This window comes from Pantoea sp. S18, from assembly GCF_045689705.1.
GTDB lineage: Bacteria > Pseudomonadota > Gammaproteobacteria > Enterobacterales > Enterobacteriaceae > Pantoea > Pantoea symbiotica.
This window is the reverse complement of sequence record NZ_CP142688.1, coordinates 2528735-3451480: the sequence shown is the minus strand read 5'-3', so window position 1 is coordinate 3451480 and position 922746 is coordinate 2528735. Positions and strand designations below refer to the sequence as shown.

The following is a 922746-nucleotide window of genomic DNA, read 5'->3' as shown; positions in this document are numbered from 1 at the left end:
ACCACGCGCTTCTTCCGCCATCTCGGCTACGAAAGTTATGAAGCCGCACGTCGCCAGGCACGTGAAATGCAAAGCAGCGGATCACCGCTCTACCTGCAACCAGCACCCAGCGCGTCGCCGCTGGCCAGCATCATGCAGCAACATCTGGAAAAAGAGATCGCCAATCTGGTCAACAGCTATCGCACGCTGGACAGCGAACAGTTGCAGCAGGCGGTCACCGCCATCAGCCAGGCGCGACGCGTGGTGGTGATGGGCTGGCGCCACAGCCAAACCATCGCGCATCTGATCTATCGCGACCTGATCCATATTCACTCCGACGTGCGTCTGCTGCCGCGTCCCGGCGATTCGTTGGCGGAACATATGGCGGCTCTGACCGCTGAAGATGTGGTGATCTGCGTCGGTTTGCGTCGGCGTATGCCCGCGCTGGAAGCGGCAATGAACGCACTGGCCGAGCGCAACGTGCCAATGCTATATATCGCCGATGTGCTCTCCGGCAAACCGGCGCGCCATGCGCAGTGGGTAATCCGTTGTCACACTGATAGCAGCCTGATTTTTGACAGCACCGCCGCGCTCTCTGGCGTGTGCAATCTGCTCTGTTCACTGGTGGCCCGACAAATGGGTAAAGCCAGCAACGATCATCTCGCGCAAATCGAAGCGCTGCACCAAACCCTCGACGAACTCGAATAATGCGCCGTGCTGGCGCATGGTGCGCCAGAAAAATCACCAAAACGGTGCAATTCTGTCCACTCTCCGCCAATCCACCCATCCCCATTTTGCGTCATGTGAAATCATAGAAATTAAAAATAAAAAATAAGAAACAAATGTTTCCAGTTGATTTTATTAGCTAAAGAATGAGTTGTTGTGGGTTTCCCTGCGTAGTGGTGAAAAAACTGGCACAAAATATGCTCAGTAGAAAAAGACATTTCACCAACACCAGGGAAACACCATAATGAAAAAAACAGCACTGCTGATTGCCGCTCTTCTCTCCGTAGGCACCTTAGCGCAGGCGCAAGCCGACACGCTGGCCGACATCAAAAGCAGCGGCAAAATCACCGTCGGTATCGATCCAACCTTTCCTCCATATGAATACACCGATGACAAAGGTGAGATCACCGGTTACAGCGTGGCGATCATGCAATCCTTCGCCAAAGATCTCGGTGTGAAACTGGAGTTTCAGAAAACCGCCTTCAGCGGCATTCTGCCGGGCCTGATTTCGGGCTCCTTCAATGCCGAAGGTTCATCCCTTAACGTCACGGCGGAACGCGCGAAGAAAGTGCTGTTCACCGTGCCGTACAGCAAAACCGTTAATGGCGTGCTGGTGCGTGAAGCCGAGGCGAAAACCTTCAACGGCAAAACCCTGAGTCCGGAAAGCTTATCGGGTCTGCGCGGCGCGGTGAAAACCGCCAGCGTGCCAGAGCAACTGCTGAAGGGCTTCAACGAGCAGTTGAAGAAAGAGGGTAAAAAACCGATCACCATCATCAACGTCGATTCACTGGATCAAACCGTCAGCACCTTGATGACCAAACGTGCCGACTTCGTTTATGACGACATCTCGGTACTCGCGCCGGTGGCAAAAAAATATGCCGGTAAAGTGGCGCAGGTCGGCGAAGTCGGCCCGTCGCAGTGGATGGGTTGGGCGACACGTAAAGAAGATGGCAGCCTGAATAAAGCCATTAGCGACCACATCCTGGCGATGCAGAAAGATGGCGAACTGACCAAACTGCAGCAGCAGTATCTCGGCACCACCTTTACCGTGCCCGCCAGCGACTTCATCCCGCAGGAGTAATTATGTGCCAGTCCAACCTGACAGTGCCTGCCGGCTTTGGCAAAACCTTCCGCGTGCGCAAGGGCCAGTTTATTACCGTGATTGATAGTGAAGGGCAGCAGGCGGCCGATTTCGTCGCGGTGAATGCCGATGACCTGAATGAGAAGCTGTCGCCGGTGCATACGCGTCAACAACTGCGCTCGCTGTTCTTCAAGCCGGGCGACGCGCTGTGGTCGAGTGAAAATCGTCCGATGCTGCGCATTCTTGCTGACAGCATTGGCATCCACGACGCCAACGTGCCCGCCTGCGATCGCACCCGTTTCAGCATCGATTTCGGTGTTGAAGGGCATCGCAACTGCGTGGATAACCTGCTGGAAGGGATGAAGGAATTTGGCGTCACCTACTTCTCGCTGCCAGAGCCGTTCAACCTGTTCCAGAACGGTCCGGTCACCGCCGATGGCCGCATGGAAGTGACCGATCCCAACAGCAAAGCGGGCGACAGCATCACCTTTGAAGCGCTGTGCGATCTCATCTGCTCGGTCTCATCCTGCCCGCAGGACATCATTCCCGGTAACGGCCTGCAGGTGACGCCCATCGACATCGTGGTAAGCGACCATTTTCACGCTCAGGAGATGAATCATGCTGTTAATGCGTGAAAGTTATGAAGAAACCGCTGTGCGCACGCTGGCTGAACCGGTGCAGGTTGCACCGGGCAGCATCGGTTCGATTCGCGTGCTGCGCGGCCAGTTACTGCGCATCACCGCACAGGTCGACGGCGCGGTGGCTTCGCTGTTTGGCTTTAGCCTGGCCGATCCCGCCGTGTGGCTGTCGGTGCATCACACGCGGGTGTTCAGCAACAGCTACCTGCTCGGTTCCGGCATGCGCCTGGTGAATAACCGTCGCCGTCCGATGATGGTGCTGGGCAAAGACAGCGTGAAGCGTCACGACCTGCTGCTGCCGGCCTCCACCACGGCGTTTCTCCGTGAGCGCGGTTATCAAGGCGAAGGTTGCCTCGATGCGCTGCGTGGCGAGCTGGCGCGTCTTGGCATGGTGGTGCCGAAGCTGCCGGATCCCATCAACCTGTTTATGCACGTCAAGCTGACGCGGGAAGGCGATATTCTGCCGGAAACCAACCTGACCAAAGCCGGCGACAGCATTACCTGTCGCGTGGTGATGGACACGCAGTTCATCGTCTCCGCCTGCAACACCGGCATTGAGGGCAACGATCGTCCCGCGCCGCTGCTGCTGTCGGTGGCGGAAAACCTGCACGACTTTAACGCGGAGTAACGCATGGGGCTGGATCAACAGGTAGTGGCCGCGCTGCCGGAACTCGGACACGGCCTGCTGATGACGCTGGTGCTCACCGTGCTGGCGTCGTTGGTCAGCGTAGTGATGGGGCAGCTCGGCTGCTTCCTGCAGCTGCGTCGTGCCTGGATCTGGCGCGCCATCGGGCGTTTCTATGTCAGCGTGATGCGCGGAACGCCGGCGATTGTGCAGCTGTTTGTGGTGTTTTTCACCTTGCCGCGGCTGGGATTGGGCGGTCAGCCAATGCTGGCCGCGGTGATTGCCATTGGCCTCAACAGCGGCGCTTACGTGGCGGAAATCCTACGCGTCAATCGCAGCCTGGTGACGCGCGGACAGCTTGAAGCGTCGCGCACCTTGGGCCTGAGCCGCTTGCTGACGTGGTGGTACGTTATCAATCCACAAGTGATGCGCGCCAGTCTGCCGATGTTGGTGAATGAGTTCACCATTCTGCTGAAAACCACGCCGCTGGCCTCGGTGGTGGCGCTCACCGAACTGACCTACGCCGGACAGATCGTCATCGCCCGCACCTACGAAGCCACGCAGGTGTTGCTGCTGGTGGCGGCCGGTTATCTGCTGATCGCCATGCCGTTGATTGCGGCGGCGCGTCGTCTGGAAGCGAAACGGAGGTTGGCGTAATGGATTGGCAGGCAATTATCACCTCTTTGCCGTCGCTCGGTGACGGCTTGCTCGCCACCTTGCAGCTCTGTCTGGTGGCAGCGCTCTGCTCGCTGCTGTGGGGCGCGCTGTTGGCCGTACTGCTGATGCGTGCCTCGCCGTTCTGGCTGCGTTTGCTCAATCTTTACAGCGGGTTAACTCTCGCGCTGCCGCTGTTGGTGGTGATCTATCTGCTCTATTTTGTGCTGCCGGAATATGACATCACGCTGTCGTCGCCGGTGGTGGGCGTGCTGGCGTTAACGCTCTACTACGCGCCTTACATTGCGCAGGTGATCCGCTCGGCGATTGATGCGCTGCCAAAAGGTCAATGGGAAGCGTGTCGCGTGCTGGGCCTTAGCCGCAGTGAACAACTGCGCGACGTGGTGTTGCCGCAAACGCTGCCGCAGATGCTGTCGCCGCTGGTCGGGCTGATGATCGGTTTGATTAAAGACTCTGCGCTGCTGTCGATTGTCTCGGTGCAGGAGTTTATGTACGCCGCCAAACAGGCGATTTCGGATACTTACGCGCCGCTGGAGATCTATCTCACGGTGGCGCTCTGTTACTGGCTGCTCAACAGCGTCATCGACTGGCTGGCGCGCGGCCTTGAATCTCGCATGACGCGCTATCGTCGTGCCATGCAGCATTAATCAGGAGAACAACATGTCGGCTGAATTTCAGCATCGTGAAGCGATGACCATTCCCGCGCGCTACGGCAAAGCGGTGCGTCTGCAGAAAGGTGAAGCGGTGCAGGTGATTAACCTGCACGGCACGCAGGTGGTGGATTGCTGGGCGTACAACGCCGAAGACGTGAGTGAATATATGTGTATGGAGGCGACGCGCGTGTGGAATCAGCGTCTCAATCCCAAAGTGGGCGACAGCTTTATCACCAGCCAGCGCCATCCGATTTTGACGCTGGTGGCAGATACCTCGCCAGGCGTGCACGACACCTTTATGGCGGCCTGCGACGCGCGTCGTTATGAGCTGCTCGGCTGCACCGAACCGCATCGCAACTGCCATGACAATCTGTTTGAAGGCATGAGCGAGTTAGGCGTGACGCTGCCGCACGGCAATCTGGCCTCGTTTAATATCTTTATGAATATTCAGGTGCAGCCGGATGGCATCACGCTGAAGACGCTGCCGGTGGTGACGAAGCCGGGCGACTATATTGTGCTGCGCGCCGAGATGGATTGTTTTGTGGCATTTTCCGCCTGTCCGCAGGATATCGTCAGCATTCAGGGGCAGGGCGATAACACCCCACGCGATGCCGAGCTGCGTATTTTGACCAGCGGATTCCCGCAGGTGCAGCTGAAGGGCGCGTGGGTTCCGGCTTGATTCCGTAGGGTCGCCATTCATGGCGACCTTGCTAAACATCGCACAATCCTACGACTTCACCACCCCATCCAGCCACGCCTGAAAGCACGCATACGGCACATACAGCGCCACATTCTTAAACAGCGTCTTGCCGCTTTTATTGTCATCGATCTGGCTGCTGTAACCAACAATCACGCCCGCCAGCGTATCATCGCTGGCGTTATACACCGCGCCGCCGGACATGCCTTTCACCACGCCGGCATTGGCCGCCACCACCACACAGCTGGCCTTGTTCCAGTCATTCGCCAGCGTGGTGTTGATCAGATTCTTGCCGCTCGACGCCACCGGCATCGCGGAAATAAAGCTGTAGCCATACAGATTCACTTCATCGCCAATATGGCTATTGCGAAACGGCGGTGGCAGATTGGCTTCGCTGTTTTTGTGGTACACCACGGCGATATCGCATTCGGGATGCCAGGCTTTCACCCGATAGAGCGAATACTTCGCCACGTGGGCCGCCGTCAGGCTGTATTCAGGCGTGAGAGGAATGGTGGTGCCAAGCGCACCAATGCCCAGCACCGTTGGAATGCCGGTGACGGTCATATCGACGCGTTTTGCTGCTTCTTTGCTGTATTCGTAATGCCCAACAGAGCAGCCACTCAGGCAGCCAACCGTTAGCGCGATGAGCCATCGCATACGCTTTCCCCTCGATTTTTGACACCACATAACCGGGCAATCCATTGAGGTATCGGCAGTGCACGTCCATCCTTTACTGTTTGATTTAGCGTCAAAAGCTGACTCACTGTGATAACGATCACATCCTTTTCAAGCGTAGCGCGGAAACATCAATCTGTCTCAATGGTTAGTCAGTGACATTTTTCCGTTCAGGGATTATTGCTGCGGGCGCAAATAAGCCTTGCGGCGCGCGGGGTGGTTGGTATGAGAGGGCTATGCTTTAATAACAGTGTGACGCAGTTCAAATTTTAATAAGCGTCTGTTGTAACCGTACTGCGCTCGCAGTGCGGCCCGCCTGCAAAAAATTATTGGGAGAGTGTGTTATGCCTGTTGCATTACTGGCGCTGGCGCTGAGTGCGTTCGCCATCGGCACCACGGAATTCGTCATTATGGGATTGCTGCCCGAGGTGGCGGGCGATCTGCAAGTGACGATTCCTTCTGCGGGATGGCTGATCAGCGGTTACGCGCTGGGCGTCGCCATTGGCGCGCCGATCATGGCGTTGCTGACCGCTAAACTGCCGCGTAAACGTACTCTGATTCTGCTGATGATCATCTTCATCATCGGCAACGTGCTCTGTGCATTGGCCTACACCTACAACCTGCTGATGCTGGCGCGTGTGGTGACGGCGCTGTGTCACGGTGCGTTCTTCGGCATCGGCGCGGTGGTAGCGGCGAGTCTGGTAGCTCCGGGTAAACAAGCTTCTGCTGTGGCGCTGATGTTCACCGGCCTGACGCTGGCGAACGTGCTCGGCGTGCCGCTCGGCACCTGGTTTGGTCAGATGTTTGGCTGGCGCGCCACCTTCTGGGGCGTGGCGATCATCGGCATCTTTGCCTTTATCGCGCTGATTGTGAGCCTGCCGACCAACAAAGAAGAGAAGCCGGTGCATCTGGCGAGTGAAATCAGCGCGCTGGCCAACGGCAAACTGTGGCTATCGCTGCTGATGACGGTGTTCTTTGCGGCGGCGATGTTTGCGCTGTTCAGCTACATTGCGCCGCTGCTGCTGCAGGTGACCGGAATCTCAGATCGCGGTGTCAGCTGGACGCTGTTCCTGATTGGCGCGGGTCTGACCGTCGGCAACATCCTCGGCGGCAAGCTGGCCGACTGGAAAGTGTCGTTCAGCCTGATTCTCAGCTTTGTGCTGATTGCGCTGTTCTCGCTGCTGTTCAGCTGGACCAGCCATGCGCTGTGGCTGGCGGAAATCACGCTGTTCCTGTGGGCGATGGCGACCTTCGCCACCGTGCCGGGCTTGCAGATTAACGTGGTGCGCCACGGCAAAGATGCGCCAAATCTGGTTTCGACGCTGAATATCTCCGCCTTCAACGTCGGCAATGCGCTCGGCGCTTGGGTCGGCGGCGCGGTGATCGAAAAAGGTTATGGCCTGACGTCGGTGCCGGTTGCAGCTGCTGCACTCGCGGCAGTTGGCCTGGTGATCTGCTTGATCACTTTCCGCAAATCGGGCGGGCAGGGCGAAGCAGTCAACGCTTAAGCCAGCCGTTCGGCAATACGTTGTGGAAACGCGGCCACTTGCTGTTGCAGGTGGTCGCAGAAGTGATCGACCAGCGCCGAAGCCGGTCGATGCTGCGGCCGCACCAGACTGACGGTGAAGGGCACGGCAATGCTGAAACGACGCATCACCACACCGCTGTCGGCGTAATCCAGCGCCGTCAGCGGATTCACAATCGAAATCCCCACGCCTGCACGCACCATCGCGCACACCGACGCCGCGCTGTGCGTCTCCAGCACCAAACGACGCTCTACATTCTGCTCATGAAACAGCGAATCCAGCAGCTGACGATAGCTATCGCTGCGCGACAGGCTGACGTAGTTTTCACCGTGGAAATCCTGCGGCGTCAACACCTCGCGCTGACACAGCGGATGCTGTGGCGGCAGCACGCACACTTCATCACAGGTCAGCAGCGGCACACGTTCGGTGCCCGCTGGCGGGTGTTGGGTTTCGGTCAGGCCGAGATCGTAACGCTGTGCCGACAGCCACTCTTCCAGCAGCGGCGACTCCTGCGGAATAATATTCAGGCTGACCTGCGGATAGCGCTGAAGAAAGGGCTGCAGCAGCGGCGGCAACAGCGACTGCGAAAACACCGGCAAACAGGCGATCGACAATTCGCCCTGACGAAACTGACGCAATCCCTCGGCGGCATCCATGATGCGGTCCAGTCCGTACCACGAGCGCTGCACCTCTTCGTACAGCCGCAAGCCTTGCACCGTCGGCTGCAGGCGACCGCGCACCCGTTCGAACAGTTGCAGGCCAAGCTGCTGCTCCAGGCGCGCCAGTTCGCGGCTTACCGTCGGCTGCGAAGTGTGCAGCAGCGTTGCCGCCTGCGTCAGGTTGCCGCTGGTCATCACCGCGTGAAAAATTTCGATATGTCGCCAGTTAATTTTTGCCATCGTCTCCTCCGCTCAATCCATATCATATTTGTATAGATGTCGCTAAAACAGATATTTTTCTGAATTGATGCGCTGTGGCTAAATAGCCTCAATGACACAGGAGAATTGATATGCCACGCCCACTTAACAACAGCGAAACCGCGTTAACTGCCGCCAACTTACTGCCGCTGGCGCAGCGTTATTCTGGCCCATTCTGGGCGTACGATGCGGCGATTATTCAGCAGCGCATTGCACAACTCGGTGCCTTCGACGTGGTGCGTTTTGCGCAGAAAGCCTGCTCCAATATTCACATTCTGCGTCTGATGCGCGCGGCGGGCGTCAAAGTCGATTCGGTGTCGCTGGGTGAAATCGAGCGTGCTATTGCCGCCGGTTATCAGCCGGGCGGCGAAGATATCGTTTTCACCGCCGATGTGTTCGATCAGCCAACGCTGACGCGCATCGCCGAGCTGAAAGTGCCGGTCAATGCTGGTTCGGTGGATATGCTGCATCAGCTGGGCGAACTGTCGCCGGGCCACGCAGTGTGGCTGCGCATCAATCCTGGTTTTGGTCACGGTCACAGCCAGAAAACTAACACCGGCGGTGAGAACAGCAAACACGGCATCTGGCACAGCGATCTGCCGCTGGCGCTGGCGGCGATTCAGCAGCACGGCCTGCGTCTGGTCGGCTTGCATATGCACATCGGTTCCGGTGTGGATTACGGCCATCTGCAGCAGGTGTGTGACGCGATGGTCGATCAGGTGGTGGCGTTTGGTCAGGATTTGGAAGCGATTTCTGCCGGCGGCGGTCTGTCGATTCCTTATCGTTTTGGCGAAGAAGCCATTGATACCCAGCACTATTACGGCTTGTGGAACGGTGCGCGCGAGCGTATCGCCGCGCATCTCGGTCATCCAGTGAAACTGGAAATCGAGCCAGGTCGCTTCCTGGTGGCCGAATCGGGCGTGCTGGTGTCGCAGGTGCGTGCAGTGAAAGAGATGGGCAGCCGTCACTTTGTGCTGGTCGATGCCGGTTTTAGCGATTTGATGCGTCCGTCGATGTACGGCAGCTATCACCACATTTCTCTGCTGCCGGTCGATGGCCGCGCGCTAGGCGACGCCACTGTCGAGAGCGTGGTGGCTGGTCCGCTGTGTGAATCGGGCGACGTGTTCACGCAGTTGGAAGGCGGCAAAGTGGAAACCCGCGCGCTGCCTGCGGCGCAGGTCGGTGATTATCTGGTGTTCCACGATACCGGCGCGTACGGCGCATCGATGTCGTCGAACTACAACAGCCGCCCGCTGATTCCGGAAGTGCTGTTCGAGAATGGCGCGCCGCGTGAAATTCGTCGTGCGCAGACCATTCAGGAGCTGCTGGCGCTGGAGCTGATCTGATGAAGATCGTCGCGCTCAGCGAAGTGCCGCATCACGCCTCGCAGATCACCGATTGGCTGTGGCAGGCATTTGGCGACGGTACGTCGCGTGAGTTTTACGACAGCATTGTGCGCAGCAGCCTCAACGGCGCCGATTTCCCGGTGACCTTTGTGGCGCTTGATGGCGATATACCGCTTGGCACGGTGGGATTCTGGCGCTGCGATTTGATCAGCCGTCAGGATCTGACGCCCTGGGTGGCGGCGCTGTTTGTCGAGGAGTCCGCGCGCGGCAAGGGATTGAGCGAAGCGCTGCAGCAGCATGTGATTGATTTCGCACAGCAGCGCGGTCATGACAAGCTGTGGTTATGGTCAACGTTTGGCGGTTATTACGAGCGTTTTGGCTGGCAGTATCAGTGTGACGCGCTGGAGTTCCCGGATGTGCGGGTGAAGGTGTATTCGCGGGATTTGTAACTAGGTCGGCATGAATGCCGACCCTACGAAAGACGGTTAGGACTTAACCCGGTCCACTCACCGAATGCCGTCTAACCAGCGTCGGGCTAAACATATTGGTCACTTCCGGCATCTCGCTGCCATTGGCGAGCGCCAGCGCCAGTTGCGCCGCCTGCTGCGCCATGGTGACAATTGGGTAACGCACCGTCGTTAAACGCGGGCGCACATAGCGCGACACCAGCACATCATCGAAGCCAATCAGCGACATCTCTTCCGGCACGCGAATGCCGTTATCACTCAGCACCGCCAGCGCGCCGGCGGCCATCGAATCGTTGTAGCAGGCCACCGCCGTGAACTGCTTGCCGCGTCCCATCAGCTCGGTCATCGCCTGTTCGCCGCCCACTTCGTCCGGTTCGCCCCACGCCACCAAACGGTCGTTACACGGCAAACCGTGCTCTTTCAGCGCGTCGTAATAGCCTTGCAGGCGATCTTCGGCATCGGAAATGGTGTGAGTGGAGCAGATAAAGGCGATTTGCGTATGGCCTTGCTGAATCAGATGACGCGTTGCCAGCCACGCGCCGTAGCGGTCATCCAGCGCGATGCAGCGATGTTCAAAACCTTTCAGCAGACGATTCAGCAGCACCATGCCCGGCACCTGCTTCATCAGCATCTCTAAATCGTCATCGGGGATTTTCTTGGCGTGCACCACTAAGGCGGCGCAGCGATGGCGCATCAGTTGCTCAATCGCCTGACGCTCTTTTTGCTCATTGTGGTAACCGTTACCAATCAGCAAAAAGTTGCCGGTCTGGCCCGCAACTTCATCCACCGCTTTGACCATCGCGCCAAAAAACGGGTCGGAAACATCGCCCACCACTAAACCCAGGGTTTCGGTGGATTGCTGCGCCAGGGCGCGTGCATTGGCGTTCGGGTGATACTGCAACTGCTCCATTGCCGCCGTGACGGCGAGGCGAGAACTCTCGCTGGCTTTGGGCGAATTATTGATGACGCGGGAGACGGTCGCAACCGACACCCCAGCCATACGGGCAACATCCTTAATGGTAGCCATGCGATTATCGACATCCGGGAAAACGTTTACACATGCCACCAGTGTTACGGAAAACCCACCCTGTAGCAACCCGGCAGAATGCCAGCGCTGTCGCAAAAGCACGGAAAATCAGGCGCTCACAGCCGTGCTTTAGCTCAATTACAGCCTCATGTTATGCTGCCAGACATAATTACACCTGCCTGCCGGACCCAAAAACCATGAAAACTCGCGTGCCACACCTGGCGCACTGGGGCGCATTCACTGCCGTCACTGAAAACGATCGCCTGATTGGCTGTGAACCCTTCTTCGCCGATGCCGATCCATCGCCGATGCTCAACACCATTCCTGAACTGGTCTATTCAGATAAGCGTATTCGCCAGCCGATGGTGCGCCGTTCATGGTTGAAGTCGCGCGAGAACAGCGATCGCACCTTACGTGGTCGGGAAGATTTCGTGGCGGTGGATTGGGATACCGCACTGGATTTGGTGGCGGAAGAGAATCGCCGCGTGCGCGATCGCTACGGCGCATCGGGCATTTTCAACGGCTCATACGGCTGGTCATCCGCCGGGCGCGTCAACCACGCGCGCACGCTGATTCGCCGCTTCTATTTTCAGGGCGGCGGCGGTGTCGATCAGCAAGGTAATTACAGCTGGGGCGCGGCGCAGTTCTTCCTGCCATACGTGATTGGCACCTACATGCCGCTGACCGGTCGTGTGACCGATTGGCCGGAAGTGGTGCAGCACGCCGACATCTTTATCGCCTTCGGCGGCCTGGCGCTGAAAAACGGCCAGGTGGCGTCCGGCGGCGCGGGACAGCACAGCCTGAAACCGGCGCTGGAGCAGCTTAGCGCTAAAGGCACGCCAATCATCAACATTAGCCCGATGCGCGATGACTGTCCGGCGTTCGTCAATGCCGAGTGGATTCCGATTCGCCCAAACACCGACGTGGCGCTGATGCTGGCGCTGGGTTTTGAAATCACACAGCGTAACGCGCTGGATGAAAGCTTCCTTGCCAGCCACTGCACCGGCTGGCCGCAGCTGCGCGGCTATCTGCTGGGTGAAAGCGATGGCATTGCTAAAACGCCTGAGTGGGCCAGCCGTATTACCGGCATTCCGGCGGCGCGCATTGCGTTGCTGGCGCAGCAGCTGATGGGCAAACGCAGCTTTATTACCTGCTCCTATTCGGTTCAGCGCGCCCATCGCGGCGAGCAGCCGTACTGGATGATGATTGCGCTGTCGTCGATGCTCGGTCAGCCGGGCTTGCCGGGCGGCGGTTTCTCCTTTGGTCACGGCTCGATGAACAGCGTCGGCAATCCGCGTCAGGACGGTCCGGCACCGATGATGAGCACCGGCCCGAATCCGGGCAATTTGTCGATTCCGGTGGCGCGCATCAGCGACATGCTGCTCAATCCCGGCCAGCCGTACGCATTCCAGGGCGAAACTCAGCACTATCCCGATATCCACTTAGTGCACTGGGCGGGCGGCAATCCGTTCCATCACCATCAGCAGCTCAATCGCCTGGTGGAAGGCTGGCAGCGCCCGGATACGGTGATTGTGCAGGACATCGTCTGGACGCCGGCGGCGCAGATGGCTGATATCGTGCTGCCCGCCACCACCACGCTGGAGCGCAACGACATCGGCGGATCGTCACGCGATCGCTTCGTGCTGGCGATGCATCAGGCGATTAAGCCGCAGCATCAGGCGCGTAACGATTTCGATATCTTTGCCGATATCGCCGATCGTCTGGGCTATCGTGATGTGTTCACCGAAGGGCGCAATGAGATGCAGTGGATTGAGCATCTGTATCAGCAGTGCGCAGTAGCGCATGCGCGCCGTGATATTCCCTTCCCGGAGTTCGGTGAGTTCTGGGAGCGCGGTTTTGTCGAAATCCCTGAAGGCGGCAAGCCGTTTGTGTTTATGGATGATTTCCGTGCCAACCCAGAAAGTCATCCAATTCAAACCGCCAGCGGAAAAATTGAGCTGTTCTGCCAGACTATCGCCGATTATCAGCTGGATGATTTCGCCGGGCATCCGGAGTGGCGCGAGCCGCAGGAGTGGCTGGGCGCGCCGCTCAGCGCCGAGTTCCCGCTGCATATGATCTCCATTCAGCCGTCAGATCGGCTGCACAGCCAGATGGATGCCACCGCCACGGTGCAAGGCAACAAAACCGCCGGACATGAGACGCTGTATATGCATCCGCAGGATGCGGCAACGCGTGACATTCAGGATGGCGATGAGATTGAGGTGAGCAACGCGCGTGGTCGCATGCTGGCGGGCGTACGCCTGACCGACGGTTTAACGCCGGGCGTGGTGATCATCGCCACCGGCGCCTGGTTTGATCCCGGATTTGGTCGCGCCTGGCAGCCGTGGGATCGCGCCGGCAACCCGAATGTATTGACGTTAGACATCGGCACCTCGTCGTTAACCCAGGGCCCTAACGCCATGAGTTGCCTGGTGGAAATCAAAAAACATCTGATGTGAATGGGCAACGAATAATCTCATCGCTGGTTACATTTTGCCGGTAACTGTTGCGTTTAGAAGATGGTTTCCCAGCGTGCCGCCTTGCTACAGTCAGGGTCCCAGAGGTATTGATGGGTGAACATCAAAAAGTTTTCTTGATTACACCGACCTGCGCAGATGCGCAGGTTTTTTTTTGCTTAACGAATCGAAACACAGTTTTCCTGTCAACTCGGTTTACGTTTCTTTATAACTGCTGGCATTAAGCCTGATTTTTTATCGCAGTGGACGTTATGCCTCCTATTAAAAAATTTCTGGGAAAAGACCAGATAAAAGCGCCATTTAACCCGTTTCGTTTTCGCCTGATTTGCCTTGGCGTTTTCTGCTGTCTGGTGCTGTTGCTGATCTGCGTTGGTGACCTGCAGCTGATCAAGCATCCGATGCTGGAGCACGAAGCCGATCAGCGCTCGCTGCGAACCGTGACGCTGCCGACCAACCGTGGCACTTTGCTGGATCGCGACGGTCAGGCGTTAGCGTTGAGCGTTCCGGCGCGTGACATCATCGCCGATCCAATGCGCGTGTTAGAGGCAAATCCCGATTTCACCAGCGCCAAATGGGCGTATCTGGCGGCGGCGCTCAATCAGCGTCCGGAAGATCTACGTGCGGCCATCACCGCCAACCCGAAAAAACGCTTCCTCTATCTGGGTCGCAAAATCGAACTCGGCATCGCCAAAGATATCGCCGAGCTGAAACTGAAAGGCATCAGCTCGGTATATAACGACAGCCGCTTCTATCCGATGAGTGAAGCGGCTGCGCCGCTGATTGGCATCGTGGGAGCCGACAGCAATGGCCTGAACGGCATCGAGAAGGGCTTCGACCATGTGCTGCAGGGCGATCCCGGCAAAGAAGTTTATCGTCAGGATGGCGAAGGCAACATCATTGCGATGATCGATTACCAGCCGCCTCAGCAGCCGCCAACCGTGCAGCTCAGCATCGACAAGTTCGACCAATTCACGCTTTACAGCAAACTGCGCGACGGCGTGCTGCTCAACAAGGCGGATTCGGGCGCGGCGGTATTGGTGAAAATCGATACCGGCGAAATTCTGGCGATGGCTTCTTATCCGTCGTTCAACCCGAACAACTACGAAAACGCCACGCCGGCGCAGATGCGTAACTCGGCGATCAACGACAGCTACGAACCCGGCTCCACGGTGAAACCGCTGGTGGTGATGGAAGGGCTGGAGCGCCATCTGGTGCGCGCCGACTCGGTGATCGATACCACGCCGTACAGCGTTAACGGCCACCTGATCCGCGACGTTGGCCACTGGCCGCGCCTCACCATGACCGGCATCCTGCAGAAATCGAGTGATATCGGCGTCTCGCACATTGCGCTGGCGATGCCCGCTGAAGCGCTGGTAAACACCTATCAGGCGTTTGGTCTGGGGAAACCCACCGGGCTGGGTTTGACCGGCGAGAGCGTCGGTTACTTCCCGCTGCACCGCGAGCGCTGGGCTGATATCGAACGCGCCACCTTCGCCTTTGGCTACGGCCTGCGCGTCACGCCGCTGCAGATTGCGCGTGAATACGCCACGCTCGGTTCGTACGGCGTCTATCGTCCGCTGTCTATCACCAAAGTGACGCCGCCGGTGTTAGGCAAGCAGGTGGCGAATCCGCAGGTGGTGCAAACTGTGGTGCATATGCTGGAGAGCGACGTGCTGCCGGGCGGCACGGGTGTCAGAGCGGCGGTGCCGGGTTATCGTCTGGCGACTAAAACCGGTACCGCAGAGAAGATGGGCACCAGCGGCAAGTATGATGGCGGTTATATCAACTACACCGCAGGCATCGCGCCTGCCAGCCATCCGGAAGTGGCGCTGGTGGTGATGATCAACCATCCCACCGCTGGCGATCACTTTGGTGGCTCGGTGGCGGCACCCATCTTCGGCAACATCATGGGCCCGGTACTCAAGCACATGAACGTGGCACCTGACGCGATCTACAGTAAACCTTCTTCAGACAAATCTTAGTTAAATCAAAAGTGTAAGTGAGGTGTGGAGAATATTCACACCTCGTTTCACTTCCCCAAACACCGTTGCTTTTTGCACCTGTCTTTCACCGGCTCAACGGTGCGAGTATGGACATCCCAGAGGTATTGATGGGTGTGAAACAAGCTGCTTTGGCAGTACCCTGTTATTACACCGACCCACGCAGATGCGTGGGTTTTTTTTGCCTGTTATTTACTGCCGCGCGAACTCGCTCACACCTCTTGTCTGAGTCTTAACACTTCCCCGGCAACATAAAAATATCTGGTTGTGTAACCTGTATGTAACGCACCGCGATGTCGCATTCCATGGCGGTTCGCTAGCCCCTTACAGTGTTGGTAGCGCTTTAGGGGGCGATTTTTTATGGCGATTCGTTGAGGCCACCCGCAATGCCAAAAACCAAAGACCGCACGCCAAAAGGCGAGGGCCGATCCTCGGCGTTTCAATTACGTATTCATCCGGATCTGCACGAACAGCTGCGCAGTGTGACTGACGACGACAACGTCACGCTGTCGTGCTGGTTAAAAGAGCTGGCGCGCCGCGAATTGCGCCGCCGCGGCATCGAACCGAAGGGATAACCCGTAGGGTCGTCATTCATGACGACCTTGCCAATGGCCGCACCGTGCGACCTTCGGAACGGTCACCATGAATGGCGACCCTACGGGTGCGATATGCACGGACGCTATCCCCATTAAAAACCCGCGAAAAGCTAAAAATCCCAACGATTTATGGCACGAAAGGTTTACCATTTTCCTTTGGAAAATATATTTTACGCAACCTTAACAACCTCGCTTAAGCCGCCTCCCTACAATGACTTTTTGAGTCATTACCTTCGTGACTATTCCCTTCCTATCTTTTAGAGAACAACTATGCGCCTGAAACTTCTTTCTGCCAGCGTGGTGTTTTTACTGGCAGCCTGTGACCAGGGCGGAGCAAAGCCCGCCGCATCAGCCACCCCGCAAGTGGGCGTGGTCAACCTGAAAGCGGAACCCGTTACGCTCGTTAGCCAATTGCCAGGCCGAACCACGGCGGTGAGAACTGCGCAGGTGCGTCCGCAGGTGAGCGGCGTGATTGAAAAAATCCTGTTCACTGAGGGCGGTGAAGTGAAAGCCGGCCAGCCGCTGTATCAAATCGATCCGGCCACCTACAAAGCGGCCTATGACAAAGCGATGGCGACCTGGCAGAACGATGCGATGGTGGTGAAGCGCTATCAGCCGCTGGCCAACGCGCACGCCATCAGTCAGCAAACCTACGACGATGCGGTCGCCGCCGCGCGTGAAGCGCAGGCCGATGTAGAAACCGCCAAAGTGAATCTCGATTACACGCTGGTGAAAGCGCCGATTTCCGGCCACATCAGCCGCTCGCTGTACACCGCTGGTGCGTTGGTCACCAACGGGCAAACCGATTATCTCGCCACCATCACTCAGCTTGATCCGATCTATGTTGATGTCAGCGAATCCTCCACCGATCTGCTGCGCCTGCGCCGCGCGCTGGCCGACGGCAAAATCGCCAAAGTGGCTGATAACACCGCCGCAGTGGGCTTGTCGCTGGAAGATAACAGCCAGTACGCCGAGCAGGGCAAGCTGGCGTTCTCGGAAGTGAACGTCGATACCGCCACCGGCACCGTGGTGCTGCGCGCGGTGTTCCCGAACCCTAATAACGAATTACTTCCCGGAATGTACGTGCACGCCAGCTTCCCGCAGGGCATTCAGCAGCAAGGCATTCTGCTGCCGCAAGAGTCGATCATGCATGACACCAAAGGTCAGCCGTATGTCTATGTAGTGAAAAGCGACAACACCATTGAGCAGCGCAGCATCCACACCGGCGAGATGATCAAAGGCGAATGGCTGGTAACGTCGGGCCTGCAGCAAGGGGAAAACGTGGTGGTGAACAACCTGCAAAGCGTGCGCAGCGGGGTGAAAGTCACCACCACCGCCGCCAACACCAATGACACGCCATCCGCCAATGCGGTGAGTCTTTCGATGACTGACGCAGCAGCGCAATAAGGGGGCGGCATGTCGAAGTTTTTTATTGAACGTCCAATTTTTGCCTGGGTTATCGCGATTATCGTGATGCTGGTGGGTGCGATTGCCGCCATCAGTTTGCCGGTCAATCAATATCCCAACATCTCCGCGCCAGCAGTATCCATCTCGGTGACCTATCCGGGCGCCAGCGCTGAAACCACGCAAAACACCGTGGTGCAGGTGATTGAGCAGCAGCTGAACGGCCTGGATGGTTTGCGCTATCTGGAGTCGAGCAGTGCCTCGGACGGCAGCGCGCAGATCATCGCCACCTTTAATCAGGGCATCAATCCTGACATCGCCCAGGTTCAGGTGCAGGACCGCGTGTCGCTGGCGGAGTCGCAACTGCCCACCGATGTCACTCAGCAAGGCATTCGCATCCGTAAGTACCAGAAAAACTTCATGATGGTGATCGGGCTGATCTCCAAAGACGGCAAGCTGACCAACGGCGATCTGGCCGACATGCTGGTGTCGAAACTGGAAGATCCGATCTCGCGTACGCCGGGCGTCGGCGACTTCATGGTGCTGGGATCCGAATACGCGATGCGCATCTGGCTCGATCCGGCCAAGCTGTACAAATACAACCTGATGCCGAGCGATGTCACCACCGCGATTGATAACCAGAACGTGCAGGTGTCGTCTGGTTCACTGGGCGGATTGCCGACCATTCAGGGTGCGAAAACTGAGGCGACCATCCTCGGCAAAACCCGTTTCACCACCGTGCAGCAGTTTGAGAATGTGCTGCTGAAAGTGAACAGCGACGGCTCGCAGGTGCGGCTGAAAGATGTGGCCAGCGTAGCGCTCGGGCCGCAGAGCTACGGCATCGACGCCACCATGAACGGCAAACCGGCCGCCGGTATCGCGCTGCGTCTGGCAACCGGCGCTAACGAACTGGATACCGCCAAAGCGGTGCGCCAAACCATCGCCGACCTGAAAGATTCGCTGCCAGATAACGTCGAGATTCAGTATCCGTACGACACCTCGCCGGTGGTCAGCGCCTCGATTGAAGAGGTAGTGAAAACGCTGATCGAAGCGGTAGTTCTGGTGTTCTTCGTGATGCTGATCTTCCTGCAAAACCTGCGCGCCACGCTGATCACCACGCTGGTGGTGCCGGTGGTGCTGCTGGGCACCTTCGGCATTCTGTCGGCGTTTGGTTACAGCATTAACACCCTTACCATGTTCGGCATGGTGCTTGCCATCGGGCTGCTGGTGGATGACGCCATTGTGGTGGTGGAGAACGTCGAGCGTGTGATGCACGAAGAGCATCTCGATCCCAAAGCTGCCACCATCAAGTCGATGCAGCAGATTCAGGGCGCGCTGTTTGGCATCGCGCTGGTGCTGTCGGCGGTGCTGCTGCCGATGGCGTTCTTCTCCGGATCGACCGGTGTGATTTACCGCCAGTTCTCGGTCACCATCGTCTCGGCGATGGCGCTGTCGGTGATCATGGCGCTGATCTTCACGCCTGCGCTGTGCGCTACCTTGCTGAAACCGGCGGCGGCGGAGCACAAAACCACCGGGTTCGCCGGTTGGTTTAACCGCAAGTTCGACAGCGGCGCGATGCATTACACCAACGGCGTCAGCAAAGTGATTTCCCGTCGCGGCCTGTTCCTGGTGATCTATCTGGTGATCGTCGGCGTGACGGGCTTTTTGTTCACCCGCGTACCAACCACCTTCCTGCCGGGTGAAGATCAGGGCTTGATGATGGTGCAGATCACGCTGCCAGTGAATTCGTCGTCGCAGCGTACTCAACAGGTAATCAACGATCTCAACGCCTATCTGCAGCAGAACGAAGCGTCGGTGGTGACCACCACCTTTGGCGTGGCGGGCTTTAACTTTGCCGGTCGCGGCCAGAGCAACGCCATGGCCTTTGTGCGCCTGAAAGATTGGGGCGACCGCACGCACAGCGGGCAAAGCGTGCAGGATTTGGCGAACCGCGTGATGGCGCACTTCGCCAACTATCAGAACGCCAAAATCTTCGCCATGGTGCCGCCAGCGGTGATGGAGCTGGGTAACGCCACCGGCTTCGATCTCTATCTGCAGGATACCGGCGCGCACAGCCATCAGCAGATGATGGATGCCGCGCACCAGCTTATTTCGCTGGCGAACAAAGATCCGCATCTGGCGCAGGTCCGTCTTAACGGGCTGGAAGATGAGCCGCAGTATCAGCTGGAGATCAATGATGAGAAGGCCAGCGCGCTTGGCCTGAGCATGACCGACATCAACAACACCTTGTCGGTGGCGTGGGGCTCCAGCTACATCGATCAGTTCATGTATAACGGCCGCGTGAAAGAGGTCTATCTGATGGGCAAAGCGGACTCACGCGTCACGCCGTCCGATCTCGACAAATGGTACTTCCGCAACAGCAGCGGCACCATGGTGCCATTCTCCGCCTTCGCCTCGGGCAAATGGGTGTACGGCTCGCCGCACTTTGAACGCTTTAACGGCCTAACCGCCGAAGAGATCCTCGGATCGCCCGCGTCAGGCCAAAGTACCGGTGAAGCGATGAAGGCGGTGGAGCAGCTGGCGAAGCAACTGCCGCACGGGTTCCGCGTGCAGTGGTACGGCATTTCATATGAGGAGCAAGCCTCAGGCAGCCAAACCACGCAGCTCTATCTGATCTCGATTCTGGTTGTGTTCCTGTGTCTGGCAGCGCTGTACGAGAGCTGGTCGATCCCGTTCTCGGTGATCATGGTGGTGCCGCTCGGCATTCTCGGCACCATCAGCGCGGTGCTGCTGCGCGGCCTGCAGAACGATGTGTTCTTCCAGGTTGGCTTACTCACCACGGTCGGGCTGGCGGCGAAGAACGCCATCTTGATCGTCGAGTTCGCCAAAGAGCTGCATGAGCGCGAGGGCAAAACGCTGGTGGAAGCGGCGGTGGAAGCGGCGCGGCTGCGTATCCGTCCAATCATCATGACTTCGATGGCGTTTATCCTCGGCGTGCTGCCGCTGACCATCTCCAACGGTGCGGGCGCCGGCAGCCAGCACTCGATCGGTACTGCGGTAGCGGGCGGGATGATCACCGCCACCTTCCTCGCCATCTTCTTTGTGCCGATGTTCTACGTGGTGGTTTCGCAGTTCTTTGCGCGTAAGAAAAAAGCCGCAGCAGAGACCGTGCAAGACAGTTAAACGGTCGCCATGAATGGCGACCCTACAGGTTTTCGTAGGGTGCGCATTTATGCGCACCTTCATACAAAGGCACTTGAATGCTTAAGTTAAAAATGAACATTAATAATTTCCGTCTGGCGCTGTTGCCGCTGATGCTGGTATTGGCCGGATGCAGCATGGCACCGCACTATCAGCGCCCGGCGCTGCCGGTGGACGCTAAATACGATCAGGCGACGCCGGTCGGCAACGTCGCGGATTTGCCGTGGCAGAACTTCTTCACTGATGCCACGCTGCGCAACCTGATTCAGCTGTCGCTCGACAACAACCGCGACCTGCGCGTGGCGGCGCTGAATGTGCAAGAGGCGCAGCAGGGCGTCACGGTGCAGCGCGCGGCGTTGATGCCGTCGATCAACGCCACGGCCAGCCAGACCTCGGCGCATGAACCGGCCAATCTCTACAACACCAAAACCAGCGGCGCGGTGACTTATCACGAGCTGAACAGCGGTTTGAGTGTGACGTCGTGGGAGCTGGATTTCTTTGGCCGCCTGCAAAGCCTGAGCGATCAAGCGCAGGAAACCTATCTGTCGAGCGCCGCCACCGAGCGCGCCACGCGCATCTCGCTGATTTCGGAAGTGGCGACGGCGTGGCTGACGCTGAGTTCGGATAACGATTTGCTGCATCTGGCGCAACGTACCGCGCAAAGCCAGCAGGAATCGTATCGCCTGACCAAACTCAGCTACGACGGCGGTGCCAGCAGCGACCAGGATCTGGCGCAGGCCGAAAGCACGGTGCGCGCGGCGCAGGCCGACGTGGCGAGTTACACGCGGCAGGTGCGGCAGGATGTCGATGCGCTGCGCTTGTTGGTCGGCACCGATCTGCCCGCCACGCTGCTGTCGCACGCCACGCTGGACGCCAACTGGCAGTTCCCGGCCACGCCCGCTGGCTTGCCATCGGATCTGCTGACGCGTCGCCCGGACATCATGGCGGCGGAGCACACGCTGAAGGCGGCGAATGCCAACATCGGCGCAGCGCGTGCCGCCTTCTTCCCAAGCATCACGCTGACCGCGTCCGGCGGCTCCACCAGCAGTTCGCTTGGCAGCCTGTTGGGTGGCGGCACCGGCGCATGGTCATTTATGCCATCGATTAATCTGCCGATTTTTGACGGCGGTAAAAACGAGGCCAACCAGAATATCGCGCATATCGAAAAACGCATCGACATTGCTGATTACGAGAAAGCGATTCAAACCGCCTTCAAAGAGGTGAACGATGCGTTGGCCGGGCAGGATACCTGGCAGGATCAGCTGACGGCGCTGCAACAGGAGGTGGGCGCCAATCAGCGCGACTACGACTATTCCGCTTTGCGCTTCAAGCAAGGCGTAGACAATTATCTCAATGTGTTAGTGGCCCAGCGATCGCTTTACAGTTCGCAGCAGTCGCTAATCAGCGCGCATCTGGGCCAGCTGAGCCAGAAAATCACCCTGTACAAGGCGTTAGGCGGCGGCTGGAAATCTTAATCGCCTTAACGAAACCCTTACGGTTCGCGTATGGAATTCGCGCGGGCATTCAACCGATAATGCGCGCAGTGATGATTTCCCTTTGAAATAATCCCCTGTTTTACCGGGGATTTTCCTTTTTCTTGCTGACTTGAAGATCCTGATGACTCCTAACGCTTCCCGCTCCACGTTCTCTCGCTGGCTGAAATGGCTGCTCCTGTTGGTTGTGCTGTTGATTGTGGCGGGCGTGATCTGGCGCGTGTTCGGCGGGCATGGCGGCATGCCGCCGGGCGGTGAGAAAGGCGGACGCGGCGGTCATCGCGGTGGCTCAGGTGGCCCGCCGGGCATGGCGATGATGATGGGCGGCGCAACGCTGGTACACAGCGGCATCGCCACAACTGCCGATGTGCCGGAATACCTCAACGCGCTCGGCACGGTGATCCCCAACGCCAGCGTCACCGTCACCAGCCGCGTTGCCGGACAGCTGGAAAAGGTGTTCTTCACTGAAGGGCAGAAAGTCAGCGCCGGACAGCTGCTGGCGCAGATCGATCCGCGTAGCTATCAAGCCACGCTGGCGCAGTATCAGGGCGATCTCAATCAGAATCAGGCGTTGCTGAAAAGCGCACAGTTAACGCTGGTGCGCTATCAGAAACTGGCGGCGCAGGACTCGCTGTCGCGCCAGGATCTTGATACGCAAACCGCCACCGTTGGCCAGTACAAAGGCGCGGTCGCCGCCGATGAAGCGCAGATCGCCAGCGCCAAACTGGATATCGACTACGCGCGCATCACTTCGCCAATCAGCGGACGCGTCGGTTTGCGTCTGGTCGATCCCGGCAATATGGTGCAAACCACCGATACCACCGGCATCGTGGTGGTAACGCAGATGCAGCCCGCCGCCGTGACCTTTAGCGTGCCGCAGGGCAACATTCCGCAGTTGACCAAAGCGCTGCACGGCGGACAAAGTCTGCCCGCCACCGCCTACGATCAGGACAACAGCAGTGCGCTGGCGCAGGGCGAGGTGAAGTTCATCAGCAACCAGATCGATACCGCCACCGGCACCATCGAGCTGAAAGCCACCTTCCCGAATGAAGACGAATCGCTGTTTGCCAATCAGTTCGTCAATCTGCGTCTGCAAACCAACATCCTGAAAAACGCCACGGTGATCCCGGCGCAGGCGCTGCAGTTGAGCAGCGACGGCAGCTTCGTGTTTGTCATCAATAAAGACAACACCGTGACGCGCAAAGCGGTCACCACCGGGCCAACGTTTGGTGAAGATCAGCAGGCGGTCCTCAAAGGGGTGGAGCCGGGCGATCGTCTGGTGACCGAAGGCATCGATCGCCTGACCAACGGCAGCAAAGTGCAGCTGGCGGATGAGAGCAAAACCACCGCGACCGCCGAGGCCAAATGAATCCGTCTCGCCTGTTTATCCAGCGTCCGGTCGCCACCATATTGCTGATGGTTGGCGTGCTGATCGCCGGGATCTTCTCCTATCGCTTTCTTTCTACTTCGGCGCTGCCGCAGGTGGATTACCCGACCATTCAGGTCACCACGCTCTATCCCGGTGCCAGCCCGGATGTGATGGCGTCGTCCGTCACCTCGCCGCTGGAGCGCCAGCTCGGGCAAATGGCCGGCCTGAGCCAGATGACGTCGACCAGTTCAAGCGGATCGTCGATCGTCACGCTGAAGTTCAGCCTCGATCTGTCGCTGGATGTCGCCGAGCAGGAAGTGCAGGCGGCGATCAACGCTGCCAATAATTTGCTGCCGAGCGATCTGCCCAATCCGCCGACCTATAAAAAGGTCAATCCGGCCGATACGGCGGTGATTACGCTGGCGGTCAGTTCCGACACGCTGCCGCTGACCCAGGTGCAGGATCTGGTGAACACGCGCGTGGCGCTCAAGCTGTCGCAGATTAACGGCGTCGGCATGGTGACGCTGGCGGGCGGTCATCAACCGGCGATTCGCGTGCAGATGGACCCGAAAGCGCTGGCAGCGCACAAGCTGTCGCTGGAAGACGTTAACACGCTGATTAGCAACAGCAACGTGAACGGCTCGAAAGGCGGCTTCGACGGCAAATATCACTCGGTCACTATCGACGCCAACGATCAGCTGCGCACCGCCGATGAGTACGGCAATCTGATCATCACTTACCAAAACGGCGCGGCGCTGCGCTTGAAAGATATCGCGCATATCGAACAAGGGCCGGAGAACAGCTTCCAGTCGGCGTGGGCCAACAACAGCCCGGCGATTGTGATCAGTGTGCAGCGCCAGCCGGGCGCCAACGTGATTCAGGTGGTGGACAGCATCAAAGCGCAGCTGCCGAAGCTGCAGGCGGCGCTGCCGGACGGCGTGAAGATGAGCATCTTGTCGGACCGTACGCAAACCATTCGCGCCTCGATCAGCGATGTGCAGTTTGAGCTGATGCTGTCGGTGGCGCTGGTGGTGATGGTGACGTTCCTGTTCCTGCGCAACGTGGCGGCGACCTTGATTCCCAGCGTGGCGGTACCGCTTTCGCTGATTGGCACCTTCGGCGTGATGTATCTGGCCGACTTCAGCTTGAATAACCTGTCGCTGATGGCGCTAACTATCGCCACCGGCTTCGTTATCGACGATGCGATTGTGGTGGTAGAGAACATTTCACGGCGGCTGGAAGAGGGCGAAACGCCGATGCAGGCAGCGCTGAAAGGCTCGCAGCAAATTGGTTTCACCATCATCTCGCTGACCTTCTCGCTGATTGCGGTGCTGATCCCGCTGCTGTTTATGGGCGACGTGGTTGGGCGGCTGTTCCGCGAATTTGCCATCACGCTGGCGGTGTCGATTCTGGTGTCGATGGTGGTATCGCTAACCCTAACGCCGATGCTGTGCGCCTATCTGTTGCAGCACATTCCGCCGGAAAAACAGTCGCGCTTCTCGCGTAAAGGCGGCGAACTGTTCGACAAGCTGGTACGCGGCTACGACCGCATGCTGACGGTGGTGCTGAACCATCAGAAGCTGACGCTGCTGGTGGCGCTGGCGACCTTTGCGCTTACCGCGCTGCTGTATATCGCTATCCCAAAAGGCTTCTTCCCGACGCAGGATACCGGACTGATTCAGGGCGTCACCGTGGCGTCGCAGGATGTGTCGTTTAGCGAGATGTCGCAGCGGCAGCAGGCGCTGGCGAGGGTGATTCTGCAAAATCCGTCAGTGGAGAGTTTGTCTTCAACCATCGGTATTGATGGCAGCAACACCAGCCTGAATAGCGGGCGCATCCAGATCAACCTCAAGTCGTTTGGCGATCGCGATGACAAAGCCGACGTGGTGATCAAACAGCTGCAACAGACGGCGCAGCAGGTGGCGGGCATTCAGCTCTATCTGCAACCGGCGCAGGATTTAACCGTCAACGATCAGGTGTCGCCGAGCCAGTATCAATTCACGCTGGATGATGCCGACAGCGAAAACCTGGTGAGCTGGACGCCGAAGATGGTCGCCGCCTTGCAGCAGCGTCCGGAGTTTAACGGCGTAGTGAGCAACTTGCAGGATCAAGGGCGTGTAGCTTACGTCGAACTCAACCGCGATAAAGCGGCGCGCTACGGCATCACCGCCGCCGACGTCGATACCGCGCTGTACAACAGCTTCGGTCAGCGCCTGGTCTCGACCATCTTTACCCAGGCCAATCAGTATCGCGTGGTGCTGGAAGTGGCGCCGCAGTATCAGCAATCGCCAGCTTCGTTTGATGATGTCTATTTGCCGGTGACCAGCACTACAACGTCTTCCACGGATGACACCACCACAACCACCACCACCGGCATGGTGAAACTCACTGCCATCGCCACCATTCATCAGCGCACCGGTTCGCTGATGCATATGCGCCTTAATCAGTTCCCGGCGGTGATGGTGTCGTTCAATCTCAACAGCGGCTACTCGCTGGAGGATGGGCAGAAGGCGATCGCCGAAGTGACGCAGCAGCTCAATCTGCCGTCGAGCATCACCTTGCGTTATCAGGGTGAAACCTCGGCGTTCCAGAGCGCCACCGGCAACACCTTGTGGCTGATTCTGGCGGCATTAATCACCATGTATGTGGTGCTCGGCATTCTCTATGAGAGCTTTATTCATCCGGTGACCATTCTCTCGACGCTGCCGTCTGCGGCGGTCGGCGCGCTGTTGACGCTGCTGCTGGCGGGCAGCGAGTTTAGCCTGATCGCGCTGATTGGCGTGATCCTGCTGATCGGTATCGTCAAGAAGAACGCGATTATGATGATCGACTTCGCGCTGGAGGCGGAGAACAAGCAGCACATGAGCGCGCGGGACGCGATTCATCAGGCCTGTTTGCTGCGCTTCCGCCCAATTCTGATGACCACCATGGCGGCGCTGCTGGGTGCGCTGCCGCTGATGCTGGCGTCCGGTTCCGGTGCCGAGCTGCGCCAGCCGCTGGGGCTGGTGATTGTCGGCGGTTTGATTGTCAGCCAGGTGCTGACGCTGTTCTCCACGCCGGTGATTTACCTGTGGTTTGATGGCATCGCGCAGCGCGGCAAGCGCTACATGCAGCGCAAGCAGCAGCAGGCGCGGGGCGAGCGATGAACCTCACCCGGCTGTTTATCTTCCGCCCGGTTGCCACATTATTGCTGACGCTGGCGATCCTGCTGCTGGGCGCGTTGGGCTATCGGCTGCTGCCGGTCGCGCCGCTGCCGCAGGTGGATTTCCCTACCATTATGGTAAGCGCCAGCCTGGCCGGTGCCAGCCCGGAAACCATGGCGGCCACTGTCGCCACGCCGCTGGAGCGTTCGCTGGGGCAAATCGCCGGTGTCACCGAGATGACCTCCAGCAGTTCTCAGGGATCGACCAGCGTGATTTTGCAGTTTGATCTCGATCGCGACATCAACGGCGCGGCGCGTGACGTGCAGGCGGCGATCAACGCTTCACGCAGTTTACTGCCGAGCGCGATGGAGTCGCTGCCGACCTATCGCAAAGCCAATCCATCCGATGCGCCGATTGTGATGTTGGCGCTGACTTCCGCCACGCGCACGCCGGGCGAACTTTACGATCTGGCCGAAAGCAAAATCGAGCAGGCGATGGGCCAGGTGAAAGGCGTGGGTGAAGTGTCGCTGATGGGCAGCGCCTTACCGGCGGTGCGTATCGATCTGCAGCCGCTGAAGCTGACCCAGTACGGCATTTCGCTGGATACGGTGCGCAGCGCCATCGCCAACAGCACCACCAATAAGCCGAAAGGGATTCTGCAGGGCAGCAGCCAGTCTTGGGTGGTGGACAGCAACGGCCAGCTGGATAAAGCCGCGCAGTATCAGGATCTGATCGTCACCTATAAACAGGGCAAAGCGGTGCGGCTGCATGATGTGGCGACCGTTTATGATTCGGTGGAAGATCAGTATCAGGCCGGTTTCCTCAACGCCATGCCGTCGGTGATGGTGGGCATTAAGCGCCAGGCCGGTGCCAATATGCTCGACACCATTGACGCCATCAAAGCGCAGTTGCCAGCTCTGGAAAAAGATCTGCCCGCCGACACTCAACTGAAAGTGGTGGTGGATCGCTCGCCGACGGTGCGCGCCTCGCTGTACGACACCGAAGAGACGCTGCTGGTGGCGATGCTGCTGGTGATCGGCGTGGTGTTTGTGTTTCTGCGCAACGTGCAGGCGGTGATTATCCCGGCGCTGGCGCTGCCGGTCTCGCTGATTGGCACCTGCGCGGTGATGTATCTGCTGGGTTACAGCCTCGATAACCTGTCGCTGATGGCGTTAATTATCGCTACTGGCTTTGTCGTCGATGACGCGATTGTGGTGCTGGAAAACATCACGCGCCATATCGAAGAAGGGCTCAGTCCGCTGCGTGCGGCGCTGCGTGGCGCGCAGGAAGTGAGTTTTACCGTGCTGTCGATGACCATGTCGCTGATTGCGGTGTTTATCCCGATTCTGCTGATGGGCAGCATCGTCGGACGCTTGTTCCGTGAATTTGCCGTCACGCTGACGGTATCGCTGCTGATCTCGATGTTTGTCTCGCTGAGCCTGACGCCGATGCTGTGCGCACGTTTGCTGAAGCCGAAAGCCAAAGTCACTCAACGCCCGCATCCGCTGTATCAGTTTATCGAAAACCAACTGAACGCGTTGCTGGCCGATTACTCGCGCGGGTTGGCTTGGGTGATGGCGCATCAAAAGCTGACGATGTTCAGCCTGGTGCTGACCGTGTTGCTTAACCTGTTCCTGTTTTCCGTGGTGCAGAAAGGCTTTTTCCCCAATCAGGATACCGGCCTGCTGATGGGCGCGCTGCGTGCCGACCAGAACATCTCCTTCCAGGCGATGAAGCCGAAAATGCTGCAGTTCACCAAAATCATCCAGTCGGATCCGGCGGTGGATAGCGTGATGTCGTCGATGGGCAGCGGCATGTTCGGTTCGCGTAACAGCGCTAACTTCTTTGTGCGGCTCAAAGATTTTGATCAGCGCGATGCCACCGCCACCGAAGTCGCCAACCGCCTGAGTATGAAAACCAGCCATATCGCCGGCGCACAGATGTTCCTGATGGCGGCGCAGGATCTGCATATCGGCGGGCGCAGCGCCAATGCCACTTATCAATACAGCTTGCAGGCCGACGATCTCGATCTGCTGCGCACATGGACGCCAAAAGTGCAGGCGGCGCTGGCGGCGATCCCGCAATTGAATAGCGTCGATTCTGATTCGCAAACCGGCGGTCAGGAAGTGGTGATCAATATCGATCGTGACCGCGCCAAACGCCTTGGCGTTAACGTGCAGATGCTCGACACAATGCTGAATAACGCCTTCAGCCAGCGTCAGGTCGCCACGCTCTATCACACGCTCAATCAGTATCATGTGGTGATGTCGCTGCAGGATAGCTACACGCGCGATCCGGCGATTCTTCAGCAGCTGTACGTGATTAACGACAGCGGCGATCGTGTGCCGCTCGCGGCGTTCGCCAGCTTCACAGGCGGCAACGCACCGCTGTCGGTGGCGCATCAGGGCCAATCCGCCACCAGCACCATCGCCTTCAACCTTAATGATGGCGTTTCGCTGGAGCAGGCGCAGGCGCTGATTAAGCAGGCGATGGCGCAGCTCGGTTTACCCTCCACCATTCAGGCCGGTTTTGCTGGCACCGCCGCCGCGTTCGCCCAGCTTACCGCCACCATGCCGTGGCTGATTATCGCGGCGCTGGCGGCGGTGTATATCGTGCTCGGCGTGCTGTATGAGAGTTACATCCATCCGATCACCATTCTCTCGACGCTGCCGTCGGCGGGCGTGGGCGCGCTGCTGTTGCTGCTGCTCACCAATACGCAGCTGACGGTGATCGCGCTGATCGGCATCATCCTGCTGATCGGTATCGTGAAAAAGAACGCCATCATGATGATCGATTTTGCGATTCACGCCGAGCGCACTAAAGGCATGACGCCGCAGCAGGCGATTACCCAAGCTTGTTTGATGCGTTTCCGGCCGATCATGATGACCACGCTGGCGGCGTTCTTCGGCGCGCTGCCGCTGGCGCTGGGCAGCGGCGGTGATGCCGACTTACGTAGCCCGCTCGGGCTGGCGATTGCCGGTGGTTTGGCGCTGAGCCAATTGCTGACTCTGTTTACTACGCCGGTGGTTTATCTCTGGCTTGATCGTTTGAGCCGCGCCACGCAACGTCAGTGGCTGCGGTTGCGTCATGTGGAATCCCGATAGATGAAAATGTCCCTGAAAATTACGCCGTTGCTCACCGTGATGCTGCTGGCGGGCTGTGCGGTTGGCCCTGATTATCAGCGCCCAACGATGGCGATGCCGACCCATTTCAAAGAAGCCAAAGGCTGGACGCAGGCGACGCCGCAGGATGCAAACAGCAAAGGTGAATGGTGGCAGGTGTATCACGATGCCACGCTGAACAGCCTGCTGAAGCAGGTGAGTATCTCCAACCAGAACGTCGCCAGCTACGCCGCACAGTACCGCGAAGCGCAGGCGCTGGCTGGGCAATCACGCGCGGCGTTGTTGCCGTCGGTGGGCTACGACGCCAGCAGCACGCGCAGCGGCAGCCGCGCCAGCGCCACCGGACAACGCAGCGTCAGCAACAGTCATGCGGCCGATCTCAGCGCCAGCTGGGAGCTGGATTTGTGGGGCAAACTGCGGCGCACGCTGGAGGAGAACAACGCCAGCGCCGAAGCCAGCAAGGCCGAGCTGGCGAATATTACTCTGAGCGCGCAGTCCGAACTGGCGCAGGATTATTTCCAGCTGCGCATCATCGACGAGAAAATCGCGCTCTATCAGCGCAGTATCGCTGCCTATCAGCGCTATCTGACGGTGATTCAAAACAAATATGCGGCGGGCAGCGAATCGCGCGCCACTTTAGCGCAGGCGCAGATGCAGCTGGAGAGCGCCCGCGCCTCAGCGCAGGATTATCAGTGGCAGCGTGCGCAGATGGAGCACGCGATTGCGCTGCTGCTGGGCCGCGCACCGGCGGATTTCTCCTTGCCGGTGGCGAAGCTGGATGCGGCGATGCCCGCGATACCGAACAGCGTGCCGTCGCAGCTGTTGCAGCGCCGTCCTGATATCGCCTACGCCGAGCGCAACGTGGCGGCGGCGAATGCGGCGGTTGGCGTGGCGATTGCCGGTTATTATCCCGACCTGACGCTGAGCGCCAGCGGCGGCGTGAGTTCATCGGCGATTAATAGCTTGTTCTCGCTGCCCAATCGCGTCTGGTCTTTGGGACCGGAGCTGAGCGGCACGCTGTTAGATTTCGGCGCCACCTCAGCGAAAGTCGAACAGGCGCGCGCCGCCTATGATGCCAGCGTCGCCAGTTATCGCCAGTCGGTGCTGACGGGCATGGGCGAAGTGGAGGATTATCTGGTGCAACTGAATACCTTGCAGGGCGAAATCGCCTCGCAGCAGGCGGCCACCGACGCGGCACAGGAATCGGCGCGGGTGACGCGCAATCAGTATGATGCCGGGATGATCGACTATCTCGACGTCGCCACCACCGAAAACAGCAGCCTGAGCGCACAGCAGAGTTTGCTGTCGCTGCAGAGCACGCAATGGGTCAGCAGCGTTGGTCTGATCGCGGCGTTGGGCGGCGGATGGCAGGCGGATGCGCGGTAAAACCAGGTCGCCATGAATGGCGACCCTACGGGATTTGCAGCGACTGTGAGTCAAAATAATACATTGATGCTGCAGCGCGGGTGTTGAGGCGACATCCCAAACCGCTGAGCGAATGAGGGATTCCAGGGCGAGTCGCATGGATGCGGCGAGAGGTGGCGCTGAGCAGGAGCGAATCGACACCGGTCCGTCAGGAATCGTGAATAAGTGAAGGCACCGCGAAGCGGCGGGTTGGGCTGGCGCAAGGCCCGGGAGTGCAGAGGGCGCGGCCAGGCGTCCTCTGCTCGGTCGCCGCACGAAGGTGCTGCAACTGCCTCAGCACGAGGCGAACGAAAGTCGCTCTGCGCTTAACTGAGCGGCATTACGCCATGAATGGCGACCCTACAACGTAGGGTGCGCATTCATGCGCACCTGGCCGCAGGCCGCAATTGCGTTTAAATCACCGCGCCACTTGTCGAAAATCCCCAGATCCTGCATCGTAAGAGCCATTTTTTACGACTGCTAAGGAGCTGGCATGCTACTGACTTTTTTCCGTTTCCTGTTCCGCCTGCTGTGGCGCGTGGAACTGCGCGGCGACCTCGCGGCACTGCATAAAGAGAAAGTGCTGATCACCCCCAACCATATGTCATTTCTCGATGGCGTATTGGTGGCGCTGTTTCTGCCGATCAAACCGGTGTTCGCGGTCTATTCGTCGATCAGCGATCAATGGTTTATGCGTATGTTGAAGCCGATTATCGACTTCGTTCCGCTCGATCCCACCAAGCCGATGTCGATCAAACATCTGGTGCGCATGATCAATCAAGGCCGTCCGGTGGTGATCTTCCCGGAAGGTCGCATTACCGTGACCGGATCGCTGATGAAGATCTACAGCGGCGCGGGCTTTGTGGCGGCGAAATCCGGTGCCACCGTGGTGCCGATGCGTATCGAAGGCGCGGAATATACGCCGTTCGGTCGTCTGGCGGGCGTGTTTAAACGCCGGCTGTTCCCACGCATCACCTTAACGGTGCTGCCGCCAACGGTAATCCCGATGCCTGAAGCCAAGCGCGCGCGCGATCGCCGTACGCTGGCGGGTGAACACTTGCACCATGTGATGATGGAAGCCCGCATGGCGGTGCGTCCGCGTGAAACGCTGTTCGAGGCTTTCCTCAATGCGCGTCAGCGCTATGGCGCAATGAAGCCGTGCATCGAAGACATCAACTTCAAGCCGGATAGCTACACCGGTTTGCTGAAGAAAGCGCTCGGCGTGGGCCGCATTCTTGAGCGCTACAGCCAGCAAGGTGAATACGTCGGTCTGCTGCTGCCGAACGCCACGGTGACGGCGGCGGCGATTCTTGGTGCTTCACTGCGCGGCCGTATTCCGGCGATGCTCAACTACACCGCAGGCGTAAATGGCATGCGTGCGGCCTTGACCGCTTCGCAGGTGAAAACCGTCTTTACTTCGCGCCAGTTCCTCGAAAAAGGCAACCTGTGGCACTTGCCGCAGGGACTCAACGAAGTGCAGTGGATCTATCTGGAAGATCTGAAAGATACCGTCACCTTGCAGGATAAATTGTGGATCGTGGCGCATCTGCTGATGCCGCGCCGTGCGCAGGTGGCGCAGCAGCCGGAAGATGCAGCGATGGTGCTGTTTACCTCCGGTTCGGAAGGCAATCCCAAAGGCGTGGTGCATTCGCATAAAAGCCTGCTGGCGAACGTTGAGCAGATTCGTACCGTGGCGGATTTCACCCCGCGCGACCGCTTTATGTCGGCGCTGCCGCTGTTCCATGCCTTCGGTTTAACCGTTGGTTTGTTCACGCCGCTGCTGACTGGCGCGCAGGTGTTTCTCTATCCGAGCCCGCTGCATTACCGCATCGTGCCGGAGCTGGTTTACGACCGTAACTGCACCGTGCTGTTTGGTACTTCAACGTTCCTCGGCAACTACGCACGTTTCGCTAGCCCTTACGATTTTGCGCGTCTGCGCTATGTGGTGGCAGGCGCGGAGAAATTGCAGGAAGCGACACGTCAGATCTACATGGAGAAATACGGCATCCGTATTCTCGAAGGCTACGGCGTAACGGAGTGCGCGCCGGTGGTAGCGATCAACGTGCCGATGGCGGCAAAAAATCACACCGTGGGCCGCATTCTGCCGGGCATGGATTCGCGTCTGATTTCGGTGCCGGGCATTGAGCAGGGCGGTCGTCTGCAGTTGCGCGGTCCGAACGTGATGAACGGTTATCTGCGCGTAGAGAATCCGGGCGTGCTGGAAGTGCCGGTTGCCGATAACGGCGAAGGCGAGATGGAAGCGGGTTGGTACGACACCGGCGATATCGTCAGCTTTGATGAAGGCGGTTTCTGCCAGATTCAGGGGCGTGCGAAACGCTTCGCCAAAATTGCCGGTGAGATGGTGTCGCTGGAGATTGTGGAGCAGATTGCGCTGAAAGCCTCCAACGAGAAGCAGCATGCGGCATCGCTGCGTCCGGACGGCAATCGGGGTGAAGCTTTGGTGCTGTTTACTACCGACAGCGAACTGGGGCGCGATACCTTGCTGAAAGCAGCGCGTGAGATTGGCGCACCAGAACTGGCGGTGCCGCGCGATATTCGCGTGATGAAACAGCTGCCGATGCTGGGCAGCGGCAAACCGGACTATGTCAGCCTCAAGCAGCTGGCAGAAGAGGAGCAGGCATGAGCCAGGCGTTAAATAACGATGCACCGCTAATGTCACGCAACATGCTGGCAGTGATCGTGGCGCAGTTCTTCTCAGCATTTGGCGACAACGCGCTGCTGTTCGTTACGCTGGCGGTGCTGAAAAATCAGTTCTATCCGGACTGGAGCCAGCCAATCCTGCAAATGCTGTTTGTCGCCACTTACATTCTGCTCGCGCCGTTCGTTGGGCAGATGGCGGATAGCTTCGCCAAAGGTCGGGTGATGATGTTCGCCAACAGCCTCAAGCTGCTGGGCGCGCTGACCATCTGCTTCGGCTTCAACCCGTTCCTTGGCTATACGCTGGTGGGGATTGGCGCGGCATCCTATTCGCCGGCCAAGTACGGCATTCTGACGGAGATCACCAGCGGTGAACGTCTGGTAAAAGCTAACGGCTTGATGGAAGGCTCGACCATTGCAGCGATTCTGCTGGGTTCGGTGGCGGGCGGGATGCTGGCAGACTGGAACCTCGTGGCCGCGCTGGTGGTGTGTGCTATGACCTATGCGATGGCGGTGGTGGCGAATATCTTTATTCCGCGCCTAACGGCGGCGCGTCCGGGCCAGAGTTGGCATTTTGCTGCCATGCTGCGCAGTTTTGTCGCGGCCACTAAGCTGCTGTGGCGTAACGGCGAGACGCGTTTCTCGCTGCTCGGCACCAGCTTATTCTGGGGCGCAGGCGTGACGCTGCGTTTCCTGCTGGTGCTGTGGGTGCCGGTGGCGCTGGGCATCAGCGACAACAAAACCCCAACCACGCTGAATGCAATGGTGGCGATTGGCATCGTGATTGGCGCGGCTGCGGCGGCAAAACTGGTGACGCTGCAAACCGTGCGTCGCTGCATGCCTGCCGGTGTGCTGATTGGCGTGATGGTGGTGGTGTTCGCGTTGCAAACCAGTTTGCTGAATGCCTATCTGGTGCTGATGTTGATTGGTGCGCTGGGCGGTTTCTTTGTGGTGCCGCTGAATGCGCTGCTGCAGGAGCGCGGCAAGGAGTCCGTGGGTTCAGGCAACGCGATTGCGGTACAGAATCTCGGTGAAAATACCGCGATGCTGCTGATGTTGGGATTGTATACCGTGGCGATTAAGCTGGGCGCGCCTGCGGTGGCAACTGGCGTCGGATTCGGTGCGATTTTCGCCGTGGCGATTGCGGTGTTGTGGTGGAAAGGGCGGCGGTAGATTGGGCGGGAATTGAAAAGGTCGCCATGAATGGCGACCCTACGGCAGAATATTGTAGGGTGCGCATTTATGCGCACCTGGTCGCCATGAATGGCGACCCTACGGTTTTACGGGGCTGGATAGGTAAACTGGCGATGAATCGCTTCCAGTTCCTCTAACACATCAGCATTCAGCGTTAGATTGAAACTCTCAACGTTAATTTTCAGCTGCTCCAGCGTGGTGGCGCCAAGCAAGGTGCTGGCGACAAACGGCTGTTGACGCACATACGCCAGTGCCATCTGCGACGGATCCATATTGTGCTTCTTCGCCAGCGCAACATAGGCAGCAATCGCCTGATTTGACTGATCGCCGCTGTAACGGGTGAAGCGGCTAAACAGCGTATTGCGCGCACCGGCGGGTTTCGCACCGTTCAGGTATTTACCGCTCAAGGTACCGAATGCCAGGCTGGAATAAGCCAGCAGCTCAACGCCTTCATGCTGACTGATCTCCGCTAAACCAACCTCGAAGCTGCGGTTCAGCAGGCTGTACGGATTCTGGATGGTGACGATACGCGGCAGTTCATGCTTTTCAGCCAGCTGCAGGTAACGCATCACGCCCCACGCGGTTTCGTTCGACACGCCAATGTAGCGAATCTTACCGGCGCGCACCTGTTCGGTCAGCGCTTCCAGCGTTTCCAGCAGCGTCACCGGCACGCTGGAATCGGTGTATTGATAACCCAGCTTGCCGAAATAGTTGGTCTGACGCTGCGGCCAGTGCAGCTGATAGAGATCGAGATAATCGGTGTTCAGGCGTTTCAGGCTGGCATCCAGCGCTTCGCGGATGTTTTTACGATCCAGCGCCTGGTTTGGGCGAATCGACGCATCTGCGCCGCGTACCGGTCCGGCCACTTTGCTGGCGAGGATGATTTTGTCACGGCTGCCGCGCTTCTTCAGCCAGCTACCAATGTATTGTTCGGTTAATCCCTGAGTTTCCGGGCGCGGCGGCACCGGATACATTTCCGCGGTATCAATCAGGTTAATACCACTGCTAACCGCGTAATCAAGCTGTGCGTGGGCGTCGGCTTCGCTGTTCTGCTCACCAAACGTCATGGTTCCAAGCCCCAGCTGACTCACTTCCAGCGTGCTATGGGGAATACGGTGATAGTGCATTTGCCGGCATCCTTTTTTCATTATGAAAGGGAATGTTGTGTCCTTTGGGACTATAGCGTGTGAAGCGGCGCGGAAGGAAGAGGGGAAAGTTCGGGAAATCGCCTGCACAAAGGGAAAACGCGTGCAGGCAGGGCAATTTGGCACTTAACGCTCAATGATGGTTGAAACCTCATCACCATTGATCTGCATCTGATGGCCTTTCTCATCGGTGTACTGTACCAATCCGGTCTCTTTATCGATGGCAGGTTTGCCATCTGTCATAATCATGCGGCCATCTTTGGTCGCCATGACGTAATCACTGCTACAACCGCTCAGTAACACGGCAACCAACGCTAAACCCACTGCACTCACCAACCCTTTCATTCTTATCTCCTTCTCGCGACTTCAACAGCAAAAGTGTAGTAATAAATGCTTTCGTCGTTAGGAGTAATCGCATCATTCCTAAAATTATCGGCAGCAATATGCATTTACAGTAAAAAATGTCGCGCTAAAAGCGGACCGGTGAAGCTTTTCTTAAGATAAAAGCCGCGCGGCAGCGTCATGATTGGCTCGCCGTGTTCGCCGATGGCTTCGGTCAACGCTTTGCTGTTGGCGGCTTTAGGGCGGATTTGCAGCCAGGCACCGTGACGTGCGGTGATGCGCTCCACCTGGCCGAGCACAATCATATCCATTAACTCTTCCCAGTCTTCGCGCAGCTGTTGCTCCTCTTCTTCACTCGGATGCCACAGCAGCGGCGAACCGACGCGGCGCTCGGCCAAAGGCAAGGCACGATCGCCTTCGATCGGGATCCACAGCACCCGCGCCAGTTTGTGTCGCACATGGCTGGTTTGCCAGGTCACACCGCTATTGCCAGTTAATGGCGCCACGCACACGAAAGTGGTTTCCAGCGGTTTGCCCTGCGCATCCACCGGAATGGTTTTCAGCTCAATACCGAGATGGGCGAAATCCTGCTCGGCTTTACTGCCGGCGCTGGCGCCCAAATGCAGCTCTAACAGCATGCCAACCCAGCCTTTGTCGCGTTTCAAATCTGCGGGAATCGGCAGGTTAATCTGCGCCGCCAGCGCGGCAAAGGTCTGTCCCGCCAGCTGTTGTGCGCGCTGCAGTAATTCCGCTTCGTTTTCAGGTGGCGACGGTAATAACGGTGAGGAGTGCATGCTAAAACTCACATTGGTTGAAGAGTGAACAGTAAACGCGGGCCGGGTTTGTCCACATGGCAGTTAGTTGAATAACTGTGATAATAGCATGATTCAGCATGCTTTTTTATTCCAATGGAATGAGGACATCCGATGATATGGCCAGGTTATCCCAGCTTGTTATCGACAATGAACAGGTGTTGAACCTAGTTATCCACAGAAAAGTGGGGTAACACCCCTTTGCCTGTACCCCTGTTTCCATTTACAGCCTTGACTTTCGTGTTTTGAACGCTTTTTTTCCTTTCTTTGACCAGGTTTAGGGCATTCTCTGTGGATAAAAACGTCGGTGATGGATCTTTGACCGATCGAAAAAACCGAGCGGAGGATAACCGTTGATCCTGATAGTGATTTAACGGTTAATAAGTTTTATATCAATGAAAAATATCGCATTTGTCGCCGTTATCATGCTGACTGATGAGATTTATCCGAAGTGGTTATTCAACTCATTCCCGTGTTCTGCACAAAGCTATCCACAGAAAACGTGAATAAGATCGCCGATAAAGGGGGTCGTCTGTTTATAACTTGGCTAATCTCTGTGAGTTATCCTGTTTTTATTCCGCCTGCGGCCCGCTATCCAGTGGTTTACCGCCTGTAAGGAGTGTGAAACAATCAGGCTATTCAAATTTAGCTTTGAGGTAGTCCAGTGATCGATGATGATGGCTACCGCCCGAATGTTGGTATCGTAATCTGTAACAGGCAAGGACAAGTGTTGTGGGCCAGGCGCTTTGGACAGCACTCCTGGCAATTTCCTCAGGGAGGCATCAATCCGGGTGAAACTGCTGAACAGGCGATGTATCGCGAACTGTTCGAAGAAGTGGGTTTACACCGCAAAGATGTTCGAATACTTGCTTCAACCCGAAACTGGTTACGCTACAAGTTGCCAAAACGTTTGGTGCGTTGGGACACAAAGCCGGTGTGTATCGGCCAGAAACAAAAGTGGTTTCTTCTGCAGTTGATGTGTAGTGACGCGGAAATCAATGTGCAGCACAGCAGCACGCCCGAGTTTGATGGTTGGCGCTGGGTTAGCTTCTGGTATCCGGTACGTCAGGTGGTCTCTTTCAAGCGCGATGTGTATCGCCGCGTAATGAAAGAATTCGCGGGCGTAGTGATGTCTATGCAGGAGAGTGCGGGGCAGCGTAATAACGCCGCCCAACGACGTAAAAGAGGATAGGCCACGCCCTTTATGCTCACTCAGTTACGCGAAATTGTAGAGAAAGTGGCGAGTGCTCCACGTCTGAATGAAGCACTCGACATTCTGGTAAACGAAATTTGCCTTGCGATGGAAACCGAGGTTTGCTCGGTTTATCTCGCCGATCACGATCGTCGTTGCTACTACCTGATGGCGACACGCGGGCTAAAAAAGCCGCGTGGTCGTACGGTCACGCTGGCGTTTGATGAAGGCATTGTTGGCCTCGTTGGACGCTTAGCCGAGCCGATCAACCTCGCCGACGCGCAAAGTCATCCCAGCTTCAAATACATTCCTTCTGTTAAAGAGGAGCGCTATCGCTCCTTCCTCGGCGTCCCGATCATCAGCCGTCGCCAGCTGCTTGGCGTGCTGGTTATCCAGCAGCGCGAACACCGTCAGTTTGATGAAAGCGAAGAGTCTTTCCTCGTCACGCTCGCCACGCAAATGGCGGGCTTGCTGTCGCAGTCGCAGCTCGGTCAACTGTTCGGCCAATTCCGTCAAACGCGGGTAAAAGCCATTGCCGCGGCGCCTGGCGTGGCAGTTGCGCCCGGTTGGGTGGATGAAACCCAGCCGCTGCTCGACCAGGTTTCCGCTGCCTCCACGCTTGACGTGCAGCGTGAACGCGAGCGTCTGGTGCTGGCGATGGGCGAGGCTGGCAACGAATTTCGCCGCTTCAGTAAACGCTTTGCTGCCAGCGTGCAGAAAGAGAGCGCGGCGATCTTCGATCTCTATTCGCACCTGCTTACCGATGCGCGCCTGAAAAAAGATCTGTTTGATGAGATCGAGCGCGGATCGGTAGCGGAGTGGGCGGTTAAAACGGTGATCGAGAAGTTCGCCGAGCAGTTCGCCAACTTGCAGGATCAATATTTACGCGAGCGCGCCGGCGATCTGCGCGTGCTCGGTCAACGTCTGCTGTTCCACCTCGATGATTCACTGGTCGGCACCAATGCCTGGCCGGAACGCTTCGTGTTAGTCGCTGATGAACTTACCGCCACCACGCTGGCTGAATTGCCGCAGGAGCGTCTGGCGGGCGTGGTGGTGCGCGACGGTGCCGCCAACTCGCATGCGGCGATTTTGACGCGTGCGATGGGCATTCCCACCGTAATGGGCGCGGATATCCTGCCGGCGCAACTCAACAAACGCTTGCTGATTGTTGATGGCTATCGCGGCGAGGTGCTGATCGATCCCGAACCGGTGCTGGTGCAGGAGTATCAGCGCTTAATCAGCGAAGAGAACGCGCTGAGCAAAATGGCCGAAGGCGTGGTCGAGCAGCCCGGCGAGCTGAAAAGCGGTGAGCGCATTCAGGTGATGCTGAATGCCGGTCTAAGCCCGGAACACGAGCAGGCGCTGGATAACTGGGTGGATGGCATCGGTCTGTACCGCACCGAAATTCCGTTCATGCTGCACAATGGCTTCCCGTCCGAAGAGGAGCAGGTGGCGCAATATCAGGGCATGCTGCAGCTGTTCTACGACAAGCCGGTGACGCTGCGTACGCTGGATGTCGGCGCGGATAAACAGCTGCCGTATATGCCAATCAGCGAAGAGAATCCGTGCCTTGGCTGGCGTGGCATTCGCTTAACGCTCGATCAGCCTGAAATCTTCCTGGTGCAGGTGCGCGCGATGCTGCGCGCCAACGTGGCGTCTGGCAACCTGAGCATTCTGCTGCCGATGATCAGCCATATCGACGAGATCGATGATGCGCGTCGTCTGATCGATCGTGCTGGCCGCGAAGTGGAGGAGATGCTCGGCTATGTGATTCCTAAGCCGCGCATTGGCATCATGATTGAAGTGCCGTCGATGCTGTTTATGATCCCGCATCTGGCGGATCGCGTGGATTTTGTCTCCGTCGGCACCAACGATTTGACGCAATATCTGCTGGCGGTCGATCGTAACAACACGCGCGTAGCGAACCTGTATGATTCGTTGCATCCGGCGATGCTGCGGGCGCTGCACACCATCGCCAGCGAAGCCCGCCAGGCCAAACTGGAGCTCTGCTTGTGTGGTGAAATGGCCGGTGATCCCATGTGTGTCGCGCTGTTAGTGGGCATGGGATATCACCATCTCAGCATGAACGGCAAGAACGTACCGCGTGTGAAATATCTGCTGCGTCATCTCGACTTTGAAGAGGCGCAGAAGCTCAGCGAGCATGGACTGGCTGCGCATACCGCCTCGGAAGTGCGCCATCTGGTCTCCACCTTTATGGAGCGCCGTGGTTTAGGCGGTTTGATTCGCGGCGGGCGTTAACGGTTACATCTTCGCGACCTGTGTTAAACGTGGCTGTGCTATTATGCGCGGCCTTTTATTATGTGAACCCTTAGCCAGACCCGTTTCAGGGCAGAAAAAAACAGTGGTGAAAGATGACTGACGGCTACATTTCGTTTCCCCAATTCGATCCGGTAATTTTCTCTATCGGACCGGTTTCGCTTCACTGGTACGGCTTGATGTATCTGGTGGGCTTTGTATTTGCCATGTGGCTGGCGACGCGACGCGCCAACAAACCTGGCAGCGGCTGGAAAAAAGAGGAAGTGGAAAACCTGCTGTATGCGGGCTTCCTCGGCGTATTCCTCGGTGGACGTATCGGCTATGTGTTGTTCTACAACCTGCCGCTGTTCCTGGAAAATCCGCTGTATCTGTTTAAGGTCTGGGATGGCGGCATGTCGTTCCACGGCGGCCTGATTGGTGTGATTGTGGTGATGCTGATCTTCGCACGCCGCACCAAGCGCACTTTCTTCCAGGTAGCGGATTTCATTGCACCGCTGATCCCGTTTGGTTTGGGTGCCGGTCGTCTCGGTAACTTCATCAACGGCGAACTGTGGGGCCGCGTGGCGCCCGATTTCAAATACGCGATGTTGTTCCCGGGTTCACGCAGCGAAGATATCGCGCTGGCGGCCAATAATCCGCAGTACCAGGAGTTGCTGAACACCTACGGCGTGCTCCCGCGTCATGCATCGCAGCTGTATGAGCTGTGCCTCGAAGGCATCGTGCTGTTCATCATTCTCAACCTGTTTATTCGCAAGCCGCGCCCAATGGGCAGCGTCTCGGGCCTGTTCCTGATTGGTTACGGCGCATTCCGCATCATCGTGGAGTTCTTCCGTCAGCCGGATGCACAGCTTGGCCTGTTTGAAGGCGGCGTCAGCATGGGACAGATTCTGTCGATCCCGATGATTCTGGCCGGTGTGATTATGATGATCTGGGCGTATCGTCGTCGCCCGCAGCAACAAACTCGTGAGGTAAAATGAAACAGTATCTGGACCTAATGCAACATGTGCTGAATGAAGGCGCAGAAAAGGCCGACCGTACCGGCACCGGCACGATCTCCATCTTTGGCCACCAGATGCGTTTCAATTTGCAGGACGGTTTTCCGCTGGTCACCACCAAGAAAGTGCACTTGCGCTCCATCATTCATGAGCTGCTGTGGTTCCTGAAAGGTGAGACCAACATCGGTTACCTGAAAGAGAACAAGGTCACCATCTGGGACGAATGGGCAGATGAGAATGGCGATCTTGGTCCGGTGTATGGTAAGCAGTGGCGCAGCTGGGGCAGCGCTTCGGGTGAAGAGATTGATCAAATCAGTAAAGTGATTGAGCAGTTGAAGCGTGACCCGGATTCGCGCCGCATCATTGTCTCGGCGTGGAACGTGGGCGAGCTGGACCAAATGGCGCTGGCACCTTGCCATGCCTTCTTCCAGTTCTACGTGGCGAACGGCAAGCTCTCTTGCCAGCTCTATCAGCGTTCGTGCGATATCTTCCTTGGTCTGCCATTCAATATCGCCAGCTACGCGCTGCTGGTGCATATGGTGGCGCAGCAGTGCGATCTCGAAGTGGGCGATTTTGTCTGGACCGGTGGCGATACCCATCTGTACAGCAACCATTTAGAGCAAGCACGCCTGCAGTTGACGCGCGAACCGCGTCCGTTGCCGAAGCTGGTGATCAAGCGTAAACCAGCCTCTATCTTCGATTATCAGTTCGATGATTTCGAGATTGAAGGCTACGATCCGCATCCAGCGATTAAAGCGCCCGTCGCAATTTAGCAACACTCTCGTAGGGTCGCCATTCATGGCGACCTCTACTCACCCGCACCTCAATCCTCACCGCATCTCACTCCCCAACCGCACCTCAATCCTGAACCCGACTCACAAAACGCTGTATCCCACTGCACACCTCAATCGATTCCCTGCGCAACGTTTCCCAACACTGATTTCCCTCGCTTGTTCAACCTCATGTCGCTGGGCACATTACCCGCCATGAACAGAAACGATAACTACGGCTTCACCTTGCCCGAACTGCTATTAGTGATGGTGATCGCCGGCATACTCAGCGTCGGTGCGCTGCAAGGCTGGCAGCGCTGGCAGCAATATCAACAGCTGCGCGACAGCGTACTGCAACTGCAGGGATTTCTGTTGCGTTTGCGCGCCCATGCTAACTGGCACAATCGCGATCTCACGCTGTGGCTACAAAGCGGTGAAAACGGCTGTCTGGGCGCGGGACCGAAACCTGCAGAAGGCTGTGCATTGCCCTCGCGCTGGTTATTTAAACCGCCGCACGACAGCGTGCGCATTGTCGCCATTACCGGTGACATTGGTTTTTATGGTTGGCGTGATGTCGCACGTCCCGGCAGCATCGATCTCGCCAGTGCGACCGGACGCTGGCGCTTAATCATCTCCGCCAGAGCGCGCATTCGTGCCTGTCAGCCGGGAGAGAAAGGATGCGAATAGCGCAACGCGGATTTAGCCTGCTGGAGATGCTGATTGCCATGGCGATAGGCGCGGTATTGATGGTCAGCGTCGGGCGTTTTTTACCGCTGCTTTTGGAGCAAAATCTGCGCCTGCAACAGCGCGTGCAGTTGCAGCAGGAGCTGCAGCAGATCGCCAATACGCTGCAAAAAGCGTTGCGCCGTGCCGGCTACTGCCACGGCCAGTGTAGCGGTTCGGCGCTGACACTTGCCGCCAACGGCAGCTGCGTTTTACTACGCTGGGATGAGAACAGCAACGGGCGCTGGGAAGGCGTGGGCCACAGCGAAAGTGACTATTACGGCTATCGGCTGCGCAGCGGACAGCTTGAAATGCAGCGTGGCGTGGATGAGTGCAACAGCAGCGGCTGGGAGAAACTCTCCGATCCAGCGTTTCTCACCATCGATGCCTTTAAGCTTGAACGGCAGGGAACGCGTCTGGTGCTGCAACTGGCGGGACACGCCAACAGCCAAAGCGTAGAGCTGGAAAACTGGATCGAAGGAATCAATCTGTGAAGCAGCACGGCAATAGCACGCTGGGCATGGTGCTGATGATGTTGCTGATGGGCGGATTGACGCTACACGCCACGCGGACTCAGCTTTCGCAAAGCATGGTATTAGTGGCTGACGAGCAGCTGCACAGTCAGGATTTCTGGCAGGCGCAGGCGGCGTTAGAGTGGGGCAGCGTGCAAAACTGGCCGCAGGCCACCGGCTGGCAATGCCAGCAATGGACAGCAGAGCAGTGGCAAAGCTGCCTGCTACGGATGGAGGATGACAATGCGTTGTTATCGGGACATGGAGAAGGGCGCGCGCTGTGGCTCTATCGTTGGGTATCAATCCCCAACACGCAACCACAGCGGCAAGCGCATGGCTGGATCGATTACTGTCCGCTGTCGCAGCCGGCGCTGTGCCAGCCAGAAGCAGCAGGGCTTTAGCCTCGCAGAAACGTTGGTTGCGATGCTGTTGCTGGCGATGACCATCAGCACCTTGCTGCAATATCATCGTGCGCTGGCGCTGGGTTTTAGCCAGCAGTGGCAACAGCGTCAGGCGTGGCGTGTTGCCGGTCAGGCGTTGCTTGGACGTGACGTTGAGGGATGGCAGAGTCAGCGCCAACAGCAGAGCCTGGCGGGCGGCTGTACGCTGGAGCGCATTACGGTTACGGGTCCACAACAGCGTTCCGCCTCACTGGCGCAGCTCAATTGCCACTAGCGGTAGGCATCGCAGGTGATAAACGGTAGAGTGGCTCGGCTGCGTTGTTGTCTTGTGTTTAGGAGAAATATGTTCCGGGTCTATCACTCAAATCAGCTTGATCTGTTGAAAAATCTGGCAGGAATTCTGATTGAAAATCAACCGCTGGCCGATCCGCTGGCGGCTGAGCAGGTGCTGGTACAAAGCCCAGGTATGGCGCAGTGGCTGCAAATGGAGCTGGCTAACAGTTTTGGCATTGCCGCCAACATCGATTTCCCGCTGCCTGCCAGCTTCATCTGGAACATGTTCGTTAAGGTGCTGCCCGATATTCCTGAAGAGAGCGCCTTCACCAAAGCCAGCATGAGCTGGAAGCTGATGCATCGCTTGCCAACTTTGCTGGAGCAGGATGCATTCCAGCCGCTGCGTCACTACCTCAATGATGATGACGACAAACGCAAGCTGTATCAGCTCAGCGCCCGTGTTGCTGACCTGTTTGATCAATATCTGGTGTATCGCTCGGACTGGCTCAACAGCTGGGAGCGCGGTGAACTGATTGATGGCTTGGGCGAATCGCAGCAGTGGCAGGCGCCGCTGTGGTGCGATCTGGTCAACTTCACCGAAAGCCTGGGTCAGCCGATGTGGCATCGCGCCAATCTCTATGCGCGTTTCATCCAAAAGCTGGAACAGGCGCAAACGCCGCCGCCGGGTTTGCCACAGCGCGTGTTTATTTGCGGTATTTCCGCGCTGCCGCCGGTCTATCTGCAGGCGCTGGAAGCGCTGGGCCGTCACATTGATATCCATCTGCTGTTCACCAATCCCTGCCGTCACTATTGGGGCGACATTCAGGATTATGCCTTCCTGGCGAAGCTGCAAAGCCGCCAGTGCCGCCGCATACAATCGGATGAGCTGCAGCCGCTGTTCCGCGATCCGGCTAGCGCGTCGGCATTGTTTAACGACATCGGCGAGCAGCAGCTGACCAATCCGCTGCTGGCGTCATGGGGCAAACTGGGGCGAGATAACCTGTTTCTGCTGAGCCAGATGGAATCCTCCGCCAACGACATTGATGCCTTCGTTGAGATGCCACAAGACAATCTGCTGCACAGCTTGCAAGCAGATCTGCTCAATCTGGACGATAGAGCGGTCATTGGCCTCAACGCCGGTGAGCTGGCGAACAGCGCCGAGAAACGCCTGCTTGATCCTGACGATCGCTCGATCACGCTGCAGGTGTGTCATAGCGCTCAGCGTGAAGTTGAAGTGCTGCAGGATCATCTGCTCACGCTGATGGAGGCAAATCCCGAACTCAAGCCGCGCGACATCATCGTGATGGTGGCAGATATCGACAGCTATGCCCCTTTTATTCAGGCTGCTTTTGCCAGCGCACCGAGCGAACGCTATTTGCCGTTCGCCATCTCCGACCGCCGCGCCAGTCAGGCGCACCCGGCGATTCTGGCGCTGCTCAGCTTGCTGTCGCTGCCTGAAAGTCGCTTTGCCTCCGAAGATGTGCTGGCGCTGCTTGAGGTTCCCGCATTAGCGCAGCGCTTCTCGGTGGATGAAAGCGGGCTACGACTGCTGCGCCGTTGGGTGATGGAATCCGGCATTCGCTGGGGATTGGATGATGCCAGCGTGGAAGCGCTGGCGCTGCCGGTAACCGGACAACACACCTGGCGCTTCGGCTTGCAGCGCATGCTGCTCGGTTATGCGCTGGAGAGCCGCAACGGTGACTGGCAAGGGATTCTGCCGTATGACGAATCCAGCGGTTTGATCGCTGAGCTGGCGGGTCATCTGGCCGAATTGCTATCGCGACTGGAAGAGTGGCGTGCGCGTCTGGCAGAAGAACGTACGCTGGCAGAGTGGCAGCCGCTGTGTCGTGAGCTGATTGAGTGCTTCTTTAACGGAGACGCCGAAAGTGAAGCCGCGCTGCTGCTGGTGGAGACCCAGTGGAAACAGATTATCGAACAAGGCATGCAGGCGGCGTATCAACAGCCGATTCCGGTTACGTTGCTGCGCGATGAGCTGCGTTCACGCCTCGATCAGCAGCGCATTAGCCAGCGTTTTCTTGCTGGTCCCATCAACTTCTGTACGCTGATGCCAATGCGTTCGATCCCCTTCAAAGTGGTGTGTTTGCTGGGCATGAACGATGGCGTCTATCCGCGCACCTTAGCGCCGCTTGGCTTCGATTTAATGCAGCAACAGATGCGCAAAGGCGACCGTAGCCGCCGCGATGATGACCGCTATCTGTTCCTCGAAGCGTTGATCTCGGCGCAGCAGCAGCTCTATATCAGCTACATTGGCCGGGCGATTCAGGACAACACGGAGCGCTATCCATCGGTATTAGTGAGCGAGCTGGTAGATTATCTGGGACAAAGCTTCCGTCTGCCGGGTGATGAAGCACTTGAACCTGATATCAGCGAGCAACGCGTGCGCGAACATCTGCAAAAGCTGCATAGCCGCATGCCGTTTGCCGCAGAGAATTTTCAGCCGGGCACGCACGGGCAAAGCTTTGCTGCTGAGTGGCTGCCAGCTGCCAGCGGCAGCGGCGTGGCACAACCTGATTTTGTGCAGCCCTTGCTGCCTGCACCGTTAGAAACCTTGTCGCTGGAGCAACTGCTGCGTTTCTGGCGTCATCCGGTGCGCGTCTGGTTCCAGCAGCGCTTGGGTGTGGCTTTCTGGATGGAAGAGAGTGAGCTGCCCGACAGCGAACCGTTCGCGCCTGACAGCCTCGAACGCTACCAAATCAACGCCCAACTGCTGAATACGCTGGTCAACGGTGACGATCCGGCGCAGCTGTATGCACGTCACCGCGCTGCAGGCAATCTGCCTTATGGCGCGTTCGGAGAACTTTTCTGGCAGAGCCAGACCGAAGAGATGCAGGAAGTGGCCGCCGAGGTGAGTGGTCAACGCCAGCCTGCCGAAAGCTGGGAAATCAATCTAACGCTTGGCGAAGTGCAATTGACCGGTTGGCTGACGCAGGTGCAAGCTGATGGCCTGCTGCGCTGGCGTCCGGGCGTGCTCAACATGAATGATGGCCTGCTGTTATGGCTGGAACACCTGGTGTATTGCGCATTGGGCGGCAGCGGTGAAAGCCGCATGTACGGCCGTAAACAGAGTCACTGGCGCTTCGCGGCGCTGGCTGCTGAACAGGCGCTGTCGCTGCTGAATGAGTATGTTGTGGGTTATCAGGCCGGATTAGTCCAGCCGCTGATGCTGCTGAATAAATCCGGCGGCGCCTGGCTGGAAGCCAGCTTTGATAGCAAGTCACAGCAGTTGCTGGAAGATGAAGCAACGCAAAAAAAGGCACTTAACAAATTGCTGCAAGCCTGGCAGGGTGGTTTCCAGGTGGAAGGCGAGGGCAGCGATCCCTATCTGCAACGCCTGAGTCGCTCATTGGATGATGATGCCGTGCAGGCGATAACTGCCGCCGCACGCCAATGGTATTTGCCGGTGCGCCTGGCGCATCAAAATGATGAATAGCAAGGGAATACGGCCTCGTTTGAGGCTGTTCCTGACACGATAAGAAAGTTTGTCTATTTCACCGCTGGGCACACAGCCAGCGGAAAAAGGGTAACGTAAGGGGTTTAAATGCGGATTTACGCACGCTGGATTGGAGCGCTGCTGCTGAGCACGTTAGCGCTGAATGCCTTTGCCGATACCGATCGCGGCTGGCAACCCATCAATGACACCATTCGTAAAAGCGATCACGATCCACGCAGTTACCAGGCGATTACGTTAAACAACGGCATGACCGTGCTGCTGGTCTCGGATGCCGAAGCGCCTAAATCATTGGCGGCGCTGACCTTGCCGATCGGTTCGCTGGACGATCCTAATCAGCAACTGGGTCTGGCGCACTATCTCGAACACATGGTGTTAATGGGATCAAAGCGTTATCCAGAGCCTGATAACCTCGCCGAATTCCTGAAAAAAAATGGCGGCAGCCACAATGCCAGCACCGCGTCGTATCGCACGGCGTTCTATCTGGAAGTGGAAAACAGTGCGCTGCAGCCAGCGGTAGACCGACTGGCCGATGCGATTGCTGAACCGCTGCTCGATCCGGTTAATGCCGATCGTGAACGCCATGCGGTCAACGCAGAACTCACCATGGCTCGCTCACGCGATGGCTTGCGCATGGCGCAGGTTGGCGCAGAAACCCTTAACCCTGCGCATCCGGGTTCGCGCTATTCCGGCGGCAATCTCGATACGTTGAGCGACAAGCCGGACAGCAAATTACATCAGGCGCTGACCGACTTTTATCACAGTCACTACTCCGCCAATCTGATGAAGGCGGTGATCTACAGTAACAAGCCGCTGCCCGAGATGGCCGACATTGCGGCACAAACCTTTGGTCGGGTGGCTAATCATCAGACCACCGTGCCAGAGATTGACGTGCCGGTGGTGACCGACGCGCAGAAGGGCATCATTATCCATTACGTGCCTGCCCAGCCGCGCAAGCAGTTAAAAATTGAGTTCCGCATCCCGAACAACAGCGGCCAGTTCCGCAGCAAAACCGATACGCTGATCAGCTACATTCTGGGCAATCGCAGCAAAAACACCCTGAACGACTGGCTGCAAAAGCAGGGGCTGGCGGATGGTGTCAGCGCAGGTGCTGACCCAATGACCGAGCGAAATAGCGGCGTCTTTGCTATCAGCGTCTCGTTAACCGACAAAGGTCTGGCGCAGCGCGATGAAGTGGTCGCGGCGGTGTTTAGCTACCTCGATATGCTGCGCAGCAAAGGCATCAGCAAAGAGTACTTTGATGAAGTCTCCCACGTGCTGGCGCTGGATTTCCGTTATCCATCAATTACCCGCGATATGGATTACATCGAATGGCTGGTGGATACCATGCTGCGGGTGCCGGTTGAACATACGCTGGATGCGCCTTATCTGGCCGATCAGTTCGATCCCGCCGCAATAAAAACGCGTCTTGATGAAATGACGCCGCAGAACGCGCGTATCTGGTATATCAGCCCGCAGGAGCCGCATAACAAAGAGGCCTACTTTGTGAATGCGCCCTATCAGGTGGACAAAATCAGCGACGCCCAGTTCAGCGACTGGCAGCAACGCGCCGCACAGCTCCAGCTGTCGATGCCCACGCTGAATCCCTACATTCCGTCGGATTTCTCCATCATTCCCTCCGATGGCAAAACCTACGATCATCCGGTAGCACTGACCAATGGCGACAGCATGCGTATTTACTGGATGCCAAGTCAGCTGTTTGCCAGTGAACCGAAAGCCGCTATTACCCTGGCGCTGCGCAACAAATCGGCGATTAGCGATGCGCGCCAGCAGGTGCTGTTTGGCTTGAATGACTATCTCTCCAGCCTGGCGCTGGATGAATTGAATTCGCAGGCCTCGGTTGGCGGCATCAGTTTCTCCACCGGGGAAGATGATGGCATCGTGTTTAGCGCCAGCGGTTTTACCCAACGTCTGCCGGAATTACTGAAGAAGCTGGTGGAAGGTTACGCCACCTTTACGCCGGATCAGCAGCAGCTGGAGCAGGCCAAATCCTGGTATCTGGATCGACTGGAGGCGGCAGAGAAGGGCAAAGCGTTTGAGCAGGCGATTCAGCCGATGCAGATGTTGTCGCAGCTGCCTTATACCCAGCGTGAAACGCGCCGCAATCTGGTGAAGGACATCACGCTGAAAGAGGTCACCGATTACCGCGATGCGCTGATTCATCATGCAACGCCAGAGATGATGGTGGTGGGCAATCTCTCTGCCGATCGCGTGAAAAAGCTCGGCGATGAGCTGCAGCAGCAGTTGCAGAGCGATGGTCACGGCTACTGGCACAGTGATTATGTGACGGTGGATAAAGCGATGAAGGCCAACCTGCAAAAAGCCGGCAGCAGCACCGATTCGGCGCTGGCCGCGCTGTATGTACCGTTGGGTTACAGCGAATATCAAAGCATGGCCAACAGCACTATGCTGAGCCAGATCGTTCAACCCTGGTTCTACAACCAATTGCGCACCGAAGAGCAGCTCGGCTATGCGGTGTTTGCGTATCAGATGCCGATTGGACGCCAATGGGGCATCGGTTTCCTGCTGCAAAGTAACAGCAAGCAGCCGGCGTTTTTACTGCAACGCTTCCAGGCGTTTTATCCGCAGGCTGAACAGCGTCTGCGCAGCATGAAAGCGGAAGATTTTGCCCAGTATCAGCAGGCGCTAATCAACGATATGAAGCAGCGCCCGCAAACGCTGGATGAAGAGGCGAACCGCTTTAACCGTGACTTTAAACGTCAGAACTTTGCTTTCGATACGCGTGAAAAAGCGATTGAGCAAATTCAGCAACTGACGCCAGCCGGTCTGGCCGACTTCTTCCATCAGGCGGTCTTAGCACAAACAGGCATGGCGATGATTTCGCAGATTGGCGGCAGCCATGATGGCGCGACCAAAGATGACTACGCACAGCTGCCGGCCTGGACCACATGGGATGAGGTCCAGAAGCTGCAGCAATCGTTGCCCGTGAAGAGTGACGCGCAATGAGTCTGCTACCTGAATCGCTCAATCCTCTGACGCTGCCGCTGCGCGGTGAGCGTCTGATTGAGGCCTCAGCCGGAACCGGTAAAACCTTTACCATCGGGCTGCTCTATCTGCGGCTGTTACTGGGATTGGGTGGACAACATGCTTATTCGCGTCCGCTGTCGGTAGAAGAGATTCTGGTGGTGACCTTTACCGAGGCCGCGACAGCTGAACTGCGCGGGCGTATTCGCGCCAACATCCACGAGCTGCGGCTCGCCTGCCTGCGCGGCGTCAGCAGCAACCCGATGCTGATGCAGCTACTGGAGGAGATCCCGCAACCCGCCGATGCCGCTTCGCTGCTGCTGGCCGCTGAACGCCAGATGGACGAAGCCGCCATTTTCACCATCCACGGCTTCTGCCAGCGCATGCTGAATCTCAACGCCTTTGAGTCCGGCATGCTGTTTGAACAACAGCTGATTGAGGATGAACAGCTGCTGCTGCGCCAGGCGACCGCCGATTTCTGGCGTCGTCACTGCTATCCGCTGACGCTGGATGTCGCGCGGGTGATTGTCAGCGAATGGAGCGGCCCAGAGCAGTTGCTTTCCACTTTGCGTCCGTGGTTGCAGGGCGAATCGCCCAGCCTGCGTCTGCCGCCTGCCGACAGTGAAACTCTGTCTTCGCGCCACAGCGAAAACCTGGCGCGTATCGCCGCCATGAAAGCGCAATGGCTGGCGGTGGGTGAAGAGGTGCTGACGCTGGTGGGGCAATCCGATGTGGATAAGCGCAGCTACAGCAGCAAAAATTTGCCGGTCTGGGTCAACAAAGTCAGCTTCTGGGCGCAGAGTGAAACGCGTGATTATCAGGTGCCTGCCGAACTGGCGCGCTTCGGTCAACGCATGCTTGAAGAGAAGACCAAAAAGGGCAATCCGCCGCATCACAATGTGTTTGACGCCATCGACACTTTCCTTGCCCAACCGCTGTCGCTGCGCGACCTGGTGATTGCGCGCGCGCTGGTAGAGGTTCGCGCTGCGGTGCGCAAAGAGAAACGTCAGCAGGCACTGTTGGGTTTTGATGACCTGCTGAGCCGCCTCGACGAAGCACTGCAACAGCCGAGTGGTGAGCAGCTGGCTCAGGCGATTCGCCAGCGTTTCCCGGTGGCGCTGATTGATGAGTTTCAGGATACCGATCCGCTGCAATACCGCATCTTCCGTACGCTTTACATCAATCAGCCAGCGCATGCGCTGCTGCTGATTGGCGATCCCAAACAGGCAATTTACGCATTTCGTGGCGCGGATATTTTTACCTATATCCGCGCGCGCAGCGAAGTCAGCGCGCATTACACGCTGGACACCAACTGGCGCTCGTCGCCAGCGATGGTCAACAGCGTTAATCAACTGTTTGCACGCCTCGACGCGCCCTTCCTGTTTGCTGAGATCCCGTTCCAGCCGGTGCAGTTCGCACCACCGAACCAGCAATTGTCTCTTAGCATCGCTCAGGTTGAGCAAGCGGCGTTACGCTTCTGGCTGCAGCCGGGCGAAGGCTGCAGCGTTGGCGATTATCAACAACGTATGGCGCAGCAGTGTGCGGCCGATATAAGTCGCTGGTTGCAGGCCGGGCAGCAGCAGCGCGCGATGTTGGGCAAAGCTCCCAATTTGCGGCCGGTACAAGCCTCTGACATCACCGTGCTGGTGCGCAGCCGTAACGAAGCCAACCTGATTCGAGAAGCGCTGAATTTGCTGGGGATTCCGTCGGTTTACCTGTCGAATCGCGAAAGCGTTTATACCACGCCGGAAGCGCGCGAGCTGTTATGGCTGTTGCAGGCAGTACTGGCGCCGGAGCAGGAGCGTATGCTGCGCACCGCGCTGGCAACTTCACTCTTTGCTTTTGATGCCTCGCAGCTGGACGCGTTGGATCAGGATGCGCGCGGTTGGGATGAACTGGTGGATACCTTTGCCCGCTGGCAGCTGGTGTGGCAGCAGCGTGGCGTCTTGCCGATGCTGCGCGAGATGATGCTGGAGCGCCAGCTGGCGGAAAATCTACTGGCCTCGGAGAACGGCGAGCGTCGGCTGACGGATTTACTGCATCTGGGCGAACTGCTGCAGGAAGCGGCTGCGCAGCTGGATAGCCCACATGCGCTGGTGCGTCATCTGGCACAGCAGATCGCGCGTCCGGACAGCCAGTCTGCCAGCCAGCAGCTGCGTCTCGAGAGCGATCGCCATCTGGTGCAGATCGTCACCATCCACAAATCTAAAGGCCTGCAATATCCGTTAGTGTGGCTGCCGTTTGCCGCCGGTTTCCGCGAGGCCGATACCGCGCTCTATCACGATCGTGAGAACTTTGACGCGGTGCTGGATCTGCAAGCCGACGAGGAGAGCCTGGCGCTGGCCGAACAGGAGCGTCTGGCAGAGGATTTACGCCTGCTCTACGTGGCGTTGACCCGTTCGATCTATCACTGCAGCGTCGGCGTGGCACCGCTGTTTCGCGGCACGCGCAAGAAAGAGGGCGAGAGCGATTTGCATAAAAGCGCGCTCGGTTTTCTGTTGCAGCGCGGCGAAGCGGCGACGGCCGAACAGCTCGGTGCGTTACTGCATGACATGGACGCGGCGGGCACCGATGTGGTGCTGGCAGAAGATATGCAAGCCGAGCGCTGGCAGGTTGAGGCTGTGGTCGATAGCGAGTTAGGTGCACGATCCGTAACGCGCGTGCTGGCCGATCCGTGGCGCGTCACCAGTTATTCTGGTTTGCAGCAGCACAGTGCTCATCGTCTGCTTGAGGTGATGCCGAATTTTGATGTGGAAGCGGCAGGCGAAGAGGAGCGTGAAGAGGAAGGCGAAGCGGCGCTAACGCCACATCACTTCCCACGCGGTGCTGCGCCGGGAACGTTTTTGCATGAGCTGTTCGAATCGCTGGATTTCCCGCAGCCGCCTTCCGAAGAGATGCTGGCGCAACATCTGCAGCAAAACGGCTATCCGCTGCACTGGCAGCCGATGCTCAGCGCGTGGATTACGCGCGTATTGAGCACGCCGCTCAACGCACAGGGCATTCATCTGGCGCAGGTGCAGAGCAGCGATCGTTTGGTGGAGATGGCGTTCTATCTGCCAATCGACAACGTGCTGACCGCGCGTGAACTGAGCGCGTTAATTTCTCAGGATGCGTTATCGGCGCAGGCCCCACCGCTCGATTTCCGTCAGGTGCAGGGCATGCTGAAAGGCTTTATCGATCTGGTGTTCCGCTGGCAGGGCAAATATTACCTGCTGGATTACAAATCCAACTGGCTCGGCGACAGCCATGAAGCTTACACGCCGCAGGCAATGGAGCAGGCGATGATCGACCACCGCTACGATTTGCAGTACCAACTCTACACGCTGGCGCTGCACCGCTATTTACAACATCGCGTGCCGGATTACGATTATGAGCAGCATTTCGGCGGCGTGTTTTATCTGTTCCTGCGTGGCATGGACGGCAGTTCGCCAGACAACGGCGTGTTCCACACCCGCCCGACTTTCGACTTCATTTCACAACTGGATAGCCTGTTTCGCGGGCCGGGAGCGACAGCATGAGCGGTATGACCGCGCTTTTAGCACAGGCGGCTGAGCTGCGTTTGCTGCGTTCGCTGGATGTCCAGTTCGCTCAACTGCTGGCCGATGACGAGCAACCGGCGCGTTTGCTGCTGGCAGCGTGCCTGAGCGCGGAAGCGGGAGATGGGCATGTTTGTCTGCCGTTATCACAGCTAAGCCGCGACAACCTGTTTAAAGGGCGTCATGCGGAGCTGGCGCAGGCCATCTGGCAAGCGGCGGGAGAACCGCAGGATTGGCCTGCCATTTTAGGCGGCTGGTCGGCGCTGAGTAGCAGCGAGCAAGCGGCGCCCATCGTGCTGAGCGAAGATCGTCTCTATCTGCATCGCCTTTGGCACAACGAAGGGCAGGTGGCACGCTTCTTTCTGTCACCGTCGACAGCACAACCTTTTGCGGCTGAAGAGGTGCGGCAAGTGCTGGATCAGCTGTTTGGCACCGAGCCGGATAACTGGCAGAAGATTGCGGCGGCGGTGGCGCTAACGCAGAAAACTGCAGTGATTTCGGGCGGTCCCGGCACCGGTAAAACCACCACGGTAGCAAAACTGCTGGCGGCGCTGATCCGTCTCAGTGAAGGCGCGTTACGTATTCAGTTGGCTGCACCAACCGGCAAAGCGGCAGCGCGTCTTACCGAATCGCTGGGCAAAGCGCTGCAAAAGCTGCCGGTGAGTGAGGCGGAGCGGCAGCGCTTTCCTGCCGACGCCACCACGCTGCACCGCTTGTTGGGCGCGCAGCCGGAAACGCAGCGCCTGCGCTATCACGCCGGGAATCCGCTGCATCTGGATGTGCTGGTGGTGGATGAAGCCTCAATGGTCGATCTTGGCATGATGGCGAATCTGATTGCCGCATTGCCAGCGCAGGCGCGCGTGGTGTTCCTCGGCGATCGCGATCAGCTGGCATCGGTGGAAGCGGGCGCGGTGCTCGGTGATATCTGTCGCTGTGCCGAAGCCGGATACAGCCCGATGCGTGCTGCGCAGCTGAGTGAACTCACCGGCAGCGAGGTCGTCGGCATTGATGACATCAGCGCGCCCGCCGTGCGCGATGCGATTTGCCTGCTGCGCAAAAGTTACCGCTTTGACGCCAACTCCGGCATTGGCCAACTGGCCGCAGCGGTTAATGCCGGTGATGCAAAGGCGGTTGAAGCGGCATTCCAGGCAGGGTTCAGCGATATCACCCGTCAACCTTTGCAGGATGCGGATGCGTATCAGGCGATGCTGACGGAGATTGCCGCCGGTTATCAGCCTTTCCTGAAACTCATTAGCCAACGCGCTGATCCTGCCGAGATTATCGCAGCGTTTGGCCGTTATCAGCTGCTGTGTGCGCTGCGTGAAGGGCCGTTTGGCGTGCAGGGATTGAACCAGCGTGTTGAGCAGAAGCTGATGCAGCTGCAGCTGATTCGTCGTCCAACCGGCGGCAGTCGCTGGTATCAGGGGCGTCCGGTAATGGTGACGCGTAACGACAGTGCGTTGGGTCTGTTTAACGGCGATATTGGCATCACACTGTTTGACGAAGAAGGTCTGCTGAAAGTGTTCTTCCCGTTGCCGGATGGCAGCATTAAAGCGGTGCAGCCGAGCCGATTGCCGACCCACGATACCGCATGGGCGATGACGGTGCATAAATCGCAGGGTTCGGAGTTTGATCACACGGCGCTGGTGATGCCGGCACAGTTTCTGCCGGTGTTAACGCGCGAACTGATTTATACCGCGATTACCCGCGCACGTAAGCAGCTGACGTTGTATAGCGATGACAGCGTGTTCCGTCGCGCTGTGCAGTTGCGTACCCAGCGACGCAGTGGATTGCTGGAGCGGTTGAGCGGGGAGTAAATGTGGTGCGGTGATGGACCTGGTCGGCATGAATGCCGACCCTACGGGGAAGGGGTTTTGTAGGGGCGCCATTTATGGCGACCAATCACACAAACCGCACTTAACCCAAATCCGCCATCAACACTTTTGAACGGCGCTGATAGTTATACATCTGCTTCTTGCTCTCAGGCAGCGACTCAATATCCACCGGCGTAAAGCCACGCTCCTGGAACCAGTGAATGCTGCGCGTGGTTAACACAAACAGCTTCTTCAGCCCCATCTGACGCGCCTGCAATGCCACGCGATCCAGCAACAGTTCACCCCGCGACGAGCTGCGATAATCCGGATGCACCGCCACACAAGCCATCTCGCCAATCTGCTCATCCGGGAACGGATAGAGCGCGGCACAGGCGATGGTTAAATTATCTCGCTGAATAATGGTGAATTTATCAATCTCCATCTCCAGCTGTTCGCGGGAACGACGCACCAAAATACCTTGCTGCTCCAGCGGGCGAATCAGCTCAAGAATGCCGCCGATATCGTTGATGTTGGCGCGACGAATCTGCTCGGCTGACTCCATCACAATCTGGGTACCGATACCGTCGCGCGAGAACAGTTCTTGCAGCAACGCACCATCTTCCTGATAGCTGATCAGATGGCTGCGACGCACGCCGCTGCGGCAGGCTTTTACCGCGCCACGCAAGAAACGCACGGTGCCAGAAAGGAAATCGCCATCGCTTTCCATCTCGTCAATGCGCGCCTGGGCTTCGTTCGGGAACAGTTCAGAAATAATCGCGCCTTCGCGATTGGTCACGCCCTGCTCGGAGCAGAAACCAATCATCTTCTCGGCTTTCAACTTGATCGCCAGCTGCGTCGCCACTTCTTCAGACGTCAGGTTGAAACTCTCGCCAGTAACAGAAACCGCCACCGGACCGAGCAACACAATCGCGTCGTTGTCCAGCTGACGATGAATCGCTTCCTCATCAATACGACGAATACGGCCGCTGTGGCAGTAATCAACGCCATCGTCCACGCCCAGCGGCTGGGCGATGATGAAATTGCCGCTCACCACATTAATATGCGCACCTTGCAGCGGCGTGTTGTTGAGGCTCATCGACAGACGCGCGGTGATATCCAGCTGTAAACGACCTGCGGCTTGCTTCACCAACTCAAGTGACTGCGCATCGGTCACGCGCGTGTGTTTGTGGTAAATCGGTTCCAGCTGTTGCTGGGCCATGCTGGCGTCAATTTGCGGACGCGCACCGTAAACCACCACTAAGCGAATGCCGAGGCTATGCAGCAGACCGATGTCATTAACGATGCTTGAGAAGTTCTCATGCTCGATGGCCTCGCCACCCAACATGATGACAAAGGTCTTGTCACGATGGGTATTTATATAGGGAACGGTATGGCGAAAACCCTGAACCAGTTCTGTACTGCGTTCCTTCACGGCAAAGCCCTCTGTGCATGTTTATTCGTAATTTTCGTATTTTTATGCTCTTTTGCCGCTTATTGCAAGCGCCGGGCCTGACGTTACTTTACGATTTTCCTGATGCAACACGCGCTAACAGCCTGCATTATCTGGTTTTTCCGGCAAGACAAGACAATTCTCATCGAACAAAGTTTTCACTTTCTTGCCATCAAGTGACGATTTTTTAGACATAACACAGCAGTTGGAGCGGCATGTCCGAAGCTTTCACACGACGACGATTATTACAGGGCGCAGGCGCACTATTAATGCTGAGCGTCACACGCACCGGGCTGGCTGCCAGCCAGCATATTGTGGCGGTGCGCATCTGGCCATCATCGACTTACTCCCGCGTTACACTGGAATCCAACGTTCCCCTCAAGTACAAACAGTTCACGCTGAGTAATCCCGATCGTCTGGTTATTGATATTGAAAATATGCACATCAATCCGGTCCTGAAAGGAGTCGATAAACTGGTGCGTGTGGACGATCCCTTCATCAAAACTGCACGCGTCGGCCAGTTTGATGCCAACACGGTGCGACTGGTGCTGGAACTGAAGCGCAGCACGGCACCTAAGACTTTCACCCTGGCGCCAGTGGCGGGCATCAAGCACCGCTTAGTGGTCGATCTCTATCCTAATCAGCAATCACGGGAAGAGGATCCCCTACTGGCATTACTGCAGGATTACAATCAGGGCGATCTGGAGCGCGATCAGCCGGTGCAGGCGGCGCTGCCGGGGAAAGCGGGGCGCGATCGCCCGATTATCATCATGATCGATCCCGGACATGGCGGTGAAGATCCTGGCGCGCATGGCAAATACAAAACGCGTGAGAAAGATATCGTGTTGAAGATTGGTCGCTATCTGAAGGCGCTGATCGATAAAGAGCGCAACATGAAAGCCTATATGACGCGGAATGAGGATGTGTTCATCCCGCTGCGTGTACGCGTAGCAAAAGCGCGTAAGCAGCGCGCGGATCTGTTTATCTCGATCCACGCCGATGCCTTCACCAGCCGAGCCGCACGCGGTTCATCGGTGTTTGCGCTTTCAACCAGCGGCGCAACCTCTGCGGCGGCACGCTTCCTCGCGCAAACGCAGAATGAGGCCGATTTGATTGGCGGCGTCAGCATGAGCGGCGATCGCTATCTCGACCACACCATGTTCGACATGGTGCAGCGGCAAACCATTAGCGACAGCCTGAAGTTTGGCAAAGAGGTGCTGTCGCGCATGGGGCATATCAATCACCTGCACAAGCGCACGGTCGATCAAGCGGGATTTGCCGTACTGAAAGCGCCGGATATTCCCTCGATTCTGGTGGAAACCGCGTTTATCAGTAATGTGGAAGAGGAGCGCAAGTTGCGCACATCGCGCTATCAGCATCAGGTGGCTGAGGCGATTCTGCATGGTATTAAGGCCTATTTTGATAAAGGTGCGGCGCTGGCGCATAGATAATGAAAAAACGGATGGCATATGCCATCCGTTGAGTTTCATTCAAACCGGGACTTACGCGTATTGCGCGTACTGCGGTTCTTCCGTGATTGATGATGTGAAGGAATTTGAGTTAAGTTCTACGCCGGTAGAAAGGCTTTCTGTGCTCAACTCTACCTGGGTCAGAATCAGTGCTGGTGCTTCTTGCTGCTCGCTGATCTCGGTGAAGAGCGATGCCTCTTCGTTGATCAACAATTCATTCAGAGAGAATTGGCTGAATGCTTTACCGGCAGCGATTTCTGGCTGGTCATTAGTGTCATAAACATCGGTAACCGCATTAACGCTAAAGCTGCCCCAACCCCAGTAACCACCGGATGCCTGCGGTGCCGCGATGCTGAAGGCGAATGGCTCGCTAACCTGGTTATTTGAGTGCGCGGTCAGGAGATGTTGGCCCGCTTCAAGCTCACTGCTTATTTCATAAATCCATTTACCGCTGGCATCAGCCTGCGCATAACCAATGAATTTTGAACCTTCTAATAAGACAACATTCGCGAAAGGCTCACTTTTTCCACTGATCCACGGAGTGGTATCTGAAGACTGACCATTCTCAGGGATGATATCGAATGATTGACCGTCAATGAGATGATCAATCACCAGCGGTTGCTCAATTAAAGAATCTGCACCGATGGTCAATGTATATTTAGCGGTTTCACCATTCACTCGAACTTCAAAAGTGTGTGTGCCTGCAGCAAGATCTTTAAATGGTGTAATGGTCCATTTGCCAAAGCCGTTAGCGACCGAACCACCAATAGGCTCATTACTGCCTTCAATGAATAAATAAACATAAGAGTTAGGTGATGCTTCACCTGAAAAACCTGGGCGTGAATCGCTGGTGACACCATTCTCAGGAATAGTGCTTGCTGTTAAATAATCAAAGGCACCCGTGAACGTTACAGGATATTGAGCAGGCACGGTATCAATGGTGATATTGAAATCTGAGCTAAATTTGCCATTAACGAATGCGCGGATATTATGGCTGCCATCAGTAATATCAAATTCTGGTGTGATCTTCCAGTTGCCATAGTTATCACTGTAGCCCTGGGCAATAACATTGTTGCTTTCATTGACAAGCGTTACCAGCGAGTTTGCAGGACCTTTTCCGCTAAAGGTTGGACGCGAATCATCGGTAGTTTTGCCTTGCTCAATGATACCTTTATGAATGCCGACATCATCATAAACTTGAGTTATTTCAACGGGAATAGGGCCATTGTTTCCCTGAACCACAATGTGAATAGGTTCTCCGCCTGAAAAACCGAAACCTTCTTGCTTAATGGTGAAGTTGTGAGATCCAGCATTAAGCACATCTGACAAATCAGCAACCCACACGCCTAACTTGTTTGATTCAACGGTTTTGATTAACTTACCATTGTCATAAATTTCAATTTTTTTATATCCATTGGCAAATCCTGACAATGATAGTGTACCGGTGTTATCAACTGCACCAGGGTTAATAGATGACCATAGAGAGTCTACTTTATGGCTAATGTCATCGAGATAGACTGTACCATTTGGAATATATGGCTTCCAACCGAACTGTGTTTTATAATAACCGGAATATTTGTATCCATTAGTATAAGCCATTTTTATTTCTCACTGTGTCATGACAACACACCTTGTGTTATCTATGCCAGAAGTATGTAAATTATTCAGGCTGGGGAGATTGAGATTTGTCCCGATAAAAATTAACTAAAATGTTTAGAGTGTTGTTTTTAATTAAACAAATCAGGCTGTTTAAGAAATTTTTAGGATAATAAATGTGTTGGAGTGAATTGAAGAAAGAGAAAAAGAGGAGTGTTGAGGATGATGAAGGGCATTCGTAGAAACAAAAAAACACCCGTTAAGGTGTTTAAATGATTGGTTGCGGGGGCCGGATTCGAACCGACGACCTTCGGGTTATGAGCCCGACGAGCTACCAGGCTGCTCCACCCCGCGTCCGTCTGTCGCATTAAGCGACTTTTCACATTGTATTCTTCTTAAGACAATTGGTTGCGGGGGCCGGATTTGAACCGACGACCTTCGGGTTATGAGCCCGACGAGCTACCAGGCTGCTCCACCCCGCGTCCGACTGACGCGTTACACGACACTTCACATTGTCTCTTCATTTAAGAAGAATTGGTTGCGGGGGCCGGATTTGAACCGACGACCTTCGGGTTATGAGCCCGACGAGCTACCAGGCTGCTCCACCCCGCGTCCGTGGATGCGCACTATACTCTGGACGCGCGGCGATGCAACCCCTTTTTGAGACAAAACGCCAAATTTACAGTCAGTTGATGAATAAACTCGCCATCGGGCGAATTATTGTACAGATGTGAGCGTGACCGCTTAGGGCAGATTTCAATCTCTCTGTCCCTTTGCTATCTTCGCCGGGCAAACAATCGATAAAAAGAGAAGGTTATGAAAGGACATTGGGCGAAGTATGCACTTACTGGCGCATTTATCGCGCTGTTAGCGGGCTGTAGTTCTAAACCGACCGATCGCGGTCAACAGTATATTGATGGCAAGCTGGAGCAACCGCTCGGGCTGGTCAATCAGCCGAACGCCAAAGGGCGTCCGGTGAACGGTAAGGACTTTGGCGATCAGGTGGTGCAGATTCAAACCGCCTCGTCTGGCCTGTTTGGGCGCAATAACGGCACCTACAGCGCGGTGCAAAACTGGCTGCTGTCCGGCGCCGATACGCGTCAGCTTAATCAGTTTGGTTTGAATGCCTACCAGATGGAAGGCACCGACAATTACGGTAACGTGCAATTCACCGGCTACTACACGCCGGTCGTGGAAGCGCGTTATACCCGTCAGGGCGAGTTCCAGTATCCGATTTATCGTATGCCGCCGCGTCCGCGCGGACAGAAGCTGCCGAGTCGCGCTTCTATATATAGTGGTGGGCTCGACGATCGCTACATCATTGCCTACAGCAACTCGCTGATCGATAACTTCATGATGGATGTGCAGGGCAGCGGCTACGTTGATTTTGGTGATGGTCGTCCGCTGCGCTTCTTTGGTTACGGCGGCAAAAATGGCTGGGCTTACCACAGCGTTGGTAAAGAGTTGATCGATCGCGGTGAAGTGAAGCGTGAAGATATGTCGATGCAGGCGATTCGTCAGTGGGCGCAAGAGCATTCGCCACAGGAAGTGCGTTCGGTGCTGGAAACCAACCAATCCTTCGTCTTCTTTAAGCCGGAAGAGTATGTGCCGGTACGCGGTGCCAGCGCGGTCCCGTTGATTGCCAAAGCCTCTGTTGCCTCCGATCGTTCACTGATTCCAGCCGGAACCGTGCTGTTAGCGGAAGTGCCGCAGCTGAACGAGAAGGGCAAGTTCAATGGCAAATATGAGATGCGCCTGATGGTGGCGTTGGACGTGGGCGGCGCGATTAAAGGCCAGCACTTCGATATCTATCAGGGCGTTGGCCCGGATGCGGCGCATCTGGCCGGTTTCTACAACCATTATGGCCGCGTCTGGGTGTTGAAAGCCGCGCCGGGCACCGGTCAGCCGGTGTTCAGCAACCCACAAAATGGCAACAACGGTTCGCTGCTGTTAGGTTCTAATTAATGTCCCGTTTTAGCGGAAAGGTTTGGTTATGACAGTAGTAAGCGACGCCTGGCGACAACGTTTTGGCGGCACGGCGCGTCTCTATGGGCAGGACGCGCTACAGCGTTTTGCCGACGCGCATTTTTGCGTGATTGGTATTGGCGGCGTGGGTTCATGGGCGGCGGAAGCGCTGGTGCGCACCGGCATCGGTAAAATCACCCTGATTGATATGGACGATGTCTGCATTACCAATACCAACCGCCAGATTCACGCGTTGCAGGGCAAAGTGGGCCAGGCGAAAACAGAAGTGATGGCGGAACGTATGCGCGCCATCAATCCGGAATGCGAAGTGATCTGTATCGATGACTTCATCACGCCGGAGAATACCGCCGAACTGTTATCGGCGGGGTTTGACTACGTGATTGATGCGATTGATAGCGTGCGGCCCAAAGCCGCGTTGATTGCCTGGTGTCGTCGCAACAAGATCCCGCTGATTACCACCGGCGGCGCGGGCGGCCAGATCGATCCCACACAGATCCAGGTTAGCGATCTGGCGAAAACCATTCAGGATCCGCTGGCGGCTAAGCTGCGTGAGAGATTGAAAGGGGATTTCGGCGTGGTGAAGAACAGCAAAGGCAAGCTCGGTATCGACTGCGTATTCTCGACGGAGGCGCTGATGTATCCGCAGCCGGACGGCAGCGTGTGTACTTCACGCTCCACCGCAGAAGGGCCGAAACGTATGGATTGTGCCGCCGGATTTGGCGCGGCGACCATGGTGACCGCCACTTTCGGGTTTGTGGCGGTTTCCCATGCGTTGAAGAAGTTTCTGGCGAAGGCGGCGCGTCAAACGGCCTGAGTATGCTGACGTGCAGCGCGTTGCACCGCATCCGCCAGCGCCTGTAAGCCGCTGCTGCGCGACGCACTAAGCTGTGCTCGCAGCCCTAAGGTATCAAACAACGCCAGCGGATCTTGCTGCAGCAGATCGGCTGGCGTTTTGCCTTCCACCGCCGTCAGCAACACCGCCAGCAATCCACGTACGATGCGTCCTTCGCTGTCGCCATAAAAGTGCAGCGTGCCGTTGTTCAACAATTGGCTGCTGAGCCACACGCGATTTTCACAGCCCGTGAGCTCGATATCCGGCGTTTTCAACTCCTCCGCTAACGCAGGTAGCTGGCGGCTGAGCTGGATCAACTGACGATAACGATCTTCCCACTGATGAAAATGGGTGAATTTTTCCGTCAGGCTGGCTGCGGTAATCAGATCGCCGAACGGATGCGGGGCGAGCAGAGTTGATGTCATGGGCTTATTCACTCAGTAAGTCGACGGCATGGCGCATGGCGCGCACCAGCGCATCCACGTCCTGCAAATTATTATAGGGGGCGAACGAGACGCGCAGCGTGCCGGTGACGCCAAGCGCCGCCATCAGCGGCTGCGCGCAGTGCTGTCCGGCGCGTAACGCGATGCCGTGCTCGGCGAGCAGCGTGACAATGTCGCTGTGATGAATGCCCGCAATATCAAACGCCAGCAGGCTGGCATTGCCACAGCGGAAGCTGCGGAAACCGGGGATCTCGCTCAATTGCTCTTCGGCCAGACTCGCCAGCTGCTGGCTCCACATCTCAGCCTTTTTGCCATCATGTTGCGCCAGCCACTCCAGCGCGGCACTCAAACCCACCACGCCCGCAACGTTAGGCGTTCCGGCTTCAAAACGCCACGGTACCGGCTGCGGCGTGAAACCGTTAAAATCGACCTGCGTCAGCATTTTGCCGCCGCCTTGCCATGGATCCATCGCTTCCAGCAATTCCGCTTTGCCATACAGCACGCCAATGCCCATCGGGCCGTAAAGTTTATGGCCTGAAAAAGCATAGAAATCAATATCCAGCGCCTGCACATCCGGCGGACAATGCACCACGCCTTGTGCACCATCAACCATCACTTTGGCGCCGACGTCATGGGCTAAACGGATCGCCTGCGCCAGATCCGGACAGCCGCCGGTGACGTTCGACATCTGGCCAACGGCTAACAATCGGGTGCGTGAATTGAGCAACGTCGGCAGCTGCGCGATATCCGGCAAACGATCGGCGCCCAGCGGCCATTTCACTACTTTCGCGCCCGCCGCTTTTGCCACCATCAACCACGGCACCAGATTGGCGTGGTGCTCGGCTTCGCTAACCACGATTTCATCGCCAGCTTGCAGTCGCGGCGCCAGCCAGCTGTTCGCCACCAGATTGATCGCTTCGGTGGTGCCGCGCGTCCAGACAATCTGCCGATCGTCCGCAGCATTGAGCCAGCGCGCCACTAAACCGCGCGCCTGTTCGTACTTTTCCGTTAATGCGCGAGCGGCAGCGAACTGGCTGCGATGCACGGTGCCAGCGCTTAAGCTGTAGAACTGTGCGGTTGCGTCGATCACCGCCTGCGGCTTGAGCGCAGTGGCGGCGCTATCGAGGTAGATACCGGCATCGCTCATTGCGGGGAACTGCTGGCGGAAGGCGCCTGGGGAAAAAATGGTCATACTCAGCCCACTGTTAATCATATTAGGACCAGGCTGAAAGCTGGCCCGTTGCCTGGCAAAGCTGGAAAAGCGCGTTATGCTAATTATTGCAAGGTTTGAACCGAAACCCGCATAACGCATCGCTATTCACAGTCGATTTCACTGGCGCTACCTTTGGTGAGCGCATGCGGGTGGTTTAATGCAATCAATCTGCAAGGAGATAGAAGATGAATAAACTCACCGCAGTGCTGGCCGTATGTACTCTGGCCTTTACCCTGTCCGCATGTTCCAGCAATTACGTGATGCACACTAACGATGGTCGCACCATCGTCGCCGATGGCAAACCTAAAGTTGATGACGAAACCGGTATGATCAGCTATCAGGATGCCAATGGCAATAAGCAGCAGATTAACCGCTCTGACGTCAAAGAGATGGTAGAGATGGGGCAGTAAACGGCAGTAAGAGATAAAAAAAAAGCACCGCAATTTGCGGTGCTATTTAAAATCACTATGGACAGACAGGGTAAATCTACAGGAATTAAAAGCTTGATCTGCAAGCGTCAGATCAAAATGCAAACACAACATCACGACCACAAGCCAAAAGCTCTCCAAAAGTCTGCGATCTCTCGCACGTTTCCAGAAATCTTTTCGTTCCGGCTCAGGAAGTGCGGCAACTATAGGTATTTGCTGGAGCTTCCTCAACGGACAAATTATAATGTCTCGGATTAAAAAAACTAATACGTAGCGACTTTGTATAAGTTGAAGTATTACCTTGTCAATCCGGATACGGAAAACCATGTCTAAACGCCTTCCGCCGCTTAATGCTTTACGCGTCTTCGATGCTGCTGCCCGTCATTTGAGCTTCACCAAAGCCGCTGAAGAGCTGTTTGTTACCCAGGCTGCTGTCAGCCATCAGATCAAATCTCTGGAAGATTTCTTAGGTTTAAAGCTGTTTCGCCGGAGGAATCGTTCGCTTTTACTGACAGAAGAAGGTCAAAGCTACTACTTAGACATCAAGGAGATTTTCTCCGCCCTAAACGATGCGACGCGCAAGTTGCAGGCGCGCAGCGCCAAAGGTGCGCTCACCGTCAGTTTGCTGCCGAGTTTCGCCATTCAGTGGCTGGTGCCTCGCCTTTCCAGCTTTAATATGGCTTATCCGGGCATCGACGTGCGTATCCAGGCGGTGGACCGTGATGAGGAGAAATTGGCGGACGACGTCGACGTGGCGATTTTCTACGGTCGCGGCAACTGGCCAGGCCTGCGGGTTGAGAAATTGTATGCTGAATATTTGCTGCCGGTCTGCTCACCGATGTTGCTGACCGGCGATAATCCGCTCAAATCACCGGCTGATTTGGCGCACTGCACGTTGCTGCATGATGCATCGCGCCGCGACTGGCAATCTTATACGCGTCAGCTTGGCGTGCAGCACATTAATGTGCAACAGGGCCCGATCTTCAGCCACAGCGCGATGGTGCTGCAGGCGGCGATACATGGTCAGGGCGTGGCGCTGGCGAATAATGTGATGGCGCAGAGTGAGATTGAAGCCGGTCGCCTGGTGTGTCCTTTTAATGACGTATTAGTCAGTAAAAATGCTTTTTATCTGGTTTGTCATGACAGCCAGGCAGAACTGGGTAAAATAGCCGCCTTTCGTCAGTGGATCCTGGAAAAAGCAGCCAATGAACAAGAAAAATTCCGTTTTCGCTACGATCACTAATGCATCGATGGCTGCACAGTGATGTGCGCACTACCTTGAGGATTCTTTGATGTCCAGTCGTGCCATGTTTGTCTTTGCTGCTATCAGTGGATTTCTACTGGTGGCGTTTGGTGCTTTCGGGGCGCATGTGCTGAGCAAATCGCTTGGCCCGGCCGAAATGGCGTGGATACATACCGGCCTCGAATATCAGGCGTATCACACGCTGGCGGTGATCGGCTTGGGTGCAGCCATGCTGCGTCGCGCCAATATCTGGTTTTACTGGAGTAGCGCCGCGATGGCGCTGGGTACCGTGTTGTTCAGTGGCAGCCTCTATTGTCTGGCGCTGTCGCACATGAAGTTTTGGGTTTTTGTTACGCCAGTGGGCGGCTTGTGCTTCCTTATAGGCTGGTTCTTGATGTTGATTGGCGCACTGCGTCTGAAACGAAAGGCAGATCGCCATGAATAAAGTTTTACTCTATTGCCGTCCGGGATTTGAGAAAGAGTGCGCGGCAGAGATCAGCGCGAAAGCAGCTGAGCGCGAAATTTACGGCTTCCCGCGCGTCAAAGATGACTCGGGTTACGTGCTGTATGAGTGCTATCAGCAAGAAGACGCTGAAAAGCTGATCCAAACGCTGCCATTTGCCGAGCTGATCTTTGCGCGTCAGATGCTGGTGGTGGGAGAGCTGCTGCGCGATTTGCCGCCAGAAGATCGCATCACGCCGATTGTCGGCATGCTGACCGGTGTGGTGGAGAAGGGCGGTGAACTGCGGGTTGAAGTGCCGGATACCAATGAAGCGAAAGAGCTCACCAAGTTCTGCCGTAAATTAACCGTGCCGCTGCGTGCCAGCCTGCGTGAAAGCAAAATCCTGCTTAATTACGAAACGCCGAAGCGTCCGGTGGTGCATGTGTTCTTTATTGCGCCTGGCACCTGCTACGTTGGCTATTCGCTGCCGGAAAACAACTCGCCGTTCTATATGGGGATTCCGCGCCTGAAGTTCCCGTCCGATGCGCCGAGCCGTTCCACGCTCAAGCTGGAAGAGGCCTTCCACGTGTTTGTGCCTGCGGATGAGTGGGATGAGCGTTTAGCCAGCGGCATGTACGCCGTCGATCTCGGCGCTTGCCCCGGCGGTTGGACCTATCAGCTGGTGAAACGCAGCATGTGGGTATTTGCGGTGGATAACGGCCCAATGGCGCCAAGCCTGATGGATACCGGACAAGTCACGCACTGCCGCGAAGATGGTTTTAAATTCCGTCCGCCGCGTACCAATATTAGCTGGCTGGTGTGCGACATGGTGGAAAAACCGGTGCGCGTAGCGAGCCTGATGACTGAATGGCTGGTGAATGGCTGGTGCCGTGAAGCAATCTTCAACCTCAAGCTGCCCATGAAAAAGCGCTACGAAGAAGTGACGCAGAACCTGGCGATGATTGATGACGCGCTGAAAGCGCAGGGCATTAATGCCCAGATTCAGGCGCGTCAGCTGTATCACGACCGCGAAGAAGTGACCGTTCACGTACGCCGGTTGTGGGCGGCAGTTGGCGGCCGTCGCGACGAGCGTTAATCCTGCTTCATACTTTGCACTACAGCGGCGTTGGCTGCGCTTGCTCGCCCCGGTCACATACTGATGTATGCTCCCGGGGACTCGCGCACTTGCCGCCTTGCTGTAGCGCAAATTATTTCGCAGGATATTTGTTTTGTAGGGTCGCCATTTATGGTGACCTGGTGCGCATGAATGCACACCCTTACAGACGGTTCGTAGGGTCGCCGTTTATGGTGACCGCTATTTCGCTTTATATCTCAGGGTGTTGAGATTGCCTTGTAACATTAAATCCCGCTTTAACGTTGAAACTTTCCGACAAATTTCCGCCATTTCCCGCTGTTCCTGCAATTTCCCCTGCCACTTGCTAGGTACCTGATCCCATTGCTGATAGATCGCATCCAGCGAACCAAACTGCATCAACAGCTCGCGGGCACTTTTTGGGCCAATGCCGGGCACGCCAGGAATTTTACTGCTGCTGATACCGCACAATCCCCAGTAATCGGGCAGCTGCGCGGGTGAGACACCAAACTCTTGCTCGATAAAAGGCACATCCAGCCAGCGCTTCTGGAAATAATCGCGAATGCGAATGTTGGGAGCCAGCAGCTGGCAATAGCCTTTATCGGTAGAAACAATCGTTGCCTGATGACCGGCGTCAGCCATTTTCACCGCCAGCGTGGCGGCGAGATCGTCGGCTTCGTCTAAATCGGCCACCCAACAGCTGACGCCAGCGGCGCGGAAGGCGTCCTGCAGCGCGGGCATCTCCAGATGCAAATCTTCCGGCATTGGCGGGCGACCCGCTTTGTAATCCGGCAAAAGTTGATGGCGCCAGCCAGGCTGACGCTCATGGCTATCAAACACCGCCACCACATGCGTGGGCTGGGTATGTCCTAATAACTGATGCAAAGCAGCAACGCAGCTTTCGCGGCACGGCGATCCCTGAACGGCGTGCAGACGACGAATCAGATTGAGTGCATCAATGATAAGAAGATGAAACGACATAGCGATAGCGGCAGCCCGCAGGCTGCCTTCCTGGTGGGTTATTTGATGATTTCGTAGCAAGGCGTGTAGGCGCTGCCCGGCAGCTTCATGCGCTGCTGTGCGACAAAGCCTTGCAACAGCTCATCCATGCGGTGCATGAGATTGGCATCGCCGTGCAGCTTGTATGGACCTTTCTCGCGAATTTCACGAATCCCGATCTCTTTAACGTTACCCGCGACAATGCCGGAGAAAGCGCGACGCAGATCGGCTGCTAACAGCTCGGCAGGTTGATCCGGAAACAGCTTCAGGTTTGCCATATTCTCGTGCGTCGGCAGGAAGGGCACCTGCAATTCGGGGGCGATACGAATCGACCAGTTGAAGCTGTAGGCATCGCCAGTTTCGCGACGATATTCTTTCACCTGCGGCATGGCTTTCTTCATCAGACGCGCCACTTCAGCGGCATCATCAATGATGATTTTGTAGTGCTTGCGTGCGGCTTCGCCCAGCGTGTTGACGATGAAATCATCCAGCACGCGGAAGTAGTCGGCGCTCTCTTTGGGTCCGGTCAGAATCAGCGGAAGTACCTGATCGCTGTTATGTGGATTCATCAAAATACCCAACAGATAGAGCAGCTCTTCTGCCGTGCCCACGCCGCCTGGGAAGATCACAATGCCGTGAGCGATACGCACAAAGGCTTCGAGACGTTTTTCGATATCCGGCATGATGATCAGCTCATTGACCAGCGGATTCGGTGGCTCTGCGGCAATGATTGAGGGTTCGGTCAGGCCTATAAAACGGCTGTCATGATAGCGCTGCTGCGCATGGCCAACGGCGGCACCTTTCATCGGGGCTTCCATCACGCCAGGCCCGCAACCGGTACAGATGTTGAGTTCGCGCAGGCCCATTTGCGTGCCGACGTTGCGGCAATATTGGTATTCCACCGCATTGATCGAGTGACCGCCCCAACACACCACGGTATTCGGGTATTCACCAATATGCAGCGCACGCGCGTTACGCAGAATAGAAAACACCTGATTGGTGATATGCGCAGAGTCTTCCGGTTCATCATTCTGGCAGCGTTCGGTCGCCGCCAGTTGACCGTTCACAAACAGAATATCGCGCAGCACGGCAAACAGGTTCGCCTGCAGCGAACGAATAATACGGCCATCAACAAACGCCTCTTCCGGCGGGTTGATGAGTTCAAGTTTCACACCGCGTTCACGGCGCAACACGTTGATATCAAAGTTTTCGAAACGGGAAAGTAATTCCTGGCTGCTGTCGGTTTGGCTACCCGAGTTGAGTACCGCAAGTGAGCAGTTACGAAACAGCTGATAAAGGTCGCTGCTGGCAGTGCGCTTCAGCATGTCGACTTCAAGCTGGGAGAGCAGATCCATCGAGCCAAGCGGGCTGATATGTGTAATCAAGAGAACTCCTTTACACGCAAATGCGTGGCTGATGACGCTGCGCTTACCTTATTAACGCAGCGACGAAAATCCCTGGTCGCGCATGCTTCAATCGCGCCTTCAACAGAGTAACGTTGTCCGCCGTGAATGCTCAAGAGGAACCGCGCATCCGTGCAGCGGCCTGCGAGGCGTCTCGCAATCTGCTACTGGCGAACCAGGCGGGAAAAACCGGGAGAGAAGGGCACGTTACTGCGCCACGGATTAATATCCAGACCGCCGCGCCGCGTGTAACGTGCATAAACGGTTAATGCTTCTGGCTGACAAAAGCGCTGAACATCGTTGAAAATGCGTTCAACACACTGCTCATGAAACTCATTGTGCTGACGGAATGAGATGAGATATCGCAGCAGCGCTTCACGATCGATACGCGGGCCTTTGTAGCGAATCATTACGGATCCCCAATCGGGCTGATTGGTGATTAAACAGTTTGATTTCAGCAGATGGCTAACCAGCGTTTCTTCAACCACCTCGCGGCCTGCAGCCTGCACCAGATAATCTGCGTTGAAGGCGTAATCGTGGATTTCGATATCCTGCTCATCAATCACTTCGCCAGTGAAGTGGCCGATCGGCTGGCCTTCCACTTCGCTGAGACGAAACAGGGCCACGCTGACCTGACCCTTCGCGCAGGCGCTGAGATCGCGCTCTAGCGTCTGGCGCACTTCGCCCCAGTCGGCGAAAACTGTCTGATTAAAGCTGTTAAGATAGAGCTTGAAACTCTTCGACTCGATCAGGTTTTGGCTATCGGCGCGCAGCACTACTTCGCCCACCGCCACCTGCGGAACGCCTTTACTGTTGAGCCAGGAGAGTTCGTATAGCGTCCAGATATCTGCGCCAGTAAAAGGCAGATTATCGGGATACAGCCCAAGCGGCTCACGGTTCAGGCTGCGCGGCACGGATTGCAACAGCGTGTTATCGTAACGATCGACATAAGCCGTGGGCTTACCTAAGGTCAGGCCGCTTAATGCCTGATCCCGGTTTTCAGAAGACATAACGGTTACCACCAAATTTCATCAAAGTGGTTAAGTGTAACCTAACACCTGCGAGAATATGAATGATGCAGCAAACCGTAGATGCTCTGCGTGAGTTTACCGCCCGCTACGTTGAACATTGGCAGCAACAAACCGGACATTTTCCCGCCAGCGCCGATCTGCTTGGCGTTCCCTCCGACTGCATCATCAGCACGCTGGATGACCGCGTGTTGTGGCAGCCGCAGCCGTTTACGTTACCGGCCACGCTTGAAGCGGTAGAGCGTGCAGTGGATCTGCAACTGCAACCGGAAATCAGTGCGTTTTACACCACGCAATTTGCCGGCGATATGACGGCAACCTTAGAGCAGCGACCAATTACCCTGCTGCAGGTATGGAGTGAAGCGGATTTCACCCGCCTGCAAGAGAACCTGATCGGTCATCTGGTTATGAAGCGTCGCTTAAGACAGGCACCAACTTTGTTTATTGCCACCACCGATTCAGAGAATGATGTGATTGCGCTGTGCAATCTTACCGGTGAGGTCATTCTGGAGGAGCCTGGCACTAAAAAGCGTGAAGTGTTGGCGCCATCCGTTAAGACATTTCTTAATGCTTTACAACCGGTTACTCAGTGATTTGCAGATTTTCAGGCTGCGCTTTGTGAGAGATCTCTCACGTCTCGTGTGAGAGATCGCTAGATCATCGTGCAGACTTCTGGAAGCCCTAAATGTAAAAATATTGTGAATCATGAACTTATGGCATCAATCTGAAAATTAAGACAGGGCTTAATCCATTAACGCTTCTTACTGGCTTGTTATTGCGATGGTTTCTGGGAGAATAGTCACCACTGGCAGGATGCTGGGGATTAAGAGACGTTCAGGAGAATGTCAGCCATGAGGCAGGAACGTAACGGAGTTTACGGCACAAGGAAGGCTTCAGGATGAAGCAGGACACTCAGGATTGAGTCAGGGACACCTCCAGGACGGAGAATGAGAGCCACGCGGAATGTGGCGGGCCAGGATGCTAAGGACCAATGTCATGATGACAAGCGACGGAAAGCGCAGGAAAAGTTGTCATGGATGAGCAGGGAGCACAGCAGTAGCTGGAATGCTGCAAACGAAAACCGGGAGCACTGTAATCACAGTGCTCCCTTTTTTTATGCCATTTTTGCGCCGGGCGTGACTGATGGTATGCTTGCCGCCCAATTTTTCTCTGGAGGTGGCGCATGTCGTCGCAAATGATTTTTCAGCGCCTGCAGCAGGTCGAAGCGGTGATGCGCGAACACGGCCATTGGCAGTCACAATCCCCCGAGGCGAGCGCCTTCAGCAGTACCGAACCTTTCTGTCTCGATACCATGGAGCCGCTGCAATGGCTGCAATGGGTATTGATACCGCGCTTTTATGCGCTGCTCGAAAGTGGCGCGCCGTTACCGCAGAATTTCGCTATCACACCTTATTATGAAGTCGCATTGCCAGCCGAAACCGCGGGCTATGCGGCATTATTGCTGACGCTCAATAAGTTTGATGCGCTGTTCCAGGAACCTTCCGCCTGATGCTCGAAATCCTTTATCAAGATGAGTGGCTGGTCGCCGTGAATAAGCCAGCCGGTTGGCTGGTGCATCGCAGCTGGCTTGATCGCAACGAAAAAGTGGTGGTGATGCAAACGGTGCGCGATCAGATTGGTCAGCATGTCTTCACCGTGCACCGCCTCGATCGCCCAACGTCTGGCGTGTTGCTGATGGCCTTATCGAGTGAAGTCGCCCATTTACTGGCGCAGCAGTTTGAACAGCATCAGATGCAGAAAACCTATCATGCGGTGCTGCGCGGCTGGCTGGAAGGCGGCGCGACGCTGGATTATCCGCTGGTGGAAGAGCTGGATAAGATTGCCGATAAATTCGCCACTCAGGAGCCTGTTGCCCAACCGGCAGTAACGGATTACCAGGCGCTGGCACACGTTGAGATGCCGGTCGCTATCAGCCGTTATAACACCGCGCGCTATACGCTGGTGGAGATGGCTCCGCACACCGGCCGTAAACATCAACTGCGCCGCCACATGGTGCATCTGCGTCATCCGATTATTGGCGACAGCGCGCACGGTGATTTGCGCCAGAATCGTGGTGCGGCGGCACACTTTGGCCTTAATCGCCTGATGCTGCACGCCAGCGCACTTAGCTTTACCCATCCCGTCACCGGCGAGCCCTTAGTGATTCGCGCCGGGTTGGATCGCGTCTGGCAGCAGATGCTTGAGCAATTTGGCTGGCAGGATCAGATCCCTGATGTTCCCAGGGTTGAGTTTGCCATTGATGCAGTCCAGGATAAGCCAACAGAATAAAGGAGCGGCAAGATGGCAAAGATTGGCATTTTTACAGGTACGGTTTACGGCAATGCGCTGCTGGTGGCTGAAGAAGCACAGACGGTGCTGGAAGAGCAGGGCCACGAGGTGAAGGTGTTTGAAGATCCGTCGATGGCGGATTGGCAGGCATACAGCAAAGAGGTGGTGCTGATTGTCACCTCAACCACTGGCCAGGGCGACTTCCCGGATAACATTGCCCGCCTGTATGTTAAGGTGCGTGATGAGCTGGGTTATCAACCCGAATTGCGTTACGGCGTGATTGGCTTGGGTGATAGCAGCTATGACAATTTCTGCGGTGCCGGTAAAACCTTCGATGCCACCTTGCAGGAGCAGAGCGCACAGCGTATCGGCGAGGTGCTGCTGGTGGATGCGACGGAAGATCCGGAGCCAGAATCAGTGACGTCACCTTGGGTTGAGAGCTGGGGTAAGTTGCTGTAATGGGTGAGGTCGCCATGAGTGGCGACCCTCCAGAAGCGTTGTAGGGTTGGCATTCATGCCAACCTGGTCATCACGTCACCGGCGCCGGATTAAATACCGCCAGCTGATTACGAATCCCCCAACGATCCGACCACGTCTGTTTGCGCCCGCTGGCAATATCCAGAATCAACTCAAACAGTCGCCAACCGACCTGTTCAATACTCTCTTCGCCCGTCGCAATGGTTCCGGCATTGATATCCATCAAATCATGCCAGCGTTCGGCCAGTGCATTGCGCGTTGCCATCTTAATCACCGGAATGGCGGCTAAACCGTAAGGCGTGCCGCGCCCGGTGGTGAACACCTGCAAGGTAATGCCCGATGCCATCTGCTGCGTGCCACAGACGAAATCGCTGGCTGGTGTTGCTGCATAAATTAGCCCGCGTTTGGTAGGGCGCTGGCCTGGCGATAACACTTCAACAATTGGGCTGCGACCTGACTTGGCAATCGAGCCCAGCGCTTTCTCCACCACATTCGCCAGCCCGCCTTTTTTATTGCCCGGCGAGGGATTGGCGCTGCGATCGGTTTGGCCCTGGCTGAGATAATCGTCATACCACGCCATCTCTTCCAGCAGCCGTTTGCCGACTGCTTCATCCACCACGCGCGGCGTCAGCAGATGAATAGCATCACGCACTTCAGTCACTTCCGAGAACATCACCGTTGCACCGCAGCGCACCAGCAAGTCGGAAGCAAATCCCACGGCGGGGTTCGCCGTTACGCCCGAGAAAGCATCGCTGCCGCCGCATTGCGTGCCGATCACCAGCTCTGATGCTGGACAGGTTTCACGTTGGCGTTGATTGAGCTTTTTCAGATGACGTTCGGCGACCTGCAGGATTTCATCCACCATCGCACCAAAACCGACCAGCCGCTCATCTTGCAAACGCACAATGTCGTTATCATCCAGCGAAATTGCCTGCACGTCCGGTGTGCCGGTCAGCAGACGTTCCGGCTGTAATTTCTCGCAGCCGAGGCTGACGATCATCACTTCGCCACCGAAATTGGGATTCAGTGCCAGGTTATGAATGGTGCGAATCGGCACCACCGCGGCGGGCGCATTGATTGCCACTCCGCAGCCATACAGATGATTCAGCGCCACCACGCCATCGACATGGGGATAGCGCGGCAGCAAATCACGCTCAATGATTTGCACCACATAATCCACCACGCCTGCCACGCAGTGGACGCTGGTGGTGATACCGAGCAGGTTACGCGTACCCACGCTGCCGTCTGCGTTGCGATAGCCTTCGAAGGTATAACCTTCCAGCGGCGGCAGCGCGGGCGGCACATTGTTTGCCAGCGGCAAACTGTTGAGTGGTGGCGCTTCGGGCAGCGCAACCAAAGATTCTTCAATCCAACTACCTTGTGGGATCGGACGCAGCGCGTAGCCAATCACTTCACCGTAGCGCAGGATCGCGCCCGCTTGCGGGATGTCACTCAACGCGACTTTATGTCCCTGCGGCACATGCTCCGTCAGTTGCAGTCCGTCGTCGAAACGGGTGCCGGACGGCAATCCCTGATTGTTGACCACGATCGCCACGTTATCGGCATCGTGCACTTTGATATAGAGCGGTTTTTCTGTCAGAGGACGGTTCATTGCTCACCTTCCAGTTCGTCGCACTGTACTTAGCAGCGCGGTTTAAAATACGTCCATCACGTCATCGTTTTTTGCCAGCCTCAGTATATGCAGGGGTATTTGCCGTATGCATTGTGCAACTGACTGGCTTTAAGGAGATTTATCAGAGGATTTTGGTTCGTTTATCCAAACGCAAGTGAAGGGACTCACAAACTGCTATTGGCCTGTACGTTTACCAGGCAAAATCGCGGTGGAAAAAAGCGTTCCGTGAGCCACGCCGCAGCGTTATGTGCAGATGCCATAAAATCATTCTCATTCGCCCTTAATCCTCATGCGTTCTTCCAGTGTTTCGCCTCCAGGCTGTTCCTATACTGATTCTCGTTCTTCAACGTTAGGTTATTCGTCACGACGCATCATCGTATTGCCAAATATAAAAATCGCCGTGTTTAACCCAACATCATTCTGATACCCAACGCGATGTGTATGCAGTCAGAGTGGATGTAGCGTTCGCTATATTTCAGGAGTGCATCATGAATAGTTTCAGCCAGACAGCGGAAGCGGTGCAAAAGCGCACCAATGCCCGTTACTGGATTGTGGTGATGTTATTTATCGTCACCTCGTTCAACTACGGTGACCGCGCAACCATTTCAATTGCCGGTTCGGCGATGTCCAAAGATATCGGCCTTGATTCGGTCGGCCTGGGCTACATCTTCTCCGCCTTCTCGTGGGCGTACGTTATTGGGCAGATTCCGGGCGGCTGGCTGCTCGACCGCTTCGGCTCAAAACGCGTCTACTTCTGGAGCATCTTCCTCTGGTCGCTGTTCACCTTGCTGCAGGGCTTCGTCGATCTGTTCAGCGGCTTTGGCATTATCATTTCGCTCTTCCTGTTGCGCTTCCTTGTCGGCCTGGCGGAAGCGCCATCCTTCCCCGGCAACAGCCGCATCGTTGCTGCCTGGTTCCCGGCGCAGGAGCGCGGCACCGCAGTAGCAATCTTTAACTCGGCGCAATACTTCGCCACGGTGATCTTCGCGCCGATCATGGGTTGGCTGGTGTCAGAAGTGGGCTGGGCGCACGTGTTCTGGTTCATGGGCGGATTGGGCATCATCCTCAGCTTCATCTGGCTGAAAGTGATCCACGATCCCACCGATCATCCGGGCGTTAACAAAGCCGAGCTGGAGTACATGGAGCAGGGCGGCGCGCTGATCAACATGGACGTCAAAAAGGATGATCGCAAAGTGAGCTGGAACGAGAAATGGTTCCAGATCAAACAGCTGCTGACCTCCCGCATGATGCTGGGCATCTATCTCGGCCAATACTGCGTCAACGCCTTAACCTACTTCTTTATTACCTGGTTCCCGGTTTATCTGGTGCAGGCGCGCGGTATGTCGATTCTGAAGGCGGGCTTTATTGCCTCGATTCCAGCGGTGTGCGGCTTCCTTGGCGGCGTATTGGGCGGGGTGATTTCTGATTACCTGATGCGTAAAACCGGTTCGCTGAATATCGCGCGTAAAACGCCGATTGTGCTTGGCATGCTGCTTTCCATTTCGATGGTGATGTGTAACTACACCGAAACCGAATGGGTGGTGGTGTTCTTCATGGCGCTGGCGTTCTTCGGCAAAGGCATTGGCGCGCTGGGTTGGGCGGTGATGGCAGATACTGCACCGAAAGAGATCAGCGGTTTGAGCGGCGGTCTGTTCAACATGTTCGGTAACTTCTCCGGCATCGTCACGCCAATCGCTATCGGTTACATCATCGCCACCAGCGGTTCCTTCGAAGGCGCGCTGATTTATGTCGGTATCCATGCCTTTGTCGCCGCATTTAGCTTCCTGGTGATTGCCGGCGATATCAAACGCGTCGAACTGAAAACCAGGCCATAAGGACGGAATATGACTACGCAAAGTACGCCGGTCATCACCGACATGCAGGTGATCCCGGTTGCCGGTTACGACAGCATGCTGCTCAACATTGGTGGCGCGCATAGCGCCTGCTTCACCCGCAATATCGTGGTGCTGACTGACAGCGCCGGACATACCGGCGTCGGTGAAGCGCCGGGCGGTGAAACCATCTACCAAACGCTGGTTGAGGCGATTCCGCAGGTGAAAGGCCAGCAGGTTGCGCGCATGAATCGTCTGGTGCAGCAGGTGCACAAAGGCAATCAGTCGGCGGATTTCGATACCTTCGGCAAAGGCGCGTGGACCTTCGAGCTGCGCGTCAATGCGGTGGCCGCGCTGGAAGCCGCGCTGCTCGATCTGCTAGGCCAATGCCTCGGCGTGCCGGTGGCGGAACTGCTCGGTCCAGGCCAGCAGCGCGATGAAGTCACGGTGCTGGGTTATCTGTTTTATCTCGGCGATCGTCGCAAAACCGATTTGCCCTATTTGACCGGCGAAAATGCCAGCCACGATTGGTATCACTTGCGCCATCAGGAGGCGCTAACGCCGGAATCTGTGGTGCGGCTGGCGGAAGCGGCGCAGGACAAATACGGCTTCAAAGATTTCAAACTCAAAGGCGGCGTACTGCCGGGCGAGCAGGAAATTGAATCGGCGGCGGCGCTGAAAAAACGCTTCCCCGATGCGCGCATCACTGTCGATCCCAACGGTGCCTGGACGCTCGATGAAGCCATTCGCTTGTGTAAAGGCATGGGCGATGTGCTGACCTACGCCGAAGATCCGTGCGGTGCCGAGCAGGGCTATTCCGGTCGCGAAGTGATGGCCGAATTCCGCCGTGCGACGGGCTTGCCGGTCGCCACCAACATGATTGCCACCAACTGGCGCGAAATGAACCACGCGGTGATGCTCAATTCCGTCGATATTCCACTGGCCGATCCGCACTTCTGGACGCTGAGCGGCGCGGTGCGCGTGGCGCAGCTGTGCGACGACTGGGGATTAACCTGGGGTTGTCACTCCAATAACCACTTCGATATTTCGCTGGCGATGTTCACCCACGTTGGCGCGGCTGCGCCGGGCAAACCGACCGCCATTGATACGCACTGGATTTGGCAGGAGGGCGATCAGCGCCTGACCAAAGAGCCACTGCAGATCCGCAACGGCAAGATCGCCGTGCCGGATAAGCCGGGCCTCGGCGTCGAGCTGGATTGGGATCGTCTGCATCAGGCCAACGCTTTGTACAAATCGCTGCCGGCGGGCGTACGTAATGACGCCACCGCTATGCAGTATCTGGTTCCCAATTGGTCATTCGACCGCAAGCGCCCAGCATTGGGTCGCGGCTAAGTCTAAGGAGCAGGAAATGAGTCAGACACCGAAAATTACATCGCTGCAGGTCATTCCGGTGGCCGGTTACGACAGCATGTTGCTCAACCTGAGCGGCGCGCATTCACCGTTTTTCACCCGCAATATCGTCATTATTAAAGACAATGCTGGACATACCGGCGTGGGTGAGATTCCGGGCGGCGAAAAGATTCGTCAGACGCTGGAGGATGCAGCGGCGCTGGTGGTGCAGAAAACTGTTGGCGAATACAAAAACATCCTCAACTTGGTGCGCAGCACCTTTGCCGACCGCGATTCCAGCGGGCGCGGCAACCAAACCTTTGATTTGCGTACCACCATTCACGTGGTGACCGGCATTGAAGCGGCGCTGCTCGATCTGCTGGGCCAGCACCTGGGCGTGAACGTCGCCTCGCTGCTCGGCGATGGTCAGCAACGTGACCGCGTGGAAATGCTTGGCTACCTGTTCTATGTCGGCGACCGCAAGAAAACCTCGCTGCCTTATCAGAGCCAGGAAAACGACAAATGCGATTGGTATCGTCTGCGCCACGAAGAAGCGCTGACGCCGGATACGGTGGTGCGCCTGGCGGAAGCGGCGTATGAAAAATATGGCTTTAACGATTTCAAACTGAAAGGCGGCGTGCTGCGTGGTGGCGAAGAAGCCGAAGCGGTAACGGCGCTGGCGAAGCGTTTCCCTCAGGCGCGTGTGACGCTCGATCCTAACGGCGCATGGTCGCTGAACGAAGCGATTCTGCTCGGTAAGCAGCTGAAAGGCGTGCTGGCCTATGCGGAAGATCCGTGCGGTGCTGAGCAAGGCTATTCCGGTCGCGAAGTGATGGCGGAGTTCCGCCGCGCCACCGGCATGCCGACCGCCACCAACATGATCGCCACCGACTGGCGTCAGATGGGCCACACGCTGTCGCTGCAATCGGTTGATATCCCGCTGGCCGACCCGCACTTCTGGACGATGCAGGGTTCGGTACGCGTGGCGCAGATGTGCCACGACTTCGGCCTGACGTGGGGATCGCACTCTAACAACCACTTCGACATCTCGCTGGCGATGTTCACCCACGTTGCCGCCGCCGCACCGGGCGCGATTACTGCCATCGATACCCACTGGATTTGGCAGGAAGGCAACCAGCGCCTGACCAAAGAGCCGTTCCAGATTAAAGGCGGCATGGTGCAGGTGCCGCAAAAACCGGGCCTCGGCGTCGAGCTGGATATGGATCAGGTGATGCAGGCCAACGCGCTGTATCAGAAACACGGTTTGGGTGCGCGCGATGATGCGCAAGCCATGCAGTTCCTCGTACCGAACTGGACCTTTGATAACAAGCGTCCGTGCCTGGTGCGCTAACTTTTCCGGCTTCCCGCGCGGGAGCCTGCTGTAACCGACAGGAGTGAAGACAATGAGCAATGCCTGGCCGAACCCTTTTCGTCGCCGTTTGCTGGCAGGAGAAACCCTGATTGGCAGCTGGTGCGCGCTGGCTAATCCATTAACCACCGAAGTGCTGGGCCTGGCGGGCTTTGACTGGCTGGTACTGGATGGCGAACACGCGCCAAACGACATCACCACCTTTGTGCCGCAGCTGATGGCGCTGAAGGGTAGCCACAGCGCGCCGGTGGTGCGTCCGCCGTGCAACGAACCGATCATCATCAAGCGCTTGCTGGATATCGGCTTCTACAACTTCCTCGTGCCGTTCGTGGAAACCGAGGAAGAGGCGATTCGCGCGGTGGCGTCTACTCGCTATCCACCGGCGGGTATTCGCGGTGTCTCGGTTTCGCACCGCAGCAACATGTACGGCACGCTGCCGGACTACAACAGCACCATTAACGACAACATCACGGTGCTGGTGCAGATCGAAACGCAACAGGCGGTGGACAACATCGATGCTATCGCCGCAGTTGATGGTGTCGATGGCATCTTCGTGGGGCCGGGCGATCTCTCGGCAGCGCTCGGCTATCTCGGCCAGCCTGCGCATCCCGAAGTATTGAAAGTGATTAAACACGTATTCGAACGCGCCAAAGCGGCGGGGAAACCGAGCGGCATTCTGGCGCCGGTGGAAGCCGATGCGCGCCGTTATCTGGAGTGGGGCGCCAGCTTTGTAGCGGTAGGCAGCGATCTGGGCGTGTTCCGTAACGCCACGCAGGCGCTGTGCGACAAATTTAAAAAATAACTGACTGAGAGGAAAGGCAATGAAAATTGGATTTATCGGCCTCGGCATCATGGGCAAACCGATGAGTAAAAACCTGGTGAAAGCCGGTTATTCGCTGGTGGTGCGCGACCATAATGTCGGCAACGAAGCAGAGCTGGTGGAGCTAGGCGCCACCGTGGCGAAGACGCCAAAAGAGGTAGCAGAACAGGTGGATGTGTTGATCACCATGGTTCCGAACTCACCGCAGGTTAAAGAGGTGTGTCTCGGCGCTAACGGCATCATCGAAGGCGCGAAGCCTGGCCTGATCGTGATCGACATGAGTTCCATTGCGCCGTTAGCCAGCCGCGAAGTGCATGATGCGCTGGCGGCGAAAGGCATCAAAATGCTCGATGCGCCGGTGAGCGGCGGCGAGCCGAAAGCGATTGAAGGCACGCTGTCAGTGATGGTCGGCGGTGATAAAGCGGTGTTCGAGCAGTGCTTCGACATCATGAAAGCGATGGCGGGTTCGGTGGTCCACACCGGCGACATTGGTGCGGGTAACGTCACCAAGCTGGCGAATCAGGTGATCGTGGCGCTTAACATCGCGGCGATGTCAGAAGCGCTGTCGCTGGCGACCAAAGCGGGCGTAAATCCTGAGCTGGTTTATCAGGCGATTCGTGGTGGCCTGGCGGGCAGCACCGTGCTGGATGCCAAAGCGCCGATGGTGCTGGATCGTAACTTCAAGCCGGGCTTCCGTATCGATCTGCACATCAAAGATCTGGCTAACGCGCTGGATACCTCGCACGAGATTGGCGCGCATCTGCCGCTGACCGCTGCGGTCATGGAGATGATGCAGGCGCTCAAGGTGGACGGACAGGGCACTTCCGACCATAGCGCGCTGGCCTGCTATTATGAAAAATTAGCGAAAGTTGAGATCACCCGGTAGTGCAATCGTCCGGCGTCTGCGGATGCCGGGCGGCTCGCTGCCTTCGCAGGACGGATGTCCGTCATCAACCGCGCTGGATTGCCTATGAAAATTGTCATCGCACCGGATTCATATAAAGAGAGTTTATCCGCCCTGGAAGTGGCTTCGGCGATTGAAGCGGGATTCCGCGAGATCTTTCCTGAAGCTGACTACGTGAAAATACCGGTTGCCGACGGTGGCGAAGGCACGGTTGAAGCGATGGTGGCGGCAACGCAGGGAAACATTGTCCGGCTGACGGTTACTGGACCGCTCGGCAAGCCAGTGGAAGCGTTCTACGGTTTGTCAGGCGATGAGCGTACCGCGTTTATCGAAATGGCGGCGGCCAGCGGGCTGGAGTTAGTGCCCGCCGCACAGCGCGATCCGCTGATTACCACCTCGTTTGGCACCGGCGAGCTGATCAAAGATGCGCTCGATCGTGGTGTCGATCACATCATCATCGGCATTGGCGGCAGCGCCACCAACGATGGCGGTTCCGGCATGATGCAGGCGCTGGGCGCGCAGCTGCTGGATGAGCACGGCAAGGAAATTGCCTATGGCGGCGGTGCATTGCCGCAGCTGGCACACATTGATATCGCACAGCTGGATGCGCGTATTAAAGAGTGCCGCTTTGAAGTGGCCTGCGATGTCAGTAATCCGCTCACCGGTGAAAAGGGCGCGTCGGCGATCTTTGGTCCGCAAAAAGGCGCAACGCCGGAGCTGGTCCAGCAGCTGGACAAAGCGCTGGAACATTACGCCACCTTGATTCATCGCGATCTGGATATTGATGTTTTACACATTGATGGCGGCGGCGCGGCGGGCGGCATGGGCGCGGCGCTGCATGCGTTTTGCCAGGCCGAGTTGCGCAGCGGTATTGAGATTGTCACCGAAGCCCTTGGCCTGGCTGAGCAGGTGAAAGATGCCGATCTGGTGATTACCGGCGAAGGGCGCATTGATAGTCAAAGCATCAACGGCAAGGTGCCGATTGGTGTGGCAAAAGTCGCGAAGCAGTTTAATAAGCCGGTGATTGGCATTGCCGGAAGTTTGACGGCGGATGTCGGCGTGGTGCATCAACATGGGCTGGATGCGGTGTTCAGCGTGCTGTTTAGCATTTGTTCGCTGGAAGACGCGCTGGCCAATGCGGCGCAGAACGTGCGTTTGACGGCGCGCAATGTGGCGGCGGTGATTAAGGTGGGTAAAGTGCTGTAAGCCTGGTCGCCATGAATGGCGACCCTACAAATGCGCACGCATAATGCCGTCGTAGGGTCGGCATTTATGCCGACCTGGTCCATCACCGCACCACACTAACCCAACGCCAACAGCTTCCTCGCCTCACGCGCTACGTTCGCCATCTCATCGCTCAATTCCAGCAGCTCCGGCTCAAGCGCGTCGATATCGCTCTCCTGATGCAAACTCTTCTCCAACTGCTGACACAGCTGCTTCAGGCGCGGCACGCCGCTGTAGCTGGCGCTGCCGTGCAGCTTATGAATAATCTCGCGCAATCCCACCACATCATTACTCGCCATCGCACTCTCAACGCGCTCTTCCACTTCCGGCAGGAAATCGAGCAGCATTTGCAGCAGATCGCGGGCTAAATCGGGTTTATTGGCGGCCTGACGCAGCGCTAGCGTCCAATCCAGCGACGGCGCAACTTCAGGCGGTTGCGGTTGAGGTTGCGGCTGCGGCGTGACCCGGTTCGGCGCGTAGCGTTGCAGCAGTTGGCTCAGTTTGTCCTCGTCAATCGGCTTCGCCAGATAGTCATTCATGCCAGCATTGATAAGCTGCGCACGTTCGCCATCCAACGCATGCGCGGTTACGGCGACAATCGGTGTGGTGGCGTGCAGCGGCAGGCTGCGGATGATTTCGCTGGCGCGGATGCCATCGATATCCGGCATCTGGATATCCATCAGAATCACGTCCAGCTTGTGTAGGCGCGCCTGGCGAATCGCCTGCTCGGCGTTATCACACAGAATGATGTGCTGCACCTGCTCCTCCAGCAGCGCGCCAATCAGTTTCAGGTTGGCGGGATTGTCATCCACCGCCATTACCGTCAACGGCTGACGTGCGCCACGCGGCAGCGCATCGCTTTGCCAGTCATGTAAGTCCAGCAGCATTGGCAGCAAACGCGTCAACGAAACCGGCTTGGCGATACAACCGGCAATGCCGCGCGCGCGCAAGTCGTCGGCAAACAGCATCATTTCACTCGGCAGCGCCAACAGCACCGAATCGGCACGCGCATGCAGACGCGTAATCAACGCATCCGACAGCGTCGCGGGATGCGGCTCGGTGACCGGCAAGCCCATCAGCAGCAGCGGGAAGTGCGTATCGGGCATCTCTTCCAGGCTGGAGAAGTGCTGCACCTGCAACGGTGTGATGCTCAGCATCTCCTGCACCGCTTTCGCCACCGCCGGATGGGGCTCGATATACGCCAGCGGCGTGGCACGCAAATCATCCAGCATGCGCGGAATGGCCGGTGCGTTCGGATTGAGATCGAGATGAATATGCACCCAGAAGGTGGAACCCTGATTTTGACGGCTGTGGAAGGCAATTTCGCCGCCCATTTCGCTCACCAGTTTCTGCGTGATCACCAACCCCAAACCGGTGCCGCCATGACGACGTGAAATACTGGCATCGGCCTGGCGAAACGCCTGGAACAGCTGCGACTGCTGCTGTTCAGAGATACCGATGCCGGTGTCATGCACCTGAATCTCCAGCTCAGCACGCGTGTTGCTGATGCTGCGCAGCTCGACCCGCAGATCGATATGTCCGTGCTCGGTGAATTTAATCGCGTTGCCAATCAGGTTAATCATGATCTGCTGCAGGCGCAGCGGATCGCCAATCACGTTGTCCGGCACCTGTTTTTCCAGGCACACGGTAATTTCCAGCCCTTTGTCGTGGGCGGACGGCGCCAGCAGCACCAGCGTTTCATCCAGCGTGGCGCGCAGCGGGAACGGGATCGACTCCAGTACCAGCTTGCCGGCTTCCAGTTTCGAGAAATCGAGCACGTCGTTAATGATGCTCAGCAGGTTATTCGCCGAACGCTCGATGGTGCTCATATAGTCGCGCTGGTTGGTGCTCAGCCCGGTTTTCAGCATCTGGCGAGTAAAGCCGATCACGCCATTTAGCGGCGTTCGCAGCTCGTGCGACATGTTGGCGAGAAACTCTGATTTGATGCGAGCCGCTTCCTGCGCGCGCTTCTTCGCCAGATCCAGCTCCACGTTCTGAATCTCCAGCTGCTCCAGCGTTTCACGTAGATCGTAAGTCGCCTGATCAATGTTCTGCTGCATCTCTTCGTGATAGGCGGTGAGCGACATCGCCATGGCGTTGATGCCGTTTTTCAGAATGCTCAGCTCGCCCAGCATGTAGCCATCCACGCGACTGTCCAGCTGGCCGCGGCGAATGCGGTCCACGGTGGTGACCATGTTGCGAATCGGGCCGGTGACGTCGCGCATCAGGCGATAGGCAAACAGCATGGCGATGCACAGGCAGAACAGCAGCAGCAGCGTGGCGACAAACACCTCTTTGTACTGCTCCAGCCGCACCGATTGCAGATCCAGCTCGATTGCCACATAACCCAGCGGATTCCCGGCGGGTTTGGCATCCTCGCCCGGCAGCTCATCCACCGAATAGCGTTCGGAGATGATTGGCGTGCGCAAAATCATCACATTGCCTTGCCGTTCCACCGAGACGCCATCTTCCAGCGTTGAGATGTCCTCTTTCTGTAATAACGAGAGGTTTTGGTTGTTATTCGAGGTGACGTAGACGTGATTGTTGTTGTCGAAAATGGTGATGGCACGGACAATATTGGAGTGGCGGCGATGCAGCAGGCTGACTAATTCGCGAATCGCATCGCGGTTGTGCCACGTCATGCCGTATTCACTGGAGACCGCCAGCGGTTCGATGATGTTCGCCCCCGCGTCGTGCACCTGATGCTGTAATTCGTTGTAGCGGTGCACCACAAAGAAGGTACTGAGCAGCAGGCCAATCATCAGCGTTGGCGCCAGTATCAAAATCATCATTCGCGCCCGCAGGCTGTATTTGGTCATAATTGTGGCCTGGCGATTCCTGGCATTTTTATCCCTGTGCAAGCGCGGTTAATGGCTGCACACCCAATTAAAGTAGAGATTTCACAATACTATGGCGCAATTTTACTCCGCAAAACAGCGTGTGACGACTAAGGCTCGCATATCCGTCACCATTGAAGACCTCGATCCTTTTGGACAAGGTGTTGCGCGCCATAAAGGCAAGGCGATGTTTGTCAGCGGCGCGCTGCCCGGTGAACAGGCGGAAGTGACGGTGTTCGAGGATAAAAGCAAATACGCGCGCGCCAAAGCCAACAAGATCCTCAATCCTAGCCCACAGCGGGAAAAACCGTGCTGCGTCCATTTCGGCGTGTGCGGCGGCTGCCAGCAGCAGCATGCTTCGGTGGCTTTGCAGCAGGAGAGTAAAGCGCGCGCCTTAAGCCGCATGCTTAGCCGTGAAGCGCCGCTGCCGGTGAAGGTCGATGAGATCATCAGCGGCAACGCGTGGGGCTATCGTCGTCGGGCGCGTTTAGGGTTGCAGTGGCAGCCAAAACAGCAGCGTCTGCAAATGGGTTTCCGCCAGGCCGCCAGCAACGATCTGGTTGAGCTGAAGCAATGCCCGGTTTTGGTGCCCGAACTTGAAGCGTTACTGCAGCCGTTGCACCAGTGTCTCAGCGATTTACAGGCGGTTAAACGGCTGGGCCACGTTGAGTTGGTGCTGGCAGATAATGGCCCGCTGATGGTGCTGCGTCATCTTGATGCACTCTCTGCAGGTGACCGTGCAAAACTGGAACGTTTTTCGCATGAGCAGCAACTGTCGCTCTATCTGGCTGATGGCAGTGAAAGTTTGCAGGCGCTGAATGCGCGTGAACCTTTTTATCACTCGCTGAATTTGCCGCTAACCTTTAGCCCGCAGAATTTTATTCAGGTCAACGATGCTGTGAATCAGCAGATGGTGGCCAAAGCCATCGAATGGCTGGATTTGCAGCCAGAAGATCGTGTGCTGGATTTGTTCTGTGGCATGGGAAACTTTACTTTGCCTCTAGGAAAGTTCGTACAAAATGCTGTAGGTGTGGAGGGCGTTGCAGCATTAGTGCAGCAGGCAGCGTATAATGCAGCCCAGAATAATCTTGAGAATGTTCGCTTCTTCCAGCATAACCTGGAGGAAGATGTATCGCGTCAGCCGTGGGCGACGCAGGGATTTAACAAGGTGTTACTGGATCCAGCGCGTGCTGGGGCCGCGGGCGTGATGACGCATGTGGTTAAACTTGCGCCAGAACGTGTGGTCTATGTTTCCTGTAACCCTACAACGCTGGCGCGTGACAGTCAGACATTGCTGTCAGCGGGCTACCATTTGGAAAGGGTCGCGATGCTGGATATGTTCCCTCATACCAGTCATCTCGAATCCATGGTGCTGTTTAGCAAAGCATAAGCGATGTCCACATCGCTGTGGCAGGAGAGGATATGGTTGCGGTTAGAAGTGCGCATTTAAATACGGCGGGCGAATTTGCCCTCGACCAGTGGATCGCCAGTTTAAGTATCAACAATCCGCAATCCTGTCAGCGACTGGCGGATGCGTGGCGCTACTGTGAAGCCGAAACGCACAACCATCCTGATCAAGCTCTGCTGCTGTGGCGCGGTATTGAGATGGTGGAAATTCTCACCATGCTCAGCATGGACATCGACAGCCTGCGCGCGGCGCTGCTGTTCCCGCTCGCCAACGCCGATGTGGTGAGCGAAGAGGATCTCGAAAAAGCCTTTGGCAAAGAGATTGTGATGTTGGTGCACGGCGTGCGCGACATGGATGCTATTCGTCAGCTGAAAGCGATTCACAACGATTCGATGGCCTCCGAGCAGGTGGATAACGTGCGCCGCATGCTGCTGGCGATGGTGGAAGATTTCCGCTGCGTGGTCATCAAGCTGGCGGAACGTATCGCCCATCTGCGTGAAATGAAAGACGCGCCAGAAGATGAGCGCGTGCTCGCGGCGAAAGAGAGCACCAATATTTACGCGCCGCTGGCCAACCGTCTTGGTATCGGCCAGCTCAAATGGGAGCTGGAAGATTACTGCTTCCGCTATCTGCATCCCGATGAATACAAACGCATCGCTAAGCTGCTGCACGAACGCCGTATCGATCGCGAAGGCTACATCGAAAGCTTCGTCGCCAACCTGCGCGCCGAGATGCAGAAAGAGGGCGTGCGGGCCGAAGTCTATGGCCGCCCAAAACACATCTACAGCATCTGGCGCAAGATGCAGAAGAAGTCTTTAGCGTTCGATGAGCTGTTTGACGTGCGCGCAGTGCGCATCGTGGCTGAACGTCTGCAGGATTGCTACGGCGCGCTCGGAACGGTACATACGCTGTTTCGCCATCTGCCGAGTGAGTTTGACGACTACGTTGCCAATCCCAAGCCCAACGGCTATCAATCGATTCATACCGTGGTGCTGGGGCCGCAGGGCAAAACGGTGGAAATCCAGATTCGTACGCGCCAGATGCACGAAGACGCCGAGCTGGGCGTCGCCGCACACTGGAAGTACAAAGAAGGTCCAACCTCCAGCAATGCGCGTGGCGCGGCAGGACATGAAGGACGCATCGCCTGGCTGCGTAAGCTGATTACCTGGCAGGAAGAGATGGCCGATTCCGGCGAGATGCTGGAAGAGGTGCGCAGTCAGGTGTTTGACGATCGCGTGTATGTGTTTACCCCGAAAGGCGACGTGGTCGATCTGCCGGCGGGTTCAACGCCGCTCGACTTCGCCTATCACATTCACAGTGATATCGGCCACCGCTGCATTGGCGCCAAAATCAGCGGGCGCATCGTGCCGTTTACCTATCAGTTGCAGATGGGCGATCAGATCGAAGTGATCACCCAGAAGCAGCCGAATCCAAGCCGCGATTGGCTGAATCCGAACCTCGGCTATATCACCACCAGCCGCGGGCGCTCGAAAATTCACGCCTGGTTCCGTAAACAGGATCGCGACAAAAATATTATTGCTGGCCGTCAAATCCTCGAAAACGAGCTGAATCAGATGGATATCAGCATGCGCGAAGCGGAGAAACTGCTGCTGCCGCGCTACAACGTCAGTTCCCAGGATGAGCTGCTGGCGATGATTGGCGGCGGCGATATTCGCCTCAATCAGATGGTCAATTTCCTGCAAGGCAAGCTCAACAAGCCGAGCGCCGAAGAGGAAGATCGCGAGGCGCTGCGCCTGCTGACGCAGAAGTCACATGCGCCTTCTGCGCGTAAAGAGAGCGGTCGCGTGGTGGTGGAAGGCGTGGGCAATCTGCTGCACCACATCGCCCGCTGCTGCCAGCCGATTCCTGGCGACGATATCGTGGGCTTTATCACCCAGGGGCGCGGCATCTCGATTCACCGTGCCGACTGCGACCAGTTAACCGAGCTGATTTCGCACGCACCGGAACGTATCGTTGATGCGGTGTGGGGCGAGGATTACTCCAGCGGTTACTCGCTGGTGGTGCGTGTCACCGCCAACGATCGTAGCGGCCTGCTGCGCGATATCACCACCATTCTGGCTAACGAAAAGGTCAACGTGCTCGGCGTCTCCAGCCGCAGCGACACCAAAAAACAGCTGGCGACCATTGATATGGATATTGAGATCTATAACCAGCAAGTGCTTGGCCGCGTGCTGGCACGCCTTAATCAGGTGCCAGACATTATCGACGCGCGCCGTTTGCACTGATTTCCAGGTCGGCATAAATGCCGACCCGACAAATTACGCCGTAGGGTCGCCATTCATGGCGACCTTTTTACATATCAGCCCCAAAGGATCCTCTCATGACGCCCTTAAACCGCCTGCTCACCATCATGCAAACCTTGCGCGACCCGGAGCGCGGCTGCCCGTGGGATCGTCAGCAAACCTTCGCCTCGATCGCGCCCTACACGCTGGAAGAAACCTACGAAGTGATCGATGCCATTCAGCGCGAAGATTTTGCCGATCTGCGCGGTGAACTTGGCGATCTGCTGTTTCAGGTGGTGTTCTACGCACAGATGGCCGATGAGCAGCAGCGCTTCAATTTTGACGACGTCTGCAACGCCATCAGCGACAAACTTGAGCGCCGTCATCCACACATTTTTGGTGATGTTCAGGCCGAAACCAGCGAAGAAGTGCTGAAAAACTGGGAAGCGATCAAACACAGCGAGCGCGCGGAAAAATCGCAGCACTCTGCGTTAGATGACATCCCCAAAGCGCTGCCGGCAATGATGCGCGCGCACAAAATTCAGAAGCGTTGCAGCGCGGTGGGCTTTGACTGGAATAATCTCGGTCCGGTGCTGGATAAAGTGCATGAAGAGATCGACGAAGTGATGCACGAAGCGCAGCAAGCGGTGGTAGATAAAGACAAGCTGGAAGAGGAGATCGGTGATTTGCTGTTCGCGACCGTCAATTTTTCACGCCATTTAGGCAGCAAAGCGGAAGTCGCGTTACAGAAAGCCAACGATAAGTTTGAGCGCCGCTTCCGTCAGGTTGAAGCCATTATCGCCTCACAAGGTTTAGCGATGAGCGATGCCACCCTGGATCAAATGGAAGCCGCCTGGCAGCAGGTGAAAGTGTTGGAGAACAAGCAGTAAGCGAAACTGGCGATTATTCCAGCACTGCGCATAAATTCGCCGCTTGAGCTTACTCGATTCAGCCTTGCGGCGACTTTGTGACGTACATCAACATTTCACACCATGCTATCCGCTATGTTACCGGCTTACCTGTGGAGGATGATGGTGTGATTCATCAATTGTGGCTTAAGACGACTTCAAGTATACTATTTTCCCGTCTTGGTTATTCCACCGTCTTTAAACCTAAACTCTCAGGTTCAGCATGACAACGAATTATATTTTTGTGACCGGCGGGGTCGTTTCCTCTCTGGGCAAAGGCATTGCCGCAGCCTCCCTCGCAGCTATCCTTGAAGCACGTGGTCTGAATGTGACCATCATGAAACTCGATCCGTACATCAACGTCGATCCGGGTACCATGAGCCCAACGCAGCACGGTGAAGTATTTGTTACCGATGATGGGGCCGAAACCGATCTGGATTTAGGTCACTACGAGCGCTTCATCCGCACTAAAATGTCGCGCCGCAACAACTTTACGACCGGTCGTATCTACTCAGAAGTGCTGCGCAAAGAGCGTCGCGGTGACTATCTGGGCGCCACGATTCAGGTTATCCCACACATCACCAACGCCATCAAAGAGCGCATCATTGAAGGCGGCGAAGGTCATGACGTCGTTCTGGTTGAGATCGGCGGTACCGTGGGTGATATCGAATCTCTGCCGTTCCTCGAAGCGATTCGCCAGATGGCGGTCGATGTCGGTCGTGAACACACCATGTATATGCACCTGACGCTGGTGCCGTATATGGCGGCCGCAGGCGAAGTGAAAACCAAGCCAACCCAGCATTCAGTGAAAGAGCTGCTGTCGATCGGGATTCAGCCAGACGTGCTGATCTGCCGTTCTGACCGCGCTGTGCCTGCGAACGAACGCGCTAAAATCGCGCTGTTCTGTAACGTGCCAGAAAAAGCGGTTATTTCCCTGAAAGATGTGGATTCCATCTATAAGATTCCAGGCATGCTGAAATCGCAAGGTCTGGATGATTACATCTGCAAGCGTTTCAATCTGAACGCACCGGAAGCGAACCTGGCCGAATGGGAACAGGTAATTTACGAAGAAGCCAATCCGGGCGGCGAAGTGACCATCGGTATGGTCGGCAAATATGTCGAACTGCCGGATGCGTACAAGTCAGTGATTGAAGCGTTGAAACACGGCGGCCTGAAAAATCGCGTTACCGTGAACATCAAACTGATCGACTCGCAGGATGTTGAAACGCGCGGTGTCGAATTACTGAAAGATCTGGATGCTATTCTGATCCCTGGCGGCTTCGGCTACCGCGGTGTAGAAGGCAAAATGATGACGGCGCAATACGCCCGTGAGAACAACGTGCCTTACCTGGGTATTTGCCTGGGCATGCAGGTTGCGCTGATGGAATTTGCCCGCAACGTTGCCGGTATGGAAGGCGCGAACTCTACGGAATTTGTGCCAGACTGTAAGTATCCGGTGGTTGCGCTTATCACCGAATGGCGTGACGAAGAGGGCAACGTTGAGCAGCGTACTGAGCAGAGCGATCTGGGCGGCACCATGCGTCTGGGCAGCCAGCAGTGCCAGTTGACGCCGGAAAGCAAAGTGCGTCAGTTGTACGGTTCTGAAATCATTACCGAGCGCCACCGTCATCGTTACGAAGTAAACAATATGTTGCTGAAGCCGATTGAAGCGGCGGGTCTGCATATTGCCGGTCGTTCTGGCGACGATCAGCTGGTTGAGATCATTGAGATCCCGAACCACCCGTGGTTTGTTGCCTGTCAGTTCCACCCGGAATTCACGTCGACCCCACGCGATGGTCATCCGCTGTTCGCTGGCTTTGTGAAAGCCGCGCAGGAACACCAGAAGCGTTTAGCGAAGTAAGTTTCACGAACAGCGCGCGAACTTTTCGCGCGTTGTTTGTCTTAGGATTGACTAACTTGTACTGAGGAAAATCGAATGTCCAAAATCGTAAAAGTCATCGGTCGCGAAATCATCGACTCCCGTGGCAACCCAACTGTAGAAGCAGAAGTGCATCTGGAAGGCGGTTTCGTTGGTCTGGCTGCTGCGCCATCAGGTGCATCAACCGGTTCTCGCGAAGCACTGGAGCTGCGTGACGGTGACAAATCTCGTTTCCTGGGCAAAGGCGTAACCAAAGCGGTTGCGGCTGTTAACGGTCCAATCGCTAACGCGGTAACCGGTAAAGATGCCAAAGACCAGGCGAACATCGATAAGATCATGATCGAGCTGGACGGTACTGAGAACAAATCTAACTTCGGTGCTAACGCCATTCTGGCGGTTTCACTGGCTGCTGCTAAAGCTGCTGCTGCCTCTAAAGGCCTGCCGCTCTACGCACACATCGCTGAACTGAACGGCACCCCAGGCAAATACTCTATGCCGCTGCCAATGATGAACATCATCAACGGTGGTGAGCACGCCGACAACAACGTCGACATCCAGGAATTCATGATTCAGCCAGTTGGCGCGCCAACCCTGAAAGAAGCCATTCGCATGGGTTCTGAAGTCTTCCATCACCTGGCGAAAGTGCTGAAGTCGAAAGGCATGAGCACCGCTGTTGGTGACGAAGGTGGCTACGCGCCAAACCTGGGTTCTAACGCCGAAGCACTGGCTGTTATCGCTGAAGCGGTAAAAGCAGCAGGCTACGAGCTGGGCAAAGACATCACCCTGGCGATGGACTGCGCAGCATCTGAATTCTACAAAGACGGCAAATATGTGCTGGCTGGCGAAGGCAACAAAGCCTTCACTTCTGAAGAGTTCACGCACTTCCTGGAAGATCTGGCTAATCAGTATCCAATCGTTTCTATCGAAGATGGTCTGGACGAATCTGACTGGGCTGGTTTCGCATACCAGACCAAAGTGCTGGGCGACAAACTCCAGCTGGTAGGTGACGACCTGTTCGTAACCAACACCAAGATCCTGAAAGAAGGTATCGACAAAGGCATCGCTAACTCCATCCTGATCAAATTCAACCAGATCGGTTCACTGACCGAAACTCTGGCTGCAATCAAGATGGCGAAAGATGCGGGTTACACTGCGGTGATTTCACACCGTTCAGGTGAAACCGAAGATGCAACCATCGCTGACCTGGCGGTAGGTACTGCAGCTGGCCAGATCAAAACTGGTTCTATGAGCCGTTCTGACCGTGTTGCTAAGTACAACCAGCTGATTCGTATCGAAGAAGCGCTGGGCAGCAAAGCACCGTTCAACGGTCTGAAAGAAGTTAAAGGCCAGGCGTAATCGTCTGAGTATGCTGCCTGCGGGCGGCATCGTTTGAATAAAGCCCCGCCTTGTGCGGGGCTTTTGCTTTTATTTGGCACGAAGCAGCTGTTACACGGCGCGCAAGATCTGCCATAATCTGCGCCTCAAATTTTAGACGTGAGTGAAAAATGTTCTACCCGATTAACGAAATGTTCCAGACGCTGCAGGGCGAAGGTTTTTACACCGGTGTTCCGGCGCTGTTCATCCGCTTACAAGGATGTCCGGTGGGCTGTAGCTGGTGTGATACCAAACATACCTGGGAAAAGCGGGCGGATCGGGAGACCTCGCTCGGCGATATTCTGATTAAAACCGTGGAAAGCGATGCGTGGGGCAGCGCCGATGCGGCGATGCTGATCGACACCATTCAACGTCAGGGCTGGACCGCACGTCATGTGGTGATCACAGGCGGCGAACCGGCGATTTTTGATCTGCGTCCTTTGACGGAACAATTAGAAGCGGCGGGATTTGCCTGCCAGATCGAAACCAGCGGCACGCACGAAGTGCAGTGTTCCGACGCGACCTGGGTGACGGTTTCACCCAAGGTGAATATGCGCGGTGGCTACGACGTATTGCCGCAGGCATTGCAGCGCGCAGATGAAATCAAGCATCCTGTGGCGCGTGAGCGTGATGTGGAAGCGTTAGATGAATTGCTGGCGGGATTGCACGACGATAAAAAGCGCATTGTGGCGCTGCAACCCATCAGTCGTGGCGATGCGGCCACCAAACTCTGTATTGAAACCTGTATCGCCCGCAACTGGCGGCTTTCGATGCAGACGCACAAGTATTTGAATATCGCCTAATTCGGCCTGGTGCGCATAAATGCGCACCCTATATGTAGGGTCGCCATTTATGGCGACCGCAACCTTTACTGCTTCGCTTTGTACGCATCAAACGCCTGTTTGATTTCGGTTTTGGCTTTCGCCGCATCTTCAAAACCATTCAGCTCCACTTTCTTCCGACCATCCGGCAACTGCTTATACACGCGGAAGAATGCCTGCAAACGCTCTTGCTCGATCTTCGGCAGGTCGCTCATCTCTTTAATGTCGTCGTAGGTTGGGTCGATTTTGCTGGTTGGCACGGCGACGATTTTGTCGTCCTTTTCGCCGCCATCAATCATTTTCAGCACTCCAATCGGACGGAGTTTGATCAACGTGCCCGGTTGTAGCGGCGCGCGAGTATAGAAAATCACATCCAGCGGATCACCATCTCCCGCCAGCGACTGCGTCAGCGAGCCATAGTTTGCAGGATAGGCAACCGGCATTGACTGAAAACGGTCTGCAAAAATAAAGCCGGTTTTGGCGTCGGTTTCATATTTGATCATGCCGCCGGCTGGAATTTCGGTTACGGCAAAGAACTCATCCGGCACTTTATCCGGTTGTGGAAAATCGAGAATATTTTGCGCCTGAACGGCGGCAGAGGCGGAAACAAAAACTGCAATCAGGGAAAGGCGTTTTACCAGGTTCATTGTTGATTCTCTTGATCTTTAATGAAGGAGACAACAACGTAGAGGCGACAGATGACAGTGGGATGAAAGGTAAGTAAAGAAGCGTATAGCAGGAAAGTCAGGCTGCACTAACGCAGCCCGAAAACACAATTAACCTTTGTAGATACAACCGGCGGTGCAGGTCTCTTTAATCATCACCGCGCTCAATTCCGGCAGAATCGGCTTCATCTGATCCCAAATCCATTTTGCCAGCACTTCACTGGTAGGGTTTTCTAAACCCGGAATGTCATTCAGATAGTGATGATCGAGGCGTTCATACAGCGGCTTAAACTTCGCCTTCAGTTCGGCAAAATCCATTACCCAACCGGTATGCGCATCCACTTCGCCGGTAATTTCTAATCGCACCAGGAACGAATGGCCGTGCAAACGCCCACATTTGTGGCCTTCCGGCACGTGAGGTAAGCGGTGGGCAGATTCGAACTGGAACTCTTTAAATAACGTGGTAGACATAATGGCTCTCAGACTTAAAAACCGCTGAAGTCTACCTGAATTGCAGATTTTTCGCACCCGCTGGCAACGAAAAGGGCATTTTGCGCCTTCTCAAGGCAAACGCTTAATTAACTCATTGAATCACATCGCCTTCATTTACCACTTTTGCTGGTTAACTTTACCCGAAAAACCACTTAGTCATTTTGGTTATTTAATATGTCGAAGGCGTATTTAATCGTTAATATACAGCCCGGTAACCTACGCATTCTTTCGCAACATATTGATCCGGACTTCTGACACTGGAATTTTTAACGCAATGACGACTCAGGCACCAGGTTCACTGCTTCCGTTATCACCGGAGCAACTCGCGCGCTTACAGGCGGCGACCACGGATTTCAACACCACTCAGATGGCCTGGCTCTCCGGCTATTTCTGGGGCATGGTCAATCAGACGCCGGGTGCGGTTGCCGCACCAGCGCCGGTTCAGGCAGAAACCCCGACCATCACGCTGATCTCCGCCTCGCAGACCGGTAACGCGCGTCGCCTGGCTGAGCAGCTGCGTGACGACCTGCTGGCTGCCAAGCTGAGCGTCAATCTGGTTAATGCCGGCGATTATAAATTCAAGCAGATCGGTCAGGAAAAGCTGCTGGTGGTTGTCACCTCCACGCAAGGCGAGGGCGAGCCACCGGAAGAAGCCGTGGCGCTGCACAAGTTCCTGCTGTCGAAGAAAGCGCCGAAGTTTGAGGGCACCGCGTTTGCGGTGTTCGGCCTTGGCGATACCTCTTATGAGTTTTTCAGTAAAGCCGGTAAAGACTTTGATGAGCGTCTGGCTGAGCTGGGTGCTGAGCGTCTGCTGGATCGTGTGGATGCCGATGTTGAATACAAAGATCAGGCGAACGCGTGGCGTCAGCAGATCACCGAGATTCTGAAAGCGCGTGTGCCGAGCCAATCGCCAGCCCAGGCCGCCGTTATTGCGGCGGGTAGCGTCAATCTGGTCGACAGCAGTCCGTACACCAAAGAAGAGCCGCTGGTGGCCAGCTTTGCGGCAAACCAGAAGATCACCGGACGCGATTCGGATAAAGATGTACGTCACATTGAGATCGACCTTGGCGATTCTGGCCTGCGCTACCAGCCGGGCGATGCGCTGGGCGTGTGGTTTGAAAACGATGACGAGCTGGTGCAGGAATTGCTGCAGCTGGTGTGGCTGAAAGGTGACGAGCCGGTAGAGGTGCAGGGCAAAACTTTGCCGCTGGCTGAAGCGCTGAAAACGCATTTCGAGCTGACGGTCAACACGCCACAAATCGTTGAGCAGTATGCGGCGCTGTCCCGCAATGACGCGTTGCTGGCGCTGGCCGGTGACAAGCCGAAGCTGCAGAGCTATGCGCAGAGCTTCCCGATTGTCGATATGGTGCGTCAGGCACCGACAGAACTGAATGCCGAACAATTAGCTGGCCTGCTGCGTCCGCTGACGCCGCGCCTGTATTCCATTGCCTCATCACAGGCGGAGAACGAAACCGAAGTGCACATCACCGTGGGTGCGGTGCGCTTTGAAATTGACGGTCGCCAGCGCGGCGGCGGCGCCTCAACCTGGTTAGCGGATCGTATCGAAGAGGATGGCGAAATCCGCGTCTTCATCGAGCACAACGATAACTTCCGCTTACCGGCTAATCCGGAAACGCCAGTGATCATGATTGGTCCGGGTACCGGCATCGCGCCGTTCCGTTCCTTTATGCAGCAGCGTGACAACGATGGCGCAGGCGGTAAAAACTGGCTGTTCTTCGGCAACCCGCACTTCACCGATGATTTCCTCTATCAGGTGGAGTGGCAGAAGTACGTCAAAGATGGCCTGCTGACCAATATTGATTTGGCATGGTCGCGCGATCAGGCCGAGAAAATTTACGTACAAGATAAAATCCGCGCCAAAGGTGCGGAGGTGTGGAGCTGGTTACAGGAAGGCGCGCACCTTTACGTCTGCGGCGACGCCAATCGTATGGCGAAAGACGTTGAGCAGGCATTACTGGATGTGGTGGTCGAACACGGCGGCATGGATCGTGAAACGGCTGACGAATTTTTAAGTGAGCTGCGCATTGAGCGCCGTTATCAGCGAGACGTTTACTAATGAGCGAAAAACATCCTGGACCGCTGGTCGTTGAAGGCAAGCTGGTCGACGCTGAGCGTCTGAAAAAACAGAGCAACTACCTGCGCGGCACCATCCTCGACGATCTCGACGATGGTCTGACCGGCGGCTTCACCGGCGACAACTTCCTGCTGATCCGTTTCCACGGCATGTACCAGCAGGATGACCGCGATATTCGTGCCGAGCGTGCAGCGCAGAAACTCGAACCGCGTCATGCCATGATGCTGCGCTGCCGTCTGCCGGGCGGAATTATCACGCCAACGCAGTGGCTGGCGATTGATAAATTCGCCACCGATAAAACCATTTACGGCAGCATCCGTTTGACTAACCGTCAGACTTTCCAGTTTCACGGCATTCTGAAGAAGAACGTGAAGCCGACGCACCAGATGCTGCACGAAGTCGGGCTGGATGCGCTGGCGACCGCCAACGACGTTAACCGTAACGTGCTGTGCACCTCGAATCCGGTGGAATCAGAGCTGCATCAGGAAGCGTACGAATGGGCGAAAAAGCTGTCAGAGCATCTGCTGCCGCAAACCCGCGCTTACGCTGAAATCTGGTGGGACAAAGAGAAGGTCGCGACCACAGATAAAGAGCCGATTCTTGGCGAAACCTATCTGCCGCGTAAATTCAAAACCACCGTTGTGGTGCCGCCGCATAACGATGTCGATCTGCACGCCAATGACCTGAACTTCATCGCCATCGCCGAGAAGGGCAAGCTGATTGGCTTTAACCTGCTGGTTGGCGGCGGCTTGTCGATTGATCACGGCAACAAAGCGACCTACGCGCGCACCGCGAGCGAGTTTGGTTTCCTGCCGGTTGAGAAGATCCTCGACGTGGCGGCCGCTGTCGTCACTACGCAGCGCGATTGGGGTAACCGTACCGATCGTAAAAATGCCAAGACCAAGTACACGCTGGAACGCGTCGGCGTTGAGACCTTCAAAGCAGAAGTGGAAAAGCGTGCCGGTCTGACATTCGAACCGATTCGTCCGTATGCGTTCACTTCGCGCGGCGACCGTATTGGCTGGGTGAAAGGCATCGATAAGAAGTGGCACCTGACGCTGTTCATCGAGAACGGCCGTCTGCTGGATTATCCTGGCCGTCCGCTGAAACGCGGCATCGCTGAAATCGCGAAAGTGCATCAGGGCGATTTCCGCCTGACCGCCAACCAGAACCTGATTGTGGCTGGCGTGCCGGAGAAGCAAAAAACGCAGATCGAAGCCATCGCCCGTGAACACGGTTTGATGGAAGCGGTTACGCCGCAGCGTGAAAACTCCATGGCATGTGTGGCGTTTCCGACCTGTCCGCTGGCGATGGCCGAAGCCGAGCGCTTCCTGCCGTCGTTCGTCACCAAAGTGGAAGAGATCATGCACAAGCACGGCGTCGGCGAAGAGCACATAGTGTTACGCGTTACCGGTTGCCCAAATGGTTGTGGCCGTGCTTTGCTGGCGGAGTTAGGTCTGGTGGGCAAAGCGCCGGGCCGTTACAACTTACACATTGGCGGAAACCGCGAAGGCACACGCATCCCACGCATGTACCGCGAGAACATCAACGAAGGCGAAATCCTTGCCAGCATTGATGAGCTAGTGGCGCGCTGGGCAACCGAGCGTCAGGCCGATGAAGGCTTTGGCGACTTCGTGATTCGCACCGGCATCATTAAAGCCGTGGTTGATCCCGCCCGTGATTTCTGGGACTCGGAGGCAGTATGACGGTACTCGATCTCGCAGCACTGAATGGTTCATCAAAAGTTGACCGCATTATGGCGCTGGCTGAAAGCAACGTGCAGCTGGAGAAACTCTCCGCTGAACAACGTGTGGGCTGGGCATTAAAACAGCTGCCAGGCGCATTTGTGCTGTCATCCAGCTTTGGTATTCAGGCGGCGGTTTTGCTGCATATGGTGACGCAGCAGAAGCCGGACATTCCGGTGATCCTGACCGATACCGGTTATCTGTTCCCGGAAACCTATCGCTTCATTGATGAGCTGACCGATAAGCTCAATCTCAACCTGCAGATTTTCCGTGCTGATACCTCAGCGGCATGGCAGGAAGCACGTTACGGCAAACTGTGGGAGCAGGGCGTCGAAGGGATTGAGCAGTACAACCAGATCAACAAAGTGGAACCGATGAACCGCGCGCTGGAAACGCTGGGCGCGCAAACCTGGTTTGCTGGCCTGCGCCGCGATCAATCTGGCAGTCGCGCCAGCTTGCCGGTGCTGGCGGTGCAGCGCGGCGTGTTCAAGATTCTGCCGATCATTGATTGGGATAACCGTCAGGTGCATCAATATCTGACCAAGCACGGATTGAAATACCATCCGCTGTGGGATGAAGGTTATCTGTCAGTGGGCGATACGCATACCACCAAAAAGTGGGAGCCGGGCATGGCAGAAGAAGAGACGCGCTTCTTCGGCCTGAAGCGCGAATGCGGGTTGCATGAGGGTTGATTGACCAGGTCGGCATAAATGCCGACCCTACAACGTAGGGAGCGCATTCATGCGCTCCTTTTTAATCAAATCCCTTTCAACACCGCAAACTCTTCCGCCGCACGCGTCACATTCACTTTTGTAACTTCATAATGCGCCACTGCCACAAACGGATCTTCCGCCAGAATGGTATCCAGCCGCGCACGATCAATATCCTTCACCAGCAACACGCCGCCGGTGCGCGGATCTTTACGTCCTGCCGCAATAAATACGCCGCTGTCAAAATAGCGATTAAGCCACGCAACATGTGGGTCGAGTAACGCTTCCACTTCTTCTACCGGACGAAAATAGTTCAGATATACCACGTACATAGTGAATCCTCAGGTTGTCGGATTAGCGAGCTCGGTTAGCAGCGGCAGCAGAATCTTCACGCTGTCACGCGTGCGTTGCGTGATGCGGCCTGGCAGCCAGTGATCGAGATAGTTGAGGTTATCGTGCTCGGTTTGATGGCGCACATTGCCTGTCGGGAAGTGGCTGGAGCGCGTGCGCTGTTGCTGCCCATCTTTGTTGCCCAGCGCCCAGTTGGCGGCGGTGACATCCAGCAATGGCATGCCGGCTTTATCGAACGGGTTCACGCCGGGATAATCGCGTGCAGTCATCGCGTGGCTGGCCGCTGAGATGCCGTAGCGGTGCGCCAGCTGCACGGCGCGCGCGCTGGTCTGCTTGCGTACCGCCGATGGCGTATTGATGCCGCTATTAAAGTAGAGAAGATCGCCAACGATCAGGCTATTCAGATCGATCACCAGCAGCGTGTTTTTTTTCTCCTGCACGCTCATGCGCGCCAGATAATCATCCATGCCGTGCAAACCGGCTTCACCGGCGCTCAGCGCCACAAAGCGCACGCCGTAATGCAGCGGCGTCTTACTCAGTGCCTGCGCCAGCTCCAGCATCACGCCCAGCCCGGAGGCATTGTCATCCACGCCCTGCAAACGCAGGCCGCCGAGATTGTTATCCGCTTCATGGCGGCTGAGAGGTGTCCAGGTATCCAGATGCGTAACGATCAGGATCTCCTGCGGCACTTCACCGGCACGCGCGGCAATCACCGAGGTGGCCGTGACTTTGTGCGTGCGGCTCTCGCCCTTTTTCTCCAGCCAGTTATAGCTGGTTTTGAACTGGCGGGTATTACTCTGATATCCCAACTGGCTGAACTGCTGTTGCAGATAATCGGCAGTCAGCAACTCGGCCGGGCTTCCGCTCATGCGGCCGGGAAAATAGGTGGCGATATGGCGTAATTGCTGTTCGGCAAAATGCCCCGGCGCGGTGGAAGTGCTCGCAGCCTGAGCGAAGAAAGGCAAACCGCCCGCAAGCAGTGCTGCCAGCACGCAGCGGCGGAAAGTGGCAAACATAGTGATAGTCCTTTTCTGACATCCAGTGATGCTAAAAAAATTCCGAGCTAGTATGAAACTGTGATGACGCTTGCACAATTTGATTTGCTCCGAAACACCAGCAATATCATTTGTTAAGCACAAAATGTTATCAGCAATCCTGGGTCGTTATTCCATTCGGTAACTACTCATTCCAATTCGTAATTTCATCTGTCCGAAGGGCGGGACGTATAGTCGCGTTAACTTATTGTAAAACTAGCAAGGTTAACGTGGATTATCTGCCTCTCTTTGCCGATCTCAAAAGCCGTCCGGTGCTGGTTGTCGGCGGTGGCGAAATCGCTGCGCGCAAAATAGAACTGCTGCGGCGTGCCGGCGCGCGCGTGCTGGTCGCCGCACGCGAACTCGGTCATGAGTTGCAGGCGCTGCTGGAAATTGAGGCGATTGAATGGATCGCCCACAGCTTCGATCCGGCGCAGCTGGATGGCGTGTTCCTTGTGATTGCCGCTACCGATGACAACGCGCTGAACGCGCAGGTGTTCGATGCCGCCAACGCGCGCCACAAGCTGGTGAACGTGGTGGACGATCAGCCGAAATGCAGCTTTATCTTCCCGTCGATTGTTGACCGTTCACCGCTGGTGGTGGCGATCTCTTCCAGCGGCACCGCGCCGGTGTTAGCGCGCTTGCTGCGTGAAAAAATTGAAGCCTTGCTGCCGGCCAATCTCGGACAGATGGCGGAAGTGGCTGGGCAGTGGCGCGACAAGGTGAAGCAGCGCTATCACCGCATGTCTGAACGCCGCCGTTTCTGGGAACGCGCCTTTAATGGTCTGTTCGCCAGCCAAATGGCGGCGGGCAACGTCAATGAAGCGCGACGCACGCTGGATCACGAACTGGAGAACGACAGCGACAATCAGGGTGAAATCACGCTGGTGGGCGCCGGTCCGGGCGACAGCGGTTTGCTGACGCTGCGTGGCTTGCAGGTGATGCAACTGGCCGATGTGGTGCTGTATGACCATCTGGTCAGCGACGAAGTGCTGGAACTGGTGCGCCGCGATGCCGACCGCATCTGCGTCGGTAAACGTGCCGGTGCACATTCGGTGCCGCAGGAAGAGACCAATCAGATGCTGGTGACGCTGGCGCAACAGGGAAAACGCGTGGTGCGCTTGAAAGGCGGCGATCCGTTTATCTTTGGTCGTGGTGGCGAAGAGCTGCAGGCGGCGCAGGCGGCGGGCATTCCGTTCCAGGTGGTGCCGGGCATCACCGCGGCGGCAGGCGCAACCGCCTATGCCGGTATCCCGCTAACCCATCGCGACCACGCGCAGAGCGTGCTGTTTATTACTGGTCACTGCCGCGCTGATGGCGACGGCATTGATTGGCCGTCGCTGGCGCGCGCACGTCAAACCTTAGCGATTTATATGGGCACGGTGAAAGCAGCAGAAATCGCTGCCGGGCTTATCGAACATGGCCGCGCCGCCTCCACGCCGGTGGCGGTGATTGGGCGCGGTACGCGTCAGGATCAGCAGGTGCTGACCGGAACCTTAGATCAACTGGAAGCGCTGGCAGCCGCCGCGCCCACGCCAGCACTGTTAGTGATTGGCGAAGTAGTGAATTTGCACGGGCAATTGGCCTGGTTCCAACATTCGGCACAGCAGGGGGCTCGCGAGTCCGCCGTTGTCAATTTGGCTTGAGGAAAAATTATGGACCAAAATCGACTTACTCATCTGCGCCAGCTGGAGGCAGAGAGTATCCATATCATCCGCGAGGTGGCGGCCGAGTTCAGCAATCCGGTGATGATGTACTCCATCGGTAAAGACTCCTCGGTCATGCTGCATCTGGCGCGCAAAGCCTTCTATCCGGGCACGCTGCCGTTTCCGCTGCTGCATGTTGATACCGGCTGGAAATTCCGTGAAATGTACGAGTTCCGCGATCGCACCGTGAAAGCGATGGGCGCGGAGCTGCTGGTGCATCGCAACCCGGAAGGCGTGGCGATGGGCATCAACCCGTTCGTCCACGGCAGCGCCAAGCACACCGACATCATGAAAACCGAAGGCCTGAAGCAGGCGCTGAACAAATACGGCTTTGATGCGGCCTTTGGCGGCGCGCGTCGTGATGAAGAGAAGTCGCGCGCGAAAGAGCGTATCTACTCCTTCCGCGATCGCTTCCACCGCTGGGACCCAAAAAATCAGCGTCCTGAGCTGTGGCACAACTACAACGGCCAGATTAACAAAGGCGAAAGCATTCGCGTGTTCCCGCTCTCCAACTGGACCGAGCTGGATATCTGGCAGTACATCTTCCTCGAGAATATCGAGATCGTGCCGCTGTATCTCGCGGCGCCGCGTCCGGTGCTGGAGCGTGATGGCATGCTGATGATGATCGATGACGACCGTATCGATCTGCAGCCAGGCGAAGTGATCAAACAGCGTATGGTGCGTTTCCGTACCCTCGGCTGCTGGCCGCTGACCGGCGCGGTGGAATCAGAGGCGCAGACGCTGCCGGAAATTATTGAAGAGATGCTGGTCTCCACCACCAGTGAACGCCAGGGCCGCGTGATTGACCGCGACCAGGCCGGTTCGATGGAAATGAAGAAACGTCAGGGTTATTTCTAAGGAGACGCAGATGAATACCGTTATTGCACAACAGATTGCCGATCAGGGCGGCGTAGAAGCCTGGCTGACCGCGCAACAACATAAAAGCCTGCTGCGTTTCCTCACCTGCGGTAGCGTCGACGACGGCAAAAGTACCTTGATTGGTCGCTTGCTGCACGACACGCGTCAAATTTATGAAGATCAGCTCTCCTCGCTGCACAACGACAGCAAACGTCACGGCACCCAGGGCGAGAAACTGGATCTGGCGTTACTGGTTGATGGCTTGCAGGCCGAGCGCGAGCAGGGCATCACTATCGATGTGGCGTATCGCTACTTCTCCACCGAGAAGCGCAAATTTATTATTGCCGATACGCCGGGACACGAGCAGTACACCCGCAACATGGCGACCGGCGCATCGACCTGCGATTTGGCGATCCTGCTGATCGATGCGCGTAAAGGCGTGCTGGATCAGACGCGTCGTCACAGCTTTATCTCCACGCTGCTGGGCATCAAGCATCTGGTGGTCGCCATCAATAAGATGGATCTGGTGGAGTACAAGCAAGAGACCTTCGAGCAGATCAAACAGGATTACCTCGATTTCGCTGCGCAGCTGCCGGAAGACCTCGATATTCGCTTTGTGCCGATGTCGGCGCTGGAAGGCGATAACGTGGCAACGCCAAGCGTCACCATGCCGTGGTACAGCGGCCCAACGCTGCTCGACGTGTTGGAAACGGTTGAACTGAACCGCGTGGTGGATCATCAGCCGATGCGTTTCCCGGTGCAGTATGTCAACCGTCCTAACCTCGATTTCCGTGGTTATGCCGGTACGCTGGCTTCGGGCGTGGTGAAAGTCGGCCAGCGCGTGAAAGTACTGCCTTCAGGCGTGGAATCCACCGTTTCGCGCATCGTCACCTTTGATGGCGACCTGCCTGAAGCGGGCGCCGGTGAAGCGATTACGCTGGTGCTGAAAGATGAGATCGACATCAGCCGTGGCGATCTGCTGGTGGATGCGGAAGCTGAACTGCAGGCGGTGCAATCCGCCAACGTTGACGTGGTATGGATGGCGGAACAGCCGCTGCAGCCGGGCCAAAGTTACGAAGTGAAGATCGCCGGTAAGAAAACCCGCGCACGCGTTGAGAAAGTGATCCATCAGGTGGAGATCAATTCGCTGGAGAAGCGCACGGTGGACAGCCTGCCGCTTAACGGTATCGGTTTGGTCGAGCTGACCTTTGACGAACCGATGGTGCTGGACGCTTATCGCCAGAATCCGGTGACCGGCGGCATGATCTTTATCGATCGCCTAAGCAACGTGACGGTTGGCGCGGGCATGATCAATCAGCCGCTAACCGATGTGCGTGCACAAGCGGGCCAGCTCAGCGATTTCGAGCTGGAACTGAACGCGCTGGTACGTCGTCACTTCCCACACTGGAACGCGCGCGATCTGCTGGGTGGCAAGTAATGGCGCAGCACGATGAAAACGTGGTGTGGCACGATCATCCGGTAACGCGCGAGGAGCGCGAACAGCAGCACGGCCATCAAGGCGTGGTGCTGTGGTTCACCGGGCTGTCCGGCTCGGGGAAATCTACCGTGGCCGGCGCGCTGGAGCAGGCGCTGCATCGGGCGGGGGTGAATACCTATCTGCTGGATGGCGACAACGTGCGTCACGGCTTGTGCCGTGACCTCGGCTTCAGCGATGACGATCGTAAAGAGAACATTCGCCGCGTCGGCGAAGTGGCGAAACTGATGGTCGATGCCGGTTTAGTGGTGTTGACCGCCTTTATCTCGCCGCATCGCGCTGAACGTAATATGGTGCGCGATCTGCTCGCGGAAGGGCAGTTTATCGAAGTGTTTGTCGATACGCCGTTGGCGGTGTGCGAAGCGCGCGATCCCAAAGGTTTGTACAAAAAAGCCCGTGCCGGTGAGCTGCGTAATTTCACCGGCATCGATAGCGTTTACGAGGCGCCAGACGCCCCGGAAATCCACCTTGATGGCGAACAATTGGTTACAAAACTCGCCGGCCAATTATTAGACCTGCTGCGTCACCGCGATATCATCAGATCCTGAACCGACAGCGGCAAATCCCTCTGGGTTTGCCGCGCTTAGCGTCAACAGGACCTCTATGCAGAACGTAACGCCCATGCTAGCCCGCAAAGATGAACGCACCCCGGATGAGCCTCGCTCGTCACTGCCGGGCGGCGTGTTTGGCTTTCTCTCGTACTGGTGCGCGCTGGCGATTCCGTTCATGCTCTACGGCTCCAACACGCTGTTCTTCTTCCTCTACACCTGGCCATTCTTCCTCGCGCTGCTGCCGGTTTCGGTGCTGATTGGCATCGTGCTCAGCCTGATGATCCGCACTCACTTATTCTGGAGCGGTATCGCCACAGCGATGGTGGTGATATGCCTGTTCTGGCTGCTGTTCTCATTTCTCTCTGGTTGGTAACGCCCAGCTGATGTGCAAACGCATCGGCAGGTTACAAAACTTTACCTGCCGTCTCGCCTTCTACTCTGGCATTATTTGTCCAGCTAAACGCCCGTGCGCGGCATTTTCGCCGCCGCTGTGGAGTCCAGCGTCAAGTTATGGGATGATTGGGCCGTTTTTCAGGGGGCGGGGATGGGAAAACTGACGTTACTGCTACTCGTGCTGCTGGGATGGCTTCAATATTCCCTGTGGCTGGGTAAGAACGGTATTCATGACTATACGCGCGTCAACGAAGACGTCGCGTCACAACAGGCGAATAACGCCAAGCTTAAAGCGCGTAACGATCAGCTATTCGCCGAAATTGACGATCTCAATGGCGGCTCTGAAGCGATCGAAGAACGCGCACGTAATGAACTGGGCATGATTAAGCCCGGTGAGACTTTCTATCGTCTGGTGCCAGACCAGAACAAACGTAACGCGCAACAAGCTGCGCAAAATCAACAACGATAAGCCATGAACAAGCGCCCGATCCTTGCGGATGTGATTGCCGTGGTGCCCGCCGCAGGTGTGGGCAGCCGTATGCAGGCTGCCTGCCCAAAACAGTATCTGACCATTGGTCAATTCACCCTTCTTGAACACAGCGTCGCACGTCTGCTGGCACATCCTGCGGTAAAACAGGTGATTGTGCCGGTCAGCAATGACGATGGCTGGTTCGACTCACTGCCGCTGGCGCAGGATTCCCGCATTCTCAGAGTGACCGGTGGCGACACGCGCGCCGAATCGGTGCTGGCGGGCTTAAATGCCATTCAACACAGCGAATGGGTGCTGGTGCATGACGCCGCGCGTCCTTGCCTGCATCCGGACGATTTAGCGCGCCTGTTAGCGGTACGCGAATACAGCAAGGTTGGCGGGATTCTAGCCGCGCCGGTGCGCGACACCATGAAGCGCGCCGAACCCGGCAAAACCGCCATTGCTCACACCGTTGAACGCGAGGATTTATGGCACGCGTTAACGCCGCAATTTTTCCCGCATCAACTGCTCACTGCTTGCCTGACGCGCGCACTCCATGAAGGCGCTACCATTACCGATGAAGCGTCTGCGCTGGAGTATTGCGGTTATCACCCGCTGTTGGTGAGCGGACGTAGCGACAATATTAAGGTGACGCGGCCAGAAGATCTGGCGCTGGCGGCCTTCTATCTTACCCAGATTCAGTTACAGGAGAGCGCATGATGCGTATCGGTCACGGTTTTGACGTTCACGCTTTTGGCGGCGAAGGTCCGTTAGTGATTGGCGGGGTGCGTATTCCCTTCGAACACGGTTTTATTGCCCATTCTGATGGTGACGTGGCGCTGCATGCGTTGACCGATGCTTTACTCGGCGCGGTAGCGATGGGCGATATCGGCAAGTTATTCCCGGATACCGATCCGGCGTTTAAAGGCGCTGACAGCCGCGGTTTACTGCGTGAAGCCTGGCGTCGAATCCAGCTGAAAGGCTATCGCATCGGTAACGTCGATGTGACCATCATTGCGCAGGCACCGAAAATGTTGCCGCATGTGCCGCAGATGCGCGTCAATATCGCCGAAGATCTCGGATGCCATATGGACGACGTAAACGTCAAAGCCACTACCACCGAAAAGCTCGGCTTCACCGGTCGTGGCGAAGGTATTGCCTGTGAAGCGGTAGCGTTGCTGATAAAGGCCGATCAGGCATGAGTAAGCTGCATTACCTGCACGGCGTGCCCGCAGCCACCGGCGTTATCAAAGCCAATCCCGAAGATTTTGTGGTGATTGAAGATCTCGGCTATCCCTACGATGGCGAAGGCGAGCAGTTGCTGGTGCGCATCCGTAAAATTGGCTGCAATACGCGCTTTGTCGCCGAAGCCATTGCCAAATTTCTTGGCGTGCCGGTGCGCGATCTCAGCTATGCCGGCATGAAAGATCGTCATGCAGTGACCGAACAAACGCTCTGTTTCCGCGTGCCCGGCAATGGCATGCCGAATCTGGCGGGATTCCAGCTGGAAGGGGTTGAGATCCTGCAGGTAATTCGCCACAAGCGTAAACTGCGTACCGGCGCGCTGGCGGGCAATGCGTTCCGCTTAGTGGTGCGTCAGATTTCCAATCGCCGTGAAGTCGACGCACGTTTGCAACTGATTCAACAGCGCGGCGTGCCGAACTACTTTGGTGAGCAGCGCTTTGGTCGCGGCGGCAACAACCTGACGCAGGCGAAACAGTGGGCGAAAGAGACATTTCGTCCGCGCGATCGCAATATGAAAGGTTTGCTGTTGTCAGCGACCCGCAGCCATCTGTTTAATCAGGTGACCAGCGCGCGTTTGCAGCGTGATGGCACTCTGGATGTGGTGCAGGTAGGCGATGCGATGCAGCTGGCCGGTCGCGGAAGCTGGTTTGTGGCGCAGGCGGAAGAGTTGCCTGACGTGCAGCAGCGCGTTGATAATCATCAACTGCGTATTACTGCGCCGCTGCCGGGTCGCGGCGATCCGGGTCCGCAAGGTGACGCGCTGTTTTTTGAGCAGCAGAGCCTGGCAGGCGCAGAAGAATTGATTACACTGCTTGAGCGCGAGCGCGTTGATGCCGCACGCCGTGCAATGCTGGTGGTGCCAAAGGATCTGCGCTGGGAATGGTGGGATGATGTGACGCTGGAGATGCAGTTCTGGCTGCCCGCCGGCAGTTTTGCCACCAGCGTGGTGCGTGAGCTTCTCCAACAAGAAGGTAACGATGCGGATATTGCTGAGTAATCAGCACTTTGGTTGCGTTGTGTTGCAGTATGTCGCAACCACCAATCTAAACTCCCGCCATTGCTGAGTTGTTTGTCGCGCAGTGTCGCAGGGTGATTCTTGACAGCGCACTATAAACCGGACAACCTGCCGGATAACACGATCCATTTTCTATGTTATCCGGTATGCCACTCACAGACACGAAAGTTAAAACAGCACGCCCGCAGGAAAAACCGTACACGCTTCAGGATGGTCAAGGCCTTTACCTTGAGGTTCGCGCATCCGGTGCAAAGTTCTGGCGCTATCGCTACTGGCTGACGTCGACCAAAGACGGAAGATACACCATTGGTGAATACCCGTCCGTCTCTTTGTCCGATGCTCGCCGTGAGCGTGAGTGGGCGAGAGAGCAGGTAAAGCGCGGACTTAACCCTACGGACGTGCGCAAAAAGGAAAAGCAACAGAACCTGGCTGAGGCGTCTAATACGTTTGAACTGGTCGCCAAAGAGTGGATTGAGCGTAAGCGCCCAAACTGGACTGCCGGCACATGCGAGCAGGTAGAGCAGTTCCTCAAGATAAATTGTTATCCGGTTTTTGGTAATAAGCCGATCCGTGAAGTCACGGCGCACGAAATTCTGGCTGTGCTGAGGGGCATGGAAAAGCGCGGATCGGCATCTTCTGCTTTAAAGGTGAGGCAATGGTGCTCAGCGATATTCTGCTATGCCGTTGCAACGCTCAGGGCTGAAGTAGACCCCGCCGCCGCACTTAAGGGCGCAATCATTCCTCCCAAAACCCACAATTCCCGATGCCTTACCGGTGACGAGCTGCGCCAGTATTTCAAAGCGCTCATCGATTTCCCCGGATATCCGCAGACGCGGCTTGCGCTGATGATTTTGCCGTTCACCTTTGTCCGGCAGGGTGAGTTGCGGCGCGGCCTTTGGTCAGAAGTAAACTTCAATGACGACCTGTGGGTGATTCCGGCAGAACGGATGAAGATGAAGCGATCGCACTCGGTGCCACTCACTTCCACGTCGAAAAAACTATTTGAGCAATTGAAAGCAGTTTGCGGAGAAAATCCGCTGATGGTTCCCGGCGTTTACAAGCCGAATGAGCCGCTGGGCGACAGCACCATCAATCGCGCCATTGAATACCTCGGCTTCCCGCCAAAGTTCATCACCAGCCACGATTTCAGGGCTACCGCCTCCACGACGCTGTATGAGATGGGATACCGGCGTGAAGTCATAGAAAAGCAGCTTGCGCACGCTGAAGGAAATCGCGTTGTCGCTGCATATAACCACGCCGAGTACTTGAAGGAGAGAAGGGAGATGATGCAGGTGTACGATGACTGGCTTTGCGGCTTCATGCCGCACGCTTGAGGCTTTGCTGATACTTCACGATGCTGGATTCCGGCCATTTGGTCCGGCGGCCGTCCTTCAGCGGAGGGTCCAGCTCTCCTGCCTTTACCTTGCGATAAACAGTGGCGCGATGCATATCCAGCGCCACGCACACAGCTTTAACACTGAGTAAGCGTTCCATAAAATTCTCCAATGTCGGTATATAGCAACAATCCCACCCAATCAGAGAAAATGTGACCATATAGCCACACTCACTCCTTAGGTGGTCTGCCGAGGATAAAAGCGATGATTACTGCAGCGAGAAGGCTGAAATCGATGATGACCTCAGCCGGGGTGATGTCTTCGCAGGTGGTGGTCACATGTTTGCACCAACATACGCGGCCAGGTGGGTAATCGCCTTTCTTGTCAGCCATTCAATGTCATTGCAATCGACATCAATGACCTTGCTTGCGGCGCCATTAGGCTCAGAAATCAGGATGACCTTCTCTCCATAAGTGATTTTCATATCCATCTGGTGAGCAAGCACCATGGCATCAGCAGTTTTGGTCAGCGGGTTCCAAGGCGTGTAAATGACCGGGTCAATCAGGGCGCTTCCTAAGGCATCAAATCCGAAAGTTCGATGCCCCGCAGCTATGGCCGCGTTCTCCAGAAGCTCTTCATCAGACATAACAACTCCTCACGCAGAGCGCGATAAAGGTTAATTGGGTGGGGGTTACTTCAGGGTGATGTGGGGGATTTTGCCAGCGGCGATAGCGCGATAAATATTGGCAACCTCAATAAGCCCTGCTGCATGACCAAGTGATTCTCTCATTGCTGAGATAGCCTCATCACGTTTGCGCTCTGCTTCGGTACGGATTGGGCGAAAACCTTCGGGGTTGCCAAGTACGAAACTTTGCGCGCCATTCAAAGGCTCTAGCCAAACTTCATCACCGTTATAGTGAATAACTCGAACTTGAGTCCATGGCGAGTCACTAAAGTTCTGAAACTCACATTCACAACCAACTGGCGGCAAACCATACCCATTCCATACTGGCTGTTTCAATGCTGCGATGGAATCTTCGTATTCCTCACGGCTGACCCTTTCTTTTTCACCTGAATATCCCTTCTCTCTGGCACATTCCTGGGCAAAGTTTGCTCCGTATTTTTCAGAGCAGTCATCATCCCAGTTTCCATAATGGTCATAAAAATCTATATTGGATTCATCAACGAATCGCTCACACTCTACGGCCCCTCTAGGCCATCCGCCATGCTTAGGTAATTCACGCACTAACAAATCAATCAGCTTCATGCCGCCCTCCGGTGCTTAGCTGCACGCTCAATGCGCTCATAATCATCTTTGCATTCAGGGCAGCAGAAGAAGCCCTTATCCACTTTCTCCTCGCAGTAGTGGCAGGCTCCGGTGAATGTCATGGTCGGCCTCTGCCGGTTAGCCAGCGCAATCTGCGTGTTGAGCATTTCGAGTTCTGAGGCTTGGTCGAGTTCGTCAGACATAGCGATTACTCCGTGATATTGGAAATCATTTTATCGATGTATTCGTCTACCTCAGCAGCATCACCTGATGCATCCTGAAGCACAGAAACCAGTTCTTGATCGCTCATGGATAGCGCAGAGAGAATTTCAACGATGCAGTTTCCGGCGATGTAAAGCTCGCTTTGGTCAGCGCAATCGGCAAAGCAACCCTTAACAGCAGAAACCAGATTGGTTCTCAGCTCGCCAGGGTAATCAGTGTTAATCATGCATCCTCCATGTACAGGCACAAAAAAACCGCTTTCGCGGCATTGGGATTTATTCGGGGTTGGGCTATTCGGGCTGAGGCGCTGCAGCAATCATGGCCTGATAAATGCGACGAAACTTACCTCTGTCAGTTCCAGCCATTGCAAAGTGACCTTGTGACATCATCTGCCGTGTAGGCTCGCGCGGCACCTTAACCCACTCTGTACCACCTGTGGCACATATAGGCTCTATTGGTGCTGTGTGTGGGGCATTGAGGCGCTTGACTTCGGCAATGCATGCGATCCATCCATCCTGGTAGGAACCCACTCGTGATTCATGCGTAGCATTTGCTACAGCGTGACATGCATCCCTGAGAGAGGCTTCATCAGGCAACTTCAAATCCGGGCTTGTAGGTTGGGTGAGTGCGGCAAGTGCGATGCGGTAAGCTTCATCCGAAAACCAGTCATATTCCCATAACTTGTCGCTATCAATGCGCATAATGGCTCTGCGACTTTCCAGCTCATGTATTAGCGCCTGCTTCTGCTCTTCGGTCATAATGATTTAACCTCGTAACCGGCGGCGCGGATAGATTGAATGAAAGCAGACCGCATATTCATTTCACCTAACCAGAAATCGTTGCCAATTTGACCGGTTTCTTTCGGCAACTCAATCGGCTTCAGTTCTGGCACTGGTACGTCAATGAATACTGGTATGCTTTTTGTTTTTGATGTTCCCGGGAACGCCGTGAAGAATCGCGTTCCGCCATCTAACATCCGCATGATAGCTTTTGCATCAGCATAGGCTACTGGCACCGCCTCCAGACTCGCCAGCGCCACTCTCGCCATATCCACCACCCAATCCAGATGGTCTTGCGGATTGGCGATAACGTCTTCGCAATGTGCTTTTAGTTGCTGGTTAGTCATTGGTGGCTCCTTCGGCGCTGCTGGCGCGGAGTTGGCGCACAACATCAGCACAAATATTGGGCGCATCAATAAAGTCATCACTACCAGAAGTTACGATAGCATCAATGCAAAGCTGAGCTCCCTCTGCCCGCACCTCGTTGAGGATGGTGTCAGTAGCCGGTGTTTTGATGTTGACCAGGTTACCCATCACTCGCTGCGCTTCCTGCGTAGAGGCGAAGAAATCATCATCTCGCATGAAAGTGATATCTGCGATTCCTGATTTAATCTCAGCATTCTCCGCCAGCATCGCTTCCATATTCTCGCGCGATTCCCGCATGTCATGGCGCATTGCGTACATCAGAGCTTCTGTTTCTTCCTGCTTCTGCTGCAGGGCGGCGTAGTCATCAACAAGCACCAAGGTGCCACCGTCACTTTCTGCGAGGTGGTATGTTCCGTTCTTAATGACAACGCTGTATTTAGTTGCTTCACTCATCAATCTTTCCCCTCATTCGCCAGCCGGGTACAGGCCAGCGTCGATTAATCTGCTAGTCGCCATGGAAGTGCTTATCTGCCCATTCCGGATATGCGGCATTATTGTCCACGACCTGTTTAACTACCGGTCGGGTAGGGTAGTAGGCAGTCAGCCGAACCTGCTGGCGAAACCTCTTGCGCTCCATCGCTTCTTCGTAGAATTCTTCCTTTTCCTGTACGGTTTTCAGCTCTCGCAGGGCTTGATGCTCTTCCCATGAGAGAATTGAGCGGCTGATTTTTGCTCTCAGCATTCCCGCTCGCCAGCAATCCGGCCCAAAGAAAGGCAGGCCATGACTGTCGCATCGGTTCAGATGTGCGGGGACCGCCGAGTCATCGGTGATATTCATGGCTGCCGCCTTATTGGTGGGTTGAATCAGAAGGGAATGTCGTCGTCAAAGTCCATTGGCGGTTCGTTATTCGCCGGTGGAGTGGATGGCCCAGGTTGGCGCTGCTGCGACGATTGCTGCTGTGGTCGGCTTCCCGCTCCACCTTCCTGCTTGCCGCCCAACATCTGCATTACACCGCCGACGTTCACGATCACTTCCGTTGTGTATTTGTCGTGGCCTGATTGGTCCTGCCATTTGCGGGTGCGAAGCTTCCCTTCAATGTAAATCTGCGATCCCTTGCGCAGGTACTCCCCAGCAACTTCTGCCAGCTTTCCGAACAGAATTACGCGATGCCATTCGGTAATTTCTTTCTGCTCACCCGTGGTTTTGTCGCGCCAGCTCTCCGATGTCGCCAGAGTGATATTGGCGACCGCACCACCATTTGGCATGTACCGAATTTCCGGGTCTTGCCCAAGATTCCCCACTAAAATTACTTTGTTGACGCCTCTGCTGCTCATTTATGCCGCCTTGTTTAGCTCTTTTCCACGTAACTGAAATACTTCCACGCACTTCTGCTGATGCTCAGCCGATGATGCCAACGCGTTCCACGCTGGTTTGTAGATACCCTTTAAATCCTCAAGACTTGGGCACTCAGCAGCTTGCGCGGTGAAGTCAGCCAGGATTTCATCGGGATGACGCGGGGAAGGGTGATGAACCTCTGCATCAGCATCGATTGCGGTCTGTTCGGTTGGGATGCAGAACGTCTGAAATGCAGCGTATTTGTAGGCGATCGACATTGCTTTGTTGGTAGCCTTGTCGCCACTATCCATAGCCTCACCATAGGTCACGACCGTGTGCTTACTGCCGTCCTCGGTGGCGACAAAATCAAACTCAGCCTTGACGACCACATAGAACAACACGCCGCCTTTTGCAGTCACCCGCTCAGTAACTGTTCGCTCTGTAATGCGGGGTAGAATGACAAGACCATGCTTTGCCAGCATTGGCGCAAGCGCGTTATAAACCTGGTCAATGCCACGGAAATTGAAACCTTGCTGCCGGTTCTCGCGGTCCTTGCTTATGCCTTGCTCGGCCATTTCCTTGGCTACGGCGCTAATCGCCTTATAGACGCTCATTCATGCCTCCCATCATTTCAAACTGGCGTTCCGTGCGGTGATCGGCAATCGCATCCTTTGCGGCTTGCTCGTATGTCATAGGGTCGGACAGGTCGCCCAGCGCACCCTGCATAAATTCAATAAACGCTGCATCGTCGTCGCTCATGCCGCTGCCTTAGTGTGAAGGGTGACAATGTGACGGCGCGTTGTGGCTGCCATCATCTGTAAGTGCGCTGCTGATTCACGGTCGCCAGTGCTGCGGCTCTCTTTAGCCAGCAAAAGGTAATGGCGGTGCCATGAGATAAGCGCGATACGTGACTGAGGGAATTTCATTTAATAGCTCTCCGTAACAGATTCATCGCCACCGCCCACTTGGCAGGGCTGCTATACAGGACGGCTTCACGCGAAAGCTCCTGAGCCTTTCTGAAATGACGTGTTCTCATGGTTCGCCTCGCTGATTCAGAGTGTCCAAAAGTGAGCGCAGGCCAGAACGTAGGCGGCGCACTAAACGGTCGAGTTGTGACGTGTTAAAGCCGAAGTCACCCATGTGGGTGGCCCCAGCGACGGCGTAAGTCTGCATGGGTGATTCCTTGGTGTTGGTTAAGTGGTTAAATCAGTAGGTGATGCTGGTATGCGGGATGTTGCCGTCTTTCAGCGCAACCAGAACTTCAATTGCCTGTTCGCGGGTTAGGCTGGTGTGGCCCAAAAGAGCGGTAACAATCTCAGTACCAATCTTCTTGCGGTGCGCTTCATTGGCGGCACGCGCTGCTGCTTCGTCGGCGATGCGTTTCTCTTCAGCCAGGCGGTTACGCTCGGACTGTTCGGCGCGTTGGCGCTCAAATTCGACTGCCTGCTGTTTCTCACGCTCAGCCTGTTCACGCGCTTCCTGCGCCAGTCGTGCGGTGCGTTCCTGCGCTTCTTTAGCCTCACGCTCTGCACGGTCCTGTGCGGCTTTTGCGTCGGCCTCAGCCTTATCCTTCGCTGCTTTCAAATCAGCCTCACGCTGTGCTGCTGCTTCGCGTTCCTGCTGGGCTTTCTGCTCAGCCTCAATGCGGGCCTGCTCGACAGCCTTACGCTTAATCTCTTCTTCGTGAGCAATGCGCTGGCGCTCTGCTTCGGCTTTGGCTTCAGCTGCGTCACGGTCGAATTTGTCATTCAGGAGTAGGGCGATTTCATGATCGGCTTCGCGCTGCTCGGCGTCCTTAATAGCCTGCAAGCGGGCTGCTTCCTCTGCCTTGATGCGCTCCTGTTCAGCTTCCCAATCTGTTACCGGCTGGCGGGCTTTGTCTCGAAGAACATCAAGGCGATCGCGCACCGTCTTGCGGTTGGCATCGATTAGCTTTGGAACCTCTTTCAGCTCCGCGACCAAATCCTTACCCAAGCCATCCAGGTAAGATTTCGTCTGTGATACGCGGTAGGCCAGTGAAGCGATCTCCTTTCTGCCCTTCGCCGTGGTGACATCCGGCACAAAGGACATAACTTCACGCTCAACCTTTGCCAGAATCTCTTCAATCTGGTCGGCTGACTTGAAAACGGTGAGGGCGTTAGCCTTCTCAATGACGACAAGATCCGTTGTTTCACTCATTTGCATTTCCTTCAGGCAAAAAGAAGCCCAGCATTGCGCCGGGCGTAAGGATGTAACGTTCTATTTGTTGCTCAAGGGCTCGACTCTTAAGCGTTGGTGACTAGCACCGTCGAAGCGATCGCGTGAATCGCTTCTTCGCTGCTACTCAGCAGAAAAAAGGAACTCGAATATATTTCCGTTTCTTCAGCGGAAAGTAGAAATAACCCCAGTAGCAGTCCTCGCAATTTGCGTGCTGCTCGACGAGAACGTAAGGCATTCCATGTACGGTATCTTCTTGCTTTTCCAGCCTTGACTCATCCTTAAGCTCGACAATGCTCGGGAAATGAAGCTGGCAATCGTCATAGTAATCAGCAACTCGCTTGATAAACGGAACTAACTCCATCAATTGCTCTCCTGTGGTTACTGGCCGCATCGTTGCGACCGCTCTAAATTCATCTAAAATAATCCCTCTGCATCACTTTCCAGATGAGGTGCGTTATGAAGAAAAGTGAACTCCCAACCAAAATATGCACCGTGTGTGGACGGCCTTTCACATGGCGGAAAAAGTGGGAGAAGTGCTGGGATGAAGTGCGTAAGTGCTCGGAGCGTTGCCGGAGGCAGTGAGCGTTGTAAGAGGTTACTGGCTGCGGGCGCGGAGCATTGCATCTGCCATTTTGTATGCGCAGCTAGCGTAATAGTCGAAGTCTCCGGGCCACTCTTCACCAGTTACTGGCCCATTCAGCGTGCCAATGATGGCTCGCATACAATCCCTGGCGAAGTAGTCACGAATGGTGGCGTCAGAAGCCATTTCAATGGGGTGGCTAGCTGCTTCAACTTCCTCCCAATCTTCCATCTCAAATCCTCGCTATCATCGCCAACCCCATCAGCAACACAGTCACTACCCAGCAGATAATGCAATCTTGTGTGCTCATGGTTTTGGCCTTTGTGTAGGTAAAAAGAAACCCGCTCGGGGGCGGGCTATTGGTCTTCAGATTCTGATGATGAAAACCAGATGGATGTATTGGTTTCCGTGAATCCGGTAACATCCACCATGTCGCCAGATTCCTCGCCACTCATGAGAACTTCCAAGTCTGCGAATTGAGGGTTTGCATTAATTTCTTCCTGTAAACAATCGATTAATTCAAAGACAGTCATACTCACCTCTTATCAGTTCTGCTGCGTCCACGCTGTTTTGTGAGCAGGTGGCGTTAAAAAGGCCGCACTAGGCAGCCTCGCTGTTGAATCCTTTCTCTGTGAAGAACCTTAGTCCTTCTGTATATGCAACGATTAGCTCCTGAGAATCCGGTTCGCTTGCAAACTCAGGCGACCACGATTTCTGCTCTTCAATTCCGCGCTTAAGCTTTCCTACAATGGCCCGCTCGATATATTCACGCCGACTTTCAAGAAGCTCTGGCGATGCCTGTGTCATATAAAAATTAAGCTGCTCAATCATGCTCAACCTCTCGCCGTCACGTTGTCTTTAGATTTCCGATAGCCAGCTGCTACCAGTAGCTTTCGTTGCGCCTGTTGGCTTCTTCATTGCTTAGCCAGTGGGCGTTGTACCAGTTGGGTGCAATTTCGCCGCGCAGGTACGTTTCCATGATTGCCAGCCGCATCTGAATCTGCTGCCACTTCCGGGCATATAAATCGTCGCTTACTGCAATCGCACCCGAAAACGGCTCTCGCCAGCGCTTATACAAATCCGAACGCTCCGGAGCCTTGAAGTAGAGAGCGAAAACCTTGTTGCGGCGTTCGATGCTGTCAGTTCTCAGCCTCATGCTTCCCTCACTTAACAATGTGAACCGCGTCTTTGCGGACAGTGCGGTATCCCGCGTTATAAATTGCGATTTCCGGCAAACATACCCCTCCACCTTCCTGCTTATCACGCAGACTAGGGGATGAGGTGGCGCGGGCAACTGTTAATGCACATCCAGCGCTTGCTACGGCTATTTTTCTGGCGAGGCGATTATCTGCACTCAAACCATCTCGCTCAGCAGCACGGCGCAGCCTGCGACGATTTTTGGCCGTATCAGAGGCCAGATAAGTTACGACTACTGTCATGGTGTACCTCCGGTAATTGGCTTAGCGATGGTCCGCATTGCTAAATCAACTCGCCCCGCCATCCACCTTGGTAGCGGGGCATACTTCTCAATCTGGAAAGTTCTCAGTCTTCACTGTTACCCGTTACATAAATCCTCCTGTCGCTGTATGCCGCATCAAAGTTGCCAGCGGCTTGGCTTTATAAATTGGCTTAGGTACTGGCGCCGGAACCTGTGACGTTTCCGGATTTCAAGTCGCTTCATAGGTCGGCCCGATCATCCCGGATAGGCCTAAGCTCCACGACACGCCAGTCCAAAGCCAACTTCACTTTGGTTCCCCGCATTTCGGCGGAGACAAACCCCATCAATGTTAAAGAGCGTGCAGTTCACGTTGGTGCTGTGTGCTGCTGATGGGATAAACAATAGCATTGCGTATTATTCATAGCAATACGTATTGGTAAAAAAGTAATAGCAATTCACATAACGTGATGATGCGAAAGCGAAAAAAATTATGATTTTTAGGGTGATTTAATGCTTTATCGGAGATGGATAAAAAAACCAGAACGGTAAGCTTGATTTATGGAAGGATGTGTTTCACTATAAAAACACTGTTTACTTAAACAGTAGTTTCAAATGGAGTTGCGGCTAAATTGTTGAATTAATTAACAGGCGGGAGGGGGTATGGCAACGGCTTTGCTTAGAAATAGGCAAGGAGGGTATGTGGAATACACCCCCCCTAAAAATGAAGAGGATTATTTCTTTCGCTTTAAGTCTCGTAAGAGAAAAACGACAACCCCTATCATCGTTGATTCTTTGACTGCTGGAACCAAAGGTACGCGATCATCATCAACGGATAAATAGCCATGCGGGCCGCCATCAACGAAGCGATAAACCGAATAGAAGTCATTAACGAGGGCATAAACAAGATCGCCGTTACCAGGGTGCTCAGCTGTATCTACAACAACAACCGTACCAGCAGGAGCCTCACTGCATCCACTATTCCTGTCCAGCATGTAAGCCCGGCAAGTGTCACTCTCAACTGACTGAGGAACATAGATATAATCCTCGGTCTGCACGTTTGCTTTATCGAAGATAGGCACCGGGAAAACGCCCCCAAGTGACATATCATTTTTAGGTGGATGAGGGTAAGTCATCTTCTCATCCGAAACCATTGATCCGGTTCCATTGGCAAGCCACTCAACGCTGATAGACAGCGCGCGCGCAATATCGACAAGGCGCGTAGAACCCTTAGCCTCGCCCTTCACAAGCCGCCAAATAGTTGGTTGAGCAACCCCAGAAGCTTTAGCTAAAGCACCCTGAGATATACCCCTTTCATTCATGGCGTAAGCCAATCTTTCTGCAAGCGTTTTATTCATAACCGGCAATTTATAACTAGCCGTATTAACCGTCAAATGTGGAAAGCTATTGCCTTCGCTGATACTCATTGCTATTATTCTCTTTGTGATAATACGTAAAGGAATTGCACATGACTAACAAAGCTATTCAGCGAGCTGTAAACATCGCAGGAAGCCAGCAAAAGCTTGCTGACCTTTGCGGTGTGAAGCAGCCAACAGTTTGGCGCTGGCTGCACGGAGGTGGCATTGATGCCAAGTACGTACTGGCCATCACCAAGGCTACACAGGGCCGAGTAAAGCCATATGAGATTCGACCTGATTTAGCTGACCTGTTAGCCGCCTCTTAAGCAACACCGCTCTTTAAAACTCTGAAGCCGCTCCCGCCGAAATGCCGGAGCAAACCTAAGTGACTTGCTCACCGCAATGTCACGCAATTACTTATTCAACAAAGGAATATTACGCAATGGAACAAGCAACTCAAAGCAAGAACGCACGCCGCATCGAGTCGGCGCTGCTGAATAAGCTGGCATCAATCAGCCAGAAAACCTTCGCTGAAAGGCTGGGTATCGCCGAGTACCAGGTCAGCCGCATGAAGAAAAATTTCTTCCGGCAGATGAGCATGGCAATCGACATTCTGGAATACGGGATTGTTGATGACGACGCAGCGCAACTGGCTAAAGCAGTGGCGAAAGAAGTGGCCCTGATTTTGGGCAAAGAAAAAGCCGAGATGAGCGGTAACTCATTCTCGGCTTGATGCGAAATGACTGGATCAAATCACAGGGGTAATTATGCCAGGACAACCTGAAGAAGTAAATCTGCGATACAACTTCATCCGAAATGAAGTTAGCCGCTTGGAGCTTAAATATTCCATGCCAGTTGATATAGCAGCTCCGCTGCCTGCGACGATCAATGTAACTGGATGGGTTTACATCCTTTCCAATCCATATATGCCTGGCATTCTCAAAATTGGAATGACCACAACCTCACCTGAAAAGAGAGCAAAAGAGCTGTCATCTGGCACGAATGTGCCAGCTTCTTTTGTAGTTGAATCCTCGTTCTTCTCAAGCGATCCGCGAGGTGATGAGTGCCGCATCCACAATGAACTTAAAGATTACAGGGTGAATGACAGTAGAGAGTTCTTCCAGTGCGATCTGGCATTGGCTATCGATGTTTGCCGGGGGCACTGCTTGTGCGATAGCAGCACCACATTTTCGGAAGTTGCTAATGAGTTTGAAGCTATTTGCATCGATAAAGATGTGAAGGTGAACCTAACTGATTGGTTTGAGGAATTCGATATTAACTATATAGGTTCCACAGCAAATATCGCGAAAGCAATCTTCGATATGGGCTGCGATCGCCTTAATGAAATGGTGCGAGATGGGCTTTCAATCGTCATCGAGTATGGGCAAGTCAGCGCTGTCATGTCTGAAAATAAGCAAAGCCACCTCGCTTATTTAGAAGAGTGCCATGAGCGAGAAACAATCTCCGGTGTGTTCGGACCAAGAGAGCAGGCAGGTTTCTGATGAATAATGTCCGCAGGGTCGACTTCACCAACAAAATCCCATTACCTGAAAATGCAGGAGGTCACATGGCCGACCTGTCCAACGGGTACACCAAAGTCGCCAACGAGATCCAGAAGCTAAAGCCACGCCTGAGATTATCCGGTAGGGAATGGCAATGTTTCGAGGCGGTGATATGGCTCACCTACGGATGGAATAAAAAACAGGACAGGGTGACGAACACAGTTATCGCAGGGCTCACAGGCTTAAGCGATACCCATGTTTCGGATGCCATCAAATCTCTGGCAGAGAGAAAAATCATCTTCAGCCAGAAGCAAGGGATGATGAAACTTGTAGGGGTAAATACTGAGATTTCAGCCTGGATATTAGACAAACCGGAAGTGGGAACAAAATTCCCGAAAACGGGAAAATCCTTCCCGAAAGCAGGAAAAACCTTCCCGGAAACGGTAGCCACCCAATACAAGAACAAGAACAATATTAAAAACACTACGTCAGGGAATTCTAACGAATCCCCTCACTCACCCTCCAAGCAGCTTCCAGCTCTTCGTCCTGATGCAGCCATTCAATCACCCAAAGGTGATAAGTGGGGAACGGCTGACGACCTGAAGGCTGCTGAGTGGATGTTCTGCAAGGTGGTGACCGTCGCACCAACGGCTCAGGAACCTAACTGGCCAGCCTGGTCAAACGACATCCGACTAATGCGCAATGCCCTGAGCGTCAGCCATCACGAAATATGCGAGTTGTTCAAATGGGCCAATGCCGATCACTTCTGGCAAACCAACGTTATGAGCCCTGCAAAGCTCCGCGAAAAGTGGGACACGCTCAAAGCTCAGATGAATCAACCTAACCGAAACCGACAGGCGCCAGAGCCGCAGCAGCCCGCTCAGCACTGGAACAGCCGCGACGCCTGGGAGAATGAATTCCTATGAGACAACTCGTATCAGCAATTCAGAACCGCGACGGAAGCGCGCTGGCCCGTCTGGCCGGTGACGGCCCGCAGCCGTTAGAGCGTGGCGTGCATGAAGGCGTCGAGCGACTGGTTGACGCGCTGTTCACCAACCTCAAGCAGGTATTCCCGGCATCAGTCAGCACCGCCTGGAAGAACCCGAATGACGAAGCCGCGGCAAAACGCCAGTGGATCGCCGCTTTCGCCGAGAACGGCATTCACAGCAAGCAACAGCTATCAGCAGGCATGAAACACGCACGCGCAAGCGGCTCGCCGTTCCTGCCATCGCCGGGCCAGTTCATTGAGTGGTGCAAAGAGGCGTCATTCAGCGCTGCAGGCATGCCTGACGAAGACGAGCTTTATTCGATGGTGATGACCTACTGCGCCAAGCGTGGCGACTATGCGTCGCCGGAGCAATATCCGTGGAAGACCAACGCTGATTACTGGATGGTCACTGGCCTGTACAGCATGATGCGAGCCGGAAACCTGAGTGAGGCAGAGCTGCGCGTTAAGTGCCGGTCAGAGCTCCGCAAGATGTCGCAGCGCATCGAAGCTGGCGAAGACATCCCGGAACCACGCAAGCAGCTGCTGAAGCTATCCATACCATCAACCAGCGAGAAGGCACTGGACGGCGTTGCGATGCTTCGCGCCACCCTGAAGCGAGGTAAATCATGAGCGAGGGAATCCGCATCAGGTTTGAACGCCTGTACCGCAGCGTGCACGGCGATAAGCACGACCTGCGCCGAACGTACTTGGGCTATCGGGATGCCGTTGTCGATCGCGCGTTTTTCTTCTGGCTTGAAGGACGCGAAGGAGCCGCATCATGAGCAAATACCTCACACAGTGTCAGAGCGAAGTACTGCAGTTCATCAGCTCACAAATCGCTGAAAACGGCATCGCACCCACCTATACCGAAATCGGCAAGCACTTCGGCTACTGCCCCAGCAATGCTTATCTGCACGTCGATGTATTGGTCAGGAAGGGCCACATCCATCGGGTGAAGGGTATCAGCCGAGGCATAACGCTGACTGATACGGCCGCAGTAGAAATGCCCGACATCAACGACAGCGAATACTGGTACGAAGGCGTGTTCAAGCCACAGCTTTACCAGCGTGACGTGGTGGACGCCATCAAATCGGCCGGCATGAAAGTTAAGGAGTTCGCATGACACAGGTAATTCACGGACTGCCTCGCGCTGAGCTGATTAAGCGCGTATTCGGCGAAAGCAAACCGGCACCAAAGGTTGATTCCCGTTCCGAAAAAGGCGGCAAGAGCAAAACAAAGGGAGGAGGTGGATTTTGAGACACGAACTGAAAATTTTACCGCAGCACTTCACGCCGGTTCTGGACGAAATCAAAACCGCTGAGCTGCGCAAGAACGACCGCAATTTTGCAGTCGGTGACATGCTACTGCTAATGGAATGGAACGGCGACTATACCGGTGACGCTTGCGAAAGGGTGGTGACACACGTAGCTGACGTTGGTGATTGCCTTCCGGGTTATGTGCTGCTCAGTATGACGCCACCACAGCCCACAACGGACACCTACCGGCAGATTGAGAATGATGGCTGGATTGAGTGGAAGGCCGGACATATGCCGGAATCTGTGAGAGGTGAGCGTGTACAGGTTCGCTATGCAGGCGGTGAAACAGAAACTGATTCCAGCGGCTTTTTGAATTGGGGCTACGGAGCTGGCCAGTTGGTGATAGCCTATCGGGTGATTGAAAATGATGGGAGGGAAGGATGAGTCAATGGGTAAGCGTTGAAAAAGAAATGCCAGATGATGGCGTATATGTCCTGTGCACCGATGAGGACGTGGCAAAGATGCTTCCAGCAGCCGATGAAGTTTATACGGCTGCATGGGACGAAAGTCAGAAGTTTTGGACAACAGAGTATTGGGGTGACCACGACTGGATGAGCCAGTGCACGCCGCTGTATTGGGCACCTCTTCCTACAGCACCGGAGCCATCATGAACCAGTTCACCAACCATCAAACCAGCGGCGATGATTGTCGTGAAAGTGGAGAGGGGGAAACCAGATGAACATAATCGATGCGCTGATGACTCCCCCCGGAATAATCCTGTGCATTGTCGTCGCAATCGGCCTCTATATCGCAGAAAGAAACAGCCCATGAGCAACGTAATCCCACTCCGCCCTGACCCACTCCGCCAAGCCTACGAAGCAAACGACAAACTCAACGACACGAAACTGACGCCAGAGCAACAGCAGCTGGTCGACAGCATTGCGTCATACCTGGAGAAAGCTATCGAGGAACGCCATGCAAATCGAGCTGATCAAATCGGCCGGGGGGATATTCACCCCAGCGCTTGATAGTGACATACAACGCCTTACCCGCTTCAAGAATGGCGAGCAGTACACCGCCGAAATCAAGTTAACCCGCAACCCCGCATTTCACCGCAAAACCTTCGCATTCTTCAACTTCTGCTTTCAGCACTGGGCTGCTGACCGGGCAGGGCTAGAGAATGCCGATGAAACCACACAGTTCAACCGGTTCCGCAAAGACCTGACCATTCTGGCAGGCCATTACGACATGGTGACGAACATCCGGGGCGAGGTGAGGGCAGAAGCAAAGAGCCTGGCTTACAGCAGCATGGAGCAGGAAGAGTTTGAGCGCTGTTATTCATCACTGATTAACGCCGCCATCAAACACGTATTCGCCGGCACCAAAGACCAGAAAATCATCAACCAACTCTATTCCTACTTCTGAGGAATCCAATGACACCCTTTACCGATATTGGCGCAGCCATCGAAGAAGCCGCGTGGCTGGCGTTTGTCCATAAGAAACCGCACTGCGTTTACCAGCGCTTTGACGGCCTGATGGAAGTGAAGCCAGAGCATCCCGATCGCAACGCAATGTTCACCACCGGCACGCCGGGAACCGTAACCACTGAATACAGGTGCGCAGCATGAGCAAAGGCAGATACCAACACCGCACACAGGAAGAGTGCAACAAAGTAGGGAAGCTCAGAAAAATGGGGCTGACATACGCAATCATCAGCCAGCGAATGGGCTGCAGCATCGATACATGCCGCCATATGTGTGCGAGGGCGAGATGAGCAGACAGCGTAAATCACCCACTCAAATCTGCATCGACCACCTGATATTCCAGCCCACCAAACGAACCCGATCTAAACGTAAACCCATACCGCCAGCCAGCGAGGTGAAGACATTCGATTACACCTACGGACTGCTGCGCGCGAAATGGGACCGCATGAGGTTTACACGATGAAACTAACCACCAAGCAACGCTCAGCGCTGCGTATGAAGTTTGGAGGGCGATGTGCATATTGCGGCTGCCAACTGCCAGAGAAAGGCTGGCATGCAGACCACGTTGAGCCAGTTCTGCGCATATCAGAAGTTGACGAGGAGGCCAGAAGAAAAGGGTTATGGAGGCTAAAGAACACAGGTGACGTCACTTACGCCGCCAGAGATAGCATCGAAAATCATTATCCTGCCTGCGCTCCATGCAACCTCTTCAAGGCGACATTTAGTGTTGAGCTGTTCCGCGAACAAATTGCAAAGCAGGTTGAGAGAGCTAGGGCATCAAGCGTCAACTTCCGCACTGCTGAGCGATTTGGACAAATCGAGGTAACGCAGGCGCCAGTTATTTTCTGGTTTGAGCGCTATCGGGAGGAAGAAAATGCCGCGTGAACGCTGCCACCGCTGCCACACCATCCTCACCAGTGAAGATAAGCACTGGTACTCAGTCGCATGTGAAACGTGCGAAACAGACCTCAAGTGGGAGGAGTATGAACAACACAACCCCATCAAATCCGCCTACTGGCGCTGGCGAGCTATCTGCTTTGGTGTGCGCTGGCTGCGGTTCGGAACTGCTGTCGGATTGGGTGTATGCCTGCGACCGCTGCTGCGCCGGTTGGATGCGAGACGACAACTTCAGAATGCACGGAGAGAGCGATAATGGCGATAAAGCATGAGTTCAGTTTCGAGTTCGGACGGGGCGGAATTAAGGGGACTGTCGTTACCATTAAGACTTTCGCGCGTAAGAGTTTTTGGCGCCGCTGGAAATTGGTAGACGAATATCGCGCTGCTTACAGCGGTTTCAATCCCTTCTGCGGTGCGGAGTGGACTGACCCTCAAGGAAAAAGGCTTCCGATTCAGACTGAGTGTGATATCAACGATGCTGCTCAAAAGGAAATAGACCTCAGGAGGAGAAATGGTAAAGGCAATTAAGCCAAAACCGCCGAAGCCGAAAAAATGCAAATGCTGCCCTGAAAAGTTTACTCCCCGCAACAGCCTCCAAACCGTCTGCTCACCCAAATGTGCCATCCAACTCGCTAACCAGCTCACCGAACGCAAACAAAAGCGCCAGGCGAAAGAGGAGCGTGCTGCATGGAACAAACGCAAAGCGGATGTGAAACCGTTAAGCCACTGGATGAACATGACCCAGCGAGCATTCAACGACTGGATTAGGGCTAGAGACGGCGACATCTGCATCAGCTGCGGCAGCACCACAGCAGCCAGCTATCACGCAGGGCATTTCAGGACAACGGCAGCGGCTAAGCAATTACGTTTTGATGAGGATAACGCCCACAGCCAATGTGCAGCCTGTAACGTTCATCACTCCGGCAATATCGGACCCTACAGGGTCAACCTCATAGCAAAAATCGGCCTTCAGCGCGTATTAGCGCTCGAATCTAACAACACACCTCACCGATACACCCGCGAAGAACTGGAGCGCATCAGAGCGCATTACAGGGCTGCGCTGCGTGAACTGAATAAGCAAAGAGAGGCAGCATGATAGTCGATTACCTGCACGACAAATGGCGCTTGCTGCGCATGTACCGCGCCCGCCGCATGTTCGAAATCAACTACCGCATATTGCGTAACACAGCGAAAATCATGGGGGTGAAACATGCCAGTACGCGAGCTTAATCTCAGCAAAGAGCAACATGACTGGCTGAATGGCTGGTTAGAACTGTGGGGAGCGTGGGTATATTCAGGAAGGCTGGAAAAGCGCATGACCAGCGTCATAGCGCAATACATGGCTACTGTTGAACCACAATCATATCCATCCCGGCCAATGTGCAACGATGATGACGGACTCTTGATTTCTCAGGTCGTGGACTCCGTCATGTGCATCGATAAAAAAGCTCTTGGCATCCTGCTCAGTTACTATGCTCACGGCTCTTCCAAGCGTGCGATCGCATCTTACTATCACAAGTGCGCAAGTCCTCGCAAAATGTCGGGGCGAGGTGGTGAAAGCTATCGTGTACCGTCGATGATTACTTGTAGGCGAGAGGTGGACGAAATACTTAATGCGAGTTTGTATCTTCTCTACACTCCGCTGCTAAATGCATTTAACGATCGCAAACGTGTAGTGAAAATTAGAAAAGTCGCATAGTAGGTATTGACTCTGTTGAGCCAATGAGCCACTATTTAAGGGTAAGCTGCCGTAAGTGTTCTTAGGGATGCCCGGACAGTAATCGAACAAGCAAATTGTGATAATTAAGAAGCCCTGCGGACTCACCATCTGCGAGGGCTTTTTTGTTGCCTAAAATCCAGAGGTCATAATTATGAACGACCAGCAGATTGAGCAAGAGATTGTTCAGAAAGGTAAGACTGCGCCACGCGTTACCCCCTCCCACGTAGAATCAATCATCACCAGCGAGACATACTTCACGGCGGCGGACGGTCGCAGCGGTGCCAATATTCGCATCGAAAGTGAAGGTGGTGAGAAAGTGAATCAGGTGCAGGAGTTAGACGACTTCAATCAACTGAAGTTGCTGACGTTCTGTGTTCTTGTGCTTGAGAATGGCTTCACCGTTACGGGAGAGTCTGCCTGTGCAAGTCCAGAAAACTTTGATGCAGAAATTGGTCGCAAAATCGCGCGACAAAACGCAGTAAACAAAATCTGGCTACTGGAAGGTTATCTGCTGAAGCAGAAGCTTTACGACGAGCCGTAAGCATCACAGGGCGCATTTAAACGTGCGCCCGATGATGTTTATTGCTCCACACATTACGCGTTATATGTGAGGCTCGCTCCACACATAAGCGGATAGCTCCACATATAACCAAATCTCAAAATCAGGCACTTTTGCGATTGCCTGAGATTAAAGGTCAGCCATAGAGCTGGCCTTCTCTTTTTTGCGCCATCCCAAAACTTATTCAGACCCTCATTGCTGTGTGGGGATGCGCGCACTTTTCTTACGACTACAGGCGGCACCAAGCGAACAGCGAGGTGTATATGAGTATCGATATGAGCAAACTGGCATCAGGCGCGGCATACGGCGCATCTGCCGGGACAATTGCCAACGGTCTGCTGACCCGGTTAAGTCCCGATGAATGGAGTGCTGTTGGCGTGCTGGCCGGTATTCTGGTTGCGCTATTCACGCTCGGCATCAACTGGTATTACAAACGCAAGGCCACAATGGCGCAGATTAAAGCGCTGCAACGCTGGCCCACCGCGCCCGACCTCACCGAGGATTAACCCAATGGCAATGTCTAACACACTGCGCAACAGGCTCATTGCTGCTGCGGGCGGCGGAGCCATGCTTATCGCAACGGTATTCCTAGGCGGAAAGGATGGAGTAGAAGGGCGCGTGTACGAACCCTACAAAGATGTGGCTGGGGTATGGACTGTCTGCGATGGTCATACCGGTCCCGACATCGTTAAGGGAAAGAAGTATACCGACCGTGAATGCGATCGCCTGATGTGGAATGACCTGCAGCCAGTTAAGAAGGCTGTCGATTCCATGGTCAAGGTGCCGCTGGGTGAATATCCGCGCGCCGCGCTTTACAGCTTCACTTATAACGTCGGCACATCTGCCTTCTCAAAATCCACGCTGCTGAAAAAGCTCAACGCTGGCGACCAGGCTGGAGCATGCGAAGAGTTGCGCCGCTGGGTATATGCCGGTGGCATGAAGTGGAAAGGCCTGATGAACCGCCGCGACATGGAGCGTTCTCTCTGCCTGGCGGAAAGCGCAAATGATATCTAAAGCGACGATCGGATTGCTTCTGCTTTTACTGGCAGGAGCGATTGCTGCTGGAAGCATGGCGCTGTACTACCGAGGCAGCGCCATCGACTACAAGGCCCAGCGAGACAAAGCATCTGATGCTCTTAACCTGGCTAACGCCGCGATTGATGACATGCAAGTGCGTCAGCGTGACGTTGCCGCTCTCGATGCCAAATACACGAAGGAGTTAGCCAGTGCTAAAGCTGAAAATGATGCTTTGCAGCGCAAGCTTGATCGCGGTGGTCGGGTGCTCGTCGCAGGTAGCTGTCAGAAGCAAGCCGCCGGATCCGCCAGCGTGGACAATGGAGCCACCGTCGAACTCTCTGACATTGCTGGACGAAACGTTCTCGGTATCAGAGCCGGAATCAAAAACGACCAGTCAAAAATAGCAGCGCTACAGCAGTACATCACTGAGCAATGCCTCAAGTAGCTTTAACTGACCCTACGTAACAACGAGCAACATTGGCTTCGCATTCGCGAGGCCTTTTTTTATGCGCCTCGCACGCGCAAATCAAACCCGAGCCTTTCAGAAAGCTGAGCCTGAGAACAACCGTTGGCATCATTGCGGCCTCTCGGGTGGCGGCTGTTCTGTGCGACAGGCTCATCTTCCTAAAAGGAAATGCAATGAACAATCCAAGCATTGTGATCGAAAATGTTCACGTCAGAAGTAATGAGTTTGGCACCTACAATCTTAACGATATGCACCGCGCTGCAATTGCTGGCGGCCTAGCGAAGAAGTGGCAGGTTCCAAGTCAATTCCTTGGCGCTGATGGCGTACAGGCATTTGTCGATGAAGTTTCCAAAGTGCTTAAAGACACTTTGGAGCAAAATCAGATACTTGATGTAGTTCATGGCGGGGCTTATCGCGGCACATGGGCGCATGAACTTATCGCGTTGAAGTACGCCGCATGGCTTTCAGCCTCTTTCGAAGTGAAGGTTTACCAAACATTCCGTGATGTCGTGATGGGCAAGCTGTCGCTATTTGCTGAAGCCAATAAGCTTGAGCTCGAATATCAGCACAAGACAAGGCGAGTTAGCACTGCGGCACGCATCATGAATCGCTGGGGCGTGGGTGGAGAGAAGCGGCGCATTGAATCTGAGCGCATCCATATGCAGGAGCAGATCCAATTGGTAATTCCGGGACTGCCTAAGAAAGCAGATGCCGCCTAGATAGCGCAAAATTGCGCTTTGCTTTAATATCAAAGGTTTAACGAGAGCCACTTTCACAACGGCTTTCATCACAAGGCGCATTTGCTAGTGCGCCTGATGATGATAACCAGAAAAAAACACTGTATCTTTTCACTTCCAATCATGGATAAGGAAAAGACATGAGTTCATTTAATGATCAAGTTTATTTGATTCTAGCAAAGGCAGAAGCCGAGGGGTCTTTGGGTTATTCATCTACAGCTAATAAAATTTTAGACATTGCCAGAGTCCAATATCAGGCATCGGATGAGAATGGTAAGAAGGCAGTGATTGATAAAATCGAGGCACTAAAATCCGAGCCTGGAGTGAAATTTCCTCAAAATTACGTGGCTGCCTTGCAGTCATGAAACTGAACCGCCTACGGGCGGTTTTATTTTATGCTGAAAACTGCACTTTCAGAGTTCAACCTTCAGCATAAACACAATGAATCATCGGTTGGCGATATCGCCATTGCCGAGGGTTGTATGTATATAACCAGCAGGAAATGCTAAATGGCACTCACCGACAAACAAGAAATGTTCTGTCGCGAGTACCTCATCGATTTGAACGCCACACAAGCGGCCATTCGGGCGGGGTACAGCGATAAAACCGCCCGCGCATCAGGTTGCGAGAACCTAACAAAACCTGACATCCAAAACAGAATCGCCGAACTTAAAGCTGAGCGCAACGAGCTGGTGAGTGTTGATGCCTCATACGTGCTAAAGCGCCTTATTGAAATCGACCAGATGGATGTTCTCGACATCATGACTGATGACATGAGCATCAAGCCTGTATCTGACTGGCCCGCATCATGGAGGCGCTACCTTAGTGGGTTCGACCTGGCCGATATGTTTGAAGGCAGAGGTGAAGACCGCGAGATGGTCGGCATCCTGAAAAAGATTAAGTGGCCTGACAAGGTCAAGAACCTCGAACTGCTTGGCAAGCACGTAACTGTCCAGGCATTCAAAGACAACGTTAAAAACGAATTGGTCGGCCCCAACGGCTTGCCGCTGGCTGCCCCAACGTTCGTTGTTAGCTTCGGAGCGGATGATGACGACAGCGGAGAAGAAACTTAGCTTCGCGCCCAAGTTCAAACCGCTCTTTAAGGCCATTCGCTACAAGGTATTCCATGGCGGTCGCGGGGGCGCGAAATCATGGGGCATTGCCCGCGCGCTGGTCATCATGGCCGCATCAAAGCGCCTGCGCATCCTTTGTACGCGCGAGGTGCAAAACTCAATCAAGGATTCAGTGCATAAGCTGCTGAAGGACCAGATTGAGATGCTGGGGCTCAACCCATGGTTTCGCATAACCAACGAGACGATCAGCAGCGCATGCGGTAGTGAGTTCCTTTTCAAGGGGCTGCGCTTCGACCCGCTGGGAATCAAGTCGACAGAGGGTGTGGACATCTGCTGGGTGGAAGAGGCGCAATCAGTGTCGGCTGATTCGTGGGACATCCTGATACCGACCATTCGTAAAGAGGGCTCGGAAATCTGGGTATCATTCAACCCCGGAGAAGAGAAAGACCCGACCTATCAGCGTTTCGTACTCAACCCACCTGATGACAGCATCACGGTTGAGGTTAACTACTACGACAATCCCTATCTGCCTGACACCCTCCGGAAGGAGATGGAATACTGCAAGCGGGTCGATTACGAAGCGTATGAGCACATCTGGCTGGGCAAGCCTAAATCGATTTCTGAAGCCGTCATATTCAAGCAGCGCTACAAGGTTGAGGCGTTCCCTGATGACCTTTGGCAGCAGGCTGATCGTCTGTTCTTCGGTGCTGACTTTGGTTTCGCCAATGACCCCAGCACGCTGATCCGCATGTTCATGCTCGGCACCCGGCTCTATATCGAATATGAAGCCTACGGCGTTGGCGTTGAACTGGATGAAATGGCGCAGTTTTACGATTCAATCCCCGAGGTGCGCCGCTGGCCGATTAAGGCTGATAACGCGCGACCAGAGACAATCAGCCACATTGGCAGGCAGGGTTTCAGTATTGATGCGGCCGCCAAGTGGAAAGGCAGTGTGGAAGATGGCATCACCTACCTGAAAGGGTTTGAGGAAATCATCATCCATGAGCGCTGCAAGCACACCGCCGATGAGTTCCGGCTCTACTCCTACAAAGTCGACAAGAAGACCAACGAGATATTACCGGTCATTGTCGATGCTCATAACCACTGCATAGACGCCATACGCTACGGTCTGGATGGTTACATCACCAGCTCCGACAGCCTTGGCACTTGGGCGCAACTTGGCAGAGGCTGAACATGTCCGAAACACAAAACGTGTCGCAGCCTTTACCGACGCGTGACAGCTACGAAAACTTTATAGCCCGCATGGGTGTCAACGAGTCTAACCAGTCAGGCGCTGGCACTTACCGCAATAACTGGACTTCCCGTAACCGACTGCTGATTGAGCAGGCTTACCGGTCATCATGGCTGGTTGGCGCTGGCGTCGACGCTATACCCGACGACATGACCCGCAAGGGCGTGACAATCACCTCAAAGCTCGACGATGGGGTGAAAAAGCAACTCGATAACACTTGGGATGAGATGGCTATATGGGAGCATCTCAACGATACGCTGAAGTGGGCAAACCTTTACGGTGGTGCCGTTGGCGTCATCCTGATTGACGGTCAGAACTACTCTACGCCGCTGCGCATCGAGACCATCGCCAAGGATTCTTTCAAAGGCATCATGGTTATGGACCGGTGGATGCTAAATGCCACCACTGAGCGCCGCGTCACCGAACTGGGGCCGGATTTTGGCATGCCTGAGTTTTATCGCGTGGTGACATCAGCCACCGGCATCCCGCCGTGGCGCATTCATCACTCCAGGCTGATCCGATTCGACGGTGTGCCTCTGCCATATCAGCAGCGCCTGACGGAAAACGACTGGGGTATGTCGATCATCGAAAGATGTTTTGACCGCCTGCTTGCGTTTGACAGCACTACGACCGGCGTTGCTCAGCTTGTTTATAAAGCGCACCTGCGCACCTACAGCATTGAGAACCTCCGCGGACTGCTGGCAATGGGTAAAGACAATCCGGCATATAAGGGCCTGATGTCGCACATGGACATGATCCGCCAGTACCAGAGCAACGAAGGCATGACGATTATGGACGCCAAAGATAAATTCGAGGCGCATTCCTATTCGTATGCCGGGCTTAGCGATGTGCTGGCGCAGTTCGGGCAGCAGGTATCAGGTGCATTTGGCATCCCTCTGGTGCGCCTGTTCGGTCAGTCACCGGCTGGCTTCTCAACGGGTGACACTGACCTCGCCAACTATTACGACAACGTGTCCACCAAGCAGGAGCGCAAGTTGCGCCGACCGGTCCGCAAACTGTTTGAAGTGCTCCACATGAGCCTGTTCGCCAAGCCGTTGCCGGATGATTTTGCATTTGAGTTCAACGAACTGTGGCAGGTGTCGGATAAAGAGCGCGCTGATATCGCCAATGCTGTCGTCGATGCCACTACCAAAGCGGTGGACGCTGGACTGATGACTGATAAGGCTGGTGCGCTGCATCTGCAGGAAACATCACGCGTAACCGGATTTGGCGGGACAATCAGCGACGAGGATATAGACAATGCCAATGACCTCCCGCCGCCGACAGAGAAAGACCTCGATAACGTCGAAGCCACCGAACCTGAAGCGCGCCGAGAGGCAACTGGGAACACAGCTACGACAGATAGCGCAGGCAGTGGGCGCGATAGTCGAGGGCTCGTACGATGGTTCAAACGATAGCGTTACGGACATCATGGACAGGCTGGAGCGTTATGCCGAACTGATTGAGCCATGGTCTGAAGTGGTATCGAAGCGGCTTATCGACATGCTGGTTATTTCTGACGATGCCATGTGGCGTGACCGGTCGGAGCGTATATCTGCCGGTCTGCGTGACCTGATGGATTCCGGCACCGGCGCGGTAACCCGCAGTATCATCAACGAGCAGGTAAAGCTGTTCAAGTCTCTTCCATTGCAGGCTGCCGATCGCGTTTACGAGATTCACAATCAGGCGATTGAAGCGGTGGTGTCTGGCAGGCGCTCAAGCACGCTAACTGATGAAATCATGCGTACTGGCGACGTAACTGAGGCGCGCGCACGCACCATTGCCCGCACTGAGGTTGGTCGTGCATCAACCGCAATCACTCAGGCGCGATCAACGTCAATCGGTTCTCGCGGTTATATCTGGCGAACTGCTGATGACAGCGATGTGCGCCACTCTCACAAGCAGATGGAAGGCAGGTATGTCGACTGGTCAAATCCGCCCACGCTGGACGGCATGACCGGGCATGCAGGCCAGTTTCCCAACTGCCGCTGTTATTGCGAAGTCGTCGTTCCCGAGGATTAACGATGCAATATTTCTTCACCACCCGCCTCGGCAACACTCGATACGAGATGGCCGACGGCTCTCTGCTGTGCAAAGACGTGCCTATTGCCCGCACCGGCGCGCAGGTTTACGACGAAAGCGAACTGCCTGGCATTATCGGCGATGACGATGGCGAAATTGTCGTCACGCGCGATGCTGACGAGGTGTTTCGGCCTGAAACGCTCGCTTCCTTCGAAGGCATGGCCTTCACGCTGGGTCACCCTAAGGACATGGTTAATCCGGGAAACTGGAAAGACTATGCCCACGGTCACATCCAGAACGTCCGGCGCGGCACGGGCGATCAGTCAGATCTGATGCTGGGCGACATTCACATCAAAACCGCTGAGGCCATTCAGAAAGTCACCGACGGCCTTGAGCAGATTTCCATGGGCTACGACGCCGATTACGAGCAGAAAGGCCCGGGTCAGGCGCGACAGCACTCAATTATCGGTAACCACTGTGCGGGCGTGCCAAATGGCCGCGCAGGTATTCGCTGTTCAATTGGAGATAGCATATCAATGGCAAACAAAACACAGGGCTGGCTTACCCAGCTGAAACGGGCAATTAAAACTAAGGATTCCGCCACCATGGAAGACCTGGTTGATAACGCTCCTGCAGAACTGATTGAGCCGGAACTGGATTTGCCACGCGCGCTCAATATCACGATTAACCCGGCGCAACCGCTGCCACCTGAAAAGCCACTCGGCGGCCTGACCACCGATGATGGCGAAGGCGGCGCGCAGTCAAACAGCGAGCTGGAGGCGAAAGTCGATGCTCTGGCATTGCTGGTTCAGCAGCTGATTAACCCATCTTCAACGTCGACCGTTGATAGCGACGATCCGGAAGAAAAGGAAGAGAAGACCCGTGCAACCACCGATGCTGCTTATCATCAGGGTGTGGTCGCGCGTGCTGAGCTGATCATGCCAGGCGTGAAACTGCCTGAAGGTGGCAAGCTGGCGGCATTCAAGCGCTCCACCATGGATGCGGCATTCAAAACGCCAGAAGGTCAGGCGCTGCTTGCTCCTCTGGTGGGCGCCTCTCCGGACTTCTCCAAAATGCCTAAAGCAACGCTTGATGCGATGTTTGTGTCTGCCAGCGAAATCGCCAAAGCGCGCAACAACGTGCCGGCACCGAATGGCCGCTCAAACTTCTACGACGCCTCTAACAAAAACTCTCCGGCTGCCCTGAACAAGGCATTCGCCGCCCACTGGAATAAATAAGGGATAACCAATGCCTTCATTACTGTACCGGATGCCAGTAGGCATCGCCGGGGCTATCTCACGCCCTCAGGATTTGACCACCGAGCCGGTGATTCTCAACTCCGCTAATACGTTCAGTGCTTACGGCCTGGCGGGTAAAGACAGCGCAGACGGCAAGTTTATTCCGCTGGCGGCAGATGATGCGGCCACCGTGATTACCGGCCTATATGTGCGACCGTACCCAACCACGTCAACGCCAGACATGGTGCGTCAGGTTGGCACGGGCAAGAACTTCACAGGTGACGTGATGAAACGCGGCTACATGACCGTGAACATCGGCAGCACCGCAGTAAATCTGGTTAAAGGTGCGCCGGTATACGTGCGTAACGCTAACCCGACCGACGCGAGCCCGCTGGGTGCAATTCTGGGTGCAGCAGTCACCGACGAAACCGTGGTGCTGCCGAACGCTACTTTCACTGGCGCAGGCGATGCCGACGGCAACGCTGAAGTCGCTTACAACATCTAAGGGAATCGCTACATATGTTAACTTTTGACCAAGCCACCGTAGACGGTACTGGCGCTTTCCTGGTTGGCGAGCTTGAGCGTCTCGATCAGGAACTGAATATGCCGCTGGTCGGTTACACGTGGTCGCGCGACATTCAGCTGCGCGAAGACGTGTCTATCGCTGATGACATCAGTTCTTTCACCAATTCCACCTTTGCTGCGCCGGGTACACCGAATCCAAACGGTAAAAACTGGATCGGCAAAGACTCAACCGCCATCGCTGGCCCGAGCATCGACATCGCGAAAACCGGCTTCCCGCTGACCCTGTGGGGCATGGAGCTGGGCTGGACCGTTGTAGAGCTGGCGGCCGCTGCGAAAGTCGGTCGTCCGATCGACACGCAGAAATACGATGCGATGCAACTGAAATGGAACATGGACACCGACGAGCAGGTTTATCGCGGTGACTCTCAGCTGGGCGTGAATGGCCTGTTCAACTACGCCGGTGCGTCTGTAACCAACGCCGTGAAAACATGGGCCAACTCGACTAACGCCGAAATTCTGGATTCCATCAACACGCTGCTGACCAATGCGTGGAAAGCCTCGGGCTATACGCTGGTTCCGCGTGACCTGCGCCTGCCGCCAAAAGCGTTCGCGCTGCTGGCTCAGCGAATCGTGTCTGATGCCGGTAACCAGTCACTGCTGACCTACCTGCAGACCAACACCATCGCATTCCACCAGAACGGCGTGCCACTGCGCATCTATGCCGTTAAATGGCTGGAAGGCGCTGGCGTTGGCGGTACCGATCGCATGGTCGCGTACACCAACGACAAGAAGTACGTGCGCTTCCCGATGGTGCCACTGCTGAGCGTGCCGGTGCAGTATCGCGGCATTTACCAGCTGACCACCTATTACGGCAAGCTGGGTGCAGTTGAGTCTCCATACCCGGAAACCATGGCGTATCTGGACGGCATCTAACCAATTCGGCCCCGAAAGGGGCCAGCAGGAGTAACACATGGCTAAGAAGACGATCCGCGTTCATACCCCATTCGATTTCCAGTTTGAAGACGGTACCAGCCAGCGCTTTGAAGCAGGTGAGCACACCGTTGATGACAAGGTTGCCGAACACTGGTTTGTCACCGCGCACTCTGACATCACCGGCAAAGCTAAGGCCAGCACCGATACCAAAGAGTTTCAGGCGCAGATTGACAGCCTGACCGCGCAGATTGCGGAAAAGGACAAGGCTTATGGTGAACTGCAACTGACTGTTGCAGACAAAGATCAGGCTATTGCTGACCTGACCGCGCAGATTGAGGCGCTGAAAGCCCCTGTAACCGAACCAGCACCGGAAACAGAAGACAATGGCAAGAAACAAAAATCTGCCGACAGTAAGTGATTTCCGCCGCGACTTCCCGCAATTCAGTGACACCACGAAGTATCCCGATCCGGTAATTCAGTTTCGCCTCAATCTCGCCGACACGCTGATAGATGGCTCAGCCATGGGGGAAATGTTCCCTTATCTGGCTGAGCTGTTCGTCGCGCATTACATGGTGCTTTATGCATCAGATACGGCGGCCGGTGCGCTTGGAGGTGCGGGTGGCTCTACGAGTGGCGTGGTTGCTTCGAAGTCGGTTGATAAGGTCAGCGTGAGTTATGACAACAGTTCAACACTCAACGCTGATGCCGGTTTCTGGAACTTTTCACGCTACGGGGCTGAGTTCTGGCAGATGCTGCAATTCTTCGGTTACGGCGGGATTCAGCTATGAGATCAGGCCTGACCATTCGCGCTGACGCTGCGCAAGGCATCCTGGACGCCCTTAAAACCCTTGTAAACAAGGATGTTCTAGTGGGCGTCCCTGAATCTAAGGATTCCCGCGACGATGGCGAATTTGGCAATGCCGGTATCGGCTACATCAACGAGAACGGTTCTCCGCAGCAAAACATTCCAGCACGACCACACCTGAAGCCGGGAGTGCGATCGGTGGAGCAGGAATATCTGCCCCACCTGAAAGCTGCCGCTCAGAAGGCGCTGGAAGGAAATGCGGAAGGGGCGATCACTTCACTGGACAGGGCAGGAACGGTAGCGGCCAATGGCGTTAAGCGTTACATCACGATCACCGGATTCACACCCCTTTCTGACGTGACGCTGGCGCAACGCAGAAAACGCGGTCGAACCGGCAACAAGCCGCTCATTGATACCGGCGAATATCGCCGCGCTATTACGCACGTTGTGAGGGATAAAGATGCCGAATCTTGATGTTACTGACGTGCTGCTGTCTCCAGAGTTCCTCGATACGACGCTCACTGTTAAGAGAAATGTCCAGACAGTTGATGGTGATGGATTCCCCAGCAACGCAACCACTGTGACGCCGTTTGGTGGCGTGGTAACAGTTGACCGCTCACTGGAAGCCCGCCGTATGCAGGCCGGACAGGTCATTAACGGAGCAATCCTGATAGTGACAGTTTTCCGCCTGACCAGCGGCAATACCGGGATTGATGCCGACATTGTCACTTATCGCGGGCGAGAGTATCGCGTCACGTTCGTAGACCCATACACGGCCTACGGTGCGGGCTTCGTTCAGGCTCACTGTGAGCTACTGCCATTTGACGGAGGCGCAGGTGAGTAACGACAGCACAGCGCCTGGCTATCTGACACCGCTCAGCGCGGCGCAGTCTTACGACGAACTGCTGGAACGCGAGCTAAGCCGCTGGGTGAAAGCAATATCTGGTTTGCCCGATGGCATGGTACGCCCACGCTGGACGCCAGTTCAGGCAGCGTTGCCGGCGGCGAATGAAAACTGGTGTGGATTCGGCATTATTGGCCTCACCTCGGACAATGCGCCTGCATTTGCACAGCAGACTGACGATAGCAATCAGCTATGGCGGCATGAGGTGATCGAAATGCTCGCCTCATTCTACGGTCCGCAGAGCCAGTCTATTGCCACGCTGTTCCGTGACGGAATGACTATTGAGCAGAATAACGAAACCCTCAAACAGAATGAGTTGTCGCTTGCTGATTACAGTGAATTGACTGCTTTTCCTGAGCTTATCAACAACCAGTGGGTGCGCCGGTATGACATCACCGTGCGCCTGCGCCGCAAAATTATCCGCGAGTACGGCATTAAATCGCTGGTCGACGCGCCAGTATCATTCTTTGGAGATTAATCTATGGCACAGGGCTTACCTGTATCCAACGTTGTAAACGTTGACGTGATTATGGCGGCGACGGCCGCGACGGGGCGAAACTTCGGTTCGCTGCTGATTCTCGGCACCTCCACGGTTATCCCTGTGTCAGAACGCATCCGCCTTTACACTGACCCTGATGACATTGGCGAGGAATTTGGTGAAGACAGCCCGGAATATGCTGCCGCGCTGATCTACTTCTCTCAGTCACCCGCACCAACTCAGGTTTACGTGGGGCGGTGGGCGAAAACTCTTGAGACGGGTGAATCTGGTAGCGTCGAGACGCTGGCGCAGGCTATCACCGCAGTTTTGCAGTTCACCAACTGGTACGGACTCGGAATTGCTGATGATGAAGACCTGACCGCTGCTGAGATTACCGCCACAGCAGCAGCTATTCAGGCATCAAGCCTGAGCCGCGTGTTTGCCGTCACGTCTGAAGATTCAGGCATCATCGACTCTGCATCGACAACTGACATTGCTTCCACGCTGAAAGCAGCAGGATACGGCCGCACCTTTGTGCAGTATTCGACGAAGAGCAAATATGCAGCGCTGTCCGCGTTTGGTCGTGCCTTTACGGTCAACTTCACCGGTAACAACACCACTCTCACCTTGAAGTTCAAAACTGAGCCGGGCGTTACATACGAAACCCTGACCAGCGCGCAGGCTGCTGCCATCGATGCGAAAAATGCCAATGTCTACGTTTACTACGCGAACGATACGGCTATTCTTCAGCAGGGCGTTATGTCCAACGGCGACTTCTTCGACGAGCGTCACGGGCTGGACTGGCTGCAGAATTACGTGCAGACCAACCTTTACAACCTGCTTTACACCTCAACCACCAAAATCCCGCAGACAGAGGCCGGGATTACCCGCCTGCTTTCAAACGTTGAGCAGTCGCTGGATCAGGCCGTGTCAAATGGGCTGGTTGCTGCAGGAGTCTGGAATGGTGGCGAAATCGGGCAAATCACAGCGGGCGACACGCTCACTAAAGGCTATTACGTTTACGCTCAACCATTGTCAACCCAGTCGCAGGCTGACCGCGAAGCGCGCAAATCACCGCTGATTCAGGCAGCTATCAAACTGGCTGGCGCAGTTCACTATGCCGATGTGCAGATCAACGTTGTTCGCTAAGGGGACATAAATGGCGACTTATAGCTTTATGGACGTTGTCGCGTCCCTTACCGGGCCGACAGGATCAATTGACCTTGGGTATGGTTCTGCCAACTCTGAGGAAGGCATCACCGTCACCATGACGGAATCCAAAAACACCATGACCATCGGCGCTGACGGTGAAGTGATGCATAGTCTGCACGCGGGCAAGAGCGGCACGATGACCGTGACCTTGCTGAAAACATCCCCGGTCAACAAAAAACTGTCTCTGATGTACAACGCCCAGAGCCTTTCCTCAGCGCTATGGGGCAACAATGTGATCGTTCTACGCAATCATGCGTCAGGCGATATCACCACCGCCCGCGCTGTAGCATTCCAGAAGCAGCCAGACCATGCAGATGCCAAAGTGGGCAACACCAAATCTTGGGTGTTCGACTGCGGCAAAATCGACCAGGTTCTCGGGGAGTTCTAACGAATGGAATTTGAAATCAAAGGTGTTCAGTATCGCACTAAAAAACTGAGCGTATTCGATCAGCTGAAGGTCACTCGCAAACTGCTGCCGGTTCTCGCCGGCATCATGCCAGACATGCAGAGCATTAAGGATGCCCTGCCGAAAGAGGGTGACGAAGCAGACCCGCAGGCGGTTTACGCCGTGCTCGAGAAGGCGTTGCCGAAAATTGCCGAGATGCTGGCTGACATGACCGAAGAAGATACCAATGCGATCATCTTCCCGTGCCTGTCGGTAGTGTCGCGCAACCATGGCAAGGGCTGGACTGCTGTCATGCAGTCAGGCGAGCTGATGTTTGATGATATCGACCTGATGAGCATGCTGCAGATGGTTGGCCGCGTGGCGGGTGACAGTCTGGGAAATTTTTTGCCCGCAGCCCCCGCCAGCGAGACGCAGCCCCTTCCAGCGGCTTAACGCTCGACACCCTTCCTGATGGCGAGGATTACCTGATGCGCCCGGTGGATGCCGGGTACATCAGCTATACAGCGCTGAAAGACGGGTCAGTTGATCTCGCTGACATTGCCAGAATGAATGACTGGCTCGATCTCAAAGCCGATAACAATGCCCGTATTCGCCGCTGGGAACAGGACAATCAATGAACGCTGAAACCATCAAAGACTTCCTTGTTTCCCTCGGCTTCCAGATTGATGAGGCCGGGGCGCGCAAGTTTGATTCGGTCGTGGCAGGCACCACTGCTCAGGTAGTCAAAATGGGCGTGGCCGTTGAGGCTGCCGCTCTTTCTGTCGTGGCATATACTGCAAAAATCGCCAGCGGACTGGATAATCTCTACTGGGCATCACAGCGCACAGGCGCGACAGTGGCTGGCATCCAGCAGATTGGCTTTGCAGTTTCACAGATGGGCGGCACGGTTGAAGGCGCTCGTTCATCGCTGGAAAGCCTGGCAAGGTTCATGCGCAATAGCCCTGGTGCTGAGGGCTTCCTGAATCGACTTGGGGTGCAAACGCGTGACGCCAAAGGCAATATGCGCGACATGGCCAGCGTCTTTACTGGCGTCGGCCAGCGCCTTAGCAATATGCCTTATTACCGCGCCAACCAATATGCGCAGATGCTGGGCATTGACGAAAACACCCTGATGGCAATGCGTCGCGGTGTTGGTCAATTCAGCGCTCAATACTCTCAGATGGCGAAGGCTATCGGGTATAACGCAGATCAGGCAGCCGTAAGCTCAAACAAGTTTGTTACTTCTCTGCGCTCGTTCGGCCAGATGGCTGGCATGGCGCGGGATAAAATCGGGTCGAACCTCGCTGAAGGCCTGTCCGGTTCAATCGACACTCTGCGTAAACAGATTGTCGATAACTTCCCCAAAATTGAAGGGGTCATAACCAGCGGTGTTAAAGGTCTTCTCTGGCTTGCCGAGGTGATTGGCCGCGTTGTCTGCCGGCTTATTCAGGCCGGTGCCGATATCATGTCCTGGTGGTCATCGCTGGATAAGTCGACCCAGCGCCTAATCGAGATTTTTGGTGCGCTGATTCTCGCCTGGAAGTTACTGAATAGCGCCTTCCTGACATCGCCTATCGGCATCATAACCGCGCTAGGCCTTGCCATTCTTGCGCTCTATGACGACTACAAGACGTGGAAAGAAGGTGGCAAGTCTCTCATCGACTGGAAGAAGTGGGAGCCGGAAATTACCAACGCCATTAAGGCGATTGATGATCTGAAAAACCGCGTGATGTCATTGCTTGGCATCGACCCTAAAACGTGGTCAGCAAAATGGGACCTGAGCAACCTGACCGAGAATCTCGGTGGTCTGGCAAAAATGCTGGACGGTATCGCAAGGCTGCTTAACGCGATTAAAGATGGGCGCTGGAAAGATGCCTACTCAATTGGCCGCGAGATTATGCAGCAGAAGGGTAATTCCGATGCTATGCCTCAGGTATCCAGTAGTGCCAATGGTGTGGCTGACTGGATAAAAGGAAAAACGGGATTCGATCCGCGCAGCATTGGGCGTTATTTCACAGGCGATGATGCTGATGGTGACCTCAAGCGCGGAGAGCGAAACAACAACCCCGGCAACCTGAATTTCGTGGGGCAGGCAGGAGCATCACTGGAGAAGCCAGGTGGACGCTTTGCGAAGTTTGAGACGGCTTACGATGGCCTCAGAGCAATGGCTCGCCAGCTAACCCTGTATGCTCAGCGCGGTATCAACACGGTAGAGGGAATCATTTCAACGTGGGCGCCTTCCTCCGAGAACAATACCGGAGCATATGTGAACGCCATAGCCTCAAAGCTTGGCGTTAACCCCAATGCTGCATTGAACCTCCAAAACCCTCAGGTGCTTTCACAATTGATGGATGGGATTATCCGCCATGAGAACGGCAGGAATATCTATCCATCCGAGCTGGTCAATCGAGCGGCAGGTGGAGGAGCAAGCCTTCATCAGGAGACGGTGATAAACATCCATGGCGTTTCCGATCCAAAAGAGGCTGGAAATATCGTGGCTGATAAGCAAAATCAGGTTAGCTCTCGAGCTACACAGCAGCTTATGAGGAGGGGTGGCTGATGGATGTTTTGTCAGTACTGCTACATCAGCGATCAAGGAAGATCGGCATTATCATTCCAGACGTCGTTATTTCTGAAAAGCATAGTGACGTGCTTGAGATAACAGAGCACCCTGTCGAAAAGGCAACCAGTAGCGGCGCAGGGTTTGTTGCTGACCACGCCTACCGGCGAGCATCCGAGTTGGTTATGGAAGTTGGATTCTCCGGTGGTGGCTCCCTGCTTGATGCTGTGGATACTTCAGCTATTGGCCTTTCACTTGGGGATGGTCCCAAGGAGATATATAGCCAACTTCTTGAGTTGCAGCGCAAAAAAGAGCCATTTGACGTAATAACCGGTAAGCGGATTTACAGCAATATGCTAATTCGTGTTCTGGATATTACGACTGACCGCACATCAGAAAACGTCTTGATGGCCAGTGTGACAATGCGCGAGGTTATAACAACTCAGACGCAAACCATCACGGGGGCATCCCAAGAGAATATGACGGAGGGAGCCAACACCAGCGCCGTGCAGGATGCAGGGGTGAAGTCTGTCAAACAACCAAACCAGTCTTTGCTTAGCAGAGCTAAAGACGCTGCACTGAGCCTTTTCTCATGACGATCTCCGAAATCCCTTTGCAACCACAAAACCAAACTTTCACCACCACCATTGCGGGCACCATCTATAAGATGACAGTCGTGTGGCGTGATAGTTGCTGGTTCCTCGATATCTATAGTGCAGACAGCGTCATGCTTATTGGGGGAATTCCTCTGGTAACGGGCAGTGACCTGCTGAGCCAATTCTCTTATCTTGGATTAGGTTTCTCACTTTTTGTGGTTTGCGATACCGATGGGCAAGACTATCCGACTCAGGACGATTTGGGCATTGCCAGTCATCTGATGGTATATGTGGAGTAACAATGTCAAAAAACTGGATGCGCCACTTTGAATTGCAGTTGCTTGATGACAAAGGTAACGGAATTTCGCTTACTGATTTGAAAGTCACCTTCACCATCCAGAAGATGCCTGCAACCATCTTCAACGGATTTGTAGGTGACTTCAAAATCTACAATCTCTCTCAGGAAACACAGAGTCGCATCGCACGACAGGAATTTAGCCGCATTCAGGTGATTGCTGGTTACAACGGCAGTCCTGACAGTGCAGGTAACTATCCTGACCAGAATATCGGCACAATCTTCAATGGCGATATCAGGTTTACGGTGGCGGGGAAAGACAATATTACCGATTCATGGATCCTGCTTCAGTGCATTGATAGTTGGCAGGGCCATCTTTACGCCGGTGTCAGAACTACGGTGGCGGCCGGATGGAAATACTCCGACTTGTTCGCTGCAGGGATGAAAACCTATGAGCCGTTCGGCATAACAGCAGGCGCTACCCCTGATTTTCCTGATACCGTTTTCCCGCGTGGCAGAGTGCTTCTCAGCAACACAGCCGATCTCATGAATAACATTGCTGGGCAGTGTAAGGCTGACTGGTGGTATGAAAATAATCAGGTGCACATGGTGCCCGACACCAAGTACATCGACGAGGTGGTGGTGCTTAACGCGGATACGGGGCTTGTCGGGATGCCGCAGCAAACCATGGGTGCAGGGGTAAATGTGCGATGCCTGATAAACCCATCTATAAAATTGGGCGGACTTGTAAGGCTGGACCAGGCATCTGTCTACAGGACATCTTTGAGCACTGAACAGATAGCCGGTAGGCAAGGCGCTGGAGGCATCCTGTCAGAAACAGCCACTGACGGTAACCTCTATGTCGATGGATTGGCTGGCGCGCAACCGGCCGCAATTAATACCGATGGCGATTACATTGTAGGCAGCATTGATTATACTGGTGATACGCGAGGGCAAAACTGGTATATGGACCTACTTTGCTTAGCTAAGGGGGCCAGAGAGCTCCAGAGCGTGTCAACTATCAATAAGGTTGCCTAGTGCATATTATCAAAGCTGCATTATATATATCCCTGATTCTCCCAATAACGACTATGGCTGCATCGCAGTGTGGACCATTCTTTTTAAAGGGAGAAAATGACGGCCTGATGCACATAAACGGTCAGGCACCAGAAACTCAGAAAATGACCTTCCTCAAGCAGAAGGATGATTTCGACAACGTCATGATGCAGTGGATGCTACCTGATGCGAATGTTGGCCGCTGGCTTGGACTCGATTATGTTAAGCGAAATGGAAAAGCTATCCTGAACGTAGAAGTTATCCGCAGCAACATGGACGAACCTCGTCAATTCTGGACCTACGACTGCAAAAGGGTGAGTTGATGGAACCGGGAATTTTATTAATTGTTTTTGTCATTTGTTTAATCATCTACAAAGCGCGAAAAAAAAGGCGCTTAAAAAAAGAAGACATTTTCTTATCTAATCACGAAAAACGAAAACGTATATCTTACCCAAAAGCCAAACATAAAGATGGCCGAATTAAAACTCCTCAAGAGCGTGAGCAGGATTTAGAGAATTATCTTCTCGATCTAGCTAGAGCAGGTAAAGACTCAGCTAAAGCTGAGAAGATAAAACATAAGCGGCTTGGGGCCACTCATTATATATGGCGGTCGGCGGACGACGCAGACACCTGCATTGAGTGCAAAAAAAACAATGGGAAAAAGTTTGCCTGGGACAGGCCACCAAAAACTGGTCACCCAGGTGAAGGATTGTGTTGCCCAAGAAATCTCTGCAGATGTTACCCTGAAGCCATTATTAAGTAGCCCACCATTCGGTGGGTTTTTTTATGCCCGGAGAAAGTATGCCTGTATCCCTTAATTCTCAAGTTGGCAGCAGCGAGCAGATGAGCGAGCAATTGTACAACAGCATCTTCTCTATGTTGCGCGTCTCTCTGCCTGGCATCATCGAATCCTACGACCCGATCGCCAACACCTGCACTGTGCAGCCAGCTCTGAAGGGCCAGACAGCTGATGAGCTTGGCAACTACACCTCTGCGCCGCTGCCGCTGCTGGTCGATGTCCCAGTAGTGTTCCCGCGCGGTGGCGGCTGCTCAATCACGTTCCCGGTTAAGGAGGGTGACGAGTGTCTGGTTGTCTTCTCCGATCGCTGTATCGATTTCTGGTGGCAGAGTGGCGGTGTACAGGAGCCGGTCGACCCGCGCCAGCATGACTTATCCGATGCCTTCGCTTTTGTAGGGCCGATGTCGCAGCCGAACGTGATCAGCAACATCAGCACAACCACACTGCAGATGCGCACCGATGACGGGGCTGCATACATTGAACTTGATCCAAACAGCCATGCTATCAATCTGGTAGCGCCAGGCGGCGTAAATGTCACAACGCCGCTAGCCAAGTTCAGCAAGGCGGTGACCATTACCGGCTTGCTGACATGGGCGGGCGGAATGGTGGGCAGCATTGCAGCCGGAACGGCCGCCAAAATAACCGGCGCAATCCAGTTTATTGGCACGCTCACATCAAACGGCAAAGACATCAGCGACCAGCACACGCATAACGGCGTTCAGACTGGTAGCGGCAATTCCGGCAAGGTGAACTGATGCGATACAGACGCGAAGATGACGATGGTGATTACACCTTCGGGCAGGGTGATGACACCTGGCTGATTAACTCTCCCGAGGCGGTGGCTCAGGCAGTTAAAACACGATTCCTGCTCTGGTACGGGCAATGGTTCCTCGATACGACCGAAGGTACGCCGTGGATTCAGTCGGTGCTGGGCAAGCAGAAACCGGAAACGTACAACCTTGCCATACGCCAGCGCATTCTTGAGACGCAGGGAGTTAACACGATTCAGTCATTTGATACCAATCTCAACACCTCATCACGCCGGGTAGTGTTCACGGCGACCATCGACACCATCTACGGAACGACGACCGTCACAAGCGAGGCATAATGGCTCTTGATCTAGACACGCTGGGGCTCTCCGCTACGGTGACCGCCTCAGGGATTAGTGCGCCTGATTACCAGACGATACTTACATCCATCACCAGTTATTTTCAGCAGATATACGGCGCCGATGCCTACCTCGACCCGGACAGCAAGGATGGACAGATGGTGGCATTGGTGGCGCTGGCTATCCACGACGCCAACAACACAGCGATTCAGGTCTATAACTCGTTTTCACCCTCAACCGGGATGGCCGACGCCCTGACGCGGAACGTCAAAATTAACGGCATCTCGCGTAAGTCGGCGACCAATTCAACGGTTGACGTGACGCTGACCGGTACCGCAGGAACCACGATCACCAATGGCTCAGTTAAAGACGCCAACGGCATCATATGGAACCTTCCAGCGAGCGTCACGATTGATACTGGTGGCTCAGTCATTGCTACGGCTACCTGTGCTAATTCCGGCGCTGTAGCGGCAGTGATTGGCTCAGTGAGCCAAATAAACACACCAACGCGGGGATGGACATCAGTCACGAACGCTAGCGCCGCAACTATCGGTACTGCTGTAGAAACTGACTCCGCTCTTCGCATCCGTCAGGGTCAGAGCGTGGCTCTGCCATCACTGACGCCGTTCGATGCAGTGGATGGCGCACTGGCAAACATTGATGGCGTGACGCGGCACAAGCTGTATGAGAACGATACCGGCGCGATTGATTCGAATGGACTGCCGGCACACTCAATTTCTGCGGTAGTCGACGGCGGTGATGCGACCGTCATTGCACAGACAATACGTGGCAAGAAGGGGCAGGGCGTGACTACGTACGGCACTACCTCAGTGGCGGTAGCCGACACTTACGGTAATCCACACGTAATCAGCTTCTACCGCTCCACCGATGTGCCGATTTACATCTCACTGGCGCTGAAAGTATTCACTGGCTATACAACGCAGATTGGCGAACAGATTAAGCAGGCGATCGCCGACTACATCAACAGCCTTCTGATTGGTGATGATGTACTTCTTAGTCGCGTTTACTCCCCAGCTAACCTCGGCGTTGTCAGCGGCGGAAATGCCAAATATTACGATATTTCGTCACTTCAAATTGGCAAAAGCGCAGGTGCGGTGGCGTCGGCCAACGTCGATATAGCATTCAATGAGTCGGCATCTTGCTCTACAACCAATATCGCGCTCACGGTGACATCATGAGTAAGTACACCGACCTGATAACTAACTACCACGCTGGAAAGCCTAAGTTTGTAGCCCATGTTGACCTTTCCACCCGTCCGCTCACTGATTCTTCAACATCGCTGCAAAGCCTGATATCTGCGTTCGATATCGACAGCGCGGTGGGCGTGCAGCTGGATGTTTTGGGCGAGTGGATTGGGCGTAAGCGCATCGTCAGCCAGCCTATTAGCGGCGTCTACTTCTCGTTTGATACCGACAGCCTCGGCTGGGACCAGGGCATATGGCAGGGGCCTTATGACCCGGATGCTGGCTATACCAGCCTTAGCGATGACACGTACCGCATCGTGTTGAAAGCAAAAATAGCGATCAACAACTGGAACGGGCAGAACGATTCTCTTCCGGCAATCCTAGAAAAGGCGCTGGCCGGTTCTGGCCTGAAAATGCAGATCGTTGACAACCAGGACATGACCATTTCGGTATGGGTATTTCCTGAGGTAGATATTAGCCTGGTTTCACTTGAGCTACTCGCCGCAATAAAACAGGGCTATCTTACTGTTAAAGCTGCTGGAGTCTGGGCTGGTGATATTCAAATACCTTCAATTGAAACACCTTCCGTGGGAAGTCGCTTTTTTGGCTTCGACATGGATAACGAATATATCGCCGGATTTGATGATGGCGCATGGGAGAAAATACTTTAATGGCCTCTAATAACTTCAAACCCTTCGCCGTAGGCGCAGGAGCAAATGTTCTATCCCAAGCAGAATGGGAGTCACTAGCCGCACTCGCCTCAGGATTTACTTCAGGAAAAGCGTCTTCTGCTCAGGTCAACAAGGCACTCCGTCAGGCGACCACAATTGCGGCAATAATTGCCCAATTCATATCGGATCAGAACGCTGCTGATGTTCTAGATAATGGAGATACAACGACACTCCAAACGCAGCTTAAAAGCGCTCTTACAGCCTATACGCCTGGCAGATTGTTGGCGATTAAAACCTTCAGTGCTAGTGGTACATACACACCTACCAATGGAACAAAAAAAATACGTGTTCGCATATGGGGTGGAGGTGGAGGTGGCGGTGGAGTCAGTTCAGCAGCGACTGCAGGTGCTGCTGGTGGCGCTGGTGGAGGTTACACAGAATCTTTGATCACTCTATCGACGATAACCGTTCCGGTATCCGTAGTAGTAGGTGCTGGTGGCTCGTCGGGAAATGCCACGGGAGGGACTGGCGGGGCAGGAGGGTCATCATCATTTGGTAGCTTAATTACAGCAAGTGGCGGTGGCGGTGGCGGTGGCACGACAGGATCAACAGGTGGTAGTACCCCCACAGTAGTTGGTAATGGTAGTGGAGGAAGTATTTTTAATATTTTGGCACAGGGAGGGCAGGCTCCAGTTTCAGTAACTGGTGGTTCAGGCGGAGCATCATTCTCATCCTTTGGCGGCACAGGACATTATTCTTCAGGATCTGGGGCTGGAGGATTTCCCGGCGGAGGTGGTGGCGGTGCTAATGGTGTGACTACTGCAGTCACCGGGGGAGCTGGCGGGGCTGGTTATGTAATCATCGAGGAGTTTGCATAATGGAAATTTTTACATATGCTCTAATAAAAGATGGGGACACTAAAGTCGAAAACACAATCCTTTGTGAGGAAGATTTCATTTTGGATGGGTATTATAAAGTAAAAATTGAAGATGGTGTTTTTTGTGAGATTGGTATGCAATACAATGCCAAGAAAGGAACATTCACAAGCTAAGAGAACTTCATGCGGCATATTAAAGAACTAGATGGATTAAGGGGGCTAATGTCATTGTGGGTTGTGATAGGTCACTCGGTGTCAAGTCTCCCCCGATTTAGCTTTGATGTGCCGCAATCCCTCTATGTGTCTCAGGCAGTGGATGTTTTCATTATTTTAAGTGGATTTGTTATAACTCTTTCCTTAAATAAACGTTACGACATAAAAGGCTATGCTATATCTAGAGCGCTAAGGATATATCCTTTATATTTATTTGTTTTGACGTTAAGTATATGCATCATGCCATTGCTGCAAAGCAGCCTTGAAATTTTCGGGTCAGGAAACTCTATACCAAGAAGGCTGGAGATAATTACAAATTACTATAGCCAGCAAGGCAAGCATATTTTATCGCACGTGTTTTTACTGCAGGGCCTCATACCTAACTCTATACTACCTGATGCGAACTTAACGCTTGTTCCCCAAGCATGGAGCATATCACTGGAAGCTCAGTTTTACGTGTTGGCTCCGTTTGTGGTCTTTGCATTTTCTTATAGAAATACTGTAGGGATCATCTTTGGAAGCGTTTTGTGTGCGGCGTTAATCGCTTTTTCTAGCGGTTACTCGGATGGGTTCATTGGTCTTGCTATTCCTGAGTTCTCAATTGGTGTTTTATCCTACTACATACTCAAATCGCACTATGCTTTAAATGCAAAACTATGTGCGTTATTTATTTTATCTATGCTCTTGTCATTTATCGATGACAAGTCAGCCTTTCCTTTTATTTTGTGGTTTGCCGTTATTTTATCAGCGCTGATATTTCCATTGTCCAAGTACAATATATTGAGCAGAATTTTAAATAGTAATCCAGTTCAGTATTTAGGAAAAATATCCTATTCTGTATATTTGTTACACCTGATCATTCTTTTTGTGATGCTAAGGTTTTTCTCTCAGTATAAGGGATTTCAACTCACTTATTATGTTTTGCCCATAACTGTGATTGCACTAACCGTGCTTGCATCATCTGTTACATACAGATTTATAGAACTTCCCTTCATGAATATTGCAAAAAAAATGTCCAATAAAAAATCTTCTTTTATCGCTAGCCGTGGCACGTGAACAAAAAAGCCCCGGCGAAGGGGCAGCTTAAGACCGCGTCCATCTTCATGCAGGCTGCGGGGTGTGTGGTTAAAGCTTAGTCACTCACCCCAGCCCTCCCCACCTAAATTTCCTTCCTCGCCAATCCCTTCGCAAAAACCCCCATCAATCGACTTGATCGATCCTACCGATCGATATTACTGTATTTATATACAGTATCTATCGGAGGGTTTGTCATGCCACGCCAAAGCGATATCAATCCATCATTCAACGCAGCAATCACGCTTGATGCGGCAGGGCGGCGCACTATTACCACAGCCGCGTTTGTTAAAGAGCTTGCTGCGCATAATCACATCTGGACGCTTAAGCAGGCCAATCGCTGGATTGAGGAGCAGCAGTGCGATTTCAAGGACATCTCAACGGAAGAGGGTGAGCGCCGCACATTCATGATCCGCAACATGGGAAGGGTTCGCTAATGGGCTTCCCTTCACCGGCGCAGGATTACGTCGAGAGTCGGCTCGACCTTAACGCGTTAATGGTGCTGCGGCCAGCAGCGACGCTTTTCATCCCCACGGCTGAAGGTCTGGTGCTGGTCGACAAATCAGTAAGGCCGAAAGAGGGTGATGTCATTTACTTTGAGGCGTGGGGAACATTTCAGATCGGCAGGATGGGCAAGCACCACATCGTGTGCCGCGACGGCGAGAGCATCGAAGGTGACGCGCTGGAAGATGTGGTCATTGTCGGCATCGTGACATTCGAGGTTCTGCACATGCACGAGGAGAGCAGGCCGACGATCTGAAGGCGTTACAATTCGCTCTACCCACATTTCTATCGCCACGCTAGAATACCCTCCTGCTTCTTCGCATTAGCTGTATAAAAAGAGGCCAGCAAAATTAAAACAGGATAACCAGCAGGATAAGAAATCCGGTGATGATGATGAAGGTCTATAAAATTCATAAGGTTGCGGCTTAAATGCGGATATTGCTGAGTAACGATGATGGAATTCATGCGCCGGGTATTCAGACGCTGGCGCGTGCTTTACGTGAGTTTGCCGAGGTGCAGGTTGTCGCGCCCGATCGCAATCGTAGCGGCGCATCAAATTCGTTAACGCTGGAAACGCCGCTGCGTACTTTTACGCACGAAAACGGTGATATTGCGGTGCAGATGGGCACGCCGACTGACTGCGTGTTTCTCGGCGTCAACAAGCTGATGCAGCCGCGTCCCGACATCGTGGTGTCCGGCATCAATGCCGGTCCAAATCTTGGCGACGATGTGATTTACTCCGGTACCGTCGCTGCTGCGATGGAAGGGCGCCATCTGGGCTTGCCTGCGCTCGCCGTCTCGCTCAACGGACATCAGCATTACGACACCGCCGCATCCATCACCTGTACGCTGTTACGCGCGCTGTCGCGTGCTCCGCTGCGTACTGGCCGCATTCTCAATATCAATGTGCCTGATTTGCCGTTAGCGGAGATCAAAGGTTTCCGCGTTACCCGCTGCGGCAGCCGTCATCCCGCCGATCAGGTTATCTGCACCGAAGATCCGCGCGGCCAGCCGCTCTACTGGATTGGCCCGCCGGGGCAAAAGCTGGATGCAGGCCCGGATACCGATTTCGCTGCGGTGGATGCGGGCTATGTTTCGCTGACCGCGCTGCATGTGGACTTGACCGCGCATGCAGCACAAGAGGTATTAAGTGACTGGCTGATCCAGGCAGAGGTAAAACTCGCATGGTGAATCGCCGCATCGAAACGCTTTTGGAGCAACTGCGCGCGCAGGGCATTCATGATGAACACCTGCTGAAAGCCATTGCTGATGTGCCGCGTGAGCGTTTTATCGATGAGGCGTTTGAACATAAAGCCTGGGAAAACGTTGCGCTGCCAATTGGCAACGGCCAGACCATCTCTCAGCCTTACATGGTGGCGCGCATGACCGCCTTGTTAGAGCTGACGCCGGAATCGCGCGTGCTGGAAATCGGCACCGGTTCTGGCTATCAGACCGCTATTCTGGCGCATCTGGTTAATCATGTTTATTCCGTTGAACGCATCAAAGGCTTGCAGTGGCAGGCGAAGCGCCGCCTCAAGCAACTCGATCTGCATAATATTTCTACCCGACATGGCGATGGCTGGCAGGGCTGGGCGACGCGTGGCCCGTTTGATGCCATTATCGTGACCGCCGCACCACCTGAAATTCCGACTTTGCTGATAGCGCAATTAGGTGACGGCGGCAAAATGGTGCTGCCGGTTGGCGAGGATCAGCAGGTGTTGAAGCGTTTGCGTCGTCAGGGCGATGAATTAATTGAAGAAATCATCGAGCCCGTACGCTTTGTGCCGTTGGTTCAGGGCGATCTGGCCTAGGCCACCCTTACGCAATTCTTCACAACTGTTACATGGCACGGCACAGTTGATATTGTTACTATCCTTGTTTATCAATGCTAAAAACCGTTTTTAACGTTACGCGCAGTGGATAATGCGGTTAACGCCGTTACACATTTATATTCAGGGTTGCCATCACGGGGGATCAGTGAGCATGGGAAGCACAGCATTTCAATTACGCCGTTTGGCGGCACTTTCTTTGGTAGGTTTTTGGCTGGCGGGCTGTAGTTCTGGCGATAATACACAGGCACCTATTAGCCAGATTGGTGGTAACAGCGGCGATAGCGGTATGGCTTCAGCCCCAAGTGGCGGCATGATCTCTTCGCAAAACAGCAGTGTGCCAGCGATGCCGCATGGCGGAATGTTAAGCGGCGGCACACCATCGGCGCAACCAACGGGTGGAATGGTAAGTGACAATAATAATGTGGCCACAGAAAATGGTCGCATTGTGTACAATCGCAATTATGGGAATATTCCTAAAGGTAGCTACGGCGGCGAAACCTATACCGTCAAACGTGGCGATACCTTGTTCTATATTGCCTGGATTACCGGCAACGATTTCCGCGATTTGGCACAGCGCAACAACATCGCAGCCCCGTATGGCTTGAATGCCGGGCAAACGCTGCAGGTGGGTAACGGCAACGGCCAAACCATCACCGGTGGAAACGCTATCACCGTAGCTGATGCAACTCAGGGCGGCGTGCCAGTTACCCCGAGCCAGACGCAAATTAAATCCACCCCTGTTGCACAGCAACCTGTTATTACGTATTCTGATGATTCGGGTAATTCGTCGGGTAGCAAATTGCTGCCGTCGAAAGGAGCAAATAATGTGGCAACGACCACAGCTCCGGTTGTCGCACCACCTACAGTCAGCAGCACGACTAACAGCACAACTCCAGTGGGAAGCTGGCGTTGGCCGACTGATGGGAAGATCATCGATAACTTCTCCGCTGCGGAAGGCGGAAACAAAGGGATCGATATCGCCGGTTCGCGTGGACAACCTGTTGTCGCCACAGCTTCGGGAAGAGTGGTGTACGCAGGCAACGCGCTCCGTGGGTACGGTAATTTAATCATCATCAAACACAATGATGACTACCTGAGCGCCTACGCCCACAACGACTCTATGCTGGTCCGGGAACAACAGGAAGTTAAGGCGGGGCAAAAAATCGCTACCATGGGTAGCACCGGTACCAGTTCAGTACGATTGCACTTTGAAATTCGTTACAAGGGGAAATCCGTAAACCCGTTGCGTTATTTACCGCAGCGATAATCCGGCAGAACCTTGGTTCTGCCCTTGGATCACGGGTAGGAGCCGCTAATGAACCAGAATACGCTGAAAGTTAACGATTTACATGAAGATGCGGAATTCGAGGAAAACAACGGAGCTGAGGTTTTTGATGAGAAGGCTCTCGTTGAGAACGAACCTGGTGATAACAACGACGTAGCGGAAGAAGAGCTGTTGTCACAGGGTGCGACGCAACGCGTTTTGGATGCGACGCAGCTTTACCTCGGCGAGATTGGTTATTCACCGCTGCTGACGGCAGAAGAAGAAGTCTTCTTTGCGCGCCGTGCACTGCGGGGTGACATTCCTTCTCGTCGCCGCATGATTGAAAGTAACTTACGCTTGGTAGTAAAGATTGCCCGTCGTTATAGCAATCGTGGTCTGGCGCTGCTGGATCTGATTGAAGAGGGTAATCTCGGCTTGATTCGCGCCGTAGAGAAGTTTGACCCAGAACGTGGGTTCCGTTTCTCAACTTACGCCACGTGGTGGATTCGTCAGACAATTGAACGGGCGATCATGAATCAAACCCGTACCATCCGTCTGCCCATCCACATCGTTAAAGAGTTGAATGTTTACCTGCGTACCGCGCGTGAACTTTCGCACAAGCTCGATCATGAGCCAAGTGCCGAAGAGATTGCCGAGCAGCTAGACAAGCCTGTTGATGACGTGAGCCGTATGCTGCGTCTCAATGAGCGCATTACCTCGGTCGACACACCTTTGGGTGGCGATTCCGAAAAAGCGCTGCTGGATATCCTGGCCGATGAGAAAGACAACGGCCCGGAAGACACCACGCAAGACGATGATATGAAACAAAGCATCGTTAAGTGGTTGTTTGAACTGAATGCCAAGCAGCGTGAAGTGCTGGCACGTCGTTTCGGCCTGTTAGGCTATGAAGCGGCAACGCTGGAAGATGTAGGCCGTGAAATCGGGTTGACCCGTGAACGCGTACGTCAGATTCAGGTGGAAGGACTGCGTCGTCTGCGTGAGATTCTGCAGACACAAGGTTTGAACATCGAAGCACTGTTTCGCGAATAACAGAATACGTGGGTAACACAAGAAGCGGTGGTGAAAACCACCGCTTTTTTATTGGATAAAAATGAACACACTGATTCTGTTATCTCATTATGAAAAATTTTAACGCCATCACGTAATCCCTTTCCTACGTAATATAAAGATAAACGTAAATTAAACGCAGTAGATATTAATTAAACATCTAATAAATGCACTTTTTATCTTGCTCTCATTTAATAAATTGTAATGCTGCGCACGACTTTCTTTGCGATATTGCCATTATTCCTTTATTTGTGTCTCTCCCATAAAAGTTTTTAGCTCCATGCTATGCCATTTTCTTGCTCGCTGTATCACCAGGATATTCAGGTAATGAATAATTAAAAGGGAGTGAGAAGAACAATGAGTGTGCAAAGCAGTAGTACAAATTCACCATACTCCAAAGTTGTGTTCGGTATGCCAATATCTCTGCTATGGGGATATATTGCGATGGCCATTTTCATGACCGGCGATGGGATTGAACTGGCTCATCTTTCACGATATCTCTACGATCTCGGCTATGGAGAAAAACAGGTTTCATTAGTTTTCACCGTTTATGCATTAACTGCTGCGGTCTCAAGTTGGCTTTCTGGTGCGGTCAGTGAAATTTATGGTCCTAAGAAAATCATGCTCACCGGCGCTATTTGGTGGATGGTTTTACATGCCGTATTTGTTTACTTCGGTGTGAGTGAAAATAACTTTATCTGGATGTTGGTCAGTTATACGCTGCGTGGCTTCGCTTATCCGCTGTTCTTTTATGGCTTCTACGTATTAGTGGTGCAGCGCACGCCTGAGCATCGACTTGCCTCTGCTACCGGCTGGATATGGTCGATGTTTACCATTGGTTATGGCATCACGGCGTCCTTCCTTTCTGGCCTTCTGGTTCCTGAAATTGGCTTCATTAATACGCTTTGGCTTTCACTGCTGTTTGCTGCGGTGGGCGGCGGGATTATATTCCTTACGTTTAAAAATCAGAGTGAAGAGAATCTAAATAGTGAAGGCGTCAGTCGCAAAGAAAAGTTACGTGAAATATCGCGTGGAATAACCTTGATCTTTGAAGACCGCAGTATGTTCTTTGCGTTGATAACGCGCATCCTATGTAATGTGGCATTATTTGGCTTGCCGGTTTTTATGCCGATATATTTTACCCGTGAGTTAGGTTTCTCTACTAAAGAGTGGGCGACTATCTGGGGCGTATTCTTCCTTGTGCAACCGATAACCAATGTACTTTGGGGCATTATTGGCGATCGCATTGGCTGGATTTTTCAAATGCGCTGGTTTGGTTTCTTCGGATGCACGATTACCACTGCTGCTTTCTATTATTTACCCTCGCTTTTCCCTGGCAATCTGGCGTTGGCCATCGTCTGCGCGCTGTTATTAGCTTTAACACTCACTTCCTTTGTGCCGATGGGAGCAATATTTCCGATGCTGGCGCCGCAACATAAAGGCGCGGCTGTCTCGGTACAAAATCTGGGCGGTGGTTTCGGTAATCTTATTGGCCCGGCGGTTGCCGCACTGATGTTCGGTCTGTCATTTGAAATAGAGCACGTGATTATTACTTTCTCTCTGCTCTATTTTGCCGGCGGCGTGATGACATTCTTTATTCGTAATCCCCAACCAAAGTTAGAGCGTAACGCGGCATTAAAGACAACCGCTACCGAATCCGAATAAATACCCTCAATGAAAAGGATAGCAACATGACAACACTATTTTCACTGCAAAATAAAGTCGCCATTGTCACCGGCGCCGCATCGGGAATTGGCTACGCTATTGTTCGCTGTTTAAGTGCTGCGGGCGCGCAAGTCGCGATGGTTGATCGCGCAGAAGAGGTCAAATCGGTTGCCAACAAGATGGACAATCCTGCGCGAGGTTACGTTTTCGATCTGGCTAACGTCGAGGCGCTTGGCGAGCTGGTAGAGCAAATCCATCAGGATTTTGGCCGTATCGATATTCTGGTCAATAACGCCGGTATTGGCATGCTGGAAGCCGTCGGCGAAGTGCAACTCGCCAGTTGGAATACCACGATGTTGATTAACATGACTGCACCATTCTTCCTTGCTCAGCATTGTGCCCGCTATATGAAGGAACAAGGTTTTGGCCGTTTGATTAATATCTCCTCACAGGCCAGCGTCATTGCGCTCAATGAGCACGCGGCATACTGCACCAGCAAATCCGGCATGGTTTCTTTTACGCGCGTGTTGGCAGCAGAATTGGGGCCGTTTGGCATTACCGCCAATGCTATTTCACCTACGGTAGTTGAGACGGAATTAGGTAAGCGTTACTGGCATGGGGAGCGAGCCGAGCAGATGAAATCGAAAATCCCTTCGCGACGTTTTGCCACGCCAGACGAAGTCGCGAGCACGGTGCTGTATCTCAGCAGCAATGAAACGGCCATGGTCAATGGCGAGAATTTAGTGATCGATGGGGGATATAGCGTGATTTAAAGCTGGGCGATTTTATTGTGATTAGCCTGCTGATATTGCTCAACACCAGGGAATTGTAATACAGAAAAATCGCCCACCCAGAATTTGAAGTCTGGGCGGGCGATTAACTACACCAGCGTTTTCAAGCGATAGATCCACTCAAGCGCTTGTTTAGGCGTTAAGCTATCTGGGTCCAGAGCCTCGAGAGCATCAACCGCCGGTGAGGTTTCCGCCACCAGCAACTGCATTTGCGAACCTTCCACCGTGGATGCGGCAGAGCTGCCAGATAACGCTTCAAGTTCCTTCAGTTTATTACGCGCGCGCTTAATCACGTCCTTCGGCACGCCCGCCAGTGCCGCCACCGCGAGACCATAGCTCTTGCTTGCAGCGCCATCCTGCACGCTGTGCATAAAGGCGATGGTGTCTCCGTGTTCGACCGCATCCAAATGCACATTCACCACGCCTTCCATCTTTTCCGGCAGCGTGGTCAGCTCGAAATAGTGGGTGGCGAACAGCGTCATGGCTTTAATGCGATTCGCCAGACTTTCAGCGCAGGCCCATGCCAGCGATAAACCATCATAAGTTGAGGTGCCGCGCCCGATTTCATCCATCAGTACCAGACTGTTTTCGGTGGCGTTATGCAGGATGTTGGCGGTTTCCGTCATCTCCACCATAAAGGTTGAGCGTCCGGAAGCCAGATCATCAGCGGCACCGACGCGCGTGAATATGCGATCGATTGGACCGATGACCGTCTCTTCCGCTGGCACATAGCTGCCAATCCACGCCATCAATGCAATCAACGCTGTCTGACGCATATAGGTACTTTTACCGCCCATATTGGGGCCAGTGATAATCAGCATGCGCCGCTGCGGTGAAAGTGAAAGCGGGTTAGCGATAAACGGCTCTTTCAATACCTGTTCGACCACCGGATGGCGGCCCGCAGTAATACGGATGCCCGCTTTTTCTTGCAGCACAGGACGGCAATAGTTCAGCGTCCAGGCGCGTTCGGCCAGGTTCGCTAACACGTCCAGTTCAGAGAGTGCTGCCGCACTGATTTGCAGGGCTTCAAGATGCGGTAGCAGGCGGTCAAACAGCTCATCGTAAAGACCTTTCTCCAGTGCCAGCGCTTTGCCTTTCGAGGTCAGAACCTTATCTTCATACTCTTTCAGTTCAGGAATGATATAGCGTTCAGCATTCTTCAGCGTCTGGCGGCGAACATAGTGAATCGGCACAAGATGGCTTTGACCACGACTGACCTGAATGTAGTAGCCGTGAATCGCGTTAAAGCCAACTTTCAGCGTATCCAGCCCGAGTTTCTCGCGTTCACGGATTTCCAGACGATCAAGATAATCGGTGGCGCCATCAGCCAGCGCACGCCATTCGTCGAGTTCAGCGTTGTATCCGGGAGCGATCACGCCACCGTCACGTACCAGCACCGGTGGTGATTCAATGATCGCGTGTTCCAGCAACTCTCGCAGCTCGTTGAATTCGCCCATTTGCGATCGCAGATTGATTAATTGGGTAGCTTCAACGCCTTCCAGTTGCTGGTTCAACTCTGGCAACTGCTGGAAGGCATGGCGCATACGTGCCAAATCGCGTGGGCGCGCGGTGCGCAGTGCCAGTCGCGCCAGAATTCGCTCAAGATCGCCCACCTGACGCAGTACCGGCTGCAACTCCTGACTGAGCGATTGCAGTTCGGCAATAGACTCCTGACGACGCGCGATGGTCGTAACATCACGCAGCGGCATGTGCAGCCAGCGTTTCAGCATACGGCTGCCCATAGGCGTAACGGTTTTATCCAGTATCGCCGCCAGCGTGTTTTCAATGCCGCCAGCCAGATTCTGCGTAATTTCCAGGTTGCGGCGCGTAGCAGCATCCATGATCACGCTATCCTGCTGGCGCTCCATGCTCAGCGAGCGAATATGCGGCAGCGAAGTACGTTGCGTGTCTTTGACATATTGCAGCAGGCATCCTGCAGCGCGCAGCGCCAGATGGGCCTGCTCAACGCCAAAACCACTTAAGTCGCGGGTGCCAAATTGCAGATTAAGCTGCTGGCGCGCCGTATCGATTTCATATTCCCACAGCGGACGGCGACGCAGGCCACGGCGTTGATCGATCAACGTCATGGCCTGGAAATCTTCGGGATAGAGCAGTTCAGCCGGATTGGTGCGCTGCAGTTCTGCTGCCATCGTCTCCAGATCGCCGGGTTCACTTAAGCGGAAGCGGCCAGAACTGATGTCCAGCGTTGCATATCCAAAACCACGTTGGCTCTGGAAGATAGCGGCGAGCAAGTTATCCTGGCGCTCTTGCAGCAGGGCTTCATCGCTGATGGTGCCGGGCGTAACGATACGCACCACTTTTCGCTCAACCGGGCCTTTGCTCAAGGCAGGATCGCCAATCTGCTCACAGATCGCCACCGATTCGCCGAGTTGCACCAGTTTCGCCAGATAGCCTTCAACCGCATGGTAAGGCACGCCCGCCATAGGAATCGGTTCACCGGCAGAGGCGCCGCGTTTGGTCAGGGAGATCTCCAGCAGCTGCGAGGCGCGTTTCGCATCATCGTAAAACAGCTCGTAGAAATCGCCCATGCGGTAAAACAGCAGGATGTCAGGATGATCGGCCTTCAGGCGCAGGTATTGCTGCATCATCGGCGTATGGCCACTAAAGTCCATTTGCTCTGCTCCTTTCATCTCATTCTCACTCAACGTTCATTCTTTTAATTACCTGAGGCTGGGTCAATGCAGCCCGGAAGTGTCGTTATCGTGTGGACGGATAACGAAAGCGGGATATTACCATTTTTGCCACCGGACCTTCATCCGCCAGCAGGGCTTTATGGCTGCCGACCATAACAAATTGCTGCAAACGGTAAAAAGCAAAATTTAATGAAAAAGGTAAAGTGTGGAGCCGTTTCGCAAATTCACGTTGTAACCGGCTGAAACTGGCGAGAAACGGTTAAATTTTAAGATATTGCTCTGTATGTCACTCCGATGAACGATTACCATGAGTGCTTCCGGTTTCACCTGGCTTATGGATATCCAATGCGTTTTAAGGTTGCTCTTCTTCCGCTTATTACTCTGCTTGCTGCCTGCAGCAGTAAGCCTGCATCCCACCAGCAGCCCGCCGTTGTGCCTGCACCTAAAGGCGGTTTTTTGCTGGAACCTTCACACGCGGTTCAACCGATGTTTGGCGATTTTGCGGGTAACCCTGCCGCTGAACAGTTCATTGATCAAATGGTGGCCAAACACGGTTTTAACCGCGAACAGCTGCACGCGGTGATTGGCCAGGCGAAGCGTCTGGATTACGTACTGCGCCTGATGGACCAGCAAGCGCCGAGCTATACGCCGCCAACCGGACCGAACGGAGCATGGATTCGCTATCGCAATAAGTTCATTACGCCGGATAACGTGCAGAATGGCGTGGCATTCTGGAATCAGTATCAGGATGCGCTGCAACGTGCGCAGCAAGTTTACGGTGTGCCGCCGGAAATCATTGTTGGCATTATCGGCGTTGAAACGCGCTGGGGCAGGGTAATGGGCAAAACGCGCTTGCTGGATGCGCTGGCAACCTTGTCATTTAGCTACCCGCGTCGCGCAGCTTACTTCAGCGGTGAGCTGGAGACCTTCCTGCTGATGGCGCGTACAGAGCAAGACGATCCGCTGGATCTGCGTGGCTCCTTTGCCGGTGCGATGGGTTATGGACAGTTCATGCCATCCTCATATAAGCAATATGCGGTCGATTTTAATGGCGATGGTCATATCAACCTTTGGGATCCGGTTGATGCGATTGGCAGCGTAGCCAACTACTTTAAAGAACACGGCTGGCGTGCGGGCGAAAACGTTGCAGTGCCAGCCAGCGGTCAGGCTCCAGCGTTGGAGAATGGCTTTAAAACCAAGTACCCGGTAAGCACCTTAGCCGCGAGTGGTTTAACGCCACAGGGATCGCTGGATGGTAACTCTCAGGTAAGCTTGCTGCGTTTGGATCTCGGCACCAGTTATCAATATTGGTACGGCCTGCCCAACTTCTACGCCATTACGCGCTACAACCACAGCACCCACTATGCAATGGCGGTGTGGCAGTTGGGTGAAGCCGTGGCTAAAGCACGTCAGGGCAGCATGTTTTAATGCTGTCCATATAAAGTGTGAGGGTATAAGATGGCGCCCCTTTTGCGGTGCCATCTTCACCGCATCCGACTTCAGAGGAGCGCTTATGAGTACCTTACCTGCCTGTCCTGTATGCCAAGCCGATTACACCTGGCAAGATGGCGAGAACCTGAATTGCCCATCTTGCGGCCACATCTGGACGGCAAGCGCCGATGATGCAGTTGACGGCTTGGTGGTGCGCGATGCCAACGGCAACCTGCTAGCGGATGGCGACAGCGTAACTGTCGTGAAAGATCTCAAGGTTAAAGGCAGCTCTTCCACGCTGAAAATTGGTACCAAAGTCAAAAGCATTCGCTTGGTCGAAGGCGATCACAACATTGATTGCAAGATTGATGGCTTTGGTCAGATGAAACTCAAATCTGAGTTCGTCAAAAAGAACTAATCACAGGACGGCTCGGCGCCGTCCTGCTTGTTTCAACTCAGCAAACGATCCACTTCCTCGCACTGTACCGCTGTTAGCTCGCCACCATAATTGCGCGAGAAGCTGCGCATTGAATCAAATCGGCGTGCAACGGCCGTTTTTATGGTGGTAACAAAATCATCACCAATGGTGTAAATCGCCATCAGTTTACCGATACGTTGTTGAATCTCACCGAGCTGCGCTAGATCGCCCGCCCGCCAGGCCTGCATCTCACGAGCAAATAGCTCCGGCACAATATTGTTTAAGCCGGAAATCACACCTGAACCGCCAGCCAGCAGATTGGGCAGTAGATATTCGTCATAACCGGAAAGCACGGTGAAATCGCTGCGCACTTTCTTCGTTTCTTCAATCATCGCGCGGTTGTGCGACAAACAATCCATGGTGTCTTTGATGCCAACAAAATTGGGTAACTCTGCCGCCAGTTCTGCGACCAGTGCAGGCGTTAAATCGCAGCCGGTACGCGCGGGGAAATTATAGGCAAACCATTTGCCGCCCAACTGTGTATCAAGCGCTTTGAAATAGCTCAGCAGCTGTTTATGTGTCTGCCCGTAATAGTAGGGAGGCAGCACCATCACAGCATCAAATCCGTTCTGCCAGGCTGCATCCGCCAGCTGCAGCATATCCGCAATACAGGTGCTGGAGACGTTTGCCACCATGCTCAGTGGTGAGAGTTGGCGCGCCTCGCGGATCAGTAACAGGCGCTCCTGCTGCGAGAGCGAGGCAAACTCGCCAATGCTGCCCATCAACAGCAAGGTATCAATGCCTGATTGATTCAGGCGTGAAAAATGGCGGCCAAGCGCATCAATATCCAGATTATTGTTGCTGTCGAAGGGCGTTACTGACGGACACCATACGCCGGGCAATGCGGGTTGTGCTGACATAATAAGCTCCTTAGTTAGAAAATGAAACATCGTTTTAACTTAATGCTATCTGCGCAGGCTAACCAGTTAGCGAGGATAAAAAGGTGAGATATCGCACTTTTCTCTTTCTATTAAGGTGAGAAAAGCAGGTAGTGTTTAGCCCCTTAGCCAAGACAGGAGCATTGCCATGCAAGACTGGAATCCACAGCTGTATCGCCAATTCGAATCAGAGCGAACCCGCCCGGCGCGCGAGCTATTGGAGCGCATTCCGCTCGATGATGTGCGCTTTGCCACTGATCTTGGTTGCGGACCCGGCAACAGTACCGAGCTACTGGCGCAAGCCTGGCCGAAGGCGCAGATAACCGGAATTGACAGCTCTGCCGCAATGTTAGAGCAGGCGCGTGAACGTCTGCCCACCTGCCATTTTCAGCAGGCTGATATTCGCCGCTGGCAGGCCGAACAGCCGCAGCAGGTTATCTATGCCAATGCCTCGCTGCAGTGGTTGACCGAGCATCACACATTGCTGCTGCATCTGGTTGATCAATTGGCCATCGGTGGCGCGTTAGCGATTCAGATGCCCGATAATCTTGAAGAACCGTCGCACCGCTTGATGCGTGAAGTGGCGGCGAATGAAAAGTGGCAGGCGTTGATTTCACCTCAGGCGGCGGATCGCAAACGTCTGCTGACTACCGATCATTATTACGACTTGTTGACCGATGCGGGTTGCAAGGTTGATATCTGGCGCACCACTTATTATCACCCGATGGCAGATGCGCAGGGCATCATTACCTGGTTGCGTGCCACCGGGCTGCGTCCTTTCCTTGCGGGGCTTGATGAAACCCAGCAGGCAGCATTTCTCCATGATTATCACCAGGCACTTATTCCGGCTTACCCCGCACGCAGTAACGGCCAGGTTTTGTTAGCCTTCCCGCGTCTCTTTATGGTTGCAGTGAAAACAGGCTGAGGTATCTGGAAGCCACTACGCAGAAATGATGGCTGAAGGTTGAAAAGGGCTTTTCAGCGCACCATTTACTGCTAACGTGAAGCGCCACAACGGGAGAAGGCGATGAACGATGAACAGTTACAGCAGCTAAGTCGCCGCATTGGCGAGCAGCTGAAGAAACGTCAGGCAACGGTGACCGCAGCGGAATCCTGCACCGGTGGCTGGATTGCGAAAGTCTTTACCGACATCAGCGGCAGCTCCGCCTGGTTTGAGCGCGGTTTCGTCACTTACAGCAATGAAGCTAAACAGCAGATGGTGGGCGTACAGGACACAACGCTACAGCAGCATGGCGCCGTAAGTGAACAGACGGTGCGTGAGATGGCGACCGGTGCGGCTAAAGCTGCGGCGGCGGAATACGCCATCGCGGTAAGCGGTATTGCCGGTCCAGATGGTGGCACGCCCGATAAACCGGTGGGCACCGTGTGGTTTGCGATTGCGGGACCAGAGGGGCGCGTACTAGCGCAGCGCCAGATCTTTGCTGGCGACCGTGATGCGGTGCGCCGTCAATCAGTGGTCTGGGCGCTGCAAACGCTGCTTGATGAATTTCTGATAAATTAAACTTGATACTGTATGACCATACAGTATAATTAGCGGCAACAGAACGAGCGACATACTTGATGTCGACTCACCCAGCATGATTAGGAGTGGAAATGGCGATCGACGAGAACAAACAGAAGGCTTTAGCTGCCGCACTGGGCCAGATTGAGAAGCAATTTGGTAAAGGCTCCATCATGCGCTTGGGTGAAGACCGCTCAATGGATGTCGAAACCATCTCTACCGGCTCACTGTCACTGGATATCGCGCTGGGAGCGGGTGGCTTGCCGATGGGACGTATCGTTGAGATTTACGGACCGGAGTCTTCGGGTAAAACCACGCTGACGCTGCAGGTTATTGCTTCTGCACAGCGCAAAGGCAAAACCTGTGCCTTTATCGATGCCGAGCATGCACTGGATCCGGTATACGCGAAAAAACTGGGCGTTGATATCGATAACCTGCTGTGTTCACAGCCGGATACCGGTGAGCAAGCGCTGGAGATTTGTGATGCGCTGGCGCGTTCAGGCGCGGTTGACGTCATCATCGTCGACTCCGTGGCGGCGCTGACGCCGAAAGCGGAAATCGAAGGAGAGATCGGCGATTCACACATGGGTCTGGCCGCTCGTATGATGAGCCAGGCAATGCGTAAGCTGGCTGGTAACCTGAAGCAGTCCAACACGCTGCTGATCTTCATCAACCAGATTCGTATGAAGATTGGTGTGATGTTCGGTAACCCGGAAACCACAACCGGCGGTAACGCGCTGAAATTCTACGCTTCTGTTCGTCTGGATATCCGCCGTATCGGTGCGATTAAAGAGGGCGACGAAGTGGTCGGTAGCGAAACCCGCGTGAAAGTGGTGAAGAACAAAATTGCGGCACCGTTTAAGCAGGCTGAATTCCAAATCATGTACGGTGAAGGTATCAACACCTTTGGCGAGCTGGTGGATCTTGGCGTGAAGCATAAGCTGGTTGAGAAAGCCGGTGCGTGGTACAGCTACAACGGTGAGAAGATTGGTCAGGGTAAAGCTAACTCCACCAACTTCCTCAAAGAGAACCCGGCGATTGCGAATGAGATCGACAAGAAGCTGCGTGACTTGCTGCTAAGTGGTGAAGTCGCCGCCGCAGACACCGCGAAAATCTCCGCTGATGATCGCGAAGAGGCCAGCGAAACTAACGAAGATTTCTAAAATATTAACGGGAGCAGAGATGCTCCCGTTTTGCTTTTCCCCGCCAGTGCTTTTCCTCTCTGCCTTCTTGCTTTACCCTGCGTCCCTGCACGACTGTTAGAACAAGGTAAATCCTATGTCATCGTCACCATCTGCGGCACCTGTGCCAACATATTCCCGTTTGCTGGACCGTGCTATGCGTATCCTCTCGCAGCGCGATCACAGCCGCGCAGAGCTGAAGCGTAAGTTGCAGCTCTCTTCCCAACGCGCGGCCTACCTGCAGCAGCAGGAAAACACGCCGATTCCCGACGAGTTACTGGAAAAAGTGCTCGACTGGTGTCAGGAGAGCGGTTGGCTCAACGATGAACGCTTTACCGAACGCTTTATTCAAAGCCGTGCGCGTAAGGGATATGGTCCGCAGCGCGTGCGTATGGAGTTGCAGCAAAAAGGCATTGGCCGCGATGAAATCAATCAGGCGCTGTTCGATACCGAAGTGGACTGGAGCCAGTGCGCAGCCGACCTTGCCAAACGCAAATTTGGCGAACCCTTACCGCAAACCTGGGCCGAGAAAAGCAAGGTTCAGCGTTTTTTGATGTCGAAAGGCTTTATGATGGAAGATATTCAGGCTGTTTTCAGAAATAGTGACGACTGAAAGGCGATGTGATTTTACTTCCCACTGAAGAAAATTTATCTTATTCCCACTTTTTGTTCCTCAGTCAGCGGCAGGCCGGATGGATAGGGTTTGCCAGCGAAAGGGAACGTTCGTTAGCGTGATTCCAGGAATTTTATGAGCAAGAGCACTGCTGAGATCCGTCAAGCGTTTCTCGACTTTTTTCATAGCAAGGGACATCAGGTTGTAGCCAGCAGCTCCCTCGTACCGAACAACGACCCGACTTTGCTGTTTACCAATGCCGGGATGGTCCAGTTTAAAGACGTTTTCCTCGGTCAGGATAAGCGCGACTATGCGCGTGCAACGACGTCTCAGCGTTGTGTGCGTGCCGGCGGCAAGCATAACGACCTCGAAAACGTGGGCTACACGGCACGTCACCACACCTTCTTTGAAATGTTGGGCAACTTCAGCTTTGGTGATTACTTCAAGAAAGAAGCGATCGCTTATGCATGGGAACTGCTGACGGGTGAGCAGTGGTTTAAGCTGCCTAAAGAGCGCCTGTGGGTGACCGTCTATGAAACAGACGATGAAGCCTTCGAAATCTGGGCTAACGATATTGGTGTGCCGCGCGAGCGCATTATCCGTATCGGTGACAACAAAGGCAGCGCTTATGCTTCAGATAACTTCTGGCAGATGGGCGACACCGGTCCTTGCGGCCCATGCACCGAAATTTTCTTCGATCACGGCGATCATATCTGGGGTGGCCCGCCGGGCAGCCCGGAAGAAGATGGCGATCGTTACATCGAGATCTGGAACATCGTCTTCATGCAGTTCAACCGTCAGGCCGACGGAACCATGGAGCCGCTGCCGAAACCGTCAGTGGATACCGGCATGGGTCTGGAGCGAATTGCTGCCGTGCTGCAGCATGTTAACTCCAACTATGAAATCGATCTGTTTGCCAAATTGATCAAGTCTGTTGCACAGGTAACTGGCGCAACCGATCTGGATAACAAGTCGCTGCGCGTTATCGCTGACCATATTCGTTCTTGTGCCTTCCTGATCGCCGATGGCGTAATCCCATCGAACGAAAACCGCGGCTATGTGTTGCGTCGTATCATTCGTCGCGCGGTGCGTCACGGCAATATGCTGGGCGCGAAAGAGGCATTCTTCTACAAGCTGGTTGCGCCACTGATCGAGGTGATGGGTGCCGCAGGTGAAGACCTGAAGCGTCAGCAGAAGCATGTTGAAAACGCGTTGAAGAACGAAGAAGAGCAGTTTGCTAAAACGCTGGAGCGTGGACTTGCGCTGCTGGATGAAGAACTGGCGAAGCTGCAGGGCGATACGCTTGATGGCGAAACGGTGTTCCGTCTGTACGATACCTTTGGTTTCCCGGCGGATTTGACTGCTGATGTATGCCGCGAGCGCAATCTGAAGATTGATGAAGCCGGTTTTGAAGCCGCGATGGAGCAGCAACGTCAGCGTGCGCGTGAGGCCAGTGGTTTTGGTGCCGACTATAACAATGTCATTCGCATTGATGCCGCAACCGACTTCAAAGGCTATGACCATCTGGAACTGAATGCGACAGTCGAAGCACTGTTCGTCGACGGTCAGCAAGTTGAGCAGATCAGTGCAGGTCAGGACGCGGTGGTCGTGCTTGACGAAACGCCGTTCTACGGCGAGTCAGGTGGACAGGTTGGCGATACTGGCGTGTTGGCTGGGCAGAATGCTGAATTTAGCGTTCAGGACACTCAGAAGTATGGTAAAGCGATTGGTCATATCGGTAAGCTGAGCAGCGGCCAGTTACGCGTTGGCGACCGTTTGCATGCCCAGGTTGATGAAACTCGCCGCGCGCGCATCCGCTTGAATCACTCCGCCACGCACTTGCTGCATGCCGCACTGCGTCAAGTGTTGGGTGATCACGTAGGACAGAAAGGCTCGCTGGTTAACGATAAGTATCTGCGTTTCGACTTCTCTCATTTTGAAGCCATGAAGCCGCAGGAAATCCGTCAGGTTGAGGATATTGTTAACGCACAGATTCGCCGCAACCTTGCCGTTGAGACCGAAATCATGGATCTCGATGATGCAAAACAGAAGGGCGCAATGGCGCTGTTTGGTGAGAAGTACGATCAGCGCGTACGTGTGCTGACCATGGGCGATTTCTCTACTGAGCTGTGTGGTGGTATCCACGCACTGCGTACCGGTGATATTGGCCTGTTCCGCATTCAGTCTGAATCGGGTACTGCTGCAGGTGTACGTCGCATTGAAGCCGTAACCGGCGAAGGTGCGTTGGCACAAGTGAATGCGCAGAGCCAACAGCTGCAGGATGTGGCGCAATTGGTGAAGGCCAATAGCAGTAATTTGAATGAGAAGGTGCGCGGCCTGGTTGATCACGTCCGTGCGCTGGAAAAAGAGTTGCAACAACTGCGCGATCAGCAAGCTGCGCAGGAAAGCGCTTCACTGAGCAGTAAGGCTGTTGACGTTAAAGGCACGAAGTTGCTGGTCAGTGAACTGAGCAACGTTGAGCCGAAAATGTTGCGTACCATGGTCGACGACCTGAAAAACCAGTTAACGTCTGCCATCATCGTGCTGGCAACGGTTGATGATGGAAAAGTTTCACTGATTGCTGGTGTGACCAAAGATCTCACTGACCGCGTAAAAGCTGGCGAGCTGATTGGCGAACTTGCCTCTCAGGTTGGCGGTAAAGGCGGTGGTCGCCCAGATATGGCTCAGGCCGGCGGTACAAATCCGCAGGCGCTGGCTGGCGCGCTAGCTGGCGTGCAGGAATGGGTCAGTAACCGACTGTAACGTATAAAACTTCGCATTGTGATAAGCGCCAGAAGCCCGTTTTCTGGCGCTTTTTTAACGCGGTGCACACCAGGTAATGACAAAGTCCGGTTGATGTAGTGTATTTCGGCTAAACTAACTATCAGCAGAATGTATTGGCATGGCGAAGCACAATGGTGTATTTGTCATAGGCATTGTTCAGCGTTATATGATGGATACGGCCGGGAGACCGAACAAGCCCGACTCTTTTAATCTTTCAAGGAGCAAAGAATGCTTATTCTAACTCGTCGAGTTGGTGAAACCCTCATGATTGGCGATGAGGTGACTGTAACGGTGCTGGGTGTTAAAGGTAACCAGGTCCGCATTGGTGTTAACGCGCCTAAAGAAGTTTCGGTTCATCGCGAAGAGATCTATCAGCGTATTCAAGCCGAAAAAACTCAAGCCTCGAGTTACTAACGGATTCAGCGCCTCGCTCCTGAGCGAGGCGCTACCGGTTTTTCCCCTCCAGTCCCGCACATCTCCCGTTTTTCTTTCTCAATCCCTCCAGTCTTTTAATCCTCATTTGTGTTCTCCAGTAGCCTTTCTTTGTTGATAAATCACTCTTTTTGTCGTTAAAGCATCCGAATTGAGCGTCATTTGTGCAATCAAACAAAAGGCTGGAAATAAATGTTTGACTTATAAGTCCGGGAAAGTAATATGTGCGCCACGCAGTGCCGATGAGCAGAAACAAGTTCAGAAGCACGGTTCGGAAGAACGCGTAAGGTGAGGTGGCCGAGAGGCTGAAGGCGCTCCCCTGCTAAGGGAGTATGCGGTCAAAAGCTGCATCCGGGGTTCGAATCCCCGCCTCACCGCCATTTCCGATGCATCCATAGCTCAGCTGGATAGAGTACTCGGCTACGAACCGAGCGGTCGGAGGTTCGAATCCTCCTGGATGCACCATTCGGAATGGTGAAGTAAGAGTGAACGAGCAGTTCCTTTCATGGTGAGTTGTTAGCACCCTGCGTTGTACAAGAATTAACTCGATGCATCCATAGCTCAGCTGGATAGAGTACTCGGCTACGAACCGAGCGGTCGGAGGTTCGAATCCTCCTGGATGCACCATTCTTCGTATCATCCTCAGGTTGTTTCAGTTAGTCCATCGTAAGAAAACCTCAATGCATCCATAGCTCAGCTGGATAGAGTACTCGGCTACGAACCGAGCGGTCGGAGGTTCGAATCCTCCTGGATGCACCATTCATCTTCAAACTTCTCAAAATTGACTTCAGCAGTAACTCGATGCATCCATAGCTCAGCTGGATAGAGTACTCGGCTACGAACCGAGCGGTCGGAGGTTCGAATCCTCCTGGATGCACCATCTCTTCTTCATTACCTTTCTGTTTTCGACTCTCAGTTTCTGAATTCTGCGCCAATCAAATCCACTTGCAAAAAAATTGCTGAATTAACCGGCGTTTAACCCCGGCATTGCACTCTGACCTTTTTCCGAAAACGAAAAAAACTAATGCTTTCAAAGCATTTGCGGTTAAGCGCGCCTGGCGACAACCTGAGCGCATTACGCTAAAGTAATGGCTCATTTTGTGGTGCTCGATGGAGTGACAATGTACGACCAATATGACGCCCTGATTTTCGATATGGACGGCACAATTCTGGATACTGAGCCGACACATCGAAAAGCCTGGCAACAGGTGCTTGGCCGCTATGGTTTCACCATGGATGAAGAAAAAATGGTGGGCTTCAACGGCGCTCCAACCTGGCAACTGGCGCAGTTCATTCTTGAGCAGAACAACGCAACGCACGATCCGCATCTGCTGGCGGCGGAAAAAACCGCTGCGCTGAAAGCGATGTTGCTGGATGACGTGCGTCCGCTGCCGTTGATGGACGTGGTCAAAGCCTATCATGGTCGCCGTCCGATGGCGGTGGGCACCGGCAGTGAACACAGCCTGGCAAAAGCCCTGCTCGAAGAGCTAGGCGTTTACCACCTGTTTGATGCGGTTGTCGGAGCGGATGACGTACAGCGTCATAAACCGCAGCCGGATACCTTTTTACGCTGCGCTGAATTGATGGGCATCGCGCCCGAGCGCTGTGTGGTGTTTGAGGATGCTGACTTCGGCGTACAAGCCGCCAAAGCAGCAGGCATGGACGTGGTTGATGTCCGTTTACTGTGAATGAATTTCTGACCTATGGAACGTTATTCGGCAGCAGCTTCCTGAGCGCGACTCTGTTACCGGGAAGCTCGGAAGCGGTGCTGGTTGCACTGCTGATCGCCCAAAAGGGTTCGGTTTATGGATTGTTATTGGCTGCATCAGTGGGAAACACGCTGGGCGGCTTGACCAACATTCTTCTTGGTCGCCTGATGCCACCAAAAGGGCAAGGGCGATGGCACGACACAGCAATGACGTGGTTACACCGATTGGGACCTGCAGCACTGATTTTCAGCTGGCTGCCGGTAGTGGGCGACTTACTCTGCGTGCTAGCAGGATGGTTGCGCTTTGCCTGGCTGCCTTCGGTGTTGTTCCTCGCCATCGGTAAAACGCTGCGTTATATCGTTATCGCGACTGCCACATTACAAACAATGCAATGGTGGCATTGATTCGCACAGATTCGAGGCTACGGTTAACATTATGCTGAACAAAAATAAATTATTCACACAGCGGGAGGTTAATGTGATCCCGGACGTATCTAAGGCACTTTCCTGGCTGGAAGCGCATCCTGACGCGTTAAAGGGTATCGGCCGTGGTATTGAGCGCGAATCTTTACGCGTAAAACCCGATGGTCACCTGGCAACCACAGGACATCCTGAGTCACTCGGTTCGGCGCTCAAGCATGATTGGATTACCACCGATTTTGCTGAAACGCTGATGGAGTTCATCACGCCGGTCGATCAGAGCATCGATCGTTCACTGGCGTTTCTGCGCGATATTCACCGCCATGTGGCACGTGAGTTGGGCGATGAGCGCTTGTGGCCTTTCAGCATGCCTGGCTTCATTGATGATGTTAATAGCATCGAGCTGGCGCAGTATGGCAGCTCCAACATCGGCAAAATGAAAACGCTGTATCGTCAGGGGCTGAAGAATCGCTATAGCGCGCTGATGCAGATTATCTCTGGCGTGCACTACAACTTCTCGCTGCCGCTGTCGTTCTGGCAGGAGTGGGCGGATGTGAAAGATGCCGAAAGTGGCAAAGAGACCATCTCTGCCGGCTATCTTCGTTTGATTCGCAACTACTATCGTTTTGGCTGGGTCATTCCTTATCTGTTCGGTGCATCGCCAGCGATCTGCTCCTCATTCCTGCAAGGACGTGAGAGCAATCTGCCGTTTGAAACTGACGGCAAAGGCACGCTGTGGCTGCCTCACGCCACCTCGCTGCGTCTGAGCGATCTCGGTTACACCAATAAATCGCAGAGCGGGTTGGGTATCACCTTTAACTCGCTGGAAGGCTACGTTGCGGCACTGAAAGCGGCGATCAAAACGCCGTCGGAAGAGTATGCCGCCATGGGCACCAAAGATGCCGATGGCAACTGGTTGCAGCTGAACACCAACGTGCTGCAGATTGAAAACGAGCTGTATGCACCGATTCGTCCAAAACGCGTTACGCGTTCAGGTGAAGCGCCATCTGATGCGCTGCTGCGCGGCGGTATTGAATACATTGAAGTGCGTTCGCTGGACATCAACCCATTCTCCGCGATTGGCGTGGATGCCGATCAGGCGCGTTTCCTCGATCTGTTCCTGATTTGGTGTACGCTGGCTGACGCGCCTGAAATGAGCGCGGATGAGCTGCTGTGTACGCGTAAAAACTGGAACCGCGTGGTGATGGAAGGGCGTAAACCCGGCCAGGTCATTGCTGTGGGTTGTAGCGAAACCGAACATACGCTGGTTGAAGTGGGTAAAGCGCTGTTTGCCGATCTGCGTCGCGTGGCGGAAGTGCTCGACAGCAATCACGGCAACACGCAATATCAACAGGTTTGCGATCAACTGGTGGCATCTTTCGACGATCCTGAGCTAACCTATTCGGCGCGCATTCTGCATGCGATCAAAGAAAACGGTTTGACCGGCGCTGGCGTAGCATTGGCAGAGCAATATCGTCATCTGCTGTGTGAAGAGTCGTTAGAGATTCTGACTGAAGAGGACTTTAGTCGTCAGGCGTTGGAGTCGGTGCAGGCACAAGAGAAGCTGGAACAGAGCGATACGCTGGATTTCGAAAGTTACCTCGCGGGTCGCGAAGGCTAGAAAAGAAAATGGCCACATCAATGTGGCCAAAATAAACATCTCTGTTGTCAGGGATGATGATAACAAATGCGCGTCTTTCATATATTCAGACGCTGGACGAAAAGAAAAGTTTCATCGTTTTAAAAAAAATCTCAAAACAGGAGGTGACGTATGCCACTACTGGATAGTTTTACTGTTGATCACACCATCATGGGCGCACCTGCAGTACGCGTAGCAAAAACCATGAAAACTCCGCATGGCGATACCATCACCGTTTTCGACCTGCGTTTTTGCCGTCCGAATATTGAAATTCTGACTGAGCGTGGCATTCATACGCTGGAGCACCTGTTTGCTGGCTTCATGCGTAATCACCTGAATGGTGACGGCGTTGAAATCGTCGACATCTCTCCGATGGGTTGCCGTACTGGCTTCTACATGAGTTTGATTGGTACGCCTGACGAGCAGCGTGTAGCGAAAGCCTGGAAAGGCGCGATGGAAGATGTTCTGAAAGTTAAAGAGCAGGGCCAGATTCCAGAGCTGAACGAATATCAGTGCGGCAGCTACAAACTGCACTCACTGGATGAAGCGCAGCAGATCGCGCGCAATGTGCTGGCTCACGACATTGGCGTGAACCGCAACGAAGATTTGAAGCTGCCAGCTGAAAAGCTGAAAGAGCTGCACATCTAGTTGAGACACAATGAAAAACGCCGCGATTATCGCGGCGTTTTTGTTTGCAGGCTTCAGGAGCCGATGGAGGATTTCAGTGCGTGGTGCGGCGTGATGCGCACCTGCTTCACCATGTTGTCCTGCACATCGAGGATATCGATATCGTAGGCAGCAAGGGTAACGCGGGTATCAACCAGCGGAATCTCTTCCAGTGCTTCCAGCAGCATGCCGTTAATGGTGCGCGCATCCTCTTCCGGCAGCGTCCAGTTGAAGGCTTTGTTGATTTCACGCACATTGGCGCTGCCTTCAATCAATACCGAACCATCATTTTGCGGCATCACTTCTTCGGCCAGCGATGGCGACATTGAGGTGGTGAAATCGCCGACGATCTCTTCCAGAATATCTTCGATTGTCACTAAGCCTTTAACATCGCCATATTCATCAACCACCATGCCGACTTTCTTTTTATTACGCTGAAATTTAACCAGCTGCACGTTAAGCGGGGTGCCTTCCGGTACATAGTAAATTTCATCAGCAGCACGCAGCAGGCGATCTTTGTTGAACTCTTTCTTCTCGGTCATCATGCGCCAGGCTTCCCGCACGCGCAGCATACCAACGCAATCGTCCAGCGAATCGCGGAACAGGACGATGCGTCCATGCGGCGAATGACTTAGCTGGCGCTCAATGGATTTCCAGTCATCATTGACGTTGATGCCGACGATCTCATTGCGCGGCACCATGATGTCATCCACGCTGACTTTCTCCAGATCGAGTACTGACAGCAGCATGTCCTGATTACGACGCGACATCAGCGAACGTGACTCATGCACGATGGTGCGCAACTCTTCTTTGCTTAACGCCGAGTTGATGGAACCGTCGGTTTTAATGCCCACCATGCGCATCAAAATGCGGGTGATGGTATTCAGCAGCCACACCAGTGGCAACATCACATACTGCAGCGGAGCCAGTAACACGCTACTGGGATAGGCGACTTTTTCTGGATAGAGCGCCGCGACCGTCTTCGGCAGCACTTCAGCAAATACCAGCACCACAAAAGTCAGAATACCGGTAGCAATCGCCACGCCGGCATCGCCATACAGGCGCATACCAACAATGGTGCCAAGAGCGGAGGCGAGGATATTAACGAGGTTGTTGCCGATTAAAACCAGGCTGATCAGGCGATCGGGACGACGCAGAAGTTTTTCCACCCGACGCGCGCCGCGATTACCGCTTTTGGCTTTATGGCGCAGTTTGTAACGATTGAGCGTCATCATGCCGGTCTCTGAACCGGAGAAATACGCAGAGACCAGCACCATGATGACCAGCGTAATGATCAGCGTGGTGGTTGAAACGTGTTCCAACACAAAATCCTTAGTGAGAGGTGAGCAGGTGCTGAAGAACGCGGCTGCCGAAATAGGCCATGGTTAGCAGCAATGCGCCGCCACAGTTAAACCACACGACGCGGCGTCCGCGCCAGCCTTCACGATAGTGTCCCCAAAGCAGAACGATGTAGACAAACCAGGCAATGATGGAGAGTACCGCTTTATCCACATTCTCAGCGCTAAACAGGTTATGCATGAAGAGCAAACCGGTGCACAGCACCAGCGTCAACAACACGACACCAATCTGCGTGATGTGGAACATTTTGCGCTCAATGCTGAGCAGCGGCGGCATATCCTGAGTGAAAGCCAGTTTCTTATTTTTCAACTGGTAATCGATCCACGCCAGCTGCAACGCATACAGTGCTGCAATGATCAGCGTGGCATAGGCAAACAGCGACAGGCCGATGTGCACCATCATGCCCGGTGTGGTTTCCAGATGCGTAATAAATGCATTCGGCACAAAGGTGGCAAAGGCCAGATTTATCAACGCAAAGCTGTAAACAATGGGTAGCAGCAGCCAACCACGATTACGCGAGGCGACAATCGTCATGATGGCGCAGATCAGCAGGCTAACCAGCGAGCCGATATTGAGCAGGCTGAGGTTTTGCCCGTTATCAACAGCAAAAATGCGCTGCTGCAGGGCAACGGCGTGCGCAATCAGCGCCACGCAGGCAGAAAGCACAGCAAAACGACGCCAGCCACCGTTGCGTTTAAGCAGGCTGGGAATGATCAATGCAAGGCTGAGGGAGTAGGCGAACAGCGCCATGATCGCGAAAACGAACATAGATCCTTTCAGGTATCGGTCAGATAAGGAAAAAAGCAGTATAGCGCCAGCAGCAGCAGGCTCCAAACGATCTGACGGTCAATTGCAGAGATCGCTTCGTCTTCGTGTTATAATCCGCCGCATTGTGTCGCCTATGGCGGCCTCGCTACGGTTCTAAGTGAGAGAGCATGTTTGATAATTTAACCGATCGTTTGTCGCAAACCCTGCGCAATATCAGCGGCCGCGGAAGGCTGACTGAAGACAACATCAAAGACACGCTGCGTGAAGTTCGCATGGCGCTGCTGGAAGCTGACGTTGCGCTGCCGGTGGTGCGTGAATTTATTAATCGCGTCAAAGAGGCCGCCGTTGGCCACGATGTGAACAAAAGCCTGACGCCAGGCCAGGAGTTCATCAAAATCGTGCGCAACGAACTGGTTGCGGCGATGGGCGCTGAAAATAATGCGCTCAATTTGAATGCTCAGCCGCCAGCCGTAGTGCTGATGGCAGGTTTGCAAGGTGCCGGTAAAACTACCAGCGTGGCAAAACTGGGTAAATTCTTGCGCGAGAAGCACAAGAAGAAAGTGTTGGTGGTTTCTGCTGACGTTTATCGCCCTGCGGCGATCAAACAGCTGGAAACCCTGGCCGAACAGGTCGGTGTGGATTTCTGTCCGTCCGATCTGAGCCAAAAGCCGGTCGACATTGTTCAGAACGCGTTGAAACAAGCCAAAGTGCAATTCTACGATGTGCTGCTGGTGGATACCGCCGGTCGTTTACACGTCGATGAAGCGATGATGGACGAAATCAAACAGGTACACGCCGCGATCAATCCGGTGGAAACGCTGTTTGTGGTCGATGCCATGACCGGTCAGGATGCAGCCAACACGGCGAAAGCCTTCAACGAAGCGCTGCCGCTGACCGGTGTGATCCTGACGAAAGTCGATGGTGATGCGCGCGGTGGTGCGGCGCTGTCGATTCGTCACATTACCGGCAAGCCAATCAAATTTATGGGGATGGGCGAGAAGACCGAAGCGCTGGAAGCTTTCTATCCAGAGCGTATCGCGTCGCGCATTCTTGGCATGGGCGATGTTCTGTCGCTGATCGAAGATATCGAGAGCAAAGTTGACCGCGATCAGGCGGAGAAACTGGCGAAGAAACTGAAAACCGGCGACGGTTTTGATCTCAATGACTTCCTTGAGCAGTTGAAGCAGATGCGCAACATGGGCGGCATGGCGAGCCTGATGGGTAAACTGCCGGGCATGGGACAACTGCCTGACAACGTGAAATCGCAGATGGATGACAAAGTGCTGGTTCGCATGGAAGCCATCATCAATTCGATGACGCGTAAAGAGCGTGAAAAGCCAGAAATTATCAAGGGGTCGCGCAAACGCCGTATTGCGCTGGGCTCAGGCATGCAGGTGCAAGACGTCAACCGACTGCTGAAACAGTTCGATGATATGCAGCGCATGATGAAGAAAATGAAGAAAGGCGGCATGGCCAAAATGATGCGTGGCATGAAAGGTATGATGCCGCCTGGATTCCCTGGTCGCTAAGGCGGCCGCACAGAAAGCCGGTTATTTGACACACTCAGGTTGCTTTTTGCGCCAAAATGAGTAAAATTTTCGGGCTTTTTATATCGCGCTCGGGCCCCGTTCCTCGATGGGGCCCGAGCGCTTTATTAACTAATGAGGATGTTATGGTAACAATTCGTTTGGCACGTCACGGCGCTAAAAAGCGTCCGTTCTATCAGGTCGTCGTAACTGACAGCCGCAATGCTCGTAACGGTCGTTTCATCGAGCGCGTAGGTTTCTTCAACCCGATCGCTTCTGGTCAGGCTGAAGGTCTGCGTCTGGATCTGGACCGTATTGAGCACTGGGTTGGCCAGGGCGCAACGCTTTCTGATCGCGTTAATGCGCTGATCAAAGAAGCAAAGAAAGCAGCTTAATCTGTCACGGTGGTGAGCATGAGCATTAAACCTGCCGGGCAGCCTCCCGTTAACCCGATTGTATTGGGAAAAATGGGCGCGGCTTACGGAATTCGGGGTTGGCTCAAAGTGTTTTCCTCCACTGAAGACGCTGAAAGCATCTTCGACTACCAACCTTGGTTCATCCAGCGCGCCGGTAAATGGCAGCAGGTCGAACTCGAGGGCTGGAAGCACCACAATCAGGACCTGATCATCAAAGTCAAAGGCATTGACGATCGGGACGCTGCGGCACAGTTGACCAATTGCGAAATTACGGTCGACTCCACGCAGCTGCCAGCGCTGGAAGCAGGCGATTACTACTGGAAAGACCTTATGGGTATGAAAGTAGTGAACCTCGAAGGCTACGAGATGGGCAAAGTCATTGATTTGATGGAAACCGGATCGAACGACGTTCTCGTCGTTAAGGCAAACCTGAAGGATGCATTCGGTGCGCAAGAGCGGTTAATACCGTTTCTTGATGAACAGGTTATCAAGAAAGTCGATCTCTCTACTGGCCTTATTGAAGTAGATTGGGATCCTGGTTTTTGATCTCCGGACAATCCGGTAACGTAACGGCGAACGCGATGTGGATTGGTGTTATTAGCCTGTTTCCAGAGATGTTTCGCGCTATTACCGAGTACGGGGTAACTGGCCGGGCAGTAAAAAATGGCCTGCTCGACATTCAAAGCTGGAGTCCTCGTGACTTCACGCATGACCGGCACCGTACCGTGGACGATCGTCCTTACGGCGGCGGACCGGGAATGTTGATGATGGTGCAACCCTTACGGGACGCCATCTCCGCAGCGAAAGCGGCGGCGGGAGAAGGCGCTAAGGTGATTTATCTTTCACCTCAGGGACGCAAATTGGACCAACAGGGCGTTTGCGAACTGGCGACTAATCAGAAGTTGATTCTGGTATGCGGTCGCTATGAAGGGATAGATGAGCGCGTGATTCACACTGAGATTGATGAAGAATGGTCAATCGGTGATTACGTTCTCAGTGGCGGTGAGCTGCCAGCCATGACGTTGATTGACTCGGTCGCCCGGTTTATTCCCGGCGTACTGGGTAAACAGGCGTCAGCCGATGAGGATTCGTTCTCGGATGGTTTGCTGGATTGCCCGCACTACACCCGACCTGAAGTGTTAGAAGGGATGGAAGTTCCGCCAGTTTTACTGTCGGGCAACCATGCCGATATTCGCCGCTGGCGCCTGAAACAGTCGTTAGGCCGTACCTGGCTAAGAAGACCTGAACTTCTGGAAAACCTGGCTCTGACTGAAGAGCAAGCACGGTTGCTAAATGAGTTCCAGCGTGAACATCAGCAGCAACAAAACGATGAGGCGGGAGAGTAATCTTCCCTCACTATCAGTTTACCCAGGATAAGAGATTTAATTATGAGCAACATTATCAAGCAACTTGAACAAGAGCAGATGAAGCAGGACGTACCTTCATTCCGTCCGGGTGATTCCGTGGAAGTGAAAGTATGGGTCGTAGAAGGTTCTAAGAAGCGTCTGCAGGCATTCGAGGGCGTGGTTATCGCTATTCGTAACCGCGGTCTGCATTCTGCATTCACTGTTCGTAAGATTTCTAACGGCGAAGGTGTTGAGCGTGTCTTCCAGACTCACTCTCCAGTAATTGACAGCATTGCTGTTAAACGTCGTGGTGCTGTGCGTAAAGCCAAACTGTATTACCTGCGTGAGCGTACCGGTAAGTCAGCTCGTATCAAAGAGCGTCTTGGCGCGTAAGCGACTTCTCAAAGTTAATAGCAAACAAGGGGTTGGCCATTTGGCTAGCCCCTTTTTTTATGGGCGCTGTAAATGATAAATCGCGGCGTTCACCGCTCCGCTCTCCAGAATGATCAGCCCAAAGCAATAATCAACCAATGTGAACCCGCTGCGTAAGGCAACCGCTCGACTGGCGTAATTCTCTTCTGCTGCCAGAATCTCTAGCTGATTGATATGTGGATACTGGAAGCCAAATTCGACCAACTGCGCCACCGCACGCGTCGCAACGCCTTGCCGCTGAGCATCGCTGCGCACCCAATATCCTAATGCACTGCTTTCGCCTGGATTCTTTGCGAAACGAATACCGGCGCTTCCCAGCAACCGATTGTTGCCATCCACAATAGCGAACTCTTCCGCTTCGCGTTTACTGCGTTGAATGCGCGTAAAATCGATCCAGCTGGCAGCTTCATCAGGATGATAATCGTCGTGGGCCCAAGCCATCCAGGGTTTTAACGTACCTAGCGATTCGTTGACGGCCTGGGCAAAAGCGTCGATATCCTGCAACGTGAAATGACGCAGTGTGACAAGCGAAATGGACATCGCACGATCTCTGAAAAAATAATGAATAACAGAATGTTAGCTCGGCTACTGGCAAAAATCACTAACGGGATTTATTGTGGTGTAATTATTTGTTTACAAAGCGGCGTTTTGATGTGTTCACTTAAGTTTTTGATATTGATGGTTTATGTGCTTTTTTAAGTAGTTTTTTATTTTGCTGGTAATAAAAGTGTACATGTGTGGATTGCAAGATGTACATGATGTGATAAAGTAAGCGCCATCCTCAGTGAGGATCCCAAACCGCATAAACCAGTAAAAAGGATCGCAATCATGCAGAAAGACGCGCTGAACAATGTGCATATCGCCGACGAACAAATTTTGATTACCCCGCAAGAGCTGAAAGCCAAATTCCCGCTCACTGCGGCGCAGGAAGCGCAAATTGCGTCTTCTCGCCAGACCATTGCCGACATTATTGCGGGCCGCGATCCGCGCCTGTTGGTGGTTTGTGGTCCTTGTTCGATTCACGATACCGAAGCCGCACTTGCCTATGCCCGTCAGTTGCAATCTCTCTCTGCACAGTTGAAGGATCAGCTGTACATCGTTATGCGCGTTTATTTTGAAAAACCTCGAACCACCGTCGGCTGGAAAGGGTTAATCAACGATCCTTACATGAACAACTCGTTTGATATGGAAGCCGGCCTGCATATCGCACGTCAGCTGTTGGTTAATCTCGTCGAGATGGGATTACCGCTGGCGACCGAAGCGCTGGACCCCAATAGCCCACAATACCTTGGCGATCTGTTTAGCTGGTCAGCGATCGGTGCGCGTACCACTGAATCACAAACCCACCGTGAAATGGCTTCAGGCCTTTCCATGCCGGTTGGTTTTAAAAATGGTACGGATGGCAGCCTTGGTACCGCGATTAACGCCATGCGCGCCGCTGCGATGCCGCACCGTTTTGTAGGTATCAATCAGGCTGGTCAGGTTTGCTTGCTGCAAACCCAGGGCAACCCAGATGGGCATGTGATTCTGCGCGGTGGTAAAGCACCAAACTACGGTCCAGAAGATGTCGCTCAGTGTGAAAAAGAGATGCTGAAAGCGGGACTGCGTCCGGCCTTAATGATAGATTGCAGCCATGGTAATTCTAACAAAGACTATCGCCGCCAGCCTGGCGTAGCCGAATCGGCTATCGCGCAGATTAAAGATGGAAACCGTTCCATCATTGGCCTGATGTTGGAAAGCAACATTCATGAAGGCAATCAGTCTTCTGAACAGCCACGTAGCGAAATGAAATACGGTGTATCCGTCACTGATGCTTGCATCGACTGGGAAACCACTGAAACGTTGCTGCGTGAAATCCATCAGGATCTGCAGGGAGTGCTGTCGGCGCGTCTGTCACACGAGGTGTAATGAGTCATGGTGGCTGAACTGACCGCGCTACGCGATCAAATCGATGAAGTAGATAAAGCACTACTTGGGTTACTGGCAAAACGACTGGAGCTGGTAGCCGAAGTAGGGGAAGTTAAAAGCCGCTACGGTTTGCCGATCTATGTTCCCGAGCGTGAGGCCAGCATGTTGGCTTCTCGCCGTCAGGAAGCTGAAGCGCTCGGTGTATCGCCGGATTTGATTGAAGATGTATTGCGTCGCTTGATGCGTGAATCTTATGCGCATGAAAATGACAAAGGCTTTAAAACACTGTGTCCTACGCTGCGTCCGGTGGTAATAGTGGGTGGCCGCGGCCAGATGGGGCGTCTGTTTGAAAAGATGCTGACACTTTCTGGCTATCAGGTCCGCATTCTGGATAAAGGCGATTGGGAACGTTCGGACGAGCTGCTGAAAGATGCGGGCATGGTGATCATCAGTGTGCCAATCCATCTCACAGAGCAAATTATCGGTGAGCTGCCGAAATTGCCAGAAGACTGCATTTTAGTCGATCTAGCCTCGGTGAAGAATCGCCCGCTGCAAGCGATGCTAGCCGCGCACACTGGACCGGTTCTGGGCTTGCATCCGATGTTTGGTCCGGACAGCGGCAGCCTGGCGAAGCAGGTTGTGGTGTGGTGCGATGGCCGTCAGCCGGAAGCTTATCAGTGGTTCCTTGAGCAGATTCAGGTTTGGGGTGCGCGCCTGCATCGTATCAGTGCCGTTGAGCACGACCAGAATATGGCGTTTATTCAGGCACTGCGTCACTTTGCAACTTTCGCTTATGGTCTGCACCTGGCGGAAGAGAACGTTAATCTGGATCAGCTGTTGGCGTTGTCTTCGCCAATCTACCGCCTTGAGCTGGCGATGGTTGGACGTCTGTTTGCGCAGGATCCACAGCTTTACGCGGACATTATTATGTCTTCAGAGAGTAATCTGGCGCTGATCAAACGTTATTACCAACGATTTGGTGATGCGATCAAACTGCTCGAGCAGGGCGATAAGCAAGCCTTCATCGATAGCTTCGAGCGGGTTGAACACTGGTTTGGTGATTACGCGAAACGCTTCCTGGTCGAAAGCAGAAGCATGCTGCGATCGGCGAACGACAGCCGGCAGTAAAAACAAAAGGCATCCGTTAGGATGCCTTTTTGCTTAGAGGCGCGGCTCAACCGGCACTACATTCTCGCCTGGATAACAGCCGAGAACTTTTAATGAACGGGTCAAGCCGCTTAACTCCGTTAACGCCAACTGCATATTCTCTGATTGCAGATTGCCTTGCACATCAATATAAAACATCTCTTCCCATGGATTGCCGTTAATTGGACGGTTTTCCAGTTTGCTCATGATCAGGCCGTGGTTGCGCAATACCATCAGCGCTTCAACCAATGCGCCCGCTTGTTGGCCAGTCGCCATAATCAGCGTTGTTTTCGCCGGAACCTGGCCGGAAACCTCAATCGCTTTACGTGCCAGCACGATGAAGCGCGTATGGTTCTGCTGTTGATTGGCCAGGTTGCGTTCCAGTACCTGCAATCCATACAGCTCACCGCCCGCTTCACTACCCAATGCGGCAACCTTCGGGGAATTCATCGCGGCCACTTTCTCCATCGCTGCAGCGGTGCTTTCGGTGTATTCGATTTTCCATTGCGGGAAGCGATTGATGAATTGGCTGCACTGCTGGAATGGCTGTGGATGGCTGTACACCGTTTCGATCTGCTGTAGATCGGTGCTGCTGTTGACCAGCACACAGTGCTCAATTGGAATGGTCAGTTCACCCACAATCGATAGCGTAGTTTGCTGAAGCAGGTCGTAAACGTCGTTAATCGAGCCAGAGCTGGTATTTTCAATCGGCATTACCGCGTAATCCGCCTGACCACTCTCGACCTGATGAATAATGTCATGGAATTTCAGGCAGCCGATCTCCACCATCGAATCAAAATGTCGGGTGGCATATTTACGCGCCGCTAGATGTGAGTAAGAACCTTTCGGGCCAAGGAATGCAATGCGCGGCGCGTGAGCGTGTGGATGGTTGAGATTCTTTTGCAACAAGGCTTGCTGGGTAAGAACAGAATCTTCAATTACCAGCTGGAACAGGCGGGTAATATAATGCGCATCAAGCTGATGCTTTTTACCCAGAGAAATCAGGTTTTCCAGCAGTGCGCGTTCACGTTCTACGTCTCGGATAGGGCGATGCGTTGCCAGTTTAGCTTGGGCAACTTCAACAGCCAGTGTGCGACGCTCCGACAAAAGCGCTAACAGTTTTTCATCAACGGCGCTGATTTTATCGCGTAAGGCCAGCAGCGGATTTTCGGGATTCATAGGGCTCACCTGTAAAATGTCCAATAAAAAAGCCTCCCATTTGGGAGGCTTTGTTGTTCGTCTTCGCATTCATTTTCACATGACGAATCGCCTCCCAATCAGGGGAAGGTAAAAAAGAATGCGAAGAAGAACGGCAGATGTTTCATGGTTGTTTCCATAAATGAAGTGGCTTGAGAGTAACCGCAGTGATTTAAAGCTGTCAATAAAAAACGCGCCCGAAGGCGCGTTACTAAAGATGTTTGTTTATTCCGTAGGAAGAAAATCTTTCACACTACTATTGGCGCGACGTGCTTCGGGTTTATGTTGCGCTTTATTAAGTTGTCGCTCCAGCTTGGCAATCAAGTCATTGATGGCCGTGTACATATCATCATGTTTCGCACTGGCAACCAGCGTTCCGTTAGGGGTATTAATGGTGGCATCAGCCACAAACTCCTTCGGCTCTTTCGATAACACAATGTGAGGGTTTATCAGATGTGTTTGCCATTTTTCCAGCTTGGCGAGACGCTCTTCAACGTGGTTACGGATGGCCTCGGTGATTTCCATTTGTTTGCTGGTAATGTTCAGAATCATAGTTAAACCTCTCTGTCATTTCCGTCTGGGTAGGACCAGCATACCGCGGATATTAAGAAAATGTGTGATCTAAATCACATTGAAATGTCACTTTTTGTCAATGCCGCTTAATTGTGAGAAAGGCCGGGAAAGTAGCCGGAAATGCTTGAAGACGAGTGAGGAAGGGCGCATCATTGAATGGATAACCGCAGCGATAAATCTCTAAAATTGTTGAGTTATCTACTAAATGACATAAAAAAAGCAGCCTCATGGGCTGCTTTTTTGTGGGTGTCATAATCAGGACTGATTATTTGCCGCAATGATTTTTGCTACTTTGTCAGCTTCAGCCGTCAACTGCAGCTGGCGGTAAGCATTTTCCATCAACGGCAGCGCTTCATGCGTCGCCTCAGTATCCGGATAATCCTTCATCATGGTTTCCACGCGGTTAACAACAGCGACATAGGCACCGCGCTTGGTATAGAATTGCGCCACCGAGAGTTCATACTTCGCCAGGCGCTCTTTCAGGAATGCCAAACGTTTCTGCGCATCCGCAGCATATTGGCTGTTTGGATAACCGCGCAGTAATTGCGAGAAGTCACGGAAAGCATCACGAGCGTGCGTCGGATCACGATCGGAACGATCGATACCGAAGAAGCCCTGCAGTGCAGAATCATCCAGCGCCATATCCGTCAGACCTTTCATATAGATGACATAGTCGATATTCGGATGGGTTGGATTGAGACGCATAAAGCGAGATATAGCGGCTTGCGCCAGTGGCAGATCGGCATTTTTGTAATACGCGTAGATCAAATCCAGCTGTACTTGCTGCGAGTAAGGACCAAATGGATAGCGGTTATCCAGTGCTTCCAGTTGCTTAATCGCCGCTTTAAAGTTACCGTCCTGCAGCTTTTGCTGGGCCGTGGCGTAAATTTCAGACGGCGGGCTGTCCGGGACTGGATCTGATGAGCCAGAACAACCCACAAGCGCCAGGCTCAGGCTCAGTGTGGCAGCAGCCACCAGATGTTTCATACGCGTCATGACGAAATGATTATCCTCAAAGTGTTGTAGCAGAAGCTGTCCGTATAGCTCCCAGTTATGACCAGGTACGATAGCACATTATATTAAACGGCATCGCCGTGAAAACCCAACGTTAACGAAGAAGCTGTATATGGCACAACAAGTTCAACTCACCGCAACGGTGTCCGAAGCACAACTTGGACAACGCTTAGATCAGACTTTGGCAGAATTGTTCCCTGATTATTCACGTTCTCGCATAAAAGAATGGATTCTTGAGCGCCGAGTCAGCGTCAACGGCACTATCATCGATAAACCAAAAGAAAAAGTTTTTGGCGGTGAGCATGTCTCGATTGATGCTGAGATCGAAGAAGAGCAACGCTGGGAAGCGCAAAACATCTCGCTGAACATCGTCTATGAAGATGACGACATTCTGGTTATCAACAAACCTCGCGGTTTGGTGGTGCATCCCGGCGCCGGTAATCCGGATGGCACGGTGCTTAACGCACTGCTTTATCACTATCCACCGATCGCTGACGTGCCTCGCGCAGGGATTGTTCATCGTCTGGATAAAGATACCACCGGCTTGATGGTGGTAGCGAAAACCGTTCCTGCACAAACTCACCTGGTTGAAACGCTGCAGCTGCGCGAAATTACGCGTGAATATGAAGCGGTAGCGATCGGCACCATGACCGCAGGCGGTACTGTGGATCAGCCAATGGCGCGCCACTCAACCAAACGCACACACATAGCGGTGCATCCGATGGGTAAACCGGCCACCACGCACTATCGCATCATGGAACACTTCCGTGCCCATACGCGTTTGCGTTTACGCCTTGAAACCGGTCGTACGCATCAGATTCGTGTGCATATGGCGCATATCAACCATCCGCTGGTGGGTGATCCGCTGTACGGTGGCCGTCCACGTCCACCAAAAGGTGCATCTGAAGCATTCATCACTACGTTACGTGGTTTTGATCGCCAGGCGCTGCATGCCACGATGTTACGTCTCTATCACCCCATTACCGGTATTGAGATGGAATGGCATGCACCGTTGCCGCAGGATATGGTCGATTTAATTGATGCGCTGAAAGCCGATACCCTTGAATTCCGCGATCAGATGGATTGGCTATGAGTGAATGGATCATCCCGGATTGGCCTGCGCCGCAGCATGTTCGGGCATGTTCCACCACGCGATACGGCGGCGTCAGCGCTGCCCCCTGGGATTCATTGAATCTTGGTGGGCACGTTGGCGACGCTGAAGCGCATGTTGCTCAGAATCGTCAACATCTAGTTGAGCAACTGGCGCTACCTGCAATGCCGCAATGGCTGGATCAGATTCATGGCCAAGTGGTTGCGCGTTTACCCGCCAGCGATCCTCTACCGCGCGCAGATGCCGCCATCACCCGTGAAAGCGGGGTTGTTTGCGCAGTAATGACGGCGGATTGTTTGCCGGTGCTGTTTTGTAGCAAGGATGGTAGTGAAGTCGCTGCAGCGCACTCGGGTTGGCGTGGTCTCTGTAATGGCGTGCTGGAACAGACGTTGTCACAGTTTCACTGCTCGCCACATGACATTCATGCATGGCTTGGTCCGGCAATTGGGCCACAGGCATTTGAAGTTGGTCCGGAAGTCAGAACGGCGTTTATGGCGCATGATTCAAAAGCGGAAGAAGCTTTCCGCCCGGTAGGTAACAAATACTTCGCCGATATTTGGCTGCTGGCTCGTCAGCGGTTACAAGCGGCCGGCGTACATTCCATCAGTGGTTCTACGCGTTGTACCTTCCAGGAGCGCGATGATTTTTTCTCCTACCGACGCGACGGAATCACCGGGCGTATGGCAACTTTGATTTGGCTGAGATAACCTTACGCCACAAGACGGTCCAGTTAGCGTATTTTTTGCTCACAACTCAGGTCATTAACCTTGAAAAATTTGAGGGATGACCTCATTTAATCTCCAGTAGCATTTTGACCTGTAATGGGAGGAATTATGCGTCTGGATCGTCTTACTAATAAATTTCAACTGGCACTTGCCGATGCACAGTCCCTTGCTCTGGGACATGACAATCAATTCATTGAACCCCTTCATTTGATGAGCGCATTGCTCAATCAGGAAGGCGGATCGGTGCGTCCGTTGCTCAGCGCAGCGGGTGCCGACGTGGCTGGCCTGCGTACCAGCATTGAACAAGCGATTAATCGACTACCGCAGGTTGAAGGGACCGATGGCGATGTACAGCCATCAGCCGATCTGATTCGGGTACTCAACCTTTGCGACAAGCTGGCGCAAAAGCGCGGCGACAACTTTATATCATCTGAATTATTTGTATTGGCGGCCCTCGATTCACGTGGCTCGCTGGCTGACCTATTGAAATCAGCTGGCGCGACGTCGGAAAAACTCTCTAAGGCCATCGAGCAAATACGGGGAGGAGACAGCGTGAACGATCAAGGGGCTGAAGATCAGCGTCAGGCATTAAAAAAATACACCATCGACCTTACAGAGCGTGCCGAACTCGGAAAGCTGGATCCGGTGATTGGTCGTGATGAAGAAATCCGCCGCACCATTCAGGTGTTGCAGCGTCGTACCAAAAATAACCCAGTGCTGATTGGTGAACCTGGCGTCGGTAAAACGGCTATCGCCGAAGGTTTAGCGCAGCGCATCATCAATGGTGAAGTGCCGGAAGGTCTGAAAGGCCGTCGCGTGCTGGCGCTGGATATGGGTTCGCTGGTGGCGGGCGCCAAATATCGTGGTGAATTTGAAGAGCGCCTCAAAGGCGTGCTTAGCGACCTGGCAAAGCAGGAAGGCAACGTCATTCTGTTTATCGACGAACTGCATACCATGGTTGGCGCCGGTAAAGCCGATGGTGCAATGGATGCGGGCAACATGCTGAAACCAGCATTGGCTCGCGGTGAGTTGCACTGTGTCGGCGCAACCACGCTGAATGAGTATCGTCAGTTCATTGAGAAAGATGCGGCGTTGGAACGTCGTTTCCAGAAAGTCTTTGTTGCTGAGCCGAGTGTGGAAGATACCATCGCCATTCTGCGCGGACTGAAAGAACGCTATGAACTGCACCACCATGTGCAGATCACCGATCCGGCGATTGTGGCTGCGGCGACGTTGTCGCACCGTTATATCTCTGATCGCCAGCTGCCGGATAAGGCCATCGACCTGATAGACGAAGCAGCTTCAAGTATTCGTTTACAGATGGATTCGAAGCCAGAATCACTCGATCGCCTTGAGCGCCGTATCATCCAGTTAAAACTGGAGCAGCAGGCGCTGAAGAAAGAGTCTGATGATGCCAGCGTGAAGCGTCTGGAAATGCTGGAAAGCGAACTTGACCAGAAAGAGCGTGAATATGCTGAGCTGGAAGAAGAGTGGAAAGCAGAAAAAGCCTCTTTAACTGGCACGCAGAACATCAAAGCAGAGCTGGAACAAGCGCGCCTGACAATGGAGCAAGCACGTCGCGTTGGCGACCTGGGTCAGATGTCTGAACTGCAGTACGGAAAAATTCCGGAACTTGAGAAACAGTTAGCCATTGCTACGCAGTCTGAAGGCAAAACCATGAAGCTGTTACGTAATCGCGTAACGGATGTGGAGATTGCCGATGTGCTGGCGCGTTGGACCGGAATACCGGTCGCACGCATGATGGAAGGTGAGCGCGATAAATTGCTGCGTATGGAGCAAGAGCTGCACTCACGGGTTATCGGCCAGAACGAAGCGGTAGAAGCGGTTTCGAATGCCATTCGTCGTAGTCGCGCCGGCTTGTCGGATCCGAATCGCCCAATTGGTTCCTTCCTGTTCCTTGGACCAACGGGTGTCGGTAAAACCGAATTGTGTAAAGCGCTGGCTAACTTCCTGTTCGACAGCGATGACGCGATGGTGCGTATTGATATGTCCGAGTTTATGGAAAAACACTCGGTATCGCGGCTGGTGGGTGCGCCTCCGGGATATGTCGGCTATGAAGAGGGCGGATATCTGACCGAAGCGGTGCGTCGTCGTCCTTATTCGGTGATTTTGTTGGATGAGGTGGAGAAGGCGCATCCTGATGTCTTCAACATCCTGTTGCAGGTGCTTGATGATGGGCGTTTAACCGATGGACAAGGTCGTACAGTCGATTTTCGCAATACCGTGGTGATCATGACCTCGAACCTTGGCTCCGATCTTATTCAGGAACGTTTCGGTTCTCTGGATTACGCGGAGATGAAAGAGGTGGTGATGACGGTTGTGGGGCAGCATTTCCGCCCAGAGTTTATCAACCGTATCGATGACATGGTGGTGTTCCACCCATTGGGCGAAAAACACATTGCTTCCATTGCGCAGATTCAGTTGCAACGTTTGTATAAACGTCTTGAGGAGCGCGGCTATCAGCTGCATATCTCCGATGAGGCGCTCAAACTGCTCGGCGAGAATGGCTATGACCCGGTTTATGGTGCGCGTCCATTGAAACGTGCTATCCAGCAGCAGATTGAAAATCCGCTGGCACAGCAGATTCTTTCTGGTGCCTTGGTTCCGGGAAAAACCATCGAAATGGATGTAAAAGATGAGGTGATTGTTGCTCATCAGTAATCACTTCCGATTAAAACGGGCCTGCGGGCCCGTTTTTTTTGGCCTTATCACAAGAATCAGCTGCTTTTTGCAACGTATAGCCTGGAAAGTGAGCGGTTGCGCGAAAACTTCAAATTAGCACTTGTCAGCCGAAAGGAACTCCCTATAATGCGCCACCACTGAGACGGCAAAGCGGCAACGCAGACGGCTCAGCAGGGAGTGAAGAAATTCATCCCGCCGGATGAAAACGCTGAAAAAAGTGTTTGACTCCGAAGGAGAGTAGCGTAGTATACGCCACCTCGCGACAGACGGTTCAGCCGCTGTTCGCAACGCTCTTTAACAATTTATCAGACAATCTGTGTGGGCACTCGCAGGATTGATATCAGCGTCTCCGGACGTAAAAAATATCAAAGCCTCACGAGTGAACACATAATGAAATTCATTATGACGTTTTACAGATGAGCACCGCTGAACTTGTTTCAGCAAATCAAACTTAAATTGAAGAGTTTGATCATGGCTCAGATTGAACGCTGGCGGCAGGCCTAACACATGCAAGTCGAACGGTAGCACAGAGAGCTTGCTCTCGGGTGACGAGTGGCGGACGGGTGAGTAATGTCTGGGAAACTGCCCGATGGAGGGGGATAACTACTGGAAACGGTAGCTAATACCGCATAACGTCGCAAGACCAAAGTGGGGGACCTTCGGGCCTCACACCATCGGATGTGCCCAGATGGGATTAGCTAGTAGGTGGGGTAATGGCTCACCTAGGCGACGATCCCTAGCTGGTCTGAGAGGATGACCAGCCACACTGGAACTGAGACACGGTCCAGACTCCTACGGGAGGCAGCAGTGGGGAATATTGCACAATGGGCGCAAGCCTGATGCAGCCATGCCGCGTGTATGAAGAAGGCCTTCGGGTTGTAAAGTACTTTCAGCGGGGAGGAAGGCGGTGGAGTTAATAACTTCACCGATTGACGTTACCCGCAGAAGAAGCACCGGCTAACTCCGTGCCAGCAGCCGCGGTAATACGGAGGGTGCAAGCGTTAATCGGAATTACTGGGCGTAAAGCGCACGCAGGCGGTCTGTCAAGTCGGATGTGAAATCCCCGGGCTTAACCTGGGAACTGCATTCGAAACTGGCAGGCTAGAGTCTTGTAGAGGGGGGTAGAATTCCAGGTGTAGCGGTGAAATGCGTAGAGATCTGGAGGAATACCGGTGGCGAAGGCGGCCCCCTGGACAAAGACTGACGCTCAGGTGCGAAAGCGTGGGGAGCAAACAGGATTAGATACCCTGGTAGTCCACGCCGTAAACGATGTCGACTTGGAGGTTGTTCCCTTGAGGAGTGGCTTCCGGAGCTAACGCGTTAAGTCGACCGCCTGGGGAGTACGGCCGCAAGGTTAAAACTCAAATGAATTGACGGGGGCCCGCACAAGCGGTGGAGCATGTGGTTTAATTCGATGCAACGCGAAGAACCTTACCTACTCTTGACATCCAGAGAACTTAGCAGAGATGCTTTGGTGCCTTCGGGAACTCTGAGACAGGTGCTGCATGGCTGTCGTCAGCTCGTGTTGTGAAATGTTGGGTTAAGTCCCGCAACGAGCGCAACCCTTATCCTTTGTTGCCAGCGGTTCGGCCGGGAACTCAAAGGAGACTGCCAGTGATAAACTGGAGGAAGGTGGGGATGACGTCAAGTCATCATGGCCCTTACGAGTAGGGCTACACACGTGCTACAATGGCGCATACAAAGAGAAGCGACCTCGCGAGAGCAAGCGGACCTCATAAAGTGCGTCGTAGTCCGGATCGGAGTCTGCAACTCGACTCCGTGAAGTCGGAATCGCTAGTAATCGTAGATCAGAATGCTACGGTGAATACGTTCCCGGGCCTTGTACACACCGCCCGTCACACCATGGGAGTGGGTTGCAAAAGAAGTAGGTAGCTTAACCTTCGGGAGGGCGCTTACCACTTTGTGATTCATGACTGGGGTGAAGTCGTAACAAGGTAACCGTAGGGGAACCTGCGGTTGGATCACCTCCTTACCTGAAGATACCTTCCCGCGCAGTGCTCACACAGATTGTCTGATGAAATTAAAGAAGAGCGTAAAACGCCTGCAGGCTTGTAGCTCAGGTGGTTAGAGCGCACCCCTGATAAGGGTGAGGTCGGTGGTTCAAGTCCACTCAGGCCTACCAAATTCTTCCAGTTTCCGCGTTGTGCCGATAGATCGCATACTTGAGTATGCTTCGTATCGACACGCCTCGAACCTGAAAGAATTCTCCTGGTAAGCACGCGTTTTGCAAAACTCTATGGGGCTATAGCTCAGCTGGGAGAGCGCCTGCCTTGCACGCAGGAGGTCAGCGGTTCGATCCCGCTTAGCTCCACCATCAACGACCCCACGTTGATAACTAACTTCAGAATGTATCCTCGGGTACATTGCGAAGTTATTGCTCTTTAACAATCCGGAACAAGCTGAAAATTGAAACGACGTGTTGGTTCATTTCTCCGTAATAGGAAATGAATAACAACATGTTCGAGTCTCTCAAATGCTTGCAGTCTGCACGCGTTGCAAAACGCCTGTGGGTTGTGAGGTTAAGCGACTAAGCGTACACGGTGGATGCCCTGGCAGTCAGAGGCGATGAAGGACGTGCTAATCTGCGTAAAGCGTCGGTAAGGTGATATGAACCGCTACAGCCGACGATGTCCGAATGGGGAAACCCGGTGCACTCAGTGCATCATCGCAACATGAATACATAGTGTTGCGAGGCGAACCTGGGGAACTGAAACATCTAAGTACCCAGAGGAAAAGAAATCAACCGAGATTCCCCCAGTAGCGGCGAGCGAACGGGGAACAGCCCAGAACCTGAATCAGTTTGTGCGTTAGTGGAAGCGTCTGGAAAGTCGCGCGATACCGGGTGATAGCCCCGTACACGAAAGTGCACATACTGTGAGTTCGAAGAGTAGGGCGGGACACGTGGTATCCTGTCTGAATATGGGGGGACCATCCTCCAAGGCTAAATACTCCTGACTGACCGATAGTGAACCAGTACCGTGAGGGAAAGGCGAAAAGAACCCCGGCGAGGGGAGTGAAACAGAACCTGAAACCGTGTACGTACAAGCAGTGGGAGCCTCATTTATGGGGTGACTGCGTACCTTTTGTATAATGGGTCAGCGACTTATATTCTGTAGCAAGGTTAACCGTATAGGGGAGCCGCAGGGAAACCGAGTCTTAACTGGGCGTTAAGTTGCAGGGTATAGACCCGAAACCCGGTGATCTAGCCATGGGCAGGTTGAAGGTTGGGTAACACTAACTGGAGGACCGAACCGACTAATGTTGAAAAATTAGCGGATGACTTGTGGCTGGGGGTGAAAGGCCAATCAAACCGGGAGATAGCTGGTTCTCCCCGAAAGCTATTTAGGTAGCGCCTCGTGAACTCATCTTCGGGGGTAGAGCACTGTTTCGGCTAGGGGGCCATCCCGGCTTACCAACCCGATGCAAACTGCGAATACCGAAGAATGTTATCACGGGAGACACACGGCGGGTGCTAACGTCCGTCGTGAAGAGGGAAACAACCCAGACCGCCAGCTAAGGTCCCAAAGTCATGGTTAAGTGGGAAACGATGTGGGAAGGCACAGACAGCCAGGATGTTGGCTTAGAAGCAGCCATCATTTAAAGAAAGCGTAATAGCTCACTGGTCGAGTCGGCCTGCGCGGAAGATGTAACGGGGCTAAACCATGCACCGAAGCTGCGGCAGCGACACTATGTGTTGTTGGGTAGGGGAGCGTTCTGTAAGCCGTTGAAGGTGTCCTGTGAGGGGTGCTGGAGGTATCAGAAGTGCGAATGCTGACATAAGTAACGATAAAGCGGGTGAAAAGCCCGCTCGCCGGAAGACCAAGGGTTCCTGTTCAACGTTAATCGGAGCAGGGTGAGTCGACCCCTAAGGCGAGGCTGAAAAGCGTAGTCGATGGGAAGCAGGTTAATATTCCTGCACTTGGTGTTACTGCGAAGGGGGGACGGAGAAGGCTAGGTTATCCGGGCGACGGTTGTCCCGGTTTAAGCGTGTAGGCTGATATCTTTGGTAAATCCGGGATATCTTAAGGCTGAGGCGTGATGACGAGTCACTACGGTGATGAAGTAACTGATGCCCTGCTTCCAGGAAAAGCCTCTAAGCTCCAGGTAACACGAAATCGTACCCCAAACCGACACAGGTGGTCAGGTAGAGAATACCAAGGCGCTTGAGAGAACTCGGGTGAAGGAACTAGGCAAAATGGTGCCGTAACTTCGGGAGAAGGCACGCTGGCGCGTAGGTAGAGGGACTTGCTCCCCGAGCCGAAGCCAGTCGAAGATACCAGCTGGCTGCAACTGTTTATTAAAAACACAGCACTGTGCAAACACGAAAGTGGACGTATACGGTGTGACGCCTGCCCGGTGCCGGAAGGTTAATTGATGGGGTTATCCGCAAGGAGAAGCTCTTGATCGAAGCCCCGGTAAACGGCGGCCGTAACTATAACGGTCCTAAGGTAGCGAAATTCCTTGTCGGGTAAGTTCCGACCTGCACGAATGGCGTAATGATGGCCAGGCTGTCTCCACCCGAGACTCAGTGAAATTGAAATCGCTGTGAAGATGCAGTGTACCCGCGGCAAGACGGAAAGACCCCGTGAACCTTTACTATAGCTTGACACTGAACATTGAGCCTTGATGTGTAGGATAGGTGGGAGGCTTTGAAGCGTGGACGCCAGTCTGCGTGGAGCCAACCTTGAAATACCACCCTTTAATGTTTGATGTTCTAACGTAGGCCCGTGATCCGGGCTGCGGACAGTGTCTGGTGGGTAGTTTGACTGGGGCGGTCTCCTCCCAAAGAGTAACGGAGGAGCACGAAGGTTGGCTAATCCTGGTCGGACATCAGGAGGTTAGTGCAATGGCATAAGCCAGCTTGACTGCGAGAGTGACGGCTCGAGCAGGTGCGAAAGCAGGTCATAGTGATCCGGTGGTTCTGAATGGAAGGGCCATCGCTCAACGGATAAAAGGTACTCCGGGGATAACAGGCTGATACCGCCCAAGAGTTCATATCGACGGCGGTGTTTGGCACCTCGATGTCGGCTCATCACATCCTGGGGCTGAAGTAGGTCCCAAGGGTACGGCTGTTCGCCGTTTAAAGTGGTACGCGAGCTGGGTTTAGAACGTCGTGAGACAGTTCGGTCCCTATCTGCCGTGGGCGCTGGAGAATTGAGGGGGGTTGCTCCTAGTACGAGAGGACCGGAGTGAACGCACCACTGGTGTTCGGGTTGTCATGCCAATGGCATTGCCCGGTAGCTAAGTGCGGAAAAGATAAGTGCTGAAAGCATCTAAGCACGAAACTTGCCCCGAGATGAGTTCTCCCTGACTCCTTGAGAGTCCTGAAGGGACGTTGAAGACTACGACGTTGATAGGCCGGATGTGTAAGCGCAGCGATGCGTTGAGCTAACCGGTACTAATGACCCGTGAGGCTTAACCTTACAACGCCAGAGGCGTTTTAGTCTGAGAGACCGGATATTTTCAGCTTGTTTTACGGATTAAAGATTTAGCGGAAACGAAAGATTTTACGCTGAGGCGAGGCGCCGACCGAGACGGAATGAAGGAGCATACTGAAGTATGTGACTGAGTAACGCGAGGGAAAGCAACGTGGCATCAGTGAAAAATATTCGTTTCGTGCACAAGAATTTGCCTGGCGGCTGTAGCGCGGTGGTCCCACCTGACCCCATGCCGAACTCAGAAGTGAAACGCCGTAGCGCCGATGGTAGTGTGGGGTCTCCCCATGCGAGAGTAGGGAACTGCCAGGCATCAAATAAGTGAAGAAGCCCCGAACGAGAGTTCGGGGCTTTTTTACGTTTGTACATAGCTTATAAAATCCAGTAGTTAACTGAATTTGCATGAAAATCAGCAAAAAGTTGCACTAAAAACTCCCTGGTAGTCACATTTTGTAATCCAGGAATAGAGACAATTCCCGTAACCAGTTAATAGATGCTTTACTGAATCCTTTGGCGTTAATTCTTCGCAAGGAAAAGAGGTAAGCATGACTGACTCACAACAACAAAAAGTGGCACTATCTGAAACGGCAGCCGACAGTAAAAAGCGCATCTGGGCGATTGTTGGTGCTTCTTCCGGCAATTTAGTCGAATGGTTTGATTTCTACGTCTACTCCTTCTTCTCACTCTATTTTGCCCACGTCTTCTTCCCAAGCGGTGATACCACCACCCAATTGCTGCAAACTGCCGGCGTCTTCGCTGCTGGTTTTCTAATGCGTCCGATAGGTGGATGGCTATTTGGCTACATCGCCGATCGTCACGGCCGCAAAGCATCAATGCTGATCTCAGTATGCATGATGTGTCTGGGATCATTAGTGATCGCTTGTCTACCGGGCTACGGCGAAATAGGCTTGGCCGCACCCGTGATTTTATTGCTGGCGCGTATGTTTCAGGGATTATCGGTTGGTGGGGAATACGGTACCAGTGCCACTTATATGAGCGAAGTAGCATTGGAAGGACGAAAAGGATTTTATGCCTCATTCCAGTATGTGACGCTCATTGGCGGCCAACTATTGGCGGTGCTGACCGTCGTCGTCTTGCAGCAAATTCTTAGCGATGAAGAACTCCGCAGTTGGGGCTGGCGTATCCCATTCTTCCTCGGGGCGGCGCTGGCCGTCGTGGCTTTGTGGTTGCGTCGTTCACTCAACGAAACCTCAGAGAAAAAACATCGCGAACATCGTGATGCCGGCAGTATTACGGGATTACTGCGTAATCACACCCGTGCGTTTCTAATGGTGCTGGGCTTTACCGCGGGCGGTTCGTTAAGCTTCTATACCTTCACTACCTACATGCAAAAATATCTGGTGAACACCGCCGGGATGGATGCGCGCAGTGCCAGTGGATTAATGACCGGTTGCTTATTGGTGTTTATGTTGATTCAGCCAATTGTTGGCGCACTGTCAGATAAAATCGGTCGTCGCGCCTCAATGATGATTTTCGGTGCCGGTGCAGCAATCTGCACGGTTCCGATTCTGATCATGCTGCAAAATGTGCAGAGCAGTTGGCTGGCATTCGCTTTGATCATGTTGGCGCTGATCATCACCAGTTTCTACACCGCGATCAGTGGAATCCTGAAAGCCGAGATGTTTCCGCCAGAAGTCCGGGCGCTGGGCGTTGGGCTTTCCTATGCGGTGGCGAATGCTATTTTTGGTGGGTCGGCAGAATACGTAGCCTTGCTGCTGAAAAGAGAAGGTATTGAAACCAGCTTCTTCTGGTATGTTTCGGCGATGGGCGCTTTAGCATTCCTGGTATCGCTGATGCTGCATCGCAAAGGGAAGGGGATTTCGCTGTAGTTACTGACTGAGATTCCACAGTGCGATACCGCTGGCGGCACCGGCGACATCCCAGCTAAGATCTTTCCAACTCCAGCCGCTCCCTGCCGAGCGGCTGTCATATAATTCTTTCCCCACACCAAAACTTAACGAAAACAGAAAGCCGAAACGCAAATTCTGCCCGTGGCTGTGATTCTGATGCTGGGAAATTTCGCTACCAGCGGCAGCCAGAACAGCGGAAGAGAAGTAGTGTTGTGCTTTATCTTTGCCAGTCCAGTTATCCTGGGCGACATGCGCACATCCACTACACAGCAAAACCACGTAGAGGATGAGCGCACGCATCGGCTAAAGCAGACGGCTAATCAAACGATCGATGCGGATACGGCGCAGGCGACGAATCAGCTTGCGCACTTTCGCTGGATAATCCGAGATACTTTCCAGCTCGCGAAAATGCTGCACCACGGAAGTATGCTCACGAATCAGCGCCAGCTCTTTTTCACGCTGTTCGGCCAATTGATTCAGCGGATCGTGAATCAGCACCGCATTCTCCAGATCCAGTCGCCACGCGCGCGGATTGAGATTATTACCGGTGATCATCATCCATTCGTCATCTACCCAAATGCCTTTCAGGTGATAACTGTTCTCGCCATCTTTCCACAAGCGCACCGTCAGCTGACCGTTATTGACGTAATACTGCAAACGGCTAAGGAAGCGGCGCAGGTTGATCTCATAAAGATAAGGCAGCGCGCCGATAATCTTAAACGGCTGTTCTGGCGGGATGTAGAAGTCATTAGCGGTTTTGTCGCCAATGATGATCTCAACCTCTTTGCCCTGACGCAGTAAATGAATCAGGTTACGCACCAGAATAGCTGGCAGGTTGAAATAGGGCGTGCACAACGTCAGCTTGCGCTCGGCGCAAGGCATCAAATGGAAAATGGTTTTATTCAGTAGACTGCGTTTGCCCAGGCCAACCAGCGGCGTGACGGCAAGTGATTCATTATCTGCATTGCCGATAAACTGATAGTTAAAGCTGCGCAGTTCCTGACGGAATTGACGCGTTTCGTTCTTAATTTCCGGGCTGGAAGGGCGCTCAGTTTTATCGAGGCGGTTAACCGCATCGGATTCCTTGAGATTTTCGCAGATCCACGCATACATGGTATCGGTAAGCTGTGGATTGCGGATCAGCTGATAGCGGTCATAACGGTATTTATCATGCTGATGCAGATAGACATCGTTCAGGCTCGCGCCGCTGTAGAGCAGCGTATCATCAATGATAAACCCTTTTAGATGCAGCACGCCGAGCGCTTCACGGGTGTTAACCGGAATGCCGTAAACCGGAATAGCGATATCCGGATGCTGAGCCGCCATTTCGCAATACCAGTCAGCATTGGTCACGCCGCGGGCGGCGCCAATGCGACCACGCTGCGCACGATGCCAGTCAACCAGAATACAGACATCCAGCTCCGGACGTGCCTGACGCGCTGCGTACAGCGCCTGCATTATTCCCCGCCCGCCGTCATCATTTTCAAGATACAGCGCGGTGATACAGATACGCTTTTCTGCTGAAGCAATTTTCGTCAGCAGGATTTCGCGAAACTCGGCAGGCGAGTAAAGCGTCGTCAGATCCGACACGGATTGTGACAGTTTAGGCAGCTGTGCGAGGTGTTGTTGGTGTTTATTACGTTTAAATTTAGACAACATCACAGTGCACTTCTTCTCTGTTCATTGCATGGCCTTTTGCCATCAAATCATGATCCTAACGGTAAATAATACCATCAACCGGCCTGTAGAGGAGGACTTTTACCTTTCTGTACAGGTTAGCTGATGACATCACCAAGCGGCAAATTCAGGCTGACAATGCCATCATCCAGTTGAATATTCACGCGAAAATTGAGTTTTCGCGCCAGCGTAATCATGCCGCTATTGTTTGGCATGGTGATACCGTTCAATTGTTGCAGGCCATGATCGCGCGTATAGCGAATCATCTTCTCCAGCAAGCGTCTGCCCATGCCCAAGCCTTTCAGGTCGGAACGCACCAGCACCGAGAATTCAGCATCGATATTATCGGCATCGGAGATCGCACGTGTTACGCCAATGATCTCGTCAACGCCGTTTTGCTGGCGTACGGCGACAATCGCCATTTCGCGGTCATAATCGATTTGCGTCATATTCGCCAAATCTTCATGGGTAAACTCATTGATTTCACTGAAGTAACGATAGTAGAGATCTTCTTTAGTTACCTGAGCAATAAACGCGCGCAGCTGCGGTTCATCTTCCGGCAGGATGGGGCGGAACAGGCAATATTGCCCATCTTTCAGTTGAACCTGCTCTTCAAGATGGTGCGGATAAGGACGTATCGCCAGGCGCGCTTCGTTGTCACCGTTGAAAGGCGCCAGCTGCAGCGTGACATCCAGCAGCGTGAATTCATCGGCCGATGCCAGCAGCGGATGAATATCCAGTCGCTGAATTTCCGGACAATCGACTACCAGGTTGGAAACCTGCACTAACAGCTGGCTCAGCCCGGTAATATCCAGCGGTCGCATCGCGCTACGGCTGCGAACTTTGCCGCTTTTCATTGCCTGAATCACCAGATAGCGCGCCAGCGTCATATTCAGCGGTGGCAAAGCCACGGCAGCTTGCTTGTCTGGCTGCCACTCCACGCCGCCTTCACCCAGCAGGATAATGGGACCAAACAGCGGATCCTGCTCGACCACCACGCGTAACTCCTGTGCCCCGGCGCGGTTCGCCATACACTGCACCAGCAGGCCATCAATATGCGCCTGTGGATGGGTTTCGCGCACACGATCGAAAATGGCTTCAGCCGCTTGTTCCACTTCTGCGGCGCTACGCAGATACAGCATTACGCCTTGTACCTCGGACTTATGCGGAATATCCGGTGAACGTAGCTTGAGCGCTACCGGATAACCAATCTGATCGGCAATGCTGGCAGCAGCGATGCTGTCGCTGGCAATCCAGGTGGGCAGTGTCGCCAGGCCGTAAGCCTGCAACACCGGCTGCACTTCATGGGTATCCAGCGTGGTGATGCCTTTATCCAGCGCTTGTTGAATCAGCTGATGTGCCTGCGAACTGTTCTGCGTCAATCCGATTGGCAGCGCGGGCGTCTCACGCAGTTGCTTCTGGTTGCGGCGATATTCTACCTGATGCATGAACGCGGTGACGGTGCCTTCCGGCGTGCGCCAGGTGGGAATGCCGGCCTGAGTAAACGCGCGGCGCGCAGCCTGCGAGGAGTATTCGCCGCACCAGTTAGTCAGTAGCGTGACCTGCTTGCCGCGCGGATGTTTGGCAACCGCAGCGATAATCTGCTCAGCGGTTTCGCTGGAGGGCGATACGGCGCTTGGCGCATGAATGATCATCAGTGCATCGAGTTCATGGCTATCCAGCAGCCGTTCAATGCAGGCGACATAGCGCGCGGGTGTCGCGTCATCTTTCAAATCGAGCGGATTGCCGCGCCCAACGCCTTCTGGCAGCAGTGCGGCCAGCGCTTGCAACGTTTCATCACTCAGTGTCGCCAACTTACCGTTGCGTGCATACAGTTCATCCAATGCCAGCGCTGCCGGTGCCGCGCCGTTGCTGATGATCATCAGGCGATCGCCGCGCAGTGGACGCATATGGCTCAGCGACTCAACCGCCGTAAACAGCTCGTGCGTATCCTGCACGCGCAGCAAACCGGCGCGCTGAATCGCCGCATCCCAGGCAGCATCCAGTCCGCTGTGGGTGCCGATCATCGCTTGCGCCTGATGGCTGCGACCACTTTTTATCACCAGAATCGGTTTGTTGCGTGAGGCGCTGCGCGAAGCGGAAACAAAGCGGCGCGCATCGCTGAGGTGTTCGAGGTAGAGCAGAATAGCGCTGGTTTTGCCGTCACGCGCGAGAAAATCCAGTAGATCATCTACGTCGATATCCAGGCTATCGCCTAACGCGATAAACCAGGAGAAACCGAGATTACGCTGCTGCGCCCAATCGAGGATGGTGTTAGAGACCGCTGCGGATTGCGAAATAAAAGCAATGCGACCTTTAGCAATCGGCACCGGCGAGAAGCTGGCATTCAACCCTTGCCACGGCGCCAGCAAACCTAAGCTGTTGGGCCCGAGCAGGCGAATTTGCCACTGACTCGCGCAGGCTTTCAGCTCTTCCAACTGGCTGGACGGGGCCGAGAGAATAATGCAGGCCTTACAGCCTTTTTCACCCAGTTGCTGCAGCAGGTCGAGATTACGTTTGGCGTGGGTACAGATGATGGCGAGATCGGGTGCGAAGGGCAGGCTGGCGATATCGGGCCAGGCCAGCACGCCGCTCACTGCCTTATACTTCGGCGTCACCGGCAAAACCGGACCACTAAATCCACCGGCCAGTAGGTTACGCATCATAAAGTAGCCGGCGCGGCCCGGTGTGATTGATGCACCGATTACCGCGATTGATTTAGGTCGTAACAGCGCTTCCAGTCCGCGTTGGCTCATCATCCGCTCCTGCTATCAAGATTGGCATGATTGTAAACGCTTTTTACCGCGCTTGCCGATTCGCCGATCGCAGGCTGAGAGCCAGCTTCAGATTCCGCTACTTAATGCTTCTTCCAGAGCATGAATCGGATGATGTGGTTTTCCCGCCAGATAAGCATGACGGAAGCGTGCGAAATAGTGCTGTAACTCGGCGGCGGCGGCGAGATCGCCCGCCTGTTCCAGCAGCGCGGCAGCCACTTCGGCGGTGCAGTGCTGGCCTTCGCCGTGGGCTTCGCGCAGCGTGTAGCGCGAAGGCGCAGAAACGTTCAGCGACATCACCGGCAACGCATCCAGCCACGGGCTTTTGCGGAACATCTTGCGCGCTTCAGTCCAGGTGCCGTCGAGCATAATAAACAGCGGCGGCTTACCGGTGAGCGGCGGGCTGGTGAGCACTTCACGATCGGCATCGGCGTAAGACGCAGGGAAAACCACCAGCGGCTGATAAAGCTCATTCTTCACCGCTGTTAGCAGCGCGGGATCTGGCTCGGTGCGTGACCAGCCAAACGCCTCGGTGTCCGGCAGAACATCAGCGATTAATCTTCCGGTATTGCTCGGCTTCATCGGCTCGGTATCGAACATCACCAGGCAAAAGCGACTGCGCGCTTGCTGTGGCTGGATGGTGGCGCACAAACAGTTTTTCTGCGGCAGCAGGCAGCGCTGGCAACGTATGACACGATTACCGCGCGCAAGAAACGGGCGCGTGGCGCGCGCTAAACGTTGCGCACGTAAGCGCAGAACGGCATTTTCAAACATAGGTTCGCAGGCAGGATAAAAAACGCCAGTGTAATGGAATTAGCCGGGAAAGGTAATAAGGAAGGCCAGCACGCGGCTGGCCATCAGCGGTTTACAGCGATTCGTCGAGCCACTCGTTGAAGGGCGCTTTCGGCATTGCGCCATTCAGCATGTCGACCATCTCGCCGTTCTTGAACAGCATAATCGTAGGGATGCTGCGAATGCGGAAACGCGAGCTCAGCGCAGGTTCGGCTTCGGTATTCACTTTCACGAAGCGTACCTTGCCGCGGCGCTCATCAGCGACATCTTTAAACACCGGTGCGAAGTTAACGCATGGACCGCACCACGGCGCCCAGAAGTCGATCACCACTGGCAGATCGTCTTGCAGATACTTATCCAGCGTGGCGGCAGTCGCGTTGGCGATTTCACCGTTGAACAGCTCGCCGCCGCAACGACCGCATTTTGCTCCATCGGCAATGCGCGACTCGGGCACGCGGTTGGTTGCCTGACAGGAGGCACAAACTGTATTCATATTTACCTCAACCCGGACCTGTAAATCTGATGATTGCCGGACATTATGAAAAGGTTGAGTGCTATGCTCAATCTGGATTGCCCAATAGGTTCAATAGTTGATAGCTAAGCACCGACACATCAGGTAATCTTCGCGCTCTCAATGCTGGAGGAACAGATGAACGACGAATTTAAAGGCAAAAGCGGCAAGGTAAAAGTGATGTACGTACGTGATGAGGATGGCGGTCAAAAGCCGAATCCCCGTACCGGCAAAGGCGGCCGTCCTGCTGCGCGCCAGGAAGATAATCGTCGTTCTGGTCCTCGCAGCAGTGCACGTAATAATGAAGAAGGTGGCCGTAGCGGCGCACGCAGTTCGGCACCGCGCGGTGCGAGTAATACCGAACGCGGCCGCAGCTTTGGACGTCGTGACGATCGTGGTGACGACAACCGCAGCTTCGGTGATTCGCCGTGGCGCACCGTTTCTCGTCCACCGGTTGCCGATGACAGCCAGCTGGATGAGGCCGCGAACAAGCCGGTGATCGATCCAGAGCAGATTCGCCGTCAGCGTCAGGAAGAGACGCGCGTCTACGGTGAAAATGCCTGTCAGGCGCTGTTCCTGAGCCGTCCGGAAAGCATCGTGCGCGCCTGGTTTATTCAGAGCGTAACACCGCGTTTCCGCGAAACCCTGCGCTGGCTGGCGGCCAACCGCAAAGCCTATCACGTGGTTGAAGATGCTGAGCTGACCAAAGCCTCAGGAACTGAACATCACGGTGGCGTGTGCTTCATCATTAAAAAACGCATGGGCATGCCGGTTACCGAGTGGCTGACAAAGGCACCGACCAAAGATTGCGTGCTGGCGCTGGAAGATGTCAGCAACCCGCACAACCTTGGCGGCATTATGCGTAGCTGCGCGCACTTCGGTGTGAAAGGTTTGCTGGTGAATGATGCTTCGCTGCTGGAATCGGGTGCGGCAGTACGTACCGCCGAAGGTGGTGCTGAGCACGTACAGGCAATCAGCGGCGAAAGCTTTGCCGATGGCCTGGAAGCGTTCCGTAAAGCGGGTTACACCATCGTTACCACTTCAAGCCACGAAGGCACACCGCTGGCGAAAGCCGAGCTGCCTGCCAAAATGGTGCTGGTGTTAGGTCAGGAGAGCGAAGGTCTGTCAGACAGCGCTTTTCAGCAGGGCGATCTCAGCCTGTCGATTGGCGGCACCGGCAACGTTGAAAGCCTCAACGTGTCCGTGGCGACCGGTATTCTGCTCGCCGAATGGTGGCGTCAGAACGCATAAAAAAACGGGCCGCAAGGCCCGTTTTTATTTGTGTCGCTTAGTGAGCGCCGCCGCCACCACTGCCCGCACCGAATGGTGGACGCGCAAACCACACCAGCACCAGCAAGATCAAGAACACACCCGCCGATGCCCAGAAAATCTCATTCGCCGAGATAATCAGCCCCTGATTGGTAATTTGCTGCGCGATATACGCCGAGGCCTGCTGCTGGGTAATGCCCAGACTTTCCAGCTGGTCATACATCTGCTGTGAATTGACGTTGTACGGATTCACCGACTCCGACAGATAGCTGTGATGCATCGATTCACGGTTACTCCACATAGTGGTAGTGATCGAGGTACCGATGGAACCCGCCAGCGTACGCACGAAGTTCGACAGGCTCGATGCCGCCGCCATACGTTCTGGCGGTAAGCCTGAAAGCGTAATGGTGGTAAGTGGCATAAAGAAGCACGCTACCGCAAAGCCCTGAATAAACTGTGGCCACGCCGATGCACCAAAATCCATCCCCGGCTCAAACGTGTAGGCGCGCCAGTAGAAACAGACGGCATACATGATGAAGCTGAAGGTCACCAGCTTACGCATATCCAGCTTGTGCGCGAAGCGCCCAATAATCGGCGACAGGATTACCGGCAGAATCCCCACCGGCGCCGACGCCAATCCGGCCCAGGTGGCGGTGTAGCCATATACCTCCTGTAACAGCTGCGGCAGTAACACTATCGAGCCGAAGTAGAGCATATAGGCCAGGCTTATCGACAAACAGCCGATGGTGAAGTTGCGCATCTTGAACAACGACAGATCGACTATCGGATGGTCGTCGGTGAGCTCCCACACCAGCAACACCAATAGCGCCACCACGGCGACCACCATCAGCACAATGATTTCGGTGGAGCTAAACCAGTCGAGCTCTTTACCACGATCCAGCATCACCTGCAGCGAGCCAATGCCCACCACCAGCAGCACCAAACCCACCATGTCGATCGGGCGGATTTCGGTTTTGGTTTCACGTCCGCGCAGCGTTTGCAGCGTCAGTAACACCACCACCAAACCAATCGGTACGTTGATGAAGAAGATCCAGCCCCAATGATAGTTATCGCTGATCCAGCCGCCCAAAATCGGGCCGCAGATCGGCGCGACAATCACCGTCATCGCCCACAGCGAGAGCGCCACGCTGCGTTTCGCTGGCGGATAGTTGTTTAGCAGCAAGCTCTGCGACAGTGGAATCAGCGGACCGGCAACCACGCCCTGAATGATACGGAAGAAGATCAGCATCTCGAGGCTTTCGGACATGCCGCACGCCCAGGACGCCAACACAAACAGGATGGTCGCCCAGGTAAACAGCTTCACTTCACCGATACGCTTCGCCAGCCAACCGGTAATCGGAATCGAGATGGCGTTTGCCACCCCGAAAGAGGTAATTACCCAGGTGCCCTGTGAGTTCGAGGCACCGAGGTTACCGGCGATGGTCGGAATCGCCACGTTAGCGATGGTGGAGTCGAGTACCTGCATAAACGTCGCCAGCGACAGGGCGATGGTCATCAGGACTAACGGCGCACCTTCAAGCGGTTTTTGTGCCATAACAGCCTCCCGCGGCGTTAGTCAGCGTTGGCACGAACGATGTCAGTAATTAGCTGGTTAACCGGCGCGAGGTCGATTGCCAACGCATTACTTTCATACGCGGCTTGCGAACGCGCGGCACTGGCCAGCGTGGCACCATCTTTGTTCTGCGTGTCCACTTTTACCAGCGTGGAAAGGCCGATACGCAGCGGATGTTCCGCCACTTGTTTTGGATCCAGCTCGATACGCACTGGCAGACGCTGAACCACTTTGATCCAGTTACCGGTGGCGTTCTGCGCAGGCAGCAGCGAGAAGGCGCTGCCGGTACCCATATCCAGACCTACCACTTTGCCGTGATACTCCACGTCATCGCCGTAGATATCGCTGATCACCGTGGCCGATTGACCGATACGCACACCGGCAAGCTGCGTCTCTTTGAAGTTCGCATCGATCCACAGGTTAGTTGACGGCACCACCGCCAGCAGCGGCGTGGTGGTGGAGATTTGCGAACCCACCTGCACGCTACGACGTGAAATGAAGCCATCGATCGGGCTACGGATTTCAGTACGCTGCAGCGCCAGCCAGGCATCGCGCAATTCAGCCGCACTCTGCTGTACCGCCGGCTGGTTTTCCAGCGCGGTATTCAGAATCATCGCCTGGTTAGCGTTGTATTGCTGCACTGCCACATCCAGCTGTGCTTTGGCAGTTGCCACGGCATCACGCGAGTGTTGCAGCTCTTCGCGACCAATCAAATTAGACGCGCCCAGCGGCTCGCGGCGTTTCAGATCAGCTTCGGCCTGTTCCAGCGCGGTTTGTTGCAGCTTGATGGTAGCCTGATACTGCTTGCCATTGATCATCAGCTGGTGGGTTTGACGCACGCTGGTGGCCAACGCGGTCTGCGCTTTCTCAAACGCCTGCTCGGCATCGGTTTTATCCAGCGAGACCAAAACGTCGCCTTTCTTCACCACGTCGGTGTTATCAAACCACACTTTGTTTACGCTGCCGGAAACCTGCGCCATCACCTGCACCTGGTTACCTGCCACGTAGGCATCATCGGTTTCCTGGAAGTGACGCAGCACCAAATACCAGTAAGCCAGATACGAAACACCAATAATTACAAACACGATAGCCAGCAGGATCAGCACACCTTTGCGCTTCTTCTTTTTATTCGCTGGCTGTTGCGGGCTTTGAGCTTCCGCTGTCGCACTCATGTCGTTCTCCACGTTTTCCATTTAGTCGGGATGTGCTGATCCTTCAACACGGTTGCCCGAGTCGAAAAAGCCAGCGCTTGAGCGCTGGCCGGACAAAAGGGGATTAAAATAGCGATTTCGGAAGGTGATTGTGTCGCACTTCTTGCTATTAGCGCGACAGGGAAGCGATAACCTGATCTTCGTCCATTTTATCGAGACGGTTAAGTAACTTACGGGTAATCGATTCCAGCTGATCCTGCTCGTTAGTGGAAAGCGAAGACCACAAGTATTGCAGGCTCTGATGCTGCGGTGGCAGCAGCTGACGCAGGAACTCATTACCTTTTTCGGTCAAATGCAGATGCAGGCAGCGACGATCGTTCTCGCTTTCACGGCGTTCGATCCAGCCGCGCTTCTCCAGCTCATCGGCAATACGCGTGGCATTGGTGCGTGAAGAGCCGAGGGCAGAACTCAGTTCTGAAGGCTGAATGCTCTGATTTTCCTGCGCATCAAGGGTAATCAGCGCCATGAATAAGGTCTCGTTAATTCCCTGCGCCTTCAACATTTTGTTGCGATTATCCAGCAGTTTTCCCTGCATATGCATGCACAAGCGGGTCAGAATGATCTCCTGCAGCGGAAAATCTTTATGGCGGTTAGCACGGATGTTTAGCATCTGTTCAATGGGAGTAAACGAACTTTCCATTTTAAAAAAACCTCTTAGTTGCAACTGGTATAGTAATGATGGTGACAGATTAAGCGTAGTCACAATTTCCGCAGGTGATTGTTAGTACGATCACATTGTCAACATCTGACATTCCAGGTTGTTCCTTAACCCAGGGCATTTCGCCCTGACATCCCGCCTGATCATGCAGGCAGCCGATGTCATCAATTGATCCCGGGAAACCTTTTTACTGATAAATAATTTCGCGAGAAAAAATAACTCTGGTGAATAACTGCGCTGCTAACCATAACAAAGCCAATCATCAATGAACAGTATCGCTCAGCGGTTTGGTCTCATCTTTACGATTTCTAAACACTTTTAGCATGCAGCTTGTCCACTAAAATCAAGGTGTTGATTAACATGCTCTTAACAACGCCCGCGCGGATGCGATACCAGCAAAAATGATGGAATTCGATCGCTAATCGGGAAGCAGTCATTGCGCGAGGAGAACAGAGATAATCATTTGTGGGTAATAGTAACCGAAAAAATTATTTCAATGGTGTGTTAATTAACAGGACGTACCAGTGCGCTATAGCGCACGCTTCGCTTATCGGGGGATGAGAAAGGGTAAGGAAGAAACTTGCCGTAGCTGCGCAATTTATTGCGCTGAGTGATTTTAGAGCATTTATCGCACGAAAAACGGCGCGATAAATCGCGCCGCCACAATACCAACGCTAATGTAAACGCGTTACTTCGCTGCCGCCAGTGCGTCCTGAATCCACTTATCGAATTCCGCCTGGTGACCTTTGATCCAGCCATCAACGTGGCCATTGATATCGGCTTCAGAAGCGTGGCCCGCATGCATCGCTGCATTCTCGGCGTTGATGTCGCCAATTGGCAGCTTCATCTCAGCAAACAGTTTTGCTGCTGCCGGATTTTTCTCGGTCCAGGCTTTGTTGGCGACAATGTGCATGGTGTTCACCGGGAAACCGTAGTTAGCACCGTTCGCCAGCTTGGTATCAACTTTGCTCTGCTCGCCTGGCAGTGAAGAGAACGGCACCTGCAGCCATACCACATCTTTACCCGGCTTCAGCACATCGCTGACCCAATACGGTGTCCAGGTGTAATAGAACACCGGTTTGCCCTGCTTAAAGCGCGTGATGGTATCGGCGATCATCGCTGAGTAGTTGCCCTGATTGTGCTCTACGGTATTGCTCAGCTTATAGGCATCAATCTGGTGATTAATCACCGCTTCACAGCCCCAGCCTGGCGTACAGCCGGTCAAATCCGCTTTACCATCGCCATTGGTATCAAACAGCTTGGCGATTTTTGGATCTTTCAGCTGCTCGATATTGGTGATGTGATACTGCTCGGCGGTTTTCTTATCGATCAGGTAACCCTGCGCAGCGCCACCGACATAAGTGCCCTGACGATAAAACTTCGCATCGCCGCCCGCTGCTTTATACATATCGTCGTGCAGCGGTTTCCAGTTAGTGGCAATAAAGGTGGCATCACCGGCTGCGATGGTGGTGTACGCCACGTTGTAATCAATCTCGCTTGGCTTCTCAACGGTATAGCCGAGTTTCTCCAGCGCGCGGCTCACCAGCAGCGTCTGGAAGGTCTCTTCAGAGATGGTGCTTTGAGTCGGTTTAACGGTGATGCCTTTACCGGGCAGGTCGGCGGCGGACACGTGCGTCGCGGCGAACGTCGTCAGGACGGCAGCGATGAGAGCTGTCTTGCGCATAGTCATTCCTTATTTTACGTGTTACGTCGGAGACGGGCGGCCGCAGTGGACCGCCCATTGAAATCAGGCTTTTTTACTGAAGGGGCGCAGCAGCAGACCCAGCGGGCCAGTGCTGTACCAGTGACGGCTGCCACGGCTGCGGCTGTCGCGGCCCATCGACTGCGTCAGACGATCGAGGATAATGGCGAGAATCACGATACCCACGCCGCCGACGGTGGCGAGGCCCATATCCAGGCGACCAATGCCGCGCAGCACCATCTGACCGAGACCGCCAACCGCGATCATCGAGGCGATGACCACCATCGACAGCGCCAGCATCAGCGTCTGATTGACACCGGCCATGATGGTCGGCATCGCCAGTGGCAGCTGCACTTTGAATAGCATCTGACGCGGACTGGCGCCGAAGGATTCACTCGCTTCAATCAGATCGGCTGGCACCTGCTTAATGCCAAGAATGGTGAGGCGCACAATCGGTGGCAGCGCAAAGATAATGGTCACCACCACGCCCGGCACGTTGCCGATACCAAACAGCATCACAATCGGCACCAGATAGACGAAGGCGGGCGTGGTCTGCATCGCATCCAGCAGCGGACGGATAATGCGCGCGGCACGTTCACTGCGCGCCAGCCAGATGCCGAGCGGCAAGCCGATGATGATGCAGAACAGCAGGGCGGTCAGTACCAGCGCCAGCGTTACCATCGCCTGCGACCAGGCACCAATTGCGCCGATGGCAATCAGCGAGACCAGCGTGGCAATACCCATCGCCGGGCTGGCAATCTGCCAGGCGATCAGCGCAAACACCACAATCGCCACCGGCGCGGGCATGCCAAGCAGTAACTGCTGGAACGCGCTGAGGATGTAATCCACCGGCACGCGAATCCCCTGAAACACCGGACGGAAATGGCTCACCACCCAATCGATGCCTTCCGTTACCCAGCTATCGAGTGGAATCCAGGTTTTATGGAACGGATCCATGATGTTGAAATGTTCTGGCGCGGGAGCGGGCGCGCTGCTCAGCCAGTCGCTGCTGCTGGCAGCATTGCTGGCGGCATCGTGGCCACCGCTGCTGGCGGCGGAGGGATCGCCCCATGCATCGGCGCTATTATTATCCGCAGGCGCGGCACCGCCGCTCGCCCAGGGATCGCTGCTGCTGGCAGCGGCGCTGGTATCGGTTGTGGCAGGTTGCTGGGTGGTCTGGCTGGCGCTTTCCCACGGATTCGCTGTTTGTTCACTCATGATTAGGCTCCTTCACGGTCTAAAGCACGCAACAGCATGCTTTTCGAAATGATACCGACGTACTGATTCTCCTCGCTGACCACCGGCACGGCGCAGGGCGCTTGTGCCACATGCGATAGCAGATCATTCAGGGAGGTATCGGCAGGAACCGCTAACGGCGTGTCGAGCAGCGCGCTATCCAGCCCTTCACCGGCCGCCAGCGCGGCTTTCAGTGAATCGGTGGAGACCACACCAACAAACTTCTGTTTCTCCAGCACATAGCCATATTCGCGATCTTCATCCTGCAGCAGCTTGATGGCGGAACGCGGACCAAAACCGGCGGCTTTACGGATGAGTGAACCTGCGCTGCGACGCGCAATATCTTTGGCGCTAAACACGTGACTGATATCGACGCCGCGGAAGAAGGTGCGTACATAATCGTTGGCAGGATTATTGAGGATTTCATCCGGTGTGCCGACCTGCACCACTTCGCCGCCCTGCATAATGGCAATACGGTCGCCAATACGCATCGCTTCATCGAGGTCATGAGAAATAAATACGATGGTACGCTGATGTTTCGCCTGCAGTTTTACCAGTTCATCCTGCATTTCGGTACGAATCAACGGATCAAGTGCTGAGAAGGCTTCATCCATTAATAAAATATCAGGATTAATCGCCAATGCGCGGGCTAATCCAACGCGTTGACGCATGCCGCCAGAAAGTTCATCGGGATAAGAGTGAGCGTAATTATCCAGACCAACCTGACGCAATGCTTCCAGCGCTTTTTCCTGACGTTCCGCCAAAGCGACGCCGGCTAATTCCATGCCAAAAGCAGCGTTATTTAGCACCGTCATGTGCGGCATTAATGCGAAGGATTGGAATACCATGCTGATCTTATTTCTGCGTACTTCACGCAGTTCCGATTCCGATATTTTGGCAATATCGACACCGTCTATGATTACCTGGCCGCGAGTGGGCTCGATCAGACGATTGAGAAGGCGAACCATGGTGGACTTACCTGAACCTGAAAGCCCCATGATGACGAAGATCTCGCCTTCTTCAATGGCCAGACTGGCATTTTTGACGCCAACAGAGAGACCGGTTTTTGCCAGAATACTCTCTTTGCTTTCGCCTTTATCGATCAGCTTAAATGCCTTTTCGGGATTATCCCCAAATACCTTATATAAATTCTTTACTTCGAGTTTAATTGCCATGCAGTAATTAATTTCCCGGTTAAATGTTTAACTATTTCTTGTTGTGGTCCTGATTAAATTTAAGCGCCCTATACCCTAGCATAGTGAAATTATCTGACAACCCTGAATGGCGATATTCGGCGGTGCGTGCAGCGGTCAATGGCTAAAATCACCAGTGCTCACAAGGGATGCGCGCGGATTAATTTTTTATGAAGGAGAGTGTGATTTATCACTATTTCACGGCGGAAATGGTGTCAATGACGTAAAAAAAGATGTTGTGAGGAAAATAGAGAAGGGCGGTTTAGGGATATTTAAATATCAATTATGACGAGGCGATGGAAATAAATGTGGAATCCAGGTCGCCATCAATGGCGACCCTACGATGTAAGGTGCGCATTAATGCGCACCGGGTTTTAATGTTAAAAATTCCAGTCTTCGTCTTCAGTCTCGACGGCTTTGCCCATGACATAGGAAGAGCCTGAACCCGAGAAGAAGTCGTGGTTTTCATCGGCGTTAGGCGACAGCGCGGACAAGATCGCCGGGTTCACTGCGGTCAGTTCCGCCGGGAACAGCGCTTCGTAGCCGAGGTTCATCAATGCTTTATTGGCGTTGTAGTGCAGGAAGGTTTTCACCTCTTCAGCCCAGCCGACTTCGCCGTACAACGCTTCGGTATACACCACTTCGTTTTCGTACAGCGCCAGCAGCAAATCAATCGCGAACTGTTGCAACTCTTCACGGCGACCAGCATCAACATTTTCCAGCGCTTTTTGGTACTTATAGCCGATGTAGTAACCGTGAACCGCTTCGTCACGAATGATCAGACGAATCAGGTCAGCGGTGTTGGTCAGCTTGCCTCGGCTCGACCAATACATTGGCAGCCAGAAACCGGAGTAGAACAGGAACGATTCAAGGAACACGCTGGCGATTTTCTTCTTCAGCGGATCTTCGGCGCGATAGTGCTCTAGCACAATCTTCGCCTTGTTCTGCAGCGCTTCATTCTCTTCACTCCAGCGATACGCCGCATCGACATCTGCGGTGTTACACAGCGTGGAGAAAATCGAACTGTACGAACGCGCATGCACCGCTTCCATAAAGGAGACGTTCGACAGCACGGCTTCTTCATGCGGTGTAATCGCATCTTCCATCAGGCCCGGCGCACCGATCACGTTCTGAATGGTGTCGAGCAGCGTTAAGCCGGTAAACACCCGAATCGTCAGCTGCTGTTGCTGGTGGTCCAGCGACTGCCACGCCGGCAGATCGTTGGAGAGCGGCACTTTTTCCGGCAGCCAGAAGTTGCTGGTAAGTCGGTTCCACACCTCGAGGTCTTTCTCGTCCTGGATGCGGTTCCAGTTAATCGCTTGAATCTGTCTTAGTTGCATAGTTTTCATCACAGTGAGCAGGAGACGCAGCCCTGCACCTCGGTGCCTTGAAGCGCCATCTGGCGCAGACGAATGTAATAGAGCGTTTTGATGCCTTTCTTCCACGCGTAAATCTGCGCTTTGTTGATATCGCGCGTGGTGACGTCGTCGCGGAAGAACAGCGTCAGCGACAAGCCTTGATCGACGTGCTGCGTGGCTTCGGCGTAGGTATCAATAATCGCTTCCGGCCCAATCGAGTACGCATCCTGATAAAGGTCGAGATTGTCGTTGGTCATAAACGGAGCCGGATAATAGACGCGGCCAGTTTTGCCCTCTTTACGGATCTCAATGCGCGACACAATCGGGTGAATGCTGGAGGTCGCATGGTTGATGTACGAGATCGAACCGGTTGGCGGAATCGCCTGCAGGTTCTGGTTGTACAGTCCATTTTGCATCACCGCTGCACGCAACGCTTGCCAGTCGGCCTGCGTTGGCAGAGCAAGTCCGGCATCAGCGAACAGTTTTGCCACACGCGCGGTGCGCGGTTGCCACGCTTGTTGTGTGTACTTATCGAAATATTGACCGCTGGCGTATTTCGACTCTGCGAAACCGTCGAAACTTTTCTGATGCTCCTGCGCCAGCAGATTCGAGGTGCGCACGGCGTGATAGGTGACGCAATAGAAGTAAAGATTGGTGAAATCCAGCGCTTCTTCTGAACCGTACGCCATGCCTTCGCGCGCCAGATAACCGTGCAGGTTCATCTGACCCAAACCAATCGCGTGCGAGCGGCGATTGCCTTCCGCCACCGACGGCACCGAATTGATCTCACTCATCTCGGAAACGGCGGTCAGCGCACGCACGGCGGTTTCCACGGTTTGCGCCAGATTGCGCGAATCCATCGCATGGGCAATGTTGAGCGAACCGAGGTTGCAGGAGATATCTTTGCCGACGCGACGGTAGCTGAGATCGTCATAGAATTCGCTGGCGCTATTAACCTGCAAAATCTCGGAACAGAGATTACTCATGTTGATGCGGCCGGCAATCGGGTTGCTGCGGTTCACGCTGTCTTCGAACATGATGTACGGATAGCCCGACTCAAACTGAATCTCTGCCAGCGTCTGGAAGAAATCGCGCGGCTTGATGTAGGTTTTGGTGATGCGATCATCCGCCAGCATCTCGTCGTAATGTTCGCTGATGCTGATATCACCAAAGGCTTTGCCGTAGATGCGCTCAACATCATACGGCGAGAACAGCGCCATATCGCGATTCTCTTTCGCCAGCTGGAAGGTGATATCCGGGATCACCACACCAAGCGACAGCGTTTTAATGCGGATCTTCTCGTCGGCATTTTCGCGTTTGGTATCCAGGAAACGGAAAATATCCGGGTGATGCGCATTCAGCCATACCGCGCCTGCGCCCTGACGCGCACCCAACTGGTTGGCATACGAAAACGCATCTTCCAGCATCTTCATCACCGGAATCACGCCCGATGACTGGTTCTCAATGCGCTTAATCGGCGCACCTGATTCACGCAGGTTGGAGAGCAGGAACGCTACGCCGCCGCCGCGTTTCGACAGCTGCAACGCCGAGTTCACCGCTCGACCAATCGATTCCATATTGTCTTCGATGCGCAGCAGGAAACAGGAGACCAGCTCGCCGCGCTGCTGCTTACCGCAGTTAAGGAAGGTTGGCGTAGCCGGCTGGAAGCGACCGCTCAGCATTTCTGCCAGCAGCTCGCGCGCTAAGGTTTCATTGCCGCGTGCCAGCGTCAGCGCCACCATGCAGGCGCGTTGTTCGAAGGTTTCCAGATAGCGTTTGCCGTCGAAGGTTTTCAGCGTGTAGCTGGTGTAGAACTTCCACGCACCGAGGAAGGTGTGGAAAGCGAAACCCGCCGCATCGGCTTCATCGTGCAGCTGGCACAGGAAAGCGAAATCGTACTGATTCAGCACTTCGGCTTCGTAGTAGCCTTCGGCCACCAGATAGCGCAGGCGTTCGCCCGCAGAGGCAAACTGCACGGTATTGGGTTGCACATGCTGCAGGAAGAACTGGTGCGTCGCTTCGTGATCTTTGCTGAACTGGATGCGGCCATCGGCGTCATACAGGTTCAGCATCGCGTTAAGCGCGTGGTAATCCGTTAGCGAGCTGTTTAGGGTGTCTGTCGTTGCCAAAATTGGGTCACTCCCGCTTTTACATTAGCGATATCGTCGGGGGTTCCCATCAGCTCAAAGCGGTAGAGATAGGGAACCTGACATTTCTGCGCAATGATGTCGCCCGCCAGGCAATAACCTTCACCGAAGTTGCGGTTACCGGCAGCAATCACCCCGCGAATCCCGCGTCGGTTGGCATCATCATTGAGGAATTGAATCACTTGTCTCGGTACGGCTCCGCGCGAACTGCCGCCGCCGTAGCTCGGCACCACTAAAATGTAGGGCTGTTCGATATGCAGGCGCTGCGTGCCGTCAACCGGAATACGGCGGGCAGGCAGCCCAAGACGCGTGATGAATCGGTGCGTGTTTTCCGACTGGCTAGAGAAATAGACCAGTGGAAACATGGCTTATCCCCCGACGGCCGCGAGCTGGCGCAGGCTGGCAATTTTGTCGGGACGGAAGCCACTCCAGTGATCGTCTTGCGTCATCACCACCGGCACCTGGCGATAGCCGAGAGATTTGAGGTTGTCGATGGCTTCTGGTTGGGTATCAAGGTTGATCAGCTGATAGTCGATACCTTTGCGGTCCATGGCATTTTTTGTCGCATTGCACTGGACACAGTTGTCTTTGGTGTAAATAATAATGCGCATGATTCGTATTTCCCTTTGATTGCGGTCAGATTGCGAGATACGAAGCAAATTCCTGTTTGCATCGAACTTCGTCCTTGACGACATTTGGTAGCTGGTTGATGGGTTGAATACTAGATGTAGTGATTAAAAGGGTCAAGCCCACCAGATATAGGGTTTTGTTATTTTGATCTTCGGATAATCGCTAAGCCCAGAGATCATGCGCCTTCCAGGCCGGAAAAATTTTTTGTAAAGGGAATGAGGTGGGAAGGGTGGTTGGATTTTGTGCGATCTGGACCTCATCCCAGCCTTCTCCCACTTGCGGGTGAGGGAAAGCGCGCACTATCTCGCGCCCACAAAAAAGCCCCGCATCAGCGAGGCTTATTGAGTCTGCTTTCAGGCTTATCGGCGTGAAGACACCAGCAGCGCGCCTAGCACTAAACCGATTGCCGCACCCACGCCGACGCCGTGCCACGGCTTGTCGTGTACATACGCATCAACCTGAGTACCGGCGTCACGCGCCGCTTGCGATACGCGACTCTGTCCGCCGCTCAGTTTGGCACGCGTCTGCTTCAGCAGCGCCTGCGCCTGGCTGCGTGCACTATCAACCTCATCTTTAGCTTCACTGCCATAAGATTTAAGTAACGCCTCTAGCGAATCGGCCAGTTCGTTTACATCCTGATTAATATCAATGTCATCGTTTTTTGCGCTTCGATTAAACATTTTTTAGCTCCCTTTGATTTAAAACGTAATACTCAGTGTAGACGAAGCGTGATTAAACGCAGGGATGTGCCAGGCTTTAGGGAAAATTCCGAATGCCCATGCCATCCTGCTGCTGTAAGGTTGCGGGGCTGTGAGAAGAGAGGAGCAAGCATGTATTTACGACCAGATGAGGTAGCGCGCGTACTTGAGAAAGTGGGCTTCGAAATGGATACCCAAACGCCAAAAATTTACGGTTATCGTCGCGGAGATAACTATGTGTACGTCAATCGCGAAGCGCGTATGGGACGGACCGCCTTAATCATTCACCCGACGCTGAAAGAGAAAAGCCAGAGCTTTGCTGAACCGGCCTCAGAGATGAAAACCTGCGATCACTACACGCAATTCCCACTCTATTTAATGGGCGATTCGCAGGAGCATTACGGTATTCCGCACGGCTTCAGCTCGCGCGTTGCGCTTGAGCGTTATCTGCAAGGCGTATTCGGCGCCTGATCTTGCGCCCCGTCAACGCGGGGCCGCAAATCCTCACTTAATCCTTACCTTCTGCCCCGTTGCAAATCCGCACGCTGACGCGTATAACCCTGTGTCCATATAGATGTTCAGACGTCCATACGGATAAATATGATGCAAACTCAGGATACGCCTCCGCAGGAAAATTTTAAGCGCACCATGAAAGTACGGCATCTGGTGATGCTGTCGCTTGGCGGTGTGATCGGAACCGGACTGTTCTTCAATACCGGCTACATCATCTCCACCACCGGCGCAGCCGGTACGTTGCTGGCCTATCTGATTGGTGCGCTGGTGGTGTGGCTGGTGATGGTATGTCTCGGCGAATTGGCCGTGGCGATGCCGGAAACCGGCGCGTTCCACGTCTATGCCGCACGCTATCTCAGCCCGGCCACCGGCTATACCGTCGCCTGGCTTTACTGGCTCACCTGGACGGTGGCGCTGGGGTCGAGCCTTACCGCCGCCGGATTCTGCATGCAGTATTGGTTCCCGAGCGTGCCGGTATGGATGTGGTGTCTGGTGTTCTGCATCGCTATCTATCTGCTGAATATCGTCTCAACGCGCTTCTTTGCCGAAGGTGAATTCTGGTTCTCCATCATCAAAGTGATCACCATCATCGCCTTTATCATTCTCGGCGCAGGCGCGATCTTTGGTTTTATCCCGATGAAAGATGGCAGCGCCGCGCCGGGATTGCACAATCTCACCGCTTCCGGCTGGCTACCACACGGCACGCTGCCGATTCTGATGACCATGGTGGCGGTCAACTTCGCTTTCTCGGGCACGGAATTGATTGGTATCGCCGCCGGTGAAACCGAGCAGCCGCAAAAAGCGCTGCCACTGGCGATCCGCACCACCGTTGCACGGTTGATCATCTTCTTTATCGGTACGGTATTCGTGCTGGCGGCGCTGATCCCGATGGATCAAGCCGGGATCGTCAAAAGCCCGTTTGTGCTGGTGTTTGAAAAGATCGGCATCCCGTATGCGGCGGATATCTTCAACTTCGTGATCCTTACCGCCATCCTCTCCGCCGCCAACTCCGGCCTGTACGCTTCTGGCCGCATGTTGTGGTCGCTGGCCAATGAGAAGACGCTGCCGCGCTGTTTTGCGCGCGTCAATCGCCGCGGCATTCCGGTGCTGGCGCTGACCGTTAGCATGATCGGCGGCCTGCTGGCACTGTTCTCCAGCGTGATTGCGCCGGACACGGTGTTTGTGGCGCTGTCGGCGATTTCCGGTTTTGCTGTGGTGGCGGTGTGGCTCAGCATCTGCGCCTCGCACTATGTGTTCCGCCGCCGCCATCTGCAGGCGGGCGGCAGCTTGCAACAGCTGGCGTATCGCGCGCCGCTCTATCCGATGACACCGATTCTGGGTTTCCTGCTTTGCCTGCTGGCGTGCGTCGGATTGGCGTTCGATCCGTCGCAGCGCATTGCGTTGTGGTGCGGCATTCCGTTTGTGCTGTTCTGCTATGCCGCATACCATGTCACGCAACGACGCAAGTCATCCCTTAAGGCTGAGGAGGCCAACGATGTCGCGTAATCTCATCGCGCAGGCACTAACCCAAACTGACACGCTGATTCTCGATGGTGCGCTGGCGACCGAGCTGGAAGCGCGCGGCTGCAATCTGGCCGATGCGCTGTGGTCGGCCAAAGTGCTGATGGAAAATCCTGAGCTGATTTATCAGGTGCATCACGATTACTTTGCCGCTGGCGCGCATGTGGCGATCACCGCCAGCTATCAGGCCACGCCGCAGGGTTTTGCTGCGCGCGGATTAGATGAAGCGCAGGCGCTGGCACTGATCACCCAGAGCGTACAGCTGGCACAGCGCGCGCGAGACGACTATCGCGCATCCTCGGGCAGCACCGCGCCATTGCTGGTGGCCGGATCCGTCGGGCCATATGGCGCGTTTTTGGCCAATGGCGCGGAGTATCGTGGTGATTACGCGCTGCCGGAAGAGGAGATGAAAGCGTTCCACCGTCCGCGCGTGAAGGCGTTGCTAGAAGCGGGCGTCGATCTGCTGGCCTGCGAAACGCTGCCGTCCTTCGCTGAAGCGCAGGCGCTGGTGAGTTTACTGGCCGAATTCCCTGCCAGCAGCGCATGGTTCTCCTTTACCCTGCGCGATGCCGAACACATCAGCGACGGTACGCCGCTGAGCAAAGTGGCGGAGCTGGTAAATGCGGCACCGCAAGTGGTGGCGATTGGCATCAACTGCGTGGCGCTGGAGAGCGTGACGCCCGCTCTGCGCAGCTTACAGGCGCTGTGTGACAAACCGCTGCTGGTCTATCCGAACTCCGGCGAGCAGTACGACGCCAGCAGCAAAACCTGGCACTCGGCGCCATCGGGTTGCACGCTACACGACAAGTTCGCCGAATGGCAGCAGGCGGGCGCACGTCTGATTGGCGGCTGCTGCCGCACCACGCCGCAGGATATCGCGGCGATTGCTGCTTGTTGTCAACCGCAATAAAGCGCAGAAAATCATCAGTGATAGCGCGATTAAGCATAGAAGGGCAGTTTACACTGTCCTATCTGATGCTAAAGCGGACCTGCTATGAACCTGCGACCTCTTTTTCCTGCCTGTGCGCTGCTGCTGAGCGGCTGCGCCACTATTGTCGGCACTGAAACGCAACCGGTAAAAATCGACTCCTTGCCGCAGGGCGCGCGTTTCACCGTGCAGGATGAGACCGGCCGCGCGGTGGCACAGGGTTATACGCCGCAAACCGTTGAGCTGGCGAAATCGACCGGGAATTATTTTGGTAAGAAGCACTATCAGGTGATGCTGGAGAGTCCGGGCTACGTGCCGCTAACCTTGCCGATCGAGGCCAATGCTAATCTGTGGTATTTGCTGGGCAATATTCCGCTGTTGGGCTTCCCCGGCTGGCTGCTGGTCGATCCCTTCTATGGCGGCATGTACGATCTCAAACCTGAACATCCGCAGCCGAAGCTGAACGTCGTCGGCGCGCGCGGTTAATCATGGCTGTTACTCTGCGCTATGCGCTGAAGATGCCACCCAACACCAACGTCTGTTATTAGCGCATTTAGGCGCACCAGGTCGCCATGAATGGCGACCCTACGGGGTTTAGCGATTGTGAGTCAGGAAAATGCACTGTTGCTGCAGCGCGGGTGTTGAGGCGACATCCTAACCCGCTGAACGAGTGAGGGATTCCAGGGCGAGCCGCATGGATGCGGCGAGAGGTGGCGCTGAGCAGGAGCGAATCGACACCGGTCCGTCAGGAATCGTGAATGAGTGAAGGTACCGCGCAGCGGCGGATTGGGCTGGCGCAAGGCCCGGGAGTGCAGAGGGCGCGGCCAGGCGTCCTCTGCTCGGTCGCCGCACCAAAGTGCTGTAACTGCCTCAGCTCAAGGCGAACGAAAGTCGCTTAGCGCTCAACCGAGCGGCATTACGCCATTCATGGCGACCCAACGATTACTGCGCGGTGGGCTTGACCATCGCATTGGCGCTTTTATGCTGCGCCAGATGCTGCTGCTGGAAAATGCACATGCGGATGGTGTTGCGGTATTCGCCGTTGATGAAAAATTCGTGCTTCAGTACGCCTTCCACCTCAAAACCCAGCTTGGTGTAGATATGCACCGCCTTCTTGTTCTCTTCATCAACAATCAGATAGAGTTTGTAGAGATTCAGCACCGAAAAGCCGTAATCCATCGCTAACTTTGCCGCTTTCGTGGCTAAGCCTTTGCCCTGATGTGAAGGATCGATAATGATCTGAAACTCAGCGCGGCGATGTACGTGATTAATCTCGACCAACTCCACCAAACCGGCTTTGTGCCCATCATGCTCCACCACAAAGCGACGCTCAGTTTGGTCGTGGATGTGTTTGTCATACAGGTCAGAAAGCTCGACGAAGGCTTCGTACGGCTCCTCAAACCAATAACGCATCACGCTGGCGTTGTTATCTAATTGATGCACAAAGCGTAAATCTTCCCGCTCCAGCGGACGTAACTTAACCGTCATACGGTATTCCTTGTTGTTGAATGTTGTTCCACGATGCGGCCCTGCGCCATGCGCGCCGCGCGATCGCACATGTGATCGATCACATCCGGATCGTGGCTGACCAGCACCATGGTTAATCCATCTTTCTGCTTCAGATCGTTGAGCAGGTTGAGGATCTCGGCCTGCACCGACATGTCCAGCGCCGAGGTCGGCTCATCCAGCAGCAGGATCTTCGGTTCCAGCAGCAAGGCGCGCACAATCGCCACGCGCTGACGCTGACCGCCCGAAAGCTGATGCGGATAGCGATCCGCCAGCGCCGGATCCAGCCCGACATGGCGGAACCCGGCATTAATGCGGTCATCGATATTATCACGCTTGAGCATTTTCAGCGGTTCCGCCAGCGTGCGACGCAGGCGATGGCGCGGATGCAGTGAAGCGTAGGGATCCTGGAACACCATCTGCACATCGCGACGCAGTTGGCCGGTAAAGGCTTTGCCGGGCTGCACGGCGGTGCCCGCTAGCGACATGCTGCCGCTCCAGTGCGGATTCAATCCCGCCAGCACCCACAGCAGCGACGACTTGCCGCAGCCGGACGGGCCAACCAGACCAAAACACTCACCGGCCGCGACCTGCAGCGACACATCGTGCACCACGGTGCGTAACTCGTAACCTTGCTTGTGCGAAACACTGAGGTTCGATAACTCAATCATAATTCTTCTCCAGCGCTGCACGATCCAGCACCGGCAAGCGCTCGCCGTGCGTGGCTTTACTCGGACGACAAGCCCACAACGTGCTGGTGTAAGGATGGCTGGCGTTGGAGAGCTCGGACGCCGGCAAGGTATCCAGCACGCGGCCCTGATACATCACCATCACGCGCTCGCAGTGTTCGGAAACCTGCTGCAGATCGTGGCTGATCAGCAGCAAACCCATATTGCGCTGCTCAACCAGACGACGAATCAGCGCCAGCACCTGATCGCGCATTGCGTGATCGAGCGCTGATGTCGGTTCATCGGCAATCAGCAATTCAGGATCGGTGATCAGGGCGATCGCCAGCATCACGCGTTGTCCCATGCCGCCAGAGAGTTGATGCGGATAGCGCTTCATCAGCTGACGCGGATCGGGCAAGCCAACCGCATCCAGCATCTCGCACACTTTCTCTTTGCGCTCGGCGCGGCTCAGTTTGTGGTGCAGCACCAGCGGTTCTTCCACCTGCCAGCCAATAGTGCGCGTGGGATTGAGTGCATATTTCGGATCCTGCATTACCATCGCCACTTTGCTACCGCGCAGCTGGATCCAGTCGCGTTCGCGCAGGCTCAGCGCATCGGTGCCAACAATCTGCAAACGCTCGGCCTGCAAGTGTAGTGAAGGCGACAGCAAGCCCATCAGCGTGCGCGCGGTGAGTGATTTACCGGAACCGGATTCACCCACCAGAGCCACGCGCTCGCGGCCAATTTGAAAGCCGATGTTATCGACCAGCAGCGCATCATCGCTGCGAATCGTCAGGCCTTGTACATCAATTAACAGATTATTTGGCATGACGAGTATCCAGTCGGTCACGCAGGCCATCGCCTGTCAGGTTAAACGCCAGGCTGGCGAACAGAATCGCACCGCCGGGTGCGGCGGCAACCCACCATTGGTCGAAGATCACTTTACTGCCTTCTGCCACCATCGAACCCCATTCAGCGGTAGGCGGTTGCACGCCCATGCCGAGGAAGCCGAGGCCAGCGGCTGAAAGAATGATTCCGCCGAGGCTCAGCGCGGCGCGTACCACCGCCGTTGGCATACACAGCGGCAGAATATGACCAAACATCAGGCGCAATCCGGTGATGCCCTGCATGCGCGCGGCGGCGAGGTAATCACTGCGGCGCAGCGCCAGCGTTTCCGCCCGCGCCTGACGGGCAAACGGCGGCCAGCTGGTAAGCGCCAGCGCCAATGCGCCATTCATCAAGCCGGGGCCGAGCATGGCGACCAGCGCCAGCGCAATCACCAGATTCGGCAGCGAAAGAAAGATATCGGTAATGCGCATCAACACGCGCTCGGTCCAGCCGCCAACGTAACCGGCGGTGATGCCGACCAGCAGGCCAACCGGAATGGTCAGCACCAGAATCAGTGACACCAGCAGCAGCGTTGGGCGCGCACCATAAATCACGCGTGAAAGCAGATCGCGGCCAAAGCCATCGGTGCCGAACCAGTGCAGCGCCGACGGCGCTTGTAAACGCTGGGAGATGATCTGCGCATTGGGATCAAAGGGCGCCAGCAACGGCGCGAACAGCGCCATCGCCACCACAATCAGCACCAGCGTCAGGCCGATGGTGAGTGAGGTCACGCGCGCGCGTCGGCGGCGCGGACGCAGCGTTTCCAGTTCAGAGAGTTGTTGAGTCATCGGGTTCTCGGATCGGTTAACCAGGTCAGGGCATCGGCCAGCGCGTTGAGCAGAATAAAGCAGCTGCCAATCAGCAAGGTCGAGCCGAGAATCGCCGGTACATCAGAGGAAAACAGCGCGTTGGTCATGTAGCGACCGACGCCCGGCCAGGCAAATACCGTTTCGGTCAATACCGAACCTTCCAGCAGCGTGGCGTAGGAGAGGGCGATAACGGTAATCAGCGTGCCCAGCACGTTGGGGAAAATATGCCGCAGCAAAATGCGGCCACGGCTGGCACCTTTGGCGCGCGCCAGCACCACATACTCTTTACTGCTCTCTTCCAGCAGCGCCGCGCGCAGCAGGCGCGTAATGCCCGCCATCGCCAGCAGGCCGAGAATCACTACCGGCAGCCACAAATGGGCAATCGCATTGCGGAACATCTCGGGATCGCCGGACATCCAGCTATCAATCAGCACAAAGCCGGTTTTCGGCTCCAGCGTGTAGATCCAGATGTCATCGAGCTGGCCCGGTCCGGCAGACCAGTGCAGCACGGCGTAAAACAGCAGCAAACCCAGCAGGCCGAGCCAGAACACCGGCACCGAGTAGCCAAGCAGCGACACAAAGCGCGCCACGTTATCGATAATGCTGCCCGGTTTCCACGCCGCCAGCAGCGCCAGGGCAATGCCGAACACTGCAGCAAAAATCATCGCGCAGGTCGCCAGCTCAATGGTGGCGGGGAAGGTGCGCATCAGGTCGGCGCTGACCGGTTGATTGGTCAGGTGCGATAAGCCGAGATCGCCGCGCGCCAGATGGCTGATATAGCGCCAGAACTGCACCAGCACCGGCTGATCGAGGCCGAGATCGTGGCGCACCTGCGCGTAGGTGGCTTCACTGGCGTGATCGCCGGCGATCTGTTGCACCGGATCGACAGGCGACAGGTGCGACAGCATAAAAGTGAACGCTAACAAACCGACCAACGTCACCAGCAGCGAAAGCAGGCTGGTGACGATGTGGCTAAAACGTTGCCAGAGTGGCCGGGCGAACCCGGCCTGTGAAGCTGACACTGCCATTACTTAGAAACCTGCGAGTAATAGACCATGTCCGGGTTGATGCCCTGCACATAGCCTTGCAGATTGTCGCGCAGCGCAATCAGGTTTTTCGCCTGCAAACCAATCACGTACGGCGAGTTCTTCAGCACTTCACGCTGCATCGCCTGATAAAGTTCGACGCGCTTGTTGTTATCGCTCTCGGCGGTGGCGGCCAGCGTTTGCTTGTTCAGCTCTGGGATATGCCAGTCAGAACGGTAAGCCACGGTTTTGCTGCCATCTTCCGGGTTGTAAGCGAAGGACGCGGCGTTGGTATTAGGATCGAAATAGTCTGCGCCCCAGGCGTTGAGGGTGGCTTCGTATTTGTGCGCCTTCACGCGGGTAGAGACTTCAGAGCTCAGGCCAGGCTGCACTTCAACCTTCACGCCGCCTTTAGCAAAGCTGCCCTGCAGTGCCTGCGCGATGTCGAGGTAAGGTGGCTGATTGCTGGTGGAGAGCTTGAAGCTGACGTTGGTCAGACCGGCTTTCTTCAGAATCGCTTTGGCTTTCTCAGGATCGTAAGTGTAAGGGGTGTCGTTGATTGCGCCGAGGAAACCTTTCGGCAGGAAGGTCTGATGCACGTCGAACTGGCCTTTCAGCAGGTCGTTTGCGATACCTTTATAGTCGAACAGGTAACGAGCCGCTTCCCACAGCGCCGGGTTCTTCAGCACCGGATTTTCACCAATGTTGAACTGGATGTAATAGAGCGACGCCATCGGAATCGCTTCGGTCTTCACGCCCGCTTTGCCTTTCAGCGAGGCAATCTGATCCGCGCCGAGGTTACGCGCGATATCCACATCGCCCTGTTCCAGCAGCAGACGACGCGCAGCCGGTTCCGGAACGTTTTTGATCAGGATGTTTTTCAGCTTCGGTGCGCCCGCCGGAGAGGTTGGGTTGGCGCTCAGCAGAATCGCTTCATGCAGCACCACTTTACGAATCTGATACGGGCCGCTACCGGCAGAGTGGGTGCCGAGCCACGCGTGGCCGAAGTCACCGTTCTTCGCGTTGGCCTGCGCGGTTTTCTCATCAACAATCGAAGAGACTGGCGCGGAGAGCAGGCTGAGTACATACGCCGGGCTGACGTTGGCGCTCCAGCTGATCTGTACGTGGTTGTCATCAACCTTCTTCAGGAAGGTATCAACGTTATCTTTATTCCAGCCGAGCTGGGTAAGAATAAAGGAGGGATCGAGGTTGAGTTTCACCACGCGACCCAGCGAGAAGATCACATCTTCCGGACGCAACGGATTGCCGCTGGCGAACTGAGCGCCTTTGCGCAGTTCAAACGTCAGGCTGCGATTATCGCTGCCCGCTTGCCAGGAGGTAGCCAGCGTGGGCTTCAAGTCGGTTGGATTGGTCGGATCGGACTGAACCAGGCGCTGATAAATGTTAGTGAATGCTTGCACTGTTGTGAGCTCAAAGCCCTGCGCGGGATCGAAGCTATCGGCATCGTCGGTGGACTGGGCAATAACCAGCGTATCTTTCGGCGTCGCTGCCTGAACAGAGAAGGCGGCTACCAGCGATAACGCCAGCAGTGATGGAATAATTTTTTTCATGTTGTTTCCTTGCCTAAAAAAAGTAACGCGAGTTTACGAGAGCGCAGCAGTGAAGAATAGTCAATTTCAGGCTATGCATATGCATTAATGATCTAAGTCGGGTGGTTCAGTTATAAGGATTAAAGCTGTGTGGCCTTCGTAGGGTCGCCATTCATGGCGACCAATAATTCTTATATCAACTCAACTGCAACGAAATATAAATGATCTGTGATTAACCAATAATTAACTTTACTTCTTTCCTTCCGGGAATATAATGGCCGCAATTTCAAAGCAGGAGAGTTCAGTTGGACAGTCACCCTTTTAGTTGGCATCACAAGGCAAGCTGACGCGCGAACTTTTTTGTCGCTGCTTGCCACCATGGCGGGCAGCAATCCTCCCTTTTCTGATGATTGTTCCCTTAAAACGACACTGTAACGGGCCAAAGCCCGTGGGAATATCATCATGCACATGATTTTTAACACACTTTTCCCTCCGCCTCGATACGCGCGCTGAACCCCAGCGTGCTGATTTGCGCTGCGCATTAGACAGCTTTTCGCTGTTCGATTGCGTGGTGTTTACCTTCGTCTTTATTTATTACTCGTTATTTTTCGAGCGACTCTTTTCGTCTTTAATTTCCGGGAGGTGATATGGAAATTCCCGACAGGTTATTTTTAATTTAAAAAACGCATTGCCGTTAATTTAATTTGTGTGCCACGCACGCAGGGATTTTTATTGCCGTAATAAAGAGGAATGTCACTATGACTGACATGAAACTCAACCAGGAAAAAAAGGCCTGGAATACCACGCGCCAGCCGCGTCAAAAAACACCTCGTTACCTGATTGAAGATGAAGCCGGTTTCACTGCCGATGAAACGCTGGTGCGTCTACGCAGCGATGCGCTTGGCCTGAGTGAACGTGAAGCCGAGGCACGTTTAGGCGTGTATGGCCGCAATCAGGTTGAGCACGACAAAGCGCCACCGGCGTTATTGCAGTTGCTACAGGCGTTCAACAATCCGTTTATCTATGTCCTGATGGCGCTGGCGTTGGTGAGCTTTTTCACTGATTTCTGGCTGCCGCTGCGCAACGGCGAGGAGACCGACCTGACCGGTGTCATCATCATTGTGACGATGGTAACGCTCAGCGGTTTGCTGCGCTTCTGGCAGGAGTTCCGCACCAATAAAGCGGCGCAGGCACTGAAATCAATGGTGCGCACCACCGCAACGGTGCTGCGTCGTGAGTCAGCGCAGCAAGCGCCGCTCAAACAGGAAGTGGATATCGCCACGCTGGTGCCGGGTGACATCATCTATCTGTCGGCGGGAGATTTGGTGCCAGCCGATGTGCGTCTACTGGATTCACGCGATCTGTTTATCAGCCAGGCGATTTTGACCGGCGAATCGTTACCGGTTGAAAAATATGATGTCACCGGTCACGTCACCAGCAAAAGCAGCGGGGCCAGCGAACAAGGCACATCGCTACTGGAACTGGGTAGCGTTTGCCTGATGGGCACCAACGTGTCCAGCGGCAGCGCGAAAGCGGTAGTGGTGGCAACCGGCAGTGAAACCTACTTCGGCAGCCTGGCGAAATCGATTGTGGGTAACCGCTCACAAACCGCCTTTGACCGTGGTGTAAACAGCGTGAGCTGGCTGCTGATCCGCTTCATGCTGGTGATGGTGCCGATAGTGCTGCTGATTAATGGCCTAACCAAAGGTGACTGGCTTGACGCGTCACTGTTTGCGCTGGCGGTGGCAGTAGGTTTAACGCCTGAAATGTTGCCGATGATCGTCAGCTCGAATCTGGCGAAAGGTGCCATCGCCATGTCGCGGCGTAAAGTGATCGTCAAGCGTCTGAATGCGATTCAAAACCTCGGCGCGATGGATATTCTCTGCACCGACAAAACCGGCACGCTGACGCAGGACAACATCATTCTGGAGCATCATCTGGATTGTGCTGGCGTGGAGAACTCACGCGTGCTGATGCTGAGCTGGCTCAACAGCCACTATCAAAGCGGTACGCTGAATCTGATGGATCGCGCCATTTTGCAGTACGGCAAAAACCGCGTCAGCGAGGCGGTAGGCGATACTTATATCAAAGTGGATGAACTGCCGTTTGATTTCATTCGCCGTCGCGTCTCGGTGGTGGTGCGCGATCGTCGTCTCAATCAACAAATGCTGATCTGCAAAGGCGCGGTGGAAGAGATGCTGAGCATCGCGACTGCCGAGCGTGAAGGCAAACTGGTGCAGCCGCTGAACGAAACGCGTCGCGCAGAGTTGCTGGCGTTGGCACATCAATATAATGAGCAGGGTTTCCGCGTGCTGCTGGTGGCGAGCCGCGTGCTGGCGGAGCCGGGTTTACAGCAGCCGCTGAGCGTGGCGGATGAGCAAGGCTTAACGGTTGAAGGGCTGCTGACTTTCCTCGATCCACCGAAAGAGAGCGCCGCCAAAGCCATCAGCGCGCTGCGCGACAATGGCGTCAGCGTCAAAGTGCTGACCGGCGATAATCCGGTGGTCACCGCCCGCATTTGCCAGCAGGTTGGCATCGATAGCGGCGCCATCATCACCGGCGACCAGATTGCCCTGATGAGTGACGAGCAGTTGGCAGAAGCCGCCGCGCAGAGTTCAGTATTCGCTAAACTCACGCCGCTGCAGAAATCACGCATCCTGCGCGCGCTGCAGCAGCAAGCCCACACCGTTGGCTTCCTCGGCGACGGGATTAATGATGCGCCGGCACTGCGTGATGCCGATGTCGGGATTTCCGTTGATAGCGCGGCGGATATCGCCAAAGAGTCCTCCGATATCATCCTGCTGGAAAAAGATTTGATGGTGTTGGAAGAGGGCGTAATGAAGGGACGCGAAACCTTCGGCAACATCATCAAGTACTTGAACATGACCGCCAGCTCTAACTTCGGCAACGTGTTCTCGGTGTTGGTGGCGAGCGCCTTTATTCCGTTCCTGCCGATGCTGGCGATACATCTGCTTATTCAGAACCTGATGTACGATCTGTCCCAGTTGGCGCTGCCATGGGACAAAATGGACCGCGAGTTCCTGCGCAAACCGCGTAAATGGGACGCGCGTAATATCAAACGCTTTATGCTGTGGATTGGGCCAACGTCGTCGATTTTCGATATCACCACCTTCGCACTGATGTGGTACGTGTTCGCGGCGAATACGCCAGAAATGCAGTCACTGTTCCAGTCCGGCTGGTTTATTGAAGGCCTGCTGTCGCAGACGCTGGTGGTGCACATGCTGCGCACGCAAAAGATTCCGTTTATCCAGAGCCGTGCAGCGCTGCCGGTGTTGTTGACCACTGCGTGTGTGATGATCGCCGGCATTCTGCTGCCGTTCTCACCGCTGGGTGCGATGGTGGGATTGGTGCCGCTGCCGTGGTCTTACTTCCCATGGCTGGTGGCGACGCTGCTCGGTTATTGCGTGGTCGCGCAGGGCATGAAAATGCTCTACATCAAGCGCTTTGGTCAGTGGTTTTAAACACATGGAGGCGAAATGCGTAACCGCAATCTCAATAAGGTGGTGTTTCACCTGATACTGATGATGATCGTCATCGTGGTGTTAACGCTGGTGTTTCGTTAACGCGAAGAAGGGCAGGATTTCCTGCCCTTTTCTTTACTCTTCGTCTGGCTTGTAATACTGCACGCCGATCTCAATGCGCTCGCGGCCGCTGGCTACGCGGTGGCGATTACTGTCGCGCAGCGAATAGATGCAGCCGCAATACTCTTGCTGATAGAAGCGTTCGCGCTTGCTGATCTCAATCATGCGTGACGAGCCACCACCTTTACGCCAGTTAAACTCCCAATAAAGCATATCGGGATAGTGCGCCGCAGCACGCACGCCGCAGTCGTTGATTTGCTGCATATTCTTCCAGCGCGATATACCGAGTGAACTGGTGATCACCGGGAAGCCGTTTTCATGCGCATACAGCGCGGTGCGTTCAAAGCGCATGTCGAAACACATAGTGCAGCGCACGCCACGTTCCGGTTCCCACTCCATGCCGCGCGCCCGCTCAAACCAGTTATCTTTGTCGTAATCGGCATCGACAAAGGGCACGCCAAACTGCTCGGCAAAACGGATGTTCTCCTCTTTACGCAGCTCGTACTCTTTCAGCGGATGAATGTTCGGATTATAGAAGAAGATGGTGTAATCGATGCCGGAAGCCAGCATCGCTTCCATCACTTCGCCCGAGCAGGGCGCACAGCAGGAGTGCAACAGCACTTTGTTGTGACCGTTGGGTAAGGGCAGCGGCTGGCGGGTAAAAGTGTCAGACATGAGCTTTAGTGGTTAATGGAGTGTTGCGTAAAGTCTAAGGGGATAGCGCGGAAGATGCAAAGTTGAGAAAAAACAGGCAATAAAAAAGGCCGCAAAAGCGGCCTCTTGGTTGAGCGAAGAAAGTTATTCAGTCACTTTCTTTTTCAGATCGCTGGCACCTTCTTTGGTTTTATTCCAGCCTTTCTGCGTGCCTTCTTTGGTGGCATCCCAACCTTTCTCAGAACCTTCTTTGGTTTTGTTCCAGGCTTTCTGCGTACCTTCGCTGGCTTTGCTGGTCATGCTGTCGCTTTTACCTTCAGCGGCATGCTTGGCTTTGAGCTGCTGCTCTTTACCTTCGTTCTGCGCCTGATGCAGTTTTTCTTTAGCGGTGTTAGCACCGGCCTGCGCGTTAGCGACAGTCTCATCAGTTGCATGTGTGGTCGCGGCAAAAGCCGAAGAAGCCATCAGAATGGCTGACAGTGCAATAATGGTCTTTTTCATAATTCCCTCTTTCATGAAATATGTCGTCTCAGGTATTCATCCTGGCATAGGCCGGGATGGAAAGATTTAAGAATAAACCAGGAATGAAAAAGGTCTAGTTTCGTTGGTTAAATCGACACCAGATAGCATTTTAGGTTGTTGCAGAGAGTGAAGGGAGCCACCTTGACGGTGGCCCTCGTAGCATTAATCTGCCAACTGCTGCGCAATCGCGCTATACATTAACGCCGCTTCAAGTGGCTGAGCATTCATCTTAGGTTCAGCTTCCGGCCAGGTTGACCATTGCACGATCACCAGGTTTTCAGCACGGTTCACCATAATCACCTGACCATAAATTCCCAGCGCCCACAGGGAATTTTTCAACGCTTTATCGGCGGTTGGAGCGACATGTTGCGCATTGGCGGCAACCGCGTTGTTCCACCACTGATAGCCATAGGTGCCTTCAGGATGAGCGGCGGATACCGAGTTACTTGCCTGCGTCCAGTTGGATGCATCATCCAGCCAGTGATCGGGCAATATCTGCTGACCATTTGGCAAACGACCATCATTCATAATGAACAAGCCGAAGCGGCCCCAATCTTCCAGCGTGGCGTTAAAGCCATGCGCGCCCACGTCGTGCTGGCCTTTGGCATAGGTATGCCACACGCCATCGCTGGCCATGCCGTAAGGCTTCCAGATGGATTGCTCCAGCCAGGAGGCGATTGACATGCCGGTCGCTTTCTCCAGGACATCGCCGAGCAACCACGCACCGCCGGATGAGTACGACCAGGATTCTCCCGCCGGATGTGCGCGATGCAGCTGTTTGATGATATTGCGCACGCAATCGTAGGTGCCAGGGCGCGCTTCACACTGCGTCAGATGCGCAAAGTCAGAGTTGGGATTGGTGTAATCCTCGTTCCAGGCAACACCGGAAGTGTGCTGGATCAATTGCTTCAGCGTGACGCCATCCCAGGCGCTGCCTTTGAGATCTGGTTCGTAATCCGTCACCCGATCGTCAAGTGAATGGATTTTATCTTGCTTGATAGCAATGCCTACCAGCGTGGAAACGACCGATTTGCCCACTGAACGAGACGTCCATAATGTCTGGTCGGTGTTGCCTTCGCCGAGATATTTATAGGCAATTTTCCCGTTCTTTAGCACCAGCATGCCGCTGACATTTTCCCGTTTCAGGTAATCGGACAATGAATAGCGTTCGCCGTTAAAGGTGTAAGAAGCATCGGTCAGCGGCTTGCTGGCGGCTTTTAATGGCGTCGAATCGCCGTGATGAAATACATCGCCCGCATAGTTGCGGTAATCATTGCGGAATCCCACCACACGATCGGCCTGGCTCCAGCTCAGCATCTGGTGCGGATCCGGCAGCTTTTTATCAAAAGGCTGCGGACAAGATTGCAACATTACGCCGCCGCAATTTTGTGTTTCCGCCGCGAAGGTGTGCGAGGCGAAGGAAAGGGCGATCGCGCTTAGCGATGCGGCCATCAGGATGGGTTGTAAAAGACGTATTTGCATTTTGTTCTCTGCGCTTGAGGAGTGATTACGCAGCAGTATATGAACGGTTAATCCCCTGATAAAATCACTAAATGGGGGAAAAACCCTCTAAATTATGGGATCTGTTATGACCGCGTTGCGCTACTCTTTTTCGCAAATTGAAGCCTTTGCCACGATTGCTGAAACCGGCAGCGTTTCGAAAGCTGCCCTGTTGCTGGGGAAGGATCGCACCACGGTGCGTGACTTGCTGGATTATCTTGAAGATGCGTTGGGTTACACGCTGTTCTTACGGGAAGGGCGCAGGTTACTGCTGACGGAAAAAGGCCAACAGCTGCATCGTCAGGCGCATCTTTTTCTGCGTCAGGCGCAGGCATTTGAATCCTACGCGCGTGCATTGCCTGTTGCCGTCGAGCAGGAACTGGTGCTGGTTTACGATCCTTTCGTTCCGCACGCTTTTCTTCACGCGGTGATTGAATACATGGCTGAGAAAAACATCCGTTTTAGCGCATGGAGTGGTACGCGTGATGAGGCTGAAGCGGCGCTCAAAAATGGGACGGCGCATGTTGCTATCTGCCAGGCGCAGCACCGTACGTTGGGAAATGAGATGGAATGGCAGGCGCTGGGCACCATCGAACTTAATTTTTTCGCCGCCCGCACGCTGTTTCGCGATCAGCCGCAGCCGGTGACGCTGCTTGATCTGTCGCTGATTCCGCAGTTGGTAATGCATCCCCACCACGATGAACAGATTAGCCGAAGGCTGCAAATTTCTGGCAAGTCCCTGTTCGTTAACGATCGCGCCATCCTGCAGCATTTGCTGGAAAGTGGTGCGGGTTGGGGATTCCTGCCGATGCATTTTCAGGCTCAGCAGTGGCGCAATGTGCAGCTATTGCCCACCGAAGTCGGCAATCAGGGTTTGAATGTTACGCTGGTAACGTTATGGAATCCGGGGGGCAATAAACATGCGATAGCCGAAGCGTTTATTGCCAGCCTGCCCGAGATGTGGAGCAGCATCTACTCTTCGTCGCGTTCTTTAGCAGCACGCTGACGATCGTAGAACTCATCTTCTGCGGCGATGATCTCATCCATCAGCGAATTCATATCCACTTCATGCAACTCTTCTACGAAGAGACCGGTAAGCGGCGTTTCTGGCGTCAGCTTTCCGTCTTCATATAACTGCCAGATCTCTTTCGCATAGCGGGTTTGCAAAATCTGTGGAGCGTATTGCCCGTAATAGGCGGTGATGTTATTCACATCGCGCTCAAACATCGATTCCGCGTGGTTGTTTGCCGCGGCATCGACAGCTTGCGGCAAGTCGATAATGACCGGTCCGTTGGCATCCTGTAGCACGTTGAATTCCGACAGATCGCCATGAACAATACCGGCGCACAGCATGCGCACGATATTGCGGATCATGGTATCGAAATCCTTCATGGCGTTCTCTTCGGAGAGGAACACATCGCTCAGGCGTGGCGCAACCAGGCCTTCTGCGTCTGTGACTAGCTCCATCAACAATACGCCGTCGATGCAAATGTAGGGCTGTGGGACGCGTACGCCGGCATTTGCCAGGCGGAATAACGCATCAACTTCGGCGCTTTGCCAGGTCTCTTCTTGCTGCTTACGTCCGAATTTCGACCCTTTTTGCATCGCACGTGAATTGCGGCTGTTACGGACTTTACGTCCTTCCTGATAATGCACGGCCTGCTTAAAACTTCGTTGCGTGGCGTCCTTGTACACTTTGGCACATTGGATTTTGCCGCCCGTTAACACGGTATAAACGTCAGCTTCTTTGCCGCTTCTTAGTCTCTGTAGTACTTCATCTACCAGGCCATCATCGACGAGAGGCTGGAGTCGGTTTGGGATTTTCATGCGAGTCGCCTTGAAAGAGTCCAGATACAAAAAAGCCCGTAAGGCTTGCGCCATACGGGCTCTTAGGACTTCATCGAATGACTCTGGTAATCATCGATGGAGAATTTTGGTGGGCTGGCGGAATCTGAACTTCATCCGCAAGCTCATGAATTTAGGTGTTTTTATCTAATTCAACTTTGCGTTGTGTACCTAAACGTGTACCAATTATTAGATCTCATACCCCGGAACGGCAGAGCAATGATAACGAATGCACGACGCTAAATCCAAAATAAAATGATTTGAGAGAAAAGTGTTCACACTGTTCACCTTTGATTTTTATTTATTAAATTCATTGTGTTAGGTAGTGAAGGGTTTGAGGTGGGATGTACACTAGTGTGCACTTAGGGTCATCACCTAAGTGAAAAAGATAAAAACCGGCTAAAGCCGGTTATTGGCGATGTGTATAAATGAACAAACATCACTATGATGTGAAGTAGTTAAGCGTATATCCACTGTTCACATCTACAGTTAAATGGCGCTAAATACAGTTGTTTCAGAGTTCTAACACCTGTTCTTCGCTAAAGACCATAGTCCTGACCTCTCGCTCAAGTATTGGTTTCATGATCATTTTACTATTCACAGGAACAGTAAATTTACCCAGAACCATCACATTTTTACTCAACGGGAATATTTTTGGGCTTATATTAATTAGTTGAATTGTAGGATATAAATCAGGCTGTCCATTTATCTTTTTAGGTGTTCCTTCAATAAATTGTTTGTTACCAAAATGTGATATAGGTGTTCTAACTACATGGACTTTAATAATTACAGCTACTTGAGCTATATTAACCGTTTGTAGATACTTCGATAATTGGTCTAGCTGGAATGTTTCGTAAAAAAAATCAGACCAAGTGACTGTATTTGTTGCTGTAACAATTTTTATTGTATTTTTTAAATGAGGGTTAGCTTTTCCATAATCATAGATCTCTCTTAAACTAAGCATATTTTTCACATATGGTGCTTTCCTTCCTTTTTTAACATACACTCGATCTGTTGTATCTGAAGGAGGGGTTATTTGCATTGCCAATGCTTTCTTTCTTATTAGAGTAGAGTCATCTACATCTAGGATGTGGAGCCGAAATATATTATTTCCATTAGCAAGTGCTCTGCGGATATCATGGCTGGAATCACCGGCATGAATCGTATCCATACCAGAAGTCGCATATTGGCAAACTTCGTTGTGTAAATTACCTTTTTCCAATCTGAAGAAAGCAGGTATGTGTTGAGTCTTGTTATAACTTCGCCGGATGTAGCTCTTAACATAAACTAGGTGAGCACTACAATTTTGATCAGGACAAGTGAGCGGGAAGGTGTTTATTCCATGGGTGAAGGATATAACATCGACTAAAATTTGATTGTTGTCAATTGCTTGTGTGATTTTAATTCCGCTCATTATATCTTCTCCTTAATCAATATTTGTGTGCAGCTTTCATCAAAGCTGTTAATAAGTCATGCTTTCTTTTTTATTAAAGTTAGAATTTTGCATAAATTGAAAATGTGAGTGCAGTTCTAGCACATAGTATAAAATTTTTTGTTAAAGGCAATATGTAAGATGCTTATCATCTGTGAATATGCGGTTTTTATTCAACAACATAAATTGCTGTAGATTTGATTTAGGTAAAAGTTAACATGAAGTAGTGATGTCAGTTCCTCATTTGAAGCTGTCTATTATGGTCATAAGTAATGCCATCAATTTATTCCGCATTACATAAAACCGGCCTAAGCCGGTTAGTATCTTAATAATTCAGTGACTGCATGCCGGTAACCAATCTGCTTCACTATCCTCATGTAGCGTGAGGTTAGTCTGAATACCGTTATTCGTTCGGCGCTTGAGCAATACGCGCTCATACTCTTTCAGCGTCTGCGGTACTGCCTGGCCGAAAGCTGTCAGGCTGAGCGGGTGCTGATGCCCGCGCGATTCCATAAACGAGAGATACGCATGATAGAGATAACGCTTCGGGTTTATTGGGCGGATGTTGGCGTTACCGATAAACAACCCGTTCGGTGTGCTCAGTGGCATCAGATAGCCACAGAAATCTACCAGCGGATCGGCCTGTCGCTTTATCTCAAGCGCTTCACCTGAGGATTGCTGCGCCTGCAACAGCTCGCGCGCTTCATCATCTGACGCAAAGCGCTGCATCAGATGACGAACAATGACGGCCAGCTCGGCGCTGATTTTTTCCAGCAGCAGCGGGTCGCGCTCTTTTGCCGGAATTACTTCCGGGAAGGTCAGGATTACCCGGCGACGTGACACGCCGCCGCTGCGATCGCTAAAACGCATAGGGTTGTTGTTCACCGCCAGAATAACCGCCGGGATGTGGGTTGAATAAGCGTCGCGATACTTCGGATCGATGGCTACCGCATCGCCTCCGGTAATCGCCTTGATGCCTGCGCCGTCGCCGCTCCATTTCTCCTGATCGGGCAGAATAATCAGCGAGAATCCCACCACACTGGCGCGTTCACGTGATGATTCCAGCGTGTCGATAGTGGCTGACGTTGTGTTATCGCGGCCAGCGAGCAGCGTGGCGATCGAGGCTAATACGCTTTTCCCGCTTCCACCTGGACCAGTTACCTCAAGGAACATCTGCCAGTCGTAGCGGTTTGCCAGCACCATAAATAACGCCGCGAGGATGCGCTCCTGCTTGTCGTCATTATGTCCGGCCGCCCGCGTTAACCAGCGGTAGAAGTTAGGAGCGTGGTCTGCGAGATTTTCACCGGGGCGCGGCGCGGAGTATTCAACGCTGTTTACCGTGCGCAGCCAGTTCTCGCGACGATGTGGGTTGAATGTACCGTTAGTTGTATCAAAAACGCCGTTACGGAAACCAATCAGGCGGCGCGCCGGTTCACCCATTTGCGGCACCATCAGCTTGAGCGTATCGAGTACGCTGCCGATTCCGGCTGCTGAAAACGGTGCGCGCACCTTCTGAAACAGCGCGGCGATCTCACGGCGAAGCATCTGCACCGGCATCACCTGCCAAGCGCCGTTATCATAGCGGCAGATTTCCTCGCCTAAAGGCGGCACGGCCAGCGCCTGGCCGTAGTGATCGACAAGCAACTCCGCCTTTTCGCTGGCGCTCATGGCTTTGAGGTCGGCTTCGCTCACGGACTCAAATGGGCTTGGCTTAAGAGGCTGAGTGAAGGCGGTAAGAAGCGCCTGCGTTGCGATGTCGCCTTGTGCCTGCCAGACGTCGTTCCAATCGCCGGTTCCCGGCGGCAAAGCGGCTTTACCTTTGCAGGCTTTCGCGGCTTCATCTGCCTTTAGCTGACCTGTGCCGTTATCGTCGCGATCGGCGGCAATCAGCATCAGCGCATCAGGATTGGTTTTGCGTAGCTGCGCGGCAAGCGCCGGCAGGTTATTGGCGCTGAGTGCCACATAAACCGGTTGCCCCATCAGGCGCTGCACTGTGAGGCCAGTTGCATAGCCTTCGGTGAGCCACAGCGTTTTGCCGTCAGGCTCGCCTGCAAGGTGATAAGCGCCTTTCACCTGTCCGCCGGGCAGGGTGCGCTTGTCGCCAGCGGCGCTGATTAGCTGGATGTTAAAGGCGTTGCCGCTTTCGTCGGTCAGCGGCACAACCAGATCGCCAGCCGCAAAACTGATACCGCCACAGCGCAAACCGGCAGCCAGCGTTAACGCTGTAGTGCTGTGCAGCCCTTTCGATAAAAGGTAGGCGTTATCCGTGCGACTGACGGCGGCGGCGATCAGCTTCTGCGCCCGCGCTGCGGCCTCAGATTGTGCGGCGGCTTTATCCGCTGTGTTCGCCGGTGCTTTTGACACCGGTGGCAGCGCGCCGAGCATATTGGCGATTTTGATTGCCGCCTCTTTGGCGCTGACGTCTAGCGCCTTTTCAACCAGATTCAGGCCGTCACCGGCTCCGCACTGATTGCAGTACCACGTCCCGCGCCCGTCCTGATTATCAAAGCGGAAACGATCTTTACCGCCGCAAACCGGGCATGCGCCGTGTCTGCCGCTGGCGTGAATGCTGATGCCCAGCGCGGGCAGCAGTTGCGGCCAGAATCCGGTGGCCGCTTTTACCGTGTCAGAGACAATGTGTTTCATCTGCTGGATCTCCCTCAGTGCAACGTAGCGCGGCGAGTCGCGGCAAGCTGGCTGCAAAACAGCTCATCCATCATGGTTGCGCCAAGGCGAGTCAGGCGCGGCGGCGCGGTCAGCAGGTCAGGCTCAACCATATCGCCCAGCATGGTGCAGGCCATTTCCATTCCGGCTTCTGCGCCGTGGCGACGCACGTAAAATCCCTCAAGCTCAAGCGCGATGGTCATCTGCAGCTCGTCGAGCGTTGCCGAAACGGAGATCCCCAGTGTTTTGCAGGCGTTGAGATACCCCTGCGCCAGTGCGCGACGGTAAACGGCAGTGCGGACTTCAACAGGTAAGCAGGAATTATTAGCGGACATCATGGCGAGCCTCCGTGGCAAACATAAGGGATTCACAGGTTTCAACGACTTTACCGAGCTGGTCGGTGAGAAGGGCAACGACAGACGCGAGTGCAACACCATCCGGAACACAGTCGCTGGCGCTCATGCAGTTAACCGACTCGAACATGTCGAGAACGGTGACTCCAACAGAGTGCGCGTGCTGCAAACGAAGAAAGTCGGCGTGTGGAATGGGATAGGTGTCTTGATTATTCAGGCGCTGAGAAAGGGTGTTCATGCGATCACCGCCTTTACTGGCACGCGGCCAGCGAAGCACAGGACATAGTCGCGAATGAAGTTGGCGCGGGCTGTGCGCTCGTCTTTTGCCGCAAAGCGCAGCATACAGGGACGGGCAGCGCGATTGGTGCGGCGCACAGCGGCGAAAATAAAGGTGAATTTGGGATGAGCGGTGTTAATAACCGTAGCCAAGATGGCAGTCTCCTTGAAGTAGTTGTAATAACTACCACCGGAGTTCCTACACTCAATGGTGGTAGCCCAGACGGGGGTAGGAATACCGGCCTTCAAGGACACCGGCCAGCCCGAAGGCTGCCCCGCCTGAGCCACCATTGCCTGATAGGCATGACGGTTCACAGACCGCCACGCTGAAAGCTGGTGCACTAAGGCAACGACATAAAAAAACACGCATGGCGCGTGTATTGTCGCCTTGAAGTAACTCGGGTTCCTACGCCCGGCTGCCGATTTTGCGGCAGCGCGAAAACTGTATAACGACCGCTCGCCAGAGAAAAGGCTTTTTTCGTTCATGGGTGCATTTTCCCTAGCAATCGGTCAGGCCTTGATCGGACTGCTGCGGATTTGATCGGCGTTTGCTGTCAGCTTTGCCCGTTATGTGTTTTCTCGAGTGAGCTTTTTTGCCCATTACCGAAATATGGCCGTGCATCCCGCTGCTAAAAGAAGGTGAGGTTGGTGGCTTATCACTGAGTGCGTTTTTTAGGCTTTCAGCAATGAAGGCTGCTTCATCTTTGGTCAGAGGAAATGAGCTGGTGTTGAAATTCAGCGTGATCATGCTCTACCTCCGTCGCGCTGAGCGATGCGTGACTGCATCCAGCGATCAATTTCAGAGGCCAGCCATCCAACGTTTTTGCCGCTGAGGGAAATCTGCGCCGGAAACTGCTCACGGCTGATTAAGTCATAAATAGTTGAGCGGGAAAGGCCGCAGGTGTTAATCACTTCCGGCAGGCGCATAAAGCGATCGCGGGGATAAGAAACCTCACCAGTAAATGGCGGCAGTGGGGTTGAAATGGATGAAGCTGCGTGCACGGTGTTACCTCATAATGAGTCCGGCCGGTGTTGTCCGGTTCCGGGTGTGTCTTTGGGTAACTCCCTATTTTGAGAATATTATACCTAATGTAAACAACCCCTTGTACGGTGGTCTCTGGCTAAGAAGTGATCAAAAATTCATCAGTTGGTTAATATAGGTCAATATGGGTCAATATGGGTATTTGAGTGCTTTCGGTGCCTTCATTAAGAAGTAAAAGTAATTGATTGAGATTTATTAATAGGAAAAAACTGTGGAATAGGCTTGCCAGAAAAAGGCTGGATTTATAAGAGCAGTGAAGACTAGTGAACACCGAGTGAAGACTTTATCAGTAACTGTTCACTACTTTACTTACTGTATTTATTATCTTTTTTTCTTTAGTGAACAGTAGTGAATAGTTTTATAAGAATTAAAAGCCTTTGAAGTATGTTCCAGCCGCAATTTTGGGTTTGTTTGCTGAGCGACAGGCAGAAAGCAATGAAATGATTTGTCCGTTGGTGCACGACAGAATGTCCTCATCCTTTACAGAAGATGCGAGACAACGATGAGCACAGCAGAAAACAAACCAGCCACACTGATTCGATTTGAGAAAGCGCGAGCGGAACACACTGCGCAGATGACGGAATTTAATAGTGTTGTCGCTAATATCACCCGTTGCGAAAAAGAGCGTCAGGCCGCTATCGAGGCAGGTAAGGAAGCGGAGAGCAACTGGCGAACTAATTTTCGAAAATTGCGAGGTAATCTCACAGAGGAGCTTCGTACCGAGCATACTCAGCGTATTGCCAACCGCGAGCTGGCTGATGAGTTCGCAGGACTGTTGAAGGAACTGGAGCTGGATAAGCAGTACGCCGTGCTGTGCTGTTGTACCAGCGGTAAAAAATACGTTGAAGCACATAAAGATGCTTTTACTGAGTTTGCTGACTCGCATTGGGAATCGGCACTGCGTAACGTCAGCCCTTCGTTGCTATGGGCGATCAAGCTGCGCATTCAGCGCGAAAAAATTGCCTCAACCTTTGTCGGAGACGATCGCGACCCGATCCGCGATATCGCTGGACTGATTGGGGAAGCCTTGACGCGAGCTGCGGCCGCGCTGCCTGAAAGTATTTTAGATGAAGCTCCATTACTGGAATACATCGGTGTCCGTCGTCCGGCTCTTACGGGGGTTGATATGGATCTTTATTCGCTTCCTATACGCCGTCAGAAGATGGCGGAATCAATCCGGGCGCAGCGTTTAAAACTTCAGGAGGACGACCAGAAATGATGCACTGTCCTTACTGTAAAAGCCCGGCGCACGCTAAATCCAGCCGCTATATGTCCGAGCAGGTAAAAGAGCGTTATCACCAGTGCACGAATCTGGATTGCTCCTGCACGTTTAAGACGAATGAAAGCATAACGAAAGTCATAACCTCGCCGCCACCACCGGAAGCAGTTGAGGAAGTCGCGCCAATACCAGTTAAAGAACGGCAGACGTTAGGCCGATACGGCTCAGCATTTCGAATCACTCATTAATCTTCGCAGCCGCTAATCACATAGCGGCTTTTTTGTGCCTGCTATTCGTTGTTTGAAGCCTTTTTTCAGGCAAGCCGCTTTGTAAAGAGCCGTGCATGCATAGAGTGCATGGATTCGCATGCAAAACCACACGTCAGCGGGATGCGTTGAGGCCAGACAGGCCGCGGATTCAATAGCTTTATGCACCTGCATGAAAAGCGGTGCATAAAGCGGGCAGGCGAGGGGGGGATAGCATTGCGCGCGAGCAGTAAAACCAATTCACAATCGGTATCTATATCTCATATCTAACTTAAAGATACTTCGGCGTATGGCACAACCAAGAAGGCAGAGATGTCGCAAGTAAAATGTAGGGAGAGGGATGGCCTGTTCTAAAATAAACTGAAAAATCACTAATGTTTTGGTGAAAAATCAATCGCATTTCTCATTCTGCAGTTGTAAATTTATTCTTAGTCAGTGTTAGATTAATGCTGTCTATAAATACAGTGCATTGGACGTGCATCTAAATAGATGTAGAACAATTCTAATGCGTTAGTTTAATTGCTACTGGGAATTGATTATGGAATTATCAAGAGGATCGGAATGGAGGAAGTGGGATCTTCATGTCCACACGCCAGCTTCAGTACTTAATAACCAATTTGGAGATTGGGATTCTTACGTCCAGGAATTATTTAAAGCTGCAATCAGAGAAAATGTTCAAGCAATTGGTATAACTGACTACTATATACCAGAAGGTTATAAAAAAATTAAAAAAGACTACCTTTTAAATGAGAGGAAGTTAAAGGAACTATTTTCTGATTCAGAAATCGATTTAATACGTAAGATTTATTTATTTCCTAATATTGAATTCAGGATAAGTAAATTGCTTACCAGTGAGGAAGACAACAAAGATTGGGGTAATAAATTTAACTACCACCTTTTGCTTTGTGGCGATTTAGATATTGATGATATTGAATCGGAGGTGATTTCTCAGCTCAGTATTGAATATGATGCGTCTATAGGAGTAGCCACAGAAAAAAGACCTTTAAGAAAACGCACTATTGAAGAATTTGGAAAACGTCTCAAAAAGGAACATTCAGGGTTCAAAGGAAGTGATTTTTTTGTTGGTGCATGTAATGCTTCAATTAATGAGTCTGATCTAGCAAGATTATTAAAAGGTAATAGTCGCTATAATAATAAATATATGTTGGGAATTCCAAGTGATGAAGACTTAAGCCAAGTTAGTTGGAACTCACAAAGTCATAGTATAAGAAAGAACTTAATAAAACAGGCTCATTTTATTTTCAGTTCCAATCCAAAAACAGTTAGCTTTATGTTGGGAGAGTATAATAAGGAGCAACATGTAAATGAGTTTGGTGAAATTAAGCCCTGTCTATGGGGATCTGATGCACATTCTTTAAAGGAGCTATTTAAACCAAAATTGAATAGACATACTTGGATCAAAGCTAACCTCAATTTTTCAGGTTTAAAACAAGTTGTATATGATCCAGAGTCTAGGGTTAAAATTCAAGAAAACAACCCACAACAAAAAAATGACTATCAGATTATTAAGCGTGCAAGATTTATCAATAAGTCTTCGAAGAAAACATTTACTGAAGAATGGATAAACTTCAATGCGGATTTGAATACTATAATCGGCGGGAAATCCTCTGGAAAGTCTCTTTTGTTGTATAACTTAGCAAAAGCTAATAATAACGATGAAGTAATCGAAAAAATGACTCTTGCAAAGATGTCGCCATATACACAATCTCAAGCTTATGATTTTGAGGTAGAGTGGAATAATGGTGAGTTATGTAAACTGTCTGATGAAATAACTAAACCTATAACCTATATACCTCAGTTATATATTAATCAACTTGCGGAGAGAGAGGGTAAGAATGATTTGAATGAGTTGATCAGCAAAGTGTTATCCCAGAGGGAAAACTTTAAAACAGAAACAGAATCTATCAAGAGTGTGATTTCTGACAACAATATTAATATATCCACTAAGTTGAGTGAGCTTTTTTCCTGTATTGAACAATATAACTCATTGAAAAAAGAGTGTATTGAAATTGGCATCAAGGGAGATGTTGAAAAACAAATCAGAGAGTTAAATAATCAGGCTGAAGAGCTTAGGAAAAAATCAGGATTTTCAGACCAAGAACAAAAAAAATATACTTCCCTGATGTTACGGAAAAAATCTTTACTTGGTCGCAAAGAATTTTTGATAGACATGGATAAAACTACAAAAGAGGTTGCTCTCTCCTATAAAATAAATTCTACAGTTATGTTTTCAACTTTACTCACATCTATTAAGAAGGATGTTGTGTACGATGTGCATTCAAAAGTAATTAATGATTACTTTGAGTTTATAAATTCATCTTTGCAGTCTGTATACCCCAGTATAGAGTCAAAGTTACATGATAAAATCAAGGGGATACCTTATTGGATGAGTAAAATAGAAAGTGAGACTTCAAAAGTAGATGCTTCTTTACTTCCATTTACTGCAAAAATTAAAGAACAATCAAAGTTAAAAGAGCTTAGTGATAAGCTTATCGTTGAAAATGCAAAGTTGAAGCGTATTAACGAGAAGCAGGCTGAAATTGATAAACAAACTCAGATAGGAACTGATATTAAAACGTCTCTACAAAATAGCTATCTATTAGTAATGGATGGGTATAATTCTATAGTTTCTTTAGTAAATAATCCAATCAATTCCTTCGACGATGAAATTACAGTTCAAGCTGAAGTTAATTATGATGGCGAGCAGTTCAATGCTTTCTTAGATTTATTTGATCGTAGGGCTAACTTAACGGAATTCATGGCAGGGCTATTGGATGCAAAAGGAAATGTTTTATATGACCATGAAAAACACGCTCATAAAATTACATTGGTATATGATAAAATTAGATCGGGTAAAGAATTGCCTAATCTTAAAAGTGGTGTTACTGCTAAAGATCTCCTCAATAAATTATATTCTGACTGTTTTAGAATTGATTATTCAGTTTTCTACAAGAATGATGAAATACTTCAGATGTCACCAGGGAAAAGAGGGTTGGTACTTATGAGTATTTTATTACATTTAAGTAATTCTGAGCATCCGATTTTAATTGATCAGCCAGAAGATAACTTGGATAACAGGACTATATATGATCAACTCAAAGGTTACATACGGAGTAAGAAACTAGATAGGCAAATAATAATGGTGACTCATAATGCTAACCTAGTCGTTTCTACCGACTCTGAATGTATAATCGTGGCCAATCAGTCCGGGCAGCAAGTAGGAAATGAAAATGAGAAATATCAATTCGAGTATTGCTTCGGATCTTTAGAGGATAATGAAATGGATGTGAGTAGGAAGGGGATTCTATTTGAAAATACAATCAGGGATCATGTATGCCATATTCTCGAAGGAGGGGTTAAAGCTTTCAAAGAGAGAGAGATAAAATATGGAATGAAACACTAGTTATAGGAAGTGACTATGAACTCATAGTCACTTGTAATTAATTAACGGACGAAGTTTCCCCACCAGTTCATTATCTCGATTCGTCTGTTTAAATAAGTGGAGCGGTTATACGCTCTCCTAACTTCATTTTTATCACTATGTGCAAGGGCTGCTTCTATAACATCAGCACTGAATCCCTGTTCATTTAGAGCAGTGCTTGCAATGGAACGCAGCCCATGTGCAACTAGTTTTCCACCGTACCCAATGCGTTTCAAGGCAGCATTTGCTGTTTGGCTGTTCATCGGTTGTTTCGGATCGTTCCTACTTGGGAAAACATGTTCTCTATGCGCGCTAATGGGCTTCATCACCTCCAAAATCTCTATAGCCTGAGGTGAGAGAGGAACAATGTGTTGGCGTTTAGCTTTCATCCGCTCAGCTGGAATCGCCCATAATTTAGCCTCAATATCAATCTCTGCCCACCGAGCACCTGAAGCCTCAGAAGGACGCACAAGAGTTAGGAGCTGCCACTCAATAAGACAGCGAGTCGGGACTGACAGATTCGACATGACTATAGAACGCATCAGGTTAGGTAATTCTTCTGGCCGCAATGTGGGCATGTTTTGCTTTTTAGGCTTTTCAAAAGCCATGCCTACACCTGATGCAGGGTTGGCATCAATCAACCCCGTGTTGACTGCATAAATCATGACCTCGTTAATACGCTGCACCAAGCGGCGAACTGTCTCAAGCGCGCCGCGAGCTTTAATCGGCTCCAATGCTTCAACGATCGTTCTAGCCTTGAGCGCTTGAACAGGAATCTCACCAATCGTAGGGAAAATGTCTTTCTCCAGCGATCGCCAAATATCCTTAGCGTAATCCTCGGTGACGCTTTTACTTTTGAGTTGAAACCACCTCCCAGCCACAACTAAGAAAATGCTATCCAGCTCAATTTGCCGTTGCTCTGATACTTCCTCTTGTTGCTTCTGCGGATCAATCCCTTGCGCAAGCATCGTCAGATATTGGTCACGCATTTGGCGTGCGACAGCAAGCGTTAGGGCAGGGTAAGAGCCAAGGCTGAGATTTGTGCGACTGCTGCTCTTTGGCCGCTGATAGCGAAAACGCCAAAGCTTCTTACCTGATGTTTTGACGAGCAGGAAAAGGCCGTCGCCATCATGCAGTGTGAAGTCTTTCTCCTGAGGCTTAGCTTTGAGGATTTCATTATTGGTGAGTGGGCGTGTCATCCGCGCCATGACTGGTTTCCGTCCATAATTGGTACACGTTTTTGGTACACATTATAACGTGTACCAATTCGTGTACCAATTATCTCTGGATTCAGGCGGATCGTCTCGGAAGGTTACAGACACAAAAAAGCCCGCAGGGCTTGTGCCGTGCGGGCTTTCAGGACTTCTACGGATGACTCTGGAATCATCTTCGAAGGATTTTGGTGGAGCTGGCGGGAGTTGAACCCGCGTCCGAAATTACTACACCGTCGGCACTACATGCTTAGTCAGTCTTTACATTCGCCGGCCAGCTGCGGACAGACACGCCACTGACAAACTAGCCTGATTAGATTTAGTGCTTCAACCCCAGGCAAGGCATCCACACGATCTCTTTTGGGTTTGACCTCTCTTGATCCCCGTCTTAAGAGCGGAAGCTAGGGAGAGAGGGCTTCAAAGCAGGTTATTAAGCTGCTAAAGCGTAGTTTTCGTCGTTTGCGACTATTTTTTTGCGGCTTTTTACGAGGCAAACCGCCCCTCGGCATGCTCCTAAGGCTTCACAATCCCGTCGAGTCCAGAATCAGCCCCAAGAAATTTCAATACTACAGACAAGTGGCGTCAAGATCCAGCGCTTAACGCTTTGAATTCTTCATAATACGTGCTTTATCCATCTTCCATTCGCGCTCTTTAACGTCGTCACGCTTGTCGTGCTCTTTCTTACCGCGCGCCACACCAATCTTCAGTTTGGCCCAGGCATTTTTCCAGTACATCGACAGTGCAACCACGGTAAAGCCTTCACGGTTAACGCGACCATACAGCGAATCGAGTTCGCGTTGTTTTAGCAGCAGCTTGCGGCTTCGCGTGGGATCACACACCACATGCGTTGAAGCCACCGCTAGCGGCTGGAAAGTAGAGCCGAACAGGTAAGCTTCACCATCGCGCAGCAGAATGTAGCTATCGCTGATGTTTGCCTTACCGGCACGCAGTGATTTGACTTCCCATCCTTGTAACGACATACCCGCCTCGAACTCTTCTTCAATGAAGTATTCATGACGTGCGCGTTTATTGAGGGCAATAGTGGCTGAACCGGGTTTGTTAACTTTTTTCTTTGTCATAGTGCGGCGTAGTCTACATCACTCAGTTTATGGGCGCATCCCCTGTCCTGCAGGGCGGTAAAAAACACTCCATTTTAGCACAGCAAGCAAAGCCGTGAATTTTTGTTTGGTGACCGAAAATGGTATTATTCAATGGTTTTGTGATGAACAGGAACCATTATGGCCCAGATTAGTCGTTCAGCGCTGGTCCCTTATAGCGCTGAGCAGATGTACCGTCTTGTGAATGACGTGGATGCTTATCCTCAGTTTCTGCCGGGCTGCACCGGCAGTCGCGTGCTGGATAACAGCGGAGATCAAATGACCGCGGCCGTTGATGTCTCGAAAGCCGGCATCAGTAAAACTTTCACCACACGCAATACGCTGATCAGCAACCAAAGCATATTGATGCAGTTGGTTGATGGCCCGTTTCGTAAATTGACCGGCGGCTGGCATTTCACCTCATTGGGCGATGATGCCTGCAAAGTTGAGTTGAACCTCGATTTTGAGTTCACCAATATGCTGGTAGAAATGGCGTTCGGCCGCATCTTTAAAGAGCTGGCGAACAGCATGGTGCAGGCGTTCAGTCAGCGCGCGAAAGAGGTTTATCGTGCCTGATATCAGCGTGGAAGTGGTTTACGCACTGCCGGATAAGCAGTATTTGCGTGCCGTCACGCTTGAGGAAGGCGCAACCGTTGAGCAGGCGATCAAGGCGTCGGGGTTGTTGTCACTGCGTAAAGATATTGACCTGAACTCGAATAAGGTCGGTATTTATAGCCGCCCGGTAAAATTGGCTGATGTCGTGCAGGATGGTGATCGCATTGAGATTTATCGTCCGCTGATTGCCGATCCGAAAGAGTTGCGGCGTCAACGCGCAGAGCGTTCAGCTGAAAAGAAATAGTCAGAAGTAAAAACTAAAAAAGGCGCTTAAGCGCCTTTTTTATTGCCGTTCACTTAGCCTTCTTTGCCAGTGAGCTTCGGCTTATTGTCGATGTTGGTCAGCGTTCCGTTGCTGTCAAAGGTCAGCGTCAGGGTTTGCTGTTTCACATTTTCATGACCTGGTTCCTGGCGGAACACGTAGTACCAAACGTTGCTGCCAAATGGATCGCGCATCATCGGCGTACCGAGCGTGTAGGCAACCTGCTGCTGCGTCATGCCGTTATGAATCTTCGACACATCGTTGGCGACCAGGTAATTCCCCTGATTGATATCCGGACGATACACAACGCGCTCAAGGGTGGAACATCCAGCGGTCATCATCAACATTACTACTGCCGCGGCAGTCAGCGTTTTACAGCGCATCTATACATTCCTTTTCTGGGGCCAAACGCCTTTCAGCAGGCTATTTTTTTGCCATCAAATTCTGAACTCTGCCTGCGGCAGGCTTTATTATTCAGACGACATAGCTGCCGATGATAATAAACCTTTTCGCTATTTGAAACCTCTACAGAGCAAGCATATGACCACCAGCCGGGAAAAAAGTGCGGTATCAAGCGGCTAAAAGTTCTTTAGCGTTGGCCAGCGTGTTGCGCGTTACCTCGCTGCCGCCCAGTAAACGCGCCAACTCTTGCAGACGCGCGCGTTTATCCAGCGGCTGCATATGGGTTTCTGTCATCGCACCATCCGTCTCTTTGCTGACGTAGAAGTGCTGATGACCGCAGCCAGCAACCTGCGGCAGATGCGTGACACACATCACCTGCGTTGACTCGCCTAGCTGACGCAGCATTTGGCCTACCACTGCGGCGGTTGGGCCGCTGATACCGACATCCACTTCATCGAAGATCATTGCTGGCGTTTCCATTTTCTGTGCGGTGATCACCTGAATTGCCAGCGCAATACGCGACAGCTCACCGCCGGACGCCACTTTACCCAGCGGCTGGAGCGGTTGACCTGGGTTAGTTGTGACGCGGAAATCAATGCGCGTTGCGCCATCTGCAGTGAGTTGATCGGCATTGAACTCCAGCACGATAGCGAACTGGCCGTGCGGCATTGCCAGCGTGCGCATGCTTTGGGTAATCAGCTGGCTCAACTCTTGAGCGGAGTGTTCACGCAGTTGATGCAGATTTTCAGCACTGACTAACGCGGCTTTATGGTGAGCGACGACTTCAGATTGCAAGGTTTCCTGATCGCTCTCTTGCTGCGAAAGCAGTTCCGCTTCATCAAGCAATTGCTGATAAAGCACCGGCAAGGTTTCAGGTGAGACATGATGCTTGCGCGCCAGTGCGATCTGACGTGACAGGCGTTGCTCCAGCTCATGCAGGCGATTGGGATCGAGATCCAGACGTTCACAATAGTGACGCAGTTCATCGCTGGCTTCACTGAGCTGAATTGCGGCTTCTTCCAGTAGATTGAACACGCCGCTGACTTTATTATCCAGCGTCACCAGTTCACCCAGCATGTGACGGGCGCTATACAGCAGGCTCTGCAGGTTGGTGTCATCACCATCGGCGAGAATTTGCAGCGCTTGCTGACTGGTGGACAGCAACTGGCCGCTGTTCGCCAAACGTTTGTACTCTTCATCAATCTGTTCAAATTCGCCCAGCTGCGGGGCAAATTCATTGAGTTCTTTCAACTGATATTGCAGCAGCTCGCGACGGGACTCACGCTCTTGCGAGAGCTGCTGATGCTGCGCCAGTGCGCGGCAACTCTGATGCCAGCGCTGATAGTGCTGGCGCATTTCAGACAGCAAATCATCGTGGGCTGCATAAGCATCCAGTAGATGTTTTTGGTGATCGGATTTGAGCAACAGCTGATGAGCATGCTGGCCGTGAATCTGAATCAACAATTGACCCAGTTCACGTAGCTGGGATAACGGCACCGACGTGCCGTTGATGAAGCCACGCGAACGACCATCCGCGCTGATCACACGACGCAGCAAACACTCATTGCCTTCATCCAGTTGATTCTCCACCAGCCAGCGCTGTGCGGAAGGCGAAGCTTTGAGTTGGAAGCGGGCGCAGATATCCGCGCGACTGGCACCCTGACGCACCATATCTGCTTCAGCGCGTCCGCCCAAACACAGGCCTAACGCATCGATAGCGATAGATTTACCTGCGCCGGTTTCACCCGTGATCGCCGTCATACCACGATGAAAGTCGATCTCCAGTTCACGAACGATAGCAAAGTTACTGATGGTCAGTTGTGCCAGCATAGAATCACCTGTATGTAAAAACAGATATGGTTTTACATACAGTATATCCTGGTATTTTATACAGTAAAGTGGTCAGTGCTGATTTTCAGAACAATTTTTTAGACCAACCTAACTTTGAACTTAAGGTATTAAAATAGTTGTAATTTTTAGGATGGATGAGATTGAGATGATTAGCGCTGCGGCGAATCAGGACATCTTCACCTTCCTGAATTGGCAAGGCAATCTGGCTGTCACAGCTGATCTCCAGATCGCTGCGCAGGGAAGAAAAACGCAGGCGGATGGTGCTGCTGCTGTTAATCACCAGCGGGCGCGCCGAGAGCGTGTGCGGGAACATCGGTACCAGCGTAATGGCATCCAGTGACGGCGTTAGAATGGGGCCGCCAGCCGAGAGCGAATAGGCAGTGGAACCGGTTGGCGTGGAGATGATCAAACCATCGGAGCGCTGTGAAAAGGCAAACACCTCATCAATATAGACTTCGAATTCAATCATGTGCGCGACTTTACCGGGATGCAGCACCACTTCATTGATAGCACTACCAATACGCGGCGAGCAATCTTCTTTGCACACCTGCGCCTCCAGCAGGAAGCGGCTTTCGACGAAGTAATCGCCCTGCAGCACATCGTCCAGCTGCTGCTGCGCGTTGTCCGGGTCGAGATCGGTAAGAAAACCGAGGTTGCCACGGTTAATACCAATCACTTTGATGTCATAGCGCGCCAACACGCGGGCAGCACCAAGCATGTTGCCATCGCCACCTACTACAACCGCTAAATCAGCGCGTAGACCAATATCCGCAAGGCTGCCGGTTTCGGCATTTTTCAAATCCAGTTCGCGCGCAATCTGCTGCTCGACAATCACCTCATAACCCTTTGCCGTTAGCCAGCGCCAGAGCATTTCATGGGTGGTTAACGCAGTAGGATGGCGCGGATGGCCGACAATCCCGATGCAGTTAAAGTGTTTGTTCATTTAGCGCGAGTTCCTTATAAGCCAAAACGGCCAGGCAATGTGATGGGTTTACTTGAAACCGTCAAACTGATCCCCATAATAAGCCAACCAGCGAGATGAATGTGCAAAACGCGGAGAAATTCATGAGTAGTAAAGAACAGAACACCCCAAACGAGCAAGTCTCAGACGAAATTCAACAGGATCAGCAGCACGTGGACGCAGAGACAACCGCTGAGGTGGATCCGCGTGATGAGCGTATCGCGCAACTGGAAGCCGAGTTAGCCGTGTCGCAAACCGGCGTGCGTGATGCACAGCTGCGTGCGCAGGCGGAAATCGAGAATATCCGTCGTCGTACTGAAATGGATGTGGAAAAGGCGCATAAATTTGCGCTGGAAAAATTTGCCAACGAGCTGCTGCCAGTGATCGATAGCCTGGAGCGCGCGCTGGAAGTCGCAAACAAAGATAACGCTGAACTGGCTTCGATGATTGAAGGTATCGAGCTGACGCTGAAGTCGCTGCTGGGCGCGGTGCGTAAGTTTGGCGTGGAAGTGGTTGGCGAAACCAATGTGCCATTCAATCCGGAGATCCATCAGGCGATGTCGATGATGGAATCAGAAGAGATGGCGCCAAATCACGTGCTGATGGTGATGCAGCGCGGTTACACCCTCAACGGTCGCCTGTTGCGTCCGGCGATGGTGGCAGTGACCAAAGCCAAAGGCTAATCTGTCGCTGTAATAACAACGGCCGCTTAATGCGGCCGTTTGTTTTTTCAAGGCAGCACCGGCATCCAGTCAATCGGTGACTGGCCTGATTGGCTCAGCAGCGCATTCGCCTGTGAGAAGTGTTTGCTGCCAAAAAAGCCGCGATGCGCGGAGAGCGGGGAAGGATGCGGCGCTTTCAGCACATGATGACGTTGCGTATCAATGATGCTGCCTTTCTTCTGCGCGTGCGATCCCCACAGCAAGAAAATCACCCCTTCGCGATGCTGATTGATGGCGCTGATGACGTTATCAGTGAAAGTTTCCCAGCCAAAGCGCGCGTGCGAATGCGCCTTACTGGCTTCCACCGTTAACACGGTGTTCAACAGCATCACGCCTTGCGTTGCCCAGCTTTCAAGAAAACCGTGCGTAGGGCGCACAAAGCCGGGCATATCCTGCTCCAGCTCTTTGTACATATTCAGTAATGACGGCGGGATCGCCACGCCGGGCAGCACAGAAAAGGCCAGACCATGCGCCTGATTCGGGCCGTGATAAGGATCCTGACCCAAAATCACCACTTTGATATCGCCCAGTTCGGTCAGCCGAAAGGCATTAAACACATCCTTCTGCGGCGGATACACCGTTACGCCGGCAGCGCGTTCATTGGCCACCGCTTTCAGCGTTTCCACGAAGTAAGGTTTTTCTTTCTCTTCAGCCAGCACGTCGTGCCAGGTCAGCTTCTCAGCCATCTTTGACTCCCTGCAAAATAGTGCGCCTAGCTTAACGTGTCGCACTCAACAGCAGAAGGGTAAAAATAATTTGAATCTTTACGTAAAAAGTTATCGAGTGAAGTTGTTATGAATCAAGTTGTTAGTATTTCCGCGCTCAATCGCGTTTGGACGAAATTGATACAGGTCAAAACGGCGGGTTTCTTGCAGTGATATACCACAGCATTCCAAAACCTTATGAACCTCGCTGTCCGGTTGCGACAGCGTAAAGCCCTGGAGACCTACTATGATTACCGGTATTCAAATTACTCAGGCAAATAATCCACAGCTGTTGAACTCATTCTGGCTGCTGGACGATGATAAAGCCGAAGCGCGCTGCCTGTGCGCCAAAGGGGATTTCGCGGAAGATCAGGTTGTTGCTATCAGCGACCTCGGCGAAATCGCTTACCGTGAAATTCCACTTGAGCAGAAGCCGCAAGTGCGCATCGAAGGTGGTCAGCATCTGAACGTTAACGTGCTGCGTCGCGAAACGCTGGAAGATGCCGTCAATCATCCGGAAAAATATCCGCAGTTGACCATTCGCGTATCGGGCTATGCCGTGCGCTTTAACGCGCTGACGCCAGAGCAGCAGCGTGACGTGATTACACGTACATTTACCGAAAGCCTGTAATTGCAGCGCTGACGAAAAGACACACAGCAATATAAGCCGCGTCAATGTTGATTGGCGCGGCTTTTTTTATATGGCTTGATGACAAAGAAAGGCTTCTTGAGGCCGTTTGATAGCGAAAGCGCTTTTTCGCTACGCTTAAAACAAAAAAATCGCCTCATAAGAGGCGATTAATTACAGCGAGTGCTGCTTTATTCCGCACCAGACTCTGGTGCATCGCTACCGCTTGGCTTGCGGCGTTTACCCACATTTTTGGTATCGCGATGGCGTTGTTTGACGCGCGGTTTCTCTTGTTCTTTCTCTTTACGCTCTTGACGCTTCGCAAGGGCTTTTTTCGACGGTTTTCCCGTCACTTTGGCACTTGGCGCACGGCTTTCTGGACGCAGCTCATCAATCACACGCGCTTTCAACGGCTCGTTGATGTAACGGGTGATTTTGCCCAGCAGCACGTGGTCATGCGCTTCGACCAGCGAGATTGCGGTACCTTTACGGCCTGCACGCGCGGTACGGCCGATGCGGTGCAGATAGGTATCGGCGGTGCGCGGCAAATCGTAGTTAATGACGTGCGAGATATCGTCAATGTCGATACCGCGCGCAGCAACGTCGGTGGCAATCATCACCGTAACGCGGCCATCATTCATACGTTTGATCGCTTCGTTACGGTTAACCTGCACCATTTCGCCTTCGAGATAGCTGGTGCGAATGCCGGCTTCATGAAGCCAGGTGACCAGCTCATGCAGACGCTCACGTTTACGCACAAACACGATGACGCGCGTAGCGTCTGGCTGTTTCAACAGGTGAATCAGCAGCTTGTTTTTATGCTGCAGATCGTCGGCGCGGTAATACCATTGCTGAATCTTTTTACGTTCGCTTTTGCTTGGGTCGGCTTCAATAAACACCGGCTCGTTGAGCAAGCGCTCGGCGAAGTCTTTAATGTGATCGCCTTCCAGCGTCGCTGAGAACAGCAGCGTCTGTTTGCGCCAGCGGGTTTCTGCGGCGATGGTTTCGATGTCCTGCGCAAAGCCCATATCGAGCATGCGGTCAGCTTCATCAAGAATCAGCGTTTCTACGGCGCGGCAGTCAAAGTTCTCTTCTTTGATGTACTGCAGCAAACGGCCAGTAGTCGCGACAACGATGTCCTGGTTTTCGCTGAACACTTCGGCATGGTTCATATACGCCACACCACCGGTGATGGTGGCGATATCCAGATGCGTGTGTTTAGCCAGTTCGCGCGCGTGATCGGCAACCTGCATCGCCAGTTCGCGCGTTGGGGTGATGATCAGAATGCGTGGTGGGCCTGATTTCTTGCGCGGGAAATCGAGCAAATGCTGTAAAGCGGGCAGCAAAAACGCTGCAGTTTTCCCCGTCCCGGTTGGAGCCGAACCCAGAACGTCACGGCCTTCCAGCGCGGCAGGAATGGTCTCGGCCTGAATAACAGTAGGGCGAGTAAAGCCTTTTTCCTGCAAAGCTTGTAGCAGGCTTTCGTCGAGTTCGAGTTCGGAGAATGTGGTTACGGTCATGGTCTACCTCAGTTTGGGGCGCTGATTATAGACAGAACGAATATAATCTTCATCTGTTTGTGTAGGTATTACAGGCGCAGGTGAATTCCCATCGCCACCACGTTACACTTCCGGCAGTAAAAAATTCAATGGTAGTGAAGTATGTCTCAGGACCAGCCGCAGGTGCGGCCGACGTTAAGAAAAGATGGTTTTACCTTTAAGCAATTTTTCGTGGCGCACGATCGCTGTGCGATGAAAGTCGGCACCGATGGCGTGTTAATCGGGGCCTGGGCGCCAGTAGCAGGCGCGCGTCGCATCCTCGATATTGGCTGCGGCAGCGGGTTGATAGCGCTGATGCTGGCGCAACGCACGCCCGATTCGGTAGAGATTGATGCGGTCGAACTGGAAGCCAGCGCGGCGCAACAGGCGCAGGAAAATATGCAGGCCTCGCCGTGGGCAGATCGCATTCATGTGCATCATCAGGATATTGTCAGCTGGAGCGAACAGTGTGAAAAACGCTTTTCACTCATCGTCAGCAACCCGCCGTTTTTTGCGCCCGGCATGGCAACAGGCTGTGTCGCGCGTGATACCGCACGCAGCACCGCCACGCTCGACCATCTTACGCTGCTGCGCTGTGCCGCCCAGTTGATTGAAGAAGAAGGGCTATTTTGCGTGGTGCTGCCGGCTGAAGCAGGCGAAGCATTGATTTCACTGGCGCTGGCGGATGGCTGGCATCTGCGTTATCGCTACGATGTCGCCGCCTATGCGCAGCGTCCGCCGAATCGCGTGGTGTTGGGCTTTTCTCCCTCCGCCGGCGAAACGTTGCTGGAACGTCTCGCCATTCGTGATGAAGATAAAAGCTATTCAGCCGACTGGCTCAGCCTGGTGAAAGACTTTTACCTGTTTCGCTAACTTCGGGCTGCAGGATGGTCGGTAACGCCTCATCCAGCAAATCGGGATTGTCGAGGGTAAAGTGCAGCCCTCGACTCTCCTTTCTCTCCAGCGCACAGCGCACCATCAGTTCAGCGACCTGCACCAGATTGCGCAGCTCGAGCAAATTGTTAGAGAGGCGGAAGTGCGCGTAGTACTCGTCGATCTCCTGTTGCAGCAAATTAATGCGGCGCAGTGCGCGCTCCAGACGCTTAGTGGTGCGCACAATGCCCACGTAATCCCACATGAATAGCCGCAGTTCATGCCAGTTATGCTGGATCACTACGCGTTCATCGGCATCATCAACGCGGCTTTCGTCCCACGCGGGCAGATGTTCTACCGCCGCGACGTCCGGCAAGCGTGCGATCATATCTTCAGCCGCTGACCAACCATAAACCAGGCACTCCAGCAAAGAGTTGGATGCCATACGGTTTGCGCCATGTAAGCCGGTGTAGCTCACTTCGCCTATCGCATACAGCCCATCTACGTCAGTGCGGCCTTGCTGATCGACCATCACGCCGCCGCAGGTATAATGCGCTGCTGGCACAATCGGAATCGGCTGTTTAGTGAGATCGAGGCCAAAGGTCAGCAACTTTTCGTAAATCATCGGGAAGTGCGCGCGCACAAAACTTTCTGGCTGGTGGCTAATGTCGAGATACATACAATCGACGCCCAGCCGTTTCATCTCATGGTCAATGGCGCGCGCCACAATATCGCGCGGCGCCAGCTCGGCACGCTGATCAAAGTCAGGCATAAAGCGCGTACCGTCAGGACGCAACAGCCAGGCGCCTTCACCGCGCAGTGCTTCAGTCAGCAGGAAGTTTTGCGCCTGCGGATGGAATAAACAGGTGGGATGGAATTGATTGAATTCGAGGTTCGCCACGCGGCAACCGGCGCGCCATGCCATGGCAATGCCATCGCCAGACGCTACGTCCGGATTGGTGGTGTACTGATAGACTTTCGCTGCGCCGCCGGTAGCTAACACCACGGCGCGTGCGCGACAGGTTTCCACCTGTTCACGCTTGCGGTTCCAGATCCATGCGCCAACCACGCGACGCTTGCCGGGCAGGCCAAGCTTATCGGAGAGAATCAAATCCACCGCATTGGTGCGTTCGATAATGCGGATATTCGGATGGCTCAACGCCTGGCTTACCAGCGTGGTTTCCACCGCGCGGCCGGTGGCATCGGCGCTGTGCAGAATGCGGCGATGACTGTGTCCGCCTTCGCGCGTGAGGTGATAACGCGCTTCGCCATCAGCCTGCGGCTCTTTATCGAAGGCGACACCATTATCAATCAGCCACTGCACACAATGACGCGCGTTGCTGGCGATAAAGCTCACCGTATCGCGGTCGCACAAGCCTGCGCCAGCAACCAGCGTGTCTTCAACGTGTGATTCGATGCTGTCTGTTTCGTCAAACACCGCCGCAATCCCGCCCTGCGCATACAGCGTTGAGCCCTCATTCACCTGCGCTTTACTCAGCACGGTAACCTGATAATGCGGCGCTAAGCGCAGCGCTAACGATAAACCTGCCGCACCGCTGCCGACGATGAGGACATCACACTGATATTCCGGGAGAGAAGTCATGGTGTTTAATTTACTAAACAAAAGGTGGCTTGAGCATAAGCCGGGATGGGGATGCTGTGAAGTATTTTGAACAAATTGCGCGGAAAAATTATTCAGCAGAGGGAGATAATAACGTGAATTCAGTAAGTTAACTCTGAAATTAAGCACAATGTGTTTTTTATATCAAACACTCTGAAAATTCAGGTAATAAAGGTGAAAATGACGGCGTCATAAGGTACTCTGCCAGCGATTATCGGTGCCGCAAAAGACACCACCAGCGTGGCAAGTCGCTACACTGAAAGACAATCAACAACAATGATGTCGTGGTTCCGATACGGAAAAATTCTGGTCGTAGTGAACTTCAGACCATTAGGTCACTCTAAGCGCATGCTTGCTCAGAACAATGAGATGTGCTGGCAGTTCACTTACGCATAAAAAAGTTTTGGGGAGATATTACCTCGGATGAGCGAGCAGTTAACGGATCAGGTTCTCGTTGAGCGGGTTCAGAAGGGAGATCAAAAGTCCTTTAATTTACTGGTGATTCGATACCAGCATAAAGTGGCGAGCCTGGTTTCACGCTATGTTCCGTCAGGCGATGTGCCTGATGTGGTTCAGGAATCTTTTATTAAAGCGTATCGCGCACTGGAATCATTCCGTGGCGACAGCGCCTTTTATACATGGCTGTACCGCATCGCGGTCAATACAGCGAAAAATTATCTGGTTGCTCAGGGGCGACGTCCGCCATCCAGTGATGTGGATGCGATTGATGCGGAAAATTTCGAAAGTGCAGGTGCACTGAAAGAAATTTCGAACCCTGAGAACTTAATGTTGTCTGAGGAACTGAAACAAATCGTCTTTCGTACCATTGAGGCGCTTCCCGAAGATCTTCGTATGGCCATTACCCTCAGGGAATTGGATGGCCTTAGTTACGAAGAGATTGCCGTCATCATGGATTGTCCGGTCGGTACCGTACGTTCGCGTATCTTCCGTGCACGAGAGGCTATTGATAATAAAGTTCAACCGCTTATCCAACGTCAGTGATAACGGCTACTGGAAGGGTACCAAGGCATGCAGAAAGAAAAACTTTCCGCTTTAATGGATGGTGAAACTTTAGATAACGAGCTGTTGGCGTCGTTATCTAAGGATGCGGATCTTCAGCAAAGCTGGGAAAGCTACCATCTCATCCGCGACACCTTACGAGGTGATATCGGAGAAGTGCTGCATTTTGATATCTCCGCACGTGTGGCTGCGGCCATCGAAAACGAGCCGGCACGCAAAGTCACTCCGCTGATCCCTGAAGCGCAGCCTGAGCCGTCACGTTACGAGAAGATGCCGTTCTGGCGTCGCGGTGGCAGTTGGGCGGCACAGCTGACGCAAGTCGGTGTTGCTGCCTGTGTTTCACTGGCGGTGATTGTCGGTGTTCAGCACTACAACAGTTCACCAACCGGCAGCGCGACTGAGGCGTCCGATTCACCGGCATTCAACACCTTGCCGATGATGGGTAAAGCTTCTCCTGTTAGCTTAGGCGTGCCTTCTGAAGCCTTTGACACCAACAGCTCTAATCAGCAGGTGCAGGAGCAGCGTCGTCGCGTCAATGCCATGCTGCAGGATTATGAACTGCAACGTCGTCTGCATGCCGATCAGGTTCAGTTTGAGAAAAACGATCCGCAACAGGCTCAGGCTAATGTTCCCGGAAATCAGTCGTTAGGAACTCAGCAGCAGTAATGAAGCAGCTTTGGTGTGCCGTTAGCCTGCTGGCAGGCAGCCTGTTTTGCTCATCTATCGCCTCGGCGCAGACCTCTGCGTCCGGGGCGTTGTTACAACAGATGGAGCAGGCAAGCCAGAACCTCAACTACGAATTTGCCTACATCAATGTCTCGCGTCTCGGCATTGAATCTCTGCGTTATCGTCACGCGGTTATCGACAATCGTATCTTCGCCCAACTGTTGCAGATGGATGGGCCGCGCCGTGAAGTGATCCAGCGCGGAAACGACATCAGCTATTTCGAGCCGGGATTAGATCCCTTCTCGCTGCCGGGCAATCACATCATTGATGCGTTACCCGGTTTGATGTTCGCCGACTTCTCCCGTTTGGGTGAAGCCTACGATTTCATTCCGGTGGGCCGCTCGCGTATGGCCGATCAGATGTGCGAAGTGGTGCGCATCGTGTCACGTGATGGCACGCGCTACAGCTATGTAGTGTGGCTGGATGTGGATACCAAATTGCCGCTGCGTATCGATCTGCTCGATCGGGACGGTGAAACGCTGGAGCAGTTCCGCGTCATCAGCTTTGCCGTCGATGAAGGCGTGCGCAACTTGATGCAAGGGCTGGAGAAGGCCAACTTGCCGCCATCGCTGTCTTTACCGGCGGGTGACAAAGTTGAACTCAGCTGGCAGCCAGGCTGGCTCCCGGCGGGCATGAAACTGATCTCACAAAGTCGCCGTGATATCCCATCGATGAACAAAACGGTCGAATCGCGCCTGTACAGCGATGGCCTGTTTAGCTTTGCCATCAACGTTACGCCAGCAGATAAAAGCAGCAGCGTGCAGGCATTGCGCACTGGGCGTCGTACGGTGCAGACAGAAGTACGCAATAATAACGAAATCACGGTGGTGGGCGAGTTACCGCCAGCCACTGCTAAACGTATTGCGGACAGCATAGATTCGGGTTCACCAAAATGATGAGAGAATGGGCCACCGTGGTGGCGTGGAAAGAAGGCATTGCCACGCTGCACACGGAAGCGAAAACGTCTTGTAACAGCTGCTCAGCGCGTAAAGGCTGCGGCAGCCACGCGCTTAATCAGTTGGGGCCGAAAAATGCCCACGTAATGACTATCGCCAGCGCGGAGCCGTTGCAACCCGGCCAGCGCATCGAGCTAGGTATCCGCGAAAGCAGCTTGTTGGGTTCCGCTTTGCTGGTTTACATGACGCCGCTGTTTGGCCTGTTTTTAGTGGCGGGCATCTTCCAGATGCTGTTCGCCAGCGATCTGGCTGCAGCCTGTGGCGCGCTGTTGGGCGGCATTGGCGGCTTTATCGTTGCGAAAGGTGTATCCAAACTCTTCGGCGATCGCGAGGCTTTCCAGCCGGTGATTCTTAGCGTTGCGTTACCGCCTGATGCGTTGCGCGTGGAAAGCGAAGCGTGATCCCCGTTCAGGCCGCATTTGATGCGGCCTTTCTCAATCGGCTTAACCGCTGAAATCTGTTGCGATTCCCCACAGTTCCATTCTTTAACGCGCGGCGTTAACAGTGTAATATGCGTCGTCATTAATGAGGCCGACAGGGTTCCGGATAAAGCTCACTTTCCTGAATGTGTCCGTGCTCAAGTTTCCCACTGATTTTCTACGTGAAGATATTCATATAAATGAAGCACATACGAAATTTCTCCATCATCGCTCACATTGACCACGGCAAATCAACGCTCTCTGACCGTTTGATTCAAATTTGTGGTGGCCTGAGCGATCGTGAGATGGCGGCGCAGGTTCTGGACTCCATGGATCTGGAACGTGAGCGCGGCATTACCATTAAAGCGCAGAGCGTGACGCTCGATTACAAAGCGCTGAACGGTGAAACTTACCAGCTCAATTTTATCGATACTCCTGGTCACGTTGACTTCTCCTATGAAGTTTCCCGCTCGCTGGCGGCGTGTGAAGGAGCATTGCTGGTGGTCGATGCAGGGCAGGGCGTTGAAGCTCAGACGCTGGCAAACTGCTACACCGCAATGGAAATGGATCTGGAAGTGGTACCGGTACTGAACAAAATCGACCTGCCTGCCGCCGATCCAGAGCGCGTAGCGGAAGAGATTGAAGATATCGTCGGCATTGACGCGACCGATGCGGTGCGTTGCTCGGCGAAAACCGGCGTCGGCGTGCCCGACGTGCTGGAACGTCTGGTGCGTGACATTCCGCCGCCAGAAGGCGATCCTGAAGGTCCGCTGCAGGCGCTGATCATCGATTCCTGGTTCGATAACTACCTTGGTGTGGTATCGCTGATTCGTATTAAGAACGGCACGCTGCGCAAAGGCGACAAAGTTAAAGTCATGAGCTCCGGTCAAAGCTACAACGCTGACCGTCTCGGCATCTTCACGCCGAAGCGTGTTGATCGCAACGAACTGAACTGCGGTGAAGTAGGCTGGCTGGTGTGTGCGATTAAAGACATCCTCGGCGCGCCAGTGGGTGATACCTTGACCTTGCAGCGCAATCCGGCGGAGAAAGTGTTGCCTGGCTTCAAGAAAGTGAAGCCACAGGTTTACGCCGGTCTATTCCCGATCAGCTCTGACGACTATGAAGCGTTCCGTGATGCGCTGGGCAAATTGAGCCTGAACGATGCGTCACTGTTCTACGAGCCAGAGAGCTCAACGGCGCTGGGCTTCGGTTTCCGCATCGGCTTCCTCGGTCTGCTGCACATGGAGATCATTCAGGAGCGTCTGGAGCGTGAATACGATCTGGATCTGATCACCACCGCGCCAACCGTAGTGTATGAAGTGGAAACCACCGACGGCGAAACTATCTACGTTGATAGCCCGTCGAAGCTGCCACCATTGAACAATATTGCCGAACTGCGTGAGCCGATTGCGGAGTGTCACATGCTGCTGCCGCAGGAGTTCCTCGGCAACGTCATTACGCTGTGTATCGAAAAACGTGGCGTGCAGACCAACATGGTTTACCACGGCAAGCAGGTTGCGCTGACGTATGAGATTCCGATGGCGGAAGTAGTTCTCGACTTCTTCGACCGTCTGAAATCAACCTCGCGCGGTTATGCCTCGCTGGATTATAACTTCAAACGTTTCCAGACCTCTGACATGGTGCGTGTCGACGTGATGATTAACTCAGAACGTGTTGATGCGCTGGCGCTGATTACTCACCGTGATAACTCACAATATCGTGGCCGCGATCTGGTGGAGAAGATGAAAGATCTGATCCCACGTCAGCAGTTTGATATTGCGATTCAGGCGGCAATCGGCAACCACATTATCGCTCGCTCAACGGTAAAACAGCTGCGTAAAAACGTCCTGGCGAAATGCTATGGCGGTGACGTTAGCCGTAAGAAGAAACTGTTGCAGAAGCAGAAAGACGGTAAGAAGCGAATGAAGCAGGTCGGCAACGTAGAGCTGCCGCAGGAAGCATTCCTTGCCATTCTGCATGTCGGTAAAGACAGCAAATAAGGATTTTTAATGGCTAACATGTTTGCCCTGGTTTTAGTGATCGCAACACTGATCACTGGCGTTATCTGGTGTATCGATCGCTTTAAATGGGCACCGGCGCGTCGTGCGAAGCAGGCTGCTGCGCAAGCGCAGGCTGGCAACGCACTCGACAGTAAAACGCTGGCGAAAGTAGCCGCGCAGCCGGGTTGGGTTGAAACCACAGCATCGGTGTTCCCGGTGCTGGCGGTGGTATTGATCGTGCGTTCGTTTATTTTTGAGCCGTTCCAGATTCCATCGGGCTCAATGATGCCAACGCTGCTGATTGGCGACTTTATCCTCGTGGAGAAGTTTGCTTACGGCATTAAAGATCCGATTACTCAAACCACGCTGATCCCAACCGGTCATCCGCAGCGCGGTGATGTCGCGGTATTCAAATACCCGAAAGATCCTAGCGTGGATTACATCAAGCGCGTGATTGGCTTGCCGGGCGACAAAGTGGTATTTGATCCTTACAGCAAAACCCTGACCATCAATCCGGGTTGCAGCAGCGGCAATTGCGACACGGCGCTGCCGGTGACTTACACTAACGTTGAGCCAAGCAATTTCATTCAGACCTTCAGCGGCTTTGATGGCAATGAAACCGGCAACGGCTTCTTCCAGGCGCCGCAGGGCGAAACCATGAAGGGCGGCCTGCGTCTCGGCACCCGTAAAGAGACATTGGGCAGCGTAACGCACGATATCTTGCTGGTAAACGAAGCGCAAAGTCAGGCAAGCATGTATTATCAGCAGCCGGGCCAGCCGCAATCGACCTGGATTGTGCCGCAAGGGCAGTATTTCATGATGGGCGATAACCGCGATAACAGCGCCGACAGCCGCTACTGGGGCTTTGTGCCCGAGAAGAATCTGGTAGGTAAAGCGGTGGCTATCTGGATGAGCTTCGAGAAACAAGAAGGACAGTGGCCGACCGGCGTGCGCTTTAGCCGCATTGGTGGGATTCACTAATTAGCTTCAAAAAAGGTTGGCCTCTCTTTCGGGAGGCCAGTGCACACCAAACAGAACAGGTTGGAACCTCAGCCCTGTTTCGTATGCAGTGATAGACGCACAGAACAACTGGAATAGCATGAACCCCATCGTCATTAACAAGCTGCAGCGCAAACTGGGCTACACTTTTACTCATCCGGATTTATTGCAGCAGGCACTGACGCATCGTAGCGCCAGCAGCAAACACAACGAACGTCTTGAATTTCTTGGCGATTCTATTCTCAGCTACGTGATCGCCAATGCGCTCTATCACCGCTTCCCGCGCGTGGACGAAGGCGACATGAGCCGCATGCGTGCCACCTTGGTGCGCGGCAATACGCTGGCGGAGATGGCGCGAGAGTTCGACCTTGGCGAATGTTTGCGCCTCGGTCCGGGCGAGCTGAAAAGCGGCGGTTTCCGTCGTGAATCGATTCTTGCGGATACCGTTGAAGCCTTAATTGGCGGCATCTTCCTCGATAGCAGCATTCAAACCGTCGAAAAGTTAATTCTCGACTGGTATCACTCGCGACTGGAACAGATCAGTCCGGGCGATAAACAAAAAGATCCGAAAACGCGCCTGCAGGAGTATTTGCAGGGACGTCATCTGCCGCTGCCATCGTATTTGGTGGTGCAGGTGCGTGGCGAAGCCCACGATCAGGAATTCACCATTCACTGTCAGGTGAGTGGCATGGCAGAACCGGTGGTGGGCATTGGCTCCAGCCGCCGTAAAGCCGAGCAAGCAGCCGCCGAACAGGCGTTAATTAAGCTTGGCCTCGAATAAATAGTCACATCGCAGCGTCGAAAGCGACGCTGCCCAAGTCAGGACTCGAATGAGCGAACTCGAAACATATAGCGGCTTTGTCGCGATTGTAGGCCGACCAAACGTCGGTAAATCCACTTTGCTGAACCAGTTGCTGGGGCAGAAAGTGTCGATCACTTCACGCAAGCCGCAAACCACGCGTCACCGCATCATGGGTATCCACACCGAAGGCGCTTACCAGGCGATCTACGTGGATACACCAGGGCTGCACATGGAAGAGAAGCGGGCGATCAACCGCCTGATGAACCGTGCTGCTAGCAGCTCCATTGGTGATGTTGAGCTGGTAATTTTTGTGGTTGAAGGCACGCGCTGGACGCCAGACGACGAGATGGTGCTCAACAAGCTGCGTGATAACAAAGTTCCTGTGGTATTGGCGATCAATAAAGTCGACAACATTCAGGACAAGAGCATTCTGTTGCCGCATCTGCAGTTCCTTAGCCAGCAGATGAACTTCCTCGAAATCGTTCCGATCTCAGCGGAAAGCGGCAAAAACGTAGATGCTATTGCGGCGATTGCGCGCAAATGCCTGCCAAAATCTGAGCATCATTTCCCGGAAGATTATGTCACTGACCGCTCACAGCGCTTTATGGCGTCTGAGATCATCCGTGAAAAATTGATGCGCTTCCTTGGCGCTGAGCTGCCTTACTCCGTTACCGTAGAAATTGAGCAGTTTGTGTCTAACGATCGCGGCGGTTACGACATCAATGGCTTGATCCTCGTTGAGCGCGAAGGCCAGAAGAAGATGGTCATTGGCAATAAAGGCGCCAAGATCAAAACCATCGGCATTGAATCGCGTAAAGACATGGAAGAGATGTTTGAAGCGAAAGTGCATCTCGAGCTGTGGGTTAAAGTGAAATCTGGCTGGGCGGACGATGAACGTGCGCTGCGCAGCTTAGGTTACTCTGACGAAGGTTAATTGATGGAAGGCTGGCAACGCGCCTTTGTGCTGCACAGTCGCCCTTACAGCGAAACCAGCCTGCTTCTCGATCTGTTCAGCGAAAGTGAAGGGCGCGTCCGCGTCCTTGCCAAAGGCGCCCGCTCGCGCCGCTCCCAACTGAAAGGTGCACTGCAACCCTTTACGCCACTGCTGGTGCGCTGGGGCGGACGCGGTGACGTCAAAACGCTGCGCAATGCCGAAGCCGTTTCACTGGCATTGCCGCTCAGCGGCATCACGCTTTATTGCGGGCTCTACGTCAACGAACTGCTGTCGCGCGTGCTGGAGCAGCAAATTCCCTTCTCTGACATGTTCTTCGATTACCTGAATTGCATCCAAACGCTGGCGGCAGGCAACGGCTCGCCTGAACCGGCGCTGCGCCGCTTTGAGCTGGCGCTACTCGGGCATCTCGGCTACGGCGTGGATTTTCTGCATTGCGCCGGCAGCGGGGAAGAGGTTGCTGACGGCATGACCTACAGCTACCGGGAAGAGAAGGGCTTTATCGCCAGTTTGGTGGTCAATCAGCGCAGCTTTACCGGCCGCCAGCTGCGGGCGTTGTGGGAACGCGAATTCCCGGATGCTGATACGCTGCGCGCCGCTAAACGCTTTACGCGCATGGCGCTGAAGCCCTATCTTGGCGGCAAACCGCTGAAGAGTCAGGAACTGTTTCGCCAGTTTGTGCCAAAAAAGAAACCAGATGTGGCAAACGATTAGCGCTGGTCGTACCGCCTGATATATTCAGCGCGGTACACTGCAAACACACTGAACACATTTAAGGATTGTCATGGCTGAGTTGCTGTTAGGCGTCAACATTGACCACATTGCCACCGTTCGTAACGCTCGTGGCACAAACTATCCCGATCCGGTGCAGGCCGCGTTTGTTGCTGAGCAGGCCGGCGCCGACGGTATTACCGTGCATCTGCGTGAAGATCGCCGCCACATCACCGATCGCGATGTGCGCATTCTGCGTGACACCATCCAGACGCGCATGAATCTGGAGATGGCGGTCACTGACGAGATGATCGACATTGCCTGCGAAATCAAGCCGCACTTCGTTTGCCTGGTGCCAGAAAAGCGTCAGGAAGTGACCACCGAAGGCGGGCTGGATGTGGCGGGTCAGCAGGATAAAATCAATGCGGCGGTGCGCCTGTTGAGCGACGCCGGCATTCTGGTTTCACTGTTTATCGATGCCGATCACCGCCAGATTGAAGCAGCGGTTACCAGCGGCGCGCCTTATATCGAAATTCACACCGGCGCTTATGCCGAAGCACCCGAAGGTCTCGAGCGTCAGGCTGAGCTGTCACGCATCCGTAAAGCCGCGACTTTCGCCGCCAGCCTTGGCCTGAAGGTGAATGCCGGGCACGGTTTGACCTACCACAACGTGCAGCCGATTGCTGAACTGCCGGAAATGCACGAGCTGAATATCGGCCATGCGATTATTGGTCGCGCGCTGTTCAGCGGTCTGGCCGATGCGGTCAGTGAAATGAAGCAGCTGATGCGGGAAGCGCGTCGCTAATGGCAATTCTCGGACTTGGCAGCGATATCGTAGAGATTGAGCGCATTGCAGGCGTCATTGAGCGCTCCGGCGACCGTCTGGCGCGCCGCGTATTGAGCGAAGCCGAGTGGCAACAATATCAGGCGCACCAGCAACCGGTGCGCTTTCTTGCCAAACGTTTTGCGGTGAAAGAGGCGGCAGCAAAAGCCTTCGGCACCGGCATTCGCGGTGGCCTGGCCTTCAATCAGTTCGAAGTGTACAACGATGCGCTGGGCAAGCCGGGATTACGTTTCTTTGAGCAGGCCAAAGTGATTGCCAGCCAGCTCGGCGTGAAGCACGTGCATGTGACGTTAGCGGATGAACGCCATTACGCCTGCGCAACGGTGATTATCGAGAACTAGTTTATCGAGAACTAAGGGTGCAACACCACGAACTTCTCCCACAGCGCCTCGCGGCTTTCCGGGTGCTGTGGATCGAGAATAATGGTGTTATCAATCGGGCAGACGCTTTGGCAGGTCGGCACATCATAATGGCCCACGCACTCGGTGCAGCGGTCGACATCAATCTCATAGATCGCATCGCCTAAGCTGATTGCCTGGTTTGGGCATTCAGGTTCGCACATATCGCAATTGATGCATTTAGTGGTGATGAGCAGGGCCATAGCAGAAGTCCAATAACAGCAGAAAAGGCGCGGGTATTATACGCGCCTCATCTCATCAGACCAGCTTTTTCACCAACTCTTCGCTGTGGCGGATGTGGCTGGAGGCGCGTTCGGGATCGTTTTGTACCAGCGCCATAAACAGCAGATCGGTCAGCGCCAGCTGCGCGCTGGTCGACGAGATCGCTGCACTGCGCGTGCTCTGCTCTTCCGCCACGGTGTAGAGGCACACCGTAGCGCACTGCTGCAGAGCATTCGGCGTAAAACCAGTAAAGGCCAGCACATCGGCACCAACTTGCGCCGCTTCCTGCGCCGCCAGATTGATTTCGCGGCGTTCGCCAGTATAGGAGATCGCCAGCAGCACATCGCCTGGCGCCATCGCTTGCACGCTGGCAAGCAAGGCGTGCATATCCTGTTCCGCCACCGCATTGATGCCAATCTTCATCAGCTTCCACGAAAAATCTTTCGCCACTAAACCGGACGCACCGATGCCAACCAGCAAAATACGATTGGCGTTTTTCAGCAGCTGTAAGGTTTGCAGCAGCTTCTCTTCGCTGTTGATATCCAGCGTGGCGCGGATCGCTGAGATCTTCTCGCTCAGCAGCTTTTCACCGACCACTTTCAGCGGATCGTCGCTGAAAATATGGTTATGCACGGTGATCGCATCGCGATCGGCCATCGACTCGCTCAGCGCCAGCTTCAGCGCCGGAAAGCCTTTATAGCCCAGCTTCTGGGCGAACTTCACCACGCTGGATTGGCTAACGCCCGATTCCTCGGCGAGTTTTTGTGAACTGAGATGCCGTGCACGATCCGGCTGCGACAGCAAAAAATCCGCCAGCCGACGCTCATTTAGCGCCAGTCGAGGGTAGAGCTGACGAATGCGCAGCAATGAACTCATGGTTCGATCCTTAATTCCTTTATCCGCAAACATCGCGTAAACGCGAAGAATAAACTATTCAAATGGCATTGTAGTCATTGGAATTAAAAATAGCAGCTTTCGCCTCGAACGCCGAAGCTGGCTACACTGTAGTGCAGAAACCGCGAAGGATAGAGAAGGAGTGCTGTTTGACAAAGGGTACACAACGACGCGTGGTGTTTTTCGATCTCGATGGCACGCTGCATCAGCAAGACATGTTTGGCACCTTTATGCGCTATTTGCTGCGACGTCAGCCGATCAATCTGCTGCTGGTGGTGCCGCTGTTGCCGGTGATCGGTCTTGGGATGCTGTTCAAAGGCCGCGCCGCACGCTGGCCGATGAGCTTATTACTGTGGGCGATTACCTTCGGCCATAGCGAAACACGCCTGCGCCAGCGTGAGGCTGAATTCGCCGAGTGGTTCCGCCAGCGTGTTACCGCGTTTCCGGTGGTACAGCAGCGGCTTACCGACTATCTCAGCAGTAACGATGCCGATGTCTGGCTGATTACCGGTTCGCCGCAGTCGCTGGTGGAGCAAGTCTATTTCGATTCGGCATTTTTACCGCGCGTGCAGCTGATCGCCAGCCAGATGAAGCCGGGACGTGGCGGACGTTTGCTGTCGATGCGCTGTCTCGGCCATGAAAAGGTGGCGCAGCTGGAGGAAAAAATCGGCACGCCTCTTCAACTGTATAGCGGCTACAGCGACAGCAAACAGGACAACCCGCTGCTGTTCTTTTGTCAGCATCGCTGGCGCGTCACGCCAAGCGGTGAGCTGCAACAGCTGGAATAACGCTTCGATTCCAGCAGCAGCATCGCTATAATGCGCCGCCTTAAATGTCCGCAGGAGTTGCCCGGTGAACCCACAAACTGATGAATATTGGATGCGTTATGCGCTGGAACTGGCGAAGCGCGCGTGGGAGCAGGGCGAAGTGCCGGTCGGTGCGGTGCTGGTGCAGGGCGACAAGGTGATTGGCGAAGGCTGGAATCGGCCGATTGGTCAGCACGATCCTACCGCGCATGCCGAAATCATGGCGCTGCGTCAGGGCGGCAAAGTACTGGAAAACTATCGTCTGCTGGATACCACGCTGTACGTCACGCTGGAACCCTGTGTGATGTGCGCTGGTGCGATGGTGCACAGCCGCATCACGCGGCTGGTGTATGGCGCTAAAGATGAGAAAACCGGCGCGGCCGGTTCACTGCTGGATGTGATTGGTCATCCTGGCATGAATCATCAAATTCAGATTGATTGCGGCGTGCTGGCGGAAGAGTGTGCCGGGATGCTGAGTGATTTCTTCCGCATGCGTCGCGAGCAGAAGAAGGCGCTGCGTCAGGCGCAGCGCACCGGTTAATTCATCGCAATTTTCGGTTCGACTGCCGGGTAACCGGCGCCTAATTCCGCTTCCAGCGCCGACTGCTGCGCTAAACGCTTCTCCTGCTCCTGCAAATATCCCACCAAACTGATCTGATACTTACGGATGTTCTCAACATAGTTATAGGCTTCGTGGCCGCGCGCGTAGCCGTAGGTGGTTTGCGTGTAGTAGCGCTTCTGGCTCAGCATCGGCAAACGCAGCTTCACGTCGGCCCAGCTGTCCGGATTGCCGCCCTGTTTCGCCGTTAGCTTGCGTACATCCAGCATGTGCGCGTAGCCCATGTTATACGCCGCCAGCGCGAACCAGATACGTTCATCCTCCGGAATGGTCTCCGGCACTTTCTCCATCATGCGCTTGAGATATTCGCTGCCGCCACGAATGCTCTGTTCGGGATCGAGGCGATCGTCAACGTCAAGGCTATCGGCGGTATTGCGCGTCAGCATCATCATGCCACGCACGCCGGTTGGCGACGTAGCCTGCGGATTCCAGTGCGATTCCTGATAAGAGATTGCCGCCAGTAAACGCCAATCCATGCTGGCGGAATATTTCTCAAACAGCGGTTTGATATCCGGCAGCGTGTTATCAATGGCGCGCAGGAAGGTGCGGGTATCAACGTAATCGAAGGTGCCAACGTGGCCGAGATACTTCTCTTCCAGTCGCGCCATGGTGCCTTCCTCGCCCATCTGGCTGTAGAAGTCGAGCATCGCCGCGCTGAGGCTGTCGTCATCGTTACGCGGCAAATACCAGGTTACCGGCTCTTCATCGGTCACATCAAACGCCACCGCCAGTTGCGGATGAATGCGCTGCAGCAGGCCGATGGTGACCGAATCGCCCACCGTGTAATCGAGTTTGCCGTCGGCAACCGCTTCAAGCAGTGCTTTCTGGCCCTGATCGGTGGAGATCGCCCAGTCGAGATCGGGATAGCTGTCAGCTTTGGCGGAACGTAAAGTTGACAGATATGCCGAACCGGACTGCACAATCAGGCGGCCTTTGAGATCGCCGAGATTCTTCGGCCGGGGCTTATCAATGCGGTACACCAGCTGCTGCGACACCGAATAGTAGCTCGGGCCACTTTGGTAGTGCGCGAGGCGCTCGCTGTTGTAAATCAGACCGGCAGCCAGCAAATCTGCTTTACCGTCATCGAGGTCGTCAAACAGGTCGCCAAGGTTAGGACGCACCTCAACTTCCAGTTTCACGCCCAGGTAATCGGCGAAGCGCTTCGCCAGCTCGTAATCCATACCGGCTGGTGCATTGTTAATGGTGTAGTAAGTCAGCGGAGAGTTAACGGTACTGATGCGCAGCACTCCGCGTGATTTGATCTGTGATAGCGCGTCTGTTCCGCCCCCGTACCACGGGATGGAAGGCCACAATGCTAGCGCAAGCAGCACGGTGATCAGACCGATAAACAGATAGTTTATTTTTAGGCGTTTCAAATAGTTGTCTCGTAATGGCTCACAGGCCTCTGTCTTTTAAAGGCAGTATTTATGTTGTTTTAACTCCCAGAGCGAGGGGCATTTTGCGCAACAAAAAGGGGCAGGGCAACTTTTATAGCAAGAATTGTGCAAAATTCAGCCAAACGCCAGGTGCCAGAATTTATGCGCAAACGGTTTCGTAACCCGTGCTGTTTCTCTATAATACCGCCCGTTTTCCCCTGTTGCGCCCAATGAAGCGTCGCCCGGCACTTCAAAGACGAGAGATCTTTAATGATGGAAATTCTGCGTGGTTCGCCCGCTCTGTCGGCATTTCGTGTAAACAAACTGCTGACCCGCTTTCAGGACGCTCACCTTCCGGTGAGTGATATTTACGCCGAGTACGTCCATTTTGCCGATGTTAGTGCACCGCTCAGCGCGGATGAGCAAGCCCGCCTGCAACGCCTGCTGAAATACGGTCCTTCTCTCGCCGAACACGCGCCACAAGGGCGTCTGTTGCTGGTAACGCCGCGTCCCGGCACCATCTCTCCGTGGTCATCGAAAGCCACCGACATCGCCCACAACTGCGATCTGCCACAGGTATTGCGTCTTGAGCGCGGCATGGCCTTCTATGTGCAGGCACCTGAGCTGACGGAAGCACAGTGGCAGCAGCTGGCTAGCCTGCTGCATGACCGCATGATGGAAACGGTGTTCGCTGACCTCAACGATGCGCAGCAGCTATTTGCTCACCATCAGCCGCAACCGCTGAAAAGCGTTGACGTGCTGGGCGCCGGTCGCAGCGCGCTGGAACAGGCCAACACTACGCTGGGCCTGGCGCTGGCCGATGATGAGATCGATTACCTGCTTGATGCCTTTACTAAGCTGGGCCGCAATCCAAACGACATTGAGCTCTACATGTTTGCGCAGGCAAACTCTGAGCACTGTCGTCACAAGATTTTCAACGCCGACTGGATTATCGACGGCGAAAAGCAGCCGAAGTCGCTGTTTAAAATGATCAAAAACACCTTTGAACATAATCCTGAGCATGTGCTGTCTGCTTATAAAGACAACGCTGCGGTAATGGAAGGTTCTGAGGTTGGCCGCTTCTACGCCGATGCGCAGAAGGGCGAATACGAATTCCATCAGGAAGAAGCGCATATCCTGATGAAAGTCGAAACCCATAACCACCCAACCGCCATTTCACCGTGGCCGGGTGCCGCGACCGGTTCCGGTGGCGAGATTCGTGACGAAGGCGCAACCGGACGCGGCGCCAAGCCAAAAGCCGGTCTGGTCGGTTTCTCGGTATCGAACCTGCGTATTCCAGGCTTTGAACAGCCGTGGGAAGAGGATTTCGGTAAGCCAGATCGCATCGTCACAGCGCTGGATATCATGACCGAAGGCCCATTGGGCGGCGCGGCGTTCAACAACGAATTTGGTCGTCCAGCCCTGAACGGCTACTTCCGTACCTACGAAGAGCGCGTCAACAGCCACAATGGCGTAGAGCTGCGCGGCTATCACAAGCCAATCATGCTGGCGGGCGGCATCGGTAACATCCGTGCCGATCACGTGCAGAAAGGCGAAATCGTGGTGGGCGCCAAACTGATCGTGCTGGGTGGACCGGCGATGAACATCGGTTTAGGCGGCGGCGCGGCGTCATCAATGGCGTCTGGCCAATCGGATGCCGATCTCGACTTTGCGTCAGTACAGCGCGACAACCCAGAAATGGAACGTCGTTGCCAGGAAGTGATCGACCGCTGCTGGCAGCTGGGTGAAGCCAACCCGATTCTGTTTATCCATGACGTCGGCGCGGGCGGACTTTCGAACGCGATGCCAGAACTGGTGAGCGACGGTAATCGTGGCGGTAACTTCAACCTGCGCGACATCCTCAGTGATGAGCCAGGCATGAGCCCGCTGGAAGTGTGGTGTAACGAGTCGCAGGAACGTTATGTGCTGGCGGTTGCCCCTGCACAACTGGCGCTGTTTGACGAACTGTGTAAGCGTGAACGCGCGCCTTATGCCGTTATCGGTGAAGCCACCGAAGAGCTGCATCTGAACCTCGCCGACAGCCATTTCGACAACAAGCCAATCGACATGCCGCTTGACGTGCTGCTGGGCAAAACGCCGAAGATGACGCGTGATGTTGCCAGCCAGCAGGCTAAAGGCGATGCGCTGCAGCGTGACGGGATTAGCGTGGCGGATGCGGTAAATCGCGTGCTGCACTTGCCGACCGTGGCAGAAAAAACCTTCCTGATCACCATCGGTGACCGCAGCGTAACCGGCATGGTCGCGCGCGATCAGATGGTAGGTCCGTGGCAGATTCCGGTTGCGAACTGCGCCGTCACCACCGCCAGCCTCGATAGCTATCACGGTGAAGCCTTCTCCCTCGGCGAACGTGCGCCAGTGGCGTTGCTCGACTTCGCTGCCTCAGGTCGACTGGCCGTCGGTGAAGCGCTGACCAACATCGCAGCAACCTCAATTGGTTCGCTGCAACGCGTTAAGCTGTCCGCAAACTGGATGGCCGCCGCCGGTCATCCGGGCGAAGACGCCGGCTTGTACGCTGCAGTTAAAGCGGTCGGCGAAGAGCTGTGTCCCGCGCTGGGCATCACCATTCCGGTGGGCAAAGACTCGATGTCGATGAAAACCCGCTGGCAGAATGGCACCGAGCAGCGCGAAATGACCTCGCCGCTGTCGCTGGTGATCACCGCTTTTGCCCGCGTTGAAGATGTGCGTCGCACCGTGACGCCGCAGCTGCAAGCGGATCAAGACAACCTGTTATTGCTGGTGGATCTCGGTAACGGCGCGAACACGCTTGGCGCGACCGCGCTGTCGCAGGTTTATCGTCAGTTGGGCGACAAGCCTGCCGACGTGCGCGACGCCACGCAGCTGGCGGGCTTCTTCAACGCCATTCAGGCGCTGGTGGCCGAGCAGAAACTGCTGGCTTACCACGACCGCTCTGACGGCGGCCTGTTGGTCACGCTGGCGGAGATGGCCTTCACCGGTCACTGCGGTATCGAAGCGGATATCGCCGCGCTGGGCAGCGATGCGTTAGCCGCACTGTTCACCGAAGAGCTGGGCGCGGTGCTGCAGATCAATGCAGCGGATCGTGCAGCAGTCGAGAAGGTGTTTGCTGACCACGGCCTGAGCGCTAACCTGCATGTGATTGGTAAAGCGTTGCCGGGCGATCGCTTTGTGATCCGTTCTGGCGGCAGCGCGGTGTACAGCGAAAGCCGTACCACGTTGCGTACCTGGTGGGCAGAAACCACCTGGCAGATGCAGCGTCTGCGTGATAACCCAGCCTGTGCCGATCAGGAGCATGAAGCGAAAAAAGATGATAACGACCCAGGTCTGAACGTCCATCTGACCTTCAAGCCAGAAGAAGATGTTGCGGCACCAATGATCGCAACGGGCGCACGTCCGCGTGTGGCAGTGCTGCGTGAGCAGGGCGTCAACTCACACGTGGAAATGGCTGCCGCCTTCCATCGTGCGGGCTTTACTGCGGTTGACGTGCACATGAGCGATCTGCTGGCAGGCCGTCGCGGTCTGGAAGAGTTCCAGGCGCTGGTCGCCTGCGGCGGCTTCTCGTACGGTGACGTGCTGGGCGCGGGCGAAGGCTGGGCGAAATCCATTCTGTTCAATGGCCGGGTGCGTGATGAGTTCGAGAACTTCTTCCATCGCCCACAAACGCTGGCACTTGGCGTGTGTAACGGTTGCCAGATGATGTCGAACCTGCGTGAACTGATTCCAGGCAGCGAGCTGTGGCCACGCTTTGTGCGCAATCAGTCCGAGCGTTTTGAAGCGCGTTTCAGCCTGGTTGAAGTGGCGGCGAGTCCATCGCTGCTGCTGGATGGCATGGTCGGATCGCATATGCCAATCGCGGTATCGCACGGTGAAGGTTTTGTTGAAGTGCGTGACGGCGCGCATCTGGCACAGCTGGAGAGCAAAGGTTTAGTGGCGCTGCGCTTCGTCGATAACTTCGGCAAAGTGACAGAAAGCTATCCGGCCAACCCGAATGGCTCGCCAAACGGCATCACTGCGGTAACCAACGAAAGCGGTCGCGTCACTATTATGATGCCGCACCCAGAGCGTGTGTTCCGTACCGTGAGCAACTCATGGCATCCGGCAGAGTGGGGCGAGGACAGCCCGTGGATGCGTATCTTCCGCAACGCGCGTAAGCAGTTGGGATAAGCAAAACAAAGGCCGCTAAATAGCGGCCTTTTTTATTCTACTGCGCGTTTTGTAGGGTCGCCATTCATGGCGACCTTGCTAAAATCCGCATGATTCTCAAACTGTCGGAAAACAACGACAATCCCGCCATTACACTGTCGCCAAAAGGTGACATTTAACTCATTGATTTATATGAATGGGAAATTAACACCCTAAACTCGTTGCTAATCAGCGACACTTTTCACTGACCGTCCGGTCCGCTTTTCTCCAGGATCCCGCTTACTGTCTGGCATTCCTCTGATAATAAACGCTATTTATTTATTGGCACGATACTTGCTATACTCCTTGCGTGGCTCATTCACCTGTTTATGATTGCCCCGCTTTAGCGGCTGAGCTCATAAAAACCGAATGACGCACCAAACGGAGCCTGTCGTCCACCTCACCGATAATCGTTTGCTTTGCAACGTTATCAAACATCGGACGCAACGTTGAGTTAGGCTCCACCTAATTTGCAAGCGATGCTGCGGCGTCGCTCTCACGGCAGGCCAAAAGGCCTGCCGTTTTCATATCTGGCCTTTCTTCCGTTTTGATACTTCGCTAGCATGCCTGCAGCTCACATTTAAGGAAGCGCGGTTGTGATGAAATGGCGTCTGTTTCCCCGATCCCTGCGGCAGTTAGTGTTAATGGCTTTCCTGCTGGTACTGCTGCCGTTGCTGGTGCTGGCGTGGCAAGCGTGGGAAAGTCTTTCGGCGTTAAGCAACCAGGCAGCGGATACCAACCGCAACACCTTTACCGATGTGCGTCGAAGCGAAGCGATGGCGCGAACCGCGCTGGAGCTGGAGCGCAGCTACCGCCAATATTGCGTGCTCGGTGATGCGTCGCTGGCGAAGCTGTATCAAACGCAGTGGACGCGCTACGGCCAAATGCTCAGCAGTCACGCCGCCAGTTTGCCCGATCTGCCCTCCTTTAAAGTGCTGCAAATCACCTTGCCGCAGCTGCAGCAGTTGCAGTGCGATAACGGCAATCCCGAGGCGCAAGCTGCCAGCGCGCTGGAGCGCTTTTCCGATACCAACACACAAATGGTGCAGGCAACGCGTGAAGTGGTGTTTTCGCGCGGCTTACAGCTGCAGCGTGAAATTGCCGATCGCGGCCAGTTTTTTGGCTGGCAGGCGCTGATTCTGTTCCTGATCAGCCTGGTGCTGGTTTTGCTGTTTACGGGGATGATCATCGGTCCGGTGAAACGGGTTGAACGTATGATCAATCGCCTGGGCGAAGGTAAAGCACTGGGCGATAGCGGCAGCTTCCGGGGTCCGCGTGAGATCCGTTCGCTGGGACAGCGCATCGTCTGGCTGAGTGAGCGTTTAAGCTGGCTGGAAGAGCAGCGCCACGAATTTTTGCGTCACCTGTCGCACGAGCTGAAAACACCGCTCGCCAGCTTGCGTGAAGGCACGGAACTGCTGGCCGATCAGGTCGCTGGTCCCCTGAATGCCGAGCAGCAGGAAGTGGTGGCAATCCTCGATACCAGCAGCCGCCATTTACAGCGGCTGATCGAGCAGTTACTCGATTACAACCGCAAGCTTGCCGATGGCCCAATGGCGCTTAAGCCCGTGGCGCTTAATGAAATCATTGATTCGGTGGTAAAAGTGCACTCGTTGCCCGCCAATGCGCGTGAAATGACTACACACGTTGATCTGCAAGTGCATCACTGTCTGGCGGAAGCGACGCTGCTGCAGCGGGTGATTGATAACCTCTATTCGAACGCCGTGAACTACGGCAGCGAATCCGGTAACATCTGGCTGCAGAGCCAGCAGAAGGGCAACCAGGTGTGGATTGAGGTGGCAAACACCGGCACACCGATTCCGGCTGAAGAGCAGGCGATGATTTTTGAGCCCTTTTATCAGGGCAGCCAACAGCGCAAAGGGCCGGTTAAAGGCAGCGGGCTGGGCTTAAGCATCGCCAAAGATTGTCTGCGCAGGATGCACGGCGATCTGCAGTTGGTAACGCGCAAGGATGCGGATGTCTGTTTTCGTATCATTCTGACGACCAGCGCCGGGAATGCCTGATTAATGAAATTAACCCTATTCAAACTTGTGACCAGTGCAGCGCTGGTTTTGGGCCTCAGCGCCTGCCAGGCACCGTCACAAGATCGTACGCAGCATAATGGCGTCAGCGTGCCTGAACCGGACGTGCGCCTGCCGGATTATCTGGCGACCGATTGCCAAAACGTGTGGCAAATCGAAACACCAGCCGCTGCAGGCAATCCGCTTTATTGGCAGCGCGCCATTGATTGCGCCGAGCGCTTATCGCCAGCCGAAGCGCGGGCTGAAGCACGTCGTTGGCCGGTGCAAGGCTGGGCGCGCGCCTTCAAGCAGGGCATCTTGCTCGCTAACGGTAACGTCACGCCAGTTGAGCGCCGTGATTTTGTCACTACCTTAGACGGTTACAGCGTGGCTTATCCGGCTTCGGTGCGTCCGCTGCTCCAGCTGTGGCGCAGCAATCAGGCTGCGCAACTGGAGCTGAGTGAAGCGCGTGGACGCTACGCCGCTTTGCAGCAGAGTAATGACGCCGAGATGGATAACCTGCGCCAGCAGCAAACCAAAATGCGTCAGTCGCTGGCCGATACCCAACGCAAGTTAGAGCGTTTAACCGATATTGAACGCCAGCTGTCGTCGCGCAAAGCGCCCGACAGCAGCGACACATCGCACGGCGGCAGCGATGTGCAAAGTGAGGATCAGTAACCATGAAACAAGCCGCACGTTTATTGCTGGTGGATGACGATCCGGGCTTATTGAAACTGCTCGGCATGCGCCTGAGCAGTGAAGGCTATCAGGTTGCGACAGCCGCCAGCGGACCAGAAGCGCTGCGCCATCTGCAGAAAGAGAAAGTCGATCTGGTGATCAGCGATCTGCGTATGGACGAAATGGATGGTCTGGCGCTGTTCGGTGAAGTGCAGAAACGTCATGCGGGCTTGCCGGTGATCATTCTCACCGCGCACGGATCGATCCCGGAAGCGGTATCCGCCACGCAACAAGGCGTGTTCAGCTTTCTAACCAAACCGGTTGATCGTGATGCCTTATATAAAGCGATAGATGAAGCGCTGGCCCAGCGCGCGCCGATCAGCGATGACGGCTGGCGAGAAGCGATTGTGACCCGTAATCCGCAGATGCTGCGTTTGCTGGAGCAGTCGCACATGGTGGCGCAATCTGACGTCAGCGTGTTGATCAATGGGCAAAGTGGCACCGGTAAAGAGGTGCTGGCGCAGGCGATTCACGCCGCCAGCCCGCGCGCCACTAAGCCGTTTATCGCCATCAACTGCGGTGCGCTGCCGGAACAACTTTTGGAGTCCGAACTGTTTGGCCACGCTAAAGGCGCCTTTACCGGCGCGGTCAGCGCACGTGAAGGCCTGTTCCAGGCGGCCGAAGGCGGCACGCTGTTTCTCGATGAGATTGGCGACATGCCGCAGGCGCTGCAGGTGAAACTGCTGCGTGTGCTGCAGGAGCGCAAAGTGCGTCCGTTAGGCAGCAACCGCGATTTGGATATCAACGTGCGGATTATTTCCGCGACGCACCGCGACTTGCCCAAAGCGATGGAGAAGAAGAGTTTCCGCGAAGATCTCTACTATCGCCTAAACGTGGTGAACCTGAAAATTCCCGCACTACACGAGCGCGCTGAAGATATTCCGCTGCTGGCGAATCATCTGCTGCGCCAGTCGGCCGATCGCCATAAACCTTTTGTACGCAGTTTCTCGGTGGATGCGATGAAGCGGCTGGTCAGCGCGGCATGGCCGGGCAATGTGCGCCAGTTGGTCAACGTGATTGAGCAGTGCGTCGCCTTGAGTACCGCGCCGGTGATCAGTGATGCTTTAGTAGAACAGGCGCTGGCGGGCGAAAATACCGCGTTGCCCACTTTCGTCGAAGCGCGTAATCAGTTTGAGCTCAACTATCTGCGTAAATTGCTGCAGATGACCAAAGGAAATGTCACCAACGCTGCGCGTCTGGCTGGACGTAACCGCACTGAATTCTATAAGCTGCTGTCGCGCCATGAATTGGACGCCAGCGAATTTAAAGAGTAGCTTGCTGCGGCGGCGGCAGGAACACGTATACTATATTTATCCGTCCATCATGGAGGGAGTTAAAAAGGATCTGTCATGAAAAAGATCGATGCAATTATCAAACCATTCAAACTCGATGATGTACGTGAAGCGTTAGCTGAAGTGGGCATCACCGGGATGACGGTCAGTGAAGTGAAAGGCTTTGGTCGTCAGAAAGGCCACACTGAGCTGTATCGTGGCGCTGAGTACATGGTCGATTTTCTGCCAAAAGTGAAAATCGAAATGGTGGTAGGTGACGATATCGTCGATACCTGCGTAGAAACCATTATGAAAACCGCGCAGACCGGCAAAATCGGTGACGGCAAAATCTTTGTCTTTGACGTGGCGCGCGTGGTGCGTATCCGTACCGGTGAAGAGGACGAAGAGGCGATTTAAGCCCCTTCGCGCATTGTCTGAAAAGCCTGCCTTGTGCAGGCTTTTTTGTTTTACAGCACCTTGTGCGGACCAAACACTTCATAGTGGATGCGATTGGCATTGATGCCGGCATCAACCAATTGACGCGCGACAAACTGCATAAATGGCAGCGGACCACAGATCCAGAATTGACGATCGGCCTGGTTTAACGTGGCGGATACGCTCGCCAAATCCATCAAGCCCTGCGCGTCGTAACGTCCGGCGTCTGCACTTTCTGGCTGACGATACCAAACGTGGCTGGTGAAGTTTGGCAGGCGTGCGCCAAGGGATTTTACCTCTTCGGCAAATGCATGCTGCGAACCGGCTTCAGCGGCGTGCAGCCAGTTAACCGCCGCCGCATGTTGCTGCTGCGCCAGGTTAGCCAGCATCGCCAGCATGGGGGTTTGGCCGACGCCAGCCGAGATCAGCGTAATCGGCGTAGCTGCTTCAGCCTGCAGGAAGAAATCACCGGCTGGTGCCGCGCACTGCACGATATCACCCACCTGCGCGTTATCGTGCAGCCAGCCCGACACGCTGCCCAGCGCTTCGCGTTTAACCGCGATGCGATAAAACTGCCCATTTGGCTGGTGCGTCAGTGAATACTGGCGATGTTGGATATTTTCAAAGCCTGACGGTTGTAAGCTGATTGCCAGATACTGACCGGGCAGGAAAGTTGCCACCGGCTGACCGTCGTTTGGCACCAGTTCAAAACTCTTGATCACCGCACTTTCCTGATTGATGGCGCGAATACGGAAATCACGCGCACCGCGCCAGCCGCCGGTTTTCTCTTCGGAGGCCGAATAGATGGCTTCTTCACGCTGGATAAACACATCTGCCAGCACACCATACGCTTTGCCCCACGCGGTCAGCACTTCTTCACCCGGATGTAGCAGCTCATCAATCGTCGCCAGCAGATTTTCACCGACAATGGCGTACTGCTCAGGCTGAATGTTCAGGCTGGTATGCTTCTGCGCAATCTTCTCCACCGCCGGCAACAGCACGGCCAAATTTTCCAGGTTGCTGCCATACGCCACAATGGCGTTGAACAACGCTTCCCGCTGATTGCCGCTGCGCTGATTGTTCATGTTGAACACGTTTTTCAGTTCAGGATGTTGCGTCAGTAAACGCTGGTAGAAATGGCCGGTAAGTTGCGGACCGATCTGGGCAATGGCGGGCAAGGTCGATTTGATAGTAGCGATGGTTTGCGCGTCGAGCATGGTGAAATCCTCAGAGTGAATTTAAACATGTATTTTAAATGCATCTTATGGCTAATCGAAGCGCCTGTAAATCCCCTGTTGTGATTAAGGATTAAGCAAAAGAGGTGCGAGCTGGCCCGCAAAGCTGAAATTCTTTCGCGATGAAAGTGAGCAAATTTCGTGATTTTCCGGCTTGCAAAAAAGCGTAAAAAACCCGTTCCAGCGCCATGCCAATCGTTTGCGCAAAAAGAGGGGATTGACGCTACCGTCACCTGTCAAAACCGTTTACACTGTTCGCCTTCGCCCCCTTGCCGGGGCCTAAACTGCCGTTAAAAAGTTAGCTGAGTCAGGAGAGTCCGGATGTTAAAGCGTGATATGAACATTGCCGATTATGATGCCGCGTTGTGGCAGGCTATGGAGCAAGAAAAAGTGCGTCAGGAAGAGCACATTGAACTGATTGCTTCTGAAAACTACACCAGCCCACGCGTAATGCAGGCCCAAGGTTCACAGCTCACCAACAAATATGCCGAAGGCTATCCGGGCAAACGTTATTACGGCGGATGTGAATACGTTGATATCGTTGAGCAACTGGCGATCGATCGCGCTAAAGAACTGTTCGGCGCAGATTTCGCTAACGTGCAGCCGCACTCGGGTTCTCAGGCCAACTTCGCGGTTTACACTGCGCTGCTGCAGCCGGGCGACACCATTCTGGGTATGAACCTGGCGCACGGTGGTCACCTGACGCACGGTTCCCCGGTAAACCTGTCTGGTAAGCTGTATAACGTTATTCCTTACGGCATCGATGAAACCGGCAAAATCAACTACGAAGAGCTGGCTGAACTGGCACAAACCCACAAGCCAAAAATGATCGTCGGCGGCTTCTCTGCTTATTCTGGCGTGTGCGACTGGGCCAAAATGCGTGAAATCGCAGACAGCGTCGGCGCGTACCTGTTCGTTGATATGGCACACGTTGCTGGCCTGATCGCCGCAGACGTTTATCCGAACCCGGTTCCTCATGCACACATCGTGACCTCAACCACCCATAAAACCCTGGCGGGTCCGCGCGGCGGCCTGATCCTGGCGAAAAACGGTGACGAAGATCTGTATAAAAAACTGAACTCCGCGGTGTTCCCGGGTGGTCAGGGCGGTCCTCTGATGCACGTGATCGCTGGTAAAGCGGTGGCGTTCAAAGAAGCGATGGAGCCGGAGTTCAAAACCTATCAGCAGCAGGTTGCTAAGAACGCGAAAGCAATGGTGGAAGTTCTGCTGGAGCGCGGTTACAACATCGTTTCCGGTGGCACTCACAACCACTTGTTCCTGATCGATCTGGTCAGCAAAAACCTGACCGGTAAAGAAGCCGATGCCGCTCTGGGCCGCGCCAACATCACCGTGAATAAAAACAGCGTACCAAACGATCCAAAGAGCCCGTTCGTGACTTCAGGCGTGCGTATTGGTACTCCAGCAGTGACGCGTCGTGGCTTCCAGGAAGCTGACGTTCGCGAGCTGGCTGGCTGGATCGCTGACGTGCTGGACAACATCAACGACGAAGCGACCATCGAACGTACTAAACAGAAAGTGCTGGAAATCTGCAGCCGTCTGCCGGTGTACGCGTAAGTTTTACGCTAGTCGATGCAGTTCAAAAAAGGATGGCGCAAGCCATCCTTTTTTTATTGCCGTCGCGGCAGCGCTCTGACAAAGTAGCGGCCACTCGTGCTGCTCAGCAGCATTTTTGCTGGAGGGAATATGGCAATCGGCTCCGCCAAATGGCTCGGTTTGGGCTACTTCACTTACTTCTTCTGTTACGGCATTTACCTTCCTTTCTGGAGCGTGTGGCTAAAAGGCACCGGACTCGATGCGGAAAAAATCGGCCTGCTGCTGGGTTGTGGCATGGTGGCGCGTTTTGTCGGCAGCTTGCTGATTGCTTCGCAGGTAAAAAATCCCTCCCAGTTGATCACCGCGCTGCGCCTGCTGGCGCTGATGACCTGCCTGTTCGCCATCGGTTATTGGCTGGGGCAACAGTGGATGTGGCTGCTGTTCGTGATGATCGGCTTCAACCTGTTTTTCTCACCGCTGGTGCCGTTAAGTGATGCGCTGGCCGCCACCTGGACGCAGCAAATCGGCCTGACTTATGGCCCGGTTCGTCTCTGGGGTTCGCTGGCGTTTGTCATCAGTTCTGCGTTAACCGGCATGCTGGTCACTGCGTTCTCGTCTCAGGCGATTCTGGTGCTGCTGTCACTGGGCGCGATCAGCATGTTGGGTGGGATGATGTTAACGCCAGCCACTAAGCCGCAGGGCAGTGAACGTCAGACGTCCACCGACGGTGGCTGGCAGGCATGGCGTGATTTGCTGCGTGAAAATGCGGTGTGGCGCTTTATGTTATGCGTGACATTGTTGCAGGGCGCACATGCGGCTTACTACAGCTTTAGCGCGATTTGGTGGCAGGAGAGCGGTTATTCCGCGTCGATTATCGGCTATTTGTGGTCGCTGGGCGTAGTGGCTGAAATCATCATTTTTGCTCTTAGCAGCCGGCTGTTCCGCCGCTGGAGCGCGCGCGACCTGCTGCTGTTATCGGGCGTGTGCGCCATCATCCGTTGGACAATGCTCGGCTCCAGCACCGCCTTACCGTTACTGATCGTGGCGCAGATTCTGCACTGCGGCAGCTTTACCGTCTGCCACTTAGCGGCGATGCGTTTCATTGCCGCGCGCAAAGGTGCGGAAGTGATTCGTCTGCAATCGCTTTACTCGGCGCTGGCCATGGGCGGCGGTATTGCGGTGATGACCATGATTTGCGGTGTGCTGTTTGCTCATCTGCAAGGACATCTGTTCTGGGTGATGGCGTTAGTGGCGCTGCCGGCGCTGTTCCTGCGTCCGCGCGCCGCTTAACTCTCCAGCAACTGGCGAATGCGCTGCTGCTGATGGCTACTCAGCGGCAGCTCAGCCTGGATCAGCGGCGGTGAAAACAGCGGCAACGAAATGGCGTACGGCGTGATCACCAGCGCGATATCGCGCGGCGCGCCTTCACGCTGAAAGTGCACAACATCCTGATAGCTGATGTTGATCGGTAGCAACGTCATTTCCCGCAGCTGCTGCTCCAGCAACTGCTCCAGCGCCGCATCCGCGCCTGTCAGCAGCAGCACCTGCTTTTCCTGCAATGCACTCTCCTGCATCAGCCAGGCACCAAACAATACTGCCACCAGACTGACCTCTTCGGCACTAAAGCGCGTGGCAAAATTACGGCTGAAATGCTCAAGTGCGCGTTCCGTGGTACGCAGCAGGCGCGGATAGAGCCGTGCGACATCCAGCGCCACGCTGTTATCAATGCCGATGGCGAAATGACTGCGATCCAGCGCCTGCGCCAGATGCGTAAAGAGTTGCTGAGTAAGTTCGGATCGATTTTTGAAGGTGGTTTGTGCCAGTTGCTCAAAGCGCGTAATCAGCGCTTCCACTGACTGCATCAGCTTTACCGCTTGTGGATGCTCCAGTTGCGTAGCGGTTGGCGCGTGAATCAAGCTAAACAACAGCGTCCAAAAATCGGTTTCGCTCACATCCGGCGCTATGTGGCAGCGTTTCTGCCAGTGATGGATCACGTCGTCGGCGGCAGCACGTTCGGCTTTTTCCGCCAGCCATGCGCGTTGCCCGTCATTGAACAGGGCGTTTTGTCGCTGACACAGCGAATACTTCATGAAGATTTGCAGAAACAGGCGGTCGCGTGCGCTGAAGTCGCGCGCCAGACGCAGGCTGCAGTGCTGAATCAGCGCCTGCAGGTTGGTTTCATCCCACAGCGCTTTCTCGATTTTCAGTACTTTCAGGCGCTGACGCAGCACTGGGGCAAAATGCTCGCAGACAAAATCCTGCGACAAACGCAGCGCGCGTCGCAGCCAGTGGATCAGGCACAGCCGCCTGTCCAGTTCCGTCCCATGAATGCGGAAGCTGCCATCGACCATCTGGTGTAGCTCCAGTTGATGGTAACGCTGTATCTCCTCTCCCACATCCGCGATATCCTGTCGGGCGACAACAGGCGCCACGCCATTTAACTGGCAGAGCTTTTCAAGCGTCAACGCGGGAGCGGGCAGAAATAGCAGCAGTAACAGATGACAACGACGCTGGGAGCGGCTGAAGAGTGGTGCAGAGGAAGGTGCAGAACTCATCAATGGTTTATCCGCAGGTCACTTTTGAGCTAAGAATAGCTAACTCCACGCGGTAACCTTGCACTTTGTCGTGACTTTTGTTCAGAGCTTTAGGGCGGGTCACAATTTTTCTGGACCACTCTACACTTCACTTTAAAATTGTTACTTTATAACACATGAAAATTGCACTCATTACGTTTACGCTGTTGTTCAGCACCGCAGCCTGGTCACATCCGCACAGCTTTATTGACATGAAAACCGAGTTCATCAGTGACAACCAACATCTCAGCGGCATGAAAATGGTGTGGACCATGGATGAGATTACCTCTGCCGATCTGCTGTACGACGCAGGTAAGGCCAAACCTGGCGATGTGGTGTGGAAAAAACTGGCGGCGCAGGTGATGGCCAACGTGCTTGGGCAACACTATTTCACCGAAGTGTGGCAGGACAAAAATCGGGTCAAGTTCCTCAATTTGCCGAAAGAGTACAACTTATCGCGTAACGGCAACAAAGCGGTGCTGGAGTTCATCGTGCCGTTTGGCGAGCCACAGTTATTGAGTGCGAAGCAGTATCGCATTCAGACCTTTGATCCCAGCTATTTCGTTGATATGTATTACGATAATCCACAGGCATTAACCATGGACGACACCGTTAGATCGCACTGCCAAATCGAACTGCACACGCCGAAACCGGATGACTCGCTGAAACAATATGCGCTGTCGCTGGATAAAGCCGATGCGCCGCCGGAGGATATGGATCTTGGCCAGCAATTCGCCCAAACGGTGACGCTGACATGTCATTGATTTCGCTGCCTTCCCGCTCACGTCGTTTGTGGCCGCTGTGGCTGATGGCGGCGTTATTGCTGCTGGCGGGCGTGTTGCTGTGGCAGCACTGGTCGCAGATTTTGCTGCAAAGCGTGCTGTGGCAAAAAGTCCTGAATCGCGAGATGACGCAGCTGTTGCAACAGGTCGCTGAACAACCGCAGCAAGCGGGCGTGACGCTGATGCTGTTTAGCCTGGCATATGGCGTATTGCATGCGCTGGGTCCGGGACACGGCAAAGTGGTGATCACCACCTTCCTCGCCACTCATCCGGCAAAGTTGAAAACCAGCATGAAACTGACGCTATTGGCGGCTTTGCTGCAAGGCGGCGTGGCGATTGGTTTGGTGACGCTGATGCTGGTGGTGCTGCAAACCTCGTCGCGCCAGATGCATATCGGCAGTTACTGGCTGGAGAAGGGCAGTTATCTGCTCGTTGTCGCGCTGGGTGTTTGGGTCGGTTGGCGTGCACTACGATCGCTGCGCCAGCAAGTGCGCCGTCAGCCAAAGCTGCAGATTCACGCTATTCGTCCTACACATCAGCATGATGAACACTGCGGCTGCGGTCATGCGCATCTGCCCAGCGCCGCACAGATGGATCAGGCGGTTAGCGCTAAAACGCTGGCGCTGGTGGTGTTTTCCATGGGGCTGCGGCCCTGTTCCGGTGCCATCATGATGCTGCTGTTTGCCAAAGTGATCGGAGTTTATGCGTGGGGCGTTGCCTCTGCCGTGGCGATGGCGGTGGGCACGGCGTTGACAGTTTCGGCGCTCGGCTTGTTAGTGCAGCGTTCCCGTGTGCTGGCGCAACGTTTAGGACAGGCTGGCGGCAGCCATCCTTCGGCTAAGTTGTTTATGCCGTTGCTCGCATTATTGGGCAGCGCGTTGTTAATCGTTGCGGGCGTTGCATTATGGCAAAGTGCTTCGCCGGGCATTGGCGGCGGAATTCGTCCTTTCATGTAGTCTAAAAAATAATAAACGCAGCGGTAATAGTATCGTCTGCGTTTAAATCGTTATCCGCCTCATATAATTAAATCTCATCCCTGTACTAATCTGGTGGAAATAGCGTTCACCGACTACGCTAATTGTTACCAGTCAGGCTTCTGGTCCATTCAGTAACAATAATTATTTATCGTAATATTTTGCGAGGAAAAAACGATGCCTGAAACCCGGATTAATAATGGCGGTGTAGAAACTGTTCATGAAAATCATGTCGGTTTGCCGTTGAAGCGTATTTCCTGGAGCGCGGTATTTGCAGGCGTTATCGCTGCGCTAATCATCCATATTTTATTAGGTATATTAGGCACGGCAATTGGTGCGACCACCATCGATCCGCAGCAGGAACAAAATCCGCTGCAGCATCTGGGAACTGGCGCGTTAATCTGGACTGGCGTGAGTATGTTAATCGCCATGGCCGTGGGTAGCTACGTTGCGGGACGCCTGGCGCAGCGCGAAGGGGCGATGCACGGATTACTGATGTTTGGCGTCAGCACCATTCTCACGCTGTGGCTGGCGATTACCTTAGCTACGGGAATTATTGGTGGAGCCTTTAATATTTTAGGCGCTGGGGTTAATGCGGTTGGCAGTGGAATTTCCGCTGCGGCGCCTTCACTCACCAATATGGCAAAAGAGAAGCTGCAGGAAAGTAATATCAATTTAGATGATTTAAAAAATGAATTGCAAACTACGCTGCGTCAAACCGGCAAGTCTGAATTACAACCTGAGAATCTGCAAAAGGATGTAAATAACGAAGCCAATAACGCACAAAATCAAGCGGAACAAACCGCGCAAAATCCACAGAATGCTGACAATGATCTGGCTAATTGGTTGAAAGGCGTTATGAATCGTCATTCAGATACATTGCAGGCTGCCGATCGTGATGCGCTGAAAAATATTATTAAAGCGCGCACCGGTAAAAGCGATCAGGAAGTTGAGCAGATTGTGACGAAGACTGAAGAGAGCTACAAAAAAGCCGTACAGCAATATCAGCAGTTGAAACAGCAGGCGGAGCAGAAAGCGCGTGAAGTGGCTGAGCAAGCCGCTGCCGCAACGGCGAAAGCAAGCTGGTTCACCTTCTTTATGCTGGTGATTGAAGCGGTACTGGCGGCATTGATGGGTCGCGTAGGACGCAAGACGCAACCGCGTCAGGTATTAAGTCACGAACGTCGGTAAATAAAAAAGGCGGCTGATTCAGCCGCCTTCTCTCATTTAGCGCTTCAGCGCTTCACTCAATTCTTCACGCATCGATGCCAGCATCGCTTTCACTACGCGTGGGTTACCCGCAACGATGTTACCTGACATCACGTAACCGTGGTTGCCGGTAAAGTCAGTCACCAGGCCACCCGCTTCACGAACCAGCAGTTCGCCCGCGGCAAAATCCCACGGCTTCAGGCCAATCTCAAAGAAACCATCAACGCGACCCGCAGCGGTGTAAGCCAGATCCAGCGCCGCTGAACCGGTGCGACGGAAATCGGCACACTGAGTAAACAGTTTGCCAACGATGTTGATGTATGGCGTTGCGTGCTGTTTCAATTTGAACGGGAAGCCGGTAGCCAGAATGGTGCCATCCAGGTCGCGAGCCGTGCTGCCGCGCAGGCGATAGCCGTTCAGCTGTGCGCCCTGACCGCGTACAGCGGTGAAGAGTTCGTTACGCATTGGATCGTAAACCACAGCGACTTCGGTGCGGCCTTTGATGCGCACAGCGATAGATACTGAGAAGTGTGGAAGACGTTTGATGAAGTTGGTGGTGCCATCCAGCGGATCGATTACCCATTGAATGTCCTGATCTTCGCCCGCCAGTTCACCGCTTTCTTCGGTGATGATGGTGTGTTTCGGGTACGATTTACGAATTACTTCGATAATCAGACGTTCTGCGTCACGGTCAACATTGGTAACGAAGTCGTTGCTGCCTTTCTGGCTAGCTTCAACTGCGTCCGGGGTTTCATAATTCTTGGCAATTAAATTTCCGGCCTTGCGCGCTGCGCGCACGGCGATGTTGAGCATCGGATGCATCGGTATCTCTCGCTGGATGTTAAAGAACGGGGAAAACGGCGCGGAGTATATCAGCGTGTTCAGCAAATGTCCTCTTTTTATGTTAGGATGCGCGCCATCATTTCCCTGACCGCCTCTAATTATGCTGCAGAATATCCGAATCGTACTGGTAGAAACCTCGCACACTGGCAACATGGGCTCCGTCGCACGCGCGATGAAAACCATGGGCTTAACCAACCTTTATCTGGTCAATCCGCTGGTGAAACCGGATTCACAGGCCATTTCCCTCGCCGCCGGTGCCAGCGATGTCATTGGTAATGCGCGCATTGTCGATACCATGGATGAAGCCATTGCCGGCTGTAGTTTAGTGGTTGGCACCAGCGCACGTTCACGTTCACTGCCGTGGCCAATGTTGGATTCACGTGAGTGCGGCATTAAAAGCGTTGAAGAGGGCCAGCAGGCGCCGGTGGCGTTGGTGTTTGGCCGCGAGCGCGTCGGCCTGACCAACGAAGAGTTGCAGAAGTGCCACTATCACGTCGCGATTCAGGCTAATCCGGAATACAGCTCACTGAACCTGGCGATGGCGGTGCAGATCATCGCTTACGAAGTGCGCATGGCCTGGCTGGACGCGCAGGAAAAAGCCGCGCCGACGGAACAACCTGTCGAATCGCCGTATCCGCTGGTTGACGATCTCGAGCACTTCTACCAGCACATCGAGCAGATGATGCTGAACAGCGGCTTTATCCGTGAAGGTACGCCAAGCCAGGTGATGAGCAAGCTGCGTCGTTTATATACGCGTGCGCGTCCGGAACGCGACGAACTGAACATCCTGCGCGGTATGATGGCATCGTTCGAAAAGCGCAAAGGTAATGTGGATAATAGTTGAGTAAAACACTTGGTTAAATAGTTGAGCAAATTACTAGGTTAAATAGTTGACCGTTTTACTCAGGAATGTCAGACTGCATCCAATTCATCAGATAACCCGCCGATAACCGGACGGACGCTTACGAGGTTGTATGCTATGAGACTGACATCCAAAGGACGTTATGCCGTAACCGCTATGCTGGACGTTGCACTGCACTCCAATGAGGGCCCGGTGCCGCTAGCTGATATTTCTGAGCGTCAGGGCATCTCGTTGTCCTATCTGGAGCAGTTATTCTCACGTCTGCGTAAGCACGGCTTGGTGGCCAGCGTTCGTGGTCCAGGTGGCGGTTATCTGTTAGGTAAAGATTCAAGCGCGATTGCTGTGGGCGCGGTGATTACCGCCGTTGACGAATCTGTCGACGCCACCAAATGCCAGGGCAAAGAAGGCTGCCAGGGCGGCGAGCGTTGCCTGACCCACGTTTTGTGGCGTGATTTGAGTGAGCGCATTAGCGATTTCCTCAACAACATCACGCTGGCGGAACTGGTGAATAATCAGGAAATCCTCGAAGTGGCCGATCGTCAGAACACGGTCGATAATCGCCGCTTCCAGCAGCATCGTGTGCAAGAAACCATCAACGTTAATCTGCGCGCGTAATCTATTCTGGCTCGGCCTTTCCTGTTAACTCAGGATGGGCCGATTCGTGCTATAAAGACGTATGATTTTTTATACGGAGTTTTAGCGCAATGAAATTACCGATTTACCTGGATTACGCAGCCACTACGCCTGCGGATCCGCGTGTCGCCACCAAAATGATGCAGTTCCTCACGATGGATGGCACTTTCGGTAACCCCGCGTCCCGTTCCCACCGTTTTGGCTGGCAGGCTGAAGAAGCCGTTGATGTGGCTCGCAATCAGATTGCGGAGCTGGTCAACGCCGATCCGCGTGAAATCGTCTTTACCTCCGGCGCGACCGAGGCGGACAACCTTGCCATTAAAGGTGCCGCACAATGCCATCAGGCGCGCGGCAAGCACATTATTACCAGCCAAACCGAACACAAAGCAGTGCTCGACAGTTGTCAGCAACTGGCGCACGAAGGCTTTGATGTCACCTTCTTACAGCCGGGCAGCGACGGTATCGTCACGCCGCAGATGCTCGAATCTGCACTGCGCGACGACACGGTGCTGGTGTCGCTGATGCACGTCAATAATGAAACCGGTGTGATTCAGGATATCGCCGCCCTCGGCGCGCTGTGCCGCGCGCGTGACATCCTGTTCCACGTTGATGCCACGCAAAGCGTCGGCAAATTGCCGATTGACGTCACTGTACTGCCGGTGGATTTGATGTCCTTCTCGGCGCACAAGCTGTATGGACCGAAAGGCATCGGCGCGCTGTGGGTGCGCCGCAAACCGCGCCTGCAAATCGATGCGCAGATGCACGGTGGCGGCCACGAGCGCGGCATGCGTTCTGGCACATTGCCGGTGCATCAAATTGTCGGCATGGGCGAAGCCTACCGCATTGCGCGTGAAGAGATGAGCAGCGAAATGGCGCGTCTGGCCGAGTTGCGCCAGCGTCTGTGGAATGGCATCAGTCAACTGGGTAACGTGAACCTCAACGGTTCGCTGGAGCAGGGCGCTCCGAACATCCTCAATATCAGTTTTGCCCACGTCGATGGCGAATCGCTGATTATGGCGCTGAAAGATTTGGCGCTGTCATCCGGTTCCGCCTGTACCTCGGCCAGTCTCGAACCTTCCTATGTGCTGCGCGCGATGGGCGTTGAGCAGGAGCTGGCACACAGCTCGCTGCGTTTTTCGCTCGGACGCTTCACCAGCGCAGAGGAAATTGAGTACGCTATCGAGCTGGTCAATAAAGCGGTAACACGTCTGCGGGCGCTCTCGCCTGCGACTAACTCCCGCTAATTCATGCACCCCTTGCGCCGGTTCTGGCGCAAGGTGACACCTAACGCAAACGGAGCCACGCGATGACAACACAACCGATGATAATTACGCTCAGCTCCCAGGCCGCCGACGCGCGCTGGGGTGACAAAGCGCTGCTGAGCAGCAACGAAAGTGGCATGACCATTCACCTGACTGGCGCAGATGCGCTGATGAGCATCCAGCGCGCGGGTCGCAAGCTGGACGGTCAGGGCATTCGTCACGTCGCCCTGCAGGGCGAAGGCTGGGATTTAGAGAAGTGCTGGGCATTCTGGCAAGGCTATCGCAGCCCGAAAGGCAAACGTCAGGTCGAGTGGCCGGAATTCAATGAGGCCGATCAGGCTGAATTTGCGCGTCGCCTGAAGATCGTTGATTGGGTGCGCGACACCATCAACCTGCCGGCGGAAGATCTCAGCCCAGAGCAACTGGCGCATAACGCGGTTGATCTGATCAATGAAGTGGGCGGCAAAGCGGTGAGCTATCGCATCACCAAAGGCGACGATCTGCGCGAGCAGGGTTATGCCGGTATTCACACCGTGGGCCGTGGTTCAACTCGCGCGCCGGTATTGCTGGCGCTCGATTACAACCCAAGCGGCGATGAAAGTGCGCCGGTTTATGCTTGTCTGGTCGGTAAAGGTATCACCTTCGATACCGGCGGTTACAGCCTGAAGCAAAGCGCTTTCATGGACTCGATGAAGTCCGACATGGGCGGCGCGGCAACCTTGACCGGCGCACTGGCGCTGGCGATTTCGCGCGGTCTGAATAAGCGCGTGAAACTGTATCTGTGCTGCGCCGACAACATGGTCAGCGGCAACGCATTCCGCCTGGGCGACATCATTCGCTATCGCAACGGTAAAACCGTGGAAGTGATGAATACTGATGCGGAAGGTCGCCTGGTATTGGCCGATGGCCTGATCGATGCCAGCGAGCAGAATCCTGAACTGCTGATCGATGCGGCAACGCTGACCGGCGCGGCGAAAACCGCTTTGGGGAACGATTACCACGCGCTGTTTACCTTTGACGATGTGCTGGCGGAATCGCTGCTCGGCAGTGCGACCGGCGAAAATGAAGCCTTCTGGCGCTTGCCGCTGGCCGAGTTCCATCGCAGCCATCTGCCTTCGAACTTTGCCGATCTGAATAACATCGCCAGCCCGTCTCACGCAGCAGGTGCCAGCAGCGCGGCGGCGTTCCTGTCGCATTTCGTCAGCAAATATCAGCAAGGCTGGCTGCACATTGACTGCTCCGCGACGTATCGCAAAGGCGCGGTGGATCAGTGGTCCGCTGGTGCGACCGGTTTGGGTGTGCGCACCGTCGCCAATCTGTTACTAAAATAGTCCTCATCACGGCAGGCGTAAGCTTGCCGTCTTTTTTGGAATACGATAAATGAGTAACCGTCTTGAAGAGGTGCTGAAGCTGGCGGCCACTGAGCCTGCGCACCGTCCGGAATTTTTCCAACTGCTGCTTGAAGCCGATGTTTGGGTGCCAGGCGAAAGTCCCGCTGAGCAGTTTGATGCGACTTCGCCGGTCGAATTACAGCATTGGGAAAAAGAGGGTGGCGGCAGCGTGATCCCGTTCTTCACCTCTGAAGAAGCGATGGGTGAGGCAATCAAAGATGAGCAGCCTTATCTGCGCATGCCAGTGCGTACGCTGTTTGAGATTACGCAAGGCGAAACGCTGTTCCTCAATCCGAAGCTGCCAGCGGGCAAAGAGTTTTCGCCGGGTGAAATCGCGCATCTGATTGGCGAAGAGGGCAGTGCGCTGAGCCAGCAAACCGTGCTGGAAGGCGGCCAGGCGCTGCTGCTGTCCGAAGTGGCCGAGCCGCCAGCGCAGATGGTCGATTCACTGACGCAGCTGTTTGCCAAGTACAAGCAGGTGCGCCGTGCTTACATCGCCAGCATTCGTGAAAGCGCCACCGAAGAACCTAACCTGCTGATTGGTATCGAAGCCGATAGCGATATCGATGAAATTATTCAGGCGGCGGGCGGCGTAGCGACGGATACGCTGGCCGATGATGCACCCATTGATATTTGTGAAGTGGTGAATGAAGATCGCGGCGTGAGCCACTTCTTTACTGCCCACATCACGCCATTCTATGAACGTCGCTGGGGCAGTTTCCTGCGCGATTTTAAGGGCAGTCAGCGGATTATATAACCCGCACCTTACATGTAGGGTCGCCATTTATGGCGACCTGCTATCATTTCTCGATCGGTAAATCGTCGCGGCTGCCCCATTCGCCCCACGAACCGTCGTACAGCGTCACATCCCGTACACCCAGCGACGTCAGCGCCAGAATCACCACCACCGCCGTAACACCTGAACCGCAGCTGGCAATCACCGGCTGATCCAGTTTTACGCCCGCCTGATCAAACAGATCGCGCAGTTCGGCTGCAGGTTTCAGTTCACCATTTACCACCAAACTGTTCCACGGCACGTTCAGGCTGTGAGGGATATGTCCGCGCAGCAAGCCCGGACGCGGTTCATCCACTTCAGCGTTAAAACGGTTGGCCGCGCGTGCATCGACAATCTGCGCGCCGCCTTCGTGGCTGATCAGCAGCACGTCGGTCAGGCGTTTCACCTGTGCGCCATCATAAGTCGCTTCGAATTCGCCTTCCGGTAAACTTACTGGTCCGGTCGCGACATCGAAACCGGCCGCTTTCCAGCCCTGTAATCCTCCGGCCAGAATCGACACATTTTCGCAGCCAAAGGCGTGCAGCATCCACCATGCGCGCGGTGCCGAGAACAGGTTGCCTTCGTCATACACCACCAGATGTTTATCCTGGCTGACGCCCAATTCGCGCATTGCCACCGCAAAGGATTCGGCGCGCGGCATCATGTGCGGATAAGGCGAGGTGTGATCGGACAACGCTTCGATATCAAAGAACGGGGCATTCGGCAGATGGCCAGCCAGATATTCAGCCTGCAGATCGCGTACGGCTTCCTGGCCAGGCGGCAACATGCGGGCATCAAGCACCTGCAATGTTTCCTCGGTGTAATGTTCTTTCAACCAATCAGCGGACACAAATATGGCTGTCATAGCAACCTCTTCTCAGCAAACGGGAAACGACCAGTGTCCGGGAATGTGAACGCTATCTCAAGGGTGTGATTGCTAAAGTTGGCGGGTTGATGTGAAATTGCGCGAAATTGCGTTTTCTTAACTTCTGGGACTGGTGAGGGAATTACCATGGCAAAACGTTTTAACCGGCTGCTGCTCAGCGCGCTGATCGGTGGTGTATTACTGGGCGGCGTAACCTCAACGATTCACGCGCAGGAAACACCAGCCGCAGCAGCAACGTCGCAATCGCTGTCCGTTATTGATCTCTCCGAACTGCAACTCGACGGTGCTGCCGCGCTGGTGTTGACCTTCAACTCGCCGCTTGATAGCAAACAGGATTTTGCCGCGCACGTGCAAATTACCGATGAGAAAAGCGGCAAGGTCGACGGCGGCTGGGAGCTGGCGCAAAACGGTAAAGCGCTGCGTTTTCGTCATCCTGAACCGTCGCGCAAGTTGACGGTTAACGTCGATGTCGGTCTCAAAGCGGCCGACGGCAGCACCTTATCCACGCCTTTTAATCAAACACTCACTACGCGCGATATCCAGCCGATGGTGGGTTTTGCCAGTCGCGGATCGCTGCTGCCGCTGCGTCTGACGCAGGGTTTGCCGGTGCTGGCATTAAATGTGAATAACGTCGACGTCGATTTCTTCCGCGTGAAAAGTGCCTCGCTAGCCGATTTTCTCGCCCAGTGGAATTACGGCAACAACATGTCGTACTGGGAATCGCGCGAGCTACTGAAGAATGCCGATCTGGTTTACGGCGCACGCTTCGATCTCAATCTGGCGCGCAATACGCGCGAGAAAATGCAGCTGCCGCTGGGCGATGTCGATGCGCTGAAACAGCCGGGCGTCTATCTGGCGGTGATGAAACAGGCCGGAACCTACAACTACACGCAGCCGGCGACACTGTTCACATTGAGCGACATCGGTTTATCGCTGCACCAATTCCCCGAACAGTTGGAACTGTTCGCCCAAAGCCTGGCCAACGGCGCGCCGCTGGATGATGTCAGCGTGCAGTTGCTGGATGAAAAAGGCAAACAACTCGCCAGCGGCACCAGCGACAGCAACGGTCATCTGCGCTTACCGGCGAATGCCAAAGGCAAGCTGCTGCTGGCGACACAAAAGGGCCAAACCTCGCTGATCGATCTCACTCGTCCGGCGCTGGATCTGGCTGAATTTCCGATTGATGGTCCGCAAGGCTATGACAAACAGTTCTTCGTATTTGGTCCGCGCGATCTCTATCGTCCAGGTGAAACGGTGATCGTCAACGCGCTGCTGCGTGATGCTGACGGCAAACCATTGCCGTCGCAGCCGGTGAAAGCCGAAGTGGTGCAGCCGAATGGCGAAGTGTCGCAGACCTTTGTCTGGCAGCCGGAAAACGGCGTATATCAACATCGTTTTGCGTTACCTGCTTCCGCAATGACTGGCGAATGGACGCTGCGCATCAACAGCGGCGATAACCAGCCGCGCAGCTGGCCGTTCCACGTAGAAGACTTCCTGCCAGAGCGCATGGCACTGGATCTAACCAACAGCGCGCAGCCGGTGACGCCAGATGACGACATTACTTTTGCGGTCGAAGGCCGCTATTTGTACGGTGCGCCTGCCGCAGGTAACGAGTTGCAAGGGCAGCTGTTCCTGCGCCCGGCACGTGAAGCGGTTGCCGCGCTGCCAGGCTATCAATTTGGCGACATCACTGAAGAGCTGAAACGCTCGCTCGATGATGTGGACGAGAAGCTGGATGAGAGCGGCAAGTTGCAGCTCAACGTTGAGAGCAGTTGGAAAGAGAGCCATTCGCCGCTCAATCTGATTCTGCAAGCCAGCCTGCTGGAAACCGGCGGCCGTCCGGTGACGCGCCGCGCGACTCAGGCGATTTGGCCGGCTCCGGCGCTGCCCGGCATTCGTCCGTTGTTTAACAGCGAATCGGTGTATGACTATCGCACCGACCGTTATCACGATGAGCCAACCGTAGCAGAAAATAGTTTGGCGGAATTCGACGTGGTCTACGCCAATCCGCAGGGCGAGAAACTGGCGGCATCAGATCTTGATGTGCGCCTGATCCACGAACGCCGCGACTATTACTGGAGCTTCTCCGACAGCGAAGGCTGGCAGTCGCGCTTCGATCAAAAGGATCTGCAGGAGGAGCAGCAGCGCATCACTATTGCGGCGGGCGGCAGCCAGAAGGTGAGCTTCCCGGTGGAGTGGGGCACCTATCGCCTGGAAGTGCATGCCGGCGACAACATCATTAGCAGCGTGCGTTTCCAGGCGGGATATTGGTGGCAGGACAACACCAACGGCACCGGCGCGCTGCGTCCGGATCAGGTCAAACTGAAAATCGATAAAACCGCCTATCAAGCGGGCGACACCGCGCATGTAAAGGTGGAATCGCCTGCTGCCGGTAAAGGCTATCTGATGGTGGAATCCAGCAGCGGCACGCTGTGGTGGCAACCGCTAAACGTTCCGGCGGGCGGCGCAACCATTGATGTACCGATTAGCGATAGCTGGAAGCGACACGATCTCTATCTTAGCGCCATCGTGGTGCGTGACGGCGACAAAGCCAGCGGCGTCACGCCGAAACGTGCGGTGGGCTTGCTGCATCTGCCGATGGCGACTGAAGCGCGTCGCCTCAGCTTAGCGCTCGACGCGCCGGATAAAATCCGTCCTGAGCAGACGCTAAAAGTGAAGGTCAAAGCCAGCCGTGAAGGTAGCGCGTTGCCGCAGCAGGTTCAGGTATTGCTCTCGGCGGTGGACAGCGGCGTGCTCAACATTACCGATTACAAAACCCCGAATCCGTGGGACGCGTTTTTTGGCCGCAAGCGCTATAACGCCGATCAGTACGATGTGTTTGGTCAGCTGATTGAAGGCGGTGGCAAGCTGGCCGCGCTGCGCTTTGGTGGTGACGGCGACGATGCCGATGCGCTGTCGCGCGGCGGTAAAAAGCCGGTCACCGAGGTGCAGATCGTGGCGCAGCAGTTGCAGCCCGTAACGCTGGATGCCAACGGTGAAGGCACGCTGGAACTGCCGATCCCGGCGTTCAATGGCGAATTGCGTTTGATGGCGCAGGTGTGGAGCGCCGACAGCTTCGGCTCGGCCGATCGCAAGCTGGTAGTTGCTGCACCGTTGATCAGTGAACTGGCGACGCCGCGCTTCCTGGCCAGCGGCGATCAATCTACGCTGGCGCTGGATCTCACCAACCTCACCGATCAACCGCAGACGCTTAAAATCAACGTCACGGCCAGCGGCCAGATCGCCCTTAACGGCCAGATCCCCGCCAGCGTGCAGCTGGCGAAAGGCGCGCGCACCACTTTGCAAATTCCGGTCAAAGCGCAGGGCGGCTTTGGTGAGGGCGATGTGCAGGTCAAGGTTTCCGGCATGAGTTTGCCGGGCGAAACGCTGGCAGCCAGCGAGCGCAAATGGAAAATTGGCGTGCGTCCGGCTTATCCGGCACAAACGCTGAGCTTCGATAACGTGATGCAAACCGGTCAGAACTGGCAGGTGATGGCGAGCGCCTTCAATGGATTGCAGCAGGATACCTTGAGCGGACAGCTGTCACTCAGCAACCGTCCGCCGCTGAATATCGCCAGCTATATCAGTTCGCTGTATGCCTATCCTTATGGCTGCCTTGAACAGACCGCCAGCGGCATTTGGCCGTCGGTGTTCACCAACCATGCGCAGCTGACGGCGATGGGCATCAAAACCAGCAACGATGAAGCGCGTCGCGCCTCGATTGATACCGGCATCGCGCGCCTTGCCGGCATGCAGCGCGGCAACGGCAGCTTTGGTTTGTGGAGCAAAGAGAGTCAGGAAGAGTTTTGGCTGACGGCTTACGTCACTGATTTCCTGCTGCGCGCCAGCGAAGCCGGTTACAGCGTGCCGGATGGCGTGATTACCCGCGCCGACGAACGCCTGCTGCGCTATCTGCAGGATCCTGCGCAGATCGAAACCAGCTGGAGCAGCGATGCCGATGGTTTGCGTTTCAGCGTGCAGGCCTATGCCGGATTGGTGCTGGCACGTCAGCAGCAGGCACCGCTCGGTGCGTTGCGTGCGCTGTATGAAAAGCGCGATCAGGCTAAATCGGGTCTCGCGATGGTACAGCTTGGCGTGGCGTTAAAGCTGATGGGCGATCCACAGCGCGCACAGCTGGCGCTGGCGCAGGGCATTGGTCTGGAACGTAAACCCAACAGCTGGCTCGGCGATTACGGCAGCCCGGTACGCGATCGCGCGCTGATTTTGTCGCTGTTGACGGAAAACCAGTTGCTGCCGGAGATGCAAGGTCCGCTGCTGATCGAGCTGGCGAAAGCGGTGCACGGACAGCGCTGGTTCTCGACGCAAGAAAACAACGCGTTGTTCCTCGCCGCCCGCACCTTGCAGCAGCATAAAGGCGAAAGCTGGCAGGCGACACTACAAGGCAAAGCGGAACCGCTCAGCAGCAATCAGCCGCTCAATATTGGTATGACGGAAGATCAGCTGCGCCAGGGCGTGTCGGTGAAAAGCGACAACGTGTCGCCACTTTACGGCACGCTAAATGTGGTGGGTTATCCGCGCACCGCACCGTCGCCGATGAGCAACGTGCTGCAGATCAGTCGTGAGTACTTCACGCTGGATGGTAAGCCAGCGGATCTCACCAACCTGAAAAGTGGCGAACTGCTGGTGGTGCGGCTCAAAGTCGCGGCCAGCGAGCGCGTCAGTGATGCGCTGGTGGTGGATCTGCTGCCTGCTGGACTTGAGCTGGAAAACCAGAACCTAGGCGACAGCAGCGCCAGTTTAGGCGACAGTGCCGATGCGCTGAAAGAGAGCATGATGGATATGCAGCAAGCCAACATTAAGCATATCGAATTCCGTGACGACCGCTTTGTCGCCGCGCTGGCGCTGGATGGCTACACGCCGGGCACGCTGCTGTATCTGGCGCGTGCGGTGACGCCAGGCAACTATCGCCTGCCGCCGCCGCAGGTGGAATCGATGTATGTGCCGGAATGGCGCGCGATTGGCAGTACGCCGGAAAAACTCAATGTGCGTTAACCATTGATGTTTGGAAGTAAGCAACTAAAGCGGTGGCGCTGGCTGCCGCTTTTTTTACTGGCGCTGCTGGCCGCGCTGTGGCTGCTGGATCGACTTACGCCATTGCCGCTGCGTGAGTTGCAGCCGGCGCGCGTGGTGGTAGCCGAAGACGGTACGCCGCTGTGGCGCTTTGCTGATCAACAAGGCGTGTGGCGCTATCCGGTGACGCTGGAGGATGTCTCACCAGTTTATATCGAGGCGCTGCTGACTTACGAAGATCGCTGGTTTTGGCATCATCCCGGCATCAATCCGATGGCGATTGTGCGTGCAGTCGGGCAGAACGTGTTGCATCACGGCGTGGTCTCCGGCGGCAGTACGCTCACCATGCAGGTGGCGCGGCTTATTGATCCGCAACCGCGCACGCTGCGCGGTAAAGTGGTGCAGGCGTGGCGCGCGCTACAGCTCGAATATCATCTCTCAAAACGCGACATCCTTACGCTGTATCTCAATCGCGCCCCTTTTGGCGGCACGGTTGAGGGCGTTGGCGCGGCGAGTTGGATGTGGCTGGGAAAACCGCCATCGCAACTTACCAAAGGGGAAGCAGCGCTGCTGGCGGTGTTGCCGCAGGCGCCGAGCCGCCTGCGTCCGGACCGCTGGCCACAGCGCGCCGAAGCCGCACGCAATAAAGTGTTGGATCGCCTCGCGCAATATCACGTCTGGTCAGCGCAGGATGTCGCTGATATCAAGCAAGAAGCAGTGTGGTTGCCGCCGCGTCAGATGCCGCAACGTGCGCCGCTGCTGGCTCGCCGCTTGTTGTCGCTGTCACCCGACAACAAAATCACCTCAACCATTGATGTGTCGCTGCAGCGCGAACTGGAGAATCTGGCGGCGTCGTTGAAAAGCAACTTGCCGCCGCGCACCTCGTTGGCGCTGCTGGTGGTAGATCACCAAAATATGAAAGTGCGCGGCTATGTCGGATCGGTGGATTTCAATGACGACAGCCGTTTTGGTCACGTCGATATGATCGCCAGCGTGCGATCGCCCGGATCGGTGCTGAAGCCCTTTGTCTATGGCTTGGCGCTGGACGATGGGCTGATACATGGCGAATCGCTGCTGCAGGATGTACCGCGCCGCTTCGGTGACTATCGTCCCGGTAACTTCGACTCGGGCTTTCACGGGCCGGTGAGCGCCAGCGACGCGCTAGAGCGATCGCTCAATCTTCCTGCGGTGCAGTTGCTGGATGCGCTGGGACCAAAAACAGTTGCTGCGCGTTTGCGTAACGTGGGATTGAATCTGCGCTTTCCAGCCGGCGCAGAACCCAATCTCTCGCTGGTGCTGGGCGGTACCGGCGCGCGCATGGATGAGATTGTGGCGGCCTACAGCGCCTTTGCCCGTCACGGCAATGCGGCACAGTTGCGCTGGCTGACGACACAACCGCTGCAGGAAAGGCCGCTGTTGTCGCCGGGTGCGGCATGGATTGTGCGGCGCATTTTGGCTGGCGCGGCGCAACCTCCGGCCAGCGGCACGGTGCCGGATATCGCGCCTTTGGCGTGGAAAACCGGTACCAGCTACGGCTATCGCGATGCATGGACGATTGGTATCACGCCACGCTATCTGATTGGCGTGTGGGTTGGTCGACCGGATGCGACACCGGTCGCCGGGCAATTTGGTTTTGCTTCGGCGGTACCGGTGATGAATCAGGTCAATAATTTGCTGGCTGGCCATATGCCAGTGAACGGTGCGCCGCGCGATCCGCGTCCGCAAGCGGTCAGCGCCATGAGCATTTGCTGGCCTGGCGGCCAGCCGTTGCCCATCGGCGACGAGAATTGTCGCCAGCGTCGTCAGAGTTGGGTATTGAATCAAACCGTGCCGCCAACGCTGCTGGCGCCGGGGCAGGAAGGCGTTAATGGTTTGCGCCAGCGTTACTGGCAGAACAGCCGGGGATTGCGCGTGGCGGCCGATTGCCCGGATGCACAAAGTCACGAGCGCCTGATGTGGCCGCTGCCGCTGGAACCCTGGCTGCCGGTTGCTGAACGCCGTGCGCAGCGCTTGCCGCCGATCGATCCTGCTTGTCCGCCGCTCAATCAGGGCAACGCGCCGCCGATGGTGATTACCGGTGTGATCAACGGCCAGCGCGTTCAACCGCTGCCGGGCAAAGTGGTGCTGGTGATGCCGGTAGCAGTGCAGGGCGGACAAGGTGAGCAGCGCTGGTGGTTTTTAAACGGGCAGCCGCTGGAGCGGGACGCGAATAATAAGAGTGCAGCGCTGGTGCTGGATGAGCCGGGCAGTTATCAACTGGTGGTGATGGATGAAGCGGGGCAGCTCTCATCGGTGGCCTTTACCCGCGGTTGAGTTCTTGGATATGGCATACTTTTTGCCTGCGTGCCCCGACAAAAATCAATTATTTTCAATAATTCCGCTAATCGCTAATAGGCAACGCGCCATGATGTCCCTATAATCGGCGCGTTTTCTTACCGGGAGGAGCTCCCGGATTCTTCAGGATGCTAACTAGAGGTCAACATGGCAATCGAACGTACTTTCTCAATCGTGAAACCAAACGCCGTCGCTAAGAACGTGATTGGTGCAATCTATAACCGTTTTGAAAGCGCGGGCTTCAAAATCGTTGGCGCAAAAATGCTGCACCTGACCAAAGAGCAGGCTGAAGGCTTCTACGCTGAGCATAAAGGCCGTCCATTCTTTGATGGTCTGGTTGAATTCATGACTTCTGGCCCAGTTGTGGTTTCTGTACTGGAAGGCGAAAACGCCGTTCAGCGTCACCGCGATCTGATGGGTGCAACTAACCCAGACAACGCGCTGGCAGGTACTCTGCGTGCCGATTACGCGGACAGCTTCACCGAGAACGCGACCCACGGTTCTGACTCTGCTGAATCTGCAGCACGCGAAATCGCGTACTTCTTCGCAGAAAACGAAGTCTGCCCACGCACTCGCTAAGTGCGTTGATGGCCTGAGCGGACACGCGTCTTTACAGCTGTTCAACATCTGTGAAACGGTTCCCCTGGCATCATGCAGCAGATGTAGTACAATTATGCGCCCTTGTTGAGCCAGCCTCAGCGAGGGCGCTGTTTTTTTCCTACTATTAACCAGAGCCGTAACGTGTAACAACGAGGCCAGAGAACATTATGTCCGAACAGATTGTGACGCCGTCGTCCGCTTCCCCCGTGGTTGTTTCCCCAAAAAACGAAAAAATTAACCTGCTGGATCTTAACCGTCAGCAGATGCGCGAATTCTTTCTTGAGATGGGCGAAAAGCCGTTCCGTGCCGATCAGGTCATGAAGTGGATGTATCACTACTGCTGCGATGATTTCGAGCAGATGACCGACATCAACAAAGTGCTGCGCGGTAAGCTGATGCAGCGCGCTGAAATCCGTGCGCCGGAAGTGGCGGAAGAGATGCGTTCCACCGATGGCACCATTAAATGGGCGATCCGCGTGGGCGACCAGCTGGTTGAAACCGTCTATATCCCGGAAGCAGATCGCGCAACTTTGTGCGTCTCTTCGCAGGTAGGCTGTGCGCTGGAGTGCAAATTCTGTTCGACGGCGCAGCAGGGCTTTAACCGCAACCTGCGCGTCTCAGAAATTATCGGCCAGGTTTGGCGCGCCGCGAAAATCATCGGTGCCGCGAAAATTACCGGTCAGCGTCCGATCACCAACGTGGTGATGATGGGCATGGGCGAGCCGCTGCTGAACCTGAACAATGTGGTACCGGCAATGGACATCATGCTGGACGATTTTGGTTTCGGCCTGTCTAAACGCCGCGTTACGCTGTCAACCTCAGGCGTGGTGCCGGCGCTAGATAAGCTGGGCGATATGATCGACGTAGCGCTGGCGATTTCGCTGCACGCGCCGAACGATGCGATTCGTGATGAGATCGTGCCGATCAACAAAAAGTACAACATCGAGACTTTCCTTGCGGCGGTTAAACGCTACATCGGCAAGTCCAACGCCAATCAGGGCCGTGTGACCATTGAGTACGTGATGTTGGATCACGTCAATGACAGCACCGACAACGCGCATGAGCTGGCGGCACTGCTGAAAGAGACGCCGTGCAAAATCAACCTGATTCCGTGGAACCCGTTCCCCGGCGCGCCGTATGGCCGTAGCTCTAACAGCCGTATCGATCGCTTCTCCAAAGTCCTGATGGATTACGGTTTCACCACCATCGTGCGTAAAACCCGTGGTGACGACATCGACGCCGCTTGTGGTCAGCTAGCGGGCGATGTGATCGACCGTACCAAGCGTACGCTGCGTAAGAAAATGGCAGGCGAAGCTATCTCTGTGAAGGCGCTCTGAAAGCCAGCGCCTGCTGATATTCACCGGGCGTAACTCATGTCAGTCTCTCCGCATATTTTTCATGGAGAGACTGAAATGCGTAAAGGATTACTCGCAGCGATTCTGGCTGGCTTTGTTGTAACCGGTTGTGTCAATCATCCCGCACAGCAAAGCGCAGCGGATATTCGTTTGCAGCTCGGATTGCACTACCTGGCGGTGAAGGATTATGCCGCCGCACAGCGCAATTTATTGCGTGCTCAGCAGGCAGCGCCAAAAGATTATCGTGTCCCGTTGGCCCTTGCTCGGGTGGCGCAGGCGCAGCAGAATAGCGCGCAAACTCGCTGGCACTATCAGCGGGCGCAGCAGTTAGCGCCGTTGAATGGTTATGTGGCTAACAATTACGGTGCGTTTCTCTGCGGTTTAAGGCAGTATGACGAAGCGCATCAACAGTTTAAGCTGGCAATTGAGGCGCAGGAAATCGATGCTCGTCAGGATGCATTCCTGTTTTCGGGCTATTGTTACCTGCAGGCTGATGAGAGTGCCGCAGCGCGCGAGCAGTTAGGTTACGCGCTGGATGCCGCACCGGAGCAGGGTAGTCAACTGCTAAGGAAAGTGGAAAGGCGGCTTGAACAGCAGGAACAGCAGTCGGTTCCGCTGCTTTTAGAAGTGTACCATCAGCGTTTGCCGGCAACGGCAGAGAGCCTGTGGTTACAGATACGTTTCGCCGCGCAACAGGGAAACGCTGCTGACGTTACACGTTATGGCGACCGGTTGGCGCGAAGTTTTCCACAATCGATACAGTACCAGCGTTATTTAGCTAATGAATACTGAAGCCACTCAAGAGAATTCTGCAGTACATTCCACAGGTGAACGCCTGCGTCTGGCCCGTGAGCAGATGGGGCTGACCCAGCAAAACGTCGCTGAACGCCTGTGCCTGAAACTTACTACCGTGCGTGATATTGAAGAGGATAAGTCACCTGCTGATTTAGCGTCGACATTCCTGCGCGGATACATTCGCTCCTATGCCCGACTGGTGCATGTACCGGAAGATGACCTGCTGCCGATGATGGCAAAACAGGCTCCGGTGCGCGCGGCCAAGATCGAGCCGATGCAGAGCTTCTCATTGGGTAAGCGTCGTAAAAAGCGCGATGGCTGGCTGATGATCTTCACCTGGTTGGTGATTTTTGTCGTAGTCGGTTTAACCGGTGCGTGGTGGTGGCAGAACCATAAAGCGTCACAGGCTGATTTGGTGTCGATGGCCGATCAAAACGGCAGCGGCGACAATAGCCAGTCCATTCCATTGGGCGATAACAGCACCGACAGCAATGCCGATGCGGATACCAACGCTGCCGGTACGCCAGTTGATAACGGTGCTGGCGCTGTCGCTACGCAGGAAAGCAACACCGCCGCACCTGCGGCGAGCACTAGCAATACCGCGCAAACCAACGGCAGCGACAACGCCGTGGTTTCGCCAAGCCAGGCGCCGATTGATACGGCACCGCCAGCGGCGACGTCTCCGGCGCCAGCGAACAGCGTTCCTGCCGGCCAGATGCCTACCGGAAATGCGGCTGTCAGCCAACCGGCTGGCGATCCAAATGCCATCGTGATGAACTTCAAAGCCGATTGCTGGCTGGAAGTCAGCGATGCAACCGGCAAGAAGTTGTTCAGCGGTCTGCAACGTAGCGGCGGTAAGCTGAGTTTGTCCGGAACGGCTCCGTATCGTCTGAAAATTGGCGCACCAGGTGCGGTTGACGTGCAATATCAGAATCAGCCCGTTGATTTAAGTCGTTTTATCCGTAATAACCAGGTTGCCCGTCTGACGCTGGGTGCGCAATAACGCGCAGCGCGCTTTCCGGGTAATTGTGGAGAGAGAATATGCATAACGAAGCACCCATTATCCGTCGCAAATCAACACGGATTTACGTCGGCAAGGTGCCAGTTGGCGATGGTGCGCCCATCGCCGTTCAGTCAATGACCAATACCCGCACCACTGACGTGGACGCCACCGTTAACCAGATTCGCCAGCTTGAGCGCGTCGGGGTTGATATCGTGCGCGTCTCCGTTCCCACGATGGATGCGGCTGAAGCCTTCAAACTGATTAAGCAACAGGTCAACGTGCCGCTGGTAGCGGACATTCACTTTGACTATCGCATCGCACTGAAAGTCGCTGAATATGGCGTGGATTGTCTGCGTATCAATCCAGGCAACATCGGCAACAATGAGCGTATCCGCCAGGTGGTGGATTGTGCGCGTCATTACAATATTCCGATCCGTATCGGCGTGAATGCCGGTTCGCTGGAAAAAGATCTGCAGGAAAAATACGGCGAGCCAACGCCGCAGGCGCTGCTCGAATCCGCGATGCGCCATGTGGATCACCTCGATCGCCTCAACTTTGATCAGTTCAAAGTGAGCGTCAAAGCCTCCGACGTCTTCCTTGCCGTTGAATCCTATCGTCTGCTGGCGAAAGCCATCGATCAACCGCTGCACCTCGGTATCACCGAAGCGGGCGGCGCGCGTGCGGGTTCAGTGAAATCGGCGATTGGTTTAGGCCTGCTGCTGGCCGAAGGCATTGGCGATACGCTGCGTATTTCGCTGGCGGCCGATCCGGTTGAAGAAGTGAAAGTCGGCTACGACATCCTCAAATCTTTGCGCATCCGCGCGCGTGGCATCAACTTTATTGCCTGCCCGACCTGTTCGCGTCAGGAGTTTGATGTCATCGGTACGGTGAATGCGCTGGAAGAGCGTCTGGAAGATATCATCACGCCGATGGATATTTCCATTATCGGCTGCGTGGTGAACGGTCCGGGTGAAGCGACAGTTTCAACTCTCGGCGTGACCGGCGGAGCCAAGAAAAGCGGCTTCTATGAAGATGGTGTGCGCCAGCGCGATCGTCTCGATAACAACGACATGATCGACCAGCTGGAAGCGCGTATTCGCGCCAAAGCCAGCATGCTGGATGAAAGCCGCCGCATCAACGTGCAGCAGCTGGAAAAATAATCGTGGTGCGCGCCTGTCGCGTGCCAGTTTGTGATTGAACCTGTGCGGTTTCATCCTCATAAGGTATGATGCCGCTCAGGTTTTTTTGTCTTAAAGAGATTCTAACGTGGCGAAGAATATTCAAGCGATTCGCGGGATGAACGATTACCTGCCGGCGGATACCGCAATTTGGCAGCGTATTGAAGGCACCCTTAAGCAGGTGCTGGCCAGCTATGGTTACAGTGAAATCCGTCTGCCAATCGTTGAGCACACCCCGTTGTTCAGCCGCGCGATCGGTGAAGTCACCGACGTGGTTGAGAAAGAGATGTACACCTTTGAAGACCGCAACGGCGAAAGCCTGACGCTGCGTCCGGAAGGCACCGCAGGTTGCGTGCGTGCCGGTATCGAGCACGGTCTGCTGTACAATCAGGAACAGCGTCTGTGGTACACCGGCCCGATGTTCCGCTACGAGCGCCCGCAGAAAGGTCGTTATCGCCAGTTCCACCAAATGGGTGTGGAAGTCTTTGGCCTGCAAGGCCCGGACGTGGATGCTGAGCTGATCATGATGACCGCGCGCTGGTGGAAAGCCTTAGGTATCGCCGATCACGTTGAGCTTGAGCTGAACTCTATCGGTTCGCTGGACGCGCGCGCCAACTATCGCAGCGCGCTGGTGGCGTTCCTGGAGCAACATCAGGACGTACTCGACGAAGATTGCAAACGCCGCATGTACACCAATCCACTGCGCGTGCTCGACAGCAAAAATCCTGACATACAGAAACTGTTAAACGATGCGCCAACGCTGGGTGAATTCCTTGATGAGGAGTCGCGCGAGCACTTCAGCGGGCTGTGCGCCTTGCTGGACGACGCGGGCATTAAATATCGTATCAACCAGCGCCTGGTGCGCGGCCTCGATTACTACAACCGTACCGTATTTGAATGGGTGACCAGCAGCCTCGGTTCGCAGGGCACCGTATGCGGCGGCGGACGTTACGATGGTTTAGTTGAGCAGTTGGGTGGCCGTGCCACGCCAGCGGTTGGTTTTGCCATGGGCATGGAGCGTTTGGTGTTGCTGGTGCAAGCGGTTAATCCAGAATTTGAACCGACGCGTATTGTTGATGTCTATGTTATCGCTTCGGGGCAGGGCGTTCAGTCCGCCGCGATGCAACTGGCGGAAAAACTGCGTGATGCTGATCCGGCATTGAAGCTGATGACCAACTTCGGTGGCGGTAACTTCAAGAAGCAGTTTGGACGTGCAGACAAGTGGGGCGCACGCATTGCGCTGGTGCTGGGCGAAGATGAAGTGAAAGCGGGCCAGGTTGTGGTGAAAGACTTGCGTACTGGCGATCAACAGACGCTGGCTCAGAGCGACGCCGCTGCGACATTGCGCACGCTCCTGCAGTAAGCGCAGCACTGCAACAGCCATTTTAAAGAGAGGGATTGCGTGGAAGTTTACAGCAACGAAAACGAACAAGTTGACGCGCTGCGTCAGTTCTTTGCCAACAATGGCAAATTCCTGGCCGTTGGCGTAATCATCGGTATCGCTGCGCTGGGTGGCTGGCGTTTCTGGTCCAGCCATCAGGAAGGGACCGATAAAGCGGCATCAGCAGAATATCAACAGCTGACCAGCGCGATGCAGGCGGACAAGCCGGATTCGCTGGCAGCGGTAGCCACTTTCGCTAGCGAAAACAACAACACCTACGGTGCGTTGGCGTCGCTGGATCTGGCTAAGCAGTATGTTGAAACCAATCAGCTCGATAAAGCTATCACTCTGTTACAGAGTGGGCTGAAAGATACCAAAGATGCCAACCTGCAGGCGGTGATTAACCTGCGTCTGGCACGCATTCAGTTGCAGCAAAGCCAGGCCGATGCCGCACTTTCTACCCTTAACAATGTTAAAGGTGATGGCTGGACAGCCATTGTGGCGGACATTCGTGGCGAAGCACTGCTGAGCAAAGGCGATAAGCAGGGCGCGCGTGATGCCTGGAGCAAAGGTGCTGAATCGCAGGCCTCTCCTGCGCTGAAGCAAATGCTGCAGATGAAGATGAATAACTTAAGTTAAGCCAGTCAAGAGAGCGCACATGGAATTACGTAAATACCTGCTGCCAGGGCTGATTTCAGTCACTCTGCTCAGCGGTTGCTCGCTGTTCAGCGGCGAAGAAGATGTAGTGAAAATGGCCCCGCTGCCTAAAGTGGAAAACCAGTTTACGCCGCAGACCGCGTGGAGCACCTCGGTCGGCGACGGCGTTGGTGATTTCTATTCCAATCTGCATCCAGCCTGGCTGGACGGTACCGTGTATGCTGCGGATCGTTTTGGTGTGGTTAAAGCGCTTGATGCCAGCAATGGTAAAGAGAAATGGAAAGTCGATCTCTCTGAGAAAACCGGATTCTTCTCGAAAAACATCTCGGCACTGCTTTCTGGCGGTGTAACGGCCAGCGGCGATCGCATCTATATCGGTAGCGAACGTGGTCAGGTATTTGCGTTAAATAGCAGCGATGGTGGCATTGCCTGGCAGACCAAGGTCGCCGGTGAAGCGCTGTCGCGTCCGGTGGTGAGCGACGGTTTAGTGCTGATCCACACCAGCAACGGTATGTTGCAAGGTCTTGATCAGAGCACTGGCGTAATCAAATGGACCGTCAACCTCGATATGCCTGCGCTGTCACTGCGCGGTGAATCGGCTCCGACCGTGGCCTTTGGTGGCGCAATCGTCGGTGGCGACAATGGCCGCGTGAGCGCAGTCATCGTCAACCAAGGTCAGCTGATTTGGCAGCAGCGTATTTCGCAGCCAAGCGGCGCAACGGAAATCGATCGCCTGAGCGACGTCGATACCACGCCAGTTGTGGTAAACGGTGTGATTTATGCGCTGGCGTATAACGGCAACCTCACCGCACTGGAACTGCGTTCTGGTCAGGTTCTGTGGAAGCGCGAAATTGGCGGCGTGAAAGACATGGTGGTGGATGCGGGTCGTATCTATCTGGTCGATCAGGATGATCGCGTGATTGCCCTGAATGCTGACGGTGGCGTGGCCATCTGGCGTCAAAGCGATCTGCTGCATCGTAATCTGACCTCGCCGGTGCTGTTCAACGGTTATCTGGTGGTGGGCGATAGTGAAGGTTATCTGCATTGGATCAACACCCTTGACGGCCGCTTCGTGGCGCAGCAGAAACTGGACAGCGATGGCTTCCAGACTGAACCGGTTGTCGCCGGTGACAAGCTGCTGATCCAGGCGAAAGGCGGAGAAGTTTACGCCATCACCCGTTAAGGAATTGGCTCTGCGGGAACCCGTTTCCCGCTCGCTTACACGGCTCCTGATTCGTCAGGGGCCGTTTCGTTTTTAGTCAGGCATGGTATTCTTTGCGCCTTCAGCCTGACGCCTGGCGTCAAATGTCGTTATAATCACGCCATTCGGGCGAATTATTTTAAAAACTGAGGCAAGTGTTATGGTACCTGTGGTCGCGCTGGTTGGGCGTCCCAATGTGGGAAAATCTACGCTATTTAACCGTTTAACACGCACACGTGATGCGCTGGTGGCGGATTTTCCTGGACTGACTCGCGATCGCAAATATGGTCGCGCCGAAGTGGAAGGGCGCGAATTCATTGTTATTGATACCGGCGGTATCGATGGCACCGAAGAGGGCGTTGAAAACCGCATGGCGGAGCAGTCGCTGCTGGCGATTGAAGAAGCCGATGTGGTGCTGTTTATGGTGGATGCGCGCGCGGGCGTGATGCCGGCGGATCAGCAAATCGCCAATCATCTGCGTGCGCGTGAGAAAGCCACCTTTGTGGTCGCCAACAAAACTGACGGTATCGACCCGGAAGCAGCGGTGCTGGATTTCTATGCGCTGGGCTTAGGTGAGATTCACGCCATTGCGGCTTCGCATGGCCGTGGCGTTAACAGCCTGCTGGAAACCGCACTGTTGCCGTGGATGGAAGAAATCGTTCCAGAAGTCGAACTCACCGAAGAAGAAGAGAACGCCGCCTATTGGGCCGATTTAGAAGAAGAGACTGAGAAGGCGCTGGAGGAAGAGGAAGAAGAAGACTTCGACCCTACCACACTGCCGATCAAACTCGCTATCGTTGGCCGCCCGAATGTGGGTAAGTCAACGCTAACTAACCGTATTCTTGGCGAAGACCGTGTCGTGGTCTTCGACATGCCGGGCACCACGCGTGACAGCATCTATATTCCGATGGAACGCGATGATCGTGAGTATGTGCTGATTGATACTGCTGGTGTACGTAAGCGCGGTAAAATCACCGAAACTGTCGAGAAATTCTCAGTTATTAAAACGTTGCAAGCGATCGAAGACGCTAACGTTGTGATGCTGGTGATTGATGCGCGTGCCGGAATTTCCGATCAGGATCTCTCGCTGCTCGGCTTTATCCTGAATAGTGGGCGCTCACTGGTAATTGTGGTCAACAAGTGGGATGGCATGACGCAGGAAGCCAGAGATGAAGTCAAAGAGATGTTGGACTTCCGCCTGGGCTTTATCGATTTTGCGCGCATCCACTTCATTTCAGCCCTGCACGGCAGCGGCGTCGGCAACCTGTTCGAATCGGTGACTGAAGCCTACGACTGCTCCACCAAACGTGTGGGCACCGCAATGCTGACGCGCATCATGACCATGGCCGCCGACGATCACCAGCCGCCATTGGTGCGTGGTCGCCGCGTGAAGCTAAAGTATGCGCACGCCGGTGGTTATAACCCGCCAATCGTGGTGATTCACGGCAACCAGGTGAAAGATCTGGCCGATTCCTACAAGCGTTACCTGATGAACTACTTCCGTCGTTCACTCAACGTGATGGGCACGCCGATTCGCATTCAGTTCAAAGAGGGCGATAACCCGTACGCGGGCAAGCGCAATCTGTTGACGCCAACGCAGCAGCGTAAACGTCAGCGTCTGATGTCGCATCTGAAGAAGAACAAGCGTTAACATGAGAAGGGCCCAGCAGGGCCCTTTTTTATGAACCTGTAACTCGTAGGGTCGCCATTCATGGCGACCGCCATCCAAAGCGCAGAGGACAATTGATGAATTTTTCCTGCCCAGCCTGTCAGCAACTACTCACTCACAATGAAACCGGTTTTGACTGCCCCAGCTGTGAACGTCATTTCGCACACATCGCCTCATGCCCGGATTGCCACCAACCGTTGCAGGTGCTGAAAGCCTGCGGTGCGGTGGACTACTTCTGCCAGCACGGCGACGGACTTATTTCCAAAAAACGTGTCGAATTCATCCCCGACTTAACATCGCAATAAGAAAAGTCACGATACGCCGTCATATTTATTAATAGCTTACGACTGGATTTGTAGCAAAAATGCTATTAACCAGTGACTGCCGCGTTATGGATATTCACTTTTTATTGTACCAGGTGGTACAATCCTGCCGCCTTGTAGCGAGAATCACTCTCACCTGCGTTGTGTCCTCGCTCACAAGCGCCGAATCACGGGCATTGCACCCGTACCAATAGATATAAAATAAAGCGTAACGGAATTATTCCTGTCTCCCGCTGCGGCTGGAGCCTTGTTATCGGCTGCCACAGATTTACTGGCGCCAGCGCTTTATTTTTTCAGGAGAGTTTTTGTTATGGCAGAAAATTCCGCTCGTCCCGGCAAAGGGCTGAGCATCTGGTCCGTACTGTTTGGCCTGGTCCTGCTGGCTATCGGCTTGTTCTTCGCTATCGGCGGCGGCAAGCTGGTTGCGCTGGGCGGCAGCTGGTACTTCCTCATCGCCGGTATCGTCATGCTGCTGTCGGCCATTCAGTTCTTCCGTCGCAAGTCATCCGCCGTCACCCTGTTTATTCTGGTGTTTGCTGGCACGTTGATTTGGTCACTGTTTGATGCGGGCTTGCATTTCTGGCCGCTGGTATCACGTTTGATGGTGCCAGCCGGCTTGATGCTGTTTGCATTCCTCACCTGGCCAGCCCTGCGTAAAAGCGAAGGCAAAAGCTCTCTGGCGAAAGCCTCTTATGTGCTCTCTGCGGTGATCGCGGTGGGCATGGTGGCGACCTTCGTGCAGATGTTCCAGCCGCATCCTACCGTGGCGTTTGACGGTAAACAGCTGCCGCTGATTCCGGTCGATAAATCAAAACCTCAGCAAGACTGGAGCAGCTACGGCCGTACGCCGGGTGGCGACCGCTTCGCTGCCATCGATCAGATTACCCGCGACAACGTGAAAGACTTACAGGTCGCCTGGACTTTCCACACCGGTGACACGCCAATCAGCCCAACCGGTAACGGTGCGGAAGATCAGCAAACTCCACTGCAGGTCGGCAATACGCTGTTCCTGTGCACCCCGCACAACAATGTGATTGCGGTTGCAGCAGACAGCGGTAAGGAAATCTGGAAACGCGAAATCAACGCGCAGGCAGAAGTGTGGAACCGCTGCCGTGGCTTAGCCTATTTCGATGCGACTAAACCGCTGCAGCAGCCAACAGAGCCGGGCTCAACGCCGGTGACTGCCGCTGTGCTGCCTGCGGGCGATACCTGTCAGCGTCGTATTCTGATGAACACCATCGATGCGCGTCTGATTGCTATCAACGCTGATAACGGTGAGCTGTGCGACACCTTCGGTACGCACGGTGTGGTTGACCTGAAAACCGGTCTCGGCAGTGCGCCAGATCCGCAGTATCAGCTGACTTCACCGCCAGCGATGGCCGGTACCACCGTTGTTGTGGGCGGCCGTGTTGCGGATAACGTACAGACCGACATGCCTGGCGGCGTGCTGCGTGGTTTCGACGTTATCACCGGTCAGATGCGTTGGGCGTTTGACCCAGGCAACGATGACCCCAATGCGGTGCTGATGCCGGGTAAAGATTACACCCGCAGTACGCCGAACTCGTGGGCGCCAATGTCTTACGATCCGGCAATGAACACCGTGTTCCTGCCAATGGGTAGCTCGTCAGTGGATCTGTGGGGTGCGAACCGTACCAAACTGGATCACACCTACGGCGCATCAATCCTGGCGTTGGATGCCACCACCGGTAAGCAGAAGTGGGTTTATCAGACCGTGCATAACGATCTGTGGGACTTCGACCTGCCAATGCAGCCGAGCCTGGTAGACTTCCCGATGAAGGATGGCACCAACAAGCCAGCCGTTGTTATCGGGGCGAAAACCGGCATGATTTGGGTGCTGGACCGCCTGACCGGCAAGCCTTTGACCAAAGTTGAAGAGCTGCCGATGCCGCAGGGTCACATCCCGAACGAGCAGTACACCAAAACTCAGCCGCACTCAGTGGAAATGCCAAACATCGGCAACCAGAAAATGAGTGAGTCGGATATGTGGGGCGCAACGCCGTTTGATCAGCTGGCGTGCCGTATTGCCTTTAAAGGCATGCGTTACGATGGTCTGTTCACCGTGCCGGATACTGATAAATCCCTCAGCTTCCCAGGTTCGCTGGGCGGTATGAACTGGGGCGGTATCTCGTTTGACCCGAACAACCAGTACATGTTTGTCAACGACATGCGTCTCGGCCTGTGGGTACAGATGATCCCACAAGACACCAGCAAGACTGCAGCCAGCAACGGTGGCGAAGCCATCAACACCGGTATGGGTGCGGTTCCGCTTAAAGGCACACCGTACGCGGTTAACAAAAACCGCTTCATGTCGCCGCTGGGCATTCCGTGCCAGGCTCCGCCGTTCGGTACGCTGTCGGCGATTGACATGAAAACCCGTCAGATCGTATGGCAGGTGCCGGTTGGTACCGTTGAAGATACCGGTCCGTTTGGTATTAAAATGCGCGCGAAGATGCCAATTGGTATGCCGACCTTAGGCGGCACGCTGGCAACGCAGGGCGGCCTGGTGTTCATCGCCGGTACGCAGGATTACTATCTGCGCGCTTTCGATAGCTCAACCGGTAAAGAAGTGTGGAAAGCACGTCTGCCAGTTGGCAGCCAGGGCGGTCCAATCAGCTACGTATCGCCGAAAACCGGCAAACAGTACATCCTGATCTCCGCAGGCGGCGCACGTCAGTCGCCAGACCGTGGTGATTATGTGATTGCTTACGCGCTGCCAGACAGCAAGTAAGTTCTCAATACGAGAAAGGCCGACATCATGATGTCGGCCTTTTTTTTAACCATCCGTGGCACATCACTTCCTTTAAGGCACCTTAATTACTGCTGCTTGGAAGGGCGACGGCTTTTTTGACCTCCTTTTCTTCCAGCTTCCCTGGCTCTTTCAGGATCGTTTCTGAAATTACCCCCGCTGACTTTGCCGCCAGCACTACCTGCTTCCCTGGCGCGCTCCGGGTCCTCTGCAAAGTTCCCGGCACCACCTCGTTGCTTTTTTTGTGTCATAGCAGAGACCTCATCTAAGGGTGTTTTCTTCGACGTGGACTAGCTAGCCACATAATGAGTATAGTCAACCAGTTACGCTCTGCCTTGAGAGATCTCTGATAACCTATTCACCGTCTCGCCACAGCGATTGCAGCTCGGGTGGCGCCAGTTGTTCAGGAATTAAAATCACTAAGCTTGCCGCCTCACGGTGTGTCGCATAGGTGATTTGAATGCGGTAATAGCGCTGATCGCCGCGACCGATATTTGCCGCCTGATCTTCCGGTTCGCCCAGCGGCATTGCCTGTTCCAGCACCTCGCAGACGCGCTGCTTTTGCGGTTCCGGCAGCTCCGCCAGTGCAAAGCGCCGTTCGCCGCGTAGTTTGGGAATAAAAGCGATACCGCCTTCCCGCGCCAGCTCGATTATTGCGTCATCGGTCAGTTGGATGTCCATTTTACGCCCACCTGCTGCCAGGCGGATTGGATCTTCTCCGCCACTGAGTTGTTGAACCGCTGTTTCGCGTGCTGCACGGTAAAGCGTGCAAAGGTGCTGAAATCGGCATCCTGCGGCAGCGTTTTGTCGCACAGCGTGTCGTACCAGGCTTGACCCGCCTGTTCCCACGCGAAGCCGTCCAGCGCTTTAGCGGCGAGATAGAAGGCGCGATTGGGAATACCCGAGTTGAGATGCACGCCGCCGTTGTCGTCACGTGTTTCGATGTAGTGAGCCATATCGGCTGGTTGCGGATCTTTGCCCAGCACCGGATCATCGTAGGCGGTGCCGGGTGATGACATCGATCGCAATCCGCGCCCGTTGATGCCCTGCGCCAGCAAACCTTCGCCAATGATCCAGTCGGCCTGATCGGCACTTTGCTTGAGGTGGAATTGCTTCACCAGCGAGCCAAACACGTCAGACATCGATTCGTTCAGCGCACCTGCCTGTTGGAAATAGATCAATCCCGCTTCGGTTTCCGTCACGCCGTGCGTCAGCTCGTGCGCCACAACATCCAGCGCGATGGTGAAGCGATTGAAAATCTCGCCGTCGCCGTCACCAAACACCATCTGCTGCCCGTTCCAGAAGGCGTTCTGGTACTCCTTACCGTAATGCACGGTGCCATCGAGCTTGAGGCCTTTGTTGTCCAGCGAGTTGCGTTGGTAGGTTTGCCAAAAGAAATCGTAGGTAATGCCGAGATAGTTCCACGCCTCTTCGGCTGCGACATCACCATTTCCCGGCTGGCCTTCGTCGCGCACCAAAGTGCCGGGCAGATTTTGTGTTCCTTCGGCGTCGTAGATAGCCCGCAGCACCGTGCCAGGCTGCGCTGTGGCGGTGCTTGCCGGTTTAGCATTGTGTTCGCCCATTAAGTGCTGGACGTGGGTGAGGGTGCGGCGCGCGTAGTCTTGTTGCGCGCCGGAGCAATTATCAATGATATTGCGCAGAATGTAGGGTGGGATAACGCTGTAAGACATACCAATCTCCCTGGCTCTTTAACGAATGTGCCAGAAAGTATAGTTTTCATACTATGAACGTGCTTTACGGCTCCGGGATTTCTGTGGTTCGAGAGCGGTAACCTGGCTTTCCACCCAGCCATCGTCCAGCCGGGTGCGTAGCAAGTCGCCTTTACTTAGCTGCTGGGTTTTCTTCACCACCTGACCTTGCGTGTCAGTAGTGACGCTGAAGCCACGCGCCAGCGTCGCCAGCGGGCTCACGCCTTCCAGTTGTGCTGCCAGCGTGCCAAAGCGCTGACGATTGTGATTGAGCTGCTTTTCCATGCCCTGCTGTAAGCGATAGTGCCACTGCTGCAGCTGCTGCTGAGCGCGCAGAATACGTCCCTGCGGCTGCAGGGCATTGAGGCGTTGCAGCAGGCGATCCTGCTGACGATTAGCCACCCGCAGGCGCTGGTCCATCGCTTCACCGAGACGACGCTGCAGCTGGAAGAGCGCGGTCTGCTGACGTGCCAAACGCAGCTGCGGATGCTGCTGCTGCAAACGGTGCTGGATGCGCGTGAAGCGACGCTGTTGCTGTGCCAGATAGAAATCCATCGCCATCTCCATGCGCTGCTGCTGCGACTGCAAACGGCGCAACAGTTCGAGTTGATTACGGCTCACCAATTCTGCCGCAGCAGAAGGCGTTGGCGCGCGTAAATCCGCTACGAAGTCAGCGATAGTGACATCGGTTTCATGCCCAACGGCGCTGACGATCGGCAAGCGGCTGGCAAAAATCGCCCGCGCCACGCGTTCGTCATTGAAACTCCATAAATCTTCCAGCGAACCGCCGCCACGGCCCACGATCAGCACGTCACACTCATCGCGCTGGTTGGCCAGCTCAATGGCACGCACAATGCTGGCTGGCGCATCTACGCCTTGCACCGCCGTTGGATAAATAATCACCGGCAAGGAGGGATCGCGTCGATGCAGTACGCGTAGTACGTCGTGCAGCGCCGCGCCGGTAGCGGAGGTAATCACGCCAACCTGACGCGCCGGATCCGGCAGCGGCTGCTTGAACTGTTGATCAAATAAGCCTTCTGCAGCCAAACGCGCTTTCAACTGTTCAAATTGCTGCTGCAGCAAGCCTTCACCGGCGGGATGCATGCTTTCGATAATCAGCTGATAATCGCCGCGCGGCTCATACAGCGTGATGCTGGCGCGCACTAAAACTTGCTGGCCATGCTGAGGACGGAAGGTGACGCGGCGATTACTGTTACGGAACATCGCGCAGCGCACTTGTGCGCCATCATCCTTCAACGTGAAGTACCAATGACCGGAAGAGGGCTGAGTGAAATTTGAAATTTCAGCACTGAGCCACACCAGGCCCATCTCATTTTCCAGCAGTTGGCGCACCGTGGTGTTCAGGCGGCTGACAGTAAAAATATTGGCGGTTGGCGGTAGCGACATGTGATGTAGATCAAATTTTAAATCAGAGGGTTAATCAACTGATACTACATTGCTTGCCCTGAGGATCAAGACATTTTCTGAAAAAACACTGGAGGCAATCGGTTTCGGCCTGTATAATGCCGCGGCAATATTTTATCTGTTTTAATCGCCCCCAGGTGGAGATATTGCAATGTTAAGAATCGCTAAAGAAGCCCTCACATTTGACGACGTTCTGCTCGTTCCCGCTCACTCCACTGTCTTACCGAACACCGCTGATCTCAGCACTCAACTGACGAAAAATATCCGTCTGAACATCCCAATGCTCTCTGCTGCCATGGACACCGTGACCGAAGCCGGTCTGGCCATTGCGCTGGCGCAGGAAGGTGGTTTGGGCTTTATTCACAAAAACATGTCAATTGAGCGCCAGGCGGACGAAGTTCGTAAGGTGAAAAAACACGAAAGCGGCGTAGTTACCGATCCGCAAACCGTGCTACCAACCACCGCGCTGGCTGCGGTGAAAGAGCTGACCGAGCGTAACGGCTTCGCCGGTTATCCGGTAGTGAACACCGAGAACGAGCTGGTGGGCATCATCACTGGCCGTGACGTGCGTTTTGTTACCGACCTGACCTTGCCGGTTTCTGCGGTGATGACCCCGAAAGAGCGTCTGGTAACGGTGAAAGAGGGTGAAGCACGCGAAGTTGTGCTGCACAAAATGCATGAAAAACGTGTTGAGAAAGCGCTGGTTGTTGATGACAGCTTCCACCTGCTGGGCATGATCACCGTTAAAGATTTCCAGAAAGCCGAACGTAAACCTAACGCCTGTAAAGATGCGGAAGGCCGTCTGCGCGTGGGTGCTGCTGTTGGCGCTGGTGCAGGCAACGAAGAGCGCGTTGATGCGCTGGTTGCTGCCGGTGTTGACGTGCTGCTGATTGACTCGTCACACGGTCACTCAGAAGGCGTACTGCAGCGTATTCGTGAAACCCGTGCAAAATATCCGAACCTGGAAATCATCGGCGGCAACGTCGCTACTGGCGCAGGCGCACTGGCGCTGGCACAGGCAGGCGTGAGCGCGGTGAAAGTGGGTATCGGCCCTGGCTCAATTTGTACCACACGTATCGTTACCGGCGTTGGCGTTCCACAGATCACCGCAGTTTCTGATGCAGTTGCCGCGCTGGAAGGCACCGGCATTCCAGTTATCGCTGATGGCGGTATCCGCTTCTCTGGCGATATCGCAAAAGCGATTGCAGCAGGCGCAGCGGCCGTTATGGTTGGTTCAATGCTGGCCGGTACCGAAGAGTCTCCGGGCGAAATCGAGCTGTATCAGGGCCGTTCGTTCAAGTCTTATCGCGGTATGGGTTCACTGGGCGCGATGTCTAAAGGTTCTTCAGACCGTTACTTCCAGAGCGATAACGCCGCGGACAAACTGGTACCGGAAGGTATCGAAGGTCGCGTTGCCTATAAAGGCCGCCTGAAAGAGATCGTGCACCAGCAGATGGGCGGCTTGCGCTCTTGCATGGGCCTGACCGGTTGCCCAACCATCGACGATCTGCGTACCAAAGCGGAGTTCGTGCGTATCAGCGGCGCGGGCATCAATGAAAGCCACGTGCATGATGTGACCATCACCAAAGAGTCACCAAACTACCGCATGGGTTCATAATCCCGTAAAATTTAGCGCCCGGCACCCGCCGGGCGCTTTTATTATTAAGTCCATCCCAATGGAAACGCCTCAATGACGACTGAAAATATTCATAAACATCGTATTTTGATCCTCGATTTTGGTTCTCAGTATACGCAGCTGGTTGCGCGCCGCGTGCGCGAACTGGGTGTTTACTGCGAGCTCTGGGCGTGGGATGTCACCGAAGAGCAAATTCGCCAGTTCAACCCGAACGGCATCATTCTCTCTGGCGGTCCGGAGAGCACCACCGAGCTGAACAGCCCGCGTGCCCCGGAATACGTGTTTAACGCCCGCGTGCCTGTGTTGGGCGTTTGCTACGGCATGCAGACCATGGCGATGCAACTGGGCGGCAAAGTAGAAGGCTCTAACGAGCGTGAATTTGGTTATGCGCAGGTTGAAGTGCTGACCCAGAGCGCGCTGGTGCGTGACATCGAAGATGCGATTAGCGCAGCAGGTAAACCGCTGCTGGATGTGTGGATGAGCCACGGCGACAAAGTCACCGCCATCCCAGCCGGTTTCGAAACCGTTGCCAGCACCGAAACCTGCCCGTTCGCCATCATGGCGAACGAAGAGAAGAAATTCTACGGCGTGCAGTTCCACCCGGAAGTGACGCACACGCGTCAGGGCCTGCGCATGCTTGAGCGTTTCATTCGTGATATCTGCGGCTGCGAAGCGCTGTGGACACCAGCCAAAATCATCGAAGATGCGGTTGAGCGTATTCGTCAGCAGGTTGGCGAAGACAAAGTGATCCTCGGCCTGTCTGGCGGTGTGGACTCTTCTGTGACCGCGATGCTGCTGCACCGCGCCATCGGCGAGCGTCTGACCTGCGTGTTCGTCGACAACGGTTTGCTGCGTCTGAACGAAGCTGAGCAAGTGCTCGACATGTTTGGCGACCACTTCGGCCTGAACATCGTGCACGTGGCGGCTGAAGCGCGCTTCCTTGATGCGCTGGCGGGCGAGAACGACCCAGAAGCCAAACGTAAAATCATCGGCCGCGTATTCGTTGAAGTGTTCGACGAGCAGGCACTGCGTCTGGAAGACGTGAAGTGGCTGGCGCAGGGCACCATCTATCCTGACGTGATTGAATCGGCGGCTTCTGCCACCGGTAAAGCGCACGTAATCAAATCGCACCACAACGTGGGCGGTTTGCCGAAAGAGATGAAGATGGGCCTGGTTGAGCCGCTGAAAGAGCTGTTCAAAGACGAAGTGCGTAAAATCGGTCTGGAACTCGGCCTGCCGTACGACATGTTGTATCGTCACCCGTTCCCAGGTCCAGGTTTGGGCGTGCGCGTGCTGGGCGAAGTGAAGAAAGAGTACTGCGACCTGCTGCGCCGTGCAGACGCTATCTTCATCGAAGAGCTGCATAAAGCTGACCTGTACAACAAAGTCAGCCAGGCGTTCACCGTGTTCCTGCCAGTGCGTTCTGTTGGCGTGATGGGCGATGGTCGTAAATATGATTGGGTGGTTTCACTGCGTGCGGTGGAAACCATCGACTTCATGACCGCGCACTGGGCGCACCTGCCGTACGATTTCCTCGGCCGCGTCTCTAACCGCATCATCAACGAAGTGAATGGCATCTCACGCGTGGTTTATGATATTTCAGGTAAACCACCTGCGACGATCGAGTGGGAATAAATCCTGCTTTGATTGATGAGTAAAAACGAAGCCCGCTTAATTGCGGGCTTTTTCTTTCAAACGTTTTGATGGCAGGTAAAACGGCTAAGTGAATCGCATAGTTCGTGAATACAAAGCCAACCGTTTCGTTGCAAGATAGCGAGTGATTTTTACTCATCAGGATGCCGTCGATGTTGCCTTTCAAAGCCGTAATGATCTCTTTTCTTTGCATCATCTTGCTTTCATTAGGCGCGAGTTTGGCGCAGGCAACGCGTAGCGGTGAGCTCACCTCTGAACGCGGTGGCTGGGCGTCCGCAAGGCGTGATTCTGCCGGCATCGCACCGGATCCACAGCGTTATGCGGCAGAAGCTATCGTGCAGGTTTATGCTGCGCCGACTTATGGCTGGAAGGGCGCCGTAGCGGTGCATCCGTGGATTATCTTTAAACGCGCCGGTGAAACCCGCTACAACCGCTATGAAGTGATTAGCTGGGGCAGCGGCGATAAGGTGCGGCGCAACAGCAATCTCCCGGATGGCTACTGGTACGGCGCGAAGCCGCGTCTGCTGGTTGATCATCGCGGCAGTAGCGCAGAAGCGATGATTCCGCAGATCGAAGCGGCGATAAAATCCTATCCGTGGCCGACGACCTATCACGCCTGGCCTGGACCCAACAGCAATACCTTTATGGCGCACATTGGCCGCGAGGTACCGGCGTTGAAGCTGGATCTACCGGCTAACGCGCTCGGCAAAGATTATCGCTCGCTACTCAATCCGGTGGGTTTACCGCCGTCAGGTCGTGGCGTACAGCTTTCCCTGCTGGGTGTGCTGGGCGTAACGGTTGGCGCGGAAGAGGGGCTGGAAGTGAACTTGCTGGGATTAAACATGGGGCTGGATTTCACACCGTTCAGGCTGCGTCTGCCGTTTATTGGCGGTATCGGGCAGAACAATGTGCAGCGCGACAATCCCTAAAAATGGCCCCGATTTGGGGCACTTTTTTTAACAGACGCCGAAATCACCGTCTTCATGATACAGATTCACGGTATCGGCTCTGACTTCAATTTCTCGTTTGATGTGATCATCAACCCGAGCGCACCACAGCATATCGCCTTCCACGCGCAGCACCTGCATCTTTGGGCCACCGGTCTTAGACTGCACAAAATCATCCACGTTAAACATGCTTCTTCTCCGTCAGGTCAGTGATAACAATAGAGTCTATATGCACTTCAGACGCTGTGCGCTTGATTTTGTGCGCTGTCTTCCAGCACAAAAAGGAACCAAAGCGTGTTGAGACCGTTCTGGTTATTTTCTGCAGCATGCGCCGCTGAAATAGTATCGAAGTTTCTCTTGGTTGTCAGTTGACAACTCAGTGCGGTGAGCATAAGGTAACCAGCGATGTCAGACAGGAAGCGGCATCCGCATAAAGCGGTAGAAGAAGCTTTGCGATATGCAGAAGCAAGAGGTTGGAAAATTGCAGTCGGCGGCCACCATGCGTGGGGCAAGATGTACTGCCCAGATAACTCGGCAGAGTGTCGATGTGGGGATTACTGTATTACCTGCATCTTGAGCACGCCAAAAAATCCTGAAACGCATGCCAAATTGCTAAGGCGGGTGGTGGATAACTGCAGTGAAAGTCCTCAGCGGATTAAGTGACGAGGAGTGAAACATGGAATTTGAGTTTACGCTGCGTTTTCAGCTCAATGATGAGATCGACACCGATGAAACGCTTGAGCGTCTTGGTTCGCAAGGTTGCACTGATGCGTTAATTGGCGCGGGTGTAGCGGGAAAATTAAGCATGACGTTCAGCCGGGAAGCCAGCACTGCACAGGACGCGGTACGCAGCGCGTTAGATGATGTTTTTCAGGCATTGCCAGATGCTGAACTGATTGAAGCCGCACCGGATTTAGTCGGGCTGACTGATATTGCAGAGTTGATAGGTGTTTCGCGGCAGAATATGCGCAAGCTAATGCTGAGCCACAGCCCGCAGTTTCCACGCCCGATTCATGATGGAAAAACAGCGTTATGGCATTTAATCGATGTACTGGAGTGGTTAAATCAGCGAGGTTCAACGCGGGTCAATCCAGCATTGAGTGAACTGGCGCGCGCAACGTTGCAACTCAATTTACAGCAGATGCTGCAACGTTACGCACACTGTTTAAAGCCTTAATGATGCAGCAAAAATATCGTAGCCAGACCTAGGAAGATAAAGAATCCGCCGGTATCGGTGATGGCAGTGATCAGCACGCTGGAGCCAACGGCGGGATCGCGTTTCATCTTGGTCATGATTAACGGAATCAGCACGCCCATCAGCGCGGCCAGCAGCAGGTTTAGCACCATCGCCAGCATCATCACGCCGCCGAGTTGCAGATTGTCATACATCAGCCAGGTGACGCCGCCCATAATGCCGCCCCAGAACAGGCCGTTTATTAATGCCACGCCGAGTTCACGCATGATCAGGAATGAGAAGTTACCCGGTTCAACCTGATGCAGCGCCAATGCACGCACAATCATGGTGATGGTTTGATTGCCGGTATTGCCGCCGATGCCCGCAACGATTGGCATTAGCGCCGCCAGCGCAACCAGCTGCGATATGGTGGCTTCAAACAGGCCAATCACGCGCGAAGCGACAAACGCAGTACACAGGTTAACTGCCAGCCAGGCCCAGCGTTTACCCACCGCTTTACGCACCGGCGCAAACACGTCTTCGCCCTGGCTGATACCACCCATTTTACGGATGTTGCTTTCATTCTCTTCGTTCACCAAATCGACCACGTCTTCAATGGTGATACGGCCAATCAGCTTGCCTTGTGCATCAGTTACCGCAGCGGAGATCAGGTTATAACGTTCGAACGCACTGGCGGCGTCTTCCGCTTTATCGTTGAGTTGAAAAGTGGTGGGATGCGGATTCATCACTTCGGCGACCAGCATCTTCGGTTTGTTGAGCAGAATATCCGTGAGCGTCAGCTCACCTTGTAGTTGGTTCTGTTCGTCGGTGATAAAGATCTTATCGGTGCCGTCAGGCATTTTTTTGCCTTTACGCAGATAGCGCTGCACCGTGGCTAAGGTTACGTCTGAGCGTACCGTCAGGATGTTGAAATCCATGATCTGCCCGACGCGGTCGCGATCCAGCTCGATCACGCTCATTAACCGTGCGCGCAGACTTGGCTCAAGAGTGGTGAGCAGACGCCCGGTTAAATCACGCGGCAAGTAGCGCGCCAGATATACCTGATCGTCGATATCCAGCGGCTCGATGGCGTGCAGAATATCGCGATCAGACATTTCTTCCGTCAGGCTGGCCCAAACGGTTTCTGAAGCCTCAACCAGCACGTGTCCGCGCTGCGCCGTTGGCACTAAACGCCACAGCGCCTGACGCTCTTCTTCCGGCAAGGCTTCGAGGATGTCGGCCAAATCCGCGGCGTGTAATTGCTGCAGCTCACGCTCTAATTCATGACGCCAGTCGGTGATATCACGCAGTTCACCCGCATTAAGATCGACGGATTTATCCAGCAGAACATCAACCAGATCATGCTCGTTAAGCAGCAGGTTCAGGATGTGATGGCGGGTTTCAGCTAATTTTTGTGAATGCGAAGCAGACATAACGCGTTCCTTGTGTCTGTAAAGTCAGCTCACAGTGTAGCGCGTTGCGGGTAACAGGACGTAAAAAGCAGCATTGTCTCAAAGGACAATGTTTAGCAGCGACAGGCGACCCGCAAAGTATTTAGCGCGAATCACTGGTGCTCAGCGTGACCGGTTCAGGGATGGCTTTCTTTTGCTGATGATGCTCAATGGCACCGGGAATGATGAAAAGCAGGCGGCCAAACAAAATTAAGAAGCTGACCAGTAAAACAACGCGGGTCATGGTACCGGTTTTGGGACGTCTTCGTGCAGAGATAGCGCTGTTCACGCGGGGTGGTTCCTGTAATTGCCCGATTGGGCGGAGGCAATATTTAGTCACACTTAGATCGCTAAAGCAATCGCTGTGTGAAAAACGAGCAAAAAAGGTGCGGCGAATTGATCGATATCAGACAAAGTAACGGCCGCGCAAGGCGGCCGTTGGCTTAGTAGCTGGCTTTCTGCGCCAGCAACGTGGCGAAACGGCATTTAATACGGTTACCGTTTTCATCACGACGATGCAGTTCACCGACATCTTCGTTGTACTTCACGATGTGCCAGTTGCGGTAATAGTGGCTGAGTTCACCCGATTTAAACGCAAATGGGAAATTTTGCGTATTGGGATAATCATCGGTATCCATCGCCGCCACAATCAGGTTGTAGCCATATTTACGCGTGCTGGCCTGCATATCGGCAATCAGCTGCGGAATGGTTGCCGGTTGCAGGAACATCATCACCACAGTCGACAGCACAAACTGATAGGCGCCGTTGAACCGCACGCTATTGAGATCGCACAGCTCGGTGTGAATGTTCTGCAGATTCTCTTCCGCGATGATGCTGTTCAGGCGTTCCAGACTGGCGGGATTGCTGTCCCAGGCCGTCACCTCAAAGCCATGCTGATTGAGAAACAGGCTGTTGCGGCCCTGGCCGCAGCCTAAATCCAGCGCTTTACCCACTTCAAGATGTGGCAGGGCCGCCAGCACTTCAGAATGGGTCGGCGTGAGACCGTATTTTTCAGCATAATAGTTATCGGGGCGTGTAGTCATAACCAGATTGCGGGCCAACTGCCCGCTTTACTCCTCTTCTTCCAGCATCAGTTTCCAGCCGGTGACATCATTCCAGTAAGCTTGCTCGCGCTCCAGATCCAGCTGCACCAGCGTATTCTGGCTTAGGAAGCCGGCAGGGAAGGTAAGCGTCCAGTGGCCGTCGTCGGTGCTGAGCTTGAGCGAATCCGGTTTAGTAGTCGCCTGGCGCTGATTATTCAGCAGCGTGCCAAGACGCAGCAGGAATACCATCGGCAGAAACTGTTTCTTTTTAAACAAGGTGAAACGCGGCATCTCATCCTGCTTCACCGCTTTGCGGTGATAACGTACCAGCGTCGCCAACAGCATCTGTTGATCCTGATTAAAGCCCGGCATGTTGGAGTTTTGCAGGATATAGGCCGAATGGCGCTGCATGCCGCTGTGATTGATGGTCAATCCCACTTCATGCAGCAGCGCGGCCCACTTTAATAGCGCCGATAGTTGCGGATTGGCTTGCTTCGGATTCTGCTCCTGCCACTGGAGATAAAGCTTCTCGGTGGTTTCCAGCACCCGGCGCGCCTGATCGCTATCAATCGCGTAGTGATTGGCCAGACTTTGCGCGGTGCGGCTGCGAATATCCTGATGGCGGAAACGGCCTTCCATCTCATACAGCACGCCTTCACGCAGTGCGCCGTCAGAAAGACGCAGTTCGCGAATCGCTAACGCATCAAACACGCCACACAAAATCGCTAAACCCGGCACAAACACCGCTTTACGCTCTTCCGACAAGCCCGGCAGGCTCAGCGCATTGAATGACTTATGCTTCAGCACTTCGGTGGTCAGTAACTCCAGCGTTTCGGGCGTAATCAGCTTCTCTTTTTCGCCCATCGCCAGCAGCACTTCGCAGGCCGCTTTGATGGAACCCGAAGCGCCCAGCGCGTATTGCCAGCCGTGCAGACGATATTGCCACGCCATGGTTTCCAGCTTTTGCGCAGCGGAGAGGCGCGCACGGCGGAAGTTTTCCGGCGTGATTTCCCCTTTCGGGAAGAACAGATTAGCGAAGCTGACGCAGCCCATGCGGCGGCTTTCTACCAACTGCGGCTCAAAGTCTTCACCAATCACCAGTTCAGTTGAACCGCCGCCGATATCAATCACCAGCTTGCGACCTTTTTCCGGCTGCGTGTGTTCCACGCCCATGAAGATCAAACGCGCCTCTTCGTTGCCGGAAATCACTTCAATCGGATAGGGAATCACTTCAGCCGCGCGCTGCAAGAATTCTTCGGCGTTGCTGGCGATACGTAGCGTATGCGTACCGACGATCGTCACGTTGGCGGCACTAAAGCCCTGCAAACGTTCGGCGAACAACGCCAGGCAGCTCAGCCCGCGCTCAATCGCTTCTTCGCTCAGGCGATTGTGCGCATCCAGCCCATCGGCCAGATGCACGCGCTGTTTCAGGCGTCCCAGCACTTGCAAAGCGCCATCCACCACACGGGCAATGACCATATGGAAGCTGTTCGAGCCGAGGTCGATTGCCGCGAATTCTTGAGGTTTCGGCGTACTTTTATGTGAGATTGGCATAGGCGTTATTCGGGTTGTTCCAGTTTCTTGATGTAGTCGTAAATGGCCAGCTGCGAACGCACCTTTTTACGGTTGCCGCGCGGCACATAACGATTACTCAGCTCTTTATCGACGATGCGGGCTTTCACCGTATCACTAAACAGAATGGCGATAATGTCCAGAATGCGTTGCTTCACGCGTGGATCAAGAATCGCCACGGCAACTTCAATGCGGTGATCAATGTTACGCGTCATCCAGTCCGCGGAAGAGAGGAACACCTTTTTCTCGCCGCCGTTCTCAAAAATATAGACGCGGTCGTGCTCGAGATAGCGGTCAACGATGCTGGTAATGCGAATATTTTCACTGATGCCCGGTAAATCGGGGATCAGCGAACACATACCGCGCACCAGCAGATTCACTTTCACGCCTGCCGACGAGGCAGCATACAGCCGATCAACTAAACCATTATCCACCAGGTTGTTGATCTTCAACGTAATGCCGGCAGGATTGCCTTGCTGCGCATTGGCGATCTCGGCATCAATAAACTTATACAGCATGTCGCGCGAGTTCTGCGGTGAAACCAGCAGATGCTCGAAGGTCACCGGGCGATACGGATTCTCAATGAAGTTGAACACGCGGCGCACTTCATTGGTGATGCGCGCATCGGCGGTCAGCAATGAATAGTCAGTATAAATGCGCGCGGTTTTTTCGTTGAAGTTCCCGGTACCGATATGCGCATAACGCACTATTTCTTCGCCTTCACGGCGCGAAATCAGGAACAGCTTGGCGTGGATTTTCAGACCCGGCGCGGAGAAGATCACATGCACGCCCGCTTCGGTCAGGCGTTTCGCCCAGCGGATGTTGGCCTCTTCATCGAAGCGCGCCTGCAGTTCCACCACTACCGTGACTTTCTTACCGTTATAGGCGGCGTGAATCATCGCATCCATGATGCGCGAGTTTTTTGCTACGCGGTAAATGTTGATCTTAATCGCCAGCACGTTCGGGTCGAACGAGGCCTGACGCAGCAGCTCCAGCACATGCTCAAAGGTGTGATACGGATAGTAGAGCAGCACATCGCGATTACGGATGGCATCGAAACCGTTGCGGAAGCCGTCAAAACCGATGTGACGAATCTGCGGCAGCGGACGGTTTTCCAGATTGCTTTTGCCAACGTTCGGGAAGCCAATGAAATCTTTAAAGTTATGATAGCGGCCACCGGGCACAATCGAATCGTAGTTCGAAATCGACAGCTTATGGCGCAGCATTTCCACCATCGCATCCGGCATATCGCGCTGATAAACGAAACGTACCGGCTCGGCATTGAGACGCTGCTTCAGGCTCGAGGACATCAGCTCCAGCAGGCTCGATTCCATTTCTGTTACCAGATCGTATTCGGCATCGCGCGTCATCTTCATCGAATAGGCATTCAGCGTATCGTAATCGAAGAAGCCTTTGAAAATTTCATCGAGGCAATAACGCAGGATGTTATCTAGCAGAATCATTGGTTTGCGGCGACGTGGCGACTCAGCCGGCAGGTTAATAAAGCGCGGCACTTTATCCGACGGGATCTCCAGCAGCGCATAACGAATATCGTCGCCGCGAATGATCTCCACCGCCAGATAGGTGTAATCGTCTTTCAGGAATTCGATCAGATCGGTGTCATGGTTAATCAGAATCGGCGTGACGTGCTGGCGTAATTGATGTTTGAAGTAGTAGCGCAGCCACTCTTGCTGATTCGGTGACAGCTGGCGTTCGTTAATCAGGAAGATCTGATTACGCGCCATTTCCAGCAGCAGATCGTTATAAAGCGCATCAAACTCTTGATCCGACTTCTGTACCCGCAACTGAATTTTCTTCAACAGATGTCGCAAAGAGGTCGGTTTGCCTTGCTCTTCGCTGATCAGAATCCGCCGCTTGAGATCGGCAAAGCGGACTTTATAGAACTCTTCGAGGTTATTGGAATAAATTCCCAGAAAGCGCATGCGCTCAATCAGCGGATTACTTTTATCCGAGGCTTCCTGTAACACACGTTCATTGAAGCTTAACCAGCTTAATTCTTTTTCTATATACAGCTTATCCTGACCCATTCTGACTCCGAGATGCTGATGCTGGACGGAATGTCCGGCGGAAAATGCACAAAAATGCGTTACCGCTCAGTGTCCGTCACCATTATGGCGAGAGTATGGCAGGCTTGTCCAACGTCAAAGGTTGTCTTATCAATCAGCTACGGGCAACATAGCGACTTGTTTCCACCGGTAACCTGGCCTGCATGAGCATAAATCGTATTCCCGTCCACTTTAGCGACCGTCGTCGACGCGCCACTGATAATTTAGTGCGCCGCGTTGTCACAGCTTGCGGCGTGGGAATTTTGCTGCTGATGTTACTGCTGTTCTTCTGGTTGATCTGGGTGGTGCTGCCGCTGTTTAGCGCGCCGGGGATGCATGCCACCACCAATATTCAGCTGTGGGACAAAGCGCCGATGCTGGCGATGGGCAGCGACGGCCATTTAGGCTGGCGCATTAGCCGTAACGAAGCGCGCTTTATTCCGCTCGATGGTCAACCCGCGGCACCGGCACTGGCGTTGAATGGCAAGCCCGATGCGGCGATCGTAAGCTTTGATAACCGCAGCGTGCTGCTCAATATGCAGGGCGAACTGCTGTTAATGCAACCGGTTATCCGCAACGGCAGCGGCGAATGGGGTTTCCCGCTCGGCGATCGTCCGCTGCGCTTACCGCAAGGCCCGGTCAGTAACATGGCGCTGACGTCGCTCAACGATCATCAATGGTTGATTGCCGCGCAAACCGCTGCTGGCATCAGCCTGCTGACGCTGGAAAATCAGCAAAAAGTGAATCAGATCCTGCTGCCGCAGCAGCAGGCCGATCATCTGCTGTTGTCGCCAGATGGCACCTTGCTCTACGCCAGCAGCGGGCGTTTGCTGCGCGTGTGGCAAATCACGCCGGATGGCGCGCAGTTACGCGAAACCCAAACCCTCAATCTGCCGCCGCAAAGCCTGCATATGCTGGCTGGTGGACGCACCTTGCTGATTCAGGATGCACAGGGCGTGCAGCAATGGTTCGCTATCGCCAGTGATAAAGGGCCGCGTCTGCAACAGATTCACACCTTCAACGGCAGCCAGCAGGCGCGCGGCATCACGCCGGAACCGCAGCGCCGCGTGTTTGCCACATACGATGCGCAGGGCAAGGTTCAGCTGTTCGCCAGCAAGCAGCAGGGCGCAATCTTAGAGCGTCAGCTGGCGCCGGGCATTCAGGCGCTGGCCTTCGCGCCGCGCGGTGATGCCTTGATCATTGAACGCGCCGGGGAATGGCAGCAGTTTGCTTTAGATAATCCGTGGCCGGACTTCACCTGGCGCAACCTGTGGCAGAAAATCTGGTACGAAAACTATCCGCAGGCCGATTGGGTATGGCAATCCACCGCAGCGGGCGACAGCTATCAAGCCAAGTTCAGCCTGATGCCGCTGGTATTGGGTACGCTGAAAGCCGCCAGTCTGGCGCTGCTGTTCGCCACACCGCTGGCATTGGCCGCCGCGATGTACACCGCGTGGTTTATGTCGCCGGGTTTACGTCGCTGGGTGAAGCCCGCTATCGAAATGATGGGCGCGCTGCCAAGCGTGGTGATTGGTTTAATCGCGGGCGTATGGCTGGCACCGCATATCAGCACCGCGCTGGTTGGCGTGTTGCTGCTGCCGCTGGTGCTGGCGGCTACCTTACTGTTGTGCGGCGTGCTCAGTCCGCGTTTACCTGCCAGCTGGCGACGTCCCGGTTTTGAAGTGATTCTGCTGCTGCCGGTATTGCTGGTGGTGACGTTGCTGACGCTGTGGCTGCCAACGCTGTTGTGGCCGGAAATTGGCGAGCGTTTAGCGCATTACGAACAGCGCAACCTGCTAGTCGCAGCGCTGGCGATGGGTTTTGCGCTAGTGCCGCTGATTTTCACCTTATCGGAAGATGCGCTATTCAGCGTGCCGGGCGCGCTCGGGCAGGGCTCACTGGCGCTGGGTGCCACGCCGTGGCAAACCCTGACGCGCGTGGTGCTGCCGGGCGCCTCGGCGGGCATCTTCGCTGCATTAATGATTGGCTTTGGCCGCGCCGTCGGCGAGACGATGATTGTTCTGATGGCCACCGGCAATACGCCGGTCAGCGAAGGCGGCTTATTTGCTGGCCTGCGTGCACTCTCCGCCAACATTGCCATTGAAATGCCCGAAGCCGCAGCGGGCAGCGCGCATTACCGCATTCTGTTCCTTAGCGCATTGATACTGTTGATCTTCACGTTGGTGATCAACACCATCGCCGAGTTGATTCGTCAGCGCCTGCGTCAACGTTACAGCCAGCATGAGGGCCACGGATGACGGCGATGAAACAAAACGATCGCTGGCGCTGGCTCACCGCCGGAGCAGTCGCGGTTTGCCTGCTGGCGTTTACCTTGTTGATTGGTTTGCTCGGCTGGCAAGGCGTGCGCGCTTTCTGGCCGCAGCCGGTCGATCAATATCAGTTCCAGCCGCCGGAAGGCAGCGCGGTGATGGTGCTGGGCGAAACCTTGCAAAAGCAGCAGCAGGGCGAACAGTGGCGCTATGTGGTGAAAACCGGTAACCGTGATTTTGCCGCGCCGGATTTCCGCGTGCTTTACAGCCAGGGCGAGGCGAAAACCCGTCGTCCTGTCGATGTGTTGGTGCTACAGCGCCGCAACGGCGGCAATGCGTATGGTTGGCTGGTGGAGCTGCGCCAGGATAATGAAGTGATGACCGCGCAAAGCCGCGATGCCTTGCTGCATCAGCGTTTGCAGCAGGTACATGAGCAACTGCGCCAGGCGAGTAACATCCGTCGCATCAAGATGGCGCGCCTCAATGCACAGCTGGAAAGCCTGCAGCAGCAAGCCGATGAGCAGCAGCGTAACGGCAGCTTCACTCTGGAAGTGCAGTCCGAGTTTGATGCCAACCGCACCGCGTTACAGCGCCGCTTCAACGCGCTGGCGCAGCAGTTAACCCATCTGCAGCAAGAGAGTCAGCGCGATACGCTGGTGCTGCGCGATGTGAACGGCGTGGATCACACCATCCCGTTGGCGCAGGTGGTGGATGCGTGGTATCCGAATGCTATGACCTTAACCAACAAAACGCTGCACTTCTTCAGCCAGATTTGGCAATTCGTCAGCGATTCACCGACTTCCGGTGGCGGCGAGAGCGGGGCGTTTCCGGCAATTTTTGGCACCGTGCTGATGGTGCTGTTAATGTCGATCATCGTCATGCCGCTCGGCGTCATCGCTGCGGTTTGGTTGCACGAATACGCCGGACGCAATGCGCTGACGCGGCTGGTGCGCATCGCGGTGGTGAATCTCGCCGGCGTGCCATCGATTGTCTACGGCGTGTTTGGCCTCGGTTTCTTTGTCTGGCTGATTGGCGGCACCATCGACCAGCTGTTCTTCTCTAGCGCCTTACCCAATCCCACTTTTGGTACGCCGGGCTTGCTGTGGGCCGCGCTGACGCTGGCGCTGCTGACGCTGCCGGTGGTGATTGTTGCCACCGAAGAGGGATTGTCGCGCATTCCGGATAATCTGCGTCAGGGATCGCTGGCGCTGGGCGCAACCCAGGCGGAAACGCTGTGGCGCGTGGTGCTGCCGTTGGCGGTACCGGCCATGCTTACCGGCCTGATTCTGGCGGTGGCGCGTGCAGCCGGAGAAACCGCGCCGCTGATGCTGGTGGGCGTGGTGAAAATGGTGCCAGAGCTGCCGGTTGATGCGGTGTTCCCTTATTTGCACCTCGATCGTAAATTCATGCACCTCGGTTTTCAGATCTACGATTTGGCGTTCCAGAGCCCCAACATCGATGCTGATCGACCGCTGGTTTACGCCACCGCTTTGCTGCTGGTGGTGATCATCCTGTCGCTCAATCTGCTGGCGATGGCATTGCGCCATCGGCTGCGTGAGCGTTACCGGCTTATGACGCACTAAAAAAGGTTTCTGATGACGCCCGATTACGACATTGCCCTTCGCGTTAATCAGCTGTCGCTGTGGTATGGCGAACGCCAGGCGCTGAATAACATTGATCTGCAGATCCCGAAAAACCGCATAACGGCGTTGATTGGTCCTTCCGGCTGCGGCAAATCGACGCTGCTACGCTGCTTTAATCGCATGAATGATGTGATCGATCGCTGCCGCATCGAGGGCGAGATTCTGCTGGATGATTACGCAGTGATGCAGGCGAATCAGGATCTTGCCGCGCTGCGTCGCCGCATTGGCATGGTGTTCCAGCGGCCAAATCCGTTTCCTAAATCGATTTACGAAAACGTAGTTTACGGCCTGCGCTTGCAGGGCGTGCGCGACCGTCGCGTGTTGAATGAAGCCTGTGAGCGTGCGCTGCGTGCGGCGGCCTTGTGGGCCGAAGTGAAAGATCAGCTGGGGCAGAACGCCTTAACGCTCTCTAACGGCCAGCAGCAACGTTTGGTGATTGCGCGTGCCATTGCCATTGAGCCGGAAGTATTGTTGCTGGATGAGCCCACCTCGGCACTTGATCCGATCTCAACGCTGGTGATCGAGGAGTTGATGACTACGTTGAAGCAGCATTTCACGCTGGTGTTAGTGACGCACAATATGCAGCAGGCGGCGCGCGTGTCGGATTACACCGCGTTTATGCATAACGGACAATTAGTTGAGTTTGACGAAACCGATCGCATCTTCACTTCGCCAAAAGCGCGGCGTACCGAAGATTACATTACGGGACGGTTTGGTTGATGGTGCGGACGTGATGAAGGTCGCCATGAATGGCGACCTTACGTTTATTCGTTGGCATGACCTTCAGGTGGCAACGGCTGACCATCCAGCCACGCTTTACCCTCACGCATCTGTAAACGCCCATCAACAAACCAGCTGATCACCAGCGGATAGATCGCATGTTCCTGATGCTGCACGCGCGCGCTGATTTCGTCTTCGCTGTCGCCAGCAAACACCGGCACGCGCGCCTGCAAAATAATCGGTCCGCCATCAAGCTCATCAGTGACAAAATGCACTGAAGTGCCATGCTCTTCGTCGCCGTTTTCCAGCGCCTGACGATGCGTGTGCAAGCCCGGATATTTCGGCAATAACGACGGATGAATATTCACCAGACGATCGTGATAGTGCGCGACAAAAGCGCTGCTCAGGATGCGCATATAACCGGCCAGCACCACCAGATCCGGCGCGTAAGCATCAATCTCCTGCATTAACTGGCGATCAAAGGCTTCGCGGTCGGCAAAATCACTGGCAGCTAACGCATGCGGCGGGACATTGGCTTCCTGCGCGCGCGTTAAACCATAGGCGCTGGCTTTATTACTGAAAACGGCAGCGACGCTGCCGTTGATACGCCCGCTTGCGCAGGCGTCGAGGATGGACTGAAGATTGCTTCCGTTGCCGGAGATCAGTACAACCAGTTTTTTCATGGATTGATAACCACACGCTCTTCAGAATCAGACGCTTTAATCACACCGATTTTCCACGCTTTTTCGCCCGCGTCGGTCATCAGCTGTACCGCTTTATCGGCTTCTGCCGGGCTCAGCGCAATCACCATGCCCACGCCGCAGTTAAAGGTGCGGTACATTTCGTGACGGCTAACGTTGCCCGCCTGCTGCAACCAGCTGAACACAGACGGCCACTGCCAGCTGCTCTCTTCCAGCACCGCCTGGGTGTTGTCTGGCAGAACGCGCGGGATGTTTTCCCAGAAGCCGCCGCCGGTCAGATGCGAAATCGCATGCACATCAACCTGTTCGATCAGGCTAAGGATGTTTTTCACATAGATGCGGGTTGGCGCCAGCAGGTGATCGGCCAGTGATTTGCCATCCAGCTGTTTGGTGGCCGGATCGGTCTGGCTGACTTCAAGAATCTTGCGCACCAGAGAATAACCGTTCGAGTGTGGGCCGCTGGAACCCAGCGCAATCAGCACGTCGCCGTCCTGCACTTTCGAACCGTCAATGATTTCTGATTTTTCCACCACGCCGACGCAGAAACCCGCCACGTCGTAATCTTCGCCGTGGTACATGCCTGGCATTTCAGCGGTCTCACCGCCGACCAGCGCACAACCCGACTGCAAGCAACCTTCGGCGATGCCGGTGATTACCGATGAAGCGGTATCCACATCCAGCTTGCCGGTCGCGTAATAATCGAGGAAGAACAGCGGCTCAGCACCCTGCACAATCAGGTCGTTAACACACATTGCGACCAGATCGATGCCGATGCTGTCATGGCGTTTGAGATCCATCGCCAGACGCAGCTTGGTGCCGACGCCATCGGTTCCGGAGACCAGCACAGGCTCGCGGTACTTCTGCGGCAGCGCACAGAGCGCGCCGAATCCGCCCAATCCACCCATGACTTCCGGGCGGCGGGTTTTTTTCACTACGCCTTTAATACGGTCAACCAGATCGTTACCAGCATCGATATCAACACCGGCGTCTTTGTAGCTGAGAGAGGTTTTGTCGGTCACTGCGGAATCCCCACGCGAGTTGCGGTTGGTGGCAAAAATTAAGCGCGGCAATTCTAACAGCGCAGGCAAACGTTTGCGAGTCCCATCTCATGCTGCCTTTGCATCGCCTCAGATTTTCGCCAATCCTTAGATGACGCAGGCTATTGACCGATGACATGTGGCGCAGCGGCGAAAAGGCGGTATAATCCGGCGATTTTTTTTAGCTCAACTCAATTCCGGGAGAACAATCATGAAGATCGTGGAAGTCAAACACCCGCTGGTCAAACATAAACTGGGCCTGATGCGTGAGCATGATATCAGCACCAAGCGTTTCCGCGAGCTGGCCTCGGAAGTGGGCAGCTTGCTGACCTATGAAGCCACCGCCGATCTGGAAACCGAGCGCGTCACGATTGAAGGCTGGAATGGTCCGGTTGAAATCGATCAGATCAAAGGTAAAAAAATCACTGTAGTTCCGATTCTGCGTGCTGGCCTCGGCATGATGGAAGGGGTGCTCGAGCACGTGCCAAGCGCGCGCATCAGCGTGGTTGGCGTGTATCGTGATGAAGAGACGCTGGAGCCGGTGCCGTATTTCCAGAAGCTGGTGTCGAACATTGAAGAGCGCCTGGCGCTGGTGGTCGACCCGATGCTGGCAACCGGTGGTTCAATGATCGCTACTATCGATCTGCTGAAGAAAGCCGGTTGTACCAGCATTAAAGTGCTGGTGCTGGTGGCCGCACCTGAAGGTATTGCCGCGCTGGAGAAAGCGCATCCGGATGTGGAGCTTTACACCGCATCTATCGATCAGGGATTGAACGAGAAGGGCTACATCATTCCTGGACTCGGCGATGCCGGGGACAAGATTTTCGGAACCAAATAAAAGAAACCAGCCGGCCAGAGAGTCGGCTTTTTTTTGGCAAAAACACAACATTGTCATCCTCGAGTTATTCGAGCCAGGGCAAGGCGGCAAACGAGTTCATCCCGATGAGCTTACTTAGGTAAGTGATTCGGGTGAACGAGAGCAGCCAACGCAGCCATGGCTCGAAGAACGAAGAGGATAGGGGATAATAATGACTCGTCGTGCAATCGGCGTTAGCGAACGCCCACCGCTCTTACAAACCATTCCACTCAGCTTGCAGCATCTGTTCGCCATGTTTGGCGCAACCGTGCTGGTGCCGATTCTGTTCCACATCAACCCGGCTACGGTGTTGCTGTTTAACGGCGTTGGAACACTGCTCTATCTGTTTATCTGTAAAGGCAAAATCCCGGCTTATCTCGGTTCGAGCTTTGCCTTTATTTCACCGGTGCTGCTGCTGTTGCCGCTGGGTTACGAAGTGGCGCTGGGCGGCTTTATTCTCTGCGGTTTGCTGTTCTGCATTGTGGCGCTGATCGTCAAGAAAGCCGGAACCGGCTGGCTTGATGTAATGTTCCCACCGGCGGCGATGGGCGCGATTGTTGCGGTTATCGGTCTGGAACTGGCGGGCGTGGCGGCGAATATGGCCGGCTTGCTGCCCGCTGACGGCACATCGCCAGACAGCAAAACCGTGATCATCTCGATGGTGACGCTGGCGGTGACCGTGTTTGGTTCGGTGCTATTCCGTGGTTTCCTCGCCATCATCCCGATTTTAGTCGGCGTGTTGGTCGGCTATGCGCTCTCTTACATGATGGGGATTGTGGACTGGACTGCGGTGGAAAATGCGCCGTGGTTTGCGCTGCCAACCTTCTACACGCCGCGTTTTGAGTGGGTGGCGATGTTGACCATTCTACCGGCCGCGCTGGTGGTGATTGCCGAGCACGTAGGTCACTTAGTGGTCACCGCCAACATCGTGAAGAAAGATCTGATCCGCGATCCGGGCCTGCACCGCTCGATGTTCGCCAACGGGCTATCCACCATGATCTCCGGCTTCTTCGGTTCCACGCCGAACACCACTTACGGCGAGAACATCGGCGTGATGGCGATTACCCGCGTCTACAGCACCTGGGTAATTGGCGGCGCGGCGATCTTTGCCATTCTGCTCTCGTGCGTCGGCAAACTGGCGGCGGCGATTCAGGCGGTTCCCGTGCCGGTGATGGGCGGCGTTTCGCTGCTGCTTTACGGCGTGATCGGCGCGTCCGGTATTCGTGTGTTGATCGAATCTAAAGTGGATTACAACAAAGCGCAGAACCTGATCCTGACCTCGGTAATCCTGATCATCGGCGTGAGCGGTGCCAAAGTGCATATCGGCGCGGCCGAGCTGAAAGGCATGGCGCTGGCGACCATCGTTGGTGTCGGCCTGGCTTTGATCTTCCGTTTAATCAGCGTATTACGTCCGGAAGAAGTGGTGCTGGACGCTGAAGAGAAGCGCGAAAGTTAAGGCTGCAAGCCGGGCAGGGAAGCCCGGTTCATCTCCGGCAAAGATCGTGATAAACTTGCGCGGTTTTCTGCCCGCTCATCCGTTGAGGTACTTCTGAACACGCCGGCACAGCTCTCATTGCCACTCTATTTACCCGATGATGAAACCTTCGCCAGTTTCTGGCCGGGGGAAAACACGTCTCTGCTGGCGGCGCTGCAAGGCGCACTCTCTCAGCAACACGGTAGCTATCTCTATTTCTGGTCGCGCGAAGGCGGTGGCCGCAGTCATCTGCTGCACGCAGCCTGTGCGGAACTCTCGGCGCGCGGGGAAGCGGTGGGCTATGTGCCGCTGGATAAGCGCACGTGGTTTGTACCGGAAGTACTGGAAGGTATGGAGAATCTGGCGCTGGTGTGTATCGATAATATCGAGTGTATTGCAGGCGATCCGGAGTGGGAAATGGCGATCTTTGATCTCTACAACCGCATTCTGGAAATCGGTAAAACGCGTTTGCTGATTACCGGCGATCGACCGCCGCGTCAGTTGAATCTCGGCTTACCGGATTTGGCGTCACGCCTCGATTGGGGACAGATTTACCGTTTGCAGCCGCTCTCGGATGACGACAAATTACAGGCGATGCAGCTGCGCGCTGGACTGCGTGGTTTTGAGTTGCCGGAAGATGTCGGGCGCTTCCTGCTGAAACGCCTCGACCGTGAGATGCGTACGCTGTTTGATACGCTGGATCGTCTCGATCGCGCCTCCATCAGCGCCCAACGCAAACTTACCATTCCCTTTGTTAAAGAAGCGCTGGAGCTTTAGAGAATCTCCAGCACCGCTTCTGGCGGACGACCAATGCGCGCCTGTTCACCATTAATCACGATTGGGCGTTCGATCAGTTTTGGATGATCCACCATCGCCTGCAGTAGCTGATCCTCGCTTAACGCGCTATTGTCTAAAGCCAGCTCTTTATAAAGATCCTCTTTGCGGCGCATCAGTTCGCGCGCGCTGTGCATGCCGAGCTGTTGCAGCAGGCGCTGTAGCGTTGGCACATCGGGCGGCGTCTCAAGATAGAGCACCACTTCGGGCTCGATGCCTTTCTCCTGCAACAGCGCCAGCGTTTCGCGGCTCTTGCTGCAGCGCGGGTTGTGGTAAATGCTGACCATAGTTTGGGCATTCCTTTGAACTGTTGAAACCGGCGGTCACCATAAATGGCGACCCTACAAAATCTATCCTTTCTGATACACCTTAAAACGCTTCTGCAATTCACGGAACTGATCGATGCGGGCGTCATAGCGCGCCTGTTTCAGGCTGCCGAGCGGCACCTGCGCGCTGGCGCTGCTTAAGGTGGAGATCGCCTGATCAAGCTGGCCATTCAGCGCCAAACCTTCAGCGCGCGCCGAGAGTTCTTCATCCCGCAAACCCTGCGCCGCCGACGCCTGCGCCAACAGATCAAAGGCGTTAACATCGTCTGGATGTGCAAAGGTGTAACGATTGAGGATGCGGCTGGCGTTGGCTGGCTGTTTTGCTTCGACATAGGCGTTAGCCAGGTTCAGTTGCAGTACCGGATTGGTGCTGCTGCCTTTGGCGCTGGTCAGCATGGCAATCGCCTGCTGCGGCTGATTCAGGCCGATGTCGATGTCGGTCATGATATCGAGGAACCAGACATTATCCGGCTGCTTCGCCAGCAGCGGGGCGATCACGCGTTTGGCGCTATCAAAGCTTTTAGCCTGCAGGAACTGCACCGCTTTGCCGTACTGCGCCGCCTGCTGCTCGCGCACGTTGCCTTTGGCGTATTCGTTCAGCAGGTCATCGGTTAGCTGATTGCGGCCCGTGGCGTACATACCGAGCGACCGCACTTTCGCCATGTAGAAATCCTGCGACGACTGCACCACCACCGGACGCATCTGGTTGGCGCGGTTACGCGCATCGGCCAGTCGGCTGTCGGGTAACGGGTGCGTCAGCAAAATTTCCGGTGGCTTGGAGGAGAAGCGGCTCTGATCCGCCAGCTTCTGCAGGAAAGTCGGCATCGCTTGCGGATCGAAACCAGCGCGCTGCAGCACCTGAATACCAATGCGGTCGGCTTCCTGTTCGTTGCCCTGGGTAAAGCTGATAATGCCTTGCTGCGCGCCTGCCAGCGTACCGGTCAGGGCCGCCATGCCCGCTTGCGGACTGGCCATCGCCAGCAGAATCGACCCCAATGCGCCCACCCAGGTCAGCGGCGCATTGCGTCGCTGCTCTTCCATGGCGCGCGCCAGATGGCGCTGCGTGACGTGCGAGATTTCGTGCGCCATCACCGACGCCAGTTGGCTTTCGTTATCGGTGTAGCGGAACAGCGACGAATGCAGCACCACGTTGCCACCAAAGAAGGCAAAGGCGTTGAGTTCATCGTTTTGGATCAAAAAGAAGTGGAACGGTGTGCGTACCGAGTTGGCATGCGCCACCAGACGCTGACCGAGCTCATTAATGTATTGATTCAACAGCGGATCGTTAATCAGAGGCGCACTGGCGCGCAGCTGGCGCACATAGAAGTCGCCCATCTGCAGTTCCTGATTAATAGAGAGCGTTGAACCTGCTGTGGTGCCCATGTCGGGCAGCGTATCACTGACGTCAGCACGCGCACTCAGCGCAGGCGTCAGCAGCAGCGTAGGAATAAGGGCCGCCAGCAATGATTTTTTCAACCGGTTAAACATGCCTTGATCCTGTAAAAGTCACCCGAAATTGGACAGGTAAGTGGTTCAAATGTTCTGCACTATTTTCCCTTTGCGTAACGCGCTCTATCTTAACCAGACTGCGACAACAAGCAAACGACGAAGCTTGATGGGGTATAAATGAAAAAATGGTTACAGCGCGACGAAATTGCAGCAAAAAATTGAATAGGCTGCAGCGAGATAAACAGGCTTCTTAACCGGAAAAAGTTAAAGTTACGTAAAGTTGCTCAAAATTATTGAGCCTGGCATGAACTTTTCCAGGTTTACTCTGAAAAGAAGAGGCAAATCAGCGCTATTGGCCCGCTTTATCCATCAGTGATTTTAATCGTGATTATGGAGTTAAGGGCATTTTGCACAGTAATTATTGGACAGATTTTAAACGCACGTAAACTTATCCCTTCTGGATGATGGTCACAATTTCACGTCCACTCTTTTCTTAACTCCTGCCAAAGCGTCAATCGAAAGCCTTTTTCAATTAACCCTGCTAATTATTTTTCACGCAACCATTCAGCCGGACAGCCCGTCACTACAGGACTTTTGCCATGCTCACGCTGTGGTATAGATAAAGCACTTTATTCAAACGGACTGTGAATTGACGCGCAGTGCATGCCGGAGAGTTTTTATGCGTTCTGTAGTCTCATACGCCCTTATCGCGATTGTCGGTGGCTTTGTTGGCGCCACCGTGAGCAAAGGTGATGACTTATATCAGCGTGTTGTCAGCCATTTTTCTGCCGAACCTACCGATCCCGACGGTTTTTGGAGCACGCCGGCCGTCGACGGCTACGGCAAAATCCATTACGAGCCGGATGCCGCCTTCAAACCGGTGGTTGGTTTAAGCAACAAAGTGGTGTTTCAAATCACCAAAAGTGAAGGAGAGATGACGCGGCCAAATCTTGGTCTTGAACGTGTCGCGCGCGTGGTGAATCTCTATATCGCTTCGGGCGTACCGGCCGACGACCTGCACTTTGTGGTGTCAGTTACCGGCGATGCCACGCCTGCGATGCTGGATAACGCGCATTTCCAGCAGTTCTACAAAGCGGACAACCCTAATCTGGCGCTGATTGGCGCGCTGAATAAGTTGGGCGTGAAAGTTTCAGTGTGCGATCAGTCGGTGGCGTTCCATCACTTCCCGAAAGAGTGGATTGACCCATCGGTGATTCATGCACTCTCCAGCCCGACCACCGTGTCGACGCTGGAAAATCAGGGTTATGCACTCTTACAGATGTAAATCTCAGGCACAGGAGAAGTGAAATGCGTCCAGCATCCTATATCGTTATTGCGGCCCTGGCAGGTTTTGTCGGCGGCAATGTATTACAACTGCCCGATTTGGTCGACAAGGTCAGCGATAAATTTGCCGACAAGAAAACCGAACCGGCTGACTTCTGGAGCACGCCGGCGATCGACGGCTACGGCAAAATCCATTATGTGAGTGTGCCCGACTACAATCCGGCAACCACGCCGGGATTGAGCAATAAAATCGTCTTCCAGATCAACCGTAATGAAGGGGATATTCATCAGGCCAACCTCGGGCTGGAGCGCGTGGCGCGCGTCACTAACCTCTATTACGCGGCGGGCGTACCGCTCGATCAGCTGAAGTTTGTGGTGTCGATCAATAGCGATGCGGTTCCTGCGGCGCTGAACAACGATCAGTTTCGCAAAGCGTACGGCACTGATAACCCGAATCTGAAGCTGATTGATGAGCTGAGAAAAGCTGGCGTGAAGGTGACCATTTGCGATCAGTCGGTGGCTTTCCATCAGCTGGAACGTGACTGGATTGATACGCGCGTCACCCACACGCTGTCGAGCGGCACCACCGTGGCGTCGCTGCAAAACGAAGGTTATGCCTTCCTGATGTTGTAATTCCTGCCTGACAGCAGTTCACGCTGCTGTCATCTCGCTGTCATTTCTCCGCGATGTTGCTGTCACAGTTCGCCGCTACTTTAAGCGCCAATGAGATCGATCTCATTGGCACTTTACGAGGCGAATATGTCCGATTTAATCAGCGTGGCCAAACTGGCTGGCGTTTCTCGCGCCACCGCTGCACGCGCATTTTCTGATCCGCATCTGCTGCGTGCTGACACGCTGGAAAAAGTGTTGAGCGCCTCCGAGCAGCTCGGCTTTCGCCCCAATCACATTGCCCGCCAACTGCGTACCCAGAGTTCAACCACCTTCGGCGTGCTGCTGCCGTCGCTGCTCAATCCGATCTTCGCCCGCCAACTGCAAGCGATGGAGCGGCAGGCGCGTGCCGCCGGTTACGGTCTGCTGGTGGCAACCAGCGATTATCAGCCAGAACGTGAAGCGGCGATTGTGGAACACATGCTGAATCAGCGCGTGGCCGGTTTGGTTCTTACCGTTGCCGACGCCGATAACAGCGCCATTCTGCATACGCTGCATCAAGCCAGCATGCCGTTTGTCCTGACGCACAACGTGCCGCAGGAAACCCACTGGCCCGCCATTTGCGTCGATAACCTTCAGGCGATGCAAGAAGCCACTCAACATCTGCTTGAACTCGGCCATCGCCACATCGGCATGGTGGCTGGGCCGATGCTGCAATCCGATCGCGCACGTCTGCGCTATCAGGGCTATTGCGATGCGATGCAACAAGCCGGACTCGACGCGCTGCCGGTGATTGAAATGCCCAGCCATACCCAATCTGATTTCGCGCTGCTGCAGCCGCAGCTACAAGGCGACACGCCGCTGAGCGCGGTGATTTGCACTAACGATCTGCTCGCCATCAGCCTGATTGGTGCGGCGGCGCGCGCCGGTGTGCGCATTCCGCAGCAGCTGTCGGTGATGGGTTTTGATGGCATCGATATCGGCGAGCAAATCGCGCCGTCGCTGGCGAGCGTAACGCAACCCGCCGACATGCTCGGCGCGGGTGCCATCGACATGCTGTTACAACAAGCCAGCCGCGGTACCCGCGTACTGGCACATCGGTTGCGCAGCGGCGAAAGCATCGCTGCACCCGCAACCGCTTTTTCTTCAATTGCCAACATCAGGGAACCATTATGAAAAAAGTCACCATCATTGCCGGGGCGCTCGCACTGACCGCCGGTTCGCTGTTCAGTAGTTTCACCCAGGCCGCTGAGACGGCAATTTGCTACAACTGTCCTCCCGAGTGGGCGGATTGGGGAACCCAGCTTAACGCCATTGCCAAAGACACCGGGATTCAGGTGCCGCAGGACAACAAAAACTCCGGCCAGGCGCTGGCGCAAATGGTGGCGGAGAAGGGTAATCCGGTGGCAGATGTGGTTTATTACGGTGTCAGTTTTGGCATCCAGGCGGACAGCGCCGGTGTCATCAGCGCCTATAAGCCCGCGCATTGGGACGAAATCCCAGCCGGAATGAAAGATCCCGATGGCAAATGGGTGGCGCTGCACTCCGGCACCATGGGCTTTATGGTTAACGTCGATGCGCTGGGCGGCGCGCCGGTGCCGCAATCCTGGGACGATCTGCTGAAGCCGGAATACAAAGGGATGATCGGCTACCTCGATCCAGCCAGTGCTTTTGTCGGTTACGTGGCGGCCGTGGCGGTCAACCAGGCGAAGGGCGGCAATATGAATGACTTCACGCCTGCGCTGACGTGGTTCAAAAAATTGCAGGCTAATCAGCCAATCGTACCGAAGCAGACCGCCTACGCGCGCCTGATCTCCGGTGAGATTCCAATCCTGCTCGACTACGACTTCAACGCCTATCGCGCCAAATATAAAGATCACGCCAATGTCGCCTTTGTGATTCCGAAAGAAGGCACGGTTACGGTGCCGTACGTCATCAGCCTGGTGAAGAACGCGCCGCACGCAGACAACGGCAAGAAAGTGATCGACTACGTGTTGTCGGATAAAGGTCAGGCGATTTGGGCCAATGCCTTCCTGCGTCCGGTGCGCACCTCGGCGATGTCCGCAGAGGCGAAGAAATTCTTCCTGCCAGACAGTGATTATGCGCGCGCGCAAACCGTGAACTATCAGCAGATGGCCGATGCGCAGAAAGCCTTCTCGGCGAAATACCTGAGCGAGATTCGTTAATGTCGATGGCTGACACCCTGGCGGCCTCGCGCCGCCAGATATCTACGCAACCGGGCAGCCGCTGGCTGTGGCTGACGCTGCCCGCGCTGCTGTTCTTCTGCTCTTTCTGGCTGCTGCCGTTTGCCCGTTTGTTGCAAATCGGTATGCAGGACGACCGCAGCACCCAGCACAGCGGTTACTGGACGGTGATCACCCAGCCGCACTATCTGCTGAGCCTGCTGAACACCGTGCTGCTGTCGCTGGCGGTGACGCTGGTGACGTTACTGATTGCCGCTATCGTCGGCTGCTTTCTGGCGCGCCAGCGCTTTACCGGGCGCGGCACCTTGCTGGCGTTGCTGACTTTCCCGCTGGCGTTTCCCGGTGTGGTGGTAGGTTTCCTGGTGGTGATGCTGGCCGGGCGTCAGGGATTGCTGGCGCAAATCAGCATGAGCCTGGTGCATGAGCGCTGGACGCTGGCCTATTCGCTGGCGGGGCTGTTTATCGGTTACCTCTATTTCTCGCTGCCGCGTGCCATCGTCACGCTGGTGGCGGCGAGTGAAAAACTCGATCGCTCGCTGGAAGAAGCGGCGCGTTCGCTTGGTGCCAGCCAGTGGCGCATCACCTGGGATGTGATTGTGCCCGGCCTGCAACCGGCGCTGCTCTCTACCGGCGCGCTTTGCTTCGCTACCAGCATGGGCGCCTTTGGCACCGCCTTTACGCTCGGCACCGATTTAGCGGTGCTGCCGCTGACCATTTACGGCGAGTTCACCAACTACGCCAACTTTGCCACCGCCGCAGCGCTGTCAGTGTTGATGGGCGGATTCGCCTGGCTGGCGCTTATGCTGGCGCGCCGTCTGGCGCAGGCTAAGGAGGTGCAATCATGAAACGTCGTGGACTGTTTAGCCTGCAACTGCTGATCACCGCCATTACCGCGCTGTTTATGATCGTGCCGGTGGTGCTGTCGATGCTGGCGGGCGTCACCAATAACTATTTTATCGGCCTGCGCAGCGGCCTCACGCTGAAGTGGGTGGAGCAAGTCTGGCAGATGTACGCCGATACTTTCTGGCTGTCGCTGCTGATCGCGCTGTTCTGCCTGTTGCTCACGCTGGTGATTGGCGTGCCCGCCGCATGGGGATTGCTGAAAGCGCCGGGCCGCTGGGCGGCACGTATTGAAGAGTGTTTGATGCTACCGGTGGCGCTGCCCGGTCTGGCGACCGCGCTCGGTATCATTCTGCTCTACGGCCAGTTTTCCGGCCTGCGCGACAGCTGGCTGTTTATCCTGATTGGTCACGTGCTGTTTACCTTGCCGTTTATGATGCGGCCGGTGCTGGCGGTGATGCAGGCAGTAGATATGCCGCGCCTCGAAGAAGCCTCGGCCAGCCTTGGTGCCAGCTTGTGGCAACGCTTCTTTACCGTGGTGGTGCCGAACTGCCGCAACGGCATTCTGGCCGGTGCTTTTATGGTGATCACGCTGTCGGTGGGCGAATTCAACATCACCTGGATGTTGCATACGCCGCTGACCAAAACCTTGCCGGTTGGCCTCGCCGACAGTTACGCCTCGATGCGGCTGGAAGTGGGATCCGCCTACACGCTGATTTTCATTCTGATGATTCTGCCGCTGCTGCTGATGCTCAATGCCGTGAATCACTGGCTTAACCGCGCGGTTTCGCGCCAACACAAGGAGGCAGCATGAATCCTGCGGCCGTTACCGTGACGCTGCGCGGCTGCGCACGTCACTTTAATCATCATCAGGCGCTACAACCGCTCGATCTCACCGTTCATGCCGGCGAAACGCTGGTGCTGCTGGGGCCGTCCGGCTGCGGCAAAACCACCACGCTGCGCATTATCAGTGGGCTGGAGAGCTGCGACGTCGGCGGCGAAGTGTGGTTTGACGATCGCAACGTTACCGCGTTGCCGATTGAAAAACGCAACGTCGGCATGGTGTTCCAGAACTACGCGCTGTTCCCGAATCTCAATGTGGCCGAGAACGTGGCGTACGGCCTGAAAGTGCAGGGCGTGGCGCGTGCCGAACGCGAAGCGCGCGTGCAGGAGATGCTGGCGCTGGTGGATCTCACCGCGCTGGCGCAGCGTAGCATCGACAAACTCTCCGGCGGGCTGAAGCAGCGTGTGGCACTGGCGCGCGCGTTAGCTGCGCGGCCCAAAGTGCTGCTGTTTGATGAGCCGCTGGCGGCATTGGATGCACGCCTGCGCGATCGTCTGCGTCTGGAGATCGGCGCGCTGCTGAAGAAGCTGGCGATCACCGCAGTCTACGTGACGCACGATCAGCAGGAAGCGATGGCGCTCGGCGACCGTATCGCGGTGATGGAGCAGGGACGTTTGGTGCAAATCGATACGCCGCAGAACATCTATCAGCATCCGGCATCAAAATTTGTCGCCGATTTTGTTGGCGCGATTAACTGCGTGGATGTGGATACGCGCGGCAATCCGCAGCGTTTCTGCCGTCCGGAAGATGTGCTGCTGGCCAGCGATGATCGCTATCAGCGCCAGGGTTTTATTGTTGCCAGCACCTTTTTGGGCGCATCGCAGCGGCTGATGATCGATATTGGGTTGGCCACGCCGATTCAGGTGGATCGCCACGCACGTGAAGCCTGGCATGCCGGACAAGCGGTGAGCTGGACGCTGGCGCAGGACGCTGCGCTGCAGTTCTCTTAATTGGCCCGGTCGCCATAAATGGCGACCCTACAAAAGCGTGCGGTGCCGTCGTAGGGTCGCGATTAATGGCGACCGATAAGCGTGCAGTGCCGTCGTAGGGTCGCGATTAATGGCGACCGATAAGCGTGCAGTGCCGTTGTAGGGTCGCCATTAATGGCGACCGGCCGGCGTTTCATATCCAAAGGAAAAAATTCGTGTCTGAAGCAATGACGCTAATCGCGCAAATTAGCGATTTACACATCAAGGCCAATGGCCGTTTGTCCTACAAAAAAGTCGACACCCAAGCCGCGCTGCTGCGGGTCATCGAGACGCTAAACCGCCTTACTCCGCGCCCCGACAGGGTGGTGATTACCGGCGACCTGGTCGATTTCGGCACGGCAGAAGAGTATCAAACGTTGAAGCAGGCGCTGCGCCAGCTGCAACTGCCGTTTATGCTGATGCCAGGCAATCACGACGATCGCCAGGCGCTGCGTGCGGCATTCCCGGATCATCACTATCTGCAGCGCGGTGAAACCCTGAACTGGCAGATGCAGGTAAAAGGCGTGCAGTTGCTGGCGCTCGATTCCAGCGTGCCGCAGCAGCCGTGGGGCTACGTGGATGAAGCGCAATTGCACTGGCTTGATGAGCAGTTGCAGCGCCAGCCGCAGTTGCCGACGCTGGTGATGCTGCATCATCCGCCGTTTCTCTGCGGCATAGAACATATGGATAACCAACCGCTGCGCAATCCGGCGGCGCTGGCGGCGATTATCCAGCGCCATCCGCAGGTGGAACGCGTGCTGAGCGGCCATCTGCATCGCTCGGTGCAGGCGCGTTTTGCCGGTACGCTGGCCTGTGTGGCACCGGGTGTATCGCATCAGGTGGCGTTTGATCTCGCGGAAAATGGCCCAACCAATTTTGTGCTGGAGCCACCCGGTTTCTTGCTGCATCGCTGGCATGCGCAGCAGGGCATGAGCACGCATTTGTGTGCCATCGGCGATTATCCCGGTCCGTGGCCGTTTTACGACGCCAACGGTTTGATCGATTAGCGCCAGCGCAGAGAAAGAAATCTGTGTGGCTGACAGGATGCTTCGTGCTCAATTTGCGTTGTGGGTGTACAATCGCCCGTTAGCTCACCAGGGCAAGTGCATCCAACAATAACAAGACTGTCAGGCACACATATTGATGAATCTATTCACTAAGGCCGGCGCGTTATGCTAATGCGCCTGCGGCCAAAAACTGACCTGCGAACGCTGATCGCGCTATTGGCGATCACCAGCATAGTCATCACGCTCGCCAACACCTTGTACGCCACCTGGCGCGTGCAACGTATGGTCCTGATCGAAAGCACTCTCGAAGCTAATCGCGCCTACGCCACCAAACTGGCGGCGACAACTGAGGTCTTCTTTCAGCTGGCTCAGTCGCAGCTGCACTACAGCGCGACGCAGTTGGGCAATGATTTTGATAATGCCGATCTGTCGCAGCAGGAAGTGAATCGCCTGCGTGAGCAAACCAACAGCTTCAACTCGGTGGCAGTTGTGGACAGCAATGGCATCGTGAAAGCCATTTCGCCCGAATCGCTGATGCTGAAGGGCATGCAGCTGACCAGCCAGGCTTCGCGTGAGGCGCTGGCGCAGCGTCAGCCGATGGTCAGCAAGCCCAGCATTTCCGCCGCCAATAACCTGATTGTGTTTGTCTCCTGGCCGATCTGGAGCAAAGACGGACGCTACCTTGGCTACGTCGGCGGTACCATCTACCTGAAGAAGAAAAGCATCCTCAACGCGCTGCTCGGCGAGCAGTTCTATCGCGATGGCACCCACGTTTACGTGCTGGATCGCAATAATCAGGTGCTCTATCACCAGAACAGCCAGCTGATTGGTAAAAGCGTGCCGGGCATCGTCAGCGATCGCCAGCGCGAAGAGAAAACCAACGGTGAAGTGCAACTGACAGAAGAGAACGTGCCTAAGCTGGCCGGTTACGCCATTGTGCCGACCACCGGCTGGATGGTGGTGGCGCTGAAACCCACCGATGTCACGCTGGCGCCGCTCACCGGATTACTGCTGAAAGTGTTGAAAAACTCGGTGCCGTTTGCGCTGCTGACCTTACTGGTGGCGGTGATTCTGGCGCGTCTGATTGCGCTGCCGCTGTGGCAGCTGGCGCGCAAAGCCAGCCAGATGGATTCACAAGGCGTGTCGAGTGAGATTGGCGGTATTCGCGCCTGGTATTTCGAAGCGGCGCAGGTCAAACGCGCGCTGCTTACCGGCATTGGTTTAGTGCAGGACAAAATTGGTCGTCTTAAATCGGAAGTGCAGAGCGATCCCATGACCAATCTGCTTAACCGCCGTGGCCTGAGCGCGGTGCTCGACTACTTCGCCACCATGCGCCAACCGTTCTCGGTGCTGGCGTTAGATATCGATCACTTCAAACGCGTCAACGATACCTTTGGTCATGACGTCGGTGATGAGGTAATTAAACATGTGGCGCGAACCTTACGCAGCAGCGCACGTCAAACCGATGTGGTGTGCCGTAACGGCGGGGAAGAGTTCCTGATGCTGCTGCCTGCGACCTCGGTTGAGGATGCGCGCATACTGGCTGAACGTGTGCGCATCAGCATTGCGGAAAACTGGATTGACCAGGTCGGCAATGTCACGCTGTCGGTGGGCATTGCCGACTGGCAGCCGGAAAGTGGTACGCAGGAGCAGAGTCTCAAGCAAGCCGATGCCGCGCTCTATCAGGCGAAAAATGCCGGACGTAACTGCGTGATGATCTCCGGCCAGGATGCGTTGGTCAGTAGCATTACACACTAAGTTTTTTGTAGGGTCGCCATTCATGGCGACCACATTTTTAGTATCAAGGATGTTTTAATGCTCGTTCTGCTTTATCAATGGTACAAACGCCGCTTCAGCGATCCGCAGGCCATCGGGCTGCTGGTGATTCTGCTGGCGGCGTTTTGCATTCTGTTCTTCCTCAGCGGTTTGCTGGCACCGCTGTTAGTGGCGTTAGTGCTGGCTTATCTGCTGGAGTGGCCAACGGTGCGCTTGCAGCGTGTTGGCTGTAGCCGAACCTGGGCAACCAGCGCGGTGCTGGTGGTGTTTGCCGGCATCTTGCTGGTGATGGTGCTGATTGTCGCGCCAGTGGCGTGGCAGCAGGGTATCAACCTGACGCGTGACCTGCCAAACATGCTGAATAAGCTTTATGTGTTTGCTGCTGGCCTGCCGAAGCGTTATCCGGCGCTGGTCGATGCGGGCATCATCGATATCATCGTTGAGAACCTGCGCAGCCGTCTCACTGGCCTGGGCGAATCGCTGGTGAAGTATTCACTGGCGTCGCTGGTGGGTTTAATGACGCTGATGATCTATCTGGTGCTGGTGCCGCTGATGGTGTTCTTCCTGCTGAAAGATAAAGAGCAGATGCTGAATGCGGTACGTCGCGTGCTGCCGCGCAATCGCGGTTTGGCGGGCGTGGTGTGGCAAGAGATGAATCAACAGATCACCAACTATATTCGCGGCAAAGTGCTGGAAATGGTGGCGGTGGGATTTGTTACCTGGCTGGCGTTCCTGCTGCTGGGCCTCAACTACTCGCTGCTGCTGGCGGTGCTGGTGGGCATTTCCGTCTTAATTCCTTATATCGGCGCAATGGTGGTGACTATTCCGGTAATTGGCGTTGGCCTGTTCCAGTGGGGATTGGGCAGCGATTTCTGGACCATGATCGCCATTTATCTGGTGATTCAGGCGCTGGATGGCAACGTGCTGGTACCGATTCTGTTCTCTGAAGCGGTCAACCTGCATCCGTTGGTGATCATTCTGTCGGTGGTGATTTTCGGCGGGATGTGGGGATTCTGGGGCGTGTTCTTTGCGATTCCGCTGGCGACGCTGGTGAAAGCGGTGGTGCGTGCGTGGCCAGAAACCCCGGCGCTCGACGAGCCGCGCGCTGAGTAAAAGAAAACGGGTGCGACCTGCGCACCCGTTTACATCAGGCTGACTTCAGATAATCCAGCACAATGTCGTGATGGTTGGAGGTTTTGAAATCGTCGAACACTTTCTCAACTTTGCCGTTGGCATCAATCAGGAAACTGATGCGGTGAATGCCGTCATAGGTTTTGCCCATAAAGGTTTTTTCACCCCAAACGCCAAACTGCTCACACACCTGATGATCTTCATCCGATAACAGCGTGAAGTTCAGCAACTCTTTATCGGCAAAGCGCGACAGCTTCTCAGGCTTATCGGTGCTGATACCCAGAATCTCAACGCTAATTTTTTTCAACTCATCCATGTTGTCGCGCAGTCCGCAAGCCTGCACGGTGCAACCCGGCGTCATGGCTTTCGGATAGAAATAGACCAGAACGCGCTGTCCCTGGAAGTCGGCCAAATTTACTTGTTCGCCGTCCTGATCGGGCAAGCTAAATTTCGGTGCAGTATCACCGGCTTTCAGTGGATTCATCACAACTCTCCATTTTTTCTACATGCTGTGGGTAATACACCATCAAGAGCAAAAGTGCCAGGTGGTGTTTACCGTCAGGGTTATTTCACAACACGGTTTGCCGCAGCGGCAGAGTGTGTGGCGAAATAACCCGGAGTCTGATTAAACGGTGCTGTCAGCATCGTCGGTGACACTATAAAGACGAATCGAGCCTTGTGCATGCAGTTCTTCGCACAGCTGATTGAAAGCCTGCTCGATGGGCGCACTGAACTGATTGGCCGGGCTGTGCGCCGTCATTTGAATATAGAGCGTGGGCGCAACGTCGTCCTGAGCGGGTTGAATCCGCGATACCAGTTCGGCGATGTTCATTTGATGTTTATCGAACAGATCGGTAAAGCGTTCAATGATATGCGGTGAATCCGGCACTTCAACCTGCACCCATACGGTGGCGGGCATCGGTGGCGTGACGCGTGCATTGGTGCGCTTCATCACAATCAGCAGTTCGAGCTCGGCCCCTTTCATCGGCAGCGTTGATTCAATCAGGGTTATCGCGTTCCAGCTACCGGAAAGCAGCATGATAAAGGTGAACTCATCGCCCAGCATCGCCAAACGGCTGTCTTCGATATTACAGCCGCAGCTGCTGACGTGGCGGGTGATGGTATTGACGATACCCGGACGATCAACGCCCAGTGCGGTGATCACCAGATGGTGAGGCTGTGACTGCGACAAAATGGCATTTCCTGTACGTTCGCTAATAACTATAAGGTAAACATAAAAAAAACTGCTGACAAGCGCGGGAATGGCGTGGCTCGCTTGCTTTTCTTTCAATGTAAAACGTAACATGAGGCACTTGTTTGTCGAGGGGATAGCCCATGTTCACCGGAAGTATTGTTGCGCTCATTACGCCAATGAATGAAAAAGGTAATGTCTGCCGCGAAAGTTTGAAAAAACTGATTGATTATCATGTTGCCAGCGGCACCGCGGCGATTGTTTCTGTTGGCACCACCGGCGAATCTGCCACGCTCAGCCATGACGAGCACGGTGATGTGGTTATGCAAACGCTGGAACTGGCGGATGGCCGTATTCCGGTTATCGCTGGCACCGGCGCAAATGCTACTGCTGAAGGCATCTCTCTGACCAAACGCTTTACCGGCAGCGGTGTCGTGGGCTGTTTGACGGTCACGCCTTATTACAACCGTCCGACGCAGGAAGGCTTGTTCCAGCACTTTAAAGCCATTGCGGAAAGTACCGATCTGCCGCAGATGCTGTATAACGTTCCTTCGCGTACCGGTTGCGACATGCTGCCGGAAACCGTCGCGCGTCTGGCCGAAATTAAAAATATTATCGGAATCAAAGAAGCCACCGGGAACTTATCACGCATCTCACAGATCCAAGAGCTGGTTAATGATGAGTTCATCATCGTCAGCGGCGATGACGCGACGGCGCTGGACTCCATGCAACTGGGCGGCAAAGGCGTAATTTCGGTCACGGCTAACATTGCAGCGCGTGAAATGGTTGAACTCTGTGCCTTGGCGCAACAGGGCAAATTCGCCGAAGCGCGTCGCCTGAATCAGCGTCTGATGCATCTGCACCAGACGCTTTTCTGTGAACCCAATCCAATCCCGGTGAAATGGGCAGCAAAACAGCTAGGATTAATCGCGGATGACACGCTGCGTTTGCCAATGACGCCACTGACCGAAGCCGGTCAGGCGAAAACGGCGCAAGCGCTGATTAAAGCGGGTCTGCGATAATTTAGGGAGAATCAATGAGTTATTCAGTTAAGCGCTCGACGCTGGCAACGGTAGTGGGCCTTTCCACTCTGATGCTGCTAACAGCGTGTTCCAACGATCAGCGTTATAAGCGCCAGGTCAGCGGTGATGAATCTTACCTGCAGGCGCCTGAGCTGCACGATTTAAAAGCCCCAGCGGGCATGATTCTGCCGTTGCAGAATGGTGATTACGATGTTCCGCATAGCGTGGCGAAAGGCGCGGTTGGCAAAGAGCTGGATATTCGTCCGCCAGCCCAGCCGCTGGCGCTGTTAAACGGCACGCGTGCACAGTTCACCGGTAATACGGGCGTGCTGGCAGTCGAAAGCAGCCGTGGTTCGATCTGGTCGCAAGTGGTTGGTGTGGTTCAGTCGTACAAGTTCCCGATCGCTCAACGTGATGATGCTGGCCAACAGCTGACCACTGATTGGGTGCAGTGGAACCGTGCTGACGAAGATAACCAGTATCGCGGTCGCTATCAGATCAGCGTGCAGAATCAGAGCTATCAGCAAGTGCTGACCGTTCGTCTGCTGGAACTGCAGCAGTCTGGTCAGGCGGTGACATCTCCAGCGCAGATTCAACGCTATACCGGCCAGATGTTGAACGACATCAGCACCGGTCTGGATAAAGTGGATTCTGCCAGCCAGGATGCGGCGGCCAACCGTGCGACAGGACAGATTGATGTCCAGAGCGGCGCGGATGACACCGGTTTACCGCTGTTGATTCTGCGCGCACCGTTTAATGTCACCTGGCAGCGTTTGCCAGCGGCGCTGAAACGCGTGGGCATGGAAGTCACTGATGACAACCGTTCGCAGGGCAGCCTGAAAGTGACCTACAAACAGCCGGGCAGCGGCGTGTGGGATCAGATCGGCGCCAAAGATCCAGAACTACCAAACGGCGATTACAAATTGCAGGTTGGCGATCTGGATAACCGCAGCAGTCTGCAGTTCATCGATCCGAAAGGTCACGTGCTAACCCAGGCGCAGAACGACGCGCTGGTGCAGGTGATTCAAGGCGCGCTGAAATAAATTGCCAAAGGGCCGGAGATTCTCCGGCCTTTTTTGATTTGGCATATACACAAACCCTTTAAGCATTTTGTGTATAATAGCGCCCGGCGAAGTAAACGATTGCGTCACGCAATCGGCGCGCGGTGAAACACCGCTGAACACGGGTTCTTTCATGTTTGGAGTTAACAAGATGCAAAAGCGAGCTGAGTTGTATCGCGGTAAAGCGAAAACCGTATACAGCACCGATAATCCGGATCTGCTGGTACTTGAATTCCGCAACGATACGTCAGCAGGAGACGGTGCACGAATCGAGCAGTTTGATCGCAAAGGAATGGTAAACAACAAGTTTAACCATTTCATCATGACCAAATTGCAGGAAGCGGGCATTCCGACCCAGATGGAAGCGCTGCTGTCGGATAACGAAGCGCTGGTGAAAAAGCTGGAGATGGTGCCGGTAGAGTGCGTGGTACGCAACCGTGCGGCAGGATCGCTGGTAAAACGTCTGGGCGTGGAAGAGGGCATTGTGCTCAATCCACCGCTGTTTGATCTCTTCCTGAAAGATGACGCCAAACACGACCCGATGGTCAACGAATCCTATTGCGAAACCTTCGGCTGGGTGAGCAAAGCGAATCTGGCACGCATGCAAGAGCTGACCTTCAAAGCCAACGAAGTGCTGAGCAAACTGTTTGATGACGCAGGTTTGATCCTGGTCGACTTCAAGCTGGAGTTTGGTCTGTTCAACGGCGAAGTGGTGCTGGGCGATGAGTTCTCACCAGATGGCGCACGTCTGTGGGACAAAAACACCATGGACAAAATGGACAAAGACCGTTTCCGTCAGAGCCTCGGTGGCCTGGTTGAAGCGTACGAAGAAGTTGCACACCGTTTAGGTGTCAAGCTGGACTAAGTTCGTCCACCTCTCCCGTAGGGTCGTCATTTATGACGACCTTTTTTTATGCCCGCAATATAGCGTGTTCAGGTCGGCATGAATGCCGACCCTACGGTGTTCTGCAACGACAACACTGGTGCTTCCCGCTGCCGCCAACTAAAATCATGCCAAACATGTTTAAAGGAGTTAGACCATGCGCTGGCAAGGGCGTCGTGAGAGCGACAACGTAGAAGATCGACGCAATGATTCACCGGGCCTTGGCGGCGGCGGTGGACGACAAATCCGCATTCCACGCGGCAAAGGCGGCCTTATCTTGCTGGTGGTAGTCGCCGTTGCCGGCTATTACGGCTACGACCTCACCGCGCTATTGGAAGGTGGCGGCGGTAATGTCGCGCCCACTTCGCAGCAGCGGCAGGTGAACAGCGCGCAGAGTAACGAAGATGCAAAATTCACCTCGGTAATTCTGGCGACCACCGAAGATACCTGGAGCAAGCTGTTCCAGCAGATGAACAAGCAATACGTGCCGCCGAAGCTGGTGATGTATCGCGGGGCGACGCGCACCAACTGCGGGACCGGACAATCGGCGATGGGGCCGTTTTACTGTCCTGCCGACCAAACCGTGTATATCGATTTGTCATTCTACGATGATATGAAAACCAAACTCGGTGCTGGTGGCGATTTTGCGCAAGGCTACGTGATCGCCCATGAAGTGGGTCATCACGTACAAAAACTGCTGGGCATTGAGCCGAAAGTGCGTCAGATGCAGCAGGGTGCGAGCCAGGCGCAGGCGAACCAATTGTCGGTGAAAATGGAGCTGCAGGCGGACTGCTTTGCCGGCGTTTGGGGCCATTACATGCAGCAGCAAAACATACTGGAAGTGGGCGATCTGCAGGAAGCACTCAACGCCGCTGAAGCGATTGGTGACGATCGTCTGCAGCAGAAAGGTCGGGGCCGCGTAGTGCCGGATAGCTTCACGCACGGCACCTCTCAGCAGCGTTACACCTGGCTGAAACGCGGTTTTGATAGCGGCGATCCTGGCCAGTGCAACACCTTTGCTAGCAAGTGATCTCCTTGATTGAACAAACGGCGGCGATGCAGCGTGCAGGCATTCGCCGCCTTTGCGTTATAGCGGGTGATGCGGATTGGGCGCAGCAGCAGGCCACAGGTTGGCTCACCGCGCTGCCCGGTGACTGGCTGACGGTGAGCGACAGCGCCGATTTCCCGCAGGCCGTCGCGCCCACTGCTTTACGTACTTTGTTGGGCCGTGAATTCCAGCACGCGATATTCGATGCGCGCAGCGGTTTTCACGCCGAAGCTTTTGCCGCGCTGGCCGGAACCTTACGCGCGGGCAGCTGGTTATTGCTGTTAACGCCTGCCTGGAAAAGCTGGCCCAACCAAACCGATGCCGACAGCCTGCGCTGGGCAGATGTCGCCGAGCCGATCGCCACGCCGCACTTTATCCACCATCTGCAATCTCTGATGCTGCAAGATGCGCAGGTGATGTTGCAACGTCAGCATCAAGCGGTGCGTTATCCCGTGGAAACGCATCTGCCCGACTGGCGCTGTCAGGCACCGCAGCAGCAGTCGCAAATTCTTGAACAGCTTGAAGCGATGCCGCAAGGCGTTGCGGTGATCACCGCCGCGCGCGGTCGCGGCAAATCCGCGTTGGCCGGCATGCTGGCGCAGCGCAATCAACATTGCTTAGTCACGGCGCCAGCCAAAGTCTCAACGGCGGTATTGGCCGAGTTTGCCGGTGAGCATTTCAGTTTCATGGCGCCTGATGCCATCCTCGCGCAGGAAAATCCGCCTCAGGCGCAGTGGCTGATTGTCGACGAAGCTGCCGCCATTCCCGCGCCGATCCTGCAGCAACTGGTGCATCGTTTCCCGCGCGTGCTGCTTATTACCACCGTGCAAGGTTACGAAGGCACCGGACGCGGCTTTATGCTGCGCTTCTGCGCCACCTTGCCGGATGTGCGCCTCTTCCAGCTCGACGAGCCGTTGCGCTGGTCGCCAAACGATCCGCTGGAGCAGTGGCTCAGCCAGGCATTGCTGTTTGAAGATGCGCAGGAGAGCAATGTAAGCGGCGAGATCGCGATTTATCCAGCCACGCCAGACCACAACTTAGCGGCGCTGGAAGCAGGATATCGCCTGCTTGCCAGCGCGCACTATCGCACTTCGCCACTGGATTTGCGGCGCATGCTGGATGCGCCCGGCATGCGCTTTTGGTTGGCGGGTGAAGCCGATCAGGTAACTGGCGCGCTGTGGCTGGTGGAAGAGGGCGGATTGGATCAGCCATTAGCCGATGCGGTGTGGGCCGGTCATCGTCGGCCACGCGGTAATTTGGTGGCGCAATCGCTGGCGGCCCATGCCGGTTTCGCGCAGGCGGCGACGCTGCGCTCACAGCGCATTAGCCGAATCGCGGTGCAGGCATCACAACGTCAGCGTGGGATTGGCAAAGCGCTGGTGGCCACCGCACGTCAGCAGGCGCAGGGCTGTGATTATCTCTCCGTAAGTTTCGGCTACACCGAATCTTTGTGGCACTTCTGGCGCGCCTGCGGTTTTACGCTGGTGCGTATTGGCTCGCAGCGCGAAGCGAGCAGCGGTTGCTATGCGGCGATGGCGATGCTGGCAACATCTGCGGAAGGTGAAGTTCTACAACAGCAGGCTGCGCAGCGCCTGGCGCGGGATTGGCCGTGGCTGCGAGATATCATCGAACTGCCATTAGCGCTGACAAACGATGCCAGCCAGCAACTCAACGACGATGACTGGGCGTTGTTAGCCGGTTTTGCCTGGGCGCAGCGCCCGTTCGAAGCCAGTTACGCGGCGCTACAGCGGCTGGTGCGCCAGTCTCCTTCATCGCTGTTGAATGCCATCCTGCAGCAAAAACAGACGCTAACCCAAGCCGCGCAACATGCCGGTCTCAGCGGGCGTAAAGCCCTGATAAACCAGCTGCGCCTGGAAGCGGCCGCAGCACTGATTCACCTCAATCCCGATGCCGCGCAGCGGCTGCGTTCATTGCAATAAATCCATTATCTCGTTCAAATTTTCCCGATATCTCTGTGCCAGCAGCGGCGTATAGTGATTTGAGGAGGATCTTATGGCACTACGATATGTAATTGTTCAGCAACCTAGCAGTGCAGCGCAGCTGTTTCTGCTTTATCACGGCATCAACGACAACCCGGATTCAATGGCGCAGATTGGCAGCTGGTTCGCGAAAGCGTTCCCGCAGGCGCTGGTGGTGTCAGTCGGCGCACCTTACGCGGGCAGCGTGCCGCAAGGGCGCCAATGGTTTGCCGATATTCCGCCACACGATCGTTCTGAGCAGCAGGGCGTGGATGCGATCATGCCAGAATTCGTGGGATCGGTGCGTCACTGGCAGCAGGAGAGCGGCGTGCGTGCCGAAGCAACGGCGCTGGTGGGTTTTTCACAGGGCGGCATCATGGTGCTGGAAGGCATAAAAGCGCAGCCGGATTTAGCCGGACGCGCGATTGTCTTCAGCGGCCGCTATGCCACGCTGCCGCTGCGGGCCAGCACGCGTAACACCATTCATCTGATTCACGGTGATTACGACGAACAGATCCCGCTGCAACGCGCCGAAGAGGCGAAGCAACGTCTGATGTCATTGGGCGGCGATGTCACGCTGGATGTGGTGGAAGATTTACCGCACGCCATTAACGATCGCAGCATGGAGCTGGCGCTGAATCATTTGCGTTATACCGTGCCGCGTCGTTACTTCGATGAGGCGCTCAGCGGTGCCAAACCGGGCGATGATGATGTGGTGATGATGATGTAGCAGAAAGCGTAACGGCGCGATTTTCGCGCCGTTAGCGATATGGAGGTTATTTCTTTTTCGGCCAGTCGTCTTCGTCGTCCCATTTATCGTTGAAATCACGATGTGGCGGCAACGTCGGTTTGTTATCCATGAATTTTTTATGATCGATACGTTTTAGGTCTTTGTAAACGTTCATCAAAATACCAACCATCAGTAGGATCACCAGGATCCACCAGTACTCTTTAAAGAATTCCATCCCCTTTCTCCTTCTGCGCGCTTAGGCGATCAGCTGTTCCATGATGCGCTGATACATACGGCTCAGCATCTGCAAATCTGACGCTTTCACGCACTCATTGATCTTATGAATGGTGGCGTTCACCGGGCCCAGTTCCACCACCTGCGCACCCATGCGCGCGATAAAGCGCCCATCGGAGGTGCCGCCGGTCGTCAGCAACTGCGGCTTAATCTCATTATAGTGCGCCACAGCGTTTACCACGGCATCCACCAGCTTGCCGCGTGAGGTCAGGAACGGCTGACCGGAAACATTCCACTCCAGCGTGTAGCGCAGCTGATGGCGATCAAGCAGTTGCGCCACGCGATCTTTGATCATCTGATCGGTCAATTGGGTGCTGAAACGGAAGTTGAACTGCACAAAGAATTCGCCAGGAATCACGTTGTTGCTGCCGGTGCCGGCCTGCACGTTGGCGATCTGCATGCTGGTCGGCGGAAAGAATTCGTTGCCTTCATCCCAAACTGTCTCCACCAGCTCATTCAGCGCAGGCATGGCGCGATGCACCGGATTATCCGCCAGATGCGGGTAGGCCACGTGGCCCTGCACGCCATGAATGGTGAGATTCGCGGTCATCGAGCCGCGCCGGCCATTCTTCACCACATCACCCACGATCTCGGTGCTCGACGGTTCGCCGACCAGGCAATAATCCATGCGTTCGTTGCGCGCCATCAGGCGCTCAACCACTTTCACCGTACCGTTTACAGCGCAGGCTTCTTCATCGGAGGTAATCAGAAACGCCAGACGACCTTTATGCTGCGGATTAGCGGCAACAAAGCGTTCCGCTGCCACCACCATCGCTGCCAGCGAGCCTTTCATATCTGCCGCGCCACGACCAAACAGCATGCCATCGCGGATGCTCGGTTCGAACGGCGGGCTGATCCAGCGGTTGGCATCACCCGGCGGCACCACATCGGTATGACCGGCAAACGCCAGCGTTTCGCCCTGGCCGCGCGTCGCCCAAAAGTTCAGCGTATCGCCAATGTGCATCGGCTCAACGCTGAAGCCGATGGCTTCCAGACGCGCAATCAGCAGCGCCTGACAACCGGCATCATCCGGGCTGAGAGACGGACGACGGATAAGCTGCTGAGCCAGCTCAATAACCGGACAGAACATGTTATGACTTCTCCTGGATAAAGGCGGAATAAAGGGAATCTTTGAAGCCGACCAGCAGATCGCCATTCGGCGCGGCTAACACCGGACGCTTGATGATGGCAGGCTGCGCCAGCATCACCGCTTTGGCGCTGGCGGCATCGTTTACCGCGTCGCGTTCGGCCTCCGGCAGCTTGCGCCACGTGGTTCCGCGCGTGTTGAGCAGCGCCTCATAACCGAGCTGATCGATAAACGATTGCAGCAGCGCGTCATCAATGCCATCCACGCGATAGTCATGAAAACAGTAGTCGATACCGGAAGACGCTAAATAGTTGCGTGCTTTTTTAATCGTGTCGCAATTTTTGATACCATAGATCTTATACATAATTTTTAGGTGCTCTTATATGCGTAAGTGCTTCCTGTATTGCCGTATCAGTTCTGAATCTCAAAATACTGGCGATGGTCTTGATCGCCAGGAAGCAAGGTTAGTTGCGTATGTTCAGAACATGGGGCATTCCCTGGGCCTGGATTGTAACAATACCGAGATGATCGTAGATAGCGGGAAATCAGCATTTAAAGGCCATCATCTACATGATACGTCTGGTTTGGGGATGCTGTTCTCTAAAGTAGATGCAGGGCTTATAGATGGTACTGCACTTATCTGTGAAAGCCTCGACCGCTTTAGCAGGCAAAACCCATTCAAGGTAATGAAGTACCTTTCATTGCTTGCCGAGCACAATATTGAATTGCACGATGTTGAACAGAATCTAGTTATAAGCCCTAAGAATAAAATGTCTTTAACACTTGCAACGATTATCGCTTCAAGAGCGAATGAAGAGAGTACCATAAAGTCAAAGAGAATTAAATCCGGCTGGAGTAAAAGGCGAGAGAAAGCTAAGTCATTAGGTCAGTATATGATTAAGAATACTCCACCGTGGATTAGTATTATTGACGATAAGTACGTACTTAATGATAAAGCAGTATTAGTACGTGAAATATTCGAATTATATCTAAATGGTCTTGGTTCATACACCATAGGTAAGACCTTAAATGAACAGAACAAGTACTTAACTGATGTTAAGTGGACAACTGCGAAAGTATGCAAAGTACTTCGTAATGTGCGTTGTAAGGGTGATTACCTTTCAAATAGTATTGAGCGTGATTTTGATAAAGATACAGAAGAAGTTAACAAGTTTGTATTTAAGAATTTGTACCCAGCAGTTGTAACAGAACAAGAGTTTGAACAGGTACAGAGGAAGCTACAACAGCATAATTTTGTCGGACGGGTAAGAGATAACAAGAAACAGACTGTATTTGGTGGAATGCTAAAGTGCGGTCTATGTAGTTATGCACTAACAGTAAAAGTTGTTGGGAAGTATCGCTATGCAAAGTGTCTTGCTGCAATAGAGCAGCATGGCTGCCAAGCTGTAAACCATAACTATAAAGTGTTAGAAAGAGCGATCTTGAAACATGTTCAGCAAGTTGATTTTGAACGTGTATTTAGAAAGAGTGATATAACAGAGATAGATACGGTACGTTCGGAGATTGTTGAAGAAAAAAGAATCATTGATGAATACTCTAAAGGTATCGAGAGGATTAAGGAAGCAGGCCGTACTCCAAGCTTTGATATGTTAGATCTTAAGGCACAATCTGAAGATAGGTTGTCTGTACTGAGTGACCGTTTGGCATCATTAGAGGATGCTGGCAGTGTATCAAATATTACTCTTTCGAATTCTATTCATGAAATCGAAAATATTGTAGAACGGAGCAGGCTTGAAGTAGAACTCAGAAAGGTAATTGATAGTATATTGGTAGTAAAAGGTAATGGGGTTACGTTCATAAGTATCAGTTATCATAGTGAAATTATAAAGCATGTACTTATGATTGATAAAGACGGTGCAGTAATTAGTAATGGTTCACTATCAAAAGACTTAGTACTTGATCTTGGTTTTGCATCATTCAATATTGTTAGCGGTGAAGTATCCTACAAGCGAGAAGTTAACTCTAAAGACCTAGAAGTTGTAAATCATTGGTCAGCATATCTTCAGAAGCAATTCCAACACGCATTACGTGCAGTAAATGCATAAACGTCCTTCGGGACGTTTTTTATGTAAGAAATGTGAATAGGGAAAGAATAATTATTTATTTCATCTATTTTTCCATGAAAAGCACTCATAGCTAACGCATAGGGAACGTTTTAAGGCGTTTTTTTATTGGTGGTAATGCAATGATGTAGCCTTGCTTTAAAATGTCTTAAAACGCTTCTGAGATAGTTTAAACAAAAAAGTACTAAATATTTTCGAACATATATCATTTCTAAATTACTCAATACCATATATCAATGTTGAGTACTTGATACCTAAAAATTCCCGTGAAACGTTTCGGCTAAAAATTCTATACTATCGATAAATATTCATGTCGATTTAAAAAGGAACATGAATATGATTATCCCTCTAATACTTATCTTAATCTTCGCTGGACTCCCGAAAATTGCAATTACATGCTATGCAATTTTCGCGATTATATGGCTCTTGGCACCGACGAAAGATAAATAACAATGTAGAAAGAATAATACACCTCAATTGAGGTGCGTTTTTTGTCGTCAAAATCATGAGAAAGGACATAACAGAATGAGTGAGAAAGAACTCAAGGATATACGCATGTCATTCAAGATGAACCAGAGACAATCGGATTATCTTGATGAAATAGCGAAGAAAAAGGGCTTATCGAAAAGTGCAGCCTTACTACTAATAATCAACAAAGCACAGGCTCTAAGCCTATAACAAAAATTACTACAGGAAGTAGTAAATCAACACAAGGACGTATTATGAATATTATATGGAAACAGACAAAGTATAAAAATTATGAAGTAAGCAATGCTGGTGTTGTACGTAATATCAACAAGAAGAATCCATTAGAGCCTAAACCTGGAACTAATGGCTATAAAAAAGTATGTATTGCGATGGGGAAAGGACAGAAAGGAGTTACCAAAGAAGTGCACAGAATTGTTGCTGAAACTTTCAAGCCTAATACAGTACCTGGCCTAGTTGTAGATCATATTGATGGAGATAAGCAAAACAATCATATTGATAACTTGCAGTGGGTTACGCAGAAGCAAAACATGCAGAAAGCAACTCGTAAAAGTACTAATGAACCAAGACTTACTGAACGGCAGATTGATGAAATAGTACAATCACGCAAAGATGGTAAGTCATTCAATAAAATTACGAAAGAAATGAATGCAAAGTACTCTCGTACTTCTCATCGTCAGACTTATACCAGAGCATATAACAAAGCGAAGAAGTAAAAGTAAAAGGTGAGGTATGCATGAACATACCTCACCTCAAGGAAAATTAACTAAAGGATTATAATTATATGACTATTTATCAAGGAAAAATAAAGTACATAAGTGGTGAACCTGGAACAGGTAAAGGTAATCACATAAAAGCACAATGCAAATTACCGGGACGTAAGTTAGTAGTACAGCCTACCATTAAACTTATCAATGAATTCTCACGGGGTATGATTGATGTGAAAGTACTACATAGTGAATCGTTCAAGGGCGATTTGCTCAGTGAAATTCATATGTACCTCATGAAACCTGAAGACTGCACAATATTCATCACCGATAAAATGTTCTACAAGATTGACCGCTGGCGTCTTAAAGGCTGGAAGATCTTCATTGATGACAGTTTGAACTTCTGTAGCGTGCTTGCACGTAACAAGAAGGAAGACAATATTGAAGCAGTGTACAACAAGCTTTTCATTACTGGCGGCTACATTGAAATTGATGGGGAAGGTGGGGAACTCGATAGTACCTATCTCAGTTTCGATATGTGCCCACGTGAGAACGTCAGTGAAGATATGTTAGGTGCATGGGATTACTACAATCAGTTATCGGGCTACCATCGCCGGGGAATACTTGCTAAATCTCTTACCACCGAATCAGACAAGATCATTGTGTGGGGCGATTATGATATCCCGGCATATGCTGATGAACTCGATATCACATACCTTGCCAATCAGTTTGAAATGTCATGCTTGTACCGTGCTCACGCTGACAAGTTCCAGAAGGTTGAGTACTCAAAAACTCACTGGCAGGAAGATAACAATAAACGCATTGTGATGAACTACTTCCTTGCGGGTAATCAGTACGGACTCAGCAAGAACATCATGAGAACCTCTGAACACATTCCACTGATTCAGGATTGGATACTTAGCAATGTAGAGAACTACTACTGGTCAAAGAACAATGATGAATCCATCAACTTTACCTTGAATCGTGAATCCCAAGTTGGAGTTGTGCAACGTGGTATTAATACTCTTCAGCACAAAACTTCATGCGTGTTCATGGCGGCAATGAATCCAAGTAATGTAGTGATACCTCATTACGACAACATATGGGGAATTCAGAGTACTGACTTAGTGAATGAGTGGACTTTTGAGACTTTGAATCAGTACATCTATCGTGGCGTTATCCGCGACTATAGCAGTACTCAGATAATGAATGTGTACGTATACGATGAAGTGACAGCCCATACCATAAGCGGGGCAACGTACAACTACATAGATATTGGACTTGTCAGTACTCAAAAGAAAGGGGGAAGACCCTTGGGAAGTACTACACGTGATGATGACGATAAAGTACTTTCACGACGATTCGCTAGCTGGAAGAACACCAACAAGGAAAAACTGAATATACGTGCGTTATTTGAAAAGTGGTGCCATAAGCAGGAGCAGTATGCAGATACAAAAGGGCTGGACTGGCTTGATCAGTTGGCTCGATACTCGGGTGAAATCTGATTGCACCATCATAATCTGATAATTATTACTTATATAGTATAACTATTATTTGTCAGAAAATTGAATTGAAGAAATCTGAACGAAGGAAAAAGACCGCAACAGCGGGATTTTTACGAGTGAGTGAGACAATCTTGCATTAGGCGAGGTACGAGCCTGATGTGAGATTCGTTAATAGTGAAAGGCATGTATGAGGACAGTGGTCAGTAAGCCCAAAGATCACTGTATCTGTTGAAGATGTACTTATCTCTTGGGCTTACTCAACATAAACCGATTTGCTTACTACTCATGCCTCGGAACTCGGCATTCGTGCGTAAGAAATCCTTTCAAGTACTCAAATACAAAAGAACAGTAGGGGGATTGTACCGATTTGTACCTGACGCACTCGCTACGCTCACTTGCCCTGGCCTGTTGAAGGCCAGTACATGATCAAGGGATCAATCTATCCCCTATGATGGTGCGGTCAGATATCATGCATAAGTACCCGCTAGCTATTGTTAATGCTTCAGTACTTACCGATATATCAAAATTGAAAGTACTGATACCTATCAATATGAAGTACTGGTATTTTATGAAGTGTCATACAGTACTAATATGGAAGTTAGTTGTATGTGATACCGATATATATAAATGGAATTTTCAGTAATATTATTTTTGTTCTGTAAACTATTGATTTTAATGACATTATGCTTCTGTGATTCTGGGGTTAAAAATTAATTTAATTTGCTGTGATCTTTCTCTTGCAATATATTTTTCCAGCAATTAGATTGCATTCCACACAACGAACCAACCTAACTTAATAGCGAGAAAAATCATGACTACTAACATCGGTAAAATTGAATCGGCACAAATTTTAGCAGCACTGAAGTATTACAGTGAAGATGAGTTGAAGCAGATTTCAGAATCAGCTAAAACAGAAAGTGAATGTAAAGCACGTCATAAGGAAGTACTGACAACTATCAAAAGCATGTTAGTTGAAGAGGCTATAAGTACTGATGAGTTATTGAAGTTCTTAGACATTGAGGTAAGTACCAGTACTTCGCGTAAGAAAAATAGCAACAAAGAGTACTCTATAGTACTTGATGGGAATGAGTATAAAGATACTGAGAAACTGACTAACAAAACGTTTAGCACTGATACATATAAGGAAGTTGTAGAGAAAGTTAAACAAAATGAAGAGTACAGTAAGATACCAGTTGAACAGATTGCACGTGAAGTATTCTTACAAACCTACAGTAAAGAATATTCAAATTCACATCCTTTAAATGCTCAGTTTAACGGTATCAAGTTCCATTTGAATGAACGTATGAATAATACCATCACATTACGTTTATACGAACAGTACTGCATGGTGGCTGGTGTTGAGCAAACCAAACAAGCCTTCAAACAGTATGTTACTGAAGCCTTTAATGCATGAAACGTATAAATGTAGACAGATTTGAAGTACTGAATGATGCAGGAACGGTGCGGTACTTTATAGATGGACATGAAGTACCGAATCTTGAAGAGATAGAAGCCACTCACGATGATCGTAAACGGCTTCTGGTACTTGAAGTGATTCTAGAGCAAGTAATGTAGTAGTACTCAAGGACGCTTGGGTACTTAATTAATTCATTTTTTTGGTTTGAATACAAAAAACTCATGTAGTTGAACGTTGGAATTGTACAAGTAAGTTCTTCCTTCCTTTAGAACTTTAGCATTTCGTTCATGAGAATCTATTGCAGTAGCTAAAAAATTAAGTGACTTTTTTCTCATGAATTCAAACTCATCCATTTGAATACCTTTAAGAGAGTATGTAATCGTTCTTATAGTAGTGTTAGTCATTTCAATACGAAGTAGAATATTGTGGTTTACGTTTTTAAATGTCTCATTCAAGTGGCAGTTGAACATTGATAAAATCTCAATGTTCCCCTTAATCTCTTGGCTGGTTAATTCTAGCTTTGACATTGAATCAATGAGGTTTTCTTGCATGTTCTCAATTACGCTTTTCTTTAGGCTATGGTGCAAGTCCAAGCATTTGTATTTGATTTCCCCTATTTTAACATTAAGATCATCAATTGTTTTATAAAGTGAATAGTAGTTCTTTGTGATGATGTCTTTTTGAAGTTGATAAGAGTCATCTCGATACTTTGTTTCTTGCCATTTCGAATAAGCAATTGCAGCAATTATTAAAGTTACAATACTACTAAAGGCACTTATCCAATCTGATAAGTTACCGATATCTTTCTTATAAGCTCCACCAATGACTAACCATAATGAAAATACTAACAGTATCGTAATAGCTACTACTTTAAATATCTTATATGCTTTTTTAAAGACTTCCCGCACTTTACCATTCATGGCCTTATCCCTTAACCCAAAAGTATCTAAATATCACAAAATCATTGAATTTCATAGATCTATGATAAATACCTCATATAACTAATGAGGTAAACATGTTAAGAATAGAATATAGTAAAACACAAGATAAGTACTTCTTCATGTACGTCACAGATGAAGTAAGGATCAGTAGTACTGATACAAACTCATTTACGGTTGAGGATAAAGATTATAGAGCAGTACAGATACACAACATTTGGAGCTATCTGAACCCGAGCCAAGATGCCCTGTTTGAACTCAGTGTGCTTACACAGTACTCAAGTGAAGTGATCAACGCGGTACAAGTACTCAAGACTTGCGGAGGAAAGGATGAAGATTGATAGTTTTAAGGTTGGTAGATTTGAGTTAAGGAAAGTAGGTGAAGAAATCCAGTACTACATTGATGGTAAGCAAGTTCAGTATCCCGAACTTGCTTGGGACTCACCAGAGCGTATCATGCTAGATGTACTGAAAGAGAAGTACGATCATGAAAGCCGTGATAGTGGGTTGAAGTGGGAGGTAATTTAGATTTTCAAACGACTAAAAAAATTTATACTATCGCTTTGAAAATTTAACATTACCACTTGGTGATATAACTTTATTTTCAAGTTTATTCTTTGTATTCCGTTCAACAAAAAGTGCCAAGGCGAAATAAGAAAATAGTATGATTATTTTATAGAAGATTGAATCAATCATGATTACTGAACGTACTACGAACAAAAATGTAGTTAGTTTCCACAAATTAACTAATGACGCGGAAATATATTCATTTATGAAGCTAACTGATGGTTTGTTATCTTTGGTTTCGGTTTTTATTTTATATAAATCACCAGAAACATAAAATTCTAACATGTCTAAGTTTTTTTCCCAATGTTCTTGCCAATACTTACTGCCTTTATTGGCGAAATTAAAGGATTGAGATATCAAAATTCCAAAGATACATACCAGAGGTGTGATTGCTAAAATAAAATGGTCATCTGATTTAATAGCCAGTCCAATCAAGGTGAACAAAGCAACCATAAATAACCAAAAGTAAGTGGCTCGTTTCCAGTATAGGTCTATTTCAAACTTCCTTATGTCATGAGATTTTGAATATGCTTCTTTGATTTTCATGTAATCGATTGTGTCTATAACATTATTTTTATCATCTAATTCAGTTAACTCATCGCCTTCATTAACTTTTTTATCAAGAAGCAATGATAGATATTCAGCTTCTTGTTTCCTAACAGTAACCATCTTCATATTATTCATTGCGATATTGGATTGTTGGATGAATGTTAGTACTATATACCAAATCGCCCATGTACCGTAACATCGTTGTTCTGCAAACACGTGGTGCATGGGCGTATCCCTCAGAGCTTAACAGCGTCCCCGATACACTTCACCGAAGCCCAACAGTTATTAGTCCAGTCTGTATCAGAATTCTTCTGACAGATGTTGTTTACTACTGCATCTGCACCAATCATGGTTGCCTGTATCTTGATACCCTCTAGGGCTTCATCCCTGCTTACATCCTGACGCTGATTAGCATTTCGGTTACAACTTAAACCCGTTACCGTCTTGAGTACTTTAGCTTGCGGGTAGGGGTTATCTGCATGTACTGGCATGCTTGCCGCTTTTGCTCGTTGTGCAGAGGATAGATCATCAATTCTTGGGTTAGACATACAGGCAGTCAGTGCCAGTATGGGTAGTAGCACATATATTTTTTTCATTGTTAGTACCAGTATTACCAGAGGTACTAAAAATCTAGTTTGGTTCTCTCAGAACGGCAATTCACCTTGCCTATCCATATCTACAAAATCCAACTCGCCATTCTGTTCACTCAAAACATCCAATCATGCCACCACATCTTGTTCAGTGCTGCAATTTCTAATAAAAATGATCATTTTCAGTACCTTACGTTGATCATTGAGTGCTGTAGCCACTTCCATTGATATCAAAAATGATCAAATATTGATCATCTATTCAAATCGGATATCAACACAATGGAAGGTTATTACTGCACGGTATTACATACGGAAGATGGCAAGATTTTCGCACTGCAACTTGAAGGGAAGATTGATAGTACTGAACGCTTCATCGAGCTACTTCAGTTCATTGAGGGGAAGGCCAAGTACATAGAACAGCATGATCTCTTACTAGTCGTACCTATAGGTTTCGGTATCGCTTCAGTACTCAGCCATGAAACGAACATCAGTAAGTTGCTAGAAACCTACCCATTTGTAAGATTGAGCATAAGTGAGAATCTTCCCAACTGTCAATAACGGGTTAAAAATGATCCATTTTTCATCACCACTAACGGTCTAATATTGATCCACCGTTTTACTCAAGATTAGCTTCGGCGATGACGCCAGCTTTTCTTTTCTGCTTTAGTCGATAACTTTCCCCCTTTATCTGGACAACATGTGAGTGATGTAAAATGCGGTCCAGCATTGCTGATGTCAGAGCAGCATCTCCAGCGAACGTTTGATCCCACTGCCCGAACGGCAGGTTAGATGTCAGGATCATTGCACTCTTCTCGTAGCGCTTTGCTATGACCTGGAAAAATAATTTAGCTTCCTCCTGGCTGAATGGTAGATAGCCTATTTCATCTATGATGAGCAACTTCGGCGCCATTACTCCACGATGTAACGTGTTTTTGTACCGTCCCTGACGCTGTGCCGTCGACAGTTGAAGCAGGAGATCCGCAGCTGTTGTAAAACGAACTTTTATTCCTGCGCGGACGGCCTCATAGCCTATTGCAATGGCCAGATGTGTTTTTCCCACACCTGATGGTCCCAGCAGAACAACGTTCTCGTTGCGCTCTATAAAGCTCAGCGAGCGCAACGACTGAAGTTGCTTTTGAGGTGCTCCAGTCGCGAACGTAAAGTCATATTCTTCAAAGGTTTTCACTGCAGGGAAGGCTGCCATACGCGTATACATCGCCTGTTTGCGCTGATGTCTCGCAAGCTTTTCCTCATGAAGCAGATGCTCAAGGAAGTCTATGTAACTCCATTCCTGGGCCACAGCCTGTTGTGATAGCGCCGGTGCTGCACTAATAAGACTTTCCAGCTGGAGCTGATCGGCCAGTGACATTAACCGCTGGTGCTGAAGTTCAACCATCAGGCAACTCCCTGACTGAAAGAGTCGTAGATCGACAGAGGATGGTGCAGAGGATGCATATCGAAGGTTGTCAGATTTTCTCTGACCTGAACGTCAAAGATTTTCTTATCTGGCGGTAGCGCCAGCATAGCCTGCTGCTCTTCAGTCCAGCGATCGCAGGGACGTGTTTTTATCGTTTCATGAACTCGCTGATTCGCAACATCATATAACCAGCGCAGCCCATGGCGATTAGCCGTCTCAACATCAACAACGATGTCCATAGGTTTCAGGCGCGTCATCAGCGGGATGTAGAAGCTGTTGCGGGTATATTGCACCATGCGTTCAACTTTTCCTTTTGTCTGTGCCCGATATGGCCTGCACAACCGGGGGATGAAGCCCATTTCCTTACCGAACTGCCAGAGAGAAGGGTTAAAGCGGTGGCCTCCCGGCTGGTAAGCATCACGCTCCAGCACGACTGTCTTCATGTTGTCGTAAAGGATCTCCTGCGGGACGCCACCAAAGAAGTGAAAGGCATTGCGATGGCATTTTTCCAGCGTGTCATAAGCCATATTGTTGGTGAACTCGATATAGAGCATCCGGCTGAAGCCGAGAACGGCAACGAAGACATGCAAAGGGCTTTTCCCATTTCGCATGGTCCCCCAGTCAACCTGGATCTGCTTTCCCGGCTCAGTTTCAAAGCGAACAACAGGTTCCGGCATCTCAGGTGCTGCCAACGAGCGAACATATTGTCTGAGAATTGTCATCCCACCTTTGTAGCCCAGTTCACGAATTTCACGGCCAATGACGGTAGCCGGGATTTTATAGGGATGCGCTTCGCGAACACGCTGCTGTATATACGTTCGAAATTCATCGAGAACGGATCCCGCGGCTGGACGAGATGTATAGCGCGGTGGTTCCGATTTAGCCATCAGATGGCGACGAACAGTATTGCGTGATAACCCAAGCTCTCTGGCAATTGCCCGGCAGCTCATACCACGTTTATGCAGAATCTTTATTTCCATGCGACTCTCAAAAGTGATCATAGGCTCTCCTTGTACAGGAGAGCAGATTAACCCCTGGATCAATTTTCAACCGTTAGGGTGGATCACTTTTGCACCGTTGGTGACACTTACTTACGTACAGTTATGGAAAATACCAATACCCCAATCGATAAGTTCATCCCTACCAGTTCTGCACGTCTTAACAAGCAGGGGAACATTAGTGGGTTAAAGGCAGGCTTAGGAAGTAAGAAGTTCATTGTCTTAGAAGAGAAGGGTAAGAAATACTTAATCGATACGAGCAAGAAATCTAAGAAGCAACATTCAAAACGTGTTGTAGCAGTCAGAGAAAATAAGAAACGCAAAGTCATATTCGACTTCTTCCAGAATGCAGAGGACGGGGCAAGACTTGCTCTTAATGATGTGAATGGAAGTTATAGATTTACCAAAAGGATTAATTAATGGAAGAACATTACACGCAGGAAGATACTGAGGATATTACCCTCGCAGATAAACAACCTTTAATGAACTCATATCAATTTCATTGTTCCACGATGCTACCCGAATTTTTTAAGGGTAAACATGCAATCAATTCCCGTGCAGGAATGGTAATGAATATTGCTTTCATGGATGGTACTGAACCTCAACTTCAAGAAGGGCAGTTATCAACCTGGAAGCAATACGATGATGAATACCCATGTCGGATTATTCGACGAAAGAGGATCTTCATTAAAGGTGTGAATGTAGTACTTTTTGTCGTACAGCTAAAGGAGTAGGGCATGTTTGGATTAGGGACTATCATAGAATTAGTGAAGACCGCTATGGGGTATTTCACCAAGAAGCAGGAAAGTAAAGATGAGTTGGTAGCGAAGAACTCAGAGCAGCAGAATGAAATTACGCTAGAGGAAACACGTAAGGGTTTCACCTGGCGGCAGGCATTGGGGTATGTACTGACATTCATTGTCGCATGGAACTACATCGTTATCCCCATCCTTGGGGTTTGTTTCGGTGTAGTACTACCGCCAATTCCGCTTGCCGATATATGGAAAGTACTGATAATCTTGATTGGTGGAAACTAATAAATCAAGGGTTAACGTGAAATTTAAATTTATAGACTGTATTAGTGTCTTGTCAGTTGTACTGATTTTTATATTTTCAATATCTGCCACATTTCCAAGCTCACATAAAGAAGTGAAGATTACCGATTGGATTTCTGTTTTTATTAACATCCTAATTGCTTATGCTGCAATTAAGGGTATTAATATTGCTAGGGATTGGAAGAAGGCTTTGACTGATGGGAAAATCCCAGAGGAAGGACATAAATTGAAGTTTGATACTCTTGATAAATGCAATGAATCCATATTTAAATTCCTTCCTACGATACTTGAGTTTCAATTACCGTCGAAGGCTTCAGATGACTTCTTTGATGATAAAAATACAATTGATTTCTTTTTGAGTTACCATCGCTTCAATAGAGACATCGATAACGTAAGGGATTCCGTCTATGATATTCATGATGCCATTGAAAGAATTCGTTTCCTGGGGTGGGATTTCTGTGATGATAAGTTGGTAGAATTTAATAATATTAATCATTTGGTCGATGAACTCTATGTTTTGAGGTTTCAGCTTGATAAGTTAATGAACGACTTTTTTACATCTAAAGGCATATATTTTAAAGGTGATAGGGAATTTCCAACGGTAAGATATAAATCTGATGCTGCTGATAATGCTGATGTGAAGACTATATTAAATGATTTCTTTTCTTCTAAGGAAAGATTATCGGCCTTTAAAAGAACTCTTGAAAATATGAGCTCAACAAGGGGATTATTCATTAATTCATTGAGGTTGTTGACTGATCGGAACGGTAGATTAATAGATTTAATCATGCCATTGAAATGAGTAAAGCCAAACACCTGATAAACCAGGTGTTTAGTTAGGGTAAAGTTCAGTCCCAATACTCTGAAGAATCTAGTCCTCGAACATTCGTATGTTCAGTGTAAATTGCATTTCGTACTATTTTTCCAGTGGATTTATCAATGATGTTGTAATATTCGATCTCAGTTTGTCCCATATGTCCTTTTGTTCGTTTACCAGTACGAACATAATCGAACTGAGATGGTGGATATTGCTCTTTGAATTCATCATCTGTCATTTTATTTCGCCTGTTACATTTAAGGGTGCTTAAGAATTATGTGCATTGTTTTTCTTTACTTTGCTGTCATTTATCAACGTATTCGAAGAAATCATCGAAGGGAATGGTCATCTTGTCATGACAGTCTTTCAAGTCTTGATATTTTTCATGAAGTGATTTGTTTTTATCGCTCCATAGTTTATTTCGATTGGTTATGTCTAAATTAGAAAAATACTTTATTAGAGCGTTGGTGATATCAAGGATTTCTTTTATATTTTTCAGATACGACCTGAAATTGTCTTCTTGGTTTTTTCTAATTGATAAATTCCACTGCTTCAATGCGTCAAATTCGATTGTTATATCAAAGAATGAGTTCATGTTAAGTATGAAATTTTTTGTAAGTTCTTCAGATAGTTTGTTTAAAAGGTTTTTGTCTGTAACATCACTAGAATAAGCTGCTGTTGTATAAGAAACTAAGATATTTAAGCTATGTTTTATTTCTGCTGTTTTTCTCAAGCATAAAGTTGCATGATCAACTGCTTTTGATTTTACTTTGTCACTTAACCAGTCTTTGACACTAATTGCTGCCATTACAGCAACAACAGTCGTTACAGTATCCATAATTGCAGATATTAGGCTACTATCGATCTTTAATAGAAAGACAGTATCTGCATAAATTGGTATCATAATACCTATCGCAATGCAGAAAAGGTGAGATAGCCTAAATCTTTCCTTAACATTAGTTATTGATTTTATTATTTTCATGGCCATTACCTATTTTATTACTACTCACACTTCCAAATAGTATTCTGTACACCTTGCCCGGCGGGTAAGTGCGGATTCATGTTTGCACTATGTTGGTAAGTCGCCTTGCTTTTGCCGTACTGAGCACAGGCTGCATTAGCGGTCTTCTGTAGACTATCTAACCCATACCATGCGTCAGATTGAATGCTTACTTTTTCACCATCGTTATATTGCACTTGAGCACAACCTGCCAGAAAGAAGGGCAGTAGTAGAAGGGCATGTTTGTACATGGTATTCCTAAGTAATGTACGTCCTTGGTTAAGAACTATCCTAACACTTTGGATGAACTAGAGGACTATTAGATTTAGTAGTACTTATGATATGTGTAAGTACTTTGATATGAAGAAAGGTACAGCAACTTACTTTATCAGTATCAGTATCAGTAGGTTAGTAGTAATTGAGTAGTATCGAAATTAGTTAGTGTTAAGTACCAGGTATTTTAATTCCGTACATCACCCACTGCGCTGTCATCGCTTATTCCCGTTTAGTAAAAAATAAAGCGCGAGTTTACCACAGCGCTCTAAGGGCTGTGAGCGCTGACGGCGAAAGCCTGCCTGATTCAGGTATTTTTCATGACCATTTTGCCGTTATAAATTTTATTACTTAGGGCCGGGAAGCGCTTTCACTTACGCACTCAATAATTGCCTGCGACATCATTAAGCCACTAAGGATTATCCTAATCGCCATTTTCTGCTACGCGATTTAAGTCAGGCATTTTTCCTGACGCATTATAGAGTTGCTGAAATGTGCGTCAGTACGCAATTTCAACAGATTGCAGCTTTTCACCGCTTTTGCCGATAGTGATAACAGGTGGAAACGTATTCACCTGTAGAAAAAAACGGCGTAGAATTGCCGCTACAATAAGAGAGGATTTTTATGGTCGACACCGAAATGGGAAACTGGAAAGAATTCATCGAAGCGATGTTACGTAACAAGTAACGCGTGAAGAGAAAAGCAGGGCATTTCCCAACTTGCTGTAATTCTTACCACACACAACAATAAAGCCGCCATGACGTTCATGGCGGCTTTTTTTGTACGGTCGCCATAAATGGCGACCCTACGGATGAGGTATGCACGGATGTAGGGTCGCCATTTATGGCTACCGAATAAACGCACGCTGCGGCCATCAAAAAGGTCGCCAAAAATGGCGACCCTACGGGGGAAGTATGCATGGATGTAGGGTCGCCATTCATGGCGACCGAATAAATACACGCAGCGGAATGTCATGCTTAATCGTGCGGCTTCTCTTTCAACGGGAAGCGACGGCGCACCACCACAAAGAACAGCGGCACAAAGAAAATCGCCAGCACGGTAGCGGAAATCATCCCGCCCATTACGCCGGTACCCACCGCGTGCTGGCTGCCGGAACCGGCACCGCTGCTGATGGCCATCGGCAGCACGCCGAAAATAAACGCCAGCGAGGTCATCAGGATCGGACGCAGGCGCTGGCGTGACGCTTCCAGCGTCGACTCCATCAGTTCGCGCCCTTTGCTGTTGATCTCATTAGCAAACTCCACAATCAAAATGGCATTCTTCGCCGACAAGCCGATCACCGTGAGCAAGCCCACCTGGAAATAGACATCGTTCTCCAGCCCGCGCATCCAGGTTGCCACCAGCGCACCGACCACGCCGAGCGGTACCACCAGCATCACCGAGAACGGAATCGACCAGCTCTCATACAACGCCGCCAGACACAGGAACACCACTAGCAGCGAAATCGCATACAGCGCTGGCGCCTGCGAACCGGATAAGCGTTCCTGATAGGATGCGCCGGTCCACTGGAAACCGACGCCGAGCGGCAGCTGCCCAACCAGTTTTTCCATCACGTCCATCGCTGTACCGCTACTGACGCCGTTCGCCGCTTCACCGACAATCTCCAGTGCGGAGTAACCGTTGTAACGCTCCAGACGCGGCGAACCGGTTTGCCAGTGGCTGGTGGCGAAGGCGGAGAAGGGCACCATGCCGCCGCTGCTGTTACGCACGTACCACTTATTCACATCTTCCGGCAGCATGCGGAACTCTGCCGCTGCCTGTACGTAGACTTTCTTCACGCGACCGCGATCGAGGAAGTCATTGACGTAGGTCGAGCCCCACGCGGTGGTTAAGGTGTCATTGATGGTATCCAGCGACACGCCAAGCGCCTGCGCTTTGCGCTGGTCGACATCAATTTGCAATTGCGGGCTGTCGTCGAGGCCGTTGTGACGCACGCGCGACAGCGCCGGATTGCTGTCAGCCATCTCGAGCAACTTATCGCGCATCGCCATTAACTGCGTGTGGCCGATGCCGCCGTGATCCTGCAACTCCATATCGAAGCCCGACGAGCTGCCCATGCCGGTAATCGCTGGCGGACTGCTGGCGATAACGCGCGCTTCGTTGATCTTGTGGAAGGCTTTTGTCGCACGCTCGATGATGGCGAAAGAGGTGCGATCGCTGCCCGGACGCTCTTCCCAATCTTTCAAACGAACGAACAGGCGCGCCACGTTCTGGCCGTTACCGCCAGGACCCGCACCGATGGTGGAGAACACCGAGACCACATTATCTTTCTCCTGCGTCATGTAGTAGTTCTCGACCTTCGCCACCACGTTTGAGGTTTGCTCTAGCGTTGCGCCGGCAGGTAATTGCACCTGCGTCAGGAACACGCCGCGATCTTCCAGCGGCAGGAACGAGGTGGGCAGACGGATAAACAGGAACGCCATCAGGCCGATAATCGCGAGATAGAGCAGCAGCCAGCGTCCGCCTTTGCGCAGAATTTTGGCGACGCCGCGTTCATAGCGTTCCGCGCTGGCGTTGAAGGTGCGGTTAAACCAGCCAAAGAAGCCACGACGACCGTGATGATGGCCTTGCTCCAGCGGTTTCAGCAGCGTGGAACAGAGCGCGGGCGTCAGAATCATCGCCACCAATACCGACAGCACCATCGCCGAAACGATAGTGATCGAGAACTGGCGATAGATGGCGCCGACGGTGCCGCCAAAGAACGCCATCGGCACAAACACCGCCGACAGCACCAGCGCAATGCCGACCAACGCGCCCTGAATCTGCCCCATCGATTTACGCGTGGCGGCGCGCGGCGACAGACCTTCCTCGCTCATGATGCGCTCGACGTTTTCCACCACCACGATGGCGTCATCCACCAGCAAACCGATGGCGAGCACCATCGCAAACATCGTTAGGGTGTTGATGCTGTAACCAAAGGCGTAGAGCACCGCAAAGGTGCCGAGCAGCACCACCGGCACTGCGATGGTTGGAATCAGCGTGGCACGGAAGTTTTGCAGGAACAGATACATCACGAGGAACACCAGCAGGATCGCTTCCAGCAGAGTTTTCACCACGTCTTTAATCGAGGCCTTAACGAACGGCGTGGTTTCATAGGCGACTTTGGCTTCCAGCCCGTGCGGGAGGTAGTGCGAAAGCTCAGCAATGCGCGCACGCACCAGTTTGTCGGTATTCATCTCGTTGGCGCCGGAAGCCAGCTTAATGCCGAGTCCCGAAGCCGCCTGACCATTGTAGCGGCTGAGGAAGTCATATTTTTCCGCGCCCATCGCCACATCCGCCACATCGCCGAGCGTCACCACCGAGCCGTCGCTGTTGGTTTTCAGCGTCACCGCTTTGAACTGCTCAGGTGTTTGCAGCATCGACTGCGCATTCACCGTGGCGTTGAGCGCTTGCTTGTCCACCGACGGCAATCCGCCGACCTGACCCACCGCCACCTGCGCGTTCTGCGATTCAATCGCGCTCACCACGTCTTCGGTGGTCAGCGCGTAGGCAATCAATTTGTTGGGATCGAGCCAGATGCGCATCGCATATTGCGAGCCGTAAGCATCAACCTGGCCGACGCCATCGATACGGCTGAGCGGATCCTGAATGTTACTGGCGACATAATCTGAAATATCCTGTTTGTCCATACTTCCGTCGGTGGAGACGAAGGCAATCATCAGGATGTTGCTATCACCGGTTTTATTCACCGTCACGCCTTGTGACTGTACCGCAGCGGGCAGTTTGCGCAGCGCACTCTGCAGCTGGTTTTGTACCTGCTGGCGCGCTTCGTCGGGATTGGTGCCAGCGGTGAAGGTGAGGGTGATTTGAGCCTGGCCGGTGTTGCTGCTGTTGGAGGACATGTACATCAAATTATCGATGCCGGTCATGTTCTGTTCGATAACTTGCGTGACGGTGTTTTCCAGCGTTTCTGCGGATGCGCCGGGATAGTTGGCGGTGATACGCACGTTGGGTGGCGCGAGGTCGGGATATTGTTCAATCGGTAGCGAGATGATCGCCAGCGTGCCACACAGGCAGAGCAAAATAGACAGAACCCAGGCAAAAATGGGGCGGTCGATAAAAAAATTCGACATGTAACCGACACTCCTCAACTGCGTATTTTTTACTTTTATTATGATGAGCGCGATGCGCGGATGGCGTCACGCTGGCGGAGTGCAAGGTCCTCTAACGAAAACGCCTGCTGATAGTACTTTACGCTGAGCAAATTAGAGAATCGTGAGTAAATTATGGAGAAAGTGTGAATGTAGTGACGATTTTATGTGCGCGATTACACATGTCGGCTCTCCAGCCACAGCACCGTCGCGGCAACGCGCGAACGGACATCCAGCTTGCGCAGCAGGTTGCGAATGTGCACTTTTACCGTCTCTTCGGAGATATGCAAGGTGGCGGCGATCTCCTTATTTGATAATCCGCGCGCCACTTCCTGCAGCACATCCAGCTCACGTTCGGTGAGCTGTTTGAACGGATTCGACGTCGGCTGACGCGTTGCAAGATAATCGGCCACCGCATCGCTAAACACGTTTTCACCCTTCGCACCGCGCATCACCTGCGCCAGCAGCAGTTCAGGTTCGCTGTCTTTCAGCAGATAGCCGTCGGCACCGGCATCCACCATCGCGTAGATATCATTGCGCGCATCGGAAACCGTCAGCACCAAAATGCGTGCGGCGATGCCTTCGTTACGCAGCGCTTTTAACGTATCCAGCCCGGACATACCTTTCATGTTGAGATCGAGCAGGATGACATCCGGCGACAAACGGCGCGCTTCGGCCAGCGCTTCAGTGCCGTTATTGGCTTCGGCCACCACTTCCAGCCGAGGCTCCAGCGCCAGCAACTGGCGAATACCACGGCGCATCAGCGGATGATCGTCAACGATCATAATTGTCAGGGAAGGGTTAGCCATAATCTCTCCAGTCTTTAATTTTGTCGGGTCGCCATTCATGGCGACCCGGTTCCAGGTGCGCATGAATGCGCACCCTACCAAACCACGGTAGGGTCGCCATTCATGGCGACCTCATGCTCATTGTTAACTCAACCGATGCGCCGGGCGCGGCGGAAAACGCAGCGTAACGCGCGTACCTTGCTCCTGCGGGGTAATCATCAGCGTGCCGGATAAGCGCGCGGCACGCTCCGCCATAATCGTTAATCCATAATGTCCCGGCGGTTCTTCAAGGCTGCTGATGCCGCAGCCATCGTCTTCGATTGTCAGCAGGTGGTCCTCATCAGCGACACGCTGATAATGAATCTGAATATTCTGCGCCTGTGCATGGCGAATCGCGTTGAGCAGCGCTTCACGCGCAATCTGCAGCACATGCACTTGCTGCTGGGCATCCAGCATTTGCAAGCCGGGCTGATAATCGAAGTCGATTGCCGCCTGCGATTGCTCCTGCAGCGGCGCAATCATCGCCTGCATTGCCTGCACCAAATCAGCCTGTTCGATGGTCAGGCGGAAAGTGGTCAGCAGTTCGCGCAATTGCTGATAGGCTTCGGCCAGCGCGCGATCAAAGTCAGCGATAATCGCCAGCGCCTGCGGTTTCGACTCATCGACATTACGCCGCAGCAGCGCCAGCTGGATGCGCAGGAAAGAGAGCGACTGCGCCAGCGAATCGTGAAGTTCGCGCGCAATGGTGGCGCGCTCTTCTATTAATAGCATCTGCTGATACTGTTTTTGCGTCTGCCAGATCCACAGCGCGCGCGCCAGCATGTTCGCCAGGCTCTGCATCAGTTCGTCAGCGGGCGGTGCGCGGCGGGTTTGCCAGCACAGCTCGCCCAGCCGCTGCTCTTCCTGCATTAACGGTAATCGCTGCCAGCTTAAATCATCCGCCGCCACGCCGGCCTGAAACTCAATCCCCTCGCTGGCAATTTGCAGCACCGTTAATGCTTCACGCCGCTGCACCAGACGCAGCAATCCCTGAAACAGTTCGGGATTGGGTGGGCTGCTGGTGAGAATTTGTGAGCTTTCATACAGCAGAGAAAGCGTGCGATTGGCTTGCGTGAGATCTTCGGTTTTATCCCGCACCGCGCACTCCAGCAGGCGATAATGCGAATGCAGCCGTTCCGCCATGGTAGTAAAAGCCTGCGCCAGCACGCCCAGTTCATTCGGCTGTTGCACCGGCAGCGGCGGAAAAGCGAAATTCGCCTGCTCAACATATTGGCTGGCGGTCACCAGCGCGTTGAGCGGTCGCACTACGTTGCGGCGGATAAAGCGAATCGTCCACAGCGCCAGCGCCACAATCGCCAGAAAACCAAACAGACTGCTGGCGGCCACCAGATGCATTTTCAGTTCAGCGTAATGCTGCAATGCCAGTACGAAGCGGTCGATCTCACTGACGTAGCCCGCGACACGCTGCTGGTAGATTTGCGCCCGCTCGGGCTGCAATGTCTCCTGCAACATCGGCCAGCTGTCGCGCAGATAGCGATAGCGGCTGCTCACTTCAAGCGGCACCCACGCGCGATCCAGATGTTGTAGTGCCGGGGATTCCAGCGTTTGCCGGTAGAGTTGAATGTGATGTTCCAGCTGCTGCGGATCGCGCGTGCTGTCCCACGCCAGGCGGTAAATCTGCATACGCAGCGATCCGGCGACATTCACCGCTTCGGCATCGCGCAGGCTGCTGGAGAGCGTCATCAGCGCCAGCCCGGTGGTCAACAGCGACAGCAGCACAATCACGCTGAGTGCGCGGGCAATGGTTCGAGTAACGGGACGTTTCACAATCACAGTAATAACCCTTGTAAGAGCGTGGGATTATAGGGCAGCCGTGCGGTAACGGCGAGTTCGATCTCGTCACATCAGGTTACTTTTAACAGATAAAACCCTCTCTCTTTACCTTTCCCTAAATAACCCGCGCTTAGCTGGCGAATTATTAAACGGCTTTACCGCTTGCTCAACCTGGTTTTCATTCCCTGCGTGATAATGAGTCCTGTAACCCTTAACGGAAGACAACAGGAGCATCACATGAAGAGACGTTATGCCGTTCTGACTGCTGCACTGCTTGCCACCGCAAGTTTCTCGACGCTGGCAGCCGAGCCCGTAAGCGCTACACAAGCGCAAAACCTGCAAAGCGCGGGCACCGTTTCCATCAGCGGCGTACGCGGTACGCTGGATGATGCAACGCGCCATCTGTCGCAAAAAGCGCAGGAGGAAGGCGCCAGCGGCTATCGTGTTATTGGTGTACAAACCCCAGGTGATTCCAGCCTGTGGAGCGGCACCGCAGAGATTTACCGTTAATTCCCTCCAGTAGTATCCCTGTAGTAGTAGTTATCCCTGTAGCCATCCCTTTTACCGGTCAGCCCTCTGACCGGTTTTTTTGTGCACCGCGACGGATTATTACAATTCATCTTGTGCAGCCTGGCGGTATTTTTTGCTTCGTTCTTGCAGAACGGGTAGGATTCATCGCCGTAAATTCCCACCCCGCCACGCGACATCGTTCCGCCGCGTGACACCGGGTTTTTACCCCATTTCGCACCGCCATACGCAATCGTTTGGTTCAGCGGTGATTGATGGTCAGGACAAACAGGATAGCTATGAAATCAACTAAAAAAACCGCAGCCGAACAACGCGCTGCGAAAAGACGCTGGCTCAACTCGCATGACAGCGGTTACCACAAAGCAATGGGTAATCGTCAGGTACAAATGATCGCCATCGGCGGTGCAATCGGTACCGGTCTGTTCCTCGGTGCTGGCGCGCGCCTGCAAATGGCCGGTCCTGCACTGGCGCTGGTTTATCTGGTGTGCGGTATCTTCTCCTTCTTTATCCTCCGAGCGTTGGGCGAACTGGTATTACACCGTCCTTCCAGCGGCAGCTTTGTTTCTTATGCACGTGAATTCCTTGGGGAAAAAGCGTCTTACGTTGCGGGCTGGATGTACTTCGTTAACTGGGCGATGACCGGTATCGTCGATATCACCGCCGTCGCGCTTTACATGCACTATTGGGGCGCGTTTGGCGATGTGCCGCAGTGGGTGTTTGCGCTCGGCGCGCTGGCAATTGTCGGCACCATGAACATGATCGGCGTGAAGTGGTTCGCCGAGATGGAGTTCTGGTTCGCGCTGGTCAAAGTGCTGGCGATTGTGGCGTTCCTGATTGTGGGAACGATATTCCTGGGCAGCGGTAAGCCGCTCGACGGCAACACCACAGGATTCCACTTGATCACCGATAACGGCGGCTTCTTCCCGCACGGTTTGCTGCCAGCGCTGGTGTTGGTGCAGGGCGTAGTATTTGCCTTCGCCTCAATTGAGCTGGTCGGTACGGCGGCGGGCGAGTGTAAAGATCCCAAAACCATGCTGCCGAAAGCCATCAACAGCGTGATCTGGCGTATCGGCCTGTTCTACGTCGGTTCCGTGGTGCTGTTGGTGTTGCTGCTGCCGTGGAATGCTTATCAGGCGGGGCAAAGCCCGTTCGTGACCTTCTTCTCTAAACTTGGCGTGCCTTACATCGGTAGCGTGATGAACATCGTGGTGTTGAGCGCCGCGCTGTCGAGCCTCAACTCGGGACTATATTCTACCGGTCGTATTCTGCGTTCGATGTCGATGGGCGGTTCTGCACCGCAGTTCATGTCGAAGATGAGCAAACAGCAGGTGCCGTATGCCGGTATTTTAGTGACCATCGGTGTATACATATTTGGTGTGGTACTCAACTACTACGTGCCTTCACAGGTATTTGAAATCGTTCTGAACTTTGCTTCTCTCGGCATCATTTCGTCGTGGGGCTTTATCGTGGTGTGTCAGATGCGTCTGCGCAAAGCGATTAAAGAAGGCAAGGCAGACGATGTCAGCTTCAAACTGCCGTGGGCGCCGTTTACTTCATGGTTGACGCTGCTATTCCTGGCGAGCGTGCTGGTGTTGATGGCGTTTGACTATCCAAACGGCACCTACACCATAGCCTCAATTCCGTTAATTGCCGTGATTCTGGTGCTGGGCTGGTTTGGCGTGCGCAAACGCGTGCATGCTGAAGCGCAGAAAGAGCATGAACATCATGCTGAGAATCACGATACGCTGGCGGAAGATTCACCGCGCTAATCACAGCGATTCTCATCTGCGGGGGCCTTTTGGCCCCCGTTTTTATTTCAATTCCCCTTCACTTGATCCCACGTCGGGATTTACCCCTTTGGGGTGATATAGCCCTCATTAGCGTCAGGTTATTTTACGCACCATCTCTCTTTCCCCCGTTTAAGGTGAACCGATGGCGCTGTCGCGACGTGAACTCTTTACCGGGCAGCGCGTAGCGTCTGCTGACGGCATCGCTTTGCCGTGGTGGCGGGGAGAGAACGGCTGTGATGGCTGCGGCAAATGCGTAGCAGCCTGCGAAACCCACATCATCCGCCTCGCTGCCGGTGAAGTGCCGCACCTCGATTTTCTGCAGGACGAATGCACGTTCTGCGCCGCCTGCGCAGACGCTTGTCCGCAGCCGCTGTTCCACGCGCGTGAAACCGAACCGTTTCCGCAACGCATTCGCATCGACAACCGCTGCATCACCTTTATTGGCGTAAATTGCCGCAGCTGTCAGGAGAGTTGCGAACAGCAAGCCATCCGTTTCCATTTGATGCCAAACGGCATCGCACAGCCTGAAACCCTTCCGCAGCATTGCACCGGTTGCGGCGCCTGCATCGCGCCTTGCCCGGTCTCAGCCACAGGATTACATCATGAACCATGAACACAGTTGGCACGTCTGCGGCCTGGTGATTCAGGCGCGCCCGGCGTCGATTCCCGCCGTGAAAAGTGCGCTGTTGGCCTTTGACGATTGCGATATCGCTGCTGAAGACGCCGCGCGCGGCACGCTGGCGGTGACGCTGGGTGCGGCAGATAGCGCCGCGCTGCTGCGCAATATTGAAGAGAGTCGCAACATCGCTGGCGTGTTGGCGGTATCGCTGGTGTATCACCAGCAAGACGAAATTGAAGAACCTTGTAAGGAAGCATCATGAGTATAAGTCGTCGTGATTTTATGAAGGCCAATGCGGCGGCGGCTGCTGCCACGGCTGCAGGACTCACCATTCCTACCGTGACCAAAGCCGCGACCTCGCTGGCTGCGCCGATTCGCTGGGAAAAAGCGCCGTGCCGATTCTGCGGCACCGGCTGTGGCGTGCTGGTCGGCACCCAGGATGGCCGCGTAGTGGCTTCGCAGGGCGATCCGCAGGCAGAAGTGAACCGCGGTCTGAACTGTATCAAAGGCTACTTCCTGCCGAAGATTATGTACGGAAAAGATCGTCTGACCCAGCCGCTGCTGCGCATGACCGACGGCAAATATGCCAAAGAGGGCGAGTTCACGCCGGTCAGCTGGGATCAAGCCTTCGACATCATGGAAGAGAAGTTCAAAGCGGCGCTGAAAGCCAACGGCCCGGATTCGGTCGGCATGTTCGGTTCCGGTCAGTGGACGGTATGGGAAGGTTATGCGGCCTCCAAGCTGATGAAAGCCGGTTTCCGCACCAACAACCTCGATCCCAATGCGCGTCACTGCATGGCTTCGGCGGTGGTCGGCTTTATGCGCACCTTTGGCATGGATGAGCCGATGGGCTGCTACGATGACATCGAGCAGGCCGACGCCTTTGTGCTGTGGGGCTCGAACATGGCGGAGATGCACCCGATTCTCTGGTCACGTATCACCGCGCGTCGTCTCAGCAATGACAACGTCAAAGTGGCGGTGCTTTCCACCTATCGTCATCGCAGTTTTGAGCTGGCCGATAACGCGATAGTGTTCACGCCGCAGAGCGATTTGGTGATCCTCAACTTCATCGCCAACTACATTATTCAGAACAATAAGGTCGATAAAACCTTCATGCAGAACCACGTGACGCTGCGCAAAGGTGTGACTGACATCGGTTACGGCTTGCGTCCAACCGATCCTCGTCAGGCTGCGGCGAAGAACCCGGACAGCGGCGAATCCACGCCGATGAGCTTCGATGAGTTTGCGAAGTTTGTTTCCGAGTACACGGTGGAAAAAACCAGCGCAATGAGCGGCGTGGAGAAAGATCAGCTGAACGCCCTCGCCGAACTGTATGCCGACCCGAAAGTGAACGTGGTGTCGTACTGGACCATGGGCTTCAACCAGCATACGCGCGGCGTGTGGGCCAATAACCTGTGCTACAACCTGCACTTGTTGACCGGCAAAATCTCGCGTCCGGGCACCGGTCCGTTCTCGCTGACCGGCCAGCCGTCGGCGTGCGGCACGGCGCGTGAAGTTGGTACATTCGCCCACCGTTTACCGGCGGATATGGTGGTCAACAATGATAAACACCGGGCTACCGCCGAGAAGCTGTGGAAGCTGCCGCAGGGCACGGTGCCAGCCAAAATTGGTTTGCACGCCGTGGCGCAGGATCGCGCGCTGAAAGATGGCAAGCTCAACGCCTATTGGGTGATGTGTAACAACAACATGCAGGCCGGTCCGAACCTGACGCAGGAGCGTATGCCGGGCTGGCGCGATGAGCGCAACTTCATCGTGGTTTCCGATCCCTATCCCACCGTCAGCGCCTTGTCGGCTGACCTGATTCTGCCTACCGCGATGTGGGTGGAGAAAGAGGGCGCTTACGGCAACGCTGAACGTCGCACCCAGTTCTGGCATCAGCAGGTCAAAGCGCCAGGCGATGCGAAATCCGATCTGTGGCAGCTGGTGAACTTCTCCAAACGTTTCAAAGTGGCTGAAGTGTGGCCGGAAGCGCTGCTGGCGCAGAATCCTGAGCTGCGCGACAAAACGCTGTTTGATGTGCTTTATGCCAACGGCCAGGTCAATCAATTCCCGCTGAGTGAAGTGGCAGATGACCAGCTGAATGATGAAGCGCGCGAGTTTGGCTTCTACATCCAGAAAGGCTTGTTCGAGGAGTACGCCAGCTTTGGTCGCGGTCACGGCCACGATCTCGCGCCGTTCGATGTTTACCATCAGGCGCGCGGTCTGCGCTGGCCGGTTGTCGATGGCAAAGAGACGCGCTGGCGCTATCGCGAAGGTTACGACAGCTACGTTAAAGCCGGTGAAGGCGTGCGTTTCTACGGCAAGCCGGATGGCAAAGCCACCATTTTCGCGCTGCCATACGAAGCGCCAGCGGAATCGCCGGATGAAGAGTACGACCTGTGGTTCTGTACCGGTCGCGTACTGGAACACTGGCATACCGGCACCATGACGCGTCGTGTGCCGGAACTGCACCGCGCGGTGCCGCAGGCGCTACTCTATATACATCCGCTGGATGCCAAAGAGCGCAATTTCCGCCGCGGCGAGAAGGTCCGTGTGGTGTCGCGTCGTGGTGAAACCCTTGCCACCGTGGAAACGCGCGGTCGCAATCAGCCGCCAAAAGGTCTGGTATTTATGCCGTTCTTTGATGCGGGCGTGCTGGCCAACAACGTCACGCTGGACGCCACCGATCCGCTGTCGAAGCAGACCGATTACAAAAAATGCGCCGTCAAGCTGGTTAAAATTTAAGGCAGGATGCAATGAAACCCTTAATCACACTCGTTACTTTGGCCGCCCTGATGCTGGGCGGCACGGTTTACGCCAATAACGGCGTCGATCTCAACCAGTCGCCGGAAGTGACGGCCACGCAGCAGGGCACTATTCATCAGCCCAAAGAGCAGAGCCGCAAACCGTTGAACTACGTAAATCAGCCGCCGGTGATCCCGCACAGCGTCGATGGCTATCAGGTGACGAAAAACGTTAACCGTTGCCTGCAGTGTCACGGCACGCAGAGCTATCTCACCACCGGCGCGCCGCGCGTCAGCCCAACGCACTTCACCGATCGCGATGGTCTGGTGAGCAGCACCGTGTCACCGCGCCGCTACTTCTGCCTGCAGTGTCACGTACCGCAAACCGATGCCAAACCGGTGGTGGAAAACACCTTCAAACCGGCTGACGGCTTCGGTAAGTGAGGAAATGATGAAAGAGAAACTTCTACGCATCTGGCGCTGGTGGCGACGTCCAAGTCGTCTGGCGCTCGGCACCTTGCTGATTCTGGGCTTTGCTGGCGGGATTATTTTTTGGGGCGGATTCAACACCGCGATGGAGATGACCAACCGCGAGCAGTTCTGTATCGGCTGCCACGAGATGCGCAATAACGTCTATCAGGAATATATGCAGACGGTGCACTACAACAATCGCAGCGGCGTGCGCGCCACCTGTCCGGATTGTCACGTGCCGCACGAGTGGGGCCCGAAAATGCTGCGTAAGATCCAGGCGAGCAAAGAGGTGTATGCCAAGATTTTCGGCATCATTGATACGCCGCAAAAGTTTGAGGATCACCGCATCGAGCTGGCGCAAAACGAGTGGCGCAGGATGAAAAACAACAATTCGCAGGAGTGTCGTAACTGCCACAACTTCGATTATATGGATTTCACCGCGCAGAAAACCGTGGCAGCGAAGATGCACAGCAAAGCGATTGAGGAAGGGAAAACCTGTATCGATTGCCACAAAGGCATCGCGCACCATCTGCCGGATATGAAAGACCAGCCAAACGGTTTTTGAAACGGTTGCCATAAATGGCAACCCTACGTTCGGCTTGTTTCCCCCGTAGGGTCGCCATTTATGGCGACCTACTTTTTATACCTCCTCCATCCTCACAATTCAGATAGTTTTCCCCGCCGCTTCGGCCTATTATCTCAGGCTCCCTCAATTTAGTAGTGGAGCGGTTATGTCGTTAAAGATCAACATCATCAAAGACAAGTTGCTGTCAGAAAACTGGTTTGTGCTGCGCAACTTCACCTACGAACTCACCCGCAACAATGGCGAAGTCGTGCGTCACAAGCGCGAAGTTTACGATCGCGGTAACGGCGCCACCATCCTGCTGTATAACACAGAAAAAAATAGCGTTCTGCTGGTGCGTCAGTTCCGCATTGCCACCTATGTGAATGGCAATGAAAGCGGAGAGCTGATTGAGACCTGCGCGGGGCTGCTGGATGACGACTCGCCGGAAGAGTGCATTCGCAAAGAAGCGATTGAAGAGACCGGTTATCAGGTGGGCAAGGTGGAGAAACTCTACGAAGTCTATATGTCGCCGGGCGGCGTCACCGAATTGATCCACTTCTTCGCCGCGCAATACAGCGATGCGCAGCGCGCCAACAACGGCGGTGGCGTTGAGGATGAAGATATTACCGTACTGGAGCTGAGTTTCCCGGAAGCGCTGGCGATGGTAAAAGATGGCCGCATTCGTGACGGTAAAGCCATTATGTTGTTGCAGCATGCCCAAATCGCCGGGTGGTTGAAGCCGTAATTTGGCCAGGTCGCCATAAATGGCGACCCTACAACACCCGTAGGGGCGGCATTCATGCCGACCTTGTCCATTACCGCACAGGATTAGACCAACTCACCCAACGCTTCCGGCACGCACTCGGGATACGCCTGCAAACGCGCCAGCGCTTCGGCGTAAGAGGGCATCGAATGTGCCGCACCGGAGCGTTCCACGCACAGCGAAGCATAGGCCGAAGCAAACAGCGCCGCTTGCGGCAATTCATCGCCCGAAGCCAGCCGCGCCGCCAGTGCGCCGTTAAATGCATCACCCGCGCCGGTGGTATCCAGTGGCTGAGCCGGGAACAGCGGAATACGCAGCGGCGGCTGTTCGGCTACTGAAAGCAACGCGCCGGAAACCCCCAAGGTAATAATCACCTGACGCGCGCCTTTGCGGTGCAGTTTTTCTGCCGCTTGCTGCGCGCTGGCGAAGTCGGTGACCTTCACGCCGGTCAGCTGCATCGCTTCGGTGCTGTTCGGCGTCAACAAGTCCACTTTCGCCAGCAGCGCATCAGTGACTTTCTGCCACGGCGCGGGATTCATAATCACAAAGGTGCCGCCAGCGCGCGCGTTATCGATCATGCGCTGAATGGCGCTGAGATTATTCTCCAGCTGCACCAGCAAAATATCGGCGGCGGCGACGGTGGGTTGGCAGCGCGTTACTTCGGCGGCTGTTACCGTGGTGTTCGCGCCGGGATAGACCGAAATCATGTTCTCGGCATCGTCACCGGCAACGTAAATCAGCGCGTTGCCGGTTGGTTTCTCCTTGCAGGTAAACAAGGTGATGGCATCGAAACCGGTCTTTTCCAGATGACGACGCGCAAACATGCCGAAGTCATCATTACCAATCTTCCCTATATAGTGCACGCGCGCCCCGGCACGCAGCGCGGCCGTGGCCTGGTTGGCACCTTTGCCGCCCGGTCCCATCATGCTGGTATGGGCGGTGAGCGATTCGCCCGGCATCGGAAAACGGTTCATCACCGCGACCACGTCGAGGTTGAACGAGCCAAACACACACACTTTTCCTTTCATCATGCACTCCTGAACAGACGTTCGGCGGCTAAACAGGCACCGCGACAACCGGTGTGATCGGTGGATTGGCTAAACACGATCTTCAAACCGTCGCGCGTGGCGGGTGGACGAAGATGCTGCAGAATCTGGCTGCGTAACTGCGCCAGCGGGAAGTCCGCCATCGCCAGCACGCCGCCGCCGAGAATCAGGTATTCCGGATCGAGAATGTTCATCTCGGTGGCAATCAACTGCGCCAGGCGCTGCACAAAAGCCTGTAGCTCCGGATGCTCGCGATGCTGGCTAAACAGCACCGACATATTGGTTTCCGGCACGTTGGCGCTCGCCCAGCGGCTTAGCCAGTGGCCGGAAGTGACGGTTTCCGCACAGCCACGATTGCCGCACGGGCAGGGCAGATCGTTGCCGGCAACGGGCACATGACCAAGCTCACCTGCGCCGCCGTGCTGACCATGATAAAACTGACCGTTGATCCACAAACTGTTACCCATGCCGGTGCCGGGATACAAACCCACCGCGCTGTCCGGCAGCTGCTCCAGCTGCAGTAAATCCCACAGCATCAGATGGTTAACATCTTTATCCATCGCCACCGGCACGCCAAGACGTTCGGTGAGCAGCGCGGCAACCGGTTGTTGATCCAGCGCCTGGATAAACGGCAGCGAAATCACCTGCTGGCGGTCGCGGCTGAGAATGCCGGGTAATCCGAGCATCACGCCGCTCACCGGCTGCTGCTCCAGCGTTTCGCTGATTAACTCGCCCAACGCGCTAAGCGCATCAGGTTGCTGCGCCCAGCTGGCCGTCGGCACTTTACGGAAGCTTGACCAAACGCGGCCTGCTTCCATCAGCTGCAGACGTGTGCCGGTGCCGCCAATGTCGATACCGAGCCAGCATTTTTTCATGCGGATACCTGCGCCAATCCCTGAGCCTCATCGATGCTTTCGCGCATCATATTCCAGGCGGTTTCCAGATCGTCATGGATATTGAACAGGCCGGAAGTGCCAACAATCAGCACTTCTGCGCCTGCGCCAACCAGCGTGTTGTAAGTGCGGGTGTTGCAGGAACCGTCAATCTCAATCAGGTATTTATAGCCGTTGGCCTGCTTCAGCGCTTTCAGCTCTTGTACCTTCTGCACCATTTCCGGAATAAACGGTTGTCCGGCGTAGCCCGGATCCACCGTCATCACGGTGATCTTATCCACCAAATGAATGTAGTGATGGATAAAGGAGACCGGCGTCGCGGGGTTGAGCACCACGCCAACTTTCTTGCCGAAGCTGCGGATCATATTGATCACGCGGAACGCATCGCGGTTGATGGTTTCGGCGTGCGGGCAGATATAATCCGCGCCCGCTTTGGCAATCACTTCAATGAAATCGGTGGGTTGCTCGACCATCAAATGCACATCCAGCGCCACTTTGGTAAACGGGCGAATCTGCTCAATAAAGAACGGCGACAGCGTGATATTTTTCACGTAGTGACCATCCATAATGTCGATATGCAGGAAGTCGGCGCGGGAGTCCAGCACGGCGAGCTGGTGCTTGATCTCCATCAGATTCATACACATCAACGACGGGGAGACTTGAATACGCATCATACTTCCTTTTTTTCGGTCAAAGGGTTAAGCGCCGCAGCCAGCTTGCTGAGTTTGACGGCACGATGTTCGTTAAAGCGGGTTTTGAATTGCTTGAAGGCCAGCACCACAATCAGCACCGCGCCCCACATTGCCAGGCTGACGTGCTGGCTGATGTTCATCAGGTTGAAGCCGGTGGAGAGCACTTGCAGCGCGATCAGCGCCAGCACCACGCCGGTGACGCGACCAAAGCCGCCGTTGGGATCGGTGCCGCCAAGGATGATCGCCAGCACCGTCAGCAGCAGATACGCATCGCCGTAACCCATACGCGCCGAGTTGAAGCGCGCCATCATGATCAATCCGGCCAACACGCACAGCAGGCTGGAGATGACGTACACCAGAATCACCATGCGATGGGTATTGATGCCGCTAAACCAGGTGGCGTTGATGTTACTGCCGCCCATGTAGATGCATTTACCGGCGCGGGTTTTGCCGAGGAACAGCGCCAGCAGCGCGGCAGCAATCAGGAACACCCACAGCGGCAGCGGAACGCCGATCAATGTGTTGGAACCGAGCGCCTGCACCACCGACGGCATGCCGCTGACCGCCGCACCTTTGGTCAGCCAGATGCCGATACCGTTGAGCGTCATCATGGTCGCCAGCGTCACCAGAATCGGGTGCGCACCGATGCGCGTTACCATCACGCCGGTTATCACGCCAATCAGCGCCGCAATCAGCATCGCGCCGATGATTGCGATGAACAGCCACAACAGTTGCATACCTGTTCCCGCATCGGCGGGCAGGGCGCGCATCAGCGTCCAGGCGATAAACAGCGCCGTCAGATTAGCGGTGGCGATGATCGCCAGATTCAGTCCGCCGCTGAGAATGGCGATAAACATCGCCAGCGTCAGCAAGCCGAGTTCGGGCAGCTGAAACGCCATGCTCATAAAGGTCGAATCCGTGAGAAAGCGGCCCGGCAGCATGACGGTGAAGGTCGCCAGCGCCAGCGCAATGAGCAGAATCAGGCCGATATTGGTGCCGTCCGGACGCAGAGCAGAGAGTGATTTCATGTGAATGCGCCTTCCGTTAGACGAAACTGACATCAGTTTCTTTACGTTTTTTGTAGTGAGTCACGGCGATAGCCACCATGATCACGCCGCCCACCACGATGTTCATGAAGTAGTTGGAGACGCCAATCAGGTTGAGGCCGTTCTTCAGGATGGCGATGAGGAACACGCCCATTAAGGTGCCGCTCACCGTGCCTTTGCCGCCCATCAGGCTGGCACCGCCCAGCACCGTGGCCGCCAGCACATCCAGCTCGCCGCCGACCAGCGCATTCGGCACCACTTCACCCATGCGATAGACCTGCACCAAGCCGCCAATCGCCGCCATCGCACCCAGCCAGCCGTAAGCAAAGACATGAATCAGACCGACGCGAATACCGATGCGGCGCGCCGATTCCGCATCGCCGCCCACCGCATACAGCTGGCGGCCAAGATTGGTTTTGTTCAGCAGCAGCGCGGTAAGTCCGGCAATCACCAGCATGGTCACCAGCGGCAATCCAATCTGGAAGCTGTTGCCTTGCCAGCTGAACGGCAGCACGCTGCGCAGCGTGATCCACCAATCCGGCAACGAATAGAGGCTTTTGCCACCGGTCACCCACATCAGCAGACCAAACAGCAGCGACTGCATGCTGATGGTGATGATGATCGACACCACGCGCAGTGAGGTAATCAGCAGGGCGTTGATTACGCCAAACAGCGTGCCGCACACCACCGCCAGCAGAATGCTGAGCAGGGCGTTATCAAACTGGAACTGCACAAACAGCGAGGCGATCAGGTATTGCACCACCGACGCCACCGCAGCAAAGGAGATATCGATGCCGCCGGTCACCAGCACCACAAACAGGCCGAGGGCAAAGATGCCGGTCACGGCGTAGCTTTCAGCCAGATCCAGCAGGTTTTGCACCGTCAGGAACTGGTCGCTGGCGGCAGAGAAAAACACGATGAACGCCAGCAAAACCCAGGCAAGCCAGCCCTGGCTGGAGCTCGGACGTAAACGAGAAAAATCAGGCATTGATCACCTCCGCCAGCTGCTGTTGCTCAACGGTATCGGGTTGGTATTCGGCATGAACGGTGCCATCACGGAAGTGCAGGATGCGGTCGCAGTTGTACCAAACCTCGGGCACTTCGTCGGAAATCAGGATGATCGACAAACCTTCCTTCGCCAGCAGATGAATCAGCTGATAGATGCTGGCTTTAGCGCCGACATCCACGCCAACCGTGGGCGAATCGAGGATCAGGATGCGCGGCTGGGTCAGCACCCATTTCGCCAGCACGATTTTCTGCTGGTTGCCGCCGGAGAGCGTGGAGATCGCCAGGTTGGGATCGGCAACGCGCACGCCAAGCTGCTGAATCCACTGCAGGATCAGCTTGTTCTTGCGGTATTCGTCAATCAGGTGGAAACGGTTTTGTAGTTTGTCGAGGATCGGCAGCACCATGTTGTCGGCCACCGATTGCTGCTGGACTAAGCCCAGCGTTAAGCGATCTTCAGAGACGTAGCCGATACCGGCTTTGATCGCGTCCTCGTGTCCACGGAAGCGCACCGGTTTGCTGTCGAGCCAGATCTTGCCGCTGTCCGGTTTGGTCATGCCAAACAGCGATAGCGCCAGTTCGGTGCGGCCAGAGCCCAGCAGGCCGCACAGGCCCAGTACTTCGCCCTGATAGAGTTTGAAATTAACGTCGTGATATTGTCCGGCGCGCGTCAGTTTTTCGACTTCGAGGATCAGGCGGTCGTCATTGCGCGTCGGCGTTTTTAACTGGTAGTCGAGCTTCAGGCCGGTCATCAGTTCGGTCAGATGGTGCGGCGTCATCTCTTTGGCGGGCCAGCAGCCCATTTTGCGGCCGTCGCGAATCACCGTCACGCGATCAGAGATTTCCAGCACTTCATCCAGACGATGGCTGACAAACACCACGCAGATGTTTTTGTCTTTGAGGTAACGCACGGTGCGCAGCAACTGATTTACTTCGGTGCGCGTCAGCGACGCCGTCGGTTCATCCATGATTACCAGCCGCGCATCGGCGACCAGCGCACGGCAAATCGCTACCTGCTGGCGGGCGGCAATCGACAGCGATGCCACTTTCTCATCGAGGTCGAGGTCAAATTTCAGTTCATCAATGATGCGCTGCGCCGATTCACGCAGTTTGGCTTTGCGGTGCCAGCCGAGCAGGCTACTCAGGTTGTGCTCGAAGGCGATGTTTTCCGCCACGCTGAGATTAGGGAACAGCGACAGATCCTGATAGATCACCTGGATGCCGAAGTCACGCGCCTGACGTGTGGTCAGACGCGGGAAGCTTGGGCCTTCGCCCAGCGTGATGCGGCTGCCGCTATCCGGGGCGTGCACCCCGGAAATGACTTTGATTAAGGTGCTCTTGCCACAGCCGTTGGTGCCAGCGAGACAGTGCACTTCGCCAGCCAGTAAGGTCAGCGAGATATCGCTCAGTGCGCGGTTGCCACCAAATGTTTTCGACAGGTTGTCGAGCGCAATCAGCGTCTGTGGGATCACCTCTTTCATCATTACAGCCCCATTTTCACCAGTTTTGGCAGGTTCTCTTTGTCCAGGCTTTCGGTGTTGTTACCGAGGATGGTGTGGGTCGCCTCGTCAACTTTCACTTTGCCCAAACCCTCGATGGTCATTCCGTCGGTGATTGGCTCTTTCTTCTGCATCATGTCGGCGATACGCACGAACACTTCGCCAGCGGTCTGCGGATTCCAGATGTAGCCGCCTTTGATTGCGCCGCGCTGCACCAGTGACGCGCCCTGACCAGGACTGAAGGCGCCAATCACGCACACCTGATCCATCTTGTTACGGTTCATCACCGCACGACCGGCGCCAATCGGACCTTGTGAACCAAAGGCCATAATCCCTTTCAAATCCGGGTACTTGGACATCAGCTCATTGGTAGTACGAATCGAGTCATCCAGTGATTCGCCGACGCCAAACTTGTCGGTTACCATCTGCATCTTCGGATAGTGTTCTTTCTGGTAATTCAGCGCCGCATCGGTCCACTGCTGATGCAATGGCACGGTCAGGCTGCCGACATACATGGCGTATTTGCCCTCTTCATGCATGCACTTCGCCAGCGCTTTCATATGGTTGATGCCGTGCGTTGGCGCATCCACCAGTTCGAAGTCCCAGTTGGCGCCTTTCTGATCCGGCGATTCGTGGGTGATGACTTCAATGCCAGCATCACGGGCGCGCTTCAGCACCGGCTCCAGCACTTTCGGGTCATTCGGCACCACGCCAATGATGTCGACCTTCTGGGCGATCAAATCTTCGATAGCACGCACCTGCAGAGCCGGATCGGCCGCCGTTGGGCCCACCATCCACGCGTCAATGCCGCGTTTCGCCGCTTCACTCTTGATGCCCGCTTCCATGGCGTTGAACCACGGAATACCGCCAATTTTCACCACGATGCCCATGCGTAATTTGTCAGCAGCGTGCGCGCCGGAGGCGGCAAACAGGGCGAGCAGAGAACAGGCGATAAGATGTTTTTTCATAAAGACTCCGATTTAATTTTTTATTAGCTGCATAGAATGGCTGCGCTGGGAGCAATCAATAATATTGACGCCGTTCCACGCTAATTCTTGTTCCAGCTCTTTGTCTTTTAATTGGTCAGTAATGAGAAAGTCCACATCGCGATAATGACAAATACGCGCGAATGAGGGCCGAAGGAATTTACTTCCGTCCAGCAACAGATGTTTTCTTTCCGCTGCTAATAACATTTGCTGTTTTAAATGTGCGTTGTTTTCGTTACCTTCGCGTAAATAACCGTCATTGCCTAAACTGCTACAGGAAAAAAAGATCTTATTAATCTGAAATTCCCTGAGCGGTTGCTCGGCGACTACGCCGTGGAAATCTTCATAACGGTCAGAATATTCTCCCCCCAGACAGATAGTGCGGATGCTGCCGCGTGCCGCAAGGGTTTGCACAATCCTGATGGAGTTGGTTAATACCGTTAATTCAATATCCGGGAGCTGTCGCGCTAAATACCAGCAAGTGGTGCTGCTATCGAGTAATATACAATCGCCGGGGCTAATGAAATCGAGTGCGCGTTTGGCAATAGCCATCTTGGCATCAACGTGTTCATTTATTCTCTGGCGGAAAGATAATTCATACTCGTTAACGCCTCTTGTATTTCCCTGAATGTTAGCGGCCTGTCGTTTTGCTGGTACCGCACCACCGTGACTGCGTTGTAACAGACCACGTTTCTCCAGCTGGGTTAAATCACGCCGAATGGTTTCTTGTGAAACCTGACATAACGTGACTAATTCAGCGACAATGACCCGACCATTTACATTTAATTCGTCAATAATTCGCTGCTGTCTTTCAATCGGCAACATAACTAACCTCCGATGGATATAAATTACTGGATAGCGCATTTGGAAAGTGTGGGCTGCGCACGAGTCCACAGTCACCAAAACGCCTTAGCTGATTAGAGTGATATGGATCTGTCTTTAATGTAAATGAGATGTCTGGTTATCAAAATTACGTGATGTACTTCACATAAATGCGCCTGATGTCGCGAAATCCGCGCTCTACGCGCGTTGCATAGCCGCAACATGGATTTAACCTAGCATGACTGTTTATGACCGTTTGTGTGTATTTGACCGTTTTGTGATGCGTCAACAAGAGTGCGACGAATCCGATTGAGCAGGAATCGGTCAAAACGGATGATGAGCCATTGCGTTATCCAATACCCGATTGCCACAAGGTGATGTCTTTTTCAGCGGTTGACCCCGCTTTTAGGGCCGGCTCACAGTTTAGGCCTGCTGACAGCGTTCCCGTTGCGCTATTATTTTCTTTCCAGGAATTTGGGGACCGATTTTTTTGATGTCGTATTGGATGAAGTTACTGCTTTTATTGCCCTTTCTTTTTGTCGCGTGCGTACAGGCTCAGCCACTGCAAAAGTCATTTTCTGACTGGCAACTGACCTGTAACAATGCGGCTTTTTGCGTGGCACGCAGTTTTCCCGGTGACAACGGCTTAGTGATGACGATCTCACGTCATGCTGGCGTCAACGATCGCCCCTTGTTGCGCATTGATTACGGCAGCGCCTACAGCGGTGAGCTGCCGGGCGGCCCGCTCAAGGATAACCTGCTACTCGACCAACGCCGTCTGACGCCGGATCTCAAACACTGGACGGTGGAACCGCACCATCTGGCGACCAGCAATGCTATCGCCATCGACGAGTTCCTGGCGCAGACGCTGGATGCGCAGAATCTGCAACTGACCTATAAAGCCAACGCCACCATTCCGCTCAGCGGCATGAAGGCAGCGTTACTGTTGATGGATGACGTGCAGGGGCGCGTTAACGGTGCCAGCGCCTGGGTAAAACGTGGCGACCGCGTGCAGTGGGATGTGCCGCCGCAGCCCGCATTGCCGGCGTTACCTGCGCCTTTACCGTCGCCGCCACCGCTGACGCAGGAAGAGACCAGCGGTTTGATTGATTTTGGTACCTGGCGGGTAAATACCGATAACTGCTCGCTCGATCCGCTGCGGCGTGAAGTAAGTGTTTCACCGCTAACCGATAGCAAAGCGCTGCTGCTGATTAGCTGTGAAACCGGTGCTTATAACGTTATCGATCTGGCATTTGAAGTGACGCGTGATGCGCCTTATGTGTCGCGTGGTTTGAGCTTAACGCTGCCGTTTACCCCAGCATCACGCAGCGATAATCAGCTGGAGTTGGTGAACGCCGAATTCGATGCCAGCCATGGATTGCTCTACACCTTCAGTAAAGGACGGGGATTGGGTGATTGCGGCGTGGCGACGCGCTGGCAGTATGACGGCAACGAATTTGTGCTGGCGGAGTATGCGGAGGAGAAGACCTGCGATGCGTGGCACAGCAGTGAAGACTGGCCAACGTTGTGGGTTACCGAATCGCAGAATCCGGTGCAGTCGCGTTAATCCGTAGGGTCGCCATTAATGGCGACCTTCGCCCATATGATTAACGAATCGCTTGCACCGTCATCGGTGAACCCGACTGATTGCCCACCAGCTCGGTCAGCATATTATTCACGCCATCACTCATCGGGGTGAAACGCGTTAACGGCGAGCGCGTGACAACCACAAACACACCAACGTTGTGCTGCGGCACCATCGCCATATAGGTAATGAAACCGCCGCCGCCGCCGGTTTTCTGAATAATCCCCGGACGACCTTCCTTCGGCCCCATATAAACCCAACCCATGCCCAGCGCATCGGCGCGGCCCGGCACATCCATGCCTTCCACTTTGGTTAGCTGGTCGCGGCGGTAGATCAGCGTTTGCAGGCGATCAATTTGCGGCGTGCGGTGATTCACCGCCGAGTTGAGGAACTGCTGCATCCAGCGGCCCATATCGTCTGGCGTTGAGTAAACGCCGCCGCTGCCGATAGCCGCCAGCGTGTTGTTACACGGACTGGCGCCTTTCTCCGCAATCATCAGGCGCTGACACTGATCCGGTGACGGCGTGAAAGTGGTGTCTTTCATGCCCAACGGACGCGTTATCAACTGCTGAAACAGCGCCGGATACGGCATGCCCGCCGCTTTGGCGAGTGCATCGCTCAGCAGATCAAAGCCAAGATTGGAATAGGCTGCATTGGTGCCCGGCGCGGCTTTTAATGCGGCGCCGCTCAGCCATTGCCAGCGATCGGACTTGGTCGGCCAGACAAACACCGGACGATGCGGTTTACCGCCGGGCTGCTCGCGCGGCAGGCCGCTGGTATGCGTGGAGAGGTTAATCAGGCGAATTGGCTGGCCGTTATAGCTCGGCACGCGCGCGCCAGGCGGCGCGTATTTGCTCAGCGGATCGTCAAGACGCAGCTGACCGCGCTCGGCCATCTTCACCATCACTTCGCTGGTCATCAGCTTGCTGAGCGAGGCAATACGAATCACCGAATCGGGCTGCGGACGCACGTTGTTGCCGGGGCGCGTATCACCAAAGCTGGCGAAAACCCGCTGATTGCCATCAATCGCCACCAGCGCCATGCCGGTTGCGCCGCTGCCATAGAAAATGTGCTCGGCGTAGCGATCAACAATTTGCGATGCCAACAGTGGATCGGGCGATGACTGCGCCATGCTTTTTAATGGAAGCACTGAAACCATTAAGGCCAGTAAAAAAGGAGTACGTTTTTTCAACGGGAAAGCGTCCGCTATGAGAATCGGAGGAAAGCTTATAGTAATCAGTTTGAGCGAGGCGTGAAGGGGGCAGGGCGGATTTTTTTCTGTATCAGGCTGTGATCAAAAAATGGCCCTTACGCCAAAAAGACGCAGGGCCAGATCGATTAGTGCGGCTTGAGTAATGCTTCGGTATGGCTAACGATGTTCTCGACGGTGAAACCGAATTCCGGGAACAGTTTGCCGGCCGGAGCTGACTCACCAAAGGTGGTCATACCGACAATCGCGCCGTCCAGCCCGACATACTTGTACCAGTAATCAGCGATACCGGCTTCGACCGCCACGCGCGCTTTCACGCCAGATGGCAGCACCGATTCGCGATAAGCGGCATCCTGCTTATCAAACACGTCGGTACTCGGCAGCGACACTACGCGAATTTTGTGGCCGTTGGCGGTGAGTTTTTCCGCTGCGCCGAGCGCGATTTCAATCTCTGAACCGGTGGCGATAATGATCGCTTCCGGTGTGCCCGCGCTATCTTTCAGCACGTAACCACCGCGCGCGATATTCGCCACTTGTTGCTTATCACGCTCCGGCTGCAACAGATTCTGACGCGACAGAATCAGCGCGGTTGGCCCGTGATGGCGCTCAACGGCGGCTTTCCAGGCTACAGCGGTTTCTACCTGATCGCATGGACGCCACAAGCTGAGGTTTGGCGTGACGCGCAGGCCGGCAATTTGCTCAACCGGCTGGTGCGTCGGGCCATCTTCGCCAAGGCCGATGGAGTCATGTGTATACACCAGCACCTGACGCGCCTTCATCAGTGCCGCCATGCGCACCGCGTTACGCGCATACTCGACGAACATCAGGAAGGTGGCGGTGTAAGGCACGAATCCGCCGTGCGTGGCGATGCCGTTGCCAATCGCCGTCATACCAAATTCACGCACACCGTAGTGAATATAGTTACCGGCGAGATCATCTTTGATCGATTTCGAACCTGACCAAATAGTGAGGTTGCTCGGTGCCAAATCCGCCGAACCACCGAGGAATTCCGGCAGCAGTTTGCCATACACTTCCAGCGTATTTTGCGAGGCTTTACGGCTGGCGATTTTTTGCGGATTAGCCTGCAACTGTTCAATAAATTTCTGGGTTTCAGTTTCCCAATTTACCGGCATTTCACCACTCACGCGGCGGCTGAATTCCTCTGCCAGTTGCGGATGGGCAGCTTTGTAGGCGGCAAATTTCTCATCCCAGGATTTTTCACGCTGGCTGCCGGCTTCTTTGGCATCCCATTGCTGATAAATCTCTTTAGGGATTTCAAATGCAGGGTATTTCCAGCCGAGTTTCTGTCGCGTCAGCGCCACTTCCTCTTCGCCCAGCGCTGCGCCGTGCGACTCTTCTTTACCAGCTTTATTCGGCGAACCGAAACCAATCACTGTGCGGCAGATGATCAACGATGGCTTATCGGTGACGCTTTGCGCTTCCTTGATCGCCGCCGCAATGGCTTCTGGATCGTGGCCATCAATACCTTCTGCGCTGCCGATCACATGCCAGTTATAGGCTTCGAAGCGTTTATGGGTATCGTCTGTGAACCAGCCTTCGGTTTCACCATCAATCGAGATACCGTTGTGGTCGTAGAAACCAATCAGCTTGCCAAGACCGAGCGTACCGGCCAGCGAGCTCACTTCGTGCGAGATGCCTTCCATCAAACAGCCATCGCCCATAAACACGTAGGTGTAATGGTCAACGATATCGTGATCGGGTTGGTTAAACTGCGCCGCCAGCGTGCGCTCGGCAATCGCCATGCCCACGGCATTGGCTAAACCCTGGCCGAGCGGACCGGTGGTGGTTTCGATGCCTGGCGTGTAACCGAGTTCCGGGTGACCTGGCGTTTTGGAATGCAACTGGCGGAAGTTTTTCAGCTCTTCCATCGGCAGATCGTAACCGGTGAGATGCAGCAAACTGTATTGCAGCATCGAACCGTGACCGTTGGAAAGAATAAAGCGGTCGCGATCAATCCATGCCGGATTATTGGGATTATGGTGGAGGAAATCGCGCCATAAAACTTCGGCGATATCGGCCATGCCCATCGGCATGCCGGGATGTCCGGAATTTGCTTTTTGTACCGCATCCATGCTGAGTGCACGAATCGCGTTAGCCAACTCTCTGCGTGAAGACATAAGGTTCTCCCTTGTGATTTGGCGATAGCGGATGAGCCAATGCCCACCCGCCATAAGAGTGATTGCGGATTACAGACGAGAAGAGAGCACGTCTTCCAGCTTCTGCTGGTCGATGGCGAACTGACGGATGCCGTCTGACAGTTTTTCTACCGCCATCGGATCCTGATTGTGTTCCCAGCGGAATTCCGCTTCAGACAGTGAAGCCGGCTGATGGAAGCCTTCGGTAGATGGCTCCAGCTTACGTTCCAGCGGCGCATCGCTGTTGGCCAGCTCTTCCAGCAGGTTAGGGGAAATGGTCAGACGGTCGCAGCCGGCCAGCGCCTGAATCTGTTCCACTTTACGGAAGCTGGCACCCATGATGACGGTGCTATAACGGTGTTTCTTGTAGTAATCGTAGATACGACGCACAGATTTCACGCCCGGATCTTCATCAACCACATACGGGTCGATCGGTTTGCGTGAGTTGTACCAGTCATAAATACGACCAACAAACGGCGAGATCAGGAACACACCGGCTTCAGCACAGGCACGCGCCTGAGCGAAGGAGAACAGCAGCGTCAGGTTGCACTGAATACCGTTTTTTTCCAGCTCCTCGGCGGCTTTGATGCCTTCCCAGGTCGAAGCCAGTTTGATCAGAATGCGTGAGCGGTCGATGCCGTACTCTTCGTACAGACGTACCAGCTTCTCGGCTTTGGTAACGCACATGCCACGATCGAAGGAGAGGCGCGCATCCACTTCGGTCGAAACACGGCCCGGTACGCTCTTCAGAATTTCCATACCGAGGTTGATCGCCACTTTGTCGCTGGCGTTAATGATTTGCGTCTCTTTGCTGCCGCCCTGTTTTTTTGCGTAGTCGATGGCGTCATCAATCAGATGTTTGTATGCGTCGAGACCGGCGGCTTTCAGAATCAATGATGGGTTGGTGGTAGCATCTTCCGGGTGGTAATGGCGAATGGATTCGATATCGCCGCTGTCCGCCACCACGGTGGTGTACTGTTTCAATGCATCTAGCTGGTTCATCACTTAACTCCTTGATTAGCAATAATGTGGGCAAAGGTGTTGCACCCATTCCTGTTAAGTATTGGTCCAACACAGTGCTACAGACGTTGCACGAAGAAAATGCGTTTTCTCTGATTGTGACGTCGTGGCGCTTAAGAGGTGCGATAGTGAAAGGAGGTCTAGCCTAAACGGTTCAGCTACGCTTTTTGCCATCAATAAGAATAGCAGGCTGTGCCGATCCCGCAGGCGAAGCGGTGGCAATCTGTGCCTTTCAGACTGTGCGTTCTTTGAGCGCCTTCACCCTCTTTTGTGCCGCACATTCCTATACTGAACGCTCACTTAGCTGCGCCAAAGGATGCCTAATGGACGATCAACTCAAGCAAAGCGCTCTCGATTTTCACCAATTCCCCACGCCCGGAAAAATTCAGGTTTCACCTACCAAACCGTTAGCCACACAGCGCGATCTGGCGCTGGCCTATTCGCCCGGCGTCGCCGCGCCTTGTCTGGAAATTGCCGCCGATCCGCTTGCGGCGCGCAAATACACCGCGCGCGGTAATCTGGTGGCGGTGATCTCTAACGGCACGGCGGTGCTGGGATTGGGCAATATTGGCGCGCTGGCGAGTAAGCCGGTGATGGAAGGGAAGGGCGTGCTGTTTAAAAAGTTCGCTGGCATTGACGTATTTGATATCGAAATCGATGAGCGCGATCCCGATAAGTTGATAGAGGTGATTGCCGCGCTGGAACCCACTTTTGGCGGCATCAACCTGGAAGATATCAAAGCGCCCGAGTGCTTCTATATTGAGCAACAGCTGCGTGAGCGCATGCAGATTCCGGTGTTCCACGACGATCAGCACGGCACGGCGATCATCTGTACTGCGGCGGTGCTCAACGGCTTAACCATCGTCAAAAAAGCCATCAGCGATGTGCGGCTGGTGGTTTCAGGCGCGGGTGCTTCGGCGATTGCCTGCCTGAATCTGCTGGTGGCGCTCGGCATGCAGCAGCACAACATTGTGGTGTGCGATTCCAAAGGTGTGATCTATCGCGATCGCGAGCCGAATATGACGCCGACCAAAGCTGCGTATGCAGTAGACGACAGCGGCGCACGCACGCTGGACGAGGTGATTAGCGGCGCGGATATCTTCCTCGGCTGTTCTGGCCCCAAAGCATTGACGCCGGAGATGGTGCAGAAGATGGCGCAGGATCCGCTGATTCTGGCGCTGGCCAATCCCGAGCCGGAAATCATGCCGCCGCTGGCCAAACAGGTGCGGCCCGACGCAATTATCTGTACCGGCCGCTCTGATTTCCCCAATCAGGTGAACAACGTACTGTGTTTCCCGTTTATCTTTCGTGGCGCGCTGGATGTAGGTGCCACGGCGATCAATGAAGAGATGAAGCTCGCGGCGGTACATGCGATTGCGGCGCTGGCGCAGGCGGAACAGAGCGATGTGGTGGCATCGGCATATGACGATCAGGATCTGAGCTTTGGCCCGGAATACCTGATCCCGAAACCTTTCGATCCGCGCTTGATTGTGCAGATCGCGCCAGCGGTAGCAAAAGCGGCGATGGAATCGGGCGTCGCCACGCGACCAATTGAAGATTTTGATGCCTATCGCGAGCAGCTCACCGAGTTCGTCTACAAAACCAACCTGTTTATGAAACCGATCTTCTCGCAGGCGCGTAAAGATCCGAAACGCGTGGTGCTGGCGGAAGGCGAAGAGGTGCGCGTGCTGCATGCCACGCAGGAGCTGGTGACGCTGGGGCTGGCGAGGCCGATTCTGATTGGCCGCCCGAACGTCATCGCTATGCGTCTGCAAAAGCAGGGTTTAAAGATCGAGGCGGGTAAAGATTTTGAGATCGTTAATAACGAGTCCGATCCGCGTTTCAAAGAGTACTGGAATGAGTATTACCAGATCATGAAACGGCGCGGCGTGACGCCGGAAACCGCCCAGCGCGCGGTGATCGGCAATCCTACGTTGATTGGCGCAATCATGGTGCATCGCGGCGAGGCTGACGCGCTGATCTGCGGCACCATCGGCGATTATCAGGAACATTACGACGTGGTGGAGAAAGTGTTTGGGCTGCGTGAGGACGTGAAGGTGGCAGGCGCGATGAATGCGCTGCTGCTGCCGAGCGGCAACACTTTTATCGCCGACACCTACGTTAATGAAGATCCCAGCGCGGAACAGCTGGCGGATATCACGCTGCTGGCGGCGGAAACGGTGCGACGCTTCGGCATTGAACCACGCGTGGCGCTACTGTCACACTCCAGCTTTGGCACCTCGAATGCGCCGGGCGCGCGCAAAATGCGCGAAGTGCTGGCGCTGATTCAGCAACGCGCCCCGGATCTGGAGATCGACGGCGAGATGCATGGAGATGCGGCGCTGGTAGAGAGTATTCGCCGTGAACTGATGCCGGACAGCCCGCTAAAAGGCACCGCGAATTTGCTGATTATGCCGAACGTCGAAGCGGCGCGTATCAGCTATAACCTGCTGCGCGTCTCCTGCTCCGAAGGTGTCACGGTGGGACCTGTGTTGATGGGGATCAGCAAACCGGTGCATGTGCTGACGCGCATCGCCTCGGTGCGGCGCATTGTGAATATGGTGGCGTTAGCGGTGGTGGAGGCGCAGACAGAACCGTTATAGAACCATCAAAAAGGTCGCCATGAATGGCGACCCTACGGGTTATTTGAGCCAATCTTTGACTGGCAGGAAATCGCGATACAGCGCGGCTTCGGGGGAGTCGGCTGCTGGCTGATAATCGTATTCCCAGCGCACCAGCGGTGGCATCGACATCAAAATGGATTCAGTGCGGCCGCCGGTTTGCAGGCCAAACAGCGTGCCGCGATCCCACACCAGATTGAACTCGACGTAGCGACCACGACGGTAAAGCTGGAACTGGCGCTCGCGATCGCCCCACGGCAGCGCCTTGCGCCTGGCCACAATCGGAAGATAGGCGTTGGCGAAACCGTTACCGACCGCCTGCATGAAATCGAAGCAGTAATCGAAATCGGGCGTGTTCAGATCGTCATAGAACAGGCCGCCGATGCCGCGCTGCTCGTCGCGATGCTTGAGATAGAAGTAATCGTCGCACCACTTTTTGTAGCGCGGATAAACCTCTTCACCAAACGGCTGGCACAGATCGTGTGCGGTTTGATGCCAGTGCAGCGCATCCTCTTCGAAGCCGTAGTAAGGCGTGAGATCAAAACCGCCGCCAAACCACCACACCGGATCGGCTCCCGGTTTTTCCGCAATAAAGAAGCGCACGTTGGCGTGGCTGGTTGGCACGTAAGGATTGGACGGATGTACCACCAGCGACACGCCCATCGCTTCAAAGCTGCGGCCAGCCAGTTCGGGACGATGTGCGGTAGCGGAAGCCGGCATTTGATCTCCGTGCACGTGCGAGAAGTTAACGCCAGCTTGTTCAAATACCGCGCCATCACGCAAGACGCGACTGCGTCCGCCGCCGCCGCCGGGACGTTGCCACTCATCTTCGGCAAAGCTCGCCTTGCCATCTTCCGCCGCTAATTGGGCGCAAATATCATCTTGCAGCGCCAGCAAAAAGGCTTTGACGCGGGAAATATCGGGATTGCTCATCAGTCACTCGTTCCGGAAATTTGCCGCGATTCTACCACAGGATAAAGGCTATGCTTCGCGACGATCGACCTCATCAAAGTAGCGGGCGATGCCGTCGGCAATGGCGCTGGCAATTTTCTGGCGGAACGCCTGCGTGCCGAGCAACTGCTCTTCACGCGGATTGGTAATGAAGGAGGTTTCCACCAGCACCGACGGAATCGACGGCGATTTCAGCACTGCAAACGCGGCCTGCTCGGTGTGCTGACTGTGCAGATGATGCACCGGGCGAATTTGATCCAGCACGTGCTTGCCGAGCGTCAGGCTGTTGCGGATGGTATCGGTCTGCACCAGATCGAACAGAATCTGGTTGAGGTAATGATCTTTATCCTGCACCTCGGCGCCGCCCACTTTGTCGGCGTCGTTTTCACGCTGCGACAGGTAACGCGCCATCGCGCTGCTGGCACCGCGATTGGAAAGGGCAAATACCGATGCACCGTTAGCATCCGGGCTGGTGTAGCCGTCGGCGTGAATCGACATAAACAGGTTAGCGCCGTGCTGATGGGCAATTTCAACGCGCTGATAGAGCGGAATAAAGTGGTCGCTGTCGCGCGTCAGGCGCACTTCGATGCGCGGATGCGACTGCAGCAGCGTCTTCACGGTGTTAGCGATCGCCAGCACGATGTGTTTCTCTTCTGAACCCTCTTCGCCGACAGCGCCGGAATCGATGCCGCCGTGGCCGGGATCGATCATCACGATGCGTTTGCCGTTGCTGGCGGGTTTCGGTGGCGTATGGCGCGGACTGACGCGCAAATCGCTGTTCTGTTCTTTGGCCTGTACCGCGCGCGGTGACAACACCGCCAGCGCTAAACCGGAAAGTATCAGTTGGCGACGATTGGTAAGGCGCTTAAGCAGTGAAATCTTCTTCATTTACGGGTCCATGGCAGGTAAATCCTGCCCAGTGTTATAGCGTAACAATTGCCAGGCGGCGACCTCGTAACTATTTCAAGTGTTTACTTTCTATTGCAACTGACTAACAACGATGTCGCGCTTTTTTTGCCCCGTTGTCACGCGTGAGGGTTGCGCCTGGCAAAGAATGCGTGATAATCAGCGAATTGTGCCTAACAGCAGGGTAACGTCGATGGAAATCCGTTCTTTCCGCCAGGAAGATTTTGAAGAAGTGATCACGCTCTGGGAGCGTTGCGATTTGTTACGCCCATGGAACGATCCCGAGCTGGACATCGAACGCAAAATGAACCACGACCCGGAACTGTTTCTGGTTGCGGAAGTGGGTGGCGAAGTGGTCGGTACGGTGATGGGCGGCTATGACGGTCATCGTGGTTCCGTTTACTATCTGGCGGTGCATCCTGATTATCAGGGCCGTGGCTTTGCCAATGCGTTGATGAATCGTCTTGAGAAGAAGCTGATTGCGCGCGGTTGTCCAAAAATTAATTTGATGGTGCGCGAAGAGAACGATCAGGTGGTGGCATTCTATGAAAAGCTTGAGTACGAGCCGGTGGATTCACTGCTGCTGGGCAAGCGTTTGATTGAAGATCGCGAGTATTAATGGTCGCTTTGAAATACCTTCCCGAAGAGTACGATGCGAAAGGGCAGCTGCGGCTGCCGTTTCTTTTCTGGCTGATCCTGTTATTGCAGGCGCGCACCTGGCTGCTGCTGGTGATGGCGGGCGCATCGCGTCAGCAGGGCAATGATTTGCTGGCGCTGTTCTATCCCGATCGCCAAAGCTTCTGGCTGGGACTGGCGTTAGGCATTCCGGCGGCGATTGGCTTGTTGCTGACCGGCTATCGTCAGCGCTGGCCGCGCCTGTGGCAAAGCTGGCGCCATGTATTGAGCGCATCGTTACTCATCAGCCTGCTGTGGCAAGGTTACAGCCTGCTGCAAGGCGCCTTTCCCGACTCGCCGCTGCCGCTGTTATTGACGCTGTTTGACCTGCTGGCATTGTTCTGGCTGCAAACGCAACCTCGTCTGCGCGACTGCTTTCTGCCGGAACATCAGCACATCGAATAAACTTTTTGCCGGTTTGCGACTCCAACAGGCACGCCAATCGGCTTAGCAGATCAAGGAGTTTTCATGAAAGTTGTTCGTCACGCACTGCTGGTTAGCAGCATGATTTTGGCCGGCTGCGCCAGTTCGGGTTCATCTGGCAGCGCGAGCGATAGCGAAAGCCATTGGTACAATCCGCTGAGCTATCACTGGTCAGCGCTCAATCCGCTCGGCTGGTTTGGTGGATCGCTGGAGGTCACCGAGCAAGGCGTTGCGGGCCTGACGAGCACCACTTCAATGTCGCAAGACGCCATCAATAAAGCCTTGAACGGCGATTACAAACTGCGTCAGGGTATGCGCACGCAGAATGGTCAGGTGGTGGATTTCTGGCAGGCGCTGGATGGCGACAAGGTTAAATTGGTGATTAACGGCAGCACCAGCGTTGAGCGCATTGAAGTGCAGGATGCCGATGCCAAAGCGGCGGACGGCAGCAAGATTGGCGATCTGTTCAGCGCGAAGTTCAGCAAAGCCTTTAATAACTGCAAAATGGTCACCGGTCTCGATGCACGTGATGTTGAATGCCGCGCGCCGGGCAGCCAGCACATCTCCTACATCTACAGTGGTGAGTGGCATGGTCCGGAAGGCTTGATGCCGTCGGACGATACCCTGAAAAGCTGGAAAATCAGCAAGATTGTCTGGCAGCGTTAAACAAGATAAAACTTGCTTAAACACCCGCTCAAAGTGTGTGGCTTTCCGGTATGATACGGGCGAAAAAAACATCGTCTAACTTTCATGCCGGAGAGCAGTTCAATGTCTCAGTTTCAGAGCGGGATCCTGTTGGAACACCGCCGTTTCGCCATTTGGCTCGAAGCCCGCGTCACGGGCGATCTTGACGCGCTGCGCCAGGGCAGCAAATCCTTCCTGCAGCAGCTTGAAGTGCTGCAAAGCAAATTCAGTGATGCCGGATTGGGCGCGGTGATCGCCTTTGGCGATGCGCTGTGGCGCGATCTGCAAGGCAACGCTTCTGCACCTGAACTCAAAGCGTTTGCGCCCCTCGGTAACGGCATTGCGCCTGCTACGCAGCGTGATTTGCTGATCCATATTCAATCTCAACGACACGACGTGAACTTCGCGCTGGCTCAGGCAGTACTCAGCGCCTTTGCCGCTGCCGTCAATATCGAAGAAGAGACACACGGCTTCCGCTGGATTGAAGACCGCGATCTGTCGGGCTTTGTCGATGGCACGGAAAACCCGCAGGGCGAAGCGCGTAAGGATGTGGCGATTATCAGCGTAGGCGCGGATGCGGGCGGCAGCTATGTGTTTACCCAACGTTGGGAGCATAACCTCAAGCTGTGGAATCGTATGGCAGTAGAGAAGCAGGAAGCGATTATTGGTCGTACCAAAGAGACGGATGAAGAGCTGCCGGGCGATCAGCGTCCTGCTACTTCGCATCTCAGCCGTGTCGATCTGAAAGAAGAGGGCAAAGGGCTGAAGATTCTGCGCCAAAGCCTGCCGTACGGCAGCGCCAGCGGTACGCATGGGCTGTACTTCATTTCTTATTGTCATCGCCTCTATAACATTGAGCAACAGCTGCTGAGCATGTTCGGCGAGCGCGACGGCAAAATGGACGCGATGCTGCGCTTCACTAAACCGGTGAGTGGTAGCTATTTCTTTGCGCCGTCATTGGATGTGCTGACAGCGTTGTAATTAAGCGAGGTCGCCATAAATGGCGACCCTACGGTGTGAGATTTCGTTGGGTCGCCATTTATGGCGACCTGGCCAAAACGCCGCACAATTCAATCCCACTCACCGCATAAACTCTCCCGCCGTCTTATGCCTTTTTAGACTTTGAAATCCCTAAACGATATATAAAACCGTTACAGCTTTCCCCTGAGTTATAAATACACTGACAGCATCTAATGGCATTGGCTTAACTGCCGTCTTTCAGGGTGCAGCATGACACTTCCGATTTCGAAAAAATGGCTTGGCGGTATCGCGCTGTCGTGTGCTTTAGCCAGTGCGGCGCAAGCAACTGAGTTGCTGAATAGCTCCTACGACGTTTCGCGCGAACTGTTTGTTGCCCTGAATGCACCCTTTGAAAAGCAATGGGACGCTGCGCATCCCAATGACAAGCTGACCATCAAGCAGTCGCACGCCGGTTCTTCTAAGCAGGCGCTGGCAATTCTGCAAGGTCTGCGCGCCGATGTGGTGACCTACAATCAGGTTACTGATGTGCAGGTGCTGCATGACAAAGGCCAACTGATTCCCGCTGACTGGCAACAACGTCTGCCAAACAGCAGCTCACCGTTTTACTCCACCATGGCGTTTCTGGTGCGCAAAGGTAACCCGAAGCAGATTCACAGCTGGGCTGATCTGGCACGCGATAACGTGAAGCTGATTTTCCCGAATCCTAAAACGTCCGGTAACGGGCGTTATACCTATCTTGCCGCGTGGGGCGCAGCCGATCAGGCCGATGGCAAAGATATAGCCAAAACTGAAGCCTTTATGGCGAAGTTCCTGAAGAACGTTGAAGTTTTTGATACCGGCGGTCGCGGCGCTACCACTACGTTTGCCGAGCGCGGCCTCGGCGATGTGCTGATCAGCTTTGAATCGGAAGTGAATAACATCCGTAATCAGTACGGCAAAGACCAATACGAAGTGATCGTGCCAAAAACCAATATCCTGGCGGAGTTCCCAGTGGCGTGGGTCGACAAAAATGTCGAGCACAACGGCACTACAGACGCGGCCAAAGCCTACCTTAATTATCTCTACACGCCTGAAGCGCAGAAAATTATCACCAGTTACTACTATCGCGTGAACAATCCGCAGTTGATGGCGGAGCAGAAAGATCGCTTCCCACAAACTGAACTGTTCAACGTCAAAGATGCCTTTGGCGGCTGGGACAACGTGATGAAAGTCCATTTCGCCAGTGACGGTGAGCTGGATAAATTACTGGCAGCGGGGCGCGGTTAATGTTTGCGCTTGCTCAAAAACGTGTCTTGCCGGGCTTTGGATTGAGCCTCGGCACCAGCTTACTGTTCACCTGCCTGATTCTGCTGCTGCCGATCAGTGCTTTGCTGATGCAGCTGTCGCAGATGACGCTGGCGCAATACTGGGCGGTGATTACCCATCCTCAGCTAATTGCCGCGTATAAAGTGACGATTCTGGCGGCGGGCGTGGCTTCGCTGTTCAATGCGGTATTCGGCATGCTGATGGCGTGGATTCTGACGCGCTATCGCTTTCCAGGACGCACGCTGCTGGATGGTTTGATGGATCTGCCGTTTGCGCTGCCAACCGCTGTTGCGGGCTTAACGCTGGCAGGCCTGTTCTCGGTCAACGGCTGGTACGGCCAGTGGCTGGCGCATTTTGATATCAAAGTCTCTTACACCTGGCTCGGTATCGCCGTGGCGATGGCCTTTACCAGCATCCCGTTTGTGGTGCGTACCGTGCAGCCGGTGCTGGAAGAGTTAGGCCCGGAATATGAAGAAGCTGCGGAAACCCTCGGCGCTACGCGCTGGCAGAGCTTCCGTCGCGTGGTGCTGCCAGAAGTGGCGCCGGCGTTATTGGCGGGGACCGCGCTGTCGTTTACCCGCAGCATCGGTGAGTTCGGCGCAGTGATCTTTATCGCCGGTAACATTGCGTGGAAAACCGAAGTGACCTCGCTGATGATTTTCGTGCGTCTGCAGGAGTTTGATTATCCGGCGGCGAGCGCCATCGCTTCAGTGATCATGGCCGCTTCCTTATTGCTGCTGTTCGCGATTAACACCTTGCAGAGCCGCTTTGGCCGTCGCTTAGGAGGCCACTGATGGCGGAGATTTCACACATTAATCACGCTGACCGCCAGCCAATCAACTGGGGCAAGTGGCTGCTGATTGGCATCGGCGCGCTGGTTTCCATCCTGCTGCTGGTGGTGCCGATGGTTTCCATCTTCTGGGAAGCGCTCAACCAGGGTTTGGTTGCCTCGCTGAATAACCTGAAAGATGGTGACATGCTGCACGCCATTTGGCTGACGCTGTTAGTGGCGCTGATTACCGTGCCGGTCAACATGGTGTTCGGTACGCTGCTGGCGTGGCTGGTGACGCGCTTTACTTTCCCCGGCCGCCAACTGCTGTTGACGCTGTTTGATATCCCCTTTGCGGTGTCGCCGGTAGTTGCCGGTTTGATGTATCTGCTGTTCTGGGGCGTTAACGGTCCTGCTGGCGGCTGGCTGGATGCGCACAATATTCAGATTATGTTCTCCTGGCCGGGCATGGTGCTGGCTACCATCTTCGTTACCTGTCCGTTTGTGGTGCGTGAATTGGTGCCGGTGATGCTGAGCCAGGGCAGCCATGAAGATGAAGCGGCGGTGCTGCTCGGCGCATCAGGCTGGCAGATGTTCCGCCGCGTGACGTTGCCGAATATCCGCTGGGCGCTGATGTATGGTGTGGTGCTGACCAACGCGCGCGCGATTGGTGAATTTGGTGCGGTCTCGGTGGTTTCGGGATCGATTCGCGGCGAAACCTATACTTTGCCGCTTCAGGTTGAATTACTGCATCAGGATTACAACACCGTGGGCGCCTTTACCGCCGCCGCGCTGCTGACCCTGATGGCAATTGTAACGCTGTTTCTGAAAAGCGTGGTGCAGTGGCGATTAGAGCATCAGCAGAAGCGCCTACAGGAGGAAAATCATGAGCATTGAGATTAAACAAATCAACAAATCGTTTGACCGCACGTCGGTTCTGAACGACATCTCTCTGGATATTCCTTCCGGCAAGATGGTGGGGCTGCTGGGGCCGTCCGGTTCCGGTAAAACAACGCTGCTGCGTATCATTGCTGGGCTTGAACATCAGAACAGCGGACAAATCCATTTCAATGGCAAAGACGTCAGCCGCATCCATGCGCGCGATCGTCAGGTTGGATTTGTATTCCAGCACTATGCGCTGTTCCGCCACATGACGGTGTTCGACAACATCGCCTTTGGCCTGACGGTGCTGCCACGTCGCGAACGTCCGAGTGCTGCTGAGATCAAACAGCGCGTTACGCGTCTGCTTGAGATGGTACAACTTTCCCATCTTGGCAACCGCTTCCCGGCGCAGTTGTCAGGTGGACAGAAACAGCGTGTGGCGTTAGCGCGAGCGTTGGCGGTAGAACCGCAAATTTTGCTGCTGGATGAGCCGTTTGGCGCGCTTGATGCGCAGGTGCGTAAAGAGCTGCGTCGCTGGTTGCGTCAGTTGCATGAAGAGTTGAAATTCACCAGCGTGTTCGTGACCCACGATCAGGAAGAAGCGATGGAAGTGGCGGACACCGTGGTGGTGATGAGCCAGGGCAACATCGAACAGGTTGGCACACCAGATGACGTGTGGCGCGACCCGGCGACGCGCTTTGTGCTCGAATTCCTCGGTGAAGTGAATCGCTTTGCAGGCGAAGTGCACGGCTCGCAGTTCCATGTTGCCGCACATCGCTGGCCGCTGGGCTACACGCCAGCGCATCAGGGCGAAGTTGAGCTGTTCCTGCGTCCGTGGGAAATCGATATTTCACGCCAGAGCAGTCTGGAAACGCCTTTGCCGGTGCAGGTGCTGGAGATCAGCCCGCGTGGTCACTTCTGGCAATTGGTGGTGCAGCCGAGCGGCTGGCAAGGCGACGTGTTCTCGGTGGTGTTTGATGGCGACCATAACGCGCCGATTCGCGGTGAACGCCTGTTCGTTGGCCTGCAACAGGCGCGAATTTACCATGGCACTACGCCGCTGCGCCCGGTTGCCTTTGCCGAGAGCGCCTGATATTTTTGACACTCCTTCGGGCGGGACTTTCCCGCCCGTTTTATTTGCACTTCTTTCGTCTGGAATCAAACCGTGACCACACTGGAAAATACCATCGGCAATACGCCGTTGATTAAGTTGCAGCGCCTGACGCCTGACAACGGCAGCGAGATCTGGCTAAAGCTGGAAGGCAACAATCCAGCTGGTTCCGTGAAAGATCGTGCGGCCTGGTCGATGATTCATCAGGCGGAGTTGCGCGGTGATATCAAGCCGGGTGATACCTTGATTGAAGCCACCAGCGGCAATACCGGCATTGCGCTGGCGATGATCGCTGCGATGAAAGGCTACAAGCTGCGCCTGTTGATGCCCGATAACATGAGTCAGGAGCGTCAGGACGCGATGCGTGCTTACGGTGCTGAGTTGCTGCTGGTGACGCGCGAGCAGGGTATGGAAGGGGCGCGCGATTTGGCGCAGGCGATGGCCGATCGTGGCGAAGGGCGCGTGCTGGATCAGTTTAACAATCCCGATAATCCGCTGGGTCATTATCTCACCACTGGCCCGGAAATCTGGCAGCAAACCGCTGGCCGCATGACGCATTTTGTCTCCAGCATGGGCACCACCGGCACCATCACCGGCGTTGGACGTTACCTGAAAGAGTTCGCGCCTGCGGTGCAGGTGATTGGCCTGCAGCCGCAAGAGGGCAGTAGCATTCCCGGCATACGTCGCTGGCCCGAAGCCTATCTGCCCGGCATTTTCCGGCCGGAGCTGGTGGATGAGGTGATCGACATGGCGCAGCGCGAAGCGGAAGAGACCATGCGCGCGCTGGCACAGCGTGAAGGGATTTTCTGTGGCGTTAGCTCTGGCGGCGCGGTGGCAGGCGCATTGCGTATCGCGACGGCTCTGCCAGGCAGCGTGGTGGTGGCAATTGTTTGCGATCGTGGCGACCGCTATCTCTCCACCGGCGTTTTCCATTGAGTGATTTTCCCCGCATTTAATTTGGCCTATGCATACCTTTTAAGTATGACTGGGCCATTTTTGTCTATAGTTCCCCTAATAATCGTCTAGCGTAAGCACTGTAAGGATCGCGTAAAACCGGCTGCGCTTGCGGCGGAGTCAGGACAAAATAGCGGCAATTTTGTACGAGAGATAAAAATGAAAATCCTGCTGGTAGATGATGATGTAGAGCTTGGCACCATGCTGAGCCAATACCTGATTGCGGAAGGCTTTGAAACGCAATTGGTTTTAACCGGAAGCGCCGGTGTTGAAGGTGCGCTGTCGGGTAATTATACCGCGATGATTCTCGACATCATGTTGCCTGATATGAGCGGCATCGATGTGCTGCGTCAGGTGCGCCAAAACAGCCGCTTGCCGGTGATTATGCTGACGGCGAAAGGCGACAACATTGATCGTGTTATCGGACTTGAAATGGGCGCGGATGATTACATGCCGAAACCGTGCTATCCGCGTGAGCTGGTGGCCCGCCTGCGTGCCGTGCTGCGTCGCTTTGAAGATCAAACTCCGCTGCCGGATAAGAAAGAGCTGCTGCGCTGGGGCGATCTGAGCCTTAATCCTGCGACACGTATCACCGAATGGCAGGGCAAAGCGTTTGACCTGACGGCTTCAGAATTCAATCTGCTGGATCTGCTGCTGCGTGCGCCGGACCGCGTGGTATCGAAAGATGAGCTGTCGGAAAAAGGCCTTGGCCGTCCGCGTGAAGCTTATGATCGTAGCGTTGATGTGCATATCAGCAACATCCGTCAAAAGCTGGCTGCGTTAACCGCCGACAGCGTCAACATTGAAACTGTGCGCAGTATTGGTTATCGCATTCGATGAAACACAGCTATCGCGGCCGCATGTTCTGGAAGATTTTGCTCGGCTTCTGGATTGTGTTTGTCATCATCAGCCAGCTGCTGTGGCTGGGCTTTACGCTCTCCGGTAATCGACATGAGCCGCCCGAGATTGTCGCGATTCGCCGTATCGTTAATCTGCAAATGGCTTCTGCCGTCTCAGTGCTGGAACGCGGCGGGCTGAGCTCGCTGGATGACATGATGGCGGACTGGGAGCCGAACGATCGTCAGTTTTTCTCCGTCATTCAGCATGATAAACCCGTTACCACGCCGGGCGATGCGCCACCGGAAACCTTTAGCGCTCCGTTTCATGGGCCTTTTCCCAATGTGATTGTGCGTTGGGTAAAAGGGCAGGATGGTAAACAGTATGAGTTGCGTTATGACGTTAAAGGCCTGCGTGAAGATAGCTCGATGGGCGGCGGACCGCGTCGCATCCTGAATATCCCAGAACCGATGTTTACCTTCGCCGGCGCGCTGGGGCTGCTGTTTAGCCTGCTGCTGGCGTGGAACCTGACGCGGCCGATGCGGCAGCTGCGCGAGGGCTTTGCGCGCGTCTCCAGCGGTGATTTGTCGGTGCGGCTCTATCCGGTGATGCGTAAACGCCATGATGAGCTGTCAAACGTTGCGCAGGATTTTGATGCGATGGTAGAGCGCCTCGATACGCTGGTGAAAGCGCGTGAGGAGCTGCTGCATGACATCTCCCACGAGCTGCGTTCACCTCTGGCACGCTTGCAGCTGGCGACCGGATTAGCGCGGCAGACACCGGAATCTGTGGAATCCTCACTCAATCGTATTGATGAGGAGGCCCGACGCCTCGACAAGATGATTGGCGAACTGCTGACGCTTTCGCGTGCTGAACACGAGAGTATGCCGGGCGAACAGTATTTCGACCTTACCGGCCTGCTGCATGCGGTGGTGACTGATGTGCGCTACGAGGCGCAAATTCCTGGCGTAAAAGTCGATTTTCAGGTTGATGAGAATGCGGATTACACCGTTCATGGCAATGCAGAGCTGATTCGCCGTGGCGTGGAGAATGTGCTGCGCAATGCGCTGCGTTTCTCGCATAAAGGTCAGCACATCAATGTGCGCCTGCAGGCGGAGAATCAGTGGCTGGCGATTAGCGTTCGCGATCAAGGACCGGGCGTTGACGAAGAGAAGCTCTCAAGCATCTTCGATCCTTTTGTCCGCGTGAATTCTCCGCTAATGGGCAAAGGCTACGGTTTGGGGCTATCGATTGTGCGCAAGGTGATTCTGGCGCATCACGGAGAAGTGCAGGCGGTAAATCGCCCGGAAGGCGGGTTGGAGCTCACGTTAAGGTTGCCGCGCTGGAAGCAGGAATGAGGCTTGGTGTGGTCGTCCTGACCGCACCTCGCGCATTCAGAGCTAAGTAAACAAAAACGGCACCCATTGGGTGCCGTTTTACAATTCTCACGAATCAGCCGAAGCTTACTTCTTGATGCGGATAACCGGAGTCTCGCCCACAGTTACCTGACCGGAGAGTTTGATCAGGTCTTTAATCTCGTCCATGTTCGAGATTACAACCGGCGTCAGCGTGGATTTCGCTTTCTCTTCCAGCAGTGCCAGATCAAACTCGATCACCACGTCGCCTTTCTTAACCTTCTGGCCTTCTTCAGCGATGCGTTTGAAACCTTCACCTTTGAGCTCAACCGTGTCGATACCGAAGTGAACAAACAGTTCGATGCCGTTATCAGACTCGATTGAAAATGCGTGGTTAGTTTCGAAAATCTTGCCGATGGTACCATCAACCGGTGCAACCATTTTGTTGCCGGTTGGTTTGATTGCGATACCGTCACCAACGATTTTCTCAGCGAATACCACATCAGGTACGTCTTCGATATTTACGATTTCGCCTGACAGAGGCGCAACGATATCGATAGTGCCTGACGCGCTCTCTGATTTTTCGCCAAAAAGTTTAGAAAACAAACCCATGATCTTCTCCTAAGCAGTAATTTGAGGCTAGCGTCCGTGGATCAGCAGAGCGTTTTTTCTTTAATGAACTTGTTGACCAAATTCATCAAATCATCCGCTGTTGGTTGATCCAGAGCCTGCTCCGCCAATGCCTTCGCATCTTCGAAATTAGTATTACGAATGATTTTCTTGATGCTTGGGATTGAAATGGCGCTCATGCTGAATTCGTCCAGCCCCATTCCCAGTAACAGTAGTGTAGCACGTTCATCACCAGCCAGCTCACCACACATGCCGGTCCATTTCCCTTCGGCATGTGATGCGTCGATCACTTGCTTAATGAGGCCCAGAACAGATGGCGTCATTGGGTTATAGAGGTGTGAAATCAAATCATTACCACGATCGACCGCCAGAGTATACTGCGTCAGGTCATTTGTCCCAATACTAAAGAAGTCGACTTCTTTCGCCAGATGGCGAGCAATCACTGCGGATGCTGGCGTTTCAACCATGATGCCCACTTCAATGGACTCATCAAATGATTTGCCTTCTTCACGCAGTTGCGTTTTCAGTAGCTCCAGCTCGCCTTTCAGAATGCGAACTTCTTCTACTGAAATGATCATTGGGAACATGATGCGCAGTTTACCGAAAGAGGATGCACGCAGAATCGCGCGCAGCTGCGCATGCAGAATCTCTTTGCGGTCCATGGCGATACGAATCGCGCGCCAGCCGAGGAACGGGTTGTCTTCTTTTGGCAGGTTCATGTAAGGCAGATCTTTGTCGCCGCCGATGTCCATGGTACGCACGATAACCGCCTGCGAACCCACCGCTTCAGCAACCGCTTTGTAAGCCTGGAACTGCTCTTCTTCAGTTGGCAGTGAATCGCGGTCCATAAACAGGAACTCGGTACGATACAGGCCAACACCCTCTGCGCCGTTGCGCTCTGCACCAGCGACATCGCGCACGGTACCGATGTTAGCGCAGACTTCAACCTGATGGCCGTCCAGCGTAATGGCTGGCAGATCTTTCAGTTTCGCCAGTTCATGCTTCTCAGACAGATATTGCGTCTGGATCGCTTTCAGCTCTTCCAGCTCCTGCTCGGAAGGATTGACGTAAATCTTGTTGTTCACGCCATCAATAATCAGGAAATCACCGTTTTTCACGGTGGTGGTCACGTTACCGGTGCCGACAATGGCTGGCAGCTCGAGTGAACGCGCCATGATAGAGGTGTGAGAGGTACGTCCACCAATATCGGTGATAAAGCCCAGCACCTTTTTCAGGTTCAGCTGTGCGGTTTCTGACGGCGTTAAATCTTTCGCCACCAGAATAGATTCTTCAGCAATCGCGCTCAGATCAACAATGTGCAGACCGAGAATGTTCTGCAGCAAACGCTTACCGATATCACGTACGTCAGCCGCACGCTCTTTCAGGTATTCGTCATCCAGCTCTTCCAGGGCAACAGCCTGGCCTTCAATCACGGTGTGAGCGGCGGCGTCAGCGGTAGCGTGGTCTTTTTTGATGAGGTCGATGATTTCCTGCTCAAGCTCTTCGTCTTCGAGCAGCATGATGTGACCTTCAAAGATCGCAGCTTTCTCTTCACCGAAGGTTTCACCGGCTTTAATGCGAATGGCTTCGAGCTGTGAAGCAGCTTTGCTGCGTCCATCGAGGAAGCGCTGAACTTCCTGCTCAACCTGATCGTCAGTAATTTTTTTACGGCTAATGACGATCTCATCTTCCTTCAGCAAAAGTGCGTTGCCGAAAGCGATACCCGGTGATGCTAAAATGCCTGAAATCATAACCCTACCTTTTAATCACGATGGCTCATTGACCCGATGCGTCGCCACTGTCGCGGAGCAGTACTCTAAAGATGCAATAACGCGGACAGGTTGTCCGCGATCAAGATATTTGCACTCAATGGGGCAAAGGGGTCGGTTTAGTTGCGAACTGAGCCGGTTACTCCAGCTCAGCCATCAGCTTGACCAGGTGCTCAACCGCATTCTGCTCGTCTTCACCTTCGGCAGACAGCGTAACAACCGTACCTTGCGTCAGACCCAAAGTCTGCAGTTTGAACAGGCTTTTCGCGCTGGCAGATTTGCCATTGGAAGTCACAGTGATTTCTGACTGGAAAGCCTTTGCTTCTTTAACGAACTGGGCTGCAGGACGAGTATGAAGGCCGTTAGGTGCGGTAATGGTAACTTCTTGCTGGAACATTCTATTTCCCCAACTTTATCAGGTTTGGTGTTATGGATCTAAAGTCTAGCCTGGAGCCGTAACTTTAGCCTGTGTAGGTGCGCTGGTATGGCTTTAAGCTCACCACAAAATGCGCTCGAATGAGTACGTCATTAACAGTGACAGATCAAAAACTGCACGAATGCGTCACTCTTCTCATTATGCCGTGATTCGCCGTTTCGCCAAATCAGTAAATCGATTCAGCTTGATCCACTTCAAAGGCAGATTAATTTCAGGCACCGAAATAATTGGAAGCTTAAATACCAGAGCCGCATCACTGAAAGCAATCTGTCTGGTGATAAAAGTGAGATCTGCACCACAAAAAAGCACCCATTCGGGTGCTTTTTTCGTCAGTTTCAGACTTTGAGCATCACTGCTGCAGCTCTTTCTCAGTGAAGAGATCGGCAAACAGTGCGGTACTTAAATAGCGTTCGCCGGAGGAGGGTAGAATCACCACGATGTTCTTATTAGCGAAGGCTTCATCCTCTTGCAGCTTCAGCGCGGCAGCAACGGCAGCACCTGAAGAGATACCCGCCAGAATGCCTTCTTCTTCCATCAGCTGACGTGCGGTGCTAATAGCTTCTTCATTGGTAATGGCGATTACGCGGTCAATCAATTTCAGGTCAAGGTTGCCAGGAATGAAGCCGGCACCAATGCCCTGAATTTTATGTGGGCCCGGTTTGATCTCTTCGCCCGCCAGCGCCTGAGCTATAACCGGTGAATCGGTTGGCTCAACGGCAACGGTAATCAACTCTTTCTTGCCTTTGGTGTTCTTGATGTAGCGGCTCACGCCAGTCAGCGTGCCGCCGGTGCCCACGCCCGCGATGAACACGTCAACTTCTCCATCGGTATCTTCCCAGATTTCTGGGCCGGTGGTTTTTTCGTGGATTTCCGGGTTAGCGGGGTTGCTGAACTGCTGCAGCAGCACATATTTATCCGGATCGCTGGCGACTATCTCTTCTGCCTTCGCGATGGCACCTTTCATGCCTTTTGGACCTTCGGTCAGCACCAGGTTAGCACCCAACGCTTTCAGCAGCTTGCGGCGCTCAATTGACATGGTTTCAGGCATGGTCAGCGTCAGCTTGTAACCGCGCGCTGCAGCAACGTAAGCCAGCGCAATACCGGTGTTACCGCTGGTTGGCTCAACCAGCTCAACGCCCGGCTTCAAAATACCGCGTTTTTCCGCGTCCCAAATCATATTGGCACCGATACGGCATTTGATGCTGAAGCTCGGGTTGCGTGACTCGACCTTAGCCAGAATGCGGCCGTTACCGATGCGGTTCAGTCGAACCAGCGGCGTATGACCAATTGTCAGAGAGTTGTCTTCATAGATCTTACTCATAGCTCGTCCTTAACTGTATGAAATATTGGGAACCCTCAGAGCATACCTTTTCTAATGATGTGCGGAAGGAAAGAAATCGCATATCTATATAGCGCACAACCATAAGCCTTACGCAAAAATGCATAAGGCATTTTAAAGCTTTAGCGGCGCGCATGTTGTGCATGATAACGATCAACCCACATGGCCGTTGCACCGCATACCGCCACCGGCAGAATCGCCAGATTGATAATCGGGATCATGGTGAACAGGCTCACCAGCGCACCAAACTGCATATTGGCGCTTTTATGCTGGCGCAGCGCCTGACGCATCTGCTGAAAACTCACTTTGTGGTTATCAAAGGGGTAATCGCAATATTGCACGGACAACATCCACGCACTGAATAAAAACCATAGAACCGGCGCCACCGTTTGTCCAAATCCGGGGATGAAGTGCAGCAACAGCAAACCAAGCGCACGCGGCAAATAGTAGCCGAGCTTCTGTAACTCTCGTTTCATGATACGCGGTACATCTTTAACCATGGCCATCCAGCCACTATCTGGCAGTGGCGTTCCGGTCAATCGCCCTTCAAGCTGCTCGGCGAGCAAGCCACAGAAGGGCGCTGCAATCAGGTTCGCCAGCGTCGAAAAGAAGTAACTGAACACCAACACAATCGAAATCACCGATAGCGGCCACAGCAGATAACTCAGCCACTGCAACCAGTCGGGGATATGTGACATTAATGCTGGGATCCACTGCCCCAAACGCTGAAACAGCCAGATAAAAGCACCGCCAAGCAGCACGATGTTGATCAGTAGCGGCATGATGACATAGCGACGAATGCCGGGCAGGCGCACCAGTTTCCATCCTTCAGCGAAGTAGTGAACACCATTTAATGTTGAGACCGAATTTCCTGCGGGCATAGCGAGCCTTTCTCCTAAATATAGCGGCGCGACCATCATAACCTGGCTTTTTGTCGGCTTCAGGCCAGGTTTGCGCGAAAAAACAGCAAAAAAGCGTGGGGCAGCTATCTAATTTGTCAGAAAATACTGCACAGACTTGCACTTGTTTAGCTGGGCAAATACAGTTAGAGGATAAAGTTTGCCGTGGTGGCAAGGTATTGGAACAACAGAGAATACAATGATGCAGGATTTGCGTCTGATATTAATCGTTGTTGGCGCGATCGCCATAATAGCGCTGCTACTTCATGGACTGTGGACCAGCCGTAAAGAGCGCTCCTCCGTGTTTCGTGATCGCCCGCACAAACGTCTGAAACAGCGCGAAGAAGCCGATGAAGATCTGCTGAGCGAAGAAGATGATGGCGTCGGCGAAGTCCGTGTACGTCGTCATCGTGATGCGGATGAAGAACCCGAATTCACTGCACGCCCAGCGAGCGCGCCGCGTGCGCCTGAACCTGTGCGTCAACCGGCATCACGTCAGACTGACCCGTTATTGGGCGATCCGTTGCTGGATGACGAACCGGAAGTGCGTAAGCCGGTGGCGCCACAAGCGCCCGTTGCGAAGCCTATTCCAGCGCCTGCACCACAACCGATTCAGGCCGATCCGCTGCTGGATAACGAACCGCTTTCCGCAACGCAGCCTGCGCCAGAGTTCCAGGCGGCAGAAGAGCCAGAGTTCGAACCTGAAGCGCCAGCCGCACATCAACCGGAAGCGCCACAGTCAGCGGCGGCTGCGCCGGGCAGTAAAAAAGAAGCCGTGTTAGTGCTGCATGTTGCTGCACATGCGGGCGGCGAACTGAACGGTGAAGCGCTGTTGCAGGGTATTCTGCAGGCCGGATTCCAGTTTGGTGAGATGAACATTTTCCATCGCCATCTTAGTCCAGCAGGCAGCGGTCCGGTGCTGTTTAGTCTGGCGAACATGGTGAAACCGGGTTCATTCGATCCGGATCAAATGGGGAATTTTTCCACACCAGGCATCTCCATCTTTATGATGGTGCCGTCGTACGGCGATGCGAATCAGAACTTCAAACTGATGCTGCAATCCGCGCAGCGTATTGCCGATGATGTGGGCGGCGTGGTGCTGGATGATGAGCGTCGCATGATGACGCCGCAGAAGCTGGAAACCTACAAAACGCGTATTCGCGAAGTTATCGGTTAATCGCCGCTAACTGAGTCAAAACAAATATAACCCCCGCATGTCGGGGGTTTTTTATCGGATAAGAGACTATGAAATCGGTTCAGGAGCAGATCACCGCGCTGCGCACCACGTTACGTCACCACGAATATCTCTACCACGTGATGGATACGCCGGAGATTCCGGATGCAGAGTATGACCGATTGATGGTTCAGCTGCGCGAGCTGGAAAGTGCTCATCCTGATTTGATTACACCTGATTCTCCGACACAACGCGTGGGCGCGGCACCGCTGGCAGCTTTTGAGCAAGTGCGGCATGAAGTGCCGATGTTGTCGCTGGATAACACCTTTGATGAAGCGGGCTTCCTTGCCTTCAACAAACGCGTGCAGGATCGCCTTAAAAGCACTGACGAATTGACTTATTGCTGCGAGCTCAAGCTGGATGGCTTAGCGGTGAGTTTGCTGTATGAAGATGGCCTGCTGGTGCGCGCGGCGACGCGTGGAGATGGCACCACCGGCGAGAACATCACGGCGAACGTGCGCACTATTCATGCCATTCCGCTGCGTCTGCATGGCGATAACATTCCCGCTCGCGTTGAAGTGCGTGGCGAAGTGTTTATCACCGAAAGCGGCTTTGAAAAGCTGAATGAAGAAGCGCGTCGCACCGGCGCGAAAGTCTTTGCAAACCCACGTAACGCAGCTGCCGGTTCGCTGCGCCAGCTCGATCCGCGCATTACCGCCAAACGTCCGCTGACCTTCTTCTGCTACGGTTTTGGTCTGCTGGAAGGCGGTGAAATGCCCGCCAGCCATTGGCAACGTCTGCAACAGTTTAAGGCGTGGGGATTGCCGGTCACCGATCGTATTCGTCTGGCTCACAGCGCCGATGAAGTGCTGGCGTTTTATCGTCAGGTTGAGCAGGAGCGCCCGTCGCTCGGCTTCGACATTGATGGCGTGGTTATCAAAGTTGATTCACAGGCGCTGCAGGAGCAACTCGGCTTTGTGGCGCGTGCGCCGCGCTGGGCTGTGGCATTTAAATTCCCGGCGCAGGAACAGATGACGTTCGTGCGCGATGTCGAATTCCAGGTAGGCCGCACCGGCGCGATTACGCCAGTCGCGCGTCTGGAGCCGGTTCAGGTTGCGGGCGTGGTGGTGAGCAACGCTACCTTACATAACGCTGATGAAATCGCCCGATTGGGTTTGCGCATCGGCGACAAAGTGGTGATTCGCCGCGCCGGTGATGTGATCCCGCAAGTGGTCAATGTGGTGGAATCGGAGCGCCCGCAAGAGACGCGTGAAATCGTCTTCCCGAGTCATTGCCCGGTGTGCGGTTCAGACGTTGAGCGCGTGGAAGGTGAAGTGGTAACGCGCTGCACCGGCGGCCTGATTTGTGGCGCGCAGCGCAAAGAAGCGCTCAAACATTTCGTTTCGCGTCGTGCGATGGATGTAGATGGCATGGGCGACAAAATCATCGATCAGCTGGTAGAAAAAGAGTACGTCTTAACGCCAGCCGATCTGTTCCGTCTTACGGCCGGCAAGCTGACCGGCCTTGATCGCATGGGGCCGAAATCGGCGCAGAACGTGGTTGATGCGCTGGAAAAGGCCAAATCCACCACGCTGGCACGTTTCCTTTATGCGCTGGGTATTCGTGAAGTCGGCGAAGCCACCGCTGCTAATCTTGCCAATCACTTTGGCGAGCTGGAAAAGGTGATGAACGCCGATCTCGATGCCCTAATTGAAGTGCAGGATGTCGGCAAAGTAGTGGCGACGCATGTGCGTAATTTTATGGATGAAGAGAGCAACCGCGCCGTTATTCGCGATCTTACCGAAGAGATTGGCGTGCATTGGCCGCAGGTTGAAGTGGTGAATGTCGAAGAGATTGATAGTCCGTTTGCCGGTAAAACCGTGGTGCTGACTGGTTCCTTGTCGCAGATGAATCGTGATGATGCCAAAGAGCGTTTAGTGGCGCTGGGCGCTAAAGTGAGCGGCAGCGTGTCGAAGAAAACCGATTTGCTGATTGCGGGCGAAGCGGCCGGTTCCAAGCTGGCGAAAGCGCAGGAACTCGGCATTCCGGTGATCGACGAAGCGGAAATGATTCGCCTGCTCGGAGCCTAACGTGGATAAACAGCAGCTAGTTGAAATCGCCAATACCGTGATGCCGTTCGGCAAGTACAAGGGCAGAGTGCTGATTGATGTGCCGGAGGAGTATTTGCTGTGGTTCGCCCGCAAAGATGAATTTCCGGCCGGTAAGTTAGGTGAATTGATGCAGCTGACGCTGACGATTAAGATCGAAGGTCTGGAAGGGTTAATCAAACCGCTCAAACGCAATGAATAAACAAACGGCCCGCATTTGCGGGCCGTTTTACTTAGGACTTCTGCGCTTCTACTTGCTGCTGCGCCAGCCGTTTTTCATTCCCGGCTTTGTAGCGCTGGGCAATGAAAGAGCACACCATTAACTGTACCTGATGGAAGATCATCAGCGGCAATACGATAATACCCACAGATGCGGCCGGGAATAGGATGTTGGCCATCGGCACACCGTTCGCCAGACTCTTTTTCGAGCCGCAGAACAGCACAGTGATTTCATCGGCACGGCTAAAGCCAAACAGGCGTGATGCTCCGAGATTAATCGCCAGCGCAACAAACAGAATGAGCAGGCTGCCTGCCAGAATCCATAACAGCGTATCCAAACCGACGCGGTGCCAAATACCATTCACAACCGCTTCACTGAAGGCTGAGTAAACCACCAGCAGAATGGATGTCTGGTCAGTTTTACCAATCAGGCTGCGATTTTTTTCCACCCAACCGCCGATCCAGCGGCGTGAAAGATGACCAATTACAAACGGTACCAGTAATTGCAGCATGATTTTGCCAATCTGCTCCAGCCCATTACCCGGCATTTCGCTGTGTACATTCATTACCAGATTCACCAGCAGCGGCGAGATAAATACGCCGAGCAGGCTGGATGCCGAAGCTGCACATACCGCTGCGGCAACATTCCCGCCCGCCATCGAGGTAAAGGCGATGGCTGACTGCACGGTAGCAGGCAGAATGCAGAGATAGATAAAGCCGGTATAAATCTCCGGACCGACATTCACCGGATGCCACCACACCAGCAGCAATCCTAAAATTGGGAATACTACAAAGGTGCTGCACATAATCCACAAGTGCAAGCGCCAGTGGCTGCTTCCGGCGATGATCTTCTCGCGCGACAGTTTGGCGCCATGCATAAAGAACAGCAGGGCGATGGCGGCGGTGGTCAAATATTCAAAGATGTCGACAAAGACGCCTTTGGCAGGAATAAAGCTGGCCAGCAGTACGGTGATGATGAGTTTAATCATCATCGGATCGAGGCGTAAAAATCCCATTGTTAAAATCCGGTTAAATTTAAAAAATTGATGCTGCTGATTGTGCGCCCGCTGGGTTTAGAAATAAAATTGATTTATTGCATTAATCTATGAGTGATATCGATGAATTACACCTTACGCCAGTTGCGAACCTTTGTGGCGGTGGCGCATCACGGCAGCTTTAGTTTGGCCGGACAAGCGATTGGTTTGAGTCAGTCTGCGGTTAGCCACAGCATTAAAGAGCTGGAAGCGGAAATGGGCGTACGCTTACTGGATCGCACCACGCGAGAAGTGATGCTGACCGAAGCGGGGCAGCAGCTGGCCACGCGGCTTAATCGTCTGTTGGAAGATCTCAACACCACCGTGTTGGATGTGCGCAGCTATGGCGAACAGCGCAGCGGCACGGTGCGTGTTGCCGCCAGTCAAACGCCTTCTGCCCACCTGATGCCGCAGTGTCTGGCCAGCAGCCAGCAGCGCTATCCCGATATCCGCGTCATCCTGCATGACCGCGTGCAGCAATGGGTGCTGCAAAGCGTACGCAATGCGGAGGTTGATTTTGGTATTGTGATTGGACCGCTCAACGACACCGATTTCGATAGCGAAGAGATTCTACAGGAACCTTTTCTACTGCTGTGTCATGAAGATGACGAGCTGGCGCAAATTGCACAGGCGCAGTGGTCGATGCTGGCCGGACGCAATATGGTATTGCAGGATTATGCTTCTGGCAGTCGCGTGTTAGTCGATGCCGCGCTGCAACAGCTGGCGTTAAATGTGAATGTGGTGCAGGAAATCGGCCATCCCGCCACGCTTTATCCGATGGTGGAAGCGGGGATTGGCATTAGTATTTTGCCTGCACTGGCCTTGCCGTTGCCGTCAGGACGCAAACTCACGGTGCGACGTCTCTATCCGGAAATTAATCGCAGCCTGATGCTGATAAAGCGCAAAAACCGCTCGCTGACACCCGCCGCAGAAGCAATCTGGCAGGAAGTGCGTCAGCAGGCGGCCCTGCTGACGCAACAACGCATGCTGAAGCCGGCGTTTTAAACGTACACGTTGATCTGATTGGTATCCGTCGGACGGTTAATTCCATCGGCTTTGTTCGCCGCAGGTTGCTGAGCTTCCTGTTTCTGTTGCGCTTTCTCGGCTTGCTGCTGCTCAATCTGCGCGATTTGCGCTTCAATCATTTGAATCTGTGATTGCAGCATCTGCTCCTGTTCCGATTTTTGTTCATCGGTGAGCGTATCGTCGCTGGAAAGATCTTTCAGCTGCTTGGTGATGGATTGAATCTGTTTGTTGAGGCTGGCGATTTCTGAGGTCGATCCGCCGCCGCTACTTGCGGTGCTGACACTACTAACGCTGGATATAGACATGGTTTTCTCCTTGCAATAGACCATTATCGTTATCGGTCAGAGCAGCGGGAGGCTTGAGGGCAGGGAGTGTTAAGCTTGCGAAAAGGTTTTGTTGGGATTTGGCGAGCGTGAGGCAAGTTCTACGCATAGCAAAAAGGCGCCTTTAGGGCGCCTTTCTACATTGGTGGGTCGTGCAGGATTCGAACCTGCGACCAATTGATTAAAAGTCAACTGCTCTACCAACTGAGCTAACGACCCGAAGTGGTGGGTGATGACGGGCTCGAACCGCCGACCCCCTCCTTGTAAGGGAGATGCTCTACCAACTGAGCTAATCACCCACTTCGTACTGCTTAACAAGAGCGTCATCTGACTAAGATATGGTGGGTGATGACGGGCTCGAACCGCCGACCCCCTCCTTGTAAGGGAGATGCTCTACCAACTGAGCTAATCACCCATATCTTATCTCTTGTTCACTGCGGGCCACCTTCAAACCTTCTAAAGAGTGGTGGGTGATGACGGGCTCGAACCGCCGACCCCCTCCTTGTAAGGGAGATGCTCTACCAACTGAGCTAATCACCCCCGCTGTGTGGAGTCGCATTATAGGGATCCTTCAAAGTGAGTCAACGGTTTTTAAAACTTAAATGTGCGTTCGCTTTAAAAATAATCATCGTGGGGCGCTTTTCGCCAATGTGCTGGTTTTATTAGCAGAAAAGCGCACAGCAAACCCGGATGCCACCGCGACAATCATTGAGGAATCAGCCTCACCTGCTAGAATGTGCGCACTGTTTTTTCGCGTTAACCCGTTTTTTTGTCATCCAGACAATAAAACCTGCGCATTTAAGGCAATGCTGAATGAAAATCAAAACTCGCTTCGCACCCAGCCCAACCGGCTATCTGCACGTAGGCGGTGCTCGTACTGCTCTTTACTCCTGGCTTTATGCTCGCCATAACAAGGGCGAATTTGTTCTGCGTATCGAAGATACCGATCTGGAGCGTTCCACACCGGAAGCCATTGAAGCCATCATGGATGGTATGAACTGGCTGAGCCTTAACTGGGATGAAGGTCCGTATTATCAGACCAAGCGTTTTGATCGCTACAACGCGGTGATCGACGACATGCTGGAAGCGGGCACGGCCTATAAATGCTACTGCAGTAAAGAACGTCTTGATGCGCTGCGTGAAGAGCAGATGGAAAAGGGCGAAAAGCCGCGTTATGACGGCCGCTGCCGCGACAGCCATGAACATCACGCTGCTGATGAGCCGTGCGTGGTGCGCTTCCGCAACCCGCAGGATGGTTCTGTCATCTTTGACGATCAGATTCGTGGCCCGATTGAATTCAGCAACCAGGAACTGGATGACCTGATCATTCGTCGTACCGATGGTTCGCCAACCTACAACTTCTGTGTAGTGGTGGATGACTGGGATATGGGCATTACTCACGTGATTCGTGGTGAAGACCATATCAACAACACGCCACGCCAGATCAACATCCTGAAAGCGATCGGTGCAGAAGTGCCAACCTACGCGCACGTCTCGATGATCCTTGGCGATGACAGTAAGAAGCTGTCTAAGCGTCATGGCGCGGTCGGCGTGATGCAATATCGCGATGATGGATATCTGCCGGAAGCGCTGCTCAACTATCTGGTGCGTCTCGGCTGGTCACATGGCGATCAGGAGATTTTCAGCGTGCCGGAAATGGCAGAGCTGTTCACTCTGGATGCGGTGAGCAAATCAGCCAGTGCTTTCAACACTGAAAAACTGCAGTGGCTGAACCATCACTACATTAATACGCTGCCGCCGGAATACGTTGCTACGCAGCTACAATGGCACATTGAGCAGCAAAAGATAGATACCCGCACTGGTCCGGAACTGGCTAAGCTGGTTACCTTGCTGGGCGAGCGTTGCAAAACTCTGGTAGAGATCGCGGCATCTTGCCGTTACTTCTATGAAGAGTTTGAAGCCTTTGATGCTGACGCAGCGAAGAAGCATCTGCGTCCGGTCGCGCGTCAGCCGCTGGAAGTGGTGCGTGACAAACTGGCCGCCATCAGCGACAGCAACTGGAACGCTGAGAATGTGCATCATGCAATTCAGTCTGCGGCAGATGAGCTGGAGCTGGGCATGGGCAAAGTGGGTATGCCACTGCGTGTGGCGGTGACCGGTTCTGGCCAGTCACCGGCGCTGGATGTGACGGTAGAAGCGATTGGTCGCAGCCGCAGCGTTGCGCGTATTGAGAAAGCGCTGGGCTTCATCGCTGAGCGTGAAGCCAACGCATAATATGAAAAAGCCGGAAGCATCTGCTTCCGGCTTATTTATTCTTCCTGAATCCCCAGACGCTCCAGTACGCCTCGAATTCCCTCCCGCAATAACAACGCCGCAAATTGCTCTTGCTCCGCTGCTGTCATTTGCTGGACAGAATTTATTAATAACGCAGGTAACGTATTTTGTTGTGCACCGTAATTAGCCGCCGGTTCGTTCGCGTGGCGGGTGGACTGAACAAAGCTCTTTACACGCTCATCAATATGGATCAATCGCGCTTTACCGCCCTGAACACCGGGCTTTGGCGTAGTTGTCCAGTTTTCACGTTTAATCCATTTATTCACCGTTTGCCGACTGTAGCCCGTTTCCAGCGCGAGCTCCTCGGGGGTAAGCCATTCCTTTTTCACGATGCAATCCCTGTTAAATACATTAGCTCTACATATTACAACAAAACGTAACGGGGAAAAGTAACCTGGGCAGAAAATGCCTTCTGCTCTCCAACAAAAGGCAAAATTCGGTTATTGCGCTTCGCTCACTGCGGGTTGTTCAGGACGGAAAGCGATGAAATAGGTGAGGCCAACAAAAATTGCACCGCCCACGCCGTTACCAAGGAACACCGCAATTACGTTTGGCGCAAACTCCGCCCAGCTCATCTGGCCGGCAAAAATCGCTGCCGGAACAATAAACATGTTAGCGACAACGTGCTGGAAGCCAATCGCCACGAACGCCATCACCGGGAACCACATACCGAAGATTTTACCCACCACATCTTTACTGGCGAAGGCGAGCCACACCGCCAGACACACCAGCCAGTTGCAGCCTACGCCGGAAATAAAGGCGTGCAGGAAATCGGCATTCACTTTAGCGTGCGCAATCGCCACGGTTTTCTTCAGGTAATCGCCCTCTGTCATGCCCAGCATATGACCAAAAAACCATGCTACTGCAACGCTGCCAATAAAATTGGCGACGGTAACCCAAAACCAGTTACGCAGTACGCTGAAGCCACTGATGCGACGCGCGAACCAGGCGATTGGCATCGTCATCATATTGCCGGTCAGCAGCTCACCGCCCGCCAGCACCGTCATGATCAAACCAACCGGGAACACCGCAGCGCCGAGCAGCACGCCGAATGAGCCCCATTCAGCAGGCAGTTGGTTAATCACATGCAGATCGAGCAGGAAGCCTGTGGCGATAAACGCACCGGCCATGAAGCCAAGAATTAACAAGGTGGAGATAGGAAGGCGGCTTTTAGCCACGCCAGCTTGAATCGCCAGTTGAGCGATCTCTTTAGGTGTATGCAGCGACATAATTCACTTTTCTTATATGGATTAATGGGGACGTTGCTGGCCGGTCATTGAGAGAACACCCTGGCAGGATGACCGGTTAATTAGCGCGCTAAGTTTTACACGCACTTTTAACGAAAACAAGACTGCTCCTAACATCTTTAACCTTAAATTAACGCTGGGTTGAGGTTGGGTTTGGTGAGCATTGTTGGATAGCGCAAATAAATAGAGGCGATTTGGGATGAAGTGTAGAAAAAAAAGCCATGCTGACGCGGGGTTGACGCCTTTTTCAGCGATCAAACACAGAACGAGAATTTGACGTTGACACTCAAGAGGCGGTTTCATATTATCCAGTCCGTCGAGTTTACTCGGCAGTTTTTCGGTTCGGGGGTATAGCTCAGCTGGGAGAGCGCTTGCATGGCATGCAAGAGGTCAGCGGTTCGATCCCGCTTATCTCCACCAAACCGCTCCCAACGGTTTGACCGAAAAATGATTTCCAGATGTGGGGGTATAGCTCAGCTGGGAGAGCGCTTGCATGGCATGCAAGAGGTCAGCGGTTCGATCCCGCTTATCTCCACCAAATCTCTGTTCGTTCTGAACACATTCAAAAAAATCACCTTCTAAACGCAACGCAATAAATTGCGGTTTTGTCGTTTGTAGGGTCGCCATTTATGGCGACCACATTACTGCATAACGCGGAATTTTTGTCAGGCCGTAACAGCTTGCGACTGCAATTGCAGCACACGGAAACCGTGCGTGCCATCGCGATCCAACTGCGCCACCAAACCGTATTCCCAGTCCAGATAAGCCTGCATCACGCCCGCTTCAATATCGGTGCCTTCATACGGGCGACGATAGCGATCGATGGCCGGTGACAGCAGTTGCTGCTCTCCTTGCTCCGTTGGCAAACCCGCGCCGCGCCAGGCAGCGTTACCGCCTTCCAGCACAAACACCGGTTTACCGGTCAGCTCATCCACCTGTTCCACCGCATAGCCCGCCAGCAGGCTGCTGCCACAGGTTAATACATAGCGACGTGCCTCCGGCAACAACGCTTTGCCTTGCTGTTGCAGAGTAGAGCGCAGCAACCAGGCCGCGCCCGGAATATGGCTGTTGAGATGGTTTGCGCGCGTGGTGAAATCCAGTACCTGCGTTTGCCCTTCCTGCAACCATTCCGCTAACTGCTGCGGTGAGATGAATTCGGGTTGAGCAACGGGCGGCACCTGCGCTTTCCAGTTACCGCTTTCACTGAAATCACTGGCCTGCAGCTCCTCCAGCACCGAAACCTGCCAGCCAAGCTGCGCCAGCCAGGATGCGGTCATATTGGCGCGCACGCCGTCATCATCAATCAGCACGATGCGCGCACCGCGTACGCTGGCGTAATGATCGGTCTCCTGTACCAGTTGACCTCCCGGTACGTGGCGGCTGCCAGGCAGATGCCCGGCGGCGTACTCGTCGGCATCACGCACATCAAACAGATAAGTGGTGCGCGTCTCTTGCTGCCAACGCTTCAGCGTGGCAAGCGGGATACGTTCTACACCGGCGCGATCTGCGATGCTGCGCGCATTGTTCGCCGCCTGACGCTGAGCGGTTTCGCTGCTCTCGCCGTAGCGGCGCGACTGGCCTTTATCCAGCGCATGTCCGGCCAGCGTCCAGCCGATGGTGCCATTGCGTAGTGCAAACACCGGATTGCGAATTCCGGCATTCACCAGCGATTGCGTACCGATGATGCTGCGTGTGCGACCGGCGCAGTTGACAATCACCGTGGTCTCCGGCGATGGCGCGATATCACGCACGCGCAGCACCAGCTCACCGCCTGGCACGCTGGTGGCACCCGGAATACTCATGGTCTGATATTCATCGAAACGGCGCGCATCCAGCACCACCACGTTAGCATCGCTGTTAATCAGCTGATGCACTTCGTCCGCTGACAACGAAGGGGTGTGATTGTGATGCTCAACCAGCTCGCCAAACGCTTTGCTGGGTGAATTCACGTCGATAAACAGTTCGCCGCCCGCCGCTTGCCAGCCGGCCAAATCATCCGCCAGCAGCGCAACATTGCTGTAACCCAGTGCGGCAATGCGCTCGGCAGCGGTTTGCGCCAGGCCTTCGCCGCCGTCATACAGCGTGATGGTGGTGGTGCGCTGCGGAATGCGGTCCAGTAGCTCAAGCTCCAGCTTTGACAGCGGAATATTCACCGCAAACAGCGGATGCGCGGTGGCAAACAGCGCTTCATCGCGCACATCGACAATCGCCACTTCCTGCTGCTGACGCAGCGCATCAATAAGTTCCGCCGCCTGGCGTAAAGGGAAAACCGGTTTAGTCATGTGAAAGGTCCCAAATGTTCGGTAAGTAGCGGTTGCTGTAACCGGAGATAAACGTTTTTTCGCTGCCGTCTTCGCGGTAGACCGCGCGTCTGACCGCGCCAATGTTGGCACCATAAACGTGAATGCTGATGGAGACGCGATCGTCATAGGCGTTGCTGACGCGATGAATATCGCCGACCGTTGGCGATACCGCTTCAACGCTGCCTGGATCGAGTCGAACGGGCGCGCCTTCCGACTGTAATCCGTTCGGCCCCGGCTGCCAGGATTGTGAAATTTCCGCGCCGCGCAGCATGCCGATCAATCCCCATACGCGATGGTCGTGAATTGGCGTTTGCTGGCCCGGCCCCCAAACGAAACTCACCACCGAGAAGCGCTGCTGCGCATCGGCATACAACAAATATTGTTGATAGTGTTCGGGATGAGGTTGGCTAAAGGCGTCGTCCAGCCAGTCGTCGTGGCGAATCAATTCGCCAAGCCACTCGCTGCCACGCTGTAACACCGTGGCTTCCTCGGGCTTTGTATCCAGCAAATTAGCCAGATTTGCGACGAAATCGCGCAGGCGCTGGTGCTGATAATGGCTCATCAGATTCAGGCGCTCCTTTTATCTGCGGCGGAGAGCGCATCGACTTTCTCGCGCGTCAGCGGAATCAGTTCACGGCCATATTCCACCGCATCGTTAAGCGGGTCGAAGCCGCGAATCAGCACGCTATGGATGCCAAGGCGATAATATTCCAGCAGCGCATCGGAGACTTGTTCCGGCGTTCCCACCAGCGCGGTGGAGTTGTAGCCGCCCTGAACCAGTTTTGCGACGCCGGTCCACAGCACTTTATCCAGACGATCGCCTTCATTGGCGGCGGCGAGTAAACGCTGTGCGCCAACGCTCTGCGGTTTCGCCTTGCCAAAGGCAAAGCCAGTTTCGTTGAGCTGTTTCTCTGCCGTGGCGCGGATGTGTTCCGCGCGTTCCCAGGCTTCTTTTTCAGTTTTGCCAAGAATCGGTCGGAACGAGATGTTGAAGTTGATTTCGCGCCCCTGTCTGGCAGCAGCAGCGCGCACGTTGCGTACCGTCTCCTCCGCACCTTTCAGCGGTTCGCCCCACAGCGCAAACACATCGGCATGCCGTGCTGCGACATCAATCGCTTCCTGCGACGATCCGCCAAAATAGATTGGCAGTTTTTTCTGCAACGGTTTGATGGCCGAAAACGCCTGCTCGACCTGATAAAATTGACCTTGATGATCGTACGGCTGAACGGATTCGAGGCTCTGCTTCAGCACCGTAAGAAACTCATCGCTGCGAGCATAGCGCTCGGCTTTGTTGAGGAAGTCACCGTCGCGGCGCTGCTCGGCATCGCTGCCGCCGCTGATAATGTGTACCGCTAAACGGCCGTCGGTTAAGTGATCAAGCGAAGCCAGTTTGCGCGCCGCCAGGGTTGGCGACACAAAGCCGGGGCGATGCGCCAGCAAAAATTTCAGCGTTGAGGTGTGCGCCGCCGCGTGCGCGGTCACCAGAAAGCCATCCGGCTGATCCGACCAATAGCCCACCAGAATGCGATCAAAACCAGCGTCTTCATGCGCACGCGCAAAACGTGCAATGTACTCTTTATCGAACAGCGGGCCGCTAGCCGGGATAATCTCGGAGGCGAGGCGGTGGCCAATCATGCCAAGGAATTGAATGCTCATGCGGTTCTCCTGAAGTGACGTCATGGAGAAAAACTACGGGCGCAGGCGGTGTGAACGGAAATTCAATATTGTGCAAAGGTTTTGCGTTTCATGGTGAAGCGGGTGATGGCGGGGGAAACGCCGGGGCGAGGCGGGATAGAACCGATTGAAATAAATAAGAAGAGAAGGGCGAGCCGCAGCTCGCCCCTTTGATCAGAAGGCCAACACTAGGCCAGCGATAGCGGCTGAAAGCACGCTCACCAGCGTTGAACCGTACAGCAGTTTCAGGCCGAAGCGTGAAACCACGTTACCTTGCTCTTCGTGCAGACCTTTAATCGCGCCCGCCACAATCCCGATAGAGGAGAAGTTAGCAAAGGAGACGAGGAACACCGAGAGAATGCCTTCCGAGTGTGGCGACAGCTGACCGGCGATTTTCTGCAGATCCATCATCGCCACGAACTCGTTGGAAACCAGTTTGGTTGCCATGATGCTGCCCACTTGCAGCGCTTCGTGTGAAGGAACGCCCATCACCCACGCAAATGGATAGAACACATAACCCAGCACGCCCTGGAAGCTGATGCCGAAAATCAGATCGAACAGCGCGTTCAGACCGGTAATTAAGGCGATAAAACCAATCAGCATCGCAGCGACAATCATTGCCACTTTAAAACCGGCGAGGATGTATTCGCCCAGCATTTCAAAGAAGCTCTGGCCTTTGTGCAGGTCCTGCAATTGCAGATCTTCTTCGCTATCAACGCGGTACGGGTTAATCAGCGACAGCACGATAAAGGTGCTGAACATGTTCAGTACCAGCGCGGCCACCACATATTTTGGCTGCAGCATGGTCATGTAGGCGCCGACAATCGACATGGAAACCGTCGACATGGCGGTCGCAGCCATGGTGTACATGCGGCGTTGTGACATTTTGCCGAGGATATCTTTATAGGCGATAAAGTTTTCTGACTGTCCCAAAATCAGAGAGCTTACGGCGTTGAAAGATTCCAGTTTTCCCATACCGTTTACTTTTGACAGTACGGTACCAATACCGCGAATCACCCAAGGTAAGATGCGGAAGTGCTGCAAAATACCAATCAACGCAGAGATGAAGATGATTGGGCAAAGCACGTTGAGGAAGAAGAAGGCGAGACCTTTTTCACTCATATTGCCAAACACGAAGTTGGTCCCTTCGGCGGCATATTTGAGCAGATGATCAAAGAAGCCAGCGAAGCCCTGCACGAAGCCGAGACCGATGGAGGAGTTCAGGAAGAACCACGCCAACAACAATTCGATGACCAGAAGCTGTACGATAAAACGAAGACGGATGCTTTTACGATCGTTGCTGACCAGCAAGGCCAGCACCGCTACCACCACTAGTGCTAAAATAAAATGCAAAACATGGGACATGTCGGCTCCAAATTTGAGGAGGGTTGTATTTTGTTGCGTATTCTATGTAACGCGTTACTTAAAAACGAGATCAAAACCACATTATAAGTATTCGCTATCGCGATTTTTCTCAGATAAGTCTGACCGCTCACAACCCCATTACAAATCCATCACAAGAAATATCCACAAAAACATTGTCTATAAAATGACCCAAGCGTAGAGTCATTTGCGTTGCACGTATTTTTGGCAAGAACTGGCTTTACCGCAATGTATAGCAATGGCTATACTTCATAGCACCATCTATTAATACAATAACAATAACCAAATTTCATCTGCCTTGAATGACCCTTAATCTGGTCGGGTCAACAAGCGTTAAGACAGGGTAAAACTATGCTAGAAAGCCGCACCGCTGAGCGCGCCGCTCGCGGAGCCAGAAAGATCAAACTCGCGCTGCTGGGTCCCGCTTTTATCGCGGCGATTGGCTATATCGATCCCGGCAACTTCGCGACCAACATTCAGGCCGGCGCCGCCTACGGCTATAAGCTGTTGTGGGTGGTGGTGTGGGCCAACTTCATGGCGATGCTGATCCAGCTGATGTCCGCCAAGCTCGGCATTGCCACCGGCAAAAATCTTGCAGAACACATCCGCGATCGCTTCCCGCGTCCGGCGGTGTGGTTCTATTGGGTGCAGGCGGAAATCATCGCCATGGCCACCGATCTCGCTGAGTTTATTGGCGCAGCGCTCGGCTTCAAGCTTTTACTCGGCATTTCGCTGTTGCAGGGCGCGGTGTTAACCGGTATCGCGACTTACCTGATTCTGATGCTGCAAAGTCGCGGGCAGAAGCCACTGGAATTGGTGATTGGCGGCCTGCTGCTGTTCGTAGCGGCGGCGTATATTGTGGAGCTGTTTTTCTCCCAGCCAAAAGTGAGTGAGCTGGTGGTCGGTATGGCGCTGCCATCGTTGCCGACGTCAGATGCGGTCTTCCTCGCCGCTGGCGTGTTAGGCGCCACCATTATGCCGCACGTCATTTATCTGCACTCGGCGTTGACGCAGCACGGTAATAAAGGCAGCAAGGCGCAACGCTACAGCTCAACCAAGCTGGATGTGGCGATTGCCATGACCATCGCTGGCTTTGTGAACCTGGCGATGATGGCAACCGCCGCCGCAGCGTTCCACTTCAGCGGCCACTCCAGCATTGTCGATCTCGATCAGGCTTACTTAACGCTGCAACCGCTGTTGGGCCAAGCGGCGGCAATTGTATTTGGTTTGAGTCTGGTGGCCGCCGGTCTCTCATCTACCGTGGTTGGCACGCTGGCGGGACAAGTGGTGATGCAGGGCTTTATTCGTTTCCACATTCCGCTGTGGTTCCGCCGCACTATTACCATGTTGCCCTCGTTTATTGTCATCTGGGCGGGCTGGGATCCCACGCGCATTCTGGTAATGAGCCAGGTGCTGCTGAGTTTCGGTATCGCGCTGGCGCTAATTCCGTTGCTGTCATTTACCGGCAACCGGGAATTGATGGGTGATGAGATGGTGAACTCGCGCCTGATGCAGAATGCCGGACGGCTGATTGTGGTGCTGGTCATCGCCCTCAATCTCTACTTACTGGTCGGCGAAGCGCTCGGTTGGTAACGGACCTATAAAAGAAAAATCCCGCTCATTAGCGGGATTTTTTTGTTTAGTGATGATGGTGATCGCGGTGATCACGACGATCATCATGGCGATGATCGTGACGCCAATGGTCACGACGTTCACGTTCATGCCAGCGACGTTCGCGCTCACGTTCATAGGCGCGATGACGTTTCCATTCTTCATGACGCCACCAGCGATGGTCATCGTAACGATAACGATCGTTCCACCAGCGCGGTTCACGCCAGCGACCGCCGTCCCAATAATTACCATGACGATCGCGATCGCCGAGATGCAGCGTAACGCCCGGACCCAAATTGATGGTGGCGCTGTCGGCTTGTGCTGTGCTGATAGCCAACGGGGATAAAGTTGCCAGCAAGGCGGCAAATAAAATGGCACGTTTCATAACTTCTCCTTTTCAGTAGCTTATCACTGCCACCGTTGCGCTAGTTTGCCACATCGGACCAGGTAAGCCTTGAGAATCAGTCTGAAAACGCTGAGGGAAATCTGAAATGAGAATTTTCTGCTGCGGAAAACGCCCGACAAATGCCGGGCGGGTAAACGTTTACACTAAGATATTGTGGATGGCGTCGATCTCGTCCTGGCTCAGCACCGGCTGGCTCAACATCTCAACCGCATCATCAATTTGCGCAGTTTTGCTGGCACCAATCAGCACCGAAGTGACACGTGCATCGCGCAGCACCCAGCTCAGCGCCATCTGCGCCAGCTTCTGGCCGCGCTGTTGGGCAATCGCCTGCAGCTGACGCACTTTTTCCATCTTCTCTTGCGTCAACTGGTTTTCATTCAGGAACTTACTGCCGCTGGCGATGCGCGAATCTTGCGGAATGCCCTGCAAATAGCGGTCGGTTAACACGCCACCCGCCAGCGGCGAGAAGGCAATGCAACCAACGCCGTTGTCGCCCAGTACATCCAGCAAACCCTGCTCTGGCGTACGTTCAAACATCGAATAACGCGGCTGGTGGATTAGGCATGGCGTGCCGAGGTCGCGCAGAATCGCAATCGCCTCGGCGGCTTTGTCTGCCGGATAGTTAGAGATGGCGGCATACAGCGCCTTGCCCTGACGCACCACCTGATCCAGCGCGCGCATGGTCTCTTCCAGCGGCGTTTCGGGATCGGGACGATGGTGATAGAAGATATCAACGTACTCTAATCCCATGCGCTTCAGGCTTTGATCGAGGCTGGAAATCAGATACTTGCGTGAACCCCAATCGCCGTACGGACCGTCCCACATGGTGTAACCGGCTTTGGTTGAGATCACCAGCTCATCGCGCAGTCCCTGAAAATCCTCGCGCAGAATGCGACCAAAGTTAGATTCAGCCGATCCCGGCGGCGGACCGTAATTATTGGCGAGATCGAAATGGGTGATGCCGCGATCAAAGGCGTGGCGCAGCAGTTCACGGCTGTTATCGACGCGCGTACTGTCGCCAAAGTTATGCCACAAACCCAGCGAAATCGCCGGTAACTTCAGGCCGCTACGGCCACTGCGACGGTATTGCATCTGTTGATAACGTTCGGGATGGGGAAAAGCACTCATGCAGCGTTCCTGTCTCAATAGGGGAGAAAGTGACATCAGCATAGCAGTGTATGCGTTTACACTAAGGCGAAACGCGCCGAAGATCGCAACTTACAGAATTATCTGTCGTCGTAACGAATGCTTGCCACAAATCAGCACCACACGATGGTGAATATCTCGCCAATTCAGCCACATCGCTAATACTCCTGATTATCCCCTTAACAAGGAGCTGTCGATGAAAACCCCCAACGTTGGCGATTATTTACTGCACCGATTACAGCAAAGCGGCATCCGACATCTGTTCGGCGTGCCGGGCGATTACAACCTGCAATTCCTCGACAGTGTGATTGCGCATCCCGAAATTGCCTGGGTTGGCTGCGCCAATGAACTGAATGCGGCCTATGCGGCAGATGGCTACGGGCGTTGTAACGGTGCGGCGGCACTGCTGACCACGTTTGGCGTCGGCGAGCTTAGCGCTATCAACGGCATCGCCGGCAGCTATGCCGAATATGTGCCGGTGATTCATATCGTTGGCGCGCCCGCGAGTCAGGCGCAGCAGCAGGGCGATTGCGTGCACCATTCGCTGGGTGATGGCGATTTTGGTCATTTCCTGCGAATGGCGCAGGAAGTCAGTGTGGCATCTGCGGTGCTGACGGCGGAGAACGCGGTGGCGGAGATCGATCGCGTTATCAGCGAGGCGCTAACGCAACATCGTCCCGGCTATTTATTGCTGGCGGTGGATGTGGCGGCGGCTGAGATTTCGCTGCCAGAGGAAAAAATTACAGTCGCAGATAACCATCAGCAGGTTGCCGCAGCCTTTGCCGATGCGGCAGAACGTTTGCTGGCACCGGCGCAGCGCGTGGCGCTGTTGGCGGATTTCCTTGCCGCGCGCTGGCAGTTGCAGCCGCAGCTTGAGGCATTGCGCCAGCTGCGCGCGATTCCTGCCGCCACCTTATTGATGGGCAAAGGTGTACTCAACGAGCAGCAGCCGGGTTACGTCGGCACTTACGCCGCGCAAGGCAGCAGCGATGCGGTGCGCCAGGCGATCGAAGATACCGACGTCACGCTGTGCGTCGGCGTGCGATTTACCGACACCTTAACCGCCGGCTTCACGCAAAATCTGCCCGCCGAACGTGTGATCGATCTGCAGCCGTTTCAGGCCACGGTCGCTGGCGAGGTGTTTGCGCCGTTAAGCATGCAGCAGGCGCTGGCGGCACTGACGCCGATTTATCAGCGTCACTGTGCGCACTGGCGGCTGGCGGATGCGCCGGAGTGCGAAGAAAGTGAGCAAATTGCTGCGGCGGTAATCAGTCAGCAGGCATTCTGGCAGGCGATGCAGCGCTTCCTGCAGCCGGGTGATATTATCCTCGCCGATCAAGGCACTGCGGCCTTTGGTGCGGCGGCGCTGCGTTTACCGCAGGATGCGCAATTGCTGGTGCAACCGCTGTGGGGATCGATTGGCTATACTTTACCCGCCACCTTTGGTGCGCAAACCGCGCAGCCGGATCGTCGGGTCATCCTGATTATTGGCGATGGCTCCGCGCAGCTGACGATTCAGGAGTTGGGTTCGATGCTACGCGACGGCCAGCAGCCGATCATTTTCCTGATTAACAATGATGGTTACACGGTTGAGCGCGCGATTCACGGTGCTGAGCAACGTTACAACGATATCGCGCAATGGAACTGGACCGCGCTGCCGCAGGCGCTGAGCCAAGAGTGCGCGGCGCAGAGCTGGCGCGTCCGCGAAACAGTGCAGCTGGACGCGGTGATGGAGCAATTAATGCGGAATCGTCGTCTGTCGCTGGTGGAAGTGGTGATGGACAAACAGGACTTGCCGCCGCTGCTGCGTAAGGTCACCGCCGCACTGCATCAGCGTAATAGTGGCTAAATTTCGGAAAGTTGCCGCTGGGAAGTCGGGCAGGCGATCGGTAGGCTGTGCAGCATCTTTAAATGGATTACGCCCATCGTGCAGGTGGGCGTTGTTGTTTTATTGGCAGGCTTTTATAGTGTCCTGCAATTGTTTATGACCCAAGCGGAGCAGCAGAAGAATGACAACATACGCCCTGGTCGGCGATGTGGGCGGTACCAATGCCCGTCTCGCATTGTGTGAGGTAGAAAACGGTGCTATCTCCCAAGCCCAAACCTTCTCAACATCAGACTACGACAATCTTGAAGCGGTGATCCGTCACTATCTTGACGAGCAAAAACAGGACATTAAGCACGCTTGTATCGCCATTGCCTGTCCGATCACCGGCGATTGGGTAGAGATGACCAACCACGATTGGGCGTTCTCGACCAAAGTGATGAAAGAGAATCTGGCGCTGGAAAGCCTGGAAATCATCAATGATTTCACCGCCGTTTCGATGGCGATTCCGATGCTGAGCGAAAAGGAAGTGATTCAGTTTGGCGGCAAAGCGCCGGTTGAAGGCAAGCCTATCGCGATTTACGGTGCCGGCACCGGCCTCGGCGTCAGCCATTTAGTGCACGTGGATAAGCGCTGGATCAGCTTGCCGGGCGAGGGCGGTCACGTTGACTTCGCGCCGAACAGCGAAGAAGAGGGTGAAATTCTCGAAGTGCTGCGCGCGGAGATTGGCCACGTTTCGGCTGAACGCGTACTGTCCGGTGCCGGTTTGGTCAATCTTTATCGCGCCATCGTGAAGTCTGATGAGCGTGAGCCAGAAAACCTCAAGCCAAAAGATGTTACTGAGCGCGCGTTGCAAGACAGCTGCATCGACTGCCGCCGCGCACTGTCGCTGTTCTGCGTCATTATGGGTCGTTTCGGCGGCAACCTGGCGCTGAATCTGGGCACTTTCGGCGGCGTTTATATTGCCGGCGGTATCGTGCCGCGCTTCCTTGACTTCTTTAAAGCGTCCGGTTTCCGCGCGGCGTTTGAAGATAAAGGTCGCTTCCGCGATTACCTGGTCGATATTCCGGTGTATATGATCACTCACGATCAGCCGGGCTTGCTGGGCGCCGGTGCGCACCTGCGTCAGGTGCTGGGCCGCGAACTGTAAGCACTCAGGCGAGCGGCATCCGCCGTTCGCCTTATAACCTCATCAACTGCCGAAAGGCTTTCACCTTGCTGCGACTCACCGGCACCTGCGCATCCAAATCACGCAACTTCACCAAATAGGTATTGTTAAACCACGGCTCGATTTCACGAATCTTGCTCAGATTGACGCAGTAAGATCGATGGCAGCGGAAGAACTGCTGTTCCGGCAAACGGCTGCAAAACTCACTGATCACCATCGACATCACATAGGCTTCGCGCCGCGTATAAACAAACGTCAGCTTCTCGTGCGCCTCAACATAATAGATCTCGTTGATATCGGTGACGATAATGCGTTCATCTTTCACTAAGTTGACGGTTTGCGGCGAGCTGGCCGCCGCGTTTTGCGGTTGCGACTGCTGCTGGGCGCTGGCTTCAAGTTTTTGCAGCATCGTCATGATGCGCGACTCGTGATACGGCTTGAGAATGTAGTCAAAGGCGTCCAGTTCAAACGCGTCAACCGCATGCTCTTTCCACGCGGTGATAAACACAATCAACGGCTTATGGGCAAACTGATTGATGTTTTGCGCCAGCAGCATGCCATCCAGCGACGGAATGTTGATGTCGAGGAAAATCACATCCACCCGATGGTTCTGCAGATATTTCAGCACCTCCAGCCCATCATCAAAGCAGGCCTCAACGCTGATTTGGCTGTGTTGCTGAATCATCCAGCTTAACTCTTGCTGGGCGAGAAACTCGTCTTCAACGATGATGGCTTTCACGTGGTGGTTTCCGTGGTAGGGCGCAGCGGCGCAGGTAGCGGCTGACCATTCTTGCTAAGCGTAAAGGCGATTTCAGTGCCGGGATGATGGCGGGTGATAACCAAACCCTGACCAGAGAGCAATTTTACGCGATGATGCACATTCAGCAGACCAATCTTGTTGCCTGGCATCTCATTACGCGCCACGCGGCTCATCACATCCTCGCTGATGCCGTCGCCGGTATCACGCACCGCGACGCGTACACGATCGCCCAAATCTTTCACGCTCAGCGTTACCACGCCTTTGCCGCGACAAGGCTGAATGCCGTGCACAATGGCGTTCTCCACCAGCGGTTGAATCAGCAGGCTGGGCAGCGTGAAGTGCAGATCTTCATCCACGTCATAAATCATCGACAGCTTGTCGCCGAAACGTGCCTGCTCAATCGCGATGTAGTCCTTCACCTGCCACAACTCTTTCTTGATATCGATAAGCTCGTCATCGTTGAGTTCGAGGTTGTAGCGCAGATAACGCGACAGGTTGATCACCAACTGGCGCGCAGTATCTGGATTAAGGCGAATCGATGAGGAGATGGCATTCAGCGCGTTGAATAAAAAATGCGGGTTAATTTTGCTCTGCAGCGCACGTAATTCAGCCTTGTTCGCCATCTCGCGCAGTTGCTCAGCCCGCGACACTTCCAGCTGGGTGGAGATGATTTGCGACAGCCCAATCGCCATCTCTTTCAGCGAACCGGTGATGCGATGCGCACGGCGATAATAGATTTTTAGCGTGCCGGTCACTTCCCCTTTTTCCCAAAGGGGAATAACCAGCATTGAGTGAATATCTTTGGTGCGGTGCGCCTCATCGTTGTTCTTGATGATGATTTTGCCGCTGGCGATCGCCTGCGCGGTGGTCGGGCTGATGGCATCATCGCCATTGTGATAGTTCTGCTCGCCGTAGCCGACGTAAGCGAGGATCTGTTTATTATTGGTGATGGCGACCGCATCGGCGTGAATGTCGCTGCGGATGATGTCACACACTTTATGCAGTGACTGGCTATCAACCTGACGAAACAGCGGCAATGTTTTGTTGGCGATCTCCAGCGCCAGCTTGGCCTGACGCGCCGCAATCGCCTCTTTCTCACCTTCAACGCTCTGGACCAGCAGCACGATTAAACCGATGCTCGATGCGCCCAGAATCATCGGCAGCGCAATCTCGGACACAATCGCCAGGCCCAGCGTCATCGGCTTGGCCCATAGCACAATTAGCAGCATGGTCAGGCTTTCGCACAACATGCCGCCGAGAATACCGGCGCGCCAGCGCTGCTCTTTACTCACCCGGCGATTAATCACGCCCGAAGCGATGCCGGCAATGATGCTGGTGATCAGGCAAGGCACCGCCGTGACACCATCCATATCAATCAGATAGCGATGCAAACCGGCAATAACCCCGGTGGCGATACCCACCCAAGGACCAAACAGAATGCCGCCGGACATCACCGCAATCACACGCACATTGAGCAGCGAACCGTCGACATTAATCCCCGACCAGGTGCTGAATAGCGCAAACAGCGAGAATATTGCCGTCACCACCACTTTTTCGCGCACCGAATGCTCATCTTTTTGCAGCAGCTGACGAAACACCCGCGTACGAGTGAGGAAGAACAGGCAAATCAGCATCAGCGCCGCGCGGTCAAAAACCGCCAGCAGCATGTCGAAGTGGGAAGGCAAGGGCATCTCTCAGGCAAGAAACGGGAGGCTATGATAAAAAATGTGATCACGATCCGCCAGCGCCAAGGCAATCTGCAGACCTTTCTCGTAGCCAGGATCAATTTTTAACATGCAGGTCGCCATAAATGGCAATCGTACTCCGCCATTGTAGGGTCGCCATTCATGGCGACCTCCCGAAAAGAGGAATACTTGACTAACAAAAAGAGGATTAGCGAAAGCGTGCGCCGATCGCTGGTTGTGAATACGCCGGTTTGCTATGTTGCCGTATAAAAAAATGGGAGCTCAACCATGCAATTACTCACTCCACGTTTATCCCTCAGCCGGCTTCAGCCAGAAGACTGGCAGATTTTCAAAGCGGTACACCAGGACGCCGCCACCATGACGTGGGTCAGTGAAATCCCGGATGAAAACGATATCCGTCAACGCTTTAACGAGCGTTTGGCGCCGTGGCAGGCGAGCAGTTTTCATATGCTGTGTCTGGTGGCGCGCATCCGGGAAAGCGGTGAGCCGATTGGGTTGTTTGGCTGTAGCGCCGAATGGCATCCGTATCGTCAGGCCGAAGTGGGTTACATGCTGCGCGCGGCGTTTACCGGCTTGGGCTATGGCAGTGAAGCGCTCGACGCGCTGTGCCAGTTTTTACTGCAGGCAGAATTTCATAAGTTAAAAGCGATGGTGATTGAGGGGAATTGGCCGTCGCGCCGCATTCTGGAGAAGAATGGTTTCGCCCTTGAGGGGACGTTACGGGATAATTATCTGCTAAACGGCCAATGGGTAAGCGATTGGGTGTTTGGCCGCCTGAATCTAAATAATTAAAATTATTTTATTCCGCTCTCGACAATCTTGTTATCAGCGCGTTATGTTCTTGGTGCGGTCACCACAGTGACCCACGTCGCTCGGACGGTCCGGGCGCTTACGTAAACCAGAGGACATCATGGCTGATAACAGCACACCCCGTCGTTTCTCGCGTATTGAACGCCTTCCTCCGTATGTTTTTAACATCACCGCTGAATTGAAGATGGCTGCGCGTCGGCGCGGCGAAGACATCATCGATTTTTCGATGGGTAATCCGGATGGCCCTACGCCGCCGCATATCGTTGAAAAACTTTGTCAGGTGGCGCAGCGCGAAGACACGCACGGTTACTCAACCTCGAAAGGCATTCCCCGTTTGCGTCGCGCGATTTCGCGCTGGTATGCAGACCGTTATCAGGTAGAAATCGATCCGGAATCGGAAGCGATTGTCACCATCGGCTCCAAAGAGGGTTTGGCGCACTTGATGCTGGCCACGCTCGATCACGGCGACACTGTGCTGGTGCCGAATCCCAGCTATCCGATTCACATTTACGGCGCGGTGATTGCCGGCGCGCAGGTGCGTTCTGTCCCGCTGGTGGCGGGCGTTGATTTCTTCAACGAGCTGGAGCGAGCAATTCGTGAAAGCTATCCCAAACCGAAGATGATGATTCTTGGCTTCCCGTCGAATCCTACGGCGCAATGCGTTGAGCTCGACTTCTTCGAGCGCGTCATCGCGCTGGCAAAGCAGTACAACGTGTTGGTCATTCACGATCTCGCCTACGCTGACATCACCTACGATGGCTGGAAAGCGCCGTCGATTATGCAGGTGCCGGGTGCGCGCGATGTGGCGGTGGAATTCTTTACCCTGTCGAAAAGCTACAACATGGCCGGCTGGCGTATCGGCTTTATGGTCGGTAACAAAGAGCTGGTTTCCGCATTGGCGCGTATCAAGAGTTATCACGATTACGGCACCTTCACACCTTTACAGGTGGCGGCGATTGCGGCGCTGGAAGGCGATCAACAGTGCGTGCGCGATATCGCTGAGCAGTACAAACGCCGCCGTGATGTGCTGGTGAAAGGCCTGCACGAAGCGGGCTGGATGGTCGATCTGCCGAAGGCGTCGATGTACGTTTGGGCGAAAATCCCCGATCACTACGCGCATCTTGGCTCGCTGGAGTTCGCCAAATTACTGATGCAGGAAGCCAAAGTGTGCGTCTCGCCAGGCATCGGTTTTGGTGATTACGGTGATACCCATGTGCGTTTCGCGCTGATTGAAAACAGCGATCGTATTCGTCAGGCGGTGCGGGGGATTAAATCGATGTTCCGTGCCGATGGCATTTTGCCGGGAACGGTGAAAGCGCTGGAAGAAGAAGAGGAATAACCAGTAAGTGGGGCGACTCAGCGTCGCCCCGCCTGGCGGCTCTACAGCATCAGTACAAAGGTACCGACCCAAAGCAACAGGAAGAAAGAAATTCCCATCAAAGCGTATCTCACAAAAACAACTCCTCTGAGCGGCTACCCGGCGGGCGATCCCAAACCCGCGTAACCCGAACAGAATAAGAGAAAGGTGGAGTTCATCAGCGCTACACGCTTTCTTCTCAGGTCGCTCCAGGCAAGCCCGGAACAGGATCGAGGGCTAATTTACGCGGATTTGTCCCAAAAATAAATAGGCCGCTTCTGAGATATCGCTCACATTTTCAGCGGGTCTCAATCTCCGGTATCGCCGACATTCCCACGCGCAGTTTTGCCAGATCCGGCTGGTTCTCATCGAGCACAATTTTCACCGGTAAACGCTGCACTACTTTGGTGTAATTACCGGTGGCATTGTCAGGCGAAATGGCGGAAAACGTCGCGCCCGTTGCCGGAGCAATACTATCAACGCGACCGCTGAATACCTTGCCCGGCAAGGCATCCACCTTCACGTTCACTTTCTGCCCTTGCTGCACATCCGCCAGCTGCGTTTCCAGATAATTTGCGGTGATATAGGTTTGCTGCAACGGCACCACCGCCAGCAAACGCGTGCCCGCGCTAACGTAGGCGCCGAGACGCACTGAACGCTGGCCGACCATGCCATCCACCGGCGCCACAATGCGCGTATAGGAAAGATTGAGCTGTGCCTGATCGACGCTGGCCTGCGCGGCAGTAACATCGGCTGCGGCCTGACGCACTGCGGCTTGCAGCACGCCAACTTGCTTGACGGCAGAAGCCAGCGCTGCTTCGCTCTGGCGCACGGTGGCTGAGGCGGAACGCTGCGTTGAGTTGGCTTTTTGCTGATCGTCTGCAGCGATGGTGCCACTTTTATACAGCTGGTTGTAACGCGCAGCGCTCTGTCCGGCGTACTGCGCTGAAGCCTGGCTCGCCGCTAACGTGGCTTTCGCCTGGTCGATAGTGGATTGCTGCTGTTCCAGCTGCGCCTGGCTACTCAAACGCTTGGCCTCGCTGACCTGCAAATTAGCCTGTGCGGTTTCTAACGCTACGCGGTAGTCGCGATCGTCGAGCGTGGCCAGCAGTTCGCCGGCCTTCACGCGCTGGTTATCCTGCACGTTGACGCTGGCGATGTAGCCGGAAACTTTTGGCGCAACCAGCGTGTAATCGGCATTCACATAGGCATCGGTGGTGCGATGATCGTTGCCGGTCATCGATGACCAGACAAAAAAGGCCATCGCCAATAACACCAGTAATAAGGCGCTCAACAGCACCGTTCTTTTCAGAGCAAAAGCTTGCATATCAATTATCTCGACGTCGTCGTAACAGGTTGAATCAGTGTTTGTGGTGGCCACACGCGTTTCGGCAGCCAGGCGGTTAACAGTAAAAGCAGGGCGGCGAAGGCAATCAGCATCTGGTAGCAATCACTCAGGCTTAGCACCATCGCCTGCTGTTTCAGCAAGGTGGCGAAGCCGCTGAGGTTTTCCGCGCTGCTGGCGCTGCCATCCGGCAGCAACGGCAAGCTGCTGCTGGATTGCGCGCTATTCGGTGCGGTCATCAGCCACGCACGGCTGGCGGCGCTATCGACCAGCACGTTGGAGTGGAATTTTTCACGGTGGCTGATAAACCACTCCACCAGTGTGCCCGCGGCGATGCTGGAGAAGCCGCGCACGGTGTTGAACATCGCCGAGGCGAACGGGCCTTCCGGCGGCGCGACCACGCTGGTGGCGCTCATCAGCACTGGCAAAATCACCATCGGCTGACCAAACGCCTGCAGAATCTGTATCAGCCAGAAATTCTGCCGCGCCCAATCAGTAGTGATGTGCATGCCCATCAGGCAGGACGTCACCAACAGCGCCACGCCCGCCGTCAACATCCAGCGACAATCCACCCAGCGAATATTCAGCAGCGCGGCAACAAAAGGGGCGATCAGCAACTGCGGCAAGCCGATGGTTAACGCCAGCGGGGCGAACTGCAGCGTGCGGAAACCTTGCACCTGCGCCAGATAGGCCGACGGCAGCGCCGAACCAGACAGCGACAGAATCAGCACGCCCGCCAGCACCAGCAAGCCGTGCGCGAGATTGCGCCGTCCCAGCATCTGCAATTTGAACAGCGGCAGCGGGTGAAACCATTCATTAATAAAGAACACAGTCAGCAACGCCAGCGCGCTGAATAATAGGCCGCTGAATAACGGCGATTCGAGCCAGTCGAGCCGCTCGCCCTGCGTCAGTGCCAGAATCAGCAGCGCCATACCGGAACAACCGGTTAGCATGCCAAACAGATCGATCTGTTTGAAACGCTCAAGGCGCAGCGGATCTTGCGGTATACCCCAACTAATCAGCAGCATGGCGATCAGCATGGCCGGCACCACTTGCCAGAAGACAAATAGCCAGCTGACGTCATCGGTCCAGAATGCTGCCAGCGAAGCGGCCATATTCGGGCCGAAGGTGGCAGTCAGCGCATAACCCGCTAAACCGTATAATTTGATCGGCGGCGGCAGGAAGCGCAGCGCAACGGTCATCAGCATCGGCGGCAGCGCACCGCCAAACAATCCCTGCACCACGCGCAAGGCGATAAATAGCGTGGCATTGGGCATCAGCGGCAGCATTAGGCCGCTCAGCATAAAACCGGCGGAAACGGTGAGCGCAAAACGGCGCAAGGAAAAGGTAACGGCGAACCAGGGCGCAATCATCATTGCCGCCACTTCAGCAGCCTGATACGCGGAGATAATCCAGCTGCCTTGATCGTAACTGATACCGATGGCGGCGCGGATATCGGCTAACGCGATATCGGTGACGCGATCGTTTAATCCCGATGTGAGCGCGGCAATCAGCACGCCAACCAATCCCAGCGCCAGGCGCAGAGTAAACGGATGGGGTGCCGGAGCCGCAATTGGCTGGGCGTTCATAGCAGGCTTCTCGTTATATTGTTGATGCAGTGTATTGCGATGTGATACAGATGGCATCTTACATATCGATATGCTGTATTGCAATGTGATACAGGGTGCAAAAGTGCGATCATTCGCGTTAAAGTAGGGCAGGCCAAAAAGGAACGCATCATGGTTGAACTTCCCTCAAGCCGTGAGGATGAAAAAGCGGGTGGCATTCAGGTCATCGCGCGTGCGGCAAAAATTCTGAATGCGCTGGGTGAGCATCCCGGCGGCATGAGTTTGGGTGAAATTGCGCAGGTGGTCGATCTACCGCGCTCAACGGTGCAGCGCATTATTGGCGCACTGGACAGCGCACAGCTGGTACGCAGCAGCGGTGCCGGCGGTTTACGTCTCGGTCCGGCGTTGCTCAAGCTGATCTCCAGCGTGCACAGCGACGTGGTGGAAGTCGTGCGTCCGTTCCTCGAACAACTCTCTGCCGAAATCAATGAAACGGTATCGCTGGCGCGGGCCAGCGGCACGCAGCTGGCGATCGTGCATTATGTGGTGGCCTCGCGCGAACTGCGTGTGGTGCCGCGCATTGGACTGAATCTGCCGCTTTACAGCACATCGGGCGGCCGCGCGTTGCTGGCGCTGGAGAGCGATGAAGATGTGCGCGTGATGGTGGGCGAAGCCTATAAAGAGTTAACTGAGATGACGGTGAAAACCCTGCCGCAATTGCTGGAGCTGATTGCCGAAGTGCGCGCCAGCGGATTGGCGATCGATCGCGGTGAGACGCTGGAGGGCATTTCGACTATGGCGGTTGCCATTGATACGCTGTTTGGCCGCTTCTCCATCTCATTGCTGGTGCCGACGGCGCGTTTTCATAAGCAGGAAGCGCACTATCGTGAGCAAATCATCAAGTGCAAAGACGCCTTGATTCGTGAAATTGGCAAAATGACCGCTGTGGAAGGATAACCAACTGATGAAAACCTTGCTGATGGCCATCGATAACTCTCCGGTGGCGGAAAAAGTGATTGCGTTGACCATTGAACAGGCGCTGGCGCATCAGGCGCAGGTCACGGTGCTGTGCTGCGTCGATCCCGCTTACTCCTCCTGCAATCAACCGATTGAGATTGATGCCGGTGAAGACCCGGATGACTTTGTGGCGGCGAAAGATGAGCAGAACACCGCCGAAATGGTGGTGCGTCATGCGCTGGCGCCGCTTTTGCGCGCGGGCGTGGCGGCAAAAGGTTTGATTCTGGCGGGGGAAGCGGCGGAAACTATTGTGGCGCAATCCACACTTTTGCATGCCAGCATGATCATCATGGGACGCCGTCATCTGTCGCCGTTTAATCGTCTGCTGAAAGGGTCGGTCAGCGCTGCGGTGATTGAGCGCGCCAATTGCCCCGTTTTAATCGATGTACGTAAGGATTAACCCCGTTCGATGCTCTCGCTTTTTCCGATTACGCTAGCGGCGTTCGCGCTGCTGGCGATCATTATTATTCTGCTGGTGCGCACCACTTCTTTACGACTGTGGCAAGGCGTGCTGTTGTTTATCTTGCCGCTGATTCTGGCGAATCTGCTGTGGTTTAGCTGGCTGCATCCGCGTCAGGAGCGTCAGGCGCTGGTGGAAGAGGTGGCAACCCAACTCAGCCTCGCGCCCGGTTATCGTCTGTTAAAAATTCAGGAACCGGCATTGTGGCAGTTGCTCAATCGCGAACTGCTGCATAAACGGCTGGAAGGCGTTCCCGCCGATCAGGCGCTGGGGGATATGCGCGGCTGGTTGATGGACCTGGTCAATCAACGTCTGACACGTGCCAGCGATGCGGCGATCATTGACTACATCCGCGTCTCGGTCGAGGAGATGCAGGCGTTGCAGCAGCAGGAACCGCAGCGCTGCTTCCGTTTCCTCTATCCACAGGTGAATGGCGGCGTCAATTTGCAACAGGTGCTGTCACCGGAATTGAATCAGCGCGATGCGCAGGCGCTCGAAACGCTGCTACAGCAAAGCACCGGCAATGAACAACCGCTGGATCAGGCTGCGGCGCAGCGCGATCTGCAAAGCGTGGTGGAAAAGCTGTATGGCAAGTGGGGCGATCGGCTGCAACAGCTGAACATGCCGGCGGATACCGCGGTTGATCGCGGCGCAATGTGCGCGATGTCGATTGATCTCTACAGCGGGATTCTCGCATTGCCTGACAAACAAGCGGCCAATCTTTTACGTAAGATGGTCAGCCTTACCGGTTAGCAGGCAAAAAAAAGCCCGCTCAGCGCGGGCATGAAGGTCACTATCAGTATGTTTATTATTAACTCACCTGGTGTGGTGCAGACTTCGTTTTGTCTGGGTACATAATCGCACCGCTGAGTTGATAAGAGAAACCGTTTGGTTTTATCGATTTGATTGGCAAAAGCTTCACTAATCCCGGACATTTCGCGCTTTAATCCTATAGATAAGCGCGGCGTTGCATTTTAGACTGCGACGCTTTAGAGGAAACCCTAATGAAAAAAATGCTTATTAGCGCAATGGCGCTTTTTATGCTGGCCGGCTGTAGCGTCAGCAAACCAGGAGGATTTGAGCGTGTCGATGAAGATACCAGCTCAAATACCGTGCAGTATCGTTACGATCCGCATACGCTGAATAAAGACGCAATGGAGATCGACCTTGCGAATTATTGCAGTCAGCGTGGATTTGATAAGGTGGAATCACTGCCGTCGCAAAATAGCCATTTGCCCGGATTAAAGAAAGCCTGGTATCAATGTAATTACGCGGTAAAAAGCTAAAAAAATAGGGCGGGATAATTTCCCGCCCTTTTTATTTTCTTATTATTTGCTGTGTATGTTCTTTGCCCAACTATCTGCGGTGTCCATAGCCGCCGTACCCATGATGCCAGCCGCCGCCACCATGATGGCCCCAACCTGGGCCGCCGCCTCCACGATGATGATCGATAATACAGCCACTCAACATCGTCATAATGGCTACAACCGATGCAACCTTAATAACTTTCTTCATGGAGAGTCCTCCTCTGTTCCAATGACGCCAGATTACAGGGGAATAGTGGAGTGAAGATGCAGGAAATGTAGAGTTATTGCTGAATGTATTACGGAGTGTGTCAATTAAATGCTAAAAAAGTCGCGGGGTAAAATAAACCAATCGGAATAAGCTGAATGCCTGCTAATAATAACGAGATTACTCCGAAAGGCAAGACTTAATAATAGTGGTTCTCAATTAACGCTTTATTGTGGATCAATTGTGAAGAAAAGGGATGCCGCAAATTGATACGGCATCCCAGCGAACTTAATTATGCAGTAAAGGTTCTGCCACGTTTTGGCGATTTGGCAGACGGATGCTCAGCGACAACACCAGTGAAATCACCAGCAAGGTCATAATCAGGCTGAAGGTGACGGTGAAGCCACCAAAGGCGGAGGCAACCAGTGAACCCAGCACGCTGCCGATACCGAAACCAAGGTAAATCAGACCATAGTTTTTGGTCAGATTGTTCAGACCAAAGAAATCGCTGACCAGCGATGGGAACACAGTAATGGTGCCACCGAAGCTGAAGGCCACGCAGGCTAAGGAGAGGAAGAAGGTCGATTCGTTCATATGGGTGAACAGCAGGATGCTCATGCCCACCAGCGAGACAATTTGTGCCAGCGTAATCACACGGATGCGCGCCATTTTATCCGACAGCACGCCAAGAATCAGACGACCGCTGAGGTTGGCAATCGCAATCACCGTAACCGCATTGGCTGCGGTTTGCGCGCTAAGATGCACCATGCCTTCACCGATATCTTTCGCCACGCCAATCACGTACAGGCCGCTCATGCAGGCAGTCAGGAACATCAGCGCCAGCATCCAGTACTGCGGTAAACGCACCGATTGCGCCAGCGTGTAATCTTTGGCTTCCAACTGCGCATTGCCGCTGCTCTTCTGCATCGGCGCATCACGCATCAGTAACGCGCCGACAATGATCATGCTCATCGCCAGCACGCCCCAGATCATGAAGGTATTCTCCAGACCTTGTGCGCTCAGCAGTGCGCCGCAGATGAATTTGAAGCCGAGGCTACCCAAACCGTAAGCGCCAATTGAGCAGGCCGAAATGAGCCCTTTGCGCTCCGGGAACCACTTCACGCAGTTAGACAGCGTCATCAGATATCCGGCACCATCGGCCAGTCCCACCAATATCCCGGCGCTGAGGTAGAGCATCATCAGATTATCGGCATGCGCGGTCAGCCAGAAACCGACCGCCATCAAAATGCCCGCGCCGATGGTGACGTTGCGCACGCCAAAGCGTTCCTGCAATTTCCCGGCAAGCGAAGAAGCGATCGCCAGGCCAAGACTGAGCAGACCGAACGAGAACGCCACTTCACTGATAGGCGCATCCAGTTTATTCGCCAGCGGGCCGTTAAACAGGCTCCAGGTATAAACCGAGCCCAAAGCGAACTGCGTGATAATGGTGCCGATAAGGGTCAACGTGCGGGTACGTTGGTAATTCGCGGGGGGTGCTGTTGTCATTTTTATCTCTCACTCGAGAAAGCGGAATCTGTGGAGATAATAAGTTGCTCTCGCGCGTGCGGGGGAAACCGTGGCGTGAATGAACCCGACAGTGGCATGAAATGCAGCTAAACGGGTATGAATGACATTGTGATGACAGTAAGTGATGTCATTTAAAGCGTAGCGGTTGCTACGGGTAACCATGTGTAAGCATTTGTATCGATCGCGCCATAATGCCTGCAAAATCGCGGATGTTTGCCAGGCTTAGAATTCATTCAAGAGGAGGAAATATGAAAGACCGAACATATGAATCCGCGTCTAATGAGGATGAGGTTTGCTGCATTATCGGTCAGGCGGTGATCGAGTTAAGCGATGAGCATCAACCAGTGAACAAATCCACGTTGTCGCTGAAATTACTGGCTATGGCCGACCGCGACAAAGATGATGAACGCGTCCTGCTTTACTGGATTGCCAGAAAAGCCATAACTAAACCTCACCAGCTCAATATCGGCGTTCAGGGCTGGCGTTAGAGGAACAAAAGAGCGGGCGCAATGCCCGCTCTCGTTATTTAGGCGGTACGTAATCGACCCAGCGTCGGCCAGCGTACAAACATCACCATATTCCCCGCCAGAATCATCACCAACCCGACAATTGCATTGCTATGCCAGTGATAGCCTTCATAAAGCGTGGAGAGCGTCAGCGCCACCAGCGGGAACAGTAAGGTGCTGTAAGCGGCCTGACTGGCACCAATGCGGCCTACCAGCGTGAAATAGGCGCCGAATCCCAATACCGAACCAAATATTGCCAGATAACTCATCGCACCTAACCACTGCATATTCAGCGCGGGTGCCAGTGAATCGCCATTCACTAACGCCAGTGCGGCCATCACCAAAGCGCCATACAGCATCGCGTAGCTATTGGTGGTCAGAATATCGAGCTGACGGCGCTGATGGCGCATTGAAATCATATTGCCGAAGGAGAAGCCCAGCGTGCCAAGTGCGCTGAGGCCCACGCCCCACAGCAACTGCGGAGCGGGATGCGCCGCCTGAATATCATTCCAGAACAGCGCGACAATGCCGCCCAGGCCAAGCACCGCCGCTGGCAACAGGCGAAACGAAGGACGCTGACGGAAGAAGATCCAGCTGTTGAGCGCGTTATACAGCACGGCCATCGAGAAGATCACCGACTCCAGTCCGCTGCTGATCCACGCGGCAGCATGATAGAAGCAGACAAAGTTGAAGCCAAACACGCAGCAACCCTGCAGCAGACAAAACAGATGATCGCGTTTATCCAGCGTTCGCAGCCGACGCAGCAGTTTGAGGATCGCCAGCATCACCAGCGACGCCAGTAAGAAACGCCAAAATACTGCCACCAGAACCGGCGTATCAGCCGCTTCCTGCTGCAGGAAAATGGCAATCCACGTGGTTCCCCAAATCATCACCACGGCAAGGTATAACATCACATTCATAACGCACTCTCCGACACAATCTGGCCCGCAGTGTGGCGTGAAAAGCAACGCGCGGCTTGCACGTTTTTGCGCGGCAATTGCAAAATCTTGCGCTTTTTACTTTTGCGTCCGGCTGTGACCTGTTTTCTGTCTGCGGAGATCCGTACACTAGGCGCTCATGAACTGCGAGTGATATCAACCATGGCCGATTACCAGACCTTCAATATGCTCCAGCGCCACAAAGCGCAGCTGCGCGACAGCGTGCAGTTGTCGAGCGGCATTAAGCTGGCGGCCTGGTTTAACAGCGGCGATCGCGTCACCAATCTTAGCGATCATCACACCCTGAGCCTGTATATCGCCGATGGCTATGAAACCTGGCATAAAACCCAGCACGGCTGGCGCAACGGCGGTGGCCCGGATCGCTTTTGCCTGATGCCGAGCGGAGTGGAATCGGTGTGGGATATTCGTGCCGATTTGTCGTTTGTGCATCTTTACTGCACCGATGAACATCTGCGCCATCTGGGCGAACAGATCTGGGACCGCAGTCCGTCGCAGCTCAATCTGCATGAAAAGATCTTCGCGGCGGACGATCGTATCACTCAACTTTATCGCCACTTCTTACTGAGCACCGACTGGCAGCAGCCGGCGAATCAGTTGATGCTCAGCAGCGCCTCAACCTTGTTGATGACGCATCTGTTGCAACGCTACAGCGATGTGCAATGGCAAGCGCCGCAGGTGCGTGGTGGATTGGCGCCCGCCGTGTTGCGGCGAGTGATGGCGTATATTGATGCGCAGCTCGATCAACCATTAACGCTGGCTCAACTGGCCGCCGAAGCGGCGCTGAGCGAATACCATTTTGCACGCATGTTCCGTAGCAGCGTAGGCGAGGCACCGCACCAATATGTGATGCGCCGCCGCATGGATGCTGCGTTGCAGCTACTGAAATTCAGCCGTTTACCGCTAACAGAAATCGCGCTGCGCTGCGGTTTTCACTCCTCAAGTCACTTCAGTAACCGCTTTCGTCAGCTACACGGCGTAACGCCATCGGCATGGCGACACGATCAGGCCTGATTACGATCTCACTCTTAAACCGATGTAATCGGCTGCAATAACCCCTGTTTTTTTCTGAACACATCTCTCAGTTAGGTACTCTCACACTCAGTGAGGCATTTTTTCCATGGATTTTGGAGTAGGATGCTTTGGAGGAATATTATTCTATCGCATTGATTACAATGATAAGTTACGAGAGGCCGTAATTATGGAAAAGCGCGTTTCAAAGCTGGAAGCGGATATTCATGAAATGAAAATGGATATCGCGGTGATCAAGTCGAATTACGTCACCAAGAGCGATCTTTATCAGGAGATCGGCAAAGTGCATCAGGATATTGGGAGAATCCACCAGGAATTAAGTAAGCAGACAAAATGGATAGTCGCGGGGATGCTGAGTACTGCGGGCATGACGCTGGCACTGGCTCGTTGGCTGTTTTAAGCGGGAGAACGAGGAGAATCTGGTGTCCCCTGCATGAATCGATCTTGTGAATTAATTGATTGATATAAATATAATAAATCAGTTCTAATTTTAAATTCTATACACCTTGTTATACACGCCTTTCATTCTTACCGTATTTTGCCCTGCCAATCTGCCAATCTGCCAATCTGCCAATCTGCCAATCTGCCAATCTGCCGATCTGCCGATCTGCCAACCCATGAATGATATTTACGTTACTTTACAATTTTTTTGTACGCATTTTGAGTATACATTTGGTTAGCATTAGTTAGTTGCTCACTAACATTCATTAACATTGACCTATATTCAACACTGCTAATATCCAACTTAATTATTTATTGTTGCTTCTAGAGAAATTAGATGGCGTTTACGCATTAAATTTTTTATGCGAGGATTTAATCATCCAATGAAATGCTATTGGACAAGAACGTACTTAACTAGACAACCAATAGGTAATAAGTAATGAATGCTTTTTCGTGTAACTCTTTACACCTACCAGAATGCAGGTTGTTACGCATTCATGATGTTGTTGATATGACAGGAGTGCCACGCACTACTATTTATTTAAAAATGAAGAGTAAAGAATTTCCTCAACAGGTAAATATTGGGAAAAGGTCAGTAGCATGGGTGGAATCTGAAATTTTGGATTGGATAAAATCTAACTTGGAAAAAAGGAATAAATGAAATAATGAACGATGTGCCGTATAGTAAAGATCCTCTCGATTCTAACGTCAGAAACTATCAGTCAGTTGTCTATACGAAAAGTTCAAATGATAATAGCTACGTTTATCGAATTTTTGAGTTGTCACTGTTTTTTAAAAATAAAGATAAGATTGAATTTGTTTTGGATTTAATGGGAGTCGACAATCTAAATATCAAACCAGATTCTGATGAGATTGAGTTATTGGTTCAACGTGGAAACGAATTAATTAGTGATGCTCTCAAATATTATGCGCAAGAGAAGTCGAATTTAGATTTCCAGAAGGCGGCCTTACTTAATATAAACAATGGTGGTGGAGATAGAAAAAGCGGCCTCAGTCTCAAAGAGCAGTATTTCAATCAGAGTATAAAAGTGAGTCAAGCTGAGAGTAGTTTAAAAGACGCTGAATTTAATCTGCTTTGCTGTAAAGGATTACTTGGTAAATTGCGCCCTTTAGTAGAGCATATGTTAAATAAAGACAAGGTGCGATTCTCTGTAGGTATATTGAATAAGGTTCCAAATGAACGACTTCCAAGTTCAACATACAGTGGTGAAAATAGCACAGGATTTATATACATCTACAAATACTCTTGGAGTGTTGTTACAGATATAGTCAATTCAATTGATTCAATCTATCGTGTGTGCACCCCATCTAAGGATGTACAAGTTATGAATTCTGGATGGAAATATAGATATAAATACTGCAAGGAATTCTTTAAAAAAGGTAACTTTGTGCTGAGGCAAGCTACGACCCACTGTGAATATTCTGACGCTATGGCGGCTGTTGAGTTGGCTAAAGAAAATAAACTTTCTCTTCTCGGTAAATAATAAATTTAAACAAAGGTTTCATTATGACTGCATTCATTAAACCGCATGCTGCGGAATTGTTTCATCAAAATTTCGTTAGCAACGCTAAGAAGTTTGGGAATTCATTTCAGATTTCTGAGCCATCTGAAAATCTGTTGAGGGTTGCAATGATGCAATCAAGTTGGATGATGGAGCAAATTACAACTGCTGATGTTGCGCAAGAAAATGGTCAGGCTGTTTCAGTTGGTGATAATTCACTATATACAGGACGGGCCTTAGAGGGGCGTTTCCGCAACCCGACAAAACTTAATGGATCGGTCTATGAGCTTAGCGAAACTGATTCATGTGCATCAATTAACTACGATAAAATGTCATTACTAATTAACTCAGGCAGTGGGACTCAAGACGAATTTAATCAAAAAATGTCGGATTTTTTCTCTCGTGCATTCACTCTAGATATGTTGAAAATTGGCTTTAATGGTCAATATTCCGCCCTTGATACAAAACCAAATGAAAATCCCAAGGGCGAGGATGTAAATAAAGGATGGCACGCAATTGCGCGTGAATTTAATTCCGGATCTCAGGTCATCACTAAACCAGCAACTATTGGAGAAACTGGTGATTTTAAGCATTTGGACGCACTTGCTTCTTTCTTGATTAATGAATTAATTCCAGAAGGTTTCAGAGAAGATCCTCGTCTGGTGGTAATGGTTGGAGCGGAGCTTGCCGCTACTGAGCGATTAAAATTATTCAATGGTGCAGCTTCGCCCTCAGATCGTGCTTCAGCTCAAATGTTGAATAGTTCAGTTGCAGGCCGATTTGCTTTTGTTCCTCCCTTTATGCCGGGACGTCGTCTAGCTGTAACAACGCTTGATAACTTGCATATTTATACGCAAAAAGGCACTCGTGTTTTCAAAGCTGGTTTTAATGAAGATAAGAAGCTCTATGAGCATAGTTATTTACGTCAAGAAGGTTACGCATTAGGTGATGGTTTCATGTACGCCGCAATGGATGAGAATGCATTGAGGTTAAAGGACTCGTAAAATGATAGGTCACTCTGGATTAACATCAGAATGGATATGTGTTTCTTGTGAAGGTAAAACTATTGATGGCCGTACCATTGAACCTGATTGGTTAATCGGTATGGCAAACTCTTATGATCCCAATTTATACACTGCACTAATCTGGGAAGAACATGATCGTAATAAACCTAATTTGGGCGAAGTATTGGCGCTGAAATTTGAGTGCATAGGGAAGGAAGTGCGGCTGTATGCACGCATAAAACCAACTTTAAAGCTAATTGAATATAATCGAAATGGACAAAAGCTATTTTGTTCAGTTGAAGTAGAAGAGGACTTTGTACAGAGTGGGGTTTTCTATCTTGGTGGGCTGGCTGTCACCGATTCGCCAGCAAGTGTTAATACAGACCGTTTAAGATTTAATAACAGAAATCATTTTTCGCGACCTGATTCCAAGCCCGTAATTAGTACGCCTTTAGCACTTGAGAATATTGTATTTAGTAGCCGTTCTGTTAAAGGTTGGGTTTCCGCCATTACTTCTGGTTGAGCACCGCCCGGGTTTATCGGGCATTATAAAATTTAGGTTCTGATTATGCAGATGATAAAAGCTGCGGCTGTATTATCCAGCTGCGGTAAGGATTCTTTTATCCAAAATATGTTGCAAAAGACATTAATCAGCGTTTATAGTCCTCGGGCTATCGCAAAATCGGTAGCCGGGCGTGGAAACCCGTGTAATCTAACGGCGACACTTGACGCGCTATGCGTCTTTTTTTGTGTCTATGTCTTTGCACACCTCACATTTGTGCAGCGGTTTTACTGCCGTTGCTCTAACCGTGTAATGGTGGCCCAGGCGGGGCTGACTTCGGTCAGGCCGGTATCCGTTAGAGCCGGTATTTCCACCCCCGTCTGGGCTACCACCAGTGAGCGTGGAAACTCCGGTGGTAGCGTTAACCGCTATCTAACGGAGGTTGCCATTATGGCTACAGTCCTCACACAAACTCATTCAGAATTTACCTTTCTCTTTCTTGCCGTGCGCCGTGCTGATAGCAGCGCTCGCCCTGAACCAATTCGCGTTAATGCATACAATGAACGAGATGCACGGTTGCAGTTAATCACCGATTTCATCATTTGTTTTGCTGGCCGAATCCCTACCTCGAATTACTTGGAGGCAAGGGCATGAGCAGACCTTATAGAAATAACCAATCTTGTACTCTTACTGAATCTGGCGAGGACAAACTCCTCCGGGTTGCAACTGCAAGCGAGTTTCTTGCTGAGTTACTTTCCACATGTGCTGGCGCTGGTTTCAAAAATATTCCATCAGAAGGCGCTGCCGCAGTTTTTGCATGTTTAGCTGAACAGTTGGATGACGTTATAAGCGAAAGTAGCACAATTATGGGGAATAAAAATGTTAACCAATAATGTCTTACTTTCGCCAGCCTATCGCACAGCAATGTTACGCCGTTATATCGCAGAAGCTTTTATTGCGCTCATGAAGCAGATCAATGGCGCACCTGTTTATGTTGAAAATGGCGAATATGTTGAATTGACCGCTGACAAAGTCGCAATAAATATAATTTTCCATATTGAAGCTCCCTGGATTGAGGAGTTTGGTAAGGATGAAGGTTGTCGATTAGCGAATGAATCTTTGGAACAGATGATATCTGGCGGATTTGCTGGAGAAGTCATACGACTCTCTACTAAAGGCGTAATTGAACTACGCGAGGTTTACCGAGACATCATCTTTGGCGCTCCTGATGGCGAACTGCCGCAGGGATATACGTTTATGTCCCCAGATGGTGGGGAGGACTTCCTGTGAAAATGCAATCTGTATCAGCAATTGCTACCGCAGCTCGAGGCCGCTGGCCGCACATCTTATCCGCTCTGGGAATAAATGTTCCAAATGGGAAGCGGCATGGAGCCTGCCCGGTTTGTGGTGGAAAAGATCGTTTTCGCCTAGATGACAAAGAAGGTCGTGGAACGTGGTTTTGTAACCACTGTGGAAACGGTGACGGGTTGGATCTCGTGCGTCTTGCTACTGGCCATGATACTAAAGCCGTGTCTGCGATGGTAGCCGAAACACTCTCATTACCTGAAGTGAGCAATCAGCCAATAATGCCTGCCAGAAATAAAGCTGTGGACGTCAAAGCAGGCCAGAAACGCTTTACTGAACTTAGCCAGCAAACACAGCAGGGAGAGTGCAGCTATTTAACGGCGCGTGGTCTTCATGGGCATACAGTTTCTTTACTAGATAATCAATTCAGCATGGCGGGTATGTCGTTTGGCGTTGGCTCTATTCTGCTTCCGCTTACGGATATTGCTGGAAACATAACGGGTGGCCAGCTTATCAGCCCTGAAGGTGAAAAATGTCTGTTGCAAGGTAGCCAGCTGTCAGGGGCATTTATCCAGGTTTCTGCTTTGCCAGCGGAACCACTTGAGCAAGTGATCATCACTGAGGGTTTTGCTACGGGGATAACCGTGAGCATGCTGGCTGATGGGCTAATTCTTGCTGCTGTTGCTGCAACAAATTTAGTAAAAGTAGCGGAGCAAATACGCCAGCGCTGGCCAGAGGCTCGGATCATCCTGGCTGGGGATAATGATCTACTTGATGGCAAAGATAACACTGGACGTATTCAGGCCGAGAAAGCCGCGAAAGCTGTTGATGGGTGGGTAACGCTGCCGCCAACTAGGCATAAAGCCGACTGGGACGATTACCGCCGCGAAAATGGGGAACGTCGCGCTCGTGAAGCGTTCATGGAGGAAATGGCGCTGCATGGCAAAGGGCTTACCCGATTGCCGCAAGGGTTCCGGCTGACGAAAGAATATCTTTGGTATGACAAGCAGGTGAATAAGTCTGACGGTGACACAGAGATCCGTAATATCAAGATTTGCAGCCCGCTGCGCGTCACAGCTATCACCAGTGATGCAGACGGCAGTAATTATGGCCGCCTGCTCGAATGGGAGGACACAAACGGTATGAGCCGTAAATGGGCGATGCCGATGGAGCTGCTTGGCGGCAGTGGCGAAGAACTGCGGCGTGTGCTGCTGGTTAACGGGCTTTCTTATATCAATATCAACGGAATGGCGCGCGCGCATTTGATGGAGTACATCTCGCTGTGCAAGCCCGATAGGAAAGTTACCTGTGTGAATAAAACTGGCTGGCATGGTGGCGTGTATGTGCTTCAGGACGAAGTGATCGGGCGCGATGCTCAGTCTGTCATTCTGCAAACCAGCAGCGTACAAGGTCGTGATTTCAGAGTGAGCGGCACCACGGAAGAGTGGCGAGATCAGATTGGGCGTTATTGTATCGGCAATGCTCGAGTGGCGTTCTCTGTCAGTCTGGCTTTTGCATCGCCTCTGCTGCGGCTAGTAGGCATGGGCGGTGGTGGTTATCACCTTAAAGGTGAATCCACTGACGGCAAAACCACGACCATGAAAGTAGCCGCTTCCGTCTGCGGTGGTACGGATTTCTGGCATACGTGGCGATCAACTGGTAATGCGCTGGAAGGTACGGCCAGCCGCCGTAATGACGCTACGCTCATGTTGGATGAAATCCGCGAGGTAGATGGGCGAGAAGCGGGAAATATCGCTTATATGCTGGCTAATGGCCAAGGTAAAGCCAGAGCGAGAACGGACGGTTCGGTACGCGAAACGAACCGCTGGAATCTGCTTTTTCTATCTACTGGGGAGCTTTCACTGGTTGAGCATGCGGCAAACGCTGGAGAGCGCACTTATGCCGGCGTCGAGGTGCGCATGATCCAGATTCCAAGCGATTCCGGTATGCACGGCGTGTTTGAGGAGTTACATGGCTTCAGCGGTGGCAAAGCATTGGCTGAACATCTGGAGCAGTCAGTAACGCAGCATCATGGCGCGCCGTTTCGCGATTGGTTGCATCACATCACGCAGAATTTGCCGGAAGTGACCAGCCAGGCGAAAGCCATGTTAAAAGACTTCACTCGTAGACTGACGCCGCAGGACGCCGGAAATCAGGTTGGACGAGCAGTGACGCGCTTTGCGCTGGTTGCAATGGCCGGGGAGCTGGCAACCCGCGCAGGCATAACTGGATGGGCAGAGGGCGAAGCTTTTAAAGCTGCGGAGCGCTGTCTGGCTTCATGGATGACTGACCGTGGCCATGCAGCGAACCAAGAAGATAAAGCCGCACTGGAGCAGATTTGTGACTTCATGACCCGCAATCAGTTCAGCCGTTTTGCTGATTGGTACGACGAACGGAATCGACCTACGGCCATGATGGGTTTCCGTAAGGTAGATAAGGGTGGCAATGACAGTGAGCCAGTTACCACGTTTTATGTTTTGCCGTCTGGCTGGAAGGAGATCTGCAAAGGTTTTGATGCCCGCAAGGTGGCGCGGTTGTGCGTAGCCGCCGGATGGCTTCAGCCGGGTAATGAAGGGCGCACACAGACAAGCGTTCGCCTGCCAGAAATAGGGGTTAAACGCGTTTATCAGTTCAGCAGTTTGGTATTGGGCAGCGCAGAACCTGCATAAATCGCGTGAGCCTTATTTTTTAAAGGTAACACTGGTAACAGTGGTAACAGCCTGAGTTTATGCGGCCTGCTGCTGTTACCAGTTAAAAATCCTGACTGGCAACACTGGTAACAGAATTGCGCTTGTTACCACTCGTTACCTAAGTAAATACAGCAGTGGTAACAGGTTTTATCTATATAAAACAAAGGTGTTACCAACGTTACCACTGTTACACATCTCAGAGATAGATAGCCGTGCCAAATCCCTTCAATCTGGCGGGCATGTTTTGAAGGAACAACCATGCGAATAATGAAAATGACTTGCCCAGTTTGCCTGGCGGACGCAACGATACGCAAAACCAACAGAAAGCATCCTCAGCTGTCAGATGTTTATTGCCAGTGCACCAATCTGGAATGTGGGCACACCTTTGTAATGAACGTCTCGTTTTCACATACCATTAGTCCCAGTGCGTTAGCTGGAGATGGAAGGGTAAGGGAGCTGCTAAACGCACTTGGTCGGGATGAGCGTAAACAGGTGCTTGAGTTACTTAGAGAGGAAGAGATTAAGAGTTAACTACTATGCCGGGCAGAACGTGAGCGCCCGGCTTACTTTTTGGAGGAAAAAATTTCAGTAGCCATTCTGATAAAGTCATTGAATATCAATATCTTATATTTAAATCATTTTGACTGAGAATTATTTCCTTGGTCACGTAATAATGTAATTACACTAAATATCAGAGAGTTAATCTTATCTCGGGAGACTTGAAGTTGTTGCGAAACTGAAAAAAAGTGAAATTCCTTTCAACGATTTCAGTTAAGGGTATGAGTCGTAAACCCTCTGCTGCTGCGGGCGGAGATAGTGCTTTGAATAAAAGAGTAACTGAAATAATTTCTTGATACGGAAACCGCAGGCGGGTGCGGTGTAGCGCCGTTTTTGTCGGGTATAGATTTAATGACGCTTAAAAAGTTATTTTTACGCAGAGCGAATTGCGCACTATCAACATTAGTAGTTTTTTAAGTAATTTATTGAAGTTGGTAAAATGATATGGTAATTGTCTGAAAAGTACATTTGGAGGGACTCAACGTGCCGTATAAAGCAAATCTGCTTCACAGAAATACTGGTTATTCCAACCAAAAATCACAATGGTCTATTACATTGGTTGATGAAACAAAATGTTATAGCTCAGCAGTTGTCCAAAATTGGAATCATAATAATTGCTACTGGGGCTTGCACATAGTGGCTGGTGCGCATTCTCCGCAGGTATTAGGTAAATCAACACCTCCTTCTTCATGTAACGTACAGGTTGCGAAGTTCGTGGGAAACACTCAAGGAGAGTGGCATGGATATCCTGTTGCACACTGGCTTTCGCCTTACGATAAGCCCGGTGAAAGCGTTTTAAGAGACTGGTTGGCTAAAGGGATTATCAATAATAGCGTATTCTCAAGAATTCATAGGGGTAAGAAATGCGTCCTGTAACTCTGAGAGTAGATGGGTTTTTTTGGGATTCACATATTTATTCCAATAATTTAACTCTATTTGATTTTGATGGCGGCATTCACAATATACATTGGGATGGAGCTATAGATTCAATTGCTGCTAATAACCATGCAGTACAGACTGCCTTCAGGGTATCATTCTCTGATGGAGATTTATTTTATAACCCTAAGGTCAGGAAGATTTTGAAAGATCCTGACATTTCACCAATAATAAAAAATCAGCTTCACACTTTATCAAGTCTAGATATAACTGTTTCGTTAAATAAGTGGAAGCCATTCTTAGTGAGCTCTGATTCTCCATTTGATTTTTTACCTACCGACACTGAGTTTTATTATAATAATATTTTTGCTGGGAGTGACGAAGGTTTGTTCTCAGCCGCAAATTCGTTAAGTTCAAAAAGAACTAAGAAACATTTTGACGGTAATGTATTAAAAATAAATGCGTCTGATCGGCATACGGCATTAGCGGTTGCTGCTGGAAGTGATGGGTTGTTTGAATTCGCGTATAAAGATGAACCAACAACTCTTTTAGGAAAGGAACATTTGCTAAATCGAACACCATGTTCCGCATGCGAATGGGCTTTTCAAAGTGTAATTGGATGGTCGAATGAGGATGCATTTCTTGCATCATTTCGCGAAGAAAAAAGTAAAGATTCAAATAAAAGAAATAGGTCTTTTGACAGGGTTGTAGAAAGTAAAGATATATTCCTCCCTTATAGTAATAATGATTCAGGATATATTTGGGGCAGCAGGGAGAAACTTTATCGTATTAAAGATGGAGGTATCGATGTTAAACACTACTCCCCTAAAATAAACAAGAAGAGTAAATACAAGGAAGAATTTTCATTTGATGGTGAAATTAACCTCCCATCGATAACTCCGTCTAGTGTTGTTGCAACTGGAACAGCACCATTTGGAACCGTTATTGAGACAGACGGTTCTTTAATCGTTCTTCGTAGTGATGGCGGGCATGAAGTATACGAAGGAGATATCGTACATTGGAGAATATTTCCAAGATCTGAGCATTATAATAATCAGCTTCATATAATTTTCGAAGATTATTTGCTTATAGTATCGTTTGTCCATGATTATTTTGTTGACCAAGAGTCAAAGCTTTCTGGTTTTTCAAGGAATGTAAAAAGTTCCGATAGCCTTTTATGAAACACTTGTAATGAGTAATGAGTAGTAATTCATCATTTTTTTTCTTCCAGCAAGATATTGCGCATGATTGTAAGTCCCTCTAATCGAGTTCTTATCAACATGCGCAAGCTGCATCTCAATCCATGCACTTTCAAATCCATGCTCATGCAGTATCGTACTCATCATATGACGGAAACCATGCCCTGTTAATCGCCCATGATAGCCGAGCATCTTTATCACTTTATTTATGCTGGCATCGCTCATTGGCTTTCTAACATCGTTCCGTCCAGGAAACACCAGTTGATATTTGCCTGATATTACCTTCAATTTTTTCAAAATCTCAACTGCTTGAGACGATAGCGGCACTAAATGAGAGCGGCGCTTTTTCATTCGTTCTTTTGGGATTTCCCATAGAGCGTTATCCAAATCAAACTCACACCATGAAGCCTCTCGGAGTTCAACGGTGCGGACACCGGTAAGCATGAGGAGCTGAGTGGCGTATTTAGTCAGTAAGCTGCCCTGATAACCTTCAAGCGCTTTAACAAATGCTGGAATATCTTTCTCTGTAAGGAACGGAAAGTGGTTCTGTTTTGGCTTGTTTAAGGCGATGGCCAAATCGGGAGCAAAATTGTATTTTGCTCTGCCAGTTACCACAGCATAACGGAGGACTTCACCGCAGCGGCGGCGGATCTTGCTTGCCTGTTCAAGTGCGCCACGCTTCTCTATTTTTTGCAGCACGGCCAATAGTTCTAGCGGCTCTATTAGCTCAATGGGCCTATGGCCAACGTAAGGAAAAATATCGCGCTCAAGGCAGCCTAAAACTTCTTTAGCATAGCCATCCGTCCAAGTTGACTTCTTACCGCTGTGCCATTCTCTGGCAACGGCTTCAAAGCTATTCTCATGCGAGAAACGCAGCGCTATTTTATCGGCTTTACGTGCGTCGCTGGGATTGATCCCCTTAGCTAGCATCGCACGCGCCTCCTCACGTTTGCGGCGTGCCTCGGCAAGCGAAACTTCCCCGTAAACGCCAAAAGAGATCATTTTGGGCTTGCCTACAAAGCGGTAACGGAAGCGCCAGCCCTTAGCACCATTGATATCAACCAACAGCGATAGCCCTGCGCCATCGTTTAGCGTATAGGGCTTGTCTTGCGCTTTGGCACGTTTAATTTGAATATCAGATAGCAGCATGTGTATAGAAATAAGATCGAACTGAGTTATACGCAATTTTATACACATCCGTGTATAGATTCCATTGAACTTTATTGGACAGTTATGGACGTGATGTGTGGTGCATGGCTATGTTTTAGAAGGGATTTTAGACATTATGAGACAAGCTGAGACTTGAAAAAATTGTCCCCTGCAGGAATCGAACCTGCAACTAGCCCTTAGGAGGGGCTCGTTATATCCATTTAACTAAGGAGACGCCGGGCGCGCAGTATAGCGCACCGCGAACCTGATTTTAACTATGCAGCGGTTGTTTGCTCAATCTATCAGCAATTTAAGACCAGGCTTACGCCTGTTTTTGCTTCTCTTTCCGCTTCTGGTCCGCACGCGCTTTGGCTTTCGCCGCTTCACTCATATCGTTACGAATCTGCGCATGGCTGATCAATGCAAATATCAGTGTGCCGCCCGTAATGTTGCCAAGCAGCGTAGGCAAGGCAAATGGCCAGAAGAATTCGTACCACGGCAGCGTGCCCGCAAACACCAAATACAGCACCTCGACCGAACCGACCACGATATGCGCTAAATCCCCTAACGCCACCAGCCAGGTCATCATGACGATCACCACAATTTTCGCGGCGCCCGCATACGGGAACATCCACACCATGGTGGCGATAATCCAGCCGGAGATCACCGCATTGGCGAACATTTCGCTGGGTGAATTGACCATCACTTTTTCACTGATGGCGGTAAACGCCTGACGCGTCGCATCGTCGAATATCGGCATATGATTAAAAGCTAGCGCGCCCAATGCGGTGCCAATCAGATTGCCGAGCAGCACCACGCACCAGAGACGCAACAGCAGCGCAAAGTTGCTGCCGGTCGGTTTGTGCATCACCGGCAAAACGGCGGTAACGGTGTTCTCGGTGAACAGTTGCTGGCGCGCCATAATCACAATGACAAAGCCAAAGGTATAACCCAGATTTTCCAGTAAAAATGCGCCGGGCACGCCTTTGAGGTGGACCTGAAAAATGCCTTTCGCCATCAGCGAAGCGCTCATCGACAATCCCGCCGCTACCGCCGACCAAAGCAGCGCCATACCGTCGCGCTCAAGCTCTTTTTCACCATCCTGACGTATCTCCTCATGAATTGCCGCAGCCTGCGAGGGCAGGGCATCTTCATCGACTTCAATCTCCTTACCTTGTTCCTTCTCATCACTCTCTACATCGTTGTCACTCTTTGAAATCGATGGTGATTGTTTCATGTTTCCCTCGGGTGATAATGCCATTGCGTAATAAGCGTAGCTGGTTTTGGCAAGGTCAATTTGTTACGAAGATTCAATTTAAGAGTAACGAAATTTTAACTGAGTTGGTTTTTTGAACGATTTCTTGATCTGATGCGCACGAATACCCCATTTGGGGTAAGTGGGAGCCAGCTCACAGACTTCGGCCCACAGATTCAATGTGGTATTATCGCCGCCTCATTCATTGCCGTGATTCTCCCTTCTATGCTCGAAGTCATTAATCTCTCATGCGTTCGTGATGAGCGAACCTTGTTTCATGGGTTGAGCTTCCGTGTGCAACCGGGTGACATTGTGCAAATTGAAGGGCCAAACGGAGCCGGGAAAACCTCGCTGCTGCGCCTGCTGGCGGGATTAAGCCGGGCGGAAGAGGGCGACGTGATGTGGCAGTCACAGCCGATTCGTCAGCAGCGCGAAATATGGCAACAAAATCTGCTCTATCTCGGCCATCACCCCGGCGTGAAATCGGTACTCTCACCGCTGGAGAACCTGCATTTCTGGCACGGCAGCAGCAATGAAGATGCGATTTTTAATGCACTTGAGCAGGTCGATCTGCTGGGTTTTGAAGAGGTGCCGGTGGCGCAACTCTCAGCCGGACAGCAGCGGCGCGTGGCATTAGCCCGCCTGTGGCTCAGCCCGGCGTCGGTATGGATCCTCGATGAGCCCTTAACCGCCATCGATAAAGGCGGCGTAGAAAAATTAATGGCGCGATTCGCCACCCATGCCGATAACGGCGGAGCGGTGATTCTGACCACGCATCAGGATCTGCCCGATAACAGCGCGCGCGTGCGTAAAATTCGTCTTACTTCGGAGTGGGCTTGATGTTAGGCCGGGTCATTCAGCGCGAATTAAAAATCGCCTTTCGCAGCGGCGCGGAAGTGATCAATCCGCTGTGGTTTTTCCTGATTGTTATCACGCTGTTTCCGTTAGGTATCGGACCAGAGCCGCAGCAGCTGGCGCGCATTGCGCCGGGCGTGGCGTGGGTTGCCGCGTTACTGGCCTCATTGCTGGCGCTGGAACGGCTGTTTCGTGACGATTTTCTTGATGGTTCGCTCGAGCAACTACTTCTGTTGCCAACGCCGCTACCGGTCACCGTGCTGGGCAAAGTGATTGCTCACTGGCTGATTACCGGGCTACCGCTGATTTTACTGTCGCCGCTGGCGGCTTTATTGCTGTCGCTGGATTTTGCCGGCTGGCGCGCGATGGCATTAACGCTGCTACTTGGCACGCCAACGCTGAGCTTTCTCGGCGCGATTGGTACCGGTTTAACCGTTGGGCTGCGGCGCGGCGGCGTATTACTGAGTTTGCTGGTATTGCCGTTGTCGATACCGGTTTTGATATTCGCCAGCGCGGCGATTGATGCCGCCGGGATGGGATTGCCGATCGGTGGTTATCTGGCGATTCTTGGCGCGATGTTGGCCGTCAGCGCTACATTGTCGCCGTTTGCGACAGCAGCGGCCTTACGTATCAGTCTGCATTAATTCGTGTCGCCTCAGAGCGGCCGAAACCTGAATTCTCTTTATTGTGAGCTATGCAAAATGTGGAAATGGTTACACCAGTGGGCAAAGCCTGAGCGGCTTTACCAGCTATGCGGTCGCTTAATTCCGTGGTTCGCGGTGCTGGGTGTTGGCACGCTGTTACTCGGTTGGGTTTGGGGCTTCGGCTTTGCACCGGCGGATTATCAGCAGGGCAACAGCTTCCGGATTATGTACATTCACGTGCCTGCGGCGATGTGGTCGATGGGCGTGTACGCGTCAATGGCTATCGCGGCGTTTATCGGCCTGGTGTGGCAGATGAAGATGGCCGATCTGGTCTCAGCGGCGATGGCGCCGATTGGCGCGGTGTTCACCTTTATCGCGCTGATCACCGGTTCTGCCTGGGGTAAACCAATGTGGGGAACCTGGTGGATCTGGGATGCCCGCCTGACATCCGAGCTGGTGCTGCTGTTCCTCTATATGGGCGTAATTGCGCTCTATCACTCCTTCGAAGACCGCCGCACTGCCGGGCGCGCCGCCGGCATTTTGATTCTGGTTGGCGTGGTTAATCTGCCGATCATTCACTTCTCGGTACAGTGGTGGAACACGCTGCATCAGGGCTCATCCGGTATTCTGCAGCAGGCCATCGATCCGAGCATGCGCACACCGCTGCGCTGGTCCATTCTCGGCTATCTGCTGGTGTTTGGTGCACTGACCTTAATGCGCCTGCGTAACCTGATTTTGTTTACTGAGCGTCATCGTCCGTGGGCGATTGATGTGGCGCAGCGAGGAAGCAAATCATGACGCCAGCCTTTGCATCGTGGAGCGATTTCTTCGCCATGGGCGGCTATGCCTTTTACGTCTGGCTCGCCGTAATCCTCACCTTGATCCCATTATTCGGCCTGGTGCTGCACACCGTGCTGTTCCGCCGCCGTCTGCTGGCGGAAATTCGTCAGCGTCAGTCCAGGGAGCGCCGCATTCGCGCGGCTAAATCGAAAAAAGCTGCCAGTGAAGCAGCGGGAGAATCCGTGTGAATATCCGTCGTCGTAATCGCCTGACTGTGGCGATCGCGGTGTTGATCGGGCTTGGCCTGGCGACCGCGCTGGTGATGTACGCGCTGCGTTCCAACATCGACCTGTTTTATACCCCGAGTGAAATTATCAACGGCAAAGGCGAAGATCATCAGAAGCCTGAGCCGGGCCAGCGCTTGCGCATTGGCGGCATGGTGATGCCGGGCAGCGTCAAGCGCGATCCGAAAACCCTCGCGGTCTCTTTCAAACTGTATGACGCCAACGGCGTGGTCAGTGTTACTTATGAAGGCATTCTGCCGGACCTGTTCCGTGAAGGGCAGGGCGTGGTGGCGCAAGGTGTGCTCGAAGAGGGCAATCTGGTGAACGCCAAAGAAGTGCTGGCGAAACACGATGAAAAATACACGCCACCTGAAATTGAAGATGCCATGAAGAAGAATCACACGGGACCTGCGGCAGCCTATCAGCAGTCAGGTGCGCAATCATGATGCCGGAAATTGGTAGCTTTCTGCTGTGTCTGGCGCTGGGTTTAGCGCTGCTGTTGAGTGTCTATCCGCTGTGGGGCGCTGCGCGTCAGGATGCGCGTTTGATGGCGATGGCGCGCCCGTTAACCTGGGGCATGTTTATTTGTGTCGCCGCCTCCTTTGCCGTGTTGGTGCACGCCTTTGTGGTGAATGATTTCACCGTTGGCTATGTCGCCACCAACTCCAACACCTTGTTGCCGGTTTACTATCGCATTGCCGCAACCTGGGGCGCGCACGAAGGTTCACTGCTGCTGTGGGTGCTGCTGCTCAGCACCTGGACGTTAGCGGTAGCGATCTTCAGTCGCGGTATGCCGCAGGATGCGCTGGCGCGCGTGCTGGCGGTGATGGGCATGATTAACCTTGGCTTCCTGCTGTTTATCATTCTCACCTCGAATCCGTTTACCCGCACCTTGCCAAACTTCCCGATTGACGGGCGCGACCTCAACCCGATGCTGCAGGATATAGGTCTGATCTTCCATCCGCCGCTGCTGTACATGGGCTATGTTGGCTTCTCGGTGGCCTTTGCGTTTGCCATTGCCTCGCTGATGGCCGGACGTCTGGATACCGCATGGGCGCGCTGGTCACGTCCGTGGACCACCGCCGCGTGGGTGTTCCTGACTATCGGAATTGTGCTCGGTTCGGCCTGGGCCTATTACGAACTCGGCTGGGGCGGCTGGTGGTTCTGGGATCCGGTCGAAAACGCCTCCTTTATGCCGTGGCTGGCCGGTACAGCGCTGATGCACTCGCTGGCGGTAACGGAAAAACGCGGTAGCTTCAAATCGTGGACGGTATTACTGGCGATTACCGCGTTCTCGTTAAGCCTGCTTGGCACTTTCCTCGTGCGCTCCGGCGTGCTGGTTTCCGTGCACTCGTTCGCCTCCGATCCGGCGCGCGGCATGTTTATTCTCGCCTTCCTGGTGATCGTGATTGGTAGCTCGCTGCTGCTGTACGCGCTGAAAGGCGGTCAGGTGCGCAGCCGTGTGCAGAGTGAAGCCTGGTCACGCGAATCCTTCCTGCTGGGTAACAACGTGCTGCTGATCGCCGCGATGCTGGTGGTGTTACTCGGCACGCTGCTGCCGCTGGTGCATAAACAGCTGGGTCTCGGCAGCATCTCGGTGGGCGAGCCGTTCTTTAACACCATGTTTACCTGGCTGATGGCACCGTTTGCGCTGATGCTCGGTATCGGTCCGCTGGTGCGCTGGCGTCGTGACCAGCCGCAGAAACTGTGGAAACGCCTTGGCGTTGGCCTGTTGGTGACGCTGATTCTGTCGATCGCGCTGCCGTGGCTGCTGCAGGATCGTATTGAGGCGATGACGGTTATCGGCCTGCTGATGTCGATCTGGGTGATCATGCTGACGTTGTTGGAACTGCACGAGCGCGCCACCCATCGCCACTCCTTCTTCAAAGGTTTGCGTCATCTGTCGCGCAGCCATTGGGGCATGGTGCTGGGGCATTTAGGCGTGGCGGTGACCGTGGTCGGTATCGCCTTTAGCACCCAATACAGCGTTGAGCGTGATGTACGCATGAAGGCGGGCGATACCGTCGATATCCACAATTACCACTTTACCTTCCACGGCGTGCGCAATCTGCAAGGGCCGAACTACAGCGGCGGCGTGGCGGTGATTGAAGTGACGCGCAATGGCAAGCTGGAAGCGGTGATGCAGGCGGAAAAACGCTTCTATGCAGCCGCGCGCACCATGATGACCGAAGCGGCGATCAGCGGCGGTTTCACCCGCGATCTCTATGCGGCGCTGGGCGAAGAGCTGGATGACGGTTCATGGGCAGTGCGGATTTACTACAAACCGTTTGTGCGCTGGATCTGGTACGGCGGCGTGTTTATGGCGGTGGGCGGCTTGTTCTGCCTGTTCGATCCGCGCTATCGCTCACGTAAAAAAGAGCAGCGCGAGGAGCTGGCATGAACAAAAAAATCCTGTTTATTCCGTTAGTTCTATTCCTGCTGCTGGCTGCGGCGCTGCTGTGGCAGCTGTCGCGCAACGCCAACGGCGATGATCCCACGCGTCTTGAATCGGCGCTGATCGGCAAGCCGGTTCCATTATTCAAACTGGAAGCGCTGGATCAGCCCGGTAAAATCTACGATCAGCAGGTGCTAACCGACGGCAAGCCGATTCTGCTCAACGTCTGGGCGACCTGGTGCCCAACCTGCCGCGCTGAGCATCAATACCTCAATACGCTGGCGGAAAAAGGCATTCGCGTGGTTGGCCTCAATTATAAGGACGATCGCACCAAAGCGGTGACCTGGCTGAACACGCTGGGTAATCCGTATGCGCTTAGCCTGTATGACGGCAACGGGATGCTCGGTCTGGATCTTGGCGTGTACGGCGCGCCGGAAACCTTCCTGATCGACGGTAAAGGGATCATTCGTTATCGCCATGCGGGCGACATGAACGATCGCGTCTGGCTCGAAGAAGTTAAACCGCTGTGGGACAAATACAGCAAGGAGGCGGGCGTATGAAACGGCTGCTTCTACTGTTAGCGGGAATACTGCTCAGCACCAGCCTGTGGGCGGCGATTGATACTTATCAGTTCGATTCGGTGCAGCAGGAAGAGCAATACCGCGAGCTCACTGCATCGTTGCGTTGCCCGAAATGCCAGAACAACAGCATTGCCGATTCCAATGCGATGATCGCGGCGGATATGCGGCTCAAAGTCTACGAGTTGATGAAGCAGGGCGAAAGCCGCCAGCAGATCATTGATTACATGGTGGCGCGTTACGGTAATTTCGTGACGTATGAGCCGCCGGTAACACCTTCCACGCTGATTTTGTGGGTGGGTCCAGCGCTGTTTGTGGTGCTGGGCGCGCTGATCATTATTCTGCGTAATCGCCGCGGCAGAGCGCGTAGCGAACTCGACGACAGTGAACAACAGCGCCTTGCGGCGTTACTTAAGCGTGACGGGAAGCCGTAATGACTGGATTCTGGATTACCCTGATTATTTTACTGCTGGCGGCTATCGCGCTGTTTCTGCGTGCCGGCTGGCGTCAGCGCGAGGCGAGCAGTGGCGATCGCGATCGTCTCAACACCGATTTTTATCAGCAGCGTCTGCGCGAGCTGGAGCGTGATGAAGAAGAGGGCGTGGTGGCTGAGCGCCCGGAAATGGTGCGCGAGCTGCAACAAACGCTGTTAACCGATGTGCCGCAGCAGGATGCCGCAACCATTCATCGTAGTAGCCGCTGGGTATTGCTGCCCGGCGTGATTGTGCTGTTGGTGGTGTCGGTTGGCATGTATCTGAAAACCGGCGGACTTGCGCAGCAAACCGCGTTTGTTAGCGTGCAACAAGAGTATCCTGCCTTGCGTGCGCGCGTGATGGATCCCAAAGCGCAGCCGCTGACTATGGAAGAGCTGGCGCGTCTGCAGCTGGGTCTGCGCAGTTCGCTGCAAAATGACTCTTCAAACCTTAACGATTGGGCGATGCTGGGCCGCCTTGGCATGGTGCTGAATAACGCCACCGATGCCAGCCAGGCATTTGAACATGCGCTGCAGCTGGCGCCAGACAATATCGAACTGCAGCAGGATTACGCCGAAGTGCTGACGCGCTCCAGCGATCCGCAGGATAACCGTCAGGCCAACGTATTGTTGAAAGAACTGCTGAAACGCGATCACAGCGATGTGCGCACGCTGAGTCTGCTGGCGTTTAACGCCTTTGAACAGCAGCAGTACAACGAGGCGATTGGTGCGTGGCAGGTGATGCTGAAACTGTTACCGGCAGGCGATCGCCGCATCACCATGATCGAGCGCAGCATTGAACAAGCGAAAACTGACGCGGGACAGCAAAATAGCAATCTGGCATTGACGGTGAGTTTGACGCCGCAGGCAGAAAAAATGTTACCGCAAGGCGGAGTGTTGTATATTTCTGTGTCTGACGGTGTTTCACCGGTGCCTGTGGCTGTGAAGCGTTTACCGCTGAGCCACTTCCCGTTATCGCTCACGCTGGATGACAGCAATGCCATGATGCCCGATCGCCTGCTATCGGCGCAGCATCAGGTGCAAGTCAGGGTGCGTATTTCGCGCGACGGCAGTGCCAATCCGCAGTCTGGCGACTGGTTTGGATTGAGCGCGGTCACACCCTGGAATGGTCATCAGCAACTGGCTGTGGAAATTAATCAACAGCAGCCCTGAAGCGATACCTTACTGATCCGCACAGGGAGAGAAGAATGAATAACCGCCTGACCGGTTTGGCGTTAGCCAGCTTACTGCTGGTGGGTTGTGCCAGCTCAAAACCGGCTGACAATACGGAACCTGCGCAGCGCAGCGATCCGTTGGAAGGCTTTAACCGCACGATGTTTAACTTTAACTACAACGTGCTGGATCCGTATGTTCTGCGCCCGGTGGCGGTAGCGTGGCGCGATTATGTGCCGGTGCCAGCACGTAGCGGCATAAGTAATGTATTAGCTAACGTTGAAGAGCCTGCCAGCATGGTCAACGCCATTCTGGTTGGTGAGCCGCGCCAGGCAGGTATCCACTTTACCCGCTTCTTCCTGAACACCGTGTTAGGGCTGGGTGGCTTTATCGACGTGGCAGGCAAAGCCAATCCGGAGCTGGCGCGTGAAGTGCCGCATCGCTTTGGTAGCACGCTGGGACGTTATGGCGTCGGTTATGGTCCGTACGTTGAATTGCCGGCCTACGGCAGCTTCACCATCCGTGAAGATGGCGGTGACTTCGTTGATACGCTCTATCCGGTATTAAGCTGGTTGAGCTGGCCGATCTCGGTGGGCAAATGGACGCTGGAAGGGATTGAAACCCGTGCGCAGTTGCTGGATTCGGACGCCATTTTGCGTCAGCAGCAAGATCCATATGCCTTCATTCGTAATGCCTACTTCCAGCGACATGACTTTATCGCCAACGGCGGCAAGCTGAAGCCGGAAGATAATCCGAACGCCAGTGCGATTCAGGATGATCTGAAAGATATCGATTCGCAGTAAAGCAGCACTTTTAACAGCGAATAAGACAGGATGGCGTATGTATGCAGGTGCGCATGAATGCGCACCCTACGAAAACCCCCGCCAAATCACCGTAGGGTCGCCATTCATGGCGACCGATTCACGCTTAACTGCCAGCATTAACCCATTAGGTCGCCATTCTTTTCCTGGATTTTACTTAAGTTAAATTTTCATCATCATAGTTAGATCCACTTCACGTTAAATTTTGCTATTAATCTTATGTAGGGATTAATTCCGCATTATCTTCACAATTCTTTTACAAAATTAACCTTATTGCTAGTCGCCTCTATTCCTGTTGGATAAGTTGAGAAGAAGTAAAACAGCGGTTTACTTCTTCTATCAGCAAGGAAAAGCCATGACAGACAGCACTTCATCTGCAGAAAATCAGTCTCTTTCCGCCGCCGAAACGCCCGTGAGTACACTCAGCGCTCGACAACGTTGGTACCAGCTAGCGCTGGTAGTGCTAGCGGCAGGCACCATCTATCCCTTGCTGTATCTGCGGCAATATTATCAACCGACGATGGTGGCTTTTTTTGGTATCAACGACCTGCAGCTCGGGCAACTCTATTCCACGCTTGGCACTGTTTTTGTGCTCTGCTATTTGCCCAGCGGCTGGCTGGCAGATCGCGTTGCGCCGCGCATCCTTATCTGTTTTTCACTCTTTACGACCGGATTGCTGGGCTACTTTTACGCCAGCAAGCCAGGGTTTGATTGGCTGCTATTGATTTTCGCCTGCTGGGGATTGTCGACAGGATTAACCTTCTGGTCGGCGGTCATCAAACGCGTGAGCTCAATTGCTCAATCCAGCGAGCGCGGACGTTTCTTTGGCATTCTGGATGGTGGACGCGGCATGGTGGAAGCGTCGCTGGCAACCGTTGCGGTGGCGTTGTTTGGCTGGTATGCCGCTCAGGGACTGGAACAAACCGGCTTTCGCAACGTCATCCTGATGTATGCCTCGCTGTGCGTCACGCTGGCGGTGATTCTGCTATTTATCCGCGATCCTGCCACCGCGCAACATCAGGATCGTGTTGCCGCACGTAATAGCAATTTGTGGCTTGATCTGAAAACCCTGGCGGCAAAACCCAATCTTTGGCTGCTGGCGAGCGTGGTGTTCTGCGGCTATCAACTGTTTTGGTCGACTTACAATTTCTCCGCCTACTTACGCACCTCCGATTACGGCGTACCCGCTGCATTGGCAGCATTTATCACCGCCGGAAAAATGTGGATGCGCCCGATTGGTGGCATCGGCGGCGGCTGGCTGGCGGATAAAATGTCTCGGGCTGGCGTACTTTGCGGCGTGTTGATCTGCGGTGCGTTGGGCATATCTGCCTTGATTCTGCTGCCAGCAGGCATCCCTCACATTGCGCTGATTGCCTTTGTGCTGTTAGTGGGTATGTTCGCCTATGCGGTGCGCGGCCTTTATTGGGCATTGCTCGATCGCTGCGACATTCCGCCGCACTGTACCGGCCTGGCGATTGGTTTGGTTTCAGTGATTGGCTATTCACCGGATATCTACCTGCCGCTGCTCAGCGGCTATCTCACCCAGCATTTCCCAGGAGCGATGGGATATCGGCTGTTCTTCAGCTATATCGTAGTGATTACCTTGTGCGGTGCCTTTGGCGCCTGGCGTTTGCACGTTCGCTTTAATCGAAAATAAGGAAGCCTGATGAAAGTCATCTCACTGGAAACTCACGTTGTTGCCGTTCCGCCTCCGCATCTTGGCGGCATGTATTGGCTGTTTGTCAAACTTAAGACCGACGACGGCATTGAAGGTGTGGGCGAAATTTATGCTGCCACTTTTCACCCTGATGCGATGGTGCCGATCATCAACGATGTGTTTGAACGCTATCTGCTGAATCAGGATCCGCATCATACCGAGCGTCTGTTCCGCCAATGTTACTCCAGCGGCTTCACGCAACGCCCCGATCTCACCATGATGGGCGTCGTCAGCGGTTTAGAAATGGCCTGTTGGGATATCGTCGGCAAGGCGGCTAATCAGCCGGTTTATCAGTTGCTGGGCGGCTTGGTTCAGCCGCGTCTGCGCTCTTATACCTATCTTTATCCGGTCAATCATCGCGGCGAATATGATTATGACGATGCGGATCTGGCGGCGGAATGTGCAGCGGAAAACGTACGCAAAGGCTTTACGGCGGTGAAATTCGATCCTGCCGGGCCTTACACCGCCTATTCCGGCCACCAACTCTCGGTTGAAGTGTTGGATCGCTGTGAACTGTTTTGCAAACGCATTCGTGAAGCGGTCGGCAGCAAAGCCGATCTGTTGTTTGGTACACATGGGCAGATGGTGCCGTCATCCGCCATTCGTTTGGCGCAGCGGCTGGAGAAGTACGATCCTTTGTGGTTTGAAGAGCCGGTGCCGCCCGGACAGCCCGAAGCGATGGGGCAAGTGGCGCGCAGCACCTCAATCCCTATCGCCGCAGGTGAACGCCTGACCACCAAATACGAATTTCACCAGTTGCTGCAAGCCGGCGCTGCCAGCATTCTGCAGATGAACGTGGCGCGGGTGGGCGGCTTGCTGGAAGCGAAGAAAATCGCCGCGCTGGCCGAGGTGCATTACGCGCAAATCGCGCCGCATCTGTATAACGGACCGATTGGCGCAGCGGCGAGCATTCAGTTAGCGGCTTGTACGCCGAACTTTTTGATTCAGGAGAGCATTGGCTGCTGGGATGGTTTTCACGCGGAAATTCTTAAGCGTCCAATTCAATGGGAAGAGGGTTATATCATTCCATCGAATGAACCAGGTCTCGGCGTTGAACTGAATATGGATGTGGTGGCGAAGCATGCGTCGTACAGCGGCAAACGCCTGCATTTACAGATGGGCGAACATCCGGCGGATGTGAAGGATTTGGCACCGGCGCGCGGATAGAAACAGGCAATAAAAAAACGGCGACATCACTGTCGCCGTTTTTATTGTTATCTGCGCATCAGAACTTGTAGTTAAAGTTCGCGCCGTACAGCCAGGCTTTACCTTCAGAGTTAAAGGTATACGGGCCTTCTTTGACGGTGACTTTCTGACCGTGCATGTAAGAAATACCCAAGTCGACGGAAGCATCTTCATTGAACGCGTATGACGCACCGGCGCTCAGCCACAGACGATCCTGATCCGGGATGGAGATAGAGCGCTTATCGGCCGGAACCGGGCTGTCATCAAAGGCGATACCGGTACGGAAGGTCCAGTTGTCGTCATAGAAGTACGAGGTACCTAACGCGATGCGATAAGCATCGTGGAAGCCTTCATCCTTATAGAACAGCGTCTGGCCATTGCTGCCGGTGGCTTTCAGCTCCTGGAATTGGCTCCAGCTGGTATACGTGAGGCTATAGTGAACCGCCCATTGTGGTGCGACTTTATGGTAGCCGGACAATTCCCACATCTCAGGCAGATTCAGCGTCAGAGAACCCGGAATGGTTGAGCCGCCGGTGCCGTAAGGCAAGCCTAACAGCTGCGCCTGTGGCAGGGAGTTCACGTAACCCGGCAGGCTACTTTTGTAATCGCCGTCAAAGTCGATTTTAACTTCTGAGCGATAGGTGAAACCGAAGCGGTTGTTCTTATCCACTTCATACAATATGCCGGCGTTCCAGCCGTAGCCCCATTCATCGCCCTTTAAATGGGCAATTTGGGTATCGGCAGGAATGCCCAGCGCTGCGCCAGATTCACCGGCATAACGCTCAATTTTCGCCTTGGCATAAACCGCATCAAAGCCGATACCGAAGCTGAAATTCTCATTCAGTCGATAAGCGGTGCTGATATTAAAGTTGCCGGTCATCAGGTCGGTTTTGCCGCCATAGCCACCTGCGGTATAGCCATTATTAAATTCGGTTGCCAGACCATAGTTGGAGGTTGCAGACGCACCAATCCACCACTGATCGTTAATCGGATGTACGTAGTGAAGATTAGGGATCCACTGATTCGGCGCAATATTCTTGGCATCAAGGCTGCGACCAGACGGGCTTTGGCCGCTAATATCGACTTCAGGATCAATATAAACCGCACCAATCGAGAAAGAAGGGCGATCCATTAACGCCATGGTTGCCGGGTTACGGCTGGCAGAGGCGGCGGTATCACCCATCGCACCTTCACCGGAATACGCACGACCTAAACCAATTGCTGAGAATTCATTCAGTTGAAAGCCCGCGGCGTAAACATGAGAACAGACGAGCGTTACTGCAGCTGCCACAGCTGACTTTGCAAACAGGTTTTTATGGTTCATGACCACAACCTCATCTAGATTTATTATTTAACGTTGTTACGTCGCGTAACAAAGAGCGGCGAATTGTAGGGACTGACGTCAAAACCACATATCAGACCAGTGCGACGAGTATAGGTCCGACCTGTGTATTTGTTGCAATATTGTTTTTTAAATATTTCTGATTTGATCGATAAAATCAGATCTGCTTAACAAAATCTTAGCGGTTCGCCTTCAACATAGCTTTCAATTTTGTTCTGGATCAATTTTTAGTGTGATATTCGTCACTTAGCGGCTTGATCGTGGATGTGAAAACCCAGCAGGCGTACACTTTGCGGCAGAAAATGATCCGATTGTGTTGAATTTATCGTCAGGAGAAAACCATGACTGATGCCATTAAAAAATGTAGTGCGAACGAAACGGCCGCCTGCTGCTGCGTAGATGTGGGAACCGTGATGGACAATACCGATTGCACCGCGAGCTGGTCTGGCGTGTTTGCCGATCGTCATGCGGCAGATGCGATGCTGGCGCATTTGACGGAGCGCGCGCGTCAGGTGGAATCCGATCCCTGCGATATTCGTGCAGAATTTGCCAACGAAGGCGATGCAGTGCGCCTGTCTATCGACTTCACCTTTGCCTGCCAGGCGGAAACCCTGATTTTCCAGCTCGGCCTACGCTAATCCCGCCGCTGCCGAAACCCCTTCGGCAGCCTTAACTCATTTTCGTGTATTCCCTCGCACTTTTTTCCTCTGCTTATTGGCTACTTAGCAACACTTAGTTAACACTGATGATCAGGTCAGACCTGTTTGGCAATGATGCCCCGGTCGAAAATTACAGGTGATTGCAATGAGCAAAGCGCAGCCGCTGCTGACGCGTCAGGGCGAACGTATCGCCATAACCCACGGATTACGCACCCCTTTTGCCCGTCAGGCGACCGATTTTCATGGCATTCCCGCGCTGGAGTTGGGACGCATGGTGATCAGCGAACTGATGGCGCGCAGTGAATTACCGGTCGAGGTTATCGATCAACTGGTGTTTGGCCAGGTGGTGCAGATGCCGGAAGCGCCGAATATTGCGCGTGAAATTGTTCTGAGCAGCGGATTAAGCGTGCATACCGATGCGTATAGCGTCAGTCGCGCCTGCGCCACCAGTTTTCAGGCGGTGGCAAACGTGGCGGAAAGTTTGATGGCGGGCACCATTGATGCCGGCATTGCCGGTGGCGCGGATTCATCCTCGGTGCTGCCGATTGGCGTCAGTAAGACGCTGGCGCGTGCGCTGGTGGATCTCAACAAAGCGCGCAGTTTCAGCCAAAAAATCAGTATCCTGCGTCGTTTGCGTCCGCGCGATCTGTTGCCGGTGCCACCGGCGGTGGCGGAGTATTCCACCGGATTACGTATGGGCGATACCGCCGAGCAGATGGCGAAAAGTCACGGCATCACGCGTGAACAGCAGGATGCGTTAGCGCTGCGTTCGCACAAGCATGCGGCGCGCGCCTGGCAATCGGGCGTGCTAAGCCAGGAAGTGATGCCGGCGTTTGTGCCGCCGTGGAAAGCGCCCATCGAGCAGGACAACAATATTCGCTTCAACGCCAGCGCCGCCGATTACGCCAAACTGCGTCCGGCATTTGATCGTCGCCACGGTTCAGTGACCGCCGCCAACAGCACGCCGCTGACCGATGGCGCGGCGGCAGTGATCCTGATGCGCGAAGGGCGCGCACGCGAACTCGGCATTCAGCCGCTCGGCTATCTGCGCAGCTACGCCTTCACGGCGATTGATGTCTGGCAGGACATGCTGCTCGGACCAGCCTACGCCTCGCCGCTGGCGCTGGACCGCGCTGGCATCACGCTCAACGATCTGACGCTGATTGATATGCATGAAGCCTTTGCCGCACAAACCTTAGCGAACCTGAAAATGTTCCGCGATGAACGCTTTGCGCGCGAGGTGTTGAATCGTCCGCATGCGCTGGGCGAAGTGAATGAAGAGCGCTTTAACGTGCTCGGCGGATCGATTGCTTATGGTCATCCGTTTGCCGCTACCGGCGCACGCATGATTACGCAAACGCTGCAGGAATTGCGGCGGCGCGGGGGCGGTTTAGGATTGGTCACCGCCTGCGCGGCGGGCGGCTTGGGCACGGCAATGGTTCTGGAGGCCGAATAATGAGCGAATCTGCCTTTCATTTACATATGCGCCTCGATCATGTCGGTGTGATTACCATCGATGTGCCGGGCGAGAAGATGAACACGCTGAAGGCCGAATTTGTGCCGCAGATCAAAGCGGTGCTGGATGAAGCGCGCAGCCATCAGGATTTAGCCGGATTAGTGTTGATCTCCGGCAAGCCAGACAACTTTGTTGCCGGTGCGGATATCAGCATGATCGCCAGCTGCAAAACGGCTGAAGAAGCTGAAGCGCTGGCAAAGCAGGGACAAGATGTGATGGCGATGATTGCCGCGCTGCCGTTTCCGGTGGTGGCGGCGATTCACGGTGCCTGCCTTGGCGGCGGCCTCGAGCTGGCGCTGGCCTGCAATGCGCGCATCTGTTCGCTGGATGACAAAACGCGCCTCGGTTTGCCGGAAGTACAGCTCGGTTTGCTGCCGGGTTCTGGCGGTACGCAACGTTTGCCGCGCCTGATTGGCTTGCAGCAGGCGCTGCCGCTAATTCTCACTGGCAAACAGCTGCGCGCCAAACAGGCACTCAAAATCGGGATTGTGGATGACGCGGTGCCGCAATCGATTCTGCTGGAAACGGCGATTGCGCGCGTACATAAAGGAAAAGGCGCTCGCCGTGAACTTTCGCGCCGCGATCGTTTGCTGCAAGGACCGATTGCCCGTCAGGTGCTGTTTTCACTGGCACAGCGTCAAACCCACAGCAAAACCCAGGGCAACTATCCTGCGGCTGACCGTATTCTTGAAGTGGTGCGCATCGGTCTGGAGCAGGGCAGCAGTGCCGGGCATGAAGCGGAAGCGCGCGCTTTTGGTCAACTGGCGATGACGCCAGAATCGGCCGCGCTGCGCAGCCTGTTCTTCGCCTCAACCGCCTTAAAGAAAGAGTCGATGGCGAGTGTTGAACCGCAAGCGCTGAAGCAGATTGGCGTGCTTGGCGGCGGATTGATGGGCGGCGGCATCGCCAGCGTCACGGCGCTGAAAGCCGGTTTGCCGGTGCGCATTAAAGACATCAATCTCAATGGCGTGAATCATGCGCTGCAATACAGCTGGGACTTGTTGAGCAACAAGGTGAAGCGGCGTCAAATGAAAGCGGCTGAACGTCAGCAGCAGATGGCGCGCATCAGCGGCGGCATCGATTATCAAGGGTTCAGCCAGCGCGATCTGGTGATCGAAGCGGTATTTGAGGATCTGGCGCTCAAGCAGCAGATGTTCAGCGAAATCGAAAGCCATTGCCAGCCGCACACCATATTTGCCTCCAATACCTCGTCGCTACCGATTGCCGACATCGCCGCGCATGCGCAGCGACCGGAAAATATTATCGGCCTGCATTACTTCAGCCCGGTGGACAAAATGCCGCTGGTGGAGGTGATTCCGCACGCCAATACCTCAGCGCAAACGCTAGCGAACACGGTGCAGCTGGCGCGGCAACAGGGTAAAACAGCGGTGGTGGTAGCAGATCGTCCTGGCTTTTATGTAAACCGCATTCTCGCGCCCTATATAAATGAAGCGATGCACTGTTTGCAGGAAGGTGAGCCGATTGAGCATATCGATCGTGCTTTAGTGAAATTCGGTTTCCCGGTTGGGCCGCTGCAGCTGCTGGACGAAGTGGGCATTGATGTCGGCAGCAAAATCAGCCCGATTCTCGAGCAGGCTTACGGTTCTCGCTTCAGCGCACCCAACGCCGCGAACGCCATTCTGGCTGACGGCAGAAAAGGGCGTAAGAACCACAAAGGGTTCTACCTCTACCAACGTTCGCGCTGGCCGGGCAAGCGCAAAGCTGATGCGTCAATCTACACGCTGTTGAACATCAAACCGCAGGCGAAGCAGAGCGAAGCGCAGATCGCCGAGCGTTGCGTATTAATGATGTTGAACGAAGCGGCACGTTGTCTGGATGAAGCGGTGATTCGGAACGCGCGCGATGGCGATATTGCAGCGGTATTTGGCATCGGTTTCCCGCCGTTTCTCGGCGGTCCGTTCCGCTATATGGATCAGCGCGGCATTGGCGAAATCGTCAAAGCATTAAGCTCATTAATGCAGCAACACGGCGAACGTTTTACGCCAAGTGAGGCGCTGATCGCATTGTCAGAACAGCAAACGAATTTTTACACTTCTGCACAATCATGAATAGGCGCACAGATTCAGCGGGTTAGTCAGAGGGCCGCGCAGCGGCAAGCGCGGCACCAATCTGAGATATGCTTATTTAATAAACAACCGGTTGACTATACTGAAGCCATTGGGGTAAAACACACCGTTCATTCGCAGAATGAAGCGTCTGGTGCTGTGGTACCGGGCGATATCGACAAACAACAGCGGTGCTTTATGCAAGTTTTTATCATGCGTCATGGCGACGCAGCTCTGGAAGCAGCGAGTGATTCAGTTCGACCTCTCACCCTCTGTGGCTGTGATGAATCGAGAGCGATGGCGAGTTGGCTCAACAGCAAAACGCCAGCAATCGATCGGGTATTAGTGAGTCCGTACTTGCGCGCTGAGCAAACGCTGGCAACGGTACGTGAAACGCTGAATTTGCCGGAAGGGCAGGATGTGTTGCCGGAACTGACGCCAGGCGGCGATCCCGCGATGGTAGCCAGCTATTTGCAGGTGCTGGCGCAGAAAGGGGTTAAATCGGCGCTGGTGATTTCGCATCTGCCGCTGGTGGGTTATTTAGTGTCTGAACTCTGCCCGCAGGAAGCGCCGCCGATGTTCGCCACCTCCGCGATAGCCTGTGTGGACTTTGATGCAGATGCCTGCGAAGGCAAGCTGGAGTGGCAGGTCAGCCCGTCAAAATTGGCTAAAGCAATTTAATTCTCTAAAATTGCAACTACTGTGGGCCGCATTCGCGGCCCTATCCTTTTGTAGCGCGGCACGTCACGGCAATTCAGGCGGATGCCACTCTTCTACCTCTATCAGCACCAGCAGCGCGGCGTCGCCGCCGAACATTTTTGGTGCCTGATGAAACGCCATCACATGCGGATGTTGTGCCAGCCACAGCGGTGTTTGCTGCTTGAGGATGTGTTTACCGTGCCCGGTCATGACGCTGGCGCAGAACAGATGCTCACGACGACAGGCGGCGATCAACGCGCCGAGCTCCTGCTTGGCCTGCATCTGCGTTAAGCCATGCAGATCGAGAAAAATTTCCGGCGTGTAATCGCCACGACGCAACTTTTTCTGCTCGTAATGGCTGACGTCTGCGCGCACGTAGCGTACCGGACCTTCGCTGGAAAGCAGCGGCTGAAACTCGTCAGAGAAATAATGACTATTATCGGCTTGCTCTGATATCAGGCGCTTTAATGGCAGTTGGCGCGTTTTTACCACCGGTTTGTGCACGATGGTGTCCTGTTTCAGCTTGCGCGTTCCGGTCATTAACTGGCGGAACATTTGCTGATCGTCCTGGCTTAGCGGCGTTTTTTTACTCATGGCTCGGTGATAGGTTCAGAAAAAGCTGGTAAACAGCCGGTGGCATACCTTAACCGTTACTGTTAACAAATGTCAGCTTTTTCACCTCGCTGCGCTGAATTCTGCCCGGCTTCGTGGCACACTATCGGCCGATTGATTTTATGGCCTGCGGAGGGCTACGTGGACAAGATATTCGTCGATGAGGCAGTGAATGAACTGCACACCATTCAGGACATGCTGCGCTGGGCTGTCAGCCGTTTTTCGGCGGCAGGCATTTGGTACGGCCACGGCACGGATAATCCCTGGGACGAAGCAGTCCAACTGGTTCTGCCCACGCTGTGGCTGCCGCTGGATATTCCAGAAGATATGCGCAATGCGCGCCTGACGGCCAGCGAGCGTCATCGCATTGTTGAGCGCGTGATTCGCCGCGTCAACGAGCGTATTCCAGTGGCGTATCTCACCAACAAAGCCTGGTTCTGCGGCCACGAATTTTACGTTGATGAGCGCGTATTAGTGCCGCGTTCACCGATTGGTGAACTGATTGAGAACCGTTTTGCCGGTTTGATCAGCTATTCGCCTAATCACATTCTCGATATGTGTACCGGCAGCGGCTGCATCGCCATTGCCTGCGCTTACGCCTTCCCGGAAGCGGAAGTGGATGCGGTGGATATCTCCACCGATGCGCTGGCGGTTGCCGAGCAGAACATCGAAGAGCACGGCCTGCTGAACCACGTTACGCCAATCCGCGCCGATCTGTTCCGCAACTTGCCGCCGGTGAAATACGATCTGATCGTCACCAATCCACCTTACGTGGATGCGGAAGATATGGACGATCTGCCGAACGAATATCGCCACGAGCCGGAACTCGGTCTGGCGGCGGGCAGCGACGGCCTGAAACTGGTGCGCCGTATTCTGGCCTGTGCGCCGGATTACCTCACCGAGCAAGGCGTGCTGATTTGCGAAGTCGGTAACAGCATGGTGCACATGATCGAACAGTATCCAGACGTGCCGTTTACCTGGCTGGAGTTTGATAACGGTGGTGACGGCGTGTTTATGCTGACGCGCGAGCAAATCGTCGCGGCACAGCATCACTTCTCATTCTACAAAGACTAAATAAGAGGGCGAGCGCTCGCCCGCAACATCGCAACAAGGAACCAGCATGGCCGGAAACAGCATCGGACAAGTTTTTCGCGTAACCACTTTTGGCGAGTCGCATGGTATTGCGCTGGGCTGCATCGTTGACGGTGTGCCGCCCGGCATTCCGCTGACGGAAGCCGACATTCAGCACGATCTCGATCGTCGTCGTCCTGGCACGTCGCGCTACACCACACAGCGCCGCGAGCCGGATCAGGTGAAAATTTTGTCCGGCGTGTTTGAGGGCGTGACGACGGGGACTTCAATCGGTCTGCTGATTGAGAACACCGACCAGCGTTCACAGGATTACGGCGCAATCAAAGATCTGTTCCGTCCTGGCCATGCCGATTATACCTACGAGCAGAAATACGGCCTGCGCGACTATCGTGGCGGCGGACGCTCTTCGGCGCGTGAAACCGCGATGCGCGTGGCGGCTGGTGCGATTGCTAAGAAGTATTTGCAGATGAAGCATGGCATCGTGGTGCGCGGCTATCTGGCGCAGATTGGCGATGTGGCCTGTGAGCTGAAAGACTGGAGCATCGTGGAAGAGAACCCGTTCTTCTGCCCGGATGCCTCTAAACTGGAAGCGCTGGATGAACTGATGCGTGGCCTGAAAAAAGAGGGCGACTCCATCGGTGCTAAAGTCACGGTGCTGGCAGAAAACGTGCCGCCGGGCTTGGGCGAGCCGGTATTTGATCGTCTGGATGCGGATTTGGCGCATGCGCTGATGAGCATCAACGCGGTGAAAGGCGTGGAGATTGGCGACGGTTTCGCAGTCATCAACCAGCGTGGCAGCCAGCATCGCGATGAAATTCGTGCCAACGGTTTCCAGAGCAACCATGCGGGTGGCATTTTGGGTGGCATCAGCAGCGGCCAAACCATCAGCGCCAATCTGGCGATGAAACCGACTTCCAGCATCACCGTGCCGGGCAACACCATCACCCGTGACGGCGAAGAAGTTGAGATGATCACCAAAGGTCGTCACGATCCGTGTGTTGGTATTCGTGCGGTGCCAATTGCCGAAGCGATGATGGCGATTGTGTTGATGGATCACCTGCTGCGCCAGCGCGCGCAAAACGGTGACGTCAACAGCAGCGTGCCGCGCTGGTAAGCCCGATGATGCGCCGTCTGCTCATCACCTGTGCCGCGCTGTTATGCAGTGCCGCCGCAGTTGCCGCCACGCCGTGGCAGCAAATTCATCAGCCGATCGCCGGCAGCCCGCAGTCGATTGGCGGTTTCGCCAACGGCTGTATTGTTGGTGCGCAACAGCTGCCGCTCAATTCACCCAATTATCAGGTGATGCGTCAGGATCAGCGTCGTTATTATGGCCATCCCGATTTGATCGCCTTTATTCAGCGTCTCAGCACCCAGGTTCATCAGCTTCAGCTGGGACAAGTGCTGATTGGCGATATGGGCATGGCGGCGGGCGGTCGTTTTAGCAGCGGCCACGCCAGCCATCAAACCGGTCTGGATGTTGATATCTGGCTGCAACTGCCGAAAACCCGCTGGACGGCGCAGCAATTGCTCAAGCCGCAGCCGCTCGATTTGGTTTCTGCCGATGATAAGCAGGTGATTTCACGTCACTGGCAACCACAAATTGATAGCCTGATTAAACTGGCAGCGAAAGACGACGAAGTCACGCGTATCTTCGTCAATCCAGCCATTAAACGGCAGCTTTGTGCCGATGCCGGTAGCGATCGTGCGTGGCTGAATAAAGTACGTCCGTGGTTTGCCCATCGCGCGCACATGCATGTGCGTTTGCGTTGCCCGGCGGGCAGTCTGGAGTGTGAAGATCAGGCTCCTCAACCAGCAGGCGATGGCTGTGGCGCTGAGCTGGATAGCTGGTTCCTGCCGAAAAAACCAGGCAGCACGCCGCCGGTGAAGAAAACGCCGCCGCCACTACCGCCGTCTTGTCAGGCTTTACTCGATAAGCATCTTCTGTAGGTATTTCAATGGATTGGTTCGTTGTTAGCCCGCTAGTCGTTGGTGTGCTGTTTTTCGTGGCAATGCTGGCGGCGTTTATCGACTCGATCGCGGGCGGTGGTGGATTGCTTACCGTGCCGTCATTGCTGGCGGCCGGACTCTCTCCAGCGCAGGCGTTAGCCACCAATAAGTTGCAATCGGTCGGTGGTTCATTCTCAGCCAGCCTCTATTTCATTCGTCGCGGCGCGGTGAAGCTGAACGAGCAGTGGCTGAATATCGCCATGACCTTTCTTGGCGCGATTGCCGGCACCATTCTGATTCAGCACCTACAAGCAGATGTGCTGCGCCAAATCTTGCCGCTGCTGCTGATCTGTATCGGTTTGTGGTTCCTGCTGATGCCGCGTTTGGGTGAAGCAGATCGCGAACGTCGTCTGCACGGTTTGCCTTATGCGCTGGTGGGCGGCGGCTGTGTCGGTTTCTACGACGGCTTTTTTGGTCCCGGCGCCGGCTCGTTCTACGCGCTGGCCTTCGTTACGCTGTGCGGCTTCAATCTGGCGAAAGCCACCGCCCACGCCAAAATCCTAAATTTCACCTCGAATTTTGGCAGTCTGCTGTTCTTTATGTTCGGCGGCAAAGTGGTGTGGGGCACCGGCGCGATTATGCTGCTCGGCGCCGTTATCGGCGCGCGCCTCGGCGCCAGACTGGTATTGAGCCGCGGTCAGAAACTGATTCGCCCCATGGTGGTGATCGTTTCTGCGGTAATGAGCGCCAAATTGTTATGGGACAGTCACGGCGGAGAATTGATGGCCTGGCTGGCCACGCTGTAATCCAACACTCGTCAAGACCGGCTGCCAATGCGACAATGGCGCCGGTTTTTTTTAAAGATTAAAAATTATGAGTACAACACACCATTACGATCAGCTGATTGCCATCTTTGATGGCTGCTTCGTTGACGATTTTCAGACCCGTCTAATTAAAGGCGACGACGAACCTATTTATCTTCCAGCGGATGAAACCTCACCGTGGAATCGCGTGGTGTTCGCGCACGGTTATTACGCCAGCGGACTACATGAAATTTCCCACTGGTGCATTGCCGGTGAAGCGCGCCGCAAGCTGGTAGATTTTGGTTATTGGTATTGCCCGGACGGACGCGATGCGCAAACGCAGAGCCAGTTCGAATCGGTTGAGGTGAAACCGCAGGCGCTGGAGTGGTTGTTCTGCGTGGCGGCGGGCTTTCCCTTCAACGTCAGTTGTGACAATCTCGAAGGCGATTGTGAGCCAGATCGCATCGCGTTTCAGCGTAAGGTTCATGCGCAAGTGATGACGTATCTGGAGCAGGGCATTCCGCTGCGACCGGCCCGTTTCATTGATGCACTGACGAATTATTACGGCACGCCGGCACTGACGGCGGCACAATTCCCCTGGCCGGAAGATCTGTAATCCGCGAAGGTTATAAGAAGAGAGGAAGAGATGATCGTAGAATTTGAAACCCGAATTCTGGCCCTGATTGACGATATGGTCGATCACGCCAGCGATGACGAGTTGTTTGCGGGCGGCTATCTGCGTGGTCATCTGACCCTGGCAGTGGCGGAGATTGAGCTGAGCGGTGAACACACGCCGGAAGCGCTGCAAACTCACGTTACCAACAGCCTGCAAAAAGCCATTGCTGCCGGTGAACTGTCGCCACGCGATCAGGCGCTGGTCACCGGCATGTGGGACAATCTGTTCCTGCAGGCACGTCAAACCGCTTAACGTCTCGGGGCGATCGCTCGCCCCGCAGATTATCGACCCGCTTTTTTACCCTTCAGCAGTTTTCGTACCCAGTAGCGATTTGGATTCATCGCCGCCAGCGTGGCAGCATCCAGCGGCTGCGGTTCGCCGCTCATCTGCGCTGCCAGCACTTCGGCCGCCAGCGGTGCGCTGCACAAGCCACGCGAACCTAATGCTCCCAATACAAACAAACCGTTGTGTACTGGCGCATCAGCTACATTTGCACCGCGCGCGCGCTGCTCCGGCAAGTCGGCATACTGCGCCAGGGTGGCGTCATAATCCGGCACGCTGCCGCTCATCGGCAGATGATCGCGCGTGGCACAGCGCACGCCGTTGCGCGCCTGGTTATTTGACACATCAACTTGCTGCGGCCATTGGCTTTCCGGCAAACAGTTGATCAGCCGCTGGCGATTCTCCTGCTGATCGTCGGCGCGGAAATCCGTCGCGGTTTCGCCGCGATGATAGCTAGCGCCGATGCAATGGGTGGCAAAGTTCGGGCTGACCGGCGTGAGATAGCCGTCGTAGCACAGCACGGTGCGCAGCGCGCCTAATGACGGATTGGTCGGCGCGTGGCTCACCTGTCCCGCCACCGCGTAGACCGGCAGCATTTTGCTTTGCTCGAGTTCCAGCAACGCGTGACCATTTGCCAGTACCACTTGGGGATGCTGCACTGGTGGCTGCTGGCTAAAGTGCAACGTCCAGTGATCTTCATCGTGCGTTAACTGCGTGACGCGATGCAGCCAGTGAAGGCGTAATCCCAGCGATTGCGCGTATTCCAGCAAATTGCTGGTTAGCTGAGAAGGCGACAGCCAGCCGCCTTGCGGATAGAAAATCCCGCCGACGCCGAGTTCGACGCCTGCCAGCTGTTGCGCTTCTTCTTTATTAACGCCGTACGCGATGTCATGCGGCAGTTCCATATTGAGCATCTGCGCGATTTTCTCCGCGCTTTTGCTATCCCAGCCCAGCTGCAACACGCCGCTCCAGTCATGTTCAAACTCCACTGGCAGCCGATCGTACAGACGTCGGGCAAAACCAAAAGCCGCCGGGAAGAAGGTGGCCAGCGCGGGATCGTGCTGGTTCAGCAGCGGATAGAGCGCGCCCTGACGATTGCCGGATGCGCCCAGCGCGGGCGCGTCATCGGCGCAATAGAGCGTCACGCGCCAACCGCGTCGCAACAGTGCCAGCGCCAATACTGCACTGGCGACGCCGCCGCCGATCAGCGCCACATCCTGGCTGCTGGCCTGCGGGCGCGCATACCACGGCTGGCTGTGCGGCAATTCTGCAGCCTGTTCCATTACGCCGACCAGCATTTCACGCTTGTGACCAAAGCCTTTGCGCTTCTGCATGCTGAAACCGGCGTCCTGCAACCCGCGCCGTACAAACCCCGATGCGGTGAAGGTCGCCAGCGTGCCGTCCGGACGGGCGAGGCGTGCCATCGCGGCAAACAGCTCTGGCGTCCACATCTCCGGATTTTTCGCCGGCGCGAAGCCATCAAGGAACCACGCATCCACCTGACGATTAAGACTGTCATCAAAGGTGTGAATTAGCGCGTTAATATCACCAAGCCAGAGATCCAGCGTGACTTCGCCGCCGTTAAACAGCAGGCGCTGACAACCCGGCAACGCCTGCGGCCACTGCTGTTGCAGCTGTTCGGCCCACGGCTGCAGCTCTGGCCAATGGGCATGTGCGGCAGCAAGATCGGCGTGCGTCAGCGGAAATTTCTCGCAGCTGATAAAGTGCAGACGCTGCAAAGTGGCGTTGGGTTGCTCATTACGGAAGCGATCGAAGGCTTGCCACAGAGTGAGAAAGTTCAGACCAGTCCCAAAACCGCTCTCGGCGACAATAAATAAATCGCGCGCATGTGCGGCAAAACGGTGTGGAATGTGGTTGCCAGCGAGGAACACATAGCGCGTTTCCTCCAGTCCATTATCGTTGGAGAAATAGACGTCGCCGAACGCTCGGGACACAGGTGTACCCTGTTCATTCCAGTTTATTTGGGCGTGTTCAACCGGGGTTAATTTCACGGGGAAAGGCTCATATTTCAGGCAGTGGCGCGAGTTTAGCGATAGACGTCACATGACGCAAATTTACAAAAGGAAATGGCTGATCGGACTTGTTCGGCTTACAACTGTACGCTAGAGTGCACGTCATCCAAATATGTGGAACGAGGATTATTGAATGAAACGTGCAGTGATTACTGGCCTGGGTATTGTTTCCAGCATTGGTAATAACCAGCAAGAAGTGCTGGCTTCTCTGCGTGAAGGCCGTTCCGGTATTACTTTCTCTGAAGAGATGAGAGATGCCGGTATGCGCAGCCACGTATGGGGCAACGTCAAACTGGATACCAACGGGCTCATCGATCGCAAAATCGTGCGTTTTATGAGTGATGCCTCTATTTATGCTTACCTTTCCATGGCCGAAGCGATCAAAGATTCTGGCCTGACTGAAGAGCAGTATCAGCAGAATCCACGTGTCGGTTTGATTGCTGGTTCTGGCGGCGGTTCTCCGCGTTATCAGGTATTTGGTGCTGACGCGATGCGTAGCCCACGCGGCCTGAAAGCGGTCGGTCCTTATGTGGTGACCAAAGCGATGGGTTCAGGTGTTTCTGCTTGCCTGGCAACCCCATTCAAAATTCACGGCGTGAACTACTCAATCAGTTCAGCCTGTGCCACTTCTGCACACTGCATCGGTAACGCGGTTGAGCAGATTCAGCTGGGCAAACAGGACATCGTTTTTGCTGGCGGCGGCGAAGAGCTGAGCTGGGAAATGGCCTGTGAGTTCGATGCGATGGGCGCACTGTCGACCAAGTACAACGAAACCCCAGAAAAAGCCTCACGTACTTACGATGCCAACCGTGACGGTTTCGTCATCGCTGGCGGCGGCGGTATGGTGGTGGTTGAAGAGCTGGAACACGCTCTGGCTCGTGGCGCGCACATCTACGCTGAGATCGTTGGCTACGGCGCAACCTCAGATGGCGCAGATATGGTAGCTCCTTCAGGCGAAGGCGCAGTGCGCTGCATGAAGATGGCGATGCAAGGTCTCGATACCCCAATCGATTACCTCAACACCCACGGCACCTCTACGCCGGTTGGTGATGTGAAAGAGCTGGGTGCGATTCGCGAAGTGTTCGGCGATAACTGCCCATCACTGTCTGCTACCAAAGCTATGACCGGTCACTCACTGGGTGCGGCGGGCGTGCAGGAAGCGATCTACACCTTGCTGATGCTGGAGCACGGTTTCATCGCGCCAAGCATCAACGTGGAAGAGCTGGATGAAGCGGGTAAAGGTCTGAACATCGTGACCAAGCCAACTGAAAAAGCGCTGACCACCGTGATGTCCAACAGCTTTGGTTTTGGCGGCACTAACGCAACTCTTACCATGCGTAAGTTGCCAGCATAATCCCGTAGGGTCGCCATTCATGGCGACCTAATTATGCCAGCAATATCTCAAGGGCCGGTTATCCGGCCCTTGTTGTTTTTGACAATCCACCTCCTGCTTGCCTAAACTCTCACTCCATCCGAAATAAAATTATCACTTCACACTAACGTGAACCAAATATCCCGTTTCTGTTTTGGCAGCAAGCGCGTGTCTGGTTATTACAAGGAGTTCGAACCATCATGACCACGACTGCTGACGCGCAGACGCAATCCGTTATGCCGCTGGCCTGCACCTCATTTGCGGTATTCCTCACTTATCTGACCGCTGGCCTCGCGCTGCCGGTGATCCCGCTGTATGTCCATCATGAACTCGGCATGAGCAATTTGATGGTTGGCGTGGCGGTGGGGATTCAGTTCTTTGCCACGTTGTTAACGCGCAGCTTTGCCGGACGTCGTGCCGACCAGCACGGTGCAAAACTCACCACCCAGCACGGCATGCTGGCCATCGCGCTGGTAGGCGTTGCCTATCTGGCGGCGGCGTTGTTACCGGTTTCTCCGTGGACGAAGTTTGGTTTGCTGGCGATAGGGCGCTTGATGCTGGGATTCGGCGAAAGCCTGCTGCTGACCGGCAATCTGACATGGGGCATGGGATTGGTGGGTAGCAAACGTTCCGGATTAGTGATGTCGTGGAATGGCATGGCGATTTACGGATCGCTGGCGGCTGGCGCACCGCTCGGTTTGCTGATTAATCAGTACGGCGGCTTTGCTGCGTTGGGCGCTGTCGCGCTGGTTCTGCCGTTGTTGGCGCTGGGGATCAACAGCTGGATTGGTAAAGTGCCGGTCGCCGGTGGCGAGCGGCCATCGCTGTTCAGCGTAGTGAAGATTATCTTTCAGCCGGGATTGGCGCTGGCGCTGCAGGGCACCGGCTTTGCGGTAATCGGCACCTTTACGTCACTCTATTTTGCTGCAGAAAATTGGGGCAATGCCGGTTTCGCGCTGACCGCTTTTGGCTGTGCGTTTGTGCTGGTGCGCGTGTTCTTTGGCGGCTTGCCGGATCGACACGGCGGCGTAAAAGTGGCGATGGTCTCTTTGCTGGTGGAAACCGCCGGTCTGCTGCTGCTGGCGTTCGCCAGTTCCGGCTGGATGGCGCTGATTGGCGCGGCCCTGACTGGCTGCGGCTGCTCGCTGATCTTTCCGGCGCTGGGCGTCGAAGTGATCAAGCGCGTATCGCCACAGATTCGCGGCACCGCGCTCGGCGGTTTCTCGGCGTTTCAGGATATCGCCTACGGTGCCAGCGGCCCGTTGACCGGCTTGCTGGCGACGGCGCTGGGTTACGGATCGGTCTATATCGCGGGTGCCTGTTGTGCGGCGCTGGGCATTCTGGTCACCTGGACGTTTGCGCGGAGTGCGACAACAGCGTAACCAGCTTATCGCAGGCGCTGACAATCTCACCGGGCGTCAGCGCTGCAAAGCCCAGCAGCCAGCCCGCTTGCTGCACTTCACCGGCATAAAGCGGTGACAGGCGCGGCAGCAGCAATCCGTGTTCTTTTGCCTGTGCGGTTAAGCGCGCTTCATCACCTTGCAACAGCTGCACCGTCAACTGTAAGCCGCCGGCCGCCGGCAGCGGTTTGAGCCACGGTTGTAGGCGCGTTTCAATTTGCGCCAGCAAGCAGTCACGTCGGCTGCGATAGAGTTGGCGCATCAGGCGCAAATGGCTGGCGAAATGGCCTTGCTGCAGAAACTCCGCGCATATCGCCTGCGGTAGCAACGCGCTGTGACCATCCATCACGCTACGTGCGCGGCCTAACGGCTCCACCAATTGTGGTGGCACCACCATCCACGCCAGCCGCAGCGACGGGTACAGCGTTTTGGAAAAGGTACCAAGGCAAATCACCCGACCATCCGCTGCTAACCCTTGCAGCGCCGGAGCGGGGCGATCCTCGTAGTGAAATTCGCTGTCGTAATCGTCTTCAATCAGCCAGCTATCCTGCTGTTGCGCCCACGCCAGCCACTGCAAGCGCCGCGCCAGGCTCATGGCTGTGCCGGTGGGATAATGATGCGCTGGCGTCAGATAGACCAGTTTCGCGCTGCCGCTCAGCGGCACTGCACCTTCCGCATCCAGCGGCATCGCGCGACAGCGCGCTCCGGCGGCAAGAAACGCATTGCGCGCGCCGGGATAACCCGGCTCTTCCAGCCACACTTCGTCACCCGCATCGAGGAACATCAGCGCCAGCAACTGCAGCGCCTGCTGCGAGCTGGTGAGGATCACCACTTGTTCCGCCGTGCAGCGCACGCCGCGCGACAGCGCCAGATAATCTGCCACCGCTTGCCGCAGCGATGGTAATCCAAGCGGATCGCCGTAACCCATCACTTTGCTGCCCAGCGAGCGCTGAACCTGATTGCTGATACGACGCCACTGCGCGTGCGGGAAAGCGCGTAATTCGGGTGAACCGGCGGCAAAGGCGTGAGGAAAGGGCGGATCCTGACAGCCGCCGGTTGCCAAAACCTGCTGGCCGCGCTGGGAAAAGTGCGGTGATCGCTCAATGCGAGGTTTCTGGGTAGGCGACGCCATGCGAATCGAAACAAAAGTTCCTCGCCCAGCGTGACGCTGCAGATAACCTTCGCTCTCTAACTGTGCGTAAGCCGCCTCCACCGTGACGCGCGACAGCGATAAATCGCTGGCTAACTGGCGGCTGGATGGCAACTTCTGCTCATGCCGCAGATGCCCGTTGGCGATGGCCTGACGCAAGGTATTGCACAGCCGCTCACGTAAACCGCCCTGAGTTTGATGGCTAAACAGCGCGAGAAATGATGTGGTCACAATGGTCTTATCGCTATGCTGGAAGTGGTATCAATATGCAGACCACTTTGCCGTAAACTGAGGGAAAATCACAACAGGAGAATGCGATGTCAGCGGTCTTAAAAATTGCTCCAGCCAGCGCCAGTGAAAGCGTGGCGTATCTGCAACATAAACTGGCGTACTACACCGATGCGTGGGATTTAGCGGAGGATCTGGCGCAGGGCATCACGGAAATCGTGGTGATTGATGCGCGTTCTGACGAGGTGTATCAGGCTGGCCATATTTGCGGTGCACTTTCGTTTCCGCATCGCACCATGAATGCGGAATCCACTGCGCATCTTGATCGCAGCAAAGTTTACATTACTTATTGCGACGGCATCGGTTGTAACGGCTCAACCAAAGCCGCGCTCAAGCTGGCATCGTTGGGTTTTCAGGTTAAGGAGTTAATTGGCGGGCTGGATTTCTGGAAGCGCGATGGCCATCCAATGGCGTGGGGCGCGGCAGCGGGTGAATGGCCGCACGCCACGCCCGCTGCCAACTGCGGCTGCTAGATAAACAGCCACAGCAGGAAGATGAACAAGAAGATACCGGCAATCAGCGTGAGTGCCGGGCGCTGGGCCAGCGGCTGCGGCAGCATCTGGATAAACGGCGACCAGATTGGCTGCGGACGAATTTGGCTATCGGCCAGCGGCTGCTCATGCAGTTTCTCGGCGCGGCGGCTAAACAGCAGATTCAGCAGATCCTGCGTCTGCGCTGGCGTCAGCACGGTGGTCGGCAGCGCCTGGAAACGTTGCTGGCTGTAATCTTCCAGCAGTCGCTGCTCATCATGGGTTAACGGCTGGCGCAGCGAAGTTTCCAGCATCTGCAAGGTTGGCGCACTGTGCTGAGCCAGCGTCTGACGCACCTGCAAATATTGCGTCAGTAGCGGGAAGTGGCGTGATGGAATCGGATCGCCACTTTTCAGATGCACCAGCTTCAGCGTATCGGCCAGCAGTTTCACCGGCGATTCTCCGGTTTTCGCTGCAAGACGCGTAACCTGCTGATTCAGTGATTGCTGTTCTGCCGGCAGCAAGCTGCGATCGGACACGCGCGTTTGCTGCGGCTGCGGGATCGCCATCTGGCCGTTTTGCAACATGGTCAGCACCTGACGCAGCTGATCCTGCGACAACGCGCTCAATACCGTTTGATTAAACTGCTGACGAATAAATTCGCTTACCGCCTGGCGATTATTGCCCTGCGGCAATTTCTCCAGCAGCTGTTGCAGCAGCTGGCGCGTAGCAAGGCTGTTTTGCACTTGCGTTAAGCGACCATTGAGATGCTGTTCCGCCGCCGGGAAGTGGCGCGATTGCAGCTCCGCTTCACTCTTCACCCCAACTTCATGCCGCACGCCAGCCCAGAGTTCCGGCGCTTTCAGCGTACTCAAAGACATGATGCGCACAATCAGACGTTCCAGCGTGGTGCGCTGGGCAGGAGAAAGTGGCTGTTCACCGGCTGGACCGCCAGGACGCGTCGGGCCAGTGGCCTGAGATAAAGGGGAACGATCGCCCGCGGGCACACCGGGACCGCTGAGAGGTTGCATGGCGGAATCCTTGAAAACGGGTCAGATCCGGGTGCGCCGGAAAAAAGAGGCCACATGATAGCAAAAGCCCCCAGGAAATCCACGGGGGCTGCGGCCTTTCCGGATAATAAAATCAGGCAGCGGGATCGGCAAGGGTCGCGCTACGTGGCTTACGCAGCGGGGTTTTCAGACGTTGCGCCAGAATAACGCCAACTAACGTCATGCCGCCGCCAATCCAGTGATAGCCATGCAGCTGCTCATGCAGGAACATCACGGCAATAATGGCCGTAAACGCCGGTACGAAATTCATAAAAATGCTGGTGGTGCTGGCACCCAGACGCTGCACGCCAAGGATCCACAGGAACGGTGCGATGATCGACGCAAACAGTCCGGCATAAAGCACCAGCGGCAGATTGTGCATATTGAGCGTGACATCCGGCGCATGCAGGAAGCCAGGCAGCAATAGCAGCACGCCAAAGAAAATCTGCACATATAGGCTTTGCCAGGTTGGCAGCGGAATCGCCCAGCGTTTGGTCAGCACGCCGTACAGGGCGTAGGAAGTGGACGCTGCCAGCATCATCAATTCGCCATTGCCGAGCCGTTGATTCAGCAACTGCGCCGGATTGCCTTCGCTCACCAGCCACACCAAACCGGCGAACGACAGCAAGCCGCCAATCAAAATGCCGCGCGTCGGCGCAAGGCGCAGCACAACCAGGCTAAGCAGAATGGTCAGCAGCGGAATGGTCGCGCCGAGAATCCCCATCATCACCGCAGAAACGCTGTGCGCTGCGTAATAAGCGAGGCTTTGATACAGCACCATGCCGAGCAGGCCGAGGATCAGCAATCGCCAGCCGTTGGCTTTGATGGTGTGACGATGGCGCCACACGCCCGGCAGGCAAAAGGGTGCCAGCACCACCAGCGCCAGCAGCCAGCGATAGAAGGAGATCGCCGCAGGATCGATACTTCCCGCCGAGAGTTTGCTGACGATAGTGTTGATCGACCAGATCAGCACCGCGATCAGCGGAAACAGTAAATTCATGATACAGCTCCTCAGATAATCGCGAATAGTTTACGTTTGACCGGTTTAAAGTAGATAGTTAAAATCGGACAATATTTGTTAGTGACCGGACAGAATGAATCTACAAGTCGAATACCAGCCGCCGATTGATGCGCCCTTGCTGCGCTTCTTTATGCGTTACGACGAGGTCAACGCCAAAACCGAATACCTCACGCATGCGCATGATTGGGGTCAGGTGATTTTCGTCACCAGCCACGTACTGGAGATGGAAGTGGAGGGCGAACGTCTGCTGACGCCCGCCGATATTCCGATCTGGATCCCGGCCGGTCATCGTCACAGCAGCTACAACCACAACGATGCGCGTTTTCGCACCTTTAATCTTGCCGCCGATCTCTGCGCGGGCCTGCCGGGTAAAGCCTGCTTATTGCATGTCGATGCCATTGGGCACGCCATCATGAATGATTTTGCCCGCCGTGAACTGGAGCAGCCGCAAACGCAAGCCGACTGGCGCATGTGTGAAGTGTTGATTGATCGCCTGCGTCTGGCGCCGGTGCACAACAGCTATTTACCGATGTCAGATGACAAATTCCTCGCTCCGATTCTGCGCGCGCTTGAAGCGCATCCCGGCGATAACACCACGCTGGCACAATGGGCGAAGCGCGTGTTCACCACCGAGCGTACGCTAGCGCGACGCTGTCAGCAGCAGTTAAACATGTCGTTCAGCGAGTGGCGGCAGCGTTTACGCTTTCTGCACGCTATCGCGCTGCTGGAGCAGGGCTGCAGCGTGCAGGGCATCGCCCATGAGCTGGGCTACAGCTCGGCGTCGGCGCTGATTGTGATGTTCCAGCAACAGGCCGGTACCACGCCCGATCGCTATCGCAGTCGGTTAGGTTAATCCCCGGCTTTATGGCAACATATGCGCCTTAAAATTCTCAGCAGACAGGACCGCCGCAGTGAAAATTCTCGTCGATGAAAATATGCCTTATGCCCGTGAACTGTTCAGCCGCACCGGCGATGTTGTGGCGGTGCCGGGACGTCCGTTGCCGGAAGCCGAGTTGCAAGATGCCGATGGCCTGATGGTGCGTTCCGTCACCAAAGTGAATGCGGCGCTGCTGGACGGTACGCCGGTGAAGTTTGTCGGCACCGCGACGGCGGGCACCGATCATATTGATGAGGCATCGCTGGCGGCGGCAGGCGTCAGCTTCTCTGCGGCGCCAGGCTGTAATGCCATTGCGGTGGTGGAGTATGTGTTCTCCTCGCTACTGCTACTGGCGGAGCGCGATGGTTTTGAACTGCGCGATCGCACGGTGGGCATTGTTGGCGTGGGTAATGTCGGCAGCCGCCTGCAGAAGCGTCTGCAAGCCTGGGGCGTGAAAACGCTGCTGTGCGATCCGCCGCGCGCCGATCGTGGCGATCAGGAAACCTTCCATTCGCTGGATGATCTGGTGGCGCAGGCCGACATCCTGACTTTCCATACGCCGCTGTTTAAAGATGGCCCGTATAAAAGCTGGCATCTGGCCGATGCGGCGTTGCTGATGGCGCTTAAACCCAACACCATTCTGATCAATGCCTGTCGCGGCCCGGTGGTGGATAACGCGGCGCTGCTGGAAGTGCTGAAGATGCGCCACGATCTCAGCGTGGTGCTGGATGTGTGGGAGCCGGAGCCGGATCTGTCGCTCGAGCTGCTGGATAAAGTCGATATCGCCACCGCGCATATCGCCGGCTACACGCTGGAAGGTAAAGCGCGCGGCACCACGCAAGTGTTTGAAGCCTGGTGCGACTTTATCGGCCAGCCGCAGCAGGTGGCGCTGGAAAGCCTGCTGCCGGCACCGGAATTTGGTTCTATCACCCTGCGCGGCAAGCTCGATCAGCCAACGCTAAAACGCTTAGTGCATCTGGTGTATGATGTGCGCCGCGACGATGCGCCACTGCGTAAAGTGGCGGCAAAGCCAGGCGAGTTTGATCGCCTGCGCAAGCAATATGAAGAGCGTCGTGAATGGTCATCGCTGCAGGTGCATTGCGATAATGCGGAGACGGCGGCGATGCTCAATCAACTTGGCTTCCGCGCCAGTTTGTAAAGAAATTTCAATCACCTGCAATATTGCGGGGGATAATTCCTAAATCTCGGGCGATGTTTTCATCGCCTTCTGTTTTTGTGTCAATCTCTGGAGTAACCAACATGTCTGACGGCTGGAATATCGCGCTTTTGGGCGCAACAGGCGCAGTAGGGAACGCTGTACTGGAACTGCTGGCTGAACGCCAGTTCCCGGTTGGTGAGTTGTATCTACTGGCAAGTGAAAACGGTGCCGGTGAGAACAAACGTTTTGAGGGACGTACCGTGCTGGTGCAGGACGTGGCCGAATTTGACTGGACACAAGTGCAGCTGGCGTTCTTCACTGCAGGTCGTGAAGCCTCGGCGCGCTATGCCGAAGAAGCCGCCAGCCAGGGTTGTCTGGTGATCGATAGCAGCGACCTGTTCGCGCTCGAACCGGACGTGCCGCTGGTGGTGCCAGATGTGAATCCACAAGTGCTGGCGGATTACCGCAATCGCAACATCATTACCGTTGCCGACAGCCTGGTGAGCCAGCTGCTGTGCGCAATTAAACCGCTGGTGGATCTCGCTGGTCTGAGCCGTTTGCAGGTTACCAACCTGATTGCGGCTTCCAGTCACGGCAAAGCGGCGGTTGATGGCCTGGCCGGTGAAAGTGCGCGTTTGCTGAACGGCGTACCTGCGGAGCAGCACTACTTTGGCCGCCAGCTGGCGTTCAACATTTTGCCGCTGCTGGCTGACAGCAATGGCAGCGTCGAGAGTGAGCGCCGCGTGGTTGAGCAGGTGCGTAAAGTGCTACAAGACGAAGGTTTGCCGATTGCGGTAAGCAGCGTGCAGGCGCCAGTGTTCTACGGCAACGCGCAGATCGTGCACGTGGAGAATCTGCGCCCGCTTTCTGCAGAAGAAGCGCGCGATGAGCTGGGCCGCTCCGGTGATATCAACCTGAGCGAAGAGAGCGATTACCCAACGCAGGTGGGCGATGCATCTGGCAGCGACGTGCTGAGCATTGGCTGCGTGCGCAATGATTACGGCATCCCAGAGCTGCTGCAGTTCTGGTCTGTGGCAGACAACATCCGTTTCGGCGGTGCACTGATGGCGGTAAAAACTGCTGAAAAACTGGTGCAGGAGTATTTCTATTAATGTTGCCTGAAGGTAAGACGCTTAAGCTGGCGTTGGGTATTGAATACGATGGCAGCCGTTATTACGGCTGGCAGCGGCAAAATGAAGTGCGCAGCGTGCAGGAAAAGCTGGAAAAGGCGCTGTCGAAAGTGGCCGATCATCCGGTGGTGGTGTTCTGCGCTGGCCGCACCGATGCTGGCGTGCACGGCACCGGACAAGTGGTGCATTTCGAAACCACTTCGCCGCGTGCTGACGCGGCCTGGACGTTGGGCGTGAACGCCAATCTGCCCGATGACATCGCGGTGCGTTGGGTGAAAGCGGTGCCGGAGGAGTTCCATGCGCGTTTTAGCGCGACGGCACGCCGCTATCGCTACGTGATTTACAACCATCGGCTGCGTCCGGCGATTCTGGGCAATGGCATTACCCATTATTACCATCCGCTGGATGCAGAGAAGATGCAGCGCGCCGGGCAGGCGCTGATTGGCGAGAATGACTTCACCTCATTCCGCGCGGTGCAGTGCCAGTCACGCACGCCGTGGCGCAACGTGATGCATCTCAACGTTACGCGTCATGGGCCGTATGTGGTGGTGGATATCAAAGCCAATGCTTTTGTGCATCACATGGTGCGTAACATTGTCGGCAGCCTGATGGAAATCGGCACCGGTAATCAGCCGGAAGAGTGGATGGCGACGCTGCTGGCGGCCAAAGATCGTAAGCTGGCGGCGGCGACCGCCAAAGCCGAGGGGCTTTATCTGGTGGCGGTGGATTATCCATCCCACTTTGCATTACCTCAGCCTGCGTTGGGACCCTTGTTCCTCGCGGATTAACCATTACTTTAATATGTATACCCTAAATAATTCGAGCTGCGGCAAGGCGGCAAGTGAGTGAATCCTCGGGAGCTTACATCAGTAAGTGACCGAGGTGAGCGCACGCAGCCAACGCAGCTGCAGCTTGAAGTATGACGGGTATCGGGGAGTCGTTGTTATATGGAGTTTATCCACTTTCTGGTCGATTTTATTCTGCATATTGATGTGCATTTGGCCGAGCTGGTGGCGCAGTACGGCATCTGGATTTACGCCATTCTGTTCCTGATTCTGTTCTGTGAAACTGGTTTAGTGGTCACGCCGTTCCTGCCCGGCGATTCCCTGCTGTTTGTTGCCGGTGCGCTGGCGGCACTGCCGGGTAACGATCTCAACGTGCATCTGATGGTGACGCTGTTGGTGATCGCCGCCATCCTCGGTGATGCGGTGAACTACACTATTGGGCGTCTGTTCGGTGAGAAGCTGTTCAGTAACCCGAACTCGAAAATTTTCCGTCGCAGTTACCTGGATAAAACCCACGCGTTCTACGATCGCCACGGTGGCAAAACCATTATACTTGCGCGCTTTGTACCAATCGTGCGAACCTTTGCCCCCTTTGTGGCAGGGATGGGACACATGTCTTATCGCCACTTCGCGCTCTACAATGTTACGGGTGCACTGCTGTGGGTGCTGCTGTTCTCTTACGCCGGTTACCTGTTTGGCGACCTGCCGATTGTGCAGGAGAACCTGAAGCTGCTGATCGTCGGCATCATCGTGGTTTCTATACTGCCAGGCGTAATTGAAGTGTGGCGTCATCGCCGCCAGCAGAAGTCACAGTAAGCTCGTTACCAGATTTTTATCCACAGCGTGAACGGGTTGTGGTTTAATGAGCGACATTTACGGCCTGCTGAAGGTGATTTCAGCAGCAATGAGAAGACTGGACCAGGTCAGCATTAAATAGAAAGGTCATCAATGAGCTGGATTGAACGCATACTGAATAAAAGCACTGCCACGCCAACGCGCAAAGCCAGCATCCCGGAAGGGGTGTGGACCAAGTGCGATAGCTGTGGACAGGTGCTGTACCGCGCCGAGCTGGAGCGTAACCTCGAGGTCTGCCCGAAGTGCGACCATCACATGCGCATGCACGCCCGTGAGCGTCTGCATAGCATGCTGGATGAAGGTTCGCTGGTTGAGCTGGGTAGCGAGCTGGAACCGAAGGATCTGCTGAAGTTCCGCGACTCGAAGAAGTATAAAGACCGTTTGGTCGCTGCACAGAAAGATACCGGCGAGAAAGATGCGCTGGTGGCGATGAAAGGCACGCTGCACGGCATGCCGATTGTTGCTGTGGCCTTTGAGTTCTCCTTTATGGGCGGCTCAATGGGTTCTGTGGTTGGCGCACGCTTTGTGCGTGGCGTTGAGCAGGCGTTGGAAGACAACTGCCCACTGATCTGCTTCTCCGCGTCAGGCGGTGCACGTATGCAGGAAGCGCTGCAGTCGCTGATGCAGATGGCGAAAACCAGTGCTGCACTGGCGAAAATGCAGGAGCGCGGCTTGCCGTACATCTCCGTGCTGACCGACCCAACCATGGGCGGCGTTTCAGCCAGCTTCGCGATGTTGGGCGATCTCAACGTGGCGGAACCGAAAGCGCTGATCGGCTTTGCCGGTCCACGCGTTATCGAGCAGACCGTGCGTGAAAAACTGCCGCCGGGCTTCCAGCGCAGTGAGTTCCTGATTGAGAAAGGCGCGATCGACATGATCATCCGTCGTCCGGAAATGCGCTTTAAGCTGGCAAGCCTGCTGGCGAAAATGATGAACCTGCCAGCGCCGCAGCTGGATGGTGATCAGCCTAATGTGGCTGAGCCGGAGAGCAACGAAGCCTGACAGGCAACGGAAAGGCACTTAACGTCCTTTCCTCCAATGCACCGTCTACATTGAATACTTAAGGTTGCATCCGACATGGCCCGCGACCTTAAGTTATTTAATGTATTGATTTTTAACGGGACACATGGATAATCTTCTCCTTCCTCAAGCCACGTCGCCTTTGGCCACGTGGCTTCATTATCTTGAGCATCTGCACTCGCAGGCCATTGAACTGGGTCTGGATCGTATTCAACGCGTCGCAGCACGCCTCGACCTGCTCAAACCCGCTCCTTTTGTCTTCACCGTCGCCGGTACTAACGGCAAAGGCACCACCTGTCGCACGCTGGAAACGCTGTTGATGGCTGCGGGCTATCGCGTGGGCGTTTACAGCTCGCCACATCTGGTGCGTTACACCGAACGCGTGCGTGTGCAGGGCGCTGAACTGGATGAAGCGCAACACAGCGCCAGTTTTGCCGCGATTGAAGCCGGACGTGGTGACATTTCACTGACCTACTTTGAGTTCGGCACTTTGTCGGCCTTCAATCTGTTCCGCGCGGCGAATCTCGACGTGGTGATCCTTGAAGTCGGCCTGGGCGGACGTCTTGATGCCACCAATATTGTCGATGCCGATGTGGCGGTGATCACCAGCATCGCTCTGGATCACACCGATTGGCTCGGTCCGGACCGTGAAAGTATCGGCCGGGAAAAAGCTGGCGTGTTCCGCGCAGGTAAACCGGCAATTGTCGGTGAAGCCGATATGCCGGGCACCATCGCGGATGTTGCGGCAGAGAAGGGCGCGGTGTTGCTGCAGCGCAATCGCGACTGGCAGTGGCAGCAAACCGGCGCCAGCTGGATGTTGCAGGATGCGCACGGCGAGCTGCGCGATTTACCGCTGCCGCAGGTGCCGTTACCCAATGCCGCCACCGCGCTGACCGCGCTGCGTGCGTCGGGTTTAACGGTGAGCGAAGCGATTATTCGTCAGCATCTGCCGCTCGCGATTCTGCCGGGGCGTTTCCAGACCGTCAGCGAAGCGCCGCGCGTCATTCTCGATGTGGCGCACAATCCGCATGCCGCTTATTATCTGGCTTCACGCTTGGCTGAAGAGTCGCACAGCGGTGAAGTGCATGCGGTGGTCGGTATGTTGCACGATAAAGATATCGCGGGGACTTTGGCGGCGCTGGCGCCTCAGGTTGACCGCTGGTACTGCGCGCCGCTCGACGGCCCGCGCGGTGCCTCCGCCGATGAGCTCCTCGCTCATCTGGATGGCGGCGTGGCTTACAGCAACGTTGATGCAGCCTGGCAAGCGGCGCGTCAGCAGGCGCGTCCCGAAGATGTGATTCTGGTGTGTGGCTCTTTCCACACCGTAGCGCAGGTTATGGAATCGATGGCAGCGGAGAACGGCAGTGGCAAGTAAGTTCCAAAATCGCTTAGTCGGTACGGTCATTCTGGTGGCGATTGGTGTCATCGTATTGCCCGGCCTGCTGGACGGTAAGAAGAAGCACTATAAAGAAGAGTTCGCCGCCATTCCGCTGGTGCCAAAACCGGACGATCAGCAGGATAGCGAAATGGTGCCGCCGGTAACGCAACCTTTACCGGCGCAGCCGCCGGAAGGGGCGGGCGCGGCACAAAATCAGAACGGCGGCAAAACCGCCACCAACGGCAGCGAGCAGCCAACGCAGAATAGCGAGCCAAGCGTGGTGACGCCGCCGCCGGTGCATCAGCAAGTGCAGCCGAAACCGGTTGAACAGCCGAAGCCAAAACCGGTCGAGCAGCCGAAACCGAAGCCGGTTGAACAGCCGAAGCCAAAACCGGTTGAGCAACCGAAGCCGAAGCCTGTTGAGCAGCCGAAGCCGGTGGAACAGCCAAAACCGGTGGAAACGCCGAAGCAGAGTGAACCTGCAGCGCCAGCCGGTCAGGCGTTTGTGGTACAACTCGGTGCGCTGAAGAACGCGGCGAAAGTGAGTGAGATTGTGGCGCAACTGCGGCTTTCCGGTTATCGCGCCTTCACCGTGCCGTCGACGCCGGTGCAGGGACAAATCACCCGTATTTATGTCGGTCCGGACGCGAATAAAGCGAAGCTGCAAGGTTCGCTGAGTGAGCTGCAAAGCATTTCCGGCCTCGGTGGTGTGGTGAAACCCTATAGCGCCAGATAAAGCGCTGATAAGCCGCGCCGATAACAGTAAAAGGCGCGGCTTTACAAAAGTTTCGTAGCGAAGCGCGGCGATAAAATCATTGAATATCAGGGAATTAAATCCCTGATAATACACAGGGCGAGGAAAGTTTTTTTCATCGCCCTTTTTGCGGAAACAGAACCGGAAAACCCTACGCAAACGTTTTCTTTTTCTGTTAGAATGCGCCCCGAACTGGATGCAGGGGTGCGATAGCACTGGGCTGGAAGAGTTCATGATCTGGATTGATTACGTCATTATTGCGGTAGTTGGTTTTTCGGCTCTGGTCAGCCTGATTCGTGGGTTTGTCCGGGAAGCCTTATCTCTCGTTACCTGGGGATGCGCGTTTTTTGTCGCCAGTCATTATTACGCCTACCTTGCAGTCTGGTTTACCGGTTTTAGCGACGAACTGGTGCGCAACGGCATCGCCATCGCGGTGTTATTCGTTGCTACCCTGATTGTGGGTGCCATCGTCAACTATGTCATCGGCTCGCTGGTTGAAAAAACTGGCTTGTCGGGAACCGACAGGGTGTTGGGTGTCTGTTTCGGGGCGTTGCGTGGCGTGCTGATCGTGTCTGCTATGCTGTTCTTCCTCGATACATTCACCGGCTTTTCGAAAAGTCCGGACTGGCAACAGTCGCAACTTATCCCCGAATTCAGTTACATCATCAGGTGGTTTTTCGATTACCTGAAAAGTACGTCGAGTTTTTTACCCCGGTGACACCATCGGGCGTGCGGCTAATGAGGAAAAGACAATATGTGCGGTATTGTTGGTATCACCGGTTTTATGCCAGTAAACCAGTCAATCTATGACGCGTTAACGGTGCTTCAGCACCGCGGGCAGGATGCCGCCGGCATTTGTACCATCGATGCTATTAACTGCTTCCGTTTGCGTAAGGCTAACGGCCTGGTCAGCGATGTGTTCGAAGCGCGCCACATGCAGCGTTTGCAGGGCAACATCGGCATTGGCCATGTGCGCTACCCAACAGCAGGCAGCTCCAGCGCCTCTGAAGCGCAGCCTTTCTACGTGAACTCCCCTTACGGCATCACGTTGGCGCATAACGGCAACCTGACCAACGCCCATGAATTGCGTAAACAGCTGTTCGAAACGGGTCGCCGTCACGTCAATACCACCTCAGATTCCGAAATCCTGCTGAATATCTTTGCGCAGGAGCTGGACCGTTTTCAGCACTATCCGCTGGAAGCTGACAACATTTTTGCTGCGGTGGCGGCGGTGCATCAGCAGGTGCGCGGCGCTTACGCAGTGGTTTCAATGATTATCGGACACGGCATGGTCGCCTTCCGCGATCCAAACGGTATTCGTCCGCTGGTGCTGGGCAAGCGCGTTATCGCCGACGGCCGCACCGAATACATGGTGGCGTCAGAAAGCGTGGCGCTGGATACGCTGGGCTTCGAGTTCATTCGTGATGTAGCACCTGGCGAAGCGGTGTACATCACCGAGCAGGGCCAGCTTTCGACGCGTCAGTGCGCCGAGAACCCGAAAACCAATCCATGCTTGTTCGAGTACGTCTATTTTGCCCGCCCGGATTCGTTCCTCGACAAAATCTCGGTGTACAGCGCGCGCGTGCGCATGGGCACCAAGCTGGGCAACAAAATTGCCCGCGAGTGGGAAGATCTGGATATCGATGTGGTGATTCCAATTCCGGAAACCTCCACCGATATCGCGCTGGAAATCGCACGCATCCTCGACAAGCCGTATCGTCAGGGCTTCGTGAAAAACCGCTACGTTGGCCGCACCTTTATCATGCCAGGACAGCAGCAGCGTCGCAGCGCGGTTCGCCGTAAGCTGAACGCCAACCGTGCTGAGTTCCGTGATAAGAACGTGTTGCTGGTGGATGACTCCATCGTACGCGGCACCACGTCTGAGCAAATCATTGAGATGGCACGTGAAGCGGGCGCGAAAAAAGTGTATCTCGCCTCGGCGGCACCGGAAATTCGTTTCCCGAACGTGTACGGCATCGACATGCCAAGTGCGACGGAACTGATTGCGCACGGCCGCGAAGTGGATGAGATTTGCCAGCTGATCAAAGCCGATGCGCTGATTTTCCAGGATCTCAACGATCTGATCGAAGCGGTTCGTGAAGAGAATCCGGATATCGCCAACTTCGAGTGCTCGGTATTTAACGGCATCTACGTCACCAAAGACGTCGATCAACAGTACCTTGAGTATCTGCAGTCGCTGCGTAATGACGATTCCAAAGCCATTGCGCGTCAGACTGAAGTGGAAGGGCTGGAGCTGCATAACGAAGGCTAAGCCGGAGGTTGTGGCAGAGTAAAAGCAGGGCGGGCGCAATCCCGCCCTGTTTGTTTTTGTATTTTTGTTCAGCGAGCCGCTATCATTGCCGCAATCTGAACCTGCAAGGCTGAATTATGAAACGACTGATCATTGGCATTTCCGGCGCCAGCGGCGCGATCTACGGCGTGCGCATGTTGCAAGTGCTGCAACCGCTGGCAGAAGTGGAAACCCATTTGGTGATCAGCCCCGCCGCGCGGCAAACGCTGGCGCTGGAGACCGATTTCAGCCTGCGCGAGGTGCAAGCGATGGCCGATGTGGTGCATGACGTGCGCGACATCGCTGCCAGCATTTCATCTGGATCCTATAAAACCCTCGGCATGGCGATTGCGCCGTGCTCGATGAAAACGCTGTCGGGCATTGTACACAGCTACAGCGACAGCCTGCTGACCCGCGCCGCTGACGTGGTACTGAAAGAGCAGCGTAAGCTGGTGCTGTGCGTGCGTGAAACGCCGCTGCATCTGGGACATCTGCGCATGATGACCACCGCAGCAGAGTTGGGTGCGCTGATTATGCCGCCGGTGCCGGCGTTCTATCACCGTCCGCAATCCATCGGCGATTTAGTCGATCAAACGGTGAATCGCGTGCTCGATCAATTCGATATTGAGCTGCCGGAAGATCTTTTCACTCGCTGGAGTGGCGCATAATGGTGCATTAATGCACTGCTCGTGTGCAAATTCGCGTGTGCGATCACTCTTCGTGCATCTTGTGCACCAAAAGTTAACAATGTCGCTTTTTCTTCCTCACACCGCTGTTATATTTCCCTCACAAACTAAGTGCTTGCGCCGCTAACCGGCGCAGTATTTAGCGCGCTTGCGCAGCGTTTAGCCAATTCGCATAACTGGCATGAAACCTGCACAGCTTACAGCGCAAACCAACACATCACGCACCACATAACAATAAGCACTTCACTTGAGGGTTACCTATGAAAAAGCGAGTTCTGGCTCTTTCTCTGATGCTGACAATGGTAAGTAGCGCGAGCGTCTACGCCGCTGTACCGCAGTCGCTGCGCATCGGAACTGACCCGACTTATCCGCCATTCGAATCCAAGAACGCGCAAGGCCAGCTGGTTGGCTTTGATATCGATCTGGCGAACGAAATTTGTAAGCGTATCAAGACTAAATGTACTTATGTGGAAAGTGATTTCGATGCGCTGATCCCGTCGCTGAAAGCGAAGAAGATCGACGCCATTATCTCTTCTCTCTCAATCACCGAAAAGCGTCAGGAAGAGATCAACTTCTCTGAAAAACTGTACGCCGCGAACGCACGCTTAGTGGCACCAAAAGGCTCAACGCTGCAACCGACCATTGAATCGCTGAAAGGCAAAAACATCGGTCTGCTGCAGGGCACCACCCAGGAAACTTATGCAAAAGAGTACTGGCAGCCAAAAGGTGTCACCGTTACGCCTTACGCTAACCAGGATCTGGTGTATCAGGATCTGAATGCCGGTCGTATTGATGCCGCGTTCCAGGACGAAGTGCAGGCGAGCGAAGGCTTCCTGAAGCAGCCTGTTGGCGCTAAATATGCGTTTGCGGGCCCAGCGGTTAAAGATGAAAAAGTCTTTGGCGTGGGTACCGGTATGGGCTTGCGTAAAGATGACGCAGACCTGAAAGCGGCGATCGATAAAGCCTTTAATGAGATGCGCAAAGACGGCACTTACGACAAAATTGCCAAGAAGTACTTTGATTTCAACGTGTACGGCGATTAATTATCCTGTTTCCTAATCCTGGTCTGTGAAATGCAGGAAGGTTGCACATAAGTATTCACTCCGGGCGCTTACATATGTAAACTGCCCGGCTTCATACGCTTGCCGCCATCCATCCTGCGATTCAAATTTCCTGGTTAGGACTGTCCGTCAGTTGGGCAGCGTTTGTAATTTACCCTCACGACAGGATTGAACCCATGTTGTATGGCTATTCCGAAGTAATCCTCAAGGGCACCCTTGTGACGCTGGAGCTGGCGCTCAGTTCCGTGTTGCTGGCGGTGGTGCTCGGCTTAATTGGCGCTGGCGCCAAACTTTCCCGCAGTCGCCCGCTGGCGATGCTGTTTGAAGGCTACACCACCTTAATCCGCGGTGTGCCTGATTTGGTGTTGATGCTGCTGATCTTCTACGGTCTGCAGATCGCGCTGAATACCCTCACCGATGCGCTGGGACTGGCGCAGTTTGATATCGATCCGATGGTCGCCGGTATCATCACGCTCGGCTTCATCTACGGCGCTTACTTCACCGAAACCTTCCGTGGTGCGTTTCTGGCGGTGCCTAAAGGGCAGATCGAAGCGGCAACTGCGTTTGGTTTCACCGGCTCGCAAACCTTCCGCCGCATTCTGTTCCCGGCCATGATGCGTTTTGCGCTGCCGGGCATCGGCAACAACTGGCAGGTTATTCTCAAAGCCACGGCGTTGGTTTCACTGCTGGGGCTGGAAGATGTGGTGAAAGCCACGCAGCTGGCTGGCAAAAGTACCTGGCAGCCGTTCTACTTCGCCATTGTGGCGGGTGTGATTTATCTGGTGTTTACCACGCTGTCGAACGGCGTGCTGTGGTGGCTTGAACGTCGCTACACGGTGGGTGTGAAAAGGGCAGAGCTATGATTGAAATTATTCAGGAGTATTGGAAACAGCTGCTCTGGACCGATGGTTACCGTTTTACCGGCATCGCGATTACGCTGTGGTTATTGATCATCTCGGTGGTGATCGGCGGTTCGCTCGCGGTGCTGCTGGCGATTGCGCGCGTCTCCTCCAACCGCTTTATCTCCACGCCGGTTTGGCTGTTCACCTATGTGTTTCGCGGCACGCCGCTGTATGTGCAGCTGCTGGTGTTCTACTCAGGCATGTACACGCTGGAAGTGGTGAAAGGCACTGAGCTGCTGAACGCTTTCTTCCGCAGTGGACTTAACTGTACGCTGCTGGCGTTCACGCTGAATACCTGCGCCTATACCACCGAAATCTTTGCCGGTGCGATTCGTTCGGTGCCGCACGGGGAAATCGAAGCGGCGCGCGCCTATGGTTTCTCGCCGTTTAAATTGTATCGCTGCATCATTCTGCCTTCGGCACTGCGTACCGCGCTGCCGGCGTACAGCAATGAAGTGATCCTGATGCTGCACTCCACCGCGCTGGCGTTTACCGCGACGGTGCCGGATCTGTTAAAAATCGCGCGCGATATCAACTCGGCCACCTATCAGCCGTTTACCGCGTTTGGCATCGCTGCGGTGCTGTATCTGATTATCTCTTACGGGCTGATTAGCTTGTTCCGCAAAGCTGAACAACGCTTCCTGGCGCACGTAAAACCTTCTTCATCGCATTGAGTATCACTATGGCTGACAATAAATTAAGCGTTACCGAATTGCACAAACGTTACGGTGAACATGAAGTTTTGAAAGGCGTGTCGCTGCAGGCGAATGCCGGCGATGTGATCAGCATTATTGGCTCGTCCGGTTCCGGGAAAAGTACCTTCTTACGCTGCATTAACTTCCTCGAGAAACCGAGCGAAGGCACCATTGTGGTCAACAACCAGCAGATCAATCTGGTGCGCGACACCGATGGCCAACTGAAAGTCGCGAACAAAGAGCAGCTGCGTATGCTGCGTACGCGCCTGACGATGGTGTTTCAGCACTTCAACCTGTGGAGCCACATGACGGTGCTGGATAACGTCACCGAAGCGCCAATTCAGGTTCTGGGGCTGAGCAAAGCGGAAGCGCGTGAGCGGGCGATTAAGTATCTGGATAAAGTCGGCATTGATGCGCGTGCGCGGGCCAAATATCCGGTGCATCTCTCTGGTGGTCAGCAGCAGCGTGTATCGATTGCGCGTGCGTTGGCGATGGAGCCCGAAGTGTTGCTGTTTGATGAACCCACTTCGGCGCTCGATCCGGAGCTGGTCGGCGAAGTGCTGCGCATCATGCAGAAGCTGGCGGAAGAGGGCAAAACCATGGTGGTGGTGACGCATGAGATGGAGTTTGCTCGCCATGTCTCTAATCACGTGATCTTCCTGCATCAGGGCAAAATTGAGGAACAAGGTTCGCCAGATGAGCTGTTCGGTAACCCGAAAAGCCCACGATTGCAGCAGTTTTTAAAGGGATCGTTGAAGTAGTTCCAGGTCGCCATAAATGGCGACCCTACGGCCTAAGGTGCGCATTTATGCGCACTCTTTTATTCCCGCAACAACCTCAGCGCTGTATCCTCATCGGTCACCAGACCTGACACCCAGCCGCCCTGCAGCGCGGCGCGGATCGCTGGATATTTACGTTCGCTGCCGGCAAAGCCAATAATCTGGCGTTGCGTCTTACTCTCCAGCAACACGCTGGTGAGCAGCTCATCGGTTTCACCCAACACGCGTTCACCTTGCTGATTGAAAAAGTGCCCAAGCATTTCGCCGACCACGCCGCGCGCGTTGAGCGCTGCAACTTGCGCATCGGTGATAAAGCCTTCGGCATGCAGCGGGCAGCCGGGCTGCACTTCACCGATGCCGACGAAGGCGACATCCGCCTGCAATGCCCGTTGTGTCACGCGTTGGTAAACCTGATGCTGAATCCACATCGCTTTGTCATCGGGCGTATCCGCATACAGCGGCGCAGGAATGAAGAAATATTTGCCCTGCATTTTCTCCGCCATCTTCAGCGGCACGTCGTAGCGCGTACCCGAGTCGTCCCGCGCAATCGCGCCAATCATCGACACGCATTGATGCTGTGGTCGCTCAACCCAGGGAAGCACATCGATCATCGAGCGCAGCGTCTTACCGGAACCAATGCCAAACACCTGCGGCTGCTCCTCACTGATGTATTGCGCCATCACCGCCGCGCCTTCAACTGCCAGCATCTGCTGAATAGCGTCATCATCAAGATTGGCGGACGGCACCACGCGGCACAGCTGCAGGCCAAACTTCTCCTGAACCTCACGCGCCAGATGCAAACAGTGGGTGACGGGATGATCGATCTTAACGCTGACCATGCCCATTTCACGCGCGCTGGAGACCAAACGCTGCGCCACCTGACGCGACAATCCTAATGCGCGCGCAATCTCCTGCTGCGTCACGCCCGCCACGTAATACATCCAGGCCGCACGTGCTGCCAGTTCTTGTTTTTTCTCTTCTCTGCTCATCGCATTGTTCCGTCAAAACCGGTGCGCCATGTTAACGCGAGATGCCGGTTAAGTGTTAACTGAGCAAAAGCCCTAAAAAAGAGCAAAAGTATTAATTGTGATTTGGCTCGCAGAACATGGCTGCGGAGTCGCACTATGCTACGCGTCATCGGGCAAATGCCCTTAATCGTGGCAAATGTTTACTTTGAGGCAGCTATGACCAATCAATCAGTGTGGATGCATATCGGCGCAGGTTCTTTTCACCGTGCTCATCAGGCGTGGTATCTGCATAAATTACGTGAGCAGGGCGATGACAGCTGGAGCATCGCCCTCGGCAATATCCGCAATGATGCCGCGCCGTTGCTGCAGCAACTCGCTGCGCAAGATGGCGAATATGTGCTGGAAACTGTGACGCCAGACGGCGAACGGGCCTACGAAACCATCACTTCCCTTCGTAAAATCCTGCCGTGGGATAGCGACATCAGCGCGTTGGTTGAGCAGGGTGCGAAAAGTGAAACCCGTGTGATCGGTTTTACCGTCACTGAAGCCGGTTACTATTTGACGCCGGAGTTCGAACTGGACCTGACGCAGCCGGATGTGCAGGCCGATGTGAAAGGCGACATCCGCACGATTTATGGCGCGCTGGCGCGCATCCTCACGCAGCGCGTGGCGAACGGCGGCGCGCCGGTTACGCTGCTCAACTGCGATAACCTGCGCCACAACGGCGAACGTTTTCGTCACGGCTTCCTCGCGTTTCTTGCGGCCAAAAGTGATAACGCCTTAGCGAGTTGGGTGCGCGAAAATACCACCTCGCCCAATACCATGGTGGATCGCATTACGCCGCGCCCAACGCCGGATGTGGCTGAGCGCGTCAAGGCCGCCACCGGTAAAGACGATGGCGCATCAGTGATGGCCGAATCCTTTATTCAATGGGTGATTGAAGATGACTTCATTGCCGGTCGCCCGGCGCTGGAGAAGGTTGGCGTTGAGCTGGTGGAATCGGTATTGCCGTGGGAAGAGGCGAAAATCCGTATCCTCAACGCCACGCATGCGGCGATTGCCTGGGCAGGCACGCTGATTGGCCTCAATTACATCCATGACAGCACGCGTCAGCCAACGATTTATCAACTGGCGTACGACTACGTGACGCAGGATGTGATGCCATCGCTGTCGCCAAGCCCGCTGGATTTAGCCGAGTACCGCGATGTGGTTCTGGCGCGCTTTAGTAATCCCTACATCAAAGACACCAACCAGCGTGTAGGTGCAGATGGTTTGTCGAAAATCCCCGGCATGGTGACGCCAACACTGCGCGAATGCTATCAGCGCGGTGCAGAACCGGCGGCCACCGCCGTGCTGCCTGCGCTGTTCTTCCTGTTCCTGCAACGCTGGGCCAGTGATGATTTGCCTTACACCTATCAGGATGGCGTGCTGCAAGCCGATGCGCTGCGCCAGCAGTTTAGCCGCTCCGATGCACTGAACGCTTTCCTCAGCGATAGCGCGCTGTTTGGCGAGCTGGCACAGGACAAGGCGTTTCATGCGCTGGTGACGCGCAGCGTGGCGGATCTGCAGCTGTGGCTGAAACAGCCAGAACGCGCGCTGGCCGCGGTGTAAGGAGCGCAGCATGTATCTGGGAATTGATATTGGTACCTCGGAGCTCAAAGCGCTGATCATCAATGCGCAGGGCGAGATCATCGCCTCGAATCACGCCACGCTTAACGTACAACGCCCGCATGCACACTGGGCGGAGCAGGATCCAGAACGCTGGTGGCAAGCGTGCGGTGAAGTGCTTGCTGGATTACGCCAGCAGGCTGCACAGGCATGGAGCGAGATTCGCGCCATTGGCTTGTCGGGACAAATGCACGGCGCTGTGCTGCTGGATGCGCAGGGCGAGGTGCTGCGTCCGTGCATTCTGTGGAATGACACGCGCAGCGCGCCGCAGTGTGAAGCGTTGAGCAGGCAACATCCAGAGATGATGCAAATTAGCGGCAATATGATCATGCCGGGCTTTACCGCACCCAAACTGCGCTGGGTGGCAGAACATGAGCCAGAGATTTTCCGTCGCATCGACAAAGTGCTGCTGCCGAAAGATTATCTGCGCTGGCGTTTGACTGGACGCTTTGTCAGTGAACCTTCAGATGCGGCGGGCACGCTGTGGCTCGACGTAGCAAAGCGCGATTGGTCCGACGAACTGCTAGCCATCACCGGACTGACGCGCGCCAACATGCCGGATTTAGTGGAAGGCAGCGCCGTCAGCGCCACATTAAAAGCCGATCTGGCAAGTGAATGGGGCTTATCGGCTGCGGTCTGCGTGGCGGGCGGCGCTGGCGACAATGCTGCTTCGGCAGTCGGCGTTGGCGCGGTCAATCCGGGCGATGCCTTTATCTCGCTGGGAACCTCCGGCGTGATTTTTGTGGTCAATGACCGTTTGCTGGCCGATCCGCAATCGGGTGTGCATGCTTTCTGCCACGGCTTGCCCGGACGCTGGCACCAGATGAGCGTAATGCTCAGTGCCGCCAGCTGCCTGCGTTGGCTGTGCAATCTACTCTCCGTTACCGAAAGCCAACTAATGGAAGAGATGGCACAGCTCAGTGAAGAACAGCGGCGGCATGCGCCGATTTTCCTGCCTTATCTTTCCGGTGAACGCACACCGCACAACGATCCTGACGCCTCCGGTTCCTTCTTCAATCTGCGCCATGAAACGCCACGCGCTCTGCTCGGCTACGCGGTGATTGAAGGCGTGGCATTTGGTCTGGCCGACGGTTTCGCGGTGCTCGGTGATGCGCAGCGCCAGATTCTGCAGTGCAGCCTGACCGGCGGCGGGGCACGCAGCACGCTGTGGGCGCAGTTGATCGCCGATGTGCTGCAACTACCGATCGTCACGCATCCCGCCAGCGCGTCCGGCGCTTTGGGGGCTGCGCGTCTGGCGTGGCTGGCGGATGGTGGTGTGGAGAGCGAAGTTTGCCTTAAACCGCCGGTGCAGGCGCGTTATCAGCCAAATGCTGCGCGCGGCAAGGTGCTGCAACAGCGATTGCAGCTGTTCCGCACGCTTTATGCCCAACAGCAACAGGCGCGAGCGTTGCTACCTGAATAATTCCAAACAGAGGATGAATGAGATGCAATCGAATGATTACTGGTTTGGCTTACCGAAAAAGATGTTCTGGGGCTTCCTCGCCATCGCTATTTTTATGGCGGGCGATGGCTTTGAGATGGCGTTCCTGTCGCGTCACATCACCGATATGGGCTTCACGCCGGCGCAGTCAGCGGTGGTGTTTACCTTCTACGGGTTGGCTGCAGCATTGGCAGCCTGGGCATCGGGCGTGGTGGCGGAACTGATTACGCCTCAGCGTGCCATGATGATTGGCTTCGTGCTGTGGATTGTGATGCACACGCTGTTTATGTCACTCGGCCTTGGCATGCGCAACTATCCGTTGATGGTGCTGTTCTACGGCATTCGCGGCCTGGCGTATCCGCTATTTATCTACTCATTCATGATGATGCTGGTGCAGGTGCTGCCGCGTGAAAAACTGGCGGCCGCCACCGGTTGGTTCTGGGCGATGTATTCAGTCGGCATCGGTGTGGTCGGCAGCTATTTGCCGAGTCTGACCATCCCGATGCTGGGAGAAACCGGTACGCTGTGGCTGGCGATCATTTGGGTTGCCTGTGGTGGCGTGCTGGCTTACTTCAGCTTGCGTCATGTGCCGGTAGACCGTTCGCGCGTCAATTTGCCGATGCGCGACAAAATGACCGAAATGTCGCGCGCGGTAACCATTCTGTTTACCAACCAGCATGTGTTTTATGCCTGTTTAATTCGCATCATTAACACGCTGTCGTTGTTTGGTTTTGCCATTATCATGCCGCTGCTGTTCGTCGATCGCCTTGGTTTTACCATTTCCGAGTGGCTGCAAATCTGGGCGGTATTCTTCTTCGTCACCATTTTTACTAACATCTTCTGGGGCATTACCGGCGAGAAACTGGGTTGGATCCGTCAGGTGCGCTGGTTTGGTTGCCTCGGTATGGCCATTTCCAGTCTGGCGTTTTACTACCTGCCGCTGTATGCCGGACATAACTTCTGGGTGGCGTTGATTCCGGCGGTGATGTTGGGGATTTTTGTCGCGGCCTTTGTGCCGATGACTGCGGTGTTTCCGACGCTGGAGCCGCATCATAAAGGCGCTGCGGTATCCATTTACAATCTGTCGGCTGGACTAAGTAACTTTGTTGCGCCTGCGATCGCTTCGGTGATGTTGCCGTTTTTCGATATCGTTGGCGTGGTGTGGGCGTATACCGCGCTGTATGTGTTTGCTGGTGTACTGACCTTTATTATTCGTGTGCCGCAGCCGGGACATACGCGCGAACCGGCTGCGTTGAAATCAAGTGTTGTGCAGCAGCGGAGTTAGTTTAACCAGGTCGCCATTAATGGCGACCCTACACGACATCCCGCAACGCTTCCTCCAGGTCGTACCAGCGAAAACCAAAGCCTGACTCCTCTAAGCGCTTCGGCAACACATGTTGTCCGCCGAGCACCAGCACCGCCGATTCACCCATCATCAGCTTGATGGCGCTGGCTGGCGTGCGCATAAAGGCCGGACGATGCATCACATGGCCGAGCGTGGCGGCGAACTGCTCATTGCGCACCGCATAGGGCGCAACCATGTTGAAGGGGCCGCGCAGTTCAGCATGGTCGATCAACCACAGCATCGCGTTAACCAAATCGTCGATGTGAATCCACGGCAGATACTGTTTGCCGCTGCCAATCGGGCCGCCGACGCCAAGCTTAAACGGCAGCTTCATCTTCGATAATGCGCCACCTTCTTTCGCCAGCACCACGCCAGTTCGCATTAGACAGACGCGGGTGCGATCGCTTTGCGCAGTCATCGCCAGTTGCTCCCAACGGGCGCACAGCGCATGGGTAAACTCGTCGTGCCCCGGATCCTCTTCGGTCAGCACCAGATCGCCAGTATCGCCATAAAAGCCGGTAGCCGAGCCGGAAATCAAAAATTGTGGGGGATTGCTGCTGGCGTGAATCAGCGACACCAGCTGCTCGGTAATTTGCCAGCGGCTTTCGCATAGCCGCTGCTTCTGCTGCTCGGTCCAGCGTTTATCGGCGATCGGTTCGCCCGCGAGATTGATAACACCATCAATGCCATTTAAATCAGTTTGCTGATTAATGCCGGACCACAGCGCGACGCTGGCATCGAGTTTTTCGCGTGCGGCGGCGACATCGCGCGTAACAACGCTCACCTGATGGCCAAGCTGCAACAGACGCGGAATCAGGTGGCGGCCAATCAGGCCGGTGCCGCCGGTGATCAGTAAATGCATGTTGAGCCTCCTTGTCATTTTTTATCTGCTCAGATTGAGCATAGAAGAGAAGCGTGCGCGCGGCGTGACTCGGCTTACGCTTATGAAGAAAAAGGAAAAGTCAGCGCTGGTCTTAGCAGCTAAAGATCCGACCAGCGCACCATTGCCTTAACAAATAAAAATCGGTAAACATGATGCACACCTGACGCTTTCCTGAGGCAGCCAATGAATTATCCAACCATTACCTTGTGGTCAGATTCCTGCTTTTTCAGTCCTTACGCCATGTCGGTTTATGTTGCGCTAACCGAGAAGGGCATTCCCTTCACCCTGAAGCGTGTCGATTTATCGCAGAATGCGCAGTGGGATGATGAATACCGCGCGCTGTCGCTGACCTGCCGCGTGCCTACGCTGCAAATCGATGATGTGCTGTTGACGGAATCTTCCGCGATTGCCGAGTATCTGGAAGAGCGCTTTCCGGCGCCAGAGTTCGAGCGCCTTTATCCGCGCGATCGCGAGAAACGCGCGCATGCGCGCGAAGTACAGGCGTGGCTGCGCAGCGATTTGATGGCGCTGCGCTCCGAGCGTCCAACTGAAGTGCTGTTTGCCGGCGAACGCTTTGCGCCGCTTACGCCAGCGGGTGAGCAAGCCGCTAATAAACTCATTGCTGCGGTACAGCGCCTTTTGCCTGACGGACAGCAAAATCTGTTTGGCGAATGGTCGATTGCGGATACCGATTTAGCCGTGATGATTAATCGTCTGGCGCTACACGGCGATGCGCTGCCGGTGAAGCTGCAACACTATGCTGAGTTCCAGTGGCAGCGTGCTTCGGTGCAACTTTGGTTAGCGGAATCCGGTAAAACACGCTGAGCACGATGCGCCTTGCGATGGCGAAAAGAACGCTTTACCTTACCGCTCATTCTAATAAAGCATGGCAAACAGGCGCGTGCTGGGCACGCCGAAAACAGAAAAGGGTTACGGATGGTGGATCAAACGGCAGGTGACGGTATCGAGTGGGTTGATATCGTTAACGAAGAGAACGAAGTCATTGCGCAGGCCAGCCGTGCGCAGATGCGTGCGCAGTGTCTGCGTCATCGTGCGACCTATATTGTGGTGCACGATGGCATGGGCAAAATTCTGGTGCAGCGTCGCACTGAAATCAAAGACTTCATGCCGGGTATGCTGGATGCCACTGCCGGTGGCGTGGTGCAGAGCGGGGAAGACCTGCTGGAATCTGCACGTCGTGAAGCGGAAGAGGAGTTGGGTATTGCGGCCGTTCCGTTCGCCGAGCACGGGCAGTTCTACTTTGAAGATCAGCATTGCCGAGTATGGGGCGGGCTGTTCAGCTGCGTTTCCCATGGTCCGTTTGCCATGCAGGAAGAGGAAGTAGACGAGATCTTCTGGATGACGCCGGAAGAGATCACCGCGCGCTGTGACGAGTTCACCGATGATTCGCTTAAGGCGTTGTCATTGTGGCTGAGCCGTAACAGCGATGCCGCTCGCCGTAAGCAGAGCAGCGAAGCATAATCATGCCGTAGGGTCGCCATTTATGGCGACCTTATACACAATTGTTAATGTTTCCGCAGAATACCCGTCAACAGCGTCAAAGCATCCTCGAACTGCGCATCCGGAATGGTCAGCGGATAGAGGAAGCGAATCACGTTGCCGTACACGCCGCAGGTTAGCAGAATCAAACCTTGCTCCAGCGCCTGCTGCTGAATAGCTCTGGCAATCTCCGCCGACGGCTTACCCGCCGCATCATTGAATTCCGCCGCTATCATCGAGCCGTATCCGCGTATCTCCGCCAGCGCTTTACAATCTGCACGCTGTAATGCCTGTTTTAATCGGTTGCCAAGTTGGTTAGCGCGGCTGCACAGCGCTTCCGCTTCGATAATGTCTAACACCGCCAGCGCCGCTGCAATCGCCGGTGGACTGCCAGCATAGGTTCCGCCCAGGCCGCCAGGTTCAGGCGCGTCCATGACTTCCGCGCGTCCCGACACCGCCGAGAGCGGGAAGCCGCCGGCCAGACTTTTCGCCATGGTGATGAGATCGGGCTTTACAGCGTAATAGTCGCTGGCGAACAGCTTGCCGGTGCGCGCAAAACCGCTCTGAATCTCATCGGCGATCAGCAGAATGCCGTGACGATCGCATAACTCACGCAGCGCAACGACAAACTCTGGCGGCGCACTGTAGAAACCGCCTTCGCCCTGAACCGGTTCAAAGATAATGGCCGCCACCTGCTGCGGGCTGATATCGCTGCGGAAAATCGCTTCCAGGCTGTCGAGCGCATCGCTAACTGTGACGTTGTGCAGCGCGTTGGGATAGCGCGCGTGAAATACCGGGCTGGCGAAGGGGCCGAAGCCGGTTTTATACGGCACCACTTTACCGGTTAGCGACATTGTCATATTGGTGCGGCCGTGAAACGCGCCGGTAAAGGCGATGATGCCGGGACGACCGGTGGCCGCGCGCGCAATTTTGACCGCGTTTTCGACCGCTTCTGCACCGGTTGAGAAAAAGGTGGTTTTCACCGCGCCATTAATCGGCACTAACGCATTAAGCCGCTCAGCGAGGTGAATGTAGTTCTCATAAGGGATGATTTGAAATGCGGTATGGGAAAAACATTCAAGCTGCTGATGCACCGCCGCCATCACTTTCGGGTGACGATGCCCGGTGTTAAGCACCGCGATGCCTGCGGCAAAATCGGTGTATTCGCGGCCATGCTGATCCCACACCGTGGCATTCTCGGCTTTCACCGCATAGAAATCACACATCACGCCTACGCCGCGCGGCGTGGCTTGTAAACGACGGCTGTGCACATCACTGTTGCTCATTATTCACCTCGCAATTAGCGGCAGACTTCAATCAGTGTTAGCGCAGCGCAGGGTTTATGCCAGTGAAGTGCAGGGCAAAAAAAAGCACGCACCGAAGTGCATGCTTTTTTGCCGGGCGGGGAAGGGATTAGCCTTCGGCCTGCTGGGATTGAATCGCCGTCAATGCGATGGTGTAAACGATGTCATCCACCAAGGCGCCGCGTGACAGGTCGTTCACCGGCTTACGCATGCCTTGCAGCATCGGCCCGATGGAGATCAGATCAGCAGAGCGCTGTACCGCTTTGTAAGTGGTGTTACCGGTGTTCAGATCCGGGAAGATGAACACGGTAGCGCGACCGGCAACCGCAGAGTTTGGCGCTTTGGATTTGGCGACGTCTTCCATAATCGCGGCGTCGTACTGCAGCGGACCATCGATCACCAGATCCGGGCGTTTTTCCTGCGCGATGCGCGTGGCTTCACGCACTTTCTCAACGTCGCTACCGGCACCGGAGTTACCGGTTGAGTAGGAGATCATCGCGACGCGTGGATCGATACCGAAGGCTTTGGCTGAATCGGCAGACTGAATCGCGATTTCTGCCAGCTGTTCTGGATTGGGATCCGGGTTGATGGCGCAGTCGCCATACACCAGAACCTGCTCCGGCAGCAGCATAAAGAACACCGACGACACCAGCGAACTGTTTGGCGCGGTTTTGATCAGCTGCAGCGGTGGACGAATGGTGTTCGCCGTGGTGTGAACCGCGCCGGATACCAGACCATCAACTTCGCCGCTTTCCAGCATCATGGTGCCCAGCACCACGTTGTCTTCCAGCTGCTCCTGCGCCACCACTTCGGTCATGCCTTTGCTCTTACGCAGCTCAACCAGACGCGGCACATAGTTTTCGCGTACCACTTCTGGATCCACGATCACGATGCCTTTGCCGAGTTCAACACCTTGCGCCGCCGCAACACGCTGAATCTCTTCCGGATTGCCGAGCAACACACAGGTGGCGATGCCGCGTTCGGCGCAAATCGCCGCCGCTTTGACGGTACGCGGCTCGTCGCCTTCTGGCAGCACAATGCGTTTGCCGGCTTTACGCGCCAGCTCGGTGAGCTGGTAGCGGAATGCTGGTGGAGACAGGCGACGGCTGCGTTCTGACGTTGCGGTCAGTGATTCCACCCAATCTTCATTGATGAAGCTGGCCACGTACTCCTGCACTTTTTCGATACGCTGCGTATCGTCAGTCGGCACTTCAAGGTTGAAGCTCTGCAGGCTGAGTGACGTCTGCCAGGTATTGGTTTTCACCATAAATACTGGCAGGCCGGTCTGGAACGCACGTTCGCACAGGCGTGCGATTGGCGCTTCAATCTGATATCCACCGGTCAACAGCACCGCACCGATTTCAACGCCATTCATCGCGGCCAAACAGGCGGCAACCAGCACATCAGGACGATCTGCTGAAGTCACCAGCAGTGAACCCGGACGGAAGTGTTCCAGCATGTGCGGAATGCTACGCGCACAGAAGGTCACAGATTTCACACGGCGCGTCTGGATTTCACCTTCGTTGATGATATCGGCGTTCAGGTGACGGCACATATCGATGGCGCGGGTAGCAATCAGATCAAAGCTCCATGGCACACAACCCAGCACCGGCAGCGGGCTGTTGGCAAACAGCTGCTTAGGATCGATGTTGGCGATGCTGGCTTTGGTGGAATCATCGAAAATCTCTGACAGATCCGGGCGCGTACGACCTTGCTCATCCACCGGCGCATTAAGTTTGTTGATGATCACGCCAGTGATGTTTTTGTTCTTGCTGCCGCCAAAGCTGCTTTGTGTCAGTTCGATACGCTCTTTCAGCTGCGCCGGAGAATCGTTGCCCAGCGACATCACGAAGACAATTTCGGCGTTCAGGGTTTTGGCGATTTCATAGTTCAGCGCAGAGGCGAACTGATGTTTACGCGTAGGAACCAGGCCTTCTACCAGCACCACTTCCGCGTCTTTGGCGTTCGCGTGGTAGTTGGCAATGATCTCTTCCATCAGCACGTCTTGCTGGTTAGAACCGAGCAGCGACTCAACGCGTGACATCTGCAGCGGTTCAGCGGCAGGAATCGCGGAGCTTTTACGGATAATGCTGGTGGTTTGGTCTGGCGCATCGCCGCCCGCACGTGGCTGGGCAATGGGCTTGAATACGCTCAGGCGCACGCCTTTGCGCTCCATGGCACGGATCACGCCGAGGCTGACGCTGGTCAGACCGACGCTGGTGCCGGTAGGAATGAGCATAATTGTACGTGACACGATAGAAACCTCTCAGGTGTTGCAGACTGTCTAAAACAACTCCGTCAGCCTAAGCTGACGGAGAGAAGTGTTTTTAAGCGGTGAGACGCGCGGCGTCTTGAGCAATCACCAACTCTTCGTTGGTTGGGATCACCACGGCCGGGCGCGTGCCTTCTTTATTGATGAAGCCAGATTTGCCGAAGCGTGCCGCCAGGTTGCGCTCGTGATCAACTTCGAAGCCGAGTAGGCCCAGTTTCTGCAGCGCCAGCTCGCGTACCATCGCGGCGTTTTCACCGATACCGCCGGTGAAGACCACGGCGTCCAGACGGCCTTCCATCAGCGCGGTGTAGCTGCCGATGTACTTCGCCAGACGGTGGCAGAACACATCCATCGCACGCTTGGCATCTTCTTTAGTGGCGTAGTTGTCTTCCACATAGCGGCAGTCGCTGGTGACTTCGGTCAGACCCAGCAGACCAGACTCTTTGGTCAGCAGCTTGTTGATGGAATCAACGCTCATGCCCAGGGAATCATGCAGGAAGAAGATAATGGCCGGATCAATGTCACCGCTGCGGGTGCCCATCACCAAACCTTCCAGTGGTGTCAGGCCCATTGAGGTATCAACACACTGGCCGTTGCGAATAGCAGAAACAGAACCGCCATTGCCGAGGTGGCAAGTGATGATGTTCAGTTCGCTAACCGGTTTGTTCAGCATTTTCGCGGCTTCCTGCGTCACATAGTAGTGGCTGGTGCCGTGTGCGCCGTAGCGACGAACGCCGTGCTCTTTATACAATTTATACGGCAGAGCATAGAGATAGGACTCTTCCGGCATTGTCTGATGGAATGCGGTGTCGAAAACCGCCACATTTTTATCGGAAAGATGCGGGAAGTTTTTCAGCGCTTCATCTATACCGATTAGATGCGCAGGGTTATGCAGTGGCGCAAAAGAAGAGGCGTCTTTGATGCCCTGAATAACAGATTCGTCGATGATGACCGATTTGGTCAGCTGCTCGCCGCCGTGAACAATACGATGGCCGATTGCAGCGATTTGTGCCGAAAGCTCTGGTTTTTGTGCCAGAATAGTTTTAACCATGAAGTTCAGTGCTTCGCTGTGTGCCGCACCCGCGCCAAGCTGAGCTTCTTGTTTGCTGCCGTCCAGTTTCCACTTAATGCGTGCTTCCGGTAAGTGGAAGCATTCAGCCAGACCGGACAGATATTCGTCGCCGGTAACAGGGTTAAGGATGGCAAACTTAAGTGAAGAACTGCCGCAGTTCAGAACCAGAACTAACTTCGTCGACATGGAAGTACCTATTTTGTTAAATAGTGGCTAAAAAAAACGCAATCAGACTAACAGCGTAGCCCATGAAAGCTGGTAGGTTAATGATAAACATCATGTGCTAGTCAAAATTTCACTGACATGCAAAAAATTTTGGTGATTTTACGCTTATTTTTGATAAGCACTTAGCGAAACATGGCTCTGGCCGCTCTTTTATTGAGCTAAAGCTTCCGGTAATGTTACTGAAACGGCGTCAGAATACTCACTGTCACCCGCAAAGACAAAAACTTTTGAAGGATGTCACGTAAAGTTGTGTAGTTATCGGTTTATTTTAAATATTGCAGATTTAGTTGAGGTCTATCATGGCGAATGAGACAGACAATCCCGGCTGGTTCGGCTTGTTCCAGCGCGGACAGCGATACATGAAGACCTGGCCTACAGACAAGCGCCTGGCGCCGGTGTTTCCTGAAAATCGCGTGGTCAATGCAACCCGCTTTGCCATTCGTTTTATGCCGCCGCTGGCGATTTTCACGCTGACGTGGCAAATCGCGATGGGTGGACAACTCGGCCCTGCGATTGCGACTGCGCTGTTTGCCTGCAGCCTGCCGATGCAAGGATTGTGGTGGTTGGGGAAACGTTCTGTGACGCCGTTGCCGCCGACGTTGCTGCAGTGGTTTCATGAAGTGCGCACCAAACTGGAAGAAGCGGGGCAGGCGATTGCACCGGTTGATGGTAAGCCGACATATCAGTCACTCGCCGAAGTGTTGAAACGTGCCTTTAAGCAGCTTGATCGCACTTTCCTCGACGATCTTTGATCTGCTGACGCTTTTACCTGCCAGAGAATTTGAGCTAAATCCCGGTTCAAATCAAAGAAAAGTGGTGCGGACATACACGCATCACTTTCCTTGTGTAATCATTTCTTCATTGTTTAAATCTTAAGCGGCCTGCTGGCCCGGGAGCAAACCATGGAAATGACCCACGCACAACGACTGATCCTCTCCAATCAATACAAAATGATGGCCATGCTGGAGCCTGATAACGCTGAGCGTTATCGTCGTTATCAAACCATTATTGAACGCGGCTATGGCTTGCAGTTACGCGAGCTCGATAAAGAGTTCGGCGAGCTAACCGAAGCGACCTGTCGCCTGCTGATCGATATTATGGAAATGCACCATGCGCTGCATGTTTCCTGGTCGAACCTCAAAGATGGCAGCGCGATTGACGAGCGTCGCCTGGCGTTTCTTGGTTTTGATGCGGCCACCGAAGCGCGCTATCTCGGCTACGTGCGCTTTATGGTGAATGTTGAAGGACGCTATACCCACTTTGATTCCGGCACCCACGGCTTCAATGCTCAAACGCCGATGTGGGAAAAATACCAACGCATGTTAACGGTGTGGCACACTTGTCCGCGTCAATATCATCTCAGCGCGAATGAGATCGCGCAGATTATCAATGCCTGAATAAGGAGCGACGCGTGAAGTACAGGGGTTTTCTGTTTGATTTAGACGGTACGCTGGTGGATTCATTGCCTGCAGTGATTCGCGCATGGTCACTGTGGGGCGAGCGCCATGGTTTGTCGGCGGAAGAGGTCCTGAGCTATATACACGGGAAGCCTGCCATCAATTCGTTGCGCCATTTCATGGCAGGGCAATCTGAAGAGGCGATTCAGGCGGAATTTCTCTGGCTTGAACGTCTCGAAGCGGAAGACACGCAAGGCGTACAGGCGATTCCGGGCGCGTTAGCGTTACTGTCAACGTTGAATGAGTTGCAGATCCCGTGGGCGATTGTGACCTCGGGTTCGATTCCAGTCGCCCACGCGCGCCATAAAGCCGCAAATTTACCGATGCCAAAAGTGTTTATTACCGCTGAGAATATCAAGCACGGTAAGCCTAATCCCGAACCTTACCTGCTGGGTGCTGAGCGTTTGGGGCTTCCAGCGACGCATTGCGTGGTAGTTGAGGATGCGCCTGCGGGCATTATTTCTGGTTTGGATGCGGGCAGTGCGGTGATCGCCATGAATGCGCCAGCAGATGCACCGCGCCTTAATGAAGTTACCTTCCGCGTCGCAACGCTTGAACCGGTAAACGTCATCAAAGAAGATAGCGGCGAGTTTACACTTTCTATCACCGCATAAAAAAACGGGCCCGATGCGGCCCGTTTTTTTACAGCGGCGTATCTTGTGATATTTCATCCAGCGATAGGCTAAAGCTGGGAATAAACACCTCAACAAAATAATCCATTTCCGGTGAACGGCGCTGGGTGAGGGTTTTTTCCAGGCGTGCTTTGGCCAGCAGAAACTCGTTATTACCTGCCGACAACTCTTCCAGACACTTCACGTAGGCGCAAAGTGCATCCGCTTGCTTCACCACGGATTGCTCACTTTCGGTATGCAAATGTTCATCAATCAGCGGGCGATAAGCGTCCTGCAGTTCGGGTGGCAGCATATCAATGAGCTTCTGCTGCGCAATTTTCTCGATCTTTTTGTATTCGTGGGCAATCTGCGCGTTGTAGTACTTCACCGGCGTCGGTAAATCCCCGGTCAGCACTTCGCTAGCATCGTGATAGAGCGCCAGCATGGCAATGCGTTCGGCATTTAGGTTGCCGTTAAATTTTTTGTTTTTGATGATGGCGAGCGCGTGAGCAACCATCGCCACCTGCAAGCTATGCTCGGAGACGTTTTCAGTGCGCACATTGCGCATCAACGGCCAGCGATTGATCAGTTTGAGGCGGGAAAGGTGGGCGAAAAAATGGCTACGAGTCATGGACGGTTCCTGTTCGCACGGCGGGGAAGATATCTTTTCCCCGAAATGCGAACAGTATACGCGTCACAATTTACTGGCGATACCCTTGTAAGAAACGACCAAACTTGCTGACGGCCATTTCCAAATCGTCCACGCGCGGCAGCGTAACAATGCGCACATGATCTGGCCACGGCCAGTTGAACGCGGTGCCCTGAACCAACAGCACTTTCTCTTGCAACAGGAAATCCAGCACCATCTTCTGATCATCAAAGATGTTGAATTTCTTGGCATCAATACGCGGGAACATGTACAGCGCACCTTGCGGCTTCACACAACTGACGCCAGGAATATCATTAATTAATTCCCACGCACGCTGGCGTTGTTCATACAAACGCCCGCCAGGCGCGATAAATTCGCTAATACTTTGATATCCACCCAGTGCGGTCTGAATTGCATGTTGTGCCGGAACGTTGGCACACAGGCGCATCGATGCCAGCATCTCCAGCCCTTCAATATAACCTTTCGCGTGTTTCTTCGGACCGTTCAAAACCATCCAGCCCTGACGGAAGCCCGCCACGCGATAGGTTTTCGACAAGCCGTTAAAGGTCACGGTCAGCAGATCGGGAGCCAGCGCAGCAATTGAATGATGTTGTGCTTCGTCGTAAAGAATCTTGTCGTAGATTTCATCGGCGAAAATAATCAGATTGTGCTGGCGCGCAATTTCAACAATCTCAAGTAACAATTCTTTGCTGTAAACCGCGCCGGTCGGGTTATTCGGGTTAATAATGACAATGCCACGCGTACGCGGGGTGATCTTGCTACGAATGTCATCCAGGTCAGGGAACCAACCCGCTGATTCATCACACAGATAATGCACTGCTTTGCCGCTCGACAGCGAAACCGCGGCGGTCCACAGCGGATAATCCGGCGCAGGCACCAGCATTTCATCGCCGCTGTTGAGCAATGCCTGCATCGCTTGCACAATCAGTTCAGATACGCCGTTACCAATATAGATGTCTTCGACAGTGACATCGCGCATATCACGCGCCTGGTAATGCTGCATGATCGCTTTACGCGCTGAATACAGCCCTTTCGAGTCGCAATAACCTTGCGAGCTCGGCAGATTGCGAATGACATCCACCAGGATTTCATCAGGTGCTTCAAAACCGAATGGGGCAGGGTTGCCGATGTTCAGCTTGAGAACTTTGTTGCCTTCTTCTTCGAGACGTTTAGCTTCTTTCAGTACCGGCCCACGGATGTCATAACAGACATTTTCCAGCTTGCCGGATTTATCAATTTGAAAATTCATTTTTACCGCCTTTACGGGCAGAGTCCTTTAACCTGCCACCAAAAATCAAACTTGCCCAATTTACTCTTCTCACCTTAACAAAAGAAGGGTAGCGCTTGGTTTTGGCGCGTTTGCCATTTTTTCTCTCGCCATATGGCGTAAAAGTCATTGAAAATCGATTAATCTGGTTCATTAATCCACTAATGCGAAAAAAAGTGAGATTAAAAACTGGTAAGGTGGAGTTGACGTGTAAATGCCTTCTTCCATCGCCACAGAAGACTATTCAGAAATTTTTCAGTCACTATTGGCGCAAAAAAAGAATAGCGACCTAACGAAATAGTTAAGTGATTCTTGTTAGATGGCGAAAAAATGTCTGGCAATGATTAAGCTCTGGCTGGCGTCTTAAAATGAAGTGCATTCTTATTCACTTATCAAGGGCGAGATTAAGCGTCAGTAACGGACCTAATATCGTGTAAAACAGTCTTAAAATAGCATTTGCACTGTCACTTTAACGCTGATGCTCAAGATTCAGAACCTGGGGGGCTTAAAAAAAGAGCAGCGTTATGGCAGGATCTGTGCGGAAAGGCTTTTGGTCAAAAATTGCGATGTTTTGAACAAAAACATTTCCATTTATAACGTAAAAATGATTAAGTATAATTTATTATTTGATGCACTTTATCGCTTCGCATCTACATAACATGATGTTATTTCTTTTTAACCCGCATGGACTTTACGCGGGATACATAGACAACTACGCAGCTTCCAGCACCTGTACGACATACGTTTTCGGCCCAGAAGTTCTGCTGTCTATAATGACGACGCTGCTCTGATCTCAGAGTGGTGCGATCGTCGGCATCCGCCTGACAAAATTTTTTCATGGCAGCTCCACACAGGGCTGTCATTAAGCACCATTGCCTCTTATCTCTTTGATAAGTCGGGTAATACACCAGGGTAGTAGTTTTAAAAAATCTTATAAGTGAAGAAAAAACATGACTAATGCAAATCGTCCGATACTGAATCTCGACCTCGATCTGCTGCGTACATTTGTTGCCGTTGCCGATCTGAACACTTTTGCAGCAGCCGCTGCCGCCGTGTGCAGAACGCAGTCAGCAGTGAGCCAGCAGATGCAACGTCTGGAACAATTGGTAGGTAAAGAGCTGTTTGCCAGACATGGACGTAATAAATTGCTGACGGAGCATGGCATTCAACTGCTGGGTTACGCCAGGAAAATCCTTCGTTTTAATGACGAAGCTTGCACCTCTTTAATGTACAGCAACATCCAGGGCGTTCTGACCATTGGCGCTTCAGATGATACCTCAGATACCATTCTGCCGTTCCTGCTTAACCGCGTAACGTCGGTCTATCCGAAGCTGGCCATTGATGTGCGTGTTAAGCGCAACCCGTTCATGATGGAAATGCTTAATCAAGGTGAAGTCGATCTGGTTGTGACGACGTCCAGCCCAGGAAACTTTACTCATCAGGTACTGCGTACTTCGCCAACGTTGTGGTACTGCGCGGCAGATTATATCTTCCAGCGCGGGGAAGCCATTCCTTTGGTCCTGCTGGATGAGCCAAGCCCGTATCGCGATATGGCGATTGATCACCTCAACGAAGCTGGCATTCCGTGGCGCATCTCGTATGTTGCTTCTACGCTGGCTGCCGTTCGTGCGGCGGTTAAAGCGGGCTTGGGTGTGACAGCGCGTCCAGTCGAGATGATGAGCCCAGAATTGCGGGTGATGGGCGCTGCAGAAGGTTTGCCAGTGCTGCCGGATACCCAATATCTGCTGTGCCGTAATCCAGACAGCGATAACGAACTGGCGTTGGCCATCTTCAATGCCATGCAGTCTACCAATGATCCTTACAATCTGAGCGCTAATCCAGACGGTACTTTGCTGCTGGATGACGAAGAGTAGGAGTTACAGTTGCTGGTAATTCCTCGCAAATGGAATACCGGTTAATTGTTAAAACGTATAAAAATGGGCCTTAGCGTGGTAATTACCGGCTAAGGCTTTTTTTATTCCATTTTACTTGCCGCTTTAAATGTAATTCCCTCGACTTTATTTCAATCTCATTCTTAAAAATGAAACGCGTTCCATTTTTATCCATTTTGGAATGGTTTTATCAATTCGTGCCAACTTTACCAGGGCATTTTTTCGTCCACTCCGCTGTTTTTTTCAGCATAAAACCCAGTTATGTGCTTTAGATCAAAAAAATACCCCTGATAAGGGGGGGGAATCTCGGGCGAGACCTGTCAAAATATGATTGTTAAATGCACGATCCACGCATGTGAATACCCGCTACACTAAAATTAACCTCACAAACTGAAGCGATTTAGCTGGCGCTTCGAGGGTTGAATGTTAATAATATGATGCAGCTGTAAAATAATGTTTGGATACTTTTGTCAAAGTTGACAAAAGGTTATAGAAAGGAGTAAAAACCCCTATAAAATTGCTGCTTTATTGCTAATAACAGCAAAATTTATAAGGTTTTTTATCCTTCCCTTGAATCGATGTGGTGTGTTTGCTGCAACAGAGCAGGATGCCATCACCACTTTTGATGAGTAAGCAAAGAGTATGTCGACAACTACAGAAGTGATCGCTCATCACTGGGCATTTATTGTTTTTATCGTTATCGCATTCGGCCTGTGTGCCTTTATGTTGACCGGTGGCTGGTTGTTAGGTGGTCGTGCGCGTGCGCGACACAAGGACACTCCGTTCGAATCGGGTATTGAGTCGGTCGGTGACACTCATATTCGCCTCTCTGCAAAATTCTATCTGGTTGCGATGTTCTTCGTCATATTCGACGTCGAAGCCCTCTATTTATACGCATGGTCGACGTCCATTCGCGAAAGCGGTTGGGTCGGCTTTGTCGAAGCCGCAATTTTCATTTTGGTGCTCTTGGCAGGCCTGGTTTATCTGGTGCGCATCGGTGCGCTGGATTGGGCTCCTGCGCGTCGTCGCGTAGTGGTCAAATCTGTCCCGGTCAGTCACAGCCACACCAACCCTCATAAGCAGTAAAAGCGAGGCAATAAGATGGACTACACGCTGACACGCGTAGACCCGAACGGGGGCGGCGATAACGATCGTTATCCTCTGCAGAAACAGGAAACGGTTACCGATCCGCTGGAACAACACGTTCACCGCAGCGTCTACATGGGCAAGCTCGAGCATGCCCTGCATGACATGGTGAACTGGGGTCGTAAAAACTCTCTCTGGCCGTATAACTTCGGCCTTTCCTGTTGCTACGTGGAAATGACCACATCCTTCACCGCAGTGCATGACGTGGCACGTTTTGGTGCCGAAGTAATGCGCGCCTCGCCACGTCAGGCTGACTTCATGGTGATCGCCGGTACGCCATTTACCAAAATGGCGCCGGTTATTCAGCGTTTATATGACCAAATGCTGGAGCCGAAATGGGTGATTTCCATGGGCGCTTGCGCTAACTCGGGTGGCATGTATGACATCTACTCGGTGGTGCAGGGCGTAGATAAATTCCTGCCGGTTGACGTTTACATTCCTGGCTGCCCGCCGCGTCCAGAAGCGTATATGCAGGCGTTGCTGCTGCTGCGTGAGTCGATTGGCAAAGAGCGTCGTCCACTGTCGTGGGTGGTGGGAGATCAGGGTGTTTATCGCGCCAATATGCAGCCAGAGCGTGAAAGAAAGCGTGGCGAGCGTATTGCCGTCACCAACCTGAGATCGCCAGACGAAGTTTAAGCTTCCCGTACACGGATGGAGCCACGGCCACAGCAGAACATCACAATTTAATGTGCGCCGCCATCCTGACGCCTTCTTTTGAGCGCCTGATTACAGGCCGGAATGGTGAGTAACGTATGACTGATTTAACCACGCAAGATCTCGCACAGCCTTCATGGCAAACCCGCGATCACCTGGATGACCCAGTGGTCGGCGAGCTGCGTAACCGTTTTGGGCCGGATGCCTTTACCGTTCAGGCTACCCGCACCGGGATTCCGGTTGTCTGGGTAAAGCGTGAACAGCTATTAGAAATCGTTGAATTCCTGCGCAAGCTGCCTAAGCCATATGTCATGCTTTATGACTTGCACGGTTTTGATGAGCGCTTACGCACTAACCGCGCCGGTTTGCCCGCCGCGGATTTTTCCGTTTTCTATCATCTGCTTTCAATTGAACGTAACCGCGACATCATGCTCAAGGTTGCTTTATCTGAAAACGATCTGAATGTGCCAACCATCACCAAAATTTTCGCCAACGCCAACTGGTATGAGCGCGAAACCTGGGAGATGTTTGGTATCACTTTCAATGGTCACCCGCACCTGACGCGCATCATGATGCCGCAGACGTGGGAAGGCCATCCGCTGCGTAAAGATTACCCGGCGCGCGCCACCGAGTTCGATCCCTTCGAGCTGACCAAGCAGAAAGAAGATCTGGAGATGGAGGCGCTGACCTTCAAGCCTGAAGATTGGGGCATGAAGCGCAGTACCACTAATGAGGACTTCATGTTCCTCAACCTCGGTCCAAACCACCCCTCTGCGCACGGTGCTTTCCGTATCATTCTGCAGTTGGATGGTGAAGAGATCGTCGATTGCGTTCCCGATGTCGGCTACCACCATCGTGGTGCTGAGAAGATGGGCGAGCGCCAATCCTGGCACAGCTACATTCCGTACACCGACCGTATCGAGTACCTCGGCGGCTGCGTAAATGAAATGCCGTACGTGCTGGCGGTGGAAAAACTGGCGGGTATTACCGTGCCGGATCGCGTCAATGTGATCCGTGTGATGCTGTCCGAGCTGTTCCGCATCAACAGCCATCTGCTCTATATCTCCACCTTTATTCAGGACGTCGGCGCGATGACGCCGGTGTTCTTCGCCTTTACCGACCGTCAGAAAATCTATGACGTGGTGGAAGCGATTACCGGTTTCCGTATGCACCCGGCGTGGTTCCGCATCGGCGGCGTAGCGCATGACCTGCCGAAAGGCTGGGAACGTTTGCTGCGTGACTTCCTCGACTGGATGCCGAAGCGTCTGAAAGAGTATGACAAAGCCGCACTGCGCAATACCGTGTTGATGGGCCGTTCGCAAGGCGTTGCGGCGTATAACATGGATGAAGCACTGGCGTGGGGCACCACCGGCGCTGGTTTGCGTGCCACCGGTTTAGATTTTGACGTGCGTAAATGGCGTCCGTATTCAGGCTACGAAAACTTCGATTTCGAGATTCCGGTTGGCGCTGGCATCAGTGATGCATACACCCGCGTGCAGCTGAAAATGGAAGAGATGTGGCAGTCACTGCGCATTCTGGAACAGTGCCTGAACAACATGCCTGAAGGCCCGTTCAAAGCGGATCATCCGCTGACAACGCCGCCGCCGAAAGAGCGCACGCTGCAGCACATTGAAACCCTGATCACTCACTTCCTGCAGGTTTCGTGGGGCCCAATCATGCCGGCCAACGAATCCTTCCAGATGATTGAGGCGACCAAAGGGATCAATAGTTACTACCTGACCAGCGATGGCAGCACCATGAGCTATCGCACCCGCGTGCGTACGCCGAGCTTCCCGCACCTGCAGCAGATCCCATCGGTGATCCGCGGCAGCCTGGTATCCGACTTGATCGTTTACCTCGGTAGTATCGATTTTGTTATGTCAGACGTGGACCGCTAATTATGCACGATCAAAAAATTGCTATTCACACCATCGACCCTACAGAGGTCTTCGTGCTGAGCGAGGCCGAGCACCACGCTATCGAGCACGAGAAACACCATTACGAAGATGCACGCGCCGCTTCGATCGAAGCGTTGAAGATCGTGCAGAAACAGCGCGGTTGGGTGCCAGATGGCGCGATTAACGCCATCGCCGACGTTCTGGGTATTCCTGCCAGTGATGTTGAAGGTGTGGCGACTTTCTATAGCCAAATCTACCGCACGCCGGTTGGCCGTCACGTCATTCGCTACTGTGACAGCGTGGTGTGCCACATCACGGGTTATCAGGGGATTCAGGATGCGCTGGAGCAGAAGCTGAACATCAAGCCGGGCCAAACCACGGCGGATGGTCGCTTTACGCTGCTGCCCACTTGCTGCCTCGGTAACTGCGATAAGGGGCCGACCATGATGGTGGATGAAGATACCCACGTTCATCTGACGCCTGAAGGCATCGCCAACTTGCTGGAGCAGTATCAATGACCATTAAACAGATCATTCGTACTGCCGAAACGCATCCGCTGACCTGGCGTCTCCGTGACGACAAGCAGCCAATTTGGATCGATGAATATCGCAGTAAAAACGGGTATGTCGGCGCAGAAAAAGCGTTGAAAGATTTTAGCCAGGACGAAATCGTCGCGGCGGTCAAAGACTCCGGCCTGAAAGGTCGTGGTGGCGCAGGCTTTAACACCGGCCTGAAGTGGAGTCTGATGCCGAAAGACGAATCCATGAACATCCGTTACCTGCTGTGTAACGCCGATGAAATGGAGCCGGGCACGTATAAAGACCGCTTGCTGATGGAGCAACTGCCGCACCAGTTGGTAGAAGGCATGCTGATCAGTGCGTTCGCGCTGAAAGCTTATCGTGGCTACATCTTCTTACGTGGTGAGTACATCGAAGCGGCCGTCAATCTGCGTCGCGCGATTGCGGAAGCTACCGAAGCAGGCTACCTCGGCAAGAATATTCTCGGCACCGGTTTTGATTTCGAGCTGATCGTCCACACCGGCGCAGGTCGTTATATCTGCGGCGAAGAGACCGCGCTGATCAACTCGTTGGAAGGACGTCGTGCGAACCCACGTTCTAAGCCGCCATTCCCGGCCAGTGCCGGCGTATGGGGTAAGCCGACCTGCGTTAACAACGTGGAAACGCTGTCGAACGTGCCTGCCATCTTCCTTAACGGCGTTGACTGGTACAAAAACATCTCTACCAGCGAAGACACCGGCACCAAAATGATGGGCTTTTCCGGACGCGTGAAAAATCCTGGCGTCTGGGAATTGCCATTCGGTACCACCGCGCGTGAAATCCTCGAGGATTATGCTGGTGGCATGCGCGATGGCTTGAAATTCAAAGCCTGGCAGCCAGGCGGCGCAGGAACCGACTTCCTTACCGATCAGCATCTGGATTTGCCGATGGAGTTTGCCAGCATTGGTAAAGCCGGCAGTCGTTTAGGTACGGCGCTGGCGATGGCGGTCGATCACGAAATCAACATGGTTTCGCTGGTGCGTAACCTGGAAGAGTTCTTTGCGCGCGAGTCCTGCGGCTGGTGTACGCCGTGCCGCGATGGCTTGCCATGGAGCGTGAAAATCCTGCGTGCGCTGGAGCAGAAGAAAGGTCAGCCGGGTGATATTGAAACCCTGCAGCAACTCTGCCGCCAGCTTGGCCCAGGTAAAACCTTCTGTGCCCACGCACCGGGCGCCGTCGAGCCATTGCAGAGCGCGATTAAATATTTCCGTGAAGAGTTTGAAGCTGGCATTGCGCCGCAGGTGTTTGGCAATACCCGCGCCATCGGCGGTATTCAGCCGAACCTGCTGAAAGCGCGCTGGTAATCAGCCGCCGTACACGGAACTCACCTCACGCCGAAATGGCGTGGGGAAAGAATTAGATGTTTAACGCTCGTCTTAGGGCGAGCCTTACGGAAGCATGTTCACTATGGCTACAATCCATGTAGACGGTAAAGAATATGATGTGAACGGAGCGGACAACCTGCTACAGGCGTGTCTCTCTCTGGGCCTTGATATTCCTTATTTTTGCTGGCATCCGGCGCTGGGAAGCGTAGGGGCCTGCCGCCAGTGCGCGGTGAAGCAATTCCAGAATGCCGAAGATACCCGCGGTCGCCTTGTCATGTCCTGCATGACTCCAGCGTCAGACGGCACCTTTATCTCCATCGACGATGGCGAAGCCAAAGAGTTTCGTGAAAGCGTGGTGGAATGGCTGATGACCAACCATCCGCACGACTGCCCGGTGTGCGAAGAGGGTGGTAACTGCCATCTGCAAGATATGACGGTAATGACCGGACACAGTTTCCGTCGTTATCGCTTCACCAAACGCACCCACCAGAATCAGGATCTAGGCCCGTTCATTTCGCATGAAATGAACCGCTGTATCGCCTGCTATCGCTGCGTGCGTTACTACAAAGATTATGCGGACGGCAAAGATCTCGGCGTCTATGGCGCTCACGACAACGTCTACTTTGGTCGCCCGGAAGATGGGACGCTGGAAAGCGAATTCTCCGGTAACCTGGTGGAAATCTGTCCGACCGGCGTATTTACCGATAAAACGCACTCCGAACGCTATAACCGTAAATGGGATATGCAGTTCGCGCCAAGCATCTGCCAGCAGTGCAGCGTGGGTTGTAACACCAGCCCAGGCGAACGCTATGGTGAATTGCGTCGTATCGAAAACCGTTACAACGGCACCGTAAACCACTACTTCCTGTGCGATCGCGGTCGTTTCGGTTACGGCTACGTCAACCGCAAAGATCGTCCACGTCATCCCGTTCAGCAACGCGGCAACGATTGGGTCAGCCTGAATGCTGAACAAGCGGTGAATGCGGCGGCGGATGTATTGCGCCGGGCGAAAAAAGTGATCGGTATCGGTTCTCCACGCGCCAGCATTGAAAGTAACTTCGCGCTGCGTGAGCTGGTTGGCGCAGCCAACTTCTCAACCGGTATGCCAGCAGGTGAGCAGGCTCGCGTTGAGCTGATGCTGAAAGTCCTGCAGGACGGCGGCATCTACACGCCATCACTGCGCGAAATTGAAAGCTACGATGCGGTGCTGGTGCTGGGTGAAGATTTGACTCAGGTCGGCGCGCGCGTGGCGTTGTCTGTTCGTCAGGCAGTAAAAGGCAAAGCACGTGAGATGGCAGCGGCGCAGAAAGTGGCTGACTGGCAGATCGCGGCCATCCTTAATATCGGTCAGCACGCCAAACATCCGCTGTTCGTCACCAACGTCGACGAAACCCGCCTGGATGATATCGCTGCGTGGAGCTATCGCGCTCCGGTGGAAGATCAGGCGCGTCTCGGCTTCGCGATTGCCAATGCGCTGGATGAAAGCGCGCCGGCAGTTAGCGGCTTCGACAGCAAACTCAACGGCAAGGTTGATGTAGTGGTTCAGGCGCTGGCAGGTGCGAAAAAACCGCTGATTATCTCCGGAACCCATTCCGGTAGCATCGCGATGATTGAAGCCGCAGCTAACGTGGCGAAAGCGCTGAAAGCGCGTGGTGCCGATGTCGGTATTACCTTCCTCGCGGGTGCGGCAAACAGCTTTGGCCTCGGCCTAATGGGCGGCCAATCGCTGGATAGCGCGCTGGAACAGCTGAGCAAAGGCGAAGCTGATGCGCTGGTGGTGCTGGAAAACGATCTCTATCGTCATGCACCTAAAGCCAAAGTTGATGCGGCGCTGGATACTACCGCTAACGTGATTGTGGTCGATCACCAACGTACCGCCACGCTGGAAAAAGCCGGTTTAGTGCTCTCCACCGCCAGCTTCGCGGAGAGCGATGGCACCTCAATCAACCACGAAGGCCGCGCGCAGCGCTTCTTCCAGGTTTACGATCCCGCTTATTACGATGATAGCGTAGTGATGCTGGAAAGCTGGCGCTGGTTGCGTTCGCTGCACAGCGCGGTTGAGAGCCGTCACATCGACTGGACTCAGCTGGATCACGTGATTGATGCCACCGTTGCGGCGCTGCCACAGCTGAAAGGCATTAAGGATGCTGCGCCAGACGCCAGCTTCCGTATCCGCGGTCAAAAACTGGCACGTTCACCGCACCGTAACAGTGGCCGTACTGCGATGCGCGCCAACATCAGCGTGCATGAACCGCGTCAGCCGCAAGATAAAGACACCATGTTTGCCTTCTCCATGGAAGGTAACAACCAACCAAGCGCACCGCGTTCGCAGATTCCTTTTGCCTGGGCGCCTGGCTGGAACTCACCGCAAGCATGGAACAAGTTCCAGGCTGAAGTGGGCGGCAAATTGCGTCATGGCGATCCAGGCGTGCGTCTTTTCGAAGCCAGCGATCGTTCTCTGCCGTGGTTTACCGCGATTCCGGAAAGCTTTGTTGAAGGCAGCCAGTGGCGCGTCGCACCTTACTATCAGCTGTTTGGTAGCGAGGAGATGACTCAGCGTTCAACCACCTTCCAAAAACGCATGTCGCCAGCCACGCTGGTGATTAACCCGGCTGATGCTGAGAAACTGGGCGTCAATAACGGTGCTTGCGTTGAGCTGGTCTGTGCGGGCGAAACACTGCGCTTGCCGGTACGTTTCTCTGCGTCGCTGCAAGCAGGGCAGGTTGGTTTACCGCTCGGTATGCCGGGTGTGCCGCCGTTCCTCTCAGGTGCGCAAATTGACAAACTGCAGGAGGCCGCGCAATGAGTTGGCTGACACCGGACGTTATTGAAATCCTGATCAACATCGGCAAAGCGCTGGTCATCTTGTTGGTGGTTGTCGGTTGCGGTGCTTTCATGAGTTTCGCCGAGCGTCGTCTGCTCGGCCTGTGGCAGAACCGTTACGGACCGAACCGTGTTGGCTGGGGCGGCTCGCTGCAGCTGGCTGCCGACATGATCAAAATGTTCTTTAAAGAGGACTGGGTTCCACCCTTTACCGACCGCTTCATCTTTACGCTGGCACCGGTTATTGCCTTCGTATCGCTGCTGCTGGCCTTCGCTATTGTGCCGGTTTCGCCAACCTGGATGGTCACCGACCTGAACATTGGTCTGCTGTTCTTCCTGATGATGGCGGGTCTGGCGGTGTATGCGGTGCTGTTCGCGGGCTGGTCGAGTAACAACAAATACTCACTGTTGGGTGCGATGCGTGCATCGGCGCAGACGCTGAGCTACGAAGTGTTCCTTGGTTTGTCACTGATGGGTGTGGTGGCGCAAGCCGGCTCGTTCAACATGAATGCCATCGTCGAAAGCCAGGCGCATCTGTGGAACATCATTCCTCAGTTCTTTGGCTTCCTTACCTTCTGCATCGCGGGCGTAGCGGTATGTCACCGTCATCCATTTGACCAACCCGAAGCAGAGCAGGAGCTGGCGGACGGTTACCACATCGAATACGCCGGTATGAAATTCGGCCTGTTCTTCGTGGGCGAATACGTGGCGATCACCACCGTATCAGCGCTGATCGTGACGCTGTTCTTCGGTGGCTGGCACGGCCCGTTCCTGCCGCCATTCATCTGGTTCGCTCTGAAAACAGCGTTCTTCATGGTGATGTTTATCCTGATTCGTGCTGCGCTGCCGCGTCCACGCTATGACCAGGTGCTGTCGTTCGGCTGGAAAGTGTGTCTGCCGTTGACGCTGTTGAACCTGCTGGCGACCGCCGCAGTGATTCTGTACACCGCGCAGTAAGGGACATTGAGATGACTTTAAAAGATATTGTCGTTGGCTTCGGCACGACAGTGCGCAGTATCTGGATGATAGGCATGCATGCCTTCGCCAAGCGCGAAACCCAAATGTATCCGGAAGAGCCGGTTTATCTGCCGCCACGTTATCGTGGCCGTATCGTGCTGACGCGCGATCCGGACGGCGCAGAGCGTTGCGTTGCCTGTAACTTATGTGCGGTAGCTTGTCCTGTCGGCTGTATTTCACTGCAGAAAGCCGAGACGCAAGATGGACGCTGGTATCCGGAATTCTTCCGCATCAACTTCTCACGTTGCATCTTCTGCGGCCTGTGTGAAGAGGCTTGCCCAACCACCGCGATCCAGCTGACACCCGATTTTGAACTGGGTGAGTTTAAGCGTCAGGATCTGGTGTATGAGAAAGAAGACCTGCTGATTTCCGGTCCGGGTAAATATCCGGAGTACAACTTCTATCGTATGGCTGGTATGGCGATCGACGGAAAAGAGAAGGGCGAAGCGGAAAACGAAGCCAAGCCGATCGACGTCAAAGGGTTGTTACCTTAAGGAGCCAGGTATGGAATTTGCGTTTTATCTTTGCGGACTGGTGGCGGTGTTGACGACGCTGCGCGTCATCACCCACACCAATCCGGTACATGCGCTGCTGTACCTGATCGTTTCGCTGCTGTCGATTGCAGGCGTGTTCTTCTCAATGGGCGCCTACTTTGCCGGTGCGCTGGAAATCATCGTCTACGCAGGCGCCATCATGGTGCTGTTCGTCTTCGTGGTGATGATGCTGAACCTGGGCAAAACCCAGCAGGATCAGGAGCGCGAATGGCTGAAGCCTTCGCTATGGATTGGTCCGGGCATCGTCTCTTTACTGCTGCTGGCGGTAATGATTTACGCGATTAGCACAGCAACCGATCAAGGCATTGATGGCACCGTCATCGACGCTAAAGCAGTCGGTATCAGCTTGTTTGGTCCCTATGTTCTGGCGGTTGAGCTGGCATCAATGCTGCTGCTCGCCGGTCTGGTCGTGGCCTTCCATATTGGACGTGAAGAGCGTCATGGCGAAGTGCTGAGCAATCGTCAAGCTGATGCGCAAGCGAATAAGGAGGATCACGCATGATCCCGTTACAACACGGCCTGATGCTGGCCGCTGTGCTGTTTGTTCTCGGCCTGACCTCCGTGGTGCTGCGTCGTAACATCCTGTTTATGCTGATTGGTCTGGAAATCATGATCAATGCCTCCGCGTTAGCGCTGGTGGTAGCAGGCAGCTATTGGGGACAAGCTGATGGTCAGGTGATGTACATCCTGGCGATTAGCCTTGCGGCGGCGGAAGCGAGTATTGGTCTGGCGCTGTTGCTCCAGCTCTATCGTCGTCGTCAGACGCTGAACATTGACACAGTGAGCGAGATGCGCGGATGAATCTTCTCTATTTAACCGTATTATTTCCGCTAATTGGCTTCCTGCTATTGGCGTTTTCACGCGGTCGCTGGTCGGAGAACCTGTCGGCAGCAATCGGTATGGGTTCTGTTGGTCTGGCAGCATTAACCACTATTTATGCCGGTTTCGACTTCTTCAACCAGGGTCAGCAGCCGTTCACCCAAGCGCTGTGGACCTGGATTCACGTCGGCAACTTTGACATCAAAGTGAATCTGGTGCTGGACGGTCTTTCTCTGACCATGCTGTCCGTCGTCACCGGCGTTGGCTTCTTCATCCACATGTTTGCTTCATGGTACATGCGTGGTGAAGAGGGTTATTCGCGCTTCTTCGCTTACACCAACCTGTTCATCGCGAGCATGGTGGTGTTGGTGCTGGCCGATAACCTGATGCTGATGTATCTCGGCTGGGAAGGCGTGGGCCTGTGCTCATATCTGCTGATTGGCTTCTACTACAGCAATCCAGAGAACGGCAAAGCGGCGATGAAAGCCTTTATCATCACCCGTGTAGGTGATGTGTTCCTCGCTTTCGCCTTGTTCATTCTTTACAACGAGCTGGGCACGCTGAACTTCCGTGAACTGGTTGAACTGGCACCAGCGCACTTCGCTGCAGACAACCATATGCTGCAGTGGGCAACTCTGATGCTGTTGGGTGGCGCGGTCGGTAAATCGGCACAGCTGCCATTACAAACCTGGCTGGCGGATGCGATGGCCGGTCCTACTCCGGTTTCGGCACTGATTCACGCCGCGACTATGGTGACCGCCGGTGTTTACCTGATTGCACGTACGCACGGTCTGTTCCTGTTAACGCCGGAAGTGCTGCATCTGGTGGGTATCATTGGTGCGATTACCCTGGTGCTGGCAGGTTTTGCGGCATTGGTGCAAACCGACATCAAACGCGTGTTGGCTTACTCAACTATGAGTCAGATCGGCTACATGTTCCTCGCGCTGGGCGTGCAGGCATGGGACGCGGCGATTTTCCACCTGATGACGCATGCATTCTTTAAAGCTTTGCTGTTCCTCTCTTCAGGCTCGGTCATTCTGGCCTGCCATCACGAGCAGAACATTTTCAAAATGGGCGGCCTGCGTAAAAGCATCCCGCTGGTGTATGTCTGCTTCCTGGTGGGCGGCGCCGCGCTGGCTGCGCTGCCGCTGATCACCGCAGGTTTCTACAGTAAAGATGAAATCCTGTTTGGTGCGATGGCGAATGGTCACATCAATCTGATGGTGGCGGGTCTGGTGGGTGCATTCCTCACCTCGATCTACACCTTCCGCATGATCTTTATCGTGTTCCACGGTGAAGAGAAAATTCATGCTCACGCCGGTAAAGGCATTACGCATCACCTGCCGTTGATTGTTCTGATGGTGCTCTCCACCTTTATTGGTGCGCTGATTACGCCTCCTCTGGCGGGCGTGCTGCCGCAGAACGAGTTTGGTGAAGGCGGCAAAGTGATGCTGGAAATCACCTCAGGCGTAGTGGCTATCGTCGGTATCCTGATCGCTGCAGCGCTGTGGCTGGGTAAACGTCAGCTGGTGACCAGCATTGCCAACAGTGCGCCGGGTCGTTTCTTCGGCACCTGGTGGTTCGCGGCCTGGGGCTTCGACTGGCTGTATGACAAGGTGTTTGTAAAACCTTATCTCGGCATTGCCTGGTTACTGAAAAGCGATCCGCTAAATTCACTGATGAACCTGCCTGCGCTGCTGTCGCGCATTGGTAACAAAGGTTTAGTGGTGAGTGAAAACGGTTATCTGCGCTGGTACGTGGCTTCAATGAGTGTCGGTGCCGTTGTGGTGCTGGCGCTGCTGCTGGTGATTTAAAGATTGATGAGCGGGGCGGGTTCGCTCGCCCAATTAGAATGTCAAAAATTGCCTGAAGTAAGGCAATAAAAAGGGAAGTTCGCCGTGTTATTACCTTGGCTAATAATTATCCCCTTCGTTGGGGGCTTACTCTGCTGGTTGGCAGAGCGCCTCGGCGCAAAGGTACCGCGCTGGATTGCCATGATCACCATGGGCCTGACGCTAGCGCTTGGCCTGCAGCTGTGGTTGCAGGGAGGCTATTCACTGACGCAGGCTGCGGGCATTCCGCAATGGCAATCGACTTTCTCCCTACCGTGGATTCCGCGCTTTGGCATCAACTTCCATCTGGCGATTGATGGTCTGTCGCTGCTGATGGTGGTGCTGACCGGACTGCTCGGTTTGATGGCGGTGCTGTGCTCCTGGAACGAAATTGAGAAATATCAGGGCTTCTTCCACCTCAACCTGATGTGGATTCTCGGTGGTGTGATTGGCGTGTTCCTCTCCATCGACATGTTCCTGTTCTTCTTCTTCTGGGAAATGATGCTGGTGCCGATGTACTTCCTCATCGCACTTTGGGGCCATAAAGCATCCGACGGTAAAACGCGTATCAGCGCGGCGACCAAGTTCTTCATCTACACCCAGGCATCTGGTCTGATCATGTTGGTGTCGATTCTGGCGCTGGTGTTTGTGCACTACAACGCTACTGGCGTATGGACTTTCAGCTACGAAGAGTTGCTGAAAACGCCAATGTCACACACCGTTGAGTATCTGCTGATGCTCGGCTTCTTCATCGCCTTTGCGGTGAAAATGCCGGTGGTGCCATTACACGGTTGGTTGCCAGATGCACATAGCCAGGCACCAACCGCTGGTTCGGTTGACCTCGCAGGTATCTTGCTGAAAACCGCGGCCTACGGCTTGCTGCGCTTTAGCCTGCCGCTGTTCCCGAATGCGTCAGCAGAGTTCGCACCGATTGCCATGTGGCTCGGTATCATCGGCATCTTCTACGGTGCATGGATGGCGTTCTCGCAGTTCGATATCAAACGTTTGATTGCTTACACCTCTATTTCGCACATGGGCTTCGTGTTGATCGCCATCTACACCGGCAGCCAACTGGCGTTCCAGGGCGCGGTAATTCAGATGATTGCGCACGGTCTTTCTGCTGCGGCACTGTTCATCTTGTGCGGTCAGCTGTATGAGCGTCTTCATACCCGCGACCTTCGTCAGATGGGCGGTTTGTGGTCACGTATCAAATGGATTCCGGGTCTGTCACTGTTCTTTGCGGTTGCCAACCTCGGTATGCCGGGCACCGGTAACTTTGTTGGCGAATTCATGATTTTGACCGGCAGTTTCCAGGTGGTACCGGTGATTATCGTCATCGCAACCTTTGGTCTGGTGTTTGCTTCGGTTTACTCCCTGATCATGATGCAGCGCGCTTACTTCGGCGAAGCCAAGTCGAAAGATCCGCTGCCAGGCATGTCACCGCGTGAGTTCCTGACTATCGGCGTATTGGTGGTGTTGCTGGTGCTGCTGGGGATTTATCCACAGCCAATCCTGGACACATCCCATGCTGCGATGAGCAATATTCAGCAGTGGTTTACCGCTTCAATTTCAACTACAAGGCCGTAATTCGCCATGACAATAACTCCTCAACATCTGATCGCGTTACTGCCGCTGTTGATCGTCGGATTGACGGTGGTGGTGGTGATGCTGTCCATTGCGTGGCGACGCAATCACTTTGTTAATGCCACGTTGACGGTGATCGGACTTAACATTGCGCTGTTTTCTCTGTGGTTTGTTGGCCAGGCGGGAGCGATGGATGTCACGCCGCTGCTGCGCGTTGATGGCTATTCGATGTTCTACACCGCGCTGGTGGTGCTGGCGAGTTTAGCCACTTGCACCTTTGCCTATCCGTGGCTGGCTGGTTTCCCGGACAACAAAGATGAGTTCTATCTGCTGGTGCTGATTGCGGCACTCGGCGGGATTGTGCTGGCGAGCGCCAACCATCTGGCGGCGCTGTTCATCGGCATCGAACTGCTGTCACTGCCGCTGTTTGGTTTGATTGGTTACGCTTTCCGCCAGAAACGTTCGCTGGAAGCGTCACTGAAATACACCATTCTGTCGGCGGCGGCCTCATCGTTCCTGCTGTTTGGTATCGCGCTGATTTATGCTGATTCCGGTAGCCTGAGCTTTGTGCAGCTGGGCAAAAGTCTGAGCGATAGCATGATTCAGGAGCCGCTGTTGCTGCTGGGTCTTGGCATGATGATTATCGGTCTGGGCTTCAAACTGTCGCTGGTACCATTCCACCTGTGGACACCGGACGTTTATCAGGGTGCGCCTGCGCCGGTTTCAACCTTCCTCGCCACCGCCAGCAAGATCGCCATCTTTGGCGTGATTATGCGCCTGTTCATGTACGCACCAGTCACTGACAGCGAAGCCGTTCGTACCGTGCTGGGCATCATTGCCTTCGCATCGATTCTGTTCGGTAACCTGATGGCGATTTCCCAGAGCAACATCAAGCGTCTGCTTGGTTACTCCTCAATTGCGCACCTTGGTTATCTGTTAGTTGCGCTGATTGCGGTGAAAACCCATCAGCTGTCGCTGGAAACTGCGGGCGTATATCTGGCCGGTTACCTGTTCAGCAGCCTGGGCGCGTTCGGCGTTGTGAGCCTGATGTCGAGCCCATATCGCGGTCCGGATGCCGACACGCTGTATTCCTATCGAGGTCTGTTCTGGCATCGTCCGATTCTGTCTGCGGTCATGACGGTGATGATGTTGTCACTGGCGGGTATCCCAATGACGCTCGGCTTCATCGGTAAGTTCTACGTTATCGCCTCGAGTGTGAACGCACATCTGTGGTGGTTGAGTGGTGCGGTGGTTGCAGGTAGTGCGATTGGTCTTTACTACTATCTGCGCGTAACGGTGAGTCTGTATCTCAGCCCGCCTGAACTGCATAACCGCGATACGCAAGCCAACTGGGCGTTTACGGCTGGCGGTGTTGTGGTGCTGATCTCTGCGATTCTGGTATTGCTGCTCGGTGTTTATCCGCAGCCGCTGATTACACTGGTGCAGATGGCTCAGCCGCTGATGTAATAAAGACTCGCGTCATGACTGAATCAGGCCTTCGGGCCTGATTTTTTTTTGCCTGCAATTCACGGCGTAGTGAGAGATTGAGCACAGAGTCACCACGAGGTTTTCAGCTGCCGCTGCTGCTCACTGCGTTTGGCGTAGCCGGTGTGATATTCTCAACGGATCACTTTTTTTGCTCAGACAAGGAAGCACCATGAAAATGCTTTGGCTTGATTGCCACCACAGTGAACTGACGGCGCAGCAACTCTACACGCTGCTGGCGCTGCGCAATCATGTCTTCATCGTGGAACAAAACTGTCCGTATCAGGATATTGATGGTCAGGATTTAGCCGCTGATAACCGTCACATTTTGGGATTCCTCGACGGTAAGCTGCTGGCCTATGCACGGGTGTTAACGCCAGCGCTGGACTCTGCGCCGGTGCTGATTGGTCGTGTGATCGTTTCTGAAGAGGCGCGCGGTTTGAAGCTGGGATATCGCTTGATGGAGAAGGCGCTGGAGAGCTGCGAGAAGCATTGGTCGCAGCGCGCTATCTATCTCTCAGCTCAGGCACATCTGGAAGGTTTCTACGGTCGTCTGGGCTTTAAAGCGGTAACCGAAGTGTATATGGAAGATGACATTCCCCACATCGGCATGCAGAAAGCATAACGGCGAGGATTGCTCCTCGCCGTTATCATCAGCCCGGCGTCATCTGCCGGTCATCAACATATTTACGTTGATCCGGCGGCGGCGGGAAGTACTGATAAAGCCAGGTTTCACTCAGCGTCTCATCTTTGGTACGCAGGAACAGGCGCATATCAACCGGTTTGGTCGAGTCGCTATTCGGATACCAGTCAAACAGTATGCGGTAACCGTTCAGTGGCTCGACGTAGAGAATCTCAACCTGCTTGAATGTGCCTTCTGAAACGGTAATCACCGGCTCAATGCCTTTCGGCGCTGCGGCTTTCAGATCGCCACCAACAAAATCAATGGCAAAGCGACGTGACCAGGTTTCCGGGAAGTGTTCGCCTGGCGCCCAACCTTCCGGGAAGCCACCAATACCGGTGCGAGTGGCATCGACACGCGCCAAACCACTGCGCACTGGCGGCAACTGGCTCCAGTAGAGTTTGTACTGGAAGTTGAACTCGCTGCCGGCTTTCACTGGTTCTGATGGCTGCCAGAAGCACACCACGTTATCCAGCGTTTCACCGGTGGTTGGAATCTCCATTACGTTAATGGCACCTTTGCCCCATTTACCAATCGGTTCCACCCACAGGCTTGGACGTTTGTCGTACCAGCCAATCACATCCTGATAATTTTTGAAGTCATGGTCCAGCTGCAACAGGCCAAAACCACGCGGGTTTTCGTCCTGATAGGCGTTGAACTGCAAACGCTGCGGGTTGTTCAGCGGACGCGCAATCCATTCGCCTTCACCGGTCCACATCGCCAGGCGATCGGAGTCGTGAATTTGCGGATGGTAAGTGTTGCACATGCGGCGCTCGTTGGTGCCACAGCTGAACATGCTGGTCATCGGCGCGATGCCGAGCTGGCGGATGTCGTTACGTGCAAACAGGTGGTTTTCTACCTCCATCACCACGCGTTTTTCTTCGCAGTGAATGGTGAACTTATACGCACCGGTAACGCTCGCGCCATCCAGCAGGGCATAAACTACAAAAGTGGTGTCATCCGCTTTTGGTGTTTCAAACCAGAATGCGGTGAAGTCCGGGAACTCTTCTTTGCCGTTGCTAAAGGTGTTGACCGCCACGCCGCGTGCGGAGAGCCCGTACTGGAAGGTCTCATCAACTGCACGGAAATAGCTGGCGCCGAGGAAAGAGACGATATCGCGGCGCGCCAGTTCTGGCTTCTTAAACGCGCGGAAACCGGCAAAGCCGAGGTCGGTTTTACCCACCAGCTGTTTGGTATCAACGTTAGCGTTGTGATAGTTGAACAGTTCCGGACGGAAGTGGATCTCACGTGCTTCGCGGCTATCGGCATCGACCGAGAACATGCGGATGCGGCGCTTGAAGCCCATACCGACGTGGAAGAATTGCACGTCCAGCTCACGATCGGCGATGTTGTTCCACAGCGAGTGATTGGCGTCGTACTGAATTTCGTTATAGGCCTGCGGAGTTAGATTGGCCAGGGTGTCGGGCAAGGGGCCGGGTGCGCCGCCCCAGGGCTGTTTTGCCAGTGCGGAGGCTTTCTTTTTCAGTGAGTCGAAATCGAAGCGCACTGCGGTACCGTCGGCGATACCATCATCAGCCCAGGCGGATTGTGCAAACAGCGTGGAGAGACCCGTCATGCCGCTAACAGCGGAGAGGGCCATGGACGCTTTCATAAATTTTCTACGATTCATGCCGGAAATCTAATCCTTAGCTGCTCGGGTGTATTTTGACTCTCGTAAGACGAGAAACGTCTGACTACAGGGGGTTACGACAGTCGTGGAAATAAAAAATTCAGTCTGCGGAAAATTTATCAGATTAATCAAATAAGCGAAGCAGAATTCACGCCGCTCGGCCGTGCATGACACAACTTTGCATTGAGATGGACGAAACTCGGTTAAATCCTGGCAGTCGCCGTCCAGCAAAGCTGGAATTTAAGACTATAGTTAAACCACAACGAGTTAGGAACATGGAGGAACTACATAGTGTCATCTTCAGACCAATTTGAAACGCACCTTGACGACGACCTGGCGCTGCTGACGGAAACGCTGGAAGAAGTGTTACGCGCATCTGGCGATCCGGCCGATCAGAAATACATCGAACTGAAACTCAAAGCTGAACAAGCGCTGGAAGACGTTAAATCGCGCGTTAGCCAGGCGTCAGACAGTTATTACTATCGTGCTAAAAATGCGGCTTACCGCGCCGATGATTATGTGCACGAAAAACCGTGGCAGGGGATTGGCATCGGTGCCGCCGCTGGCCTGTTTGTCGGTTTACTGCTGGCTCGACGTTAAGTTCCAACGGGCGCGACACGCTTCGCGCCCGCTTCCTGATTATCCCGCCGCTTATTCCCGCTAAATCCCTGTTTCGCATCATCCGCGATTGTGTTTCGCCTGCGCGCTTCCTACAGTAAAGCGACAGGGAAAAGGAGAACGCAACGTGATACGTGTAGAAATGCTCTCAACGGGCGATGAAGTGTTACATGGGCAGATTGTCGATACCAACGCCGCGTGGCTGGCCGATGTGCTGTTCCAGCACGGTTTGCCGATGACCAGCCGCAGCACCGTCGGTGATGCGATGAGCTCGCTGGTGGAGGCGCTGCAGAGCCGCAGCCAGATTGCAGACGTGCTGATCGTTAACGGTGGTTTAGGACCGACCAGTGACGATCTCAGCGCGCAGGCTGCAGCCATTGCCAGCGGCAGTGAATTAGTTATCCAGCAAAAGTGGCTGGAAAAAATGGAAGCCTGGTTCGCCAGTCGCGGACGCGTGATGGCGCCGAGCAATCGCAAGCAGGCAGAAATCCCCGCCATCGCCGAGATGCTGGATAACCCGGTCGGCACCGCGTGCGGCTTTGCCATGCAGCTCAATCGCTGCTGGATTTTCTTCACGCCCGGCGTGCCGTCGGAATTTAAAGTGATGGTCGAGCAGGAGATCATTCCGCGCCTTAAAGCACGCTTTGAATTGCCAGAACCACCGTTGTGTTTACGCCTCACCACCTTTGGCCGTGGCGAGAGTGATATTGCCGCCGAGCTGGAGCCGCTACCGCTGCCGGAAGGCGTGGTGATGGGCTATCGCTCATCGATGCCGATTATCGAAATCAAACTTACCGGACCCGCCAGCCAGCGTGTTGCGATGGAGCAAGTGTGGCAGCAGGTAAAACTGTTGCTGGCTGAGTGCACCATCTTTGAAGGCACCGAAGGTTTACCGGCGCTGCTGGCGCGCGAGTTGCAGCAGCGCGGCTTCCATTTGGCGCTGAGCGAGCAGTTCACCGCCGGTTTGCTTAACTGGCAGCTGGCCGCTGCAGACGTGGCGCTCAGCAAAGCAGAAATTCTGCCGCCGCAGGATGAAGATCTGGAAACTCAGGTTGCGCGCACACGTGATTGGGCGAAACAGCAGGGCGCGGCGCTGGCATTGTCGGTAGGAAATTTAGTGGAAGGTGAAGTGTCGATTGCTTTGCACACGCCGGAAGCGAGCTGGGGCCAACGCGTGAAGTTCACCCATGGACGTCATAACGTGGAAACGCGGCAGAAAGTGGTGGCGATGATGGCGATGAACATGCTGCGTCGCTGGCTGCACGGCAGCGAAGTCAGCACCGGCCACGGTTGGATTGATATTCTGGAAACAGTCAAAAACTAACGCGCTGTAGGGTCGCCATTGATGGCGACCTACTAAAATCACAACTCGATCTCAATCTCCCCTTTTGCGCGACAGCAGCACGGCAAAATCTCGCCTTGCTGCACAAACGCCAACGGGGTTTCCGCATAATCCACTTCGCCCTTCAGTAAGCGCATGCGGCAAGAGCCGCAGTAGCCCTCGCGACACTGAAACTCAACGCACAGATTATTGGCTTCCAGCGTCGCCAGCAGATTGGGGTGATCTTCTGCGCACTCCAGCCGGGAGCCGGAGCTACGCAGAATAACAACAGAGCGGCTCATGCTTACAGCTGGAAGCCGTCGAAATCGTCTTCGCCCACTTCAGAATCAATCTGACCGACCAAGTACGAGCTCACTTCAACTTCCTGCGGTGCAACCTGCACGTTGTCCGACACCAGCCACGAGTTGATCCATGGAATCGGGTTGGAACGCGTCTGGAACGGCAAATCAAGACCGACCGCCTGCATACGAATGTTGGTGATGTACTCGATGTACTGGCACAGAATGTCTTTGTTCAGGCCAATCATTGAACCGCCACTGAACAGATATTCTGCCCACTCTTTTTCCTGCTCGGCTGCCTTCTTGAACAGGTCGTAGCATTCGTCGCGGCACTCTGCGGCGATGGCTTTCATCTCTGGATCGTCTTCACCGGTGCGCAGCAGGTTCAGCATGTGCTGGGTGCCAGTCAGATGCAGCGCTTCATCGCGTGCAATCAGCTTGATGATTTTGGCGTTACCTTCCATCAGCTCGCGCTCGGCGAAAGCAAATGAACAGGCGAAGCTGACGTAGAAGCGAATCGCTTCCAGCGCGTTGACGCTCATCAGGCAGATATACAGCTGCTTTTTCAGATCGCGCAGGTTCACGGTAACGGTTTTACCGTTGACCTGATGCGTACCTTCGCCCAGCAGATGCCAGTAGCTGGTCATCTCGATCAGATCATCGTAGTACTTCGAGATATCTTCGGCGCGCGCCAGAATCTGCTCGTTGGTGACGATATCGTCAAACACCACCGCTGGATCGTTAACGATGTTACGGATGATGTGGGTGTAAGAGCGCGAGTGAATGGTCTCGGAGAACGCCCAGGTTTCAATCCAGGTTTCCAGCTCAGGGATGGAAATCAGCGGCAGCAGCGCCACGTTCGGGCTACGGCCCTGAATGGAGTCCAGCAGCGTTTGATACTTCAGGTTGCTGATGAAAATGTGCTTTTCATGCTCTGGCAGCGCCTGGTAATCGATGCGATCGCGCGAGACGTCGACTTCTTCCGGACGCCAGAAGAAGGAGAGCTGCTTCTCAATCAGCTTTTCAAAGATGTCATATTTCTGCTGATCGAAACGGGCAACGTTAACGGACTGGCCAAAGAACATCGGCTCTTTCAGCTGGTCATTTTTGTTCTGCGAGAATGTGGTGTAAGCCATTTTGAGTCCAAATGTGAAGAGGGCCGACCAATGTCGGCCCTGACAAGATGAGATTAGATCTTACATGCGCCGCTTTCGCAGCCATCATCCTGAATGGAAGGCGCCAGATCGTCCTGTGCATCTTCCGCACCGTCGCGGGTGTTTTGATAGTACAGGGTTTTCACGCCGAACTTGTAAGCGGTCAGCAGATCTTTCAGCAACTGTTTCATCGGCACTTTACCATTAGCAAAACGGCTCGGATCGTAGTTAGTGTTCGACGAAATCGCCTGATCGATGAACTTCTGCATCACGCCAACCAGCTGCAGATAACCGTCGTTAGACGGCATTTCCCACAGCAGTTCGTACTGATCTTTCAGACGCTCATACTCTGGCACCACCTGACGCAGAATGCCGTCTTTCGATGCTTTGATGCTGATATGTCCACGTGGCGGCTCAATACCGTTGGTGGCGTTCGAAATCTGCGAAGAGGTTTCAGACGGCATCAGCGCAGAGAGCGTCGAGTTGCGCAGACCGTGCGTGGTGATGGACTCACGCAGGCCTTCCCAATCCAGATGCAGCGGCTCGTTGCACACCGCGTCGAGATCCTTTTTATAGGTATCGATCGGCAGAATGCCCTGCGAGTAAGTGGTCTCTTTGAACCACGGGCAGGCACCTTGCTCTTTCGCCAATTCGTTCGAGGCTTTCAACAGATAGAACTGAATCGCTTCGAAGGTTTTGTGCGTCAGGTTGTTCGCGCTGCCATCGGAGTAGCGCACGCCGTTTTTCGCCAGATAATACGCGTAGTTGATCACGCCAATACCCAACGTACGACGGCCCATAGCGCCGCGTTGTGCTGCCGGGATTGGGTAATCCTGATAATCCAGCAGCGCATCCAGTGCACGCACCGCAAGGGTGGCCAGCTCTTCCAGATCGTCAAGGCTGTTAATCGCGCCAAGGTTAAAGGCAGACAGCGTACACAGGGCGATTTCGCCGCTTTCGTCATTGACGTCGTTCAGCGGTTTGGTCGGCAGTGCGATCTCAAGGCACAGGTTCGACTGGCGAACCGGCGCGATGCTTGGATCGAACGGGCTGTGGGTGTTGCAGTGATCGACGTTCTGGATGTAGATACGGCCAGTAGAAGCACGTTCCTGCATCATCAGTGAGAACAGCTCAACGGCTTTCACACGCTGCTTGCGGATGCTGTCGTCTTTTTCGTATTTGGTGTACAGACGCTCGAACTCGTCCTGATCGGCGAAGAACGCGTCGTACAGGCCAGGCACGTCAGACGGGCTGAACAGCGTGATGTCTTCACCTTTCAGCAGGCGGGTGTACATCAGTTTGTTGATCTGTACGCCGTAATCCATGTGACGCACGCGGTTGCCTTCAACACCACGGTTGTTTTTCAGCACCAGCAGGCTTTCAACTTCCAGATGCCACATTGGGTAGAACAGCGTCGCTGCGCCACCGCGTACGCCGCCTTGCGAGCAGGACTTTACGGCGGTCTGGAAATGTTTGTAGAACGGAATACAACCGGTGTGGAATGCTTCGCCACCGCGAATCGGGCTGCCCAGCGCACGAATGCGGCCAGCGTTGATGCCGATACCGGCGCGCTGAGAAACGTATTTCACAATGGCGCTAGAAGTGGCATTGATGGAGTCGAGGCTGTCGCCGCACTCAATCAGTACGCAAGAGCTGAACTGGCGCGTAGGGGTACGCACGCCGGACATGATTGGCGTTGGCAGCGAGATCTTAAAGGTTGAGATCGCATCGTAGAAGCGCTTCACATAGTCCATACGGGTTTCGCGCGGGTAGCCAGAGAACAGGCACGCCGCCACCAGGATGTAGAGGAACTGGGCGCTTTCGTAGATTTCGCCGCTCACGCGGTTCTGCACCAAATATTTCCCTTCCAGCTGCTTAACCGCTGCGTAGGAGAAATTCATGTCGCGCCAATGGTCGATAAACTCGTCCATCTGCTCGAACTCTTCGGTGCTGTAATCTTCCAGCAGATGACGGTCGTATTTGCCCATCTCAACCATCTTCACCACCTGATCGTAAAGCTTCGGCGGCTCAAACTGGCCGTACGCTTTTTTACGCAGGTGGAAGATAGCCAGACGCGCGGCCAGGTATTGGTAATCCGGCGCATCACGAGAGATCAGGTCTGCGGCAGCCTTAATGATGGTCTCATGAATATCAGAAGTTCTGATGCCATCGTAGAACTGAATGTGTGAGCGCAGTTCAACCTGTGAAACGGAAACGTTGTTCAGCCCTTCGGCTGCCCAATCCAGTACACGGTGAATTTTGTCGAGATCAATGCGCTCCTGGCGGCCATCGCGTTTAGTAACGAGCAGACTTTGGTTCATGTCGCGTTTTTACCTGTCCATGCATGAATGACGTATTTATCCCCCATCTATGCACAAGGTTTATGCACAAGCCGCTCGTTGTGAGTAAGCCTGTGGATAAACACTATATATAGGGGGTGCGGGAAGTTTGAACAACAATATGGTGAGTATTCTAGTCAGCAATCTCTTCTTAACAAGAGTTGATTTTCACTAAAAAATCGTCCTTAGCGGCTGGCTAAAATCCTGGATCCGCATGCCGCAAGGCCTGCACTTAGTGTCAACCGCTAAGCACTTTTTTTTCACTTTATGATCGGACGCGTGTTTCTTGCTCAACCACCGCGCTTCAGGAATTTTCTTAGATGAAAAAAGCCCCGACAAGGCCGCCAGCAGCGAACTTATCTAAAATTGCTTATGAATTTTTTGTGACTTGCTTAGCCTATAAAAAAGACTGGGACGCGTCTAAAAGGAAATTGATCTGGATAAGAGGTCGCCATGAATGGCGACCCTACGGTGATGCTGCGTATTGATGCGCGTCGGGATGACGTACGGTGATGGTGCGATTTTTCGTAGGGTGCGCATTCATGCGCACCAGGATGACATCACTCCTGACGATGCGTATGAATCATGTAGTTAACATCGACACCGCGCCCCAAACGGAACTGGTTGGTCAGCGGATTGTAGTGCAGGCCAATCATGTTTCTTTCACGCAGCGGGGTTTCATCGACCCAGTTTAGTAACTCGGCAGGACGGATGAATTTCTTCACGTCGTGCGTCCCGCGCGGCACCATGCGCAGCACATACTCGGCACCAAACACTGCCAGCAGCCAAGCTTTTGGATTGCGGTTGATGGTGGAGAAGAACACTTCGCCGCCGGGCTTCACCAGCTGCGCGCAGGCCAATACCACCGAGCGCGGATCCGGAACATGCTCGAGCATCTCCATGCAGGTCACCACATCATATTGTCCGGCGTGGCTTGCGGCGTGATCTTCCACGGTTTGCTGCACATAGTTAACACTAACGCCGCTCTCCAGCGCGTGCAGACGCGCCACTTCCAGCGGATCCGCGCCCATATCCAGGCCAGTAACCTCAGCGCCCTCACGCGCCATGCTCTCCGCCAGAATGCCGCCGCCGCAGCCGACATCGAGCACTTTCTTGCCGAACAGGCCATTGCTGTGCTGCGCTATCCAGCCGAGTCGCAGGGGATTGATACGGTGCAACGGCTTAAATTCACCCTCTAAATCCCACCAGCGGGATGCCACGGCTTCAAACTTAGCAATCTCGGCGTGGTCAACGTTCTGGCGGCTTTCCTGCGGTTGTTCACTCATTGAATCATCACTCCAGACAAAATATTCCCTCAGTATAAACGCTTAAGTCACGCGAACGCATCTCTCACGCTAAAGGAAAAGCGGGATTAAGGCCTGGTTAACGTTCACCGAAGGGAAGCGATGTGATATACTTTCGCACCTTTAAATCCGGGATTATGTAGAGGGATAGCGGCTCCATGAGCGACCTTGCGAGAGAAATTACACCGGTCAATATCGAAGAAGAGTTAAAAAACTCCTACCTCGATTACGCCATGTCGGTCATTGTTGGCCGAGCCTTACCCGATGTGCGTGATGGTCTGAAGCCGGTACACCGCCGTGTGCTTTTTGCCATGAGCGAACTGGGCAACGACTGGAATAAACCCTATAAAAAATCCGCCCGTGTGGTCGGTGACGTCATCGGTAAATATCACCCGCACGGCGATTCCGCGGTATACGAAAGTATCGTGCGTATGGCCCAGCCATTCTCCCTGCGCTACATGCTGGTTGACGGTCAGGGTAACTTTGGTTCGGTCGACGGCGACTCCGCCGCAGCGATGCGTTATACCGAAGTGCGCATGGCAAAGATCTCTTCGGAGCTGCTGGCTGACCTGGAAAAGGAAACCGTCGATTTCGTGCCGAACTATGACGGCACCGAGCAGATCCCTGAAGTCCTGCCAACCAAAATTCCTAACCTGCTGGTAAACGGTTCTTCCGGTATCGCGGTAGGTATGGCAACCAACATTCCACCGCACAACCTCACGGAAGTGATCAACGGCTGTCTGGCCTTCATCGAAGATGAAGACATCACCGTTGAAGGTTTGATGGAGCACATCACCGGGCCAGATTTCCCGACCGCTGCGTTCATCAATGGTCGTCGCGGTATCGAAGAAGCCTATCGCACCGGGCGCGGTAAGATTTATATCCGCGCACGTGGCGAAGTGGAAACCGATGCCAAGACTGGCCGTGAAACCATCATCGTTCACGAACTGCCGTATCAGGTGAACAAAGCGCGCCTGATCGAGAAGATCGCCGAGCTGGTGAAAGAGAAGCGCGTTGAAGGCATCAGCGCACTGCGTGACGAATCTGACAAAGACGGTATGCGTGTTGTCATTGAGATCAAACGCGATGCGGTCGGTGAAGTGGTTCTCAACAACCTCTATTCGCTGACCCAGCTGCAGGTCTCTTTCGGCATCAACATGGTGGCGCTGCATCAGGGCCAGCCGAAGATCATGACGCTGAAAGGCATCATCGAAGCCTTCGTACGTCACCGTCGTGAAGTGGTTACGCGTCGTACCATTTTCGAACTGCGTAAAGCGCGCGATCGTGCTCACATCCTTGAAGGCCTGGCGATTGCGCTGGCGAACATCGATCCAATCATCGAACTGATTCGTCGTGCACCAACGCCAGCCGAAGCGAAACTGGGCCTGTTGGCACAGTCGTGGGATCTGGGTAACGTTGCCGCGATGCTGGAACGTGCCGGTAACGATGCCGCGCGTCCAGAGTGGCTAGAAGCCGAGTTTGGTATTCGCGATGGTCAATATTATCTGACCGAACAGCAAGCGCAGGCGATTCTGGATCTGCGTCTGCAGAAACTGACCGGCCTTGAGCACGAAAAACTGCTCGACGAATACAAAGAGCTGCTGGATCAGATCGCTGAGCTGCTGCACATCCTGCAGAGCGCTGAGCGCCTGATGGAAGTGATCCGTGAAGAGCTGGAGCTGATGCGCGATCAGTTCGGCGATGCACGTCGTACTGAAATCACCGCGAACAGTGCAGACATCAACATCGAAGACCTGATTAATCAGGAAGACGTTGTGGTGACGCTGTCGCATCAGGGTTATGTCAAATACCAACCGCTGACGGACTATGAAGCCCAGCGTCGCGGTGGTAAAGGCAAATCCGCCGCACGTATTAAAGAAGAAGACTTTATCGATCGTCTGCTGGTGGCCAACACCCACGACACCATTCTGTGCTTCTCCAGCCGTGGCCGTCTCTACTGGATGAAGGTCTATCAGCTGCCGGAAGCCAGCCGTGGTGCGCGCGGTCGTCCAATCGTCAACCTGTTGCCGCTGGAAGCCAACGAACGTATCACCGCCATTCTGCCGGTGCGTGAATATACCGAAGGCTTCAACATCTTCATGGCCACCGCGAGCGGTACCGTGAAGAAAACCGCGTTGCAGGAGTTCAGCCGTCCGCGTAGCGCGGGCATCATCGCCATCAACCTGCGTGAGGATGATGAGCTGATTGGTGTGGCGCTGACCAACGGTAGCGACGAAGCGATGCTGTTCTCTGCCGCCGGTAAAGTGGTGCGCTTCGCTGAGACTGCGGTACGTGCGATGGGCCGTTCGGCTTCGGGCGTGCGCGGTATCAAGCTGGCTGAAAGTGACAAAGTGGTGTCGCTGATTGTGCCACGCGAAGAGGGCGCGATCCTCACTGTGACGCAGAATGGTTATGGTAAACGCACCGCCAATACCGAGTATCCAACCAAGTCGCGTGCGACCCAGGGCGTGATCTCAATTAAAGTCACCGATCGTAACGGGCCGGTTATCGGTGCGGTACAGGTGGTGGATGGCGATCAGATCATGATGATCACCGATGCTGGTACGCTGGTGCGTACTCGCGTATCGGAAGTCAGCGTGGTTGGCCGTAACACCCAAGGCGTAATTCTGATCCGTACTGCGGAAGATGAAAACGTGGTGGGTCTGCAACGCGTTGCTGAGCCGGTGGAAGAGGAAGAACTCGACGCCATCGACGGTAGCGTAGCGGAAGGCGAGGATGATATCGCGCCGGAAGTGGACAGCGACGACGAAGCACCAGAAGCTGACGACGAAGAGTAATTCGTAACGGCTTTATGAAACGGCAGGTCAGGAAACTGACCTGCCGTTTTTTTATCTGAGTTTTCCCCTAAAGGCGCGGGCTAGCTGGCTTTTTAGGGCCGATAAAGCTAGTGTATGAAAGCTTTTCAACATCCTGATAACTCTTACCGCCAGTGAGCCTCTTTTGAAATATCTTGTCTCCTTTCGCACTACGCTTCGAATTTCGCGCTATCTGTTTCGTGCGCTGGCGTTGCTGCTCTGGGCGCTGGGTGCGCTGCTGACCACTTTCTACATCATCAACGTGCTGCACGAGAAAGAGAACGCGGTGCGTCAGGAGTTTGCCACCAATTACGGTCAGGCTGAGTGGTACGTACGCCACTCGGCGGATGTGATGCGCGAGCTGAAATACATCACCGAAAATCGCCTGAGCAGCAGCGCTAATGGTCTGGATGTGCTCAACGGTTTGCCGCCGGGCAAAGGTGCGCTGCCGCAGTTTACGCCGCTGTTTTCCGATGGCGACTGCACTTCAATGAGCAACACCTGGCGCAACTCGCTGGATTCGCTCAGCTACTACATCAATTACTGGAAAAGCAATTTTGCTTCGGCGTATGAATTGAACCGCGTGTTCTTCATCGGTGGCGAAAACCAGTGTCTGGCCGATTTCACCATCGGCAGCAACAATTCAGTCGATCGTGAACGTAGCCTGAAAGCGCTGCGCGAACGCGTGCTGCACTATCGCAACGGCAATGAAGAAGAGCGCCGCCAGCCGATGTACTGGATCACCAGCAGCGCGCAGCCGGGCGTCGGCAACTTCTATATGGTGATGCCGGTGTATGTGGCGAACAAACTGCAGGCGCTGCTGGGCGTGGAGCAGAACATCCGCCTTGATGAGTTCATTCAGCCGGGCGGTTTGCCGCTGGTGGCCACCATCACCGATGAAAATTACCGTCCGCTGCTCAGTTCACGTCGCGGCGGCCCGGGCTACTCGCTTGACGATCTGCCGGACAACAGCACCTGGTTCGGCTATCTCGACAGCTATCGCCAGCTGGTGCTGAAGAAGCCGCTGCCGCCGTCAAACCTCAATGTGGTGTGGTCGCTTTCCACCGACGTGTTGATGGATCAGCTCAAGCTGATGCTGATTAACGCGCTGCTGCTCAACATCTTCACGGCGGTTATTCTCTTTACGCTGGCGTGGATTTTTGAGCGCCGCATGTTCTTGCCGGCCGAAGAGAATGCGCATCGGCTGGAGGAGCACGAGCAGTTCAACCGCAAGATTGTTGCCTCGGCACCGGTCGGCATCTGTATTCTGCGCACCAGCGATGGCACCAACATTCTGAGTAACGAGTTGGCACATAACTATCTGACGCTGCTGACGCAGGAAGATCGCCAGCGTCTGAATGAAATCATCGGTGGTCAGCAGGTTAACTTTGTCGATGTGCTGACCGGCAGCAATACCAACCTGCAAATCAGCTTTGTGCATTCGCGTTATCGCAATGAAAACGTGGCGATTTGCGTGCTGGTCGATGTTTCGGCGCGCGTGCGTATGGAGCAGTCCCTGCAGGAGATGGCGCACTCAGCCGAGCAGGCCAGCCAGTCGAAATCGATGTTCCTTGCCACCGTCAGCCATGAACTGCGCACGCCGCTGTACGGGATTATCGGTAACCTCGATCTGCTGCAAACCAAAGTGCTGCCGAAAGGCGTCGATTCACTGGTGACGGCGATGAACAACTCGTCGAGCCTGCTGCTGAAGATCATCAGCGACATCCTCGACTTCTCGAAGATTGAATCCGAGCAGCTGAAAATTGAGCCCCATCCTTTCTCGCCGCGTGAAGTGGTCAATCACATTGCCAGTAACTATCTCTCGCTGGTGGTGCGCAAACGCCTGACGTTGTATGTGTTTATCGAAAACGATGTGCCGCTGACCATGGATGGCGATGCCATGCGTCTGCAGCAGGTGATATCTAACCTGCTGAACAACGCCATCAAATTCACCCATACCGGCTGCATTATCCTGCATGCTTACGTCAAAGAGGGATATCTGGCGTTCCGTGTGCGTGATACCGGCGTCGGTATTCCGGCCAAAGAGGTAACGCGCCTCTTCGATCCGTTCTTCCAGGTAGGTTCGGGCGTGCAGCGTAACTTCCAGGGAACTGGCTTAGGGCTGGCGATCTGTGAAAAGCTGATCAACATGATGGACGGCGATATCGAAGTCGATTCCGAACCGGGCATGGGCAGCCAGTTTATCGTGCGCATTCCGATCTATTCCGGTCAGATGGCGGCACCACCGTTGCTGGACGGCTTGCAGGAAAAAGCCATCTGGCTCGATATGCGCAATGAATATCTCGCCAGCTTCCTGCTGCGTCTGCTGCAACAGCAGGGCATTCAGGTAGCGTATTATCACGGCCAGGCGGCAGCGGATGATGTGATCATCAGCGATCACGATGAGCCTGCTGCGCAAAGCGGACGCGCGCATATTCGTATCTGTGGTCAGCACATCGATATGCCGCACGAAACCGCGCCGGGGCAATGGATTCAGAGCAGCGCGATGCTGCACGATCTGCCGCAGCTGCTCGGCCGCATCTACCGCATCAACATCAATAGCGAAACCGCCACGCCGCTGCCGTTAACCGAGGCAAAAGCAGCCGCGACCTTCGAAGATATTATCGTGCTAATTGTTGATGACCATCCGATCAACCGCATGCTGCTGTCAGAACAGCTCGGCACCGTGGGTTATCAGACCAAAACCGCGCAGGACGGCGTGGATGCGCTGAACGTGCTGAGCCGCAATCATATCGATATCGTGCTGAGCGATGTGAACATGCCGAACATGGATGGTTATCGCCTGACACAACGTCTGCGTCAGTTAGGACATACTTTCCCGGTGATTGGCGTCACGGCCAATGCGTTAGCGGAAGAGAAGCAGCGCTGCATGGATGCGGGCATGGATAACTGTTTGTCGAAGCCGGTTACGTTGGATGTGCTGAAAAGTACGCTGGCGGTGTATGCGGAACGCGTTCGAAAGGGCAGGGAAGAGACGTAACACGCGAGCAAAAAAACGGGCGGTGTCAGAAGACGCCGCCCATTCAGGATTACTCTTTATCGACCTGAGTGGCGCTAACAGAAGAGAGATAGTTCAGCAGCGCGATATCGTTTTCCACGCCCAGTTTCATCATGGCTGATTTCTTCTGGCTACTGATGGTTTTGATACTGCGGTTCAGTTTCTTAGCGATCTCAGTCACCAGGAAACCTTCTGCGAACAGACGCAGTACTTCACTCTCTTTCGGCGACAGACGTTTGTCACCGTAACCGCCAGCGCTGATGCGCTCTAGCAGTTTTGCCACGCTTTCCGGCGTATATTTTTTGCCTTTCTGCAGAGCAGCCAATGCTTTTGGCAGATCGGTTGGTGCGCCTTGCTTCAGTACGATCCCTTCGATATCCAGATCCAACACCGCGCTCAGGATCGCTGGGTTATTGTTCATGGTAAGAACGATAATCGAGAGATCCGGATAGTGACGTTTGATGTATTTAATCAGGGTGATACCGTCACCGTATTTCTCGCCTGGCATGGAGAGGTCGGTAATCAGGACATTGGCGTCCAGTTTAGGCAAGCTGTTTACTAATGCTGTTGAGTCTTCAAACTCACCTACAACGTTAACCCATTCAATCTGTTCCAGTGACTTACGGATACCGAACAGAACGATCGGATGGTCATCGGCAATAATTACGTTCAAGTTATTCATCTTATTGGTTACCTTGCTGCAGCAGTTGGCTGACGTACGCGTCAATTTCACTGGTGGTATTTTTAATGGTTAAATCGTCACATACTTTAATGTGTTGTTCTAACGCTTCACAAAGCAGTTTACCTGACCCCAGATTGAGCATGGCAAACACGCCTTTCAGGCGATGTGCTGTCTGAGCAAGCGAGGGATAATCCTTTTCCGCCGCTTCAGTATACAGTCTCTTCACATCTGGCGGTACTGTCTCGGTAAACAGCTGGAAATAGCCTCCGCTCATCAGCGGCGTGGCTTCTTCATCTTCGCGACTCTCCTCTAACAAATCATGAGAAAGCTGCTTTTCAATCAGGGCCAGCAGCGCATCAAGCAGTGCATTACTGAGATTGAAGTTGACCCGGAATTGTTGATCGTTCAATGCGTGGTGACCCATTTCGTCACCGGCCAGTAACAGCGCCCAACCGTTCAGACGGGCGGGATCGTCGGTCACCAGCACATCATGATCCTGACCGGTTAAGCGTTCATCCGACGTCAGGCATTTCGCGCCCCAGTTTTCGAGGTGGCGGCAAACGATCTTGTGTACATCTTCGACGGCGATATCCACCAACGCGGTCACGCCTTCCAGCAGTTTCTCTTCCTGCTCGCCTTGCTGCTCTAACGCCAGCGGCAGCTGAATGTTGTAGCGTGTGCCGATATCAGGTTTAGCGATGATCTCCAGCTGGCCGCCCATCTGTTTGCACAGTTGCTTACAGAGGAAAAATGCCATGCCGGACGCCTGGCCAAAACGATCCTGCGTGGTTTCACCAAGATAGGGGAAATCGACATTCGCCAGTTCATCGACGCTCAAGCCAGAGCCGGTATCCACCAGCTGCAGCAACACCTGATTAGGCTTGTCTTCAGTGGTTTTAATCTCCAGCGAAATCTTGCCCCAGCGCGTGGTAGTCAGCGAATAGTGCATCAGCGTGGTCAGAACTTTACGCAATGCGCGACGATCGCCAAAGCGCATTTCGTCATTGGCTAAATGGTTGTTCACCACTAAAGCCAGACCTTTACGGCGCAGCAGCGGCAGGCTTTCCAGCGCGATTTCATCCAGCATATCCTGCAGGTTGAACACGCTGGCATCCGGCGACCAGTCGTGCGCTTCGAGGCGATTGAGCAGCACGATGTCATCCACCAGACGCGCCAAACCCTGGCTCTCGTCGAGCAGATCGAGCACGCTTTCATCATCATCGCGCTGGCTGAGTTGCACCAACTGTTTAACCATGCTTTGCAGCGGACGATTGAGCGCGTGACCGAGATTGTGCATCAGTTGCTGACGCATCTGGTGATTGCGATCCAGCACCTGTTGCGCCTTCTGCAGCTTCTTATTCACCAGCAATTCACGGTCCTGATCGCGCATCATAAACAGCTGGGTATGCGGCGACAGCACGCTTCGCGCGTGGCGAATCTCATACACTTCGTTATTGATGGTGGCCTGCAATACGCCCTGATGCTGATCCGACATATTGATGATTTTTTGCAAATTCAGGTGTGGCAGCAGGTGTTCAGCGATTTTATTGCTGAGCAGCGTGCGGTTGGTGGCGAAGTCGTACACCAGCAAGCCGACCGGCAAGCTGGCCACGATCTCTTCATTCAGCATGCGCAGCGAATCCAGCTCGGCGCTCTGGTTTTCGTTCGGGCGCAGCGACTGCTGACGCAGCAGCGTAATACCGGCAATTGACAGCAAAAATAGCACAAGGTTAATCAGCAGCGGCCACATCAGGTTATGCAGCGTATCCAGCGCCAGGCTAGTGAGCGGCACGCGATACACCAGCTGCAGCGACGTACTTGGCAGCGATGCGGCGATCTCCAGATTCGGGTTCACCAGCGCCACGTGGGTGCTTTCGCTGCTGGTATCGTCGCTGGTGGTGGCGGTGGTGGAACTTTGCGTGGCGTCCTGACGCAGCTGGAAATTCTCCAGCGGCATATTGCGCGGAATCAGATCGTTAACCGGCAAATCGAACGCCACCACGGTGGCTAAATGGCCTGGCTGATTGAAGGTAGTACGCAGCGTAAAGTAGTGATCGTTCTGCCAGGCGAAATGACGCAGCGGCGAGAAGCTTTCACGCTCATCCAGCGCATTGGCCTGCTGCAACATTTCGGCGCGGCGGCTATCAACCAGCGTATTAATCGCGCTCTCTTTATAACGCGTCGCCATGTCTTTCAGCGGCAGCGTGGAGATCATAATCAGGCTGTTATCCTGACCATTAAGGAAGTACATCGACCAGGTCGGATTTTCCGCGCCCCACAGCGTATCGAGATAGTTGGACATGCGCATGGTCATATCCAGCGTGCTGCTATCGTGCGAACCAAAAATCAGCGCTTCGGTTTTGCGGCGGGTTTTTTCCAGATAATAGACATCCGGGCGCAGGCGGGTTTCCTGAAGGTTGCTGTTCGGCGACGATCCGGCGGCGCTGGTGGCAAGGTTTTCATAGATCTGCCACGTAGCGAAGCGCGACGCATCGATGCGTTTCTGCATCGCGCGCGCCAAATCGGTCATCGCATAGCGCTTCTCTGTAATCCAGGCATTAACGCTATTGTGCACCATCGCGCCCAGCGCCAGAAAAAGCACCAGGTTAAACACCACGAAAAAGCGCGTTACATTGCCGGATGTCAGAGGAAATTTATAAGGCAGCATAGTGTCTCAGGATCATGGAATTAGCGCGCAACCCGTCGGGCACTGGCAGCGACGGCCAGCAGCAGCAGAGCGATAAGCAAAAATGCACCACTCAGGCTGATCCACTGGGAAATTAATCCGATTAAAGCCGGACCTGAAAGAATACCTGCATAGCCTAACGTTGTCATGGCCGAAATCGCCAGATTCGACGGCATATCGTGTTGATTCCCGGCAGCATTGAACAACATCGGCACCGTATTGGCGAGGCCAAAACCCACCAACAGGAAAGCCAGCAGCGCAATTTGCGGCCAGGGTAACAACACCGCCAGCGTCATGCCCGCTGCAGCGGCTAACGCACCGGTCAACATCACCGGATAACGGCCAAAGCGTTGAATCACTTTATCGCCGGTCAGACGACCAATGGTCATCGCCACCGAGAACACCGCATAACCTAAACCAGCGTGCGCCGGGCTCATATCCGGGCTTTGCAGCAGCAACAGCGCGCCCCAATCCAGCACCGCGCCTTCGGCAAGAAACAGAATAAAGCAGAGCAAACCGAGGAAAGCCACCCAGCCGCGCGGGATTACCAGCCACGGCTGATCGGGCTGATGCAGGCGCTCGGTCATCAGCGTTGGCAGGCTCCATACCAATAGCAACACAATCAGCACCATCACCGCGCCAACCGCTTGCAACGGCGTCAGGCCGCTGCCGAGCAGCAGGCTGACGGAGCCCGCGCCGATAATGCCGCCGAGGCTAAAGAAACCGTGGAAACCGGACATCATCGGCTTGCGCGCGGCTTTTTCCACTTCCACCGCCTGCACGTTCATCGCCACATCCAGCATGCCGAGTCCGGCACCAAACACCATCAAGGTGGCGGCCATCAGCCACATCACATCGAGCGTCGCCAGCAGCGGTAATACCGCCAGCACCACCAGCGTGGAGCACAACATCACCCGACGACCACCGAAACGCGCGATTAACCCGCCGGTAATCGGCATCGCCGCCAGCGATCCAATGCCTAAACACAGCAGCAAACCGCCCAATGACGCGCCGCTCAACGCCAGACGCTGGCTGGCGAACGGCACCAGCGGTGCCCATGCGGACATGCCCAATCCGGCGATAAGGAAAACGATGCGTGTCCCAAGGTTGACACGGTGATGCAATTTATTGTGCGGCGCGGCGTCCAGTGCTGTCATAAAGAGTATTTTTCAGTAGCGGTTGAAGCGACGAAGTTTAGCATCAAAGCGGGCGTCACACCGCGCATCAGACAATTCGGATGTCAGCGATTAAACGCCAGAAACAGGCATATTACCGATTTTTCACGCATCGCTACGCTTTTCCAGAACTTTCCTGGCATGTGCCAACCAAAACTGGAGTGACTTAAGTAAAATTTTTTCTGCTGAATGATGCAGTATACTGATGAAAGATTCCGCGCCACACGCGGCTTACACGTCAATTTTTTGGCGCTGTCGCAAAGCACGCATTTCCGGATTTTCGCCAATAGGCAGCGACCACCTAAAACCGATATGTTAGTCATCCCATCGGCTCCCGATGCGGAATATAGCGAGATCGAGATTATTTCTCCCGATTGGGAGAGTTTTGCTGTGTCTTATTTTAATCCTTGTTACCTGCTGGTAACCCGTTTTCATCAGGCGAAGCGGACCGTTTATTAACGGCCTGTATGGCGCACCGGTACGCTTAAATCATTAATAAGCTTAATGGCCGCTGCAATACATTCCCTGTAACGAGGTTACCTATGTCTTCACATCAATCAGAACAACAATTAGCGGCGATTCTGCAATCTGCGGTCAGCCTTTATCCGGTAGCAGACGACACTTCAACTTTGCAAACGCGCAGCGTGGATACCACGCCGCCCGCGCCGCTACGTCCGTATGAACCCATAGCGATGGATGGTGTGATCGCCGCGTGGGAATCCGGCAGGAACATTCACCTGCGCGGCCGCGCCGAATCCGAACCCGGCGCCACCGTGACGATGACCTTTCACGGTGAAAGCTGGCACAGCACGGTGAATAAATGGGGTTACTGGAATGCCTCAATGCCGCCTTCGGTGCTCAACGGATTAGCCGATGGCGCCTATTCGTTGACGCTAACCATCACCGACAAAGCCGGCAACAGCACCGATACGCAGGTGGGTTTTGGGGTTTACGTGGATAAAACCATCAAGCCCACGCTGACGGTGGATCCAATCAGCGGGGATAACGCGGTTAACCTGGCTGAAGGCATTTACGGCGTGGAGGTGCACGGCAGCGTCACGCATATGCCGGCGAACAGCCACATTACGGTGATCTTAGCCGGTAATAAATATATTGGCGGCGTTAATGACAAAGGCGAATGGACCGCCGCCATTCCCTCACAAGATCTTCAGGCATTACAGGATGGCGTCTATAGCCTGAAAGTCAGCGCCACCGATCCCAACGGCAAAACCACCGCTTATCAGCAGGATGTCACCTTAATTACCCACGTCAGCAGTTTGCCGCACATCAGCTTCGATAAGGTCACGGCAGACAACGTGATCAATAAAGAAGAGAGCCAAAACGATCTCACCTTTAGCGGCGACCTCTCGGTGATGGTGCCGGGCCAGCAACTGTTGCTGTGCAGTGGTGATGCGGTCTATCACGCGCAGATTGGCAGCGATGGTCACTGGCAGGTGACGATTCCGTCCAGTGACGTAGCGAATTTCATTTCACTGGGCGAAATCCGGGTTTATGCGCAGGATGGCGCCGGCAACAGCACCGACGCATTGCTGGAACTCAACGTGGTCACCAAACTGCCAGACATCTATTACGAAATTGATATTGGCGGCGATACCACGCTGAGTCAGCAGGAAGCACAGCACGATCTCAGTTTCTATCTCGAAGGCGTAAAGGAGCTGACGCTCAACGGCAAAAACTACACGCCGGTGAACGGCATGGTGACTATCAGCGCCGACGATCTGCAGGCGCTGCCGGATGGTGAAGTGTCGCCGCTGGCCACGCGCTGGGATGAGTACGGTAACCACGACACGCAAATCATCGAGAACCTGTTCACCGTCGCCACGCATCAGGTGCCGACCGTTACGCTGAATCAGCCGTCAGGCGCCAGCGCCCCCGCTCCGCACAGCGATGCGCGCGCCACGGAAAGCCACTACAACGCCAGCGATAGCAGCTACACCCTCGCCGATCATCTGCAGCAACATCAGGTTCAGAGCCTGGCGTAATCCGCACATCAGCCGCTAGCGACCTCAGCTAGCGGTTGCCAGCCCACACTTATTTCTCACGGGACAACAGGGATGACTGCACAACCCTTCAACAGCGACAACGGCATCGCGGCGATGCTGCGCGTGGCGGCACGCTTCGGTAAACCAGCAGACGCCAGCACGCTGCGTCAGCAGATGCGCTGGTTTCAACATCTGGCACCCACGCAACAACTAGAACGTTTAGCCGGACTGTTAGGCCTGCATTTCATGCTGGTGCCGCATAGCAAACTGCGCTGGCGGCAGGAAATTGTGCCGGTATTGCTGCTGCTGGAAAACGGCAGCGTGGCGTTGATTGAAGAGGTGGATAGCAATGGTGGCGTGCGTTACTGGCTGAGCGAAAGTGGCGATGTGGTGCGCACAGGTCAGCTGCAGGATTTGTTGCTGCAGGCCGACATGCAGGTTGGCGTGATTGGCGTGGCGGCACGGGCGCGCGATGCGCGCATCGACGAGTTTGTGCAGCCGTATCAGCCGCACTGGTTCTGGCATAATTTTCACGGCATGAAGCGGCGCATCGCGGAGATCAGCCTGGCATCGCTGGTCGGCAACGTGCTGGCGCTGGCGGGCATTCTGTTTTCCATGCAGGTCTACGATAGGGTGATTCCGGCGCAGTCGCAGCCGACGTTGTGGGTGCTGTTCGCTGGCGTGGTGCTGGCGGCGGCGATCGAGTATCTGATTCGCCTGATGCGCACCCAGGTTTCCGATCTGATGGGCAAACGCATCGACCTGAAAATATCCGCCATGCTGTTTGCGCGGGCGATGAATATCCGCAACGAGGCGCGTCCGCGTTCTACCGGCTCCTTTATTGCCCAACTGCGTGAAATTGATCAGGTACGCGAGCTGCTGACTTCCACCACGGTGAATGCCGCCGCCGACCTGCCTTTTGTGCTGCTGTTTCTGCTGATCATGGCGTCGATTGGCGGCTGGCTGGTGCTGATTCCGTTACTGGCGATTCCGCTGATTGTCATTCCCGGCTTGCTGGTGCAGATCCCAATGGCGAGGCTGGCGCAGGAAGGGTTGCGTGAAAGCGCGCTGCGTCAGGCGGTGCTGGTGGAAACCCTCGAAGGCGTTGAAGACATCAAAGCGCTGCAAGCGGAACCCTATTTTCAGCGGCAATGGGAGCAAACGCACGAAGTCAGCGCGGCCATCAGCAATCAGCAACGTTTGTGGGGCGCACGCCTCACCGGTTGGTCGGCCAGCGTGCAGCAGCTCACCTATGCCGGCATGTTGGTGTTTGGTGTCTATCTGGTGCTCGACAATCAGATCACCACCGGCACGCTAGTGGCGTGCAGCTTGCTCTCGTCACGCACCATCGCGCCGCTAATGCAGCTCACCATGGTGTTCTCGCGCTGGCAGCATGCTAAATCGGCAATGAAAGGGCTGGATGAGCTGCTGAAAAAGCCGCTCGACCAACCCGATCACGCCACGCTGGCGCACTGTCCGGTGCTGACCGGCAGCTATCAACTGCAAAACGTGCATTACCGCTACGAAGAGGAGAGCGGTAATAGCGTGCTTAACATTCCGCAGCTGCAGATCACGCCCGGCGAACGTGTGGCGATCCTCGGTAAAGTCGGCGCGGGTAAATCGACGCTGCTGAAAATGCTGGCCGGTCAGGCGCGCGCCAGCCAGGGAAAAGTGCTGGTGGACGGCGTCGATCTCACCTGCATCGATCCGGTCGATCTTCGGCGTCAGCTTGGCTGGCTGTCGCAGGATGCACGGCTGTTTTTCGGCACGTTGCGCCAGAACCTGCTGCTCGGGAATCCGCACGCCAGCGAGCAGGAGATGCTGCAGGCGCTGCGCATCAGCGGCGCGTTAGCGCTGGTACAGCAGGACGCCGCCAGCCTCGATCGCATTATTCATGAAGGCGGACGCGGCTTGTCCGGCGGCCAGCGGCAAATGGTGCTGCTCAGTCGACTGATTCTTCGTCAGCCGCAGGTGGTTTTGCTGGATGAACCGACGGCGGCGATGGATGAACAGCTGGAAGCGCAGGTGATTCGCCAGCTGGCGCAATGGGTAACCGGGCGTACGCTGGTGCTGGTCACGCATCGTCCCGCGCTGCTGCACATGGTTGATCGCATTATCGTGATGGATAACGGCCGTATTGTGGCTGATGGCGCGCGCGACGAGATTCTGCGTCATGCCGCCAGTAAAAAAGGAGATGCGGCATGAGTGTGGTGCTCTTGGATAAAGATCTGGCGCGGCGTGAACGTCGCACCTCAGCCATCATCTGGCTGTGCGTGGTAGCGCTGCTGCTGTTTCTGCTGTGGGCGCACTTTGCTGTGCTGGATGAAGTGACGGTCGGCATCGGCAAAGTCACGCCTTCCAGCCGCGCGCAGATCATTGATAGCCTTGATGGCGGCATCGTCAAACAGCTCGATGTGCACGAAGGTAATATCGTGCAGCGCGGCGAGGTGCTGGCAACGCTCGATCCCACGCGCTTTCAAACCAATTTTGGTGAAGCGATTGCGCGGGTGCGCACGCTGCGAGCTTCCTCTGAACGTTTACAGGCCGAACTTAGCGATACGCCGCTGAAATTCAGTACCGATATCCTGCAACATCCCGAGCTGGTGGCGCGCGAAACGCAGCTTTACCAGGCGCGGCGGCAGAACTTTATCGAGACCATCGGTAATTTGCAGCAATCGCTGACGTTGGTGCAGGCAGAGCTCAACGTGACGGAACCGCTGATGCTGCGCGGGGCGGCGGGCAAAGTGGATGTGATTCGCCTGCGTCGCCAGGTGAGCGATCTGCGCGGCAAAATCGACGAAGCGCGTAACGATTATTATGTGCGCGCTCATGAAGAGCAGGTGAAGAACAACGGTGAACTGGATGCGCAATTGCAGGTGGCGGCGGGCAAACAGGATCTGCTGACGCGCACCACGCTGATTTCGCCGGTGCGCGGCATTGTGAAAGATGTGCGCGTCACCACCGTGGGCGGCGTGCTGGAGCCGGGTGGCAAGCTGATGGAGATTGTGCCGCTGGAGGATCAGCTGCTGATTGAGACGCGTATCAATCCGCGCGATATCGGCTACATTCGGCCGGGTTTACCTGCGGTGGTGAAGATCACCGCCTACGACGCTTCCATCTATGGCGATCTGCGCGGAGAAGTCGAAACCGTTTCACCCGATACGTTGCAGGACGACGTGCGCCACGACGAATTTTACTATCGCGTCTATGTGCGCACGCAAAAAGCCGAGTTGATTAATAAAAGCGGACGCAAATTCGCCATCATGCCCGGCATGGTGGCCAATGTTGAAATTAAAACCGGTCAGAAAACCGTCATGGATTATTTACTTAAGCCGCTGAATAAAGCGAAGGAATCACTGCGTGAGCGTTGATAATCTGCACCGGCTATTATTGCAGCAATCTTTGTTACGTGCCGAAATTAACATTCCCATTTTAAGACTATGAATTGAACAAAATGTGCGGAAAGAGGCAAATAATGCGCGGCGATTATTGTGGTTAATTTAACCCGCATAATTAACTTTACGAAATATAAGGTGATGCCTGAATTTCGGGCAAAAAAATGCCGGGCAATCTAGCCCGGCGGGAAATTAGGGTAAATCAAATCATTCGGGGTGAATGAAGGTAATAATGAAATAAATGATGATAGCGGGGATAATTGTATGCTCTGGATGGGTTAGAGTTTTGTCATTCAGTGCGGAAATGTAACCCATGTAATTTTATGTTTTTAAACGATTAAATTATATATTTGCAAAAAGTGCTATATTTTTTACCTATCTGTGCTGGTTATTAGTTCCCCGATATTTACATCCTGAAATAACTATTAAATAGAATGAAACAGTTTTGGAAATTTAGTAGCATTTTCGTGATAGATTATTGCCCAACATAAAATAACAATGGCTTGCTGGCTGAATTTTTAATCGTTCAGCTCGCAGTGGCAAAAATAAAGGCACATTAAAGAGGGTAATAAAATGAAACGTCGCGTTCTCTCCCTGATGATTCCTGCATTGCTGGTTGCAGGATCAGCAAGCGCAGCTGAAATTTACAACAAAGATGGCAACAAATTAGACCTCTACGGCAAAGTGGATGGTCTGCATTATTTCTCTGATAACTCTAGCTCAGACGGTGACCAGTCTTACCTGCGTTTTGGCTTCAAAGGTGAAACTCAGGTGACCGATCAGCTGACCGGTTACGGCCAGTGGGAATACCAGGCAGCACTGAACACCGCAGAAAGCGAAGGCACTGCTAACAGCTTTACGCGTGTTGGTTTTGCCGGTTTGAAATTTGGTGATGCAGGTTCATTCGATTACGGCCGTAACTACGGCGTGATGTACGATCTCGGCGCATGGACTGACGTTCTGCCAGAGTTCGGTGGCGATACCTACGGCGCGGACAACTTCCTGTTCCAGCGCAGTAACGGCCTCGCAACCTATCGTAATACCAACTTCTTCGGTTTAGTCGATGGCTGGAACTTCGCGGTTCAGTATCAAGGCAAAAACGATAACCCAACCGAATCTACTGGCTCTGGTCGTGATGTACTGGGCGAGAACGGTGATGGCTACGGTCTGAGCACCACTTATGATCTGGGTTCAGGTTTCGGTATTGGTGCAGCGATGTTCCAGTCTGACCGTACCAATAACCAGAATGGTAATAATCCGCGCACTGCTAACATTCTTGGTCGCGGTGATAAAGCCGAAGCTTACAGCGGCGCGCTGAAGTATGACGCTAACAACGTTTACCTGGCCGCAATGTACAGCCGTTCATATAACGCGACGCGTTTCGGTGCGAGCGATAGCGGCACCGTTTACGGTTACGCTAACAAAGCAGATAACTGGGAATTGGTGGCACAGTACCAGTTCGACTTCGGCCTGCGTCCATCTCTGGCGTTCGTCTCTTCTCGCGGGACTGATATCGAAGGTTACGGCAGCCAGAACCTGAAGAAATACATTGATGTAGGCGCAACTTACTACTTCAACAAAAACATGTCGACCTACGTTGATTACCAGATCAACCTGCTGGACGACAACAACTTCACCGACGCAGCCGGTATCAATACCGATGACGTCGTAGCGCTGGGCTTGGTTTACCAGTTCTAAGGGTGATGGAGCGTGACTTGCCGGTCACGCTCCCGTTTTCAGCAGCGCAACCAGCGCGGCACGCAGCACCTCGACCACCAGTTCCGCATCCTCGCCAATCTGTACCTGCACAATCGCTCCCTCAACCAGCAACACCATTTGCGCCGTTTTTACCTGCTGCTCAGGCATCAACTTGTCGCTTATCGCCTGCGCCATCTCACGTTTATGCTGACGAATAATTTCGCTGGCTTCCGGTAACGTGCTGCCCAGTTCCGCCGCGGTATTAATAAACGCGCAGCCGCGATAATCGTCATCCCTGAACCAGCTCAGTAATGCTGCGGGCAGGGCATCGATCAACGCCGTGTGCTGATTCAACGCACTGCAAAACGCCAGCATCCAGCGCTGATGACGCTGCTGCAAAAACGCCAGCACCAGCGCATTCTTCGCCGGAAAGTGACGATAGAAAGTCACTTTGGTCACGCCCGCCTCTGCAATCACCTTATCTACGCCGGTGGCACGAATGCCCTGTTGGTAAAACAACTGCTGCGCGCATAGCAAGATACGATCGCGCGCGGATGCGCTGGCATCAAAGATCAGAGGTTCAAGCATAAAAAATTCCTTGTGTGTATGTAGACAGAATTGTCTACATACGGCAGGATGAATCAAGTAGACAGACCTGTCTACATAATCGGGAGAAATAACATGCTGGTGCCACCGTTCAATCAACAAACCGCGTTACAGAAAGTCCGCATGGCGGAAGATGCCTGGAACAGCTGCGATGCGCAGCGTGTTTCGCTGGTGTACAGCGAAGACACGCGCTGGCGCAATCGCAGTGAATTCGTCAATGGACGCGCAGAAGTCGTGACCTTCCTGCAGCGCAAGTAGGTCAAAGAGTTGGATTATCGACTGATCAAAGAGTTATGGGCATGGCACGAAGATAAGCTGGCGGTGCGCTTTGCCTATGAATGGCATGATGACAGCGGTAACTGGTTCCGCAGCTATGGCAATGAGAACTGGCACTTTGGCGCCGATGGTTTGATGATTCAGCGATTCGCCTGCATCAACGATCTGCCGATCCGCGCAGACCAGCGTCTGTTCCACTGGCCAGCTGGCACGCGCCCGGACGATCATCCGGGCCTGAGTGAGTTGGGGCTATAGCGGTTATTGCATACCGCGCCATTTTTTGGCTTTTGGCGCCGGTTGCGGCGGCGGGTTGGTGATGGCGGTCAGGCTGCCTTCCATCGCGACACCCGCCAGCGTGAAGGCGGAGAAGCTAAGCCAGTGCTGCCATTTACTGTTTTGTGTTTTAGTATTTTCCATTCTGCACCTCGCTGAAGTTCAACTCACCTTCAACAATGCAGCATTCATGCCAGCGCACCGCTCTCAGCGCCACGCGCCTTGCAGCGACTTTGCTACACTGCGCCAGCGCTGAAGCGGTGCAGAAGGGGGATTTTCTGGTGCAATAATTTAACGTCGGCGTGCAGGATAGTGCTGAATCAGGCGATGGCGGTAAGTCTGCCAACATTTGAAGCTGCCATAAATAAACAGCGCGGCGGTAATTGCGACAATCATATAAACCATCTGATGCTCCTGTAGGCATAACGTTGCAGGAACCGCTTATCCTGTGTCAGCTTTTATCGAACATCAAGCAGCTTTAGACTGCTTTACAAGCGAGTTATGCTTTGTAATTGGCTGTAGTAATGCCTTACAGATGAGGAATTGATGCGTTTTCAGAACATTCTGCTAATTAGCCTGCTGGCATTGGGACTCAGCGGTTGCGAAAAAAAGAGTAGCCAACCCGCGCTGGTGCTGGAAGGTAAAACCATGGGCACCGTATGGCGCGTCAGCGCGGCTGGGGTTGATCCGCAGCGCAAAGCGGCGTTACAGCAGCTGATTCAGCAACAGCTGGATCGTGATGACGGCGAACTCTCGACATGGAAAAGTGATTCGGTGCTGTCGCGCTTTAATCAGTATCAAGGTAATACTCCGCAGCCGGTGAGCGCCGATATGGCGGATATTGTCATTGAAGCGCTGCGAATTGGGCACAAAACCTCGGGTGCGATGGATATTACCGTCGGCCCGCTGGTCAATCTGTGGGGCTTTGGCCCGACGAAGCAGCCAGCGCACACGCCCAGCGAGGCGGAAATCGCCGCCGCTAAAGCGCTGACCGGTTTGCAGCATCTGCGCGTCATTCAGGGCGTTGACGGCCAATGGCTGCAGAAAGATCTGCCCGGCTTGTATGTCGATCTCTCGACCATGGGCGAAGGTTATGCCACCGATCATCTGGCGCGCCTGATGGAGCAGCAAGGCATCACCAATTATCTGGTTTCGGTGGGTGGCGCGGTATTGAGCCGTGGCGTTAATGCCAGTCAACAGCCGTGGCGCGTGGCGATCCAGAAACCCACCGATCGCGAAAACGCAGTGGAAGCACGCGTTGATCTGCAAGGGCACGGCATCAGCACTTCCGGCAGCTATCGCAACTATTATGAACTGGACGGCAAACGCATTTCGCACGTCATCGATCCCACCACGGGCAGACCGATTGAGCACAAGCTGGTTTCGGCGACGGTGATTGCTACTACCGCGCTGGAGGCGGATGGCTGGGATACTGGTTTAATGGTGCTCGGCAGCGAACGCGCTAAAGCGTTGGCGTTAAAAGAGCATCTGGCGGTCTATTTGATCAGCAAGCAGGGCGACGGCTTTACTCACTGGATGTCGCCGCAGTTTAAAACCTTCCTCATCGATCAGGCATCTCAATAAAGGAGGCGCACATGCTGGATTTATTTAGTGACGAAGCGCCGTGGCAGGAACCGCTGGCGGATGGCGCGGTGATTCTGCGACGTCGTGCTCGCGATCAGGCTGATGCGCTACTGGCGGCGATTTACGACATCGCTGCTAAAAATCCCTTTGCCCATCGCATCACACCTGGCGGCCATCGCATGTCGGTGGCGATGACCAACTGCGGCGATTTTGGCTGGTCAACCGATTCGCGCGGCTATCAATATACCGAGCAGGACAGCAACAGCGGACACCACTGGCCGCCGATGCCTGCGCTGTTCCGCGAACTGGCGCAGCACACCGCGCGTGAAGCGGGCTTCGCCGGTTTCAATCCTGATGCCTGCCTGATTAACCGCTACGAACCCGGCGCAAAACTGACGCTGCATCAGGATAAAGATGAGAAGGATCTGCGCCAGCCGATTGTGTCGGTTTCATTAGGATTGCCTGCGGTGTTCCAGTTCGGCGGTTTCGAACGCGGTGATGCCACCCAGCGCGTGCTGCTGGAACATGGCGATATTGTGGTATGGGGTGGGCCATCGCGCCTGCGTTATCACGGCATTCTGCCGCTCAAACCCGGCATTCATCCGCAGGCGGGCGCGTTCCGCTACAACCTCACTTTCCGCCGTGCTTTTTAGGCATCTTCGGCGTTTATATGCAGGTGCGCATGAATGCGCACCCTACGAAATCCCGCCATATATCCGTAGGGTCGCCATTCATGGCGACCGATTCATTCAGGCAACTATGAGATGAGAATTATTCTTGCTATCAGCCAAGCCGACATTAAACTGCAGGCTGCTTTATTGACCGCTGGAACTCTTTAATGGCATTGCTGCAAGTCGTTTTTCGCCAGTACCGCTGGCCTTTTATTGGCGTCATCCTTCTCACGTTGTTAAGTGCCGTGCTCGGTATCGGCTTGATTGCCTATATCAATAATGAGCTGATCGTCGCGGTGAATACCTCGATTTCGGTGCTGCCGAGTTTCCTTGGCCAACTGTTCCTGCTGATGGCGGTGACGCTCGGCTCACAGCTGGCGTTGACCATGCTCGGCCACCACTTTGTCTGGCGGCTGCGTGGCGAATTCATCAAACGGATCCTCGACACGCGCGTGGAGCGCATCGAACAGATCGGCAATGCTCAGTTGCTGGCCGGCCTCACCAGCGATGTGCGCGCCATCACCATCGCCTTCGTGCGTTTACCCGAGCTGATTCAGGGCATCATTATTACGCTGGGTTCGGCGCTTTATCTCGCTTGGCTCTCACCAAAAATGCTGCTGATCACCTGCCTGTGGCTGGTGGTGACGCTGGTTGGCGGTTGGTTGCTGGTATCACGGGTTTATCAGCACATGGCTAAGCTGCGGGAGATTGAAGATGACTTGTATCGCGATTTCCAGACCATTATTGAAGGGCGCAAAGAGCTGCAGCTCAACCGCGAACGTGCGCAGCTGATTTACGACAGCGTTTATCAGGAAAATGCCAAAAGCTATCGCCACCACATCGTGCGCGCCGATACCTTCCATCTCAGCGCGGTGAACTGGTCGAATATCATGATGCTGGGCGCGATTGGCATCGTGTTCTTTATGGCGAACGGATTGGGCTGGGCCAACACGGCAGTGGCGGCAACCTATTCGCTGACGCTGCTGTTCCTGCGCACGCCGCTGCTGGCGGCGGTTGGCGCCTTGCCGACGCTGCTTAGTGCGCAGGTTGCCTTTCGCAAACTCAACACCTTCGAACTGGCGCCGTATGAAGAAACCTTCAAAGCGCTGCCAAAAGTCAGCGAATGGCAAACGCTGGAACTGCGCGACGTCTGCTTCCACTACGGCGAGCACGGATTCCAGGTTGGGCCGATCAATTTGACGCTGCGTCGCGGCGAGCTGGTGTTCCTGATTGGCGGCAACGGCAGCGGAAAATCGACGCTGGCGATGCTGCTCACTGGCCTGTATCAACCGCAATCGGGCAGCTTACTGCTGGACGGCAAAGTGGTTGACTGGCAAAACCTCGATGCCTATCGCAAACATTTCTCGGCGGTGTTTACTGACGTACATCTGTTTGATCGCTTGATCGGCGACCAGGGGCAACCGGCCAATCCTGCGCTGGTGCAGCAGTGGCTGGAGCGTCTGAAGATGCAGGACAAGCTCAAGCTGGAAGGCAACAAGGTGCTCAATCTGCAACTGTCGAAAGGGCAGAGCAAGCGACTGGCGCTGCTGCTGGCGGCTGCTGAAGAGCGCGACATCCTGCTGCTCGACGAATGGGCGGCGGATCAGGACCCGCATTTCCGTCGCATCTTCTATCGTGAGCTGCTGCCGTGGTTACAGGAATCGGGCAAAACGGTGTTCGCCATCAGCCACGACGATCACTACTTTATCCATGCCGATCGCTTGCTGGAGATGCGCGGAGGTCAGCTGAGTGAGTTGACCGGCAACGAACGCGATATGGCAACGCTGGATGCGGTGCAACGTACCGATACCGGCCATTAACGCCAGCCGGGAAAGCTTAGCGAAAACCCTTATTGGGCAAGATGTTGCGGAATAGATAAAGTGACTTCCAGCAGAAATCCTCGTTTCTGCGTCCCTGGAACACTTTTCTGTCGTCTTGTGTTGTCACCGGCTCGGGTTTATTTCTGAGCCGGTTTTTTATTTTGTCGGTAGCGGATGCGTCAGCAGCGTAATCACACGGTTTCCAGCCAGCCAGAAACGCGCCTGCAGCAATACTTTCGTGGTGAAATGCCCATCAAAATCCCGACACAAGCGCAGCGTTGCGCGGCCTTGCTGTACGTCCAGCTCTACGACTTCCGCCTGAAGAAAATCCATCGGCTGATGCAACTGCGGCCACAGCGCTTTGTAAATACTCTCTTTCAGTGAAAACAGCAATGTAGCGGCCTGGGCAAAGGGCAAAGGTTGCGCCAGCAGACGCTGCTTTTCCGCCGTGCTCATCAACATCCCGGCGGTTTCATAGGCGGTTTCCTCCGCCATTATCTGCTCAACGTCCACGCCCAGGCACAGTGGTTCGCGCGTCGCAGCCATCACTGCAACGCTGTGCGTGTGCGACAGTGACGCCTGAATGCCGGCGGGCCACAGCGGTGAACGATCAGGTGCATTACACAATACAAAATGCGGTAAGCCGAAGTGCGCAAGGTCTTGCTGCACCAGCCAACGACTCGCCAGATGCTCGGCTTTGCGTTTGGTCACCGCGCTCTGTAGCGACGCGGGCAGCGGCAATTGCCACGCCTGATGTAGTTCGGCATGCCAGTGTTGTTGATTAAATTCACACCAAGCGATCGGTAAGACATCCAGCGACATGCCAGCAGCACGGATAAACGGGGAAGAGGGCAGAACAAGCGGCGTTTGAGAGGCGAACATAAAAAATCACGGCTGACGGAAAACGTAGTTTTACCAGCCAGCCGGATGGAGAGCAAGCCAAAGGGGCTCGCCTACTTTTAGTTGTTTGGCGGAATCGCCATTCCTTTAATCTGCACCACGAAGTGCTGATGGCCTTTGGTGATGCGCGCACCGCGATCGCACCAGCGCGAGGCGAGTCGGAAGAAATCGTCGCTGCCGATATCGTAAGCCAGTTCAACTTTATTGATACCCGAGTGCAGGAGTTCTTCCGCATCCTGCAGGTTTTTTGCTTTGATGACCATAATGGTTTCCATCGAAAAAACAAGAGACCTAAGAGTAAGAGAATTCTGTGACAGTTTTGTTTCAGTTTGATGAAGTGCTGTCATATTTATCCAGAAATGTGATCTGGCCCGGGTTGGGTTGCTTTCGGTAAGTTACTGATTAGAAGTCATTTATAACCTTCAGATTGGCGATAATCTGATATTTCTTCTGATTTCTAAAGAGATGGGGGCGTGGCGGAAAAATTTAATCTTCCAGATCGGGAACACAAATAAACTGTGTGTTTCTATATAAGAGACGTTTGAGGGTGACGTAGGTCAAATTTAAAAACAATAAGAAGTGTATAAATACGTCAACTTAATTCGAATCGGAAATTAACAAGTGAAATCTACCTTTGTTGCTTTATTCATTAGCATGGCTGCTTTTAACCTGAATGCTATGGATTTTTCACAGGCTCAGGAAGGCGTTAGCCATTCAAGTCGTATGGCATCCGCTGCACAAGCTCGTATTAATGATGCCCAAAGCCGAGCTTACGAAAGTGGCACTTTGCACGATCGTAATGATGCTCAAATGATGAATAGCGCAAGCGAAGCAAGAGCAAATGCAATAGCTGAGGAACGTGGATATGCCGCTGCACTGGCCAATGCTGTCAATACTCAATCACAACAAGATGCTAACTATGGCATTAAAGGCAATGCAAACCTGACAAACCAGGTTAAAGGTATGCAGCAAGCTGTTTCCTATTCAGGTGTGTCGCCGCGTCAGGGATATGGGGCAACTATTAATGTTGCTGTAAGCAGTTTGAAACCAGATACAAAAGTCAGTGTGACAGTGAACGGAGTTACCAAAGTGACTACGGCCGCTGCTATTACCGCGGTTAATCCAGAAGCACAAATTGCCGTCTCACATGTTTCCGCCTTTCAGGCTAATCCGGGCAAAGGTTCCAAAAATGATCAAGGCTCATCACATTCTGTTAGTGGCAGCGGCAATGGTGCTAATAATGCTGCTAACACTCATAGCGCACATGGCTTAGGTGGTGGTGATCATATTGGTGGCGGTTCAGCAATGGGCGGTGGATTCCACGGTAGCTGGTAGGCGAGACTATTGAGATATGAAAAAAGGGACTATCCCGAAAGATAATCCCTTTTTCGCAGTGATTTGGTCGGCACGAGAGGATTTGAACCTCCGACCCCGGACACCCCATGACCGTGCGCTACCAGGCTGCGCTACGTGCCGAACGTGGAAGAATATTACTGTTTCCGCGCACGATTGCAATATGAGCAGCATTTAACTGCCTCATAATTAATCAGTTTGCGACGAATCGCTTCTCTTCCGTCAGCACCTGCAGCAGCAACGCCAACTGCGGTTTATGATCTTTCAGCTTGTGACCCTGCGCATCGTAAGCGCTGTAGCTGCCGTTGTTATTCAGCACCAGCGTCACGGTTGGCGTGGTCACCACCAGCTTGCCATCTTCGCTGCTCGCCACCCAATCGTGGCTGCGCTGCGCTGCAAACAGATCTTCACCCTGCGAGAAGTTGGCGGGGTTGGTGCGCACGTGCAGCAGACGCTGCATCAGCGTGGTCATCACATCCTGCTGATCGGTCAGGCGATCGATGGTTTGCGCGGGCGTATTCGGCCAATGCACCACCAGCGGCACCTGCAAGGTCGCACGATTACCTGGATTATCATCGTTGCTATCAAGATTAACCGCACGCTGCGCCGTAATCACCACCACGGTGTTTTTCAGCAAATCGCGATCCTGCAAGGTTTGCAACACCGCATTAATCTGCTCATCGACACCGCTTGCCTGACGCGTATAGCTGCGCTGGCGCGCCTTCAGGTTGTCGCCATTAACCGTGACACCGTTCAGGGCAATCCACGAGAACCATGGTGCGCTGTTTGCTCTCTGGCCGTTGAGCCAGTTTTGCCACTGCGTCACCGTGGTGCTATTCGGCTGGGTATCGGCCTGCGGCAGCGAATAGTCTGCTAATAAAGCCTGACGATACAGCGGTTGGCTAAAGCCGTCCGATGAGAACAAGCCAAACTGATAACCTTGCGCATTCAGCGCATTGAGCAGGGCCGAAGGCGTGCGCGATGCTAAGACGCCATCCATATAGCTGGAAGAGATGCCGTAGAACAGGCCAAACAACCCTTTTTCCGGCTGCAGTCCCGCGCTGTAGTGCTGGGTGAAGCGCACGTTTTCGCTGGCGAATTGATGGAGCGACGGCAGCGCTTTCTCCACCGTGGCGTTGTTCAGGCCATCAACGGTAAGCACCAACAGATTGTGGCGCGTACCGCCATCGCGGAAGGTAATGTCACTCAGAGGATACTGCACTGACAACGCTTCCGGATCGCCCTGTTGCACCAAGCGGCGCTGGTACTCTTGCGCATCCAGCAAACCGTGACGCTCAAGGAAGCGACGCGCGGTCATTGGATAGGAGAGCGGCAGATTGGCGCGCTGCATGGTAATCGGGCGATAGAAGTTGGCATCGGCCCAGATATACAGCAGATGGCTAGCGAAGAAGGCGCTGATAAACAGGGCGGCCAGCGGCTTACCGAACGAACGCCGATTAAGGCTACGCAGCTTTTGCCAGCTCCAGGTCGCAAACAGCATTTCGACGAGGAAAATCAGTGGCACGCTAATAAACATCAGCTGCCAGTCACGCGCCATCTCGCTTTGATCGGGGTTAATCACCAGCTCCCACACCACCGGATTGAGGTGCAAGTGGAAGCGGCTGAATACCGCGCTATCGACCATAATCAGCGTCAGCCCGGCGGTGGCGATAATCGCCGACAGCACCCTCAGCAATCGCTGTGACATCACCACAAAGGTGAGCGGGAAAATGATCAGCAGATAGCCCGCGAAGACAATGAAACTGAAATGACCGATCCAGCTGGTAAAGGCATAGATACGTCCCGCGAGCGACGCGGGCCAGTCGGCGACCAACAGGTAGCGGCTGCCTAATATAAACGCGAAGATAATATTAAACAGGGCAAACCAATGCCCCCAGCTGATCATCTGGGAGACTTTTTCGCGGTAGCGCTGCCGGTTGGTTACCATATTATGAGGTCAAATCTGCATATTAATGAGCGTTATCGTCGCGTACGGATGACTGCAACGCATCCGCGAAAGATCGTGCCAGAGTGCGGCGTTGAGCCGGTGAAACGCTGGTATTGATCAAGTTAGTTACCATGTTACCCAATACCATCAGGGAAAGGTCGGTTGGCGCTTTGTCTTTTTCAAGAATCTGCGCCATCTCTGCGAGGAGCTTTTCCACGCGTTCGTCACTGTAACGGGATGATTGTGGCATATCGTCGTCTAATCAAGGGTGAAAAGGCGGTATATTACCGTAACAACGCACTTTTTTCCGCAATTTTATCGCAAGCAGAGCGATCAGTTTGTGCTGGTAGTTGAAAGCGGCTGCGGGCGGTGTTTGAATACGCGCCTGAGCTAAAAGGAGAGTCTACCATGAGTCTGGATATCGACCAGATTGCCCTGCATCAGTTAGTTAAACGTGATGAAAACCAGCTGGAACTGGTACTGCGCGACACTTTGCTGCCCGCGACCCGCGCGGTTGAAGAGATGGCAGAAGAGCTGCATCGGGTTTACAGCGCCAAAAGCAAAGCCTACGGCCTGTTTAACGAGGACAGCGAACTGGCCGATGCGTTGCGTAACTGCCGCAAAGGGGAAGATGACTTTCTGGCATTTAGCCGTGCGGCAACCGGACGTCTGCGTGATGAGCTGGGTAAATATCCTTTTGCGGAAGGCGGCGTGGTGCTTTTCCTGCACTATCGCTATCTGGCCGTCGAATATTTGCTGATTGCGGTTCTCAACAGCCAGTCGAGCATGCGCGTGAATGAACAGCTGGATATCAGCAGCACGCATTATCTCGATATCAATCATGCGGATATCGTGGCACGCATCGATCTCACCGAGTGGGAAACCAACCCGGAATCCACCCGTTATCTCACCTTCCTGCGCGGGCGCGTAGGCCGTAAAGTGGCGGACTTCTTTATGGATTTCCTTGGTGCCAGCGTAGGTTTAGACACCAAAGCGCAAAACCGTGGCCTGCTGCAAGCGGTGGATGATTACTGCGCCGAATCGGAACTCGATAAAAATGAGCGTCAGAACTATCGTCAGCAGGTTTACACTTACTGCAACGATCAGCTGCAGGCCGGCGAAGAGATTGCGCTGCATGATCTCTCTAGCGAATTACCACCGCTGGGTGAAAAAACCTTCCAGGCCTTTACTCAGGAGCAGGGTTACGAACTGGAAGAAACCTTCCCGGCGGATCGTAGCACCTTGCGCCAGTTGACCAAGTTCGCTGGTAGCGGCGGTGGCTTAACCCTGAACTTTGACGCTATGCTGCTTGGCGAGCGCATCTTCTGGGATCCCACTACTGACACGCTAACCATCAAAGGCACGCCACCGAATCTGCGCGATCAGTTGCAACGTCGGACCAGCAGTAAATAAATTTCAGCCATAAAAAAACGCCGCATATGCGGCGTTTTTTTTCAACTCATTCAGCGATTAAGCGCGAACGAAGTCGATGTGGAACAGTTTTGGCTTGAACGGATGACGCTGTACCGCCTGAGCTTTAACTTTGATTTCTTTACCATCAACAGCGATGGTCAGCACTTCGCTGTAGAACTCAGCTTTAACTTGCACGTTCATCACAGCGTCGTGGTCCAGTTCGATAGCAACTGGTGCTTCATTTCCGCCATAGATGATGGCTGGGAATTTGTTTGCTACACGCAGGCGGCGGCTCGCACCCTTACCCTGGTCTTTACGTACTTCAGCGTTAATAGTGAACATTTGATGTCTCTTCAATAGTTCCTGCTACAGGCGACCCAGCAACAGGACGGTTATTCAAACTGCTTTTACGGATGCAAAAGCGGGCGGCATTATAGCCCCAATGATGCCGCAGGGGCAAATGATTCCGCCGCTTATCGCAGCTCATTGGCGCGGCGATAACGGCCCTGATAATCAAACATTTTTTCGCGGATCTGCCAGAAATGTCCTTTTGCGCGCGCCACCACAAAGTCCGGATGGCGTAATAAAGGCTGTAAGGCGATGACATCTGCTGCGGTTTGCCAGCCAAGTTCCACGCCTGGCGCGCGCTGATGCGGACGCATAAACAGCTGCTCAAAGGCTTTACGTTGCGCTGGCGTTTGCAGGCGAAAACGCTCGCTGACGCTGGTGCCATCTTCATCGAAATAGGTGGCTTTCAGCCATTCACCTTTGTCATCGCGTCCTTGCTCCAGCGTCATGCCAGAACAGCGCAACACACGCGCATCTTTCAATTTCAGCGCGGCTTTCAGCATGTCATCCGGGTCGACCAGAATTTTGTCGCATTGATTGCAGCGCCGCGCGGCGATGTCATTCTCGGCGCCACAATCCGGGCAGCTTTTAAAGCGGAAGCGGTAATCACACTGTTCGCGCTCGCCTTCATTATCGTCCAGCACGCCCTGACAGCGGCGACCAAAATGCTCAATGATGTGACCATCTTCGGTGGTTTTGCCCCAAAAGGTATTGGCGAAACCGCAGGCGGGACAGAACACCTGCACCGGCTGATTGTCGCTGGCACCTTTCGGTGCGCCGACTTCGGGGGTAAAAAGATCGTGTGGATTTCCAGCGTAATCCAGCACCAGACAATCGGTTTTGCCGGGCGACAGGCGTAAACCGCGACCGACAATCTGTTGATAGAGGCTGACGGATTCGGTGGGGCGCAGAATGGCGATCAAATCAACGTGGGGCGCGTCAAAGCCGGTTGTCAGAACGGCGACGTTGACGAGGAACTTCAGCTGCTGCGCTTTAAATTCAGCAATCAAGCGGTCGCGATCTTTCACCGCCGTTTCCGCCGAGACCAGCGCGCTGTTTTCGGGCAGCAACGTGAGAATTTCACGGGCATGTTCCACGGTAGAAGCAAACACCATCACGCCGCGCCGATCTTCAGCAAACTCAACAATCTGCCGGATAATATGCGGCGTGACGCGATGCTGTTTTTTCAGCTCGCGGTTGAGATCGGCTTCGCTAAACAGCCCATTATTCTGCGGGATCAGCCGGCTGAAATCATACTGCACCACCGGCATATCTAAGCGCTCCGGCGGCACCAGAAAGCCGTGTTTGATCATATAGCGCAGCGGCAGCTCATAAATGCAGTCGCGGAACAGTGCTTTCTCATCACCGCGCACCATGCCGTGATAGTGGAACTGGTAAATCCAGCCTTTGCCGAGACGGAAGGGCGTGGCGGTCAAACCCAACAGGCGCAGCTGCGGATTATGTTGCCGCAGGTGAGTGAACAGCAGCTGATACTGGCTCTCTTCGTTATCGCTGATGCGGTGACACTCATCGACGATCACCAGCGAAAAGGCGCTGTCGAAGCGATCAAGATTGCGCGCCACCGACTGCACGCTGCCAAACACCACTTTGCTTTCGCTCTGCTTGCGCTGCAAACCGGCGGCGAAGATGTCGGCTTGCAGGCCATACGCCTGATATTTGCTGTGATTCTGCTCCACCAGCTCCTTCACGTGGGCCAGCACCAATACCCGTCCGCGCGCTAACCGCGCCAGTTCAGCAATCACCAGACTCTTTCCCGCGCCGGTCGGCAGCACAATCACCGCCGGCGTAGCATGGCGACGAAAGTGGTTGAGCGTGGCGTCAACCGCCTCTTGTTGGTATGGGCGCAGGGTGAATGACATCGGGGCAAACTTTTTTCTGGAACGGACGCGCATTATGACATGAAAGCCAGTTAAACGCAGGTTCACTACTGTTAGCAGTCTAAGGATCAAGCTATACTGCCCACACTTTCTTAACGGACAAAAACACCGTTTCAGTTTCCCCCGCAGTAACAGGCAAAGCGAATTCATGCGACTCGAAAAATTCATATCTCAGCAACTGGAAGTTAGCCGTGCTATCGCCGGACGCGAAATCCGCGCCAAAAAAGTCACCATTAACGGCGAAGTCGTGCGCGATGCGGCTTACAAAGTATTGCCAGACGATGAAGTCGAATACGACGGCAATCCGCTGGTGGTGCAGCAAGGTCCGCGCTATTTCATGCTGAACAAGCCGCAAGGTTACGTCTGCTCAACCGACGATCCCGATCATCCCACCGTGCTGTTCTTTATCGAAGAACCCGCAGCGTTCAAGCTGCATGCGGCGGGACGTCTCGATATCGACACCACCGGTTTGGTGCTGCTGACCGACGATGGCCAATGGTCACACCGCATTACCTCACCGAAGCATCACCTGGAAAAAACCTATCTGGTTGAAGTCGAAGAGCCGATCGATCCAGAACTGGTTGAGAAGTTTGCTGCAGGTGTACAGCTGCACAATGAAAAAGAGCTCACCAAACCGGCGGTGCTGGAGATCCTTGATGAGAAAGCGGCACGCTTGACCATCAGCGAAGGGCGCTACCATCAGGTTAAACGCATGTTTGCGGCGATGGGTAACCATGTATCGGCGCTGCATCGCGAACGTATTGGTGACATCGAGCTCGATGAAGATCTCGGTGAAGGTGAATATCGTGAATTGACCCAGCAAGAGGTCGACAGCATCGGCCTGCCAGAAGAACTCAAACAACGCAAATAGCGGGAGAACGCGGTGCGCAAGGAAAAGAATTCACCGGTTGGTTTAGTGGTCATCCTCGGATTGCTGGCGATGTTGATGCCACTTTCGATTGATATGTATCTGCCGGCCATGCCGCAAATCGCCCATGAGTTTGCGGTTTCGGCGGGCAGCGTGCAAATGACGCTCAACCTCTACATCCTCGGTTTCGCCATTGGCCAGTTGGTGTATGGACCTTTGGCGGACAGCTACGGACGTAAACCGGTGATTGTGCTGGGCACGCTGATCTTTGCCTGCGCCGCTGCGGCTTGTGCGCTGTCACAAACCATCGATCAGCTGATCTTTATGCGCTTCCTGCACGGCTTATCGGCCGCCGCTGCCAGCGTGGTGATCAACGCCTTGATGCGCGATACCTACTCGAAAGAGGACTTCTCGCGCATGATGTCGTTCGTGATGCTGGTGACCACCATCGCGCCGCTGCTGGCACCGATTATCGGGGGCTGGCTGCTGTTGCTGTGGAACTGGCACGCCATCTTCTGGACGCTGGCGGGTGCCGCGCTGATTACCACGGTGCTGGTGGTGACGCAAATCCGTGAAACGCTTAAGCCTGAACAGCGGCAGCGCTTTCATCTGCGTACCACATTAGGCAACTTCGTGGCGCTGGTGCGCCATAAACGCGCCTTCAGTTATATGCTGGCGAGCGGTTTCTCCTTTGCCGGATTATTCACCTTCCTCAACGCCGGTCCGTTTGTGTACATCGAAGTGAACCACGTTTCACCGCAGAACTTCGGCTATTACTTTGGCCTCAACGTGGTGTTCCTGTTCGTGATGACGCTGATTAATAGCCGCGCCGTGCGCCGCTTTGGTCCGGTGAAAATGTTCCGCCTGGGATTGGTGATTCAGTTCGCGATGGGCGTTTGGCTGCTGATTTCCAGCGCGCTGGATTTAGGTTTCCTGTCGCTGGTATTTGGCGTGGCGATGTTTATTGGCTGCGTCTCGACGGTGTCGTCGAATGCGATGGCGGTGATTCTGGATGAGTTCCCACATATGGCGGGCACGGCTTCTTCGCTGGCGGGTACGCTGCGTTTTGGTGTCGGTGCGTTAGTCGGCGCGCTGCTCTCATTAGTCAGCATTAACAGCGCATGGCCGATGGTGGCTACGATTGCGCTGTGCGCCACAATTTCGATTGTGCTGTTTACCTATGCTTCACGGCCTCAACAGCCAGCGTGACATCACCAAGGTCGCCATGAATGGCGACCCTACATATCCTGACTTTTTCCGTAATGTCGCCATGAATGGCGGTCCTACATATTCTGAATCTTTCCGTAGGGTCGCCATTTATGGCGACCTGGCCTAACTTAAATCTCTCCCCTCACTCGCTAATCTCCATTCATTCGTTATGCTTAATGTTTCCATTATGTGAAAATTTAGAGATAAAAAAGTAACGAGATTGCGTCTAAAATGATTGTTAACCGCAGCCGAACACGGTAAACATAGGCATAAATGTGAGAAGCCTCGCAAATTATAAATTGGCTACACGCTTTGTGCTTAAAACGAGAAGGCAGACTGAGTTCGTATTCTGAGCTAACCAGGTTGGGATTCACCACGTTGTGCCGTCGTCGTGAATAAAGTTAACGTCTCTGGGGGCCGTATAACTATGCTGCAACTTTCCGTTGTGCATCGCTTGCCACAACATTATCGCTGGTCGCTTGAACATGCGGGTGAAATTGAGCGTCAGGAAGCGGCGAATGGCGTGCATGCCGAAGATTTAGTGGTGCTGCGTCTGCTGAGCCACGATGGTCATCCGGCGCTGGAAATTCTGCACCAGCTGAAAGAAACGCTGGCGCAAATTCAGGTCGAGTGCAAAATTGCCCAGTGTGAAGGGCAGCCTTGTCTGTTGATTCAACGTGATGACGAAAGCGCGACCAACTGCTGCCTGAAAAATCAGGGTGTCGCTATCGCCGAAACCTTTGATGGTCACTGACTCAGATCTTTTCCCTGCGCTGACGCCAGTAGCTGCCGCGTGTAATCGGCTGCTGGTGCATTGAACAGCGCTTCGCAATCACCTTGCTCCACCACTTCGCCCTGACGCAGCACTATCAGCTGATGGCATAGTGCGCGTACCACCTGCAAATCATGACTGATAAACAGATAGGCGAGCTGATGCTGTTGCTGTAAACGACGCAGCAAGGTCAGAATTTGCTTCTGCACCGAGCGGTCCAGCGACGAGGTGGGTTCATCCAGCACAATCAGCTGCGGCTCAAGGATTAACGCGCGGGCGATAGCGATGCGCTGGCGCTGACCGCCGGAAAACTCCGCCGGATAACGTGAACGGCTGTCGGCATCGAGTCCCACTTCCTGCATCACCGCAATCACCTTGGCTTCCTGCTCGGCAGCACTGAGTTCCGGACGATGCACCGCTAAGCCTTCTGCAATCACCTGTTGCACCGTCATGCGCGGATTGAGCGACGAATTGGGATCCTGAAATACCACCTGAATGCGCTGGCGCAGCGGCAATAACTGCTTTGGCGACAGCTGATGCAGCGGCTGATCGTCAAACCAGATCTCCCCGCGCGCGGTGATTAAGCGCAGCAGCGCCAGGCCCGTAGTACTTTTACCTGAACCCGATTCGCCGACCAATCCAAGGCTTTCGCCACGCCGCAGCGTAAAGCTGAGATCCTTAAGCGCTAGCTTCTCTGCCACGGTGCGACGCAGCAATCCACGCCGGATCGGGAAACCAACCTGCAGATTATTCACCTGCAACAGCGGTTTAGCATCCTGCAGCGGCACCGGTTGACCATCCGGCTCTGCGGCGATCAGCTCACGCGTGTAGGGCTGCTGCGGTTGGCTAAACAGCAAATCGCAGCGGTTGTGTTCAACACCGCGGCCATTTCTCATCACCGTGACGCTGTGCGCCAGCTGACGCACAATATTCAGGTTGTGGGTGATGAACAGCATGCCCATATTGAGTTCACGCTGCAGTTCGCGCAGCAGTTGCAGAATCTGCGCCTGAACCGTGACATCCAGCGCGGTGGTCGGTTCATCGGCGATCAGCAGCTTCGGCTGCGTCAGCAGCGCCATGGCGATCATCACACGCTGTCGCTCGCCACCGGAAAGCTGGTGCGGAAAATCCTGCAGACGAGACGCCGCATTACGAATACCGACGCGATCCAGGCAACTGAGCATTTCGCCCCGCGCGGCTTCGCGTCGCATCCCGCGATGCACTGACAGCACTTCATACAGCTGCTTTTCCACATTGTGCAGCGGATTGAGCGACACCATCGGCTCCTGAAAAATCATCGCCATCTGGTTGCCACGCAGCCCGCGCAGGGTGCGTTCGCTGGCCTGCAGAATATCCTGGCCGTTAAACAGAATTTCACCTTGCGGATAGTTGACCGGCGGCTGCGGCAATAAGCGCATGATCGACAGCGCGGTAACGCTTTTACCGGAACCGGATTCGCCCACCAGCGCCAGCGTTTCGCCGGCATCAATCTGCAGCGAAATGTCTTCCACAACGCGGCGATCCTGAAAGGCCACCGCCAGATGATTCACCGTTAGCAGGCTCATTTAGCGTCCTCGGCTCGGGTCAAAGGCATCGCGTACCGCTTCGCCGATAAAGATCAGTAACGACAGCAGCAGGGCGAGGGCAAAGAAGCCCGCCAGCCCCAGCCACGGCGCCTGTAAATTGTTTTTGCCCTGTAACAGCAGCTCGCCGAGCGATGGCGATCCGACTGGCAAACCAAAACCAAGGAAGTCGAGCGAGGTTAACGTGGTGATTGAGCCGCACAGGATAAACGGTAGAAACGTTAATGTGGCGACCATGGCGTTTGGCAGCATGTGGCGCAGCATAATACGGCTGTCGCTGACGCCGAGCGCGCGCGCCGCACGGATATAATCGTAGTTACGCGCACGCAGGAATTCGGCGCGCACCACGCTCACCAGGCTCATCCAGCCAAACACCACGGTAACCAGCAGCAGCCACCAAAAGCCGGGCTGAATTACGCTGGAGAGCAGAATCAGCAGGAACAGCGATGGCATGCCCGACCACACTTCAATCAGCCGCTGGCCGACCAAGTCGATGCGGCCACCAAAGTAGCCTTGCACCGCGCCGACCACGATGCCAATCACGCTGGAGAACAACGTCAGCATGATGCCGAACAGCAATGAGATGCGCGTGCCATACAGCAGGCGAGCCAGCACATCGCCGCCGTTAGCGTCGGTGCCGAGCCAGTTTTGCGCCGAAGGTGGAGAAGGGAAGGGCACATCGGTAGCGAAGTTGATGGTGCTGTCGCTAAAGCGAATCGGTGCCCAAATCGCCCAACCTTGCTGATCGATGAGCTGCTTCAGCCACGGATCCTGATAATCAGCGGGCGTAGAGAAATCACCGCCGTAATCACTTTCGCTGTAGTTGAACAGCAGCGGCATATACCAGCGCTGCTGATAATGCACCAGCAGCGGTTTGTCGTTGGCCAGCAACTCAGCGCCCAACGACAGGACAAAAATGATAAGGAAAATCCACAGTGACCAGTAACCGCGACGGTTATGGCGAAAACGCTGCCAGCGCTGCTGGTTAACAGGAGATAAGCGCATCAGCGTCCCTCAAAATCAATGCGCGGATCGACCAGCGTGTAGGTCAGATCGCTGAGAATGTTCATCAGCAGGCCAATTAACGTAAAGATATAGAGCGTGCCAAACATCACCGGATAGTCGCGCTGGATGGTGGCGTCGTAGCCGAGCAGGCCCAAACCATTGAGCGAGAACATCACCTCAATTAACACCGAGCTGGTGAAAAACATGCTGATAAAGGTGGCAGGAAAACCGGCGATCACCAGCAGCATGGCATTGCGGAACACGTGGCCGTACAGCACGCGCTTCTCATCCAGCCCTTTGGCGCGCGCGGTGACCACGTATTGTTTGCGGATCTCATCGAGGAAGGAGTTTTTGGTCAGCATGGTCAGCGTGGCAAAACCGCCAATCACCGTCGCCAGCACCGGCAGCGTGATGTGCCACAGGTAATCGGTGATTTTGCTGTACCACGGCAGCGCATCAAACTGCGGTGACGTCAGGCCGCGCAGCGGGAACCAGTCAAAGTAGCTGCCGCCGGCAAACAGCACAATCAGCATGATGCCGAACAGGAACGCCGGAATCGAATAGCCAATGATGATAAAGGTGCTACTCCAGATATCGAAGGCGCTGCCGTTACGCACCGCTTTTTTGATGCCCAGCGGAATCGACACCAGATAAATGATTAAGGTGCTCCACAATCCCAAACTGACGGAGACCGGCAAACTCTCTTTGATTAGCTGCAGCACCGATGCGCTGCGGAACAGGCTGTCGCCGAAATCAAAACGGATGTAGTTCCACAGCATTTCGCCGTAACGCTGTAGCAGCGGCTTATCGAAGCCGTAGCGATGCTTAATCTCCGCGATCACTTCCGGATCCAGGCCGCGTGCGCCGCGATATTGGCTGTCGCCGGGATTGTCGCGCACCAGCGATCCGCGCGTGCTGCTGTCGCCACCGCCGGAGCCGGGAATACCGGTGCTATGACCAAACTGCACGTTGGCTAACGCCTGATCCACCGGACCGCCGGGTGCTATCTGCACAATAAAGAAGTTCAGGGTGATGATCGCCCACAGCGTGGGGATGATCAGCAGTAACCTGCGAAGAAAATAGGCTGCCAAACCGTGCTCCTCAGCGTCGATCGGCCGGCAATCGCCCGGCTTTGTTCACATCGTACCACCAGTTTTCCAGACCGGTAGCAAACGCGGGTTTAATCTCGGGATGGGAAAACTTGTCCCAATACGCCATGCGATCTTCCGCGCTGTACCACATCGGAATCATGTAGGCATTCCACAGCAGGATGCGATCCAGCGCCTGGCCGAGTGGCAGCAGCGCTTTCTCATCGCCCTGATGCTCCACGATCTGCTGGACAAAATGGTCGACGATGGGATCTTTCACGCGCGGCGTATTCCATGAGGAGTTGATGAACTCAGACTGCCAGATGGTGCGCAAGCTGGTGGAGGGCCACGGCATCGCGTAATAGAGTGACGGAATCATGTCGTAGTCACCTTCACGTAAACGCCGTAAATATTGCGAGCTGTCAATCTGGCGCAATGTGACCTGAATGCCAAGCCGTTGCAGGCTGTGCTGGAACGGCAGCGCCCAGTCGTTTTGCGTGCCGCTGCGCATCAGTAATTCGAAACGGAACGGCTGGCCGGTTTTCACGTTCACCAGCTGCTGGTTTTTAATCTCCCAGCCCGCCGCTTTCAGCAGCTTCATGGCTTGCAACAGGTTGCCGCGATCGAAACCGCTGCCGTCGGAACGGGGCGGAGCATACTCATTGTTGAACACTTCCGCTGGCAGCTGCGCCTTGTACGGCGCCAGCAGAATCAACTGCTCGGCTTTGGGATAGCCAAGTGCAGCATATTCGGTGTTCTGGAAATAGCTGCGCGTGCGTTTATAAGCGCCGTAGAACAACGCTTTATTCATCCACTCAAAATCGAACGCCAGCGTGATGGCTTCACGTACGCGACGATCGGCGAACAGCGGTTTTTCGTTGTTAAAGGCCAGCCAACGCGTGTCGGTGGAAACGGTGTTGGGAATGGTTGATTTGACGATGGCGTGACTATCAAAGTTGCGCCCGCGATATTGCGTGGCCCATTTCTTTGCGGAACTCTCTTCACGTAAATCGTAAGCACCGGCTTTGAAGGCCTCGAACGCCACGTTGTCATCGAGATAATAGTCATAACGCAGGGTGTCGAAGTTAAAGCGTCCGCGATTGACCGGCAAATTGGCCGCCCAGTAATCTTTCACCCGGCTGTACTGGATAAACTGACCCGATTTATACGAGGTGACGCGATAAGGCCCGCTGGCCAGCGGCGGATAACCAATCGGCTCATTAAACTTTTTGTTTTGCCAGAATTTTTCTGGGATGACCGGCAGCGTTAACCAGCTAAGAACGCGATCTTTGTCCGGCTTCGGCATGTCGATACGCACGGTGAGGCGGTTAAGCGCTTTAACTTGCACGTCACGAAACGCCACGCGGAACTGCGGCACACCTTCCGTCATGAATTTCTGAAAGGTAAAAGCCACATCCTGCGCGGTAATTGGTGTTCCGTCCTGAAACTGTGCATGCGGATTGATCGACACTTCCATCCAGCGATAGTCATCAGGATAGCGCGCTGATTCAGCGATCAGCGGATAGTAGCTGCCAGGTTCATCATCGGAGGTGGTAAACAGGCCGTCATACAGCGTATCGGTGCCAATGCCGGGATTGCCGCGCGAGGCGAAGCGATTGAAGTTGTCGTAGGTACCGACCACCGCCAGCGTGATTTTGCCGCCTTTAGGCGCAGCGGGATTGGCGTAATCGTAGTGCGTGAAATTGACCGCATATTTCGGCTCGCCCAGTTTAGCAAAGGCATAGCTTTCGTTGATGGTTGCGGCATGCAGCGGCGCAATGGCGCTACAAAACAATAACGCTGTGACAAGACGCAGCAGCATAAGTGGGGCTATCTCCTGTGGTGTTCCGCACTTTATGGTAGCAGTTTCATGGGGTTCGCGTGATGCTAACTCAGTATGCGCTGGCGTTGGAAGTAACTGGCGAGTTTTTCAGGTCGTAGCGGGCGGCTAAACAGATAACCCTGTAAATGCGTCACGCCGCGATTCACCAGCCATGCAGCCTGATCGCCGGTCTCAACGCCTTCCGCCACGGTTTTCAGGTTAAGTTTTTTCGCCAGCAGCAGCACCGCATCAAGAACCGGCGAGGTGACGGTTTCCGTGCCAATGCTTTGCACAAACCCACGATCGATCTTCAGATAATCGAACGGATATTTTTCCAGGTAGATCAGCGCACTGTGTCCGGTGCCAAAATCATCAATCGCAATTTTGAAATTGTTTTCGTGCAGCCAGGCGAAGATTTCACCGGCATTTTTTTCCCCGACCATAGTGCGTTCGGTAATCTCAAACACATAGTTGAAATGATCAGGCGGCATGGCGTTAATCCATACCTGCACATCATGACGGAAACTCTCTGAGGCGAGATGCAGCGGCGAGAGATTGAGGCTCAGACGTGTGCCACGCGGCAGTTGTTTACAGAGAAACTGTGCATCGCGCGCCACCAAAGTAAATAGATGCTGGGTGAGCGGAATAATCAGGTTTTGCGCTTCTGCGTAGCTAATAAAGGCATCCGGTGGAATCATGCCTTCAGTGGGATGCGTCCAGCGCAGCAGCGCTTCCACGCCGTAAGGTTGTCCATCATGCGCGGTGACTAGCGGCTGGTATTCAACGTGAAACTGACCACGTTTGATTCCCTGCATGATCTCTTTGCCCGGACGCTGATGTCGAGTCAGCAATAGCCAACTCAAAGCGGAAACCAGTAAGGAAAATAGTATCCCAGTGAGCAGCGTCAGTGAGTAATCACGTGGCGCTAAGGTGCTGCCAAACAGCACAAAGTGCAGGTCGCTATTGTTAAAGGCTATTTCATGCAGCGATGCAGGCAAATCACTGGCGTGCACCACCTTATTGCTGCCGCTGAGTAGCGCCTTATTACCGATCACCAACGCCATGCCGGTGATTTCGGGATGATAGGAAGCCAGCAACTGGTAAGGCGTCAGGCTGATGTTCATGGTGGCCAGAATGCCGGTCTCTGCCGAACCTGGATTTTTCAGCCAGAGCGCCAGCGCCGGTTTCGTTGGTAGCAATGGCGTGCCTTCCAGTAAGCGCATATCGCGATCGCGTTCCAGTTCAGATTCAGGCGATATCGCATTGGCAGCCAGCAAAAAACTGCCGGTAGCAGAAGAGCAGTAAGCATTACTGTCGCGGACCAGCAGGATGGCGCGGATATTCCCGGCAAACGCGGCGCGAGAAGTCAGCTCACGGCCGACGCTGTTACAGGTTAATTGTGTGTATTGCTGCAGTGGATAAAGCGTATCCACCAGGGTTGTAATGACCTGTTGTAAATCGTCACGGCTGTGAGCCAGTAGCTGTTGATGTTGTTGTACGCGTTTTTGCCAGGTCAGTGTTAACAGGACGGTGACAAAAAGCAGAAAAAACAACGTGCCGATAATTACGCTACTCCAGGCGATGCGTCTTGAGTAGCTGGCGTGGCGTTTTAATGTCCCCGAAAGTGGCATGGAGTGTATTCCCCTTGTCTTGCCATTTTTTATTATGTTTATCACTTTGGTCATTACCCAGAGTCCTGCCGACATCGCAGTAATCACGGCGTCTGAAGGGCGATGTTTGGGTATCAGGAAGTCAACGAGAATATAACGAGAGCGCGAAGAATGTCTCGTTATATTTTTGATTCTCAATTACTTTTTATCGATTGGATTTGAGTTAAAAACAGTGGGCGAAAAAAAACGCTGCCGGGGCAGCGTTTTCTGATTCTCTGGCTGAGAGGATCTTCAAAAGAATACGTTAGCTCGGGTTTTTAGCGAGAACCCGACGCGCTTCACGGTAACGATTTTTCCAATAACTGTCGTTGAGATTGGAAATCATCACGCCACTGCTAGTGGATGCGTGAACAAAATTATCGTTGCCGAGATAGATGCCAACGTGGCGACCGGTAGAACCGGCGCGGAACAGCACTAAGTCACCTGCGCGCAATTTATTGCGTGAAATCTCTTTGCCGGTGTCTTGCTGTTCTGACGTTGAGCGTGGCAAATCTAAACCAAACTGCTCGCGAAAGGTGCGCTGAACAAAAGCAGAACAATCAATGCCGCGTTTGGTGTCGCCGCCTAAGCGATAACGTACACCTTTCCAGTCACTGTACTGTTCCATGATGCGGGACTTAACGTCCACGTTCTGCACCATCTGTTCAAATTCGTCCTGAGACGCTTGAAGTAAAAAACCATTCTGGTTGTTAACTTCATGATTCTCGTTATTCGCGTTCTGACCGTTATGGGTGCTGCTACATGCTGATAAAAGTGTTGCCAGAGCAACTGCGGGAATGATCCGCCTGAGGTATCTCAGTATTGGTTGAGACTTGACCATTGTACGTGAATTCCTTCGGTTTCCTTACGACAGAATGTCGTCAGCCAGATGACAAAACGGGTTGAGATTAATAAGTACGGCCGTCTAAGACAAATCCTTAATTACTAAAATGTGTTAATGCACACATTTTTGTAGCTTTAAGCACCGCATTTTATGCTGTTGCTTACTAATCGGATTTGAGGTTAACCGATTACAGACCGCGTGGCGAGTGCTTTTATATAGATATTCAAAGGTTTTTTCGATGTGAAATCAATCTGTAACACAATGGCTAGTTTATCAACAATTGGCAGCGATTTAATAGCCAAACAGCGGTGCAATAAGGGGGTAATTCTGGCGCTAAGGCCGATTTTAAGAGGGTTCGGGCTGGACAGGCTAAGATAAAGGCTATTGTTCCGCATTTTTCATCATAATCTTTTCTTTTACCTGAATAATGTTAGTTTGCTAATAGTTTATTCAGGTTTTAAATAAGCGCGAGCGATCGACTTTTTATTCTATGATCACTCGCGCTTAACAATTACCTGCGCGGCTTATATTTGCCCGGCAACGAACGGTCCAGCCAATTAACTAGCTTGTCGCTGAATGGCGTTAACAGGCACCAGCTCATGCCAACCAGCACCACCGACAACGAACCGACAGCAATATCGGTAAACCAGTGTGCACCCGCCATCACGCGTGGCAGAGCAAACACCACGCTAATCGCCAGGCCCACCAGAAACGCGCGGAAGCCGAAATAGCGCCACATAAAGCAGGTGAAGATCATCAGCATCATGCCGTGGTCGCCCGGGAAGCTATCTTTCGACGCATCTTTGGCCGGGATGCCGGTCAGTTCGCTTACGCGATGCACATTGTCAAAGAACAGCGTTGGGCTGGAGTGTTGCACCGGCAGCAGATGGCCGAGCTGGTTCAGGATCACGGCGCTTAGCAACATGGTGATGCCAATCGCGAGCATGCGACGGCGTCCTTGCTGTGTTTCGCGACGCCAGAAGCACAGATACAGCGCACCCATCGCCAGCAGTGAAACCAGATCGAAGCCGCGAAAGTTAGTGATGGCCACTAACAGCGCGAAGCCGTGATGGTCAACCATCTGGTCATTGAAGCCATAAAAGATGGCTTTATCGATACCAAACCAGAACCCGTGATCGGGCGGCAGGTACCATGAAACAAACAACATTATCCCTAGCGCATTCAGCAGCAGGATGGTGATTAATCGTGACGCGCGCATAAAAAAATAAATCCAAAGTGAAAACAACGGGGCAACCTAACGCATCTAATTTAAACGAATCTTCAACAAGGCGGTCTGCAAAAGGTTCCAGTCTACGGGCTGATGATGGATTAATTCGATGCGGCTATCCGGCGGTGTAGTAGGGCGCGTTTCGATAAACAAGTCTTCGCCCTGGCGATTGATGTTGACTAAACCGTCCGACGTGCGCAGTACGCCTTTAACGCGATCCACCGGCGCAAGCCGCGCCCACTCTAGTGCGGCAATGGTATCAAACACGGTTTCCTCATCAAAAATCCAGCCGCAGGAAGCATAACCCTGGCCTTCATTGAGCGCCCGACGCCAGCGCGCCTGACCATCCAGTTTCAGTGCGGCTAAGCCCTGTGGGCGGGAAGCGTGGTGGTGGTGGGCTGCATCGGGAACCGCACGATCCGCCAAGGCGGGTTGCGTCAGCAGCGCGGGATCGATCGCACCCCAGGCCGCCTCTACCAGCTGGCGTTCACCCAAAAATTGCAGCTGCCAATCCTGTAAACGCTGACGATCCTCATCGCTCCAGCGATCGCTTTTGTTCGCCACGATGATATCGGCCGCCACCAGCTGATCGCGGAAGTTCTCATTCTCCACCACGCGTGCGTCGGCGAGCTGGCGCGGATCGAGCAGCGTTAAGGTGGCATCCACCTGAATCCAGGGTTGATAGACCGCAGCACGCAGCATGTTCAGCAGCTGTTTGGGATGGCCAAGGCCAGTGGGTTCGATAATCAGACGATCGGGTTTCGCCTGCTTCAGCAGCATGTTCAGCCCAACCTGCAGCGGCAAGCCGTTAACGCAGCACATGCAGCCGCCGGGAATCTCTTTCAGCGTGGCACCACGATCGGCGAGCAGTGCGCCGTCGATGCCAATTTCGCCAAATTCGTTGACCAGAATCGCCCAGTTTTCATCGGCGGGTTTGTTGGCTAACAGATGCAGCAGCGTGGTGGTTTTTCCGCTACCGAGAAATCCGGTGATGAGGTTTACGCGCGTCACAAAAGGGCTCCCAAAAAAAGAGAATAAATCGCGCGCGGATGAGGGGCATCCGGCACGCACGGCCTTGTTATACTATAACAATCACCGGCGGCCGGACGGAAGCACGTTATGAGTCAGCGCGTCCCATGTAACGACGTTCCGCAATATGAATGCGGATGCGATCGCCATTGCTCAGATATTCTGGCACCTGAATGGATAAGCCGGTGCTCATGCCAGCGGGTTTGGATCGGGCGCTGGCGGAGGCGCCTTTGATGCCCGGTGAGGTATCAACAATTTCCATGTCAACGGTTTGTGGCAGTTCAAGCGCCAAGACCTGGCCGTCCATCGTCAGTACCTGAATGCCGGGAATGCCGCCTTCAGGAATAAACAGCAGCTCTTCTTCGATTTGCTCTTTCTTGAAGTTGTACGGCGTATAGTCTTCGTCATCCATAAACACATACTCATCACCATCTATATAAGAGAAGGTGACGGCGCGGCGGCTGAGCGAAATGGCGTCAATAATATCGTCGCCTTTGAAGCGCTCTTCCACTTTCAGGCCGGTGCGGACATCGGTAAAACGCATCTTATAGAGCGTCGCGGCACCGCGAGCACTTGGGCTCTGTACATCAATGTCTTTCACCAGCAACAGTTTGCCGTTCCAGGTGACAGCCATCCCTTTTTTGATCTCATTTGCCTTTGGCATGGTGGTTTTCTCGCTGACAGGAGGTTAATGCGCGTCACGTTACTCGCGCGGTGAAAAACTGGCAAGCGAGGCAATGTAAAATTGTTGCCGGTGCATGGCATTCGCGGCCTCAGACTGTTATTGTCGCGGCGAATTGTCTACAGGAGCGCATGATGTTTTGTCGTAACCAGTGCGGTGCCTGTTGCACAGCCCCCTCAATCTCATCCCCGATTCCTGGCATGCCACACGGCAAGCCGGCCAATACGCGTTGCGTGCAACTTGATGAGCAGCAGCGCTGCAAAATCTTTGGTTCACCGCTGCGTCCTGCGGTCTGTGCTGGTTTACAACCGAGCGCAGAAATGTGCGGCAGCAGCCGTGATAGCGCCATGACGTTCTTGCTAAAACTGGAAGCCGATACCGCACCTTGAACCGGTTGCTGACGCAGAGCTGAAGAATTTGGCTTAGTGCCGGTTGTCTGTACAGCAAAAGCATCAGCCTGCCTGCCGGTAAAAATCTTAAATCCAACATGAAGTGTGCGGGACGTCAAAAATCTGCTACTCAGATCGCGCATTTTCTTGCCTGCTGTTCGTGGCTGCACCATATTCCCTGAAACGTTTCAGCGTTGTCATTCCGGATAAGTCCGCGATGCATAGCATCTTTTTTCAACATCTAGCTGAAACGATTCAATACAGCAAGCGAGGAGAGATATGTTCCAGCTCGAAGTTCAGGCCATTCATACCGGTGCTAGCGCACAGAATAAAGAAGAGGCCATTCGCCAGGTTGCCGCTGCGTTAACTGCTGCGGGCAATGTGGCCGAAGGCTACGTTAACGGCATGCTGGCGCGCGAACAGCAAACCACCACTTTCCTGGGTAACGGCATTGCCATTCCGCACGGCACCACCGACACTCGCGACCTGGTACTGAAAACCGGTGTACAGGTTTATCAGTTCCCGCAGGGCGTGGATTGGGGCGAGGGGCAAACGGCGTATGTGGCGATCGGTATTGCTGCCAAGTCTGATGAACACCTCGCGTTGCTGCGCCAGCTCACCCACGTATTAAGCGACGACAGCATTGCTGAACAGCTGAAAACCGCTTCTGCGGAAGATCTGCGAGCCTTGCTGATGGGCGAAAACCAGGCGGCAGAATTCAAATTCGATACCTCGCTGATTGCCGTTGATGTAGCGGCCAGCGATTTGATCACCTTACAGGCACTGAACGCCGGTCGTCTGCAGGCTGCAGGCGCGGTAGACGCGTCCTTTATTGCTGACGTGATTTCACGTGCACCGCTGAGCCTGGGTCAGGGCATCTGGCTGAGCGACAGCGCTAACGGCAATATTGGCAGCGCAGTGGCTGTCAGCCGCACCGCTGCACCATTCCAGCATCATGGCGAAAACGTCGCGCTGCTGCTGACCGTGGCGGCTAACGATCAGCGTCCGCTGGAAGTGCTGGGCTACCTCAGCAACCTGCTGTTGACCAACAAAGCTGAACGTCTGCTGAAGGCCGATGCCGCTGGCATTCTGGCGCTGCTGACCAGCGAAGTCGATGAAGCCGCTGAGCTGCTGACCGCGGAGTTCACCATTCGCAACGAACACGGTCTGCATGCGCGTCCGGGCACGGCGCTGGTTACTGTGATCAAGCAGTTCAACAGCGATATCACTGTGACCAATCTCGACGGCAGCGGTAAACCGGCTAACGGCCGTAGCCTGATGAAAGTCGTCGCGCTGGGTGTGAAAAAAGGCCATCGCCTGCGCTTTACCGCCAGCGGTGATGATGCGCAGCAGGCGCTGAACGCGATTGAAGAAGCCATTAACGCCGGTTTAGGCGAGGGGGCAGCATGAGTCGTCGTGTCGCAACAATTACCTTAAACCCGGCTTACGATCTGGTTGGTTACACGCCAGAAATTGAGCGCGGTGAAGTTAACCTGGTGAAAACCACCGGACTGCACGCGGCGGGTAAGGGCATCAACGTTGCCAAGGTGCTGAAGGATCTTGGTATCGATGTCACCGTCGGCGGTTTCCTCGGTAAAGAGAATCAGGACGGCTTTCAGCAGCTGTTCAGCGAGCTCGGCATTGCTAACCGTTTTCAGGTGGTGCAGGGCCGTACACGTATCAACGTTAAGCTGACTGAAAAAGACGGCGATGTAACCGACCTGAATTTCTCCGGTTTTGACGTAACCGCGCAGGATTGGGAGCGCTTCACCGCTGATTCGCTTACCTGGCTGGGCCAGTTCGACATGGTGTGCGTCAGCGGCAGCTTGCCAGCCGGCGTAGCGCCAGAAGCGTTCACCAAGTGGATGAGCGATCTGCGCACGCTGTGCCCGTGCATCATCTTCGACAGCAGCCGCGAAGCACTGGTCGCCGGTCTGAAAGCCGCGCCGTGGTTGGTGAAACCGAACCGCCGCGAGCTGGAGATTTGGGCCGGTCGTAAACTGCCTGCGCTGCAGGACGTGATTGGTGCCGCACATGAACTGCGTGAGCAAGGTATTGCGCACGTGGTGATTTCTCTCGGTGCGGAAGGCGCGCTGTGGGTGAATGCTTCCGGCGAATGGATCGCCAAACCGCCCGCTTGCGAAGTGGTCAGCACCGTGGGTGCCGGCGATTCGATGGTCGGCGGCCTGATTTACGGCTTGCTGATGCGTGAATCCAGCGAGCACACGCTGCGTCTGGCGACGGCAGTGGCGGCGATGGCCGTCAGCCAAAGCAACGTTGGCGTTAAAGATCGTACCCAGTTGGCCGCGATGATGGCGCGCGTCGACTTACAACCCGTTAACTAACAGCAGGAGAGCGATAATGAAAACGCTGCTGATAAAAGATTCTTCACTGGGACTGGCTTCAGGACATCTGGCGCTGGAACGCTTACGCGCGACGGCGGCACAAGCCGGACTGACGCTGACCGATAATGCCGCCGAAGCGGAACTGGTGCTGGTTGCTGGTCATAATGCGCCGCATGACGCAGAGCTGGCGGGTAAATCGCTGGCGCTGGTAGATGTGCAGCAAGCGCTGCGCGATCCGTTGGCGGCAATCAATCAAGCCAAAGCGAGTGCCAAAACCTGGCAGCCTGCTGCTGCAACCGCTGCCGCGCCAGTGGCGGCGCAGAGCGGTGGTCAGAAACGCATTGTGGCGGTGACCGCCTGCCCAACTGGCGTTGCCCATACCTTTATGGCCGCCGAAGCTATTCAGGCCGAAGCGACCAAGCGTGGCTGGTGGGTGAAAGTCGAAACCCGTGGTTCTGTGGGCGCTGGCAACGCGATTACGCCAGAAGAAGTGGCGGCAGCCGATCTGGTAATCGTCGCGGCTGATATCGATGTGGATCTGGCGAAATTTGCCGGTAAGCCGATGTACCGCACCTCAACCAGTCTGGCGCTGAAGAAAACCGCGCAGGAGTTGGATAAAGCGCAGGCCGAAGCGAAAACCTATCAGCCGAGCGGCAATCAGGCGGCCAGCGCGCAGGGCGACAGCAAAGAGAAAGCCGGTGCCTATCGTCACCTGCTGACCGGCGTGTCCTACATGCTGCCGATGGTGGTCGCCGGTGGTTTGAGCATCGCGCTGTCATTTGCCTTTGGTATCACCGCATTTAAAGAGCCGGGCACCTTAGCAGCGGCACTGATGCAGATTGGTGGCGGCAGCGCCTTTGCGCTGATGGTGCCGGTTTTGGCCGGCTTCATTGCCTTCTCGATTGCGGACCGTCCGGGTCTGACGCCAGGTTTGATTGGCGGTATGATCGCGACCAGCATTAACGCCGGTTTCCTTGGCGGTATCATCGCCGGTTTCATTGCTGGTTACGCAGCGAAGATGCTCAGCAGCAAAGTAAAACTGCCGCAGAGTATGGAAGCGCTGAAACCGATTCTGATCATTCCGCTGGTGGCGAGTTTGATTACCGGTTTGCTGATGATTTACGTGGTTGGTAAGCCGGTTGCTGGCATCATGACTGGCCTGACAACCTGGCTGGCAAACATGGGTACAGCGAATGCGGTGCTGCTGGGCGCAATTCTCGGTGGCATGATGTGTACCGACATGGGCGGTCCGGTGAACAAAGTGGCTTACGCATTTGGTGTTGGTCTGCTCAGTTCACAAACCTACGCACCGATGGCGGCAATTATGGCGGCCGGTATGGTGCCACCGCTGGCGATGGGCCTGGCGACGATTGTTGCGCGTCGTAAGTTCAACAAAGGTCAGCAGGAAGGCGGTAAAGCGGCGCTGGTACTTGGTCTGTGCTTTATCTCTGAAGGTGCCATTCCGTTTGCGGCGCGTGACCCAATGCGTGTGCTGCCATGCTGTATCATTGGCGGCGCGGTAACCGGTGCGATTTCCATGGCGATTGGCGCGAAACTGATGGCACCGCACGGTGGCCTGTTCGTCCTGCTGATTCCTGGCGCGATTACCCCAGTATTGGGTTATCTGATGGCGATTGTGATTGGTACGGCGGTGGCAGGTCTTGGCTACGCCATCCTGAAACGTCCGGAAGAAGAGCTGGTAAAAGCAGCGTAATCTTCGCCAGACATTAAAAAGGGAGCCTCGGCTCCCTTTTGTTTATGGCTGGCATCAATACAGAACCATTCCGTAGGGTCGCCATTCATGGCGACCTGGTTAAATCATTAACCCTGCTGCTCTGACTTCAGCCACGCAATCTCATCCTTCCAGATATCCGGATTGATGGTTTCCAGAATCATCGGAATGCCGTCAAAACGTTTATCCTTCATCAGCCAGCTAAATGCGGTTTTGCCGATATTGCCTTCACCCAAACTGTGATGGCGGTCGACGCGGCTGCCCAGCGTGCTCTTGGCATCATTCAGGTGCATCCCGCGCAGATACTGGAAACCGACAATGCGTTCAAAATCGCTAAACGTCTCCGCGCAGGCTTCTTCGGTACGCAAATCGTAACCACCCGCAAAGGCGTGGCAGGTATCAATGCACACGCCAACGCGCGACTTATCTTCCACGTGTTCAATAATGGTGGCGAGGTGCTCAAAGCGGAAACCGAGGTTGCTGCCCTGACCGGCGGTGTTTTCGATCACCGCCACCACGCTGCTGGTTTTATCCAGCGCGATGTTGATCGATTCGGCAATACGCTTCAGGCACGCTTCTTCATCAATTTGCTTAAGATGGCTGCCGGGATGGAAGTTCAGCAAGGTCAAACCCAACTGCTCGGCACGTTGCATCTCATCGAGGAAAGCTTCGCGCGATTTCTCCAGGGCTTCCATCACCGGATGGCCAAGGTTAATCAGATAGCTATCGTGCGGCAGGATCTGCGCAGAGGTGAAGTTGTAGCGATCGCAGGCGGTTTTAAACGCATCGATCGCTTCCCCTGACAGCGGTGCTGCTTTCCACTGGCGCTGATTTTTAGTGAACAAAGCAAACGCGGTGGCTTCGAGTTCGTGGGCACGGATAACTGCCTGGTCCACGCCGCCTGATGCACTGACGTGTGCGCCGATATATTTCATGCCGCTCTCCTGATTGGGCGATTGCTACTGCAAAGCGCTCACTATAGCGGATGCGATTACGCCATGAAATGTTGCACCAGCACATTGAGTGCTCCGCCGCCAACAATCAACCAGCCAAACATCATCAAGCCGAGCAGCAGCGGTTTCAAACCGGCCTGTTTTAAGGCACTGAAACGCGTGGTTAATCCCAGCGCCGCCATCGCCATCGCCAGCAGCAGATTTGCCAGCTGATTCAGAGCACCAACCACGTTAGCAGGCAGCAGATGCAACGAGTTAAACAGCGCAACCATAATAAACAGCAGCGCGAACCACGGGAAACTGATCGATTGCTGCTGCGCGCTGTGGCGACGTTGACGCTTCAGCCAGCTGCCCAGAATCAGCAAGAAGGGCGCTAACATCATCACGCGCAGCATTTTAGCGATCACCGCAGTATTCTCGGTTTCTGCACCCATCGCATGACCAGCCGCGACAACCTGCGCCACTTCATGCAGCGTCGATCCGGTAAATATGCCGAAATGTTCTGCACTGACAGTTGGCAGCAGCGACCACAATAGCGGATACAGCACGATGCCGACGGTACCAAACAGCACCACTGTGGCAACGGCTACCGCCACTTTTGACGGCGCAGCTTTAACGATAGGTTCACTCGCCAGCACCGCCGCCGCGCCGCAAATGCTGCTGCCTGCACCAATCAGCCACACGGTTTCACGATCCATCTTCAACAGACGGATGCCGATAAAACAGGTCAGCAGGAAAGTGGAGCTGAGGACCAGCACATCGATCAGCACGCCGTTCAGACCGACATCAGCAATCTGCTGCACGGTAATACGAAAGCCATACAGGATGATGCCGAGGCGCAGCAAGCGCTGTTTCGCCAGCAGCACGCCACTGTCACAAGCTCCAGCAATCTGCGGATAAAGGCTGTTGCCGAGCACGATGCCCAAAATAATCGCTAACGTCAGCGCACCGAATCCGGCACCGGCCAACCATGACTGATTGCCAAGCCACGCCGCGATACCGGCAATCGCGACAGTCAGCAGCAAACCCGGCAGCCACTGATGTAGATGAAACGGGCTTTTATTCACGCTTAACTCAGCCATACTTTTCTCCTTATCGTGTCGGCATTCATTTCGAAATGCCGCTCACTTAAGCAATAAATCGCTTATGTAATCAGGTGCGCATGAATGCGCACCCTACGAAAACCCGTAGGGGCGCCATTTATGGCGACCTTCTAACATTCAATCTCTGCCTTAAGCGTGCGCCGCACTGGTATAAAAGTAAAATTGATAATATATTTATAATTAACCAGAATAAGTAATATAAGAGGGACACATGCACATCACGTTGCGGCAGATTGAAGTGTTTACCGAAGTGCTGAAAAGCGGCTCGACGACCCAGGCTTCGCAAGTGCTGGCGCTGTCGCAGTCGGCGGTGAGCGCCGCGTTAGCGGATTTGGAAAACCAGCTTGGCGTGCAGCTGTTTGACCGCGTCGGTAAGCGGCTGGTGGTGAATGAGCATGGACGTTTACTCTATCCACGCGCCGTGGGTTTGATGGAGCAGGCGGGTGAAATCGAACAGCTGTTTAAAGAAGATAACGGGGCGATTCGCCTGTTCGCCAGCAGCACCATCGGCAATTACCTGCTGCCGGGCATGATCGCCGCCTATCGCCGTGATTTTCCCGCGCTGCCGCTCGAGCTGAGCGTCGGCAACAGCCAGGATGCGATTAATGCGGTGGCGGATTTTCGCGTCGATATCGGTTTGATCGAAGGTCCATGTCACGAGCTGGATATTATCAGCGAGCCGTGGCTGGAAGATGAGCTGGTGGTATTTGCCGCGCCGGATGCTGCCATCCTGCAGCAGCCGATTACGCTGGAAACACTCGCCGCCGCGCCGTGGATTCTTCGCGAGCGCGGCTCGGGTACGCGTGAGATCGTGGATTATCTGCTGCTGTCGCATCTGCCGCAGTTTCAGCTCGGCATGGAGTTGGGCAACTCAGAGGCGATTAAACACGCAGTGCGTCACGGCATGGGCATCAGCTGTTTGTCGCGGCGGGTGATTGAAGATCTGCTGGAAGCTGGCACGCTGGTGGAAGTAATGATCCCGCTGCCGCGCCTGACGCGCACGCTCTATCGCATCCATCATCGACAGAAGCATGTCTCCAAAGCTTTGAGCCGTTTCCTGTCGTATTGCCGAGAATAATCGCAGTGCTTAGCACGCTGCGGCTAATAATTCCTGGCCGATCATGAAGGTAACTAATAACCCGACGTGAATGCTATACAGCTTGGGGCTAGCTGCTACAATCTCGCCTCATTTTTATCCAGCATAGCGTTTACACATGCATAATGACTCAAAAACAACACAACAACCTGGATTGCGCCGTGAATTAAAAGCGCGTCATCTCACCATGATCGCCATTGGTGGCTCCATCGGTACCGGCCTGTTTGTCGCCTCGGGTGCCACCATTTCTCAGGCCGGACCTGGCGGCGCGCTGCTCTCTTATGCGCTGATTGGCCTGATGGTTTACTTCCTGATGACCAGCCTCGGCGAACTCGCGGCATTTATGCCGGTTTCTGGCTCCTTCTCTACTTACGGTTCGAAATACGTTGAAGAAGGCTTCGGCTTCGCGCTGGGCTGGAACTATTGGTACAACTGGGCGGTCACCATCGCCGTTGACCTCGTCGCCTCGCAGCTCGTCATGAACTACTGGTTCCCGGACACGCCCGGCTGGATCTGGAGCGCATTGTTCCTCGGCCTGATGTTCCTGCTCAACTACATCTCCGTAAAAGGCTTCGGCGAAGCGGAATACTGGTTCTCGCTGATCAAAGTGACCACCGTCATCATCTTTATTGTGGTGGGCGTGCTGATGATCACCGGCATTATGCGTGGCGCAGAAAACGCTGGCTGGCACAACTGGACCGTCGGCGAAGCGCCGTTTGCCGGTGGATTTGCCGCAATGATTGGCGTGGCGATGATCGTCGGCTTCTCCTTCCAGGGTACCGAACTGATTGGTATCGCGGCCGGTGAATCCCAGGATCCGGCGAAGAACATTCCGCGCGCGGTGCGTCAGGTGTTCTGGCGAATTCTGCTGTTCTATATCTTCGCCATTTTGATTATCAGCTTGATTCTGCCGTATACCGATCCGAAGCTGCTGCATAACGACGTCACCGATATCGCCATCAGCCCGTTCACGCTGGTGTTCCAGAATGCCGGTCTGCTCTCGGCAGCAGCGGTGATGAACGCGGTGATTCTGACGGCGGTGCTGTCGGCGGGTAACTCCGGCATGTACGCCTCAACGCGCATGCTGTTCAACCTGGCACGTGAAGGCAAAGCGCCACGCATTTTCGGCAAGCTGTCGAAAGGTGGCGTGCCGCGTAACGCGCTGATTGCCACCACTGTGGTGGCGGGATTGTGCTTCCTGAGCTCGAAATTTGGTAACCAGGAAGTCTACCTGTGGCTGCTGAACACTTCGGGTATGACCGGCTTTATCGCCTGGTTGGGTATCGCCATCAGCCATTACCGTTTCCGTCGCGGTTATATCGCGCAGGGTCACAGCCTTGCCGATTTGCCGTACCGTTCGGGCTTCTTCCCGCTGGGACCGATCTTCGCCTTTATTCTGTGTCTGATCATCACGCTGGGGCAGAACTATCAGGCGTTCCTTGCCGACCGCATTGATTGGTATGGCGTGGCCGCGACCTATATTGGCCTACCGCTGTTCCTGGTGATTTGGTTGGGTTACAAGCTGACACGCGGATCGCGCTTCGTGAAATACAGCGAGATGGAATTCCCAACGTTTAAAGAGTGATGTTTGCAAAAAGGTCGCCATTAATGGCGATCCGACAATCATGGAAAGTGCGCAATTATGCGCACTTTTTTTTGGATTTTGTTACTCAGATTGAATTGATAATTATTATCACCTGCACTATTGTGGCTGCCGTTATGATTTCGACAAGAAACGGGTAGAACAATGCGTACCACCGACGCCACGCTGCTGGCGGAAAACGGCCTCGAAACCGATACCATCACACATTATCGTCAGGTACTGCGCCAGCGACTGTTGTTAATTGGCGTGCTGGTGCTGGCGATACTGGCCTCAGTAATTCTGGATTTCACGCTCGGCCCGGCTGGGCTCTCCCTCGATACCTTATGGCAAACGCTGATCCATCCCGATGCGGTCGATGCGGGCACGCGCGTCATTGTCTGGGATATACGGTTACCGTACGCCTTGATGGCAGTGGTGGTGGGCTTCTCGCTTGGGCTCGCCGGTGCAGAGATGCAAACCATTCTGAATAACCCGCTCGCCAGCCCGTTTACGCTCGGCGTCTCGTCGGCGGCGGCCTTTGGCGCGGCGCTGGCGATCATTCTCGGTATCGGCATTCCGGGCGTACCGGATCAGTGGTTTATCTCCGCCAACGCCTTTGTGTTTGCGCTGTTTGCCGCCTTGATGCTAGATGGCGTGACGCGCTGGACCAAAGTTTCAACCTCTGGCGTGGTGCTGTTTGGTATCGCGCTGGTGTTCACCTTCAACGCATTAGTCTCGATGATGCAGTTCATCGCCAGCGAAGATACCTTGCAGGGCTTAGTGTTCTGGACCATGGGCAGCCTCGCACGCGCGTCGTGGGAAAAGCTCGGCGTGTTAACCGCCGCCTTTGCCATCCTGATTCCGTTCTCAATGCTCAGCAGCTGGAAGCTGACCGCGCTGCGCCTTGGCGAAGATCGTGCGGTGAGCTTTGGTATCGACGTGCGCCGTCTGCGCCTGGCAACGCTGCTGCGCATCAGTATTCTCTCCGCGCTGGCGGTGGCCTTTGTCGGTCCGATTGGCTTTATCGGCCTGGTCGCGCCGCATATTGCACGCATGATGTTTGGTGAAGATCACCGTTATTACCTGCCAGCGAGCGCGCTGGTCGGTGCGCTGGTGCTGTCGCTGGCCTCGGTGGCGTCGAAAAACCTGATTCCCGGCGTGATCATTCCGGTGGGGATTGTGACTTCGCTGGTCGGCGTGCCGTTCTTCCTCAGCATTATTCTGCGTCATCGGGGGACGGTGTAATGGAACAGGGATTACGTCTGAGTCATTTCTCCGCCGGTTACCCGAAGCGCAAGGTGATTGAAGATCTTAACGTGCCGGAACTGCCGCAGGGCAAAATCACCGTGTTGCTCGGTCCTAACGGCTGCGGCAAATCAACGCTGCTGCGCGCGCTGGCCGGCCTCGGCAAAGGGCAGGGCGAGCTGTGGCTGAACGGTGAAGAGCTGATGGGCCAGCCGTTTGCGCGTCGGGCGCAGCGCGTGGTTTATCTGCCGCAAAGTTTGCCAGCTGGCGTGCATCTGCACGTGCTGGAGTCGATTATCGTGGCGCAGCGCGCGTCGGGCGGCTTGCACAGCGCCTCGAGCGAAGCGGAGATCATGCATCTGCTTGAGCAACTCGGCATCGCGCATTTAGCCATGCGCTATCTCGATCAGCTGTCGGGCGGACAGAAGCAGTTGGTTGGCCTGGCGCAATCGTTGATTCGTCGTCCGGAACTGCTGCTGCTGGATGAACCGCTCAGCGCGCTGGACCTCAACTACCAGTTCCACGTAATGGATCTGGTGCGTCGTGAAACCCGGCTGCGCACTATTGTGACGGTGGTGGTGGTGCATGATATCAACATCGCGCTGCGTCATGCGGATCACGCGCTGATGCTGAAGGATGGCAATCTGCTGGCGGACGGCGAGCCGTCGCAGGTGATCACGCCAGAGACGCTGGCGCAGGTGTATGGCGTGCGCGGCCGTATCGAGCACTGCTCACGCGGCATGCCGCAGGTGATGATCGACGGGCTGGCGGAGACGTTGGTGTAATTCAGGTGCGCATGAATGCGCACCCTACGTAGGGTCGCCATTTATGGCGACCTCGTTACACCAACAAATGCTTCGCGTGGAAACGCAGATGGTCTTCCACGAAGCTGGCGATAAAGAAATAGCTATGGTCGTAACCCGGCTGAATGCGTAACTCCAGCGGGAAACCTTGCTCACGCGCTACGGCTTCCAGTCGCTCTGGACGCAACTGATCGGCGAGGAACTGATCGCTATCCCCTTGATCAATCAGAATCGGCAAGCGCTGTTCCACGTCACGCATCAACAGGCAGCTATCCCATTCACGCCACGTCTGACGATCTTCACCCAGATAAGCGGCAAAGGCCTTCTGGCCCCACGGCACTTCGGTCGGATTGACGATCGGCGCGAAAGCCGAAGCAGACGCAAAACGCCCGCCGAGACGCAGTGCCAGCACCAGCGCACCGTGCCCGCCCATCGAATGCCCCATCACCGACTGACGATCGCTCAGCTTGAAGTTATCCGCCACCAGCTCCGGCAACTCGCTGCTGAGGTAATCGAACATGCGGAAGTTCGCTGCCCACGGCTGCTGCGTGGCGTTGAGGTAGAAACCTGCGCCCTGGCCGAGATCGTAACCGCTGTCGTTCGCCACCTCGTCACCGCGCGGGCTGGTGTCGGGCATAATCAGCACCAAACCCAGCTCCGCAGCTACGCGCTGTGCGCCGGCTTTGGTAGTGAAGTTCTCATCGCTGCAGGTCAACCCAGCGAGAAACCACACCACCGGCGGCGGCGCGTCACTCTGCGGCGGCGGCAGAAAAATGCTGAAGGTCATCGGACAGTTCAGCACCGCCGACTGGTGGCGCCAGCGCTGCTGCCAGCCACCAAAGATGCGATGCTCTTCTAACAGCTCCAAAGTGGAAGCCATAACGTCTCCTGATTACTTAGTAAAATGCACCACCGTACGAATTGATTTCCCTTCATGCATCAGATCAAAGGCGTCGTTAATCTCTTCCAGCGGCAGTTTGTGGGTGATGAAATCGTTAAGCGCGAATTTACCGTCGAGATAATCCTGCACGATGCCCGGCAGCTGTGAGCGGCCTTTCACGCCACCAAATGCGGAACCACGCCATACGCGACCGGTCACCAGCTGGAATGGACGGGTAGAAATCTCCTGGCCCGCGCCAGCAACGCCGATGATCACTGATTCGCCCCAACCTTTGTGGCAGCACTCCAGCGCCGAACGCATCACGTTGACGTTTCCGATGCACTCGAAGGAGAAATCGACGCCGCCGTCAGTGAGTTCAACGATCACATCCTGAATCGGCTTATCGTGATCTTTCGGGTTGATCAGATCGGTTGCACCTAGTTTGCGCGCCAGATCGAATTTGCTGGTGTTGAGATCGATACCGATGATGCGGCCGGCCTTCGCCATTTTCGCGCCAATGATCGCTGACAAACCAATGCCGCCGAGACCGAAGATCGCCACGGTATCGCCTTCTTTCACTTTAGCGGTATTCATCACCGCGCCCATGCCGGTGGTGACGCCGCAGCCCAGCAGGCACACTTCTTCCAGTGGCGCTTCTTTGCTGATCACCGCCAGCGAGATTTCCGGTACCACGGTGTATTCAGAAAAGGTTGAAGTGCCCATGTAGTGGAAAATCGGCTTGCCGTCTTTGAAGAAGCGGGTGGTGCCGTCTGGCATCAAACCTTTGCCCTGAGTGGCGCGAATCGCCTGACACAGGTTGGTTTTGCCCGAGAGGCAGAACTTACACTTGCCGCATTCTGGGGTGTAAAGCGGAATCACGTGGTCGCCGACGGCCACGCTGGTCACGCCTTCACCGACCGCTTCTACCACGCCGCCGCCTTCGTGGCCGAGGATCGCCGGGAATACACCTTCCGGATCTTGTCCAGACAAGGTGTAAGCATCGGTGTGGCACACGCCGGTGGCCACGATGCGCACCAGCACTTCACCTTTTTGCGGTGGCATCAGATCCACTTCTTCGATTTTCAGCGGTTCGCCAGCTGCCCAGGCAACGGCGGCGCGGGTTTTAATCATGTTCATGCAATCCCTCTTCCTGTAGATGCGGGACCAAAGCCCCGATGGTCGTGATGTCGATAAAACAGAAATTCACTCGGCAGCGTGCAGCGGATGCCGCAATTCGTCGTTAACCGGGCGATCGTCAAACAGTTCAATAATCAAATACTTCAGCGCTTCCACGTTGGGAGTAAACGCATCGCGTCGCCACATCAGCCAGGTGGCGGTATCGCGGTAAGCGGGCGGTAACGCATGCTCCTGCACGCGTGCGCGCGCCGGCATTTGCGCCAGCACCGAGGCGGGAATCATTGCCACGCCCGCGCCACCGGCTACGCAAGCCACCATCGCGTGATAGGACTGAATCTCCATCACGCTGCTTGGTGCGGTCTGGCTTTCGCGATACCAGGCTTCCAGCTTGGTGCGGTAGGAACAGCTATTGCGGAAAGCAAACAGCGTGTCGCCTTGCACATCGCGCGCGCTGGCAATCGGCGCATGTTCCGGGCTGGTGATCAGCACCATCTGCTCGTTAAAGGCAATGCAGCCGTTGAGATCGTCGTGCGCCACCGGGCCATCAACCAGCGCGGCAGCCAGCGTACCTTCACGCACCTTGTCGATGATTTCACCGGAGGTATTAGTGATCAGCGACAGTTCCACGGCGGGAAAACGCTGGTGATAGGCCGCCAACAGCGCGGGCAACCGCGTCGCGGCGGTGCTCTCCATCGAACCAAGCGCGAAATTACCGCCCGGTTCACCGGCGCGCGCCATATTCAGCGCTTCATCGCTCAGCGCCAGGATGCGCTGCGCATAGTTGAGGAAATTGTGGCCCATTGGCGACAAACGAATGCGTTGCTTCTCACGAATAAACAGATCAACGCCAATTTCATCTTCCAGCTGGCGCAGACGCGTGGTGAGATTGGAAGGTACGCGATGGAGTTGCTCGGCGGCACGGGCCAGTGAACCGGATTCGGCTACGGAGCAAAACATGCGGAGCTGTACTAAATCCATATTCTCTTCTCGTAAACAACTTGGTTAGTATTATTCACTTTCCGTGAGTTTAAACGTCATGCATGCTAGTGACAAGTGATAAAACATCCTGAGGTCGGTATGGCGTTTCGTGTCGCGCTTAGCGCGTTCTTAAGTTTAGTGGTTGCGATGGGGATTGGGCGTTTTGCTTTCACGCCGCAGGTTCCGCTGATGATTCATGACCATCAACTGACGCTCCCCAGCGCCAGTCTGGTGGCAGCTCTCAACTATCTCGGTTATCTGTTTGGCTCTTTTGATGCGATGCGTGCGCGCAAACGCGTCGAGTGGCGCTTACAGGCGGGCGTGTGGGGCGCGGTGATATTAACGCTGCTGTCGGCCTGCGTCAGCGGTCCGTGGTTACATGGCCTGATTCGTTTCCTGATTGGTTGGGCCAGCGGCTGGGCCATGGTGTTACTGGCGGCATGGGCCAGCGATCAGCTGCATCATCATGGCCGTCCGGGCTTGCTGGCAGCGGTGTTTGCTGGTCCCGGCACCGGCATCTTTATCAGCGGCATGCTGGCCGTGGCGCTGCATGCCAGCGGCGTCAGTGCGGCCTTTGCGTGGGCGGCGTATGGTTTGCTGGCGCTGTTGTTGATTGCCGCGATTGCACGTTTTCTGCCGCGTACCGGCCAATTGCACCGTCCCGATCAAGCCGCATCGCCGCTGGTGCTGAATGGCGATCTCAAGCGCTTGGTAATGAGCTACAGCCTTGCCGGATTTGGCTACATTCTGCCCGCCACCTTTTTGTCGCAAATGGCGGCGGCGCGTTTTCCTGACAGCGCCTTTGCCCAGTTTGTCTGGCCAGTGTTTGGCGGCGCGGCGGTGATCGGTATCGTGTTAGGCATCCTGACGCGTCGCTGGGGCAGCAGCCATGCGCGTTTAGCGCTGGTGCAGTGGGCGCAGGCATTGGGCGTCATCGCCGCGATTGTGCTGCCGGGTTTAAATGGCCTGATGCTGGGCGCGGCACTGATTGGCGGTGGATTCCTGTGCGTAGTGCAACTGGCGTTGCAATATGGGCGTGAGCTGGCACCGCAGCATGCGCGCTATCTTGCCGGTTTGCTCACCACCGGCTATGCGGTCGGGCAGCTGGCCGGTCCGCTGCTGTCGTGGATTTCCAGCATGCTTTGGCATCAACTGGAACCGGCGCTGTGGGTGGCGGGCGCCAGCTTAATCGTTGCCGGGATGCTGGTTTTACGTCGCAGTAAGTGATGAAAAGCTTATCGGAATGATTACTGGATTAAGGGCGCGGAGTATTTCACAATACGCGCTCAGAATTTCCCCCGTGGGCGAAGACCCGCGGGCGCATCACCTGCCGGAGAAGAGTAAATGAGTATCTTAAGTCAGGAAGCCGCCCTGGTTCACGAAGCGCTGTTGGCGCGTGGTCTGGAAACGCCGCTACGCGCCCCGGTGCGTGAAATGGATGACGACGCACGTAAACGCGAAATTGCCGGCCACATGACGCAAATCATGCAGCTGCTGAACCTGGATCTGGAAGATGACAGCCTGATGGAGACGCCGCATCGCATCGCCAAGATGTATGTGGATGAGATTTTCTCAGGTCTGGATTACGCCAACTTCCCGAAAATCACCGTCATCGAAAACAAGATGAAAGTGGATGAGATGGTCACCGTGCGCGATATCACGCTGACCAGCACCTGCGAACACCACTTTGTGATTATCGATGGCAAAGCCACCGTGGCGTATATCCCGAAAGAGAAAGTGATTGGCCTGTCGAAAATCAACCGTATCGTGCAGTTCTTTGCCCAGCGTCCGCAGGTGCAAGAGCGCCTGACGCAGCAAGTGCTGGTGGCGCTACAAACGCTGCTGGGCACCAATAACGTTGCGGTATCGATTGATGCGGTGCATTACTGCGTGAAAGCGCGTGGCGTGAAAGATGCCACCAGCGCAACCACCACCACCTCGCTGGGCGGCTTGTTCAAATCCAGCCAGAACACGCGTCAGGAGTTTTTGCGCGCGGTTCGCCACAGCTAATCTGTTTGGGCGGCAGCGTGTCGCCCGATTTCCTCTCTCCGTCAGGGCACTCGATGCAACGCTATCTCGCGCTGGATTTCATTCGTGGTTGCGCCATCCTCGGCATCCTGCTGCTTAACATTGTCGGCTTTGCGTTGCCATCGGCGGCCTATCTCAACCCGGCGTGGCGCGGAGAGGCTTCAACATCAGATGCCTGGACATGGGCGATCATGGATGGCCTGGCGCAGCTAAAATTCCTCACGCTGTTTGCCTTGCTGTTTGGTGCCGGTCTTTACATGCAGGCGCCGCGCGGCAGCCGCTGGATGTCGGCGCGTCTGACGCTGCTGGTGCTGCTCGGTTTCATTCACGGCATCTTTTTCTGGGAAGGCGATATCCTGCTGGATTACGGCCTGATTGGGCTGATTATCTGGCGCATGCTGCGTGATGTGCCGTCCGACCGTGCGTTGTTACAAACCGGCGCATTACTCTATTTGGTTGGCTGTGGCGTGTTGGTGGTATTCGGCTTAATTTCCAGTCCCAATCCAACGAATTCCTGGCTGCCGGGTGCGGCGGATCTGCAATATGAAAGCTACTGGAAACTGCTCGGCGGTTGGGAAGCAGTGCAGAATCGGCTGGATCACTTGTCGTCCAGCTTAATGGCGCTGGCGTCACAATATGGCTGGCAGCTGGCGGGGTTGATGCTGATTGGTGCGGCATTGATGCGCAGCGGCTGGCTGAGCGGGCAATTCAGCGTGCAGCACTACCGCCGTTCGGCGGCGCTGCTGCTGACCATCGGCTGGCTGATCGCCATTCCCGGTATCGCCGCGCAGTGGATGATTGGATGGGAATTCCGCTGGACCGGCTTCTTCCTGCAGGTGCCGCGCGATCTCGCCAGCCCGTTTATCAGTCTCGGTTACGCCGCACTTTGCCTGGGATTCTGGCCGCAAATTGCGTCAACGCGCATCAGCTACGCCATTCAATGCGTTGGCCGCATGGCATTAAGCAATTACCTGTTACAGACGCTGATTTGCACCACGCTGTTCTACCGCTTCAACCTGTTCCTCAAGTTTGATCGCCTGCACTTACTGGCCTTTGTACCGGCTATCTGGCTGGTTAATATCCTGTTTTCCGTGCTGTGGCTGCGCGTCTTCCCGCAGGGGCCAATGGAGTGGATTTGGCGCAAACTGACGCGTCTGGCCGCTGGAAAACCTGACCCATCCTCCTCGCTCAGATAATGATGTTCATCACAAAGGTTGCAGAATTGTATGTAACCGTTTTCATTGATGTGACGTGATTCACGTAGTCGTTGCAGTTGCCCTGACAGAATAGCGCCGTTACGCGCTTGTCGCGCATTTTCAGCCTCTGTGGAACAGCTGCATGATAACGATTCGTGATGTCGCCCGTCAGGCCGGTGTGTCAGTAGCCACCGTGTCGCGTGTGCTCAATAACAGCAGTGCAGTCACCGCCGATACACGTGAAGCCGTGCTGGCCGCCGTTGACGCGTTAGGCTATCGCCCGAACGCTAACGCGCAGGCGCTGGCGACACAAATCAGTGACACCATTGGCGTGGTGGTGATGGATGTTTCCGATCCCTTCTTTGGCGCGCTGGTGAAAGCGGTCGATACCGTGGCGCAGCGCGTGCATAAACACGTGTTAATCAGTAACTCCTGGCATCAGGAAGAGAAAGAACGTCACGCAATTGAGGTGCTGATACGTCAACGTTGCAACGCATTGGTGGTGCACGCGAAAACGCTTTCAGACGCTGAACTGACGCAATTTATGGATCAGGTTCCTGGTATGGTATTGATTAACCGTACTATTCCCGGTTATGAACACCGCTGCGTTTGCCTGGATAACGTCACCGGTGCTCAGGTAGCGACGCGCATGTTGTTACAACAGGGACATCAACGCATTGGCTTTCTTAGCTCCAGTCATCCGATTGAGGATGTGACGCAGCGACGCGAAGGCTGGCTGCAGGCCTTGTCAGAGCAGGGAATTCGCCCGCAGGAGTCATGGATTGCTCATGCTGAACCCGACATGCAAGGCGGTGAAGCAGCGATGGTGGAATTACTTGGCCGTAACTTACATTTAACAGCGGTGTTTTCCTACAATGACGGCATGGCAGCCGGTGCATTGACCGCTTTGAAGGACAACGGCATCCAGGTTCCGCAGCATTTCTCTGTCATTGGCTTCGATGATATTCCCATCTCACGTTATACCGATCCGCAGTTAACTACGGTCCGTTATCCTATTGTTTCTATGGCAAAACTTGCCACTGAGCTGGCACTCAAAGGTGCTGCTGGCGAGCTGGATATCAATGCATCACACTGCTTTATGCCCACGCTGGTACGTCGCCATTCTGTCGCCCAACGGCAAATTGTGGAGTCGGTCACTAATTCAGGCGATAGCTCAGTGTAACCGTTTCCAATCTGTGATTGCATTCACAGTTAATTAACATGCCGCTCACTATGATGGCAGCGTCTTACCGGACTGAAACATCATGTAACGCTGAGAAATCCTCTTCCCAGCAGGTTTCAGTAGCCGATTGAAATAGTTCACAACACTCTTCAGGAAGCGTTTACCTACAGGGAAGTCAGGATTGCGATGGTGGCCCGGCTTTGCGTTACGCGTCCGCCCATTATCAGGTTTACAACCGACGGCGCTGTTTGCCCGCAGGCAAATAGCGCAATGAAATGCCCTACATAAAAAACCGGAGATACCATGAATAAGAAGGTTTTCACGCTCACAGCACTGGTTGCCAGCATGATGTTTGGTGCAACTGCGCACGCCGCCGATACCCGCATTGGCGTGACGATTTACAAATACGACGACAACTTCATGTCGATGGTGCGTAAGGACATTGAGAAAGAAGCGAAATCATTGGGCGGCATTCAGCTGCTGATGAACGACTCACAGAACGACCAGTCCAAACAGAACGACCAGATTGACGTGCTGATGGCAAAAGGCGTGAAAGCGCTGGCTATCAACCTGGTGGACCCGGCTGCTGCGGCAGTGGTGATTGATAAAGCGCGCGGCAACGATGTGCCGGTGGTGTTCTTCAACAAAGAACCTAACGCCAAAGTGCTGGCCAGCTATCCGAAAGCCTACTACGTCGGTACCGACTCTAAAGAGTCTGGCATCATCCAGGGGCAGCTGATCGAGAAGCACTGGAAAGCCACGCCAGCGTGGGATCTGAACAAAGACGGTACGATTCAGTTCGTGCTGCTGAAAGGCGAGCCGGGCCATCCGGATGCTGAAGCGCGTACCAAATACGTGATCGATACCCTGAACAAAGACGGTCTGAAAACGCAGCAGCTGGCGATGGATACCGCGATGTGGGATACCGCACAGGCAAAAGACAAAGTTGACGCCTGGCTCTCTGGCCCGAACGCCGACAAGATTGAAGTGATCATCGCCAACAACGATGCGATGGCAATGGGTGCGGTTGAAGCGCTGAAAGCGCACAACAAAACCAGCATTCCAGTGTTTGGTGTCGATGCACTGCCAGAAGCGCTGGCGCTGGTGAAATCAGGCGCGCTGGCCGGTACCGTGTTGAACGATGCGGAAAACCAGGCGAAAGCGACGCTGGATATTGCTAACAATCTGGCCAATGGCAAAGAGCCAACCGCTGGCACTAACTTCAAGATGGAAAACAAAATCGTACGTGTTCCTTACGTACCAGTAGATAAAGAAAATCTGTCGCAGTTTGTGAAGTAATTCATCCTGGGCGCGGCATTTCGCCGCGCCTTATTGCATCTGACCAACGCTTTATTTAGCCAGGTAAATTATGGCCAGTGAGAATCCGACCACACAGCGTGAATATCTGCTGGAGATGACGAATGTCTCGAAATCATTTCCAGGGGTTAAAGCCTTAGATAATGTGAATTTAAAAGTGCGGCCGCACTCCGTTCATGCATTAATGGGAGAAAACGGCGCCGGGAAATCTACATTATTAAAATGTCTGTTTGGGATTTATAAAAAGGATACGGGGAGCATCCTGTTTCAGGGTGAGGAAATTGATTATAAAAGCTCCAAAGAGGCGCTGGAAAATGGCGTTTCTATGGTGCATCAAGAATTAAACCTGGTTCTGCAGCGCAACGTCATGGATAACATGTGGCTTGGCCGTTATCCACGTAAAGGCGTGTTTGTCGATCAGGATAAAATGTATCGCGATACCAAAGCGATCTTTGATGAATTAGATATTGATATCGATCCGCGCGATAAAGTCGCCACCTTATCTGTCTCGCAGATGCAGATGATCGAAATCGCCAAAGCTTTCTCCTATGACGCCAAAATCGTCATTATGGATGAGCCGACATCATCGCTGACCGAAAAAGAAGTGAATCACTTGTTCACTATTATTCGTAAGCTGAAAGATCGCGGCTGCGGCATTGTCTATATCTCGCATAAGATGGAAGAGATATTCCAGCTGTGCGATGAGATCACCATTTTGCGTGATGGGCAGTGGATCGCTACTCAGCCGCTGGAAGGGCTGGATATGGACAAGATCATCTCGATGATGGTTGGCCGTTCATTGAACCAGCGTTTCCCGGACAAGACCAACGTGCCGGGGGAAACCATTCTTGAGGTGCGCCATTTAACCTCACTGCGTCAGCCTTCGATTCGTGATATCTCGTTCGATCTGCGTAAAGGTGAAATTCTTGGTATTGCCGGTTTGGTGGGAGCCAAGCGTACCGACATCGTCGAAACCCTGTTTGGGATTCGCGAAAAGTCGGGCGGCACGATTAAATTGCACGGCAAGGCGATTAACAACCATAGCGCCAACGAAGCCATTAACCACGGCTTTGCGCTGGTGACGGAAGAACGTCGTTCCACCGGTATTTATGCTTATCTGGATATTGGCTTTAACTCACTTATCTCCAATATTAAAAAGTATAAATCCAGCATGGGACTGCTCGATAATAAACGCATGAAAAGCGACACCCAATGGGTTATTGATTCGATGCGCGTGAAAACGCCGGGTCATCATACGCAAATTGGTTCGCTTTCCGGTGGTAACCAACAAAAAGTGATCATTGGTCGCTGGTTATTAACGCAGCCGGAAATATTGATGCTGGATGAACCAACGCGCGGGATTGATGTGGGCGCGAAATTCGAAATCTACCAACTTATTGCTGAGTTGGCGAAGAAAGAGAAGGGCATCATTATTATCTCTTCTGAAATGCCAGAACTGTTGGGTATTACCGATCGTATTTTAGTGATGAGTAATGGCCAGGTAGCAGGCATTGTTGATACCAAAACGACCTCGCAGAATGAAATTCTGCGTTTAGCGTCATTACACCTTTAATGAAGCAAGGGCTTTAACATGAAAGCGACTACTAAAAAGAATGCGCTAACCTGGTTAAAAGAGGGCGGCATTTACGTTGTCCTGTTTGTACTGCTGGCAATTATTATTTTCCAGGATCCAACGTTCTTAAGTTTAATGAACCTGAGTAACATTCTGACCCAATCCTCAGTGCGTATTATTATCGCATTGGGCGTGGCCGGTTTGATTGTCACCCAGGGTACGGACCTTTCAGCGGGTCGTCAGGTAGGTTTAGCGGCAGTTGTGGCCGCCACGCTGCTGCAGGCGATGGATAACGCGAACAAGGTGTTCCCGCATCTGGATACCGTGCCAATTCCGGTGGTTATCCTGACCGTGTGCATCATCGGCGGCGTGATTGGTCTGGTGAACGGTGTGATCATTGCTTACCTCAAGGTAACGCCATTTATCACCACCCTGGGCACCATGATCATCGTTTACGGCATCAACTCACTCTATTACGACTTTGTGGGTGCATCGCCGATTGCCGGTTTCGATCCTGGCTTCTCCAAATTTGCCCAAGGCTTCCTGCGTTTCGGTGACTTCAAACTGTCGTTCATCACCTTCTACGCCGTGATTGCCATCGTATTTGTTTGGGTGCTGTGGAATAAAACCCGCTTCGGCCGCAACATCTTCGCTATCGGTGGTAACCCGGAAGCGGCGAAAGTGTCTGGCGTAAACGTACCGTTCAACCTGATTCTGGTGTATGCACTGTCTGGCGTGTTCTACGCGTTCGGCGGGATGCTGGAAGCGGGCCGTATCGGCAGCGCCACCAACAACCTCGGATTTATGTATGAGCTGGATGCGATTGCGGCTTGTGTGGTCGGCGGCGTGTCGTTTGCCGGTGGCGTGGGTTCTGTAGCGGGCGTGGTAACCGGTGTCATCATCTTCACCGTGATCAACTACGGTTTGACCTACATCGGCGTTAACCCTTACTGGCAGTACATCATCAAGGGCGGCATCATTATCTTCGCTGTGGCGCTGGATTCACTGAAGTACGCACGTAAAAAATAAGACATCACACAGCAAACAAAGGGCCGCGCAATGCGGCCCTTTTACAGTGGCGGTCGCCATAAATGGCGACCCTACAAAAATGCAACGGCCACACTTACTTCTGCAACTTCTCTTCCAGCTCCAGCAACTGCTCTGGCGTCACCGCCGGATAACTCTGCGCATCTTCTGGCACTTCATGCACCGCAGGAATCGGCACTAGCGGGCCGAGGAAACGCGGCTCGCGCTTCATCAAATACAAATCCGCCAGCGCACCCAAACGTGCACCCACTTCGCGGAAACGTACCGACAACATGTTTTTCGGCGACGGCACCGCATAACACTGCGCCTGAATCCCCAGATGCTGCGCGATATACAGCGCACGCTCGCAGTGGAAGCGCTGAGTAATGATGATGAAATCGTTGGTATCGAACACTTTGCGCGTGCGCACAATCGAATCCAGCGTGCGGAACCCGGCGTAATCCAGCACGATGTCCGACGGCGCGACGCCTGCTTTAATCAAATCGCGGCGCATGGTCATCGGTTCGTTATAGCTTTGCTGCGCATTGTCACCGCTCAGCAGCAGGTAATTGACCTTGCCGCTGTTATAAGCGTTCAACGCGCCCTGAATGCGATAGAGGTAATACTGATTGATAACGCCCGTGCGGTAATACTTGGCCGTGCCCAAGACCACGCCGACCTGACGATGCGGCAACGAGGTGACATCTTCGTAAATAAAGGGCGCGGTTTTCCAGCTGATCCAGCGATCCAGGCCGAGCGCGGTCGCCACCATCAGTAAGATGATGAAAAACAGACCAAAGAAAACGCGTTTAATCATGCGCGCGGGCACTCGGTTGGCAGAATTCAGAATGGATAAAGGCTACTTGAGGCGGGCGGGGGAAGCAAGTAAACGCCAGTTGGCTGACGTTTTTTTAAACGTTGCCGGATCTAAATGATCCGGCAACGAATTTATCAGATCGAAGTACGGCGATAGTTACGATATTGCGGCAGCCAGAAGTTGTTGCTGACGGCTTTCGACAACACATCTTCCGAGGTCACCACCGCCACGCCAGCCAGCTGCGCGGCTTTGCCCACTTCAATGGCAATCAGCTTGGAAACGCCCTGAATATCTTTGATCTCCGGCAGAACCGGACCTTCGCCGTCGTTAACCAGCGGCGAACAGTCGGCCAGTGCGCGGCTGGCGGTCATCAGCATCGAATCCGTCACGCGACTGGCGCCTGCAGCGATGACACCCAAACCGATGCCAGGGAAGATATAGGAGTTGTTGCATTGGGCGATTGGATAGGTTTTCCCTTTCCAGGTGACCGGTGAGAATGGGCTGCCGGTGGCAACCAGCGCGGCACCGTCGGTCCAGGCGATGATGTCGGCTGGCGTCGCTTCCACGCGTGATGTCGGGTTCGACAGCGGCATAACGATTGGACGCTTGGTGTGCTTGTGCATCTCGCGGATGATCTCTTCGGTGAACAGGCCAGGTTGACCTGACACGCCGATCAGAATATCCGGCTTGGCGTTACGCACCACGTCGAGCAGAGAAATTGAATCGCTATTGGTGTCCCAATCTTTCAGGCTGTCGCTCTTCTGCACCAGCTTGCTCTGGAAATTGAGCAGATTCGGCAGCTTGTCGGTCAGCAGACCGAAGCGATCGACCATCATCACGCGGCCACGCGCTTCATCATCGCTTAAACCTTCCGACTTCATCTGCGCGATAATCTGCTCGGCGATACCGCAACCGGCAGAGCCGGCACCGAGGAACACCACTTTCTGCTCGCACAGGCGGCTGCCGGCAGCGCGGCTGGCGGCGATTAAAGTGCCGACGGTCACTGCGGCGGTGCCCTGAATGTCGTCGTTAAAGCAGCAGATCTCATCGCGATAGCGCTCCAGCAGCGGCATAGCGTTTTTCTGCGCGAAGTCTTCGAACTGCAACAGCACGTTCGGCCAGCGACGATTCACCGCCTGGATAAACTCGTTAACGAACTCTTCGTACTCTTCGCCAGTAATGCGCGGATGACGCCAGCCCATATAGAGCGGATCGTTCAGCAATTGTTGGTTGTTGGTGCCGACATCCAGTACCACCGGCAAGGTGTAAGCCGGGCTGATGCCGCCACACGCGGTATACAGCGACAGCTTACCGATTGGGATGCCCATGCCGCCGATACCCAAATCGCCGAGACCGAGAATACGTTCGCCATCGGTCACCACGATCACTTTTACATTCTGTTTAGTGGCGTTCTGCAGCATGTCTTCGATGCGGTCGCGGTTGTTGTAAGAGATGAACACGCCGCGCGCGCGACGGTAAATTTCAGAGAAGTGTTCACAGGCGGCGCCGACCGTTGGGGTGTAGATAATCGGCATCATCTCTTCCAGATGATTGTCGAGCAGGCGGTAGAACAGGGTTTCGTTGGTATCCTGGATGTTACGCAGATAGACATGCTTGTCGTTGTTATTTTTGAAATCCAGGAACTGGCGCCAGGCACGTTCTGCCTGCTCTTCGATGGTTTCTACCGCTTCCGGTAGCAGGCCGTTGAGGTTAAATTCGTTACGTTCTTCGAGGGTGAAGGCGCTGCCTTTATTCAACAGCGGAAATTCCAGCAGGATCGGACCCGCATAAGGAATATACAGCGGGCGTTTACTTTCGTAGTCGAGTTCCATGCAGTGCTTGCTCCGGTTGCAGTGTTTTCTGACGTATCGCCGGGAAAAGGTAACGCCAGTCCATCTTGAAGTGAAGAGGTTCTGGCGCCCGATCCTATGAAAATTCCTGCAGATGTACAGCTTTTGTTAACAGAAGGTCACAAAAGCGGTAAAAGGATCACTAAACTGATGTTTTCGAAACTAAAGTAAGTGAGAAATCCTCACATCCTAACGCCTTAAGCGTAGCGCGTGTCGCATCCAGCTGACTCAGCGTGCTGTCCTGACATTCTGCCAAAACCGCTTGCTGAATAGTCTCCAACGCTTCGTTGCTCATGTTCATCAAAATCAGTGCGGCTTGCAGCGGCGGCAAGCTTGGGTTGAAGGCGGCGTTTTCCGCATAGCGGCCGGTAAAGACCTTGCCGCTCTGGCTGCGCAACGCCACGCCGCTGTAGCTCAGGCTATAAGGTGCGTGACTGTGATTGGCGGCGGTAATAGCTGCCTGTTGCAACGCATCACCTTGAACGGCAAAACCATGATCGATCGGCGTCAGCAAACGTTCTGTGATGTTGAGATCGGCTGGACCAAACGCATCCGGTAAATAGTCGCCCAGCGTGCTAACCGCGCGTCCCGGCAGGCTGATGCGAATCGACGTGCCGCTGTTCAGCTCGTTCATAAACTGACGGCAATGTCCGCACGGCGTGTAATTGACGGTAATCGCCGCCAGCTTCTCTTCACCGCGCAGCCAGGCATGCGTAATGGCACTTTGCTCGGCGTGCACCGTCTGCTGCAGCGGCGTGTGCAGGAACTCCATGTTGGCACCGAAGTACCAATGTCCGCTGACGCCGCGCGAGATCGCGCCGACATTAAAATTTGATATGGTTGCCACCGCGCAGCTCGCCGCCAGCGGCAGCAGTTCCAGCGCCAGCGCATCATCATCCAGACCGGTAAGCTGTTTCAGTTGCGCGACATCCTGCGGACGCAATACGCCGTGGAAATCCGGCGCATCGAGCAGCGGCTGAATCGCAGCTTGCAGCGCAGCGGGCAGGGCAGAAAAAGCAGTAAGGAATCGTGAATGCATGATGTGATGGCCTCAGTTACGCGTTAGCGGCGATGCGCCGCCAGAGGTTTTATATGTGATCCAAGTCGCTCTGACAATGCAAGCTGATTGGGTTGTTTCAACTTTGCGAGATCTCTCGCAAGTTTCAGCCCCACCAATGCATTAATAGCGGAAAAAGGAACGGTGCCAGTAACGAAGTGATGATGCCGCAAATCACCAAAGCCAGTGAGCTGAAGGCACCTTCCTGATAATCGATCTCGGCGGCGCGTGCGGTGCCTAACGCGTGCGAAGCATTACCAATCGCCAATCCGCGCGAAGATTTGTTTTTCACCTTAAACAGATTAAGCAGCATATGACCAAACACCGCGCCCAGCACACCGGCGATGAGCACGCAGATGGCGCTGATAGCGGGAATACCGTGCAGCGAGGCGGAGACCGCCATCGCAATCGGCGTGGTGACAGATTTCGGCATAATGGTGGCGGCGATTTCCGGCGTTGCGCCCATCCACAGCGCAATCGCGGTACCCGACACCATCGCCGTAATGCTGCCGATGAAACAGACGCTGATGATGGTTTTCCAGCGCGCACGAATCTGATGCATCTGCTCATACAGCGGCAACGCCAGCGCGACAACCGCCGGTTGCAGCAACTGATTGAGCAGGCTGCTGCCGGCAAAATAGCGCGTGTAAGGCAGATTGGTAAGCAGCAGAATCGGAATGACAATCGCCATCGCCACCAGCAATGGATTGACGATGGAGATATTGATTTTCGCCGCCAGTTTGCGCGCCAGAAAATAGGCGATTACGGTCAGCGGCAGCGACCACCATGCGTCAATCATTCGGCTTCTCCTGCGGGCGCTGCAAACGCTCAGCGCTGAGACCCACAATCAGCAGCACCATAAAAGTACTGACAATGCACGACACCACAATCGGTCCAAACTGCTCGGTGAGAATATCGGTATAGCCCATCACGCCGACACTAATCGGCACAAACAGCAGCGCCATGTAGCGGATCAGTAAATGGCATCCGGGTTTCACCCACTCAACCGGCATGATTTGCAGCGCCAGCAACAGAAACAGCAGCAGCATGCCGATGATGCTGCCGGGAATGGTTATCGGGAGCAGGGAAGAAATCCCCATTCCAGCGTAAAGCGCCGCATAGATGATGACGAAGGCGCGCACATAGCGCCAACAAGCAGAGAGAACGGCAGGCATGTCAGGCTCCTGTTTTCGTAGCGCTTTATCATACGCATTAAGCGATTAGCGTGCTAGCGATCACAATACAGTCTGAGCTGGTCGCCATAAATTGCGACCCTACGAAAAACGCGCCAATCCTTTGTAGGATCAACAGGTACAAAAAAGCCGCCCTGAGGCGGCTTGTTAGCTTACTTAACCGGCATGCCCGGAACTGCGCCGCTATCCACGGAAAGCACAAACAGGTCTTTGCCGCCTGGGCCCGCTGACAGCACCATGCCTTCTGAAATACCGAAGCGCATTTTGCGCGGCGCGAGGTTAGCCACGATGATGGTCATCTTGCCGACCAGCACGGAAGGATCCGGATACGCCGCGCGAATGCCAGAGAAAATCTGACGCTTCTCGCCACCCAAATCCAGCTCCAGACGCAGCAGTTTGTCAGAACCGTCAACCAGCTCAGCTTTCTCGATCAGCGCCACGCGCATATCGACCTTGGCGAAATCATCGATGGTGATGGTGTCGCCAATCGGCGCATCCGCCAAAGGACCTGTTGCCGCAGGTTTGTTCGCCGCAGCTGCATCCTCTTTCGAGGCTTCAACCAGCGCGTCAACCTTGGTCATCTCGATACGGCCATACAGCGCTTTGAACGGTGCCACTTCATGATCCAGCAGCGGTTGGGCAATCGCATCCCAGCTCAGCTCGCTCTGCAGGAAGGCTTCGGTGCGTTCGGTCAGCGAAGGCAGCACCGGCTTCAGCCAGGTCATTAATACGCGGAACAGGTTGATGCCCATTGAGCAGATCGCTTGCAGGTCGGCATCGCGGCCTTCTTGCTTCGCCACCACCCAAGGTGCCTGCTCATCGACATAGCGATTCGCCAGATCGGCCAGCGCCATGATTTCACGGATCGCGCGGTTATATTCGCGGCTAGCCCAAGCTTCGCCAATCTTCTCAGAGGCATCAACAAAGGTCTGATACAACGCCGGATCGGCCAGTTCACTCGCCAGCTTGCCGCCAAAGCGTTTGGTCAGGAAGCCCGCATTACGTGACGCCAGGTTCACCACTTTGTTCACCACGTCCGCATTAACTCGTTGCACGAAATCTTCCAGATTCAGGTCGATGTCGTCGATGCGCGAAGAGAGCTTGGCCGCGTAGTAGTAACGCAGGCTGTCGGCATCCAGATGCTGCAACCAGGTGCTGGCTTTAATAAAGGTGCCGCGCGATTTGGACATCTTCGCGCCGTTCACCGTCACATAACCGTGTACGAACAGGTTGGTTGGCTTGCGGAAGTTGCTGCCTTCCAGCATCGCCGGCCAGAACAGGCTGTGGAAATAGACGATGTCTTTACCGATAAAGTGATACAGCTCGGTCGTGGAATCTTTCTTCCAGAACTCGTCGAAATCGAGATCGCCGCGCTTGTCGCACAGGTTTTTGAATGAACCCATGTAACCGATTGGCGCATCCAGCCAGACGTAGAAGTATTTGCCTGGCGCGCCAGGAATTTCGAAGCCGAAGTAAGGTGCATCGCGCGAGATATCCCACTGCTGCAAGCCAGACTCAAACCACTCCTGCATCTTGTTAGCCACCTGCTCTTGCAGCGCACCTGAGCGCGTCCACGCCTGTAACATTGCGCTGAAAGAGGGCAGATCAAAGAAGAAGTGCTCTGAATCGCGCAGCACCGGCGTCGCGCCTGAAACCACAGATTTCGGGTCGATCAGCTCGGTTGGGCTGTAGGTCGCGCTGCACACTTCGCAGTTATCGCCATACTGATCCGGTGACTTACATTTCGGGCAGGTGCCTTTCACGAAACGGTCCGGCAGGAACATGCCTTTCTCAGGGTCGTACAGCTGAGAGATGGTGCGGTTCTTGATGAAGCCGTTCTCTTTCAGACGACCATAAATCAGTTCGGACAGCTGACGGTTTTCGTCGCCGTGCGTCGAGTGATAGTTGTCATAGCTGATGTTGAAGCCGGCGAAATCGGTTTCGTGCTCCTGCTTCATCTCCGCGATCATCTGCTCCGGCGCGATGCCCAGCTGCTGCGCTTTCAGCATAATTGGCGTGCCGTGGGCGTCGTCTGCACAGATGAAGTGAACCTGGTTGCCACGCATTCGCTGGTAACGGACCCAAATGTCAGCCTGAATGTGTTCAAGCATGTGACCGAGATGGATTGAACCGTTTGCGTACGGCAGCGCGCACGTTACCAGAATTTTTTTAGTGACTATAGTCATGATTGCGTAGCGTTCCATTGATGAAAAAGCGGGTTTCCCCGTCATACTTCGCGTTGCAGGCGCGTTGTCTTCTCTCGCTCACCCAAATCACTTACTTGAGTAAGCTCATTGGGATTCTCTCGTTTGCCGCCTTCCTGCAACACGAATTATTTAGGGGAATGATGGTAACCGAAGCACCCTCTGCCGTAAACACAGCTGCACATCCCCATCACTTTTAGCGCCTATCTGATACTATTGAACAGACACCGCCGCAATCTGGCGTGAAGAATAAACAAGGAGAGGGGATGACTTCACAATCCCAGCAACATCATTCACCTGAAGCGCTGCGAGCATTAGTTATCGGCGTGCTAAGTGACTTTGAACATCCGACGCTGCAACACAACCTGACCACGCTGAAAGCGCTGCGCCACGTCGCGCTGCTGGATGACAAGCTGCATATCGAACTGGTGATGCCGTTCGCATGGGCCAGCGCCTTTGAAGAGCTGAAAGCGCAAACCAGCGCCGAGCTGCTGCGCCTGACCGATGCCAGCGCGATTGACTGGCGGCTGCGTCACGATATAGCCACGCTGAAGCGGGTGAAAAATCATCCGGGCGCGACCGGTGTGAAGAACATCATCGCCGTCAGTTCAGGCAAAGGTGGCGTGGGTAAATCCAGCACCGCCGTGAACATGGCGCTGGCGCTGATTGCCGAAGGGGCGCGCGTGGGGATTTTGGATGCGGATATTTATGGTCCGTCGATTCCTAACATGCTTGGCACCGAAAATCAGCGTCCAACCTCGCCGGATGGCACGCATATGGCACCGATCATGGCGCATGGCCTGGCAACTAATTCAATTGGTTATCTGGTCACTGACGACAATGCGATGGTGTGGCGCGGGCCGATGGCCAGCAAAGCCCTGATGCAGCTGCTCAACGAAACCATGTGGCCGGATCTGGATTATCTGATCCTCGATATGCCGCCAGGTACCGGCGATATTCAGCTGACGCTGGCGCAGAACGTGCCGGTGACCGGCGCGTTGGTGGTCACTACGCCGCAGGACATCGCCTTGATTGATGCGCGTAAAGGCATGGTGATGTTCGAGAAAGTCAGCGTGCCGGTGCTGGGCGTGGTCGAGAACATGAGCATGCACATCTGCAGCCAATGCGGACATCACGAGCCGATTTTCGGCACCGGCGGGGCGCAGAAGCTGGTGGAAGATTACCACACGCGTTTGCTGGCACAACTGCCGCTGCACATTACGTTGCGTGAAGATCTGGATGATGGCGAACCTACCGTGGTGCGCCGTCCGGAGAGTGATTTCACCGCGCTCTATCGCCAGCTGGCGGGGCGCGTCGCGGCGCAGCTCTATTGGCAGGGAGAAATCATCCCTGGCGATATCGCCTTCCGCGCCGTTTAACGTCGCCCATTTCCGCTGGCGCGTCTTGCCAGCGGAAAATGCATCAGCACATATTTTCCCTGCTCGCTCTCGCCAATCGCTTCACGCCGCCAGCCGTGTTTGAGATAGAAATCCATCGCCGCCTGATTCTGTTGCAAACATTTCAATGCGCCAGTCGAGCTAAATCGCGACTGCACTTTTTCTAACAGCGCGCTGCCCACGCCTTGTCCCTGCGCGTTTGGATCGACGTACAGACTATGCAGGAAGTTGTCATTATCCAGCACCGCCGCAAACCCCACGCGATGCCCATCCAGTTCGGCGACCAGCACGGTTTCGCCCAAAATTACCGCATCAAAATCTTCTAACTGCCAATCATCGCCATCCAGCCACGTCCAGTTATGGCGTCGCGCAGCAAGATACAGCGTGCGCAGAAAAGGGCGATCGGCTTCGTCAAAAAAACGGATTTGCACGCAAAAGCTCCATTTGGGGGGGTAATCTGTGACGTTGCCAGGTGCGCATAAATGCGCACCCTACGAAACCCATACCCGCTAAATCGTAGGGTCGCCATTCATGGCGACCGCCTAATGTCTATTACCCAACGTAAAAGTAGCAGTTTCATCGCAAAAAGATAAAGCCTGTCAGAACCGCGCCATTTTTGTGTAGAATGCCCGCGCGAGCCGCATGAAAGCTGGCGTCGGCGCTTTGATAGCTTTTGGTTATCTAATTGATAACGTCTGCATATTAGAAGTTGGCCCGAAAATTCTGTAGCCTGCATCACATCTTTTAACGGAGGTCACCATGTCCATCATTAATACCAAGATCAAACCATTTAAAAACGCAGCGTTCAAAAACGGCGAATTCATCGAAGTCACCGAGAAAGACGTTGAAGGTAAATGGAGTGTTTTCTTCTTCTACCCGGCTGACTTCACCTTCGTATGCCCAACCGAACTGGGTGACGTTGCAGACCATCACGAAGAGTTCCAGAAACTGGGTGTAGATATCTACTCTGTTTCTACTGACACGCACTTTACCCACAAAGCCTGGCACGGTTCTTCAGACACCATCGCGAAAATCAAATACGCGATGATCGGTGACCCAACTGGCGCGCTGACCCGTAACTTCGAAATCATGCGCGAAGACGAAGGTCTGGCAGATCGCGGTACTTTCATCGTTGACCCGGAAGGCATCATCCAGGCGATCGAAATCACTGCAGAAGGCATTGGCCGTGACGCATCTGACCTGATCCGTAAAGTGAAAGCAGCACAGTACGTTGCTTCTCACCCAGGCGAAGTTTGCCCGGCAAAATGGAAAGAAGGCGAAGCAACTCTGGCTCCATCACTGGACCTGGTTGGCAAAATCTAAGTTAGCTGCCATTCGATCTTTCTCTATCGGGTGCTACGGCACCCGATTTTCATGACAGGAACTCACTATGCTCGACACCAATTTAAAAACCCAACTCAAGGCTTACCTTGAGAAACTAACGAAACCGGTTGAGTTGATTGCCACATTGGATGATGGCGCCAAATCCGCAGAGATCCGTTCTCTGTTGGCCGATATCGCGGGCTTGTCAGACAAAGTCAGCTTCCGTGAAGAGAACGATCGTCCGGTTCGTAAACCCTCTTTCCTGATCACTAACCCAGGCAGCCAAAGCGGTCCGCGCTTTGCCGGTTCGCCAATGGGCCACGAATTTACGTCACTGGTTTTAGCTTTGCTGCAAACCGGTGGACACCCTTCGAAAGAAGCGCAGAGCCTGCTGGATCAGGTTGTGGCTTTGGAAGGCGACTTCCACTTCGAAACTTATTATTCACTGTCGTGCCACAACTGTCCTGACGTGGTACAGGCGCTGAACCTGATGGCGGTACTGAACCCGCGCATCAGCCATACCGCAATTGACGGCGGTATGTTCCAGAACGAAATCACCGAACGCAACGTGATGGGCGTGCCGGCGGTGTTCCTCAACGGTAAAGAGTTCGGTCAGGGTCGTCTGAGCCTGGCGGAAATCGTCGGTAAAGTGGACACCAACGCAGAGAAGCGTGCGGCAGAAGAGCTGAACAAGCGTGATGCCTACGAAGTGCTGATCGTCGGCAGCGGCCCGGCGGGCGCGGCTGCGGCCATCTACTCTGCACGTAAAGGTATTCGTACTGGCCTGATGGGCGAGCGTTTCGGTGGTCAGGTGCTGGACACCGTAGACATCGAAAACTACATCTCCGTACCGAAAACCGAAGGCGCGAAGCTGGCCGGTTCTCTGCGTGCTCACGTGGATGATTACGACGTCGATGTGATTGACACCCAGAGCGCCATCAAGCTGATTCCGGCGGCGAAAGAGGGCGGTCTGCACGCGATTGAAACCGCATCTGGCGCGGTACTGAAATCCCGCAGCATCATCATTGCTACCGGCGCACGCTGGCGCAATATGGGCGTTCCGGGTGAAGAGCAGTATCGCACCAAGGGCGTAACCTATTGCCCGCACTGTGATGGCCCGCTGTTTAAAGGCAAACGCACCGCAGTGATCGGCGGCGGTAACTCAGGCGTGGAAGCGGCTATTGATTTGGCCGGCATTGTTGAGCACGTAACGCTGCTGGAATTCGCCAGCGAAATGCGCGCCGACAAAGTGCTGCAGGACAAACTGCGCAGCCTGAAAAACGTCGATGTGATTTTGAACGCACAGACCACCGAAGTGAAAGGCGATGGCAGCAAAGTCACCAGCCTGACTTACATCGACCGTAACAACCAAACCAGCCACGAAATCGCGCTGAGCGGCATCTTCGTGCAGATTGGTTTGCTGCCGAACACCACCTTCCTCGAAGGTGCGGTAGAGCGCAACAAGATGGGCGAAATCATCATTGATGCCAAGTGCGAAACCAGCCTGAAAGGCGTATTCGCCGCAGGCGACTGCACCACGGTGCCGTACAAGCAGATCATCATCGCCAGCGGTGAAGGCGCGAAAGCCTCACTCAGCGCATTTGATTATCTGATTCGCACCAAACCGGCTGAATAAGTTTTGCGATAGCCACGCAATAGCCCTGCAACCTGTGTTGCGGGGCTTTTTTTATTTCAAAACAGACAATAATTACCCTATCCAGCGAATGGCTTGCGCATCGCTAATATCGCGGTAATAGATTTTATGCAGCCGTTCGCCGCAGCCTTTACATTGAGCTTCAACATGGGTTGAGAAATAGGCTCGTCCGGTGGGGGAAGTAGCTCCTTTACGGGAAATACGGATGTTGTGCCATTTGTGTGCATGCGGAATAAAGCTGAAGAATTTTAATTTCATTATCGCTACCGGATTTGGGGGGCGGTGTCGGTCTTCAAGTCCGGGATGCAATTAGGCCGATTTTCTCCTGATGCGAGATTGATATTTATCAAGCTGAAACGAGGTCTGTCTCAAATTTACGATTTAAATGCTGGTGATTAAGAGGAATAAGAGGGGTGGAGAATCTTGATTTATAAAAATTGATTTAGCCGATATAAAAGCGATTCTCCATCACTTTCTGTTTTTAATAAAAGACGGTCTTGATCATTATTTTGGTAAGTTTGCCCCTTGCATGGTAGCAAGGGGCATTGATTTTACAACGGTTCTGCGCGGCTGAAACGTTTGCCATCCGGACTCACGCTACGCACCCAGACTTTATCGGCGGCGGTGATGGTCGGTTTGGCATGTGGCAGATAATGTTGCCAGTTTTTGCCCTTATCCACGCTGTACTCCAGCGGCAGTCCTGGCAGCGCAATGTTCATGGTCAGCGTGCCATTTTCTACACGCGCGCCCGGCACCGGCAGACGATAGTGAATACCGGCTTTATCCATCTTGCCCAATTCACGCTGGCCTAACAGGTTGGCGAAACGCTGCCAGTCCTGATTGCGCTGTTGCTGGTTAACGAAGTGGGTTTCGCCACCTTTAAAGGTGCGGCCCTGTTGATAATCCAGCTCCCACTCCGCGCGGTGCCAGCCACGTTCAGCCACCGACAGCAGGCGTGGGAACACCATGTAATCCATCTGCTGATCGGTACGCGTGGTTTCGCTCCACAGCTGCACCGAAATGCCGTATGCGCCCGACCACGGCTTATTCGAGGTGGCATCAAAGGTTTTGCCATCGCGATCTACCGAGGTTTCCGCGTTCTGCGGCAGGTTGTCTGGCGCGAAGCCAAACATCTTGCGCTCATCGCTGAAGCGCGTGCCCCAGTAATAGCCGCGTTCGTTAGGGTTCACTTCGTACGGGAAGTCCATATAGACGTAATCCGGATTGGAGATCACCACTTCGTAATCTTTCAGCGTCCAGTCGTTAGCGGTGTCAAAACCGCCCCAGTAGAGCGTGTCCCAGAAGTTAACGCGAACGCGCGAAGTGGCGAAGGCATGCGCGTCAGCTGCATCTTTCAGCCCATCTTGCCAGGCCTGCATCACCGGAATGCCGTGGGCTTTCACCATCTTGCTCACTTCCAGCGCGAAGTGACTTGGTAAGTGCTCCAGATCTTCCACCTTGCCGGACTTCACCACCGCCTGGCAGACCTGAGATTTTGCCCAGGGTTTGTCCTCTTTGCTATGGTCTAAAATGCCCGTTCCCGCTTTCGGGTTTTTGATATCGCTGTAGCCGGTTCCGAGGCGGATATTTTTCGCTTCATCACCGCCAAAGTGCCAGGTGGTCAACGGTTGACCCGCTTCACGGTGCATCGCCTGCACTTCACCAATCACTTTATCGACAAAGCGCTTTGAGGAATCGAGGCAAGGATTGAGATAGCTGGTGCGGTCGTACAACTGTACGGAACGGGTATTCGAACTATCCGTTGGATCCACCAGACGATATTCACTGGCCTGCTGTGGTTTACCCGCTTTCATGTATTGCTGATAACGCGCTTCCATCGAAATCACCGCAGCACGCGCGTGCGCAGGCATATCGATTTCCGGAATGATTTCAATGTTGCGCGCCTGAGCGTATTTGACGATCTCAATATAATCGGCGCGGCTGAAATGTCCGGTTCCGTTGTTATCTGTGAACGGACCAGAACCCAATTGCGGCAGCAGACATTGCTGCTCGGTGAGATCGTGACAGCGCTTGCTGCCCACATCGGTCAATTCTGGCAGACCGGGAATTTCAATGCGCCAGGCTTCATCATCGGTCAGGTGGAAGTGGAATTTATTCATCTTCCAGGCCGCCATCTGATCGAGCATGCGCAGCACCGCTTGCTTGCTGTGGAAGTTACGCGCCACATCAAGGAAGGCGCCGCGATAGGCAAAGCGCGGGGCATCCTTGGCTTCAAGCGTGGCGATAATCGGTTTGCCTTCAGCGGGCACCAGCGACAGTAGCGACATCAAGCCGTAATAGACGCCCGCCTGGTCGTAACCAATGATATCGGTGCCGCGCGGCGTGATGCGCAGTTCATAAGCACCAGAAACCGCATCTGCGCCACGGAAATGATTAACGGCGATACGAGTATGAACGGCATAACCCGCTGACTGCTGTTTGAGTCCCATCAAATCGAAGCGCTGCTTAACCGCATCGGCTTGATTGTTCGCCAATACATCCAGATGCAAAGTGACGCCACGGCTCAGATCGACATCGGCAGCATGAACTTTCACCGTGCGCGGCGTTGGGGTGATTTGTCCGCGCAACGCGCTGGCAGGCAGTTGCGCCACATCGGCATTCCTGGTGAAGCGACTTTGCGGCAGCATCAGCACGTTTTTATCGTCGGCGATGCGCTTCCATTGGTCACCAAACGGTTTAACGAAGTCGCTGAGGTTTTCGGTATCGGTGCTGGTGATGATTTTTGGCGAGGCATTGGCGGCGGTGACGTACCAGCGCGGCATCACGTCAGTGATAAACAGCTGCCAGTATTCATTGACGATCGGGATCTCTATCGATTCGCCGGCCGCGATACCTTTGAATTTTTCCGTTGGTTCCAGTCGGGTAAGATCGCCGACGATGTGCGTCATTTTGAACTGATCGTTATCGACCCGCAGCGTTTCGTGCACGTTGCTCATGTAGATCGCCCAGTTTTTGCTGGTGAGCGCCGGGCCGTTGTTGGTCAGCGTAATGGTGGCGGTATTGCAGGATGCCCAATCGGCGCCGAGTTTTGCGCAGTTCACGCCGTGATCGGCAGCCTGATTGTCAGTGACCTGATACTGCACGCCGAACTGGCTGATTTGGTCAACGACCTGCTGATTGCTGCGCGGGGATGAACTGCAGGCGGCAAGGCCCATCACGCTCAGCGCCAGTAAACTGATTTTTAACTTTTTCATGCTGTTATCCTTTTCCACAGAGGTAAGTCTCTGGCTCCTGCCAGATCGGGGTCAAAACAGGGTGAATGGCGCGACGACCATAAATTTGATGTCTTTTTCGTCCTGAAAAATGTTGCCATAACCGCCGCTGTAGCTGGGAAGATCGCTGTGATTGTCGTAGCGGGTGTAATGCAGTTTGAATTGCGTGTCTTTGGCGCGGCCTTGCTGGATGGTGTAAACCAGGTCCATGCTCCATGCCGACTCTTTCAGGCGTTGGTTTTGGTCGTAAATCGGATTGGTGGAAGGCTTCGCGTCCCAGCCGTAAGCGTACGAAGTGCCGACCTGCCAGCCGGGTAATTGCCAGTGTCCTAGGTCGACCATCACACCGGCGAATAATGCTTTCTCACCGTTGGCGTTCCAGTCAGAGCGCGAATCCCACCACACATCCATGCGGCCATTCGAGCTGGCATAGGACGGCGTCATACGCTGCAGGAAGAAGCCCTGATTACCTTCGGCTTTTACCCATGTGCCTTCGAGACGGAAATCGAACGCGCCAAGCGTGTAGCCGAACGTCAGCGCCTGCAGCCAGGCGAGGCCATCGTAAACATCGTTGACCTGGCCCACGCCGCTGTTGTCACGATCCTTCGCACCGTAAAACTGATAGCTGGTGCGCAGTGGTGCATCGGCCAGCGGCAGCTGATAAGAGGCTTTGGCAAAATACTGATCCATGTAATTCGCCGCCTGGCCATATGCGCCTTCCAGCACCAGCGAGTTTTTGAAATCGTATTTGGCACCAAAGGATTGCAGCCACGGAATCTCCGTCACGCCATCGGCTTTGCGGAAGTTGTACATGTCGCGATACCACGGCGCTTTGTATTCGTCCGTCCACATCCAGGAGACGGAAAGGGCGCCCGCATCGCTAAAATCGAAGACGGTGCCAGCCTCAACACCGCGATAGGTGCCGGGCAGGAAACTCCAGTGCGGTGCCAGCAGCGTCTGTCCGCTGGGTTGCAGATAGCCTGCGCGCAGCCAGTTATCCTGCCATTTTGCCTTGATCGCCGCTTTATAAAGACTTAAGCCGCTCTTATCTCCGCTCCAGTCCTCGTCCCAGCGTGTACGGGCATTGCTGAAACCAATTTCATTCGGTGCTGCCGGGCCGCCATTGCTTAACTCCACTGCGCCAAATGCCGCCAGATCGAGGCCAATCACATCACCGGCATAACCGGATGAGAAGTCGAGATTGGCGTTAGCAGAGGCGTGATGCAGATTGGCATCGTACTGACCGTACGAGCCTTTTTGCGGATCCATCTCTTTACGATCGCGCTGGCGTTGCCAGTAAAACAGGTTGCCAGAGAGTGTGGAATCTTCGACAAAACCCGTGGCGTGGGCGGAGGGAACAGGGACAAAAGTACCGGCAAACAGGGCAGAGATAATGGCCGCAGAGAGCGGCGCGCGTGGAATCCGACGCATAGCAAATCCTCCGTGATGCTTCCATGAACAATTAATAAATCCGTATTGTTTCGTCATGAAACAAGTTGTGGGGGATGCTATTTTTCGCGACGCGAATTATCAATGGGATTTATTACAAAGTATGACATGGCACGCAAAAAGAAGGGTTTTTAAGGACTTTATTCAATCAGTTAGATGAACTTGTAAAATGTAACTTTGCGAGCAAGATCCACAGAGAAGGCGGCGATTGCTTGCTTTAATCTGGCTTGTTCCCTATGCTCGCCAACGTAGTTTTGACTCGGGGTGCCCCTCTAATACAGGGCTGAGATACACCCGCTGACCTGATCTGGATAATGCCAGCGTAGGGAAGTCAGATGCCTGACCGCATTCGCCTTCTTGATCGCCGGTTGGGAGCCTTATGAAACAGCCTGACCTTCTTTCCCCCGCGCAACTCGCGCACTCTTTGCAACTGCTGCGTCAGCAAGCGCCGCTGGTGCACTGCATGACCAATGACGTGGTGCAAACCTTTACCGCCAACGTGCTGCTGGCACTGCAAGCTTCGCCCGCGATGGTGATCGACCCAGAGGAAGCGGCGCAGTTTGCCGGTTTTGCCGATGCGGTGTTGATCAACGTAGGCACCTTAACCTGCGATCGTCGTGATGCGATGCTGGCGGCGGTGCAAGCAGCGCAAGCGGCAGGCACACCGTGGACGCTGGATCCGGTGGCGGTCGGTGCTTTAAGCCTGCGCACCGCCTTCTGCCAACAGTTGCTGAGCCTGCAACCGGCAGCGATTCGCGGTAACGCTTCAGAAATTCTCGCCCTGGCGCATCAGGCAATCGGCGGACGCGGCGTCGACAGCCTGCATCAACCCGATGCCGCGCTGAGCGCCGCTCAGCAGCTGGCGCGTGATTTCAACACAATTGTGGCAGTGACCGGTGAAGTCGATTACGTCACCGATGGCGCGCAGACATTCTCGATCCCCGGCGGCAGCCCGTTGATGACGCGCGTTGTTGGCACCGGTTGCGCGTTGTCAGCGGTGGTGGCGGCCTTCACCAGCTTGCCAGGCGATCGCCTGCAACATGTGGCTGCGGCTTGCCGCGTGATGTCGTTGGCCGGTGAACTGACAGCACGTCAGGTTGCCGGACCGGGCAGCTTTGTCGCTGCCTTCCTCGATACGCTGTGGACGCTGGAGGTGAAGGCATGAAACGCATCAACGCATTGACCATTGCCGGCACCGATCCGAGCGGCGGCGCGGGTATTCAGGCCGACCTGAAAGCCTTCTCCGCATTGGGCGCTTACGGCACCAGCGTTATTACCGCGCTGGTGGCGCAAAACACCTGTGGTGTGCAATCGGTCTATCGCATCGCACCGGATTTCGTCGGCGCACAGCTCGATTCAGTGCTGGATGATGTGCGCATTGATGCCGCGAAGATCGGCATGTTGTCCGAAACCGCGATAGTCGAGGTGGTCGCCGAGCGGCTGAAACGGGCCAGCCTGCCGTTTGTGGTGCTGGATACGGTGATGATTGCCAAAAGCGGCGATGCGCTACTGTCGCCAGATGCCGTAGCCAGCGTGCGTGAATTGCTGCTGCCGCAGGTGTCGCTGATCACGCCGAACCTGCCGGAAGCCGCGGCGCTGCTGGGACGCGCTATGGCGCAGGATGAGAAGACCATGTTGCAGCAGGGCGATGCGCTGCTCGATCTCGGCTGTGAAGCGGTGCTGATGAAGGGTGGGCATCTCAGCGATGCCGAAAGTCCGGATTGGCTGATTACCCGCGACGGACGCCAGCGCTTTACCGCGCCGCGTGTTAATACGCGCCACACGCACGGCACAGGTTGCTCGCTCTCTGCGGCGCTGGCAGCGTTGCGTCCGCGTCATGATGATTGGGCTGCAACGGTGGCCGAAGCCAAGGCGTGGCTACAACAGGCGCTGCTGCACGCCGATTCGCTGGAGGTCGGTAAAGGCATTGGGCCGGTGCACCATTTCCATCAATGGTGGTAGGGCGTAACGCCAGATTGCCGCTTTTTCACTGCGCATCCGTCTGAAAAATGGAGTCAGCAATTTGCCAGTCTGGCGCTTTCCGGTCCAGGCTGTTGGGGGCGAATCGGCATCGGCCGGTTCCAATCCAGCCATTTATCAGGAGCGAACATGACGGACATCGTACAGTTATTGGGCAAAGAGGCGGACAGCCTTCTTCAACATCGCTGCATGACCATTCCAGCGGATAGCCTCTATTTACCAGGCGCGGATTATGTTGATCGCGTGATGATCGACAACAATCGTTCTCCCACCGTACTGCGCAACATGCAAACGCTGTACAACACCGGACGTTTAGCGGGCACCGGCTATTTGTCGATTCTGCCGGTCGATCAGGGCGTTGAGCACTCAGCGGGTGCCTCCTTCGCAGCTAATCCGGCTTATTTCGATCCGAAAAACATCGTTGAGCTGGCGATTGAAGCCGGCTGTAACTGCGTGGCCTCCACCTACGGCGTGTTGGCCTCAGTTTCACGTCGCTACGCGCACCGCATTCCGTTTATGGTGAAGCTCAACCACAACGAAACCCTGAGCTATCCGACGCAATATGATCAGACGCTGTACGCCAGCGTTGAACAGGCCTTTAATCTGGGTGCGGTGGCGGTTGGCGCCACCATCTACTTTGGTTCTGAGCAATCGCGTCGTCAGATTGAAGAGATCTCGGCGGCCTTCGAACGCGCGCACGAGCTGGGAATGGTGACGGTTCTATGGGCCTATCTGCGTAATGATGCGTTCAAGAAAGACGGCGTCGATTATCACGCCAGCGCCGATTTAACCGGCCAGGCCAACCATCTGGCGGCGACTATCGGCGCGGATATCGTTAAGCAAAAGATGGCTGAGAATAACGGCGGCTATAACGCGGTGAAGTTTGGTCACACCGATGAGCGCGTCTACAGCAAGCTGACCAGCGAGAACCCGATTGATTTGGTGCGTTACCAACTGGCGAACTGCTATATGGGCCGCGCGGGATTGATCAACTCTGGCGGCGCTTCTGCCGGGGAAACGGATATCGCGGAGTCAGTGCGTACGGCGGTGATCAACAAACGTGCTGGCGGCATGGGATTGATTCTGGGGCGCAAGGCGTTTAAGAAGACGTTGAAAGAGGGCGTGCAGCTGATTAATGCGGTGCAGGATGTTTATCTGTCAAAAGATGTGACCATAGCCTAAATGTAAAAAGGTCAGCATAAATGCTGACCCTACGTAGGGTCGCCATTCATGGCGACCTCGTCCATTTAAGGTGCCTCAAACCACTCACTATTACGCTCGGCAATCGGCGTAATGGTCAAAATCATCTCCTGCAGATGACGGCGCATCGCGCTCTCAGCGGCTTCAACATCATGCGCTTTCAACGCGTTATAAATATCTTCATGCTGCTGAATCAAACGCTCCGGCGGCGACACTTCGCTCAGGGTCAGAAAACGCACTCGGTCCATGGTGGCTTTGATATTCTCTACCGTTTCCCACGCCAGCAGGCAGTTAATCCCTTCCGCAATCAGGCGGTGAAACTCATCATCCAGCCCTAAGAAGGCCTGGCTGTCATGACGTTCGGCGGCGAGACGCTGCAGCTGCAGGTTGTGCTCCAGCGCCATCAATCCGCTGGCACCAATCTCCTGCGCGGCGCGGCGTACCACGGCAATCTCTACCGCTTCACGGATAAAGCGGCCGTCGGCCACGCGTTGGGCGGAGATTTTGCGTACGAAGGTGCCGCGCTGCGGTAACACCTGCACCAATCCGGCTTCCGCCAGCTTGATGAAAGCTTCACGTACCGGCTGACGCGATACGTTAAAACGCGCCGACACTTCCTTCTCCGACAGCAGCGAGCCCGGATGAATAACGCAGGTCACAATATCTTTGCGCAGATAACGATAGATCTGCTGATTTACCGGTTCGCTGGTGGTTATGGTATAGGCAGTCGACATGCAGCAATATCCGTATTACGGCTGGCATCTGCCAGCCCGTTAAGAAAGGTTCAGTCTAATCAGCACGCTGCGTCTGCGCTACACATTTGTGCAGGCGCTTATCCTTGTGTGACGAGGCTTTGCACCGTGGCGCGCGCACCCTGTTGCACCAGCTGCTGATAGAGTTCGGTCACGCGTGAGACAAAGGCCGGCTGCTGCTGCAGATCGTCGCCAAACACCGCATTTAGACCTAGCAACGCTTTAACGCGCGCTGCACCGTCCTCACTGTTGGCCACGATATTTGCCAGCTGATCTTTCAGCGGATCGCGAATCTCAATCGCCTGGCCTTGCTCATCCACGCCGCTGACGTAGCGCATCCAGCCCGCCACACCCAGCAACACGAAGTCGCATGAAGTGCCGTTGCGCAGATGCCAGCGTGCGCTATCCAGCAGACGCTGCGGCAGCTTTTGCGTGCCATCGGTGGCGATTTGATAGGTACGATGTTTGATGGCGCGATTCTCGTAACGTGCAATCAGGGAATCGGCATAGGCTTCGAGATCGACGCCCTGCGTACGCAGCGTGGGTGCCTGATCCTGCAACATCAATGCGCGTGCCGCCGCACGATAGCTGGCATCGGCCATGCAATCGCTGATGTGCTCATAACCGGCGAGAAAACCAAGATAGGCGAGGAACGAGTGGCTGCCATTGAGCATACGCAGCTTCATCTCTTCGAACGGCAGCACATCGCTGACCAGCTCCGCACCGGCGTTTTCCCACGCCGGACGTCCGTTAACAAAGTTGTCTTCGATGACCCATTGGAAAAACAGCTCAGCTTCTACCGCCACCGGATCGCGGCTGCCTAAACGTTCGGCCAGCGCGTCGAATGCCGCATCGGTCATTGCCGGGACGATGCGATCAACCATAGTTGAAGGGAAGGTGATGTGCGTCTGGATATAATCCGCCAGTTCAGCGCTGTGGCGCTCGGCCAGCTGAGTAATCACGTTACGCGTGACATGGCCGTTTTCCGGCATGTTGTCGCAGGACATCACGCTAAACGGCGGCAGATGGCGTTCGCGGCGACGGATAATGGCCGCCAGAATCAGGCCGGGCAGTGAGCGTGGCTGAGTAGGATTTGCAAGGTCGTGCACAATATCGGGATGATCGGGATTGAGCTTGCCGCTCGAGGGCATGTAGCAATAGCCTTTCTCGGTCACGGTCATCGAGACAATCGCCACATCCGGCTGACTCATCGCCTCAATCACTGAATCAATGCCGTCGCCTTTGCCATGCAGCGCTTGCGTCACCACGCCAATCACGCGCGTGTGTAAACTCTCATCGGCCAATTCGGTCAGCGTATAGAGCAGATCCTGCTGACGTAGCGCCTGAATCAGCGTGCCGCTGTTGAGATTCACTTCGCAGTAACCCCAATCGCTGCCTTGTGCAGCCAGCTTATCGGTTGCCAGCGCCTGATGCGCACGATGGAAGGCACCAAAGCCGATGTGCACCATGCGGGTTTTCAGTTGGCTGCGATCGTAAGCGGGACGTTGGACATCAGCGGGGAGGCGTTCAAGCTCTAACATAATCATTCCTTTTGGCAAATGGGGCGCTCAGCGCCCCATGAGATTTACACTGAAACCGGTTTATTGTTGGCCTTGGGTTCGCGAATTACCAGCAGCACCAGCAGCGCACCGACGCCAGCAACCGCACCCGCGAGGATGAAGGCGCTGTCAAACTTACCAGAGTGCTGCACGATGAAGCCAGTCACCACCGGGCCGATTACGCCTGACAGGCTACCAATCAGATGGATAAAGCCACTGATGCTGCCGACACGGCTTTTATGCACCACATCCTGCACAATCGCCCAGTAAATCGCGCCGGTGATGTAGAGGAAGAAGATGGAGATCGACATCATGATCACCGCCGAGTTGACCTCTTTTATCGTACCTGCCAGCGCCACGCAAATCGCGGCGGCGGTAAGTGAAACCACCAGCACAATTTTTCGTGAAAGCAGCAGCTTGCCGGTGATGTTGAAAATCTTATCGGAGATCCAGCCACCCAATGCCAGGCCCACGAAGCCAACAATCCACGGGATCATGGTGGTGATGCTCATCGCTTTGATGTCGAGGCCGTGCGCCTGCACCAGATACGCCGGGAACCAGCTCAGGAAGAAGAACAGAATGTAGTTGTAGCAGAAGAAGGCAAAGGCGGTGACCAGAATGATCGGCTGGCGCAGATAGAAGCCCAAACCGTGCGCGTTGCCGCTTGGGTCGATCACGTCAGCCGGTTCTTCGGCTTTCAGTTTTTCCACCAGGGCACGCTCTTCCTCCGATACGCGCTTACTTTTCGCCGGGTTATCGGACGCGAAGAAGAACCACAGCGCCAGCCAGACAAAACCAATTGAGGCGATCACCACAAACGCCGGGCGCCAGCCGAACGACAGCGCCAGATAACCCACAATCGGACCGGCAACGGCGCCACCTAGCGGTGAACCCGAGCTCAGTAAACCCATCGCGGTGGCGGCCTGTTTTTTCGGGAACCAGCCGTTAATCGCTTTGTTCGCCGACGCCGAGATGGGGCCTTCCGCCATGCCAAACAGCACGCGCAGAATCATCATCGACCAGAAGCCGGTCGCCATCGCGGTCAGGCCGCAGAACAGCGACCACATGCCAACGGCGGTGCCGAGCACGATAGTCGGGCCGAATTTATCGGTCGCTAAGCCACCGATGAAGTTGAACAGGGCATAACCGAAGAAGAAGCTACCGAAAATCATGCCGAACTGTTCGGCGTTGATCATCAGGTCTTTTTCCACCAGCGGTACGGTCAGAGAGAGGGCGATACGATCAAGGTAGTTGATCATAAACACCAGGAACAACAGCAGTACGAGGGTCCAGCGCAGGTTCTTAAACATAGAAACTCCGTCATCGTCATTTTTTATAGTAATAATGCCGGCGGGTAAGGGACCGGCATGGGGACACCTGGTGTGCGGGTTAACTTAACCCATTTGTAGGATCACTTTGCAGCAGGTGCGGGGATCTTTTTCGAACAGCGTCATGGCTTGCTCAACCTCGGCCAGCGGGAAATAGTGCGTTACCAGTTTCTCCGGCTGGATCTGGCCTTGCTCAATCCACTCAATCACCTGCGGGAAGCGATTGCTGTTGAGACGCGAGGTGAACAGCGACAGCTCTTTGCTGGTGAGACTTTGCTGCGTAATGCTGCACGGCTCGCCAGAGAAGCCCAGCAGGCCGATACGCGCTGCCGGTGAGGCGAGGGCGGCGGCTTCGGCCAGAATCGTCGGATGGCAGGCTGCATCGATAATCAGCGTCGGCTGCACGCCTTCCAGCTGCGCGGCGAGCGGAATCTTGCTGTTGTTGAACACCTGATCGGCACCGTTTTCCTGCGCCAGCGCCAGACGTTCTGGCAGGCGATCAACCACCAATACCTGTTCAACGCCATACACGCCTTTCAGCACCTGAATGGCGGTGAGGCCCATTGGACCGGCACCGTAAATCAGCGCCACATCGTTTGGCTGTGGTTTGAGGAAGGCGGTGATATTGGCCGCGATGGTGAAAGGTTCGACCATGCTGGCGAGTTTGTCGGGAATGCTATCCGGCAGGCGGAAGGCGTTTTTAGCCGGTGCGACGGCATATTCGCTAAAGCCGCCGTCGCGGTGCACGCCAATCACCTGCAACTCTTTGCAGACGTTTGGGCGACCAATGGAGCAGGGATAGCAGTGACCGCAGCTGACAACCGGATCGACCGCTACGCGCTCGCCAATGCGGCTGGCGGCAACGTCAGCGCCGACCGCATCGATCAGGCCAAAAAATTCGTGACCAATCACGCGCGGATATTTGGCGAAAGGATTGTGACCGTGCCAGATATGCACGTCGGAACCGCAGATGCTGGCAAACTGCACCTTCACGCGTACTTCACCTGCAGCGGGTTGCGGCAGCGGACGCTCAGCCAATACCAATTCACCCGGTTGCTCTATCACTACACTTTTCATCATCTACTCCAACGGGAATGCAATGATGAAAAAATACGCGCACTAATACTACCATACAAGTCGGCGTTGCAGAGTTGTGAACAGAATCACAGAGGAAAAGTTACGTAGGGTCGCCATTCATGGCGACCAGGGAATTGGGGTCACCCTAAATGGCGACCCCAAAAAGACAAAAACCCGCTCAGGTTTCCCTGAGCGGGTTTTTTAAATTTGGCTCCTCTGACTGGACTCGAACCAGTGACATACGGATTAACAGTCCGCCGTTCTACCGACTGAACTACAGAGGAATCGTTTGAACGGGGCGCATATTATCGAGCAGACCTCGCCTTGTCAAAACTCTTTTTCACAATTCGTTCTGACTGCTGAATAAAGCGTCAATTGCACGCTATGAGCGAACTCAGCGCGGCAAAATTACGGCTGACAGAATCGGTTTTGTGATGATGATCACTAACTCTATGCAAAATTACATTCTGATTTGTCGATTTTGTCAGATACCTCGCATGCATGATCACAGATATTTCATTTCACCGTTGTCGGGGCAAAAAGCGAAACATATATTCCATATCAACTCTTACCCGAATGCAGGATTAGTCATGAACAAAGTCAGAATCGGTATGATTGGCAGTGGTTACATTGGTCGTTGTCATGCGATTGCCTACGCTCAGGCACCCACAGTTTTTGCCCTGAAAGGCGAGATCGTGCGTGAGATGCTGGCGGAAGTTAATCCAGAGCTGGCAGCGAAACAGGCGGCAAACTTTGGCTTTGCCCGTTCCACTGGCGACTGGCGTGAGCTGGTACGCGATCCAAACATCGATGTGGTTGATATCTGTGCGCCAAACTTCCTGCACAAAGAGATGGCGCTTGAAGCGATTCGCAACGGTAAGCACGTTTACTCCGAGAAACCGTTATCGCTGTCAGTGGCCGATGCGGAAGAGATGGTGCAAGCGGCGCAGCAGGCGGGCGTGAAAACGCTGGTCGGTTTCAACTACATGAAAAACCCGACCAGCCAGCTGGCACGCGAAATTATCGCTCGCGGTGAAATCGGTGACGTGGTGCATTTCTACGGCACGCACAACGAAGATTATCTGGCGCGTCCAGAAACGCCGCTCGACTGGCACTGCCAGAAAGCGCTGGCGGGATTAGGCGCGTTAGGCGACCTCGCCGCGCATATTGTGAACATGGCGCACTATCTGGTCGGTGATATCGAAGAAGTCAGCGGCGATATGATGACGGTGATTAAAGAGCGTCCGGACCCGAAGGATAAGTCGCGCCTGCTGCCGGTGGAAAACGAAGATCAGGCCAGCGCCTTGCTGCGTTTTAAAAACGGGGCGCACGGCGTGTTTGAAACCTCGCGTATCGCCTGCGGCAGCAAAATGGGCCTGACCTATGTGGTCACCGGCACCAAAGGCACGCTGCGTTATACCCAGGAGCGTATGGCCGAGCTGGAGTTGTACATTCACGATGAACCGGCAGGACGTCAGGGTTTCAAAACCATTTTGACCGGTCCGGCGCATCCAGATTACGCCAACTTCTGCGTCTCTGCCGGACACGGCATCGGTTTCAACGATCAGAAAACCGTTGAAATCCGCGATTTGATTAATGGCATTGCCGCTGGCGATCGCATGTGGCCAGATTTCGCCGAAGGGTTGCAGGTGCAGAAGGTGCTGGAAGCGGTAGCGGTTTCCGCGCTGGAACGCCGCTGGATGAAGGTGTAATCATAGTCAACTGAACACAATCGTAGCGGCGCAATTTATTGCGCCGCTACGATAATGTGCGTTAAGCAAGTAACGGGCACTGCGGCGGCAAGCGGCAGCTCAGTGCGCCCGCCATCACTTCAATCTCAAACTCACTTCCGGTCAGTGGTTCACCATCCAGATTAAACGTCATCTCATGCGGTGAACGGATGGTAAGCGACTGCGACTGCGCCGTGACGATATTCGGATTTTCATCATCACGCGTCAGGGAATGCAGCAACGTGGGCAGCAGCTCTTGCGCGGTAACGATGCTGAGATTGAGCTGGCCGTCATTGATCAGCGCATCGGGGCAGAGTTTTTGCCCGCCGCCGGCCTGACGTCCATTGCCAATGCCTATCACCAGCGCATCGCCTTGCCAGTTAAAGCCGGGTCCGCTGATTTCACAGCGATCCGGTTTCAGCGCATCGACGCGCATCAATCCATGAATGAAGTACGATACGCCGCCGAGTGCCGATTTCAGCTTTTCGGGGGTTTCGGTGGTGATGCGCGTGCCAAATCCGCCGGTCGCCATATTGATAAAGTAGCGATCGCCGTTCACCCGCGCCAAATCGATGGTTGTCGCTTTTCCCACCAACGCTAAGCGTAAAGCCGGTTCCATCCCTTCTGGAATACCGACGCTGGTGGCGAAATCGTTGGCGGTGCCGAGCGGTAAAATGCCCAGCGCCGGACGTTGCTGTTCGGGCAAGCGCGCCAGCGCGGTCGCGATTTCATTGATAGTGCCATCGCCGCCGCCGGCCACCACGGTTTCTGCCTGCAAATCAACCGCTTCCTGAACATAACGATCGCCATCACCCTTTTCCCAGGTGACGCGCACCGCCAGATTAAAGCCTTCATCACGCAGCGTATTCACCGCAGCGCGCAAATCTTCATTACCTGCGCCTTTCCCGTTGAGGATCAGCAGCGTCAGCGGTTTGTTTTGCATTATCAGTTCCTTGATGCGAGTTACAGAGCACAGGTTATAGCATAGCCGGGGAGAGAACTTTATCGGCGGGCGATGAAAAATTGGGTGGCGTAGAAAAAAGAAAACCCGCACGGGGGAGCCGGGCGGGTGAATGAGGTGGTTCCTGGTACTACCTGCTTTTATTCTTACTCGTTAGCAGCAGGCGGGATTCTAAAGCGAGGCGAAGAGGTGGTCTGTGATCCTAATCTAACTTCGCCGAAATCTTTTCATTAAGTGCGATTTTTCCCGTGTGGATCGTAGGTGCTGTTGCCATCGGTGAAGTTACGCAGCAGCAAGGCAAAGGCGAGGTTGACCGATTCCGGCACCGGAATCCACACGCGATGCCCATCGCCTGGCGCCACGTCCACCGCCGATCCTTTATCGTTCTGCATGGTTTCAAGCGTGCAGTTGAGGTTGCCTTCTGGCGTCATGATCTCGACAGAATCGCCGAGCATAAACTTGTTCTTCACCGCAATCTGCGCCCAGTCGCCGCGACGTTCGCCAGTGAATTCGCCGACAAACTGCTGGCGCTCGGAAATGGAGAAACCTTGCTCGTAGTTCTGATAGCTGTCATGGGTATGACGACGCAGGAAACCTTCGGTGTAACCGCGATGTGCCAGACCTTCCAGCGTCTCCAGCAGCGCCGGATCGAACGGTTTGCCGGCAGCGGCATCGTCGATGGCGCGACGATAAACCTGCGCGGTGCGCGCGCAGTAATAGAAGGATTTGGTGCGGCCTTCAATTTTCAGCGAATGCACGCCCATTTGACTGAGACGTTCAACATGCGCCACCGCGCGCAGATCTTTTGAGTTCATGATGTAGGTGCCGTGTTCATCCTCGAAGGCGCTCATCACTTCACCCGGTTTCATCTTCTCTTCCAGCAGGAACACGCGGTCAGTGGTCGCACCAACGCCGAGCGTGGGCTCTTGCACCTTAACCGGTTCATGGAATCCGACAATATTGCCAACCTCGTCCTGCTTGCCTTCTTCCACTTTATATTCCCAACGGCAGGCGTTGGTGCAGGTTCCCTGATTAGGATCGCGTTTGTTGAGGTAGCCGGAGAGCAGGCAGCGGCCGGAGTAAGCCATGCACAGCGCGCCGTGTACGAAGATCTCAATCTCCATTTCCGGCACCTGCTGGCGGATTTCGGCGATCTCATCCAGTGACAGCTCACGCGACAGAATCACGCGCGTCAGTCCCATTTGCTGCCAGAATTTCACCGTCGCCCAGTTAACCGCGTTGGCCTGCACCGACAAGTGAATCGGCATCTGCGGGAAGGCTTCACGCACCAGCATAATCAGGCCGGGATCGGACATGATCAGCGCGTCCGGCTGCATCGCCACCACAGGAGTGAGATCGCGGATAAAGGTTTTTAGTTTGGCGTTATGCGGGGCGATGTTGACCACTACGTAGAATTTCTTACCCAGTTCATGAGCTTCATTAATGCCCTTGGCCAGAATTTCGTGGGTGAATTCGTTGTTGCGTACGCGCAGGCTGTAGCGCGGTTGGCCAGCGTAAACGGCATCAGCGCCGTAGGCAAAGGCATAGCGCATATTCTTCAGCGATCCCGCTGGAGAAAGCAGTTCAGGTTTTAACATGGATTTTCTCACTGATGTCAGGTCAGCATGCCATCGTGGATGGCAGGTGCAGCGGCCGTATTATACGGCCCTGCAAAAGGTGGGGAATTGTAGGCAGGCCCGCACCCGATGTAAATTGACCTGGATCAATGTAAGCCGCTGCAGGCTATAGCAAGCGGCAGACGTCCGCTTCCCAGCGATAGCCCATGCCGTACACCGCGCGGATAAACGGCTGTTCCGCATCGAGGCTTTCCAGCTTGCGGCGCAGGTTTTTGATGTGGCTGTCGATGGTGCGATCGGTGACTACGCGGTAATCGTCATAAAGATGATTGAGCAACTGCTCGCGCGAGAAAACTTTTCCCGGCTCCAGCGCCAGCGTTTTCAGCAGACGAAACTCCGCAGGCGTCAGCTCCAGCTGCTGTTCACGCCAGCTGGCCTGAAAGCGGCTTTCATCAATATGCAGATGCGATTCCTGCTGCGCTTCTTCCGGCGAACGTTTGACGCGGCGCAAAATGGTTTTGACGCGCGCCACCACTTCACGCGGGCTGAACGGCTTGCAGATGTAGTCATCCGCACCGATTTCCAGCCCCAGCAGGCGGTCAATCTCTTCGGTACGCGCGGTCACCATGATGATCGGCAGCTCGGAGAAACGACGAATTTCGCGGCACAGCGTTAAGCCATCGCGGCCGGGCAGCATCAAATCCAGCAGCATCAGATCCGGCGGCGTTTGCTGTACGTAGCTCAGCACCTCGTTACCGTCGGCAATGTGGTGCGTGCGATAGTTGGACGCCTGCAGATAATCAATCATCAGCTGCGCCAGTTTGGGTTCATCTTCTACAACAAGGATCAGAGGATCGCTATTTTCCGGGCTCATAAGGGACGTCTAGTGAGGAACATACGGCAAGTTTAGCGTGATTTGCAGTCCACCTAAATCAGAGTGATCCGCACTGATGCTGCCATCATGCGCTTCAGCGATGTTTTTACAGATCGCCAGGCCAAGCCCCGAGCCGCCGCTGGCGCGATTTCGCGAACTTTCCGCGCGGAAAAATCGTTCAAATAATTGTGCCTGATGGGCCGGATCGACGCCCGGCGCGCTATCCGCAAACCTCAGCTGCCAGTTTTCACCCGCCAGCTGCATCGAGAGCTGCACCGCGCCGCCGCTGTCGGTATAACGCAGGCTGTTTTCCAGCAAATTGGTGAACAGCTGCATCAGACGATCGGGATCGCCAAAGCTCTCCGCCTGCGCGGGCAATGCCAGATTGAGCGTTAAGCTGCGGCTGCGATAACGTTCGCCGAAGCTGCCGGCCACCACTTCCAGCAGATTAACCAGATCAACCGGCTGTTTGCGATAGGCGAGGGCGCCCGCATCGGACAGCGACAGCTGATGTAGATCGTCGACCAGTTTGGTGAGAACCACCACTTCGCTTTGTAGCGAGCTGATGGCTTCCGGCGTTAACTTGCGTACGCCATCCTGCATCGCTTCCAGCTCACCGCGCAGAATCGCCAGCGGCGTGCGCAGTTCATGCGAGATGTCGGCCATAAAGGCGCGGCGGTTGCTTTCATTCTTTTCCAGCGAGCTGGCAAGCAGGTTGAAGTCGCGGCCCAGTTGACCGAGTTCATCGCTGCTGCCGACTTCCACGCGGGTGGCGAAATTGCCCGCCGCCAGATGGTGCGTACCATCTACCAGTCGTTTCACCGGTGCCAGTAAACCGCGCGCCAACAGCCAGGTGACCAACGCAGCGAGTAAACCGGTTAGCGCCACGATCATCCAGCTGGTGCGTCGCTGCTGCTGATCAAAGTTGATGTCGGTGCTGCGCGTCAGACGTTCAGCCGGAGAGGCAATCACCCAGCCAACAATCTTGCCGTTGCTGGTGGTGATATTGCGTCGGGTGCCTTCCGGCGGCACCGGCTGACGCGGCCCTGACAGCACTTTATATTGCTGATCGATAATCCAGAACTGGGTGCGCCAGCCGTGCGGCGGTAGCTGATTAACACTGCCAGGATTCTGCTCCAGCGAGCGCAAAATAGAAAAAATAAGCTTGTCATTAGTACGCAGAAAATCCCAGCTACCGTGCTGCTCATACTGATCGGCCAACGCATCGCTCAGCAGGGTTAAGCGCTGTTCGTTGCCTTTTTTGATGTAGTCCACAAAGCCGTGCTCAAAGCTGAGCCGCACGCCCCAATGCATGGTGATGATCACCAGCATGCAGGTGGAAAAAATCGCCGCAAACAGTTTGGCGCCAATGCCCCATTTTACCGGCCGCTTCATCCTTTGCTCCTGCCTCTAAGGTCAACGTTTTTACTGACATCCTTCGGTACGCGCCAAAATACAAACGCTGGCAGCGCAATCACCAGCGCCATGCACAGATAGGTGTAAATGAAGGTTTGATGGGCCGCCGCGCTGTCGGTCACCACGCCGTGGCCGAAGGCGCCCAGCAGCAAACCGGCTACGGTGACGCCAATACTCATCGACAGCTGCATGATCATCGATAACAACGAGTTGCCGCTGGAAGCCAGATCGTCCGGCAATTCCTTTAGCGTCAAGGTGTTCATCGAGGAGAAGCGAATCGCGTTGACCATGCCTTGCATTAACAGCACCACCGGCAGCAGCCAGATCCAGCCAAGCAGCGCCACCAGCGGGAACAGCAGCACCACTAACGCCAGCGCAAGGGTCGCGCCGACCAGCGCATTGCGATAACCAAACAGGTTAACGATGCGCACCACCACGCGTTTGGTACCCATGTTGCCGAGCACCATCGGAATCATCATCAAACCGGCGTGGAACGGGCTGTAACCAAGGCCGACCTGCAGGAAGATCGGCGTCATAAACGGCAGCATGCCGCTACCGATGCGGCCGGTAAAACTGCCGAGCAGGCCAATCGAATAGATGCGGTTATCAAACAGTTTCAGGCTGAACAGCGCGTTATCGTTGTTGCGGCCGTGCATCAGGTAGAACAGCAGCGAAAACACCCCGACCAGAATCAGTAAGCCGAGCAACAGCGGCGATCCGCCGGAGCTGCGCTGACCATCCAGCGCCAGCGTTAAGGTCGCCATGCCGACAGCCAGCAGCACAAAGCCGAGGAAATCGAAGCGCCGCGTCTGCATGGTGTAGTTAGGCATCAGCGTTAGCGTGGCAATCGCGCCAATAATGCCAACCGGAATGTTGATCAGGAAAATCCAGTGCCAGCTGGCGTACTGCACCAGAATCCCGCCCAGCGCCGGGCCGAGCAGCGGACCAATTTGTCCCGGTGTGGTGACGAAGGTCATCGCCGACATATATTGCTCGCGCGGCACGATTTTCATCACCGTTAAACGGCCAACCGGCACCATCATCGCGCCGCCAATGCCTTGCACCACGCGCGCCATAATCAGCTCATCCAGCGTAGTGGAGAAGGCGCACAGCAGCGATCCGATACTGAACAGCACAATGGCGCAGAAGAAGATATTGCGCACGCCAAAGCGGTCCGCCAGCCAGCCGCTGATCGGCAGCGTAATCGCCACGGTCAGCACGTAGGAGACGATCACTGAGTGCATATTCAGTGGGCTGACGTTGAGATCGCGTGCCATCGACGGGATTGCGGTGTTAACGATGGTGGTATCCAGCGCCTGCATAAAGAAGCCGAACGCGACGATCCATAGCTGCCAGCGCACGGTGGCGTTTTGCGTGTTCACTGAATCTCCTCTGCTGTGCGGTCACCATAAATGGTGACCCTACTAATGCTGGGTGGGTAGGGGCGCCATTCATGGCGACCTCCCTTAACCCGCCACCAATACCTTTTTCTTACGCCGCCGCAGCTTATCCATCATCAAATAGACCACCGGCGTGGTGTAGAGCGTCAGTAGCTGACTCATTACCAAACCCCCGGCGATGGTGATGCCGAGCGGCTGACGCAGTTCCGCGCCGTCACCGCTGGTCAGCACCAGCGGCAGCGCGCCAAACAGCGCGGCGAGCGTGGTCATCAGAATCGGGCGGAAGCGCAGTTGGCACGCCTGGAAGATCGCGTCGCGCGGCGACAGATTGCCGTTGCGCTCGGCATCCAGCGCAAAGTCGACCATCATGATGGCGTTTTTCTTCACGATACCGATCAGCAGCAGAATGCCGATCAACGCAATCAGGCTGAACGGCGTGTTGAACAGTTCCAGTGCCAGCAGCGCGCCGACACCCGCCGACGGCAGCGTGGAGAGAATGGTCAGCGGATGCACGTAGCTCTCATACAGAATGCCGAGCACGATATACACCGCCGCAATCGCCGCCAGCATCAGGTAAAGCTGGTTGGATTGCGACTGCTGGAACACCTGCGCGGTGCCGGCAAAACTGCCGCGCACGCTGGAGGGCACGCCAAGCGCGGTGATGGTGCGATCGATGGCTTCAGACGCCTGCGATAGCGACACGCCTTCCGGCAGGTTGAACGAAATGGTGGACGCCGCCGACAAGCCTTCATGGTTCACCGACAGCGGCGCGTTGGCCGGTTGCCACTTGGCAAACCAGCTCAGCGGAATCGCTTTGCCGTCGCTGTTAATCACAAACATCTGATCGAGTGAACTGATGTCCTGGGTGTAACGCGGATCGACTTCCATCACCACTTTGTACTGATTGAGCGGCTGATAAATGGTAGAGATCTGGCGCTGACCAAAGGCGTTATTCAGCAGCGCGTTAGCGGCAGACACATCGATGCCGAGCCGTGCCATGCTTTCACGATCGTAGGTCAGATTCATTTCGCTGCCGTTGTCCTGCTGATCCGAGTTGACGTCCGCCAGCTCGGGCAGGGCGGCAAACGCCTGACGGATTTTCGGCTCCCATTCGCGCAAATCATTCAGGTTGTCTGACAACAAGCTGTATTGATAGCTGGCGTTGGATTCACGTCCACCAATGCGAATGTCCTGCACCGCGTTGAGATAGAGATTCGCGCCCGGCTCTTTCGCCAGCTTGATACGCAGCCGGGCGATCACTTGCTGCGCGCTTTCGCTGCGCTCGGAGAGCGGTTTGAGCGAGACGAACATCGAGCCGCTGTTGGTGCGCGAACCACCGGTAAAGCCGGTAACGTTATCTACCGCCGGATCGGCTTTGATGATGTTCATGAAATCCTGCAGCTTGCCGCGCATCGCCTGGAACGAAATGCTCTGGTCCGCCGAGATAAACCCTTGTAAGCGGCCAGTATCCTGCTCTGGCATAAAGGTTTTCGGGATCGAGATGAACAGCCAAACGGTAAGCGCCACGGTGCCGAGCAGCAGCATCAGCACCCAAATAGCGTGATTCAGCACCCAACCCAATGAACGCGCGTAGCCGTTCTGCACCTTCATCAGCAGCTTGCCGAAACCGCGCGTGCGTGGCTGGCTGCGCTTGACCTGCGGCTTGAGCAGATAAGCGCACATCATAGGCGTCAGCGTGACCGAGATAAACAGCGAGATCAGAATCGCCACCGACAGCGTGATGGCAAACTCCGAGAAGAAGCGGCCAATGATGCCGCCAATCATCAGCAGCGGCAGGAACACCGCAATCAGCGACAGGCTCATCGACAGCACGGTAAAACCGACCTCGCGCACGCCGGTCAGCGCTGCCTGCAGCGGCTTCATACCCGCTTCGACGTGGCGCGCAATGTTCTCCAGCACCACAATCGCGTCATCGACGACAAAACCGGTGGCGATGGTTAACGCCATCAGCGACAGGTTATTCAGGCTAAAGCCGCACAGATACATGGCGGCGAAGGTGCCAATCAGCGAAACCGGCACCGCAGCGGCGGGGATCAGCGTGGCGCGCCAGTCGCGCAGGAAGGCAAACACCACCAGAATTACCAGCGCCACGGCGATGATCAGCGACTGTTCCACTTCATGCAGCGAGGCGCGAATGGTCGGCGAGCGGTCCTGCGCAATTTGCAGATCGATGGCGGCGGGGATCACATCATGCAGTTCCGGCAATTCGCCACGAATGCGATCAACGGTATCGATGATGTTGGCTTCCGGCGATTTACGCACCACCAGCAGCACCGCCGCTTTGCCGTTGGTCATCCCGGCGTTGCGTACGTCCTGCACTGAATCCTGCACGTTAGCGACATCGCTGAGGCGCACCGCCGCACCGTTGTTGTAATGCACCACCAGCGGCTGATACTCGCTGGCAGTTTGTAATTCCCCGTTGGTGCGTAACTGCCAGCGCTGCTGCACATCATCAATCGCGCCCTGCGGACGGCGCTGGTTGGCGTTGCTGATGGCGGTGCGCACCGCATCCAGCGACACGCCTTGATTGAATAAAGCCTGCGGATTGAGTTCGACGCGCACCGCAGGCAACGAGCTGCCGCCAACTGTCACATCGCCCACGCCTTCAATTTGCGACAGCTTCTGCGCCAGCTGCGTTGAGGCGTAATCATACAGCTGACCGGGATTATAAATGTCTGAGGTCAGCGTCAGGATCATGATCGGCGCATCGGAAGGGTTGGCTTTGCGGTAGCTGGGACGGCTCGGCATGCCGGTTGGCAGCAGGCTTTGCGCGGCGTTGATCGCCGCCTGCACATCGCGCGCCGCGCCGTTGATGTCGCGATCAAAATCGAACACCAGAATAATGCGCGTGCTGCCCAGCGAGCTGGTGGAGGTCATTTCACTGACGCCGGCAATGCGCCCCAGCGAGCGCTCCAGCGGCGTTGCCACCGAGGCCGCCATGGTTTCCGGCGATGCGCCGGGCAGCGAAGCCGAGATCAAAATCACCGGGAAATCCAGCTGCGGCAGCGGTGCCACCGGCAGCAGGCGGAAGCCGAGAATGCCGGCCAGCGCAATCGCCAACGTCAGCAAAGTGGTGGCGACCGGGCGATGGATAAACAGCGCGAAGAACTTCACGACTGCGCCTCCGAGCGTTTAAAGCGACGGCGTGTAGCGTGTGACAGACGATCAAACAGCAGATAGATCACCGGCGTGGTGAACAGCGTCAGCACCTGGCTTACCACCAAACCGCCGACCATGGCGATCCCCAGCGGATGGCGCAACTCCGCGCCGACGCCGGTGCTCAGCATCAGCGGCAGCGCACCGAGCAACGCAGCCAATGTCGTCATCAGAATCGGACGGAAACGCAGCAAGCACGCCTGATAAATCGCCTCGCGCGGCGGCATGCCTTGCTCACGCTCTGCGGCCAGCGCGAAGTCGATCATCATGATGGCGTTTTTCTTCACGATACCGATCAGCAAGATAATGCCGATGATGCCGATGATATCCAGCTCGTTGCCGCTCAGCATCAGCGCCAGCAGCGCACCCACACCGGCGGTGGGCAGCGTCGAGAGAATGGTAATCGGATGGATAAAGCTCTCATACAGTACGCCGAGCACGATATACATCGCCACCACCGCCGCCACGATCAGCCACACGGTGCTGGACAACGCGGCTTCGAAGGCCAGCGTGCTGCCCTGAAACTGCGTCATCATCTCGGCGGGCATGCCAACCTGATCTTCTGCCGCGCTCACCGCTTTCACCGCATCGCCCAGCGAATAGCCGTCGGCGACATCAAACGAGAAGGTTGCCGACGGGAACTGATCGAGATGGTTGATGCTGAGCGCGGCGTGGCGCTCCTCGATTTGCGCGATGGCGCTGAGCGGCACACTGCCGCCGTCGCTGCTGGTCAAACGAATGCCGTCGAGGCTCGCCAGTCCCGGCGTGGCATCGCTGTTCTGTTCCAGCACCACGCGATATTGGTTGGCCTGGGTGTAAATGGTGGAGATCAGCCGCTGACCAAAAGCGTTATACAGCGCGTTATCGACATCTGCCATGCTAATGCCCAGGCGGCTGGCGCTGTCACGATCGACCCGTACAAAAGCTTCCAGACCTTGATCCTGCCAGTCACTGCTGACGTCACGCAGCTGCGGCAGCGTATTCAGTTGCTCTAGCAGTTTCGGCACCCACAAACTCAGCGACTCGAGCGAGCCGGATTGCAGCGTGAACTGGTACGGCGTGCGGCTGGCCTGGGTATCAATAGTCAAATCCTGCACCGGCTGCAGCCACAGCGAAATGCCCGGCACTTTAGCTAACGCCTGTTGCAGGCGCTGCTGCACTGCCGGAATACGATCGTCACGCTCATTCAGCGGCTTGAGGTTGATTTGCAGGCGCGCGCTGTTGAGCGCGGCGTTGGTGCCATCGACGCCGACAAACGAGGTCATGCTCTGCACTGCCGGATCTTTCATGATGATCGAGGCGACATCACGCGTGCGCTCCGCCATGTTGGCGTAAGAAACCGACTGCGGCGCCTGCAAGGTGCCCTGAATGATGCTGTTATCCTGCTGCGGGAAGAAGCCTTTGGGGATGACGATCCACAGCAACACGGTGATCAGCAAGGTGCTGAGCGCCACCGACAAGGTGATCCACGGATGCAGCAGCACGCGCGTTAAGCCGCGTCCGTAGCTGGCAATAACGCGGTCAAACATCGCTTCGCTGGCACGCGAGAAGCGGTTCTGCTTGCGCAGCGATTCGGCGCTTAACATGCGGGCGCACATCATCGGCGTCAGCGTCAGCGATACTACGGCGGAAATCAAAATCGCCACCGCCAGCGTCACCGCGAATTCGCGGAACAGGCGGCCAATCACATCGCCCATAAACAGCAGCGGAATCAGTACCGCAATCAGCGAGAAGGTGAGGGAGATAATGGTGAAGCCAATCTCGCCCGCGCCTTTCAGGGCCGCCGTCAGCGGCTTTTCGCCTTTTTCGATATAGCGCGAAATGTTCTCGATTACCACGATGGCGTCATCAACCACAAAGCCGGTGGCGATGGTCAGCGCCATCAGCGTCAGATTGTTGACCGAGAAGCCAAGGAAATACATCGCGGCAAAGGTGCCGATCAGCGACAGCGGCACGGCGACGGCGGGAATGATGGTCGCCGGGACGTTACGCAGGAACAGGTAGATGATCATCACCACCAAAGCCATCGCCAGCATCAGTTCGTACTGGGTATCGCTGACCGAAGCGCGGATATTGGTGGTGCGATCGGTAAGCAGTTTCACATCCACCGATTTCGGCAGCGTAGCGGTTAAACCGGGCAACATAGCGCGGATATTATCGGCGGTGGCGATGATGTTGGCGCCGGGCTGGCGCTGCACGTTGAGCACAATCGCCTGCTGACGGTTCGCCCAGGCGCCGAGCCAGCTGTTCTCGGCACCTTGTTCGATGCTAGCCACATCGCCAAGTCGTACTGGCGCGCCGTTGTTATAGCTGATGATCAGCTTGCGATAATCTTCCGCCGAGGTCATCTGGTCGTTGGCCGACAGCGTAATCGAGCGCGTTGGGCCGTCGAGGCTGCCTTTCGCCGAGTTGACGTTAGCGTTGGTAATGGCGGTACGTACCGACTCACTGGTCAGGCCGAGCGCGGCCAGCGCCTGGGTGTTCATCTTCACGCGCACCGCAGGACGTTGCCCGCCCGACAGCGTCACTAAACCCACGCCCGAAACCTGGGAAATTTTCTGCGCCACGCGCGTTTCCACCATGTCCTGCACCTGCGTGAGCGGCATGCTGGTGGTGGTAACGGCGAGCGTCATGATCGGCGGATCGGCCGGATTCACTTTGCTGTAAACCGGCGGGTTCGGCAGATCGTTAGGCAGCAGGTTGGTGGCGGAGTTGATCGCCGCCTGCACTTCCTGCTCGGCAACATCCAGTGACAGCGTCAGCTGAAACTGCAATGTCACCACGGAAGCGCCGCCCGAACTTTGTGACGACATCTGCTTCAGGCCGGACATCTGGCCGAACTGGCGTTCCAGCGGCGCGGTAATGGATGAAGTCACCACATCAGGACTGGCGCCGGGATAAAGCGTAACTACCTGAATGGTCGGATAATCGACTTCAGGCAAAGCGGAAACGGGCAGAAAACGGTAGCCGAGCACGCCGGCTAGCAAAATGGCGATCATCAGCAGCGTGGTGGCGACCGGGCGCAGAATAAACAGGCGCGAAGGTCCACCGCTGCTGTCAGGAGGCATCACCTGCATTATTGACGCTCTCCGCGTGCGGGCTGCGCAGCACGCGTGCTGTGTGTCGCGGCGCTTTGCGGTGCCACCACTTCAACGGTGGCGCCTTCCGTCAGACGATCCAGCCCGTCGGTCACCACGCGATCGCCTGCTTCAAGGCCCGCGCTGATCACCACTTTCTGGCTGTCCTGCAACCCAGCGGTAACGCGTTTCTTGCTCACTTTGTTGTCGCTGTTAACCACCCAGACAAAGTGACCGTCGTTGCTCATCTGCAGCGCGGCGGTCGGAATCACCACCGCATCCTGCAAGGTATCGACTTTCAGACGCGCGTTGACAAACTGATTCGGGAACAGCGTGTCATCTTCGTTACTGAAGCGCGCTTTGAGCTTGATGGTGCCAGTGGTGGCATCAATCTGGTTGTCGAGACTCAACAGCGTGCCGCTGGTCAGCAGCGTTTTGTTGCTGCGATCCCAGGCTTCGACGATCAGCGGCTGTCCGCTTTTCTGCGCCTTGAGGATTTGGCTGATGTTGTTCTCAGCGACGCTGAACACCACGTCAATCGGGTGGGTTTCGGTGATCACTACTAAACCGGTGGTATCGCCGGACGTTATGTAGTTGCCGACATCAACCTGCTTCAAGCCGACGCGTCCACCAATTGGCGCGGTAATGCGACTGTAAGTCAGATTGAGCTGGGCGCTGGCGACGTTACCTTCATCGGCTTTGATGGTGCCAAGCGTTTCGCTCACCAGCGAACGTTGCGTATCGAGTTCCTGCTGTGACACCAGCGAGGTTTTTGCCAGTTTTTCATAGCGGCTGAGATCGCGGCGCGCATTGGCGAGTGTGGCCTGATCTTTTGCCAATTGGCCCTGCGCCTGGGTTAACGCCACCTGATAAGGACGCGGATCGATTTCCGCCAGCAAAGCGCCAGCGGCCACTTGCTGTCCTTCCTGGAAGTGCAGCGCCATCAATTGCCCATCAACGCGACTGCGCACGGTGACGGTATTGGCGGCGGTGACGGTGCCGAGGCCGCTGAGGAAATACGGCACGCTTTCAGTTCTGGCAGCTGCGGCTTGCACTGGCGCTAAGGGGCGTTTGCCGCCTGCGCCGCGTCCACGCTGCTGCTGACCTTCAGCCTGCGTCTGTTTATTCGGTTCCGCTGGATGTTGCCACCAGTAATATCCGCCAGCCAATACGGCAATCACGGCTACAGCCAGCAAGCTTGTTTTTAGTCGACGGTTCATCAAGGTGTGTGCTCTCCAGCGGTTTCGTATTCCCAAGGTGCGTAATAAAAATGCCACTACGCAAACGAATGATTGTAGTCGCCCGGATCGGGCAAAAATTGAAGGAAATAAGAATATCGCCCTGGCGAAGGTAAGTATTCATATTCTGTAAATATTCTGCCAGCAATAGGCATAAGCGCGACCATTTCCTTTGCTAAGCTCAATAGCAGACCTGTCTCGTTTGAATAAGGAGAACAAAATGAGTCAACAGAAACTCCGCCAGCTTGGCGACAGCGGTATCGAAGTTCCCCGTCTCACCTTTGGCGGCAACGTGTTTGGCTGGACGGTGGATGAGAAAACCTCGTTCTCACTGCTCGATGCACTGGTGGAGAAGGGCTTGTTCTTCATCGATACCGCCGACGTCTATTCGCGCTGGGCGCCGGGTAACGAAGGTGGCGAATCGGAAACCATTATTGGTAAATGGCTGAAGAAAAGCGGCAAGCGCGACAGCATCGTGCTGGCCACCAAAGTCGGCATGGAGCTGTCCCCAGAGAAAACCGGTCTTAAATCGGCTTACATTCGCCAGGCGGTGGAAGATTCACTGCGTCGCCTGCAAACCGACGTTATCGATCTCTACCAGGCGCACCGTGATGATGAAACCACGCCGCTGCTGGATACGCTCAAAGCCTTCGATTCGCTGATCAAAGAGGGCAAAGTGCGTGCGATTGGCGCGTCTAACTACAACGCTAAACGTCTGCAGGAAGCGCTGGATGTGAGCAAGCAGCACGGCCTGGCACGCTATGAAACGCTGCAGCCTGAATACAATCTCTACGACCGTCAGGAGTACGAAAGCGGTCTGGAGCAGGTCGCGGTGAAAAATGGCCTCGGCGTGATCAACTATTATTCGCTGGCCAGCGGCTTCCTCAGCGGTAAGTACAAAAAGCCGGAAGATGCCAGCAAAAGTAAGCGCGGGCAGGGCATCGTGGATAAATATCTGAATGAACGCGGCAAGCGCATCGTTGAAGCGCTGGAAGATGTCGCCGCCTCGCACGATGTTTCAGCAACGCAGGTTGCGCTGGCGTGGCAGATTGCGCGTCCAAGCATTACCGCGCCAATTGTCAGTGCCACTTCGCTAGAGCAGCTGGATGAGCTGGTGAAAGCTACTCAGCTGGAACTCAGCAAGCAAGAGATCGAAGAGCTGGCGAGCGCCAGCAAACTGTAATGTTTTCAGGGACGCTGCGGCGTCCCGCCTTTTTCCTGCTCTGCCTCACAAAAAATGCCATTTTAGCCAAAATATTTTCAATCATCGACTGGCGTCACAATTGCGCTAACGCACTATCAACCTGCGGTAAACTGCGCACATATTTGCAAAAATTGCCAAATCCTCAGCACTATCCTCTGTTCGATCCATTCCAGTAACTTCATATAAGAATAACCATCATGAACAGAAAAGAAGCAGTGCAGCATTTACCCCGCCTGGCAGCGGGAACCCTGATGTTTGCGATGCTGAGTGCATCTGCGCTGGCCGCTGATGCTTTCAGTTACGACTCTCCATATATGTTTGGTGATTGGGGCGGTTACCGAACGCAGCTGGAAAATGACGGCATTAAATTCGACGTTAACTACACCATGGAAACCGGCTCCAACCTGGCAGGCGGTGCCGATACCAACACCACCATGCGCTACAGCGATCAGTGGGCGTTTGGCGCTAACTTCAACCTGGAAAAACTGCTCAACTGGCAGGATGCCCAATTCCAGGTGACGATTACCGATCGTAATGGTCAGAACATCGCCGATCAGGTAGGCGATTCTCGTACTGGCATGTTGTCATCACCCCAAGAAGTGTACGGGCGCGGCCAAACCTGGCGCTTAACCCAATTCTGGTTGAGCCAGGGTCTGTTCGATAACACAGTGAACCTGAAAGCCGGTCGTGTGACCGTTGGCGAAGATTTCGATAACTTTGACAGTAAGTTCCAGAACCTGGCGTTTGGTAGCGGCCAGGCAGGGAACTGGCGTGGCGATCGCTGGTTCAACTGGCCGGTTTCCCAATGGGGCGGTCGCGTGAAGGTGAATATCACGCCTGAGGTATTCTTCCAGGTCGGTTTCTATAACCAGAACAGCGCCAACTACGATCGCGGCGATGGCTTCCGCCTGGATACCAGCAACTCCGAAGGCAATATGGTGCCGGTAGAGTTGGGCTGGAAACCGACGTTAGGCGCAGACAAGCTGCCGGGTAATTACCGCATCGGGTATTACTACTCTTCGGCGAACGGTGACAACTACGGTAGCTGGCGCGATGGCGCGTATCAAAGCCAGGATCATGCTTATGGCGGCTACGTGCTGCTGCAACAGCAGTTGACGGCACAAGGCGGCGATGCCAGCCGTGGCTTGGGCGTTACCGTACAAGCGGTAATGAACGACCACAAAACCTCGAAAACCGATAACTATCAGTCGGTGAGCTTCACCTGGAAAGGGCCGTTTGATGCGCGTCCGCAGGATGAGATTGGTGTCGGTGCAGCGCGTATTCACGTTAACAGCGCTTACACGCGTTCTCTGCGTGAGCAGAACAACGCTAACGGCGAAACGGACTTCAACAGCCCAACCTATCTGCCGATTCAGGATGGCTCAGAGTATAACTATGAGATCTACTACAACGCTCAACTGACCAAATGGCTGCAGCTGCGTCCGAACCTGCAATATGTGGTGGCGCCGGGTGCGGTGAGTGAAGTGAAAGATGCGTTTGTTGGCGGGATCAGTGCGAACGTGAATTTCTGATGTGTGAGACGGGTCGTCATGAATGGCGACCCTACAACGTTAAGCAGGGCGGCAATGATGCCGCCCTGACTTTTATCTGAACATCACTTCGGCCCAGCGGGCGAGGCCGGCGGTCACCGAGGCGAAGTCATCGCCGCTGGCGATAGGCGTATCGGGCAGCGCCTGCTGTAGTGCGGCGCGCAGCACCGGTGAACGTGCGCTACCGCCGGTGAGATAAATCACTTCTGGCTTGGTTTCGCAGGTGGCAAGCGCCAGATGCACTTGCTCCAGAATCCGTTCCAGCGGCTGGTTAATTGCTTCTTCCAGCTGTGCTGCGCTGATCTGCGCCTGCAATTGGGCGGCGATAAACGCCAGAGAGGCGTCGGTTTCTTTCACCTCCGACAGCGCAATCTTGCTCTCCTCCGCCGCACGCACCAGACGATAGCTCAGCTTCTGCTGCCACACTTTCAGCAGGTGCGCCACTTTGTCACTGTGTTCGGCATCGCGAATCAAATCGCGCAGCAGTTTGCCGCTGGCCGCAGAATAGAAGTTGCTTTGCGCCGGAACATCATTGATCGCCACCGCATTCCACCACGGCAGCGCAGGCAGCGCGGTGCCTTTTTGCGTATTGCCACCGAGGCCCAGCAGCGGCATCAGGGTTTTGAACGCCAGCATAATGTCGAGATCGTTTCCGCCCACGCGGCATCCGCTGTGGCCGAGCAAACTTTCACGGCGATCGGTTTTGTGACGCCATTCCGGGCCCATCAGCAGCATCGAGCAGTCGGTGGTACCGCCGCCGATATCGACTACCAATACGCGCGTCTCTTTCTGCAGCGTAGCTTCAAAATCCAGGCCCGCCGCCACCGGCTCAAACTGGAACTCGACATCACGGAAACCGGCGCGCTGTGCTGCACGCAGCAGAATGCCTTGCGCCTGCTGGTTAGCCTCTTCGCCGCCTAAACCCTGGAAGTTAATCGGGCGACCAATTACCGCTTGCTCAATCGGGCGATCGAGCTGGGTTTCACCTTGCTGACGAATGTGCAGCATCATGGCGCACACCAGATCTTCAAAGAAAGCGATCTGCTGCGGCTTCAGGCCATTAGCGCCGAGGAAGGATTTCGGTGACTTCACAAACCACACTTCTTCGGGATCGACCATGTATTGCTGCAGCGCAGTCAAACCGAACTGCACGCTGCCTGGCGTGACGTCGATATCTTCTTCGCGGTTATAACGCAGCGCACGCTGCAATAAGGCGGTGCCTTCGCTGTCTGGCGTTGGAACCTGGTGATGGCGATGCAGCCATTCGCTGATCGCTTCACGCGTTGGCGCACAAATCATGGAGGGAAGCAGGCGCTGACCATTCTCCAGTGTCAGCAGGCGCGGCGTGCCATTATCGCTGACCGCAATTGAGCAGTTTGCTGTGCCGTAATCGAATCCGATAAACATATTTATCCCCCATGCCGGAAAAAAGGGGGCGACTTTAGCGCAGCCAGCGCGGGCTGGCAATGGGCAGACGTGGCAGATTACATCTGCACTTCCTGATAAACGTGATACTGACCACGGCCCGCATGTTTTGCGCTGTAACAGGCGACATCGGCCTGTGACATCACCACATTGCTGATGCAGTTGCGTTGATCGATTTGCGTGATGCCGGCACTCGCGCCGACGTGATAAGGCTGATCCTGCCACATAAAGCGGTATTCGCTCACGGCGGTGACGATGCGCTGCACCACGTCGCGCACCTGATCCACTTCGCAATTTGGCAGCAACACGCCAAACTCATCGCCGCCCAAACGTGCCAGCATATCGCTGCTGCGCAGATGATGTGGCATCAGCTCTGCCAGTTCGCGCAGCAGCGCATCACCGGCGGCGTGGCCGGCGGTATCGTTCACCGCTTTGAATTTATCCAGATCGATAAACACCAATACGTGATGGCTATTATTGGCCGCCGCATCGTTCACCAACTGCTTTAAACGCTGCTCGAAGCTGTGACGATTTGGCAGGCGCGTCAGCATGTCATGTGAGGCGCTGTAGCTCAGACGCTTCATCACCTTGCGCGATTCACTGACATCCTGAATAACCATTACCGCGCCGATGCTGGCACCGGTCAGGGTTTTCAGCGGCGTAATGCTGTAATGAATCTCGACGCGCGTGCCGTCTGGCGTGTGCAGCACCAGCTCTTCATCGAGATCGGGGGAGATTTTTTCGCCCGGCAGCTGGCACAGCAACAGGTTGTCCACACGCGGCCCGCTCGCGCCTCGCGTGATGTTGAGTAGCTCGGTAATCGGCACGCCTGCCGCTTTTTCCTGCGGCCAGCCGCTCAGCGTTTCGGCCACCGGATTCATAAAGGTGACGCGCATTTCATCATCGGTACTGATCACCGCTTCGCCGATGGAATCGAGGGTGATCGCCATGCGCTCTTTTTCCTGGAACAGCGCTTCATTTAACGCGCGCAGCGGCGTGATGTCCTGACAGATGCCGAGCATACGTTCGATCTGCCCATCCTGACTCAGGATGCGGTTGGCCTCAGAACGCACGTAGCGCGGGCCTTCCGGCAAATTGATGCGATATTCCAGCTGGAAGGCGCTGCGACGTTCGATGGCTTGCTGTACCACCAGCGCGGCGGTTTCCCGTTCAGCCGGATCAAGCAGATGCACCCACAAATCGTAGGTGGGCGTTTGATGCGGACCTAAGCCAAATAGCTCATACATGCGCTTGTCCCACAGCATTTCACCGGTCAGCAGATTCCACTCCCACACGCCGATACCGCCAGCTTCGTTGGCCAGCGTGATGCGTTCCATCAGACGGCGATTAACCTGCTCGCTCTGCTTCAGCTCGGAGATATCGATAATCTGGGCGATGAAGTAGTGCGGCTGTTGCGCGGCGTCGCGCACCATCGAAACCGTTAGGCGCGCCCAGACGATCTCGCCATCCTTGCGGAAATAGCGCTTCTCCATGGTGTAGGTCATGATTTCACCCGCCACCAACCGTTCCAGCTGCTGCAAATCGCTGTTGAGATCGTCGGGATGGGTGATTTGCTGGAAAGTGAGTTTTTTTAGCTCATCTGCCGGAAAGCCTAGCGTCTGGCACAGCGACTGATTGACCTGCTGCCAGCCACCATTCGGCGCAACCAGCGCCATACCGATCGCGGAGTATTCCATGGCGTTACGGAAGCGGGTTTCGCTCTCGCTGATGTGATGTTTTTCGCGCTGAAAGGCGTCCATCACCAGCGCCATCACGTGGCTCGGCAGCAGCACCAACAGGAACGGCAGCCAGGTGCTGATCTGGCCGAGCAGCATGCCGTTTTGCGCCAGGTTGACCAAATTAAAGGCGAGCAGAATCGAGATGAAACTGGCATTGAGGAAGAACAGCAGAAAGGCTTCAAATTTTGGCAGCCGCACCGCACACCAGAACAGAATCACCACAATAAAAGTAAAGGGCCACGGCAGAAAACGCAGCGATAAATAGCTGGCGAGTAGCGTGCCAAGCAGCGTCAGGCAGGTTTCCAACTGACGGCCTGGCGTAAAAATCTGGCGCAGCGGTTTATTCGGCCACAGTAGTAACACCGGACCAAATGCCAGCACGCCGATCACTTCAGAAATCACCCAGGTCGAGAAGAAGGGCAGTGACGCGCTGCTACCGACATGCAGCATCCACAACGCCACCACGCCGCCGAGCAGAGGCGCAATCAGACCGGCGCACAGCGCAAAGCGCACCCAGTCGAGTAACGAATTAAGCGGGGCACGACGATCGAGCAGGGCGCGCAGCATCACACCGCCCAGAATTGCCTGCACCATATTTAAGATGGCGAATTTAATGTTGCTGAGCGCGGGACCAATAATGATCAGATTGGCCAGCGCGGTTCCCATCACGCAAGCAAATAGCAGCAAGGGAACGTGTCTGGAGTGCGCACGAAACACGATCACCGTCATTAGCGCGGTGGAGTACCAAAGCGGTGAAATACGTCCGCTGACAACAATCAGTTCCAGACAAAATAGCGTCAGTAGAAAAGTGAGCCCGCCAATGAGCAAGGCATTGAGCCAAATTCGTTGTGGTCTTTCTCGTGAAGTCAATATTTCGAGGGTCATGCAAGAATCCAGCTGCGCGCACCTGATTCACGATGGAAAATGCGCCAATCAATCACTATTTCGCATGCTAGCACATCTATTTAAGATTTCTGCCGGGAATTGCATTTAAGTCGTTATTCACTGAATTGATTGGCCCTTTGCGCGCAAAGGGCCAATCGGTGTTAGCGAAAAAGATCGGCGCGGGTATAGGGCTTTTCTAAGCCGGCAAGATTGGCAGAGAAGCGCTCAAGGAATTGTTGTGTGGTGGCGACGCGACCATGGCCCAGCAGCAGCAGCGGCACCAGCAGCGCAACGCCAATTTGCGGCAGACTAAAGCCCTTCAGCGAAGTGCGGCGCTGTGTCAGCAGGAATGCGGTGCTGAGCGTGAAACCGAGCATCAGGCCCGCCAGCACTTCGCTTTTTGAATGCGCGTGAATCACCAAACGTGAAAGACCGACCATCAGCGGGATCAGATAGCCGATACCGATGGTAAACAGACGCCAGCGCGGCGACCAGCGACCTGAGATCAACCACATCATCACCGGCCAGAGCGTGGCTGACATCGCGCTGTGTCCGCTTAAGCCGGTGAAGTTGAATCTGGCGCTACCAATACCAAAGCCGAGAAACAGTATTTTTGAGACGCTCACCACCAGGCCAGCCAGACCAAACGCCAGCACCCAATACCACACGGTTTGACGGTTGTCGCTTTTCCATGGCAATACCAGCGCGATAATCACCGCAGTCGGGATCAGCAACATGCTGTCGCCAAAATAGGTCAGGGTTTTCCAGCTCATACTTTTCCTTGCGGCTACATTCGGAGTGCCAACGCTCGCTTCAGTGTTGGCAGATGAACAGTGTATCGATTAAGCGTCTGGCTGCAAAAGGGGATATTCTGAAAAGCCGTTGGCCCATTTCTCTGGCATCAAACCGGTGAAATACCTATAATTGCCGCCAACTAACCCTCTCATTCGGCCCGTTGCAGCTTCGGCTTAGGCAGGCTCCAGTTATCAGGTCTTAAAAAAGTATGACTGACAAGTCTCATCAGTGCGTGATCGTTGGCATCGCAGGTGCATCCGCATCCGGAAAAAGTCTTATCGCCAGCACGCTCTATCGTGAAATCCGTGACCAGGTCGGTGACGAGCATATCGGTGTGATCCCCGAAGATGCCTACTATAAAGATCAGAGCCACCTCACCATGGAAGAGAGGGTGAAAACCAACTATGACCATCCGAGTGCGATGGATCATGATCTGTTGTTGCAGCACCTGCGCGCGTTGAAAGCCGGCCAGGAAATTGAGCTGCCGGTTTACAGCTATGTTGAGCACACCCGCACCAGCGATTGTATTCATCTCAAATCGAAGAAAGTCATCATCCTCGAAGGCATCTTGCTGTTAACCGACGCGCGCCTGCGCCAGGAGATGAATTTCTCCATCTTCGTCGATACGCCGCTGGATATCTGCCTGATGCGCCGCATGAAGCGCGATGTGAATGAGCGCGGCCGCTCAATGGATTCGGTGATGAGCCAGTATCAGAAGACCGTGCGTCCGATGTTCCTGCAATTTATTGAACCTTCCAAGCAGTACGCTGACATCATTGTGCCGCGCGGCGGAAAAAACCGTATCGCGATTGATATCCTCAAGGCCAAGATTAATCAGTATCTGTAACGACATGGCGTCCGCCCCGGCGTGACGCGCTGTCGTAGCCATTCGCTACACTTAATTCATGGAGTACCTGCGATGAGATTATGCGATCGCGATATTGAAGCCTGGCTGGACAACGGAAAGTTGGCGATTGAGCCGCGCCCGCCGGTGGAACGCATTAATGGCGCCACGGTTGATGTGCGCCTCGGCAACCAGTTCCGCACTTTTAGCGGCCACACTGCGGCGTTTATTGATTTGAGTGGTCCTAAACACGAAGTCAGTGCTGCGCTGGACCGCGTCATGAGCGATGAGATTGTGCTGCCGGAAGGCGAAGCCTTTTTCCTGCATCCCGGTGAGCTGGCGCTGGCGGTGACGCTGGAATCGGTCACCATTCCCGACGATCTGGTCGGCTGGCTGGATGGCCGCTCTTCGCTGGCGCGTCTGGGTTTGATGGTGCACGTTACGGCGCACCGTATCGATCCGGGCTGGCAGGGCCGTATCGTGCTGGAGTTTTATAACTCAGGCAAACTGCCGCTGGCGCTACGTCCAGGCATGTTAATTGGTGCTTTGAGCTTTGAGCCGTTGTCGGGCCCGGCTGCGCGACCGTATAACCGTCGCGAAGATGCCAAATATCGTGGTCAGCAGGGCGCGGATGCCAGCCGTATAGATAAAGACTGACTAAAACTAATGCTTGCCAAAATAATTCGAGTTGCAGCAAGGCGGCAAGCGAGTAAATCCCCGGAAGCTTACATCAATAAGTGACTGGGGTGAGCGAGCGCAGCCAACGCTGCGGCAACTTGAAGTATGACGGCAATGAGGAATTGATGAGAAGAGTGATAACTACGCTGGCCATCCTGTTAGTGGTGGTCGTAGCGGGCATGACAGCATTGGTGTTGCTGGTCAATCCCAACGACTTTCGTACCTATATGGTACAGCAGGTAGAGCAGCGCAGTGGTTATCAGCTTCAGGTGGGCGGCGATCTGCGCTGGCATGTCTGGCCGCAGCTCAGCATTCTCGCCGGGCGCATGAGTCTGACCGCGCCTGGCGCCACGCAGCCAATGGTCACCGCCGACAATATGCGGCTGGATGTCAATCTCTGGCCGCTGTTGTCGCATCAGCTGAGCGTCAGTCAGGTGATGCTGAAAAACGCCATCATCCGCGTGACGCCAGACAGCGCCGCGCAAAAACCTTCCGGTGCGCCGGTGGGTCCGGGTGATGCCGAGCCGGTGAGCAGCAGCAATAACGGCTGGTCATTCAACATTGGCAAATTGCGTCTTGCCGATAGTTTGCTGATTTGGCAGCAGCCAGGCGGCGATGAATACAATTTCCGCGACCTCAATCTCAACCTCGATCAGGATGCCAGCAAACAAGCCAGCATCAATTTGGCTACCCGAATTTCGCGTAATCAGCGCAATGTCAGCGTCAATCTCAAAGGGCAAATGAATGTGGCGCAGTATCCGCATCGTTTAGTCGGACAGTTGGATGAGATGAATTACGCCATCGACGGTGCCAATCTGCCGACGCAGGGGATAAAAGGCACCTTGAGCGGTCAGGGGGAATGGAACGGTGACAATCAGCATTTCTCTTTACAGAAGATGCAGCTCACCGCCAATGACAGCGCACTGGAAGGCAGCGCCGATGGACGTTTGGCGCTTCCACAGCAGCTTAATCTGGCGCTGCACGCTACCAGTTTGAATATTGACGCATTGATGGCGAATGCACCATCGACTGATAGCAGCGCGCCGCAGCAGGCTAACGTGACCAGCACGCCGGTTATTGCTGAGCCGCGTATGCGTGACAACAGCGACTCACCGCTGAATCAGCTGGATTTGACGCTCAACCTCACCGCAGATAACAGCGTGTGGCGCGGCCTGACGCTGACCAATTTGCAGCTCGACGGCAGCAATCAGCAAGGTTTGATGACCTTAAGTAAGCTGCAAGGCAAATTCGGCGAAGGACATTTCTCGGTCCCCGGCTCGTTAGATATTCGTAAACCGGTAACGCAAGTGGCGTTCCAGCCTGAGCTGGATAACATCGCCATTGCGCCATTGCTGAAAGCTTTAGAACTGCCAGAGACGCTGCAAGGTACCGTTTCGCTGAAAGGCGATATCAGCGGAGCGGGATTAAGCATTGAAGAGGCAAAACGCAACTGGCAGGGCAGTGCGGATCTGGAAGCAACTAATTTGCAGCTTTCGCAGCTGAATCTGCAACAGATGGTGCGACGTGCGGTGGCGCGCGTCAGTAATCGTGTCACCAACGATCAGCCCGACGATCAGGGCATTCAGCAATTGAGTGGACGCGTCACGCTTAAACAGGGCATTTTCAGCTTACCGGATCTGCAGGGCGGCAACAGTCGTCTGGCCGTGCAGACCAAAGGCAATGTCGATATGGTCAAACAGCAACTCGACGTCACCATTAATATGATGCTGCGCGGCTGGCAGGGCGACGACAAATTAGCTGCTCTGCTAAACCAGCAAACTATTCCGCTACGCATGTACGGCGGCTGGAATAATTTGCAGTACTCATTGCCAGTGGATGACGTGGTGCGTCAGCAGCTGCAAAGTGAAGCGAAGTCGCGCCTGAATCAGTGGCTGGATCGCCAGCAACCGGCGAGACCTTAACGTAAGGTCGCCATTCAGGGCGAAATGCCGAACAGTTAAGCGCAGAGCGACTTTCGTTCGCCGCGAAGTGGGGCAGTTGCAGCATCTTCGTGCGGCGACCGAGCAGAGAGCGCCTGGCCGCGCCCTCTGCACTCCCGGGCCTTGCGCCAGCCCAGCTCGCCGCTGCGCGGTGCCTTCACTCGTTCACGATTCCTGACGGACCGGTGGCGATTCGCTCCTGCTCAGCGCCACCTCTCGCCGCATCCATACGGCTCGCCCTGGAATCCCTCACTCGCTCAGCGAGATGGGATGTCGCCTTAACATCCGCGCTGCAGCCGCAATGCATTATCCTGCCTCCCCATCGCTGTAAATCCCGTAGGGTCGCCATTTATGGCGACCTGGTTGATTACGATGCGATCGGCATTATCTCCACCTTCTGCACGCGATGGTTTTCTACCTGCAACGTACGCAACAGATAATCGCCGATCTGCAACTCTTCGCCTTCCTGCGGCACATGTTGCAGGCTATCCATCAGCAATCCCGCCAGCGTGTGGTAATTGCGTTTTTCATCGAGTGGCAGCTGCACGTAGACGGCTAAATCCTCCAATGGCATATGACCGTTTGCCACCCAGCCGCCATCGGGCAGCACTTGAATATCATAGCGCGCATCAACTTTTTCCCCTTCAATCGGCAGATTGCCGGCGATGGTTTCCATCAGGTCGCTCAGCGTGACCACCCCTTCCACCGAACCAAACTCATCCACCACAAAGGCGAAGTGGGTGCGCGCATTGCGGAACTGCTCCAGCGCCTGCAATAAGGTGACGCGCTCAGGAAAGATCAGCGGCTGGCGAATCAACGAACGTAAATCCAGTGATTTGCTGTGCAACGATTGATGCAGCAAATCAATCACGTGCACCACGCCAAGTGGGTCGCGGCCCTGTTCGGTAACCAGAATGCGCGTGTGCTGATTACGATCGAGCTTCGCCATAATCTCCGCCGGATCTTCGCTGAGGTCGATATGCTCAACGTCGTGGCGCGAGGTCATGATGCTATTGATCTGGCGCTGACCAAGCCCCAGCACACGTGCAATCATGCGGCGTTCCTGGCGATTGAAGAGTGCACCTTCTTCGCCATCTGCCACCAGTGAAGCGGTGTCGGCGTCAAGTTCCGCACGTTGCGCTTCGCCGCGCAGAATACGTAGCACTGCTTCCGAGGTGCGCTGGCGCAGCGGACGTCCGGCGGTGAGGTAGCGGCGGCGATTAAACATCGCCAGTTGATTGAGTATCTCGATGACGATGGAGAATCCAATCGCCGCGTAGAGATAACCTTTCGGGATAATAAAGCCTAACCCTTCGGCCACCAGACTGAAGCCGATCATCAGCAGGAAGCTCAGGCAGAGAATCACAATGGTCGGATGGCCGTTGACGAAACGCGTCAGCGGCTTACTCGCCAGCAGCATCAGCAATATTGCCACCGTGACCGCCGCCATCATCACCGGCAGCTCATTCACCATGCCAACGGCGGTAATGACCGAGTCCAGCGAGAAGATGGCGTCCAGCACCACTATTTGCGCCACCACTGGCCAGAATTTAGCACCGTTCTTATTTTGACCAGTTTCTTCGTCAGCCCCTTCCAGACGGCTGTTTAACTCGGTGGTGGCTTTATAAAGCAGAAAGAAGCCGCCGCACAGCAGCAGCAGATCGCGGGCGCTGAACCCATGATTCAGCAGAGTGAACAGCGGTTTTGTCAGCGTAACCAGCCAGGAAAGTGAGGCGAGCAGCGCTAAACGCGACACCAGCGCGAGTAGCAGGCCAAAAATGCGCGCACGGTCGCGTTCCTTTGGCGGCAACTTTTCAACCAGAATGGCAATGAAAACCAGGTTATCAATGCCCAGCACCAGCTCCAGAACGATTAGCGTTACTAATCCGGCCCAGAGCGACGGATCAATGATCCACTCCAACATGTGTTAATCACCTTAATGTCTGTGCCATGCGCTTAATCTGATGATAGTGAAATGGCATAAAGCCTACAAATAGCTGCTAACGCGGTCAATGCACGGTGTTGCCAGGCAAGAAGAATAACCCTGATTGCCAATTTGCACAGATAAGATGAAAGTATGGATAAAAATTGCACCTGAATGATGGCGGCTATTATTTTTTTTCAGCAGACAAGTACGTGCATTTTTAATGCAGCGTATTGCGTCGTTGAGTATCGAATTAATCTGAATTTTGCAGAGGAATGGCCTGAAAGGGCTGGCATCAATACTTATGGCTGGTAGTCTTTTTCCTAAAATAGTGCAGGGAAGACGGGGCCTACTTGTAAACAAGCCAGTAATAACTAGTATAGCAACGTGTTAGTAAATGTCTGCGCCGATGTTGTTAATAGCGTGCTCCTTAGCCATCTAATGTTGCGAATTGTGATCGCACGCGGACCACGGCCAGTAATTAGCGCAAAAATGCCGCATAAAACAAGCTGTAATTAGGATGATGAAAGCGGTATTGGCAGCGACAGCCAAGGGCGGTAGCGTGCCTGAAGCGCCTTTCTCTTGGTTTAACGGTCTGCCACTGTGGTAAGGGAAGTCGGACTAATCTGTTGGTATTAATCACAATTCTCTTGCTTACTATTGTGAGAATTGATTTGGCCTCAGAGAATTTACCGCAGATTGCCTCAACAAATGCAGTGAATGTTTCGCTCGTTTATTAAACAGCGTTGAGGCATTAGGGATTAAAGAAATAATATAAAAGAGTTAAATATGCGCGATAACGAAATTACATATAAAAGTCTTCTGACCAAAATTTTACTGGCGTGCTCGGATTTAATTTGTTTCAACGCAGCATTGTTTATTGCCATGGCGTTGATTAATTCGTTTACCCATTCTCCACTGGCAGATATATCTGAAAAATACCTGCATTTAAAAATCGCTACTCACATTGCGTTATCGGTTATTTGCGTAGGCTGGTTCTGGGTTCGCCTGCGTCATTATACTTACCGCAAACCATTCTGGTTCGAGCTCAAAGAGATCTTTCGTACCATTCTTATTTTCTCTGTCATTGATTTGTCAATTTCAGCACTTTCACAATGGCAAATGTCGCGCTTTGTCTGGGTAGCGACCTGGGTTCTGGCATTGATTCTGATTCCATTAGCACGCGCAATCTCTAAACGTGTGCTGAATCATTACGGTATGTGGAAGAAGCAAACCATCATCATCGGCAGCAGCCGCAACGCGCAGGAAGCCTGGCAGGCGCTGCAGAGCGAAGAAGTGATGGGTTTTGATGTTATCGCCTTCTTCGATGTCGATAAAAGCAGCCCGCAGGCCAGCATCTCTGGCGTACCAGTGCTGCACAACGAACAAGAGCTGTGGCAGCTGACCAACAGCGAAACCCAGTTCATTGTGGCGGTGGAGTTTGAACAGAGCCAGCACCGCGATCACTGGCTGAAAACGCTGGCGATGCACAATTGCCGTTCCGTTTCCGTGATCCCAACGCTGCGTGGTGTACCGCTGTATGGCACCGACATGGCTTATATCTTCAGCCATGAAGTGATGATTCTGCGCGTGAATAACAACCTGGCGAAGCGCACTTCGCGTTTCCTTAAGCGTGCATTCGATATCGTCGGCGCACTGAGCATTATCCTGGCACTGTCACCGGCATTACTGGTACTCGGCTTTATGGTTGGCCGCGATGGCGGACCACCGATTTACGGTCATGAACGTGTAGGTCTGGGCGGACGTAAGTTCAAATGCCTGAAATTCCGCTCCATGGTGATCAACTCGAAAGAGGTGCTGGAAGAGGTACTGCGTACCGATCCTGTTGCCCGCGCCGAGTGGGATAAAGATTTCAAACTGAAGAACGATCCGCGCATTACCAAAGTCGGTCATTTCATCCGTAAGACCAGTCTGGATGAGCTGCCGCAGCTGTGGAACGTAGTACGTGGCGATATGAGCCTGGTGGGTCCGCGCCCGGTTATTGAAGATGAACTCTGCCGTTATGCCGGTGATGTCGATTATTACCTGATGGCGAAACCAGGCATGACGGGATTGTGGCAGGTTAGCGGTCGTAACGACGTTGACTATGAAACACGCGTCTATTTTGACTCGTGGTATGTCAAAAACTGGTCGCTGTGGAACGACATTGCGATTCTGTTTAAGACGGTTGGCGTAGTGCTGAAACGCGATGGCGCCTATTGATAGACAGCGAGGTCGGGGAGGGCATGACTTCCCCGATTGAAAACTGCGGGTGCTGAATGTGTCGTTATTAGACAGCTGCACTGATTGAGTCTGTATAAACCATTTTAATTGATGTCGTCTTTAGACTCGGTGACAACATAAAACCAAGGGAGCGCATAATAATGACCCACAGTTTCAGTGTTTAACCTGTCATATTCCATTTTTGTAAGACGCTACACAGCGGGCGATTTCGCCTCTATCAATCAATAACTGATAGCGAAGAATCAGATGATAATGAAAATTAAATTGATACCTTTACTGGTATCCGCGACTTTTCTCTCCGGATGTACCATTGAGCCGGGTTCTCACCTTTCCACCAGTGGAAAAGATGTCATAGAGCAACAGGATAGCAACTATGACATCGACAAATATGTCAACGTCTTCCCGCTGACGCCGCGTCTGGTTGAACAGATGCGTCCGAAGCCGTTAGTCGCTCAGGCTAACCCAATGCTGCAAAATGAAATTCAGAGCTACGAATACCGCATCGGTGTTGGCGACGTGCTGAACGTCACCGTCTGGGATCACCCAGAGTTGACCACACCAGCCGGTCAGTACCGTAGCGCCAGCGACACCGGTAACTGGGTGCAGGCTGATGGCACTATTTTCTATCCGTACATCGGTAAAGTGCGTGTAGCAGGTCGAACTGTCACCGAGATCCGCACCGAAGTGGCGCGTCGTCTGGCACAGTTCATTGAAAGCCCGCAGGTTGACGTAAACGTCGCCTCATTCCGTTCACAGAAAGCCTACGTGACCGGTTCAGTCACCACTTCCGGACAGCAGCCGATCACTAACGTGCCGCTGACCGTGCTGGATGCCGTTAACGCCGCAGGCGGTTTAGCCGCCGACGCTGACTGGCGCAACGTGGTGCTGACGCACAACGGCAAAGAACAACGTCTTTCGTTGCAGGCGCTGATGCAAAACGGCGACCTGAGCCAAAACCATCTGCTCTATCCGGGCGACATCCTTTACGTGCCACGTAACGACGATCTCAAAGTCTTCGTGATGGGCGAAGTGAAGCAGCAGTCAACGCTGAAGATGGACCGCAGCGGCATGACGCTGGCCGAAGCGCTGGGCAACTCGCAGGGTATGGATCAGACCACATCTGATGCTACCGGCGTGTTCGTGATTCGTCCGATTCGCGGCGCCAACCGCACCAAGATCGCCAACATCTATCAGTTGAATACCAAAGATGCGGCATCGATGGTAATGGGCACCGAATTCCAACTGGAGCCATACGACATCGTCTATGTCACCGCTACACCACTTACCCGTTGGAACCGTGTGATTTCAAGCCTGCTGCCGACCATCGTAGGTGTTGACGATGCCAGCTCCGCGGCGCTTCGTTTCCGCAACTGGTCGAACTAAGGGTTCGCCATGATTAAGTCCGTGTTAGTCGTCTGCGTCGGCAACATTTGCCGCTCCCCAACCGGGGAGCGTCTGTTCAAGCGCGCGCTACCAAACACCCGGATCGCCTCAGCAGGGCTCAGTGCCCTGAAAGGTTATCCGGCGGACCAGAAAGCCCTCGATGTGGCCGCCGATCACGGTGTGTCGCTCGATGGTCATCAGGCACAGCAGTTAACGGCCAGCATGTGCCGTGACTATGACCTGATTCTGGTAATGGAAAAGCGCCACGTTGAGCAGGTGAATCGCATCGATCCAGCCGCACGCGGAAAAACCATGCTGCTTGGCCACTGGCTCAATCAGCAGGAAATTGCGGATCCGTACAAAAAAAGTCGCGAGGCCTTTGAAGAGGTCTACGGGTTACTGGAAAACGCTACCCAGAAATGGGTCAACGTATTAAGCCGATAGTTGGGATTATCCATGAATATCAAAAACAAGGTTATGACCGCGCCAAAGGAAGATTCGAATGGATGGGATCTGGCGCATCTTGTGGGACAGCTGATTGATCATCGCTGGATCATTGTTGCCGTTACCGCCTTCTTCATGCTGGTGGCGACGCTCTACACACTGTTTGCTACACCAATCTACAGCGCAGATGCGTTAGTGCAGGTTGAGCAGAAGAATGCCAGCTCAGTACTTAATGAGTTAGACAGCATTCTGCCGCCAACGCCGGCGTCCGATACCGAGATTCAGATTCTTGAATCACGTATGGTTATCGGTAAAACCGTTGACGATCTGGGTCTGGATACCGTTGTCACTCAGAACTATTTCCCGGTGATTGGTAAAGGTCTGTCGCGCCTGATGGGTAACAAGCCATCTACGGTCGCGATCTCCCGCCTGGAAATTCCACGCACCATCGATAAGCGTACCGTTGAACTGGAAGTGACCGGTCCTGACTCGTACACCGTGTCAGCGGATGGTGATGAGCTGTTCAAAGGTAAAGTCGGTCAGCTGGAAACGCACGGTGAAGTGACCATGCTGGTGAGCGGCATCAATGCTGATGAAGGCACCAGCTTCAGCGTTACCAAGCTGAACGAGCTGCAGGCGATCAACTCCGTGCTGGCCAACCTGACCGTTGCGGACAAAGGCAAAGACACCGGCGTGCTGGGTCTGGAATATCTGGGTGAAGATCCAGAGCAGATCAGCAAAGTGCTGAACCAAATCGTCAATAACTACCTGCTGCAGAACGTTGAACGTAAATCTGAGCAAGCGGAAAAGAGCCTCGAATTCCTGCGCAATCAGCTGCCGCAAGTGCGTGGCAAACTGGATGATGCGGAAGACAAGCTGAATACCTTCCGTCGCCAGAACGAGTCGGTTGACCTGTCGCTGGAAGCGAAATCTGCGCTGGATTCTTCTGTCAGCGTACAGAGCCAGTTGAACGAACTGACCTTCCGTGAAGCCGAAGTGTCTCAGCTGTTTACCAAAGATCACCCAACCTATCGCGCCTTGCTGGAAAAACGCAAAACGCTGGAAAATGAACAGGCAACGCTGAATAAAAAGATTTCTCAGATGCCACAAACGCAGCAAGAGATCTTGCGTCTGACGCGTGATGTGCAGTCTGGTCAGGAAATCTACATGCAGTTGCTGAACCGTCAGCAAGAGCTGGGTATCAGTAAAGCCAGCACCGTGGGTGATGTGCGCATCATCGATGGCGCAGCAACCGGCAACAGCCCAGTAGCACCGAAGAAACTGCTGATCATCGCGGCGAGCCTGATTCTGGGTCTGATGGTTTCTGTTGGTCTGGTTCTGATGAAAGCGCTGCTGCATCACGGTATCGAGAATCCAGAACAGCTGGAAGAGCTGGGCATGAACGTGTATGCGAGCGTGCCGCTGTCTGAATGGCAACGTAAGAAAGATACCGAAGCACTGGCGCGTCGTGGCAACAAGGTGAAAACCGATCCACACGAAACGCTGCTGGCGCTGGGTAATCCTACTGACCTGTCAATCGAAGCGATTCGTAGCCTGCGTACCAGCCTGCACTTCGCGATGATGGAAGCGAAAAATAACATCCTGATGATCACCGGCGCCAGCCCAGGCATTGGTAAAACCTTTATCTGTGCCAACCTGGCAACGCTGGTAGCAAAAGCGGGCCAGCGCGTACTGTTCATCGATGGTGATATGCGTCGCGGTTACACCCACGAATTGCTGTCAGCCGATAACAAATCCGGTCTGTCTAACGTGTTGTCGGGCAAAACCGAGTTCAGCCCAGCATTGATTCAGAAAGGTGCGTACGGTTTTGATTTCCTGCCACGCGGCCAGGTCCCACCAAACCCGTCTGAACTGCTGATGCATCGTCGCATGGGTGAGCTGCTGGATTGGGCGAGCAAGAACTACGATCTGGTGTTGATCGATACGCCACCGATTCTGGCGGTAACCGATGCATCGATCATCGGCAAACTGGCTGGTACTTCGCTGATGGTAGCGCGTTTTGAAACCAACACGCCGAAAGAACTGGATGTCAGCTTCAAACGCTTTGCTCAGAACGGTATTGAGATTAAAGGTGTGATCCTCAACGCCGTGGTGCGTAAAGCCGCCAACTCGTATGGTTACGGTTACGACTATTACGATTACGAGTATGGCAAACCGACTAAAAGTTAATTTGCCCGTCATTCACTGTTAATGATGAGGGTAATCCGGTGAAGAGAGGGGCGGGTTGACCGCCCCTTTTGATTGCACCGTTTGAATGACGACACGCAACGATTTACACAGGTGATTCTCTTTATAACGCCAAAAAAAGCCACTGTTGGCATGAGAACTTGTGGAATTAAGGAATCACACCATGGCTCCATATTGGTATTTATCAGGGTTTGTACTGTTGCTTGCGCTGGTCGAAATCCTGTTGAAGAAAGACGAACGAACCACCCATATTCTGACTTATCTGCTGTGCATCGCCACCGTCACGCTGATTATCTTCGCCGGCATTCGCGGTCTCGGCACCGGGATGGACGACTATCAATATCGCAGCTTCTTTGCTGACTTCATCCGCCGTATTGAGGTCAACGGTTTTGCTAACACCGTCGCCTTCTTCCGTTACGAACCGCTGATTTTTGCTATCGCGTGGATCACCAGCCTGTTTTCACACAATGCCAGCGTGTTCCTGTTTATGTTCAGTATTCTGGCGGTATCGACTAACGCTATCTTCTTTAAAAAGATGTCGCCGTATCCGGTATTGGCATTGGCGCTCTACTCGGCGCACATCTTTATTAACAAAGACGTTAACCAGATTCGTTTTGGCCTGAGTTCGGCGCTGTTTCTTGGCGTGATCTGGACGATTTACCTCAAGCAATACTGGTGGGCGTTTGCCTTCTTTATTCTGTCCTTCCTCAGTCACAACACCGCAGTAATGGTGGTGACCATCATTCCGTTCCTGTTTATTCGGGAATCGCGCTGGTGGCCAGTGGCCATCATCATGTTCAGTGTGCCACTTTCGGTGGTGGGCGGAACCGGCTTTATTGCCTTGATCGCCGGACATTTGGGATCGATGGGTGAGAGGGCCGCAGGCTACAGTAACGAAGCCTCGAATGCCGGTGACGGCAGCGTGGTGTCGGTGTCAAACCTGAAAAACATCATGCTGGTGTTCATTTTCGTCTACTTCATGCTGAGCAACCAGCTCAAGCGCGAACAGTACGACGTGTGGAAGCTGAACTACCTGCTGATTCTGACCTTCGCGATCGGCGGCGGCATCAGGATCTTCTTCTATAACTACTCATCGGGTGCGCGCCTGTCGAACTACCTGCTGCAGGTCGAACCGATTATTTTGACGTCGCTTATTTATCAGTCGAAACGGGTACTGAAGCCGGCGATGTTTGCGATGTTTGCTTTCTTCCTTGTTTATTACCTCTATTACAACACGATCTCACTGAAGCAAGCCGTTGTCGGCTATGAAGTTGCTCGTGAATTCAAATTGTTTCATTAACCGATGAGAGGAAATATGCGGAAGACCTTACTGGCATTTCTGATCACCTCTGCGCCGTTGCTGGCGCAGGCAGACGATCATCCCGGCACCTTTATCATCGCGGCCTACGGTGACTCGACCACCGCAGGCGTTACCGCTTCGGGCGGTCGTAACATCATCAGTCAAAACAACGAAGTGAGTTTTTTGCAGCAGATGTTGCGCGAGAAGTACGGCAACAACATTGAGGTGAAGAACCACGGCATGCCGGGCGCACAGGTTTCGGTGCTGGTTTACAACAAAGACAATACGCCGATGGATTGGTCAGAACGCATGGCGAAATCCGATGCCAACATGATCCTGATTAACTATGCGATCAATGATGCGCGCATTAACTTCTTCAAAGACAAAGGCGAGCGCATTGAAACGCCGGAAGAGTACAAGCGCATCATCACCGAGCTGGTGAAAGGCGCCAAGGCAAACAACAAACTGGTGGTTCTTCAGGAACCGAATCCAATTTGTGGCAAAGCCGAGCGCTGGAACGTCTGGCCGTATGTTTACCAGTTAAATGAAGTGGCTAAAGAGCAGCAAGTTCCGATTGTGAAGCAGTTCAGCGTCATCAAAGAAAACCGTGACTGGCAATCTGAGATGTCGCCCGATTGCATTCACCCCAATGAGATGCTTTATAAACAGAAAGCAGAAAGAACCTTCAACGTCTTAAGCAGCACTTTCGATAGCGTTTTGTCACGGCACAGCAGCTAACCCAACTCAGATTCAGGAGCTGACATGTATGTATTAATCATGGTGCTGTCATTTTGTCTGGCGCTAATCATTCTGCGAGTATTCTCCTTCCACAAAGGCGTTTACAACGAAAGCGGTATTAAAAGTATCTCTGGTATGCGCGCGTTGCTGGCCAGCATCGTCGCGTTCTCACACTTTGCCCACTACATCTATTCGTTGGATGGTCAGTGGGTGTTCGATAAAGACTATTTTGCCTGGTTCTCTGAAGGTAATTTCTTCGTTAACTCCGGCAAATTTGGTGTGCTGCTGTTCTTCATGATCTCCGCCTTCCTGTTCTATCGCTGGCTGGATAATGAAACCCTGACGCCAGGGCAACTGACGCATAAGCTGCTCAAGTCGCGTATCCGCCGTATTGTCCCGATGTTCTGGTTCTCCGGTTTTGTCATCATCGCGGTGGGCGTGGTGCAGGGCGATCTCACTTATAGCCTGACGGCGGTGAAAGATGCCGTGTTGTGGTTGCTGTTTATTGGCAGCTATCGCATTGGTGATTTCCTGACGGCGGATGTGAACGCGGGTGTTGAGTGGACATTGCGCCTCGAATGGCTGCTGTATCTGTCGATTCCACTGATTTACGTTCTCAACCGCGCCACTAAAGGCAAATACAAAACGCTGCTGATTCTCGGCTCAATCGGCGTGATTTTCTGTGTGGCGGTTGGCCTGCGTCTGTGGGGTAAAACCTATACCGATCCGCGTCCGGTGCTGGGCTTCGCCATGGGTTATCTGGCGTATAAATATCGCGACATGTTTGCGCACTACAAAACCTCCAGTCTGGCCGGCTTTGCGGTGATTGTGCTGTCGCTGTTCTCGCTGTCGTTCACCAGCAACACCTTCTGGTATCTGATTTTCCTCTGCTGCCTGACGGTGATCTTCTTTATTGTCAGCAGCGGCAACGCCGTGTTTGGCATTCTGGAAAACAAAACCCTGATGTCGATTGGTGAGGTGAGTTACAGCCTGTATCTGATTCACGGTGTGGTGCTCTATTTCATCAAGCAGATCCCGGAAACGCTCTATCCGCATTCGTTCCTGTTCTACACCTTGCTTTCAACGCTGTTCTTTGTCGCCTCTTTCTATGTGGCGAAACTGACTTACCTGTTTGTCGAGAAACCGTTTATCGGCAGTAGCAACAAGAAGAAAGTGGCGATGAAGACCTCGCCGACAAATTAGGACATCACCCATTATTCTTTTGAGCCCACAAGTTATATCATTGATTTTGTAACTTTTTTAATGAGGTGCTGGCAATGCAGGAGATTCGCTTCTCAATTGTTATTCCCGCGTATAACGCGTCGAAATCGATTGTCACGACGCTAGATTGCGTCAAAGCGCAAACCTATCGCAATTTTGAAGTCATTATTGTTGATGACAAATCGGCCGATGCGGCCGAACTGGCGCAGGTGGTGCGCAGCGAGCGTTATCAGGATTTGGATATCAAACTGGAGCTGTCTGAGGTCAAACTCAACGGCGCCGGCGCCCGTAACAAAGGTATTGAGCTGGCAAGCGGCGACTTTATCAGCTTTCTCGATGCCGACGATGAGTGGCATCCGGACAAGTTGCTTGTCGCCAGTGAAACCATCGCCAAGCTGGAAGCGCAGGGCAAATCGCGCTACGTCATCTTTAGTCAGGTGAACATCCATCAGGATGGTAGCTTCCTCAAGGTGATGCCGATGCAACCGCCCGGTAAGAACGAAACCGTGGCCGAGTATCTGTTTGGCTGTTATGGCTTTATTCAAACCAGCACCATTGTGCTGAAGCGCGAAGATGCGGCGAAGATCCAGTTTGATGCGCGCTATATTCGCCATCAGGATTATGATTTCTGCATCCGCGCCGACCGCATGGGTTACGCATTTGTGATGATCGACAAGCCGCTGGCAACGTACCATCTGGTGACCAAATTTGGTTCCAAGCATAAAGGCGAATCGGTCAAATACTCCTTCTTCTGGCTCGATACCATGAAGCCGCATCTGACCACACGCGACATCCACACTTACAAGGCGTTCAAGCTGCCGCTGCGCTACAAGATGGATGGTAAATCGCTGCAGGCCAGCCTCAGCTTTGCACGCTACTTCTTCCTCACCAACCGTGATAATCGCGCCTACTTCATGAATCGCCTGCTCGATAAGGTGAAGTCGCGCTTCTCGGGCAGAAGAGCCGTCTCCTGATTCACTTATAAACACTTTCACTTGCTCCCTATATGGGGGCAATTTTTTGGTTCCTGAAACTCCGGGTAGACAAATGACAAATCATGTTGGCACCGTCGGTATTGTGATGCCGATGTATAACGCGCGAAATACCGTTCTGCGCGCGGTTGAGTCGATCATCAACCAGACCTACAGCGACTGGCATCTTTACCTGATCAACGACAAATCCACCGATGATTCACTGGCCTTTATGCGTGAACATTGCCAGGACGCACGCATCACCATTCTCGACAATGAAGTGAATCAGGGCGCGGCCGAAACCCGTAACGTTGGATTGCGTGCAGCGAAGGAAGAGATCATCGCGTTTCTCGATAGCGACGACGAGTGGCACCGCGAAAAACTGGCCGAACAGACGGCTGCGATTGCCGCCGGCGACGATTTCGTGATCACGCACTATCACTACAAAACCAAAACCGCTGACCACGATATCAACTACAGCAAACCCTACCTGCAACAGGAAAACTTCGTTAAGAAGCAGTATCGCGTTTGCTTCTCCTCGGTGTGTTTCCGCCGTCCTCCACAGGGCATCTTCTTCCAGCGTAAAGGCCACGAAGACTTCCTGTTCCTCTATGAATTGTTCCTCCGCTACAAACAAGCCCGCGTAATCCAGAAAACCCTGGTCAACTATTACGAGTTGGGCGATTCACTGTCGCGCAACAAAAATAAAGCGGCGAAGTGGCACCTCGAATTATTAAGAATTATCTATAAAAACAATCCGTTAAAAGTATATTACTATTACACATGGTACATGGTGAACGGCGTCCTCTTCGCCTTAAAACACCGTTAAGCGCAACGGTGCTTAGCTGCTTTTATATTGTTTGAGGTGGAAGGGATTTATGAAAAAGATCGTTTTGGTGATTAAAGATGCCTACTCGTATGCGGGCACTGAAAACATCTGCAACTTTATGTCTGAGTGCCTCGGCGAGCAGCATGAAGTCACCATTTACTCGCTGGAAGGCAACGGCAAAACCTTTTATCCGTTCGAACGGGTGAAGAAAATTGTCAGCTTTGAAGGCCACAGCAACCCGATTAAAAGCGCCGTCGCAAGTATTCATCAGGAAGGCTTCGACAGCGTATTCCTGATCAGCATGGGCCGCCTGAGCGTGATGTTCGCCTTCTGGAACCTGATGGCGCTGAAGAAGAAGCGCTTCAAAGCTTATGCCTGCGAACACATCGCGATTAACTCGTTCAGCAAGCCAATTAAGCTGCTGAAGTGGCTGATGCTGCGCTATTACGATCAGGTGATCGTCCTGACTGACAAAGATCATCAGGTATTTAACCGCTGGAACATTGCCAGCCAGCAAATCCCCAATCCGGTAGTGTACAAAGCGTTTCAACGTCAAACGCGCAGCCGTCAGGCGCTGGCGGTGGGGCGCCTGGATAACCAGAAAGGTTTCGACCTGTTGCTGGATATCTGGGCCGACTTCAGTAAGAAGCATCCCGAGTGGAAACTGGTGATTGCCGGTGACGGCGAACTGCGCCAGCAGCTGCACGATCAGGCTGCCGCGTTAGGTATCACTAACAGCGTCAATTTCGTCGGCAAAGTTAGCAACATCAACGATTACTACCGCGAAAGCGACATGGCGCTGATGACCTCGCGCTATGAAGGTTTGCCGCTGGTGCTGCTGGAAGCCAAATCCTGGTCGCTGCCGGTGGTGGCGTACGATTGCCCAACCGGGCCGCAGGAGATCATCAATCACGGTGAAGATGGCTTCCTGGTGCCGATGAACGACAAAACCACGTTTATTAAGCGTATGGAGCAGCTCGCCAGCGATGATGGCCTGTTCTATGCGATGAGTGAAAAAACCAAAGAAACCGCGCTCAAGTTTGACGGTAACCAGATCAAGCAGAGCTGGCTCGCGCTTGTTTAGCGACAATTATCGTGCCTCGGGAATCCTTTTTGGCCGCACAACCACGGGAATTGAAGCATGAAAAGAAGAGAAGTCTTGCAGGCCGCAGCCTCCTCGATTGTTACTGCGCTCTCAGTGAGTGCGTTTTCCAGCTACGCCGCAAAAAGTGGTCAGCCAACGTTAAAATCTGTCGATCCGTCCAGCGTACCCGCAGGCGATGTACCGATTCTGACGCCAGAAAACGTCTATACCATGCCGCCGCAGTTCTGGCAGAACTTCGAGGGCAAACTGTGGATCGGTAAAGCGGGCAGCGATGCCAGCCAGACCGGCAATCAGATCCCAGTGTTTCTGCGCGATGCCAATGGCAAAGTGTCACAAATCAGCCAGCCGATTGCGTTGAACAAAGGCAACTTCGCCCAGTTCATTCACGATAATGCAGCGTTGATTGCCAATCCATCACACTCAATGGTGGTGGAAGATGATCAGGGCCACACGCTGTTTTCCATCAGCGATGTTTCACGTCCTAATCAGAGCAACTTTAGCCAGCGTCTGGCGCAGCCGAATGGCTATCAGCTGATTGGCGAAATTCCGTCAGTTGAAGAGCTGCGCAAAACCCGTCCGCTGTTCGCCGGTGCCAAAATCAAGCTGAAAAGCTGGCACGAAGGGCTGGAAGTGGGCGGCGGCGAGTTCGTCGGCACCTTCGGTGATGGCAAAGATGATGGCGGCGTGAACTTTAGCGGCAACGGTTTCACCTGGCGTCGTGTGGTGGAAGATTTTAACCGCCTGACGCTGTTTGATTTCGGCGCCATCGCCGACGGCAAAACCGATACCGCACCGGCGATCAAAGCCATGTATCAATGGTCGATTGATGCCAGCCAGCAGATCTGCGTGCAGTTCCCGGCCGGCACCTTCTTTGTCTCCAAATGTGATTTCGGTGACGAAGGTCGTCGCTTCTTCCGCATCTCGGGCGCGATGGTCAACTTCGGTTATTTCCCGGCGACCACGCTGGTTTCTGACGGTCGCTCCGAATTCCTGTTCCAGGTAAATGCGCGCTGGACGGAAATCTCCAACCTGAATTTCAACGGCAACACCGACAAGCGTCCGAACAAGCAGGGTTTGTTCCGCAACACCTGTCCGGGCGGCCAGTTCTTCCGTGGCGCTTGCCTGCGCTTCAATCAGGTCGGCGGCGTCTCGCTCAGCCTGCTTGATACGCTGGATTGCAAAATCGACCAGTGGTACGCCAACGCCTGTACCGGCGATGTGATTAAAGCCAGCTGGTCGGGGCAAAAGGCCGGTGCATGGGATCACAGCACCGCGATTGAGCTCTCCAACTTCAACGCTCAGCACTGTAAAGGCGGCATGGTGTTGAATCTGCCGCGCTGCAGCCAATCGATCATCCATAACGGTTGGATTGAGCACAGCGATTTCCCTGGCGACATCTCGAACGGCCAATGGATTGTCGATGCGCTGAGCATTGAGGATTGTAAGAACCCGCTTAACGCGCGCAACTCGCGCCTGAATATGCGCCAGACCAATCTGCAGTCGGGCAGTTGGATCGATAACTCGCTGGAAGGTGAGCGCTGGCTGAACATCTGGGAAATGGGCTCGACGCGCGTTGAATCTTACGGCGTCGCCATCGATGGCAGTCTGAAATACAACTACATCACCTCGCGTTTCCGCCTGACCAATAACAGCGATCAGCAAACCTGGTTTGAACTCGGTAACTTCTACTCACCAACGGTGGGCGATAGCTGGGAGATCGAGGTGTTTGGCCAGTCGCAGTTTAATAACGGTACCGCTAATCAGCCGCTGATGGATGTTATCAACGGCAAAGGTACCGGTGGCCGCGCGGTGATTCATCTGCAGCGCAAGAAAAACAAAGCCGAAGCCAGCTGGTCAGCGGAAGGCAGCTCGCCAGTGGTTGATGTGCGTTTCGAAGCGCGTAGCGATACCGACACCAAAGTCTACGTCAAGCTGGCGGGCTGGACGCCGACCACCGCCGTGCTGATCAAAAGCACTGCTAAGGATCGCTTCCTGACCGGCCAATGTGCGCGTGTGGATGCGGTGATGGACAAAGGCGCACCGGGCAGTGGCGCACAGCAGGCACCGCAGCGTTTCAGCCTGCATAACGGTAAAGCCGGTATCGGCGGAAACGAGCAGGGCGATTTGCTTATGGCCTCGCGCGCGCTCAAACCGGAGCAGGTGGATACCCGCGAACCCAAAGGTTTCATCTCGGTGGTGATTAATGGTGAGCAGGTTGCTATGCCGTATTTTGCTGTTAAGTCGTAATGAGTGGTTTGTAAATCGGTCGCCATTAATGGCGACCCTACGGCATTTGATGATGGTTTTGTAGGGTGCGCATTAATGCGCACCGGAAAGCAGCAGCGACGTTCAGCACGAGTTGAGGGTTTTGTAGGGTGCGCATTTATGCGCACCAGAAAGCAGCACCGACGTTAAGCATCACTTTTTGGGGTTTACTCCCATTGCAGTCCTTTTAAACAGAGTTCACTTTGCCAGTGCAGCTATTGGCGGCTTGTAAAAATTACAAAAATTTTTCCGGAGTTTTTTTATGAAGATTTTATTGGTAGGAAACCATACCTGTGGAAATCGTGGGGATGGCGCGATTTTACGTGGGCTGATTGATTCACTGAAATCCGCGCGCGCGGATTTGGATATCGATGTGATCAGCCGTTATCCAACAAGCTCTGGCTATTTACTGCAGCAGGACATCCAGCAGGATTCCCTGTTCCTGCACAACAGCAAATCGGGCAAAGGGTTAGTCGGCAGCCTGAAACGCAAAGTGGCGAACCGCTTGATGCCGGACATTATGATGGCGCACCTCGGCAAAGGCGGCGTGTACAAATCCTTCTCGGTGCCACCGCATCTGGCGGCGTTTACCAAAAGCCTTGCGCAGTATGACGCGATTATTCAGGTTGGCGGCTCGTTCTTCGTCGATCTCTACGGCGTAACCCAATTCGACCACGCGCTCTGTGCGCTGATGGCGAAAAAGCCGCTGCATATGGTCGGTCACTCGGTCGGTCCGTTCGAAAACCCGCGCGTGAATGCGCTGGCGAACTTTGTCTTTGATCGCGTCGACAGCCTGGTGCTGCGCGAAGAGGTGAGCTACGACCGCCTGAAACAAGATGGCGTGACTACCAGCAAAGTGAAGAAGGGCGTCGATACCGCGTTCCTGGTTGAAGCGCGTGAAGTGGCCAATCCAAGCCATAACCTGCTGCACTGGCAAGCGATTATCAGCGCGCGCAAAACCATTGCGATCACCGTGCGTGAACTGGCGCCGTTCGACAAACGTCTCGGCGTGACGCAGAAAGAGTATGAAGCTGCCTTTGGCCGCGTGATTAACGCGATGATTGCCGAAGGTTATCAGGTGGTTGCCTTCTCTACCTGTACCGGTATTGATAGCTACGCCAAAGATGACCGCATGGTGGCGCTGACGTTGCGCGATCATGTCGAGCATCCCGAGCATTACCATGTCATCATGGACGAGTTCAACGACCTCGAACTCGGCATCCTCCTCAGCCATTGTCATCTGACAATTGGTACCCGCCTGCACTCCGCCATCATCTCCATGAACTTTGGTACGCCAGCCGTGGCCATCAACTATGAGCACAAGTCGCTCGGTGTGATGAAACAGCTTGGCCTGCCGCAGATGGCAACCGATGTGCAGAGCCTGATGGATGGTTCGCTCATCGATAAAGTGCAGACGGTGCTGGCCGACTACGACAACGTGAAACACAAAGTTGATACCGCGGTGGCGCAGGAGCGTGAGATTGGTAACCGCATTACAGCAGAAATTCTCAACGTCCTGGGGTGAAGTGATGAAGCTGACCTTTTTCACCATGCGTTTTCCTGTTGCCTCTGAGACCTTTGTGCTCAATCAGGTAACGCATTTCATTGACGCAGGCTACGACGTGGAGATTATCTCCGTGTTTCCGGGCGATATGATCAATCGCCACGCCGCGTTCGATGACTACAATTTGGCAGCGAAAACCCACTATTTACTGCCGGAAGAGAAAGTATCCAACCTCGATAAGCTGACGCAGCGTATTGGCTTGATACTGCCGAAAATCACCAAAGGCGCGCTGCTTAAGTCGCTGAATGTGCGTCGCTACGGCGCACAGGCTAGTAAACTGTTGCTGCCGGCGATTGTTGCCAACACTAAGCAGCCGTACACCGCAGATGTGTTTCTGGTGCACTTCGGCTATGCCGGCGCGCTGGCGAACAAGCTGCGCGAGCTCGGTGTGCTGAAAGGCAAGCAGGCGACGGTGTTCCACGGCGCGGATATTTCGCGTCGTCACATCCTCGAAGAGCACAAGCTCGACTACATCAACCTGTTTAAACAGAGTGAACTGATGCTGCCTATCAGCCACTTGTGGGAGAACAAGCTGATTGAGATGGGCTGTCCGCGCGCTAAGGTGCACGTGACGCGTATGGGCATCGAGCCGGAGAAGTTTAACTTCCGTCCGCGCGAAGCCTTCCATCAACCGCTGCGCATCGTCTCTGTTGCGCGTCTGACCGAGAAGAAAGGCTTGGATGTGGCGGTGAAAGCCAGCGAAATCCTGCGCAATAACGGCGGCAAGTTCCAGTTCACCATCATCGGTAACGGTGAACAGGACGGCATGATGCGCGAGCACATAGCGCGTGCCGGATTGCAGGATTGCGTCGACATGCCGGGCTTTAAGCCGCAGGACGAGATTCGTCAGGCGCTAAACGAAGCGGACATCTTCCTGCTGCCATCCAAAACCGCCGCAGATGGCGATATGGAAGGCATTCCGGTGGCGCTGATGGAAGCGATGGCGGTTGGCTTGCCGGTGGTGTCGACCTATCACAGCGGCATTCCTGAACTGATCGAGAATGATGTCAGCGGATGGCTGGTGGCCGAAAACGATCCTGATGAACTGGCGGCGACGCTGCTGCGCCTGTCACGCGGCGATGTGGATGTCGCTCCGGTGGTCGCGGCCGCGCGGCAGAAAGTCGAAACTGAGTTCAATCAGCACATCGCTTACGGTGAGCTGGCGAAAATTCTGGAGCGCATGGTGTGAGCGGATTAAAAAAACAGGCCGTTTGGCTGTTTGGTAGTACCTGTTTTGCCGCATTGCTTCAGGTGTTACAGCTCGCCGTTCTGGCGCGCAAACTGGAAACCCACGAGCTGGGTTTACTGGCGATCATCAATGCGATTCTGGCGGTGGCGACCGTGCTGCAGGATATGGGCATGAGCAGCTACATCGTGCATCGCCAGGATATTAATCGCCGCGAGCAAAGCACCATTTACTGGGTGAACGTGTCGCTCAGTTTCTGCACTGGTTTGATTATGCTGGCGATTGCCTATCCGGTGGCGTGGTTCTATCACCTGCCGGAGCTGGTGGGCTTAATCATGCTCACCAGCCTCAACTTCCTGGTGCTGGGACATCTGTCGCAGTATCAGGCGCACTATGTGAAAACCAAACGCATGGTGACGCTGGCGAAGATTGAGATGGCAACCAAGCTGTTCGCGTTCCTGTGTACTGTCGCGATGCTGTATTACACCTCGCTCACCGTGGCGGCGGCGATTCTTGGCCTGTTCATCAACGCCTTCACGCGAATTCTCTGCATGATCTACTTCGGCGAGAAATCGTGGCGTCCGACCTGGGAATTCGACGGCAAAACCTTCGTCAGCGCGGTACGTTACGGCGTATATCAACTGGGTTCGCAGACCATTAACCAGCTGCGTACTCAGGCGGATGCGCTGATCGTCGGTAAAGTGATGGGCGCGGAGATGCTGGGGATTTACTCGCTGGCAAAAGAGCTGATTCTGCAACCGCTGAAGCTGGTTTCGCCGGTGATTAACCGTCTGGCGCTGCCGCGCTTTGCTGAGAAGCAGCACGATCCGGAGCAGCTGAAAAAGCTGTTCCTGAAAGGCACCTTCGTCATCATGCTGTTCAGCAGCGCGATGTATCTGGCGATTGGCATTCTGTCACCGGTGATTGTGCGCGTGCTGTACGGCGCTTCGCATGAGCAGGTTTACCATCTGATTCCGCTGATGCTGTTGTTTGGCATGCTGCGTCCGATGGGCGGCTTAACCGGCGCGATTTCGCAGGCCAACGGCCGCACCAATGTTGAGTTCTACTGGAACATTGTGGCGAGTCTGGTGGTGGTAGCGGTGCTGGCGACAACCTACATCTGGCCGAACGTGCTGTATGTGGCGTTGACGCTGTCGATCTCGCAGGTACTGATTTCCGCCTTCGCGCATCCGTTCTTCATCAAGCCGGTGATTGGCATCCGCTTTATGCCGTATGCGCGCCAGTGGGTTTCGGTGTCAGTGGTGTTTGTGGCGCTGATGATGCTGGTAAACCACTTCAACCTGTTCGTGATGCCGGAATGGTTTGAGGGCTGGCTATAACCTTTGTAGGGTCGCCATTTATGGTGACCTTGCAATTCCTACACGTTAACTTTTCTGAAAATCACTGGTCTTTTCCTTCGTCACTCTCATTCCATCCTCTCGCGGTTTTTCAGCGGCTTAGTGCATCGTTTCCGCTTTGGAATACTGGCATTTTTACCGGCCAAATTAGCGATTTTTGATGGCGTGACAGAGAGTTAGTGCCGGTTTTTCAGATAAAGATTATACTTGCTCGACCGGCCGATCCTGCATAATCGACCCCACGTATTCACTTCATGAAATGGAATAAATATGACCAAGCTTAAAGCAGTAATCCCAGTTGCGGGTCTCGGTATGCATATGCTTCCTGCGACCAAAGCCATTCCGAAAGAGATGCTGCCAATCGTCGACAAACCAATGATTCAATACATTGTTGACGAATGCGTCGCGGCTGGCATCAAGGAGATTGTGCTGGTCACCCATGCTTCCAAAAATGCAGTGGAAAACCACTTCGATACCACTTACGAGCTGGAAGCGCTGCTCGAAGCACGCGTTAAACGTCAACTGCTGAGCGAAGTGCAGTCAATCTGTCCGCCGGGCGTGACCATTATGAACGTGCGTCAGGCTAACCCGTTGGGTCTGGGCCACTCCGTACTGTGCGCGCGTCCAATGATTGGCGACAACCCATTTGTGGTGGTGCTGCCAGACGTGCTGCTGGATGACTCCACCGCTGACCACCTGCGTTATAACCTCGCCTCAATGGTTGCTCGCTTCGAAGATACTGGCCACAGCCAGGTGCTGGCGAAACACATGCCGGGTGAAGACCTCACCGAATACGGCGTGCTGACCACCGAAGAGCCGATTGATAACCCAGGCGATATCAGCACCATCACCAGCTTTATCGAGAAGCCAGAAGCCGGCTCAACCGACTCTGATCTGACGGCAGTTGGCCGTTACGTGCTCTCTGCCGATATCTGGGAAGAGCTGGAGCGCACTGAGCCAGGCGCATGGGGCCGTATTCAGCTGACCGATGCTATTGCATCCCTGAGCAAGAAGAAGCCGGTTGATGTGCAACTGCTGACCGGAACCAGCTATGATTGCGGTCGTAAACTCGGTTACATGCAGGCATTCGTCTCTTACGGCTTGCGTAACAACGATCAGGGCCGCGATTTCCGCGAATCCATTCAGAAAATCCTGGCGAAATAAGCTTCCTCATTCTCTACCGCGCCATTAGCGCGGTTTAAAGGAGTACACATGGCTATTTTGGTAACGGGCGGAGCGGGATACATCGGCTCCCATACGGTGCTGGCGCTGTTAGAGCGTGGCGACGACGTTGTGGTCCTGGATAACCTTTGCAATGCTTCCCGCGAAGCCATCAAACGCGTGGAAAAGCTGTCAGGTAAAAAAGCGGTGTTCGTTGAAGGCGACATCCGCGATCGCGCCTGCCTGCGTGACCTGTTTGCCACTAACGATATCAGCGCCGTGATTCACTTCGCTGCACTGAAAGCCGTTGGCGAATCCACGCGTATGCCGCTGGAATACTACGAAAACAACGTGGCTGGCACCGTGGTGCTGCTGGAAGAGATGCGCGCTGCTGGCGTGTGGAACTTCATCTTCAGCTCATCTGCGACCGTATATGGCGCGGATGCACCGGTTCCTTACGTGGAAACCACGCCAATCGGCGGCACGACCAGCCCGTACGGCACCTCTAAGCTGATGATCGAATTCGTGATGCGCGATTTCGCTAAAGCGGACCCGAACTTCAAAGCCATCGCGCTGCGCTACTTCAACCCGGTTGGCGCGCATGAATCTGGCGAAATCGGTGAAGATCCAACCGGCATTCCAAACAACCTGCTGCCGTATATCGCGCAGGTGGCGATTGGTCGTCTGGAGAAGTTGGGCGTGTTTGGCGACGACTACGACACGCCAGATGGCACCGCACAGCGCGACTACATTCACGTTGTCGACCTGGCAGAAGGGCACCTGAAGGCACTGGATCACTTAGCCAAAGTTGAAGGCTACAAAGCTTACAACCTCGGCGGCGGTGTTGGCTTCTCTGTGCTGGAGATGATCAAGGCGTTTGAGAAAGCGTCCGGCAAGCCAATTCCGTTTGAGTTCAAGCCACGCCGTGACGGCGATCTGCCGGCGTTCTGGGCCGATGCAACGCTGGCGAACAACGAACTGGACTGGCGCGTGACGCGCGGGATCGATGCCATGATGCGTGATACGTGGAACTGGCAGTCGAAGAATCCGAATGGGTTCAGCTAACTAGCTGAGGGAAATGCAAAAGCCTGTCCTTGTGACGGGCTTTTTGTTTTTGTCGGATTTGTCTAATCTTTAGGCAAATCACTAAGGGGGTAGCTTTCGCAATAAGGCTTAAGATGTTAGGATTCACGCTGCTTAATTTTTTGAGAATGAAAAGAGTGGATTATATAGTTAATAGAGTTATTAACTATTATCTATAAATTTTTTTTTAAAACAGGTTAGTATTCATTTGAATTTTGTCATATTCACACCTCGAATGAAGAACTAAATAGCTATGGTTTGAGAGTGAAGGGTAATAGCAAGCTGGTAGCTGTGAGCCAGGGGCGGTAGCATTCTCCTTCAATGAAGAGCGAAAGGTGTACTAAATGTATGTCAAGCGTTCATTTTAAAGGCAATTTAGAGCAAGATATATGAAGTATAATGTTGGCTATCTATTTGATTTAATAACAGTTATTACTGAGAAAGAGTTAAAGGTACGTTATAAAAGTAGTTTTCTTGGATATCTTTGGTCAATAGCAAATCCACTTTTATTCGCGATGATTTACTACTTCATTTTCAAGCTAGTGATGAGAGTGCAAATACCCAATTATACAGTATTTCTAATTACCGGATTATTTCCGTGGCAATGGTTCGCAAGCTCAGCAAATAATTCATTGTTTTCATTCATCGCAAATGCTCAAATAATAAAGAAAACAGTCTTTCCACGGTCAGTAATCCCATTCAGTAATGTATTAATGGAGTTCCTTCATTTCCTTTGTACCATTCCAGTTATAGTAGTATTTCTCTACATCTATGATATGCGACCTGCAATTTCATGGTTGTGGGGTATTCCATTAATTGGTTTTGGTCAAATGATGCTCACGTATGGCCTTGCTCTAATGTTATCAACATTAAATCTTTTCTTTAGAGATTTAGAAAGATTCATTAGCTTAGGCATTATGCTGATGTTTTACTGTACACCAATTTTATATTCTGTAGATCTGATCCCAGAAGCATATAGATGGATAATTGGTTCTAACCCATTGTCTCTAATGATTACTTCATGGAGAGAGTTATTTATGCATGGGGCAATAAATTATATTACGGTTGGACATATCTATTTATCCGCGTTTGTAATGATGATCGCTGGTATATGGGTATTCAATAAATTAAAATTCCGTTTCGCTGAGATTTTGTAATGTCTGTAGCCATTGAATTTAAAAATGTAACTAAAAGGTATCCTCTATATCACCATATTGGTTCGGGGATAAAAGAACTTATCTTTAACCCTAAACGTGCGCTCACGATGCTTTCAGGTAGATCATACCTGGCAATAGAGGATATCTCTTTTCAAGTAATGAAAGGGGAATCGGTAGCTTTAATAGGCCGAAATGGTGCTGGTAAAAGTACGTCTCTATCATTAGTTGCAGGCGTAATAAAGCCAAGTGAGGGTAGTGTTCATGTTAATGGACGAGTCGCATCTATGCTCGAACTTGGTGGTGGATTTCATCCAGAATTAACTGGTCGTGAAAATATAAAATTGAATGCAACTTTATTAGGGCTGCGACGTAAAGAATTAAACTCAAGAATTGATGATATAATTGAGTTTTCAGAGTTAGGCGAATTTATCGATGAGCCAATTCGAGTCTATTCCAGTGGCATGTTGGCTAAACTTGGATTTTCAGTTATTACGCAAGTTGACCCAGATATATTAATAATTGATGAAGTTCTGGCTGTTGGTGATATAAGTTTTCAAAAGAAATGTATAAACACGATTAACGCCTTCAAAAAGAAAGGGGTAACTATTCTTTTTGTTAGCCATAGTATGAACGATATTGCAAAAGTGTGTAATAAAGTTATATGGATAGAAAACCATAAGGTTAAGAAAATCGGTAATAGTAAAGAAGTTATTGCAGAATACAAAGAGTTTATGCAGTGATTTCGCAGAGGAATGAATGATGAATAGTAAGAATATTTTAGTTGTTGGAGCCGGTTTTTCTGGTGCCATTATTGCGCGTCAATTAGCCGAGAGTGGTTATAAAATAAGGGTTATTGATTCACGAAACCACATCGCAGGTAACTGTTACAGTGAAAGGGATGAGAGAAGTGGAGTAATGGTCCATACTTATGGCCCACATATTTTTCACACTGATAACGAAGAAGTGTGGGAATATTTGAACCAGCACGCTGAAATGATGCCTTATGTTAATCGTGTGAAAGCTACTACAAAAGAAAGGGTGTATTCTTTACCTATTAATCTTCACACCATAAATCAATTCTTCAATAAAACTCTTTCGCCGGATGAAGCTAAAAAATTCATTCTTGAAAAAGGGCAAGCAGATATTGTCAATCCCGAAACATTTGAAGAACAAGCCCTTAAATTCGTAGGGAAAGAACTTTATGAGGCTTTTTTTAAAACATACACTATTAAACAATGGGGGTTAAATCCATCTGAATTGCCTGCATCAATTTTGAAGCGACTTCCTATTCGTTTTAATTATGATGATAATTATTTCAATCATAAATATCAGGGAATGCCGAAAGATGGTTATACTCCAATAGTTGAAAGTATTTTAAACCATATAAATATAGAAACGAGCTTGAATGTGGGCTTTGATAAAAATGAAATCGAGGCCTACGACCATATTTTCTACAGTGGACCATTAGATGCATTTTATGAGCATCAGTTCGGGCGCCTAGGGTATCGAACATTAGACTTTGAAAAGTTTCATTATAGCGGAGACTACCAAGGCTGTGCAGTAATGAATTATTGTGATGAAAAAGAAGAATATACAAGAATAACCGAACATAAGTATTTCGCTCCGTGGGAAAAACACACAGAATCAGTCTGTTATAAAGAATTTAGCCGAAGTTGTACCGAAAAAGACATTCCATATTATCCTATCCGACAAGTAGGCGAAATGGAAATGCTTTATAAATATCTGGAATTAGCTGAGAAAGAAAATAAAATTACTTTTGTTGGGCGCTTAGGGACATATCGTTATTTGGATATGGATGTAACCATCAGTGAAGCTCTTAAAACATCTAGAGTTTTCTTAGAGTGTTGCGAAACCAAAAATAAAATGCCGGCGTTTACGGTTTCAGTAAGATGAACTTGACTGCTTTAATTGTTACTTACAATAGATTGGACAAGCTTAAAAAAACCTATGAGGCAACGTTAAAGTTGCCTTTTAAACATATTGTTATAGTTAATAATAATTCTACTGACAGTACTAAAGATTGGTTAAACCTATTAATTAACAATCGCTTAACTATTGTGCACAGAGATACGAACGATGGTGGTTCTGGCGGCTTTAGGTTTGGGGCAGAGTTTATTGCTAACAATATCACCACAGATTGGGTGGTGTTTTATGATGATGACGCCTACCCTCAGAATAACTTTATAGAAAAGTTTAAAGCTATCGAGCCTAATCAAAATGCTATCTATTGTTCGAAAGTTATAAATACTTCAGAAGAAGTATGTAAAATGAATTTACCGTGGAAAAAGAGAACATTAACAATTATTGAAAATATTACTTATCTTCGTAATAATGAAGATTTCATTGCAGACGAAAATGAAATTGGTGAAGTTATAACATTTTCATTTGTTGGTTGTATCATTTCTAAAAAAATGCTCATTCAAAATTATGAATTCATAAAAAATGAATTGTTCATATATTACGATGATGTTTACTTTTCTCATTATTTATACCGATGCGGTTTTAAGATATTTTATAGACCTGAGCTTATCTTTATTCATGATGTGGGAAGTTTAAATAATTGGAATGGACAAGAATGGAAAGTGTATTACCTTTCAAGAAACATGTTTCTATGCAAAATACTTTACAACTATGATTTCTTCTCTTTTTCTGGGAAAGTTTTGCGTCTGGCAAAATATTTTTTCGATGGTTTCCGTAATGAAAATAAGAAGAAATATTTTGTTTTTTTTGCGAGAGGTGTAATGGACGGCATAAAAAAAATTAGTGGTATCCGCCACTAGTGGTGCAATGATGAAAAAGAAGATATGTTTTTTTATTAACTCAGGTTGGTATTTTGAACTTCATTGGTTAGATAGAGCAAAGCTTTTTTTAGATGATTATGAAATTCATGTACTAGCTCATTTTACTCAAAGTGAAATAGTAAAGCTTGAAAGTATGGGGTTTACTTGCCACGAAACTTGTATGAGTGAACGGACATTAAATCCATTTTTCGCAATATTAGATTTTTATAGAATAATTAAAATATTAAATAAAATTAAACCAAGTTTAATACATGCAGTTACGATTAAGCCTATTATGATTGCAGGTGTTTACTCTAGAGTGCTAAAAATCCCATTCATAGCGAGTTTTGTTGGGCTTGGAAGAGTTTTCATGAACTCAAGCGCACTTTATAAAGTATTAAATTTCATTGTATGCTGTTCATATGCTCTTATTTTTAAGAATAAAAAAAGCAAACTCACATTTGAACATAATCAAGATCTTGAAATACTTAGTTCTAAAATAGCACTTATGCCTGATCAATGTGTTGTTATTGATGGTGTTGGTGTTGATTTGAACGAGTACAGCTTTAGTATTGAGAATTTTAATAATCCACCAATAGTACTATTTGCAGGAAGGTTATTAAAATCAAAGGGGTTGGAGGTCCTTGTTGATATTAACAAAGAACTAACTTTGAAAGGGGATGGGTTTATATTAAATGTTGCTGGGATTCAAATAAGTGACGATAGAGATGCTATTTCTAATGATTTGATATTGAAATGGCACGATAGTGGTTTGATAAATTGGCTTGGTCAAAGAAATGATATCCCATCTTTGATTGATGAGTGTAATATTATCGCTCTGCCATCTATATATTTTGAGGGAGTGCCTCGCTTTTTAATTGAAGGCGCCGCCAAAGGTAGAGCATGTATAGCATTTGATAGTGGTGGATGTAGCAGCATCATTAAAAATGAAGTAAATGGGTATTTAGTCGATAAGGGTAACAAGGACGAGTTCAAAACAAAACTTATAGCATTACTTTCATGCCAAAAATTACGTAATGTAATGGGTAACGAAGGTAGAAAAATTGTAGAGCAGCGCTTTAGCCTACAGCAGGTTTATATTAAAACCAAAAACCTATACCGTGAAATTATTTGATTAAAATTTAGAGGTTGAATGTGTCATCTTCTCCTAATATAAAAATATATGTGTGTCATCATAAACCATCACCTTACATCAAGAATGAATGTATTGTTCCAATTCAGGTTGGTCGTAAGTTATCGAAAAATTCACTAGATTATTGTATTGGAGATGATACTGGAATTAATATCTCTGAAAAAAACAAATCGTGGTGTGAGTTGACGGCAATTTACTGGGCATGGAAAAATGATGATGCAGATTATTATGGCTTGATGCATTACAGAAGATATTTGTCTTTTAAATCACATCATGATTACACAGTTATTAATAAACTTGATGAAGACATTGTCATTGAGCATAAACTTGATCCTGAAAACATTAAGAATATCTGTGCTGAACAAGATATAATCACTGGACCTGTTTGGAATGTGCATCCTGTTGGTTTACCGTGGAAAATAATGTCTAATTATGAGCAATATTCATTAGATCATTACAAGAAAGATTTAGATATAGTTATCGAAATTGTTAAAGAAAAATATCCTAAATACTACTTGGCACTATTAGAATCATTGTATTCTACTTCATGTTTCTTTGCTAACGTTGCTATCATGAAACGCGAGTATTTTCATGAATATTGCACATTCCTGTTTGGTGTTCTTGAAGAAGCTGAATTAAAAATTGATATCTCGGAATATGATTCTTACCAATCAAGAATCTGGGGTTTTATTGCAGAAAGAATGATAAATGCATATGTATTATATGCACGTAGAGCTTATGAAAACATTAGAGTTAGTACTGCGGGGTTAATGTATCTCGCAGAATCTCCGATTATTAATAATCAAGAAGTCTTAAATTTAATAAAACATAAACAGATAGAAAATAAAATATTGCTCAATGAAGATATCCACATTTGTATGTCTTTTGACGATCGGTATTATGCACACGCAAGTGCTGCAATCGAATCAATTGTGGATAATGCTCACGCTAAGCAAGAAATTATTTTTGATCTTTTATGTGATGAAAATCTCACAGAAAACAAAAGAAATTTATTGCTCAATGGGTTAAAGCCTAATATTAAAATAAACTTTATTGAAATTAACCCATCGTTATTTTCTTCATTACCACTAAATAGATCATATATTTCATTAAATACTTATTATAGATTAGTTATACATAAAGTTCTTCCGAATGTGCATAAAGTTATATACATGGATTCTGACATGATTTGTGTAGATGATATAGCAAAACTATGGACAGAGAATCTAGACGGGAAATGCATTGGAGCCTCATTAGATGAAGGTGGAGTATTACAATCTAGACGTCTCCTTTTAGGTGCAGATAATAATTACTTTAATGCTGGTATGATAGTCTTTGACCTTAATAAAATCAGAGAAAAATATGATGATGTTTTCAATGAATACATGATCAATTTTTATATTAATAATCGAGAGATTAGTTTACAAGATCAGGATATCTTGAATATAACTTTTAAAGACGAAACAAAAATTTTACCTTTAAAATGGAACGTCAACAGCCGGATGTTTACAGCCAATGATTTAGAGCGTAAGTATAATATGCAGCAAGAGGCCGAAACATTGCAGGATATAGGTATTCTGCACTTTACCGACAGACGTAAACCTTGGACATTAACCTGTGTTCATCCTTTAAGAGACCTGTACTGGGGCTACCGTAAAAGAAATCCCCATGCTCCAATGAGTAAACAAGATAAATTTATTGAAAGGTATGCAGGTAAAATTACTTATCGCATCAGTGGCGGATTCATTCTTGTGAAAGTGTTCGGATTGAACTTGAAGCTCAATAAATCTTTGGTTGCTAAAGTTCTTCGTACTTTAAAAATAAATTTCTAGTAAAAAAATGCGGCGCTCAACGCGCCGCTTTGAGTTCATAATATGACATCTAATAAGCATGCATTGATAACATTTATTACTGTGAGTAGTTCAGGGATTGAACAATTGGATAAAACAATAAATTCTCTCCTTGCTCAATCTTCTGATGATTGGAATCAAGTCATTCTTTGTGCTGAGGTTTTTTTTGATCAAACTCAAGAGTTACTAAAAAATAGTTACTTTGAATATCTAGATAAAATTAAAATCATATCTGTTGATTTTAATAATGGCTTTGCATCTGCTATCAATGTAGGAATTAGAGCAACAGAGAGCATATATATCCAGATAATGGAAGCAGATGATGTAATTAGTGAAGGTTTTGTTAGCGAAATAAGAGATAGAGAATTCGTTGATTGTGATAGCATTTTCTATTGTAATTTATTACTTAGATATGAAACTACCGTAATGAAGCGGCCTTTTGAATTAGGGAAGAGTGAACATCCTGCAAATAACAAATTACTAAACACCATAGGATTTATTTTAGAACCTTCAACTTTTATGATGCCATTTTTGTTTTCTAGGAAATTAATAAATAAAATAGGGCTTTTAAGAGAAGAGGGTAGTTTATTCCCAATGTGGGACCATATCATCAGTATGACCCAATATGGCGTATTTCATAAATTAGATAATGTTAATTATTACATTACTATCAACAAAAATAGAAAAAACATCCGAATTCCAAAAATAAAGGCGGCCGATTTATTGAATTTTAAATATCAATGCTTATCGAAACTCCAATTTAATATCGATACAGATAATAACGTGTCAGCAATTCAAACTCAATGCGTTATGTATATGAATTCATGCAGAAAATATGAATCATACCATTCGATACTTAAGCCTAAATACAATTTGATTTTCATTTCTTTTTTTTGCAAGCTTGCAAAACTTTTCGCTCTGATGAATAAACGAATTTTCAAGTTAGGTGCTAAATGAAAAAACGATTATTTATATCAACTGGATTCTATTCTACACTGTTAGCTTCTGTTCTTGCTGAGTCTTCTTGCGGTGAAACCTATGAAAATCACCTTTTAATTACAATTGATCGACAGAACATTGAATCAAATAAAATTTGGGCTTTCAGATTACACCATTGGGAAAGTATCGATTTTGTAGGGCATGAGCAGTACTATAATGAAAAAATAGATTATCATCATAACATATCTTTTTTTGATGAGGTATTTTCACCTTTTCCAGAAATGCTACTTACTGTTACTTCGGCATTTCCTGCAGACAGACATTTTTTCTATGAAGAAGGTTTGACGAGCTATTATCAATTTCTAAATAAGCAATATTTACCAGAAGCCAAATTTTTCTGCCTCCATCCTTTTATTTATAACGACTTTCATGATTTGATTTCAATACCAATTTCAATTGAAAAAGTTAGAGACAAACTTCAGTGTCTAGTTCGTTGTTACATTCCTCCGAGTCTGGAAGGTACAAATAACGTTGTGATAATTGGACATGGTGGTTTTCCTGATGAAAATAGTAACAGAATAATCAGGGATGAATATATTGATATAATTAAGAGAAAATCTAAGCAAGGCTATAATGTTGTACTATTGTCTCATACAAGATATCCTATCGATGATGAACTCTTAAATAGTCTAAAAAACGATTTATCTATAAACTTTAACTTTGTTTCCTCTGATGCACCAATATCAGATCTTTTTCTAATTAAAAATTCGCATAAAATAAAATATATTGCTGGGATATATTCTACACTATTAGTCAATAGTAAAGTTATCAGCGGAATTAACACCTTTATTTTTGACTCCGCTGCTCTATCCGAAAGACAACGAGCACTTTTCGAAGTGCAATCCTGCTTACTTAAGTAAGCAGGTTATAATAGCTAAAACTACCATTTATAGTTATTAGATGCAGATTTTGCAAGGACTGCTGTTAAGTTTTTCCAGCGTCTTATTCCTGCCCATTTCAGTGCTAAATATAATTTTATTTTGAATTTTCTATCATTTTCAGATGATACTGGGCGAGGTAGTTTATATTCTTCTGCGATAGCATCTATTTTAGGTGTATTTGAAGGAAAGAAAACAGTCGGTGTGCCGGTGCACATAGCACCAATAGTGTAATGATATCGGCCAGAGATCAAAATCTTTGAATATTTTATTACAGAAATCCACTCTTCAAAACTAGTTGCGCCATACATTTCTATTGTCGGCATATACTTCTTCAAGCTTTCATATACTATGGGCTCTTCGTGATGTATACCTTCTTTCTTAGAACCAGCCAAATAAATATATCTATGGTTGGGATATAGTTTAAGAATCAACTTCGCGATCATCTCAGAACGATGGTGCTTATAGTTTACTGCTCCAGAAATGCAGATGTAATTCTCATTAATAACTCTTCCTACTGATTTTTCAATTTCTTTTGCCGCGAGGGGTAAGCTATCAAAGGCTAACTCACATGGCATCCCTAGTTTTTCTTTAATAGTGTTAACACTACGTTTTTCTCTGGCCGCGATGTAGTCACAGCACTGATAAGCCTTTCTATAGAAATCAAGGGTATCTTTATCATCAGTACTTGGAAAACAGCTATGGTTAATCAAAGAAATATTTTTTCCAAAATATTCTTTACCAGCATAAATAAGATACAAAAGTGCTTTGGGATAACCTGAGAAATGATGGATTGTTCCTTCACCATTAACAACTATCCTATCACAATTTTGCATTTTCTCAGAAAGCTCAGGGAAGCGTGAAATAAAATTTTCTTTGCCTCCAAATTCTGATACATGATTTGGATACCAAGCAAGATTGTGCACATCATAAACTGGAATTGTATCGACGATTTTAAGTTGTTGATTAGTTAACTGAGTTTTCAAAGCATGAGATGTACCATAACATCCCCAGTGATAGACGTCTTCTGTATCATTTATCAATAGAACTCGGTTAGTCATAGCCGAATTTCCTTACAAAAAGTGGAAGGTTTGTACATTACTTACTCGCTTAGAGGTAAGCATTATCTTGTTACAAGCTTGTTCGGTGAGTTTATCATCTAAGATTATTCCACAGCATCATTTTCTACCTCTAGCGGTCTTTGATGAGTTAACATGAATCACACATTACTAATGGTATGTGCTTTATACATACACGCCCTCAAAGACAGGAGTTTATGATGTCCAAACAACAGATTGGTGTAGTCGGAATGGCAGTTATGGGCCGCAACTTGGCGCTTAACATTGAGAGCCGCGGTTACACTGTTTCCATCTTCAACCGTTCGCGTGAAAAGACTGATGAAGTCATCACAGAGAACCAAGGTAAGAAACTCGCCCCTTTTTATACTGTTGAAGAATTTGTTGAATCGCTGGAAAAACCACGTCGTATTCTGCTGATGGTGCAAGCAGGTGAAGCTACTGATAAAACTATCGCTTCCCTAACTCCTCATCTGGATAAGGGAGATATCCTGATCGACGGAGGTAACACCTTCTATAAAGATACGATCCGTCGTAACAAAGAGCTTTCTGACCAGGGCTTCAACTTCATCGGTACCGGCGTTTCCGGTGGTGAAGAGGGCGCACTGAAAGGCCCATCAATCATGCCTGGCGGCCAGAAAGAAGCGTATGAACTGGTTGCTCCAATCCTTGATAAGATCGCTGCGCGCGCTGAAGACGGCGAAGCTTGCGTTGCATACATCGGTCCTAATGGTGCCGGCCACTATGTAAAGATGGTTCATAATGGCATTGAATATGGAGACATGCAGTTAATTGCTGAAGCCTATGCGTTGCTGAAAGGTGCGCTGGGTTTGAACAACGAAGAGCTGGCTGAAACTTTTACTGAATGGAACAACGGTGAGTTGAGCAGCTATTTGATCGACATCACTAAAGATATCTTCACTAAGAAAGATGAAGACGGTAAATATCTGGTTGATGTGATTCTGGATGAAGCAGCTAATAAAGGTACTGGTAAATGGACTAGCCAGAGCTCTTTGGATCTGGGCGAGCCACTGTCACTGATCACTGAGTCTGTGTTTGCCCGCTATTTGTCTTCTCTGAAAACTCAACGTGTTGCAGCTTCCAAAGTTCTAAGCGGTCCACAGGCGAAAGCATTCACTGGTGATAAAGCTGAGTTCGTAGAAAAAATCCGCCGTGCATTGTATCTTGGCAAAATCGTTTCATATGCTCAGGGCTTCTCACAGCTGCGTGCAGCATCTGAAGAAAACAACTGGGATCTGCATTACGGTGAGATCGCTAAGATCTTCCGTGCTGGTTGCATCATCCGTGCTCAGTTCCTGCAGAAAATCACCGATGCATATGCTAATGATGCAGACATAGCCAACCTGCTGTTAGATCCTTATTTCAAGAATATCGCTGATGAGTACCAGCAGGCACTGCGTGATGTAGTGTCTTACGCTATTCAAAACGGTATCCCAACTCCGACCTTCTCTGCTGCGATTGCTTACTATGACAGCTACCGCTCAGAAGTTCTTCCAGCTAACCTGATTCAGGCTCAGCGTGACTACTTCGGTGCACATACTTATAAGCGAATCGACAAAGAAGGTGTATTCCATACTGAGTGGCTAGAAGCATAATTTATTAACCCGGCTATGCCGGGTTTTTTCTTTAATATAGCTTTAAAAAAACATATAAAATGCCTCATGAAATAATAGAAATATAACTTTACATTTTGTTTTCTGAAGGTTTTTTAAGGTGTTTATTGTTCGATTTTAATAATTAGCAACATTTTTTTTGTTTTTAAATATCTTGTGTGAAAATATTTCACCTTTAAGTTACTCATTCAAAATGATTTTTACTAATCATGCCAAACAAGGCCTTTATCAATGGGTTACATCAAAGGAATTAATGGTCTCCGCGCTTTTGCTGTCGCATTGGTGATATTTCAACATTATATTATTTCATATGTTTACAGATCGGATTCATCACTGGGATCAATCGGAGTGACTGTTTTTTTTGTTATTAGTGGTTTTTTGATAACAGGAATTTTAATTCAAGAAAAAGAGGATGTTACTCGTTCCACATGGGATAAGTTGATAAAGTTTTATTCCCGAAGAATATTAAGAATCTTTCCCATCTATTACTTGGTTTTAAGTGTAGGTTTTTTGTCAGGGATTTACTGGTTTTCTGAAATTAATAAATTATGGCATATATTCTATGCTACTAATATTTATATTTTTTTGACTGGGCAGGGTACTGGATATACATCGCACTTTTGGTCGCTTGATGTTGAAGAACAGTTTTATATTATCTGGCCAGCATTGGTTCTGCTAACGCCTAATAAACATCTTATTGAGCTTTTTGTTGTGTCAATACTTTTGGCAGCTGTTAGCCTAACTTTCAGACCTTTATTTGGATATAATGATTTATCAGCTTATGCTCTTCCATTTTCTCATTTCGACTCACTTGGTTCTGGAGCTCTTTTATCCGTATTTGTTAAGAAAAAAAACCAGGATAATCTTTTAAAGATTAAGCCTTACATGATTATTTGTGGGGTAATATTTACTCTTTCCATCTGTATTATAAGAGATTTAAAGAGTGATGCTCCTGGTGTTGAGTCTGCATTGGTTTTAATGAATGCCATGACCATAATCACTACTTGTTTAACAATTATTTATATATCTCTTAATCAAGAGTCTAAGTTGGTTAAATTTCTGGAAATAAAATTTATTTCTGGAATTGGAGTTATTAGTTATGGACTCTATCTCTATCATCTTTTGGTTCCCGAGTTGTTTACAAGCACCTCCTTTTCGCCAAAAGACACACCAAGTTGGATAAACGTAATTGTATATTTTTTTACAAGTATATGTATTTCTATTCTTTCTTGGTTAATGCTGGAAAGAAAAATTCTAAAACACAAAAACGGATTTGAAAAATTTATCAGAATTTCATTACTTAGAAAACGTCATATTTAAAAATTGGTGATGTCTATTTTAACTGGCGAACTGAGATTGGTTTTCAATCAATCTCAGTTTCGATGATATTACCTAAAACGAAACTTGACCATCATTGACGCTCTCAATTATATCGTCATGATTTTTTAAATGGTTTCTCTAAAAACCTATAGGTTAACTCTGCAAATACAAACATCAATATTACTTGTGTAATAACCCGATATAAAGCCGGTATTTGATGTCCTTGTGAAAATTGGAAGACTATAAACCAAACTGGGATGTGGCAGCAGAAAAGAGAAAATGAACGGTCTCCAATATAATAAATCACTTTATTTATCCTTTCAGGGAAGCTTGTAAAGAAATTTATTTCCATAACAGCCAGGAAAACACAAACTGAAGAAAGAAATGAAGCGCAGCTAAAACGAAAAGTCCAGATATGAGATAGTGCTGCGGGAATTACAGCTAAAGAAATAATAAGTGTTAAAGAAATTATTATTTTATGCAATTTTTTTATTTTGAATTCTTCATTAGCAAACTTATTTAAATCAAATGATTTTACTAAATAGTAAAGCAGTGCGCCATAAAGCAAAGGATCAAATCTGAACATCCAAGCGGGGCCGCCTAAAGGACGATAGAAAGTCATCATTAAACACAAAGCTACAGATATTAAGATGGTTTTTTTTCTGCCAAGCATTAAAAATAAGAGCGGGTAAACTATGAAAAATTGCATTTCTAAAGATAATGCCCACATGTATCCAAAGTTACCTTCTGTACCTATCTCTTCAAAATTACGCAACCATACTATCGATGAGAAAAACTTCTCTATCATCAAGTTATAAGGTAACCATAAATCCGAATTTCTTGTAATAATTGAAAAAATTAAGGGGATAAAAATCCAAAAATAAACGGGAGGAGATAATCTTTTTAATTTTTTGATATATAACTTAAGTAAATAAACTACTTTATCTGACTTGGAAGTGATATCTTTAGTTTTTTCTAAAGTATGAGAAAGGAAAAAACCAGCTATCACAAAAAAAAGCTCAACGCCACTATCTGTGTTAGAAAAACTTCTCAATATCCCATACGTATGATTATCAGGAAGGATAATGGCTAAATGCAAAAAAATGACAAAAAATATGGCAAAAAATCTTAGCGCTTGAATGTCTTTAAACATACGTGTACCAGTAGTTCGAGTTCAGAGAGTGATCGTTATTTTACGAAAAAAAAACATTTTTAATACTTAATTATTAATTTAATTAACCCACTAACAACTCCCCACGTCTCCCAGCATTCTCCCCAGCCAACCGCACCACCAACATCCCCGCCGTCACAAACTTGGTCAAATTTCGCGCATACAGCACGCCACCATACTCCGCCACCAGCGGCATCACCTGGTCAGTAATAGGATCAACAATCTCCGCCACCACTTCTCCAGCCTTAATCCACTCACCCAGTTCACGCCGATAAAGCACTAATCCAGATTGCGCCGCATGGATATACTCACATCCCGCCAGTTCCGTCGCCGGATTGATCAGGGCAGGGGATTCACCCACTTCACCCGCAATATATCCACTCTCAATCAGCGCATTGATAATCGCGTCAGCATCTTTTTCCGCCATTTCAGGCGATACATCCGCCACACCGCGTAATTCTAGAGTCACCGGCAGCAAACCCCGCGGCATAGGATACTCATCGCCAAAGCGCTCAGCCAACGTTAGCCACGGTTCACAGCAAGCCTCATCAAACGGCTCGCCGCCAGAAATCTGCGCCAGCAATTGCACTTCACTGCCTAACCAGCGCGCCAGCGGTTCGATATCTGGCCACGCGTGCGGCGTAGTGTACAGATGTGGCAGGGCATCCCAGTCGCAATGTAAATCAATCATTAAATCCGCCTGGCTCGCCATACGCATCAGCGTAAAGCGCTGGGCATCAAGTTCAGTGCGGGCAATACGCTCACGGTAATGACGATCAATCGCTTCCCGAATTAGACGCTTATTTTCGTATTCACTCTGCGTCAGTGAGCCTGCAAGCTCTTCAACCAAGGCTTCACCCAATGCAGGGAAGCGGCGGTTGAAATCTTGTCCTGATAACGTATGGAAACGCCCGAGATGGCTACCGTGCCAGTGTTGTCCCATCGCTAAAGGATTTGCGACCGGCACCAGCGTGATTTTAGCTTTAAGCTGGCCCGCAGATTCCAGCGCTAATAGCTTCTGTTTCAAATACCACGCCACCGCCATTCCCGGCAGCTCATCGCCGTGCAGCGCAGCCTGAATGTAGACGCGTTGCTGCGAATCGGTGCCGAAGTGGAAGCTGACAATTTCGCGTTGCGTGCCCAGCGAGGCGCTTAATAGAGGATGATGTTGTTGTTGCATAACGCTATCGATGTCCTTTATTCAAGGCACGCTTTTCGCGACGCCTGATTCATTTTCTGATGGAATTATAGTGCTGAGTGCGAAAAGGGCGGCAAAAAGCCGCCCAAAAGATTACTGCTGAATGGAAATGTCAGTCGCGAAGTACTGTTTCTGAATCTTATCGAAAGTGCCGTTCTTCTTAAGCTCGGCAAACGCGTTATCCAGCGCGGTTTTCAGTTCGGTGTCGCCTTTACGCAGACCAATCGCAGTGCCCGGACCGATAATTGGGTCCTGTACAATCGGGCCTGCTAATTCGAAGTCTTTGCCCTGCGGATGTTTCAGGAAACCGTTTGCCGCTTGGGCAGCATCGGTAAACACCACGTCAAGACGGCCCGAAATCAAATCACTCTCAACCTGTGCCTGATCGCCATAAGGCACAACCTGCACACCATGCGGCTGCCATTTAGCAAGCGCATAACGCTCCTGCACGGTGCCTTGCTCAACGCCCACGGTTTTGCCTTTCAGCGATTCAGCGGTTGGCAGCAGGCCAGAACCTTTACGCGCAATCAGCTGCGTATGGGTGTCGTACAGCGGCACGGTGAAATCAATCTGCTTCAGACGTTCTTCGGTGATGCCCATATCAGAGAGGATGGCGTCGAACTTACGCGCTTTTAGCGCCGGGATCATGCCATCGAACTGGCTTTCTACCCACACGCATTTGGCCTGCATCTGCTCACAAAGAGCATTGCCGAGATCGATATCAAAACCGACCAGTTTGCCCTGCGGCGTTTTGGATTCGAAAGGAGGATAAGTAGGATCAACCGCGAAACGCACCTGATCAATTTTTGCCTGCGCGCCAAATGCGCAACCTGCCAGCACAGCCAGCGCCAGCGTCTGACGCAGGCGGGCGGTTAAACGAGAAATTGCCATAATATCGGTCTTCTTTTGATGTGATGTTGAGTCAAGAAGAGTACCGCTCAGGGCAGGGCAAGGCAATTAGAGGATTATTTTCATCACGTTACCATTATGCAGCGCCTGGTAATCCGCAACATTCAGCACCACCGATTGCTCCAGCAATCCGGCATTAAAGGCGATTTCGTCATAGCGTTCAAACAGCAGCGGATCGACCACCAGCTGTAAATCAGGATGGAAACTAAACGGGGGAATAGCGCCAAAAACGCAGCCGGTCAGCGCATCCACTTCTGCAGGTGAGGCCAGTGAAGCACGTCGACCACCAACCGCTGCAGCAACCTTGCTGAGATCCGCTTGTTGATCGGCAGGCAGCACCGCCAGCACATGTTGCTTGATGCCGTTACCTTTCACATGACACACCAGCGCCTTCGCGCCTTGCCCAACTTCAGTTCCGCGAATTGCCGCCACCGCTTCACACTTGCCGGTCGCTTCATGCTTCATCACGCGATAACGCGCCTGACGCTGGTCGAGCAGAGCGATCAATTTTTCATGTGTGGTCATGGCTTTCTCCGTGTTGAGTGAGTTGAGTAAGAAGTGCCTGCATCATATGCGTTTGACGTGGCAGCAAGCCGAGTTTTAAACCCAATGGCTTAAAAGCGCGATTTAGCATGGTTAACGTGACGCTCTCTTTGTCCCGCTCAATATCGGATAGCGTGCGCCGGCTAATCCCTGCTAGCGTCGCATAACGCTCCTGAGAAAAACCCAGCACCTTTTTGCGCAGTTGCATCAGCAACGCGCCTTGACTGAATTTATCTTCAAGAAACTTCTGCAGCAGCTCTAGTAACAAGGCTTCGCGCTCAAATGGCGACATGTTTTTTTTCATAATTGCCATCCCGCGATGCGTTCATCCAGATAGTTAAAGCCGATGCCCGGCATCTCCAGTATTGATGTCGGTACGCCGCGCGCAGCCAGCCGTGCTTTCAAACCTTTCAGCTTATTCGCTAGTCTGCTGAGCTCCTGTAGGAGGGCATCTGCAGAAACCAGGTCATTAAGTTGCTGAGCAATGAGGTGCCATTGATAATGGCCGCCTTCTTCATACGGCGATCCCCATTGCGTGGTACGCACCACGCCTTCAGGGTCGGCTTTCATCGGTGCAAAATCATAAACCGGCGCCAGCCACATGCCGTCTACTTTCTTCAAAATAGCGCTATTGCGGCCATGATTATCCGAATTACCAAAGGCGATATTCAGCATGTCGCGTTTCACCCACTCAATGACCAATTCTGCCTTTTTCTCGTTATCCAGTGGCAGCGTACGCACCAAACAACGTATCACCTCGAAATGGTTGAGATAGCTGCCCGGTGCTTTTTGCATAATTGAGTAAACGGATTCCAGCCCATACAGCGCTTTTTTATCTTTAATAAACGCGATATCAAAACGCGGCAACCAAAGGGAAGGGTAGCGCTCGCCTTCGCACAGCAGCATCTGGTTTGTATCGATGGTCTCTATGCCAAGAGCAGAGAGCTCATGGTAAAAATGGTATTCCGCTCGCAGAATGTCGCAATCAATTGGCGTGCGTGCGCCTCGAGGATATTTGACCAGATAAGGTGTGTCTTGATTCAACTGATCATCTTGCCAGGTATCGATCCACACTTCGCTGTTGCTATTACGACGCAACAATAATTTTGGCGCTTCACCGCCTGCGCCCGTTGCACCACCGCTTGCCGCGCCCATTTGCTGCGCGTACTCAAGAAAGTCGGTATCACGTTCAATCGCCCATTCGGCGGGAAAACGACGACTTTTGAGTTGGCTATCTGGCGGCAGCTGCGGCAGTGACTCTTTTATTCTCAGGTTACCAACAGGCGCGATGGTTCCAGCCTTCAGTAGCGTGTAATCTTGCTCGTTAGCAGGTTTGCCTTGCAGATCTAACTGCGTAATCCAGTAACGCCTGCTGGCACCGGCGGGAATGATGTCATCAACAAAACCAAACCAGGGTTTAGCAAAATGGCTGCCGATCAGCATTACCGGATAGTTGATGCTGCAGCTGGCAATATCGTTGCGGTCTAAATGATCAACGGCATAGTTGAAGTTGTAGGCAAGCAGGGATTCACCATCGCGGCCTTTGAACGGCTCTTTAAAATCGAGCATTGCGGCATCATGCCAGCATCCATCTAGATAGATCTGCAGGGTAAGCATGGCAAACCTTAGTTGAGCAGTATATTGCTCAATTCTAATTCGTTTTGCTTTTTTTGAGAAGGATGCTGCTCAAGTTTCGCTTTATCAGCCAATTTTGAGCAGCATGTTGCACAATCAGTTATTTATGACGCGCCCGCAGATTATTGATAATGGTGCTCAAATCCAGCTCCTGGTCCTGCAGCAGCACCATCAGGTGATATAGCAAATCAGACGCTTCATTGGTCAACTCGTGACGATCATTAACCGTCGCCGCCAAAGCGGTTTCCACGCCTTCTTCACCCACTTTCTGCGCGATACGCTTGGTGCCGCTGGCGTACAGCTTCGCGGTATACGAACTCTCTGGATCGGCAGTTTTGCGTGAAGCCAGCAGTTGCTCGAGTTGATAGAGGAACGTCCAGTCTGGCGCCGCCGGTGAGAAGCAGCTGGATGTGCCGAGATGGCAGGTTGGGCCAATCGGATTCGCCAGCACCAGCAAGGTATCGTTGTCGCAATCCGGCGTAATGCTCGCCACTTGCAGGAAGTGGCCCGAGGTTTCGCCTTTGGTCCATAAACGGTTTTTAGTACGTGAGAAGAAGGTGACATTGCCCTCGCTGAGGGTTTTTTGCAGCGCTTCCTCGTTCATATAACCGTGCATCAGCACTTCGCCGGAAACGTTGTGCTGGACGATAACGGGCATCATGCCCGCGGTTTTGACCCAATCCAGCCTGGCCAGTTGTTCTGCAGTTAACACGCGCGAATCTCCACACCGTTGTCGATCAGGAAGTTTTTCAACTCGCCGATATTGATAATTTGTTTGTGAAACACCGAAGCCGCCAGCGCGCCATCGACATTCGCCTGCTCAAAGGCTTCGAGGAAGTGCGGCATGGTACCCGCGCCGCCAGAAGCGATTAGCGGTACTTTGCAGACATCGCGCACTTTCTTCAGCTGCACCAGATCGTAGCCATTACGCACGCCATCCTGGTTCATCATGTTGAGGACGATTTCGCCCGCGCCCAGCTTCTGCACTTCCTGCACCCAATCGAGGGTTTCCCACGTGGTCACTTTGGTGCGCGCTTCGTCGCCGGTGTACTGATTGACGTGATATTTGCCGCTCGCTTCGTCAAACCAGGTATCGATACCCACCACGATGCACTGCACGCCAAAGCGATCGGCCAGACGCGTAATCAGCGTTGGATCGGCTAATGCCGGCGAGTTGATGGAAATCTTGTCGGCACCGAACTGCAGAATGCGCGCCGCGTCTTCTTCGCTCTTAATGCCGCCCGCCACGCAGAAAGGAATGTCGATCACTTCCGCGACGCGTGAAACCCAGCTTTTGTCCACTACGCGGCCATCCGATGAGGCGGTGATATCGTAGAACACCAGCTCGTCCGCGCCTTCCTGCGCATAGCGCTGCGCCAGCGGTACGATGTCGCCGATGATTTCGTGGTTGCGGAACTGAACGCCTTTCACTACTTGCCCATCACGCACATCGAGACAAGGAATTATCCGTTTTGCCAGCATGCAATCGCCTCCGCAACAGTGAATTTATCTTCCAGTAAAGCGCGACCGACGATCACCCCCTGCGCGCCGCTGCCGCGTAACGCCGCGATGTCATCCAGCGAACCGATGCCACCCGAAGACTGGAAAGCGATGTCCGGGAAGGCGGCAGACACTTCTTTATACAGTTCGACGTTGGAGCCGCTCAGCGTACCGTCGCGCGAAATATCGGTGCACAGCACATGTTTGAGGCCAACAGGCTGATACCAGCCGATTACCTCTTCCAGCGTTACGCCCGCCGCTTCCTGCCAGCCGCTGATCGCCACTTCTTTACGGTTGTTGGCATCAATGCGCACATCCAAAGCCAGCACGATGGCGTCCGCGCCAAACTCGCTGAACCAGCTTTTGACTTCTTCCGGCTGCTTCACCGCAGTGGAACCCACTACCACGCGCGTAGCGCCCGCTGCCAGTAGCGCCGCCACGTCATCGCGATTGCGGATGCCGCCGCCAACCTGCACCGGCACGTTCACGCCGCGCAATAAGGTGGTAAGCAGCGGAATCTGGCGTTTGGCCGGATCTTTCGCGCCGGTCAAATCCACCAGATGCAGCACTTCAGCGCCCTGGCGTTGGTAATCCTGTAAGCGCGGCAGCGGATCGCTACCGTAATCGCGCTGCTGGCCGTAATCGCCCTGATGCAGGCGCACCACTTTGCCGTCGATTAAATCTAATGCGGGGATAATCATCACATCTCCAGGAAATTTTTCAGCAACTGCGCGCCTGCTTTGCCCGAACGCTCCGGGTGGAACTGCACGCCGAAGAAGTTATCTTTCTGCAAGGCGGCAGTGAACGGATGACCGTAATCGCACTGCGCGATGGTGGCGGCATTCACCGGCATAGCGTAGCTGTGCACGAAATAGAAGTAGCTGCCATCGGGAATGTCGCGGAACAGATGATGGCCCGCTTTGGCGGTGATCTGGTTCCAGCCCATGTGCGGCAGCGGTAAATCCTGCGTGTCCATCAGCGTGACCGGCTCATCAACCAGGCCGAGCGTGGTTACGCCGCCGTTCTCATCGCTCCCGCGACCGAGCAGCTGCATGCCAAGGCAAATGCCGAGCACCGGCTGAGTACAGGCTTTGATCAGATCGATGAGATCGCGCTCCTGCAGCTGGTTCATCGCCGCCTGCGCGGTGCCAACGCCCGGCAGCAGCAGCTTGTCGGCATGCAGCACCACATCCGGGTCGCGGCTCACCTGCGGCGTGTAGCCGAGGCGCTCAATGGCCCACTTCACCGACGACAGGTTGGCGCAGCCGGTATCGAGGATCACCACGTTCATCACAGCACTCCTTTCGAGCTCGGCAAGGTGTTGCCTTCCACACGAATCGCCTGGCGCAGCGTGCGGCCAAAGGCTTTGAACAGGCTTTCCACACGATGGTGATCGTTGCGGCCTTTGGTTTTCAGATGCAGCGTGCTCATCATCGCGTAGGATAGCGAGCTGAAGAAGTGCTCGACCATCTCGGTGCTGAGATCGCCGACGCGCTGGTAGCTGAACTCGGCTTTGAATTCGATGTGCGGACGGCCGGAGATATCCAGCGCGCAGCGCGCCAAACACTCATCCATTGGCAGCACAAAGCCGAAACGGCCGATGCCACGTTTGTCGCCCAGCGCTTTCAGCAGCGCTTCGCCGAGCGCCAGACCGGTATCTTCCACGGTGTGGTGATCGTCGATGTAGAGATCGCCTTTCACATCAATGTTCATGCGGAAGCCGCCGTGTACTGCAATCTGGTCCAGCATGTGATCAAAGAAGCCGACGCCGGTGTTAATTTTGCTGCCGCCTTCACGATCCAGCCACACTTCGACTTTAATCTGCGTCTCTTTGGTGTTGCGTTGCACCAGCGCATAGCGATCGCGCTTGGTCAGACGTGCCTGAATCGCATCCCAATCTTCGCCTTCCGCGCCGTAACGCAGGCCCTGAATGCCCATGTTTTGCGCTAGTTGGATATCGGTGAGACGATCGCCAATCACGTAGCTGTTGGCGGTATCGAGCGCACCAGCGGCCAGCCAGGCTTCCACCATTTTGGTCTTCGGCTTGCGGCAATCGCAGTTATCTTCCGGCATATGCGGGCAGATCAGGATGTCGCTGAAATTCACGCCTTGTGAGCTGAGAATCTGCATCATCAGGTTGTGCGGGCCGTCAAAATCGGCCTGCGGGAAGCTGTTGGTGCCGAGGCCATCCTGATTGGTGATCATCACCAGTTGATAACCCGCTTCCTGCAACGCCAGCAGCGCAGGAATGGCGTTCTTCTCAAACGCCAGCTTCTCCATGCGATCCACCTGATAATCGGTGGGTGGCTCAGAGATGATGGTGCCGTCGCGGTCGATAAAAAGGATCTTCTGACTCATGCTTGCTCCACTGATAAGGCTTGCAGCGCGGCGATCAGGCGCTCGCACTCTTCACGGGTGCCGATGGAGATGCGCAGGCATCCCGCAAGGCCGGGGTTTTTGTTTTGGTCGCGCAGAATAATGCCTTGATCCCACAGCGTTTTAAACACTTTTGGCGAATCAGTGAAGCGCGCCAGAATGTAGTTGGTTTCGCTCGGGAACACCTGTTGCACCACGCTAATCTGCGGCAACTGCTCAAACAGCCGGGCGCGATTGGCGTTCAGCTCGGCAACGTGCTGACGCATCAGCGCAATACCTTGCTCGCTCAGCGCTTGTCCGGCCACATCCGCCACCGGCGTGGCAAGTGGATAGGGCGCAATCACTTTCATCAGCAGATCGATCACCGGCTTGTTCGCCAGGGTGAAGCCGCAGCGCAAACCGGCCAGCGCGAAGGCTTTGGACAGCGTGCGCAGAATCACTAAGTGCGGATACTCCTGCAGCCAGCTCGCCAGCGTCGCTTCCGGGCAGAACTCAATATAGGCTTCATCGGCAACCAGCAACGCTTTACCGGCGGTCATATCCAGCAACTTGCGAATGTCATCGGGATTGATCAAGTTGCCGGTCGGATTGTTCGGGCTGCACATATAGACGACTTTCACGCCGTCGAGCTGGTCGGCAATCGCCGGCAGATTCAGCTGCCAGTCATCGAGTGCCGCCACGGTGCGGTATTCGATGCCGATGGTTTCCGCGCTGACGCTGTACATGCCGTAGGTTGGCGGGCAGAACAGAATCGCATCTTTGCCCGGCTCGCAGAAGGCGCGCATCAGCAGTTCGATGCCTTCATCCGCACCGCGACTGACCAGAACCTGCTCCGGCGTCAAACCGGCGTAAGCGGCGTAACGCTCAATAACAATCTTCGGCTGGCATTCCGGATAGCGGTTCAGCGTTTGCTGCGACAGCTCAAACGGCACCGGCAGCGGGAATTCGTTGGCGTTCAGCCACACATCACCGTTGCCACCCAGACGACGCGCCGATTGATACGGCGTCAGCGCTCGCACGTTGGCGCGCGCTAACTCTTCAATATTCAGGCTCATGCTTGCTCCTTCAGCGCGGCAACACGCAGGGTAACGGCATTTTTGTGGGCTTCCAGCTGCTCGGCGGCGGCCAGCGTTTCAATCGTTGCGGCAAGATTGAGGAAGCCTTGCGGCGTCAGCTCTTGCACCGTCATACGTTTCTGGAAATCGGCCAGGCCAAGGCTGGAGCAGGTGGCGGTGTAACCGTAGGTCGGCAGCACGTGGTTGGTGCCAGACGCGTAATCGCCCGCTGATTCCGGTGACCAGTCGCCAAGGAACACTGAACCGGCGCTGGTGATGCTATCGACCAGATCGCGCGGTTGGCGCGTCTGAATGATCAGGTGCTCAGGACCGTACAGATTGGAGATCTCGATGCACTGATCCAAATCGCGCAGCACAATCAGGCGGCTGCTTTCTAACGCCTGACGCGCGGTAGCGGCGCGTGGCAGCTGCGCCAGTTGCTCTTCAACCGCCTGAGCCACGCCTTCGGCCAGTTGCAGCGACGGCGTCAGCAGAATCACCTGCGAATCCGGGCCGTGTTCCGCCTGCGACAGCAGATCCGAAGCCACGAAAGCGGGCGTTGCGCCTTCATCGGCAATCACCAACACTTCTGATGGACCGGCTGGCATATCGATCGCCGCGCCATCTAAACGCTGGCTCACCTGACGTTTGGCTTCGGTGACATACGCGTTGCCTGGGCCAAAAATCTTGTCCACTTTCGGCACGGTTTCGGTGCCGAAGGCGAGGGCGGCAATAGCTTGCGAGCCGCCAACCTGAAACACCTCTTTAACGCCGCACAGCTGTGCTGCATAAAGAATTTCATCGGCAATCGGCGGTGGCGAGCACAGCACCACGCGACCGCAACCGGCGATGCGCGCCGGTGTCGCCAGCATCAACACGGTTGAAAACAGCGGGGCGGAACCGCCAGGAATGTACAAACCCACCGATTTCACCGGACGGGTAATCTGCTGGCAGCGCACGCCTGGCTGAGTTTCCACATCCACTTCCGCCAGAATCTGCGCGTTGTGGAAGGTCTCGATATTGCCCACAGCCACCGCCATCGCCTGCTTCAGCGTGTCGCTCAGACGATCGCTGGCGGCTTGCATCTCTTCGGCGGTGACGCGCAGGTTATCCACCTGCGCTTTGTCGAAGCGCGCGCTAAATTCACGCAGCGCCGCATCACCGCTCTCTTTCACTTGTACCAACACGTCACGCACGATCTGGCTGATACTTTCTGAAGCCGAAATCGCCGGACGCATCAGCAGCGCTTGCTGCTGCTCTGCGCTGCATTGCTGCCAATCAATGGGTGTCATCAGAGTGCTCATGGTGTTACTCCAACATTTTTTCGATTGGCAGCACGAGGATCGAGCTTGCACCCAGCGACTTCAACTTTTCCATGGTTTCCCAGAACAGCGTTTCGCTGCTCACCATGTGCATCGCTACGCGGCTGACATCACCGGCCAACGGCAGCACGGTTGGACGCTCAGCGCCCGGCAGCAGCGCAATCACTTCATCCAGGCGCTCGCTTGGCGCGTGCAGCATGATGTACTTGGATTCACGCGCTTTAATCACGCCCTGAATACGCGTCATCATTTTGTCGACCAGCTCTTGCTTGGCGGCCGGCAGTTCGCCATCGCGCTGAATAAGCACCGCTTTAGAACGGTAAATCACTTCTACTTCGCGCAGGCCGTTAGCTTCCAGCGTGGCGCCGGTTGAAACCAGATCACAAATCGCATCGGCCAGGCCAGCGCGAGGTGCGACTTCAACAGAACCGTTCAGCAGGCAGGATTTGAAAGCGACGCCTTGTTTATCGAGGTATTTCTTCAGCAGGTGCGGATAAGAGGTGGCGATACGGGCGTTATTCAGGCATTGCGGGCCGGTGTACTCTTCATCAACCGGCATCGCCAGCGACAGGCGACAACCGCCGAAATCCAGACGACGAAGCGTGAAGTAACGCGGATCTTCGCCCTGAGCACGACGATTCAGCAGCTCCTCTTCCAACACGTTTTCACCAACGATACCGAGATCGACGACGCCATCCATGACCAGGCCAGGGATATCGTCATCGCGCACACGCAGGATGTCGATTGGCATGTTCTCCGCAAACGCAATCAGACGCTGTTGCTGAAGGTTGATTTTGATACCGCAGCGTGCCAGCAGTTCGCGTGATTCATCACTTAAACGGCCAGATTTCTGCATAGCTATGCGAATACGGGTGTTATCTAACATGGTTCCTGTCCTCTTATTCAATCCTGTCTGAACGTGTTGGTTTGCGTTCGCCCATAAAAAAACCCCCGGAAGATGATCTTCCGGGGGCTCTCTTTGCGTTCGCACCACTGGAAGATCCTAATCGTCTCCCAGCACACATCGCCTGAAAGACTAGTCAGGATGATGGTGATGATGGTGGTTGAACTGAACGCGTGTCATAGTAAATTCCGTTGCTGAATGAGTATTCATTTGCGTGCTGAATAACCTAACGAAGATGGTGACAATTGGCAACCCTTTTTTAACCGTCAATTTCCGGAATCTCCCGAAACAGTTTGCGCTGGTTTGGCACATCTAGCCGCACTAAGATGAAGTGTGAGCCCATAGCAGGAGTCGATATGAAAAAGGTCGCGATTGTAGGTCTGGGATGGCTGGGTATGCCGCTGGCGATGGCGCTAACGGCACGCGGCTGGCAGGTCACCGGTAGTAAAACCTCGCCGGATGGCGTGGACGCCGCACGCCGCTGTGGCATCGAAGCCTTCCAACTGGTGCTGACACCCGAGCTGGAGTGTGAAGCCGAAGAGTTAGATGCACTGATGGCGGTGGATGCGCTGGTGGTGACTTTGCCCGCCAGCCGCACGGTAAAAGGTGGTGAAGATTACATGCAGGCGGTGCAGAACGTGGTGGACACCGCGCTGGCGAAAAAAGTCCCGCGTATTATTTTCACCAGCTCTACATCGGTATACGGCAGCGGCGAAGGTGTAATGAAAGAGACCAGCCCACTGCAGCCGGAAACCGTCGCCGGCAAAACGCTGGTGGAGTTGGAAAACTGGCTGCACGATCTGCCCGGCACCAGCGTGGATATTGTGCGCCTCGCAGGATTAGTGGGGCCGAATCGTCATCCAGGTCGTTTCCTTGCAGGCAAAACCGGGCTGGAAAACGGCGGTCATGCGGTCAATCTGGTGCACTTGGATGATGTGGTTGACGCGATTGTGCTGCTACTGCAAACCCCAAAAGGCGGGCACATTTACAATCTGTGCGCATCGAAACACCCATCGCGCGATAGCTTTTATCCCAGCGTGTCGAAGCAGCTGGGGCTTGAACCACCAACGTTTGCGGCTGAGCCGGAGCGTTCAAACGGCAAGGTGATTGATGGATCGAAAATCGCTAATGAGCTGGGGTTTGAGTACACCTATGATGACCCGATGAAAATGCCGTTGGAATGACAATGTAGGGTCGCCATTCATGGCGACCTGGTCAAAACCTCACACCCCAAACCGATCCCGCAACGCATACCATGCCGCCCCCATCGCTGTGAGCGGCACCTTAAACCTTCTCCCACCCGGAAACGGCAGATGCGGCAATTTCGCGAACGCATCAAATCTCTCCGCATGCCCACGTAAGACTTCCGCAATCAATTTCCCGGAAAGATGAGTACAAGTCACACCATGCCCGCTGTCACCCTGCATAAAGAACGCATTCTTCTCCACCTGGCCAAACTGCGGCATGCGCGATAGCGTAAGCAGGAAATTGCCGCTCCAGCGGTGGCTGATTTTGATATCCCGCAACTGCGGAAAGGTGCGCAGCAGCTTGGGGCGAATCAGCGCTTCAATGTCATCCGGCTCGCGCGCGCCGTACACCACGCCGCCACCATACAGCAGGCGGTTATCGGCGGTGAGGCGGAAGTAATCCAGCAGGTAGTTACAATCTTCAACGCAGTAGTTGTTCGGCAGCAAACCCAGCGCCTGATCGCGCGTTAAAGGTTCGGTGGTGACGATCTGCGAACCGCACGGCATGCTTTTGCGCGTCAGGCGCGGTTCGAGCTGCGACGGTAAATAGGCGTTGCCGGCAAAAATCACGAAGGTGGCGCTGACTTCGCCTTTAGCGGTTTTTATTCGGTGTGGTGCGCCATATTTCACTTCTATCGCCGCAGACTGCTCATAAATGCGCCCGCCGTGTCGGCGAATCGCTTCGGCTTCACCCAGCGCCAGATTAAGCGGATGCAGATGTCCGCCGCGTTTATCAAGCAAGCCACCAACGTAACGATCGGTTGCTACTTCACGCCGAATGCCGCGTTCATCGAGCAATTCCAAATCATGATTACCGTAGCGCGCCCAAAGCGCTTTCTGGTTGCGCAGATGGCCCATTTGCCGCTGATTCAGTGCGGCAAAAATGCCGCCGGGACGATAGTCGCAGGCGATAGCGTAACGGTCGATGCGGTCGCGAATGATCTCCGCGCCTTCAAACATCATGCTGCCGAGCATCTGTGCGGTCTGTTTGCCGTAGCGCTGCTCAATCACATCCACGTCGCGGCTGTAAGAGTTGACGACCTGGCCGCCATTGCGGCCGCTGGCGCCAAAGCCGATTTTTGCCGCTTCGAGCAGCACCACGTCGTAACCGGCTTCGGTGAGAAACAGCGCGGACGAGAGCCCGGTAAAGCCGCCGCCAATGATGCAGACATCGCACTGCACCGACTCTTGCAGCTCCGGCCACGGCTCATGCGCGTTGGCGGTAGCGGCGTAATAACTTCCCACATGTTGCATTACATCCTCCTTAAGCGCGAAACCTTAGAAATTGGCGGGCGTATGCGCGCTAACAATGCGACACGGCTGATCCGAGGTATTGGTAAAACTGTGCGGTAAGCCGGTATCAATCACATAGCTTTCACCGCGATAGAGATGGTAACTCTGGCCGTTGACCACCAGCGTGATTTCACCTTCCAGCACCGTGCCGGTTTCCTCGCCGGGATGGCGTAACTTCTCGCCGGTGCTGGCGCCGGGTTCATAACGCTCCAGCAGCATCGCTAGTGCGCGTCGCGCGGCACCGTTATCGATCAGCATCAGCGATACGCCAAGGCTGCCGATCTCCACGCACTCTTCCGGGCGCACAATCACGCGCGGCGTGGCATTGATTTTGGGTTCGGAGAAAAACTCCGACAGTGATAACCCGTAAACTTTCAGTAGCTTCTGTAAGGTGCTGACGGCCGGGCTGACTTTGTCCTGTTCGATAGTGCTAATGGCGCTGTGCGTTAAACCTGATAACTCAGCGACGCGACGCTGAGACAATCCCAACTCCTGCCGGATCTGCGATAAGCGACGTCCGGGTGCCAGAGTGGCATCATTCATGGCTGTTTTTCCTTGTGATAACAGACAGCGGCGTGGATAAAGGCCTCAAACAAACGGCGCGAGACCGGATCGCCATCGGAGTGCCATTCCGGATGCCACTGCACCGCGAGGGCGAAAGGGTGCTTTGGCAGGCTAACGGCTTCAATCAGCCCATCGGGCGCGCGCGCTTCCACGCGCAGCAGCGGACCGGTTTCACGAATGCCTTGTCCATGCAGCGAGTTGACCGCAAAGGGTTCGGCGCTGCCCAGCAGTTGGCTCAGCATGCCATCTACTTCTGGCTGCACGTCATGCACCGGCGCATATTGCTCATCCAGCGCTAGCGCATCATTTTCACGGTGTTCCTGGAATAGATGTGTCATATGCAACTGGCGATGCAGCGCACCGCCGTTGGCGACCACCAGCTCCTGCAAGCCACGACAGATGCCGAACATCGGCATCTTTTTACCGATGGCATGTGTGATAAGCCCGAAGGCAAGGCGATCGCGCGCCGGATCGGCATACGCCTCTTTACCGTCTTCGCCATAATGCCAGGGTTCGATGTTGCTGGGGCTGCCGGTCAGCAAAATGCCATCCAGCACGGTCATACTGTTTTCTAATAGATGAGGCGCCTGCATCAGGTGATGCGGCAATGGCAGCGGCACGCCACCGGCAAGCACGATAGCGTCGAGATATTTGTTGTGAACCGTTTGCCCCGGATGGCTGCCGATAAAGTTCTGGCACATCACTACGCCAATCAAGGGCTTGTCAAAAATAATGCCCATAACGTCTCCGCGTTGCTGTTCAATATTTTCGCCGGAAATGCGCGGCTGGCCTGTAAAGTGTGCAATATTTTGTCAATCTAGCAACCGATCGTTCATTCCTCAAACAGAATTGTTACATTTGCACACTTTTTGCGTTAGAGCTATGTTAGAGGAGTGGCTGTTATTTTGAGCATTACGCGCACCAATATTAAACGGTAAAGGGCGGGTGGGATCATGACGAACCTCGTAGAAGTAGAAGACTTCACGCGACATAGTGAAGAGAAACGAACAAGCGCGTTCCAGCTGGAGGTCAAAACCTGGCTGGAACGCCATCCTGAAACGCAGTATGTCGATATTCTTCTTAATGATTTAAATGGGGTATTTCGCGGTAAACGCATTCCCATCTCCGCATTGGCAAAACTGGAAAAAGGGTGTTACTTCCCAGCTTCGGTTTTCGCGATGGATATTCTCGGTAACACCGTCGAAGACGCCGGACTTGGACAATCACTCGGCGAACCCGACCACCTCTGCATGCCGGTTCCCGGAACCTTAATTCCCTCTGCCGCCGATCCCACGCACATAGCCCAGCTGTTGCTGACCATGTGTAACCAAGATGGCACTCCCTTTGACGTTGAACCCCGTAATGTCCTCAATCGGCTGTGGCAACAGTTGCGCAATCGAGGATTGTTCCCGGTGGTAGCGGTAGAGCTGGAGTTCTATCTGGTGGATAAAAAGCGCGATGCCGAGGGCTTTATTCAGCCGCCGTGCTCGCCGGGCAGTGATGAACGCAATATGCAGAGCCAGGTCTATTCGGTGGATAATCTTGATCACTTCGCCGACGTGCTGCGGGATATCGACCATTTAGCTAAGCTGCAAGGTATTCCCGCCGATGGCGCGCTGGCGGAAGCTTCACCTGGCCAGTTCGAAATCAACCTGCATCACACGCGCGACGTGCTTAAAGCCTGCGACCATGCCATTCAGCTGAAACGGCTGGTGCGTCAGGTAGCGGAAAATCACGGCATGACCGCGACATTCATGGCCAAACCTTACGAAGAGTACGCCGGAAGCGGCATGCATGTGCACATCAGCATGCTGGATGCCGCCGATCACAACGCCTTCGCGCTGGATGACGGCAGCGATTCACCGCTGATGAAACGCGCGCTGGCGGGCATGATCGATCTGATGCCGGCTTCGATGGCGTTGCTGGCGCCGAATGTGAATGCCTATCGTCGCTTCCTGCCGGAAGCCTATGTGCCGCTGCAGGCATCGTGGGGACATAACAACCGTACTGTGGCGTTGCGCGTGCCTTGCGGCGATGCGGATAACCATCGCATTGAGTATCGCGTGGCCGGTGCGGATGCAAATCCCTATCTGGTGGTGTCAACTATTCTTGCCGGTATTTTGCACGGTCTGGATAATCAGCTACCCTTACCGCATCCGGTGCAGGGCAATGGACATGAAGCAGAAGGGCTGGCATTACCGATTCGGCAGAGCGATGCGCTGTATGAATTCGAGAATAGCTACCCGCTGCAGAAGCTGTTGGGCGAGCGTTTCAGCGGCGTGTGGCACAGCTGCAAACAGTATGAATTGATGCAGTTTGAGCGCTTAATCACCTCAACAGAAATCGACTGGATGCTGAAGAACGCCTGACGCAGGAAGATTTGATCTAACGTCTTGTGCCGATGGCATAAGTTGGGGCAAAATACGCGCCCTGCAAAATGAGAAACATAACCGACGCTTATCCCGTCGGTTATTTTTTTGCATGATGTACTCACTGAAATTCAAACGAGGCCGGACACGCATCCGGATAGATAGATACTGACAAACACGCTTGTGCGTGAGATTTGAGGAAAACAAAGATGGGACTGTTTAACATTGCACTAGCTCAGGCTGGTTCTCGCTTCCGTGATGACTACGGCGCCGCGACAATCGCAAACTCTTATATCACTTCTCACTGCAGCAAATTGCGCAGTAGCCCTGTAGCCCAACCGATCGCGGTTGTCGTCTGCGGGGGCCTGAACAATGTCGCTTAACACCTCTGCCGCACCTCAGCGTGCACATCTGAAAAAATCCCTGACCTTGATCCCGGTTGTCATGATGGGCCTGGCGTATATGCAGCCAATGACCCTGTTTGATACCTTCGGTATCGTGTCTGGATTGACCGACGGCCACGTCGCCACCGCTTATGCTTTCGCCCTGATCGCGATTCTGTTTACTGCCGTGAGCTACGGCAAGCTGGTACGCCGCTTCCCATCTGCGGGCTCCGCTTACACCTATGCTCAGAAGGCAATCAGTCCGCACGTCGGTTTTATGGTTGGCTGGTCATCATTGCTGGACTACTTGTTCATGCCGATGATCAACATCCTGCTGGCGAAAAGCTACTTTGAGACGCTGGTGCCGGGCATTCCGTCGTGGATTTTCGTGGTGCTGCTGGTGGCCTTTATGACCATCTCCAACCTGCGTGGAATCAAAACCGTTGCCAACTTCAACAGCGTGATCGTGGTGCTGCAAGTGGTAGTGATGGTAGTGATCACCGGCATGGTGGTTTACGGTGTGGCAAACGGTGTTGGCGCAGGAACCTTGACCAGCAGCAAACCGTTCTGGTCTGAGAATGCACACGTAGTGCCGATGATTACCGGTGCGACCATTCTCTGCTTCTCGTTCCTCGGCTTTGACGGCATCAGTTCACTGTCGGAAGAGACCAAAGATGCTGAACGCACTATCCCGCGCGCGATTTTCCTCACCGCGCTGATTGGTGGTGTGATCTTTATCGGTGTCTCTTACTTCCTGCAGCTGTACTTCCCGGACATCTCACGCTTCACCAATCCGGACTCTTCACAGCCAGAAATCATGCTGTTCGTGGCGGGTAAAGCGCTGCAGATTGGCATTCTGATCTTCTCGGTGGTGACGGTGCTGGCATCCGGTATGGCCGCGCACGCAGGCGTTTCGCGTCTGATGTACGTAATGGGCCGCGATGGCGTGTTCCCACAGCGTTTCTTTGGCTTCATTCACCCGACTTATCGCACGCCGTCTCTGAACGTGCTGCTGGTGGGGGGAGTGGCGCTGCTGGCAATCAACTTCGACCTGGTCACCGCAACCGCGCTGATTAACTTCGGTGCACTGGTCGCATTCACCTTTGTGAACCTGTCGGTGATTGCGCAGTTCTGGATCCGTGAGAAGCGTAACAAGACGCTGAAAGATCACCTCAACTATCTGGTGCTGCCGGTGATGGGCGCCCTGACAGTCGGTGCGTTGTGGATTAACCTGGAAGAGACCTCAATGGTGCTCGGCCTGGTGTGGGCAGCGATTGGTATTATTTACCTCGCGTTTGTTACCCGCACCTTCCGGAACCCGGTTCCGCAGTTCAGCGAAGAAGTGTGATTTAAATGACCAGGTGCGCATTCATGCGCACCCTACATCGTAGGGTCGCCATGAATGGCGACCTGGTTTAAAACCGTAAAACCTAGCTCGCCAGCACCAACTCCCAGCTCCCCGCACTCAACGCCTCGCGTCCCGCTTTACTCAACTCCGCATCCGTAATCAAGGTATCAAAGCGCTCCAGCGGCAACGCCAGATGCGTCGCAATCTTGTTGTACTTCGAACTGTCGCTTAACAACACGCGCTTACTACTGACATCGCTCGCCGCCTGCTTGACCGGCACTTTATCCTCATCCGGCGTATACAGCCCGCGCGGGCCCCAGCAGGACGCGGAGATAAATGCGATATCGATCGCCAGCTGGCGCAAACTGCGTGCAGCTGCTTCACCGACGCTGGAACGGTTCTCACGACACACCGTGCCGCCGGTGTGAATCAGTTTGCAGCCGCTCCTTCCCATCAGCAGGCGTGCAATCACGAAATCATTGGTCACCACCAGCAGGTCATCACGTTCTACCAGCTCGCGCGCCAGCGCCAGAGTGGTGGTGCCGGCATCGATATAGATGCAGCTATTGCGCGGAATATGGCGCGCGGCATATTGACCAATCGCCATCTTCTCGCCGCTGTACATATTGGTTTTCGCCAGATGCGACGGCTCAGCCGCCAGGCGATCTGCCGAGCGCACACCGCCCGAAACTGACAACACCGCGCCTTGCTCTTCCAGCTTCTGCACGTCGCGACGTATCGTCATATGCGACACACCCAACCGCTCAGTAAGCTCGGCAATACTGACAACGCCGCGTTCGGCAACCAGCGCTAAAATTTGTTGATGACGTTCAACCGGAATCACATTGCTCTCCCTGAATTATCATTTTTTCACATTGTAGATCATCGATTCACAGCCCGCAGCACAAATTATCTAGCTAGAATTTAAGCAGAAATCCCGTATCAACAGGGTGCGGCGCGCTAACTTCCTCCTGTGAATCCATGTTAAGCGTTACGCAGTGAAGTTAGTTTTTGTGATATCACGCACGTTTATTCGCCACTGACTGCGGCAGACTTAACACCAATGAACAAATTATCACTTAAATTAACAATGGAGGTTTGCTATGTCAGCAACCGTGAATAACATCGGCGTGATTGGTTTAGGTTCCATGGGCATGGGTGCAGCGCAGTCTTGCATCCGTGCAGGATTAAATACCTGGGGTGTTGATCTCAATCCGCAGGCGCTGGAAACCCTGCGTCAGGCCGGTGCGCGTGATGCGCAGACCTCCGCTGCCAGCTTTGCCGCGGAACTGGATGCGGTGTTACTACTGGTGGTGAATGCCGCGCAGGTTAAAGCGATTCTGTTTGGTGAAAACGGCGTGGCGGCACAGCTCAAGCCCGGCACCGTGGTGATGGTCTCTTCTACCATCTCTTCACAGGATGCGCAGGCGATTGAACAACAGCTGGCGCAGCATCAGTTGCTGATGCTGGATGCACCGGTTTCCGGCGGCGCAGCCAAAGCGGCGGTCGGTGAGATGACCGTGATGGCCTCCGGCAGCGACGAAGCTTTTGCCCTGCTGAAGCCGGTGCTGGATGCGGTGGCGGCGAAAGTCTATCGCGTGGGCAGCGAAATCGGTCTCGGCTCAACCGTCAAAATCATTCATCAGCTGCTGGCGGGCGTACACATTGCCGTGGGCGCTGAAGCGATGGCGCTGGCCGCACGCGCCGGTATTCCACTCGATACCATGTATGACGTGGTCACCAACGCCGCCGGTAACTCGTGGATGTTTGAGAACCGCATGCGTCACGTGGTGGATGGCGATTATTCGCCGAAATCAGCGGTCGATATCTTCGTTAAAGATCTTAATCTGGTGGCAGATACCGCCAAGTCGCTGCACTTCCCGCTGCCGCTGGCCTCCACTGCGCTCAACATGTTTACCGAAGCCAGCAACGCCGGTCACGGTCGTGAAGATGACAGCGCGGTGATCAAGATCTTCAGCGGCATCACGCTGCCGCAGGCGAAGGAGAAGTAATCATGCGTTTAGGCGTCATTGCAGACGATTTTACCGGTGCGACCGACATCGCCAGTTTTCTGGTGCAGAACGGTCTGCCGACCATCCAGTTCAACGGCGTGCCGGAAAGTCACGACGAACTGAGTGCGCAGGCGATTGTGATCAGCCTGAAGTCGCGCTCTTGCCCGGCGCAGCAGGCGATCGATCAGTCGCTGGCGGCGCTGCAGTGGCTGCAACAGCAGGGCTGCGATCGTTTCTACTTCAAATATTGCTCCACCTTCGACAGCACCGAGCAGGGCAATATTGGCCCGGTGACCGATGCGCTGCTGGCGGCGTTGGGCGAAACGCAAACGGTGATCTCGCCGTCGCTGCCGGTTAACGGTCGCACGGTGTATCAGGGTTATCTGTTTGTCGCCGATCAACTGCTGTCCGAATCGGGCATGCGGCACCATCCGGTAACGCCAATGACCGACAGCAATCTGGTGCGTTTGATGACGCGTCAGGCCAAAGGTCAGGCGGCGGTGATCAACGCGGCTCAACTGGATCAAGGTGCTGATGCGGTGCGTGCGCAACTGGAGGATTTGAAGGCGCAGGGCATCAACTATGTGGTGCTGGACGCGTTGCATGAGCAGCACTTGCTGACGCAGGGCGAAGCGCTGAAAGAGACGCGTCTGGTGACGGGCGGTTCAGGCCTGGCGATCGGTATCGCTCGCGCCTGGGCGACGCAGCAGCAGAACAGCGACGCTGAACACGCCGGACGTCCGCAAGGCGAGCGTGCGGTTGTAATCTCCGGCTCCTGCTCGCAGATGACCAATCGTCAGGTGCAGGCGTATCGCCAGCAAGCGCCATCGCACGAAGTGTTGGTGGAGCGCTGCCTCGATAACGCTGAAAGCTATGCACAGGAGCTCTGTGATTGGGTGGAAGCCAATCATCAGCCCGATCTGGCACCCTTGCTGTTTGCTACCGCCGATGCGCAGCAGCTGCAAGCCATTCAGCAGCAATACGGCGCGGCGCGCAGCAGTGAAGCGGTTGAGCAGCTGTTTGCTGCGGTAACGCGTGAGCTGAAAAGCCGTGGCTGGCAGCGCTTTATCGTCGCCGGTGGTGAAACCTCGGGCGTGGTGGCACAAAGTCTTGGCGTCACCGCATTCCACATTGGCCCAATGATTTCGCCGGGCGTGCCGTGGGTGCGCGATATCCATCAGCCGCTGTCGCTGGCGCTGAAATCAGGCAACTTTGGCGACGAACAGTTCTTTGCCCGCGCACAACAGGAGTTTTCAGCATGACGGAACAACAAGCACGCGAAGAAATGGTGCAGCTCGGCGCATCCTTCTTTCAGCGCGGATACGCTACCGGTTCGGCAGGCAACCTGTCGCTGCTGCTGGAAGATGGCAACTTGCTGGCGACGCCAACCGGCTCCTGCCTCGGCGAGTTGCAGGCCGATCGTCTGTCGAAAGTGACGATTCAGGGCGAATGGATCTCCGGCGACAAGCCATCGAAAGAGGTCGCATTTCACCGCGCGCTCTATCTGAATAATCCGGAGTGCAAAGCGGTGGTGCATCTGCACAGCCACTATTTGACGGCGCTCTCCTGCCTGAACGATCTCGATACTGAAAATTGCATTCGCCCGTTCACGCCGTATGTGGTGATGCGCGTGGGTGATGTACCGGTGGTGCCATACTACAAGCCGGGCGATCAGCGTCTGGCTGACGATTTGGCCAATCTGGCCTCGCGTTATAGCGCCTTCCTGCTGGCCAATCACGGTCCGGTGGTGGTGGGAAAATCCCTGCGCGAAGCCGCCAATAACACCGAAGAACTGGAAGAGACCGCGCGCCTGATGTTTACGCTCGGCAACCGTTCGATTCGTTATCTGACCGATAGCGAAGTCGCGGAATTGAGGAATTTCTAATGCCTAAGTTTGCAGCCAATTTATCTACCCAGTTCGGTGAACTGCCGTTTATCGAACGCTTTGCCGCCGCTGCTAACGCCGGTTTTCGCGCGGTGGAATTCCTGTTCCCGTATGACTTTCCTGCCGGAGTGATTAAAGCCGAGCTGGAAAAACATCAGCTGGAACTGGTGCTGTTCAACACTGCCGCAGGCAACGTGCAGGCGGGCGAGTGGGGCGTTTCTGCTATTCCGGGCCGTGAACAGGAAGCGCGCGCCGATATTGATCGGGCGCTGGAATACGCGCTGGCGCTCAATGTGCCGCAGGTGCATGTAATGGCGGCAACGGTGCCAAACGGTGCCGATCGTGCAGCCTATGAAGAGACTTTTGTGCGCAATATGCATTACGCCAGTGAGCGTTTTGCGCCGCACGGCATTCGCCTGCTGCTGGAAGCGCTCAATCCGGTTACCAAGCCGAATTATCTCTACTCAAGCCAGTATCAGACGCTGGCGATGATGGCGCGTATCGATCGGCCCAACGTCTTTACCCAACTCGATCTGTTCCATGCGCAGCTGGTGGACGGCAATCTGACGCATCTGATTCGTGAATACGCCGGTCGTTATCGCCATATCCAGATTGCTTCTGCGCCGCACCGTCACGAACCGGATGAAGGCGAGATCAACTATTCCTATCTGTTCAATCTGCTGGATGAAGTGGGTTACGACGGTTGGGTGGGATGTGAATATATCCCGCGTGGCCGCACCGAAGCGGGCCTTGGCTGGTTCGCGCCTTACGCTAAATAACCCCTGTTTTACCGCCCAACGCAGCGGCTTTGCACGCTGTGTTGGGCAAGTCTTACCTCAATTCGTCAATGCCAGAAATAACCATACTAATAAATAGATATAAATCAGAGGGATACCATGTCTACCGCATTGTTGTTAGCTATAGCTACTGCCAGCATCGTGATCTTGCTGCTGCTGGTAATTAAAACCAAAGTTCACCCCTTTGTGGCGCTGCTGATCGTCAGCTTGCTGGTGGCGATTGCTACTGGCATTCCCGCCGACAAAATCATGGAAACCATCTTTAGCGGCATGGGGAACTTGCTGGGGCATATCACCATTATCATCGTGCTGGGGGCGATGCTCGGCGCAGTGATTGAAGCCTCGGGCGGCGCGGAGTCGCTGGCGCAACGCTTCAGTAAATCGCTGGGTATCAAGCGTACCGTGGCGGCGCTGACCATGGCGGCGTTTATCCTCGGCATTCCGGTGTTCTTCGAAGTTGGCTTCATCATCGTGATTCCGCTGATTTATGGCTTCACCAAAGTGGCACGCGTGTCACCGCTGAAGTTTGGCTTGCCGATGGCGGGCGTGATGTTGACGGTGCACGTGGCGCTGCCTACGCATCCAGGCGCTGCAGCGGCTGCAGGGATTCTGCATACTGATATGGGCTGGCTGATGATGCTCGGAATCCTGATCTCGATTCCGGTCGGTATCGTCGGTTACTACGTAGCGAAAGCGATGAACCTGCGTCAATACCATCTTTCCGTCGATGTGCTGGAGCAGCTACAGCTGGCGAAGCCGGAAGGCAAGCCGAAAAACGACGCGCCACCGCCGGGTGCGCTGACGATTACCGGCCTGATTGTCGTGCCGATTCTGTTAATCGTCATGGGAACGGTAGCACACACCACGCTGGCAGAAGGCAGCACGCTACGCTCGGTGATGACGGTGATTGGAACCCCAGCGATTGCGCTGCTGATTGCATTGGGACTGGCGGCGTGGCTGCTCGGCGTGCGTCGAGGCTGGAGCAAAGAGAAGTTGGAAGATCTCACCGGGCGTGCGATTCCCAGCTCTGCCAGCGTGATTCTGGTGGCGGGCGCAGGCGGTGCCTTTGGTAAGGTGCTGGTGGAATCGGGCGTAGGCAAAGCGCTGGCGTTGACGCTGGAAACCTTGCATCTGCCGCTGGTGCCGGCGGCGTTTATTTTGTCACTGGCGCTACGTGCGTCGCAGGGATCGGCAACGGTCGCGATTCTGACCACCAGTGGTTTACTAAGCCAGGCGGTGGGCGATGTGACGGATATGCAGCGCGTGCTGGTGACGCTGGCGGCTTGCTTCGGCGGCTTAGGTTTGTCGCACGTTAATGACGCCGGTTTCTGGGTGGTGACGCGCTACTTGGGCTTGTCAGTGGCCGACGGTTTGAAAACCTGGACGGTATTGACCACGATTATGGGATTAAGCGGCTTTGCGCTGACGTGGTTGGTTTGGGGCATGATTTAAATAACGTGGTTAATTCCGCGCATCAATTGTGATCTTTGGGATTGAAATAAAAACGCTGTGTCATTAATTAAAAAATGACACAGCGTTAATTTACGTTACTTCAGAGCAAATCAGATTATTTCAACTTTAACATCTGACTGCACCAGCAGCTCTGCATTCTCACCATTGTGGCTATAAACTTCATATTTTACGCCCGCAACGGTAATGGTGCCTTTTTGATGCGTCCACTGCTCGACATCGTCACCTTCCGGCATAATATCTTTCAGTTGAATAACATCATTTTTATCGCCCTGAATCATCAGTTGCCTGGCATCAGCTTCAGTGAAAAGACCTTCCTCGCCATAAGTCAGCAAATCTTCCACGGTGATAACCTTGGTGGTGCTTTCACCATCTTGCAGGTCAATAATCGCTTTGGTTTCGACAAGGCCATTTAACTCAACCTTGCTGTCATCATGGGCAGCGATGTTGGCGCTATTACTGTCGTAGCCGTAATCGGGATTTCCTGGGTTATTTCCCCATACAACGTTATCAATCAGGATATTACTACGCCCATAGTTTTCGATCTCAACACGATAAATTTGTAGACCAGCAGGTGCAGTATAATTTACATAGCCATTGTAATTACCATAATGCAATCTATTGTCATAGGCATCATAAAAAATAACGCCGGCAGCAGTTTCCGTACTAAATTGGATATCAGAGGTCTGACCTACAGTAAAGCTAAATAAATCAGTGTCAGGTGAAATTTTCATCTTTCCGCTTTGACTATAAAGCACTCCGTCTAGAACTCGAAAATTATTCTGTCCTGCACCCGCACTAAATACATGTCCTTCAGGAACGTCATGGTCAAAATATACGCTACCTTTTTGTGAGATACTGGACATGCCAGTATTAATGCCTTGAATAGCAATCCCACCTTTATCTCTGTAAGAAATTCTTACTTGACCAATTAATTCACCTTGTGGCGCTACAAAACCTGATGAAAACAAATTCCCATATATTGATACCCCCCCTTTCCTAAGGAAATCCGAGGTTCCCAAATAATTACCTGTGGTGCTGTAATAATCTAAACCAGCAAAACCATTGTTTGAAAGCCCAGCAATTGTCATATAAAAATCAGTAGCAGGGGGGGTATCAAAAATAACTCTATGTATAGAAGTATCATCGCCACCCCATAACTTAAGGGCACCTAACTCCTTTTTAACTAAAGTATGGTTTGTAGAGAATACCCCACCGGACACTAATTTTATGGAGCCCCCTTCTGGTATCCTGAAAGTGTATCCTGATTGAAATTGCCTTCCTGCTCCATTGATGATTGCATCATCATGGAAGTTGTTAACATAAAAGCCTTCACCCGTTTTTCCGGTACCCACCAACGTGAACCTGGCTTCATTTGAAGGGTCGCTGACTCCGGCTGATTTTACTTCTCTTGCGGTGATACTGTGGAAACCTGAAGTATAATTACTGTCGTGCAGATATGACCATTTACCGTCGGTGCCTGCCGTGGTGCTGCCAATTAACGTTGTGCCATCGTAAATATTAATAACGCTCAGCGCGCGGCCAGTGCCTTCAACCTTTACGCTGCCATCATCAATAATGCCGCCATTAACAAACTTGTCGTATGCGCCACTCGCCTGGTGCTCGAACAATCCTGTAATGCTTGGTTTATCCGGACCCAAACCGGAAGTATCGATTTCGATCTGCCATTTATTTGACACGCCGGAATAGTCACGCTGCACGGCCCAGAAGTTATGGTGTCCGTCGCCCAGCGCCGCCGGCGTGAAACTCCAGTCACCATTACTGCTTGTCTGCGTGGAGCCCAGCAGTGTGTTGCCGTCGTAAATAAGGACAAAGCGTCCCGCTTCAGAGCGACCGGATAAGGTTGGGGTGCTGTCATCGGTGATACCGTTGTTGCCGACAGGCCCGGTAACGCCAACATCGTCAAAAACCTGCGTAATGGTGGTCGGCACCGAAGGTGACGGATAAATATGCAGATCGAAACTGTCATTCCAGTCCGCTGCACCTTCACTCTTAACCTGGAAATTCCAGTCGCCAGCCAACAGATCAACCGACGGCGTCCAGCTCCATTTTCCATCATGGCCTACATCAACGGTGACGCTGTTCTGGCTGCCATTGAGCGTGTACTGAATCACAACCCGGCTGTTCGATTCTGCCCGACCAGTGAATCTCGGTGACATGTCATCGGTATAATCACCGCTGTTGAGTTTGCCGATACTGGTGCCGAAATCGTCCCAGACTTCGGTGATTTTTGTCTGCTGATCGCCTGAACCCGCAGCAAAGATGTCCAGGTTAAATAGTGCAGAAGAGACTTTAGGTGTCGCCGCCTGGAACTCGTATTGACCGGCCGCCAGCGCAGGGGAAGGGGTCCAGCTCCAGTTTGGTCCGTTCACCGTTGCGGTTGCGCTTCCTGCCCAGGTGCTTTCACCCGCTTTGCGGTAGTAAACGATGACCGTAGCGCCTTCATTTGCCTGGCCGCGCAGTGTTGGCGTAGTGTCGTCGGTAAGCGCGCCATTGTTCAGCACGCCACTCCATTTACCCGCATCATCAAGAGCGTCGACGATGGTAACGAAGTCAGCCATGCCAACATTAATGATGAAGGAATCAGAGACTTTGCCCTCACGGTAAATCGGCGCATCATTGGCATCTTTGCCAAACTCTTCAATAGCCACCAGGGTTAATACGTTCTCACCCTGTTGCAAATCATTATTCGGCTCGATAACCCATTTGCCGGTCACTGCATCAGTTTTTGCACTGCCAATATTATTGCCTGCTGCATCCCGTAAATATACAACGGTATTAGGCTGAGCAACGCCCGTCAGAGTTGGTTTAGCATCGTCTGTCAGCTGGCCCGGATCAAAGCTACCGGTTTTCGTGCCAACGTCATCTTTGAGATTTATAAGCTCAGGGGCTTCTGGAGGCGTAGTATCAATGACCAGCGTGCGCAGGGTTGCCGGACCAACATTACCTGCAGCATCAATGACAAAAATTGACAGATTATAAACACCATCAGGCAGATCTTCATCGAGCGTCCAGGTGTATTTACCGTCAACAGGGTTGTAATCCGCATTGACCTGTTTTTGGCCAAGCGTAATTCTTACTACGGTGTTTGGATGGTATTCACCGGTGGAGCCGGCGAAAGTAGGGCGTCGAATATCTCTGTAAATATATTTTGTCTGGTCATATGCAAGTAAGTTCATAGTTTCAATTCCGATTCAATAACTAAGCGATATAGTGAGTTAAGAGAATCAAAATGGTATAGAAACCTATTTCAGCTGCTAAAGAGACGTGTCTCAAAAGCCCGTCAAAGGCTATGAGTTATGTGTATTTTAAGAGCGGAACTAAAAAATCAGACGGAGAGTGAAACCAAAGAATTCGATGTTTAAAAAAACGAAGTAAAAAGCCGGTTAAAAAGGAAAAACCCTCTCTTTCGAAGAGGGCATTGAACAAATCTTCTTAAGACACCAACTCCTGCGCATACAAATACAGCGCCTTTAGCTGTGCCATCTTCTCAGTATTGTCTTCATGCAAACTCGCCAGCGGCACAATCCAGCTGGTGTTACCGCGCGCCGCAATTTACATTACTTCAGAGCAAATCAGATTATTTCAACTTTAACATCTGACTGTACCAGCAGCTCTGCATTCTCACCATTGTGGCTATAAACTTCATATTTTACGCCCGCAACGGTAATGGTGCCTTTTTGATGCGTCCACTGCTCGACATCGTCACCTTCCGGCATAATATCTTTCAGTTGAATAACATCATTTTTATCGCCCTGAATCATCAGTTGCCTGGCATCAGCTTCAGTGAAAAGACCTTCCTCGCCATAAGTCAGCAAATCTTCTACGGTGATAACCTTGGTGGTGCTTTCACCATCTTGCAGGTCAATAATCGCTTTGGATTCGACAAGGCCATTTAACTCAACCTTGCTGTCATCATGGGCAGCGATGTTGGCGCTATTACTGTCGTAGCCGTAATCGGGGTTTCCTGGGTTATTTCCCCATACAACGTTATCAATCAGAACATTAGTCTGACCATAGGTATCGATCGCAACACGATAGATTAGCTGACCAGCAGGTGCAGTATAGTTTACGAAGCTACTATAACTACCGGAATGTATTACATTGTTATAGGCATCATAAAAAGTCACGCCGACATAACCTTCCAAGCTGAATTGGATGTCAGTAGTCTGGCCGACAGTAAAGCTAAAAATATCATCAGGTGAAAGCTTCAGCTTTCCGTTTTCGGTATAAGCCACGCCGGTTACAATTCCGAAACCGTCAAGTCCTGTACCTGCGGTAAATGAATATGCAACTCCAGCTGGAATATTAAAATATGAGGCACCTTTACCTGGGAAATCACTTGAAGCACCATACATAACACTTGCAATACCCATTCCCCCTTTATCTTTAACCGTAACTGTCACCCTGCCAATCAATTCACCTTGTGGCGCTACAAATCCTGATTGTTTTACAACTCCCTCGTTTGCTACACCAACTTTGGAACCGAAGTCCGAAGATCCCAAAATTTTACCTGTGGTGCTGAAATAAGTTAACCGTGCCCAGCCACTGTCGAACAGCCCATTAACTGCCATATAAAAATCAGTAGAAGCTGCTATTTCAAAAGTGACACTTTTCGCAGCGGTATCACCGTCATCAAGAAACTTAAGGTAACCTGGTTCATTTTTAACTATCGCTTGGTTTTTAGAGTACAGAGTACCTTCCACTAATTTTAAGGTGCCCCCGTTTCTTGAACGGAAAGTGTATCCTGAACTAAATGACCTGCTTCCTGTCATGACCGCTTGATCATTATCAAAGCTTTGAGCGAAGTAACTTTCACCCGATTTTCCAGTACCCACCAAAGTAAACCTGGCTTCATTTGAAGGGTCGCTGACTCCGGCTGATTTTACTTCTCTTGCGGTGATACTGTGGAAACCTGAAGTATAATTACTGTCGTGCAGATATGACCATTTACCGTCGGTGCCTGCCGTGGTGCTGCCAATTAACGTTGTGCCATCGTAAATATTAATAACGCTCAGCGCGCGGCCAGTGCCTTCAACCTTTACGCTGCCATCATCAATAATGCCGCCATTAACAAACTTGTCGTATGCGCCACTCGCCTGGTGCTCGAACAATCCTGTAATGCTTGGTTTATCCGGACCCAAACCGGAAGTATCGATTTCGATCTGCCATTTATTTGACACGCCGGAATAGTCACGCTGCACGGCCCAGAAGTTATGGCGTCCGTCGCCCAGCGCCGCCGGCGTGAAAATCCAGTCACCATTACTGCTTGTCTGCGTGGAGCCCAGCAGTGTGTTGCCGTCGTAAATAAGGACAAAGCGTCCCGCTTCAGAGCGACCGGATAAGGTTGGGGTGCTGTCATCGGTGATACCGTTGTTGCCGACAGGCCCGGTAACGCCTACATCATCAAAAACCTGCGTAATGGTGGTCGGCACCGAAGGTGACGGATAAATATGCAGATCGAAACTGTCATTCCAGTCCGCTGCACCTTCACTCTTAACCTGGAAATTCCAGTCGCCAGCCAACAGATCAACCGACGGCGTCCAGCTCCACTTTCCATCATGGCCTACATCAACGGTGACACTGTTCTGGCTGCCATTGAGCGTGTACTGAATTACAACCCGGCTGTTCGATTCTGCCCGACCAGTGAATCTCGGTGACATGTCATCGGTAAAATCACCGCTGTTGAGTTTGCCGATACTGGTGCCGAAATCGTCCCAGACTTCGGTGATTTTTGTCTGTTGATCGCCTGAACCCGCAGCAAAGATGTCCAGGTTAAATAGTGCAGAAGAGACTTTAGGTGTCGCCGCCTGGAACTCGTATTGACCGGCCGCCAGCGCAGGTGAAGGGGTCCAGCTCCAGTTTTGTCCGTTCACCGTTGCGGTTGCGCTTCCTGCCCAGGTGCTTTCACCCGCTTTGCGGTAGTAAACGATGACCGTAGCGCCTTCATTTGCCTGGCCGCGCAGTGTTGGCGTAGTGTCGTCGGTAAGCGCGCCATTGTTCAGCACGCCACTCCATTTACCCGCATCATCAAGGGCGTCGACGATGGTAACGAAGTCAGCCATGCCAACATTAATGATGAAGGAATCAGAGACTTTGCCCTCACGGTAAATCGGTGCATCATTGGCATCTTTGCCAAACTCTTCAATAGCCACCAGGGTTAATACGTTCTCACCCTGTTGCAAATCATTATTCGGCTCGATAACCCATTTGCCGGTCACTGCATCAGTTTTTGCACTGCCAATATTATTGCCTGCTGCATCCCGTAAATATACAACGGTATTAGGCTGAGCAACGCCCGTCAGAGTTGGTTTAGCATCGTCTGTCAGCTGGCCCGGATCAAAGCTACCGGTTTTCGTGCCAACGTCATCTTTGAGATTTATAAGCTCAGGGGCTTCTGGAGGCGTAGTATCAATGACCAGCGTGCGCAGGGTTGCTGGACCAACATTACCTGCAGCATCAATGACAAAAATTGACAGATTATAAACACCATCAGGCAGATCTTCATCGAGCGTCCAGGTGTATTTACCGTCAACAGGGTTGTAATCCGCATTGATCTGTTTTTGGCCAAGCGTAATTCTTACTACGGTGTTTGGATGGTATTCACCGGTGGAGCCGGCGAAAGTAGGGCGTCGAATATCTCTGTAAATATATTTTGTCTGGTCATATGCAAGTAAGTTCATAGTTTCAATTCCGATTCAATAACTAAGCGATATAGTGAGTTAAGAGAATAAAAATGGTATAGAAACCTATTTCAGCTGCTAAAGAGACGTGTCTCAAAAGCCCGTCAAAGGCTATGAGTTATGTGTATTTTAAGAGCGGAACTAAAAAATCAGACGGAGAGTGAAACCAAAGAATTCGATGTTTAAAAAAACGAAGTAAAAAGCCGGTTAAAAAGGAAAAACCCTCTCTTGCGAAGAGGGCATTGAACAAATCTTCTTAAGACACCAACTCCTGCGCATACAAATACAGCGCCTTCAGCTGTGCCATCTTTTCCGCATTCCCTTCATGCAAACTCGCCAGCGACTCCAGCTCCAGCAGAAACGCCTGCACACGCTCAGCATTCAGCGCTTCGCGGCGATGCTGCAACCAGCGCTGCTGCTCGGCGTCATCCAGCGTGCCAGGGAAATTCCGTGCGCGGTAGCGGAACAGCAACTTAGCAATGCGCTTATCTTCGAAGCTCAAATCCAGCGCCGGTAAGTTCTGCGGCGGCGTCTGGCGGATAATATTCATACCCGCGCGGTCGGCGTCGCTGAAGAAACCGTCATACAACTGCGCATCCACATCATCTGAAGGCGTAAATGGCTCTGCGTCGGCAAACAGCGCCACCACTTTCTCACGTACTTCCGCGTGGTCACGCAGCAGCTTAAGATTAGCGAGGCACTGCTGACGATCGATATTCAGGCGCGCGGCATCTTCCGGACGCAGCGTGCTCGCGGGCGCCAGCACCGGACACTTATTGATGTGCACCAGCTTGATCGGCACCGCAGGCAGATCGCCCAAATCGCTGTGACGGGTATACAAACGCTCACGTAGCTCATCGGATTCCAGCTCTAGCAGCGGCGACATATCACCGGCCAGATCCGCAACAATCAGCGCGTTACGGTTATCCGGATGCCACGCCAGCGGCACAATCCAACTGGTGTTACCGCGCGCCGCGCCGAACATGCCGGAGACGTGCACCAGCGGTTTCATCTGCGGGATATCAATCAGCGTCATCAGTTTCTGTTTGTTGCGATGGGTAAACAGAAACTCAAACAGCTTCGGCTGCTTCTCTTTCACCAGTTTCGCCATCGCCAGCGTGGCATAAACGTCCGACATCGCATCGTGCGCCTGTTCGTGCGCCACGCCGTTGGCCTTGGTGAGATGCTCCAGCTTGAAGCTCGGGAAGCCATCATCATTTTCCGGCCATTCAATGCCTTCCGGGCGCAGCGCGTAGCAGGCGCGCATCACATCGAGTAGATCCCAGCGTGAATTGCCGTTTTGCCAGCTCCAGCCGTACGGATCATAGAAGTTGCGATAGAAGATATTGCGCGTCACTTCATCATCAAAACGCACATTGTTGTAACCAATCACACAGGTTTGCGGCTCGCTAAACAGGCCGTGAATGCGTTCGGCAAACGCCGCTTCAGTCACGCCGCGCGCTTTGGCGGTTTGCGGCGTAATGCCGGTGATCATCACCGCTTCCGGCTGCGGCAAATAATCGTCGGCTGGTTGGCAATAAAATACCTGCGGTTCACCTACCGCGTTGAATTCTTTATCGGTACGCAGGCCCGCGAACTGCGCCGGACGGTCCAGCGATGGGCTTTTACCGAAGGTTTCATAATCGTGAAATAAGAAGGTGAACTCAGAGGCGGGCACGGCGTTATCCTGGCAATGGAGAATCAACGCACAGGATAGTCGTCCGTGGATAGCAGTACAACCTCGATCATCCTCGCTGCGAGCGGGCGCGCAGCATTTACGCGCAGTTCATACTTTTTTTCAATTTATTCAGATCTGTAAGCGCTATTTGCCGTAAAACGTGCGGCGGTAAATTCATTTTTTGATCTTGAGGAAGAAGTGTTGAAAAGGCGTCTGCTGGTAACTGTATCTGGAATGATTATTTGGGCATCGTTGGCACAGGCTGACGACAGCATGCCGTTTCCCCTGACGCCACCGCCGATTGATGCGGCTTCGTGGGTGTTGATGGACGCCACAACCGGACAAATTCTCACTGCCGGCAATCCGGATGAAGAGCGTAATCCGGCCAGCCTGACCAAACTGATGACCGGCTATGTCGTTGATCGCGCTATCGATCAGAACAAAATCAGCCGCGATGACAAAGTCACCATCGGCAAAGATGCGTGGGGCGCAGGCAATCCGGTGTTTAAAGGTTCTTCGCTGATGTTTCTCAAGCCGGGCGATCAGGTCACGGTGCGCGACCTGATGCGCGGCGTGATTATCGATTCCGGTAACGATGCCTGCGTGGCGCTGGCGGATCACGTGGCTGGTAGCGAGAGCAGCTTCGTTACCATGATGAACAGCTATGTGCAGAAGCTCGGTCTGTCGCACACCCATTTCGAAACCGTGCACGGCCTTGATGCGCCGGGCCAGCACACCACCGCACGCGATCTGGCGGTGCTGTCGCGCGCCATCATCAGCGGCGAGCCCGATTTCTACGCCATGTACGGTGAGAAAACCCTGAGCTGGAACGGCATTACGCAAAACAACCGCAACGGCTTGCTGTGGGATCAAAATCTGCACGTCGATGGCCTGAAAACTGGCCACACCGAAAGTGCGGGCTTCAACATCATCGCTTCCAACGTCGTCGGGCGTCATCGCTTGATCGCGGTGATCATGGGCGGCAAGAGTTCGAAAGGCCGTGAAGATCAGGCGCGCAAGCTGCTGGTGTGGGGCCAAAACACCTTTGACACCGTGCAGCTGTTCCACGCAGGCAAAAAAATCGGTACCGAAAACGTCTGGTACGGCAATCCGCATAAAGTGGATGTCGGTACCACGCAGGACATCTACCTGTCGCTGCCGCGCACCGAAGTGGCTAACGTGATGGCGAAATACGTCATCGATCGCAAAGATCTGGAAGCGCCACTGAAAGCGGGCGAGCAGATTGGTGAAATTCAGGTGATGGACAAAGATAAGCAGCTGGCAAGCTATCCGCTTTACGCGCTGCAAGCGGTTGATCAGGCTGGCATCATTACGCGCATCAGCGATTACGTGAAACAGAAACTGTAATCCGTCGCGTATTTCCGCGTCATCATCGTCGCCGTACTGCGGCGGTGATGGCACAATCGCTGTTTCTGCTGCTGATGAGAGGCAAGGTATGAAAGCATCGATTGTTGAACGTAATCCGCAAAGCTGGCTCGGTTATCATCTGCAAGGTCCGTGGCAGGAAACCGTGCCGCGCGGCTTTAACCAGCTGAAAAGCTGGGTGAGTGAGCACAAGGTTGAAGGCGAATGGCTGGCGATCTATTACGGTAATCCGCAGGAGCTGCCGCCCGAAGAGCTGCGCGTGGAAACGGTGATTACCGCGCCAGAAGAGATGATTCCGGCGGCGGGCGACGATATCGAAAAAGGCTTATTGCCGGGCGGCCGCTATTTTCACGCGCGTGTTGAAGTGCTCAACAACGATTTCTTCAGCGCGTGGCGCAGTTTGTTCGATAGCTTGAACGCGCAGGGCGGCTGGCAAGTCGACAATCGTCCGTGTTTTGAGCATTACCTTTCTGATGGATCTGACAGCGGCGACTGGTTGGTGGATATGTATATTCCGGTACGTGCGGCTGATTAAATTACGCGGTCACTATAAATTGCGACCCTACAAAACCGTACCCGTTCGGTCACCATAAATGGCGACCCTACAAAACCGCACCCGTTCGGTCACCATAAATGGCGACCCTACAAAATCGCACCCGTTCGGTCACCATAAATGGCGACCCTACAAAACCATACACGTAGGGTCGCCATTCATGGCGACCTTATCAATAACCGCACCAAACCCACTGCGTTACATCAATGTTTCCATTGAGAAAATCAGATGTAGCGCTCATGTTGAATTTCAGCAAAACACGAAAAATAGTTGCGTTCAACCCTGATGCCGCAGCCCTCGCCAGGGTAACATAGCGCGCAAATTTTTAGCGTTCCCGGACAACCATGTTACGCGCTGACAAGCCCATCTCGCAGATTGAGTTCTGGTTCTACCGCCACTATCGCGCCGTGCACGGCGTGCGCATCGCTATCGCTTTTGTGCTGTGCTTCCTGTTTGTACGCCTCACCGACATTCCCGAAGGCACCTGGCCGCTGATTACGCTGGTGGTAGTGATGGGGCCGATTTCCACCTGGGGCAACGTGCTGCCGCGTGTGGTGCAGCGTATTAGCGGCACCTTCGCCGGTCTGATATCCGGCCTGATTGCGCTCAAGCTTGAGCTGTTTTCGCTGCCGGTAATGCTGGTGTGGTGCGCCATTGTGATGGTGGTTTGCGGCTATCTGACACTGGGCAAACATCCTTACATGGCGCTGTTGATCGGTATCACGCTCGGCGTAGTGGTTGGCGCACCGGCCGGGGATTTCACCATCGCCATGTGGCGCGGCGGCGACGTGATTCTCGGTTCATTGATGGCACTGCTGTTTAGCGCCATCTGGGCGCAACGCGCGTACACCCATTGGCGTATCCAGCTGTCGGATGCATTTATCGCCATGGCCAAGCTGCATCACACCGGTTTCTCCGCCAATCTGCTGGAGAAACCGCGGCTGAATAAACCTTTCCAGAAGCTGCTGAGCGGCGTGATCAAAATGCGTGCGCTGCTGGAGCCGGCGAGCAAAGAGACGCGCATTCCGAAATCGGTGTTTGAGGCGATCCAAACCATCAATCGCAATATGGTGAATACCATGCAGATGCAGATAGATGCATGGTGGTCGTCGCGTGAAAGCCACTTGATTATGCTCAACGCGCCCACGCTGCGCCGTACTCAGCAGATGACCGAAGACACGTTGAATGCGCTGGCAACGCTAATGGTGAAAGGTGAGACCGAGCAGATCACCGCCAACAGCCACGCGCTGGAGGAGATCACCCAGGAACTGGAGCAGCTGATCGCCAATCGCAGCGGACGTTCCGAAACCACGGCGATTTACGGTTACGTCTGGCTGAGCCTCGAACAGGCGCGTCAGCTGGAGCGCATGACCGATTTAGTGCGTCTGGCGCTGCGTAAATAGTTTTCTCAGGCAATGACTTAATGTGAATCACCCTTTCTTTGCGCTAAGATAAGCGCCAGTCCGAATTTAGCGGTGAGAATTGCAACCCTGGCGGCCAAGCCGCTAAGCTAAACGTTATGACTATTCCGCCTGCCGACGCAGGCCTCAAGAAAGGTGCCAACATGGAAAATGCCAAGCAATCATTTCAGGACGTACTGGAGTTTGTGCGTATGTTCCGTCGTAAAAACAAACTGCAGCGCGAAATCGTGGATAACGAGAAGAAAGTCCGTGATAACCAGAAACGTGTGCTGCTGCTGGACAACCTGAGTGAATACATCAAACCAGGCATGAGCATCGAGGCGGTGCAGGAAATTATCGCCAGCATGCGTGTGGACTATGAAGACCGCGTTGATGAGTACATCATCAAAAACGCTGACCTCTCCAAAGAGCGTCGCGAGCTGTCGAAGAAGTTGAAAGCGATGGGCGAGCCAAAAGCGCAATAAATCGTAAGGTCGCCATTCATGGCGACCTTTTTCTTTCTACTTCCCGCTCAACGCTTCAACTTCCGCGCCAAAACCTGCAACTGCTGCGCAATCTCTGCCACATCCACTTCATCCTGCTGCGGTGCCGCCGTGGTCTCACGCAGAACCAGCTCGGTTTCCAGCGTCTTCTCTGTCACATCGCCGCCTTCCAGCTGCGCCAGCAAGCGATCAACACTCACCGCGCCCAACTGCTGCAAATCCTGCCGCACGGTAGTTAACGGCGGCTGATACCACGCGCTTTCCGCCGTATCGTCGTAACCAATCAGCGAAATCTCCGCCGGGATCCTCACGCCATGTTGATGCAGCGCCCGCATCGCGCCGAGCGCCATCTGATCGTTGGCCACCAGCATCGCCTGCGGCAGATGGTCAGGTAACTGCGCCAGCAGCGCCTGATAGCCCGATGCCGCGCTCCAGTCACCGCTCAACACACAGAATGGCGTGAGCTGATGCGCCGCCAGCGCCTGCTGCCACGCAGCGAAACGTGCGCGCGCCGAAGCGGAACTTGCCGGGCCATTTAACACGCCAATCTGGCGATGGCCAAGCGCCACCAAATGATCAACCGCCTGCTGCGCACCGGATTCGCTCTGATACTGACATTGCGCCACTTCAGCGCTGCGCTCCACATCGAGAAACAGCACCGGTTTGTGGTCGCACTGTTGTTGAATCTGCGCGGCCTGCGCGGCATCCAGCGGCAGGTTGATCAGCAGCGCATCTACGCGTTGCGCCAGCAGTTCATTCACGGTGTCCTGCGGCGCGCTGTTGGGATTCGCCATGGCGATCACCAGATGATAACCCTGCGCTGCCGCGCGTTGCTGAATCGCCGAGGCGATCTGTGCGGGTGCCATTAAGGCTAAATCACTGGTGGCGAGTCCCAGCGTGCGGGTGTTTTTACCCGCCAGCTGCTGCGCCACGCGATTCGGCACATAGTTGAGCTGCTGCATCGCGGCTTCTACTTTGGCGCGGGTGCGCGGCGAAACCTGCTCGGAATGGTTGAGGACGCGGGAAACGGTTTGATAAGAAACCCCAGCCAGATGAGCAACATCGTCGAGGGTTACGGAGCGCGCAGTCATGAATCTCTCCTGAAGATTAAGCTGCGAGTGTAGCAAATTTTTCCCTGCCGACACGCACTTAAGCCGCTACACTGCCAAAGGTAAAAAGAGGAGAACCGGATGCAACTCAATAACCATCAGATTCAGGATATCAACACCTTGGCGGCTTGGCTGGCGCTGGATCAGATGCCACAAGATGGCACGCTCGACATCGATTTAGCCATTCTCGCCGGTCACGCGGTACTACCGAACGTGGAAGCGGTAATTGCCGTGGCGAAAAAATATCAGCTGCCGTTATTGATCAGCGGCGGCATTGGCCACTCAACGCCGCTGCTGGTGGAGATGCTCGCGGCGCATCCGCTGTATCGCCAAATCGACAGCAAAGGCAAAAGCGAAGCCGAATTGTTAGGCGATGTCGCCCGCGTCTTTGCCGCGCTGCCGGACGATCTGCTGCTGCTGGAAACCGCCTCACGCAACTGCGGGGATAACGCCGCCTTCAGCCAGAAACTGCTGGATGAGCACAGCTGGCAGCCGCAGCGCGTATTGCTGGTGCAGGATCCGCTGATGCAGCGTCGCACCTGGGAAACCTTCCGCTATCAATGGCGCGATCGCGCGGATGCGCCGGAATTTATCAGCTGGCCGGTGTTTGTGCCGCAGGTGAAGATGGACGCTGGGATGTTGCGCATCATTGGTGCGCCGCCGCAGGGATTGTGGTCGATGGAGCGTTTTCTCTCGCTGCTGATGGGGGAAATCCAGCGCTTGCGTGACGATGAAAATGGTTACGGGCCGCGCGGCAAAGGTTTCCTTGGCCACGTCGAGGTGCCAGAAGAGGTGGAAGCCGGCTGGCAACGCCTGAAGCAGTTGCCAGGCGTGCAGTCACGATTGTGACGTTTAGGTCGCCATCAACACGACTTCCGTAGGGTCGCCATTTATGGTGACCTGGTGCGCATAAATGCGCACCCTACGAAAAACCAGTCCGGGGATTGTCATTCCTGGCGACCCGTTTTATCGACTCTGCACGTACACCTGCAAATTGACATACACCGCGTTCAGCAACGGCGTCACCACGCCGCTGCGTGCGCCGCGCACCAGCAGATCGCCAATCACCTGATCGGCCTCAATCTCAAAGCCCTGAGTTAAATCGCGATACATTGACGAGGTCATCGCCGCTTTGGGATTATTGAGCGTCTCATAAATCTTCGCCGTCACCGCCGGGCGCTGCTGATAACCTTCCGCGCTCAGTACCGACAACACTTCACCAAATACACTTTGCAGCAGCGCTTCGCCGCCTTGTGACGTTAGCACCTGTTGCGTATTACCGCGCGCGAGACAACACACCGCACCCAAGGTGCTAAGCAACAACCATTTTTCCCACAGCTCGCTGATGATGTTGTCGGCAAACACCGTATCAAATTGCGCCGTACGCAGTGCTTCATCCACACGCTGCAAACGCGCATCGTTGTTACCGTCCAGCGCGCCGTAATAGAGGATATGCAGCGGCGTCATCTGCAGCACTTCGCCGTTTTCACCCAGCGTGGCGTTGATTTTGCACAAGCCGCCAATCACCTTGTCGCCAAAGCGCGCACGCAGCGTATCGATATGTCGCATGCCGTTGAGGATCGGCATGATCAGCGTGTTCGAACCGACGGCGGGCGCGATGTCGGTCATCGCCTGATCCAGCGCGAAGCTTTTCACCGTCAAAATAATCAGGTCAAAATGCCCATCCAGCGAACCGGCCTGCGCCAGTTGTGGCTGAATCACTTCGCTGCCGGATGGCGTTTCTAGCACCAGACCGGTTTGCTGCAACTGCTGAAAGCGGCGCTCGCGCACCAGAAAAGTCACATCACGTCCTGCTTGCGCCAGACGCGCACCGAAATAGCCGCCGGTGGCGCCGGCGCCGACTACCAGAATACGCATGGTCAATTTTCCCGTTGAGAGTGAAAGCCTTACCTTAAAGTGAGCGGCGATGGCTTTCCAGCCCGTAAATGCTGAATCAGATACAAGATTTTAACGATGTTTAAAAAAGGCTCAAACTGTTCGTATTTACTCGTACAATAGGTTTAGGCTGTTGCGCAGCGGCGGGCAATGGTGCGCGCCGCATAACTAGTCGAATGACTAAGGACGCATCATGCCCCGAACCCTCCCCATCGAACGTTATCGCAACATCGGCATCTCCGCGCACATCGATGCCGGTAAAACCACCACCACTGAGCGCATCCTGTTTTACACCGGAATGAGCCACAAGTTAGGTGAAGTGCACGATGGCGCGGCAACCACCGACTGGATGGCGCAGGAGCAGGAGCGTGGTATCACCATTACCTCGGCGGCGGTGAGCTGCTTCTGGCCAGGCATGGACGGCAGCTTTACGCCGCACCGCATCAACATCATCGATACGCCCGGACACGTCGATTTCACCATTGAAGTTGAGCGTTCAATGCGCGTGCTTGATGGCGCGGTGATGGTGTATGACGCCGTTGGCGGTGTGCAGCCGCAGTCTGAAACCGTGTGGCGCCAGGCCAATAAATATCACGTGCCGCGCATCGCCTTCGTCAACAAAATGGACCGTCAGGGCGCGGACTTTTTCCGCGTGGTGCAGATGATGAAAGACCGCCTACACGCCAATCCGGTGCCGATTGTGATCCCCATCGGAGCGGAAGAGCACTTCAGTGGCGTGGTCGATCTCAACAAAATGCGCGCCATTTACTGGGACGACGCCAGCCAGGGCATGAGCTTCAGCTATGCGCCAATTCCTGCTGAGCTGCAAGCACTCGCCACCGAGTGGCGCGAGAACATGGTGGCAGCGGCAGCAGAAGCCAGCGAAGCACTGATGGATCGCTATCTGGAGCAGGGCGATCTCAGTGAAGACGAGGTCGTTGCTGGATTGCGTCAGCGCACCTTGCTCGGTGAAATCCAGCCGATGCTGTGCGGCAGTGCGTTCAAAAACAAAGGCGTGCAGCGCATGCTCGATGCGGTAATTGAATTGATGCCTTCGCCGCTCGACGTACCGGCAGTGAGCGGCGTCAACGAGCAGGGCGAACACGATGAACGTCATGCGGATGACAGCGAGCCGTTCTCGGCGCTGGCGTTCAAACTGATGAGCGATCCCTACGTCGGACAGCTGACCTTCGTGCGCGTCTACTCCGGCGTGCTGCGCAAAGGTGACAGCGTATGGAACGCGGTGAAAGGACGCAAAGAGCGCATCGGTCGCATCGTCCAGATGCAGGCCAATGACCGTATCGAGATCGAAGAGATTCGTGCTGGCGATATCGCCGCGTGTGTAGGTTTGAAAGAGGTCACCACCGGCGAAACGCTGTGCGATCCTAATGCGGTGATCACGCTGGAGCGCATGGAGTTTCCCGATCCAGTGATTTCGCTGTCGATTGAGCCGAAAACCAAGAGCGATCAGGAGAAAATGGGCCTGGCGTTGCAGCGACTGGCGGCCGAAGATCCGTCGTTCCGTCTGCACACCGATGAGGAATCAGGACAAACGATTATTTCCGGCATGGGCGAGCTGCATCTGGAGATTATCGTGGATCGCATGAAGCGCGAGTTTGGCGTGGAAGCCAACATTGGTCGGCCGCAGGTCACCTATCGCGAAACCATTCGCAAAACGGTGCGCGACGTGGAAGGTAAGTTTGTGCGCCAGTCGGGCGGTAAAGGTCAGTACGGCCATGTGGTGCTGACGCTGGAGCCGCAGCAGGCGGGCGCCGGATTTGCCTTTGAAGATGCTACCAAAGGCGGCGTGGTGCCGCGCGAGTTCATTCCTTCGGTGGAGAAGGGGATTCGTGAAGCGCTGAACAGCGGCGTGCTGGCCGGTTATCCGGTGGTGGACATCAAAGCCACGCTGACGTTTGGTTCGTACCACGATGTCGATTCATCGGAAATGGCATTCCGCATGGCGGCGATCTTTGGTTTTAAAGCCGCCGCGAAACTGGCCGATCCGGTGATCCTCGAACCGCTGATGCAGGTGGAAGTGGAAACGCCGGAAGAGTATGCCGGTGGCGTGATGGGCGATTTGTCGGCGCGGCGCGGTACGCTGCAGGGCATGGATGAACGCTTTGGCGCACGCATTATTCGCGCCGAAGTGCCGCTGTCCGAGATGTTTGGCTACGCCACCACGCTGCGATCGATGTCGCAAGGCCGCGCAACCTACAGCATGGAGTTTGCGCACTACGCGGAAGCGCCACGCAACGTGGCTGAAAGCATCATCGCCGCGCGCGCCTAGCTTTAGAGTGAAATCAGACCGGGCACCGAGGTAACACTTTGTGCCCGGTCTACTTTTAAATCGACCGGTCGATCATGTAAATTATTTAGCACCAAAAATGGACAGTTAATTTCCGCCGGTAAGCCGATAGTATTCGCAAAATGAGGGATATTTATCGGAAATTAATCATGGATGTCATTTATCTGGATCAGTCTTGCTATCACCAGCAGGGCTTAATTGCGCTGCTGGAACATTCAAATATCACTTGCTGTAATACGCTTCGTGAAATGAAGACGCTGATGAGTGACAGGGAAAAAACCGCCAGCCTTTCACCGATTATTATTTTTGATTTGCCAGTTAACTTTCGCACGGCGCTGGTTCAGATAGATTATCTGACCAGACTGAAAATCACCTTAAATGCGACACTGATTTTCTTTTCAGATTCAGTGAAAAACAAGATTAATTACAGCAGTCATGTCATTGCAGCTGATTGTTTTATCGATAAAAAATCTCCAATCGGCACCATCAGTACCAGGCTGGCGATGATGTTGTGCCAGCATAAAAACGGCCAGCTGTTGGCTGCTCCCGCCATCAATAATCATTTAACCCGTAAAGAATTTAACTTCCTGCGTTGTTTATTCACTTACGAATCGATTGAAGGTGTGGCGAAGATAACCGGTATAAATAAAAAAACACTCTATAGCCATCAGAATAAGATCGTTAAAAAACTCAATTTAAAAAACAGCCTGCATCTCTATCAGCGCTTCACCAATAATTTTTAAACCTACCCCGCACGGTCGCCATTCATGGCGACCTGGTGCGCATAAATGCGCACCCTACGAAAACATCGGATAATGTCATAACCGCCCGCGCCATTATTGCGTCGTCGGAGTATAAATAATCCTCAGCGTGCCCTGATAACGCCCCGCTGTTTTTGACGATAAAGTAAAAGGCGGCGTGATGAGTTGTATCGGCGCGGGAACGCACAGCACCGAATTGCTCTGGCCCGGTAACACCACACGTCGCAACACACCTCTGTTGGTGCCGCTCCAGATAATTTCGCTGCCGTTCTCAACGGTCTGGCGCGCTTTGGTCAGCGGGTTAATCACTTCAAGCGCATAATCGAGACGATTTTGCGCCAGATTTTTGTCCGCGCCTGTGCGATATAACGAAAACAATCCCGTGGCTCTGGCGGGCGCGGCTGCACCTTCGTCCTGAAACAAGATGCTTACCCGGTTGCTGTCAGAATTATTGCCGTCGTACAGGCACATATCCAGCGAACGGCTGCCGCTGACGCTGGTTGTGGCGCGCGCACCGGGGAAGGTTTTTAAACCGAGATCAACCGTAGCGGCCGCATTGCCAAACTCCGGCAGATAAATCTGCTGATTACCGTAATCCGTCACCTTAAAGGTCATGCTGGCGATCCAGTCACCCATCTTCGTCACGTTGGTGCACCCCACGTTCACGTTCTGCGAATTTCCGGTGCAGGATGTCACGGGCCACTGCATCAGCGACATTTTCAGCGTTGCGCTCCAGGTGCCCGCCGACGGGAATTTACTCAGCTCGGAAGAGGGAAGATAGGCTGAATAATCGGTGCCATCGCCACGCGGCGTGACGGCTCCGCCAAAGGCATTCATCGGCACCAGATTGGTCGCCACCACCACATTATTCAGCGATCGCCTTTTGGTGAGATAGACATTCAGTACCAACGTCTGTTTGGTGCTGCTTTCGGTAAACAATAGCGGCACGGGATAGGGTGACGGAGACGCTTCCAGCCAGACAGGTAATGTCAGGCAGGCGCCATATTGATTGCTGGTGCGCGACTGGCAAACCAGCGTGTTGCGGCCCCATTTTGGCGCGTCATTGGTATCGTAACCGCCATTTTCATTGGTCCAGATCGGCAATTGCGCCGGCACTGACATACGGTCAAACGTCACCGCAACGCTGGTATTGCGCCCAGAAGGCGTGAGCGTGGCCGCCTGCGCCAATGTGTTGACCATTAACCAAAACAGCGTCAGCGCGCTAAGAAAGCTACTTTTCATCCAAAATCCCTATTGTTGTTGCGGCGCAGAAGGCGCGGTGCGAGCCAGCGGAACCTCATCCGCCTGGCGGGTGACAATCAGCATTTTTGCTCGTTGCTGCACATCCTGCGGCACTGAAGCCAGTTCGATAGGTTTGCAGTCGCTATCGCCGACGTAACGCACCACGTCATGGGTGCTTTTCACCTTCATTTCACAGCGGTACATCTGCATGCCGCGCACCATGTAGAGATTTTTTATGCGGTGATCGGTCTCAGCGCTGAATCCGCCCTGGCCTAAACCGGACCAGCTGGCGACATTCAGCGGCGTGGCACCTTCCAGTGGAAGCTGTTGATTGATCATCAGTCTGCCAAGCCAGGTGTAGCGCGAAACAATATTCACCTTGCTAACCAACATGCGCCCCGGCGCGATGAACAGCGTGCGTCGTCCGGCACCTTGAGTAATTTCGCTGCGCATCCCGTCGGTGGATTCGATGGAATCATTGATGCTGATCGCGCTCTGGGTGTAAGCCGGTACGCTGAAGAGCGTGCGGCCGGTGCCGTGCAGGCTGGCGCTGCCTGCGCCATCAACCGAGACATCCACCCGGGTATCGCGACTCTCATCGCTGCTTGCCACATGCAAACCGACCGCCGCACCGGGCAGGCCGTTGCCCCATTTGCCCCAGTACAGACCTGAGCGCGCCACCGCCAAAGAGGAGTTATAGCTGCCGCTGCTGCTAAAGCGTTGAGCGGATGAACCGGACGATGCCGAGCTGACCGCCAGGCTGCCGCTGCCGTATTCGCCGCCGGTTTTGCCATAAACGGAAGCATTCAGCTTGTTTTCCTGATTACCGTTGAGGTTCACACCGATTTCCTGCTGATTCTGCGCATCGAAATACCAGTTCTGCGCCACGTTATAGCCAATCTGATCTTTGTTGTTGCGATCGGTTTGGTAGGTCATGCCGAGCGAACTGTAGCTCGAACGTGAATCAACGGTCGGCGTGCTGACGCGCGAGAGTGAAACCGAGAGGAAGCCGCCGTTATCGCGCTGGGTTCCGCTGCTGCTGGTGCGGGTAAAGAGATTGGCGCTGGTATTAATATTGATGCCGTTGACGTTGAAGCCGCGCCCAAGGCCAGCCTGCCAGGTGGTGGTCTGCGTTTTGCTGTAGAGGTTGCGGCGCGCCCACTGTGGCACCACCGCGTTATCATCCAGTTGAACGGGCAGCACATTGCGGCCCTCATTCTTGCTGGCGCTGTAGCCGGCATTCAGATACCAGCTTTTCACCGGCACGCTGAACATCAGGCTGCTGCTCTGGTAGCACCCGCTGAACCCGTATTGCCCACCGTTGTTGCTGTAGCAATCCTGCGCATACAGGGCGCTGCGGTAGAAACTAAGTGAGAATCCATCGTTATAGGCGACCTGCTGGATATTGCCGCGCGAGCCTTCGCTGCCTTTCAGGTAGCTAAAGCGGGTGGTGAGAATGCCGTCGAGCAGCGGGTTATCAAAGCCGTGACTCCAGTCGAGCGCGCTTTCGATAAAGCGGTTGCGGTTGGTCACGGCGACACCGCCGGTCAGCGCAGCGTCTTGTGTCACAGGCACTTTGATGCCCGCCTGCATCACGCGGCGGTCGGCACCCTGTTGTGATGCAGCGCCGTTGCCCTGCATCTCGCGATCGGGAATGGTTCCGCCTTGTACAAACCATTCAATGTTCTGGCTGGTGGCATTGCCGGTACGACTAAAAGGTACCTGTTCGGTACGTGACAACTGATTCTCTTCATAGATGCGCAACGTCACGCTATAGCTGCCATTGGGAAAGGCGCTGGTATCGAGGTTTTGCGTGCCCGCATTGAGGTAAAAGGTGCCCAGCAATTGCTGCCCGCGATAAGCATCAATACGCGACGGACGCGTAATAAACACCGTCACCGGCGTGCCTTGCGCCGCCTGTGCGCGGTTCATCCAGGCGAGCGTCGAACCAACGCGCGCACCTTCAATGGTGCTAAGCGGCAACTGGCTTAAGGTAATGTTGCCGCCGGCGTTGCTAAAGATATCGCGCGAATCCATGCGTCCGGCCTGCACGTAATAGCGCTTGCCGAGATCGCGGCGCAGAAACACGTTGTTAAAGCGTACTTCCTGATGACTCTGCTGACGGTATTTTTGCGCCAGATAGTCCCAGTCGATACCGGCATAGCTGTTTTCAGTGAGTCCAAGCGCGCCCGCACCCTGCAGGGATAGCGTCTGGTCATCGCGATTGGTGACGAAATTGATATTCTGCTGATGAATAAACGCCGCTTCCGTTTCGGCAGTCTGCTGGTAGTAGGGCGATGCGTTGTCAGCCGCCAGCGGCACAAATTCCGGGCCGAGAAACAGCGCCACTTTGGCATTATTTTCGTCGTAGATCAGCGCGAGGGAATCGGTTTCCAGATAGTCGCAGCCTGCTGCGCCGCCGTTGCTGCTGCATGCCTTGTTGCCGTTGCGTGCCAGCGGTTCACTTATCAGATGGTCTAAGCGTTTTTCCTGCTGCGGATCCTTTTGATAATGCTGCATCACCGCCCGCGCAACCTGATGCGGTTTTAAGAACGTGACGGTATCAAGCGAGACAGAGGCTTCAAACAGGCCGAGCGATTGCCCATAAACAGAAAGGTTGACCCACAGCTTCTGGCCGGTGACCAGCGATTCAAAACCAGGCGGAACCTGCGTGGCAGCGCGGGGTGCAAGAGAGGGGATCAGGGTAATGAAAGAGGCGATTAAAACGACGCGAATATTGACCTTCATTACAGCATCCTGCTGAAAAAGAATAATAAGGGGGGCGATCTGCCTAATGCCGCTCACTTAAGCAATAAATTGCCTATGTAAGCAGGTGCGCATGAATGCGCACCCTACGAAAACATCGCCAACTGCTGTAGGGTCGCCATTCATGGCGACCGATTTACGCTTAACTGGCGTGCATTAGGGGCGAGCGGCCCCCCGAAATAATTGATCAGTTAATGCCGACAAATTAGCTCTGCGTGGTGGCCTGAGTAATTAACAGGCTGATCACGCCGGAATAGGTACCTGTTGCCAGTACGCCTTGCGTGGTCTGCGAGATTTTCAGTGGCAATACTGACGAACCGTTGGCGGTACCCGCCGGGAACAGCGAGGCGTAAGTCAGCGGTGTGTTGGTGGTGGTAATCGGTTTTAAATCCGCGCCCAGCGTGACGGTCAAGGGTACCGCTGTACCGGTGACGGTATTGTTAAGCTGAGCAGCGCTCACTAGCGCAACGTTAATATTGGCGGTTTGCGAGTTCGACCAGATTTTGGTGTCCAGTGAATAGGTAGACAAACCACGGCCCGGAATATATTGCATATTAATGGTGCCCGGTAATGCGGTTCCGTCCGCCTGGGTCATATCGACCGTCGAATCGACATTCGCATTCACCGTAATATCTTTCTGCACCGCCTGTGCATTAAATACAGCCGTTAACGCAGCAGCGATGACAAGTGGTTTAATTAATTTTTGCATTTGTAGCTCCGTGTAAATCCTTGTACTGGCCGTTAATGACCGTCTCATGGGTAGTAAACTGCTTTATAACAAACAGGTTGTTATTCCTTTAATAGGTGCTGATCATTGTCCGATAACGTACTCGGCTAAATTCCGCGTGTTGAGATCAACATATTTAATTCTGACTTCCTGAGCAGCGCTTAATTCTGCAGAACTCCAGGCTTTGAAGCGCAGTGTTTCATCCGGATAAACCGTGGCGTGTTCTTTTTTCCATTGGCAGCTGCTGCTGATATGTTGTTTTGAGCAAACCGCCACCTCACGAATCACTACGCGTACCGTACCGGAATTCTTGACTTCGCCCGATGTGGATGCAGTAAGCGATAACCTGGCATTGCGTGGCGGAATATGGACCAGCACGCCCCAGACTAAATTGATGCCGACCTGATTGCTGATGTTATTATTCGGCAGCGATTTATCTTTCAATTCATCCGGGGCAGCAACGGCCTCAAAGTAGACGCGCCAGGCGGTCTCTTTTTCCGGCGGTTGTAATGAAATCAGCCGAATGATGCGTTGAGAACCGGAAGCGAGCGCGAACTTATCCGGTGTGGCGATAAGCGAGCGCGAAACGGCATCTTCAACCAATATCTCTTTTTCAAACGGTGTCGCAGGACGCTCAATTCGCTTGATGCTGACGCGAATAAACTGCGCTTCACCGCTCTGTGATAATGTCTGCACCTGCGCCGCACCCTGATTATTCAGGGTGACTTCCATCGGATAGACACTCATATTTGCCCATGCTGATGGCATAGCAATAAAATCCATGAGGATCAGAGGGTAAGCGAGTTTTTTTAGCAGATGATTCTTGGATAAAATACCCAATGAAAAGCCGTGATGCAGCATCTTTTGCGGTGAATCGTCCATGATAAATCCTTATGAAATCCATTAAAAACCTGTCGGATATTCCCTGTGAAAATCGGCATGGCTATAAGCCAGCGTGGCTTAATCAAGCGGAATAACCGTGCGTTAAGAAAGTTCTCATAAGGGCTTTGTTAAGTCACTGTCCATTTTTGTGGTTAATTTTTTTAAGCCGTGCTGCAAAGTGAATACTTGCCAAAATATCGCAATCTAACTTAATGAAATAGCTATAAAAACAAAAATTAATTTACAGGCTTAGAAATGGCCTTATCAGGTTAAAATAAAATCAGGCTTTACAAAAAATAGCGCATTGATGGTAAGATCGTACTCGGAAGGGCAAAAAGACCCTTGTTAATCTTAAAATGTTAACCTCAGAAAAAATGCCTCCCAAAAGCATCATCAACCGATTCTCAACCGGCTTTAAAATAATGTATGAGAAGGTAGGTGGTTTTTGAAATATTTATAATTGATAACCAGGCACACAACACAGCAATATGAAAAGCAAACAGCAACTCACAGCATTAATTTATCATCGCGCAGCAGAGATTAAGTCAAATAAAAACATCTCGTTAGTTATGCAGAAGCATTACAAACTGTTGTTTAGACTGTATCTGACTAAGCCGCTCTATTTTAAGGTCATTTTTAAAGCCAATCGCTTTATTATTGGCTCGGCGATCATGGCGTACTCCTTCACTTCAGCAAACCCAACGCTGCGTGATGTAAAAGACTTTTGTAAGAAAACTGGCCTGATTAGCGACAACACCATTGACTCCTTTCTGCTGTTTATTCGGGTAGGTGGACGTATGGAAGTTAAAAAGGATGCGCAGGATAAACGCAAGTTAACCTACACGGTGACCAACAAAGCACTGGATGAAACCCGAGCCTTGATTAATACCATGATGATCCCTTACGGCATGTTGTATGGTGATTTCGACGTTTCGGCATGCCTGAAAATGGAAAATTTCCATGCCGAATACTTCAAAAAATACGCTGAAATTACCCTCAAGCATGTCTACTTATTCGATATGGTACCAGAGAGTAAAGCCTTCATTTTCAGGGATGCCGGGCATATGCTGCTGATGGATCTTTACATCGAAAGTCTGCAACAAAAAACCACCGTTATTGAGTACAACTACCTGAAAGCGTCACTGAAATGTGGCGTTTCGCGTTCGCACATCAAACGCTGTCTGCAGGACGCTGAAGCGGCGGGGTTGCTGACGCTGGACAAAGCCAGCAATACGCTCATTTTGCATCTCTCCTTTATGCAAATGGCGCTGGATTATTTTGCGGTCTATATGGCAATGGTCGAGTACGGGTTACGCGGGTTATCTGGTGTGCCTCCGCTACCGGCGAGCATGTCACGATAATCTGTTTTTTCGCTTATTGGTGAATTGCCATATTCAACAAATCGATTGCCACTATTGTCGTTTTACATTTATTTGTCCGGGTTTTAATAATTCAGCGGGAATTAATACAGGCCAGATTAAGGCCATACATAATATTTACCTGCAATCACCAAGGACAATATGAAATTAACTTCAATAGCTTTGGCATTAGGTTTTAGCCTGCTGGGAAACGCGTTTAATGCTGTGGCCGCCGATCAACCGGTTAGCGGTGGCAGCTTAACGGTGGGTGTCGAAACCGAACCCACCACCTTTAACCCGCAACTTAACGGCCAGGACAAAGCGGAAATCACGCTGCGTAACTTCTGGGAATCGCTGCTGGCGCGCCGTCCAGACGGCAGCTTTGTGCCGTGGCTGGCGCAGAGCTATGAGACCAGCCAGGATGGCAAAGTGATCCGCTTTAATCTGCGTCAGGACGTCACTTTCTCCAATGGCGAGAAGTTCGATGCCAACGCGGTGGCTGAGAACTTCCGCCAAACTCAGGTCGCGCAATACTGTGCTGGCAGCAGTTTGTGCCTGATGGGTTCGCACATCGAGAAGATTGAAACGCCGGACGATCACACCGTGGTGATCACCCTGAAAGAGGTTTACTCACCGTTCCTCTCCTTCGCTGCGGGCTTGCAGATTCTGGCACCGGCCAGCTGGAAATCACCGCAGCTGAAATCGGGTGGCAAAGATCTGGCAGGCACCGGGCCGTTTATTCTCGAAAGCTATGAGAAAGGCCAGCAGGTGACCTACGTTAAAAACCCGAATTATAACTGGGCACCGGCCACCGCGAAGCATCAGGGACCGGCGTATCTCGATCGCGTTACTTATCGCTTCCTGCCGGAATCTTCGGTGCGCACTGGCGCGCTGCTGTCGGGCCAGGTTGATGCCATTGAAGGCATTTCGGGTAACGATGCCGGTGAATTCAAAGACAATCCCGACTTTACCTATCAACATGCACTGAACACCGGTACGCCGTATTCTCTGTTCCTCAACGTGGAATATGGCCCGACGCAGGATGTGAAAGTGCGTCAGGCGTTACTGCAAGGTCTGGATATCGATCCGCTGCTGAAGTCGGTGTATCGCGGCGAGCGTACCCGCGCGTGGGGCATCACGTCACCCATCGATCCGCTTTACAACAAAGAGCTGGAGGGCAAATACGGCAACAATCCGGATGCGGCCAATAAGCTGCTGGATGAAGCCGGTTGGAAAACGCGTGATGGCGAAGGTTTCCGCACCAAAGAGGGCCAGCGTCTGCGCATTGAGCTGATTCAGGCGCAGGCGACGGTGCGCGACCAGCGCGATGTGCTGCTGCAAGCAATTCAGGCACAGGCGCGTCAGCGTCTTGGCGTCGATCTTAAGCTGAATTACGTCGATTCCGGTACGTATGCGGATGTGCGTAAAAGCGGCAAGTTCGGCACCATCGCCAACTCCAACACCCCAACCGATGGCGTGGATATCGAAAACCACTATCGTCCGATCGCCCAAGGCGGCGCGATAAACTACAGCCGCGTCAACGATGAGAAGATCAATGGCTTGCTGGATAAAGCCGCCAGCACGCTGGATCTCAAGCAGCGCCGCGATTTCTACAGCCAACTGCAGCAGGTCGCTTTACCGCAGCTGGCGCTGGCAGTGCCGCTGTATGAACCGGAAGATCAGTTAGCCACCGCCAGCTACGTGCACGGCTACGGTTTCCGCAGCTATAAGCAGATGCCAGAAAGCGTTTACGATGTGTGGGTAACCAAACCGTAAGTCTGACTCCGTAGGGTCGCCATTAATGGCGACCTGTCTTTCACATTTGCATCGTATGGTCGCCATTTTGGCAAGCTAACGAGAAGTGCGCAGGCCGGGGCCGCTTTTGGGCCGTCGGTCCTCGCGCCGCTTACGCGGTGCCTTCACTTCGTTCGTCTGCCTGACGGACCGGCGGAGACGGGACGTCCTTGTCCCGGCTCCGCCTTTCGCCCGCGTCCTGCGGGCTCTCCTGGCTTCCTCTCTTCATTCAGCGCTGTGGATTGCCGGCCCAAAAGCGGCCCCGGCCTGCTATGAAGCTTGCGTGCGCGTGGTTGAAAAAGGCGGATTTACCAGAATTACGTCATTTATAACGAACAGATTTCCACACGTGTACCGTAGGGTCGCCATTTATGGCGACCTGACTTTCACATTTGCACCCAATGGTCGCCATTAATGGCGACCCTACGTGATGGTTATTTCCGTGCGGATTATTGCCTCGTCATAAAATACCATTTCCCATATTCAACAAATCGATTGCCGTTATTCTCGGTTTACTTTAATCCGCCGGATTTTAATACTTTCGGCAGGATTGAATAAGGAAACGGTCACCATGAGTCAGCTAATTGAAGTTGCCAAGCCCGATGATGCGGAAGAAATATTTGCGCTGTTGCAGCGTGCCTACGCCGCGCTGGTGGCGCTGGATGTGCACTTCACCATTTCACAGGGCAACGTTGAGCAGGTGCGCCGCGTCATCGAGCAGGAAACCGTGCTGGTGCTGCGCAAATGGAAACGCGCGGTAGCGACCGTCACGGTGCGTTTTCCGTGGCAGCAGGATGAAAATGCACCTTCATCGCTGCCGTTTATCCACTGGTTTGCTGTCGATCCTGATTACAAAGGGCAGGGCTTTGGCCGCGACATCATCACCTACGCTGAAGAAACTCTGCTGAAAGAGACGCTGAAAGCGCCGGGCGTCTATCTCGCCACCGCCATCAAGCATCCGTGGCTGAGCGAGCTCTATCTGCGTCGCGGTTATCAACCGTTTCATCACCGCACCAATCCATTAGGCGAAGCGCTGGTGTTTCTGAAAAAGGAATTCAACCCGCCAGCCGATCAACCCATCGCCAAAATCGCCTGAACAACTAAAAAAGCACCTGCAACCACCAAGGATCTTATGAAAGCGAATTCCATCACTCTCGCGCTGGGTGTCATCTGCCTGCTGGGAAGCGCATCACTTTTCGCCGCTGAGCAACCACGCAGCGGTGGCAGCTTAACCTTTGGCGTCGAAACCGAACCTGTACCCTTTAACCCGCAGCTCAATGGGCAATCCAAAGCGGAAGTGACGCTGCGTAACGTGTGGGAATCGCTGCTGGCGCGCCGTACCGACGGCAGTTTCGTACCCTGGCTGGCAGAAAGTTATGAGGTCAGTCCGGACGGTAAAACGTATCGCTTTAGCCTGCGTCGCGATGTCACCTTCTCCAACGGCGAGAATCTGGATGCCAACGCGGTGGCCGAGAATTTCCGCCACGTGCAGGATGCAAAGTATTGCGCCGGTAGCAGCATTTGCGCCCTGGGCGCGCGCATTGCCAGCGTGGCGACGCCGGACGATCACACCGTCACCATCACGCTGAAGCAGGGCTATTCGCCGTTCCTGTCGTTCGCCGCCAAATTGCAGATTCTGGCGCCGGCCAGCTGGAACTCACCGCAGCTGAAAGCGGGCGGCAAAGAGATCGCCGGTACCGGGCCATTTATTATCGAAAGCTACGAAAAAGGCCAGCAGGTGACATTCGTACGCAATCCGCACTACAACTGGGCGCCCGCCACCGCCAAACATCAAGGTCCGGCGTATCTGGAACGCGTGACCTATCGCTTCCTGCCGGAATCTTCGGTGCGCACCGGCGCGCTATTGTCCGGTCAGTTGGACGCGATTGAAGGCATCTCCGGCAATGACGCCGGTGAATTCAAAGACAACCCCGACTTCACCTATCAGCATGCGCTGAATACCGGCACGCCGTATTCGCTGTTCCTCAACGTGGAATATGGCCCGACGCAGGACGTGAAGGTGCGTCAGGCTTTGTTGCAGGGATTGGATATCGATCCGCTGCTCAAGTCGGTGTATCGCGGTGAACGCACCCGCGCGTGGGGCATTACCTCGCCGGTCGATCCGCTCTACAACAACGATCTCGAAGGTCAGTACGGAAACAATCCCGCCGCCGCCAACCAGCTGCTGGACGAAGCGGGCTGGCAAACGCGCGACAGCGACGGTTTCCGCACCAAAGACGGCCAGCGTTTGAGCATTGAGGTGATTCAGGCGCAGGCAACGGTGCGCGATCAGCGCGATGTGCTGTTGCAGGCGGTTCAGGCGCAGGCGCGCCAGCGTCTCGGTGTGGACCTCAAACTGCGCTATGTCGATTCCGGCACCTATACCGACGTGCGTAACACCGGCCACTTCGGCTCGATTGCCAACTCGAATACCGAAACCGACGGCATCGATATTGAAAACCACTATCGCCCGGTGAAAGCCGGCGGGCCGATTAACTACAGCCGCGTCAACAGCCCGCAAATTAACGGCTGGCTCGATCAGGCGGCAGCGACGCTGGATATCAATCAACGCCGTAAATTCTACAGCCAGCTGCAGCAATATGCGCTGCCACAGCAGGCGCTGGCGATCCCGCTGTATGAACCCGAAGACCAGATCGCCACCGCCAGCTACGTGCACGGTGCCGGTTTCCGCAGTTTTAAACAGATGCCGGAGAACGCGTACGACATCTGGCTCAGCGACCACTAATCAGGAGGCGAAGATGAGTCTGGAAAGCATTGTCACCCGCACGCCACGCGCGCGTCGGCCATCGGTGTGGCGCAGCGACCTGACGCGCCGCATCGTCAGCCGTCTGCTGGGCGGCGTACTGGTGCTGTGGGCGGCGGTTTCGCTGGCCTTTCTCGGCGTGCATCTGGCGCCGGGCGATATCGTCAGCCTGCTGATCGGTGAGCAGCTGCGCACGCCAGCCATTGAGGCGGCGATCCGCGCTGAATGGGGTCTGAACGAACCGCTGTGGTGGCAATATCTGCACTATATGTGGCGCGTGCTGCACGGCGATTTTGGCCGCTCTTACATGCTCAACACCGAAGTCAGCCATCTGCTGGCGACGCAGCTGTGGCCCACCATCAAACTGACGCTGGCGGCGCTGCTGGTCAGCATCATCTTTGCGGTGGTGATTGCCGTCGGCACCGCGCATCGTCGCATTGGTCGCCGCGTGGCTAACGGCGTGGAACTGCTGCTGGCCTCCACGCCCTCTTTCTGGATGGGCATCGTGCTGCTGTTTATTTTCAGCTTCACGCTGCGCTGGTTCCCGGTGGCGGGCGATCGCTCGCTGTCGTCGCTGGTGCTACCTGCGCTGGCGCTCGGTCTAGCGCAGGGCGCGGTGATCGCTCAGCTGCTGCGCCGCGAGCTGGAGCGCGCGCTGGATGCGCCATTCACCCTGACGCTGCGCGCGTGGGGCGTGGGGGAAACCACCATTCGTCTGCGCCACGCGCTGCGTCATGCGGCGCTGCCAGCGGTGACTTTGACCGGTTGGCTGGTGGGCGGATTGCTGAGTGGCGCGGTGATCACCGAACAGGTATTTGGTCGTCCCGGCCTCGGCAAACTCACCGTCGATGCGGTGCTGGCGCAGGATCTGCCGGTGGTGCTGGCGGTGGCGATTCTCTCAGCGCTGATCTACGTGGTGATGAGCACCCTGGTTGACATCCTGTCGCTGTGGATTGATCCGCGTCTGCGCGGGGAGAGCAAATCATGATTGCCGCACTGCAACGCCTTCCGGTTGCGCTGCCCGCCGCGGTGTGGGCAGCGATTCTGTTTCTCATTGTATTGGCAATCGCGGTGATCGCCCCGCAGTGGCTGGCGCACAGCGATCCGCTGCTGGCCGATCCGGTTAACGCGCAGCTGCCGCCGTCGGCGCAGCACTGGCTGGGCACCGATCAGCTGGGACGCGATCTGCTGACGCGCGTGATCTATGGCAGCCGCTATTCGCTGCTGATCAGCGTGGCGGCGATGGCGCTGGCGGTGGTGATTGGCACCTTGCTGGGATTGGTGGCGGCACTGGCGCGTGGCGTGGTGGATGAGCTGCTGAGCCGCGCGGTAGATGTGATCTCCGCCTTTCCAGATCTGCTGCTGGCGCTGATGCTGATTGCTTTCACCGGGCCCGGCACCAACAACCTGATTATCGCGCTCGGCGTCGCGTCGGTGCCGCGTTTTGCTCGCGTGGTACGCGCACAAACCTACAGCGTGATGACCTCCGGCTACGTTGAGCAGGCGCGCACCTTTGGCCTGTCGCGTTTCACGCTGATCACCCGCCACATTTTGCCGCACGCCATTGCGCAGGTGCCAGCGCTGGCCACGCTGGGGCTCGGCACCGCGATTATCGGCACCGCCGGATTGAGTTTTCTCGGCATGGGGCCGCAGCCGCCGACCGCAGAATGGGGCCTGATGCTGGCGGAAGGACGCAACTATCTGCGTAACGCGTGGTGGATCGCCGTGTGGCCGGGCGTGTTTATTACGCTGACGGTGATTGCGGTGAATACGCTGGGGCGTTACTGGCAGGCACGTTTTGAAGGACGATCTGCATGAGCCAGCCATTTATTGATATCCAGAATCTCTCAATCCGCTTTGGGCCGCAGCAGGTGGTGAAAAACCTCAACCTGCAAGTCGCGGCGGGCGAATCGGTGGCGCTGGTCGGGGAATCCGGGTCCGGCAAAACCCTGACCGCGCGCAGCCTGCTTGGTCTGCTGCCGGAAGGCGCGGTGTTAACCGCCGACCGTTTCACCATCGACGGCCGCGATATGCGCCATGCCAGCCGCAGCGACTGGCGCGCGCTGCGCGGTCGTCGCATTGGCTATGTGTTACAGGACGCGCTGGTGTCGCTTGATCCGCTGCGCCGCATTGGTCAGCAGCTAAGTGATGCGCTAAGCGCCGCCGGTTATCGCGGCCATTTGCAGGACAAAAGCCTCGCATTGTTGAAGGCGGCGGGCATTCATGATGCCGAAAGCCGCCTCGAACGCTATCCGCATCAGCTTTCGGGAGGCCAGCGTCAGCGTGCATTGATTGCTACCGCGCTGGCCGGCACGCCAACTTTATTGATTGCTGATGAACCGACCACCGCGCTGGATATGACGGTGCAGCGCCAGATTCTGCAACTGCTGGCGCAGCGCCGCCGCGACGGCCACGGTTTGCTGCTGATCAGCCACGATTTAGCGGTGGTAGCGGAACTGGCGGATCGCGTGCTGGTAATGCGCGATGGCGAAGTGGTGGAGCAGGGCCACAGCGGCCCGCTGCTCAATCGTCCGCAACACGCCTGGACGCAGCGCCTGCTACGTGCGGTGCCGACGCCCGCCACGCGCGGTTTGCGTCTCAGCGCGGCAGAACCGACGCCGCTGCCGCCACGCCCGACACGCAGCAGCGCACCGCTGCTGGAGGGCATCGGCCTGCACAAAGCCTACGGCGATCGTCTGGTGCTCAACGACATCAACTTCACGCTGCACTCCGGGGAAACGCTTGGCGTGGTCGGCGAATCCGGCTCCGGCAAAACCTCGCTGGTGAAAGTAGTGATGGGCTTAACCGAACCGGACAGCGGCACGCTGCTGCTGGAAGGGGAGCGCTGGGATCGTCTGCCGGAGAAAGCGCGTCGCGCCCGGCGTGCGCGGCTACAGCTGATCGCGCAGGACCCGTTCAGCTCATTTGATCCGCGCTACACGGTGGAAAAAATTATCGGCGAAAGCCTCGATAGCGCCGGGATTTACGGCGATGCGCGCCGTCAGCGCGTGCGGCAGCTGCTGGATGAAGTGCAGCTCGGCGACCGCTTCCTGCAGCGTTATCCGCAACAGCTTTCCGGCGGCCAGCGTCAGCGCGTGGCGATTGCGCGCGCCTTTGCGCCGAATCCGGCGCTACTGGTGGCCGATGAACCGGTCAGCGCGCTCGACGTTTCGGTACAAGCGCAGGTGCTGGATCTGCTGGCTGACATGCAGGCCGAACACGGCACCGCGCTGCTGTTTATCTCTCACGATCTCGGCGTGATCCAGCATCTGGCGGATCGCGTGCTGGTGATGCAGAACGGGCAAGTGGTGGAGAGCGGAGCGCTGCAGCAAGTGTTCGCCGCGCCGCAGCATCCTTGGACGCAAAAACTGTTACAGGCGCTGCCGGTCATTCCCGACTGGCAGCCTGCGAACGCATACTAAGGAGAGCAGAATGAGTCAGACACAACGCCAGCTGCGGCTGGGCGCGATTATTCAGGGCGTATCCGGCAACATGTCGGCATGGCGTCATCCCGATGCGGTGGCGGATGCCAGCATTAACATCGATTACGTGCTGGATCTGGCGCGCAAAGCCGAGCTGGCGAAGATCGATTTCCTGTTTGTCGCCGACGGTTTGTACATCACGCCGCAGTCGATTCCGCACTTCCTCAACCGTTTTGAGCCGATCACCTTGCTGTCGGCGCTGTCGCTGGTGACCAAAAAAATCGGCCTGGTCGCCACGCTTTCAACCTCCTACAGCGAGCCGTTTACCGTGGCGCGCCAGTTCGCCAGTCTCGATCATCTGAGCGGCGGTCGTGTTGGCTGGAACGTGGTGACCTCGCCGCTGGAAGGTTCGGCGAAAAACTTCTCGCGCAGCACGCATCCGGAACATGACGAGCGTTATCGCGTTGCCAGCGAATATTTGCAGGTGGTGAAAGGGCTGTGGGATTCGTGGGAAGGCGATGCCTTTGTGCGCGACAAACAGAGCGGGGGAATTCTTCGCCGCCGACAAGCTGCATACGCTGAATCATCAAGGGCACTACTTCTCGGTGCAGGGACCGCTCAACGTCGGCCGCTCGCCGCAGGGGCGTCCGATTGTGTTCCAGGCAGGCGCTTCTGAAGCGGGTAAAGCCTTCGCCGCCGAAGCCGCCGATGCCATCTACACGCGCCAGGAAACGCTGGAGCAGGCGCGCGAGTTCCGCGAAGATGTGCGCCGCAGGCTGGTGGCGCGCGGGCGAGATGCCGATGATATTCGTGTGTTCCAGGGCATCAGCGTGATTATTGGCGAAACCGAGGAAGACGCCGAGCGTCGCTATCAGCAAACCGCCGAGCTGGTGACCATCGATAAAGCGCTGGAATATCTTGGCCGCTACTTCGAGCATCACGATTTCAGTCAGTACGCGCTGGATGCCCCTTTCCCGGACATTGGCGAGCTGGGCAGCAACAGCTTCCGCAGCACCACCGACAAGATTAAGCAGAACGCCCGTGAACGTGGCTTAACGCTGCGTCAGGCGGCGCTGGAAGAAGCCACACCGCGCCCGAGTTTCCTCGGTACGGCGGAGCAGGTAGCGGAAGGGCTGGCGAACTGGTTCTTGCAGGGCGCAACCGACGGCTTTATCGTGCGCGGCGGCACGCCCACCGCGTTTGATGATTTCGTTGCACAGGTGATTCCGCTGTTGCAGGCGCGCGGTATTTATCGCAAAGAGTATGCAGGCGAGACGCTGCGCGAGAATCTGGGATTGGCCGAGCCGGAAAACCAGTTCGCCGTGCAGCGGAGTCGTCAGCAGGTAGCGTAATGTTGGCAAGGTCGCCATAAATGGCGACCTTACGGCAAACGGTGCGATCTAACACTTAACGCCAACCCAACTCCGGTGCAACGTGGGTCAAAATGCTCTCAATCACGTGCGCACAGTAATCCACGCCTAACTGGTTCGGGATGGTCAGCAACAGCGTATCCGCTTCGGCAATCCCTTCGTCCTGCGCCAGCTGTTTGATCAACTGATCTGGCTCGGCGGCGTAGCTGCGACCAAAGATAGCGCGGGTTTTCTCATCGAGGAAACCTACCGAATCCTGATCCTGTCCACTGCGACCAAAGTAGGCGCGGTCGGTGTCGTTGGTCAGCGCAAAGATGCTGCGGCTCACCGAAACACGCGGCGTACGCTGATGGCCCGCCGCTTCCCATGCCTGACGATAGGCTCGAATCTGCTTTGCCTGCTGCACGTGGAACGGTTCGCCGGTTTCATCATCTTTCAGAGTTGAGCTTTGCAGGTTCATGCCCTGCTGCGCTGCCCAGATGGATGTTGCGTTGGAACCAGAACCCCACCAGATACGCTCACGCAAACCGGCCGAGAACGGCTCAAGACGCAGCAAACCCGGCGGATTCGGGAACATCGGCTGCGGATTCGGTTTCGCGAAACCTTCACCGCGCAACACTTCCAGCAGTTCCTCGGTATGACGACGGCCCATATCGGCATCGCTTTCCCCGTTCTGCGGATCAAAACCAAAGTAGCGATAGCCTTCAATCACCTGCTCCGGCGAGCCACGGCTCAGGCCGAGCTGCAGACGACCGTTAGAAATCAGATCCGCCGCACCGGCATCTTCCGCCATATACAGCGGGTTTTCGTAACGCATATCGATTACGCCGGTACCAATTTCGATCTTTTTGGTACGCGCACCGACCGCCGCCAGCAGCGGGAACGGCGAACTCAACTGACGCGCAAAGTGGTGCACGCGGAAGTAAGCGCCATCGGCACCCAACTCTTCAGCCGCGACCGCTAAATCAATCGATTGCAGCAGGACGTCCTGCGCCGAACGGGTGGCGGATTGTGATGATGGGGTCCAGTGACCAAAGGATAAGAAGCCAATCTTTTTCATGCTGAAATTCTCCTCGTGAGCCGCGCAGGCCCGAACGTTTTCAATGCAGCAAGGTTACGCCACAGACGAGGTGACTGATAGCCAATAGATTTCGCGCGCTTCATCAACTTTTTTGCATAAGTAAGAAAAAGAGATTCTTTGTGTTCATCACGGTGATCAATCATCTTCAGAGGCCTAATTACTGTTCACAGGTTCGGCTTCTCCATGAGTAAAGGGACATCCGCCTATCTCAGCGCGCAACAGCGCGAGGTGGTACATCAACTGGCGCGCAGCTGGCTGTGGCGCAGCGAATTGCCAACGTGGCTATTGATGGTGACGGTGTACGGCGGCTGGTTCGCCAGCGTTGCCTACTGGCAAACACTGGGATTAACCTTGAGCACGCTGCTGCTGATCCTGTTTACCACCTGGTATATGTCGCTGCAGCACGAGTTGATTCACGGTCACCCGACACGTTTTCCCCGGCTCAACCAGCTGTTCGGCACGCTGCCGCTGGCGGTGTGGTATCCGTATGGTTTATATCGCGATTCGCATCTGGCGCATCATCGCAATCACACGCTGACCGATCCCGATGAAGATCCGGAAACCTACTACCTTTCACCGGCGCGCTGGGCGCAACTCAAGCCGTGGCAGCAGCAGGTGATTCATCTGCGTAATACTTTTCCCGGCCGCTTACTGATCGGCCCGCTGCTGGATATGGGCGCGACCGTCAAAACCTTGCTGAATGCCTTTATCCAGCGCGATACACCGGCGATGGCGATGTGGACTATTCATCTCAGCTTGCTGAGCGGGCTGTTTTACTGGATGACGCTGCACGGCTTCTCGCCGCTGTGGTTCGTGCTGACGGTGAGTTATCCGGCGCTGATGCTGACCAAAGTGCGATCCTTCTACGAGCATCGCGCCGAAGAAGAACCCCTGGCACGCTCGGTCAATAACGAAGCCGCGCTGCCGTGGCGCTTGCTGTTCCTCAATCTCAACTATCATTCTGTACATCACGATCTGCCCGGTTTGCCGTGGTATGGATTACGCAAAGTCTATTTGCTGTATCGCGATGGCTATCATCAGCGTAATCACGGTTTTCGCGTCGCCGGTTATGGCGAGTGGATAACCCGCTTCTGGCGCAAATCGGTCGAGGTTAATGCCCATCCGGGTACGCAAAAGGATGCACAGGATGCCCACGCTTTCGTTACCGATGTACGACATCAATCATCAGGCGACTATCGGCCTGACTTCAGCGCTAACGACGCTGCTGCAACAACGCGACGTGCCAGCTGAAGTTAGCTGGCCGCAGGATTTACTGCCGCACTGGCGCGATGACCAATTGCTGCTGAGCCAAACCTGCGGTTATCCGCTGGTGGAACTGCTGCCCGATGTGCAGCTGGTCGGCACCTTCCACTCCAGCGCACAGGGCTGCGATGGCATGCGCTATCGCAGCTGGCTGGTGGCGCGCAGTGAAGATGAGAACCTGACGCTCAGCGATTTTCGCGGTCGGCGCGCGGTGTGCAACAGCAACGATTCGCACTCCGGCTTCAACTCGCTGCGCTACGTAGTTGCCCCGCTGGCGCAGAACAGGAAATTCTTCAGCGAAACCCGTTTCAGCGGTAGCCATCGTCAGTCTCTGGCGGCGTTGCGGGCGGGTGATGCGGATATCGCGGCGATTGATTGCATCACCTGGGCGCTGCTGCGCCGCAATTATCCAGAGGAACTGGCGGGGCTGGAGATCATCGGCGAAACGCCGCTGTGCGCCGCGCTGCCGCTGATTACGTCGGCCAAAACCGATGCGGAAACCTTTGAGAAACTGCGCAGTACGTTGAGCGAGCTGACCCGCGATAAGCGTTATCAGGATCTGCTGGCGGAGAGTTTGATTAGCGGGTTCAGCGTGAGCGATCGGGCGTTTTATGACGAAGTGCGGGAGTGGAAAGATCGCGCCGCCGCGCTGGGCGTGACGGCGTTGTAAACACCTTTATCCATTGGAACGGTCACCATAAATGGCGACCCTACGGAAAATGTGCGGGATTTTGTAGGGTCGCCATTTATGGCGACCTGATACGCATTTTACAAAGCAGATTCAATCTGCCGCCAACTCCCACCACAGCTTATCCAGCGCGTAATAACGGTCGCGTTCCGACTCGGGCTGATTCAAATCGCGTTTCCACGGTTTCGCCAGAATGAAGTGCAGGTTCTTCACCTCATCTTCGCGCCACATCTTACTGTGCTGGAACGGCAAGGTTTTCAGCGCGTTGTATTTATACGAAAGAGGCAGCCAGCGATCCTCAAACACTTCATTAAGTAAATCCTGCTCGGAGAACGGATAGCGACGCAAATCGGTAATGCCCGCCACTTTCTCCTGCAGCCACTCGAACACCGCCAGATCCGGCTTCAACACCAGGAAACCGCCGTTCAGATAGCGATCAAGCGTGGACGGTGCCGGTTCGCCGCGATCCTGCCAGGTATAATGGCAATTTTCTGGCTGCCAGCTGGCCGGATAGCTGGCGATCTTGTTGGGATTGCAGCAACAGGCGTGACACGCTGCCAGCGCATGCTTGCCCAGATCGAGCGTAAACAGCTCATCCATATTACGCAGCACCAGCATATCGGCATCGAGAAACACCACGCGCTCGCAGTCAACCAGCTCCCACGCGCGCAGTTTGCTCCACACTTCACCGAACTGCGCCGAAGCGTAATGCTGCTCCAGTTCGGCATTCGGCATTAGCGGATCCACCGGATGGATTACGCAGCCGAGCGCCTGCAAGGCTTCACGCGTCTCCAGATCGATGGCATCTGTGACCATCACAATCAGCGGCCAGCGGGTTTCACTGCGCTTCAGCGAGCGGTGCAGCGCCTTCACGCCAATAAAATAGTCCGGCTGCGTTAGCAGCGTTACCCATGCAAACATGGTTTCTCCCCCTCAAACTTAATCAAACAAAGCAGTGACATAGTCATTGCTAAAACGGCGTTGTGAATCGAGCTGGTTGCGCACCGCGCGGAAAGCGTCCCACTGCGGATAGATATCGCGCCACTGGTAGCGCTGCGGATCGTAATATTTGCCCCAGTGCGGACGTCCGCCTTCGGCCGCCAGCAGCTTCTCGACTTCGGTGAGAAAATGCAGGCCATCCTGCGATAGCGAACCGTCATCGGCGTAATAGACCACGAAGCCGAAGAAGCAAGTGGCGTGCTGATACGCCGGACTGAGCCAGGCTTCAGACGCGCCGGTGCAACGCAGAATAATCGGATAGTGCATATGCGGATGATTCTCGGCATACCACGCTTTGATCTTGCTGATAATCTGCGGCGTTTTCTCCAGCGGCACGCCGATCTCAACGTTGATCTGCGGCACGGCAATACCGCGACAAAACAGCTGATAGATATCGCCGCTGATGTCGGTGAAATCGCGGAAGCGCGTCACGGTGCGGAACTGCTTGCCGCCTTTGCCGTGAATCTGCGTATCACGATGCATCTGCGCCAGCGTCTGATCGATGGTGTCATTCAGGCTGCTGTCGGTGTCATCGCCATGCTCAATCACTTCACGCTGATTGGCGTGCCAGGCTTCAGCCTCTTCATCGCTGGCTTCATGCGCGTTCCACACGTGCATCAGGTTGTCATCGACAAACCACCAGGCTTTGCTCATCTCATACTGCTGATTCCACTCGACGAGATCCTTTTCCAGCGTATCGGCGGAGACGGCAAACTTGTGGCAGGTAAACAGGCGGAAAGGGCGGGTGCGCAGCGTCACGGCGGTAACAATGCCTAAAGTGCCGAGCGAAACCTGCGCGGCGGCGAAATCGGGCTCACCGCGCACAAATTCACGCACGCTGCCGTCGGCCAACACCATGCGGATGCGCAACGCTTCATCGGCGATTGAGCTTTGTGCTAAACCCTGGCCGTGCGTGCCAGTGGCCATCGCGCCCGCCAGCGTTTGCACTGCAATCACGCCCGGCGACGAGGCCAGCATGCGATCCATTTCGGTTAAGGTGCTGTAAACCTGTTCCAGCGGCGTACCGGCGGCAAAAGTGACGCTATCGGCGTCTTGCGCAATCACGCCATTGAACGCGCTGAGGTCCAGCAATAAATCCTGCTCATTCACGCCCAGCATGCGGCCCGGCGACAAGCGGCTGCCCAGCACGCGCACTTTGCCGCTGGCGCTGAGCAGCAATTGTTGTAACTCCGCTTCCGTTTGCGGCTGTTGTAACTGACTACGCTGACCAACCACCGTGTTTTGCGCCCAGTTCCACAGTGCGCTGTCCTGGTCAGTATTGTGCGTATGGCGTAAGGGATAAAGGTGGGGGTCTTTGTTCACTACGGCGTTCCTTAAATTGAGGTCTGTGACGGTCCCAGGATTTAAAGCGTAGACCATCAGCGCACAGCCGCAGCCTACGGGACTTTGCGCACATATCGCAGCGTGGCGGTGACGGCTAGTTGGCGGTTACGGCGGATGCTGTCTTCTTCGCTATCGTTTGGCGTGAACAGCGTGTGAAAGGTGTAACGATTGGAGACGTGGTGCACACAAATGCTGCTGAGCAAGCGGTGCACATCGACGGTATCCAGCCCATCAATAAACAGCCCTTGCTGCTGGCCGCGCGTCAGAATGTCATCCAGCAGATCGAGCGCACTCTTGTTGAGTGCCTTGATGCGTTCGGATTGCATGATGTAGCGCCCGCGCAGCAGGTTTTCAGTACACACCAGCCGCATAAAATCCGGGTGGGAAACGTGGTAATCGAAGCTGGCCTCGACCAGTTTGGTCATTGCCAGTTCCGGCTCCATCTCGGCGAGATTAAGCCCAGTTTCGTGCTCGCGAATCGCCTGATACACCTGTTCCAGCACCTCAATATACAGCTGCTCTTTATTGCTGAAGTGGTACACCACCATGCGTTTGGTGGTTTGCGCGTGTTCAGCAATCTGCTCCAGCCGCGCGCCCTGCATGCCGAACTCGGCGAACATTTTCAGCGCACCTGCAAGAATGCGTTTCTTCAGCCCTTCCGGGTCATTTTTTCGTTTAGTTGTGGTGTCCGACATAGCGCTCAGTAACAAGTCCATCAAAAGGGGGAAGGATAACACAGCCATTTTCTCGCTTGTGGCGATGCGAGCGGCGCGCGGCTTTATGCTTTTCAGGAATAGCTTTCCTGAATAAATCATAATGCGGGAATAAGCAACTGCGTATACTGCGGTCATCTGTCGTCACGACAGCTTATTTTGACTCGCGCAATTATAACGATCGGGAAACACTTTATGCACACACGTTTTGTCTCAGTAAAAAATAAATTCTTGTTAAGTGCTGGTGCTTTGCTGCTGGCTAGCGCGGCGCTGTCGCCGTTGTCCATCGCGCATGCAGCGGATAAAACCTCGGTAAAAGTCGGCATCATCAGCGGCGAAGATGAAGATGTCTGGCGTGAAGTGATCAAACAGGCGGCGGCAAAAGGCTTAACGGTGAAAACCGTGATATTCAATGATTACAACCAGCCGAATGAAGCGCTGCAAAACGGCGAAGTGGATGCCAATGCCTTCCAGCATCAGCCGTTCCTCAATAACCAAATCAAGGTGAATCACTACGACATCGTGCGCGTTGGTGATACCGCCGTGTGGCCGATTGGTCTCTACTCGAAGAAAGTGAAAAGCGCCAAAGAACTGAAAGAGGGCGCGGTGATTGGCGTACCTAACGATCCTTCTAACGAAGCGCGCGGTCTGGTGCTGCTCGAGCAACAAGGTCTGATCAAACTGAAGCCGGGCGTCGGCATTGCGGCCACTACCGCCGATATCACTTCGAACCCGCATCATCTAAAAATTAAAGAGCTGGATTCCGGCATCATCGGCCGTTCCGTTCCTGATCTGGATGCCGCCGTCGTCAACACCGATTGGGCGCTGAAAAGTGGCCTAACCACAGAAGATCGCATTGCGCAGGAGCCGGTAAAAGATAACCCGTACAACAACTTTATTGCGGTGAAGAAAGAGAATGTCAGCGCGCCGTGGGTGAAAACGCTGGTGGCTTCTTATCAGAACGATGCCGTGAAGACCGTGTTTGACAAAGTCTACAAAGGCACGGGCGAAACGGCCTGGTAAGGAACGAAAAAGATGACGCTATTCTCAGCAGCCGAAACGCCCTTTACCGCCGTGAAACGCGGCGTGGCGGAAAGCACTCATGACGAGGCGCAGGTGAAGTTTCGTGACAGCGGCAGCGTGGTGCGCCTGCAAGGCGTGTCACGTCGCTTTGGACAAACTCAGGCGCTGCGCGATATCTCGTTGACGGTGCAGAAAGGCGAAATCCTTGGCCTGATTGGACGCAGTGGCGCGGGGAAATCCACGCTGATCCGCTGTCTCAACGGGCTGGAACAACCTGATGAAGGCGTCATTGAAATCGAAGGCCGCAACATTACCGGCCTGACGGAAAAACAGCTGCAAACGGTGCGCAGTCGCGTTGGCATGGTGTTTCAGCACTTCAATCTGTTATCGGCCAAAACGGTGGCGCAGAACGTGGCGCTGCCGCTGAAAATTGCTGGCATGGATAAAGCGCAGCGCCAGCAGCGCGTGGCGGAACTGCTCGAGCTGGTGGGGCTGGCGGACAAAGCACAAAGCTATCCGGCGGCGTTATCCGGCGGCCAAAAACAGCGCGTCGGCATTGCTCGCGCGCTGGCGGCCAGCCCGGCGCTGCTGCTGTGCGATGAAGCCACCTCCGCGCTTGATCCGGAAACCACGCGCTCGATTCTGGCGCTGCTCAAATCCCTGAATCAAAAACTCGGTATCACCATTCTGCTGATCACCCATGAGATGGAAGTGATCAAATCTGTCGCGCATCGCGTGGCGGTGATTGATGCCGGTGAAATCATTGAACAAGGTCCGGTGTGGCAGGTGTTTGCGCATCCCAGGTCGCAATTGACGCGCACGCTGCTGCGCGGTTTGCTGCCGCAGCTGCCGGAAAATATTGCCGCGCGTCTCAGCGATGAGAAGCAGGGCGATGCCATCTACAGCGTGCACTTTGCCGGTGACGATGCGCAGGGCGATCTGCTCACCCGCTTTGCCGGCGCGCTGCCGGGCAAGTTTCGCCTGCTGCAGGGCGGCATCGATCACATCCAGCACTACGCGGTGGTGCGTTTCTTTATTGCGCTCCCGGCGGCGAACGCGGCCGACGAGCAACAGATTCTCAGCTGGCTGCACGCGCAGCAGGCTCAAGTGGAGTTGGTGGGTTATGTCGCCAGTGATGATTGATCTTTTACTTAATGCGTTAGGCGAAACGGTATTAATGACGGTGATTTCCGGTCTGTTTTCGCTGGTGGCGGGCTTGCCGCTCGGCCTGATTTTGGTGATGACCAGCCCCGGCGGCATCGCCGAACATCGCGGCGTTAATCGCGTGCTGGGCTTGATCATCAACAGCTTCCGCTCGCTGCCGTTCATTATTCTGCTGGTGGCGCTGATCCCCTTTACCCGTTTTCTGGTCGGCACCTCGCTCGGCACCTGGGCAGCGATTGTGCCGCTGTCGATTACCGCCACGCCGTACTTTGCCCGCGTGGCGGAAGTGTCGCTGCGCGATGTCGATCGCGGATTGATTGATGCGGTGCGCGCCATGGGGGCCAGCAAGCTGCGTATCGTCTGGGACGTGCTGATCCCCGAAGCGCTGCCCGGCATCCTGTCTGGTTTTGTCGTCACGCTCGTCGCGCTGATTGGCGCTTCGGCGATGGCCGGCGCAATTGGCGCAGGTGGCCTCGGCGATCTGGCGATCCGTTACGGCTATCAGCGTTTTGAAACCTCGGTGATGATCGCGGTGATCGCGGTGCTGATTGTGCTGGTGTGCGGCATTCAGTGGGTTGGCGATCGGTTGGTGCAGCACATCGATAAACGTCATTGATTTGCCGTGGCCATGTGAACGGTGGTGGCCTTTGTAGGGTCGCCATTTATGGCGACCTAAACGCAACAAGGAAAATACTCATGTCGCTGAACGCCCTTCAGCTCACGCTGGAAAACAACCTCGAACAACACAGCGCCACTTACCTCAAGGTATCGCAGGCGATATTTCAAAACCCCGAAACCGGCAACAACGAATATTTCGCCAGCGAGCAGCTCACCCAGCTACTCACGGCGCAGGGTTTTGCCGTCACGCGCAACGTCGCCGGGCATGAAACGGCGTTCTACGCGGTCAAGTCCAGCGACAAACCGGGCCCAACCATCGCTTTTCTCGCAGAATATGATGCGCTGATCGGCATCGGCCACGCCTGCGGTCACAACCTGATCGGCACCACCAGCGTGGCGGCAGCCATCACGCTGGCGCAGGTGCTGGATCAAACCGGTGGACGCGTGGTGGTGCTAGGCACGCCTGCGGAAGAGGGCGGATTAGCCGGACCGGGCGGCCCGAAAGGCAATGTGAAAAAGCGCTTTGTCGAAGCCGGATTACTCAAGGATGTCGACGTGGCGCTGATGGTGCATCCAGCGGGCAAAACCCGACTGACTGAATCGACGCTGGCCAATAATCATCTCTATTTCCACTTCTATGGCAAGCCGTCGCACGCCGCCAGCGCGCCACATGAAGGCATCAACGCGCTGGATGCGCTGGTGCTGCTCTACAACGGCATCAGCGTGCTGCGTCAGCAACTGCCGGATGGCGTGCGCGTGCACGGCATTATCACCAACGGCGGCCAGGCCCCGAATGTCATCCCGGAATACGCCTCGGCGCATTACTACATCCGCGCTGACAGCCGCGAAGTGGTGGAATCTCTTGAGCCGCGTCTGCGTGCCATCGCTGAAGGCGTGGCGCTGGCGACCGGCGCACGCGTTGAGATTGATCATCAAATTGGCCCACGCGATTTCAAACTGAACTCAGCGCTGGATGCTTTGCTGCTGGAGGAGTTCACGGCGGCAGGCGAAACCGTCGATCTGTCACCGCAGAAGAACAAAGTTTCCACCGATGCCGGCGACATCAGCCATGCGGTGCCGACGGCGCATCCGTGGCTGAAAATCGGCCCCGACGATCTGATTTTCCATACCGTGCCATTCCGTGAAGCGGCCAACTCTGAGCGCGGTTATCAGGCGCTGCTGATTGGCGCGCGCGTGCTGGCGCGCACCGGCTTACGTCTGCTGACCGATGCGGACGCCTTAAACCATGTCAAAGCGGATTTCGCGCGACAACTATAAAGGAGAGTGATGTGTCGCAAACGTATCGCAGAAAACTCAAAACGCTGGTCGGCGCCAGCAGCGTGATTTCCGCCGCCAATGATAGCCAGCCGGGCGTAGGCATCACGCGCGCCATTGAACTGGCGAAAATTGCCGAGCGCGAAAAGATTACCGGGCTGTTCACCGCCGATTTGCTGCAGGCCGATCCGGCCGGATTAGCCGGTACCACCGGCACGCAAGATCCGCTGATTGCGCTGGCGGCATTGAGCCAGGTGACCTCGCATATCGGCTTGATCGCCACCGTCAGCACCAGCTGGCTGCATCCCTACAATCTGGCGCGTCAGGTTGGCACGCTCGATCACATCAGCGGCGGTCGCGCGGGCTGGAATGCGGTGACCTCATCGGTTGGCGAAGAGAACTTCGGTGAAAGCCAGCTGCCGCCGCCGCAGGAGCGCTACGCGCGCGCCACCGAATTTATCGAAGTGATGAACGCGCTTTATGACGCCAACGAACGCGCAGCAGTGCAGCGTACGGCCAGCGGCGGCATTAAACTCGACCACACTAAACTGCATCCGATTAACTATCGCGGTGACTATTTCCGGGTGGCGGGGCCGCTTAACGTACCGCCGCCGCCACAGCGCCGTCCGGTGCAGTTTCAGGCGGGACAATCTGAGGCGGGCGTTACGCTCGGCGCACGTTATGCCGAAGTGATTTACACCTCGCAGCCCACATTTGAGGCGGCACAAACCTTCGTGGCTGATGTGCAGCAGCGGGCGCGACATTTTGGCCGCGAACACAATCCGCCGCTGATCATGAACTCGTTCCACGCCATCATTGGCGACAGCGACGCCGATGTGGCGCGCCGTCTACGCGATAAGCATGAACGCATTAACTACGAGCAGGGCAGATTGCGCGTGGCCGATATGCTGGGCGGCGAGGTGGATTTGCGCGATTTGCCGCTGGATCAACCGCTTCCCGCCGCGTTTATTCCCGAGCTGGTGCAGGTGCATCGTCGTCAGGGGCGCGCCGCCATTTTCCGTGGCTATGCGCTGGAGGGATTAACCTTGCGTGAGCTGATCATCAAAGCCGAAGAGACCGGCCACTGGTTTGTCGCCGGTACGCCAGAAACCCTGGCCGATGCGATTGAGCAGCGCTATCGCGCTGGCGTGCTGGATGTGATTTCACTGCATGGACTCGGCCAGCCCGATCAACAGGATTTGCTGCTCAACGGCTTGTTGCCAGAACTGCGTCGCCGCCAGCTGATCGATAGCGATTATGTCGGCAACGATTTCCGCAGCAGCCTGGAGCTGGCTGCGTTGGCGTAGTTGCAGGTGGTAACCAGGTCGCCATAAATGGCAACCCTACGAAATGCACCGGAACAATGTAGGGGCGCCATTTATGGCGACCTTGCAAAACCCTAAATACACAAAAGCCCGCTCAGGTTTCCCTGAGCGGGCTTTCTAAATTTGGCTCCTCTGACTGGACTCGAACCAGTGACATACGGATTAACAGTCCGCCGTTCTACCGACTGAACTACAGAGGAATCGTGTGAACGAGGCGCATATTAGCGATGCCGATCCCCGTTGTCAAAGCTCTACTGCACACTTCTGGTTTAAGTGCGCGTAAAAGCAGCGGAATGCTGCTTTTCTGCCTTGAATGATCAGATTCTAAACTGCCAGCAAGATCTCACTTTAAAACCAATTCCTTTGAGATGTTAGAGGCATGTCAAAGTTTTGTTATTTGCCGATTTTAAAACAATCATTTCAGTGCTTTTATGATGAAAGTTTCAAATGCAAGTTAGATGAAATAAATGAACTGCTAATCATCACCGGCGAAACGAGTTCCTTCATTTAAAACGGCATTTTGAAAATAACTGATTGATAAGGAATGACTTACAAGAAACAGATGCTGTAAACCGATAGCGTTAGACCAGAAGCCTTACCTCTACAACCACAAAAAAAGCGCCAGTGACGTTGAGTGAATGTAAAAGATATTTTTCATTCGCAGTATCAGCCAACCTGAGCATGTTAACGATAAAGAAGGGTTCCCTATGAAATTCAAAAAAGCGTTATTAACTTCCCTGTTAGTTTGCATGTTACCTGCCGCAGTGATGGCAAAAGACCTTCAGGTAGGCGTTTCTATGGCGCTGTTTGATGACAACTTCCTCACCATTCTGCGCACCGCGATGCAGAAAGAGATGACCAAAGATGGCGTTAAAGGCCAGGTCGAAGATGCCAAAGGTGACGTTTCACAGCAGTTGCAGCAGGTACAGAACTTCATTGGTCAGGGCGTTGACGCCATCATCGTTAACCCGGTGGATACCAACGCAGTGAAACCGCTGGTAGATGCCGCCGCGAAAGCCGGCGTGCCGCTGGTGTTCGTCAACCGTAAACCGGCTGGCGAGTTGAAAGACAAAATGGCTTACGTCGGTTCGGATTCCGAACTGGCTGGCCGTCTGCAGATGGAAGCACTGGCGAAAGCGCTGAACGGCAAAGGTAACGTGGCGATTCTGATGGGCGACCTGGCTAACGAATCGACGCGTGACCGCACCAAAGGTGTGGAAGCGGTGGTAGCGAAATATCCGGGCATCAAAGTGGTACAGAAACAGACCGCTAAATTCATGCGTAACGATGCGGTTGACGTAGTGAGTAACTGGCTGACCGCCGGTGATGATATCCAGGCGATTGCCTCCAACAACGATGAAATGGCGATTGGTGCGCTGCAGGCGCTGGGTAAAAACCCGAACCACATCCTGATTGCCGGTGTTGATGGAACGCCAGATGCGTTGCAGATGCTGAAGAACGGCAAAATGGTTGCCACCGTATTCCAGGACGCGAAAGGTCAGGGCGAAGGTGCGGTGCAGGCGGCAGTGAAACTGGCAAACGGCGAGAAAGTGGAAAAGGTCATCAACATTCCTTATCAGCTGATCACCAAAGACAACATGGCGCAGTTCGAATCACGTAATCAGAAATAAACCGTAACCGACTCAGCCGTACGGAGGTGATGTATGACCGCTTTTGCGCTTGAAGCCGAAGGCATCAGCAAGTTCTTCCCCGGAGTGAAGGCACTCGACAATGTCTCACTGCGAATCAAACCGGGGTCGGTACATGCCCTGATGGGTGAAAATGGCGCGGGCAAATCCACTTTAATGAAATGCCTTATCGGGATGTATCGTCCCGATAAGGGCACCATTCGCATTAAAGGGGAGCCAGTGCAGTTTCAGGACACCATGGATGCGCTGCGTTCCGGCATCTCCATGATTCACCAGGAACTCAATCTGGTGCCTCACATGACCGTGGCCGAGAACATCTGGCTCGGTCGCGAACCGATGAAGTACGGCTTTGTTGACCACGGCAAGCTGAACAAACAGACGCAGGAACTGCTGAACAGACTAAACATCCGTCTGAAAGCCGATCGCATGGTGGGCGAGTTGAGTATCGCCTCGCAGCAGATGGTGGAAATCGCCAAAGCGGTCTCCTGGAATTCGGACATCGTGATTATGGATGAACCGACCTCGGCACTGACGGAAACCGAAGTGGCGCATCTGTTCACCATCATCCGCGACCTGCGCGAGCAGGGCAAAGCCATCATCTATATAAGCCATAAGATGGATGAGATTTTTGCGATAACCGATGAGATCAGCATTTTCCGTGACGGTGCGTGGGTAGGCAGCAACAACACCAGTGAATACACCCGCCAGTCACTGATTACGCAGATGGTAGGCCGTGAATTGACCCAGCTGTTCCCAAAATTCAACGGTGAAATAGGTGAAGATGTGCTGACGGTGCGCAATCTCACCTGCAAAGATCGCTTCACCGACATCAACTTTTCGGTGCGCAAAGGCGAAATCCTTGGCGTGGCGGGATTGGTGGGTGCCGGACGCAGCGAAGTGATGGAAAGCCTGTTCGGCATGGAGAGTTTCGACAGCGGTGAAATCCTGATTGATGGCGTGCCGGTCAAGATCGATTCGCCTTCGACGGCGATTGAGAAGGGCATGGCGTTTCTGACCGAAGACCGTAAAAAGTCGGGGCTGTTCCTGGTGTTGTCGGTGATGGAGAACATGAGCATCGTCAACATGCCCGATTACACCCATAAAAGCGGTTTTGTCAGCCACATCAAAATGGCGCAGGACTGTATGGATCAGATTCGCAAGCTGAACATCAAAACCCCAACCATGGATCAGATCATCAATAACCTCAGCGGCGGTAACCAGCAGAAGGTGCTGATTGCCCGCTGGCTGCTGGCGCAACCGAAGATCCTGATTCTCGACGAACCAACGCGCGGTATCGACGTTGGTGCAAAAGCAGAGATTTATCGCTTAATCAGTGAACTGGCGAATCGCGGCGTGGCCATCATCATGGTGTCGTCCGAGCTGCCAGAAATTCTCGGCATGAGCGACCGCGTGATGGTTATGCACGGCGGACGTATAACCGGCATCCTCGATAAAGAAGAGGCCAATCAGGAATCCATTTTGTCGTTGGCATCCGAGTGAGGCGTGAGACATCTATGAGTAACGTAAAAATTACGGCCCCGCAGGCCGCAGATCAGAGTTCTTTCTTTAGCAACTTGCGTCACAAGCTGCCGAAAGACACCGGGATTTTTGTCGTGATGGTGGGCATTGCCCTGATTTTCGAAATTGCCGGTTGGTACGTACGTGATCAATCTTTCCTGATGAACACCAACCGTTTAGTGCTGATTATTCTGCAGGTCGCGATCATCGGTATCATCGCGGTGGGCGTGACCCAGGTAATTATCACCACCGGTATCGACCTGTCATCCGGTTCGGTTATCGCCTTAACGGCGGTTGTGGCGGCCAGTCTGGCGCAAACTTCAGACAGCCTGTCGCCGATGTATCCGTCGCTGGTTAACTTGCCTGCGGTGATACCCATTGTTGCCGGGATTGGCGTGGGGCTGCTGTGCGGCGTGATGAACGGCGTGTTAATCACCAAAACCGGTATTCCTCCGTTCATCGCCACGCTCGGCATGATGGTATCAGCACGCGGTCTGGCGCAGTACTACACGCAGGGTAACCCAATCAGCTTCCTGTCAGATGGCTTCACCTCCATCGGCCAGGGCGCAATGCCGGTGATTATCTTCCTGGTGGTGGCATTCCTGTTCCACATCGCGCTGAAACACACGCGTTACGGTAAATATGTCTACGCGATTGGCGGCAACATGACCTCCGCCAAAGTGTCCGGTATCAACGTTAATAAGTATCTGATCATCGTTTACACCATCGCCGGTGCGCTCTCAGGCCTGGCGGGTGTGGTGCTGGCGGCGCGTGTCAGTAGCGGTCAGTCAAGCATGGGGATGGCGTACGAACTGGATGCCATCGCCGCAGCTGTTATCGGCGGCAGCAGCCTGATGGGTGGCGTAGGACGCATTACCGGTACGCTGATTGGTGCGGTGATTCTTGGCCTGATTAAGAGCGGCTTCACCTTTGTCGGTGTGGATGCTTATGTGCAGGATATTATTAAAGGCATCATCATCGTCGCGGCAGTTTCAATAGATATGCATCGCAACCGTAAAAAGCGCTGAGAGTGTGGTCGCCATAAATGGCGACCCTACAAAAGCTTCGTAGGGTGCGCATTTATGCGCACCTTTTTATTGGCCGCAGATATCCGGGAATAAGTTTTCCAACTGGTTGAATCCGTTCTTTTCCGCTCGTTTGGTTTCATTCCCGCCATTTCTGCTCATTTTCTATGTTAACTGCACCAAGCCAGCTCATCCGGTCATCACTTTTTTGCACGCCTGACTCGCATTTCCTGCCCCATTGCAGTGCAATTTGTTTGATTCTTACTCTTTTTGCGTCATCGCTCGCGCTTATTAACTCCTTCGAGGTAATCACAAACGCTTATTTTCCGTGCCTTTAGGAAAAATCTGGCGATGCAATTTTGCGTCGCAAACAAACCTGGCCTGCATATTGCAACTTCATTTCCACAAGCCAGCAGGCTGAGACGCCCAACCTGGGTATTCGGGGATTGACGGAGGCAACATGAATTTAAGACGACTCAAGTATTTTGTAAAAATCGTCGATATCGGCAGCCTGACTCAGGCAGCAGAAGTGCTGCACATCGCGCAGCCTGCGCTTAGCCAGCAGGTCGCTACGCTGGAAAATGAACTCGATCAGCAATTGCTGATCCGCACCAAGCGCGGCGTGACGCCAACTGAAGCCGGTAAAATTCTGTATGCCCACGCTCGCACCATTCTGCGTCAGTGTGAACAGGCGCAAACGGCAGTGATCAACGCCGGCCAGGCACTCAACGGCCAGGTTTCCATCGGTTTAGCGCCGGGCACCGCCGCATCCTCGCTCACCATGCCGCTGCTGCAGACGGTGCGTGAGCAGTTCCCGGATGTGCTGGTGTATCTGCATGAAAACAGCGGCACCTCGCTGAACGAAAAAGTGATGAACGGCCAGTTGGACATGGCGGTGCTGTACGATCGTGCGCCAACGGCGGGCATCAACAGTATTCCATTGATGAAAGAAGAGCTCTATCTGGTGGGCGCAACGGCGTGTCCGGGTGCGACCGTTGATCTGGCTGAAGTGGCGCAGATGAGCCTGTTCCTGCCACGCGACTACAGCGCGGTACGTAAACGTGTTGATGAAGCGTTCTCGCTGCGTCGTCTGAGCGCGCGCATCATCGGCGAAATCGAATCGATCTCCACGCTTACTGCGGCAGTTTCCAGCGGCATGGGCGTCACGGTGCTGCCAGAATCTGCTGCGCGGGCGCTGGTGAGTTCGACCCATGCGTGGATGGCGCGGATTAACAGTCCGTCGCTGAATCTGCCGCTGTCGCTGAACATCTCGGCGCGTCTGCCGCTGTCGCCATCGGCGCAGGCGGTGAAGAATATTCTGCTGTCGCTGCTGAATAAGCCGGCGGTAGAGGATCGTGAATTGATGTTGGTGGGTTAATCCCGTAGGGTCGCCATTCATGGCGACCTTTTTTATCTTCCTCGCAAAATCTCCCTTATTACTATTCCGCATAACACACCGTTTTTTATTATTTGTTGCGATGACGCCAACTTCATAACATGGACGAAACAGGGGCAGGAATCAGGAGAAAAGGGCGTGAATTTCCAGCAACTTAAAATTATACGTGAAGCAGCCCGTTGCGAGTTCAACCTGACCGAAGTGGCGAATACATTGTTTACCTCCCAATCAGGAGTAAGCCGCCATATTCGCGATCTGGAAGATGAACTGGGCGTGGAAATTTTTATTCGTCGTGGTAAGCGACTCTTAGGCATGACCGAACCGGGCAAGGCGCTGTTGACCATTGCTGAGCGCATCCTTGATGAAGCGGGCAAAGTTCGCCGCTTAGCGGATGTGTTTACCAATGAAACCAGCGGCGTGCTGACTATCGCCACCACGCATACTCAGGCGCGTTACAGCCTGCCGCGCGTGATCAAAGCGTTTCGTCAGCTCTATCCCAACGTGCGTCTCGAACTGAATCAGGGATCGCCGCAGGAGATCGTCGCCATGCTGCTGGCGGGTGAAGCCGATATCGGCATCGCCTCCGAGCAGTTAGTGAATAACAGCAGCCTCGCGGCATTTCCGTGGTTCAGCTGGCATCACTCACTTTTAGTGCCGCACGATCATGAATTGTTGCAGCATCAGCCGGTCACGCTCGCCAGTCTCAGTCGTTATCCGCTGATCACCTATCGTCAGGGCATTACCGGCCGTTCGCGGGTCGATCGTGCTTTCCAGTCCGCCGGTTTACGCCCGGATATCGTGCTCAGCGCGCAGGATTCTGACGTGGTGAAAACTTATGTTGAACTGGGTCTTGGGGTGGGAATTCTGGCCGATCAGGCGTGTGATATTTACGAAGGGGAAGACCTGGTAAAAATCGACACGCACCATCTGTTCGATGCCAACACTGTGTGGCTCGGCCTGAAGCGTGGCCAGTTGCAGCGCAATTACGTTTGGCAGTTCCTGGAGCTGTGTAACGCTAATCTGTCGCTGGAGGAGATCAAACGTCAGGCGCTCTCGTACGAAACCGAAAACGAACCAGCTATCGATTTCCAGATTTGATTCGTTGGAAAAAACCGTACCGATCCTTCGTAGGGTCGCCATTTATGGCGACCTTCCCCCACACAGCATAAAATTTCTTTTCCCGCCGCAAAACAGACACCGACACAAATTCCCTGCGCCAGAAAAACATCCTGCGCTGTCGCGTCACGTTACAGTGAAATGACGAAGATACAGGGGATTGTCATGTCGCGAATTCAACTGAAAGATACGGAATTACTGCGCCAGCAGGCGCTGTTTGGCGGTCGCTGGCAGGATGCGCATCAGGGCGCAACGCTTGAGGTGATCGATCCCGGCACGCAGCAGCCGATTGCCACCATTCCGGCCTTGGGTGCGGCGGAAACCGAGCAGGCGATAGATTATGCCGAATCGGTGCGCGTCAGCTGGGGCAAAACCCCCAACGTTACGCGCGCCGTGCTGCTGGAAAAATGGCATCAGCTGATTATCGATAATGCCGACGATCTGGCGATCATCATGACCGCCGAGCAGGGCAAGCCGCTGGCGGAAGCCAAAGGTGAAGTGCTGTACGGCGCCAGCTTTGTGAAATGGTTCGCGGAAGAGGCGCGTCGTATTTACGGTGACACCATTCCCGCGCCGAGCGACGATCGCCGCATTCTGGTACTCAAGCAGCCGGTTGGCGTGGCGGCAGCAATCACGCCGTGGAACTTCCCGATTGCGATGATCACCCGCAAAGTCGCGCCCGCGCTGGCCGCAGGTTGCCCGATTATCGTTAAGCCGTCGGAGTTAACGCCGCTGTCGGCATTAGCGCTGGCGGTGTTAGCCGAACGCGCCGGTTTCCCCAGCGGCGTGTTGCAAGTGTTAACCGGCTTGCCAACCGAAATAGGCAGCACGCTGACCGCCAGCCGCACGGTACGCAAAATTTCTTTCACCGGTTCCACCCGCGTCGGCCAGCTGTTGATGCAGCAGAGCGCCGACAGTATCAAGCGCCTGAGCCTGGAACTGGGCGGCAACGCGCCGCTGATTGTCTTTGATGATGCCGATCTTGATGTGACCATTCCCGGCGTGATGGCGAGTAAATTCCGCAACGCCGGACAAACCTGCGTCTGCGCCAACCGCATTCTGGTGCAGCGCGGCATCTATGAGCGCTTCAGCGAGCGCTTGCTGGAAGCGGTATCTGCGCTGAAAGTCGGCGACGGATTTGCGCCAGACAGCACCATCGGACCGCTGATCAACGACCGCGCCGTCGAGAAGGTTAACAGCCATATCGACGATGCGCTCAGCCAGGGCGCGACCTTGCTGCGCGGCGGCATCAGCGCGCCAAACGGCACCTTTGTCGAACCCACGGTATTGGGCAACGTCACCAGCAGCATGCGTATTGCACATGAAGAAACCTTCGGCCCGGTAGCACCGCTGTTTATCTTCGACACGGAAGAAGAGGCAATCCGTATGGCGAATGACACGCCTTATGGACTTGGGGCTTATTTCTTTACCGAGAATATTCGTCGGGCATGGCGCGTGGCAGAATCATTAGAATTTGGCATGGTCGGATTTAATACCGGTGCAATTTCATTAGACGCCGCACCCTTTGGCGGAATTAAATTATCCGGCTTAGGTCGTGAAGGATCGCGTTACGGTATCGAAGAGTATTTAGAACAGAAGACGTTTCATATTGGCAGTCTTTAATTTTAACTCGCCCTATTCGTAGGGTCGCCATTAATGGCGACCAAAATAAACAGCGCCGCAACCCCTAGGTTCGCGGCGCTGTTTATTTTGTGCGTCGCGTCATACTTTGTCGCCCATCCCCGTTTTAGTGCAAGTTTCATGCGCATTGCACCGTCGCGACGCACATATTTTGTGAAGTAAATCATCTGTTTATTCCTTCGGCAATTCCGCAAAATTTCGCTCACCAATACGGCAGAAAATTTTTTTGCGCTGTTTTTTACGCATTTTTATTTTTCACTGGGCTGGCATACTTTCTGCATTAGCTTATTAGCGTGACAGAAAAATGCAGTGCAAATCGTTAATTAGCGCGTCTGTGATGGGTGTAACAAATAAGGAATTTTCCATGTTAAGTTTCGACCCTGAAAAAGTTTTACTTCCTGCTGGTCATTATATTGGCGGGCAACATCTTAAAACGGCGGGCGCGCGTTTTGCCGTTAAACGTCCGTCTGATGGCAAAGTCTATGCCGAACTCAGCGAAGCCACGATTGAAGATGTTGATCGCGCCGTCACCACCGCGCACCAGGCGCTGAAAACCAGCGGCTGGAGCAGCTGTGCTCCACGTGCCAGAGGTAAAATTCTGCGTCGCTGGGCCGACCTGATCGAGAGCGATCCGTTACTGGCACAGCTCGAATCGCTGGGCTCTACGCGCCCAATCAGCGACGTAATGCAGCACGAAATTCCCTTCACCGCCGAAGCCATTCGCTTCTACGCCGAGTGCGCCGACAAATACAGCGGCGACCTGTTCCCCACCCAGGAAAGCAGCCTCGGCATGCTGATTGCTGAACCGTACGGCGTGATCGGCGCAATTACGCCGTGGAATTTCCCGCTGTCGATGGCGTCATGGAAGTGCGGTCCGGCGCTGGCAGCAGGAAATGCTGTGGTGCTGAAACCTTCTGAGCTGACGCCGTTTTCCACCGTGCGCATGGCCGAACTGGCGGTGCAGGCCGGATTACCGGCGGGCGTACTGAATATCGTGCAGGGCAGCGGCGCGGTGACCGGTAACGCGCTGGTCACCCATCCGCTGGTGCGCAAAGTCTCCTTTACCGGTTCCACGCTGACCGGCGCTCGCATCATGGGCGACATCGCGCAGCACGGCATGAAACCGGTCACGCTGGAGCTGGGCGGTAAAAGCCCGCAGCTGGTGTTCGACGATGCCGGTGATATCGATGTATTAGCGCAGCGTATTCTGCGCGGCTTCACCGCCAACGGCGGCCAGGCGTGTGTCGCCGGAACCCGTTTGATTGTGCAGCGCGGTATTGCGCAGCCGTTGCTGGATAGATTGGTCGCGCTCTGTCAGCAGCCGCGTCCAGGCGTCACCTGGCAGGAGAGCAGCCGCTATGCGCCGCTGATCGATGAGCGTCAGGGCAACAAAGTGGCGTCGGTAATCGCCGATGCCAAAGCGCAGGGCGCGGAAGTGCTGGTGGGCGGCGAACGCTTTGCCGACACCGCAGAAGGCTGGTTCTGGCAGCCAACGCTGCTGTGCGGCGTTGCCCACGATAATCCGGCGGTGCAGCAGGAAATTTTTGGTCCGGTGCTCACCGTGCAACAGTTTGATGACGAGGAAGAAGGGCTGGGGCTGGCGGCACACGAAACCTACGGCCTGTGCGCGGGCGTGCATACGCTGAGTCTGCCGCGTGCGCTGCGTGCGGTGCGCGCGCTGGAATCCGGCACCGTGTGGGTCAATCGCTATGGCCGCTCCGGCGATTTCATTATCCCGACCGGCGGCTTCCTCGGCTCGGGCATTGGCAAGGATCTGGGACGTCAGGCATTCCAGGCCTGTCAGCGCCAGAAGAGCGTGTTAATCGATTTCTAATTTTGTGTTCTCAACCGCGAGGTCGCTTCATGGCACTGTTTAAACCGAAATTCATCACCTTTGATTGCTACGGCACCCTGATCAATTTTGACATGGCAGGCGCAGCCGAACGCTGCTTCAAAGATCGCGTGTCCGCGCAGGAGATGCTGGCGTTCACCACCGATTTCGCCCGCTACCGTTTTGACGAAGTGCTCGGCGCGTGGAAGCCGTATTACGACGTGGTCAGCGATGCCATTCAGCGCACCTGCAAAAAGTGGGGCGTGGCGTGGAGCCAGGCGGACAGCGACTTTATCTACACCGATTGCGCCACATGGGGCCCGCATCCTGACGTGCCCGCCGGTTTAGCCAAAGTGGCTAAAGAGTTCCCGCTGGTGCTGCTCACTAACTCGATGAACGATTTGATCCCGCATCACGTGCCGCGTCTGGGCGCGCCGATTCATATGACCATCACCGCCGAAGAAGTCGGCGCCTACAAGCCGCAGATGAAGGGCTTCGAGTACATGCTCGACAAGCTGAACTGCGGCCCGGAAGAGATTCTGCATGTCTCCTCCAGCCTGCGTTATGACCTGATGACCTGCTACGACATGGGCATCAAGAACAAGGTGTGGGTCAATCGCGGTCACGATCCGGCCAATCCGGCGTATCAATACACCGAAATCAACGATATCGGCGGTCTGGCCGCTGTGGTTGGACTCTAAGCCCGGAGGCGGCGATGAAACTCGAATCATTCTGGCAAGCCACAGCACCGACCTTTAGCGGCGCAGCCACTGGCGCACTGCCGAGCACCGCTGAGGTGGTGGTGATTGGCGGCGGCTTCACCGGCGTCTCGACGGCGCTCAATCTGGCACGCAGCGGCATCAACGTGGTGCTGCTGGAGAGCGGCGAGGTGATGAGCCAGGCGTCGGCGCGTAATGGTGGACACTGCAATACCGGCGTGGCGCAGAACTTTGCCTCGCTGGTGGAGAGCCAGGGAATCGAGCAGGCCAGCCGCTTCTATCGTGCCTATGACGATGCGGTGAGCTATGTCGAACAGCTGGTGCGTGAAGAGCAGATTGATTGCGATTTTCGTCTGTGCGGCAAGCTGAAACTCGCCAGTAAAGCCTCGCATTTTCCCGGCCTGCGCAGCGCGTGGCAGTTGATGCGCGATACCGTTGATCCGGAAATCGAGCTGATTAGTAAAGATGAGATTCGCCGTGAAGTGGGTAGCGATGCCTTTCACGGTGGGCTGCTGCAGAAGCGTGGCGGCCAGATGCACATGGGCAAGTTTGGAATCGGGCTGGCGGAAGCGGCGGCGCGCAGCGGGGCGAAGATCTTCCCGCATCACGCGGTGACCGGCTTAACGCGCCTCGATGGCTATCGCCACCGCGTCAGCACCGCGCGGGGCGAGATCATCGCCGACAAAGTGATGATGGCAACCGGCGTCTCCAACGAAGGACCTTTCCCGTGGTTCCAGCGCCGCATCGTGCCGGTCGGCAGCTTTATTGTGGTGACGGAACCGCTTGGTGACGAACTGATCAATCAGGTGCTGCCGAAAGACCGCACTTACGTAACCTCACTGAATATCGGCAACTACTTCCGTACCACGTCGGATCGTCGATTGGTGTTTGGTGGGCGCGCGCGCTTTGCGGTGAGCAATCCGACGTCGGACACACGTAGCGGCGACGTACTGCGTGCGGCAATGACCGCGCTGTTCCCGCAGTTGGGCAAGTCGCGCATCGATTACTGCTGGGGCGGCATGGTGGATATGACCGCCGACCGCTTGCCGCACGCCGGTGAACAGGATGGCGTGTTTTATTCGATGGGCTACAGCGGTCACGGTACGCAGATGTCGGTGTGGATGGGCCGCGTGATGGCCGACCTGCTGGCGGAGAAACGCAACGAAAATCCCTGGCAGCGCGACACCTGGCCTGCGCTGCCCGGTTACCACGGGAAACCGTGGTTTTTGCCCCTGGCGGGTTTGTATTACAAAGCCAAGGATCGGTTGTCGTGAAATCCAGGTCGTGCGGTTATCGAAACGGTCGCCATAAATGGCGACCCTACGTTAAGGCCGAGGGTTTTGTAGGGTCGCCATCTATGGCGACCGTGCCGATGAAATCGTGCAGATAACGCGGGTTTTGTAGGGTCGCCATTTATGGCGACCGCCTAAAAGACGAACAACGAAATCAACAACAATTCATATTGAGGGTGTGCAGATGAGTAAATTCGATAAAGAGTCTGACGCTGTAAATCCGGCCTTAACCCGCATGTTGACCGAAGGGTCGATGTCGCGCCGTGGCCTGATGAAGTTGTTGTCTGCCGGTGCCGTGATGAGCAGCGGTTTAATCGCTTTCCCGCAGATGAGTTTTGCGGCAACCACGCCAGTGAAAGGTGGCAAGCTGCGCGCCGCCATGTCTAACGCCTCCGCCACCGATACACTCGATCCGGCCAAAGGCAACAACAGCGGCGATTACACCCGTCAATTCATGGTCTACAGCGGCCTGACCGAACTGGATAAAAGTCTCGCGGTGCAACCGGCGCTGGCGGAATCCATCGACTCCAGCGACGGCATCACCTGGCAGATCAAACTGCGCAAAGGCGTCACTTTCCACGACGGCAAACCGCTGACCGCCAAAGATGTCATCTACTCGCTAAGCCGCCACAAAGATCCGGCGGTGGCGTCGAACGCCTTCAAGCTGGCCGATCAGTTCAAAACCTTCACCGCCGTGAACGACAACGAGGTAACGCTGGAGCTGGCGCAGGCCAACTTCGACGTACCGTTTATGCTCGCCAGCGCGCCGTTCCTGATCGTGCAGGATGGCACCAAAGACTTCAGCAAAGGCATCGGCACCGGCCCGTTCAAGCTGAAAGAGTTCACGCCGGGCGTGCGTTCGGTCGGCGTGAAAAACCCGAACTACTTCAAGCCGGGCCTGCCGCATCTGGATGAAGTCGAGCTGCTGGGCGTCACCGATCAGGCTGCGCGCGTCAATGCGCTGATGTCGGGTGACCTGCACATCGTTTCCACCCTGAGCGCCGCCGACTGCAACCGCATCAAAGCCACCTCCGATTTCGGCGTGCTGGAGAGTAAATCCGGCATGTACACCAACCTGATTATTCGCACCGATATGAAGCCGGGCAGCAACGAAGATTTCGTGCTGGCGATGAAGTATCTGCAGCCGCGCGACATCCTGGTGAAAACCGTGCTGCAGGGTTACGGCGACGTCAGTAACGATACGCCGGTACCGCCGTGGCATCCGCTGTATAACGCCGATCTCAAACCGCGTCCGCTCGATGCCGAAAAAGCCAAATTCCACATCGAGAAAGCCGGTATGAAAGGCGCGACGGTGGAGATTATCACCACGCCAAACATTGAAGGCTCGGTGGAGGGCGGCCAGCTGATCCAGCAGGTTTCGCGCAGCACCGGTCTGAACATCAAAGTGCGTCGCGTGCCATATGACGGTTACTGGTCAACGCACTGGACCAAAGATCCGGTCGGCTACGGCTCAATCAACCCGCGCCCGACGCTGGATATGCTGTTCTCGCAGTTCTATCTCTCCACCGCGTCCAACAACGAATCGGGCTGGAAGAATGAGCAGTTTGACCAACTGGTGGTGGCGGCGCGCGGCGAGCGCGAGCAGACCAAACGCAAGCAGATGTACGGTGACATGCAGAAGCTGATTTACGATCACTGCGGCACCATCATCCCAACCTTTATCAGCTCCACCGACGGTTACAGCAAGAAAGTGGGCGGCGTAGAAGCCTGGCCAAGCGGCATGATGATGGGTTATCGCTTCCATGAATTCGCCTGGCTGAATGCCTGATTGTTCGGCGTGCCTATTTATCCCGGTGCGCATGAATGCGCACCCTACAAAACCGCATCGTAGGGTCGCCATTTATGGCGACCGTTTACCCTGTGCCTGATATTTCTGTACAAGGAGATCGCCGATGAACCGATACATGTTGTTCCTGATTGCCCGTCGCGCAGGCGCAGGCATCCTGACCTTGCTTATCGTCTCGGCGGTGGTGTTCTTTATCACCAGCCTGCTGCCCGGCGATGCGGCGCAGATGATTCTGGGGCAAAACGCCACGCCGGAAACGGTGGCGGCGTTGCGCCAGCAGCTGGGACTCGATCAGCCGCTACTGGTGCGCTACTTCACCTGGCTTACCGGCATGTTGCAGGGTGATTTTGGCACCTCGTTCGCCAGCCATCTGCCGGTATTGCAGCTGGTCGAGCAGCGTATTCCCGCCACGCTGGAGTTAGCCGGCATCACCACGGTGATCTGCGTGCCGCTGGCGCTGATAATCGGCATTGTGGCGGCGATGAATCGCGGTTCGGCGCTGGACCGTTTTCTGGTGATCAGCACCATGGCGACCGTCGCGGTGCCGGAGTTTCTGGTGGCCACGGTGGCGGTGCTGATCTTCGCGGTAAAACTGCATTGGGTGTCGGCGATGTCGTTCGGCAGCCCGGACATGGACGTCATCAGCTACCTCAAAGCCTACGCGCTGCCGGTGTTAACCCTGTGCTGCGTGCTGGTGGCGCAGATGGCGCGCATGACGCGCTCTGCCATCATCAACCAGCTCGACAGCCCCTATCTGGAGATGGCTCTGCTGAAAGGTGTGTCGCCGCTGCGTGCGGTGCTGCGCCACGCGCTGCCGAATGCGGTCGGGCCGATTGCGAACGCCATCTCGCTCAGCCTGTCGTATCTGTTCGGTGGCGTGATCATCATCGAATCGATCTTTAGCTATCCCGGTCTGGCGAGTGCGCTGGTGGATGCGGTGAGCAACCGCGATCTGCCGGTGGTGCAGCTGTGCGTCATGCTGTTCGCCGCCTGTTATCTGGTGCTGCTGCTGGCGGCCGATATCCTCACCATCGCCTTTAACCCGAAATGGAGAAGCTGATGAATACGTTACTGCTGCCTGTACGTCTGTTTCAGTCGCTGTCGCTTTCCGGTCGCATCGGACTGCTGATCTCCCTGTTTTGGCTGCTGATGGCGCTGTTTGGTAACCAACTGGCGCCGCATAACGTCGAAGACATTGGCGGCGGGCCGATGCTCGGTGGCATGACGTCTGCCAACCTGCTCGGCACCGATTATCTGGGTCGCGACATCCTCAGCCGCATTCTCTACGGCGCGAAATTCTCCATTGGCCTGGCGCTCACCGCCGCGCTGTGCGCCAGCATCATCGGCACCTTGCTGGCGCTGCTGGCGGCGGTCGCCGGGCGCTGGCTGGAAGAAGTGCTGGGACGTGTGAACGATGCGCTGCTGGTGCTGCCGGGCAAAGTGCTGTCGCTGATGATTGTTGCGGTGTTCGGTTCTTCGTTGCCGATGCTGATCCTCACCGCCATCTTCACTTACTGGCCGGGCGCGTTCCGTATCGCCTTCGCCATGGCCAGCAGCTTGCGAAATATGGATTACGTGCGTGCCTCGCGTTTGCGCGGGGAAAGCCGCTGGTACGTGGCGATCCACGACATCCTGCCAAACATGGTGCATCCGATGCTCACCGACTTCGGCCTGCGCTTTGTCTATATCGTGCTGCTACTGAGCGGCTTGAGTTTCCTTGGCCTCGGCGTACAGCCGCCGTATGCCGATTGGGGCACGCTGGTGCGTGAAAACATTCAGGGCCTGTTCAACGGTTCGCCAGCGGTGCTGATGCCGGCGGTGGCTATCGCCAGCCTGACCATTGGCGCGAATCTGTTTATCGACAGCCTGCAGCAGATGCGTCCGTTGACGCTGGCGAAGGAGGGAGCATGAACGTGACGCCACATACCGCCATGCCGGTGATCTCGGTGGAGAACCTGCGCGTAACGGCGCAGACCGACAAAGGTGAAGAGATCGATCTGGTTTCCGATATTCGTTTCACGGTGCAGAAGGGCGAAGTGCTGGCGCTGATTGGTGAATCTGGCTCCGGCAAAACCACCATTGCGATGGCGCTGATGGGCTATGCGCGCCACGGCTGTCGCATCGCCGACGGCAATATTCACATGGCGGGCACCGATGTGCGCAGCCTGTCGCCGGGCCAGCTGCGCGAGTTTCGCGGCAACAAAGTGGCGTACATCGCGCAGAGTGCGGCGGCGTCGTTTAATCCCGGCATGCGCATTCTCGATCAGGTGATTGAGCCGGTGGTGATTCACGGCACCATGAAGCGCAAAGACGCCAAACAGAAGGCGATTGCGCTGTTCCGCGAACTGGCGCTGCCCAGTCCCGATACCATCGGCGACCGCTTTCCGCATCAGGTTTCCGGCGGTCAGCTGCAACGTTTAATGACGGCGATGGCGCTGATTGGCGATCCGGATGTGGTGATCCTCGACGAACCGACCACCGCACTCGACGTGACGACGCAGGTGGAAGTGCTCAAAGCGTTTCGCCGCGTTGTGGCGCAGCGCGGCGTCACGGCGATTTACGTCAGCCACGATTTAGCGGTGGTGGCGCAGATGGCCGACCGCATTCTGGTGCTGCTGCGCGGCCAGATGGCGGAATACGGCACCACCGAACGGCTGATTGGCGCACCGCAGGCGGAGTACACCAAGCTGCTGATGGATGCGGCGCGGCAAAAAGAGCGCCCAAGCAGCTGGACCTGCGCCGAAGCGGATATGCAGCCGCTGATGGAAGTGCGCGATCTCAGCGCCGGTTACGGCCCGCGCGATAGCAACGGCCAGCAGAAAATCCGTATTCTCGAAGACATCAATCTGAAGCTGTGGAAAGGCCAGGCGATTGGCATCATTGGCGAGTCTGGTTCAGGTAAAACCACGCTGGCGCACGCCATTGCCGGACTCAACGCGCCAAGTCACGGCCACATTCTGTTTAACGGCCACTACATTAATGGCGACATGCATAAGCGCCCGGACAATGAGCTGCGCCGCATTCAATACGTGTTCCAGATGGCCGATACCGCGCTGAATCCGGCGCACAGCGTCGAGCAGATTCTGACGCGTCCGCTGGTGTTGTTCCATGGCTTGAAAGGCGCAGCACTGAAAGCGCGTCTGCATCAGCTGCTGGATCTGGTGAAGCTGCCGCGCACCGTGCTGTGGCGGCGTCCGTGGGCGCTGTCTGGCGGACAGAAGCAGCGTGTGAATCTGGCGCGCGCGTTGGCGGCCGAGCCAGATTTGATTCTGTGCGATGAAGTGACATCTGCGTTGGATACCGTGGTGGCTGCAGCGGTGCTGGATTTGATCAGTGAGTTGCGCCGCGAGCTGGGATTGTCGGTGCTGTTTATCAGCCACGATATGCACGCGGTGCGCGCGGTGTGCGACGATATCGTGGTGATGAAATCCGGCAAGATCGTTACGCAGATTGCCCGCGCCGATTACGATAAGCCGACCAGCGAACTCTATTTCGAACGCCTGAAACGCGCCGTGCCTGAGTTGCGGCAAGGTTGGCTTGATGAGCACGAAGAGGTGTTAAAGGCGGAGTGAATGCCAGGTCGCCATAAATGGCGCCCCTACAACCGCACAGAACCCGCAGGGTCGCCATTTATGGCGACCATCAGCACATGCACAGAACCCGTAGGGTCGCCATTTATGGCGACCTCACTAGCAAGGAAAACCATGATCACACTACGCGCAATGACGCAAAACGACATCGAACACGGCTACGCCATCACCCAACAGCTCAAGTGGCCGCACCGCCGGGAAGACTGGCAGCAGGCGCTGGCGCTGGGTGAAGGCGTGGTCGCTGAAGAAAACGGCGAATTTGTCGGCAGCGCCTTTGGCTGGCGCTGGGGCGAGCAGGCGGCAACCATCGGTTTGGTGGTGGTGAATCCGCAGTTTCAAGGCCGTGGCACCGGCAAGCAATTAATGCTGGCGCTGCTGGAGAAATTCCCCGACTACAACATCCGCCTGCACGCCACAGAAATGGGCAAAGGGCTGTACCAGAAGCTCGGCTTTGAGGTCACTGGTCATATTCAGCAGCATCAAACGCGCGAGCTGGCGGCGGTGCCAACTGTCACTATTCCAGCCGGTTTAACGCTGCGTAACGCACAAGCCGCAGACGCCGATCTGCTGATCGAACTCGATCATCAGGCGCACGGCATGTGGCGTCCGGCACTGATTCACAGCCTGATTACCGATTTCCAAACCGTGCTATTGCAGGATGCCAAACAGCGCGTGCATGGTTTTGCCAGCCTGCGCCGCTTCGGTCACGGCTGGGCGATTGGTCCGGTGATCGCGCTGAATGTCGACATCGCGCAAACGCTGATTTCCGCCTTGATGCAAGGCCTGCGCGGCGAGTTCGTGCGTATTGATACCGATGGCGCGCTGCCGCTGGCGAGCTGGCTGGAAACCCTGGGCCTGGCGCAGGTGGATGCGCCCACCACCATGATTCGGGGAACGCCGTGGTCACCGCAACAAGGTGAGATGCAGGCGTTCGGGTTGATGACCCAGGCGATGGCCTGATGCATATCGTATACAAATCAGAAGCCACGCGCGGCGCGCACTGGCAGCGCTGGCTGGCGCAACATGCGCCGGATATTCAGCTGCACATCTGGCCGGATATCGGCGATGCCGAGCAGGTTGAACTGCTGGTGGCGTGGCAGCCGCCGGAAAATCTGATGAGCACCTTTCCGAATCTCAAAGCGCTGTTATCGGTCGGCGCGGGCGCGGATCAGTTTGATCTCAGCCAACTGCCGCCGGATTTGCCGGTGGTGCGCATGATCGAACCGGGACTAACGCAAGGTATGGTCGAATACGTCACTTTCGCGGTGCTTGGCTTACATCGCGATATGCCGCGCTACTTTCAGCAGCAGCGCGATGAGCAGTGGCAAACTCACCCGATTCGTACCGCCAGCCAGCGCCGTGTTGGCGTGATGGGGTTGGGCGAGCTCGGTCAGGCTTGCTTAAAACAACTGGTGTCGCTGGGTTTTGATTGCGCTGGCTGGAGCCGCACGCCCCACGAGTTTGCTGGCGTGCATTGCTGGCACGGCAGCGATCAGCTGGGTGATTTCCTCGCGCATAGCGACATTCTGGTGTGCCTGCTGCCGCTCACCGACAGCACGCGCGGCTTGCTCAATGCGCAGCTATTCGCGCAGTTGCCCGACGGCGCAGCGCTGGTGCAGGTGGGACGCGGTCCGCAGCTCAACGAAGCGGATCTACTGACAGCGCTGGCAAGCGGCAAACTCAGCGCGGCGGTGATTGATGTCACCGATCCCGAGCCGCTGCCCGCTGGACATCCGTTCTGGCAGCATCCGGCCATTTGGCTGACGCCGCACATCGCTAGCGCAACACAAACCGACAGCGCCGTCGCCGCGCTGCTCGACAATCTGCGCCGCTATCAGCGCGGCGAACCGATGGTCGGCCTGATCGATCGCAACCGGGGATACTGAGATGCAACTGGAACAATTAGTCGCGCTGCGACGGGATCTGCACGCCCATCCCGAGCTGGGTTATCAGGAGCAGCGCACCAGCGACATCGTGGCGCAGCTGTTGCAGGAACACGGTATTGAAGTGCATCGCGGCCTCGGTAAAACCGGTGTGGTCGGCGTGCTGAAACGCGGCAATGGCACGCGCATGATTGGCCTGCGCGCCGATATGGATGCGCTGCCGATGCAGGATAACGGCAATCAGCCGTGGAAAAGCGTGCACGATAATGTGTGCCATGCCTGCGGCCATGATGGTCATACCGTGATGCTGCTGGGTGCGGCGATTGAACTGGCCGAGCAGGGCGATTTTGACGGCACGCTGGTGTTTATCTTCCAGCCTGCCGAAGAGGGATTGGCGGGTGCGAAAGCGATGATCGATAGCGGCCTGTTCCAGCAGTTTCCCTGCGATGCGGTGTTTGCGCTGCACAACTGGCCGGAACTGCCGCTCGGCGAAGTGCAAACGCGGCCCGGCGCGATTATGGCGGCGGCGGATCGCTTCGATATCACCGTCAAAGGCGGTGGCGGGCATGCCGCGCAGCCGCATTTAACGCGCGACACGTTGCTGGCGACCAGCGAACTGGTGGTGCAGCTCAACACGCTGGTGGCGCGCGCGCTCGATCCCTGCGAACCCGGCTTGCTTAGCGTGACGCGCATGCAGGGCGGTTTCTCGCACAACATGATCCCGGCAGAAGCCAGCATCACCGGCACGGTGCGCACCTTCAGCCCGGCGGCGCAGGACATCATCGAAAACCGTCTGCGTGAAATGGCGCTGCACGTCACCGCCGCACACGGCTTGCAGGCGGACGTGAACTATCTGCGTTATTACCCGGCCACGGTGAATAACGCGGCGATGGCGCAGCTGGCGTTAGACGCGCTGGATCAGGCTGGTATTCACGCACAGCAGGCCAAACAGCCGGCGCTCACCTCCGAAGATTTCGCCTTTATGTTGCAGGCGCGTCCCGGCGCCTATCTGTGGATTGGATCCGCGCCGAGCCAGCCGCTGCATCACTCGGCCTACGACTTTAACGATCAGCTGATTCCGCACGGCATCCAGACGCTGACGGCGCTGGCGCGGCATGCGCTGGGTGCAGAATTTCCCTGCTGATTGGCGGTGGATTTTGACAGGAAATGCCGCTGCCCGCTGGATTACGGCAGCGTGAGAAACCAACAGGTTGCGATACTTGAGCCATCCGAACGTTACGTGGAAAGGGGTTTTAAAAATGCAGAATGTCATGGCGGAGCAGCAAACATATTCCGATAACAGCCTGTTACTCGACGCGCGTGAGCAGCATGTGCCACGTGGCGTCATTACTGCGCATCAGTTGGTGATCGAGCGGGCGAAAGGCAGCGAAGTATGGGACGTTGAGGGCAATCGCTATCTCGATTTCGTCGGTGGCATCGGCGTGCTCAACGTCGGGCACAACCATCCGGCGGTGGTCAACGCGGTCACCAAACAACTCGGTTTAGTGTCTCACGCCTGTTTCCAGGTGGTGGCGTATCCGGGCTACATCGAGCTGGCGAAACGCCTCAATGCGCTGGTTGGTGGCGGTGAAGATTTCAAGAGCGTGTTCTTCACCAGCGGCGCGGAAGCGGTAGAAAATGCTGTGAAGATTGCGCGTGCCCACACCAAACGCAGCGGCGTCATTGCCTTCGACGGCGCGTTTCATGGCCGCACATTGCTCGGTACCACGCTGACCGGCATGTCCGCGCCGTATAAACAGAACTTCGGCCCGTTCCCATCTGATATCTATCGTTTGCCATTCCCGAATGCCTTTCACGGCGTGAGCGATGATGACTGCCTGAAAGCGCTGGATCAGCTGTTCGCGGTGCAGATTGCCCCAGAACGCGTGGCGGCGGTCATCATCGAACCGGTGCAGGGCGATGGCGGCTTCCTGCAGGCTGGCGCTAACTTTATGCAGGCGCTGCGCCGCATCACCGAGAAGCACGGCATTGTGCTGATCCTTGATGAAGTGCAAACCGGCTTTGGTCGCACCGGCAAGATGTTCGCTTTCCAGCATCTCGGCATCACGCCGGATCTGGTGACGGTGGCGAAAAGCATCGGCGGCGGTTTGCCGATCTCAGGCGTGGTCGGTAAAGCGGCGATCATGGATGCGCCACAGCCGGGCGGTTTAGGCGGCACTTACGGCGGCAACGCGTTGGCCTGTGCGGCGGCGCTGGCGGTGCTGGATCTGCTGGAGAACGACAATCTGCTGGCGCGATCCAATCAACTGGGCGAGCAGCTTAATGCGCGCCTGCAACAGCTGGCCGAGAAGTACGCTTGCATCGGCGATGTGCGCGGCATTGGTTTTATGCAGGCGGTTGAGATCGTCGATTTCGAGACCAAAAAGCCGGATGCGGCGATGACGCAGAAAATTCTCGACTGCGCCTGTCAGGAAGGTTTGCTGCTGATTAAGTGCGGTATTCATCGCAACACCGTGCGCTTCCTCGCACCGCTGGTCACCACCGATTCGCAACTGGAAGAAGCGCTGCATATCTTTGATATCGCGCTGGCGCGCGCCAGTGGTCGACTGGGTTAAAAAGCGCTTCCTCATTGAAATTATTGCAGTAATTTTAAAACCTCCCGCTGGTATAACCAGTTAACGAGATAGCACATTTACCTTAAAGCGTGTTATATCTTCGGGAGGTTAAACCTAATCGGTTGGCAATGAGGGGTGCTATGAACGGCTTAATGAAACTCGACCGCATCGACATCAATATTCTGGTGCAACTCCAGAAAGATGGCCGTATCAGCAACGTCAATCTCGCCGATGCCGTTGGGCTTTCGCCCAGTCCGTGCCTGCAACGCGTCAAGCGTCTTGAACAGGCCGGATTTATCAACGGTTATGAAGCCCACATCAATCTCACCAAAATCACCGATTCCGTGACGGTATTTACCGAAGTTACGCTCTCTGGCCATCGCCGCGAAGATTTTATGAAATTCGAGAACGCGGTGCGTGAGGTGGATGAGTTAATGGAGTGCCACCTGATCACCGGCGGTTATGACTATTTGTTGCGCTTTATTACCCGCAGCATTGAACATTACCAGGAAGTGATTGAGAAGATGCTGGATGCGCAGATCGGCATCGATAAATACTTCAGTTATATCGTGATTAAATCACCGATTATGAAAAGCAGCGTGCCGCTGAGATCGTTAATTTCTAAACAGAATTCGGTGGAGTTCGGTTGAGTTATTAATGTGTCTGGAATAGAGGTCGCCATAAATGGCGACCCTACGAATGTTATTTACGCGGTTTTGTAGGGTCGCCATTCATGGCGACCTGGCATAAAACCGCGCGCAGAAATAAACCCTCGCACATCCCGTAACGGCGCAATTTATTGCGCAATTCATCTGCGGGCACGATATGTAAACCATTAAATCCAAACCGCGCGATTAATCGCGCCGCTACGGAATGTGCGGTTTGTTATTCGGACAAAAAAAACCACCGTAATAACACGGTGGCCTGAATTTAAATCGCAGAACGGATTAATAATTTAACCATTAAACCAGTTCAGTTTTCACACCGTGCTGCACCAGCAGTTCAGCGTCATCGCCGTGGCTGTAGACATTATATTCCACGCCCGCAACGGTCACGGTGCCATCCTGATGCTGCCATTCGCTGATATCACTGCCTTCCGGCAGAATATCTTTAAGCTGCACCACATCGCCTTCGTTGCCTTTTACCAGCAACTGCGTTTTACCGTCTTCAATAAACAGATCTTTCTCGCCGTGCTGCAGCAGGGCATTGAGATCGAGCTTCAGAATATTATCGCCGCTGCCGGTAATGTCGATAATTTCAATTGATTCAATCGGGCTATTCTGCGCGGTCAAATCGAGAAGCTCTCCTGAACCTGTAAGTTGCAGGGTGTTGATCTTATCTTCGCTGCCGTTGATTTTCTGACTCGCTAAATCATCTGCACTGTATAACTGATGGATGCTGTCATCATGATTTAGTAATTGAGCTGACTGAGGTTGTTCTTCATTTGTTGAATATACTCCATTACCCCACTGTATCCAGTCAATTGCGGTGCTTGCACCTGATGTTGTTTTAATTTCTACAAAATGTATGTCTGCGCTTTTTGAAGTAAAGCTAAATGTGTGGTAATTTGGATAACTTCCCTCTAGGTTGTTTATATTTAAAGTCCCGATTACGGATTTCGTTGCACTTAAAAATCTCACAAGTCCAATTGAAGGAGTGCCTCCTTGTAATGAAGAAATTTCAAATTTGTTACTAGGTGAAGGGATTTCTAACGTTACCTTGCTATCAAGGTTTACATTTAAAAGGCTACCACTATAAAATCCGGATTTATTTCCTACTTGTCCTTCCCAGCCTTGTTCATTCATCACTAATTTTGCGCCAGAAGTTAAATTATAGATTTTCCCTTTTTCAAAATAACTATGAGCATAAGTGAAATTTTCCATTCCATTTGAAGGCTGCACGATACCGCTATCAATTTTCAAATTAAATGCATCACCCCAGCCACCGGTTGAGGTTTTGCTGGTCTGGAAATCCCAGTTGCCGTAAGGCAGTGCCGGTGAAGGGGTCAGGGTCCAGTCGCCTTTTGAATCCGCTTTTGTGCTGTAAATTGTGTTGGTTGTGCCGTTGGTCGCACGCAGATAAACGATGCTGTTGGCTTCGGCCTGGCCGTTGAGGGTTGGCGTGGTGTCGTCGGTAGTATCACCGTTTGCCAGCGCCTTGGGCGTGCCCATATCGTCATAACCGTCGGTGATAACCGGGTTAAAACCGTCGCTGCCGGTGATGCTCAGTGAGAAGGTGTTCGACCAGGCGTTGTGACCCTGCGGCTGAACCTCAAAGCTCCAGTTACCGGCCGGCAGGCCTGATGCTGGCGTCCACATCCATTTACCGCTGCTGTCGACATCGACAACAACGGTATTCGCGAGCTGCCCAACCTGTGCGAATCGCAGCACCACTTTGCCGTTGGCTTCACCGCGGCCGCTGAAGGTTGGCGTGGCGTCATCGGTTATCGCGCCGCTGCTCAGTTCGCCCTGCCAGGCACCGAAGTCATCCTTCACCATTTCAATGCGGGTTTTACTGGCGATGTCAGCGGCGGTGGCGATATCCAGCGTGAACAGGCTGCTGCTGAAGCCGCCGATGCTGGCCTGGAACTCGTACTCGCCGTAAGCCAGCGCGCTGCCCGGCGTCCAGCTCCATTCGGTGCCGTTGACCGTCGCGGTGGCGCTGCCGGTCCAGGTGCTGCTGCCCGCCAGACGATAATAAACGGTAACCGTGTTGCCAGCAGAAACGTCGCCGCGCAGGGTTGGCGTGGTGTCGTCGGTCAGGGCACCGCTGCTGAGTTTGCCCATGTAAGTGCCGACGTCGTCGAGGGCTTCCTTAATGGTGATGGTGTTTGGCGGCAGAACGGACGCGTCTTCACCAATCACAATGGTAAACTGCGCAGAAGGCGAGCCCGTACGGGGCACGTTAGCAAACGTCTCTTCAGCAACCAGTCGCAGATTATTCGTGCCGTCTTCAAGGTCCTGCATCGGCTCCATCTTCCACACGCCGGTGTCTTTATCCGCGACGGCGCTGCCGATTTTCTCATTCTTGTCATTGAGCAGGTACACGGTGGCACCTTTCTGCGCAACGCCGGTCAGCGTCGGGCGTTTGTCATCAGTAGTGGAGCCAGGATCGAAGCTGCGCTGTTCAGCACCCTGATCGTCATACAGGTTAATCAGAACAGGTGCTTCAGGCGGCGTGGAATCAATAACAATCGTGGCGAGTGTTGGCAGTGAGATATTCCCGGCCCTGTCAATCTGACGCAGCGAGAGGCTGTAGTTGCCATCGGCATACGGCGTGGTTGCCTCCCAGCGCCAGAAGCCATTTGCATCAATCGGGATCAGGAAGCGGTCGGTGCCGATAACCAGCTCCATCGTGCCTTTCTCGGCCAGTGGTTCAGTGTTGCCAAAGACTAAATTGCCGTTGGCTTTTTCGATATAGGTGGTTTCGGTGCGTGCAAAGAGCTCAATCATAAGAATATTCCATTATATGTTTTTAACAGTACTGTCCGTGTCCTGGCGGTGCAGTAACGCAGCCCTCCACAACACAGTGCTGAAGGATGTTAAAGTAACGGGTAATAAGGGCGTTCAAGAAAGGTCTGCAAAGAAAGTGCCGGAAATGAGACAGGGAAATTACGGTATATGCAGCTTGTTATCAGGAAATAAAAAGCCACCGCAATAAATACGGTGGCCTGAATTAAAAACACAGAATGGATTGGTTATTTAAATATTAAACCAGTTCAGTTTTTACACCCTGCTGCACCAGCAGTTCAGCATCATCGCCGTGGCTGTAAACGTCGTATTCCACGCCCGCAACGGTAACGGTGCCATCCTGATGCTGCCATTCACTGATATCGCTGCCTTCCGGCAGAATATCTTTGAGTTGCACCACATCGCCTTCGTTACCTTTTACCAGCAACTGTGTTTTACCGTCTTCAATAAACAGATCTTTTTCACCGTGCTGGAGCAGGGTGTTGAAATCCAGCTTCAGCGTGTTGTCGCCGGTTCCTGTGATATCGAAGATTTCGATGGAGTCGACTTTGCTATTTAATGCAGTGAGATTAAGAAGCTGGTCTTTACCGGTAAATTCCAGTGTATCGGTTTTATCTTCGTTACCTATGATACTAGTCTGGCCGAACTCTTCGGCACTATCGAAATAGATAATTCCGTTGTCTTCTAATTCATTGAAAAGCTGAACGTTTACATTCTTTATACCCCAGTGGAAATTATCAACTAAAATTTCATTAATACCAGAGTTCTCAATGTAGAAGTAAGAGAAAGTACTACCTTTAGTTAAAGCGCTGGCAGGAATATCCTCCTCAGTGAAAGTATTCAATCCGGGCTTTAGGGTGAGGTTAAAATATCTTTTTTTTGTAATATCTTTTCCTACAGCTAACCAGGATGAGAGGCTTTTTGTTTCTGTAAGAGAGGGGTTATAAATTTGCAAGCTAAAGCTATCAATAGCACTAACAAATGGCTTTTCAAAAGATGAGTAGTCCGCAGAACCAAAAACAAAAGCCTCACCAGTAGTTAATTTTACAGCCCATTCTCCCAGCGAAGACTCGCCAAGTTGAGCTGTAGAAACCATCTCGACAAATGGTTTCAAAGCTCCAGGAGCATTGAAAATTGAGAACCCGACATTCTTAGTTATATCGTTGTTAAGCCAGATGCTTGTATTATATCGCAATCCATCTTCAAAATGTTCGAAATCAACGTCACCCTCATTATCACTCTGCAGAATTGTCAAATTAAATGAGTCTCCCCAACTGCTGCTCGAATTTTTTTTAACCTGAAATGCCCAGTCGCCCAATAATAAATTAGCTGATGGCGTCCAGGTCCAGTTGCCTGCAGTATCGGCGGTGACGCTGTAAACGGTGGAATTTGTGCCGTTAGTCGCACGCAGATAAACGATGCTGTTGGCTTCGGCTTGTCCGTTAAGGGTTGGCGTGGTGTCGTCGGTGGTATCACCGTTTGCCAGCGCCTTAGGCGTGCCCATGTCGTCGTAACCGTCGGTGATAACCGGGTTAAAACCGTCGCTGCCGGTGATGCTCAGTGAGAAGGTATTTGACCAACTGGCGTGACCCTGCGGCTGAACCTCAAAGCTCCAGTTACCGGCCGGCAGGCCTGAGGCTGGCGTCCACGTCCATTTACCGCTGCTGTCGACATCCACAACCACAGTATTCGCAAGCTGCCCAACCTGTGCGAATCGCAGTACCACTTTGCCGTTGGCTTCACCGCGGCCGCTGAAGGTTGGCGTGGCGTCATCGGTTATCGCGCCGCTGCTCAGTTCACCCTGCCAGGCACCAAAATCATCCTTCACCATTTCGATGCGGGTTTTGCTGGCGATGTCTGCGGCGGTGGCGATATCCAGCGTGAACAGGCTGCTGCTGAAGCCACCAATGCTGGCCTGGAACTCATATTCGCCGTAAGCCAGCGCGCTGCCCGGCGTCCAGCTCCATTCGGTGCCGTTCACCGTCGCGGTGGCGCTGCCGGTCCAGGTGCTGCTGCCCGCCAGACGATAATAAACGGTAACCGTGTTGCCAGCAGAAACGTCGCCGCGCAGGGTTGGCGTGGTGTCGTCGGTCAGGGCGCCGCTGCTGAGTTTGCCCATGTAAGTGCCGACGTCGTCGATGGCTTCCTTAATGGTGATGGTGTTTGGCGGCAGAACGGACGCGTCTTCCCCAATCACAATAGTAAACGGCGCAGATGGCGTGCCCGCACGGGTCACATCCGCAAATTTCTCTTCAGCGACCAGACGCAGCGCATTGGTGCCGTCTTCAAGGTCCTGCATCGGCTCCATCTTCCACACGCCGGTGTCTTTATCCGCCACGGCGCTGCCGATTTTCTCATTTTTGTCATTGAGCAGGTAAACCGTGGTGCCTTTCTGCGCAACGCCGGTCAGCGTCGGGCGTTTGTCATCAGTAGTTGAGCCAGGATCGAAGCTGCGCTGCTCTGCACCCTGGTCGTCATACAGATTAATCAGAAGAGGGGCTTCCGGCGGCGTGGTATCAATGCGCAGGGTGCGCAAGGTTGGCTGGCCAACGTTACCGGCGCGGTCCTTGATGGCAATCGAGACGCTGTAATCGCCATCCGGCATCGCTTCGGTCGCGACCCAGGTAAACTTGCCGGTTACTGGATCAACCGGCAGTTCGAAAAATTTACCGCCAACGGAGACCAGCGCGACGATGCCGGTTTTGCCTTTCTCGCCGGAATCGCCTGGAATGGTGGGAAGAGAGGTTGCTCTCTCGATATATGTGGTACCGGTGTAGTCAAGAATATTCATCGATAAAGGTCCTTCTATTAATCACTTACGTTAAAAAGTATTTTTTTTGCATGTTCAGCCACACGCTTAGGCGTGCACTCAATCCAGCGAGGCCGCAGGAAAGTTAATCGAAGTTGTTAATTAGGCTGACGAGAACGGTCTCAAAGCGGATTAGGTATGGGCTATTGCAGCCATAAAATGAAACTGACCAGTGATGCGCCAGCACCACAGCATAAAATTTCATTCCGGTGGCAAAATCGCTGCATCCTGCGCGTTAGCGGCCGTGCTTCAGTTTTCATGGTAAAACCAACCCTCTTACACTGATTTCAACCGATACAAGGAGTTGTCATGAATGCTCTCAATATTGCTGACCACGAATGGCAGCGCGATGCCTTCACGCTCTCAACCGAGCGCGCCAGGCTGGATTTCGATTACATCCACCAACAGCTGACGGAAAAATCGTATTGGGCAAAAGACCAGCCGCGCGCCAAAACCGAGCGCGCCTTTGCTGGTTCATTGCCGTTCGGCCTGTATCACCAGGATCAGCAGATCGGCTTTGCAAGATTAGTAACGGATTACACCCGTTTCGGCTGGCTGTGCGATGTGATGATTGATGAGAACTGGCGCGGTCACGGATTAGGCAGCTGGCTGGCAACGTGCGTGCGGGCGCATCCAGAGCTGGCAACGGTGCACCGCTGGATGCTCTCGACCAATGATGCGCATCCGCTCTATCAGCACCTCGGCTGGCGCGTGGTGCAGGATGCAAACAAATTGATGGAATTTCCTCCCTCCTGACACTGGAGTTTTCACATGGGTTACCGCGTTGGCGTCGATATTGGCGGGTCGTTTACCGATTTCGCCGTGCTGGATGAACACACCAATCAGATTCACACGTTGAAAGTGCTGTCGCGACCGGATCAGCCAGGCAGCGAAATCCTCACCGGGTTAACCCAACTGCAGCAGCGCGATGGTATCGATCCGCAACAGATTGACTACTTCACGCACGGCACCACCGTTGGTATCAATGCGGTAATCCAACGGCGCGGCGTAAAGCTGGCGCTGTTCGCCACCGAAGGTTTTTGCGATGTGCTGGAGCTGGCCCGCCTGAAGATCCCGCACATTCATGACTTGTTTTCGCGCCGCCCGGCACCGCTGATTTCGCGCGACCGGGTGTTTGCCATTAAAGAGCGCACCGATCGCCACGGCAACGTATTGACCGAGGTTGATAAGCAAAGCGTGTTGGATGCGATCAACGCCGCGCGCGTCGCGGGTTGTCAGGGGATTGTGGTGGCGCTGCTGCACAGCTATCGCAACCGCCACAACGAAGCGGCGGTGAAAGCCATCATTAATCAACACGCGCCCGAGTTGCTGACTTCCTGTTCCGCCGATATCTGGCCGATCATTCGTGAATACGAACGCACCATCACCGCCACCATCAACGCCTACGTGCAGCCGATGGTGATCAACTACCTCGAATCTTTTGAGCGCGCGCTAAAAACCATGGGCGTCCAACCGCCGCCGCGCATCACCAAATCCAACGGCGGCGTGATGGGCGTCGAGCAGGCAAAAAGTGAGTGCGTGCAGATGGTGCTGTCCGGTACCGCATCGGGCGTGATTGGCGCCAGCTTCCTCGCCAGCGCCTGCGGTTTCGACAAAATCCTCAGCCTCGATATTGGCGGTACCAGCGCCGATGTGGCGGTGATCGTCGATGGGAAAGTGGCGCAGGGTAACGGAGAAATCATCGGTGATTTCCCAATCTACATTCCGTCGGTGGCGGTGACGTCCGTTGGGCAGGGCGGCGGTTCGCTGGCGTGGATTGATAATCAAGGCGTGCTGCAAATGGGGCCGGACAGCGCCGGATCGCTGCCGGGTCCGGTGTGCTTCCAGCGTGGCGGCACACAGCCAACCGCCACCGATGCCTTTGCTGCCTGCGGCATGATTGGGCACGGCGATCTCGGCTACAACGCGGTGCAAGTGGATGTCGCCGCCGCACGCGCCGCGTGGCAGCCGCTGGCGGATTCGCTCGGCATCAGCATTGAAGAGACCGCCGAAACCGCCATCGAGCTGGCGATCTCCAGCATGTATGGCGACACCAGCGGCTTGCTGTCGCGTTTCGGCCTCGATCCGCGTGAATTCTGGTTCCTCGCCTTTGGTGGCGCAGGTCCGATGATGGGCTGCTTCCTGGCGCGCGAGCTGAACATGAAAGGGGTGATCGTGCCGCCGACGCCGGGCGTATTGTCAGCGCTGGGTGGTTTAGTGGCGGATATCCGCAACGACTTTATCCGCACGCTGTATAGCGATCTTGATGCTTCGCTGGCGGATCGTCTGGCGACTGAAGCCGAGGCGCTGAGCCAGCGCGCGCGTGACTGGCTCAGCAGCCAGCATGGCGCGCATATGCCGTTCACGCTGCACTACAGCGCCGACATGCGCTATCGCGGCCAGTCATTTGAAATCGAAGTGGTGCTCGAGCCGCACTGGCTGGCGCAGGCCGATGTCGCGGCGTTGCATGACGCTTTTGATCGCCAGCATCAGCAGCTGTTTGGCCACTTTGATGCCGGCGCGCCGGTGCAAATCATCAATCTGCGTTTGGTGATCGCCTCGCCCACGCCGAAACCGACGCTCAATCAGCTGGCTACCGCTGACGCGCCGGTTGAAGTGGCGAAGCAGGTTAGTGCGTGGATCGATGGCGCGGCGCATCAGGTGGATGTGGTGTTGCGCGCCACGCTGCGCGCCGGACATCAGCTGATCGGCCCGGTGATTGTCGCGCAGGATGACTGCACCACCTGCGTGCCGCCCAACATGAAAGTGGATGTGGATAGCTTTGGCAACCTGCTGATCACGCCAGTGGAGGCGAACTAACATGGCGATTGACGGACGTAACCTGCAAATTCTGGCCAACTACTGCGCGGCCGCCGCCGATGCGATGGCCTTCACCTTGATGCGTACCGCGCACTCCACTTTCGTCAAAGAGACGGAAGATTTTTCCTGCCAGATCGTCAGCCGCGACGGTCTGGCGTTCGCCTCACCGCGCAGCTTCGGCGCGCCCTGGTACAGCGGCATTGATTACGGCCCGGTGCTAGCGCTGATCGACAGCTACGAAGAAGGCGATATCTGCATCACCAACGATTCCTACGCCGGTAACGTCGCCACGCACTCGCCGGATATCCATATCTGGAAACCGGTGTTTCATGGCGGCGAGATTGTCTGCTTTGTGGCGGGCCACATTCACAACACCGACGTCGGCGGCGCAGTGCCCGCGTCTTTATCGCGCTCGCTCACCGATATCGTGCAGGAAGGGATTCGCATTCCGCCGCTGAAAATCGTGCGCAACGGCGAACTGAATGAAGAGGTGGCGCGCATCATGCGTCTCAACGTGCGCGCTCCGGAGCAAAACTGGGGCGATTTCAAAGCGCAGATTGCCTCGGTTAACGTCGGCGAACGCAAGATCCACGACATCATCGCGCGTTTTGGCGTAGGCGATTTTCTGCAAGGTATCGAAGGGATTCTCGATTACGCCGAAGCGCAGGCGCGCAGCGTTATCAACACCATTCCGGATGGCGAATATTTCTATGCTGATTTCGCCGATGAAGATGGCGAAGGCGGTTTCCCGTGCCGCGTGGCGATCACCTTGCGCGTTACTGGCGATACGCTGGAACTCGATTACACCGGTAGCGATCCGCAGCTGGCTTCGTCGCTGAATATGCCAACTGGCGGACGCGAGCGTCATCCGCTGGCGCTGGTCGGCGTGACTTATGTGCTCTCGACGCTGGATCGTAACCTGCTGCTCAACGCTGGCACCTTGCGGCCAACGCGCGCCATTCTGCCGCCGGGCACGGTGATGAACTGCGAAGCACCGGCGGCGGTCGGCATGCGCTCGCTGACTTGTGCGCTGTCGCAAATCGCTACGCTCGGCGTATTTTCGCAGGCGATTCCCGATCGCTTACCGGCCAATTCGCCGGGCGGTAACTCGATCATGAACATCCGCACCACCGACAGCGCCAACCGCAGCGTGGTGGCCTCGCTCGGCCCGGTCGGTGGCGGGGCAGGCGGCACGCCACGGCACGATGGCCCGGACGGTTCCGGCGGCTTATCGGCGTTCCTGAAAAACACGCCGATTGAGATCAACGAAGCCGAAGTGCCAATCCATTTCCATCGCTACGGTTTAGCCGCCGACAGCGCCGGAGCCGGGCGTTTTCGCGGCGGTCTAGCTACCGAAATGGCGTTTGAAGTTTTTGCGCCGAATACCACGGTGACGGCGCGCAACCGCAACCGGTCGGTGTTCGCCTCGGCGGGCGTGCTGGGCGGCGAATCCGGCGGCCTTTCGCACTTCCGCACGTTGCGTAACGGCACCGCGATTGAGCACGGTAACACTGACGTCATTCACTGCCAGCCGGGCGATATCGTCGAGGTGCGTGGACCCGGCGCGGGCGGTTACGGTTTGCCGGTGGAGCGCGATGTGCAGCAGGTCTTGCAGGATGTGCGCTGCGGATTTGTCTCTGAACAGGTGGCGCGCGACAGCTACGGCGTGACGCTGCGCGACGGTGAGATTGATGAGGTGGAAACCGCGCGGCTGCGGGCTGAGATGCCATCTTCGGCGGCGCAGCATTTTGATCATGGTGCGGCGCGTAGTGCGTTTGAAGCTGTATGGACAACGGAGCGTTATCGCGTGCTGACGGCATTTTTGGCCGCCGCACCGGTGAGCTGGCGTCACTTCCTTAAGCAGCAGGTGTTTATGGCGGTGGCCGCAGACAGTGATGTGCCGATGGATACCATTTTCGCGGATCTTAAAGCGCGTTATTCGGTGTGACGTTTCGGCAAGGTCGCCATAAATGGCGACCCTACAAAAGCTCCGTAGGGTCGCCATTTATGGCGACCTTGCTGATAACCGCACAACCTTGCTAACAACCGCACAACCTCAACCATTCACATACAACCGATCCCATTCCCACTGTTTCGGATTGTTTTCAATATATTCTCTGAACGCCAATAACTCCCTCTCATCCCGAATCACACGATCATAAAAACTGCGTTGCCACACCTTCACACCTGTTTCACGCGTTATCTCGGCTTTAAACCAATTAACAATATTTAGCAGGGTTCTCTGCGCGTTTTCATTCAGCCAAATAATGCCATGCAGGTGATTCGGCATCAGGACAAAGGCATCGAGGATGATAGATGAATCGCGCTGAGGTAAAGCCCGCCAGGTTTTGATGATGTAATCCCCAATCGAAGTAAGACAGAATTCCGCTGCGATAAATTGACCAAATAAAGGTGCGCGGCGATAGCAAACCAGCGTGATGAAATACGCGCCATTAGCGCGGTAATTATGATGTTTTAATCGTGGATATTTGCGGTTTTTCATAATGGCCTCCTTGCCGGAATGATTTTGCAGGATGTCTGGCGAGAGGGCGATGATGGGATGCAGAACCTGAGGGACGTATTCAGAATATTTTATGACGTGCGGATGGTTATCCAGGTCGCCATAAATGGCGACCTTACAAAAGCTCCGTAGGGTCGCCATTTATGGCGACCTGGTCAAATGTCACTCACATCATCTTCTCAATCTCACTAAATGGCACCGCGTGGCTAAACAAATACCCTTGCAGCTGATTGCAGCCCGCATCGGCCAGCGCGTTTTTCTGGCCTTCGGTTTCGACACCTTCGGCGGTCACCGTTAAGCCCATCGCGTGGCCCAAGCGCACCACCGATTCAACAATCGCGGTGGAGTTCTGCGCCACGCCCAGCGACTGGGTAAAGGATCGGTCGATTTTGATTTTGTCCACCGGGAAGGTGCTGAGGTAATTAAGGCTCGAGTAGCCGGTACCAAAATCATCCAGCGCGATGCGGAAACCGGCCTCGCGCAGCGCGATGATGCTGTTGCGCGCCTCGTGTTCATCCTCAATCAGCACGCCTTCGGTGATCTCCAGCTCCATGCGTCTAGGATCGGCACCTTCTTCCTGCACGATATGGATGATGCGTTCTACAAAGTTCACCGCGCGGAACTGCACCGGCGAGACGTTCACCGCCACCACAATATCCGGCAGCTTCAGCGCGGTTTTGCAGGCTTCGCGCAGCACCCATTCGCCGAGCGGTATGATCATGCCGGTCTCTTCGGCGATGGCGATGAAATCACCGGGCGAAACGTCGCCGCGCATGGCGTGATGCCAGCGCAACAGCGCTTCCAATCCCACCACATGCTGGCCGCTGATATCCATCAAAGGCTGATACCACACCGCTAATCCCTCAAATTTCACCAGCGCCTGACGCAAATCCGCCGCCATCTGTTGGCGGGTGCGCAGCGATTCATCCATCACTTTTTCGAACTGGCGATACTGGCCGCGCCCGTGATTCTTGGCGTCATAAAGCGCGATATCCGCTTTGCGCATCAGTTCCATCCGGTCAATGCCATCCTTCGGAGCCAGCGCCAGACCGACGCTCACGCCAACCCACAGCTCGCTGCCGACCAGCTGATACGGCTCGCTCAGACGGCTGATGATGCGTTTCGCCAGCGATTGCACCTGACCAATATTCTCCACATCCGGCATCACAATGATGAACTCGTCGCCGCCGATACGGCCTACGGTGTCGCTGGCGCGCACAATCTCGTTGAGGCGGCGTGCCACCTCAATAATCAGCTCATCGCCAGCGTGATGGCCGTAGGTATCATTGATGTTTTTGAAGCGATCCAGATCCAGCAGCAGCAGCGCCACGCGCTGATCGTGGCGTCCGGCCACCGCCAGCGCCTGGGTTAAGCGATCTTCCACCAGTGAACGATTCGGCAAACCGGTTAACACATCATGAAAGGCCAGATGCTGCGCCTGCGCTTCACTGGCACCGAGCTTTAAGAGCGACTGCGACAGTTTGAGTGACGAGGTCCAGATGCGCCGCACCATCACCAAACACAGCACGGTAATCAGCAGCACCGACAACAAAGTAGAAGGGCCAATGGTGCGCATCATCTGTGCGCCGGGTTTATCCGGATTCCAGCTGAGATAGCCGACCGGATCGCCCTGTTGTGAATTCAGCAGAAAGCGCGCTTTGGTTTCTCCTGCCGGTTCGCTGTCGCTGAAGTGCAGCTGGCGCAGCTGGCTGCGATCGGCAAGGTTGCGCAGATAGCCATCATCGAGAAACTTAATGCTCACCAGACGATAGCGCCCGGCCTGTTTGGTGCTGCTGATATCGCCCACCGCCAGCGCGGCAGCGCGTTGGCCGATACGCACGAAATCGGCGTGATCGGTCGGGCCCGCCGCCACATCGCTGTTTTGTACCAGCGGGCTATTCAGCATGTCCTGCAGATAAGGGCCGATGCGCTTGTCCGGCACCGGCTGGCCGTTGCGCCACACGTTAATCAACTGATTGTCGCGATCCAGCAGCACCACCAACTGATGATCAAACATGTCATACAGCCAACCTCCGACATTTTGCGTCAGCCAGCTTTGGTCGGGATGCGGCGACGCCAGCTGATCGGCCAGCGGCGACCAGCGCGTCAGGCTACGCAGCTGGCGCAGATGTTCCGTCAGGCTCTGGGTAAAGGAAGCCTCGATCATGCGCTGTTGCTGATCGCGCGCTTCGTTATTGGTTAATGATGTCCCCCAGAACAGACCCACGCCCGCGCCGACAAAGGTAAGCAGCAAAATTGCCATCAGTGGCAAAATTACTTCACGAACAAAGTTGCGGCGAAAACCATCCGATAGTTTTATTGCGTTAATCATTTTAAGGTGGGCCTGACAAGAAGGATTCATCTTTTAACTTAGCAGAACATCCGCAGGCTGTATCCTGTAAGGATGTTGAAATCACGATGTAAATAAGCGGTAAATTTTTGAACACTGTCACAAACAGAACAGTTAAAAATAATTTATTAAAACCACTGCCGTTTCGCTGCGATTCTGCTGCCCTAAAGCAAATTCATCCGCCCGTCATTGAGCCGTCACGGCGCTGTCATCTGACATGCGCAATGTAATCGCCATCCCGCAGCAAGCCCGCTGCGTTCCTCAACCAATGCGAATGAGGTATTGAGCGTGATGGAGATATCCAGACATCCGACCACTGTGTATCAGGCCGTTGCCGCCCAACTGGAGCAGGCGCTGCAGGAGCGCTATCGCTGCGGCGACTATCTGCCTTCCGAGCAGCAACTGGCCGATCACTACGAAGTGAATCGTCACACTTTGCGCCGCGCGGTTGACGAGTTGGTCAATAAAGGCCTGCTGCAACGGCGTCACGGCGTAGGCATTTTGGTGCTGATGCGTCCTTACGATTATCCGCTGCATGCGCAAGCACGCTTCAGCCAGAACCTGATGGAGCAGGGCAGTCATCCCACCAGCGAGCGTCTGCTGGCGGTGCTGCGTCCGGCGAGCAGCGATGTGGCGAGCGCGCTAGGCGTGAACGAAGGCGACAACGTCATTCACTTGCGCACGCTGCGCCGCGTCAATGGCGTGGCGGTGTGCGTCATCAACCACTTCCTGGCGGAACTCAGCTGGTGGCCGGCGCTGCAACAGTTTCATAGCGGTTCGCTGCACGACTTTATGCAGCAGCAGCTCGGTCTGAGCCTGACGCGCAGCCAAACCCGTATCAGCACCCGTCGCGCACAAGCCAAAGAGTGCAAACAGCTGGAGATTGCGCTGCAGTCGCCGCTGCTGTGTGTGCGCACCCTGAATAAACACAGCGACGGTCAGGTAGCGGAATACTCCGTCAGCCTGACGCGCGGCGACATGATTGAACTGACTCTGGAGCACGAATGACACAGCAAACAGCCCGCCAGCATTGGCTCTCGGTGCTGGCGCACAGCGATGCCAACCAGCTTGAGGCGCACTGGCAGCCGTTACGCCTCAACGCCGATTTTGAACGCATCCGTCCGGCAGAAACTGGCTTAACCCGTTTGCAGGCGCGCATGGGCGGCAGCGGCAAACGCTTCGTGATGGGCGATGCCACGGTAACGCGCGCGGTGGTGAAACTGCACGACGGCACGCTCGGCTTTAGCTACGTGCTGGGGCGCGACAAAGCGCACGCCGAACGCTGCGCGCTGATTGATGCGCTGCTGCAACAGCCGGAAACCCAGGCGCTGTTACAGGAAAAATTGATTGCCCCGCTGGCGGCATTGCGTGAAGAGCAGCGTCAGCTGCGCGCACGTGAAATCGCCAGCTCCAAAGTGGATTTCTTTACGCTGGTTCGCGGAGATAACTGATGACTTTACTGGCAAGTTTTAACCATCCGGTGGCTGATGCCCAACGTGCCTTTCGCCGCATTCTCAAAGCGATGAGCGAGCCGGGCGTGATGGTGTCGCTGCCGCTGCAACAGGGCTGGGGCGATCTTTCGCCGGCGGCTACAGCGGTGCTGCTGACGCTGGTCGATCAGGAGAGCGCATTGTGGCTGGATAATCGCATTGATAATGAAGTGGTGCGCAGCAACCTGCGTTTCCACACCGGCGTGCCGATTGTCGATGAGCGCGATGCCCCCTTTGCGCTGACGCACGCGGCGGCCAATCCCGATCCGGCGCTGTTCGCCTCTGGCGACAACATGTCCCCGGAAAAAAGCACCACGCTGATTGTGGAAGTACCGTCACTGAGCGGCGGTTTAACGTTGCGTCTTTCTGGTCCCGGCTTGCGTGAATCGCGTGCCATTGCGCCGCAGCTGCCGGAAGCGATTCTGCACTATCTGCGCGAGCGTCCGCATCCGTTCCCACAGGGCGTGGATCTGATTTTCACCTGTGGTGAAGCGATGATGGCGCTGCCACGCACCACCGACGTGGAGGTGTGCTGATGTATGTTGCGGTAAAAGGGGGCGAAAAGGCGATTGCCAGCGCCCATGAGCTGCAGGCCGATCTGCGCCGTGGCGATCGCGAAGTCGCTGAACTGGGCTGCGATCAGGTCGCGCAACAGTTGGGTTTAGCGGTCGATCGCGTGATGACCGAAGGCGGCATCTACGATCCACAGCTGGCGGCCTTAGCGATTAAACAGGCAAGCGGCGATTTGGTGGAAGCGATCTTCCTGCTGCGCGCCTATCGCACCACGCTGCCGCGCCTCGCCGACAGCCTGGCGCTGGCAACCGCAGAGATGCGCCTCGAGCGCCGTATCTCCGCCGTCTACAAGGATCTGCCGGGCGGCCAGGTTCTCGGCCCAACTTACGATTACAGCCATCGTCTGCTCGACTTTACGCTGCTGGCAAACGGCGAAACGCCTGCCGCTCCGCGCGACGATCAGGCGCTGCCTGAGCGCTGTCCGCACGTGTTCAGCATGATGACCGCAGAAGGATTAGCGGCACGTGAAGAGGATGACGGCAGCGAGCCGTGCGACATCACCCGCGAACCGCCGGGTTATCCGGCCACGCGTGCCGCACGGCTGCAACAGCTGGTGCGCGGCGACGAAGGTTTCTTGCTGGCGCTGGGCTACTCGACACAGCGCGGCTACGGCCGCAACCATCCATTCGCTGGCGAAATTCGTACCGGCTATCTCAGCGTCTCGATCTGCCCGGAAGAGCTGGGTTTTGAGATTGAGATTGGCGAAATCCTGCTGACCGAATGCGAGATGGTGAACGGCTTCACCACCGAAACCGATAGCGCGCCGCACTTTACGCGCGGTTACGGCCTGGTGTTTGGTCGCTCCGAACGCAAAGCGATGGCGATGGCGCTGGTGGATCGCGCGCTGCAGGCGCCGGAGTACCACGAACGCATTGCCGGTCCGGCGCAGGACGAAGAGTTTGTGCTGTCGCATGCCGACAACGTCGAAGCGGCGGGCTTTGTCTCGCATCTGAAACTGCCGCACTACGTCGATTTCCAGGCGGAGCTTGAGTTGCTGAAACGGCTGCGCCAACAGCATCAGGAGCAGAACCATGAGTGAGTTAACCGGCTACAACAACGGTTATCTGGATGAGCAGACCAAACGCACCATCCGCCGCGCGATTTTGAAAGCGGTGGCGATTCCCGGTTATCAGGTGCCGTTTGCCGGACGCGAAATGCCGATGCCTTACGGCTGGGGCACCGGCGGCATTCAGATCACCGCCAGCATCATTGGCGATGCCGATGTGCTGAAAGTGATCGATCAGGGTGCGGATGACACCACCAATGCAGTATCGATTCGTCGCTTCTTCCAGCGCGTCAGCGGCGCGGCTACAACGGAACGCACCATTGACGCCACGCTGATCCAGACGCGCCACCGCATTCCGGAAACCCCGCTTGAGGAAGATCAGATCCTGATTTTCCAGGTGCCGATCCCTGAGCCGCTGCGCTTTATCGAGCCGCGCGAGACCGAAACGCGCACCATGCACGCGCTGGAGGAGTACGGCATCATGCAGGTGAAACTGTATGAAGATATCGCCCGCTACGGCCACATTGCCACTACGTATGCTTATCCGGTGAAGGTCAACGATCGCTATGTGATGGATCCGTCGCCAATCCCCAAATTCGACAACCCAAAGATGCACATGATGCCGGCGCTGCAGCTGTTTGGTGCCGGGCGTGAGAAACGCATCTATGCGCTGCCGCCGTACACCAAAGTGGAAAGCCTCGACTTCGACGATCACCCGTTCAGCGTGCAGCAGTGGGAAGAACCCTGCGCGCTGTGCGGTTCGCGCCACAGCTACCTCGACGAGGTGGTGATGGATGACGCCGGTACGCGCATGTTTGTCTGCTCCGATACCGATTTTTGCCACCAGCAGCAGGAACAACAGCATGCACAGTGAACAGCCGCTGCTTGCGGTCAACAATCTCACCCACCTTTATGCGCCCGGCAAAGGCTTTGAAGAGGTGAGTTTTGAGCTCTATCCCGGCGAAGTGTTAGGCATCGTTGGAGAATCTGGATCCGGTAAAACCACCTTGCTGCGCAGCCTGTCGGCACGCCTGGCGCCGCAGCAGGGCAACATTCTCTATCGCGCGCAGGATCTCTATCAGCTGAGCGAGAGCGATCGCCGCCGCTTGTTGCGCACTGAATGGGGCGTGGTGCATCAGCATCCGCTTGACGGTTTGCGTCCGCAGGTGACGGCGGGCGGCAATATCGGCGAGCGGTTGATGGCGGTAGGTAATCGTCATTACGGCGATATCCGTAAAGAGGCGATGCGCTGGCTGCAGGATGTGGAGATCCCCGCTAATCGCATCGACGATCTGCCCACCACTTTTTCCGGCGGCATGCAGCAGCGTTTACAGATTGCGCGCAACCTCGTGACGCAGCCAACGCTGGTGTTTATGGATGAACCGACCGGCGGGTTGGATGTGTCGGTGCAGGCGCGCCTGCTGGATCTGCTGCGCACGCTGGTACGCGAGCTGAATCTGGCGGTGGTGATTGTGACGCACGATCTCGGCGTGGCGCGTTTGCTGGCGCATCGCCTGCTGGTGATGAAGCAGGGCCGCGTGGTGGAGAGCGGATTGACCGATCGGGTGCTGGACGATCCGCATCATCCGTATACGCAGCTGCTGGTTTCATCGGTGCTGAGTTGAGATGAACAAGGTCGCCATAAATGGCGACCCTACGACGAGCCCAATTTCGCCGGTCGCCATAAATGGCGACCCTACGACGTGCCCAATGCAACCGTATTGCCCGTAGGGGCGCCATTTATGGCGACCTTCTCGAAGACCAGCACAACTATCAAAACCATCAGGACATCACTATGCAACCTTTACTGCGCGTAGAGCATCTGAGCAAAACCTTTGTGCTGCACAACCAAAGCAGCGCCGCGCTGCCGGTATTGCAGGACGCCAATCTTGAAGTCAGCGGCGGCGAATGCGTGGTGCTGCATGGCCGCTCCGGCAGCGGAAAATCCACGCTGCTGCGTGCGCTGTACGGCAACTATCAGGCCAACAGCGGCCACATCTGGCTACAACATCAGGGCGAATGGATCGACATGGCTAACGCGCCCGCGCGCCAGATTCTGGCGATTCGCTGTCACACCGTCGGCTGGGTCAGCCAGTTTTTGCGCGTCATCCCACGCGTGCCGACGCTGGAGATTGTCATGCAGCCGCTGCTGGAGCGCGGCACCGAGCGTGCCTTCTGCGAGAAGCGCGCCAAAGAGCTGCTGACGCGCCTTAACGTGCCGGAACGTTTGTGGTCGCTGGCACCGTCCACTTTCTCGGGCGGCGAGCAGCAGCGCGTCAACATCGCGCGCGGCTTTATCGCCGACTATCCGGTGCTGCTGCTGGATGAGCCGACCGCCTCGCTCGACAGCGCCAACAGCGCCGCAGTGGTGGAATTGATTGAACAGGCGCGCGCCCGTGGTGCCGCCATTGTCGGAATTTTCCATGACGAAGCGGTGCGCGAACGCGTAGCCGATCGCCTGCACGTCATGCAGCCAATGAAAGCAGGAGCAGAAGCATGATCATTAATAACGTCCGGCTGGTGCTGGAGCAGGCCGTGGTGGCGGGTTCACTGGAGATTCGCGACGGACGCATCGCCAGCTTTAGCGACAGCGTCAGCCAGTTGCCGGGCGCGCTGGATGGCGAAAACGCCTTCCTGCTGCCGGGTTTGGTGGAGCTGCACACCGATAATCTCGACAAGTTCTTCACGCCACGCCCCAAAGTGGATTGGCCGGCGCACTCGGCGATGAGCAGCCACGATGCGTTAATGGTTGCCAGCGGCATCACCACGGTGCTGGACGCGATTGGCGTTGGTGACGTGCGCGATGGCGGGCATCGCATTGAAAACCTCAACAAGATGATTGAGGCGATTCAGGACAGCAATCGCAAAGGCATTAACCGCGCCGATCACCATTTGCATCTGCGCTGTGAGCTGCCGCATCACACCACGCTGCCACTGTTTGAGAAGTTGATGAACACGCCAGAACTGTCGCTGGTTTCACTGATGGATCACTCGCCGGGTCAGCGTCAGTACGCCTCGCTGGAGATGTATCGCACCTATTATCAGGGTAAATATCAGCTCAACGACGAGCAGATGGATCAGTTTGAGCGTGAGCAACTGGCGCTGGCCGCCGAGTTCTCCACGCCGAATCGCAACGCCATCTCCAGTTTGTGCCGTTCGCGCGGTATTCCGATCGCCAGCCACGACGACGCCACGGCGGCGCACGTGGCTGAATCCCATGACGTCGGTAGCGCCATCGCCGAATTCCCTACCACGCTGGAGGCAGCACGCGCGTCGCGTGAATGCGGCATGCAGGTGCTGATGGGCGCGCCCAACATCGTGCGCGGCGGTTCGCACTCCGGCAACGTGGCGGCGGCGGATCTCGCCAGCCACGGCCTGCTGGATATTCTCTCCTCCGACTACTATCCGGCCAGCTTGCTGGATGCGGTGTTCCGCCTGGTTGCTGATGAACGCAACACGCTGACGCTGCCGCAGGCGGCTGCGCTGGTGACCAGTAATCCGGCGCGGGCGATTGGTCTGCACGATCGCGGCCGCATCGCCGAAGGACTGCGTGCCGATTTAGTGCTGGCGCATACCGAACATGGTCATTCGCACATTCGTCACGTCTGGTCGCAAGGCAAGCTGGTGTTCTGATGGCGCGCCTGATCTGGCTTACCGGGCCTTCGGGCTCGGGAAAAGACAGCCTGCTGAACGCGCTGCGCGAGGCGCCGCCGGAGAATCTGCTGATCGCCCATCGCTACATCACGCGCGCCGCCGATGCGGGCGGCGAGAACCATGTGGCGCTGAGTGAAGCCGAGTTCCGACGGCGCGAGGCGCTGGGCTTGTTCGCCGTGAGCTGGCAGGCGCACGGCATGCATTACGGGCTGGGCGAGGAGATCGATCTGTGGCTGGCACGCGGACTAAATGTGCTGGTCAACGGTTCGCGCCTGCATCTGCCGATTGTGCAGCAGCATTACGGCACGCAGCTGCTGCCGCTGGTGTTGCAGGTTTCACCTGCGGTGCTGGAAGCGCGTTTGCGGCAGCGCGGGCGCGAGTCGCAAGCGGAAATCGAAAAACGGCTGGCGCGCGCCACCGAACCGCTGCCTGCGCATTGTCATGCGTTGAATAACGATGGCGCGTTGAGCGACACCCTCGAGCATCTGCGCCAGCTGATTACCCCGTAGGGTCGCCATTCATGGCGACCTGGTGCGTTGCATGCATTAACGGACGGTCGCCATGAATGGCGACCCTACGGTGTCACCGTTTAATCATTTTACTGTCATCAAGCTTTCATCCGCTTTGCCCGTAATAGCGGGCAATCAACACCTCAGAAGAGATGGAGTGCAACATGGCTCAGGCATTACTGAAAACCGTCGTCGACAATCCTTACCCGCACGTTACCGGGCAGGGCAACAAGGTGTTGTCGGTGCAGGGATTGTGCAAAACCTACGGCGCCAACCAGGTGCTGGATAACGTCAGCTTCGATCTGCATGCGGGCGAGTTGGTAGCGGTGATTGGCCGCTCAGGCGCAGGCAAATCGACACTGTTACACATGCTGAACGGCACCATCAGCGCTTCGCAGGGCGCGATCCTCAGCAATCGCCACGGCGAAGTGGATCGCGATGTGGTGACGCTGAATAGCCGCCAGATGCGCGAATGGCGCACCGAATGCGGCATGATTTTCCAGGACTTTTGTCTGGTGCCACGTCTTGATGTGCTGACCAACGTGCTGCTCGGTCGTTTAAGTCAGACCTCGACGCTGAAATCGTTCTTCAAAGTCTTCTCCGAAACCGACCGCGCTCGCGCCATTGAACTGCTGCAGTGGATGAACATGCTGCCGCAGGCGCTACAGCGTGCAGAAAACCTCTCTGGCGGCCAGATGCAGCGCGTGGCGATTTGCCGGGCATTGATGCAAAACCCGCGCATTTTGCTGGCGGATGAACCGGTGGCGTCACTCGATCCGAAAAACACCAAACGCATCATGGATGTGCTGCGTCAGGTGAGCGAGCAGGGCATCAGCGTGATGGTGAACCTGCACTCCATCGAACTGGTTAAAAGCTACTGTACCCGCGTGATCGGCATTCAGCGCGGCAAAATCCTGTTCGATGGACATCCTTCCCAGTTGACCGACGGCCTGATGCATGAGCTGTACGGCGACGAAATTAACCAGCTCCACTAACTCCCACAGCAAGAGAAAACCTAAGAATGAAACTGACTTCTTTAGCTTTACTGACTATTGCGATGGCATTTGGCGCAAACGCAGCGGATGCACCAAAAGAGTTGAACCTCGGGATTCTTGGCGGCCAGAACGCCACGCAGCAGATTGGTGACAACCAGTGTGTGAAAGATTTCTTCGACAAAGAGTTGCAGGTGGATACCAAACTGCGCAACTCATCTGACTATTCAGGCGTGATTCAGGGCTTGCTGGGCAACAAAATCGACCTGGTACTGAGCATGTCACCGGCTTCATTTGCCTCGGTTTACCTGCAAAACCCGAAAGCGGTGGACGTGGTGGGCATCGTAGTGGACGACAAAGACGGTTCACAGGGTTATCACTCGGTGGTGATTGTTAAAGCCGACAGCCCATACAAAAAGCTGGAAGACCTGAAAGGCAAATCATTCGGCATGGCCGATCCCGATTCAACCTCTGGCTTCCTGATGCCGAACCAGGCGTTCAAGAAAGAGTTCGGCGGCACGGTTGACGATAAGTACAACAACACCTTCTCCAGCGTCACCTTCTCTGGCGGCCACGAGCAGGACATCCTCGGTGTGCTGAACGGTCAGTTCGAAGGCGCGGTAACCTGGACGTCACTGATTGGCGACCGTGAAACCGGTTATACCTCGGGTGCTTTTGGTCGTTTGATTCGCATGGATCATCCTGACCTGATGAAACAGATTCGCATCATCTGGCAGTCGCCGCTGATCCCGAACGGCCCGATTCTGGTGAGCAACAACCTGCCCGCTGACTTCAAAGCGAAGGTGGTGGCCACCATCAAGAAACTGGATAAAGAAGATCACGGCTGCTTTGTTAAAGCGGTTGGCGGTACCCAACACATCGGCCCGGCTACCGTGGCGGATTATCAGAACATCATCGATATGAAGCGTGATTTGATGAAGGGTACGCGCGGTTAAGCCTTCAAAACGGTGCGCATTAATGCGCACCCTACATTGTAGGGTCGTCATTCATGGCGACCTGGTTACACAGGAATCCCCCCCTTGACCGATTTCGAACACTACTACCAACGCATCCGCCGCCAGCAAAAGCGCGACTCGCTGCTGTGGTCGCTGCTGTTGCTGGCGCTCTATCTGGCCGCGGGCAAGATGGCGGAATTTAACCTGCTTACCGTCTGGCAGTCGCTGCCACACTTTTTTGACTACATCGGCGAAACTCTGCCGGTGCTGCATCTTTCACTGCTGTTCGCCGACGGCAAAACCGAAGGCTCGCTGGCCTATTGGGGCTATCGCTTACACTTCCAGCTGCCGCTGATCTGGGAAACCTTGCAGCTGGCGCTGTCGTCCACCATCGTGGCGGTGGCCGTGGCGGGTGTGCTGGCGTTTTTCGCCGCCGATAACACCCAAACGCCGCGCAGCCTGCGGGTGGCGATCCGCGCCTTTGTCGCCTTCCTGCGTACCATGCCGGAACTGGCGTGGGCGGTGATGTTCGTGATGGCGTTCGGCATTGGCGCTATTCCCGGCTTTCTCGCGCTGGCGCTGCATACCGTCGGCAGCTTGACCAAACTGTTCTACGAAGCGATTGAGAGCGCCTCGGATAAACCGGTGCGCGGACTTGCGGCGTGCGGTGCCAGCAAACTGCAGCGCATGCGCTTTGCCTTCTGGCCGCAGGTCAAACCGACGTTTCTCTCCTACAGCTTTATGCGTCTGGAAATCAACTTCCGCTCCTCAACTATCCTTGGTTTGGTCGGCGCGGGCGGTATCGGGCAAGAGCTGATGACCAATATCAAACTCGATCGTTACGATCAGGTCAGCATCACGCTGTTGCTGATTATTGTGGTGGTGTCGCTGCTGGATACGCTGTCCGGCTGGCTGCGTCGCCGCGTAGTGGAAGGAGACGCAGCATGATCGCCTTAGCGCCGGATGTCGCCAAACTCAAGCAGGAGCATGCCGCCCTGTTTGCTGCGCAGAACCGCTATCTGCGCCGCGTTGCGCTGGTGGCACTTGCCATCGCGCTCTATTACCTGTTCTTCTTCGAGTTCTTTGGCATTGAGTGGAGCCGTTTTCTCATTGGCTGCCAGCAGCTCAGCCGCTATTTCCTGCGCATGTTTGTCTGGCAGGATTTCCTCAACTGGCCGTTTGGTTACTACTTCACTCAGGTCGGGATTACGCTGGCGATTGTGTTCTCCGGTACACTAACCGCATCACTAATTGCCTTGCCGGTCTCGTTCCTGGCGGCGCGCAACGTAATGCACGATCCGATCACACGACCGATTTCGCTGGTGGTACGCCGCGTGCTGGATGTGCTGCGCGGCATCGACATGGCGATTTGGGGGCTGATCTTCGTGCGCGCCGTCGGCATGGGACCGCTGGCCGGCGTGCTGGCGATTGTGATGCAGGATGTCGGCTTGCTCGGCAAACTCTATGCCGAAGGGCACGAAGCGGTGGAGCGTTCGCCGAGTCGTGGTCTCAGCGCGGTTGGCGCGAATAGCCTGCAGAAACATCGCTACGGCATTTTCACCCAGTCGTTCCCGACCTTCCTCGCGCTCAGCCTGTATCAGATTGAGTCCAACACCCGCTCCGCAGCGGTGCTGGGCTTCGTCGGCGCGGGCGGCGTTGGTCTGGTGTATGCCGAGAACATGCGTTTATGGAACTGGGATGTGGTGATGTTCCTGACCCTGATTCTGGTGGCGGTGGTGATGATCATGGATATGGTCTCCAGCAAGCTGCGTAAACGTTACATCACGGGGAAAGGGGTGCCGTTGTGGCAGCCTGCCGCGCGCGACTAAGCCGTTCACTGCGCTGCCAGGCGCGCTCCAGCGCCTGCACCAGCTGCGCCTGATGCCAGGGTTTCGCCAGCCGCTCACACAGCGGCAGCGTGACCTGCGTCTGGCGCAGATCCTGACCGCTGATCAACACCGTTGCCAGATGCGGCCACTGCGCCTGCGCCTGACGAATCACATCCGCGCCGTTAATGCCACCCGGCAGCATCAAATCACTGATTAGCAACTCGATATCCGGCGTCTGGCGCAGCAGGGTCAGCGCGCTTTCGCCATCGCCACACTCCAGCGTCAGATAACCCAGCTGATGCAGATGTTCGCACAGCGTTTGTCGCACCGTCGGTTCATCATCCAGCACCAACACCAGCCGATCGTTGCTGGCCTGCGGCACCAGCGGCGGCGGCACGCTAAGCGGTTGTGCCGCTTCAGGCGCGCGCGGCAATAACAGCCGCACGGTGGTGCCTTGTCCCGGCGCGGTTTCCAGCTCGATCTGCCCGCCGGATTGGCGCACAAAGCCATACACCATCGATAAGCCCAAACCGCTGCCGCTACCAATCGCTTTGGTGGTGAAGAACGGCTCGAACACCTGTTCGCGCACCTCGGCCGACATGCCGCAGCCGTGATCGATCACTTCAATGGTGACGCGATCGCGCTTGCCGTCGGCTTCCTGTTTGCGCTGATTCCAGATTCGCAGGCGGATTTCGCCGCTCTGTTGGGCCATCGCATCGCGCGCGTTGACCACCAGATTGATCAGCGCATTCTCAAGCTGTCCGGCATCGATCCATGCTGGCCAGCCGGGACGCTGCGCATCGATCACCAACTGCTGGCCGGGCAAAAGTGCGTGTTGCAGCAGCGAATGCAAATTATCCACCAGCTCAACCACCGACACCGCGCGCGGATAGAGCGCCTGCTTGCGCGAGAACGCCAGCAAACGCTGCGTCAGCTGCGCCGCGCGGTCGGCGGCCTGACGCGCACGATCGATACGGCTGGCGAGCGTGCCGGGCGGCAGCTGATCGACGGTTAACGCCAGGCTGCCAATGATCACCGCCAGCAGATTATTGAAGTCGTGCGCCAGTCCGCCGGTTAGCTGTCCAACCGCTTTCATCTTCTGGCTGTGCAGCAGCGCTTCTTCCAGCGCCTTGCGTGTGGTGCGCTCCAGCACGGTATTTACCATGCCGCGCCGTGGCACCGGGCTGAAACGCAGCTCCAGCGTCCGTCCATCCGCCAGCCGCACTTCCTGCGCATCGGCTAAGCCGTTGAGCTCAACATCAACGCGTTTCAGAAGCTGCTGATAGTGCAAACCGCGATGCAGTTCGCGCGGCGCAATGCCGAGCAGCTCGGCATATTGCGCATTCCACACCACCAGCTGGCCGCTGTTATCAAACAGCGCAAAGCCATCGCGCATGGCGAGAAAGGTCGATTCCAGCTGGTTGCTTTTCTCTTTCAGCAAGCGCGAGGTGTGCGCCAGCGACGCGGTATTGCGCGCAAACACGTTGAAGGCGCGCGCCAGATCGCCCAACTCATCGCGCCGCGCCAGACCGGGCACGTTGACGCTCTTTTCACCTTGCGCCAGCCGCGTCATGGCGTGAGCGATAGCGGTGAGACTCGAACCAAGATTGCGATAGATGTAGTAACCGGCGTAACCGGTGATCAGCAGCGCCAGCAGCATAAACAGGCCGATAAAACCGATGATCGAATCCAGCTCTTCATGGGTTACCGCGCTGCGTGCGTCGCTCTGCTGCGCTACCAGCTGCACGTAATGGGTGATGTCGTCGTTGAGCATCGCCACCAGCGCTTTGATGCGATAGGTGGCGTAGGCGATGGCGATATCACTCTGCTCCAGCTGCTGCGCCACCGGCTGCAAATCATTGCTGGTGGCGATCAGCCGCTGCACCTGGGTGTTCAGCACGCCGTTGAGCCTTAACGCTTGCCACTGACGCAGCACCGATTGCAGCTGCTGCACTGCGGCCTGCGGCGCGCTGGACTGAATCGCCACGCTGAATAAGCTGTGGGTTTGCTGGCGCAGTGCGGCAGAAGGGGAATCGGTGCGCGTTAGCAGGTCAATGCGATTGAGTAACAGCTGCGATTGCCACAAGCCGCTGAGCATCACGTTGCGCTGCAGATGGCGCTGATGCCCGGCGCGCAGCAATTGGTTGATGGTCTGTTCCAGCATCTGGCTGCGCTCGCGGATGCGCGTTAGCAGCTGCGGCTGTTGCGACGCCAGCGGCGCATTCGCCAGTAAGCTCAGCGACCGCTGCAGCTCCTGCTGCGTTTGCTGCAGGCGCGCCGATTCGCTCTGATACTCCAGCGCGCCGACCACCTGCGATAAGCGCACCGCGGCGATCGCCACATTGGCGGTATCGCGCGCCAGCGCCAGGCTGCCGTTCATATCGGCCAGCGTTTGTGCCTGCGCCTGTTCCTGAATGTGACCTGCGTGGCGAAATCCAAAAATCGCTACCAGGCTCACCGCCAGCGTCACCGACATCACCAGCAGATTAAACAGCAGCAGGCGACTGCGCGCGCCCGCGTGCCAGTGCAGACTGTGACTCATGGCTGTCACTCCTTACCGCTCAACTGCTGGCGAGTATAGAAGCGCGATCGGGGCGAAATATGACAAATATGAATGGCCGCTGACATTTTCCATTTATCTAAGGAGGCTTTACTCGCTGCAACCTTTGCCAGCAGGAGCCTCGTTATGGCGACAGCACCGATATTAGAAATGCGCGCGATCACCCGACGCTTCGGCAGTTTCTATGCGTTAAAAGGGGTGGATCTCACGGTCTGGCCCGGTGAAGTGCATGCGCTGATGGGCGAAAACGGCGCGGGCAAAAGTACATTGATGAAAATTCTGGCCGGTGCCTATACCGCCAGCAGCGGGGAAATCCTTATCGACGGCCAGCCGTACACCATTAAAGGCCCAAAAGAGGCGTTGGCGGCGGGCATCACCCTGATTTATCAGGAGATCAATCTGGCACCCAATCTGACGGTGGCAGAGAACATCTTTCTCGGCAGTGAAATCACCCGCGCGGGCCTGGTGAAGCGTCGCCAGATGGCGGAAGAGGCGCAGCGAGTGATTGATCGTTTGGGCGCGCAGTTCAGCGCCACCGATCTGGTTAGTCGCCTGAGCATTGCCGAGCAGCAGCAGGTGGAAATCGCCCGCGCGCTGCACCGCAACAGCCGCATTCTGGTAATGGATGAGCCGACTGCCGCACTCTCGAACCGTGAAACCGAGCAGCTGTTTGCGCTGATAAAACGCCTGCGCAGCGAAGGGATGGCGATCATCTACATCAGCCATCGCATGGCGGAAGTGTATGAGCTGTCGGATCGCGTTAGCGTGCTGCGCGACGGGCAGTACGTCGGCAGCCTGACGCGCGAGCAGCTCAATGCCAGCGAACTGGTACGCATGATGGTCGGGCGGCCACTCAGCGATCTGTTCAACAAAGACCGCAACATTCCGCTCGGCGACATTCGTCTCGCCGTCAATCACCTGTGCGACAAACACAAAGTGCATCCCAGCAGCCTGTCGGTGCGTGCTGGTGAGATCGTCGGGCTGGCGGGGTTGGTCGGTGCCGGGCGCAGCGAACTGGCGCAGCTGATTTTTGGCGTGCATCAACCGAGCGGCGGCGAGATCTGGATCGACGGGGAAAAAGTGCAGATTCACTCGCCGCGCGATGCGATTGCGCGCGGCATCGGGTTTCTCACCGAGAACCGCAAAGAGCAGGGCTTGTTCCTCGAACTGGCGGCGCAGGACAACATTGTGATGGCGACGCTGGAGCGCGATGCCAGCTACGGCCTGCTCAATCGACGCAAAGGGCAGAAGATCGCCAGCGAGGCGATTGATGCGCTCAACATCCGCGTGCCGCATGCGCAGGTGCGCGCGGGCGGTTTGTCCGGCGGCAATCAGCAGAAGCTGCTGATTTCACGCTGGGTGGCGATTGCACCGCGCATCCTGATTCTTGATGAGCCAACGCGCGGCGTTGATGTCGGTGCCAAGAGCGAAATCTACCGCATGATGCAGCAGATGGCGCAGCAGGGCGTGGCGATTTTAATGATCTCCAGCGAGTTACCGGAAGTGGTCGGCATGAGCGACCGCGTCTATGTAATGCGTGAAGGCGCCATCGCCGGTGAGTTGAGTGGGGCAGAGATTAGCCAGGAAAACATTATGACACTGGCCACCGGCGCGCAGCCGGTTCAGGCCTGAGGAGAGCGCAATGACCAGTGAATCCGCACGCGTAAAAAGTCCAACGCTAAAGCGCGCGTTAATGAGTGACCTGCTGCAAACCGTCGGCATCCTGCCGATTCTAATCCTGATTGTGGCGGTATTTGGCTTTGTCACGCCGAACTTCTTCACCGAGGGCAATCTGCTCAACATTACGCGTCAGGCCTCGATCAACATCGTGCTGGCGGCGGGCATGACCTTTGTCATTCTCACTGGCGGCATCGATTTGTCGGTGGGATCGATGCTCGGTACCACAGCGGTGGTGGCGATGGTGGTGTCGCTCGATCCGGCATTTGCGTCACTGACGATTCCGGCGGCGTTAGGTGCCGGTCTGATTATGGGTTTGTTCAACGGCATTCTGGTGGCGTGGGCAGGGCTGCCGCCCTTTATTGTCACGCTCGGCACCTATACCGCGATGCGCGGCGCGGCTTATCTGCTGGCGAACGGCACCACGGTGATCAACTCCGACATCAACTTTGAGTGGATAGGCAACGGCTATCTCGGGCCGGTGCCGTGGCTGATCATTATCGCCTTTGCGGTGATTGCGCTGTGCTGGTTCATTCTGCGTCGCACCACGCTGGGTGTACATATTTATGCGGTCGGCGGCAACGTGCAGGCGGCGCGCCTGACCGGCATCAAAGTTAGCGTGGTACTGCTGTTTGTCTACGCCATGAGCGGTTTGCTATCTGGGCTGGCCGGATTGATGAGCGCCTCGCGGCTCTACAGCGCCAACGGTAACCTCGGCGTTGGCTATGAGCTGGACGCGATAGCGGCGGTGATCCTTGGCGGCACCAGCTTTGTCGGCGGTATCGGCACCATTACCGGCACGCTGATTGGTGCACTGATTATCGCCACGCTGAATAACGGCATGACGCTGATGGGCGTCTCCTATTTCTGGCAGTTAGTGATTAAGGGCGCGGTGATCATCATCGCGGTGTTGATCGATAAGTACCGGACGCGGCATCACGTGGGTTGAGTTGTTACCAGGTCGGCATGAATGCCGACCCTACAAGTAAGCAGGGGCGTCAGTTATGGCGACCATAAAAACCAAAAAGCAGGAGAACATCGACTATGCGTTTTAATCCGATTCTAACCGGACTGCTGGCGGCTACGCTTCTGAGCGCGCCATTGGTGCAGGCCAAAGAGCTGAAATCCATTGGTGTGACCGTCGGCGATCTCGCCAACCCGTTCTTCGTGCAGATCACTAAAGGTGCGGAGCTGAAGGCGCGCGAGCTGGCGGGTGACAAGGTCAACGTAACGCTGGTCTCCAGCGGCTACGATCTCGGTCAGCAGGTAGGACAGATTGATAACTTCATCGCCGCTAAAGTAGACATGATCATCCTTAACGCCGCCGATTCCAAAGGCATCGCGCCCGCGGTAAAACGTGCGCGTGATGCCGGGATTGTAGTGGTGGCGGTCGACGTGGCGGCAGACGGCGCTAACGCCACTATCACCTCCGATAACACTGCCGCCGGTGCCATGGCGTGCAAATACATCTCCGATCGCCTGAAAGCCAAAGGCAACGTGGTGATCATCAACGGACCGCCGGTTTCTGCGGTACAGAACCGTGTGGAAGGCTGCATGAACGAGCTGAAAACCCATCCGGACATCAAGCTGCTCTCCTATAACCAGAACGCCAAAGGCAGCCGCGAAGGTGGCCTCGAAGTGATGACCGGCCTGCTGTCGGCTAATCCGAAGATTGATGCCGTGTTCGCGATTAACGATCCAACCGCGATTGGTGCCGATCTGGCGGCAAAACAGGCGCAGCGCAATGAATTCTTTATTGTCGGCGTCGATGGATCGCCAGACGGTGAAGAGGCGCTGAAGCGCAAAGGCTCGCTGTTCGTGGCAACGCCAGCGCAAGACCCGCAGGTGATGGCGGCGAAAGCGGTGGAGATTGGCTACGACATCCTGCAGGGCAAACCCGCGCCAGATAAACCGGTGCTGATTCCGGTGACGATGATCGATCGTAACAGCGTTAGCAGTTACAAGGGCTGGACGGTGAAGTAAGCCCACACAGATGTAGGGTCGCCATTCATGGCGACCTGAACCCCATAACGTGAGGAGCTTTCATGCAACGCTCTGAAGTGAATGCGATCCTACAACGCACCCGCGAATTCTTTATGCGCCAGGATGTGCATCTGCCGCCGTGGGCCGATTACGGCCTCAGCCAGTGGCGCGCGCTCGATAAACATGACGCCGATGAACTGCTGGCGCTGCACCTCGGCTGGGATGTCACCAGCTTCGGCGCTGACGATTTCAACCAAACCGGTTTAACCCTGTTCACATTGCGCAACGGTTCGCGCGGTGGCCAGCCGTGGGCCAAACCTTACGCCGAAAAGATCATGCACGTGCGCGAAGGGCAGGTCACGCCGATGCATTATCACCCGCAAAAGATGGAAGACATTATCAATCGCGGCGGCGGCAATCTGATCGTCACGCTGCATAACCGCGCGGGCAATCAGCTGGCCGAGACGGCCGTCAACGTTACGCTGGATGGCATCCGCCAAACCCACGCCGCCGGTTCGCAGCTGCGTTTATCGCCGGGCGAAAGCGTCACTTTGTTGCCGGGCATCTGGCACAGTTTTTGGGGTGAAGAGGGCTACGGCGACGTGCTGGTGGGCGAAGTCTCAATGCCCAACGACGACGAACATGACAACGTGTTTCTCACCCCGCTGGCGCGCTTCAATCCGCTTGATGAAGATGAAGAACCGCGCTGGCTGCTGTGTAACGAATATCACCGCTGGCTGGCCTAAAGGAGCCTGATATGGCACTGATTTCCCTGGCGCAGGGTTTGGCCCATGCGCAACAGAACGGCTACGCGCTCGGCGCGTTTAACGTCCTCGACACCCATTTTCTGCGCGCGCTCTATCAGGCCGCTGAGCGGCAGCGCTCGCCATTTATCATCAGCATCGCCGAAGTGCATTTCAAGTACGTCAGCCTCGAACATCTGGTCGCCGCCGTGCGCACCGAAGCGGCGCTGCACGATATTCCAGTGGTGCTGCATCTCGATCACGGCCTGCATTTTGAGGCGGTGATGCAGGCGATTCGCCTTGGCTTCACCTCGGTCATGTTCGATGGCTCGACGCTCAGCTACGAGGAAAACGTACGCCAGACGCGCGAAGTGGTGAAGATGTGCCACGCGCTTGGCGTTTCGGTGGAAGCCGAACTCGGTGCGGTGGGCGGCGATGAAGGCGGTGCGCTGTTTGGCGAGGCCGACAGCGATAAGTTTACCGATCCGGCGCAGGCCGCTGATTTTGTGCACGCCACCGGCATTGATTGCCTGGCGGTGGCGATTGGCAATGCGCACGGCAAATACAAGGGCGAACCCAAACTCGACTTCGACCGGCTGGCAGCGATTCGCTCGACGGCCGGCATTCCGCTGGTGCTGCATGGCGGCTCCGGAATTAGCGATGCGGACTTCCGCCGCGCCGTTAGCCTCGGCATCAACAAAATCAACTTCTACACCGGCATGTCGCAGGCGGCGCTCGGTGCGATTGAAGCGCAGATTACCCAGCGCGATGCGCGCTACGACTCCTTTGCCGAGTTGCTGATGGCGGTGGAGCGCGACATCGCCAACGTGGTGGCGCAGCAGATGCAGGTATTTGGCAGCGCCGGGAGGGCCTGACAGCATGGTGCGTAACGGAATCATCGGTGCCGGCAGCATGCTGGTGGATCACGTGCAGCGCATCAGCCACTGGCCGGAACAGGGCTGGCTGACGGAAATTCAGCACAGTGAGAAGTGCAGCGGCGGCGCGGCGCTCAACGTGCTGTTTACCCTGGCGCGCATGCAGCTGAATTTGCCGCTGGCGGGCGTTGGCATGGTGGGCGAGGACAGCGACGGCGACTACATCCTGCAACTGCTGGACGATCATCACATCGACCGGCAGTTTGTGCAGCGCACCGCAGGCATCAACACGGCGATGACGCAGGTGATGACCACGCCGGACGGCCAGCGCACCTTCTTCCATGCACGCGGTGCCAATGGCAAGCTTGATTTGGCGCATTTCGCCGCCGTCTCCACTGCACATCGCATCTTCCATCTTGGTTATTTGCTGCTGCTGGATAGCCTCGATGTGCCGGATGAGGAATACGGCACGCGCAGCGCACGATTGCTGGCGCAGATGCAGCAACGCGGCTATCTCACCTCACTCGATTTGGTGTCGCGCGTGGGCGAATATCGCCCGCTGGTGGTGCCTGCGCTGCGCTGGCTCGATTATCTGGTGATTAACGAACTGGAAGCGCAATCGCTCACCGGCGTAAGTCTGCGCACGCCGCAAGGACTTGCCGCACCCGCAGCCTTTGCCGAGGCGGCGACCTGGCTAATGCAGCAAGGCGTACGTCAGCGAGTGGTGATTCACGCACCGGAAGGCGCGTGGGGCCAGCAAGCGGACGGCGAAGGGCGCTGGCAACCGGCGTGGTGTTTAGCGCCGGAAGAGATTGTGGGTAGCGTTGGCGCGGGCGATGCGTTTTGCGCCGGTGTACTTTATGCCAGCCACGAAGGCTGGTCGCTGACGGAAACGCTGAAGCTGGCGCATACCTGCGCCTGTTTTAATCTGCATGCCGCAAACGCGCTGGACGGCACGCGGCCATTAGCCGAGATGCAGCGCTGGATGGATCAGGCGATTTGCGTTTCGCGCGCCGAAGAGGCAGGGCGCATTACGTCGGCGGAGAAAACATAGCCGAGACCGCGAATGGTGCGGATCAGGCTCGGTTGATGCGGGTTGCTTTCGATCTTGCGTCGTAGCCGCATGATCAGCACATCAATGGTGCGATCAAACACTTCAAGGCTTTCGCTGTGCGTCAGTTCGAGCAGTTGATCGCGGGTTAATACTTTGCGCGCATGCGCCACCAGCGCGCGCAGCAGCGTATATTCACCTTGCGTTAGCGGCACGCTTTCGCGCTGCGGATTGAACAGCTGACAGCGCGCATCGTCCAGCCGCCAGCCGTTGAATTGCCAGCCTTCATCCGGCAACGCTTCCGGTTGCGCCAGTCGTCCGCAGCGACGCAGTGCAGCGCGCGCCCGTGCCACCACTACGCGCGGGTTGAACGGCTTGGCGATGTAATCATCCGCGCCCATCTCCAGTCCCACCACCATGTCCGCTTCCGAACCCATGCCGGTCAACATGATCACCAGCAGATCGGGACGCTGCCGCTGCATCTGTTGCAGCACCAGCAAGCCGTTGGTGTCTGGCAACATCATATCCAGCATCACCAGCGAAATTTCCGGGTGCAGCGCCAGCAGGGCCAGCGCATCTTTACCCTGGTGGCAGCAATAAACGGTAAATACATGTTCATTCAACACATCGTGCAGCAATTCGCACACTGCACGATCATCATCGACCACCAAAATCGCGGGCTTCATGGATGCGCCTCTTTTGTTACGAAAGGGTTAAAAGCAGTGTAACCCGATGTTTTTTACCTGCTGATTCAGTCAACAGAAACGTGAGCGCCATCGCCTGGCAGAGTGTGGAAGCGTGCAGTGCCGCACTCTTTTTGCCAAACAATCGCAACGAGGGAAAACGATTGCGCAGCGCTGGTGCAATGCACCATAATCGCGCCTCATTCTGGTTCGGAATTATCCTAAGCGAAGCATTATTCGGAAACGTAATCGATTGCGTAGGGTGATGGCATAGCTATTGCTATACCCTAAATAATTCAAGTTGCAGGAAGGCGGCAAACTTACGCATCTCCGGGAGCTTACTTAAGTAAGTGACCGGGGTAAGTAAGTGCAGCCAACGCATCTGCAATTTGAAGGATGACGGATATGTGGACAGGGGAAGGTTAAACGCCTTGCGTCCAATAAAAAAATAAGTCTGTAAACCACATTGGCAAGGAGCGCGCGCATTCGTGCCGACTCCGCTCATGAGAGATGATGATGTTAGAAAAACTCTTCAAACTAAAAGCGCACAACACAACGGTTCGCACAGAAATTATTGCGGGGATCACCACCTTCCTGGCAATGGCTTACATCCTGTTTGTTAACCCGAGCATTCTCGGTGCAACTGGCATGGACAAAGGTGCGGTCTTCGTGGCGACCTGTCTGGCAGCGGCGATTGGCTGTGTGTTAATGGGCCTGATCGCTAACTATCCGATTGCACTCGCACCGGGCATGGGCCTCAACGCCTTCTTTACCTATACCGTGGTTCTGCATATGGGTTACACGTGGCAAGTCGCGCTGGGCGCGGTGTTCTTGTCGGCGGTGATCTTCTTTGCCATGTCGCTTTTCAAAATTCGTGAGTGGATTATTAACAGCATTCCGCTGCCGCTGCGTGCCGGTATTGGTGCCGGTATCGGCCTGTTCCTGGCAATCATCGCGCTGGAAGGCGCGGGTATCGTGGTGGATAACCCAGCTACGCTGGTTGGCCTGGGCGACCTGACCAAACCGGGCCCGCTGCTGGCGCTGCTCGGCTTCTTCATCATTGTGGTGCTGGAAGCGCGTCGCGTTACCGGCGCGGTGCTGATCGGCATTTTGGTGGTGACTTTCATCTCCATGGGCATTGGTCTGACGCCGTTTGGCGGCGTGTTCTCTGCTCCGCCTTCTATCGCGCCAACCTTTATGCAGCTGGATATCGCGGGTGCCTTTAACGTTGGCCTGGTCAGCGTGATCTTCGCCTTCCTGTTCGTGGACGTGTTCGATAACACCGGCACCTTGCTGGGTGTGACCAAGCGTGCTGGTCTGGCGGATGAGCAGGGCAACGTGCCGAAAATGGGCCGTGCGTTGATCGCAGATAGCGCCGCTGCGCTGTTTGGCTCGCTGCTCGGTACGTCAACCACCACCAGCTATGTGGAATCTGCTGCGGGCGTCAGCGCCGGTGGCCGTACCGGTTTGACGGCAATTGTGGTGGCGATTCTGTTCCTGCTAAGCCTGTTCTTCTCGCCGCTGGCGGGCAGTGTACCGGTTTATGCCACCGCGCCAGCGCTGCTGTTTGTTGCGGTGTTGATGGCATCTGGTCTGGCTGATATTGACTGGAAAGACATCACCACCGCCGCGCCGGTAACCGTGACTGCGCTAACCATGCCGCTGACCTACTCAATCGCCAACGGTATTGCGTTCGGATTCATCACCTGGACAGTGGTGAAACTGCTGAGCGGCCGCACCAAAGAGGTCAACCCGGCGCTGATCATTCTGTCGATTCTGTTTGTCATCAAACTGGGCTGGCTGAGCGCGTAAATCTTACTTAACGGAAGCCCGCTCGGGCTTCCGTGTCTGCCGTTGCATCCCTTCGTTTATTTTCTGCGTGTCACCTCGCAATCCTTTTTGATGCTCACTTTCCTTCAATCTCAAAACGGCCCAGGCTGTGCGTGTTGTTTAAACCTGCCCGCAAAAAATGTGCTGCGAATGGCGGGATCGTGGAATGTTAATGCTGCGCAAATCTGTTTCACTAACGGTGTGGTGGAAGGATTGAGCAACGCGATGGAAGAGGATTCGGTGATGGATTACCCCATTAGCAATACAACTCGTGTGTTCCCACCGCTTATTTTTGACGTTGGAAACAAAGGAGATCATCTAATGGAACAAATAACCAAACGGGTTGAACAGCTGGAAAAAACCACGCAGCAGATTCAGACAGATGTTGCGGTGCTCACGGCGCGTTCAGAACATTTTGCCACCAAAGCGGATATCGAAAAGGTCAGAGCCGAGCAGGGCGTGATGCGGGTAGAGATCATGGGCGAGCTCGGGGCGCTGGAACAACGTATCGATAAGAAGTTTGAGCGGATGGAGGATCAACTCAACCCGAAGTTCGACAAAATTGATCTAATATTTGAAAGAATTGAGCAAAGATTTGAAAGAATTGACCAAAGATTTGAAAGAGTTGACGAAAGATTTGAAAGAGTTGACCAAAGATTTAATCAGCTGGAGGATAAAATATCTGCTTTCAATGACAGCATAACCTGGAAAATCATGATACCGACCGGTCTTCTGGTGCTGGCGTGGTTTGTGCAGAATATCGTTTTGAAAATGTCATAACGCGTTTTACTGCACTGTTCCGGCCCTTCATAGGCCGGAACCCATTATGATTACCTAAACGGTGGTTCGTTAAAGGTTCTTAGCTTCCTCGAATGCAGTTTATCGCCTTCAGCTCGCAGCAGTTCCACCGCGCAGATGCCAATCTGCAGGTGCTCGGAGATTGCGCCTTCGTAGAAACGGTTTGCCTGGCCCGGTAGCTTGATCTCGCCATGCAGCGGTTTATCCGATACGCACAGCAAGGTGCCGTAGGGTACACGGAAGCGGTAACCCTGCGCGGCGATGGTGGCGCTCTCCATATCAACCGCAACGGCGCGGCTCAGGTTGAAGCGCAGCGCAGAAGCGGAGTAGCGCAGCTCCCAGTTACGGTCATCGGTGGTGACAACGGTGCCGGTGCGCAGGCGCTGTTTAACTTCTTCACCGGGCATGCCGCTCACCGCTTTGGTGGCGTCATACAAGGCGCGCTGCACTTCGGCGATGCTGGGGATTGGGATATCTGGCGGCAGTACGCTATCCAGTACGTGGTCGTCGCGCAGGTAGGCATGCGCCAGTACATAGTCGCCGATGGTTTGGCTTTCACGCAGCCCACCGCAGTGGCCAATCATCAGCCAGGCGTGCGGACGAATCACCGCCAGATGGTCGCAGATGGTTTTGGCATTGGACGGGCCAACGCCAATGTTCACCAGCGTAATGCCGCGACGATTCGGTGATGTTAGGTGCCAGGCGGGCATTTGGTGCTTCTTCCACGCCAGATCGGACATCATCGCCGTCGGGTCTTGAGTATCGGCAGTGATCACCACTTCACCGGCGCAGGCCAGGCTGTCGTAAGGCGTGTTGGGATCCTGCACTTGCTCAATCGCCCAGCGCACGAACTCATCAACGTAACGCGTGTAGTTGGTGAACAGCACGAACGGCTGGAAGTGCTCTACGCCGGTGCCGGTGTAGTGGCGCAGGCGTGCCAATGAGAAATCGGTGCGCAGCGCGTCAAAGTGCGACAGCGGGAAAATCGCATTGGCGTGGAACAGGCCGTCGGCGGTTTCATCACCGATTTGCGACAGTTCGGTGGTCGGGAAATGGCGTGCGATGCTGGCACTCATTGAGCGGTCTAGTGACAAGCCGTCAATCACATAAGGATAAGGAATTTCCTGCTGGGATGGCGCGACCTCAATCAGCACGTCGTACTCTTTTTCCAGCATCTGCAACTGCTCGCTGAGATAGTGGCGCAGCAGCGCCGGGCGCGTGATGGTGGTGCTGTAGCTGCCGGTATGGGTAAAACGTCCCCATGCGCGGGTACGATTTTTCTGCGGGCCTTCGCCCAGCCAGGTGATGCGCAGCTGCGGATAGACAAACAGCCCTTGCTGACGAGCGGCTTCATCCGGCAACTGCCCGCTGGTGGTGAAATCGCGGATGGCGTTGCGCAGCGCGTCAACGGCTGCATCGTACAGGCGCTCTAATTCGTCCAGCGCTTGCTGGCTGCTCAATCCGTTCCGTTGTGTATTCATGGGTTCTCCTTCAGGAAACGTGGACCGTTTTCACCAGAGCATAGCGGATAAACCCTTCGTGACGATGAAGAATCTGTGATCGACCGCATTCTGCACCATCACGGTGCTGGTGCATGGCGTAACCACAGCTATGTTTATGATCAGCAGGGATGTTACATCGCGTGTCTCCTGTTCTGGAGCGATGCCCGAGTAATAAATCGTCTACCTTCGCGGTATTGGCGAGCTTATTGCTTAGTTTTCAACCGTGGCCTTAATGAATCTATCTCTTTCCTAAAAAGAGGTCGCCATGAATGGCGACCCTACGGGGGATGGGCCGCATGCTGTTTTGCCGAAGTTTCAGAAATTGATTTCTCCCATGCCGTGGTATGGCTCCGTTCCTGACCCGTTGAGGATTGAAAGCATGTCTTTGAAATTCATAAAACACCCAATGAAGGTGGCGATTGCAGGTTGTTTAAGCGTGGCCTTTTACGCTCAGGCAGATATTAAAATTGGTGTGGCCGGTCCGTTCTCTGGGCCTAATGCGACGTACGGCGCGCAATACTGGAAAGGCGCGAGCCAGGCTGCGGAGGATATCAACGCGGCGGGCGGCATCAACGGCGAGAAAATCGTGCTGGTACAGGGCGATGATGCTTGTGAACCGAAACAGGCGGTATCCGTCGCTAACCGTCTGGTTGATCAGGATAAGGTGATGGCGGTAGTCGGCCACTTCTGCTCCTCATCCACCATGCCCGCTTCGGAAGTCTATGATGAGGCCGGCGTATTGGCGATCACCCCCGGATCAACCAATCCGAAAATTACCGAACGCGGCATGAAAACCATGTTCCGCATGTGTGGTCGTGATGACCAGCAGGGCGCTATCGCTGCGGATTACATCATCGACAAGCTCAAAGCCAAGAACGTGGTCATCATTCATGACAAAGACACTTACGGCCAGGGTTTAGCGGATGCCACCAAAGCCTCGCTTGAAAAGCGTGGTGTGAAAGAAGTGCTGTATGAAGGGCTGTCGCGCGGTGAGAAAGATTTCAATGCATTGGTAACCAAGATCGGCGCGCTGAAACCGGACGTGGTCTATTTCGGTGGCTGTCATCCGGAGGCCGGTCCGCTGGTGCGCCAGATGCGTGAGCAGGGCGTTAATGCCGCCTTCTTCTCTGGCGACTGCATTGTGACTGAAGAGATGGTGACGGCAGCAGGCGGCCCGCAATACACCAAAGGCGTCTACATGACCTTCGGTAACGATCCGCGCACCATTGCCGATGGCAAAGCGGTGATCGAGAAATTCCGCGCTAGCGGATTTGAGCCAGAAGGCTACACCTTGTATGCCTACGCCTCCGTGCAGACGCTGGCGGCTGCTTACAAAGCGGCAGGCAAAGACAACGCTAAGGCCAGCGACTGGCTGAAAGCCAACAGCGTTGATACCGTGATGGGAAAAAAAGCCTGGGACAGTAAAGGCGATCTCAAAGTGTCGGATTACGTCGTGTACCAATGGGACGACAAAGGCAAGTATCACCAGCTGTAATGTGCCACGCGGCCCCGCGCAGTGCGGGGCCATTCGCGATTGAGCGCGAGGTGTGCGCTCCCATTGAGTACGAGACGACATTATGGACGCCTTCTTCTTACAGCAGCTGATCAACGGTTTAACGCTCGGTGCCGTGTATGGCCTGATCGCCATCGGTTACACCATGGTTTACGGCATCATCGGCATGATCAACTTCGCCCACGGCGAGGTGTATATGATCTCCGCCTATCTGTGTGCCATTGGCTTATCGCTACTCAGCTTTTTCGGCATTCACTCATTCCCGCTACTGATTTTCGGCACCTTAATCTTCACCATCATTGTCACTTCGGCTTACGGCTGGGCGATTGAGCGTATCGCTTATCGGCCGCTGCGTAACTCGACGCGCCTCGCACCGCTGATTTCGGCGATCGGTATGTCGCTGATTTTGCAGAACTACGTGCAGCTGAGTCAGGGGCCGAATCAACAGGGCATTCCCACGCTGCTGACCGGCGTGTTGCGCATGGAGTTTGATGGCGGCGTGGTGCAGATCACCTGGACCAAAATCTTCATCCTGATCGCCGCGTTTTGCGGTATGGCGCTGCTGACCTGGATTATCCAGTACACCAAACTCGGGCGTATTTGCCGCGCGGTGCAGCAGGATCGGCGTATGGCCTCAATTCTCGGTATCAATACCGATCGCGTTATCTCGCTGGTGTTCGTGATTGGTGCGGCGATGGCGGGATTGGCTGGCGTGCTGGTGACCATGAATTACGGCACCTTTGATTTTTACGCCGGATTTATCATTGGCATCAAAGCCTTTACTGCGGCAGTGCTCGGCGGCATCGGTTCGCTGCCGGGCGCGATGCTCGGAGGTTTGCTGCTGGGCGTCGCGGAAGCGCAGTTCGCCGGGATGGTGAATTCTGACTACAAAGATGTGTTCTCATTTTCGCTGCTGGTGGTGATTTTGATCTTCCGCCCGCAAGGACTGCTGGGACGGCCGCTGGTCGCTAAAGTGTGAGGAAGCCCCGATGAATGCAATGACGCAAAGTCCTGTGCGCCAGGCGCTGCTCGACACGCTGCTGGCGGGATTGGTGGCGCTGGTGGTGTTTGGTCCGATTGTTGGCGTGGTGCTCGACGGTTACAGCTTCAAACTGTCGCCACAGCGCGTGGCGCTGTTGGTGGCGGTGGTGATGGCGGGGCGCTTGCTGTTTAGCGTGTTTCTGCACGCGCCTTTCGGTCAGCGCATTATGCGCAAGTTTGCCAGCAGCGATGACGGTGTTTACGTGCGCGAGCCCGGCTATCGTTCGCGTTTGCGCTGGATATTGCCGTTGCTGCTGATCGTGGCGCTGGCCTTTCCGTTTCTCTCCAGCAAATACCTGCTGACGGTGGCGATTCTCGGCCTGATATATGTGCTGCTCGGGCTGGGTTTGAACATTGTGGTTGGCCTCGCTGGATTACTCGATCTCGGCTACGTCGCCTTTTATGCCATCGGTGCGTACGGCCTGGCGCTTGGCTATCAATATCTTGGATTGGGTTTCTGGAGCATGCTGCCGCTGGCGGCGCTGCTGGCGGCTTTTGCCGGTGCGCTGCTTGGGTTCCCGGTACTGCGTATGCACGGTGATTATCTGGCGATTGTTACGCTCGGCTTTGGTGAAATCATTCGTCTGGTGCTGACCAATTGGGTGGCCTTTACTGGCGGTCCGAACGGGGTTTCCGTACCGTCGCCCACCTTCTTTGGCCTTGAGTTTGCCCGCCGCGCGCGCGATGGCGGCGTGCCGTATCACGAGTTTCTGCATGTCACTTACAACCCAAATATGAAGTTTATCTTCATCTATGTGGTGCTGGTTCTGGTGGTATTGCTGGTGCTGTGGATCAAGCATCGCCTGACGCGCATGCCGATTGGTCGTGCCTGGGAAGCGCTGCGTGAAGATGAGATTGCCTGCCGCGCAATGGGGCTCAATCATGTGTTGGTTAAGCTTTCGGCCTTTATGCTGGGCGCGTCAACGGCGGGCATTGCCGGGGTGTTTTTCGCCAGCTATCAGGGCTTCGTCAATCCTACCTCGTTCACCTTTTTTGAGTCGGCGCTGATTCTTGCCATTGTGGTGCTCGGCGGCATGGGATCGACGCTTGGCGTGGTGCTGGCGGCGTTTGTGTTGACAGTAGCGCCGGAGCTGCTGCGCAGCTTTGCCGAATACCGCGTGCTGCTGTTCGGCATGTTAATGGTGCTGATGATGATCTGGCGGCCGCGCGGGCTGGTGCGCACTGCGCGCGTCGGCGTGCCGTTGCGAAAAGGAGTGCGCCATGAGTGATGCCATTCTGCAAGTCAACAATCTGATGATGCGCTTTGGCGGCATCAAAGCGCTGAATGATGTCAGCCTGGCGGTGGAGCGCGGTTCGGTGACCTCGCTGATTGGCCCCAACGGCGCGGGTAAAACCACGGTGTTTAACTGTCTGACCGGCTTCTATCGCGCCACCGGCGGACGCATTGTGCTCAACGCCAACCAGCGCAGCACCGATGTGATTCAGGTGCTGGGGCAGAAAATCCATGCGGGCGACTGGATCAATCCCACCCGGCTCGGCTCGCGGCTCTGGTACAAGATGTTTGGCGGCGCGCATCTGGTGAACCGCGCCGGGCTGGCGCGTACTTTCCAAAATATTCGGCTGTTCCGCGAGATGTCGGTGATTGAGAACCTGCTGGTGGCGCAGCATATGCAGGTCAATCGTCAGCTGCTGGCGGGCGTGCTGAACACGCGCGGCTACCGTGAGGCGGAGAATCGCGCGCTGGATCGCGCTTTCTACTGGCTGGAAAACGTCGATTTAGTCGCCAGCGCCAACCGCTTGGCCGGTACGCTCTCTTACGGTCAGCAACGGCGGCTGGAGATCGCGCGCGCCATGTGTACGCGCCCGGAGCTGATTTGTCTGGATGAACCGGCGGCCGGGCTGAATCCGGTTGAAACCGAGGCGCTGAGCGAAATTCTGCATCGTCTGCGCGCCGATCATCGCATCAGCGTGTTGCTGATTGAACACGATATGCCGATGGTGATGCGCATTTCCGATCACATCGTGGTGCTCGATCATGGCGATGTGATTGCTCAGGGCACGCCGCAGCAGATTCGTCACGATCCCAAAGTGATTGCCGCCTATCTCGGCGAGGAAGAGGAGAGCGATCATGGCTGAACCGATGCTGGCTTTTGAGCAGGTCGATGTGTTTTACGGTCCTTTGCAGGCGCTTAAGCAGGTGTCGTTGACGGTGAATCAGGGCGAAACCGTGGCGCTGATTGGCGCTAACGGTGCGGGAAAATCCACGCTGCTGATGTCGATCTTTGGTCAGCCGCGCATTGCCAGCGGCGAGATTCGTTTGCGCGGTGAGGCAATCAGCCAGCGTTCCACGCACTTCATCGCCGCCAGCGGCATTGCCCAGGCACCGGAAGGTCGGCGCATCTTTCCTGATATGACGGTGGAAGAGAACCTGCTGATGGGCACCATTGCCATCGGCGAACGGTTTGTCAAAGAGGATAAAGAGCGTATGTATCAGCTGTTTCCGCGCCTGCTGGAGCGGCGCAAGCAGCGCGCCATGACACTTTCCGGCGGTGAACAGCAGATGCTGGCGATTGCCCGCGCGCTGATGAGTCGACCGAAGTTATTGCTGCTCGACGAACCCAGCCTTGGCCTCGCGCCGATCGTGGTGAAGCAGATCTTTGGTATCCTGCGCGAGTTGACCCAGCAAGGCATGACGCTGTTTCTGGTGGAGCAGAATGCCCGCCATGCATTGCAGCTGGCGGATCGCGGTTATGTGATGGTGAACGGCGAGATTCGCCTGAGCGGTAGCGGTGCCGAGCTGCTGAATAATGATGAAGTGCGCAGCGCCTATTTGGGGGGCGCAGCCGATCCTGCGGTGGTGGCGACAAAAAGTTTGTAATAATGATTAAATGGTGAGGGGAAACACTTTGCATAATTCTCAGTGGCCTATCATCATTATTACTCTTCTTCCTCTCCAAAGTGATTTGGTAATCCCTTGCAAAATCCTGGCGTAGCAGTGATGCGGGCGGTCAGAAACACGGCGTGGTATCCCAAACGCCGCTCTTACCGTACGTTGTTCTGGCGAGAAATCACCCCATTAGCCGTGCCCATTTTTATCGAAAACCTCTGCGTGATGCTGATGGGCGTCCTCAGTACCTTCCTGGTGAGCTGGCTGGGTAAAGAAGCGATGGCGGGCGTTGGTCTGGCCGACAGCTTCAACATGGTGATCATCTCCTTCTTTGCCGCCATCGATCTCGGTACTACGGTGGTGGTGGCGTTCAGCCTGGCAAAACGCAACGGCAAACGTGCGCGAGCCGCCACGCGACAGTCGCTGGGATTGATGACCGCGCTGGCGTTTGTGCTGGTGATCGCCATCGAGTTTTGGGGACATCTGATCATTGATGTGATTGCTGGCAGCGCCGATCCCAAAGTGAAAGAGCTGGCGCTGAGCTATCTGCAAACCTCGGCGTGGAGCTATCCTGCGGCGGCGATTGCGCTGATTGGCAGCGGCGCGTTGCGCGGCGCGGGTAATACCAAAATCCCGATGCTGATCAACGGCGGCATGAACATTCTCAACATCGTGATCAGTAGCGTGCTGATTTACGGCTGCATTGGTTGGGAAGGGCTGGGCTTTGTCGGTGCCGGATTGGGTTTAACCATCTCGCGCTATATCGGTGCGGCAGCGGCGATATACGTGCTGTATCGCGGTATTACGCCAGCATTGAAGATCTCCATCGCCAGCTATTTCCGGCGCTGGGATCGCAATATTTTGATGGAAGTGTTGGGCATTGGCGTGCCCGCCAGTATTGAATCGGTGCTGTTTAATGGCGGCAAATTGCTGACGCAGATTTTTGTCGCTGGCATGGGCACCAATGAGATCGCCGGTAACTTTATCGCCTTCTCAATTGCTTCGCTGATTAACCTGCCGGGTAACGCGTTGGGATCGGCATCGACCATTATTACCGGGCGCAGGCTGGGGCTGAATCAGGTGATGCAGGCGGAACGGCAAATCAAACACGTATTCTGGCTGGCGATGATTGGATTGTGTTCGCTGGCGTTGATCACTGTGCCGCTCGCCGGAACACTCGCGCAGTTTTACAGCCGCGATCCGGAAGTCATCTCAGTCACCAAGCATTTGATTTGGCTTAATGCCGCCTTTATGCCGATCTGGACCGCGTCATGGGTGCTGCCGGCCAGCCTGAAGGGCGCGCGCGATGCGCGTTACACCATGTATGTGTCGATGTTCAGTATGTGGGGCGCACGCGTGGTGGCCGGTTATTTCCTCGGGATTGTGCTGGGCATGGGCGTGATTGGCGTGTGGCTCGGTATGTTCCTCGACTGGACGGTACGCGGCGTATTCTTCTGGTGGCGACTCACCAGCGGCAAATGGCTGAACAATTATCGCAAGATGATGGCGAAGAGTCGGGGATAGGCGCGTTGGTTTGGTCGCCATAAATGGCGACCCTACAGTCTGATGAATCCCCACAAAAACGAAGCAGGCACAGTGGAAAAATGATCTAATTATTGCGCCAACAAAAAATAAGATCGCCACTATGCCTGCTTCCGCATTTTGCCATAAATTTTTACGGGAATCTTTAGCCAGCACCCATCAGTATCGTCGTAACGCCCTCACTGATATGACGATTTCCCTGACCCGCGGTGCTTCCCTCAATCTGACCAGCATTGGTCGCTCTCTTGCGGGTGATGCCCGCGTTAAGCACAAAATCAAACGCGTTGACCGCCTTATGGGGAATGCCGCCCTCCACCGGGAGGTGCCCGCGCTGTCACGCGACATTATCTGCTGGCTTATCCGGGACATGAAGGAGTGCGTCATTGCCGTGGACTGGAGCGCCTGGCCGACTCAGTCCTTCAGCCTTTTGCGTGCCAGCCTGCTGGCGGATGGACGCGCCATCCCGCTGCTGAGCCTCATCGCAGAAGGCGATAAGCTGGGAAATCCCGACCTTCAGAACCGTTTTCTGGACGACCTGGCCGGGTGCCTGGGAGACAGGAAAGTGACCATCGTCACCGATGCCGGGTTCCGCCGCGAGTGGTTTAACCGCGTTCAGTCGCACGGATGGCACTTCATCGGCCGGCTCAGGGGCAACGGCGTTCTGAAGCTGGCCGGAACGGAAGAGTGGGTAACGCCGGGTCAGCTAAAAGCCGGCACAACGCCGCGCTGTGCTGGTGCGGCCCGGCTGACGCGATATAAAAAATCACCGGCTTACGGCTTCGTGCACGTTCATAAGAGAGCACCCAAAAATCGTCACGGAAAGAAAAGCCGGGATCGTTTTTTTTACACGCGCGAAGAGGCAAACCAGAGTCGCCTGGCCCGTGAGCCGTGGGTGCTGTTTACCAGCGATGCGGAGCTGAAGTCACGGACGATAATGAAGCTTTACAGCCGGAGAATGCAGATAGAGCAGAACTTCCGGGATGAAAAGAGTGAACGTTACGGTATGGGGCTGAGAAGCAGCTTCAGCCGGAGTGTGGAAAGGATGTCAGTGCTGAACCTGCTGTCGACGCTGTGCAGCATCGTACTGTGGCTGATGGGCTACGCGCTTGAAAGAAAAGGCGAGCACCGGTTTTATCAGGCGAACACGGTGCAACACCGGCGAGTACTGTCATACCTTACGCTGGCAAGAAATGCGATAAGGCACAACCCGGCAGGGATCAGTCAGCTGGATATAGAAACGGCGCGAGCCGAACTATCAGCGAGTTACAGGGATATCGTATATGTGTATTAACGATATTCCTGGGGATCCCTCAGCCCTACAGTTGTTTGCCAGGGTTTTCGTGGGGTGGGCATTTATGCTCACCAACATATATGCATTAATTGGCAAAGAAGTGCACAACTAATCGTTTTGGTTATATGGGAGAATGCGGTTTACTGTCAGCCTCAATCATTTGTGGAGCAGCTGACAATGAAACATCTCTTGCAGCAGTGGTTTAACCAACTGATCAATGGCGAGACTGGACCCGCAGAAGAGCGCGAATTCGATCTCAGCAACCATATCGACCTGCTGATTCCCATCAGCCAACTGTACGGTGTTGAGTTCCATCCTTCGGTGTATCGCTACTATGAGAGATAGGCGCCTGCACCATGTGATCCGCTACAGCTACTGGAATGAGCTGTGCGCTGATGAATAAAGAACCCGCTCCCGGCCAGCGGGTTTTTTTATGTCTGCAATCCGTAAAAGCAAAAAGCCCGCTTAGTTTCCTAAGCGGGCTTCTCTAAATATGGCTCCTCTGACTGGACTCGAACCAGTGACATACGGATTAACAGTCCGCCGTTCTACCGACTGAACTACAGAGGAATCGTGTGAACGAGGCGAATATTAATGGCGCCCCTTGCAGGTGTCAACAGCTTAAAACACATTTGTATTCAACTGGCTAGCATTAGTACAAAGCGATCGCGATTTAAGCAGGTTCTGCTGTTAGCATCGCCAATCGCGCCAGTGGATCCTGACGGTAGAACTGCTGCAGATGGCGATACATCACCGGGAAGCGATTAGCCAGTAAATCCGGCGCACTGAAGAAATACTCTGACAGCACCGCGAAACACTCTGCTGCATCGCTGGCGGCGTAGGGATCGATGGTTGCCGCCTGTTCACCGACTAATTCAACTTCAGCTTCAATTTCTGCCATCGCCTGCTGCAAATCTTTCTCCCAGCTGGCGACATCACGTAGCGCCATCACCGGAATGCCGCTGGTATAACCGCTGCCGCGCGCATCAAGTTTATGCGCCACTTCGTGGATCACCAGGTTAAAACCGGAAAGATCGAGTGAATCCTGAATATCCAATGCGTTTAACACCACCGGACCTTGCGTCCAGCTTTGTCCGGCGTGCACTGCCGGCGCGTGGTGCACCAGACCGTTATCATCTTCCCAGCGATCGTCGACGTTGAACGGCTCGGGATAGATCAGCACTTCATGGAAGCCATCGAGCCATTCGAGTCCAAGCTTCAACACCGGCAAACAGAACAGCAGCGCCAGACGTGTCAGCAACAGTTCATCGAGCTGCAGGCCTTGCAGCGGCGAGATTTTTTTCTGCTGGAGGAAGCGTTGTGCCAGCGTAACCAGTGCGGTTTTTTCATCAGGATCGAGCAGTGAAAAGATGGGCTGCGCTAGCGCCTGTTGCCAGGGAAGCGCCAGTACTGAAGTCTCTATTTGCGCATGCCACGGCCATTTGAACATTGCGTCACTCACTCTTCAGACGAAAACAGTATCCTGGCGCGGCAAAGGGGAAATTGCCAGCGCGTAATCAAAGCCGGCTATTCAACCAGTTAGTCGAGAATTTGTCTGTGATTGGCGTGGCAAAGCGGGAAAGTCATGGTGAGGAAATGAAAAAGGTCGTCATGAATGACGACCCTACGTTTGCATGCTTCGCAGCGTTTATCTTTAGCGTTCAACCCGCTGAAACGCGATCACCCAAACCCACGGGTTCACTTCCCAGCTGGTGGCGCCGTACTGTTTCTGCCACGCTTTGCGGTAGGCTTCTTTCGGGGATTCAGAATTCATATTCATGGTGAAGAAGTTATTCAGGAAGTGCGAATCGGTCTGCACGCCTTCTGCCATGATGTCATCTTCACTGATGTCCTGAATCTTCTCGGCTCGTACCGAGGTAATTTGCAGATCGATGCGGCTAGCCCAGCGCGGCATATGAATGGCGGTCTGCCAGCCAAACTGCTCGGCATTCTGCAAATTCTCATCCAGCTGTCCCAGCTCATTGCTGTCAGCGCGATATTGGCAATACGCCGCATTGCGGAACGGCAGGGGATCGCGTTCGTAATCTGCCAGTAAGTTTTCCGGCACAATCGGGCCGCGCCAGGTTTCACGCACCCACAAGCCATCTCCCGCCTGACCAAATGGGCAGTGCGAACTGACATCGGTCATCGACATCAATTTATAGCCGTGCAGATGATTGGCGCTGACGTCAAACGCGTGTACGCCTTCATGGTGATCCTGACCCGGACCGAAAGCTTGAGTTTTCATAATGCGCCGGGTCTGCGTTTGCTGGCCAACCAGCAGGGCGCGCACCCGCTGTTCGGAAAAAAGAATCGGCCGTTCTTTCATTGCATACCTCTTATTGTGTCACAAACCCGGAAACTGCGAAGAATCCCCCAACATCCGTAGATGTGAGAGCTAGCATAATGGGTTTGAATCAGTTTGCTTAATAATTTGTCGCCTTAGTATCAGGCTAATCTGGCAATTTTAGATTTTAAAAATGGTTCATAAGCAAAATGTGTGCTGAAAAGGACTTCGCAAGGGATCCGAAGCCAGAATTTTTCCAGATACAGTACGTTATAAAGCCCAGAATGGGAACCTTTTCAGATAATGCCGTGTTGATCTGCCCTTAAGAAGCCGCATATATCAGCACATATAACTGGAATTTAGCGCTAAAGCGAAATTTGTTGATGACGCTAATATATTAAGCCTGTTGAACAGAGTTATTTAACTAAAACGCGCTAAGGAAATGCCGAAATCGTAATGGCTACTGTGCAAGTGACGTTAACAGCGCTATAACAAGATCGGGATCTCATTTTTACGCTTTGCACATCCTGGAAGGATGTAAAAAAAGTGTCATGACCAGGCCGCTATGATGTCCGCAGGAACTTAGATAACAGCAATAACAGGAGAAGCACGATGTCACTTACTCACTGGCAACAACGCTACGAGAACTGGCTGCAGCTCAATTGGCTGCATGACGACAAAGCCCACGATATCGCGCACCTGCGCCGCGTCTGGATGAGTGCCAAGCGCATCATGCAGCACAGCGACGCCGATCCTATGGTAGTCATGACCGCTTGCTACTTTCACGATGTGGTTAACCTGCCGAAAAACCATCCTGAACGTCATTTAGCCTCAACTTATGCGGCGGAAGAGACGCGCCGCATTCTGCAGCAGGATTTCCCGGACTTCCCATTTGAACTGCTGGATGCCGTCGCGCACGCGGTGCAGGCTCACAGCTTTAGCGCGCGTATCGCGCCACAAACGCTGGAAGCGAAAATTGTGCAGGACGCCGATCGTCTCGAATCATTAGGTGCTATCGGCCTGGCGCGGGTTTTCTACACGGCGGGCGCGTTAGGTCGTCCACTGTTCGATAGCGAAGATCCGTTAGGAAAAGAGCGTGAACTGGATGACGTGAAGTGGACGCTGGATCACTTCCAGAAAAAGCTGCTGGGTTTACCGCAAACCATGCAAACCGAAGCCGGGCGCCTGTTAGCGGAGCATAACGCGGATTTTCTCGTGCACTATATGGGCAAACTGTGCGCTGAGCTGCAGGGCAATCTGACGTCGGTTGATGAATCGGTGTTAAGGGATTTCAGCCCTATACACTCGTAATATTAAATTTTTATGACAGTCTGTTAACTTTCATCTGCTTCCGCTACGTTGTTGTAAATCAAAAGGGAGTATGAAAATGACCGAGACCGTTAACTTAACCATTAAAATTGACCCGGCACTGAAAGAGCACATCAAACAGTTAGCCGCAGATAACCAAATCTCCATGAGTCAGGAGATCGTTAATCGCTTGCAGGCCAGTTTAGATGCGGGTGCGCAACCGGCCATTGATAGCCTGGACACCCAGGAAGCGGTGGAAGACCAGCTCTCCGCTGCGGAATTGAAGCAGATTCGTGCGCTGCTGAAGAAAAGTAAGAAGAAGAAATAAGCGAAAAAACCCGTCATTGACGGGTTTTTTTATGCCTGCAGATTAAATACGGAACTGCTGCGCGCGCTGCGCCAGGCGGTCCGATAACTCGCGCAATTGCACCGCCGATTGCACCTGATGGGCGTTCAACGCTTCGTTTTGCTGCAGCTGTCCGCTCATCTCCACCACTTCCAACGCAATCTTTTTCACCCGATGGCTCTGCGCGGCACTGTTTTGCTGCAGCTCGTTCAGTTGCGTCACCACGCCAGACACCGCAGCGCTGATCTGCGCGAACAACACTTCCAGCGCTTTCACCTTATCGAAACCATCATGCACATGCTGCTGCGTATGCTGAATCAAGCCATCGATCTGGCGCGTGGAAGCCCCGCTTTGCTGCGAAAGCAAGCCCATCTCTTTGGCGACCACCGAGAAGCTGCGGCCGTAAGCGCCTGCATGTGCTGACTCAATGGCGGCGTTCAGCGATAACAACCGCGTCTGCATCGACAAGTCATCCAGCATGCCCACAATCCCGGCGATATCATCGGATGCGGTGACAATTTGCTGCATCTGGGTTTCCATCTTATCGACCTCTACCGCGCAGTTACGCATCAACGCATCGGCTGATTGTGCTTCCTGCGTTGCCTGCTGCGAGAACTGAGCACCGATCTCCACCTCTTCCGAAACGCGATCCAGGCGCTGCGACAAGTGATGGAAGCTGGCATTTTGCTTCTGGTGTTGCTGCATCACTTTTTCGTTGTGCTGCTGCATATCCTCGGCACCGGCGGCCACGCTGACCGCCACCGTGTTGATGTCGCGCACAATCTGTTGCAAGCCGCGCCGCATGGTCTCAATCGACTGGAATAGCTGGCGTGTTTCCAGCGACTGGCGACGCGGATGGTTTTGCGTATCGACCAGATCACCGGTGGCGATCTGTTCCAGCTGCGAATTAGCGCGACGCAGCGGCAACAGCACGCCGCGCATCAGCAAGCTGGATGCCAGCACTAACAGCGCCATCAGCACCGCGCTGACAATCAGCGACATATTGCGGCTCAGCTTCAAGGTGCTGAGCGTGTTCTGATTCACGCTGCTGAGCTGATGATTAGCCTGCTCGATTTCACTGAACCAGGCATCATTAAACTGTTGCTGAAACGCCTGCATTGGCACCATAAAAAAGGCGTTGATGTCGTTGGCCGCTAATCCTTTCAGCTGCTCCTGCAATCCTTCCGCCAGCATGGCGAAACCTTGCGCCAGCGGGCTATCTGCATTGGCGTGATAGGCGGCGAACTGTTGCTGTGCATTTTTCAACGAGTCATCGGCCGCCGCAGCCAGGCTTTTCCAGCTATCGACTGAGCCACTTTGCTGATCCTGCATCAGATAGATGCCGGCGCGATGGCTGTTATCGCTGGCGGTGAGCAGTTCAATGCGTGCTTTATCCAACAGGGCCAGACGTTCGCGCAGTTGATTGGCCTGCTGCAGTGAAGTTTGCGTCTGATTCACGTGGGTATTCAGCAGCAGCACACCGGCAAACTGCAGCGCGCAGAACAGCACGATAAACAGCAAAAACTGGCTACGCAAACTGGTGAGCCACAACGGGATTTTCAGGGATAACCGCGCGCGCAGCCGCAGCGGCAGAGAGATAACAGACAGGAGTGACATCACACGCCTCCAAAAAATAAAACAGGAGTATTGGCAGCACGCGTGACAGTTTGGTGACAGCGGGCGCGATTAGGCGGAAAACAGCATGAAGCGCGGCCCTAAATAAAATTGTGGTCCTGAATAGCTACGCCTTTTGCGCGGCGTACTGTTCAATCAACGGTAATAACAGTTGCGCCACCGCAGCAAATACCGGCACCACCACCGAGTTGCCGAACTGCTTGTAGGCTTGCGTATCGGACACCGGAATGCGCAGTTTGGCTTCTCCCGGCGCTTCAAAACCCATCAAGCGGGCGCATTCCCGCGGGGTTAAACGACGCGGACGGCGCGCCATATTCTCGGCCTGCTGGAAATCGGTTTCGCCTTGCGCATGATCCCAGCCGCGATCGATGAGGATTTCCGAACCATCTTTGTAATAGCGCGCCGATAAGGTGCGCACACAAATGTTCAAATTACGCGGATCGTTAAGGCCAAAGCCGAAGCCGTTGCCTTTGGCTTTATGCTTTTTTGCGTATTGATAGAGATAATTCCACAAGGTTGGCGACAACGTATATTTCGCTTCCGGCTGGGTTTCCAGCAGGCTGTGAAGTGACGGCACGTTTTGCGGATAGAGCGCGGGCAGAGCGCGCAACGAGAAACCCTTGCTGAGCCCGCTGTCGCGACGAATGCCCACCAGCACAATGCGCTCGCGATGCTGCGGCAGAAAATGGCGCGCATCGATAACCTTGGCATCCGGCAAACCGCTGTCGTTAGCATCCGCCACGTCATAGCCGAGTTCATCCAGCGTGGCCATGATGATGGCGAAGGTGCGGCCTTTGTCGTGGCTCTTGAGGTTTTTCACGTTCTCCAGCACGAAGAACGGCGGCTTTTTAGCGGCGAGAATGCGCGCCACATCGAAGAACAGCGTGCCTTGCGCTTCACACTCAAAACCGTGCGCGCGACCCAGCGCATTCTTCTTGCTCACGCCCGCCAGCGAGAAGGGCTGGCAAGGAAAACCGGCCAGCAGCACCTGATGATCGGGAATGGTGCGATCGATATGCTGATAAATTTCTTGCTCATCGCTAATGCCCGCAGGCTGCGTTACCAGACGAATATCACTGTTGAAGTGGTGCAACTGCGGATCGCTATACAGGTTGGCTTTATAGGTGCGCACCGCTTCTTTATTCCATTCGCTGGTGAACACGCACTGACCGCCAATCTGCTCGAAGCCACGGCGAATGCCGCCGATACCGGCAAACAGATCGACAAACTGGAATTTGGCGTCGTCATAATGCGCTGGACGCTGAGGCAGCAAGGCCTGCAGGCTGGCGACTTCGCGGCTGGAGAGCGCCGGCGCGGCACTTTTACCGGCGCGAATACGATTCAAACGCGGCACGCTCCAGTCGCGGCCACCGGCATCGGTTAAGGTGATAACCACATCGCGTGCGGCATAGATATCGAGCACCTGCAGTAACAGCGACGTCGCGTCATCCTGATTGGCGGTAAACGGGGAGGGCGAGACGGGGTCGATAGCGAGCATGCGTTTTTCCTTAACAGTGAAGCGGCTATGCTAACACTCATCACGCAACGAGGAAATTGGCGTGCGGTGTGCTTTCGCTTTTGGCCTAAGCCGCTAAAGTTGAAGAAGCGCTAATACAAGGAGACGCTATGGCAGACGTTCACTCGCAAGCCATTCGCAGCAAAAACATGCGCGCCATTCGCAATCAGGATACCGCGATTGAACAGCGTATTGCGTTGATTCTTAAAGATCGCGGCTTCACCTATCGCGTGCAGGATAAAGCGCTACCGGGCCGCCCGGATTTTGTCCTGCCCGCCGAGAAAGCGATTATCTTTGTTCACGGCTGCTTCTGGCATCGTCATCACTGCTACTTATTTAAGATGCCCGCCACGCGTACCGAATTCTGGAGTGGCAAAATTAACAGTAACGTTGAGCGCGACCGGCGTTACGTCGAACAACTGCGCGAAGGAGGCTGGAAAGTACTGATTGTTTGGGAGTGCGCGCTGCGCGGCAAACTGCAGCTGGACGACAGCGCGCTGATTGAACGTTTAGAAGAGTGGCTGCTGGCGGCAACCGACAGCAGCGAAATCGACCATCAGGGCTTGCATCACTATCGCGTTGAATAGTGCGAGATTGTTGCTTTTAGCCGCCATAACAGTTTAGATCTCCCTTTTCTCTGGGACGCGGAATGAGCCATGAGCAGCATCAAACTTACCGTTAAGCGCCTGTATCAACTCCGCGATGAGCGGATGGTGACAACCCAAGCCACGGCGCGCATTTATCTTGGCGATCGGCTGGTCGCCACCGAAGAGATCAGCGGCATGACGGAAAGTCCGGTGAGCAAGTATTTGCACGCCGGAGATCTGACGGGGCCATTACGCGTTGAATGGGACTGTGCGGGCATCGCCGATATGTCAGTGACGGCGATTGAGCGTTGCCCCTGTTGTCAGGATCACGAACCGGAATAATAAGGAATACCACTTTGGCAGGAACCAGTTTACTTACACTTCTGGATGATATTGCAACATTGCTCGACGATATCTCGGTAATGGGCAAAGTTGCGGCAAAGAAGACCGCAGGCGTATTGGGTGACGATCTGTCGCTGAATGCGCAGCAGGTTAGCGGTGTCAAAGCCAACCGTGAATTGCCGGTTGTATGGAGCGTGGCAAAAGGCTCCTTTCTCAATAAATTAATTTTGGTGCCGCTGGCGTTATTGATCTCGGCATTTGCGCCCTGGTTGATTACGCCGCTGCTGATGATTGGCGGCGCGTATCTCTGCTACGAGGGCGTGGAGAAAGTGCTGCATAGCCTTAATCACGATAAGGCAGAGCAGAGTCCGGAAGCGCGTCAACAGCGTCTCGATAAACTGGCGCAGCAGGATCCGCGTGCGTTCGAAAAAGATAAAGTCAAAGGCGCGGTGCGCACCGACTTTATCCTCTCGGCAGAAATTGTCGCCATCACGCTAGGCATCGTTTCAGAGGCGCCGCTGCTGAATCAGGTACTGATTCTGGCGGGCGTCGCTATTCTGGTGACCATCGGCGTGTACGGCATCGTGGCGATGATTGTCAAAATCGATGATTTGGGATTCTGGCTTAAAGAGAAATCCTCTACCGTCGCGCAGGCGATTGGCGGCGTATTACTGGCCTTTGCGCCCTGGTTAATGAAAGCCTTAACGCTGGTCGGTACCCTCGCGATGTTTTTGGTTGGTGGCGGCATTGTGGTGCACGGCATTACGCCGTTACATCACGCCATCAGCGAATACAGCGCCGGATTCAACGGTTTGGTCTCGGCATTGCTGAGCAACGGCGCCAATCTGGTGATCGGCTTTATCATTGGGTCGATCGTGCTGTTAGGCGTAAATCTGATTGCTAAGCTGCGCGGCTAGCAGTTATAAAGCGCTGTAAATTTCTAATCACGGTCAGGAGAACGATGATGAACGACGATATGTTTGAATTTGATATCGATGCACAGCTGGAACAGGCTGAAGCCAAAGCGGCAGAGAAAGCCAACGAAATCCCTGCTGATATCAGCGACGAAGCGGACTGCGAAGGCTGCAAAATCTAATTTTCCTGTTCGGGAAGTGCTATCAAAGCCGACAATAAATCTTGTCGGCTTTTTTTATTTACAGAGTTTTTAACTGCTTATTCTGATTTAGTAGAAGTAATAGATTTATCGTATAGGAAAAAATCGGTCACAGCTGCTATACCTAAACTCGGTCATTTAACGATGAAAGAGGGAGGTGCGGTATGATCTTTGCAATCAGTGACGAAGTTCAGCACAAACAGGGCGGACCCACCATGGTGGTCACCGGCTATGCCAGCGGAATGGTAGAGTGTCGTTGGTATGATGGTTATAGCGTGCGACGTGAGGCGTTCCACAGTGACGAACTCAGTCACTTATCGAGCGCGCAACAGCTGGCCAGTTGAATCCATTCGGGACGGTTTTTGCCGTCCCGAATGGAGTTGTAGCTCAATGATTTACCTTTGATCCCTGCCTATAAATTTTTTCCCAAACTGACTACACTTTGCGCATTCGCCTCTTTTCGAAGCAGGGATGCACATGCCAAACTCACCTCAATTATCGCGTTGGAAAAGTCCATTTATACCGGTTCATCTCTGCTTTCTGGCGGTCTTTCTCTTCTCCGCTTTTCTCACCGTACATGAAGCCTTTGAGCTGAAAAACAATTACGAACAGCGTCAACGCGCGCAGTTATCCGACGTGCAGAAAAACCTCGACAGCCAGTTCCAGGAGAGCCTGGACGAGCTGCTCTATTACCAGCAAATGCTCAACTACGCGCTGACCCATCCGCTCGATTCCGATCACGCGCGCGAAACGGTGGCGCGCTTTCAGCAGCTGCGTCAGCAGAATCCCTGGCAGCTACAGCTTTCCAGTCCACGCAGTATGCCGATAAACGGCGTCGGCGATAGCTGGCTAACGCGCGACCCGCTGTTATCGCGTGACGATACCCATATTGATCATGAACTGCGTGCGGCGCTGGAGTTCAGCTTTATCCTGCAGTTTGGCGATACCAAACAGGATTTCCATTCCCGCTTCTGGTACATCTCGCGAGCCGGTTTCTACATCAGTTCGCGTCCGCCGCAAAACGCGCAGGAGCTGGAAGAGAGCTACGCCACCATGATCCAGCGCCCCTATTTCCGCGATCAGGATCCGCACAATCCGCTGCATGCACGCCTGCGCTGGACCGAAGGTTATCAGGGCTTATTTGATGAAGGGCTGATGATGACGGTCAGCACGCCGATTATCAGCGAAGGTTATTGGTACGGCGTGCTGTCGATGGATTTCACTCAGTCGCGTATCCATGCCTTGCTTGCATCCGCGCGCAACAGCTCATTGCAGGGCAAAATGGTATTGCTGGATCGCTCACTGCATGAAATTACCCGATTGACTGCACCCAACGACCAGCCATTAACCGCAGAACAAAAGGCCTTGCTAGAGCAGCAAATTCTGCAGAGTCCAGCCGGCGTGTCGCGGCTCGGAACGCAATTTATTACCTGGAGCAAACTCAGGAACGTTGATGCCTATATCGTCAATGTTCAAAGTCTGAAGCAGGGTTTTTCACAAGAGTTAGGCCGCGTGGCGCTGTTTATGGTGGGCATGTGGCTGGTGTTTGTCCTGCTGCTGGTGGCGGCGCATCAGGTGATATTCCGTTTGGTGCGGCGCCTGAATGATATGTCGGCCAAACTGGTGTGGCGGGCAAATTATGATGGTTTGACACGCCTGCTCAATCGCAGTGCCTTCTTCGAGCAATTTGATGCGCTGGCGGCGCGCGGCCAGCAGCAGCAAACGCCGCTGGCGGTAATTCAGTTGGATATCGATCATTTCAAAAAGGTCAACGATACCTGGGGACATCAGGCCGGCGATCAGGCCATTATCCGCGTGGCGAGCGTGATCAGCCACACGCTACGCAAATACGATGTCGCTGGACGCGTCGGCGGGGAAGAGTTCTGCATTGTGCTGCCAGAAACAACATTGGCAGAGGCGCAGGCGGTGGCGGAGCGGATTCGCGTGCGGCTGGAGGCGAAAACCATTCTGGTTAACGCCAGCACCACCTTTGGCATTACGCTTTCGGCGGGCGTCAGCGGCAGCGAAGAGCAGGGCGATTATGAGGCTGAGAGCCTGCAGGCCAGCGCGGACAGCAGGCTCTATCTGGCGAAGACCGGTGGGCGTAATCGCGTCTGCGCAGCGGATTAAACTTTGCCGTCGTTATCCTCTTCGACGGCCTGATAAATACGCTGCAGAATATCCGGGAAAGCCGATTGCACCCGGCTCCAGCTGGGAATAAACGGTTTCTCGTTCGGACGCTCAATAAAAGCTTGTCCGGCATCGAGAATCGCCTGGGTGAACATTTCTACCGCCGCTTCTTCAATATGCTGATCAAACTTCAGGCCGTTCATGGTGGCTTCGTGGTTGTAGATCTCCATCATATCCAGCGCATTGCGGTAGTAAGTAGCTTTCAATACACGGAACGAATCGCTGGTGAGCGGCACGCCCATGGTCGCCAGCTTACGCAATAGCGACTGCACGATGTCATTACTCATGCGCTTCAAACCTCCGGTGCCATCATCTTCCGCCAGCGGCTGATGTTTGTGGTCGTAGTTATCGGCAATCTCCACCTGACACGTCTGGCGCGTGGTGTAGTTACGATAAATCTCCGACAGCACGCCAATCTCTAATCCCCAATCGCCGGGAATCTTGATGCCGTTAAGCACGTGCGTGCGCATGGCAAACTCGCCAGAGAGCGGATAGCGGAAGCTGGTGAGGTAATCGAGATATTCCGAGTGACCGTAGACTTTCTGCAAGGATCGCAGCAGCGGACCCACCAGCAAACGCCCAACGCGGCCATTCAATTTGCCATCGGCCACACGCGCGTAAAAGCCTTTGCAGAACTCATACTGAAATGATGGATTGGCCAGCGGATAGAGCAAACGTGCCAGCATGCCGCGTTCGTAGGTGACGATATCGCAGTCGTGCAGAGCCACGCATTGGGTGCGATCGGAAGCCAGCGTGTAGCCGGTGCAGAACCACACATTGCGGCCTTTACCGGGTTGGCTCGGCGACAAACCCTCTTTATCCAGTTCGGCGTCCAGCGCTTTCAGGCGCGGGCCGTCATTCCACAAAATGCGATGGCGCTGCGGCAGGCGGGAGAAGAACTCGCGCGCAAAGAGAAACTGGTCGCGATCGGCGCGGTCAAGGCCAATCACGATCTCATCCAGATAGGGCACTTTCGCCAGTTCGTTAACAATGTTATCCAGCGCCGGGCCTTCCAGTTCCGAGAACAGCGACGGCAAAATCAGCCCCATTTTGCGTTTGCGTGAGAAGCGCACCATCTCCTTTTCCAGCGATTCGACGCTGCGGTGGGTGAGATTATGGAAATTAGTAATGACACCATTCTGGTAAAAATCACTCATCGTCTCATCCTTCTGGTTAAAGGCCGTTACTCGGCAAGAAAATAGTCCAGACCTTCACGCCAGCCTTGCGGACCGACGTGCGCGGTGTGGTAAACGTTCTCGGTATCGGTGCGTTGCAGTTCTACCGGCGTTTTGCTGAAGCCTTTTATCACCACGGCATAATCAACGCGCTCCAGCATCGGCACATCGTTGGGACCATCGCCCAGGCCGATGGTGGTGCGTGATTCCCCTTCTTGCGTGGCAAGATGCTGCTGAATTTCCGCCAGCGCGATACCTTTGCCGGTGCCGGCGGGCATCACATGCCAGAAGCGTCCGCCCTGAGTTAACGCCAGATGGTGTTCGGCAAGCGCCTCACGAAATTCCTGCAAACGGTGTTCATCATCGCGCCATAGCACTACTTCCGACGCTTCGCGCAGGCGACTTTGGCTGGCTTCGGTGAGCGTTAATCCGGTAAAGCGTGCTACTTCGGCATCGCTAAATTCATGAAAACCGTTAAAGCGGAACCGCGCCTGCAACGCGTGCAGCGTCTTGCAAAGCGCGTGATAGCCGGCGCTGGTTTCGGTCGGCGGCGTCTGTTCACCGCCCAACATCACGCGCGCACCGTTTTCAGCAATAAAAGGTGCGCCAGCAATGCCCAGCTTCTTTTGCAGTGGAATAATCTCTGCCGCCGTTTTGCTGGAACAAATCACCAGCGGAATCTGATGTTGTTTCAGACGCGCCAGCCATTCACTGGCCGCATCCCAGTTGTAGTCATGATGATCAAGTAATGAGCCATCAAGATCGGTAACGATCATCAGGGAAGAGTTAAGACTCAGCATCATCACACTCCTTACGCCAGTGGCATCCGTAAAGCGAAGAGTAATCAGTATAATAGCGGAATCGCGATCACACTTTTTCCGGCGACCCGGCCAGCGACATCCAGGATAATTCTTAAACAGCAGACGTAGCGGGATGCGCGATGCACATTTCGTGCACAGCTGAAACCAGCTGTGACGCGGTGCGTGGGGCGATTCTCATGAATGGTTATACAAAATTGTTCGATTTACATGCAGGGATAAGACTTGTCTTAATCGGACTAAGGCGTAATCTGACCGGGTGTTAAGAATTCCCTGGTGTAACGAATTTATTGATTTATTTTACCCGGCCATCCCGCCGGGTATTTTTTTGAAATCGATTTCAGCGGTTCACTTCACTGATGGCGAAATCGCGAATGTCGAGTTCGAAGGCTTCCGCTAAATCGGTGTAAGAGTCATAAGCCTCGCCGTTCACTTTGACGCGATGGGCGTTTTCGGCTTCCATAAACTCTTGTATCTCGCCCGACGTTCTTTTCTGAATCGCCTCCAGCAGCGCATCGACATCAATATTGACTTCGCGCTGCACATTCTCGCTGTACTCTTTTGCCGTCGTCATAGCGCCCTCCCAGAGGCGATTGGATGAGTTAACAGTATAGACGGTGCTGAAAAGAGGGCGTCGCGGGCAAATTACGGGCAAAAAAAAGCCCGCGCTGCGCGGGCAAAAATCCTTGTTACTTTTAGGTTGACTGCGCCTTTGGGGTTGGTGCAGTGAGGAGAAGTGTACGAGCAGCCCGCGTCAAAAGTCTCTCTATGAAACGTTAAGAAAGCGAAAAAGCGCATCTTGACAGAGTTTTACCTGCCTTTAAGTGCACAGTGCGTAACAGCGTCTATGCTTAGCGATTGATTGTTAAGTGATATCAGGGAGTGAATATGGACTTTTTACGTATTGTCATCGCCATTTTGGTACCGCCACTGGGCGTGTTCTTGCAGGTCGGGTTCGGCGGGGCGTTCTGGCTTAATATTCTGCTGACGCTGTGCGGCTACATTCCCGGTATCGTTCATGCGGTGTGGGTTATCGCCCGACGCTGATCGCGATCAGGCAGTGTTGATTATCTTCCGTTAAACTGTGTCGCAGGACAATTTGTGGAGAGTAATCAATGAAGGTGAACGATCGCGTTACGGTTAAAACCGACGGCGGCCCGCGCCGTGTAGGTACGGTGCTGGCAGTGGAAGCATTCAATGAAGGCACCATGTATCTGGTGGCGTTGGAAGATTACCCGCTGGGGATTTGGTTCTTTAATGAAAGCGATCATGCCGAAGGCGTGTTTGTTGAGCCGTATGAAGGGGCTTGATGCCAGGTGCGCATAAATGCGCACCTGAGTTGTAGGGTCGCCATTCATGGCGACCTCTGCAAATTCAACGCTTAAAACGTCTCCCAATTATCATTTCCCGACGTCGCCAATGCCGGACGCGGCGCCAGATTCGGCGTACGCAACCCGGACTGCGCCGCTTTAGCCACTTGCGCAACCGGCGCATCATTCAAACGGAACACCGCAACCGCCTGCGTCAATCGGCCAGCCTGGTCTTCCAGCGAAGCCGCTGCCGAAGAGGCTTCCTCAACCAGCGATGCGTTCTGCTGCGTCACGTTATCCATCTCGGTCACCGCCAGGCTTACTTGCTGAATGCCACGGCTCTGCTCATCCGACGCGGCAGCAATCTCCGCCATAATGTCCGTCACGCGCCGCACCGCTTCAACAATCTCGCCCATGGTATTACCGGCTTCACCGACCTGGTGTGAGCCGTTGGTAATCAAACCTACCGATTCAGCGATCAGCGTTTCAATTTCTTTCGCCGCCTGCGCACTGCGCTGTGCCAGATTACGCACTTCGCTGGCTACCACGGCAAAACCACGGCCTTGCTCACCGGCACGCGCCGCTTCGACGGCCGCGTTCAGCGCCAGAATATTGGTCTGGAAGGCGATGCTGTTAATGACGTTAGTGATCTCGGCAATCTTCTTCGAGCTGCCAGAAATGTTGTTCATGGTTTGCACCACGCCGCTCACCAGATCGCCGCCGCTGCGTGCTTTGCCAGAGGCATCGGCGGCCAGCTGACTGGCGTGATGCGCGTTCTCGGCGTTCTGTTTCACCGTTGCGGTAAGCTGCTCCATGCTGGCGGCAGTTTGCTCCAGCGCTGAAGCCTGCTCTTCAGTACGCGATGAGAGGTCGGTGTTGCCGGCGGAGATCTCGCTGGAGCCCTGATAAATCGCCACCGCACCTTCACGCACCGTGCCTACGGTACGCACCAGCGAGGCCTGCATCAGTTGCAGGTTATGCAGCAAGCTACCAATCTCGCTGCGGCCATAGGCTTGCTCCGGCGCAGTCAAATCGCCTTGCGCAATACGTTCGATGCGGTCAACAGATTGGCGCAACGGGCTAATCACTACGCGACGCAGGAACACGAAGGTCAACAGCACTAACACTAATGCGGCGACAAATGCGATAGCCATAGCAATAAAACCGACGCGCGATTGATGTGCGGCTGCGGCATTAATCGCTTCGGCGCGGTCGGTACGTATTTTAATCGCCTTCAACAGCACGGCGTTATAGGCGTCATCCAGCTTACGCGTGACGTCAGTTTCCTGCGCCACGATACCTTCAAAGCTGCCTTGCTTAGCCGATTCAATCATCGGCTTAAGGCCTTTATCAATATAGGCATTGAAGCTGGCGGTCAGCGGTTCGTCGAGGGCAATATCCGCCGGCGTTTTTGCGTTGCGATCCATATAGAGTTTAAAGCCTTCGCGCGCTTGTTTAATACGCGTCTCGGTACGTGCTAAATCGGCACGATAACCATCCATCTCGCCAATACGCGCGGCCGCACCGGATTGCAGCACATTCAGTCGCGCAGTGCGCAGATGGTTAGAACTGTTGGAGATGCCCATGCGGATTTGAATTTCTTCCGTGGCATCATTGAGTGAGTTATTACTCTGAATCAAAAAGTAGCTGGCGAGTCCAATGCACAGGGCAAAAAGCAGCAGAATGCCACCAAAGATCATACTGAACAAAGGCATCAGGCGCAGGTTCTGCCAGATGCTGAGCTTATATTGCTCATCAATCGATGCTGTTTTCATATCCTTGCTCTCATGTAGGTAGGTGTTATGAGAATAAGCATCGGCAGGCGAGGGGAAAGGATTAGGCAGGAAAGTGAGATCAAACTCGCAAAACGAGAAAGGGGCCAATTGCTGGATTGGCCCCTTTATTCACTGAAGGAAATTATCGCACGTTAACATAAATCCCTGAGGTAACATTATCAGTCAAACGTACGACATGATAAATAACCTGCTTATTATGGGTTTTAATTTTACGTTTAATATTACCTTTGTGTGACGAAACAGTTTTGGCTTTAATTTGCATATTCTCAGATATCTGAATGGTGTCATGACCTGACATCCACATTTTCAGCATATTTGATTCAGTCTGACTTAATGTCAGTGGATGCACGTCGAGCCCAGCAGAAATACGTGGCGAAGCGTTGAGTTTCTTTTGCAGGTAGGTGCCTAACAAAGAATCCAACGTCGAAGTTTTTATCGATTTTGACGTAATAATCAGGTTCTTACGAACGTAGAGGTATTCCTCAAAATGGATATTCGAGATCGCCATGAAAATAAAGAATAAGGTATCAGGATGCTGCATAATAATAGCACGAATACGATCGCTGGAATCAGATTCGTGAATAAAGCACTCTTCGTTGATAAACACGACGCCCGGCTTTATTTGCTCACATCTTTGTTGCAATTGGTCGATGTCAGAGACAGGAGTAATATTTTTCTTTTTAACTCCTTTCGCAGACATATAGTCAGACAAACCCAGGCGTGTGTAATTACATGAATCCATAATAATCGTTGGCATTATAGCGACCCTCACCAATTTGTTATCCGTTTAAATCAACGATGAATACGCGTTTGCGGTACGAGAGAAATTTCCAAAGACACTTTTTTATTCTGCTCGGCAGATTGGCGATAGAAATCCATGCGCCATCATGACTCTTCCCTGAACCGTGCTGCGAAGTTATTTTTTTTAGTACATCCACGTCACTCTCAGCCCAGCCATAGTAGGGATGGCTGAGGATTTGCATTAAGTGTTTAATTCGCTCTGTTTTGAGAGCCCTGTCACTATCGCGCAGATCACAGACAAATCTGATAGGACAAATCTTAAAAACATTTGTTTAGCGAAAGTATGACGCTTCAGCGAGCGTTGACAATGCCGGAAAAAAGGGATTTAGACAAGAAAAATCGCTTTGAAATTTTTTTTGTTTAAAAACAGCCCTTTGAGCATTTCATCAACCAATTCTCAAGGTTTAGCCCCTTAGGAATCGTCTGACTAAAATACGCGAAGCGCGGTTTAATAAGAATAATTTTCACCTAAAATGCGCATTTATCAGAATTTCCTCAGTTGATTTCTGGAAAAAATGGTTCGAAAAATGCACAGACTGTTTCTGGTTGCTTAACTATTACTTAAGAACGCCTACAGAATAGTTAATCAACTCGCGCGGGAAAGTTCTGACATAAACTGGGCGAGTAAATCAAAGACTTCGCTGAACAGATGTTCGCAGAAGGGAGCAAGCAGCGGCATCATCAACCCAACGCTGAGGATGCCCACCGTTAAGGTAATCGGGAAGCCAACCGCGAAAATTGAGAGCTGTGGTGAAACACGGTTTAACAAACCTAGTGCCATGTTTAGCGTGAGGAGTAGAACTATTAAGGGCAGCGCTAACATCATGCCACTAAGGAAAATTAATCCGGCGGCTTTGACTAACGCCATAAAGGCATTGGCGTTGAGCGGCTGGTCGTTGATCGGCAAGGTGTGAAAACTGTCCACCAATAGCGAGATCAGCCACAGATGTCCGTTGAAGGTAAGAAACAGCAGCATCGCCAGCATATCGAGAAAACGCGCCAGCACCGGCATGTTCAGGCGGCTGCCCGGATCGAAGAAGGTGGCGAAGGACAAACCCATCTGCAAACCAATCACTTCACCCGCCATGCGCACTGCGGCAAAGGCGAACTGCATGGTCAGGCCGATGCTCACGCCAATCAGCAACTGTTGCAGCAGCAACCAAAATCCGGCGGGTGTAAAAAGCGTAGCCTCCACCGGCGGCAGCACCGGCAGAATGATCCAGGTGGTTAATACCGCGAGGCCAATCTTGACGCGTTTGGGAATCGACTTTTCGCTCAGCACCGGCGCGCTGGCAAACAGCGCCAGCAAACGCACCATCGGCCAGAAGAATTGTGCGACCCAATGGATCAGTTGGCTACTGTCGAGGTTAATCATTAGCCAATGATGTACGGCAGATTGCTAAACAGCGTGCGAATGTAATCCAGCATCAGATTCAGCATCCACGGACCGGCGATCACTGCGGTAGCGGCAACGGCCAGAATCTTCGGAATAAAGGAGAGCGTTTGTTCGTTAATCTGGGTCGCGGCTTGCAGCACGCTGATGATCAAACCGCTGATCAACGCCACCAGCAACATCGGCGCGGCCATCAGCAGCGCGACGCGCATTGCTTCCTGGCCCATAACCATTACTGATTCAGGTGTCATGTTGCACTCCTCGGGAAATGTCGGGTTATGAGTAGAAACTTTGCGCCAGTGAACCCACCAGCAGTTGCCAGCCATCCACCAGCACGAACAGCATCAGCTTGAACGGCAGGGAAATGGTGGCTGGCGGCACCATCATCATCCCCAGCGCCATCAGTACGCTGGCGACCACCAGATCGATGATCAGGAACGGGATAAACACGGTGAAACCAATCTGGAAGGCGGTTTTCAGTTCGCTGGTGACATACGCTGGCAGCAGAATGCGCATCGGTACCGCTTCCGGACCCTGAATCGGTGCGGTGTTGGCCAGACGAGCAAACAGCGCTAAATCGGCTTCGCGCGTTTGACGCAGCATAAATTCACGCAGCGGCTGCGCACCTTTATCAATCGCGTCCGCCATGCTGATTTTGTCCTGGCTGAACGGCAGATAGGCGTCGGAGTAAATCTTGTCGAAGGTCGGCGCCATAATAAAGAAGGTCAGAAACAGCGCCAGGCCGAGCAGCACCTGGTTTGGCGGTGCCGACGGCGTGCCGAGGGCGTTACGCAGTAAGCCAAACACAATGATGATGCGCGTGAAGCTGGTCATCATCAGCAGTACGGCCGGAATAAAGGTCAGCGAGGTAATGAAAACCAGCGTCTGCACCGGCAGCGACCAGCTCTGGCCGCCATTAGCCAGCGGCTGGCTGATTAAACCCGGCAGCTGCGCATGGGCAACCGGTGCCAGCAACAGCAGCGGCAAGAGAGCAAGTAATCGACGCATCATTGTGGTTTTCCGGGACGTTTAACCAGATTCTGGAACAACTGACGAAAATCCTGCGGGGCAGCGCTGTTATTCGCCTGTTCTTCCGGCGGCAGCGGCGGTAATGAGTGCAGATGCGTAATCTGCTGGGCGGTAACGCCCAACACCAGACGTGCATCGGCGGTATCGACAATCACCACACGCTCGCGCTGACCCACCTGTACGGTGGCGCTGATTTTCAGCGCCTGGCCGGTCACCGTTTTCGGCGCAAAGCCGAGACGTTTCGCCAGCCAGCCGCAGCCGAGAATCAGCAGAACAATCACCGCCAGCACGCTGCTGACCTGGCCAATCACCGAACCGGTTGAGACCACCGGCTGGCTCGCTACCGGTTGTTCCGCTTGCGTGTGCTTTAACATGCTTAGCGGCTCAGACGACGCATACGTTCAGACGGGGTAATGATGTCGGTGATGCGCACGCCATATTTGTCGTTCACTACCACCACTTCACCCTGCGCGATCAAATAACCGTTGATCAGAATATCCAGCGGTTCACCGGCCAGGCCATCCAGCGCCACCACCGAACCCTGCGTCAGACGCAGCAGCTCTTTAATGGTCATCTTGGTACGACCCAGCTCCACGGTCAGTTTGACCGGAATATCCATAATCAGGTCGATATCCTGCAGCGAACCGCTGATGCCAGGATTCTCCAGCGATTTGAACACATTCTCAGTTGGATCTGGCGCGCTGGTGGTGGTTTGTTCGTTCATAGCTGCAGCCCACAGATCGTCCGCGGAGATGTCGTCGTCGGACGGTTTCTTGCTGTCACTCATCGGGCTGTTCCTCGTTCAGCGAATTCAAAATCGGGTTAATCAAATGTTCTACACGCAGGGCATACTGGCCATTGATGGTGCCGTATTGGCTGGTCAGCACTGGCACGCCATCGACGTGAGCAATGATGCGGTCCGGCTTCTCAATGGGCAGGACGTCACCAGGTTTCAGCTGCAAAATTCGTGACAGACGCAGCGATGTTTCGGCGAAGTGGGCAATCAGCTCCAGCTCCGAGTGCTGCACCTGTTTCACCAGATTGTCGCGCCAGTGATTATCTTCACGGCGGGAGTTTTCCAGTGGCGGATTGACCAGCAGCTCGCGCAGCGGCTCAATCATCGAAAACGGAATACAGATATTGAATTCACCCACCAGGTTACCAATCTCCACCTGGAACGGCGTGTTAACCACGATGTCGTTCGGTGAAGTGGTGATGTTGGTGAACTTCACCTGCATCTCAGAACGCACATACTCGACTTCCAGCGGGTAAATCGCTTTCCATGCGTCGCTATAACCATCCAGCGCCAGCTTCAACATGCGGCGAATTACGCGCTGTTCGGTATGGGTAAATTCACGGCCTTCAACTTTGGTCGGAAAACGACCGTCGCCGCCAAACAGGTTATCGACAGCAATAAATACCAGGCTCGGTGAAAACACCACCAGCGCCGTGCCGCGCAGCGGCTTCAGGTGGATCAGGTTCAGGTTGGTTGGCACCGGCAGGTTGCGGGCGAACTCGTGGTACGGCTGAATCTTGATCGCACCCACACTAATATCGGGGCTACGGCGCAGCAGGTTAAACAGCGCCATACGGAAATGACGGGCAAAGCGCTCGTTGATGATCTCCAGCGCCTGCAGACGCTCACGTACCACGCGGCGCTGAGTATTGGGATCATAGGGACGGATGTCGCCATCGGTCCCTTTGGAACTGTTCTCTACTTCCGCGCTGTCACTGTCGCCATTAAGCAGCGCGTCAATCTCAGCCTGGGAGAGAATGCTATCGCCCATTAAATCACCTCAAAATGAAGGCGGTAAACAGCACGTCATTGACAACCTGAGCCGGTTGACCTTTTACCAGCGGCGGCGCCAGTGCCTGTTTGATCTGCTCAACCAGGGCCTGTTTGCCTTGCTCTGTTGCCAGTGCCGTCGCGCTTTGACGCGAAAGCAGTAACAGCAGACGGCTGCGCACTTCCGGCAGGTAATCGTTCATCCGACGACGGGTATCCTCATCGGGCAGACGCAGGGTGAAACCCACGTACAACACACGGTCGGGATCGTTGTCAGGATTGACCAGGTTTACTGTAAACGTATCCATTGCAAAAAATACGGGAGCAGCCGGTGGTTCGACTTTCGCCGCGTCCGGTTGGCTGCCTTCGTGTTTATTCATCATTCGCCAGACTGCATAGCCTGCCACGCTGCAAGCGGCCAGCGTTACAATCAGTAACACCGGTAGTAGTAGTGAACGTTTGCGGCCTTTAGCTTTCGCGTTATCAGACATCTTGCAGTTACTTCCTGTGAATTATGGGCAAGCCTCTCGGCTTACCTGGACAGATTATCCCGCGTCTTAAGTCAAACAATGGGAAGAAAAGACGCGGGTTTTACGCTTACCTTCAGCGTTTAGCGGCTGTCAGGCAAAGATATCGACAGCGCCGTTACCGGCCGCGCGCGCTTGAAGGGCTGCCGGGACGGCAATAGGCGTTATCTCGTTGTCACTGTCCTGGGAGAGGGTAAAGCTGCCGTGCTGTCCGTCACGACGTCCTTCCTGCTGGCCCTGATAACTCTGGCCCTGTGCGAAGGCGTCGCTGCTGACGTTACTCTGTCCCAGGTTTATTCCGCTCTCCGCCAGCGCTGTTCGCAGCTGAGGGAGAGCCGCTTCCAGCGCGGCCCTCACTTGGCTGTGGCTGGAAACCATACTTAACTGTGCCTGATCCTTATCGAGGGTCAGGCTGATCTGGATCGCGCCCAGATCCTGCGGATGTAAACGCAATTCGGCGTTCTGCTGCCCGTTGCGGCTAAACATCACAATCTGCTGACTCAGCGCCTGCTGCCACTCGCTGCTGCCGAGCTGCGCATTCAGCATGGGCGTCGACGGCGTGGTGCTGGTCGACGCGGTGCTGCTCACCAGCGAACTGGTGGCGCTGAGCGGTGCGCTGGTTAATGGCGCGACCTGGTCATCACTGCTCTGCGCGGCGGTGCGCTCTTCCGGCTTACTCAGCGCATTCAGCACCTGCTTAAAACTCTCATCCAGCGTCAAGCCGCTGCTGTTACTGGCGGTGGTGTTGACGCTGCTGCTGGTCTGCGTGCTGGCAGCCGTTTGCGTTAAGAGCGTTCCAGCATCGCTGGATTTCTTCGCTGTGCTATCCGGCTGTGCTGTTTCTTCTTTTACTGCACCTTCAAGCGAACCGCTTAACAATGCTGAATTAAGCGAAGCGCGGGTGTCAGCTTTGCCTTCGCCTGTGCCGCTACTTACCGTGGCTGTGCTGGTGCGGTTCTCAACCGCCACCGGCAACATGGCGAATAACGCCTGCACATTCTGTAAGTCGCTGGCAGTTAACGAACTTGCCTCACTCTTGTCTTTATCATCGGCTGATTTCAGCGTGGCTTTAGTGTTTTCCGGCTGTAAAAGTGCGTTTAACGCATCTGGTTTATCCAGCGCCTGCAATAACGCACTTAAAGAGGCTTTGCTGACGTCTTTTTCATCAACTTCTGTTGTCAGATCAGTCGATTGCGTGTTAACAGCTTGTTGCTTTACCAGCGTTAGCAAGCGGTTGCCGAGTTCAGTAATAAATCCCTGCGGCAGGCTATCTGCGCCCTGCAAAAGATCTGATGAAACTGAACTGTCAGCGTCTCCCAAAACCGAGGTTTGCGTAGCAACTGTTGGCAGCGTAATCATTCGCCTTTCCTCAATGCGGCCCGTTGGGCAAATTCATCCATCCGTTTCTGATCGAGACGGTTTTCTTGTCGTAATGCGTTTTCCTCAGCGCGCGTGATCAGCGTTTGATAAGCATTGAGTCGCTTATGCTTTTCACGCCAGTTGCTCAGCGCGGTGTCGAGGCGCTGATTCCACTGGGAAAGCTGTTGGCGATGCTGTTCGATGGCTTTTTCCAGCGTCTGAATAAACTGGTGATAATTGGTCCAGCGCGTGCTGGCGATGCCGCCGGACATATCCTGATTGAGCTTGTTGCGGTACTCATCCTGATAATCCAGCAGCATGCTGAGTTGTTCGTCGGCCTGCTGCACACCACGACGCATATCGCCGAGGTGAATCACCGCACTCTCCAGTTCCTGCTCCGCCATATCGCGCAGCTTGTTGATCGCACTGGCCGTTTTCATGACTTAACCTCGTTTGGCGTTAACCGAACATTGCCTGCAGATGCAAACAGGCATCGTCGTAGTCGCTGCGTTCGAAAATGCCCTGATGCAGGAAAGCTTCCATCTCGGGATAGAGCTTGATGGCGCGGTCCAGCATCGGATCGCTGCCTGCGGCATACGCACCCACACTCACCAGATCGCGGTTACGCTGGAAGCTGGAGAGCAACTGTTTGAACTGGCGCACGCGCGCATAATGCGTCTCATCAATTAATGAGGTCATGGCGCGGCTGATCGACGCTTCAATATCAATCGCCGGATAGTGACCGGCTTCCGCCAGACGACGCGACAGCACAATGTGGCCGTCGAGAATCGCACGCGCCGAGTCGGCAATCGGGTCTTGCTGATCGTCGCCTTCGGTCAACACGGTATAAAACGCGGTGATCGAACCGCCGCCGTGCGTACCGTTACCGGCGCGTTCCACCAGCGCGGGCAGTTTGGCGAACACCGAAGGCGGATAACCTTTGGTGGCCGGTGGCTCACCGATGGCCAGCGCGATTTCACGTTGCGCCATGGCGTAGCGGGTGAGGGAATCCATAATCAGCAGCACGTGCTGGCCGCGATCGCGGAAATCTTCGGCGATACGCGTGGCATACGCCGCGCCCTGCATACGCAGCAGCGGCGAGACGTCAGCGGGTGCGGCGATCACTACCGAACGCGCGCGGCCTTCGGCACCGAGAATGTTTTCAATGAACTCTTTTACTTCACGACCACGTTCACCAATCAAGCCCACCACAATCACATCGGCTTTGGTGTAACGCGCCATCATGCCGAGCAGCACGCTTTTACCGACGCCGGAACCGGCGAACAGGCCCATACGCTGACCGCGACCCACGGTGAGCAGGGCGTTGATGGCGCGCACGCCGGTATCCAGCACATCTTCAATCGGCGTACGTTGCAGCGGGTTAAACGGTGCGGTGATCAGCGGGGCGCGATAGCCGGTTTCCGGCGCGGGTAAACCATCCAGCGGTTTGCCGCTGCCGTCGAGTACGCGACCCAACAACTCCGGGCCCAGCAGCATCTGTTTGCCGCTGTGCCCGCTGTCGCCACTGACGCGCGCATAAACCCGTGCGCCCGGCAAAATGCCGTCCACTTCTTCCAGCGGCATCATTAACAGTTTTTGGCCGTTGAAGCCGACCACTTCACTTTCCACTTCAGTGATCTTGCTGCCATCGGTACGCTCAATAATGCAGGTTGCACCGAGCGGCAGTTGCAGGCCGGTGGCTTCCAACACTAAGCCGGTGGCGCGCGTCAGGCGACCGTAGCGACGCACGGTTTGCACCTGTGAAATACGCTCTTCGAAGGCGTCGAGCGCGCCGAGCCAGCGTGAAAGGCGTGAGGAGGTCATTACAGTGTCCCCGGAGCGGCCAGGCGGCACAGCTCCTGCCAGCGCGTTGCCACGCTCGCATCAAGATCGCCATCTTCCGCACTGAGCTTACAGCCGCCGGGATGCAGCGTGCTGTCGGCCAGCAAACGCCAGCCGTGCAGATCGAGCGTGGGACCGAGCGTCTGCTCAATGCGCTGCAAATCATCCGGATGGACGCGCAGCTGCGGCTTGCCGCTGAACATCGGCTCCTGCTGAATCAGCTGCTGGATTTGACGCAGCAGGGCGGTGCCATCCACCTGCGTGGCCTGGCCAATCACCGTGCGCGCGGCTTCCAGTGCCAGCTGCATCAGACGTGAAGCGATCACGCTGTCGAGCGCTTCGAGCGTGTGATGAAACTCGGTCACCAGCTGCTGCATACGTGCCTGCAGCGGCGCTTGCTGCTGCTGCGCATCGGCTAAGCCTTGCTGGAATCCGGCGTCATAACCGTTCTGTTGCGCTTCGGCAAAACCCTTTTGATAACCTTCACTGTAACCCTGCGTCTGCGCATCTTTGCGCATCTGCTGCTGCATGCGTTCCAGCTGTTGCTGCTGTTCCGCTTCGGCGCTCAGTTCAACATCGATCTCCGGCTCCTCAAACTGAGGCTCCGGTTCGGCACCGAACGGGCTGCCTAAATCATCAGGCTGCCAGCGCTGCCACGCGCGGGCGGAAAAGGCATCAGACATAGGTTTCCTCGCCACCACCAATTACCATCTCGCCGGATTCTGCTAAGCGGCGCACCACCAGAAGAATGGCCTTCTGTTCGTTCTCCACTGCAGACATACGTACCGGACCACGGTTGGCCAAATCGTCGCGCAGGATATCGGCCGCACGGGCAGACATGTTCTTGAGGAACTTCTCGCGCAGCGGCTGCTCGGCACCTTTCAATGCCACCAGCAACTGCTCGGATTCCACTTCCTGCAACAGGCGCTGGATGCTGCGGTCGTCCACTTCCACCAGGTTTTCGAACAGGAACATCTCGTCGATGATCTTCTGTGCCAGCTCGCCATCGAAGTCGCGTACCGCTTCGATAACCGCTTCTTCCTGCTGGGTTTTCATCAGGTTGATAATTTCTGCTGCGGTTCTCACGCCGCCCATCTTCGCGCGCTTGAGGTTGGTACCATCCAGCAGGCCGTTGAGCACTTCGGTCAGTTCCGCCAGCGCCGCCGGCTGGACACCACCGAACGTCGCGATACGCAGCATCACATCGTGACGCAGACGCTCGTCGAACAGCGCCAGAATATCTGCCGCCTGGGAACGTTTGAGGTGCACCAAAATGGTGGCGATAATCTGCGGATGCTCGTCGCGAATAAGGTCGGCGGCCGCCTGTGGCTCCATGAAGTTGAGCGTTTCCATGCCGCTGGTGGTCTCGTTTTTCTCGAGAATATCTTCCAGCAGGCTTGAGGCGCGCTCCTCGCCCAGCGCTTTGATCAGCACTGAACGCAGGTAATCGTTGGAGTTGAGGCTCAGCGCCGCAAACTGTTCCGCATCGATTTCGAATTCACGCAGCACTTCGGTCAGCTGTTTGTGTGAAACCTGGCGCATGTTGGCCATGGCGCCACTCAGGTGCTGAACTTCACGCTGGTTGAGGTGTTTGAACACCTCCGCCGCGCGCTCTTCGCCAATGGTCATCATCAGAATGGCGCTTTTTTCTGTACCGGTCAGACTCATAGTTCTTTACTCATCCATTCGCGGATAACCAGCGCGACGACGCGCGGATCGTTTTCAGACATGTCGCGGATACGCTGGCTCATCACCTCGGCGCTCATGCGGTTAGTAGATTTACGCTCCTGATCCAGCTCGTCTTTGCTGAGCTGAACGCTAAAGGCTTCTTCTTCTTCCTGTGCCGCAGCACGTGCCGCCAGCGCTTCCGCTGCTGCTTGTTCCTGCGCTTTCTTACGCATCAGCTGTGGACGTACCAACTTGCGATAGAGGATGAAGCCAACCAACGCCACCAGCAGCCAGCGACCGGCAGTCATCATCTGATCGAAGAACGATTGCTGCTGCCAGAATGGCAGGTCGCCACCGGCTGGCTCGGTCATGTTGAACTGCGAGTTCACCACGTTGACGCTGTCGCCACGGGTCTGCGAATAGCCCATCGCTTCGCGGGTTAAATCTTCAATCTGCTTGATCTGCTGATCATTCAGCGCCACCGCTTTGCCTTTGCCGTCGTCGCGGTAGTTCACCACCACGGCAACCGACAGGCGCTGCACATCACCGACGTTCAGCTTGGTATGACGAATGGTACGATCCAGCTCGTAGTTAACCGTGTCGTTGCGCGTCGAGCTGCTCGGACCAGAAGGTTGGGCGGTGCTGGTGGTGCTGCCATTATTCTGCGCATTGGCGTTTTGGCCATTCGCGTTCTGACCGTTGGCATTATTGTTGTTATTAGCTGGCGGATTGGTCACCGGCGCGGTGTTGGCTGGCGCAGGCTGATTCGACAACGCACCCGGCACGCCGCCAGGATACGGGCTGCCATTTTGTTCGGAGTTGCTGGTCTGGCGAGAACGCACGGCGGTATTGCTTGGATTGGCGTTCGGCTGGTATTTCTCGTCGGTCTGCTCGCTGCGGTCAAAGTTGATCTGCGCCGTCACCTGCGCATGCACATTGCCCTGACCAACAATTGGATTGAGGATCGCTTCGATGCGCTGTTGGAAGCGCGCTTCCACTTCAGAGGCATATTTCAACTGAGCATCATTCAGGTCGCGACCTTCGCTATCGGAGCGGGTCAACAGACGGCCGGCCTGATCGACAACGGTAACGTTGCCCGGCGGTAAACCGGCCACGCTGCTGGAGACCATATGCTGAATGGCCTGAATCTGGCCTTCATCTAACGCGCGGCCAGGTTGCAGATTCAGCGTTACTGAAGCGGAAGGGGCTTTCTGCTCACGCACGAACAAGGTCGGTTTCGGCATCGCCAGATGCACGCGCACGCTCTTCACCGGACCGAGCGTTTCGATGGTGCGCGACAGTTCACCTTCCAGCGCACGCTGATAGTTGATCTGTTCGCTGAACTGGCTGATACCGAACTTCTCTTTGTCCATCAGTTCGAAGCCAACGTTGCCGCCTTTCGGCAGACCTTGTTGCGCCAGACGCAGACGCAGCTCATGCACTTTATCGGCGGGCACCATCAGTGCTCCACCGTTATCGGCGAACTGGTAAGGGATGTTCATTTGCGTCAGCTGCGTGACAATCGCACCGCCGTCCTCATCGGAGAGGTTGTTATAGAGGACGCGATAGTCTGGCGCTTTTGCCCACAGCACCAACGCAAACACCACTGCGATAACCGCAGCGGCAGCAATAATTAAAGGAATTCGCGGATTGGCGCGCAGGCGGGCGAGAAGGTCACTGAAGCCTTTCTTTGCTGTCTCTGGTGTAGCGGCTGCACTCGCATTCATGACCGATTCCTGCCTGAAATTATTAGTGGTGACAAAACGAACTCCCTGAAGACTTCCCCCAAATTCAGGGGGGAGGAAAATTAAATTCCACTTATTGGCAGGCATTATTTGATGATTCGGGTCACATCGATGGGTGGATAAGCCGGGTTTTTTGCGGTCATTTAGCGCCTTTGTCCTATTGACAGTGTGTTAACTTTCTCATCGTGAAAATTTAATCACTTCTTCATTAGGGGTCAGGCAATGTCAATTCAGGCGATTGAGGGTGTGCTGCAGCAGCTGCAGATGACATCTCTGCAGGCGAGCGGTAAGCAGGCGGAATCCACCAATCAGGTCGATTTTAGTGCCACCATGAAAGCAGCACTCGACAAGATCAGCGAAACCCAGACAACGGCGCGCGCGCAGGCGCAGGATTTTGAAATGGGTAAACCGGGCATCCAGTTAAACGATGTGATGGTCGATCTGCAAAAATCCTCTATTTCCATGCAGATGGGCGTGCAGGTGCGTAACAAACTGGTGTCGGCTTATACCGATATCATGAGCATGCAGGTGTAGTTTCTTTCGGTTTCTTTCGGGTATTTCTTTCGGGTATAGTTCAGCGCGGTGATGGTTTATCTCAGGCGGAAAGGTCGCTGCATCACAGTGAATACACCGCCCAACGCGCTGCCTTATTTTGAGAAGAGGATTCTCACGTGAAGAAAACCCTGCTGTTTTTAATCGCCATCGTTCTGCTTGCAGGATGTAACAAGGATGACGCGACGTATTACCCGCAAATGAAAAACTTTGCCTATCTGTATCAATTCGAAGCGCTGCCTGGAAAAGTCAAAAATACCCATCAAACGCTGTTCACCGCCGACGGCCAGCAAATCTTCGAAGTGAACGTCGATTTCGACCGCAACGGCTGTCCAACGCATGTTAAATCGGTGGGCAAAGAGGGCGAAGTGATTGAGGTTGCGCGCGACGGCGACGCATTAAAAGGCAGCGAAAACGGTCAGGACGTGGTGGTGACGCTGGATAAAAACTGCGCCATGGTGAAGAAAGTCACGCCGAGCATGACGGTAGATATTGCCTACAACAAACAGGGTTTGGTGGAGCAGATCTCATCGCCTGCTTCTGATGCAGCGTTTCACCTCGCCTATAACAGCGCGGGTGAAATGGCGGTATTGAGTATTACTCAGGCCGGAACGGAAGTGTCGCGTGCTACAGCAGTGCGGGCAGAAGATAAGAAAAAGATTTCTGACGTGGTCACCACGGTGAAGCGTAATGACCAAATTAAAACCGTCAGCAATGTCTGCAAATATAAAAACGATGTTCCTTATTATTGCGACATTATTACCACCGACGCGGCGGGCGAGGTGGTGGATAAGCAGTATGGCAATATCGAGGTGACGTATTATTAGTTGTAGGGCCGCCATTTATGGCGACCGCCACACTATTTAATCTCAGGCCACGCCACCGCCGGGAATCCATTCAACAGCGGATGCGCAAACAGGAAACCCTGGAACTGGCTAATACCCGCCGCTTCCAGCCACATCCACTCTTCGGCTTGTTCCACACCTTCGGCAATCACCGCGATTTCCAGCGATGCGCAGCATTTAATGATGGCGTGCATGATCGCCTGCTTCGGGCCGCTTTTATGCACATCGCGGATAATCTCGCGATCGATTTTGATTTTGTCCGGCTGGAATTTCGATAACAGCGACAAGCCAGCAAAACCGGCACCAAAATCGTCCAGCGCCAGGCTGATCCCCGCCGCTTTCAACTTTCTCACTTCGGCAGCAAATTCATCTGAGCGCGAAATGATCTCATTTTCGGTCACTTCGACGATCACCTGCTGCGGCACCAGTCCGCTGGCTTTGATCTCCGCCAGCAGGAAATCCACCGCGTTTGGCACCGTCACCAGCGACATCGGTAGCAGATTGATCGATAAGCGATGCTCGCCAATCCCCAGTTTGCTCGCCACGTTAAACGCCAGGCGTTTCGACTGAATATCCGCGTGATAAATCGCCTCACCACCAAACGCAGAAAAATACTCTTCCGGCGAGCCGCCGTTCGGCGTACGAATCAGCGCTTCAAGTGAGGTCACGCGGCGTGCGAAGGGATCGATGATCGGCTGAAAGGCAAAGCGGCAATCCTGCACGCTCTGATCAAGGTCATCCAGCTCATTCAGCCATTCATCATCGGGAATAAATTCCCAGGTGCTGGCGGGTGGGATCTCAAAGTAGTTCTCTTTGTCGCGCGCCACCACGAAAGTGCGCAAAAACTGCAGCGCACGATCTTTGTAGGTGAGCTGATAACGCGAAGTGCCTTTATCCAGCACCGCTTGCAGCACAGTGTCTTTGTCATGCTCGCGCAGATCGAACAGCTCCATGCCGACTTTGCCAAAACGGCGTTCTGGCGCGAAGTCGTGCATCAATTCCACCAGATTATGGTGGCGTGCGTCCTGACAAATACGCTGATAGATGCCTTGCACCGCGTCGCGCGGGCCTTCCAGCAGTTGGAAGAAGTGCAGGCCGTCGAACAACAGGATGCCGGTGACATCCGAATTTTTGTTTTTGCGATTGGCTTTAGCAACCATATCTTCGAGCGTTTTGATCGGCACGTGGTCGTGCAGATGGCTGCGATAAAGGATGGTGGTGAGCATGGCGATTGTCCGGCTAAATTATTATTTTGCGCTACATTAACAGGCTTACAGCGGGGTCTGTCCATAGCTTCCCGCACTCAGACTAAACTTTTTTTAAAATAATGGCTTAAGCGAAGCGGCTAGCCGCCTCGGTAACGTCTCAACTCCATTAACGTGCCGATGATTTGCAGCGAAATTTCCTCAGAATGCAGCTGAGGAAAATCATCATTGAGCGCGCGCAATGTGAAGATTTTCTCATCCTGCTGCTGCGTTTGCAGCCGATAAATTCGCACCAGCGCCGCACCATCGACCAGCGCCAAAACTACATCGCCAGGCTGTGGCTGAACGTCTGGATCAAAGATCACACTGTCTCCGGGCCGGTAATCGGGCTGCATCGCGTGGTCTTCCACCGTGACCGCCAGCGCGCCATCGCCCAATTGACTTTCACTGTAGAGAAAGCGCGTTGCCTGCTGTTTCAGCAACAACCGCTGCTCGCCCAACCACATTGACGCTTGCGCCAGGCTAATCAATGGTACCGCCATAACCGGCGCGGCTTTGGCGTGGGTGGCAAACACTTCGCCGTCCCCATCAATAATCCATGCCGCTGTGCATTGCAGCCACTCCGCGAGCCGCAATAAGTTCTCGCCGCGCGGTACGGTTTCCTCTTTTTCCCATTGCGATACAGCCACATGCGATACACCGATGCTCTTCGCCAGCGCCTGCTGCGTTAACTGTAGTGCTTTACGTCGTGCCCGGATGCGCTCACCGGAAGATTCTTTTTTCATCATCTTGACATCTCCTGAAGGAACGACTTAAGTATACTTAAATTCATAAGTTAAAGTAAACTTAAATTCAGGCGTTGACCGCGAAGCTGGCAAGGGTGGTCAGCGTGCTTATGGGGCACAACCCTTGCCAGGGGTGAGAGGTAAAGCATGGAAAGTAGTTTAGTCACCAGCGTAGGTGCGTTGCTTCTCGGCGGCGGCGCAGCAGCTGTGTTCTGGAAACCGTTAATGGCGGGTATCGCCGCTATCGTCACCAGCAATCGTGCCGGCGGGGAGATCATCACCAGCTACAAAGAACAGGTGATGCTGCTCAAAGAAGGTCATGCCTTGATGCGTCAGGAAAACGATGAGTTGCGCGTCCGACACGACAAAAACCTGCGGCGAATCTCTTCGCTGGAAACCGATCTGCGGCTGATCAAAAACGCCCTTAGTATTTTACTGGCGACCACCGAAACCGAACATAGCGATAAGTTTCGCAGCCAGGTGAATCAACTGATTACCACTCTGGAGGAGAGTCGTGATGATGCAGATAAACAGTGAGTACGTAGTGAAAAACCATCGACGCCAACTGTTCTTCGGCGGCTTTCTGCTGATGCTGTCGCTGATGTGCGTGGCGATGACGGTGTTGTTTCTTTTTGTGAGTAACAGCGCCAATCAGCGCGTTGAAGAGATTCGACAGCAATATCGAACGATCTCAGAACGACGTGAAGCGCGCGTGGCGGAACTCACCAGCCAGTTGGTGGCGCTGCAAAACAAACTCGATGGGATAGCGAAGCACCCAATCAGCATTCCGGCTGAAAAGGGGAAACCGGCTGAAGGAGATAAATCGCCACCTCAACCCAAGCGTTAAGGAGGTCAGCATGCGAATTACCACGTGGATTGCAGCCACTCTTGCCCGACTGCGATCTTTATTCAGTAAGAAGGAGAGCATTATGAGCGATCAAACTGTTATCAATCCAACCAGCACCATCGCATCGTCACCTGCGGAAGATTTCGCCAACGAAGTGGCTACGCCAGTCGCGGCGTCAGCGCCAGCCGCAGTTGCAGCGGTACCTGAAGCGGCATCGGCTGTTACATCTGAGGCGATAACACCTGCGCCTGTGGAGGCTGCGCCCGTTGCTGCAGCCGAGGTTTCGCCGCCCAGCGTACCGGAAGCCGCTGCTCCCATTGCAGCCGAAGCGCCGCCAGCCGCCGCAGCGGCGCAGAGCCATGACGCCAGTCAGGCGTTCTCAGAAGGCGTGAAGGATTTCGGACGCGCGTTTAACTTTGTCGAGCAGGGCGTGATCAAACTGGGTGATGCCGCGAAGGATGAGCTGATTGAGCTGGCGAGGAAATATCTGTAATGCCAGAAGACGCACCATCGGGGACCGGGATGTCCCCTGTTTACTAACAGGTTTTAGTCACTTCCGATTATTCCTAAGGCAGCTTCGATATTTTGCACTATCTTTAATCCTTCAAGCGTTATTTAAATCGTCTTATTAAGCGAAAAGGAAGATAGCATGAGTGATACAGAAACTGTAAAAACCAAAACTGACTACCTGCGTGATGTCACCTCCCAGCTTAAAGAGATGCGCCACTACGCGCAGACCAACACTGAGACGCTGTCTGCCCACTGGCTGGCTTTTGATGCGGGTGAGTATAAAGACACAGAATATGCGGGACGCTTCGATACCTTGCTGAACAAACAAGGCAAGCTGCTGGATGACATTGATGAGGCGATTCAGGATCTGGAAATCGCCATCAACCATGCTGAGCAGGAAAGCTAAGACTCTTACGCACTGGTGGCCTAATCGGCCACCAGCCACATTTCTGCCTCATCGAACATCTCTTCAACAATCCGCGCAACTGTCGCTTTATCGTTCTTACTCAAATCGGTATCTATCGCGTTACGTTCCATTGGTTTGACGCGCACCTCAATATCGGGAAAGACGCGCTGTACACGCTTTTCCAACTCCTGCAAAATCATCTCACGTGCGCCCGGTAATCCGGCCACGTTGCGCTTATCGTAAATCAACTCCACAAACATCAGGGCGTTCCATTCATTGGATCGGGTGCGATATAGTACTGTAAATAAAAACAGGGGTAAACATGCGCCAACTGGTTATCGATATCTTATTGAAAATGGCGAAAATGGATGTGGAAGCAAAAGAGCTGGTGGCGCAGGTTGAGGCGCAGTCATTGCTGATTGCGGCACTGCTGATTCAGGCAAAAGAGGATAATACGCTGACCATTTCCGATACGGTGCAGGATGCAATTGTCACCGCATCGCGTGCGTCGCAGGATTTTTTACAGTCGGATGTGGATCTGCTGCTTACCCACGTCAATCGTCTGCTGGCGGTGGCAAGTTATATCGAAGTGAAAGGGATCGAGCGGGAAGGGTAGAAAAATATTACCTCTGGAAGTGGAAATCCAGCAACACTTCCAGAGGCGGTGCAACAGCACCATTCGTTCAAGGACAATCTACGACTTACGTCGTGATGAGTAAGTTATACAAGTTCGATCGACTTGTACAACTTTTTCCTGAACAATTTGTGTGGTTGGAGATGTATCTTTGATGCATTTTCAATGCGTTGCACTTAAAGCTCGTTCTTGATGCAAAACTCTTCCCACGTCATTCCTAACGCTTCCGCGTGAGATTTCAGATACTTTTCAATGGCATCCGCAGCGACGGCTTTATCGGGTTCTGCCAGCTGAATGGAAAACAGCATGCCGTCCAGCTTCTTTTGACGCAAAAACGCGGCATAAATGCGTTCTGCATGCCAGGCGCGTAATTGCGCTAATGACAAATTCGCCTGGCGTGCATCGCTTTCGGTCAGTTCATCCAATGCGGATTGGAAATCGGGGTGGGCGGCGAAAAACATCGTGCGCGCCTGAGCGTAATACTCTTCTGGGGTTTTCATTCGGTGTTCCTGCATATCAACTTGCGCGCTAGTGTAACGCGCGCAAGCTACGTTGTCAGGATTCTGCTGCGGGATCGATATTCATGGCAACCAGGTGCGCATTAATGCGCACCCTACAGGTTTCGTAGGGTCGCCATTTATGGCGACCACAACATCAATGCAACTGCTGATAAATCCGCGCTACGTCCTGCTGATTCTTCTCAAGCGTTTCATCCAGCGTCAGTTTACCGCTCAACATATCTGCCAGATTCTGCCCGACGGCGTTACCCATCTGGTCAAATCCAGGAATGCTCACATACTGCACGCCCTGATAAGGCACCGGATTGAGCGTGGGCTGCTCGACGGTAGCCGAATCAATCGCCGCACGTACCTGCGCCGCATACGGCGCCAGACGCTGATAGCTCGCCTGCTGATAGGTAGAATTGCGGCTGCCCGGCGGCACCGCGCCCCAGCCGACGGTATCGGCCACCTGCTGGATGTACTGTTTTGACGTCGCCCAGCTAATAAAGGCTATCGCCGCCTCGCGATTCGGCGTGTTGGCCGGTACCGCCAGCGCCCACGACCATAACCAGTTCGAACCATTACGCGTGATGCCGCCCGGCGCAGGCGCAAAGGCCAGCTTATCGGCGACTAATGAGATCTGCGGATTAACCAGCAAACCGGCCGCCACCGTGCTGTCGATCCACATCGCGCACTTGCCTTGCGCGGTCAGACGCAAAATCTGGCCGAAACTGTTTTTCACCGTGTCCGGCGGTCCATCCTGCTTCACCACCTGCAGATAATCACTCAGCGCTTCGCGCCACTCCGGCGAATTGAGCGTCGGCTGCCAGTTATCATCGAACCACTGCGCGCCATAGGCATTTGCCATGGTGGTCATGAACGCCACGTTATCGCCCCAGCCAGGCTGACCGCGCAGGCACAGGCCGTAAATCCCTTTTTGCGCATCGGTGAGTTTGGCGGCGAAGTTTTTGATATCGGTCCAGTCGGGATTATCCGGCATGGTTAACCCTTTCTGCGCAAACAGATCTTTGCGGTAGTAGGTCATGCTGCTTTCACCGTAGAACGGCAGGGCGTAGAGCGTTTGCTGGAACGACAGCGCTTTGCGCACCGGCGCGATAAGGTCATCGCTGTCGTAATCGGCGGGCAGCTTATTCAGCGGTGCCAGCCAGCCTTTTTCGCCCCACAGCGGCGCTTCATAGGTGCCGACGGTGATGACATCGAACTGCGCCTGGCCGCTGTTCATCGCCGACAGCACCGCCTGACGCAGTGCGCCATCGTCCATCACATGCCATTGCAGTTTGACGTCCGGATGCTCTTGTTCGTAGCGTGTGGCGAGCTGCTGCATGATGGTCATATCGCCGTTAGCGATGGTGGCGATATTCAGCGTTGTCGCCGCGTGGCTCAGCAGCGGCGTGGCAAGTAACATCGCGAGAAGTTTACGCATCATGTCGCTCCTTAGCGCTGTTGCAGGCGGAAGAAGGCCATCTTCTCAACCAGCAATCCGGCATGTTCGCTGACGGTCTGGCTGGCGGCGCTGGCTTCCTGCACCAGCGAGGCGTTTTGCTGCGTCGCACCATCCATTTGGATCACAGCGGTGTTGACCTGTTCAATGCCGCTGGATTGCTGGCGGCTGGCCACGGCGATTTCACCGACAATATCCACCACGCGCGCCACGCCCAGATTGATGTCATTGAGCATCGCGCCAGAACGCTGCACCAGCGCGCTGCCGGCTTCTACTTTGCCGACGCTGGCATCGATCAACGCTTTGATCTCGTGCGCGGCCCCGGCGGATCGCTGTGCCAACTGGCGCACTTCGGATGCCACCACCGCAAAGCCGCGTCCCTGTTCGCCTGCGCGTGCCGCTTCGACTGCCGCATTCAGCGCCAGCAGGTTAGTCTGGAAGGCGATCTCATCGATCACCCGGTTGATATCGGCGATGCGTTTGCTGGAAGATTCGATCTCCTCCATCGCACTGACCGCATCACGCAATACGCTGCTGCCGCGTTCGGCCTGATGACGCACATCGGTGGCCAGTTCGTTGGCCTGCGCGGCGTTATCGGCGTTGTGTTTCACCGTGGCGGTCATCTGCTCCATGCTGGCAGCGGTTTGCTCCAGCGAGCTGGCCTGCGAATGGGTGCGTTCAGAGAGATCATCGTTGCCGTCGGCCATCTGACGCGCCGCATCACTTAGCGCGCTGGCGCTTTCGCCCACTTCACGCACGATCTCCGCCAGACGCACATCCATGCGCAGTAGCGACTGCATCAATTCGCCCATCTCATCGCGCGAAACACTGCCGATATCATGATTCAGTTCACCAGCCGCAATCGATTCGGCCAGTTCACGTGCCTGACCAATCGACCGGTTGATTGAGCGGATCAGCAGCCAGCCGAACACCAGCGCTACGCTCAGCCCAACCAGCAAAATGATAATCAGGCTGTTACGCGCTAACTGGTAATCGCTGTTGCTTTGCTGATAGGTGAGTTCGGCATGCTGACGCATCAGCGCATCAAGCTGGTCGATATCCTGTTGCAGCAGCTGACTGCCGCTGCGCAGGCGGGTTTCAATCACCACCAGCGCGCCGGACGGGTTGCCGCCCTTCAGCAGTTCACCGGCATCTTTCAGCGCGCTTTGCCAGCCGTCGAGATGGGTGATGAATTGCTGGCTGAGGGGTTTGGTTTGCGCATCAAACGCCAGCTGCTGCCAGGTTTGCCGGTCTTTCGCTATCTGCTCGCCGTAGTGCGCGATGCGCGCCAGACGTTTCTCCACTTCGCTGCTGTCGGTCCAGTAGCGCAGGGCATCAAAAAGGGTCGAGGATTGTTCCTGCACCATGCGGTACAGGCGGGAGGAATATTGCAGCGGTAACAGCTCATTCTGGTAGGCGTTTTGCGCCCGTTGGTCGGCGGCGCGCAGGCCAATGATTCCCCAGATGGCCGCAACAATCAGTAAAATGCACAGCAGGCCAACAATCGATGTCAGACGCGCGCGAAGAGTCAATCGCATAACGGTGTTCTCCGTAACGAAGGTGAGTGTGTAGTCGGTAATTATTGTTTTTGCAGGCTCTTTTAACTCAAGAAGAGTTATCGGCGCAGAAGTGAGCAGCTTGAGGAAAAACGTGCGGCGCGCAGCAGATACCTTGCGCAACGGGCGGGAAAAATTATAACGTAGCCGCCATTGATGCGAGTGTAGGGACCGAGAATGAAAAAGTGGATGATAGTGGCCGCGCTGGCGCTGAGTGGCTGTGCGCAAATCAGCAATTATGACCAGGCCGTGAAAACCCCGGCGCCGCTGGAGCTCAAAGGCAACTGGCAAACCGTGGGGCCGCAGAGCAAGCTGATCAGTAAGCAAGCGATGGGCAGCCTGATTATCGGTGCCGAAGGCGATACGCTGGATTGCCGTCAGTGGCAGCGCGTGATTGCCAAGCCGGGCAAATTAACCCGTCTGGGCGACGATTGGGTCAACGTGACGCGCCAGGTGCGCGTGATGCCGCTGGTGCTGGAGAACGGTGAGCTGCGTTACGATGGCTTGAGACTGCGTAAAGTGGATCGCCCAACCGTTGAGTGCCAGCAGGCGCTGGAAGAAGTGGCGAAGCGTCCGAACGAGGCGGTGATTCAGGATATCGAGCCAGAGATTATGCGCCCGGTTACGGTGTCGTCTGCATCCGCACAGTAATTCCCAGGTCGCCATAAATGGCGACCTTACGGGCAGAATATGTAGGGTCGCCATTTATGGCGACCTGGGAATCGCAAAAAAACGGGTGAGAAGCTAACTTCTCACCCGTTTTTCATTCAGTTCATCGCAACGAATCAACCCTGCGGCAAATACACACTACCTTGCTTACCATACGCACTCATCACCGATTTCTGCATCGATGACTGGCCCACCAGCTGCGTCAATTCATCCATACGCAACTGCAGCAGACGTTTCACTTCGCTCTCATTATCGAGAATATGGCGTAACACCGGACGCAACTGCTCTTGCAGCTGGCGCGACGGTGCGGCGGCTTCGGTTGTTTGCGCCAGTCTTTGCACCGCACTGACATAGTCCACTTCCTTGGTAATCAAATCATCCCATTCGCCTTCTGCTGCCAAACGCAGCATTCCGTGGCTGAGATCGAGTAACTGTTGGTAAACGGTGACAAGTGACGGTGCAATATTCATTAAACGGCGTCCTGAAGGTGTTGAGGTTGTACGACTTCTTTCCAGGCATCAGCGATATTGCGCAGAAGACCTTCAACTTCTTCGAGGGCTTCGACATCATTACGCAGATTAGCCTGAACCAGACGACGAACCATATAGGAATAGAGCCCTAACAGGTTGTCGGTAAGGTCATCGCCTGATTGCTCATCGAGGCCCTGCTTGAGTCCGCCCTCGATAATATTAATGGCCTTGGAAATCGAGTTACCTTTTCCCTGGATATTGTTGTCCTGCATAAACAGGCGGGCGCGGACCAGTGCGCTGATCGCACCGTCAAACAGCAAGGTAATCAGCTGCTGTTGATTGGCGCTCATTACTGAGCTCTCCACCCCGATTTTTGCATAGGCTTGTGTGCCTGTAGCGCTGTACATGGTCACTCCTTACTATTTAGAACTGCTGCTCGAGGTCATGCTGTCGAACTGCTGTGTCAGGTAATCGCTGGTGCTGTTCAGCGAGCTCATGGTGACGTCGAGTTGCGTGAACTGCGTTTTATAACGCGCAATCAGGGCGTTAATACGCGTGTTCATGTTGTTGTACTGCTCAGTCAGATTATTCAGCGTCTTGCTGACACCATCTTTCGCTGACTGAATGCTGCCGGTTGATGACAGCCAACTGGTCAGGTTCGTTGCCAGTTTGGTGGTGATACCGGTGGTTTTACCGTCACCGACAATCATCTCTTTCACGCCGGCTGGATCTTTGGTCAGCTCGGTTTTCAGCTTGTCAGAATCTAACGACAACTCACCGGTAGTCGGGTCGGTGGTAATCCCGATTTGCGCCAGCGTTTTGTAGGTTGAAGAGCTAGCCGTGTTGGTCAGCAGACTCTTGATCTGGGTTTGAATGCCTCGCAGCGTGCTGTCGCCCACTAACGCACCGTTGCTGGAGTCTTGTGTATCTGAACCGACATCCACCGCGGTGTATTTGGTCAGGCTGGTGAACTGATCCAGCAGATTGTTGTAAGCATCCACAAAGTTGGAAATCGCGGTGGAGGCTTTAGACGTATCCTGCGTGATGGTTAACGTCTGGTTGCCGCTGGTGACATCATTCAGATTCAGCGTAATCCCTTCCAGCGCATCACTGATGGTATTGGTGCTGCTGGTGATGGCGACGTTATTGACCGTCAACTCGGCGTCTTGCGCGGCGACGCTGACGTCCAGCGGGTTATCGGCATCGGTTTTGGTTGAATCAAAGCCGACAATGCCCTGCAGCGTGTCATCGCCAGTCACGGTAACGGAAGAAACCGCATTGGCCTCACCGGTTTTCGACGCGGTCAGTGACAGACGATAAGCGCCATCACCGGTTTTAATAATGCTGGCGCTAACACCGGCATTGGCGCTGTTAATCGCGTCGCGCATGCCGGTTAAAGAAGTTTGATCGCTGGTCAGCGTAATATCTTTGCTGGTGCCGTCAGCCAGTTTGATCGACAGCGTGCGGCTGGCATCCGAGCTGCCCAGCGCGGTGGTATTGCTGGTTTGTACGCCGGAAGTCAGCGTCTGTGCCTGCGCCAGCTGCGTAACGCTAATGCTGTATTTTCCGGCGATGGTGCTGCCAGACGTGGTGGCGCTGAATGCGGTGGTGCTGCTGGCAGCACTGGTGGCGGTGAACAAATCCGCACTGTTTAATGCCGTGTTGGCTGTCTGGAAGGTCGTTAACGCGCTAGACAAGGTGCCGTAGGCGCTCAGCTTCGCGGTGTACGCGGTCTGCTGATTAGAGATAGGCGTCAATGAAGCTTTCTCTGCCGTACTCAAGTTATCCAGGATAGTACTTAAATCGAGGCCTGAACCGATACCGAGGGTAGAAATTGTGGTCATGTTGTTTCCTTTCTATGTCGACACGGAGAATCAATACCGCGGGTTATCGGCTCTTTATGGGCAAAGTTTAGAATTATTTACCAGCAGGTAATAAAGCGAATAGCGTATATAGAGAAGGGTATTTCGGGGGCTAGAAAAATGATCAAGTTGGTCTAAAGAACTCTTCGGGTAGGGCGATAAAGATAAGCGTGACAGGTTGAAGGGAAAAATTTTCACCTGGTCCTAAAAAAAATCTAAAGGTTGTTTAAGGGCAGACGATAACAACATTGACGGCGCTGAAGCCGGCGGGTTGAAGCCCACACCTTAACCGAAAGACTTGATTAACAGGAATAATTATCATGGCCCAAGTCATTAATACCAACAGCCTCTCGCTGATCACTCAGAACAACATCAACAAGAACCAGTCTGCTCTGTCTACCTCTATCGAGCGTCTGTCTTCTGGTCTTCGTATTAACAGCGCTAAAGATGACGCAGCGGGCCAGGCAATTGCTAACCGCTTCCAGTCTAACATTACCGGCCTGACTCAGGCTGCGCGTAACGCCAACGACGGTATCTCTGCTGCGCAGACTACTGAAGGCGCGCTGTCAGAAATCAACAACAACTTACAACGTGTTCGTGAACTGACCGTACAGTCTCAGAACGGCACCAACAGCCAGTCTGACCTGGACTCAATTCAGGACGAAATCAAATCACGTCTGGACGAAATTGACCGCGTATCTGGTCAGACTCAGTTCAACGGCGTGAACGTACTGTCTAAAGACGGCTCCCTGAAAATTCAGGTTGGCGCGAACGATGGCCAGACCATCTCTATCGACCTGAAGAAGATTGACTCTTCTACTCTGGGTCTGAACGGCTTCAACGTGAATGGTTCAGGTACAATCGCTAATAAAGCGGCGACTATCAGCGACCTGTCTGCTGCTGGTGCAAACGTAACTGGTGCTGGCCCTTACGCGGTAACCACCACCAACGCTGCTCTTACTGCTAGTGATGCACTTTCTCGCCTGAAAACTGGTGATACTGTTGTTACTACAGGTACAGATGCTGCAACTTATACCTACGATGCTACCAAAGGTAACTTCACCACAACTGCGACTGTGGATGATGCTGACGTTACTACCTTTGCAAATACTCTGAAACCAGCTGCTGGTTCAACAGCTTCAGGTGTTTATACTCGTAGCTCTGGTAGCGTTAACTTTGATGTTGATGCCAACGGTAAAGTTACAGTTGGCGGCCAAGATGCATTCCTGACCACTGATGGCAACTTGACTACCAACAACGCTGGCGGTGCAACTGCAGCTACGCTGGCTGATATGTTCCAAAATGGTAGCGATGTGGCTGAAGCGGGTTCAATCAAGCTCAGCGGTACAACTTACAACTTCGGTGCCGGTGCTGACTCTGGTCTGACTTACACCAAAACTGTAAGCTCTGATGCTGTACTGAGTGCAGTTAACTCTGCTGCTACTGCAAATACCGCAGTAACTGGTGCAACCATTAACTACAACAGCGGCGTGCAGACTTTCGCATCAACCTTTGGTGGAGCCAACACCAACGGTGCCGGTAACGCGTTGAATACCTATGTTGATGGTGACAAAGAACTGACTACTACAGCTTCTTACACTATCAATTATAACGTTGATAAAGATACCGGTACCGTGACTGTCGCTTCAAATGGAGCTGGCGCTACAGGTAAATATGCTGCTGATGTAGGTTCACAAGCTTACGTTAACTCAGCTGGTAAACTGACCACTGAAACCACCAGCGCTGGCACTGCAACTACCGATCCACTGGCCGCTCTGGACTCAGCTATCAGCAGCATCGATAAGTTCCGTTCAAGCCTGGGTGCGATTCAGAACCGTCTGGATTCAGCGGTAACTAACCTGAACAACACCACTACTAACCTGTCTGAAGCACAGTCTCGTATTCAGGATGCTGACTACGCTACTGAAGTTTCAAACATGTCTAAAGCACAGATCATCCAGCAGGCGGGTAACTCAGTGTTGGCTAAAGCTAACCAGGTTCCACAGCAGGTTCTGTCTCTGCTGCAGGGCTAATCGCTCTAAGCTCCTTGCTTATCAAACCCCGCTTCGGCGGGGTTTTTTTATACCTGCATATTATGAATATGCAGGTAATTGCTCATAATTCGCCGGTAAAAACTCCAAGTGATACAAGTCGGTCACCATAAATAGCGACCCAACATAACCGCGTAGGGGCGCCATTTATGGCGACCGATACGTCATTGCACAAACTTAACCTCGCCACCCAATCCGCTTGAAGCTTCCCCCGCTTATCGCTAAGGTAAGCGCGTTTTTTCGCCGCCAGGAAACCTCATGACCACCATCGCGCTTATCGACGACCATATGATCGTCCGTTCGGGTTTTGCCCAGCTACTCGGGCTGGAGCCGGATTTCCAGGTTGTCGCCGAATGCGGTTCCGGGCGGGAAGCGCTCAACCAGTTGCCGGGACGCGGCGTACAAGTGTGCATCTGCGATATTTCGATGCCGGATATTTCCGGGTTGGAGCTGTTAAGCCAGCTGCCGAAAAGTATGGCGGTCATCATGCTGTCGGTACATGACAGTCCGGCGCTGGTGGAGCAGGCGCTTAATGCTGGCGCGCGCGGATTTCTCTCCAAACGTTGCAGCCCCGATGAACTGATTGCTGCGGTGCATACCGTGGCCAAGGGCGGCTGCTATCTGACGCCCGATATCGCCCTGAAGCTCGCCTCTGGACGTCAGGATCCGCTCACCAAACGCGAACGCCAGGTTGCGGAGAAACTGGCGCAAGGTTTAGCGGTGAAAGAGATCGCGGCGGAACTGGGCCTGTCACCGAAAACTGTTCACGTTCATCGCGCCAATTTGCTGGAAAAGCTTAACGTCAGTAACGACGTTGAGCTGGCGCGTCGCATGTTTGATGGCTGGTAATGCAGCCACTCTTTTCGCGGCTGATTGCCGTTATCGCCAGTTTTTGTATCTTCTCTGCCGCGTGGTTTTGCCTGTGGAGCATCAGCCTGCATCTGGCGGATCGTCCTGAGCTGGCAGTGCTGCTGTTTCCCTTTGGCCTGCGCCTTGGACTGATGTTGCAGTGCCCGCGCACCTATTGGCCGGTGCTGCTCGGTGCCGAATGGTTGTTGCTATATTGGCTGTCGCGCGAAGTGGAACTGGCGCATCTGCCGCTGCTGATGCTGGGTAGCGTGCTGACGCTGCTGCCGGTGATGCTGATTTCCCGTTATCGTCATCAACGAGACTGGCACACCTTGCTGTGGCAGGGTGGTGCGATGGTGTGCGCGGCGCTGCTGCAGGCATTGCCGTGGCTCACTCAACCCGCCGCGCTGAATGCGGTGCTGCTCACGCTAACCGGCGCACTGACCGTAGCGCCAACCTGCCTGGTGATCTGGCACTACCTTACCAGCACGCGTTGGCAGCCACTTGGCCCTTCACTGGTCGGACAGCCGGTCAACTGGCGCGTGCGCCATCTGTTTGGTTATGTGCTGCTGTTTATGGTCAGCTTGTGGTTGCAGCTTGGGTTGCCCGCGGAGCTGTCGCGCTTTACGCCGTTTTGTCTGGCGCTGCCGATTATTGCGCTGGCATGGCATTACGGCTGGCAGGGCGCGCTAATCGCCACACTGATGAACGCCATCGCACTGATCGCCAGCCAGACCTGGCACGATCACGCGGTCGATCTGCTGCTTTCCCTGCTGGCGCAAAGCCTCACCGGGCTGCTGCTGGGCGCGGGGATTCAGCGCTTACGTGAGCTCAATCAGTCGCTGCAAACCGAGTTAGTGCGCAATCGTCGCCTGACGGAACGCTTGCTGGAGACTGAAGAGAGCGTAAGGCGCGAAGTGGCGCGTGAACTACACGATGATATCGGCCAAACCATCACCGCCATTCGCACCCAAGCCGGGATCATGCAGCGCATCAGCCCGGAAAGTGGCGTGAAGCAGAGCGGGATGTTGATTGAGCAGCTGTCGCTGGGCATTTACGATTCCGTGCGCCGTTTGCTTGGGCGCTTGCGTCCGCGCCAGTTGGACGATCTTTCGCTCGAGCAGGCTATTCGCTCGCTGATGCGGGAAATGGAGCTGGAAGGGCACGGCATCATCAGCCATCTCGACTGGCAGATTGACGAAGCGCGGCTCAGTGAAGCGCAGCGCGTCACGCTGTTTCGCGTTTGCCAGGAAGGACTCAACAATGTGGTGAAACACGCCAGCGCCCGTGCGGTGACGCTGCAAGGCACATTGCAGGAGCAGCGGTTGCTGCTGGTAATTGAAGACGATGGCTGCGGCTTACCGGTGGGTTCTCCGCAGCAAGGTTTTGGCCTTGCCGGCATGCGCGAACGCGTGACGGCGCTAGGCGGCTCGCTGGGAATCTCCTGCACCCACGGCACGCGCGTTAGCGTCACGTTACCGCTGCGCAATGGATAAGCAAAAGATGATGTTCAGATTTCTCAAAGCGCCAGCCAGCGCGCAGTCAATCGGGGATAAAGCGACCATTGATGCGCGCTATCGTTACTGGCGTCGCCATATCATGATCACCATCTGGCTCGGCTACGCGCTGTTCTATTTCACCCGTAAAAGCTTTAACGCCGCGTCGCCGGAAATTCTGGCGGCGGGCGTGATGACGCGTACAGATATCGGCCTGCTGGCGACGCTGTTTTACATCACTTATGGTCTGTCGAAATTTTTCTCTGGCATCGTCAGCGATCGCTCTAACGCGCGCTATTTCATGGGCATTGGGCTGATAGCGACGGGCGTGGTTAATATTCTGTTTGGCTTCTCCACCTCGCTGTGGGCTTTTGCCTTGTTGTGGGTGTTGAATGCCTTTTTCCAGGGATGGGGATCGCCGGTCTGTGCGCGTCTGCTCACCAGCTGGTTTTCTCGCACCGAACGCGGCGGCTGGTGGGCGCTGTGGAATACGGCACAAAATGTCGGTGGTGCGCTTATCCCGATGATCGTTGGGGCCGCCGCGCTGCATTATGGCTGGCGCGCCGGCATGATGATTGCCGGCGGGCTGGCGATTGTCGCCGGCATTTTCCTCTGCTGGCGACTGCGCGATCGCCCGCAAACCGTAGGTTTACCACCGGTCGGTGACTGGCGCCACGATGCGCTGGAGATCGCCCAGCAGCAAGAGGGCGCGGGGCTGAGTCACAAAGAGATCCTCGCCAAATATGTGCTGCTCAACCCTTACATCTGGCTCCTGTCGTTGTGTTACGTGCTGGTTTACGTGGTGCGTGCCGCGATCAACGACTGGGGCAATCTCTATATGTCCGAGACGCTGGGCGTGAATCTGGTGACGGCCAACTCTGCGGTGACCATGTTTGAACTCGGTGGCTTCGGTGGCGCGTTAGTGGCGGGATGGGGCTCGGATAAATTGTTCAACGGCAATCGTGGCCCGATGAACCTGATCTTTGCCGCCGGCATTTTGCTGTCAGTGGGATCGCTGTGGCTGATGCCGTTTGCCAGCTACGTGATGCAGGCTGCGTGTTTCTTTACCATCGGCTTTTTTGTCTTCGGCCCGCAGATGTTGATCGGCATGGCGGCGGCGGAGTGTTCGCATAAAGATGCGGCGGGCGCAGCGACCGGTTTTGTTGGCCTGTTTGCCTATCTGGGCGCGTCGCTCTCTGGCTGGCCGCTGGCGCGAGTGATCGATGTCTGGCACTGGAGCGGTTTCTTCGCGGTCATCGCCTGCGCGGCGGGCATTTCGGCCCTGCTGCTGTTGCCGTTCTTGCATGCTCAAACGCCGCGCCAGCGCGAGGAAGTGTGATGCATCCCCGCTTTTTGCGCTTACATCGACAAAACTAAGAAATTTTCCCGGTTGCGCCGGGCAGTTGTCTCAGGCCGAAACCGCTGCTGATTTTTACAATGCCTGCCATCACGCAGGTCATTAATCAGGAGCACTCCATGCTGGCTTTCTTAAATCAGGTGCGCAAGCCGACCCTGAATCTGTCGCTCGAAGAGCGGCGCAAGATGTGGTTCAAACCCTTTATGCAGTCCTATCTGGTGGTCTTTATCGGCTACCTGACCATGTATCTGATCCGCAAAAACTTCAACATTGCGCAGAACGACATGATCACCACCTACGGACTCAGCATGACGCAGCTGGGGATGATTGGCCTTGGCTTCTCCATCACGTACGGCGTCGGTAAAACGCTGGTTTCCTATTACGCCGATGGTAAAAACACCAAGCAGTTCCTGCCGTTTATGCTGATCCTCTCGGCCATCTGCATGCTGGGCTTCAGCGCCAGCATGGGCGCGGGTTCAGTGAGTTTGTTCCTGATGATCGCGTTTTATGCGCTGAGTGGCTTCTTCCAAAGTACCGGCGGCTCCTGTAGTTACTCCACCATCACCAAGTGGACGCCTCGTCGTAAACGCGGCAGCTATCTCGGCATGTGGAATATTTCGCATAACCTCGGCGGCGCGGGTGCGGCCGGTGTGGCGCTGTTTGGTGCCAATTACTTGTTCGATGGTCATGTGGTCGGCATGTTTGTGTTCCCGTCACTGATTGCGCTGGTGGTCGGTTTTATCGGTTTGCGCTACGGCAGTGATTCACCCGAATCCTACGGTCTGGGCAAAGCCGAAGAGTTGTTTGGTGAGGAGATCAGCGAAGAGGATAAGGAAACTGAAGATCAGGCGATGACCAAATGGCAGATCTTTGTCGAGTACGTGCTGAAAAACAAAGTGATTTGGCTGCTGTGTTTCGCCAACATCTTCCTGTATGTGGTGCGTATTGGTATCGATCAGTGGTCAACGGTGTATGCCTATCAGGAGTTAAAACTCTCAAAAGAGGTGGCGATTCAGGGCTTCACGCTGTTTGAAGTCGGTGCGTTAGTCGGCACGCTGCTATGGGGATGGTTGTCGGATCTGGCGAATGGTCGTCGTGCGCTGGTGGCATGCGTGGCGCTGGCATTGATTATCGCCACGCTCGGTATCTATCAACATGCCAGCAATCAGTATGTCTATCTGGCGTCGTTGTTTGCTCTGGGCTTTCTGGTGTTTGGTCCGCAACTGTTAATTGGCGTTGCCGCCGTCGGCTTTGTGCCGAAAAAAGCCATTGGCGCCGCCGATGGCATCAAAGGCACCTTTGCTTACCTGATTGGCGACAGCTTTGCTAAGTTAGGCTTAGGCATGATTGCGGATGGCACGCCAATCTTTGGCTTAACCGGTTGGGCCGGGACCTTTGCCGCGCTCGATGCGGCAGCCATCGGCTGTATCGCCCTGATGGCGCTGGTGGCGGTGTTTGAAGAGCGTAAGATCCGCCGTGAGAAACGCCTGCAACGGCTTAAAGCGGCTTAGTCGCAAAAGAAGTAAACGGTCGCCATGAATGGCTCCCCTACGACGAACTCCTTTGTAGGGTCGCCATTCATGGCGACCTAAACACCGAACGGCCAAATCAGCCTAGTGATTCCTTCTGCACTAATCCAAATCACATCCCAACAAAAACAACGATTTCACCCATCGCCAAACTTCCTCAGAAAAGTAACCGCCTTGTTACAGTCCACATCAAATTTGCCGATAACTCCCCTCAGAATCATTCCAATTTTTGAACCACATTTTTCCGTTTCTGGGGTGTCTATGCGCTTCAATTATGACTTGTTACCGGGTGAGCTGCTGACCTTCGAAGAGATTGCCCTGCGCTACACGCAGCAGCATCCCGACGAGAAAGAGCTCACCGCACGCGGGTTGCTGAGCCCGTCGACCAGCTTTCGCAATTTGGTGATCCGCGCGCTGTTCGCGCAGGAGGAGATCAACAGTCCGATTGAGGATCTGCTGTTTGTCTCGGACGACAACGAGCGCAAAAACTATCTCCGCCGCTTTGAGCACTACCTGAAAAACCAGCAGGCGTTTCTCTACTTTCGTCGTAACGATGAAGCGCGCAAAGAGGGGCGCTGGAGAGTGGTGGGCGAAACACAGGTGTTTGCCATGCTCGATCCCAACTCGGCAGCGGCGCAGAACCTGCTGAACAGTCGCGGCTTTAAGCTGGTGCTGATGCGTCAGACCGAGGAAGAGGAGTACTGGCAGCTGTTTGATGCGCAGGCGCATCCATGCTTCCCGCTGTCGCGCAAAATCCAGTTTCTGGTGGTGTTAAGCACGCCGCAATACAAAGTGCCGAGCGGCGTGATGCCTGGCACCGAAGTCGGACGACGCGTGAAAGCCAAAGTGTTGCAACGCACCAGCCAGGCGGAGTTCACTTCGGCGGTGAAAGCGCGCTACGGCGCCTGCATCATCACCGGCACGCAGTTGACCGAACGTCACAGCTGGCCGTGGGTGGAAGCCTGCTACATCGACACGCAAGAGAATGAAGAGGGCTTTCTGGCGGATAACAGCGCAGATAACGGCTTATTCCTGCGCAGCGACCTGCAACGGCTGTTTATCAACAAAATGATAAGCATCAACGCGGAAACCGGTCAGGTGCTGTTTAATCCCGCGCTGGAAACTGAAGCGTTGATTACCCCTTTTTATCAGGCACTTGAGGGCAAAGTTTGCGCATTATGGGACGCGGTGCCGCCTGGCACGCGGGAAAGACTGCGTAATATGCGCTAACGCCCGCGCGGATGGCGGTGCGATCCACCGCCATCCATAACAAATTTGAAATAACCTCGCTTTTGCCCGCCTATTCTGCCAATCAAAACCCCTACAGAATTGGATAATCATGCCGATAACTTTACTAACGCAGGGTAGTCAACGTGAACGATCTCTATACCGCCGATGGCGTGATGGATAAACATTCGCTCTGGCAGCGCTACGTTCCTCTGGTGCGGCATGAAGCGTTGCGCCTGCAGGTACGTTTGCCAGCCAGCGTTGAGCTTGACGATCTGCTGCAGGCCGGTGGCATTGGCTTATTGAATGCCGTGGAGCGCTACGATGCGCTACAGGGCACCGCCTTTACCACCTACGCCGTGCAGCGTATCCGGGGAGCAATGCTGGATGAACTGCGCAGTCGCGACTGGGCACCACGCAGCGTACGCAGAAATGCGCGCGAAGTAGCAGGTGCCATGCATCAGGTAGAACAAGCGTTGGGGCGCTCGGCTACTGAGCAGGAAGTGGCTGAGCGACTGAATGTTTCGCTGGAGGAGTATCGGCAGATTCTGCTCGATACCAACAACAGCCAACTCTTCTCCTACGACGAGTATCGGGAAGAACACGGCGACAGTGCGGAGCTGGTGACGGAGGGGCATGAGGAAGCCAACCCGCTTCATCAGTTGTTGGAAGGAAACCTACGTGACCGCGTAATTGAAGCGATTGAGGCGTTGCCTGAACGTGAAAAACTCGTGCTCACACTGTACTACCAGGAAGAACTGAACCTGAAGGAGATTGGCGCGGTGCTGGAAGTGGGGGAATCCCGCGTCAGCCAACTGCACAGTCAGGCGATCAAACGCCTGCGTGCCCGATTATCGGGGGCGCGCTAACAGACTCAGTTCCTGGCGATCGAAAAAAACAATAAAACCGGGGACTCAGCAATGGGAGCCAAAGTTAAAGCCAGACCTTTAAGTCGCTATCTTAAAGACTATAAGCACAGCCAAAGCAATTGTTCACACTGTGGCAAAGTTTTAGATCGTATGGCGTTAGTCTTTCGCGGCCAGATCATCAATAAAGAGGCCATCGCACGCATGGACCAAATGATTGACGATCAGGTGTGGATGAAACTCCAGCCAGAATTGACCGCGTTGTGTCGTTTCTGCAGCGATATTTTCTGTAATACCCATCCGAATTACTTCGACATTATGGCGTTTAAGCAATACCTGTTTGAGCAGACGGAGATGAGCCACAGTACCATACGTGAGTATGTGGTACGTTTGCGTCGGCTTGATGACATGCTGAAGGCGAAAAATTTCCCGGCCGATCGATTACGGGGCAATAGCTGGCATGAGTGTCTGGAGAACGATCTGCCTGATGCGGGTAATAACAATTACCGCATCGCACTGCGTAAATATGACCAGTTTTTAGGCTGGCAGCAGGGCTGATGGTGAATCCACCCTTGTTGTTGTTGAGCATGACAGCAACAAGGGCAGCACGCGGTGAATTCCGGGTGCGACTTTTCTCATCTTCTGCAACACTGTATGGATAACTGCACATTGCCCGAATGGAGGCTGCATTGTCCTTACATCTTCTGCACCAGTTCCCACGTCTTGAATTACTCGGTGCACCTACGCCGCTTGAGCATTTGCCACGGCTTTCTGACTATCTTGGTCGCGATATCTTTATTAAGCGCGATGACTTCACGCCGGTAGCTCTTGGCGGCAATAAACTGCGTAAGCTCGAATTCCTGGCTGCTGACGCACTGCGCGAAGGCGCGGATGTGCTGCTGACGGCGGGCGCGATTCAATCTAACCACGTACGTCAAACTGCAGCCGTGGCCGCGAAGCTCGGCCTGAAGTGCGTGGCGCTGCTGGAAAACCCGATTGGCACCACAGCAGAAAACTACCTCAGCAACGGCAACCGCTTGCTGCTCGACTTGATGGATGTGGAAATCGTCATGGTCGATGCGCTGCACAATCCCACTGAACAGCTGGCCGCGCAGGCCGAACACCTCGAAGCGCAGGGATTCCGTCCGTATATTGTGCCGGTCGGCGGTTCCAATGTGCTCGGTGCGCTCGGCTACGTTGAGTGCGCGCAGGAGATTGCCCATCAAAGCGAAGGCGTGGTGGATTTCGCTGCGGTGGTGGTCGCTTCGGGTAGCGCCGGTACGCACGCTGGTCTGGCGATTGGTCTGGAGCAGCTGCTGCCAGAAACTGAGCTGGTTGGCGTCACCGTGTCGCGTAAAGTTGAGGCGCAGTTGCCGGTGGTGGAGCGCATTCGTAGCGCGTTAGCCGAGCAGTTGGAAGTGCAGGCCAAAGCGCCGATCACCTTGTGGGATGATTACTTCGCGCCGCGTTACGGCGAGCCGAACGAAGAGGGCATGGCGGCGGTAAAACTGCTGGCGCGCCTGGAAGGCATCATGCTCGATCCGGTGTACACCGGCAAAGCGATGGCGGGATTAATCGATGGCATTGCGCAAAATCGCTTCCGTCGTGAAGGTCCGCTGCTGTTTGTGCATACCGGTGGATCGCCGGCGTTATTTGCTTATCACCCTTCGATCTGAGACAGAACGTAAAAACGGTTTATAATCCGGCGGTTATTTAGAAGAGGTCGCCATGAATGGCGACCCTACAAAGCACACAACAACACATCACAATAAATGGGGTAAACATGATTTTCTCTCCTATTCGTCGCCAAATGGTGATGGGCATGATGGCGGTCGCGCTGGTTGCGGGCGTTAACGCTAAATCCTTCGCCGCCGAAGATTTGCTGGCAAAAGTGAAGAGTAAAGGCGAGCTGCGCGTCGGTCTGGAAGGCACTTATCCGCCGTTCAGCTTCCAGGACGAAAAAGGCCAGCTGACCGGTTTTGAAGTGGAATTCGCGCAGGAGCTGGCGAAACACCTCGGTGTGAAAGCCGATCTGCGTCCTACCAAATGGGATGGCATGCTGGCCTCGCTGGATTCCAAACGCATCGACGTTGTGATCAACCAGGTTACCATCTCGCCAGAGCGTAAGAAGAAGTATGACTTCTCCACGCCGTACACCATCTCTGGCGTGCAGGCGCTGACGCTGAAGAAAAACGCGGCCACCGTCACTAAGCCAGACGATCTGGCAGGCAAGAAAGTCGGCGTTGGCCTCGGCTCCAACTACGAGCAGTGGCTGAAAGATAACGTGCCTAAAGCCGATGTGCGTACCTATGATGATGACCCAACCAAATATCAGGATCTGCGTTCAGGCCGTTTAGACGCCATTCTGGTGGACCGCTTAGCGGCGCTGGATCTGGTGAAGAAAACCGGCGACACCATGGCAGTAGCGGGCCCGGCCTTCTCGCGTCTGGAATCGGGCGTGGCGCTGCGTAAAGGCAACGACGATCTGCTGAAAGCGATCGATTCTGCCATCGCGGACATGCAGAAAGATGGCTCGCTGAGCAAACTGTCTGAGAAATGGTTCGGCGCGGACGTCACTAAATAATGCAGGAAAGCTTACAACTGGTGCTGGATTCAGCACCATTTTTACTGAAAGGCGCGCTGTTCACGCTGCAGCTGAGTATCGGCGGGATGTTCTTCGGCCTGATACTCGGCTTCGTGCTGGCGCTGATGCGTCTGTCGCACTTCTGGCCAATCAACTGGCTGGCGCGCATCTACGTGTCGATTTTTCGTGGCACGCCGCTCATCGCCCAACTGTTTATGATCTATTACGGTCTGCCACAGTTTGGTATCGAGCTGGATCCGATTCCGTCGGCGATGATTGGTCTGTCGCTGAATACCGCCGCTTACGCTTCTGAATCATTGCGTGGCGCGATTGCCTCAATTGAACGGGGGCAGTGGGAAGCCGCTGCCAGCATCGGCATGACGCCGTGGCAAACGCTACGTCGCGTGATCCTGCCGCAGGCCGCGCGCACCGCGCTGCCGCCGCTGGGCAACAGCTTTATCAGCCTGGTGAAAGATACCTCGCTGGCCGCCACCATTCAGGTGCCGGAGCTGTTCCGTCAGGCGCAGCTGATCACCTCACGGACGCTGGAAGTGTTCACCATGTATCTGGCGGCTTCGCTGATTTACTGGGTGATGGCGACCGTGATGTCGGCGTTGCAAAACCGCCTTGAAGCGCATGTGAATCGACAGGATCGGGAGGGCAAATGAGTGCAATTGAAGTCCGTCAGCTAGTGAAACAGTTTCACGGCCAGACGGTGCTGCACGGCATCGATCTCGACGTGGCGCCAGGCGAAGTGGTGGCAATTATCGGGCCGAGCGGTTCCGGTAAAACCACGCTGCTGCGCAGTATCAATCTGCTGGAAGTGCCGGAAAGCGGACGTATCAAAGTCGGTGATATCGCCATTGATGCGGCGCTCGGCCTCAATAAGCAGAAGCTGCTGGTGCGCCAGTTGCGTCAGCAGGTTGGCTTTGTGTTCCAGAACTTCAATCTGTTCCCGCACCGCTCGGTGCTGGAGAACATCATTGAAGGGCCGGTGATCGTCAAGGGCGAACCGAAGGCAGAAGCCATCGCGCGGGCGCGCAGTTTGCTGGAGAAAGTGGGATTGCACGGCAAGGAAGAGAGTTTCCCGCGTCGTCTTTCCGGCGGACAGCAGCAGCGTGTGGCGATTGCGCGCGCGCTGGCGATGCGTCCGGAAGTGATTCTGTTCGATGAGCCGACCTCGGCGCTTGATCCTGAACTGGTGGGCGAGGTTCTTAACACTATTCGCGCGCTGGCGCAGGAGAAACGCACCATGGTGATCGTCACCCATGAGATGAGCTTTGCGCGTGACGTCGCGGATCGCGCCATCTTTATGGATCAGGGACGCATCGTGGAGCAGGGCGCGGCAAAGGAGCTGTTCAGTAATCCGCAGCAGGCGCGTACCCGGCAATTTCTCGACAAGTTTTTGAACCAGTGATTTAAACGCCAGGTCACCCCAACTGGCGACCCTACAAGACAATGCGCATCCTGCACGTTACATCGTAGGGTGCGCATTCATGCGCACCGCTTAACCGCTCATCGATATTTCTACTCAATTGCAAGACGTCCAATAAAGAAATAACCGGTTTTTACTCATTATCTGCTGGTCTTTATCTCTCGGTTTTATCCTAAAGTTAATTTCAGAATTAAATATAACACAATGAATATAATGATAAATTAACCTTCTCTCGCCTCAGTGATTCCGAGATTTTTCTTATTAGGAAAGTCCTGATTGAGACATCTTTGTAAATATAAATAATTCTTTACAAATTCATGGCGCAATTAGGACATAGCAATGACGACTGCCAGGAAAGAGGTCCTCTGGATCAACACGCTCAAAGGGGGCTGCATTTTGATGGTGGTGTTACATCACTCCATCATCACCACGTTCGCGCCTTCGCTGCATCATCTCACCGCTGGACTGCTGCCAGCGCACTGGTGGGTGGCGTTTAACACCTATCTGTCTCCGCTGCGCATGCCGGCTTTCTTCTTTGTCTCCGGTTTGCTGGCCGCCAGCTCAATCACCAAAAAGAGCTGGAAAGAGGTGTTCACCAAGAAGTTCAGCAACATCGTCTATCTCTACCTGCTGTGGGGCGTGATTCAGTGGTTAAGCATTCACTACATCTCCACGCATCTGGGTGAACGGCTCTCCAGCACGAAAAACGCTGCCTATGCCGACACGCCGTTTGAGTTCGTTAAGCTGCTGATGACCTCAATGACCAGCCTGTGGTATCTCTACGCGCTGGCCGGATTCTTCCTGTTCACCAAGCTGTTCCACAAACAGAAGCTGGCCTTGATGGCGCTGGCAATTGTCGCCACCTATGCGGCGCAGTTCAGCCTGATTCCCGGCTGGGGACCTGCCAGCGTGGCGCAGAACTATCTCTACTTCCTGCTCGGCGTGTTCTTCAGCCAGGCGTTGATTGAGTTGAGCGAGCTGAAGCGTCAGCACTGGTTGATGCTGGGCGGCATTGCGTTGATTGGCCTGCTGCATCATGTTGGCGGCATCTATAAAAATCCGTTCTACAGCCTGCTAACCATCGTGTTTGGCATTGTACTGTGCCGCTTCCTCAATGAACGATTCAATATGGCGTGGCTCAACTGGATTGGCCGCAACACGCTGCAAATCTACGTGCTGCACCGCATCTTTATTGAGCTGCTGGGGCTGAGTGCGATTGTGCTGGCGGTGCATTATGGCTGGTTTGACAATACCGCCTTTAGCTGGGCATGGGCGCTGCTAATGCCAATTACCGGCGTTGCGTTGTGTACCAGTATTTCGCTGCTGGTGTGGACGCTGCTCAACCGTGGTCCGGGCCGCATGCTATTTCTCTATCCGCGCCTGTTGCGTAAATCTGCGCTCGAGAACAAAAGCGCACCGCAGCAATAATTTAATCGGGCCAGTTTGCTGGCCCTGATTATGTTTGTTGGTTGGTCGCCATTAATGGCGTCCAATCAACTTCCTCGTTACCACAATGCAAATATTCACGCTTATCCATTTGCCACATTAAATAATTCTTTATTTAGGATTTGAATTTAATCTGGCATAAGAAAGGGTGGATTGTTCTTAATTTCCCTGCGCGACACCGCTCACACTTATTTTACTTAATAACCTTTTAGTGACTCTAATTAAGGCAAATTTCCTTAGCCTGCTCAGGGTTCTATTTTTGTCTGGATCTGTAAAGTATTGTTATATCAGGACCACAAAAAAACATTTAGGACTTTCGCTACATCATGCCTTCGCCCGCTGTTTAATAATCGTTGAATAATCATAAATGCATCAACGCTTATTTCCTCAACCTTCTCCTTAAGACCTACACAGCAACAGCAGCGGGAGTCATCATATGAATAACGCCAGGAAAGAAGATATCGCATGGATAAATACCCTCAAGGGAGCCTGCATATTACTGGTGGTGTTGTATCACACCGTATTACCTGGATTCGAAGGCACGGTGAAATTATTGACGGCGGGTTGGATCCCAGCAGAAATATGGGTGCAGTTTAATACCGTATTGTCGCCGCTGCGTATGCCAGCATTTTTCTTTGTATCGGGTTTATTAGCCACGAACGGTATTTTAAATCGGCCGTGGAAACAGGTGTTTACCAGCCGCATCACCAACCTGTTTTATCTCTATATTCTGTGGGGCTTTATTCAGTGGTGGTCGATTGTTGGCATCTCTACCGAGATCACCGGGCAGCGTATTTCGCAGAACCTCAACGCGGCGTATGCCGGTTCGCTGCTGGAGTTCTTAAAGCTCACGTTCCTCGCCATGAGTACCTCGTGGTATCTCTACGGCTTAGCGCTCTATTTCCTGTGCGCCAAGATCTTTAAACAGCAGAAAGTGGCGTTGCTGGTGGTGGCGATTGCGCTGAACTATCTGGCGGTGGAGAAGATCATTCCGTATTGGGGACCACAAAGCGTGGCGCAGTATTTCTTGTTCTTCCTGCTGGGTGCTTTCTGGAGCCCGATGATGCTGCGTCTCAGTGAATGGCGACGCGATAACATTGTGCCGTGGGCGATATTGGCCGCGCTGTCTGGCCTGCACGTCATCTTTGGATTGGATAAGAGTTTGTTCATGTGCATCCTTGCGGTGCTGTTCAGCGTGGCGGCGTGTCGCTGGTTGAATGCGCATTTCAAGATGAGCTATTTGAATTGGGTCGGGCGCAATACGCTGCAAATCTACGTGATTCACCGCATCTTCATTGAGTTCTTCGGCATGTCGGCGATTCTATTCGCCCAGCGTCATCACCTGTTTGAGCAAGCGTGGTTCTCGATACTGTGGGCCTGCTTCTATCCGCTGGCGATCGTTGGAATTTGTTCGCTGTGTTCAGTTGCGGTATGGCAAGTGACCAATCGTGGATTGGGGCAGTCGCTGTTTGTGTTTCCAACGCTGATTGGATTGAAGCGGAATAAGTCTGCGGCGTGAAGCAGGTTTCAGTTAAGCACCTGAGCGACTTTCGTTCGCCACGTAATCAGGTAGTTTCAGCTGTGCCGTGCGGCGACCGAGCATAGGGCGCCTGGCCGCGCCCTCTGCACTCCCGGGCCTTGCGCCAGCCCAATTCGCCGCTGCGCGGTACCTTCACTCATTCACGATTCCTGACGGACCGGTGGCGATTCGCTCCTGCTCAGCGCCACATCTCGCCGCATCCTTGCGGCTCGCCCTGGAATCCCTCATTCGCTCAGCGAGATGGGATGTCGCCTCAACACCCTCGTTTTAGCAGCAATGCCTTTTCCTGGCTCACAATCGCTGTAAATCCCGTAGGGTTGCCATTTATGGCGACCAGGTGCGCATGAATGCGCACCCTACGATGTCGGCATGCTGCTTAGCGCGAACTTAACCGATAGTCATCAAACTCGCATTACCGCCCGCTGCGGCGGTATTGACGCTCAGTGAGCGCTCAATCAGCAAACGTTCCAGCAGCAGATTGGTTTCACCTCGTGCAAAGCCTTGCACCGAAACAATCGCGCCATCGCGTGCCGCGACCTGCTCACACAGACTGCGTAGCTGATCGGCATCACCGTGATAAATCACCGCATCAAACTCCGCCGCCAGCGCATCCTTCACCAGCTTGATGTGCGCTTGCACCTCCGCTGGTAAAGACTTACGCAGCGCACTATGCAGCTCATCATCCTGCCAGATGGCTTGGCTGCCGACGCTGGTCACTGCCGCCAACTGCGTCAGCGCATCTTCCGCGTTATCGGCGATGCACAGCACATGTTCGCGCGGCAGCAGGGTAAAGGTGTTGCGCTCGCCAGTTGGGCCCGGCAGCAGACGCACCGTACCGGCCTGCGCCAGCTCGTCGTAACGCTGACACAGCGCCAGCAGCTCAGGCTTATCCTGCGCCCATTGCTGCAATGCCTGATGGGCACGCATCAACTCGGCACGCACCGTGCTGTCAACCGGACGCTCAGCATCCTGACGATCAAAGGTGATGCGCAGCGCACCGTCTGGACGATTGGCCAGCAGGCGATACAGATAGAGCGGGCCACCGGCTTTTGGACCGGTGCCCGACAAGCCTTCGCCGCCGAACGGCTGCACGCCAACCACCGCACCAACCATATTGCGGTTCACGTACAGGTTGCCGACTTTAGCCGTCGCCGTTACCTGCGCGATAGTTTCATCGATACGCGTATGCACGCCGAGCGTCAGGCCGTAACCCGACGCGTTAATCTGCTCGACCAGCTGCGGTAAGTTATTGCGCGAGAAACGTACCACGTGCAGCACCGGACCAAACACCTCTTTATCCAGATCGCTGACCTGATCCAGCTCAATCAGCGTCGGCTTAATAAAGGTGCCGCTGTTCCACTCTTTAGTATCCTGTGGATTCTCCTGCGCCGCCTGATACACCTTAAAGCCTTTGTTGCGCAGCGCCTGAATATGACGCTCGATATTGGCTTTGGCTTCGGCATCAATCACTGGGCCAATGTCAGTCGAGAGACGTTCCGGGTTGCCCATGCGGCACTCCGCCATCGCACCACGCAGCATTTTCAGCGTGTGATCGGCCACATCATCCTGCACGCACAGCAGACGCAGCGCCGAGCAGCGTTGACCGGCGCTATCAAACGCCGAGGCAACGATATCGACAACCACCTGTTCGGTGAGCGCTGAGGAATCCACGATCATCGCGTTCATGCCGCCGGTTTCGGCGATCAGCGGCGTTGGACGACCCTGAGGATCGAGACGACCGGCCAAATTGCGCTGCAGCAGCGTCGCAACAGCTGTTGAACCGGTAAACATCACACCGCGCACGCGCTCGTCGCCAGTCAGTTGCGCGCCCACGGTTTCGCCCTGGCCCGGCAACAGTTGCAGCACACCTTTCGGTACGCCGGCATCCAGCAGAATTTGCACCGCCTGCGCGGCAATTAGCGGAGTTTGCTCTGCCGGTTTCGCCAGCACGCTGTTACCGGCTGCCAATGCTGCGGCAACTTGTCCGGCAAAGATTGCCAGCGGGAAGTTCCACGGACTGATGCACACTACCGGACCCAGCGGACGATGGGTTTCGTTATCGAAATCATCGCGTACCATGCCCGCGTAGTAGTAGAGGAAATCGACCGCTTCACGCACTTCGGCGATGGCGTTGTTGTAGGTTTTACCGGCTTCACGCACCAGCAAGCCGATCAGCTGCTGCATCTGGCCTTCCATCGCTTCGGCAGCACGTTCCAGAATTGCGGCGCGCTCCTGCGGCGGTGTGGCGAACCAGATCGGACCGGCATTCACCGCCGCATCCAGCGCATCCGACACTTCGGCTTCGGTGGCTTCACGCACGCTGCCCACGACATCCGCTGGCGCGGCAGGATTCAGCACCGGACGGCTGACGCCTTCGCCTAATTCACCTTCTACCAGCGGCTGGGCAATCCACGGCTGGCTGGCGCTGTTAAGCAGGGCGCTGGAAAGCGACGCCAGACGATGTTCGTTGGCCATATCCAGACCAGCGGAGTTGGCACGCTTGGCGCCATACAGATCGCGCGGCAGCGGGATTTTCGGATGCGGTAAACCTACCGCGCCTTCCGCGACGCCCATCTTCTCCACTGCGGCAACCGGATCTGCGACCAGCTCATCCAGCGGCAAGGTGTTATCGGCGATGCGGTTCACGAAGGAGGTATTGGCACCGTTCTCCAGCAGACGACGCACCAGATACGCCAGCAGCGTTTCGTGGGTGCCGACCGGCGCATAAATACGGCACGGACGATTCAGTTTGCCATCAGCAACTTTGCCAACCACCTGCTCGTACAGCGGTTCACCCATGCCGTGCAGGCACTGGAATTCGTACTGGCCCGGATAATAGTTATTACCTGCCAGCTGGTAGATCGCTGCCAGCGTGTGCGCGTTGTGGGTAGCAAACTGCGGATAGATCAGATTCGGCACCGCCAGCAGTTTGCGTGCGCAGGCCAGATAAGAGATGTCGGTGTACACCTTGCGGGTGTAAACCGGATAGCCTTCCAGACCATCAATCTGCGCGCGTTTGATTTCGCTGTCCCAGTACGCGCCTTTTACCAGGCGGATCATTAGGCGACGACGGCTGCGCTGCGCTAGGTCAATCAGCGAATCAATCACAAATGGACAGCGCTTTTGATACGCCTGAATCACAAAGCCGATGCCGTTCCAGCCTTCCAGCTCCGGCTCGAAACAGAGTTTTTCCAGCAGGTCGAGCGACAGTTCAAGACGGTCGGCTTCTTCCGCATCAATGTTGATACCGATGTCATACGAGCGCGCCAGCAGCGTCAGGGATTTGAGGATGGGATAAAGCTCGTCCATCACGCGTTCATACTGCGCGCGGCTGTAGCGCGGATGCAGCGCCGACAGCTTAATCGAGATGCCCGGACCTTCATAAATACCGCGACCATTCGACGCTTTGCCGATGGCGTGAATCGCCTGCTGATAGGACACCAAATAGGCTTTGGCATCGCTGGCGGTCAGCGCCGCTTCGCCCAGCATGTCGTAAGAGTAACGGAAACCTTTCTCTTCCAGCTTGCGCGCATTGGCCAGCGCTTCGGCGATGGTTTCACCGGTAACAAACTGCTCGCCCATCAGGCGCATCGCCATGTCGACGCCTTTGCGGATCAGCGGTTCGCCACTCTTGCCGATAATGCGATTGAGCGAGCGCGACAGGTTAGCTTCGTTGTGGGTAGAGACCAGACGGCCGGTAAACAGCAAGCCCCAGGTGGCGGCGTTGACGAACATCGACGGGCTGCGGCCCAGATGCGACTGCCAGTTGCCGTTGCTGATCTTGTCGCGGATCAGCGCATCACGCGTCGGTTTATCCGGAATACGCAGCAGCGCCTCCGCCAGACACATCAGCGCCACACCTTCCTGTGAAGAGAGCGAGAACTCCTGCAGCAAACTTTGCACCATGCCAGCGCGCCCGGTTGCACCTTTCTGGTGCCGCAACTTGTCGGCGAGGCTGTAAGCCAACTGATGGGTTTTCTCTGCCAGCGGGGCAGGGAGACGCGCTTGCTCCAGCAGCATCGGCACGGCATCGGTCTCAGGACGACGCCACGCGGCAGTGATTGCCGAACGCGTTACCGACTGCGGCAAAATGTGTTCTGCGAAGTCGAGGAAAGGCTGCAGTGACTCTTCTGGCACGCCTTCATCAGCCAGCGCATCGATTAACTGTTGCGGGATTTCCGGCACGGATTCACCGGCTTCCAGCTGCTCCAGATAGTTAAAAATCGCCTGTTTGATCAGCCAGTGTGATGTGCGGTCAAGTTTCTGTGCTGCCAGTTTAATGCGATCGCGGGTGGCTTCATCCAGCTTCACCCCCATGGTAGTGGTTCCCATGATGTCCTCGTCCTCGAAAATAGTGATTCATCGCTTGCGTGGCAGCAATATCACCTATGTTGCAACTTTGTGCAACCGTGTTAAATGTGACTCAGGTTGCACGTTTTTAACCGGCTTAAATGTTAATGCTGTAAAAGCGGCATGAAACTTGCTGCAAGAAACTCGCCAAGGTTGCAACTGATGTAAACGAGACGGTTCTTGTATGTCTTAAGGTGCAACCTAAAGTGTGAGCGCGTGCAACCTTATGACAGATGAATTACGAAGTGAGGTGAAACCAATGTGACAGCTGTGTTAAATGCATTGTGCGCGCCGCACCTTTGCGGCAGGATACCGCGCCTTAAGAGAAATCGCTTTCTCTGGATGCGGTCAAATCATGCCGTTGCCCCGTTCCGGCAGCGATGATTAGAAGATTTCTCTTAGTGGATCAAATAATAAGTGGAGAGTCAGATGAGTATAAGTACACCGATGTTGGTGACCTTTATCGTTTATATCCTTGGGATGGTGTTAATCGGTTTTATTGCTTACCGTTCAACCAAAAGTTTTGACGACTATATTCTCGGTGGACGCAGTTTAGGTAGCGTGGTCACCGCGCTGTCTGCCGGTGCTTCCGATATGAGCGGCTGGTTATTGATGGGCCTGCCGGGCGCCATATTCCTTTCCGGTATTTCAGAAAGCTGGATCGCCATCGGCCTGATTATTGGCGCATGGCTGAACTGGCGCATCGTTGCCGGTCGTCTGCGTGTGCAGACCGAACATCATGATAATGCGTTAACCCTGCCAGACTTCTTCTCCAGCCGTTTCGAGGACAACAGCAAACTGCTGCGCGTTATCTCGGCGGTGGTGATTCTGATCTTCTTCACTATCTATTGTGCTTCTGGCGTGGTCGCCGGTGCGCGTCTGTTTGAAAGCACCTTTGGTATGGATTACCAGACCGCGCTGTGGGCCGGTGCCGCAGCCACCATTCTGTATACGCTGGTGGGCGGTTTCCTCGCGGTGAGCTGGACCGATACCGTGCAAGCGAGTCTGATGATCTTTGCGCTGATTCTGACTCCGGTGATTGTCATCGTCGCGGTAGGTGGCCTGGATGAATCCATGGCGGTGATTAAGGCGAAAAGCCTTGAGAATCTCGACATGCTGAAAGGACTGAACTTTGTCGCGGTGATTTCGCTGCTCGGTTGGGGCCTCGGCTACTTTGGTCAGCCGCATATTCTGGCGCGCTTTATGGCGGCGGATTCGCATCACACCATTCGCACTGCGCGTCGCATCGGCATGATTTGGATGATCCTGTGCCTGGCGGGTGCGGTTGCCGTCGGCTTCTTTGGTATCGCTTACTTCCAGAACCATCCAGAACACGCGGCTAACGTGAGCCAGAACGGCGAGCGCGTGTTTATTGAGCTGGCGCGTATTCTGTTCAACCCATGGATTGCCGGTATCTTACTCTCTGCGATTCTGGCAGCGGTGATGTCTACGCTGAGCTGTCAGTTGCTGGTGTGCTCCAGCGCCCTGACCGAAGACTTGTATAAAGGCTTCCTGCGCAAAAATGCCAGCCAGAAAGAGCTGGTGTGGGTAGGGCGCTTGATGGTGCTGCTGATTGCGTTGATCGCTATCGCGCTGGCGGCGAATCCGGAAAACCGCGTACTTGGTTTAGTCAGCTATGCGTGGGCAGGATTTGGTGCCGCGTTTGGTCCGGTAGTGTTGTTCGGCGTGTGCTGGAAGCGTATGACGCGCAACGGCGCGCTGGCCGGTATGGTGGTGGGTGCGCTGACCGTGTTGCTGTGGAAATCTTACGGTTACACCGATTTGTACGAAATCATTCCTGGCTTCGCCTTCGCCAGCATCGCGATTGTGGTGTTCAGCCTGTTGGGTCGTGGCCCATCTGAAGCCGCGCAGCAGCGCTTTGCCGCAGCCGAAGCCGAATACCAAAGCAAGTAACTCCGTAGGGTCGCCATTCATGGCGACCTCATTCCCACATCTGTAGGGTCGCCATTTATGGCGACCATCCCCCATCTTCCCGCTCTCCAACCCGCAAAATCAAAATTAATTTCCCGCTGTGACTTGTATTTCTTCTTGCGATAATGATAATCGATATCGTTCGCACTTTACGTTTTTTTACCCAAGCTTTACTCTTCTTAAAATTCAAGAGGTTGGTGATGTTCGTTCCCTTTCTCATCATGCTGCGCGAAGGTCTGGAAGCAGCGCTCATCGTCAGCCTGATTGCTAGCTATCTCAAACGCACCCAGCGCACCCAATGGTTTCCCGCGATGTGGGCTGGCGTATTTATCGCTGCCGCGCTCTGCTTAGCGTTGGGTATCTTCATCAATGAAACCACCGGTGAGTTCCCGCAAAAACAGCAGGAGCTGTTCGAAGGCATCGTCGCGGTGATTGCCGTGGTGATCCTGACGTCGATGGTGTTCTGGATGCGCAAAGTCTCGCGCAATATCAAAGCCACGCTGGAAAAATCCGTCGATCAGGCGCTGCAGAAGCAGGGCGGCAGCGGCTTTCCGCTGGTGCTGATGGTGTTTCTCGCGGTGGCGCGTGAAGGGCTGGAATCGGTGTTTTTCCTGCTGGCCGCTTTCACTCAGGATGTCGGGTATGCGCCGCCGCTCGGCGCGGTGCTCGGCTTGGCTACTGCCGTGGCGCTGGGCTTTTTGCTCTATTACGGCGGCATTCGCCTCAACCTCGCGCACTTTTTCCGCTGGACCAGCTTGTTCATTCTGTTTGTTGCCGCCGGATTGGCCGCCGGTGCCATTCGCGCCTTCCATGAAGCCGGATTGTGGAATCACTTCCAGGATGTCGCGTTCGATATGAGCAACACGCTGTCAACGCACTCGGTATTCGGCACGCTGCTGGAAGGGATTTTGGGCTATCAGGAAGCGCCAAGCGTCAGCGAAGTGGCGATGTGGCTCATCTACCTTATTCCGGCGCTACTGCTGTTCTTCTTCCCGGCGCGACCTTCGATCAACGCGGCGCGCACCACTCGCTGAAATTAAATCAGGCGCGATTGCGCGCCTGTTCTTCCATGTAACAGGGATATCACTATGACGATTCGCTTCCGCCGTAAGGCGCTGTTGGTTGCTATGCTGGCGCTTTCCGGTGCCGCTTCTGCTGCTGCCGTCCCGCAAGTCACGGTTACCGTGACCGACAAACAATGTGAGCCGATGTCGCTCAACGTGCAGGCCGGTAAAACCCAGTTCATCATCAAAAACAACAGCCAGAAAGCGCTGGAGTGGGAGATTTTGAAAGGGGTGATGGTGGTGGAAGAGCGTGAAAACATCGCGCCAGGCTTCAGCCAGAAACTGACCGCCAATCTGGAAGCGGGCGAATATGACATGACCTGCGGCCTGCTGAGCAATCCGAAAGGCAAGCTGGTAGTGAGTGGTGATGCGAAGAAAGCAGCATCCGGCAAACTGGATGTGCTGGAGCTGGTTGGCCCTATCGCCGATTACAAAGTCTACGTGATGAATGAAGTGAAAGAGCTGGTGGCGGGCACCAAGGCGTTTACCGATGCGGTGAAAGCCGGTGATGTCGAGAAAGCTAAA

Annotated in this window: 848 protein-coding genes, 21 tRNA genes, 3 rRNA genes, 1 other RNA gene, 2 pseudogenes, 1 riboswitch and 2 other annotated features (2 of these 878 only partly in view); of the genes and pseudogenes, 556 read left to right on the top strand and 319 right to left on the bottom strand. The window is 54.2% G+C overall.

Features of this window, described 5'->3' with window-relative positions:
- The 7 genes from VIJ98_RS16100 to VIJ98_RS16070 all read left to right on the top strand — a co-directional run.
- On the top strand, positions 1–687 hold the 3' portion of the coding sequence (locus VIJ98_RS16100; protein WP_258143855.1) for a MurR/RpiR family transcriptional regulator. Its footprint begins 165 nt before the window's first position; 687 of the gene's 852 nt are visible here — the last part of the coding sequence; the start codon falls outside the window, past its left edge; the stop codon is at positions 685–687.
- A 262-nt stretch (positions 688–949) separates the two neighbouring features.
- Complete coding sequence (locus VIJ98_RS16095; protein ID WP_154155356.1) at positions 950–1786, top strand: transporter substrate-binding domain-containing protein; 837 nt, start codon at positions 950–952, stop codon at positions 1784–1786.
- Positions 1787–1788: 2 nt separating this feature from the next.
- Entirely contained in the window at positions 1789–2421 is a 633-nt protein-coding gene (locus VIJ98_RS16090) for a DUF1989 domain-containing protein (protein ID WP_008108219.1), read from the top strand.
- Positions 2405–3052 carry an urea carboxylase-associated family protein gene (locus VIJ98_RS16085; RefSeq protein ID WP_323274974.1) on the top strand — a complete coding sequence of 216 codons (648 nt, stop codon included), beginning with the start codon at positions 2405–2407 and terminating at the stop codon, positions 3050–3052. The genes VIJ98_RS16090 and VIJ98_RS16085 overlap by 17 nt, the downstream gene beginning before the upstream one ends.
- Positions 3053–3055: 3 nt before the next feature.
- Positions 3056–3706 (top strand): amino acid ABC transporter permease, encoded by a 651-nt coding sequence (locus VIJ98_RS16080; RefSeq protein WP_008108217.1) that lies wholly within the window; start codon positions 3056–3058, stop codon positions 3704–3706.
- Positions 3706–4371 (top strand): amino acid ABC transporter permease, encoded by a 666-nt coding sequence (locus VIJ98_RS16075; RefSeq protein ID WP_154181833.1) that lies wholly within the window; start codon positions 3706–3708, stop codon positions 4369–4371. The genes VIJ98_RS16080 and VIJ98_RS16075 overlap by 1 nt, the downstream gene beginning before the upstream one ends.
- A gap of 13 nt (positions 4372–4384) precedes the next feature.
- Entirely contained in the window at positions 4385–5056 is a 672-nt protein-coding gene (locus VIJ98_RS16070; protein ID WP_061719875.1) for a DUF1989 domain-containing protein, read from the top strand.
- A 48-nt stretch (positions 5057–5104) separates the two neighbouring features.
- Here the strand turns inward: VIJ98_RS16070 and VIJ98_RS16065 are convergent, their stop codons facing one another.
- Positions 5105–5731, bottom strand: coding sequence for a serine protease (locus VIJ98_RS16065; RefSeq protein WP_323274970.1), 627 nt, complete (start codon positions 5729–5731; stop codon positions 5105–5107).
- 362 nt (positions 5732–6093) lie between these two features.
- On the opposite strand from VIJ98_RS16065, the gene VIJ98_RS16060 reads away from it, so the two are divergent.
- Positions 6094–7257 carry an MFS transporter gene (locus VIJ98_RS16060; protein WP_061719877.1) on the top strand — a complete coding sequence of 388 codons (1164 nt, stop codon included), beginning with the start codon at positions 6094–6096 and terminating at the stop codon, positions 7255–7257.
- Here VIJ98_RS16060 and VIJ98_RS16055 read toward each other — a convergent pair.
- Complete coding sequence (locus VIJ98_RS16055; RefSeq protein WP_154192400.1) at positions 7254–8174, bottom strand: LysR family transcriptional regulator; 921 nt, start codon at positions 8172–8174, stop codon at positions 7254–7256. The two genes, VIJ98_RS16060 and VIJ98_RS16055, sit on opposite strands and share 4 nt — an antisense overlap.
- Before the next feature lie 110 nt (positions 8175–8284).
- On the opposite strand from VIJ98_RS16055, the gene lysA reads away from it, so the two are divergent.
- The gene (lysA, locus tag VIJ98_RS16050; protein ID WP_154155361.1) at positions 8285–9538 is read left to right on the top strand and encodes a diaminopimelate decarboxylase; all 1254 of its coding nucleotides are present in this window, start codon (positions 8285–8287) and stop codon (positions 9536–9538) included.
- Positions 9538–9987 (top strand): GNAT family N-acetyltransferase, encoded by a 450-nt coding sequence (locus VIJ98_RS16045; protein WP_154155363.1) that lies wholly within the window; start codon positions 9538–9540, stop codon positions 9985–9987. Before lysA ends, VIJ98_RS16045 begins: the two co-directional genes overlap by 1 nt.
- A 43-nt stretch (positions 9988–10030) precedes the next feature.
- Here VIJ98_RS16045 and galR read toward each other — a convergent pair whose 3' ends face one another.
- Complete coding sequence (gene galR / locus VIJ98_RS16040; RefSeq protein WP_036649453.1) at positions 10031–11032, bottom strand: HTH-type transcriptional regulator GalR; 1002 nt, start codon at positions 11030–11032, stop codon at positions 10031–10033.
- Between the two features lie 197 nt (positions 11033–11229).
- On the opposite strand from galR, the gene VIJ98_RS16035 reads away from it, so the two are divergent.
- The 12 genes from VIJ98_RS16035 to lplT all read left to right on the top strand — a co-directional run bounded on the left by VIJ98_RS16035 (position 11230) and on the right by lplT (position 35033).
- Positions 11230–13491 carry a molybdopterin-dependent oxidoreductase gene (locus VIJ98_RS16035; protein WP_323274967.1) on the top strand — a complete coding sequence of 754 codons (2262 nt, stop codon included), beginning with the start codon at positions 11230–11232 and terminating at the stop codon, positions 13489–13491.
- 269 nt (positions 13492–13760) lie between these two features.
- On the top strand, positions 13761–15491 hold the full coding sequence (locus VIJ98_RS16030; protein WP_061719881.1) for a penicillin-binding transpeptidase domain-containing protein: 1731 nt from the start codon (positions 13761–13763) through the stop codon (positions 15489–15491).
- Between the two features lie 404 nt (positions 15492–15895).
- Positions 15896–16084: a hypothetical protein gene (locus VIJ98_RS16025; RefSeq protein WP_008109078.1), complete on the top strand. Its 189-nt coding sequence runs from the start codon at positions 15896–15898 to the stop codon at positions 16082–16084.
- Positions 16085–16375: 291 nt separating this feature from the next.
- Positions 16376–17512 (top strand): efflux RND transporter periplasmic adaptor subunit, encoded by a 1137-nt coding sequence (locus VIJ98_RS16020; RefSeq protein WP_323274963.1) that lies wholly within the window; start codon positions 16376–16378, stop codon positions 17510–17512.
- Between the two features lie 9 nt (positions 17513–17521).
- Positions 17522–20653, top strand: a complete 3132-nt coding sequence (locus VIJ98_RS16015; RefSeq protein ID WP_323274961.1) for an efflux RND transporter permease subunit — start codon at positions 17522–17524, stop codon at positions 20651–20653.
- A 92-nt stretch (positions 20654–20745) separates the two neighbouring features.
- Positions 20746–22146 carry an efflux transporter outer membrane subunit gene (locus tag VIJ98_RS16010; protein WP_323275857.1) on the top strand — a complete coding sequence of 467 codons (1401 nt, stop codon included), beginning with the start codon at positions 20746–20748 and terminating at the stop codon, positions 22144–22146.
- A gap of 142 nt (positions 22147–22288) precedes the next feature.
- Positions 22289–23533, top strand: a complete 1245-nt coding sequence (locus tag VIJ98_RS16005; RefSeq protein WP_323274959.1) for an MdtA/MuxA family multidrug efflux RND transporter periplasmic adaptor subunit — start codon at positions 22289–22291, stop codon at positions 23531–23533.
- Positions 23530–26679, top strand: coding sequence for an MdtB/MuxB family multidrug efflux RND transporter permease subunit (locus VIJ98_RS16000; RefSeq protein ID WP_323274957.1), 3150 nt, complete (start codon positions 23530–23532; stop codon positions 26677–26679). The genes VIJ98_RS16005 and VIJ98_RS16000 overlap by 4 nt, the downstream gene beginning before the upstream one ends.
- Positions 26676–29780 carry an efflux RND transporter permease subunit gene (locus VIJ98_RS15995; RefSeq protein WP_323274955.1) on the top strand — a complete coding sequence of 1035 codons (3105 nt, stop codon included), beginning with the start codon at positions 26676–26678 and terminating at the stop codon, positions 29778–29780. The genes VIJ98_RS16000 and VIJ98_RS15995 overlap by 4 nt, the downstream gene beginning before the upstream one ends.
- Positions 29781–31184 (top strand): efflux transporter outer membrane subunit, encoded by a 1404-nt coding sequence (locus VIJ98_RS15990; protein ID WP_323274953.1) that lies wholly within the window; start codon positions 29781–29783, stop codon positions 31182–31184.
- Positions 31185–31695: 511 nt separating this feature from the next.
- A complete protein-coding gene (gene aas, locus VIJ98_RS15985; protein ID WP_323274951.1) occupies positions 31696–33846 on the top strand; it encodes a bifunctional acyl-ACP--phospholipid O-acyltransferase/long-chain-fatty-acid--ACP ligase in 2151 nt (716 codons plus the stop codon).
- Complete coding sequence (gene lplT / locus VIJ98_RS15980) at positions 33843–35033, top strand: lysophospholipid transporter LplT (protein WP_008109254.1); 1191 nt, start codon at positions 33843–33845, stop codon at positions 35031–35033. The genes aas and lplT overlap by 4 nt, the downstream gene beginning before the upstream one ends.
- A gap of 107 nt (positions 35034–35140) precedes the next feature.
- Here lplT and VIJ98_RS15975 read toward each other — a convergent pair whose 3' ends face one another.
- The 3 genes from VIJ98_RS15975 to mutH all read right to left on the bottom strand — a co-directional run bounded on the left by VIJ98_RS15975 (position 35141) and on the right by mutH (position 37335).
- Positions 35141–36181 (bottom strand): NADP(H)-dependent aldo-keto reductase, encoded by a 1041-nt coding sequence (locus VIJ98_RS15975; protein ID WP_256697268.1) that lies wholly within the window; start codon positions 36179–36181, stop codon positions 35141–35143.
- Positions 36182–36325: 144 nt separating this feature from the next.
- The gene (locus VIJ98_RS15970) at positions 36326–36544 is read right to left on the bottom strand and encodes a YgdI/YgdR family lipoprotein (RefSeq protein WP_007890930.1); all 219 of its coding nucleotides are present in this window, start codon (positions 36542–36544) and stop codon (positions 36326–36328) included.
- Positions 36545–36648: 104 nt separating this feature from the next.
- A complete protein-coding gene (mutH, locus tag VIJ98_RS15965; protein ID WP_154155385.1) occupies positions 36649–37335 on the bottom strand; it encodes a DNA mismatch repair endonuclease MutH in 687 nt (228 codons plus the stop codon).
- A 682-nt stretch (positions 37336–38017) separates the two neighbouring features.
- On the opposite strand from mutH, the gene rppH reads away from it, so the two are divergent.
- From rppH to recD, 12 genes are all read left to right on the top strand, one after another.
- Complete coding sequence (rppH, locus tag VIJ98_RS15960) at positions 38018–38545, top strand: RNA pyrophosphohydrolase (protein ID WP_007890933.1); 528 nt, start codon at positions 38018–38020, stop codon at positions 38543–38545.
- A 12-nt stretch (positions 38546–38557) separates the two neighbouring features.
- Positions 38558–40804: a phosphoenolpyruvate--protein phosphotransferase gene (gene ptsP, locus VIJ98_RS15955; RefSeq protein ID WP_008109260.1), complete on the top strand. Its 2247-nt coding sequence runs from the start codon at positions 38558–38560 to the stop codon at positions 40802–40804.
- A gap of 113 nt (positions 40805–40917) precedes the next feature.
- Positions 40918–41799 carry a prolipoprotein diacylglyceryl transferase gene (lgt, locus tag VIJ98_RS15950; RefSeq protein WP_008109262.1) on the top strand — a complete coding sequence of 294 codons (882 nt, stop codon included), beginning with the start codon at positions 40918–40920 and terminating at the stop codon, positions 41797–41799.
- Positions 41796–42590 (top strand): thymidylate synthase, encoded by a 795-nt coding sequence (thyA, locus tag VIJ98_RS15945; protein WP_008109264.1) that lies wholly within the window; start codon positions 41796–41798, stop codon positions 42588–42590. The genes lgt and thyA overlap by 4 nt, the downstream gene beginning before the upstream one ends.
- Before the next feature lie 213 nt (positions 42591–42803).
- On the top strand, positions 42804–43274 hold the full coding sequence (locus tag VIJ98_RS15940) for a prepilin-type N-terminal cleavage/methylation domain-containing protein (RefSeq protein WP_154155387.1): 471 nt from the start codon (positions 42804–42806) through the stop codon (positions 43272–43274).
- Positions 43265–43804: a prepilin peptidase-dependent protein gene (locus VIJ98_RS15935; RefSeq protein WP_154155389.1), complete on the top strand. Its 540-nt coding sequence runs from the start codon at positions 43265–43267 to the stop codon at positions 43802–43804. The genes VIJ98_RS15940 and VIJ98_RS15935 overlap by 10 nt, the downstream gene beginning before the upstream one ends.
- Complete coding sequence (locus VIJ98_RS15930; RefSeq protein ID WP_323274946.1) at positions 43801–44223, top strand: DUF2509 family protein; 423 nt, start codon at positions 43801–43803, stop codon at positions 44221–44223. The genes VIJ98_RS15935 and VIJ98_RS15930 overlap by 4 nt, the downstream gene beginning before the upstream one ends.
- A complete protein-coding gene (locus VIJ98_RS15925; protein ID WP_154155391.1) occupies positions 44156–44497 on the top strand; it encodes a prepilin-type N-terminal cleavage/methylation domain-containing protein in 342 nt (113 codons plus the stop codon). The genes VIJ98_RS15930 and VIJ98_RS15925 overlap by 68 nt, the downstream gene beginning before the upstream one ends.
- Positions 44498–44566: 69 nt before the next feature.
- Complete coding sequence (gene recC, locus VIJ98_RS15920; RefSeq protein WP_323274944.1) at positions 44567–47947, top strand: exodeoxyribonuclease V subunit gamma; 3381 nt, start codon at positions 44567–44569, stop codon at positions 47945–47947.
- A 108-nt stretch (positions 47948–48055) separates the two neighbouring features.
- Positions 48056–50953, top strand: coding sequence for a pitrilysin (gene ptrA / locus VIJ98_RS15915; RefSeq protein ID WP_154155395.1), 2898 nt, complete (start codon positions 48056–48058; stop codon positions 50951–50953).
- Complete coding sequence (gene recB / locus VIJ98_RS15910; RefSeq protein ID WP_323274942.1) at positions 50950–54489, top strand: exodeoxyribonuclease V subunit beta; 3540 nt, start codon at positions 50950–50952, stop codon at positions 54487–54489. Before ptrA ends, recB begins: the two co-directional genes overlap by 4 nt.
- The gene (gene recD, locus VIJ98_RS15905; protein WP_154155399.1) at positions 54486–56324 is read left to right on the top strand and encodes an exodeoxyribonuclease V subunit alpha; all 1839 of its coding nucleotides are present in this window, start codon (positions 54486–54488) and stop codon (positions 56322–56324) included. Before recB ends, recD begins: the two co-directional genes overlap by 4 nt.
- A 100-nt stretch (positions 56325–56424) precedes the next feature.
- Here recD and argA read toward each other — a convergent pair whose 3' ends face one another.
- Positions 56425–57753: an amino-acid N-acetyltransferase gene (gene argA / locus VIJ98_RS15900; RefSeq protein ID WP_007891884.1), complete on the bottom strand. Its 1329-nt coding sequence runs from the start codon at positions 57751–57753 to the stop codon at positions 56425–56427.
- A 233-nt stretch (positions 57754–57986) separates the two neighbouring features.
- On the opposite strand from argA, the gene amiC reads away from it, so the two are divergent.
- On the top strand, positions 57987–59222 hold the full coding sequence (gene amiC, locus VIJ98_RS15895; RefSeq protein ID WP_154155401.1) for an N-acetylmuramoyl-L-alanine amidase AmiC: 1236 nt from the start codon (positions 57987–57989) through the stop codon (positions 59220–59222).
- Positions 59223–59273: 51 nt separating this feature from the next.
- On the opposite strand, the gene VIJ98_RS15890 is transcribed toward amiC, so the two are convergent.
- The 4 genes from VIJ98_RS15890 to VIJ98_RS15875 form a co-directional block, all read right to left on the bottom strand.
- Positions 59274–60839: an Ig-like domain-containing protein gene (locus tag VIJ98_RS15890; RefSeq protein ID WP_154155403.1), complete on the bottom strand. Its 1566-nt coding sequence runs from the start codon at positions 60837–60839 to the stop codon at positions 59274–59276.
- Positions 60840–61113: 274 nt separating this feature from the next.
- A tRNA-Met gene (locus tag VIJ98_RS15885) sits at positions 61114–61190 on the bottom strand.
- 51 nt (positions 61191–61241) lie between these two features.
- Positions 61242–61318, bottom strand: a tRNA-Met gene (locus VIJ98_RS15880).
- 53 nt (positions 61319–61371) lie between these two features.
- A tRNA-Met gene (locus VIJ98_RS15875) sits at positions 61372–61448 on the bottom strand.
- A gap of 204 nt (positions 61449–61652) precedes the next feature.
- Here VIJ98_RS15875 and mltA point away from each other — a divergent pair.
- A complete protein-coding gene (gene mltA, locus VIJ98_RS15870) occupies positions 61653–62801 on the top strand; it encodes a murein transglycosylase A (protein ID WP_008109581.1) in 1149 nt (382 codons plus the stop codon).
- A 28-nt stretch (positions 62802–62829) separates the two neighbouring features.
- Positions 62830–63636: a tRNA cyclic N6-threonylcarbamoyladenosine(37) synthase TcdA gene (gene tcdA, locus VIJ98_RS15865; RefSeq protein ID WP_061719905.1), complete on the top strand. Its 807-nt coding sequence runs from the start codon at positions 62830–62832 to the stop codon at positions 63634–63636.
- On the opposite strand, the gene csdE is transcribed toward tcdA, so the two are convergent.
- Both csdE and csdA read right to left on the bottom strand, forming a co-directional pair.
- Complete coding sequence (gene csdE / locus VIJ98_RS15860; protein WP_061719906.1) at positions 63624–64079, bottom strand: cysteine desulfurase sulfur acceptor subunit CsdE; 456 nt, start codon at positions 64077–64079, stop codon at positions 63624–63626. The two genes, tcdA and csdE, sit on opposite strands and share 13 nt — an antisense overlap.
- 4 nt (positions 64080–64083) lie before the next feature.
- Positions 64084–65289, bottom strand: coding sequence for a cysteine desulfurase CsdA (gene csdA / locus VIJ98_RS15855; protein WP_154155405.1), 1206 nt, complete (start codon positions 65287–65289; stop codon positions 64084–64086).
- 206 nt (positions 65290–65495) lie between these two features.
- Between csdA and VIJ98_RS15850 the strand changes: the two genes are divergently transcribed.
- The 4 genes from VIJ98_RS15850 (at position 65496) to rlmM (ending at position 68519) form a co-directional block, all read left to right on the top strand.
- A complete protein-coding gene (locus VIJ98_RS15850) occupies positions 65496–65720 on the top strand; it encodes a YgdI/YgdR family lipoprotein (protein WP_008109575.1) in 225 nt (74 codons plus the stop codon).
- Between the two features lie 343 nt (positions 65721–66063).
- Positions 66064–66981, top strand: coding sequence for a transcriptional regulator GcvA (locus VIJ98_RS15845; RefSeq protein WP_154155407.1), 918 nt, complete (start codon positions 66064–66066; stop codon positions 66979–66981).
- Between the two features lie 49 nt (positions 66982–67030).
- Complete coding sequence (locus VIJ98_RS15840; protein WP_008109570.1) at positions 67031–67426, top strand: DUF423 domain-containing protein; 396 nt, start codon at positions 67031–67033, stop codon at positions 67424–67426.
- Positions 67419–68519, top strand: a complete 1101-nt coding sequence (rlmM, locus tag VIJ98_RS15835) for a 23S rRNA (cytidine(2498)-2'-O)-methyltransferase RlmM (RefSeq protein WP_061719908.1) — start codon at positions 67419–67421, stop codon at positions 68517–68519. Before VIJ98_RS15840 ends, rlmM begins: the two co-directional genes overlap by 8 nt.
- Positions 68520–68738: 219 nt before the next feature.
- Here the strand turns inward: rlmM and xni are convergent, their stop codons facing one another.
- The 3 genes from xni to queF form a co-directional block, all read right to left on the bottom strand.
- Positions 68739–69497, bottom strand: a complete 759-nt coding sequence (xni, locus tag VIJ98_RS15830; RefSeq protein WP_154155409.1) for a flap endonuclease Xni — start codon at positions 69495–69497, stop codon at positions 68739–68741.
- Positions 69498–69535: 38 nt separating this feature from the next.
- Entirely contained in the window at positions 69536–70900 is a 1365-nt protein-coding gene (gene ppnN, locus VIJ98_RS15825; RefSeq protein WP_008101375.1) for a nucleotide 5'-monophosphate nucleosidase PpnN, read from the bottom strand.
- 182 nt (positions 70901–71082) lie between these two features.
- The gene (queF, locus tag VIJ98_RS15820; RefSeq protein WP_154155410.1) at positions 71083–71928 is read right to left on the bottom strand and encodes an NADPH-dependent 7-cyano-7-deazaguanine reductase QueF; all 846 of its coding nucleotides are present in this window, start codon (positions 71926–71928) and stop codon (positions 71083–71085) included.
- Between the two features lie 62 nt (positions 71929–71990).
- Here queF and syd point away from each other — a divergent pair, with 62 nt between their 5' ends.
- From syd to VIJ98_RS15800, 4 genes are all read left to right on the top strand, one after another.
- Positions 71991–72539 (top strand): SecY-interacting protein, encoded by a 549-nt coding sequence (syd, locus tag VIJ98_RS15815; protein WP_154155412.1) that lies wholly within the window; start codon positions 71991–71993, stop codon positions 72537–72539.
- Between the two features lie 590 nt (positions 72540–73129).
- Positions 73130–73456 (top strand): YqcC family protein, encoded by a 327-nt coding sequence (locus VIJ98_RS15810; RefSeq protein WP_154155414.1) that lies wholly within the window; start codon positions 73130–73132, stop codon positions 73454–73456.
- Positions 73456–74235, top strand: coding sequence for a tRNA pseudouridine(65) synthase TruC (gene truC / locus VIJ98_RS15805; protein WP_154155416.1), 780 nt, complete (start codon positions 73456–73458; stop codon positions 74233–74235). Before VIJ98_RS15810 ends, truC begins: the two co-directional genes overlap by 1 nt.
- A 12-nt stretch (positions 74236–74247) precedes the next feature.
- On the top strand, positions 74248–74694 hold the full coding sequence (locus VIJ98_RS15800; protein WP_008101384.1) for a flavodoxin: 447 nt from the start codon (positions 74248–74250) through the stop codon (positions 74692–74694).
- A gap of 70 nt (positions 74695–74764) precedes the next feature.
- On the opposite strand, the gene garD is transcribed toward VIJ98_RS15800, so the two are convergent.
- Positions 74765–76324: a galactarate dehydratase gene (garD, locus tag VIJ98_RS15795; protein WP_154155418.1), complete on the bottom strand. Its 1560-nt coding sequence runs from the start codon at positions 76322–76324 to the stop codon at positions 74765–74767.
- A gap of 509 nt (positions 76325–76833) precedes the next feature.
- Between garD and VIJ98_RS15790 the strand changes: the two genes are divergently transcribed.
- From VIJ98_RS15790 to VIJ98_RS15765, 6 genes are all read left to right on the top strand, one after another.
- Positions 76834–78180 carry an MFS transporter gene (locus tag VIJ98_RS15790; RefSeq protein ID WP_323274934.1) on the top strand — a complete coding sequence of 449 codons (1347 nt, stop codon included), beginning with the start codon at positions 76834–76836 and terminating at the stop codon, positions 78178–78180.
- 9 nt (positions 78181–78189) lie between these two features.
- A complete protein-coding gene (locus tag VIJ98_RS15785) occupies positions 78190–79530 on the top strand; it encodes an enolase C-terminal domain-like protein (RefSeq protein WP_323274932.1) in 1341 nt (446 codons plus the stop codon).
- A gap of 16 nt (positions 79531–79546) precedes the next feature.
- Positions 79547–80878, top strand: coding sequence for a glucarate dehydratase (gudD, locus tag VIJ98_RS15780; protein ID WP_008101394.1), 1332 nt, complete (start codon positions 79547–79549; stop codon positions 80876–80878).
- A gap of 52 nt (positions 80879–80930) precedes the next feature.
- Positions 80931–81698: a 2-dehydro-3-deoxyglucarate aldolase gene (garL, locus tag VIJ98_RS15775; RefSeq protein ID WP_061719917.1), complete on the top strand. Its 768-nt coding sequence runs from the start codon at positions 80931–80933 to the stop codon at positions 81696–81698.
- A gap of 19 nt (positions 81699–81717) precedes the next feature.
- Positions 81718–82602 (top strand): 2-hydroxy-3-oxopropionate reductase, encoded by an 885-nt coding sequence (garR, locus tag VIJ98_RS15770; protein ID WP_323274930.1) that lies wholly within the window; start codon positions 81718–81720, stop codon positions 82600–82602.
- Between the two features lie 84 nt (positions 82603–82686).
- A complete protein-coding gene (locus tag VIJ98_RS15765; protein WP_323274928.1) occupies positions 82687–83826 on the top strand; it encodes a glycerate kinase in 1140 nt (379 codons plus the stop codon).
- Between the two features lie 95 nt (positions 83827–83921).
- Here the strand turns inward: VIJ98_RS15765 and barA are convergent, their stop codons facing one another.
- On the bottom strand, positions 83922–86663 hold the full coding sequence (gene barA / locus VIJ98_RS15760) for a two-component sensor histidine kinase BarA (RefSeq protein ID WP_323274926.1): 2742 nt from the start codon (positions 86661–86663) through the stop codon (positions 83922–83924).
- Positions 86664–86754: 91 nt separating this feature from the next.
- Between barA and rlmD the strand changes: the two genes are divergently transcribed.
- From rlmD to queE, 6 genes are all read left to right on the top strand, one after another.
- Positions 86755–88071: a 23S rRNA (uracil(1939)-C(5))-methyltransferase RlmD gene (rlmD, locus tag VIJ98_RS15755; RefSeq protein WP_323274924.1), complete on the top strand. Its 1317-nt coding sequence runs from the start codon at positions 86755–86757 to the stop codon at positions 88069–88071.
- 32 nt (positions 88072–88103) lie between these two features.
- Positions 88104–90335 carry a GTP diphosphokinase gene (gene relA / locus VIJ98_RS15750; RefSeq protein ID WP_008104575.1) on the top strand — a complete coding sequence of 744 codons (2232 nt, stop codon included), beginning with the start codon at positions 88104–88106 and terminating at the stop codon, positions 90333–90335.
- A gap of 95 nt (positions 90336–90430) precedes the next feature.
- Positions 90431–91222 (top strand): nucleoside triphosphate pyrophosphohydrolase, encoded by a 792-nt coding sequence (gene mazG / locus VIJ98_RS15745; protein ID WP_323274921.1) that lies wholly within the window; start codon positions 90431–90433, stop codon positions 91220–91222.
- Positions 91223–91463: 241 nt separating this feature from the next.
- Complete coding sequence (gene pyrG, locus VIJ98_RS15740; RefSeq protein ID WP_007891723.1) at positions 91464–93101, top strand: glutamine hydrolyzing CTP synthase; 1638 nt, start codon at positions 91464–91466, stop codon at positions 93099–93101.
- A 75-nt stretch (positions 93102–93176) separates the two neighbouring features.
- Entirely contained in the window at positions 93177–94475 is a 1299-nt protein-coding gene (gene eno / locus VIJ98_RS15735; protein WP_008104571.1) for a phosphopyruvate hydratase, read from the top strand.
- A gap of 149 nt (positions 94476–94624) precedes the next feature.
- Entirely contained in the window at positions 94625–95296 is a 672-nt protein-coding gene (queE, locus tag VIJ98_RS15730) for a 7-carboxy-7-deazaguanine synthase QueE (protein WP_323274919.1), read from the top strand.
- 65 nt (positions 95297–95361) lie between these two features.
- Here queE and VIJ98_RS15725 read toward each other — a convergent pair whose 3' ends face one another.
- Both VIJ98_RS15725 and queD read right to left on the bottom strand, forming a co-directional pair.
- The gene (locus VIJ98_RS15725) at positions 95362–95961 is read right to left on the bottom strand and encodes an inorganic diphosphatase (protein WP_008104567.1); all 600 of its coding nucleotides are present in this window, start codon (positions 95959–95961) and stop codon (positions 95362–95364) included.
- Between the two features lie 129 nt (positions 95962–96090).
- The gene (queD, locus tag VIJ98_RS15720) at positions 96091–96453 is read right to left on the bottom strand and encodes a 6-carboxytetrahydropterin synthase QueD (RefSeq protein ID WP_155726973.1); all 363 of its coding nucleotides are present in this window, start codon (positions 96451–96453) and stop codon (positions 96091–96093) included.
- Positions 96454–96745: 292 nt separating this feature from the next.
- Here queD and cysJ point away from each other — a divergent pair, with 292 nt between their 5' ends.
- Genes cysJ through VIJ98_RS15705 form a run of 3 tightly spaced genes read left to right on the top strand, consistent with a single transcriptional unit; the run spans position 96746 to position 101003 of the window.
- Positions 96746–98548: an NADPH-dependent assimilatory sulfite reductase flavoprotein subunit gene (cysJ, locus tag VIJ98_RS15715; RefSeq protein WP_323274917.1), complete on the top strand. Its 1803-nt coding sequence runs from the start codon at positions 96746–96748 to the stop codon at positions 98546–98548.
- Positions 98548–100272, top strand: coding sequence for an assimilatory sulfite reductase (NADPH) hemoprotein subunit (cysI, locus tag VIJ98_RS15710; protein ID WP_323274915.1), 1725 nt, complete (start codon positions 98548–98550; stop codon positions 100270–100272). The genes cysJ and cysI overlap by 1 nt, the downstream gene beginning before the upstream one ends.
- Positions 100269–101003 (top strand): phosphoadenylyl-sulfate reductase, encoded by a 735-nt coding sequence (locus tag VIJ98_RS15705; protein WP_323274913.1) that lies wholly within the window; start codon positions 100269–100271, stop codon positions 101001–101003. The genes cysI and VIJ98_RS15705 overlap by 4 nt, the downstream gene beginning before the upstream one ends.
- 65 nt (positions 101004–101068) lie before the next feature.
- On the opposite strand, the gene VIJ98_RS15700 is transcribed toward VIJ98_RS15705, so the two are convergent.
- Both VIJ98_RS15700 and VIJ98_RS15695 read right to left on the bottom strand, forming a co-directional pair.
- A complete protein-coding gene (locus VIJ98_RS15700; RefSeq protein WP_008104557.1) occupies positions 101069–101353 on the bottom strand; it encodes a YciI family protein in 285 nt (94 codons plus the stop codon).
- A gap of 9 nt (positions 101354–101362) precedes the next feature.
- Positions 101363–102388 (bottom strand): aminopeptidase, encoded by a 1026-nt coding sequence (locus VIJ98_RS15695; protein ID WP_323274910.1) that lies wholly within the window; start codon positions 102386–102388, stop codon positions 101363–101365.
- 248 nt (positions 102389–102636) lie between these two features.
- On the opposite strand from VIJ98_RS15695, the gene cysG reads away from it, so the two are divergent.
- The 10 genes from cysG to VIJ98_RS15645 all read left to right on the top strand — a co-directional run bounded on the left by cysG (position 102637) and on the right by VIJ98_RS15645 (position 111472).
- The gene (gene cysG / locus VIJ98_RS15690) at positions 102637–104052 is read left to right on the top strand and encodes a siroheme synthase CysG (protein WP_323274908.1); all 1416 of its coding nucleotides are present in this window, start codon (positions 102637–102639) and stop codon (positions 104050–104052) included.
- A gap of 9 nt (positions 104053–104061) precedes the next feature.
- A complete protein-coding gene (gene cysD / locus VIJ98_RS15685) occupies positions 104062–104970 on the top strand; it encodes a sulfate adenylyltransferase subunit CysD (protein ID WP_007893231.1) in 909 nt (302 codons plus the stop codon).
- Positions 104971–104980: 10 nt separating this feature from the next.
- A complete protein-coding gene (gene cysN / locus VIJ98_RS15680) occupies positions 104981–106408 on the top strand; it encodes a sulfate adenylyltransferase subunit CysN (protein ID WP_323274906.1) in 1428 nt (475 codons plus the stop codon).
- Positions 106408–107013 carry an adenylyl-sulfate kinase gene (gene cysC / locus VIJ98_RS15675; RefSeq protein WP_008104549.1) on the top strand — a complete coding sequence of 202 codons (606 nt, stop codon included), beginning with the start codon at positions 106408–106410 and terminating at the stop codon, positions 107011–107013. Before cysN ends, cysC begins: the two co-directional genes overlap by 1 nt.
- Before the next feature lie 55 nt (positions 107014–107068).
- On the top strand, positions 107069–107389 hold the full coding sequence (locus VIJ98_RS15670; protein ID WP_008104547.1) for a DUF3561 family protein: 321 nt from the start codon (positions 107069–107071) through the stop codon (positions 107387–107389).
- 171 nt (positions 107390–107560) lie between these two features.
- Entirely contained in the window at positions 107561–107878 is a 318-nt protein-coding gene (gene ftsB, locus VIJ98_RS15665; RefSeq protein WP_007893240.1) for a cell division protein FtsB, read from the top strand.
- Between the two features lie 3 nt (positions 107879–107881).
- A complete protein-coding gene (ispD, locus tag VIJ98_RS15660; RefSeq protein ID WP_312663232.1) occupies positions 107882–108598 on the top strand; it encodes a 2-C-methyl-D-erythritol 4-phosphate cytidylyltransferase in 717 nt (238 codons plus the stop codon).
- Positions 108598–109080, top strand: coding sequence for a 2-C-methyl-D-erythritol 2,4-cyclodiphosphate synthase (ispF, locus tag VIJ98_RS15655; RefSeq protein WP_061719965.1), 483 nt, complete (start codon positions 108598–108600; stop codon positions 109078–109080). Before ispD ends, ispF begins: the two co-directional genes overlap by 1 nt.
- Positions 109077–110120 carry a tRNA pseudouridine(13) synthase TruD gene (truD, locus tag VIJ98_RS15650; RefSeq protein WP_323274900.1) on the top strand — a complete coding sequence of 348 codons (1044 nt, stop codon included), beginning with the start codon at positions 109077–109079 and terminating at the stop codon, positions 110118–110120. The genes ispF and truD overlap by 4 nt, the downstream gene beginning before the upstream one ends.
- A 152-nt stretch (positions 110121–110272) precedes the next feature.
- Entirely contained in the window at positions 110273–111472 is a 1200-nt protein-coding gene (locus tag VIJ98_RS15645; RefSeq protein ID WP_323274899.1) for a phage integrase central domain-containing protein, read from the top strand.
- On the opposite strand, the gene VIJ98_RS15640 is transcribed toward VIJ98_RS15645, so the two are convergent.
- The 15 genes from VIJ98_RS15640 to VIJ98_RS15570 form a co-directional block, all read right to left on the bottom strand.
- A complete protein-coding gene (locus VIJ98_RS15640) occupies positions 111456–111632 on the bottom strand; it encodes a helix-turn-helix domain-containing protein (RefSeq protein ID WP_323274897.1) in 177 nt (58 codons plus the stop codon). The genes VIJ98_RS15645 and VIJ98_RS15640 overlap by 17 nt on opposite strands.
- A 174-nt stretch (positions 111633–111806) precedes the next feature.
- Entirely contained in the window at positions 111807–112118 is a 312-nt protein-coding gene (locus tag VIJ98_RS15635) for a hypothetical protein (protein ID WP_323274895.1), read from the bottom strand.
- Between the two features lie 45 nt (positions 112119–112163).
- Positions 112164–112739, bottom strand: coding sequence for a hypothetical protein (locus tag VIJ98_RS15630; protein WP_323274893.1), 576 nt, complete (start codon positions 112737–112739; stop codon positions 112164–112166).
- On the bottom strand, positions 112736–112942 hold the full coding sequence (locus tag VIJ98_RS15625) for a hypothetical protein (RefSeq protein WP_222182513.1): 207 nt from the start codon (positions 112940–112942) through the stop codon (positions 112736–112738). The genes VIJ98_RS15630 and VIJ98_RS15625 overlap by 4 nt, the downstream gene beginning before the upstream one ends.
- A 5-nt stretch (positions 112943–112947) precedes the next feature.
- Positions 112948–113187, bottom strand: coding sequence for a hypothetical protein (locus VIJ98_RS15620; protein WP_323274891.1), 240 nt, complete (start codon positions 113185–113187; stop codon positions 112948–112950).
- A gap of 64 nt (positions 113188–113251) precedes the next feature.
- Entirely contained in the window at positions 113252–113719 is a 468-nt protein-coding gene (locus tag VIJ98_RS15615; protein WP_323274889.1) for a hypothetical protein, read from the bottom strand.
- Positions 113716–114087 carry a hypothetical protein gene (locus VIJ98_RS15610; protein WP_323274886.1) on the bottom strand — a complete coding sequence of 124 codons (372 nt, stop codon included), beginning with the start codon at positions 114085–114087 and terminating at the stop codon, positions 113716–113718. The genes VIJ98_RS15615 and VIJ98_RS15610 overlap by 4 nt, the downstream gene beginning before the upstream one ends.
- Complete coding sequence (locus tag VIJ98_RS15605) at positions 114080–114559, bottom strand: hypothetical protein (RefSeq protein WP_323274885.1); 480 nt, start codon at positions 114557–114559, stop codon at positions 114080–114082. The genes VIJ98_RS15610 and VIJ98_RS15605 overlap by 8 nt, the downstream gene beginning before the upstream one ends.
- A gap of 52 nt (positions 114560–114611) precedes the next feature.
- Positions 114612–114944 (bottom strand): hypothetical protein, encoded by a 333-nt coding sequence (locus tag VIJ98_RS15600; RefSeq protein ID WP_323274883.1) that lies wholly within the window; start codon positions 114942–114944, stop codon positions 114612–114614.
- 26 nt (positions 114945–114970) lie between these two features.
- Positions 114971–115441, bottom strand: a complete 471-nt coding sequence (locus VIJ98_RS15595; RefSeq protein WP_323274881.1) for a single-stranded DNA-binding protein — start codon at positions 115439–115441, stop codon at positions 114971–114973.
- A complete protein-coding gene (locus VIJ98_RS15590) occupies positions 115442–116056 on the bottom strand; it encodes an ERF family protein (protein WP_323274879.1) in 615 nt (204 codons plus the stop codon).
- The gene (locus VIJ98_RS15585; protein ID WP_323274877.1) at positions 116043–116201 is read right to left on the bottom strand and encodes a hypothetical protein; all 159 of its coding nucleotides are present in this window, start codon (positions 116199–116201) and stop codon (positions 116043–116045) included. Before VIJ98_RS15585 ends, VIJ98_RS15590 begins: the two co-directional genes overlap by 14 nt.
- Before the next feature lie 273 nt (positions 116202–116474).
- Positions 116475–116582: a protease FtsH-inhibitory lysogeny factor CIII gene (locus tag VIJ98_RS15580; RefSeq protein ID WP_231102727.1), complete on the bottom strand. Its 108-nt coding sequence runs from the start codon at positions 116580–116582 to the stop codon at positions 116475–116477.
- A gap of 66 nt (positions 116583–116648) precedes the next feature.
- A complete protein-coding gene (locus VIJ98_RS15575; RefSeq protein WP_323274873.1) occupies positions 116649–117620 on the bottom strand; it encodes a cell envelope biogenesis protein TolA in 972 nt (323 codons plus the stop codon).
- A gap of 145 nt (positions 117621–117765) precedes the next feature.
- Complete coding sequence (locus VIJ98_RS15570; RefSeq protein ID WP_277967078.1) at positions 117766–118002, bottom strand: hypothetical protein; 237 nt, start codon at positions 118000–118002, stop codon at positions 117766–117768.
- Positions 118003–118097: 95 nt separating this feature from the next.
- Between VIJ98_RS15570 and VIJ98_RS15565 the strand changes: the two genes are divergently transcribed.
- Positions 118098–118223 (top strand): DUF2256 domain-containing protein, encoded by a 126-nt coding sequence (locus VIJ98_RS15565; RefSeq protein WP_072930066.1) that lies wholly within the window; start codon positions 118098–118100, stop codon positions 118221–118223.
- 13 nt (positions 118224–118236) lie between these two features.
- On the opposite strand, the gene VIJ98_RS15560 is transcribed toward VIJ98_RS15565, so the two are convergent.
- The 5 genes from VIJ98_RS15560 to VIJ98_RS15540 all read right to left on the bottom strand — a co-directional run bounded on the left by VIJ98_RS15560 (position 118237) and on the right by VIJ98_RS15540 (position 121083).
- Positions 118237–118452, bottom strand: coding sequence for a hypothetical protein (locus VIJ98_RS15560; protein WP_323274868.1), 216 nt, complete (start codon positions 118450–118452; stop codon positions 118237–118239).
- A 369-nt stretch (positions 118453–118821) separates the two neighbouring features.
- Positions 118822–119052, bottom strand: a complete 231-nt coding sequence (locus VIJ98_RS15555) for a hypothetical protein (protein ID WP_323274866.1) — start codon at positions 119050–119052, stop codon at positions 118822–118824.
- 49 nt (positions 119053–119101) lie between these two features.
- Positions 119102–119377 (bottom strand): hypothetical protein, encoded by a 276-nt coding sequence (locus tag VIJ98_RS15550; protein WP_323274864.1) that lies wholly within the window; start codon positions 119375–119377, stop codon positions 119102–119104.
- Positions 119378–119384: 7 nt separating this feature from the next.
- Positions 119385–119660, bottom strand: coding sequence for a hypothetical protein (locus tag VIJ98_RS15545; RefSeq protein WP_323274862.1), 276 nt, complete (start codon positions 119658–119660; stop codon positions 119385–119387).
- A gap of 730 nt (positions 119661–120390) precedes the next feature.
- On the bottom strand, positions 120391–121083 hold the full coding sequence (locus VIJ98_RS15540) for a helix-turn-helix domain-containing protein (protein ID WP_323274860.1): 693 nt from the start codon (positions 121081–121083) through the stop codon (positions 120391–120393).
- Between the two features lie 41 nt (positions 121084–121124).
- Between VIJ98_RS15540 and VIJ98_RS15535 the strand changes: the two genes are divergently transcribed.
- From VIJ98_RS15535 to VIJ98_RS15230, 62 genes are all read left to right on the top strand, one after another.
- A complete protein-coding gene (locus VIJ98_RS15535; RefSeq protein WP_323274858.1) occupies positions 121125–121340 on the top strand; it encodes a helix-turn-helix domain-containing protein in 216 nt (71 codons plus the stop codon).
- Between the two features lie 116 nt (positions 121341–121456).
- Entirely contained in the window at positions 121457–121747 is a 291-nt protein-coding gene (locus VIJ98_RS15530) for a CII family transcriptional regulator (protein WP_323274856.1), read from the top strand.
- 34 nt (positions 121748–121781) lie between these two features.
- Positions 121782–122516 (top strand): GIY-YIG nuclease family protein, encoded by a 735-nt coding sequence (locus VIJ98_RS15525; RefSeq protein ID WP_323274854.1) that lies wholly within the window; start codon positions 121782–121784, stop codon positions 122514–122516.
- On the top strand, positions 122513–123442 hold the full coding sequence (locus tag VIJ98_RS15520) for a replication protein (protein WP_407330306.1): 930 nt from the start codon (positions 122513–122515) through the stop codon (positions 123440–123442). The genes VIJ98_RS15525 and VIJ98_RS15520 overlap by 4 nt, the downstream gene beginning before the upstream one ends.
- Positions 123439–124134, top strand: a complete 696-nt coding sequence (locus tag VIJ98_RS15515) for a replication protein P (RefSeq protein WP_323274851.1) — start codon at positions 123439–123441, stop codon at positions 124132–124134. Before VIJ98_RS15520 ends, VIJ98_RS15515 begins: the two co-directional genes overlap by 4 nt.
- On the top strand, positions 124131–124286 hold the full coding sequence (locus VIJ98_RS15510; protein WP_323274850.1) for a hypothetical protein: 156 nt from the start codon (positions 124131–124133) through the stop codon (positions 124284–124286). The genes VIJ98_RS15515 and VIJ98_RS15510 overlap by 4 nt, the downstream gene beginning before the upstream one ends.
- On the top strand, positions 124283–124627 hold the full coding sequence (locus VIJ98_RS15505; RefSeq protein ID WP_323274848.1) for a LexA family transcriptional regulator: 345 nt from the start codon (positions 124283–124285) through the stop codon (positions 124625–124627). Before VIJ98_RS15510 ends, VIJ98_RS15505 begins: the two co-directional genes overlap by 4 nt.
- Entirely contained in the window at positions 124624–124761 is a 138-nt protein-coding gene (locus tag VIJ98_RS15500) for a hypothetical protein (protein ID WP_323274846.1), read from the top strand. Before VIJ98_RS15505 ends, VIJ98_RS15500 begins: the two co-directional genes overlap by 4 nt.
- Positions 124758–125204, top strand: coding sequence for a DUF3850 domain-containing protein (locus VIJ98_RS15495; protein WP_323274845.1), 447 nt, complete (start codon positions 124758–124760; stop codon positions 125202–125204). The genes VIJ98_RS15500 and VIJ98_RS15495 overlap by 4 nt, the downstream gene beginning before the upstream one ends.
- Positions 125201–125431: a DUF551 domain-containing protein gene (locus VIJ98_RS15490; protein WP_323274843.1), complete on the top strand. Its 231-nt coding sequence runs from the start codon at positions 125201–125203 to the stop codon at positions 125429–125431. The genes VIJ98_RS15495 and VIJ98_RS15490 overlap by 4 nt, the downstream gene beginning before the upstream one ends.
- A gap of 304 nt (positions 125432–125735) precedes the next feature.
- A complete protein-coding gene (locus tag VIJ98_RS15485) occupies positions 125736–126185 on the top strand; it encodes a DUF1367 family protein (RefSeq protein ID WP_323274842.1) in 450 nt (149 codons plus the stop codon).
- An 8-nt stretch (positions 126186–126193) separates the two neighbouring features.
- Positions 126194–126388: a hypothetical protein gene (locus tag VIJ98_RS15480; RefSeq protein WP_323274841.1), complete on the top strand. Its 195-nt coding sequence runs from the start codon at positions 126194–126196 to the stop codon at positions 126386–126388.
- A gap of 142 nt (positions 126389–126530) precedes the next feature.
- Positions 126531–126707: a NinE family protein gene (locus tag VIJ98_RS15475; RefSeq protein ID WP_222182473.1), complete on the top strand. Its 177-nt coding sequence runs from the start codon at positions 126531–126533 to the stop codon at positions 126705–126707.
- The gene (locus tag VIJ98_RS15470; RefSeq protein WP_323274837.1) at positions 126704–127129 is read left to right on the top strand and encodes an HNH endonuclease signature motif containing protein; all 426 of its coding nucleotides are present in this window, start codon (positions 126704–126706) and stop codon (positions 127127–127129) included. The genes VIJ98_RS15475 and VIJ98_RS15470 overlap by 4 nt, the downstream gene beginning before the upstream one ends.
- A 98-nt stretch (positions 127130–127227) precedes the next feature.
- A complete protein-coding gene (locus tag VIJ98_RS15465) occupies positions 127228–127413 on the top strand; it encodes a protein NinF (protein WP_323274836.1) in 186 nt (61 codons plus the stop codon).
- Positions 127397–127669 (top strand): hypothetical protein, encoded by a 273-nt coding sequence (locus VIJ98_RS15460; RefSeq protein ID WP_323274834.1) that lies wholly within the window; start codon positions 127397–127399, stop codon positions 127667–127669. Before VIJ98_RS15465 ends, VIJ98_RS15460 begins: the two co-directional genes overlap by 17 nt.
- Complete coding sequence (locus VIJ98_RS15455; protein WP_323274832.1) at positions 127653–128237, top strand: recombination protein NinG; 585 nt, start codon at positions 127653–127655, stop codon at positions 128235–128237. Before VIJ98_RS15460 ends, VIJ98_RS15455 begins: the two co-directional genes overlap by 17 nt.
- Positions 128234–128371 carry a YlcG family protein gene (locus VIJ98_RS15450; protein WP_323274831.1) on the top strand — a complete coding sequence of 46 codons (138 nt, stop codon included), beginning with the start codon at positions 128234–128236 and terminating at the stop codon, positions 128369–128371. Before VIJ98_RS15455 ends, VIJ98_RS15450 begins: the two co-directional genes overlap by 4 nt.
- Positions 128352–128840: an antiterminator Q family protein gene (locus VIJ98_RS15445; protein ID WP_323274828.1), complete on the top strand. Its 489-nt coding sequence runs from the start codon at positions 128352–128354 to the stop codon at positions 128838–128840. Before VIJ98_RS15450 ends, VIJ98_RS15445 begins: the two co-directional genes overlap by 20 nt.
- A gap of 172 nt (positions 128841–129012) precedes the next feature.
- Positions 129013–129402: a Gp49 family protein gene (locus tag VIJ98_RS15440; protein ID WP_323274827.1), complete on the top strand. Its 390-nt coding sequence runs from the start codon at positions 129013–129015 to the stop codon at positions 129400–129402.
- A gap of 281 nt (positions 129403–129683) precedes the next feature.
- A complete protein-coding gene (locus VIJ98_RS15435) occupies positions 129684–129926 on the top strand; it encodes a phage holin (RefSeq protein WP_224934050.1) in 243 nt (80 codons plus the stop codon).
- 4 nt (positions 129927–129930) lie between these two features.
- The gene (locus VIJ98_RS15430; protein WP_323274822.1) at positions 129931–130434 is read left to right on the top strand and encodes a lysozyme; all 504 of its coding nucleotides are present in this window, start codon (positions 129931–129933) and stop codon (positions 130432–130434) included.
- Positions 130427–130882: a lysis protein gene (locus tag VIJ98_RS15425; RefSeq protein ID WP_407330305.1), complete on the top strand. Its 456-nt coding sequence runs from the start codon at positions 130427–130429 to the stop codon at positions 130880–130882. The genes VIJ98_RS15430 and VIJ98_RS15425 overlap by 8 nt, the downstream gene beginning before the upstream one ends.
- Positions 130883–131076: 194 nt before the next feature.
- On the top strand, positions 131077–131622 hold the full coding sequence (locus VIJ98_RS15420) for a KilA-N domain-containing protein (RefSeq protein ID WP_323274816.1): 546 nt from the start codon (positions 131077–131079) through the stop codon (positions 131620–131622).
- 158 nt (positions 131623–131780) lie between these two features.
- Positions 131781–132005: a hypothetical protein gene (locus VIJ98_RS15415; RefSeq protein ID WP_323274815.1), complete on the top strand. Its 225-nt coding sequence runs from the start codon at positions 131781–131783 to the stop codon at positions 132003–132005.
- 144 nt (positions 132006–132149) lie between these two features.
- Positions 132150–132713 carry a terminase small subunit gene (locus tag VIJ98_RS15410; protein ID WP_323274812.1) on the top strand — a complete coding sequence of 188 codons (564 nt, stop codon included), beginning with the start codon at positions 132150–132152 and terminating at the stop codon, positions 132711–132713.
- Positions 132688–133905, top strand: a complete 1218-nt coding sequence (locus VIJ98_RS15405) for a PBSX family phage terminase large subunit (protein ID WP_323274810.1) — start codon at positions 132688–132690, stop codon at positions 133903–133905. The genes VIJ98_RS15410 and VIJ98_RS15405 overlap by 26 nt, the downstream gene beginning before the upstream one ends.
- A 2-nt stretch (positions 133906–133907) precedes the next feature.
- Entirely contained in the window at positions 133908–135383 is a 1476-nt protein-coding gene (locus VIJ98_RS15400; protein ID WP_323274808.1) for a DUF1073 domain-containing protein, read from the top strand.
- Positions 135384–135396: 13 nt separating this feature from the next.
- The gene (locus VIJ98_RS15395) at positions 135397–135987 is read left to right on the top strand and encodes a phage minor head protein (RefSeq protein ID WP_323274806.1); all 591 of its coding nucleotides are present in this window, start codon (positions 135397–135399) and stop codon (positions 135985–135987) included.
- A 2-nt stretch (positions 135988–135989) separates the two neighbouring features.
- Entirely contained in the window at positions 135990–137225 is a 1236-nt protein-coding gene (locus VIJ98_RS15390) for a DUF2213 domain-containing protein (protein WP_323274805.1), read from the top strand.
- A 10-nt stretch (positions 137226–137235) separates the two neighbouring features.
- Positions 137236–137730 (top strand): hypothetical protein, encoded by a 495-nt coding sequence (locus VIJ98_RS15385; RefSeq protein ID WP_323274803.1) that lies wholly within the window; start codon positions 137236–137238, stop codon positions 137728–137730.
- A 14-nt stretch (positions 137731–137744) separates the two neighbouring features.
- Positions 137745–138683, top strand: coding sequence for a DUF2184 domain-containing protein (locus VIJ98_RS15380; RefSeq protein ID WP_323274801.1), 939 nt, complete (start codon positions 137745–137747; stop codon positions 138681–138683).
- A 37-nt stretch (positions 138684–138720) separates the two neighbouring features.
- Complete coding sequence (locus tag VIJ98_RS15375; RefSeq protein WP_323274799.1) at positions 138721–139101, top strand: hypothetical protein; 381 nt, start codon at positions 138721–138723, stop codon at positions 139099–139101.
- The gene (locus tag VIJ98_RS15370) at positions 139067–139471 is read left to right on the top strand and encodes a DUF4054 domain-containing protein (protein WP_323274797.1); all 405 of its coding nucleotides are present in this window, start codon (positions 139067–139069) and stop codon (positions 139469–139471) included. The genes VIJ98_RS15375 and VIJ98_RS15370 overlap by 35 nt, the downstream gene beginning before the upstream one ends.
- Positions 139468–139962 (top strand): hypothetical protein, encoded by a 495-nt coding sequence (locus VIJ98_RS15365; protein ID WP_323274795.1) that lies wholly within the window; start codon positions 139468–139470, stop codon positions 139960–139962. Before VIJ98_RS15370 ends, VIJ98_RS15365 begins: the two co-directional genes overlap by 4 nt.
- On the top strand, positions 139949–140332 hold the full coding sequence (locus VIJ98_RS15360) for a head-tail adaptor (protein ID WP_323274793.1): 384 nt from the start codon (positions 139949–139951) through the stop codon (positions 140330–140332). Before VIJ98_RS15365 ends, VIJ98_RS15360 begins: the two co-directional genes overlap by 14 nt.
- Positions 140310–140870 carry a hypothetical protein gene (locus VIJ98_RS15355; protein WP_323275854.1) on the top strand — a complete coding sequence of 187 codons (561 nt, stop codon included), beginning with the start codon at positions 140310–140312 and terminating at the stop codon, positions 140868–140870. The genes VIJ98_RS15360 and VIJ98_RS15355 overlap by 23 nt, the downstream gene beginning before the upstream one ends.
- A 3-nt stretch (positions 140871–140873) precedes the next feature.
- Complete coding sequence (locus VIJ98_RS15350; RefSeq protein ID WP_323274791.1) at positions 140874–142019, top strand: DUF3383 family protein; 1146 nt, start codon at positions 140874–140876, stop codon at positions 142017–142019.
- Between the two features lie 10 nt (positions 142020–142029).
- The gene (locus tag VIJ98_RS15345; protein ID WP_323274790.1) at positions 142030–142470 is read left to right on the top strand and encodes a DUF3277 family protein; all 441 of its coding nucleotides are present in this window, start codon (positions 142030–142032) and stop codon (positions 142468–142470) included.
- Positions 142471–142473: 3 nt separating this feature from the next.
- Positions 142474–142920 (top strand): phage tail assembly chaperone, encoded by a 447-nt coding sequence (locus VIJ98_RS15340; RefSeq protein ID WP_323274788.1) that lies wholly within the window; start codon positions 142474–142476, stop codon positions 142918–142920.
- A gap of 35 nt (positions 142921–142955) precedes the next feature.
- The gene (locus VIJ98_RS15335) at positions 142956–143105 is read left to right on the top strand and encodes a DUF6889 family protein (protein WP_323274786.1); all 150 of its coding nucleotides are present in this window, start codon (positions 142956–142958) and stop codon (positions 143103–143105) included.
- A complete protein-coding gene (locus tag VIJ98_RS15330; RefSeq protein ID WP_323274784.1) occupies positions 143102–145027 on the top strand; it encodes a hypothetical protein in 1926 nt (641 codons plus the stop codon). The genes VIJ98_RS15335 and VIJ98_RS15330 overlap by 4 nt, the downstream gene beginning before the upstream one ends.
- Positions 145027–145623, top strand: coding sequence for a phage baseplate protein (locus VIJ98_RS15325; protein ID WP_323274782.1), 597 nt, complete (start codon positions 145027–145029; stop codon positions 145621–145623). The genes VIJ98_RS15330 and VIJ98_RS15325 overlap by 1 nt, the downstream gene beginning before the upstream one ends.
- Positions 145620–145922 (top strand): phage baseplate plug protein, encoded by a 303-nt coding sequence (locus tag VIJ98_RS15320; protein ID WP_323274781.1) that lies wholly within the window; start codon positions 145620–145622, stop codon positions 145920–145922. Before VIJ98_RS15325 ends, VIJ98_RS15320 begins: the two co-directional genes overlap by 4 nt.
- Positions 145923–145924: 2 nt before the next feature.
- Positions 145925–146956: a baseplate hub protein gene (locus VIJ98_RS15315; RefSeq protein ID WP_323274779.1), complete on the top strand. Its 1032-nt coding sequence runs from the start codon at positions 145925–145927 to the stop codon at positions 146954–146956.
- Positions 146957–147009: 53 nt separating this feature from the next.
- Positions 147010–147297, top strand: coding sequence for a hypothetical protein (locus tag VIJ98_RS15310; protein WP_323275852.1), 288 nt, complete (start codon positions 147010–147012; stop codon positions 147295–147297).
- Entirely contained in the window at positions 147297–147737 is a 441-nt protein-coding gene (locus VIJ98_RS15305; protein WP_323274777.1) for a hypothetical protein, read from the top strand. Before VIJ98_RS15310 ends, VIJ98_RS15305 begins: the two co-directional genes overlap by 1 nt.
- A 38-nt stretch (positions 147738–147775) precedes the next feature.
- The gene (locus VIJ98_RS15300) at positions 147776–148528 is read left to right on the top strand and encodes a Gp138 family membrane-puncturing spike protein (RefSeq protein WP_323274775.1); all 753 of its coding nucleotides are present in this window, start codon (positions 147776–147778) and stop codon (positions 148526–148528) included.
- Positions 148528–148881, top strand: coding sequence for a hypothetical protein (locus tag VIJ98_RS15295; RefSeq protein WP_323274773.1), 354 nt, complete (start codon positions 148528–148530; stop codon positions 148879–148881). The genes VIJ98_RS15300 and VIJ98_RS15295 overlap by 1 nt, the downstream gene beginning before the upstream one ends.
- A complete protein-coding gene (locus tag VIJ98_RS15290; protein WP_323274771.1) occupies positions 148881–150080 on the top strand; it encodes a baseplate J/gp47 family protein in 1200 nt (399 codons plus the stop codon). The genes VIJ98_RS15295 and VIJ98_RS15290 overlap by 1 nt, the downstream gene beginning before the upstream one ends.
- Complete coding sequence (locus VIJ98_RS15285; RefSeq protein ID WP_323274769.1) at positions 150077–150757, top strand: DUF2612 domain-containing protein; 681 nt, start codon at positions 150077–150079, stop codon at positions 150755–150757. The genes VIJ98_RS15290 and VIJ98_RS15285 overlap by 4 nt, the downstream gene beginning before the upstream one ends.
- Positions 150739–151635 (top strand): hypothetical protein, encoded by an 897-nt coding sequence (locus VIJ98_RS15280; RefSeq protein ID WP_323274767.1) that lies wholly within the window; start codon positions 150739–150741, stop codon positions 151633–151635. Before VIJ98_RS15285 ends, VIJ98_RS15280 begins: the two co-directional genes overlap by 19 nt.
- The gene (locus VIJ98_RS15275) at positions 151635–151808 is read left to right on the top strand and encodes a hypothetical protein (protein ID WP_323274764.1); all 174 of its coding nucleotides are present in this window, start codon (positions 151635–151637) and stop codon (positions 151806–151808) included. The genes VIJ98_RS15280 and VIJ98_RS15275 overlap by 1 nt, the downstream gene beginning before the upstream one ends.
- Before the next feature lie 9 nt (positions 151809–151817).
- Entirely contained in the window at positions 151818–152903 is a 1086-nt protein-coding gene (locus tag VIJ98_RS15270) for an acyltransferase (RefSeq protein WP_323274762.1), read from the top strand.
- Positions 152904–153118: 215 nt separating this feature from the next.
- Positions 153119–153358: a DNA polymerase V gene (locus VIJ98_RS15265; RefSeq protein WP_323274761.1), complete on the top strand. Its 240-nt coding sequence runs from the start codon at positions 153119–153121 to the stop codon at positions 153356–153358.
- A complete protein-coding gene (locus VIJ98_RS15260; protein WP_323274759.1) occupies positions 153358–153681 on the top strand; it encodes a hypothetical protein in 324 nt (107 codons plus the stop codon). The genes VIJ98_RS15265 and VIJ98_RS15260 overlap by 1 nt, the downstream gene beginning before the upstream one ends.
- Positions 153682–153854: 173 nt before the next feature.
- Positions 153855–154616, top strand: coding sequence for a 5'/3'-nucleotidase SurE (gene surE, locus VIJ98_RS15255; RefSeq protein WP_154155446.1), 762 nt, complete (start codon positions 153855–153857; stop codon positions 154614–154616).
- A complete protein-coding gene (locus tag VIJ98_RS15250; RefSeq protein ID WP_008104533.1) occupies positions 154610–155236 on the top strand; it encodes a protein-L-isoaspartate(D-aspartate) O-methyltransferase in 627 nt (208 codons plus the stop codon). The genes surE and VIJ98_RS15250 overlap by 7 nt, the downstream gene beginning before the upstream one ends.
- Positions 155237–155408: 172 nt before the next feature.
- Entirely contained in the window at positions 155409–156524 is a 1116-nt protein-coding gene (gene nlpD, locus VIJ98_RS15245; protein ID WP_323274756.1) for a murein hydrolase activator NlpD, read from the top strand.
- Between the two features lie 48 nt (positions 156525–156572).
- Positions 156573–157571 carry an RNA polymerase sigma factor RpoS gene (rpoS, locus tag VIJ98_RS15240; RefSeq protein ID WP_007893257.1) on the top strand — a complete coding sequence of 333 codons (999 nt, stop codon included), beginning with the start codon at positions 156573–156575 and terminating at the stop codon, positions 157569–157571.
- 375 nt (positions 157572–157946) lie between these two features.
- The gene (locus VIJ98_RS15235) at positions 157947–159254 is read left to right on the top strand and encodes an MFS transporter (protein ID WP_323274754.1); all 1308 of its coding nucleotides are present in this window, start codon (positions 157947–157949) and stop codon (positions 159252–159254) included.
- Between the two features lie 26 nt (positions 159255–159280).
- A complete protein-coding gene (locus VIJ98_RS15230; RefSeq protein ID WP_154155455.1) occupies positions 159281–160027 on the top strand; it encodes a GolD/DthD family dehydrogenase in 747 nt (248 codons plus the stop codon).
- Between the two features lie 107 nt (positions 160028–160134).
- Here the strand turns inward: VIJ98_RS15230 and mutS are convergent, their stop codons facing one another.
- Complete coding sequence (gene mutS / locus VIJ98_RS15225; protein ID WP_154192296.1) at positions 160135–162678, bottom strand: DNA mismatch repair protein MutS; 2544 nt, start codon at positions 162676–162678, stop codon at positions 160135–160137.
- A 366-nt stretch (positions 162679–163044) separates the two neighbouring features.
- Here mutS and mltB point away from each other — a divergent pair, with 366 nt between their 5' ends.
- Entirely contained in the window at positions 163045–164127 is a 1083-nt protein-coding gene (gene mltB / locus VIJ98_RS15220) for a lytic murein transglycosylase B (RefSeq protein WP_061719945.1), read from the top strand.
- A gap of 85 nt (positions 164128–164212) precedes the next feature.
- The gene (locus tag VIJ98_RS15215; protein ID WP_061719946.1) at positions 164213–164548 is read left to right on the top strand and encodes a zinc ribbon domain-containing protein YjdM; all 336 of its coding nucleotides are present in this window, start codon (positions 164213–164215) and stop codon (positions 164546–164548) included.
- A gap of 32 nt (positions 164549–164580) precedes the next feature.
- Here the strand turns inward: VIJ98_RS15215 and VIJ98_RS15210 are convergent, their stop codons facing one another.
- A complete protein-coding gene (locus VIJ98_RS15210) occupies positions 164581–165468 on the bottom strand; it encodes a dihydrodipicolinate synthase family protein (protein ID WP_154155459.1) in 888 nt (295 codons plus the stop codon).
- Between the two features lie 166 nt (positions 165469–165634).
- Here VIJ98_RS15210 and tam point away from each other — a divergent pair, with 166 nt between their 5' ends.
- From tam to luxS, 15 genes are all read left to right on the top strand, one after another.
- Complete coding sequence (tam, locus tag VIJ98_RS15205) at positions 165635–166411, top strand: trans-aconitate 2-methyltransferase (RefSeq protein WP_154155461.1); 777 nt, start codon at positions 165635–165637, stop codon at positions 166409–166411.
- A gap of 102 nt (positions 166412–166513) precedes the next feature.
- On the top strand, positions 166514–167008 hold the full coding sequence (gene pncC / locus VIJ98_RS15200; RefSeq protein WP_154155463.1) for a nicotinamide-nucleotide amidase: 495 nt from the start codon (positions 166514–166516) through the stop codon (positions 167006–167008).
- A 92-nt stretch (positions 167009–167100) separates the two neighbouring features.
- Complete coding sequence (recA, locus tag VIJ98_RS15195) at positions 167101–168171, top strand: recombinase RecA (protein ID WP_008104515.1); 1071 nt, start codon at positions 167101–167103, stop codon at positions 168169–168171.
- Between the two features lie 175 nt (positions 168172–168346).
- Positions 168347–168802 carry a regulatory protein RecX gene (locus tag VIJ98_RS15190; RefSeq protein WP_154155465.1) on the top strand — a complete coding sequence of 152 codons (456 nt, stop codon included), beginning with the start codon at positions 168347–168349 and terminating at the stop codon, positions 168800–168802.
- Between the two features lie 135 nt (positions 168803–168937).
- The gene (gene alaS, locus VIJ98_RS15185) at positions 168938–171565 is read left to right on the top strand and encodes an alanine--tRNA ligase (RefSeq protein WP_154155467.1); all 2628 of its coding nucleotides are present in this window, start codon (positions 168938–168940) and stop codon (positions 171563–171565) included.
- Between the two features lie 249 nt (positions 171566–171814).
- Entirely contained in the window at positions 171815–172000 is a 186-nt protein-coding gene (gene csrA / locus VIJ98_RS15180; RefSeq protein WP_008104508.1) for a carbon storage regulator CsrA, read from the top strand.
- A 305-nt stretch (positions 172001–172305) separates the two neighbouring features.
- A tRNA-Ser gene (locus VIJ98_RS15175) sits at positions 172306–172398 on the top strand.
- An 8-nt stretch (positions 172399–172406) separates the two neighbouring features.
- Positions 172407–172483, top strand: a tRNA-Arg gene (locus tag VIJ98_RS15170).
- 85 nt (positions 172484–172568) lie between these two features.
- Positions 172569–172645, top strand: a tRNA-Arg gene (locus VIJ98_RS15165).
- Between the two features lie 55 nt (positions 172646–172700).
- Positions 172701–172777 (top strand) — tRNA-Arg (locus VIJ98_RS15160).
- Between the two features lie 44 nt (positions 172778–172821).
- Positions 172822–172898: transfer RNA gene (locus VIJ98_RS15155), tRNA-Arg, on the top strand.
- A 241-nt stretch (positions 172899–173139) separates the two neighbouring features.
- Entirely contained in the window at positions 173140–173706 is a 567-nt protein-coding gene (gene yqaB / locus VIJ98_RS15150; protein ID WP_008108985.1) for a fructose-1-phosphate/6-phosphogluconate phosphatase, read from the top strand.
- Positions 173703–174131, top strand: coding sequence for a YqaA family protein (locus tag VIJ98_RS15145; RefSeq protein ID WP_323274747.1), 429 nt, complete (start codon positions 173703–173705; stop codon positions 174129–174131). The genes yqaB and VIJ98_RS15145 overlap by 4 nt, the downstream gene beginning before the upstream one ends.
- Positions 174132–174162: 31 nt before the next feature.
- The gene (gshA, locus tag VIJ98_RS15140) at positions 174163–175767 is read left to right on the top strand and encodes a glutamate--cysteine ligase (RefSeq protein WP_008108989.1); all 1605 of its coding nucleotides are present in this window, start codon (positions 174163–174165) and stop codon (positions 175765–175767) included.
- Between the two features lie 150 nt (positions 175768–175917).
- Positions 175918–176433: an S-ribosylhomocysteine lyase gene (gene luxS / locus VIJ98_RS15135; RefSeq protein WP_007893307.1), complete on the top strand. Its 516-nt coding sequence runs from the start codon at positions 175918–175920 to the stop codon at positions 176431–176433.
- Between the two features lie 53 nt (positions 176434–176486).
- On the opposite strand, the gene VIJ98_RS15130 is transcribed toward luxS, so the two are convergent.
- Together VIJ98_RS15130 and VIJ98_RS15125 are read right to left on the bottom strand one after the other, a co-directional pair.
- Positions 176487–177773 carry an HlyC/CorC family transporter gene (locus tag VIJ98_RS15130; protein WP_154155469.1) on the bottom strand — a complete coding sequence of 429 codons (1287 nt, stop codon included), beginning with the start codon at positions 177771–177773 and terminating at the stop codon, positions 176487–176489.
- A 10-nt stretch (positions 177774–177783) separates the two neighbouring features.
- Positions 177784–178578: an inner membrane protein YpjD gene (locus tag VIJ98_RS15125; RefSeq protein ID WP_323274744.1), complete on the bottom strand. Its 795-nt coding sequence runs from the start codon at positions 178576–178578 to the stop codon at positions 177784–177786.
- Between the two features lie 167 nt (positions 178579–178745).
- Here VIJ98_RS15125 and ffh point away from each other — a divergent pair, with 167 nt between their 5' ends.
- The 5 genes from ffh (at position 178746) to rplS (ending at position 182259) form a co-directional block, all read left to right on the top strand.
- Complete coding sequence (gene ffh / locus VIJ98_RS15120) at positions 178746–180107, top strand: signal recognition particle protein (RefSeq protein ID WP_008108995.1); 1362 nt, start codon at positions 178746–178748, stop codon at positions 180105–180107.
- Between the two features lie 143 nt (positions 180108–180250).
- Positions 180251–180499, top strand: a complete 249-nt coding sequence (gene rpsP, locus VIJ98_RS15115; RefSeq protein ID WP_007893313.1) for a 30S ribosomal protein S16 — start codon at positions 180251–180253, stop codon at positions 180497–180499.
- Positions 180500–180517: 18 nt separating this feature from the next.
- Positions 180518–181066, top strand: coding sequence for a ribosome maturation factor RimM (gene rimM / locus VIJ98_RS15110; RefSeq protein WP_008108998.1), 549 nt, complete (start codon positions 180518–180520; stop codon positions 181064–181066).
- Between the two features lie 35 nt (positions 181067–181101).
- Positions 181102–181866 carry a tRNA (guanosine(37)-N1)-methyltransferase TrmD gene (gene trmD / locus VIJ98_RS15105; RefSeq protein ID WP_036649673.1) on the top strand — a complete coding sequence of 255 codons (765 nt, stop codon included), beginning with the start codon at positions 181102–181104 and terminating at the stop codon, positions 181864–181866.
- Between the two features lie 42 nt (positions 181867–181908).
- Positions 181909–182259: a 50S ribosomal protein L19 gene (rplS, locus tag VIJ98_RS15100; RefSeq protein WP_007893316.1), complete on the top strand. Its 351-nt coding sequence runs from the start codon at positions 181909–181911 to the stop codon at positions 182257–182259.
- 57 nt (positions 182260–182316) lie between these two features.
- On the opposite strand, the gene VIJ98_RS15095 is transcribed toward rplS, so the two are convergent.
- Entirely contained in the window at positions 182317–182838 is a 522-nt protein-coding gene (locus VIJ98_RS15095) for a GNAT family N-acetyltransferase (protein ID WP_154155471.1), read from the bottom strand.
- A gap of 288 nt (positions 182839–183126) precedes the next feature.
- Here VIJ98_RS15095 and VIJ98_RS15090 point away from each other — a divergent pair, with 288 nt between their 5' ends.
- The gene (locus VIJ98_RS15090) at positions 183127–184206 is read left to right on the top strand and encodes a 3-deoxy-7-phosphoheptulonate synthase (RefSeq protein ID WP_061719955.1); all 1080 of its coding nucleotides are present in this window, start codon (positions 183127–183129) and stop codon (positions 184204–184206) included.
- Positions 184207–184212: 6 nt separating this feature from the next.
- The gene (gene tyrA, locus VIJ98_RS15085) at positions 184213–185334 is read left to right on the top strand and encodes a bifunctional chorismate mutase/prephenate dehydrogenase (RefSeq protein WP_061719956.1); all 1122 of its coding nucleotides are present in this window, start codon (positions 184213–184215) and stop codon (positions 185332–185334) included.
- A gap of 33 nt (positions 185335–185367) precedes the next feature.
- Here the strand turns inward: tyrA and pheA are convergent, their stop codons facing one another.
- From pheA to bamD, 4 genes are all read right to left on the bottom strand, one after another.
- Complete coding sequence (pheA, locus tag VIJ98_RS15080) at positions 185368–186531, bottom strand: bifunctional chorismate mutase/prephenate dehydratase (protein ID WP_323274723.1); 1164 nt, start codon at positions 186529–186531, stop codon at positions 185368–185370.
- 22 nt (positions 186532–186553) lie between these two features.
- Positions 186554–186678: a sequence feature (Phe leader region), on the bottom strand.
- The gene (gene pheL, locus VIJ98_RS15075; protein WP_100703679.1) at positions 186630–186677 is read right to left on the bottom strand and encodes a pheA operon leader peptide PheL; all 48 of its coding nucleotides are present in this window, start codon (positions 186675–186677) and stop codon (positions 186630–186632) included. Its footprint overlaps the feature before it by 48 nt.
- A gap of 96 nt (positions 186679–186774) precedes the next feature.
- Positions 186775–187101 carry a ribosome-associated translation inhibitor RaiA gene (raiA, locus tag VIJ98_RS15070; protein WP_008109009.1) on the bottom strand — a complete coding sequence of 109 codons (327 nt, stop codon included), beginning with the start codon at positions 187099–187101 and terminating at the stop codon, positions 186775–186777.
- Between the two features lie 276 nt (positions 187102–187377).
- Complete coding sequence (gene bamD / locus VIJ98_RS15065; RefSeq protein WP_008109011.1) at positions 187378–188118, bottom strand: outer membrane protein assembly factor BamD; 741 nt, start codon at positions 188116–188118, stop codon at positions 187378–187380.
- 130 nt (positions 188119–188248) lie between these two features.
- On the opposite strand from bamD, the gene rluD reads away from it, so the two are divergent.
- The 9 genes from rluD (at position 188249) to VIJ98_RS15020 (ending at position 199981) form a co-directional block, all read left to right on the top strand.
- Complete coding sequence (rluD, locus tag VIJ98_RS15060; RefSeq protein ID WP_323274720.1) at positions 188249–189229, top strand: 23S rRNA pseudouridine(1911/1915/1917) synthase RluD; 981 nt, start codon at positions 188249–188251, stop codon at positions 189227–189229.
- Positions 189226–189954, top strand: coding sequence for a purine nucleoside phosphorylase YfiH (gene yfiH / locus VIJ98_RS15055; protein WP_258143800.1), 729 nt, complete (start codon positions 189226–189228; stop codon positions 189952–189954). The genes rluD and yfiH overlap by 4 nt, the downstream gene beginning before the upstream one ends.
- A gap of 126 nt (positions 189955–190080) precedes the next feature.
- A complete protein-coding gene (clpB, locus tag VIJ98_RS15050) occupies positions 190081–192654 on the top strand; it encodes an ATP-dependent chaperone ClpB (RefSeq protein ID WP_323274717.1) in 2574 nt (857 codons plus the stop codon).
- Between the two features lie 474 nt (positions 192655–193128).
- A 16S ribosomal RNA gene (locus tag VIJ98_RS15045) occupies positions 193129–194668 on the top strand.
- Positions 194669–194741: 73 nt separating this feature from the next.
- A tRNA-Ile gene (locus VIJ98_RS15040) sits at positions 194742–194818 on the top strand.
- A gap of 116 nt (positions 194819–194934) precedes the next feature.
- Positions 194935–195010 (top strand) — tRNA-Ala (locus VIJ98_RS15035).
- A gap of 203 nt (positions 195011–195213) precedes the next feature.
- A 23S ribosomal RNA gene (locus VIJ98_RS15030) occupies positions 195214–198119 on the top strand.
- Positions 198120–198327: 208 nt separating this feature from the next.
- Positions 198328–198443, top strand: a 5S ribosomal RNA gene (gene rrf, locus VIJ98_RS15025).
- The 16S, 23S and 5S rRNA genes sit together here with 2 tRNA genes alongside, the layout of an rRNA operon.
- Before the next feature lie 233 nt (positions 198444–198676).
- Positions 198677–199981 (top strand): MFS family transporter, encoded by a 1305-nt coding sequence (locus VIJ98_RS15020; protein WP_154155555.1) that lies wholly within the window; start codon positions 198677–198679, stop codon positions 199979–199981.
- Here VIJ98_RS15020 and VIJ98_RS15015 read toward each other — a convergent pair whose 3' ends face one another.
- From VIJ98_RS15015 to trxC, 5 genes are all read right to left on the bottom strand, one after another.
- Positions 199982–200302 (bottom strand): YfiM family lipoprotein, encoded by a 321-nt coding sequence (locus VIJ98_RS15015; RefSeq protein WP_154155557.1) that lies wholly within the window; start codon positions 200300–200302, stop codon positions 199982–199984.
- Positions 200303–200305: 3 nt separating this feature from the next.
- Positions 200306–201661 carry a CDP-diacylglycerol--serine O-phosphatidyltransferase gene (gene pssA / locus VIJ98_RS15010; protein ID WP_323274713.1) on the bottom strand — a complete coding sequence of 452 codons (1356 nt, stop codon included), beginning with the start codon at positions 201659–201661 and terminating at the stop codon, positions 200306–200308.
- A 116-nt stretch (positions 201662–201777) separates the two neighbouring features.
- Positions 201778–204435: a GNAT family N-acetyltransferase gene (locus VIJ98_RS15005; RefSeq protein WP_154155561.1), complete on the bottom strand. Its 2658-nt coding sequence runs from the start codon at positions 204433–204435 to the stop codon at positions 201778–201780.
- An 87-nt stretch (positions 204436–204522) separates the two neighbouring features.
- Positions 204523–205227 (bottom strand): tRNA-uridine aminocarboxypropyltransferase, encoded by a 705-nt coding sequence (locus VIJ98_RS15000; RefSeq protein ID WP_154155563.1) that lies wholly within the window; start codon positions 205225–205227, stop codon positions 204523–204525.
- A 91-nt stretch (positions 205228–205318) separates the two neighbouring features.
- Complete coding sequence (trxC, locus tag VIJ98_RS14995; RefSeq protein WP_008101648.1) at positions 205319–205738, bottom strand: thioredoxin TrxC; 420 nt, start codon at positions 205736–205738, stop codon at positions 205319–205321.
- Between the two features lie 156 nt (positions 205739–205894).
- Between trxC and VIJ98_RS14990 the strand changes: the two genes are divergently transcribed.
- The gene (locus tag VIJ98_RS14990) at positions 205895–207007 is read left to right on the top strand and encodes a tRNA/rRNA methyltransferase (RefSeq protein WP_008101646.1); all 1113 of its coding nucleotides are present in this window, start codon (positions 205895–205897) and stop codon (positions 207005–207007) included.
- Between the two features lie 37 nt (positions 207008–207044).
- On the opposite strand, the gene emrB is transcribed toward VIJ98_RS14990, so the two are convergent.
- From emrB to VIJ98_RS14935, 11 genes are all read right to left on the bottom strand, one after another.
- On the bottom strand, positions 207045–208580 hold the full coding sequence (emrB, locus tag VIJ98_RS14985; protein ID WP_154155565.1) for a multidrug efflux MFS transporter permease subunit EmrB: 1536 nt from the start codon (positions 208578–208580) through the stop codon (positions 207045–207047).
- Between the two features lie 17 nt (positions 208581–208597).
- Positions 208598–209770: a multidrug efflux MFS transporter periplasmic adaptor subunit EmrA gene (emrA, locus tag VIJ98_RS14980; protein ID WP_008101640.1), complete on the bottom strand. Its 1173-nt coding sequence runs from the start codon at positions 209768–209770 to the stop codon at positions 208598–208600.
- A 148-nt stretch (positions 209771–209918) separates the two neighbouring features.
- Positions 209919–210449, bottom strand: a complete 531-nt coding sequence (mprA, locus tag VIJ98_RS14975; protein WP_008101638.1) for a transcriptional repressor MprA — start codon at positions 210447–210449, stop codon at positions 209919–209921.
- Positions 210450–211155: 706 nt separating this feature from the next.
- Positions 211156–212151 carry a glycine betaine/L-proline ABC transporter substrate-binding protein ProX gene (proX, locus tag VIJ98_RS14970; protein ID WP_008101636.1) on the bottom strand — a complete coding sequence of 332 codons (996 nt, stop codon included), beginning with the start codon at positions 212149–212151 and terminating at the stop codon, positions 211156–211158.
- Between the two features lie 63 nt (positions 212152–212214).
- Complete coding sequence (gene proW, locus VIJ98_RS14965) at positions 212215–213387, bottom strand: glycine betaine/L-proline ABC transporter permease ProW (protein WP_179449810.1); 1173 nt, start codon at positions 213385–213387, stop codon at positions 212215–212217.
- Between the two features lie 2 nt (positions 213388–213389).
- Positions 213390–214580, bottom strand: coding sequence for a glycine betaine/L-proline ABC transporter ATP-binding protein ProV (gene proV / locus VIJ98_RS14960; RefSeq protein WP_008101632.1), 1191 nt, complete (start codon positions 214578–214580; stop codon positions 213390–213392).
- A 398-nt stretch (positions 214581–214978) separates the two neighbouring features.
- Complete coding sequence (gene nrdF, locus VIJ98_RS14955) at positions 214979–215938, bottom strand: class 1b ribonucleoside-diphosphate reductase subunit beta (RefSeq protein ID WP_154155569.1); 960 nt, start codon at positions 215936–215938, stop codon at positions 214979–214981.
- Between the two features lie 8 nt (positions 215939–215946).
- Positions 215947–218085, bottom strand: coding sequence for a class 1b ribonucleoside-diphosphate reductase subunit alpha (nrdE, locus tag VIJ98_RS14950; RefSeq protein ID WP_154155571.1), 2139 nt, complete (start codon positions 218083–218085; stop codon positions 215947–215949).
- Positions 218064–218468 carry a class Ib ribonucleoside-diphosphate reductase assembly flavoprotein NrdI gene (nrdI, locus tag VIJ98_RS14945; RefSeq protein ID WP_007886412.1) on the bottom strand — a complete coding sequence of 135 codons (405 nt, stop codon included), beginning with the start codon at positions 218466–218468 and terminating at the stop codon, positions 218064–218066. The genes nrdE and nrdI overlap by 22 nt, the downstream gene beginning before the upstream one ends.
- Positions 218469–218471: 3 nt before the next feature.
- Entirely contained in the window at positions 218472–218714 is a 243-nt protein-coding gene (gene nrdH, locus VIJ98_RS14940; RefSeq protein WP_008101624.1) for a glutaredoxin-like protein NrdH, read from the bottom strand.
- Between the two features lie 378 nt (positions 218715–219092).
- Entirely contained in the window at positions 219093–219413 is a 321-nt protein-coding gene (locus VIJ98_RS14935) for a DUF883 family protein (RefSeq protein ID WP_064739626.1), read from the bottom strand.
- A 150-nt stretch (positions 219414–219563) separates the two neighbouring features.
- On the opposite strand from VIJ98_RS14935, the gene VIJ98_RS14930 reads away from it, so the two are divergent.
- From VIJ98_RS14930 to VIJ98_RS14915, 4 genes are all read left to right on the top strand, one after another.
- Entirely contained in the window at positions 219564–219902 is a 339-nt protein-coding gene (locus VIJ98_RS14930) for a DUF2002 family protein (RefSeq protein WP_154155573.1), read from the top strand.
- Between the two features lie 132 nt (positions 219903–220034).
- Positions 220035–221450, top strand: a complete 1416-nt coding sequence (gene mmuP / locus VIJ98_RS14925; protein ID WP_323275849.1) for an S-methylmethionine permease — start codon at positions 220035–220037, stop codon at positions 221448–221450.
- Positions 221440–222375 (top strand): homocysteine S-methyltransferase, encoded by a 936-nt coding sequence (gene mmuM, locus VIJ98_RS14920; RefSeq protein ID WP_154155577.1) that lies wholly within the window; start codon positions 221440–221442, stop codon positions 222373–222375. The genes mmuP and mmuM overlap by 11 nt, the downstream gene beginning before the upstream one ends.
- Positions 222376–222459: 84 nt before the next feature.
- On the top strand, positions 222460–222879 hold the full coding sequence (locus VIJ98_RS14915; RefSeq protein ID WP_008101619.1) for a hypothetical protein: 420 nt from the start codon (positions 222460–222462) through the stop codon (positions 222877–222879).
- A gap of 456 nt (positions 222880–223335) precedes the next feature.
- On the opposite strand, the gene speG is transcribed toward VIJ98_RS14915, so the two are convergent.
- Genes speG through VIJ98_RS14885 form a run of 6 tightly spaced genes read right to left on the bottom strand, consistent with a single transcriptional unit; the run spans position 223336 to position 228860 of the window.
- Positions 223336–223881, bottom strand: coding sequence for a spermidine N1-acetyltransferase (speG, locus tag VIJ98_RS14910; protein ID WP_008101618.1), 546 nt, complete (start codon positions 223879–223881; stop codon positions 223336–223338).
- Entirely contained in the window at positions 223878–224570 is a 693-nt protein-coding gene (locus VIJ98_RS14905) for an ABC transporter ATP-binding protein (RefSeq protein WP_061718040.1), read from the bottom strand. The genes speG and VIJ98_RS14905 overlap by 4 nt, the downstream gene beginning before the upstream one ends.
- Positions 224563–225396, bottom strand: a complete 834-nt coding sequence (locus tag VIJ98_RS14900; RefSeq protein WP_154155579.1) for an ABC transporter ATP-binding protein — start codon at positions 225394–225396, stop codon at positions 224563–224565. The genes VIJ98_RS14905 and VIJ98_RS14900 overlap by 8 nt, the downstream gene beginning before the upstream one ends.
- The gene (locus VIJ98_RS14895; RefSeq protein WP_008101592.1) at positions 225386–226243 is read right to left on the bottom strand and encodes an ABC transporter permease; all 858 of its coding nucleotides are present in this window, start codon (positions 226241–226243) and stop codon (positions 225386–225388) included. Before VIJ98_RS14895 ends, VIJ98_RS14900 begins: the two co-directional genes overlap by 11 nt.
- Positions 226240–227292: an ABC transporter permease gene (locus tag VIJ98_RS14890; protein ID WP_008101590.1), complete on the bottom strand. Its 1053-nt coding sequence runs from the start codon at positions 227290–227292 to the stop codon at positions 226240–226242. Before VIJ98_RS14890 ends, VIJ98_RS14895 begins: the two co-directional genes overlap by 4 nt.
- On the bottom strand, positions 227292–228860 hold the full coding sequence (locus VIJ98_RS14885; protein ID WP_008101588.1) for an ABC transporter substrate-binding protein: 1569 nt from the start codon (positions 228858–228860) through the stop codon (positions 227292–227294). The genes VIJ98_RS14890 and VIJ98_RS14885 overlap by 1 nt, the downstream gene beginning before the upstream one ends.
- A 737-nt stretch (positions 228861–229597) precedes the next feature.
- On the opposite strand from VIJ98_RS14885, the gene mgtA reads away from it, so the two are divergent.
- Positions 229598–232321, top strand: a complete 2724-nt coding sequence (gene mgtA, locus VIJ98_RS14880) for a magnesium-translocating P-type ATPase (RefSeq protein WP_008101586.1) — start codon at positions 229598–229600, stop codon at positions 232319–232321.
- A 135-nt stretch (positions 232322–232456) separates the two neighbouring features.
- On the opposite strand, the gene VIJ98_RS14875 is transcribed toward mgtA, so the two are convergent.
- The 3 genes from VIJ98_RS14875 to VIJ98_RS14865 all read right to left on the bottom strand — a co-directional run bounded on the left by VIJ98_RS14875 (position 232457) and on the right by VIJ98_RS14865 (position 235099).
- Positions 232457–233116: an epoxyqueuosine reductase QueH gene (locus VIJ98_RS14875; RefSeq protein WP_323274700.1), complete on the bottom strand. Its 660-nt coding sequence runs from the start codon at positions 233114–233116 to the stop codon at positions 232457–232459.
- A 123-nt stretch (positions 233117–233239) separates the two neighbouring features.
- The gene (locus VIJ98_RS14870) at positions 233240–233596 is read right to left on the bottom strand and encodes a hypothetical protein (protein WP_008101580.1); all 357 of its coding nucleotides are present in this window, start codon (positions 233594–233596) and stop codon (positions 233240–233242) included.
- 183 nt (positions 233597–233779) lie between these two features.
- On the bottom strand, positions 233780–235099 hold the full coding sequence (locus VIJ98_RS14865; protein ID WP_154155583.1) for a serine hydrolase: 1320 nt from the start codon (positions 235097–235099) through the stop codon (positions 233780–233782).
- 106 nt (positions 235100–235205) lie between these two features.
- Between VIJ98_RS14865 and VIJ98_RS14860 the strand changes: the two genes are divergently transcribed.
- Positions 235206–236123, top strand: coding sequence for a LysR family transcriptional regulator (locus VIJ98_RS14860; RefSeq protein ID WP_154155585.1), 918 nt, complete (start codon positions 235206–235208; stop codon positions 236121–236123).
- Here the strand turns inward: VIJ98_RS14860 and VIJ98_RS14855 are convergent.
- The 8 genes from VIJ98_RS14855 to VIJ98_RS14820 form a co-directional block, all read right to left on the bottom strand.
- Positions 236090–236944 (bottom strand): PA4780 family RIO1-like protein kinase, encoded by an 855-nt coding sequence (locus VIJ98_RS14855; protein ID WP_036647485.1) that lies wholly within the window; start codon positions 236942–236944, stop codon positions 236090–236092. The two genes, VIJ98_RS14860 and VIJ98_RS14855, sit on opposite strands and share 34 nt — an antisense overlap.
- A 532-nt stretch (positions 236945–237476) precedes the next feature.
- Positions 237477–238376, bottom strand: a complete 900-nt coding sequence (locus VIJ98_RS14850) for a hypothetical protein (protein WP_323274696.1) — start codon at positions 238374–238376, stop codon at positions 237477–237479.
- Positions 238377–238727: 351 nt separating this feature from the next.
- Positions 238728–241040, bottom strand: coding sequence for a primase-helicase zinc-binding domain-containing protein (locus tag VIJ98_RS14845; RefSeq protein WP_323274694.1), 2313 nt, complete (start codon positions 241038–241040; stop codon positions 238728–238730).
- Between the two features lie 14 nt (positions 241041–241054).
- Complete coding sequence (locus VIJ98_RS14840; RefSeq protein WP_323274692.1) at positions 241055–241396, bottom strand: DUF5375 family protein; 342 nt, start codon at positions 241394–241396, stop codon at positions 241055–241057.
- On the bottom strand, positions 241383–241649 hold the full coding sequence (locus VIJ98_RS14835; RefSeq protein WP_323274690.1) for a hypothetical protein: 267 nt from the start codon (positions 241647–241649) through the stop codon (positions 241383–241385). The genes VIJ98_RS14840 and VIJ98_RS14835 overlap by 14 nt, the downstream gene beginning before the upstream one ends.
- The gene (locus VIJ98_RS14830; protein ID WP_323274688.1) at positions 241646–242173 is read right to left on the bottom strand and encodes a host cell division inhibitor Icd-like protein; all 528 of its coding nucleotides are present in this window, start codon (positions 242171–242173) and stop codon (positions 241646–241648) included. Before VIJ98_RS14830 ends, VIJ98_RS14835 begins: the two co-directional genes overlap by 4 nt.
- Positions 242174–242186: 13 nt before the next feature.
- A complete protein-coding gene (locus VIJ98_RS14825) occupies positions 242187–242435 on the bottom strand; it encodes a hypothetical protein (protein WP_323274686.1) in 249 nt (82 codons plus the stop codon).
- On the bottom strand, positions 242432–242689 hold the full coding sequence (locus VIJ98_RS14820) for an AlpA family transcriptional regulator (RefSeq protein WP_323274684.1): 258 nt from the start codon (positions 242687–242689) through the stop codon (positions 242432–242434). The genes VIJ98_RS14825 and VIJ98_RS14820 overlap by 4 nt, the downstream gene beginning before the upstream one ends.
- A 542-nt stretch (positions 242690–243231) precedes the next feature.
- Here VIJ98_RS14820 and VIJ98_RS14815 point away from each other — a divergent pair.
- From VIJ98_RS14815 to VIJ98_RS14805, 3 genes are all read left to right on the top strand, one after another.
- Entirely contained in the window at positions 243232–243948 is a 717-nt protein-coding gene (locus VIJ98_RS14815) for a hypothetical protein (protein WP_323274683.1), read from the top strand.
- Entirely contained in the window at positions 243945–244196 is a 252-nt protein-coding gene (locus VIJ98_RS14810) for an ogr/Delta-like zinc finger family protein (protein WP_323274681.1), read from the top strand. Before VIJ98_RS14815 ends, VIJ98_RS14810 begins: the two co-directional genes overlap by 4 nt.
- Positions 244197–244752: 556 nt before the next feature.
- Positions 244753–247638: a TrlF family AAA-like ATPase gene (locus tag VIJ98_RS14805; protein ID WP_323274679.1), complete on the top strand. Its 2886-nt coding sequence runs from the start codon at positions 244753–244755 to the stop codon at positions 247636–247638.
- A 41-nt stretch (positions 247639–247679) separates the two neighbouring features.
- On the opposite strand, the gene VIJ98_RS14800 is transcribed toward VIJ98_RS14805, so the two are convergent.
- The 3 genes from VIJ98_RS14800 to smpB form a co-directional block, all read right to left on the bottom strand.
- A complete protein-coding gene (locus VIJ98_RS14800; protein WP_323274677.1) occupies positions 247680–248864 on the bottom strand; it encodes an integrase domain-containing protein in 1185 nt (394 codons plus the stop codon).
- A 192-nt stretch (positions 248865–249056) separates the two neighbouring features.
- Positions 249057–249419, bottom strand: a transfer-messenger RNA (tmRNA) gene (ssrA, locus tag VIJ98_RS14795).
- 44 nt (positions 249420–249463) lie between these two features.
- Positions 249464–249946, bottom strand: coding sequence for an SsrA-binding protein SmpB (gene smpB, locus VIJ98_RS14790; protein ID WP_007886141.1), 483 nt, complete (start codon positions 249944–249946; stop codon positions 249464–249466).
- 159 nt (positions 249947–250105) lie between these two features.
- On the opposite strand from smpB, the gene VIJ98_RS14785 reads away from it, so the two are divergent.
- Both VIJ98_RS14785 and VIJ98_RS14780 read left to right on the top strand, forming a co-directional pair.
- The gene (locus tag VIJ98_RS14785; protein WP_008101549.1) at positions 250106–250540 is read left to right on the top strand and encodes a type II toxin-antitoxin system RatA family toxin; all 435 of its coding nucleotides are present in this window, start codon (positions 250106–250108) and stop codon (positions 250538–250540) included.
- Positions 250533–250823 carry an RnfH family protein gene (locus tag VIJ98_RS14780; protein ID WP_061718029.1) on the top strand — a complete coding sequence of 97 codons (291 nt, stop codon included), beginning with the start codon at positions 250533–250535 and terminating at the stop codon, positions 250821–250823. The genes VIJ98_RS14785 and VIJ98_RS14780 overlap by 8 nt, the downstream gene beginning before the upstream one ends.
- Before the next feature lie 53 nt (positions 250824–250876).
- Here the strand turns inward: VIJ98_RS14780 and bamE are convergent, their stop codons facing one another.
- The 3 genes from bamE to nadK all read right to left on the bottom strand — a co-directional run bounded on the left by bamE (position 250877) and on the right by nadK (position 254037).
- The gene (bamE, locus tag VIJ98_RS14775; protein WP_323274675.1) at positions 250877–251224 is read right to left on the bottom strand and encodes an outer membrane protein assembly factor BamE; all 348 of its coding nucleotides are present in this window, start codon (positions 251222–251224) and stop codon (positions 250877–250879) included.
- A gap of 187 nt (positions 251225–251411) precedes the next feature.
- Positions 251412–253073 (bottom strand): DNA repair protein RecN, encoded by a 1662-nt coding sequence (recN, locus tag VIJ98_RS14770; RefSeq protein WP_154155625.1) that lies wholly within the window; start codon positions 253071–253073, stop codon positions 251412–251414.
- 85 nt (positions 253074–253158) lie between these two features.
- Positions 253159–254037, bottom strand: a complete 879-nt coding sequence (gene nadK / locus VIJ98_RS14765) for an NAD(+) kinase (RefSeq protein ID WP_323274673.1) — start codon at positions 254035–254037, stop codon at positions 253159–253161.
- A gap of 122 nt (positions 254038–254159) precedes the next feature.
- On the opposite strand from nadK, the gene grpE reads away from it, so the two are divergent.
- Complete coding sequence (grpE, locus tag VIJ98_RS14760; RefSeq protein WP_154155627.1) at positions 254160–254738, top strand: nucleotide exchange factor GrpE; 579 nt, start codon at positions 254160–254162, stop codon at positions 254736–254738.
- A 47-nt stretch (positions 254739–254785) separates the two neighbouring features.
- On the opposite strand, the gene ung is transcribed toward grpE, so the two are convergent.
- Positions 254786–255463: a uracil-DNA glycosylase gene (gene ung, locus VIJ98_RS14755; RefSeq protein WP_008101537.1), complete on the bottom strand. Its 678-nt coding sequence runs from the start codon at positions 255461–255463 to the stop codon at positions 254786–254788.
- Positions 255464–255728: 265 nt separating this feature from the next.
- Here ung and grcA point away from each other — a divergent pair, with 265 nt between their 5' ends.
- Positions 255729–256112: an autonomous glycyl radical cofactor GrcA gene (grcA, locus tag VIJ98_RS14750; protein WP_008101535.1), complete on the top strand. Its 384-nt coding sequence runs from the start codon at positions 255729–255731 to the stop codon at positions 256110–256112.
- 188 nt (positions 256113–256300) lie between these two features.
- On the opposite strand, the gene srmB is transcribed toward grcA, so the two are convergent.
- Complete coding sequence (gene srmB / locus VIJ98_RS14745; protein ID WP_008101533.1) at positions 256301–257629, bottom strand: ATP-dependent RNA helicase SrmB; 1329 nt, start codon at positions 257627–257629, stop codon at positions 256301–256303.
- A 141-nt stretch (positions 257630–257770) separates the two neighbouring features.
- Here srmB and trmN point away from each other — a divergent pair, with 141 nt between their 5' ends.
- Positions 257771–258520 (top strand): tRNA(1)(Val) (adenine(37)-N(6))-methyltransferase TrmN, encoded by a 750-nt coding sequence (gene trmN, locus VIJ98_RS14740; protein WP_179449840.1) that lies wholly within the window; start codon positions 257771–257773, stop codon positions 258518–258520.
- Here trmN and nadB read toward each other — a convergent pair.
- On the bottom strand, positions 258486–260123 hold the full coding sequence (nadB, locus tag VIJ98_RS14735; protein ID WP_154155631.1) for an L-aspartate oxidase: 1638 nt from the start codon (positions 260121–260123) through the stop codon (positions 258486–258488). The genes trmN and nadB overlap by 35 nt on opposite strands.
- A gap of 441 nt (positions 260124–260564) precedes the next feature.
- Here nadB and rpoE point away from each other — a divergent pair, with 441 nt between their 5' ends.
- The 11 genes from rpoE (at position 260565) to acpS (ending at position 269911) form a co-directional block, all read left to right on the top strand.
- A complete protein-coding gene (gene rpoE, locus VIJ98_RS14730; RefSeq protein ID WP_007886161.1) occupies positions 260565–261143 on the top strand; it encodes an RNA polymerase sigma factor RpoE in 579 nt (192 codons plus the stop codon).
- A gap of 27 nt (positions 261144–261170) precedes the next feature.
- Positions 261171–261827, top strand: a complete 657-nt coding sequence (gene rseA, locus VIJ98_RS14725; RefSeq protein ID WP_008101525.1) for an anti-sigma-E factor RseA — start codon at positions 261171–261173, stop codon at positions 261825–261827.
- Entirely contained in the window at positions 261827–262783 is a 957-nt protein-coding gene (rseB, locus tag VIJ98_RS14720) for a sigma-E factor regulatory protein RseB (protein WP_008101523.1), read from the top strand. Before rseA ends, rseB begins: the two co-directional genes overlap by 1 nt.
- Positions 262780–263244 (top strand): SoxR-reducing system protein RseC, encoded by a 465-nt coding sequence (gene rseC, locus VIJ98_RS14715; RefSeq protein WP_008101521.1) that lies wholly within the window; start codon positions 262780–262782, stop codon positions 263242–263244. The genes rseB and rseC overlap by 4 nt, the downstream gene beginning before the upstream one ends.
- A 218-nt stretch (positions 263245–263462) precedes the next feature.
- Positions 263463–265262, top strand: a complete 1800-nt coding sequence (gene lepA, locus VIJ98_RS14710) for a translation elongation factor 4 (protein ID WP_008101519.1) — start codon at positions 263463–263465, stop codon at positions 265260–265262.
- Between the two features lie 9 nt (positions 265263–265271).
- Positions 265272–266243 carry a signal peptidase I gene (lepB, locus tag VIJ98_RS14705; RefSeq protein WP_154155635.1) on the top strand — a complete coding sequence of 324 codons (972 nt, stop codon included), beginning with the start codon at positions 265272–265274 and terminating at the stop codon, positions 266241–266243.
- Positions 266244–266361: 118 nt separating this feature from the next.
- On the top strand, positions 266362–267042 hold the full coding sequence (rnc, locus tag VIJ98_RS14700) for a ribonuclease III (RefSeq protein ID WP_036620136.1): 681 nt from the start codon (positions 266362–266364) through the stop codon (positions 267040–267042).
- Positions 267043–267091: 49 nt separating this feature from the next.
- On the top strand, positions 267092–267997 hold the full coding sequence (era, locus tag VIJ98_RS14695) for a GTPase Era (RefSeq protein ID WP_008101512.1): 906 nt from the start codon (positions 267092–267094) through the stop codon (positions 267995–267997).
- Between the two features lie 3 nt (positions 267998–268000).
- Positions 268001–268729: a DNA repair protein RecO gene (gene recO, locus VIJ98_RS14690; RefSeq protein ID WP_008101510.1), complete on the top strand. Its 729-nt coding sequence runs from the start codon at positions 268001–268003 to the stop codon at positions 268727–268729.
- Between the two features lie 70 nt (positions 268730–268799).
- Positions 268800–269531 (top strand): pyridoxine 5'-phosphate synthase, encoded by a 732-nt coding sequence (gene pdxJ / locus VIJ98_RS14685; RefSeq protein WP_008101508.1) that lies wholly within the window; start codon positions 268800–268802, stop codon positions 269529–269531.
- Entirely contained in the window at positions 269531–269911 is a 381-nt protein-coding gene (gene acpS / locus VIJ98_RS14680) for a holo-ACP synthase (protein WP_061718003.1), read from the top strand. Before pdxJ ends, acpS begins: the two co-directional genes overlap by 1 nt.
- Before the next feature lie 11 nt (positions 269912–269922).
- Here the strand turns inward: acpS and VIJ98_RS14675 are convergent, their stop codons facing one another.
- Together VIJ98_RS14675 and VIJ98_RS14670 are read right to left on the bottom strand one after the other, a co-directional pair.
- Positions 269923–270171 (bottom strand): YfhL family 4Fe-4S dicluster ferredoxin, encoded by a 249-nt coding sequence (locus VIJ98_RS14675; RefSeq protein WP_008101505.1) that lies wholly within the window; start codon positions 270169–270171, stop codon positions 269923–269925.
- Positions 270172–270226: 55 nt separating this feature from the next.
- Positions 270227–271066, bottom strand: coding sequence for a MurR/RpiR family transcriptional regulator (locus VIJ98_RS14670; RefSeq protein ID WP_323274668.1), 840 nt, complete (start codon positions 271064–271066; stop codon positions 270227–270229).
- 167 nt (positions 271067–271233) lie between these two features.
- On the opposite strand from VIJ98_RS14670, the gene yfhb reads away from it, so the two are divergent.
- Entirely contained in the window at positions 271234–271872 is a 639-nt protein-coding gene (yfhb, locus tag VIJ98_RS14665; RefSeq protein ID WP_008101503.1) for a phosphatidylglycerophosphatase C, read from the top strand.
- Between the two features lie 91 nt (positions 271873–271963).
- On the top strand, positions 271964–272431 hold the full coding sequence (tadA, locus tag VIJ98_RS14660) for a tRNA adenosine(34) deaminase TadA (protein WP_036647478.1): 468 nt from the start codon (positions 271964–271966) through the stop codon (positions 272429–272431).
- On the opposite strand, the gene mltF is transcribed toward tadA, so the two are convergent.
- Entirely contained in the window at positions 272428–273885 is a 1458-nt protein-coding gene (gene mltF, locus VIJ98_RS14655; RefSeq protein ID WP_008101499.1) for a membrane-bound lytic murein transglycosylase MltF, read from the bottom strand. The genes tadA and mltF overlap by 4 nt on opposite strands.
- 270 nt (positions 273886–274155) lie before the next feature.
- Between mltF and purL the strand changes: the two genes are divergently transcribed.
- The 5 genes from purL (at position 274156) to glnB (ending at position 282511) form a co-directional block, all read left to right on the top strand.
- Positions 274156–278046 carry a phosphoribosylformylglycinamidine synthase gene (purL, locus tag VIJ98_RS14650; protein ID WP_323274666.1) on the top strand — a complete coding sequence of 1297 codons (3891 nt, stop codon included), beginning with the start codon at positions 274156–274158 and terminating at the stop codon, positions 278044–278046.
- A 614-nt stretch (positions 278047–278660) separates the two neighbouring features.
- On the top strand, positions 278661–280088 hold the full coding sequence (locus VIJ98_RS14645; protein ID WP_323274664.1) for a HAMP domain-containing sensor histidine kinase: 1428 nt from the start codon (positions 278661–278663) through the stop codon (positions 280086–280088).
- A gap of 3 nt (positions 280089–280091) precedes the next feature.
- Positions 280092–280763 carry a two-component system QseEF-associated lipoprotein QseG gene (gene qseG, locus VIJ98_RS14640; protein ID WP_323274662.1) on the top strand — a complete coding sequence of 224 codons (672 nt, stop codon included), beginning with the start codon at positions 280092–280094 and terminating at the stop codon, positions 280761–280763.
- A 2-nt stretch (positions 280764–280765) separates the two neighbouring features.
- Positions 280766–282097 carry a two-component system response regulator GlrR gene (gene glrR / locus VIJ98_RS14635; RefSeq protein WP_008101491.1) on the top strand — a complete coding sequence of 444 codons (1332 nt, stop codon included), beginning with the start codon at positions 280766–280768 and terminating at the stop codon, positions 282095–282097.
- A 75-nt stretch (positions 282098–282172) separates the two neighbouring features.
- A complete protein-coding gene (glnB, locus tag VIJ98_RS14630; protein WP_007886217.1) occupies positions 282173–282511 on the top strand; it encodes a nitrogen regulatory protein P-II in 339 nt (112 codons plus the stop codon).
- Between the two features lie 50 nt (positions 282512–282561).
- Here the strand turns inward: glnB and hmpA are convergent, their stop codons facing one another.
- Complete coding sequence (gene hmpA / locus VIJ98_RS14625) at positions 282562–283746, bottom strand: NO-inducible flavohemoprotein (protein ID WP_323274659.1); 1185 nt, start codon at positions 283744–283746, stop codon at positions 282562–282564.
- 339 nt (positions 283747–284085) lie between these two features.
- Between hmpA and glyA the strand changes: the two genes are divergently transcribed.
- Both glyA and VIJ98_RS14615 read left to right on the top strand, forming a co-directional pair.
- Positions 284086–285339, top strand: coding sequence for a serine hydroxymethyltransferase (gene glyA, locus VIJ98_RS14620; RefSeq protein ID WP_323274657.1), 1254 nt, complete (start codon positions 284086–284088; stop codon positions 285337–285339).
- 129 nt (positions 285340–285468) lie between these two features.
- The gene (locus tag VIJ98_RS14615; RefSeq protein ID WP_061717987.1) at positions 285469–286608 is read left to right on the top strand and encodes a 3-phenylpropionate MFS transporter; all 1140 of its coding nucleotides are present in this window, start codon (positions 285469–285471) and stop codon (positions 286606–286608) included.
- Here the strand turns inward: VIJ98_RS14615 and csiE are convergent.
- Positions 286605–287873, bottom strand: a complete 1269-nt coding sequence (gene csiE / locus VIJ98_RS14610; protein ID WP_008101480.1) for a stationary phase inducible protein CsiE — start codon at positions 287871–287873, stop codon at positions 286605–286607. The two genes, VIJ98_RS14615 and csiE, sit on opposite strands and share 4 nt — an antisense overlap.
- Before the next feature lie 155 nt (positions 287874–288028).
- Here csiE and VIJ98_RS14605 point away from each other — a divergent pair, with 155 nt between their 5' ends.
- From VIJ98_RS14605 to VIJ98_RS14595, 3 genes are all read left to right on the top strand, one after another.
- Positions 288029–288655, top strand: a complete 627-nt coding sequence (locus VIJ98_RS14605; RefSeq protein ID WP_323274654.1) for a DUF1007 family protein — start codon at positions 288029–288031, stop codon at positions 288653–288655.
- Positions 288646–289629 carry a nickel/cobalt transporter gene (locus tag VIJ98_RS14600; protein ID WP_323274652.1) on the top strand — a complete coding sequence of 328 codons (984 nt, stop codon included), beginning with the start codon at positions 288646–288648 and terminating at the stop codon, positions 289627–289629. Before VIJ98_RS14605 ends, VIJ98_RS14600 begins: the two co-directional genes overlap by 10 nt.
- Before the next feature lie 195 nt (positions 289630–289824).
- Positions 289825–290838, top strand: coding sequence for an MFS transporter (locus tag VIJ98_RS14595; RefSeq protein WP_061717979.1), 1014 nt, complete (start codon positions 289825–289827; stop codon positions 290836–290838).
- A 36-nt stretch (positions 290839–290874) separates the two neighbouring features.
- Here VIJ98_RS14595 and suhB read toward each other — a convergent pair whose 3' ends face one another.
- Complete coding sequence (suhB, locus tag VIJ98_RS14590) at positions 290875–291678, bottom strand: inositol-1-monophosphatase (protein WP_008108283.1); 804 nt, start codon at positions 291676–291678, stop codon at positions 290875–290877.
- 121 nt (positions 291679–291799) lie between these two features.
- Here suhB and trmJ point away from each other — a divergent pair, with 121 nt between their 5' ends.
- From trmJ to sseB, 5 genes are all read left to right on the top strand, one after another.
- A complete protein-coding gene (gene trmJ / locus VIJ98_RS14585) occupies positions 291800–292543 on the top strand; it encodes a tRNA (cytosine(32)/uridine(32)-2'-O)-methyltransferase TrmJ (RefSeq protein ID WP_323274650.1) in 744 nt (247 codons plus the stop codon).
- Between the two features lie 135 nt (positions 292544–292678).
- Positions 292679–293176 (top strand): Fe-S cluster assembly transcriptional regulator IscR, encoded by a 498-nt coding sequence (gene iscR / locus VIJ98_RS14580; RefSeq protein WP_008108287.1) that lies wholly within the window; start codon positions 292679–292681, stop codon positions 293174–293176.
- Positions 293177–293265: 89 nt separating this feature from the next.
- Positions 293266–294438 (top strand): IscS subfamily cysteine desulfurase, encoded by a 1173-nt coding sequence (locus VIJ98_RS14575; RefSeq protein WP_323274647.1) that lies wholly within the window; start codon positions 293266–293268, stop codon positions 294436–294438.
- 62 nt (positions 294439–294500) lie between these two features.
- Positions 294501–295787 (top strand): aminopeptidase PepB, encoded by a 1287-nt coding sequence (gene pepB, locus VIJ98_RS14570; RefSeq protein WP_323274645.1) that lies wholly within the window; start codon positions 294501–294503, stop codon positions 295785–295787.
- 49 nt (positions 295788–295836) lie between these two features.
- A complete protein-coding gene (sseB, locus tag VIJ98_RS14565; RefSeq protein ID WP_154190514.1) occupies positions 295837–296604 on the top strand; it encodes an enhanced serine sensitivity protein SseB in 768 nt (255 codons plus the stop codon).
- A 43-nt stretch (positions 296605–296647) separates the two neighbouring features.
- Here the strand turns inward: sseB and sseA are convergent, their stop codons facing one another.
- Positions 296648–297487 carry a 3-mercaptopyruvate sulfurtransferase gene (sseA, locus tag VIJ98_RS14560; protein WP_323274642.1) on the bottom strand — a complete coding sequence of 280 codons (840 nt, stop codon included), beginning with the start codon at positions 297485–297487 and terminating at the stop codon, positions 296648–296650.
- 147 nt (positions 297488–297634) lie between these two features.
- Between sseA and VIJ98_RS14555 the strand changes: the two genes are divergently transcribed.
- The 13 genes from VIJ98_RS14555 (at position 297635) to VIJ98_RS14495 (ending at position 317784) form a co-directional block, all read left to right on the top strand.
- The gene (locus VIJ98_RS14555) at positions 297635–302521 is read left to right on the top strand and encodes an alpha-2-macroglobulin (RefSeq protein WP_323274640.1); all 4887 of its coding nucleotides are present in this window, start codon (positions 297635–297637) and stop codon (positions 302519–302521) included.
- 6 nt (positions 302522–302527) lie between these two features.
- Complete coding sequence (pbpC, locus tag VIJ98_RS14550) at positions 302528–304852, top strand: peptidoglycan glycosyltransferase PbpC (protein ID WP_323274638.1); 2325 nt, start codon at positions 302528–302530, stop codon at positions 304850–304852.
- A 168-nt stretch (positions 304853–305020) separates the two neighbouring features.
- The gene (ndk, locus tag VIJ98_RS14545; RefSeq protein ID WP_007884899.1) at positions 305021–305452 is read left to right on the top strand and encodes a nucleoside-diphosphate kinase; all 432 of its coding nucleotides are present in this window, start codon (positions 305021–305023) and stop codon (positions 305450–305452) included.
- A 188-nt stretch (positions 305453–305640) separates the two neighbouring features.
- A complete protein-coding gene (locus tag VIJ98_RS14540; RefSeq protein WP_007884898.1) occupies positions 305641–306810 on the top strand; it encodes a bifunctional tRNA (adenosine(37)-C2)-methyltransferase TrmG/ribosomal RNA large subunit methyltransferase RlmN in 1170 nt (389 codons plus the stop codon).
- Between the two features lie 75 nt (positions 306811–306885).
- Positions 306886–307620, top strand: a complete 735-nt coding sequence (pilW, locus tag VIJ98_RS14535) for a type IV pilus biogenesis/stability protein PilW (RefSeq protein WP_323274636.1) — start codon at positions 306886–306888, stop codon at positions 307618–307620.
- Positions 307610–308626, top strand: coding sequence for a cytoskeleton protein RodZ (gene rodZ / locus VIJ98_RS14530; RefSeq protein ID WP_323274634.1), 1017 nt, complete (start codon positions 307610–307612; stop codon positions 308624–308626). The genes pilW and rodZ overlap by 11 nt, the downstream gene beginning before the upstream one ends.
- A gap of 38 nt (positions 308627–308664) precedes the next feature.
- The gene (ispG, locus tag VIJ98_RS14525; RefSeq protein ID WP_008108306.1) at positions 308665–309786 is read left to right on the top strand and encodes a flavodoxin-dependent (E)-4-hydroxy-3-methylbut-2-enyl-diphosphate synthase; all 1122 of its coding nucleotides are present in this window, start codon (positions 308665–308667) and stop codon (positions 309784–309786) included.
- A gap of 106 nt (positions 309787–309892) precedes the next feature.
- Positions 309893–311167, top strand: a complete 1275-nt coding sequence (gene hisS, locus VIJ98_RS14520) for a histidine--tRNA ligase (protein WP_008108307.1) — start codon at positions 309893–309895, stop codon at positions 311165–311167.
- Positions 311168–311206: 39 nt separating this feature from the next.
- Complete coding sequence (locus VIJ98_RS14515; protein WP_008108308.1) at positions 311207–311824, top strand: YfgM family protein; 618 nt, start codon at positions 311207–311209, stop codon at positions 311822–311824.
- 19 nt (positions 311825–311843) lie between these two features.
- Positions 311844–313025: an outer membrane protein assembly factor BamB gene (gene bamB, locus VIJ98_RS14510; RefSeq protein ID WP_008108309.1), complete on the top strand. Its 1182-nt coding sequence runs from the start codon at positions 311844–311846 to the stop codon at positions 313023–313025.
- Between the two features lie 178 nt (positions 313026–313203).
- The gene (gene der, locus VIJ98_RS14505; protein ID WP_008108310.1) at positions 313204–314694 is read left to right on the top strand and encodes a ribosome biogenesis GTPase Der; all 1491 of its coding nucleotides are present in this window, start codon (positions 313204–313206) and stop codon (positions 314692–314694) included.
- A 95-nt stretch (positions 314695–314789) separates the two neighbouring features.
- On the top strand, positions 314790–315017 hold the full coding sequence (locus VIJ98_RS14500; RefSeq protein WP_154155666.1) for a zinc ribbon domain-containing protein: 228 nt from the start codon (positions 314790–314792) through the stop codon (positions 315015–315017).
- A gap of 328 nt (positions 315018–315345) precedes the next feature.
- Entirely contained in the window at positions 315346–317784 is a 2439-nt protein-coding gene (locus VIJ98_RS14495) for a glucose/quinate/shikimate family membrane-bound PQQ-dependent dehydrogenase (RefSeq protein ID WP_154155668.1), read from the top strand.
- Positions 317785–317870: 86 nt separating this feature from the next.
- Here VIJ98_RS14495 and VIJ98_RS14490 read toward each other — a convergent pair whose 3' ends face one another.
- The 4 genes from VIJ98_RS14490 to xseA form a co-directional block, all read right to left on the bottom strand.
- Entirely contained in the window at positions 317871–318053 is a 183-nt protein-coding gene (locus tag VIJ98_RS14490) for a general stress protein (RefSeq protein WP_045814915.1), read from the bottom strand.
- 103 nt (positions 318054–318156) lie between these two features.
- Positions 318157–318483, bottom strand: a complete 327-nt coding sequence (locus tag VIJ98_RS14485) for a protealysin inhibitor emfourin (protein WP_323274629.1) — start codon at positions 318481–318483, stop codon at positions 318157–318159.
- A complete protein-coding gene (locus VIJ98_RS14480) occupies positions 318468–319493 on the bottom strand; it encodes a M4 family metallopeptidase (RefSeq protein WP_323274627.1) in 1026 nt (341 codons plus the stop codon). Before VIJ98_RS14480 ends, VIJ98_RS14485 begins: the two co-directional genes overlap by 16 nt.
- Positions 319494–319544: 51 nt before the next feature.
- A complete protein-coding gene (xseA, locus tag VIJ98_RS14475) occupies positions 319545–320918 on the bottom strand; it encodes an exodeoxyribonuclease VII large subunit (RefSeq protein WP_323274625.1) in 1374 nt (457 codons plus the stop codon).
- Between the two features lie 169 nt (positions 320919–321087).
- On the opposite strand from xseA, the gene guaB reads away from it, so the two are divergent.
- From guaB to VIJ98_RS14460, 3 genes are all read left to right on the top strand, one after another.
- A complete protein-coding gene (gene guaB, locus VIJ98_RS14470) occupies positions 321088–322554 on the top strand; it encodes an IMP dehydrogenase (RefSeq protein WP_008108316.1) in 1467 nt (488 codons plus the stop codon).
- A 72-nt stretch (positions 322555–322626) separates the two neighbouring features.
- Positions 322627–324207 (top strand): glutamine-hydrolyzing GMP synthase, encoded by a 1581-nt coding sequence (gene guaA, locus VIJ98_RS14465; protein WP_323274622.1) that lies wholly within the window; start codon positions 322627–322629, stop codon positions 324205–324207.
- A gap of 170 nt (positions 324208–324377) precedes the next feature.
- Entirely contained in the window at positions 324378–325154 is a 777-nt protein-coding gene (locus tag VIJ98_RS14460; RefSeq protein ID WP_061717957.1) for a DUF3750 domain-containing protein, read from the top strand.
- Positions 325155–325181: 27 nt separating this feature from the next.
- Here the strand turns inward: VIJ98_RS14460 and VIJ98_RS14455 are convergent, their stop codons facing one another.
- Positions 325182–325361, bottom strand: a complete 180-nt coding sequence (locus VIJ98_RS14455) for a hypothetical protein (protein WP_008108319.1) — start codon at positions 325359–325361, stop codon at positions 325182–325184.
- A gap of 47 nt (positions 325362–325408) precedes the next feature.
- Positions 325409–325564: a hypothetical protein gene (locus VIJ98_RS14450; protein WP_154190488.1), complete on the bottom strand. Its 156-nt coding sequence runs from the start codon at positions 325562–325564 to the stop codon at positions 325409–325411.
- Positions 325565–325848: 284 nt separating this feature from the next.
- Between VIJ98_RS14450 and VIJ98_RS14445 the strand changes: the two genes are divergently transcribed.
- On the top strand, positions 325849–326349 hold the full coding sequence (locus tag VIJ98_RS14445) for an AlpA family transcriptional regulator (protein WP_154190486.1): 501 nt from the start codon (positions 325849–325851) through the stop codon (positions 326347–326349).
- Here VIJ98_RS14445 and mgtE read toward each other — a convergent pair.
- From mgtE to ppk1, 5 genes are all read right to left on the bottom strand, one after another.
- The gene (mgtE, locus tag VIJ98_RS14440; RefSeq protein WP_008108321.1) at positions 326346–327779 is read right to left on the bottom strand and encodes a magnesium transporter; all 1434 of its coding nucleotides are present in this window, start codon (positions 327777–327779) and stop codon (positions 326346–326348) included. The genes VIJ98_RS14445 and mgtE overlap by 4 nt on opposite strands.
- A 121-nt stretch (positions 327780–327900) precedes the next feature.
- Positions 327901–328086: a YfgG family protein gene (locus tag VIJ98_RS14435; RefSeq protein ID WP_008108322.1), complete on the bottom strand. Its 186-nt coding sequence runs from the start codon at positions 328084–328086 to the stop codon at positions 327901–327903.
- A gap of 154 nt (positions 328087–328240) precedes the next feature.
- Positions 328241–328840, bottom strand: a complete 600-nt coding sequence (gene tehB / locus VIJ98_RS14430) for a tellurite resistance methyltransferase TehB (RefSeq protein WP_265300233.1) — start codon at positions 328838–328840, stop codon at positions 328241–328243.
- Between the two features lie 27 nt (positions 328841–328867).
- The gene (gene ppx / locus VIJ98_RS14425; RefSeq protein WP_008108324.1) at positions 328868–330394 is read right to left on the bottom strand and encodes an exopolyphosphatase; all 1527 of its coding nucleotides are present in this window, start codon (positions 330392–330394) and stop codon (positions 328868–328870) included.
- A 5-nt stretch (positions 330395–330399) separates the two neighbouring features.
- The gene (ppk1, locus tag VIJ98_RS14420; protein WP_008108325.1) at positions 330400–332460 is read right to left on the bottom strand and encodes a polyphosphate kinase 1; all 2061 of its coding nucleotides are present in this window, start codon (positions 332458–332460) and stop codon (positions 330400–330402) included.
- 182 nt (positions 332461–332642) lie between these two features.
- On the opposite strand from ppk1, the gene VIJ98_RS14415 reads away from it, so the two are divergent.
- The 3 genes from VIJ98_RS14415 to pstB are packed head-to-tail and all read left to right on the top strand — an operon-like array spanning position 332643 to position 337111.
- Positions 332643–334736 carry an ABC transporter permease subunit gene (locus tag VIJ98_RS14415; RefSeq protein WP_323274618.1) on the top strand — a complete coding sequence of 698 codons (2094 nt, stop codon included), beginning with the start codon at positions 332643–332645 and terminating at the stop codon, positions 334734–334736.
- Complete coding sequence (gene pstA, locus VIJ98_RS14410; RefSeq protein ID WP_154190480.1) at positions 334733–336331, top strand: phosphate ABC transporter permease PstA; 1599 nt, start codon at positions 334733–334735, stop codon at positions 336329–336331. The genes VIJ98_RS14415 and pstA overlap by 4 nt, the downstream gene beginning before the upstream one ends.
- A 12-nt stretch (positions 336332–336343) precedes the next feature.
- Complete coding sequence (gene pstB / locus VIJ98_RS14405) at positions 336344–337111, top strand: phosphate ABC transporter ATP-binding protein PstB (protein WP_154190478.1); 768 nt, start codon at positions 336344–336346, stop codon at positions 337109–337111.
- A 44-nt stretch (positions 337112–337155) separates the two neighbouring features.
- On the opposite strand, the gene purN is transcribed toward pstB, so the two are convergent.
- Both purN and purM read right to left on the bottom strand, forming a co-directional pair.
- The gene (gene purN / locus VIJ98_RS14400; RefSeq protein WP_154190476.1) at positions 337156–337794 is read right to left on the bottom strand and encodes a phosphoribosylglycinamide formyltransferase; all 639 of its coding nucleotides are present in this window, start codon (positions 337792–337794) and stop codon (positions 337156–337158) included.
- Positions 337791–338831 (bottom strand): phosphoribosylformylglycinamidine cyclo-ligase, encoded by a 1041-nt coding sequence (gene purM, locus VIJ98_RS14395; RefSeq protein ID WP_008108330.1) that lies wholly within the window; start codon positions 338829–338831, stop codon positions 337791–337793. The genes purN and purM overlap by 4 nt, the downstream gene beginning before the upstream one ends.
- Positions 338832–339060: 229 nt before the next feature.
- Between purM and upp the strand changes: the two genes are divergently transcribed.
- The 3 genes from upp to hda all read left to right on the top strand — a co-directional run bounded on the left by upp (position 339061) and on the right by hda (position 341956).
- Positions 339061–339687, top strand: coding sequence for a uracil phosphoribosyltransferase (gene upp, locus VIJ98_RS14390; protein WP_008108331.1), 627 nt, complete (start codon positions 339061–339063; stop codon positions 339685–339687).
- 190 nt (positions 339688–339877) lie between these two features.
- Entirely contained in the window at positions 339878–341161 is a 1284-nt protein-coding gene (uraA, locus tag VIJ98_RS14385) for a uracil permease (protein ID WP_154181602.1), read from the top strand.
- Positions 341162–341254: 93 nt separating this feature from the next.
- On the top strand, positions 341255–341956 hold the full coding sequence (gene hda / locus VIJ98_RS14380) for a DnaA inactivator Hda (protein ID WP_036649513.1): 702 nt from the start codon (positions 341255–341257) through the stop codon (positions 341954–341956).
- On the opposite strand, the gene arsC is transcribed toward hda, so the two are convergent.
- Together arsC and VIJ98_RS14370 are read right to left on the bottom strand one after the other, a co-directional pair.
- On the bottom strand, positions 341953–342300 hold the full coding sequence (arsC, locus tag VIJ98_RS14375) for an arsenate reductase (glutaredoxin) (RefSeq protein WP_323274613.1): 348 nt from the start codon (positions 342298–342300) through the stop codon (positions 341953–341955). The genes hda and arsC overlap by 4 nt on opposite strands.
- A 63-nt stretch (positions 342301–342363) precedes the next feature.
- Positions 342364–343827: a M48 family metallopeptidase gene (locus VIJ98_RS14370; protein ID WP_061717947.1), complete on the bottom strand. Its 1464-nt coding sequence runs from the start codon at positions 343825–343827 to the stop codon at positions 342364–342366.
- 640 nt (positions 343828–344467) lie between these two features.
- Between VIJ98_RS14370 and VIJ98_RS14365 the strand changes: the two genes are divergently transcribed.
- The 10 genes from VIJ98_RS14365 to VIJ98_RS14320 all read left to right on the top strand — a co-directional run bounded on the left by VIJ98_RS14365 (position 344468) and on the right by VIJ98_RS14320 (position 354433).
- Positions 344468–345073, top strand: a complete 606-nt coding sequence (locus VIJ98_RS14365; RefSeq protein ID WP_008108336.1) for a DsrE family protein — start codon at positions 344468–344470, stop codon at positions 345071–345073.
- Positions 345074–345096: 23 nt separating this feature from the next.
- Positions 345097–345705 carry a DsrE family protein gene (locus VIJ98_RS14360; RefSeq protein WP_008108337.1) on the top strand — a complete coding sequence of 203 codons (609 nt, stop codon included), beginning with the start codon at positions 345097–345099 and terminating at the stop codon, positions 345703–345705.
- A 126-nt stretch (positions 345706–345831) separates the two neighbouring features.
- Positions 345832–346857, top strand: coding sequence for a substrate-binding domain-containing protein (locus VIJ98_RS14355; RefSeq protein WP_323274609.1), 1026 nt, complete (start codon positions 345832–345834; stop codon positions 346855–346857).
- Positions 346854–347867: an ABC transporter substrate-binding protein gene (locus VIJ98_RS14350; protein WP_323274607.1), complete on the top strand. Its 1014-nt coding sequence runs from the start codon at positions 346854–346856 to the stop codon at positions 347865–347867. Before VIJ98_RS14355 ends, VIJ98_RS14350 begins: the two co-directional genes overlap by 4 nt.
- The gene (locus tag VIJ98_RS14345; protein WP_323274605.1) at positions 347867–348730 is read left to right on the top strand and encodes an ABC transporter permease; all 864 of its coding nucleotides are present in this window, start codon (positions 347867–347869) and stop codon (positions 348728–348730) included. Before VIJ98_RS14350 ends, VIJ98_RS14345 begins: the two co-directional genes overlap by 1 nt.
- Entirely contained in the window at positions 348727–349539 is an 813-nt protein-coding gene (locus VIJ98_RS14340) for an ABC transporter permease subunit (RefSeq protein ID WP_323274603.1), read from the top strand. Before VIJ98_RS14345 ends, VIJ98_RS14340 begins: the two co-directional genes overlap by 4 nt.
- Positions 349536–350519, top strand: coding sequence for an ABC transporter ATP-binding protein (locus VIJ98_RS14335; protein ID WP_323274601.1), 984 nt, complete (start codon positions 349536–349538; stop codon positions 350517–350519). The genes VIJ98_RS14340 and VIJ98_RS14335 overlap by 4 nt, the downstream gene beginning before the upstream one ends.
- A gap of 206 nt (positions 350520–350725) precedes the next feature.
- Positions 350726–351544 carry a phosphodiesterase gene (locus VIJ98_RS14330; protein WP_407330304.1) on the top strand — a complete coding sequence of 273 codons (819 nt, stop codon included), beginning with the start codon at positions 350726–350728 and terminating at the stop codon, positions 351542–351544.
- A 165-nt stretch (positions 351545–351709) separates the two neighbouring features.
- Entirely contained in the window at positions 351710–353302 is a 1593-nt protein-coding gene (locus VIJ98_RS14325; protein WP_323274597.1) for a sensor domain-containing diguanylate cyclase, read from the top strand.
- A gap of 57 nt (positions 353303–353359) precedes the next feature.
- Positions 353360–354433 (top strand): AI-2E family transporter, encoded by a 1074-nt coding sequence (locus tag VIJ98_RS14320; RefSeq protein WP_008108349.1) that lies wholly within the window; start codon positions 353360–353362, stop codon positions 354431–354433.
- Between the two features lie 34 nt (positions 354434–354467).
- Here VIJ98_RS14320 and bcp read toward each other — a convergent pair whose 3' ends face one another.
- Both bcp and VIJ98_RS14310 read right to left on the bottom strand, forming a co-directional pair.
- On the bottom strand, positions 354468–354935 hold the full coding sequence (gene bcp / locus VIJ98_RS14315; RefSeq protein WP_008108351.1) for a thioredoxin-dependent thiol peroxidase: 468 nt from the start codon (positions 354933–354935) through the stop codon (positions 354468–354470).
- A 141-nt stretch (positions 354936–355076) separates the two neighbouring features.
- Positions 355077–355643: a glycine cleavage system transcriptional repressor gene (locus tag VIJ98_RS14310; RefSeq protein ID WP_036649519.1), complete on the bottom strand. Its 567-nt coding sequence runs from the start codon at positions 355641–355643 to the stop codon at positions 355077–355079.
- Between the two features lie 143 nt (positions 355644–355786).
- Between VIJ98_RS14310 and dapA the strand changes: the two genes are divergently transcribed.
- From dapA to ypfH, 6 genes are all read left to right on the top strand, one after another.
- Entirely contained in the window at positions 355787–356665 is an 879-nt protein-coding gene (dapA, locus tag VIJ98_RS14305; RefSeq protein ID WP_007884824.1) for a 4-hydroxy-tetrahydrodipicolinate synthase, read from the top strand.
- Between the two features lie 14 nt (positions 356666–356679).
- A complete protein-coding gene (bamC, locus tag VIJ98_RS14300) occupies positions 356680–357708 on the top strand; it encodes an outer membrane protein assembly factor BamC (protein WP_008108357.1) in 1029 nt (342 codons plus the stop codon).
- A gap of 169 nt (positions 357709–357877) precedes the next feature.
- Positions 357878–358591, top strand: coding sequence for a phosphoribosylaminoimidazolesuccinocarboxamide synthase (purC, locus tag VIJ98_RS14295; RefSeq protein ID WP_061718438.1), 714 nt, complete (start codon positions 357878–357880; stop codon positions 358589–358591).
- 175 nt (positions 358592–358766) lie between these two features.
- The gene (locus tag VIJ98_RS14290; protein WP_323274591.1) at positions 358767–359639 is read left to right on the top strand and encodes a neutral zinc metallopeptidase; all 873 of its coding nucleotides are present in this window, start codon (positions 358767–358769) and stop codon (positions 359637–359639) included.
- A complete protein-coding gene (locus tag VIJ98_RS14285; protein WP_323275847.1) occupies positions 359639–361597 on the top strand; it encodes a GNAT family N-acetyltransferase in 1959 nt (652 codons plus the stop codon). Before VIJ98_RS14290 ends, VIJ98_RS14285 begins: the two co-directional genes overlap by 1 nt.
- Before the next feature lie 73 nt (positions 361598–361670).
- Positions 361671–362366, top strand: a complete 696-nt coding sequence (gene ypfH / locus VIJ98_RS14280) for an esterase (protein WP_008108366.1) — start codon at positions 361671–361673, stop codon at positions 362364–362366.
- 46 nt (positions 362367–362412) lie between these two features.
- Here the strand turns inward: ypfH and VIJ98_RS14275 are convergent, their stop codons facing one another.
- The 3 genes from VIJ98_RS14275 to VIJ98_RS14265 are packed head-to-tail and all read right to left on the bottom strand — an operon-like array spanning position 362413 to position 364111.
- A complete protein-coding gene (locus VIJ98_RS14275) occupies positions 362413–362601 on the bottom strand; it encodes a YpfN family protein (protein ID WP_008108368.1) in 189 nt (62 codons plus the stop codon).
- Between the two features lie 21 nt (positions 362602–362622).
- The gene (gene dapE / locus VIJ98_RS14270) at positions 362623–363750 is read right to left on the bottom strand and encodes a succinyl-diaminopimelate desuccinylase (RefSeq protein WP_323274588.1); all 1128 of its coding nucleotides are present in this window, start codon (positions 363748–363750) and stop codon (positions 362623–362625) included.
- Between the two features lies 1 nt (position 363751).
- Positions 363752–364111: an ArsC family reductase gene (locus VIJ98_RS14265; protein ID WP_323274586.1), complete on the bottom strand. Its 360-nt coding sequence runs from the start codon at positions 364109–364111 to the stop codon at positions 363752–363754.
- 19 nt (positions 364112–364130) lie between these two features.
- Between VIJ98_RS14265 and VIJ98_RS14260 the strand changes: the two genes are divergently transcribed.
- The 4 genes from VIJ98_RS14260 to VIJ98_RS14245 all read left to right on the top strand — a co-directional run bounded on the left by VIJ98_RS14260 (position 364131) and on the right by VIJ98_RS14245 (position 369943).
- The gene (locus VIJ98_RS14260; protein WP_323274584.1) at positions 364131–365813 is read left to right on the top strand and encodes a recombinase family protein; all 1683 of its coding nucleotides are present in this window, start codon (positions 364131–364133) and stop codon (positions 365811–365813) included.
- 740 nt (positions 365814–366553) lie between these two features.
- Positions 366554–367033, top strand: coding sequence for an HNH endonuclease signature motif containing protein (locus VIJ98_RS14255; RefSeq protein WP_323274582.1), 480 nt, complete (start codon positions 366554–366556; stop codon positions 367031–367033).
- A 68-nt stretch (positions 367034–367101) separates the two neighbouring features.
- On the top strand, positions 367102–368529 hold the full coding sequence (locus VIJ98_RS14250) for a hypothetical protein (RefSeq protein ID WP_323274580.1): 1428 nt from the start codon (positions 367102–367104) through the stop codon (positions 368527–368529).
- 811 nt (positions 368530–369340) lie between these two features.
- Positions 369341–369943 (top strand): hypothetical protein, encoded by a 603-nt coding sequence (locus VIJ98_RS14245; protein WP_323274579.1) that lies wholly within the window; start codon positions 369341–369343, stop codon positions 369941–369943.
- A 194-nt stretch (positions 369944–370137) separates the two neighbouring features.
- Here the strand turns inward: VIJ98_RS14245 and VIJ98_RS14240 are convergent, their stop codons facing one another.
- Positions 370138–370866, bottom strand: a complete 729-nt coding sequence (locus tag VIJ98_RS14240; protein WP_323274577.1) for a hypothetical protein — start codon at positions 370864–370866, stop codon at positions 370138–370140.
- 348 nt (positions 370867–371214) lie between these two features.
- Between VIJ98_RS14240 and VIJ98_RS14235 the strand changes: the two genes are divergently transcribed.
- Entirely contained in the window at positions 371215–371412 is a 198-nt protein-coding gene (locus tag VIJ98_RS14235) for a hypothetical protein (RefSeq protein ID WP_323274575.1), read from the top strand.
- 27 nt (positions 371413–371439) lie between these two features.
- Here VIJ98_RS14235 and VIJ98_RS14230 read toward each other — a convergent pair whose 3' ends face one another.
- The 4 genes from VIJ98_RS14230 to istA all read right to left on the bottom strand — a co-directional run bounded on the left by VIJ98_RS14230 (position 371440) and on the right by istA (position 375008).
- The gene (locus tag VIJ98_RS14230; protein WP_323274573.1) at positions 371440–372225 is read right to left on the bottom strand and encodes a hypothetical protein; all 786 of its coding nucleotides are present in this window, start codon (positions 372223–372225) and stop codon (positions 371440–371442) included.
- A gap of 11 nt (positions 372226–372236) precedes the next feature.
- Positions 372237–372596, bottom strand: coding sequence for a hypothetical protein (locus VIJ98_RS14225; protein ID WP_323274571.1), 360 nt, complete (start codon positions 372594–372596; stop codon positions 372237–372239).
- Positions 372597–373206: 610 nt separating this feature from the next.
- Positions 373207–373989, bottom strand: coding sequence for an IS21-like element helper ATPase IstB (gene istB, locus VIJ98_RS14220; RefSeq protein ID WP_323271807.1), 783 nt, complete (start codon positions 373987–373989; stop codon positions 373207–373209).
- Complete coding sequence (gene istA / locus VIJ98_RS14215; RefSeq protein ID WP_323271581.1) at positions 373986–375008, bottom strand: IS21 family transposase; 1023 nt, start codon at positions 375006–375008, stop codon at positions 373986–373988. Before istA ends, istB begins: the two co-directional genes overlap by 4 nt.
- A gap of 102 nt (positions 375009–375110) precedes the next feature.
- On the opposite strand from istA, the gene VIJ98_RS14210 reads away from it, so the two are divergent.
- Genes VIJ98_RS14210 through VIJ98_RS14195 form a run of 4 tightly spaced genes read left to right on the top strand, consistent with a single transcriptional unit; the run spans position 375111 to position 376862 of the window.
- A complete protein-coding gene (locus VIJ98_RS14210; protein ID WP_323274569.1) occupies positions 375111–375425 on the top strand; it encodes a hypothetical protein in 315 nt (104 codons plus the stop codon).
- On the top strand, positions 375425–375739 hold the full coding sequence (locus VIJ98_RS14205) for a hypothetical protein (protein WP_323274567.1): 315 nt from the start codon (positions 375425–375427) through the stop codon (positions 375737–375739). Before VIJ98_RS14210 ends, VIJ98_RS14205 begins: the two co-directional genes overlap by 1 nt.
- A gap of 3 nt (positions 375740–375742) precedes the next feature.
- Positions 375743–376042, top strand: a complete 300-nt coding sequence (locus VIJ98_RS14200) for a hypothetical protein (RefSeq protein ID WP_323274565.1) — start codon at positions 375743–375745, stop codon at positions 376040–376042.
- Positions 376043–376058: 16 nt separating this feature from the next.
- Positions 376059–376862 carry a hypothetical protein gene (locus tag VIJ98_RS14195; RefSeq protein WP_323274563.1) on the top strand — a complete coding sequence of 268 codons (804 nt, stop codon included), beginning with the start codon at positions 376059–376061 and terminating at the stop codon, positions 376860–376862.
- A gap of 46 nt (positions 376863–376908) precedes the next feature.
- Here the strand turns inward: VIJ98_RS14195 and VIJ98_RS14190 are convergent, their stop codons facing one another.
- Complete coding sequence (locus VIJ98_RS14190; protein WP_323274561.1) at positions 376909–377115, bottom strand: hypothetical protein; 207 nt, start codon at positions 377113–377115, stop codon at positions 376909–376911.
- A 66-nt stretch (positions 377116–377181) separates the two neighbouring features.
- The gene (locus VIJ98_RS14185; protein WP_323274559.1) at positions 377182–377859 is read right to left on the bottom strand and encodes a hypothetical protein; all 678 of its coding nucleotides are present in this window, start codon (positions 377857–377859) and stop codon (positions 377182–377184) included.
- Positions 377860–378774: 915 nt separating this feature from the next.
- Between VIJ98_RS14185 and ypfM the strand changes: the two genes are divergently transcribed.
- Complete coding sequence (ypfM, locus tag VIJ98_RS14180; RefSeq protein WP_139221414.1) at positions 378775–378837, top strand: protein YpfM; 63 nt, start codon at positions 378775–378777, stop codon at positions 378835–378837.
- 290 nt (positions 378838–379127) lie between these two features.
- On the opposite strand, the gene acrD is transcribed toward ypfM, so the two are convergent.
- The 3 genes from acrD to narQ form a co-directional block, all read right to left on the bottom strand.
- Positions 379128–382244 (bottom strand): multidrug efflux RND transporter permease AcrD, encoded by a 3117-nt coding sequence (gene acrD / locus VIJ98_RS14175; protein ID WP_323274557.1) that lies wholly within the window; start codon positions 382242–382244, stop codon positions 379128–379130.
- 194 nt (positions 382245–382438) lie between these two features.
- Complete coding sequence (locus VIJ98_RS14170; RefSeq protein WP_008108375.1) at positions 382439–383071, bottom strand: response regulator; 633 nt, start codon at positions 383069–383071, stop codon at positions 382439–382441.
- 123 nt (positions 383072–383194) lie between these two features.
- Complete coding sequence (gene narQ, locus VIJ98_RS14165) at positions 383195–384883, bottom strand: nitrate/nitrite two-component system sensor histidine kinase NarQ (RefSeq protein WP_323274554.1); 1689 nt, start codon at positions 384881–384883, stop codon at positions 383195–383197.
- 237 nt (positions 384884–385120) lie between these two features.
- Between narQ and VIJ98_RS14160 the strand changes: the two genes are divergently transcribed.
- From VIJ98_RS14160 to nudK, 8 genes are all read left to right on the top strand, one after another.
- A complete protein-coding gene (locus VIJ98_RS14160; RefSeq protein WP_323274552.1) occupies positions 385121–385393 on the top strand; it encodes a YdgH/BhsA/McbA-like domain containing protein in 273 nt (90 codons plus the stop codon).
- Between the two features lie 296 nt (positions 385394–385689).
- A complete protein-coding gene (gene ansP, locus VIJ98_RS14155; protein ID WP_008107869.1) occupies positions 385690–387180 on the top strand; it encodes an L-asparagine permease in 1491 nt (496 codons plus the stop codon).
- A 163-nt stretch (positions 387181–387343) separates the two neighbouring features.
- Positions 387344–387814, top strand: a complete 471-nt coding sequence (gene napF, locus VIJ98_RS14150) for a ferredoxin-type protein NapF (protein WP_323274550.1) — start codon at positions 387344–387346, stop codon at positions 387812–387814.
- Entirely contained in the window at positions 387804–388082 is a 279-nt protein-coding gene (locus VIJ98_RS14145) for a chaperone NapD (protein WP_008107865.1), read from the top strand. The genes napF and VIJ98_RS14145 overlap by 11 nt, the downstream gene beginning before the upstream one ends.
- A complete protein-coding gene (gene napA, locus VIJ98_RS14140; protein WP_323274548.1) occupies positions 388079–390565 on the top strand; it encodes a nitrate reductase catalytic subunit NapA in 2487 nt (828 codons plus the stop codon). Before VIJ98_RS14145 ends, napA begins: the two co-directional genes overlap by 4 nt.
- An 11-nt stretch (positions 390566–390576) precedes the next feature.
- Positions 390577–391008: a nitrate reductase cytochrome c-type subunit gene (gene napB / locus VIJ98_RS14135; protein WP_007890846.1), complete on the top strand. Its 432-nt coding sequence runs from the start codon at positions 390577–390579 to the stop codon at positions 391006–391008.
- A gap of 7 nt (positions 391009–391015) precedes the next feature.
- Positions 391016–391600, top strand: coding sequence for a cytochrome c-type protein NapC (gene napC / locus VIJ98_RS14130; protein ID WP_008107860.1), 585 nt, complete (start codon positions 391016–391018; stop codon positions 391598–391600).
- Positions 391601–391766: 166 nt separating this feature from the next.
- On the top strand, positions 391767–392345 hold the full coding sequence (nudK, locus tag VIJ98_RS14125) for a GDP-mannose pyrophosphatase NudK (RefSeq protein ID WP_154155722.1): 579 nt from the start codon (positions 391767–391769) through the stop codon (positions 392343–392345).
- 83 nt (positions 392346–392428) lie between these two features.
- On the opposite strand, the gene VIJ98_RS14120 is transcribed toward nudK, so the two are convergent.
- The 8 genes from VIJ98_RS14120 to VIJ98_RS14085 are packed head-to-tail and all read right to left on the bottom strand — an operon-like array spanning position 392429 to position 400355.
- A complete protein-coding gene (locus VIJ98_RS14120; RefSeq protein ID WP_008107858.1) occupies positions 392429–393391 on the bottom strand; it encodes a ribokinase in 963 nt (320 codons plus the stop codon).
- Positions 393391–394284, bottom strand: coding sequence for an allose kinase (alsK, locus tag VIJ98_RS14115; protein WP_323274545.1), 894 nt, complete (start codon positions 394282–394284; stop codon positions 393391–393393). The genes VIJ98_RS14120 and alsK overlap by 1 nt, the downstream gene beginning before the upstream one ends.
- Positions 394281–394973 carry a D-allulose 6-phosphate 3-epimerase gene (gene alsE / locus VIJ98_RS14110; RefSeq protein WP_008107856.1) on the bottom strand — a complete coding sequence of 231 codons (693 nt, stop codon included), beginning with the start codon at positions 394971–394973 and terminating at the stop codon, positions 394281–394283. The genes alsK and alsE overlap by 4 nt, the downstream gene beginning before the upstream one ends.
- Positions 394973–396022 carry an ABC transporter permease gene (locus VIJ98_RS14105; protein WP_323274542.1) on the bottom strand — a complete coding sequence of 350 codons (1050 nt, stop codon included), beginning with the start codon at positions 396020–396022 and terminating at the stop codon, positions 394973–394975. Before VIJ98_RS14105 ends, alsE begins: the two co-directional genes overlap by 1 nt.
- Before the next feature lie 16 nt (positions 396023–396038).
- Complete coding sequence (locus tag VIJ98_RS14100) at positions 396039–397028, bottom strand: ABC transporter permease (RefSeq protein WP_323274540.1); 990 nt, start codon at positions 397026–397028, stop codon at positions 396039–396041.
- Positions 397021–398526 (bottom strand): sugar ABC transporter ATP-binding protein, encoded by a 1506-nt coding sequence (locus VIJ98_RS14095; RefSeq protein WP_154155987.1) that lies wholly within the window; start codon positions 398524–398526, stop codon positions 397021–397023. Before VIJ98_RS14095 ends, VIJ98_RS14100 begins: the two co-directional genes overlap by 8 nt.
- 2 nt (positions 398527–398528) lie before the next feature.
- Positions 398529–399512, bottom strand: coding sequence for a substrate-binding domain-containing protein (locus tag VIJ98_RS14090; protein ID WP_061717926.1), 984 nt, complete (start codon positions 399510–399512; stop codon positions 398529–398531).
- 12 nt (positions 399513–399524) lie between these two features.
- Positions 399525–400355: a DeoR/GlpR family DNA-binding transcription regulator gene (locus tag VIJ98_RS14085; RefSeq protein WP_154190452.1), complete on the bottom strand. Its 831-nt coding sequence runs from the start codon at positions 400353–400355 to the stop codon at positions 399525–399527.
- Positions 400356–400845: 490 nt separating this feature from the next.
- Between VIJ98_RS14085 and VIJ98_RS14080 the strand changes: the two genes are divergently transcribed.
- Positions 400846–401919 (top strand): DUF1176 domain-containing protein, encoded by a 1074-nt coding sequence (locus tag VIJ98_RS14080; RefSeq protein WP_154181589.1) that lies wholly within the window; start codon positions 400846–400848, stop codon positions 401917–401919.
- Between the two features lie 40 nt (positions 401920–401959).
- Here VIJ98_RS14080 and ampH read toward each other — a convergent pair whose 3' ends face one another.
- The 3 genes from ampH to tal all read right to left on the bottom strand — a co-directional run bounded on the left by ampH (position 401960) and on the right by tal (position 406305).
- Positions 401960–403129, bottom strand: coding sequence for a D-alanyl-D-alanine-carboxypeptidase/endopeptidase AmpH (gene ampH, locus VIJ98_RS14075; protein WP_008107847.1), 1170 nt, complete (start codon positions 403127–403129; stop codon positions 401960–401962).
- Between the two features lie 146 nt (positions 403130–403275).
- Positions 403276–405285 (bottom strand): transketolase, encoded by a 2010-nt coding sequence (gene tkt / locus VIJ98_RS14070; RefSeq protein ID WP_323274537.1) that lies wholly within the window; start codon positions 405283–405285, stop codon positions 403276–403278.
- A 69-nt stretch (positions 405286–405354) separates the two neighbouring features.
- Positions 405355–406305 (bottom strand): transaldolase, encoded by a 951-nt coding sequence (gene tal, locus VIJ98_RS14065; protein ID WP_008107843.1) that lies wholly within the window; start codon positions 406303–406305, stop codon positions 405355–405357.
- Between the two features lie 341 nt (positions 406306–406646).
- Here tal and maeB point away from each other — a divergent pair, with 341 nt between their 5' ends.
- Positions 406647–408926, top strand: a complete 2280-nt coding sequence (maeB, locus tag VIJ98_RS14060; protein ID WP_179449950.1) for an NADP-dependent oxaloacetate-decarboxylating malate dehydrogenase — start codon at positions 406647–406649, stop codon at positions 408924–408926.
- 39 nt (positions 408927–408965) lie between these two features.
- Here the strand turns inward: maeB and hemF are convergent, their stop codons facing one another.
- Both hemF and amiA read right to left on the bottom strand, forming a co-directional pair.
- A complete protein-coding gene (hemF, locus tag VIJ98_RS14055; protein WP_154155736.1) occupies positions 408966–409877 on the bottom strand; it encodes an oxygen-dependent coproporphyrinogen oxidase in 912 nt (303 codons plus the stop codon).
- A gap of 48 nt (positions 409878–409925) precedes the next feature.
- Positions 409926–410783 (bottom strand): N-acetylmuramoyl-L-alanine amidase AmiA, encoded by an 858-nt coding sequence (amiA, locus tag VIJ98_RS14050; protein ID WP_008107837.1) that lies wholly within the window; start codon positions 410781–410783, stop codon positions 409926–409928.
- Positions 410784–410994: 211 nt separating this feature from the next.
- On the opposite strand from amiA, the gene VIJ98_RS14045 reads away from it, so the two are divergent.
- The 11 genes from VIJ98_RS14045 to VIJ98_RS13995 all read left to right on the top strand — a co-directional run bounded on the left by VIJ98_RS14045 (position 410995) and on the right by VIJ98_RS13995 (position 420780).
- Positions 410995–411420, top strand: coding sequence for a GNAT family acetyltransferase (locus VIJ98_RS14045; RefSeq protein WP_007889032.1), 426 nt, complete (start codon positions 410995–410997; stop codon positions 411418–411420).
- The gene (locus VIJ98_RS14040) at positions 411420–411881 is read left to right on the top strand and encodes a DUF2919 domain-containing protein (RefSeq protein WP_258143722.1); all 462 of its coding nucleotides are present in this window, start codon (positions 411420–411422) and stop codon (positions 411879–411881) included. The genes VIJ98_RS14045 and VIJ98_RS14040 overlap by 1 nt, the downstream gene beginning before the upstream one ends.
- 63 nt (positions 411882–411944) lie before the next feature.
- Positions 411945–412565, top strand: coding sequence for an RpoE-regulated lipoprotein (locus tag VIJ98_RS14035; RefSeq protein WP_323274533.1), 621 nt, complete (start codon positions 411945–411947; stop codon positions 412563–412565).
- Positions 412566–412667: 102 nt separating this feature from the next.
- Complete coding sequence (locus VIJ98_RS14030; RefSeq protein WP_323274531.1) at positions 412668–413564, top strand: Dyp-type peroxidase; 897 nt, start codon at positions 412668–412670, stop codon at positions 413562–413564.
- A gap of 249 nt (positions 413565–413813) precedes the next feature.
- Positions 413814–414830 (top strand): sulfate ABC transporter substrate-binding protein, encoded by a 1017-nt coding sequence (locus tag VIJ98_RS14025; protein ID WP_008107829.1) that lies wholly within the window; start codon positions 413814–413816, stop codon positions 414828–414830.
- Positions 414830–415663 (top strand): sulfate/thiosulfate ABC transporter permease CysT, encoded by an 834-nt coding sequence (gene cysT / locus VIJ98_RS14020; RefSeq protein ID WP_008107816.1) that lies wholly within the window; start codon positions 414830–414832, stop codon positions 415661–415663. Before VIJ98_RS14025 ends, cysT begins: the two co-directional genes overlap by 1 nt.
- Entirely contained in the window at positions 415663–416535 is an 873-nt protein-coding gene (gene cysW, locus VIJ98_RS14015) for a sulfate/thiosulfate ABC transporter permease CysW (protein ID WP_008107814.1), read from the top strand. The genes cysT and cysW overlap by 1 nt, the downstream gene beginning before the upstream one ends.
- Positions 416525–417613 carry a sulfate/thiosulfate ABC transporter ATP-binding protein CysA gene (gene cysA / locus VIJ98_RS14010; RefSeq protein WP_008107812.1) on the top strand — a complete coding sequence of 363 codons (1089 nt, stop codon included), beginning with the start codon at positions 416525–416527 and terminating at the stop codon, positions 417611–417613. Before cysW ends, cysA begins: the two co-directional genes overlap by 11 nt.
- 72 nt (positions 417614–417685) lie before the next feature.
- Positions 417686–418567: a cysteine synthase CysM gene (gene cysM, locus VIJ98_RS14005; RefSeq protein ID WP_323274528.1), complete on the top strand. Its 882-nt coding sequence runs from the start codon at positions 417686–417688 to the stop codon at positions 418565–418567.
- Between the two features lie 177 nt (positions 418568–418744).
- Positions 418745–419425: a response regulator transcription factor gene (locus VIJ98_RS14000; protein WP_008107810.1), complete on the top strand. Its 681-nt coding sequence runs from the start codon at positions 418745–418747 to the stop codon at positions 419423–419425.
- Positions 419422–420780, top strand: a complete 1359-nt coding sequence (locus VIJ98_RS13995; protein ID WP_154155748.1) for an ATP-binding protein — start codon at positions 419422–419424, stop codon at positions 420778–420780. Before VIJ98_RS14000 ends, VIJ98_RS13995 begins: the two co-directional genes overlap by 4 nt.
- 105 nt (positions 420781–420885) lie before the next feature.
- Here VIJ98_RS13995 and crr read toward each other — a convergent pair whose 3' ends face one another.
- From crr to cysZ, 5 genes are all read right to left on the bottom strand, one after another.
- Positions 420886–421389: a PTS glucose transporter subunit IIA gene (gene crr / locus VIJ98_RS13990; RefSeq protein ID WP_008107804.1), complete on the bottom strand. Its 504-nt coding sequence runs from the start codon at positions 421387–421389 to the stop codon at positions 420886–420888.
- Positions 421390–421430: 41 nt separating this feature from the next.
- Positions 421431–423158 (bottom strand): phosphoenolpyruvate-protein phosphotransferase PtsI, encoded by a 1728-nt coding sequence (gene ptsI / locus VIJ98_RS13985; protein WP_154155750.1) that lies wholly within the window; start codon positions 423156–423158, stop codon positions 421431–421433.
- Positions 423159–423315: 157 nt separating this feature from the next.
- On the bottom strand, positions 423316–423573 hold the full coding sequence (ptsH, locus tag VIJ98_RS13980) for a phosphocarrier protein Hpr (RefSeq protein ID WP_008107792.1): 258 nt from the start codon (positions 423571–423573) through the stop codon (positions 423316–423318).
- 388 nt (positions 423574–423961) lie between these two features.
- Positions 423962–424933: a cysteine synthase A gene (cysK, locus tag VIJ98_RS13975; protein ID WP_008107790.1), complete on the bottom strand. Its 972-nt coding sequence runs from the start codon at positions 424931–424933 to the stop codon at positions 423962–423964.
- 140 nt (positions 424934–425073) lie between these two features.
- Positions 425074–425832, bottom strand: a complete 759-nt coding sequence (cysZ, locus tag VIJ98_RS13970; RefSeq protein ID WP_323274525.1) for a sulfate transporter CysZ — start codon at positions 425830–425832, stop codon at positions 425074–425076.
- A 217-nt stretch (positions 425833–426049) separates the two neighbouring features.
- Here cysZ and zipA point away from each other — a divergent pair, with 217 nt between their 5' ends.
- From zipA to VIJ98_RS13955, 3 genes are all read left to right on the top strand, one after another.
- Positions 426050–427027, top strand: a complete 978-nt coding sequence (gene zipA, locus VIJ98_RS13965) for a cell division protein ZipA (protein WP_323274523.1) — start codon at positions 426050–426052, stop codon at positions 427025–427027.
- 68 nt (positions 427028–427095) lie between these two features.
- Entirely contained in the window at positions 427096–429114 is a 2019-nt protein-coding gene (ligA, locus tag VIJ98_RS13960) for an NAD-dependent DNA ligase LigA (protein ID WP_154155753.1), read from the top strand.
- Between the two features lies 1 nt (position 429115).
- Positions 429116–429334, top strand: coding sequence for a DUF3820 family protein (locus VIJ98_RS13955; RefSeq protein WP_061717899.1), 219 nt, complete (start codon positions 429116–429118; stop codon positions 429332–429334).
- 31 nt (positions 429335–429365) lie between these two features.
- Here VIJ98_RS13955 and VIJ98_RS13950 read toward each other — a convergent pair whose 3' ends face one another.
- Positions 429366–430367 (bottom strand): bile acid:sodium symporter family protein, encoded by a 1002-nt coding sequence (locus VIJ98_RS13950; RefSeq protein WP_008107781.1) that lies wholly within the window; start codon positions 430365–430367, stop codon positions 429366–429368.
- 102 nt (positions 430368–430469) lie between these two features.
- Here VIJ98_RS13950 and VIJ98_RS13945 point away from each other — a divergent pair, with 102 nt between their 5' ends.
- A complete protein-coding gene (locus VIJ98_RS13945) occupies positions 430470–431390 on the top strand; it encodes a LysR family transcriptional regulator (RefSeq protein ID WP_008107779.1) in 921 nt (306 codons plus the stop codon).
- Here the strand turns inward: VIJ98_RS13945 and VIJ98_RS13940 are convergent.
- The 5 genes from VIJ98_RS13940 to VIJ98_RS13920 form a co-directional block, all read right to left on the bottom strand.
- Positions 431387–431716 carry a FlxA-like family protein gene (locus VIJ98_RS13940; RefSeq protein WP_154155757.1) on the bottom strand — a complete coding sequence of 110 codons (330 nt, stop codon included), beginning with the start codon at positions 431714–431716 and terminating at the stop codon, positions 431387–431389. The genes VIJ98_RS13945 and VIJ98_RS13940 overlap by 4 nt on opposite strands.
- 161 nt (positions 431717–431877) lie before the next feature.
- Positions 431878–431953 (bottom strand) — tRNA-Lys (locus tag VIJ98_RS13935).
- A gap of 4 nt (positions 431954–431957) precedes the next feature.
- Positions 431958–432033: transfer RNA gene (locus VIJ98_RS13930), tRNA-Val, on the bottom strand.
- 40 nt (positions 432034–432073) lie between these two features.
- Positions 432074–432149, bottom strand: a tRNA-Val gene (locus VIJ98_RS13925).
- Between the two features lie 49 nt (positions 432150–432198).
- A tRNA-Val gene (locus VIJ98_RS13920) sits at positions 432199–432274 on the bottom strand.
- 273 nt (positions 432275–432547) lie between these two features.
- Between VIJ98_RS13920 and gltX the strand changes: the two genes are divergently transcribed.
- A complete protein-coding gene (gltX, locus tag VIJ98_RS13915; protein ID WP_008102132.1) occupies positions 432548–433969 on the top strand; it encodes a glutamate--tRNA ligase in 1422 nt (473 codons plus the stop codon).
- A 35-nt stretch (positions 433970–434004) separates the two neighbouring features.
- On the opposite strand, the gene VIJ98_RS13910 is transcribed toward gltX, so the two are convergent.
- Together VIJ98_RS13910 and VIJ98_RS13905 are read right to left on the bottom strand one after the other, a co-directional pair.
- The gene (locus tag VIJ98_RS13910; RefSeq protein WP_008102134.1) at positions 434005–434358 is read right to left on the bottom strand and encodes a YfeC-like transcriptional regulator; all 354 of its coding nucleotides are present in this window, start codon (positions 434356–434358) and stop codon (positions 434005–434007) included.
- A 111-nt stretch (positions 434359–434469) separates the two neighbouring features.
- Positions 434470–435258: a formate/nitrite transporter family protein gene (locus VIJ98_RS13905; RefSeq protein WP_008102137.1), complete on the bottom strand. Its 789-nt coding sequence runs from the start codon at positions 435256–435258 to the stop codon at positions 434470–434472.
- Between the two features lie 362 nt (positions 435259–435620).
- Here VIJ98_RS13905 and VIJ98_RS13900 point away from each other — a divergent pair.
- Positions 435621–435696 (top strand) — tRNA-Ala (locus tag VIJ98_RS13900).
- A 42-nt stretch (positions 435697–435738) separates the two neighbouring features.
- A tRNA-Ala gene (locus VIJ98_RS13895) sits at positions 435739–435814 on the top strand.
- Positions 435815–435941: 127 nt separating this feature from the next.
- Here VIJ98_RS13895 and VIJ98_RS13890 read toward each other — a convergent pair.
- The 4 genes from VIJ98_RS13890 to VIJ98_RS13875 form a co-directional block, all read right to left on the bottom strand.
- Positions 435942–437558, bottom strand: a complete 1617-nt coding sequence (locus tag VIJ98_RS13890; RefSeq protein WP_323274518.1) for a rhodanese homology domain-containing protein — start codon at positions 437556–437558, stop codon at positions 435942–435944.
- Complete coding sequence (locus VIJ98_RS13885) at positions 437551–438141, bottom strand: cysteine dioxygenase (RefSeq protein WP_154155761.1); 591 nt, start codon at positions 438139–438141, stop codon at positions 437551–437553. The genes VIJ98_RS13890 and VIJ98_RS13885 overlap by 8 nt, the downstream gene beginning before the upstream one ends.
- A 5-nt stretch (positions 438142–438146) precedes the next feature.
- On the bottom strand, positions 438147–439235 hold the full coding sequence (locus tag VIJ98_RS13880; RefSeq protein ID WP_323274516.1) for an LLM class flavin-dependent oxidoreductase: 1089 nt from the start codon (positions 439233–439235) through the stop codon (positions 438147–438149).
- Positions 439236–439427: 192 nt separating this feature from the next.
- On the bottom strand, positions 439428–440618 hold the full coding sequence (locus tag VIJ98_RS13875) for a NupC/NupG family nucleoside CNT transporter (RefSeq protein WP_008101354.1): 1191 nt from the start codon (positions 440616–440618) through the stop codon (positions 439428–439430).
- Positions 440619–440987: 369 nt separating this feature from the next.
- Here VIJ98_RS13875 and VIJ98_RS13870 point away from each other — a divergent pair, with 369 nt between their 5' ends.
- Entirely contained in the window at positions 440988–442229 is a 1242-nt protein-coding gene (locus VIJ98_RS13870; RefSeq protein WP_323274514.1) for an Nramp family divalent metal transporter, read from the top strand.
- A gap of 46 nt (positions 442230–442275) precedes the next feature.
- Here the strand turns inward: VIJ98_RS13870 and VIJ98_RS13865 are convergent, their stop codons facing one another.
- On the bottom strand, positions 442276–442632 hold the full coding sequence (locus VIJ98_RS13865) for a DUF2502 domain-containing protein (protein WP_008101350.1): 357 nt from the start codon (positions 442630–442632) through the stop codon (positions 442276–442278).
- 159 nt (positions 442633–442791) lie between these two features.
- Entirely contained in the window at positions 442792–443781 is a 990-nt protein-coding gene (gene mgrA / locus VIJ98_RS13860; protein WP_008101348.1) for an L-glyceraldehyde 3-phosphate reductase, read from the bottom strand.
- 214 nt (positions 443782–443995) lie between these two features.
- On the opposite strand from mgrA, the gene VIJ98_RS13855 reads away from it, so the two are divergent.
- Together VIJ98_RS13855 and glk are read left to right on the top strand one after the other, a co-directional pair.
- Positions 443996–445648, top strand: a complete 1653-nt coding sequence (locus VIJ98_RS13855; RefSeq protein ID WP_323274510.1) for a thiamine pyrophosphate-binding protein — start codon at positions 443996–443998, stop codon at positions 445646–445648.
- 160 nt (positions 445649–445808) lie between these two features.
- Positions 445809–446774 (top strand): glucokinase, encoded by a 966-nt coding sequence (glk, locus tag VIJ98_RS13850; protein ID WP_008101345.1) that lies wholly within the window; start codon positions 445809–445811, stop codon positions 446772–446774.
- A gap of 31 nt (positions 446775–446805) precedes the next feature.
- On the opposite strand, the gene VIJ98_RS13845 is transcribed toward glk, so the two are convergent.
- Together VIJ98_RS13845 and VIJ98_RS13840 are read right to left on the bottom strand one after the other, a co-directional pair.
- A complete protein-coding gene (locus tag VIJ98_RS13845) occupies positions 446806–447531 on the bottom strand; it encodes a LytTR family DNA-binding domain-containing protein (protein WP_008101343.1) in 726 nt (241 codons plus the stop codon).
- Complete coding sequence (locus VIJ98_RS13840) at positions 447528–449219, bottom strand: sensor histidine kinase (RefSeq protein ID WP_308713947.1); 1692 nt, start codon at positions 449217–449219, stop codon at positions 447528–447530. The genes VIJ98_RS13845 and VIJ98_RS13840 overlap by 4 nt, the downstream gene beginning before the upstream one ends.
- Positions 449220–449525: 306 nt before the next feature.
- Here VIJ98_RS13840 and VIJ98_RS13835 point away from each other — a divergent pair, with 306 nt between their 5' ends.
- Together VIJ98_RS13835 and alaC are read left to right on the top strand one after the other, a co-directional pair.
- Positions 449526–450050: a GNAT family N-acetyltransferase gene (locus VIJ98_RS13835; RefSeq protein ID WP_154155768.1), complete on the top strand. Its 525-nt coding sequence runs from the start codon at positions 449526–449528 to the stop codon at positions 450048–450050.
- A gap of 118 nt (positions 450051–450168) precedes the next feature.
- Entirely contained in the window at positions 450169–451407 is a 1239-nt protein-coding gene (gene alaC, locus VIJ98_RS13830) for an alanine transaminase (protein WP_008101332.1), read from the top strand.
- Between the two features lie 41 nt (positions 451408–451448).
- Here alaC and ypdK read toward each other — a convergent pair whose 3' ends face one another.
- The 3 genes from ypdK to VIJ98_RS13815 all read right to left on the bottom strand — a co-directional run bounded on the left by ypdK (position 451449) and on the right by VIJ98_RS13815 (position 454359).
- Positions 451449–451520 carry a membrane protein YpdK gene (ypdK, locus tag VIJ98_RS13825; RefSeq protein WP_099686956.1) on the bottom strand — a complete coding sequence of 24 codons (72 nt, stop codon included), beginning with the start codon at positions 451518–451520 and terminating at the stop codon, positions 451449–451451.
- A gap of 203 nt (positions 451521–451723) precedes the next feature.
- Positions 451724–452752, bottom strand: coding sequence for an HlyD family secretion protein (locus tag VIJ98_RS13820; protein WP_323274506.1), 1029 nt, complete (start codon positions 452750–452752; stop codon positions 451724–451726).
- Between the two features lie 5 nt (positions 452753–452757).
- Positions 452758–454359, bottom strand: a complete 1602-nt coding sequence (locus VIJ98_RS13815) for an MFS transporter (RefSeq protein WP_323274504.1) — start codon at positions 454357–454359, stop codon at positions 452758–452760.
- Between the two features lie 150 nt (positions 454360–454509).
- Here VIJ98_RS13815 and VIJ98_RS13810 point away from each other — a divergent pair, with 150 nt between their 5' ends.
- From VIJ98_RS13810 to VIJ98_RS13795, 4 genes are all read left to right on the top strand, one after another.
- Entirely contained in the window at positions 454510–455295 is a 786-nt protein-coding gene (locus tag VIJ98_RS13810) for an IclR family transcriptional regulator (RefSeq protein ID WP_323274502.1), read from the top strand.
- A 7-nt stretch (positions 455296–455302) separates the two neighbouring features.
- Positions 455303–455755: a universal stress protein gene (locus tag VIJ98_RS13805; protein ID WP_101763602.1), complete on the top strand. Its 453-nt coding sequence runs from the start codon at positions 455303–455305 to the stop codon at positions 455753–455755.
- Between the two features lie 9 nt (positions 455756–455764).
- Positions 455765–456568 (top strand): hypothetical protein, encoded by an 804-nt coding sequence (locus VIJ98_RS13800; protein WP_008101321.1) that lies wholly within the window; start codon positions 455765–455767, stop codon positions 456566–456568.
- Between the two features lie 251 nt (positions 456569–456819).
- Positions 456820–457101: a membrane lipoprotein lipid attachment site-containing protein gene (locus tag VIJ98_RS13795; RefSeq protein ID WP_154190406.1), complete on the top strand. Its 282-nt coding sequence runs from the start codon at positions 456820–456822 to the stop codon at positions 457099–457101.
- 514 nt (positions 457102–457615) lie between these two features.
- Here VIJ98_RS13795 and VIJ98_RS13790 read toward each other — a convergent pair.
- Positions 457616–458833 carry an MFS transporter gene (locus tag VIJ98_RS13790; protein ID WP_323274500.1) on the bottom strand — a complete coding sequence of 406 codons (1218 nt, stop codon included), beginning with the start codon at positions 458831–458833 and terminating at the stop codon, positions 457616–457618.
- Positions 458834–459102: 269 nt separating this feature from the next.
- Between VIJ98_RS13790 and VIJ98_RS13785 the strand changes: the two genes are divergently transcribed.
- On the top strand, positions 459103–459342 hold the full coding sequence (locus tag VIJ98_RS13785; protein ID WP_008101313.1) for a hypothetical protein: 240 nt from the start codon (positions 459103–459105) through the stop codon (positions 459340–459342).
- 38 nt (positions 459343–459380) lie between these two features.
- Here the strand turns inward: VIJ98_RS13785 and VIJ98_RS13780 are convergent, their stop codons facing one another.
- Positions 459381–460280, bottom strand: a complete 900-nt coding sequence (locus VIJ98_RS13780) for an EamA family transporter (protein WP_323274497.1) — start codon at positions 460278–460280, stop codon at positions 459381–459383.
- Positions 460281–460460: 180 nt separating this feature from the next.
- On the opposite strand from VIJ98_RS13780, the gene VIJ98_RS13775 reads away from it, so the two are divergent.
- The 12 genes from VIJ98_RS13775 to VIJ98_RS13720 all read left to right on the top strand — a co-directional run bounded on the left by VIJ98_RS13775 (position 460461) and on the right by VIJ98_RS13720 (position 471428).
- Complete coding sequence (locus tag VIJ98_RS13775; protein WP_323274495.1) at positions 460461–461330, top strand: AraC family transcriptional regulator; 870 nt, start codon at positions 460461–460463, stop codon at positions 461328–461330.
- Positions 461331–461436: 106 nt separating this feature from the next.
- Positions 461437–461748, top strand: coding sequence for a hypothetical protein (locus VIJ98_RS13770; protein ID WP_407330284.1), 312 nt, complete (start codon positions 461437–461439; stop codon positions 461746–461748).
- 480 nt (positions 461749–462228) lie between these two features.
- The gene (locus tag VIJ98_RS13765) at positions 462229–462450 is read left to right on the top strand and encodes an AlpA family transcriptional regulator (RefSeq protein WP_323274493.1); all 222 of its coding nucleotides are present in this window, start codon (positions 462229–462231) and stop codon (positions 462448–462450) included.
- A gap of 4 nt (positions 462451–462454) precedes the next feature.
- Entirely contained in the window at positions 462455–463294 is an 840-nt protein-coding gene (locus VIJ98_RS13760; protein ID WP_323274491.1) for a hypothetical protein, read from the top strand.
- A 23-nt stretch (positions 463295–463317) separates the two neighbouring features.
- On the top strand, positions 463318–464316 hold the full coding sequence (locus tag VIJ98_RS13755) for a phage major capsid protein, P2 family (protein ID WP_323274489.1): 999 nt from the start codon (positions 463318–463320) through the stop codon (positions 464314–464316).
- A gap of 1 nt (position 464317) precedes the next feature.
- Entirely contained in the window at positions 464318–464839 is a 522-nt protein-coding gene (locus VIJ98_RS13750; protein ID WP_323274487.1) for a GPO family capsid scaffolding protein, read from the top strand.
- A 45-nt stretch (positions 464840–464884) separates the two neighbouring features.
- Positions 464885–465472 carry a host cell division inhibitor Icd-like protein gene (locus VIJ98_RS13745; protein WP_407330283.1) on the top strand — a complete coding sequence of 196 codons (588 nt, stop codon included), beginning with the start codon at positions 464885–464887 and terminating at the stop codon, positions 465470–465472.
- Positions 465469–465711 (top strand): hypothetical protein, encoded by a 243-nt coding sequence (locus VIJ98_RS13740; protein ID WP_323274485.1) that lies wholly within the window; start codon positions 465469–465471, stop codon positions 465709–465711. Before VIJ98_RS13745 ends, VIJ98_RS13740 begins: the two co-directional genes overlap by 4 nt.
- Complete coding sequence (locus VIJ98_RS13735; protein WP_323274484.1) at positions 465698–466108, top strand: hypothetical protein; 411 nt, start codon at positions 465698–465700, stop codon at positions 466106–466108. Before VIJ98_RS13740 ends, VIJ98_RS13735 begins: the two co-directional genes overlap by 14 nt.
- Entirely contained in the window at positions 466105–468792 is a 2688-nt protein-coding gene (locus VIJ98_RS13730) for a DUF927 domain-containing protein (RefSeq protein WP_323274482.1), read from the top strand. Before VIJ98_RS13735 ends, VIJ98_RS13730 begins: the two co-directional genes overlap by 4 nt.
- Before the next feature lie 279 nt (positions 468793–469071).
- Positions 469072–469344: an ogr/Delta-like zinc finger family protein gene (locus VIJ98_RS13725; protein ID WP_154190382.1), complete on the top strand. Its 273-nt coding sequence runs from the start codon at positions 469072–469074 to the stop codon at positions 469342–469344.
- An 890-nt stretch (positions 469345–470234) separates the two neighbouring features.
- Complete coding sequence (locus VIJ98_RS13720) at positions 470235–471428, top strand: hypothetical protein (RefSeq protein ID WP_323274480.1); 1194 nt, start codon at positions 470235–470237, stop codon at positions 471426–471428.
- Here VIJ98_RS13720 and VIJ98_RS13715 read toward each other — a convergent pair.
- From VIJ98_RS13715 to VIJ98_RS13705, 3 genes are all read right to left on the bottom strand, one after another.
- A complete protein-coding gene (locus VIJ98_RS13715) occupies positions 471423–472595 on the bottom strand; it encodes a phage integrase central domain-containing protein (protein ID WP_323275843.1) in 1173 nt (390 codons plus the stop codon). The two genes, VIJ98_RS13720 and VIJ98_RS13715, sit on opposite strands and share 6 nt — an antisense overlap.
- A gap of 163 nt (positions 472596–472758) precedes the next feature.
- Positions 472759–472830, bottom strand: a tRNA-Arg gene (locus VIJ98_RS13710).
- An 87-nt stretch (positions 472831–472917) separates the two neighbouring features.
- A complete protein-coding gene (locus VIJ98_RS13705) occupies positions 472918–473832 on the bottom strand; it encodes a formate/nitrite transporter family protein (protein ID WP_154155786.1) in 915 nt (304 codons plus the stop codon).
- Positions 473833–474075: 243 nt separating this feature from the next.
- Here VIJ98_RS13705 and ccmA point away from each other — a divergent pair, with 243 nt between their 5' ends.
- The 12 genes from ccmA to VIJ98_RS13645 all read left to right on the top strand — a co-directional run bounded on the left by ccmA (position 474076) and on the right by VIJ98_RS13645 (position 484736).
- Complete coding sequence (gene ccmA, locus VIJ98_RS13700; protein ID WP_154155788.1) at positions 474076–474690, top strand: cytochrome c biogenesis heme-transporting ATPase CcmA; 615 nt, start codon at positions 474076–474078, stop codon at positions 474688–474690.
- Positions 474690–475349, top strand: coding sequence for a heme exporter protein CcmB (gene ccmB / locus VIJ98_RS13695; RefSeq protein ID WP_008101298.1), 660 nt, complete (start codon positions 474690–474692; stop codon positions 475347–475349). Before ccmA ends, ccmB begins: the two co-directional genes overlap by 1 nt.
- Positions 475350–475406: 57 nt before the next feature.
- The gene (locus VIJ98_RS13690; protein WP_008101296.1) at positions 475407–476147 is read left to right on the top strand and encodes a heme ABC transporter permease; all 741 of its coding nucleotides are present in this window, start codon (positions 475407–475409) and stop codon (positions 476145–476147) included.
- On the top strand, positions 476144–476377 hold the full coding sequence (gene ccmD, locus VIJ98_RS13685; RefSeq protein WP_008101295.1) for a heme exporter protein CcmD: 234 nt from the start codon (positions 476144–476146) through the stop codon (positions 476375–476377). Before VIJ98_RS13690 ends, ccmD begins: the two co-directional genes overlap by 4 nt.
- The gene (gene ccmE / locus VIJ98_RS13680; RefSeq protein WP_323274477.1) at positions 476374–476859 is read left to right on the top strand and encodes a cytochrome c maturation protein CcmE; all 486 of its coding nucleotides are present in this window, start codon (positions 476374–476376) and stop codon (positions 476857–476859) included. The genes ccmD and ccmE overlap by 4 nt, the downstream gene beginning before the upstream one ends.
- Positions 476856–478814 (top strand): heme lyase CcmF/NrfE family subunit, encoded by a 1959-nt coding sequence (locus VIJ98_RS13675; RefSeq protein WP_154155790.1) that lies wholly within the window; start codon positions 476856–476858, stop codon positions 478812–478814. The genes ccmE and VIJ98_RS13675 overlap by 4 nt, the downstream gene beginning before the upstream one ends.
- A complete protein-coding gene (locus VIJ98_RS13670) occupies positions 478811–479368 on the top strand; it encodes a DsbE family thiol:disulfide interchange protein (RefSeq protein ID WP_008101288.1) in 558 nt (185 codons plus the stop codon). Before VIJ98_RS13675 ends, VIJ98_RS13670 begins: the two co-directional genes overlap by 4 nt.
- Positions 479365–479820: a cytochrome c-type biogenesis protein gene (locus tag VIJ98_RS13665; protein ID WP_154155792.1), complete on the top strand. Its 456-nt coding sequence runs from the start codon at positions 479365–479367 to the stop codon at positions 479818–479820. Before VIJ98_RS13670 ends, VIJ98_RS13665 begins: the two co-directional genes overlap by 4 nt.
- Positions 479820–481031: a c-type cytochrome biogenesis protein CcmI gene (gene ccmI / locus VIJ98_RS13660; protein WP_258143688.1), complete on the top strand. Its 1212-nt coding sequence runs from the start codon at positions 479820–479822 to the stop codon at positions 481029–481031. Before VIJ98_RS13665 ends, ccmI begins: the two co-directional genes overlap by 1 nt.
- 35 nt (positions 481032–481066) lie before the next feature.
- Positions 481067–481834 carry a phospholipid-binding lipoprotein MlaA gene (mlaA, locus tag VIJ98_RS13655; RefSeq protein ID WP_061717873.1) on the top strand — a complete coding sequence of 256 codons (768 nt, stop codon included), beginning with the start codon at positions 481067–481069 and terminating at the stop codon, positions 481832–481834.
- A gap of 373 nt (positions 481835–482207) precedes the next feature.
- The gene (locus VIJ98_RS13650; protein WP_323274473.1) at positions 482208–483509 is read left to right on the top strand and encodes an MFS transporter; all 1302 of its coding nucleotides are present in this window, start codon (positions 482208–482210) and stop codon (positions 483507–483509) included.
- Between the two features lie 9 nt (positions 483510–483518).
- A complete protein-coding gene (locus VIJ98_RS13645) occupies positions 483519–484736 on the top strand; it encodes a mandelate racemase/muconate lactonizing enzyme family protein (RefSeq protein WP_258143686.1) in 1218 nt (405 codons plus the stop codon).
- Between the two features lie 58 nt (positions 484737–484794).
- Here VIJ98_RS13645 and fadL read toward each other — a convergent pair whose 3' ends face one another.
- A complete protein-coding gene (gene fadL, locus VIJ98_RS13640) occupies positions 484795–486078 on the bottom strand; it encodes a long-chain fatty acid transporter FadL (protein WP_008101276.1) in 1284 nt (427 codons plus the stop codon).
- Positions 486079–486437: 359 nt separating this feature from the next.
- Here fadL and VIJ98_RS13635 point away from each other — a divergent pair, with 359 nt between their 5' ends.
- The 4 genes from VIJ98_RS13635 (at position 486438) to sixA (ending at position 491018) form a co-directional block, all read left to right on the top strand.
- Positions 486438–486734, top strand: a complete 297-nt coding sequence (locus VIJ98_RS13635) for a YfcZ/YiiS family protein (protein ID WP_073980747.1) — start codon at positions 486438–486440, stop codon at positions 486732–486734.
- A 166-nt stretch (positions 486735–486900) separates the two neighbouring features.
- Entirely contained in the window at positions 486901–488211 is a 1311-nt protein-coding gene (gene fadI / locus VIJ98_RS13630) for an acetyl-CoA C-acyltransferase FadI (protein WP_323274470.1), read from the top strand.
- Entirely contained in the window at positions 488211–490340 is a 2130-nt protein-coding gene (gene fadJ / locus VIJ98_RS13625; RefSeq protein WP_323274468.1) for a fatty acid oxidation complex subunit alpha FadJ, read from the top strand. Before fadI ends, fadJ begins: the two co-directional genes overlap by 1 nt.
- 195 nt (positions 490341–490535) lie before the next feature.
- On the top strand, positions 490536–491018 hold the full coding sequence (sixA, locus tag VIJ98_RS13620) for a phosphohistidine phosphatase SixA (protein ID WP_036647371.1): 483 nt from the start codon (positions 490536–490538) through the stop codon (positions 491016–491018).
- A gap of 63 nt (positions 491019–491081) precedes the next feature.
- Here sixA and smrB read toward each other — a convergent pair whose 3' ends face one another.
- Positions 491082–491630, bottom strand: coding sequence for an endonuclease SmrB (smrB, locus tag VIJ98_RS13615; RefSeq protein WP_323274466.1), 549 nt, complete (start codon positions 491628–491630; stop codon positions 491082–491084).
- A gap of 159 nt (positions 491631–491789) precedes the next feature.
- Here smrB and prmB point away from each other — a divergent pair, with 159 nt between their 5' ends.
- The 6 genes from prmB to VIJ98_RS13585 all read left to right on the top strand — a co-directional run bounded on the left by prmB (position 491790) and on the right by VIJ98_RS13585 (position 496418).
- Positions 491790–492722: a 50S ribosomal protein L3 N(5)-glutamine methyltransferase gene (prmB, locus tag VIJ98_RS13610; RefSeq protein ID WP_323274464.1), complete on the top strand. Its 933-nt coding sequence runs from the start codon at positions 491790–491792 to the stop codon at positions 492720–492722.
- Between the two features lie 46 nt (positions 492723–492768).
- Positions 492769–493854 carry a chorismate synthase gene (gene aroC, locus VIJ98_RS13605; protein WP_008101259.1) on the top strand — a complete coding sequence of 362 codons (1086 nt, stop codon included), beginning with the start codon at positions 492769–492771 and terminating at the stop codon, positions 493852–493854.
- A gap of 8 nt (positions 493855–493862) precedes the next feature.
- The gene (mepA, locus tag VIJ98_RS13600; RefSeq protein WP_258145195.1) at positions 493863–494687 is read left to right on the top strand and encodes a penicillin-insensitive murein endopeptidase; all 825 of its coding nucleotides are present in this window, start codon (positions 493863–493865) and stop codon (positions 494685–494687) included.
- Positions 494688–494695: 8 nt separating this feature from the next.
- Positions 494696–495493: a sulfite exporter TauE/SafE family protein gene (locus tag VIJ98_RS13595; protein WP_008101255.1), complete on the top strand. Its 798-nt coding sequence runs from the start codon at positions 494696–494698 to the stop codon at positions 495491–495493.
- Between the two features lie 67 nt (positions 495494–495560).
- Complete coding sequence (locus VIJ98_RS13590) at positions 495561–496106, top strand: elongation factor P hydroxylase (RefSeq protein ID WP_008101253.1); 546 nt, start codon at positions 495561–495563, stop codon at positions 496104–496106.
- Between the two features lie 30 nt (positions 496107–496136).
- Complete coding sequence (locus tag VIJ98_RS13585) at positions 496137–496418, top strand: YfcL family protein (RefSeq protein ID WP_008101252.1); 282 nt, start codon at positions 496137–496139, stop codon at positions 496416–496418.
- Between the two features lie 29 nt (positions 496419–496447).
- Here VIJ98_RS13585 and mnmC read toward each other — a convergent pair whose 3' ends face one another.
- Positions 496448–498460: a bifunctional tRNA (5-methylaminomethyl-2-thiouridine)(34)-methyltransferase MnmD/FAD-dependent 5-carboxymethylaminomethyl-2-thiouridine(34) oxidoreductase MnmC gene (mnmC, locus tag VIJ98_RS13580; protein WP_323274462.1), complete on the bottom strand. Its 2013-nt coding sequence runs from the start codon at positions 498458–498460 to the stop codon at positions 496448–496450.
- 154 nt (positions 498461–498614) lie between these two features.
- Here mnmC and fabB point away from each other — a divergent pair, with 154 nt between their 5' ends.
- Together fabB and VIJ98_RS13570 are read left to right on the top strand one after the other, a co-directional pair.
- Positions 498615–499835 carry a beta-ketoacyl-ACP synthase I gene (gene fabB / locus VIJ98_RS13575; protein ID WP_008101249.1) on the top strand — a complete coding sequence of 407 codons (1221 nt, stop codon included), beginning with the start codon at positions 498615–498617 and terminating at the stop codon, positions 499833–499835.
- A gap of 218 nt (positions 499836–500053) precedes the next feature.
- Positions 500054–501235: an MFS transporter gene (locus tag VIJ98_RS13570; RefSeq protein WP_323274459.1), complete on the top strand. Its 1182-nt coding sequence runs from the start codon at positions 500054–500056 to the stop codon at positions 501233–501235.
- Here VIJ98_RS13570 and VIJ98_RS13565 read toward each other — a convergent pair.
- Entirely contained in the window at positions 501198–502634 is a 1437-nt protein-coding gene (locus VIJ98_RS13565) for a PLP-dependent aminotransferase family protein (RefSeq protein WP_323274457.1), read from the bottom strand. The two genes, VIJ98_RS13570 and VIJ98_RS13565, sit on opposite strands and share 38 nt — an antisense overlap.
- An 86-nt stretch (positions 502635–502720) precedes the next feature.
- Between VIJ98_RS13565 and VIJ98_RS13560 the strand changes: the two genes are divergently transcribed.
- Entirely contained in the window at positions 502721–503164 is a 444-nt protein-coding gene (locus VIJ98_RS13560; protein WP_258143680.1) for a rhodanese-like domain-containing protein, read from the top strand.
- On the opposite strand, the gene flk is transcribed toward VIJ98_RS13560, so the two are convergent.
- Together flk and VIJ98_RS13550 are read right to left on the bottom strand one after the other, a co-directional pair.
- Positions 503161–504192, bottom strand: a complete 1032-nt coding sequence (gene flk / locus VIJ98_RS13555) for a flagella biosynthesis regulator Flk (RefSeq protein WP_008101238.1) — start codon at positions 504190–504192, stop codon at positions 503161–503163. The genes VIJ98_RS13560 and flk overlap by 4 nt on opposite strands.
- A 112-nt stretch (positions 504193–504304) precedes the next feature.
- Complete coding sequence (locus tag VIJ98_RS13550; protein ID WP_179450006.1) at positions 504305–505210, bottom strand: DMT family transporter; 906 nt, start codon at positions 505208–505210, stop codon at positions 504305–504307.
- A 94-nt stretch (positions 505211–505304) separates the two neighbouring features.
- Here VIJ98_RS13550 and VIJ98_RS13545 point away from each other — a divergent pair, with 94 nt between their 5' ends.
- From VIJ98_RS13545 to hisP, 15 genes are all read left to right on the top strand, one after another.
- Positions 505305–506084, top strand: a complete 780-nt coding sequence (locus VIJ98_RS13545) for a helix-turn-helix transcriptional regulator (RefSeq protein ID WP_323274454.1) — start codon at positions 505305–505307, stop codon at positions 506082–506084.
- Between the two features lie 58 nt (positions 506085–506142).
- Complete coding sequence (pdxB, locus tag VIJ98_RS13540; protein ID WP_323274452.1) at positions 506143–507267, top strand: 4-phosphoerythronate dehydrogenase PdxB; 1125 nt, start codon at positions 506143–506145, stop codon at positions 507265–507267.
- 101 nt (positions 507268–507368) lie between these two features.
- Positions 507369–508379: an aspartate-semialdehyde dehydrogenase gene (locus VIJ98_RS13535; protein ID WP_008101230.1), complete on the top strand. Its 1011-nt coding sequence runs from the start codon at positions 507369–507371 to the stop codon at positions 508377–508379.
- Positions 508379–509185 (top strand): tRNA pseudouridine(38-40) synthase TruA, encoded by an 807-nt coding sequence (truA, locus tag VIJ98_RS13530; RefSeq protein ID WP_091003723.1) that lies wholly within the window; start codon positions 508379–508381, stop codon positions 509183–509185. The genes VIJ98_RS13535 and truA overlap by 1 nt, the downstream gene beginning before the upstream one ends.
- A 159-nt stretch (positions 509186–509344) precedes the next feature.
- Complete coding sequence (locus VIJ98_RS13525; protein ID WP_008105206.1) at positions 509345–509998, top strand: DedA family protein; 654 nt, start codon at positions 509345–509347, stop codon at positions 509996–509998.
- A 132-nt stretch (positions 509999–510130) separates the two neighbouring features.
- Positions 510131–511039 (top strand): acetyl-CoA carboxylase, carboxyltransferase subunit beta, encoded by a 909-nt coding sequence (gene accD / locus VIJ98_RS13520; protein WP_008105205.1) that lies wholly within the window; start codon positions 510131–510133, stop codon positions 511037–511039.
- Between the two features lie 124 nt (positions 511040–511163).
- The gene (gene folC, locus VIJ98_RS13515) at positions 511164–512432 is read left to right on the top strand and encodes a bifunctional tetrahydrofolate synthase/dihydrofolate synthase (RefSeq protein ID WP_154155818.1); all 1269 of its coding nucleotides are present in this window, start codon (positions 511164–511166) and stop codon (positions 512430–512432) included.
- Complete coding sequence (dedD, locus tag VIJ98_RS13510; RefSeq protein WP_008105201.1) at positions 512422–513171, top strand: cell division protein DedD; 750 nt, start codon at positions 512422–512424, stop codon at positions 513169–513171. Before folC ends, dedD begins: the two co-directional genes overlap by 11 nt.
- Positions 513172–513421: 250 nt before the next feature.
- Positions 513422–513907, top strand: coding sequence for a colicin V production protein (gene cvpA / locus VIJ98_RS13505; protein WP_008105200.1), 486 nt, complete (start codon positions 513422–513424; stop codon positions 513905–513907).
- A gap of 36 nt (positions 513908–513943) precedes the next feature.
- Entirely contained in the window at positions 513944–515461 is a 1518-nt protein-coding gene (gene purF / locus VIJ98_RS13500) for an amidophosphoribosyltransferase (protein WP_008105199.1), read from the top strand.
- Positions 515462–515577: 116 nt separating this feature from the next.
- Complete coding sequence (locus VIJ98_RS13495) at positions 515578–516147, top strand: UbiX family flavin prenyltransferase (protein ID WP_061717852.1); 570 nt, start codon at positions 515578–515580, stop codon at positions 516145–516147.
- A 278-nt stretch (positions 516148–516425) separates the two neighbouring features.
- Entirely contained in the window at positions 516426–517208 is a 783-nt protein-coding gene (gene argT, locus VIJ98_RS13490) for a lysine/arginine/ornithine ABC transporter substrate-binding protein ArgT (protein WP_323274447.1), read from the top strand.
- Between the two features lie 194 nt (positions 517209–517402).
- Positions 517403–518089 (top strand): histidine ABC transporter permease HisQ, encoded by a 687-nt coding sequence (locus VIJ98_RS13485; protein ID WP_008105192.1) that lies wholly within the window; start codon positions 517403–517405, stop codon positions 518087–518089.
- A complete protein-coding gene (locus VIJ98_RS13480) occupies positions 518086–518802 on the top strand; it encodes an ABC transporter permease (protein WP_008105190.1) in 717 nt (238 codons plus the stop codon). Before VIJ98_RS13485 ends, VIJ98_RS13480 begins: the two co-directional genes overlap by 4 nt.
- 8 nt (positions 518803–518810) lie before the next feature.
- Complete coding sequence (hisP, locus tag VIJ98_RS13475) at positions 518811–519584, top strand: histidine ABC transporter ATP-binding protein HisP (protein WP_008105186.1); 774 nt, start codon at positions 518811–518813, stop codon at positions 519582–519584.
- 59 nt (positions 519585–519643) lie between these two features.
- Here hisP and VIJ98_RS13470 read toward each other — a convergent pair whose 3' ends face one another.
- Positions 519644–520591, bottom strand: a complete 948-nt coding sequence (locus VIJ98_RS13470; protein ID WP_323274445.1) for a sugar-binding transcriptional regulator — start codon at positions 520589–520591, stop codon at positions 519644–519646.
- Between the two features lie 195 nt (positions 520592–520786).
- Between VIJ98_RS13470 and dalD the strand changes: the two genes are divergently transcribed.
- Genes dalD through VIJ98_RS13455 form a run of 3 tightly spaced genes read left to right on the top strand, consistent with a single transcriptional unit; the run spans position 520787 to position 524964 of the window.
- Positions 520787–522181 carry a D-arabinitol 4-dehydrogenase gene (gene dalD / locus VIJ98_RS13465; protein ID WP_323274443.1) on the top strand — a complete coding sequence of 465 codons (1395 nt, stop codon included), beginning with the start codon at positions 520787–520789 and terminating at the stop codon, positions 522179–522181.
- Positions 522182–522191: 10 nt separating this feature from the next.
- Positions 522192–523661 (top strand): xylulokinase, encoded by a 1470-nt coding sequence (gene xylB / locus VIJ98_RS13460; RefSeq protein ID WP_154155823.1) that lies wholly within the window; start codon positions 522192–522194, stop codon positions 523659–523661.
- A 22-nt stretch (positions 523662–523683) separates the two neighbouring features.
- Positions 523684–524964, top strand: coding sequence for an MFS transporter (locus tag VIJ98_RS13455; RefSeq protein ID WP_154190342.1), 1281 nt, complete (start codon positions 523684–523686; stop codon positions 524962–524964).
- Between the two features lie 28 nt (positions 524965–524992).
- Here the strand turns inward: VIJ98_RS13455 and VIJ98_RS13450 are convergent, their stop codons facing one another.
- On the bottom strand, positions 524993–525886 hold the full coding sequence (locus VIJ98_RS13450) for a TIGR01777 family oxidoreductase (protein WP_323274440.1): 894 nt from the start codon (positions 525884–525886) through the stop codon (positions 524993–524995).
- A 204-nt stretch (positions 525887–526090) separates the two neighbouring features.
- On the opposite strand from VIJ98_RS13450, the gene yfcF reads away from it, so the two are divergent.
- On the top strand, positions 526091–526732 hold the full coding sequence (gene yfcF / locus VIJ98_RS13445) for a glutathione transferase (protein ID WP_154155829.1): 642 nt from the start codon (positions 526091–526093) through the stop codon (positions 526730–526732).
- Positions 526733–526843: 111 nt separating this feature from the next.
- Positions 526844–527389 (top strand): NUDIX hydrolase YfcD, encoded by a 546-nt coding sequence (yfcD, locus tag VIJ98_RS13440; protein ID WP_007889295.1) that lies wholly within the window; start codon positions 526844–526846, stop codon positions 527387–527389.
- 44 nt (positions 527390–527433) lie between these two features.
- Here yfcD and VIJ98_RS13435 read toward each other — a convergent pair whose 3' ends face one another.
- The 3 genes from VIJ98_RS13435 to ackA all read right to left on the bottom strand — a co-directional run bounded on the left by VIJ98_RS13435 (position 527434) and on the right by ackA (position 532241).
- Positions 527434–528693, bottom strand: a complete 1260-nt coding sequence (locus tag VIJ98_RS13435; protein ID WP_323274438.1) for a 4-aminobutyrate--2-oxoglutarate transaminase — start codon at positions 528691–528693, stop codon at positions 527434–527436.
- Between the two features lie 127 nt (positions 528694–528820).
- Positions 528821–530965, bottom strand: coding sequence for a phosphate acetyltransferase (pta, locus tag VIJ98_RS13430; protein WP_008105167.1), 2145 nt, complete (start codon positions 530963–530965; stop codon positions 528821–528823).
- A gap of 73 nt (positions 530966–531038) precedes the next feature.
- Entirely contained in the window at positions 531039–532241 is a 1203-nt protein-coding gene (gene ackA / locus VIJ98_RS13425) for an acetate kinase (RefSeq protein WP_008105164.1), read from the bottom strand.
- A gap of 338 nt (positions 532242–532579) precedes the next feature.
- Between ackA and yfbV the strand changes: the two genes are divergently transcribed.
- From yfbV to VIJ98_RS13410, 3 genes are all read left to right on the top strand, one after another.
- The gene (gene yfbV / locus VIJ98_RS13420; RefSeq protein ID WP_008105162.1) at positions 532580–533032 is read left to right on the top strand and encodes a terminus macrodomain insulation protein YfbV; all 453 of its coding nucleotides are present in this window, start codon (positions 532580–532582) and stop codon (positions 533030–533032) included.
- 150 nt (positions 533033–533182) lie between these two features.
- Positions 533183–533677: a YfbU family protein gene (locus VIJ98_RS13415; RefSeq protein WP_008105160.1), complete on the top strand. Its 495-nt coding sequence runs from the start codon at positions 533183–533185 to the stop codon at positions 533675–533677.
- 14 nt (positions 533678–533691) lie between these two features.
- Positions 533692–534351, top strand: coding sequence for a sugar phosphatase (locus VIJ98_RS13410; protein ID WP_258143667.1), 660 nt, complete (start codon positions 533692–533694; stop codon positions 534349–534351).
- Positions 534352–534379: 28 nt separating this feature from the next.
- Here VIJ98_RS13410 and yfbR read toward each other — a convergent pair whose 3' ends face one another.
- From yfbR to VIJ98_RS13395, 3 genes are all read right to left on the bottom strand, one after another.
- Positions 534380–534979: a 5'-deoxynucleotidase gene (yfbR, locus tag VIJ98_RS13405; RefSeq protein WP_008105157.1), complete on the bottom strand. Its 600-nt coding sequence runs from the start codon at positions 534977–534979 to the stop codon at positions 534380–534382.
- Positions 534980–535049: 70 nt separating this feature from the next.
- Positions 535050–536267 carry a pyridoxal phosphate-dependent aminotransferase gene (locus tag VIJ98_RS13400; RefSeq protein ID WP_008105154.1) on the bottom strand — a complete coding sequence of 406 codons (1218 nt, stop codon included), beginning with the start codon at positions 536265–536267 and terminating at the stop codon, positions 535050–535052.
- Complete coding sequence (locus VIJ98_RS13395; protein WP_139221411.1) at positions 536251–536439, bottom strand: hypothetical protein; 189 nt, start codon at positions 536437–536439, stop codon at positions 536251–536253. The genes VIJ98_RS13400 and VIJ98_RS13395 overlap by 17 nt, the downstream gene beginning before the upstream one ends.
- A 796-nt stretch (positions 536440–537235) precedes the next feature.
- On the opposite strand from VIJ98_RS13395, the gene lrhA reads away from it, so the two are divergent.
- The 15 genes from lrhA (at position 537236) to VIJ98_RS13320 (ending at position 554496) form a co-directional block, all read left to right on the top strand.
- A complete protein-coding gene (gene lrhA, locus VIJ98_RS13390; protein WP_007889314.1) occupies positions 537236–538159 on the top strand; it encodes a transcriptional regulator LrhA in 924 nt (307 codons plus the stop codon).
- A 660-nt stretch (positions 538160–538819) separates the two neighbouring features.
- A complete protein-coding gene (locus VIJ98_RS13385) occupies positions 538820–539263 on the top strand; it encodes an NADH-quinone oxidoreductase subunit A (RefSeq protein WP_007889316.1) in 444 nt (147 codons plus the stop codon).
- Positions 539264–539278: 15 nt separating this feature from the next.
- Positions 539279–539959: an NADH-quinone oxidoreductase subunit B family protein gene (locus VIJ98_RS13380; protein ID WP_008105151.1), complete on the top strand. Its 681-nt coding sequence runs from the start codon at positions 539279–539281 to the stop codon at positions 539957–539959.
- A gap of 116 nt (positions 539960–540075) precedes the next feature.
- The gene (nuoC, locus tag VIJ98_RS13375) at positions 540076–541875 is read left to right on the top strand and encodes an NADH-quinone oxidoreductase subunit C/D (protein ID WP_008105149.1); all 1800 of its coding nucleotides are present in this window, start codon (positions 540076–540078) and stop codon (positions 541873–541875) included.
- 2 nt (positions 541876–541877) lie between these two features.
- A complete protein-coding gene (gene nuoE, locus VIJ98_RS13370; RefSeq protein WP_008105146.1) occupies positions 541878–542393 on the top strand; it encodes an NADH-quinone oxidoreductase subunit NuoE in 516 nt (171 codons plus the stop codon).
- Between the two features lie 2 nt (positions 542394–542395).
- On the top strand, positions 542396–543736 hold the full coding sequence (nuoF, locus tag VIJ98_RS13365) for an NADH-quinone oxidoreductase subunit NuoF (RefSeq protein ID WP_176519213.1): 1341 nt from the start codon (positions 542396–542398) through the stop codon (positions 543734–543736).
- 103 nt (positions 543737–543839) lie between these two features.
- Positions 543840–546563, top strand: a complete 2724-nt coding sequence (gene nuoG / locus VIJ98_RS13360) for an NADH-quinone oxidoreductase subunit NuoG (RefSeq protein WP_323274432.1) — start codon at positions 543840–543842, stop codon at positions 546561–546563.
- Positions 546560–547537, top strand: a complete 978-nt coding sequence (nuoH, locus tag VIJ98_RS13355; RefSeq protein WP_008105140.1) for an NADH-quinone oxidoreductase subunit NuoH — start codon at positions 546560–546562, stop codon at positions 547535–547537. The genes nuoG and nuoH overlap by 4 nt, the downstream gene beginning before the upstream one ends.
- A gap of 11 nt (positions 547538–547548) precedes the next feature.
- Positions 547549–548091, top strand: a complete 543-nt coding sequence (nuoI, locus tag VIJ98_RS13350; RefSeq protein WP_007889332.1) for an NADH-quinone oxidoreductase subunit NuoI — start codon at positions 547549–547551, stop codon at positions 548089–548091.
- A 10-nt stretch (positions 548092–548101) separates the two neighbouring features.
- Positions 548102–548653: an NADH-quinone oxidoreductase subunit J gene (gene nuoJ / locus VIJ98_RS13345; RefSeq protein ID WP_008105138.1), complete on the top strand. Its 552-nt coding sequence runs from the start codon at positions 548102–548104 to the stop codon at positions 548651–548653.
- On the top strand, positions 548650–548952 hold the full coding sequence (gene nuoK / locus VIJ98_RS13340) for an NADH-quinone oxidoreductase subunit NuoK (RefSeq protein ID WP_007889334.1): 303 nt from the start codon (positions 548650–548652) through the stop codon (positions 548950–548952). The genes nuoJ and nuoK overlap by 4 nt, the downstream gene beginning before the upstream one ends.
- Positions 548949–550784, top strand: a complete 1836-nt coding sequence (gene nuoL, locus VIJ98_RS13335; protein WP_179450028.1) for an NADH-quinone oxidoreductase subunit L — start codon at positions 548949–548951, stop codon at positions 550782–550784. The genes nuoK and nuoL overlap by 4 nt, the downstream gene beginning before the upstream one ends.
- Before the next feature lie 84 nt (positions 550785–550868).
- The gene (nuoM, locus tag VIJ98_RS13330; protein WP_323274428.1) at positions 550869–552389 is read left to right on the top strand and encodes an NADH-quinone oxidoreductase subunit M; all 1521 of its coding nucleotides are present in this window, start codon (positions 550869–550871) and stop codon (positions 552387–552389) included.
- 6 nt (positions 552390–552395) lie between these two features.
- A complete protein-coding gene (gene nuoN, locus VIJ98_RS13325; protein ID WP_008105131.1) occupies positions 552396–553853 on the top strand; it encodes an NADH-quinone oxidoreductase subunit NuoN in 1458 nt (485 codons plus the stop codon).
- A gap of 190 nt (positions 553854–554043) precedes the next feature.
- Positions 554044–554496, top strand: a complete 453-nt coding sequence (locus tag VIJ98_RS13320) for a GNAT family N-acetyltransferase (RefSeq protein ID WP_258143663.1) — start codon at positions 554044–554046, stop codon at positions 554494–554496.
- Between the two features lie 28 nt (positions 554497–554524).
- On the opposite strand, the gene VIJ98_RS13315 is transcribed toward VIJ98_RS13320, so the two are convergent.
- Positions 554525–556183 (bottom strand): glucan biosynthesis protein D, encoded by a 1659-nt coding sequence (locus VIJ98_RS13315; RefSeq protein ID WP_008105127.1) that lies wholly within the window; start codon positions 556181–556183, stop codon positions 554525–554527.
- A 291-nt stretch (positions 556184–556474) separates the two neighbouring features.
- Between VIJ98_RS13315 and elaB the strand changes: the two genes are divergently transcribed.
- Positions 556475–556783: a stress response protein ElaB gene (elaB, locus tag VIJ98_RS13310; RefSeq protein ID WP_008105125.1), complete on the top strand. Its 309-nt coding sequence runs from the start codon at positions 556475–556477 to the stop codon at positions 556781–556783.
- Between the two features lie 145 nt (positions 556784–556928).
- Positions 556929–558125: a nicotinamide mononucleotide deamidase-related protein YfaY gene (locus tag VIJ98_RS13305; RefSeq protein WP_323274426.1), complete on the top strand. Its 1197-nt coding sequence runs from the start codon at positions 556929–556931 to the stop codon at positions 558123–558125.
- Positions 558126–558163: 38 nt separating this feature from the next.
- Here the strand turns inward: VIJ98_RS13305 and yfaE are convergent, their stop codons facing one another.
- The 4 genes from yfaE to ubiG all read right to left on the bottom strand — a co-directional run bounded on the left by yfaE (position 558164) and on the right by ubiG (position 563200).
- Positions 558164–558424, bottom strand: coding sequence for a class I ribonucleotide reductase maintenance protein YfaE (gene yfaE / locus VIJ98_RS13300; RefSeq protein WP_061717835.1), 261 nt, complete (start codon positions 558422–558424; stop codon positions 558164–558166).
- A gap of 2 nt (positions 558425–558426) precedes the next feature.
- Positions 558427–559557, bottom strand: coding sequence for a class Ia ribonucleoside-diphosphate reductase subunit beta (gene nrdB / locus VIJ98_RS13295; protein WP_007889356.1), 1131 nt, complete (start codon positions 559555–559557; stop codon positions 558427–558429).
- A gap of 53 nt (positions 559558–559610) precedes the next feature.
- The gene (gene nrdA, locus VIJ98_RS13290) at positions 559611–561896 is read right to left on the bottom strand and encodes a class 1a ribonucleoside-diphosphate reductase subunit alpha (RefSeq protein WP_323274424.1); all 2286 of its coding nucleotides are present in this window, start codon (positions 561894–561896) and stop codon (positions 559611–559613) included.
- 578 nt (positions 561897–562474) lie between these two features.
- Positions 562475–563200, bottom strand: a complete 726-nt coding sequence (gene ubiG, locus VIJ98_RS13285) for a bifunctional 2-polyprenyl-6-hydroxyphenol methylase/3-demethylubiquinol 3-O-methyltransferase UbiG (protein WP_008105116.1) — start codon at positions 563198–563200, stop codon at positions 562475–562477.
- A gap of 176 nt (positions 563201–563376) precedes the next feature.
- Between ubiG and gyrA the strand changes: the two genes are divergently transcribed.
- Together gyrA and rcsC are read left to right on the top strand one after the other, a co-directional pair.
- Positions 563377–566016, top strand: coding sequence for a DNA topoisomerase (ATP-hydrolyzing) subunit A (gyrA, locus tag VIJ98_RS13280; protein ID WP_008105113.1), 2640 nt, complete (start codon positions 563377–563379; stop codon positions 566014–566016).
- 163 nt (positions 566017–566179) lie between these two features.
- Entirely contained in the window at positions 566180–569035 is a 2856-nt protein-coding gene (rcsC, locus tag VIJ98_RS13275; protein ID WP_323274422.1) for a two-component system sensor histidine kinase RcsC, read from the top strand.
- Between the two features lie 49 nt (positions 569036–569084).
- Here rcsC and rcsB read toward each other — a convergent pair whose 3' ends face one another.
- From rcsB to VIJ98_RS13260, 3 genes are read right to left on the bottom strand one after another with little or no spacing between them, the layout of a single operon-like run.
- Entirely contained in the window at positions 569085–569735 is a 651-nt protein-coding gene (rcsB, locus tag VIJ98_RS13270; protein ID WP_007889370.1) for a response regulator transcription factor RcsB, read from the bottom strand.
- Position 569736: 1 nt separating this feature from the next.
- Complete coding sequence (rcsD, locus tag VIJ98_RS13265; RefSeq protein WP_323275841.1) at positions 569737–572400, bottom strand: phosphotransferase RcsD; 2664 nt, start codon at positions 572398–572400, stop codon at positions 569737–569739.
- Between the two features lie 23 nt (positions 572401–572423).
- Positions 572424–573578 (bottom strand): MFS transporter, encoded by a 1155-nt coding sequence (locus tag VIJ98_RS13260; RefSeq protein WP_154155848.1) that lies wholly within the window; start codon positions 573576–573578, stop codon positions 572424–572426.
- A 560-nt stretch (positions 573579–574138) separates the two neighbouring features.
- Between VIJ98_RS13260 and VIJ98_RS13255 the strand changes: the two genes are divergently transcribed.
- From VIJ98_RS13255 to ompC, 4 genes are all read left to right on the top strand, one after another.
- The gene (locus tag VIJ98_RS13255; protein ID WP_323274420.1) at positions 574139–575599 is read left to right on the top strand and encodes an Ig-like domain-containing protein; all 1461 of its coding nucleotides are present in this window, start codon (positions 574139–574141) and stop codon (positions 575597–575599) included.
- A 72-nt stretch (positions 575600–575671) separates the two neighbouring features.
- Positions 575672–577804 carry a type I secretion system permease/ATPase gene (locus tag VIJ98_RS13250; protein WP_323274418.1) on the top strand — a complete coding sequence of 711 codons (2133 nt, stop codon included), beginning with the start codon at positions 575672–575674 and terminating at the stop codon, positions 577802–577804.
- On the top strand, positions 577801–578970 hold the full coding sequence (locus VIJ98_RS13245) for an HlyD family efflux transporter periplasmic adaptor subunit (RefSeq protein ID WP_154155856.1): 1170 nt from the start codon (positions 577801–577803) through the stop codon (positions 578968–578970). Before VIJ98_RS13250 ends, VIJ98_RS13245 begins: the two co-directional genes overlap by 4 nt.
- 597 nt (positions 578971–579567) lie before the next feature.
- Complete coding sequence (gene ompC / locus VIJ98_RS13240; RefSeq protein WP_008105096.1) at positions 579568–580692, top strand: porin OmpC; 1125 nt, start codon at positions 579568–579570, stop codon at positions 580690–580692.
- A 24-nt stretch (positions 580693–580716) separates the two neighbouring features.
- On the opposite strand, the gene VIJ98_RS13235 is transcribed toward ompC, so the two are convergent.
- Complete coding sequence (locus VIJ98_RS13235) at positions 580717–581280, bottom strand: TetR/AcrR family transcriptional regulator (RefSeq protein WP_154155858.1); 564 nt, start codon at positions 581278–581280, stop codon at positions 580717–580719.
- Between the two features lie 93 nt (positions 581281–581373).
- Between VIJ98_RS13235 and VIJ98_RS13230 the strand changes: the two are divergent.
- Positions 581374–581829 (top strand): annotated as a pseudogene (locus VIJ98_RS13230) (DUF1348 family protein).
- Between the two features lie 3 nt (positions 581830–581832).
- On the opposite strand, the gene VIJ98_RS13225 reads toward VIJ98_RS13230, so the two are convergent.
- Complete coding sequence (locus VIJ98_RS13225; protein ID WP_176973727.1) at positions 581833–581991, bottom strand: hypothetical protein; 159 nt, start codon at positions 581989–581991, stop codon at positions 581833–581835.
- Positions 581992–582393: 402 nt separating this feature from the next.
- Between VIJ98_RS13225 and apbE the strand changes: the two genes are divergently transcribed.
- The 3 genes from apbE (at position 582394) to VIJ98_RS13210 (ending at position 585922) form a co-directional block, all read left to right on the top strand.
- Positions 582394–583431, top strand: coding sequence for an FAD:protein FMN transferase ApbE (apbE, locus tag VIJ98_RS13220; protein WP_323274412.1), 1038 nt, complete (start codon positions 582394–582396; stop codon positions 583429–583431).
- An 11-nt stretch (positions 583432–583442) separates the two neighbouring features.
- The gene (gene alkB / locus VIJ98_RS13215; protein WP_323274410.1) at positions 583443–584084 is read left to right on the top strand and encodes a DNA oxidative demethylase AlkB; all 642 of its coding nucleotides are present in this window, start codon (positions 583443–583445) and stop codon (positions 584082–584084) included.
- A gap of 185 nt (positions 584085–584269) precedes the next feature.
- Positions 584270–585922 (top strand): multidrug ABC transporter permease/ATP-binding protein, encoded by a 1653-nt coding sequence (locus VIJ98_RS13210; RefSeq protein ID WP_323274408.1) that lies wholly within the window; start codon positions 584270–584272, stop codon positions 585920–585922.
- Positions 585923–586078: 156 nt separating this feature from the next.
- On the opposite strand, the gene VIJ98_RS13205 is transcribed toward VIJ98_RS13210, so the two are convergent.
- Complete coding sequence (locus tag VIJ98_RS13205) at positions 586079–586804, bottom strand: 4'-phosphopantetheinyl transferase superfamily protein (protein ID WP_323274406.1); 726 nt, start codon at positions 586802–586804, stop codon at positions 586079–586081.
- 77 nt (positions 586805–586881) lie between these two features.
- Entirely contained in the window at positions 586882–587085 is a 204-nt protein-coding gene (locus VIJ98_RS13200; RefSeq protein WP_008105079.1) for a hypothetical protein, read from the bottom strand.
- A 358-nt stretch (positions 587086–587443) separates the two neighbouring features.
- On the opposite strand from VIJ98_RS13200, the gene VIJ98_RS13195 reads away from it, so the two are divergent.
- Complete coding sequence (locus VIJ98_RS13195) at positions 587444–588157, top strand: hypothetical protein (RefSeq protein ID WP_323274404.1); 714 nt, start codon at positions 587444–587446, stop codon at positions 588155–588157.
- A 64-nt stretch (positions 588158–588221) separates the two neighbouring features.
- Here the strand turns inward: VIJ98_RS13195 and VIJ98_RS13190 are convergent.
- The 3 genes from VIJ98_RS13190 to VIJ98_RS13180 all read right to left on the bottom strand — a co-directional run bounded on the left by VIJ98_RS13190 (position 588222) and on the right by VIJ98_RS13180 (position 590373).
- Positions 588222–588298: transfer RNA gene (locus VIJ98_RS13190), tRNA-Pro, on the bottom strand.
- A 70-nt stretch (positions 588299–588368) separates the two neighbouring features.
- A complete protein-coding gene (gene yejM / locus VIJ98_RS13185) occupies positions 588369–590123 on the bottom strand; it encodes an LPS biosynthesis-modulating metalloenzyme YejM (protein WP_179450067.1) in 1755 nt (584 codons plus the stop codon).
- A gap of 22 nt (positions 590124–590145) precedes the next feature.
- Positions 590146–590373 (bottom strand): YejL family protein, encoded by a 228-nt coding sequence (locus VIJ98_RS13180; protein WP_036648480.1) that lies wholly within the window; start codon positions 590371–590373, stop codon positions 590146–590148.
- A gap of 158 nt (positions 590374–590531) precedes the next feature.
- On the opposite strand from VIJ98_RS13180, the gene yejK reads away from it, so the two are divergent.
- Positions 590532–591536 (top strand): nucleoid-associated protein YejK, encoded by a 1005-nt coding sequence (gene yejK, locus VIJ98_RS13175; RefSeq protein WP_323274403.1) that lies wholly within the window; start codon positions 590532–590534, stop codon positions 591534–591536.
- A gap of 57 nt (positions 591537–591593) precedes the next feature.
- Here yejK and rplY read toward each other — a convergent pair whose 3' ends face one another.
- Together rplY and VIJ98_RS13165 are read right to left on the bottom strand one after the other, a co-directional pair.
- Positions 591594–591878, bottom strand: a complete 285-nt coding sequence (rplY, locus tag VIJ98_RS13170) for a 50S ribosomal protein L25 (RefSeq protein WP_008105033.1) — start codon at positions 591876–591878, stop codon at positions 591594–591596.
- Positions 591879–592009: 131 nt separating this feature from the next.
- Complete coding sequence (locus tag VIJ98_RS13165; protein WP_154155875.1) at positions 592010–593764, bottom strand: DEAD/DEAH box helicase; 1755 nt, start codon at positions 593762–593764, stop codon at positions 592010–592012.
- Positions 593765–593930: 166 nt separating this feature from the next.
- Between VIJ98_RS13165 and rsuA the strand changes: the two genes are divergently transcribed.
- From rsuA to VIJ98_RS13150, 3 genes are all read left to right on the top strand, one after another.
- On the top strand, positions 593931–594653 hold the full coding sequence (gene rsuA / locus VIJ98_RS13160; RefSeq protein ID WP_061717809.1) for a 16S rRNA pseudouridine(516) synthase RsuA: 723 nt from the start codon (positions 593931–593933) through the stop codon (positions 594651–594653).
- A gap of 12 nt (positions 594654–594665) precedes the next feature.
- Positions 594666–595859 carry a Bcr/CflA family multidrug efflux MFS transporter gene (locus VIJ98_RS13155; RefSeq protein WP_323274400.1) on the top strand — a complete coding sequence of 398 codons (1194 nt, stop codon included), beginning with the start codon at positions 594666–594668 and terminating at the stop codon, positions 595857–595859.
- Positions 595860–596286: 427 nt separating this feature from the next.
- On the top strand, positions 596287–596613 hold the full coding sequence (locus VIJ98_RS13150; RefSeq protein WP_008105027.1) for a hypothetical protein: 327 nt from the start codon (positions 596287–596289) through the stop codon (positions 596611–596613).
- Here VIJ98_RS13150 and yejF read toward each other — a convergent pair.
- From yejF to yeiP, 9 genes are all read right to left on the bottom strand, one after another.
- A complete protein-coding gene (gene yejF / locus VIJ98_RS13145; protein WP_154155877.1) occupies positions 596607–598196 on the bottom strand; it encodes a microcin C ABC transporter ATP-binding protein YejF in 1590 nt (529 codons plus the stop codon). The two genes, VIJ98_RS13150 and yejF, sit on opposite strands and share 7 nt — an antisense overlap.
- Positions 598197–599219 carry an ABC transporter permease gene (locus VIJ98_RS13140; protein WP_154155879.1) on the bottom strand — a complete coding sequence of 341 codons (1023 nt, stop codon included), beginning with the start codon at positions 599217–599219 and terminating at the stop codon, positions 598197–598199.
- Positions 599219–600310 carry a microcin C ABC transporter permease YejB gene (locus VIJ98_RS13135; protein ID WP_008105022.1) on the bottom strand — a complete coding sequence of 364 codons (1092 nt, stop codon included), beginning with the start codon at positions 600308–600310 and terminating at the stop codon, positions 599219–599221. The genes VIJ98_RS13140 and VIJ98_RS13135 overlap by 1 nt, the downstream gene beginning before the upstream one ends.
- Before the next feature lie 10 nt (positions 600311–600320).
- Positions 600321–602129 (bottom strand): extracellular solute-binding protein, encoded by a 1809-nt coding sequence (locus VIJ98_RS13130; RefSeq protein ID WP_154155881.1) that lies wholly within the window; start codon positions 602127–602129, stop codon positions 600321–600323.
- A gap of 65 nt (positions 602130–602194) precedes the next feature.
- Positions 602195–603760 (bottom strand): cyclic di-GMP phosphodiesterase, encoded by a 1566-nt coding sequence (locus tag VIJ98_RS13125; protein WP_154155883.1) that lies wholly within the window; start codon positions 603758–603760, stop codon positions 602195–602197.
- Positions 603761–604043: 283 nt separating this feature from the next.
- Positions 604044–604619 carry a bifunctional murein DD-endopeptidase/murein LD-carboxypeptidase gene (gene mepS / locus VIJ98_RS13120; RefSeq protein WP_008105015.1) on the bottom strand — a complete coding sequence of 192 codons (576 nt, stop codon included), beginning with the start codon at positions 604617–604619 and terminating at the stop codon, positions 604044–604046.
- Between the two features lie 514 nt (positions 604620–605133).
- Complete coding sequence (locus tag VIJ98_RS13115) at positions 605134–605841, bottom strand: phosphatase PAP2 family protein (RefSeq protein ID WP_323274395.1); 708 nt, start codon at positions 605839–605841, stop codon at positions 605134–605136.
- A gap of 45 nt (positions 605842–605886) precedes the next feature.
- A complete protein-coding gene (locus tag VIJ98_RS13110) occupies positions 605887–606861 on the bottom strand; it encodes a GTP-binding protein (RefSeq protein ID WP_323274393.1) in 975 nt (324 codons plus the stop codon).
- 106 nt (positions 606862–606967) lie between these two features.
- On the bottom strand, positions 606968–607543 hold the full coding sequence (gene yeiP, locus VIJ98_RS13105) for an elongation factor P-like protein YeiP (protein ID WP_008105009.1): 576 nt from the start codon (positions 607541–607543) through the stop codon (positions 606968–606970).
- Positions 607544–607695: 152 nt separating this feature from the next.
- Here yeiP and VIJ98_RS13100 point away from each other — a divergent pair, with 152 nt between their 5' ends.
- The 4 genes from VIJ98_RS13100 (at position 607696) to fruA (ending at position 612009) form a co-directional block, all read left to right on the top strand.
- Entirely contained in the window at positions 607696–607950 is a 255-nt protein-coding gene (locus tag VIJ98_RS13100; RefSeq protein WP_323274391.1) for a YkgJ family cysteine cluster protein, read from the top strand.
- Between the two features lie 279 nt (positions 607951–608229).
- Positions 608230–609360, top strand: a complete 1131-nt coding sequence (gene fruB / locus VIJ98_RS13095; RefSeq protein ID WP_323274388.1) for a fused PTS fructose transporter subunit IIA/HPr protein — start codon at positions 608230–608232, stop codon at positions 609358–609360.
- Positions 609357–610295, top strand: a complete 939-nt coding sequence (gene fruK, locus VIJ98_RS13090) for a 1-phosphofructokinase (protein WP_008105004.1) — start codon at positions 609357–609359, stop codon at positions 610293–610295. Before fruB ends, fruK begins: the two co-directional genes overlap by 4 nt.
- 16 nt (positions 610296–610311) lie before the next feature.
- Entirely contained in the window at positions 610312–612009 is a 1698-nt protein-coding gene (gene fruA / locus VIJ98_RS13085; protein WP_154155889.1) for a PTS fructose transporter subunit IIBC, read from the top strand.
- 107 nt (positions 612010–612116) lie between these two features.
- On the opposite strand, the gene nfo is transcribed toward fruA, so the two are convergent.
- Positions 612117–612962, bottom strand: a complete 846-nt coding sequence (nfo, locus tag VIJ98_RS13080) for a deoxyribonuclease IV (protein ID WP_323274386.1) — start codon at positions 612960–612962, stop codon at positions 612117–612119.
- Between the two features lie 56 nt (positions 612963–613018).
- Positions 613019–614062 carry a YeiH family putative sulfate export transporter gene (locus VIJ98_RS13075; RefSeq protein ID WP_323274384.1) on the bottom strand — a complete coding sequence of 348 codons (1044 nt, stop codon included), beginning with the start codon at positions 614060–614062 and terminating at the stop codon, positions 613019–613021.
- 232 nt (positions 614063–614294) lie between these two features.
- Between VIJ98_RS13075 and yieE the strand changes: the two genes are divergently transcribed.
- The 4 genes from yieE to VIJ98_RS13055 all read left to right on the top strand — a co-directional run bounded on the left by yieE (position 614295) and on the right by VIJ98_RS13055 (position 618791).
- Positions 614295–615161 carry a DNA-binding transcriptional regulator YeiE gene (gene yieE / locus VIJ98_RS13070; RefSeq protein WP_154190260.1) on the top strand — a complete coding sequence of 289 codons (867 nt, stop codon included), beginning with the start codon at positions 614295–614297 and terminating at the stop codon, positions 615159–615161.
- Between the two features lie 136 nt (positions 615162–615297).
- Entirely contained in the window at positions 615298–616764 is a 1467-nt protein-coding gene (locus VIJ98_RS13065; protein WP_008104991.1) for an amino acid permease, read from the top strand.
- 162 nt (positions 616765–616926) lie between these two features.
- Positions 616927–618006, top strand: a complete 1080-nt coding sequence (locus VIJ98_RS13060; protein WP_154190258.1) for an iron ABC transporter permease — start codon at positions 616927–616929, stop codon at positions 618004–618006.
- The gene (locus VIJ98_RS13055; RefSeq protein ID WP_323274382.1) at positions 618006–618791 is read left to right on the top strand and encodes an ABC transporter ATP-binding protein; all 786 of its coding nucleotides are present in this window, start codon (positions 618006–618008) and stop codon (positions 618789–618791) included. Before VIJ98_RS13060 ends, VIJ98_RS13055 begins: the two co-directional genes overlap by 1 nt.
- A 55-nt stretch (positions 618792–618846) precedes the next feature.
- Here VIJ98_RS13055 and fghA read toward each other — a convergent pair whose 3' ends face one another.
- From fghA to ptrR, 3 genes are all read right to left on the bottom strand, one after another.
- Complete coding sequence (gene fghA, locus VIJ98_RS13050; protein WP_008104985.1) at positions 618847–619689, bottom strand: S-formylglutathione hydrolase; 843 nt, start codon at positions 619687–619689, stop codon at positions 618847–618849.
- 12 nt (positions 619690–619701) lie between these two features.
- On the bottom strand, positions 619702–620826 hold the full coding sequence (locus VIJ98_RS13045; RefSeq protein ID WP_008104982.1) for an S-(hydroxymethyl)glutathione dehydrogenase/class III alcohol dehydrogenase: 1125 nt from the start codon (positions 620824–620826) through the stop codon (positions 619702–619704).
- 66 nt (positions 620827–620892) lie between these two features.
- Positions 620893–621804, bottom strand: coding sequence for a putrescine utilization regulator PtrR (ptrR, locus tag VIJ98_RS13040; RefSeq protein ID WP_061717793.1), 912 nt, complete (start codon positions 621802–621804; stop codon positions 620893–620895).
- Between the two features lie 99 nt (positions 621805–621903).
- Here ptrR and VIJ98_RS13035 point away from each other — a divergent pair, with 99 nt between their 5' ends.
- The 7 genes from VIJ98_RS13035 (at position 621904) to mglC (ending at position 630130) form a co-directional block, all read left to right on the top strand.
- Positions 621904–623031 carry a YbfB/YjiJ family MFS transporter gene (locus tag VIJ98_RS13035; RefSeq protein ID WP_323274380.1) on the top strand — a complete coding sequence of 376 codons (1128 nt, stop codon included), beginning with the start codon at positions 621904–621906 and terminating at the stop codon, positions 623029–623031.
- A 117-nt stretch (positions 623032–623148) separates the two neighbouring features.
- Positions 623149–623814, top strand: a complete 666-nt coding sequence (folE, locus tag VIJ98_RS13030) for a GTP cyclohydrolase I FolE (protein WP_008104975.1) — start codon at positions 623149–623151, stop codon at positions 623812–623814.
- Between the two features lie 53 nt (positions 623815–623867).
- The gene (gene yeiB / locus VIJ98_RS13025; protein ID WP_323274378.1) at positions 623868–625028 is read left to right on the top strand and encodes a DUF418 domain-containing protein YeiB; all 1161 of its coding nucleotides are present in this window, start codon (positions 623868–623870) and stop codon (positions 625026–625028) included.
- A 142-nt stretch (positions 625029–625170) separates the two neighbouring features.
- Positions 625171–626211 (top strand): HTH-type transcriptional regulator GalS, encoded by a 1041-nt coding sequence (galS, locus tag VIJ98_RS13020; RefSeq protein ID WP_008104959.1) that lies wholly within the window; start codon positions 625171–625173, stop codon positions 626209–626211.
- Positions 626212–626514: 303 nt separating this feature from the next.
- Positions 626515–627510, top strand: a complete 996-nt coding sequence (gene mglB, locus VIJ98_RS13015; protein ID WP_008104956.1) for a galactose/glucose ABC transporter substrate-binding protein MglB — start codon at positions 626515–626517, stop codon at positions 627508–627510.
- Between the two features lie 70 nt (positions 627511–627580).
- Entirely contained in the window at positions 627581–629101 is a 1521-nt protein-coding gene (mglA, locus tag VIJ98_RS13010) for a galactose/methyl galactoside ABC transporter ATP-binding protein MglA (RefSeq protein ID WP_008104954.1), read from the top strand.
- A gap of 18 nt (positions 629102–629119) precedes the next feature.
- Complete coding sequence (gene mglC / locus VIJ98_RS13005; RefSeq protein WP_007889502.1) at positions 629120–630130, top strand: galactose/methyl galactoside ABC transporter permease MglC; 1011 nt, start codon at positions 629120–629122, stop codon at positions 630128–630130.
- Between the two features lie 94 nt (positions 630131–630224).
- Here mglC and sanA read toward each other — a convergent pair whose 3' ends face one another.
- From sanA to metG, 6 genes are all read right to left on the bottom strand, one after another.
- On the bottom strand, positions 630225–630944 hold the full coding sequence (gene sanA / locus VIJ98_RS13000) for an outer membrane permeability protein SanA (protein WP_008104952.1): 720 nt from the start codon (positions 630942–630944) through the stop codon (positions 630225–630227).
- Positions 630945–631078: 134 nt separating this feature from the next.
- On the bottom strand, positions 631079–632776 hold the full coding sequence (locus VIJ98_RS12995; RefSeq protein ID WP_008104950.1) for an NAD-dependent malic enzyme: 1698 nt from the start codon (positions 632774–632776) through the stop codon (positions 631079–631081).
- Between the two features lie 160 nt (positions 632777–632936).
- A complete protein-coding gene (gene cdd, locus VIJ98_RS12990) occupies positions 632937–633833 on the bottom strand; it encodes a cytidine deaminase (RefSeq protein WP_323274376.1) in 897 nt (298 codons plus the stop codon).
- 124 nt (positions 633834–633957) lie between these two features.
- Positions 633958–634650 (bottom strand): CidB/LrgB family autolysis modulator, encoded by a 693-nt coding sequence (locus VIJ98_RS12985; protein WP_008104945.1) that lies wholly within the window; start codon positions 634648–634650, stop codon positions 633958–633960.
- On the bottom strand, positions 634643–635026 hold the full coding sequence (locus tag VIJ98_RS12980) for a CidA/LrgA family protein (protein ID WP_154190246.1): 384 nt from the start codon (positions 635024–635026) through the stop codon (positions 634643–634645). Before VIJ98_RS12980 ends, VIJ98_RS12985 begins: the two co-directional genes overlap by 8 nt.
- A 170-nt stretch (positions 635027–635196) precedes the next feature.
- Complete coding sequence (metG, locus tag VIJ98_RS12975) at positions 635197–637230, bottom strand: methionine--tRNA ligase (protein WP_008104940.1); 2034 nt, start codon at positions 637228–637230, stop codon at positions 635197–635199.
- Positions 637231–637514: 284 nt separating this feature from the next.
- Here metG and apbC point away from each other — a divergent pair, with 284 nt between their 5' ends.
- Entirely contained in the window at positions 637515–638627 is a 1113-nt protein-coding gene (apbC, locus tag VIJ98_RS12970) for an iron-sulfur cluster carrier protein ApbC (protein WP_154190244.1), read from the top strand.
- Here the strand turns inward: apbC and VIJ98_RS12965 are convergent.
- On the bottom strand, positions 638624–639076 hold the full coding sequence (locus tag VIJ98_RS12965; RefSeq protein WP_323274372.1) for a GNAT family N-acetyltransferase: 453 nt from the start codon (positions 639074–639076) through the stop codon (positions 638624–638626). The two genes, apbC and VIJ98_RS12965, sit on opposite strands and share 4 nt — an antisense overlap.
- Before the next feature lie 328 nt (positions 639077–639404).
- On the opposite strand from VIJ98_RS12965, the gene ahpC reads away from it, so the two are divergent.
- Positions 639405–639968, top strand: coding sequence for an alkyl hydroperoxide reductase subunit C (gene ahpC / locus VIJ98_RS12960; RefSeq protein ID WP_007889514.1), 564 nt, complete (start codon positions 639405–639407; stop codon positions 639966–639968).
- Between the two features lie 67 nt (positions 639969–640035).
- Complete coding sequence (gene ahpF, locus VIJ98_RS12955) at positions 640036–641604, top strand: alkyl hydroperoxide reductase subunit F (RefSeq protein ID WP_154155909.1); 1569 nt, start codon at positions 640036–640038, stop codon at positions 641602–641604.
- A gap of 72 nt (positions 641605–641676) precedes the next feature.
- Here the strand turns inward: ahpF and VIJ98_RS12950 are convergent, their stop codons facing one another.
- The 3 genes from VIJ98_RS12950 to chiP form a co-directional block, all read right to left on the bottom strand.
- Positions 641677–641880: a hypothetical protein gene (locus VIJ98_RS12950; RefSeq protein WP_071531650.1), complete on the bottom strand. Its 204-nt coding sequence runs from the start codon at positions 641878–641880 to the stop codon at positions 641677–641679.
- Between the two features lie 293 nt (positions 641881–642173).
- A complete protein-coding gene (locus VIJ98_RS12945; RefSeq protein WP_323274368.1) occupies positions 642174–644837 on the bottom strand; it encodes a beta-N-acetylhexosaminidase in 2664 nt (887 codons plus the stop codon).
- 51 nt (positions 644838–644888) lie between these two features.
- Positions 644889–646286, bottom strand: a complete 1398-nt coding sequence (gene chiP, locus VIJ98_RS12940; protein WP_323274366.1) for a chitoporin ChiP — start codon at positions 646284–646286, stop codon at positions 644889–644891.
- Positions 646287–646554: 268 nt separating this feature from the next.
- Positions 646555–646650: riboswitch (TPP riboswitch) on the top strand.
- 33 nt (positions 646651–646683) lie between these two features.
- Between chiP and thiM the strand changes: the two genes are divergently transcribed.
- From thiM to fbaB, 3 genes are all read left to right on the top strand, one after another.
- A complete protein-coding gene (gene thiM, locus VIJ98_RS12935) occupies positions 646684–647469 on the top strand; it encodes a hydroxyethylthiazole kinase (RefSeq protein ID WP_323274364.1) in 786 nt (261 codons plus the stop codon).
- Positions 647466–648266 carry a bifunctional hydroxymethylpyrimidine kinase/phosphomethylpyrimidine kinase gene (gene thiD / locus VIJ98_RS12930; protein WP_008104918.1) on the top strand — a complete coding sequence of 267 codons (801 nt, stop codon included), beginning with the start codon at positions 647466–647468 and terminating at the stop codon, positions 648264–648266. The genes thiM and thiD overlap by 4 nt, the downstream gene beginning before the upstream one ends.
- A 147-nt stretch (positions 648267–648413) precedes the next feature.
- Complete coding sequence (gene fbaB / locus VIJ98_RS12925; protein WP_008104917.1) at positions 648414–649466, top strand: class I fructose-bisphosphate aldolase; 1053 nt, start codon at positions 648414–648416, stop codon at positions 649464–649466.
- A gap of 65 nt (positions 649467–649531) precedes the next feature.
- Here the strand turns inward: fbaB and VIJ98_RS12920 are convergent, their stop codons facing one another.
- From VIJ98_RS12920 to VIJ98_RS12900, 5 genes are all read right to left on the bottom strand, one after another.
- Complete coding sequence (locus tag VIJ98_RS12920) at positions 649532–650218, bottom strand: GntR family transcriptional regulator (protein ID WP_061717765.1); 687 nt, start codon at positions 650216–650218, stop codon at positions 649532–649534.
- Between the two features lie 98 nt (positions 650219–650316).
- The gene (locus VIJ98_RS12915; protein WP_323274361.1) at positions 650317–651777 is read right to left on the bottom strand and encodes a mannitol dehydrogenase family protein; all 1461 of its coding nucleotides are present in this window, start codon (positions 651775–651777) and stop codon (positions 650317–650319) included.
- Between the two features lie 44 nt (positions 651778–651821).
- On the bottom strand, positions 651822–653105 hold the full coding sequence (locus tag VIJ98_RS12910; protein ID WP_258143609.1) for an MFS transporter: 1284 nt from the start codon (positions 653103–653105) through the stop codon (positions 651822–651824).
- An 84-nt stretch (positions 653106–653189) separates the two neighbouring features.
- A complete protein-coding gene (locus VIJ98_RS12905) occupies positions 653190–654200 on the bottom strand; it encodes a Zn-dependent oxidoreductase (protein ID WP_323274359.1) in 1011 nt (336 codons plus the stop codon).
- Between the two features lie 208 nt (positions 654201–654408).
- A tRNA-Asn gene (locus VIJ98_RS12900) sits at positions 654409–654484 on the bottom strand.
- A gap of 306 nt (positions 654485–654790) precedes the next feature.
- Between VIJ98_RS12900 and VIJ98_RS12895 the strand changes: the two genes are divergently transcribed.
- On the top strand, positions 654791–655912 hold the full coding sequence (locus VIJ98_RS12895) for a Gfo/Idh/MocA family protein (protein ID WP_154155923.1): 1122 nt from the start codon (positions 654791–654793) through the stop codon (positions 655910–655912).
- Between the two features lie 61 nt (positions 655913–655973).
- On the opposite strand, the gene yegS is transcribed toward VIJ98_RS12895, so the two are convergent.
- The 8 genes from yegS to VIJ98_RS12855 all read right to left on the bottom strand — a co-directional run bounded on the left by yegS (position 655974) and on the right by VIJ98_RS12855 (position 669632).
- Positions 655974–656873 carry a lipid kinase YegS gene (yegS, locus tag VIJ98_RS12890; protein ID WP_323274357.1) on the bottom strand — a complete coding sequence of 300 codons (900 nt, stop codon included), beginning with the start codon at positions 656871–656873 and terminating at the stop codon, positions 655974–655976.
- A gap of 248 nt (positions 656874–657121) precedes the next feature.
- Complete coding sequence (gene yegQ, locus VIJ98_RS12885; RefSeq protein WP_154190196.1) at positions 657122–658489, bottom strand: tRNA 5-hydroxyuridine modification protein YegQ; 1368 nt, start codon at positions 658487–658489, stop codon at positions 657122–657124.
- A gap of 145 nt (positions 658490–658634) precedes the next feature.
- Positions 658635–659342: a two-component system response regulator BaeR gene (gene baeR / locus VIJ98_RS12880; RefSeq protein ID WP_008104910.1), complete on the bottom strand. Its 708-nt coding sequence runs from the start codon at positions 659340–659342 to the stop codon at positions 658635–658637.
- Between the two features lie 9 nt (positions 659343–659351).
- The gene (gene baeS / locus VIJ98_RS12875; RefSeq protein ID WP_323274355.1) at positions 659352–660737 is read right to left on the bottom strand and encodes a two-component system sensor histidine kinase BaeS; all 1386 of its coding nucleotides are present in this window, start codon (positions 660735–660737) and stop codon (positions 659352–659354) included.
- The gene (gene mdtD, locus VIJ98_RS12870) at positions 660734–662080 is read right to left on the bottom strand and encodes a multidrug transporter subunit MdtD (protein ID WP_374990644.1); all 1347 of its coding nucleotides are present in this window, start codon (positions 662078–662080) and stop codon (positions 660734–660736) included. Before mdtD ends, baeS begins: the two co-directional genes overlap by 4 nt.
- A 144-nt stretch (positions 662081–662224) precedes the next feature.
- Complete coding sequence (gene mdtC, locus VIJ98_RS12865; protein ID WP_258143605.1) at positions 662225–665293, bottom strand: multidrug efflux RND transporter permease subunit MdtC; 3069 nt, start codon at positions 665291–665293, stop codon at positions 662225–662227.
- Positions 665290–668412, bottom strand: coding sequence for an MdtB/MuxB family multidrug efflux RND transporter permease subunit (locus tag VIJ98_RS12860; protein WP_323274352.1), 3123 nt, complete (start codon positions 668410–668412; stop codon positions 665290–665292). Before VIJ98_RS12860 ends, mdtC begins: the two co-directional genes overlap by 4 nt.
- Positions 668412–669632, bottom strand: a complete 1221-nt coding sequence (locus VIJ98_RS12855; protein WP_008104897.1) for an MdtA/MuxA family multidrug efflux RND transporter periplasmic adaptor subunit — start codon at positions 669630–669632, stop codon at positions 668412–668414. Before VIJ98_RS12855 ends, VIJ98_RS12860 begins: the two co-directional genes overlap by 1 nt.
- A 238-nt stretch (positions 669633–669870) precedes the next feature.
- Between VIJ98_RS12855 and VIJ98_RS12850 the strand changes: the two genes are divergently transcribed.
- Positions 669871–670833, top strand: a complete 963-nt coding sequence (locus VIJ98_RS12850) for an aldo/keto reductase (protein WP_323274350.1) — start codon at positions 669871–669873, stop codon at positions 670831–670833.
- A gap of 218 nt (positions 670834–671051) precedes the next feature.
- Positions 671052–672386 (top strand): carbohydrate porin, encoded by a 1335-nt coding sequence (locus VIJ98_RS12845; protein ID WP_323274348.1) that lies wholly within the window; start codon positions 671052–671054, stop codon positions 672384–672386.
- Between the two features lie 72 nt (positions 672387–672458).
- Here the strand turns inward: VIJ98_RS12845 and yegD are convergent, their stop codons facing one another.
- From yegD to VIJ98_RS12830, 3 genes are all read right to left on the bottom strand, one after another.
- Complete coding sequence (yegD, locus tag VIJ98_RS12840) at positions 672459–673811, bottom strand: molecular chaperone (protein ID WP_323274346.1); 1353 nt, start codon at positions 673809–673811, stop codon at positions 672459–672461.
- 77 nt (positions 673812–673888) lie between these two features.
- Entirely contained in the window at positions 673889–676453 is a 2565-nt protein-coding gene (locus VIJ98_RS12835) for a diguanylate cyclase (protein WP_323274344.1), read from the bottom strand.
- Positions 676454–676614: 161 nt separating this feature from the next.
- A complete protein-coding gene (locus tag VIJ98_RS12830) occupies positions 676615–677226 on the bottom strand; it encodes a phosphatase PAP2 family protein (RefSeq protein ID WP_323274342.1) in 612 nt (203 codons plus the stop codon).
- Positions 677227–677456: 230 nt separating this feature from the next.
- Here VIJ98_RS12830 and udk point away from each other — a divergent pair, with 230 nt between their 5' ends.
- The 3 genes from udk (at position 677457) to asmA (ending at position 680692) form a co-directional block, all read left to right on the top strand.
- Positions 677457–678095 (top strand): uridine kinase, encoded by a 639-nt coding sequence (udk, locus tag VIJ98_RS12825; RefSeq protein WP_008104883.1) that lies wholly within the window; start codon positions 677457–677459, stop codon positions 678093–678095.
- A 72-nt stretch (positions 678096–678167) separates the two neighbouring features.
- On the top strand, positions 678168–678749 hold the full coding sequence (gene dcd / locus VIJ98_RS12820; protein WP_007888946.1) for a dCTP deaminase: 582 nt from the start codon (positions 678168–678170) through the stop codon (positions 678747–678749).
- Positions 678750–678895: 146 nt separating this feature from the next.
- The gene (gene asmA, locus VIJ98_RS12815) at positions 678896–680692 is read left to right on the top strand and encodes an outer membrane assembly protein AsmA (protein ID WP_323274340.1); all 1797 of its coding nucleotides are present in this window, start codon (positions 678896–678898) and stop codon (positions 680690–680692) included.
- Between the two features lie 385 nt (positions 680693–681077).
- Here asmA and VIJ98_RS12810 read toward each other — a convergent pair whose 3' ends face one another.
- On the bottom strand, positions 681078–682634 hold the full coding sequence (locus VIJ98_RS12810; RefSeq protein WP_323274338.1) for a TerC family protein: 1557 nt from the start codon (positions 682632–682634) through the stop codon (positions 681078–681080).
- Between the two features lie 789 nt (positions 682635–683423).
- On the opposite strand from VIJ98_RS12810, the gene wbaP reads away from it, so the two are divergent.
- The 24 genes from wbaP (at position 683424) to VIJ98_RS12690 (ending at position 712514) form a co-directional block, all read left to right on the top strand.
- The gene (gene wbaP, locus VIJ98_RS12805; RefSeq protein WP_008104880.1) at positions 683424–684857 is read left to right on the top strand and encodes an undecaprenyl-phosphate galactose phosphotransferase WbaP; all 1434 of its coding nucleotides are present in this window, start codon (positions 683424–683426) and stop codon (positions 684855–684857) included.
- A gap of 273 nt (positions 684858–685130) precedes the next feature.
- Positions 685131–686261, top strand: a complete 1131-nt coding sequence (locus VIJ98_RS12800; protein WP_008104879.1) for a polysaccharide export protein — start codon at positions 685131–685133, stop codon at positions 686259–686261.
- Between the two features lie 9 nt (positions 686262–686270).
- On the top strand, positions 686271–686705 hold the full coding sequence (locus tag VIJ98_RS12795) for a protein-tyrosine-phosphatase (protein ID WP_008104877.1): 435 nt from the start codon (positions 686271–686273) through the stop codon (positions 686703–686705).
- Between the two features lie 12 nt (positions 686706–686717).
- Positions 686718–688895, top strand: a complete 2178-nt coding sequence (gene wzc / locus VIJ98_RS12790) for a tyrosine-protein kinase Wzc (RefSeq protein WP_008104875.1) — start codon at positions 686718–686720, stop codon at positions 688893–688895.
- A 181-nt stretch (positions 688896–689076) separates the two neighbouring features.
- Entirely contained in the window at positions 689077–690213 is a 1137-nt protein-coding gene (locus VIJ98_RS12785; RefSeq protein WP_323274335.1) for an EpsG family protein, read from the top strand.
- A 15-nt stretch (positions 690214–690228) separates the two neighbouring features.
- On the top strand, positions 690229–690951 hold the full coding sequence (locus tag VIJ98_RS12780; protein WP_008104871.1) for an SGNH/GDSL hydrolase family protein: 723 nt from the start codon (positions 690229–690231) through the stop codon (positions 690949–690951).
- 24 nt (positions 690952–690975) lie between these two features.
- The gene (locus VIJ98_RS12775) at positions 690976–692154 is read left to right on the top strand and encodes an acyltransferase (RefSeq protein WP_008104869.1); all 1179 of its coding nucleotides are present in this window, start codon (positions 690976–690978) and stop codon (positions 692152–692154) included.
- Positions 692155–692228: 74 nt separating this feature from the next.
- On the top strand, positions 692229–693146 hold the full coding sequence (locus tag VIJ98_RS12770) for a glycosyltransferase family 2 protein (protein WP_008104867.1): 918 nt from the start codon (positions 692229–692231) through the stop codon (positions 693144–693146).
- Between the two features lie 73 nt (positions 693147–693219).
- Positions 693220–693972 (top strand): glycosyltransferase family 2 protein, encoded by a 753-nt coding sequence (locus VIJ98_RS12765; RefSeq protein WP_323274332.1) that lies wholly within the window; start codon positions 693220–693222, stop codon positions 693970–693972.
- Positions 693973–694021: 49 nt separating this feature from the next.
- Complete coding sequence (locus VIJ98_RS12760; protein ID WP_154155947.1) at positions 694022–695056, top strand: glycosyltransferase; 1035 nt, start codon at positions 694022–694024, stop codon at positions 695054–695056.
- 57 nt (positions 695057–695113) lie between these two features.
- Positions 695114–697324, top strand: coding sequence for a phage tailspike protein (locus VIJ98_RS12755; RefSeq protein ID WP_323274330.1), 2211 nt, complete (start codon positions 695114–695116; stop codon positions 697322–697324).
- Positions 697325–697604: 280 nt separating this feature from the next.
- Positions 697605–698867: a colanic acid biosynthesis pyruvyl transferase WcaK gene (gene wcaK, locus VIJ98_RS12750; protein ID WP_008104860.1), complete on the top strand. Its 1263-nt coding sequence runs from the start codon at positions 697605–697607 to the stop codon at positions 698865–698867.
- A gap of 4 nt (positions 698868–698871) precedes the next feature.
- The gene (locus VIJ98_RS12745) at positions 698872–700095 is read left to right on the top strand and encodes a glycosyltransferase (protein ID WP_154190583.1); all 1224 of its coding nucleotides are present in this window, start codon (positions 698872–698874) and stop codon (positions 700093–700095) included.
- On the top strand, positions 700092–701432 hold the full coding sequence (locus VIJ98_RS12740; protein WP_008104858.1) for an MOP flippase family protein: 1341 nt from the start codon (positions 700092–700094) through the stop codon (positions 701430–701432). Before VIJ98_RS12745 ends, VIJ98_RS12740 begins: the two co-directional genes overlap by 4 nt.
- 288 nt (positions 701433–701720) lie before the next feature.
- Positions 701721–702614, top strand: a complete 894-nt coding sequence (galF, locus tag VIJ98_RS12735) for a UTP--glucose-1-phosphate uridylyltransferase GalF (protein ID WP_008104857.1) — start codon at positions 701721–701723, stop codon at positions 702612–702614.
- A 48-nt stretch (positions 702615–702662) separates the two neighbouring features.
- Positions 702663–703676, top strand: coding sequence for a UDP-glucose 4-epimerase GalE (gene galE / locus VIJ98_RS12730; RefSeq protein WP_323274328.1), 1014 nt, complete (start codon positions 702663–702665; stop codon positions 703674–703676).
- Between the two features lie 407 nt (positions 703677–704083).
- Positions 704084–704851, top strand: coding sequence for an ABC transporter permease (locus VIJ98_RS12725; protein WP_323274326.1), 768 nt, complete (start codon positions 704084–704086; stop codon positions 704849–704851).
- Positions 704851–705591 (top strand): ABC transporter ATP-binding protein, encoded by a 741-nt coding sequence (locus tag VIJ98_RS12720; RefSeq protein WP_192233396.1) that lies wholly within the window; start codon positions 704851–704853, stop codon positions 705589–705591. Before VIJ98_RS12725 ends, VIJ98_RS12720 begins: the two co-directional genes overlap by 1 nt.
- Positions 705592–705610: 19 nt before the next feature.
- On the top strand, positions 705611–706765 hold the full coding sequence (gene glf / locus VIJ98_RS12715) for a UDP-galactopyranose mutase (protein ID WP_323274323.1): 1155 nt from the start codon (positions 705611–705613) through the stop codon (positions 706763–706765).
- Entirely contained in the window at positions 706762–707652 is an 891-nt protein-coding gene (locus tag VIJ98_RS12710) for a glycosyltransferase (protein ID WP_323274321.1), read from the top strand. Before glf ends, VIJ98_RS12710 begins: the two co-directional genes overlap by 4 nt.
- 7 nt (positions 707653–707659) lie before the next feature.
- Complete coding sequence (locus VIJ98_RS12705) at positions 707660–708787, top strand: glycosyltransferase family 4 protein (protein ID WP_407330282.1); 1128 nt, start codon at positions 707660–707662, stop codon at positions 708785–708787.
- A 20-nt stretch (positions 708788–708807) separates the two neighbouring features.
- Entirely contained in the window at positions 708808–710637 is a 1830-nt protein-coding gene (locus VIJ98_RS12700) for a DUF4422 domain-containing protein (RefSeq protein WP_323274317.1), read from the top strand.
- 42 nt (positions 710638–710679) lie between these two features.
- Positions 710680–711612, top strand: coding sequence for a glycosyltransferase (locus VIJ98_RS12695; RefSeq protein WP_323274315.1), 933 nt, complete (start codon positions 710680–710682; stop codon positions 711610–711612).
- Positions 711609–712514, top strand: a complete 906-nt coding sequence (locus VIJ98_RS12690) for a polysialyltransferase family glycosyltransferase (RefSeq protein WP_323274313.1) — start codon at positions 711609–711611, stop codon at positions 712512–712514. The genes VIJ98_RS12695 and VIJ98_RS12690 overlap by 4 nt, the downstream gene beginning before the upstream one ends.
- Before the next feature lie 20 nt (positions 712515–712534).
- Here VIJ98_RS12690 and VIJ98_RS12685 read toward each other — a convergent pair whose 3' ends face one another.
- Positions 712535–713593: a polysaccharide pyruvyl transferase family protein gene (locus VIJ98_RS12685; RefSeq protein ID WP_323274311.1), complete on the bottom strand. Its 1059-nt coding sequence runs from the start codon at positions 713591–713593 to the stop codon at positions 712535–712537.
- A gap of 218 nt (positions 713594–713811) precedes the next feature.
- Here VIJ98_RS12685 and gndA point away from each other — a divergent pair, with 218 nt between their 5' ends.
- Together gndA and VIJ98_RS12675 are read left to right on the top strand one after the other, a co-directional pair.
- Positions 713812–715224 carry an NADP-dependent phosphogluconate dehydrogenase gene (gene gndA / locus VIJ98_RS12680; protein WP_323274309.1) on the top strand — a complete coding sequence of 471 codons (1413 nt, stop codon included), beginning with the start codon at positions 713812–713814 and terminating at the stop codon, positions 715222–715224.
- A gap of 249 nt (positions 715225–715473) precedes the next feature.
- On the top strand, positions 715474–716562 hold the full coding sequence (locus tag VIJ98_RS12675) for an acyltransferase (protein ID WP_323274306.1): 1089 nt from the start codon (positions 715474–715476) through the stop codon (positions 716560–716562).
- Positions 716563–716677: 115 nt separating this feature from the next.
- Here VIJ98_RS12675 and VIJ98_RS12670 read toward each other — a convergent pair whose 3' ends face one another.
- The 15 genes from VIJ98_RS12670 to hisL form a co-directional block, all read right to left on the bottom strand.
- Positions 716678–717715 (bottom strand): acyltransferase, encoded by a 1038-nt coding sequence (locus VIJ98_RS12670; RefSeq protein WP_323274304.1) that lies wholly within the window; start codon positions 717713–717715, stop codon positions 716678–716680.
- An 82-nt stretch (positions 717716–717797) separates the two neighbouring features.
- Positions 717798–718913 (bottom strand): succinylglutamate desuccinylase/aspartoacylase family protein, encoded by a 1116-nt coding sequence (locus VIJ98_RS12665; RefSeq protein WP_323274302.1) that lies wholly within the window; start codon positions 718911–718913, stop codon positions 717798–717800.
- A gap of 111 nt (positions 718914–719024) precedes the next feature.
- Positions 719025–719822, bottom strand: coding sequence for an ABC transporter substrate-binding protein (locus VIJ98_RS12660; protein WP_258143578.1), 798 nt, complete (start codon positions 719820–719822; stop codon positions 719025–719027).
- A gap of 66 nt (positions 719823–719888) precedes the next feature.
- Positions 719889–720365, bottom strand: a complete 477-nt coding sequence (locus VIJ98_RS12655) for a YbaK/prolyl-tRNA synthetase associated domain-containing protein (RefSeq protein ID WP_323274300.1) — start codon at positions 720363–720365, stop codon at positions 719889–719891.
- Positions 720352–720687 (bottom strand): helix-turn-helix domain-containing protein, encoded by a 336-nt coding sequence (locus tag VIJ98_RS12650; protein WP_154190140.1) that lies wholly within the window; start codon positions 720685–720687, stop codon positions 720352–720354. Before VIJ98_RS12650 ends, VIJ98_RS12655 begins: the two co-directional genes overlap by 14 nt.
- Positions 720684–721952: a HipA domain-containing protein gene (locus VIJ98_RS12645; RefSeq protein WP_323274298.1), complete on the bottom strand. Its 1269-nt coding sequence runs from the start codon at positions 721950–721952 to the stop codon at positions 720684–720686. The genes VIJ98_RS12650 and VIJ98_RS12645 overlap by 4 nt, the downstream gene beginning before the upstream one ends.
- Positions 721953–722118: 166 nt before the next feature.
- Entirely contained in the window at positions 722119–722730 is a 612-nt protein-coding gene (gene hisIE, locus VIJ98_RS12640) for a bifunctional phosphoribosyl-AMP cyclohydrolase/phosphoribosyl-ATP diphosphatase HisIE (protein ID WP_176972944.1), read from the bottom strand.
- Entirely contained in the window at positions 722724–723500 is a 777-nt protein-coding gene (gene hisF, locus VIJ98_RS12635; protein WP_007888882.1) for an imidazole glycerol phosphate synthase subunit HisF, read from the bottom strand. Before hisF ends, hisIE begins: the two co-directional genes overlap by 7 nt.
- On the bottom strand, positions 723482–724219 hold the full coding sequence (gene hisA / locus VIJ98_RS12630; RefSeq protein ID WP_008104827.1) for a 1-(5-phosphoribosyl)-5-[(5-phosphoribosylamino)methylideneamino]imidazole-4-carboxamide isomerase: 738 nt from the start codon (positions 724217–724219) through the stop codon (positions 723482–723484). Before hisA ends, hisF begins: the two co-directional genes overlap by 19 nt.
- A complete protein-coding gene (gene hisH / locus VIJ98_RS12625) occupies positions 724219–724809 on the bottom strand; it encodes an imidazole glycerol phosphate synthase subunit HisH (RefSeq protein WP_008104825.1) in 591 nt (196 codons plus the stop codon). Before hisH ends, hisA begins: the two co-directional genes overlap by 1 nt.
- Positions 724809–725876 (bottom strand): bifunctional histidinol-phosphatase/imidazoleglycerol-phosphate dehydratase HisB, encoded by a 1068-nt coding sequence (hisB, locus tag VIJ98_RS12620; RefSeq protein WP_154157703.1) that lies wholly within the window; start codon positions 725874–725876, stop codon positions 724809–724811. The genes hisH and hisB overlap by 1 nt, the downstream gene beginning before the upstream one ends.
- Complete coding sequence (hisC, locus tag VIJ98_RS12615) at positions 725873–726949, bottom strand: histidinol-phosphate transaminase (RefSeq protein WP_323274295.1); 1077 nt, start codon at positions 726947–726949, stop codon at positions 725873–725875. Before hisC ends, hisB begins: the two co-directional genes overlap by 4 nt.
- Entirely contained in the window at positions 726946–728253 is a 1308-nt protein-coding gene (gene hisD, locus VIJ98_RS12610; RefSeq protein ID WP_154190122.1) for a histidinol dehydrogenase, read from the bottom strand. The genes hisC and hisD overlap by 4 nt, the downstream gene beginning before the upstream one ends.
- Before the next feature lie 4 nt (positions 728254–728257).
- Entirely contained in the window at positions 728258–729157 is a 900-nt protein-coding gene (hisG, locus tag VIJ98_RS12605; RefSeq protein WP_008104821.1) for an ATP phosphoribosyltransferase, read from the bottom strand.
- Between the two features lie 53 nt (positions 729158–729210).
- Positions 729211–729332 (bottom strand) — a sequence feature (His leader region).
- Complete coding sequence (gene hisL / locus VIJ98_RS12600; protein ID WP_100396937.1) at positions 729308–729355, bottom strand: his operon leader peptide; 48 nt, start codon at positions 729353–729355, stop codon at positions 729308–729310. Its footprint overlaps the feature before it by 25 nt.
- A 176-nt stretch (positions 729356–729531) precedes the next feature.
- Between hisL and VIJ98_RS12595 the strand changes: the two genes are divergently transcribed.
- On the top strand, positions 729532–730359 hold the full coding sequence (locus VIJ98_RS12595) for an SDR family oxidoreductase (protein WP_323274293.1): 828 nt from the start codon (positions 729532–729534) through the stop codon (positions 730357–730359).
- Between the two features lie 39 nt (positions 730360–730398).
- Here the strand turns inward: VIJ98_RS12595 and VIJ98_RS12590 are convergent, their stop codons facing one another.
- Genes VIJ98_RS12590 through puuD form a run of 3 tightly spaced genes read right to left on the bottom strand, consistent with a single transcriptional unit; the run spans position 730399 to position 733019 of the window.
- Complete coding sequence (locus tag VIJ98_RS12590; RefSeq protein WP_323274291.1) at positions 730399–731676, bottom strand: FAD-binding oxidoreductase; 1278 nt, start codon at positions 731674–731676, stop codon at positions 730399–730401.
- Between the two features lie 24 nt (positions 731677–731700).
- Positions 731701–732258 carry an HTH-type transcriptional regulator PuuR gene (puuR, locus tag VIJ98_RS12585; protein WP_008104818.1) on the bottom strand — a complete coding sequence of 186 codons (558 nt, stop codon included), beginning with the start codon at positions 732256–732258 and terminating at the stop codon, positions 731701–731703.
- A complete protein-coding gene (puuD, locus tag VIJ98_RS12580) occupies positions 732255–733019 on the bottom strand; it encodes a gamma-glutamyl-gamma-aminobutyrate hydrolase (protein ID WP_323274288.1) in 765 nt (254 codons plus the stop codon). The genes puuR and puuD overlap by 4 nt, the downstream gene beginning before the upstream one ends.
- 213 nt (positions 733020–733232) lie before the next feature.
- Here puuD and VIJ98_RS12575 point away from each other — a divergent pair, with 213 nt between their 5' ends.
- Both VIJ98_RS12575 and VIJ98_RS12570 read left to right on the top strand, forming a co-directional pair.
- Complete coding sequence (locus VIJ98_RS12575) at positions 733233–734648, top strand: glutamine synthetase family protein (RefSeq protein ID WP_061717698.1); 1416 nt, start codon at positions 733233–733235, stop codon at positions 734646–734648.
- A gap of 372 nt (positions 734649–735020) precedes the next feature.
- Positions 735021–736379 (top strand): APC family permease, encoded by a 1359-nt coding sequence (locus tag VIJ98_RS12570; RefSeq protein ID WP_323274286.1) that lies wholly within the window; start codon positions 735021–735023, stop codon positions 736377–736379.
- An 82-nt stretch (positions 736380–736461) separates the two neighbouring features.
- On the opposite strand, the gene ygbI is transcribed toward VIJ98_RS12570, so the two are convergent.
- Positions 736462–737223, bottom strand: a complete 762-nt coding sequence (gene ygbI, locus VIJ98_RS12565) for a DNA-binding transcriptional repressor YgbI (RefSeq protein WP_323274285.1) — start codon at positions 737221–737223, stop codon at positions 736462–736464.
- A gap of 259 nt (positions 737224–737482) precedes the next feature.
- On the opposite strand from ygbI, the gene ltnD reads away from it, so the two are divergent.
- The 5 genes from ltnD to VIJ98_RS12540 all read left to right on the top strand — a co-directional run bounded on the left by ltnD (position 737483) and on the right by VIJ98_RS12540 (position 742525).
- Positions 737483–738391 (top strand): L-threonate dehydrogenase, encoded by a 909-nt coding sequence (ltnD, locus tag VIJ98_RS12560; RefSeq protein WP_008104804.1) that lies wholly within the window; start codon positions 737483–737485, stop codon positions 738389–738391.
- A 2-nt stretch (positions 738392–738393) separates the two neighbouring features.
- Entirely contained in the window at positions 738394–739653 is a 1260-nt protein-coding gene (gene otnK, locus VIJ98_RS12555; RefSeq protein WP_323274283.1) for a 3-oxo-tetronate kinase, read from the top strand.
- Positions 739650–740276: an aldolase gene (locus VIJ98_RS12550; protein ID WP_323274282.1), complete on the top strand. Its 627-nt coding sequence runs from the start codon at positions 739650–739652 to the stop codon at positions 740274–740276. Before otnK ends, VIJ98_RS12550 begins: the two co-directional genes overlap by 4 nt.
- Positions 740276–741055: an HPr family phosphocarrier protein gene (locus VIJ98_RS12545; protein WP_323274280.1), complete on the top strand. Its 780-nt coding sequence runs from the start codon at positions 740276–740278 to the stop codon at positions 741053–741055. Before VIJ98_RS12550 ends, VIJ98_RS12545 begins: the two co-directional genes overlap by 1 nt.
- A 117-nt stretch (positions 741056–741172) precedes the next feature.
- Positions 741173–742525, top strand: a complete 1353-nt coding sequence (locus VIJ98_RS12540) for a GntP family transporter (protein ID WP_154157685.1) — start codon at positions 741173–741175, stop codon at positions 742523–742525.
- Positions 742526–742635: 110 nt separating this feature from the next.
- Here the strand turns inward: VIJ98_RS12540 and VIJ98_RS12535 are convergent, their stop codons facing one another.
- From VIJ98_RS12535 to sbcB, 3 genes are all read right to left on the bottom strand, one after another.
- On the bottom strand, positions 742636–745743 hold the full coding sequence (locus VIJ98_RS12535) for an Ig-like domain-containing protein (protein WP_323274278.1): 3108 nt from the start codon (positions 745741–745743) through the stop codon (positions 742636–742638).
- 396 nt (positions 745744–746139) lie between these two features.
- Positions 746140–749247, bottom strand: coding sequence for an Ig-like domain-containing protein (locus tag VIJ98_RS12530; RefSeq protein WP_323274276.1), 3108 nt, complete (start codon positions 749245–749247; stop codon positions 746140–746142).
- A 256-nt stretch (positions 749248–749503) separates the two neighbouring features.
- Positions 749504–750925: an exodeoxyribonuclease I gene (gene sbcB / locus VIJ98_RS12525; RefSeq protein ID WP_323274274.1), complete on the bottom strand. Its 1422-nt coding sequence runs from the start codon at positions 750923–750925 to the stop codon at positions 749504–749506.
- A 201-nt stretch (positions 750926–751126) separates the two neighbouring features.
- On the opposite strand from sbcB, the gene dacD reads away from it, so the two are divergent.
- From dacD to tmaR, 4 genes are all read left to right on the top strand, one after another.
- On the top strand, positions 751127–752293 hold the full coding sequence (gene dacD / locus VIJ98_RS12520; protein ID WP_154157321.1) for a serine-type D-Ala-D-Ala carboxypeptidase DacD: 1167 nt from the start codon (positions 751127–751129) through the stop codon (positions 752291–752293).
- Positions 752294–752381: 88 nt separating this feature from the next.
- Entirely contained in the window at positions 752382–752846 is a 465-nt protein-coding gene (locus VIJ98_RS12515; RefSeq protein ID WP_323274272.1) for a GyrI-like domain-containing protein, read from the top strand.
- 362 nt (positions 752847–753208) lie between these two features.
- Positions 753209–754267: an FUSC family protein gene (locus tag VIJ98_RS12510; RefSeq protein ID WP_008110562.1), complete on the top strand. Its 1059-nt coding sequence runs from the start codon at positions 753209–753211 to the stop codon at positions 754265–754267.
- Between the two features lie 161 nt (positions 754268–754428).
- Entirely contained in the window at positions 754429–754749 is a 321-nt protein-coding gene (gene tmaR / locus VIJ98_RS12505) for a PTS system regulator TmaR (RefSeq protein ID WP_008110563.1), read from the top strand.
- 47 nt (positions 754750–754796) lie between these two features.
- On the opposite strand, the gene VIJ98_RS12500 is transcribed toward tmaR, so the two are convergent.
- Positions 754797–755858 carry a LacI family DNA-binding transcriptional regulator gene (locus VIJ98_RS12500; RefSeq protein ID WP_154157323.1) on the bottom strand — a complete coding sequence of 354 codons (1062 nt, stop codon included), beginning with the start codon at positions 755856–755858 and terminating at the stop codon, positions 754797–754799.
- Between the two features lie 99 nt (positions 755859–755957).
- Between VIJ98_RS12500 and VIJ98_RS12495 the strand changes: the two genes are divergently transcribed.
- The gene (locus VIJ98_RS12495; protein WP_154157324.1) at positions 755958–756725 is read left to right on the top strand and encodes a YdcF family protein; all 768 of its coding nucleotides are present in this window, start codon (positions 755958–755960) and stop codon (positions 756723–756725) included.
- A 117-nt stretch (positions 756726–756842) separates the two neighbouring features.
- On the opposite strand, the gene VIJ98_RS12490 is transcribed toward VIJ98_RS12495, so the two are convergent.
- A complete protein-coding gene (locus tag VIJ98_RS12490) occupies positions 756843–757754 on the bottom strand; it encodes a ketopantoate reductase family protein (RefSeq protein ID WP_323274269.1) in 912 nt (303 codons plus the stop codon).
- Positions 757755–757965: 211 nt separating this feature from the next.
- On the opposite strand from VIJ98_RS12490, the gene fusA reads away from it, so the two are divergent.
- Complete coding sequence (fusA, locus tag VIJ98_RS12485; RefSeq protein ID WP_323274267.1) at positions 757966–760062, top strand: elongation factor G; 2097 nt, start codon at positions 757966–757968, stop codon at positions 760060–760062.
- Positions 760063–760229: 167 nt separating this feature from the next.
- Positions 760230–760823 (top strand): LuxR C-terminal-related transcriptional regulator, encoded by a 594-nt coding sequence (locus VIJ98_RS12480; RefSeq protein WP_323274265.1) that lies wholly within the window; start codon positions 760230–760232, stop codon positions 760821–760823.
- Between the two features lie 93 nt (positions 760824–760916).
- Here the strand turns inward: VIJ98_RS12480 and VIJ98_RS12475 are convergent, their stop codons facing one another.
- The 4 genes from VIJ98_RS12475 to VIJ98_RS12460 all read right to left on the bottom strand — a co-directional run bounded on the left by VIJ98_RS12475 (position 760917) and on the right by VIJ98_RS12460 (position 766458).
- Positions 760917–762083, bottom strand: a complete 1167-nt coding sequence (locus VIJ98_RS12475; protein ID WP_323274263.1) for a CfaE/CblD family pilus tip adhesin — start codon at positions 762081–762083, stop codon at positions 760917–760919.
- A 9-nt stretch (positions 762084–762092) separates the two neighbouring features.
- Entirely contained in the window at positions 762093–764831 is a 2739-nt protein-coding gene (locus tag VIJ98_RS12470; protein ID WP_323274261.1) for a TcfC E-set like domain-containing protein, read from the bottom strand.
- Positions 764832–765054: 223 nt separating this feature from the next.
- Positions 765055–765558 carry a CS1 type fimbrial major subunit gene (locus tag VIJ98_RS12465; RefSeq protein ID WP_008107322.1) on the bottom strand — a complete coding sequence of 168 codons (504 nt, stop codon included), beginning with the start codon at positions 765556–765558 and terminating at the stop codon, positions 765055–765057.
- A 102-nt stretch (positions 765559–765660) separates the two neighbouring features.
- Positions 765661–766458 (bottom strand): fimbrial protein, encoded by a 798-nt coding sequence (locus tag VIJ98_RS12460; protein WP_323274259.1) that lies wholly within the window; start codon positions 766456–766458, stop codon positions 765661–765663.
- 590 nt (positions 766459–767048) lie between these two features.
- Here VIJ98_RS12460 and VIJ98_RS12455 point away from each other — a divergent pair.
- The 8 genes and pseudogenes from VIJ98_RS12455 to VIJ98_RS12420 all read left to right on the top strand — a co-directional run bounded on the left by VIJ98_RS12455 (position 767049) and on the right by VIJ98_RS12420 (position 777148).
- Positions 767049–767819, top strand: a complete 771-nt coding sequence (locus tag VIJ98_RS12455; RefSeq protein WP_323274257.1) for a hypothetical protein — start codon at positions 767049–767051, stop codon at positions 767817–767819.
- Between the two features lie 159 nt (positions 767820–767978).
- Positions 767979–769592: an ABC transporter substrate-binding protein gene (locus VIJ98_RS12450; RefSeq protein ID WP_323274255.1), complete on the top strand. Its 1614-nt coding sequence runs from the start codon at positions 767979–767981 to the stop codon at positions 769590–769592.
- 589 nt (positions 769593–770181) lie between these two features.
- On the top strand, positions 770182–770706 hold the full coding sequence (locus VIJ98_RS12445) for a GNAT family N-acetyltransferase (RefSeq protein ID WP_061717677.1): 525 nt from the start codon (positions 770182–770184) through the stop codon (positions 770704–770706).
- Positions 770707–770742: 36 nt separating this feature from the next.
- On the top strand, positions 770743–772356 hold the full coding sequence (locus VIJ98_RS12440; RefSeq protein WP_323274253.1) for an ABC transporter substrate-binding protein: 1614 nt from the start codon (positions 770743–770745) through the stop codon (positions 772354–772356).
- 13 nt (positions 772357–772369) lie between these two features.
- Positions 772370–773362 (top strand): ABC transporter permease, encoded by a 993-nt coding sequence (locus VIJ98_RS12435; protein WP_061717675.1) that lies wholly within the window; start codon positions 772370–772372, stop codon positions 773360–773362.
- Positions 773359–774192, top strand: a complete 834-nt coding sequence (locus tag VIJ98_RS12430; RefSeq protein WP_323274251.1) for an ABC transporter permease — start codon at positions 773359–773361, stop codon at positions 774190–774192. Before VIJ98_RS12435 ends, VIJ98_RS12430 begins: the two co-directional genes overlap by 4 nt.
- Positions 774189–775796 carry an ABC transporter ATP-binding protein gene (locus VIJ98_RS12425; protein ID WP_323274249.1) on the top strand — a complete coding sequence of 536 codons (1608 nt, stop codon included), beginning with the start codon at positions 774189–774191 and terminating at the stop codon, positions 775794–775796. Before VIJ98_RS12430 ends, VIJ98_RS12425 begins: the two co-directional genes overlap by 4 nt.
- Positions 775797–775806: 10 nt before the next feature.
- Positions 775807–777148 (top strand): annotated as a pseudogene (locus VIJ98_RS12420) (LLM class flavin-dependent oxidoreductase).
- Between the two features lie 55 nt (positions 777149–777203).
- Here the strand turns inward: VIJ98_RS12420 and VIJ98_RS12415 are convergent.
- Positions 777204–778226 (bottom strand): LLM class flavin-dependent oxidoreductase, encoded by a 1023-nt coding sequence (locus tag VIJ98_RS12415; RefSeq protein WP_008104762.1) that lies wholly within the window; start codon positions 778224–778226, stop codon positions 777204–777206.
- 204 nt (positions 778227–778430) lie between these two features.
- Between VIJ98_RS12415 and VIJ98_RS12410 the strand changes: the two genes are divergently transcribed.
- On the top strand, positions 778431–779498 hold the full coding sequence (locus tag VIJ98_RS12410; protein ID WP_323274245.1) for a fatty acid desaturase: 1068 nt from the start codon (positions 778431–778433) through the stop codon (positions 779496–779498).
- The gene (locus VIJ98_RS12405) at positions 779395–780180 is read left to right on the top strand and encodes a phosphate/phosphite/phosphonate ABC transporter substrate-binding protein (protein WP_407330281.1); all 786 of its coding nucleotides are present in this window, start codon (positions 779395–779397) and stop codon (positions 780178–780180) included. The genes VIJ98_RS12410 and VIJ98_RS12405 overlap by 104 nt, the downstream gene beginning before the upstream one ends.
- Before the next feature lie 111 nt (positions 780181–780291).
- On the opposite strand, the gene VIJ98_RS12400 is transcribed toward VIJ98_RS12405, so the two are convergent.
- The 3 genes from VIJ98_RS12400 to VIJ98_RS12390 all read right to left on the bottom strand — a co-directional run bounded on the left by VIJ98_RS12400 (position 780292) and on the right by VIJ98_RS12390 (position 783236).
- The gene (locus VIJ98_RS12400) at positions 780292–781119 is read right to left on the bottom strand and encodes a glycosyltransferase family 8 protein (RefSeq protein ID WP_323274242.1); all 828 of its coding nucleotides are present in this window, start codon (positions 781117–781119) and stop codon (positions 780292–780294) included.
- 18 nt (positions 781120–781137) lie between these two features.
- A complete protein-coding gene (locus VIJ98_RS12395) occupies positions 781138–782520 on the bottom strand; it encodes a D-arabinono-1,4-lactone oxidase (RefSeq protein WP_323274240.1) in 1383 nt (460 codons plus the stop codon).
- A gap of 74 nt (positions 782521–782594) precedes the next feature.
- On the bottom strand, positions 782595–783236 hold the full coding sequence (locus VIJ98_RS12390; protein ID WP_258143553.1) for a TetR family transcriptional regulator: 642 nt from the start codon (positions 783234–783236) through the stop codon (positions 782595–782597).
- Between the two features lie 213 nt (positions 783237–783449).
- On the opposite strand from VIJ98_RS12390, the gene VIJ98_RS12385 reads away from it, so the two are divergent.
- The 5 genes from VIJ98_RS12385 (at position 783450) to VIJ98_RS12365 (ending at position 788641) form a co-directional block, all read left to right on the top strand.
- On the top strand, positions 783450–784277 hold the full coding sequence (locus tag VIJ98_RS12385) for a MetQ/NlpA family ABC transporter substrate-binding protein (RefSeq protein ID WP_179450225.1): 828 nt from the start codon (positions 783450–783452) through the stop codon (positions 784275–784277).
- Between the two features lie 12 nt (positions 784278–784289).
- A complete protein-coding gene (locus VIJ98_RS12380) occupies positions 784290–785420 on the top strand; it encodes an ATP-binding cassette domain-containing protein (RefSeq protein ID WP_323274238.1) in 1131 nt (376 codons plus the stop codon).
- Positions 785401–786057, top strand: coding sequence for a methionine ABC transporter permease (locus VIJ98_RS12375; protein ID WP_008104768.1), 657 nt, complete (start codon positions 785401–785403; stop codon positions 786055–786057). The genes VIJ98_RS12380 and VIJ98_RS12375 overlap by 20 nt, the downstream gene beginning before the upstream one ends.
- Before the next feature lie 80 nt (positions 786058–786137).
- Complete coding sequence (locus VIJ98_RS12370; protein WP_323274236.1) at positions 786138–787337, top strand: M20 family metallopeptidase; 1200 nt, start codon at positions 786138–786140, stop codon at positions 787335–787337.
- Between the two features lie 11 nt (positions 787338–787348).
- Positions 787349–788641, top strand: coding sequence for an NtaA/DmoA family FMN-dependent monooxygenase (locus VIJ98_RS12365; RefSeq protein WP_323274233.1), 1293 nt, complete (start codon positions 787349–787351; stop codon positions 788639–788641).
- Positions 788642–788783: 142 nt separating this feature from the next.
- Here VIJ98_RS12365 and VIJ98_RS12360 read toward each other — a convergent pair.
- Positions 788784–788859 (bottom strand) — tRNA-Asn (locus VIJ98_RS12360).
- 507 nt (positions 788860–789366) lie between these two features.
- On the opposite strand from VIJ98_RS12360, the gene VIJ98_RS12355 reads away from it, so the two are divergent.
- The 6 genes from VIJ98_RS12355 (at position 789367) to VIJ98_RS12330 (ending at position 796986) form a co-directional block, all read left to right on the top strand.
- Entirely contained in the window at positions 789367–790290 is a 924-nt protein-coding gene (locus VIJ98_RS12355; protein WP_061717661.1) for a sugar ABC transporter substrate-binding protein, read from the top strand.
- A 33-nt stretch (positions 790291–790323) separates the two neighbouring features.
- Positions 790324–791808, top strand: a complete 1485-nt coding sequence (locus tag VIJ98_RS12350) for a sugar ABC transporter ATP-binding protein (RefSeq protein WP_061717660.1) — start codon at positions 790324–790326, stop codon at positions 791806–791808.
- A 14-nt stretch (positions 791809–791822) separates the two neighbouring features.
- A complete protein-coding gene (locus VIJ98_RS12345) occupies positions 791823–792854 on the top strand; it encodes an ABC transporter permease (RefSeq protein WP_091003268.1) in 1032 nt (343 codons plus the stop codon).
- Between the two features lie 457 nt (positions 792855–793311).
- Positions 793312–794229, top strand: coding sequence for a nitrogen assimilation transcriptional regulator NAC (gene nac, locus VIJ98_RS12340; protein WP_008109351.1), 918 nt, complete (start codon positions 793312–793314; stop codon positions 794227–794229).
- A 156-nt stretch (positions 794230–794385) separates the two neighbouring features.
- Positions 794386–795345: an HTH-type transcriptional regulator Cbl gene (gene cbl, locus VIJ98_RS12335; RefSeq protein ID WP_323274230.1), complete on the top strand. Its 960-nt coding sequence runs from the start codon at positions 794386–794388 to the stop codon at positions 795343–795345.
- A 183-nt stretch (positions 795346–795528) separates the two neighbouring features.
- Complete coding sequence (locus VIJ98_RS12330) at positions 795529–796986, top strand: NAD-dependent succinate-semialdehyde dehydrogenase (protein ID WP_323274228.1); 1458 nt, start codon at positions 795529–795531, stop codon at positions 796984–796986.
- 2 nt (positions 796987–796988) lie between these two features.
- Here the strand turns inward: VIJ98_RS12330 and VIJ98_RS12325 are convergent, their stop codons facing one another.
- The gene (locus VIJ98_RS12325) at positions 796989–797171 is read right to left on the bottom strand and encodes a hypothetical protein (protein WP_323274226.1); all 183 of its coding nucleotides are present in this window, start codon (positions 797169–797171) and stop codon (positions 796989–796991) included.
- Between the two features lie 197 nt (positions 797172–797368).
- Between VIJ98_RS12325 and VIJ98_RS12320 the strand changes: the two genes are divergently transcribed.
- The 12 genes from VIJ98_RS12320 to VIJ98_RS12265 all read left to right on the top strand — a co-directional run bounded on the left by VIJ98_RS12320 (position 797369) and on the right by VIJ98_RS12265 (position 811352).
- Positions 797369–798838, top strand: a complete 1470-nt coding sequence (locus tag VIJ98_RS12320; RefSeq protein ID WP_154157349.1) for an aldehyde dehydrogenase — start codon at positions 797369–797371, stop codon at positions 798836–798838.
- Between the two features lie 29 nt (positions 798839–798867).
- The gene (locus VIJ98_RS12315; RefSeq protein ID WP_061717656.1) at positions 798868–799536 is read left to right on the top strand and encodes a haloacid dehalogenase type II; all 669 of its coding nucleotides are present in this window, start codon (positions 798868–798870) and stop codon (positions 799534–799536) included.
- 14 nt (positions 799537–799550) lie between these two features.
- Positions 799551–800828, top strand: coding sequence for an FAD-binding oxidoreductase (locus tag VIJ98_RS12310; RefSeq protein ID WP_154157350.1), 1278 nt, complete (start codon positions 799551–799553; stop codon positions 800826–800828).
- A 202-nt stretch (positions 800829–801030) separates the two neighbouring features.
- Positions 801031–802635: an ABC transporter substrate-binding protein gene (locus tag VIJ98_RS12305; RefSeq protein WP_323274222.1), complete on the top strand. Its 1605-nt coding sequence runs from the start codon at positions 801031–801033 to the stop codon at positions 802633–802635.
- 124 nt (positions 802636–802759) lie between these two features.
- Positions 802760–803713: an ABC transporter permease gene (locus tag VIJ98_RS12300; protein ID WP_008109594.1), complete on the top strand. Its 954-nt coding sequence runs from the start codon at positions 802760–802762 to the stop codon at positions 803711–803713.
- The gene (locus VIJ98_RS12295) at positions 803713–804564 is read left to right on the top strand and encodes an ABC transporter permease (RefSeq protein ID WP_008109591.1); all 852 of its coding nucleotides are present in this window, start codon (positions 803713–803715) and stop codon (positions 804562–804564) included. The genes VIJ98_RS12300 and VIJ98_RS12295 overlap by 1 nt, the downstream gene beginning before the upstream one ends.
- On the top strand, positions 804561–806225 hold the full coding sequence (locus VIJ98_RS12290) for an ABC transporter ATP-binding protein (protein WP_154157352.1): 1665 nt from the start codon (positions 804561–804563) through the stop codon (positions 806223–806225). Before VIJ98_RS12295 ends, VIJ98_RS12290 begins: the two co-directional genes overlap by 4 nt.
- Before the next feature lie 132 nt (positions 806226–806357).
- Positions 806358–807203, top strand: a complete 846-nt coding sequence (locus tag VIJ98_RS12285) for a GNAT family N-acetyltransferase (RefSeq protein ID WP_323274220.1) — start codon at positions 806358–806360, stop codon at positions 807201–807203.
- Positions 807203–808129, top strand: coding sequence for a glyoxylate/hydroxypyruvate reductase A (locus VIJ98_RS12280; protein WP_323274218.1), 927 nt, complete (start codon positions 807203–807205; stop codon positions 808127–808129). The genes VIJ98_RS12285 and VIJ98_RS12280 overlap by 1 nt, the downstream gene beginning before the upstream one ends.
- Positions 808130–808136: 7 nt before the next feature.
- Positions 808137–809270, top strand: a complete 1134-nt coding sequence (locus tag VIJ98_RS12275) for a M20 aminoacylase family protein (protein ID WP_323275825.1) — start codon at positions 808137–808139, stop codon at positions 809268–809270.
- Positions 809271–809385: 115 nt separating this feature from the next.
- A complete protein-coding gene (gabT, locus tag VIJ98_RS12270) occupies positions 809386–810702 on the top strand; it encodes a 4-aminobutyrate--2-oxoglutarate transaminase (protein ID WP_323274215.1) in 1317 nt (438 codons plus the stop codon).
- Positions 810703–810842: 140 nt separating this feature from the next.
- Positions 810843–811352, top strand: a complete 510-nt coding sequence (locus VIJ98_RS12265; RefSeq protein WP_008109584.1) for an Lrp/AsnC family transcriptional regulator — start codon at positions 810843–810845, stop codon at positions 811350–811352.
- 312 nt (positions 811353–811664) lie between these two features.
- On the opposite strand, the gene VIJ98_RS12260 is transcribed toward VIJ98_RS12265, so the two are convergent.
- A complete protein-coding gene (locus tag VIJ98_RS12260) occupies positions 811665–814154 on the bottom strand; it encodes an Ig-like domain-containing protein (protein ID WP_323274213.1) in 2490 nt (829 codons plus the stop codon).
- 256 nt (positions 814155–814410) lie between these two features.
- Positions 814411–816963, bottom strand: a complete 2553-nt coding sequence (locus VIJ98_RS12255; protein WP_323274211.1) for an Ig-like domain-containing protein — start codon at positions 816961–816963, stop codon at positions 814411–814413.
- 327 nt (positions 816964–817290) lie between these two features.
- On the opposite strand from VIJ98_RS12255, the gene VIJ98_RS12250 reads away from it, so the two are divergent.
- From VIJ98_RS12250 to VIJ98_RS12240, 3 genes are read left to right on the top strand one after another with little or no spacing between them, the layout of a single operon-like run.
- Positions 817291–817737, top strand: a complete 447-nt coding sequence (locus VIJ98_RS12250) for a GNAT family N-acetyltransferase (RefSeq protein ID WP_323274209.1) — start codon at positions 817291–817293, stop codon at positions 817735–817737.
- Positions 817738–817752: 15 nt separating this feature from the next.
- Entirely contained in the window at positions 817753–819801 is a 2049-nt protein-coding gene (locus VIJ98_RS12245) for a hydantoinase/oxoprolinase family protein (protein ID WP_323274207.1), read from the top strand.
- A gap of 1 nt (position 819802) precedes the next feature.
- The gene (locus VIJ98_RS12240; RefSeq protein ID WP_323274205.1) at positions 819803–821749 is read left to right on the top strand and encodes a hydantoinase B/oxoprolinase family protein; all 1947 of its coding nucleotides are present in this window, start codon (positions 819803–819805) and stop codon (positions 821747–821749) included.
- 108 nt (positions 821750–821857) lie between these two features.
- On the opposite strand, the gene VIJ98_RS12235 is transcribed toward VIJ98_RS12240, so the two are convergent.
- Together VIJ98_RS12235 and VIJ98_RS12230 are read right to left on the bottom strand one after the other, a co-directional pair.
- Positions 821858–822463 carry a hypothetical protein gene (locus VIJ98_RS12235; RefSeq protein WP_323274202.1) on the bottom strand — a complete coding sequence of 202 codons (606 nt, stop codon included), beginning with the start codon at positions 822461–822463 and terminating at the stop codon, positions 821858–821860.
- A gap of 25 nt (positions 822464–822488) precedes the next feature.
- Positions 822489–824654, bottom strand: a complete 2166-nt coding sequence (locus tag VIJ98_RS12230) for an EAL domain-containing protein (protein ID WP_154157363.1) — start codon at positions 824652–824654, stop codon at positions 822489–822491.
- A gap of 309 nt (positions 824655–824963) precedes the next feature.
- Between VIJ98_RS12230 and phnF the strand changes: the two genes are divergently transcribed.
- The 13 genes from phnF (at position 824964) to phnE (VIJ98_RS12165) (ending at position 835681) form a co-directional block, all read left to right on the top strand.
- Positions 824964–825680 carry a phosphonate metabolism transcriptional regulator PhnF gene (gene phnF, locus VIJ98_RS12225; protein WP_008105516.1) on the top strand — a complete coding sequence of 239 codons (717 nt, stop codon included), beginning with the start codon at positions 824964–824966 and terminating at the stop codon, positions 825678–825680.
- Positions 825677–826123 carry a phosphonate C-P lyase system protein PhnG gene (gene phnG / locus VIJ98_RS12220; protein ID WP_008105514.1) on the top strand — a complete coding sequence of 149 codons (447 nt, stop codon included), beginning with the start codon at positions 825677–825679 and terminating at the stop codon, positions 826121–826123. Before phnF ends, phnG begins: the two co-directional genes overlap by 4 nt.
- Positions 826123–826698: a phosphonate C-P lyase system protein PhnH gene (gene phnH / locus VIJ98_RS12215; RefSeq protein WP_008105512.1), complete on the top strand. Its 576-nt coding sequence runs from the start codon at positions 826123–826125 to the stop codon at positions 826696–826698. Before phnG ends, phnH begins: the two co-directional genes overlap by 1 nt.
- Positions 826698–827774, top strand: coding sequence for a carbon-phosphorus lyase complex subunit PhnI (locus VIJ98_RS12210; protein ID WP_258143531.1), 1077 nt, complete (start codon positions 826698–826700; stop codon positions 827772–827774). Before phnH ends, VIJ98_RS12210 begins: the two co-directional genes overlap by 1 nt.
- Positions 827767–828615, top strand: coding sequence for an alpha-D-ribose 1-methylphosphonate 5-phosphate C-P-lyase PhnJ (locus VIJ98_RS12205; protein ID WP_154157365.1), 849 nt, complete (start codon positions 827767–827769; stop codon positions 828613–828615). The genes VIJ98_RS12210 and VIJ98_RS12205 overlap by 8 nt, the downstream gene beginning before the upstream one ends.
- On the top strand, positions 828605–829366 hold the full coding sequence (gene phnK, locus VIJ98_RS12200; RefSeq protein WP_097096853.1) for a phosphonate C-P lyase system protein PhnK: 762 nt from the start codon (positions 828605–828607) through the stop codon (positions 829364–829366). Before VIJ98_RS12205 ends, phnK begins: the two co-directional genes overlap by 11 nt.
- Positions 829367–829536: 170 nt before the next feature.
- Complete coding sequence (phnL, locus tag VIJ98_RS12195; protein ID WP_008105503.1) at positions 829537–830241, top strand: phosphonate C-P lyase system protein PhnL; 705 nt, start codon at positions 829537–829539, stop codon at positions 830239–830241.
- Positions 830238–831374, top strand: coding sequence for an alpha-D-ribose 1-methylphosphonate 5-triphosphate diphosphatase (phnM, locus tag VIJ98_RS12190; RefSeq protein ID WP_008105502.1), 1137 nt, complete (start codon positions 830238–830240; stop codon positions 831372–831374). The genes phnL and phnM overlap by 4 nt, the downstream gene beginning before the upstream one ends.
- A complete protein-coding gene (gene phnN, locus VIJ98_RS12185) occupies positions 831374–831904 on the top strand; it encodes a ribose 1,5-bisphosphokinase (RefSeq protein ID WP_323274199.1) in 531 nt (176 codons plus the stop codon). The genes phnM and phnN overlap by 1 nt, the downstream gene beginning before the upstream one ends.
- 164 nt (positions 831905–832068) lie before the next feature.
- A complete protein-coding gene (phnC, locus tag VIJ98_RS12180) occupies positions 832069–832899 on the top strand; it encodes a phosphonate ABC transporter ATP-binding protein (RefSeq protein WP_061717640.1) in 831 nt (276 codons plus the stop codon).
- Positions 832900–832925: 26 nt separating this feature from the next.
- On the top strand, positions 832926–833852 hold the full coding sequence (gene phnD, locus VIJ98_RS12175; RefSeq protein WP_008105497.1) for a phosphonate ABC transporter substrate-binding protein: 927 nt from the start codon (positions 832926–832928) through the stop codon (positions 833850–833852).
- Between the two features lie 84 nt (positions 833853–833936).
- Complete coding sequence (gene phnE, locus VIJ98_RS12170; RefSeq protein WP_061717638.1) at positions 833937–834800, top strand: phosphonate ABC transporter, permease protein PhnE; 864 nt, start codon at positions 833937–833939, stop codon at positions 834798–834800.
- Positions 834797–835681 carry a phosphonate ABC transporter, permease protein PhnE gene (gene phnE / locus VIJ98_RS12165; protein ID WP_312664022.1) on the top strand — a complete coding sequence of 295 codons (885 nt, stop codon included), beginning with the start codon at positions 834797–834799 and terminating at the stop codon, positions 835679–835681. The genes phnE (VIJ98_RS12170) and phnE (VIJ98_RS12165) overlap by 4 nt, the downstream gene beginning before the upstream one ends.
- On the opposite strand, the gene VIJ98_RS12160 is transcribed toward phnE (VIJ98_RS12165), so the two are convergent.
- The gene (locus tag VIJ98_RS12160) at positions 835635–838223 is read right to left on the bottom strand and encodes an ATP-binding protein (RefSeq protein WP_323274197.1); all 2589 of its coding nucleotides are present in this window, start codon (positions 838221–838223) and stop codon (positions 835635–835637) included. The genes phnE (VIJ98_RS12165) and VIJ98_RS12160 overlap by 47 nt on opposite strands.
- Before the next feature lie 144 nt (positions 838224–838367).
- Here VIJ98_RS12160 and VIJ98_RS12155 point away from each other — a divergent pair, with 144 nt between their 5' ends.
- From VIJ98_RS12155 to VIJ98_RS12130, 6 genes are all read left to right on the top strand, one after another.
- Positions 838368–839873: a sugar ABC transporter ATP-binding protein gene (locus VIJ98_RS12155; protein ID WP_154190002.1), complete on the top strand. Its 1506-nt coding sequence runs from the start codon at positions 838368–838370 to the stop codon at positions 839871–839873.
- 10 nt (positions 839874–839883) lie between these two features.
- Positions 839884–840867, top strand: coding sequence for an ABC transporter permease subunit (locus VIJ98_RS12150; RefSeq protein ID WP_008105488.1), 984 nt, complete (start codon positions 839884–839886; stop codon positions 840865–840867).
- Between the two features lie 95 nt (positions 840868–840962).
- Positions 840963–841901, top strand: coding sequence for an ABC transporter substrate-binding protein (locus VIJ98_RS12145; RefSeq protein WP_008105486.1), 939 nt, complete (start codon positions 840963–840965; stop codon positions 841899–841901).
- Positions 841902–841963: 62 nt separating this feature from the next.
- Positions 841964–842647 (top strand): D-lyxose/D-mannose family sugar isomerase, encoded by a 684-nt coding sequence (locus VIJ98_RS12140; RefSeq protein ID WP_061717633.1) that lies wholly within the window; start codon positions 841964–841966, stop codon positions 842645–842647.
- A gap of 11 nt (positions 842648–842658) precedes the next feature.
- Positions 842659–843519: a ketose 1,6-bisphosphate aldolase gene (locus tag VIJ98_RS12135; RefSeq protein ID WP_008105480.1), complete on the top strand. Its 861-nt coding sequence runs from the start codon at positions 842659–842661 to the stop codon at positions 843517–843519.
- 4 nt (positions 843520–843523) lie between these two features.
- Positions 843524–844573: a carbohydrate kinase family protein gene (locus tag VIJ98_RS12130; RefSeq protein ID WP_154157371.1), complete on the top strand. Its 1050-nt coding sequence runs from the start codon at positions 843524–843526 to the stop codon at positions 844571–844573.
- On the opposite strand, the gene VIJ98_RS12125 is transcribed toward VIJ98_RS12130, so the two are convergent.
- A complete protein-coding gene (locus tag VIJ98_RS12125; RefSeq protein WP_061717630.1) occupies positions 844510–845256 on the bottom strand; it encodes a response regulator in 747 nt (248 codons plus the stop codon). The two genes, VIJ98_RS12130 and VIJ98_RS12125, sit on opposite strands and share 64 nt — an antisense overlap.
- 510 nt (positions 845257–845766) lie before the next feature.
- Here VIJ98_RS12125 and VIJ98_RS12120 point away from each other — a divergent pair.
- Both VIJ98_RS12120 and VIJ98_RS12115 read left to right on the top strand, forming a co-directional pair.
- Positions 845767–847065: an NCS2 family permease gene (locus VIJ98_RS12120; RefSeq protein WP_008105472.1), complete on the top strand. Its 1299-nt coding sequence runs from the start codon at positions 845767–845769 to the stop codon at positions 847063–847065.
- Between the two features lie 168 nt (positions 847066–847233).
- The gene (locus VIJ98_RS12115) at positions 847234–847863 is read left to right on the top strand and encodes a hypothetical protein (protein WP_323274193.1); all 630 of its coding nucleotides are present in this window, start codon (positions 847234–847236) and stop codon (positions 847861–847863) included.
- A gap of 50 nt (positions 847864–847913) precedes the next feature.
- Here the strand turns inward: VIJ98_RS12115 and VIJ98_RS12110 are convergent, their stop codons facing one another.
- On the bottom strand, positions 847914–849362 hold the full coding sequence (locus VIJ98_RS12110; protein ID WP_008105468.1) for an AMP nucleosidase: 1449 nt from the start codon (positions 849360–849362) through the stop codon (positions 847914–847916).
- 400 nt (positions 849363–849762) lie between these two features.
- On the opposite strand from VIJ98_RS12110, the gene VIJ98_RS12105 reads away from it, so the two are divergent.
- The 8 genes from VIJ98_RS12105 to VIJ98_RS12070 all read left to right on the top strand — a co-directional run bounded on the left by VIJ98_RS12105 (position 849763) and on the right by VIJ98_RS12070 (position 857963).
- Positions 849763–850878, top strand: a complete 1116-nt coding sequence (locus VIJ98_RS12105; RefSeq protein ID WP_008105464.1) for a branched-chain amino acid ABC transporter substrate-binding protein — start codon at positions 849763–849765, stop codon at positions 850876–850878.
- Positions 850879–850960: 82 nt separating this feature from the next.
- The gene (locus VIJ98_RS12100) at positions 850961–851875 is read left to right on the top strand and encodes an ABC transporter permease subunit (protein ID WP_008105462.1); all 915 of its coding nucleotides are present in this window, start codon (positions 850961–850963) and stop codon (positions 851873–851875) included.
- A 10-nt stretch (positions 851876–851885) separates the two neighbouring features.
- On the top strand, positions 851886–853166 hold the full coding sequence (gene livM / locus VIJ98_RS12095; protein WP_061717626.1) for a high-affinity branched-chain amino acid ABC transporter permease LivM: 1281 nt from the start codon (positions 851886–851888) through the stop codon (positions 853164–853166).
- The gene (locus tag VIJ98_RS12090; RefSeq protein WP_323274190.1) at positions 853159–854034 is read left to right on the top strand and encodes an ATP-binding cassette domain-containing protein; all 876 of its coding nucleotides are present in this window, start codon (positions 853159–853161) and stop codon (positions 854032–854034) included. Before livM ends, VIJ98_RS12090 begins: the two co-directional genes overlap by 8 nt.
- Entirely contained in the window at positions 854027–854776 is a 750-nt protein-coding gene (locus VIJ98_RS12085; protein ID WP_061717625.1) for an ABC transporter ATP-binding protein, read from the top strand. Before VIJ98_RS12090 ends, VIJ98_RS12085 begins: the two co-directional genes overlap by 8 nt.
- 120 nt (positions 854777–854896) lie before the next feature.
- A complete protein-coding gene (locus tag VIJ98_RS12080) occupies positions 854897–856309 on the top strand; it encodes an EmmdR/YeeO family multidrug/toxin efflux MATE transporter (RefSeq protein WP_323274188.1) in 1413 nt (470 codons plus the stop codon).
- Between the two features lie 121 nt (positions 856310–856430).
- The gene (locus VIJ98_RS12075; protein WP_323271900.1) at positions 856431–857618 is read left to right on the top strand and encodes an IS4 family transposase; all 1188 of its coding nucleotides are present in this window, start codon (positions 856431–856433) and stop codon (positions 857616–857618) included.
- A 177-nt stretch (positions 857619–857795) separates the two neighbouring features.
- On the top strand, positions 857796–857963 hold the full coding sequence (locus tag VIJ98_RS12070; RefSeq protein ID WP_167391193.1) for a hypothetical protein: 168 nt from the start codon (positions 857796–857798) through the stop codon (positions 857961–857963).
- A 149-nt stretch (positions 857964–858112) separates the two neighbouring features.
- Here the strand turns inward: VIJ98_RS12070 and VIJ98_RS12065 are convergent.
- From VIJ98_RS12065 to VIJ98_RS12055, 3 genes are all read right to left on the bottom strand, one after another.
- Positions 858113–858188, bottom strand: a tRNA-Asn gene (locus VIJ98_RS12065).
- Between the two features lie 103 nt (positions 858189–858291).
- Entirely contained in the window at positions 858292–859068 is a 777-nt protein-coding gene (gene mtfA / locus VIJ98_RS12060; protein WP_008105449.1) for a DgsA anti-repressor MtfA, read from the bottom strand.
- A gap of 204 nt (positions 859069–859272) precedes the next feature.
- Complete coding sequence (locus tag VIJ98_RS12055) at positions 859273–859947, bottom strand: hypothetical protein (protein WP_008105447.1); 675 nt, start codon at positions 859945–859947, stop codon at positions 859273–859275.
- Positions 859948–860517: 570 nt separating this feature from the next.
- Between VIJ98_RS12055 and VIJ98_RS12050 the strand changes: the two genes are divergently transcribed.
- Both VIJ98_RS12050 and VIJ98_RS12045 read left to right on the top strand, forming a co-directional pair.
- Positions 860518–861216 carry a phosphohydrolase gene (locus VIJ98_RS12050; RefSeq protein WP_154157376.1) on the top strand — a complete coding sequence of 233 codons (699 nt, stop codon included), beginning with the start codon at positions 860518–860520 and terminating at the stop codon, positions 861214–861216.
- Positions 861217–861292: 76 nt separating this feature from the next.
- The gene (locus VIJ98_RS12045; protein WP_008105442.1) at positions 861293–861541 is read left to right on the top strand and encodes a hypothetical protein; all 249 of its coding nucleotides are present in this window, start codon (positions 861293–861295) and stop codon (positions 861539–861541) included.
- Between the two features lie 42 nt (positions 861542–861583).
- Here VIJ98_RS12045 and VIJ98_RS12040 read toward each other — a convergent pair whose 3' ends face one another.
- Positions 861584–863176 carry a methyl-accepting chemotaxis protein gene (locus VIJ98_RS12040; RefSeq protein WP_154157377.1) on the bottom strand — a complete coding sequence of 531 codons (1593 nt, stop codon included), beginning with the start codon at positions 863174–863176 and terminating at the stop codon, positions 861584–861586.
- Positions 863177–863300: 124 nt separating this feature from the next.
- Entirely contained in the window at positions 863301–864692 is a 1392-nt protein-coding gene (gene dcm / locus VIJ98_RS12035) for a DNA (cytosine-5-)-methyltransferase (RefSeq protein WP_154157378.1), read from the bottom strand.
- A gap of 128 nt (positions 864693–864820) precedes the next feature.
- Here dcm and VIJ98_RS12030 point away from each other — a divergent pair, with 128 nt between their 5' ends.
- The 6 genes from VIJ98_RS12030 to dgcQ all read left to right on the top strand — a co-directional run bounded on the left by VIJ98_RS12030 (position 864821) and on the right by dgcQ (position 868883).
- Complete coding sequence (locus VIJ98_RS12030) at positions 864821–865297, top strand: very short patch repair endonuclease (protein WP_154157379.1); 477 nt, start codon at positions 864821–864823, stop codon at positions 865295–865297.
- 69 nt (positions 865298–865366) lie between these two features.
- Positions 865367–865639, top strand: a complete 273-nt coding sequence (locus VIJ98_RS12025; protein ID WP_008105433.1) for a hypothetical protein — start codon at positions 865367–865369, stop codon at positions 865637–865639.
- Between the two features lie 14 nt (positions 865640–865653).
- Positions 865654–866556 (top strand): DUF808 domain-containing protein, encoded by a 903-nt coding sequence (locus tag VIJ98_RS12020; RefSeq protein WP_008105432.1) that lies wholly within the window; start codon positions 865654–865656, stop codon positions 866554–866556.
- Between the two features lie 44 nt (positions 866557–866600).
- The gene (locus VIJ98_RS12015) at positions 866601–866735 is read left to right on the top strand and encodes a hypothetical protein (RefSeq protein ID WP_323275884.1); all 135 of its coding nucleotides are present in this window, start codon (positions 866601–866603) and stop codon (positions 866733–866735) included.
- A gap of 182 nt (positions 866736–866917) precedes the next feature.
- Positions 866918–867097 carry a YodC family protein gene (locus VIJ98_RS12010; RefSeq protein ID WP_008105429.1) on the top strand — a complete coding sequence of 60 codons (180 nt, stop codon included), beginning with the start codon at positions 866918–866920 and terminating at the stop codon, positions 867095–867097.
- A 133-nt stretch (positions 867098–867230) separates the two neighbouring features.
- Complete coding sequence (gene dgcQ / locus VIJ98_RS12005; protein ID WP_061717617.1) at positions 867231–868883, top strand: cellulose biosynthesis regulator diguanylate cyclase DgcQ; 1653 nt, start codon at positions 867231–867233, stop codon at positions 868881–868883.
- Here dgcQ and VIJ98_RS12000 read toward each other — a convergent pair.
- The 3 genes from VIJ98_RS12000 to VIJ98_RS11990 all read right to left on the bottom strand — a co-directional run bounded on the left by VIJ98_RS12000 (position 868880) and on the right by VIJ98_RS11990 (position 871510).
- A complete protein-coding gene (locus VIJ98_RS12000) occupies positions 868880–870100 on the bottom strand; it encodes a glycosyl transferase (RefSeq protein WP_008105424.1) in 1221 nt (406 codons plus the stop codon). The genes dgcQ and VIJ98_RS12000 overlap by 4 nt on opposite strands.
- A gap of 26 nt (positions 870101–870126) precedes the next feature.
- Positions 870127–870918, bottom strand: coding sequence for a mannosyl-3-phosphoglycerate phosphatase-related protein (locus tag VIJ98_RS11995; protein WP_323275823.1), 792 nt, complete (start codon positions 870916–870918; stop codon positions 870127–870129).
- A 358-nt stretch (positions 870919–871276) separates the two neighbouring features.
- Positions 871277–871510: a DUF2525 domain-containing protein gene (locus VIJ98_RS11990; RefSeq protein WP_061717614.1), complete on the bottom strand. Its 234-nt coding sequence runs from the start codon at positions 871508–871510 to the stop codon at positions 871277–871279.
- A 314-nt stretch (positions 871511–871824) separates the two neighbouring features.
- Between VIJ98_RS11990 and VIJ98_RS11985 the strand changes: the two genes are divergently transcribed.
- Together VIJ98_RS11985 and dsrB are read left to right on the top strand one after the other, a co-directional pair.
- Positions 871825–871983, top strand: coding sequence for a YqaE/Pmp3 family membrane protein (locus VIJ98_RS11985; protein WP_007891469.1), 159 nt, complete (start codon positions 871825–871827; stop codon positions 871981–871983).
- A 68-nt stretch (positions 871984–872051) separates the two neighbouring features.
- Complete coding sequence (gene dsrB / locus VIJ98_RS11980) at positions 872052–872246, top strand: protein DsrB (RefSeq protein WP_008105417.1); 195 nt, start codon at positions 872052–872054, stop codon at positions 872244–872246.
- A gap of 71 nt (positions 872247–872317) precedes the next feature.
- Here dsrB and VIJ98_RS11975 read toward each other — a convergent pair whose 3' ends face one another.
- The 15 genes from VIJ98_RS11975 to fliF form a co-directional block, all read right to left on the bottom strand.
- Positions 872318–874021 carry a methyl-accepting chemotaxis protein gene (locus VIJ98_RS11975; protein ID WP_323274179.1) on the bottom strand — a complete coding sequence of 568 codons (1704 nt, stop codon included), beginning with the start codon at positions 874019–874021 and terminating at the stop codon, positions 872318–872320.
- 142 nt (positions 874022–874163) lie between these two features.
- Positions 874164–874799 carry a transcriptional regulator RcsA gene (gene rcsA, locus VIJ98_RS11970; protein WP_008105413.1) on the bottom strand — a complete coding sequence of 212 codons (636 nt, stop codon included), beginning with the start codon at positions 874797–874799 and terminating at the stop codon, positions 874164–874166.
- 630 nt (positions 874800–875429) lie between these two features.
- The gene (gene fliR / locus VIJ98_RS11965) at positions 875430–876218 is read right to left on the bottom strand and encodes a flagellar biosynthetic protein FliR (protein ID WP_323274177.1); all 789 of its coding nucleotides are present in this window, start codon (positions 876216–876218) and stop codon (positions 875430–875432) included.
- A complete protein-coding gene (fliQ, locus tag VIJ98_RS11960) occupies positions 876218–876487 on the bottom strand; it encodes a flagellar biosynthesis protein FliQ (RefSeq protein ID WP_008105408.1) in 270 nt (89 codons plus the stop codon). Before fliQ ends, fliR begins: the two co-directional genes overlap by 1 nt.
- Positions 876488–876512: 25 nt before the next feature.
- Entirely contained in the window at positions 876513–877244 is a 732-nt protein-coding gene (gene fliP / locus VIJ98_RS11955; protein ID WP_036648594.1) for a flagellar type III secretion system pore protein FliP, read from the bottom strand.
- A complete protein-coding gene (fliO, locus tag VIJ98_RS11950) occupies positions 877244–877639 on the bottom strand; it encodes a flagellar biosynthetic protein FliO (RefSeq protein WP_323274175.1) in 396 nt (131 codons plus the stop codon). The genes fliP and fliO overlap by 1 nt, the downstream gene beginning before the upstream one ends.
- A 2-nt stretch (positions 877640–877641) precedes the next feature.
- Positions 877642–878052, bottom strand: coding sequence for a flagellar motor switch protein FliN (fliN, locus tag VIJ98_RS11945; RefSeq protein WP_008105402.1), 411 nt, complete (start codon positions 878050–878052; stop codon positions 877642–877644).
- Positions 878045–879052, bottom strand: coding sequence for a flagellar motor switch protein FliM (gene fliM / locus VIJ98_RS11940; protein ID WP_008105401.1), 1008 nt, complete (start codon positions 879050–879052; stop codon positions 878045–878047). The genes fliN and fliM overlap by 8 nt, the downstream gene beginning before the upstream one ends.
- A 4-nt stretch (positions 879053–879056) precedes the next feature.
- Positions 879057–879542: a flagellar basal body-associated protein FliL gene (fliL, locus tag VIJ98_RS11935; protein ID WP_008105400.1), complete on the bottom strand. Its 486-nt coding sequence runs from the start codon at positions 879540–879542 to the stop codon at positions 879057–879059.
- Between the two features lie 129 nt (positions 879543–879671).
- Positions 879672–880937 carry a flagellar hook-length control protein FliK gene (locus VIJ98_RS11930; protein WP_154157385.1) on the bottom strand — a complete coding sequence of 422 codons (1266 nt, stop codon included), beginning with the start codon at positions 880935–880937 and terminating at the stop codon, positions 879672–879674.
- Entirely contained in the window at positions 880934–881377 is a 444-nt protein-coding gene (gene fliJ, locus VIJ98_RS11925; protein WP_008105396.1) for a flagellar export protein FliJ, read from the bottom strand. Before fliJ ends, VIJ98_RS11930 begins: the two co-directional genes overlap by 4 nt.
- Before the next feature lie 19 nt (positions 881378–881396).
- Positions 881397–882761 (bottom strand): flagellar protein export ATPase FliI, encoded by a 1365-nt coding sequence (gene fliI, locus VIJ98_RS11920; RefSeq protein WP_008105395.1) that lies wholly within the window; start codon positions 882759–882761, stop codon positions 881397–881399.
- Complete coding sequence (fliH, locus tag VIJ98_RS11915; protein ID WP_154157386.1) at positions 882761–883462, bottom strand: flagellar assembly protein FliH; 702 nt, start codon at positions 883460–883462, stop codon at positions 882761–882763. The genes fliI and fliH overlap by 1 nt, the downstream gene beginning before the upstream one ends.
- Positions 883455–884447: a flagellar motor switch protein FliG gene (gene fliG, locus VIJ98_RS11910; RefSeq protein ID WP_008105392.1), complete on the bottom strand. Its 993-nt coding sequence runs from the start codon at positions 884445–884447 to the stop codon at positions 883455–883457. Before fliG ends, fliH begins: the two co-directional genes overlap by 8 nt.
- Complete coding sequence (fliF, locus tag VIJ98_RS11905) at positions 884444–886174, bottom strand: flagellar basal-body MS-ring/collar protein FliF (protein ID WP_154157387.1); 1731 nt, start codon at positions 886172–886174, stop codon at positions 884444–884446. Before fliF ends, fliG begins: the two co-directional genes overlap by 4 nt.
- Before the next feature lie 240 nt (positions 886175–886414).
- Here fliF and fliE point away from each other — a divergent pair, with 240 nt between their 5' ends.
- Both fliE and VIJ98_RS11895 read left to right on the top strand, forming a co-directional pair.
- On the top strand, positions 886415–886726 hold the full coding sequence (fliE, locus tag VIJ98_RS11900; protein WP_008105389.1) for a flagellar hook-basal body complex protein FliE: 312 nt from the start codon (positions 886415–886417) through the stop codon (positions 886724–886726).
- 137 nt (positions 886727–886863) lie between these two features.
- A complete protein-coding gene (locus VIJ98_RS11895; protein WP_323274162.1) occupies positions 886864–887571 on the top strand; it encodes a YnfC family lipoprotein in 708 nt (235 codons plus the stop codon).
- A gap of 32 nt (positions 887572–887603) precedes the next feature.
- Here the strand turns inward: VIJ98_RS11895 and VIJ98_RS11890 are convergent, their stop codons facing one another.
- Together VIJ98_RS11890 and VIJ98_RS11885 are read right to left on the bottom strand one after the other, a co-directional pair.
- A complete protein-coding gene (locus tag VIJ98_RS11890; RefSeq protein ID WP_008105386.1) occupies positions 887604–888815 on the bottom strand; it encodes a diguanylate phosphodiesterase in 1212 nt (403 codons plus the stop codon).
- Positions 888816–888934: 119 nt separating this feature from the next.
- Complete coding sequence (locus tag VIJ98_RS11885) at positions 888935–889582, bottom strand: S24 family peptidase (RefSeq protein WP_154157388.1); 648 nt, start codon at positions 889580–889582, stop codon at positions 888935–888937.
- A 144-nt stretch (positions 889583–889726) separates the two neighbouring features.
- Here VIJ98_RS11885 and VIJ98_RS11880 point away from each other — a divergent pair, with 144 nt between their 5' ends.
- The 4 genes from VIJ98_RS11880 to VIJ98_RS11865 all read left to right on the top strand — a co-directional run bounded on the left by VIJ98_RS11880 (position 889727) and on the right by VIJ98_RS11865 (position 891342).
- Positions 889727–890116 carry a hypothetical protein gene (locus tag VIJ98_RS11880; RefSeq protein ID WP_008105381.1) on the top strand — a complete coding sequence of 130 codons (390 nt, stop codon included), beginning with the start codon at positions 889727–889729 and terminating at the stop codon, positions 890114–890116.
- Positions 890097–890426 carry a hypothetical protein gene (locus tag VIJ98_RS11875; protein ID WP_323274159.1) on the top strand — a complete coding sequence of 110 codons (330 nt, stop codon included), beginning with the start codon at positions 890097–890099 and terminating at the stop codon, positions 890424–890426. Before VIJ98_RS11880 ends, VIJ98_RS11875 begins: the two co-directional genes overlap by 20 nt.
- 82 nt (positions 890427–890508) lie before the next feature.
- On the top strand, positions 890509–890919 hold the full coding sequence (locus VIJ98_RS11870; RefSeq protein WP_154157389.1) for a hypothetical protein: 411 nt from the start codon (positions 890509–890511) through the stop codon (positions 890917–890919).
- 156 nt (positions 890920–891075) lie between these two features.
- Entirely contained in the window at positions 891076–891342 is a 267-nt protein-coding gene (locus VIJ98_RS11865; protein ID WP_008105375.1) for a hypothetical protein, read from the top strand.
- 20 nt (positions 891343–891362) lie between these two features.
- On the opposite strand, the gene VIJ98_RS11860 is transcribed toward VIJ98_RS11865, so the two are convergent.
- Positions 891363–891602, bottom strand: coding sequence for a DinI-like family protein (locus VIJ98_RS11860; protein ID WP_008105373.1), 240 nt, complete (start codon positions 891600–891602; stop codon positions 891363–891365).
- Between the two features lie 62 nt (positions 891603–891664).
- On the opposite strand from VIJ98_RS11860, the gene iraP reads away from it, so the two are divergent.
- On the top strand, positions 891665–891958 hold the full coding sequence (gene iraP, locus VIJ98_RS11855; protein WP_008105371.1) for an anti-adapter protein IraP: 294 nt from the start codon (positions 891665–891667) through the stop codon (positions 891956–891958).
- A 194-nt stretch (positions 891959–892152) separates the two neighbouring features.
- On the opposite strand, the gene VIJ98_RS11850 is transcribed toward iraP, so the two are convergent.
- The 3 genes from VIJ98_RS11850 to VIJ98_RS11840 all read right to left on the bottom strand — a co-directional run bounded on the left by VIJ98_RS11850 (position 892153) and on the right by VIJ98_RS11840 (position 895476).
- Entirely contained in the window at positions 892153–892476 is a 324-nt protein-coding gene (locus VIJ98_RS11850; RefSeq protein ID WP_008105368.1) for a DUF6388 family protein, read from the bottom strand.
- Between the two features lie 154 nt (positions 892477–892630).
- Positions 892631–893923, bottom strand: coding sequence for an ABC transporter substrate-binding protein (locus VIJ98_RS11845; RefSeq protein ID WP_407330280.1), 1293 nt, complete (start codon positions 893921–893923; stop codon positions 892631–892633).
- 8 nt (positions 893924–893931) lie between these two features.
- Complete coding sequence (locus VIJ98_RS11840) at positions 893932–895476, bottom strand: methyl-accepting chemotaxis protein (RefSeq protein ID WP_154157390.1); 1545 nt, start codon at positions 895474–895476, stop codon at positions 893932–893934.
- A 195-nt stretch (positions 895477–895671) separates the two neighbouring features.
- Between VIJ98_RS11840 and yedD the strand changes: the two genes are divergently transcribed.
- Positions 895672–896145 (top strand): lipoprotein YedD, encoded by a 474-nt coding sequence (yedD, locus tag VIJ98_RS11835; RefSeq protein WP_154157391.1) that lies wholly within the window; start codon positions 895672–895674, stop codon positions 896143–896145.
- Between the two features lie 134 nt (positions 896146–896279).
- Here the strand turns inward: yedD and fliT are convergent, their stop codons facing one another.
- Genes fliT through fliD form a run of 3 tightly spaced genes read right to left on the bottom strand, consistent with a single transcriptional unit; the run spans position 896280 to position 898477 of the window.
- Positions 896280–896633 (bottom strand): flagella biosynthesis regulatory protein FliT, encoded by a 354-nt coding sequence (gene fliT / locus VIJ98_RS11830; RefSeq protein ID WP_154157392.1) that lies wholly within the window; start codon positions 896631–896633, stop codon positions 896280–896282.
- Positions 896633–897040, bottom strand: a complete 408-nt coding sequence (fliS, locus tag VIJ98_RS11825) for a flagellar export chaperone FliS (RefSeq protein ID WP_008105355.1) — start codon at positions 897038–897040, stop codon at positions 896633–896635. Before fliS ends, fliT begins: the two co-directional genes overlap by 1 nt.
- Before the next feature lie 12 nt (positions 897041–897052).
- A complete protein-coding gene (fliD, locus tag VIJ98_RS11820; RefSeq protein WP_154157393.1) occupies positions 897053–898477 on the bottom strand; it encodes a flagellar filament capping protein FliD in 1425 nt (474 codons plus the stop codon).
- A gap of 338 nt (positions 898478–898815) precedes the next feature.
- On the opposite strand from fliD, the gene VIJ98_RS11815 reads away from it, so the two are divergent.
- From VIJ98_RS11815 to VIJ98_RS11750, 14 genes are all read left to right on the top strand, one after another.
- Positions 898816–900528, top strand: coding sequence for a FliC/FljB family flagellin (locus VIJ98_RS11815; protein WP_154157394.1), 1713 nt, complete (start codon positions 898816–898818; stop codon positions 900526–900528).
- 276 nt (positions 900529–900804) lie between these two features.
- Complete coding sequence (uhpA, locus tag VIJ98_RS11810) at positions 900805–901395, top strand: transcriptional regulator UhpA (protein ID WP_323274147.1); 591 nt, start codon at positions 900805–900807, stop codon at positions 901393–901395.
- Positions 901395–902891 carry a signal transduction histidine-protein kinase/phosphatase UhpB gene (gene uhpB, locus VIJ98_RS11805; protein ID WP_323274145.1) on the top strand — a complete coding sequence of 499 codons (1497 nt, stop codon included), beginning with the start codon at positions 901395–901397 and terminating at the stop codon, positions 902889–902891. The genes uhpA and uhpB overlap by 1 nt, the downstream gene beginning before the upstream one ends.
- Before the next feature lie 10 nt (positions 902892–902901).
- A complete protein-coding gene (locus VIJ98_RS11800; protein ID WP_323275821.1) occupies positions 902902–904230 on the top strand; it encodes an MFS transporter in 1329 nt (442 codons plus the stop codon).
- A gap of 137 nt (positions 904231–904367) precedes the next feature.
- Positions 904368–905759, top strand: coding sequence for a hexose-6-phosphate:phosphate antiporter (uhpT, locus tag VIJ98_RS11795; RefSeq protein ID WP_154189948.1), 1392 nt, complete (start codon positions 904368–904370; stop codon positions 905757–905759).
- A 279-nt stretch (positions 905760–906038) separates the two neighbouring features.
- Entirely contained in the window at positions 906039–907007 is a 969-nt protein-coding gene (locus tag VIJ98_RS11790; protein ID WP_323274142.1) for an HNH endonuclease signature motif containing protein, read from the top strand.
- 143 nt (positions 907008–907150) lie between these two features.
- Entirely contained in the window at positions 907151–907873 is a 723-nt protein-coding gene (locus VIJ98_RS11785) for an RNA polymerase sigma factor FliA (protein WP_007891379.1), read from the top strand.
- Between the two features lie 51 nt (positions 907874–907924).
- Positions 907925–908428, top strand: coding sequence for a flagella biosynthesis regulatory protein FliZ (fliZ, locus tag VIJ98_RS11780; protein ID WP_007891377.1), 504 nt, complete (start codon positions 907925–907927; stop codon positions 908426–908428).
- Between the two features lie 131 nt (positions 908429–908559).
- Entirely contained in the window at positions 908560–909546 is a 987-nt protein-coding gene (locus tag VIJ98_RS11775) for a D-cysteine desulfhydrase (RefSeq protein WP_323274137.1), read from the top strand.
- A gap of 107 nt (positions 909547–909653) precedes the next feature.
- On the top strand, positions 909654–910454 hold the full coding sequence (gene tcyJ, locus VIJ98_RS11770; protein WP_323274135.1) for a cystine ABC transporter substrate-binding protein: 801 nt from the start codon (positions 909654–909656) through the stop codon (positions 910452–910454).
- Positions 910454–911122: a cystine ABC transporter permease gene (tcyL, locus tag VIJ98_RS11765; protein ID WP_323274133.1), complete on the top strand. Its 669-nt coding sequence runs from the start codon at positions 910454–910456 to the stop codon at positions 911120–911122. The genes tcyJ and tcyL overlap by 1 nt, the downstream gene beginning before the upstream one ends.
- Positions 911119–911871, top strand: coding sequence for an L-cystine ABC transporter ATP-binding protein TcyN (gene tcyN / locus VIJ98_RS11760; protein WP_323274131.1), 753 nt, complete (start codon positions 911119–911121; stop codon positions 911869–911871). The genes tcyL and tcyN overlap by 4 nt, the downstream gene beginning before the upstream one ends.
- Before the next feature lie 357 nt (positions 911872–912228).
- Complete coding sequence (locus VIJ98_RS11755; protein ID WP_008105331.1) at positions 912229–913317, top strand: acyltransferase family protein; 1089 nt, start codon at positions 912229–912231, stop codon at positions 913315–913317.
- Between the two features lie 454 nt (positions 913318–913771).
- Positions 913772–914854 (top strand): acyltransferase family protein, encoded by a 1083-nt coding sequence (locus VIJ98_RS11750; protein ID WP_061718470.1) that lies wholly within the window; start codon positions 913772–913774, stop codon positions 914852–914854.
- A gap of 408 nt (positions 914855–915262) precedes the next feature.
- On the opposite strand, the gene putA is transcribed toward VIJ98_RS11750, so the two are convergent.
- Positions 915263–919207, bottom strand: coding sequence for a trifunctional transcriptional regulator/proline dehydrogenase/L-glutamate gamma-semialdehyde dehydrogenase (gene putA, locus VIJ98_RS11745; protein ID WP_323274126.1), 3945 nt, complete (start codon positions 919205–919207; stop codon positions 915263–915265).
- Positions 919208–919654: 447 nt separating this feature from the next.
- On the opposite strand from putA, the gene putP reads away from it, so the two are divergent.
- The 3 genes from putP to efeO all read left to right on the top strand — a co-directional run.
- Complete coding sequence (gene putP, locus VIJ98_RS11740; protein ID WP_061718473.1) at positions 919655–921139, top strand: sodium/proline symporter PutP; 1485 nt, start codon at positions 919655–919657, stop codon at positions 921137–921139.
- A gap of 218 nt (positions 921140–921357) precedes the next feature.
- On the top strand, positions 921358–922191 hold the full coding sequence (gene efeU / locus VIJ98_RS11735) for an iron uptake transporter permease EfeU (RefSeq protein ID WP_008105324.1): 834 nt from the start codon (positions 921358–921360) through the stop codon (positions 922189–922191).
- A 54-nt stretch (positions 922192–922245) separates the two neighbouring features.
- Positions 922246–922746 carry the beginning of an iron uptake system protein EfeO gene (efeO, locus tag VIJ98_RS11730; protein WP_323274123.1) on the top strand. Its footprint extends 618 nt past the window's final position, so 501 of the gene's 1119 nt are visible here — the first part of the coding sequence; its start codon is at positions 922246–922248; its stop codon lies off the right edge, out of view.

Coding starts and splice junctions, on each gene's coding strand:
- VIJ98_RS16095 (WP_154155356.1), top strand. CDS start 950: ATGAAAAAAACAGCACTGCTGATTGCCGCTCTTCTCTCCGTAGGCACC.
- VIJ98_RS16090 (WP_008108219.1), top strand. CDS start 1,789: ATGTGCCAGTCCAACCTGACAGTGCCTGCCGGCTTTGGCAAAACCTTC.
- VIJ98_RS16085 (WP_323274974.1), top strand. CDS start 2,405: ATGCTGTTAATGCGTGAAAGTTATGAAGAAACCGCTGTGCGCACGCTG.
- VIJ98_RS16080 (WP_008108217.1), top strand. CDS start 3,056: ATGGGGCTGGATCAACAGGTAGTGGCCGCGCTGCCGGAACTCGGACAC.
- VIJ98_RS16075 (WP_154181833.1), top strand. CDS start 3,706: ATGGATTGGCAGGCAATTATCACCTCTTTGCCGTCGCTCGGTGACGGC.
- VIJ98_RS16070 (WP_061719875.1), top strand. CDS start 4,385: ATGTCGGCTGAATTTCAGCATCGTGAAGCGATGACCATTCCCGCGCGC.
- VIJ98_RS16065 (WP_323274970.1), bottom strand. CDS start 5,731: ATGCGATGGCTCATCGCGCTAACGGTTGGCTGCCTGAGTGGCTGCTCT.
- VIJ98_RS16060 (WP_061719877.1), top strand. CDS start 6,094: ATGCCTGTTGCATTACTGGCGCTGGCGCTGAGTGCGTTCGCCATCGGC.
- VIJ98_RS16055 (WP_154192400.1), bottom strand. CDS start 8,174: ATGGCAAAAATTAACTGGCGACATATCGAAATTTTTCACGCGGTGATG.
- lysA (WP_154155361.1), top strand. CDS start 8,285: ATGCCACGCCCACTTAACAACAGCGAAACCGCGTTAACTGCCGCCAAC.
- VIJ98_RS16045 (WP_154155363.1), top strand. CDS start 9,538: ATGAAGATCGTCGCGCTCAGCGAAGTGCCGCATCACGCCTCGCAGATC.
- galR (WP_036649453.1), bottom strand. CDS start 11,032: ATGGCTACCATTAAGGATGTTGCCCGTATGGCTGGGGTGTCGGTTGCG.
- VIJ98_RS16035 (WP_323274967.1), top strand. CDS start 11,230: ATGAAAACTCGCGTGCCACACCTGGCGCACTGGGGCGCATTCACTGCC.
- VIJ98_RS16030 (WP_061719881.1), top strand. CDS start 13,761: ATGCCTCCTATTAAAAAATTTCTGGGAAAAGACCAGATAAAAGCGCCA.
- VIJ98_RS16025 (WP_008109078.1), top strand. CDS start 15,896: ATGCCAAAAACCAAAGACCGCACGCCAAAAGGCGAGGGCCGATCCTCG.
- VIJ98_RS16020 (WP_323274963.1), top strand. CDS start 16,376: ATGCGCCTGAAACTTCTTTCTGCCAGCGTGGTGTTTTTACTGGCAGCC.
- VIJ98_RS16015 (WP_323274961.1), top strand. CDS start 17,522: ATGTCGAAGTTTTTTATTGAACGTCCAATTTTTGCCTGGGTTATCGCG.
- VIJ98_RS16010 (WP_323275857.1), top strand. CDS start 20,746: ATGAACATTAATAATTTCCGTCTGGCGCTGTTGCCGCTGATGCTGGTA.
- VIJ98_RS16005 (WP_323274959.1), top strand. CDS start 22,289: ATGACTCCTAACGCTTCCCGCTCCACGTTCTCTCGCTGGCTGAAATGG.
- VIJ98_RS16000 (WP_323274957.1), top strand. CDS start 23,530: ATGAATCCGTCTCGCCTGTTTATCCAGCGTCCGGTCGCCACCATATTG.
- VIJ98_RS15995 (WP_323274955.1), top strand. CDS start 26,676: ATGAACCTCACCCGGCTGTTTATCTTCCGCCCGGTTGCCACATTATTG.
- VIJ98_RS15990 (WP_323274953.1), top strand. CDS start 29,781: ATGAAAATGTCCCTGAAAATTACGCCGTTGCTCACCGTGATGCTGCTG.
- aas (WP_323274951.1), top strand. CDS start 31,696: ATGCTACTGACTTTTTTCCGTTTCCTGTTCCGCCTGCTGTGGCGCGTG.
- lplT (WP_008109254.1), top strand. CDS start 33,843: ATGAGCCAGGCGTTAAATAACGATGCACCGCTAATGTCACGCAACATG.
- VIJ98_RS15975 (WP_256697268.1), bottom strand. CDS start 36,181: ATGCACTATCACCGTATTCCCCATAGCACGCTGGAAGTGAGTCAGCTG.
- VIJ98_RS15970 (WP_007890930.1), bottom strand. CDS start 36,544: ATGAAAGGGTTGGTGAGTGCAGTGGGTTTAGCGTTGGTTGCCGTGTTA.
- mutH (WP_154155385.1), bottom strand. CDS start 37,335: ATGCACTCCTCACCGTTATTACCGTCGCCACCTGAAAACGAAGCGGAA.
- ptsP (WP_008109260.1), top strand. CDS start 38,558: ATGCTCACTCAGTTACGCGAAATTGTAGAGAAAGTGGCGAGTGCTCCA.
- lgt (WP_008109262.1), top strand. CDS start 40,918: ATGACTGACGGCTACATTTCGTTTCCCCAATTCGATCCGGTAATTTTC.
- thyA (WP_008109264.1), top strand. CDS start 41,796: ATGAAACAGTATCTGGACCTAATGCAACATGTGCTGAATGAAGGCGCA.
- VIJ98_RS15940 (WP_154155387.1), top strand. CDS start 42,804: ATGAACAGAAACGATAACTACGGCTTCACCTTGCCCGAACTGCTATTA.
- VIJ98_RS15935 (WP_154155389.1), top strand. CDS start 43,265: ATGCGAATAGCGCAACGCGGATTTAGCCTGCTGGAGATGCTGATTGCC.
- VIJ98_RS15925 (WP_154155391.1), top strand. CDS start 44,156: ATGGCTGGATCGATTACTGTCCGCTGTCGCAGCCGGCGCTGTGCCAGC.
- recC (WP_323274944.1), top strand. CDS start 44,567: ATGTTCCGGGTCTATCACTCAAATCAGCTTGATCTGTTGAAAAATCTG.
- ptrA (WP_154155395.1), top strand. CDS start 48,056: ATGCGGATTTACGCACGCTGGATTGGAGCGCTGCTGCTGAGCACGTTA.
- recB (WP_323274942.1), top strand. CDS start 50,950: ATGAGTCTGCTACCTGAATCGCTCAATCCTCTGACGCTGCCGCTGCGC.
- recD (WP_154155399.1), top strand. CDS start 54,486: ATGAGCGGTATGACCGCGCTTTTAGCACAGGCGGCTGAGCTGCGTTTG.
- amiC (WP_154155401.1), top strand. CDS start 57,987: ATGTCCGAAGCTTTCACACGACGACGATTATTACAGGGCGCAGGCGCA.
- VIJ98_RS15890 (WP_154155403.1), bottom strand. CDS start 60,839: ATGGCTTATACTAATGGATACAAATATTCCGGTTATTATAAAACACAG.
- mltA (WP_008109581.1), top strand. CDS start 61,653: ATGAAAGGACATTGGGCGAAGTATGCACTTACTGGCGCATTTATCGCG.
- tcdA (WP_061719905.1), top strand. CDS start 62,830: ATGACAGTAGTAAGCGACGCCTGGCGACAACGTTTTGGCGGCACGGCG.
- csdE (WP_061719906.1), bottom strand. CDS start 64,079: ATGACATCAACTCTGCTCGCCCCGCATCCGTTCGGCGATCTGATTACC.
- csdA (WP_154155405.1), bottom strand. CDS start 65,289: ATGACCATTTTTTCCCCAGGCGCCTTCCGCCAGCAGTTCCCCGCAATG.
- VIJ98_RS15850 (WP_008109575.1), top strand. CDS start 65,496: ATGAATAAACTCACCGCAGTGCTGGCCGTATGTACTCTGGCCTTTACC.
- VIJ98_RS15845 (WP_154155407.1), top strand. CDS start 66,064: ATGTCTAAACGCCTTCCGCCGCTTAATGCTTTACGCGTCTTCGATGCT.
- VIJ98_RS15840 (WP_008109570.1), top strand. CDS start 67,031: ATGTCCAGTCGTGCCATGTTTGTCTTTGCTGCTATCAGTGGATTTCTA.
- rlmM (WP_061719908.1), top strand. CDS start 67,419: ATGAATAAAGTTTTACTCTATTGCCGTCCGGGATTTGAGAAAGAGTGC.
- xni (WP_154155409.1), bottom strand. CDS start 69,497: ATGTCGTTTCATCTTCTTATCATTGATGCACTCAATCTGATTCGTCGT.
- queF (WP_154155410.1), bottom strand. CDS start 71,928: ATGTCTTCTGAAAACCGGGATCAGGCATTAAGCGGCCTGACCTTAGGT.
- syd (WP_154155412.1), top strand. CDS start 71,991: ATGATGCAGCAAACCGTAGATGCTCTGCGTGAGTTTACCGCCCGCTAC.
- VIJ98_RS15810 (WP_154155414.1), top strand. CDS start 73,130: ATGTCGTCGCAAATGATTTTTCAGCGCCTGCAGCAGGTCGAAGCGGTG.
- truC (WP_154155416.1), top strand. CDS start 73,456: ATGCTCGAAATCCTTTATCAAGATGAGTGGCTGGTCGCCGTGAATAAG.
- VIJ98_RS15800 (WP_008101384.1), top strand. CDS start 74,248: ATGGCAAAGATTGGCATTTTTACAGGTACGGTTTACGGCAATGCGCTG.
- garD (WP_154155418.1), bottom strand. CDS start 76,324: ATGAACCGTCCTCTGACAGAAAAACCGCTCTATATCAAAGTGCACGAT.
- VIJ98_RS15790 (WP_323274934.1), top strand. CDS start 76,834: ATGAATAGTTTCAGCCAGACAGCGGAAGCGGTGCAAAAGCGCACCAAT.
- VIJ98_RS15785 (WP_323274932.1), top strand. CDS start 78,190: ATGACTACGCAAAGTACGCCGGTCATCACCGACATGCAGGTGATCCCG.
- gudD (WP_008101394.1), top strand. CDS start 79,547: ATGAGTCAGACACCGAAAATTACATCGCTGCAGGTCATTCCGGTGGCC.
- garL (WP_061719917.1), top strand. CDS start 80,931: ATGAGCAATGCCTGGCCGAACCCTTTTCGTCGCCGTTTGCTGGCAGGA.
- garR (WP_323274930.1), top strand. CDS start 81,718: ATGAAAATTGGATTTATCGGCCTCGGCATCATGGGCAAACCGATGAGT.
- VIJ98_RS15765 (WP_323274928.1), top strand. CDS start 82,687: ATGAAAATTGTCATCGCACCGGATTCATATAAAGAGAGTTTATCCGCC.
- barA (WP_323274926.1), bottom strand. CDS start 86,663: ATGACCAAATACAGCCTGCGGGCGCGAATGATGATTTTGATACTGGCG.
- rlmD (WP_323274924.1), top strand. CDS start 86,755: ATGGCGCAATTTTACTCCGCAAAACAGCGTGTGACGACTAAGGCTCGC.
- relA (WP_008104575.1), top strand. CDS start 88,104: ATGGTTGCGGTTAGAAGTGCGCATTTAAATACGGCGGGCGAATTTGCC.
- mazG (WP_323274921.1), top strand. CDS start 90,431: ATGACGCCCTTAAACCGCCTGCTCACCATCATGCAAACCTTGCGCGAC.
- pyrG (WP_007891723.1), top strand. CDS start 91,464: ATGACAACGAATTATATTTTTGTGACCGGCGGGGTCGTTTCCTCTCTG.
- eno (WP_008104571.1), top strand. CDS start 93,177: ATGTCCAAAATCGTAAAAGTCATCGGTCGCGAAATCATCGACTCCCGT.
- queE (WP_323274919.1), top strand. CDS start 94,625: ATGTTCTACCCGATTAACGAAATGTTCCAGACGCTGCAGGGCGAAGGT.
- VIJ98_RS15725 (WP_008104567.1), bottom strand. CDS start 95,961: ATGAACCTGGTAAAACGCCTTTCCCTGATTGCAGTTTTTGTTTCCGCC.
- cysJ (WP_323274917.1), top strand. CDS start 96,746: ATGACGACTCAGGCACCAGGTTCACTGCTTCCGTTATCACCGGAGCAA.
- cysI (WP_323274915.1), top strand. CDS start 98,548: ATGAGCGAAAAACATCCTGGACCGCTGGTCGTTGAAGGCAAGCTGGTC.
- VIJ98_RS15705 (WP_323274913.1), top strand. CDS start 100,269: ATGACGGTACTCGATCTCGCAGCACTGAATGGTTCATCAAAAGTTGAC.
- VIJ98_RS15700 (WP_008104557.1), bottom strand. CDS start 101,353: ATGTACGTGGTATATCTGAACTATTTTCGTCCGGTAGAAGAAGTGGAA.
- VIJ98_RS15695 (WP_323274910.1), bottom strand. CDS start 102,388: ATGTTTGCCACTTTCCGCCGCTGCGTGCTGGCAGCACTGCTTGCGGGC.
- cysD (WP_007893231.1), top strand. CDS start 104,062: ATGGACCAAAATCGACTTACTCATCTGCGCCAGCTGGAGGCAGAGAGT.
- cysN (WP_323274906.1), top strand. CDS start 104,981: ATGAATACCGTTATTGCACAACAGATTGCCGATCAGGGCGGCGTAGAA.
- cysC (WP_008104549.1), top strand. CDS start 106,408: ATGGCGCAGCACGATGAAAACGTGGTGTGGCACGATCATCCGGTAACG.
- VIJ98_RS15670 (WP_008104547.1), top strand. CDS start 107,069: ATGCAGAACGTAACGCCCATGCTAGCCCGCAAAGATGAACGCACCCCG.
- ftsB (WP_007893240.1), top strand. CDS start 107,561: ATGGGAAAACTGACGTTACTGCTACTCGTGCTGCTGGGATGGCTTCAA.
- ispD (WP_312663232.1), top strand. CDS start 107,882: ATGAACAAGCGCCCGATCCTTGCGGATGTGATTGCCGTGGTGCCCGCC.
- ispF (WP_061719965.1), top strand. CDS start 108,598: ATGCGTATCGGTCACGGTTTTGACGTTCACGCTTTTGGCGGCGAAGGT.
- truD (WP_323274900.1), top strand. CDS start 109,077: ATGAGTAAGCTGCATTACCTGCACGGCGTGCCCGCAGCCACCGGCGTT.
- VIJ98_RS15645 (WP_323274899.1), top strand. CDS start 110,273: ATGTTATCCGGTATGCCACTCACAGACACGAAAGTTAAAACAGCACGC.
- VIJ98_RS15640 (WP_323274897.1), bottom strand. CDS start 111,632: ATGGAACGCTTACTCAGTGTTAAAGCTGTGTGCGTGGCGCTGGATATG.
- VIJ98_RS15635 (WP_323274895.1), bottom strand. CDS start 112,118: ATGTCTGATGAAGAGCTTCTGGAGAACGCGGCCATAGCTGCGGGGCAT.
- VIJ98_RS15630 (WP_323274893.1), bottom strand. CDS start 112,739: ATGAAGCTGATTGATTTGTTAGTGCGTGAATTACCTAAGCATGGCGGA.
- VIJ98_RS15625 (WP_222182513.1), bottom strand. CDS start 112,942: ATGTCTGACGAACTCGACCAAGCCTCAGAACTCGAAATGCTCAACACG.
- VIJ98_RS15620 (WP_323274891.1), bottom strand. CDS start 113,187: ATGATTAACACTGATTACCCTGGCGAGCTGAGAACCAATCTGGTTTCT.
- VIJ98_RS15615 (WP_323274889.1), bottom strand. CDS start 113,719: ATGACCGAAGAGCAGAAGCAGGCGCTAATACATGAGCTGGAAAGTCGC.
- VIJ98_RS15610 (WP_323274886.1), bottom strand. CDS start 114,087: ATGACTAACCAGCAACTAAAAGCACATTGCGAAGACGTTATCGCCAAT.
- VIJ98_RS15605 (WP_323274885.1), bottom strand. CDS start 114,559: ATGAGTGAAGCAACTAAATACAGCGTTGTCATTAAGAACGGAACATAC.
- VIJ98_RS15600 (WP_323274883.1), bottom strand. CDS start 114,944: ATGAATATCACCGATGACTCGGCGGTCCCCGCACATCTGAACCGATGC.
- VIJ98_RS15595 (WP_323274881.1), bottom strand. CDS start 115,441: ATGAGCAGCAGAGGCGTCAACAAAGTAATTTTAGTGGGGAATCTTGGG.
- VIJ98_RS15590 (WP_323274879.1), bottom strand. CDS start 116,056: ATGAGCGTCTATAAGGCGATTAGCGCCGTAGCCAAGGAAATGGCCGAG.
- VIJ98_RS15585 (WP_323274877.1), bottom strand. CDS start 116,201: ATGAGCGACGACGATGCAGCGTTTATTGAATTTATGCAGGGTGCGCTG.
- VIJ98_RS15580 (WP_231102727.1), bottom strand. CDS start 116,582: ATGGGTGACTTCGGCTTTAACACGTCACAACTCGACCGTTTAGTGCGC.
- VIJ98_RS15575 (WP_323274873.1), bottom strand. CDS start 117,620: ATGAGTGAAACAACGGATCTTGTCGTCATTGAGAAGGCTAACGCCCTC.
- VIJ98_RS15570 (WP_277967078.1), bottom strand. CDS start 118,002: ATGGAGTTAGTTCCGTTTATCAAGCGAGTTGCTGATTACTATGACGAT.
- VIJ98_RS15565 (WP_072930066.1), top strand. CDS start 118,098: ATGAAGAAAAGTGAACTCCCAACCAAAATATGCACCGTGTGTGGACGG.
- VIJ98_RS15560 (WP_323274868.1), bottom strand. CDS start 118,452: ATGGAAGATTGGGAGGAAGTTGAAGCAGCTAGCCACCCCATTGAAATG.
- VIJ98_RS15555 (WP_323274866.1), bottom strand. CDS start 119,052: ATGATTGAGCAGCTTAATTTTTATATGACACAGGCATCGCCAGAGCTT.
- VIJ98_RS15550 (WP_323274864.1), bottom strand. CDS start 119,377: ATGAGGCTGAGAACTGACAGCATCGAACGCCGCAACAAGGTTTTCGCT.
- VIJ98_RS15545 (WP_323274862.1), bottom strand. CDS start 119,660: ATGACAGTAGTCGTAACTTATCTGGCCTCTGATACGGCCAAAAATCGT.
- VIJ98_RS15540 (WP_323274860.1), bottom strand. CDS start 121,083: ATGAGTATCAGCGAAGGCAATAGCTTTCCACATTTGACGGTTAATACG.
- VIJ98_RS15535 (WP_323274858.1), top strand. CDS start 121,125: ATGACTAACAAAGCTATTCAGCGAGCTGTAAACATCGCAGGAAGCCAG.
- VIJ98_RS15530 (WP_323274856.1), top strand. CDS start 121,457: ATGGAACAAGCAACTCAAAGCAAGAACGCACGCCGCATCGAGTCGGCG.
- VIJ98_RS15525 (WP_323274854.1), top strand. CDS start 121,782: ATGCCAGGACAACCTGAAGAAGTAAATCTGCGATACAACTTCATCCGA.
- VIJ98_RS15515 (WP_323274851.1), top strand. CDS start 123,439: ATGAGACAACTCGTATCAGCAATTCAGAACCGCGACGGAAGCGCGCTG.
- VIJ98_RS15510 (WP_323274850.1), top strand. CDS start 124,131: ATGAGCGAGGGAATCCGCATCAGGTTTGAACGCCTGTACCGCAGCGTG.
- VIJ98_RS15505 (WP_323274848.1), top strand. CDS start 124,283: ATGAGCAAATACCTCACACAGTGTCAGAGCGAAGTACTGCAGTTCATC.
- VIJ98_RS15500 (WP_323274846.1), top strand. CDS start 124,624: ATGACACAGGTAATTCACGGACTGCCTCGCGCTGAGCTGATTAAGCGC.
- VIJ98_RS15490 (WP_323274843.1), top strand. CDS start 125,201: ATGAGTCAATGGGTAAGCGTTGAAAAAGAAATGCCAGATGATGGCGTA.
- VIJ98_RS15485 (WP_323274842.1), top strand. CDS start 125,736: ATGCAAATCGAGCTGATCAAATCGGCCGGGGGGATATTCACCCCAGCG.
- VIJ98_RS15480 (WP_323274841.1), top strand. CDS start 126,194: ATGACACCCTTTACCGATATTGGCGCAGCCATCGAAGAAGCCGCGTGG.
- VIJ98_RS15475 (WP_222182473.1), top strand. CDS start 126,531: ATGAGCAGACAGCGTAAATCACCCACTCAAATCTGCATCGACCACCTG.
- VIJ98_RS15470 (WP_323274837.1), top strand. CDS start 126,704: ATGAAACTAACCACCAAGCAACGCTCAGCGCTGCGTATGAAGTTTGGA.
- VIJ98_RS15465 (WP_323274836.1), top strand. CDS start 127,228: ATGAACAACACAACCCCATCAAATCCGCCTACTGGCGCTGGCGAGCTA.
- VIJ98_RS15460 (WP_323274834.1), top strand. CDS start 127,397: ATGGCGATAAAGCATGAGTTCAGTTTCGAGTTCGGACGGGGCGGAATT.
- VIJ98_RS15455 (WP_323274832.1), top strand. CDS start 127,653: ATGGTAAAGGCAATTAAGCCAAAACCGCCGAAGCCGAAAAAATGCAAA.
- VIJ98_RS15450 (WP_323274831.1), top strand. CDS start 128,234: ATGATAGTCGATTACCTGCACGACAAATGGCGCTTGCTGCGCATGTAC.
- VIJ98_RS15445 (WP_323274828.1), top strand. CDS start 128,352: ATGCCAGTACGCGAGCTTAATCTCAGCAAAGAGCAACATGACTGGCTG.
- VIJ98_RS15440 (WP_323274827.1), top strand. CDS start 129,013: ATGAACGACCAGCAGATTGAGCAAGAGATTGTTCAGAAAGGTAAGACT.
- VIJ98_RS15435 (WP_224934050.1), top strand. CDS start 129,684: ATGAGTATCGATATGAGCAAACTGGCATCAGGCGCGGCATACGGCGCA.
- VIJ98_RS15430 (WP_323274822.1), top strand. CDS start 129,931: ATGGCAATGTCTAACACACTGCGCAACAGGCTCATTGCTGCTGCGGGC.
- VIJ98_RS15420 (WP_323274816.1), top strand. CDS start 131,077: ATGAACAATCCAAGCATTGTGATCGAAAATGTTCACGTCAGAAGTAAT.
- VIJ98_RS15415 (WP_323274815.1), top strand. CDS start 131,781: ATGAGTTCATTTAATGATCAAGTTTATTTGATTCTAGCAAAGGCAGAA.
- VIJ98_RS15410 (WP_323274812.1), top strand. CDS start 132,150: ATGGCACTCACCGACAAACAAGAAATGTTCTGTCGCGAGTACCTCATC.
- VIJ98_RS15405 (WP_323274810.1), top strand. CDS start 132,688: ATGACGACAGCGGAGAAGAAACTTAGCTTCGCGCCCAAGTTCAAACCG.
- VIJ98_RS15400 (WP_323274808.1), top strand. CDS start 133,908: ATGTCCGAAACACAAAACGTGTCGCAGCCTTTACCGACGCGTGACAGC.
- VIJ98_RS15395 (WP_323274806.1), top strand. CDS start 135,397: ATGGACAGGCTGGAGCGTTATGCCGAACTGATTGAGCCATGGTCTGAA.
- VIJ98_RS15390 (WP_323274805.1), top strand. CDS start 135,990: ATGCAATATTTCTTCACCACCCGCCTCGGCAACACTCGATACGAGATG.
- VIJ98_RS15385 (WP_323274803.1), top strand. CDS start 137,236: ATGCCTTCATTACTGTACCGGATGCCAGTAGGCATCGCCGGGGCTATC.
- VIJ98_RS15380 (WP_323274801.1), top strand. CDS start 137,745: ATGTTAACTTTTGACCAAGCCACCGTAGACGGTACTGGCGCTTTCCTG.
- VIJ98_RS15375 (WP_323274799.1), top strand. CDS start 138,721: ATGGCTAAGAAGACGATCCGCGTTCATACCCCATTCGATTTCCAGTTT.
- VIJ98_RS15370 (WP_323274797.1), top strand. CDS start 139,067: ATGGCAAGAAACAAAAATCTGCCGACAGTAAGTGATTTCCGCCGCGAC.
- VIJ98_RS15365 (WP_323274795.1), top strand. CDS start 139,468: ATGAGATCAGGCCTGACCATTCGCGCTGACGCTGCGCAAGGCATCCTG.
- VIJ98_RS15360 (WP_323274793.1), top strand. CDS start 139,949: ATGCCGAATCTTGATGTTACTGACGTGCTGCTGTCTCCAGAGTTCCTC.
- VIJ98_RS15350 (WP_323274791.1), top strand. CDS start 140,874: ATGGCACAGGGCTTACCTGTATCCAACGTTGTAAACGTTGACGTGATT.
- VIJ98_RS15345 (WP_323274790.1), top strand. CDS start 142,030: ATGGCGACTTATAGCTTTATGGACGTTGTCGCGTCCCTTACCGGGCCG.
- VIJ98_RS15340 (WP_323274788.1), top strand. CDS start 142,474: ATGGAATTTGAAATCAAAGGTGTTCAGTATCGCACTAAAAAACTGAGC.
- VIJ98_RS15335 (WP_323274786.1), top strand. CDS start 142,956: ATGCGCCCGGTGGATGCCGGGTACATCAGCTATACAGCGCTGAAAGAC.
- VIJ98_RS15330 (WP_323274784.1), top strand. CDS start 143,102: ATGAACGCTGAAACCATCAAAGACTTCCTTGTTTCCCTCGGCTTCCAG.
- VIJ98_RS15325 (WP_323274782.1), top strand. CDS start 145,027: ATGGATGTTTTGTCAGTACTGCTACATCAGCGATCAAGGAAGATCGGC.
- VIJ98_RS15320 (WP_323274781.1), top strand. CDS start 145,620: ATGACGATCTCCGAAATCCCTTTGCAACCACAAAACCAAACTTTCACC.
- VIJ98_RS15315 (WP_323274779.1), top strand. CDS start 145,925: ATGTCAAAAAACTGGATGCGCCACTTTGAATTGCAGTTGCTTGATGAC.
- VIJ98_RS15310 (WP_323275852.1), top strand. CDS start 147,010: ATGGCTGCATCGCAGTGTGGACCATTCTTTTTAAAGGGAGAAAATGAC.
- VIJ98_RS15305 (WP_323274777.1), top strand. CDS start 147,297: ATGGAACCGGGAATTTTATTAATTGTTTTTGTCATTTGTTTAATCATC.
- VIJ98_RS15300 (WP_323274775.1), top strand. CDS start 147,776: ATGCCTGTATCCCTTAATTCTCAAGTTGGCAGCAGCGAGCAGATGAGC.
- VIJ98_RS15295 (WP_323274773.1), top strand. CDS start 148,528: ATGCGATACAGACGCGAAGATGACGATGGTGATTACACCTTCGGGCAG.
- VIJ98_RS15290 (WP_323274771.1), top strand. CDS start 148,881: ATGGCTCTTGATCTAGACACGCTGGGGCTCTCCGCTACGGTGACCGCC.
- VIJ98_RS15285 (WP_323274769.1), top strand. CDS start 150,077: ATGAGTAAGTACACCGACCTGATAACTAACTACCACGCTGGAAAGCCT.
- VIJ98_RS15280 (WP_323274767.1), top strand. CDS start 150,739: ATGGGAGAAAATACTTTAATGGCCTCTAATAACTTCAAACCCTTCGCC.
- VIJ98_RS15275 (WP_323274764.1), top strand. CDS start 151,635: ATGGAAATTTTTACATATGCTCTAATAAAAGATGGGGACACTAAAGTC.
- VIJ98_RS15270 (WP_323274762.1), top strand. CDS start 151,818: ATGCGGCATATTAAAGAACTAGATGGATTAAGGGGGCTAATGTCATTG.
- VIJ98_RS15265 (WP_323274761.1), top strand. CDS start 153,119: ATGCCACGCCAAAGCGATATCAATCCATCATTCAACGCAGCAATCACG.
- VIJ98_RS15260 (WP_323274759.1), top strand. CDS start 153,358: ATGGGCTTCCCTTCACCGGCGCAGGATTACGTCGAGAGTCGGCTCGAC.
- surE (WP_154155446.1), top strand. CDS start 153,855: ATGCGGATATTGCTGAGTAACGATGATGGAATTCATGCGCCGGGTATT.
- VIJ98_RS15250 (WP_008104533.1), top strand. CDS start 154,610: ATGGTGAATCGCCGCATCGAAACGCTTTTGGAGCAACTGCGCGCGCAG.
- nlpD (WP_323274756.1), top strand. CDS start 155,409: ATGGGAAGCACAGCATTTCAATTACGCCGTTTGGCGGCACTTTCTTTG.
- rpoS (WP_007893257.1), top strand. CDS start 156,573: ATGAACCAGAATACGCTGAAAGTTAACGATTTACATGAAGATGCGGAA.
- VIJ98_RS15235 (WP_323274754.1), top strand. CDS start 157,947: ATGAGTGTGCAAAGCAGTAGTACAAATTCACCATACTCCAAAGTTGTG.
- VIJ98_RS15230 (WP_154155455.1), top strand. CDS start 159,281: ATGACAACACTATTTTCACTGCAAAATAAAGTCGCCATTGTCACCGGC.
- mutS (WP_154192296.1), bottom strand. CDS start 162,678: ATGGACTTTAGTGGCCATACGCCGATGATGCAGCAATACCTGCGCCTG.
- mltB (WP_061719945.1), top strand. CDS start 163,045: ATGCGTTTTAAGGTTGCTCTTCTTCCGCTTATTACTCTGCTTGCTGCC.
- VIJ98_RS15215 (WP_061719946.1), top strand. CDS start 164,213: ATGAGTACCTTACCTGCCTGTCCTGTATGCCAAGCCGATTACACCTGG.
- VIJ98_RS15210 (WP_154155459.1), bottom strand. CDS start 165,468: ATGTCAGCACAACCCGCATTGCCCGGCGTATGGTGTCCGTCAGTAACG.
- tam (WP_154155461.1), top strand. CDS start 165,635: ATGCAAGACTGGAATCCACAGCTGTATCGCCAATTCGAATCAGAGCGA.
- pncC (WP_154155463.1), top strand. CDS start 166,514: ATGAACGATGAACAGTTACAGCAGCTAAGTCGCCGCATTGGCGAGCAG.
- recA (WP_008104515.1), top strand. CDS start 167,101: ATGGCGATCGACGAGAACAAACAGAAGGCTTTAGCTGCCGCACTGGGC.
- VIJ98_RS15190 (WP_154155465.1), top strand. CDS start 168,347: ATGCGTATCCTCTCGCAGCGCGATCACAGCCGCGCAGAGCTGAAGCGT.
- alaS (WP_154155467.1), top strand. CDS start 168,938: ATGAGCAAGAGCACTGCTGAGATCCGTCAAGCGTTTCTCGACTTTTTT.
- csrA (WP_008104508.1), top strand. CDS start 171,815: ATGCTTATTCTAACTCGTCGAGTTGGTGAAACCCTCATGATTGGCGAT.
- yqaB (WP_008108985.1), top strand. CDS start 173,140: ATGTACGACCAATATGACGCCCTGATTTTCGATATGGACGGCACAATT.
- gshA (WP_008108989.1), top strand. CDS start 174,163: ATGCTGAACAAAAATAAATTATTCACACAGCGGGAGGTTAATGTGATC.
- luxS (WP_007893307.1), top strand. CDS start 175,918: ATGCCACTACTGGATAGTTTTACTGTTGATCACACCATCATGGGCGCA.
- VIJ98_RS15125 (WP_323274744.1), bottom strand. CDS start 178,578: ATGTTCGTTTTCGCGATCATGGCGCTGTTCGCCTACTCCCTCAGCCTT.
- ffh (WP_008108995.1), top strand. CDS start 178,746: ATGTTTGATAATTTAACCGATCGTTTGTCGCAAACCCTGCGCAATATC.
- rpsP (WP_007893313.1), top strand. CDS start 180,251: ATGGTAACAATTCGTTTGGCACGTCACGGCGCTAAAAAGCGTCCGTTC.
- rimM (WP_008108998.1), top strand. CDS start 180,518: ATGAGCATTAAACCTGCCGGGCAGCCTCCCGTTAACCCGATTGTATTG.
- trmD (WP_036649673.1), top strand. CDS start 181,102: ATGTGGATTGGTGTTATTAGCCTGTTTCCAGAGATGTTTCGCGCTATT.
- rplS (WP_007893316.1), top strand. CDS start 181,909: ATGAGCAACATTATCAAGCAACTTGAACAAGAGCAGATGAAGCAGGAC.
- VIJ98_RS15095 (WP_154155471.1), bottom strand. CDS start 182,838: ATGTCCATTTCGCTTGTCACACTGCGTCATTTCACGTTGCAGGATATC.
- VIJ98_RS15090 (WP_061719955.1), top strand. CDS start 183,127: ATGCAGAAAGACGCGCTGAACAATGTGCATATCGCCGACGAACAAATT.
- tyrA (WP_061719956.1), top strand. CDS start 184,213: ATGGTGGCTGAACTGACCGCGCTACGCGATCAAATCGATGAAGTAGAT.
- pheA (WP_323274723.1), bottom strand. CDS start 186,531: ATGAATCCCGAAAATCCGCTGCTGGCCTTACGCGATAAAATCAGCGCC.
- raiA (WP_008109009.1), bottom strand. CDS start 187,101: ATGATTCTGAACATTACCAGCAAACAAATGGAAATCACCGAGGCCATC.
- bamD (WP_008109011.1), bottom strand. CDS start 188,118: ATGACGCGTATGAAACATCTGGTGGCTGCTGCCACACTGAGCCTGAGC.
- rluD (WP_323274720.1), top strand. CDS start 188,249: ATGGCACAACAAGTTCAACTCACCGCAACGGTGTCCGAAGCACAACTT.
- yfiH (WP_258143800.1), top strand. CDS start 189,226: ATGAGTGAATGGATCATCCCGGATTGGCCTGCGCCGCAGCATGTTCGG.
- clpB (WP_323274717.1), top strand. CDS start 190,081: ATGCGTCTGGATCGTCTTACTAATAAATTTCAACTGGCACTTGCCGAT.
- VIJ98_RS15020 (WP_154155555.1), top strand. CDS start 198,677: ATGACTGACTCACAACAACAAAAAGTGGCACTATCTGAAACGGCAGCC.
- VIJ98_RS15015 (WP_154155557.1), bottom strand. CDS start 200,302: ATGCGTGCGCTCATCCTCTACGTGGTTTTGCTGTGTAGTGGATGTGCG.
- pssA (WP_323274713.1), bottom strand. CDS start 201,661: ATGTTGTCTAAATTTAAACGTAATAAACACCAACAACACCTCGCACAG.
- VIJ98_RS15005 (WP_154155561.1), bottom strand. CDS start 204,435: ATGAGCCAACGCGGACTGGAAGCGCTGTTACGACCTAAATCAATCGCG.
- VIJ98_RS15000 (WP_154155563.1), bottom strand. CDS start 205,227: ATGTTTGAAAATGCCGTTCTGCGCTTACGTGCGCAACGTTTAGCGCGC.
- trxC (WP_008101648.1), bottom strand. CDS start 205,738: ATGAATACAGTTTGTGCCTCCTGTCAGGCAACCAACCGCGTGCCCGAG.
- VIJ98_RS14990 (WP_008101646.1), top strand. CDS start 205,895: ATGAACGACGAATTTAAAGGCAAAAGCGGCAAGGTAAAAGTGATGTAC.
- emrB (WP_154155565.1), bottom strand. CDS start 208,580: ATGGCACAAAAACCGCTTGAAGGTGCGCCGTTAGTCCTGATGACCATC.
- emrA (WP_008101640.1), bottom strand. CDS start 209,770: ATGAGTGCGACAGCGGAAGCTCAAAGCCCGCAACAGCCAGCGAATAAA.
- mprA (WP_008101638.1), bottom strand. CDS start 210,449: ATGGAAAGTTCGTTTACTCCCATTGAACAGATGCTAAACATCCGTGCT.
- proX (WP_008101636.1), bottom strand. CDS start 212,151: ATGCGCAAGACAGCTCTCATCGCTGCCGTCCTGACGACGTTCGCCGCG.
- proW (WP_179449810.1), bottom strand. CDS start 213,387: ATGAGTGAACAAACAGCGAATCCGTGGGAAAGCGCCAGCCAGACCACC.
- proV (WP_008101632.1), bottom strand. CDS start 214,580: ATGGCAATTAAACTCGAAGTAAAGAATTTATATAAGGTATTTGGGGAT.
- nrdF (WP_154155569.1), bottom strand. CDS start 215,938: ATGCAACTAAGACAGATTCAAGCGATTAACTGGAACCGCATCCAGGAC.
- nrdI (WP_007886412.1), bottom strand. CDS start 218,468: ATGTTTCCACTGGTCTATTTCTCTAGCCAGTCGGAAAACACGCACCGA.
- nrdH (WP_008101624.1), bottom strand. CDS start 218,714: ATGCGCATTATTATTTACACCAAAGACAACTGTGTCCAGTGCAATGCG.
- VIJ98_RS14935 (WP_064739626.1), bottom strand. CDS start 219,413: ATGTTTAATCGAAGCGCAAAAAACGATGACATTGATATTAATCAGGAT.
- VIJ98_RS14930 (WP_154155573.1), top strand. CDS start 219,564: ATGTATTTACGACCAGATGAGGTAGCGCGCGTACTTGAGAAAGTGGGC.
- mmuP (WP_323275849.1), top strand. CDS start 220,035: ATGCAAACTCAGGATACGCCTCCGCAGGAAAATTTTAAGCGCACCATG.
- mmuM (WP_154155577.1), top strand. CDS start 221,440: ATGTCGCGTAATCTCATCGCGCAGGCACTAACCCAAACTGACACGCTG.
- VIJ98_RS14915 (WP_008101619.1), top strand. CDS start 222,460: ATGAACCTGCGACCTCTTTTTCCTGCCTGTGCGCTGCTGCTGAGCGGC.
- speG (WP_008101618.1), bottom strand. CDS start 223,881: ATGACGGTTAAGTTACGTCCGCTGGAGCGGGAAGATTTACGCTTTGTG.
- VIJ98_RS14905 (WP_061718040.1), bottom strand. CDS start 224,570: ATGATTGAGTTATCGAACCTCAGTGTTTCGCACAAGCAAGGTTACGAG.
- VIJ98_RS14900 (WP_154155579.1), bottom strand. CDS start 225,396: ATGCCAAATAATCTGTTAATTGATGTACAAGGCCTGACGATTCGCAGC.
- VIJ98_RS14895 (WP_008101592.1), bottom strand. CDS start 226,243: ATGACTCAACAACTCTCTGAACTGGAAACGCTGCGTCCGCGCCGCCGA.
- VIJ98_RS14890 (WP_008101590.1), bottom strand. CDS start 227,292: ATGGCAGTGTCAGCTTCACAGGCCGGGTTCGCCCGGCCACTCTGGCAA.
- VIJ98_RS14885 (WP_008101588.1), bottom strand. CDS start 228,860: ATGAAAAAAATTATTCCATCACTGCTGGCGTTATCGCTGGTAGCCGCC.
- mgtA (WP_008101586.1), top strand. CDS start 229,598: ATGACTGACATGAAACTCAACCAGGAAAAAAAGGCCTGGAATACCACG.
- VIJ98_RS14875 (WP_323274700.1), bottom strand. CDS start 233,116: ATGTCTGACACTTTTACCCGCCAGCCGCTGCCCTTACCCAACGGTCAC.
- VIJ98_RS14870 (WP_008101580.1), bottom strand. CDS start 233,596: ATGAAAAAGACCATTATTGCACTGTCAGCCATTCTGATGGCTTCTTCG.
- VIJ98_RS14865 (WP_154155583.1), bottom strand. CDS start 235,099: ATGCAAATACGTCTTTTACAACCCATCCTGATGGCCGCATCGCTAAGC.
- VIJ98_RS14860 (WP_154155585.1), top strand. CDS start 235,206: ATGACCGCGTTGCGCTACTCTTTTTCGCAAATTGAAGCCTTTGCCACG.
- VIJ98_RS14855 (WP_036647485.1), bottom strand. CDS start 236,944: ATGAAAATCCCAAACCGACTCCAGCCTCTCGTCGATGATGGCCTGGTA.
- VIJ98_RS14850 (WP_323274696.1), bottom strand. CDS start 238,376: ATGAGCGGAATTAAAATCACACAAGCAATTGACAACAATCAAATTTTA.
- VIJ98_RS14845 (WP_323274694.1), bottom strand. CDS start 241,040: ATGAAACACATTGTCTCTGACACGGTAAAAGCGGCCACCGGATTCTGG.
- VIJ98_RS14840 (WP_323274692.1), bottom strand. CDS start 241,396: ATGATGTCCGCTAATAATTCCTGCTTACCTGTTGAAGTCCGCACTGCC.
- VIJ98_RS14835 (WP_323274690.1), bottom strand. CDS start 241,649: ATGAACACCCTTTCTCAGCGCCTGAATAATCAAGACACCTATCCCATT.
- VIJ98_RS14830 (WP_323274688.1), bottom strand. CDS start 242,173: ATGAACGAAAAAAGCCTTTTCTCTGGCGAGCGGTCGTTATACAGTTTT.
- VIJ98_RS14825 (WP_323274686.1), bottom strand. CDS start 242,435: ATGATCACGCTGAATTTCAACACCAGCTCATTTCCTCTGACCAAAGAT.
- VIJ98_RS14815 (WP_323274683.1), top strand. CDS start 243,232: ATGAGCACAGCAGAAAACAAACCAGCCACACTGATTCGATTTGAGAAA.
- VIJ98_RS14810 (WP_323274681.1), top strand. CDS start 243,945: ATGATGCACTGTCCTTACTGTAAAAGCCCGGCGCACGCTAAATCCAGC.
- VIJ98_RS14805 (WP_323274679.1), top strand. CDS start 244,753: ATGGAATTATCAAGAGGATCGGAATGGAGGAAGTGGGATCTTCATGTC.
- VIJ98_RS14800 (WP_323274677.1), bottom strand. CDS start 248,864: ATGGCGCGGATGACACGCCCACTCACCAATAATGAAATCCTCAAAGCT.
- smpB (WP_007886141.1), bottom strand. CDS start 249,946: ATGACAAAGAAAAAAGTTAACAAACCCGGTTCAGCCACTATTGCCCTC.
- VIJ98_RS14785 (WP_008101549.1), top strand. CDS start 250,106: ATGGCCCAGATTAGTCGTTCAGCGCTGGTCCCTTATAGCGCTGAGCAG.
- bamE (WP_323274675.1), bottom strand. CDS start 251,224: ATGCGCTGTAAAACGCTGACTGCCGCGGCAGTAGTAATGTTGATGATG.
- recN (WP_154155625.1), bottom strand. CDS start 253,073: ATGCTGGCACAACTGACCATCAGTAACTTTGCTATCGTTCGTGAACTG.
- nadK (WP_323274673.1), bottom strand. CDS start 254,037: ATGAACAAACACTTTAACTGCATCGGGATTGTCGGCCATCCGCGCCAT.
- grpE (WP_154155627.1), top strand. CDS start 254,160: ATGAGTAGTAAAGAACAGAACACCCCAAACGAGCAAGTCTCAGACGAA.
- ung (WP_008101537.1), bottom strand. CDS start 255,463: ATGGCTGAGAAGCTGACCTGGCACGACGTGCTGGCTGAAGAGAAAGAA.
- grcA (WP_008101535.1), top strand. CDS start 255,729: ATGATTACCGGTATTCAAATTACTCAGGCAAATAATCCACAGCTGTTG.
- srmB (WP_008101533.1), bottom strand. CDS start 257,629: ATGACCGTAACCACATTCTCCGAACTCGAACTCGACGAAAGCCTGCTA.
- trmN (WP_179449840.1), top strand. CDS start 257,771: ATGTCTCAGGACCAGCCGCAGGTGCGGCCGACGTTAAGAAAAGATGGT.
- nadB (WP_154155631.1), bottom strand. CDS start 260,123: ATGACTTCTCTCCCGGAATATCAGTGTGATGTCCTCATCGTCGGCAGC.
- rpoE (WP_007886161.1), top strand. CDS start 260,565: ATGAGCGAGCAGTTAACGGATCAGGTTCTCGTTGAGCGGGTTCAGAAG.
- rseA (WP_008101525.1), top strand. CDS start 261,171: ATGCAGAAAGAAAAACTTTCCGCTTTAATGGATGGTGAAACTTTAGAT.
- rseB (WP_008101523.1), top strand. CDS start 261,827: ATGAAGCAGCTTTGGTGTGCCGTTAGCCTGCTGGCAGGCAGCCTGTTT.
- rseC (WP_008101521.1), top strand. CDS start 262,780: ATGATGAGAGAATGGGCCACCGTGGTGGCGTGGAAAGAAGGCATTGCC.
- lepA (WP_008101519.1), top strand. CDS start 263,463: ATGAAGCACATACGAAATTTCTCCATCATCGCTCACATTGACCACGGC.
- lepB (WP_154155635.1), top strand. CDS start 265,272: ATGGCTAACATGTTTGCCCTGGTTTTAGTGATCGCAACACTGATCACT.
- rnc (WP_036620136.1), top strand. CDS start 266,362: ATGAACCCCATCGTCATTAACAAGCTGCAGCGCAAACTGGGCTACACT.
- era (WP_008101512.1), top strand. CDS start 267,092: ATGAGCGAACTCGAAACATATAGCGGCTTTGTCGCGATTGTAGGCCGA.
- recO (WP_008101510.1), top strand. CDS start 268,001: ATGGAAGGCTGGCAACGCGCCTTTGTGCTGCACAGTCGCCCTTACAGC.
- pdxJ (WP_008101508.1), top strand. CDS start 268,800: ATGGCTGAGTTGCTGTTAGGCGTCAACATTGACCACATTGCCACCGTT.
- acpS (WP_061718003.1), top strand. CDS start 269,531: ATGGCAATTCTCGGACTTGGCAGCGATATCGTAGAGATTGAGCGCATT.
- VIJ98_RS14675 (WP_008101505.1), bottom strand. CDS start 270,171: ATGGCCCTGCTCATCACCACTAAATGCATCAATTGCGATATGTGCGAA.
- VIJ98_RS14670 (WP_323274668.1), bottom strand. CDS start 271,066: ATGAGTTCATTGCTGCGCATTCGTCAGCTCTACCCTCGACTGGCGCTA.
- tadA (WP_036647478.1), top strand. CDS start 271,964: ATGCGTTATGCGCTGGAACTGGCGAAGCGCGCGTGGGAGCAGGGCGAA.
- purL (WP_323274666.1), top strand. CDS start 274,156: ATGATGGAAATTCTGCGTGGTTCGCCCGCTCTGTCGGCATTTCGTGTA.
- qseG (WP_323274662.1), top strand. CDS start 280,092: ATGAAATTAACCCTATTCAAACTTGTGACCAGTGCAGCGCTGGTTTTG.
- glrR (WP_008101491.1), top strand. CDS start 280,766: ATGAAACAAGCCGCACGTTTATTGCTGGTGGATGACGATCCGGGCTTA.
- glnB (WP_007886217.1), top strand. CDS start 282,173: ATGAAAAAGATCGATGCAATTATCAAACCATTCAAACTCGATGATGTA.
- hmpA (WP_323274659.1), bottom strand. CDS start 283,746: ATGCTCGACGCGCAAACCATCGCTACTATCAAATCGACCTTGCCCGCC.
- glyA (WP_323274657.1), top strand. CDS start 284,086: ATGTTAAAGCGTGATATGAACATTGCCGATTATGATGCCGCGTTGTGG.
- VIJ98_RS14615 (WP_061717987.1), top strand. CDS start 285,469: ATGGCAATCGGCTCCGCCAAATGGCTCGGTTTGGGCTACTTCACTTAC.
- csiE (WP_008101480.1), bottom strand. CDS start 287,873: ATGAGTTCTGCACCTTCCTCTGCACCACTCTTCAGCCGCTCCCAGCGT.
- VIJ98_RS14605 (WP_323274654.1), top strand. CDS start 288,029: ATGAAAATTGCACTCATTACGTTTACGCTGTTGTTCAGCACCGCAGCC.
- VIJ98_RS14600 (WP_323274652.1), top strand. CDS start 288,646: ATGTCATTGATTTCGCTGCCTTCCCGCTCACGTCGTTTGTGGCCGCTG.
- VIJ98_RS14595 (WP_061717979.1), top strand. CDS start 289,825: ATGCCTGAAACCCGGATTAATAATGGCGGTGTAGAAACTGTTCATGAA.
- suhB (WP_008108283.1), bottom strand. CDS start 291,678: ATGCATCCGATGCTCAACATCGCCGTGCGCGCAGCGCGCAAGGCCGGA.
- trmJ (WP_323274650.1), top strand. CDS start 291,800: ATGCTGCAGAATATCCGAATCGTACTGGTAGAAACCTCGCACACTGGC.
- iscR (WP_008108287.1), top strand. CDS start 292,679: ATGAGACTGACATCCAAAGGACGTTATGCCGTAACCGCTATGCTGGAC.
- VIJ98_RS14575 (WP_323274647.1), top strand. CDS start 293,266: ATGAAATTACCGATTTACCTGGATTACGCAGCCACTACGCCTGCGGAT.
- pepB (WP_323274645.1), top strand. CDS start 294,501: ATGACAACACAACCGATGATAATTACGCTCAGCTCCCAGGCCGCCGAC.
- sseB (WP_154190514.1), top strand. CDS start 295,837: ATGAGTAACCGTCTTGAAGAGGTGCTGAAGCTGGCGGCCACTGAGCCT.
- sseA (WP_323274642.1), bottom strand. CDS start 297,487: ATGACAGCCATATTTGTGTCCGCTGATTGGTTGAAAGAACATTACACC.
- VIJ98_RS14555 (WP_323274640.1), top strand. CDS start 297,635: ATGGCAAAACGTTTTAACCGGCTGCTGCTCAGCGCGCTGATCGGTGGT.
- pbpC (WP_323274638.1), top strand. CDS start 302,528: ATGTTTGGAAGTAAGCAACTAAAGCGGTGGCGCTGGCTGCCGCTTTTT.
- ndk (WP_007884899.1), top strand. CDS start 305,021: ATGGCAATCGAACGTACTTTCTCAATCGTGAAACCAAACGCCGTCGCT.
- VIJ98_RS14540 (WP_007884898.1), top strand. CDS start 305,641: ATGTCCGAACAGATTGTGACGCCGTCGTCCGCTTCCCCCGTGGTTGTT.
- pilW (WP_323274636.1), top strand. CDS start 306,886: ATGCGTAAAGGATTACTCGCAGCGATTCTGGCTGGCTTTGTTGTAACC.
- rodZ (WP_323274634.1), top strand. CDS start 307,610: ATGAATACTGAAGCCACTCAAGAGAATTCTGCAGTACATTCCACAGGT.
- ispG (WP_008108306.1), top strand. CDS start 308,665: ATGCATAACGAAGCACCCATTATCCGTCGCAAATCAACACGGATTTAC.
- bamB (WP_008108309.1), top strand. CDS start 311,844: ATGGAATTACGTAAATACCTGCTGCCAGGGCTGATTTCAGTCACTCTG.
- der (WP_008108310.1), top strand. CDS start 313,204: ATGGTACCTGTGGTCGCGCTGGTTGGGCGTCCCAATGTGGGAAAATCT.
- VIJ98_RS14500 (WP_154155666.1), top strand. CDS start 314,790: ATGAATTTTTCCTGCCCAGCCTGTCAGCAACTACTCACTCACAATGAA.
- VIJ98_RS14495 (WP_154155668.1), top strand. CDS start 315,346: ATGGCAGAAAATTCCGCTCGTCCCGGCAAAGGGCTGAGCATCTGGTCC.
- VIJ98_RS14490 (WP_045814915.1), bottom strand. CDS start 318,053: ATGACACAAAAAAAGCAACGAGGTGGTGCCGGGAACTTTGCAGAGGAC.
- VIJ98_RS14485 (WP_323274629.1), bottom strand. CDS start 318,483: ATGGACATCCAACTGACCGATGACGCAATAATCGAGCTGGCGCGGGAA.
- VIJ98_RS14480 (WP_323274627.1), bottom strand. CDS start 319,493: ATGTCTTACAGCGTTATCCCACCCTACATTCTGCGCAATATCATTGAT.
- xseA (WP_323274625.1), bottom strand. CDS start 320,918: ATGTCGCTACCGCCAACCGCCAATATTTTTACTGTCAGCCGCCTGAAC.
- guaB (WP_008108316.1), top strand. CDS start 321,088: ATGTTAAGAATCGCTAAAGAAGCCCTCACATTTGACGACGTTCTGCTC.
- guaA (WP_323274622.1), top strand. CDS start 322,627: ATGACGACTGAAAATATTCATAAACATCGTATTTTGATCCTCGATTTT.
- VIJ98_RS14460 (WP_061717957.1), top strand. CDS start 324,378: ATGTTGCCTTTCAAAGCCGTAATGATCTCTTTTCTTTGCATCATCTTG.
- VIJ98_RS14455 (WP_008108319.1), bottom strand. CDS start 325,361: ATGTTTAACGTGGATGATTTTGTGCAGTCTAAGACCGGTGGCCCAAAG.
- VIJ98_RS14450 (WP_154190488.1), bottom strand. CDS start 325,564: ATGCTCACCGCACTGAGTTGTCAACTGACAACCAAGAGAAACTTCGAT.
- VIJ98_RS14445 (WP_154190486.1), top strand. CDS start 325,849: ATGGAATTTGAGTTTACGCTGCGTTTTCAGCTCAATGATGAGATCGAC.
- mgtE (WP_008108321.1), bottom strand. CDS start 327,779: ATGTCTGCTTCGCATTCACAAAAATTAGCTGAAACCCGCCATCACATC.
- tehB (WP_265300233.1), bottom strand. CDS start 328,840: ATGACTACACGCCCCGATAACTATTATGCTGAAAAATACGGTCTCACG.
- ppx (WP_008108324.1), bottom strand. CDS start 330,394: ATGCCAATCTCACATAAAAGTACGCCGAAACCTCAAGAATTCGCGGCA.
- ppk1 (WP_008108325.1), bottom strand. CDS start 332,460: ATGGGTCAGGATAAGCTGTATATAGAAAAAGAATTAAGCTGGTTAAGC.
- VIJ98_RS14415 (WP_323274618.1), top strand. CDS start 332,643: ATGAGCATAAATCGTATTCCCGTCCACTTTAGCGACCGTCGTCGACGC.
- pstA (WP_154190480.1), top strand. CDS start 334,733: ATGACGGCGATGAAACAAAACGATCGCTGGCGCTGGCTCACCGCCGGA.
- pstB (WP_154190478.1), top strand. CDS start 336,344: ATGACGCCCGATTACGACATTGCCCTTCGCGTTAATCAGCTGTCGCTG.
- purN (WP_154190476.1), bottom strand. CDS start 337,794: ATGAAAAAACTGGTTGTACTGATCTCCGGCAACGGAAGCAATCTTCAG.
- upp (WP_008108331.1), top strand. CDS start 339,061: ATGAAGATCGTGGAAGTCAAACACCCGCTGGTCAAACATAAACTGGGC.
- uraA (WP_154181602.1), top strand. CDS start 339,878: ATGACTCGTCGTGCAATCGGCGTTAGCGAACGCCCACCGCTCTTACAA.
- arsC (WP_323274613.1), bottom strand. CDS start 342,300: ATGGTCAGCATTTACCACAACCCGCGCTGCAGCAAGAGCCGCGAAACG.
- VIJ98_RS14370 (WP_061717947.1), bottom strand. CDS start 343,827: ATGTTTAACCGGTTGAAAAAATCATTGCTGGCGGCCCTTATTCCTACG.
- VIJ98_RS14365 (WP_008108336.1), top strand. CDS start 344,468: ATGCGTTCTGTAGTCTCATACGCCCTTATCGCGATTGTCGGTGGCTTT.
- VIJ98_RS14360 (WP_008108337.1), top strand. CDS start 345,097: ATGCGTCCAGCATCCTATATCGTTATTGCGGCCCTGGCAGGTTTTGTC.
- VIJ98_RS14355 (WP_323274609.1), top strand. CDS start 345,832: ATGTCCGATTTAATCAGCGTGGCCAAACTGGCTGGCGTTTCTCGCGCC.
- VIJ98_RS14350 (WP_323274607.1), top strand. CDS start 346,854: ATGAAAAAAGTCACCATCATTGCCGGGGCGCTCGCACTGACCGCCGGT.
- VIJ98_RS14345 (WP_323274605.1), top strand. CDS start 347,867: ATGTCGATGGCTGACACCCTGGCGGCCTCGCGCCGCCAGATATCTACG.
- VIJ98_RS14340 (WP_323274603.1), top strand. CDS start 348,727: ATGAAACGTCGTGGACTGTTTAGCCTGCAACTGCTGATCACCGCCATT.
- VIJ98_RS14335 (WP_323274601.1), top strand. CDS start 349,536: ATGAATCCTGCGGCCGTTACCGTGACGCTGCGCGGCTGCGCACGTCAC.
- VIJ98_RS14330 (WP_407330304.1), top strand. CDS start 350,726: ATGACGCTAATCGCGCAAATTAGCGATTTACACATCAAGGCCAATGGC.
- VIJ98_RS14325 (WP_323274597.1), top strand. CDS start 351,710: ATGCTAATGCGCCTGCGGCCAAAAACTGACCTGCGAACGCTGATCGCG.
- VIJ98_RS14320 (WP_008108349.1), top strand. CDS start 353,360: ATGCTCGTTCTGCTTTATCAATGGTACAAACGCCGCTTCAGCGATCCG.
- bcp (WP_008108351.1), bottom strand. CDS start 354,935: ATGAATCCACTGAAAGCCGGTGATACTGCACCGAAATTTAGCTTGCCC.
- dapA (WP_007884824.1), top strand. CDS start 355,787: ATGTTCACCGGAAGTATTGTTGCGCTCATTACGCCAATGAATGAAAAA.
- bamC (WP_008108357.1), top strand. CDS start 356,680: ATGAGTTATTCAGTTAAGCGCTCGACGCTGGCAACGGTAGTGGGCCTT.
- purC (WP_061718438.1), top strand. CDS start 357,878: ATGCAAAAGCGAGCTGAGTTGTATCGCGGTAAAGCGAAAACCGTATAC.
- VIJ98_RS14290 (WP_323274591.1), top strand. CDS start 358,767: ATGCGCTGGCAAGGGCGTCGTGAGAGCGACAACGTAGAAGATCGACGC.
- ypfH (WP_008108366.1), top strand. CDS start 361,671: ATGGCACTACGATATGTAATTGTTCAGCAACCTAGCAGTGCAGCGCAG.
- VIJ98_RS14275 (WP_008108368.1), bottom strand. CDS start 362,601: ATGGAATTCTTTAAAGAGTACTGGTGGATCCTGGTGATCCTACTGATG.
- dapE (WP_323274588.1), bottom strand. CDS start 363,750: ATGTTCTGTCCGGTTATTGAGCTGGCTCAGCAGCTTATCCGTCGTCCG.
- VIJ98_RS14265 (WP_323274586.1), bottom strand. CDS start 364,111: ATGTATAAGATCTATGGTATCAAAAATTGCGACACGATTAAAAAAGCA.
- VIJ98_RS14260 (WP_323274584.1), top strand. CDS start 364,131: ATGCGTAAGTGCTTCCTGTATTGCCGTATCAGTTCTGAATCTCAAAAT.
- VIJ98_RS14255 (WP_323274582.1), top strand. CDS start 366,554: ATGAATATTATATGGAAACAGACAAAGTATAAAAATTATGAAGTAAGC.
- VIJ98_RS14250 (WP_323274580.1), top strand. CDS start 367,102: ATGACTATTTATCAAGGAAAAATAAAGTACATAAGTGGTGAACCTGGA.
- VIJ98_RS14245 (WP_323274579.1), top strand. CDS start 369,341: ATGACTACTAACATCGGTAAAATTGAATCGGCACAAATTTTAGCAGCA.
- VIJ98_RS14240 (WP_323274577.1), bottom strand. CDS start 370,866: ATGAATGGTAAAGTGCGGGAAGTCTTTAAAAAAGCATATAAGATATTT.
- VIJ98_RS14235 (WP_323274575.1), top strand. CDS start 371,215: ATGAAGATTGATAGTTTTAAGGTTGGTAGATTTGAGTTAAGGAAAGTA.
- VIJ98_RS14230 (WP_323274573.1), bottom strand. CDS start 372,225: ATGCACCACGTGTTTGCAGAACAACGATGTTACGGTACATGGGCGATT.
- VIJ98_RS14225 (WP_323274571.1), bottom strand. CDS start 372,596: ATGAAAAAAATATATGTGCTACTACCCATACTGGCACTGACTGCCTGT.
- istA (WP_323271581.1), bottom strand. CDS start 375,008: ATGATCACTTTTGAGAGTCGCATGGAAATAAAGATTCTGCATAAACGT.
- VIJ98_RS14210 (WP_323274569.1), top strand. CDS start 375,111: ATGGAAAATACCAATACCCCAATCGATAAGTTCATCCCTACCAGTTCT.
- VIJ98_RS14205 (WP_323274567.1), top strand. CDS start 375,425: ATGGAAGAACATTACACGCAGGAAGATACTGAGGATATTACCCTCGCA.
- VIJ98_RS14200 (WP_323274565.1), top strand. CDS start 375,743: ATGTTTGGATTAGGGACTATCATAGAATTAGTGAAGACCGCTATGGGG.
- VIJ98_RS14190 (WP_323274561.1), bottom strand. CDS start 377,115: ATGACAGATGATGAATTCAAAGAGCAATATCCACCATCTCAGTTCGAT.
- VIJ98_RS14185 (WP_323274559.1), bottom strand. CDS start 377,859: ATGAAAATAATAAAATCAATAACTAATGTTAAGGAAAGATTTAGGCTA.
- acrD (WP_323274557.1), bottom strand. CDS start 382,244: ATGTCGAATTTTTTTATCGACCGCCCCATTTTTGCCTGGGTTCTGTCT.
- VIJ98_RS14170 (WP_008108375.1), bottom strand. CDS start 383,071: ATGGCTAACCCTTCCCTGACAATTATGATCGTTGACGATCATCCGCTG.
- VIJ98_RS14160 (WP_323274552.1), top strand. CDS start 385,121: ATGAAGAGACGTTATGCCGTTCTGACTGCTGCACTGCTTGCCACCGCA.
- ansP (WP_008107869.1), top strand. CDS start 385,690: ATGAAATCAACTAAAAAAACCGCAGCCGAACAACGCGCTGCGAAAAGA.
- napF (WP_323274550.1), top strand. CDS start 387,344: ATGGCGCTGTCGCGACGTGAACTCTTTACCGGGCAGCGCGTAGCGTCT.
- VIJ98_RS14145 (WP_008107865.1), top strand. CDS start 387,804: ATGAACCATGAACACAGTTGGCACGTCTGCGGCCTGGTGATTCAGGCG.
- napA (WP_323274548.1), top strand. CDS start 388,079: ATGAGTATAAGTCGTCGTGATTTTATGAAGGCCAATGCGGCGGCGGCT.
- napB (WP_007890846.1), top strand. CDS start 390,577: ATGAAACCCTTAATCACACTCGTTACTTTGGCCGCCCTGATGCTGGGC.
- napC (WP_008107860.1), top strand. CDS start 391,016: ATGAAAGAGAAACTTCTACGCATCTGGCGCTGGTGGCGACGTCCAAGT.
- nudK (WP_154155722.1), top strand. CDS start 391,767: ATGTCGTTAAAGATCAACATCATCAAAGACAAGTTGCTGTCAGAAAAC.
- VIJ98_RS14120 (WP_008107858.1), bottom strand. CDS start 393,391: ATGAAAGGAAAAGTGTGTGTGTTTGGCTCGTTCAACCTCGACGTGGTC.
- alsK (WP_323274545.1), bottom strand. CDS start 394,284: ATGAAAAAATGCTGGCTCGGTATCGACATTGGCGGCACCGGCACACGT.
- alsE (WP_008107856.1), bottom strand. CDS start 394,973: ATGCGTATTCAAGTCTCCCCGTCGTTGATGTGTATGAATCTGATGGAG.
- VIJ98_RS14105 (WP_323274542.1), bottom strand. CDS start 396,022: ATGAAATCACTCTCTGCTCTGCGTCCGGACGGCACCAATATCGGCCTG.
- VIJ98_RS14100 (WP_323274540.1), bottom strand. CDS start 397,028: ATGCCTGATTTTTCTCGTTTACGTCCGAGCTCCAGCCAGGGCTGGCTT.
- VIJ98_RS14095 (WP_154155987.1), bottom strand. CDS start 398,526: ATGAAAGAGGTGATCCCACAGACGCTGATTGCGCTCGACAACCTGTCG.
- VIJ98_RS14090 (WP_061717926.1), bottom strand. CDS start 399,512: ATGAAAAAACATCTTATCGCCTGTTCTCTGCTCGCCCTGTTTGCCGCC.
- VIJ98_RS14085 (WP_154190452.1), bottom strand. CDS start 400,355: ATGTTGCCGATTGAAAGACAGCAGCGAATTATTGACGAATTAAATGTA.
- VIJ98_RS14080 (WP_154181589.1), top strand. CDS start 400,846: ATGTCGTATTGGATGAAGTTACTGCTTTTATTGCCCTTTCTTTTTGTC.
- tkt (WP_323274537.1), bottom strand. CDS start 405,285: ATGTCTTCACGCAGAGAGTTGGCTAACGCGATTCGTGCACTCAGCATG.
- tal (WP_008107843.1), bottom strand. CDS start 406,305: ATGAACCAGCTAGATGCATTGAAACAGTACACCACCGTGGTGGCGGAC.
- maeB (WP_179449950.1), top strand. CDS start 406,647: ATGGACGATCAACTCAAGCAAAGCGCTCTCGATTTTCACCAATTCCCC.
- hemF (WP_154155736.1), bottom strand. CDS start 409,877: ATGAGCAATCCCGATATTTCCCGCGTCAAAGCCTTTTTGCTGGCGCTG.
- amiA (WP_008107837.1), bottom strand. CDS start 410,783: ATGAAGAAGATTTCACTGCTTAAGCGCCTTACCAATCGTCGCCAACTG.
- VIJ98_RS14045 (WP_007889032.1), top strand. CDS start 410,995: ATGGAAATCCGTTCTTTCCGCCAGGAAGATTTTGAAGAAGTGATCACG.
- VIJ98_RS14040 (WP_258143722.1), top strand. CDS start 411,420: ATGGTCGCTTTGAAATACCTTCCCGAAGAGTACGATGCGAAAGGGCAG.
- VIJ98_RS14035 (WP_323274533.1), top strand. CDS start 411,945: ATGAAAGTTGTTCGTCACGCACTGCTGGTTAGCAGCATGATTTTGGCC.
- VIJ98_RS14030 (WP_323274531.1), top strand. CDS start 412,668: ATGTCTCAGTTTCAGAGCGGGATCCTGTTGGAACACCGCCGTTTCGCC.
- VIJ98_RS14025 (WP_008107829.1), top strand. CDS start 413,814: ATGACACTTCCGATTTCGAAAAAATGGCTTGGCGGTATCGCGCTGTCG.
- cysT (WP_008107816.1), top strand. CDS start 414,830: ATGTTTGCGCTTGCTCAAAAACGTGTCTTGCCGGGCTTTGGATTGAGC.
- cysW (WP_008107814.1), top strand. CDS start 415,663: ATGGCGGAGATTTCACACATTAATCACGCTGACCGCCAGCCAATCAAC.
- cysA (WP_008107812.1), top strand. CDS start 416,525: ATGAGCATTGAGATTAAACAAATCAACAAATCGTTTGACCGCACGTCG.
- VIJ98_RS14000 (WP_008107810.1), top strand. CDS start 418,745: ATGAAAATCCTGCTGGTAGATGATGATGTAGAGCTTGGCACCATGCTG.
- VIJ98_RS13995 (WP_154155748.1), top strand. CDS start 419,422: ATGAAACACAGCTATCGCGGCCGCATGTTCTGGAAGATTTTGCTCGGC.
- crr (WP_008107804.1), bottom strand. CDS start 421,389: ATGGGTTTGTTTTCTAAACTTTTTGGCGAAAAATCAGAGAGCGCGTCA.
- ptsI (WP_154155750.1), bottom strand. CDS start 423,158: ATGATTTCAGGCATTTTAGCATCACCGGGTATCGCTTTCGGCAACGCA.
- ptsH (WP_008107792.1), bottom strand. CDS start 423,573: ATGTTCCAGCAAGAAGTTACCATTACCGCACCTAACGGCCTTCATACT.
- cysK (WP_008107790.1), bottom strand. CDS start 424,933: ATGAGTAAGATCTATGAAGACAACTCTCTGACAATTGGTCATACGCCG.
- cysZ (WP_323274525.1), bottom strand. CDS start 425,832: ATGCCCGCAGGAAATTCGGTCTCAACATTAAATGGTGTTCACTACTTC.
- zipA (WP_323274523.1), top strand. CDS start 426,050: ATGATGCAGGATTTGCGTCTGATATTAATCGTTGTTGGCGCGATCGCC.
- ligA (WP_154155753.1), top strand. CDS start 427,096: ATGAAATCGGTTCAGGAGCAGATCACCGCGCTGCGCACCACGTTACGT.
- VIJ98_RS13950 (WP_008107781.1), bottom strand. CDS start 430,367: ATGGGATTTTTACGCCTCGATCCGATGATGATTAAACTCATCATCACC.
- VIJ98_RS13945 (WP_008107779.1), top strand. CDS start 430,470: ATGAATTACACCTTACGCCAGTTGCGAACCTTTGTGGCGGTGGCGCAT.
- VIJ98_RS13940 (WP_154155757.1), bottom strand. CDS start 431,716: ATGTCTATATCCAGCGTTAGTAGTGTCAGCACCGCAAGTAGCGGCGGC.
- gltX (WP_008102132.1), top strand. CDS start 432,548: ATGAAAATCAAAACTCGCTTCGCACCCAGCCCAACCGGCTATCTGCAC.
- VIJ98_RS13905 (WP_008102137.1), bottom strand. CDS start 435,258: ATGTCGCTGCATACACCTAAAGAGATCGCTCAACTGGCGATTCAAGCT.
- VIJ98_RS13890 (WP_323274518.1), bottom strand. CDS start 437,558: ATGACTAAACCGGTTTTCCCTTTACGCCAGGCGGCGGAACTTATTGAT.
- VIJ98_RS13885 (WP_154155761.1), bottom strand. CDS start 438,141: ATGAGCCATTATCAGCACCAGCGCCTGCGCGATTTCGTCGCAAATCTG.
- VIJ98_RS13880 (WP_323274516.1), bottom strand. CDS start 439,235: ATGAGCATTCAATTCCTTGGCATGATTGGCCACCGCCTCGCCTCCGAG.
- VIJ98_RS13875 (WP_008101354.1), bottom strand. CDS start 440,618: ATGTCCCATGTTTTGCATTTTATTTTAGCACTAGTGGTGGTAGCGGTG.
- VIJ98_RS13870 (WP_323274514.1), top strand. CDS start 440,988: ATGCTAGAAAGCCGCACCGCTGAGCGCGCCGCTCGCGGAGCCAGAAAG.
- VIJ98_RS13865 (WP_008101350.1), bottom strand. CDS start 442,632: ATGAAACGTGCCATTTTATTTGCCGCCTTGCTGGCAACTTTATCCCCG.
- mgrA (WP_008101348.1), bottom strand. CDS start 443,781: ATGAGTGCTTTTCCCCATCCCGAACGTTATCAACAGATGCAATACCGT.
- VIJ98_RS13855 (WP_323274510.1), top strand. CDS start 443,996: ATGAAAACCCCCAACGTTGGCGATTATTTACTGCACCGATTACAGCAA.
- glk (WP_008101345.1), top strand. CDS start 445,809: ATGACAACATACGCCCTGGTCGGCGATGTGGGCGGTACCAATGCCCGT.
- VIJ98_RS13840 (WP_308713947.1), bottom strand. CDS start 449,219: ATGCTGCTGGCGGTTTTTGACCGCGCGGCGCTGATGCTGATTTGCCTG.
- VIJ98_RS13835 (WP_154155768.1), top strand. CDS start 449,526: ATGCAATTACTCACTCCACGTTTATCCCTCAGCCGGCTTCAGCCAGAA.
- alaC (WP_008101332.1), top strand. CDS start 450,169: ATGGCTGATAACAGCACACCCCGTCGTTTCTCGCGTATTGAACGCCTT.
- VIJ98_RS13820 (WP_323274506.1), bottom strand. CDS start 452,752: ATGCAAGCTTTTGCTCTGAAAAGAACGGTGCTGTTGAGCGCCTTATTA.
- VIJ98_RS13815 (WP_323274504.1), bottom strand. CDS start 454,359: ATGAACGCCCAGCCAATTGCGGCTCCGGCACCCCATCCGTTTACTCTG.
- VIJ98_RS13810 (WP_323274502.1), top strand. CDS start 454,510: ATGGTTGAACTTCCCTCAAGCCGTGAGGATGAAAAAGCGGGTGGCATT.
- VIJ98_RS13805 (WP_101763602.1), top strand. CDS start 455,303: ATGAAAACCTTGCTGATGGCCATCGATAACTCTCCGGTGGCGGAAAAA.
- VIJ98_RS13800 (WP_008101321.1), top strand. CDS start 455,765: ATGCTCTCGCTTTTTCCGATTACGCTAGCGGCGTTCGCGCTGCTGGCG.
- VIJ98_RS13795 (WP_154190406.1), top strand. CDS start 456,820: ATGAAAAAAATGCTTATTAGCGCAATGGCGCTTTTTATGCTGGCCGGC.
- VIJ98_RS13790 (WP_323274500.1), bottom strand. CDS start 458,833: ATGACAACAGCACCCCCCGCGAATTACCAACGTACCCGCACGTTGACC.
- VIJ98_RS13785 (WP_008101313.1), top strand. CDS start 459,103: ATGAAAGACCGAACATATGAATCCGCGTCTAATGAGGATGAGGTTTGC.
- VIJ98_RS13780 (WP_323274497.1), bottom strand. CDS start 460,280: ATGAATGTGATGTTATACCTTGCCGTGGTGATGATTTGGGGAACCACG.
- VIJ98_RS13775 (WP_323274495.1), top strand. CDS start 460,461: ATGGCCGATTACCAGACCTTCAATATGCTCCAGCGCCACAAAGCGCAG.
- VIJ98_RS13770 (WP_407330284.1), top strand. CDS start 461,437: ATGGATTTTGGAGTAGGATGCTTTGGAGGAATATTATTCTATCGCATT.
- VIJ98_RS13765 (WP_323274493.1), top strand. CDS start 462,229: ATGAATGCTTTTTCGTGTAACTCTTTACACCTACCAGAATGCAGGTTG.
- VIJ98_RS13760 (WP_323274491.1), top strand. CDS start 462,455: ATGAACGATGTGCCGTATAGTAAAGATCCTCTCGATTCTAACGTCAGA.
- VIJ98_RS13755 (WP_323274489.1), top strand. CDS start 463,318: ATGACTGCATTCATTAAACCGCATGCTGCGGAATTGTTTCATCAAAAT.
- VIJ98_RS13750 (WP_323274487.1), top strand. CDS start 464,318: ATGATAGGTCACTCTGGATTAACATCAGAATGGATATGTGTTTCTTGT.
- VIJ98_RS13745 (WP_407330283.1), top strand. CDS start 464,885: ATGCAGATGATAAAAGCTGCGGCTGTATTATCCAGCTGCGGTAAGGAT.
- VIJ98_RS13740 (WP_323274485.1), top strand. CDS start 465,469: ATGAGCAGACCTTATAGAAATAACCAATCTTGTACTCTTACTGAATCT.
- VIJ98_RS13735 (WP_323274484.1), top strand. CDS start 465,698: ATGTTAACCAATAATGTCTTACTTTCGCCAGCCTATCGCACAGCAATG.
- VIJ98_RS13725 (WP_154190382.1), top strand. CDS start 469,072: ATGCGAATAATGAAAATGACTTGCCCAGTTTGCCTGGCGGACGCAACG.
- VIJ98_RS13720 (WP_323274480.1), top strand. CDS start 470,235: ATGCGTCCTGTAACTCTGAGAGTAGATGGGTTTTTTTGGGATTCACAT.
- VIJ98_RS13715 (WP_323275843.1), bottom strand. CDS start 472,595: ATGCTGCTATCTGATATTCAAATTAAACGTGCCAAAGCGCAAGACAAG.
- VIJ98_RS13705 (WP_154155786.1), bottom strand. CDS start 473,832: ATGAAACAATCACCATCGATTTCAAAGAGTGACAACGATGTAGAGAGT.
- ccmA (WP_154155788.1), top strand. CDS start 474,076: ATGCTCGAAGTCATTAATCTCTCATGCGTTCGTGATGAGCGAACCTTG.
- ccmB (WP_008101298.1), top strand. CDS start 474,690: ATGTTAGGCCGGGTCATTCAGCGCGAATTAAAAATCGCCTTTCGCAGC.
- VIJ98_RS13690 (WP_008101296.1), top strand. CDS start 475,407: ATGTGGAAATGGTTACACCAGTGGGCAAAGCCTGAGCGGCTTTACCAG.
- ccmD (WP_008101295.1), top strand. CDS start 476,144: ATGACGCCAGCCTTTGCATCGTGGAGCGATTTCTTCGCCATGGGCGGC.
- VIJ98_RS13675 (WP_154155790.1), top strand. CDS start 476,856: ATGATGCCGGAAATTGGTAGCTTTCTGCTGTGTCTGGCGCTGGGTTTA.
- VIJ98_RS13670 (WP_008101288.1), top strand. CDS start 478,811: ATGAACAAAAAAATCCTGTTTATTCCGTTAGTTCTATTCCTGCTGCTG.
- VIJ98_RS13665 (WP_154155792.1), top strand. CDS start 479,365: ATGAAACGGCTGCTTCTACTGTTAGCGGGAATACTGCTCAGCACCAGC.
- ccmI (WP_258143688.1), top strand. CDS start 479,820: ATGACTGGATTCTGGATTACCCTGATTATTTTACTGCTGGCGGCTATC.
- mlaA (WP_061717873.1), top strand. CDS start 481,067: ATGAATAACCGCCTGACCGGTTTGGCGTTAGCCAGCTTACTGCTGGTG.
- VIJ98_RS13650 (WP_323274473.1), top strand. CDS start 482,208: ATGACAGACAGCACTTCATCTGCAGAAAATCAGTCTCTTTCCGCCGCC.
- VIJ98_RS13645 (WP_258143686.1), top strand. CDS start 483,519: ATGAAAGTCATCTCACTGGAAACTCACGTTGTTGCCGTTCCGCCTCCG.
- fadL (WP_008101276.1), bottom strand. CDS start 486,078: ATGAACCATAAAAACCTGTTTGCAAAGTCAGCTGTGGCAGCTGCAGTA.
- VIJ98_RS13635 (WP_073980747.1), top strand. CDS start 486,438: ATGACTGATGCCATTAAAAAATGTAGTGCGAACGAAACGGCCGCCTGC.
- fadI (WP_323274470.1), top strand. CDS start 486,901: ATGAGCAAAGCGCAGCCGCTGCTGACGCGTCAGGGCGAACGTATCGCC.
- fadJ (WP_323274468.1), top strand. CDS start 488,211: ATGAGCGAATCTGCCTTTCATTTACATATGCGCCTCGATCATGTCGGT.
- sixA (WP_036647371.1), top strand. CDS start 490,536: ATGCAAGTTTTTATCATGCGTCATGGCGACGCAGCTCTGGAAGCAGCG.
- smrB (WP_323274466.1), bottom strand. CDS start 491,630: ATGAGTAAAAAAACGCCGCTAAGCCAGGACGATCAGCAAATGTTCCGC.
- aroC (WP_008101259.1), top strand. CDS start 492,769: ATGGCCGGAAACAGCATCGGACAAGTTTTTCGCGTAACCACTTTTGGC.
- mepA (WP_258145195.1), top strand. CDS start 493,863: ATGCGCCGTCTGCTCATCACCTGTGCCGCGCTGTTATGCAGTGCCGCC.
- VIJ98_RS13595 (WP_008101255.1), top strand. CDS start 494,696: ATGGATTGGTTCGTTGTTAGCCCGCTAGTCGTTGGTGTGCTGTTTTTC.
- VIJ98_RS13590 (WP_008101253.1), top strand. CDS start 495,561: ATGAGTACAACACACCATTACGATCAGCTGATTGCCATCTTTGATGGC.
- VIJ98_RS13585 (WP_008101252.1), top strand. CDS start 496,137: ATGATCGTAGAATTTGAAACCCGAATTCTGGCCCTGATTGACGATATG.
- fabB (WP_008101249.1), top strand. CDS start 498,615: ATGAAACGTGCAGTGATTACTGGCCTGGGTATTGTTTCCAGCATTGGT.
- VIJ98_RS13570 (WP_323274459.1), top strand. CDS start 500,054: ATGACCACGACTGCTGACGCGCAGACGCAATCCGTTATGCCGCTGGCC.
- VIJ98_RS13560 (WP_258143680.1), top strand. CDS start 502,721: ATGTCAGCGGTCTTAAAAATTGCTCCAGCCAGCGCCAGTGAAAGCGTG.
- flk (WP_008101238.1), bottom strand. CDS start 504,192: ATGCAACCTCTCAGCGGTCCCGGTGTGCCCGCGGGCGATCGTTCCCCT.
- VIJ98_RS13550 (WP_179450006.1), bottom strand. CDS start 505,210: ATGAATTTACTGTTTCCGCTGATCGCGGTGCTGATCTGGTCGATCAAC.
- VIJ98_RS13545 (WP_323274454.1), top strand. CDS start 505,305: ATGAATCTACAAGTCGAATACCAGCCGCCGATTGATGCGCCCTTGCTG.
- VIJ98_RS13535 (WP_008101230.1), top strand. CDS start 507,369: ATGTCTGACGGCTGGAATATCGCGCTTTTGGGCGCAACAGGCGCAGTA.
- truA (WP_091003723.1), top strand. CDS start 508,379: ATGTTGCCTGAAGGTAAGACGCTTAAGCTGGCGTTGGGTATTGAATAC.
- VIJ98_RS13525 (WP_008105206.1), top strand. CDS start 509,345: ATGGAGTTTATCCACTTTCTGGTCGATTTTATTCTGCATATTGATGTG.
- accD (WP_008105205.1), top strand. CDS start 510,131: ATGAGCTGGATTGAACGCATACTGAATAAAAGCACTGCCACGCCAACG.
- folC (WP_154155818.1), top strand. CDS start 511,164: ATGGATAATCTTCTCCTTCCTCAAGCCACGTCGCCTTTGGCCACGTGG.
- cvpA (WP_008105200.1), top strand. CDS start 513,422: ATGATCTGGATTGATTACGTCATTATTGCGGTAGTTGGTTTTTCGGCT.
- purF (WP_008105199.1), top strand. CDS start 513,944: ATGTGCGGTATTGTTGGTATCACCGGTTTTATGCCAGTAAACCAGTCA.
- VIJ98_RS13495 (WP_061717852.1), top strand. CDS start 515,578: ATGAAACGACTGATCATTGGCATTTCCGGCGCCAGCGGCGCGATCTAC.
- argT (WP_323274447.1), top strand. CDS start 516,426: ATGAAAAAGCGAGTTCTGGCTCTTTCTCTGATGCTGACAATGGTAAGT.
- VIJ98_RS13485 (WP_008105192.1), top strand. CDS start 517,403: ATGTTGTATGGCTATTCCGAAGTAATCCTCAAGGGCACCCTTGTGACG.
- VIJ98_RS13480 (WP_008105190.1), top strand. CDS start 518,086: ATGATTGAAATTATTCAGGAGTATTGGAAACAGCTGCTCTGGACCGAT.
- hisP (WP_008105186.1), top strand. CDS start 518,811: ATGGCTGACAATAAATTAAGCGTTACCGAATTGCACAAACGTTACGGT.
- VIJ98_RS13470 (WP_323274445.1), bottom strand. CDS start 520,591: ATGAGCAGAGAAGAGAAAAAACAAGAACTGGCAGCACGTGCGGCCTGG.
- dalD (WP_323274443.1), top strand. CDS start 520,787: ATGACCAATCAATCAGTGTGGATGCATATCGGCGCAGGTTCTTTTCAC.
- xylB (WP_154155823.1), top strand. CDS start 522,192: ATGTATCTGGGAATTGATATTGGTACCTCGGAGCTCAAAGCGCTGATC.
- VIJ98_RS13455 (WP_154190342.1), top strand. CDS start 523,684: ATGCAATCGAATGATTACTGGTTTGGCTTACCGAAAAAGATGTTCTGG.
- VIJ98_RS13450 (WP_323274440.1), bottom strand. CDS start 525,886: ATGCATTTACTGATCACCGGCGGCACCGGCCTGATTGGCCGCCACCTG.
- yfcF (WP_154155829.1), top strand. CDS start 526,091: ATGAATTATCCAACCATTACCTTGTGGTCAGATTCCTGCTTTTTCAGT.
- yfcD (WP_007889295.1), top strand. CDS start 526,844: ATGGTGGATCAAACGGCAGGTGACGGTATCGAGTGGGTTGATATCGTT.
- VIJ98_RS13435 (WP_323274438.1), bottom strand. CDS start 528,693: ATGAGCAACAGTGATGTGCACAGCCGTCGTTTACAAGCCACGCCGCGC.
- ackA (WP_008105164.1), bottom strand. CDS start 532,241: ATGTCGACGAAGTTAGTTCTGGTTCTGAACTGCGGCAGTTCTTCACTT.
- yfbV (WP_008105162.1), top strand. CDS start 532,580: ATGGCGAATGAGACAGACAATCCCGGCTGGTTCGGCTTGTTCCAGCGC.
- VIJ98_RS13415 (WP_008105160.1), top strand. CDS start 533,183: ATGGAAATGACCCACGCACAACGACTGATCCTCTCCAATCAATACAAA.
- yfbR (WP_008105157.1), bottom strand. CDS start 534,979: ATGACTCGTAGCCATTTTTTCGCCCACCTTTCCCGCCTCAAACTGATC.
- VIJ98_RS13400 (WP_008105154.1), bottom strand. CDS start 536,267: ATGAATTTTCAAATTGATAAATCCGGCAAGCTGGAAAATGTCTGTTAT.
- VIJ98_RS13395 (WP_139221411.1), bottom strand. CDS start 536,439: ATGAACCAGATTAATCGATTTTCAATGACTTTTACGCCATATGGCGAG.
- lrhA (WP_007889314.1), top strand. CDS start 537,236: ATGACTAATGCAAATCGTCCGATACTGAATCTCGACCTCGATCTGCTG.
- VIJ98_RS13385 (WP_007889316.1), top strand. CDS start 538,820: ATGTCGACAACTACAGAAGTGATCGCTCATCACTGGGCATTTATTGTT.
- VIJ98_RS13380 (WP_008105151.1), top strand. CDS start 539,279: ATGGACTACACGCTGACACGCGTAGACCCGAACGGGGGCGGCGATAAC.
- nuoC (WP_008105149.1), top strand. CDS start 540,076: ATGACTGATTTAACCACGCAAGATCTCGCACAGCCTTCATGGCAAACC.
- nuoE (WP_008105146.1), top strand. CDS start 541,878: ATGCACGATCAAAAAATTGCTATTCACACCATCGACCCTACAGAGGTC.
- nuoG (WP_323274432.1), top strand. CDS start 543,840: ATGGCTACAATCCATGTAGACGGTAAAGAATATGATGTGAACGGAGCG.
- nuoH (WP_008105140.1), top strand. CDS start 546,560: ATGAGTTGGCTGACACCGGACGTTATTGAAATCCTGATCAACATCGGC.
- nuoI (WP_007889332.1), top strand. CDS start 547,549: ATGACTTTAAAAGATATTGTCGTTGGCTTCGGCACGACAGTGCGCAGT.
- nuoJ (WP_008105138.1), top strand. CDS start 548,102: ATGGAATTTGCGTTTTATCTTTGCGGACTGGTGGCGGTGTTGACGACG.
- nuoK (WP_007889334.1), top strand. CDS start 548,650: ATGATCCCGTTACAACACGGCCTGATGCTGGCCGCTGTGCTGTTTGTT.
- nuoL (WP_179450028.1), top strand. CDS start 548,949: ATGAATCTTCTCTATTTAACCGTATTATTTCCGCTAATTGGCTTCCTG.
- nuoN (WP_008105131.1), top strand. CDS start 552,396: ATGACAATAACTCCTCAACATCTGATCGCGTTACTGCCGCTGTTGATC.
- VIJ98_RS13320 (WP_258143663.1), top strand. CDS start 554,044: ATGAAAATGCTTTGGCTTGATTGCCACCACAGTGAACTGACGGCGCAG.
- VIJ98_RS13315 (WP_008105127.1), bottom strand. CDS start 556,183: ATGAATCGTAGAAAATTTATGAAAGCGTCCATGGCCCTCTCCGCTGTT.
- yfaE (WP_061717835.1), bottom strand. CDS start 558,424: ATGAGCCGCTCTGTTGTTATTCTGCGTAGCTCCGGCTCCCGGCTGGAG.
- nrdB (WP_007889356.1), bottom strand. CDS start 559,557: ATGGCTTACACCACATTCTCGCAGAACAAAAATGACCAGCTGAAAGAG.
- nrdA (WP_323274424.1), bottom strand. CDS start 561,896: ATGAACCAAAGTCTGCTCGTTACTAAACGCGATGGCCGCCAGGAGCGC.
- ubiG (WP_008105116.1), bottom strand. CDS start 563,200: ATGAGTGAACAACCGCAGGAAAGCCGCCAGAACGTTGACCACGCCGAG.
- gyrA (WP_008105113.1), top strand. CDS start 563,377: ATGAGCGACCTTGCGAGAGAAATTACACCGGTCAATATCGAAGAAGAG.
- rcsB (WP_007889370.1), bottom strand. CDS start 569,735: ATGAATAACTTGAACGTAATTATTGCCGATGACCATCCGATCGTTCTG.
- VIJ98_RS13260 (WP_154155848.1), bottom strand. CDS start 573,578: ATGACAGCACTGGACGCCGCGCCGCACAATAAATTGCATCACCGTGTC.
- VIJ98_RS13255 (WP_323274420.1), top strand. CDS start 574,139: ATGTCTTCACATCAATCAGAACAACAATTAGCGGCGATTCTGCAATCT.
- VIJ98_RS13250 (WP_323274418.1), top strand. CDS start 575,672: ATGACTGCACAACCCTTCAACAGCGACAACGGCATCGCGGCGATGCTG.
- VIJ98_RS13245 (WP_154155856.1), top strand. CDS start 577,801: ATGAGTGTGGTGCTCTTGGATAAAGATCTGGCGCGGCGTGAACGTCGC.
- ompC (WP_008105096.1), top strand. CDS start 579,568: ATGAAACGTCGCGTTCTCTCCCTGATGATTCCTGCATTGCTGGTTGCA.
- VIJ98_RS13235 (WP_154155858.1), bottom strand. CDS start 581,280: ATGCTTGAACCTCTGATCTTTGATGCCAGCGCATCCGCGCGCGATCGT.
- VIJ98_RS13225 (WP_176973727.1), bottom strand. CDS start 581,991: ATGGAAAATACTAAAACACAAAACAGTAAATGGCAGCACTGGCTTAGC.
- apbE (WP_323274412.1), top strand. CDS start 582,394: ATGCGTTTTCAGAACATTCTGCTAATTAGCCTGCTGGCATTGGGACTC.
- alkB (WP_323274410.1), top strand. CDS start 583,443: ATGCTGGATTTATTTAGTGACGAAGCGCCGTGGCAGGAACCGCTGGCG.
- VIJ98_RS13210 (WP_323274408.1), top strand. CDS start 584,270: ATGGCATTGCTGCAAGTCGTTTTTCGCCAGTACCGCTGGCCTTTTATT.
- VIJ98_RS13205 (WP_323274406.1), bottom strand. CDS start 586,804: ATGTTCGCCTCTCAAACGCCGCTTGTTCTGCCCTCTTCCCCGTTTATC.
- VIJ98_RS13200 (WP_008105079.1), bottom strand. CDS start 587,085: ATGGTCATCAAAGCAAAAAACCTGCAGGATGCGGAAGAACTCCTGCAC.
- yejM (WP_179450067.1), bottom strand. CDS start 590,123: ATGGTAACCAACCGGCAGCGCTACCGCGAAAAAGTCTCCCAGATGATC.
- VIJ98_RS13180 (WP_036648480.1), bottom strand. CDS start 590,373: ATGCCACAATCATCCCGTTACAGTGACGAACGCGTGGAAAAGCTCCTC.
- yejK (WP_323274403.1), top strand. CDS start 590,532: ATGAGTCTGGATATCGACCAGATTGCCCTGCATCAGTTAGTTAAACGT.
- rplY (WP_008105033.1), bottom strand. CDS start 591,878: ATGTTCACTATTAACGCTGAAGTACGTAAAGACCAGGGTAAGGGTGCG.
- VIJ98_RS13165 (WP_154155875.1), bottom strand. CDS start 593,764: ATGTCATTCACCCTGCGCCCATACCAACAAGAGGCGGTTGACGCCACG.
- rsuA (WP_061717809.1), top strand. CDS start 593,931: ATGCGACTCGAAAAATTCATATCTCAGCAACTGGAAGTTAGCCGTGCT.
- VIJ98_RS13150 (WP_008105027.1), top strand. CDS start 596,287: ATGCTGCAACTTTCCGTTGTGCATCGCTTGCCACAACATTATCGCTGG.
- yejF (WP_154155877.1), bottom strand. CDS start 598,196: ATGAGCCTGCTAACGGTGAATCATCTGGCGGTGGCCTTTCAGGATCGC.
- VIJ98_RS13140 (WP_154155879.1), bottom strand. CDS start 599,219: ATGCGCTTATCTCCTGTTAACCAGCAGCGCTGGCAGCGTTTTCGCCAT.
- VIJ98_RS13130 (WP_154155881.1), bottom strand. CDS start 602,129: ATGCTGCTGCGTCTTGTCACAGCGTTATTGTTTTGTAGCGCCATTGCG.
- VIJ98_RS13125 (WP_154155883.1), bottom strand. CDS start 603,760: ATGCCACTTTCGGGGACATTAAAACGCCACGCCAGCTACTCAAGACGC.
- mepS (WP_008105015.1), bottom strand. CDS start 604,619: ATGGTCAAGTCTCAACCAATACTGAGATACCTCAGGCGGATCATTCCC.
- VIJ98_RS13115 (WP_323274395.1), bottom strand. CDS start 605,841: ATGCGCGCGTCACGATTAATCACCATCCTGCTGCTGAATGCGCTAGGG.
- yeiP (WP_008105009.1), bottom strand. CDS start 607,543: ATGCCAAAGGCAAATGAGATCAAAAAAGGGATGGCTGTCACCTGGAAC.
- VIJ98_RS13100 (WP_323274391.1), top strand. CDS start 607,696: ATGTTTTGTCGTAACCAGTGCGGTGCCTGTTGCACAGCCCCCTCAATC.
- fruB (WP_323274388.1), top strand. CDS start 608,230: ATGTTCCAGCTCGAAGTTCAGGCCATTCATACCGGTGCTAGCGCACAG.
- fruK (WP_008105004.1), top strand. CDS start 609,357: ATGAGTCGTCGTGTCGCAACAATTACCTTAAACCCGGCTTACGATCTG.
- fruA (WP_154155889.1), top strand. CDS start 610,312: ATGAAAACGCTGCTGATAAAAGATTCTTCACTGGGACTGGCTTCAGGA.
- nfo (WP_323274386.1), bottom strand. CDS start 612,962: ATGAAATATATCGGCGCACACGTCAGTGCATCAGGCGGCGTGGACCAG.
- VIJ98_RS13075 (WP_323274384.1), bottom strand. CDS start 614,062: ATGGCTGAGTTAAGCGTGAATAAAAGCCCGTTTCATCTACATCAGTGG.
- yieE (WP_154190260.1), top strand. CDS start 614,295: ATGCACATCACGTTGCGGCAGATTGAAGTGTTTACCGAAGTGCTGAAA.
- VIJ98_RS13065 (WP_008104991.1), top strand. CDS start 615,298: ATGCATAATGACTCAAAAACAACACAACAACCTGGATTGCGCCGTGAA.
- VIJ98_RS13060 (WP_154190258.1), top strand. CDS start 616,927: ATGCGTACCACCGACGCCACGCTGCTGGCGGAAAACGGCCTCGAAACC.
- VIJ98_RS13055 (WP_323274382.1), top strand. CDS start 618,006: ATGGAACAGGGATTACGTCTGAGTCATTTCTCCGCCGGTTACCCGAAG.
- fghA (WP_008104985.1), bottom strand. CDS start 619,689: ATGGCTTCCACTTTGGAGCTGTTAGAAGAGCATCGCATCTTTGGTGGC.
- VIJ98_RS13045 (WP_008104982.1), bottom strand. CDS start 620,826: ATGAACATGATTAAAACCCGCGCCGCCGTTGCCTGGGCAGCTGGCGAA.
- ptrR (WP_061717793.1), bottom strand. CDS start 621,804: ATGGATTTAGTACAGCTCCGCATGTTTTGCTCCGTAGCCGAATCCGGT.
- VIJ98_RS13035 (WP_323274380.1), top strand. CDS start 621,904: ATGGCGTTTCGTGTCGCGCTTAGCGCGTTCTTAAGTTTAGTGGTTGCG.
- folE (WP_008104975.1), top strand. CDS start 623,149: ATGAGTATCTTAAGTCAGGAAGCCGCCCTGGTTCACGAAGCGCTGTTG.
- yeiB (WP_323274378.1), top strand. CDS start 623,868: ATGCAACGCTATCTCGCGCTGGATTTCATTCGTGGTTGCGCCATCCTC.
- galS (WP_008104959.1), top strand. CDS start 625,171: ATGATAACGATTCGTGATGTCGCCCGTCAGGCCGGTGTGTCAGTAGCC.
- mglB (WP_008104956.1), top strand. CDS start 626,515: ATGAATAAGAAGGTTTTCACGCTCACAGCACTGGTTGCCAGCATGATG.
- mglA (WP_008104954.1), top strand. CDS start 627,581: ATGGCCAGTGAGAATCCGACCACACAGCGTGAATATCTGCTGGAGATG.
- mglC (WP_007889502.1), top strand. CDS start 629,120: ATGAAAGCGACTACTAAAAAGAATGCGCTAACCTGGTTAAAAGAGGGC.
- sanA (WP_008104952.1), bottom strand. CDS start 630,944: ATGATTAAACGCGTTTTCTTTGGTCTGTTTTTCATCATCTTACTGATG.
- VIJ98_RS12995 (WP_008104950.1), bottom strand. CDS start 632,776: ATGGAACTCGACTACGAAAGTAAACGCCCGCTGTATATTCCTTATGCG.
- cdd (WP_323274376.1), bottom strand. CDS start 633,833: ATGCATTCACGATTCCTTACTGCTTTTTCTGCCCTGCCCGCTGCGCTG.
- VIJ98_RS12985 (WP_008104945.1), bottom strand. CDS start 634,650: ATGATTGACGCATGGTGGTCGCTGCCGCTGACCGTAATCGCCTATTTT.
- VIJ98_RS12980 (WP_154190246.1), bottom strand. CDS start 635,026: ATGCCTGCCGTTCTCTCTGCTTGTTGGCGCTATGTGCGCGCCTTCGTC.
- metG (WP_008104940.1), bottom strand. CDS start 637,230: ATGACTATAGTCACTAAAAAAATTCTGGTAACGTGCGCGCTGCCGTAC.
- apbC (WP_154190244.1), top strand. CDS start 637,515: ATGACTTCACAATCCCAGCAACATCATTCACCTGAAGCGCTGCGAGCA.
- ahpC (WP_007889514.1), top strand. CDS start 639,405: ATGTCCATCATTAATACCAAGATCAAACCATTTAAAAACGCAGCGTTC.
- ahpF (WP_154155909.1), top strand. CDS start 640,036: ATGCTCGACACCAATTTAAAAACCCAACTCAAGGCTTACCTTGAGAAA.
- VIJ98_RS12950 (WP_071531650.1), bottom strand. CDS start 641,880: ATGAAATTAAAATTCTTCAGCTTTATTCCGCATGCACACAAATGGCAC.
- VIJ98_RS12945 (WP_323274368.1), bottom strand. CDS start 644,837: ATGAAAAAGTTAAAAATCAGTTTACTGGCGCTGAGCGTGATGGGCCTT.
- chiP (WP_323274366.1), bottom strand. CDS start 646,286: ATGCGTCGGATTCCACGCGCGCCGCTCTCTGCGGCCATTATCTCTGCC.
- thiM (WP_323274364.1), top strand. CDS start 646,684: ATGAAACAGCCTGACCTTCTTTCCCCCGCGCAACTCGCGCACTCTTTG.
- thiD (WP_008104918.1), top strand. CDS start 647,466: ATGAAACGCATCAACGCATTGACCATTGCCGGCACCGATCCGAGCGGC.
- fbaB (WP_008104917.1), top strand. CDS start 648,414: ATGACGGACATCGTACAGTTATTGGGCAAAGAGGCGGACAGCCTTCTT.
- VIJ98_RS12920 (WP_061717765.1), bottom strand. CDS start 650,218: ATGTCGACTGCCTATACCATAACCACCAGCGAACCGGTAAATCAGCAG.
- VIJ98_RS12915 (WP_323274361.1), bottom strand. CDS start 651,777: ATGTTAGAGCTTGAACGCCTCCCCGCTGATGTCCAACGTCCCGCTTAC.
- VIJ98_RS12910 (WP_258143609.1), bottom strand. CDS start 653,105: ATGTTTAAGAACCTGCGCTGGACCCTCGTACTGCTGTTGTTCCTGGTG.
- VIJ98_RS12905 (WP_323274359.1), bottom strand. CDS start 654,200: ATGAAAAGTGTAGTGATAGAGCAACCGGGTGAATTGGTATTGGCTGAG.
- VIJ98_RS12895 (WP_154155923.1), top strand. CDS start 654,791: ATGAACAAAGTCAGAATCGGTATGATTGGCAGTGGTTACATTGGTCGT.
- yegS (WP_323274357.1), bottom strand. CDS start 656,873: ATGCAAAACAAACCGCTGACGCTGCTGATCCTCAACGGGAAAGGCGCA.
- yegQ (WP_154190196.1), bottom strand. CDS start 658,489: ATGTTAAAACCTGAACTGCTTTCTCCAGCGGGATCGCTGAAGAATATG.
- baeR (WP_008104910.1), bottom strand. CDS start 659,342: ATGAGCCCGGAAAATAGCGATCCTCTGATCCTTGTTGTAGAAGATGAA.
- baeS (WP_323274355.1), bottom strand. CDS start 660,737: ATGAAGCGGCCGGTAAAATGGGGCATTGGCGCCAAACTGTTTGCGGCG.
- mdtD (WP_374990644.1), bottom strand. CDS start 662,080: ATGCAGGCGCTGGATACCACCATCGTTAACACCGCAATCCCGTCGATG.
- VIJ98_RS12860 (WP_323274352.1), bottom strand. CDS start 668,412: ATGCAGGTGATGCCTCCTGACAGCAGCGGTGGACCTTCGCGCCTGTTT.
- VIJ98_RS12855 (WP_008104897.1), bottom strand. CDS start 669,632: ATGAACCGTCGACTAAAAACAAGCTTGCTGGCTGTAGCCGTGATTGCC.
- VIJ98_RS12850 (WP_323274350.1), top strand. CDS start 669,871: ATGAGTCAACAGAAACTCCGCCAGCTTGGCGACAGCGGTATCGAAGTT.
- VIJ98_RS12845 (WP_323274348.1), top strand. CDS start 671,052: ATGAACAGAAAAGAAGCAGTGCAGCATTTACCCCGCCTGGCAGCGGGA.
- yegD (WP_323274346.1), bottom strand. CDS start 673,811: ATGTTTATCGGATTCGATTACGGCACAGCAAACTGCTCAATTGCGGTC.
- VIJ98_RS12835 (WP_323274344.1), bottom strand. CDS start 676,453: ATGACCCTCGAAATATTGACTTCACGAGAAAGACCACAACGAATTTGG.
- VIJ98_RS12830 (WP_323274342.1), bottom strand. CDS start 677,226: ATGAGCTGGAAAACCCTGACCTATTTTGGCGACAGCATGTTGCTGATC.
- udk (WP_008104883.1), top strand. CDS start 677,457: ATGACTGACAAGTCTCATCAGTGCGTGATCGTTGGCATCGCAGGTGCA.
- dcd (WP_007888946.1), top strand. CDS start 678,168: ATGAGATTATGCGATCGCGATATTGAAGCCTGGCTGGACAACGGAAAG.
- asmA (WP_323274340.1), top strand. CDS start 678,896: ATGAGAAGAGTGATAACTACGCTGGCCATCCTGTTAGTGGTGGTCGTA.
- VIJ98_RS12810 (WP_323274338.1), bottom strand. CDS start 682,634: ATGTTGGAGTGGATCATTGATCCGTCGCTCTGGGCCGGATTAGTAACG.
- wbaP (WP_008104880.1), top strand. CDS start 683,424: ATGCGCGATAACGAAATTACATATAAAAGTCTTCTGACCAAAATTTTA.
- VIJ98_RS12800 (WP_008104879.1), top strand. CDS start 685,131: ATGAAAATTAAATTGATACCTTTACTGGTATCCGCGACTTTTCTCTCC.
- VIJ98_RS12795 (WP_008104877.1), top strand. CDS start 686,271: ATGATTAAGTCCGTGTTAGTCGTCTGCGTCGGCAACATTTGCCGCTCC.
- wzc (WP_008104875.1), top strand. CDS start 686,718: ATGAATATCAAAAACAAGGTTATGACCGCGCCAAAGGAAGATTCGAAT.
- VIJ98_RS12785 (WP_323274335.1), top strand. CDS start 689,077: ATGGCTCCATATTGGTATTTATCAGGGTTTGTACTGTTGCTTGCGCTG.
- VIJ98_RS12780 (WP_008104871.1), top strand. CDS start 690,229: ATGCGGAAGACCTTACTGGCATTTCTGATCACCTCTGCGCCGTTGCTG.
- VIJ98_RS12775 (WP_008104869.1), top strand. CDS start 690,976: ATGTATGTATTAATCATGGTGCTGTCATTTTGTCTGGCGCTAATCATT.
- VIJ98_RS12770 (WP_008104867.1), top strand. CDS start 692,229: ATGCAGGAGATTCGCTTCTCAATTGTTATTCCCGCGTATAACGCGTCG.
- VIJ98_RS12765 (WP_323274332.1), top strand. CDS start 693,220: ATGACAAATCATGTTGGCACCGTCGGTATTGTGATGCCGATGTATAAC.
- VIJ98_RS12760 (WP_154155947.1), top strand. CDS start 694,022: ATGAAAAAGATCGTTTTGGTGATTAAAGATGCCTACTCGTATGCGGGC.
- VIJ98_RS12755 (WP_323274330.1), top strand. CDS start 695,114: ATGAAAAGAAGAGAAGTCTTGCAGGCCGCAGCCTCCTCGATTGTTACT.
- wcaK (WP_008104860.1), top strand. CDS start 697,605: ATGAAGATTTTATTGGTAGGAAACCATACCTGTGGAAATCGTGGGGAT.
- VIJ98_RS12745 (WP_154190583.1), top strand. CDS start 698,872: ATGAAGCTGACCTTTTTCACCATGCGTTTTCCTGTTGCCTCTGAGACC.
- galF (WP_008104857.1), top strand. CDS start 701,721: ATGACCAAGCTTAAAGCAGTAATCCCAGTTGCGGGTCTCGGTATGCAT.
- galE (WP_323274328.1), top strand. CDS start 702,663: ATGGCTATTTTGGTAACGGGCGGAGCGGGATACATCGGCTCCCATACG.
- VIJ98_RS12725 (WP_323274326.1), top strand. CDS start 704,084: ATGAAGTATAATGTTGGCTATCTATTTGATTTAATAACAGTTATTACT.
- VIJ98_RS12720 (WP_192233396.1), top strand. CDS start 704,851: ATGTCTGTAGCCATTGAATTTAAAAATGTAACTAAAAGGTATCCTCTA.
- glf (WP_323274323.1), top strand. CDS start 705,611: ATGAATAGTAAGAATATTTTAGTTGTTGGAGCCGGTTTTTCTGGTGCC.
- VIJ98_RS12710 (WP_323274321.1), top strand. CDS start 706,762: ATGAACTTGACTGCTTTAATTGTTACTTACAATAGATTGGACAAGCTT.
- VIJ98_RS12705 (WP_407330282.1), top strand. CDS start 707,660: ATGATGAAAAAGAAGATATGTTTTTTTATTAACTCAGGTTGGTATTTT.
- VIJ98_RS12695 (WP_323274315.1), top strand. CDS start 710,680: ATGACATCTAATAAGCATGCATTGATAACATTTATTACTGTGAGTAGT.
- VIJ98_RS12690 (WP_323274313.1), top strand. CDS start 711,609: ATGAAAAAACGATTATTTATATCAACTGGATTCTATTCTACACTGTTA.
- VIJ98_RS12685 (WP_323274311.1), bottom strand. CDS start 713,593: ATGACTAACCGAGTTCTATTGATAAATGATACAGAAGACGTCTATCAC.
- gndA (WP_323274309.1), top strand. CDS start 713,812: ATGTCCAAACAACAGATTGGTGTAGTCGGAATGGCAGTTATGGGCCGC.
- VIJ98_RS12675 (WP_323274306.1), top strand. CDS start 715,474: ATGGGTTACATCAAAGGAATTAATGGTCTCCGCGCTTTTGCTGTCGCA.
- VIJ98_RS12670 (WP_323274304.1), bottom strand. CDS start 717,715: ATGTTTAAAGACATTCAAGCGCTAAGATTTTTTGCCATATTTTTTGTC.
- VIJ98_RS12665 (WP_323274302.1), bottom strand. CDS start 718,913: ATGCAACAACAACATCATCCTCTATTAAGCGCCTCGCTGGGCACGCAA.
- VIJ98_RS12660 (WP_258143578.1), bottom strand. CDS start 719,822: ATGGCAATTTCTCGTTTAACCGCCCGCCTGCGTCAGACGCTGGCGCTG.
- VIJ98_RS12655 (WP_323274300.1), bottom strand. CDS start 720,365: ATGACCACACATGAAAAATTGATCGCTCTGCTCGACCAGCGTCAGGCG.
- VIJ98_RS12650 (WP_154190140.1), bottom strand. CDS start 720,687: ATGAAAAAAAACATGTCGCCATTTGAGCGCGAAGCCTTGTTACTAGAG.
- VIJ98_RS12645 (WP_323274298.1), bottom strand. CDS start 721,952: ATGCTCGATTTTAAAGAGCCGTTCAAAGGCCGCGATGGTGAATCCCTG.
- hisF (WP_007888882.1), bottom strand. CDS start 723,500: ATGCTGGCAAAACGGATAATTCCTTGTCTCGATGTGCGTGATGGGCAA.
- hisA (WP_008104827.1), bottom strand. CDS start 724,219: ATGATTATCCCCGCATTAGATTTAATCGACGGCAAAGTGGTGCGCCTG.
- hisH (WP_008104825.1), bottom strand. CDS start 724,809: ATGAACGTGGTGATCCTCGATACCGGCTGCGCCAACCTGTCGTCGGTG.
- hisB (WP_154157703.1), bottom strand. CDS start 725,876: ATGAGTCAGAAGATCCTTTTTATCGACCGCGACGGCACCATCATCTCT.
- hisC (WP_323274295.1), bottom strand. CDS start 726,949: ATGAGCCTGAATATTGAAGAGTTAGCGCGCGCCAACGTGCGAGCGCTG.
- hisD (WP_154190122.1), bottom strand. CDS start 728,253: ATGAGCACTCTGATGACACCCATTGATTGGCAGCAATGCAGCGCAGAG.
- hisG (WP_008104821.1), bottom strand. CDS start 729,157: ATGTTAGATAACACCCGTATTCGCATAGCTATGCAGAAATCTGGCCGT.
- VIJ98_RS12595 (WP_323274293.1), top strand. CDS start 729,532: ATGAAAAAGGTCGCGATTGTAGGTCTGGGATGGCTGGGTATGCCGCTG.
- VIJ98_RS12590 (WP_323274291.1), bottom strand. CDS start 731,676: ATGCAACATGTGGGAAGTTATTACGCCGCTACCGCCAACGCGCATGAG.
- puuR (WP_008104818.1), bottom strand. CDS start 732,258: ATGAATGATGCCACTCTGGCACCCGGACGTCGCTTATCGCAGATCCGG.
- puuD (WP_323274288.1), bottom strand. CDS start 733,019: ATGGGCATTATTTTTGACAAGCCCTTGATTGGCGTAGTGATGTGCCAG.
- VIJ98_RS12575 (WP_061717698.1), top strand. CDS start 733,233: ATGACGAACCTCGTAGAAGTAGAAGACTTCACGCGACATAGTGAAGAG.
- VIJ98_RS12570 (WP_323274286.1), top strand. CDS start 735,021: ATGTCGCTTAACACCTCTGCCGCACCTCAGCGTGCACATCTGAAAAAA.
- ltnD (WP_008104804.1), top strand. CDS start 737,483: ATGTCAGCAACCGTGAATAACATCGGCGTGATTGGTTTAGGTTCCATG.
- otnK (WP_323274283.1), top strand. CDS start 738,394: ATGCGTTTAGGCGTCATTGCAGACGATTTTACCGGTGCGACCGACATC.
- VIJ98_RS12550 (WP_323274282.1), top strand. CDS start 739,650: ATGACGGAACAACAAGCACGCGAAGAAATGGTGCAGCTCGGCGCATCC.
- VIJ98_RS12545 (WP_323274280.1), top strand. CDS start 740,276: ATGCCTAAGTTTGCAGCCAATTTATCTACCCAGTTCGGTGAACTGCCG.
- VIJ98_RS12540 (WP_154157685.1), top strand. CDS start 741,173: ATGTCTACCGCATTGTTGTTAGCTATAGCTACTGCCAGCATCGTGATC.
- VIJ98_RS12535 (WP_323274278.1), bottom strand. CDS start 745,743: ATGAACTTACTTGCATATGACCAGACAAAATATATTTACAGAGATATT.
- VIJ98_RS12530 (WP_323274276.1), bottom strand. CDS start 749,247: ATGAACTTACTTGCATATGACCAGACAAAATATATTTACAGAGATATT.
- VIJ98_RS12515 (WP_323274272.1), top strand. CDS start 752,382: ATGAAAGCATCGATTGTTGAACGTAATCCGCAAAGCTGGCTCGGTTAT.
- VIJ98_RS12510 (WP_008110562.1), top strand. CDS start 753,209: ATGTTACGCGCTGACAAGCCCATCTCGCAGATTGAGTTCTGGTTCTAC.
- tmaR (WP_008110563.1), top strand. CDS start 754,429: ATGGAAAATGCCAAGCAATCATTTCAGGACGTACTGGAGTTTGTGCGT.
- VIJ98_RS12500 (WP_154157323.1), bottom strand. CDS start 755,858: ATGACTGCGCGCTCCGTAACCCTCGACGATGTTGCTCATCTGGCTGGG.
- VIJ98_RS12495 (WP_154157324.1), top strand. CDS start 755,958: ATGCAACTCAATAACCATCAGATTCAGGATATCAACACCTTGGCGGCT.
- VIJ98_RS12490 (WP_323274269.1), bottom strand. CDS start 757,754: ATGCGTATTCTGGTAGTCGGCGCCGGCGCCACCGGCGGCTATTTCGGT.
- fusA (WP_323274267.1), top strand. CDS start 757,966: ATGCCCCGAACCCTCCCCATCGAACGTTATCGCAACATCGGCATCTCC.
- VIJ98_RS12480 (WP_323274265.1), top strand. CDS start 760,230: ATGGATGTCATTTATCTGGATCAGTCTTGCTATCACCAGCAGGGCTTA.
- VIJ98_RS12475 (WP_323274263.1), bottom strand. CDS start 762,083: ATGAAAAGTAGCTTTCTTAGCGCGCTGACGCTGTTTTGGTTAATGGTC.
- VIJ98_RS12470 (WP_323274261.1), bottom strand. CDS start 764,831: ATGAAGGTCAATATTCGCGTCGTTTTAATCGCCTCTTTCATTACCCTG.
- VIJ98_RS12465 (WP_008107322.1), bottom strand. CDS start 765,558: ATGCAAAAATTAATTAAACCACTTGTCATCGCTGCTGCGTTAACGGCT.
- VIJ98_RS12460 (WP_323274259.1), bottom strand. CDS start 766,458: ATGGACGATTCACCGCAAAAGATGCTGCATCACGGCTTTTCATTGGGT.
- VIJ98_RS12450 (WP_323274255.1), top strand. CDS start 767,979: ATGAAATTAACTTCAATAGCTTTGGCATTAGGTTTTAGCCTGCTGGGA.
- VIJ98_RS12445 (WP_061717677.1), top strand. CDS start 770,182: ATGAGTCAGCTAATTGAAGTTGCCAAGCCCGATGATGCGGAAGAAATA.
- VIJ98_RS12440 (WP_323274253.1), top strand. CDS start 770,743: ATGAAAGCGAATTCCATCACTCTCGCGCTGGGTGTCATCTGCCTGCTG.
- VIJ98_RS12435 (WP_061717675.1), top strand. CDS start 772,370: ATGAGTCTGGAAAGCATTGTCACCCGCACGCCACGCGCGCGTCGGCCA.
- VIJ98_RS12430 (WP_323274251.1), top strand. CDS start 773,359: ATGATTGCCGCACTGCAACGCCTTCCGGTTGCGCTGCCCGCCGCGGTG.
- VIJ98_RS12425 (WP_323274249.1), top strand. CDS start 774,189: ATGAGCCAGCCATTTATTGATATCCAGAATCTCTCAATCCGCTTTGGG.
- VIJ98_RS12415 (WP_008104762.1), bottom strand. CDS start 778,226: ATGAAAAAGATTGGCTTCTTATCCTTTGGTCACTGGACCCCATCATCA.
- VIJ98_RS12410 (WP_323274245.1), top strand. CDS start 778,431: ATGAGTAAAGGGACATCCGCCTATCTCAGCGCGCAACAGCGCGAGGTG.
- VIJ98_RS12405 (WP_407330281.1), top strand. CDS start 779,395: ATGCCCACGCTTTCGTTACCGATGTACGACATCAATCATCAGGCGACT.
- VIJ98_RS12400 (WP_323274242.1), bottom strand. CDS start 781,119: ATGTTTGCATGGGTAACGCTGCTAACGCAGCCGGACTATTTTATTGGC.
- VIJ98_RS12390 (WP_258143553.1), bottom strand. CDS start 783,236: ATGTCGGACACCACAACTAAACGAAAAAATGACCCGGAAGGGCTGAAG.
- VIJ98_RS12385 (WP_179450225.1), top strand. CDS start 783,450: ATGCACACACGTTTTGTCTCAGTAAAAAATAAATTCTTGTTAAGTGCT.
- VIJ98_RS12380 (WP_323274238.1), top strand. CDS start 784,290: ATGACGCTATTCTCAGCAGCCGAAACGCCCTTTACCGCCGTGAAACGC.
- VIJ98_RS12375 (WP_008104768.1), top strand. CDS start 785,401: ATGTCGCCAGTGATGATTGATCTTTTACTTAATGCGTTAGGCGAAACG.
- VIJ98_RS12370 (WP_323274236.1), top strand. CDS start 786,138: ATGTCGCTGAACGCCCTTCAGCTCACGCTGGAAAACAACCTCGAACAA.
- VIJ98_RS12355 (WP_061717661.1), top strand. CDS start 789,367: ATGAAATTCAAAAAAGCGTTATTAACTTCCCTGTTAGTTTGCATGTTA.
- VIJ98_RS12350 (WP_061717660.1), top strand. CDS start 790,324: ATGACCGCTTTTGCGCTTGAAGCCGAAGGCATCAGCAAGTTCTTCCCC.
- VIJ98_RS12345 (WP_091003268.1), top strand. CDS start 791,823: ATGAGTAACGTAAAAATTACGGCCCCGCAGGCCGCAGATCAGAGTTCT.
- nac (WP_008109351.1), top strand. CDS start 793,312: ATGAATTTAAGACGACTCAAGTATTTTGTAAAAATCGTCGATATCGGC.
- VIJ98_RS12330 (WP_323274228.1), top strand. CDS start 795,529: ATGTCGCGAATTCAACTGAAAGATACGGAATTACTGCGCCAGCAGGCG.
- VIJ98_RS12325 (WP_323274226.1), bottom strand. CDS start 797,171: ATGATTTACTTCACAAAATATGTGCGTCGCGACGGTGCAATGCGCATG.
- VIJ98_RS12320 (WP_154157349.1), top strand. CDS start 797,369: ATGTTAAGTTTCGACCCTGAAAAAGTTTTACTTCCTGCTGGTCATTAT.
- VIJ98_RS12315 (WP_061717656.1), top strand. CDS start 798,868: ATGGCACTGTTTAAACCGAAATTCATCACCTTTGATTGCTACGGCACC.
- VIJ98_RS12310 (WP_154157350.1), top strand. CDS start 799,551: ATGAAACTCGAATCATTCTGGCAAGCCACAGCACCGACCTTTAGCGGC.
- VIJ98_RS12305 (WP_323274222.1), top strand. CDS start 801,031: ATGAGTAAATTCGATAAAGAGTCTGACGCTGTAAATCCGGCCTTAACC.
- VIJ98_RS12300 (WP_008109594.1), top strand. CDS start 802,760: ATGAACCGATACATGTTGTTCCTGATTGCCCGTCGCGCAGGCGCAGGC.
- VIJ98_RS12295 (WP_008109591.1), top strand. CDS start 803,713: ATGAATACGTTACTGCTGCCTGTACGTCTGTTTCAGTCGCTGTCGCTT.
- VIJ98_RS12290 (WP_154157352.1), top strand. CDS start 804,561: ATGAACGTGACGCCACATACCGCCATGCCGGTGATCTCGGTGGAGAAC.
- VIJ98_RS12285 (WP_323274220.1), top strand. CDS start 806,358: ATGATCACACTACGCGCAATGACGCAAAACGACATCGAACACGGCTAC.
- VIJ98_RS12280 (WP_323274218.1), top strand. CDS start 807,203: ATGCATATCGTATACAAATCAGAAGCCACGCGCGGCGCGCACTGGCAG.
- gabT (WP_323274215.1), top strand. CDS start 809,386: ATGCAGAATGTCATGGCGGAGCAGCAAACATATTCCGATAACAGCCTG.
- VIJ98_RS12265 (WP_008109584.1), top strand. CDS start 810,843: ATGAACGGCTTAATGAAACTCGACCGCATCGACATCAATATTCTGGTG.
- VIJ98_RS12260 (WP_323274213.1), bottom strand. CDS start 814,154: ATGATTGAGCTCTTTGCACGCACCGAAACCACCTATATCGAAAAAGCC.
- VIJ98_RS12255 (WP_323274211.1), bottom strand. CDS start 816,963: ATGAATATTCTTGACTACACCGGTACCACATATATCGAGAGAGCAACC.
- VIJ98_RS12250 (WP_323274209.1), top strand. CDS start 817,291: ATGAATGCTCTCAATATTGCTGACCACGAATGGCAGCGCGATGCCTTC.
- VIJ98_RS12245 (WP_323274207.1), top strand. CDS start 817,753: ATGGGTTACCGCGTTGGCGTCGATATTGGCGGGTCGTTTACCGATTTC.
- VIJ98_RS12240 (WP_323274205.1), top strand. CDS start 819,803: ATGGCGATTGACGGACGTAACCTGCAAATTCTGGCCAACTACTGCGCG.
- VIJ98_RS12235 (WP_323274202.1), bottom strand. CDS start 822,463: ATGGCGACCCTACGGAGCTTTTGTAAGGTCGCCATTTATGGCGACCTG.
- VIJ98_RS12230 (WP_154157363.1), bottom strand. CDS start 824,654: ATGATTAACGCAATAAAACTATCGGATGGTTTTCGCCGCAACTTTGTT.
- phnF (WP_008105516.1), top strand. CDS start 824,964: ATGGAGATATCCAGACATCCGACCACTGTGTATCAGGCCGTTGCCGCC.
- phnG (WP_008105514.1), top strand. CDS start 825,677: ATGACACAGCAAACAGCCCGCCAGCATTGGCTCTCGGTGCTGGCGCAC.
- phnH (WP_008105512.1), top strand. CDS start 826,123: ATGACTTTACTGGCAAGTTTTAACCATCCGGTGGCTGATGCCCAACGT.
- VIJ98_RS12210 (WP_258143531.1), top strand. CDS start 826,698: ATGTATGTTGCGGTAAAAGGGGGCGAAAAGGCGATTGCCAGCGCCCAT.
- VIJ98_RS12205 (WP_154157365.1), top strand. CDS start 827,767: ATGAGTGAGTTAACCGGCTACAACAACGGTTATCTGGATGAGCAGACC.
- phnK (WP_097096853.1), top strand. CDS start 828,605: ATGCACAGTGAACAGCCGCTGCTTGCGGTCAACAATCTCACCCACCTT.
- phnL (WP_008105503.1), top strand. CDS start 829,537: ATGCAACCTTTACTGCGCGTAGAGCATCTGAGCAAAACCTTTGTGCTG.
- phnM (WP_008105502.1), top strand. CDS start 830,238: ATGATCATTAATAACGTCCGGCTGGTGCTGGAGCAGGCCGTGGTGGCG.
- phnN (WP_323274199.1), top strand. CDS start 831,374: ATGGCGCGCCTGATCTGGCTTACCGGGCCTTCGGGCTCGGGAAAAGAC.
- phnC (WP_061717640.1), top strand. CDS start 832,069: ATGGCTCAGGCATTACTGAAAACCGTCGTCGACAATCCTTACCCGCAC.
- phnD (WP_008105497.1), top strand. CDS start 832,926: ATGAAACTGACTTCTTTAGCTTTACTGACTATTGCGATGGCATTTGGC.
- phnE (WP_312664022.1), top strand. CDS start 834,797: ATGATCGCCTTAGCGCCGGATGTCGCCAAACTCAAGCAGGAGCATGCC.
- VIJ98_RS12160 (WP_323274197.1), bottom strand. CDS start 838,223: ATGAGTCACAGTCTGCACTGGCACGCGGGCGCGCGCAGTCGCCTGCTG.
- VIJ98_RS12155 (WP_154190002.1), top strand. CDS start 838,368: ATGGCGACAGCACCGATATTAGAAATGCGCGCGATCACCCGACGCTTC.
- VIJ98_RS12150 (WP_008105488.1), top strand. CDS start 839,884: ATGACCAGTGAATCCGCACGCGTAAAAAGTCCAACGCTAAAGCGCGCG.
- VIJ98_RS12145 (WP_008105486.1), top strand. CDS start 840,963: ATGCGTTTTAATCCGATTCTAACCGGACTGCTGGCGGCTACGCTTCTG.
- VIJ98_RS12140 (WP_061717633.1), top strand. CDS start 841,964: ATGCAACGCTCTGAAGTGAATGCGATCCTACAACGCACCCGCGAATTC.
- VIJ98_RS12135 (WP_008105480.1), top strand. CDS start 842,659: ATGGCACTGATTTCCCTGGCGCAGGGTTTGGCCCATGCGCAACAGAAC.
- VIJ98_RS12130 (WP_154157371.1), top strand. CDS start 843,524: ATGGTGCGTAACGGAATCATCGGTGCCGGCAGCATGCTGGTGGATCAC.
- VIJ98_RS12125 (WP_061717630.1), bottom strand. CDS start 845,256: ATGAAGCCCGCGATTTTGGTGGTCGATGATGATCGTGCAGTGTGCGAA.
- VIJ98_RS12120 (WP_008105472.1), top strand. CDS start 845,767: ATGATGTTAGAAAAACTCTTCAAACTAAAAGCGCACAACACAACGGTT.
- VIJ98_RS12115 (WP_323274193.1), top strand. CDS start 847,234: ATGGCGGGATCGTGGAATGTTAATGCTGCGCAAATCTGTTTCACTAAC.
- VIJ98_RS12110 (WP_008105468.1), bottom strand. CDS start 849,362: ATGAATACACAACGGAACGGATTGAGCAGCCAGCAAGCGCTGGACGAA.
- VIJ98_RS12105 (WP_008105464.1), top strand. CDS start 849,763: ATGTCTTTGAAATTCATAAAACACCCAATGAAGGTGGCGATTGCAGGT.
- VIJ98_RS12100 (WP_008105462.1), top strand. CDS start 850,961: ATGGACGCCTTCTTCTTACAGCAGCTGATCAACGGTTTAACGCTCGGT.
- livM (WP_061717626.1), top strand. CDS start 851,886: ATGAATGCAATGACGCAAAGTCCTGTGCGCCAGGCGCTGCTCGACACG.
- VIJ98_RS12090 (WP_323274190.1), top strand. CDS start 853,159: ATGAGTGATGCCATTCTGCAAGTCAACAATCTGATGATGCGCTTTGGC.
- VIJ98_RS12085 (WP_061717625.1), top strand. CDS start 854,027: ATGGCTGAACCGATGCTGGCTTTTGAGCAGGTCGATGTGTTTTACGGT.
- VIJ98_RS12080 (WP_323274188.1), top strand. CDS start 854,897: ATGCGGGCGGTCAGAAACACGGCGTGGTATCCCAAACGCCGCTCTTAC.
- VIJ98_RS12075 (WP_323271900.1), top strand. CDS start 856,431: ATGCCTGCTTCCGCATTTTGCCATAAATTTTTACGGGAATCTTTAGCC.
- VIJ98_RS12070 (WP_167391193.1), top strand. CDS start 857,796: ATGAAACATCTCTTGCAGCAGTGGTTTAACCAACTGATCAATGGCGAG.
- mtfA (WP_008105449.1), bottom strand. CDS start 859,068: ATGTTCAAATGGCCGTGGCATGCGCAAATAGAGACTTCAGTACTGGCG.
- VIJ98_RS12055 (WP_008105447.1), bottom strand. CDS start 859,947: ATGAAAGAACGGCCGATTCTTTTTTCCGAACAGCGGGTGCGCGCCCTG.
- VIJ98_RS12050 (WP_154157376.1), top strand. CDS start 860,518: ATGTCACTTACTCACTGGCAACAACGCTACGAGAACTGGCTGCAGCTC.
- VIJ98_RS12045 (WP_008105442.1), top strand. CDS start 861,293: ATGACCGAGACCGTTAACTTAACCATTAAAATTGACCCGGCACTGAAA.
- VIJ98_RS12040 (WP_154157377.1), bottom strand. CDS start 863,176: ATGTCACTCCTGTCTGTTATCTCTCTGCCGCTGCGGCTGCGCGCGCGG.
- dcm (WP_154157378.1), bottom strand. CDS start 864,692: ATGCTCGCTATCGACCCCGTCTCGCCCTCCCCGTTTACCGCCAATCAG.
- VIJ98_RS12030 (WP_154157379.1), top strand. CDS start 864,821: ATGGCAGACGTTCACTCGCAAGCCATTCGCAGCAAAAACATGCGCGCC.
- VIJ98_RS12025 (WP_008105433.1), top strand. CDS start 865,367: ATGAGCAGCATCAAACTTACCGTTAAGCGCCTGTATCAACTCCGCGAT.
- VIJ98_RS12015 (WP_323275884.1), top strand. CDS start 866,601: ATGATGAACGACGATATGTTTGAATTTGATATCGATGCACAGCTGGAA.
- VIJ98_RS12010 (WP_008105429.1), top strand. CDS start 866,918: ATGATCTTTGCAATCAGTGACGAAGTTCAGCACAAACAGGGCGGACCC.
- dgcQ (WP_061717617.1), top strand. CDS start 867,231: ATGCCAAACTCACCTCAATTATCGCGTTGGAAAAGTCCATTTATACCG.
- VIJ98_RS12000 (WP_008105424.1), bottom strand. CDS start 870,100: ATGAGTGATTTTTACCAGAATGGTGTCATTACTAATTTCCATAATCTC.
- VIJ98_RS11995 (WP_323275823.1), bottom strand. CDS start 870,918: ATGCTGAGTCTTAACTCTTCCCTGATGATCGTTACCGATCTTGATGGC.
- VIJ98_RS11990 (WP_061717614.1), bottom strand. CDS start 871,510: ATGACGACGGCAAAAGAGTACAGCGAGAATGTGCAGCGCGAAGTCAAT.
- VIJ98_RS11985 (WP_007891469.1), top strand. CDS start 871,825: ATGGACTTTTTACGTATTGTCATCGCCATTTTGGTACCGCCACTGGGC.
- dsrB (WP_008105417.1), top strand. CDS start 872,052: ATGAAGGTGAACGATCGCGTTACGGTTAAAACCGACGGCGGCCCGCGC.
- VIJ98_RS11975 (WP_323274179.1), bottom strand. CDS start 874,021: ATGAAAACAGCATCGATTGATGAGCAATATAAGCTCAGCATCTGGCAG.
- rcsA (WP_008105413.1), bottom strand. CDS start 874,799: ATGCCAACGATTATTATGGATTCATGTAATTACACACGCCTGGGTTTG.
- fliR (WP_323274177.1), bottom strand. CDS start 876,218: ATGATTAACCTCGACAGTAGCCAACTGATCCATTGGGTCGCACAATTC.
- fliQ (WP_008105408.1), bottom strand. CDS start 876,487: ATGACACCTGAATCAGTAATGGTTATGGGCCAGGAAGCAATGCGCGTC.
- fliP (WP_036648594.1), bottom strand. CDS start 877,244: ATGCGTCGATTACTTGCTCTCTTGCCGCTGCTGTTGCTGGCACCGGTT.
- fliO (WP_323274175.1), bottom strand. CDS start 877,639: ATGTTAAAGCACACGCAAGCGGAACAACCGGTAGCGAGCCAGCCGGTG.
- fliN (WP_008105402.1), bottom strand. CDS start 878,052: ATGAGTGACAGCAAGAAACCGTCCGACGACGACATCTCCGCGGACGAT.
- fliM (WP_008105401.1), bottom strand. CDS start 879,052: ATGGGCGATAGCATTCTCTCCCAGGCTGAGATTGACGCGCTGCTTAAT.
- fliL (WP_008105400.1), bottom strand. CDS start 879,542: ATGTCTGATAACGCGAAAGCTAAAGGCCGCAAACGTTCACTACTACTA.
- VIJ98_RS11930 (WP_154157385.1), bottom strand. CDS start 880,937: ATGATTACGCTGCCAACAGTTGCTACGCAAACCTCGGTTTTGGGAGAC.
- fliJ (WP_008105396.1), bottom strand. CDS start 881,377: ATGAAAACGGCCAGTGCGATCAACAAGCTGCGCGATATGGCGGAGCAG.
- fliI (WP_008105395.1), bottom strand. CDS start 882,761: ATGACCTCCTCACGCCTTTCACGCTGGCTCGGCGCGCTCGACGCCTTC.
- fliH (WP_154157386.1), bottom strand. CDS start 883,462: ATGTCTGATGCCTTTTCCGCCCGCGCGTGGCAGCGCTGGCAGCCTGAT.
- fliG (WP_008105392.1), bottom strand. CDS start 884,447: ATGAGTCTGACCGGTACAGAAAAAAGCGCCATTCTGATGATGACCATT.
- fliF (WP_154157387.1), bottom strand. CDS start 886,174: ATGAATGCGAGTGCAGCCGCTACACCAGAGACAGCAAAGAAAGGCTTC.
- fliE (WP_008105389.1), top strand. CDS start 886,415: ATGTCAATTCAGGCGATTGAGGGTGTGCTGCAGCAGCTGCAGATGACA.
- VIJ98_RS11890 (WP_008105386.1), bottom strand. CDS start 888,815: ATGCTCACCACCATCCTTTATCGCAGCCATCTGCACGACCACGTGCCG.
- VIJ98_RS11885 (WP_154157388.1), bottom strand. CDS start 889,582: ATGATGAAAAAAGAATCTTCCGGTGAGCGCATCCGGGCACGACGTAAA.
- VIJ98_RS11880 (WP_008105381.1), top strand. CDS start 889,727: ATGGAAAGTAGTTTAGTCACCAGCGTAGGTGCGTTGCTTCTCGGCGGC.
- VIJ98_RS11875 (WP_323274159.1), top strand. CDS start 890,097: ATGATGCAGATAAACAGTGAGTACGTAGTGAAAAACCATCGACGCCAA.
- VIJ98_RS11870 (WP_154157389.1), top strand. CDS start 890,509: ATGAGCGATCAAACTGTTATCAATCCAACCAGCACCATCGCATCGTCA.
- VIJ98_RS11865 (WP_008105375.1), top strand. CDS start 891,076: ATGAGTGATACAGAAACTGTAAAAACCAAAACTGACTACCTGCGTGAT.
- VIJ98_RS11860 (WP_008105373.1), bottom strand. CDS start 891,602: ATGTTTGTGGAGTTGATTTACGATAAGCGCAACGTGGCCGGATTACCG.
- iraP (WP_008105371.1), top strand. CDS start 891,665: ATGCGCCAACTGGTTATCGATATCTTATTGAAAATGGCGAAAATGGAT.
- VIJ98_RS11850 (WP_008105368.1), bottom strand. CDS start 892,476: ATGAAAACCCCAGAAGAGTATTACGCTCAGGCGCGCACGATGTTTTTC.
- VIJ98_RS11845 (WP_407330280.1), bottom strand. CDS start 893,923: ATGATGCGTAAACTTCTCGCGATGTTACTTGCCACGCCGCTGCTGAGC.
- VIJ98_RS11840 (WP_154157390.1), bottom strand. CDS start 895,476: ATGCGATTGACTCTTCGCGCGCGTCTGACATCGATTGTTGGCCTGCTG.
- yedD (WP_154157391.1), top strand. CDS start 895,672: ATGAAAAAGTGGATGATAGTGGCCGCGCTGGCGCTGAGTGGCTGTGCG.
- fliT (WP_154157392.1), bottom strand. CDS start 896,633: ATGAATATTGCACCGTCACTTGTCACCGTTTACCAACAGTTACTCGAT.
- fliS (WP_008105355.1), bottom strand. CDS start 897,040: ATGTACAGCGCTACAGGCACACAAGCCTATGCAAAAATCGGGGTGGAG.
- fliD (WP_154157393.1), bottom strand. CDS start 898,477: ATGACCACAATTTCTACCCTCGGTATCGGTTCAGGCCTCGATTTAAGT.
- VIJ98_RS11815 (WP_154157394.1), top strand. CDS start 898,816: ATGGCCCAAGTCATTAATACCAACAGCCTCTCGCTGATCACTCAGAAC.
- uhpA (WP_323274147.1), top strand. CDS start 900,805: ATGACCACCATCGCGCTTATCGACGACCATATGATCGTCCGTTCGGGT.
- uhpB (WP_323274145.1), top strand. CDS start 901,395: ATGCAGCCACTCTTTTCGCGGCTGATTGCCGTTATCGCCAGTTTTTGT.
- VIJ98_RS11800 (WP_323275821.1), top strand. CDS start 902,902: ATGTTCAGATTTCTCAAAGCGCCAGCCAGCGCGCAGTCAATCGGGGAT.
- uhpT (WP_154189948.1), top strand. CDS start 904,368: ATGCTGGCTTTCTTAAATCAGGTGCGCAAGCCGACCCTGAATCTGTCG.
- VIJ98_RS11790 (WP_323274142.1), top strand. CDS start 906,039: ATGCGCTTCAATTATGACTTGTTACCGGGTGAGCTGCTGACCTTCGAA.
- fliZ (WP_007891377.1), top strand. CDS start 907,925: ATGGGAGCCAAAGTTAAAGCCAGACCTTTAAGTCGCTATCTTAAAGAC.
- tcyJ (WP_323274135.1), top strand. CDS start 909,654: ATGATTTTCTCTCCTATTCGTCGCCAAATGGTGATGGGCATGATGGCG.
- tcyL (WP_323274133.1), top strand. CDS start 910,454: ATGCAGGAAAGCTTACAACTGGTGCTGGATTCAGCACCATTTTTACTG.
- tcyN (WP_323274131.1), top strand. CDS start 911,119: ATGAGTGCAATTGAAGTCCGTCAGCTAGTGAAACAGTTTCACGGCCAG.
- VIJ98_RS11755 (WP_008105331.1), top strand. CDS start 912,229: ATGACGACTGCCAGGAAAGAGGTCCTCTGGATCAACACGCTCAAAGGG.
- VIJ98_RS11750 (WP_061718470.1), top strand. CDS start 913,772: ATGAATAACGCCAGGAAAGAAGATATCGCATGGATAAATACCCTCAAG.
- putA (WP_323274126.1), bottom strand. CDS start 919,207: ATGGGAACCACTACCATGGGGGTGAAGCTGGATGAAGCCACCCGCGAT.
- putP (WP_061718473.1), top strand. CDS start 919,655: ATGAGTATAAGTACACCGATGTTGGTGACCTTTATCGTTTATATCCTT.
- efeU (WP_008105324.1), top strand. CDS start 921,358: ATGTTCGTTCCCTTTCTCATCATGCTGCGCGAAGGTCTGGAAGCAGCG.